This window comes from Litoreibacter arenae DSM 19593 (genome assembly GCF_000442275.2).
Taxonomy (GTDB): domain Bacteria; phylum Pseudomonadota; class Alphaproteobacteria; order Rhodobacterales; family Rhodobacteraceae; genus Litoreibacter; species Litoreibacter arenae.
The window spans coordinates 164246-1068712 of sequence record NZ_KE557314.1 but is presented as its reverse complement, the minus strand read 5'-3'; the positions used below and the strand labels follow the sequence as shown (position 1 = coordinate 1068712).

Annotated in this window: 877 protein-coding genes, 8 tRNA genes, 6 pseudogenes and 4 riboswitches (2 of these 895 only partly in view); of the genes and pseudogenes, 462 read left to right on the top strand and 429 right to left on the bottom strand. The window is 59.6% G+C overall.

Annotation, left to right across the window (positions count from 1 at the left end):
- The 5 genes from THALAR_RS17540 to fdhF all read right to left on the bottom strand — a co-directional run.
- Window positions 1-601, bottom strand: partial view of a branched-chain amino acid ABC transporter permease gene (locus THALAR_RS17540; RefSeq protein WP_021102947.1) — the 5' portion only. Its footprint begins 386 nt before the window's first position; the window shows 601 of its 987 coding nt (coding positions 1-601); it begins with the start codon at window positions 599-601; the stop codon falls past the left edge of the window.
- A gap of 20 nt (window positions 602-621) precedes the next feature.
- A complete protein-coding gene (locus THALAR_RS17535) occupies window positions 622-1167 on the bottom strand; it encodes a hypothetical protein (protein WP_040819196.1) in 546 nt (181 codons plus the stop codon).
- Window positions 1160-1918, bottom strand: coding sequence for an ABC transporter ATP-binding protein (locus THALAR_RS17530; protein WP_211264818.1), 759 nt, complete (start codon window positions 1916-1918; stop codon window positions 1160-1162). The genes THALAR_RS17535 and THALAR_RS17530 overlap by 8 nt, the downstream gene beginning before the upstream one ends.
- Window positions 1919-2069: 151 nt before the next feature.
- A complete protein-coding gene (locus THALAR_RS17525) occupies window positions 2070-4031 on the bottom strand; it encodes an AMP-binding protein (RefSeq protein WP_021102944.1) in 1962 nt (653 codons plus the stop codon).
- Window positions 4032-4193: 162 nt separating this feature from the next.
- Complete coding sequence (gene fdhF / locus THALAR_RS17520; protein WP_021102943.1) at window positions 4194-6959, bottom strand: formate dehydrogenase subunit alpha; 2766 nt, start codon at window positions 6957-6959, stop codon at window positions 4194-4196.
- Between the two features lie 169 nt (window positions 6960-7128).
- Here fdhF and THALAR_RS17515 point away from each other — a divergent pair, with 169 nt between their 5' ends.
- Window positions 7129-8175: a saccharopine dehydrogenase gene (locus THALAR_RS17515; protein ID WP_040819195.1), complete on the top strand. Its 1047-nt coding sequence runs from the start codon at window positions 7129-7131 to the stop codon at window positions 8173-8175.
- Here the strand turns inward: THALAR_RS17515 and THALAR_RS17510 are convergent.
- From THALAR_RS17510 to THALAR_RS17485, 6 genes are all read right to left on the bottom strand, one after another.
- Complete coding sequence (locus tag THALAR_RS17510) at window positions 8172-8486, bottom strand: DUF3775 domain-containing protein (RefSeq protein WP_040819519.1); 315 nt, start codon at window positions 8484-8486, stop codon at window positions 8172-8174. The two genes, THALAR_RS17515 and THALAR_RS17510, sit on opposite strands and share 4 nt — an antisense overlap.
- Before the next feature lie 78 nt (window positions 8487-8564).
- On the bottom strand, window positions 8565-9296 hold the full coding sequence (locus THALAR_RS17505) for an SDR family NAD(P)-dependent oxidoreductase (protein WP_021102940.1): 732 nt from the start codon (window positions 9294-9296) through the stop codon (window positions 8565-8567).
- Window positions 9293-9856 (bottom strand): DUF3833 domain-containing protein, encoded by a 564-nt coding sequence (locus THALAR_RS17500; RefSeq protein ID WP_021102939.1) that lies wholly within the window; start codon window positions 9854-9856, stop codon window positions 9293-9295. The genes THALAR_RS17505 and THALAR_RS17500 overlap by 4 nt, the downstream gene beginning before the upstream one ends.
- Before the next feature lies 1 nt (window position 9857).
- Complete coding sequence (locus THALAR_RS17495) at window positions 9858-11099, bottom strand: MFS transporter (protein ID WP_021102938.1); 1242 nt, start codon at window positions 11097-11099, stop codon at window positions 9858-9860.
- Window positions 11099-11857: a DUF1365 domain-containing protein gene (locus THALAR_RS17490; protein ID WP_021102937.1), complete on the bottom strand. Its 759-nt coding sequence runs from the start codon at window positions 11855-11857 to the stop codon at window positions 11099-11101. Before THALAR_RS17490 ends, THALAR_RS17495 begins: the two co-directional genes overlap by 1 nt.
- Entirely contained in the window at window positions 11854-13149 is a 1296-nt protein-coding gene (locus THALAR_RS17485; RefSeq protein WP_040819190.1) for an NAD(P)/FAD-dependent oxidoreductase, read from the bottom strand. The genes THALAR_RS17490 and THALAR_RS17485 overlap by 4 nt, the downstream gene beginning before the upstream one ends.
- A 240-nt stretch (window positions 13150-13389) precedes the next feature.
- Between THALAR_RS17485 and THALAR_RS17480 the strand changes: the two genes are divergently transcribed.
- Both THALAR_RS17480 and THALAR_RS17475 read left to right on the top strand, forming a co-directional pair.
- On the top strand, window positions 13390-13914 hold the full coding sequence (locus THALAR_RS17480) for a sigma-70 family RNA polymerase sigma factor (RefSeq protein ID WP_322786919.1): 525 nt from the start codon (window positions 13390-13392) through the stop codon (window positions 13912-13914).
- Window positions 13915-13922: 8 nt separating this feature from the next.
- On the top strand, window positions 13923-14564 hold the full coding sequence (locus tag THALAR_RS17475) for a ChrR family anti-sigma-E factor (RefSeq protein ID WP_021102934.1): 642 nt from the start codon (window positions 13923-13925) through the stop codon (window positions 14562-14564).
- Here the strand turns inward: THALAR_RS17475 and THALAR_RS17470 are convergent.
- The 9 genes from THALAR_RS17470 to THALAR_RS17430 form a co-directional block, all read right to left on the bottom strand.
- Window positions 14561-15784 carry a DNA recombination protein RmuC gene (locus THALAR_RS17470; protein ID WP_021102933.1) on the bottom strand — a complete coding sequence of 408 codons (1224 nt, stop codon included), beginning with the start codon at window positions 15782-15784 and terminating at the stop codon, window positions 14561-14563. The genes THALAR_RS17475 and THALAR_RS17470 overlap by 4 nt on opposite strands.
- Window positions 15781-17622, bottom strand: a complete 1842-nt coding sequence (mutL, locus tag THALAR_RS17465) for a DNA mismatch repair endonuclease MutL (RefSeq protein WP_021102932.1) — start codon at window positions 17620-17622, stop codon at window positions 15781-15783. Before mutL ends, THALAR_RS17470 begins: the two co-directional genes overlap by 4 nt.
- 47 nt (window positions 17623-17669) lie before the next feature.
- Window positions 17670-18977 (bottom strand): M16 family metallopeptidase, encoded by a 1308-nt coding sequence (locus THALAR_RS17460; RefSeq protein ID WP_021102931.1) that lies wholly within the window; start codon window positions 18975-18977, stop codon window positions 17670-17672.
- The gene (locus tag THALAR_RS17455; RefSeq protein WP_021102930.1) at window positions 18974-20317 is read right to left on the bottom strand and encodes a M16 family metallopeptidase; all 1344 of its coding nucleotides are present in this window, start codon (window positions 20315-20317) and stop codon (window positions 18974-18976) included. The genes THALAR_RS17460 and THALAR_RS17455 overlap by 4 nt, the downstream gene beginning before the upstream one ends.
- Window positions 20318-20405: 88 nt before the next feature.
- Window positions 20406-20924 (bottom strand): DUF3035 domain-containing protein, encoded by a 519-nt coding sequence (locus THALAR_RS17450; RefSeq protein WP_051153804.1) that lies wholly within the window; start codon window positions 20922-20924, stop codon window positions 20406-20408.
- A gap of 69 nt (window positions 20925-20993) precedes the next feature.
- Complete coding sequence (lspA, locus tag THALAR_RS17445) at window positions 20994-21473, bottom strand: signal peptidase II (RefSeq protein WP_021102928.1); 480 nt, start codon at window positions 21471-21473, stop codon at window positions 20994-20996.
- Window position 21474: 1 nt separating this feature from the next.
- Entirely contained in the window at window positions 21475-23061 is a 1587-nt protein-coding gene (purH, locus tag THALAR_RS17440; protein WP_021102927.1) for a bifunctional phosphoribosylaminoimidazolecarboxamide formyltransferase/IMP cyclohydrolase, read from the bottom strand.
- Window positions 23062-23087: 26 nt separating this feature from the next.
- Window positions 23088-24836: a heparinase II/III family protein gene (locus THALAR_RS17435; RefSeq protein WP_021102926.1), complete on the bottom strand. Its 1749-nt coding sequence runs from the start codon at window positions 24834-24836 to the stop codon at window positions 23088-23090.
- 66 nt (window positions 24837-24902) lie between these two features.
- Complete coding sequence (locus THALAR_RS17430; RefSeq protein ID WP_021102925.1) at window positions 24903-26198, bottom strand: RsmB/NOP family class I SAM-dependent RNA methyltransferase; 1296 nt, start codon at window positions 26196-26198, stop codon at window positions 24903-24905.
- A gap of 60 nt (window positions 26199-26258) precedes the next feature.
- Between THALAR_RS17430 and THALAR_RS17425 the strand changes: the two genes are divergently transcribed.
- On the top strand, window positions 26259-26432 hold the full coding sequence (locus THALAR_RS17425) for a DUF1674 domain-containing protein (RefSeq protein ID WP_021102924.1): 174 nt from the start codon (window positions 26259-26261) through the stop codon (window positions 26430-26432).
- A gap of 1 nt (window position 26433) precedes the next feature.
- Here the strand turns inward: THALAR_RS17425 and THALAR_RS17420 are convergent, their stop codons facing one another.
- Window positions 26434-26793 carry a hypothetical protein gene (locus THALAR_RS17420; protein WP_040819186.1) on the bottom strand — a complete coding sequence of 120 codons (360 nt, stop codon included), beginning with the start codon at window positions 26791-26793 and terminating at the stop codon, window positions 26434-26436.
- A 107-nt stretch (window positions 26794-26900) separates the two neighbouring features.
- On the opposite strand from THALAR_RS17420, the pseudogene THALAR_RS19050 reads away from it, so the two are divergent.
- Window positions 26901-27032: pseudogene (locus THALAR_RS19050) on the top strand (DUF1674 domain-containing protein); the annotation flags it as partial.
- Between the two features lie 39 nt (window positions 27033-27071).
- Here the strand turns inward: THALAR_RS19050 and THALAR_RS18900 are convergent.
- The gene (locus THALAR_RS18900; RefSeq protein WP_040819183.1) at window positions 27072-27812 is read right to left on the bottom strand and encodes a hypothetical protein; all 741 of its coding nucleotides are present in this window, start codon (window positions 27810-27812) and stop codon (window positions 27072-27074) included.
- Between the two features lie 100 nt (window positions 27813-27912).
- Window positions 27913-28713, bottom strand: coding sequence for a 4-hydroxy-tetrahydrodipicolinate reductase (gene dapB, locus THALAR_RS17410; protein WP_021102922.1), 801 nt, complete (start codon window positions 28711-28713; stop codon window positions 27913-27915).
- A gap of 79 nt (window positions 28714-28792) precedes the next feature.
- Between dapB and rbfA the strand changes: the two genes are divergently transcribed.
- The 5 genes from rbfA (at window position 28793) to THALAR_RS17385 (ending at window position 32314) form a co-directional block, all read left to right on the top strand.
- Window positions 28793-29209 carry a 30S ribosome-binding factor RbfA gene (gene rbfA, locus THALAR_RS17405; protein WP_040819180.1) on the top strand — a complete coding sequence of 139 codons (417 nt, stop codon included), beginning with the start codon at window positions 28793-28795 and terminating at the stop codon, window positions 29207-29209.
- Window positions 29187-29927: a phosphodiester glycosidase family protein gene (locus THALAR_RS17400; protein ID WP_051153802.1), complete on the top strand. Its 741-nt coding sequence runs from the start codon at window positions 29187-29189 to the stop codon at window positions 29925-29927. Before rbfA ends, THALAR_RS17400 begins: the two co-directional genes overlap by 23 nt.
- Before the next feature lie 61 nt (window positions 29928-29988).
- On the top strand, window positions 29989-30897 hold the full coding sequence (gene truB / locus THALAR_RS17395) for a tRNA pseudouridine(55) synthase TruB (RefSeq protein ID WP_021102919.1): 909 nt from the start codon (window positions 29989-29991) through the stop codon (window positions 30895-30897).
- Between the two features lie 39 nt (window positions 30898-30936).
- Window positions 30937-31449 carry a DUF1643 domain-containing protein gene (locus THALAR_RS17390; RefSeq protein ID WP_040819178.1) on the top strand — a complete coding sequence of 171 codons (513 nt, stop codon included), beginning with the start codon at window positions 30937-30939 and terminating at the stop codon, window positions 31447-31449.
- A gap of 1 nt (window position 31450) precedes the next feature.
- Window positions 31451-32314 carry an alpha/beta fold hydrolase gene (locus tag THALAR_RS17385; RefSeq protein WP_021102917.1) on the top strand — a complete coding sequence of 288 codons (864 nt, stop codon included), beginning with the start codon at window positions 31451-31453 and terminating at the stop codon, window positions 32312-32314.
- Between the two features lie 12 nt (window positions 32315-32326).
- On the opposite strand, the gene THALAR_RS17380 is transcribed toward THALAR_RS17385, so the two are convergent.
- Window positions 32327-33499 carry a calcium-binding protein gene (locus tag THALAR_RS17380; protein WP_051153798.1) on the bottom strand — a complete coding sequence of 391 codons (1173 nt, stop codon included), beginning with the start codon at window positions 33497-33499 and terminating at the stop codon, window positions 32327-32329.
- A gap of 357 nt (window positions 33500-33856) precedes the next feature.
- Between THALAR_RS17380 and rpsO the strand changes: the two genes are divergently transcribed.
- From rpsO to yghX, 4 genes are all read left to right on the top strand, one after another.
- Window positions 33857-34126, top strand: a complete 270-nt coding sequence (rpsO, locus tag THALAR_RS17375) for a 30S ribosomal protein S15 (RefSeq protein WP_021102915.1) — start codon at window positions 33857-33859, stop codon at window positions 34124-34126.
- Between the two features lie 210 nt (window positions 34127-34336).
- Window positions 34337-35053 carry a sterol desaturase family protein gene (locus THALAR_RS17370; protein ID WP_021102914.1) on the top strand — a complete coding sequence of 239 codons (717 nt, stop codon included), beginning with the start codon at window positions 34337-34339 and terminating at the stop codon, window positions 35051-35053.
- A 186-nt stretch (window positions 35054-35239) separates the two neighbouring features.
- Window positions 35240-37375, top strand: a complete 2136-nt coding sequence (pnp, locus tag THALAR_RS17365; protein ID WP_021102913.1) for a polyribonucleotide nucleotidyltransferase — start codon at window positions 35240-35242, stop codon at window positions 37373-37375.
- A gap of 130 nt (window positions 37376-37505) precedes the next feature.
- Window positions 37506-38393 carry a YghX family hydrolase gene (gene yghX / locus THALAR_RS17360; RefSeq protein ID WP_021102912.1) on the top strand — a complete coding sequence of 296 codons (888 nt, stop codon included), beginning with the start codon at window positions 37506-37508 and terminating at the stop codon, window positions 38391-38393.
- 63 nt (window positions 38394-38456) lie between these two features.
- Here the strand turns inward: yghX and THALAR_RS17355 are convergent, their stop codons facing one another.
- Entirely contained in the window at window positions 38457-39005 is a 549-nt protein-coding gene (locus tag THALAR_RS17355; RefSeq protein ID WP_322786917.1) for a CIA30 family protein, read from the bottom strand.
- A gap of 143 nt (window positions 39006-39148) precedes the next feature.
- Between THALAR_RS17355 and THALAR_RS17350 the strand changes: the two genes are divergently transcribed.
- A complete protein-coding gene (locus THALAR_RS17350; protein WP_021102910.1) occupies window positions 39149-39709 on the top strand; it encodes a L,D-transpeptidase in 561 nt (186 codons plus the stop codon).
- 74 nt (window positions 39710-39783) lie between these two features.
- Here the strand turns inward: THALAR_RS17350 and THALAR_RS17345 are convergent, their stop codons facing one another.
- A complete protein-coding gene (locus tag THALAR_RS17345) occupies window positions 39784-40434 on the bottom strand; it encodes a peroxiredoxin (RefSeq protein ID WP_021102909.1) in 651 nt (216 codons plus the stop codon).
- A gap of 81 nt (window positions 40435-40515) precedes the next feature.
- Between THALAR_RS17345 and THALAR_RS17340 the strand changes: the two genes are divergently transcribed.
- From THALAR_RS17340 to THALAR_RS17325, 4 genes are all read left to right on the top strand, one after another.
- Window positions 40516-41940 (top strand): aldehyde dehydrogenase family protein, encoded by a 1425-nt coding sequence (locus THALAR_RS17340; protein WP_021102908.1) that lies wholly within the window; start codon window positions 40516-40518, stop codon window positions 41938-41940.
- A gap of 110 nt (window positions 41941-42050) precedes the next feature.
- On the top strand, window positions 42051-42935 hold the full coding sequence (locus tag THALAR_RS17335) for an MBL fold metallo-hydrolase (RefSeq protein WP_021102907.1): 885 nt from the start codon (window positions 42051-42053) through the stop codon (window positions 42933-42935).
- Between the two features lie 9 nt (window positions 42936-42944).
- Complete coding sequence (locus THALAR_RS17330; RefSeq protein ID WP_021102906.1) at window positions 42945-43328, top strand: rhodanese-like domain-containing protein; 384 nt, start codon at window positions 42945-42947, stop codon at window positions 43326-43328.
- A 42-nt stretch (window positions 43329-43370) separates the two neighbouring features.
- On the top strand, window positions 43371-43952 hold the full coding sequence (locus THALAR_RS17325; protein ID WP_021102905.1) for a VOC family protein: 582 nt from the start codon (window positions 43371-43373) through the stop codon (window positions 43950-43952).
- Between the two features lie 6 nt (window positions 43953-43958).
- Here the strand turns inward: THALAR_RS17325 and THALAR_RS17320 are convergent, their stop codons facing one another.
- The 9 genes from THALAR_RS17320 to THALAR_RS17280 form a co-directional block, all read right to left on the bottom strand.
- Window positions 43959-44606, bottom strand: a complete 648-nt coding sequence (locus THALAR_RS17320; protein ID WP_021102904.1) for an RluA family pseudouridine synthase — start codon at window positions 44604-44606, stop codon at window positions 43959-43961.
- On the bottom strand, window positions 44596-45489 hold the full coding sequence (gene rarD / locus THALAR_RS17315; RefSeq protein ID WP_040819504.1) for an EamA family transporter RarD: 894 nt from the start codon (window positions 45487-45489) through the stop codon (window positions 44596-44598). The genes THALAR_RS17320 and rarD overlap by 11 nt, the downstream gene beginning before the upstream one ends.
- 37 nt (window positions 45490-45526) lie before the next feature.
- Complete coding sequence (locus THALAR_RS17310) at window positions 45527-47968, bottom strand: GcvT family protein (RefSeq protein WP_021102902.1); 2442 nt, start codon at window positions 47966-47968, stop codon at window positions 45527-45529.
- 13 nt (window positions 47969-47981) lie between these two features.
- Window positions 47982-50429: a GcvT family protein gene (locus tag THALAR_RS17305; RefSeq protein WP_021102901.1), complete on the bottom strand. Its 2448-nt coding sequence runs from the start codon at window positions 50427-50429 to the stop codon at window positions 47982-47984.
- Window positions 50422-50805, bottom strand: a complete 384-nt coding sequence (locus tag THALAR_RS17300) for a GFA family protein (RefSeq protein WP_021102900.1) — start codon at window positions 50803-50805, stop codon at window positions 50422-50424. The genes THALAR_RS17305 and THALAR_RS17300 overlap by 8 nt, the downstream gene beginning before the upstream one ends.
- Window positions 50805-51425 (bottom strand): LysE family translocator, encoded by a 621-nt coding sequence (locus THALAR_RS17295; RefSeq protein WP_021102899.1) that lies wholly within the window; start codon window positions 51423-51425, stop codon window positions 50805-50807. The genes THALAR_RS17300 and THALAR_RS17295 overlap by 1 nt, the downstream gene beginning before the upstream one ends.
- Before the next feature lies 1 nt (window position 51426).
- Complete coding sequence (locus THALAR_RS17290; RefSeq protein ID WP_021102898.1) at window positions 51427-51999, bottom strand: helix-turn-helix domain-containing protein; 573 nt, start codon at window positions 51997-51999, stop codon at window positions 51427-51429.
- Window positions 52000-52082: 83 nt separating this feature from the next.
- Window positions 52083-52535 (bottom strand): GAF domain-containing protein, encoded by a 453-nt coding sequence (locus THALAR_RS17285; RefSeq protein ID WP_021102897.1) that lies wholly within the window; start codon window positions 52533-52535, stop codon window positions 52083-52085.
- Window positions 52536-53702, bottom strand: coding sequence for a thiolase family protein (locus THALAR_RS17280; RefSeq protein ID WP_021102896.1), 1167 nt, complete (start codon window positions 53700-53702; stop codon window positions 52536-52538).
- A gap of 98 nt (window positions 53703-53800) precedes the next feature.
- On the opposite strand from THALAR_RS17280, the gene THALAR_RS17275 reads away from it, so the two are divergent.
- From THALAR_RS17275 to THALAR_RS17265, 3 genes are all read left to right on the top strand, one after another.
- Complete coding sequence (locus THALAR_RS17275) at window positions 53801-54154, top strand: STAS domain-containing protein (RefSeq protein ID WP_021102895.1); 354 nt, start codon at window positions 53801-53803, stop codon at window positions 54152-54154.
- Complete coding sequence (locus THALAR_RS17270; protein ID WP_021102894.1) at window positions 54151-54657, top strand: ATP-binding protein; 507 nt, start codon at window positions 54151-54153, stop codon at window positions 54655-54657. The genes THALAR_RS17275 and THALAR_RS17270 overlap by 4 nt, the downstream gene beginning before the upstream one ends.
- Window positions 54658-54903: 246 nt before the next feature.
- Window positions 54904-56484, top strand: coding sequence for a gamma-glutamyltransferase family protein (locus THALAR_RS17265; RefSeq protein ID WP_021102893.1), 1581 nt, complete (start codon window positions 54904-54906; stop codon window positions 56482-56484).
- Here the strand turns inward: THALAR_RS17265 and hspQ are convergent.
- A complete protein-coding gene (gene hspQ / locus THALAR_RS17260) occupies window positions 56481-56810 on the bottom strand; it encodes a heat shock protein HspQ (RefSeq protein ID WP_021102892.1) in 330 nt (109 codons plus the stop codon). The two genes, THALAR_RS17265 and hspQ, sit on opposite strands and share 4 nt — an antisense overlap.
- Window positions 56811-56895: 85 nt before the next feature.
- Between hspQ and THALAR_RS17255 the strand changes: the two genes are divergently transcribed.
- Window positions 56896-57777: an AEC family transporter gene (locus tag THALAR_RS17255; protein WP_021102891.1), complete on the top strand. Its 882-nt coding sequence runs from the start codon at window positions 56896-56898 to the stop codon at window positions 57775-57777.
- A gap of 96 nt (window positions 57778-57873) precedes the next feature.
- Window positions 57874-58458: a transglycosylase SLT domain-containing protein gene (locus THALAR_RS17250; protein ID WP_021102890.1), complete on the top strand. Its 585-nt coding sequence runs from the start codon at window positions 57874-57876 to the stop codon at window positions 58456-58458.
- Window positions 58459-58463: 5 nt separating this feature from the next.
- On the opposite strand, the gene THALAR_RS17245 is transcribed toward THALAR_RS17250, so the two are convergent.
- From THALAR_RS17245 to THALAR_RS17230, 4 genes are all read right to left on the bottom strand, one after another.
- The gene (locus THALAR_RS17245) at window positions 58464-59069 is read right to left on the bottom strand and encodes a LolA family protein (protein ID WP_040819174.1); all 606 of its coding nucleotides are present in this window, start codon (window positions 59067-59069) and stop codon (window positions 58464-58466) included.
- Window positions 59070-59150: 81 nt separating this feature from the next.
- The gene (locus THALAR_RS17240; protein ID WP_021102888.1) at window positions 59151-61955 is read right to left on the bottom strand and encodes a DNA translocase FtsK; all 2805 of its coding nucleotides are present in this window, start codon (window positions 61953-61955) and stop codon (window positions 59151-59153) included.
- A 16-nt stretch (window positions 61956-61971) separates the two neighbouring features.
- Window positions 61972-63144 carry an aminotransferase class I/II-fold pyridoxal phosphate-dependent enzyme gene (locus THALAR_RS17235; RefSeq protein ID WP_021102887.1) on the bottom strand — a complete coding sequence of 391 codons (1173 nt, stop codon included), beginning with the start codon at window positions 63142-63144 and terminating at the stop codon, window positions 61972-61974.
- A gap of 140 nt (window positions 63145-63284) precedes the next feature.
- Window positions 63285-64616, bottom strand: coding sequence for an amidase (locus tag THALAR_RS17230; RefSeq protein WP_040819498.1), 1332 nt, complete (start codon window positions 64614-64616; stop codon window positions 63285-63287).
- 49 nt (window positions 64617-64665) lie between these two features.
- Between THALAR_RS17230 and THALAR_RS17225 the strand changes: the two genes are divergently transcribed.
- Window positions 64666-65928, top strand: a complete 1263-nt coding sequence (locus THALAR_RS17225) for a UbiH/UbiF/VisC/COQ6 family ubiquinone biosynthesis hydroxylase (RefSeq protein ID WP_040819172.1) — start codon at window positions 64666-64668, stop codon at window positions 65926-65928.
- Here the strand turns inward: THALAR_RS17225 and THALAR_RS17220 are convergent.
- From THALAR_RS17220 to THALAR_RS17200, 5 genes are all read right to left on the bottom strand, one after another.
- Complete coding sequence (locus tag THALAR_RS17220) at window positions 65925-66104, bottom strand: Trm112 family protein (protein ID WP_021102884.1); 180 nt, start codon at window positions 66102-66104, stop codon at window positions 65925-65927. The genes THALAR_RS17225 and THALAR_RS17220 overlap by 4 nt on opposite strands.
- Complete coding sequence (locus THALAR_RS17215; RefSeq protein WP_040819497.1) at window positions 66101-66742, bottom strand: LON peptidase substrate-binding domain-containing protein; 642 nt, start codon at window positions 66740-66742, stop codon at window positions 66101-66103. The genes THALAR_RS17220 and THALAR_RS17215 overlap by 4 nt, the downstream gene beginning before the upstream one ends.
- A gap of 27 nt (window positions 66743-66769) precedes the next feature.
- Complete coding sequence (gene trxA / locus THALAR_RS17210; protein WP_021102882.1) at window positions 66770-67687, bottom strand: thioredoxin; 918 nt, start codon at window positions 67685-67687, stop codon at window positions 66770-66772.
- A 53-nt stretch (window positions 67688-67740) separates the two neighbouring features.
- On the bottom strand, window positions 67741-68529 hold the full coding sequence (locus THALAR_RS17205) for an exodeoxyribonuclease III (RefSeq protein WP_021102881.1): 789 nt from the start codon (window positions 68527-68529) through the stop codon (window positions 67741-67743).
- A gap of 185 nt (window positions 68530-68714) precedes the next feature.
- Entirely contained in the window at window positions 68715-69401 is a 687-nt protein-coding gene (locus THALAR_RS17200; RefSeq protein WP_021102880.1) for a response regulator transcription factor, read from the bottom strand.
- A 162-nt stretch (window positions 69402-69563) separates the two neighbouring features.
- Between THALAR_RS17200 and ribA the strand changes: the two genes are divergently transcribed.
- Together ribA and THALAR_RS17190 are read left to right on the top strand one after the other, a co-directional pair.
- Window positions 69564-70643 carry a GTP cyclohydrolase II gene (gene ribA / locus THALAR_RS17195; protein WP_021102879.1) on the top strand — a complete coding sequence of 360 codons (1080 nt, stop codon included), beginning with the start codon at window positions 69564-69566 and terminating at the stop codon, window positions 70641-70643.
- Window positions 70640-71137 (top strand): L,D-transpeptidase family protein, encoded by a 498-nt coding sequence (locus tag THALAR_RS17190; protein WP_021102878.1) that lies wholly within the window; start codon window positions 70640-70642, stop codon window positions 71135-71137. Before ribA ends, THALAR_RS17190 begins: the two co-directional genes overlap by 4 nt.
- On the opposite strand, the gene THALAR_RS17185 is transcribed toward THALAR_RS17190, so the two are convergent.
- The 3 genes from THALAR_RS17185 to THALAR_RS17175 all read right to left on the bottom strand — a co-directional run bounded on the left by THALAR_RS17185 (window position 71127) and on the right by THALAR_RS17175 (window position 74111).
- A complete protein-coding gene (locus THALAR_RS17185) occupies window positions 71127-71786 on the bottom strand; it encodes a YggS family pyridoxal phosphate-dependent enzyme (protein ID WP_021102877.1) in 660 nt (219 codons plus the stop codon). The two genes, THALAR_RS17190 and THALAR_RS17185, sit on opposite strands and share 11 nt — an antisense overlap.
- A 104-nt stretch (window positions 71787-71890) precedes the next feature.
- On the bottom strand, window positions 71891-72901 hold the full coding sequence (locus THALAR_RS17180) for a porin (protein ID WP_021102876.1): 1011 nt from the start codon (window positions 72899-72901) through the stop codon (window positions 71891-71893).
- 199 nt (window positions 72902-73100) lie between these two features.
- Window positions 73101-74111 carry a porin gene (locus THALAR_RS17175; RefSeq protein WP_021102875.1) on the bottom strand — a complete coding sequence of 337 codons (1011 nt, stop codon included), beginning with the start codon at window positions 74109-74111 and terminating at the stop codon, window positions 73101-73103.
- Between the two features lie 249 nt (window positions 74112-74360).
- Between THALAR_RS17175 and THALAR_RS17170 the strand changes: the two genes are divergently transcribed.
- The 5 genes from THALAR_RS17170 (at window position 74361) to THALAR_RS17150 (ending at window position 79587) form a co-directional block, all read left to right on the top strand.
- The gene (locus THALAR_RS17170; protein ID WP_021102874.1) at window positions 74361-74882 is read left to right on the top strand and encodes a DUF3576 domain-containing protein; all 522 of its coding nucleotides are present in this window, start codon (window positions 74361-74363) and stop codon (window positions 74880-74882) included.
- 82 nt (window positions 74883-74964) lie between these two features.
- Window positions 74965-77496, top strand: coding sequence for a leucine--tRNA ligase (gene leuS, locus THALAR_RS17165; RefSeq protein WP_021102873.1), 2532 nt, complete (start codon window positions 74965-74967; stop codon window positions 77494-77496).
- Complete coding sequence (gene lptE, locus THALAR_RS17160; protein ID WP_021102872.1) at window positions 77483-77965, top strand: LPS assembly lipoprotein LptE; 483 nt, start codon at window positions 77483-77485, stop codon at window positions 77963-77965. Before leuS ends, lptE begins: the two co-directional genes overlap by 14 nt.
- Window position 77966: 1 nt before the next feature.
- Complete coding sequence (gene holA, locus THALAR_RS17155) at window positions 77967-78989, top strand: DNA polymerase III subunit delta (protein WP_021102871.1); 1023 nt, start codon at window positions 77967-77969, stop codon at window positions 78987-78989.
- Between the two features lie 10 nt (window positions 78990-78999).
- A complete protein-coding gene (locus THALAR_RS17150; RefSeq protein ID WP_040819169.1) occupies window positions 79000-79587 on the top strand; it encodes a glutathione S-transferase family protein in 588 nt (195 codons plus the stop codon).
- A gap of 5 nt (window positions 79588-79592) precedes the next feature.
- Here the strand turns inward: THALAR_RS17150 and THALAR_RS17145 are convergent, their stop codons facing one another.
- Entirely contained in the window at window positions 79593-80780 is a 1188-nt protein-coding gene (locus THALAR_RS17145) for a TIGR03862 family flavoprotein (RefSeq protein ID WP_021102869.1), read from the bottom strand.
- Window positions 80777-82087, bottom strand: coding sequence for a mechanosensitive ion channel family protein (locus THALAR_RS17140; RefSeq protein ID WP_021102868.1), 1311 nt, complete (start codon window positions 82085-82087; stop codon window positions 80777-80779). Before THALAR_RS17140 ends, THALAR_RS17145 begins: the two co-directional genes overlap by 4 nt.
- 70 nt (window positions 82088-82157) lie before the next feature.
- Between THALAR_RS17140 and THALAR_RS17135 the strand changes: the two genes are divergently transcribed.
- Window positions 82158-82475, top strand: a complete 318-nt coding sequence (locus THALAR_RS17135; RefSeq protein WP_021102867.1) for an HNH endonuclease family protein — start codon at window positions 82158-82160, stop codon at window positions 82473-82475.
- Here THALAR_RS17135 and THALAR_RS17130 read toward each other — a convergent pair.
- Window positions 82472-83083 carry an enoyl-CoA hydratase/isomerase family protein gene (locus THALAR_RS17130; protein ID WP_021102866.1) on the bottom strand — a complete coding sequence of 204 codons (612 nt, stop codon included), beginning with the start codon at window positions 83081-83083 and terminating at the stop codon, window positions 82472-82474. The two genes, THALAR_RS17135 and THALAR_RS17130, sit on opposite strands and share 4 nt — an antisense overlap.
- Window positions 83080-83835, bottom strand: a complete 756-nt coding sequence (locus THALAR_RS17125) for an SDR family oxidoreductase (protein WP_021102865.1) — start codon at window positions 83833-83835, stop codon at window positions 83080-83082. The genes THALAR_RS17130 and THALAR_RS17125 overlap by 4 nt, the downstream gene beginning before the upstream one ends.
- A 130-nt stretch (window positions 83836-83965) precedes the next feature.
- On the opposite strand from THALAR_RS17125, the gene THALAR_RS17120 reads away from it, so the two are divergent.
- The 5 genes from THALAR_RS17120 to lpxK all read left to right on the top strand — a co-directional run bounded on the left by THALAR_RS17120 (window position 83966) and on the right by lpxK (window position 88687).
- The gene (locus THALAR_RS17120) at window positions 83966-85312 is read left to right on the top strand and encodes a TldD/PmbA family protein (RefSeq protein WP_021102864.1); all 1347 of its coding nucleotides are present in this window, start codon (window positions 83966-83968) and stop codon (window positions 85310-85312) included.
- Window positions 85305-86090, top strand: a complete 786-nt coding sequence (locus THALAR_RS17115) for a 3'(2'),5'-bisphosphate nucleotidase CysQ (protein ID WP_021102863.1) — start codon at window positions 85305-85307, stop codon at window positions 86088-86090. The genes THALAR_RS17120 and THALAR_RS17115 overlap by 8 nt, the downstream gene beginning before the upstream one ends.
- Before the next feature lie 67 nt (window positions 86091-86157).
- Window positions 86158-86403: a DUF4170 domain-containing protein gene (locus tag THALAR_RS17110; RefSeq protein WP_021102862.1), complete on the top strand. Its 246-nt coding sequence runs from the start codon at window positions 86158-86160 to the stop codon at window positions 86401-86403.
- Between the two features lie 14 nt (window positions 86404-86417).
- Window positions 86418-87710 (top strand): 3-deoxy-D-manno-octulosonic acid transferase, encoded by a 1293-nt coding sequence (locus tag THALAR_RS17105; RefSeq protein ID WP_021102861.1) that lies wholly within the window; start codon window positions 86418-86420, stop codon window positions 87708-87710.
- Window positions 87710-88687 (top strand): tetraacyldisaccharide 4'-kinase, encoded by a 978-nt coding sequence (gene lpxK, locus THALAR_RS17100; protein ID WP_021102860.1) that lies wholly within the window; start codon window positions 87710-87712, stop codon window positions 88685-88687. The genes THALAR_RS17105 and lpxK overlap by 1 nt, the downstream gene beginning before the upstream one ends.
- A gap of 3 nt (window positions 88688-88690) precedes the next feature.
- Here lpxK and THALAR_RS17095 read toward each other — a convergent pair whose 3' ends face one another.
- Window positions 88691-89344 (bottom strand): DsbA family protein, encoded by a 654-nt coding sequence (locus THALAR_RS17095; RefSeq protein WP_021102859.1) that lies wholly within the window; start codon window positions 89342-89344, stop codon window positions 88691-88693.
- A gap of 16 nt (window positions 89345-89360) precedes the next feature.
- Entirely contained in the window at window positions 89361-89828 is a 468-nt protein-coding gene (locus THALAR_RS17090) for a DUF721 domain-containing protein (RefSeq protein ID WP_021102858.1), read from the bottom strand.
- Window positions 89829-90058: 230 nt separating this feature from the next.
- On the opposite strand from THALAR_RS17090, the gene THALAR_RS17085 reads away from it, so the two are divergent.
- Together THALAR_RS17085 and THALAR_RS17080 are read left to right on the top strand one after the other, a co-directional pair.
- Complete coding sequence (locus THALAR_RS17085) at window positions 90059-91051, top strand: A/G-specific adenine glycosylase (RefSeq protein ID WP_021102857.1); 993 nt, start codon at window positions 90059-90061, stop codon at window positions 91049-91051.
- A gap of 59 nt (window positions 91052-91110) precedes the next feature.
- Entirely contained in the window at window positions 91111-92250 is a 1140-nt protein-coding gene (locus tag THALAR_RS17080; RefSeq protein WP_021102856.1) for an alkane 1-monooxygenase, read from the top strand.
- Window positions 92251-92276: 26 nt separating this feature from the next.
- Here THALAR_RS17080 and THALAR_RS17075 read toward each other — a convergent pair whose 3' ends face one another.
- The 4 genes from THALAR_RS17075 to THALAR_RS17060 form a co-directional block, all read right to left on the bottom strand.
- Window positions 92277-93326, bottom strand: a complete 1050-nt coding sequence (locus tag THALAR_RS17075) for an SAM-dependent methyltransferase (RefSeq protein WP_021102855.1) — start codon at window positions 93324-93326, stop codon at window positions 92277-92279.
- Window positions 93327-93513: 187 nt separating this feature from the next.
- Window positions 93514-94605 carry a site-specific DNA-methyltransferase gene (locus THALAR_RS17070; protein ID WP_154666825.1) on the bottom strand — a complete coding sequence of 364 codons (1092 nt, stop codon included), beginning with the start codon at window positions 94603-94605 and terminating at the stop codon, window positions 93514-93516.
- A 117-nt stretch (window positions 94606-94722) separates the two neighbouring features.
- Entirely contained in the window at window positions 94723-95337 is a 615-nt protein-coding gene (locus THALAR_RS17065; RefSeq protein WP_040819160.1) for a ribonuclease HII, read from the bottom strand.
- A 104-nt stretch (window positions 95338-95441) separates the two neighbouring features.
- Window positions 95442-95858, bottom strand: coding sequence for a hypothetical protein (locus THALAR_RS17060; protein WP_021102852.1), 417 nt, complete (start codon window positions 95856-95858; stop codon window positions 95442-95444).
- A gap of 148 nt (window positions 95859-96006) precedes the next feature.
- On the opposite strand from THALAR_RS17060, the gene THALAR_RS17055 reads away from it, so the two are divergent.
- Genes THALAR_RS17055 through THALAR_RS17045 form a run of 3 tightly spaced genes read left to right on the top strand, consistent with a single transcriptional unit; the run spans window position 96007 to window position 97797 of the window.
- Window positions 96007-96297, top strand: a complete 291-nt coding sequence (locus THALAR_RS17055; protein WP_021102851.1) for a hypothetical protein — start codon at window positions 96007-96009, stop codon at window positions 96295-96297.
- On the top strand, window positions 96269-96970 hold the full coding sequence (locus THALAR_RS17050) for a winged helix-turn-helix domain-containing protein (RefSeq protein WP_021102850.1): 702 nt from the start codon (window positions 96269-96271) through the stop codon (window positions 96968-96970). Before THALAR_RS17055 ends, THALAR_RS17050 begins: the two co-directional genes overlap by 29 nt.
- A 41-nt stretch (window positions 96971-97011) precedes the next feature.
- A complete protein-coding gene (locus THALAR_RS17045) occupies window positions 97012-97797 on the top strand; it encodes an inositol monophosphatase family protein (RefSeq protein ID WP_021102849.1) in 786 nt (261 codons plus the stop codon).
- Here the strand turns inward: THALAR_RS17045 and THALAR_RS17040 are convergent.
- From THALAR_RS17040 to THALAR_RS17025, 4 genes are all read right to left on the bottom strand, one after another.
- Window positions 97794-98858, bottom strand: a complete 1065-nt coding sequence (locus tag THALAR_RS17040; protein WP_021102848.1) for an ABC transporter ATP-binding protein — start codon at window positions 98856-98858, stop codon at window positions 97794-97796. The genes THALAR_RS17045 and THALAR_RS17040 overlap by 4 nt on opposite strands.
- A 9-nt stretch (window positions 98859-98867) precedes the next feature.
- Window positions 98868-101084 carry an ABC transporter permease gene (locus tag THALAR_RS17035; protein ID WP_021102847.1) on the bottom strand — a complete coding sequence of 739 codons (2217 nt, stop codon included), beginning with the start codon at window positions 101082-101084 and terminating at the stop codon, window positions 98868-98870.
- 3 nt (window positions 101085-101087) lie between these two features.
- Entirely contained in the window at window positions 101088-102113 is a 1026-nt protein-coding gene (locus THALAR_RS17030) for an ABC transporter substrate-binding protein (protein ID WP_021102846.1), read from the bottom strand.
- A 102-nt stretch (window positions 102114-102215) separates the two neighbouring features.
- The gene (locus tag THALAR_RS17025) at window positions 102216-103868 is read right to left on the bottom strand and encodes a Na/Pi cotransporter family protein (RefSeq protein ID WP_021102845.1); all 1653 of its coding nucleotides are present in this window, start codon (window positions 103866-103868) and stop codon (window positions 102216-102218) included.
- Window positions 103869-103986: 118 nt separating this feature from the next.
- Here THALAR_RS17025 and THALAR_RS17020 point away from each other — a divergent pair, with 118 nt between their 5' ends.
- The 6 genes from THALAR_RS17020 (at window position 103987) to THALAR_RS16995 (ending at window position 109210) form a co-directional block, all read left to right on the top strand.
- Window positions 103987-104784: a DeoR/GlpR family DNA-binding transcription regulator gene (locus THALAR_RS17020; protein WP_021102844.1), complete on the top strand. Its 798-nt coding sequence runs from the start codon at window positions 103987-103989 to the stop codon at window positions 104782-104784.
- A gap of 57 nt (window positions 104785-104841) precedes the next feature.
- Complete coding sequence (gene phnD, locus THALAR_RS17015) at window positions 104842-105819, top strand: phosphate/phosphite/phosphonate ABC transporter substrate-binding protein (RefSeq protein WP_021102843.1); 978 nt, start codon at window positions 104842-104844, stop codon at window positions 105817-105819.
- Window positions 105820-105883: 64 nt separating this feature from the next.
- Window positions 105884-106681, top strand: a complete 798-nt coding sequence (phnC, locus tag THALAR_RS17010; RefSeq protein WP_021102842.1) for a phosphonate ABC transporter ATP-binding protein — start codon at window positions 105884-105886, stop codon at window positions 106679-106681.
- Window positions 106678-107490 (top strand): phosphonate ABC transporter, permease protein PhnE, encoded by an 813-nt coding sequence (phnE, locus tag THALAR_RS17005; protein WP_021102841.1) that lies wholly within the window; start codon window positions 106678-106680, stop codon window positions 107488-107490. The genes phnC and phnE (THALAR_RS17005) overlap by 4 nt, the downstream gene beginning before the upstream one ends.
- On the top strand, window positions 107490-108305 hold the full coding sequence (gene phnE / locus THALAR_RS17000) for a phosphonate ABC transporter, permease protein PhnE (RefSeq protein WP_021102840.1): 816 nt from the start codon (window positions 107490-107492) through the stop codon (window positions 108303-108305). Before phnE (THALAR_RS17005) ends, phnE (THALAR_RS17000) begins: the two co-directional genes overlap by 1 nt.
- A gap of 5 nt (window positions 108306-108310) precedes the next feature.
- Window positions 108311-109210, top strand: coding sequence for a TIGR01459 family HAD-type hydrolase (locus THALAR_RS16995; RefSeq protein WP_021102839.1), 900 nt, complete (start codon window positions 108311-108313; stop codon window positions 109208-109210).
- A gap of 79 nt (window positions 109211-109289) precedes the next feature.
- Here THALAR_RS16995 and THALAR_RS16990 read toward each other — a convergent pair.
- Window positions 109290-109366 (bottom strand) — tRNA-Arg (locus THALAR_RS16990).
- Between the two features lie 124 nt (window positions 109367-109490).
- Between THALAR_RS16990 and THALAR_RS16985 the strand changes: the two genes are divergently transcribed.
- Entirely contained in the window at window positions 109491-110525 is a 1035-nt protein-coding gene (locus THALAR_RS16985) for a LacI family DNA-binding transcriptional regulator (protein WP_040819156.1), read from the top strand.
- Here THALAR_RS16985 and THALAR_RS16980 read toward each other — a convergent pair.
- The 12 genes from THALAR_RS16980 to THALAR_RS16925 all read right to left on the bottom strand — a co-directional run bounded on the left by THALAR_RS16980 (window position 110518) and on the right by THALAR_RS16925 (window position 123187).
- A complete protein-coding gene (locus tag THALAR_RS16980; RefSeq protein ID WP_021102837.1) occupies window positions 110518-111378 on the bottom strand; it encodes a YihY/virulence factor BrkB family protein in 861 nt (286 codons plus the stop codon). The genes THALAR_RS16985 and THALAR_RS16980 overlap by 8 nt on opposite strands.
- A 13-nt stretch (window positions 111379-111391) precedes the next feature.
- Window positions 111392-111574, bottom strand: coding sequence for a PLD nuclease N-terminal domain-containing protein (locus THALAR_RS16975; protein ID WP_021102836.1), 183 nt, complete (start codon window positions 111572-111574; stop codon window positions 111392-111394).
- A 66-nt stretch (window positions 111575-111640) separates the two neighbouring features.
- Window positions 111641-112981 (bottom strand): UDP-glucose dehydrogenase family protein, encoded by a 1341-nt coding sequence (locus THALAR_RS16970; RefSeq protein ID WP_021102835.1) that lies wholly within the window; start codon window positions 112979-112981, stop codon window positions 111641-111643.
- Between the two features lie 120 nt (window positions 112982-113101).
- Window positions 113102-113695, bottom strand: coding sequence for a sugar transferase (locus tag THALAR_RS16965; protein WP_021102834.1), 594 nt, complete (start codon window positions 113693-113695; stop codon window positions 113102-113104).
- Complete coding sequence (locus THALAR_RS16960) at window positions 113692-114522, bottom strand: NAD-dependent epimerase/dehydratase family protein (RefSeq protein ID WP_021102833.1); 831 nt, start codon at window positions 114520-114522, stop codon at window positions 113692-113694. Before THALAR_RS16960 ends, THALAR_RS16965 begins: the two co-directional genes overlap by 4 nt.
- A 53-nt stretch (window positions 114523-114575) precedes the next feature.
- Window positions 114576-116453, bottom strand: coding sequence for a polysaccharide biosynthesis protein (locus THALAR_RS16955; RefSeq protein WP_021102832.1), 1878 nt, complete (start codon window positions 116451-116453; stop codon window positions 114576-114578).
- 342 nt (window positions 116454-116795) lie between these two features.
- Window positions 116796-117692, bottom strand: coding sequence for an ABC transporter permease (locus THALAR_RS16950; protein ID WP_021102831.1), 897 nt, complete (start codon window positions 117690-117692; stop codon window positions 116796-116798).
- Window positions 117693-117695: 3 nt separating this feature from the next.
- The gene (locus THALAR_RS16945; protein ID WP_021102830.1) at window positions 117696-119210 is read right to left on the bottom strand and encodes an ABC transporter permease; all 1515 of its coding nucleotides are present in this window, start codon (window positions 119208-119210) and stop codon (window positions 117696-117698) included.
- A gap of 66 nt (window positions 119211-119276) precedes the next feature.
- Entirely contained in the window at window positions 119277-120383 is a 1107-nt protein-coding gene (locus THALAR_RS16940) for an extracellular solute-binding protein (RefSeq protein WP_021102829.1), read from the bottom strand.
- A gap of 72 nt (window positions 120384-120455) precedes the next feature.
- Entirely contained in the window at window positions 120456-121550 is a 1095-nt protein-coding gene (locus tag THALAR_RS16935; RefSeq protein WP_021102828.1) for an ABC transporter ATP-binding protein, read from the bottom strand.
- 141 nt (window positions 121551-121691) lie between these two features.
- Complete coding sequence (locus THALAR_RS16930) at window positions 121692-122894, bottom strand: M24 family metallopeptidase (protein WP_021102827.1); 1203 nt, start codon at window positions 122892-122894, stop codon at window positions 121692-121694.
- A 217-nt stretch (window positions 122895-123111) separates the two neighbouring features.
- A tRNA-Lys gene (locus tag THALAR_RS16925) sits at window positions 123112-123187 on the bottom strand.
- 106 nt (window positions 123188-123293) lie between these two features.
- Here THALAR_RS16925 and dapF point away from each other — a divergent pair.
- From dapF to THALAR_RS16885, 7 genes and pseudogenes are all read left to right on the top strand, one after another.
- Window positions 123294-124130, top strand: a complete 837-nt coding sequence (gene dapF / locus THALAR_RS16920) for a diaminopimelate epimerase (RefSeq protein ID WP_021102826.1) — start codon at window positions 123294-123296, stop codon at window positions 124128-124130.
- The gene (gene mtaB, locus THALAR_RS16915; RefSeq protein WP_021102825.1) at window positions 124127-125359 is read left to right on the top strand and encodes a tRNA (N(6)-L-threonylcarbamoyladenosine(37)-C(2))-methylthiotransferase MtaB; all 1233 of its coding nucleotides are present in this window, start codon (window positions 124127-124129) and stop codon (window positions 125357-125359) included. Before dapF ends, mtaB begins: the two co-directional genes overlap by 4 nt.
- On the top strand, window positions 125359-126015 hold the full coding sequence (locus THALAR_RS16910; protein ID WP_021102824.1) for a glutathione S-transferase: 657 nt from the start codon (window positions 125359-125361) through the stop codon (window positions 126013-126015). Before mtaB ends, THALAR_RS16910 begins: the two co-directional genes overlap by 1 nt.
- Before the next feature lie 25 nt (window positions 126016-126040).
- Window positions 126041-126673 carry an FMN-binding negative transcriptional regulator gene (locus THALAR_RS16905; RefSeq protein WP_021102823.1) on the top strand — a complete coding sequence of 211 codons (633 nt, stop codon included), beginning with the start codon at window positions 126041-126043 and terminating at the stop codon, window positions 126671-126673.
- Window positions 126670-127284 carry a glutathione S-transferase N-terminal domain-containing protein gene (locus THALAR_RS16900; protein ID WP_021102822.1) on the top strand — a complete coding sequence of 205 codons (615 nt, stop codon included), beginning with the start codon at window positions 126670-126672 and terminating at the stop codon, window positions 127282-127284. Before THALAR_RS16905 ends, THALAR_RS16900 begins: the two co-directional genes overlap by 4 nt.
- 4 nt (window positions 127285-127288) lie before the next feature.
- Window positions 127289-127705 (top strand): GNAT family N-acetyltransferase, encoded by a 417-nt coding sequence (locus THALAR_RS16895; protein WP_021102821.1) that lies wholly within the window; start codon window positions 127289-127291, stop codon window positions 127703-127705.
- Between the two features lie 342 nt (window positions 127706-128047).
- Window positions 128048-129201: pseudogene (locus THALAR_RS16885) on the top strand (IS3 family transposase).
- 279 nt (window positions 129202-129480) lie between these two features.
- Here the strand turns inward: THALAR_RS16885 and THALAR_RS16880 are convergent.
- A complete protein-coding gene (locus tag THALAR_RS16880; RefSeq protein ID WP_021102817.1) occupies window positions 129481-130404 on the bottom strand; it encodes a LysR family transcriptional regulator in 924 nt (307 codons plus the stop codon).
- Between the two features lie 96 nt (window positions 130405-130500).
- Here THALAR_RS16880 and THALAR_RS16875 point away from each other — a divergent pair, with 96 nt between their 5' ends.
- The 3 genes from THALAR_RS16875 to THALAR_RS16865 all read left to right on the top strand — a co-directional run bounded on the left by THALAR_RS16875 (window position 130501) and on the right by THALAR_RS16865 (window position 133476).
- Window positions 130501-130731, top strand: coding sequence for a heavy-metal-associated domain-containing protein (locus THALAR_RS16875; protein ID WP_021102816.1), 231 nt, complete (start codon window positions 130501-130503; stop codon window positions 130729-130731).
- 61 nt (window positions 130732-130792) lie between these two features.
- Entirely contained in the window at window positions 130793-132712 is a 1920-nt protein-coding gene (locus THALAR_RS16870) for a heavy metal translocating P-type ATPase (RefSeq protein WP_021102815.1), read from the top strand.
- Between the two features lie 119 nt (window positions 132713-132831).
- Entirely contained in the window at window positions 132832-133476 is a 645-nt protein-coding gene (locus THALAR_RS16865) for a DUF924 family protein (protein ID WP_021102814.1), read from the top strand.
- Window positions 133477-133507: 31 nt separating this feature from the next.
- Here the strand turns inward: THALAR_RS16865 and THALAR_RS16860 are convergent, their stop codons facing one another.
- The 5 genes from THALAR_RS16860 to THALAR_RS16840 are packed head-to-tail and all read right to left on the bottom strand — an operon-like array spanning window position 133508 to window position 139514.
- On the bottom strand, window positions 133508-134632 hold the full coding sequence (locus THALAR_RS16860) for an ABC transporter permease (protein WP_021102813.1): 1125 nt from the start codon (window positions 134630-134632) through the stop codon (window positions 133508-133510).
- A gap of 2 nt (window positions 134633-134634) precedes the next feature.
- On the bottom strand, window positions 134635-137415 hold the full coding sequence (rbbA, locus tag THALAR_RS16855) for a ribosome-associated ATPase/putative transporter RbbA (RefSeq protein WP_021102812.1): 2781 nt from the start codon (window positions 137413-137415) through the stop codon (window positions 134635-134637).
- The gene (locus THALAR_RS16850; RefSeq protein ID WP_021102811.1) at window positions 137412-138467 is read right to left on the bottom strand and encodes an HlyD family secretion protein; all 1056 of its coding nucleotides are present in this window, start codon (window positions 138465-138467) and stop codon (window positions 137412-137414) included. The genes rbbA and THALAR_RS16850 overlap by 4 nt, the downstream gene beginning before the upstream one ends.
- 1 nt (window position 138468) lies before the next feature.
- Window positions 138469-139113: a TetR/AcrR family transcriptional regulator gene (locus THALAR_RS16845; RefSeq protein ID WP_021102810.1), complete on the bottom strand. Its 645-nt coding sequence runs from the start codon at window positions 139111-139113 to the stop codon at window positions 138469-138471.
- Window positions 139110-139514, bottom strand: coding sequence for a hypothetical protein (locus THALAR_RS16840; RefSeq protein ID WP_021102809.1), 405 nt, complete (start codon window positions 139512-139514; stop codon window positions 139110-139112). Before THALAR_RS16840 ends, THALAR_RS16845 begins: the two co-directional genes overlap by 4 nt.
- A 374-nt stretch (window positions 139515-139888) precedes the next feature.
- Here THALAR_RS16840 and THALAR_RS16835 point away from each other — a divergent pair, with 374 nt between their 5' ends.
- From THALAR_RS16835 to THALAR_RS19045, 3 genes are all read left to right on the top strand, one after another.
- A complete protein-coding gene (locus THALAR_RS16835) occupies window positions 139889-141613 on the top strand; it encodes a PHA/PHB synthase family protein (RefSeq protein ID WP_021102808.1) in 1725 nt (574 codons plus the stop codon).
- Between the two features lie 42 nt (window positions 141614-141655).
- Window positions 141656-142069 carry a hypothetical protein gene (locus THALAR_RS16830; RefSeq protein WP_021102807.1) on the top strand — a complete coding sequence of 138 codons (414 nt, stop codon included), beginning with the start codon at window positions 141656-141658 and terminating at the stop codon, window positions 142067-142069.
- A gap of 245 nt (window positions 142070-142314) precedes the next feature.
- Complete coding sequence (locus tag THALAR_RS19045) at window positions 142315-142569, top strand: cupin domain-containing protein (protein ID WP_211264815.1); 255 nt, start codon at window positions 142315-142317, stop codon at window positions 142567-142569.
- A gap of 254 nt (window positions 142570-142823) precedes the next feature.
- Here THALAR_RS19045 and THALAR_RS16825 read toward each other — a convergent pair whose 3' ends face one another.
- Window positions 142824-143276: a TrmH family RNA methyltransferase gene (locus tag THALAR_RS16825; RefSeq protein WP_040819142.1), complete on the bottom strand. Its 453-nt coding sequence runs from the start codon at window positions 143274-143276 to the stop codon at window positions 142824-142826.
- A gap of 137 nt (window positions 143277-143413) precedes the next feature.
- On the opposite strand from THALAR_RS16825, the gene petA reads away from it, so the two are divergent.
- The 3 genes from petA to THALAR_RS16810 are packed head-to-tail and all read left to right on the top strand — an operon-like array spanning window position 143414 to window position 146155.
- A complete protein-coding gene (petA, locus tag THALAR_RS16820; protein WP_021102805.1) occupies window positions 143414-143977 on the top strand; it encodes a ubiquinol-cytochrome c reductase iron-sulfur subunit in 564 nt (187 codons plus the stop codon).
- 14 nt (window positions 143978-143991) lie between these two features.
- Entirely contained in the window at window positions 143992-145335 is a 1344-nt protein-coding gene (petB, locus tag THALAR_RS16815) for a cytochrome b (protein WP_021102804.1), read from the top strand.
- A gap of 13 nt (window positions 145336-145348) precedes the next feature.
- On the top strand, window positions 145349-146155 hold the full coding sequence (locus THALAR_RS16810; protein WP_021102803.1) for a cytochrome c1: 807 nt from the start codon (window positions 145349-145351) through the stop codon (window positions 146153-146155).
- A gap of 67 nt (window positions 146156-146222) precedes the next feature.
- On the opposite strand, the gene thiQ is transcribed toward THALAR_RS16810, so the two are convergent.
- Genes thiQ through THALAR_RS16795 form a run of 3 tightly spaced genes read right to left on the bottom strand, consistent with a single transcriptional unit; the run spans window position 146223 to window position 149411 of the window.
- Complete coding sequence (gene thiQ / locus THALAR_RS16805) at window positions 146223-146918, bottom strand: thiamine ABC transporter ATP-binding protein (protein WP_021102802.1); 696 nt, start codon at window positions 146916-146918, stop codon at window positions 146223-146225.
- Entirely contained in the window at window positions 146905-148452 is a 1548-nt protein-coding gene (locus THALAR_RS16800; protein ID WP_021102801.1) for a thiamine/thiamine pyrophosphate ABC transporter permease ThiP, read from the bottom strand. The genes thiQ and THALAR_RS16800 overlap by 14 nt, the downstream gene beginning before the upstream one ends.
- Complete coding sequence (locus tag THALAR_RS16795; protein ID WP_021102800.1) at window positions 148428-149411, bottom strand: thiamine ABC transporter substrate-binding protein; 984 nt, start codon at window positions 149409-149411, stop codon at window positions 148428-148430. The genes THALAR_RS16800 and THALAR_RS16795 overlap by 25 nt, the downstream gene beginning before the upstream one ends.
- A 36-nt stretch (window positions 149412-149447) precedes the next feature.
- A riboswitch (TPP riboswitch) is annotated at window positions 149448-149547 on the bottom strand.
- Window positions 149548-149639: 92 nt separating this feature from the next.
- Between THALAR_RS16795 and aroC the strand changes: the two genes are divergently transcribed.
- Window positions 149640-150734, top strand: coding sequence for a chorismate synthase (gene aroC, locus THALAR_RS16785; RefSeq protein WP_021102799.1), 1095 nt, complete (start codon window positions 149640-149642; stop codon window positions 150732-150734).
- On the opposite strand, the gene THALAR_RS16780 is transcribed toward aroC, so the two are convergent.
- The 4 genes from THALAR_RS16780 to ade all read right to left on the bottom strand — a co-directional run bounded on the left by THALAR_RS16780 (window position 150731) and on the right by ade (window position 155408).
- Complete coding sequence (locus THALAR_RS16780) at window positions 150731-151600, bottom strand: DMT family transporter (protein ID WP_021102798.1); 870 nt, start codon at window positions 151598-151600, stop codon at window positions 150731-150733. The two genes, aroC and THALAR_RS16780, sit on opposite strands and share 4 nt — an antisense overlap.
- A gap of 100 nt (window positions 151601-151700) precedes the next feature.
- On the bottom strand, window positions 151701-151991 hold the full coding sequence (locus tag THALAR_RS16775) for an HU family DNA-binding protein (RefSeq protein WP_021102797.1): 291 nt from the start codon (window positions 151989-151991) through the stop codon (window positions 151701-151703).
- A 133-nt stretch (window positions 151992-152124) separates the two neighbouring features.
- Entirely contained in the window at window positions 152125-153609 is a 1485-nt protein-coding gene (locus tag THALAR_RS16770) for an AMP nucleosidase (RefSeq protein ID WP_021102796.1), read from the bottom strand.
- The gene (ade, locus tag THALAR_RS16765; protein WP_040819470.1) at window positions 153606-155408 is read right to left on the bottom strand and encodes an adenine deaminase; all 1803 of its coding nucleotides are present in this window, start codon (window positions 155406-155408) and stop codon (window positions 153606-153608) included. The genes THALAR_RS16770 and ade overlap by 4 nt, the downstream gene beginning before the upstream one ends.
- A gap of 99 nt (window positions 155409-155507) precedes the next feature.
- On the opposite strand from ade, the gene THALAR_RS16760 reads away from it, so the two are divergent.
- The 4 genes from THALAR_RS16760 to THALAR_RS16745 are packed head-to-tail and all read left to right on the top strand — an operon-like array spanning window position 155508 to window position 160210.
- Entirely contained in the window at window positions 155508-156257 is a 750-nt protein-coding gene (locus THALAR_RS16760) for a class II aldolase and adducin N-terminal domain-containing protein (RefSeq protein WP_021102794.1), read from the top strand.
- Window positions 156257-157417 (top strand): acyl-CoA dehydrogenase family protein, encoded by a 1161-nt coding sequence (locus THALAR_RS16755; RefSeq protein WP_021102793.1) that lies wholly within the window; start codon window positions 156257-156259, stop codon window positions 157415-157417. Before THALAR_RS16760 ends, THALAR_RS16755 begins: the two co-directional genes overlap by 1 nt.
- Window positions 157410-159431, top strand: coding sequence for an acetate--CoA ligase family protein (locus THALAR_RS16750; protein WP_021102792.1), 2022 nt, complete (start codon window positions 157410-157412; stop codon window positions 159429-159431). Before THALAR_RS16755 ends, THALAR_RS16750 begins: the two co-directional genes overlap by 8 nt.
- A complete protein-coding gene (locus tag THALAR_RS16745; protein ID WP_021102791.1) occupies window positions 159428-160210 on the top strand; it encodes a carnitinyl-CoA dehydratase in 783 nt (260 codons plus the stop codon). The genes THALAR_RS16750 and THALAR_RS16745 overlap by 4 nt, the downstream gene beginning before the upstream one ends.
- Here THALAR_RS16745 and serB read toward each other — a convergent pair.
- Entirely contained in the window at window positions 160207-161079 is an 873-nt protein-coding gene (serB, locus tag THALAR_RS16740) for a phosphoserine phosphatase SerB (protein ID WP_021102790.1), read from the bottom strand. The genes THALAR_RS16745 and serB overlap by 4 nt on opposite strands.
- Before the next feature lie 160 nt (window positions 161080-161239).
- Here serB and THALAR_RS16735 point away from each other — a divergent pair, with 160 nt between their 5' ends.
- Both THALAR_RS16735 and serA read left to right on the top strand, forming a co-directional pair.
- On the top strand, window positions 161240-162379 hold the full coding sequence (locus THALAR_RS16735; RefSeq protein WP_021102789.1) for a phosphoserine transaminase: 1140 nt from the start codon (window positions 161240-161242) through the stop codon (window positions 162377-162379).
- Between the two features lie 72 nt (window positions 162380-162451).
- The gene (gene serA, locus THALAR_RS16730) at window positions 162452-164047 is read left to right on the top strand and encodes a phosphoglycerate dehydrogenase (RefSeq protein ID WP_021102788.1); all 1596 of its coding nucleotides are present in this window, start codon (window positions 162452-162454) and stop codon (window positions 164045-164047) included.
- Window positions 164048-164085: 38 nt separating this feature from the next.
- Here the strand turns inward: serA and THALAR_RS16725 are convergent, their stop codons facing one another.
- A complete protein-coding gene (locus THALAR_RS16725; protein ID WP_021102787.1) occupies window positions 164086-165654 on the bottom strand; it encodes a hypothetical protein in 1569 nt (522 codons plus the stop codon).
- Window positions 165655-165746: 92 nt separating this feature from the next.
- Here THALAR_RS16725 and THALAR_RS16720 point away from each other — a divergent pair, with 92 nt between their 5' ends.
- Window positions 165747-166307 (top strand): DUF2585 domain-containing protein, encoded by a 561-nt coding sequence (locus tag THALAR_RS16720; protein ID WP_040819467.1) that lies wholly within the window; start codon window positions 165747-165749, stop codon window positions 166305-166307.
- On the opposite strand, the gene THALAR_RS16715 is transcribed toward THALAR_RS16720, so the two are convergent.
- Window positions 166304-167323, bottom strand: a complete 1020-nt coding sequence (locus THALAR_RS16715) for an NAD-dependent epimerase/dehydratase family protein (protein WP_021102785.1) — start codon at window positions 167321-167323, stop codon at window positions 166304-166306. The two genes, THALAR_RS16720 and THALAR_RS16715, sit on opposite strands and share 4 nt — an antisense overlap.
- Before the next feature lie 163 nt (window positions 167324-167486).
- Between THALAR_RS16715 and THALAR_RS16710 the strand changes: the two genes are divergently transcribed.
- Both THALAR_RS16710 and THALAR_RS16705 read left to right on the top strand, forming a co-directional pair.
- Window positions 167487-168302, top strand: coding sequence for a metallophosphoesterase family protein (locus tag THALAR_RS16710; RefSeq protein ID WP_051153796.1), 816 nt, complete (start codon window positions 167487-167489; stop codon window positions 168300-168302).
- Window positions 168303-168323: 21 nt separating this feature from the next.
- Complete coding sequence (locus tag THALAR_RS16705) at window positions 168324-169499, top strand: acetyl-CoA C-acyltransferase family protein (protein ID WP_021102781.1); 1176 nt, start codon at window positions 168324-168326, stop codon at window positions 169497-169499.
- On the opposite strand, the gene pbpC is transcribed toward THALAR_RS16705, so the two are convergent.
- Both pbpC and THALAR_RS16695 read right to left on the bottom strand, forming a co-directional pair.
- Window positions 169500-171527, bottom strand: coding sequence for a penicillin-binding protein 1C (gene pbpC / locus THALAR_RS16700; RefSeq protein ID WP_021102780.1), 2028 nt, complete (start codon window positions 171525-171527; stop codon window positions 169500-169502).
- Complete coding sequence (locus THALAR_RS16695) at window positions 171524-176947, bottom strand: alpha-2-macroglobulin family protein (protein WP_021102779.1); 5424 nt, start codon at window positions 176945-176947, stop codon at window positions 171524-171526. The genes pbpC and THALAR_RS16695 overlap by 4 nt, the downstream gene beginning before the upstream one ends.
- A gap of 135 nt (window positions 176948-177082) precedes the next feature.
- Here THALAR_RS16695 and THALAR_RS16690 point away from each other — a divergent pair, with 135 nt between their 5' ends.
- Entirely contained in the window at window positions 177083-179218 is a 2136-nt protein-coding gene (locus THALAR_RS16690; protein WP_040819133.1) for an ATP-binding protein, read from the top strand.
- Here the strand turns inward: THALAR_RS16690 and THALAR_RS16685 are convergent.
- A complete protein-coding gene (locus tag THALAR_RS16685; RefSeq protein ID WP_021102777.1) occupies window positions 179209-180207 on the bottom strand; it encodes an asparaginase in 999 nt (332 codons plus the stop codon). The genes THALAR_RS16690 and THALAR_RS16685 overlap by 10 nt on opposite strands.
- 166 nt (window positions 180208-180373) lie before the next feature.
- On the opposite strand from THALAR_RS16685, the gene THALAR_RS16680 reads away from it, so the two are divergent.
- The 3 genes from THALAR_RS16680 to rlmN all read left to right on the top strand — a co-directional run bounded on the left by THALAR_RS16680 (window position 180374) and on the right by rlmN (window position 182849).
- Complete coding sequence (locus tag THALAR_RS16680) at window positions 180374-180904, top strand: invasion associated locus B family protein (protein WP_021102776.1); 531 nt, start codon at window positions 180374-180376, stop codon at window positions 180902-180904.
- 95 nt (window positions 180905-180999) lie between these two features.
- A complete protein-coding gene (locus tag THALAR_RS16675) occupies window positions 181000-181617 on the top strand; it encodes a Hint domain-containing protein (RefSeq protein ID WP_021102775.1) in 618 nt (205 codons plus the stop codon).
- Window positions 181618-181658: 41 nt separating this feature from the next.
- Window positions 181659-182849: a 23S rRNA (adenine(2503)-C(2))-methyltransferase RlmN gene (gene rlmN, locus THALAR_RS16670; RefSeq protein ID WP_021102774.1), complete on the top strand. Its 1191-nt coding sequence runs from the start codon at window positions 181659-181661 to the stop codon at window positions 182847-182849.
- Window positions 182850-182920: 71 nt separating this feature from the next.
- Here rlmN and THALAR_RS16665 read toward each other — a convergent pair whose 3' ends face one another.
- Window positions 182921-183100 (bottom strand): hypothetical protein, encoded by a 180-nt coding sequence (locus THALAR_RS16665; protein WP_021102773.1) that lies wholly within the window; start codon window positions 183098-183100, stop codon window positions 182921-182923.
- 156 nt (window positions 183101-183256) lie between these two features.
- Window positions 183257-183856: a L,D-transpeptidase gene (locus THALAR_RS16660; RefSeq protein WP_021102772.1), complete on the bottom strand. Its 600-nt coding sequence runs from the start codon at window positions 183854-183856 to the stop codon at window positions 183257-183259.
- Between the two features lie 158 nt (window positions 183857-184014).
- On the opposite strand from THALAR_RS16660, the gene dalA reads away from it, so the two are divergent.
- A complete protein-coding gene (gene dalA, locus THALAR_RS16655) occupies window positions 184015-184524 on the top strand; it encodes a divisome-associated lipoprotein DalA (RefSeq protein ID WP_021102771.1) in 510 nt (169 codons plus the stop codon).
- A 10-nt stretch (window positions 184525-184534) separates the two neighbouring features.
- Here dalA and THALAR_RS16650 read toward each other — a convergent pair whose 3' ends face one another.
- From THALAR_RS16650 to THALAR_RS16625, 6 genes are all read right to left on the bottom strand, one after another.
- On the bottom strand, window positions 184535-184939 hold the full coding sequence (locus THALAR_RS16650) for a L,D-transpeptidase family protein (protein WP_021102770.1): 405 nt from the start codon (window positions 184937-184939) through the stop codon (window positions 184535-184537).
- Between the two features lie 164 nt (window positions 184940-185103).
- Window positions 185104-185976: an SDR family oxidoreductase gene (locus THALAR_RS16645; RefSeq protein WP_021102769.1), complete on the bottom strand. Its 873-nt coding sequence runs from the start codon at window positions 185974-185976 to the stop codon at window positions 185104-185106.
- Window positions 185976-186950 carry a tRNA epoxyqueuosine(34) reductase QueG gene (gene queG / locus THALAR_RS16640; RefSeq protein ID WP_051153833.1) on the bottom strand — a complete coding sequence of 325 codons (975 nt, stop codon included), beginning with the start codon at window positions 186948-186950 and terminating at the stop codon, window positions 185976-185978. The genes THALAR_RS16645 and queG overlap by 1 nt, the downstream gene beginning before the upstream one ends.
- Before the next feature lie 50 nt (window positions 186951-187000).
- On the bottom strand, window positions 187001-187666 hold the full coding sequence (gene fzlA, locus THALAR_RS16635; RefSeq protein ID WP_021102767.1) for an FtsZ-binding protein FzlA: 666 nt from the start codon (window positions 187664-187666) through the stop codon (window positions 187001-187003).
- A gap of 57 nt (window positions 187667-187723) precedes the next feature.
- Window positions 187724-188473 carry a monofunctional biosynthetic peptidoglycan transglycosylase gene (gene mtgA / locus THALAR_RS16630; RefSeq protein ID WP_021102766.1) on the bottom strand — a complete coding sequence of 250 codons (750 nt, stop codon included), beginning with the start codon at window positions 188471-188473 and terminating at the stop codon, window positions 187724-187726.
- Window positions 188474-188528: 55 nt separating this feature from the next.
- Entirely contained in the window at window positions 188529-188798 is a 270-nt protein-coding gene (locus tag THALAR_RS16625) for an I78 family peptidase inhibitor (RefSeq protein ID WP_040819126.1), read from the bottom strand.
- A gap of 104 nt (window positions 188799-188902) precedes the next feature.
- Between THALAR_RS16625 and THALAR_RS16620 the strand changes: the two genes are divergently transcribed.
- Window positions 188903-190015: an S-(hydroxymethyl)glutathione dehydrogenase/class III alcohol dehydrogenase gene (locus THALAR_RS16620; protein WP_021102764.1), complete on the top strand. Its 1113-nt coding sequence runs from the start codon at window positions 188903-188905 to the stop codon at window positions 190013-190015.
- Entirely contained in the window at window positions 190015-190719 is a 705-nt protein-coding gene (locus tag THALAR_RS16615) for an NYN domain-containing protein (RefSeq protein WP_021102763.1), read from the top strand. The genes THALAR_RS16620 and THALAR_RS16615 overlap by 1 nt, the downstream gene beginning before the upstream one ends.
- Here THALAR_RS16615 and THALAR_RS16610 read toward each other — a convergent pair.
- Window positions 190716-191333, bottom strand: coding sequence for a TetR/AcrR family transcriptional regulator (locus THALAR_RS16610; RefSeq protein ID WP_021102762.1), 618 nt, complete (start codon window positions 191331-191333; stop codon window positions 190716-190718). The two genes, THALAR_RS16615 and THALAR_RS16610, sit on opposite strands and share 4 nt — an antisense overlap.
- 122 nt (window positions 191334-191455) lie before the next feature.
- Window positions 191456-191722, bottom strand: coding sequence for a hypothetical protein (locus THALAR_RS16605; RefSeq protein WP_021102761.1), 267 nt, complete (start codon window positions 191720-191722; stop codon window positions 191456-191458).
- A 160-nt stretch (window positions 191723-191882) separates the two neighbouring features.
- Here THALAR_RS16605 and mbfA point away from each other — a divergent pair, with 160 nt between their 5' ends.
- From mbfA to THALAR_RS16575, 6 genes are read left to right on the top strand one after another with little or no spacing between them, the layout of a single operon-like run.
- Window positions 191883-192857, top strand: coding sequence for an iron exporter MbfA (mbfA, locus tag THALAR_RS16600; RefSeq protein ID WP_021102760.1), 975 nt, complete (start codon window positions 191883-191885; stop codon window positions 192855-192857).
- Between the two features lie 42 nt (window positions 192858-192899).
- Complete coding sequence (locus tag THALAR_RS16595) at window positions 192900-193823, top strand: AEC family transporter (protein WP_021102759.1); 924 nt, start codon at window positions 192900-192902, stop codon at window positions 193821-193823.
- An 11-nt stretch (window positions 193824-193834) separates the two neighbouring features.
- On the top strand, window positions 193835-194665 hold the full coding sequence (gene fghA, locus THALAR_RS16590; protein WP_021102758.1) for an S-formylglutathione hydrolase: 831 nt from the start codon (window positions 193835-193837) through the stop codon (window positions 194663-194665).
- On the top strand, window positions 194662-195282 hold the full coding sequence (locus tag THALAR_RS16585) for an HAD-IA family hydrolase (RefSeq protein ID WP_021102757.1): 621 nt from the start codon (window positions 194662-194664) through the stop codon (window positions 195280-195282). Before fghA ends, THALAR_RS16585 begins: the two co-directional genes overlap by 4 nt.
- Window positions 195279-196187, top strand: coding sequence for an ornithine cyclodeaminase family protein (locus THALAR_RS16580; RefSeq protein WP_021102756.1), 909 nt, complete (start codon window positions 195279-195281; stop codon window positions 196185-196187). The genes THALAR_RS16585 and THALAR_RS16580 overlap by 4 nt, the downstream gene beginning before the upstream one ends.
- The gene (locus THALAR_RS16575; RefSeq protein WP_021102755.1) at window positions 196184-196957 is read left to right on the top strand and encodes a phytanoyl-CoA dioxygenase family protein; all 774 of its coding nucleotides are present in this window, start codon (window positions 196184-196186) and stop codon (window positions 196955-196957) included. Before THALAR_RS16580 ends, THALAR_RS16575 begins: the two co-directional genes overlap by 4 nt.
- Here THALAR_RS16575 and THALAR_RS16570 read toward each other — a convergent pair.
- Window positions 196945-198183, bottom strand: coding sequence for an MFS transporter (locus tag THALAR_RS16570; protein WP_040819122.1), 1239 nt, complete (start codon window positions 198181-198183; stop codon window positions 196945-196947). The two genes, THALAR_RS16575 and THALAR_RS16570, sit on opposite strands and share 13 nt — an antisense overlap.
- A gap of 84 nt (window positions 198184-198267) precedes the next feature.
- On the opposite strand from THALAR_RS16570, the gene zapE reads away from it, so the two are divergent.
- Window positions 198268-199338 carry a cell division protein ZapE gene (zapE, locus tag THALAR_RS16565; RefSeq protein WP_021102752.1) on the top strand — a complete coding sequence of 357 codons (1071 nt, stop codon included), beginning with the start codon at window positions 198268-198270 and terminating at the stop codon, window positions 199336-199338.
- A gap of 7 nt (window positions 199339-199345) precedes the next feature.
- On the opposite strand, the gene THALAR_RS16560 is transcribed toward zapE, so the two are convergent.
- From THALAR_RS16560 to THALAR_RS16550, 3 genes are read right to left on the bottom strand one after another with little or no spacing between them, the layout of a single operon-like run.
- Window positions 199346-200617, bottom strand: a complete 1272-nt coding sequence (locus THALAR_RS16560) for a bifunctional folylpolyglutamate synthase/dihydrofolate synthase (protein ID WP_021102751.1) — start codon at window positions 200615-200617, stop codon at window positions 199346-199348.
- Window positions 200614-201534, bottom strand: coding sequence for an acetyl-CoA carboxylase, carboxyltransferase subunit beta (gene accD, locus THALAR_RS16555; RefSeq protein ID WP_021102750.1), 921 nt, complete (start codon window positions 201532-201534; stop codon window positions 200614-200616). The genes THALAR_RS16560 and accD overlap by 4 nt, the downstream gene beginning before the upstream one ends.
- Window positions 201535-201589: 55 nt before the next feature.
- Window positions 201590-202492, bottom strand: coding sequence for a CPBP family intramembrane glutamic endopeptidase (locus tag THALAR_RS16550; protein ID WP_021102749.1), 903 nt, complete (start codon window positions 202490-202492; stop codon window positions 201590-201592).
- Window positions 202493-202613: 121 nt separating this feature from the next.
- Between THALAR_RS16550 and ilvD the strand changes: the two genes are divergently transcribed.
- The 7 genes from ilvD (at window position 202614) to THALAR_RS16515 (ending at window position 210398) form a co-directional block, all read left to right on the top strand.
- Window positions 202614-204347: a dihydroxy-acid dehydratase gene (gene ilvD, locus THALAR_RS16545; RefSeq protein ID WP_021102748.1), complete on the top strand. Its 1734-nt coding sequence runs from the start codon at window positions 202614-202616 to the stop codon at window positions 204345-204347.
- 4 nt (window positions 204348-204351) lie between these two features.
- Window positions 204352-205059: a hypothetical protein gene (locus THALAR_RS16540; RefSeq protein ID WP_021102747.1), complete on the top strand. Its 708-nt coding sequence runs from the start codon at window positions 204352-204354 to the stop codon at window positions 205057-205059.
- Window positions 205060-205128: 69 nt separating this feature from the next.
- The gene (locus THALAR_RS16535) at window positions 205129-205902 is read left to right on the top strand and encodes a DUF6478 family protein (RefSeq protein ID WP_021102746.1); all 774 of its coding nucleotides are present in this window, start codon (window positions 205129-205131) and stop codon (window positions 205900-205902) included.
- 12 nt (window positions 205903-205914) lie between these two features.
- A complete protein-coding gene (locus tag THALAR_RS16530; RefSeq protein ID WP_021102745.1) occupies window positions 205915-206295 on the top strand; it encodes a hypothetical protein in 381 nt (126 codons plus the stop codon).
- 153 nt (window positions 206296-206448) lie between these two features.
- Window positions 206449-208473, top strand: coding sequence for an NADPH-dependent 2,4-dienoyl-CoA reductase (locus THALAR_RS16525; RefSeq protein WP_021102744.1), 2025 nt, complete (start codon window positions 206449-206451; stop codon window positions 208471-208473).
- A complete protein-coding gene (locus THALAR_RS16520) occupies window positions 208470-209342 on the top strand; it encodes a zinc transporter ZntB (protein ID WP_021102743.1) in 873 nt (290 codons plus the stop codon). Before THALAR_RS16525 ends, THALAR_RS16520 begins: the two co-directional genes overlap by 4 nt.
- A 144-nt stretch (window positions 209343-209486) precedes the next feature.
- The gene (locus THALAR_RS16515) at window positions 209487-210398 is read left to right on the top strand and encodes a LysR family transcriptional regulator (protein WP_021102742.1); all 912 of its coding nucleotides are present in this window, start codon (window positions 209487-209489) and stop codon (window positions 210396-210398) included.
- 30 nt (window positions 210399-210428) lie between these two features.
- Here the strand turns inward: THALAR_RS16515 and THALAR_RS16510 are convergent, their stop codons facing one another.
- Genes THALAR_RS16510 through THALAR_RS16495 form a run of 4 tightly spaced genes read right to left on the bottom strand, consistent with a single transcriptional unit; the run spans window position 210429 to window position 213384 of the window.
- Entirely contained in the window at window positions 210429-211382 is a 954-nt protein-coding gene (locus THALAR_RS16510; RefSeq protein ID WP_021102741.1) for an OmpA family protein, read from the bottom strand.
- On the bottom strand, window positions 211379-211948 hold the full coding sequence (locus THALAR_RS16505) for a peroxidase-related enzyme (protein ID WP_021102740.1): 570 nt from the start codon (window positions 211946-211948) through the stop codon (window positions 211379-211381). The genes THALAR_RS16510 and THALAR_RS16505 overlap by 4 nt, the downstream gene beginning before the upstream one ends.
- Before the next feature lie 13 nt (window positions 211949-211961).
- Window positions 211962-212669, bottom strand: coding sequence for a GNAT family N-acetyltransferase (locus THALAR_RS16500; protein WP_021102739.1), 708 nt, complete (start codon window positions 212667-212669; stop codon window positions 211962-211964).
- Entirely contained in the window at window positions 212653-213384 is a 732-nt protein-coding gene (locus tag THALAR_RS16495) for a competence/damage-inducible protein A (RefSeq protein WP_021102738.1), read from the bottom strand. The genes THALAR_RS16500 and THALAR_RS16495 overlap by 17 nt, the downstream gene beginning before the upstream one ends.
- Before the next feature lie 46 nt (window positions 213385-213430).
- Here THALAR_RS16495 and sfsA point away from each other — a divergent pair, with 46 nt between their 5' ends.
- Genes sfsA through radC form a run of 3 tightly spaced genes read left to right on the top strand, consistent with a single transcriptional unit; the run spans window position 213431 to window position 215819 of the window.
- Window positions 213431-214165, top strand: a complete 735-nt coding sequence (gene sfsA, locus THALAR_RS16490) for a DNA/RNA nuclease SfsA (protein ID WP_021102737.1) — start codon at window positions 213431-213433, stop codon at window positions 214163-214165.
- Between the two features lie 48 nt (window positions 214166-214213).
- The gene (gene map / locus THALAR_RS16485; RefSeq protein ID WP_021102736.1) at window positions 214214-215035 is read left to right on the top strand and encodes a type I methionyl aminopeptidase; all 822 of its coding nucleotides are present in this window, start codon (window positions 214214-214216) and stop codon (window positions 215033-215035) included.
- A gap of 34 nt (window positions 215036-215069) precedes the next feature.
- Window positions 215070-215819: a RadC family protein gene (radC, locus tag THALAR_RS16480; RefSeq protein WP_021102735.1), complete on the top strand. Its 750-nt coding sequence runs from the start codon at window positions 215070-215072 to the stop codon at window positions 215817-215819.
- Window positions 215820-215822: 3 nt separating this feature from the next.
- On the opposite strand, the gene THALAR_RS16475 is transcribed toward radC, so the two are convergent.
- The 3 genes from THALAR_RS16475 to secA all read right to left on the bottom strand — a co-directional run bounded on the left by THALAR_RS16475 (window position 215823) and on the right by secA (window position 221026).
- Complete coding sequence (locus THALAR_RS16475) at window positions 215823-217373, bottom strand: phosphate ABC transporter substrate-binding/OmpA family protein (RefSeq protein ID WP_021102734.1); 1551 nt, start codon at window positions 217371-217373, stop codon at window positions 215823-215825.
- Between the two features lie 13 nt (window positions 217374-217386).
- Window positions 217387-218250: a hypothetical protein gene (locus THALAR_RS16470; RefSeq protein WP_040819115.1), complete on the bottom strand. Its 864-nt coding sequence runs from the start codon at window positions 218248-218250 to the stop codon at window positions 217387-217389.
- Between the two features lie 85 nt (window positions 218251-218335).
- Complete coding sequence (gene secA, locus THALAR_RS16465; protein ID WP_021102732.1) at window positions 218336-221026, bottom strand: preprotein translocase subunit SecA; 2691 nt, start codon at window positions 221024-221026, stop codon at window positions 218336-218338.
- Window positions 221027-221206: 180 nt separating this feature from the next.
- Here secA and THALAR_RS16460 point away from each other — a divergent pair, with 180 nt between their 5' ends.
- The 4 genes from THALAR_RS16460 (at window position 221207) to THALAR_RS18640 (ending at window position 223930) form a co-directional block, all read left to right on the top strand.
- On the top strand, window positions 221207-222046 hold the full coding sequence (locus THALAR_RS16460; RefSeq protein ID WP_021102731.1) for a foldase protein PrsA: 840 nt from the start codon (window positions 221207-221209) through the stop codon (window positions 222044-222046).
- Window positions 222047-222068: 22 nt separating this feature from the next.
- Window positions 222069-223304 carry a bifunctional glutamate N-acetyltransferase/amino-acid acetyltransferase ArgJ gene (gene argJ / locus THALAR_RS16455; protein ID WP_021102730.1) on the top strand — a complete coding sequence of 412 codons (1236 nt, stop codon included), beginning with the start codon at window positions 222069-222071 and terminating at the stop codon, window positions 223302-223304.
- Window positions 223301-223699 (top strand): 8-oxo-dGTP diphosphatase MutT, encoded by a 399-nt coding sequence (gene mutT / locus THALAR_RS16450; protein ID WP_040819112.1) that lies wholly within the window; start codon window positions 223301-223303, stop codon window positions 223697-223699. The genes argJ and mutT overlap by 4 nt, the downstream gene beginning before the upstream one ends.
- A gap of 93 nt (window positions 223700-223792) precedes the next feature.
- Window positions 223793-223930 (top strand): hypothetical protein, encoded by a 138-nt coding sequence (locus THALAR_RS18640; RefSeq protein WP_021102728.1) that lies wholly within the window; start codon window positions 223793-223795, stop codon window positions 223928-223930.
- Here THALAR_RS18640 and hemH read toward each other — a convergent pair.
- Together hemH and THALAR_RS16440 are read right to left on the bottom strand one after the other, a co-directional pair.
- Window positions 223927-224970: a ferrochelatase gene (gene hemH, locus THALAR_RS16445; RefSeq protein ID WP_051153831.1), complete on the bottom strand. Its 1044-nt coding sequence runs from the start codon at window positions 224968-224970 to the stop codon at window positions 223927-223929. The two genes, THALAR_RS18640 and hemH, sit on opposite strands and share 4 nt — an antisense overlap.
- A gap of 2 nt (window positions 224971-224972) precedes the next feature.
- On the bottom strand, window positions 224973-225830 hold the full coding sequence (locus THALAR_RS16440; RefSeq protein WP_021102726.1) for a methyltransferase domain-containing protein: 858 nt from the start codon (window positions 225828-225830) through the stop codon (window positions 224973-224975).
- Between the two features lie 43 nt (window positions 225831-225873).
- Here THALAR_RS16440 and THALAR_RS16435 point away from each other — a divergent pair, with 43 nt between their 5' ends.
- Genes THALAR_RS16435 through THALAR_RS16420 form a run of 4 tightly spaced genes read left to right on the top strand, consistent with a single transcriptional unit; the run spans window position 225874 to window position 228153 of the window.
- Window positions 225874-226593, top strand: coding sequence for a ComF family protein (locus tag THALAR_RS16435; RefSeq protein WP_021102725.1), 720 nt, complete (start codon window positions 225874-225876; stop codon window positions 226591-226593).
- Between the two features lie 37 nt (window positions 226594-226630).
- On the top strand, window positions 226631-226885 hold the full coding sequence (gene grxC / locus THALAR_RS16430) for a glutaredoxin 3 (RefSeq protein WP_021102724.1): 255 nt from the start codon (window positions 226631-226633) through the stop codon (window positions 226883-226885).
- A complete protein-coding gene (locus THALAR_RS16425; RefSeq protein WP_021102723.1) occupies window positions 226882-227709 on the top strand; it encodes a carbon-nitrogen hydrolase family protein in 828 nt (275 codons plus the stop codon). Before grxC ends, THALAR_RS16425 begins: the two co-directional genes overlap by 4 nt.
- A gap of 3 nt (window positions 227710-227712) precedes the next feature.
- On the top strand, window positions 227713-228153 hold the full coding sequence (locus THALAR_RS16420) for a MarR family winged helix-turn-helix transcriptional regulator (protein ID WP_040819109.1): 441 nt from the start codon (window positions 227713-227715) through the stop codon (window positions 228151-228153).
- Here the strand turns inward: THALAR_RS16420 and ubiG are convergent.
- A complete protein-coding gene (ubiG, locus tag THALAR_RS16415; protein ID WP_040819106.1) occupies window positions 228150-228890 on the bottom strand; it encodes a bifunctional 2-polyprenyl-6-hydroxyphenol methylase/3-demethylubiquinol 3-O-methyltransferase UbiG in 741 nt (246 codons plus the stop codon). The two genes, THALAR_RS16420 and ubiG, sit on opposite strands and share 4 nt — an antisense overlap.
- A gap of 72 nt (window positions 228891-228962) precedes the next feature.
- Between ubiG and pip the strand changes: the two genes are divergently transcribed.
- The 5 genes from pip to THALAR_RS16390 all read left to right on the top strand — a co-directional run bounded on the left by pip (window position 228963) and on the right by THALAR_RS16390 (window position 235510).
- A complete protein-coding gene (gene pip / locus THALAR_RS16410) occupies window positions 228963-229952 on the top strand; it encodes a prolyl aminopeptidase (protein WP_021102720.1) in 990 nt (329 codons plus the stop codon).
- 100 nt (window positions 229953-230052) lie between these two features.
- Complete coding sequence (locus THALAR_RS16405) at window positions 230053-231051, top strand: ABC transporter permease (protein WP_040819100.1); 999 nt, start codon at window positions 230053-230055, stop codon at window positions 231049-231051.
- Window positions 231048-232247 carry an ABC transporter permease gene (locus THALAR_RS16400; protein WP_021102718.1) on the top strand — a complete coding sequence of 400 codons (1200 nt, stop codon included), beginning with the start codon at window positions 231048-231050 and terminating at the stop codon, window positions 232245-232247. The genes THALAR_RS16405 and THALAR_RS16400 overlap by 4 nt, the downstream gene beginning before the upstream one ends.
- On the top strand, window positions 232244-233890 hold the full coding sequence (locus THALAR_RS16395) for an ABC transporter ATP-binding protein (protein WP_040819098.1): 1647 nt from the start codon (window positions 232244-232246) through the stop codon (window positions 233888-233890). The genes THALAR_RS16400 and THALAR_RS16395 overlap by 4 nt, the downstream gene beginning before the upstream one ends.
- A 75-nt stretch (window positions 233891-233965) precedes the next feature.
- Window positions 233966-235510: an ABC transporter substrate-binding protein gene (locus THALAR_RS16390; RefSeq protein ID WP_040819092.1), complete on the top strand. Its 1545-nt coding sequence runs from the start codon at window positions 233966-233968 to the stop codon at window positions 235508-235510.
- A gap of 58 nt (window positions 235511-235568) precedes the next feature.
- On the opposite strand, the gene THALAR_RS18500 is transcribed toward THALAR_RS16390, so the two are convergent.
- Window positions 235569-235709 (bottom strand): hypothetical protein, encoded by a 141-nt coding sequence (locus THALAR_RS18500; RefSeq protein ID WP_021102714.1) that lies wholly within the window; start codon window positions 235707-235709, stop codon window positions 235569-235571.
- A gap of 225 nt (window positions 235710-235934) precedes the next feature.
- Here THALAR_RS18500 and rimP point away from each other — a divergent pair, with 225 nt between their 5' ends.
- Genes rimP through infB form a run of 4 tightly spaced genes read left to right on the top strand, consistent with a single transcriptional unit; the run spans window position 235935 to window position 241274 of the window.
- Window positions 235935-236510 carry a ribosome maturation factor RimP gene (gene rimP, locus THALAR_RS16385; RefSeq protein WP_021102713.1) on the top strand — a complete coding sequence of 192 codons (576 nt, stop codon included), beginning with the start codon at window positions 235935-235937 and terminating at the stop codon, window positions 236508-236510.
- Window positions 236511-238127, top strand: a complete 1617-nt coding sequence (gene nusA, locus THALAR_RS16380; RefSeq protein WP_021102712.1) for a transcription termination factor NusA — start codon at window positions 236511-236513, stop codon at window positions 238125-238127.
- 25 nt (window positions 238128-238152) lie between these two features.
- Window positions 238153-238788 (top strand): RNA-binding protein, encoded by a 636-nt coding sequence (locus THALAR_RS16375; RefSeq protein WP_021102711.1) that lies wholly within the window; start codon window positions 238153-238155, stop codon window positions 238786-238788.
- Window positions 238785-241274 carry a translation initiation factor IF-2 gene (gene infB, locus THALAR_RS16370; RefSeq protein WP_021102710.1) on the top strand — a complete coding sequence of 830 codons (2490 nt, stop codon included), beginning with the start codon at window positions 238785-238787 and terminating at the stop codon, window positions 241272-241274. The genes THALAR_RS16375 and infB overlap by 4 nt, the downstream gene beginning before the upstream one ends.
- Before the next feature lie 70 nt (window positions 241275-241344).
- On the opposite strand, the gene THALAR_RS16365 is transcribed toward infB, so the two are convergent.
- Window positions 241345-242526 (bottom strand): Hint domain-containing protein, encoded by a 1182-nt coding sequence (locus tag THALAR_RS16365; RefSeq protein WP_051153794.1) that lies wholly within the window; start codon window positions 242524-242526, stop codon window positions 241345-241347.
- Window positions 242527-242721: 195 nt separating this feature from the next.
- Between THALAR_RS16365 and hslV the strand changes: the two genes are divergently transcribed.
- Together hslV and THALAR_RS16355 are read left to right on the top strand one after the other, a co-directional pair.
- Window positions 242722-243279, top strand: coding sequence for an ATP-dependent protease subunit HslV (gene hslV / locus THALAR_RS16360; protein WP_021102708.1), 558 nt, complete (start codon window positions 242722-242724; stop codon window positions 243277-243279).
- Window positions 243272-244357 (top strand): hypothetical protein, encoded by a 1086-nt coding sequence (locus tag THALAR_RS16355; protein ID WP_021102707.1) that lies wholly within the window; start codon window positions 243272-243274, stop codon window positions 244355-244357. Before hslV ends, THALAR_RS16355 begins: the two co-directional genes overlap by 8 nt.
- Here THALAR_RS16355 and THALAR_RS16350 read toward each other — a convergent pair whose 3' ends face one another.
- A complete protein-coding gene (locus tag THALAR_RS16350; RefSeq protein ID WP_040819088.1) occupies window positions 244358-244741 on the bottom strand; it encodes a DM13 domain-containing protein in 384 nt (127 codons plus the stop codon).
- A gap of 159 nt (window positions 244742-244900) precedes the next feature.
- Between THALAR_RS16350 and hslU the strand changes: the two genes are divergently transcribed.
- From hslU to THALAR_RS16335, 3 genes are all read left to right on the top strand, one after another.
- Entirely contained in the window at window positions 244901-246217 is a 1317-nt protein-coding gene (gene hslU, locus THALAR_RS16345; RefSeq protein WP_021102705.1) for an ATP-dependent protease ATPase subunit HslU, read from the top strand.
- A 313-nt stretch (window positions 246218-246530) separates the two neighbouring features.
- Complete coding sequence (locus THALAR_RS16340; protein WP_021102704.1) at window positions 246531-247316, top strand: alpha/beta hydrolase; 786 nt, start codon at window positions 246531-246533, stop codon at window positions 247314-247316.
- On the top strand, window positions 247316-248560 hold the full coding sequence (locus tag THALAR_RS16335; protein ID WP_021102703.1) for an MFS transporter: 1245 nt from the start codon (window positions 247316-247318) through the stop codon (window positions 248558-248560). The genes THALAR_RS16340 and THALAR_RS16335 overlap by 1 nt, the downstream gene beginning before the upstream one ends.
- On the opposite strand, the gene THALAR_RS16330 is transcribed toward THALAR_RS16335, so the two are convergent.
- From THALAR_RS16330 to THALAR_RS16320, 3 genes are read right to left on the bottom strand one after another with little or no spacing between them, the layout of a single operon-like run.
- A complete protein-coding gene (locus THALAR_RS16330; RefSeq protein WP_040819084.1) occupies window positions 248522-249115 on the bottom strand; it encodes a Smr/MutS family protein in 594 nt (197 codons plus the stop codon). The genes THALAR_RS16335 and THALAR_RS16330 overlap by 39 nt on opposite strands.
- 4 nt (window positions 249116-249119) lie before the next feature.
- Complete coding sequence (gene mltA / locus THALAR_RS16325; RefSeq protein ID WP_245622468.1) at window positions 249120-250109, bottom strand: murein transglycosylase A; 990 nt, start codon at window positions 250107-250109, stop codon at window positions 249120-249122.
- A 44-nt stretch (window positions 250110-250153) separates the two neighbouring features.
- Window positions 250154-250810: a Tim44/TimA family putative adaptor protein gene (locus THALAR_RS16320; RefSeq protein WP_021102700.1), complete on the bottom strand. Its 657-nt coding sequence runs from the start codon at window positions 250808-250810 to the stop codon at window positions 250154-250156.
- Window positions 250811-250928: 118 nt separating this feature from the next.
- Between THALAR_RS16320 and THALAR_RS16315 the strand changes: the two genes are divergently transcribed.
- The gene (locus THALAR_RS16315) at window positions 250929-251417 is read left to right on the top strand and encodes an FxsA family protein (RefSeq protein WP_021102699.1); all 489 of its coding nucleotides are present in this window, start codon (window positions 250929-250931) and stop codon (window positions 251415-251417) included.
- A 69-nt stretch (window positions 251418-251486) separates the two neighbouring features.
- Window positions 251487-251987 (top strand): protein-export chaperone SecB, encoded by a 501-nt coding sequence (gene secB / locus THALAR_RS16310; protein WP_021102698.1) that lies wholly within the window; start codon window positions 251487-251489, stop codon window positions 251985-251987.
- Here secB and dnaQ read toward each other — a convergent pair.
- Genes dnaQ through THALAR_RS16290 form a run of 4 tightly spaced genes read right to left on the bottom strand, consistent with a single transcriptional unit; the run spans window position 251984 to window position 254694 of the window.
- Window positions 251984-252676, bottom strand: coding sequence for a DNA polymerase III subunit epsilon (dnaQ, locus tag THALAR_RS16305; RefSeq protein ID WP_021102697.1), 693 nt, complete (start codon window positions 252674-252676; stop codon window positions 251984-251986). The genes secB and dnaQ overlap by 4 nt on opposite strands.
- Window positions 252669-253268 (bottom strand): dephospho-CoA kinase, encoded by a 600-nt coding sequence (gene coaE / locus THALAR_RS16300; RefSeq protein WP_021102696.1) that lies wholly within the window; start codon window positions 253266-253268, stop codon window positions 252669-252671. Before coaE ends, dnaQ begins: the two co-directional genes overlap by 8 nt.
- Window positions 253265-254098: a shikimate dehydrogenase gene (locus THALAR_RS16295; protein ID WP_021102695.1), complete on the bottom strand. Its 834-nt coding sequence runs from the start codon at window positions 254096-254098 to the stop codon at window positions 253265-253267. Before THALAR_RS16295 ends, coaE begins: the two co-directional genes overlap by 4 nt.
- On the bottom strand, window positions 254095-254694 hold the full coding sequence (locus tag THALAR_RS16290; RefSeq protein ID WP_040819078.1) for a Maf family protein: 600 nt from the start codon (window positions 254692-254694) through the stop codon (window positions 254095-254097). Before THALAR_RS16290 ends, THALAR_RS16295 begins: the two co-directional genes overlap by 4 nt.
- Window positions 254695-255088: 394 nt before the next feature.
- Here THALAR_RS16290 and hemJ point away from each other — a divergent pair, with 394 nt between their 5' ends.
- The 7 genes from hemJ (at window position 255089) to THALAR_RS16255 (ending at window position 262417) form a co-directional block, all read left to right on the top strand.
- On the top strand, window positions 255089-255541 hold the full coding sequence (hemJ, locus tag THALAR_RS16285) for a protoporphyrinogen oxidase HemJ (RefSeq protein ID WP_021102693.1): 453 nt from the start codon (window positions 255089-255091) through the stop codon (window positions 255539-255541).
- Between the two features lie 124 nt (window positions 255542-255665).
- On the top strand, window positions 255666-256937 hold the full coding sequence (gene rho / locus THALAR_RS16280; RefSeq protein ID WP_021102692.1) for a transcription termination factor Rho: 1272 nt from the start codon (window positions 255666-255668) through the stop codon (window positions 256935-256937).
- A 30-nt stretch (window positions 256938-256967) separates the two neighbouring features.
- Window positions 256968-258248: a tRNA uridine-5-carboxymethylaminomethyl(34) synthesis GTPase MnmE gene (gene mnmE, locus THALAR_RS16275; protein WP_021102691.1), complete on the top strand. Its 1281-nt coding sequence runs from the start codon at window positions 256968-256970 to the stop codon at window positions 258246-258248.
- A gap of 11 nt (window positions 258249-258259) precedes the next feature.
- The gene (mnmG, locus tag THALAR_RS16270; RefSeq protein WP_021102690.1) at window positions 258260-260116 is read left to right on the top strand and encodes a tRNA uridine-5-carboxymethylaminomethyl(34) synthesis enzyme MnmG; all 1857 of its coding nucleotides are present in this window, start codon (window positions 258260-258262) and stop codon (window positions 260114-260116) included.
- Between the two features lie 2 nt (window positions 260117-260118).
- A complete protein-coding gene (gene rsmG / locus THALAR_RS16265; RefSeq protein WP_040819075.1) occupies window positions 260119-260745 on the top strand; it encodes a 16S rRNA (guanine(527)-N(7))-methyltransferase RsmG in 627 nt (208 codons plus the stop codon).
- Complete coding sequence (locus THALAR_RS16260; protein ID WP_040819073.1) at window positions 260746-261546, top strand: ParA family protein; 801 nt, start codon at window positions 260746-260748, stop codon at window positions 261544-261546. It abuts the gene before it with no gap.
- A gap of 1 nt (window position 261547) precedes the next feature.
- Window positions 261548-262417 (top strand): ParB/RepB/Spo0J family partition protein, encoded by an 870-nt coding sequence (locus tag THALAR_RS16255; RefSeq protein WP_021102688.1) that lies wholly within the window; start codon window positions 261548-261550, stop codon window positions 262415-262417.
- A gap of 3 nt (window positions 262418-262420) precedes the next feature.
- Here THALAR_RS16255 and hemW read toward each other — a convergent pair whose 3' ends face one another.
- Genes hemW through rph form a run of 3 tightly spaced genes read right to left on the bottom strand, consistent with a single transcriptional unit; the run spans window position 262421 to window position 264895 of the window.
- A complete protein-coding gene (gene hemW / locus THALAR_RS16250; protein ID WP_040819071.1) occupies window positions 262421-263581 on the bottom strand; it encodes a radical SAM family heme chaperone HemW in 1161 nt (386 codons plus the stop codon).
- Entirely contained in the window at window positions 263568-264179 is a 612-nt protein-coding gene (gene rdgB, locus THALAR_RS16245) for an RdgB/HAM1 family non-canonical purine NTP pyrophosphatase (protein WP_021102686.1), read from the bottom strand. The genes hemW and rdgB overlap by 14 nt, the downstream gene beginning before the upstream one ends.
- A gap of 2 nt (window positions 264180-264181) precedes the next feature.
- A complete protein-coding gene (rph, locus tag THALAR_RS16240) occupies window positions 264182-264895 on the bottom strand; it encodes a ribonuclease PH (RefSeq protein ID WP_021102685.1) in 714 nt (237 codons plus the stop codon).
- Between the two features lie 93 nt (window positions 264896-264988).
- On the opposite strand from rph, the gene hrcA reads away from it, so the two are divergent.
- Entirely contained in the window at window positions 264989-266050 is a 1062-nt protein-coding gene (gene hrcA, locus THALAR_RS16235; protein ID WP_021102684.1) for a heat-inducible transcriptional repressor HrcA, read from the top strand.
- A gap of 17 nt (window positions 266051-266067) precedes the next feature.
- Window positions 266068-266610: a nucleotide exchange factor GrpE gene (locus THALAR_RS16230; protein WP_040819447.1), complete on the top strand. Its 543-nt coding sequence runs from the start codon at window positions 266068-266070 to the stop codon at window positions 266608-266610.
- Here THALAR_RS16230 and mutS read toward each other — a convergent pair.
- Window positions 266596-269214 carry a DNA mismatch repair protein MutS gene (gene mutS, locus THALAR_RS16225; protein WP_040819445.1) on the bottom strand — a complete coding sequence of 873 codons (2619 nt, stop codon included), beginning with the start codon at window positions 269212-269214 and terminating at the stop codon, window positions 266596-266598. The two genes, THALAR_RS16230 and mutS, sit on opposite strands and share 15 nt — an antisense overlap.
- A 163-nt stretch (window positions 269215-269377) precedes the next feature.
- On the opposite strand from mutS, the gene THALAR_RS16220 reads away from it, so the two are divergent.
- Complete coding sequence (locus THALAR_RS16220) at window positions 269378-271636, top strand: NADP-dependent malic enzyme (protein ID WP_021102681.1); 2259 nt, start codon at window positions 269378-269380, stop codon at window positions 271634-271636.
- 438 nt (window positions 271637-272074) lie between these two features.
- On the opposite strand, the gene dnaJ is transcribed toward THALAR_RS16220, so the two are convergent.
- Both dnaJ and dnaK read right to left on the bottom strand, forming a co-directional pair.
- The gene (gene dnaJ / locus THALAR_RS16215; RefSeq protein WP_021102680.1) at window positions 272075-273217 is read right to left on the bottom strand and encodes a molecular chaperone DnaJ; all 1143 of its coding nucleotides are present in this window, start codon (window positions 273215-273217) and stop codon (window positions 272075-272077) included.
- Between the two features lie 87 nt (window positions 273218-273304).
- On the bottom strand, window positions 273305-275233 hold the full coding sequence (gene dnaK / locus THALAR_RS16210) for a molecular chaperone DnaK (protein WP_021102679.1): 1929 nt from the start codon (window positions 275231-275233) through the stop codon (window positions 273305-273307).
- A gap of 205 nt (window positions 275234-275438) precedes the next feature.
- Between dnaK and THALAR_RS16205 the strand changes: the two genes are divergently transcribed.
- Window positions 275439-276065 (top strand): alpha-ketoglutarate-dependent dioxygenase AlkB family protein, encoded by a 627-nt coding sequence (locus tag THALAR_RS16205; protein ID WP_040819069.1) that lies wholly within the window; start codon window positions 275439-275441, stop codon window positions 276063-276065.
- Here the strand turns inward: THALAR_RS16205 and THALAR_RS16200 are convergent.
- Window positions 276062-276883 carry an ABC transporter permease gene (locus tag THALAR_RS16200; RefSeq protein ID WP_021102677.1) on the bottom strand — a complete coding sequence of 274 codons (822 nt, stop codon included), beginning with the start codon at window positions 276881-276883 and terminating at the stop codon, window positions 276062-276064. The two genes, THALAR_RS16205 and THALAR_RS16200, sit on opposite strands and share 4 nt — an antisense overlap.
- A 142-nt stretch (window positions 276884-277025) precedes the next feature.
- On the opposite strand from THALAR_RS16200, the gene cysQ reads away from it, so the two are divergent.
- The 8 genes from cysQ to THALAR_RS16160 all read left to right on the top strand — a co-directional run bounded on the left by cysQ (window position 277026) and on the right by THALAR_RS16160 (window position 286250).
- Window positions 277026-277808, top strand: a complete 783-nt coding sequence (cysQ, locus tag THALAR_RS16195) for a 3'(2'),5'-bisphosphate nucleotidase CysQ (RefSeq protein ID WP_040819443.1) — start codon at window positions 277026-277028, stop codon at window positions 277806-277808.
- Window positions 277808-278608, top strand: a complete 801-nt coding sequence (locus THALAR_RS16190) for a 3-deoxy-manno-octulosonate cytidylyltransferase (RefSeq protein ID WP_021102675.1) — start codon at window positions 277808-277810, stop codon at window positions 278606-278608. Before cysQ ends, THALAR_RS16190 begins: the two co-directional genes overlap by 1 nt.
- Before the next feature lie 427 nt (window positions 278609-279035).
- A complete protein-coding gene (gene galU / locus THALAR_RS16185; RefSeq protein WP_021102674.1) occupies window positions 279036-279929 on the top strand; it encodes a UTP--glucose-1-phosphate uridylyltransferase GalU in 894 nt (297 codons plus the stop codon).
- A gap of 15 nt (window positions 279930-279944) precedes the next feature.
- The gene (galE, locus tag THALAR_RS16180; protein ID WP_021102673.1) at window positions 279945-280928 is read left to right on the top strand and encodes a UDP-glucose 4-epimerase GalE; all 984 of its coding nucleotides are present in this window, start codon (window positions 279945-279947) and stop codon (window positions 280926-280928) included.
- Between the two features lie 184 nt (window positions 280929-281112).
- Complete coding sequence (locus tag THALAR_RS16175) at window positions 281113-281967, top strand: glycosyltransferase family 2 protein (protein ID WP_245622466.1); 855 nt, start codon at window positions 281113-281115, stop codon at window positions 281965-281967.
- A gap of 147 nt (window positions 281968-282114) precedes the next feature.
- Entirely contained in the window at window positions 282115-283125 is a 1011-nt protein-coding gene (locus THALAR_RS16170; RefSeq protein WP_040819438.1) for a glycosyltransferase family 2 protein, read from the top strand.
- A complete protein-coding gene (locus tag THALAR_RS16165; RefSeq protein WP_021102670.1) occupies window positions 283122-284816 on the top strand; it encodes a DUF5927 domain-containing protein in 1695 nt (564 codons plus the stop codon). Before THALAR_RS16170 ends, THALAR_RS16165 begins: the two co-directional genes overlap by 4 nt.
- Before the next feature lie 3 nt (window positions 284817-284819).
- Complete coding sequence (locus THALAR_RS16160) at window positions 284820-286250, top strand: hypothetical protein (protein ID WP_021102669.1); 1431 nt, start codon at window positions 284820-284822, stop codon at window positions 286248-286250.
- Here the strand turns inward: THALAR_RS16160 and THALAR_RS16155 are convergent.
- The 12 genes from THALAR_RS16155 to THALAR_RS16100 all read right to left on the bottom strand — a co-directional run bounded on the left by THALAR_RS16155 (window position 286247) and on the right by THALAR_RS16100 (window position 299576).
- Window positions 286247-286711: a PTS sugar transporter subunit IIA gene (locus tag THALAR_RS16155; RefSeq protein ID WP_021102668.1), complete on the bottom strand. Its 465-nt coding sequence runs from the start codon at window positions 286709-286711 to the stop codon at window positions 286247-286249. The two genes, THALAR_RS16160 and THALAR_RS16155, sit on opposite strands and share 4 nt — an antisense overlap.
- Before the next feature lie 35 nt (window positions 286712-286746).
- Complete coding sequence (gene hpf / locus THALAR_RS16150; RefSeq protein ID WP_021102667.1) at window positions 286747-287319, bottom strand: ribosome hibernation-promoting factor, HPF/YfiA family; 573 nt, start codon at window positions 287317-287319, stop codon at window positions 286747-286749.
- A 237-nt stretch (window positions 287320-287556) separates the two neighbouring features.
- Window positions 287557-288318: an LPS export ABC transporter ATP-binding protein gene (lptB, locus tag THALAR_RS16145; RefSeq protein ID WP_021102666.1), complete on the bottom strand. Its 762-nt coding sequence runs from the start codon at window positions 288316-288318 to the stop codon at window positions 287557-287559.
- Window positions 288319-288780: a lipopolysaccharide transport periplasmic protein LptA gene (gene lptA, locus THALAR_RS16140; protein ID WP_245622465.1), complete on the bottom strand. Its 462-nt coding sequence runs from the start codon at window positions 288778-288780 to the stop codon at window positions 288319-288321.
- A 57-nt stretch (window positions 288781-288837) separates the two neighbouring features.
- Entirely contained in the window at window positions 288838-289437 is a 600-nt protein-coding gene (gene lptC, locus THALAR_RS16135; protein WP_021102664.1) for an LPS export ABC transporter periplasmic protein LptC, read from the bottom strand.
- Between the two features lie 3 nt (window positions 289438-289440).
- Entirely contained in the window at window positions 289441-290418 is a 978-nt protein-coding gene (locus THALAR_RS16130; RefSeq protein WP_021102663.1) for a KpsF/GutQ family sugar-phosphate isomerase, read from the bottom strand.
- Window positions 290419-290427: 9 nt separating this feature from the next.
- Entirely contained in the window at window positions 290428-291039 is a 612-nt protein-coding gene (locus THALAR_RS16125; RefSeq protein WP_021102662.1) for a ribonuclease D, read from the bottom strand.
- A 54-nt stretch (window positions 291040-291093) separates the two neighbouring features.
- The gene (locus THALAR_RS16120; protein WP_245622464.1) at window positions 291094-292953 is read right to left on the bottom strand and encodes an acetyl-CoA hydrolase/transferase C-terminal domain-containing protein; all 1860 of its coding nucleotides are present in this window, start codon (window positions 292951-292953) and stop codon (window positions 291094-291096) included.
- Window positions 292946-295018, bottom strand: coding sequence for a 3-hydroxyacyl-CoA dehydrogenase NAD-binding domain-containing protein (locus tag THALAR_RS16115; RefSeq protein ID WP_021102660.1), 2073 nt, complete (start codon window positions 295016-295018; stop codon window positions 292946-292948). Before THALAR_RS16115 ends, THALAR_RS16120 begins: the two co-directional genes overlap by 8 nt.
- Window positions 295015-296310 carry an acetyl-CoA C-acetyltransferase gene (locus THALAR_RS16110; protein ID WP_021102659.1) on the bottom strand — a complete coding sequence of 432 codons (1296 nt, stop codon included), beginning with the start codon at window positions 296308-296310 and terminating at the stop codon, window positions 295015-295017. The genes THALAR_RS16115 and THALAR_RS16110 overlap by 4 nt, the downstream gene beginning before the upstream one ends.
- The gene (locus THALAR_RS16105) at window positions 296307-298571 is read right to left on the bottom strand and encodes an acyl-CoA dehydrogenase (RefSeq protein WP_021102658.1); all 2265 of its coding nucleotides are present in this window, start codon (window positions 298569-298571) and stop codon (window positions 296307-296309) included. Before THALAR_RS16105 ends, THALAR_RS16110 begins: the two co-directional genes overlap by 4 nt.
- Window positions 298572-298673: 102 nt before the next feature.
- Complete coding sequence (locus THALAR_RS16100) at window positions 298674-299576, bottom strand: MurR/RpiR family transcriptional regulator (RefSeq protein WP_407638177.1); 903 nt, start codon at window positions 299574-299576, stop codon at window positions 298674-298676.
- Between the two features lie 66 nt (window positions 299577-299642).
- Here THALAR_RS16100 and THALAR_RS16095 point away from each other — a divergent pair, with 66 nt between their 5' ends.
- From THALAR_RS16095 to THALAR_RS16065, 7 genes are read left to right on the top strand one after another with little or no spacing between them, the layout of a single operon-like run.
- Window positions 299643-300428 carry an N-formylglutamate amidohydrolase gene (locus THALAR_RS16095; RefSeq protein ID WP_021102656.1) on the top strand — a complete coding sequence of 262 codons (786 nt, stop codon included), beginning with the start codon at window positions 299643-299645 and terminating at the stop codon, window positions 300426-300428.
- Window positions 300421-300990, top strand: coding sequence for a TRAP transporter small permease subunit (locus THALAR_RS16090; protein ID WP_021102655.1), 570 nt, complete (start codon window positions 300421-300423; stop codon window positions 300988-300990). The genes THALAR_RS16095 and THALAR_RS16090 overlap by 8 nt, the downstream gene beginning before the upstream one ends.
- A complete protein-coding gene (locus tag THALAR_RS16085; protein WP_021102654.1) occupies window positions 300990-302315 on the top strand; it encodes a TRAP transporter large permease in 1326 nt (441 codons plus the stop codon). Before THALAR_RS16090 ends, THALAR_RS16085 begins: the two co-directional genes overlap by 1 nt.
- 54 nt (window positions 302316-302369) lie before the next feature.
- Window positions 302370-303407, top strand: coding sequence for a TRAP transporter substrate-binding protein (locus THALAR_RS16080; protein ID WP_021102653.1), 1038 nt, complete (start codon window positions 302370-302372; stop codon window positions 303405-303407).
- 59 nt (window positions 303408-303466) lie between these two features.
- On the top strand, window positions 303467-304828 hold the full coding sequence (locus THALAR_RS16075; RefSeq protein ID WP_040819432.1) for a glutamine synthetase family protein: 1362 nt from the start codon (window positions 303467-303469) through the stop codon (window positions 304826-304828).
- A 17-nt stretch (window positions 304829-304845) separates the two neighbouring features.
- Complete coding sequence (locus THALAR_RS16070; RefSeq protein WP_021102651.1) at window positions 304846-306222, top strand: aldehyde dehydrogenase family protein; 1377 nt, start codon at window positions 304846-304848, stop codon at window positions 306220-306222.
- A gap of 3 nt (window positions 306223-306225) precedes the next feature.
- A complete protein-coding gene (locus THALAR_RS16065; protein WP_021102650.1) occupies window positions 306226-307371 on the top strand; it encodes an iron-containing alcohol dehydrogenase in 1146 nt (381 codons plus the stop codon).
- Here the strand turns inward: THALAR_RS16065 and THALAR_RS16060 are convergent.
- The 6 genes from THALAR_RS16060 to THALAR_RS16035 form a co-directional block, all read right to left on the bottom strand.
- Window positions 307368-308222, bottom strand: coding sequence for an ABC transporter permease (locus THALAR_RS16060; RefSeq protein WP_021102649.1), 855 nt, complete (start codon window positions 308220-308222; stop codon window positions 307368-307370). The genes THALAR_RS16065 and THALAR_RS16060 overlap by 4 nt on opposite strands.
- 1 nt (window position 308223) lies before the next feature.
- Window positions 308224-309084: an ABC transporter permease gene (locus THALAR_RS16055; protein WP_021102648.1), complete on the bottom strand. Its 861-nt coding sequence runs from the start codon at window positions 309082-309084 to the stop codon at window positions 308224-308226.
- On the bottom strand, window positions 309077-310195 hold the full coding sequence (locus tag THALAR_RS16050; protein WP_021102647.1) for an ABC transporter ATP-binding protein: 1119 nt from the start codon (window positions 310193-310195) through the stop codon (window positions 309077-309079). The genes THALAR_RS16055 and THALAR_RS16050 overlap by 8 nt, the downstream gene beginning before the upstream one ends.
- Window positions 310196-310263: 68 nt before the next feature.
- On the bottom strand, window positions 310264-311325 hold the full coding sequence (locus THALAR_RS16045; protein WP_211264811.1) for an extracellular solute-binding protein: 1062 nt from the start codon (window positions 311323-311325) through the stop codon (window positions 310264-310266).
- Window positions 311326-311741: 416 nt separating this feature from the next.
- A complete protein-coding gene (locus THALAR_RS16040) occupies window positions 311742-316424 on the bottom strand; it encodes a hypothetical protein (RefSeq protein WP_021102645.1) in 4683 nt (1560 codons plus the stop codon).
- Window positions 316421-320548: a coiled-coil domain-containing protein gene (locus tag THALAR_RS16035; RefSeq protein ID WP_021102644.1), complete on the bottom strand. Its 4128-nt coding sequence runs from the start codon at window positions 320546-320548 to the stop codon at window positions 316421-316423. Before THALAR_RS16035 ends, THALAR_RS16040 begins: the two co-directional genes overlap by 4 nt.
- An 801-nt stretch (window positions 320549-321349) precedes the next feature.
- On the opposite strand from THALAR_RS16035, the gene THALAR_RS16030 reads away from it, so the two are divergent.
- The 5 genes from THALAR_RS16030 to THALAR_RS16020 all read left to right on the top strand — a co-directional run bounded on the left by THALAR_RS16030 (window position 321350) and on the right by THALAR_RS16020 (window position 325817).
- Complete coding sequence (locus THALAR_RS16030) at window positions 321350-322540, top strand: tyrosine-type recombinase/integrase (RefSeq protein WP_021102642.1); 1191 nt, start codon at window positions 321350-321352, stop codon at window positions 322538-322540.
- A 165-nt stretch (window positions 322541-322705) separates the two neighbouring features.
- Window positions 322706-323809 carry a hypothetical protein gene (locus tag THALAR_RS16025; RefSeq protein WP_021102641.1) on the top strand — a complete coding sequence of 368 codons (1104 nt, stop codon included), beginning with the start codon at window positions 322706-322708 and terminating at the stop codon, window positions 323807-323809.
- An 80-nt stretch (window positions 323810-323889) separates the two neighbouring features.
- Entirely contained in the window at window positions 323890-324078 is a 189-nt protein-coding gene (locus THALAR_RS18215) for a helix-turn-helix transcriptional regulator (protein WP_083483507.1), read from the top strand.
- Between the two features lie 4 nt (window positions 324079-324082).
- Window positions 324083-325060, top strand: coding sequence for a hypothetical protein (locus THALAR_RS18495; protein WP_154666822.1), 978 nt, complete (start codon window positions 324083-324085; stop codon window positions 325058-325060).
- A 133-nt stretch (window positions 325061-325193) separates the two neighbouring features.
- On the top strand, window positions 325194-325817 hold the full coding sequence (locus THALAR_RS16020) for a hypothetical protein (protein ID WP_154666821.1): 624 nt from the start codon (window positions 325194-325196) through the stop codon (window positions 325815-325817).
- A 471-nt stretch (window positions 325818-326288) separates the two neighbouring features.
- Here THALAR_RS16020 and THALAR_RS16015 read toward each other — a convergent pair whose 3' ends face one another.
- The 8 genes from THALAR_RS16015 to THALAR_RS15980 all read right to left on the bottom strand — a co-directional run bounded on the left by THALAR_RS16015 (window position 326289) and on the right by THALAR_RS15980 (window position 336397).
- Window positions 326289-327614: an APC family permease gene (locus THALAR_RS16015; protein WP_021102639.1), complete on the bottom strand. Its 1326-nt coding sequence runs from the start codon at window positions 327612-327614 to the stop codon at window positions 326289-326291.
- The gene (locus THALAR_RS16010; protein WP_154666820.1) at window positions 327611-329653 is read right to left on the bottom strand and encodes an AarF/UbiB family protein; all 2043 of its coding nucleotides are present in this window, start codon (window positions 329651-329653) and stop codon (window positions 327611-327613) included. Before THALAR_RS16010 ends, THALAR_RS16015 begins: the two co-directional genes overlap by 4 nt.
- 215 nt (window positions 329654-329868) lie before the next feature.
- Window positions 329869-332157, bottom strand: a complete 2289-nt coding sequence (locus tag THALAR_RS16005; RefSeq protein ID WP_245622463.1) for a copper-transporting P-type ATPase — start codon at window positions 332155-332157, stop codon at window positions 329869-329871.
- A gap of 338 nt (window positions 332158-332495) precedes the next feature.
- A complete protein-coding gene (locus tag THALAR_RS16000) occupies window positions 332496-333152 on the bottom strand; it encodes a TVP38/TMEM64 family protein (RefSeq protein WP_021102636.1) in 657 nt (218 codons plus the stop codon).
- Window positions 333153-333156: 4 nt separating this feature from the next.
- Window positions 333157-333561, bottom strand: coding sequence for a DUF6010 family protein (locus THALAR_RS15995; protein ID WP_051153790.1), 405 nt, complete (start codon window positions 333559-333561; stop codon window positions 333157-333159).
- Between the two features lie 74 nt (window positions 333562-333635).
- Window positions 333636-335078 carry a multicopper oxidase domain-containing protein gene (locus THALAR_RS15990; protein WP_021102634.1) on the bottom strand — a complete coding sequence of 481 codons (1443 nt, stop codon included), beginning with the start codon at window positions 335076-335078 and terminating at the stop codon, window positions 333636-333638.
- A gap of 136 nt (window positions 335079-335214) precedes the next feature.
- Window positions 335215-335775 carry an EF-hand domain-containing protein gene (locus THALAR_RS15985; RefSeq protein ID WP_021102633.1) on the bottom strand — a complete coding sequence of 187 codons (561 nt, stop codon included), beginning with the start codon at window positions 335773-335775 and terminating at the stop codon, window positions 335215-335217.
- A 316-nt stretch (window positions 335776-336091) separates the two neighbouring features.
- Window positions 336092-336397, bottom strand: a complete 306-nt coding sequence (locus THALAR_RS15980) for a DUF2933 domain-containing protein (protein ID WP_040819059.1) — start codon at window positions 336395-336397, stop codon at window positions 336092-336094.
- 241 nt (window positions 336398-336638) lie between these two features.
- Here THALAR_RS15980 and THALAR_RS18210 point away from each other — a divergent pair, with 241 nt between their 5' ends.
- Window positions 336639-337304, top strand: coding sequence for a L,D-transpeptidase (locus tag THALAR_RS18210; protein ID WP_021102632.1), 666 nt, complete (start codon window positions 336639-336641; stop codon window positions 337302-337304).
- 484 nt (window positions 337305-337788) lie between these two features.
- Here THALAR_RS18210 and THALAR_RS15975 read toward each other — a convergent pair whose 3' ends face one another.
- Complete coding sequence (locus tag THALAR_RS15975; protein ID WP_040819056.1) at window positions 337789-338316, bottom strand: hypothetical protein; 528 nt, start codon at window positions 338314-338316, stop codon at window positions 337789-337791.
- 19 nt (window positions 338317-338335) lie between these two features.
- On the opposite strand from THALAR_RS15975, the gene THALAR_RS15970 reads away from it, so the two are divergent.
- Complete coding sequence (locus THALAR_RS15970; protein ID WP_051153788.1) at window positions 338336-338968, top strand: Crp/Fnr family transcriptional regulator; 633 nt, start codon at window positions 338336-338338, stop codon at window positions 338966-338968.
- Window positions 338969-338975: 7 nt separating this feature from the next.
- Here the strand turns inward: THALAR_RS15970 and THALAR_RS15965 are convergent, their stop codons facing one another.
- Together THALAR_RS15965 and THALAR_RS15960 are read right to left on the bottom strand one after the other, a co-directional pair.
- A complete protein-coding gene (locus tag THALAR_RS15965) occupies window positions 338976-339611 on the bottom strand; it encodes a hypothetical protein (protein WP_051153786.1) in 636 nt (211 codons plus the stop codon).
- 16 nt (window positions 339612-339627) lie between these two features.
- Entirely contained in the window at window positions 339628-340077 is a 450-nt protein-coding gene (locus tag THALAR_RS15960) for a DUF411 domain-containing protein (RefSeq protein ID WP_040819053.1), read from the bottom strand.
- Between the two features lie 137 nt (window positions 340078-340214).
- Here THALAR_RS15960 and THALAR_RS15955 point away from each other — a divergent pair, with 137 nt between their 5' ends.
- The 9 genes from THALAR_RS15955 to THALAR_RS15915 all read left to right on the top strand — a co-directional run bounded on the left by THALAR_RS15955 (window position 340215) and on the right by THALAR_RS15915 (window position 347658).
- Window positions 340215-340934, top strand: coding sequence for a response regulator (locus tag THALAR_RS15955; protein ID WP_021102629.1), 720 nt, complete (start codon window positions 340215-340217; stop codon window positions 340932-340934).
- Window positions 340931-342385 carry an ATP-binding protein gene (locus THALAR_RS15950; RefSeq protein ID WP_021102628.1) on the top strand — a complete coding sequence of 485 codons (1455 nt, stop codon included), beginning with the start codon at window positions 340931-340933 and terminating at the stop codon, window positions 342383-342385. Before THALAR_RS15955 ends, THALAR_RS15950 begins: the two co-directional genes overlap by 4 nt.
- Window positions 342386-342548: 163 nt before the next feature.
- On the top strand, window positions 342549-343118 hold the full coding sequence (locus THALAR_RS15945) for a L,D-transpeptidase (protein ID WP_021102627.1): 570 nt from the start codon (window positions 342549-342551) through the stop codon (window positions 343116-343118).
- Complete coding sequence (locus THALAR_RS15940; protein ID WP_040819047.1) at window positions 343118-343573, top strand: c-type cytochrome; 456 nt, start codon at window positions 343118-343120, stop codon at window positions 343571-343573. The genes THALAR_RS15945 and THALAR_RS15940 overlap by 1 nt, the downstream gene beginning before the upstream one ends.
- A gap of 102 nt (window positions 343574-343675) precedes the next feature.
- The gene (locus THALAR_RS15935; RefSeq protein ID WP_021102626.1) at window positions 343676-344158 is read left to right on the top strand and encodes a c-type cytochrome; all 483 of its coding nucleotides are present in this window, start codon (window positions 343676-343678) and stop codon (window positions 344156-344158) included.
- Between the two features lie 4 nt (window positions 344159-344162).
- Window positions 344163-345053, top strand: coding sequence for a c-type cytochrome (locus tag THALAR_RS15930; RefSeq protein ID WP_051153783.1), 891 nt, complete (start codon window positions 344163-344165; stop codon window positions 345051-345053).
- Window positions 345054-345119: 66 nt separating this feature from the next.
- Window positions 345120-346457 (top strand): multicopper oxidase family protein, encoded by a 1338-nt coding sequence (locus THALAR_RS15925; protein ID WP_051153782.1) that lies wholly within the window; start codon window positions 345120-345122, stop codon window positions 346455-346457.
- Window positions 346454-346936 carry a c-type cytochrome gene (locus THALAR_RS15920; protein WP_040819033.1) on the top strand — a complete coding sequence of 161 codons (483 nt, stop codon included), beginning with the start codon at window positions 346454-346456 and terminating at the stop codon, window positions 346934-346936. Before THALAR_RS15925 ends, THALAR_RS15920 begins: the two co-directional genes overlap by 4 nt.
- A 2-nt stretch (window positions 346937-346938) precedes the next feature.
- Window positions 346939-347658 carry a DsbA family protein gene (locus tag THALAR_RS15915; RefSeq protein WP_021102622.1) on the top strand — a complete coding sequence of 240 codons (720 nt, stop codon included), beginning with the start codon at window positions 346939-346941 and terminating at the stop codon, window positions 347656-347658.
- A gap of 25 nt (window positions 347659-347683) precedes the next feature.
- On the opposite strand, the gene THALAR_RS15910 is transcribed toward THALAR_RS15915, so the two are convergent.
- Window positions 347684-347878, bottom strand: a complete 195-nt coding sequence (locus THALAR_RS15910; protein WP_040819409.1) for a heavy-metal-associated domain-containing protein — start codon at window positions 347876-347878, stop codon at window positions 347684-347686.
- 152 nt (window positions 347879-348030) lie between these two features.
- Here THALAR_RS15910 and THALAR_RS15905 point away from each other — a divergent pair, with 152 nt between their 5' ends.
- From THALAR_RS15905 to THALAR_RS18720, 4 genes are all read left to right on the top strand, one after another.
- Window positions 348031-350541 carry a heavy metal translocating P-type ATPase gene (locus tag THALAR_RS15905; RefSeq protein WP_040819028.1) on the top strand — a complete coding sequence of 837 codons (2511 nt, stop codon included), beginning with the start codon at window positions 348031-348033 and terminating at the stop codon, window positions 350539-350541.
- Between the two features lie 9 nt (window positions 350542-350550).
- Window positions 350551-350946, top strand: a complete 396-nt coding sequence (cueR, locus tag THALAR_RS15900) for a Cu(I)-responsive transcriptional regulator (RefSeq protein ID WP_021102619.1) — start codon at window positions 350551-350553, stop codon at window positions 350944-350946.
- Window positions 350947-351337: 391 nt separating this feature from the next.
- Complete coding sequence (locus THALAR_RS18725; RefSeq protein WP_021102617.1) at window positions 351338-351607, top strand: BNR repeat protein; 270 nt, start codon at window positions 351338-351340, stop codon at window positions 351605-351607.
- A 135-nt stretch (window positions 351608-351742) separates the two neighbouring features.
- On the top strand, window positions 351743-352423 hold the full coding sequence (locus tag THALAR_RS18720; protein ID WP_211264809.1) for a hypothetical protein: 681 nt from the start codon (window positions 351743-351745) through the stop codon (window positions 352421-352423).
- 164 nt (window positions 352424-352587) lie between these two features.
- Here THALAR_RS18720 and cueR (THALAR_RS18200) read toward each other — a convergent pair whose 3' ends face one another.
- From cueR (THALAR_RS18200) to THALAR_RS15865, 8 genes and pseudogenes are all read right to left on the bottom strand, one after another.
- On the bottom strand, window positions 352588-352974 hold the full coding sequence (cueR, locus tag THALAR_RS18200; protein ID WP_083483503.1) for a Cu(I)-responsive transcriptional regulator: 387 nt from the start codon (window positions 352972-352974) through the stop codon (window positions 352588-352590).
- Between the two features lie 220 nt (window positions 352975-353194).
- A complete protein-coding gene (locus tag THALAR_RS15890; RefSeq protein WP_040819024.1) occupies window positions 353195-353500 on the bottom strand; it encodes a hypothetical protein in 306 nt (101 codons plus the stop codon).
- A 135-nt stretch (window positions 353501-353635) separates the two neighbouring features.
- Window positions 353636-354361, bottom strand: a complete 726-nt coding sequence (locus THALAR_RS15885; RefSeq protein ID WP_040819407.1) for a copper-binding protein — start codon at window positions 354359-354361, stop codon at window positions 353636-353638.
- 46 nt (window positions 354362-354407) lie between these two features.
- Window positions 354408-355766, bottom strand: coding sequence for a multicopper oxidase family protein (locus tag THALAR_RS15880; RefSeq protein ID WP_154666819.1), 1359 nt, complete (start codon window positions 355764-355766; stop codon window positions 354408-354410).
- Between the two features lie 13 nt (window positions 355767-355779).
- On the bottom strand, window positions 355780-357243 hold the full coding sequence (locus THALAR_RS15875; protein ID WP_021102614.1) for a TolC family protein: 1464 nt from the start codon (window positions 357241-357243) through the stop codon (window positions 355780-355782).
- A gap of 298 nt (window positions 357244-357541) precedes the next feature.
- The gene (locus THALAR_RS18490; protein WP_154666818.1) at window positions 357542-357949 is read right to left on the bottom strand and encodes a hypothetical protein; all 408 of its coding nucleotides are present in this window, start codon (window positions 357947-357949) and stop codon (window positions 357542-357544) included.
- Between the two features lie 117 nt (window positions 357950-358066).
- Window positions 358067-358814 (bottom strand): annotated as a pseudogene (locus tag THALAR_RS15870) (MauE/DoxX family redox-associated membrane protein).
- An 11-nt stretch (window positions 358815-358825) separates the two neighbouring features.
- A complete protein-coding gene (locus tag THALAR_RS15865) occupies window positions 358826-359302 on the bottom strand; it encodes a DUF305 domain-containing protein (protein WP_021102610.1) in 477 nt (158 codons plus the stop codon).
- 478 nt (window positions 359303-359780) lie between these two features.
- On the opposite strand from THALAR_RS15865, the pseudogene THALAR_RS19040 reads away from it, so the two are divergent.
- Window positions 359781-359909 (top strand): annotated as a pseudogene (locus THALAR_RS19040) (helix-turn-helix domain-containing protein); the annotation flags it as partial.
- An 852-nt stretch (window positions 359910-360761) separates the two neighbouring features.
- Here the strand turns inward: THALAR_RS19040 and THALAR_RS15860 are convergent.
- Window positions 360762-360847: transfer RNA gene (locus tag THALAR_RS15860), tRNA-Leu, on the bottom strand.
- A 179-nt stretch (window positions 360848-361026) separates the two neighbouring features.
- Here THALAR_RS15860 and THALAR_RS15855 point away from each other — a divergent pair.
- Window positions 361027-362016, top strand: a complete 990-nt coding sequence (locus tag THALAR_RS15855; RefSeq protein ID WP_021102609.1) for a complex I NDUFA9 subunit family protein — start codon at window positions 361027-361029, stop codon at window positions 362014-362016.
- Here the strand turns inward: THALAR_RS15855 and THALAR_RS15850 are convergent.
- Window positions 362007-362810: an undecaprenyl-diphosphate phosphatase gene (locus THALAR_RS15850; protein ID WP_021102608.1), complete on the bottom strand. Its 804-nt coding sequence runs from the start codon at window positions 362808-362810 to the stop codon at window positions 362007-362009. The two genes, THALAR_RS15855 and THALAR_RS15850, sit on opposite strands and share 10 nt — an antisense overlap.
- A 210-nt stretch (window positions 362811-363020) precedes the next feature.
- Here THALAR_RS15850 and THALAR_RS15845 point away from each other — a divergent pair, with 210 nt between their 5' ends.
- The 3 genes from THALAR_RS15845 (at window position 363021) to gltB (ending at window position 369935) form a co-directional block, all read left to right on the top strand.
- The gene (locus THALAR_RS15845) at window positions 363021-364454 is read left to right on the top strand and encodes an NAD(P)-dependent oxidoreductase (protein ID WP_021102607.1); all 1434 of its coding nucleotides are present in this window, start codon (window positions 363021-363023) and stop codon (window positions 364452-364454) included.
- Window positions 364455-364457: 3 nt separating this feature from the next.
- The gene (locus THALAR_RS15840) at window positions 364458-365258 is read left to right on the top strand and encodes an alpha/beta fold hydrolase (RefSeq protein ID WP_021102606.1); all 801 of its coding nucleotides are present in this window, start codon (window positions 364458-364460) and stop codon (window positions 365256-365258) included.
- Between the two features lie 138 nt (window positions 365259-365396).
- The gene (gene gltB / locus THALAR_RS15835; RefSeq protein ID WP_021102605.1) at window positions 365397-369935 is read left to right on the top strand and encodes a glutamate synthase large subunit; all 4539 of its coding nucleotides are present in this window, start codon (window positions 365397-365399) and stop codon (window positions 369933-369935) included.
- A gap of 37 nt (window positions 369936-369972) precedes the next feature.
- Here the strand turns inward: gltB and THALAR_RS15830 are convergent, their stop codons facing one another.
- The 9 genes from THALAR_RS15830 to THALAR_RS15790 form a co-directional block, all read right to left on the bottom strand.
- Window positions 369973-370443, bottom strand: coding sequence for a hypothetical protein (locus THALAR_RS15830; RefSeq protein WP_169788556.1), 471 nt, complete (start codon window positions 370441-370443; stop codon window positions 369973-369975).
- A 12-nt stretch (window positions 370444-370455) separates the two neighbouring features.
- On the bottom strand, window positions 370456-370938 hold the full coding sequence (locus THALAR_RS15825; RefSeq protein ID WP_021102603.1) for an RNA pyrophosphohydrolase: 483 nt from the start codon (window positions 370936-370938) through the stop codon (window positions 370456-370458).
- 37 nt (window positions 370939-370975) lie between these two features.
- Window positions 370976-372319 carry a S41 family peptidase gene (locus THALAR_RS15820; RefSeq protein WP_021102602.1) on the bottom strand — a complete coding sequence of 448 codons (1344 nt, stop codon included), beginning with the start codon at window positions 372317-372319 and terminating at the stop codon, window positions 370976-370978.
- 7 nt (window positions 372320-372326) lie between these two features.
- Entirely contained in the window at window positions 372327-373454 is a 1128-nt protein-coding gene (locus tag THALAR_RS15815; RefSeq protein WP_021102601.1) for a murein hydrolase activator EnvC family protein, read from the bottom strand.
- Window positions 373451-374971: a 2,3-bisphosphoglycerate-independent phosphoglycerate mutase gene (gpmI, locus tag THALAR_RS15810; protein ID WP_021102600.1), complete on the bottom strand. Its 1521-nt coding sequence runs from the start codon at window positions 374969-374971 to the stop codon at window positions 373451-373453. The genes THALAR_RS15815 and gpmI overlap by 4 nt, the downstream gene beginning before the upstream one ends.
- 70 nt (window positions 374972-375041) lie before the next feature.
- On the bottom strand, window positions 375042-375920 hold the full coding sequence (locus THALAR_RS15805; RefSeq protein ID WP_021102599.1) for a glycosyltransferase family 2 protein: 879 nt from the start codon (window positions 375918-375920) through the stop codon (window positions 375042-375044).
- Window positions 375920-376492 (bottom strand): acyltransferase, encoded by a 573-nt coding sequence (locus tag THALAR_RS18970; protein ID WP_021102598.1) that lies wholly within the window; start codon window positions 376490-376492, stop codon window positions 375920-375922. Before THALAR_RS18970 ends, THALAR_RS15805 begins: the two co-directional genes overlap by 1 nt.
- A complete protein-coding gene (locus THALAR_RS15795) occupies window positions 376485-377270 on the bottom strand; it encodes a CpsD/CapB family tyrosine-protein kinase (RefSeq protein WP_021102597.1) in 786 nt (261 codons plus the stop codon). Before THALAR_RS15795 ends, THALAR_RS18970 begins: the two co-directional genes overlap by 8 nt.
- A gap of 9 nt (window positions 377271-377279) precedes the next feature.
- On the bottom strand, window positions 377280-378380 hold the full coding sequence (locus THALAR_RS15790) for a GumC domain-containing protein (RefSeq protein WP_021102596.1): 1101 nt from the start codon (window positions 378378-378380) through the stop codon (window positions 377280-377282).
- Between the two features lie 122 nt (window positions 378381-378502).
- Here THALAR_RS15790 and THALAR_RS15785 point away from each other — a divergent pair, with 122 nt between their 5' ends.
- The 3 genes from THALAR_RS15785 to THALAR_RS18190 are packed head-to-tail and all read left to right on the top strand — an operon-like array spanning window position 378503 to window position 380105.
- Window positions 378503-379198 (top strand): sugar transferase, encoded by a 696-nt coding sequence (locus tag THALAR_RS15785; protein WP_021102595.1) that lies wholly within the window; start codon window positions 378503-378505, stop codon window positions 379196-379198.
- Window positions 379195-379626, top strand: coding sequence for a glycosyltransferase family protein (locus tag THALAR_RS15780; protein WP_021102594.1), 432 nt, complete (start codon window positions 379195-379197; stop codon window positions 379624-379626). The genes THALAR_RS15785 and THALAR_RS15780 overlap by 4 nt, the downstream gene beginning before the upstream one ends.
- Complete coding sequence (locus tag THALAR_RS18190) at window positions 379623-380105, top strand: glycosyltransferase (RefSeq protein WP_083483501.1); 483 nt, start codon at window positions 379623-379625, stop codon at window positions 380103-380105. Before THALAR_RS15780 ends, THALAR_RS18190 begins: the two co-directional genes overlap by 4 nt.
- Here THALAR_RS18190 and THALAR_RS15775 read toward each other — a convergent pair.
- Both THALAR_RS15775 and THALAR_RS15770 read right to left on the bottom strand, forming a co-directional pair.
- A complete protein-coding gene (locus THALAR_RS15775) occupies window positions 380023-380994 on the bottom strand; it encodes a glycosyltransferase family 2 protein (protein ID WP_021102593.1) in 972 nt (323 codons plus the stop codon). The genes THALAR_RS18190 and THALAR_RS15775 overlap by 83 nt on opposite strands.
- Window positions 380991-382277 (bottom strand): O-antigen ligase family protein, encoded by a 1287-nt coding sequence (locus THALAR_RS15770; RefSeq protein ID WP_169788555.1) that lies wholly within the window; start codon window positions 382275-382277, stop codon window positions 380991-380993. Before THALAR_RS15770 ends, THALAR_RS15775 begins: the two co-directional genes overlap by 4 nt.
- 316 nt (window positions 382278-382593) lie before the next feature.
- Between THALAR_RS15770 and THALAR_RS15765 the strand changes: the two genes are divergently transcribed.
- Complete coding sequence (locus THALAR_RS15765; RefSeq protein WP_245622456.1) at window positions 382594-383019, top strand: acyltransferase; 426 nt, start codon at window positions 382594-382596, stop codon at window positions 383017-383019.
- A 196-nt stretch (window positions 383020-383215) separates the two neighbouring features.
- On the top strand, window positions 383216-385333 hold the full coding sequence (locus tag THALAR_RS15760; RefSeq protein ID WP_021102590.1) for a hypothetical protein: 2118 nt from the start codon (window positions 383216-383218) through the stop codon (window positions 385331-385333).
- On the opposite strand, the gene THALAR_RS15755 is transcribed toward THALAR_RS15760, so the two are convergent.
- Together THALAR_RS15755 and THALAR_RS15750 are read right to left on the bottom strand one after the other, a co-directional pair.
- Complete coding sequence (locus THALAR_RS15755; protein WP_021102589.1) at window positions 385330-386214, bottom strand: hypothetical protein; 885 nt, start codon at window positions 386212-386214, stop codon at window positions 385330-385332. The genes THALAR_RS15760 and THALAR_RS15755 overlap by 4 nt on opposite strands.
- Window positions 386211-387518, bottom strand: coding sequence for an oligosaccharide flippase family protein (locus THALAR_RS15750; RefSeq protein ID WP_021102588.1), 1308 nt, complete (start codon window positions 387516-387518; stop codon window positions 386211-386213). Before THALAR_RS15750 ends, THALAR_RS15755 begins: the two co-directional genes overlap by 4 nt.
- A 92-nt stretch (window positions 387519-387610) precedes the next feature.
- On the opposite strand from THALAR_RS15750, the gene THALAR_RS15745 reads away from it, so the two are divergent.
- Window positions 387611-388837, top strand: a complete 1227-nt coding sequence (locus THALAR_RS15745) for a Coenzyme F420 hydrogenase/dehydrogenase, beta subunit C-terminal domain (protein WP_021102587.1) — start codon at window positions 387611-387613, stop codon at window positions 388835-388837.
- Window positions 388831-390060: a polysaccharide pyruvyl transferase family protein gene (locus THALAR_RS15740; RefSeq protein ID WP_021102586.1), complete on the top strand. Its 1230-nt coding sequence runs from the start codon at window positions 388831-388833 to the stop codon at window positions 390058-390060. The genes THALAR_RS15745 and THALAR_RS15740 overlap by 7 nt, the downstream gene beginning before the upstream one ends.
- A gap of 4 nt (window positions 390061-390064) precedes the next feature.
- Here the strand turns inward: THALAR_RS15740 and THALAR_RS15735 are convergent, their stop codons facing one another.
- From THALAR_RS15735 to THALAR_RS15715, 5 genes are all read right to left on the bottom strand, one after another.
- A complete protein-coding gene (locus tag THALAR_RS15735) occupies window positions 390065-390325 on the bottom strand; it encodes a spike base protein, RCAP_Rcc01079 family (RefSeq protein ID WP_021102585.1) in 261 nt (86 codons plus the stop codon).
- Between the two features lie 86 nt (window positions 390326-390411).
- The gene (gene rlmH / locus THALAR_RS15730; RefSeq protein WP_021102584.1) at window positions 390412-390882 is read right to left on the bottom strand and encodes a 23S rRNA (pseudouridine(1915)-N(3))-methyltransferase RlmH; all 471 of its coding nucleotides are present in this window, start codon (window positions 390880-390882) and stop codon (window positions 390412-390414) included.
- A 3-nt stretch (window positions 390883-390885) separates the two neighbouring features.
- Window positions 390886-391281 carry a ribosome silencing factor gene (gene rsfS, locus THALAR_RS15725; RefSeq protein ID WP_021102583.1) on the bottom strand — a complete coding sequence of 132 codons (396 nt, stop codon included), beginning with the start codon at window positions 391279-391281 and terminating at the stop codon, window positions 390886-390888.
- 128 nt (window positions 391282-391409) lie between these two features.
- Window positions 391410-391940 carry an isopentenyl-diphosphate Delta-isomerase gene (gene idi, locus THALAR_RS15720; RefSeq protein WP_154666833.1) on the bottom strand — a complete coding sequence of 177 codons (531 nt, stop codon included), beginning with the start codon at window positions 391938-391940 and terminating at the stop codon, window positions 391410-391412.
- Between the two features lie 2 nt (window positions 391941-391942).
- The gene (locus tag THALAR_RS15715; protein WP_021102581.1) at window positions 391943-392695 is read right to left on the bottom strand and encodes an SDR family NAD(P)-dependent oxidoreductase; all 753 of its coding nucleotides are present in this window, start codon (window positions 392693-392695) and stop codon (window positions 391943-391945) included.
- A gap of 174 nt (window positions 392696-392869) precedes the next feature.
- Here THALAR_RS15715 and THALAR_RS15710 point away from each other — a divergent pair, with 174 nt between their 5' ends.
- The gene (locus tag THALAR_RS15710) at window positions 392870-393295 is read left to right on the top strand and encodes a c-type cytochrome (RefSeq protein ID WP_021102580.1); all 426 of its coding nucleotides are present in this window, start codon (window positions 392870-392872) and stop codon (window positions 393293-393295) included.
- A 65-nt stretch (window positions 393296-393360) separates the two neighbouring features.
- Here the strand turns inward: THALAR_RS15710 and THALAR_RS15705 are convergent, their stop codons facing one another.
- Window positions 393361-394776, bottom strand: coding sequence for a mechanosensitive ion channel family protein (locus THALAR_RS15705; RefSeq protein WP_021102579.1), 1416 nt, complete (start codon window positions 394774-394776; stop codon window positions 393361-393363).
- A gap of 93 nt (window positions 394777-394869) precedes the next feature.
- Between THALAR_RS15705 and THALAR_RS18715 the strand changes: the two genes are divergently transcribed.
- The 5 genes from THALAR_RS18715 to THALAR_RS18885 all read left to right on the top strand — a co-directional run bounded on the left by THALAR_RS18715 (window position 394870) and on the right by THALAR_RS18885 (window position 399226).
- Window positions 394870-394962 carry an isopropylmalate isomerase gene (locus THALAR_RS18715; protein ID WP_211264808.1) on the top strand — a complete coding sequence of 31 codons (93 nt, stop codon included), beginning with the start codon at window positions 394870-394872 and terminating at the stop codon, window positions 394960-394962.
- Window positions 394963-395013: 51 nt separating this feature from the next.
- The gene (gene leuC, locus THALAR_RS15700; protein ID WP_021102578.1) at window positions 395014-396417 is read left to right on the top strand and encodes a 3-isopropylmalate dehydratase large subunit; all 1404 of its coding nucleotides are present in this window, start codon (window positions 395014-395016) and stop codon (window positions 396415-396417) included.
- Entirely contained in the window at window positions 396417-397022 is a 606-nt protein-coding gene (gene leuD, locus THALAR_RS15695) for a 3-isopropylmalate dehydratase small subunit (RefSeq protein ID WP_021102577.1), read from the top strand. Before leuC ends, leuD begins: the two co-directional genes overlap by 1 nt.
- A gap of 300 nt (window positions 397023-397322) precedes the next feature.
- Window positions 397323-398252: a hypothetical protein gene (locus tag THALAR_RS15690; RefSeq protein ID WP_245622454.1), complete on the top strand. Its 930-nt coding sequence runs from the start codon at window positions 397323-397325 to the stop codon at window positions 398250-398252.
- Window positions 398135-399226 (top strand): endonuclease/exonuclease/phosphatase family protein, encoded by a 1092-nt coding sequence (locus THALAR_RS18885; RefSeq protein ID WP_245622477.1) that lies wholly within the window; start codon window positions 398135-398137, stop codon window positions 399224-399226. Before THALAR_RS15690 ends, THALAR_RS18885 begins: the two co-directional genes overlap by 118 nt.
- On the opposite strand, the gene THALAR_RS15680 is transcribed toward THALAR_RS18885, so the two are convergent.
- Window positions 399125-400069: a Rossmann-fold NAD(P)-binding domain-containing protein gene (locus THALAR_RS15680; RefSeq protein ID WP_021102575.1), complete on the bottom strand. Its 945-nt coding sequence runs from the start codon at window positions 400067-400069 to the stop codon at window positions 399125-399127. The genes THALAR_RS18885 and THALAR_RS15680 overlap by 102 nt on opposite strands.
- Window positions 400070-400161: 92 nt before the next feature.
- Here THALAR_RS15680 and THALAR_RS15675 point away from each other — a divergent pair, with 92 nt between their 5' ends.
- The 6 genes from THALAR_RS15675 (at window position 400162) to THALAR_RS15650 (ending at window position 405169) form a co-directional block, all read left to right on the top strand.
- Complete coding sequence (locus THALAR_RS15675; RefSeq protein ID WP_021102574.1) at window positions 400162-401082, top strand: LysR family transcriptional regulator; 921 nt, start codon at window positions 400162-400164, stop codon at window positions 401080-401082.
- A 73-nt stretch (window positions 401083-401155) separates the two neighbouring features.
- Complete coding sequence (gene leuB / locus THALAR_RS15670) at window positions 401156-402262, top strand: 3-isopropylmalate dehydrogenase (RefSeq protein ID WP_021102573.1); 1107 nt, start codon at window positions 401156-401158, stop codon at window positions 402260-402262.
- A gap of 10 nt (window positions 402263-402272) precedes the next feature.
- Window positions 402273-403220 (top strand): DMT family transporter, encoded by a 948-nt coding sequence (locus THALAR_RS15665; protein ID WP_021102572.1) that lies wholly within the window; start codon window positions 402273-402275, stop codon window positions 403218-403220.
- Window positions 403221-403269: 49 nt separating this feature from the next.
- Window positions 403270-403346, top strand: a tRNA-Pro gene (locus tag THALAR_RS15660).
- Window positions 403347-403391: 45 nt separating this feature from the next.
- Entirely contained in the window at window positions 403392-404453 is a 1062-nt protein-coding gene (locus tag THALAR_RS15655) for a glycosyltransferase family 4 protein (RefSeq protein ID WP_021102571.1), read from the top strand.
- The gene (locus THALAR_RS15650) at window positions 404450-405169 is read left to right on the top strand and encodes a glycosyltransferase family 25 protein (protein WP_021102570.1); all 720 of its coding nucleotides are present in this window, start codon (window positions 404450-404452) and stop codon (window positions 405167-405169) included. The genes THALAR_RS15655 and THALAR_RS15650 overlap by 4 nt, the downstream gene beginning before the upstream one ends.
- Here THALAR_RS15650 and THALAR_RS15645 read toward each other — a convergent pair.
- Window positions 405166-407025 carry an ABC transporter ATP-binding protein gene (locus tag THALAR_RS15645; RefSeq protein ID WP_245622452.1) on the bottom strand — a complete coding sequence of 620 codons (1860 nt, stop codon included), beginning with the start codon at window positions 407023-407025 and terminating at the stop codon, window positions 405166-405168. The genes THALAR_RS15650 and THALAR_RS15645 overlap by 4 nt on opposite strands.
- Window positions 407026-407201: 176 nt before the next feature.
- On the opposite strand from THALAR_RS15645, the gene THALAR_RS15640 reads away from it, so the two are divergent.
- Both THALAR_RS15640 and THALAR_RS15635 read left to right on the top strand, forming a co-directional pair.
- Window positions 407202-408224 (top strand): aspartate-semialdehyde dehydrogenase, encoded by a 1023-nt coding sequence (locus THALAR_RS15640; RefSeq protein WP_040819013.1) that lies wholly within the window; start codon window positions 407202-407204, stop codon window positions 408222-408224.
- Between the two features lie 66 nt (window positions 408225-408290).
- Window positions 408291-409940, top strand: a complete 1650-nt coding sequence (locus THALAR_RS15635) for a DUF4139 domain-containing protein (RefSeq protein WP_021102567.1) — start codon at window positions 408291-408293, stop codon at window positions 409938-409940.
- Between the two features lies 1 nt (window position 409941).
- Here THALAR_RS15635 and THALAR_RS15630 read toward each other — a convergent pair whose 3' ends face one another.
- Genes THALAR_RS15630 through THALAR_RS15620 form a run of 3 tightly spaced genes read right to left on the bottom strand, consistent with a single transcriptional unit; the run spans window position 409942 to window position 411907 of the window.
- Window positions 409942-410253 (bottom strand): P-II family nitrogen regulator, encoded by a 312-nt coding sequence (locus THALAR_RS15630; RefSeq protein ID WP_021102566.1) that lies wholly within the window; start codon window positions 410251-410253, stop codon window positions 409942-409944.
- A 3-nt stretch (window positions 410254-410256) separates the two neighbouring features.
- Window positions 410257-411234, bottom strand: coding sequence for a sodium-dependent bicarbonate transport family permease (locus tag THALAR_RS15625; protein ID WP_021102565.1), 978 nt, complete (start codon window positions 411232-411234; stop codon window positions 410257-410259).
- Window positions 411235-411259: 25 nt separating this feature from the next.
- The gene (locus THALAR_RS15620) at window positions 411260-411907 is read right to left on the bottom strand and encodes a carbonic anhydrase (protein WP_021102564.1); all 648 of its coding nucleotides are present in this window, start codon (window positions 411905-411907) and stop codon (window positions 411260-411262) included.
- A gap of 144 nt (window positions 411908-412051) precedes the next feature.
- Between THALAR_RS15620 and THALAR_RS15615 the strand changes: the two genes are divergently transcribed.
- The 3 genes from THALAR_RS15615 to THALAR_RS15605 all read left to right on the top strand — a co-directional run bounded on the left by THALAR_RS15615 (window position 412052) and on the right by THALAR_RS15605 (window position 414733).
- Window positions 412052-412432, top strand: a complete 381-nt coding sequence (locus THALAR_RS15615; RefSeq protein ID WP_021102563.1) for a hypothetical protein — start codon at window positions 412052-412054, stop codon at window positions 412430-412432.
- A 79-nt stretch (window positions 412433-412511) separates the two neighbouring features.
- Window positions 412512-413909 carry a leucyl aminopeptidase family protein gene (locus THALAR_RS15610; RefSeq protein WP_021102562.1) on the top strand — a complete coding sequence of 466 codons (1398 nt, stop codon included), beginning with the start codon at window positions 412512-412514 and terminating at the stop codon, window positions 413907-413909.
- Window positions 413906-414733 carry a C40 family peptidase gene (locus THALAR_RS15605; RefSeq protein WP_021102561.1) on the top strand — a complete coding sequence of 276 codons (828 nt, stop codon included), beginning with the start codon at window positions 413906-413908 and terminating at the stop codon, window positions 414731-414733. Before THALAR_RS15610 ends, THALAR_RS15605 begins: the two co-directional genes overlap by 4 nt.
- On the opposite strand, the gene THALAR_RS15600 is transcribed toward THALAR_RS15605, so the two are convergent.
- On the bottom strand, window positions 414730-415071 hold the full coding sequence (locus THALAR_RS15600; protein ID WP_040819372.1) for a DUF2794 domain-containing protein: 342 nt from the start codon (window positions 415069-415071) through the stop codon (window positions 414730-414732). The genes THALAR_RS15605 and THALAR_RS15600 overlap by 4 nt on opposite strands.
- 235 nt (window positions 415072-415306) lie before the next feature.
- Window positions 415307-416113 (bottom strand): DUF4198 domain-containing protein, encoded by an 807-nt coding sequence (locus tag THALAR_RS15595; RefSeq protein ID WP_021102559.1) that lies wholly within the window; start codon window positions 416111-416113, stop codon window positions 415307-415309.
- Between THALAR_RS15595 and THALAR_RS15590 the strand changes: the two genes are divergently transcribed.
- The 4 genes from THALAR_RS15590 to THALAR_RS15575 all read left to right on the top strand — a co-directional run bounded on the left by THALAR_RS15590 (window position 416112) and on the right by THALAR_RS15575 (window position 419498).
- Entirely contained in the window at window positions 416112-417263 is a 1152-nt protein-coding gene (locus THALAR_RS15590) for a HupE/UreJ family protein (RefSeq protein WP_021102558.1), read from the top strand. The two genes, THALAR_RS15595 and THALAR_RS15590, sit on opposite strands and share 2 nt — an antisense overlap.
- A gap of 16 nt (window positions 417264-417279) precedes the next feature.
- Window positions 417280-418263, top strand: coding sequence for a phosphatase domain-containing protein (locus THALAR_RS15585; RefSeq protein WP_021102557.1), 984 nt, complete (start codon window positions 417280-417282; stop codon window positions 418261-418263).
- A gap of 10 nt (window positions 418264-418273) precedes the next feature.
- Window positions 418274-419212, top strand: a complete 939-nt coding sequence (locus tag THALAR_RS15580) for a DMT family transporter (protein WP_021102556.1) — start codon at window positions 418274-418276, stop codon at window positions 419210-419212.
- 97 nt (window positions 419213-419309) lie between these two features.
- Window positions 419310-419498, top strand: coding sequence for a hypothetical protein (locus tag THALAR_RS15575; protein WP_021102555.1), 189 nt, complete (start codon window positions 419310-419312; stop codon window positions 419496-419498).
- Here the strand turns inward: THALAR_RS15575 and THALAR_RS15570 are convergent.
- On the bottom strand, window positions 419495-420364 hold the full coding sequence (locus THALAR_RS15570; protein ID WP_021102554.1) for a branched-chain amino acid aminotransferase: 870 nt from the start codon (window positions 420362-420364) through the stop codon (window positions 419495-419497). The two genes, THALAR_RS15575 and THALAR_RS15570, sit on opposite strands and share 4 nt — an antisense overlap.
- 151 nt (window positions 420365-420515) lie before the next feature.
- On the opposite strand from THALAR_RS15570, the gene THALAR_RS15565 reads away from it, so the two are divergent.
- From THALAR_RS15565 to dxs, 6 genes are read left to right on the top strand one after another with little or no spacing between them, the layout of a single operon-like run.
- A complete protein-coding gene (locus THALAR_RS15565) occupies window positions 420516-421028 on the top strand; it encodes a MarR family winged helix-turn-helix transcriptional regulator (protein WP_021102553.1) in 513 nt (170 codons plus the stop codon).
- Window positions 421029-421736, top strand: a complete 708-nt coding sequence (locus THALAR_RS15560) for a response regulator (RefSeq protein ID WP_021102552.1) — start codon at window positions 421029-421031, stop codon at window positions 421734-421736.
- A 9-nt stretch (window positions 421737-421745) separates the two neighbouring features.
- The gene (locus tag THALAR_RS15555; protein WP_021102551.1) at window positions 421746-422687 is read left to right on the top strand and encodes a histone deacetylase family protein; all 942 of its coding nucleotides are present in this window, start codon (window positions 421746-421748) and stop codon (window positions 422685-422687) included.
- Window positions 422680-422922, top strand: coding sequence for an exodeoxyribonuclease VII small subunit (locus THALAR_RS15550; protein WP_021102550.1), 243 nt, complete (start codon window positions 422680-422682; stop codon window positions 422920-422922). The genes THALAR_RS15555 and THALAR_RS15550 overlap by 8 nt, the downstream gene beginning before the upstream one ends.
- Window positions 422923-422926: 4 nt before the next feature.
- The gene (locus THALAR_RS15545; protein ID WP_021102549.1) at window positions 422927-423787 is read left to right on the top strand and encodes a polyprenyl synthetase family protein; all 861 of its coding nucleotides are present in this window, start codon (window positions 422927-422929) and stop codon (window positions 423785-423787) included.
- A 12-nt stretch (window positions 423788-423799) separates the two neighbouring features.
- Window positions 423800-425728, top strand: a complete 1929-nt coding sequence (gene dxs / locus THALAR_RS15540; RefSeq protein WP_021102548.1) for a 1-deoxy-D-xylulose-5-phosphate synthase — start codon at window positions 423800-423802, stop codon at window positions 425726-425728.
- On the opposite strand, the gene THALAR_RS15535 is transcribed toward dxs, so the two are convergent.
- The 8 genes from THALAR_RS15535 to hslO are packed head-to-tail and all read right to left on the bottom strand — an operon-like array spanning window position 425725 to window position 434771.
- Window positions 425725-426498, bottom strand: a complete 774-nt coding sequence (locus THALAR_RS15535) for an ion transporter (RefSeq protein ID WP_021102547.1) — start codon at window positions 426496-426498, stop codon at window positions 425725-425727. The two genes, dxs and THALAR_RS15535, sit on opposite strands and share 4 nt — an antisense overlap.
- A gap of 20 nt (window positions 426499-426518) precedes the next feature.
- Window positions 426519-427715, bottom strand: coding sequence for a class I SAM-dependent RNA methyltransferase (locus THALAR_RS15530; protein ID WP_021102546.1), 1197 nt, complete (start codon window positions 427713-427715; stop codon window positions 426519-426521).
- A gap of 6 nt (window positions 427716-427721) precedes the next feature.
- Window positions 427722-429593 carry an ABC transporter ATP-binding protein gene (locus tag THALAR_RS15525; RefSeq protein WP_245622450.1) on the bottom strand — a complete coding sequence of 624 codons (1872 nt, stop codon included), beginning with the start codon at window positions 429591-429593 and terminating at the stop codon, window positions 427722-427724.
- Complete coding sequence (locus THALAR_RS15520; protein ID WP_021102544.1) at window positions 429590-431431, bottom strand: ABC transporter ATP-binding protein; 1842 nt, start codon at window positions 431429-431431, stop codon at window positions 429590-429592. The genes THALAR_RS15525 and THALAR_RS15520 overlap by 4 nt, the downstream gene beginning before the upstream one ends.
- 38 nt (window positions 431432-431469) lie before the next feature.
- Window positions 431470-432054, bottom strand: a complete 585-nt coding sequence (locus THALAR_RS15515; RefSeq protein ID WP_021102543.1) for a LysE family translocator — start codon at window positions 432052-432054, stop codon at window positions 431470-431472.
- The gene (locus THALAR_RS15510; RefSeq protein ID WP_021102542.1) at window positions 432051-433190 is read right to left on the bottom strand and encodes a CCA tRNA nucleotidyltransferase; all 1140 of its coding nucleotides are present in this window, start codon (window positions 433188-433190) and stop codon (window positions 432051-432053) included. Before THALAR_RS15510 ends, THALAR_RS15515 begins: the two co-directional genes overlap by 4 nt.
- Window positions 433187-433786, bottom strand: a complete 600-nt coding sequence (locus THALAR_RS15505; protein WP_021102541.1) for a CoA pyrophosphatase — start codon at window positions 433784-433786, stop codon at window positions 433187-433189. The genes THALAR_RS15510 and THALAR_RS15505 overlap by 4 nt, the downstream gene beginning before the upstream one ends.
- Window positions 433773-434771 carry an Hsp33 family molecular chaperone HslO gene (gene hslO, locus THALAR_RS15500; RefSeq protein ID WP_021102540.1) on the bottom strand — a complete coding sequence of 333 codons (999 nt, stop codon included), beginning with the start codon at window positions 434769-434771 and terminating at the stop codon, window positions 433773-433775. Before hslO ends, THALAR_RS15505 begins: the two co-directional genes overlap by 14 nt.
- A gap of 100 nt (window positions 434772-434871) precedes the next feature.
- Between hslO and THALAR_RS15495 the strand changes: the two genes are divergently transcribed.
- Window positions 434872-435312 carry an NUDIX hydrolase gene (locus THALAR_RS15495; protein ID WP_021102539.1) on the top strand — a complete coding sequence of 147 codons (441 nt, stop codon included), beginning with the start codon at window positions 434872-434874 and terminating at the stop codon, window positions 435310-435312.
- A gap of 3 nt (window positions 435313-435315) precedes the next feature.
- Here the strand turns inward: THALAR_RS15495 and THALAR_RS15490 are convergent, their stop codons facing one another.
- A complete protein-coding gene (locus tag THALAR_RS15490) occupies window positions 435316-436629 on the bottom strand; it encodes a PP2C family protein-serine/threonine phosphatase (RefSeq protein WP_021102538.1) in 1314 nt (437 codons plus the stop codon).
- A 135-nt stretch (window positions 436630-436764) separates the two neighbouring features.
- On the opposite strand from THALAR_RS15490, the gene THALAR_RS15485 reads away from it, so the two are divergent.
- The gene (locus tag THALAR_RS15485; RefSeq protein WP_021102537.1) at window positions 436765-437058 is read left to right on the top strand and encodes an Hpt domain-containing protein; all 294 of its coding nucleotides are present in this window, start codon (window positions 436765-436767) and stop codon (window positions 437056-437058) included.
- Here THALAR_RS15485 and ilvA read toward each other — a convergent pair.
- Entirely contained in the window at window positions 437055-438302 is a 1248-nt protein-coding gene (ilvA, locus tag THALAR_RS15480) for a threonine ammonia-lyase IlvA (RefSeq protein WP_021102536.1), read from the bottom strand. The two genes, THALAR_RS15485 and ilvA, sit on opposite strands and share 4 nt — an antisense overlap.
- Entirely contained in the window at window positions 438299-439057 is a 759-nt protein-coding gene (locus tag THALAR_RS15475; protein WP_169788554.1) for a hypothetical protein, read from the bottom strand. The genes ilvA and THALAR_RS15475 overlap by 4 nt, the downstream gene beginning before the upstream one ends.
- Before the next feature lie 144 nt (window positions 439058-439201).
- On the opposite strand from THALAR_RS15475, the gene THALAR_RS15470 reads away from it, so the two are divergent.
- Window positions 439202-440428 carry an argininosuccinate synthase gene (locus THALAR_RS15470; protein ID WP_021102534.1) on the top strand — a complete coding sequence of 409 codons (1227 nt, stop codon included), beginning with the start codon at window positions 439202-439204 and terminating at the stop codon, window positions 440426-440428.
- Between the two features lie 60 nt (window positions 440429-440488).
- Here the strand turns inward: THALAR_RS15470 and THALAR_RS15465 are convergent, their stop codons facing one another.
- Together THALAR_RS15465 and THALAR_RS15460 are read right to left on the bottom strand one after the other, a co-directional pair.
- Complete coding sequence (locus THALAR_RS15465) at window positions 440489-440905, bottom strand: DUF7282 domain-containing protein (RefSeq protein WP_021102533.1); 417 nt, start codon at window positions 440903-440905, stop codon at window positions 440489-440491.
- 234 nt (window positions 440906-441139) lie between these two features.
- Entirely contained in the window at window positions 441140-441841 is a 702-nt protein-coding gene (locus THALAR_RS15460) for a sulfotransferase-like domain-containing protein (RefSeq protein ID WP_021102532.1), read from the bottom strand.
- A 187-nt stretch (window positions 441842-442028) separates the two neighbouring features.
- Between THALAR_RS15460 and THALAR_RS15455 the strand changes: the two genes are divergently transcribed.
- The 3 genes from THALAR_RS15455 (at window position 442029) to msrA (THALAR_RS15445) (ending at window position 444905) form a co-directional block, all read left to right on the top strand.
- Entirely contained in the window at window positions 442029-443081 is a 1053-nt protein-coding gene (locus THALAR_RS15455) for a YjgN family protein (protein ID WP_021102531.1), read from the top strand.
- Between the two features lie 3 nt (window positions 443082-443084).
- Window positions 443085-444146, top strand: coding sequence for a M48 family metallopeptidase (locus THALAR_RS15450; protein ID WP_021102530.1), 1062 nt, complete (start codon window positions 443085-443087; stop codon window positions 444144-444146).
- A 102-nt stretch (window positions 444147-444248) separates the two neighbouring features.
- Window positions 444249-444905, top strand: coding sequence for a peptide-methionine (S)-S-oxide reductase MsrA (msrA, locus tag THALAR_RS15445; protein ID WP_021102529.1), 657 nt, complete (start codon window positions 444249-444251; stop codon window positions 444903-444905).
- Between the two features lie 97 nt (window positions 444906-445002).
- Here the strand turns inward: msrA (THALAR_RS15445) and THALAR_RS15440 are convergent, their stop codons facing one another.
- Window positions 445003-445290: a YggT family protein gene (locus tag THALAR_RS15440; RefSeq protein WP_021102528.1), complete on the bottom strand. Its 288-nt coding sequence runs from the start codon at window positions 445288-445290 to the stop codon at window positions 445003-445005.
- Window positions 445291-445418: 128 nt separating this feature from the next.
- Between THALAR_RS15440 and THALAR_RS15435 the strand changes: the two genes are divergently transcribed.
- From THALAR_RS15435 to THALAR_RS15385, 11 genes are all read left to right on the top strand, one after another.
- Window positions 445419-445946 carry an acyl-CoA thioesterase gene (locus THALAR_RS15435; RefSeq protein ID WP_021102527.1) on the top strand — a complete coding sequence of 176 codons (528 nt, stop codon included), beginning with the start codon at window positions 445419-445421 and terminating at the stop codon, window positions 445944-445946.
- A 104-nt stretch (window positions 445947-446050) separates the two neighbouring features.
- Window positions 446051-447454, top strand: a complete 1404-nt coding sequence (locus tag THALAR_RS15430; RefSeq protein ID WP_021102526.1) for an MFS transporter — start codon at window positions 446051-446053, stop codon at window positions 447452-447454.
- Complete coding sequence (gene mepA / locus THALAR_RS15425) at window positions 447436-448353, top strand: penicillin-insensitive murein endopeptidase (RefSeq protein WP_021102525.1); 918 nt, start codon at window positions 447436-447438, stop codon at window positions 448351-448353. The genes THALAR_RS15430 and mepA overlap by 19 nt, the downstream gene beginning before the upstream one ends.
- Window positions 448326-449210, top strand: coding sequence for an esterase-like activity of phytase family protein (locus THALAR_RS15420; protein WP_021102524.1), 885 nt, complete (start codon window positions 448326-448328; stop codon window positions 449208-449210). The genes mepA and THALAR_RS15420 overlap by 28 nt, the downstream gene beginning before the upstream one ends.
- A 229-nt stretch (window positions 449211-449439) precedes the next feature.
- A complete protein-coding gene (locus tag THALAR_RS15415; RefSeq protein WP_021102523.1) occupies window positions 449440-450417 on the top strand; it encodes an SLAC1 anion channel family protein in 978 nt (325 codons plus the stop codon).
- Window positions 450418-450447: 30 nt separating this feature from the next.
- On the top strand, window positions 450448-450888 hold the full coding sequence (locus THALAR_RS15410) for a hypothetical protein (RefSeq protein WP_021102522.1): 441 nt from the start codon (window positions 450448-450450) through the stop codon (window positions 450886-450888).
- 98 nt (window positions 450889-450986) lie between these two features.
- Window positions 450987-452303 (top strand): NAD(P)/FAD-dependent oxidoreductase, encoded by a 1317-nt coding sequence (locus tag THALAR_RS15405; RefSeq protein ID WP_021102521.1) that lies wholly within the window; start codon window positions 450987-450989, stop codon window positions 452301-452303.
- Between the two features lie 11 nt (window positions 452304-452314).
- Window positions 452315-452671 (top strand): DUF5368 domain-containing protein, encoded by a 357-nt coding sequence (locus THALAR_RS15400; RefSeq protein ID WP_021102520.1) that lies wholly within the window; start codon window positions 452315-452317, stop codon window positions 452669-452671.
- Between the two features lie 69 nt (window positions 452672-452740).
- A complete protein-coding gene (locus THALAR_RS15395) occupies window positions 452741-453964 on the top strand; it encodes an HlyD family efflux transporter periplasmic adaptor subunit (RefSeq protein ID WP_021102519.1) in 1224 nt (407 codons plus the stop codon).
- On the top strand, window positions 453961-455133 hold the full coding sequence (locus THALAR_RS15390) for an FtsX-like permease family protein (RefSeq protein ID WP_021102518.1): 1173 nt from the start codon (window positions 453961-453963) through the stop codon (window positions 455131-455133). The genes THALAR_RS15395 and THALAR_RS15390 overlap by 4 nt, the downstream gene beginning before the upstream one ends.
- Window position 455134: 1 nt before the next feature.
- A complete protein-coding gene (locus tag THALAR_RS15385; protein WP_021102517.1) occupies window positions 455135-455833 on the top strand; it encodes an ATP-binding cassette domain-containing protein in 699 nt (232 codons plus the stop codon).
- Here THALAR_RS15385 and THALAR_RS15380 read toward each other — a convergent pair.
- On the bottom strand, window positions 455830-456633 hold the full coding sequence (locus tag THALAR_RS15380; protein WP_040819354.1) for an LOG family protein: 804 nt from the start codon (window positions 456631-456633) through the stop codon (window positions 455830-455832). The genes THALAR_RS15385 and THALAR_RS15380 overlap by 4 nt on opposite strands.
- An 88-nt stretch (window positions 456634-456721) precedes the next feature.
- On the opposite strand from THALAR_RS15380, the gene dapD reads away from it, so the two are divergent.
- Both dapD and THALAR_RS15370 read left to right on the top strand, forming a co-directional pair.
- The gene (gene dapD / locus THALAR_RS15375) at window positions 456722-457549 is read left to right on the top strand and encodes a 2,3,4,5-tetrahydropyridine-2,6-dicarboxylate N-succinyltransferase (protein ID WP_021102515.1); all 828 of its coding nucleotides are present in this window, start codon (window positions 456722-456724) and stop codon (window positions 457547-457549) included.
- Entirely contained in the window at window positions 457549-457923 is a 375-nt protein-coding gene (locus THALAR_RS15370; protein ID WP_021102514.1) for a hypothetical protein, read from the top strand. The genes dapD and THALAR_RS15370 overlap by 1 nt, the downstream gene beginning before the upstream one ends.
- On the opposite strand, the gene THALAR_RS15365 is transcribed toward THALAR_RS15370, so the two are convergent.
- A complete protein-coding gene (locus tag THALAR_RS15365) occupies window positions 457920-458567 on the bottom strand; it encodes a Hint domain-containing protein (protein ID WP_021102513.1) in 648 nt (215 codons plus the stop codon). The genes THALAR_RS15370 and THALAR_RS15365 overlap by 4 nt on opposite strands.
- A 135-nt stretch (window positions 458568-458702) precedes the next feature.
- Window positions 458703-460283 (bottom strand): Hint domain-containing protein, encoded by a 1581-nt coding sequence (locus tag THALAR_RS15360; protein WP_021102512.1) that lies wholly within the window; start codon window positions 460281-460283, stop codon window positions 458703-458705.
- A 297-nt stretch (window positions 460284-460580) separates the two neighbouring features.
- Between THALAR_RS15360 and dapE the strand changes: the two genes are divergently transcribed.
- From dapE to THALAR_RS15340, 4 genes are all read left to right on the top strand, one after another.
- On the top strand, window positions 460581-461729 hold the full coding sequence (gene dapE / locus THALAR_RS15355; RefSeq protein WP_021102510.1) for a succinyl-diaminopimelate desuccinylase: 1149 nt from the start codon (window positions 460581-460583) through the stop codon (window positions 461727-461729).
- The gene (locus THALAR_RS15350) at window positions 461722-462321 is read left to right on the top strand and encodes a TIGR04282 family arsenosugar biosynthesis glycosyltransferase (RefSeq protein ID WP_040819006.1); all 600 of its coding nucleotides are present in this window, start codon (window positions 461722-461724) and stop codon (window positions 462319-462321) included. The genes dapE and THALAR_RS15350 overlap by 8 nt, the downstream gene beginning before the upstream one ends.
- Window positions 462322-462352: 31 nt before the next feature.
- Window positions 462353-464596 carry a ribonuclease R gene (gene rnr, locus THALAR_RS15345; RefSeq protein ID WP_021102508.1) on the top strand — a complete coding sequence of 748 codons (2244 nt, stop codon included), beginning with the start codon at window positions 462353-462355 and terminating at the stop codon, window positions 464594-464596.
- A 64-nt stretch (window positions 464597-464660) separates the two neighbouring features.
- On the top strand, window positions 464661-465995 hold the full coding sequence (locus THALAR_RS15340) for a lytic murein transglycosylase (RefSeq protein ID WP_021102507.1): 1335 nt from the start codon (window positions 464661-464663) through the stop codon (window positions 465993-465995).
- A 366-nt stretch (window positions 465996-466361) separates the two neighbouring features.
- Here THALAR_RS15340 and THALAR_RS15335 read toward each other — a convergent pair whose 3' ends face one another.
- Complete coding sequence (locus THALAR_RS15335) at window positions 466362-467183, bottom strand: RES family NAD+ phosphorylase (protein ID WP_040819003.1); 822 nt, start codon at window positions 467181-467183, stop codon at window positions 466362-466364.
- A 335-nt stretch (window positions 467184-467518) separates the two neighbouring features.
- On the opposite strand from THALAR_RS15335, the gene typA reads away from it, so the two are divergent.
- A complete protein-coding gene (typA, locus tag THALAR_RS15330) occupies window positions 467519-469336 on the top strand; it encodes a translational GTPase TypA (protein WP_021102505.1) in 1818 nt (605 codons plus the stop codon).
- On the opposite strand, the gene THALAR_RS15325 is transcribed toward typA, so the two are convergent.
- From THALAR_RS15325 to THALAR_RS15310, 4 genes are read right to left on the bottom strand one after another with little or no spacing between them, the layout of a single operon-like run.
- Window positions 469333-470169, bottom strand: coding sequence for a DUF4123 domain-containing protein (locus THALAR_RS15325; RefSeq protein WP_021102504.1), 837 nt, complete (start codon window positions 470167-470169; stop codon window positions 469333-469335). The genes typA and THALAR_RS15325 overlap by 4 nt on opposite strands.
- Window positions 470166-470912, bottom strand: coding sequence for a hypothetical protein (locus tag THALAR_RS15320; protein ID WP_021102503.1), 747 nt, complete (start codon window positions 470910-470912; stop codon window positions 470166-470168). The genes THALAR_RS15325 and THALAR_RS15320 overlap by 4 nt, the downstream gene beginning before the upstream one ends.
- A complete protein-coding gene (locus tag THALAR_RS15315) occupies window positions 470909-472420 on the bottom strand; it encodes a hypothetical protein (protein ID WP_021102502.1) in 1512 nt (503 codons plus the stop codon). Before THALAR_RS15315 ends, THALAR_RS15320 begins: the two co-directional genes overlap by 4 nt.
- Complete coding sequence (locus THALAR_RS15310) at window positions 472417-473151, bottom strand: hypothetical protein (RefSeq protein ID WP_021102501.1); 735 nt, start codon at window positions 473149-473151, stop codon at window positions 472417-472419. Before THALAR_RS15310 ends, THALAR_RS15315 begins: the two co-directional genes overlap by 4 nt.
- Window positions 473152-473319: 168 nt before the next feature.
- Here THALAR_RS15310 and THALAR_RS15305 point away from each other — a divergent pair, with 168 nt between their 5' ends.
- Window positions 473320-473940: a hypothetical protein gene (locus tag THALAR_RS15305; RefSeq protein WP_021102500.1), complete on the top strand. Its 621-nt coding sequence runs from the start codon at window positions 473320-473322 to the stop codon at window positions 473938-473940.
- A 70-nt stretch (window positions 473941-474010) separates the two neighbouring features.
- On the opposite strand, the gene THALAR_RS15300 is transcribed toward THALAR_RS15305, so the two are convergent.
- From THALAR_RS15300 to recQ, 3 genes are all read right to left on the bottom strand, one after another.
- Window positions 474011-475495, bottom strand: coding sequence for an FAD-binding oxidoreductase (locus tag THALAR_RS15300; RefSeq protein ID WP_021102499.1), 1485 nt, complete (start codon window positions 475493-475495; stop codon window positions 474011-474013).
- Window positions 475496-475676: 181 nt separating this feature from the next.
- Window positions 475677-476459 carry a peroxide stress protein YaaA gene (gene yaaA, locus THALAR_RS15295; protein WP_021102498.1) on the bottom strand — a complete coding sequence of 261 codons (783 nt, stop codon included), beginning with the start codon at window positions 476457-476459 and terminating at the stop codon, window positions 475677-475679.
- A gap of 45 nt (window positions 476460-476504) precedes the next feature.
- Window positions 476505-478544, bottom strand: coding sequence for a DNA helicase RecQ (recQ, locus tag THALAR_RS15290; protein WP_040819346.1), 2040 nt, complete (start codon window positions 478542-478544; stop codon window positions 476505-476507).
- Between the two features lie 196 nt (window positions 478545-478740).
- Here recQ and THALAR_RS15285 point away from each other — a divergent pair, with 196 nt between their 5' ends.
- Window positions 478741-479766 (top strand): TRAP transporter substrate-binding protein, encoded by a 1026-nt coding sequence (locus THALAR_RS15285; RefSeq protein ID WP_021102496.1) that lies wholly within the window; start codon window positions 478741-478743, stop codon window positions 479764-479766.
- 57 nt (window positions 479767-479823) lie between these two features.
- Here the strand turns inward: THALAR_RS15285 and rsmD are convergent, their stop codons facing one another.
- The gene (gene rsmD / locus THALAR_RS15280) at window positions 479824-480384 is read right to left on the bottom strand and encodes a 16S rRNA (guanine(966)-N(2))-methyltransferase RsmD (RefSeq protein WP_021102495.1); all 561 of its coding nucleotides are present in this window, start codon (window positions 480382-480384) and stop codon (window positions 479824-479826) included.
- Entirely contained in the window at window positions 480381-481583 is a 1203-nt protein-coding gene (locus tag THALAR_RS15275) for an NAD(P)/FAD-dependent oxidoreductase (RefSeq protein WP_021102494.1), read from the bottom strand. The genes rsmD and THALAR_RS15275 overlap by 4 nt, the downstream gene beginning before the upstream one ends.
- Before the next feature lie 79 nt (window positions 481584-481662).
- On the opposite strand from THALAR_RS15275, the gene THALAR_RS15270 reads away from it, so the two are divergent.
- Complete coding sequence (locus tag THALAR_RS15270) at window positions 481663-482151, top strand: peroxiredoxin (RefSeq protein ID WP_021102493.1); 489 nt, start codon at window positions 481663-481665, stop codon at window positions 482149-482151.
- Window positions 482152-482287: 136 nt separating this feature from the next.
- On the top strand, window positions 482288-483934 hold the full coding sequence (locus THALAR_RS15265; protein WP_021102492.1) for a hypothetical protein: 1647 nt from the start codon (window positions 482288-482290) through the stop codon (window positions 483932-483934).
- Window positions 483935-483981: 47 nt separating this feature from the next.
- Here THALAR_RS15265 and THALAR_RS15260 read toward each other — a convergent pair whose 3' ends face one another.
- The 7 genes from THALAR_RS15260 to THALAR_RS15230 are packed head-to-tail and all read right to left on the bottom strand — an operon-like array spanning window position 483982 to window position 490624.
- The gene (locus THALAR_RS15260) at window positions 483982-484827 is read right to left on the bottom strand and encodes a mechanosensitive ion channel family protein (RefSeq protein ID WP_021102491.1); all 846 of its coding nucleotides are present in this window, start codon (window positions 484825-484827) and stop codon (window positions 483982-483984) included.
- On the bottom strand, window positions 484828-485127 hold the full coding sequence (locus THALAR_RS15255; protein WP_021102490.1) for a 4a-hydroxytetrahydrobiopterin dehydratase: 300 nt from the start codon (window positions 485125-485127) through the stop codon (window positions 484828-484830).
- Window positions 485124-486329 carry a GNAT family N-acetyltransferase gene (locus tag THALAR_RS15250; RefSeq protein ID WP_021102489.1) on the bottom strand — a complete coding sequence of 402 codons (1206 nt, stop codon included), beginning with the start codon at window positions 486327-486329 and terminating at the stop codon, window positions 485124-485126. Before THALAR_RS15250 ends, THALAR_RS15255 begins: the two co-directional genes overlap by 4 nt.
- Before the next feature lie 30 nt (window positions 486330-486359).
- A complete protein-coding gene (locus THALAR_RS15245; protein WP_021102488.1) occupies window positions 486360-487115 on the bottom strand; it encodes a glycerophosphodiester phosphodiesterase family protein in 756 nt (251 codons plus the stop codon).
- Window positions 487112-487576: a RidA family protein gene (locus tag THALAR_RS15240; RefSeq protein ID WP_021102487.1), complete on the bottom strand. Its 465-nt coding sequence runs from the start codon at window positions 487574-487576 to the stop codon at window positions 487112-487114. Before THALAR_RS15240 ends, THALAR_RS15245 begins: the two co-directional genes overlap by 4 nt.
- Before the next feature lie 13 nt (window positions 487577-487589).
- Window positions 487590-488891, bottom strand: a complete 1302-nt coding sequence (locus THALAR_RS15235) for an HlyD family type I secretion periplasmic adaptor subunit (RefSeq protein WP_021102486.1) — start codon at window positions 488889-488891, stop codon at window positions 487590-487592.
- On the bottom strand, window positions 488888-490624 hold the full coding sequence (locus THALAR_RS15230) for a type I secretion system permease/ATPase (RefSeq protein WP_021102485.1): 1737 nt from the start codon (window positions 490622-490624) through the stop codon (window positions 488888-488890). Before THALAR_RS15230 ends, THALAR_RS15235 begins: the two co-directional genes overlap by 4 nt.
- 193 nt (window positions 490625-490817) lie before the next feature.
- Between THALAR_RS15230 and THALAR_RS15225 the strand changes: the two genes are divergently transcribed.
- Together THALAR_RS15225 and THALAR_RS15220 are read left to right on the top strand one after the other, a co-directional pair.
- A complete protein-coding gene (locus THALAR_RS15225; RefSeq protein ID WP_040818994.1) occupies window positions 490818-491561 on the top strand; it encodes an MlaA family lipoprotein in 744 nt (247 codons plus the stop codon).
- Window positions 491548-492147, top strand: a complete 600-nt coding sequence (locus tag THALAR_RS15220; protein WP_021102483.1) for an MlaC/ttg2D family ABC transporter substrate-binding protein — start codon at window positions 491548-491550, stop codon at window positions 492145-492147. Before THALAR_RS15225 ends, THALAR_RS15220 begins: the two co-directional genes overlap by 14 nt.
- On the opposite strand, the gene THALAR_RS15215 is transcribed toward THALAR_RS15220, so the two are convergent.
- Window positions 492144-494342 carry a transglycosylase domain-containing protein gene (locus THALAR_RS15215; RefSeq protein WP_021102482.1) on the bottom strand — a complete coding sequence of 733 codons (2199 nt, stop codon included), beginning with the start codon at window positions 494340-494342 and terminating at the stop codon, window positions 492144-492146. The two genes, THALAR_RS15220 and THALAR_RS15215, sit on opposite strands and share 4 nt — an antisense overlap.
- A gap of 257 nt (window positions 494343-494599) precedes the next feature.
- On the opposite strand from THALAR_RS15215, the gene THALAR_RS15210 reads away from it, so the two are divergent.
- Window positions 494600-494938: a P-II family nitrogen regulator gene (locus THALAR_RS15210; RefSeq protein WP_021102480.1), complete on the top strand. Its 339-nt coding sequence runs from the start codon at window positions 494600-494602 to the stop codon at window positions 494936-494938.
- Window positions 494939-494951: 13 nt separating this feature from the next.
- Window positions 494952-496268, top strand: coding sequence for an ammonium transporter (locus tag THALAR_RS15205; protein WP_021102479.1), 1317 nt, complete (start codon window positions 494952-494954; stop codon window positions 496266-496268).
- Window positions 496269-496330: 62 nt separating this feature from the next.
- Here THALAR_RS15205 and trxA (THALAR_RS15200) read toward each other — a convergent pair whose 3' ends face one another.
- The 8 genes from trxA (THALAR_RS15200) to regB all read right to left on the bottom strand — a co-directional run bounded on the left by trxA (THALAR_RS15200) (window position 496331) and on the right by regB (window position 508266).
- Complete coding sequence (trxA, locus tag THALAR_RS15200; RefSeq protein ID WP_021102478.1) at window positions 496331-496651, bottom strand: thioredoxin; 321 nt, start codon at window positions 496649-496651, stop codon at window positions 496331-496333.
- 64 nt (window positions 496652-496715) lie between these two features.
- Window positions 496716-500054, bottom strand: a complete 3339-nt coding sequence (addA, locus tag THALAR_RS15195; RefSeq protein ID WP_021102477.1) for a double-strand break repair helicase AddA — start codon at window positions 500052-500054, stop codon at window positions 496716-496718.
- Window positions 500051-502981: a double-strand break repair protein AddB gene (gene addB / locus THALAR_RS15190; RefSeq protein WP_021102476.1), complete on the bottom strand. Its 2931-nt coding sequence runs from the start codon at window positions 502979-502981 to the stop codon at window positions 500051-500053. Before addB ends, addA begins: the two co-directional genes overlap by 4 nt.
- Window positions 502974-503663: a nucleotidyltransferase family protein gene (locus THALAR_RS15185; protein ID WP_021102475.1), complete on the bottom strand. Its 690-nt coding sequence runs from the start codon at window positions 503661-503663 to the stop codon at window positions 502974-502976. The genes addB and THALAR_RS15185 overlap by 8 nt, the downstream gene beginning before the upstream one ends.
- Entirely contained in the window at window positions 503656-504672 is a 1017-nt protein-coding gene (locus THALAR_RS15180) for an aminoglycoside phosphotransferase family protein (protein WP_021102474.1), read from the bottom strand. Before THALAR_RS15180 ends, THALAR_RS15185 begins: the two co-directional genes overlap by 8 nt.
- Window positions 504669-505199 (bottom strand): tRNA (adenosine(37)-N6)-threonylcarbamoyltransferase complex ATPase subunit type 1 TsaE, encoded by a 531-nt coding sequence (gene tsaE, locus THALAR_RS15175; protein ID WP_021102473.1) that lies wholly within the window; start codon window positions 505197-505199, stop codon window positions 504669-504671. Before tsaE ends, THALAR_RS15180 begins: the two co-directional genes overlap by 4 nt.
- A 43-nt stretch (window positions 505200-505242) precedes the next feature.
- A complete protein-coding gene (locus tag THALAR_RS15170) occupies window positions 505243-506811 on the bottom strand; it encodes a PAS-domain containing protein (RefSeq protein ID WP_021102472.1) in 1569 nt (522 codons plus the stop codon).
- A gap of 66 nt (window positions 506812-506877) precedes the next feature.
- Window positions 506878-508266: a sensor histidine kinase RegB gene (regB, locus tag THALAR_RS15165; RefSeq protein ID WP_021102471.1), complete on the bottom strand. Its 1389-nt coding sequence runs from the start codon at window positions 508264-508266 to the stop codon at window positions 506878-506880.
- A 97-nt stretch (window positions 508267-508363) separates the two neighbouring features.
- Here regB and THALAR_RS15160 point away from each other — a divergent pair, with 97 nt between their 5' ends.
- The 3 genes from THALAR_RS15160 to THALAR_RS15150 all read left to right on the top strand — a co-directional run bounded on the left by THALAR_RS15160 (window position 508364) and on the right by THALAR_RS15150 (window position 509949).
- Window positions 508364-508984 (top strand): SCO family protein, encoded by a 621-nt coding sequence (locus tag THALAR_RS15160; protein ID WP_021102470.1) that lies wholly within the window; start codon window positions 508364-508366, stop codon window positions 508982-508984.
- A gap of 87 nt (window positions 508985-509071) precedes the next feature.
- Complete coding sequence (locus THALAR_RS15155) at window positions 509072-509626, top strand: ActR/PrrA/RegA family redox response regulator transcription factor (RefSeq protein ID WP_021102469.1); 555 nt, start codon at window positions 509072-509074, stop codon at window positions 509624-509626.
- Window positions 509623-509949 carry a hypothetical protein gene (locus THALAR_RS15150; protein WP_021102468.1) on the top strand — a complete coding sequence of 109 codons (327 nt, stop codon included), beginning with the start codon at window positions 509623-509625 and terminating at the stop codon, window positions 509947-509949. Before THALAR_RS15155 ends, THALAR_RS15150 begins: the two co-directional genes overlap by 4 nt.
- Here the strand turns inward: THALAR_RS15150 and THALAR_RS15145 are convergent.
- Together THALAR_RS15145 and THALAR_RS18475 are read right to left on the bottom strand one after the other, a co-directional pair.
- Window positions 509939-510187, bottom strand: coding sequence for a DUF6552 family protein (locus tag THALAR_RS15145; RefSeq protein WP_021102467.1), 249 nt, complete (start codon window positions 510185-510187; stop codon window positions 509939-509941). The two genes, THALAR_RS15150 and THALAR_RS15145, sit on opposite strands and share 11 nt — an antisense overlap.
- On the bottom strand, window positions 510181-510345 hold the full coding sequence (locus tag THALAR_RS18475) for a hypothetical protein (RefSeq protein ID WP_021102466.1): 165 nt from the start codon (window positions 510343-510345) through the stop codon (window positions 510181-510183). Before THALAR_RS18475 ends, THALAR_RS15145 begins: the two co-directional genes overlap by 7 nt.
- A gap of 104 nt (window positions 510346-510449) precedes the next feature.
- Here THALAR_RS18475 and THALAR_RS15140 point away from each other — a divergent pair, with 104 nt between their 5' ends.
- Entirely contained in the window at window positions 510450-511322 is an 873-nt protein-coding gene (locus THALAR_RS15140) for a LysR family transcriptional regulator (protein ID WP_021102465.1), read from the top strand.
- Between the two features lie 153 nt (window positions 511323-511475).
- On the opposite strand, the gene THALAR_RS15135 is transcribed toward THALAR_RS15140, so the two are convergent.
- Window positions 511476-511949, bottom strand: a complete 474-nt coding sequence (locus THALAR_RS15135) for a GNAT family N-acetyltransferase (RefSeq protein WP_021102464.1) — start codon at window positions 511947-511949, stop codon at window positions 511476-511478.
- The gene (locus THALAR_RS15130; RefSeq protein ID WP_021102463.1) at window positions 511946-512536 is read right to left on the bottom strand and encodes an HD domain-containing protein; all 591 of its coding nucleotides are present in this window, start codon (window positions 512534-512536) and stop codon (window positions 511946-511948) included. The genes THALAR_RS15135 and THALAR_RS15130 overlap by 4 nt, the downstream gene beginning before the upstream one ends.
- Window positions 512537-512609: 73 nt before the next feature.
- Between THALAR_RS15130 and THALAR_RS15125 the strand changes: the two genes are divergently transcribed.
- From THALAR_RS15125 to THALAR_RS15110, 4 genes are all read left to right on the top strand, one after another.
- On the top strand, window positions 512610-512912 hold the full coding sequence (locus tag THALAR_RS15125; RefSeq protein ID WP_021102462.1) for a hypothetical protein: 303 nt from the start codon (window positions 512610-512612) through the stop codon (window positions 512910-512912).
- A gap of 68 nt (window positions 512913-512980) precedes the next feature.
- Window positions 512981-514366 (top strand): adenosylhomocysteinase, encoded by a 1386-nt coding sequence (gene ahcY / locus THALAR_RS15120; RefSeq protein ID WP_021102461.1) that lies wholly within the window; start codon window positions 512981-512983, stop codon window positions 514364-514366.
- Between the two features lie 30 nt (window positions 514367-514396).
- Window positions 514397-515092 (top strand): extensin-like domain-containing protein, encoded by a 696-nt coding sequence (locus THALAR_RS15115; RefSeq protein ID WP_021102460.1) that lies wholly within the window; start codon window positions 514397-514399, stop codon window positions 515090-515092.
- Window positions 515093-515231: 139 nt separating this feature from the next.
- Window positions 515232-515573, top strand: a complete 342-nt coding sequence (locus tag THALAR_RS15110; protein ID WP_021102459.1) for a DUF2853 family protein — start codon at window positions 515232-515234, stop codon at window positions 515571-515573.
- A 277-nt stretch (window positions 515574-515850) separates the two neighbouring features.
- On the opposite strand, the gene THALAR_RS15105 is transcribed toward THALAR_RS15110, so the two are convergent.
- The 5 genes from THALAR_RS15105 to tsaD are packed head-to-tail and all read right to left on the bottom strand — an operon-like array spanning window position 515851 to window position 519238.
- Window positions 515851-516549 carry an alpha/beta fold hydrolase gene (locus tag THALAR_RS15105; protein ID WP_154666815.1) on the bottom strand — a complete coding sequence of 233 codons (699 nt, stop codon included), beginning with the start codon at window positions 516547-516549 and terminating at the stop codon, window positions 515851-515853.
- Window positions 516516-516929, bottom strand: a complete 414-nt coding sequence (locus THALAR_RS15100; protein WP_021102456.1) for an EVE domain-containing protein — start codon at window positions 516927-516929, stop codon at window positions 516516-516518. Before THALAR_RS15100 ends, THALAR_RS15105 begins: the two co-directional genes overlap by 34 nt.
- Window positions 516929-517201, bottom strand: a complete 273-nt coding sequence (locus THALAR_RS15095; RefSeq protein WP_021102455.1) for a YciI family protein — start codon at window positions 517199-517201, stop codon at window positions 516929-516931. Before THALAR_RS15095 ends, THALAR_RS15100 begins: the two co-directional genes overlap by 1 nt.
- Window positions 517173-518144 (bottom strand): NAD(P)H-dependent glycerol-3-phosphate dehydrogenase, encoded by a 972-nt coding sequence (locus THALAR_RS15090; protein WP_021102454.1) that lies wholly within the window; start codon window positions 518142-518144, stop codon window positions 517173-517175. Before THALAR_RS15090 ends, THALAR_RS15095 begins: the two co-directional genes overlap by 29 nt.
- Window positions 518141-519238, bottom strand: coding sequence for a tRNA (adenosine(37)-N6)-threonylcarbamoyltransferase complex transferase subunit TsaD (gene tsaD / locus THALAR_RS15085; protein ID WP_021102453.1), 1098 nt, complete (start codon window positions 519236-519238; stop codon window positions 518141-518143). Before tsaD ends, THALAR_RS15090 begins: the two co-directional genes overlap by 4 nt.
- 49 nt (window positions 519239-519287) lie before the next feature.
- On the opposite strand from tsaD, the gene THALAR_RS15080 reads away from it, so the two are divergent.
- The 4 genes from THALAR_RS15080 (at window position 519288) to THALAR_RS15065 (ending at window position 522992) form a co-directional block, all read left to right on the top strand.
- Window positions 519288-519959, top strand: a complete 672-nt coding sequence (locus THALAR_RS15080; RefSeq protein ID WP_040818990.1) for a uroporphyrinogen-III synthase — start codon at window positions 519288-519290, stop codon at window positions 519957-519959.
- A gap of 98 nt (window positions 519960-520057) precedes the next feature.
- Window positions 520058-521368, top strand: coding sequence for a COG4223 family protein (locus THALAR_RS15075; protein WP_021102451.1), 1311 nt, complete (start codon window positions 520058-520060; stop codon window positions 521366-521368).
- A gap of 9 nt (window positions 521369-521377) precedes the next feature.
- Entirely contained in the window at window positions 521378-522874 is a 1497-nt protein-coding gene (locus THALAR_RS15070) for a heme biosynthesis protein HemY (protein WP_021102450.1), read from the top strand.
- Between the two features lie 42 nt (window positions 522875-522916).
- Window positions 522917-522992: transfer RNA gene (locus THALAR_RS15065), tRNA-Thr, on the top strand.
- A 167-nt stretch (window positions 522993-523159) separates the two neighbouring features.
- Here the strand turns inward: THALAR_RS15065 and THALAR_RS15060 are convergent.
- The 4 genes from THALAR_RS15060 to msrB are packed head-to-tail and all read right to left on the bottom strand — an operon-like array spanning window position 523160 to window position 525409.
- On the bottom strand, window positions 523160-523978 hold the full coding sequence (locus THALAR_RS15060) for a shikimate dehydrogenase family protein (protein ID WP_021102449.1): 819 nt from the start codon (window positions 523976-523978) through the stop codon (window positions 523160-523162).
- Window positions 523971-524453: a peptide-methionine (S)-S-oxide reductase gene (locus tag THALAR_RS15055; protein ID WP_021102448.1), complete on the bottom strand. Its 483-nt coding sequence runs from the start codon at window positions 524451-524453 to the stop codon at window positions 523971-523973. Before THALAR_RS15055 ends, THALAR_RS15060 begins: the two co-directional genes overlap by 8 nt.
- 6 nt (window positions 524454-524459) lie before the next feature.
- Window positions 524460-524966 carry a peptide-methionine (S)-S-oxide reductase MsrA gene (gene msrA, locus THALAR_RS15050; protein ID WP_021102447.1) on the bottom strand — a complete coding sequence of 169 codons (507 nt, stop codon included), beginning with the start codon at window positions 524964-524966 and terminating at the stop codon, window positions 524460-524462.
- Window positions 524963-525409 (bottom strand): peptide-methionine (R)-S-oxide reductase MsrB, encoded by a 447-nt coding sequence (msrB, locus tag THALAR_RS15045; RefSeq protein ID WP_021102446.1) that lies wholly within the window; start codon window positions 525407-525409, stop codon window positions 524963-524965. The genes msrA (THALAR_RS15050) and msrB overlap by 4 nt, the downstream gene beginning before the upstream one ends.
- A 323-nt stretch (window positions 525410-525732) precedes the next feature.
- Here msrB and THALAR_RS15040 point away from each other — a divergent pair, with 323 nt between their 5' ends.
- The 9 genes from THALAR_RS15040 (at window position 525733) to THALAR_RS15000 (ending at window position 536337) form a co-directional block, all read left to right on the top strand.
- Window positions 525733-527040: an ABC transporter substrate-binding protein gene (locus THALAR_RS15040; RefSeq protein WP_021102445.1), complete on the top strand. Its 1308-nt coding sequence runs from the start codon at window positions 525733-525735 to the stop codon at window positions 527038-527040.
- Between the two features lie 105 nt (window positions 527041-527145).
- Entirely contained in the window at window positions 527146-528006 is an 861-nt protein-coding gene (locus THALAR_RS15035; protein ID WP_021102444.1) for a carbohydrate ABC transporter permease, read from the top strand.
- Window positions 528007-528008: 2 nt separating this feature from the next.
- On the top strand, window positions 528009-528839 hold the full coding sequence (locus THALAR_RS15030; protein ID WP_021102443.1) for a carbohydrate ABC transporter permease: 831 nt from the start codon (window positions 528009-528011) through the stop codon (window positions 528837-528839).
- Window positions 528839-529732 carry a helix-turn-helix domain-containing protein gene (locus THALAR_RS15025; protein WP_021102442.1) on the top strand — a complete coding sequence of 298 codons (894 nt, stop codon included), beginning with the start codon at window positions 528839-528841 and terminating at the stop codon, window positions 529730-529732. Before THALAR_RS15030 ends, THALAR_RS15025 begins: the two co-directional genes overlap by 1 nt.
- The gene (locus THALAR_RS15020; RefSeq protein ID WP_021102441.1) at window positions 529729-531147 is read left to right on the top strand and encodes a mannitol dehydrogenase family protein; all 1419 of its coding nucleotides are present in this window, start codon (window positions 529729-529731) and stop codon (window positions 531145-531147) included. Before THALAR_RS15025 ends, THALAR_RS15020 begins: the two co-directional genes overlap by 4 nt.
- Window positions 531135-532163: an ABC transporter ATP-binding protein gene (locus THALAR_RS15015; protein WP_021102440.1), complete on the top strand. Its 1029-nt coding sequence runs from the start codon at window positions 531135-531137 to the stop codon at window positions 532161-532163. The genes THALAR_RS15020 and THALAR_RS15015 overlap by 13 nt, the downstream gene beginning before the upstream one ends.
- Window positions 532164-532231: 68 nt before the next feature.
- Entirely contained in the window at window positions 532232-534673 is a 2442-nt protein-coding gene (locus THALAR_RS15010; RefSeq protein ID WP_021102439.1) for a heavy metal translocating P-type ATPase, read from the top strand.
- Window positions 534674-535066 carry a Cu(I)-responsive transcriptional regulator gene (gene cueR, locus THALAR_RS15005; RefSeq protein ID WP_021102438.1) on the top strand — a complete coding sequence of 131 codons (393 nt, stop codon included), beginning with the start codon at window positions 534674-534676 and terminating at the stop codon, window positions 535064-535066. It begins immediately after the preceding gene.
- A 71-nt stretch (window positions 535067-535137) separates the two neighbouring features.
- Entirely contained in the window at window positions 535138-536337 is a 1200-nt protein-coding gene (locus THALAR_RS15000) for an NAD(P)/FAD-dependent oxidoreductase (protein ID WP_021102437.1), read from the top strand.
- Here the strand turns inward: THALAR_RS15000 and THALAR_RS14995 are convergent.
- Window positions 536334-537257: a BKACE family enzyme gene (locus THALAR_RS14995; protein ID WP_021102436.1), complete on the bottom strand. Its 924-nt coding sequence runs from the start codon at window positions 537255-537257 to the stop codon at window positions 536334-536336. The two genes, THALAR_RS15000 and THALAR_RS14995, sit on opposite strands and share 4 nt — an antisense overlap.
- A 58-nt stretch (window positions 537258-537315) precedes the next feature.
- Here THALAR_RS14995 and THALAR_RS14990 point away from each other — a divergent pair, with 58 nt between their 5' ends.
- Window positions 537316-538080, top strand: coding sequence for an SDR family oxidoreductase (locus THALAR_RS14990; RefSeq protein WP_021102435.1), 765 nt, complete (start codon window positions 537316-537318; stop codon window positions 538078-538080).
- On the opposite strand, the gene THALAR_RS14985 is transcribed toward THALAR_RS14990, so the two are convergent.
- From THALAR_RS14985 to rocF, 3 genes are all read right to left on the bottom strand, one after another.
- Window positions 538077-538511, bottom strand: coding sequence for a 6,7-dimethyl-8-ribityllumazine synthase (locus THALAR_RS14985; RefSeq protein WP_040819331.1), 435 nt, complete (start codon window positions 538509-538511; stop codon window positions 538077-538079). The two genes, THALAR_RS14990 and THALAR_RS14985, sit on opposite strands and share 4 nt — an antisense overlap.
- A 71-nt stretch (window positions 538512-538582) precedes the next feature.
- A riboswitch (FMN riboswitch) is annotated at window positions 538583-538729 on the bottom strand.
- Between the two features lie 44 nt (window positions 538730-538773).
- Window positions 538774-539820 carry an ornithine cyclodeaminase gene (locus tag THALAR_RS14980; RefSeq protein WP_021102433.1) on the bottom strand — a complete coding sequence of 349 codons (1047 nt, stop codon included), beginning with the start codon at window positions 539818-539820 and terminating at the stop codon, window positions 538774-538776.
- A 1-nt stretch (window position 539821) separates the two neighbouring features.
- Window positions 539822-540751, bottom strand: a complete 930-nt coding sequence (gene rocF / locus THALAR_RS14975) for an arginase (RefSeq protein WP_021102432.1) — start codon at window positions 540749-540751, stop codon at window positions 539822-539824.
- Window positions 540752-540883: 132 nt separating this feature from the next.
- On the opposite strand from rocF, the gene THALAR_RS14970 reads away from it, so the two are divergent.
- The 6 genes from THALAR_RS14970 (at window position 540884) to THALAR_RS14945 (ending at window position 547162) form a co-directional block, all read left to right on the top strand.
- A complete protein-coding gene (locus THALAR_RS14970) occupies window positions 540884-541306 on the top strand; it encodes an Lrp/AsnC family transcriptional regulator (protein WP_021102431.1) in 423 nt (140 codons plus the stop codon).
- A 76-nt stretch (window positions 541307-541382) separates the two neighbouring features.
- Window positions 541383-542198, top strand: a complete 816-nt coding sequence (locus THALAR_RS14965; RefSeq protein ID WP_021102430.1) for a flagellar motor protein MotB — start codon at window positions 541383-541385, stop codon at window positions 542196-542198.
- A gap of 86 nt (window positions 542199-542284) precedes the next feature.
- Entirely contained in the window at window positions 542285-543592 is a 1308-nt protein-coding gene (locus tag THALAR_RS14960) for a flagellar hook protein FlgE (protein WP_021102429.1), read from the top strand.
- A 21-nt stretch (window positions 543593-543613) separates the two neighbouring features.
- Window positions 543614-545050, top strand: coding sequence for a flagellar hook-associated protein FlgK (gene flgK / locus THALAR_RS14955; RefSeq protein WP_021102428.1), 1437 nt, complete (start codon window positions 543614-543616; stop codon window positions 545048-545050).
- Between the two features lies 1 nt (window position 545051).
- The gene (locus THALAR_RS14950) at window positions 545052-546062 is read left to right on the top strand and encodes a flagellar hook-associated protein FlgL (protein WP_021102427.1); all 1011 of its coding nucleotides are present in this window, start codon (window positions 545052-545054) and stop codon (window positions 546060-546062) included.
- Window positions 546063-546097: 35 nt separating this feature from the next.
- Complete coding sequence (locus tag THALAR_RS14945; protein ID WP_407638179.1) at window positions 546098-547162, top strand: flagellar basal body P-ring protein FlgI; 1065 nt, start codon at window positions 546098-546100, stop codon at window positions 547160-547162.
- 4 nt (window positions 547163-547166) lie between these two features.
- Here the strand turns inward: THALAR_RS14945 and gyrB are convergent, their stop codons facing one another.
- From gyrB to mutM, 9 genes are all read right to left on the bottom strand, one after another.
- Window positions 547167-549581, bottom strand: coding sequence for a DNA topoisomerase (ATP-hydrolyzing) subunit B (gyrB, locus tag THALAR_RS14940; RefSeq protein ID WP_021102425.1), 2415 nt, complete (start codon window positions 549579-549581; stop codon window positions 547167-547169).
- Between the two features lie 126 nt (window positions 549582-549707).
- On the bottom strand, window positions 549708-550328 hold the full coding sequence (locus THALAR_RS14935; RefSeq protein WP_021102424.1) for a LysE family translocator: 621 nt from the start codon (window positions 550326-550328) through the stop codon (window positions 549708-549710).
- A 49-nt stretch (window positions 550329-550377) separates the two neighbouring features.
- Window positions 550378-551484, bottom strand: a complete 1107-nt coding sequence (recF, locus tag THALAR_RS14930; RefSeq protein ID WP_040818980.1) for a DNA replication/repair protein RecF — start codon at window positions 551482-551484, stop codon at window positions 550378-550380.
- A gap of 9 nt (window positions 551485-551493) precedes the next feature.
- Window positions 551494-552612: a DNA polymerase III subunit beta gene (gene dnaN, locus THALAR_RS14925; protein ID WP_021102422.1), complete on the bottom strand. Its 1119-nt coding sequence runs from the start codon at window positions 552610-552612 to the stop codon at window positions 551494-551496.
- Between the two features lie 108 nt (window positions 552613-552720).
- A complete protein-coding gene (dnaA, locus tag THALAR_RS14920) occupies window positions 552721-554097 on the bottom strand; it encodes a chromosomal replication initiator protein DnaA (RefSeq protein WP_021102421.1) in 1377 nt (458 codons plus the stop codon).
- A gap of 18 nt (window positions 554098-554115) precedes the next feature.
- Window positions 554116-554565 carry a rhodanese-like domain-containing protein gene (locus THALAR_RS14915; RefSeq protein ID WP_021102420.1) on the bottom strand — a complete coding sequence of 150 codons (450 nt, stop codon included), beginning with the start codon at window positions 554563-554565 and terminating at the stop codon, window positions 554116-554118.
- A gap of 209 nt (window positions 554566-554774) precedes the next feature.
- Window positions 554775-555038, bottom strand: coding sequence for a 30S ribosomal protein S20 (rpsT, locus tag THALAR_RS14910; protein ID WP_021102419.1), 264 nt, complete (start codon window positions 555036-555038; stop codon window positions 554775-554777).
- Between the two features lie 86 nt (window positions 555039-555124).
- On the bottom strand, window positions 555125-555901 hold the full coding sequence (locus THALAR_RS14905; protein ID WP_021102418.1) for an enoyl-CoA hydratase: 777 nt from the start codon (window positions 555899-555901) through the stop codon (window positions 555125-555127).
- A gap of 58 nt (window positions 555902-555959) precedes the next feature.
- Window positions 555960-556808 (bottom strand): bifunctional DNA-formamidopyrimidine glycosylase/DNA-(apurinic or apyrimidinic site) lyase, encoded by an 849-nt coding sequence (gene mutM, locus THALAR_RS14900; protein WP_040818972.1) that lies wholly within the window; start codon window positions 556806-556808, stop codon window positions 555960-555962.
- Window positions 556809-556895: 87 nt separating this feature from the next.
- Here mutM and ubiE point away from each other — a divergent pair, with 87 nt between their 5' ends.
- Window positions 556896-557648, top strand: coding sequence for a bifunctional demethylmenaquinone methyltransferase/2-methoxy-6-polyprenyl-1,4-benzoquinol methylase UbiE (gene ubiE, locus THALAR_RS14895; RefSeq protein WP_021102416.1), 753 nt, complete (start codon window positions 556896-556898; stop codon window positions 557646-557648).
- A complete protein-coding gene (ubiB, locus tag THALAR_RS14890; RefSeq protein ID WP_040818967.1) occupies window positions 557649-559181 on the top strand; it encodes a 2-polyprenylphenol 6-hydroxylase in 1533 nt (510 codons plus the stop codon). It begins immediately after the preceding gene.
- Here the strand turns inward: ubiB and THALAR_RS14885 are convergent.
- Together THALAR_RS14885 and THALAR_RS18185 are read right to left on the bottom strand one after the other, a co-directional pair.
- Window positions 559173-559823, bottom strand: a complete 651-nt coding sequence (locus THALAR_RS14885) for a flagellar hook capping FlgD N-terminal domain-containing protein (protein ID WP_021102414.1) — start codon at window positions 559821-559823, stop codon at window positions 559173-559175. The two genes, ubiB and THALAR_RS14885, sit on opposite strands and share 9 nt — an antisense overlap.
- 10 nt (window positions 559824-559833) lie before the next feature.
- The gene (locus THALAR_RS18185; protein WP_021102412.1) at window positions 559834-561153 is read right to left on the bottom strand and encodes a flagellar hook-length control protein FliK; all 1320 of its coding nucleotides are present in this window, start codon (window positions 561151-561153) and stop codon (window positions 559834-559836) included.
- 108 nt (window positions 561154-561261) lie between these two features.
- Here THALAR_RS18185 and THALAR_RS14875 point away from each other — a divergent pair, with 108 nt between their 5' ends.
- The 6 genes from THALAR_RS14875 (at window position 561262) to THALAR_RS14850 (ending at window position 565219) form a co-directional block, all read left to right on the top strand.
- Entirely contained in the window at window positions 561262-561534 is a 273-nt protein-coding gene (locus tag THALAR_RS14875) for a rod-binding protein (protein WP_021102411.1), read from the top strand.
- A gap of 94 nt (window positions 561535-561628) precedes the next feature.
- Window positions 561629-561889 carry a hypothetical protein gene (locus THALAR_RS14870; RefSeq protein ID WP_154666814.1) on the top strand — a complete coding sequence of 87 codons (261 nt, stop codon included), beginning with the start codon at window positions 561629-561631 and terminating at the stop codon, window positions 561887-561889.
- 199 nt (window positions 561890-562088) lie between these two features.
- Window positions 562089-563573 carry a flagellin gene (locus THALAR_RS14865; protein ID WP_040818960.1) on the top strand — a complete coding sequence of 495 codons (1485 nt, stop codon included), beginning with the start codon at window positions 562089-562091 and terminating at the stop codon, window positions 563571-563573.
- Window positions 563574-563637: 64 nt separating this feature from the next.
- Window positions 563638-564015: a flagellar biosynthesis regulator FlaF gene (gene flaF, locus THALAR_RS14860; RefSeq protein ID WP_040818957.1), complete on the top strand. Its 378-nt coding sequence runs from the start codon at window positions 563638-563640 to the stop codon at window positions 564013-564015.
- Complete coding sequence (gene flbT / locus THALAR_RS14855; RefSeq protein ID WP_040818953.1) at window positions 564012-564416, top strand: flagellar biosynthesis repressor FlbT; 405 nt, start codon at window positions 564012-564014, stop codon at window positions 564414-564416. Before flaF ends, flbT begins: the two co-directional genes overlap by 4 nt.
- Complete coding sequence (locus THALAR_RS14850; RefSeq protein WP_040818950.1) at window positions 564413-565219, top strand: DUF1217 domain-containing protein; 807 nt, start codon at window positions 564413-564415, stop codon at window positions 565217-565219. The genes flbT and THALAR_RS14850 overlap by 4 nt, the downstream gene beginning before the upstream one ends.
- Here THALAR_RS14850 and THALAR_RS14845 read toward each other — a convergent pair whose 3' ends face one another.
- The gene (locus THALAR_RS14845; RefSeq protein ID WP_021102407.1) at window positions 565220-566551 is read right to left on the bottom strand and encodes a FliI/YscN family ATPase; all 1332 of its coding nucleotides are present in this window, start codon (window positions 566549-566551) and stop codon (window positions 565220-565222) included. It lies immediately after the preceding gene.
- 82 nt (window positions 566552-566633) lie between these two features.
- On the opposite strand from THALAR_RS14845, the gene THALAR_RS14840 reads away from it, so the two are divergent.
- From THALAR_RS14840 to THALAR_RS14800, 9 genes are read left to right on the top strand one after another with little or no spacing between them, the layout of a single operon-like run.
- A complete protein-coding gene (locus THALAR_RS14840) occupies window positions 566634-567026 on the top strand; it encodes a FlgB family protein (protein ID WP_021102406.1) in 393 nt (130 codons plus the stop codon).
- A gap of 6 nt (window positions 567027-567032) precedes the next feature.
- Window positions 567033-567425, top strand: a complete 393-nt coding sequence (gene flgC / locus THALAR_RS14835; protein ID WP_040818947.1) for a flagellar basal body rod protein FlgC — start codon at window positions 567033-567035, stop codon at window positions 567423-567425.
- 27 nt (window positions 567426-567452) lie between these two features.
- Entirely contained in the window at window positions 567453-567728 is a 276-nt protein-coding gene (fliE, locus tag THALAR_RS14830; RefSeq protein WP_040818944.1) for a flagellar hook-basal body complex protein FliE, read from the top strand.
- Window positions 567728-567997, top strand: coding sequence for a flagellar biosynthetic protein FliQ (locus THALAR_RS14825; RefSeq protein ID WP_021102403.1), 270 nt, complete (start codon window positions 567728-567730; stop codon window positions 567995-567997). Before fliE ends, THALAR_RS14825 begins: the two co-directional genes overlap by 1 nt.
- Window positions 567998-567999: 2 nt before the next feature.
- A complete protein-coding gene (locus THALAR_RS14820) occupies window positions 568000-568719 on the top strand; it encodes a flagellar hook-basal body complex protein (RefSeq protein WP_040818941.1) in 720 nt (239 codons plus the stop codon).
- 16 nt (window positions 568720-568735) lie between these two features.
- Complete coding sequence (flgG, locus tag THALAR_RS14815) at window positions 568736-569521, top strand: flagellar basal-body rod protein FlgG (protein WP_021102401.1); 786 nt, start codon at window positions 568736-568738, stop codon at window positions 569519-569521.
- Window positions 569518-569958 carry a flagellar basal body P-ring formation chaperone FlgA gene (gene flgA / locus THALAR_RS14810; RefSeq protein ID WP_040818939.1) on the top strand — a complete coding sequence of 147 codons (441 nt, stop codon included), beginning with the start codon at window positions 569518-569520 and terminating at the stop codon, window positions 569956-569958. Before flgG ends, flgA begins: the two co-directional genes overlap by 4 nt.
- Complete coding sequence (gene flgH / locus THALAR_RS14805; protein ID WP_051153777.1) at window positions 569955-570695, top strand: flagellar basal body L-ring protein FlgH; 741 nt, start codon at window positions 569955-569957, stop codon at window positions 570693-570695. The genes flgA and flgH overlap by 4 nt, the downstream gene beginning before the upstream one ends.
- Before the next feature lie 9 nt (window positions 570696-570704).
- Window positions 570705-571187 (top strand): flagellar basal body-associated FliL family protein, encoded by a 483-nt coding sequence (locus THALAR_RS14800; RefSeq protein ID WP_040818937.1) that lies wholly within the window; start codon window positions 570705-570707, stop codon window positions 571185-571187.
- On the opposite strand, the gene THALAR_RS14795 is transcribed toward THALAR_RS14800, so the two are convergent.
- The 4 genes from THALAR_RS14795 to flhA are packed head-to-tail and all read right to left on the bottom strand — an operon-like array spanning window position 571184 to window position 575422.
- Window positions 571184-571504 carry a hypothetical protein gene (locus tag THALAR_RS14795; protein ID WP_021102400.1) on the bottom strand — a complete coding sequence of 107 codons (321 nt, stop codon included), beginning with the start codon at window positions 571502-571504 and terminating at the stop codon, window positions 571184-571186. The genes THALAR_RS14800 and THALAR_RS14795 overlap by 4 nt on opposite strands.
- Window positions 571501-572586: an EscU/YscU/HrcU family type III secretion system export apparatus switch protein gene (locus THALAR_RS14790; protein WP_021102399.1), complete on the bottom strand. Its 1086-nt coding sequence runs from the start codon at window positions 572584-572586 to the stop codon at window positions 571501-571503. Before THALAR_RS14790 ends, THALAR_RS14795 begins: the two co-directional genes overlap by 4 nt.
- A complete protein-coding gene (locus tag THALAR_RS14785) occupies window positions 572586-573362 on the bottom strand; it encodes a flagellar biosynthetic protein FliR (protein WP_245622444.1) in 777 nt (258 codons plus the stop codon). The genes THALAR_RS14790 and THALAR_RS14785 overlap by 1 nt, the downstream gene beginning before the upstream one ends.
- A complete protein-coding gene (flhA, locus tag THALAR_RS14780) occupies window positions 573359-575422 on the bottom strand; it encodes a flagellar biosynthesis protein FlhA (RefSeq protein WP_021102398.1) in 2064 nt (687 codons plus the stop codon). Before flhA ends, THALAR_RS14785 begins: the two co-directional genes overlap by 4 nt.
- A 167-nt stretch (window positions 575423-575589) precedes the next feature.
- Between flhA and THALAR_RS18180 the strand changes: the two are divergent.
- Window positions 575590-576424, top strand: a pseudogene (locus tag THALAR_RS18180) (IS3 family transposase).
- Here the strand turns inward: THALAR_RS18180 and THALAR_RS14770 are convergent.
- Genes THALAR_RS14770 through THALAR_RS14750 form a run of 5 tightly spaced genes read right to left on the bottom strand, consistent with a single transcriptional unit; the run spans window position 576397 to window position 580574 of the window.
- Complete coding sequence (locus THALAR_RS14770; protein ID WP_021102396.1) at window positions 576397-578217, bottom strand: hypothetical protein; 1821 nt, start codon at window positions 578215-578217, stop codon at window positions 576397-576399. The pseudogene THALAR_RS18180 and the gene THALAR_RS14770 sit on opposite strands and share 28 nt — an antisense overlap.
- Complete coding sequence (motA, locus tag THALAR_RS14765) at window positions 578214-579083, bottom strand: flagellar motor stator protein MotA (RefSeq protein WP_040818932.1); 870 nt, start codon at window positions 579081-579083, stop codon at window positions 578214-578216. Before motA ends, THALAR_RS14770 begins: the two co-directional genes overlap by 4 nt.
- A 32-nt stretch (window positions 579084-579115) precedes the next feature.
- Window positions 579116-579697: a MotE family protein gene (locus THALAR_RS14760; RefSeq protein ID WP_154666813.1), complete on the bottom strand. Its 582-nt coding sequence runs from the start codon at window positions 579695-579697 to the stop codon at window positions 579116-579118.
- Window positions 579694-580077 (bottom strand): DUF6468 domain-containing protein, encoded by a 384-nt coding sequence (locus tag THALAR_RS14755; RefSeq protein ID WP_051153775.1) that lies wholly within the window; start codon window positions 580075-580077, stop codon window positions 579694-579696. The genes THALAR_RS14760 and THALAR_RS14755 overlap by 4 nt, the downstream gene beginning before the upstream one ends.
- Window positions 580078-580085: 8 nt before the next feature.
- Complete coding sequence (locus tag THALAR_RS14750) at window positions 580086-580574, bottom strand: flagellar basal body-associated FliL family protein (protein WP_040818929.1); 489 nt, start codon at window positions 580572-580574, stop codon at window positions 580086-580088.
- A gap of 91 nt (window positions 580575-580665) precedes the next feature.
- On the opposite strand from THALAR_RS14750, the gene fliF reads away from it, so the two are divergent.
- From fliF to THALAR_RS14720, 6 genes are read left to right on the top strand one after another with little or no spacing between them, the layout of a single operon-like run.
- Entirely contained in the window at window positions 580666-582315 is a 1650-nt protein-coding gene (fliF, locus tag THALAR_RS14745) for a flagellar basal-body MS-ring/collar protein FliF (RefSeq protein WP_021102393.1), read from the top strand.
- Entirely contained in the window at window positions 582312-582908 is a 597-nt protein-coding gene (locus THALAR_RS14740; RefSeq protein ID WP_021102392.1) for a hypothetical protein, read from the top strand. Before fliF ends, THALAR_RS14740 begins: the two co-directional genes overlap by 4 nt.
- Complete coding sequence (locus THALAR_RS14735) at window positions 582901-583179, top strand: FliM/FliN family flagellar motor switch protein (RefSeq protein ID WP_040818925.1); 279 nt, start codon at window positions 582901-582903, stop codon at window positions 583177-583179. Before THALAR_RS14740 ends, THALAR_RS14735 begins: the two co-directional genes overlap by 8 nt.
- Window positions 583176-583922: a flagellar type III secretion system pore protein FliP gene (fliP, locus tag THALAR_RS14730; RefSeq protein WP_040818922.1), complete on the top strand. Its 747-nt coding sequence runs from the start codon at window positions 583176-583178 to the stop codon at window positions 583920-583922. The genes THALAR_RS14735 and fliP overlap by 4 nt, the downstream gene beginning before the upstream one ends.
- Entirely contained in the window at window positions 583923-584393 is a 471-nt protein-coding gene (locus THALAR_RS14725) for a hypothetical protein (protein WP_154666812.1), read from the top strand.
- Window positions 584394-584415: 22 nt separating this feature from the next.
- Window positions 584416-585615, top strand: coding sequence for an NAD(P)/FAD-dependent oxidoreductase (locus tag THALAR_RS14720; protein WP_154666811.1), 1200 nt, complete (start codon window positions 584416-584418; stop codon window positions 585613-585615).
- Here THALAR_RS14720 and trhO read toward each other — a convergent pair.
- Window positions 585612-586511 carry an oxygen-dependent tRNA uridine(34) hydroxylase TrhO gene (gene trhO / locus THALAR_RS14715; protein ID WP_021102388.1) on the bottom strand — a complete coding sequence of 300 codons (900 nt, stop codon included), beginning with the start codon at window positions 586509-586511 and terminating at the stop codon, window positions 585612-585614. The genes THALAR_RS14720 and trhO overlap by 4 nt on opposite strands.
- A gap of 103 nt (window positions 586512-586614) precedes the next feature.
- On the opposite strand from trhO, the gene pncA reads away from it, so the two are divergent.
- Window positions 586615-587223: a bifunctional nicotinamidase/pyrazinamidase gene (gene pncA, locus THALAR_RS14710; RefSeq protein WP_021102387.1), complete on the top strand. Its 609-nt coding sequence runs from the start codon at window positions 586615-586617 to the stop codon at window positions 587221-587223.
- The gene (gene pncB, locus THALAR_RS14705) at window positions 587216-588508 is read left to right on the top strand and encodes a nicotinate phosphoribosyltransferase (RefSeq protein WP_021102386.1); all 1293 of its coding nucleotides are present in this window, start codon (window positions 587216-587218) and stop codon (window positions 588506-588508) included. The genes pncA and pncB overlap by 8 nt, the downstream gene beginning before the upstream one ends.
- Here pncB and THALAR_RS14700 read toward each other — a convergent pair.
- From THALAR_RS14700 to THALAR_RS14685, 4 genes are read right to left on the bottom strand one after another with little or no spacing between them, the layout of a single operon-like run.
- Entirely contained in the window at window positions 588481-589455 is a 975-nt protein-coding gene (locus THALAR_RS14700; protein ID WP_021102385.1) for a phosphotransferase enzyme family protein, read from the bottom strand. The genes pncB and THALAR_RS14700 overlap by 28 nt on opposite strands.
- Window positions 589445-590719 (bottom strand): aspartate aminotransferase family protein, encoded by a 1275-nt coding sequence (locus THALAR_RS14695; protein ID WP_021102384.1) that lies wholly within the window; start codon window positions 590717-590719, stop codon window positions 589445-589447. Before THALAR_RS14695 ends, THALAR_RS14700 begins: the two co-directional genes overlap by 11 nt.
- A complete protein-coding gene (gene arfB, locus THALAR_RS14690; protein ID WP_021102383.1) occupies window positions 590709-591131 on the bottom strand; it encodes an alternative ribosome rescue aminoacyl-tRNA hydrolase ArfB in 423 nt (140 codons plus the stop codon). Before arfB ends, THALAR_RS14695 begins: the two co-directional genes overlap by 11 nt.
- 42 nt (window positions 591132-591173) lie before the next feature.
- Window positions 591174-593285 (bottom strand): DEAD/DEAH box helicase, encoded by a 2112-nt coding sequence (locus tag THALAR_RS14685; protein ID WP_021102382.1) that lies wholly within the window; start codon window positions 593283-593285, stop codon window positions 591174-591176.
- A 388-nt stretch (window positions 593286-593673) separates the two neighbouring features.
- Here THALAR_RS14685 and legP point away from each other — a divergent pair, with 388 nt between their 5' ends.
- Both legP and THALAR_RS14675 read left to right on the top strand, forming a co-directional pair.
- Complete coding sequence (gene legP, locus THALAR_RS14680; RefSeq protein WP_083483492.1) at window positions 593674-594795, top strand: Dot/Icm T4SS effector Zinc-dependent metalloprotease LegP; 1122 nt, start codon at window positions 593674-593676, stop codon at window positions 594793-594795.
- A gap of 5 nt (window positions 594796-594800) precedes the next feature.
- Entirely contained in the window at window positions 594801-595241 is a 441-nt protein-coding gene (locus THALAR_RS14675) for a hypothetical protein (protein ID WP_021102379.1), read from the top strand.
- A gap of 27 nt (window positions 595242-595268) precedes the next feature.
- Here THALAR_RS14675 and THALAR_RS14670 read toward each other — a convergent pair whose 3' ends face one another.
- From THALAR_RS14670 to THALAR_RS14645, 6 genes are all read right to left on the bottom strand, one after another.
- Entirely contained in the window at window positions 595269-595520 is a 252-nt protein-coding gene (locus THALAR_RS14670; protein ID WP_021102378.1) for a DUF4377 domain-containing protein, read from the bottom strand.
- 270 nt (window positions 595521-595790) lie between these two features.
- On the bottom strand, window positions 595791-596417 hold the full coding sequence (locus THALAR_RS14665) for a queuosine precursor transporter (protein ID WP_021102377.1): 627 nt from the start codon (window positions 596415-596417) through the stop codon (window positions 595791-595793).
- 244 nt (window positions 596418-596661) lie between these two features.
- On the bottom strand, window positions 596662-597018 hold the full coding sequence (locus THALAR_RS14660) for a hypothetical protein (protein WP_021102376.1): 357 nt from the start codon (window positions 597016-597018) through the stop codon (window positions 596662-596664).
- Window positions 597015-597482, bottom strand: a complete 468-nt coding sequence (locus tag THALAR_RS14655; RefSeq protein WP_021102375.1) for a lytic transglycosylase domain-containing protein — start codon at window positions 597480-597482, stop codon at window positions 597015-597017. Before THALAR_RS14655 ends, THALAR_RS14660 begins: the two co-directional genes overlap by 4 nt.
- Before the next feature lie 657 nt (window positions 597483-598139).
- A complete protein-coding gene (locus THALAR_RS18175; protein ID WP_322786923.1) occupies window positions 598140-598727 on the bottom strand; it encodes a cation:proton antiporter in 588 nt (195 codons plus the stop codon).
- Between the two features lie 332 nt (window positions 598728-599059).
- Window positions 599060-599614: a cupin domain-containing protein gene (locus THALAR_RS14645; RefSeq protein WP_040818905.1), complete on the bottom strand. Its 555-nt coding sequence runs from the start codon at window positions 599612-599614 to the stop codon at window positions 599060-599062.
- Between the two features lie 234 nt (window positions 599615-599848).
- On the opposite strand from THALAR_RS14645, the gene gabT reads away from it, so the two are divergent.
- Entirely contained in the window at window positions 599849-601234 is a 1386-nt protein-coding gene (gabT, locus tag THALAR_RS14640; RefSeq protein WP_021102370.1) for a 4-aminobutyrate--2-oxoglutarate transaminase, read from the top strand.
- A 57-nt stretch (window positions 601235-601291) separates the two neighbouring features.
- On the opposite strand, the gene THALAR_RS14635 is transcribed toward gabT, so the two are convergent.
- On the bottom strand, window positions 601292-601588 hold the full coding sequence (locus tag THALAR_RS14635) for a magnesium transporter (protein WP_021102369.1): 297 nt from the start codon (window positions 601586-601588) through the stop codon (window positions 601292-601294).
- A 411-nt stretch (window positions 601589-601999) separates the two neighbouring features.
- Between THALAR_RS14635 and THALAR_RS14630 the strand changes: the two genes are divergently transcribed.
- The 5 genes from THALAR_RS14630 (at window position 602000) to THALAR_RS18635 (ending at window position 608465) form a co-directional block, all read left to right on the top strand.
- The gene (locus tag THALAR_RS14630; protein WP_040819306.1) at window positions 602000-602974 is read left to right on the top strand and encodes a carbon-nitrogen hydrolase family protein; all 975 of its coding nucleotides are present in this window, start codon (window positions 602000-602002) and stop codon (window positions 602972-602974) included.
- Window positions 602975-603040: 66 nt separating this feature from the next.
- A complete protein-coding gene (locus tag THALAR_RS14625; RefSeq protein ID WP_021102367.1) occupies window positions 603041-605761 on the top strand; it encodes an aminotransferase class I/II-fold pyridoxal phosphate-dependent enzyme in 2721 nt (906 codons plus the stop codon).
- A 44-nt stretch (window positions 605762-605805) separates the two neighbouring features.
- Window positions 605806-607263, top strand: a complete 1458-nt coding sequence (locus THALAR_RS14620; protein ID WP_021102366.1) for a biotin carboxylase — start codon at window positions 605806-605808, stop codon at window positions 607261-607263.
- Window positions 607264-607272: 9 nt separating this feature from the next.
- Window positions 607273-608244 (top strand): C45 family autoproteolytic acyltransferase/hydolase, encoded by a 972-nt coding sequence (locus THALAR_RS14615; RefSeq protein ID WP_021102365.1) that lies wholly within the window; start codon window positions 607273-607275, stop codon window positions 608242-608244.
- A gap of 47 nt (window positions 608245-608291) precedes the next feature.
- Entirely contained in the window at window positions 608292-608465 is a 174-nt protein-coding gene (locus tag THALAR_RS18635) for a hypothetical protein (protein WP_169788553.1), read from the top strand.
- A gap of 77 nt (window positions 608466-608542) precedes the next feature.
- Here the strand turns inward: THALAR_RS18635 and THALAR_RS18630 are convergent, their stop codons facing one another.
- Entirely contained in the window at window positions 608543-608680 is a 138-nt protein-coding gene (locus tag THALAR_RS18630) for a hypothetical protein (RefSeq protein WP_169788552.1), read from the bottom strand.
- On the opposite strand from THALAR_RS18630, the gene THALAR_RS14610 reads away from it, so the two are divergent.
- Window positions 608679-609308 carry an MSMEG_1061 family FMN-dependent PPOX-type flavoprotein gene (locus THALAR_RS14610; RefSeq protein ID WP_021102363.1) on the top strand — a complete coding sequence of 210 codons (630 nt, stop codon included), beginning with the start codon at window positions 608679-608681 and terminating at the stop codon, window positions 609306-609308. The genes THALAR_RS18630 and THALAR_RS14610 overlap by 2 nt on opposite strands.
- 38 nt (window positions 609309-609346) lie before the next feature.
- On the opposite strand, the gene THALAR_RS14605 is transcribed toward THALAR_RS14610, so the two are convergent.
- The 6 genes from THALAR_RS14605 to dapA form a co-directional block, all read right to left on the bottom strand.
- Window positions 609347-610531: an amino acid aminotransferase gene (locus THALAR_RS14605; RefSeq protein ID WP_021102362.1), complete on the bottom strand. Its 1185-nt coding sequence runs from the start codon at window positions 610529-610531 to the stop codon at window positions 609347-609349.
- On the bottom strand, window positions 610531-611379 hold the full coding sequence (gene sseA / locus THALAR_RS14600; RefSeq protein ID WP_021102361.1) for a 3-mercaptopyruvate sulfurtransferase: 849 nt from the start codon (window positions 611377-611379) through the stop codon (window positions 610531-610533). Before sseA ends, THALAR_RS14605 begins: the two co-directional genes overlap by 1 nt.
- A 173-nt stretch (window positions 611380-611552) precedes the next feature.
- On the bottom strand, window positions 611553-612965 hold the full coding sequence (locus tag THALAR_RS14595; protein WP_169788551.1) for an EF-hand domain-containing protein: 1413 nt from the start codon (window positions 612963-612965) through the stop codon (window positions 611553-611555).
- Between the two features lie 368 nt (window positions 612966-613333).
- A complete protein-coding gene (smpB, locus tag THALAR_RS14590; protein WP_021102358.1) occupies window positions 613334-613819 on the bottom strand; it encodes an SsrA-binding protein SmpB in 486 nt (161 codons plus the stop codon).
- A gap of 57 nt (window positions 613820-613876) precedes the next feature.
- Window positions 613877-614791 (bottom strand): glutaminase, encoded by a 915-nt coding sequence (locus THALAR_RS14585; RefSeq protein WP_021102357.1) that lies wholly within the window; start codon window positions 614789-614791, stop codon window positions 613877-613879.
- A 7-nt stretch (window positions 614792-614798) separates the two neighbouring features.
- Entirely contained in the window at window positions 614799-615671 is an 873-nt protein-coding gene (gene dapA, locus THALAR_RS14580) for a 4-hydroxy-tetrahydrodipicolinate synthase (protein ID WP_021102356.1), read from the bottom strand.
- Between the two features lie 145 nt (window positions 615672-615816).
- On the opposite strand from dapA, the gene THALAR_RS14575 reads away from it, so the two are divergent.
- Window positions 615817-617757: a lytic transglycosylase domain-containing protein gene (locus THALAR_RS14575; protein ID WP_021102355.1), complete on the top strand. Its 1941-nt coding sequence runs from the start codon at window positions 615817-615819 to the stop codon at window positions 617755-617757.
- On the opposite strand, the gene THALAR_RS14570 is transcribed toward THALAR_RS14575, so the two are convergent.
- Window positions 617747-618616 carry a DMT family transporter gene (locus THALAR_RS14570; RefSeq protein ID WP_021102354.1) on the bottom strand — a complete coding sequence of 290 codons (870 nt, stop codon included), beginning with the start codon at window positions 618614-618616 and terminating at the stop codon, window positions 617747-617749. The two genes, THALAR_RS14575 and THALAR_RS14570, sit on opposite strands and share 11 nt — an antisense overlap.
- On the bottom strand, window positions 618613-619260 hold the full coding sequence (gene mnmD, locus THALAR_RS14565) for a tRNA (5-methylaminomethyl-2-thiouridine)(34)-methyltransferase MnmD (RefSeq protein ID WP_021102353.1): 648 nt from the start codon (window positions 619258-619260) through the stop codon (window positions 618613-618615). Before mnmD ends, THALAR_RS14570 begins: the two co-directional genes overlap by 4 nt.
- A 51-nt stretch (window positions 619261-619311) precedes the next feature.
- On the opposite strand from mnmD, the gene THALAR_RS14560 reads away from it, so the two are divergent.
- The 3 genes from THALAR_RS14560 to THALAR_RS14550 all read left to right on the top strand — a co-directional run bounded on the left by THALAR_RS14560 (window position 619312) and on the right by THALAR_RS14550 (window position 622552).
- On the top strand, window positions 619312-620346 hold the full coding sequence (locus THALAR_RS14560; protein WP_021102352.1) for an NAD(P)/FAD-dependent oxidoreductase: 1035 nt from the start codon (window positions 619312-619314) through the stop codon (window positions 620344-620346).
- A gap of 69 nt (window positions 620347-620415) precedes the next feature.
- Window positions 620416-620823, top strand: coding sequence for a VOC family protein (locus THALAR_RS14555; protein ID WP_021102351.1), 408 nt, complete (start codon window positions 620416-620418; stop codon window positions 620821-620823).
- A 73-nt stretch (window positions 620824-620896) separates the two neighbouring features.
- The gene (locus tag THALAR_RS14550; RefSeq protein ID WP_154666831.1) at window positions 620897-622552 is read left to right on the top strand and encodes a thiamine pyrophosphate-binding protein; all 1656 of its coding nucleotides are present in this window, start codon (window positions 620897-620899) and stop codon (window positions 622550-622552) included.
- A 269-nt stretch (window positions 622553-622821) separates the two neighbouring features.
- Here the strand turns inward: THALAR_RS14550 and cobO are convergent, their stop codons facing one another.
- Window positions 622822-623442 (bottom strand): cob(I)yrinic acid a,c-diamide adenosyltransferase, encoded by a 621-nt coding sequence (cobO, locus tag THALAR_RS14545; protein WP_021102349.1) that lies wholly within the window; start codon window positions 623440-623442, stop codon window positions 622822-622824.
- Window positions 623443-623596: 154 nt separating this feature from the next.
- Between cobO and THALAR_RS18625 the strand changes: the two genes are divergently transcribed.
- Window positions 623597-623863 carry a hypothetical protein gene (locus THALAR_RS18625; RefSeq protein ID WP_051153772.1) on the top strand — a complete coding sequence of 89 codons (267 nt, stop codon included), beginning with the start codon at window positions 623597-623599 and terminating at the stop codon, window positions 623861-623863.
- Between the two features lie 74 nt (window positions 623864-623937).
- Here the strand turns inward: THALAR_RS18625 and THALAR_RS14535 are convergent, their stop codons facing one another.
- From THALAR_RS14535 to THALAR_RS14510, 6 genes are all read right to left on the bottom strand, one after another.
- Window positions 623938-624474, bottom strand: a complete 537-nt coding sequence (locus THALAR_RS14535; protein ID WP_021102347.1) for a hypothetical protein — start codon at window positions 624472-624474, stop codon at window positions 623938-623940.
- Window positions 624475-624538: 64 nt separating this feature from the next.
- Window positions 624539-628225, bottom strand: a complete 3687-nt coding sequence (gene cobN / locus THALAR_RS14530; RefSeq protein WP_040818894.1) for a cobaltochelatase subunit CobN — start codon at window positions 628223-628225, stop codon at window positions 624539-624541.
- A 61-nt stretch (window positions 628226-628286) separates the two neighbouring features.
- Window positions 628287-628733: a GNAT family N-acetyltransferase gene (locus THALAR_RS14525; RefSeq protein ID WP_021102345.1), complete on the bottom strand. Its 447-nt coding sequence runs from the start codon at window positions 628731-628733 to the stop codon at window positions 628287-628289.
- Window positions 628730-629791 (bottom strand): cobalamin biosynthesis protein CobW, encoded by a 1062-nt coding sequence (gene cobW / locus THALAR_RS14520; protein ID WP_021102344.1) that lies wholly within the window; start codon window positions 629789-629791, stop codon window positions 628730-628732. The genes THALAR_RS14525 and cobW overlap by 4 nt, the downstream gene beginning before the upstream one ends.
- A 1-nt stretch (window position 629792) precedes the next feature.
- Window positions 629793-630476, bottom strand: a complete 684-nt coding sequence (locus THALAR_RS14515; protein WP_040818890.1) for a CbtA family protein — start codon at window positions 630474-630476, stop codon at window positions 629793-629795.
- Window positions 630477-630491: 15 nt separating this feature from the next.
- Window positions 630492-630674, bottom strand: coding sequence for a CbtB domain-containing protein (locus THALAR_RS14510; RefSeq protein WP_021102342.1), 183 nt, complete (start codon window positions 630672-630674; stop codon window positions 630492-630494).
- A 36-nt stretch (window positions 630675-630710) separates the two neighbouring features.
- Window positions 630711-630926, bottom strand: a riboswitch (cobalamin riboswitch).
- Window positions 630927-631119: 193 nt separating this feature from the next.
- Between THALAR_RS14510 and smc the strand changes: the two genes are divergently transcribed.
- Complete coding sequence (gene smc, locus THALAR_RS14505; RefSeq protein ID WP_040819300.1) at window positions 631120-634575, top strand: chromosome segregation protein SMC; 3456 nt, start codon at window positions 631120-631122, stop codon at window positions 634573-634575.
- A 55-nt stretch (window positions 634576-634630) separates the two neighbouring features.
- Here smc and THALAR_RS14500 read toward each other — a convergent pair whose 3' ends face one another.
- The 6 genes from THALAR_RS14500 to THALAR_RS14475 form a co-directional block, all read right to left on the bottom strand.
- A complete protein-coding gene (locus THALAR_RS14500; RefSeq protein ID WP_021102339.1) occupies window positions 634631-635476 on the bottom strand; it encodes a PRC-barrel domain-containing protein in 846 nt (281 codons plus the stop codon).
- A gap of 185 nt (window positions 635477-635661) precedes the next feature.
- Window positions 635662-635988, bottom strand: a complete 327-nt coding sequence (locus tag THALAR_RS14495; protein ID WP_021102338.1) for an H-NS histone family protein — start codon at window positions 635986-635988, stop codon at window positions 635662-635664.
- Between the two features lie 77 nt (window positions 635989-636065).
- Entirely contained in the window at window positions 636066-637232 is a 1167-nt protein-coding gene (locus tag THALAR_RS14490) for a lytic murein transglycosylase (protein WP_040818887.1), read from the bottom strand.
- Between the two features lie 29 nt (window positions 637233-637261).
- Window positions 637262-638161 carry an adenosylcobinamide-phosphate synthase CbiB gene (gene cbiB / locus THALAR_RS14485; RefSeq protein WP_021102336.1) on the bottom strand — a complete coding sequence of 300 codons (900 nt, stop codon included), beginning with the start codon at window positions 638159-638161 and terminating at the stop codon, window positions 637262-637264.
- On the bottom strand, window positions 638158-639096 hold the full coding sequence (locus THALAR_RS14480; protein WP_021102335.1) for a threonine-phosphate decarboxylase: 939 nt from the start codon (window positions 639094-639096) through the stop codon (window positions 638158-638160). Before THALAR_RS14480 ends, cbiB begins: the two co-directional genes overlap by 4 nt.
- Window positions 639089-639463: a DUF1636 family protein gene (locus THALAR_RS14475; RefSeq protein ID WP_021102334.1), complete on the bottom strand. Its 375-nt coding sequence runs from the start codon at window positions 639461-639463 to the stop codon at window positions 639089-639091. The genes THALAR_RS14480 and THALAR_RS14475 overlap by 8 nt, the downstream gene beginning before the upstream one ends.
- Before the next feature lie 216 nt (window positions 639464-639679).
- Between THALAR_RS14475 and THALAR_RS14470 the strand changes: the two genes are divergently transcribed.
- On the top strand, window positions 639680-640042 hold the full coding sequence (locus THALAR_RS14470) for a response regulator (RefSeq protein ID WP_040818884.1): 363 nt from the start codon (window positions 639680-639682) through the stop codon (window positions 640040-640042).
- A gap of 3 nt (window positions 640043-640045) precedes the next feature.
- On the opposite strand, the gene THALAR_RS14465 is transcribed toward THALAR_RS14470, so the two are convergent.
- Window positions 640046-640996, bottom strand: a complete 951-nt coding sequence (locus tag THALAR_RS14465; protein WP_021102331.1) for a glutathione S-transferase family protein — start codon at window positions 640994-640996, stop codon at window positions 640046-640048.
- Between the two features lie 297 nt (window positions 640997-641293).
- Here THALAR_RS14465 and THALAR_RS14460 point away from each other — a divergent pair, with 297 nt between their 5' ends.
- From THALAR_RS14460 to THALAR_RS14425, 8 genes are all read left to right on the top strand, one after another.
- The gene (locus THALAR_RS14460; RefSeq protein ID WP_040819296.1) at window positions 641294-641512 is read left to right on the top strand and encodes a DUF6732 family protein; all 219 of its coding nucleotides are present in this window, start codon (window positions 641294-641296) and stop codon (window positions 641510-641512) included.
- Window positions 641509-642723 carry a sirohydrochlorin chelatase gene (locus tag THALAR_RS14455; RefSeq protein ID WP_021102329.1) on the top strand — a complete coding sequence of 405 codons (1215 nt, stop codon included), beginning with the start codon at window positions 641509-641511 and terminating at the stop codon, window positions 642721-642723. The genes THALAR_RS14460 and THALAR_RS14455 overlap by 4 nt, the downstream gene beginning before the upstream one ends.
- A gap of 62 nt (window positions 642724-642785) precedes the next feature.
- Window positions 642786-643424, top strand: a complete 639-nt coding sequence (locus THALAR_RS14450) for a precorrin-8X methylmutase (protein ID WP_021102328.1) — start codon at window positions 642786-642788, stop codon at window positions 643422-643424.
- Window positions 643421-644623, top strand: coding sequence for a precorrin-6y C5,15-methyltransferase (decarboxylating) subunit CbiE (gene cbiE, locus THALAR_RS14445; RefSeq protein ID WP_021102327.1), 1203 nt, complete (start codon window positions 643421-643423; stop codon window positions 644621-644623). The genes THALAR_RS14450 and cbiE overlap by 4 nt, the downstream gene beginning before the upstream one ends.
- The gene (cobI, locus tag THALAR_RS14440; RefSeq protein WP_021102326.1) at window positions 644620-645321 is read left to right on the top strand and encodes a precorrin-2 C(20)-methyltransferase; all 702 of its coding nucleotides are present in this window, start codon (window positions 644620-644622) and stop codon (window positions 645319-645321) included. Before cbiE ends, cobI begins: the two co-directional genes overlap by 4 nt.
- Window positions 645312-647120 carry a precorrin-3B C(17)-methyltransferase gene (gene cobJ, locus THALAR_RS14435; RefSeq protein WP_021102325.1) on the top strand — a complete coding sequence of 603 codons (1809 nt, stop codon included), beginning with the start codon at window positions 645312-645314 and terminating at the stop codon, window positions 647118-647120. The genes cobI and cobJ overlap by 10 nt, the downstream gene beginning before the upstream one ends.
- Entirely contained in the window at window positions 647120-647890 is a 771-nt protein-coding gene (gene cobM / locus THALAR_RS14430) for a precorrin-4 C(11)-methyltransferase (protein ID WP_021102324.1), read from the top strand. Before cobJ ends, cobM begins: the two co-directional genes overlap by 1 nt.
- 76 nt (window positions 647891-647966) lie before the next feature.
- On the top strand, window positions 647967-648317 hold the full coding sequence (locus THALAR_RS14425) for a hypothetical protein (RefSeq protein ID WP_021102323.1): 351 nt from the start codon (window positions 647967-647969) through the stop codon (window positions 648315-648317).
- On the opposite strand, the gene THALAR_RS14420 is transcribed toward THALAR_RS14425, so the two are convergent.
- A complete protein-coding gene (locus THALAR_RS14420; RefSeq protein WP_021102322.1) occupies window positions 648314-649168 on the bottom strand; it encodes a LysR family transcriptional regulator in 855 nt (284 codons plus the stop codon). The two genes, THALAR_RS14425 and THALAR_RS14420, sit on opposite strands and share 4 nt — an antisense overlap.
- Before the next feature lie 95 nt (window positions 649169-649263).
- Between THALAR_RS14420 and THALAR_RS14415 the strand changes: the two genes are divergently transcribed.
- From THALAR_RS14415 to THALAR_RS14395, 5 genes are all read left to right on the top strand, one after another.
- Window positions 649264-650247 carry a fatty acid desaturase gene (locus tag THALAR_RS14415; protein ID WP_021102321.1) on the top strand — a complete coding sequence of 328 codons (984 nt, stop codon included), beginning with the start codon at window positions 649264-649266 and terminating at the stop codon, window positions 650245-650247.
- Window positions 650244-651086 carry a sugar phosphate isomerase/epimerase family protein gene (locus THALAR_RS14410; RefSeq protein WP_021102320.1) on the top strand — a complete coding sequence of 281 codons (843 nt, stop codon included), beginning with the start codon at window positions 650244-650246 and terminating at the stop codon, window positions 651084-651086. Before THALAR_RS14415 ends, THALAR_RS14410 begins: the two co-directional genes overlap by 4 nt.
- Window positions 651087-651215: 129 nt before the next feature.
- The gene (gene dgcN, locus THALAR_RS14405; RefSeq protein WP_021102319.1) at window positions 651216-652217 is read left to right on the top strand and encodes an N-acetyltransferase DgcN; all 1002 of its coding nucleotides are present in this window, start codon (window positions 651216-651218) and stop codon (window positions 652215-652217) included.
- 12 nt (window positions 652218-652229) lie between these two features.
- Entirely contained in the window at window positions 652230-653195 is a 966-nt protein-coding gene (gene dgcA / locus THALAR_RS14400) for an N-acetyl-D-Glu racemase DgcA (protein WP_021102318.1), read from the top strand.
- 4 nt (window positions 653196-653199) lie between these two features.
- Window positions 653200-654057, top strand: coding sequence for a D-amino-acid transaminase (locus THALAR_RS14395; protein ID WP_021102317.1), 858 nt, complete (start codon window positions 653200-653202; stop codon window positions 654055-654057).
- On the opposite strand, the gene THALAR_RS14390 is transcribed toward THALAR_RS14395, so the two are convergent.
- From THALAR_RS14390 to THALAR_RS14380, 3 genes are read right to left on the bottom strand one after another with little or no spacing between them, the layout of a single operon-like run.
- Complete coding sequence (locus tag THALAR_RS14390) at window positions 654054-654293, bottom strand: hypothetical protein (RefSeq protein WP_154666809.1); 240 nt, start codon at window positions 654291-654293, stop codon at window positions 654054-654056. The two genes, THALAR_RS14395 and THALAR_RS14390, sit on opposite strands and share 4 nt — an antisense overlap.
- 44 nt (window positions 654294-654337) lie before the next feature.
- Window positions 654338-654598, bottom strand: a complete 261-nt coding sequence (locus tag THALAR_RS14385; RefSeq protein WP_021102315.1) for a hypothetical protein — start codon at window positions 654596-654598, stop codon at window positions 654338-654340.
- 55 nt (window positions 654599-654653) lie between these two features.
- A complete protein-coding gene (locus tag THALAR_RS14380) occupies window positions 654654-654953 on the bottom strand; it encodes a DUF1244 domain-containing protein (RefSeq protein ID WP_021102314.1) in 300 nt (99 codons plus the stop codon).
- Between the two features lie 221 nt (window positions 654954-655174).
- On the opposite strand from THALAR_RS14380, the gene pyk reads away from it, so the two are divergent.
- From pyk to THALAR_RS14350, 6 genes are all read left to right on the top strand, one after another.
- Window positions 655175-656626: a pyruvate kinase gene (pyk, locus tag THALAR_RS14375; protein ID WP_021102313.1), complete on the top strand. Its 1452-nt coding sequence runs from the start codon at window positions 655175-655177 to the stop codon at window positions 656624-656626.
- 30 nt (window positions 656627-656656) lie between these two features.
- Complete coding sequence (locus tag THALAR_RS14370; RefSeq protein WP_021102312.1) at window positions 656657-656881, top strand: hypothetical protein; 225 nt, start codon at window positions 656657-656659, stop codon at window positions 656879-656881.
- Between the two features lie 133 nt (window positions 656882-657014).
- Window positions 657015-657215, top strand: a complete 201-nt coding sequence (gene rpmI / locus THALAR_RS14365) for a 50S ribosomal protein L35 (protein WP_021102311.1) — start codon at window positions 657015-657017, stop codon at window positions 657213-657215.
- A 12-nt stretch (window positions 657216-657227) separates the two neighbouring features.
- Entirely contained in the window at window positions 657228-657590 is a 363-nt protein-coding gene (gene rplT / locus THALAR_RS14360; RefSeq protein WP_021102310.1) for a 50S ribosomal protein L20, read from the top strand.
- 161 nt (window positions 657591-657751) lie between these two features.
- Window positions 657752-658825: a phenylalanine--tRNA ligase subunit alpha gene (pheS, locus tag THALAR_RS14355; RefSeq protein ID WP_021102309.1), complete on the top strand. Its 1074-nt coding sequence runs from the start codon at window positions 657752-657754 to the stop codon at window positions 658823-658825.
- A gap of 1 nt (window position 658826) precedes the next feature.
- On the top strand, window positions 658827-659219 hold the full coding sequence (locus THALAR_RS14350; RefSeq protein WP_021102308.1) for a hypothetical protein: 393 nt from the start codon (window positions 658827-658829) through the stop codon (window positions 659217-659219).
- Here THALAR_RS14350 and THALAR_RS14345 read toward each other — a convergent pair.
- Both THALAR_RS14345 and THALAR_RS18710 read right to left on the bottom strand, forming a co-directional pair.
- Window positions 659189-659881, bottom strand: coding sequence for a sulfotransferase family 2 domain-containing protein (locus THALAR_RS14345; RefSeq protein WP_154666808.1), 693 nt, complete (start codon window positions 659879-659881; stop codon window positions 659189-659191). The two genes, THALAR_RS14350 and THALAR_RS14345, sit on opposite strands and share 31 nt — an antisense overlap.
- A gap of 59 nt (window positions 659882-659940) precedes the next feature.
- Window positions 659941-660276: a hypothetical protein gene (locus THALAR_RS18710; RefSeq protein WP_211264806.1), complete on the bottom strand. Its 336-nt coding sequence runs from the start codon at window positions 660274-660276 to the stop codon at window positions 659941-659943.
- Window positions 660277-660354: 78 nt separating this feature from the next.
- On the opposite strand from THALAR_RS18710, the gene pheT reads away from it, so the two are divergent.
- Window positions 660355-662745, top strand: a complete 2391-nt coding sequence (pheT, locus tag THALAR_RS14335; RefSeq protein WP_021102305.1) for a phenylalanine--tRNA ligase subunit beta — start codon at window positions 660355-660357, stop codon at window positions 662743-662745.
- Between the two features lie 26 nt (window positions 662746-662771).
- Window positions 662772-663221: a YtoQ family protein gene (locus THALAR_RS14330; RefSeq protein ID WP_021102304.1), complete on the top strand. Its 450-nt coding sequence runs from the start codon at window positions 662772-662774 to the stop codon at window positions 663219-663221.
- 268 nt (window positions 663222-663489) lie between these two features.
- Here THALAR_RS14330 and THALAR_RS14325 read toward each other — a convergent pair whose 3' ends face one another.
- A complete protein-coding gene (locus THALAR_RS14325) occupies window positions 663490-664188 on the bottom strand; it encodes a glutathione S-transferase family protein (protein ID WP_021102303.1) in 699 nt (232 codons plus the stop codon).
- Between the two features lie 149 nt (window positions 664189-664337).
- Between THALAR_RS14325 and mscL the strand changes: the two genes are divergently transcribed.
- Window positions 664338-664772 (top strand): large conductance mechanosensitive channel protein MscL, encoded by a 435-nt coding sequence (gene mscL / locus THALAR_RS14320; RefSeq protein WP_021102302.1) that lies wholly within the window; start codon window positions 664338-664340, stop codon window positions 664770-664772.
- A 55-nt stretch (window positions 664773-664827) separates the two neighbouring features.
- On the opposite strand, the gene THALAR_RS14315 is transcribed toward mscL, so the two are convergent.
- Together THALAR_RS14315 and THALAR_RS19065 are read right to left on the bottom strand one after the other, a co-directional pair.
- The gene (locus tag THALAR_RS14315; protein WP_456085432.1) at window positions 664828-665784 is read right to left on the bottom strand and encodes an alanine dehydrogenase; all 957 of its coding nucleotides are present in this window, start codon (window positions 665782-665784) and stop codon (window positions 664828-664830) included.
- A pseudogene (locus tag THALAR_RS19065) lies at window positions 665782-666180 on the bottom strand (alanine dehydrogenase); the annotation flags it as partial. The pseudogene THALAR_RS19065 and the gene THALAR_RS14315, both read right to left, overlap by 3 nt.
- Before the next feature lie 136 nt (window positions 666181-666316).
- Here THALAR_RS19065 and THALAR_RS14310 point away from each other — a divergent pair.
- Window positions 666317-666775, top strand: a complete 459-nt coding sequence (locus tag THALAR_RS14310; protein ID WP_154666830.1) for an Lrp/AsnC family transcriptional regulator — start codon at window positions 666317-666319, stop codon at window positions 666773-666775.
- Between the two features lie 47 nt (window positions 666776-666822).
- Here THALAR_RS14310 and THALAR_RS14305 read toward each other — a convergent pair whose 3' ends face one another.
- Both THALAR_RS14305 and THALAR_RS14300 read right to left on the bottom strand, forming a co-directional pair.
- Complete coding sequence (locus THALAR_RS14305) at window positions 666823-667152, bottom strand: AzlD domain-containing protein (protein ID WP_021102299.1); 330 nt, start codon at window positions 667150-667152, stop codon at window positions 666823-666825.
- Window positions 667149-667847, bottom strand: a complete 699-nt coding sequence (locus THALAR_RS14300; protein ID WP_021102298.1) for an AzlC family ABC transporter permease — start codon at window positions 667845-667847, stop codon at window positions 667149-667151. The genes THALAR_RS14305 and THALAR_RS14300 overlap by 4 nt, the downstream gene beginning before the upstream one ends.
- 58 nt (window positions 667848-667905) lie before the next feature.
- Here THALAR_RS14300 and fdhD point away from each other — a divergent pair, with 58 nt between their 5' ends.
- Genes fdhD through THALAR_RS14275 form a run of 5 tightly spaced genes read left to right on the top strand, consistent with a single transcriptional unit; the run spans window position 667906 to window position 672596 of the window.
- Entirely contained in the window at window positions 667906-668790 is an 885-nt protein-coding gene (gene fdhD, locus THALAR_RS14295) for a formate dehydrogenase accessory sulfurtransferase FdhD (RefSeq protein WP_021102297.1), read from the top strand.
- Entirely contained in the window at window positions 668787-669389 is a 603-nt protein-coding gene (gene mobA, locus THALAR_RS14290; protein ID WP_021102296.1) for a molybdenum cofactor guanylyltransferase MobA, read from the top strand. Before fdhD ends, mobA begins: the two co-directional genes overlap by 4 nt.
- Entirely contained in the window at window positions 669386-669877 is a 492-nt protein-coding gene (mobB, locus tag THALAR_RS14285; RefSeq protein ID WP_021102295.1) for a molybdopterin-guanine dinucleotide biosynthesis protein B, read from the top strand. Before mobA ends, mobB begins: the two co-directional genes overlap by 4 nt.
- A complete protein-coding gene (locus tag THALAR_RS14280) occupies window positions 669874-671967 on the top strand; it encodes a molybdopterin-binding protein (RefSeq protein ID WP_021102294.1) in 2094 nt (697 codons plus the stop codon). The genes mobB and THALAR_RS14280 overlap by 4 nt, the downstream gene beginning before the upstream one ends.
- On the top strand, window positions 671967-672596 hold the full coding sequence (locus THALAR_RS14275; protein WP_021102293.1) for a GNAT family N-acetyltransferase: 630 nt from the start codon (window positions 671967-671969) through the stop codon (window positions 672594-672596). The genes THALAR_RS14280 and THALAR_RS14275 overlap by 1 nt, the downstream gene beginning before the upstream one ends.
- 33 nt (window positions 672597-672629) lie before the next feature.
- Here the strand turns inward: THALAR_RS14275 and THALAR_RS14270 are convergent, their stop codons facing one another.
- The 4 genes from THALAR_RS14270 to argH form a co-directional block, all read right to left on the bottom strand.
- Window positions 672630-673628, bottom strand: coding sequence for a hypothetical protein (locus THALAR_RS14270; protein WP_245622443.1), 999 nt, complete (start codon window positions 673626-673628; stop codon window positions 672630-672632).
- 41 nt (window positions 673629-673669) lie between these two features.
- Entirely contained in the window at window positions 673670-674140 is a 471-nt protein-coding gene (gene greA, locus THALAR_RS14265; protein ID WP_021102291.1) for a transcription elongation factor GreA, read from the bottom strand.
- A gap of 110 nt (window positions 674141-674250) precedes the next feature.
- Window positions 674251-674400 carry a hypothetical protein gene (locus tag THALAR_RS14260; RefSeq protein WP_021102290.1) on the bottom strand — a complete coding sequence of 50 codons (150 nt, stop codon included), beginning with the start codon at window positions 674398-674400 and terminating at the stop codon, window positions 674251-674253.
- A complete protein-coding gene (gene argH / locus THALAR_RS14255) occupies window positions 674397-675797 on the bottom strand; it encodes an argininosuccinate lyase (RefSeq protein ID WP_021102289.1) in 1401 nt (466 codons plus the stop codon). Before argH ends, THALAR_RS14260 begins: the two co-directional genes overlap by 4 nt.
- Window positions 675798-675822: 25 nt before the next feature.
- Between argH and THALAR_RS14250 the strand changes: the two genes are divergently transcribed.
- A complete protein-coding gene (locus THALAR_RS14250) occupies window positions 675823-676380 on the top strand; it encodes a TlpA disulfide reductase family protein (RefSeq protein ID WP_040818875.1) in 558 nt (185 codons plus the stop codon).
- Window positions 676381-676440: 60 nt separating this feature from the next.
- Here THALAR_RS14250 and gltX read toward each other — a convergent pair whose 3' ends face one another.
- Entirely contained in the window at window positions 676441-677766 is a 1326-nt protein-coding gene (gene gltX / locus THALAR_RS14245; RefSeq protein ID WP_021102287.1) for a glutamate--tRNA ligase, read from the bottom strand.
- 147 nt (window positions 677767-677913) lie between these two features.
- Here gltX and THALAR_RS14240 point away from each other — a divergent pair, with 147 nt between their 5' ends.
- Together THALAR_RS14240 and THALAR_RS14235 are read left to right on the top strand one after the other, a co-directional pair.
- Window positions 677914-678828 carry an MBL fold metallo-hydrolase gene (locus tag THALAR_RS14240; protein ID WP_021102286.1) on the top strand — a complete coding sequence of 305 codons (915 nt, stop codon included), beginning with the start codon at window positions 677914-677916 and terminating at the stop codon, window positions 678826-678828.
- Window positions 678829-678950: 122 nt separating this feature from the next.
- Window positions 678951-680042, top strand: coding sequence for a PAS domain-containing protein (locus THALAR_RS14235; protein ID WP_083483487.1), 1092 nt, complete (start codon window positions 678951-678953; stop codon window positions 680040-680042).
- Window positions 680043-680050: 8 nt separating this feature from the next.
- On the opposite strand, the gene THALAR_RS14230 is transcribed toward THALAR_RS14235, so the two are convergent.
- The 5 genes from THALAR_RS14230 to THALAR_RS14210 all read right to left on the bottom strand — a co-directional run bounded on the left by THALAR_RS14230 (window position 680051) and on the right by THALAR_RS14210 (window position 685191).
- Window positions 680051-680866 carry an alpha/beta hydrolase family esterase gene (locus tag THALAR_RS14230; protein WP_021102284.1) on the bottom strand — a complete coding sequence of 272 codons (816 nt, stop codon included), beginning with the start codon at window positions 680864-680866 and terminating at the stop codon, window positions 680051-680053.
- Between the two features lie 51 nt (window positions 680867-680917).
- Window positions 680918-681358: a hypothetical protein gene (locus tag THALAR_RS14225; RefSeq protein ID WP_021102283.1), complete on the bottom strand. Its 441-nt coding sequence runs from the start codon at window positions 681356-681358 to the stop codon at window positions 680918-680920.
- Window positions 681345-682721, bottom strand: coding sequence for a M15 family metallopeptidase (locus tag THALAR_RS14220; RefSeq protein WP_021102282.1), 1377 nt, complete (start codon window positions 682719-682721; stop codon window positions 681345-681347). Before THALAR_RS14220 ends, THALAR_RS14225 begins: the two co-directional genes overlap by 14 nt.
- Complete coding sequence (locus THALAR_RS14215) at window positions 682718-683443, bottom strand: hypothetical protein (RefSeq protein ID WP_021102281.1); 726 nt, start codon at window positions 683441-683443, stop codon at window positions 682718-682720. The genes THALAR_RS14220 and THALAR_RS14215 overlap by 4 nt, the downstream gene beginning before the upstream one ends.
- Window positions 683444-683532: 89 nt before the next feature.
- Window positions 683533-685191: an NAD+ synthase gene (locus tag THALAR_RS14210; protein WP_021102280.1), complete on the bottom strand. Its 1659-nt coding sequence runs from the start codon at window positions 685189-685191 to the stop codon at window positions 683533-683535.
- Between the two features lie 221 nt (window positions 685192-685412).
- Between THALAR_RS14210 and THALAR_RS14205 the strand changes: the two genes are divergently transcribed.
- Entirely contained in the window at window positions 685413-686819 is a 1407-nt protein-coding gene (locus THALAR_RS14205) for an MORN repeat-containing protein (protein ID WP_021102279.1), read from the top strand.
- Here THALAR_RS14205 and THALAR_RS14200 read toward each other — a convergent pair.
- The 6 genes from THALAR_RS14200 to THALAR_RS14175 form a co-directional block, all read right to left on the bottom strand.
- Entirely contained in the window at window positions 686816-688177 is a 1362-nt protein-coding gene (locus THALAR_RS14200) for a sensor histidine kinase (RefSeq protein ID WP_021102278.1), read from the bottom strand. The two genes, THALAR_RS14205 and THALAR_RS14200, sit on opposite strands and share 4 nt — an antisense overlap.
- Window positions 688177-688836 carry a response regulator transcription factor gene (locus tag THALAR_RS14195; protein WP_040818871.1) on the bottom strand — a complete coding sequence of 220 codons (660 nt, stop codon included), beginning with the start codon at window positions 688834-688836 and terminating at the stop codon, window positions 688177-688179. The genes THALAR_RS14200 and THALAR_RS14195 overlap by 1 nt, the downstream gene beginning before the upstream one ends.
- Window positions 688837-688890: 54 nt before the next feature.
- Window positions 688891-689259 (bottom strand): hypothetical protein, encoded by a 369-nt coding sequence (locus THALAR_RS14190; protein WP_021102276.1) that lies wholly within the window; start codon window positions 689257-689259, stop codon window positions 688891-688893.
- Between the two features lie 162 nt (window positions 689260-689421).
- Complete coding sequence (locus THALAR_RS14185) at window positions 689422-689613, bottom strand: hypothetical protein (RefSeq protein ID WP_021102275.1); 192 nt, start codon at window positions 689611-689613, stop codon at window positions 689422-689424.
- A 228-nt stretch (window positions 689614-689841) separates the two neighbouring features.
- Window positions 689842-691371 carry a cryptochrome/photolyase family protein gene (locus tag THALAR_RS14180; protein ID WP_040818862.1) on the bottom strand — a complete coding sequence of 510 codons (1530 nt, stop codon included), beginning with the start codon at window positions 691369-691371 and terminating at the stop codon, window positions 689842-689844.
- A complete protein-coding gene (locus THALAR_RS14175) occupies window positions 691365-692030 on the bottom strand; it encodes an SDR family NAD(P)-dependent oxidoreductase (protein WP_021102273.1) in 666 nt (221 codons plus the stop codon). The genes THALAR_RS14180 and THALAR_RS14175 overlap by 7 nt, the downstream gene beginning before the upstream one ends.
- 70 nt (window positions 692031-692100) lie before the next feature.
- Here THALAR_RS14175 and THALAR_RS14170 point away from each other — a divergent pair, with 70 nt between their 5' ends.
- Window positions 692101-692853 carry an NHL repeat-containing protein gene (locus THALAR_RS14170; RefSeq protein ID WP_040818859.1) on the top strand — a complete coding sequence of 251 codons (753 nt, stop codon included), beginning with the start codon at window positions 692101-692103 and terminating at the stop codon, window positions 692851-692853.
- Window positions 692854-693025: 172 nt separating this feature from the next.
- A complete protein-coding gene (locus THALAR_RS14165; protein WP_021102271.1) occupies window positions 693026-694582 on the top strand; it encodes a 2-isopropylmalate synthase in 1557 nt (518 codons plus the stop codon).
- 130 nt (window positions 694583-694712) lie between these two features.
- On the opposite strand, the gene THALAR_RS14160 is transcribed toward THALAR_RS14165, so the two are convergent.
- Window positions 694713-695489, bottom strand: coding sequence for a 23S rRNA (adenine(2030)-N(6))-methyltransferase RlmJ (locus THALAR_RS14160; RefSeq protein WP_021102270.1), 777 nt, complete (start codon window positions 695487-695489; stop codon window positions 694713-694715).
- Between the two features lie 153 nt (window positions 695490-695642).
- Between THALAR_RS14160 and THALAR_RS14155 the strand changes: the two genes are divergently transcribed.
- The 6 genes from THALAR_RS14155 to THALAR_RS14130 are packed head-to-tail and all read left to right on the top strand — an operon-like array spanning window position 695643 to window position 702244.
- Window positions 695643-696683, top strand: coding sequence for a rod shape-determining protein (locus THALAR_RS14155; protein WP_040818857.1), 1041 nt, complete (start codon window positions 695643-695645; stop codon window positions 696681-696683).
- Between the two features lie 47 nt (window positions 696684-696730).
- Window positions 696731-697636 carry a rod shape-determining protein MreC gene (gene mreC, locus THALAR_RS14150; protein WP_021102268.1) on the top strand — a complete coding sequence of 302 codons (906 nt, stop codon included), beginning with the start codon at window positions 696731-696733 and terminating at the stop codon, window positions 697634-697636.
- Window positions 697629-698228, top strand: coding sequence for a hypothetical protein (locus THALAR_RS14145; RefSeq protein WP_021102267.1), 600 nt, complete (start codon window positions 697629-697631; stop codon window positions 698226-698228). The genes mreC and THALAR_RS14145 overlap by 8 nt, the downstream gene beginning before the upstream one ends.
- Window positions 698225-700168, top strand: a complete 1944-nt coding sequence (gene mrdA, locus THALAR_RS14140) for a penicillin-binding protein 2 (protein WP_021102266.1) — start codon at window positions 698225-698227, stop codon at window positions 700166-700168. Before THALAR_RS14145 ends, mrdA begins: the two co-directional genes overlap by 4 nt.
- Window positions 700165-701304: a rod shape-determining protein RodA gene (rodA, locus tag THALAR_RS14135; protein WP_021102265.1), complete on the top strand. Its 1140-nt coding sequence runs from the start codon at window positions 700165-700167 to the stop codon at window positions 701302-701304. Before mrdA ends, rodA begins: the two co-directional genes overlap by 4 nt.
- The gene (locus THALAR_RS14130; protein WP_245622442.1) at window positions 701285-702244 is read left to right on the top strand and encodes a 2-hydroxyacid dehydrogenase; all 960 of its coding nucleotides are present in this window, start codon (window positions 701285-701287) and stop codon (window positions 702242-702244) included. Before rodA ends, THALAR_RS14130 begins: the two co-directional genes overlap by 20 nt.
- Before the next feature lie 2 nt (window positions 702245-702246).
- On the opposite strand, the gene THALAR_RS14125 is transcribed toward THALAR_RS14130, so the two are convergent.
- Both THALAR_RS14125 and THALAR_RS14120 read right to left on the bottom strand, forming a co-directional pair.
- Window positions 702247-703026 (bottom strand): SseB family protein, encoded by a 780-nt coding sequence (locus THALAR_RS14125; protein WP_021102263.1) that lies wholly within the window; start codon window positions 703024-703026, stop codon window positions 702247-702249.
- A complete protein-coding gene (locus THALAR_RS14120) occupies window positions 703023-703619 on the bottom strand; it encodes a uracil-DNA glycosylase family protein (RefSeq protein ID WP_021102262.1) in 597 nt (198 codons plus the stop codon). The genes THALAR_RS14125 and THALAR_RS14120 overlap by 4 nt, the downstream gene beginning before the upstream one ends.
- Before the next feature lie 64 nt (window positions 703620-703683).
- Here THALAR_RS14120 and THALAR_RS14115 point away from each other — a divergent pair, with 64 nt between their 5' ends.
- The 6 genes from THALAR_RS14115 to kdsA all read left to right on the top strand — a co-directional run bounded on the left by THALAR_RS14115 (window position 703684) and on the right by kdsA (window position 709742).
- A complete protein-coding gene (locus THALAR_RS14115) occupies window positions 703684-704016 on the top strand; it encodes an ArsR/SmtB family transcription factor (RefSeq protein WP_021102261.1) in 333 nt (110 codons plus the stop codon).
- Window positions 704009-705031, top strand: a complete 1023-nt coding sequence (locus THALAR_RS14110) for a permease (protein WP_021102260.1) — start codon at window positions 704009-704011, stop codon at window positions 705029-705031. Before THALAR_RS14115 ends, THALAR_RS14110 begins: the two co-directional genes overlap by 8 nt.
- A 66-nt stretch (window positions 705032-705097) precedes the next feature.
- Window positions 705098-706396, top strand: coding sequence for a Na+/H+ antiporter NhaA (locus tag THALAR_RS14105; protein WP_021102259.1), 1299 nt, complete (start codon window positions 705098-705100; stop codon window positions 706394-706396).
- 200 nt (window positions 706397-706596) lie between these two features.
- On the top strand, window positions 706597-707256 hold the full coding sequence (locus THALAR_RS14100; protein WP_021102258.1) for an ABC transporter ATP-binding protein: 660 nt from the start codon (window positions 706597-706599) through the stop codon (window positions 707254-707256).
- The gene (locus THALAR_RS14095) at window positions 707234-708904 is read left to right on the top strand and encodes a capsular polysaccharide export system inner membrane protein KpsE (protein WP_021102257.1); all 1671 of its coding nucleotides are present in this window, start codon (window positions 707234-707236) and stop codon (window positions 708902-708904) included. Before THALAR_RS14100 ends, THALAR_RS14095 begins: the two co-directional genes overlap by 23 nt.
- 4 nt (window positions 708905-708908) lie before the next feature.
- Window positions 708909-709742 carry a 3-deoxy-8-phosphooctulonate synthase gene (gene kdsA / locus THALAR_RS14090; RefSeq protein ID WP_021102256.1) on the top strand — a complete coding sequence of 278 codons (834 nt, stop codon included), beginning with the start codon at window positions 708909-708911 and terminating at the stop codon, window positions 709740-709742.
- Here the strand turns inward: kdsA and THALAR_RS14085 are convergent.
- On the bottom strand, window positions 709739-710914 hold the full coding sequence (locus THALAR_RS14085) for a BaiN/RdsA family NAD(P)/FAD-dependent oxidoreductase (RefSeq protein WP_021102255.1): 1176 nt from the start codon (window positions 710912-710914) through the stop codon (window positions 709739-709741). The two genes, kdsA and THALAR_RS14085, sit on opposite strands and share 4 nt — an antisense overlap.
- A gap of 91 nt (window positions 710915-711005) precedes the next feature.
- Between THALAR_RS14085 and THALAR_RS14080 the strand changes: the two genes are divergently transcribed.
- A tRNA-Gln gene (locus THALAR_RS14080) sits at window positions 711006-711080 on the top strand.
- Between the two features lie 141 nt (window positions 711081-711221).
- Here the strand turns inward: THALAR_RS14080 and THALAR_RS14075 are convergent.
- Both THALAR_RS14075 and THALAR_RS14070 read right to left on the bottom strand, forming a co-directional pair.
- Entirely contained in the window at window positions 711222-711590 is a 369-nt protein-coding gene (locus THALAR_RS14075) for an HNH endonuclease (protein WP_040818853.1), read from the bottom strand.
- Entirely contained in the window at window positions 711583-712983 is a 1401-nt protein-coding gene (locus THALAR_RS14070; protein ID WP_021102254.1) for a primase-helicase family protein, read from the bottom strand. The genes THALAR_RS14075 and THALAR_RS14070 overlap by 8 nt, the downstream gene beginning before the upstream one ends.
- Window positions 712984-713210: 227 nt before the next feature.
- On the opposite strand from THALAR_RS14070, the gene THALAR_RS18620 reads away from it, so the two are divergent.
- Both THALAR_RS18620 and THALAR_RS18615 read left to right on the top strand, forming a co-directional pair.
- The gene (locus tag THALAR_RS18620; protein WP_169788549.1) at window positions 713211-713399 is read left to right on the top strand and encodes an HNH endonuclease; all 189 of its coding nucleotides are present in this window, start codon (window positions 713211-713213) and stop codon (window positions 713397-713399) included.
- A gap of 3 nt (window positions 713400-713402) precedes the next feature.
- A complete protein-coding gene (locus tag THALAR_RS18615) occupies window positions 713403-713672 on the top strand; it encodes a site-specific integrase (RefSeq protein WP_021102252.1) in 270 nt (89 codons plus the stop codon).
- Between the two features lie 458 nt (window positions 713673-714130).
- Here THALAR_RS18615 and THALAR_RS18470 read toward each other — a convergent pair whose 3' ends face one another.
- The 6 genes from THALAR_RS18470 to THALAR_RS14030 all read right to left on the bottom strand — a co-directional run bounded on the left by THALAR_RS18470 (window position 714131) and on the right by THALAR_RS14030 (window position 722541).
- Window positions 714131-715612, bottom strand: a complete 1482-nt coding sequence (locus tag THALAR_RS18470) for a VPLPA-CTERM sorting domain-containing protein (RefSeq protein WP_169788548.1) — start codon at window positions 715610-715612, stop codon at window positions 714131-714133.
- Window positions 715613-717085: 1473 nt separating this feature from the next.
- Window positions 717086-720175, bottom strand: coding sequence for an efflux RND transporter permease subunit (locus THALAR_RS14050; protein WP_021102250.1), 3090 nt, complete (start codon window positions 720173-720175; stop codon window positions 717086-717088).
- On the bottom strand, window positions 720172-720462 hold the full coding sequence (locus THALAR_RS14045; RefSeq protein WP_169788547.1) for an efflux RND transporter periplasmic adaptor subunit: 291 nt from the start codon (window positions 720460-720462) through the stop codon (window positions 720172-720174). Before THALAR_RS14045 ends, THALAR_RS14050 begins: the two co-directional genes overlap by 4 nt.
- 8 nt (window positions 720463-720470) lie before the next feature.
- Window positions 720471-721529, bottom strand: coding sequence for an efflux RND transporter periplasmic adaptor subunit (locus tag THALAR_RS14040; RefSeq protein WP_021102248.1), 1059 nt, complete (start codon window positions 721527-721529; stop codon window positions 720471-720473).
- Window positions 721526-722134 (bottom strand): TetR/AcrR family transcriptional regulator, encoded by a 609-nt coding sequence (locus THALAR_RS14035; protein WP_021102247.1) that lies wholly within the window; start codon window positions 722132-722134, stop codon window positions 721526-721528. Before THALAR_RS14035 ends, THALAR_RS14040 begins: the two co-directional genes overlap by 4 nt.
- Window positions 722131-722541, bottom strand: a complete 411-nt coding sequence (locus THALAR_RS14030) for a hypothetical protein (protein ID WP_040818844.1) — start codon at window positions 722539-722541, stop codon at window positions 722131-722133. Before THALAR_RS14030 ends, THALAR_RS14035 begins: the two co-directional genes overlap by 4 nt.
- A gap of 359 nt (window positions 722542-722900) precedes the next feature.
- Here THALAR_RS14030 and THALAR_RS14025 point away from each other — a divergent pair, with 359 nt between their 5' ends.
- Entirely contained in the window at window positions 722901-723587 is a 687-nt protein-coding gene (locus tag THALAR_RS14025; RefSeq protein WP_040818841.1) for a Crp/Fnr family transcriptional regulator, read from the top strand.
- Window positions 723588-723748: 161 nt separating this feature from the next.
- Here the strand turns inward: THALAR_RS14025 and THALAR_RS14020 are convergent, their stop codons facing one another.
- Window positions 723749-724684, bottom strand: coding sequence for a phosphopantetheine-binding protein (locus tag THALAR_RS14020; RefSeq protein ID WP_040818839.1), 936 nt, complete (start codon window positions 724682-724684; stop codon window positions 723749-723751).
- Entirely contained in the window at window positions 724681-725637 is a 957-nt protein-coding gene (locus THALAR_RS14015; RefSeq protein ID WP_021102243.1) for a radical SAM/SPASM domain-containing protein, read from the bottom strand. The genes THALAR_RS14020 and THALAR_RS14015 overlap by 4 nt, the downstream gene beginning before the upstream one ends.
- Window positions 725638-725838: 201 nt before the next feature.
- Between THALAR_RS14015 and THALAR_RS18170 the strand changes: the two genes are divergently transcribed.
- Window positions 725839-726792: an NAD-dependent epimerase/dehydratase family protein gene (locus THALAR_RS18170; RefSeq protein WP_169788545.1), complete on the top strand. Its 954-nt coding sequence runs from the start codon at window positions 725839-725841 to the stop codon at window positions 726790-726792.
- Window positions 726793-727306: 514 nt separating this feature from the next.
- Here THALAR_RS18170 and THALAR_RS14005 read toward each other — a convergent pair.
- The 9 genes from THALAR_RS14005 to THALAR_RS13965 form a co-directional block, all read right to left on the bottom strand.
- Window positions 727307-727708 (bottom strand): bacteriohemerythrin, encoded by a 402-nt coding sequence (locus tag THALAR_RS14005; protein ID WP_021102240.1) that lies wholly within the window; start codon window positions 727706-727708, stop codon window positions 727307-727309.
- Window positions 727709-727722: 14 nt separating this feature from the next.
- Entirely contained in the window at window positions 727723-728244 is a 522-nt protein-coding gene (locus tag THALAR_RS14000; protein WP_051153770.1) for a hypothetical protein, read from the bottom strand.
- The gene (locus tag THALAR_RS13995) at window positions 728241-729833 is read right to left on the bottom strand and encodes a cytochrome b N-terminal domain-containing protein (RefSeq protein ID WP_021102238.1); all 1593 of its coding nucleotides are present in this window, start codon (window positions 729831-729833) and stop codon (window positions 728241-728243) included. Before THALAR_RS13995 ends, THALAR_RS14000 begins: the two co-directional genes overlap by 4 nt.
- The gene (locus THALAR_RS18465) at window positions 729830-730660 is read right to left on the bottom strand and encodes an SCO family protein (RefSeq protein ID WP_021102237.1); all 831 of its coding nucleotides are present in this window, start codon (window positions 730658-730660) and stop codon (window positions 729830-729832) included. The genes THALAR_RS13995 and THALAR_RS18465 overlap by 4 nt, the downstream gene beginning before the upstream one ends.
- Window positions 730648-731532 carry a heme o synthase gene (cyoE, locus tag THALAR_RS13985; RefSeq protein ID WP_021102236.1) on the bottom strand — a complete coding sequence of 295 codons (885 nt, stop codon included), beginning with the start codon at window positions 731530-731532 and terminating at the stop codon, window positions 730648-730650. The genes THALAR_RS18465 and cyoE overlap by 13 nt, the downstream gene beginning before the upstream one ends.
- 19 nt (window positions 731533-731551) lie before the next feature.
- On the bottom strand, window positions 731552-733282 hold the full coding sequence (locus THALAR_RS13980; RefSeq protein ID WP_021102235.1) for a cbb3-type cytochrome c oxidase subunit I: 1731 nt from the start codon (window positions 733280-733282) through the stop codon (window positions 731552-731554).
- Window positions 733283-733294: 12 nt separating this feature from the next.
- Window positions 733295-733849, bottom strand: coding sequence for a cupredoxin domain-containing protein (locus THALAR_RS13975; protein WP_021102234.1), 555 nt, complete (start codon window positions 733847-733849; stop codon window positions 733295-733297).
- A gap of 15 nt (window positions 733850-733864) precedes the next feature.
- Complete coding sequence (locus tag THALAR_RS13970) at window positions 733865-734044, bottom strand: hypothetical protein (protein WP_021102233.1); 180 nt, start codon at window positions 734042-734044, stop codon at window positions 733865-733867.
- A 279-nt stretch (window positions 734045-734323) separates the two neighbouring features.
- Window positions 734324-734740: an RrF2 family transcriptional regulator gene (locus THALAR_RS13965; RefSeq protein WP_021102232.1), complete on the bottom strand. Its 417-nt coding sequence runs from the start codon at window positions 734738-734740 to the stop codon at window positions 734324-734326.
- A gap of 102 nt (window positions 734741-734842) precedes the next feature.
- On the opposite strand from THALAR_RS13965, the gene THALAR_RS13960 reads away from it, so the two are divergent.
- The 7 genes from THALAR_RS13960 to THALAR_RS13930 all read left to right on the top strand — a co-directional run bounded on the left by THALAR_RS13960 (window position 734843) and on the right by THALAR_RS13930 (window position 740148).
- A complete protein-coding gene (locus THALAR_RS13960) occupies window positions 734843-735349 on the top strand; it encodes a hemerythrin domain-containing protein (RefSeq protein WP_021102231.1) in 507 nt (168 codons plus the stop codon).
- Window positions 735350-735358: 9 nt separating this feature from the next.
- Window positions 735359-735937, top strand: a complete 579-nt coding sequence (locus THALAR_RS13955) for a DUF2478 domain-containing protein (RefSeq protein WP_051153769.1) — start codon at window positions 735359-735361, stop codon at window positions 735935-735937.
- A gap of 1 nt (window position 735938) precedes the next feature.
- Window positions 735939-736427: a hemerythrin domain-containing protein gene (locus THALAR_RS13950; RefSeq protein ID WP_021102229.1), complete on the top strand. Its 489-nt coding sequence runs from the start codon at window positions 735939-735941 to the stop codon at window positions 736425-736427.
- Between the two features lie 52 nt (window positions 736428-736479).
- Complete coding sequence (gene ubiT, locus THALAR_RS13945; protein ID WP_021102228.1) at window positions 736480-737007, top strand: ubiquinone anaerobic biosynthesis accessory factor UbiT; 528 nt, start codon at window positions 736480-736482, stop codon at window positions 737005-737007.
- Window positions 737004-738002 carry a ubiquinone anaerobic biosynthesis protein UbiU gene (gene ubiU / locus THALAR_RS13940; RefSeq protein ID WP_021102227.1) on the top strand — a complete coding sequence of 333 codons (999 nt, stop codon included), beginning with the start codon at window positions 737004-737006 and terminating at the stop codon, window positions 738000-738002. The genes ubiT and ubiU overlap by 4 nt, the downstream gene beginning before the upstream one ends.
- A gap of 5 nt (window positions 738003-738007) precedes the next feature.
- The gene (ubiV, locus tag THALAR_RS13935) at window positions 738008-738919 is read left to right on the top strand and encodes a ubiquinone anaerobic biosynthesis protein UbiV (RefSeq protein ID WP_040819269.1); all 912 of its coding nucleotides are present in this window, start codon (window positions 738008-738010) and stop codon (window positions 738917-738919) included.
- A gap of 938 nt (window positions 738920-739857) precedes the next feature.
- Entirely contained in the window at window positions 739858-740148 is a 291-nt protein-coding gene (locus tag THALAR_RS13930; protein WP_021102225.1) for a hypothetical protein, read from the top strand.
- Window positions 740149-740443: 295 nt separating this feature from the next.
- On the opposite strand, the gene THALAR_RS13925 is transcribed toward THALAR_RS13930, so the two are convergent.
- The 3 genes from THALAR_RS13925 to THALAR_RS13915 all read right to left on the bottom strand — a co-directional run bounded on the left by THALAR_RS13925 (window position 740444) and on the right by THALAR_RS13915 (window position 749203).
- Complete coding sequence (locus tag THALAR_RS13925; RefSeq protein ID WP_021102224.1) at window positions 740444-743830, bottom strand: D-Ala-D-Ala carboxypeptidase family metallohydrolase; 3387 nt, start codon at window positions 743828-743830, stop codon at window positions 740444-740446.
- A gap of 21 nt (window positions 743831-743851) precedes the next feature.
- Complete coding sequence (locus tag THALAR_RS13920; RefSeq protein ID WP_021102223.1) at window positions 743852-746071, bottom strand: C1 family peptidase; 2220 nt, start codon at window positions 746069-746071, stop codon at window positions 743852-743854.
- A 720-nt stretch (window positions 746072-746791) separates the two neighbouring features.
- Window positions 746792-749203, bottom strand: coding sequence for a DUF2235 domain-containing protein (locus THALAR_RS13915; RefSeq protein WP_021102222.1), 2412 nt, complete (start codon window positions 749201-749203; stop codon window positions 746792-746794).
- 343 nt (window positions 749204-749546) lie between these two features.
- Between THALAR_RS13915 and THALAR_RS13905 the strand changes: the two genes are divergently transcribed.
- The 12 genes from THALAR_RS13905 to rpiB all read left to right on the top strand — a co-directional run bounded on the left by THALAR_RS13905 (window position 749547) and on the right by rpiB (window position 763893).
- Window positions 749547-751958, top strand: coding sequence for a hypothetical protein (locus THALAR_RS13905; protein WP_021102221.1), 2412 nt, complete (start codon window positions 749547-749549; stop codon window positions 751956-751958).
- Between the two features lie 11 nt (window positions 751959-751969).
- Window positions 751970-753853 (top strand): GMC family oxidoreductase, encoded by a 1884-nt coding sequence (locus THALAR_RS13900; RefSeq protein ID WP_021102220.1) that lies wholly within the window; start codon window positions 751970-751972, stop codon window positions 753851-753853.
- Complete coding sequence (locus THALAR_RS13895) at window positions 753843-754292, top strand: hypothetical protein (protein ID WP_021102219.1); 450 nt, start codon at window positions 753843-753845, stop codon at window positions 754290-754292. The genes THALAR_RS13900 and THALAR_RS13895 overlap by 11 nt, the downstream gene beginning before the upstream one ends.
- 106 nt (window positions 754293-754398) lie before the next feature.
- Window positions 754399-755643: a hypothetical protein gene (locus THALAR_RS13890; RefSeq protein ID WP_211264805.1), complete on the top strand. Its 1245-nt coding sequence runs from the start codon at window positions 754399-754401 to the stop codon at window positions 755641-755643.
- The gene (locus tag THALAR_RS13885) at window positions 755640-757094 is read left to right on the top strand and encodes a Dyp-type peroxidase (RefSeq protein ID WP_021102217.1); all 1455 of its coding nucleotides are present in this window, start codon (window positions 755640-755642) and stop codon (window positions 757092-757094) included. The genes THALAR_RS13890 and THALAR_RS13885 overlap by 4 nt, the downstream gene beginning before the upstream one ends.
- Before the next feature lie 9 nt (window positions 757095-757103).
- Window positions 757104-758303 (top strand): catalase family protein, encoded by a 1200-nt coding sequence (locus tag THALAR_RS13880; protein ID WP_021102216.1) that lies wholly within the window; start codon window positions 757104-757106, stop codon window positions 758301-758303.
- Between the two features lie 101 nt (window positions 758304-758404).
- A complete protein-coding gene (gene ybeY / locus THALAR_RS13875; RefSeq protein ID WP_021102215.1) occupies window positions 758405-758902 on the top strand; it encodes an rRNA maturation RNase YbeY in 498 nt (165 codons plus the stop codon).
- Between the two features lie 37 nt (window positions 758903-758939).
- Window positions 758940-759839 carry a hemolysin family protein gene (locus tag THALAR_RS13870; RefSeq protein ID WP_021102214.1) on the top strand — a complete coding sequence of 300 codons (900 nt, stop codon included), beginning with the start codon at window positions 758940-758942 and terminating at the stop codon, window positions 759837-759839.
- A gap of 5 nt (window positions 759840-759844) precedes the next feature.
- On the top strand, window positions 759845-761356 hold the full coding sequence (lnt, locus tag THALAR_RS13865) for an apolipoprotein N-acyltransferase (protein ID WP_021102213.1): 1512 nt from the start codon (window positions 759845-759847) through the stop codon (window positions 761354-761356).
- Between the two features lie 14 nt (window positions 761357-761370).
- A riboswitch (SAM-SAH riboswitch) is annotated at window positions 761371-761419 on the top strand.
- A gap of 7 nt (window positions 761420-761426) precedes the next feature.
- Window positions 761427-762608, top strand: coding sequence for a methionine adenosyltransferase (gene metK, locus THALAR_RS13860; RefSeq protein WP_021102212.1), 1182 nt, complete (start codon window positions 761427-761429; stop codon window positions 762606-762608).
- A 102-nt stretch (window positions 762609-762710) separates the two neighbouring features.
- Entirely contained in the window at window positions 762711-763421 is a 711-nt protein-coding gene (gene trmB, locus THALAR_RS13855) for a tRNA (guanosine(46)-N7)-methyltransferase TrmB (RefSeq protein WP_021102211.1), read from the top strand.
- A gap of 22 nt (window positions 763422-763443) precedes the next feature.
- The gene (gene rpiB, locus THALAR_RS13850) at window positions 763444-763893 is read left to right on the top strand and encodes a ribose 5-phosphate isomerase B (protein WP_021102210.1); all 450 of its coding nucleotides are present in this window, start codon (window positions 763444-763446) and stop codon (window positions 763891-763893) included.
- A 344-nt stretch (window positions 763894-764237) separates the two neighbouring features.
- Here the strand turns inward: rpiB and THALAR_RS13845 are convergent, their stop codons facing one another.
- Window positions 764238-764729, bottom strand: coding sequence for a hypothetical protein (locus THALAR_RS13845; protein WP_154666805.1), 492 nt, complete (start codon window positions 764727-764729; stop codon window positions 764238-764240).
- 147 nt (window positions 764730-764876) lie between these two features.
- On the opposite strand from THALAR_RS13845, the gene aroA reads away from it, so the two are divergent.
- From aroA to THALAR_RS18705, 5 genes are read left to right on the top strand one after another with little or no spacing between them, the layout of a single operon-like run.
- Window positions 764877-766223 (top strand): 3-phosphoshikimate 1-carboxyvinyltransferase, encoded by a 1347-nt coding sequence (gene aroA / locus THALAR_RS13840; protein WP_021102209.1) that lies wholly within the window; start codon window positions 764877-764879, stop codon window positions 766221-766223.
- Between the two features lie 5 nt (window positions 766224-766228).
- Window positions 766229-766810, top strand: coding sequence for a hypothetical protein (locus tag THALAR_RS13835; RefSeq protein ID WP_021102208.1), 582 nt, complete (start codon window positions 766229-766231; stop codon window positions 766808-766810).
- 25 nt (window positions 766811-766835) lie between these two features.
- Complete coding sequence (locus THALAR_RS13830; protein WP_021102207.1) at window positions 766836-767237, top strand: GFA family protein; 402 nt, start codon at window positions 766836-766838, stop codon at window positions 767235-767237.
- Window positions 767234-767845, top strand: a complete 612-nt coding sequence (locus THALAR_RS13825) for a (d)CMP kinase (RefSeq protein WP_021102206.1) — start codon at window positions 767234-767236, stop codon at window positions 767843-767845. Before THALAR_RS13830 ends, THALAR_RS13825 begins: the two co-directional genes overlap by 4 nt.
- A gap of 14 nt (window positions 767846-767859) precedes the next feature.
- Complete coding sequence (locus tag THALAR_RS18705) at window positions 767860-768063, top strand: hypothetical protein (RefSeq protein ID WP_083483482.1); 204 nt, start codon at window positions 767860-767862, stop codon at window positions 768061-768063.
- A 350-nt stretch (window positions 768064-768413) separates the two neighbouring features.
- Here THALAR_RS18705 and THALAR_RS13815 read toward each other — a convergent pair whose 3' ends face one another.
- The gene (locus THALAR_RS13815) at window positions 768414-768821 is read right to left on the bottom strand and encodes a universal stress protein (RefSeq protein ID WP_040818828.1); all 408 of its coding nucleotides are present in this window, start codon (window positions 768819-768821) and stop codon (window positions 768414-768416) included.
- Between the two features lie 210 nt (window positions 768822-769031).
- On the opposite strand from THALAR_RS13815, the gene THALAR_RS13810 reads away from it, so the two are divergent.
- The 8 genes from THALAR_RS13810 to THALAR_RS13775 all read left to right on the top strand — a co-directional run bounded on the left by THALAR_RS13810 (window position 769032) and on the right by THALAR_RS13775 (window position 776457).
- Window positions 769032-769766, top strand: coding sequence for an SPOR domain-containing protein (locus tag THALAR_RS13810; protein WP_021102203.1), 735 nt, complete (start codon window positions 769032-769034; stop codon window positions 769764-769766).
- A 218-nt stretch (window positions 769767-769984) separates the two neighbouring features.
- A complete protein-coding gene (rpsA, locus tag THALAR_RS13805) occupies window positions 769985-771664 on the top strand; it encodes a 30S ribosomal protein S1 (protein ID WP_021102202.1) in 1680 nt (559 codons plus the stop codon).
- A 296-nt stretch (window positions 771665-771960) separates the two neighbouring features.
- Window positions 771961-772248 carry an integration host factor subunit beta gene (gene ihfB / locus THALAR_RS13800; RefSeq protein ID WP_021102201.1) on the top strand — a complete coding sequence of 96 codons (288 nt, stop codon included), beginning with the start codon at window positions 771961-771963 and terminating at the stop codon, window positions 772246-772248.
- 5 nt (window positions 772249-772253) lie between these two features.
- On the top strand, window positions 772254-772613 hold the full coding sequence (locus tag THALAR_RS13795; RefSeq protein WP_021102200.1) for a lipopolysaccharide assembly protein LapA domain-containing protein: 360 nt from the start codon (window positions 772254-772256) through the stop codon (window positions 772611-772613).
- 10 nt (window positions 772614-772623) lie between these two features.
- Window positions 772624-773256: a phosphoribosylanthranilate isomerase gene (locus THALAR_RS13790; protein ID WP_021102199.1), complete on the top strand. Its 633-nt coding sequence runs from the start codon at window positions 772624-772626 to the stop codon at window positions 773254-773256.
- 66 nt (window positions 773257-773322) lie between these two features.
- Entirely contained in the window at window positions 773323-774555 is a 1233-nt protein-coding gene (gene trpB, locus THALAR_RS13785; protein ID WP_021102198.1) for a tryptophan synthase subunit beta, read from the top strand.
- A gap of 301 nt (window positions 774556-774856) precedes the next feature.
- Window positions 774857-774929: transfer RNA gene (locus tag THALAR_RS13780), tRNA-Lys, on the top strand.
- Between the two features lie 397 nt (window positions 774930-775326).
- Window positions 775327-776457: an SPFH domain-containing protein gene (locus tag THALAR_RS13775; protein WP_021102196.1), complete on the top strand. Its 1131-nt coding sequence runs from the start codon at window positions 775327-775329 to the stop codon at window positions 776455-776457.
- Window positions 776458-776615: 158 nt separating this feature from the next.
- Here THALAR_RS13775 and THALAR_RS13770 read toward each other — a convergent pair whose 3' ends face one another.
- The 4 genes from THALAR_RS13770 to THALAR_RS13755 all read right to left on the bottom strand — a co-directional run bounded on the left by THALAR_RS13770 (window position 776616) and on the right by THALAR_RS13755 (window position 779864).
- On the bottom strand, window positions 776616-776993 hold the full coding sequence (locus THALAR_RS13770) for a DUF2237 family protein (protein WP_021102195.1): 378 nt from the start codon (window positions 776991-776993) through the stop codon (window positions 776616-776618).
- A 97-nt stretch (window positions 776994-777090) separates the two neighbouring features.
- Entirely contained in the window at window positions 777091-778254 is a 1164-nt protein-coding gene (locus THALAR_RS13765; protein ID WP_021102194.1) for a serine hydrolase domain-containing protein, read from the bottom strand.
- A gap of 19 nt (window positions 778255-778273) precedes the next feature.
- Window positions 778274-778948 carry an aminoacyl-tRNA hydrolase gene (pth, locus tag THALAR_RS13760; RefSeq protein WP_021102193.1) on the bottom strand — a complete coding sequence of 225 codons (675 nt, stop codon included), beginning with the start codon at window positions 778946-778948 and terminating at the stop codon, window positions 778274-778276.
- Between the two features lie 256 nt (window positions 778949-779204).
- Window positions 779205-779864 (bottom strand): 50S ribosomal protein L25/general stress protein Ctc, encoded by a 660-nt coding sequence (locus THALAR_RS13755; RefSeq protein ID WP_021102192.1) that lies wholly within the window; start codon window positions 779862-779864, stop codon window positions 779205-779207.
- Between the two features lie 149 nt (window positions 779865-780013).
- Between THALAR_RS13755 and THALAR_RS13750 the strand changes: the two genes are divergently transcribed.
- Window positions 780014-781147: an MFS transporter gene (locus THALAR_RS13750; RefSeq protein ID WP_021102191.1), complete on the top strand. Its 1134-nt coding sequence runs from the start codon at window positions 780014-780016 to the stop codon at window positions 781145-781147.
- On the opposite strand, the gene THALAR_RS13745 is transcribed toward THALAR_RS13750, so the two are convergent.
- From THALAR_RS13745 to trpA, 3 genes are all read right to left on the bottom strand, one after another.
- Window positions 781144-782307, bottom strand: a complete 1164-nt coding sequence (locus tag THALAR_RS13745; RefSeq protein ID WP_021102190.1) for an alpha-hydroxy acid oxidase — start codon at window positions 782305-782307, stop codon at window positions 781144-781146. The two genes, THALAR_RS13750 and THALAR_RS13745, sit on opposite strands and share 4 nt — an antisense overlap.
- 81 nt (window positions 782308-782388) lie before the next feature.
- On the bottom strand, window positions 782389-783768 hold the full coding sequence (locus THALAR_RS13740; RefSeq protein WP_021102189.1) for an NAD-dependent succinate-semialdehyde dehydrogenase: 1380 nt from the start codon (window positions 783766-783768) through the stop codon (window positions 782389-782391).
- 69 nt (window positions 783769-783837) lie between these two features.
- On the bottom strand, window positions 783838-784629 hold the full coding sequence (trpA, locus tag THALAR_RS13735) for a tryptophan synthase subunit alpha (RefSeq protein WP_021102188.1): 792 nt from the start codon (window positions 784627-784629) through the stop codon (window positions 783838-783840).
- Between the two features lie 186 nt (window positions 784630-784815).
- Here trpA and ychF point away from each other — a divergent pair, with 186 nt between their 5' ends.
- The 3 genes from ychF (at window position 784816) to THALAR_RS13720 (ending at window position 787117) form a co-directional block, all read left to right on the top strand.
- Window positions 784816-785913 (top strand): redox-regulated ATPase YchF, encoded by a 1098-nt coding sequence (gene ychF / locus THALAR_RS13730; RefSeq protein WP_021102187.1) that lies wholly within the window; start codon window positions 784816-784818, stop codon window positions 785911-785913.
- Window positions 785914-786300: 387 nt separating this feature from the next.
- Window positions 786301-786390, top strand: a tRNA-Ser gene (locus THALAR_RS13725).
- 238 nt (window positions 786391-786628) lie between these two features.
- On the top strand, window positions 786629-787117 hold the full coding sequence (locus THALAR_RS13720) for a type I restriction-modification system subunit M N-terminal domain-containing protein (protein ID WP_040818823.1): 489 nt from the start codon (window positions 786629-786631) through the stop codon (window positions 787115-787117).
- Window positions 787118-787634: 517 nt separating this feature from the next.
- Here the strand turns inward: THALAR_RS13720 and THALAR_RS13715 are convergent.
- The 8 genes from THALAR_RS13715 to THALAR_RS13680 all read right to left on the bottom strand — a co-directional run bounded on the left by THALAR_RS13715 (window position 787635) and on the right by THALAR_RS13680 (window position 796427).
- A complete protein-coding gene (locus THALAR_RS13715) occupies window positions 787635-789131 on the bottom strand; it encodes a DUF7056 domain-containing protein (protein ID WP_083483481.1) in 1497 nt (498 codons plus the stop codon).
- 10 nt (window positions 789132-789141) lie between these two features.
- Window positions 789142-789768, bottom strand: coding sequence for a class I SAM-dependent methyltransferase (locus THALAR_RS13710; protein WP_040818816.1), 627 nt, complete (start codon window positions 789766-789768; stop codon window positions 789142-789144).
- Between the two features lies 1 nt (window position 789769).
- Window positions 789770-790714 (bottom strand): glycosyltransferase, encoded by a 945-nt coding sequence (locus THALAR_RS13705; RefSeq protein ID WP_021102182.1) that lies wholly within the window; start codon window positions 790712-790714, stop codon window positions 789770-789772.
- Window positions 790711-791718, bottom strand: a complete 1008-nt coding sequence (locus tag THALAR_RS13700; RefSeq protein WP_021102181.1) for a lysylphosphatidylglycerol synthase transmembrane domain-containing protein — start codon at window positions 791716-791718, stop codon at window positions 790711-790713. The genes THALAR_RS13705 and THALAR_RS13700 overlap by 4 nt, the downstream gene beginning before the upstream one ends.
- 19 nt (window positions 791719-791737) lie before the next feature.
- On the bottom strand, window positions 791738-792934 hold the full coding sequence (locus THALAR_RS13695) for a glycosyltransferase family 2 protein (protein ID WP_040818807.1): 1197 nt from the start codon (window positions 792932-792934) through the stop codon (window positions 791738-791740).
- 696 nt (window positions 792935-793630) lie between these two features.
- Window positions 793631-794527, bottom strand: coding sequence for an IS481 family transposase (locus THALAR_RS13690; RefSeq protein WP_021102179.1), 897 nt, complete (start codon window positions 794525-794527; stop codon window positions 793631-793633).
- Window positions 794528-794710: 183 nt separating this feature from the next.
- Window positions 794711-795634 (bottom strand): SDR family NAD(P)-dependent oxidoreductase, encoded by a 924-nt coding sequence (locus THALAR_RS13685; protein ID WP_021102178.1) that lies wholly within the window; start codon window positions 795632-795634, stop codon window positions 794711-794713.
- A gap of 16 nt (window positions 795635-795650) precedes the next feature.
- Window positions 795651-796427, bottom strand: a complete 777-nt coding sequence (locus THALAR_RS13680; protein WP_021102177.1) for an IclR family transcriptional regulator — start codon at window positions 796425-796427, stop codon at window positions 795651-795653.
- 94 nt (window positions 796428-796521) lie between these two features.
- Here THALAR_RS13680 and THALAR_RS13675 point away from each other — a divergent pair, with 94 nt between their 5' ends.
- From THALAR_RS13675 to THALAR_RS13640, 8 genes are read left to right on the top strand one after another with little or no spacing between them, the layout of a single operon-like run.
- A complete protein-coding gene (locus tag THALAR_RS13675) occupies window positions 796522-797691 on the top strand; it encodes an acyl-CoA dehydrogenase family protein (protein WP_021102176.1) in 1170 nt (389 codons plus the stop codon).
- On the top strand, window positions 797688-798110 hold the full coding sequence (locus THALAR_RS13670; protein ID WP_021102175.1) for a PaaI family thioesterase: 423 nt from the start codon (window positions 797688-797690) through the stop codon (window positions 798108-798110). Before THALAR_RS13675 ends, THALAR_RS13670 begins: the two co-directional genes overlap by 4 nt.
- A 28-nt stretch (window positions 798111-798138) precedes the next feature.
- Complete coding sequence (locus THALAR_RS13665) at window positions 798139-798519, top strand: Zn-ribbon domain-containing OB-fold protein (RefSeq protein WP_021102174.1); 381 nt, start codon at window positions 798139-798141, stop codon at window positions 798517-798519.
- Entirely contained in the window at window positions 798516-799670 is a 1155-nt protein-coding gene (locus tag THALAR_RS13660; RefSeq protein WP_021102173.1) for a thiolase, read from the top strand. The genes THALAR_RS13665 and THALAR_RS13660 overlap by 4 nt, the downstream gene beginning before the upstream one ends.
- A complete protein-coding gene (locus THALAR_RS13655) occupies window positions 799667-801763 on the top strand; it encodes an acetate--CoA ligase family protein (protein ID WP_021102172.1) in 2097 nt (698 codons plus the stop codon). Before THALAR_RS13660 ends, THALAR_RS13655 begins: the two co-directional genes overlap by 4 nt.
- A 1-nt stretch (window position 801764) precedes the next feature.
- A complete protein-coding gene (locus THALAR_RS13650) occupies window positions 801765-802628 on the top strand; it encodes a MaoC/PaaZ C-terminal domain-containing protein (protein ID WP_021102171.1) in 864 nt (287 codons plus the stop codon).
- Complete coding sequence (locus THALAR_RS13645) at window positions 802628-803389, top strand: enoyl-CoA hydratase/isomerase family protein (RefSeq protein ID WP_021102170.1); 762 nt, start codon at window positions 802628-802630, stop codon at window positions 803387-803389. The genes THALAR_RS13650 and THALAR_RS13645 overlap by 1 nt, the downstream gene beginning before the upstream one ends.
- 14 nt (window positions 803390-803403) lie before the next feature.
- On the top strand, window positions 803404-804843 hold the full coding sequence (locus THALAR_RS13640) for a hypothetical protein (protein ID WP_021102169.1): 1440 nt from the start codon (window positions 803404-803406) through the stop codon (window positions 804841-804843).
- A 6-nt stretch (window positions 804844-804849) separates the two neighbouring features.
- Here the strand turns inward: THALAR_RS13640 and THALAR_RS13635 are convergent, their stop codons facing one another.
- Entirely contained in the window at window positions 804850-805983 is a 1134-nt protein-coding gene (locus THALAR_RS13635; RefSeq protein ID WP_021102168.1) for a CaiB/BaiF CoA transferase family protein, read from the bottom strand.
- A 125-nt stretch (window positions 805984-806108) separates the two neighbouring features.
- Window positions 806109-807035 carry a LysR family transcriptional regulator gene (locus THALAR_RS13630; RefSeq protein ID WP_021102167.1) on the bottom strand — a complete coding sequence of 309 codons (927 nt, stop codon included), beginning with the start codon at window positions 807033-807035 and terminating at the stop codon, window positions 806109-806111.
- Between the two features lie 198 nt (window positions 807036-807233).
- On the opposite strand from THALAR_RS13630, the gene THALAR_RS13625 reads away from it, so the two are divergent.
- The 9 genes from THALAR_RS13625 (at window position 807234) to THALAR_RS13585 (ending at window position 817400) form a co-directional block, all read left to right on the top strand.
- Window positions 807234-808361, top strand: coding sequence for a TAXI family TRAP transporter solute-binding subunit (locus THALAR_RS13625; protein WP_051153761.1), 1128 nt, complete (start codon window positions 807234-807236; stop codon window positions 808359-808361).
- A 79-nt stretch (window positions 808362-808440) separates the two neighbouring features.
- Window positions 808441-810387 (top strand): TRAP transporter permease, encoded by a 1947-nt coding sequence (locus tag THALAR_RS13620; RefSeq protein ID WP_021102165.1) that lies wholly within the window; start codon window positions 808441-808443, stop codon window positions 810385-810387.
- 11 nt (window positions 810388-810398) lie between these two features.
- Window positions 810399-811064 carry a CoA transferase subunit A gene (locus THALAR_RS13615; RefSeq protein WP_211264804.1) on the top strand — a complete coding sequence of 222 codons (666 nt, stop codon included), beginning with the start codon at window positions 810399-810401 and terminating at the stop codon, window positions 811062-811064.
- Window positions 811061-811696 (top strand): 3-oxoacid CoA-transferase subunit B, encoded by a 636-nt coding sequence (locus tag THALAR_RS13610; protein WP_021102163.1) that lies wholly within the window; start codon window positions 811061-811063, stop codon window positions 811694-811696. The genes THALAR_RS13615 and THALAR_RS13610 overlap by 4 nt, the downstream gene beginning before the upstream one ends.
- Window positions 811697-811862: 166 nt before the next feature.
- Complete coding sequence (locus THALAR_RS13605) at window positions 811863-813026, top strand: acyl-CoA dehydrogenase family protein (RefSeq protein WP_021102161.1); 1164 nt, start codon at window positions 811863-811865, stop codon at window positions 813024-813026.
- Window positions 813027-813035: 9 nt separating this feature from the next.
- On the top strand, window positions 813036-813857 hold the full coding sequence (locus THALAR_RS13600) for an HpcH/HpaI aldolase/citrate lyase family protein (RefSeq protein ID WP_021102160.1): 822 nt from the start codon (window positions 813036-813038) through the stop codon (window positions 813855-813857).
- Complete coding sequence (locus THALAR_RS13595) at window positions 813854-814684, top strand: FAS1-like dehydratase domain-containing protein (protein WP_021102159.1); 831 nt, start codon at window positions 813854-813856, stop codon at window positions 814682-814684. The genes THALAR_RS13600 and THALAR_RS13595 overlap by 4 nt, the downstream gene beginning before the upstream one ends.
- A gap of 16 nt (window positions 814685-814700) precedes the next feature.
- Window positions 814701-815663 (top strand): NAD(P)H-dependent flavin oxidoreductase, encoded by a 963-nt coding sequence (locus THALAR_RS13590; protein ID WP_021102158.1) that lies wholly within the window; start codon window positions 814701-814703, stop codon window positions 815661-815663.
- Between the two features lie 27 nt (window positions 815664-815690).
- Complete coding sequence (locus tag THALAR_RS13585) at window positions 815691-817400, top strand: acyl-CoA dehydrogenase family protein (protein WP_021102157.1); 1710 nt, start codon at window positions 815691-815693, stop codon at window positions 817398-817400.
- Window positions 817401-817433: 33 nt separating this feature from the next.
- Here the strand turns inward: THALAR_RS13585 and THALAR_RS13580 are convergent, their stop codons facing one another.
- On the bottom strand, window positions 817434-818018 hold the full coding sequence (locus tag THALAR_RS13580; RefSeq protein ID WP_021102156.1) for a YceI family protein: 585 nt from the start codon (window positions 818016-818018) through the stop codon (window positions 817434-817436).
- Window positions 818019-818148: 130 nt separating this feature from the next.
- Here THALAR_RS13580 and THALAR_RS13575 point away from each other — a divergent pair, with 130 nt between their 5' ends.
- The 6 genes from THALAR_RS13575 (at window position 818149) to THALAR_RS13550 (ending at window position 823932) form a co-directional block, all read left to right on the top strand.
- Window positions 818149-818859, top strand: coding sequence for an endonuclease/exonuclease/phosphatase family protein (locus tag THALAR_RS13575; RefSeq protein ID WP_021102155.1), 711 nt, complete (start codon window positions 818149-818151; stop codon window positions 818857-818859).
- 96 nt (window positions 818860-818955) lie between these two features.
- Window positions 818956-819678 carry a CDP-alcohol phosphatidyltransferase family protein gene (locus THALAR_RS13570; RefSeq protein ID WP_021102154.1) on the top strand — a complete coding sequence of 241 codons (723 nt, stop codon included), beginning with the start codon at window positions 818956-818958 and terminating at the stop codon, window positions 819676-819678.
- Complete coding sequence (locus THALAR_RS13565; protein ID WP_021102153.1) at window positions 819675-821288, top strand: sulfatase-like hydrolase/transferase; 1614 nt, start codon at window positions 819675-819677, stop codon at window positions 821286-821288. The genes THALAR_RS13570 and THALAR_RS13565 overlap by 4 nt, the downstream gene beginning before the upstream one ends.
- Complete coding sequence (locus tag THALAR_RS13560; protein WP_021102152.1) at window positions 821285-822172, top strand: lysylphosphatidylglycerol synthase transmembrane domain-containing protein; 888 nt, start codon at window positions 821285-821287, stop codon at window positions 822170-822172. The genes THALAR_RS13565 and THALAR_RS13560 overlap by 4 nt, the downstream gene beginning before the upstream one ends.
- Window positions 822173-822185: 13 nt before the next feature.
- A complete protein-coding gene (locus tag THALAR_RS13555) occupies window positions 822186-823181 on the top strand; it encodes an ABC transporter substrate-binding protein (protein ID WP_040818797.1) in 996 nt (331 codons plus the stop codon).
- On the top strand, window positions 823168-823932 hold the full coding sequence (locus THALAR_RS13550) for an ABC transporter ATP-binding protein (RefSeq protein ID WP_040818795.1): 765 nt from the start codon (window positions 823168-823170) through the stop codon (window positions 823930-823932). Before THALAR_RS13555 ends, THALAR_RS13550 begins: the two co-directional genes overlap by 14 nt.
- Here the strand turns inward: THALAR_RS13550 and THALAR_RS18880 are convergent.
- The gene (locus THALAR_RS18880) at window positions 823929-824210 is read right to left on the bottom strand and encodes a hypothetical protein (RefSeq protein WP_245622484.1); all 282 of its coding nucleotides are present in this window, start codon (window positions 824208-824210) and stop codon (window positions 823929-823931) included. The two genes, THALAR_RS13550 and THALAR_RS18880, sit on opposite strands and share 4 nt — an antisense overlap.
- Between THALAR_RS18880 and THALAR_RS13545 the strand changes: the two genes are divergently transcribed.
- Both THALAR_RS13545 and THALAR_RS13540 read left to right on the top strand, forming a co-directional pair.
- Window positions 824146-825468 (top strand): ABC transporter permease, encoded by a 1323-nt coding sequence (locus THALAR_RS13545; protein WP_322786922.1) that lies wholly within the window; start codon window positions 824146-824148, stop codon window positions 825466-825468. The genes THALAR_RS18880 and THALAR_RS13545 overlap by 65 nt on opposite strands.
- A complete protein-coding gene (locus THALAR_RS13540; RefSeq protein WP_021102148.1) occupies window positions 825465-826502 on the top strand; it encodes a glycosyltransferase family 4 protein in 1038 nt (345 codons plus the stop codon). The genes THALAR_RS13545 and THALAR_RS13540 overlap by 4 nt, the downstream gene beginning before the upstream one ends.
- Before the next feature lie 25 nt (window positions 826503-826527).
- Here THALAR_RS13540 and THALAR_RS13535 read toward each other — a convergent pair whose 3' ends face one another.
- The 5 genes from THALAR_RS13535 to THALAR_RS13515 form a co-directional block, all read right to left on the bottom strand.
- Window positions 826528-827091: a PqiC family protein gene (locus THALAR_RS13535; protein WP_021102147.1), complete on the bottom strand. Its 564-nt coding sequence runs from the start codon at window positions 827089-827091 to the stop codon at window positions 826528-826530.
- 2 nt (window positions 827092-827093) lie between these two features.
- Window positions 827094-829178, bottom strand: a complete 2085-nt coding sequence (locus tag THALAR_RS13530; protein WP_021102146.1) for a PqiB family protein — start codon at window positions 829176-829178, stop codon at window positions 827094-827096.
- Window positions 829175-829819 carry a paraquat-inducible protein A gene (locus tag THALAR_RS13525; RefSeq protein WP_211264803.1) on the bottom strand — a complete coding sequence of 215 codons (645 nt, stop codon included), beginning with the start codon at window positions 829817-829819 and terminating at the stop codon, window positions 829175-829177. Before THALAR_RS13525 ends, THALAR_RS13530 begins: the two co-directional genes overlap by 4 nt.
- Window positions 829789-830421: a paraquat-inducible protein A gene (locus THALAR_RS13520; RefSeq protein ID WP_040818784.1), complete on the bottom strand. Its 633-nt coding sequence runs from the start codon at window positions 830419-830421 to the stop codon at window positions 829789-829791. The genes THALAR_RS13525 and THALAR_RS13520 overlap by 31 nt, the downstream gene beginning before the upstream one ends.
- A gap of 112 nt (window positions 830422-830533) precedes the next feature.
- Window positions 830534-831442 (bottom strand): LysR substrate-binding domain-containing protein, encoded by a 909-nt coding sequence (locus tag THALAR_RS13515; RefSeq protein ID WP_021102143.1) that lies wholly within the window; start codon window positions 831440-831442, stop codon window positions 830534-830536.
- Between the two features lie 116 nt (window positions 831443-831558).
- Between THALAR_RS13515 and THALAR_RS13510 the strand changes: the two genes are divergently transcribed.
- The 6 genes from THALAR_RS13510 (at window position 831559) to THALAR_RS13485 (ending at window position 837841) form a co-directional block, all read left to right on the top strand.
- Window positions 831559-832617: a dipeptidase gene (locus tag THALAR_RS13510; RefSeq protein WP_021102142.1), complete on the top strand. Its 1059-nt coding sequence runs from the start codon at window positions 831559-831561 to the stop codon at window positions 832615-832617.
- A gap of 48 nt (window positions 832618-832665) precedes the next feature.
- Window positions 832666-834261 carry an ABC transporter substrate-binding protein gene (locus THALAR_RS13505; protein WP_021102141.1) on the top strand — a complete coding sequence of 532 codons (1596 nt, stop codon included), beginning with the start codon at window positions 832666-832668 and terminating at the stop codon, window positions 834259-834261.
- 84 nt (window positions 834262-834345) lie between these two features.
- Window positions 834346-835335: an ABC transporter permease gene (locus tag THALAR_RS13500; protein WP_021102140.1), complete on the top strand. Its 990-nt coding sequence runs from the start codon at window positions 834346-834348 to the stop codon at window positions 835333-835335.
- Window positions 835336-836247, top strand: coding sequence for an ABC transporter permease (locus THALAR_RS13495; protein WP_021102139.1), 912 nt, complete (start codon window positions 835336-835338; stop codon window positions 836245-836247).
- Window positions 836247-837104: an ABC transporter ATP-binding protein gene (locus tag THALAR_RS13490; RefSeq protein WP_040818779.1), complete on the top strand. Its 858-nt coding sequence runs from the start codon at window positions 836247-836249 to the stop codon at window positions 837102-837104. Before THALAR_RS13495 ends, THALAR_RS13490 begins: the two co-directional genes overlap by 1 nt.
- Window positions 837101-837841: an ABC transporter ATP-binding protein gene (locus THALAR_RS13485; protein WP_021102137.1), complete on the top strand. Its 741-nt coding sequence runs from the start codon at window positions 837101-837103 to the stop codon at window positions 837839-837841. The genes THALAR_RS13490 and THALAR_RS13485 overlap by 4 nt, the downstream gene beginning before the upstream one ends.
- Before the next feature lie 17 nt (window positions 837842-837858).
- On the opposite strand, the gene THALAR_RS13480 is transcribed toward THALAR_RS13485, so the two are convergent.
- On the bottom strand, window positions 837859-839094 hold the full coding sequence (locus THALAR_RS13480; protein WP_021102136.1) for a urate hydroxylase PuuD: 1236 nt from the start codon (window positions 839092-839094) through the stop codon (window positions 837859-837861).
- 97 nt (window positions 839095-839191) lie between these two features.
- Between THALAR_RS13480 and THALAR_RS13475 the strand changes: the two genes are divergently transcribed.
- On the top strand, window positions 839192-840124 hold the full coding sequence (locus THALAR_RS13475; RefSeq protein WP_021102135.1) for a LysR family transcriptional regulator: 933 nt from the start codon (window positions 839192-839194) through the stop codon (window positions 840122-840124).
- Here the strand turns inward: THALAR_RS13475 and uraH are convergent.
- Window positions 840109-840462, bottom strand: a complete 354-nt coding sequence (gene uraH, locus THALAR_RS13470) for a hydroxyisourate hydrolase (protein WP_021102134.1) — start codon at window positions 840460-840462, stop codon at window positions 840109-840111. The two genes, THALAR_RS13475 and uraH, sit on opposite strands and share 16 nt — an antisense overlap.
- 143 nt (window positions 840463-840605) lie before the next feature.
- On the opposite strand from uraH, the gene puuE reads away from it, so the two are divergent.
- From puuE to lpdA, 6 genes are all read left to right on the top strand, one after another.
- Window positions 840606-842018, top strand: a complete 1413-nt coding sequence (puuE, locus tag THALAR_RS13465) for an allantoinase PuuE (protein ID WP_021102133.1) — start codon at window positions 840606-840608, stop codon at window positions 842016-842018.
- Complete coding sequence (locus THALAR_RS13460) at window positions 842015-842503, top strand: ureidoglycolate lyase (protein WP_021102132.1); 489 nt, start codon at window positions 842015-842017, stop codon at window positions 842501-842503. The genes puuE and THALAR_RS13460 overlap by 4 nt, the downstream gene beginning before the upstream one ends.
- A 54-nt stretch (window positions 842504-842557) precedes the next feature.
- Window positions 842558-844000, top strand: coding sequence for a nucleobase:cation symporter-2 family protein (locus THALAR_RS13455; RefSeq protein WP_021102131.1), 1443 nt, complete (start codon window positions 842558-842560; stop codon window positions 843998-844000).
- 179 nt (window positions 844001-844179) lie between these two features.
- Window positions 844180-846837, top strand: coding sequence for a pyruvate dehydrogenase (acetyl-transferring), homodimeric type (aceE, locus tag THALAR_RS13450; protein WP_021102130.1), 2658 nt, complete (start codon window positions 844180-844182; stop codon window positions 846835-846837).
- A gap of 23 nt (window positions 846838-846860) precedes the next feature.
- Entirely contained in the window at window positions 846861-848129 is a 1269-nt protein-coding gene (gene aceF / locus THALAR_RS13445) for a dihydrolipoyllysine-residue acetyltransferase (RefSeq protein WP_021102129.1), read from the top strand.
- A gap of 12 nt (window positions 848130-848141) precedes the next feature.
- Window positions 848142-849884 carry a dihydrolipoyl dehydrogenase gene (gene lpdA, locus THALAR_RS13440; RefSeq protein ID WP_021102128.1) on the top strand — a complete coding sequence of 581 codons (1743 nt, stop codon included), beginning with the start codon at window positions 848142-848144 and terminating at the stop codon, window positions 849882-849884.
- Between the two features lie 50 nt (window positions 849885-849934).
- Here the strand turns inward: lpdA and THALAR_RS13435 are convergent, their stop codons facing one another.
- The 7 genes from THALAR_RS13435 to bhcA form a co-directional block, all read right to left on the bottom strand.
- Window positions 849935-850447, bottom strand: coding sequence for an AmiS/UreI family transporter (locus tag THALAR_RS13435; protein WP_021102127.1), 513 nt, complete (start codon window positions 850445-850447; stop codon window positions 849935-849937).
- A gap of 95 nt (window positions 850448-850542) precedes the next feature.
- Complete coding sequence (locus tag THALAR_RS13430; protein ID WP_040819252.1) at window positions 850543-852039, bottom strand: nucleobase:cation symporter-2 family protein; 1497 nt, start codon at window positions 852037-852039, stop codon at window positions 850543-850545.
- Window positions 852040-852120: 81 nt separating this feature from the next.
- The gene (locus THALAR_RS13425) at window positions 852121-854400 is read right to left on the bottom strand and encodes an NADP-dependent malic enzyme (RefSeq protein WP_021102125.1); all 2280 of its coding nucleotides are present in this window, start codon (window positions 854398-854400) and stop codon (window positions 852121-852123) included.
- Window positions 854401-854500: 100 nt separating this feature from the next.
- Window positions 854501-855469, bottom strand: coding sequence for an iminosuccinate reductase BhcD (gene bhcD / locus THALAR_RS13420; RefSeq protein WP_021102124.1), 969 nt, complete (start codon window positions 855467-855469; stop codon window positions 854501-854503).
- A gap of 101 nt (window positions 855470-855570) precedes the next feature.
- Complete coding sequence (gene bhcC / locus THALAR_RS13415; protein WP_021102123.1) at window positions 855571-856737, bottom strand: 3-hydroxy-D-aspartate aldolase BhcC; 1167 nt, start codon at window positions 856735-856737, stop codon at window positions 855571-855573.
- A 14-nt stretch (window positions 856738-856751) separates the two neighbouring features.
- The gene (gene bhcB, locus THALAR_RS13410) at window positions 856752-857702 is read right to left on the bottom strand and encodes a beta-hydroxyaspartate dehydratase BhcB (RefSeq protein ID WP_021102122.1); all 951 of its coding nucleotides are present in this window, start codon (window positions 857700-857702) and stop codon (window positions 856752-856754) included.
- Between the two features lie 25 nt (window positions 857703-857727).
- Window positions 857728-858906, bottom strand: a complete 1179-nt coding sequence (gene bhcA, locus THALAR_RS13405; protein WP_021102121.1) for an L-aspartate--glyoxylate aminotransferase BhcA — start codon at window positions 858904-858906, stop codon at window positions 857728-857730.
- A 170-nt stretch (window positions 858907-859076) separates the two neighbouring features.
- Here bhcA and bhcR point away from each other — a divergent pair, with 170 nt between their 5' ends.
- Window positions 859077-859925, top strand: a complete 849-nt coding sequence (bhcR, locus tag THALAR_RS13400) for an HTH-type transcriptional regulator BhcR (protein WP_021102120.1) — start codon at window positions 859077-859079, stop codon at window positions 859923-859925.
- Here bhcR and THALAR_RS13395 read toward each other — a convergent pair.
- Both THALAR_RS13395 and THALAR_RS13390 read right to left on the bottom strand, forming a co-directional pair.
- Window positions 859906-860778, bottom strand: a complete 873-nt coding sequence (locus tag THALAR_RS13395) for a bifunctional allantoicase/(S)-ureidoglycine aminohydrolase (protein ID WP_021102119.1) — start codon at window positions 860776-860778, stop codon at window positions 859906-859908. The two genes, bhcR and THALAR_RS13395, sit on opposite strands and share 20 nt — an antisense overlap.
- Before the next feature lie 164 nt (window positions 860779-860942).
- Complete coding sequence (locus tag THALAR_RS13390; protein WP_021102118.1) at window positions 860943-861284, bottom strand: RidA family protein; 342 nt, start codon at window positions 861282-861284, stop codon at window positions 860943-860945.
- A gap of 225 nt (window positions 861285-861509) precedes the next feature.
- On the opposite strand from THALAR_RS13390, the gene THALAR_RS13385 reads away from it, so the two are divergent.
- Complete coding sequence (locus THALAR_RS13385) at window positions 861510-862430, top strand: aminotransferase class IV (RefSeq protein WP_021102116.1); 921 nt, start codon at window positions 861510-861512, stop codon at window positions 862428-862430.
- A gap of 153 nt (window positions 862431-862583) precedes the next feature.
- Here the strand turns inward: THALAR_RS13385 and THALAR_RS13380 are convergent, their stop codons facing one another.
- The 5 genes from THALAR_RS13380 to THALAR_RS13360 form a co-directional block, all read right to left on the bottom strand.
- A complete protein-coding gene (locus THALAR_RS13380; RefSeq protein ID WP_021102115.1) occupies window positions 862584-863744 on the bottom strand; it encodes a WD40/YVTN/BNR-like repeat-containing protein in 1161 nt (386 codons plus the stop codon).
- Between the two features lie 73 nt (window positions 863745-863817).
- The gene (locus tag THALAR_RS13375; RefSeq protein ID WP_021102114.1) at window positions 863818-865335 is read right to left on the bottom strand and encodes a malonate--CoA ligase; all 1518 of its coding nucleotides are present in this window, start codon (window positions 865333-865335) and stop codon (window positions 863818-863820) included.
- A gap of 162 nt (window positions 865336-865497) precedes the next feature.
- Entirely contained in the window at window positions 865498-866553 is a 1056-nt protein-coding gene (locus THALAR_RS13370; RefSeq protein WP_021102113.1) for a YeeE/YedE family protein, read from the bottom strand.
- Between the two features lie 48 nt (window positions 866554-866601).
- On the bottom strand, window positions 866602-866937 hold the full coding sequence (locus THALAR_RS13365; RefSeq protein ID WP_021102112.1) for an ArsR/SmtB family transcription factor: 336 nt from the start codon (window positions 866935-866937) through the stop codon (window positions 866602-866604).
- Between the two features lie 106 nt (window positions 866938-867043).
- Window positions 867044-867415, bottom strand: a complete 372-nt coding sequence (locus THALAR_RS13360; protein ID WP_021102111.1) for a thioredoxin domain-containing protein — start codon at window positions 867413-867415, stop codon at window positions 867044-867046.
- Window positions 867416-867492: 77 nt separating this feature from the next.
- Here THALAR_RS13360 and THALAR_RS13355 point away from each other — a divergent pair, with 77 nt between their 5' ends.
- From THALAR_RS13355 to THALAR_RS13290, 14 genes are all read left to right on the top strand, one after another.
- Window positions 867493-868230, top strand: coding sequence for a cytochrome c biogenesis CcdA family protein (locus THALAR_RS13355; RefSeq protein ID WP_040818766.1), 738 nt, complete (start codon window positions 867493-867495; stop codon window positions 868228-868230).
- Window positions 868231-868245: 15 nt separating this feature from the next.
- On the top strand, window positions 868246-868824 hold the full coding sequence (locus THALAR_RS13350) for a thioredoxin family protein (protein ID WP_021102109.1): 579 nt from the start codon (window positions 868246-868248) through the stop codon (window positions 868822-868824).
- A 108-nt stretch (window positions 868825-868932) separates the two neighbouring features.
- Complete coding sequence (gene soxX, locus THALAR_RS13345) at window positions 868933-869406, top strand: sulfur oxidation c-type cytochrome SoxX (RefSeq protein WP_021102108.1); 474 nt, start codon at window positions 868933-868935, stop codon at window positions 869404-869406.
- Window positions 869407-869447: 41 nt separating this feature from the next.
- Complete coding sequence (soxY, locus tag THALAR_RS13340) at window positions 869448-869867, top strand: thiosulfate oxidation carrier protein SoxY (RefSeq protein WP_021102107.1); 420 nt, start codon at window positions 869448-869450, stop codon at window positions 869865-869867.
- Between the two features lie 23 nt (window positions 869868-869890).
- On the top strand, window positions 869891-870220 hold the full coding sequence (gene soxZ, locus THALAR_RS13335; RefSeq protein WP_021102106.1) for a thiosulfate oxidation carrier complex protein SoxZ: 330 nt from the start codon (window positions 869891-869893) through the stop codon (window positions 870218-870220).
- Window positions 870221-870246: 26 nt separating this feature from the next.
- Window positions 870247-871101 carry a sulfur oxidation c-type cytochrome SoxA gene (soxA, locus tag THALAR_RS13330; protein ID WP_021102105.1) on the top strand — a complete coding sequence of 285 codons (855 nt, stop codon included), beginning with the start codon at window positions 870247-870249 and terminating at the stop codon, window positions 871099-871101.
- Window positions 871102-871200: 99 nt separating this feature from the next.
- Window positions 871201-872898: a thiosulfohydrolase SoxB gene (soxB, locus tag THALAR_RS13325; protein WP_021102104.1), complete on the top strand. Its 1698-nt coding sequence runs from the start codon at window positions 871201-871203 to the stop codon at window positions 872896-872898.
- A gap of 25 nt (window positions 872899-872923) precedes the next feature.
- Window positions 872924-874186 carry a sulfite dehydrogenase gene (gene soxC / locus THALAR_RS13320; RefSeq protein WP_021102103.1) on the top strand — a complete coding sequence of 421 codons (1263 nt, stop codon included), beginning with the start codon at window positions 872924-872926 and terminating at the stop codon, window positions 874184-874186.
- Window positions 874170-875192, top strand: a complete 1023-nt coding sequence (locus tag THALAR_RS13315; protein WP_021102102.1) for a c-type cytochrome — start codon at window positions 874170-874172, stop codon at window positions 875190-875192. Before soxC ends, THALAR_RS13315 begins: the two co-directional genes overlap by 17 nt.
- Window positions 875193-875194: 2 nt before the next feature.
- Window positions 875195-875899: a c-type cytochrome gene (locus THALAR_RS13310; protein ID WP_021102101.1), complete on the top strand. Its 705-nt coding sequence runs from the start codon at window positions 875195-875197 to the stop codon at window positions 875897-875899.
- A gap of 28 nt (window positions 875900-875927) precedes the next feature.
- Window positions 875928-877196, top strand: a complete 1269-nt coding sequence (locus THALAR_RS13305; RefSeq protein WP_021102100.1) for an NAD(P)/FAD-dependent oxidoreductase — start codon at window positions 875928-875930, stop codon at window positions 877194-877196.
- An 82-nt stretch (window positions 877197-877278) separates the two neighbouring features.
- Entirely contained in the window at window positions 877279-877710 is a 432-nt protein-coding gene (locus tag THALAR_RS13300; protein ID WP_021102099.1) for a DUF302 domain-containing protein, read from the top strand.
- Window positions 877711-877712: 2 nt separating this feature from the next.
- Window positions 877713-878936, top strand: coding sequence for a 5-aminolevulinate synthase (gene hemA, locus THALAR_RS13295; RefSeq protein ID WP_021102098.1), 1224 nt, complete (start codon window positions 877713-877715; stop codon window positions 878934-878936).
- Window positions 878937-879008: 72 nt separating this feature from the next.
- Window positions 879009-880076 carry a YeeE/YedE family protein gene (locus THALAR_RS13290; protein WP_021102097.1) on the top strand — a complete coding sequence of 356 codons (1068 nt, stop codon included), beginning with the start codon at window positions 879009-879011 and terminating at the stop codon, window positions 880074-880076.
- Between the two features lie 9 nt (window positions 880077-880085).
- On the opposite strand, the gene THALAR_RS13285 is transcribed toward THALAR_RS13290, so the two are convergent.
- From THALAR_RS13285 to gmd, 12 genes are all read right to left on the bottom strand, one after another.
- Entirely contained in the window at window positions 880086-881027 is a 942-nt protein-coding gene (locus THALAR_RS13285; RefSeq protein ID WP_051153810.1) for an MBL fold metallo-hydrolase, read from the bottom strand.
- Window positions 881028-881032: 5 nt separating this feature from the next.
- Window positions 881033-881950, bottom strand: a complete 918-nt coding sequence (locus THALAR_RS13280; RefSeq protein ID WP_021102095.1) for an MBL fold metallo-hydrolase — start codon at window positions 881948-881950, stop codon at window positions 881033-881035.
- 63 nt (window positions 881951-882013) lie between these two features.
- Window positions 882014-883750, bottom strand: coding sequence for a SulP family inorganic anion transporter (locus THALAR_RS13275; RefSeq protein ID WP_021102094.1), 1737 nt, complete (start codon window positions 883748-883750; stop codon window positions 882014-882016).
- A 9-nt stretch (window positions 883751-883759) separates the two neighbouring features.
- Window positions 883760-885433: a bifunctional protein tyrosine phosphatase family protein/NAD(P)/FAD-dependent oxidoreductase gene (locus THALAR_RS13270; RefSeq protein WP_021102093.1), complete on the bottom strand. Its 1674-nt coding sequence runs from the start codon at window positions 885431-885433 to the stop codon at window positions 883760-883762.
- 111 nt (window positions 885434-885544) lie between these two features.
- Window positions 885545-886426, bottom strand: coding sequence for an MBL fold metallo-hydrolase (locus THALAR_RS13265; RefSeq protein WP_021102091.1), 882 nt, complete (start codon window positions 886424-886426; stop codon window positions 885545-885547).
- Between the two features lie 11 nt (window positions 886427-886437).
- On the bottom strand, window positions 886438-886872 hold the full coding sequence (locus THALAR_RS13260; RefSeq protein WP_021102090.1) for a DUF6691 family protein: 435 nt from the start codon (window positions 886870-886872) through the stop codon (window positions 886438-886440).
- Between the two features lie 3 nt (window positions 886873-886875).
- Window positions 886876-887313 (bottom strand): YeeE/YedE family protein, encoded by a 438-nt coding sequence (locus THALAR_RS13255; RefSeq protein WP_021102089.1) that lies wholly within the window; start codon window positions 887311-887313, stop codon window positions 886876-886878.
- The gene (locus tag THALAR_RS13250) at window positions 887310-887522 is read right to left on the bottom strand and encodes a YgaP family membrane protein (RefSeq protein WP_021102088.1); all 213 of its coding nucleotides are present in this window, start codon (window positions 887520-887522) and stop codon (window positions 887310-887312) included. The genes THALAR_RS13255 and THALAR_RS13250 overlap by 4 nt, the downstream gene beginning before the upstream one ends.
- 94 nt (window positions 887523-887616) lie before the next feature.
- Complete coding sequence (locus THALAR_RS13245; RefSeq protein ID WP_021102087.1) at window positions 887617-888294, bottom strand: Crp/Fnr family transcriptional regulator; 678 nt, start codon at window positions 888292-888294, stop codon at window positions 887617-887619.
- A 27-nt stretch (window positions 888295-888321) separates the two neighbouring features.
- A complete protein-coding gene (locus THALAR_RS13240; protein WP_021102086.1) occupies window positions 888322-889770 on the bottom strand; it encodes a mannose-1-phosphate guanylyltransferase/mannose-6-phosphate isomerase in 1449 nt (482 codons plus the stop codon).
- 24 nt (window positions 889771-889794) lie between these two features.
- The gene (fcl, locus tag THALAR_RS13235) at window positions 889795-890754 is read right to left on the bottom strand and encodes a GDP-L-fucose synthase (RefSeq protein ID WP_021102085.1); all 960 of its coding nucleotides are present in this window, start codon (window positions 890752-890754) and stop codon (window positions 889795-889797) included.
- Window positions 890755-890778: 24 nt separating this feature from the next.
- On the bottom strand, window positions 890779-891897 hold the full coding sequence (gmd, locus tag THALAR_RS13230; protein ID WP_021102084.1) for a GDP-mannose 4,6-dehydratase: 1119 nt from the start codon (window positions 891895-891897) through the stop codon (window positions 890779-890781).
- Between the two features lie 182 nt (window positions 891898-892079).
- Between gmd and THALAR_RS13225 the strand changes: the two genes are divergently transcribed.
- On the top strand, window positions 892080-892316 hold the full coding sequence (locus THALAR_RS13225) for an Lrp/AsnC ligand binding domain-containing protein (protein WP_021102083.1): 237 nt from the start codon (window positions 892080-892082) through the stop codon (window positions 892314-892316).
- Here THALAR_RS13225 and hemN read toward each other — a convergent pair whose 3' ends face one another.
- Window positions 892317-893663: an oxygen-independent coproporphyrinogen III oxidase gene (gene hemN, locus THALAR_RS13220; RefSeq protein ID WP_021102082.1), complete on the bottom strand. Its 1347-nt coding sequence runs from the start codon at window positions 893661-893663 to the stop codon at window positions 892317-892319.
- 70 nt (window positions 893664-893733) lie between these two features.
- Here hemN and fnrL point away from each other — a divergent pair, with 70 nt between their 5' ends.
- The 5 genes from fnrL (at window position 893734) to ccoP (ending at window position 898197) form a co-directional block, all read left to right on the top strand.
- A complete protein-coding gene (fnrL, locus tag THALAR_RS13215) occupies window positions 893734-894462 on the top strand; it encodes a transcriptional regulator FnrL (protein WP_040819245.1) in 729 nt (242 codons plus the stop codon).
- 217 nt (window positions 894463-894679) lie between these two features.
- Window positions 894680-896284, top strand: a complete 1605-nt coding sequence (ccoN, locus tag THALAR_RS13210) for a cytochrome-c oxidase, cbb3-type subunit I (RefSeq protein WP_021102080.1) — start codon at window positions 894680-894682, stop codon at window positions 896282-896284.
- Window positions 896285-896297: 13 nt separating this feature from the next.
- Window positions 896298-897122 (top strand): cytochrome-c oxidase, cbb3-type subunit II, encoded by an 825-nt coding sequence (gene ccoO / locus THALAR_RS13205; protein ID WP_021102079.1) that lies wholly within the window; start codon window positions 896298-896300, stop codon window positions 897120-897122.
- A gap of 9 nt (window positions 897123-897131) precedes the next feature.
- The gene (locus THALAR_RS13200; RefSeq protein ID WP_021102078.1) at window positions 897132-897341 is read left to right on the top strand and encodes a CcoQ/FixQ family Cbb3-type cytochrome c oxidase assembly chaperone; all 210 of its coding nucleotides are present in this window, start codon (window positions 897132-897134) and stop codon (window positions 897339-897341) included.
- The gene (gene ccoP, locus THALAR_RS13195) at window positions 897334-898197 is read left to right on the top strand and encodes a cytochrome-c oxidase, cbb3-type subunit III (protein WP_021102077.1); all 864 of its coding nucleotides are present in this window, start codon (window positions 897334-897336) and stop codon (window positions 898195-898197) included. Before THALAR_RS13200 ends, ccoP begins: the two co-directional genes overlap by 8 nt.
- 154 nt (window positions 898198-898351) lie before the next feature.
- Here the strand turns inward: ccoP and rsgA are convergent, their stop codons facing one another.
- Entirely contained in the window at window positions 898352-899302 is a 951-nt protein-coding gene (gene rsgA, locus THALAR_RS13190) for a ribosome small subunit-dependent GTPase A (RefSeq protein WP_322786916.1), read from the bottom strand.
- 553 nt (window positions 899303-899855) lie between these two features.
- On the opposite strand from rsgA, the gene ccoG reads away from it, so the two are divergent.
- From ccoG to ccoS, 4 genes are read left to right on the top strand one after another with little or no spacing between them, the layout of a single operon-like run.
- Window positions 899856-901277: a cytochrome c oxidase accessory protein CcoG gene (ccoG, locus tag THALAR_RS13185; protein ID WP_040818761.1), complete on the top strand. Its 1422-nt coding sequence runs from the start codon at window positions 899856-899858 to the stop codon at window positions 901275-901277.
- The gene (locus THALAR_RS13180; RefSeq protein ID WP_021102074.1) at window positions 901274-901726 is read left to right on the top strand and encodes a FixH family protein; all 453 of its coding nucleotides are present in this window, start codon (window positions 901274-901276) and stop codon (window positions 901724-901726) included. Before ccoG ends, THALAR_RS13180 begins: the two co-directional genes overlap by 4 nt.
- The gene (locus tag THALAR_RS13175; protein WP_040818759.1) at window positions 901723-903882 is read left to right on the top strand and encodes a heavy metal translocating P-type ATPase; all 2160 of its coding nucleotides are present in this window, start codon (window positions 901723-901725) and stop codon (window positions 903880-903882) included. The genes THALAR_RS13180 and THALAR_RS13175 overlap by 4 nt, the downstream gene beginning before the upstream one ends.
- Window positions 903879-904034: a cbb3-type cytochrome oxidase assembly protein CcoS gene (ccoS, locus tag THALAR_RS13170; protein ID WP_021102072.1), complete on the top strand. Its 156-nt coding sequence runs from the start codon at window positions 903879-903881 to the stop codon at window positions 904032-904034. The genes THALAR_RS13175 and ccoS overlap by 4 nt, the downstream gene beginning before the upstream one ends.
- Here the strand turns inward: ccoS and THALAR_RS13165 are convergent.
- Window positions 904021-904467, bottom strand: the end of a protein-coding gene (locus tag THALAR_RS13165) for an MATE family efflux transporter (protein ID WP_021102071.1). Its footprint extends 915 nt past the window's final position; only the last 447 of its 1362 coding nucleotides appear in the window; its start codon lies beyond the right edge, outside the window; the stop codon is at window positions 904021-904023. The two genes, ccoS and THALAR_RS13165, sit on opposite strands and share 14 nt — an antisense overlap.

Genomic DNA, 904467 nt, shown 5'->3' with positions numbered 1-904467 from the left:
CGCGCCCCTGCTTGGTGTATTGCGAGAACATGATCAGCGCCGCCACCAGCACAATCGCCACAATCGTGGCCGAGATATCGAGGTTGTCGATAAAGAACCCGTAGCCGAAGGCGTTGAACGTGGTCTCGTCGATCCACTCGTTGATGCCCTGCGGCAGCCCCACATCCAGCTTCTTGATGTCGGAGCCCCACATCAGATCGCCCACGCCCTCAAGGAAATAGGCAAGGCCAATGGTCGCCATGAACAGGATAATCGGCTCTTGGTTAACCAGATGCCGGAAGATGTAGCGCTGCACCAGCCATGCAAACAGCACCATGACACATGCGGTCAGAATGATCGCCAGCAGCGCGGGCACATGCCAGCCGAAATGGTGGATCTCCGTCCCGAAGATCGCGTTGATCAGATGGCTGAACGGCACCTGCCCGTCCATGATCCCCACCAGCGTCAGTGCCGCAAACAACGCCATGACGCCCTGCGCGTAGTTGAAGATGCCCGATGCCTTGAAGATCAGCACGAAGCCCAGCGCCACCAGCGCATAAAGCACCCCGGCCATCAGCCCGTTCAGGGTGACTTCTATCGCAAAGAGAAACTGCTCAGGCATGGGTGCCTCCATTCATGGGTTCACGATTCAAGGCCGGTCTCCGATATCAAGTAGAAAACAACATCAGGATCACGCCCTCGCAGCGAACTGTATCGCAGCTTCGGCTCGCGCCATTCTGTGCTGTGGAAGTAAGGGCCAAGCAGCGACTGACCCGCTTTGACATACCGACCTTCCGAAATCTGCGCGTCAAGCCACGCCTCGGACATATCCCAGTCGACTTCCGAGGCCGGGTCGCCGTCTGCCACAATCCCGCAGGCCAGAAATTCCGTCTCGGACGGGTCGATAACCAGCATGGCGACGCGACCGTCCGGCGAGACGAACGTCCGCGCTTCCCGCTCGCGCCCTTCCATGAAACCGTCAAGCGCCTTGGTCGTGCCCGCAGACAAGCCCTCCGTGGTCGGTGACGCGACCTTCCCCATCGGCACCAGACACCGCGTCTCGAACTCTTCCCAGGCCCCCGCCTGTGCACCGGAGCTGGCCAAAAGCACCATCCCTAGCGGTCCGACAAACTGCCCGACACAAAGCCGACGCAAAGCCGACGCTATGCCGACGCCGAATTCAGTCATGCGCCACCCCCAGATAGGCGTCGATCACCTCTTGATTGTTGCGCACCTCATCCGGCGTCCCGTCACCGATCTTCTTGCCGTAATCCATCACCACGACACGATCGCTGAGGTCCATGACCACGCCCATATCATGCTCGATCAGCGCGATGGTCGTTCCAAATTCATCATTAACATCAAGGATAAAGCGGCTCATGTCCTCTTTCTCCTCGACGTTCATCCCCGCCATCGGCTCGTCCAGCAACAACAGCTTCGGCTCCGCCGCCAAAGCCCGCGCCAGCTCTACCCGCTTTTTCAAGCCGTAAGGCAAACGGCCCACAGGGGTCTTGCGAATGGCTTGGATTTCCAGAAAATCAATAATCTTTTCAACAAGTTCCCGATTTTCCGTCTCTTCCTTCTCGGCCTTTCCCTTCCAGATCATCTGGCTCAAAAGCCCGGCTTTCATATGCGTCAACCGGCCCGTCATGACGTTATCCAGAACGCTCATCCCCTCAAACAGGGCGATATTCTGAAAGGTCCGCGCAATCCCCTGCTGCGCAACCTGATAAGGCTTCATCGGGGGGCGCTTCGATCCACGAAACCAGACCTCCCCTTCCTGCGGATTGTAAAACCCCGAAACGACGTTGAGCATCGAAGACTTCCCCGCCCCGTTCGGCCCGATGATAGCGCGGATTTCGCCTTCGTGAATGTCGAACGAGATGTCTTTGATTGCTATCACACCCCCAAAGCGAAGCGTGATATTCTTCATTTCCATCAACGTGCTACCGATCTTTCGACCATCCGCCGTCGTGTAATTCCCGCCACTTATGTCGTTCACGACCGCATCTCCATTTGGTCCCAAATACTCGCGCCGCAGGCCCTATGGGATGGCGGGCGGGGCGAAGATGAAATCGAGCGTCGTACCGTCATTCCGCCGCCACTTTCTGCACGTCGAAGACCTGCGCATCCCGCACTTCCAGCGTCGCTTTGATCGAGCCCTTGCGCCCGTCTTCATAGGTCACTTCCGTCTCGGTCGAGATCGTCGCGGACCCGTCATAAAGCGCTGCAATAATATCTGCGAATTTCTCCTCGATGATCCGGCGTCGCACCTTCAGGGTCCGCGTCAACTCCCCGTCATCGGCATCCAACTGCTTGTGAAGAACCACAAATCTATGCACCTGACAGCCCGACAGCATCGGATCTTGCGCCACGCTGGCGTTCACCTCTTCCACATGGGACTGCATGGTCGCCAGCACCTGCGGGTGCCCGGCCAGTTCCTGATAGCTGGAATAGGCGATGTTGTTGCGCTCCGCCCAGTTACCAACCGCCGTCAGGTCGATATTCAGAAACGCGGTGCAGTAGTCCTTGTTGTTTCCAAAAACCACGGCCTCCAGCACGTTGGGAAAAAACTTCAGTTTGTTTTCAACATATTTCGGCGCAAACAACGAGCCATCGGCCATCTTGCCCACATCCTTGGCGCGGTCGATAATCCGCAAATGCCCGCTGCCCTCCTCGATGAAACCGGCATCGCCAGTGGCCACCCAGCCCTCCGCATCCTTGGTTGATGCGGTGCTTTCATCGTTCTTGAAGTAGCGAACAAACACACCCGGCGAGCGATAAAACACCTCGCCATTATCCGCGATCTTCAACTCGACCCCCGGGCTCGGCACGCCCACGGTGTCAGACCGCACTTCCCCATCAGGCTGCTGCGTGATGAACACCGAGGCTTCGGTCTGCCCATAAAGCTGCTTCAGGTTGATCCCGAGCGAGCGGTAGAAGTCAAAAATCTCCGGCCCAATCGCCTCACCCGCAGTATAGCCGACCCGCACCCGCGAAAATCCCAGTGTGTTCTTCAACGGCCCGTAGACCAGCAACTCTCCGAGCTTATACTTGAGCTTATCGCCAAACCCGACCTCTTTCCCGTCCAGCAGATCCGGACCCACTTTTTTGGCGTGTGCCATAAAATGGTGGAACAGCCATTTTTTGAAACGCCCCGCATCCTCCATCCGGATCATCACGTCGGTCAACTGCGTCTCGAATACGCGGGGAGGGGCGAAATAATAGGTCGGCCCGATCTCGCGCAGATCATGATGCATCGTGGCAGGGCTTTCGGGGCAGTTCACGCAGAACCCCGTCCAGTAGGCTTGACCGATCGAGAAGATAAAATCACCCACCCAAGCCATCGGCAGATAGGCCAGAATCTCGTCGTCATGGCGAAGATGGTCAAACTCTGAGGACGCCTTGGATGTCTCGATAATATTGCGGTTCGACAGCACTACACCCTTGGGCTTGCCTGTCGTCCCCGAAGTATAGAGCATCACGCAGGTGTCGTCGTAAGTCTGCGCATCACGACGCCGGTCCAGCTCGGCGCGATCACCGTCGTCACGGCCTTTTTCCTGCAACAGCTGGTATCTGGTCAACGCGGCGTGGTCGTATTTCCGCAAGCCGCGCGGGTCGAGATAGACCATGTGCTCGATTCCGGGCAGACGGTCATGGACCTCGAACACCTTGTCGATCTGCTCCTGATCCTGCGCAATCACGAAGCGTGCGCCGCAGTGATCGAGCACATAGGCGATCTCGTCCGCGACCGAATCCTGATAGAGCGGCACCGGAACCGCGCCCACCATCTGCGCCGCGACCATGCTCCAATACATATAAGGTCGGTTGCGCCCGATGATGGCGATATGGTCGCCTTCGTTTACGCCAAGTGTCAGAAGCCCAAGCGCAAGCGCTTCGATTTCCTCAGCGGCCTCGGCCCAAGTCCAGCTTTGCCAAATGCCGAACTCTTTCTCGCGATAGGCGGGTTTGTCGCCAAACTCGGCAACATTTCGCGCCAGAAGACGAGGTAACGTATCCAGACCAGCCGAAGCAGATGATGCGTGCGCCAAATTTTTCCTCCCAGTGCCGGAACAACCGACGCGGGGCCTCCTACCCCGTTTCCCAAATACTGGTCGGCGAGCGGGTCTAGGTCAACATTTTTTTTGAACGCTCGTTCAGATAGCGCTATCAAGGGCGCCAACTTGCGCAAGTGGCCGTAAATTATCCGACCTTCATTCCGCCGCTACCGTCTTTTCGACCACCTCTACCTTCACAGCCGAGAACTTAAACTCGGGAATCTTGCCATAGGGATCAACCGCCGGGTTGGTCAGGATATTCGCAGCCGCCTCCACGTAGGCAAAGGGCAGGAATACCATGTCCGGAGCGACCGCGCGGTCGGAGCGCGCCATCACCCTGATCGAGCCGCGCCGGGTGGTCAGGCGCAGCAGGCCGCCCGGCTCCACGCCCAGCTTGCGCAGGGTGGAGGGATGCAGGGAACAGTTCGCCTCCGGCTCCATCGCGTCCAGCACTGTGGCGCGGCGCGTCATGGAGCCGGTGTGCCAATGCTCCAACTGGCGGCCCGTTATCAAGATCATCGGATATTCGTCATCGGGTGTCTCGTCCGGCGCGATAATGCTTGCGGGGGTGAACTTCGCCCGCCCGTCCGCGCGCGGGAAGCCGTCGCCAAACACGATGGCCTGACCGGGGTCTTCCGGTGACAGCGACGGGTAGGTCACGACGTTCTCTGCCATCAGACGATCCCATGTGATGTTGTCGAGCGACGGCATGTTCTGCTTCATCTCGGCAAACACTTCGGCGGGGTCGGCATAGTCCCAGCCAAGCCCGAGACGCTTGGCCAGTTCGACCTCGATCCACCAGTCTTCCTTCGCGTCGCCAGGTGGCGGCACCGCTGGCCTGCCCATCTGAACCTGCCGGTTGGTGTTGGTGACCGTGCCCGATTTCTCCGCAAAGGCGGAGGCGGGCAGGATCACATCCGCGAAATTCGCGGTCTCGGTCAGGAAAATGTCTTGCACGACCAGATGATCCAACTTGGCCAACGCGTCGCGGGCGTGTTCCACGTCGGGGTCGGACATCGCCGGGTTCTCGCCAAGGATATACATCGACTTGATGTCGCCGTCGTGAACCGCGTCCAGGATCTCGGTGACCGTCAGACCCTTCTCGGCACTGAAGTCGTCCGAACCCCAGACACTGGTAAAGGCAGAGCGGACACCGTCATCCGTGACACTTTGGTAGTCGGGCAGGAACATCGGAATCAGCCCCGCATCGGACGCGCCTTGTACGTTGTTTTGCCCCCGCAGCGGGTGAAGACCGCTGCCCGGGCGGCCTATCTGGCCTGTCATCAACGCCAGCGAAATCAGGCAGCGCGAATTGTCGGTGCCGTGGATGTGTTGGGACACACCCATGCCCCAGAAAATCATGGCTGCTTTCGCGCCTGCGAAGGTCCGCGCCACGTCGCGCAGAACCTCCGGCTCAATGCCGCAAATCTTGCTCATTTTTTCGGGCGTGAAGTCCGCCAGATGGGCCTTTTCTGCCTCCCAGTTCTCGGTATAGGCGTCGATATATTGCTTGTCGTAGAGACCTTCCTCCACGATCACATGCATGATCGCGTTCAGCATGGATACATCCGCGCCGGGGCGGAATTGCAGCATGTGGGACGCATGGCGGCGCAGGCCAACCCCGCGCGGGTCCATCACGATCAGCTTGCCGCCGCGTTTGGCGAACTGCTTGAAATAGGTGGCAGCGACGGGGTGGTTTTCGACGGGGTTCGCACCGATGACGATGGCCACATCGGCGTTCTCGATCTCGTTGAAGGTCGCAGTCACCGCGCCGGAGCCCACGTTTTCCAACAGCGCCGCAACGGAGGATGCGTGGCACAGACGGGTGCAGTGGTCGACATTGTTATGCCCGAAACCCTGCCGGATGATTTTCTGGAACAGGTAGGCTTCCTCGTTCGTGCATTTGGCGGAACCGAAGCCTGCAACCTCCCGACCGCGGCCTTTCATGCCCTTCGCAGCGAAATCCAGCGCCTCGTCCCATGTCGCCTCTCGGAAGACCTCCTGCCAGTTGTCGGGGTCGACGTTCAGACCCTTGGCAGGTGCGTCGTCGCGGCGGATCAGCGGTTTGGTCAGCCGGTGGTCGTGGTGGATGTAGTCAAAGCCGAAACGGCCTTTGACGCAGAGACGCCCCTCATTCGCAGGACCGTTGATGCCATCCACATATTTTACGCGCCCGTCTTTGACCTTCAAAGACACCTGACAGCCGACGCCACAGAACGGGCAGATGCTATCGACCTCTGAATCGTAGTCCTTGCTGTCGCCGACTTGGTTTTCGTCCGTCACAGTTGCAGGCATCAGCGCGCCGGTGGGGCATGCTTGCACGCATTCGCCGCAAGCGACACAGGTGCTGTCGCCCATCGGGTCCGCGAAATCAAAGGTCGGATAAGTGTCGTGCCCACGCCCCGACATGCCGATCACATCATTGACCTGCACTTCGCGGCAGGCGCGGACACACAATCCGCACTGTATGCAGGCGTCCAGGTTCACCGACATGGCCACATGGCTGTCGTCGAGCAGCGGGATGCGGCCTGCTTCCAGCTTCGGAAAGCGGCTTTCAGACACGCCCTGCATCGCTGCCATGTCCCAAAGGTGGGCCGATTTGTCATGCGCCACATCCTGCGCGGGCTGGTCGGCGACCAGCATTTCCATGACCATCTTGCGGGCAGCTTCGGCGCGGTCGGAATTCGTCGTGACGACCATCCCGTCGGCAGGCTCACGAATGCAGGAGGCAGCCAAGACGCGCTCGCCCTCGATCTCGACCATGCAGGCGCGGCAGTTGCCATCAGGCCGGTAGCCGGGCGCAGGTTTGTGGCACAGATGGGGGATCACCAGACCGCGACCATTGGCGACTTCCCAAATAGTCTCGCCCGCTTGAGCCTCTACCTGCTCGCCGTCGAGCGTGAATTTGATCGTGTCGGTCATTGGCGCGTCTCCCTACGTGGGCCAAGTTAAACCATCGCGCCGCAGATTTCAGAGTTTCATGCGCGACCTCAAACACTGTGTTTGCGTCAGCACGTTTCCAATCGGCGCGGGGTGGCGCGTATTGGCGGCCTCGCGTAAGTCTAAGCATAACATGGGAAAGGGAGCGATGATGACACATCTTTGGGTTCGGGCAGAGAGCCGTGACCACGAGCAGAGGGTCGGCGTGACGCCCGAGGGCGTGAAGGCACTGATGGACGCAGGCCTGAAGGTCACGGTCGAAAAAAGTATCTCCCGCGCGATCGGGATCGACGGTTACGCCGCCACCGGCTGCGATATTGCGCCGGAGGGTAGCTGGCCCGATGCCCCGCGCGACGCAATCATCTTCGGCCTGAAGGAACTGCCCGAGGACGGCACACCCCTGCCGCATCGCCACATCATGTTCGGCCACGCCTACAAGGGCCAGCCCTCTGGCCGGATACTACTGGACCGCTTCAAGGCTGGCGGTGGCACGCTCTACGATCTGGAATACCTCGTTGGCGAGGATGGTCGTCGCGTCGCCGCGTTCGGCTATTGGGCGGGGTTCGCGGGGGCTGCGGTCAGCCTTTTGTGCTGGATCGCGCAGCAACGGGGCGGCATCGCGGACCCTGTCGGGGTCTACAGATCCTCCGAAGCCATGCAGAGCGATTTGCGCAAACGCCTCGCACCGCTTGGCGGCACGCGACCCTCAGCGCTGATTATCGGCGCGTTAGGGCGCGTCGGCACGGGCGGCGCAGACTTGTGCGACGCCATGGGCGTGCCCGTCACCAAATGGGACATGGCCGAGACCGCCAGCGGCGGCCCTTTCCCCGAGGTGCTGGAGCATGACATTTTCCTGAACTGCATCCTCGCCCGCGAGGGCACGCCCGTTTTCGTGCCAGCCTCAACCAAAACGGCAGAGCGGAAGTTGTCGGTCATCGGGGATATTGCCTGCGACCCTGATAGCGATTTCTCACCCATCAAGGTCTATGACCGCGTCACCACTTGGGACGCTCCGGCGCTTAGAGTTCACGACGATCCGGTGCTGGACGTGACAGCCATCGACAACCTGCCGTCGATGCTGCCGGTGGAGTCCTCCGAGGACTTCGCAAGCCAGCTATTGCCAAGCCTGCTTACCTTGGGCGAAATCGACAAGGGCGTCTGGGGCCGCGCCAAAGCGACGTTCGACAAGCATATCTAAAGCAGGTCTTCTTCCGCGTCGGACAGGTCGTAGCCCATCATCTCCGCGCCGTTTTCCAGATGGTCGGCAAGGTGGGGGATGCCCAGCAGGTAGTCTTCCGTCGGGGTGATCTTTTCCTGCCGCGCGGTCATCAGTGCCTCGTCCCAATCGCCGGAGTCGAAACTGCCGCGCCCGATCCACATCAGCGCAACCAACTCGGCCTGCTCATCCTCGTTCAACCCGTCGATAAAGGCGCGCAATTCGTTCTCGGCGCGGTCCATCTCATGGGCGAACAGGACCACCTGCGCGACCTTGTGTAGGGAAATCTCCATCTGCATTGCTCCTGTCCTTGCGGCTCCACACTAGGGGGCAACCTAGCGGTGTCCCATGACATGGATCAATCCCGATTTTCAGGAGAATATGCGGTAATAAATCCAGTCCGGCAGGAACTGGCTGCCCCTGAACACAAGGCTAAACAGCGTGGGGAAACTACGCTTAAAGCCGCCGGACTTCATGTGGTCGAAGACGATCTGCGCGGCCTCTTCCGGCTCCATGATGAACGGCATGTTGAAGTCGTTCTTGTCGGTCAGCTGGGTCTTGATGAAGCCCGGATTGATAACCTGCACGTCCACGCCGGTTTTGCGCAGGTCGGCATACATGCACTCGGCCAAGCTCATCGTGGCGGCCTTGCTGGCAGTGTAGCCGATGGAGCCGGGCAGACCCCGAAACCCCGTAAGACTGGAGGTGATGACGATATGCCCGCGATCCCGTTTGACCATATCGGGCACCACCTGCCCCAGCACCCGCGCGGTGCCGGTGAAGTTGATGTCGCACATCGCGTTGACCTGATCCGCGTCCCATTCCTTAGCCCCTTGCGGCCAGTAGACGCCCGCCAGATGCACGTAGCCGTCTATTTCGCCGACCTCTTTGGCCGCGCGGATCACGTCGTCATTGTCGGACACGTCTAGGGTAACATAGGACGCCTTTTCCCCCAGTTCCGATACCGCCTGTTTCAGGTCGTCTTCGCTGCGCGCGGACAGCACGACCTCCGCCCCGGCTGCGACCAGTTTGTCCGCGAGCGCACGGCCCAAGCCGGCGGACGCGCCTACCAGCCAGTAGCGTTTTCCATCAAATGATCTCACGCTGCCTCTTTCTTTCTCATCGTGGCGACAAGCTCCGCCACCTTGATCCCGTATTTACGAAACTGGCTGCGGTTCATGATGGTTCCGTTTTCGACCAGATACATCCAGTCCACCGCGTCCAGCTCGTACCCGCCGGAGCTTTCGGGCAGTCTGATCCGGTAATTCAGCATCACGGCAGGGCCCTGCTGCATACCCGTTCCAAGACCAACCACGTCATCAGCTTCCGCCTTGATCGACCCGTCATTGCCGAGCGTCAGCGTCCACTGGCGCTGTTGCCGGTCGCCGCAGTCGTAGAAGAACTCCTCGCGCATCACGCCGACATTTCCTGTCCACTGCACATCCATATCGGCCACGAAGCGCGACGTGACCTTGCCGGTCGGGCCGTAGATCATCCCCTCGCACAGGATGGGGCCGCTCAGATGGGTGCGCAGGTCAAAGGCTGGCCCCTTATCGGCGAAATTAGCGGGACGTTGGCCAAGGAAGGAGAATTTGCGCGACCAGATAACAACCAAGGTCGTCGTCATCAGCATGCCCAAGACCGTAAAGCCCAGCATTTCCATATCATTCCTCCTTCAATGGGGTTGCCAGCAGCAAGCCGATGGCAACCAGTTTCAGTGCGCACGGCACCAGTGCGTAGAGAACGGTTAGTGTCGTCAGCGCGATCTGGGGGTTATCCTCTGCGCCCGTATTGAAGCCCTGCGCTTCCAAGACAGGCAGCAAGATGGCCGCAGCAAAGGCCAGCGTGAATTTGCTGACCAAGGACCACAGCCCGAAACCCTGCCCGCCGTTTGGCGAAATCACTGCCATGCGCCGCGAGAATAGTGCGGGAAGCAAGGTCAGGTCGGCACCGATCGTTGCGCCGGATGCGATGCAGATGACGGCGAATATCCAGACGTCTCCCTGCCCCAGAAACATGACGCAACCGAAGGACGCGATGGCCATGATCATCGCCAGCAGCAACGCCCGCTTCTCGCCCCACGCCGTCGCAAGTCGCGCCCAAACCGGCGCGGACGCCGCCGCTGCGAGGAAGAACAGGACCAAGAGCGGCCCCTCCCACCCCGGCGCGCCGAGGCGGATTTCGACGTAGAACAGGAACAGCGTCGACGACACCGCCAGCGGCGTTGCGTTGACCAACGCCAGTAGCAACAATCGTCTTGCGGTCGTGTCTTTCAGGATTATCCCGACGGGTGTCGGGTCATGCTCAACCCGCCCTGACCATTCCGGTGCCATCAGGAAGGCCGCGATGATGGTGACGCCTGCGAAACCCGCAGCAAAAGCTGCGAACGGCGCAGCCACCAAACCGTCCAGAAGCGTCGGTGTCACCGCGGCGACGCATACACCGAGTAGCGCCCCAGTTTCACGCCACGCCGCCACGCGCGTATGCCCGCCCGATATGCTCCCCGCCTTGGACACCCCTTGAGCGTAGAAGTTGATCGTCAGAAAGCTGAACGCGGTGAACAGCCCTGTGATGGTCAACCCGAACCACCAAAGCGGCGCTATCGGCGGCGCTACGCCGAACAGCCCCACCATCGACAGGGCCAACACCGCAGCCCCCGCCGCGACCGCCAGTTTGCGCAAAGCGCCAAGGCGTTCGCTGATCCAGCCAAGCACAGGGTCTTGCACCACGTCGAACAGCCGCAGGGCGAACAGCACCGCGGCCAAGGCCGCAAGGCTGACGCCATAGGTGTCCGCGTAGTATTTCGGAGCGTAGATATAGATCGGCAGCCCCGCCCCGGATAGCACCGCCGCAAACAACGAGTAGGCGGCGAGCCTATCGCCGCCCTTGGGCAAGGCCGCCTCCATCACCGCGAGACCTTTTCGGCGGGCGGCTCCGAGTGGGACCGAAACTTGGCACCTTTCCACCACAGTTTCAGCGCTTGCCAGTGGATCAACCCCAACACGCGGCGCGACCCGAACGGGCGGCGCAGACAAGCCCGCAGGATCGAGCGGTTCGTCAGCGGCGCACGCTTGCCTGTCAGCGTCGCCAGCAACCCGCCGTTGCCCACGGTGAGGTCGATCCAGACGCCGACTTTGTCGCCTGTGAAGTCAAAGCGGAAGGTGTAGCTGCCCTCCACCGGCTGGAACGGCGAGACGTAGAAAATCTTGCGTGCGGTCAGGGTGTCAGAGGGCTTGATGACGCGGTGGTCGTCGTGGAAGCATAGATAGCAATGCCGGTCGCCATAAGTGTTGGATACCTCGGGGATGACTGCGCGTAGACCGCCTTCTGCATCGAAGCCGAGCCAAAAACTGACAGGGTTGAACACATGCCCAAGAACGCGCGGCTGGGCGAGCAGTTCTATGCGGTTGATGACGTCCCCTAGCCCTTGCATCTCCAGAACCTCCCGCGCCCATGTCAGGCCCGCGCCTTGCCCTGGCTCCCCGCCGTGGTCGCTGTCATGCAGCGACACGAGGTTGCCCTTGTTGCGCGAGAACAGAGCGGGAAGCGCCGCTGCCTTGGACGGGTCAAGCAGCACGTAGTCCACGCCGTATCGGAACGCGTTTTCAATCGCCCCCTTGCGACCGTGATAGGTCACGCCTTCGATATGGCTGATCCCGCTCACGCCGCCGCGACCGCGTCGAGCCGCGATGTCATTGCCTGCGCCACATCGACAGCGCTGGACAGCCCGTCCTCGTGAAAGCCGTTCTTCATCCACGCGCCACAGAACCAAGTGCGGTTGGTGCCATTGTTCGCCGCAATCACGTCCTGCGCCTTCAACGCAGCCACGTCATAGACGGGGTGGTGAAACGTCTTGGTATCGTAAATCAGATCCTCGCGGATTGTGCGCGTCGAATTCAGCGTTACAAATAGCGGGTCATCCTGCGGAATAGATTGCAGCGAGTTCATCCAATAGGTCAGGTCAATCTTGTCCGAGGACTTGTCCTTGTCCTCGCAATACACCCAGCTTGCCCAGACCTTGCGGCGCTTTGGCATCATGGACGTGTCCGCGTGCAAAACCGCCTCGTTGGGTTGATAGCGTATGGCGCCCAATGCGGATTTCTCGGTGATGGACGCATCCGACAACATTGCAAGGCTCTGGTCGGAATGCGACGCGAACACCACCTCGTCGAACTGCTCGGCCAAGCCGCCCATTGGGGTCACTTCCACATGGCTTGGCGCACGGGTCACCGACTTGATTGGCGCGCCCAGCCGGATGTCGACGCCTTGGGCCTTCATCCGGGCTTCCAGCTTTGCCACATACTGCATTGAGCCACCCTTGACCGTCCGCCACTGGTGCTGACCGGAATAACCCAGCAACGCATGATTTTTCATGAATCGGATCATGGCTTGGGCGGGAAAGGCCTCCATCCGCTCAATCGGCGTGGACCATATGGCGCCGGTAAAGGGCAACAAATACTTGTCGCGGAACCACGAGCCCGTGCCAAGCTGGCCCAGCATCTCCGAGATCGAGATATCGGGGTCGTTGGCCACATCAGCAGCACGGGCGTTGAACCGCACAATATCGCGGATCATGCGCAGAAAACGGGGGTCCACTGCATTCCGTCGCTGCGCAAATATCGCGTCGATGCTGTGCAACCCGTATTCCAGCTTGCCGCCACCGATGGAGGCACCAAAACTCATATTGCTGTTGACCGTCTCGACGCCCAACTCGTTGAACAGCTTAACCAGATGCGGGTAGTTCACGTCGTTGTAGACGATAAAGCCCGTGTCCACCGGCTGGTCACCGCGCTTTCCGGCCACGATTGTGCGGGCATGACCGCCCAGACGCGGCTCCGCCTCGAACAACGTGACGTGGTGCGATTTAGACAGCATATTCGCCGCCCCCATTCCGGATACTCCCGCCCCGATCACGGCAATACGCTTCGGGGCTATAGTCATGGGTTCGAACGGCATTTCGGGTCTCCAGCACAAGTAATCGCATTCAAGAAGGATTACGCGAAACTTTGCTCACTGGATCAAACTCTGCGAAGTGATCCAAACCAAATGGGCGTACGTAGAAGGTTCATGTTGACGGCGGACACGACTATTGACGAATTTAGGCCTACACCGATAGCGGTGCGCAAATCGGCGCGCCGCACGGATGATGTCAGAGAGGCTCGAATAAAGACTGTGTCCACCAAGGAACAAGAAGACTTGCGACTGGTCGAGTGCGTTCTGCTCATTCGCGACACCCAGGACAAAGGGGCGTTTGCAGAGCTGTTCAGGCACTTCGCGCCGCGCGTGAAAGGCTTTCTGATAAAGTCAGGGGCCGACGCGTCGATGGCGGAAGAATGCGCACAGGACGTCATGGCGACGCTGTGGCATAAGGCGCATCTGTTCGACCCGACGCGGGCCAGCGTGAGTACATGGGTGTTCACTATCGCCCGCAACCGGCGGATCGACATGATCCGCAAGCAGCGCCGGCCAGAGCCGGACGAATTGACATGGGGCCCAGAGCCGGAGCCGGATGCGGCCGACGTGATGGAGCTTCAACAGGAAAGCACCCGTTTGGTTCAGGCCCTGTCTGAACTGCCGGATAAACAGAGGGATTTGATCCAGAAGGCCTATTTCGGCGATTTGTCGCATAGCGAAATCGCGGACGAGACCGGGCTGCCACTGGGCACAATCAAATCGAGGATTAGATTGGCGCTTGAAAAGTTACGCCACGCAATGAAGTGAAACGGTACATGAGCAAGATCAAACATCATCTGAACGACGCTTTGCTGATGAGCTACGCCGCAGGGAACCTGCCCGAAGCCTTTAGTTTGGTAGTCGCCACTCATATCAGCATGTGCGACGACTGCCGCGCCCGCCTTGGGGCGTTCGAGGCGGTCGGTGGCGCGATGTTGGACGACGTAGCCGTCGCCTCGGAAGTTGATCTGGATGCAACGCTGGCCTTGATCGAGCAAGGACCGAAAGCTCCCATCCGCGTTGACATGAGTAAGCTGGGTCTATTTCCCTCAGCGCTTCAAGACTATGTCGGCGGCGATCTGGACGCTGTCAAATGGCGTGCCGTTGGGATGGGCGTTCGCCAAGCCATCCTGCCCACGTCGAAAGACGCAAGCGTCCGCCTGCTGCATATTCCTGCGGGTTGTGCAGTGCCGGACCACGGCCATCGCGGGACTGAGCTGACATTGGTTCTGCAAGGTGCGTTCAAGGACGAATTCGACCGCTTCGGCCCCGGCGATCTGGAGATTGCCACCGAGGAGGACGTGCACACGCCCGTGGCCGAAGAGGGCGTCGATTGCATCTGCCTTGCGGCCACCGACGCGCCGCTCAAGTTCCGGGGCCTCGTACAGCGCATCGCGCAGCCGTTCCTTCGGATCTAGTCCTGAGGCTTGCCCAGCGGCACCACATTGGTCTCTTCCGGCGCCAGTTCCTCGAAATCGAAATTGTCCAGCCGGTCCGCGCGCTTGCCCGCGCGGGTCGCGGCAGTCAAAACCCCCGCCACATCATCGCCCGCCTGACGCAAATGCGTCTCCAGTTTACCGGCTTTCTCACCGATGATCTCCACGTCACGGTGAAGCTGGCGCAGGGCTTTGCGAATTTCGCCCGTCTGCTCCCGCATCCGCGAGTCCTTCAGGATCGAGCGCATCGTGTTCAGCGTCGCCATGCATGTCGTGGGTGAGACGATCCAAACCCGCGCCGCGAACCCTTCGCGCACGATATGGGGCAGGCGGGAGTGAAGTTCCGCATAGACCGCCTCGGACGGCAGGAACATCAGCGCGCCATCGGCAGTTTCGCCTTCGATCAGGTAGCTTTCGGAGATCTTCTTGATATGGACCCGCACAGCCTGCCCCAAAGCCGTCAGCGCCCGCGCCTGCGCATCTTTGGTATCCGCCGCGACTAGCGCCTCGTAGGCCTCCAACGGAAACTTAGCGTCGATCACTATGGGCCCCGGCGGGTTCGGTAGCTTGATCAGGCAGTCCGCCCGCTTGCCGTTCGAAAGGGTGCATTGAAACGAGTAGCTGTCAGCGGGCAGCGCTTTGGACACAATGTCGTTGAGCTGGATTTCCCCGAACGCCCCGCGCGTCTGCTTGTTGCTCAAAATATCCTGCAAGGACAGCACGTCCCCTGACAGCTTTTCGATGTTGGTTTGGGCCTTGTCGATAGTCGCTAGCCGTTCCTGCAATTGGGTCAGAGATTTGGTCGTTTTCTCGGACGAGCCATGCAGCGTGTCGTTCATCCGCTCCTGCAAATCCGAGAGGGACCGCGCGGACTTCATCGCGTTTTCGTGCAACCGTTCCGCCATTTTCTGCTGCACTTCGGCCAGACGGACTTCCATGGTCTGGATCGTCATGCTCTGACTTTTCGACAAGCTCTCCAGCCCGCCAGACAACTGCGCCTGCCCCGTGCCAAGGCTCTGCACAGTCTGGTTCAACTGCCCCATCTGCATCATCATCGGCTGCGCCATTTGCGCCGCCCGTCCGGCAGAGCGCACGGCCACGATCAACAGTACGACCACCAAAAGCAGCACCGCCACGCCTAAGAGGCCCGCAATCACCAGCGGGTCGTCCCACTGCAAAACCGTATCGCCAAACTGGATCATGTGCGTCCGAACAACCGTTCAATATCGGCCAGCTTCAGCTCCACATAAGTGGGGCGGCCGTGGTTACATTGGCCCGAATGAGGCGTCGCCTCCATCTCGCGCAGCAGGGCGTTCATCTCGTCCGCCCGCATCCAGCGGCCTGAACGGATCGAGCCGTGGCAGGCCACACGGCTCAGCACCGCTTCGATCTTGTCGGCCACCAGTTGCGTGTCGCCAAGGTCGTCCAGCTCGTCGAGAATATCGCGCACCATCGCTTCGGCGTTGACCTCGCCCAAAATCGCAGGGGTCTCGCGCACGGCGATAGCGCCAGCACCGAACGGCTCTAGCGTGAGGCCCAGCTTCGACAGCGCATCAGCATAGGTAAGCAAGGTCGCCGCATCCGCGTCGGACATTTCCACAATCTCGGGGATCAGCAAAGCCTGCGCGGCAACACCGTTCGCAGCCATTTGGTTCTTTAGTTTCTCGTAAACCAACCGCTCATGAGCGGCGTGCTGGTCGACGATCACCATGCCGTCCTTGGTCTGCGCGATGATGTAGTTCTCATGCACCTGACCCCGCGCCGCGCCTAATGGCTGGTCCGCAGGTTCGGCGGTCGCAGGCTCCACCACGTCAACGCGGCTGTAAACAGCCTGCGTTTCTGCGAAACCGGGCGCTTGGGCCTCATAGGAAGCACGCATTGCGCCAAGCGACGGGCGGTCCATTTGGTAGACGGGTCGGTCCACACGCTCCGGCTGGAACGCGCCCAGTGTCGCACCCGCCACGGTGGTCGAGGCGCGGTGCCCCGCATCCGCCAGCGCGTGTTTCAGCGCCGAGACGATCAACCCCCGCGCCAGCCCTGGATCACGAAACCGCACTTCGGCCTTAGCGGGGTGGACGTTGACGTCGACCTTGGTCGGCTCAAGTTCCAGAAACAGCGCCACAACCGGGTGGCGGTCGCGACTCAGGAAGTCCGAATAGGCACCGCGCAGTGCACCGACCAGCAATTTGTCCCGCACAGGACGTCCGTTCACGAACAGGAACTGCGAAATACTGTTGCCGCGTGAATAGGTAGGCAAGGCCGCGTAGCCTGTCAGGGTAATGCCCTCCCGCTCCGCATCAATCGCCAACGCGTTATCGGCAAACTCCGGCCCGAGGATCGAGCGCAGCCGCCTGCCAAGCGCGTCGAACATATCGCCCGACTGCGGGTCGGCACGGAACGTCACGCGCCCCGTATCGTCACGCGACAGGTCGCGGATGGTGAAGCCGACGTAAGGCTCCGCCATGGCCAGCTTTTTGACCACATCGGCTATCGCGCCCATCTCGGCGCGGTCGGTGCGCAGGAATTTCAACCGTGCAGGTGTGGCGTAAAACAGGTTGCGCAGTTCGACCACCGTGCCCTTGGACAGTGCCGCCGGAGCGACCTTCCCCATCGCGCCGCCATCCACGGTGATCTGCGCCGCGTCCTCGCCCGCCACACGGGAGGTGATCGTCATCCGCCCGACCGCCGCCATCGACGGCAGCGCCTCGCCACGGAAGCCGAAGGTATGAATGATCAGCAGGTCGGAGCCGTCAATCTTCGACGTGGCGTGCCGCGATAACGCCAGCGGCAAGTCCTGCGCCGGAATGCCATGGCCGTCATCGGTAACGCGGATCAGGGTCTTGCCCCCGTCCTTGACGCATAGCTCAATGCGGGTCGCGCCTGCATCCAGCGCGTTCTCGATCAACTCCTTAACCGCCGAAGCAGGCCGCTCGACCACTTCGCCCGCCGCGATACGGTTAACGGCGACCTCATCCAATTGCTTGATCTGAGGCCGTTTTGCGGGCTGGCTATCGCCTATATTGGGTGTCGGGGCGTTCATACCCCAATTTGTAGCATACCAAGCTGCGATTCGGCCATGCGGCTTTGTTAGTTCGAGGCATCCAATCCCGTTGGCTGGCCAACCACCACAAAATGCAGGTTCTCGGGCTTCAGCAACCGCTTTGCAACGCTTTTGATGTCATCCTGCGTGACCGCCTCGACTTGGTCGTTGCGGCTGTCGATGTAGCCGATTGGAAGGTCGTCAAACTGCATCGCGGCAAGTATGTTGGCAATCCGCGCGTTGCCGTCGAACCGCAGCGGATAAGCCCCGGTCAGGTAGGTCTTTGCCCTCTCCAACTCTTCCGCAGTCACGCCCTCATCGGCCATTTTCGCCCATTCGCCACGAATGACCGAGATCGCCTCGGCCACGCTGTCGTTTGAGGACGACACCTGCCCCATCACCAGATTCACATGCTCCCGCAGCACCAGATACGAATAGACCCCATATGTCAGCCCGCGTTTCTCGCGCACTTCGTCCATGAGCCGAGAGCCGAAGCCACCGGACCCCAGAACCTGATTCATCACATAGGCCGCAAAGAAATCCGGGTCGTCGCGCTCGATTCCCTCATGTCCGAAAATCGCCACGGATTGGGGGGTGTCATACGGCACGATGGTCTCGCCACCGTCCAGCAGGAAAGGCGCAGGACCGGGCAAGTCAGGCCCCGTTTCGGGCAGATTTCCGAGCAGTTCGTCCAGTATGACGCCCAGCTCCTCAGCGGTAATGTCACCCACTGCACCCACGAAAACCCTGTCGCGGGTCAACAAGTCTTGGTGCGACTGGATCAAATCCTCGCGGGTCAGGGCGGTCACAGACTCGGCAGTGCCTTCCAGCTTCGTCGCGTAAGGGTGGTCGCCATAGGCCAGCGCGGCAAAGGTTTTGCTGGCAATGTCGTTCGGGTCCTCCTCCTCGGAGGCAATAATCGACAACACCTGCCCCCGCACGCGGTCAACGGCGGGCTGGTCAAAGCGCGGCTCGTTGATCGCCTTGCGCAGCAGATCAACGGACGCATCGCGGTTTTCGGTCAAGAACTGCGCCGACACCGAAAAGCTGTCGGACGAGGCGTCGAACCCGTATTTCAACGCCAGCGCCTCGGCCGCGGAGGCGAACTCGGTCGAATCCAGCTCGCCCGCACCTTCATCCAAGAGACCTGACATCAGATGCGCCGCGCCACGCTTATCCTCGCGGTCCAGCGACGCCCCGCCTTTGAAGCGGATTTCAAGTGCGGTGAACGGGATCGAATGCTCCTCGACCAGCCACGCCTTGATGCCTCCCGGTGACGTCACTTCCTTGATGTCGATCGCCGCAGCAGGCAGGGCGATCAGCGCGAAACAAGTCGTCAATACAACGCGGATCATTGGGACACCTCCTGCTCAAGCGGCTTGCGGAACCAGCCGGTCACCGCTTTTTCGCGGCCCAATACCATACGAGCGGCGTTCATGATGTCGTCCTCGGTCACGGCGTCCAGAATGGCGGGCCAGTCCTGTACGTCTTGTACGGTCAACCCCGAGGTCAGCGCCGCGCCATATTCGCGGCCCAGCGAGGCCACGTCATCCTGAGCATAGATCAACGAGGCACGAATTTGCGACTTCACCCGTTCCAGATGCGCCCCGTCGATACCGTCCTGCATGAACTGGGCGACCACGGCGTCCATCTCGTCCTCCGCTTCTTGCAGGCTCAGGCCCGGCGCGGGGACCATGAACATGCCGAAGGTCGTGTCGTCATAGTTGACGCCCGAATAGAACGCGGAGGTGTAGACCGCCTTGTTGCTGTCCACCTGAAGCGCGCGGCCCAGCACGGAGGTGCGACCTGACCCGCCCAAAAGTTCCGCCAGAATGGTCAACGCGGCGGCAGTTTCCTGATCGCCCGCGTCGCGTTCCGGCGCGGTGTAGCTGCGTATGACATAGGGTTGCGCGACCTGCGGGTCTTCAAAAATTATACGACGCTCTGCCAGTTGTGGCGGCTCTGCGGGGCGCTCGCGTTCGGGCAAATCCACCGTCGGTTCCAGCGGACCGTAATAGGTCTCGGCCAAAGCCTTCACCTCGTCGGGGTCCACATCGCCCGCAACGATCAGAACGGCGGCGTTGGGCGCGTAATATTTTTCATAGAACGCCAACGCATCTTCACGGCTGAGTTGCTCCATCTCGTGTCGCCAGCCGATGACCGGAATACCGTAGGGATGGTTCAAATACTGCGCCGCGTTGCGCTGCTCGGAAAACAACGCTCCGGGGTCGCTGTCGGTCCGCTGCGCGCGCTCTTCCAGGATGACCTTGCGCTCCGTCACGATGTCTTCTTCGGTCAACTGGATGTTGCGCATCCGGTCGGCCTCCATCTTCATCATCAACTCCAGCCGGTCGGCTGCGATGCGTTGGTGGTAGGCTGTATAGTCATACGACGTGAACGCGTTGTCGGAACCGCCATTGGCCTCCACCACGGCGGAGAACTCGCCCGCCTCCATCTCCTCGGTAGCTTTGAACAGCAGATGCTCTAGGAAATGCGCGACGCCCGAGACGCCCGGCGCTTCGTCTGCGGCCCCTGCCTTGTACCACAGCATATGCACGACGACCGGTGCGCGGTGGTCTTCCAGAACGACAGCTTCCAAGCCGTTGTCCAAGGTGAACGTGGTGATCTTCTCAGCCGCGAGCGCGGGAAACACTATAAAGGCCGGGGCAAGCAGGCAAGCAATCAGACGGCGCATAAAGCATCCCTTCAAAAGCACAATTCTGTAAAGACATGACATGACTGGCGCAGAATTCAACCGCAGCCACGCGCTTGTGACCGGTCGGCTACTCGTAGCCTTCTGGCGGTGCGGAGTTGGTGCGCACACCAAGGCGACGCAGACGCTCAAGCTCGGCGTATTGGTCCAGCGACTGCTTGCGGTACGCCTTGAAGTAGACGTTCACGTTGAACAGGCGCTCCAGAAGCCGTCCATCATTCTTGCGGCGGAACTCCAGATCCTCAGTTGCCAGCGCCGTCCGGATATTCGGTGTCACACCAAAGCGCGACGCATGGTTGACCAGCGCACCATCGCTGATACCCGCGTTGGGGTTGCCGCCAAGTGCCACGACAGCATCTTGCAGCGGCGTCACGTCCGTGCGGTTGCTGCCGCCCTTGGTGGGCGCGGGCAAGGCGTTGTAATTGTCGGGCAGGGTCAGGGGCTTGTTGGGCAGCACCGCGAATTCATCCGGCCCGCCTTCCTGATTGGATTTCACGTTCAGCAACTGGGGCTGTTTGTTGCGGTCACACGCCGACAGCGCCAGTGCGGCGCCGACCATCCCGACAAGGATCATCGCTTTGCGTTGCATGAAAGACCACTCCTGCTCTTCTTTTGAGGGTGTTTTAACCCAATCCGGCGCGGGCGTCACGAGGCTTCTTTACCCCCCCTTCTGCTCACCCTTCGTGTCATCGAAAGCAACCAGCGCGAAAGCCCCTGCGAAGATGCCGATATCGGCGATATTGAACGTATACGGGTTGTCGATGCCACAACACGACATGTTGAGAAAATCCGCCACTGCGCCGTAAATCACCCGGTCCAGCGCATTCGCCAGCGCGCCGCCGATGATTGCGCCGGCCCCCATCTGCGTGATTGTGCGGCCAAGATTGCGATTGCCCCACCACAAAAGGAACCCCGACACCCCAACCGCCAGCACGATGAGCACGTAGCGCATGATTTCGGGGCTGTCGGAGAACAGGCCGAAATTGATGCCGGTATTCCACCCCATGCGGAAATTCAAAAGCGGGGGCAGCACGTCTACCGACAGCCGCTCAAGCAGGTTCATCTTGTGAACCACGGCCCATTTGGACAGCTGGTCGATCCCGAAGACGGCCAGCGCGGAGAGAAGAATGACCCGCATATCAGTGCCGGAAATGACGCATGCCGGTGAAAACCATGGCCAGCCCCAACTCGTCGGCGGCGGCGATCACTTCATCGTCTCGCATGGAGCCGCCGGGCTGGATCAGCGCGGTCGCACCGGCCTCGGCGGCGGTCTGTAGCCCATCTGCAAATGGAAAGAACGCGTCCGATGCCACGGCGGAGCCAATCGTGCGCGGCTGCGGCAAGCCCAAAAGCTCGGCCACGTCCTGCGCCTTACGTGCCGCGATGCGGGAGCTGTCGACGCGGCTCATCTGGCCCGCGCCGATGCCGACGGTCGCGCCGTCTTTAACGTAAACAATCGCGTTCGACTTTACGTGCTTAGCCACCCGCCACGCAAACAGCATGTCGGAAAGCTCCTGTTCGGTCGGTGCGCGTTTGGTCACGACCTTCAGATCGCCCGCCATGATGCGGCCGTTGTCCTTGTCCTGCACCAGCAACCCGCCCGAGACCTGCCGGACCGTCAGCGCGGCGGCGACCGGATCAGGCAGGCCGTCCGTGGTCAGCAGACGCAGGTTTTTCTTCTTGGCGAAAATCGCGCGCGCGTCGTTATCTGCGCCGGGCGCGATCACCACCTCTGTAAAGATGCCGCTGATGGCTTCGGCGGTTTCACCGTCCAAAGGCTGGTTCACCGCAATAATTCCGCCAAACGCGCTGGTCTGGTCACATTCAAACGCCTTCTGGTAGGCCTCAGCCACGGATGCGCCACGCGCCACGCCACACGGGTTGGCGTGCTTGATGATAGCCACGGCAGGGCCGTCCTTGGGGTCGAACTCCGCCACCAACTCGAACGCGGCGTCGGTGTCGTTGATGTTGTTATAGGACAACTCCTTGCCCTGATGTTGCTGCGCTGTCGCCACGCCGGGGCGGGCAGAGCCGTCGGTGTAAAACGCCGCCTGCTGATGCGGGTTTTCGCCATAACGCAAAGTTTGCGCCAAACTGCCCGCAAAGGACTTGCGGCGTGGCGTTTCACCCAAAGCGCCTGCCATCCAGCCGGACACCGCCGTGTCGTAGGCCGCCGTGCGCGAATACGCGGTCAACGCCAGACGCTGGCGGAATGCGTAGGAGGTCGCGCCGTCGTTGTCTGCCATCTCGCCCAGCACGGCCTCGTAGTCCTGCACATCCGTCACCACGTTCACAAACTTGTGGTTCTTCGCGGCAGAGCGCAGCATCGCGGGCCCGCCGATGTCGATATTCTCGATGCAGGTCGCGTAATCGGCACCCTTGGCCACCGTTTCCTCGAACGGATAGAGGTTCACCACCAACAGTTCGATCGCGCCGATACCATGCTCTTTCATTGCGCCTACATGCCCCTCATCGTCGCGCAGTGCCAAAAGACCGCCATGCACAATCGGGTGCAGCGTTTTCACGCGCCCGTCCATCATCTCGGGGAAGCCCGTGACTTCGGAAACATCTTTCACGTCCAACCCTGCATCACGGATCGCGGCAGCGGTACCACCAGTGGACAACAACTCGACCCCATGCCCTACCAAGGCGCGGGCGAAGTCGATCAGGCCGGTTTTGTCGGAGACGGAAAGCAGTGCGCGGCGCACGGGAACGAGATCGGTCATAGGGGTCCTTAAAGCTCAAGCAGCAATCAATTCAGTGCCAGCTCAAGGCCCTCGTCGACGTCGCGCAGATACGACGGAGTGTCCTGCGCTTTTGCCAAAGACCAACTGACCTGGCTCGCATACTCCATCACGCGGGAGGATAAAACGATCTGTTTGGACGCACGCGGCTTTAATCGTCCTTTTTCCAGATAAACGCTCGGTTCAATCGTCATTTTCGCCGAATGGGACGGCATGAACACCCAAACCTCACCGCTTTTCAGCGCCAATGATACCGCCGTGCCGCCCATATCAAGCGAGGCATCCACTTCAGGATGCAAATGGAAGCGGACCGAATACGGAACACCCTGTAGCGAGATTTTGTCCATATGCGCCTCGAACCGGACGCGGTCGGGGTCGGACAAGGCCGCCAGCGTGTCCTCGCCGGTAACCCGCCGCCCGTCGAGACTGATTTCCATCTTGCGCACATGGGTCAGGCCGTATTCGCCGCAATAGCTGTCATGGCTCGCGACCAGCTCTGTCGCGTCTTCGGTGGCCTTCCGGTGCTCCGTCACCTTTTTGGGGCCGGAGGTCAGGAATTCGCCTTGCGGATGCGCCGTCAGCTTGGCCGAGGACACGCCGTCGATACACAAGGTCGAATGCGACGGCGTCGCCCGCCCTGCCCTGCGCCACTCCGCACCGAACGGTGCGCCGGACCCGCAATTGACGATCAACGCACGGCGACCGGAGGTCAACTCGAACGCAAGCGTGCTGGCATGGGCTGCGCGCGATGCGTTTAGGGCGGGCGGAGCGCTAACGTCCGCAATCACTGTGGTCCTGCCGCCCGTCAGGCGCGCATAGCCCATTGCCAGCCCCTCCAGATGCGACGCCTTCACACCGGACGCTGCCAAGGCGTGGTCCAGCCGTCCCTCCAACCCGCGCCCGCCGCCGTGGAACCGCGCAAGGCCGCCATCGGCGTGACGCAACGCGCGCAGGGTCGGCGCGATGCGCTGGATTGCGTCAAGATGGGCTGGCAAGGGCGTGCGGCCCGCCTCGGACAGCGCAGCCGCCGCCCACGTGAGCAGGGTAAAAACCTCCAGCAATTCCTCGGGGTTGCGCGTCGGAATACCCCCGTCCGCGTCGATCTGATCCGCGCATTCGCGCGCCAGCGCATTGGTGGACGGCGTCGCATACCGTTCCATTCCGCCAAGACTGAGCGACGCATATAGCAGCCCGGTCAGCGCCTCGAACCGTGGCAAACCACGCGACGCCACGGACCAGCGGCGGCCCAGATAGGCCGTCTGATGCGCGAGTGACTTGTAATACAGATCGTTCGTCTCAGGTGTCTGACCATTCATCAGGAACAGCGCGTGGTTGATCCAGCGGATCAACCTGCGGCCGGTCAGATCAGGCGACCAGCCAAGCCCGCGTCCACGCCCGTAGAGAGCGATCCACTCGTGGACCCATTGCTGCGCCATCAGGCGCGAGGCGCGGTCCCCGACCGATGCCAGATCGTCGAGCCATGTGAACCCGTGCAACTCTGCCTCATACATCGCATCGGGCGGAGTGATCGCCCAGAGGGACCGCCCTTCAGCCTGCACCAGATGCCCGCCGAACTGGAAGTTGCCTGCCGCAAGCTGCTTGCCCTTGGCGTAGGAGCCGATGGTGCGCGGTTCAGGCTGCGAGACAAACCCGGTCGCCTGCGCGCGCATGGTGCTCAACCGTGCGTGCAGCTTGTCCATAAACGTAAGATTACGCTCCAACCCTGCGGGTGGCGCGGCTTTCGCCTCAATGCCCATATCACCGACTTTTCGTCTGCTTCTTTTGTCCGCAATTCTACGCAGACGAGGCAAACCTGTCACCGATTATTCGGGCTTGCGCAGCGCAATCATGAAAAAACCGTCCATTCCGCCACGGTCGGGCCAGTAGCTTGGCGACAGGCGCAGCCCACCTACGCGGCTGCGCCACTCGGGCTCCACACCTTTCAGATCGGTCTCGATTTCGGTCAACCCGTGCCGTTCCATCGCCGTTTTCGCCTGACGCTCCCCCTCGTCGAACAGCAGCGAGCATGTGCAGAACACCAGCCGCCCACCCGGCTTCAACAGGCTCACGGCGGTGTCGATCATGTCCGCTTGCAGGGCGAACAACTCGTTCAGTTGTTTGCCATCTTTCACGTAGGGCAGATCAGGGTGCCGCCGGATCGTGCCGGTGGCCGAACATGGCGCGTCCAGCAGGATTGCGTCGTAGAGCACATCGTCCGGCGCGTTCAGCGCGTCCTCCACAATCAGCTTGGCGGTCAGGCCGGTACGTTGCAGGTTCTCCTCGACCCACATCATCCGCTCTGGCGAAATGTCCAGCGCGGTCACCTCCGCGCCGCTTGCCGCCAGTTGCATCGTCTTGCCGCCCGGGGCGGCGCACATGTCCAGCACCACCTCGCCCTTCTGGGCGTTCAACATGCGGGCGGCGATGGCGGCGGCGGCGTCCTGTATCCACCAGGCGCCTTCCTCGAACCCCGGCAGGTCGGTCACCTGAACAGAACCGTTTATCCGCAACGATCCCGTCGGCAGCACCTCCGCGCCCAATTGTTCGGCCCAGTATTCGGCTTTGGTCTCGTCGCGTAGCGTGATGTCCAAGGGCGCGCCCGCCAGATGCGCGGCCTCGATGGTTTCCACCGTCGCCTCGTCAAACAAATGCACCACGCGCGGGCGCAGCCATTTGGGCATCCGCGAGGGCGGAATATCCGGCCACATCTGCGGCCCCTCGGTCGCCACCTTGCGCAGCACCGCATTCGCCAACCCCGCCATGCGGGGCGAGCGACCGGAGCGTTTCATCAGGTTCACCGCACTGTCCACGACACCGTGGGGTGCTTCTCCCTCGACGCACAATTCCACCACCGCCAAACGCAGGATGTTCAAAGCCACATCCGGTGGCATCTTCTCGACGAATTGAGAGATTACCACATCGGCCCGCCCCACCTCCCGCAAGGTCGTCGTCGCCAGACGCTGCGCCCGCGCGCGGTCGGCAGGCTCCAGCCGGTCGAGAACGCCACTGCCCAGCAGAACGGAAAGCTGTTCCTTTTCCTCCAGCACACCCCGCAGCAGTTGAACCGCTGCACGGCGGGCATGAAGGCCGGACGGGGATGAGGTGTCGTGTCGCGCCATACTTGTCTCCTTGCCAATGGGCCGTATATCAAGAGCAGGACCGGAACAAGGACGCGGGACATGACGGACAAGCAAGACCTGCCCCCAGAGGCCATTCGCGCATTGGAAGAAGCCGCCGCGCGCAAGAAGGCCGAGAAAGACCTGAATTTGCCGCCAGAGCTGGGTGGCCGCGAAGGGCCGGAGCCAGTCCGCTACGGCGACTGGGAGCGCAAGGGGATTGCGGTCGACTTCTAGATCAGCGCATCGTCAGATCGGCATAACGCCCCGTGCCCTTGTCGGAGCGGAACCGGATCACGTCCCCATGGACTTTCACGACCTGACAATTCGGCCCGAGGTCCATGTCCCCCCAGAACAGATCACGGCAAAAGAAGCCGTCACGCCACTGCCACTGGCCCTTCACCTTGCGCCCGTAGGCTCTTCCGCCAATAGCCCCGTCCGGCTGGACGCTAACCGATATCCCGAAAATGGTGAGGTTTTTCCCACTGACGGTCTGCACAAATTCCGACTTGGTCGAGATACGCTCGAACGCCGCAGCAGGCAGCGCCATGCATGCCAGAAAGGCGGCGGCGTAAGATGAGCGTCTAAGAGCGGTCATGGCGTCATTCTCCCGGTGGCTACGGGAGTGTTACGGCATGTTGGGCGGGTTGGATCAGTTGGGGGCTATAAGCGCGGCAAGCCCAGCATATCGCATTCATCCAAACCTTGGCCCAGACCCCACAGGCATTGGAAGAGGCACTGCACAAGAGAAGGCAACCGGGTGATCTGGAGTTGTCAGACAAGTTGGGTGGTCGCGACGAGCCAGAGTCCGTGCGGTATGGCGATTGGGAACATAAAGGAATTGCGGCCGCTTTTTGGGGGGATATCGCCTTGAGCTTAAAGCAACTCATTATTTCTCAGCGCCATATGCATTGTGTAAGCGACTTGACCAGCCCGTCCTCTTGTTTGCTCCAAAGCATCGGAGGTCATCGCATCTGTGGTCAACTCAGCTATTCTTTCAGGATCAACTTCATTCAAACGGCCTAAGTTCTTGAGTTGTCTGACGATGAAAGCCGACCCCATAGTCATCATATCAAGGTCGTTAAGCCCTAACTCAAAGGCTTGTACCGTACCATCGAACGCGCCCAGAGCCGCCGCCGCAAACTCAGCATCGGCAACGTCATGTTCCAGAGAACGAAGAAAACTAATGTGATAAATACCTGCTGCATCATATACCTCGTTTAGCCGATCGTCATCCAAGCCATGCTCAAGAGGAGACATTAAATCTGCTCGATCATTGTCTAGGTCGGTGGGAAAATCTGCATCATGCTCTTCATGCCGTAGCGGTACGATGAAATCAGCCTCCGCCTTCGGGTCCATCTGACCAGCGGACCAAGAGCTTACAATGAATGCAACCCCCAGCGGAAACAAGAACGCCAATAAAAGAAACCCAACGACTAAAAACAGCCACCAGTTAGCCTTGAAAAGCGACATAAGTCCGATTTTCTGCAATATTTGCATCTGAACATTCCACCAATAGCGACCAACTATTGCAACGCTGGCAGCCAGAGCTGCCATGCCATCCATGGCCGCTCCGTATGCAACGTGAGAGTCTGGCTTATTGTTGTTGTGGTTCATCTGATACCTTTGGGGATTTTGGTTTTGGGCCATGTAAACTAGTGGTGCTTCGGCTTCGGGAGTATTGAACGGCAAAAAGGTCCCAGCAGCCCTCCAAACCCTAAAGCCCCAACACATCCAGCATATCGTACTCACCCGGCCCCCTGCCCTGCCCCCACAGTGCGGCCTTAAGCGCTCCGCGGGCGAAGACCGCGCGGTCGGTGGCGAGGTGGCGCAGCACGATGCGTTCGCCGTCGGCGGCGAAGATCACGTCATGCTCTCCCACGATGTCTCCGCCACGGATGGCAGAAAACCCGATATCGCCACGTTTACGCGCACCGGTGATGCCGTCGCGGCCGCTGTCTTTGACGTCGTTCAAATCCACACCGCGCCCCTCGGCGGCGGCCTCGCCTAGCATCAGGGCGGTGCCGGACGGCGCGTCGACCTTGTGGCGGTGGTGCGCCTCCACGACTTCGATGTCGTAGTCCTCGTCCAGTGCGGCGGCGACCTTCTTGGTCAGTTGCACCAACAGGTTCACCCCAAGGCTCATGTTGCCGGCGCGCACAATCGGCGCGTGGCGGGCGGCGGCTTTGATCTTGGCAAGATCGGCGTCGCTGAGGCCGGTGGTCCCGATCACATGCACCACGCGGGCCTGTGCGGCCAGCTCCGCCATGGCAACGGTCGCAGCAGGCGTGGTGAAATCAATGATCGCTTGCGCGTCCTTCACGACCTCGGCCGCGTCGGACACCACGGGCACGCCCATTTCGGCCTGTCCCATCGCCACACCCAGGTCCTGCCCGACCCACGGGTGGCTTTCGCGTTCCGTCACACCCACCAAATGCGCGTGGTCAGAGGCCCGAACGGTCTCGATCAGCATCTGGCCCATACGGCCTGACGCGCCGGTGATCACGATACCTGTCATGGCGAAACCCTCTTTATCAGTAGCCCAAGCGGTGTAGGACCTGTTGCAAGGCGCTGGCAAGGGGCTTAAGTCCCACCCTATGGCTAAGAACTCAAAATTCGCGGGCGCGGGCCCATCTCAACGGCAACTTCGCGTGGGCGAGCTGATCCGGCGCACCCTGTCGGAAGTTCTCAGCCGCGGGGAAATCCACGACCCTGACCTCAACCGCATGTCGATCACCGTGAGCGAGGTGCGCGTCACCCCCGACCTGCGCATCGCTACGGCCTTCGTGCTGCCCTTGGGTGGCAAGGATAAGGAAGAGGCGTTACAGGCGCTGGCCCGCAACAAGGGTGAAATCCGCCACGCGATCACCAAACAGATGTCAGTGAAGCACTCGCCCGATATCCGCTTCATGCTCGACGATACGTTCGACCGGATGGACGAGACGAACCGTCTGTTTGCCAGCGAGGCGGTGCGCCGCGATCTGGCGTCTGATGACGATGCTGGCGAGGATTAGCGCCGCCGCGCTCGCCTGCCTGCTGGCTTCCCCCGCGCTGGCCGATGGTTGCCGCGATGTTTCGCATTTGGGGGATAGCTACACGGTTTGCACAGTCGACAACCCCGCCACGCTGGGCCTTTGGCTCAACGACAATGACGGCCTCGTCATCGGCGAGTTCTTCAGTCTGGAAGAGTATCTGGCCGAGCAGGGCAAAACCCTGACCTTCGCCATGAACGGCGGCATGTTCCACGAAGACCGCCGCGCGGTGGGGCTGTTCATCTCCGACTACTCAGAGCAGGCCCGTCTGGTGACCCGCGAGGGACCGGGCAATTTCGGCCTGCTGCCGAACGGGGTGTTTTGCGTTGAAGGGCAAACCGCGCAGGTGATCGAAAGCCGCGCCTACGCAGCGAACACACCGACTTGTCGTATCGCCACGCAATCCGGCCCGATGTTTGTGATCGACGGCAAGCTACACCCGAAATTTACGCCCGACAGTACCTCCAAGAAACGCCGCAACGGAGTCGGCGTCGACACGCAGGGCCGCCCGCACTTTGTCATCTCTAACGGGTTCGTGCGATTTCATGACATGGCCACCTTGTTTCGCGATGAGCTCGACAGCCCAAACGCGCTTTTTCTGGACGGGACCGTGTCGCGCCTGTTCTCGGCGGAGCTTGGCCGCTCCGACGCGGGGCCGCGCATGGGGCCGATCATCGGACAAGGGCTGCCGTCGCAATAACCATTGACGCCCGCCACGGCCCGCAATAGCACCCGACCCTTCTATAAAGCAGGAGCACATCATGGGACGCCGCAAAAAAGGTCGCGACATTTCAGGTTGGGTCGTCATCGACAAACCCGCCGGGATCACGTCCACCTCGGTGGTCAACAAGGTGCGCTGGGCGTTCGACGCCAAGAAGGCGGGCCATGCCGGCACGCTGGACCCTGATGCGACCGGCGTTCTGGCCGTGGCTTTGGGCGAGGCGACGAAAACGGTGCCTTATGTGACCGACGCGATGAAGGCTTACCGCTTCACGGTGCGTTTGGGGCAAGCCACCAACACCGACGACGCGGACGGCGAGGTGCTGTCGGAAAGCGGCACGCGCCCATCTGATGACGAAATCGCCGCCGCCCTGCCCGCGCTGACGGGCGAGATCATGCAGGTGCCGCCGAAGTTCTCCGCCGTGAAAATCGACGGGCAACGCGCCTACAAGCTGGCCCGCGACGGCGAAGACGTGGAGATCGCCGCCCGCCCGCTTTTCGTCGAAAGCCTGACGCTGATCGAACGTCCCGACCCCGACCACGTCACGCTGGAAATGGTCTGCGGCAAAGGTGGCTACGTGCGCGCCATCGCGCGGGATCTGGGAGAGGCGCTTGGCTGCTTCGGCCATGTCCGCGAGCTGCGCCGCATCTGGTCCGGCCCGTTCGACGTCGAGGACGGCGTGACGCTGGAAGAACTCGAAGCGGTCGCCAAAACCGACGCGATCATGGACTTCCTCGGCCCGCTGGAAATCGGCCTGGCGGACCTGCCGGAACTGCCCACCACGGAAAGCGGAGCGACCAAGCTGCGCAACGGCAACCCCGGCATGGTGATCGCGACAGATGTGCAATATGGCGACGAAGCGTGGGCCTCGCTGAACGGGCAGGCGGTCGCCGTGGGGCGCTACAAGGCGGGCGAGTTGCATCCGTCGCGGGTGTTCAATACGGCCTGAGACTTGATCCGCCCGGCACAGGCTGGCACAAGCTGGCCCATGATTACCCGCACACATCTCAAGGGCGATGCGGCCTCTACAGCGTTGTATTCCGACTGCGAACGCTACCGCTACGCCCTGACCCGCGTCTGGGACGAGGGCGGCCGCAAGGTGTCTTTCGTCATGTTGAACCCGTCTACCGCGACCGAAGTGCAGAACGACCCCACCGTGGAGCGCTGCGAGCGTCGCGCCCGCGCCTTGGGCTTCGGCGCGTTCCGGGTCTGCAACATCTTCGCGTGGCGCGACACCGACCCGCACAAGATGCGCAAGGCGGCGGAGCCCATCGGCCCCGCCAATGATGCCTCCATTGCCGAGGCTTGCAACTGGGCCGACACCGTCGTCGCCGCTTGGGGCACCCATGGGGAGCATCTGAGCCGCGGCCCGCAGGTCGAGGCGCTGATGCGGTCGACCGGTAACCCGCTATATCATTTGGGGCTCAGCAAGGCAGGGCACCCGAAGCACCCGCTGTATATCGCCTACACGCAACAGCCCGAATTGTGGGGCACGCCATGAGGTGAAATCGGATGACGTGAACATCTCGGTCCATGTCGGCGGCAGCGGTCCGGCGCTGGTGTTCCTCCACGGCTACCCGCAGAACCACATGTGCTGGCAGGGCATCGCGCCCGCGTTCACCCGCGACTTCACCTGCATCGTGCCGGACCTGCGCGGCTATGGCGACAGCGATGCCCCCTTCGACGACAGCGCCAACCACGCCACCTATTCCAAGCGGCAGATGGCGCTGGACCTTGTGGCGGTGCTGGATCATTTCGGCCATGACCGTGCGCATGTTCTGGGTCATGACCGCGGCGGGCGCGTGGCCTATCGCTTCGCGCTGGACCACCCCGAGCGCTTGAGTCGGCTGGGCATTATCGAGATCGTCCCCACCGGCGATTTCTGGCAGTCATGGAACGCGGAGCTGGCTTACAACGCCTACCACTGGACCTTCCTCGCGCAGCCGCATCCTTTGCCGGAGAACATGATTAACGCCAATCCGGTCGCCTATATCGACCACACGCTGAAAAGTTGGGTTAACGCCAAATCGCTGGATGTCTTCCCTGAAGCGGCCTTGGAAAGCTACCGCGCGCAGGCCCGCGATCCCGCGCATATCCATGCCATGTGCGCCGACTACCGTGCGGGCGCGACGTTCGACCGCGCGCTGGACGATGCCGACCGCGCGGCGGGCCGCAAGATCGCGGCGCCGTTGCGGTTTCTGTGGGCAGAGGGCGGCTTTCCGGGTCAAACGGGCGATCCCGCTGCGCTGTGGCGCAACTGGGCCAATGACGTCAGCGACCGCTCTTGCGTCAGCGGCCACTTCGTCATGGAAGAAAACCCCGAAGCGGTGCTCGACTGCTTCGGGGCGTTTTTCAGGTCGGACTGAGGTTTAGGTGGCTTAGGCTGGTGGCGCGACAATGACCGGAGGGGCCACCACCGGAACACCCGCGCCCGCCGAAATCGTCGGCTCGACGTTCAGCGAATTCACCAAGGCAATGTCCGCGACAGTCAAGCTGCCCGGCGTTGTCACCCTGAGCACGACATCACCGTCCATAGCGACATCCGCCGAGCCGTCCGCGTTGTTGACGATGGTCACCACCGGCGCAATCGCGCCGCTGTAGCGCAGCTCTATCTGGTCCTCGGCAGGGTCGAAATCACTCACCGCCCCGGCGGAGCCTGCGTTGATGAACGTGCCCGTAGCAAAGGTGTCGGCACCCTCACCGCCGAATGCCGTGTCGAAATTGCCGATATAGATGAAGTCGTTGCCCTCGTTCCCATAGAGGTTGTCGGCGCCGTCGATCTCGTCTCCGCCATTAAAGAAGGTGCCGAAAACGAAGTCATTGCCCTGACCGCCGCGCACAAGGTCTTCGTCAAGGCCGCCGCCAAGAATGTCATCGCCGAGGCCGCCGCCCACGATGTCTTCGCCCGCGCCGCCGTCAAGGAAATCGTTCCCCGCGCCACCTGCAAGGACGTCGTCACCGGCCCCGCCAAGCAAGCTGTCGTTGTCGGCCTGACCCTGCAACCTGTCGTCGCCTTCGTCACCGGCAAGCCGGTCGTTACCGTCGCCGCCCTCGAGCAGATCGTTGCCCAAACCGCCAGATATGAGGTCGCTCCCCGCACCGCCGCGAGCCGTATCCGCGCCACCTTCGCCGATGACTATATCGTCACCATCCGCGCCAAGAATGGTGTCGTCACCGTCGCCGCCCGCGATCCGGTCATTGCCATCGCCGCCGTTAATTTCGTCATCGCCCGCTTCGCCCGCGATGTCATCATTGCCATCCCCGCCGCGCAGATCGTCGTCGTCGTCGCCGCCAAACACCGTGTCATCGCCAATCCCGCCCGCGATGGTGTCGCCGCTCTCTAAGCCATAGATCACGTCGTCGCCCCCGTGGCCTTCCATGATGTCGATGTCTATGGTGCCGGTCAGGGTGTCGGCGTTATTGGTGCCGATCAGGCCGCCAGGGTTGGGTGGCTCGGACGTGTCGCCGTCTGTAGTTCCACCGCCGTCATCAGAATCAAAGATCGCCCCCAGCAATCCGACAAGGGCCAACAGCCCAACCACTCCCAGCATACCATTTACTCCACGATAGGATCGTTACAAAATTTCTACATTTTAACCATATGTTAACCTGTCATAGGGATGCCACCTGAATCGTCATGATTTCGCCAAACTCCTGTCGGGCGCATGCGTTTGTTTCCATTGGCAGAACAACCGCCACAGCGGCGCAAATTTGGCCGCAATACCGGCACCAAACCGGGGCGTTCGCCGCCCCGAGAAGCAGCAGTCCGCACCAAGATTCGGGCTTTCCTTTTCAGCCCATTCGCCCTATACGCGCCCATCCGCTGTCAATCTGCGGAGCACTCCACGGGCCTTGCTGGACGACATCCCGGCCTGCGCCATTCACACTAACCTGCAAAGGAGACCCCGATGTCGATCACCGCTGAAGAAAAAACACGCCTGATGAAAGAATTCGCGACCAAAGAGGGCGACACCGGTTCGCCCGAAGTCCAAGTCGCCATCCTGACCTCGCGCATCACCACCCTGACCGAGCACTTCAAAACCCACAAGAAAGACAACCACGGTCGTCGTGGCCTTTTGAAGATGGTTGCCCTGCGTCGTAAGCTTCTGGATTACACCAAGAAGAAGGACGAGGCCCGTTACCAAGACCTGATCAAGAAGTTGGGTATCCGCCGCTAACGTCGTATTGAAGATACGACGGGTGTAGTGTAGCGGTTTTCGCAGAAAACCTGCGGGCCACACACGGTAGAAATTCACAAAAGGCCGCGCTCTGAAACAGAGCGCGGCCTTTTCGCATTCCGCCCCGCGTGGAAACGTGACGTCATTCTTGATATGATGCAGTTGGTGTCCTTTGATCGCAAAAGTAGCTCGGTTTGGGAGGACTCTACTATGCGTGAAACATTCCGCGTACTCATCAACATGGGAACGCTACATCGCCTGTTCCCCTTGTGGCTGGCAGGTGTGGCGGTTCTGGTCTTCGCGTTCTCGCCTTGGTTCCTGCTGGCGATTGCCTATGGGATGGTGCTGCAATTCCTCACCGAATACGTGATGCACCGCTTCGTCTATCACCGCGAGCCGCCCACGCGGCAATCGACCTTCAACGAGCTCTACCGCGCCCACATCTCGCACCACGAATTCCCCACAGACGCGGAGTTCTTTACCGGCGATGACCACTGGTATGCAGTCCGCTTCGCGCTGATCTCTTTCGTCGGGCATACCGTTGTGCTGTGGCCCTTCACCGGTCTGGCACCTGCGGCTGCCTTCGCGGCGGTGGCCCTGTTCGTCGGCTCCATCAGCGCATTCACCTTCTACGAATACTGCCACACCCTTGCCCACCTGAAGGTCGAGAAAGGCTGGTTCGGGCGCAAGATCACCCAAAGCCATCTGGTCCACCACTTCCAGGACCACGACGCGACCTTCCATGTCAGCTTCGGGATGGGCTGGATCGACCGCCTGTTCGGCACAGGCTTCGATCAGGCTACAGCCAAGGAGCGCTACGACCGCGAGACGATCATGAGCCTTGGCATGGACCCCGAGGACCTTCGGCTGGTCACTGCCCGCAAGGCTTACGGCATCACCAAGCTGCCACGCGGCAGGCAGGCCTAGAGCGTTCGCGACGGCCGGTCGTCGTACCCCTTCCCAAACGCATAAAACCTCTATATACGCCGCACATCTGAGACTGTGCGCCCTGACCCCGGCGCTCATGCAAAGGATTGGGGTCGGCGGCAATGGGGCCGCCATTCAAACGGGAGACCCGGAAGGCCGGGAGTGCTCCCTGATAGGAAACGATACATGTTCAATGTGACTAAAAAATCCATCGAGTGGGGCGAAGAAACGCTGACACTCGAAACCGGCAAGATTGCCCGTCAGGCAGACGGCTGCGTGATTGCTACCTACGGCGAGACCTCCGTGATGGCCGCCGTGACTTTTGCGAAAGCGCAAAAGCCGGGTCAGGACTTCTTCCCCCTGACCGTCCACTACAACGAGAAATACTACGCCGCGGGTAAAATCCCCGGTGGCTTCTTCAAGCGTGAGGCCCGCCCCACCGAGAAAGAAACCCTGACATCGCGTCTGATCGACCGTCCGATCCGCCCGCTGTTCGTCCCCGGCTTCAAAAACGAAGTTCTGGTGATCTGCACCGTGCTGTCCCACGATCTGGTCAACGACCCTGACATGGTTGCGATGATCGCGGCCTCCGCCGCGCTGACGATCTCCGGCGCGCCGTTCATGGGTCCGATTGCGGCTTGCCGCGTAGGCTTTGAGGATGGCGAGTACATCCTGAACCCTGAAATGGACGACATGCACAACCTGCGTCAGAACCCTGACCAGCGTCTGGACCTCGTCGTCGCCGGCACCAAAGACGCCGTGATGATGGTGGAATCGGAAGCCTACGAGCTGACCGAGGACGAAATGCTGGGTGCCGTGGAATTTGCCCATGAGCAGATCCAGCCCGCCATCGACCTGATCATCGACTTCGCGGAAGACTGCGCGAAAGAGCCGTTCGACTTCCAGGCCCCCGACTATTCCGACCTCTACGAGGCCGTGAAGAAATCCGGTGAGGAAGCCATGCGTGCCGCCTACGCAATCACCGACAAGCAAGAGCGCACCGCCGCTGTTTCTGCTGCCAAGGAGACCGCGAAAGAAGGTCTGTCCGAAGAGCAGCTGGAAGACGAAAACCTTGGTGCCGCGCTCAAGAAGCTCGAATCCACCGTTCTGCGTGGCGATGTGGTGAAGAACAAGAAGCGTATCGACGGGCGTAACCTCGACGAGATCCGCGACATCGTGAGCGAAGTTGGCTTGCTGCCACGGACCCACGGCTCCGCGCTGTTCACCCGTGGCGAGACCCAGGGTCTGGTTGTGACCACGCTGGGCACCGGCGACGACGAGCAGATGATCGACAGCCTGCAAGGCATGTATAAGTCGAACTTCCTGCTGCACTATAACTTCCCGCCCTACTCGGTTGGTGAAGTTGGTCGCTTCGGCCCTCCCGGCCGTCGTGAAATCGGTCACGGCAAGCTGGCATGGCGCGCGCTTCAGGCAGTTCTGCCTCCGGTAACCGACTTCCCCTACACCATCCGTCTGGTCTCCGAGATCACCGAATCCAACGGCTCGTCCTCCATGGCGTCGGTCTGCGGTGGCTCCCTGTCCATGATGGACGCTGGCGTTCCACTGAAAGCACCGGTTGCCGGTGTGGCCATGGGCCTGATCCTCGAAGACGACGGCTCCTACGCGGTTCTGTCCGACATCTTGGGTGACGAAGACCACCTTGGCGACATGGACTTCAAGGTTGCGGGTACCGAGAACGGCATCACGTCCTTGCAAATGGACATCAAGGTTGCAGGCATCACGCCCGAGATCATGAAAACCGCTTTGGCGCAGGCCAAAGAGGGCCGTTTGCATATCCTGGGCGAAATGAACAAGGCGCTGTCCTCGGCTGGCTCCTTCTCCGAGCACGCTCCGCGCATCGAGACGATGCAGGTACCTACGGATAAAATCCGCGAAGTCATCGGCTCCGGCGGCAAGGTCATCCGCGAAATCGTGGAAGTGTCCGGTGCCAAGGTCGACATCAATGACGACGGCATCATCAAGATCGCATCACCAAACGCCGACGCGATCAAGAAGGCCTATGACATGATCCACTCGATCGTGGCCGAGCCGGAAGAAGGTGCCGTCTATACCGGCACCGTTGTGAAGATCGTCGACTTCGGCGCCTTCGTGAACTTCTTCGGCAAGCGCGACGGTCTGGTGCACGTTTCCCAGATCGAAAACCGCCGCCTGAACCATCCGTCCGACGTCCTCAAAGAGGGCCAGGAAGTGAAGGTCAAGCTGCTGGGCTTCGACGATCGCGGCAAGGTGCGCCTGTCGATGAAAGTCGTCGATCAGGAAACCGGCGAAGAGGTCAAGAAAGAGGAAGCGGTAGAGGAGTAAATCCCGTCCGATCCTGAAAATCACAAGCCCCGGCGGAAACGTCGGGGCTTTTTTTGTACGGCGGAAAGTGAGCCTTGGCGCATTGAAGTTCAGCGTTACTATATTCTCATCCAACCAAGGAGCTACTCCAATGCAACGCAAGAAAGCCTCCGACTTCGACCCCCGTCTACTGGAACTCTATGACGGTTACGTCCACGGCAAGATGACCAAACGGGCGTTTCTGTCCAACGCGACCAAATATGTGGCGGCAGGTGTCACCGCTGCCGCAGTTCTGGAAAGCCTTCAGCCGAATTACGCGCTGGCCCAGCAAGTCGCGCCCGATGATCCCGACATCGAAACCATGACCGTCGAATATGAAAGCCCCGACGGCCACGGCACAATCAAGGGCCTCATGGCCAAGCCCGCCGGGGCCACAGGCAAGCTGCCCGCCGTGCTGGTGATCCACGAAAACCGGGGATTAAACCCCTATATCGAGGACGTCGTGCGCCGCACCGCCAAGGCGGGATATCTCGCGTTCGGGCCGGACGGGCTGACGCCCTTGGGCGGCTACCCCGGCAACGACGATGACGGTCGTGCCATGCAGAAGGAACTCGACGGCGCCAAACTGATGGAAGACTTCTTCGCCGCCTTCGAATTTCTGGTGAACCACGAAGAGTCTACCGGCAAAGTTGGGGCGGTGGGGTTCTGCTATGGTGGCGGCGTATGCAACGCGCTGGCGGTGGCCTATCCCAATATGGCGGCGTCCGTGCCCTTCTACGGACGTCAACCCGATGCGTCGGATGTACCAGCGATCGAGGCAGCGCTTCTGATCCACTACGGCGGCCTGGACGAACGCATCAATGCGGGCTGGCCTGCCTATGAAGCTGCTTTGAAAGAGCACGGCAAAAACTACGAGGCGTATATCTACGAGGGGGCCAACCATGGCTTCCACAACGACACAACGCCCCGCTACGACGAAGCCGCCGCGCAACTCGCATGGGACAGGACGCTGGCACATTTCCAGACCTATCTAACCTAGGGTCTGGGTCGCCAGATCGCACCACGCGAATAGCCCCGGCGGAAACGTCGGGGTTTTTCATGTCTAGTCTTTGTATAAACCAACAGCGGCGACGGCGACATCTGCCTCGAACTCCCTGCCGATGGCGAGAACACCAATCCTGCGCAGGCGCTCCGTGTTCAGGGCCGTGTCGGTGCGATGCGGCTCGAAATCCGTAAAGGGCATCCGTATCTCGGTCCATTCCTCAGGCGCGACGAAATCGGCGCGGAAGGATTGCCACGGGCGGCTCAACTCATCCGTGCGCAGGCGAAGGTCGTACTCTTCGTGATTGCCCGAAACTTCTAACCAGATGCCACTCCACTCAGAGGCATCGAACGCCCCGCCATCCGGCCCAAGATCGAACGCCATCTGCACGAAGCCGCCATTGTTGTCCAACGACACCTGCCCTTGCAGACGCATCGCCTCACGGCCCTTGACCTCTGCCTTGGTCGCGCGGCCGCTTGACACCCCACCCATGACGCCATCCGCGACGTATTCCCAATCGGGATTCAGCTTCATCTGCGTCTCCTCCGCCGCGACGGAGTTGCCCGCAAGCAACAGCGCAAAAGCGGCTAACAGTTGGTTTTTGCTCATAGTCTGGAAACGTGGCGTGGCATCCCTGCAATTCAAGGCCTGCAATCACAGTCCTTTTATTGCCCCTTCACACAAATGTTGGGTAAACTGCCGAAACAACGCCGCCCCTTCGACGTTTTTGAGGGGAAAGGAAGGGATAAAGAATGATTGACCGTCGTACACTTTTGACTACCTCCATCGCCGCCGCAGCCGTCGGCACGCCCGCGCTGGCGCAGCGCAAGGCTTGGGTGATGCCGGAGGAATACAAACCCCGTATCGTGACGCTCCAAGGCGGCCTGCCAGCGGGCGAGATCCATGTCGACCCGCGTGCCTTTGCGCTCTACTGGACGCTGCCCGAGGGCAAAGCCATCCGCTACACTTGCGGCATCGGTCGTGCGGGGCTTTATGAGTCCGGCACATTTACCGTGGGTGCCAAGAAGGAATGGCCCGCCTGGACCCCAACGCAGGAAATGATTGAACGCGACCCGGCCTCCTACAAAAAGTGGGAAGACGGCCAGCCCGGTGGCCCTGCGAACCCGCTTGGGGCGCGGGCGCTCTACCTGTTCGTGCCGCGCAGGGGTGACACGTTCCTGCGCATCCACGGCACGTCCGCGCCTTGGACCATCGCGTCAGCGGTCTCCAACGGCTGCGTGCGGCTGACAAACGCCCATATCGCGCATCTGTATCAACAGGTGCCGAAAGGCGCGAAGGTCGTTCTGCACTAGGCTGAACCGGCCCTATCAAACGCAAAAGGCCGACCCCAACGGGTCGGCCTTCGCATGTTCAGCTAACAAAAGGCTCAGGCCGGCGCTTTGATCGTGCGCAGGTAAGGCAGCACCTCGTTCACGTCGCCGTATTTCGCCTTGGCGTCTTCGGTGCTGACGGAGGTCGGCACAATCACGTCCTGACCCAGTTCCCAGTTCGCAGGCGTCGCAACGCCTTTGGCGGCCATTTGCAGCCCGTCCAGCGCGCGCAGGATCTCCGCGAAGTTGCGGCCCACGGTCATCGGGTAGGTCATCGACAGCTTCAACTGCTTGTCCGGCCCCACGATAAAGACCGAGCGCACGGTGGCACTGTCAGCAGGTGTGCGGCCGTCCGGCAGGTAGGCTTCGGCGGGCAGCATGTCGAAAGCCTTGGCCATCTTAAGGTCTTCATCCGCGACGATGGCGAACTCCGCCTTGGCGTCGGCGACCTTCTCGATGTCTTTCTTCCACTGAACGTGCTCGTCCACACCGTCGACCGAGACACCAAGCACCTTGGTGTTGCGCTTGGCCCATTCATCGGCCAGTTGGGCTACCGCGCCGAATTCGGTCGTGCAGACGGGGGTGAAGTCCTTCGGATGCGAAAAGATCACGGCCCAGCTGTCGCCCACGAAGTCGTGCAGGCTGATGTCGCCCTTATCGGTGGTTACGGTCATGTCGGGAATTGTGTCGTTAATGCGCAGACCCATGGCGGTCTCCTTCCATTTGTGATTTCTGGTGCCAATATAGTGATGGCAATCGCCATACACACCCCCGAACGGAGGCACCTCATGTCCAATCTCAAGAATTTCTACATTAACGGTCAATGGGTCGCACCCGCGGTCGCGAACGACTTTGATGTCATCAATCCGTCGAACGAAGAGGTTTGCGCAACGATCTCTTTGGGCAGTCAGGCCGACACCGATGCCGCCGTCGCCGCAGCCCGCGCCGCGTTCGAGGATTGGGCCTTCACCCCCAAAGCCGAGAAGATGGCGCTCATCAAGAAGCTGCTGGAGGTCTACAACGCCCGCGCCGAGGAAATGGCCCAAGCCATGTCCATGGAGATGGGCGCGCCGCAAAAACTGGCCCGTGCACAGCAGGTCGGCGCGGGGTCGTGGCATCTGGAAGGCTTCATCAAGGCGTTCGAGAATTTCGAGTTCGACACGCCGTTCACCGACACCGAAATGACCCTGCGGGAGCCTATCGGCGTCTGCGCCCTCATCACGCCTTGGAACTGGCCCATGAACCAGATCGTGCTGAAAGTGGTCCCCGCGCTGGCCGCTGGCTGCACCGTCGTGCTGAAGCCGTCCGAGATCGCGCCGCTCTCCGGCATCCTGTTCTCGGAGTTCATGGACGAGGCGGGCTTCCCCGCAGGCGTCTACAACATGGTCAACGGCGACGGGCCGGGTGTCGGCTCGCAACTGTCGGCGCATCCGGATGTGGACATGGTATCCTTCACCGGCTCGTCCCGCGCGGGCAAGCTTATCACCAAGGCCGCCGCTGATACGCTGAAACGCGTATCGCTGGAACTTGGCGGCAAGGGCGCGAACATCATCTTCGCCGACGCGCGTGACAATGCCGCCAGCGATGGTGCCATGCGGTGCTTCCGCAACACCGGCCAAAGCTGCAACGCACCGACCCGCATGTTCGTGGAACGCTCCCGCTATGACGAGGCGGTCGCGCAGGTCAAGGAAACCGCCGAGAATACCAAGGTCGCGCCCGCGTCCGAGGACGGCAACCATATCGGACCACTGGTCTCCGAGGCGCAGTTCGACAAGGTGCAAGACCTGATCCAGAAGGGCATCGACGAAGGCGCGACCCTGCTGGCTGGCGGTGTTGGCCGCCCCGACGGGCTGAACCGCGGCTTCTTTGCGAAGCCGACAGTGTTCACCGACGTGACGCCGGATATGACGATCTACAAGGAAGAAATCTTCGGCCCCGTCCTGTGCGTCATGCCCTTCGACAGCGAAGCCGAGGTCATCGAGATGGCCAACGACACGCCCTACGGCCTGACCAACTATATCCAGACCGAGGACACCGAGAAACGCCGCCGCGTGGCGCGCCGCTTGCGGTCGGGCATGGTGGAAACCAACGGCTCCGGCTTCGCCCAAGGCTCGCCCTTCGGCGGCTACAAGCAGTCCGGCAATGGCCGCGAAGGCGGCGCGTTCGGGATCGAGGAATTCCTTGAGGTGAAAGCCGTATCCGGCTGGAACTAACCCAAAGCGGGCCGGACATCTGTTCGGCCCGCGTTACATTTGCGCCCTAGCTTTGGAACAAATTCGCGTTTCGGAATGTTTGTTAGTGACACAAGCACGGAGGGTTTTCCATGATTTCGCGAACCAGCCACTCTAATGGCGCACAATCACCCGAAGTCGTAGGCTTCTACGACAAAGACACGGGCAGCATCCAGTACCTTGTCACCGACCCCGACACGCGCAAATCCGCGTTGGTCGACGTGGTCATGACGTTCGACCCGGAAAGCGCGGCCACGTCTTCTGCAAGCGTAGACGCGATCCTTCGCTTTGCCGAAAGCGAGGGCTGTGAGATCGAATGGATTCTCGATACCCATCCCCATGCCGACCACTTGATGGCCTCAAGCTATCTCAAGGAAAAGCTCGGCAAGCCCAACGCCATCGGTGAGAAGGTCAAGGACATCGCGGAGCTGTGGCGCGACTACTACCACATGCCCGACGCGTTCGATCCGGATCAGGATTTCGACCACCTGTTTGCCGACGGCGATACCTTCAAGATCGGTAACCTGCCCGTGCGCGTGATGCTGTCACCGGGTCACACACTTGGCTCCATCACCTATGTGGTCGGCGACGACGCGGCATTCGTGCATGACACGTTCATGCAGCCCAGTGTCGGCACGTCGCGCTGTGACTTTCCCGGCGGATCGGCGGCGGAGCTCTATGACAGCCTGCATTCCATTCTGGACCTGCCGGACGAAACGCGCCTGTTCGTCGGCCACGACTACGAGGAAACCCCCGCATGGGAGGCCACCGTGGCCGAGCAACGGCGGCACAACATCCACATCGGCGGCGGCGTCGAAAAGAACGCTTATGTCCAACGGCGGGAGGCACGTGACAAGACGCTCGCCCTGCCCGACCGCATGTTGCATGTTTTGCAAATGAACCTGCGGGCAGGACGTCTGCCCGACACCGAGGCGGATGGCGCAAGCTATCTGAAAATCCCACTGAACAAATTCTGAGAGGACATCATGAAGACAGAAAACATCGAAGGCGGCACGCTTGAGACATGGACCCCGCAAGAGGTTCAGGCGGGGTTCGAGCGAAACGAGGTCGTGCTGATCGACGTGCGCACGCCGCAGGAATTCACCTTCGAGCGCATCGCAGGCGCCTTGCTGGCGCCAATGCAGGCGTTCCATCCCGAACACCTGCCAAGCGAGGCGGACAAGCGGCTGGTGCTGCATTGCGGGTCCGGCGCGCGGTCGCACAAGGTGGCGGAACAGTGTCTAAAACACGGGTTTACGCGTATCGCGCATATGGGTGGCGGCCTGGCTGGCTGGAAAGATGCCGGTCTGCGTTACACCGGCACTGACATGAGCACGGGCGGACCGAAGGAAATGGTGAAAGACGGCTAACTTCTCCCACGTTAGGCTTTGCCAACAGCTAAAGGAGGCGACATGCGCAAAATTCAGGCCCAAGGCATCCACCATATCACCTTGATGGGGGCGGACCGGCAGACCTCCATCGACTTTTGGGAGGGGGTGCTCGGCATGCCCTTCATTTTCGACCAGCCCAATCTGGACGACCCAAGCGAGGGTCACCTGTATTTCGACCCCGGCGACGGCAGGCTCATCACGGTCTTCACCAACGAGAACCGCACGCGGGCGCACCGGCGCACGCCAACAGACGCGGGGTGCGTGCATCATCTGGCAATCAACGTGTCGCTCGCCACCTTCCGGCAGATCGAGGCGCGGCTGGACGCACGCGGCATCCCCCATTCCGGCCACAAGGACCGCGGTTTCATGGACAGCATCTATTTCAAGGACCCGCTTGGCTTCCTGATCGAATGCGCCTGCTACAAGTTTGAGCCACCCGTGGGCTGCACCCATGCCGACGTCATGATCGAGGCCCACAAACTGCGGGTAAAGGCAGGCGATGACAGCATTGGCGAGGTCCATCTTGCCGACGCGATCGAGTTGCTGGTGGAGAGGACACAAAGCTCCCTTTCAGACGATCGCAGCGCTAAATCGCCTTATTAGACCCTGTTAGAACGGCACCTTCGCCTTGAACTCGGTGGCCTTTCCCCCCTGCGGGTGGCGCAGCTTCAGGCTTTCGGCGTGCAGCATCATGCGGGGGTAGTCAGCCGCATTCTCGGAATAGAACGGATCGCCCAGTATCGGATGCCCCATCGCCTGCATATGCACCCGCAGCTGATGCGACCGTCCCGTATGCGGATACAGCCGCATCCGCGTCACCCCATCCTTCACCGCCCCCCGCCGCCATTGGGTAACGGCCTGCTTGCCATGGACGAAATTGACATGCTGAAGCGGGCGGTTCGGCCAGTCGACGACCATCGGCAAGTGGATCTCGCCAGTTTTGCCCGCGACTTCACCGTGGACCAGCGCGGCATAGGTTTTCTTGGTATGCCGCCGCTCGAACTGCAAGCCCAGGTGCCGTTGCGCAGATTTTTTCAGCGCAAAAACCATCACACCGGACGTATCCCGATCCAGCCGGTGAACCAGCAACGCGGTCGGGAAAGCGGCCTGAATGCGGGTGATGAGGCAATCGGCCAGCCCCTCCCCCTTGCCGGGTACGGACAACAGGCCCGCCGGCTTGTTCACCAAGAGAATGTCCGCATCCTCGTGGATGATATCGAGCGGATCGTCGGGCGGGTTGTAGTCGCTACTTCCCACGATTTCTGACCATCGAATAGGTATAAAGGATCAACGCCGCCCAGATCATCGGGAAGGCAATGGCGCGGGCGGTGCCGAAGGGCTCCCCGAACACGAACACGGCGACCAGAAAGATCATCGTCGGCGCGATATACTGCAGGATCGCAATGGTCGTCAGCCGCAACCGCTTGGCCCCGTTCGCATAAAGCAGCAGTGGAACGGACGTGACCACACCGCACCCCAGCAGCATCCAGGTATCGGTCGAGAAATGGCTCGTGCCCGCGCTGCCTGCATAGATCCAATACGCAAGAGCCGGGATCGAGAGGATCAGCACCTCCAGCAGAAAGCCCTGATTAGGGCCTATTGGCAGTGATTTCTTGAAGAACGCATAGAAGCCCCAGGTCACGGTCAGCCCGATCGCCGCCCATGGCAAGCGGCCCGCATCGACGGTCAGCACCACGACAGCCGCAGTGGCCAGCGCGATGGCGGCCCATTGTAGCGGTGTCAGCCGTTCTTTCAGGATAAGGAACCCGAGGAAAAACGAGAAAATCGGATTGATGTAATATCCCAACGCCGCATCCAACGCCCTGTCAGCCGCGATCGACCAGATGTAGATGCCCCAGTTCAATGATATCAGCGTGGCGGTGACACAGCCCATCGCAAGCATTTTGGGCGTTGTTAGAGCCGTTTTGATATCGCCCGTGCGCCCCATAAGGATCAACACAAGTCCTGCAACGGGCACCGACCAGATGACCCGATGCACCACGATTTCGGCCGCAGGAATGTGCGACAGCGCCTTTATGTAAAGCGGCAGAAAGCCCCACAGGAAATACGCCGAGACGGCAAAACCCAGCCCGGCGGGGCTGTCTTCGGATCGGGGGCGCACATCGTTAAAGCGGGTCATATGGCCATTCACCATCACCACCCGCGAGTTGCAAGGGCTAGGCCTTCACGCGCTCCGATTTCGGGTCATAAAACGGCTTTGATGACACCTCCGCCTTAACGCGGGTTCCGGCGATGTCGATCTCGTAGCTGGATGCCAGCACATCCGCCAGCGCCTCCCCCCGACAGGGGACATACCCCATGCCCATCGCCGCGCCCAAATGGTGACCATAGGCGCCGGAGGTCAGGTAGCTGACGATTTCTCCGTCGCGTAGAATTGGCTCCGCGTGGTAGAGCAGTGGCTCCGGATCGGTCAGCTTGAACTGCAAAAGACGCATGTTTAGACCCTTTTCGGCCTTCTCAAGCACCGCCTCCCGCCCGATAAAGTCGGGCTTGTCCTTCTTGACCGCAAAACCCAGCCCCGCCTCCATCACATGATCCTCGGAGGTGATATCGTGGCCAAAATGGCGGAAGCCTTTTTCCATTCGGCAGGTATCCATCATGTGCATTCCGCACAGCTTCAAGTCCAAGTCCCGTCCCGCCTCGTAAAGGGTCTCGAACACATGGGCCGCCTGATCCGCGCTGACATAGATCTCCCACCCCAACTCGCCCACATAGGTCACGCGATGCGCACGAGCGAGGCCCATGCCGATCTCGATCTCTTGCGCGGTGCCAAAGGGGTTCACCGCGTTGGTGAAATCGGCAGGTGATACCTTTTCGAGCAGTTTTCGCGCACTGGGCCCCATCACGGCCAGCACGCCTTCACCAGCTGTCACGTCTGTGATCACAACTTTGAAATCACCTTGATTGCGGCGCAACCAAGTCTCATCGGCCAGTCTCGTCGCGGCGGGGGTGACCACCAGATAGGCGGTTTCCGACAGGCGCGTGACCGTGACATCAGCCTCAATTCCCGCCTTGGCGTTCAGAAACTGCGTGTAGACGATCTTGCCCACCGGCACGGAAAAGTCACCGCCGCCCACATAGTTCAGGAACGCCTCCGCGTCGCGCCCTTCGACCCTGATCTTGCCGAATGAGGACATATCGTACATGCCAACATTGCTGCGAACCGCGTTGTGTTCGCGGGCGACATTGTCAAAGAAGTTCTGCCGCTTCCACGAATACTCATACTTGGGCTCCTGCCCTTGATCCGCAAACCAGTTGGCACGCTCCCAACCAGCTAGCTCCCCCATCACCGCACCACGCTCCAGCAGGTGCGCATGAAACGGCGTTCGGCGGACACCCCGCGCGGTTTTCTTTTGCAGATAGGGAAAGTGATCGGCATAGAGCAGGCCAAGCGTTTCCTTGGACCGCTCGAACAGATAGCTCCGATTGCCTTGAAACGGCTGCATCCGGCTGATGTCCACGTCACCCAGATCAAACGGCTTCTGCCCCTCGTCCATCCACTGCGCCAGCGCAGACCCGGCCCCGCCAGCGGACTGGATCCCGATCGAGTTGAAACCGGCAGCAATCCAGAAATTGTCCAGCTCCGGCGCAAGGCCAAGATGGTAGGCGTCATCCGGCGTGAACGACTCCGGACCGTTGAAGAACGTATGTATCCCTGCATCCGCCAGCATCGGTAGGCGCTCCACGGCGGCCTCCAGAATTGGCTCGAAGTGATCGAAATCTTCGGGCAGCTGGTCAAACTCAAAATCCTTGGGAATATCCAGCGTCCAGGGCTTCGAAACCGGCTCGAACGCGCCCAGCAGCATTTTCCCCGCGTCTTCCTTGTAGTAGGCGCACTCGTCCGGCACCCGCAGAACCGGCATCTGCGTCAGGCCGGGGATGGCTTCCGTCACGATGTAGAAGTGTTCGCACGAATGAAGCGGCACATTGACGTCCGCCATTCTGCCGATCTGATGGCCCCACATCCCGCCGCAATTAACGACATGTTCTGCCTGAATAGAGCCTGTTTGACCATCCTTGCCCTCCCAAGTCACACCCGTAACCCGACGGCCTTCCTTGTGGATGTCTGTGACCAGATACCCCTCTTTCACCAAAGCGCCATTCTGACGCGCACCCTTGGCAAGTGCGTGCGCGATGTTGGCCGGATCGCCCTGCCCGTCCAGCGGCAGAAAAACCCCGCCAGTCACACCGTCGATATTCAGATGTTCGTAGTGCTGCTTCACCTCTTGCGGCGAAATAGGCTCTGCTTCGACGCCGAAAGACCGTGCCATCGCGGCTTGACGGTTGATCTCCTCCAGCCGCTCGTCAGTCAGGGCAACCGTGATCGACCCACAACGCTTGAAGCCGGTCGCAACGCCCGTCTCGGCCTCCAGATCGCCGTAAAGCTCCTGACTGTATTTCGCCAGCTTGGTCATATTCTTGGTCGCGCGAAGCTGCGCGATAAGGCCAGCCGCGTGCCATGTGGTACCGGACGTCAGTTGCTTGCGCTCCAAAAGCACCACATCTTTCCAGCCCAGCTTGGCGAGGTGATACGCGACGGAGCAACCAATAACGCCGCCACCGACGATAACGACGCGGACATGTGTGGGAAGGGTCATTTCAGCTATCCTCTCACGCGCGGATGCGCTTGTTTTCAGGATCCCATAGCGGCTGATCCTCCTGCACCGTGGCGGGCCGCCGCTCACCGTAGATTTCGACCTCCAACTCCGTGCCGGGCCGCGCCAGATCGGCTCTGATCATGCCTAATGCGATGGATTTGTTGATCCGGTAGCCCCAGTCGCCCGACGTGGTTTCACCCACCACCTCGTCGCCGTTCCAGATTGTCGACATGTAGGGCGCGTCGGCGTCGCCTGCGTCCACGATCAAAGTCACAAACGCCTTTTTAGAGCCTTTCTGCTTCTCCGACAGCAACGCCGCCTTGCCGGGGAAGTCCTGCGGCTTGTCGAAGCGAATAAAGCGCTCCAGCCCCCCTTCAAGCAGCGTGTAGTCCGTGGACAAATCGCCCTTCCATGCGCGGTAACCCTTTTCCATGCGCATGGAATTCAGCGCGAACATCCCGAAGGGTTTGGCACTCGCGCCAAGCACCGCGTCGTAAAGCGCGGGCATGGTGGCGTTGTCGGCGTGGATTTCCCACCCAAGCTCCCCCGCGAACGAGACCCGCGCCAAGGCGCAGTCCTGCCCCGCGACCTTGGCCGCCTGAATGGTCAACCACGGGGCGGACAAATCGGCCTCCGTGCCCAGCGCCTCGAACAACGCCCGCGATTTAGGGCCGGTCACGATCAGGGTCGAATACTCGGTGCTGTGGTCTGTCAGGCTCAGGCCGTCCGGCAGGTCATGCGCCAGCAAGTCGCGGTCGTGCCACTGGGCGCTTGCAGCCGTAATCAAGGTAAAGAAATCCTCTGCGTGCCGCAGGATCGACATCTCGGTAAGAATACGACCGCGACTGTCAGGGAAATAGGCGAGGTTCATGCGGCCGACTTTGGGCAAGGCGCCCGCGATCTTGCCGCGCAGGTATTCCGCAGCACCCTCGCCCGACAGGTTGAACTGCGAGAACCCCGGCAGGTCTAAAACGCCAACGCCGTCGCGGACCGCTTCGACCTCCTCTTTCACGCGAGCTGCCCACGGGCCGTTGCGGTCCCATGTTTGGGTGCTCTCCTCGGAGGTATCGTCGCCCGGTTTTGCAAACCAGTTCGCCCGTTCCCAGCCGTTATAGGCCCCCATCACCGCGCCCAATTCCCGTAATTTAGAGTCTACTGGCGACAATTTCTTGTCGCGCCCCGCAGGCCAAGTGTGGTGCGGGAAATGCATGGCGTATTCGTGACCATAGGTTTCCACCGCCTTGGCGTGGCAGTAATCCTGATCGGTGTAGTCAGTGTAGCGGCGCGGGTCGACTGCCCACATATCCCATTCGGTTTCGCCATGGATGATCCATTCGGCGGCAACCTTCCCCGCCCCGCCGCCTTGAGTGATGCCGAAGGTAAACACGCAAGCCTCATAAGCGTTCTTGACGCCCGGCATAGGGCCGATCAGGGGCAGCCCATCAGGCGCATAGGGGATCGGGCCATTGATAACGCGGTTAACGCCTTGCGAGCCAAGCAGCGGCACCCGCGCCATGGCGTCCTCGATATACCACTCCAGACGCTCCAGATCGTCGGGGTAAAGCTGGAAGCTGAAATCCTCAGGCATAGGGTCTTCCGGCGTGACCCAATGCGCCCTGCAATTGCGCTCGTAAGGACCAAGATTCAGGCCGTTCTTGTCCTGACGCAGGTAGTAGGAGCTGTCCACGTCGCGCAGCAGCGGCACCTTGCGCCCGTTCTCGGCGGTCCAGGCGGCGATTTCGGGGATCTCGTCTGTCAGGAAATACTGGTGGGACATGGTCACCATCGGCACGGTTCGCCCGCCATAGGGCTTGAACCACTCCCCCACACGCTGTGCGTAATATCCCGCCGCGTTCACCACCTTTTCGCAGCGGATATCGCCCGTGTCGGTGTGGACGATCCATTCGTCACCATCCTTTGAGACCCCCGTGGCAGGGCAAAAACGCTCGATCCGCGCGCCCATCTGTCGCGCGCCCTTGGCAAGCGCCTGTGTCAGCTGTGCAGGGTCGATATCGCCGTCGTCAGGGTCCCAAAGGCCGCCCGCCAGATCGTGTGTTTCGATGAACGGGTAGCGGTCCTTGATGTCGTTCAGGTCCATCATTTCCAGATCGAGGCCCTGATAGCGCCCCATGCCCCGCGCGCGCTCGAATTCCTGCATCCGTTCGCGGCTGTGACCCAGCCGAACAGACCCTGTTACGTGGTAATTCATCGGATAATCGACCTCGTCCGCCAGCCCCTTGTAGAGTGACAGTGAGTAGCGCTGCATGTTCATAATCGCCCAAGACGTGCTGAAGGACGGGCAGTTGCCCGCCGCGTGCCAAGTGGAGCCAGCGGTCAGTTCATTCTTTTCCAGCAGCACGCAATCGGTCCAGCCTGCCTTGGCAAGGTGGTATAGGGTCGATGTACCGACGACCCCGCCGCCAATGATGACCACGCGGGCGGTTGTTGGGAAATCACTCATCTTCTTGCTCCTCCTGCCGGACTTGGTCCGTGATCTGGTAGTAATCGCCCTTGTCGGCGGTGAATATGTGACGGACCAAGGTCAGCCCGGTCGGGGCATCCATCGCGCCCAGGGACACGCCCGTGTCCGGGTCGGCGTCGGACTTCCAGAACAGAAACGCGCCGCAGGTCGGGCAGAACCCGCGTCGGGCGGTGGGGCTGGACTGGTACCACTTCACCTCGCCCTCTACGCGCAACTTGTCGTCGTCGATCTGCACCGCCGCCCAGTAGTGGCCTGATTGCTTGCGACATTGCGAACAATGGCAGGCGGCAGGGTCCCGCGCCGCCCCGTCGGCCTCGAAGCGCACGCCTCCACAAAGACAACTTCCCTTGAGCATCACGCCCTCCCCGGTGTGGACGCGCTGCCGAGCAGCACGCCGTAGATGATGAAACACAGCGCCATGACGCGGCGCACCCAGACGTTCAGCACCGCCCCGATCGCCGCCCGGCCAAGGCCCGCGCCGATAGCAGTGAAGCCCGTGTAGCTGAGCGTCGTAATGACCAGCGCCGTGGGCATGATGATCCACATCTGCAACCAGACCGGAATGTCGGGCTGCACGAATTGGGTGAAGGCGGCGAAGTAGCCAGCGACCGACTTGATGTTGATCGTCGCGATCAGAAACGCCCGCCCGTAGATCGAGTGCGCACTGACATGGCGCGGCGTGACCGGTTTGGCTGCGTTGAGCCATCCGCGGACGCCAAGGAACACCAGAAACGCAGCGCCGATGAGCTTGCCCCAGAAGAACGCCTCCGGCGCCTGAGCCAGCAGCGCGGTCACTCCAGCCGCCGAAAGCAGCAGGAACAGGGTCGCTTGCGTCAGGATGCCCAGCACGCCCCACAAGGCCCGCCGGAACCCGTGCGTCATGCCGTTCTGGATGCAATTAACCGCGTTCGGGCCCGGTGTGGTCACGAAAACCACCCAGAACACCGCGAATATGATCCATCCCTCCCAAGACATCTCAATACACCGGCGGGGCGATGACCCAGATCACCACGGCGGGCGTCGGGTACGGGTTCATCCAGCGGAACGGCTCACCGCGGACACGAAAGCTGTCCCCGACATTGAGCGTAAAGGTTCGTCCAGCAACCCACAGATCGAGCCTGCCAGCGATGACATAACCCACCTCCTGCGTCGGGCGGCAGACGGGGTCGGCAATCTCGCTGAACGGCTCGAAGGTGGAATGAACCACCTCGAAATCATCCGTCAGATCGGGGGACAGTAATTCCTCGACCAGCCCGGCCTCCCGCGACCCGATGGGCCTGCGCGAGCCTGCCCTGACGACGAAACCCTGCTCCTCCGCAACCACCGCATCCTGCCGGAATAGACTCGAAACAGACACGTCCAGCGCCTTCGCCATGTGGCGCAGGTCGGTGATCGACGGCTCCGACTTGTCCCGCTCCACCTGACTGAGCCACCCGACCGAGCGGTCCATCGTCTCGGCCAGTTCCGACAACGTCAGCCCACGCGCCTTGCGCAGCGCCCGCAGGTCCGCGCCAAGGGTCTTGGTCTTGCCCGGCTGCGTGTGCTTCATCAGACTTCCGTGAAATTTTTGTCCATTTTTTCACCAAAGAGCATATCGCATGAGTCGCGCAAGAAAAATCTGCACGTATAGGGTCAAACCCTGTCGAACACCGCCTTGAGAATTGCCGCCAGACGCTCTGCGTCCTCGGTCGTAAACGCATCCGCTTGATCGCTGTCTATATCGAACACCGCAATCAGCCGTCCTGACCCGTCCCACACCGGCAATACCAACTCCGAGCGGGTGGAGGACGCGCAGGCGATGTGACCGGGGAAGGCCTCGACATCCGGCACCAACTGCACCTGCTCCAATCGCGCCGCTGCGCCGCAAACCCCGCGCGAAAACGGGATGGTCAAACAGCCATGTCCGCCTTGATAGGGTCCGATTTTCAGCAATTCCGGCCCGACGACGCGGTAGAATCCTGTCCAGTCAAAACGGTCGTCAGCATGGTGCACCTCACACGCGACCGTGGCCATCAGCGCGACCGCGTCGTCCTCACCCTCGACCAGCGCGTCGATGGTCTTGGCGAGCGTATCGTAGTCGACCATTCAGACCCGCTCTATCGCAATCGCGGTGCCTTCGCCGCCGCCGATGCAGATCGCCGCGACGCCACGCTTGAGGCCACGGGTTTCCAGCGCATTCAGCAAGGTGACCATGATCCGCGCGCCCGACGCGCCAATCGGGTGGCCCAAGGCACACGCGCCGCCGTTGACGTTCACGATATCCCGCTCCAGCCCCATTTCATGCATGAACGCCATAGGCACCACCGCGAAGGCTTCGTTCACCTCCCAAAGGTCGACATCCGCGACGTCCCACCCGATGCGCTCCAGCAGCTTCTTCGCCGCCGGAACCGGCGCGGTCGTAAACAGCCCCGGCGCCTGCGCGTGGCTGGCATGACCGACCACACGGGCGCGGGGCGTCAGGCCATGGGCTTTCACACCCGCCTCGGACGCCATGACCAGCGCCGCCGCCCCGTCGGAAATTGACGAGGAATTCGCCGCCGTGACTGTGCCACCCTCCCGAAATGCGGGTCTAAGTTGGGGGATTTTCTCTGGCCGGGCGTTGCCGGGTTGTTCGTCCTGCGACACCGTGTAAGGCTTGCGGCCCTGCACCTCGACCGCCGCAATTTCCGACGCGAAGGCGTCACTTTTCTGCGCCGCCAGCGCGTTGGACAGGGACCGCAGGGCATAATCGTCCTGCGCCTCGCGGGTGAACTGGAACGCCTCGGCGCAATCCTCGGCAAAGGTGCCCATCAGGCGGCCCTTGTCATAGGCGTCTTCCAACCCGTCGAGGAACATCGAATCCTGCACCGCCTGATGCCCGATCCGCGCCCCGCCGCGCATTTTCGGCAGCAGGTAGGGCGCGTTGGTCATGCTCTCCATGCCGCCCGCGACCATGGTTTGCACATGGCCCAGCGCCAGTTGGTCAAACGCCATCATCGCGGCCCGCATCCCCGAGCCGCACATCTTGTTAAGCGTCGTGGCCGGAACCTCTTCGCCTAAACCCGCCGCGAACCCGGCCTGCCGCGCGGGTGCCTGCCCCTGCCCGGCGGGCAGAACGCAGCCCATCAGCAACTCGTCCACGGTGGCGAGGCCCGATTGCTCCAGCGCCGCTTTGATTGCAACGCCACCAAGGCTGGGCGCATCGACACTGCCCAATTCGCCTTGAAAACCACCCATCGGGGTGCGGCTTGCGCCAGTGATAAATACGGACATTTTGAAACGCCTTTTCCAGATAGGGACACCCGACTGCATACCGAATGGTAACCTTTGCCGTCTAGCCCAAGACAGGGAAAAGATCAGGAGTACAGACCATGATGCAAGCAACTGAAACCGCGGACGGGGTCCTTGTCCTGACAGTCACGGCAGAACGGATCGACGCTGCAAGCGCGGTCCATTTCAAGGACGGGTTCAGGGATGCAACCGCCGCGCATGGCGGGCGCGTGGTCATGGACCTTGCGCCGGTCAGCTTCATGGACAGCAGCGGTCTGGGCGCAATGGTCGCCGCGCTCAAATCCCTGGGCGGGCGCAAGCTGGAAATTTGCGGGCTGGCTCCTGCGGTCGACAAGGTGTTTCGCCTCACCCGCATGGACAAGGTTTTCATCGTTCACGAGCAATTGGATCGCGCTCTGACGCAAGACGGCCCTGAAGGCGCGGATGCTGCGTGAGCAACTTGGCCCGACAGCCCCGCAACTTCGGCGCGCCGCGTCTTCATTTTGAGGACACGATAAACGCCGACCCGATCTCGGTGCGCGACACAATTCTGGAAATCATGCGACGCCTTCAAAGCGAATTTCCGTCGCAATCCCATGGGATCATCAGCACAGAAATCGTTTTGGCCGAGGTACTGAACAACATCACCGAACACGGGTATCAGGAATCCAACCTTGGCGACGTGACCGTCTCCGTGCTGTGCACCGACGACATGATCTCGGTCGAGACGCGCGATTACGGATTGCCAATGCCGGGGCTGAACCCTCCGGAAACCGGTTTGGTGGATATCCCCATGGAAGTCGACGATCTGCCGGAAGGCGGGTTCGGCTGGTTTTTCATCCGCAGTCTGTCGTCGCATATGGAGTATCGCCGCTCGGGATCGAAAAACATCTTCTGCGTCCAGATTCCAACCGCGCGCGAAGAGCCGGACAAGATGCCCGACACAAAGCCGACATAAAGCCGACGCAATGCCGACACGAAAAATACGCCGAAATGGCCGATCTTCTCCGTCGCGCCGCCGCAATTAGACGTCACTCAGAAACTGTAGCTGAACAGCTTCACTCGGCGTCGCGTCTATCAGCCCCCACCCAGATGCGCGACGCCGAGGACTCGCTGCTGCACCCTTTTCCAACGCATCAATCTGATAGACATCCGCGCCCCGCACCCTATCCTCTGGCGCATTGATACAGGGGACCAAAGCACAATGCGCGACTTTCACCAGCCCGGCCGTTCTACCGTATTTGCAACCAACGGCATGTGCGCCACGTCCCATCCGCTCGCTGCAAAGGTCGCAGTTCAAATGCTCGAAGCTGGCGGAAACGCAGTGGATGCAGCTATCGCGGGCGCTGTTTTACTTGGGTTTTGCGAACCTCAAATGACCGGCATCGGGGGCGACTGCTTTGTGCTGTTGCACAAACCCGGAGACAAAGATGTCATCGCCCTGAATGGCTCGGGCCGCGCACCCGCAGGGCTTTCGGCGGCAGATATGCGCGCGAAGGGATTAACCTCCATGCCGGTCAACACCGCAGACGCGGCAACCCTTCCCGGCGCGATCGACGCGTTCTGTAAACTCAGCAAAGACCACGGAAAACTGGGGTTGAAGGCCGTTCTGGCCCCGTCGATTTACTACGCCGAAGCAGGCGTTCCGGTCAGCCCCCGAACCGCGTTTGACTGGAAGCTGGCAGCCGAAGCACTAAAAGGGCCAGCGGCCAAGTATTACCTCATGAACGGCGCGGCACCGCAGGCCGGACAGGTCTTCCGCTCCCCCGAGCAGGCCGAGGTGTTGCGGCGCATCTCAGAGTTTGGGCGCAACGGTTTCTACGAAGGCGAAGTGGCCGAGGACATGGTCACGTCCCTCCAAGCCGCAGGCGGCACCCACACACTCGATGACTTCGCCAACACCTCCTGCGAATACACCCAACCTGTGTCGGGCAGCTACAAGGGAACGGAACTGATCGAGCATCCGCCCAACGGGCAAGGCGCGACGGCGATCTTGATGAACAATATGCTCGCACAGTTCGACCTGCCATCAATTGACCCGTTCGGCGCACAGCGGGCACATATCGAGGCCGAGGTGGCCAAGCTGGCCTATGACGCACGCAACCGATTTATCGCCGACCCGGACCACATGAGCCGGATGGAGCACATGCTGGACCCGCAGACCGCCGCGCATCTGGCAAACCTGATCGACCCCAAAAAGGCGATGGCCAATCCCGCCAAACTATCCGAGCAGGTGCACAAGGACACGGTCTACATCACGGTGGTGGACAAGGACCTGATGTCGGTTTCGCTGATATATTCCATTTTCCACAGCTTTGGCACCGGCATCGCTTCGGACAAATTCGGCATTCTGTTCCAGAACCGTGGCGCAGGTTTTACGCTGGAAGAAGATCACCCGAACGAGGCGGCCGGTGGCAAGCGGCCAATGCACACAATCATTCCCGGTATGCTGCGCCAGGACGGCGAGGTCGTTATGCCGTTCGGCGTCATGGGCGGTGCGTATCAGCCAAACGGCCACGCGCGTTTCGTGTCGAATATGGTCGATTTCGACATGCACCCCCAAGCGGCGATCGACGCCCCGCGCAGCTTCAGCGATTCAGGCGACATGAAGGTGGAGCGTGGCTACTCCGACGCCGTCCGGCAGGAATTGGCCGATATGGGCCACAAGGTATCCGTCCCCGAAGGCCCCATCGGCGGGGCGCAGGCGATCTTCATCGACCGCAAGAACGGCGTGTTACACGGGGCATCGGACCCGCGAAAAGACGGCTGCGCACTCGGGTACTAGTTGAAGTCGAATTGCAGCGGATACTTGCCGCGGCCGTCGTAGTCGCCAAACATGGCGCTGAGGTCGGGATGATGAATGGGCTCCCCAGTCATGTCGGGGGTCAGGTTCTGCTCGGACACATAGGCGACATAGTAGCTGTCATCGTTCTCGGCGAGCAGGTGGTAGAAAGGTTGATCCTTGCTCGGGCGACTCTCTACAGGAATGTTGTCATACCATTCGTCGGAGTTGGCAAACTCTGCATCCACGTCAAAAATGACCCCACGGAAGGGGTGTTTCTTGTGCCGGACAATCTGGCCGAGCGTGAATTTTGCCTGAGTTTTAAGCATAACATTGCAACCTTTACCCCTCGTAGATAGACCCTCGACGGGTGGTTTGTCCACAAACGGACAGCGATTTTCAGGGAAACAGTCTGTGAACTTGATTTTAACGGTTTTGGAGATCGTGGCTCCGGTCTTCATTCTCGCGAGCATCGGGTTCGCCTGGGTTAAGCTGGGCTTTGACTACAGAATCGAGTTCGTGACAAGGCTTGCAATGACCCTTTCTGTGCCGTGCCTGATCTTTGTGGCACTCATGCGAACAAACATTGCACCAGACGCGCTGACCACCGTGTCACTGGCCGCGATTGCGGCCTACGGCCTTGTAACTATTGGGTGCTTTCTGCTGGTAAAACTCGCAGGCATGGACGTGCGCACCTATCTTGCCCCGCTTATCTTCGGCAACACGGGTAACCTTGGCCTACCGCTTGCCCTGTTTGCGTTCGGCGACGAGGGCCTTGGCTACGCAGTTGTGATTTTTGCGATTATGGCGATCTATTCCTTCACCTTTGGCATCTGGCTGGTGTCGGGCGGCGGGTCGATCACGAAAGTCGTGAAGGAACCCTTGGTCGGCGCGACCGTATTGGGCGCAGTCTTTTTGGTCATGGACTGGGAAACGCCGCGATTCTTGACGAACGCTATCGAGTTGATTGGCCAGATGGCGATTCCGTTGATGTTGATTACTCTTGGTGTCGCGGTCGCCCGCCTCCAGCCGCGCGGCGTAACGAAAGCCGTTATCGCGTCGCTCGCGAAGGCGGCCATATGCATTGCGGCGGCGGTCGCGGCGGGTATCTGGTTCGCCCTGCCCGCCGTGCCTTTCGCAGTGCTGATTCTCCAGATTTCCACGCCCGTTGCGGTGACGTCCTACCTGCTTTCGGTCAAGTATGAGGCCGATAGTGATGCCGTCGCAGGGCTTGTCGTCGTGTCTACCCTGCTGGCGGTAGTCTATATTCCGCTGACATTGGCATTTTTGGTGTAACCTGCGGCATTGCGCAGTTTGCCTGAGCCGGAATTTGCGCTAAACTTGCCCAGAGCAAAGAGGCAAAAAGCCCGAAAAAGCAGGCAAGCAGGTACCATGAAAAAGACATACACCGCTTTAGCGTTTGTTCTTCTCGTTTCCGCATGTGGCGGCGGGGGTGGCAACGCCCCGAGTAACCTCGACAATGCATGTTCGATCGTATCGCAGCGCGCGAACTGGTTGAAAGACATGAAGGCGGTGGAGCGCAAATGGGGCGTGCCGGTCCATGTGCAAATGGCGACGATCCATCAGGAGAGCAAGTTTGTCTCTGACGCCCGCACGCCGTTCCGCTATGCGATTGGCGTGATTCCCATGGGCCGGCAAAGCTCTGCCTACGGGTTCAGCCAAGCGTTGGACGCAACTTGGAAAGAGTACCAGGTGGACCAAAAGCGCCATAGGTCCAAGCGGAATGACTTCCGCGACGCCGTGGACTTCATGGGCTGGTATATGCACGGCAGCACGGAGCGTTTGGGCATCTCGAAATATGACGCCCGAAGCCAGTATCTGGCGTATCACGAGGGCCGGACGGGCTTCGCACGCGGCTCCTACAACAGCAAATCATGGCTGCTCAGGGTATCCCAAGCGGTCGCCGACCGCTCGGAAATGTATCGCTATCAGTTGATCAGCTGTGGCAAGGCCTAAAGGGACTAGTTCAGCCCCCGCGCCTGAATTTCCTGCGGGATGTTGAACGGACGTGCGCCGATCTGCACACCTTTTTGCAGATCCCCGAGGATGACCGTGGTTTGGCCGCCGGCGTCATTGGTGATGATCCACTGACGCAACTCAACAGGATTCGCGGTAAATTTCAGCTGGATGTTGCCGTATTCCGGATGCTGCGGGTCCTGCACCTTCACAATCGTCGCCGTGCCATCGTCACGATGGGCGACAACCATATTGGAGCGGCTAAAATCCACGTTTCTGGCAAGAATCAGGTTCAAGGGCGTGCGGCTCAGCGGGAATTGCTCTGGCGGGACGTTTGATTTGGGATCAAACACTGCAACCTGACTGCCGCCTGCGATGACAAGGCTGTCATCAGGCGGGGCATAATCGAAACGCACCCGTCCGGGGCGTTTGATCAGAATCTCTCCGGTCGTCACCGAGCCATCTTCGTTGATCTGCGTAAACTCCCCTTTCGCTGTCTGGAAGCTGTTGAGATAATTGGAGATTTGCGCAAGCGAAATCTTCTCAGCCATAGCTGGCACCGCCAAAGCGAGCGACAGGATGGGGGCAAGGATCAGGTGTTTCATCATCATTCCCTCAAGATAAGCAAAAGGCCGAAGGATTAAACCCTCGGCCCTTCACGAAGCTGACATATGGCGCAATCCCGCGCTTTGCTAGTGCTGTTCCGGCACGAGAATCTCACGCTTACCAACGTGGTTGGCACCCGAGACGACGCCCTCTTCCTCCATCTGCTCGACCAAACGCGCAGCCTTGTTATAACCGATGGCCAGCTTGCGCTGGATGTAAGAGGTGGAGCATTTGCGGTCTTTCAGCACGATCTGCACGGCGGTGTCATAGAGCGCGTCTTCGCCATCCGTGTTACCGCCTAGGCCAAGCACCATGTCGATGTCGCTGGATTTCTCGTCATCCGGCCCTTCGACCACGCCAGACATATAGGACGGCGGGCCAAACGACTTGAGGTGATTGACGATCTCCTCGACTTCTTCGTCGGACACGAATGGCCCGTGAATACGGGTAATTTTGGAGCCGCCAGCCATGTAGAGCATGTCACCCATGCCCAGCAGCTGCTCCGCACCCATCTCGCCCAGAATCGTCCGCGAGTCGATTTTCGACGTGACCTGGAAGGAAATGCGGGTCGGGAAGTTGGCTTTGATCGTGCCGGTGATGACATCAACGGACGGGCGTTGCGTCGCCATGATAAGGTGGATGCCCGACGCCCGCGCCATTTGTGCCAGACGCTGGATGCAGGCCTCGATCTCCTTGCCGGCGACCATCATCAGGTCGGCCATCTCGTCGACGATAACAACGATATAGGGCATGGATTCGGGCTGGAATTCCTCGGTCTCGAAGATCGGCTCGCCGGTCTCGTCGTCAAATCCGGTCTGAACCGTGCGGGAGAACATTTCGCCCTTCGCCAGCGCGTCCTTCACGCGGGAATTGTAGCCGTCGATATTGCGAACGCCCATTTTGGACATCTTGCGATAGCGCTCCTCCATCTCGCCCACGGTCCATTTCAGGGCCACGACCGCCTTTTTAGGGTCGGTCACAACGGGGGAAAGCAGGTGCGGGATGCCGTCATAAACGCTGAGTTCCAGCATTTTAGGGTCAATCATGATCAGGCGGCATTCCTCGGGCGTCAGCTTGTAGAGCAGCGACAGGATCATGGTGTTGATCGCCACGGATTTGCCTGAACCGGTCGTCCCCGCAATCAGCAGGTGGGGCATCTTGGCAAGGTTGGCCACGATGGGATCGCCGCCGATATCCTTGCCGAGCGCCAGTGGTAGTTTCTGGTTGCCGTCGCCAAAGTCGCGGGCCGACAGGATCTCGCGCAGCACGACCATCTCGCGCTTCTCGTTCGGAAGCTCGATGCCGATCACCGTGCGTCCGGGAACGGTCGAGACCCGTGCGGACAGCGCAGACATGGAGCGCGCGATGTCGTCCGACAACCCGATGACGCGGGATGCCTTAAGTCCGGGCGCGGGCTCCAGTTCGTACATTGTGACCACTGGGCCGGGGCGGACCGAGACGATTTCACCCTTCACGCCATAGTCGTCCAAAACGGCCTCCAACATGCGCGCGTTTTCTTCCAGTGCTTCATCTGACAGGACATGACGCGTCACCGTGGTGGGGCTGGTCAGCAGGTTCAGCGGCGGCAACTCGAAATCGCTGGCGTTATCCTCAAATTGCAACGCTGGCTGCGCCTCGGCGACTGCGCGTTTGGAAGGCGTGACAGGTTTGCGCGCGGGTTGCTGCACGACCGGCTTCGTCAGCGGCGCGTTCACGCGGCTCTGGATCGGGGCTGGCATAGGCTCGATCAGTTCGTCTTCGTCAACGTCCTGGTATTGGGGCTCTTCCGGCGCGGCACGCAGAACCGGCTCGACGCGGAGCGGATCGGGGCCACGCCCACGGGTCAGTTGCGGCTCTGGCCGCAAGGCAGGCTCGTCGGTGTATTCCAGAGGCTTTTTGCGGCGGGCACGGTTCTTGATCACATCGGAAATCTTCGACTTGATGCGGTCATCGGGATCGAAGTCGTCATGGATAACAGCGGGCTCGTCGTAGTATTCCGGCTCCGGCTCACGCGGCTTCAAGCCGGGCAGTCGCGCCAGCAGGCTTGGCTTCGCGGCGGGTTGTTCGATCTCGATCTGAGGCTCTACGGCAGGTTGCGGGGAATGAACAACCGGCGTGCGGCGCAAGGGTGGACCGGCGATCGGCGCATCATCGTCGTATCTTTGCTCCGCCGCGCTAAGCCGCGCTTCCTTCCGTTGCACGCGAAGCTCATTGGCTTTGACGGCCGCGTAGACGGCGCCCTTTCCGGTAGAGCCAAGCAATTTCATGATACTGGCATATGTCAGGATCACGCCAACAAACATGAACCTTACAACGGCTTTGATCTCTTCGCGGTCGAATCCCAGCACGAACAGGGATAGGAACAGCAGGCCGAAGAACACGATGAAGGCCAAGACTTTTAGGCCAAAGGTTGCGCTGATCGGGGCGACGCCAAGGATCGCTCCCAGAACCGTGTCACCGAACAATCCACCAAGCCCGAAGGAGTGGGTCCATTCGCTGACGGGCACATGGGTAGACGCGTAGACCGAAGCCAGAGCAACAGCGAGAGGCGCGAAAATAAGACGGCTCACCGCCCGGTCTTCACCACGGTGCATGATAAAACGCAGGCCCCAGATCACAGCGACAAAGGGGATGGCCCAAGCGCCGAAACCCACGATGATGAAAAGCGGGCTGGCAAGGTACGCACCGAAGCGGCCCAGCCAGTTTTGCGCAGGCTCGTCCGTCGCGGACATCCAGCTAGGGTCTTCCGGCACGTAGGAAAGCAACAGCATGGTCAGCAGCACACCAACGGCCAGCAGCGCGAGGCCGAACAGCTCTTTGCCCCGCTTTTCAATTGCTGCCTGCATGTCGCTGTCCAGAAACGGATCGCGGGGCCTTGCCTGATACGCCATGATTACTTCCTCACCTTCAACCGTATACGCAGCTTTTGAGGCGGGTCAGCCCCGGCTGCAGTTCGTTCATTGGGGCGACCAAAGCCACCCGGATATAATTCGCACCGGGGTTTGACCCCTGATAATCGCGGCCCAGATATGCACCGGGCAGCACTTTGACCCCGGTCTCGGACCACAGCTTCTTGGTGGTTTCTTCACCGTCTTCAACCGGAAGCCACAGGAAGAAGCCGGCTTGGGGTGGCTTGTAGCCTTCCACATCGCCAAACAGCGAGTCGCTGAAATCCAGCTTTTCGCGGTAGAGGGCGCGGTTCGCCTCGACATGTTCTTCGTCAGCCCAGACCATTTCCGCCACGCGCTGCAACGGCAGCGGCAGCGGCGCACCTGCATAGGCCCGCAGCGCCTTCAGGCGCTTGACGTTTTCAGGGCCACTTGCCGCGAAGCCGGACCGCAACCCTGCGAGGTTCGAGCGTTTCGACAGCGAATTGAACAAGACCACCCGTTCTGGGTCGTGATCCTTGGCCGCGGTCAATGCGCCCATAGGGGCCGCCTCGCGGTAGATCTCGGAATAGCACTCGTCCGCAAAAATCTTGAAGTCGTGTTTTTCGGCCAATGCCAGCAGGTCCGCCCAGTATTCTGGCGTCGCGACCGCGCCTTGCGGGTTGGAAGGCGAGCAAATGTACGCAATCGCAGTACGTTTCAACACGTCTTCGGACAGGGACGCGAAGTCGGGCATAAAATCAGTATCGCGGGTTGCGGGCACATAGACAGGCTCCGCCCCGACGGCCAGCGCGGCGACGGCATATACCTGATAAAACGGGTTTGGCGTCAGGATGACGGGTTTGCCGCTCTTTTCCTCGGGGCATAGCGCCAGCGCCGCGTTGAACAGGCCTTCGCGGGTGCCGTTGAGCGGCATGATCTGCGTTCCGGCCTCAACAGAGACGCCGTATCTCCGCGCGATCCACGCCGCGATTGCGGACTGAAGCTCAGGCGTCCCGTCGTTCGGCGGATAGCCGCCAAACCCGGCCGCGTGCGCAGCAACGATCTCGCTGATCCAGTGTGGAAACGGATGAAGCGGCGAGCCAATCGTCATATCCACAGGCACCCCGCCCGGCTCCAACCCGGCGAGAAGCGACCGCAAACGCGGAAATGCATATGGTGGCAGGTTCGAAAACCGCTCAGGAAAGGTCATTTGGACCCACTTTTACTGCCTCAAGGATCGGGATCATTAACGCCCCGTTTTGTCCAAGCTAACCCAAGCAGCGTAGCGCGGTCCAGAAAAAGGACCGCGATTTCAGCTACGTGGTCACAGGCCTGTGTCTTTTTGGCCCATCAGATCAGCGCCCGCTCTGCGGCGGCACAAAGCCGCAACAGGCGTTCTTCGGAGTTTGGCGTCCCCAAGAACATGATCCCCGCAGACGGCACCCCTGTCGGCAAGGTGATCCCAGCCGAGTTCATCAGGTTGCCGATCCGGGTATTACGCAGCGCAAGCAGGTTTTCGGTGACGTAGTAGTCGCTGTCCGTCAGCAATCTGTCCGCATTCGGGGGTAATATCGGCGAGGTCGGCAGTATTACCGCGTCATATCCGGCAATTCTGGCGTTCCAGATTTTGCGGAGATCCTCCAGCTTGCGCCAACCTGCAACATAGTCGGGGGCAGAGACATTTGCACCGGAACGGAAGCGCTGCAAAATCTCGGGGAACATGAGGTCCGGGTTCGCCTCAATAACGTCTTTCCAGATGCCGTAGCCTTCCGGTGCGAACAGGATACCCGACAAAGCGAGCGCCTCAGCCGCCTCCGGCGCTTCTTTCCGCTCGACCACCGCGCCGGCCGCTTGCAGACGTTCCACCGCGCTGTCGAAGCCCGTTTTCGGTTCAGGGCGGATATCGTCGAACGCGACCGTTTCCAGCAGCATCAACCGTGCGCCGTCCAGCGACGTGGTTCTCAGATCAGCGGGCTTGCCGCCCTCCAGTGCCGCCAAAAGATGCGCAGCGTCCTCAACAGAGCGGCAGAGCGGCCCGACCGTGTCGAAACGGTCGCAAAGCGGGACCGTGCCTTTGCCGCTGACGCGCCCGTTGGTCGTTTTCAGCCCGACAAGATCGTTCCATGCGGCAGGAATACGGACGGAGCCTCCGGTATCAGACCCGATCCCCGCCGCCGCCAGTCCGAACGCTACGGACGTAGCCGCACCTGAAGACGACCCGCCTGCCACGGCGTCCAGATCGTTCACGCAAGGGGGCGTGGCGGTCACGGGGTTCAATCCGATCCCCGAAAACGCCAGCTCAGACATGTGTGTTTTGCCCAGACAGATCGTTCCTGCATGTGTCGCATTTACCAAGACCTCGGCATCGGCATCGGGGACGCGATCCTTGAGCAAAGCGCTGCCCGCCTCTGTCGCGACACCTGCGGTGTCGAACAGGTCTTTCCAGGAAATCGGAACACCGTCGAGCAAGCCGCGGCGCTGACCGATATCCGCCCGCGCCTTCGACGCCTTTGCCTCGGCGCGGGCACGATCCTCTGTCAGGCGGGCATAAATGCGGTCGGACAACTCGTGGCTGTGAGCCGCATCCAGATAGGTCTCGGTCAAGGCGACTGGATCAACCTCCCCCGCCCCGATAGCGCGACCCAAGTCGCATGCAGTCATGTGCAGCCATTTTTCCGACATCGTCTGCTCCTTGCGCTGATTTGGCGCGAGGGTAGCGGCGGCAACGCGCATGGACAATCCCGCACGACCGCTCATATTGAGGGATATGAAGTATGACAGCGATATTGCGATTGTCGGCGGCGGCCTGAACGGCTGCGCGCTTGCGATTGCCTTGGCCAGCGGTGGCCTTTCCGTCACGTTGATCGACAGCCTGCCTGTCGATGCGGTAAAAGAGGACAGCTTCGACGGGCGCGCCTACGCGCTGGCACTGGCCTCGAAACGCTTACTGGACGCTGTCGGCATCTGGGAAACGGTGTCGCCCGACGCGCAGCCGATGCTGGAAATCAAGGTCACGGACGGGCGTGCGGGTGAAGGTCCGTCACCCTTCTGGATGCATTTCGACCATGCCGAGATCGAAGAAGGTCCGATGGGCTTCATGGTCGAGGACCGCCACCTTCGCCGCGCTTTTCTGGACCGGATTGCTGATGAGTCACGCATCACACATTTGACGCCGGAAACGGTGATCGCGCAAACGGTGGACGCAGCTGGGGCGAGCGTTTCACTTGCGTCGGGCGCTACTATTCGCACGCGTCTTTTGGTGGGGTGCGACGGACGCCGCAGCGGCGTGGCAGAACGCGCGGGCATAGGGCGCAGCTTCAAGGATTACGGGCAAACGGCGCTGGTCGCAGCGATCGGCCACCAGTTGCCGCACAACGGGATTGCGCACCAGTTCTTCATGCCTGCCGGCCCCTTGGCCATCCTGCCGCTGACGGGCAATCGCAGCTCGATCGTGTGGGCAGAGACACATGAGCGGGCGGCTGAACTATCAGACCTCAGCGACGATGAGTTCATCGACGCGCTGCGCCCTGCCTTCGGGGACTTCTTGGGCGATATTCACGTCGCTGGCGCACGGTTTTCATATCCGTTGAACCTGACATTGGCGAACCGCATCACGGATCAACGACTGGCGCTCGTGGGCGATGCGGCGCACGGGGTGCACCCGATTGCAGGTCAAGGGTTGAACCTTGGTCTACGCGATGTCGGTGCCTTGGCGCAGGTGCTCGTGGATGCCCGCCGGCGTGGGGAGGATGTCGGCGCCGACGCGGTTCTGGCACGATATTCGGAATGGCGGCGGTTTGACACCGCGACGCTGGCCATGGCGACCAACAGTTTCAACGGATTGTTTTCAAACGACAATTCATTTCTTCGCGCAGGGCGGGATATCGGCATGGGCGTCGTCAACGCGATCCCGGCCCTACGTCGCAGCTTTATCCGCGAGGCGGCAGGATTGACCGGCGATCTGCCCCGCCTGTTGCAAGGCCGGGCGCTTTAGTCCAGCTGCCGTGCCTCGTCGACCAGCATGATCGGGATACCACCGCGAATGGGAAAAGCCAGTTTCGCGGCCTTGGAAACCAGTTCCTGTTTTTCCGCATCATAGGACAGGGTGGCCTGCGTGACGGGGCAGACCAGACCTTCCAGCATGTGGCGGTCGAAGCTGGGTTCGGTCATTGCAAAATCTCCTCTGACGAGCCACCACGTAGGGAGAACTCAATCAATGTCGTCAAGGTTTCCCTACGAGTCCCAAGCGACGGCGCTTCCAGAAGCGCCTGTTTTTCTTCAGGGTCGAACGGGCACAGCATGGAAAGGGAGTTGATCAGTAACTCCGTCTCCGCGTCCTTCAGGCTTTCCCAGTCGGTCTGAAGGTCATGTGCATCGAAGAAGCGTTTCAACACCGCCAAGAAAGCGTCACGATCAAACTTCTCGTCCTTCTCGGACGCGCCCATATCGCGCTCGAACCCTGCCCAGCTTACTTCCGCTTTACGGTAGGGGCTGAATCCGGTGACTTCCTGCGTGATGCGAAAGCGCGAGATTCCCGCGAGGGTGATCATATAGCGACCGTCTTCCGTTTCGGAAAACTGAGTAATCCGGCCCGCACAGCCAATGGCGTGCAACTGCTCCTCGCCTTTCGGCCCCTTGTGCGGTTGCACCATGCCAATCAGGCGGTGAGGCGTCTTCAACACATCCTCGAACATCTGCAAGTAGCGCGGCTCGAAAAGGTGCAGCGGCAGCCTTGCCCGGGGCAGCAAAAGTGCGCCGGGCAAAGGGAAAACCGGGATCGTGTCGGGAAGGTCAGCTGGGTTCATCATAAGCATGGACTTAGCCCGCCACCCCAATCAGACAAATATCATCGACGACAATTTGCGCCGACCGTTCAACACGATTGGGTCATCAGGTTTCAACGCATCGAAAACGGTAAACAACTGCGCCTTGGCGGCACCGTCGTTCCATTCGCGGTCACGGCGGAAAAGCTCCAGAAGATGGTCCACCGCGCCTTGCGCGTCGCCGGAAGCATGGAGCGCTACGGCCAGATCAAGACGCGCCTGATGGTCGTCGGGGTTTTCGTCTACCTTTGCCTGCAACTCTGCGGCGGGGCCGGTGTTCGCCGCTTGCTGAAGCAACTCCAACTGCGCCCGGGCAGCTTCAATCTCGGGCAGCCCGTTCAGCTCGGCTGGTGCGTTTTCAAGCAAGGCCGCGGCTTTATCCAACTCTTCAAGTGCCAGATGCGCGCGGATCAGACCGCCATAGGCGGCAGGGTTGTTCGGCTCTTCGCCAAGGATCGCCGCAAATGTTTGCGCCGCGTCAACAGCCGCGCCTTCGTCCAGCATCGCCTCGGCCGCCGCGATTGCCTCGCCCAGACCTTCATCCACTTCGCCGCCGGATTCAGCGATCAACTTGTCGATGAAGGTCTTGATTTCGCTGGCAGGCAGCGCGCCTTGAAAGGCGTCAATCGGCTTACCTTTGTAGAACGCATAGACCGTCGGGATGGACTGGATTTGCAGCTGGCCCGCGATTTGCTGGTTCTGGTCCACATCGACCTTGACCATTTTAACCGCGCCTTTGGCGTCCTTGACGCCCTGTTCCAGCGCTGGCCCCAGTGTCTTGCACGGGCCGCACCACGGTGCCCAGAAGTCAACTATCACAGGCACTTCATGGCTGGCTTCTATCACATCGACCATGAAGGTCGCTTCGCTCGTGTCTTTGATAAGGTCGCTACCACCGGCGGGGATGCCGCCTACGTTCAGTTCAAGCATGCTTTTATCCTCGGTGTTCAGGCTCAGTTGCCCTGTATATGTGCGCTCTTTGCTCAAAGATCAAATGTCGCAAAGACGGGCGCGTGATCTGACGGTTTTTCCCAGCCGCGCACATCGCGCAACACGCGCGATGAGTGGCCCGCCGCAGCAATATCAGCCGTTGCCCAAACGTGATCCAGACGACGACCCTTGTCAGCCGCGTCCCAGTCCTTGGCGCGGTAAGACCACCACGAATATAGTTGTCCTTCGGGTATGTCGTTTCGAGTCACGTCGGCCCAGCCGCCCGCATCCATCACTTCGTTGAAATGCTCGACCTCAATGGGTGTGTGGCTCACGACCTTCAGCAACTGCTTGTGGGACCAGACGTCATCCTCACGGGGCGCGATGTTCAGGTCACCAACGAGGATGGATTTCGACGGCTTGTCGCCATGAAACGCGTCACGCAGTTCTGTCAGGTAGTCCAGCTTTTGCCCGAACTTGTCGTTCACCTCACGGTCGGGAACATCGCCGCCAGCCGGGACATAGTGGTTGTGGATGACGACCCCGTTTTCCAGTCGCGCGGCGACGTGGCGGGCATGGCCAAGGGTGGCGTAATCCTCGGCAGCAGCTTCGACCAATGGCAGGCGCGAAATGATAGCGACGCCGTTGTACCCCTTCTGCCCCCGTGCAACCATATGCGTGTAGCCAAGCGCGTGCAGCCCTTCGAGCGGGATCTTGTCGACGGGGCTTTTACATTCTTGCAGGCACAGCACATCGGGGGCTTCCTCGCGCAGCAGCCTTAGCACCAACTCCTCGCGCAGACGGACCGAGTTGATGTTCCAGGTAGCGAGGGTAAAGGGCATGACATTTCTCCGGTTTGGCTTGGGCGCAGGTTAGTCTTGTGCGGGCTCGGCCACCACAAGGAAAGATATGAGCCTACCATGTAGACAAAAAAAGACCCGAGCATAAAGCTCGGGCCAAGTCCAACAGGGAGAATACCGCAGCATTACCCCGCCGCGATCAGGGGAACTTTGACCAAGGTCAAACCTCAGACATTCAATTTATAACCGCCAGATTCGGTCACAAGAAGGCGGGCATTTGACGGATCTGGTTCTATTTTCTGGCGCAAACGGTAAATATGCGTCTCCAAAGTGTGCGTGGTGACCCCGGCGTTGTACCCCCACACCTCGTGCAGCAGCACGTCGCGGGCGACGACACCATCGTTCGAGCGGTAGAGGAACTTCAGTATGTTCGTCTCTTTCTCGGTCAGGCGAATCTTCTTCTCGTCTTCGGTGATCAGCATCTTCATGGCTGGTTTGAACGTGTATGGCCCAAGCTGGAAAACCGCGTCCTCGGACTGTTCGTGCTGGCGCAATTGCGCGCGAATACGGGCCAGCAGAACCGGAAACTTGAACGGTTTGGACACGTAATCATTCGCCCCGGCGTCAAGGCCCAGAATAGTGTCGGCATCGCTGTCATGGCCTGTCAGCATCAGAATGGGGCATTTCACACCCTGTTTACGCATCAGGCGGCACAATTCCCGTCCATCGGTGTCGGGCAGGCCAACGTCCAGAACCACAAGATCGTAAATCGCTTCCTTGGCCTTTTGCATGGCGTCGGCACCATTGGCGGCCTCGAATACGTCGAAATCTTCGGTCATGATCAACTGCTCGGACAGAGCTTCGCGCAGGTCCTCGTCATCATCCACGAGCAGGATTTTTTTCAATTGGGCCATCAGTCATAGTCCTCTTTTGTTGCCATAAGGATGTGGGCTACCATCGAAGGAAACAACTCACGCCGCCGTTATTCACGGCCTCGTGTCGCGATTGGCGGTTTTGTTTCAACTTCCAATCATTTGGCGTAAAAGAAGGCTCACTTTGTTACAGGAACGGGCCCGATGACACTGGCACCTGACATAATCGAACTGGCTGCTCGCGCCCGCGCAGACCTGCGCATGGGCGTTCCGGTCGTCATAGGCACCTCACTTGTGCTTGCCGCCGAAACGCTAGGCGAGGCACGGCTGAAAGCGTTGCAGATCGCGGGAATGCCTTTGGTACTGGCGATCACCGACTGGCGCGCCCGCACCTTGAAAGCCCGCGCCTATGACACCGATCTTGCGCGGATTGTGGTCCCAGCGGACGCACCCGTCGACTGGATTATGGCCGTCGCGGATCCTGCCGACGACCTGAATGCCCCTATGAAAGGACCATTGCAGAGCGTGCGGGATGGCGATGCAAGTGATGCGCGCTTGGCGATCCGGCTTGCCAAAGACGCGCGATTGTTGCCTGCCGTGCTAACTGCCGAGCTCGACAACCCAACCGTCTATGCGGCACAAAACAGCCTGACCTTGCTGGACGCAGACGCATTGGCCAAGATCGTTTTGACCCCTAGCCCGTTGCATCCCTTGGTCAGCGCTCGCCTGCCCTTGGAAGTCAGCGAAGCGGGTCGTCTGCACGTGTTCCGCCCCGAAGATGGCGGTGAGGAGCACTACGCGATAGAAATCGGCCAACCGTCCCGCTCGAAGCCGGTGCTGACACGCCTCCACTCTGCCTGCTTCACCGGTGATCTGTTGGGGTCGCTGAAATGCGACTGCGGGCCGCAATTGCGCGGCGCGCTCGCGCAGATGGGGTCGGAGGGACACGGCGTATTGCTCTACCTGAACCAAGAAGGGCGCGGCATCGGTCTGGCAAACAAGATGCGGGCATACTCGCTTCAGGATCAGGGGTTCGACACGGTCGAGGCCAACCACAGGCTTGGGTTCGAGGATGACGAGCGCGACTTCAGGATTGGTGCCGGAATACTCAAGTCGATGGGTTTCAGTAAAGTGCGGCTGTTAACGAACAACCCCGCCAAGCTGGCGATGCTGGAGGCAAACGGGTTAGAGGTCGTCGAACGAGTGCCTTTGAAGGTCGGCGAAACTCACCACAACACCGATTACCTTGCAACCAAGGCGGCCAAGTCAGGGCATCTTCTGTGACACCGGAAGACATTGTCGTGACCAGATGGGGTGCGCGATACATGGGGGGCGTATTCCCGTGCAGCATTGGAAAAGGCGGCATCTCGGATGACAAGCGCGAAGGCGACGGGGCAACGCCAGCGGGTAGGCATCACATCGTCGGCATGCTCTACCGCCCTGACCGGATTGTGCAACCCGCGCCATGGGCTATCCCCATCGGCCCTACGGACCTCTGGTCCGACGCCCCCAACGACCCTTCCTACAACCAAATGGTGCGCGCACCCTATGAGTCGAGCCATGAAGCCTTGCGCCGGGCTGATCCACTTTACGATCTGGTGATGCTGACAGACTGGAATTATCCGGACGCCGTCGCCGGTCGTGGTTCCGCTATATTCATTCACCGTTGGCGCAAGCCACGTCATCCCACCGAAGGATGTGTCGCGTTTTCAGCGCCGGACTTGCTGTGGGTCGCGCAGAACGTCCGGCCAGGCACACGGCTCATCGTCAAGCCTTAGGTGGCACCCGCTCTCCGAAGATCGCGGAGCCGATCCGAACACAGGTCGCACCTTGCGCTATAGCCGCCGGGTAGTCCCCGCTCATGCCCATGCTCAATTCTGGCAGATCATTCCGCTCAGCCAGATCGCGAAGTAGGGAGAAATGCGCGGATGGGTCTTCGTCCACTGGCGGGATGCACATCAGGCCAATCACGGGAAGGTGCAGCGCGCGACACTCCGCGACGAATGCGTCGGCATCCTCGGGCATTATACCGGCCTTCTGCTCCTCTCTACCTGTGTTCACTTGAATGAAAAGCTTGGGGCATTGCCCCAGTTCATCCCGCATCGTCGCAATCCGTTTGGCAAGCTTCAGGCGGTCCAGTGTGTGAATGTAGTCGAAAAGCTCCATCGCCTGGCGCGTCTTGTTTGTCTGTAACGGGCCGAGCAGGTGGAGTTCCACGTCGTCATACTGCGCCTTGAATGACGGCCATTTGGCAGCGGCCTCCTGCACGCGGTTTTCGCCAAAGATGCGATGACCTTGGTCGAGCACCGCTTTAACCCGTTCATCCGGCTGGACCTTGGATACTGCAATCAGCTTCGTCGAACCTTGTGCGCGACCTGCCTGCTTCTCCTCGGCTTTGATGCTGTTCTGAATATCGGAAAGGGACATGGTCGAGCTCCTGCACGGTGACTAGCTCTATCCAACATACCGTTGCACAAAAGAAAAGAGCGGGCCGAAGCCCGCTCTCACTAAATCGTCTGGTTCGGTTGAGCTTAGAAGCTCAGGCCGAGACCCAAGGAAGCGGATTTTTGCTTCACGCCAGGAGCGGCTGCTGTTTCGCCTTGGCCGTAGCCGAAGTGAACAACTGCGCCACCGCCCAGATCGTAAGCTGCCGCGATGCCGAAGCCATCGTTTTTGGTGCCGTTGTTCAGCTCAACTTCACCGTAGTTGACGTGCATGGAGATCGCACCGGTGGTGTAGCCAAGGCCAATGCCCATGTTGCTGTCGGGGCCAGTTGCGCCAACGGAGCTCCAGTCAGCGTATTGGATGCCAGCGGACAGACCGTTTGCGAAGGTCGCGTCAACCGACACACCGGTTGCTTTGATATCGTCGGCTACGCCTACGTTGTCAGCTGCCTTCTGATGACCCAAACCGAAGTTTACGGTCGTACCAGATACGTTCATCGAGTATTTGAAGCCAACTGCATAGCCGATGCCGGTGTTTGCAACGTTCGAGCCGTTGTCGTCTTCCAAGGAGACCGCAACACCGAACGCGCCCGAAGTGTAATCCCAACGCAGGATTTGGCCATCGCCATTTGAGCCGTTGTTGTTACCATCAAGGTATGCACCAACGTAACCAGCATGCTCGGTCTCATCGTCAGCGATGGAGCCAGGGTTGCCAACGTTACCTGCATCCGTCAGGGCCCAGTCAAGAGCGCCATCAGTGTCGCCCATCGTAACGGTGCCAAAGCCACCGGAGATGAAGATCGTTGCGCCGCCGTCGTCAGAGTTGTTCTGAGTTGCGTTGGAAATTGCGCCACCTTCGTCCAGATCAACGGACGCGCCGAAGGTCAGGCCGTTGTCGGTTTCGCCGGACATAGTGAATGTCACGTCAATGTCGGTGAAGAATTGCGGGTCGCCGTTGTTGGCCAGGCCCTTTGCAGCACCGTATGCCGCGTTGTACTGAAAGATACCCATTTCGGCACGACCGGACAGGGCAACTTCAGCAGCAGCAAAGCCAGCGGTGGAAATCAGCGCAGTGGATGCGATAAGGATTTTTTTCATGACTATATGCCTCTTAGAGTTTGCGCGACTGAGATTCGCCGCCTTTATTTCCTAGACTTTTCTATGAAAAAATCGCGGCACTAGAAAGCGAAAGAAATTCGACACTGCGAAGTAGGCGCTTTTTTGCAACAGCAACCATGAACAAAGAAAGGCGGACCATTTGGTCCGCCTTTCAAAACCGATCGCGTGGTGGGAGAGCTTAGAAGCTCAGGCCCAAGCCGAAAGACATGGTTTTTGATTTGTCAACCGTTGCAGTGCCTGCAGCGTTGACAGTGTCGCCGGAACCGTAACCGAAGTGCACAACTGCACCACCGCCAAGATCGTAAGCAGCGGCCAAACCATAGCCGGATACGTCAGCAAAACCTGTTTCGCCGGAGAACTTGCCGTAGTTGGCGTGGATCGAGAACGCGCCGGTTGTGTAGCCAAGGCCAAGACCAACATGCTTGTCAATGTTCGAGTCGCTGAAGTCTGTGTAAGTCACGCCAGCGGACAGGCCGTTGGCGAAGCTAGCGGACACGGAAACACCGGTTGCTTTGGGGTCTACAGCGTTACCAGCGTTGTCAGCGGCTTTCTGGTGACCCAAACCGAAGTTCACAGTCGTGCCGGACAGGTCCAGAGCATATTTCAAGCCAATTGCGTAACCGACGCCGGTGTTCGCTGCATTCGAGCCGTTGTCGTCTTCCAAGGAGACTGCAACGCCGAAAGCACCCGAGGTATAGTCCCAACGCAGGATTTGGCCGTCGCCAGCAGAACCGTTGTTGTTACCGTCAAGCCACGCGCCGTTATAGCCAGCATGTGTGGTTTCGTCGTCAGCCAGGGAGCCCGGGTTGCCGACATTGCCGGCATCCGTCATCGCCCAGTCCAGAGCGCCGTCGGTATCGCCCATCGTCACGGTGCCGAAGCTGCCGGAGATGAAGATCGTTGCGCCACCATCGTCAGAGTTGTTCTGAGTTGCGTTGGAAATTGCGCCACCTTCGTCCAGATCAACGGACGCGCCGAAGGTCAGGCCGTTGTCGGTTTCGCCTGACATGGTGAATGTCACGTCGATATCCGTGAAGAACTGAGTGCCGTTGGACGTAACCACGCCAGCAGCGCTAACGGAGTCGGCTTTGAAGATACCCATTTCGGCGCGGCCGGTCAGAGCAACTTCAGCGGAAGCGGCGCCTGCAAAGGCGACCAGTGCTGTGGATGCAAAGAGAACTTTTTTCATCGTTTTCCCTCGAGAGTTTCATTATTAGGTGCACCTCAATTCAGGGAATCCGAACTGAGTCCCAGCCTGTTTCATACTTCTGCCCGCTCAATTCAAGCCGACGCGGTAGGCCGCAAGGTTTCACCCGAAAGTTGATGCAACTGCGCCACACCCCCGTTTTTCGGCCAGATATGCACGGCACTATTCTTTCTTGTTCCACCACGCCGCCTCCGATATGACAGGGAAAACAACAGGCCGAGAGCATCTATCATGGCGAAAACCCCTATTTTGAAGTGGACGGCGGCTTGCGCCCTTGTCCTGTCGCTATCTGCTTGTGGTGGCAACGGATTGTTCGGTGGCGGCAAAAACGAGCGGCGCGAGAATGACCCAAACGGTTTCTCCCGCGACTATGACAGCGCCGCGCGCTCTTATGCGGTCAAAAAAGGCAGTCGGCTCAGTGACCTGTTCGTCAACAATCAGGACCCCAACGTCACCTTGAAGGTGAACAAGTATCTGTGGAAGGCGTCGCTTGATGTCCTGAACTTCATGCCCGTCGAAGCCGCCGATCCGTTCACCGGCACCATCGCTCTTGGCTACGGTCGGCCGCAGGGCAGTGGCCGCGCATATCGCGCGACCGTCTATATTACTGATCCCGCGCTGGATGCGCGCTCGCTGCGCGTGTCGCTGCAAGGCGCTGGCGGCAGCGCCGTATCGACGCAAACCGCCCGCGCCGTGGAGGACGCCATCCTCACCCGCGCCCGCCAACTGCGGATCGCAGACGGCAAGCTCTAGGCTCTGGACCAAGTCCAGTTGCATCCCTATTACATGCGCCGGGCCTCATCGCCCGGCGCTTTTCGTATCCTAGGAAGACCAGATGTCCCGCTACAACGCCCGCACCGTAGAACCCAAATGGCAAAAGGCTTGGGACGACGCCCAGACCTTCCTCGCCACCCGCGACGAAACGCGCGAAAAGTACTACGTCCTGGAGATGTTTCCTTACCCGTCGGGCCGCATCCATATCGGACATGTGCGCAACTACACGATGGGCGACGTCATCGCGCGGTATAAGTCGTCTTGCGGCTTCTCTGTTTTGCACCCGATGGGGTGGGACGCTTTCGGAATGCCTGCGGAAAACGCCGCAATGGCCATCGGCGGTCATCCCAAGGAATGGACCTACGGCAATATCGAAGCGATGCGCGACCAGATGAAGCCGCTGGGCCTTAGCATCGACTGGACCCGCGAATTCGCCACCTGCGACCCCGAATACTACGGCCAGCAGCAGTCGCTGTTCCTCGACTTCATGGAAAAGGGCTTGGTCTACCGCAAGAACGCAACGGTGAACTGGGACCCCGTGGATATGACCGTGCTCGCCAACGAGCAGGTGATTGACGGCAAGGGCTGGCGCTCCGACGCGCCAGTGGAGCGGCGCGAGTTGACGCAATGGTTCTTCAAGATCAGCGATTGGTCTGAGGAATTGCTGTCCGCGCTGGACGGCCTCGACAACTGGCCCGACAAGGTCAAACTGATGCAGGCCAACTGGATCGGCAAGTCGCGCGGCTTGCAGTTCGCTTTCGAGCGCACTGATGGCGGTGACGCGATTGAGGTCTACACCACCCGCCCCGACACGTTGATGGGTGCCAGCTTCATCGGCATCTCGCCCGACCATCCCCTCGCCAAGGAGCTGGAGGCTTCCGACCCCAAAGCCGCCGCGTTCATCGCTGAGTGCCGCAAAGGTGGAACCACGGCGGAAGCGTTGGAGACCGGCGAGAAAATCGGCTATGACACGGGCCTGAAGGTCAAGCATCCGTTGAACCCTAACTGGGAGCTGCCGGTCTGGGTCGCCAATTTCATCCTGATGGACTACGGCACCGGCGCGATTTTCGCCTGCCCCGCCCACGACCAGCGCGATCTGGATTTCTGCCGCAAGTATGGCTTGCCGGTGATCGACACGTTCTTTGCGCTCGACGATCAAACTCCGGTCACGACCGAAGCCTTCGTGCCGCCAAAAACCGACACGGTAAAATGGGTCGACCATTTCGCGGGGCTTGACGTAGCGACGGGCGAAGAGGCTATCGACGCGACCATCGACTATGCGGAGAAAGCCGGTTGGGGCCAAGGCGTCACCAAATACCGCCTGCGTGACTGGGGCCTTTCGCGCCAACGCTATTGGGGCTGCCCGATCCCTGTCGTCCACTGCGAAGACTGCGGCGTGGTGCCGGAGAAGAAAGAGAACCTGCCCATTAAACTGCCCGACGATGTGACCTTCGACATCCCCGGCAACCCGCTCGACCGCCACCCGACATGGCGCGACACGCCCTGCCCGTCTTGCGGCAAAGCCGCCAAGCGCGAAACCGACACGATGGACACGTTCGTAGACTCGTCGTGGTATTTCGCCCGCTTCACCTCGCCCCACGCAAGCACGCCGACTGATATGGCCGATGCGGAATACTGGATGAATGTCGACCAATATATCGGCGGCATCGAGCACGCGATCCTGCACCTGCTCTATTCCCGCTTCTTCGCCCGCGCCATGCATGAGACGGGGCATCTGCCCGCGTCGGCGAAAGAGCCGTTTGATGCCCTGTTCACACAAGGCATGGTGACCCACGCGATTTATCAAACGCGGGACGAAAACGGGCGGCGGGTGTATCATTTGCCGGAAGACGTGGACGAGGTGAACGCAACGCTCCGCGCTACTGGCGAGCCGGTCGAAGTCATCCCCTCCGCCAAAATGTCCAAATCCAAGAAGAACGTCGTCGATCCCGTCGACATCATCGACCAATACGGCGCAGATACCGCGCGGTGGTTCGTGCTGTCCGACTCGCCGCCCGAGCGGGACGTGGAATGGACCGCGTCCGGCGCCGAGGCCGCATGGAAGTTCCTTGGCCGCGTCTGGCGTTTGGCTGCGGAATTGGGTGACGGCGACGATACAGACCTAGATCTGGAACGCGCGACCGCGCAAGCCATCCGCGAAGTCACGCTGGGGATCGAGACTTTCGGGTTCAATAAGTCCGTAGCCAAGCTCTACGAGTTCGCCAACACGATCTCGAAATCCAAGGCTGGTCCCGGCGCAAAACGCAAAGCGGTGAAGACCCTCGCGCAGCTCATGTCCCCCATGACGCCGCACCTGTCCGAGGAAATCTGGGCGCATCTGGGCGGCGAGGGCCTGATTGCCAACGCCCCTTGGCCCGAAGCGGACGAGGCGCTGTTGGTTCAGGACACCATCACCATGCCGATCCAGATCAACGGCAAACGGCGCGGCGAAATCGACGTGGCTGCGGAGGCCTCGAAGGAAGAGGTTGAAAAGCTGGCGCTGGCGCATGATGCTGTGGTGAAGGCTCTCGAAGGACGCGAGCCGAAGAAACTCATCGTTGTGCCGGGCCGTATCGTCAATGTCGTCATTTAACCGCCGCTTCCTGCTGCTTGCCCTACCCGCACTCACCGCGTGCGGGTTCGAGCCGGTTTATGGCACGGGCGGCAGCGCGGAAGGCCTGCGCGGCCAGATCATCGTGGATGCGCCGACGACGAAAAACAGCTTTGATCTTGTGGCCCGGCTGGAGGAACGGCTTGGCCGCCCGCAAGCCCCGATCTATGGAATGAACGTCGCGCTGACCGTCGAAGAAAAGGGCCTCGCAATTTCCGGTTCCAACGACATCACGCGCTACAACCTTCTTGGAACAGCAGTCTACGTGCTGCGCGACTTGGCGACCGATCAGCAGGTCTACAAGGGGACCGTGAACACGTTCACCGCGTATTCCGCTTCCGTCCAACCCGTTTCGACCCTTGCAGCGGAGCGGGACGCCCAGTTGCGCCTGATGACCGCTCTGGCGGACAAGATCACCAGTGATCTGCTGATAAACTCCGGCGAATTCTGACATGAAACTGGCCCCGAAAGACGCCCGCGCGTTCTTCGCCAAGCCTGATCCAACGCGCACCGGCGTGTTGATCTATGGCCCCGATGCCATGCGCATTGCGATGCGCCGTCAGGAGATCATCGCCGCACTGGTCGGGCCGCAAGGCGAGGAGGAAATGCGCCTGACCCGCATCCCCGCTTCCGAGCTTCGCAAAGATCCGGCCATGTTGATGGACGCGATCAAGGCGCAAGGCTTCTTTCCGGGCCAACGGGTCGCGTTCGTCGAAGATGCGACCGACACGGTTGCCAAGGCAATCGAAGCGGCCTTGAAAGACTGGCAGCAAGGCGACGCCACCATCATAGTTACCAGCGGGCAGTTGACGCCCCGCGCCGCGTTGCGAAAGCTGTTCGAGGGCCACAACAACGCCTACGCCGCTGCGATCTACGCCGACCCGCCCGGCCGTGACGAGATCGAAGCAGAACTGCGCAAGGCGGGTGTGACCGATATTCCCCCCGATGCAATGGGCGATCTGGTCGATCTTGGCCGTGTGCTGGAGCCGGGCGATTTCCGGCAGACGGTCGAGAAGCTGGCCCTATATAAACATGGCGACACGACGCCAGTGACCCCTGACGACATTGCCAACTGCGCCCCCGCGACGTCCGAGGCATCGCTGGACGACGCGCTGGACATAGTGGCGGAAGGCCGCTTTCAGGAGATCGGGCCGATTTTGGCGAAGCTGGAGGCGCAAGGCGTCGCCGCTGTCCGCCTTTGTATCGGCGCGACCCAGCATTTCCGCAAACTGCATCTGGCCGCGAGCGACCCGAAGGGGCCCGACGCTGGCATCGCCCGCGCCCGCCCGCCGGTGCCGTTCAAGCGCAAGGACCGGATGCTGCGGCAGGCGCGTGCGTGGGGCACCTACAAGCTGGAGACCGCGCTGCGGTTGCTGACCGACACCGATTTGCAACTCCGCTCTGCCAGCACGGCACCGCAGATGGCACTGATGGAACGCGCTCTGATCCGTCTTGCCATGATGAACCGTCGATAGGGGAACCCAAATGTACACATTGATCGGCCCCACAAAAACTCGTGCCTTTCGCGTGAGGTGGGCGTTGGAAGAGTTGGGGCAGCCCTACACCCAGATACAGGCCGCGCCCCGCTCGGATGAGGCGAGGGAATACAACCCATCGGGCAAGGTTCCGGCTTTGGTTGACGATGGCGCGACGCTGACTGACAGCACCGCGATCATCACCTATCTGGCGGATAAACACGGCAGCCTGACGCACAAGGCCGGAACGCTTGGACGGGCGCGGCAGGACGGGTTCACGCATATGGTGCTGGACGAGTTCGACGCCATCTTGTGGACGGCCGCGCGACACAGTTTCGTATTGCCCGAGGAGATGCGCGTAGCCGACATCAAGCCGTCGCTGAAGTGGGAATTCGCAAACTCGGAAGCCACACTGGTCGCGCAAATGGGCGACGGCCCCTATTTGATGGGCGAAACATTCACCATCGCTGACATCGTGTTGGGCCATTGTCTTGGCTGGGCGGTCGGGGCGAAATTCGCGCTCTCCCAGCCACGTCTGACCGACTACCTTGCACGTCTTCGTGAAAGACCGGCCTACAAGGCGGCGCGCGCCGACTAGGACAGCTATCTTGCGCTTTGCACTGACGGACGCGACGCATACGCCGCTGCTGCACGTCCCGCCCAGCGTCCGGTAGCCAAACAACCCGTGATGAGGTAGCCGCCGGTGGGCGCTTCCCAATCCAGCATTTCACCGGCAGCGAAGACGCCCGGACGGTCACGAAGCATCAAGTTCTTGTCCAACGCGCTTGCCGCCAACCCCCCGGCGGTCGAGATGGCTTCGTCCAGCGGGCGCGGGCCTTCGTGATGCACCGGCAGCGCCTTGATGAGAGCTGCCAAGTCAGCGGGATCGTCCGGCAAGGGGCGCGCGAACTCTTGCAGCAGGGCCAGCTTGACCGGCTCCAGCTTCAGATTCTTGCGCATGTGGTTGGCGAGACTATTCTTGCCGCGCCTACGGCGTAGACGTTTTTCGATCTCAATCGCAGCGAGGTCCGGTAGCAGGTCTATGGTCAGATCAGCGCCGTCACGCACAGCTGCCGAAACGGCGTAAATGCCGCCGCCTTCCAGACCTTTTGCCGACACCACGGCCTCACCGCGTATCGCTTCTCCACCAGCGCAAGTGGCGATGTTCTTCAACGGCTCGCCCAAGTGGTCCGCCATGTGCGACGACCAGTTTACTACGAGCCCCATATTCGCTGGCTTGAAAGGGTGTAGAGCGTCCGCGGTGAAGTGCTCCGACCACGCACCATCAGACCCTAACCTGCGCCAAGACGCGCCGCCCATGGCGAGGATCGTGACCGCGGGCGCAACCTCCACCACACCTTCCTGCGTATCGAAAACGCTCGCCTCACGACGCCACCCCGTCCACCGCCATCGCGTTTGGAACGTCACGCCCTTTCCCGCCAGCCGCGCCAGCCACGCCCGAAGCAGCGGCGAGGCCTTCATGGCCTTCGGAAATACCCGCCCGCTGGAGCCGGTGAAAATCGGCTGTTCCAGATCCTCGGCCCAAGCCATGACCTCGACCGGTCCGAACTCCCGCAATGCGGGCAGGAGCCAATCGGACTTGTAGGCATCAAAAAATTTGGCCTCGGGCTCGTCCTTGGTCAGGTTCAGCCCCGATTTGCCCGCCATGAGGAACTTGCGCCCGATTGACGGCTTCTGCTCCGCAACCGTCACGGACAAGCCCGCATCCGCGAGCATTTCTGCCGCCATCAGGCCCGCGGGACCGCCCCCGATGACAAGGGCGTCGCTCACTTCGGCATCTCGCCTTTGAATTCCACAACACGGTGTGGATAGGGGATCTGGATGCCGTTGTCTTTCAACGCGTTCCAGATCAGGAACAGCACGTCAGAGGTGTATTTGTGCCGCCCGTCGTCAATGCCGTTCACCCAGAACTCCACCGAGAAATCGATGCCGCTGTCACCAAAGCCACGCAGCTCGCAATCTGCGGGGTAAGGCTCTTCCAGCACGTCGGGGTGGCCCTGCACGGCGGCTTCGACAATAGCGGGAACCGTGTTGATGTCGGTGTCGTAAGATACCGAAAATTCCGCCTCGTAGCGATTGGCGGAGCCTTGATCCGAGTAATTGATGACCCGCGTAACGATAAAGTCCTCGTTCGGCACGACGATCCACCGACCGTCATAGGTCTCCAGAATAATCGCGCGGGCGGTCATTTTGACGATGGTGCCCGCCTCGCCGCCGTCAAGCTCGACAAAATCGCCGACGGTTGCCTGTCCTTCCAACAGCAGAATGACACCCGAAATGAAATTCGATGCAATCTTTTGCAGGCCAAAACCAAGACCAACACCGATGGCACCGCCTAGCACGGCAAGGCTGGTAAGGCTGATGCCCATGATGTTCATCAACAGCAGGAACGCGGCACCGAAGATGATGATCTCGACGGTTTTCACCGCTAGTTGCCGCGTCGCGGGGCGAAGTTCGCGCTGCTTGCTGATCATCGCGGCGCTCTGGTCGTTCGACCAGCGACCGAGCCAGAACAGCAGCGAACCCGCGATGAGCCCGCGCACCAATGACATCAGCGAGAACGAGATATTGCCAACGCCGACCTGGAACTCGGTCAGAGCCTCGGACACGGTATCCAGCAGACCAAGCGCGTAGATCGCGGCGATGGGGATCAGGACGAACTTGCCCAGCAGCTTGAGGAACGGGTCCGTAATCACCCGCTGGACCAGAATTCGCGCCGCCAAGAACAGGAAAACCCGCTTGCCGAAGGCTATAACCGCGCCGCTGTCGAACATCGAACGCACGACCTGCTCTCCCACGGCCGTGAACACATATGCGAGCAACGGCAGCATGAGCGGCAGGAAACGCAGCACGAAACGGCGGGCGGTGGCCAGCAGATTATCGGCGTCCTCGGCAGGCGTGAGAAGACCCCGAAGCGCCCTGTTGATGCGGCGGCTCAACAGCCATGCCAGCCCGAATGCGACCAGAAGCAGCGCGAATTGGGACCATGCGGCGGGGCTGGTCAGCCAACTCAGCGCAAGCTCCCATCCCTGCTCGCCATAACTCAGCATCTTCTGAATAAATGGATTGTCTTCCATCGCATGCGCCTCTGGTCGTGCTAAATAATTTGCTAATCTCTAGTCGCTCGCCCGCATCAAAGGAAGCCTAATGGCACATGAGTATCCGATCTGCCCATTGTGCAAACGCCCGATCCCGCCCGACGCGAAACAGAGCCTGCACCACCTGATCCCGAAGCTGAAAGGCGGCAAGGGCGGGCCCGTGGTGCTTCTGCACCAGATTTGCCACAACGAGATTCATGCGACACTGACCGAAGCCGACCTGGCTCGGAGCTACAACACACCGGACGCGCTCAGGGCGCATCCCCGTTTGGAGAAGTTCGTCAAATGGGTGGCAAAGCGACCACCGGATTTCCATTCCAAGACACCCGGCGCCCGCCCCGGCGCAAGACGACGCCAGAAAGGCTAGCGCAGCATATCCTGGATCGCGGCGGTATGTTCGGGTGCAGCGGACACGACGTCTGCCGCAAGGGCTTTCGCTTCGTCCAGCAGCGCCGCATTGTCGACGATGCGATCAACCAAACCCCAATTTAGAGCCTCTTCTGCTCCGATTTTCTGCCCCCCCATCAAGATCACCTTCGCCCGTGACGGTCCGACAATCGCCGCCAAGCGCGCGGGGTCGGAAGGCTGCGGCAGAAAGCCCAGCTTCATGACGGGATAGAAGAATTTTGCAGTCGGCACGCAAATACGCAGATCACAGGCAAGGGCCATGCCCATTGCCCCGCCTGCCAAGGTGCCATTCAGCGCCGCGATGCTAAGGCCCGGAAATTCCGCGATGGCCCGTGACAGGCGCTCCCAGATCGGATCGGTCGCCAGGCCTTCCTTGGCGGCCTCGATATCTGCACCCGCGCTGAACACCTTGCCTTCGCCGGTCAGAACAAGCGCCCGCGCCTCGCCAGCGGCAGACTCCACGGCGACTGCGAGGTCTTTCAACATGCGGCGGGTCAGGGAGTTCGCTTTCTCCGGCCGGTTGATCTTGATGACCCAGATGGCGTCGTCCTTGCCCACCTCGATCATTCCCCGACGCCTACACGCTTGCGGATACTTTCGTCGCGCAAAGACACTTCTTCGCCCAGATAGTCATTCGCTTCAGAGCCGCACATCCACAGTAACGCCTTGGCGGGCCAGTCGGCGGGAATATGGACGGAGGGGTCCAATTCGCTGACGGGATTGATGCCGCTCGCCTTGATCTTGACCTGCATGTCGGTCGCCACGGTGCCGGGCGACATGCCCATGACGCGGATACCCGCATCGCCGTGCTCTTTATGGATCGCGCGGGTCAACATGGCCGCACCGGCTTTGGACGTGCAATAGGCACTCCACCCTTCCAGAGGGTTGTGCGCGGCACCGGAACTGACGTTCAAAATCGTGCCAGACCCTTGCTTGATCATCGTCGGCAAGGCGGCTCTTACGCCATAATAGACACCTTTCAGGTTCACATCTATCAGGTGGCCCCACGCCTCGGGATCGCTGTCCTCCAGGCGCGCGATGGGCTCTATGACACCTGCGTTGTTTACCAATATGTCGAGCCGCTGAGTTTTGTCCAAAGCCTCCCGAACCGCCAATGTCCAGTCCTCGTAGCTGGCGACATCACCCGGACAAGCAATGGCGCGATCACCGATCTCGTCAGCCAATACGTTCAACTCCTCGGCGCTGCGTGCCATCATGAAGACAGTCGCTCCCGCTTCTGCCATGAGGCGGGCCGTGTCCGCGCCGATACCACGACTTGCGCCCGAGATCAGAGCCGTCTTTCCTGTGAGATCAACCATAAGTTCCTCCGCCTTTTACGCCATCTGACCTTCACCGGCGCAGAGTTGCAAGCGCTCCCTTCTCATCGCTGCCTTGCAAGCGGCCTTCCTTAGGACTACCTCCAAAGCCGAAGCCAGCCGGAGTACGCCCATGTCTCAAGACCTCGCCGCATTGACTGACCGAATGCTGCAAGCCGCCCGAAAGGCAGGCGCAGAAAGTGCGGATGCGCTCGCGGTCGACGGGACGTCCGTCTCGATTGACGTGCTCGGGGGTAAACTTGAACACGCCGAGCGATCCGAAGGCGTCGATATCGGCCTGCGGGTTCTGGTCGGGCAAAAGCAGGCGCTGGTCTCATCATCGCTGTTCGATGACGCGACACTGGCTACGATGGCGGAGCGTGCCGTAGCCATGGCCCGCGAAGCGCCGGAAGACCCTAATATCGGGCTCGCCGATCCGTCGCAGATGGCGAAAGACTGGAATTTGGACGCCTTGGAGCTGTTTGACGACACGCCCGAACCCGCCCCTGCCACGCTGGAGGAAGACGCAAAGCGCGCCGAGACCGCGGCGTTGGCCAAAGACGGGATCACTCAGGTGCAGTCCGCCGCGGCGGGCTATGGCCAGCGGCGCATCCATCTGGCGACATCAAACGGATTCTCCGGCGGATACAAGCGCAGTAGCCGCAGCTTGTCCTGCGTCGCGATCACCGGCGAAGGCACCAAGATGGAGCGCGACCACTACGGCGAAGCCCGCGTTTTCCAAGGCGACCTGCCAAGCCCCGAAGACGTGGGGCGCATCGCGGCGGAACGCACTCTGGCCCGCGCCAATGCGCGTCGGCCAAAGACCGGCAGCTACCCCGTCATTTTCGACGAACGCATTTCGTCATCGCTGATCGGCCACCTGCTTGCGGCCTCGAACGGGATGATGGTGTCGCGGGGGTCGTCCTGGTTGATTGGCAAGCTGGGTGAACAGATATTGCCGGAAGGACTGTCGATAACCGAGAACCCGCACCGGCCGCGCATTTCCGGCTCCAAGCCATTTGACGGGGAAGGTCTGCCGACTGCGCAACGCGACATCGTGCGCGACGGCGTGCTGCAAGGCTGGACACTGGACCTTGCCAACGCACGCAAGCTGGGCATGGAAAGCACCGCTTCGGCGTCGCGCGGAACTTCCGGGCCACCCAGCCCATCAGTGTCTAACATTGCCCTAACACAGGGGGATCGCTCCCTTCAGCAGCTTTTCGAGGAAATGGGAACCGGGCTTTGGATCACGTCCATGATCGGCTCCACGATCAATCCGAACACGGGGGATTATTCACGTGGGGCGTCCGGCATCTGGGTCGAGAACGGCGAGCCGCAATATGCCGTCAATGAATGCACCGTCGCTGGAAACCTGCTGGACATGCTGGCCCGCATCCAACCTGCCAATGACGCGCGCACCCATCTTTCCCGCGTGGTCCCCAGCCTATTGGTGGAGGGGCTGACGCTTGCCGGTGACTGACGACCTGCGCCTCCTGATAGACGCGGCGCATGCCAGCGGCGATATCGCACGCAAGCATTTCGGCGCGTCGCCCGAGGTCTGGGATAAGGACGGCAATGCCGGTCCAGTGACCGAGGCGGATCTAGAGATTGACACCATGCTGCGCACCGATCTGCTCGCCGCGCGTGCAACCTATGGGTGGTTGTCGGAGGAAACAGAAGACGACGCCGCGCGGCTTTCGCATGACCGCGTTTTCATTGTCGATCCCATCGACGGAACGCGGGCGTTCATCGCCGGGGAGCGGCACTTCGCGCATTCGCTTGCCATCGCCGAAGGCGGGCGCGTCACCACCGCCGTAGTCTATTTGCCTATGATGGATCTCTTGTTCGCGGCTACGGAGACCGACACGGCAACGCTGAACGGCGAGCCCATCACGACGTCCTCACCACAAGGTCTTGAAGGCGCGACGGTATTGGCGACCAAACCGAATATGCGACCCGAACACTGGATTGGCGAGGTGCCGCCGGTTAAGCGAAAGTTCCGCCCGTCGCTGGCATATCGGTTGTGTTTGGTGGCGCAAGGTCGCTACGACGCCATGCTGACCCTTCGGGATTGCTGGGAATGGGACATTGCCGCAGGTGATCTTATCGTGCGTCAAGCGGGCGGGCGGGTGACGGACCGGCATGACCATCCGCTTGTGTTCAACAACCCTCTCCCAAAAACGAAGGGATGCCACGCTGCGGGGGTTTCGCTGCATTGCGCCTTGCAGTCGCGGATTCGCCAACAGGACCCGCAATAAGCCCCTGTCACCCGCCTGTCCCATCGCGTAATGTCCCCGCACATATATGCAACACCGGAGCCCTTACATGACCCAACGACTGCACCTTGTTTTTGGCGGCGAACTTGTCGACCCGACAAAGAACGCATTCAAAGACGTCAATGACATTCACATCGTCGGCATGTTTCCGGACTACGCCAGCGCGTTCGATGCGTGGAAGTCCGAGGCGCAGCGGACTGTCGACAATGCCCATATGCGGTATTTCATCGCCCATATCCATCGCCTGCGCGACGAAGGCACCGAGGCCTCTCCGACCGAGGAACTCGGCGACTAGGGCCAGCATCCGCAATGGCGTTTTCCCCCATTCTAGCGCTCTATCTGAATGCCTCCGGCTGGACGGTTCCGCTTGCCAATCGCAAGCTGGCGTCGCGCCTTGCTGACGGCAAGGAAGACCCCGCACGCATCGAGGAGCGGCGCGGGATCGCGTCTTGCCCCAGACCCCGCGGGGAGCTGATCTGGTTTCATGCCGCGTCGGTCGGCGAGTCGCTGTCGCTGCTGGATCTCATCGAGTCCCTGATAGACGAACGGCCTGATTTGAACGTGCTTATCACGACCGGCACCCGAAGTTCTGCAGAGCTGTTAGCGAAACGCCTGCCTGATCAGACAATTCACCAATTCGTTCCGCTTGATACGGTCCCGTTCGTGCGGTCATTTCTGGATCACTGGAAGCCCGATGTTGCTATCTGGACAGAGAGCGAGCTTTGGCCTGCGCTGATTTCCGAGACATGCGAGCGGGGGATTCCTATGATCTCGCTCAACACCCGCATGTCGCGGGACTCGTTCAAGAAATGGCTTTGGTTGCGCGGAACGGCGGGAGCGTTGTTGAACAAGTTCGACCTGTTTCTGACGCAAGACCGCATCACCGCAAAACACCTTGTCAGACTTGGCGCGCCTTCAAAGCGGGTGCGGGTCAACGGATCGTTGAAAGAAAGCAGCGGGGCTTTACCACATGACGAGGCCGCGCGCGCGACCATTTCAGCGGCGCTGGAGACCCGCCCTGTCTGGCTGGCCGCCTCCACCCATCCGGGCGAGGACGAAATCGTCGCAGAGGCACAACGCATCGCCCGCCGCGCGGCACCGCGTTTGCTTTTGATCATCGCGCCAAGACATCCGGAACGCGGACCAGCCATCGCGGAGATGCTCCGCAGCGAGGGGTGGCGCGTGGCGCTTCGCTCCGAGGGGGCCGAACCGGACGCGGTGATCGACATATATCTTGCCGACACCTTGGGCGAGATGGGCCTGTGGTATCGCATCGCTCCGCTGTGTTTTGTCGGCGGTTCTCTGGTCGAAATCGGGGGCCACAATCCTTACGAACCTGCTGCACTGGGCTCTGCGATCATTCACGGACCCCACGTCGCCAACGCCAAGGATGTCTATGACCGGCTGGACGAGGTCGGAGGCGCCAAACAGGTGACAGACGCCCGCACACTTGGCGATGCCGTGATTGACCTGCTGGAACCGCACCGTTCCGCCGAGATGGCGCACGCAGCTTGGGAAATCAGCAGCCAAGGTGCGCAAGCCGCAGAGGCGGCGTCTGTAGAGATCATCGCGGCGCTCGACAGAGCGGCGGAGAAGAGCTGATGCAGCCGCCACGCTTCTGGCATCGACCACCCGGCTTCTGGTCCACCATTCTCTCTCCGCTCGGGGCACTCTATGCGTTCGGCACATCACGGCGGCTGGCGCGGGGGACGGCTCTGAAGCTAGGCATTCCGGTGATCTGCATCGGCAACATCAACGCAGGCGGCACTGGAAAGACGCCGACCGTGATTGCCGTCGCGCAGCGGCTGCAAGCTATGGGGTTTACTCCCCATATCGTATCTCGCGGCTACGGCGGCACGTTGGAGTCCGCCACTCGCGTGGACGAACGCAAGCATAGCGCCGATGAGGTCGGGGACGAACCGCTGCTGCTCGCCGCCTTCGCGCCGGTCTGGGTTTCGCCAGATCGCGCACAGGCTGCGAAGCTCGCGGAACAGAACGGTGCCGATGTTGTCATTCTCGATGACGGATTTCAGAATCCATCGCTGCATAAGGACCTGTCAATCGTCGTCGTCGATGCCGCACGGGGCTTCGGTAACGGCAAGGTTCTGCCCGCTGGCCCTTTGCGCGAGCCGGTTCAAGTTGGGCTGGCGCGAGCCGACTTGTTGCTCAGCATAGGGCCTAATAAGGCGCAATCGCACTTTCTTGAGGTCTGGGGCACACCTCCCTGCCCGCATCTGATGGGCAGGCTTGCCCCCCTCCAAACCGGCATGGACTGGCAAGGCAGCCGCGTTCTGGCCTTCGCGGGCATCGGGCATCCGCAAAAGTTCTTTGCCACGGTTCGCGAACTTGGTGCAGAAATCGTAAAAGAAGAACCGCTGGAAGACCACCAACCCCTGTCGCAAGCGCTCATGCTCCGGCTGGAGAATGAGGCCATGCTTCTGGGTGCCCAGTTGGTCACAACGGAGAAAGACGCGACACGGTTGCCAGATGCGTTTCGGGCCAAGGTCCTGACCGTGCCGGTGCGTTTGGAGATCGAGGATTGGTCAGCGCTTGATAAAGCACTGACCAGACTGTTCTGAGGCTCAGAGCTCGGCGTCGATAAGCTCTTTCAAGTCGTCGTAGCTCATATTTGGATGGGTCGTGCCGTTGATCACCAGAGATGGCGTAGAACTGATGCCATCAGCGTCGGCATTCTTCTGGTAGACAGCAGCCATCGCTGCGGCCTTTTCACCATCAGTCAGGCAGGCATCCAGCGTTTCGTCGTCCAAGCCCGCCTGTTTGCCGAACTTGCGCAGGTTTCCGGCGATCTGCGCAGGCTCCCCTTGTGCCCACTCACGCTGGTTGTCGAAAATCAGATCGACGATCCCGAAATAGCGCATACCGCCGCCGCAGCGGGCAACCATACCTGCCCAAAGACCGTAGCGGTCAAAATAGACTTCGCGGAAGACAAACTTCACCTTTCCTGTGTCGATGTAATCTTTCTTCAGTTTCGGGAAGACATTGGTGTGAAACGTCGCGCAATGCGGGCACGTGAAGGAAGCGTATTCGACCAAGGTCACGGGCGCGTCCTCCTCGCCCAAAGTCATCTCTTTGACGCTCGAAGTGTCTACTTCAGCTGAATCAGACGTTTGTGCGTTTACGGGCGTCACAGGCTCGGGCGCGTTGCCGGTCAGCACGAACGCGCCTAGGCCAATGGCAAGGACGCCGACTATGGCGATCAGGATATTACGTTTCATGTGCTTGAGTTCCTTCTCAGGTGTTCTTTGTTCGGGCCATAACATTCTGACCCAGTCGTTCCAATGCCTGTCGCAAACCGTCGCTTTCGACGTCGCTGGCAAGTTCTTTACTTGCGGCTACGACCTGCGGGGGTGGTGCGGTTGGTTCTTTTGGTTTCGCAGCAAAGGCCAACTGCCCTTCGCTAAACCCCACCGGCGCGGTTTGCGTCACACGCACGCGGCTGATTGCCGAATAGCCGTAGCAAGCGTTCACCTTCTCGCGGATCTGCGGCAACAGTTGTTGCACCAAAGGTGCGTTAGAGCCGTTGCAAAGAACCGTCAACGTCGCGCCGAACCCCTCACGCCCATAGCCGACATCTAAGGGTCGCGCCATTCGTGCGGTGTCGCCGCCCACGATCTCTTCCCAGTGGGTCAGCAAGCGCATAACCGCAAAGCCCCGCTTTTCACCAGCCTTGCGAATCTGGGCGTCGACAAAGCCCGACATCGCCGAAAACCCCTTGGAGCCACGCCGACGGTAGGTCGGGCGGGCTTGCGTCTTCGTCGCGGAGTATGGCGTCTGCTTGCGAGTCACGGATTTTACCCTAAGTTGCGCCGGTAACCTAACGCCTCACCCTCGCGGTGTCAGACAAAAGCGACCTGATAAGGGAATAAATTTTGCGTGAACCCGTTTCTTCGGATGTCCTTCTGGCGTGGTACGATCGGAATGCCCGACAAATGCCTTGGCGCGTCTCGCCACAGGATCGCAAACAGGGGATACCTCCTGATCCCTACAGGATTTGGCTGAGCGAAGTCATGCTTCAGCAAACCACGGTCGCGGCGGTAAAGGCCTATTTCGAGAAGTTCACAGCACTCTGGCCAACTGTCACCGACCTTGCCCGCGCGAAGGACGCGGATGTGATGGCCGCATGGGCGGGTCTTGGGTACTACGCACGGGCACGCAATCTGCTGAAATGCGCCCGCGTAGTCGCAGATGAGTATGGCGGCGTTTTTCCGAATGATCGCGCCAGTCTTCAAGCGCTTCCCGGGATCGGCCCCTATACGTCCGCCGCCATCGCGGCGATCGCGTTTGATTTGCCGGAAACAGTGCTCGACGGAAATGTTGAACGCGTGATGGCACGGATTCATGCGGTCGAGACCCCTCTGCCGACCGCCAAGCCGGAGCTGATGGCCCTTGCACAGGCTCTAACACCGCAGAATAGGGCCGGTGACTACGCGCAGGCGGTGATGGATTTGGGTGCGACGATCTGCACACCCAAGAATCCCGTATGCGGTCTATGCCCATGGCGCGAAGGCTGCGCCGGTTACGCATCCGGCATCATGGTGGAGCTTCCGCGCAAGCTTCCCAAGAAGACCAAACCGACGCGTCGCGGGATCGCTTATGTGCTGCGCAACTCTGCCGGTGAATGGCTGCTGGAGACGCGGCCCGATAGCGGGCTTCTTGGCGGCATGCTGGGCTGGCCGGGCAGTGACTGGTCAGAAGACCCGACACCTGCGCCGCCTGCCGACGTGGACTGGCAAGCCGCAGGAATGGAGGTACGGCATACTTTCACGCATTTTCATTTGATCCTCGACGTGATGGTATCGCGCTCCGATGTCGACCCTATACAAGGGGATTTGGTGCCCCATCACGCCTTCAGGCCCGCCGATCTGCCGACAGTCATGCGCAAGGTATATGACGTGGCGAAACACCGCTTCGAGCAGAATTGAGAAGCGTGAAGCAAGCGCGTAAACTCTACCCCAAACCCCCGGACCGGAGAACGCAGATCATGGCGACCCTGAGCAGTAGCGAAGTCTCGAAATTCAGCGCGGCTGTGCCGTTCTGGCTGTCTTTGCTCATGATACCGCTCGCTCTGATTGGTGCGACGCAAGGCGGCTGGTGGCTGGTCCTGTTACCGCTGTATGGGTGGGGCATGTTCTCGGTGCTTGATGCGATCATCGGATTGAACCTCGACAACGCGGATCTGGAAACGACCGAGGATGATCTGTTCTGGTATCGGGTCATCACCATGATGTGGTTCCCGCTGCAATTCGTCCTGATTTTTGGCATGATCGCCTACGCAACCCGTGCAGACCATCTGTCGGGTTGGGAGCAGATCGCGCTGTTTTTCGGCGTTGGTGTGATCTCCGGCACAATTGGGATCAACTACAGCCACGAATTGATGCACCAGAAAAACAAGCTGGAGCGGTGGCTGGGCGACCTGCTGCTAGCCAGCGTGCTTTATTCGCATTTCCGCTCCGAGCATTTGCTGGTCCATCATCGCTATGTCGGCACGCCGAAAGACCCTGTTACTGCCCGATATAACGAAGGCTTTCATCGTTTCTTCCCACGGGTGTTGCGGGAGAGCCTTGTTTCCTCGTGGCGGGCCGAAAAGGCGATGCTGGCGCGGAAGGGTTTGCCCGCAACCGATCTATCCAATCCGTTCTGGCGCTACTGGGCCCTTCAGGCGGGTATGCTCATCTTGGCGTTTTTGATTGGTGGCTGGGCTGGTCTGGGGCTTTTCGTGTTTCAAGCATATGTCGCAATCTGGCAGCTGGAGCTAGTGAACTACGTCGAGCATTACGGCCTGACCCGCAAGCATCTTGGGGACGGCAAGTATGAACACGTCCAGCCGCGCCATTCGTGGAACGCTGCGCACAAGGCATCCAACTGGCTGCTGATCAACTTGCAGCGCCACTCCGACCACCATTACAAGCCTGACCGGCGCTTTCCGCTGCTTCAGAACTACACCGAGGAAGACGCACCGCAATTGCCTTATGGCTATCCAGTGATGACGCTGGCCGCAATGGTGCCGCCTGTCTACCGGCGGATCATGAACCCGCGGGTGCGAAAGTGGCGGGCGATGTATTACCCCGAAATAACGGATTGGGCGCCGTATAAAGCGGCGACCAACCCAATGCCACGCTAGCGAAAGCGCTCGTTGACGCCCTTGACCTAAAGCGCGTAGCCGTTGCGCCTTGATGCCTCGACCACCGGCCGCCAGTAGCCAAGCGCCGCGTCGGTTGCGCTGTTGTGAGCGGGCGCTTCGGTTCCGATCATCTCGGCCCGCTGGCGCAGTGCCTCGACCTGATAGGGTGCGGTCCCAGCGATGTAGATCGACGGCGCTATTCTGGAGCAGCGCATGTCGTCCTGCTCACCCGAAAACCCCAGATAGGGCGCGATCAAAACACTACCCGGCCGGGCCTGCGCCATGATCCTGTCTTCCATTTCCTTCAGGCCGTCCGGGTCTTTCAGCGGTCTGTAGAAATATATCACGTCGTAGCTGGCATAATCGTCAAAGCACCGCGCGTCGGCTTCCATGATACAGTTGGATGGCGCGTCAAGTTTGGCCAAGGCAGCGGACCCGACCTGCACTTGTGTCGGGTTGTTCTCCAACCCCTTGGCGTCAGGGAAAAACGGCATCGCAGCCCAGATCTTTGTGCCACCGCCGCAACCGACGTCCAGAAAGCGCGGAGCGGTATCTCGACCTTGGGCAAGACAAATCCGGTAAGCTGCGTGCATCAGCGCCTCAAAATGCGTCGCGGGTAATGCAACGTCGGGGTGCGCGTCTGAAAGACGGTTCATCATCGCTTCGGCCGATGGCAACGCCAAGGTGTGCAGCGCCGAATACAGGTGGTTGACGTACCGGTTATGCGCGCCCTCCATATAATCCTGCGGTTGGGGCATCAGATCCTTGCGTATCGGCGACACCTGCTTGTTCACCATATCTTCGACGCGCGACCAAAGGCGCAATCTCGTGTGCGCTGCATTATACCTGACCCGCTGCTCGATCTCGGAGCGATGGGCGTCTCTGTACCTCGGGTCAGATAGCACCGACCCGCTTTCTTGCAGCGCTGAACGAAGCTGCACCCTGTAGCGCGATATTGGCCGCCATATCTTGGCGAAGCCCGGCGTGCTGCGTTCTGTCGGCGGAAGCGACAGGAAGTCGGCCAGACGCAGTGTCAGCGGGGCTAACTCGGCTTCCAATTTCTCAAATTCTGGCATCCAGTAGCCGCCCTGACCGAAATATCTTATTAATAACGTGTAGATACGTTAGAGATAACGCTACGTCATTGCCAGAGTCCCAAAGCGTGAAAAAGCGTGAAAAAAATGCCCCGCACCTTGGGTTAGGGCGGGGCAGTTATGTGCTGCGGTGAAGCCGCAGGCACAGGCGGTAACTGTTGAATTTTGTTTAGTTCATCTCGGCGCGGATTTGCTGCCGAAGCAGGTCAATCGGAACCTTCTTCCCGTCGCGCTTGAAGGTCCAGTATGTCCAGCCATTGCAGCTTGGTGCGCCTTCCAGCGCCGCGCCGACTTGGTGGATCGACCCTTTGACATCGTCACCGATCAATGTGCCGTCAGCGCGTATTTTCGCCTTGTGACGCCCATTCAGGCTCCACAGTTCTTCGCCGGGCGTCAGCATCCCTCGCTCGACCAACTGACCAAAAGGCACGCGTGGCTCGGCGCGTTTGGACTGGGTGACCTCCAGCGAGCTACGGTCAAACTTGCGCACGTTCTTCAGGCGTTTTTCAGCGACCTCACGATACGCGGCCTCGCGCTCGATCCCGATAAAATCGCGGCCCAGCTTCTTGGCAACTGCGCCAGTGGTTCCGGTCCCGAAAAACGGGTCGAGCACAACATCGCCGGGATTGGTCGTGGCAACCAAAACGCGGTGCAGCAAGCTCTCGGGCTTTTGCGTCGGGTGGGCTTTGTCACCTGCATCGTTTTTCAAACGCTCGTGCCCGGTGCAAATCGGCAGCACCCAGTCGGAGCGCATTTGCGTGCCTTCGTTCAGCGCCTTCAACGCCTCGTAGTTGAAGGTGTATTTGGAGCTTTCAGTCTTGGAAGCCCAGATCAGCGTTTCATGCGCATTTGTCAGCCGCTTGCCGCGAAAATTCGGCATCGGGTTCGACTTGCGCCAAACAACGTCATTGAGCATCCAGAACCCTTGGTTCTGCAATTCGGCCCCGACGCGGAAAATGTTGTGATAGGAGCCGATGACCCAGATCGCACCATTGGGTTTCAGCAGGCGCTTGGCGGCTTTCAGCCACGCTTGCGTGAACTCGTCGTATTTGCGGAAGGACGCGAATTGGTCCCAAGCGTCGTCAACTGCATCGACTTTGGAGTTGTCGGGGCGGTGCAGGTCACCGCGCAATTGCAGGTTATAAGGCGGGTCCGCAAAGATCAGGTCGATGGAGCCTTCCGGAAGGCTGTTCATCGCTTCGATGCAATCACCGTCTAATATCGAATTCAGCGGCAATGCTTCATGCATCACCTTTGTCATTTTTCCCATCATCTGCCTCAAGCTGGTGCACGTTGTCGTGCTTGTTCGCTGTGTTGTCCTAAGGATGAGTCAAAGCTGATTCTCTGTCAAAAGCTTTATATTTCAACGAGTTGAAAATTATAGGTGACACAAGATATTGTGGACTGGTTTGAAGCTACGTCTATGATGTGGGGTCACACCAAGTTCAATTAGGGCAGAAATGTGGCTCTTGGTCGGGTAGCCCGCGTTTTTCTCCCATCCGTAGCCGGGGTATTGTTGCGCAAGTGCATCCATGTGTCTGTCGCGCGTCACTTTTGCCAATATTGAAGCGGCGGCAATTGACTGCGAGCGTGTATCCCCCTTCACGATCGCGGTCGCGGGTGGCCCCATCTCGCGGGGGATTTTGTTTCCGTCTACCAATACGTGGTCGACCTGACCCAACCCCGCCACCGCTCGACACATCGCCAGATGAGAGGCGTGGTAGATATTGAGCGCGTCAATCTCGTCGACGCTTGCCTCCGCAATGTAGAAGCGGGCGCAGGTTATGATTTGGTCAAACAGAGCTTCCCGCTTCTTGGCACTGAGCTTTTTCGAGTCGTTCAGGCCTAGGGGAATACTCTCCGGATCAAGAATAACCGCCGCCGCGACGACAGGCCCGGCCAAAGGACCGCGACCAACCTCGTCGGTGCCTGCAATGGCAGTCAGGCCCTGAGCTAGGAGTGCCCGCTCGTAGGTGAAATCCGGTCCAGTCATGCCCGCACCAAGAGCGGGATTCGGGCCAAAGCGCAACCGCCGCCAACCGTAAAAAAGGAGCAGGCATCTAAGCCCGCCCCTTCCTGCTCGATTTTCTCTTATGATTATGCGTTCCAGCCATTCTTGCGCAGACAGTTCGGCGTATAAAAGTTTCTGACTCCGCGTCGGGTTTCAACCTGACGTTTGCAATTGCGCGGCAACGCGTGCTGGGCACGGTTCTCCATGCAGCGGGCGCCATAGACATCTCGTTTGCCTCGATGGGTCCACTGCTCGCGCAGGCAGCGGCGCGGCGCGACTTTCTTCGTTTGACGAGGACGGTTGGGTTTGCTGTAGCGTGGACGGTGCTGGTTCTGGGTTACGACCTCCCGATTCCGGTCTTTCGCGGCATTTGCCAGAATACCCAGCAACGCCAAGCCTGCGATGATTTTGACGACATCTTCATCAGCGCGGGCGCGGGCGGTGGACATGGCGCTGAAGCCCAGGGAAAGGCTCAGCAAGGCGGCGATGAATTGGCGTGTCATGGTGTTTCCTTCGAGTTGTGGCGATTGATGCAACAACCTTGGCCGCGCCCTGCCCGGTCACTCAATGACAGCGCTTGGTTATCGGATAGCACTCGCAAATGCACAGCTTGATATTGAATAACGGGACGGCGCGGATCATGGTCACCGCATGAAACACGCTATTCAAATAGTCGCCCTTGTCCTTGGCCTCACCACGCTGCCGGCGCAGGCCGCCTGCTACGCAGACTACAAGGCAAAAAAGGACAATCCGTTGAAGCTCCACTACGGGGTGATGCAGATACCCAATTCGGCCTGCTCATCTCCAAGTGCAGCGGCGAAAGCCATTGCGCCGCGTCTTGCTGCGGCCGGTTGGACCTTGCTCAACATCGTGTCGCTGTTCGGCGACGACGGCCTTCAGGGGAGACAGGCGAATGCCGGACCATACTTCCTCCGCTTCTAAAGCGCCGTCGCCCACGCAGGTGATTGTCATCGGCATGGCGGTGATCGTCGGCATTCTGGTGGTCGCCGCGCTTGTGCTGTTCCTGAACCTACCCGACGCCAATGCGTTCAACATGCGGGTGGAGCGGATTTTCATCGAGAACGATGCGCTGAAACAAGGCGGCGAAATCAGGCTGCTGGAAATTTTGGCCCAGTCCGGCACCGCATTTTCCGACACGCTGGCGTCCTACCGGTTCATCATCTTCGTGCTGCTGGTTTTCGCAACCGCGTTGCTCATCGCTGCACTGGTGTCGATCGTCTTTCTGGTCACCCTCGCCCGCCGCATGGCGGAGATCGAGAAAAGCGGGATACAGGTCAGCTCACTGGTGGTCAGCCGCGGGGAGCGGATCGTGCAAATCAACGATATGGAATTCAAACTGACCGAAGCCGCGCTGGAGACGCTGTCCGTGCTGGCCGAAGCGCGGCTGGACGACGATATTCTATCGGGACTGGAAATCGAGGCGATGATCTCGGGCAGGCCCGAGGTGGAGTGCGATGAAGCATCCGGTGCCACCCGCATCAAACGCCTGCGCGACCATTTGGGCAACCAGATGATGAGCGAATTGCTGATCAAGAACATCGCCCGGAAGGGCTATGTACTGGCGGTGGAGCCCGGCGCGATCAAGATGATCTAAGGCTCTTTACGCACCCCGAAAAGTCGCTACGCTTCGTTCCTATGGAACATGAAGCACGCCTGAAAACCCTGACAGAAATCTGCGTCGAGGCCGGCAAGCTGGCCTTGCGTTACTTCGAGAACCAGAACGAATTGGTGATCGACCACAAAGGCCATCAGGACTTTGTCAGCCAAGCCGACCGCGAGGTCGAGGCCCTGACACGCCGTCTGCTGGAAGAGGCATTTTCCGATGACAGCATCGTGGGGGAAGAGGATGCACCCAAGGAAGGCACGTCCGGCTTTACATGGGTGATCGACCCCATCGACGGGACCACGAATTTCATCAACGGCATTCCGGCGTGGACCGTCGTTGTGGCGGGCGTCAGCGACGGCAAAACACAGATCGGCGTGATACATGACCCTTGCCATAACGAAACTCACGCGGCCATTGCAGGCGGGGGCGCTACGCTGAATGGCAAGCCTTTGCAGATAAACGATACGCGCACCCTTCCAGAAGGAACCGTCGGCGTCGGCTATTCCGGCCGTGTGGAATCTAAGGGGATCGTGCAACTCGTTGCCGCTTTGGTGCAAGAGGGCGCAATGTTCCACCGCAACGCGTCCGGTGCCTTGTCGCTGGCCTATGTCGCGTCGGGGCGGTTGTTGGGCTACGCCGAAGAGCACATGAATGCGTGGGATTGTCTGGCGGGCCAGTTGATCGTGGCCGAAGCGGGCGGCGAGGTCGAGGCACAGAACGCAGATGCGATGATCGCAGATGGCGGCCGTGTAATTGTCGGAACGCCTGCGGTGTTTGCCCGCCTTCGCGAATTGTCGGTGGAGGCTTTTTCCTAGCCTTCCGGCAGCAGCACCGGTCCCTTTTCAGCGAAGCCAACCGTGACGTCGGTGCCGACAGCCAACGGTTGATCGACGTCGTCCTGCACGGCAAACATCGACCCGAAAGACGCTTCCAGCGTGTATTCCATGCGGACACCTACATACGTCGCCTTCGCGACGGTCGCGCTGAACCCCTGCGGCGCGCCGATGACAAGGCGCGAGGGCCGCACAGCCATGGACGCAGGGCCCTCAGAAAGACCGCGCGAGGCGAGGGAATAGCGGTAGTCTTCAATGGCGATTGTCGCTTGATCGCCGGAAACGGATTCAATCGTGCAGGGCAGCAAGTTCGCCTCTCCGATAAAGTCGGCCACGAAGCGGTCTACGGGCGCGTCGTATAGCTGGCGTGGCGTCCCGATCTGCGCAATTGCCGCGTTGCGCATCACGACGATCTCGTCCGACACAGCCAGCGCTTCTTCCTGATCGTGTGTCACATAGACGACCGTTAATCCAAGGTCCTGCTGGATCGCGCGAATATCCTCGCGCACCTGCCTGCGCAGCTTGGCGTCAAGGTTGGAGAGCGGTTCATCAAAAAGCAACACCTGCGGCTCCAAGACCAACGCCCGCGCCACAGCGACACGCTGTTGCTGCCCGCCTGACAGCTCGCTCGGTAGGCGGGCATCGAACCCTTTGAGGCCGACGAGGTCCAACCCGACCAAGGCGCGCTCCCGCGTCTCCGATTTGGAAAAGCCGGAGAATGACAGCCCGTAGGACACGTTCTCCAGCACAGTCATGTGCGGGAAAAGCGCGTAGGATTGGAACACCATCGACACGTCGCGGTCTGTTGCGGGCAACGTGGTCACATCCGCGTCCCCGATCAGGATACGTCCGGACGTGGCCATCTCTAGCCCCGCAATCATGCGCAGCGTCGTGGTCTTGCCGCAGCCTGACGGGCCTAGCAAGGTGACGAGTTTGCCCGCTTCAATCTCCAGATTCACTTTGTCCACGGCCAAGACATCACGACCGTAGATCTTGGTCACGTTCTGAAAACTGACGGGGGCCGCCTTGGAGTTGAGTTTCATGGTGTTCCCTCAGACATTGGTGCGCGACTGGCTCATGCGCCGCCCGATTTCGGTGCGCCCGACGATCAACTGCATGACGCCCACGACCGACAGCATCACGAAGATCAGCGTGGTCGAATAGGCGATGGCGAGGCCGTAGTCGTTGTTCTCGACCCGGCCGATAATATAGCTGGTCGCCATATCGTATTCCGCCGAGACCAGAAAGATCACCGCTGAAATCGCCGTCATGGCGCGGACGAAACTGTAGACGAGAGCCGCCAATATGGCGGGGCGAAGCAAAGGCAGGATCACCTTGCGAAAGGTCTGCCAACTGTTCGCGCCAAGGGTCAGCGACGACTCGTCAAGCGACTTGTCGAGCTGCGACATCGACGCGATGCCCGCGCGAACCCCAACGGGCATATTTCGGAAGATAAAGCTGATGATCAGGATCAAGCCTGTCCCTGTGATCTCTATCGGCGGCACATTGAAGGCCAGAATGTAGCTCACGCCGATAACGGTTCCTGGGATGGCGAAGCTCAGCATCGTGCCGAACTCGAATGCGTTTTTGCCCGCAAAGGTTTGCCGTGTCAGCAGATACGCCGTGATCAGCCCGACCACCGCCGTCAACGGAGCCGCCGCCGCTGCGATGTAGATCGTGGTCCAGAAGCTGTCCCATGCAGCGCCGGTCCAGCGGATACCGCTATCCTCGATCCGCACCGAGAAGGCGGTGACGTAGTGCTTGAAAGTGAGGGTATTGTTGACCCCCCAAAGCTCGACCACGCTGCCGTAAAGGATCATCGTGTAAACCACGATTGTGAACAGACCCCACAACCCCGCCATAACGAAAACCGGTATAGCCAAGCCGTTCGGCATCAAAGGGTGAACTCCTGCGTCGCCCTTGCCGGAAACGGTTGTGTAGCTCTTCTTACCCAGCCATGCGCGCTGCGCGTAAAACGCCGATAGCGTGAAAAACAACAGCACCATTGCCAAAACCGCGGCGCGGCCTTGGTCGTATTGTGCGCCGACGATGGCAAAGAATATCTCGGTCGACAGCACATCGTAGTTGCCGCCCAACACCAGCGGATTGCCGAAATCCGCCATGCTTTCGATGAAGCCCAGAAGAAACGCGTTGGCGAGGCCGGGGCGCATCAAGGGCAGCGAGACGGTGCGGAAGGTCTGCCACTTGTTCGCCCGCAGGGTTTGCGCGGCTTCCTCCATGGACGGTGAGACGCCCTCCACCACCCCGATGAGCACGAGAAACGCGATGGGCGTAAAGGCCAGCACCTGTGCAATCAGGATACCCGGCAGACCGTAAAGCCACCTCGTCGGCTGGACGCCGAACAACTCGGACACGAACTGTGTGACCGAGCCCGACAGCCCGAAAAGCAGGATCAGCGCCAGCCCGATTACGAAAGGCGGCGTGATAATCGGCAGCACCGTCAAAGCGCGCAAAGCCCGCTTGTAGCGGAAGCCGGAGCGGGTCACGACGAGCGCAAAAACGAGGCCGAGGATGGTCGTCAACACACCGACGAGAACCGCGAGAAACAGGGAGTTCCAAGCCACACCGCAACGCCCACCGCTGAGGCAGCCAAGACCCCAAAGGCGATCATCAAAGAACTTGGCCGCGAAGACGCTGACCGAATAGGCGCCCTCCTCGGTGACGAAGGCGGCAAGGAGCATCTTGGCAATCGGGAAGAACACGAAGGTCGTGACGATCACGATCACGCCGCCGATGGCGCTGACGACGAACACGTCGCCATTGATTGCGCCACGCGCCGCTATGCCTTGGGTGAAGATGAACAAAACGGCCGTGGCGACGACCATCGCGCCCAGCCCCATGCCGAATTGGCGGTCGCCGAGTTCGCCAAACAAGGCCTTTAGCCATTCAAAGTTGAAACCGCGAATGCCTATGCCAAATCCCTGCGCCACCAGCCAGCCGAAGCCAAGTGCGCCAGAGAGGATCAGGATTTTTGCAAACAGCGGATCGCTTTTGGGACGACCAAGCGCAAGGACGGACAAGGCAAGAGGCAGAACAAGCGGCGCAAGCCACAGCTTTTCACCCTGCCCGATCAGAAAGGCCGCGGGCGCGTAGTCATCGTCGAACGGGTAGCCGTCGAACAGCCACTCGAACGACAGGATACCGTCTTCCACCCCGTACCAAGGCAGAAGAAGGAACCCGACCCACCCGGCGATGATCCAGAAGATCAGCGCCGGGTGGGAGGTTTTGGTGTTGGTGGTATTGCGCAAGATTTATTGTGGCAAAGTCGAGACTTCTTCGTCCCACTTCTGCAAGAGACGCTTGCGCTCGTCCGACGACCCGTAAGTCTTGAAGTCGTAGTCGATCAGTTTGATCAAGGACATATCGGGGGCTGACTCAGACGTCTCTGCGCCCTTGTTAGACGGCACCTGAAACGCTTTGACCTGTAGTGCAAGGTTCTGCGCATCCGCAGACAGCGCCCAGTCGTAGAACTGCTTGGCCTCTTCCATGTTGCGAGCGCCCTTGATGATCGACATGGAGCCGATCTCGTATCCGGTGCCTTCGCATGGGGCCACGACCTTCACAGGGAAACCGGACACAGCCTGCGCCACGGCGTCATGCATGAACACGATGCCGATGGTGTTCTCGCCACGACCTGCCGCCTTGATCGGGGCCGAGCCTGACTTGGTGTACTGGTTGATATTGGCGTGAAGGCCCTTCATGAAATCAAAGCCTTCGTCCTCGCCGAACAGTTGCACCATCGTGGCCAGCGTCGTGTATGCGGTGCCCGACGAGTTCGGGTTCGCCATCTGCACATGCCCTTTGTATTCAGGCTTCAAAAGGTCTTTCCAACAAGCAGGCTCCGGCAGGTTGTTAGCCGCCAAAAGGTCGGTGTTATAGCCATAGCCCAACGCGCCCGAATAGATGCCGATCGTCTTGTCGCCTGCGCTTTCTGCTTGTGAGATCGCCCAGTCGTGCAACTCGCTGCGCATTGGTGATACGTAAGGCTCGGTCAGGTCTTCCTCGGCGGCTTGCAGGTGCGGATCACCGGTGCCGCCCCACCAGACGTCGCCTTTCGGGTTGGACGATTCCGCCTTGATCTGGGCGAAGGTTTCGCCGGACGATTTGCGGGTCATGTTTACGTCGATCCCGCTCGCATCTTCGAAGCTGCGGGCCATAAGCTGGCACCATTCTTCCTGCGCCGAGCAGTAAAAAGTCAGCTTGTCGGCCTGCGCTGCCGAGACGCTGGCAGCGAATGCGATCAGTGACGGGATCGCAAGGTGTTTGATATTTCTCATGTTTTCCTCCCTAGGATTTACTTGGTCTTCACTCGTACTCGCGCTGTCCTTTGCGGCAGCTTGTCGTCAGCATGTCCTGTATTATGCCTGCGTCAATATATTTCATGACTCGGCACCCTCCCCTTGCGCCAACCGGCTGGACAGCAATGCGCCGGTCGATTCTGCAATCGGGTAGGCGGTGTAGGTAAACGCAGTATTTACCTGCTTCAGCGCGCGTATGGTTTCCTGATGCAGGTTGCTGGTCTCGATGCTGGCGGCATTGCCGCCGCGCAATCGGTCAAGATGGTTGGACTGAAGCCTCTGCTCCGCCTCGCGCATCCGGTCTTTTTCCTCCACCAGCTGAATCGCCGCCTCCGCGTCCCCAGTCATCAGAACGTTCAGCCCCAACTGGACGTTTGAAACCACCTGATCATGGAAATCGCACAGGTCGCTCCACCCTTCCTCCGAAAAAGCCAAACCGTCGGCATGAAGCCGTTGCGCAATTTCAACAAGGTTAGACGATATCTGATCGCCAGCATCTTCAAGATGGTTGGAAATCGTAACGATATCCATCGCACGGCTGGCCTGCCTTGGGGAAAGCGCACTTTCCTGCAAATGCGCGACATACAACTTCACCTCGAAATGCATGCGGTCGACATCATCCTCGCTCATGCGGATCTGGGTGGCTACGTTTTCGTCCCAGTCGCGGAATAGACCCATGATCGGAATCAGCATCCCATGGACCTGCTCGCCCATTTCCAGCACCTCACGCGCGGCACAGGCAAGGGCGCGATCCGGTTGCGTCGCCGTTTTGTCGAGCGCGCTGATGCGGCGCGGCTTGGTTGCGACTGTCTTGGGAAAGATCAACGCAGCGGCATGCAGGGCAGGCTTTAGCAGCGGCAAACCGACGAGCAGAACAATGACGTTGAAAGCCAGATGAAGGTTGATCGCCTGTGTCGATGCACTGGCCCCCAGCAACGACAGATGCTCGGGCCATTGTATCAACGCCAAAAGCACCAAAACCGCCCCGCCGCCCCTTACCAGCAGGTTGCCGAGCATGACGCGACGCGCCGTGTAGGCCGCGGATAACGTCAGCAGCACCGGTATGGTCGCCCCACCAAGGTTTGCCCCCAACACAATTGCCGCAGCCACCGGCGCTTGCAGCAGCCCCTCGGACGCCATCGCGACGACGGTGAGCACAGTGGCAATGCTGGAATGGGTCGCCCAGGCCAGAATCGCACCAATCGCAAACGATGTCAGCAAATCACTTGCCAGATAGGTGAAGAGCAGCTCTGTCGCCTCATTATCCTGCAACGGCGCGGTCGCCGTGCGGATCATGGTCAGCGATGTAAGAACCAGCGCAATGCCGATAAGAATTCGCCCGGACTGCTTGATACGGCGCGATCGACCTTTCAGGAAGAGAGCAACGCCAACGACGAGCAACGCCGGGACGATTGCCGAGATTGGCGTCAGCAGAATCCGTGCAGCAATGGCCGAGCCGAGGTCCGCACCGAGGATGACCGCCAAGCTACTGAACATCGGCAACGTTCCCGCCGCGACAAATCCCGCGACCAGCATTGCGACCGCTGTCGAGCTTTGCATTGCAATCGCGGCGAAGAACCCGCTCGCCGCGGCTGTGACGCGGTTCCGTGAAGCATGCCTGACGCCCGTGCGCAGCGGGCCCGAGAACCCGCGTTCGATCCCTGTGCGCACCAAGCGCACAGACCAGAGCAGCAGCGCAATCGCGCCTGCAAGATTTCCGATTATCAGGACCATAGACACTATTCCCAACACCGAACTTTGCTTTATGCAACATTTTTTCTTGCCAAAAGGTGGCAATGCCCACAGTTTTGATCCGTGAATGGGGATTCTTGCTCAAAGCCTAGGGGGGTGCATGGCTGCTGGTGTTGATCTTGATGCGCGACCCAAGTTGCGCAAGCACGAGCGGCGCAAGCATATCCTGCTGGAACTCCGCCTGAGACCGCACGTGCGCATTTCCGAGCTGGCTGAGCGATTTCGCGTCTCTACTGAAACAGTTAGGCGGGATCTTGAAAAGCTCAGCGCGGACGGCCTTTTGGACCGCGCGCATGGCGGCGCATCGGCGTTGGTGTCGGGGCACTATCCAAGCTTCGACCAACGCGCCGTATCGCGGATGGCAGAGCGCGAGCAGATCGGACGGACTGCGGCAGATCTGGTACAAGCTGGCGAAACACTCATGATCGACTCCGGATCCACCACGGTCCAGATGGCGCGCTTTCTGGCCTTTAACGGGACACCCTGCACAGTTCTCACAAACAGCTTCCCCGTTGCCATGGCGCTTGGGCAAAGCGACGCTGCGAAAGTAATTCTCTGTCCGGGCGACTACCTGCCCTCGGAATCCGCAGTCGTGGGAACGGATACAATCGAGTTTCTGGAGCGACATACCGTGGACCGATGCCTGATCGGCGCATCCGGGCTTTCGGAAGATGGCCCCTCTGAAGCCGTGCGCGGGTTCGCCGCGATAAAGCGCGCGATGGTGCGTCGGAGTGGCGTGGCTCATCTGCTGGCGGATAGCCAGAAATTTGGCCGCAAAGGCTTGGCTCGAATTGGAAATTTGTCTGACATCACTTCAATCGTGTGCGACCGGCCGCCCGATGAAGGTCTTGCAAAATCACTCAGACACTCGAATGTCGAGGTGCTTGTGGCGCAATAGAGTCTGTCAACTACCGCCTGAGCAAGGCGAACGAAATGAAAACCTAGGGAGGAAATCATGAGTGAACTTAGAAAAATACTGGCCGCGACCGGCGCGGTAGCCGTCATGTCGATGGCGGCGTCCGGAGCTTGGGCGCAAGACTGCCCGCGCGGCGATCTGGACGCAAGATATTGCGACCGCGACGGCGACCTGATCGCGGATGTCCCCGAGGACGAGTCCGAACTGCTCGACCCTAACCCGCTGATTTTTGCGTATACGCCGGTTGAAGATCCTGCCGTCTACAAGACGGCCTGGGCCGATTTTCTTGATCACCTGAAAGAAAAAACCGGCAAGGACATCGTGTTCTTCCCGGTGCAGTCCAACGCCGCACAAATCGAAGCCATGCGGTCGGGACGTCTTCACATTTCCGGCTTCAACACCGGCTCCAACCCGCTGGCGGTGAACTGCGCGGGCTTCCGTCCGTTCACCATCATGGCGTCCAAGGACGGCGGCTTCGGCTACGAGATGGAAATCATCACCTACCCCGGCTCAGGTGTCGAGAAGGTCGAAGACATCAAGGGCAAGCAGCTTGCCTTTACCGCGCCCACGTCGAACTCGGGCTTCAAGGCACCATCCGCCATCCTGAAATCCGAATACGGCTTGGAAGCGGAGCGTGACTTCGAGCCCGCGTTTTCCGGCAAGCACGACAACACCATTCTTGGCGTTGCGAACAAGGACTACACCGCTGGCGCAATCGCCAACTCGGTCATGTCCCGCATGATCGACCGCGGCGTGATCCAGCCTGAACAGGTTGTGTCGATTTACAAATCGCAGACTTTCCCGACCACGGGTTTCGGCACGGTCTACAACCTGAAGCCTGAACTTCAGGAGCAGATCAAAGACGCGTTCTTCAGCTTTGAATGGGAAGGCACGTCACTGCTGGAGGAGTTCTCCAAATCCGGCGAAGAGCAATTCCTTGAGATGAACTACAAGGAGTTCTGGGACGTGATCCGCAAAATCGACGCGGCCAATGGCGTAAGCTACGCCTGCGAATAACTAAACAAGCTGGCGGCGCTCGTTCGGGTGCCGCCAGACCTAATTTCGGGGACCGGGGCAGAACATGCTGAAACTCAAAAAGCTCGTGAAAACCTATCGCACGGGCGATCAGGCCTTGAAGGCAATCGACCTTGAAATGCCGGAAGGTCAGGTTCTGGCCCTGATCGGCCCCTCCGGCGCGGGGAAGTCTACGCTGATCCGCTGCATCAACCGCCTTGTGGAACCTACATCGGGCGAGGTCTGGCTCGACGATCTGGAACTGACGCATCTGAAAGCCTCGGGCCTGCGCCGCGCCCGCCGTGAGATGGGCATGATCTTTCAGGAATATGCCTTGGTCGAGCGTCTGACCGTCATGGAAAACGTGCTGTCCGGCAGGCTTGGCTATGTCGGCTTCTGGCGCAGCCTGACCCGCCGCTACCCGCAATCGGATGTGGACGAGGCGTTCCGGCTGCTTGACCGCGTGGGCCTACTGGCCATGGCCGACAAACGGGCAGACGAGTTATCCGGCGGTCAACGTCAGCGGGTAGGCATCTGCCGCGCGTTGATCCAAAATCCCAAACTTCTGCTGGTGGACGAGCCAACCGCGTCGCTTGACCCGAAAACCAGCCGCCAGATCATGCGCCTGATTTGCGAGCTATGCGCCGAACGCGGCCTTGCCGCGATCATCAACATCCACGATGTCGCACTCGCGCAGATGTTCGTGCAACGCGTCGTCGGCCTGCGATTCGGTGCCATCGAATTCGACGGCCCCCCAGAGGCTTTGACGCCCGACGTCCTGACCACGATCTATGGCGAGGAGGACTGGGAAGCGACCATCAAGAAGGTGGACGACGACGGTAACGAAATAGAGGCCGCCGAATGAGCACCGAACTGGAAGCCGTCCTCGGCAAGCAATGGAAACGGCCGCACTTCGTCACCAACCCCGCCCTTCGGTGGGGTCTGACAATAGGCTTCATAGCCTATCTGATCGCCGCCTACATGACGATCGAGATCAACTGGTCCCGTGTCTACGAAGGTCTGGATCGAGGTGCGCAATTCGTGCTGGCCTTCATGACCCCTGACTTCGTCTCCCGCGCATCGGACATCTGGAGCGGCCTGCTGGAGAGCATCATCATGACCGTTGCGGCTTCGGTCGTGGGCATCCTGATCTCCATCCCGATCGGGCTGGGCGCGGCACGCAATATCGCCCCCCTGCCCGTCTACATGATCTGTCGCGGCATCGTCGCCATCAGCCGCGCATTGCAGGAAATCATCGTGGCGATCCTGCTGGTTGCCATATTCGGCTTCGGCCCACTGGCGGGCTTCCTGACGCTGAGTTTCGCGACCATCGGTTTCCTGTCGAAACTGCTGGCGGAGGACATCGAAAGCATGGACCGCTCGCAGGCAGAGGCGGTTCGCGCCTCTGGCGCACGGTGGATGCAATGGATCAACTACGGCGTGCAGCCACAGGTCATGCCGCGTCTGGTTGGCTTGTCGATCTACCGTCTTGATATCAACTTCCGTGAAAGCGCGATCCTCGGCCTTGTCGGCGCTGGCGGGATCGGCGCCACGCTGAACACCGCGTTCGACCGCTACGAATACGACACCGCCGCAGCAATCCTGATCCTGATCATCGTGATCGTCATGGCGCTGGAATACATCTCCGGCATTGTCCGCGCGAGGGTCCAGTAATGCCGGTAAAGCAGCAAAACGGCACGGCCATCTGGCGCCGCCGCACCACCAAGCAGTCTCTGATGCACTGGGCTATGTGGCTGATCGGCACGGCGATTTTCGTCTACTGCTGGCAGCAGATTTCCAACGCGACGACGTGGTTTTTCGTCTGGGATGCCCCGCGTATCGCGGGCGACATCTGGACCCGCGCAACACCGCCCCGCTGGGAATACATCACCCAGCTGGGCCGCCCGATCTGGGATACACTCAACATCGCGACGCTCGGCACGATCATCGCGCTGTTTCTGGCCGTGCCCGTCGCGTTTCTGGCCGCACGCAACACGACCCCGTCGCGCTTTTTTATCCGCCCCATTGCATTGCTCATCATCGTGTCGACCCGCTCGATCAACTCGCTGATCTGGGCGCTGCTCCTTATCGCGATCATCGGGCCGGGCGTATTTGCGGGCGTCATCGCCATCGCGATCCGCTCCATCGGGTTCTGCGCAAAACTCCTCTACGAGGCGATAGAAGAAATCGACGCGGTGCAGGTCGAGGCGATCACGGCCACTGGCGCGTCACGCTGGCAGGTGATGGCGTATGGGATCGTGCCCCAGATCATGCCCGCCTTCGCCGGGATTGCGGTGTTCCGTTGGGACATCAACATCCGCGAATCCACGGTTCTGGGCCTTGTCGGTGCAGGTGGCATCGGGTTGCAGCTCTCCGCGTCGCTGAACGTGCTGGCATGGCCGCAGGTCAGCCTGATCCTGCTGGTCATCCTTGCGGCGGTCGTCATCAGCGAGTGGGTATCCGCCAAGGTGCGCGGAGCAATCATTTGAGCGAAATGGATACCGCCAAAGCCTTCGCAGCCTATGAGGCTGTTCGTCATCGACTTCCCGCCGCCGTTCCGTCACGCCAACCGGCGCAACGTGTCGCCACGCTTGAAGATATTGCGGAGGACTACGACGCATTCTTGCTGGATGCGTTCGGAGTGCTGAATATCGGCGAAACCGCGATCCCCGGCGTTGTTGAGCGGGTCAGATCGCTGAAAGCCCGGGGCAAACGGGTTATAGTCGTCTCTAACGCCGCAGGTTTTCCGCATGCGACGCTAATGCAGAAGTATCATCGGCTGGGCTACGACTTCACGGCCGAGGACGTCATCACCAGCCGCGCTACCTTGCTGGCAGCAATTGGTTCCTGCGAGGGTCTACATCTAGGTCTTATGGCGACGCCAAGTGCAGGTCTTCGTGATCTCGAAGCGCTGAATGTGACCTACTTGGAGGAAGATCCCGCCCCCTACGCAGAAGTAGACGGCTTCCTGATGATCGGCAGCGCAGCATGGACGGAACAGCGGTACTCCTTGCTTGTTCAGGCTCTAACCCAGCGCACCCGGCCTGTTTGGGTGGGCAATCCCGACATTGTCGCACCCCGCGAAACCGGTTTTTCGGTGGAGCCCGGCTATTTCGCTCACCGTCTGGCAGATCAGACGGGCGTAGCCCCGCAATTCTTTGGCAAGCCTTTCGGCAACATATTCGAACTGGCCTTTCAGCGGCTAGGGTCGGGCATTCCCCGCAACCGCATTGTCATGGTTGGCGACAGCTTGCACACCGACATACTGGGCGCACAGGCTGCCGGGATCGGCTCTGCTTTGATTTCAGATTACGGTTTTTTTGCAGGATACGACGTCGACAGCGCAATCCGGGACTCAGGCATCGTTCCTACTTATGTAGCGAGTCGACCCTAATCCCATATGAGTTGTTCCCACCGTTGAACCTGAAACACAGGCAAAACTGACCGGAAGATTTCCCGCCGCTGCTAGAATGTGGCGACCCCGGCAGGATTCGAACCTGCAACCTGCCCCTTAGGAGGGGGCTGCTCTATCCAGTTGAGCCACGGGACCACGTTTTCTGTATGGCGTTTTTGACTGCCGGCAGGCAACCCCAAATTCAGCGTGCAGATGCGCCTTGGAGACAGCGTTCTTTAGCGCTATCATTGCGCATATTCACAAGCTTACGAGACCTCCCTTGGCCGAACGCTCCAGTCCCGACTATCGCCATCAGCTAACCCTTCGTGATGTGTCGGAGGCGTCCGGGGTGAGTGAAATGACCGTTAGTCGCGTTCTGCGCAATCGTGGTGAAGTCTCTGACAAAACCCGAGAGAAAGTGCTGCTTGCCGCGCGCCAGCTTGGCTATGTGCCAAACAAGATTGCGGGCGCTCTGGCGTCGAACCGCGTGAACCTTGTCGGCGTTATTATTCCATCACTGTCCAATATGGTGTTTCCTGAAGTCATGATGGGTATATCCAAAGTTCTGGATGATACCCCCCTGCAACCTGTTGTGGGTGTGACGGACTATATCCCTGAAAAAGAAGAAAAAGTTATCTTCGAAATGCTGTCTTGGCGGCCATCCGGTCTTATCGTGGCAGGGTTGGAGCACACGGACGCGGCCCGTCGCATGATGGAGAACGCAGGCGTTCCCATTGTTGAGATCATGGATGCGGACGGCCCCGCCGTGGACGCCGTGGTTGGCATTTCCCACACCCGCGCCGGGCGGGAAACGGCGAAAGAGATACTTAAGCGCGGCTACAGGAAAATCGGATTCCTCGGAACTAAAATGCCGCGTGACCACCGTGCCAGAAAGCGTTTCGAGGGTTTTGAAGCCGTATTGCGTGAGAACGGTCTCAGCCTTGAGGCAGAGGAATACTACTCCGGCGGCTCCGCTTTGGGTAAGGGTCGCGAGATGACCGCAAGCATATTGGAGAAGAACAAGGATCTCGATTTCCTTTACTACTCCAACGACATGATCGGCGCAGGTGGCCTGTTGTACTGCCTTGAGGCCGGGATCGACGTACCCGGAAAACTGGGCCTTGCGGGGTTCAACGGCGTGGATCTAATCGAGGGCCTGCCCAAGAAACTGGCGACCATGGACAGTTGCCGCGTCGAAATCGGCCAGAAGGCTGCGCAAATCATTGCGCAAGAGGCCGACGGAAGCGCGGGCGCGGCCCCCGAGAAACGCATCGAAATATCACCGATTTTTGCGCCCGGTGATACACTCAGGTAGCTTGAGGTTCTGCTTGTCTATCGTGTCGTCGTCTTGCCAGCTCACAGTTGAGTGTCGCACCGAGCAGTACGACCCACGCGCTGATGTAAAACCACATGAGCAACGCGACCACGGCACCGATTGAGCCGTAGACTTCGTTGTATTTGCCGAAGTTCGCCAGATAGAGCGAGAAGGCCCAAGACACCGCCCCCCAGATGAACAATGCCACCAGCGCACCCGGTGAAATCCAGTTTGTCTTGAGGTAATCCGTCTTGTGGTTCGGTCCGAACCGGTAGATCAGCCCGAGGCCAAGAATGACAGCCAACGTCACCAGCACCCATCGCAGGGTGGTGAAGATATCTTGCGTGAACTCTCCCAAGGGCAAAAGCGCCAGCGCGATCGGAAATATTACGATGCCCGTCAGCGCTACCAGTGACATCCCAATCAAGCATAGCGTCAGCAGCAATGCGGCGAAGGTGCGGCGTATGCCGGTTCGGTGCGGTGCGGAATACACTGCATTCAGGCCGCGGATAAGCGCGGCCACACCCGCGCGTGTCGACCAAAGGGCCGCGCCGAGCGACACAAGGGTAGTATAGCCCAGGGTCGAGTCATTTGCGTTGATGAGCGCGTTCACCTGCGTGTCGACCAAACGGAACGCATCGGCTGGCGCAAATTGCTTTAACAGGTTCAGCTGCTCGTCAATGACAAGCGGATCAGCAAACACGCCCCAAAGTGCGATCAATGCTGCAAGGGCGGGAAAAATCGCAAGCATTGCATAAAACGCCACACCTGCCGAGATGAGGCTCAGGTTGCGCTTGTCCATAGCTGTCAGGATTTCGCTGACGAATTTATAGCCGGATATGATGTGACGCATTAACGTCACGTAGTCAGCGTGCCGGTTTCGGTCCTGCGAAATACCAGATCAGGAAACCGATGATCGGAAGGATCAGCACCAATGCGATCCACAGAACCTTTTGCGCTGTTTCCACCTTGGAGTTGAAGATCGATGCAATCGCCCAGACGTCGAGTGCGAAAACGATGAGACCAATTAGAGAGTTAAAGAAACCCATTGGAAACTCCTTTGCGTTAAGCTTTGACCATCAACGTAGGCCGATGTTCATCGAATACCAAGCGCATCATGGCTTCGACGCTTCAAAACCTTGGCGCCCGATTGATACATAGGCATCGAAACCCGCGCGCTTCGCATCCTTTGCGGAGTAGATGTTGCGCAGGTCCGCCATACGCGCTGACGCCATCTTTTTGGCAAGCTTCTTCAGATCAAGTGCCCTGAACTCGTTCCATTCGGTCAAAATGACGACCGCATCCGCGTTTTGCACGGCCTTGTAGGGATCATCGCCCCACTGCACGCCGGGCAGCAACGCCTTACCCTCCCGCGCACCTTGCGGATCGACGACCCGAACCTTGGCCCCACCGCCGACCAGTGCGGGGACAATCGTCAGCGAAGGTGCATCGCGCATATCGTCGGTGTTCGGCTTGAACGTCACGCCCAGCACCGCAATGGTCTTGCCGTTGAACGAGCCTTCGCACAGGTCTCGCACCTTCTCGATCATTCTCAGCTTTACGCCATCGTTGACCCGCATCACCGTCTCGGTGATATGCATTGGCACCGCATGCTCCTGCCCGATCCGCGCCAGTGCAGAGGTGTCTTTCGGGAAGCAGGACCCGCCATAACCGGGCCCCGCATGCAGGAACTTGTTGCCGATACGGCCATCCATCCCCATGCCGCGCGACACCTGCTTGACGTCGGCGCCAGTCTTCTCGCACAGCGCGGCGATCTCGTTGATGAAGGTAATCTTCGTCGCCAAAAACGCATTGGCCGCGTATTTGATCATCTCGGCGCTTTCCAGGTCGGTGGTGATGATCGGGAAGTCGCGCAGGTAGAGCGGTCGGTAGACTTCCTCCATCACCTCGGCGGCACGGTCGCTCTGGACGCCAACGACAACGCGGTCAGGCTTCATGAAATCGTCAATCGCCGCCCCTTCACGCAGGAATTCGGGGTTAGACGCGACGTCGAAAACAAGATCCGGCGCGGCTTTGCGGATGACTTGCTTTACCTGCCGGTTTGTTCCCAACGGAACGGTCGATTTGGTCACGATCACCGTGTAGGGGTTGCCCGCCTCAGCGCAGGCTTTGGCGATGTCCTCAGCCGCTGCGTAGACGAATGATAGGTCGGCATGCCCATCGCCGCGTCGTGTGGGCGTGCCAACGGCAATGAAGACCGCGTCGGCGCCCGTGACGCCCGCAGCCAGATCGGTGGTGAAAACCAAGCGGCCCGCTTCGACGTTCTTTGCCATCAACTCGTCCAGGCCAGGCTCATAGATAGGGACTTTGCCTGCGTTCAGCATCTCGATCTTCGCGGGATCGCGATCGACACACACGACGTCATGGCCGAAATCCGAAAAACACACGCCGGATACCAATCCGACATAACCCGTGCCGATCATCGTGATTTTCATACAAAGTCCCTTTAACAAACTGGCTTCGGGATGCTGGATAACTGGGCATCTGTCAACGAAACGCTACCATTCGCGCCGCCAACTGGCCGTCGATGCAGCCTTTCTGCGTCAGGTCACCGTCTAGAAGACCGTCCTGATCATAAGCCAGGCGTCCATGCACAAGGTTCGGTTTCTTTGGTAGATCAAGTCGAGCGCCGCCTTTCTTGGGACGCATCGGCGCGTATACACATCATCCGTCGCCTCTGGCGTATCACAGGCCGCCAGCAAGGCCTCCTCGTGGCGATGGTAAACGACCGAAGCCAAACCCGTTATTCCGGGGCGGCTGCGAAGCACCTGCGCGTAGATGTCCGGAAACCGCTCTACATACTCGCGCAAAGGCGGGCGAGGTCCGACGAAGCTGATATCGCCCACCAAAACGTTCCAAAGTTGCGGGATCTCGTCCAGCCGCATCCGGCGCAGGGCCGCGCCCGTCCGCGTTATGCGATGCGCCTTGTTACCGCCTGAGACCCCTTGATCACCTTCGGACAAGGTCATCGTGCGGAACTTCACAAGCCGGAAACTTTGGGACGGCGTTTTCATCCGCTCGGACAGATAGAAAACAGGACGACCATCCAGGATTGCGATCACAAGTGCCGTTACCACAAGCACAGGCAGAAGGATTGTCCCGAGCAAGACAAGGGCCGCAAGATCGAACAGTCGTTTCGAGAAGATCAAGCCAGCGCCCCCAATTTGCGCAACTCCGCTATCATAGAGGCTGGCGATGCGGCAAGGCTTGCCTTGCCAGTGATTTTCGCCAAACCCGTGCAATCCAGCGTAATGCTCTGCGTCTTGAGCCTCTCTTCGGGCGCCGGAACCCACTCCCAAGGCAGGCCCGCAGCTTGCAGAAGGTCGGACATACGCACGGGCGGTTCTGCCGCAACGTTCAGCACAAGCGGCAGTCGCGCTGGATGCAACATCAACCGCTCAAGAACTTTGGCCAGTTGAATGGGGCCGATGTAGGAGCGTCGTGGGCCATGCCCATCGGGGAAGCGGTCCAACAAGACAGGCGTGTTGGATTTGCGCCCCAACAACGCGTCAGCACCCGCGACATTGCCGATCCGAAGGCAGCAGGCATCCAGAGTCGTACCGGCGCTTTGTGCGACTACACTCTCCATATCGACCTTGGCTTGCCCATAGTCTGAGGTCGGGGCAGGTTCGTCGGACTCGGAGAGGTTCTCACCCAAAGCATAGACCGCTGATGACGATGTGAACAAAACCCGTGGCACCCCCGCCTTCACCGCAGCGGAGAGCACCGCGTCGGCGAGCAATGCTGTTTCAGACAAGTTGCCCCGAGTTGATGGCGTCGCTCCGCTCAGGGCGATGATGCCGGACAGGCCGCCCTGTCGATCCGCAAAGCGGCATAGCGGGTCAGGGCCATCAATGATAGGGGACCACTTAAGGTCGAACCGTTCGCCACGCGACTGGGTCCGCAAGGGGATGATGGGTGGCGCACTGCGCCAGTGCTGCAAAAGCAGACTTCCGACACGGCCACTGGCCCCCATCAAAAGAAACGGTCGTTCTGTGTTTCGGGAGTTCAATGCAGGACTTGCCGACGTCAGACGACGTCATCCAATCCCGTTTCGGCAACGTGGTAGCCGTCCACGCATGTCTCTACGATCAAGCGCAGCATCTGCGCATCGTTGGCGGCGATAGCTGTCCGTACCTGCTTGAGTATGCGCGCCATTTCGATCTCGGACAGACCGCGCTCCTCGGCGCGCATGATCTTCTCATGAGGGGTCGGGAGCATGTTGTCCCCGATCAGCAACTCTTCGTAGAGCTTCTCACCGGGGCGCAGGCCGACCGTCTGGATTTCGATGTCGCCATGCGGATGCTCGTCGTCCTTAACACTCAGCCCCGTAAGTTCGACCATGCGCCGAGCCAAATCACTGATGTTCACAGGGGCCCCCATGTCCAGCACGAAAACATCACCGCCGGTCGCGTAAGCCCCTGCCAGCAACACCAAACGCGCGGCCTCGGAAATGGTCATGAAATAGCGCGTGATCTTCTCGTGGGTCAGGGTGATGGGACCCCCGGCGGCTATCTGGCTTTGAAACAGCGGGATCACCGAGCCGGACGACCCCAACACGTTGCCGAACCGAACCATGGCGAACTTCGTCCCCTTGGAGCGCGTTTGCAGATCCTGAATGGCAAGTTCTGCAAGCCGCTTGCTGGCGCCCATGATGTTGGTGGGGCGCACCGCCTTGTCGGTCGAAACCAGAATGAAGCGCTCGACGCCCGCCTGTTGCGCCGCCTCGGCTGTGGTTAGCGTGCCAAACAGGTTGTTGCGCAACCCTTCGATTTCGTTCTCTTCGACCAGCGGGACATGCTTGTAGGCCGCCGCAAAGAGAACGATATCAATTTCAGATTCCCGCATGATATGGGACATGCGTTCCCGATCACAAACAGACCCTAACCGCGTCACCAGCTCCACACCGTTCGCGTCGGCAAGCTGCTTGAGTTCGCGCGAGATCGTGTAGAGGGCATATTCGGAGTGGTCCAACAGTGTCAGACGCTGCGGTCCGCACAGGATGATCTGCCGACACAGTTCCGACCCGATGGAGCCACCCGCGCCGGTAATCAGAATTCGTCGCCCGGCATAGGCGCGGGCAACTTCCGGTGTTTCCAGATCCACCTTGTCGCGCCCCAGCAGTCGGTCTGGCGTGACGGGTCGCAGGTTCGAAGCAAGCCCCGTGCCCTCGACCAGTTCGCTGTAGGTCGGCAGGGCGTGTACCTCACATCCCAGTTCCGACAGCTCTTGGGTGATACGCCGCATCTTCGGCTCACTCACGGATGGCATCGCCAGCAAGACGCGCTTTATATCACCACGTTTCACCATCGCCTCCAGATGCGCACGGGAGCAGACGCTCATGCCCGAGACCGTCATTGTTTGAAGCGTGACATTGTCGTCGACGAACGTGATCGGGCGCATCTGCAAATCCTGGCGAAGCGCCGCCAGAAGCTGCACGCCTGCCGTGCCTGCGCCGTATATCGCTACGGGAAGCCTGCCGACCCCACCATTAGAGCGCCGCACCAGCAGGTTACGCCCCAGCGTCCGGATTCCCAGATGGAGAAGGAGGAAAATCGGGCCAGTCAGCAACGCCACCGCATGAGGGATGTCGAGGCCCAGAATGAAGGTAGTCGCAAATGTCAGGCCAACAATCGACAGGGCGGCGATCGCTCCGCGCCGCATGTCATGAAGTTCAAACGCCATCAGTTTGATACGGTTCAAACCAATGCGCAGGAAGACGGGCACAGCTACTATCGGGATCACGATAAAGAGCGGCAGCGCCGACCATAGCAGAGCGCTGGGCGATACCGTGTCGAACATCAAAGCAAGCGCAATCAATAAGCTGACGGGAACCAGAAACACGTCTATCGCAAGCAGAATGTGGTGTTTCGCCGACCGCGGTAAATGAACAAGATAATCAAGCATTCAAGTTGGCTCCCACCTCTGCGCTTCCCTGAAATCGGGGCAGGACACTCTTTTCGCGTGAGGATACAGAGCAATAGCGCCAATTTCGCCCGAGACGCAACTGACGCTACTGGATGTTTGTGGGGAAACGGCGGCTTTCTGCTGCATTATCGCTTGCCTCTATTAACTTCACGCCCGTAACTCACAAGATATAGGGACCGTGAGTTCGTCAGCACCAATCAGCCGGATGCGCTTAAGAGCCGGTGCGGCACGCACATGGCAGCAGGCAAGGTAGCAAGCCGGATATTAAGATTGTGTTAACCCACGTCGGAAGGCTTCAATTTCGTCCGTGGGCGCAAAACCCTAGCCGGGGGACATGCCCCGCAGGCGCTCGGAACGGCGACGCAGTATCTCCAGAACGAACAGCAGCGCGACCGAAACGGTGATCAGGATCGTTGCCACGGCCAGAATGGTCGGGCTGATCTGTTCACGCAGGCCGGTGAACATCTGCCACGGCAGCGTTTTCTGTCCGGCAGAGCCGACGAACAGCACCACCACCACCTCGTCAAACGAGGTGATGAACGCAAACAACCCGCCGGAGACAACACCCGGCAGGATCAACGGCATCTGGACGCGGAAGAAGGTCGTGACCGGCCCCGCTCCCATATTCGCCGCCGCGCGGGTCAGGGACTGGTCGAAGCCCACAAGGGTTGCAGTGACGGTGATGATAACAAAGGGAATCCCCAAGGCCGCATGCGCCAGAACCACGCCCCAGTAAGTGCCGGTCAACGTGAAGGGCAGCTCGACCTTGCCGAAGAACGGGATCGGAATGTACGGGTTGGAGTAGAAGAAATACATACCTGTCGCGGAAATAATCAGTGGCACGATCATCGGGGAGATCAGCACCGCCATGATCGCCCGCCGGAACGGCACGTGGCTTTGCGACAGGCCGATGGCGGCCAAGGTCCCCAAGGACACCGACAACAACGTCGCGACCGGCGCAATCTTAAGCGAGTTGCGCAGCGCAAGTTGCCAGTCGGAATCGGTGAAGAAGTCCCTGTAGTGCTTGGTCGAGTAGCCAGCGGGGTCAAACGCCAGCATTTCCGGCGTGAAGGTAAAGAAGTTCTGGGCGTTGAACGACAGCGGGATGATGACCAGAATCGGGGCGATCAGAAAGAAGAAGATCAGCCCACAGATCACCCGAAAGCTGTAATACCAGACCCGCTGGCCCGTCGATGCATATGGTGGCAATCCGGCCATGTCTCAGCCCCCCAGCTTCACGTTGTCGATACCGACGATCCGGTCGTAGACCCAATACAGGATCAGAACGACCGCCAGCAGAATAGACCCAAGCGCCGCTGCCAGACCCCAGTTCAACGAGAACGAGATGTGGTAGGCGATCCGGTTCGAGATGAAGACGCCCTTGGTCCCGCCCACCAGTTCCGGCGTGATGTAGTAGCCGATCGACAGTATGAACACGAGGATGCAGCCCGCGCCAATTCCGGGGACTGACTGCGGGAAATAGACCCGCCAGAACGCCGTCCAGTCCGTCGCGCCAAGCGACTTGGCCGCGCGCAGGTAGCTTGGCGGGATGGTTTTCATCACCGAGTAGAGCGGCAGGATCATGAACGGCAGCAGGATATGCGTCATTGCGATAATCGTGCCGGTCTGATTGTTAATCAACTGTAGCCGATCCCCGTCTGCAACAAGACCGATCCAGACCAAGGTGTCGTTGATAACGCCTTGCTGTTGCAGCAGCACCTTCCAGGCCGAGGTTCGCACAAGCAATGACGTCCAGAAGGGAAGCAATACAAGGATCATCAGCAGGTTTGAGGTTCGGTCAGGAAGGTTCGCCAACAGCCATGCAATCGGGTAGCCCAGCAACACGCACATCCCCATAATCGACAGCGACATGATCATCGTGCGGATGAACAGGACTACGTAGATGCGCTCGCTCTCAGGTCGGGCTTCGGCGCCGTCGGGGCCCTTCTGCAAGTCGACGGAATTCAGGAAATAGCCGTTGGTGTACTTGGGGGAATAAATCTTGATCGTTTGCCAGACGTTCGGGTCCAGCCAGTCCTTGTCGATCTCGACAAACTGCTCGCGTAGCGACACCGGTTCAACGCCCGACAAGTCCACAGCGACAGGCGGCTCGGCGCCTGTCATCACGTCGTTATACAAAGCAGTGTAGACGAAATCCCAAGGCTCTTCCTCGGCTGGAACGTCGTTGTCGACCTCGACGATCATTTTCGCCCATCCGTCATAGGCATCGGCTGTGCGCGGCAGCGCATCGCGCAGGGCGTCGTCGTCCATCCACTCGGCCCATTGGGCCGCGTCGGCGTAAGCTGGGCTCGCATCGCGGAAGGCGTCGGCATAGACGTCCGTGTCGAACCGCTTCACACGGCGGCCCGTCTTGCGGAACAGGGATGAAACGCCGGTAAGCTCATAGTTCAGGCGGCTGCCCAATCGGGTGTGGGATTTATATTCGGTTGCCAGCGCCATATCGGTGTAGAGCGCCTGGAACACCGCCTCGTCAGGAGTTTCGCCACTGGCGCTGTCCCAAGCGTCTAGCGCCTCGACGGTGCGCGGCAATGTATCCGACACGATGTCGTTCTCGACCGAGCGGAACAGCATGTCGGCGATGGGCATCACGAAAGACACCAGAATGAATATCAGCAAGGGGGCGATCAGAGCCAGCGCCCGCAGTTTTTGCCTGCGCAACGCGCGGTTGAGCGATGCCTTTAGCGGTCGTCCGTCTGCTGCCAATACTTCTGTCACGTGATACGCCCCGGTCTTGGAAAGTGTTTGGGGCGCAACACATGGCCGCGCCCCAAAATCGGTTGATTACTTCGACAACCAAGCCTGGAATTTTGCATCCAGATCGTCGCGGTAATCGGCCCACCATTCGTAGTTATACAGGAAGGTGTTTTTGGCGTTTTCCGGGTCGGTCGGCATGTGTGGTGCCATCTCGATCCCCAGATCGGCGTGTTGACCAACCAGAGGCGCAGAAGACGCACGGGCCGGGCCGTAAGCGATATACTTGGACTGATCCGCCAGACGTTGCGTATCCGTCGCGAACTTCACGTAGTCCAACGCACGCGCTTTGCGCTCTTCCGGCAAACCGGCGGGGATGATCCAGCCGTCAAGGTCGAACACCTGAGCGTCCCACAGCATGGCGACGGGCTGATCTTGCTCTTCGATCAGGCTGAACAGACGACCGTTATAGGTGGAGCCCATGACGACTTCGCCGTCAGCCAGAAGCTGTGGCGTGTCGGCGCCGGCGGTCCACCAGATCACGTCATCCTTGATGGTGTCGAGCTTGGCAAACGCCTGTGTCTGACCTTCTTCGGTCTCCAGCACGTCGTACACTTCATCCTTGGCAACGCCGTCACACAGCAGCGCCCATTCCATGTTGTTGATCGGACGCTTCTCCAGCGAGCGTTTGCCGGGATATGCGTCGGTGTCGAAGATCGCGCAGATGTCGGTCGGCGGGGTGTCCCCCACCAGATCCGTGCGGTAGCCCACGGTCGTGGAGTAAACGATCTGCGGAATAAAGCAGTCGGACACCAACAGATCGCCGAAGTCTTCAGACGCGGTGGAGCCGTCATCGCCAGCGGCAAGCATCTCGTCGTGGTCAATTTCCATCGCCAGACCTTCGTCGCAAAGGCGGATCGCGTCAGAAGCGACCACGTCGACGACATCCCACGTCACGTTGCCCGCTTCGTTCATCGCACGCAGCTTGGCCACCGCTTCAGCGGAGCTTTCGTCGTTGATGATGTTGACGCCTGTGTTTTCCATATAGGGGTCGTGATAGGCCTTCTGCTGCGAGTTGGAGTAAGCGCCGCCCCAGCTGACAATCGTCATCTCGTTGACCATATGCCCGTCCGCGAACGCCATGGATGCGGTCAGCGTCAGGCAAGATGTGGCCATCAGTTTCATTGTGGTTTTCATGTATTTCTCCCAGTGTTCGCCCGGAATGTGTCGAGAGGCGGGGCGGTCCGGGCGACCATCCCGCCCTGTTCATCAGGCGTCGAGCGCCCGGCAATCCTCGGCCAGCCAGCCGATCTCGATGATCTCGCCCGGTTTAAGGCGGGTTTGGTCAGGCGCATTGCGTGTCTTGATGATGAATTCGTCCGTGCCAGCAACCCGCAATCGCGTGCGGAAGATGTCGCCCATGTAAATGAACTCCAGCACTTCGGCCTTCAGCGTGTGGGCGTCGTCGTGCAAACGGTCGCGGTTGAACTCAACTCGTTCGGGGCGGATGGACACCTTGGTGCGCTCCCCGACTTTGGTGACGTTGACCGGCACCGCGTCAATGATTTCGCCGCTGTCGAGCTTCACGATACAGGTGTTGCCCTTGATCTCCTCAATGACGCCATCAAGCGTGTTATTCTCACCGATGAACTGCGCGACGAAGCTGTTTTGCGGCTTCTCGTAAAGCTCGTCCGGTGGGGCAAGCTGCTGGATACGCCCGTCATCAAACACCGCGACGCGGTCTGACATGGTCAGCGCTTCGGTCTGGTCGTGGGTGACGTAAACCGTGGTGATGCCCAGATCATGCGCAAGGTTGGTAATCTCGAACTGCAAGGTTTCGCGAAGCTGCTTGTCCAACGCACCCAACGGCTCGTCCATCAAGACCAGTTCCGGCTCGAACACCAGCGCACGCGCTAGGGCGATGCGCTGTTGCTGACCACCCGAAAGCTGTGCCGGACGGCGACCGGCGAAATCGCCCATCTGCACCATATCGAGCGCGCGTTTCACCTTTTGCTCCCGGTCGGACTTGCCGATCTTGCGGACCTCCAACGGAAACGACAGGTTTTCTGCCACAGTCATATGCGGGAACAAGGCGTAGTTCTGGAACACCATCCCAATGCCGCGCTTATGCGGGGGGATGTTGTTGATAGACACGCCATCAAGCAAAATGTCACCGTGGGTGGCAGTCTCGAAACCCGCCAGCATCATCAGGCAGGTCGTTTTGCCGGACCCCGATGGGCCAAGCATGGTCAAAAATTCGCCCTTGGGCATCGACAGGTTGAGATCTTTCACAACCAGATTTTCGCCATCGTAACTTTTTTGAACACGTTCAAACGCTACGAACGCAGGCGCTGCATCCAACATATATTCCAGTTCCTCCCAACGGACCACTCACGCTTATGATGCGCGATGTCGTCATGTTGCGCTAATCCTGTGCGTTCCTCGCGCAGAACACAACCGAATTTCTGAGGACGATCCACATGGACCGCCCTCGGTCGTGTTTTTCTAGCCGACGACGTTGAAATCGGGGCCATAAGGGTAGCCAGTGATGTTCTCGTTACCGTCCTCGGTGATGACCAGAATGTCGTGTTCGCGATATCCGCCAGCCCCCGGCTGACCTTCGGGAATCGTCAACATCGGCTCCATCGAGATCACCATGCCCGGCTCCAGCACCGTGTCGATGTCCTCGCGCAACTCCAGCCCCGCCTCGCGGCCATAATAATGCGACAGCACCCCGAACGAGTGACCGTAGCCAAACGTCCGGTATTGCAGCAGGTCACGCTCCGCAAAGAACGCGTTGATCTTCTCGGTCACCTCGGCACAGCTTGCACCGGGCTTGAGCAGACTCATCCCGTACTCATGCGCACCGACATTGGCCTCCCAGATTTTCAGGCTGGCTGCGTCGACTTCCTCCACGAACAGGGTCCGCTCCAAAGCCGTGTAGTAGCCCGAGATCATCGGGAAGGTATTGAGGCTCAGGATATCCCCCCGCTCCAGCTTGCGCGAGGTCACGGGGTTATGGGCCCCGTCGGTGTTGATACCCGACTGGAACCAAACCCAGGTGTCGCGATACTCGGCATCCGGAAAACGCTTGGCGATTTCCAGCTCCATCGCGTCACGGCCTGCCATGGCGACGTCAATTTCCCGCACACCGGCCTTGATTGCATCCTTGATCGCATAGCCGCCGACATCAGCCACATTCGCACCCGCGCGGATCAGTTCGATCTCGGCGGCGGATTTGTGCATCCGTTGAAGCATGGTGGCGGGGGCAATGTCCTTGGTGGCTTTGGGCTTGAGGAATTCATCCAGCAGCGCCTTTTGCGCCACGCTGATGTGGTCGCCTTCGTACCCAACGGTTTTGCCAGTGCCGGTGACGCTTTCAATCGCGCGCCAGTAGTTGTTCCGTTGCCAGTCGGTATAGGTGATGTTGTCGCCATATCCGCGCCGCCAAGGCTGCGCCGCGTCGATCCCCGCGCTGAAGGTCACGTTGGCGTCAGCCGTCACGACCAGCGCGTAGGCCCGTCCGAACGAACAATAGAGAAAGCCGGAATAATACGCGATGTTGTGCATGGAGGTGAACACGCAGGCATCGACCCCCTCTGCCTTCATAGTGGCGCGAAGTTTGCCCAGACGCGCTTCGTACTCTGCGTTTGGAAATGGCAGAGTCTTCTCGCCTTGGTGGAAACGGTAAAACTGTGGACGGTCCATGAAATCACTCCTTCGCTCCGCAATCACGGGCTGAAGGATCTGAACCTTCCCCCCCGTAGCAACGGACAAGCAAGATCCCGGCGTTCAGGATTTAAGATGACGGGCACGCATCACTGCCTTGACGACGCCATCGTCGGCCCAGTGGCGGGAAAATGCCTCATCAATGCCCGCTCTGGCAAGAATAATCTGCACCCGGCGCTTACACGTTTTGAAAAAGTGGTGAGCCCTGATGGGTTCGAACCATCGACCTACTGATTAAAAGTCAGTTGCTCTACCAACTGAGCTAAGGGCCCACTTTGGTGCTATCTATGAAGGTCGCCCCATGGGGTCAACCCCCAAATCCAAGTGAATCTGCACCATGTCTTCCATTGAGCCCGCGCCGGGGTTATATCGCGCCCCATGCAACTTGCAGATGCCTCCCTCGGCCTGCCCTTCATGAAAATGCACGGGCTGGGCAATGACTTCGTGGTTATTGACCAGCGGGGCAATGATACCCGTGTGTCGGCGACGCTCGCCCGCGCTCTTGGGGACCGACATCGCGGCGTGGGATTCGACCAGCTTGCCGTGCTCGATGACGTGGCAGACGCCGATATCGGCCTGACTTTTTTCAATTCCGACGGCTCCATGGCCGGCGCTTGTGGCAACGCAACGCGCTGCGTCGCGCGATTCGAGATGGCACGGCGGGGAATCACCTCCCTGAAGCTGAAAACCGAACGCGGACTGTTGCAGGCTGAAGATGCGGGTGATGGCCTGACCCGTGTTAACATGGGTGCGCCGCTGCTGGATTGGGCCGATGTGCCTCTCGCCCGCGAAATGGACACGCTGGAGCTGCCTATTGACGGCAAGCCCACTGCCACGGGCATGGGCAACCCGCATTGCACCTTCTTCGTGGAAGACGCGGACGCCGTCGACCTCGCCACATTCGGCCCCGCGCATGAGCATCACGCGCTTTTCCCTGAGCGCACCAATGTGCAAGTCGCGCATCTGGTCGGTAAAAACCACCTGCGCATGCGCGTTTGGGAGCGCGCCGTCGGCGTGACGCTGGCCTCCGGCTCCTCCTCCTGCGCAACCGCCGTGGCCGCAGCCCGTCGCGGTTTGACCGGCCGCCAGGTGCGTATCGACCTTGACGGCGGCCGCATCGACATCGACTGGCGCGAAGACGGCGTCTGGATGACCGGCCCCACGGCGCATGTGTTCTCAGGCCACCTGACGCCCGAATTTCTGGCCGCGCTATGAAGCCACCAATTTTCTCCACCCATGGGTGCCGCCTTAACGCCTACGAGACCGAGGCGATGCGCGACCTGACACAAGGTCAGGACAATTTGGTCGTGGTGAACACCTGCGCGGTGACTGCCGAGGCCGTGCGCAAAGCCCGTCAGGACATCCGCAAACTGCGCCGCGAGAACCCGAACGCCCGCCTTGTCGTCACCGGCTGCGCCGCGCAAACCGAGCCGGAAACATTCTCTAACATGGCCGAAGTCGACAATGTCATCGGCAATACCGAGAAGATGAACCGCACCACATGGGGATTCCTGCCCGACACCGAAAAGGTGCAGGTCGACGACATCATGAGCGTCGAGGAAACCGCCGGTCACCTGATCGACGGCTTCGGCACCCGCGCCCGCGCCTATGTGCAGGTGCAAAACGGCTGCGATCACCGCTGCACCTTCTGCATCATCCCCTACGGTCGCGGCAATTCGCGTTCCGTTCCAGCAGGCGTGGTTGTCGACCAAATCAAACGCCTGGTCGACAAAGGCTACAACGAGGTGGTGCTCACCGGCGTCGATCTCACCTCATGGGGTGCCGATCTTCCCGCCACGCCACAGCTCGGCGATCTGGTGCTACGCATCCTCAAGCTGATCCCTGACCTGCCCCGCCTGCGCATCTCGTCGATCGACAGCATCGAGGTTGACGAGGCTCTGATGCAGGCCATCGCGACAGAGCCACGCCTGATGCCCCACCTGCATCTCAGCCTGCAAGCAGGCGACGACATGATCCTGAAACGCATGAAGCGCCGCCATCTGCGCGACGACGCGATCCGGTTCTGCGAAGACGCCCGCAAGCTGCGCCCCGACATGACCTATGGCGCGGATATTATCGCCGGTTTCCCGACCGAGACGGACGCCATGTTCGAAAACTCGCTCAAGTTGGTAGAGGAGTGCGGCCTGACATGGCTGCACGTCTTCCCCTACTCCGCGCGTCAGGGAACGCCCGCCGCCAAAATGCCCGCCGTCAACGGCAAGGACATCAAGACCCGCGCCGCCCGTCTGCGCGCCGCTGGCGAAGCGCAAGTTCAAAGGCACCTTGCCTCCCGCGTCGGCCACACTCACAACATCCTTATGGAAACCCCGCGCATGGGCCGGACCGAGCAATTCACCGAGACGCTCTTCGACACCGACCAGCCGGTTGGTCAAATTGTCTCCGCCCGTATCCTCGGGGCAGACGGCACCCAACTCCGCGCCTGATGCTTCATCTTGGCGAAAATATTCCCGCCGGAGGCACCCCCGTTCTCTACAGTTTCCGCCGCTGCCCTTACGCAATGCGGGCGCGGCTGGCGATCCATGCGGCAAACGTGACGGTCGAGCATCGCGAAATCCTGCTACGCGACAAAGCACCGGAATTTCTCGAAGCCTCTCCCAAAGGAACGGTGCCCGTGGTCGTCACGCCCGCGAAGGTGATCGAAGAGAGCCTCGACATCATGCTTTGGGCGCTCGGCTTGAGCGATCCCGAAAACTGGCTGCAAGATCGTGACAGCAGCCTTGCCATGATCACCCGCAACGACGGCCCGTTCAAGCAAGCGCTTGACCGCTACAAATACGCCAGCCGACATGATGGTGACCCCGACACATGGCGCGCTGTCGGCGCTGAGGTGCTTGCCGAATACGACTCTATTCTTGCCCAAACACCCCATCTTCTGGGCGATCACCCCCGCCTCGCCGACTTTGCGATCTTCCCGTTCGTGCGCCAGTTCGCCAACACCGACCGTGCGTGGTTCGACGCCCAGCCATGGCCACATCTGCACCGTTGGCTAAACGCGCACCTGACCTCACCACGCTTCGCGGCAATCATGGTAAAATACCCCAAATGGCAGGCCGGTGACGCGCCAACTCTTGTGCCATAGCGCCAATCCCGCCAAGGATAGCACCATGCATCCGAACCCCGCCTTCCGCCAAGACCCGGACAGCCGCAATATCGGCTTCGCCCGTGAGCGCGGATTCGGCACATTGGCAGTCAATGGCGAAGGCGGCCCACTGACCGCTCATATACCCGTCCTCTTGTCCGAAGACGGCAAACAGGCGGAGCTACACCTTGTCCGCTCCAACCCCATCGCACAGGCCTGCAAAGAGCCACTGAAGGCAGCGATCACCGTCACCGGCCCCGACAGCTACATCTCCCCTGACTGGTATGGCGTGGCGGATCAGGTGCCGACATGGAACTACGTCGCAATCCGCATCACGGGCACGCTGCGACCTTTGCCGCAGAACGAACTGCGCCCATTGCTCGACCGCCTGTCCGCGCATTTCGAGACCCATCTGTTGCCCAAGCCGCCATGGACGTCGGCGAAAATGTCCGAAGGCGTCATGGATCGGATGATGCGGCAGATCCAACCGTTTCTATTTGACGTGGACCGAATCGAGGGCACATGGAAGCTGGGCCAGAACAAACCTGACAAGGTCCGTATCGCAGCCGCCGATCACGTTGCGGCTTATGGCATCGGTCAAGACACGCAAACCCTGTCCGCGCTGATGCGCGGCGCGAAACCGGAGACCACCACATGAAGCTCTTTTCCAGCCCGACCTCTCCCTATGTGCGCAAGGTACTCGTGCTGCTGCGCGAGACCGGTCAGCTAGACGATGTCGAGCTGCTGCCTGTAGCTGGCACGCCCCTTGATCCCGACACCATCCCCCGCGATTTGAACCCTTTGGGCAAGATCCCCGCGCTGGCCCTTGATGGTGGACAGCCACTCTATGACAGCCGCGTGATTTGCCGCTATTTCGACACCCGTGCGAATGCTGGTCTATACGGCTCCGGCGACGCGACGTGGCCGTTGCAAACCCTTGAGGCCACCGCCGACGGCATTCTCGATGCCGCCATTTTGATGGTCTACGAGGCCCGCGTGCGCCCCGCTGACAAACAGTTTGCGGATTGGACCGAAGGCCAGTGGCGCAAGATCGACACGGCGCTCAACGCGCTGGAGGCGTCGTGGATGGACACGCTCTCCGCCGACACGCTCAACATCGGCCAGATCGCCACCGGCTGCGCTTTGGCCTATCTCGACCTGCGCCACGCTGACCGCAACTGGCGCGAAGGCCGCCCTGCCCTCACCGATTGGGAGGCCGGTTTCGCCAAGCGCGACAGCATGGTTGCCACCGTCCCGCCCGCTGGCTGACGCGATGGCACGACTGACACGCACGGATGACATTGCCACTTGCCTGGAAATCAGGCGGGTGGTGTTCGTTGAGGGCCAGAACGTCCCCGAGCATGAGGAGGTAGATGGCAAGGACGCCATCTGCCGCCACTACCTTGCCCATGTGAACGACCTGCCCGCCGCAACCGCGCGCGTCATGCCGCTTGGGACAAAGGCAAAGATCCAGCGCGTCGCCGTTCTGGACATCCACCGCGGCACCGGACTGGGCGCAGAACTGATGCGCTTTATCCTGGACGATCTGCAAGACGATTTCGACGAGGCGATCCTCGGCTCCCAAACCCACGCCATCGGGTTTTACGAAAAGCTGGGCTTCAAGGCGTTCGGGCCGGAATACGACGACGCAGGCATCCCGCATCGGGATATGCTGTTGAAACTTGAATAGAATTCCGCTCTACGGGACAAAGTGCGCTTTCGCTACGACTGCGCCAATGGCTGCTTTCAGTCATTCAGTAACGGTCTCTTCGTGGGCGCTACAAACGTATATATATATATCTTGGTATCTGGATTAGGATATCCTTATGCAAGACAAGCGTGGCTCTATCAGCTGCGGAATTATCCAATTTGAACAGTTCGTCTGAGTGGCGCGAGCAGGGTGTTGCAAGCGCAGCGCGCCCTCGGCAGCTTACTTGGGTGTACTGACCTGAGCTACCCCCCCCCGAAATTCGGACACTGACGTAAGCTGCGATTTGTAGTCTGCTGATCTTCAACATGAAGGAGATCAGGAATGTCGACACGGAAGCAACATCGGCCAGAGTTTAAGGCTAAGCTCGCGTTGGAGGCGCTGAAGGGCGAAGAGACGGTCGGCGAACTGGCCAGTCGGTTCGGCGTCCATCCTTCGATGATCCATCAGTGGAAACGGGCCTTGTTGGAAGGCGCGTCCGGTGTTTTTGAGCGTCGCAGCCGGAAGGCATCGGAAGTCGATGAGGAGCAGGTCAAAGACCTGCACGCCAAGATTCGGGAGTTGGCCGTCGCCAACGATTTTTTGGCCAGAAAGCTCAAACCTTGGACCGGCAAGTGAGGCGCAAGATGATTGAGCCGACCCTAAAAGGTCTGTCAGTAAGCAAGCAATGTGCGCTGCTGTCGATCTCGCGGTCATCATTTTACTATGACACCAAGGGCGAAACCGAGATGAACCTGGACCTGATGCGCGTGATTGACAAGCAGTTCCCCGAGACGCCATTCCATGGCGTGCATCAGATGACATGGCATTTGCGGAATGAGGATCATCTCGTGAACGAGAAACGCATACGGCGCTTTATGCGACTGATGGGCCTCATGCCGATTTACCAGAAGCCCACCACCAGCAAGGCAGCGAAGGGCCACAAGACTTACCCTTCGCTGTTGCGTGGCTTGCATGTGGATCGGCCCAATCAAGTTTGGTGCGCCGACATCATCTACCTGCCGATGCGGCGTGGGTTCTTATATTTGGTCGCTATCATGGACTGGCACACGCGCAAGGTGCTGGCGTGGCGTATCTCGAACACGCTGGAAGCCAAGTTCTGTGTTGATGCCTTGAATGAAGCGATCCACAAGTTCGGCCCACCCGAGATCATGAATACGGATCAGGGCAGCCAGTTCATGTCATTTGCCTGGCCCGACCGCCTGCGTGGCTCCGGCATCCGCATCTCAATGGACGGCAAAGTCCGGTTCCTTGACAATATCTTTGTCGAACGACTGTGGCGATCACTGAAATACGAATGCGTTTATCTGCACGCATGGGAGACCGGATCAGAGGCCAAGGCTGGTGTCAGAAAGTGGGTGGACTTTTACAACAACAAACGCCCCCATTCTGGCCTTGGCGGCAAACCACCCGCTGTGATCTATTGGCAGCGAAACGAAACAACCAACCCCGATCAGCAGATGCAAAGAGTAGCTTAAATCAAGCCGGATCGTGTCCAACTATTGGGGAGTAGCTCAGCTGTGCAATGTCTCGCGCAGTGTCGGACGATTTGCATTTCTCGCAGCCGATGCTGCGGGTCGCAGTGTTTGGCAGCACTGGGCCTTTGAAAGGCAAGCTTGGCACTCCAGTTTCAGACTTCGGTATTGGCGCCGCCCGGCCTTGGCCGCATGCTGGGCGAGATCAGAATAATTCCGTCTGGCGTGGCGGAGTTCTTCCCCTCAGGACAGATGTAGCGGCCATGGTATACGCGTAAGGGTTTATGCCGAAGGGTGCAGCTTGTTCGTTTGCAAATCGGAACTCCTGCGCACCACTTGCAAGCTTTCGGTCAGTGCGGGTGTCAGAAACTCCAACACAGCACGAATACGGGCGGTGTGGCGCAGGTCTTCGTGGGTCAACAGCCACAGATCGAGACCGAAAACACCGGGCAATTCGGCAGCGCGGATCAGGTCGGGTTTCAGATCGGCGATGGCGCAGGGGAGCACTGCAAGACCCAGCCCGGCCTTAGCCAGTCGCACTGCGCAGGCCACCGAGTTTGATCGAATGGCCGGACGGATGCCCGGAACGAGCTTTTCGACCTCGCGGGTCAGGGGCGCGTGGGCGCTGTCAAAGCCGATCCAGTCATGGGTTGAGAGATCAGTGTTGGGGTGAGATGCGCAATATTCCGGCGCGCCGTAGACAGCAAAATGTAGCCGCCCGACCCGGCGCCCCACCAGTGTTTCTGGCGGTGTGTTACCGATCCGCAGAGCAAGATCGGTTTCACGGCGCGACAGGTCAAGGGCCTCGTTGCCGACCACGATTTCCACCTCGATGCCCGGATAGCTTTCGCGAAACCGCGCAAGATGATCCGGCAGCAACCAGAAGGCCAACATGTCGATCGCCGTGATCCGCACTGTACCGCTGAGGCGCAGATCCTGTCCAGTGACGGTGCGGTCAAGCGTCGTAACGTCTTCCTCAATGCGCTCGACGATGCCCAGTGTTTCCTCACCCGCAGCGGTCAGCACATAGCCGGTCGGAAGCCTCTCGAACAATCGCACCCCCATCGTTTCCTCAAGCCCGGCAATCCTGCGGAACACCGTGGAATGGTTGACGCCAAGGCTGCGCGCCGCCCCCGAAAGACTTCCCGCGCGGGCCACGGCGAGAAACACCCGCAGGTCGTCCCAATTGGCCAGCTGTGCATTCATGCAATGCTACCTTTCCTTTTTCGGTAATCCCTGTGCGCTGAGTGTGCAGCTATATCGGGCTCAGATGCAATAACATTCACATGAAAGGATCACGTCATGACCAATACGACAATCCGCACGAAACTGCGTAGCGACGAGCTTTCCTGTCCGTCCTGTGTTCCCAAGATCGAAAGCGCTTTGATGGCATTGCCCGGCGTGGAAAAGGCCGAGGTAAAGTTCGCCACCGGTCGGATCGAGGTCGACCATGACCCCGCGCTCACCGATGTGGCCGCCTTGGTTAAATCCATCGCCAAGTCCGGCTACACCGCCAAACCATCGGCGTTCTAAATCCCCAGCATATTCCCGCTTCCATTGGGTGGCGGGGCTTCTCCATGAAAGGAGGCAGCTCATGTTTTCCGGTCTCATCGATATCTTCAGACATCCCGTCAGTCGGCGCAAATGGCTGACCATCGCCAGTGGTCTGTTCATCACCGTGGCGCTTGTCGCGTGGTATGGCTTTGCTCTGGCTGGCCCTTGGGCGCCGCTGATGACCATTGCCGCGGCTCTCGCCGGTTATGATATTGCGCTGCGGGCCTGGGGTTCGCTGCGCTTACGTCAGCTGAGCATTGAATTGCTGGTGATTGTGGCCGCGATTGGTGCGCTGTTCATCAACAACCACTGGGAATCAGCCGCCGTTACCTTCCTGTTCATGCTGGGCGCATGGCTGGAAAGCCGCACCATGAGCCGCACGCGTGGCGCGCTGAAAGCGCTTATCGATGCGGCACCGGTGACAGCCACTGTGCTGCGGGATGGCGATACTATCCAGGTCGCCGCGGATGAGGTGGGTTTGGGAGAAACTGTTCTGGTCAGGGCCGGTGAGCGCCTGCCGGTCGACGGCGAGGTGATCGAAGGCAATGCTGCGGTCAACGAGGCCTCCATCACCGGCGAACCGATCCCGGCGGAGAAATCACTTGGATCAAAGGTATTCGCCGGAACACTGGCCGAAAACGGTCTGCTGCATCTGCGCGCCACCGGCGTTGGCAGCGACACCACATTGGCGCGGATCATCACCCGTGTTGAAGAGGCGCAAGAGGCCAAGGCACCGGCCCAGCGGATGATTGAAAACTTCGGGCGCTGGTATACGCCCGGCGTGTTCGTGATGGCGATCATCAGCTACATCGTCACGCGCAACGCCGAACTGGCACTGACGCTGCTTGTGGTCAGCTGCCCCGGCGCGCTGGTCATCTCGACCCCTGTATCGGTGATTGCAGGGATCGGGCGTGCGGCCCGCGCCGGTATCCTGATCAAGGGCGGCGAGCATCTGGAGAACGCCGGACGCATCACCGCTTTGGCGCTGGACAAAACCGGCACGCTGACCGAAGGCCAGCCGCGCCTTGCCGAAATCGTGGCGCTGAAAGGCCAGAGCGAGGCCGATGTCCTGCTCTGGGCCGGCATCGCCGAGACAGGATCGACCCACCCGCTGGGTCGCCCGATCATCGAGGCCGCGCGCAAGCAGGGCCCTCTGCCCACGGCTGACTCATTGGAAGAGATCGCCGGTATGGGCCTGATCGCGCGTCATGACGGCCACGACATCGCCGTCGGCAGCCACCGCCTGTTCGATCATCTCAAGATCGACTTCAACGCCGCGGCCAAAGAGGGCATTGCCCGCCTGCACGGGCTGGGTCACACGGTGGTGATCGTGGCGCGCAACGGCGAAGTTGTGGGTCTGCTGGGACTGGCAGACATGCCGCGCACCAGTGCCAAGCCCATGATCGACCGGTTGCACGCGCTTGGAGTTCACCGTGTCGTCATGCTGACCGGTGACCAACGCCCCGCAGCCGAAGCGATTGCCAAGGCCGTCGGGGTAGATGAGGTGCATGCAGGCATGATGCCCGACGACAAACTGAACCGTATTCAGGCGATGCGCGCCGAGGGCCTGCATGTGGCAATGGTCGGCGACGGTATCAACGACGCACCGGCCCTCGCAGCGGCTGATATCAGCATCGCCATGGGCGCAAGCGGCAGTGATATTGCCATTGAGACGGCGGATATCGCGCTGATGACCGACGATCTCGGCAAGATCGCCGAGGCCATGGAAATCGCGCGCGCCACCTTGGCCAACATGCGCCAGAACCTTGTGATTGCGGTTCTGACCGTGATCGGGCTGCTGTTCGGGGTCTATACCGGCACCGTTCACATGGCGGGTGGCATGTTGGTTCACCAGCTGTCGGTGCTGATCGTGATCCTTAACGCCATGCGCCTGTTGCGTGTGCCCAAGGCCACCAAAGCCAGAGCGGCTGCGCAGACTGCTGAACGCGCCGCTGCATAGGGGTGCTGGCATAAACAACGCAGAACCCGCGCCTTAACGGTGCGGGTTCTTGTGATAAGACAGAGAGCAACCGACGCGGGTAGTATGCTTGCCGGAATTTCGCAATGAGAGGTGCCAAGATGACTATCCAAGACCGTCAGGAATGGGGCGATGTTCTAGACTTCTGGTTTCCCGAAGGGCGCTCTCTGAGTGTGGATACACAGGCGCACCATGCGCATTGGCGCTGGCGCATGCAGGGCGGCGCGGATGACGAAATCACGGCGCAATTCTCAGAGTTGACCGCAATGGCGGCGCAGGGCGATCTTGAACATTGGGCGCGAGAGCCCCATGGACGGCTGGCGTTGATCGTTCTCCTTGATCAGTTCTCCCGCTCTGTCTGGCGCGATGATGCGCGCGCCTTTGCGCAGGACCCACATGCCGTATCGCTGGTAACCGAGGGCCTTTTGAACGGTCATTATGCGTCTCTGGAAACACCTTGGTTCCAGATTGTATTTGGCCTGCCATTGGGCCATTGCGAAGGCCCCGATCATTTGCAGCGTATCGACAAGTTGATCAACCTGCGCCAAGACATCGCCGCAGTTGCACCGGCCCCACTGCGGGATATCTATTTCTCTCTGGTCACCCAAGCCCGCGACGTTCGCAAAGTCATTGCCGCGTTCGGGCGGCATCCGCATCGCAATAAAATCCTGAACCGCAAATCGACCACCGCAGAAGAAGCATATATCGCCGAAGGTCAGTTCCCCCATACCAAGGCGTTTCAGTAAAGTGCGACCGCAGCCAATGCCACGCAAAGCTTCAGCCCGACATATTCATGGACCGCCGGAACAGTGCGAGGCTTGCCAGAAAAAATGCCATACCCAGCCCCGCCATGAGCGACAGTACGAGCCAGACGGCGCTGGCTCCTGCTCCGCGAAACACTACCGCTTTGGCGAAAGCCAGAAAATGGCGTGAGGGGAGCACCGTCGTGAGGCGCTGCACGATGTGGGGCTGGCTCTCAACGGCACCCATGCCGCCCGACAGCATGATGATGGGTATTATCACCATGATCACCAACAGCGCAAATTGCGCCATGCTGCGCGCCATTGTGCCCAGAAACATGCCAATCGCGGCTGCGGCGGCCAGATAGACTGCCGTTCCCGCCAAAAGCAGCGGCACGGAGCCCGACACGGGAACCTGCAACAATTCCTGGACGACAAAGGTCAGCGACAGCGTGAAGGCGGCCAGAACGACCACGACATTTGCCAACACCTTGGACAGCGCGATTTCAAACGGCGTGAGCGGCATCACCATCAGATGTTCGATCGTGCCTTGTTCGCGCTCGCGCAGCATTGCTGCACCGGTCAGCGCGATGGTCAGCAAGGAGAGCTGATTAAGCAGGGACGACATTGCCTTGAACCAGACCGGATTGCCATTCGGATTGAAGGCGCGGCGCAGTTCCAGCTGTATGGCGGGTTCGGGTGCATCGGGGCTACCTGACAAAAACGCGCGGGTCTCAGAGGTCAGGATATTGACGAGATAGTCGGTGCCAAGCTGCGCCTGACTGACCGCTGTTGCATCCACGTCAAGCTGCGCCGCTGGCGAAAGGCCCCTGAGCACATCCGCCTCGAACCCCGGTGGGAAGCTGAGCACAAACATGATCCGACCGGCATCCATTTCCGTGGCCATCTGATCGGCTGCAATCATCACCGGCGGCTGGAACCATGGCGGGCCAAGCGCGCCGGTCAACTGCCGTGTGAGGGTTGAATTATCCTCATCCAGAATGGCAATCGCGGCGTTATAGACCGTGTCGCCCGCGCCGCTTGCCTCAAGCACGACGGCGACGACAAAGGACCACAGGATCAGGATCACCATCACCGGATCACCCAGCACGCTTTTCAGCTCTTTCCCCGCAAGCCAGAAGATGTTTGTCAGCTGCCGCATGGTCAGCGCTCCTGCTTGCGAAGGGCCAGCACGGCCAGCAACGTCAGAATCGGCCCGAAGGCGGCGAGGCGCAGCAGGTGGCCCGCAAGCTCTGACAGGCCCAAGCCCTTGGTAAAGGTCCCGACACTGATCCCCATGTACCACGTGGTTGGCCAGAACGTGCCCATGATCTGCGCGGCCCCTTCCAGCGACGACACAGGTGTCATCATGCCGGAAAATTGCAGCGTCGGCATAACCGACAGGATCGCCGCCGCAAAGACAGCCGTGACTTGGGTTTTCGTCAGCATCGACACGACCAGCCCATAGCCCGTCGCCGCCACCGCATAGAGCAACGCGCCCAGCACCAGTGTCATCGGATCGCCCTTGAGCGGCACACCCAGCACCGTGACCACAAGTGCCGTCAGGATCACAAAGTTCAACAGGGTAATACCGATATAAACCAATTGCTTTCCGATCAGGAACTCGGCGCGGCTGGTGGGGGTGACGTAGAAGTTCGTGATCGTGCCGATCTCTTTCTCACGCGCTACGCTGACCGCCATCAGGATCGCGGGGAACAGCAACAATAAAAGCGGCGGGATCGACGGGCCGATCGCGGGCAGGCTTTCCATCGCGGGGTTATAGTGAAAACGCGGGATCAATTGCGCGGGCGGGGCCGCGTTCGGGGTGCGCGGCGTGGCCAGATCGGCCAGCGCCAGTGCCGATTGCGCACCCTCGGACAGAACATGCGCATGTGCGCCTTTGACATAACTTTCCACTGTGCCGGCACGATTTGTGTCGGAACCGTCGATCAGCCCGGCAATTTCGGAAGTTTCACCGCGGCGCAGGGATTTCCCGAAACCCGGCGGCAACTGCAACGCCAACGCGAGCTCGCCACTTTCCATCCGGCGCTCCAGCTCAACCGCGTCGGAAATGGGCGGCGCTTGCAGGAACCAGGCCGAGTCTTCAAAACCCGACAGATAGGCGCGGCTTTCGGGGCTGCGATCCTGATCGAATGCCGCGAAGGGGATGTTGCGCACCTCCTGGGAGATGCCGAAAGACATGATCAGCAACAAGAGCGCGCTGCCGACAAAGGAAAACACCAGCCGCACCGGATCGCGGCGCACCTGCATCGCCTCGCGCGAGGTATAGGCCAAGAGCCGTTGCAGGCTGAAACGCGGCGCGCCGGTGTCTGCCTCTGGCGCGTCGGCGCTGGTCAGCATGCCCTCTTCCATCGGCGCGTCGGCTGCCGAGGCGTCAAGCATATAGGCGATGAAGGCGTCTTCCAGCGTCTCGACCCCGCGCTTGGCAATCAACGCCTTGGGGGCGTCCGATACCAGAACCTTGCCCGCATGCATCAGTGAAATCCGGTCGCAGCGCATCCCTTCATCCATGAAGTGCGTCGAGATGAAAATCGTCACCCCGTCGCGATGCGCCAATTCCAGCAGCATGTCCCAAAACATATCGCGCGCCTGTGGATCGACGCCGGAAGTCGGTTCGTCAAGTATCAGGATATCGGGACCATGGAGGACCGCAACCGCCAGCGACAAGCGCTGGCGTACCCCCAGCGGCAGCGAAGCAGCCCCTTGATCAAGGTAGGGTTCAAGGCCAAAGCGCGGCACCAGTTCCGCCAGCCGCTGCGCGGTCAAGGTCCGGCCCAGATGATAAAGCCGCGCATGCAAAAGCAGGTTTTCACGCACCGACAGTTCGCCATAAAGCGAGAAGGATTGCGACATGAAACCGACCCGATGGCGTGTGTCCAGATTCTGCGCATCGACCGGCTGGCCGAAGATCCACGCCTCGCCTTCGGTCGCCTCGGTCAGTCCGGTCAGCATTTTCATCGTCGTGGTCTTGCCGCAGCCGTTCGAGCCCAGAAAGCCGAAAATTTCGCCACGCGCGATTTCGAAGCTGACGGAATCCACGGCGGTGAAATCACCGAACCGCTTGGTCAAACCCTCGGCGCGAATGGCGGGCGGCCCCGTTTCTATTTCGGCTTTGGGTGCTGGTTTTTCAGGCGCTGGTTCTTGCGCACTGTCACCGCCCAGTAAGGCCACATAGGCTGCCTCGACCGTGGGCTTTCCGGTTCGCTCCATCAGATCGGCGGGGCTGCCGGTCGCCAGGATGCGCCCGCCCTCCATTGCCACCAGATGGCCAAACCGCGCCGCCTCTTCCATGTAGGCGGTAGACACCAGCACGCTCATCTCGGGGCGATCGGCGCGGATTGTGTCGATCAAATCCCAGAACTGACGCCGCGAAAGGGGGTCAACCCCGGTTGTTGGTTCGTCTAGAAGCAGGAAATCAGGGTCATGGATCAGTGACGCACAAAGCCCCAATTTCTGCTTCATCCCCCCCGATAGCTTGCCAGCGGGCCGGTCCATGAACGTTGAAAGGCCGGTAGCACGGGTCAGGCGAGCGATCCGCGTCGCGCGTTCGGCCTTGCCCAGCCCGAAGAGTTTGCCGAAAAAATCCAGATTCTCCTGAATGCTCAGATCGTGATAAAGGTTGCGGCCCAACCCCTGCGGCATGAAGGCGATCCGCCGCCCCGCATCGGCCCGATGCCGCGCAGAGGTCATGGCGCCCCCAAGGGTTTCGACATGCCCGGTCTGCAACTTCTTGGCACCCGCGATCAGCGCCATCAATGTCGATTTGCCCACTCCGTCCGGCCCGATCAACCCGACCATCTGGCCAGCGGGCAAGTCCAGCGTGACATCGTCCAGCGCCAGAACCTTGCCGTAGCGGTGGCTTACCTGTTGCACGGTTGCCGCCAATGGTTTTGGGGCATCGGGCAAGACATCCAAGTGGGTCATTGCGAGGCTGCACCTTCGGCATCAGTCGGGGTGCCATCAAGCGGCACCGGCAAGCCGGTGGCCACTGGCGGGGTCAGTCCTTCGGGCCAATCCGGCACCGTGCCGTCCTGCCCGACCAGCCGTACCCACGCCACGCCCCGCACACCGGTTTTTACCTGAGTGAGCCGTGCCGAAATCAGGTCAGCCGGAATGCGCACACGAATACGGAACATCAGGCTTTCGCGCTCTTCAATGGTCTCGACCTGCTTTGGCGTGAATTGTGCTTGAGGTGCTACAAAACTGACCGTGGCAGGGATTGAGACATCGGGTCTGATATCGACCACAATGCGTGCCTCGTCACCCAGCCGAACCCGCGGAGCGGCGCTGGCAGGCAGAAAGAACTCCATGTAGATCTCGCCAAGGCTGACCAGTGTCAGCACCTTGCCGCCGCTGCCGATCACCTCGCCGGGCTGGGCAAGCCGGTAGAGGACGCGCCCCGCCGCAGGTGCGTAAAGCGCACTATCGGCGATCCGCGCCTCGATTTCGCGAAGGGCCGCATTTTCGGCGTCTACCGCGCGCTGTTGAGCGACGACACCCGCGCGCGCTGCGGCAAGACCTGCCTCGGCCAATTGCGCCTCGGTGCGCCTGATTTCCAATTCCTCATCCGACACTATGCCGCGTGTGCTTAGCGTTTCCGCCCTAGCCAATTCGCTTTGGGAGAGCGCAAGCCTTGCGTCGGCCTGTGTCACGCCAGCTTCGGCAACCGTCACGGCCGCTTGCGAACTTGCCACAGCGGCCTGGGCGCGCATTTGTTGCGCTTCAAGCTCGCTCGTATCCATGACAGCAAGCAGATCACCGGGTTGCACCAGATCGCCTTCGCGCACGGTGATTTCGGCGACACGTCCGGTCAGGCGCGTCGAAATGTCGACCAGATCCGCCTCTATCCGGCCATTGCCGCGCGCAAACCCTTCGGGCGGCAGATCATTTGGTGCCAGCAGCACCTTCCAGGCAGAAAAGCCCAAAAACGCCGCCAGCACCGCTAATACAAGACCTATGGACAGTTTTCGTGACATACTAAGAAACTCCTTCTCCGCCGCGGTTTGCCGGCTGCGCCGTTTCAATGCCGCGCCGGTAAATCGCAAAGACATGCGGCGCGTTGACACGCATTTGCTCCATGTCGCCCGCGATCAGCGACTGCATGACCAACCCCTGGATCATGCCAATAAAGAGCGTGGTTGCGGACTTGGTCTCCAACTCGTCCGGCAACTCACCGCAGGCTTTTCCTGCTTCGATCAACCGGCTCAAACGGGCGGCGTATTGTTTCATCAACTCGCGTGCGAGCAGTTTTGCGGGCGTGGCCTTTGCGCCCTGAAGCTCGCCAAACAACATTCGCGGCGCGCCGGGGTGTTCGGCAACGAATGCCACATGGGCATGAAACATCGCCTGCATGGTTTCCAGCGGCGATGTGACCCCTTCGGCGGCCTTGTCGATCCGGGCCAGCAGGCGCTCGGCCACCCATTTCATGACAGCTTGCCATATCGCATCTTTGTTTGGGAAATGCCGAAACAATGCGCCTTGGGTCAGGTTCATGTGTTTGGCAATCGCGGCTGTCGTAATATCGCTTGGGTTGGTGTGCGCCGCAAGCTCCACCACCGCTTCGACGGTGACATTGCGCCGTTCCTCAGCCGGCAGGTTTTTTTGCCTGACATTTGTGTTCATGGCCGTATTTCCGCCTGCCAGACCGCAAAAGAAAGCCAGCCCATGGCCACAACCATCGAAACCCCGCCAACAATGACAAAGATCGGTGATACGCCAAACAGTACCTCCGCCAGAATCCCCAACGGCATTAACATACCCGCCAGCGCCAGTCCGGAAATCCAGCGGGACGAGCCCTGAGGGAAACGTAGCAGTACCAGACCGACCGCGATGTTGAGCAGCGCAAACAGGTTGCCATGCACATGGGCGAGCCGCGATTCAAAGTGCGCTCCAACACCATAATCCGCGATCCATTGTTCTTTGCCGGGGGCGAAATCACGCAGGTAAATCAGGAAAAACCCATAGAGCATAAACAAGGTGAGGAACAGGAACCCCGCTGAGATATTCGACTTGCCGGTAAACATGATTGCCCTCCTCTGGATACGGCAGGTGGATTTCCGCTTCGATCTCAGCATGGCTTGAGTTTAGTTAGTAATCAATTACTATCTTTTTAGCGAAACGATTCTGTCACAATGTGCGGTTCGGGCTTCAATCTTTGTCAAAACCGTTTCGATGTATGCTTAGGGGGCCTTCAGTCATGGATAACGCAAGCAAGGATACAGTGGTTTCACTGCGCAAGGGTGGTGACAAAAGTAGGGCCGAGACAAAGGGGGTTCGCCGCGAACCAGACGAGCGCCTGTCCCTTGCAGTTGAATCCGATGGACAGGATATAAAAAGACCGGCCTTGCCAAAGGCAAACTCCAGCGCGCAAATACGCGCGCCCAAAGGGACTGGTGCAATGTCTATCGTCCATGAAACCCTTGATCATGCCGCAAGCGCGTCCATTGCACGTTTCACACATGGGTTGTCGCCAGCAGCAGTGATGGGCGCCTGGTTCGACTGGGCCACACACATTTCCGCAGCACCGGGCAAACAACTGCAACTTGCCGAAAAGGCGGTCGACAAGGCGCGTCGGTATGCGCAGTTTGCGACCAAATGCGCCACCGCAACTGACAAGACCGAGCCGTGCATCGAGCCGCTACCGCAGGACAGCCGGTTCAGTGGTGAAGCCTGGCAGTCACCACCGTTTAACCTGATCTATCAGGGCTTCCTGCTTCAGCAGCAGTGGTGGCACAATGTGGTGACCGGCGTGCCCGGCGTCTCGGCCGCACACGAACGCCAATTGCAATTCCTGATGCGGCAGCTTCTCGATACGGTCTCGCCGTCCAATTTTCTGCCCACCAACCCCGAGATACAACGACAAACCCTCGCAGATGGTGGCCAGAACCTCGTTCGTGGCGCGCAGATTCTTGCCAAAGACCTGCAGGCGATGATTGCTGACGCCCCGCCCGAGGGCACTGAGGACTACCAGCCGGGTCGGGATGTCGCGATAACCAAGGGCAAGGTCGTCTACCGCAACCGGTTGATCGAGCTCATTCAGTATGCCCCACTCACAGAGAACGTGCGCCCCGAACCGATCCTGATCGTACCGGCGTGGATCATGAAGTATTACATTCTCGATCTCTCACCCGAAAACTCGCTGGTGAAATACCTTGTGGGGCAGGGATACACCGTCTTTATGATTTCGTGGAAAAACCCCGATGCGGATGACCGCGACCTGACAATGGGGGACTATCGCGAGCTGGGTGTGATGGCCTCGCTCGACGCGATCAAGGCGATCGTTCCGGACCAAAAAATCCACGCGACCGGCTATTGTCTCGGCGGGACATTGTTGTCCATTGCGGCAGCGGCGATCGCGCGCGAGGAAGACGATCCGTTTGCGTCACTGTCTCTGCTCGCCAGTCAGGTCGATTTCACCGAACCCGGCGAATTGCAATTGTTCATCAATGAAAGCCAGCTTTCCTTCTTGGACAGCGTCATGTGGAAACAGGGTTACCTCGACACCACGCAAATGGCCGGAGCGTTCCAGATGTTGCGCTCGAACGACCTGATTTGGTCGCGCGTGACACAGAGCTATCTGAAGGGCGAAGAGCCCTTCATGAACGACCTCATGGCCTGGAACGCAGATGGCACACGCATGCCCTATGCGATGCATTCCGAATACCTGCGCAAGCTCTACCTGAACAACGATCTGGCCGAGGGGCGGTTCAAAGTCGAAGGCCGTCCCGTTTCTTTGACCGACATCCGCGCCCCGATTTTTGCGGTCGGCACGGTAAAAGACCACGTCGCGCCTTGGCCTTCAGCCTTCAAGATAAGGGCGCTGACCGACACCGACGTGACCTTTGCGTTGACCAGCGGCGGCCACAACGCAGGCATTGTCAGCCGGGTCGGCCACCCGCGCCGATCCTTCCAGGTCGGGACCATGAGTAAAATGGATCGCCATGTAGATCCGCAGTCATGGGAAGCCGCGACCGACAAGCAGGACGGATCATGGTGGGAAGCATGGGTGGCATGGCTTGACGGGCATTCAGGCGCAGTGACAAAACCGCCTGCCATGGGCGCGCCAAAGGCGGGCTATACGGCCATAACCGATGCACCGGGGACATATGTGTTCCAAAAGTAGGCACCACTACTTCCGAGCTTGGCACATCAGAGGATAAGGCTAATGAGCACCAATCGAAATACCAGCCTGTTGATTGCGGCAGGCGTGGCCATCATTTTCGGGTTGTTAACGGTTTTGTCCGGTGGTCGGGCCCTTTTTGGCAGCGAAGGTGCCCGCGCAGCTGTCGGCAATGCGGTGCCCTTCGTGCTGTGGTTCAATTTTCTGGCAGGGTTCGTCTATATTCTCGCCGGAATCGGGTTGTATTTGCGGCATCTTCCGGCGGTCTGGATATCAATTGGTATTTTTGCCACCACGTTTCTGGTGATGCTCGCCTTTGGGCTGCACATGGCGCAAGGCGGCGCATACGAGATGCGCACCGTTGGGGCAATGATCCTGCGAACAACCGTTTGGGCGGCCATATCTTTGGTGGCCTGGAAACACATCCGCAAGTATCCTGAGTCTGAAAGCGGTGCTTAACTGCTTGCTCACGACGTGGCAATTGTGACGTTGATCGATGTCGACGCATCATTGTACCAGCGTAGTATTGAGAGGGGGAAACCACGTCCAGATAATAACATCATGCACTTAACAGGAGACATTCTAACGAAGCACTTTGCAGACGACACAGAAAAGCTGACAGAGGAAAACAACTACTTCCGCCAAGTTCTCTAAACTGGTCAGAACACTCAACTGGCCCTGATGGCGATCCAGCCCGCGAGGATATCGGCGAAGAGGTTCACGAGGATCGTGATCAGTTTTTTCGTTTTGAGCAAGACAATGGCGAAGTCTGGATCGACGGTGTCGCCAACCTGGTTAAGGCCGACGACGGAGTAATCGTTCCGGCAGGCGCAAAGTACAACGTCATAAACACTGGATCAGAACCTTTGCGTCTCTACACGATCTACGGCCCCCAAGCATCTCGAAGGCACCCTTCACAAGACCAAGGGAGATGCCGAGGCATCTCACAAACATTTTGACGGACGGACAACCGAGTAGGCGCTTAATGTCGAGCGACCGCAAAGTCTCGCACAATGCCTAATAGCTTTCGACCACACCTATGCGCTAAAAACGCTCCTTTTTGGCATGTGCCTGGATCACCTCAATTGATACCGCCAAAAACGCCATTCAAAACCTAACCAGTTGCTGAAGTTTATTGGCTCCATCGTGATATCTGCCGTTCGTGCGCCATGCAGCATCGGTCGAATTGGGCTCAAACCGGACATCTACACGCTCACCCCCGCAACTGCCGATGCGCCTCCGCAATCGCGATTCCTGCCGAAATCGCCACGTTTAAACTCCGCCCGCCGCCGGGCATCGCGATCTTCACGCGGCCGTCCGCTGCGTCATGCACGTGATCCGGCACACCCGCGCTTTCGCGTCCCACCAGCAGGCAATCGCCCGTCTGAAACTCGAAATCCCACAGATTCGTCGCGCCTTTGGTCGTCAACAACACCAATCGCCCTACCTTTTCAGCAACAAATGCGTCCCAACTGTCGTGATGGTGCAATTCGGCCTGCTCGCCGTAGTCCAGCGCCCGCGTGCGGAGCAATTTCAGCGAAAACGGGAAACCGCAGGGCTCGATCACGTGCAAGGGCGCATTAAAACAGACGCCCAAGCGCACGAGAGACCCCAGATTCGGGGCCAAATCGGGCTCAAACGCGGCAATTTGGACAAAGTGCGACAAATGGCTTCTCTTACATGACGTTCTTGGGTGGACGTGGAGGCACCTTAGAATATATCTAGCGCCGATATCCTGCGCCTTCGGTGCGGATTCTTCAATTTTACCGGCCGCACAAGCGGTCCGACAAGGGAGAAGTTCTCGTGTCCCACGCAGACGACCACAGCGACGCCACCCGTCGCGACTTCCTGTACTACGCGACAGCGGGTGCAGGCGTAGTAACGACAGGGGCCGTTGTTTGGCCTTTGGTCAATCAGATGAACCCTTCTGCCGACGTGCAGGCCCTTGCCTCCATCGACGTTGACGTGTCCGGCATCGAGCCCGGCACACAGTTGACCGTCAAATGGCTGGGCAAGCCGGTGTTTATCCGCCGCCGCACGGAAGAAGAGATCGAGGCGGCCCGTTCCGTCGACCTCTCCGACCTGCCGGATACAGGCGCGGAAAACAACAACCTCGGCCCGGAAGCCAGTGCGGCGGATGAAAACCGCACACTGGACGAAAACGGCGAATGGCTCGTGATGATCGGCGTCTGCACCCACCTTGGCTGCGTGCCCTTGGGCGACGCTGGCGAATTCGGCGGTTGGTTCTGCCCCTGCCACGGGTCGCACTACGACACCGCTGGTCGTATCCGCAAAGGCCCCGCACCGCTCAACATGCTGGTGCCGGTCGCTCAATTCACGTCTGACGACGTCATCAAACTCGGTTAAGGGAGAAAACGACTATGGCTGGTATCCCACACGACCATTATGAGCCCAAAACCGGTGGCGAGAAGTGGCTTCACTCTCGCCTGCCAATCGTCGGGCTGATGTATGACACCCTGATGATCCCCACACCGAAGAACCTGAACTGGATGTGGATCTGGGGCATCGTCCTGACCTTCTGTCTGGTCCTGCAAATCGTCACCGGCATCGTGCTGGCGATGCACTACACCCCGCATGTCGATCAGGCTTTCGCCTCGGTCGAGCACATCATGCGAAACGTTAACGGCGGCTACATGCTGCGTTATCTGCACGCCAACGGCGCGTCGCTGTTCTTCGTTGCAGTCTATGCCCACATTTTCCGCGGTCTCTACTACGGCTCATACAAAGCACCACGCGAGATCACTTGGATCATCGGCATGATCATCTATCTTGCCATGATGGCCACGGCCTTCATGGGCTATGTGCTGCCATGGGGTCAGATGTCCTTCTGGGGCGCAACCGTGATCACCGGCCTGTTCGGCGCCATCCCCGGCGTTGGCGACATGCTGCAAACCTGGCTTCTGGGCGGACCCGCCGTGGACAACGCCACGCTGAACCGCTTCTTCTCGCTGCACTACCTGCTGCCCTTCGTGATCGCCGGCCTTGTCGCCGTTCACATCTGGGCGTTCCACACCACGGGCAACAACAACCCGACCGGTGTGGAGGTGCGTCGCACATCCAAGGAAGACGCGGCCAAGGACACCGTTCCATTCTGGCCCTACTTCGTGATGAAAGACCTGTTCGCGCTTGGCGTCATCATGATCGTCTTCTGGGCCATCGTGGGCTTCATGCCGAACTACCTGGGCCACCCCGACAACTACATCGAGGCGAACCCGCTGGCGACACCCGCGCACATCGTCCCCGAATGGTACTTCCTGCCCTTCTACGCCATCCTGCGGGCCTTCACCGCTGATGTGTGGGCCGTGCAGCTGGTATCCTTCGTCACGGGCGGCATCGTGGACGCCAAGTTCTTCGGTGTGGCCGCCATGTTCGGCGCCATCATCGTTATGGCGCTGGCCCCTTGGCTGGACACGTCGTCGGTGCGCTCCGGTCGCTACCGCCCCATGTTCAAGTGGTGGTTCGCGCTGCTGGTTGTCGACTTCTTCGTCCTGATGTGGGTCGGCGCACGCGATACAGAGTTCCCGCATGACTGGATCTCGCTGATCGCGTCGGCCTACTGGTTCGCCTACTTCCTGATCATCCTGCCGCTGCTTGGCGTGATCGAGAAACCGCTGCCACGTCCCGCGACGATCGAGGAAGACTTCGACTCGCACTATCCCGCCAAAGACAAGAGCGCCGGCACTGTCCCCGCTCCTGCTGAGTAAGAGGAAGATACAAATGCTCAAGACACTCTCACTCGCAACCGTCTCGGCCGTTGCCTTGGCCACCGGCGCATTTGCCGCCGGTGACGCGGGTCATACCGAAGACTTTGCCTTCTCGTATGAGGGGCCATTCGGCACTTACGATCAAAACCAGCTGCAACGCGGCCTGAAGATCTATACGGAGCTTTGCTCTGCATGCCATGGCCTCAAATTCGTGCCTTTGCGCACGCTGGCAGATGAAGGCGGCCCCGCGCTGCCCGAAGACCAGATGAAGGCCTACGCCGCGGCATTCCCGATCAACGACGAGCTGTCCAATCCTCAGCTTTTCGACCGAGACCTCGAAGAGTACCGGACGCTGCTTCCAACCGATAACTTCCCGGCTTTGGAGACGGCTGGTGCACCTGACCTGTCCTTGATGGCGAAGGCGCGTGCAGGCTTCCACGGCCCGCTGGGCACCGGCATCAACCAGTTCGTGAAGGGTATCGGCGGCGCGGAATACATCGCGTCGGTCCTCACCGGATATACAGGTGAAGAAAAGGAAGAGGCTGGCACCATTTTCTACGAAAACACTGCCTTCCCGGGCGGCTGGATCGCCATGGCACCGCCGCTCTACGGTGAAGACGTTGAATTCAATGATGGCCATTCCAACGACCTGCACAGCGAGGCAGAAGACGTCGCAGCCTTCCTGCGCTGGACCGCAGAGCCGCATCAGGACGCCCGCAAGCGCACAGGCTTTGTCGGCGTGTTCTTCCTGATCATCCTGACCGTGCTGCTCTACCTGAGCAACAAGCGGATCTGGGCCAAGATCAAGCGCAAGGACTAAGTCCTAACCCATAACCGACAAGAAAAGGCGCGCCCCGAGGGACGCGCCTTTTTTGTATTTTGCAAGCCTAATTCCCCAGATAAACCCGCAACACATCGGGCGGGGCGTCCAGAAACGGCCCCGTCGGCACGGGCGCGTGTGCCACGCCATCCGCCACCAGAATGGTGCTTCCATCCAACTGTCGCGCGTCTTTGGGATCATGGGTCACCATAAGCACCGTCAGCCCCCGCTCCTGCGCAATCTCGACCATCAGCGCCAGCATTTCGACACGAAGCGCAGGGCCCAACGCCGCAAACGGCTCGTCCAGCACCATCACCGGCTTGTCCCGCAGCAACACCCGCGCCAGGGCGACGCGGCTTCGTTGCCCACCGGACAGCGCGGCAGGCTTGCGGCCCTCGTAGCCGGCTAACCCCACCCGCGCCAAAGCCTCGGCGACGCGAGCCTGCTCTTGCGCCGTCAGCTTCAGGCTGGGCTTCACCCCTAGCCCCACATTCTGCGCCACCGTCAGATGCGGAAAAAGGTTGCTGTCTTGAAACACCATCGCCAACGGCCGGTCGGCGGGGGCCGCTTTCGTGATATCGACGCCCTCCCACAAGATGCGCCCGCTGGTGATAGGCACGAACCCCGCCAGCGCCGACAAAAGTGTCGATTTCCCCGCGCCGGATGGCCCGATCACGGACACCATCGCGCCCGCTTCAATCTCGAAATCTGCGCTCAGCGAGAAATCTCCCTGCACGATCTCCACCTTGTCAAACGTCAGCATCTACGCGGCCTCCTCGGTCGAACAGCCAGAACAGGGTCAGGCTCAGCACCAACAACACCAGCGCGGCGGCGAACGCCTCCTGCATCCGGTAAGCGGTCATCAGGTTATACAGCGCCAGAGGCAAGGTCGCGCGGCTGGGATCTGCGAACAGGGTGATGACGCCTAAGTCCCCCATCGACAACGCCGCCGCCAGCCCCGCGCCAAAGCCCAGCGGACGCCGCAGGCGGGGCAACAACACAATCCTGAGCCGCGCCCAGCCCGACAACCCCAAAGAGGTCGCCAGCCGCCCGTAATCTTCTTCCACCTGCCGCAGCGCAGGCGACAACGCCCGCAAGGTAAACGGCAAGCTCATCGCCGCGTTCACAACCATGGTGACAGGCAACGCAAGCAAAACAGGGTCTATCCAACGGTAAGTCAGGATGAACAACCCCGTGCCGATCACCAAGGGCGAGGCGGCGACCGACAGGTAGCCAACCGCCTCCACCCCCCGCCCCCATTTCAGCGCCAGAAGCGCCAAGGCGAGCGCCATGACTACCGTCAACGCGGCAGAGCCGACCGCGACCCAAACCGACCGCCACGCCGCCGCAAGGATGCTTGGCGACAACTCGGTCAGCCCCGGCAGGCCTTTGGCCACAATCATAGCCAGCGGAGCAATCAGGAATACCGCCACAACGGCAATCGCAAACCCGTCCAAAACCTTGGAGCCGTCATCGCGCGGCACGACACGGTCCAGCCCCGCGCCTTGCCCAGATGGCACCGAGATTTTCAATGACGCCAAGGCCAGAACCGCGCAGATCGCGAACTGAACCAACCCCAGTAGCGCCGCTTTCCCAAGGTCGAAGTCGAACCGGAACGCTTGGTAAATCGCCAGCTCGATCGTCGTCGCTTTCGGACCGCCCCCCAAGGCCAAAGCTACCGCGAAACTCGTGGTGCATATCAGGAAGATCACCATGACAACGCCGGGCAAAACCTCCCGCAACATCGGGCGTTCCAGATGCCTTGCGATGTCACGTGAGGTGAAGCCAAGCGACTGTGCCAAGCGGAACCGCTCCGCCGGAATGGATAGCCAGCCTTGCAGGATCAACCGCGTTGCCAGCGGTAGGTTAAAGAACACATGCGCAAGGATGACACCATGCCATCCGTATATGGAAACAGGCTCTAATCCAGCCCAAACCAGCGCAACCGATACTATCCCACTCCGCCCGTAAACCGCCAGCAAGCCCAGTACCGCAACGATTACCGGCAGGATAAACGGCGCGCCCAGAATGGTCAGCAGCGCCCCCCGCCCCCGAAACTGCCGTCTTGCCAAGGCGCGCGCCACGGGGATGGCGCAAACCGCGCTCAGCACGGCGGACAACGCCGCTTGCCACAGCGTGAACCGCACAGCCGACCAGTCGGAGCGCGACAGCGCCGACACCTCTTCCGCTCGCCACGCAACCGCGCCGAGCGTGCCTAGTGTCAGCACCAAAAGCAGGGCGACAACCGCCGCCCCGCCAAGGGTGGACAGGCTTACTGGCTGAACGCGCTCAGCCATTCGTCCAGCGCGGCATCGCGCAATTCAGCGGCTTCATCTTCTGAGTAGAACAGCGCCTTTTCAGGCAGATCCAACTTCTTGAACCCATCCGGCAGCTTGTCCGCATCCAGTTTCGCAGGGAAGGACCAGTTGGCCGTCGAAATCATTGACTGAAACGTCTCCGACAACACGAAATCCATGAACGCCTGCGCCAGTTCCGGCTGCTTAGAGCCTTTAACCTGTGCCGCCAGTTCCGTCATGAAATAATGGCCTTCGTCAAAAATCGCCGCGCGCTTGGTCTCATCCTCTTCCGCGATGATGTGGTAGGCGGGCGACGTGGTGTAGCTCAGCACCATGTCAGCTTCGCCGTCGGTGAACATGCCGTAGCTTTCCGACCAGCCTTTGGTGACCGTCAACGTCTTGCGCGCCAGCTTGTTGAACGCCTCTTGGCTGTCGTCGCCATAGACCGATTTCACCCACAGCATCAAAGCCAAGCCAGAGATCGAGCTACGCGGGTCCTGCAACACCACTTTGGTATCCTCATCCGCCAAAAACGCATCAAACGTCGTCGGCGCATCAGCCATTTTCTCGGTGTTGTAGATGAACGCCGTATGCCCCCAGTTGAACGGCAGGAACACGTCATCCGTCCATTCGATCGGTAGCGTCAAATCGCTGGTATCCTGCCCATGGGGCAGGAATAGACCCGTTTCACGCGCCTTTTTGGTCACATCGGTGTTCAACCCGATCACCACATCCGCCTTGGTCCGCTCGCCTTCCAGAAGCAGGCGTGGAAGCACATCGCCCGCCACATATTTCACGTCGCAAGCGCACGTCTCTTCAAACGCCGCTTCGATCTTCGGGCCGGGGCCCCATTCGCTGGTAAAGTAGTCAGGCGCGTAGATCGTCAGCACGGGCTTGTCCGCGGCAAATGCCGAGCCAGCCAGTGCAATCAGTCCTACGCTCAGAAGGGTCTTTTTCATCTCATTCCTCCAAAACGCCGGACGGAGTGGGGGAGTGAGAGCATCTCAAACCTTCCCTCCGCCGGTCTTAACCGGTTCAGGTTCAACGGGTCAGCTTGCGCTATCTCAGCCAGTGTTGGCCCCCCGAGGTATCGTGATATGTAAGCCCCAGCCTCCGCATCGGCAAGGCGAAAGGTCTTGAGGGCGGCGTGAGCCACCGCTAGACCACTGCCAAAAGGGAGACGCCCCATGTCGATGAACAGCTTTGGCCATCTTTTCCGCGTGACCACTTGGGGTGAAAGCCACGGGCCTGCGCTTGGAGCGACCGTCGACGGCTGCCCCCCCGGCGTTCCTTTGACGGCCGAGATGATTCAAGTCTGGCTCGACAAGCGCAAACCCGGGCAGAACAAATACACCACCCAGCGCCGCGAGGCGGACGAGGTCCGCATCCTGTCCGGTGTGTTCGAGGGCGTCACGACTGGTACGCCGATCCAGTTGATGATCGAGAACACCGACCAGCGCTCCAAGGATTACGGCGACATCGCCGAAAAATTCCGCCCCGGCCATGCCGACATCACCTATTGGACCAAATACGGCATCCGCGATTATCGCGGCGGCGGGCGGTCCTCTGCCCGCGAAACTGCTGCCCGTGTGGCGGCAGGTGGCGTTGCCCGAGAAGCGATCAAGATGCTGGCCCCCGATCTGAAAATCACCGGCTTCATGGTGCAGATGGGCGAGCACAAAACCGACAAGCGCGATATGGATCAGATCGACCAGAACCCGTTCTGGGTGCCTGATGCCGACGCCGCTGAAACATGGGCCGACTATCTGGACGGGTTGCGCAAGTCCGGCAGCTCGGTAGGTGCTATGATCGAGGTTGTCGCCCGACACGCCCCCGCAGGACTTGGCGCGCCTGTTTATGCCAAGTTAGACACTGATTTGGCTGCTGCGATGATGTCCATCAACGCAGTGAAGGGCGTGGAAATTGGTGCAGGGATGCAGGCCGCCATGCTCACCGGCGAGGCCAACGCGGACGAGATCAGCATGGGGCCGGACGGCCCTGTCTACAGCTCCAACCATTCGGGCGGCATCTTGGGAGGCATCTCAACCGGTCAGGACATCGTCGTGCGCTTCGCGGTCAAGCCCACAAGCTCGATCCTGACGACCCGCAAGACCATCACCAAATCCGGCGAGAATACCGAGATCATCACCAAAGGCCGCCATGACCCCTGCGTCGGCATCCGTGCTGTTCCGGTGGGTGAGGCGATGATGGCCTGCGTGATCCTTGACCACATGCTGCTGCATCGTGGCCAAATCGGCTCTAACCAAGGCAAAATCGGCTAGATTACCTTTTGCTTCGCCAGCTGCACTGCGAGGATACCACCGGCGATAATCAGCACGCCGATCAGGTCGGTCATGCCAATACTCTCACCAAGCAACACAGCGGCAATCCCAACGCCAAAGACGGGGTTGAGGAAGTGGAAGGTCGACGCCTTCACTGCTCCGACGCGGCCTACCAGCATGAACCAGACCCATGTCGCCAAAAGCCCGGGCACCAATGTGGTGTAGACGAACGCCGCGATCCATATGGGGCTGAGGTTGACGTCCCACGTTTCCAAAGGAACCGCGACGGCGAACAGGCAGGCCGAGCCGATCAGCATTTGCAGCCCGACGATCATCAACACATTCCCGCCAGACGCCGCACCTTTGACGGCCAAGGTCGCAAAGGTCAGCGCCATGGCCCCGATCAGGCAGAACACCACGCCCATCACGTCCACGCCGCTGCTGATGCGGGTGCCCATAATCAGAACGACGCCCGCGATCCCCGCGACCAATCCGATCATGCCCATCAGCGGAACGCGGTCCTTGAACACGAGCCAGCCCACCAATGCCACCAGGAGCGGCATCGTCGAGGCAATGATCGCTGCCAGCGACGCCTCGATCCATTGCATCGCGACGAAATTCAAACCCAAATACAGTGCATTCTGGCAAATTCCGAAGATCCACGTCGCCCGCCATTGCGCGCGTGTCAGGCTCCACGTCTGGCCCAACGCCTTGGCGATCACTATCCCCAGCAACCCCGACAGCAGAAACCGCAAACTCAGCGAATAGAGCGGCGGCGCATCTGCCACGATGATCCGCGCCGAGGTGAAGGCGCTGGACCACATCAGGGCGAAGGCCAGCCCCATCAAAATCGCTCTGAAATCCACGCCGAAATCCCTGCCTGTTTCGCGGCACTGTCACGCGAACGGTAGCAAAAGAAAAGGGCCGCCCGAAGGCGACCCTCAAATCTGAAAACGTAACGGGCGATCAGCCGTTAACGCTGTCCTTAAGAGCTTTCGCGATGGTCATTTTGACCACTTTGTCAGCGTCTTTGGAAATCTGCTCGCCAGTGGCGGGGTTGCGAACCATACGTGCCGGACGTTCGCGGCAGTAGATTTTGCCAACGCCAGGCAGGGTCACTGCGCCGCCGCCGGATACTTCGCGGGTGATGATTGCGATGATACCGTCCAGAGCAGCAGCAGCGCCCTTCTTGTCGGTACCGGCTTCTTCTGCCAATGCGGCGACCAGTTGTGTTTTGGTCATAGGTTTCGTTGCCATGAGCTCTGCTCCCTCTGTAATGCCCCACGTTTGGGGTGTTATCGCCGGAACCTAACTGAATATTGCGGGGGCGCACAACAATTAGTGTGCAAAAACCCCTTCTTTTTCACGTTTTTTCGCCATTTACCTAGGGTCAGAGGAACGCAGTCTCCGCAAAACTGCGCAATTTCCGCGAATGGAGCCGTTCCAGAGGCATGTCTCGCAGGTGCTCCATGGCGCGGATTCCGATCAAAAGATGCCGCGACACCTGCGTTTTATAGAAGTCTGACGCCATCCCTGGCAACTTCAATTCGCCATGCAGCGGCTTGTCCGAGACACAAAGCAACGTCCCGTAGGGCACACGGAAGCGGAACCCGTTGGCGGCGATCGTCGCGCTTTCCATATCCAGCGCAATCGCGCGGGACTGGCTCAGCCGTTGCACCGGACCGGACTGGTCGCGCAACTCCCAGTTGCGGTTGTCGATGGTCGCAACGGTCCCTGTGCGCATGATCCGCTTCAAATCGAACCCTTCGAACTGGGTGATCTCGGCCACGCTCTTTTCCAAGGCGATCTGAATCTCCGCCAGCGCCGGAATTGGCACCCAAACCGGCAAGTCATCATCCAGCACATGGTCCTCGCGCAGGTAAGCATGGGCCAGCACGAAATCGCCCAGACTTTGGGAATTCCGCAACCCCGCGCAATGCCCGACCATGATCCACGCATGAGGCCGCAGCACCGCGATATGGTCCGTCGCGGTTTTCGCATTGGACGGCCCCACCCCGATATTGACCAAAGTGATGCCAGACCCGTGCTTGCGCTTCAGGTGATAGGTCGGCATTTGCGGCGTTTTCTCGGTCACGGGGATCGAGCCTTCGGGGTCGGTCAGCACATGGTTTCCGGTGCTCACGAACGCCGTGTAGCCGCTGTCCGGGTCCGCCAGCATCTGCCGCGCGTAGGCCTCGAACTCCTCCACGTAGAACTGGTAGTTGGTAAACAGAACGTGGTTCTGAAAATGCTCCGCCTCCGTCGCGGTGTAATGCGACAGGCGCGCCAGCGAATAGTCGATCCGTTGCGCGGTGAACGGCGCCAGCGGAGCGGGCGATTCCAGCATTTCCGCCAGCGTGCCATTTACGATGTCATCATTCGTCGTCGCCAGATCCGGCACGTCGAACACGTCGCGCAGGGTGAATTCCATCGCCCCGTCTTGCGGGACCGTCAGGTCCGGTGCGTTGGCGACGGCGAAATGCATCGGCATCGGGGTCGAGGACGGCCCGATCTCGACCGAGACCCCGTGATTGTCGATCAGCAGCTGAATCTGCTGCTCAAGGTAGTATTGAAACAGGTCCGGCCGCGTCACGGTCGTCGCATAGGTGCCGGGTTTGGCCACATGGCCAAAGCTCAGGCGGCTGTCGACCTTGGCAAAACTCTGCGTGGTGATCCTGATTTCAGGGTAGAACGCACGGTAGCGCTCGGCGGGCGGATTGCCCACAAGGCTGTCGCGGAAGCTCTGCGTCAGGAAGGACGTGGCCGTGTCGTAGAGTTCACGAAGCCGCTCCACCGCCGCTTTAGGGTCGGTGAACAGCTCCGACGGCGGGGTTTCCGGGGTTCGAAAGGGAAGGTTGGCATCAGTGCCGATCATTGAGTTTCCTCTATCAATTCTGTCAGTTCAAATTTGGTCACGTCCACCAGCCCCAGATCGGATATCCGAAGCGATGGAATGACCACGAGCGCCAGCAGCGAGTGCTGCATATACGCGTTGTTCAATGTGCAGCCGCAGGCCTGCATGGCCGCGACCATCCCGTCCGCCTTAGCGGCGACCTCCTTGGCGGGGCGGTCGGACATGAGGCCCGCAATCGGCAGCTCGACCAATGCCAGTTCTTCTCCGTCTTTCCAAACGGTGACGCCGCCGCCGATCTCCGCCAAGCGGTTCGCCGCCAGCGCCATCTGCACGCGGTCGGTGCCGACGACGATCATGTGATGGCTGTCATGCGCCACGGTCGACGCCATCGCCATGTTGCCCTCATACCCGAAGCCTTCAACCAATGCGTTGACCACATCTCCGGTGCCGCGGTGGCGCTCCACCAAGGCGATCTGACAGACCGGGCCTTCCGGCTCTAACAGACCCTGTTTCACCGCAACCTTGCGTTTCAGCGTCTCCGTCGGCGCTTGGTTTTCCACCACGCCAATCACCTTGGCCGTGACCGCCTCCACCCCGTCAGGTGCCTTAATCTCGAAATCAGTCGCGCTTAACTCGCGTCCCAGATGCACCGTCTGCCGCGCATCCTCTGGCCAATCCAGATGCGGGCAGGTCACGGTAATCTCGCCCCCCTCCGCCACGGTCCGCCCGTGCGCAATCACCCGCTCAATCGGCAGTTCCCGCAGATCAGACGTCACAATCAAATCCGCCCGCCGCCCCGGCGCGATGGAGCCAAGCTCCCGCTCCAGCCCGAAATGCGTCGCGGTGTTGATCGTCGCCATCTGCAGCGCCACCAACGGGTCGCAGCCGCATTCAATCGCATGGCGCACCACGCGGTTCATATGCCCGTCATTCACCAAAGTGCCGGAGTGGCAATCATCCGTGCACAGAATGAAATTCCGCGAATCCAGCCCCTTCTCCGTCACCGCCGTAATCTGCGTCTCCACGTCATACCAAGCCGAGCCCAGCCGCATCATCGACCGCATCCCCTGCCGCACCCGCGCAATCGCGTCCGCTTCACAGGTACCTTCATGGTCATCCGCAGGGCCACCGGCGGCATAGGCATGAAAGTCAGGCCCCAAATCAGGCGAGGCATAATGCCCGCCCACAGTTTTCCCGGCGTTCTGCGTCGCCGCAATCTCCGCCAGCATCTGCTGGCTGCCATGCACCACGCCGGGAAAATTCATCATCTCCCCCAACCCGATAATGCCCGGCCATGTCATCGCCTCGGCCACATCGTCGGGGCCAATCTCATACCCCGTGGTCTCCAACCCCGGCGCGGACGGCGCGCAGCTTGGCATCTGCGTGTAGATCGAAATGGGCTGGATCAGAGCCTCATCATGCATCAGTTTCACACCCCGAAGCCCCAGCACATTGGCAATCTCGTGCGGGTCGGTGAACATCGTCGTCGTGCCATGCGGGATCACCGCGCTGGCAAACTCCGCAGGCGTCAGCATCCCCGATTCAATGTGCATATGCCCGTCGCACAGCCCCGGAATCAGGTAACGCCCGCCCAGCTCGATCACCTCAGTCTCCGGCCCGATGCAATGCGAAGCATCCGGCCCGACATAGGCAAACCGCCCTTCGGCAATGGCAACCTGCCACCCCTCCAGCACTTCGCGCGTATGCACGTTCACGACTTTGCCGCCACGCAGAACCGTGTCCGCAGGCGCACGACCAGCCGCAACGGCGACCAAAGTCGCAGCGCTGTCGGCCCATGATTTGAGGGGTTGGTGTTCCATGTTCCAATTGTCCAGACTTTGCCCACGGGTGCAAGTCGCAAAATCGCTAGTCATGTCGCGCCTGACATGTCTTACTCGCCCAAACCGAAGGGGATAAGCATGGACGGAACACACGCAAATATCGAACACTGGGCGGAGCGGGTCGACCTCGCCGCCGCCTTCCGCTGGACCGCGCGGCTGAACATGCACGAGGGCGTGTCCAACCACTTCTCCTTCGCCATTAACGACGACGGCACCAAGTTCCTTATGAACCCAAATCAGGTGCATTTTTCGCGGATCAAAGCCTCCGACATGCTGGTGATCGACGCCAACGATCCCGACACGCTGAAAGGCCCTAATGCGCCTGATCCGACCGCTTGGGGCCTTCATGGCGGTCTGCACCGCCACTGCCCACACGCCCGTTGCGCCATGCACATCCACTCCATCCACGCCACGGTTCTTGCCTGTCTGGAGGACAAAATCCTCCCCCCCCTCGACCAGAACGCGGCCATGTTCTACGACCGTCAGGTGGTCGATGACAGCTATGGCGGGCTGGCGTTCGAGGAGGAAGGCGAGCGTTGCGCCCAACTGTTCACCGACCCGAAAAAGAAGGTCATGATCATGGGCAATCACGGCATCATGGTTATCGGCGACACCGTAGCCGACACCTTCAACCGCATGTATTTCTTCGAGCGCGCCTGCGAGGTCTATATCCGCGCCCTGCAAACAGGTCGCCCCCTGTCGATCCTGCCCGACGACATCGCCGCAAAAACCGCCGATGAAATCGAAAACTACCCCGAACAGGACATCCGCCACTTGGCCGAACTCAAGGCCATCCTCGACACCGAACAACCGGATTACGCAACCTGATGCAATATGGCCTGAATGAAGAGCAGGAGATGATCGTCTCCACCGTCCGCAGCTTTGTGGAAAAGGAAATCTACCCGCATGAAGAACTGGTGGAACGTACCGGTGAGGTGCCCCACGAGATCGCCGAAGAGATCAAGCAAAAGACCCTAAACCTGGGATTTTACGCCTGCAACTTCCCCGAAAGCGTCGGATGCGCGGGCCTCAGCCACCTTGATTTTGCGCTGGTTGAGCGTGAGTTGGGCCGTGGCTCCATGGCGCTTAACCACTTCTTCGGTCGTCCGCAGAACATCCTGATGGCCTGCGAAGGCGACCAAAAGGAACGCTACCTCATGCCCGCTGTGCGGGGCGAGCGGATGGACGCCCTTGCCATGACAGAGCCGGGTGCCGGCTCCGACATTCGCGGCATGAAATGCGCCGCTGTGCGGGATGGCGGCGATTGGGTGGTGAACGGCACCAAGCATTTCATTTCCGGCGCGGATCACGCCGACTTCTTCATCGTCTTCATCGCCACCGGCGAAGACGACACGCCAAAAGGCCCTAAAAAGCGGATCACCGCCTTTCTGGTCGACCGCGGCACTTCTGGTTTTACCGTCCGCGATGGCTACAAATCCGTGTCGCATCGCGGCTACAAGAACATGATCCTCGACTTCGACGATTGTCGTCTGCCCGACGCGCAGGTGTTGGGCGAGGTCGATGGCGGTTTCGAGGTGATGAACACATGGCTCTACGCCACCCGCATCACCGTTGCCACCATGTCCGTCGGCCGCGCCCGCCGCGTGTTCGACTACGCGCTGAGCTACGCCGCAGAGCGGGAACAATTCGGCCAGCCCATCGGCAAGTTCCAAGGCGTCAGCTTCCAGCTTGCTGACATGATCACCGAGATTGACGCCGCCGACCTGCTCACCCTCGCCGCCGCCGACAGGCTCGACAAAGGTCTGCCGTCTAACCGCGAAATCGCGTCGGCCAAGCTCTACGCCTCCGAAATGCTGGGCCGTGTCACCGACGCCGCGATCCAGATTCACGGCGGCATGGGCCTGATGGACGACTTCCCGCTGGAGCGTTTCTGGCGCGACGCACGGGTGGAACGCATCTGGGACGGCACGTCCGAGATCCAGCGCCACATCATCAGCCGCGATTTGCTGAGGGCGCTCGGTGCCTGACCTGTCGCGCCTTCTGAACCCCAAATCCCTCGCGGTTATCGGCGGCGGGGCTTGGGGCGAAGCCGTGCTGCATCAAGCCCGCAAGTTCGGCTATCAAGGCACGCTTTACGCGGTTCATCCGGTGAAACCTGAAATCGCCAGAATCAGAGCCTATCCCAGCGTAATTGACCTCCCCGAAGTCCCTGATGCCGCCTTCATCGGCATCAACCGAGAGGCGACAATCGGCGCGGTCGAACGTATGCGGAAACTCGACGCTGGCGGCGCGGTCTGCTTCGCCTCCGGCTATGCCGAGGCCAGTGGCGAGGACATTTCCGGCACCGACGCGCAAGCCCGCCTGCTCAAGGCCGCAGGCGACATGCCAATCCTTGGCCCTAACTGCTACGGCTTCATCAACGCGCTGGACGGTGTCGCAGTCTGGCCCGACCAGCACGGCTGTAAGCGCGTCGATAGCGGCGTGGCAATCCTCACCCAGTCCTCCAACATCTCGATCAACATGACGATGCAGACCCGTGGCCTGCCCATCGGTTACATGATTACCGCCGGAAATCAGGCGCAGACCACGCAAGCCCACATCGCTTTGGCCCTGCTCGACGATCCCCGCGTCACCGCGATCGGCCTGCATATTGAAGGCTTCGGTGACTTGCGCCATTGGGAAGCGCTCGCCGCCAAGGCTCACGCAAAATCTATTCCGCTCGTCGCCCTCAAGGTCGGCAAATCCACCCACGCGCAGGCCGCCACGATCAGTCACACCGCATCGCTGGCTGGTGGTGACACCGCCGCGCAAGCGTTCCTCGACCGGCTCGGTATCCTGCGCTCCCCCGACCTGCCCAGTTTCTTGGAGACGCTCAAACTGCTGCACATCGCGGGGCCGCTCGCCTCCAACCGGATCTCCTCGATCAGCTGTTCCGGTGGCGAGGCGTCCTTGGTCGCCGACATGGCCGATCACCACGACTTGACCTTCCCTGAACTCACAATTGAGCAGAAACAGAGCCTGTTTGAAGCCCTCGGCCCCAAGGTCGCCCTCGCCAACCCGCTGGATTATCATACCTATATCTGGCGCGACGAGGACGCGATGACCGCCGCGTGGTCCGCTATGGCCGCCCCGCATATCGCGCTGACGCTGGTGGTGCTCGACTACCCGCGCAGCGACATTTGCGACGCCAGCGATTGGGCCTGCGCCACCAACGCCGCCCTGCGGATGCGCAAGGCGACCGGCAAGCCCGTCGCCGTCGTCGCCACCTTGCCCGAGCTCATGCCCGAAGCCATCGCGGCGCAGCTCATGGAAGGCGGCGTGATCCCCTTCGCCGGCTTGGCCGAGGCCCTGAACGCCGTTGAGGCCGCATCCCGCTCACGCAAATCGCCTCCGTCCGAGCCCGTGCTAAAACGCCCGCTGGCGGAGGCCACGGAAACCCTGTCCGAATTCGACGCCAAAACCGCCCTCGCCGCGTTTGGCTTGTCGGTTCCCAAAGCGATCCAGACCAACCACAGCGCCACCGGCCTCGACGCGCTGACCTTCCCCGTCGTGGTGAAGGCCGAGGGCATGGCGCATAAGTCCGATGTCGGCGGCGTGATCCTCGACTGCAATTCCCGCGCCGAGGTGCGCGACGCGATGGACAGCATGACCAACGCCACCTCCTTCCACGTCGAAGAAATGTGCGACGCAGGCGCGGAGCTGTTGGTCGGCGTCACGCAAGACCCCGCCCATGGCTACCTGTTGACCATCGGCGCAGGCGGCATCCTGACAGAGCTGCTGAACGACACCCAATCCGTGCTCATCCCCAGCACGCCGGAAGCTATAAAACAGGCTCTAACACGCCTTAAAATGTATCCCTTGCTCACCGGCTATCGCGGCGCGGCCCCTTGCGACATCGAGGCCATCACCAACGCAATCCTCGCCATTCAATCCTATGTCATCGCCCAAGACGGCGCAGTGGCGGAGGTCGAGGTGAACCCCCTCATCTGCGGCCCGAACAGCGCCGTCGCAGCAGACGCACTCATCCGGAGGACCCAATGACCAACCCGATCAAAACCCGCCGCGAAGGCACCATCCTCGAAGTCACGCTCGACCGCCCCAAGGCCAACGCCATTGACCTCGCGACCTCCCGCATCATGGGCGACGTCTTCGCCGATTTCCGCGATGATCCCGACCTGCGCGTGGCCATCATCACCGGCGCGGGTGACAAGTTTTTCTGCCCCGGCTGGGATTTGAAAGCTGCCGCTGATGGCGACGCCGTCGACGGCGACTACGGTGTCGGCGGTTTCGGCGGGTTGCAGGAGTTGCCCAACCTCAACAAGCCGGTGATCGCTGCCGTGAACGGCATTGCGTGCGGCGGGGGCCTGGAACTGGCGCTGTCCGCCGACATCATCCTCGCCGCCGATCACGCCACCTTCGCCCTGCCCGAAATCCGCTCCGGCACCGTGGCCGACGCGGCCTCCGTCAAGCTGCCGAAGCGCATCCCCTATCACATCGCCATGGAATTGCTGTTCACCGGCCGCTGGTTCGACGCCGAGGAGGCGCGCGGCTGGGGCATCGTTAACCACATCCACCCCGCTGATAAGCTGATGGAGGAAGCATGGGACATGGCCCGCCTGCTCGCCTCCGGCCCGCCGCTGGTCTACGCCGCAATCAAGGAAATCGTCCGCGAGGCCGAGGACGAGAAGTTCCAAGACACGATGGACCAGATTACCGGCAGCAAGTTCGAGACCGTAAAACGGCTCTATTCCAGCGAGGACCAGCTTGAAGGCGCAAAAGCTTTCGCCGAAAAACGTGATCCGGTCTGGAAAGGCCGCTAGGCGAAGTCGCTCGCCGCGTAGCCTTGCAGGAACAGAAGCGCGGTCAAATCGCCGTGGTTCACCCGTATCTTGGCCTGCGCTTGCACCGTCGGTTTCGCGTGCAACGCCACGCCCGCACCTGCGCGTTGCAACATGCCCAGATCATTGGCACCGTCGCCAACCGCCAACACGTCAGTCTCTGAAATCCCCAACCGCGCCGTGATTTCTTCCAACGCCTGCACCTTGGCCTCACGGCCCAAAATCGGCATCGCGACCTGCCCCGTCAGCTTGCGGCCTTCTTCCAGCAACGTGTTCGCGCGGTTCTCGTGAAAGCCCAGCGCCGCCGCGACCGAGGCCGTGAACGCGGTAAACCCGCCCGACACCAGCGCCGCATAGCCGCCATTGACCTTCATGGTCGAAACCAGCTCTTTCCCTCCGGGCATATAGGTGATCCGTGTCGCCAAAACAGTCTCTATTACACCAGAATCCAACCCCTCAAGCAGCCCAACCCGCTCTTTCAAAGCAGCCTCGAAATCCAGCTCCCCGTTCATCGCCCGCGCCGTAATATCCGCCACACGCGCGCCAACGCCTGCCTCATCCGCCAGCTCGTCGATACATTCCTGCTGGATCATCGTGCTGTCCATGTCGGCCAGCAGCATCTTCTTGCGCCGCCCTTCCATCGGCTGGATCACCAGATCCACGCCCAGCGCCTGACATTCTTCCCACACCGCGTCAAAATTCGCCGGAACGCTCGCCAAAGCAAACTCCGCCGCGACGTCCGGCATTAACCAGATCACGTCCCCGCCGCCCCACGCGTTGCGCAAGTTCGCAGGCAAGGCGGCGTCCAGTTTCGGCGCAGACGGGTCACAAAGAAGGGTCGCTACGAACATGAGGGCAAGTTTCCTATCGTGGAGAAGCGTGTCGCAAATAATCACTCAAGCGGCGCTATAGCGACGTTTTCTCTATTGTGAAAGCCCGCGCCCTTCCGTAGTGACGCCAGTGGGACACCTCTCCCCAACGAGAGGCAATATATCTGTAAGGGTAGACATTATGACTACGAAAGCTCCGGCCACCAAGCCGACGAATCCGCGCTTTTCTTCCGGCCCTTGTGCCAAACCCCCCACATTCACGCTCGATAAACTGGCCGACGCCCCGCTGGGTCGCTCGCACCGTGCCGCTGTCGGCAAAGCCAAGCTGCTTGCCGCGATCGAGACCACCCGCGACGTGCTGGGCGTGCCTGCCGACTACAAAATCGGCATCGTGCCTGCCTCCGACACCGGCGCGTATGAGATGGCCATGTGGAACCTGCTGGGCGAACGCCCCGTGGAAATGCTCGCATGGGAAAGCTTCGGTTCCGGCTGGGTCACCGACGTGATCAAACAGTTGAAGATCGACGCGCAGGTCACCACCGCTGATTATGGCGAGATCGTCGACTTTGCCCAAGTCAATTTCGACAACGATGTCTGCTTCACATGGAACGGCACCACCTCCGGCGTGCGCGTGCCATCGAAAGACTCTATTCCAGCCGAACGGGCCGGTTTGACCCTGTGTGACGCCACCTCCGCCGCTTTCGCGACGGACCTTCCGTGGGACCGGTTGGACGTCACCACCTTCAGCTGGCAGAAAGTGCTGGGCGGCGAAGGTGCGCATGGCGTGCTCATCCTGTCCCCCCGCGCGGTTGCGCGGCTGGAAAGCTACACCCCCGCATGGCCCCTGCCCAAAATCTTCCGCCTGACCAAAGGCGGCAAGCTGATCGACGGCATCTTCACGGGTGCCACGATCAACACGCCATCAATGCTGTGTGTCGAGGACTACCTCTTCGCGCTCGACTGGGCGAAATCCGTGGGCGGCCTCAAAGGCCTCATCGCCCGCGCCGATGCCAACACCGCCGCGATCACCGATTTCGTCGCCGAGCATGACTGGATCGACTTCCTCGCCACGGACCCGGCGACCCGCTCCAACACCTCCGTGTGTTTGAAGTTCACCGACGACCGCATCACTGACGGCGCGGCATTCGCCAAGGCGATTGCCAAGCGTCTGGAGTCGGAAAACGTAGCACTCGACATCGGCGCCTATCGCGACGCCCCTCCGGGCCTGCGCATCTGGTGCGGGGCCACGGTCGAAACCTCCGACATCGACGCCATGCTTCCGTGGCTCGCCTACGCCTTCGAGCAAGAGATCAACTCCTAAACCCGTTTCGTGCCATACGCTTTGCCGACGCAAAGCCGACGTAATTCATACCGCAAAAACAAGGAGCCCATCATGGCCCCCAAAGTACTCGTATCCGACAAACTGTCCGAGACCGCCGTCCAGATTTTCCGCGACCGCGGCATCGACGTGGACTTCATGCCAGAGCTTGGCAAAGACAAAGAAAAGCTGCTGTCGATCATCGACCAATATGACGGCCTCGCCATCCGGTCCGCCACCAAGGCGACCGAGAAACTGATCGCCGCCGCAACCAACCTCAAGGTCATCGGCCGCGCTGGCATCGGTGTCGACAATGTCGACATTCCTGCCGCGTCGAAGAAGGGGATCATCGTGATGAACACCCCGTTCGGCAACATGATCACCACCGCCGAACACGCCATCGCGATGATGTTCGCCGTGGCCCGTCAGATCCCCGAGGCGTCCGCGTCCACCCATGCAGGCAAGTGGGAAAAATCCAAGTTCATGGGGGTTGAACTGACCGGCAAAACCCTCGGCGTTATTGGCGCAGGCAACATCGGCGGCATCGTCTGCGAACGCGGCGTTGGCCTTAAAATGAAGGTGATCGCCTATGATCCCTTCCTGTCCGAGGAACGCGCCGAGAAGCTGAACGTGACCAAAGTGGAACTGGACGAATTGTTCGCCCGCTCCGACTTCATCACCCTTCATGTGCCTGCAACCGACAAAACCCGCGGCATGATCTCCAAGGAAAACATCGCGAAGATGAAAGACGGCGTGCGCATCATCAACTGCGCCCGTGGCGGTCTGGTGGACGAAGCCGCGCTGGCCGACGCGCTCAAATCCGGCAAGGTCGCGGGCGCTGCTTTTGATGTGTTCGAGGTCGAGCCCGCCACCGAAAGCCCGCTGTTCAACCTGCCCAACGTGGTTGTGACCCCTCACTTGGGTGCGGCCACCACAGAGGCGCAGGAAAACGTCGCCCTGCAAGTGGCCGAGCAGATGTCGGACTTCCTTCTGACGGGTGCTGTTGCCAACGCGCTCAACATGCCCTCCGTCACGGCGGAAGAGGCTAAGGTCATGGGGCCATGGGTAAAATTGTCAGAACACCTTGGTGCGTTCATCGGGCAAATGACCGACGAGGCGATCGAAGAGATCCGGATCACCTATAACGGCAACGTCTCCAAGATGAACCTTGAGGCGCTGAATTGCGCCGGTATCGCGGGCATTATGAAGGCCACGAACCCCGACGTGAACATGGTCTCGGCGCAGGTCATCGCGAAGGAACGCGGCGTGAAGATATCGACCACCACGCAGGATAAATCCGGCGTGTTCGACGGCTACATCAAGTTCCATGTGGTCACCGACACCCGCGAACGCTCCATCGCGGGGACTGTCTTCTCGGACGGCAAGCCACGCTTCATCCAGATCAAAGGCATCAACATCGACGCCGAGATCGGGGAGCATATGGTCTACACCACCAACAAGGACATGCCGGGCATCATCGGCACTTTGGGTCAGACCATGGGCGAGAACGGGGTCAACATCGCCAACTTCACCCTGGGCCGCGAATCCGCAGGCAATGGCGCAATCGCGCTGCTCTATGTGGACGAAGCGGTGCCTGCAAATGTGCTGAAAAAGCTGTCCGATACCGGCATGTTCCAGCAGGTCAAGCCGCTGCATTTCGACGTCGCCTAAACCATTCCAGCCGCCGCTGTCTTTCGGGGTAGCGGCGGTCAGTCCTTGCGGATCAGGCCGGTAATCGCACCTGCCCCCAGAGCCGCAACGATCCAGCCAATGGACTTGGCGAACCACCGCACCCACCACGCTATTTTGCCCAGAGGGGAGCGTGAGGTGGACGGTGCCCATGCCCCCTCCTGCCCGAAATTCACCAGTGGAATAACGACATCCGCCGCGTAGGCGAATGCGTTGAACGTCTCCCAATCCTGCCCGCCCTGACCGGGGGCCGACCAGAACACAGCAGGATTGTCAGGGTGCGACCGGGTCGCCGCGACCCAGTCCTGCGATACCAGTATAGGGGCAGCGTTCGGGGCCATGTCCCCTGCGTCCCACGTCCGCTGGAAGAACACGCCAAGCGAGACGATCATCACAATCGCGACCACCACCGCCCTGCCGGGCCTGTAGCCATAGCCGATAGTCCAGCGCAGAAAATCATCCGCCACCCGCGCCAAGGCACGACGCGGACCATTAACGCCGCGCTCCGCCATCAGACGTCGATCTTCCGCGCGCAAAAGGCGCTCCTTGTGCATCAGAACCGAGCGGGCATCTTTCCGGTGACCCAGCGATTGCAGCACGGTCGCAAGCTGCTCGTAGGGTTGCGAAGTGAAGGGCATGTCGTCCGGCTTGCGGGCAAGCCAGTCCAGACGCGCGGTAATCTTGGTGTCCACATGGCGGGAGAAATCGCTATAGCGGAACCCGTCGAGCCTGATCGGATAAGAAGCCCCAGGCCCCACAGGTTCATCCCTAAAACGCGCCACCTCTGCGGCAGCCAGATTGACCATGCCCTTCGTAATATGGTTGTCGGTCATATACAGGATGCCGTTGATCCGCGCCCGCGCAAGGCTCAACGCCATGCCGTAGCCATGCTCCTCGCTGGGGTCAAAGACAGTCGCCGCAACGGTGCTTGTTTGCGGCAGGTTGATCGAGGTGTTGGTGATGAAGAAATCATGCTCGACCCGCGCGGATGAGAAGAACAAAAGTCCCGTCGCGTGCAGCTCTGTTACGCTGTTGGCATAGGGGTAGTTACCCAGAAAGACCGAACCCTCCACCCGCAAGGACGGCGCGAAGATGGCGTCTTGCGTGAGGCTTTCGATGGTCGCGTCGCATATTTGCAGATCGCCGCTGATCCGCGCGCCTGCCATCGAAATCTCGCCCATGACGATGGTTCCGGCCCTGATATAGACCGACCCTGAAAACGACGTGTTGTCAGCGGATAATCCCGTCAGATAGCACGCCGACAGATGCAGCCCGCGCAGACGGGCGTTAACGAGATTGATCGGGTTGCTCAGATGGCAGTGCGACAGCGATATATCCCGCTCGCAATCGCATCCCTGCAAGTCGAGCGTGCCGCTGATCCACGCCCCGCGCAGGCGAATACCCTTGTCGTGCAGCGCGTCGAAGCCCAGCAGCAGGTGCCGGATCAATTCGCCCCTGATCGTGTGGACAGGCTCGGCGGCTTTGTGCAAGTTCCCGTCCCCGACGCTGGTGCGCTCGGGGTTTGTCGAGTCGTCGATAAGTTTCTGTTCTGCCGCAGAGAACGGAGCAAAGGTATCTAAGGAATTCATTGGCCGAACGTCGCACGACGCCGTGGCGCGGGCAAGTTCATGACACAGAAAAGGCTTTACACCCCTACCGCTTGCGTGATTCCGTGCGCTTCATGAGCAAGCGTTACCTTCCCTACTGGATCACCTTCGGCATCCTTGTCGCCACGGCCCTCATCCTGCTGTGGATGGGCCGTGTTCCCATGTGCAAATGCGGCTACATCAAGCTGCTGCATCTGGAGACGATGAGCTCCGAGAACTCTCAACATATCTCGGACTGGTACACGCCCTCGCACCTGCTGCACGGGTTCATCTTCTACTTCCTACTCTGGCTGGTTGCGCGGCGGATCGACATCGGCTGGCGCTTGACGATTGCGACGGTGATCGAAGCCGCGTGGGAAATTCTGGAGAACACCGACGCAGTCATCAACCGTTACCGCGAGGTGACGATTGCGCTGGATTACTACGGCGACAGCGTTCTGAATTCGGTCTTCGACATCATCGCCATGTGGGTCGGCTTCTGGCTGGCGCACCGCTTGCCGGTGTGGGTCAGCGTCGCCATCGTTATCATCGCTGAAGTGGTGGTCATGTCCGCGATCCGCGACGGGTTGGCGCTGAATATCATCATGCTGCTCTACCCGCTGGATGCCATCCGCGAGTGGCAGGCGGCGGGCTAGACCTGATAGTAATCGCGGTACCATTTCACGAACCGCGCAACGCCCGTGCGCACATCGGTCGATGGCTCGTACCCTGTCAGACCTTTTAGCAGATCGGCCGCCGCCCATGTCGCAGGCACATCGCCGGGCTGCATATCCATGAAGTTCTTTTTCGCCTCCCGTCCTGTTGCAGCCTCGATCGCCTCGATAAACGCCATAAGCTGCACCGGCTCGCCGTTGCCGATATTGACCGCCCGCCACGCCGCGACGGGTGACAGGCTGTCGCCATCCTCGACCTTGCCTTCGGGACGTTGCGGCGGCGTGTCGATCAGCAGGCGGATGCCTTCCACAAGATCGTCGATATAGGTGAAGTCGCGGCTCATATCGCCGTGGTTGTAGACGTCGATCGGGCTGCCTTCGAGAATGGCTTTGGTGAACTTGAACAGCGCCATATCGGGCCGCCCCCACGGGCCGTAGACGGTGAAGAAGCGAAACATGGTGACCGGCATGTCGTAGAGGTGGGAATAGGAATGAGCCATCGCCTCGTTCGCCTTCTTGGTGGCGGCGTAGAAGCTCATTTGTGTGTCGACCTTATGCGTCTCCTGATAGGGCATTTCGGTATTGGCCCCGTAGATCGACGAGGTGGACGCCATCAACAGATGGTCGCACGGATGCGCCCGCACGGCCTCCAACACATTGAACGCGCCGATCAGGTTGGCATCGACATAGGCGCGGGGGTTTTCGATGGACCACCGCACACCGGCTTGCGCTGCAAGATGCACCACGATGTCCGGCTTGTGCTGCTCCATCAGGTGCATGACCAGACCATCGGTTTCCAGCAGACCTTCGACCGGCGTGAAGTTCGGAGATTGCGAAAGCATCTGGTGGCGGCGTTGTTTCAGAGTGACGTCATAATAGTCCGTCATCCCGTCGAACCCCACGACGTTGAAGCCATCCGCCAGCAATCGCGCCGCGACGTGGTAGCCGATGAATCCTGCCGAGCCCGTCACCAGCGCCGTGCGTGTTTTACCTGCCATGTGTCCTGCTCCTGTGCGTTGCGTCTTGGTCCGTCAAATCGCGTCACAGGTCAAACCGGAAAACGGCGCGGCTTTCCGCGCTCGGGGTGTGGCTTTGCGGCTTTCGCTTGCAATCGAGACGCTTGGGGATCAACTGTAAGGAAGCTATTGAAAGTTGTCCTCTATGAACCTGCTGCGCTCTCTTTTCAAAGGCAGAAAGCCAACCGAGGGATCGTCCGGACCCGCCCCACGCCCATTCCGCCCGCAGCCGACCTCGCCGCATTTTATCGTCGGCGATCTGCACGGCACACTGGATTTGCTGGAGCACATTCTTGAGCAGATAGACCACGTGATCGGCAGTCTGGAGTTGCAAGACCCGAAGCTGGTTTTCGTCGGCGACTACATCGACCGGGGGCCGTCGAGTGCCGCCGTGTTGCAGCGGCTACATGATCTGGCGAGCGAATTCCCCAACAACGTGATCTGCATTCTGGGAAATCACGAGCAGATGATGCTCGATTTTCTGGACGCGCCGGAGGCCCGACACGCCCGCTGGTTCCGCAACGGAGCGGCAGAAACGCTGGCCAGCTTCGGGATAAATTTGCCCGAAGAGGCGGTCTGGGCGACCCATGCCAACGCGCTCGCCTCCGCGCTGCGCACGCAGATGAATGCGGATCTGGAAATCTGGCTGCGCTCGCTGCCCTTGTCGGTCACATCGGGAAACCTGATGATTACCCACGCGGGCATTGACCCGGGCAGGCCGGTCGAGGACCAGTCCCCACGCGTGCTTTTGTGGGGGCATCCGGAGTTTCTCAGCCGGACGCCGGCCAGCGGGACATGGGTTGCGCACGGGCATACACCGATGGACAATGCGGTCTGTGAGGACGGGCGGATATCGGTGGATACCGGAGGGTATGACACGGGCTGCCTGACGGCGGCGGCCGTTCTGCCGGATGGCACGGTGGAATTCCTGCAAACGACGGTGCCACGCCCCGCCGTCTGAGATTCTAATAAAGGAAAAGACATGTCAAAAATCATGATCCTCAGCGCCGCGCGCACCGCTATCGGCACCTTTGGCGGCGCATTGGCGGGCACCCCGCCAATCGACCTTGGCGCGGCCGTCTCGAAAGCCGCGATGGAACGGGCGGGCGTCGACCCCTCGCAAATCGGCCACGTTGTTTTTGGCCACGTCATCAACACCGAGCCGCGCGATATGTACCTGTCCCGCGCCGCCGCGATGCAGGCTGGCGTACCGGATACGGTGCCTGCGATGAACGTGAACCGGCTTTGCGGCTCTGGCGTTCAGGCGATTGTCTCGGTTGTTCAATCGCTGATGCTGGGCGATGCGGAGTTCGGCCTTGCAGGCGGGGCGGAAAACATGAGCCGGTCCCCCTACATCGTGCCGGACGCGCGTTGGGGCCAGAAAATGGGCGACGCCAAATCCCAGGACATGATGCTGGGCGCGTTGAATTGCCCGTTCGGCACTGGTCATATGGGCGTCACCGCCGAGAACGTCGCGGCAGAGCATAACATCACCCGCGAGGCGCAAGACGCCTTTGCCATGGAAAGCCAGACCCGTGCGGCGCGGGCAATCGAGGCGGGGTATTTCAAGGACCAGATCGTCCCCGTGGAGGTTCGCGTGAAGCGCGACATGGTAGCCTTCGACACGGACGAGCACCCCAAAGCCACCTCGCTTGAGGTGTTGTCAGGCCTGCGCACCGTGTTCCAGAAAGACGGCACTGTGACCGCTGGCAACGCGTCGGGCATCAATGATGGCGCAGGCGCGGTTGTGCTGGCGACCGAGGCTGCCGCGAAGGCGTCCGGCCTGACGCCCCGCGCGCGCATCATCGGCTACGCGCATGCAGGCGTGCGCCCCGAGGTTATGGGCATCGGGCCTGTGCCTGCCGTGCAAAAGCTGTTGGAACGCACGGGCTTGAAGGCGGAGGATTTCGACGTAATCGAGTCTAACGAAGCCTTCGCGGCGCAGGCGTTGGCAGTCTCGCAGGAGCTGGGCTTCGACCCCGCCAAAGTGAACCCCAATGGCGGCGCGATTGCTTTGGGTCATCCTGTTGGCGCGACCGGCGCGATCATCACCGTCAAGGCGCTGCACGAGTTGGAGCGCATCGGTGGCTCCAAGGCGCTGATTACCATGTGCATCGGTGGCGGTCAGGGCATTGCGCTGGCGATTGAACGGGTCTGATCACTCGGCAAAAATAGTGGTGCCTGCGGCGCGACCGCGGGCATCAATCACGCGCACCTGTAGATAGCCACGCCCCGCAGGGGTCAGCCGCGCTTGGCGGTCCCAGCTGTTCGTCATCACGGGCGCGCCGTTTTGCAGCCACGTAAACGGCGCGACCCCATCCCTGATTTGCACGGTGACCGCCCCACCCTGCCGCGCAACCCGCGCACCTTCGGGCGGGAAGGCTACCTTGGGATGGTCTTGCGCAACGCCGCCCTGCTCGGCTCGACTGTTGAAACGCCGCAGGGGTTGGGGCAAGTCCGCATTGCCCACGAGCAGCGCATCTCGCGGCGGTGCGGGCAGCGGGTCGCTTCGAGTTTTCACCAGATCGAAGGCGCGGAACATCAACGGCGCGGCAAGCTCACCCCCAAACGCGCCCGGAACCGGCGTGCCATCGGCGCGGCCCATCCAGACGCCAATGACATGCCTGCCATCATAACCAATCGCCCATGCATCGCGGTGGCCATAAGACGTCCCCGTTTTGAACGCGACATCCTTGCGTCCGGCCATGGCGGGACGGGAAACGCCCTTGAGAATGTCGCCGATATACCAACTGGCCTGCGGACTTAAGATGGGTGAGAGGGGCGTAATATCAGCGTCGGTCGCGCCAAGGGTCGTGGCCTTGTCCGGCTGCGCCATGGCTGCGTAGATCTGAATCAGCTCTTGCAAACTCAGCCCCAAACCGCCCAACGCCGTCGCCAGCCCTGCCTGATCGCCGGGCAGTTGCGGTTGCGTTCCCGCCTGACGCAGCTTCGCCATCAGATTGGCTGGTCCGAGCCTGTCCAGAATACCGACCACTGGCAGGTTCAGCGAGGCTTGCAACGCCTCCCGCACGCGAATATCGCCGCGGAAATGGCCGTCGAAGTTCTGCGGCGCATAGGTTCCGAACTGCATCGGGCGGTCTGAAACCAGCGTTTCTGGGTGAATTAGACTCTGATCGAAACCCATTCCGTAAATCAACGGCTTTAGCGTGGACCCTGGAGAGCGGCGCGCCTGGGTCATGTCATTGAACCCGCCCCGCCGGTCGTTGGCATAGCTGGCGGAACCTATCGAGGCGATGATTTCTCCGGTGCCGTGGTCGGCTACCATCATTGCCACGGACAGGTGCTGCGTGTCATCTGCGACCGCTCCCGCAGCCAGATGTTCCAGCTTGCGCTGCGCCTCGGCGTCAATCGCGGTGCGGATGATCTGCCCGCTGTCGGCCCTGCGCAAGCGGTCGGTCAAATGCGGAGCAAGCGCCGCAAAATCATGGCGCTTGGCGCGCAGTTTTTCGTGTGTGATCGCCTCGGGCTGCAACGCGCCCGCATCGACCAAGCGGGCCAACACACGATCCCGCGCCTGCATTGCGCGTTCCGGAAAGCGGTCCGGCCTGCGGCTTTCGGGCGATTGAGGCAAAGCAACCAGCATGGCGATTTGTGATGGGGTCAGACGGCGCGGCTCTTTGCGGTAATAGGCAAGGCTCGCTGCGCGCACCCCCTCAAGATTGCCCCCATAGGGTGCCCGCACGAGGTAGAGCGACAGGATCTGGTCCTTGGTCAGCCGCCGCTCCAGCGCGAAAGCAAGGCGGATTTGGCGCAGCTTGCCGGACCATGATCCGGTACCGCTTTCCTCCAGAAGCCGTGCTACCTGCATGGTTAGGGTCGATCCGCCGGAAACGACACGCCTGTTCCAAGCCGCCTGCGCGACTGCCCGTAGCATGGCTATAGGGTCAACACCTGCATGATCGCGGAAACGCTTGTCCTCGTATCGGATCAGAAGACGCAGAAACTCGGGGTCCACATCAGCGATCGACGCAGCAAGCCGCCAACGGTCATCGGACGTCTGAAATGCACGTAGCAAGGTGCCGTTTCGGTCCAGAACCTCGACGCCCGTTTCAATTGCCAGAACGGGCATCTGCGTGCGGTCGATCCAGTCGTCGAAACGGTCGCGCCCGAAGGCGGACGCCCAGAGTGCGACCGCGACAAATCCGACTGTGCGGGCAAGCCTCACCGGCCGGTGACCTGCACCCGACCCTCATCGGTGCGGGCGCGATAGAAGGGGCGATACATATCCTCAACGCTCGCGGCGGGGTGGTGGTAATCACCCGGTGCAACGGCGCGGAGGATATAGGCCAGTTGAAACTCCTTGGTGCCGAAGTGATCAACAGCCGCGATGAAGCGGTCATCACGGAACTCGGTGTTTCGCACATTCGCGTCGGTGTCGAGCCACGGCAGCTGTTTGACATCGCCACTGCGCAGCAGGTTCGGGTTGTCGATCTCGAACCCTGCGGGCAGCGGGTCGTTCACGATCAACCGCGCCTCGCCCTTGGCGAGCGGTGTCACCGTCAACACCGATACTAGACGCGTCCCGGAAGCAATGACGCTAGCGTCGACCGGATTGCCGTCGAGATCGTAATAGGCCCGCCCAATACGGTAGCCATTGCCGCCTGCCTGCACCGGTTCGTGCGATACGCCGATGGCAGTCAGGGTCACGGTGGTCTGCTCGGCGCTCGTGATCTGAACCGGCTGTTGCGCAGCCTCCTCAAGCACCTTGACCAGTGGGCCATCGACAGGCTCGCCGTTCAGGGAAAGGCCCGTGCCCCGGCGGTCTATCAGCGCGTTCGCCGCGAGCAAGCTCCACACGGATTCCTGTGTCGAGCGCCCGACGACATCGCCAATCGACGGCGCGATACGCGCGCTGATCCTGCCGATATCCAGCGCGTTAGAGCCTGATTCAACCGCCAGCGTTAGCACCGCCGCCGCATCGCGCAGATCGGTGCCGTAGTCATCACGCCATAGCTGATCGTTGCCATTCTCACGGTCCAGCAGCGTTGCGGCACGGCGGAACATGGCGTCGGCCCGCGACGGGTCACCATAAGCCGCAAGCCCCGCCCCAAGCTGTGCGACAGCCAGTGCGGTGCCGAAGTCTTGCGCCTTGGTGTCGGCGTAGTACCGCAGATCACCGATGGAGGCGGCGCCTTCGCGCGCCAGAACGAGCAGGGCGTAAGCCAGCCCCTCACCACCATTTTCGAAATCAGGGGCGCTGTTGACCTCGTTGCGCAGGTTGTTCAGCGCCTGCCGGAACGCGACCTGTGGCACATCATGGCCGAGCCCCCGCGCACGGCTCAGGAAGTCGGTGACATATGCGCTGAGCCACAGATCGCCACGATCCGGCTGCCAAAGGCCGAACGCGCCGTTCGATGCCTGATTGGTCAACACCAACGATACGGACTCACTGATCCGTTCGGCAATGCCGTCACGGTCTTCCAGCCCCATAGCGCGGGCGACTTGGTCGAGGTAAAGCAGCGGCATCGCTTTGGAGGTCACCTGTTCGGTGCAGCCGTACGGGTATTTGTCGAGCGCGTTCAGCAGCCCCGGCACGTCGAAACGGGCTAACGGCCCCGCTGCCAGCGTCACCGAGGCGGAGCCCGGGGCGAAGCCTGCGAAGGCGTTGCCGTCCAGCGTGAACGTGCCGCCAGCGGCGAGGTCGAACTGGCTGCGCCGTTGGATCAGGGGGTCGCTGCGGCGGATATCAATCCCGTGCGTTTGAGTCAGTTCACGCCCGTCAGGCGTGGTCAGCGCAACCGTGATTGTAGCGTTATCCGACCCCGCGACCTCGAACGGAACGGACAGTCTTTCGGTTTCTTGCGCGCCGATGGTCACGGTTGAAGGCACCTCGCCCGTCAGACGTGCACCACTTGCCTCGACGGAAAGCGGCATCTCGCCCGTAGGTCCGTCCGCGTGGACGATTTCAAGCAACAACTGGCTGCTGTCCCCTGGCGCTAGGAAGCGCGGCAAGGTTGCCGTAACGACGACCGGGTCGCGGACAAGGACTTCCGCATCGGCCTCGCCCACGCCGTCTTTTGACCAGACCACCGCCATCAGGCGCACCGAGCCGTTGAAGGCAGGGAGGTCAAAAACAGTCTCTACCTCACCGTTATCGCCTACTTTCAGGGGGCCGGAGACATAGGCCACCAGCTCCTCGGTCGGCGGAGGCGATTTCGCGCGAAGCTGTGCGCTTGCGTCGCCGCCAGAACGCACCGCCCCCACCGCGCCCGATGTGGCGTCGATCAAGCGGCCATAGACGTCGCGGATCGCCACGCCCAGCTTGCGCTGGCCGAAATAGTAACCCGACGCGTCCGGCGGAGTGAATCCGGTCAGGTTCAGGATGCCCTGATCCACCGCCGCGATCATCGCGTAGGTTTCGCCATCTGCGTTATCGACCTTCAGCCGCGCCGTGAGCGGTCCGCGCGGGGCGGCCTCTGTGTCGTTCACGAATGTGGCTTCCAGCTTGGCGTCTTCAGGGTCTATTGCAGCGTGAGACAGCCCCAAGGCTCGCGCGGGGTTTTGTCCGGACGCTACATCCATCGGACGCAGAACCGACGCAGCGACATATGCGCCGCTTCCCCACTCATCCGTGACAGGCAACGTGACGAGGTTTTCGCCCTCGGTCACCTCGACCGCCTTCATGTCGATCAGACGATTGGACATGACCGTAACCAAAGCCGTGCCCGCGTAGCGTGATACGATGCGCAAGCTGGCTGTGTCGCCGGATGCGTAGCGCGGCTTGTCGAGAGAAAGCTCCAGCAGGTCCGGCGTTTGTGCAGCGTCGGCGCTGGCATACCAACCCGCGTTGAAACTCATGGAGGTGGCGACATAGGGGCCGTCGGTGCGCTCTACCTTGACCTCGTACTCGCCCCATTCCACCGGAGCGCTGATTTGCAACGGTTCACCCGCCTTGATCGTGGTCTCGCCAGAGGCGACACGGCTGCGGCTGGTGACCGGATCCCAGTACCAATTGCCGTAGTTGGAATACCATTGGTACTCCGTGCGAACGCGGTTGATGGTCCAGCGCACCTGCATGTCTTGCGGGGTCAGATCGGGGGCAAGGGCGACCACGCTAAACTCTGCCTCGCTGTTTTCCGACAACACGCCATCGAACGCGGGCTTCACCCCGATCAGCGGCTTGTCGAGCAAGAGCGGACGGCTGATCCGCCGCTCTATCGGACGGTTGGAGCCTTCGCGGACGCGGACTGTGACCTCTGCCTCCAGCGGCTGCATCACTTCCGACAGTTCCGGTATATCCAGTTCGGCCGTGGCTTTGCCCGTCGCATCAGTGCGCACGCTGGAGACGAACCCGCTGCGCAGCGGACGGAAGGGGGTATCGTGGCGCCCGAATACGTATCCCTTGAACCCGTCGAGCGACGTGGCGGCGCGGAGGGTGACATCACCCTCCACAGCCAGATCAGCGCCGGGGGCACCAAAGAGGTATCGTGCTTCAATGTCCAATTCAGGAGCTTGGCCACCTACGACAATAGGGCCATTGGGCATGGTTAGGGTCGCATCAATGCGTTCTGGCAGGAAATCCTCGACCAGCAGGTTTTGCGTCGACAAGGCAGGGGCGTCAGGGTCGGCGAAGACCGCAAGTGTCCATGTGCCACGCGGCACCTCTGTGCCCAAAGGCATGTCAAAAATACGCCCGCCTGCGCCTGCGTCCTGTTCGCTGACGCGCGAATACTCGACGCCGTCCGGACGGGTCAGGATCGCCGTGAGGGGCAAGTCCTCGACCGCTTGTGCGGCTCCGTCGCGGGCCAGAGCCAAGGCGTGGATGGTCTCGCCCGCACGATAGGCCCCGCGTTCGGTCGTCACGAACAGGTCGAGCGGCTTGGCAGGCGCGCGACCCTCTACACCACGGTCGGACAAGTCAAACTCCGGATCGCGCAACGACAGGAAGGCGAAGTCGTCACCTTTCTGGACAGTCAACAAGCCGGGGGCCGCGCCACCAGTGCCTTGGATCAAGCCGGGGTCGAAACGGGCGTAACCTTCGGCGTCGGTTTGGATCGTATCCAGCACCTCGTTGGCGCGGGAGATGAGCGAGACTGTCACGTCTTCCTTAGCGGCAACGTCAGATAAGCCCCTTACGAAGACATGCAGCCCGTCGACGCCCTCAAGGCTTGTCAGGCCCAGATCACTGATGACGAACCATTGCGTCGCAGCAGAGTCTTCGTCTGATGGACCAGAAACCGCCGCTTTCAGGGCATACACACCCGGCACCATCGGCCCGATGATCTCGGACACCGGCAGGCGCGTGGTCACGTCCTGGTTCAGCTCGGTTTGGACGTCCCCTTTGCCCTTCCAGACCTCGACGCCCATGGAGTCGCGAAATTCCCGCTCGCCATAGTAGCTGAGCGGTTTGGCGAAGAAGTCGTTCTGCATCGTGCGCAGGATGTTCCGATCGGACACCTTGAACAGCGTCAGATCCAGCGTGTCGGTATTTACCGCCACTACAGGCAGGGCGGCGTCGCCGGTGCTGGGCAGGATATAGGCACGACCGGGAAAGCGGACCGACGGCGCACGGTCACGGACATATTGCGTGATCTCGATTGGCTTTTGCAGAACCTCGCCTGAAGCGGCGGGCAGGCCTTGGCGCAGAGTAAACCGGTAGCGTTCGCCATGGTTCAGGCCGCCAAGGCAAAGCTTGCGGTCCTGCGCCTCGACACTCACGCCTTCGATACGTGACTGAACGAATGGCGCGTAGTCCGTGGTTTTGGACAGGTCCTCCGAGAACGCCACGCAGATGCGCGGTTCGACCGAATTACTTTCCACATCGGTTTCGGCGACGTTGAAGCCGAACAGGCGCACTACGCGGTCCAACGCATCCTCGGTGTCGGACCGCGGTTGCAGTGACTGCGCCAGCCGCAACGGGGCGATTGCGTCGCGGCCTCTGCCGTTGCGCTCGAACGCGTTGGCCATCAGCGTCAAGGCGTTCACCGACATGGCAGGGCTCGAGGCACGCAGGTAGGCGTTTATGGCTGCGCTCAGATAGCGGCGGTTGTAGTCGCGCTGCTTGTCTTTGATCTGCTCGGCGGACGCCGCTGCATCGCGGGCATATTGCTCCCAAAGGTCGGAGCGGTCTTCCACCGTCAACCCGGCCCCGATGAACCGCATGGCGACGGAGGGTTTGCCCTCGCCACGCGCCTGACGCGCGGCCTCAACATATTGCTGCGCGGTGAAATCGTTGGCCGCGTAGCGCTTGGTCATACCCGCCGCTTGTTCATACGCTGCGCTGATGTCGCGGGTGGTCAGGAACCTGGCTTGCGCACGCTGCGCCTGCGCCCGTTGCAGTTCGGCTTGCGATGCGTCGGTGACCTTGACGGACAGCGCGCCCTCGAAGGGCTGGCTTTGTGTGATGTCGGATTTCGGGAAACAGGCGCTGGATTTCGTGTTGAACGTGAACGCCTTGCAGTTGGTGTCGGTCAGGCAGGCGCGGGCGCAGGCATCGAAATTGGTGTCGAAGATGTTGGTCAGGTCGCTGCCGTAGAAATCCACATCGTGCAGCAGGGTCATGCGACGGTCGGGTATCAAGCCGTCGGCAAGCGCCATCGGCGTTGCCACCATGAAAACCAACACTGCTGATAGAATGCGAAACATCTGGTAGCCCCTCTTGCCCGACTTTGGCCAGACGGTCGCACGGGATCACCGAGTCGGGCAAGCCGATGGCGTTAAATGTGTTTTCATTTCATTCCGCGAGTCTGCCCTCATGCCGCCGGTAACGATTCGAGATGAATGGAACAGCACCTAGCCAATAAGGACATGCTTCAGGAAAGACGTGCGCGTCTGGCCGCGGAACGGCTGTTGGAACAGAAGCAGGCGGAGTTGACGGCGGCGAACCGGAAGTTGTCGGCGCATGCGCTGAACCTGTCCGGGCAGATCGTGGACCAACGACGTGTCGTCGAGGAGCTGGAGGGCCAGAACACCCGCGCGGCACAGGATTTGCAGGCCGCGAACCACAAGGTCGTCGCCGTGGAACGTCTACTTTGGGACGCCATCGACACGATCCGCGACGGCTTTGCGCTCTTTGACGCGAATCTAAATCTGATCGCCGCGAATCCCCCTTATCTGGCCGTGTTCGAGGGGGCTGGCGATGTCGGGCCGGGGACAGCCTATAGCGATATTATCGACCTGTGCATTGATGAGGGGATTGTCGATTTGCACGGCCAAGACCCCGAAGACTGGCACGCCATGATGCTTGGGCGCTGGTCGGGCGAGCAGATCGAGCCTGTTACGCTCAGGTTCTGGAACGGCGTTTATGCGAAGATGATGGACAGACGCACCTCGGATGGCGGGGTGGTGTCCATGGTGCTTAACATCACCGAGAACATCCTGCGCGAGGACGAGTTGCGCGACGCCCGCGACAAGGCCCAAGCCGCCGACCGCGCAAAATCCGCCTTCCTTGCCAAGATGAGCCATGAGTTGCGCACCCCGATGAACGGCGTCGTTGGCATGGCGGACCTGCTGCTTGAAAACGGGTTGGACGAGGAAAGCACGCTCTACGCCCAGACCATTCGCAACTCTGGCGAGGCGCTGCTGGAGATCATCAACGACGTGCTGGATTTCTCGAAGATCGAAGCGGAAAAGATACAGCTGAAGCCCCAGCCATTCGATCTGGAGCGTCTGGTTCAGGACGTCGCCTTGATCGTTGACCCGACGGTACAGCAGAAGGGTCTGGATTTTCAGGTGGATTACGACCAGTTCCTGCCTGCGGAGTTTGTCGGCGATCCCGGTCGCATTCGCCAGATCCTGACCAATCTGGTCGGCAACGCCGTCAAATTCACCGTAGCCGGGCATGTTATGGTTCGGGTGGTGGGCATCGTTGACGAACCGAATGAGACCTGCCGCCTGCATTTCACCGTCGAAGACAGCGGGCTGGGTGTGGACGCCTCGATGGTCGACCACATTTTCGGGGAATTCAACCAGATCGAGGATGAGGCCAACCGCAAATACGAAGGCACCGGTCTAGGGCTGGCGATCAGCCGAAAGCTGGTGGAACAGATGGGAGGCGAGGTATGGCTCAGCAGCGTCAAGGGCGAAGGGTCCTGCTTTGGCTTCCAGATCACCCTGCCGCTGGTGTCGCAGGCGCAAGCAGCGCCGAACGCGGTTCCGGATGGTGTTCACAAGGCTTTGGTCATTGAGCCCAACGCAATGGATCTGGATATTCTGACCCGTCAAATGGAATTGCTTGGCGTCGCGGTGGCAGTTTTGCCCAATGCCACCGCAGTCTCTGCCGAGCTTGATCCAGATGTGGTGCTTGTCGGGCATCACCGCGAGCTGTGCGATGGTGCTTCGGCAATCGAGCAGATCAGGCGGGTACTTCCCGGCGTTCCTCTGATTGCGATGGTTACGGCTGCCGATCCGGTTACTGTGCCAGACGGCGTGACCAGCTTGCGCAAGCCCTTCCACAGACAAGAATTGTTCAATGGTCTGACCAAAGCGGTGAACGCCTCTGCTGAGGGCAAGCCACTGAGAAAGCTACGCATTCTCGGTGCTGAGGATAACAAGACCAATCAGTTGGTTTTTCGCAAGATGCTCAAGGATGTGAACGCGGATCTGACGCTTGCCGTGAATGGCGTCGAGGCAGTGGAAGCGTTCAAATCGGACAGTTTCGATCTGGTGTTCATGGACATTTCAATGCCGGAGATGGACGGCATGGAGGCAAGCCGCGCCATCCGCGAATTGGAGCAAGAGAGGGGGCTTCCCCCTACCCCGATTATTGCAATGACCGCCCACGCTATGGAAGGCGACGAGGAGCGCATCAGGGCAGCCGGGCTTAGCCACTACCTGACCAAGCCGTTGAAAAAAGAGAAAATCCATCAACTGATCGCAGAGCTATCGCCCGCTGACGCCGAGCCGTTTCAGACCTGAACAAATCCCTCGCTCAGGCGCATATGCCCGGTGTTCAGCCCTCTCCGGCTCAGAATCGGACCATGCAGGTACTTGCGCGCTGCCGGATGGTTGGCATCGAGCACCCCGTATTTCACCAACAACCCTGCGATCGCAGCCTCAGCCGCGCGGGTGCCACCATCAACGATTTTCAGTGCCATACCCAGACCCTGTTCCGGCAGAATCGCGACATATACCGCCTCTGCACCCGTCTTGATTGCAACCTTTCCGCCCATGGCGCGCATCAACTCCGTACATGCCCCTCCCTCGCCCGCGACAAGATCGGGATGGGCGCACATGGCCTCTACCAGCCGCTTTGACGCTTGCGCCCGCGCACCCGTACCGTCTGGCTTTGCCATCTTCGCCATGGCCCGCGCCAAACCAGCGACCGAGGTCGAGAAATTCGGGGCGGAGCACCCGTCGATCCCGTAGTATTCCGCCGTCTCGCCGGTCATTTCTTCGAACGCCTCGCGGCTGGCACGTTGGACGGGGTGGTCGACCTCGATATATTCGGAACCTGCACCAAGGTGCTTGTTCAACGTCAGGAACCCGCTGTGCTTGCCGGAACAGTTGTTGTGGATCTGGCAAGGCTGCTTCCCAGCCCGCACCAGCGCCTCATGCGCGTCCTTGTCGGACGGCTTCTGTGGACCGCAGCGGAAGTCATCGACCGAAAGCCCCAAACCGTCGAGCCAAAGCTGCACGCGATCCGTGTGGATCGCGGCCCCCTGATGCGACGCACAGGCCAGGGCGAGATGCTCGGATGTCAGCCCGTAGGCGTCCGCCGCACCGCTTTCGATGAGCGGCAACGCCTGCAGCATCTTGCATGACGAGCGCGGGTAGATCACCTTTTCGTCATCACCCCAGGCTTCGACCACTTTGCCGCTGGCATCGCATACCACCGCATGGCCCAGATGTTGTGACTCAAGCAGGTCCCCCCGCCAGATTTCGACCATAGGAACAGGTTGTGTCATAGACGCCTCCTTCTAAAGCGAAAATCCGCCAATGGGCCTTTCCCAACACATGCATTCTGGGCTATCGTTTTGCAATCGAGATAATAAAAGGTGTGTTGGCACAAGTTGAATCCGCAAAGGATCGCTCGGCGCACAAGAGGCAGAAACAGCTGGAGCTGTGAGATACATGAAAAAGATGCTGCAAGGCATGGTCGCAAGCGCGGCCCTCGTCCTGGCCACTGGCCCCCTTTCCGCTCAGGAACAGTCCACAAACCGCGTTGCGTCCAAGACCGACTGGAGCGTGTTTGTCGAGGACAATCCAACCCAGTGCTGGGTCGTGTCCAGCCCGAAGGAAGTGGTGAACACCAAAGACGGCCGCGTCGTGGCGGTGACCCGTGGCGACACGCTGATGTTTGTCAGCTATTGGCCCGGCGCGGGAAAGCTGGGCGAGGTCTCCTTCACTGGCGGCTATCCGTACCCCGATGGCGCGACTGTCAGCCTGAAGATCGGTGACAGCACCTTTGAGTTGTTCACCAGCGGCGAAACGGCTTGGGCACCGACACCGGCGGATGACAACAAGATCATTTCTGCAATGAAGCGTGGTGCCGATGCGGTTGTTACGGGTGTGTCCAAGCGCAACACGACAACCCAAGACACGTTTTCCCTACTCGGCTTTACCGCCGCACTGGAGGATGCCGCGAAACGTTGCGGTGGGTAATTAGCTCAAATTTTCAGCGTTAAGGGGTCGGCTGCCAAGGTCCCTTAACGTCTTTCAACTAAGACCGGACTAAACCGGCCAAGAGGCAGCATATCATGACGACTCTCACCAATATCGGCACCACGCGGCTTCCGGCTCAAAAAGAAGCGGCGACCGTTCGGCTTTCCCCTGCGGGCTTGAGCGTAGGAACACCCGTCACGACAAGCGCTGGCGAATGCTGCGTCGAAGACCTGAAGTCAGGTGACCGCGTGCTGACCAAGGATCTGGGCATGCAGACGATCAAATGCATAGCGTTCCGCGATGTAGACCTGATCGCAGCCCCGCAAAAATCGCCGATTCACATTCCTTCCGGCACCTTCGGGGCAGATCGTCCCGGCGCCGACCTGTATCTCGCCCCCACGCAACGCATAGCGCTGAAACACCCGATGTTCGACTCCATGTTCTTGGCGCGGGAAGTGCTGATCCAGGCCAGGGATCTGCTTTACCTCGCCGGTGTTCGCCAGATCGAAGGGTTGCGCGGCATCACCTATGTCTCGCTGGGGTTCTTGCAGAACCATCTGCTTTATTGCGGCAATATGGCCGTCGATTTGGGGCCTGCCCGAAATCCCGGCAACCGGCCGGTTTTGTGTGGCGAAGAAGCGCGGCTTGCATGTAGCCTTGTGCGACCCCAAGTCCCAACCATGCACCAAGCCGCCGGTTTCCCTTTGCACTGATTTAGTGTATCTGGCGGCCTTTCATCCTTCGTGAGGCCCCGATGTCCGCAACCGCTCCGATCACGCAAGACCTTGTGACCATCCCGCGCAAGCTGCCCGATGGCGACCGCGTCAATTTGATTGGCCTGACCCGCGACGGGCTTCGCGACGCCTTGATCGCGGCCGGAACGCCGGAAAAGCAAGCCAAAATGCGCACAGGGCAGGTGTGGCAGTGGCTGTATCAGAAAGGCGTGCGCGACTTCGACAGCATGACCAATCTTGCCAAGGACTACCGCGCCTTACTGGCGGAAAAGTTCGAGATCGCCCTGCCCGAGGTCGTGACGCGACAGGTCAGCGACGACGGGACGCGCAAATATCTTGTCAGGATTGCGGGCGGGCATGAGGTCGAAGTCGTCTACATTCCCGAAGAAGGACGCGGCACGCTTTGCATATCCAGTCAGGTTGGCTGCACTCTGACCTGTTCGTTCTGCCATACCGGCACCCAGAAACTGGTGCGGAACCTGACCGCGGGCGAGATTATCGGCCAGGTTATGTTGGCGCGCGACGATCTGGGGGAATGGCCGGAGCCGGGTCGGCACCCCAAAGACGAAGCGCGTTTGCTGTCCAACATCGTTCTGATGGGCATGGGCGAGCCGCTGTACAATTTCGAGAATGTCCGCGACGCGATGAAAATCGCAATGGACCCGGAGGGCATCAGCCTGTCGCGTCGGCGGATCACCCTGTCCACCTCCGGCGTTGTGCCGGAGATCGCCAAAACCGCCGAAGAAATCGGCTGCCTTCTGGCGGTGTCTTTCCACGCCACCACGGACGAGGTGCGTGACAAGCTGGTCCCCATCAACAAGCGCTGGAACATTGAGGAGTTGCTGGACGCCCTGCGCAGCTATCCGAAAGTGTCGAACAGCGAGCGGATCACGTTTGAATATGTGATGTTGAAAGACGTGAACGATAGTGACGAGGATGCGCGGCGGCTGATCCAGTTGATCAAGGGCATTCCGGCCAAGATCAACCTGATCCCGTTCAACGAATGGCCTGGCGCGCCTTATCAGCGGTCCGACTGGAAGCGGATCAAGGCTTTCGCCGACATCATTTACAAAGCGGGCTACGCGTCGCCGATCCGGACCCCGCGTGGAGAGGACATCATGGCGGCTTGCGGCCAGCTTAAATCCGCGACCGAGCGTGAGCGCAAGTCCCGCAAGCAGATCGAAGCCGATGCAGGTGTGGCGAAAGGTTAAGCCACGCTCAGAACGCAGAAAAGGCGCCCGATTGCTCGGACGCCTTTTCCACGAATTCGGTGCGCGTGCGCTTAGGAAGAAGCAGCAGCAGCGGCCAGAACCAGGAACAGCAGCGGGATGAAGATGCCGCCAGCCGAGGAAGAAGTTTCTTCCACGATTACAGGCTCTTCAATGATCGGGTCAGACAGGTTGCCCGCGAAAGCAGAAGAAGCGGCTGCAGTGAAGACTGCTGCAAGTACGATTTTTTTCATCTTTATATATCCTTCCAAGACACGCCCGCTGGACCCAGACTATCCGGTCCATCCACAGGCACCCAAGACAGTATCTCGTGCAATCGTATAACCAAGAACACCGGGCGAATACAATGCCGAGACCCATCAGGTCAGATGCAACCATTCAGAATGTCGTCAAATTAGCAACACTTGTGTGCCTATTCTGGCCTTCGCGAACACCTCTGCGATGTGCTCGTTGAACAGACCTATGCAGCCGTTCGACGACTTCCGCCCGATTTTACGCGTATCGTGGGTGCCGTGGATCCGGTAGTAGGTCCAGCCAAGATACAAGGCATGCGTACCAAGCGGGTTATCCGGCCCGGCAGGCACGAAATCGGGCCATTCCGGGTTACGTTTTTTCATCGCCGGGGTCGGGCTCCAAGTGGGGCCGTCGACCTTACGCACGACACTTGTGCGACCACGGCGCGTCAGATCTTCGGATAGCGGAACGGATGACGGATACAGGTTGTAGCCCCCGTCTTCGGTCCACATGTGAAGGGCGCGGCTGTCGATATCGACCAGAATCGCACCGTTCCTCAGGTTGCTGAAATATGGCTGCCAACGAAGAGAGCGGAAGCTGGACACATTGCGGCGCACAACTCTGGTTTCGCCGCTATACGACTCGGCGTTCACCGCACTGGTTGTCTGCGCAAAGGCTGGCATTGCAAGGCCAGCAACAGCAGCCGAGCCCGTGCTCAGCAGGAAACTGCGGCGGCTAAAATCGGTTTTGCTCATGGAACATACCCTCCTTGAGTAGGTCATCCCATATTATTATGGCGAGAATGCCTCAATCACAAATCAAACCATGATATGATCGGCTATTTTCCACCAGCGCGTTTGAACAGCATCGCGGTTCAGTTTAAGCATTGCCAAAATTCTAAGGAATAAATGGTATGGCAAGACTGCTCCTCATCCTGATCTCAGCGTTTCTTGCGCTGTCTGCATGTACGCCTGTCGCCCCGACGATCGGCCCGGACGGCAAACCGCTGCCGCGCGTTTATCGTATCAGCAATTCCGATACGGCTAAAATTCAGTTCCGCGTGCTGGATTCCGTCAACGCATTGCGTGTTGCAGCAGGGAAGAACCCGCTTGAGCTTGATAGCAAGCTGACCGCCGCCGCCGCGACTCACGCTCGTGACATGTCGGTGCAGAATCGTCCTTGGCATTTTGGCTCCGACGGCTCCTCGCCGCTCGATCGGGTGGCACGTGCGGGGTACGACGGCCAGATGATTGGCGAAAACATCTCGGAATCGTATGAAAACGAATCGGAGACTGTTGCTGCCTGGATGGAAACCCCATCGACTCGTGAGGTGATCATGTCATCGCGGGCAAACAAGATGGGTTTTTCCTGGTATCAGGAGCCGAACGGAAAAATCTGGTGGACGATGGTGACGGGCAGTTAAGGCTGCCCGCTTACGGGAAGATGTCTATGACGGTCCCATCGTTCACCATGGCATAAAGCAGTCTCATATGCTTGTTTTTGATTGCAATGCAGCCTGCGGTCCAATCGGGGCCGCGCTGGCCTTTCAGGTTCGGCTGTCCGTGAATGAAGATATCACCGCCGGGTGATTTGCCCACAGACTCTGCAAAGGCGCGATCCGCGTCGTTAGGGTATGAGATGCCCAAAGACAGGTAGAACGAACTGTTCGGGTTGCGCCGGTCGATCGTATAGCGACCTTCGGGCGTGCGCCCGTCCCCTTCAAACTGTTTGTGGCCGGTCGCGCCGAATCCCAGATCTATCGGGTACGACTTCAGCATCCGGTTCCCACTGAATACCCGCAAGACACGCTGCGTCTTGTGGATTTCCAGCTTGGTCACCTCCGGACCCTTATACGTAATGAATTTGGAAGAACATGCCGACAGAATCAGCAAAGAGGCCAACACCAATCCACGAAAGAACACTGAACGCATATTAAGCTACCACCCGAACTTTTTTGACGACTATACCCAACTCTGTGGCGGTTCGGAATCCTCTATTTACACTATCGCCCTAGTTCTTTCTCGACCTCTAACAGCGCCTGCAAACCGGTGCGGTAATCGGGGTAGAGCAACGTCACACCCAATTCTTCCTTGATAAGTTTGTTTTTCACACGTTTGGACTCGGCGTAGAAACTTCTCGCCATGGGGGACATGTCAGCCGTCTCGAAATCGACCGCCTCTGGCAGCGGCATGTCCAGTAGCTCGGCGGCGTAGCCGATTACATCCTGCGGCGGAGCCGCGTCATCATCGCATAGATTGTAGACGGCACCGGGGCGGGGCTGACGGATCGACGCTTCCAGGACCTGCGCGATGTCATCGACGTGGATGCGACTGAAGACCTGTCCCTGTTTGATAATCCGTCGCGCAGTGCCGTTGCGCACCTTGGAGAACGGCCCGCGTCCGGGCCCGTAGATACCGGCAAGGCGGAAGATATGCAGCGGCAAACCGGACTCGATTGCCAAATCTTCCCATGCGGCCTCGGCCTTTACCCGTAAACGCCCGCGTTTTGTCGAGGGCGTGAGCGGCGTCGTCTCGTCGACCCAACCGCCTTGGTGGTCGCCGTAGACGCCTGTAGTCGACAGATAACCAACCCATTTGAGGTTTCCCGCGACCTTCGCGATTTCAGGGCGACGCGCAGTCAGAACAGGGTCGCCATCTTCCGTCGGTCCGGCCGAGATCAAAAGGTGAGTCGCCCGCGTAAGTTGCGACCCCATATCCGCACCGGGCCAGACCACGGCTTCCACGCCGTCGCGCCGCAATGACTCCGCCTTGTCTTCCGAGCGGGTCGTACCAGTGATCGTCCAGCCCTTCGGTAATAGCAGGCGTGACAAAGCCTGGGCGGAATAACCATGGCCGAAGCTGAGAAGGTGGGGCATCACGTTAACCTCTCTACGGCCCATCGCGCGGCGTCTGACACTGCGGGATCAGGGTCGTTCAAATGCGTCCTCGCAGCACTCGCGAGTTCGGGTTGGCCGGAATTGCCTATCGCATAAAGCACGTTGCGGATGAAGCGGTCGCGGCCGATGCGCTTGATCGGGGAGCCGGAAAACTTGGCGCGAAAGGCGGCGTCATCCAGCGCCGCCAGCTCTGCCAGCTCCGGCGCACGAAGATCGTCGCGGGCCTCGTAGCGCAGCTCGGTCGCCTCTTGCGCAAACTTGTTCCACGGGCACACGGCCAGGCAATCGTCGCACCCGTAGATGCGGTTGCCCATCTTGCCGCGCAGCTCTTCATCAATGGGGCCTTTATGCTCGATCGTCAGGTATGAAATGCACCGCCGCGCGTCGAGTTGAAACGGCGCGGGAAACGCCTGCGTCGGGCAGATATCCAGACACGCGCGACAGGTGCCGCAATTATCGGTTTGAGCGGTATCAGGGTCTAATTCGAGGGTCGTGAAGATCGCGCCAAGGAAAAACCAGTTGCCCAGATCGCGTGACAACACATTCGTATGCTTGCCTTGCCACCCCAGACCGGCGGCCTGCGCCAGCGGCTTTTCCATGACGGGAGCGGTATCGACGAACACTTTGATCTCGACCGCCTCCGCCTGCTCGATCAGCCAACGGCCAACGCGTTTCAGACGTTTCTTCACGATGTCATGATAGTCTCTGTTCTGGGCATAAACCGAGATCGCCGCACGGTCGCGCAAGGTCAGCGTTTCCAGTGGATCATGGTCGGGCGTGTAGACCTCCGCCAACATGATGACCGACCGCGCCTCGGGCCACAAAGCGGCAGGGTTGCCGCGCCAATTCATTCGCTCCGCCATCCAGCCCATCTGGCCGTGGCGTCCTGCGTCTACATAGTCGACCAAGCGGTCAGGGGCAGCGGGAATCGCGTCAGGTCTGCACACGCCCATTTTCGAGAAACCCTCCGCAAGCGCCTTATCCCGCAGCTGGTCCTTGAGGGTCAAAAATCCAGATCCGCGTAGTGCGGCGGCTGGATGAATCCCGGCACCTGATCGGCAAGGATGGAGCGGAAAGCAGGGCGCGATTTGATCTTCGCATACCAGTCCTTGACGTTGGCGTTCCGGTTCCAGTCCACATCACGGATATAGTCGAGGCAGGAGAAATGAGCGGCAGCGGTAAAATCCGCCATGCTCAACTGATCGCCTGCCAGCCAGCGGCGTTGGTCCAGCAGCCAGCCCATATAGTCGATGTGATATTTGATCTTCTGTGCGCCAAGTTTCACGTTGCGACTTTCGGGATAGCCTTGGCCCATGATCTTCTTGTTCACCCGCTCATAGAGCAGCTTCGACGTGACCTCTTGATGAAACTTGTCGTCAAACCAGAACACGAGCCTGCGCGCTTCGGCGCGGTCTTCGGGCCTCTTGGGGAGCAGGGGCGGCTCGGGAATGACCTCTTCCAGATACTCGCAGATGGCCTGGCTTTCGCTCAGCGTCTGGCTGTCGATCTTCAGGATCGGCACCTTGCCCGCCGGGTTGCGCTGCATGAAGTCGGTGCTTTGCTCCCAATACCGCTCCTCCACCAGTTCAACTTCGACCTTCTTCTCTGCCAGAACAAGGCGCACCTTGCGGCAGAACGGAGAGAGCGTGGCGTGGTAGAGGCGGTTCATCGCAGTATCCAATGGGTGAAAGCTATCGACCTGTCATGGCAACCTTAGCTGGAATTTTCAACCATCGAAACACGCGTTGCGCCCGTCCGCGCGGATCGTAGCCGCTCCGGACGCGATGGAGCGCGCACGTTTCTGCACGAAGGCCGATGGGCGCTTGGCGGAACGGCCCTTGGGGTTGGGCAGGATCGCCGCAAGCAACGCCGCCTGCCTCATCGACAAATCCTTGGCGTCTACGCCGAAATACCACGGCGCGGCGGCACCCACGCCGAAGACGCCTTCGTCGAATTCGGCCACGTTCATGTAGACTTCGAGAATCCGACGCTTGGTCCATACGGCTTCTACGACAGGCGTAATCGCGGCCTCCAACGCCTTTCGGGTCCAGTTGCGACCGTGCCAGAGAAACACATTCTTCACCGTTTGCTGCGACAGCGTCGATGCGCCGCGCCCGCCGCCCTCTTCCAGCGCATCGCGGATTGCGGCCATGTCGAAACCCCAGTGATTGCAGAAATTCGCATCCTCTGCGGCAACTATGGCATGGGGCATATGCGGTGAAATAGTGTCGAAATCCCGCCATTCGCGACGGGTTTCGTCAAGCCGCCAGTTCTCGGAGAAAATATAGGCGGTGGTGGGTGGATTTACGAAAGCGTAGAGCACGACAACCAGTAAAACGAACAGTGCAAATGCCACAAACAGCCGCCACCCCCAGCGCACGGCCATAACCGGCACGATACCAATCCACCAGAAGATGGAGCGTTTCGGGTTTGCTTGTTTTACCCGCTTTTGCGGTTTCTTCACTGCCTTCGCCATAGGGTCGTTCTAACCCCATTGCTGAGAACGGCAAAGACTTTGCCGCGCGCCGGTTCTAGCGGCAGGTCACGCTTGAGATCAGGCCGGACCGATCGGTGTCGATGGTCAGCCGGTCGGGGCTGTAATCTAGCGTTATGACATCATCAGGGCGCAACACCCGGGCGGATTTGGGCAGGTTCACCTTGTCCAGCACAGACGCGTTTTTGCCGAGCAAGTCGTAATACTGCTCCGCACCACAGCGGGGTTGACCGTCAAAATCGGCGGGGTCGGCGAACTGGTCGTCACAGGCGGCGAGCAGCATGAGAAGGGGCAAAAGGAATCGCATTAGGGATATCTAGTGACTTGCTGGCGCAGGGGCAAATTCAAGTTGATTGATTTCGGCGGAACGATGCGCGAGGTTGGGGCCAACACATATTGAAAGGATATTTTATGCGCACCAGAGCTGCTGTCGCCATCCAAGCGGGCAAACCGCTTGAAATCATGGACGTAAATCTGGACGGCCCGCGTGAAGGCGAGGTGCTTGTGGAGATGAAAGCCACCGGCATTTGTCACACCGATGAATTCACCTTGTCAGGCGCCGATCCGGAAGGCCTGTTCCCTGCAATTTTAGGCCATGAGGGCGCAGGGGTCGTCGTGGATGTCGGCCCCGGTGTCACGTCTTTGAAGAAGGGTGACCACGTCATCCCGCTCTACACCCCCGAGTGTCGCGAATGCGAATACTGCCTGAACCCCAAGACCAACCTGTGCCAGTCCATCCGCTCCACTCAAGGACAAGGCTTGATGCCAGACGGAACGTCGCGCTTTTCCACTTTGGATGGTGATCCGATCCTGCACTACATGGGCTGCTCGACCTTCGCCAACCACTCCGTCTTGCCGGAGATCGCACTGGCCAAGGTGCGCGAAGATGCCCCGTTTGACAAGATTTGCTACATTGGTTGCGGCGTAACGACAGGCATCGGGGCGGTGATTCATACCGCCAAGGTAGAAATCGGCTCCCGCGCGATCGTCTTCGGACTCGGCGGGATCGGCCTGAACGTGCTTCAGGGCCTGCGCCTTGCAGGTGCGGACCAGATCGTCGGGGTGGATCTGAACCCCTCCAAGGTGGAGATGGCAACCCGCTTCGGGATGACAGATTTCGTTAATCCCAGCGAGGTCGAAGGCGACTTGGTGGCCCACCTTGTCAACCTGACCAAAGGCGGCGCGGACTATACATTTGACGCGACAGGCAATGTCGGCGTGATGCGCACCGCGCTTGAGTCGGCGCATAAAGGCTGGGGTGAGTCCATCATTATCGGCGTTGCGCCAGCCGGTGCGGAAATCAGCACGCGACCTTTCCAACTGGTGACCGGTCGCAGCTGGCGCGGCACCGCCTTTGGCGGGGCGCGTGGGCGCACGGATGTGCCGAAAATCGTTGACTGGTACATGGACGGCAAGATCGAGATCGACCCGATGATCACCCACACCATGGGACTGGATGAGATCAACCACGGCTTCGACCTTATGCACGAAGGCAAATCAATCCGCTCCGTCGTTGTTTACTAATGGCTGACAGGGACAGGCCGCTTTACGCGGTCCTCATCGACGCCGACAACATTCCCGCTGACCACGCCGAGGCGATCCTGAAGGAGGTCACCACCTTCGGTGAGCCCGCCCTCAGGCGCGTATATGGCGATTGGTCAAGCGGGCAGCTCAGGAAATGGGCTGAGAAAATCCGGGGCCTTGGGCTGGTTGCGCATCAAGAAACAGCCAACACCAAGGGCAAAAACGCGTCGGATATCGGGCTGGTGATCGACGCGATGGACATCCTTCACACGGGCCGTTTCGACGGCTTCGTGCTGGTGTCTTCGGACAGTGACTTTACCCGCTTGGCATCACGCATCCGGGAGGAGGGCCTGGACGTCATCGGCATTGGCGAAGGCAAGGCGCCGGAGGCACTTCGGAACGTATGCAACCGCTTTATCCTGATCGAGAACCTGATAGAAGCTCCGGCCCCTACGAAGACCGGCACACCGGGGAAGGCCAATCCAACCGAGGCCATCCCACTGATTATCCGTGCCATGAGCAAGGTAAATACGGATGACGAATGGTGCCCGCTTGGGCCGGTCGGTCAGTACATCATGGCCGACAATCCCGACTTTGACACGCGCACATACGGCGAGGCCAAGTTGAGCGATCTGGTGCGAAAACTAAAACGGTTCGAGACCCGCAAGGAGGGCAACCAGCTGATGCTGCGGCGTGTCGACTAGGCGCCGTAGCGGGCGAGGAACATGTCCACTGCGCCTTTGATCACCCGATCAACTTCTGCCTGTGTCGGCTTTTCGATGATGTTGAAGATCATTTTCACAAAGATCTCCGACTTAACCAGTTCCTGAAACTGCATCGCGGCAAGACCCACATCGTCGATCTTCAGTTCGCCACGCTCTACGGCGTGTTCGAAATATTGGCTTAGCCGGTCTTCAAGCAGTTTGGGGCCGGAGGCGTAGAACTCGCGCCCCAATTCTGGAAAGCGATCCGACTCGGCCACACAAATGCGGAAAATGCGCTGGGCAAACGTGGAGGTCAGGAACTCCATCATCTTGTAGGACATCGTCGTGAGCATCTCGCGCACCGGGATGTCGGTTGCATCAACCTGCAACGCGCGGTCGGCTTGCGCGGCGCATTCACGCTTTGCAACTTCGATGAACAAAATACGTTTATCCGGAAAATAGCTGTAAAGCGTGGCTTTGGACACGCCAGCCTCTTTGGCGATCAGGTCAACGCTGGCGCCTTCGAAACCTTGGTTCAAAAATACCTTACGCGCCCCTGCGATCACCTGATCGTATTTGCGGCCACGTTTGATTTCGGGGGTATTTCCGTCCAACTCTGTCTCTCCCTGCCCTAAGTGCGATTATAGACCATACAGTTCAGTTTCGGCAACAACAGCTGAAACTTATAGGGCGGACCCAAAGGCCCGCCCTTGCGTGCGACATAGGGTACGGGGAGCTACTCGTCGCGCGCGAGCTTGCGTTTCACCAACTCGGCGTTGGTCAGGGTACCGCAAGCATCTGGTTGAACATCTGCGTCTCGCTCCAGCGCATTACAAGTGGTGGAGGAGGGCGAAACTTGTGACGTGGCGTCCTTTGAAACAACGCCTTCCTGTGTCGGGTAGGTAAGGCTGGGCATGTAGGTGAACGATGCGCCCCCGAATGCCAGCGCAGGGCCGGCAAGGGCAAGAGAGGCGGCAAATACGACGGGTCTGACGATGTTCATTTCTCTATCCTTCAAAAGTGAACTGTTCGGTTCATATTCCACTTATCTAAACCGAGTCGTTCAGTTGTGCAAGGCAATAATGAACCGAACGGTTCACTTTTCTTAGTTGAACTTTCCCGTACAATACGTACATTAGAACAATTCTAAACTAGAGGTTCGTATGCTCCCTTCCGTCACATTCCGCCGCCGCTTCTCCGACCTTAGCGAGCAGGAAATACTCGCACTTGCGATCTCGTCCGAAGAAGACGACGCCCGGATTTACCGCGGTTATGCGGAGCGCCTGCGCGATAGCTTCCCAGCCAGCGCCAGAATTTTCGAGGCAATGGCGGTTGAAGAAGACGGACACAGGCAAATGCTGATCGACCTGCACAAGGCACGGTTCGGCGACGTCATACCACTTCTTCGACGCGAGCATGTGGCGGGCTTCTACGCTCGCTCGCCCATTTGGCTGGTCGAAAATCTGGGGCTGGAAAAGATACGCGAACAAGCCGCCCAAATGGAACGTGACGCGCAACGTTTCTACGAGTTGGCGTCAAAGCGTTCGACCGATGCAGACACGCGTAAACTGCTGGGCGATCTGGCGGCAGCGGAAGCTGGCCACGAGCAAAAGGCCGTTGCCCTGACCGAGAGCATCGGCAGCGAAGAGCGTGACGCGGAAGACAGGCAAGCCCACCGTCAGTTTGTGCTGACATGGGTGCAGCCGGGTCTGGCGGGTCTTATGGACGGCTCGGTTTCGACCCTAGCGCCCATTTTTGCTGCCGCTTTCGCCACGGGTGACACGTGGAACACGTTTCTGGTCGGCTTGGCGGCCTCCGTGGGCGCAGGGATTTCCATGGGGTTCACGGAAGCGGCGTCCGATGACGGTCAGCTGTCCGGCCGCGGCTCGCCATGGAAGCGCGGGTTCGCGTCTGGCATCATGACCACGCTGGGCGGATTGGGCCACGCTTTGCCCTATCTCATCACCGATTTCTGGACGGCGACCACCATCGCCATCATCGTGGTGTTCTTCGAGCTTTGGGCCATTGCGTGGATTCAGAACCGTTTCATGGAAACGCCGTTCTTCCGCGCCGCGTTCCAAGTGGTTCTGGGCGGTGCGCTGGTCCTTGCCGCGGGTATCCTTATCGGCATCGGCTAAGCCACTGTCGCAACCCCTAAAGCCGTGCTATCGGGGGTTGCGATGCTGGAGATATTTCTGAAAACCCTGCCCTTTTTCGCCGTCATCGGCGTGGGCTACTGGGCCGGGCGGGTGAAGTTCTTCACGCCCGAGGCGACAGGCTATCTGACGAAGTTCGTCTTCTACTTTGCCCTGTCGGCCATGCTGTTTCAGTTCTCTGCCAACCTGTCCTTGGCCGAAACTCTGGATTGGACCTACGTGCTCGCCTATCTGTTCGCGACGACCGTGGTCTACATCATCGTCACCACGGTCGCATTGCTGCGCCGCAAGTCAATCGAGGAAGCCGCGATTGAGGCCCAATGCGGTGTCATAGGCAATGTGGGCTTTCTGGGTGTGCCGATGCTGGTGCTCCTCATGGGCGAAAACGCGATCGGGCCGGTAATGTTGGTGCTTGCGGTCGATCTGATCGTTTTCGGCAGTCTCGTGGTGATCCTGATCACCGGATCACGCGACGGGCGCATGTCGCTGGGCGTGCTGAGAACCGTCGGAACAGGGCTGATCAAGAACCCGATGATCGTGTCGATCATCTTGGGCTTCGCGTGGTCCGCGTCTGAGGCCCCAATTCCTGTGCCGCTCAACGAATTTCTGTCCATTCTTGGCGGCGCGGCCACCCCCGGCGCATTGTTCGCCATCGGCGCATCCCTTGCCACAAAATCGGCAGAGCGGATGCAAGTGGCCTCGTGGCTCTCATTTTCCAAGCTGGTCCTGCATCCCGCCGCCGTCGCAATTTGCGCGTTGTGGCTGTTTCCGGTGGAGCCATACGCGGCGTCCGTCATGGTCGCCGCCGCCGCGTTGCCAGTGGCCGGCAATGTCTACATGATCGCCCAGCATTATGGGGTTGCCCCCGCGCGGGTATCCGCCAGTATCCTCATATCAACCGCAGTTAGCATTCTGACCGTTTCGCTGGTAATCGGCTGGGTCAGCTGAAAGGAGAAACCATGGAGACCATTTCCGAGAACGCATGCTTTGGCGGGGTCCAAGGCGTATATTCCCACCGCTCCGACAGTTGTGACTGCGACATGACATTCGGGCTGTTCCTGCCGGAGGAGGCACAGCACGGCCCCGTTCCCGTCTTGTGGTTTCTGTCAGGCCTGACCTGCACGCACGAGAACGCCATGGTGAAGGCCGCCGCACAAGGCTGGGCCGCAGAGCAAGGCATCGCGCTGATCTTTCCCGACACATCGCCGCGTGGTGAAGGCGTTGCCGATGATGAGGCTTTTGACTTGGGGCAGGGAGCAGGGTTCTATGTAAATGCCACTCAGAAGCCGTGGGCACCGCACTTTCAGATGTATGACTACATCACCAAGGATCTGACCGATCTGGTGTTCGAGAAATTCCCGCTCGACGCATCCCGTCAGGCGATCACCGGCCATTCCATGGGTGGGCATGGGGCGCTGACGATTGCGATGCGTGAGGCAGGACGGTTTGCCAGCGTCTCGGCGTTTTCACCGATCTGTAATCCGACCGGCTCGGATTGGGGTCGCAAGCAGTTTGAGGCGTATCTAGGCTCTGATAAGGCGAAATGGGTCGGACATGATGCCAGCTTGCTGATGGCAGATCGCGGGTTTGACGGGCCGATCCTGATCGACACGGGAACGAAGGACCAGTTCATTGACTTGCTTAAGCCTGAAACGCTGGCGCAAGCCGCCGCTGCGAAGCGTCAGCAAATAATCTTCCGCATGCAGCCGGGCTACGACCATTCCTATTTCTTCGTGTCCACCTTCATGGAAGATCATATCTCCTTCCACGCAGAGGCGCTCTACGCATGATCAACGCGGTGATCTTCGACATCGGCAATGTCTTGATCGAATGGCAGCCGGAGCGGTTCTACGACAGCGCCATTGGTGAGGAGCGCCGCAAGGCAATGTTCGCCGCCGTCGACCTGCACGGCATGAACGACAAGGTCGACATGGGCGCACCCTTCAAGGAAACGATCTACGACGCGGCTGAGGCCTACCCCGACTGGCGCGACGAAATCCGGATGTGGCATGACCACTGGATCGAAATGGCATCACCTACGATTGACCACTCGGTAAAGATCCTGCGGGCGCTGCGCGCCAAGGACATGCCGGTTTATGCGCTCAGCAACTTCGGCATCGACAGTTTTGCCTATGCAGAGACTGTTTACCCCTATTTGGGCGAATTCGACCGCCGCTACATCTCGGGGCATATGGAGGTCATCAAGCCGGACCCCAAGATATACCAAATGGTAGAAGATGACTGCGGCCACGCACCCGGCACGCTGCTGTTTGCGGACGACCGCAAAGATAATATCGACATGGCCCTGTCACGCGGCTGGAAAGCGCATTTGTTTGACGGCCCACAAGGCTGGGCGGATTGTTTGATCGCGCACGGGTTGCTGACCAAGGAAGAGGCTGCCGCATGACCTTCGACATAATCGGCTTTAAAGACGGCGAAAGCGTCCTGACATGGGACGGGTTGATGGACGCCTTTGCCCGCGGCCACACCATGCCCAAGGCCGAAATCGGCGACACGTTCCTTTACCGTAACAAGGACACGCTGCTGTCCCGTGCCGCGTGGATCGACGGGCTGGGTCAGGCCGTCAAAACCGCAACGATCTTCCCGGTGAACAAGGACAAGGGCCAGCCCGCAATCAACGGCTCGGTCTCTCTGTTCTCCGACGAGACCGGCGAGATGGAGGCGTTGATCGACTTCCATCTGGTGACCAAGTGGAAAACCGCTGGCGACAGCCTCTATGCGGCGCGAATGCTGGCGAACCCCGATCCGGAAACGATCCTGATCGTTGGAACAGGCACGGTTGCAGGCAGTATGATTGACGCCTACCGCAGCACCTTCCCAGACGCAAAATACGTGGTTTGGGGTAGGAATAGAGACTATGCGGCCCAGTTCGCCGAGGCACACGCCGCGTCTAGTGTGGCGGAATTGGAGGATGGCGTCAGGGAAGCGCAGATTATCTGCACAGCGACCATGGCAACAGATCCGGTCCTGAATGGCGAATGGTTGCAATCGGGCCAGCATCTGGACCTGATCGGCGCCTACCGCCCCGATATGCGCGAGGTTGATGACACGGCGATGCAACGCGCACGGGTGTTTGTAGACAGCTTCGATACGACGCTGGACCACATTGGCGAGCTGAAGAACCCTATCGCATCCGGCGCTATTTCGCGTGATCACGTGCTGGCTGATTTCTACACGCCCGACGCATTCACCCGCGCGCCCGACGACATTACCATCTGCAAAAATGGCGGTGGGGCGCATCTGGACCTGATGACCTGCCGCCACATTCTGGACCAATGGAGAGACCGATGATTACCGACCAGCAAATTGCCGACTTCCAACGTGATGGCGCTGTCGTTGTGCGTGGCGTGTTCACAGACTGGGTCGATGTGATGGCCGAAGGCATAGAGCGCAACATCCGCGAACCGGGCGAGTACGCCTCCGAAAACGCCGTGACCGAGGGGCGCTTTTTCGACGATTATTGCAACTGGCAACGCATCCCCGAATTCGAGCGCATTATCCGCGACAGCCCAGCCGCCGAGCTTGCGGCGCGTGCGATGGGGTCTGACACGGCGCAAATCTTCCACGACCACGTGCTTGTCAAAGAGCCCGGAACGCCGAAGCCAACGCCATGGCATCAGGATTCCCCGTATTACTTTGTTGAAGGCAAGCAAACGGTCAGCCTGTGGATTCCCCTTGATCCGGTGCGCGAGGCCAGCCTGCGCTTCATCGCCGGATCGCACAAATGGGATCGCATGGTGAGACCCGTGTCTTGGGCCGATGACAGCGATTTTTATGCCTCCGACGATGAATGGATCGACGTGCCGAACCCCACCGACGACGAGGTTCTGGAATGGCCGATGGAGCCGGGCGACGCGGTGCTGTTCGACTATCGCACGGCCCACGGCGCACGCGGAAACCAGACCAACACAAGACGGCGGGCGTTGTCGCTGCGCTTTGTCGGTGACGACGCCCGCTATGTCGAGCGGCCCGGCCGCACCTCTCCGCCGTTTCCCGGCCACGGAATGAAAGCCGGTGACAAGCTACGCGAAGACTGGTTCCCCGTCGTTTACGCAGGCTGAGGCGACCACGGCTTTTCACGAACAGGAAGGTGGACGATGGCGCTGAATGCGCCGACGCCCACACCAACCCACCACACCAGCGTGTAATCGCCGGTGATGTCATAGAGTTTGCCGCCCAGCCAAACGCCCAGAAAAGACCCTAACTGGTGGGAAAAGAACACGATCCCGTAAAGCGTGCCCATGTAGCGAAGCCCGTAAATATGCGCCACAAGGCCGGATGTCAGCGGCACCGTAGCCAGCCACAAGCTCCCCATGGCGAGACTGAAAATAATGACCGTGGCGGGTGTCATCGGCGTCAGGATGAACCAAGCCGCGACTAGCGTGCGGCCCGTGTAGATCCCTGCAAGCAAGTATTTCTTGGAATGCCGCTTGCCCAGATATCCCGCCATAACAGTCCCGCCGATATTCGCCAAACCGATCAGCGCAATGGAAAACGCCCCAAGCGCAGAGGTGGTGGTGATCCCCATGCCAGCCAGCACTCCACCAGCGGCAATCGGGCCACAGACTTCGGTGATGAAAGCGGGAAAATGAGCGGTGATAAAGGCCAGCTGATAGCCGCAGGAAAAGAAGCCCAGAAAGATCAACGTGTAGGACGGGTCTTTGAACGCGCGCTTGAGTGCGCCGCCAAGGCTTTCTTCCAACTCCAACCGCGTCGCTGCCGGTGCGCGCATGAACGGCAACGCGAACAGCGATAGCAGCATCACCGCCGCGAAGATCAGAAAAACCGTTTGCCAAGGGAAAAAGCCCAGCAACAGCTCCGCCGCAGGAGCGCCGAACACCTGCCCCGCAGAGCCTGCCGCCGTCGCGATCCCCAGCGCCATGGAGCGGTTTTCGTCAGATGTCGCGCGGCCTACCATAGCCAGGATCACGCCAAAGCCGGTGCCTGCGATGCCAAAGCCGACCAAAATCTCATAGAATTGATGCGCGCCTGGTGTGATGGCGAAAGACGACAGCACCAGACCCGCCGCATAGAGTATCGCACCGAGAGTGATCGCTTTGCGGTCGCCCAGCTTCTCGGCAATCGCGCCGAAGATCGGTTGGCCGATACCCCATGCAAGGTTTTGTATGGCGATAGCCAGACTGAACTCGGCCCTTGGCCAGCCGAACTCCTCCGCGATAGGGATCTGGAACACGCCAAAGCTGGCGCGAATGGCGAAACCCAGCATCATGATGATGCAGCCGACTATGAGAACCGGCGTGAAAAGAGGCGTGCGTGTATCTTCCATCGCGCGACCGTCCGCGAATTTCCGGTTTGCGTCAATTCAGGAATATTGCGACATCAGGTAAGAAAATGTGATGAAAAGACCGAAATGCTGCTGACAGAAATCTATCAAGCCAAAGTCAAGGCAGGGGACATCAACCCCGACCCCGCACAAGAAGAGGCGTTGCCTCTGTTCGACCGCGTGGCGGAACAACTGGCTGAGAGCAAAGGAAAAAAGAAGCTGTTTGGTTTCTTTGGTGGCGATGAGGTTCCCGTAAAAGGTCTATACCTTTGGGGCGGCGTCGGGCGTGGCAAATCCATGCTGATGGACCTGTTTTTTGAAGCGGTGCCAGAGCCGCGCAAGCGGCGCGTCCATTTCCACGCCTTCATGCAGGAGGTCCACGCCGCCATGCACGAAGTCCGCAAAACCGGCGTAGATGACGCGATCAAACCGGTTGCGGAGGACATCGCGAGTGAAGTCCGCTTGCTTTGCTTTGACGAGATGCAGATTAGCGACATCACCGACGCCATGATCGTCGGGCGGCTGTTCGAGAAGCTGTTCGCAAGCGGCGTCGTGATCGTCACGACCTCGAACCGCGTACCGGATGATCTGTATAAGAATGGGCTAAACCGGAACCTGTTTGTACCTTTTATCGAGTTGCTGAAAGACCGGCTGATCGTGCATGAGCTAACGTCAGAGACAGATTACCGCCAAGATCGGCTTGAAGGGGAGCAGGTCTATTTCGCGCCTGCCGACGCCACTGCCAAAGCGAAAATTTCCGAAATTTGGGACAGTCTGACCGGCGGCGAAGCGGAGCCATTGGTGCTGCGTGTGAAAGGGCGCGATGTGACGCTGCCCGCGTTTCGCAACGGCATTGCGCGCGCCACATTCTATGACCTTTGCGGACAACCTTTGGGAGCAGCGGACTATCTTGCCGTCGCTGAAGCCGTGAAGGTGCTGGTCTTGGAGAGCATTCCCCGACTGTCGCGTGACAATTTCAACGAAGCAAAACGCTTCGTGACGCTGATTGACGCGCTCTATGAGGGTAAGGTGCGGCTCATCTGCTCGGCCGCAGACATTCCAGAGCGGTTGTATCTGGAAGGTGAAGGCGTGTTCGAATTCGAGCGCACAGCTTCACGGCTGAGAGAAATGCAAAGCGCGGATTGGGCGTCCGAATAGGCTCTAACTAACCATTTTCCCGCAGCACACCGCCTGCAAGATAGAGCGAGCCACATATCAAGATGCGCGCGTTTGCCTCTTGCGCGGTGATAGCTTTGATCGCGTCCAGAACCGTCTTTGCCTGATGCGCCTCAAGCCCCGCGTCCTGCGCAGCCTTCGCTGCATCTTCCGCCGAAAGCGTCGCCTGCTCGCCCGGAATTGAAACTGCGTGCAGCGTTCTGGCAACCGCCGCCAAAGGCCGCATATAGCCGCGCACGTCCTTCGTATTCAGCATGCCGCAGATCAGGTGGGTCGGTTTGGGCGGCAAGCTTTTCAACAAGGTGGCAAGTGCCTCGCCAGCAGCAGGGTTGTGACCGCCATCCAGCCATAACTCGGCGTCACTGGCGGCATCGACCAACGGGCCGGTCTTCAGCCGCTGCATCCGCGCGGGCCAAACCGCGTTCGTCATTGCGGCCTCGCACGCGGCCTCACTACAACCCAAGTGGCGCAGCACGGCAAGCGCCGCACCCGCGTTCTGGATTTGGTGCGCACCTAACAGCGCGGGTAGGGGCAAATCCAGAAGGCCGCGTTCGTCTTGGAAAATCAGGCGGCCCCGCTCCTCCCAGACATGCCAGTGCTGACCATGGGCAAGCAACGGCGCGCCTAGCTTCGCGGCTTGGGCCTCGATCACTTCCATCGCCTCTTCGGTTTGCGGACCCACCACGCAAGGAACACCGCGCTTGATGATACCGGCTTTCTCGAACGCGATTTTGGCGAGAGTGTTCCCGAGATAGCTTTCATGGTCGATCGAGATGGGCGTAATCGCCGTCACTTCGGGCTTGTCGATCACGTTTGTGGCGTCAAGGCGACCACCAAGGCCAACCTCCAGAAGCGTAAAATCGGCTCTAACACGGCTGAAAGCGAGCAATGCGGCGACTGTCGTTATTTCGAAATATGTAATCGGATCGGGGCCGTTGGCGGTGTAGCACTCATCCAGCACCTCGGTCAGATAGTCTTCGGTGATCAGATCGCCTGCCAGCCGAATACGCTCGTGGAACCGCGCCAGATGGGGGGAGGTGTAGGCGTGGACCGACCTGCCCGCGCCTTCCAGACCCGCACGGATCATCGCTTGGGTGGACCCTTTGCCATTGGTTCCCGCGATATGCACCACGGGGGGCAGTTTTCGCTCGGGGTGCTCCAACACCTCAAGCAATCGCCACACGCGGTCCAACGTCAGGTCGATTACTTTTGGGTGAAGCGCCATCATCCGGTCAAGGATGGCGTCGCTGGTTTTGGTCACTTGGCGGTTTCCGCGGGTTTAGGCTCTGCTTCGGGTTCCGGCGCGGGCAGGTCGCCTTTAACCGCAGGTGGCATTCCCATTAGCATGCGAATGATCGTTACCAACTCATCTTTCAGGTTCTTACGGTGCGTCACACGGTCCAGCATACCATGGTCCAACAGGTATTCTGCGCGCTGGAATCCTTCGGGCAGCTTTTCACGGATGGTCTGCTCAATCACTCGCGCACCGGCAAAGCCGATCAAGGCGTTTGGCTCCGCAATCTGCACGTCGCCAAGCATCGCATAGGAGGCCGTGACGCCGCCCGTGGTGGGATGGGTCAGAACGACGATGTAGGGCAGGCCCGCCTCTTTCAGCATTTCAACCGCGATGGTTGTCCGCGGCATTTGCATCAGGCCAAGGATGCCTTCCTGCATGCGCGCACCACCGGCGGCGGAAAACAGCACAAGCGGACGGCCCATTTCCACCGCACGCTCGGCGGCGGCGATGATGGCGTTGCCGACATACATGCTCATCGAGCCACCCATGAAGGAAAAGTCCTGCGCGGCAGCGACAATGGGGGTGCGCATGATCTCCCCCTCGGCAACGAGCATGGCTTCTTTCTCGCCAGTTTTCTTGATGGCGGCCTTCATGCGGTCGGGATACCGCTTCTGATCCTTGAAGTGCAGCGGATCAGAAACCGGTGCGGGGACCGCCACCTCCGTGAAAACCCCGCCATCGAACAGGGCCGAGAACCGCTCCCGCGCTGTGATCGGCATGTGGTGGTCGCAGTTGGTGCACACGTTCTGGTTGTCGGAGAGCTCACGGTGGAACAGCATGGTGCCGCACTCGTCGCATTTGGTCCAAAGATTCTCCGGCACCTCGCGGCGCGAGAAAAGAGAATTGATCGTCGGCCGGACGTAGTTGGAAATCCAGTTCATGAGGCTCTGCTCCCGTTGCTTAAGTCCAAATAATCCCGAGACGCGGAAATTGCAATCAACGCAGCGCCCGCCGGATACCCGCCCAGATCAAAAGCAGCACGATCATGTCGAGCGCGACGTAGGCCATCAGGACCGATGTGTCCTCCATCGTGAAGGGCGCGTGATAGAGGGCAAGGCCGGATAGCTCACGCGGAATCCCGACGAGCAGCAGCGCGACGAAATTATTTGCGAAGTGAAGCCCCATTGCGGCGGCCAGACTGCCTGTCACACGGGTCAAATCCGCAGCGAGCACTCCGAATAGGGTGGTCGCAGAAACGATCATTAGCGCAAGGATAGGGTCGATTGTGTCGTCGTAATGGCCCAACCCGAACAGCAGCGACGGCAGAACCATCCAGATGAACGGGTGGTTGAAGCGCGCGGCAAGCTGCTGCTGGAAATAGCCGCGAAAGACCAACTCCTCGGATGTCGTCTGGATGAACAGAAGCGGGACCGCCCAAATCAGGTGCGTGGCCCAAATAGCGAAAGGCAGGTTGGGAATATAGTCCTCCGGCGCCACCAATCGCTCTGTTACGAAAAAGACAAGGTTGGCGAAGGCCAGAACCGCGACGCCCATGAAGAACATGCGGGCGAAGCCTTTGCGCGGGCCGAACAGCGATGCAGGGCCGCGCCCGTGCCAGGCGGCCATGACGAAGGCGGCAAGCCCCATGGGGATGAACGTTGCGAGGATTAGCGCCATTTGCCCCGGCGAAGATCCGTTGCCGTAGAGCAGCATGAGCGGGTCCATGCCCTCCAGTTCGGGAAAGATGCGGGCCAGCGGCGTGAGACCTGCCCATAGGACCAGACCCGCGCCAAGCATGTAGATGCCGAATCCCGTCACCGTCGCCAGAACGATACGCCAGAAGGCCGGATAGCGTCGCGCGGGCGCTATGAAGGCCTCGAAGGCCGGGGTTCTGAGCATCTGCACGCGCCTCACGGTGTTTTTCTTTAAGCTATCGTTCCACCCGCACGGGCGCAATCACGCTTGTGCCTGTGGGGCTTGGGCTTTATTCCGTTTCGCAACGCTTTTGAGGGAGGCATCCATGCTGAAGAAACCCACCGACAAAACCAATCTGCCCAGCCGCTACGTAACCGAAGGCCCGGCCCGTGCTCCGCACCGGTCGTATTTCTACGCGATGGGTCTTGATGACGAGGAAATTCACCAGCCGTTCGTCGGCGTGGCAACCTGCTGGAACGAGGCTGCCCCCTGTAACATTTCGCTGAACCGTCAGGCGCAGGCTGTGAAGCTGGGCGTCAAGCAAGCAAACGGCACACCGCGCGAGTTCACGACGATCACCGTGACCGACGGAATCGCGATGGGCCATGAGGGGATGCGGTCCTCCTTGGCCTCGCGTGAGGCAATTGCCGATACCGTGGAGCTGACGATGCGCGGCCACTGCTACGACGCGATTGTGGGGCTTGCGGGTTGCGACAAATCCCTTCCGGGCATGATGATGGCGATGATCCGTCTTAATACGCCTTCGGTGTTCATCTACGGCGGCTCTATCCTTCCGGGGCGCTTGAATGGCAAGGACGTCACCGTTCAGGACGTGTTTGAGGCGGTGGGTGAGCATCAGGCGGGCAACATGTCCGACGAGGCTCTGCGCACCTTGGAACGTGTCGCTTGCCCGTCCGCTGGTGCCTGTGGCGGTCAGTTCACGGCCAACACCATGGCCTGCGTCTCCGAGGCGATTGGCTTGGCACTCCCGAACTCCGCCGGTGCGCCTGCGCCATACGAAAGCCGCGATCACTATTCGGTCGCGTCCGGTCAGGCCGTCATGAACCTGCTGGAGAAAAACATTCGCGCGCGGGACATCGTGACGCTGGAATCGCTACAGAACGCGGCGCGGGTCGTGGCGTGCACCGGCGGCTCGACCAATGCCGGTCTACACCTGCCCGCAATGGCGCATGAGGCTGGCATCGACTTCGATCTGGACGACGTGTGCGAGATCTTCCGCGACACACCCTACTTCGTCGACCTGAAGCCTGGCGGGCAATATGTCGCCAAGGATCTTTATGAGGCGGGCGGCGTTCCTGTCATTATGAAGGAACTGCGCAAAGCGGGTCTGATCAACGAGGATTGCATGACCGCCACCGGCTATTCCATCGGCGAGGAAATCGACCGCGTGACGCTGGAGGCCGACGGCAAGGTGATCTACTCCATCGGTGAGCCGCTGTCGAAAACGGGTGGCGTCGTTGGCCTGAAAGGCAACCTCGCCCCTGAAGGCGCCATCGTGAAGGTCGCGGGCATGTCCTCGCAGCACCAAATGTTCTCTGGCCCTGCCCGCGTGTTCGAGTGCGAGGAAGACGCATTCGAGGCGGTTCAGAAGCGCGAATACGAAGAAGGCGAAGTGATTGTTATTCGCAACGAGGGCCCCGCTGGTGGTCCGGGAATGCGTGAGATGCTGGCAACCACCGCTGCGTTGTCCGGTCAGGGCATGGGCAAAAAAGTGGCGCTGATCACCGATGGCCGCTTCTCCGGCGCGACACGCGGATTCTGCGTGGGCCATGTCGGCCCGGAGGCCGCACATGGCGGGCCGATCGCGCTGGTGAAAGATGGCGACATCATAACGCTGGACGCCATTAAAGGCGAGATTAGTGTCGATCTGACCGATGACGAGCTTGCCGAGCGTAAGGCAAACTGGAAGGGCGCACGCAATACGATCTATGCGTCAGGTGCGCTGTGGAAATATGCGCAACTGGTCGGCTCGACCCGCCTTGGTGCCGTGACCCATCCCGGCGCAAAGGAAGAAAAACACATCTATATGGACATCTGACGCGGTGCGTCTTCGGTTACTTGCCGCGTTCATGGTGTTGAGCATTTCGGCCTGCGGGGACAATCCGCTGGCCGGACTGGTCGCGGGCGGGTCAAGAACGGCCCAGAGCGAGATTACTGTGACCTCTGACAGGGTCGTGTTGCGCGGACCAACGGGATTTTGCGTCGACCCCAAATCGTCCAAACACAGCCCGTCGCAAGCCTTTGTGGTGTTCGGAAACTGCGCGGCCATCGCAGGCAACGAAGAACTGCCCCAGCCTTTTGTCAACGCAATCGCCACGGCGACTGTTTTGCCATCGCGGCAGGGTGATCCCAGCATAGGCGAGTCCGAAGTCGCGCTGGCTGAGTTTTTTGGCTCGGATGCCGGTAAGGCCACGTTAAGCGCGGCCGGCAATCCCGACAGTGTCGAAATTCTTGACAGCTTCCTGCGCAAGGGTGCCTTCTTCATTCATGCCCGCGACAAGGCGACCGCACCTTTGGCCGGCACCGCAAACACCTACTGGCGTGGCTATTTCAACGTTAAGAGATCGGTTGTGGTTGTGTCCGTGCTAGGCTTGGAAAACAAACCGGTGAGCAGCGCGGACGGGCTCAAGACCCTATACGACTTCGGGAACGCGCTGGTCGAAGGTCAGGCGCCGACCGAGCGGCCTGTGTCTCCGAAAAACCCCGACGATGTCGCCAAGACGGGCCTGTTGCGCCGTTTATTTGGCTGAAACCATTGTTTGCAATATAGAAACAGTGCTAGCGCTTTAGGGCAGAGTTATTAGGGCAGTCAAATACCCATGATGGACCGGATGCGAGAATTCGTGCGGCGGCGGCTACACCGCCGAAGCCTGCGCCGTTGGGAGGCGGCGGTGCGCGATGCGGAGACCATAGACTTGTCACTGCTCCGGCATCTGCGCGCGCAGGCCCGTCAGATGCGCAGACGCGTCGATCAGGTCACGCATGTCGCAGATGGTAGATTGACGCTGCCCCGCATCGGGTCGAACGCGATCCGCAAGCCTGCGCAGTCGGATTGGGCGCATCGCCCGGAGCTATGGCGCGGTCCAATCTCTCCGGTTGGAATGGCGGCTGTCGAAAGCCGGTCCCGCATCGGCAGCACGGCCACGCTCTATCATGACTGCCAGATTTCAGAGCTGACCCTGCGACAGGTCAGAAACACCCGCGAAGGCGACCTTGCACCATTCGGCCTGCGAATGGACGTTTTCAACTTTGACGGTAGCTTCCTCAGTCTTGTTCTGGATCTTCCCGAAAGCGCTGTCGACGGGCTGCGCAAGAACCATATCCTCCGGATGGACACAGAGGTCGAAACCGAAAAGCCGCTGGAGATTTTCGCCCGTCTCAACATCAAATATGGCCCGAACGTGGAGCAGGTGGTGCGCGAACTGCCGATGGATGGCTCAGAGATGATGGTGGAGTTCGATCTGGCCCACACCAAGATCAGTGAGCGCCGACTGGAACGCATCTGGATGGATTTGATCTTCGAGGGGCCGGAAATGAACGAGATCATCCTGCGCGACGTCACATTCAGTCGTCGCCCCCGCGCAGACTTTTAGAGGGTTTATCCGATGAACAACGTCACCCTGACAAAAACACGCATACAAGCGGGAACTTACGAGGCGGTACTGACGGCAGACGCCGACGGGAACTACCACCCGGACCTGCTGGCCCTGCATCTGGAACGTGAACTTGACGGGTTAACGGTTACGGCTGACGAAAGCCTGACTAATACCTGGCACGTCCGGTTCGAGATTCCGCGGGAGGTCCTGACGGACGGGGTACAGACGTTCCTCATAACCGAGAAGAGCAGCGACGCGACGCTCGACAGCTTTACGATTCTGACGGGCGAGGTGCTGTCAGATGACATCCGCGCCGAGATGGACCTGCTACGCGCCGAGCTGGATATGCTGAAGAAGGCCTTCCGCCGTCACTGTGTGGAGACGAATTGAGGTTTTGCGCTTGGCCTTCGGCCAATCGCCCGGCGGGGGCCAGCCCCCGCACCCCCGAGGTATTTTTGAAGCAATGATGGGGCATGACGCCGCGTTTTTCGTGACGTCGGGCGCGGCTTGGGTCAACTTCGGGTAGATTTAAAGGATACATCTATGACCGACTACCCGCATCTGCTCGCCCCGCTGGACCTTGGCTCCACCACGTTGAAGAACCGCGTTCTGATGGGGTCTATGCATACCGGCCTGGAGGAAACCAAAGACTGGAATCGCGTCGCGGAGTTTTATGCCGAGCGGGCGCGGGGCGGCGTGGCCTTGATGGTTACCGGTGGCATGGCGCCAAACCGCGAGGGCGGGGTTTTTCCGGGTGCGGCCGGGTTGTTCTCGGATCAGGACATCGCCAACCACAAGATCGTAACAGATCGCGTACATGCCGAAGGTGGCAAGATCGCGATGCAGATTCTGCACGCGGGCCGCTATGCTTATGGGCCGGAATGTGTGTCCGCCTCGGCCATCAAATCCCCGATTTCGCCGTTTCCACCTAAAGAGCTGGACGAGGACGGGATCGAGAAGCAGATCGCCGACATAGCCACCGCCGCCAGCCGTGCGAAGCAAGCGGGGTATGACGGGGTCGAGGTGATGGGGTCTGAGGGGTATTTCCTGAACCAGTTTCTTGTCACCCATACCAACAAGCGCGAGGACCGCTGGGGCGGGTCATACGAGAACCGCATGCGACTGCCCATCGAGGTTGTGAAGCGCGTTCGGGAAGCCGTCGGGCCGGAGTTCATCGTGATTTATCGCTTGAGCATGATTGACCTGATCCCCAACGGCTCGACTTGGGAAGAGGTCGTTTTGCTTGCGAAGGAGATCGAGAAGGCCGGCGCTACGATCATCAATACCGGCATCGGCTGGCACGAGGCGCGAATCCCGACGATTGCGACATCGGTGCCGCGGCGGGCGTTTACATGGGTGACCAAGAAACTGATGGGGGAGGTGGCGATTCCCGTTATTACCTCCAACCGCATCAACACGCCTGAAGTGGGCGAGGCGGTTCTGGCCGATGGTTGTGCGGACATGGTATCCATGGCGCGGCCCTTCCTAGCGGATCCGCATTTTGTGGCCAAAGCCAAGGGAGGCCGTGCCGCCGAAATCGCGCCTTGCATCGCCTGCAACCAAGCCTGCCTTGACCACACATTCAGCGGCAAGATCAGTTCGTGCCTTGTGAACCCCCGCGCTTGTTACGAGACCGAGCTGGTGATTGAAAAAGCCGCGACAGATAAGTCCGTTGCCGTCATCGGCGCGGGTCCGGCTGGATTGTCCGCAGCGCTAACCGCCAGCGAGCGGGGTCACCGCGTTACGCTGTTCGATAAGGCGGACCGGCTGGGCGGGCAGCTGAACATGGCCAAGCAGGTGCCCGGCAAGGAGGAATTCTTCGGCCTGGTGGACTGGTACGAGACGATGGTGGCGAAAAGCGGGATGGAGCTGCGTTTGGGCACCGAGGCGACCGCCGATATGCTGGCGGAGTTTGACGAAGTGATTATTGCGACCGGTGTTGCGCCGCGTGATCCGCAGATCGAAGGGCAGGACGGGCCGAATGTCGTCTCCTATATCGACGTGCTGCGCGGTGGTGCAGAGGTCGGAAAACGGGTGGCGATCATCGGCGCGGGCGGCATCGGATTTGACGTCGCGGAGTATCTGACCACCGACGACAGCCCGACAGTCGATCTTGACGCCTGGATGGAAGAATGGGGCGTCACCGACCCCGAAGCCAAACGCGGCGGCTTGGCGGCAGAAGGACCACAACCGGAGCCCGCCGTCCGCGAGGTCACGCTGTTGCAGCGCAAGGCGGAAAAGCTGGGCAAACGCTTGGGCAAAACGACGGGATGGATTCACCGCACCTCTCTTCAGATGAAGGGCGTGAAGATGGTGGGCGGCGTGAATTACGAGTTTATCGACGCGCAAGGGCTGCATGTCAGCGACGGTGAGGCACGGGAAAATCCGCGCGTGATCGAGGTCGACACGATCGTTATGTGCGCGGGGCAGGTGTCCTTGCGGGCGCTGGCGGACGAATTGGAGGCGGCAGGCCGGACGCCACATGTCATTGGCGGCGCAGACGTTGCTGCCGAACTGGACGCCAAACGTGCCATCGACCAAGGCACACGGCTGGCGGCGTCCTTGTGAATTTCAAGTGGCACCATTTCGAGTTGGATGACCCCAAGCTTCCGGCCTGGCTGGATGACCACGTGCCAGACATTGCCGCCGCTGCGTTGCGCCAATCCGAGACGCGTCCGCGATGTGACCATTTGGGCGACGGGATCATCCTGAACCTGCGTGGCGCGAACCTGAACGAGGGCCAAGACGTCGAGGATATGGTATCCCTGCGGCTTTGGGTCACGAAAGACATGGTCGTTACGGTTCGGATGCGGCGAATTTTCGCGTTGGAGGATATTCGCCAGAAGATCAGCGAAGGGGACGGGCCGGAAAGCGTTGGCGAGTTTTTGGTCATGCTGGTCACTGGCCTGACGGACCGCATTGAAAGGACCGCGCTGCGGCTGGCCGCTGCGACGGATTCTATTGAGGACGCCGTGCTTGGCGCGGACGACAGCGACGGCGACCAAGCATCACTCGGGCCGCTTCGCCGCATGGCCATCAAGCTGCGCCGTTATATTGGCCCACAGAAGGACGCTATGGCAAAGCTCGCCGCGCTGGAAAGTCCCATCCTGACGGACGCGGATCGGCTGGAATTACGCGAACCCGCCAACCGAATGGCGCTTGCACTTGAGGCGTTGGATTCCGTCCGTGACCGGCTCAACAGCTTGCAGGACCACTCGGACATGCAAGTGGCGCTGCGGCAGGGGCGAAACGGCTATGTGCTGTCACTGATTGCGGGGATATTCCTGCCTTTGGGTTTTCTAACCGGGCTTTTCGGAATGAACGTCGCCGGGCTGCCGGGTACGGAATGGCCGATGGCGTTTTTGGTTCTATGCGCGGTCATGCTTGGCGTCGCGATTGCGCTTCTTGCCTTGTTCAAATGGCTTGACTGGCTTTAGCCTCTTTTCGGAAACGGCAGTTCACCTGTTTCCACAGCTGCAACGATTCCCCGCGATACCTCTGAATCGTCCAACCGAATTCGTATTCCTGCCCCATTTCGCTTCGATAACGGCTCAAACGTCATGAGTTATTGAGGCACCTGAATGGACCGACTGACCGAAATGGAAGCATTTGCCACCGTGGTGGATCAGGGGGGATTTACCGACGCGGCACGCAAGATGGGGATTTCCAAATCCGCCGTCTCGAAACACGTCTCTTCCCTTGAAACACGCCTTGGTGCGCGGTTGCTGAACCGCACGACGCGGCGTGTCAGCCCGACCGAAATCGGTCTCGCCTACTATGACAGAGCGCGCCGTGTGCTGAACGACGCTGGGGAGGCCGATGCCTTGGTGTCTTCGATGCAAAGCGCCCCGTCGGGCCTGCTTCGGATTTCCGTCGCAACCGATTTTGGCGTAAACCACATGTCACCCATCTTGGGCGACTTCCTTGTCGACTATCCCGACATCACCGTGAACATGGTGCTGAACAACCGCTTTGTGGAATTGATCTCCGAAGGCTTCGACCTTGCCATCCGCATCGGCGAAATGGAGGACAGCTCCCTTCGCGCCCGCAAGCTGACCGAGACGACGAAACGTCTGATCGCCGCGCCGGGTTACTTCAAGCAATTCGGACGCCCCGAGAAAATCGACGATCTGAATAATCACAAGCTGCTGCATTACTCCAACCAGTCAGCGGGCAATGTGTGGAAACTGACCGCGCCATCCGGCGAGAAGCGTCAGGTGCGCACGCAGGGCTGGCTAACCGTGAATGACGGGCAGTCCTTGCTGAATGCCTGCGTGTCGGGACTGGGCATCGCTTACCTGCCAAGTTTCCTTTACGCCGATGCGCTTAGGGCTGGGCTGGTCGAAGAGGTCATGCCCGATCTGCCCAAGGAAACGCAGGGCATCTATGCAGTCTATCCGCCGGGTCGTTATACCCAGCCGAAGGTTCGGACCTTCATCGACTTCCTTGTCGAAGCGTTCAAAGAAAAAGGGCCGGATACCTGGAGTAATTAAGAGACAAGTTTCCCTCGATGCTTGGCAGCATCAACTTTGGGTCGAGGTGATAATCACCTCGACCCTTCTGTTTAGGGTCCGGCCTTCGTCCGTCAGGTTGCTGGCCCGCGGGGCCAGATAGCCAACGCCCTCTGCTTCAATCTGTCGTTGCGGGATGCCGAAATCCCTGACAAGCCGCGCGGCCACGGACTGCGCGCGTTGTCGCGATAAGGCAATGTTGCCCTGAAGCGACCCTTCGGCATCGGTATGGCCGACCAATGCGATTCTGATCTCCGGATTTGATTTCAGATATTCCGACAGCTTCGACAGCGACGAGAACTCACCGCTTCCCAGCGCGGAAGAGCCGGTTTCAAACTCAAGGTCGTCCAGAACTGCATGACCGTCTCGTATGAGAGCTTCGACCACGGCGCCGGGTTTGGTGCGCGGAGCCGCAGGGATCACTTGGGCCGTATTACCACCCGACTTCGAATTCAGATTGGTGCCGTCCGCGCTTCCTACCAAAACCATTTGAACAAACGCGCTGTCCGCCCCCCGGCTCACGAACAGGCTAACGTATTCCGGCACCGCGCCACCAAGGCGTTGGGCCGCGAGGTAGCGAAAATCACCCAAATCGACATGCATCACCGGCTCCGGCAGAACCTCGGTCGTGAAGCGGAAATCGAAGCCGCCGCAAACCTCTGTCGTGCATTCGTAAAGCAGCTCGAACCCCGATGCCTCTAGTTGCTGTCGCAGGTTGTCCATAACCAGAAGCGATGTGCCGACGCCGACATCCACGCGCCACGCGCGGGTGATTTGCTGGCCTTCGGCGACCAGCGTTTGCACAAAGCCGTCCGCATAGGGGCCGACAGGCAGCTTGTAGCTGGCGAAGTTTTCGGTCTCCGAAAAGGTCTGCGTTGCCGGGCCGGGAAAGGTTAAATCCAGATCGGCATACGCCGGGGTGCCAAGCAATACGCCCGCCAGTAAGAAGCCTAGCGTACGGATCATCTATGCGCCGCGTGGTAATCCGCGTTGGGGCGCATATCCACAGCCGATGCCATGCGGTTTGTCATGTTGAAAAAGCTGGCAACGGCGGCGATATCCCAGATGTCGCGATCGTTGAAGCCGACCTTGCGCAGCCCGTCGCGGTCGGATTCCTCAATGCGGTAGCTCGCTTCGGTCATCTGAACCGCGAAGTCGAGCATCGCGCGTTGCCGTGCATCGAGCGGAGCCGCGCGGTAGTTCATCACCAGTGCTTCTCCCAATTCCGGATCACCCGACAATTGCCTCACCGCCGCGCCATGCGCCACGAGGCAGTAGAAGCATTTGTTGACCGAGGACACCGCCACGGCGATCATCTCGCGCTCCAGTTTGGACAGGTTGCTGTCGCCCAGCATCAGGTCGTTATACATGCCCGTGAACGCGTTCAGCTTATCGGGGTCAAACGCATAGGCCTGCAACACGTTGGGGATCATGCCCAGCTTCTCAGTGCAAATGTCGAAGTATTTTTGGGTGGCCTCGGGCAGCGGGTCGGCCATTGGCAAATCAAGCGCGGTCACGGTGGGTTTTGTCACGGGGCAGGGCCTTTCAGGATTTTATGCGGTAATGATACCGCCCAACCACTGACATGCCCAGAGAGCTATACAGCGATTGCGCAGCCGTGTTGGCGCCTGTGGTCACCAGCGCGAAACGCTCTGCGCCGTGATCCTTCGCCCAGCGCGCGGCGGCATACATCATGTTGCGCGCCAGCCCTTCGCGGCGATAATCGGGGAGGACTTCGACAGCGTGAACCATAGCGGTTTTGTTATGGATCGCGATGAAGGCGCAGCCCGCCGCACGGTCCTTAACACGTCCGAGGATCGAGGTTTTTGGCCCTTTCACCCGCTCCATCACGGCGATGCGCCCCTCGCCGATGCCGCCTTCGGCCCAGAGGTCTTTCATGATTTGAAGCGGAGGCCAGATCTCGAAAGCGGTGACGGGCGGCACGTCCGTGCCAAAGATCGGACCCAGAAATATGACCGAGGGATCGACGATCTCGTAGCCCATTTGGGCCAGTATAGTGTCTAATTTCGCGTCTTCTGGGCGCAATGCGAATAGGGCAGGTTGCCCCAGCTTCTCCATCTCGGAAACCGCAAGCGCGATGTCGTCTTGCGTGACCGGACCAAGCGGCGAAGCCGCAGAGACGCGCTTGCCGCCACCTTGCCCCTCGCGGATCAGCCATGGCCCGACCTGCGTTTCATTTGCTGCCGGCCAGGTGGCCGCGACGATTTCGAATAATTCAGACGTATTCAACACCAAGCGCCTTTGCCAATTCAGCCACCACCATTTTCAACCGCGCGCCGTCAGTACCGCGCACAACCAGATTGCATCCATAAACCCCGTCCTTCTGGAACGGATAGGAACCGAAGGACAAGTCAGGATATGCCAGCGCCAGATCGCCAAATGCCCCTGCGACGTCACCCTCACCGATATTGACGCGTAAGGTTTCGGAAAGCAAAGGCTGCCCGCCTGTGATCGTCGGCAAAACTGTTGCGACCATCGCCTTGAACACGCTGGGCACGCCCGCCATGACATGCACGTTTCCAATCGTGAAACCAGGCGCGACCGATACGGGGTTGTCGATCAACGTAGCCCCATCTGGAATCCTCGCCATCCGCTTGCGGGCGTCGTTGAACTCCGAGCCCTGCCGTTCGTAATGCGCGGCCAGCAAAGCGCGGGCATCCTCGCGAATGTCCACATGCGCGTCGAAAGCGGCCCCGACAGCGTCGGCAGTAATGTCGTCATGCGTCGGGCCTATTCCACCGGAGGTGAAGACATGGTCATACGCCTTGCTCAACTCTTGGACCGCCGCGACGATGCGGTCATGCTCGTCCGAGACGACGCGGGCCTCCTTCAGGTCCACACCTGCCTCGGTCAGCGCACAGGCCAGATAGTTCGTGTTGGTGTCCTTGGTGCGTCCTGACAGGATCTCGTCCCCGATAACGAGCATGGCGGCGGTGGGGTTGGGCATCGGCTGCTCCTTGATTGGCGGTTGCCTTTCGGTATAGGCCCGCGCCATGCGCTTTCAAACCCCACTTATCCCCGCCCGCCTGATCCGCCGCTACAAACGGTTTCTGGCCGATGTCGTACTGGAAGACACAGGCGAGGAGGTCACCGCCCATTGCCCAAACCCCGGCGCGATGCTGGGATTGAAGGGTGACGGGACCCGCGTTTGGCTGGAGCCGAACGACGACCCACGCAAGAAACTGAAATACGGCTGGCGGTTTGCGGAGCTGTCAGGTGGTCATTTCGCTTGTGTAGATACCGGTTTGCCAAACCGCGTGGTGAAGGAAGCGCTGCTGGCAGGGCAGATTTCGGAGCTTTCCAACTATCGCAATGTGCGGCCGGAAGTTGCGTATGGAACCGGTAGCCGTGTGGATTTCATGCTTTCGCAAGACGGCCTACCCGACGCATATGTCGAAGTCAAAAGCGTCACTCTCCGGCGCGAGGGTGATTGGGCAGAGTTTCCTGACTGCGTCACCGCGCGGGGTGCGAAACACTTGCAGGAGCTGATCGAAGTCGCCCAAGCCGGCGCACGGGCGGTAATGCTCTATCTGGTGAGCCGGACAGACTGCGGCAAGCTGCGAATGGCGACTGATTTAGACCCTAACTACGCCCAAACCTTCGACCTAGCCCGCGCGAACGGGGTTGAGATGATTTGCTATGCCAGCCATATCTCGCCGGATGGGATCACACTTGCAAACGCTCTCCCAATTGGCCCTGATCCACAAAGCGGCCCAAGGGTGGCGTAACACGGCACGGCGCATTATATGTGCCGACAACAAATATCGGAGTGAGACGTGGACGACTCGACCCATAAAGGCCGCATCACCAAGCAAGGCATTCGCATCTACGATGACGTAGATTTTGCGGGCATGGACAAAGCTGGCGAACTGGCCGCGCAGATTTTGGATAATATGGTCGACCTTGTGCAGCCTGGCACTTCGACTGAGGCTCTTGACGAGGCGATCACAAAGATGGTCGAGGACGCAGGCGCCAAGTCAGCGACGATCGGCTACAAAGGCTATCAGCACGCCAGTTGCATCAGTGTGAACCATGTCGTCTGCCACGGCATCCCCGGCCCGAAAGTGCTGAAGCAAGGCGATATCCTCAATATCGACGTCACCGTGATCGTGGACGGATGGTTCGGGGACACCAGCCGCATGTATGTTGCAGGCAAGCCGAACCGCAAGGCGGAGCGGTTGATTCAAGTGACCCACGACGCACTATTCAAAGGCATCGAAGCGGTCAAACCCGGCAATACGTTCGGTGATATCGGCCACGCCATTCAGACCTATGTCGAAAGCCAGCGCATGTCGGTGGTGCGCGACTTCTGTGGGCACGGGCTGGGACGCGTGTTTCATGCGCCGCCCAACGTGCTGCACTACGGTCGCCCCGGCACTGGCGCGGTGTTGGAAGAGGGCATGTTCTTCACCATCGAGCCGATGGTAAATATTGGTCGACCAGAGACCAAGGTGTTGGCCGACGACTGGACGGCCGTGACCCGCGACAAGTCGCTGTCGGCGCAGTTCGAGCACTCCATCGGGGTGACGGCGGACGGGTGCCAGATCTTTACCCTGTCTCCGGGCGGCAAGTTTCACCCGACCTATCAGACCGCTTAACCCACAATTAAGTCGAATCGTCTGATCTGATCGCATGACGCTGCATCAGACCCATCTGCCGGACGCCCTGCCAGGCTTTCATCCGCACCGCATTTCAACTGCCCGCGCCCGCGAAGCGGAACAACACGGGCACCGCCAACGCGTGCGGGAACGGTTTCTTTTGGCAGGTGGCGACGCGACGCCTGAGTCCGAGTTGCTGGAATTGGTCCTGTTCCGCGCAATCCCAAGGCGCGAGGTGCGGACTTTGGCGCGGCGCCTGCTAGAGACGTTCGGAGATTTCAACGGAGTGATATCCGCATCCGCCAATCGCCTTACATCGGTGCAAGGCGTCGGCACAAGCGTCATTCAGGAGTTGAAGATTGTGGAAGCCGCCGCGCAATCAATGGCCCGCACAAGGGTGATGAACCGCGACGTGCTTTCATCATGGGATGCGTTGCTGGACTATTGCCGCACCAAGATGGCCCATATGGAGCGGGAGCAGTTTCGGGTGCTGTTTCTGGATCGACGGAACCGCTTGATCGCAGATGAGGCGCTGCAAACCGGCACCGTCGACCATGTTCCGGTTTATCCGCGGGAGGTCGTGAAGCGGGCGCTGGAACTCAACGCCTCTGCCCTGATCCTCGTTCACAACCATCCGTCCGGCGATGCGTCGCCATCGGAGGATGACATCGCAATGACGCGCAAGGTTCGCCAAGGCGTCGATGCGTTGGGATTGGTCTTGCATGACCATCTGATTATAGGGGGTGGTGGCAGTTACTCGTTCCGCTCAAACGGGCTGATATAGGCTCTATTTAAGCCAAACCTCTACGCGCCGATTGATTGCGCGCCCCCATTCCGTATCGTCGCAAGCCATCGGCAACGCCTCTCCAAAAGCATCCGTATGCAACTTGATGCGCTTGAAATCTGCGTCAGGGGCCGCCTCTTTCAGCAAGCGCAGCACCGTTCGCGCACGTTTCCGGGACAGGATCAGATTTGGCGCCGCGGGGCCTTCCCCGTCGCTGAAACCGACCAGCAAGAGGTCGCGTTCGTTGAAAGATCCGGTCTCAAGCGCGCGGGCCAGCCGAATGATGTTCTCCTGCGATTGCACGTCCAACCGCGTGCCGCCGGTGAAGCGAAAGGTCGTGGATAGCCGGTCGCGGTCGCGCAAGGCGCCTACCATGTTTTGCAGATCTTCGAGCGACACCTCCGGCCCAGCCTGCGAGATCGCGTGCGCCAAGCGGTCGCCCTGATCGTCGAACCGCGTCGTGGTAATCGCCTGATCCACGAATCCCGCACGTCGGATCACAAGATCAGCGGCAGGGTCTTGGGTGAAGTTCAGAAACTCCCGCCCAATTAGCGGCAAGCGGCGCGCCGGTGTATAAAGCATCAGTGGGAGCGTCAGGGGATAGTCCTCTGTGCGCAATGCGGCCAGCGTGGCATTGGTCTCGAAACCGCAGTTGCCGGCAACGCGCAAGGGAATGGCGTTTCCGGTCTCGCTGAGCGTGGTCAGACCAATGGCAAATGTGTCGCCCGCCACGCGGTCGGCAAGATCTTTCAGCGATGTATGATACGTCGCGCCTTCCTGAACAGATAACTTGTTCGGCGTTAAGACCCGGTCTTCGAATGTCTCTAGCAAACCGGAATGCGGCGCTGGCAAGTGTCTGATGATCGGAATATCAGCGCCACCGATATCGGACCAGCGTGCAGCATCCCCCGACATGGCGGCCGCCATCTGCTCTAGCGAGATACTTCGCAACGGCTGTCCAGGCGCGGTGATTGCTACGACACCGTCAAGCGCCACGACACGGGCGCGACGGCCTTTCAACAGATCACCCGACGCAGCGGCACGCGCCATGGCAACCTCTGTTTCACGCGGTTCGCGCAGGACGAGGGCGATGTCGGCCACTTCGGCGATGAGATCAGCGTAGGCTTCTGCGGTGGTGCTTGACGTTAAGGAGAAACGGGCGCGCAGGCGTTCAGTATCGCTCAACGCGAACGTGGAGTGGCGGTCGTCGGTGACCTCCCGCGTAATGGAATAGCCGTTCCGGGCGGCGAAGGCCTGAATAAGCGCGGGGACAAGAACCTCTGCCATGCGATCTGTGCCGGACATGCGTATATCTGCGACGAACGCATTCAGGTCTGGGCAGCCCGGCCCGTCGCAAGTGACGCCTTCGCCGTCAAGCGTCAGCGGTCCGTAGATAGTCTCGACGCGGTAAAACTCACCGTCATAGGTGAGCAGGGTGCCGTCTATCTGAAGTGTGCCGTCACGAGACGTCAGCCGGACGTCATCGGCAAAAGCCGATGCTGCGGACGCGCAAAGCAAAACTGCCGCCCAGAAACTGCGCCATAGGATGTGCACGTGATTGCCCGCCTTAATTTCCAGCAAGTTTCAGGTCTTGGAGGACATTTTTCAACTCAAGACTTTGCCCTACCGCCTCACACCCTTGCCCCATGAGCTTTAGATCGTAGGTCGAAACCGGCTCATGCGGCACGACACGGCGCACACGGGCGGTTTGGCCGGTGTCGCAATTGGCCGTCGTGACGCGCGTGCGCATCGACAGACGGACGACGCCGGACGCCGCCAGATCGTCGATCCGACGCGAGAATACCTGAAGAACCGCGCCACTTTCGTCGAGGGACTGGCCAATACGGAACATTTGACCGTCAAGCTGTCTGGGGGCTTCTGCGATCAACTCGCCATGATCCTCGCCGTTCCATTGCAGCGCGACGCGTGCAAACTCGCGCGCGTCCGGCACTGGGGTCGATGCCGTCAATGTGGAGTTGTCTGATAGCGTTGCGGACAGCGATCCCGTTTCGCTGAGCGCGGGCAACAGAAACGACAGCTCGCCCGTCATGGGCATCGGCAGGGTAAAGGCCAGCCCCGCATGTTCCAGCCGAACGGTATCGTAGGGCAGGCATGGTGCGGACAGCCGGACTGAAAGCATCGCGCCGCTGGTGGCGGAAACCGACAGGGAAGGCCCGCAAGCCGTCCCGAAATTCGAGATGTTGGCCTGCCGCGCCACGACCTCGGCTATATCGTCCGGTACCTCTCGCGAAGAAACTGGTGCGGCGTTGAACCGCGTCAGCGTCAAAATGTCCGTGTCGGGAACTTCAGGCGAGGGCAGCGCGGCCTTGGGAAATAGCGGCGTGATCGCCGCCGGAAGCCCGTCCGTCAGTGCTGGGGATGCGACGCCACAAAACACGGCCACGACCGCGCTTCTCAATATACTGCTCATTTACCTGCCTTTGCCGAGTATTCTCGTTGCAATGACAGAACCGTAGCAGAAAAATCGCTGTGGCGGAATAGCGGCCTTTTACGTGCTAAGCCAACTGGCCGTGGCAGTGTTTGAACTTTTTGCCCGACCCACAAGGACAGGGCGAATTGCGCCCCGGATTGCCCCAAGTGGCTTGGTCGTTCTCATCGAACCCCGGCGCTGCGACATCTTCATGCTCCGCCTCAAGCTCCTCTACAGGCTGACCGCCGTTTTGTTGCGCCATGAACTGCTGCAAAAGTTGCTTTTGCTCTTCCTCGCTCAGCGGGCGCACCTTCGACAGCTTCTCGGTCACATCCTGCCGCAGGCTGTCGAGCATGCTTTCGAACAGCTGGAAGCTCTCGGTCTTGTATTCGTTCAGCGGATCACGCTGCGCATAGCCGCGGAAGCCAACGACGGAGCGCAGGTGCTCCAGCTTCAGCAGGTGGTCGCGCCACTTGCCGTCGATGGTTTGCAGCAAAAGCTGCTTTTCGATGTTGCGCATCTGCTCGGGACCGAAATCCGCAGCTTTCTTGGCCATGAACTTGTCCGACGCCTCGTAGAGCCGTTCGCGGATGTCGCCATCGTCGACGCCTTCCTCCTCGGCCCACGCGATGACAGGAACGTCGATGCCAAGGGTTTCCATGACGGCCACGTAAAGCCCCTGCGTATCCCACTGGTCGGCATAGCTTTTGGCGGGAATGTGCTGGTCGACCAGATCGTCGATCACCTGATGGCGCATGTCCTGTGCGATCTCGCCGACCTCGTCGGCTTCCATGATCTCCATGCGCTGGCCGAAAATAGCCTTCCGCTGGTCGTTCATAACGTCATCATATTTCAGCAGCTGCTTGCGGATGTCGAAGTTGCGGCCTTCAACCTTCGCCTGCGCCTTTTCCAGCGACTTGTTCACCCAGGGGTGGGCAATGGCTTCACCCTCTTTCATGCCCAGCGTGGACAACATCTTGTCCAGACGCTCCGACCCGAAAATACGCATCAGGTCGTCTTCCAGCGACAGGAAGAAGCTGGAGCGGCCCGGGTCACCTTGGCGGCCGGAGCGGCCACGCAGCTGGTTGTCGATGCGGCGGCTTTCGTGGCGTTCAGTGGCCAGAACGTACAAACCACCAGCGGCTTTCACCTCTTCTTCTGCTTTGACGTGCTCGGCCTCGATACGGGCGCGGATTTCTTCCGGATCGCCGTCGGGGCTGGCTTCCAGCGCGGCCATGATCTTCATGTCGATATTGCCGCCCAGCTTGATGTCAGTCCCGCGACCGGCCATGTTCGTCGCAATCGTTACTGCGCCCAAGGTCCCTGCGTTGCCGACAATCTCGGCCTCTTTTTCGTGCTGACGGGCGTTCAGGACGTTATGAGGCACACCTGCCTGCTGCAAAAGCTGCGACAGGAACTCGGATTTCTCGATAGAGGTGGTGCCGACCAGAACGGGCTGGCCCGTCTCGTGAGCCTTCTTGATTTCCTCAACGATAGCTTCGTATTTTTCCTTGGCCGTGCGGTAGATCGCGTCATGCTCGTCAATACGGGCGATGGGCTTGTTGGTGGGCATTTCCACCACGCCAAGACCGTAGATTTCAGCGAATTCCTCCGCCTCGGTCGCGGCGGTGCCGGTCATACCGGCCAGCTTGTCATAAAGACGGAAGTAGTTCTGGAACGTCACGGAGGCGAGCGTGATGTTTTCCGGCTGGATCGGGCAGCCTTCCTTGGCCTCAATGGCTTGGTGCAAACCGCCGGACAGACGGCGACCCTTCATCATGCGGCCGGTGAATTCATCGACCAGCATGACCTCGTTGTCGCGGACCATGTAGTCCTTGTCCTTGTGGAAAGCCTTATGGGCCTTCAACGCCTCTGTGACGTGGTGCACAAGGGAGGTGCTTTCAGGATCGTAAAGCGATTGTTCTTCGGGCAGCAATTCCATTTCGCGCAAGCGCTGCTCGATGAAATCGTTGCCTTCATCGGTGATGGTGACCACGCGGGTTTTCTCGTCGAGCTTGTAGTGCTCTTCGGTCAGCTCGGGGATCAGCTTGTCTATGGTCAGATACAGGTTGGAGCGGTCGTCGGACGGGCCGGAAATAATGAGCGGCGTCCGCGCCTCGTCGATAAGGATCGAGTCAACTTCATCGACAATCGCGTAGTTATGGCCACGCTGCGCCATTTCGGACAGGTTGGAGCGCATGTTGTCGCGTAGATAGTCGAAGCCCAACTCGTTGTTGGTCGCGTAGGTGATGTCTGCCGCGTAGGCGTCTTTCTTCTCACCGTCGGGCTGCTGCGGGTAGATAACACCCGTAGTCAGACCCAGCGCGCTATAGACCTTGCCCATCCATTCCGCGTCACGCTTGGCGAGGTAGTCGTTCACCGTCACGATATGCACGCCTTTGCCGGACAGCGCGTTCAGATAGGCGGGGAAGGTCGCCACGAGGGTCTTGCCCTCGCCGGTTTTCATCTCCGCGATGTTGCCTTGGTGCAGGAAGATGCCGCCCATCAACTGTGTGTCGAACGCACGCAGACCCAGCGCACGGCGGGCCGCTTCTCGGACGTTGGCGAAGGCTTCGGGGAGCAGCGCGTCCAGCTTTTCGCCAGACTGCGCCCGCATGGCGAGCTGTTCGGTGCGTTGCTTGATTTCGTCGTCGCTCAGCGCCTCGAACTCGGGCTCCAGCGCGTTGATCTTGGCGACCAGCGGGCGGACGGTCTTTACTTTGCGGTCGTTCGGCGTTCCGAACACCTTTTTCGTAATGGTTCCCAAACCGAGCATAATTCCGCGCCTTGTGTGATGGCTGACAAATTCGTGTGTAGGTTCACCTTGCCCCGAAGGCCGTCGCACCATATCTCGACTGCCAAGACAAAGCGCGCCCCAAACCTCTTGGCGATGTAAGGGGCGGCCTTGAGAGTGTCAACGCCGCGCCCCCGTGCGGCCCCTGAGAGGACAGATAATATGGGCAAATTTTCAACACTTCTTCGTGCGACCGGCTTGGCCGTAACCGTCGCGATGCCTGCGCTCGCGCAAGATGCATCGACTGTCATGGCAACCGTGAACGGCACCGACATTACGCTCGGCCACATGATCGCACTGCAAGAGCGCCTGCCTGAACAGTACCAGCAACTTGACGACAAAGTCCTGATGGACGGCATTCTGGAGCAGTTGATCCAGCAAACCGCGCTAAGCCAGGAAATGGAAAAAGACGTCTCCAAGGCTGTCGAATTGAGCCGCGAGAACGAGATGCGGGCCTTCATGGCGGGGGAGCTTCTAGCAAAGGTCGGCACCGCCGATCTGGACCCTTCCGAGGTTGAGGCGGTCTACAAGAAGCGCTACGCCGAAGGTGATCCAGAGATGGAGTATAACGCGGCCCACATCTTGGTGGAGACCGAAGACGAGGCGAAAGCGCTGATAACCGAGCTGGAAGGCGGCGCTGATTTCGCCGAGCTGGCGAAGGAGAAATCCACTGGCCCGACCGGCCCGCGGGGCGGTGATCTGGGTTGGTTCGGCGCTGGCGCGATGGTTCCCGAATTCGAGAACGCAGTGCTGGCTTTGGAAGATGGCGGCGTTTCGGAGCCTGTCCAGACCCAATTCGGCTGGCACGTGGTCAAGCGCGTGGAAAGCCGCATCAAGGAAGCGCCTGAACTGGACGCCGTACGCGACGAGATCGAACGCGAACTGCGCGCGCAAAAGATCGAAGACGAAATCAACCGCCTGACGGACGGCGCCGAAGTCGTCAAAACAGACGTCGAGGTTGATCCCGCCACTATCCGCGATGTAGGCCTGTTGTCGAAGTAACCGGCACATAAGGTTTCGCATCATGGCCAAGATCACCAAAGTCTCCCCTCTTGCACCGAAGGGAGGCTTTCCCAAGCTGCCCGTTATCGACGGTGTCCGGTTTTCGACCGTTGCCGCGGGGGTCAAATATGCTGGCCGAACAGATGTGATGTTGGCGCAAGTGGACGCGGGCAGTGCGGTGGCGGGTGTTTTCACCCGGTCCTCCACCCGCTCCGCGCCCGTGCTGGACTGTCAGGCGAAGCTGGGCCGTGTCGAGGATGACGCCAAGGGGTTCGCGTTTCTGGTGAACTCCGGCAATTCGAACGCCTTTACCGGACGGGTCGGGTTCGAAGCGGTGGAAGCGATCACCAAAGCCGCCGCCGACACGCTGAATATACCTGCATCGCATATCTACACCTGCTCTACCGGCGTGATCGGGGAGCCTTTGCCACACGGCAAGATCACCGACGCGTTGGACCAGCTTTCCGCTGGATTAGAGCCTGATCGCATCGAAGACGCGGCCCGTGCGATTATGACGACGGACACGTTTCCAAAGGGATCAAGTGCGACCTGTGAGATCGGCGGCATAGAGGTCACGGTGGCTGGCATCGCCAAAGGCTCCGGCATGATCGCACCGGACATGGCGACGATGCTGGTGTATATATTCACCGACGCCAAGATCAGTCAGGCGGGCCTGCAAGACATGGTGTCCCGCCAGAACGAAGGCACGTTCAACGCAATAACCGTGGATAGCGACACGTCGACCTCCGACAGCGTGTTGGTCGCGGCAACCGGCACGTCCGGTGCGAATGTTGAAGAGAACGAGACGTTCGAGCGGACCTTGGGCGTCGTGATGAAGGACCTCGCGCATCAAGTGGTGCGCGACGGCGAGGGCGCGACCAAGTTCGTTGAAGTCCGCGTGTCAGGCGCAGCCGACAACGCCGACGCTCGCAAGGTTGGCATGTCGATCGCCAACTCCCCCTTGGTCAAAACGGCGATTGCCGGTGAAGACGCCAACTGGGGCCGCGTGGTTATGGCTGTCGGCAAATCCGGCGCGCAGGCCGACCGCGACACACTTTCCATCTGGTTTGGCGACGTGCTGGTCGCTGAAAACGGCTGGGTCTCACCGACCTATGTAGAGGCCGATGCCGCCGCGCACATGAAGGGTGAGGACCTGTTGATCCGCGTCGATCTGGGCGTGGGAAAAGGGGAAAGCACCGTCTGGACCTGCGACTTGACCCACGGCTACATCGACATCAACGCGGATTATCGTTCGTGAAAACGGTCCTAGTGTCGGCCGTCGCGCTGATTGACGCTGACGGCCGCGTACTTCTGGCGCAACGGCCCGAGGGCAAGTCGATGGCCGGCCTTTGGGAGTTTCCCGGCGGCAAGGTCGAGCCGGGCGAGACGCCGGAGCACGCGCTTATCCGCGAGTTGAAGGAGGAGCTGGGGATCGACACATGGCAAAGTTGCCTTGCCCCCCTGACTTTCGCCAGCCACAGCTATGAGGATTTCCACCTGCTCATGCCGCTGTTCGCCTGCCGCAAGTGGCAGGGCATTCCGCAGCCGCAAGAGGGCCAAAAGCTGGCATGGGCGCGGCCCAACGCGCTGCGAAACTACCCTATGCCGCCTGCGGACATCCCGCTGATCCCGATTTTACGCGACTGGCTCTAGGCTTAGACCTTGCGTCAACTTGAATACAAATTTCTGTTGGCAAATCGGGAAAAGCTGCGCACTATTCGCTCAAGAACTTTGGGGGAAGTTGATATGCTGAAAACCGTGATGATCGGTAGCTGCGTCTCTATTCAGGGCATTTTCGTGAAAGCGCTGGAAAACGGCCTAGTGCGCGTCAAGGTCGACGACCGGATCTTTGACGGACGCCCGGTCGCCACAGACCCGAACTAGAGCCAACCCTTCAAATTGTCGTCAATGATCTGCGACAGCGCATCCACATGCGCTGGTTCGTCGTTGAGGCATGGGATGTAGGTGAACTGCTCGCCGCCCGCTTCCTCGAAGCTTTCCTTGATCTCTTCGTTGATCTCTTCCAGCGTTTCGATGCAGTCGGCTGAGAAAGCCGGTGCGATGACGGCGATCTTTTTCTTTCCGGCCTCAGCCAATCGCGCGACCTCTTCGACGGTGTAGGGCTTTAGCCATTCCTCACGACCAAACACCGACTGGAACGTCGTCGTTATATCCGTGTCGGCCCACCCCAGACGCTCTTTCAGCAGCCGGGTCGTTTTTTGGCATTGGCAGTGATAGGGATCACCCTCCATCAGATAACGAATCGGCATCCCGTGATAGGAGCAGACCAGGATATCTGGGCGCTCGATCCCCTCATAGGCCCGCTCGACCGACTGGGCGAGCGCGTCGATATAGGCGGGATGCTCGAAATAGGCAGGCACCGTGCGCGACGAGGGTTGCCATTTCTCTTCCATCAAAGCGCGGAAGAACTGGTCGTTCGCGGTAGCAGAGGTCGCGCCCGCGTAATGGGGGTAAAGCGGGAAGAACACGATCTTGTCGCAGCCCTTGGCGATCAGCTCCTTGACCTTCGACTTGGTCGACGGGTTGCCGTAGCGCATGCAGAAATCGACCTCGACCTTGTCGCCATATTTGGCCTTTACCAACTCCGCGATGGCGGCGGTCTGCTCCTTGGTGATCGTCAGCAATGGGCTTTCACCCTTATCGTGGTTCCAGATGCTCTTGTAGGCCGCGCCGGATGCGAAGGGCCGCTTGCTCAGGATGATGAGCTGCAACAGGGGCTGCCACTTCCACGATGCGATATCCACAACCCGCTTGTCCGACAGAAATTCGTTCAGGTAGCGGCGCATCGGCCAATAGGTGTAGTTGTCCGGCGTGCCGAGGTTCGCAAGCAGAATGCCCACTTTACCGAACTTTACTTTGGGATGGTCTGCGCCCGCATGTGGCAGGGGTGTCGGGTTCATCATATTCATCTCTCGTTATCCTCGTTCCCCTTAACGGGTTTTGCATCCGGCCCCAACTCTGCCGTGTTCAGGAAATCCGCAAGTCGCGTTTTCGCCGATCCCGGTTGCAGCGGCTTTTGCTGGGTCTCGGAAGGCGCCCAGCCCGTCAGGAAGATCATCTCGAACGTCGCGGACACCCGATCAGGGCCGGAAGCGTGGTGGTCAGAATAAATACGCTCCATTCGCGCGAACAGATCACGCGACGGCGTGGTTTTTTGCCGGTCCGTCAAGGCGTTACCTTCGCCCATCGCGCGTAGGTCCCGAAGCAAGTTCAGCGGCGACCCATAGGAAACCGTGCGCTTCGCGCTGTCTGCGACCGGCAAGGCAAGGCCTGCGCGTTGCAGCAGGCCACCAAGATCGCGGATTTCGCCCATGGGTGCCACACGGGGGGCAAGGCCCCCTGTGAGCGAAACTTCGGCTTCGGACAGGGCGGCGCGCAGCTCGAACAGGGTTTGCCCACCCAGCGCCGCGACCAGCAACAGCCCGTCCGGCTTCAACGCGCGGCGGCTTTGCACAAGCTGGCCGACGGGATCATTCGCCCAGTGCAAGCACATGGCGTGGATCACCAGATCATGCGCGCCGCCCTCCAGCGCAAGCGTGTCGTCATCCGGCACGACTTTCGCGTTCGGAAAGGCATCGCTCCAAAAACCCGCATGACCGGTGACAATCGCAGGCGACGTAAACGTCCTGTTAACGTCGATCAGCCTTTCCTGAACCTCGAACAGCGCCTCCTCGTGCAGGAACGTTACGGCACCCTGTCGCTCGGCTCGTGCGCGATTGCGCAACAGGGCGGCGCGATCTGTCAGAGGGCGCGGTTGGGACACTTGAAACTCCTTGGGCTCAGACGCCGCTACTTAGAGGAATGTTATGAAATTGCAATCCGCGCTCCGGATGATCTACCCGTCACAATGTCTCACCTGCGGCGCGGCGGTGGAGGACGACCTGTCACTATGTGGCGAATGCTGGCGGGAAACGCATTTCATTCACGGGCTGACATGCCGCACCTGCGGCGTGCCGTTGCCGGGCGAGGATCGCTTGGCGGACGTGCAATGCGATGACTGCATGACCATCGCGCGGCCTTGGCATCGGGGGGCCGCTGCGATGATGTATCGCGGCAAAGGTCGGCAAATGGTGCTGCGGCTGAAGCATGGCGACCGCACCGATCTGGCGCGACCGGCGGCGCATTGGATGGCCCGTGTCGCGCCGCCGGTTGCGTCAGACGCGCTCGTCGTGCCGGTCCCGTTACATTGGCTTAGGCAACTCAAGCGGCGATACAACCAGTCAGCGCTGATGGCCAAAATTGTATCGCAGCGGTTGGGGCTGACATATCTGCCCGACGCGCTGCATCGCCCGAAAGCGACGGAGGTTCTGGACGGCAAATCCCGCGATACCCGTTTTGCCGCATTGGATGGCGCAATTCTTCCGCATCCAAAACGGGCGCTCTTGTTACAGGACCGGCCTGTGTTGCTGATCGACGATGTCATGACCTCCGGCGCAACTTTGGCTGCTTGCACTGAGGCCTGTATTTCGGCGGGCGCACGGCAAGTTGACGTTCTGGTCCTAGCGCGGGTGGCGAAAGACGACTAGATAAGCGCCAACACAGCATGACCAAGGACACGACCAGATGGCACAAATCGAAATCTACACCACTTCCACTTGTCGTTACTGCCATGCAGCCAAACGGCTCCTGACCCAGAAGGGTGCTTCATTTGCCGAGACCGACGTGGGGAGGAACCCCGACAAAAAGACCGAGATGATCCAACGCGCGAATGGGCGCAGGACTGTGCCCCAGATTTTCATAAAAGGGGAGCATGTCGGCGGATATGATGACCTCAGCGCACTTGAACGGGCCGGAAAGCTCGACAACTTGCTTGCATGAGAATTGCTCTCCTCCAACTCAACGCGTGCGACGATCCCGCCGCCAACCTGCCTGTAACGTTGAAGCTGGTCGACGAGGCGGTGGCCGACGGGGCGGAATTCGTGTTGACGCCGGAGGTGACAAACTGCGTCTCCACCAGCCGCAGTCAACAGATGAATGTCCTGTCCCATCAGGACGAAGATCCGACTTTAGCCGCGCTGCGGGACGCGGCAGCCAAGCATAGCATCTGGCTGCTGATCGGCTCGCTTGGTCTGAAAACGGACGATCCAGACGGGCGTTTTGCCAACCGTAGTTTCTTGGTTGACCCACAGGGCGACATCGCGGCTTTGTACGATAAGATCCACATGTTCGACGTGCAGATTTCCGAAAGCGAAAGCTACCGCGAAAGCGCGGGCTACCGTCCCGGTGACCGTGCAGTGGTTGCAGATGCCGGATTTGCCAAGGTCGGTTTGACGATCTGCTACGACATGCGGTTTCCGAAGCTCTACCGTGATCTGGCGCAGGCCGGTGCGCAGATCATCACCGTTCCCGCCGCCTTTTCACCCGTCACAGGGCCCGCGCATTGGGAAAGCCTGTTGCGCGCCCGCGCGATTGAGACCGGCTGTTTCGTTATCGCACCCGCGCAAACTGGCGAGCATAAGGCGACCAAGGGAAAATCACGTTCCACACATGGTCATTCCCTCGTTGTCAGCCCGTGGGGCGAAGTAATTCTGGACGCAGGGACCGATCCCGGTATGGTTTGCACCGATATCGACTTGGGCGACGTTGCGAGGGCGCGACAGCGTGTGCCTTCCCTGACCCATGACCGTCCCTATACGCTTTGATTTATGGCAGATGCTCGAAATTCCCTCGCCATTTCGCTGTTTAGCGAGCTGTTCATGGCCGACCAGCTTGCCCGCAACAAGCTGAGCAAGGCACTGCCCAAGGGGATGGAGCTGTCGCATTTCACGCTGCTCAACCACCTGTATCAGTTGAGCGAGCCGCGCACCCCAGCGCAACTTGCCAAGAGTTTCGCCCTGACGCGTGGGGCGTTGAGCAACACGCTGTCAAAGCTGGAATGGGCCGGACATATTCACGTCTCCCCCGACTGGGACGACGCGCGGCGCAAGCAGGTGGTCATCAGTCCTTCGGGCCGACGCGCCAGAGATGCAGCGCTGGATTCGATTGCCCCGATGATCCTAGGCATCATCGACCGCGTCGGCAGCGATCGGGTCCGTGATATGGTCCCCGTGTTGCGCGCATTGCGGAGCCAGCTGTCGGAAGACTAGGCGGGCTTCACGCTTGCGATAACGTAGTTTACCGACAGATCACGATCCGACAGGGACCAACTCCACGCTATCGGGTTGAACACGAAGCCCTTGCGGTCGACGGGGTTCAGGCCCGCTTTCGAGATGAGATCGAAAAGCTCGTCCGGCGTGATGAACTTGGACCACTCATGCGTGCCCTTGGGTAGCCAGCGCATGATGTGCTCGGCCCCGATAATTGCCATGACGAAACTTTTCGGGTTCCGGTTCAGGGTGGAGCACACCATCAACCCGCCGGGTTTCAAAAGCTGTTGGCAGGCGGTCAGATAGGCCAGCGGGTCGGCGACATGCTCGACCACTTCCATATTCAGGACAACGTCGAACTGCTCACCCGCTTCGGCCAGCGCCTCGGCGGTGGTGTGGCGATAGTCGATCTCCAGCCCCGACTGCTTCGCGTGAACCTGCGCCACGGGGATGTTGCCCGCCGCCGCATCCGCGCCGACGACATCAGCACCCAACCGCGCCATGGGTTCCGACAACAGCCCGCCGCCGCATCCGATATCCAAGATACGCAGACCTTTGAACGGCGCTTCCGCGTCCAGATTGCGATCAAACTCCGCAGCGATCTGGTTGGTGATATAGTCCAGACGGCACGGGTTGAGCATATGCAGCGGCTTGAACTTGCCGTTCAGATCCCACCACTCGGCGGCCATGGCCTCGAACTTGGCGATTTCAGCAGGGTCGACTGTGGTGGTGTTCATGTGCAAACTCATCTGTGAATTTCGTCATTTTCGGGCATGGTGCCCGGCGCTTGGCAGACTATATAGGGCGGTATGGACAGATCGTCAGGACAAAACCGCGCGGTGGCGCATCTCTACCCGCCGATTGACCCCTTCGACCAGCGGATGCTGGACGTGGGCGACGGTCACCGGATCTATGTGGAGCAATGCGGCAACCCCAACGGAATCCCGGTCGTGATTTTGCACGGCGGGCCGGGCGGTGGCTGCTCGCCTGCGATGCGGCGCTATTTTGATCCGTCAGCCTATCGCATCGTCTTGTTCGACCAACGCGGGTGCGGGCGTTCCCGCCCTCATGCCAGCGTGGAGGCCAACACCACTTGGCACCTGATCCGCGATATAGAGTTGATCCGCGAACGCCTCAGCATCGACAAGTGGATCGTTTTCGGTGGCAGCTGGGGTGCCACGCTTTCGCTGCTATACGCGCAAAGCCATCCTGACCGCGCGGCGCAACTTGTCTTGCGCGGCGTTTTTCTGATGACGCAGGCCGAGTTGGACTGGTTCTATGGCGGCGGTGCGGGGAAGTTCTTCCCCGAGCAGTGGTCACAGTTTGCCGACCTTGTGCCGACAGACGAACAACACGACATGATCGCCGCCTACCAGCGGCGTCTGTTCTCCGGCGATATACCGCTTGAGACCAAATTTGCGCGGGCCTGGGCTGGCTGGGAAAACGCGCTTGCCGCCCTGACGGTCACGCATCAGGTCGGAAACGCGCCAGCCGATTACGCCAGGGCCTTCGCGCGGCTTGAAAACCACTATTTCATCAACAAGGGCTTTCTCGAAAGCGACGGCCAGATCCTCGCTAATCGCGATGTGATCGAGCATATCCCCACCACAATTGTGCAGGGACGGTACGACATGATCTGTCCGCCTATCTCTGCCTACCGGCTGGCCGATGGTTGGGAAAAAGCCGATCTGCGGATGATCAAAGCCTCCGGCCACGCGCTGTCGGAGCCCTCCATAACCGCCGAGCTTGTGCGCATTATGGACAGCATGCGATTCAGACACGCAGAATTGGGACTCTAAGACACCAAAATCGCGTATTTTTTCTGCTACGGGTTTACAGATCGCGCGAAGCCGCTACGCTCGATCCATTCTGGGAAACTGCTGGGATGTGCACAAGCCTGTGGCTGGACTCATACGGATTATCTTACAACGGCTGCTGTTGGGATTACTCACCCTCTTTGCGGTTTCAATCATCATATTCATAGCTGTTAACGCACTGCCCGGAGATTTTGCGGAATCCATTCTTGGACAAGGGGCAACCGCAGAGGCGGTGAACGCAATCAGGGAACAGCTCGGGCTGAATGAAAGCCCGCTCTCGCGGTATTTCAGCTGGCTATCCGGTGTGTTGCGTGGGGATTTCGGCATCCCGATGTCGCAGGCCTTGTTCCAGTCATTCACCGGCGCAAGCACAGGCGGCGAAGTGGTCACCGTGGTGGACCAGATCGTGCCGCGTTTGAAGAATACGCTTTTCCTCGCAGGTGTCAGCGCCGCGATTTCCGTGCCGCTGGCCGTGACGCTCGGCATTCTGACCGCGCTTTATCGCAATACGGCTTTCGACAAGGCGATGAACGTGTCGACCTTATCCGCAATCTCCAGCCCCGAGTTCTTTCTGGCCTATATTCTGATCCTGTTTCTCGCGGTGCTGAACCCAGTGTTCCCGTCCCTGTCCAACATCTTTCCGGGCATGGAATTCAGCGACCGGCTGAACAAAACCATGCTGCCCGCATTGACCCTGACGCTGGCCGTTACCGCACAGATGATGCGGATGACGCGCGCCGCCATCATCAATCTGCTGGCCTCGCCATACATCGAAATGGCGCGGCTGAAGGGGCTTTCACCCATGCGGGTGATCGTAACCCACGCCCTGCCGAATGCGCTGGCACCGATCATCACAGTTGTTGCATTGAACCTCGCCTATCTGGTTACCGGCGTCGTCGTGGTCGAAGTGGTCTTCGTCTATCCCGGCATCGGCCAGTTGTTCGTGGACAGCGTCAAGATCCGTGACATCCCCGTGGTGCAAGCCTGCTGCCTGATCTTCGCGGCGGTCTATATTCTGCTCAACCTGACGGCGGATATTCTGTCGATCATCTCCAACCCGCGCCTGAGGCATCCGAAATGACCGCCCTGATCTGGATCATCGGAGGTTTGCTCGTGATGCTCGCCATTGCGTGGGGCTTCCGTTCGGCCGCGCAGAAGGCGACCGACAACAAACCCTATTTCCGCGACATGCCGCTTGGCGTTGCGTTTGGGTACGTGCTGGCGACAGCCGCGATCATATTCTCGCTATGGTATTTCTTCCAACCCAAGGACGTGGACGGCGTGCCGCAAGCTGGCGTGATCTTCTTCCGCTGGGCCGTGATGGGCCTGCTGATGGCTGCCGCCGCCGCGTGGGTGTTCCGGACGATCTTCCGCAATGTCGGGACAGAGGGCAGCAAAAAGCTGTTCCGCTCCATGCCGCTGACAGCCGCGTTTGGGGTCATGATCATCATTGCCTATGCGATTGTGTCGATCTTCGCCGGCTTCATTGCGCCTTACGGGCAGGAGGAGATTCTGGCGAATGCAAATATCGTCGCGGGCGGTGATCCGGCGCTGGGGGGCAACCCGGAATTCCCGCTTGGCACCGACCAAATCGGCCGCGACATTCTCAGCCGCTTGATCTACGGCGCTCAGAACACAGTTGGCATTGCCTTCATCACCACCTGTCTGGCGTTCCTGCTCGGCGGCACGCTTGGCTTTCTTGCGGCCACTTTGGGCGGTTGGCTGGATCAGCTTCTGTCGCGCATGGTCGATGCCATGATGGCCATCCCCGCACTGATCTTTGCGCTGCTGCTGATGACCATCGCAACGGCGTGGGCAGGCAGTGAGGCGTGGCTGGTTACCATCTACATGATCCTCATCATCGCGCTTATCGACAGCACCCGCGTGTTTCGCCTGTCTCGCGCGGTCGGGCAGAACATCGTGGTGATGGATTACATCGAGGCCGCAAAGTTGCGCGGGGAGGGACTCGGCTACCTGATCTTCCGCGAAATGTTGCCCAATGCGCTGGCACCTTTGCTGGCCGAATTCGGGCTTCGCTTCTGTTTTGTGTTCCTGACCATCGCGTCGCTCAGCTTCCTTGGCGTGGGCATCCAGCCACCCAAAGCCGATTGGGGCACCATGGTGCGCGACCTGTCGCAATTCATCAACTTCGCCTCCTTCGCGCCGAACGTCGCAATCACTCCGTTATTGGCGGCGGGCGCTATCGCGTTGCTGACCGTCGCCGTAAACTTCGTCGTCGACTGGATGCTACACAAATCCTCGGGGTTGAAAGAATGAGCGACGTGCTGCTGAAAATTCGCGATCTGAAGATCGAAGGCCGCTCGGACGAGACGTGGAACCCGATTATCAACGGCGTCAGCCTCGACCTGAAAAAGGGCGAGGTTCTTGGAATGATCGGCGAATCCGGTGCGGGCAAGTCCACCGTGGGCCTTGCCGCCATGGGCTATACTCGTGACGGAGTGCGGATCAGTAACGGTACGATTGAATTTGACGGAATTGATCTGGTGCGGGCGTCGGCAGCGGTGAAGCGTGGGCTTTTGGGCAAGCGCATCGCCTATGTCGCGCAATCGGCGGCTGCCAGTTTCAACCCCGCCCACAAGCTGATGGATCAACACACCGAAGGGCCGGTTCAACACGGCGTCGCAAGCCGCAAGGAAAGCGAGGCGGACGGGATCGAGCTTTATCGCCGCCTGCGCCTGCCCAACCCCGAAGAAATCGGCTTCCGGTATCCGCATCAGGTCTCCGGCGGGCAGCTGCAACGGGCGATGACGGCGATGGCAATGGCCTGCCGCCCCGACCTGATTATCTTCGACGAGCCGACCACGGCGCTGGATGTGACGACCCAGATCGAGGTGCTGGCCTCCATTCGTGATATCGTCGAGCAGTTCAACACCTCCGCGATCTATATCACGCACGATCTGGCCGTGGTCGCGCAGATGGCGGACAAGATCAAAGTGCTGCTGAAAGGCGACGAGGTCGAAGAGGCGGACACCCGCACCATGCTGTCCGCGCCGAAGGAAGAATATACCAAATCCCTTTGGGCCGTGCGCAGCTTCGAGCGCCCCACGAAACCCGCGATCAACGTGAGCGCCACCCCGGTCGTCAGTATCCAGAACGTGACCGCCGCTTATGGCACCGTGGATGTCCTGCACGATGTCAGCTTTGACATTCACGCCGGTCGCACGGTGGCGGTTGTGGGCGAGTCCGGCTCCGGAAAGTCGACCACCGCACGCTGCATCACCGGCCTTTTGCCGCCGCGTATCGGGCATATCGAATTTGACGGCACGCCGCTGCCGCTTAGCTACAAGCAGCGCAACAAGGACCAGCTGCGTCAGGCGCAGATGATTTACCAGATGGCAGATACGGCCCTGAACCCGCGCAAGAGCATCGGGGAAACCATCGGGCGGCCTGTCGAATTCTACATGGGACTAAAAGGCCGCGAGAAGCGCAAGCGCGTTGAGGAATTGTTGGCCGAGATCGAGCTAGAGCCGACGGAATACTTCAACCGGCTTCCGTCCGAGCTGTCTGGCGGCCAAAAGCAACGTATTGGCATCGCGCGGGCTTTGGCGGCGGAGCCTAAGTTTATTATCTGCGACGAGGTGACGTCGGCGCTGGACCAACTGGTGGCCGAAGGCATACTGCGCTTGCTTGCAAAGTTACAGGATGAGCTGGGCCTCAGCTATATGTTCATCACCCACGATCTGGCTACCGTGCGGTCCATCGCGGACGAGGTGATCGTGATGAAGGAAGGCGAAGTGGTGGAACAGGGGCCAAAGAAGGAAATGTTCACGCCGCCGCACCACCCCTACACCGACCTTCTGCTGTCTTCGGTGCCGGAAATGGACCCGGACTGGCTGGACAATCTTCTGCGCGAACGTGGAGTTGATAACCTCGGCGACGCCGCTGTTGATAAGATGTAAAACGAATCGCCTCTTGGGGAGGTGGATATAACTGCGGATCAACCGCACTAACGATAACCAACTGGGAGACCACTCATGTCACAAATTTCAAGACGCAGCCTGCTCAAGACGGGCGTTGCTGCGGGCGTTCTGTCGGCGACGGGCTTGCCGCTGCGAGCCCAAGCCAAGAGGGGCGGCCGCCTGCGGATGGGCCTCAACGGGGCCAATACCTCTGATAGCTGGGACGCACGGACCCATTCCGACGCCTTCATGATCAACTGTTGTCATGGTTGCGTTTTCGACTGCCTGACCGAAGTGGGCCCCGACGGCCAGTTGCGCGGGGAGCTTGCAGAAAGCTGGGAAGCCAGCCCCGACGCCAAAGTCTGGACCTTCAAGCTGCGCCAGGGTGTGACCTTCCATAACGGCAAAGCGTTCGGCGCCGACGACGTGCTGGAATCGCTGGCGATGCACACCGCCGAAGGCGCGAAATCGGCGGCACAGCCGATCGTGTCGGCTATTAGCGAGATGAAAAAAATTAACGAGCACGAAGTCGAGTTGACTTTGGAAGCAGGCAATGCCGACTTCCCGTTCCTGCTGTCTGACTACCATATCGTGATGTTCCCGGCAGGCCAGGTCGACGAAGCCATCGCCAAAGGTATTGGCACCGGCTTGTATGAGGCCGTCTCCTTCGACCCCGGCGTGCGTTTCGTCGGCAAGCGCGTTGCCAGCCACTACAAGGACGGCTCTGCCGGTTGGTTCGACGAGATCGAATACATCGCAATCAACGACACATCTGCCCGCATGAACGCGTTGATGACGGGTCAGGTCGACGCCGTGAACCGCATCGACTTCAAAACCGAGCCGCTGATGCGCGCCAACCCTCGCATCACGATTTTCGAAGTGACGGGCAACCAGCACTACACGTTGCCGATGCTGTCCAATGTAGCACCGTTCGATAATCTCGACGTGCGTCTGGCGTTGAAACACGCGGTTGATCGTCAGGAACTGGTGGACAAGATCTTGCAAGGCCACGGCGCAGTCGCCAACGACCATCCGATTGGCCCGGCAAACCAATACTACGCCGCCGATCTTCCGCAGATCGAGTATGATCCCGACAAGGTGAAATTCCACCTCGACAAGTCCGGTATCGGGGAATTGAACGTCGATCTTCACATCGCGAACGCTGCGTTCAACGGGGCGATCGACGCGGGGCAGCTTTATCAGTCGTCAGCGAAGAAACTCGGCATCAACATCAATGTCGTGCAGGAACCCGATGACGGCTACTGGTCGAACGTCTGGCTCAAGAAGCCTTGGTGCGCCAGCTACTACTCGGGCCGCGCCACGGAGGACTGGATGTTCGCAACCGCCTATGAGGCGGGTGTGCCGTGGAACGAAAGCAACTGGGACGATCCGCGCTTCCAGGAACTGCTTTATGCGGGTCGCAAGGAACTCGACAGCGACAAACGCCGCGTGATTTATCACGAGATGCAGGAAATCCTGTCGACCCGCGGGTCCACCGTCATTCCGATGTACGCCAACTACGTGGACGCGGCGTCGTCTGCGCTGGCGCATGGGGAGAACATCGGGAACAACTTCCAGATGGACGGCTCCCGCATGGCGGAACGCTGGTGGTTCGCGTAAGCGACTCCATCTGACAAAAGAAAACGCCCCGTCCATTTGGCGGGGCGTTTTTTGTTGGTTAAACTGTTGCCGCGCGCTCCGTGCGCTCCGCATCGCGTTTCTTCCAAGTGCGGTTCATCACGACATACATGACGGCAACGCCACACAGAAACGCGCCGCCACCGACAGAGGCAACTACGCCAAGGCTACTAAAGTCCATTTTCGTTCTCCTTCCGAATTGACTGGAGAAAGGGTTAATTTCGGAATGGGGCAGATTTTGGACGGGTTTACGGCCCTTCGCAGAACCCTCTTCAAACAAAACTTGCAGACTCACCCGCCTTCCCCTATATCCCCCTCAACAGCGGCGCGCTGGTCTCCACCCCAACGCTCCACCGGGAAACATCAACGGGCCGCGCGCCCGTTTTTTTGTGCCTCTAAGGAAACTATGTCTGATCTGATCGCCAAAGCCGCCATCGACCGCCGTCTGGCCGAGATTGCCCAACCCGTTATCGAGGGTCTGGGCTACGAGCTCGTGCGGATGCGTCTGCTTGGTGGCAAAACCGATACCGTGCAAGTTATGGCCGAAAAGCCCGAGGGCGGCATTGAGGTCGACGACTGTGCGACGATTTCTACTGCCTTGTCCGCGGTCTTCGATGTCGAAGACCCGATTGCCGGCGAATACAGCCTTGAGGTTTCCAGCCCCGGCATCGACCGTCCGCTAACCCGTCTGAAAGATTTCGAGATGTGGGAAGGCTATGAGGCGAAAATTGAAACCGAAGAACTGATCGACGGCCGCCGCCGCTTCAAGGGGCAGTTGGCAGGTGTCGAAGGTGACGAGGTTCTGATCACGATTGAAGAAGGCACAATCGGCCTGAAATTCGAATGGCTCACCGACGCCAAACTGGTGCTGACCGACGAGCTGATCCGCGATGTTCTGAAAAACCGCAAAGACGCGGGCGATATTGACGAAACCCAATTCGACGAAGTGCAACAAATCGTCGATGGTGAAGGAGACTCCTAAATGGCAATTACCTCAGCCAACCAGCTGGAACTGCTGCAAACCGCCGAGGCCGTGGCCCGCGAGAAAATGATCGACCCGGAACTGGTTGTCGAAGCGATGGAAGAATCGCTCGCCCGTGCCGCCAAGTCGCGCTACGGCGCTGAGCTGGACATCCGCGTTTCCATCGACCGCAAGACGGGTAAAGCGACCTTTACCCGCGTGCGCACCGTTGTGGCTGACGACGAGATTGAGAACGACCGCGCCGAGTTGAATGTCGAGGACGCCAAGGATTATCTGGACGATCCCAAGATTGGCGACACAATCGTTGACGAAGTGCCCCCGGTTGAAATGGGCCGCATCGCCGCGCAATCCGCCAAGCAGGTTATCTTGCAAAAGGTCCGCGAAGCGGAGCGTGATCGTCAGTACGAAGAATTCAAAGACCGCGTCGGCACGATCATCAACGGTCAGGTCAAGCGCGAGGAATACGGCAACGTCATCGTCGACATTGGCCGTGGCGAAGCGATCCTGCGCCGCAACGAAAAGATCGGCCGCGAAAGCTACCGTCCGAACGACCGCATCCGCGTCTACATCAAGGATGTGCGCCGCGAAGTGCGTGGCCCGCAGATTTTCCTGTCGCGCACCGATCCTCAGTTCATGGCGGAACTGTTCAAGATGGAAGTGCCGGAAATCTATGATGGCATCATCGAGATCAAGGCCGTGGCTCGTGACCCGGGCTCGCGCGCCAAGATCGCCGTGATTTCGCACGATAGCTCCATCGACCCAGTCGGTGCCTGCGTCGGTATGCGCGGCTCCCGCGTTCAGGCCGTCGTGAACGAGCTTCAGGGCGAGAAGATCGACATCATCCCATGGAACGAAGACCAGCCGACCTTCCTTGTGAACGCGCTTCAGCCTGCCGAAGTCTCCAAGGTTGTTCTGGATGAAGAAGCCGAGCGTATCGAAGTCGTGGTTCCCGAAGAGCAGCTGTCGCTGGCGATTGGCCGTCGCGGCCAGAACGTGCGTCTTGCGTCGCAACTGACCGGCCTCGATATCGACATCATGACCGAGGAAGAGGAATCCGCGCGTCGTCAGGCTGAATTCGAAGTGCGCACCAAGCTGTTCATGGAAACGCTGGACCTCGACGAATTCTTCGCACAACTGCTGGTGTCCGAAGGTTTCACCTCGCTGGAAGAAGTCGCCTATGTCGAAGTGGACGAGCTGCTGGTCATCGACGGTGTTGACGACGACACCGCGTCGGAGCTGCAAGCCCGTGCCCGCGACTATCTGGAAGCACAGGCCAAGAAAGCCCTGGAAACAGCCCGCGAGCTGGGTGCGCAAGATAGCCTCATTGAATTTGAAGGCCTGACACCCCAAATGGTGGAAGCGCTGGCCAAGGACGATGTGAAAACGCTGGAAGACTTTGCAACCTGCGCTGACTGGGAACTGGCCGGTGGCTGGACCACGGTGAATGGCGAACGGTCCAAAGACGACGGGGTTCTGGAGCCTTTCGACGTCTCGCTTGAGGAAGCGCAGAATATGGTCATGACCGCTCGCATCCAGCTTGGTTGGGTTGATCCCGCCGATCTGGCCTCGGACGACGAGGAAGAAGGCGAAGCCGCAACCGAGGAGGCCGGGGCCTGATCTCAGGTCTCGGGGATCCAGCGCAATGAGCCGCGGCGGTCAGGAAAAGGAACGGGACGGGTTGGAGCGACGCTGCATCGCCACTGGTGAGCTGCGCGATCCGGCCCTGATGATCCGTTTCGTCGTCGGGCCGGAAGGTCAGGCGGTGCCGGACGTGCGGAACAAGTTGCCCGGCCGTGGCATTTGGGTAAGCGCGGACAAGGATGCGTTGCAAAAGGCGATCAAGACGAAGGCCTTTTCGCGCTCCGCCAAGGAACAGGTCACAGTGCCCGACGATTTGTTCGAGCAGACCGACAAGCTACTGGCCCGCCGGTTGGTCGATCTGATCTCGCTGGCGCGAAAGGCGGGGCAGGCGGTGACGGGATACGAGAAGGTCAAAAGCCTTCTGGAAACCGACCGCGCAACCTTGCTGGTGCAAGCCAGCGACGGGTCCGAAAGGGGCAAATCGAAGCTCCATTCGCCACCCGGAAAAGACGTATTTATAGGCTGTTTGACTGCCCAGGAATTGGGTTTGGCTTTCGGTCGGGAAAGTGTGATACATGGCGCCTTAACGCGTGGTGGACTCAGCAAACAAGTCAAAGCTGAGGGCATCAGGCTGAAAGGTGTCCGCGGACATAGCGGCGGAAAGAAATCCCGCCCGAAAGGAAAAGACGACGCATGAGCGATAGTGACGGTAAAAAACCCCTTGGCCTTAAAGGCGCGCGTCCCGGCAACGTGAAGCAAAGCTTCAGCCATGGGCGCACCAAGAACGTGGTGGTGGAAACCAAGCGCAAACGCGTAGTGGTGCCAAAACCCGGTGGCGCGAAACCTTCCATTACTGGATCGCCCTCTGTCGGTGATCCTGCCAAACGTCCTGCCGGCATCTCCGATGCGGAAATGGATCGCCGCATGAAGGCGCTTCAGGCGGCCAAGGAACAAGAGGCCGCCGACGCCGAACGTCGCGCCCGCGAAGAAGAAGAGCGCGCGCAAGAGCGTGAGCGCCGTCGCGCCGAGGCGGAAGCCAAAGAGCGCGAAGAAAAAGAGCGCGAGGACGCGCTGCGTGCGAAAGAAGAAGAAGACGCCCGCAAGCTGCGTGAAGCCGAAGAGGCCAAGCAACGTGCCGATGCGCCACCTGCTGCTGCGGCTGTTCCCGGTGAACCTGCGGTTGCTCCGGCCGGTCCGCGTGGCGGTGGCAAAGCCGCCCCGACGCCTGCACGCCGTGACCGCGATGACCGTGACACCAAAGGCGGCAAGGCCCGTGTTGATGACGGACGCCGCTCCGGCAAGCTGACGCTGAACCAAGCCCTGCGCGGTGGCGAGGGTCGCCACAAGTCCATGGCCGCGATGAAGCGTAAGCAGGAGCGTGCGCGTCAGAAGGCGATGGGCGGCACGGTAGAGCGTGAAAAGATCGTTCGCGATGTGCAACTGCCCGAAGCCATCGTGGTTTCCGAACTTGCTGTCCGCATGGCGGAACGCGTGGCCGATGTGGTCAAAGCGCTGATGACCAACGGCATCATGGCAACGCAAACGCAGACCATCGACGCAGACACCGCCGAGCTGATCATCGAAGAATTCGGCCACAACGTGGTGCGCGTCTCCGACTCCGACGTTGAGGACGTGATCACGCAGGTTGAGGACGACGAAAAAGACCTCAAACCACGCGCACCGGTCATTACGATCATGGGTCACGTCGACCACGGCAAGACCTCGCTGCTTGACGCGATCCGCAACGCCCGCGTGACCGCTGGCGAAGCTGGCGGCATCACGCAGCATATCGGCGCCTACCAGGTCGAGCAGGACGGCAAGGAGCTGACCTTCCTCGACACGCCGGGCCACGCCGCGTTTACCTCCATGCGTGCCCGTGGTGCGCAGGTGACCGATATCGTGGTTCTGGTTGTGGCCGCCGATGACGCCGTTATGCCGCAGACCATCGAAGCGATTAACCACGCTAAGGCGGCCGGGGTTCCGATGATCGTCGCGATCAACAAAATCGACAAGCACGAGGCAAACCCCGACAAGGTTCGCACCGATCTGCTTCAGCACGAAGTGATCGTCGAGAAAATGTCCGGTGACGTGCAGGACGTCGAAGTGTCCGCGACCACAGGTCAGGGCCTTGATGAACTGCTCGAAGCCATCGCGCTTCAGTCAGAAATTCTTGAGCTGAAAGCCAACCCTGACCGCTCCGCCTCCGGCGCTGTGATCGAGGCGCAGCTGGACGTAGGCCGCGGCCCCGTGGCGACGGTTCTGGTTCAAAATGGCACGCTGCGCCAAGGCGACATCTTCGTTGTGGGTGAGCAGTACGGTAAGGTCCGTGCGCTGATCAACGACCAAGGCGACCGCGTGAAGGAAGCCGGACCGTCAGTGCCTGTCGAGGTTCTTGGTCTCAACGGAACGCCGGAAGCGGGCGATGTTCTGAACGTCGTCGACACCGAAGCACAAGCCCGCGAAATCGCCGAGTACCGCGCGAATGCCGCCAAGGACAAACGCGCTGCCGCTGGTGCAGCAACGACGCTTGAGCAGTTGATGGCAAAAGCCAAGGATGACGAGAACGTCTCCGAAATGCCGATCCTGGTGAAAGCCGACGTGCAGGGTTCTGCCGAAGCTATCGTTCAGGCGATGGAGAAAATCGGCAACGACGAGGTGCGCGTGCGCGTTCTGCACTCCGGCGTTGGCGCCATCACGGAAAGCGATATCGGTCTGGCCGAAGCCTCCGGCGCACCGGTATTCGGCTTTAACGTGCGGGCAAATGCATCCGCCCGGAATACCGCCAACCAGAAAGGCGTGGAAATCCGCTACTATTCGATCATCTACGACCTTGTGGATGACGTGAAGCAAGCGGCCTCCGGCCTGTTGTCCGCCGAGATCAAGGAAAGCTTCATCGGCTATGCCGAGATCAAGGAAGTCTTCAAGGTTACCGGCGTCGGCAAGGTTGCTGGCTGCCTCGTTACCGAAGGGGTGGCCCGCCGCTCTGCCGGTGTGCGTCTGCTGCGCGACAACGTTGTGATCCACGAAGGCACGCTGAAAACCCTCAAGCGCTTCAAGGACGAAGTGCCGGAGGTTCAGTCCGGTCAGGAATGCGGCATGGCGTTTGAAGCCTATGATGACATCCGCCCGGGCGACGTGATCGAGATCTTCACCCGTGAGGAAGTCGAGCGTTCGCTGGACTAAGGCTCATACCCAGAAAAACAGAAGGCCCCGCACAGGAATGCCGGGGCCTTTTTTATGTGATGCCGCCAGTCTAGAACATGGCGAGCGGCATTTTATCGTTCTTGGCATACCGCCGAACCATCTGACGCGCACGCGCTCCCGAGGCGAGCATCCTTGCTGAGTGAGGCATCGTTTGCCCAGGTGTATTCAACGATCCCGGAAACAGGATTTCCAATTCCTCGCGCGCCGCATCCGATATCGCCTTTAGCGATTCAGCGCCCAAGAACAAGCTCTCGGCTGCAATCCCGTTTGCATTCAAGACATGGTGTTTTTCCAGAAGAACATGGAAGAAGTAAAAGCCTGTCTTAGGGGTTTCGACCGTAACGCCATCACAACCCAGCAAATCCTTGGCAGGAACCAGAAGCTCCTGATGCCCGAACATGCGTTGCGCAATCTTGCCTGTGACAAGCAGCCTATGGTGGCGGGACACACTAAGCGGGCGTTGTTCCGCGCCCAAACCCAAGACCTTTGAATCCACGCAAACAGGCACGAGCGACTTGTCCCTCACAACTTCGGCAAAGCTGACACGTCGCGCAAAAATCCTGCGGATCGGTTGAAAACCACTGTCGCGAGTGTTTACCAGATCACCCGCCCTTAAGCGCTCAATCTCGGTGAAGCCGTGCGGCGTCTGTAGCATCGTTCCGGACGCAAAACACACGTTAGGCGCACCGGGCGTCGGGGTAGAGTTGTTCGTGAAACCCGCACCACCGCGTTGGATGGAAAACCCGTCTTGGTCATTGCCGAAGTTTTCGCCGGACCCGACGCGCGTCGCCGTACTGGAAAAACCTGAATATCCGGACCCGCTGGTCGGATCATCCAGCGTGTCGCCATTGTAAGTGGCCTGAATGAACTCGTCGTTCGCTGGATCGTAGACAACGAGATTGTCGCCGCCATTGTTGAAAACATTACTGCTATAATTCGCGTCGAATGCCAGATTGTCACCAGCGACCGCCGGTAAGTTGCCACCGTTTTGGACGTTGCGGACGACCACAGCAACCGCGCCCGCCTCCAGTATTGTGCCCGGAGGAAACGTAAACCAGTTATCGCGGCCGGAATCCCAAAGCTCCAGCCCCGAGATATCAATCGCGCTACCGGACGTGTTTATAAGCTCAAGAAACTCGTCGCCGCCACGCGCGACGCCGTTTCCATCCGTGTCAAAATTGTTTGCGCCATTGGGGTCAACGAGGACCTCGTTAATCGCAATACCGCCCAATAAGAGATCAGGCACTGCTTTGCCCCTCGCCATTCATTACGTGAGCGATTCGAATATAGCTGAAGTTTAAGGCAAATTTGCGGGGAAACCGCGCAAATCTTAACTTGAAGGTAAGGCACTGAGAAATCGCCGCATCTCTTTGCGCCTGTCCACTTCCATGACTATATGTCGCTCAAGACACAGAAGGAGAGCAGTATGTCCGACGACAAATTCCCGGGTTGGCACGGTACGACCATCGTTGGCGTTCGTAAGGGCGGCAAGGTGGTCATTGCGGGTGACGGACAGGTCTCCGTCGGTCAAACTGTGATGAAAGGCACCGCGCGCAAGGTGCGACGCTTGTCACCGGGCGGAATGGATGTGGTTGCAGGCTTTGCGGGCTCGACCGCTGACGCATTTACCCTGCTGGAACGGCTTGAAACCAAACTGGAAGCCTCCCCCGGTCAATTGGCCCGCGCGGCGGTGGAGTTGGCGAAAGACTGGCGCACAGACAAGTATCTGAAAAACCTCGAAGCCATGCTGATCGTGACCGACGGCAAGGACCTGTTCGTCATCACCGGCGCCGGTGATGTGTTGGAGCCGGAACATGACATCACCGCCATCGGATCGGGCGGCAATTTCGCTTTGGCCGCCGGCCGGGCCATGATGGACACCGACAAGGATGCGGAAACCATCGCGCGGGACGCCATGAAGATCGCCGCCGATATTTGCGTCTACACCAACGGCAACCTGACGGTGGAAACAATAGATGCCTGAAGGAATTTCCCGCGACGACCTACGTGCCGCCGTCGCCTCGGGTGTTTTGGATGAGGCGCAAGCCACCAAGCTGATGATCCTGTCGGATCAACGTCAAGGCTACCGCGCCAACATGATCGGCGACGATGAGCCGTTCGAGCTGTTCAAGGGCTTTGCCGAGATATTCGTGACTGTTGGTCTGGTCCTGTTGATTTCCGGCTTTATTGGCTTGTCCGCATTCTTCGGAAACCTTGCTCTGATCCCGGCGATGTCTGTGGTGATTTCGGTTTTGCTTGCCTTCTATTTTACCAAGAAGCGGCGCATGTCGCTCCCGTCCATCGCACTGTGCATCGCGTTCGCAGGAAGTGTCGCGCTGACGGTGTTTGCGCTTCTCGTGGGGCCCTATCAGGGCGCATCGCCATACGATGCTCTGCTGATTGGCGCGATCGGGGCCGCAGCGATGCTTGGCTATTACCGCGTATTTCGCCTTCCGTTCGCCATGTTCGCGCTTGGGGTATTTGGCATCATCACGGTGATTGCCGTGGTCGAGGTGCTGTTCCCGACAAACACGTCCTACACCGCCAGTGTCACCGACTATTTCGACCTGCGGCGTCAACCGTATCTGGCGCTTGGCACCTTGGTGTTCGGGGTGATGGCCTTTTGCGGGGCGCTTTGGTTTGACCTGCAAGACCCGCATAGGGTCAGCCGCAAGTCCGCCTCCGCCTTCTGGCTTCACATCCTCGCTGCGCCTGCGTTGGTGAACACACTTGTGATGTCGAATTATCAGGCGGGCGGCTCCGTCGGGACCGGCCTTGCGATCTTTGTTCTAGCGCTGTTTACGCTGCTGGCTGTCATCATTGACCGGCGCAGTTTCCTGACTGCCGGTCTGGTCTATATGGGCCTGTTGCTTGGCACTGCGATCAACGAAACCGGCTCCGAGCTGGCGCCGGTTCTTACCATGCTGCTGCTTGGGCTTTTCGTCACATCGCTTGGCGCATTCTGGACGCAAGCCCGCGCGTGGCTTCTAGGTCTGCTGCCGGACTTCCCCGGCAAGCACCGCCTGCCACCCTATGAGGACGGGCTGGCGGTGCCGGAGTGATCACAGCCTGGCGACGCCCAAAGGCACGTTGAATTTCTCACACCAGATCCAGACCTCGTTGTAGTCGTCAGGGTTGATGCCCGCAGGAATCGTGTAGCTGGACGCGCCGTTGTTGGATTTGAGAGACCCCATGATGGTCTTGGGGTCAAAGCCGTTGTTACCCAGCGCGACTTTCGGATCAGGTGCGCCGTCGAAGGTAAAGTCGCCCAGCAACTGCACCGAACCGCCAGAGCCGCTTTTGACCAGCTCGGCCCGGCCAGTGGTCTTGTGATTACTCGCGCCTTGGAATTTCCCGATGCGACCGTGGCCACCAGCGAATGCAGGAAGCGCCGCGACTGTCGAGACAGTAAGGGCGCCACGAAGGATTGAACGACGAGAGATCATGGAAACCTCCATTGATTGATGTGATGACCGGAGTATTCGTCGAAAATTCCCATACGGATAGCCCCCGACACGCAAACGTCAGCTTCCGTGACTGCACCCTTCAAGTTGCGGGTGCCCGACCATAGGTCTAAAACACTTTCAAACGAAAAGGATGCCCCTGTGACCGACCTGACCCCCCGCGAAATCGTATCCGAGCTGGATCGCTTCATCATCGGGCAGAAAGACGCCAAACGTGCTGTTGCTGTGGCCTTGCGCAACCGCTGGCGGCGCAAACAACTGCCCGACGATCTGCGCGACGAAGTCTATCCCAAGAACATCCTGATGATCGGGCCCACGGGCGTCGGCAAAACCGAGATCTCGCGCCGTCTGGCAAAACTGGCCCGCGCGCCGTTCCTGAAGGTCGAGGCCACAAAGTTCACCGAGGTGGGCTATGTCGGTCGTGACGTGGAACAGATCATTCGCGATCTGGTGGACGCCGCAATCCTGATGACCCGCGAGCATATGCGCGAGGACGTAAAAGCCGCCGCGCATGAAGCGGCTGAAGAGCGCGTTATCGACGCGCTGGCAGGAACCGAGGCGCGTGAAGGTACCCGGGAAATGTTCCGCAAAAAGCTGCGTGATGGCTTGCTGGACGATAAGGAGATCGAGCTGGACGTGGCGGACTCGGGTGGCAGCAACCCCTTCCAGATGCTCGACATTCCGGGCCAGCCCGGCATGGGCGGCGCTGGCATGTTGAACCTTGGCGATCTGTTCGGCAAAGCGATGGGCGGACGGACGACCAAGCGTAAGATGAAGGTCTCTGAATCCTACGAGGTGCTGGTCGCCGACGAGGCGGACAAGCTGCTGGATCAGGAAACCGTCACACAAAACGCAATCGAAGCGGTTGAGCAGAACGGCATCGTATTTCTGGACGAGATCGACAAAGTCTGCGCCCGCTCGGACGCGCGCGGCGCCGATGTCAGCCGGGAAGGGGTGCAGCGCGACTTGCTGCCACTGATCGAAGGCACGACGGTTTCGACAAAACATGGGCCGGTCAAGACCGACCATGTGCTGTTCATCGCCTCGGGCGCCTTCCATATTGCAAAGCCGTCGGATTTACTGCCAGAATTGCAAGGGCGCCTTCCCATTCGAGTCGAGCTACGCGCCCTCACCGAGGAGGATTTCGTGCGCATCCTGACCGAAACCGACAACGCGCTAACCCTGCAATACACCGCACTTATGGGCACCGAGGACGTTACCGTATCCTTTACCGAGAACGGCATCGCCGCCTTGGCCCGGATCGCGGCTGAGGTGAACCAGTCGGTCGAAAACATCGGCGCGCGCAGGCTCTACACAGTCATGGAGCGCGTGTTCGAGGAGCTGAGCTTTACCGCGCCCGATCGCGCTGGCGACGAAGTCGAGATAAACGCCGAGTTCGTCGAGAAACACTTGGGCGAGTTGGCCAGATCCGCCGACCTCAGCCGTTACGTTCTGTGACACCATGAGGGCAAAGTTCCTCCTCGTTGTCACCATGCTGCTACTGGCGGCTTGCTCGTATCGGGGGGGACTCGCGCGGGTTCCGGCGGAACTGCCCGCGGCAACTGAGCGAACAGTTTTCTTTGCAACCACTCGTCAGACTGACAGGCTACCCTTCGGCTCGCGGCGTTCGCGGTCCACAATCTACGGGTTGGCGGACGTATCGATTCCGCCGACTCACAAGCCCGGCCAGATCGAATGGCCATACGGCGACCCTGATCCGCAAAAGCACTTCCTGCTGGCAAGCACAGAAGTTTTTAACGGCAGTAGAGGCATGCGTGAAGCTCTGAACCGGGAGCTTGCTACGAAAAAGCCTGAGAACCGCGACGTGATCATATTTGTGCACGGCTTCAACACGCGGTTTGGTGATGGCATCTACCGCATCGCGCAGATGGGCCATGACCTGAATCTTCCGGGCGTTGTCGTAACTTACGCATGGCCATCCGCAGGCAATCCGCTGAATTACGCATATGACCGCGACAGCGCCTTGTTTGCCCGCGACGGGCTGCATCGCCTGCTTGAGGACGTGTCACGCTCAAACGCGAACAACGTCATTCTGGTGGCCCACTCCCTGGGGTCCATGGTCACAATGGAGACGCTCAGGGGGTTGAGCCTGTCCGGCAATACACGCACCCTGAACCGCATAGGCGGGGTCGTATTGATGTCGCCTGATCTGGATCTTGATGTGTTCAAATCACAGGCGGACGCTATCGGCGACCTGCCTGATCCGTTCTACATCTTCTCGTCCAAGAAGGATCGCGCCTTGCGCTTGATCGAACGCCTCACCGGCCAGAACAACCGGCTTGGACGGTTGGAAGACGTAGCGCAAATCGCCGAGTACGACATCACTTATATCGACGTCACAGCCTATAGCGAGGGTGGAACAAACCATTTCGCCGCCGCCAAGTCGCCTGCCTTGCTGAAACTTCTTGGCCAGATTCCCGGCCTGGAAAGCGCCCTGTCCGGTGATGGCGGTCGTACCGGTCTTCTGCCCGGAACGCTGTTGACGGTTCAGAACGCCACAGAACTGATCCTCTCGCCGGTCACGAGCCTGCAATAGTGGGGACGTGGAAATTCATCCGCGCCAACCTCGGTTGGTTGAGCGCGGGATTCCTGCTGACCTTTTCGTCCTCCTTCGGGCAAACCTTCTTTCTGTCGATCTTCGCGGGCGAAATCCGTACGGAGTTTGATCTGACCCACGCCGCGTGGGGCGGCATCTACATGATCGGCACGCTTGCCTCTGCGGCGACGATGGTTTGGGCCGGCGTTCTAACGGACCATTTCCGCGTGCGCGTGTTGGGAACGGCGGTGCTTGTCACTTTGGCCGCCGCTTGTGTGTCGATGGCGTTTGTTTCCTCGGTTCCCATGCTGGTCGTGCTGATCTTCATGTTGCGGCTGATGGGTCAAGGTATGTCGAGCCATGTCGCCAGTACCGCAATGGCCCGCTGGTTCATCGCCGCGCGGGGGCGGGCTTTAGCCATAGCGAGTTTCGGGTTCTCGATCGGCGAGGCGCTGTTGCCGATTTTCTTCGTAGCCCTGATGGCCGTGATTGGCTGGCGTAGTTCATGGCTTGTCGCGGCAGGGGCGTTGTTGCTCATCTCTCCGCTGATTTTCTCGCTGTTGAAACAGGAACGCACACCGCAATCCTCGTCCAACGAAGATCAGGTGGCGGGAATGGGCGGCAAACATTGGACACGGGTGCAGGTGTTGCGCTCGTCCCTGTTCTGGTTGCTGGTGCCTGTCCTGATCGGGCCGCCGGCATTCGGTACGGCGTTCTTTTTCCTTCAGGTGCATCTGGCCGAGGTGAAAGGCTGGACGCATTTCGACCTCGTTCAGCTGTTTCCGGTTTATACCGCGCTGGCGATCTGTTCGATGATTGCATCCGGCTTCGCCATAGACCGTTTCGGGACGGGCCGCATGATGTCGATCTATACACTTCCCTTGGCTGTGGGCTTCGTGATCTTCTCGCAAAGCGCCAGCTTAGCTGTCGCAGCCATCGGCATCGCTTTCTTTGCCATGACCTCAGGCATGCAAGCCACGCTTCCCGCCGCATTTTGGGCCGAGTTTTTCGGCACCCGCCATCTGGGCAGCATCAAGGCGATGGCAACCGCAATCATGGTATTCGGCTCCGCAATAGGGCCGGGGCTGACGGGCCTGATTATCGACATGGGAGTGGACTATTCGCGGCAAATGGTGTGGGTCGCCGGATACATGGTGCTTGCAACAGCCGTCGCCACGATTGCACTTAGCCGGGCACGGCCCCTGCTAGCGCGCGCGCCGCAAGTAGACGTAATACGCCCCTGAGCCGCCATGTTTCTGGCTGGCCTGCGTGACCTGAAGAATATGCGGCCTGAGCGGGTGTTGTTGAAACCATTGCGGCACCTGATGGCGCAGAACCCCCAATCGCGTCGGGATGGGCCCGCCCTCGTCACGGCTTTTTCCCTTGCCGGTGATCACCAGAACCAGCCGCTTTCCCTGCGCGTGGGCATCCAGAATGAAGCGGTTCAATCGCGGATGCGCTTGTTCCAGCGTCATGCCGTGCAGGTCCAGCCGCGCCTCGGGGCTGAGTTTGCCTTGCTTCAAGCGGGTGAACGCCTTTTTGTCCATCGCCAAAGGAGCTTTAACGAAATGGTCGTCGAGCGACGGTGCAAGGCTATGCTTGGCGTGCTTCGGGGCCGCCTTGACCCCCAGTTTGAAGGACTTGATCGACCGTGGCGAGATCGGATCAGGGACCGCTTTGCGCGACGTCTTTTCTTTTGGCGCGGACTTGCCGCGCATCGGCATGGGGATGGCTGTTTCGGTTACCCTTGACCAAAGCTCTTGCTCTTCTGGGTTCAAGCTGCGTTTGCGGCGTCTCATCGCCTTATCCGCCGGGGACCAGAGTGTACGCGGTTTGAATCGGCATTAGCGTGACAAGCCGCCCGCGATCCCGAATACGACCTGCCGCGCGGCCTGCTTGGTTACCGGTCCCGAAATAAATATCGGCCCGCTGCGCGCCCTTGATGGCAGAGCCCGTGTCTTGCGCGATCATCAAGCGATTCATCGGCTTCGCACCGGCTTTCTCTATCCAGACAGGCCCACCCAAGGTGGTGAACGCGGGGTCCACCGCGATTGACCGCATCGGCGTGATCGACCGGTTCATAGCCCCAAGCGGCCCCTTATCGGCGGGCACTTCCGAGACTTCGCGGAAGAAAACGTAAGACGGGTTGTGCCGCAGCAATTCCGACCCCTCAACGGGGTTGCGCTGAACCCAGCGCCGGATGACCTGAGCCGAGACCTGATGCGGCTCGTAAATGCCGCGCCGGATCAGCTCTTGCCCGATAGAGCGGTATTCGTGGCCGTTTTTGCCGCCATAGCCGACCCGCATCGCCCCGCCTTCGGCCAGCTTGACGCGGCCGGAGCCTTGGATTTGCAAAAAGAACTTCTCGACAGGGTCGTCGATCCAGACCAGCTCCAGCCCGCGACCTTCCAGCAGGCCTTGTTCCTCGATCTCACGGCGCGAATACCAAGTGGTGCCGTTCTCCACCTCTGGTGGCTTGCTGTGCAGGGGATATTGATATGGCCCGCCGCGATTTCGGGAGCCGCGAAGCTCCGGCTCGAAATATCCGGTAAACAGCGCCTGTTCATCGCCGTTAATCAGAACCGGCCGGAAAAACAGTTCGAAAAAAGTGCGGGCGTTTGGTTGGCTGGTTGCCAAGGCACATAGCGTGGCCCATTCGGGGTCTTTGATGTCGGCGCAGGTGTCCAGAAAGACCGATAAGGCGGCTTCGTGATCGTCATCCGCCCAACCATTCAAGTCCTCGAATTTCAGGATCTCGTAGGTGGGTGCGGCATCTGCCGTGTCGAGGGTCATGACCGCCCCCAACGCGAAAACTGCCGCTGCCCACCGGACATGCCTCATTCCCCAGTAGCGACCAGTTGCCAGTTGGGATCGTCGCTGTCCATGATACGGGCGAACGTCCAGACGTCCTTGACCCGCTTGATCGCGTTGGGATCGCCTTCGACGATGTCGCCAGCAGAGTCGCGCACCACGGAAGTCAACTCACCGATAAAACGGACTTTCAGCTCGCCTTCCTTGGTGTCCCTGTCGAATTCCGCATCCAGCAAGGTCAACTCGCGCACGCCGACGAAGTTTGCCTGAACCAGCAGGCCTTCCTTCTCGCGCTGTTCGATCACCTGCTCGAACGCCTCCAGCACGTCGCCGGACAGGAACGGGGCGATGTCGTCGATCTCGCCAAGTTCGAAAGCCATCAGAATCATCTCGTAGGCACCACGCGCACCGCCGAGGAATTCGGTCACGCTGAAGTTCGGATCGACGCGCTTCATCTCTGCCAGCGCCTTGGCCGCATCGCTGTCTTCGGGAACGTGATCGGTAATGTCGCGGTCGGCGCCGCCGTCGATCACCTCGAACTTCTGACGCGCCTTTTGTGCCGGATCTGCGCCGGTCGGAATGGGCAATGGCGGCTTCTCGAAGCCGTCCCGCGTGCCCAGCACCGATTTCAGCTTCAGAATGAGAAAGACGGCGATGCCCGCCAAGACAAGAATTTCGATCATATCGTGCTCTACACGCCTCTATGTGCCGGAAGTTGGCAATTTGGAACTCAGCCTCTTATGTAGGTGCAAGGGGGGCACAAGTCCACCTAACCCGATACACAGGAAACAGGCTTTCGCCATGTGGCTATTTTTACTCTTCGTGACGATCCCGATTGTCGAGATCGCGTTGTTCATACAGGTCGGCGGCTGGCTTGGGCTCTGGCCCACTTTGGCAATTGTCATCCTGACCGCGATCCTTGGCACGGTTCTTGTGCGGGCACAGGGTATCATGGCGCTTTCGCAGATTCGCTCCAATCTGCAAGAGTTTCAGGACCCGACCGAGTCGCTGGCCCATGGCGCGATGATCCTCGCGTCCGGTTTGCTGCTGCTGACCCCGGGTTTTTTCACCGACGCGGTCGGTTTCGCGCTGTTGGTTCCGCCGGTCCGGCTTGGCTTGTTCAAGTGGATTCGCAGCAAGGTGAAAGTCCAAAGCTTCGTGAAAACCAGCTACCGTCAGGAGCCGCGGCCGCCTCAGGGGCAGGACATCATCGACGGTGAGTTTTCGGAACTGGACGACGATGCCCCGCGCCCGACGCATGAACCGCCGTCCGGTTGGACGCGGCATTGAGTTGAGGCGGGCGTGGTGACCTGCTAAGCAAACCCCAGCTTAATTTCTCGCTTTAAGGAGACGTCACCGATGGCCGAAGAAAACGGCGCGGCATCCGCCGCCCCAACACCCCCCCGCATGCAAGTTCTGGCGCAGTTCATCAAGGATATGTCCTTCGAGAACATCGCCGCCCAAAAGGGTCTTGGCGAAGGCGACCAGACGCCTGACATTCAGGTTCAGGTAAACCTCGACGCGAAGAAGCGCGGCGAAGAGAACCAGTTCGAGGTTACCACCAAACTGGAAGTGACCGCGAAGACCACCGGCGAAGGCAAGCCGATCTTTTTGATGGAGCTGGAATACACCGGCATCTTCCATATCGAGAACGTGCCGGATGAGCAGCTTCACCCGTTCCTGATGATCGAATGCCCGCGCATGCTGTTCCCGTTTCTGCGCCGCATCGTGTCGGACGTGACCCGCGACGGTGGCTTCCCGCCGCTGAACTTGGAAACCATTGATTTCCTTGCGCTTTATCGCAACGAGCTGGCCCGTCGCGCTCAGGCAGAGGCCGCAGCAAAAACCGCAGACGCTTAAGCCTGCGCTTTCCACAAAGCAGCGTCGCCCAACTTGTCTACAAAGGCTTGATGGGCGGCGCGTTCTTCCTCGGTGATGCGCGGGGGTAGCGGCTCCGGCCGCGGCATCGGACGCCATGCTTCAACGGCCTGACCCGAAGCGCCTGACCCGCTGGAAGCGGACAGGACCAAGTCCGGCTGACGCCCGCCGATCAGCTCCAGATACACCTCTGCAAGTATTTCGCTGTCGAGCAGCGCCCCATGCTTTTCACGGGCCGAGTTGTCGATGCCGAACCGGCGGCACAACGCATCCAGAGACGCGGGCGAGCCGGGGAATTTCTTGCGGGCAATCGCCAGCGTATCCAAAGCCTGATCGTCGGGCAGCAAACGGAAGCCACCCCACCCAAGTTCCGCGTTGAGAAACTTCATGTCAAAAGCGGCATTGTGGATCACCAGCTTGGCGTCACCGACAAAATCCAGAAACGCCTGACCGACCTTCTTGAACACAGGTTTATCGCGCAGGAACTCGTCGCCTAACCCATGCACCTCGAACGCGCCCTGCGGCATGGAGCGTTCGGGGTTTATATATTGGTGATACACCTTGCCCGTCGGCATGTGGTTATACAGCTCCACCGCGCCGATTTCGACGATCCGGTCGCCCTCGCCGGGTTCAAATCCGGTGGTCTCAGTATCCAGAACGATTTCACGCATGTCGGGCCCTCAAATCTTCAACCAAGGATGTCACGTCCGCCTTGGTGCCTTCAAGGGTCAAGGTTTCGATAACATAGTCGGCACGCTTGCGCTTCTCGGCGTCTGGCAATTGTTTGGCCAGGATCGCCTCGAACATCTCCGGTGTCATGGTGCCGCGTTCCAGAACGCGGGCGCGCTGCACATCCGAGGGAGCAGAGACGACCAGAACCGCGTCCATCTGGTCCTGCGCGTTCGTCTCATAGAGCAGCGGGATGTCCAGAACGACCAGATCGTCGTCAGCATGCTCCGCAAGAAATGCCTCCCGGCTGGCGCGAACAAGCGGATGCACGAGCGTCTCGATCTTCTTTAGAATACTCGGATCAGCAGCAATCGCCTTTTTCATCGCGCTTCGGTCCGCCACATCATCTTTGACGAAATCCTTATGAATGTCCGCGAGTCCTGAAATCGCCAAGCCGCCCTTGCCGTAGAGATCCGCTACCGCCTGATCTGCATCCCATACCGGAACGCCCAGATCGCGGAACATCTGCGCGGTCGTCGATTTTCCCATGCCGATAGATCCGGTCAGGCCTAGAATAAACGGGCCGCCGCTCATCTCAGGACAGCGTTACGCAGTTCTGCGTCAACTTCCGGGGCGCGGCCAAACCAGCGCTCGAATCCGGGCACGGCCTGATGAAGCAACATTCCCAACCCGTCCACGGTCTGGCAGCCGCGCGCTTCGGCCTGCGCCAATAGCGGTGTGGTCAGCGGGTTGTAGACGATATCCGTTACCAGAGTGTCGGACGTCAGACGACCAAGGTTGAGCTTCAGCTCCTCCTTGCCGGTCATACCCAATGCGGTGGTATTCACCAAAGTTGCCGTTTCATCCAGATGGCTTGCGGCCTGCGTCCAATCTACCACTTTGATCTTGCCGCCAAAATGGGCCTTTAGGGCATCCGCACGCGCTCTGGTGCGGTTCGTCAGTATAATCTCCGGCACCCGTTCATGGAGCAATGCCGCCACGACAGCGCGGGACGCCCCACCTGCACCCAGCACAAGGGCCGGACCAGCCTGTGGGTTCCAACCCGGCGCTTCTTGTTTGAGGTTCGCGATAAACCCCAAGCCGTCGGTATTGTCGGCGTGCAGTTTTCCGTCGCTTTGAAACGTCAACGTATTCGCAGCACCGATCAAAGCCGCGCGGTCGGAGATGACATCCGCAATATCCAGCACGCTTTCCTTGTGCGGGATCGTGATGTTCACACCGCGAAACCCCATCCTTGGCAGGTTGTTCAAGACATGTGGCAGGTCCACGCTGGACACGTCCATCGGAATGTAATGGCCTCGGATGCCGTAGCGTCTGAGCCAGTGCGCATGCACAACCGGAGACTTGCTTTGCGTGATCGGTTGTCCAATCACCCCAGCCAGCGGGATCTTGTCGTTGGTCATCCGTCTATTGCTCCTGACATTGTAAGATAGCCTAGCACCTCAAGTAGCGGCAGGCCCAGCACGGTAAAGTAGTCGCCATCCACGCGGGCAAAAAGCCGCGCGCCTTCGGCCTCCAGTTGATAGCCGCCAACGCAATGCTGAATGTCGTCCCAATTGCGTTCGACATAGCTGTAGACGTAATCCGGGCTAAGACTGCGCATCGTCAACCGCACTTGACCAACAGTGCGCCAGACCGGCTTGGCGTCTTCGTAGATGACCGCCGCGGATAGAAGTTTGTGCTGTTTGCCTGACATCCGCTTGATCTGCGCGGCGGCGTCTTCCGGCGAGGTCGGTTTCGACAGGATCTCGCGCTCGAATTCCAGCACCTGATCGCATCCGATTACCAGCGCTTGCGGTTTTTTTCCGGCAACGCGGCGGGCTTTGAATTCGGCCAACGTATCTGCGATGTCGCGCGGGTTGGCATTTTCACCCAAAAGAGAGGCTTTAATGCTATCTTCATCAATGCGGGCGACTGTCGAGGTAAAGTTAACGCCCGCCTGACGCAGCATCGTTTGCCGAATAGCCGAACCTGAGGCAAGGATTATGGGGCGTGTCATGTGGATAACTCTGAGGGTAAGCTGAAGGATATATATTGCGCATCGGACCGGTTATCCACCGCGTTTGGCGTAGGAGCCGATCTTACCCACATTGCAAAGATTCCGTTCGCGTGGTTCTCCCGTGTGGAGTGCGGGATTCACCGGTGTTGGTAATGCGACTGAAGGCAATTCCGCTCAGTGTTTGTCCACAGATTCTCCACCAACTGAAAACATCTTAGATATTTGATTTCAATAGGTAATATGACATTCTAAAATTCTTGGGCAAAACTGTCCCCGCTGATTTCTTCGTCAGTGGACAAGTATTTGATCCACACTATCCACTGTACCTACTAACAACATCATCTTTTCTTTCTTCTTTATTTATTTAAGAAGGAAGGCCGAGAGCGAGGCGCGCATGACAGATTTTCTGGCAGAAATTTACCCATGGACAAAAAGCCTGCATGTGATCTCGGTTATCGCATGGATGGCAGGATTGTTCTATTTGCCAAGGTTGTTCGTCCACCACACAGAAAAGGTGACGACTGGTTCCGAAACAGATGCGCTTTTTCAGATGATGGAACGCAAGCTGTTCAAGCTGATTATGCAACCCGCAATGATCAGCACATGGATTTTCGGGCTGTTATTGGTATTCACCCCCGGGATAGTCGTTTGGTCTGAGGGCTGGCCCTGGATCAAGGCCGGTGCGGTGTTGGGAATGACAGCGTTCCACGAATGGCTCGGTGCTCGGCAGAAAGGGTTTGTGGCGGGAGAGAATACTCTTACGGGCCGCACCTACCGGATCATGAACGAAGTCCCGACGGTGCTGATGATCGCGATCGTCGTGATGGTGATCGCGCGGCCGATCTGAAGCGGATTGACTCACGCAGACTTCATTGCTACCCAGCAGCCTTAGCAGCCGTCCGGTTGTGATGACTCCCTGACTGTTAAATTATCGACTTGGCCTTACCGCCACCTGAATTGGGTGATCCCTTATGTCTGAAGACACGCTGAATCTCGCTGACCTCAAAAAGAATAGCCCTGCCGATCTGGTGGCTATGGCCGAGGAGCTGGAGATCGAAAACGCTTCCACGATGCGGAAAGGGGACATCATGTTCTCGATCCTCAAGGAGCGGGCGGAAGACGGCTGGGAAATCTCCGGTGACGGTGTGCTGGAAGTTTTGCAAGACGGGTTTGGATTCTTGCGGTCGCCAGAGGCGAACTATCTTCCCGGCCCGGATGATATTTACGTCTCGCCGGACATGATCCGCAAACACTCGCTGCGTACGGGCGATACCGTGGAGGGCGTCATGAGCGCGCCGGGTGAAAACGAGAGCTACTTCGCGATCACCTCGGTGACGATGATCAATTTCGAGGACCCGGAAAAGGCGCGCCATAAGGTTTCTTTCGATAACCTGACGCCGCTTTATCCGGACGAGCGGCTGACGATGGAGTTGAAAGACCCGACGATTAAGGACCGCTCGGCGCGGATCATTGATCTTGTCGCGCCAATCGGGAAAGGCCAGCGGTCCCTGATCGTGGCACCGCCGCGCACTGGTAAGACCGTGTTGCTTCAAAACATCGCCAAGTCGATCGAAGAGAACCATCCGGAATGCTATCTGATCGTTCTGCTAATTGACGAGCGTCCTGAAGAGGTGACGGACATGCAGCGCTCGGTGAAGGGCGAAGTTGTCAGCTCCACTTTTGACGAGCCCGCGACCCGCCACGTTGGTGTGGCGGAAATGGTGATCGAGAAAGCCAAGCGTCTGGTCGAGCATAAGCGTGATGTTGTGATCCTGCTGGACTCCATCACCCGTTTGGGGCGTGCGTTTAACACCGTGGTGCCATCATCCGGTAAGGTTCTGACCGGTGGTGTCGACGCGAACGCCCTACAACGCCCCAAGCGCTTCTTCGGGGCCGCACGTAACATCGAGGAAGGCGGCTCTCTGACGATCATCGCAACGGCGCTGATAGACACTGGCTCCCGCATGGACGAGGTCATCTTTGAGGAATTCAAAGGGACCGGTAACTCCGAGATTGTGCTGGACCGCAAAGTGGCCGACAAACGCGTCTTCCCCGCGATGGATATTCTCAAGTCCGGTACGCGGAAAGAGGAGCTGTTGGTCGATAAGAACGATCTGCAAAAGACCTTCGTGCTGCGTCGCATTCTAAACCCGATGGGGACCACGGATGCGATCGAGTTCTTGATTGGCAAGCTGAAGCAAACCAAATCAAATGCCGACTTCTTCGATTCAATGAACACCTGATTTCTGTTTAAAAACAGTAAGGTAGACGTTATGGACACGATATTCGCGCTGGCAACGGCGCGGGGAAAAGCGGGTGTTTCCATCATTCGGCTGTCCGGGCCGAAATCCTTTGATGCTGCCAAAACTCTGACAGGTCGCACGATACCGCCGCGCGAGCCGGTGTTGGCGAGTATCCGGGATCATGACGGGTCTCTGATAGATAAGGCGCTGGTTTTGGGTTTTGCTGGCGGTGCCAGCTTTACGGGCGAGGATGTGGTCGAACTTCATCTCCACGGAAGCCCTTCCATCGTCGCTGCCGTTTTAAGGGTTCTTGGCGATGCAGAGGACTTGCGGCTCGCCGAGCCCGGGGAGTTCACGCGTCGCGCGATGGAGAACGGCAAGCTCGATCTTGCGCAGGTCGAAGGGCTGGCTGATCTTATAGATGCGGAAACCGAGGCCCAACGACGTCAAGCGATCCGGGTTTTCAGTGGTGCCCTTGGTGCCAAGACGGAGGGTTGGCGGAGGGACTTGGTGCGCGCGGCCGCTCTTCTTGAGGCCACGATAGATTTCGCCGACGAGGATTTGCCGGTTGATGTATCGCCGGAAGTTCGCTCTCTGACATCAGGCGTTCGTGCCGAGCTTGATCAGATGGCGGCGGGAGTAGGCGTTGCCGAGCGGATTCGGGATGGCTTCGAGGTTGCGATTGTTGGCCCCCCAAACATCGGCAAGTCCACGTTGTTGAACACACTGGCGGGGCGTGAGGCTGCGATTACCTCATCAGTTGCTGGCACCACCCGCGATATTATTGAAGTCAGAATGGATTTGCGAGGTCTGCCCGTCAGCTTTCTCGACACAGCCGGGCTTCGGGATACTGCCGACGAGGTCGAGACGATTGGCATCGCTCGCGCTGTGGAGCGAGCCGCGTCTGCGGATATGAGAGTTTTTCTATTGGAAGACGCAGAAACTCGGTTGCCTGTTCAAATTCAGGCAGACGATGTAGTGCTTCAGGGAAAAGCGGACCAGACCGGCGAGGGCGTGTCGGGGCTGACCGGCCAAGGTGTGCCGGAACTGCTGGATCGGGTTCACACCGTTCTCAGCCAGCGGGTTGCGGGTGCGGGGCTCGCGATCCGAGAGCGTCACAGGGTTGCGCTTGTTCGGGCGTCTGCTGCGCTGGCAATATGCGAAGATGAAATGAGCCACGGCATGGATCGCGCTGAAATCGCCGCAGAGGAGCTGCGAAGTGCTGTCAGGGCGTTGGAAACTATGATAGGACGCGTTGATGTCGAATCCGTGCTGGATGAGATCTTCGCAAGTTTCTGTTTAGGTAAATAGGAGTGTTTCACGTGAAACATCCCAGCTTTGACGTAGTAGTGATTGGTGGCGGCCATGCTGGCACAGAGGCGGCGCATGCGTCCGCCCGTACCGGCGCGCGAACTGCATTGATTACTCAGAGAGCCGAAACGATTGGCGTGATGTCATGCAATCCGGCGATTGGCGGCCTTGGAAAGGGCCATCTCGTCAGGGAGATCGACGCGCTGGATGGCATTATGGGCCGCGCAGCCGATGCGGCGGGCATCCAGTTCCGCCTGCTCAACCGAAGGAAGGGTCCTGCTGTGCAAGGACCGAGGGCACAGGCGGACCGGTCTCTTTACCGCAACGCGATCCAGAACTTCATCAACACACAGCCCAATCTTACGGTGATTGAAGGCGAAGTCGCGGACCTTATTCTACAGGATGATCACGTACGCGGCGTTGAGCTTGCGGACGGATCCACCGTGACCTCCCTTGCCGTGGTTTTGACTGCGGGAACGTTTCTTCGCGGCGTCATCCATATCGGGGATAAATCGCAACCTGGCGGGCGGGTCGGTGACGCACCGGTGATCCGGCTTGCCGAAAGGATCGACAGCTTCGGCCTGGACATGGGACGGCTAAAGACTGGAACTCCGCCGAGATTGGCCAGAGATAGCATCAACTGGGATATCTTGGAAATGCAGCCCGGAGACGAGCAGCCGGAGCTGTTCTCATTTCTGCCTGCGCAACAATTGGCGTCGCAAGTCTCCTGTGGCATCACGCACACCAACGAACAGACCCATGATATCATTAAAGGAAATCTGGAATTGTCCGCGATGTATGGCGGACATATCGACGGCGTAGGCCCGCGATACTGCCCGTCTATCGAGGATAAGGTGGTGCGTTTTGCTGACAAGACGTCACATCAGGTGTTTCTTGAACCAGAAGGGCTCAATTGTAACTCGGTTTATCCGAATGGCATATCGACCTCGCTTCCTGTTGCGGTTCAGGAGCGATACGTCAGGTCAATCACGGGCCTTGAAAACGCAGAGATTTTGCAGCCCGGCTATGCGATTGAGTACGACTACATTGATCCGAGAGCGTTGAAGCGCACGTTGGAGCTGCGCGAGGTTCCGGGCCTTTACCTTGCGGGCCAGATCAATGGAACAACCGGCTACGAAGAGGCTGCTGCTCAAGGACTGATCGCTGGCTTGAACGCAGCCAGGCGTGCGCAAGGGACAGATGATGTCGTGGTCAGTCGATCCGAAGCCTATATCGGCGTCATGATTGACGATCTCATTACGCGAGGTGTGCAGGAGCCATATCGAATGTTCACTTCGCGAGCAGAGTTCAGAATGTCGCTGCGGGCCGATAATGCTGATCAACGGCTGACCCCGATCGGTATAGCGGCCGGCTGCGTTGGCGAGGTGAGAAAAGAAATCTACGCCAGGAAAGAGGCGGATCTGAACGCTTTAAGGGCCGAGATGGTCAATGTGCGTGTTTCGCCGCAAGAGGCAGAGCGGATTGGTTTAAAGGTGAATAAGGACGGCAGGCGTCGATCAGCGTTTGATTTGCTGTCTTTTCCGGACGTTACGCTGGACGCTATCCGACCGCTCGTTCCTGGCTTGGAAAATTACAGCGAGGAGATTACCACACAGATCTCGCGTGATGCCTTGTATGCTGGCTATATCGAGCGCCAGAACAAGGACGCTGAAGCTTTGCGAAGGGATGAAGCTGTGCGAATCCCTGAAGATTTCAGCTTTGAAACACTGACTGGCTTGTCCAACGAGATGAAAAGCAAGCTAACGCGCCTTCGCCCTGAAACCCTTGCTCAGGCCGCAAAGGTCGATGGTGTAACACCTGCGGCTCTTACGCTGATACTTGGACGCGTGAAGGCGCAGGCACGTTAAATATGACAGACCAAGAGCAGTTCGCTGACCGCTTCTCTGTTTCACGTGAAACAATTGACCGCCTTTCTCACTATGAAACACTGCTGGTTAAGTGGACCTCCAAAATCAATCTCATCGCCAAGTCGACAGTTCCTGAGATTTGGAGCAGACATTTCGTGGATTCAGCGCAAGTATTCGAGGCGGTGCCAGCCGATGCGCAGAAATTGTGTGATCTAGGGTCCGGCGGGGGGTTTCCTGGATTGGTAATCGCGGCGCTTGCCAAAGAAAAAGCGCCAAATCTAAACGTGACTTTGGTTGAATCGGACCTCCGCAAAGCCTCCTTCCTCATGGCAGCGGCGAGGGAAATGGATCTGGACGTAAACATACTAGCGGAAAGGGTTGAGCAGTTAAGCCCTCAGGCGGCGGATGTCGTCACGGCCCGCGCTCTCGCGCCACTTGTCGCCCTCATGAGCATGGCCGATTTACACCTAAAGAAGGGTGGGACCGCGCTGTTTTTAAAGGGAGAGCGATATCAACAGGAGCTAGACACCGCAGCGGAGATGTGGGATTTCAATTATGAAAAGCGCCTGAGCATGACCAGCGACGAGTCAGCGCTGATAATAATAACCAAATTAAGACGAGCAGCTTAAATGGCCAAAGCACCACCGCGGATAATTTCTGTCGCCAACCAAAAGGGTGGTGTGGGCAAAACGACGACCACCATCAACCTAGGTGCATCAATGGCAGCAAAGGGACTAAATGTAGCGGTTATTGATCTTGACCCACAGGGCAACGCCTCAACCGGTTTGGGGATCGAGCATGGAGATCGCAAAGACACGACTTACGATCTATTGCTGAACGAGCTGCCCTTGAAAGATGTTTTGCGCGAAACTGGAGTTCCGGGATTGCGTATTTCACCCGCGACAACGGATTTGAGCTCTGCCGATCTTGAGCTGGTGTCTTCCGCGCGGCGAATTTTTCTGCTGAGTGACGCACTTGGGGCGCTGGCAACAGAAGATCTTGATCTTGACTACATTTTGATTGATTGCCCTCCGTCCCTCAATCTTTTGACTTTGAATGCGATGGTTGCGTCGGATTCCGTGCTCGTTCCGCTTCAGGCAGAATTCTTTGCACTGGAAGGCCTGTCACAACTCATGCTGTCGGTGCGGGAAATCCGCGAAACTGCAAATTCCCGCTTGCGACTGGAAGGTGTTGTGTTGACCATGTATGATAGACGCAACAACTTGTGTCATCAGGTTGAGCTGGACGTCAGGGAGAATCTGAAGGATTTGGTCTTCAAAACAATGATTCCAAGAAACGTCCGCCTGAGCGAGGCTCCATCATATGGAATGCCCGTGATCAATTATGACCCAAGCTCGCTGGGTGCGGTGGCCTACAAGTCGTTGGCGACGGAGATCGTCGCCAGACATTCTCAACAGGAAAGAGCTTAGAATGGCAGAGAAACGTGGACTGGGACGCGGGCTTTCGGCATTGATGGCCGATATTGAAACGCCGGACTCGCCGAAATCAAGCGGCAGTGAGCGGATGATACCGATCGAGCGGATTGAACCCAATCCCGATCAGCCGCGGCGGGACTTTGTTAAAGAGGACCTTCACGAGCTTGCCGAATCCATTCGGGTAAAGGGCATTATTCAACCACTGATTGTCCGCCCGCATCCCAGTATCTCAGGCAAGTTTGAGATTGTTGCCGGCGAGCGCCGCTGGCGGGCTGCCCAGATCGCCCAAATACACGAAGTACCCGTGGTGGTTCGGCAGCTTGACGATACGGAAGTTCTCGAGATCGCCATCATCGAGAACATCCAGCGTGCCGATCTTAACCCTCTTGAGGAAGCGATGGGTTATCGTCAGCTTCAAGACAAGTTCGGCCATACTCAGGAGCAGTTGTCGACCGCCTTGGGGAAAAGCCGCAGTCACATCGCAAACCTGATGCGGCTTCTTAACCTGCCTGAAGACGTCATCAGGCTGCTCAGAAATGGTGACCTGACCAGCGGCCATGCTCGTGCTCTCATCACCACCGACAACCCCAGTGAGTTGGCGCGGCGTGTCGTCAAAGGCGGCCTGTCCGTGCGCGAGACGGAGCGGTTGGCGAAATCTTCCGGCGAGCCGCGCAAACCGAAGCAGCGCAAGCCCGCTGTCGAGAAAGATCCCGACACGAAGGCGCTGGAAGGTGATCTGGCTGCAACGCTGAAAATGGGTGTAAGCGTTGACCATATTGAGGGGACGGAGGGTGGTCGATTGACCATTACCTACAAGTCGTTCGACCAGCTGGACGAGCTTTGTCGTCTGTTGGCTGGCAACTAAGCGCTAGGACACGAGTTCGGTCAGGATCGAGTTGAGTAGAATTTTGGACTGTGGCGGGACAATTAACCTCGATCCCTCGCGCCGGATGTGACCAAGGTCACCTAAGCTATTGATTTTAATATCAGAAATCGCGCCTTCATCCAAGCTGTTGAGCCTTTCCAAGTCGCATCCTTCGGCAAGCCTTAACGACATAAGTAGATACTCCAACGCCTGTTCTTCGCGCGACAACACCTCTACCTTACTTTCTCCGGTGCCAAGCTCCCGTACCGTGCTTAGCCACTTATTCGGCATCAGGTAGGTTTCCGTCGCCAGTCGCTGATCATTCACATCGAAGCGGCCATGCGCTCCGGGGCCCACGCCGATATAATCTCCGCCGCGCCAATAGATTAGATTGTGACGCGATTCCTGCCCCTGTTGGGCGTGGTTTGAAACCTCATAAGCGTGAAAGCCGGCCGCCGCAGTCATATCTTGCGTGATCTCGAACAGATCAGCCGACAGGTCGTCACTGGGCAACCCACGCAATCCGCCGCGTGCGAAGCGATCGCCAAAGGCCGTGCCGTCCTCAATCGTTAGCTGGTAGAGCGACAGGTGATCCGCAGCCATCGTCAATGCCCGCGCAAGCTCGGCGTCCCAGTCCTTAGCGGTCTGGTTTTGGCGGGCGTAAATCAGATCGAAGCTGACGCGATCGAATATGCTTCTTGCTGTGTCGAACGCGCGCTCCGCTTCATCGACGGAGTGCCGGCGCCCGAGCAATCGTAGATCTGCATCATTAAGCGCCTGAATGCCCATGGATATGCGGTTCACCCCGGCATCGCGGAAGCCGTTGAACCGAGTCGCCTCGACGGATGTCGGGTTTGCCTCCAGCGAAATCTCGATGTCGTTGCTACACCTCCAGTTCTTGCGAATCTGCTCGATTACGGCCGAAACGGTGTCAGGTAGCATCAGGCTGGGCGTGCCGCCGCCGAAAAAGACCGTGCTGACGATCCGGTCCGGCGTCATCTCGGCCAGCCGGTCAAGCTCGGACTGGTAGGCGTCTGCCCAAGCGGTCTGGTCCACGTTGGACGACACGTGACTATTGAAGTCGCAGTAGGGGCATTTTGCCAGACAGAAGGGCCAGTGAACGTAGACGCCGAAGCCGGCGCGTTGCCAGTTACTCGGGCTCAAAGGCTTCCACCAGCTTGGCAAACGCGTTGGCGCGGTGGCTGATCTTGTTCTTCTCCCAACGATCCATCTCGCCAAACGTCATGTCATAGCCGTTCGGTTGGAAGATCGGGTCATACCCGTGCCCTTGCTCACCCCGCATCGGCCAAACGACCTGGCCCTCCATGGTTCCGGCGAAAACCTCGTCATGGCCGTCGGGCCAAGCCAACACGAGCGTGGCGCAAAATCTGGCGTTCCAGGGCGGAGTAGCCTCAGCGTCAAGAATTGCGTTGTATGTGCGTGTCATCGCTAGGTCGAAGTCCCTCCCGCTCGGAGTTTCCGCCCAGTCGGCGGTATAGACGCCGGGTGCGCCGTCCAAACAGTCAACTTCGATCCCGCTATCGTCTGACAGTGCTGGAAGTCCGGTCGCTTTCGCGGCGGCATGAGCTTTGATGCGGGCATTGCCTACGAAGGTGGTTTCAGTTTCTTCGGGTTCCGGCAGATCATAGTCCGATGCAGACACAACTTTGATGCCAAAAGGCTCTAACAAGGCGGAAATCTCTTCCAGCTTGCCCTTGTTGTGGGTGGCCACAAGAAGCGTATCGTCCGTAAACTTCCGCATGATTAGCCTTCGACAGCGGCTTTTTGGGCTTGAGTCAGCTCGTTGATGCCCTTTTCCGCCAGATCCATCAGCTTGTCCAACTCGCTGCGGCTGAATGTGGCACCTTCGGCAGAGCCTTGAACTTCGATCAGGCCCAGCTTTCCGGTCATGACGAAGTTTGCATCTGTTCCGGCGTCGCTATCCTCTGGGTAATCGAGGTCAAGAACGGGCTGGCCCGCATAAATTCCGCAACTGACGGCGGCGACATGATCGGTCAACGGGTCTGTGGTGATGTCTCCAGCCTTCATCAGCGCGTTCACCGCAAGCCGCAACGCGACCCAACCGCCGGTGATCGAAGCGCAGCGGGTTCCGCCGTCCGCCTGAATGACGTCGCAATCGACCACGATTTGCCGCTCGCCCAAGGCCACACGATCAACGCCAGCACGCAGGGCGCGTCCGATCAGGCGCTGGATTTCCTGCGTTCTGCCCGATTGCCCACGCTTGGCCTCCCGGTTCATCCGCGTATGCGTCGCGCGGGGCAGCATCCCGTATTCGGCAGTCACCCAGCCCAAACCGGAATTGCGCAAGAACGATGGCACGCGCTCGTCGATCGACGCGGTGCAGAGCACGTGCGTCTCGCCGCATTTTATCAGGCAAGACCCCTCCGCGTAGCGGGTCACATTCGTCTCGATGATGATGGAACGCATTTCGTCGAGCTGGCGGCCGGAAGGGCGCATGGCAATTCTCCTGTTGCAACGGCCCCAGATACCCTTGTGATAGGCTTGGTTGCAAGCCACATTGGGACGAGTGACACCGGAGTAAGGCCCAGAATGAACCGCGAAGACATCATGTCACAAATGAACGACCGCAGCCGCGAGGTATTCCAGCGGATCGTTGAATCCTATTTGGCGACCGGCGAGCCCGTCGGCTCGCGCACCCTGACGCGCACCCTTAGCGAGAGCGTCAGCGCTGCTACCATTCGCAACGTGATGCAGGACCTGGAGTTTCTGGGCCTGCTCAACAGCCCCCATGCCTCGGCGGGACGCCTGCCAACGCAAGCGGGGCTTCGCATGTTCGTCGATGGTCTGCTGGAAATGGATGAGGTCACCAATCAGGACCGCGAGAAACTTGACGCGACTTTGGGCAGCAACGACCGCGACGTGGGTGTGATGCTGGACCGCATCGGGTCCGCGCTTTCGGGTCTAACGCAGGGGGCAAGCCTTGTTTTAGCGCCCAAGCATGAGGCCCCGATCAAGCATATCGAGTTTGTCAGCCTCGCCGCTGACCGCGCCTTGGTGGTGCTCGTCTTTGCAGATGGCCATGTCGAAAACCGGGTGTTCACGCCGCCTCTTGGTCAAACGCCGTCCTCAATGCGCGAGGCCGCGAACTTTCTGAACGCGATTGCGGTAGGCCTAACTATTTCGGAGTTACGCGGCCGGATCGCCCGCGAAATCAAATCGCGCAGGCAGGAGCTGGACGTTCTGGCGCAGGATCTGGTGAAAACCGGCCTTGCGGTTTGGGAAAACGAAGGCGAGCAAACCGAGCGGTTGATCGTTCGTGGGCGCGCGAATCTCATTGAAGGCTCGGACGATGTAGAGGCGCTTGACCGCGTGCGAGCCTTGTTCGACGACCTCGAGCGCAAGCGCGATATTGCCGAATTCCTTGAATTAACCGACGCAGGCGAGGGTGTGCGCATTTTTATCGGCTCGGAGAACAAACTCTTTTCACTTTCGGGTTCCTCTTTGGTCGTCTCTCCCTATATGAACTCTGATCGAAAGATCATCGGCGCTGTGGGGGTCATTGGCCCCACCAGATTGAATTACGGGCGGATTGTGCCCATCGTGAACTACACGGCGCAGATGGTTGGCAAACTGATTTCGGACGGCGGTTAGAGGTACAAATGTCTGGCATGAACAAAGAAGACGACTTTCAAACGGATCACTTGGAGGCTATGGCCGACGAGTCCGTGGACATAACGGACGAGGCCGACGAGATTCAGGCGCTTGTAGAAGAGCGTGACATGCTGAAGGACCGTCTTCTGCGGGCGTTGGCTGACATCGAGAATACACGTAAACGCGGGGAGCGTGATCGCCGTGAGGCTGAAAGCTATGGCGGCTCCAAACTGGCGAAAGATATGTTGCCGGTCTACGACAACCTGCGCCGCGCGTTGGACTCCGCCGACGAAGCGCAGCGCGACGCTTCCAAGGCGTTTTTCGAGGGCGTCGAGCTGACCTTGCGCGAACTGATCCACGTATTTGGCAAGCACAAGATAGAGCCTATCATGCCGGAAGTGGGCGACAAGTTTGACCCGCAACTTCACGAAGCCATGTTCGAGGCTCCTCTGCCCGACACCAAAGCGGGCGATATCATTCAGGTGATGTCGGAAGGCTTCTTGCTTCACGATCGCCTGTTGCGCCCTGCGCAGGTCGGCGTTTCGTCAACTCCGGCTTAGATCTTTCAGATCGTAGAGAAGCTGCAAGGCCTCGCGCGGCGTTAACTCGTCGGGCGAGACGTCCTTCAATCTGGCCTCAACCGCCGACGCCTTGATCTGAGGTTGCGGTGCGGGCGCAGCCGAGAACAGCGGCAGATCGTCAATCAGCGCTTTCTGGCGCGTACCACCTTCGCGTTCGCCTTTTTCCAATTGCTCCAAAACGACCCGCGCGCGGGCGATGACCGAAGCCGGAAGGCCCGCAAGTTTCGCGACCTGAACACCATAAGACCGGTCAGCCGCTCCGCGTTTGACCTCGTGCAGGAAAATGACGTCGCCTTCCCATTCTTTGACGGTCACAGTCGCGTTCTCGACGCCGGGCAACTTGCCTGCTAGCGCGGTCAATTCGTGGTAATGCGTTGCAAACAGCGCCCGGCAGGTGTTCGACGCGTGCAGGTGTTCCAGCGTCGCCCATGCGATCGAAAGGCCGTCATAGGTCGCGGTTCCACGGCCAATTTCATCTAGGATCACCAGCGCACGCTCGTCGGCTTGGTTCAAGATCGCGGCCGTTTCGACCATTTCGACCATGAATGTCGACCGGCCGCGCGCCAGATCGTCCGACGCGCCGACACGGCTGAACAGCTGCGATACAAGCCCGATATGGGCTGCATCGGCGGGTACATAAGAGCCTATTTGGGCCAAAAGGGCGATAATTGCGTTCTGCCGGAGGAATGTGGATTTACCCGCCATGTTGGGTCCGGTCAGCAGCCAGATGCTGGATGCGCCGTCGTCAGCGGACAAATCGCAACTGTTGGCAACAAAAGGAGACGCGCCCTGATCCTTCAACGCCTTCTCGACAACCGGGTGACGCCCGCCGCTAATGTTGAACGCGCGTGTCTCATCGATTTGCGGACGCACCCAATTCTCGGACGCGGAAAGATCGGCGAGCGAGGTGAACACATCAAGCTGGGCAAGCGCCGCGGCAGCGGCGAAAAGGCTCGCGCTCACCTCAAGCACCGCCTCGCAGACGCTGTTAAATATACGCAGCTCAATCTCAAGCGCCCTACCACCAGCGTTCAAGATCTTGGTCTCCAGCTCCGATAGCTCCAGCGTTGTGAAGCGAATAGCGTTGGCAGTGGTTTGTCGGTGAATGAAGCGTTCCGACAATGGAGGCTTCAGCATCTTCTCAGCGTGCGACGCGGTGGTTTCGATGAAATATCCCAGCACGTTGTTGTGCTTGATTTTCAGAGAGGACACGCCGGTGTCGTTGGCATACTCCGCTTGATATTCCGCGATGATCTTGCGGCCTTCGTCACGGAGTTTGCGCATTTCATCAAGTTCTGCGTCGAACCCGTTGGCGACGAAGCCGCCATCGCGGGCGAGCAGTGGGGGTTCCGCAACCAGAGTATTATGGAGCGTCGATAACGTGTCCTCATGACCCACCAGATCTGCGACACAGGTTTGGATTTGCTCCGGCAAAGCCTCTGAAATCAGCAAATCCCGCAGGTTTAGACACTGTTCAAGACCGGTTCGTAGTGCCACGAGATCACGCGGCCCGCCGCGGCCCATGGCAATTCGTGACAGCGCACGGTCCATGTCCGGCACCCGACGCAGGGCGGTTCTCAAATCCGTTCTCAGCCGGGATGCATTGCGAAAGCACTCGACCGCGTCCAATCGCCCGGTCAACTCGGCCAGATCGGTTGAGGGGCTGGAAAGCCTGCGATCCAGAAGCCGCGCGCCGCCTGCGGTCAGGGTTCTGTCGATTGTATCCAAGACCGACCCCTTACGGGTGCCGTTCAGCGTTTGGGTCAGCTCCAGATTGCGCCGCGTCGCCGCGTCGATCTGCATGGTCCTGTTTGCCGCTTCGCGGACTGGCGGGCGCAGTAAGGGCAGCTTGCCCTTTTGCGTTATGTCGAGGTAATCGACCAGCGCGCCTAAAGCCGAAACCTCGGCACGGGCAAAGGTTCCGAACGCGTCCAGAGAACTGACAGAATAGAGACTAACAAGGCGCTTTTCTGCGGAAGTGCTGTCGAAACCTCCTTTGCTCAGCGGCGTTAGCGCCGATCCGGTTTCCTCCACAATCTCGCGCAGGTCGTCGAATTCCGTGTCTGACACCAACACCTCGCTTGGTGCCAGCCGCGCAAGTTCAGGTGACAGGCGCATCCGCGAACAGGAGGCGACGCGCATTTCTCCGGTTGAGATATCGACCCAAGCCATCGCGCCATCGCCGCGAATTTCGCAATAGGCGGCAAGAAAGTTGTGGCGGCGCGGCTCTAGCAGGCTGTCCTCGGTCAGGGTGCCGGGAGTGACAAGGCGCACCACATCTCGTTTGACGACGGATTTCGAGCCGCGCTTTTTCGCCTCGGCAGGGCTTTCCAACTGCTCGCCCACGGCCACGCGGAACCCTTTGCGGATCAGGGTCAGCAGGTAGTTTTCGGCTGCATGAACAGGAACACCGCACATCGGAATATCGTTGCCCAGATGCTTGCCGCGTTTGGTCAGGGCGATGTCCAAGGCTTCGGAAGCGGCAACGGCGTCGTCGAAGAACAACTCGTAGAAGTCGCCCATGCGATAGAACAGCAGCGCGTCGGAATACTGGGCTTTGATCTCCAGATATTGCGCCATCATTGGCGTCACAGATGCATTGGCGACGTTCAAGAATTCACCCCCCGTGGTGTCGCCTTGATTCTAAAGGTCGAAGCGGGGCGGCGAAACCCCGAATTCCGAGGGATGTTGTCGCGCGAGGGTAAGGCGGGTAACAATTGGGTCCGGCTCAACCAAAGGAACCCCTATGTCCAAGAAAAATCGCGTCACCGACGAAGAAGCGCTCTCGTATCATCTGGAGCCTACACCGGGGAAATTGAAGGTTACGGCCTCAACCCCCATGGCGACGCAGCGTGACTTGAGCCTGGCATATTCCCCCGGCGTCGCAGTGCCGGTGCAAGCGATCGCGGACAATCCGGCGGCGGCGTATGACTATACGACCAAGGGCAACATGGTCGCGGTGATCTCCAACGGCACGGCCATTCTGGGCATGGGCAATTTGGGGGCGCTGGCATCCAAGCCGGTGATGGAAGGCAAGGCGGTGCTGTTCAAGCGGTTCGCAGATGTCAACTCGATTGACCTTGAGCTGGACACCGAAGACCCGGAGGAATTCATAAACGCGGTGCGCCTCATGGGCCCCAGCTTCGGGGGCATCAATCTGGAAGATATCAAGGCACCTGAATGCTTCATGATCGAGCAGCGGCTGCGTGAGGAGATGGACATTCCGGTGTTCCATGATGACCAGCACGGCACCGCGGTGATTTGCGCGGCGGGGCTTTTGAACGCGCTTCATCTGACCGGCAAGAAAATCGAGGACTGCAAAATCGTCCTCAACGGCGCGGGCGCGGCGGGGATTGCCTGCATCGAGCTTATCAAGGCGATGGGCGCGAAGCACGACAACTGCATCGTTTGCGACACCAAGGGCGTCATCTTTCAGGGCCGAACCGAGGGGATGAACCAATGGAAGTCTGCCCACGCGGCGAAGACCTCCGATCGCAGCCTTGAGGAAGCCATGACCGGAGCCGACGTGTTTCTTGGCGTGTCGGCAAAAGGGGCGGTGACGCAAGACATGGTGAAGTCCATGGCGGACAATCCGGTGATTTTCGCGATGGCCAACCCAGACCCCGAAATCACGCCGGAAGATGCCCACGAAGTCCGGCCGGATGCTATCGTGGCGACGGGGCGCTCGGACTACCCCAATCAGGTCAACAACGTGCTGTGCTTTCCGTATCTGTTCCGCGGGGCGCTCGACATTCAGGCGCGCACGATCAATGACGCGATGAAGATCGCCTGCGCCGAGGCGCTTGCGAAGCTGGCGCGGGAGGACGTGCCGGACGAGGTGGCCGTCGCCTATGGCAGCAAGCTGACATTCGGGCGGGACTATATTATTCCGACGCCATTCGATCCGCGACTGATCCACACAATTCCCCCAGCGGTCGCGCAAGCTGGTATGGACAGCGCCGTGGCGCGCAAACCAATCGTCGACTTTGACGCCTACACCGTGACCTTGCGGTCGCGCATGGACCCGACTGCGTCGATGCTCGAAGGCTTGCACAACCGTGCGAGGACAAAGAACGCTCGTATGATTTTTGCGGAGGGCGACGACGTGCGCGTGCTTCGTGCTGCGGTGTCCTATCAACGCTCGGGCCTTGGGCAGGCGCTGGTTGTCGGGCGGGAGGAGGACGTTAAGGAAAAGCTAACGGCGGCCGGGTTAGAGGACGCATACCGCGAGTTGACCATCGTGAACGCCCGCAACACCGAGCATTTGGATACCTACCGCGCCTTCCTCTACAAGCGACTTCAACGCAAGGGGTATGACGCGCAAGACGTTCACCGGCTTGCGGCGCGCGACAGGCATGTGTTTTCGGCGCTGATGCTGGCGCATGGTCACGGCGACGGGCTGATTACGGGGGCAACCCGAAAATCCGCGCATGTGCTGGAGCTTTTGAACCATGCACTTGATGTGTCCCCCCAGGACGGAGCCGTGGGCGTGACCGCGCTGTTACGAAACGGACGTATTGTCTTGATAGCGGATACGCTGGTGCACGAATGGCCAAGCGAGCAGACCCTGGCCGATATCGCGGAACGCGGCGCGGCGACCGCGCGGTCGCTGGGCTTGGAGCCGCGCGTCGCCTTCGTCAGTTTTTCGACCTTCGGATATCCCGTCAGCGAGCGCGCCGAGAAGATGCATATCGCCACAAAGGTGTTGGACGAGCGCGGGGTGGATTTTGAGTATGACGGCGAAATGACCGTGGATGTCGCAATGAATACCAACGTGATGGCGCATTACCCGTTCTGTCGTTTGTCAGGCCCAGCCAACGTTCTGGTCGTCCCCGCGCGACATTCGGCGTCGATCTCGGTCAAGCTGATGCAGGAAATGGGCGGCGCGACCGTGATAGGCCCGATCCTGAGCGGTGTGGATCATCCGGTTCAGATTTGTTCGACGACATCGACGGCCAACGACATTCTGAACATGGCGGTGATGGCGGCATGTAACGTGGGATAGCTTTATGGGCAGCCTCTACATGTTGTAGATAATTCGATCATGGCAACGATATGCTTGACTCGAAGTAATTTTGGATTCCACACTGTGCAGGACAAAGAAAAGACGCTGCCAAGATTCGACCCGAGACAGCGTCTGCTTCTTCACCTGTAACGGAACCGTCAACAGGGGCTATGAAGTGTTTGGATGAGAATCCAAATTTAGACAGCTGTCAAGGGCGGTTCCTTTTTAGATCCAGCAAAGCTGGAGAAAGGATGACCGATGGCCAAGAAGAGTCCATGGCACTCCGTCAAAGCGCCTGTCTACCACGACGACACTAACTGCAACACCGGCAACAACATTGAGCGTGAAAATTTGCGTTCCGGTACTGGCGGCAAAGCAAAGTGTTCTGAATGTAAGCGCCTTGGCTAAAACTAGAGGTGGGCAAGTTGCCCACCTCATTTAGCTTTTCATATCTTCCCAGAAGGATTTGACCTTGGTGAAGAAGCTGGAAAGGTGAGGGTTGTTTTCCTCGCTTAGTTTCTCGAACTCCCGAAGCAGCTCTTTCTGCTTGCTGGTCAGATTGACCGGGGTTTCGACTGCCAGCTCGATGAACATGTCACCCGTTCCAGCGCCGCGCAGTGCGGGCATACCCTTGGAGCGCAGGCGCATTTGTCGGCCGGACTGGCTACCGGCAGGCACTTTAACGCGCGACCGGCCACCGTCTATGGTCGGCACCTCGACATCGCCGCCGATTGCGGCGGTCGTCATGGACACCGGTACGCGGCAGAATAGGTCGAGGCCTTCGCGCTGGAATAGATCGTGGTCCTTGACGTCGATGAAGATGTACAGGTCACCGGCTGGCCCGCCGCGCAAACCTGCCTCGCCTTCGCCGGCAAGGCGGATGCGGGTGCCGGTCTCGACGCCAGCGGGAATATTGACGCTCAACGAGCGCTCTTTCTCCTGACGGCCTGAGCCGCCGCAAGTGCGGCAGGGGTTCTTGATGATCTGGCCGATACCCGAACAGGTCGGGCAGGTGCGCTCAACAGTGAAGAAACCTTGCTGCGCGCGGACCTTGCCCATGCCGGAACAGGTTGGGCAGGTTTGCGGCTCTGCGCCACCCTCTGCGCCGGAGCCGTCACAGCCGGTGCACGACACGGAAGTCGGCACGGTGATGGATTTCTGCATCCCGGCAAATGCGTCTTCGAGCGAGATGCGCAAGTTGTAGCGAAGATCAGAGCCGCGCGTCGCCCGTTGGCGTCCGCCACGCTGACCGCCGCCGCCCATGAAATCGCCGAACAGGTCTTCGAACACATCGGAAAATGCAGAGGAGAAATCGCCGTTGCCACCATGGCGCTGGCCACCGCCACCCATGCCGTTCTCGAACGCGGCGTGGCCGTAGCGGTCATAGGCCGCCTTCTTGTCGGCATCCTTCAGAACTTCGTAGGCCTCGTTGGCCTCTTTGAACTGCGCTTCCGCATTCGGGTTGTCGGAATTGCGGTCGGGGTGCAGTTCTTTTGCCTTGGTGCGATAGGCTTTTTTCAACTCGTCCGCCGAAGCCCCGCGCGCGACGCCCAGAACCTCGTAATAGTCACGTTTTGCCATGGATCAACCTTCCAAAAACTCGATCCCTGAAACATTCAGACCGGCCCAAATAATCGGGCCGGTCTCTGATTTCAGGACGTGGCGCCATCAGGCGCGCTTGTCGTCGTCCAGATCTTCGAAGTCGGCGTCCACGATATCCTCGTCAACGCTACGCGGACCGTCGTCCGCCTCTTCGTCCTCGGAAGGCGCGGAGGCGGCAGCTTCGTCTTGCTGCGACTTGTAGATCGCTTCGCCCAGCTTCATCGCAGCATCGGTCAGGTTCTGGATACCGCCTTTGATCTTGCCGGCATCTTTCGAGTCCATCGTCTCTTCCAATGCCTTGATCGCTAGTTCAATGGCCTCGACCGTGGAGCCGTCGACCTTGTCACCATGCTCTTCCAGCGACTTCTTGGTACCGTGGATCAGGCTTTCAGCCTGGTTCGTGGCTTCGACCAACTCGCGGCGTTCGGCGTCCGCATCGGCGTTGGCCTCTGCGTCCTTGACCATTTGTTCGATGTCCTCGTCGGACAGACCGCCGGAAGCCTGGATCGTGATCTTCTGCTCTTTGCCGGTGCCTTTGTCCTTGGCGCCAACTTCAACGATGCCGTTGGCGTCGATGTCGAAGGTCACCTCGATCTGGGGCAGTCCGCGCGGAGCGGGCGGAATGTTCTCAAGGTTGAACTGACCAAGGATCTTGTTGTCGGCGGCCATTTCGCGCTCGCCCTGGAACACCCGCAGGGTCACTGCGTTCTGGTTATCCTCGGCGGTCGAGAAGATTTGCGACTTCTTGGTCGGGATCGTGGTGTTTCGGTCGATCAGGCGGGTGAACACACCGCCGAGGGTTTCGATCCCCAGCGACAGCGGGGTCACGTCCAGAAGAACCACGTCCTTCACGTCACCTTGCAAGACGCCAGCCTGAACGGCGGCACCCATGGCGACCACTTCGTCAGGGTTCACGCCCTTGTTCGGCTCACGACCGAAGAACTTGGACACCTCTTCGATGACCTTTGGCATACGGGTCATACCGCCAACCAACACGACCTCGTCGATGTCGGAAGTCGACAGGCCTGCGTCTTTCAGCGCGGCTTGGCACGGCTTGATCGACGATTTGATCAGGTCGCCAACAAGGCTTTCCAGCTTGGCACGAGTCAGTTTCATGACCATGTGCAGCGGCTGGCCGCCCTTGGGGTCCATCGAGATAAACGGCTGGTTGATCTCGGTCTGCTGCGAGGACGACAGTTCGATCTTCGCTTTCTCGGCAGCTTCCTTCAGACGTTGCAGCGCCATCTTGTCTTTGGTCAGGTCGACGCCGTTCTCTTTTTTGAACTCGTCGGCCAGATAGTTGACGATGCGCATGTCAAAGTCTTCACCACCAAGGAACGTGTCACCGTTGGTGGATTTCACTTCGAAAAGACCGTCGTCGATTTCCAGCAAGGTTACGTCAAACGTACCGCCGCCAAGGTCATAAACAGCAATGGTCTTGGTCTCTTTCTTGTCGAGACCATACGCCAGCGCAGCGGCCGTCGGCTCGTTGATGATGCGCAGCACTTCGAGGCCCGCGATCTTGCCGGCGTCCTTGGTGGCCTGACGTTGGGCGTCGTTGAAATATGCAGGCACGGTGATGACGGCTTGCGTCACTTCTTCACCAAGATAGCTTTCGGCGGTTTCTTTCATCTTTTGCAGGATGAACGCAGAGATTTGCGACGGGCTGTATTTTTCACCCTTCGCGAGAACCCAAGCGTCACCGTTGCCGCCGTCGATCACGTCGAAGGGCAGGTTCTTCTTGTCTTTCGCAAGATCCTTGTCGTCAAAACGGCGACCGATCAGGCGTTTCACGCCGAAGATCGTGTTGTCAGGGTTGGTCACGGCCTGCCGTTTGGCGGCCTGACCGACCAGACGCTCGTCGTCTGTGAAGGCAACAATGGAGGGGGTTGTGCGCGCACCCTCGGCGTTTTCGATAACGCGAGGTTGAGAGCCATCCATGATGGCAACGCAGGAGTTTGTCGTACCAAGGTCGATACCGATGACTTTAGCCATTAGCGTAGGTCCTTTCTTCGCGGCGATGTTGAGGAGACAAGCCCACTTTGGCGCTTGCGCTCCGATCCCAAATTTGAACCGGGGGCGTAGCCCCATCGGAATTCGAAAGGTATATAAGGCTGGCCCTATGGTGCTGCAAGGCGCAGTGCGGACTGAATCTCTCAAAAACGTGAGAAACGTGGGATAAAGGACCGGAGATGCGAAGATGAATGATAATCCGCCGCGCCGGACACCAGATTTAGTGGTCCGTGGGTTCCAAATTTTCGAAGGCTTTTTAGACGATGCACATCAGTCCGCATTGCTCGGCGACGTGAGGAGCGTTGCGGCCGCTGCACCTCTGTTTGCGCCGACAACCAGTCGCGGTAAGGAAATGTCGGTGAGAATGACCTCGGCGGGGCGGCTTGGCTGGGTCTCGGACGCCAAGGGCTACAGATACGAGGCCACGCATCCGCGAGGAATGCCATGGCCTGCGATACCTGACCCGGTGCTGGATATTTGGCGGGCGGTTGGCCCCGCGGACAGGTTGCCGGATTGCTGCCTGATCAATTTCTACGACAAGGATGCGCGCATGGGCCTGCATCAGGACCGCGACGAGGCAGATTTTTCGTGGCCCGTGGTTTCGGTCTCATTGGGCGACGACGCACTGTTCCGGATTGGAAACCTGACACGCGGCGGAAAAACTGAAAGCGTCTGGCTGCGCTCTGGCGACGTTGTCGTGATGGGCGGTGACGCGCGGTTGACGTATCACGGCGTCGACAGGATCAAGGCAGGCACCAGTATGCTGCTGCCAAATGGTGGCCGGATCAATCTGACGTTGCGTGTGGTGACCTAGCGCGCCGCGCTCCAGCTGATGGAGGCATGCTTGCGTGCTTTGAACTCGCCCATCAGTCCGATCATTATCAGTGTGACCGACACGATCAGCGGGTAGCTTATAGAGCTGAAATGCGGGTTGTAGTTGATGAACGTGAAACCGCGGGCCTGATCAATGCAGTGAAACAGCGGGTTCCAGTCGAAAAAAGCCAGCATGGCCGATGGCATGCTGTTGGCAACAAACATCTTGCCGGACGCAACCATATTGGCGCGGCTGTAGACCGTCGACGCGATGGACGCAAAGCCGGGAAACCACGGCTTGATGGCAAGGAAGACCATGCCAACCGCAACGCCAGAAAACCATGACAGCAAGAACATGCCGATGGTGCCAATCGGTTGGTCAATAACGACCGGATGCCAGGCGACGTGCACCATGAACAGAATCAGCGCGGCGGACAGCGTCTGGATGTAGAGCGCGGACAAGGCAGACGATGCGATTGCAATCGCGGTGTTCATCGGCGCGTGTTTCATCATGGCGGAGGTGGGACCCTCCGACCCCATGATCGCACCAACGGCCTTTGTGTGCGTTAGAAACAGGAAGATGCCGGACAGCAGGTAAAGGATGAAGTCGCCGCGAATGGCGCTTCCGCGCAGGCCAAGGATCGAGAACATCAGGTAAAATGCGGCAACCATGATAACCGTGGTCATCATGTTCATCGCCAGCCCGACAATCGCATTTCGATGCGATTTGCGGATGTGACGGACCGTGCCGACATAGATCAAATCAGCCAGCCCGATGGCTGACCGAAAATGCGTATTGCGCTCGGCGGTTCTGAACATTCTTGACTAACCTGCTTTGGCTACGGTCGGCGCCCCGTCTTTCAACGCCAGAAAACTTGCCGATCCGTTATCGACAGAGCATAAGAACAGCGACAAGTTAAATCAACTATTCGGCAGGAACTCGGTTTTGGATTACATCAAAATGACGGCGGTTTTCCGCAAGCTGGCCTTGGACGCAGGCGATAAGATCATGGAAATCTACGACGCTGACGATTTCGATGTGCGTGCCAAATCCGACGAAAGCCCGGTGACGGCAGCGGATGAAGCTGCGGACGCGCTGATTTCAGCCGGGCTGCGCGAAGCCTTTCCGGACGTGTTGCTGGTCACCGAAGAGCAGGCCGACACCCATAGTGAAAGCGCCGCGAACTTCCTGATCGTCGACCCGCTGGATGGAACTAAAGAATTCATCAAGAGGCGTGGCGACTTCACCGTGAACATTGCTTATGTCGAAAATGGCACGCCGGTTCGCGGCGTGGTCTACGCGCCCGCCAAGGGGCGCATGTTCTACACTGACGCGGATGGAAATACTGTTGAGGAGGAGGGGCCGTTCGATCACGACAAACAGGGTCTAACAAAGCCCCTGAAGGTCAAAACGCCTGACAACGATGCATTGATCGTGGTCGCCTCGAAGTCGCATCGGGATCAGGCGACGGACGACTATATCTCGAAATACAAGACAGCGGATATGACCGGTGCCGGCTCTTCTTTGAAGTTCTGCCTTGTGGCTGCGGGGGAGGCGGATCTCTACCCCCGTCTTGGCCGCACGATGGAGTGGGACACCGCCGCAGGTCATGCCGTGCTGAACGGGGCCGGTGGCGCGGTGGTCAGGTTCGATGACCACACACACCTGACCTATGGCAAGCCCATCTACGAGAACCCGTTTTTCATCGCCTACGCCCCGGGCGTTGAGCTGAAGTCCGCCTGATGTCGGTCACAATCGTCATACCCGCCCGCTACGCTTCGACCCGCTATCCCGGGAAACCCTTGGTTGCGCTAAGAGGGGCGACCGGCAAAGCCAAAAGCCTGATCGAGCGGTCGTGGAATGCTGCGAAATCTGTGACAGGCGTGGATAGGGTTGTCGTGGCGACAGATGACGACCGCATCAAAGCCGCGTCGGAAGCGTTTGGCGCAGAGGTCGTCATGACCTCCTCCGATTGCTTCAACGGAACCGAGCGTTGCGCCGATGCGCTGCCCGCGCTGGGGGAAGAGCCGGAGATCGTGGTGAACCTGCAAGGCGATGCGCCGTTGACGCCTGCGTGGTTTGTCGAAGATCTGATCGCAGGGCTTCGCAACGCACCCGATGCGGCCTGTGCCACTCCGGTGTTGCGGTGTGACGGGAGGGCTTTGAACGGCTTTCTGGAGGACCGCAAAAACGGTCGGGTAGGTGGTACGACGGCCGTGTTTGCACAGGACATGTCCGCGCTGTATTTTTCGAAAGAGGTCATTCCCTTCACCTCGAATACATACTCTAACAACGCCGAAACCCCCGTATTCCACCATGTCGGGGTCTATGCGTATCGCCCCGATGCGCTTCGCGCCTATGCGTCGTGGCCAGTTGGCCCGCTGGAGAAGCTCGAAGGGCTTGAGCAGCTGCGCTTTCTGGAAAACAGCCGCAAAGTTCTGTGCGTCGAAGTCGAAGCGCGCGGTCGCCAGTTCTGGGAGTTGAACAACCCCGAAGACGTCCCGCGTCTTGAGGCGATGTTGCTGGAGATGGGTCATCCATGACGCCAACACGATGCTATCCGAGCTTTTACCGGTTGACTGATTAAAAGCTGCGGTTTGTAAAAGCCGAATATCTCAAAAGCCCGTAACATCGGCGTCGCGCTCGCCGTCGGCGAAGTCATCGCCCTCAGTCCGACAGTGTTCTTCCAAGGAACATGGTTTCATACGGATGGCTTTTGGGTCCAAACGGGGGAATTTTTGGAAAGTCTACCCGTTTGGACCCGCTGTAGTCATGTTATCGACAGTCTGCACACGTGCAGCGGGAACGTGCGCTGCTGGAAAGGACGCGATAGATAGGCTAGAAGTTTGAGGTGTTCCGGATTCGAACTCCAGGCGATCTAATCGCCACAGTTTTGACAGACTAGTTTATCAATATGTAGTAAATCGTCCCGTTGTTGAGTAGATGGCGAAAAAACATGAGGCAAGTCAGATGAAGCGCAAGGTCACGAAGGCGGTATTCCCCGTTGCCGGTTTGGGCACCAGGTTTCTTCCTGCAACCAAGTCCATCCCCAAAGAGATCATGACGCTGGTTGACCGGCCGCTCATTCAATACGCCATCGACGAGGCGCGCGCGGCAGGGATCAAGGAGTTCATCTTTGTAACCTCACGCGGCAAAGGTGCGCTTGAAGACTATTTCGACCACGCGCCAGAGCTTGAGAACGCCTTGCGCAAGAAGGGAAAGAAAGAGCTTCTTTCCACGCTGAAAAACACCAACATGGACAGCGGTGCCATCGCTTACATCCGCCAACACAAGGCGCTGGGGCTGGGCCACGCTGTCTGGTGCGCGCGCCGCTTGATCGGGAACGAGCCGTTTGCCGTTATCCTGCCGGATGACGTCATTGCGGCAGAGAAGCCTTGCCTGCAACAGATGGTCGAAGCCTACCAAGAGACCGGCGGCTGCATGGTTGCCGCGATGGAAGTTCCGCCGGAAAAGGCATCTGCCTACGGTGTGCTGGATATCAAGGAAGACATGGGCTCCATGGTTTCGGTGCAAGGCATGGTCGAGAAACCAAGCCTGGACAGCGCGCCTTCTAACCTCGCGGTTATCGGTCGGTATATTCTGACGCCGAAGGTTCTCAACAACCTGAACCAGATCAAGCAGGGCGCTGGTGGCGAAATCCAGCTGACCGATGCGATCGCGCAGGAAATCGACGCTGGCCGTGACGTGTATGGCTACCGCTTCCGCGGCCAGCGTTTCGATTGCGGCTCTAAAGCTGGGTATTTGCAGGCGACCGTTGCATTCGGTCTGGCCCGCGAAGAACTACGCGACGAGCTTGCAAGCTATCTGGAAGAGATGCACGCTGTCCGGAACGCGGCACAGTAAGCTAGGGACCGTTTTATGGCGCACGTGCTTGTGACTGGCGGGGCGGGCTATATCGGCTCGCACGCCTGCAAGGTCTTGGCCAAGGCCGGCTTCACCCCTGTTACCTTCGACAATCTCTGCACCGGCTGGCAGGACGCCGTAAAATTCGGACCTTTCGAGCAGGGTGACCTGCTGGACCGCCCGCGACTTGACGAGGTGTTCGCCAAGTATCAGCCTGTCGCCGTCGTTCACTTCGCCGCGCTCAGTCAGGTTGGCGAGTCCATGAGCGATCCGGGCCTGTACTGGCGCAACAATGTGGGTGGCTCGCTTAACCTGATCGAAGCGGCGGTCGAAGCAGATTGCCTGAATTTCGTATTCTCGTCGACCTGCGCCACCTACGGCGAGCAGGATGGCGTGACTTTGACAGAAGAAAGCCCTCAACGGCCCATCAACGCCTATGGGGCATCGAAACGCGCGGTCGAGGACATCCTGCAAAACTTCGAGCAGAGCCACGGCCTGCGCCATGTGATCTTTCGCTATTTCAACGTCGCAGGCGCCGACCCTGACGGGGAGGTGGGGGAATTCCACCAGCCAGAGACGCACCTGATCCCGCTCATGCTGGATGCGATTGACGGCAAGCGGGATGCATTGACGGTGTTCGGCACGGATTACGACACGCCGGATGGAACCTGCATTCGCGACTACGTGCATGTGATGGATCTGGTTTCGGCGCATGTGAAAGGTGTTCAATGGCTGCTGGACGGTCATGAGCCCCGCGTCTTCAACCTTGGAACAGGCAGCGGCTTTTCGGTGCGCGAAGTCATAGACCACAGTCGCGCCGTGACCAACAAAGAGGTGCCGATCACCGAAGGCCCGCGCCGCGCTGGCGATTGCACCAAGCTGGTGTCAGGAAGTGACCGCGCAATGTCGGAGCTGGGCTGGGAGCCTAACCGGTCAACACTGGAGGCGATGATTACCGATGCATGGCGTTGGCACCAGTCGGGACATTACGAGCGCTGAAGCGGCACTACCCAAGCAAGATCTGTTGAGGTCTGTTTGGTGGGCCTACCGGATGAGGTGGAAGAGGCGACGGCTGCTTTGGCGCGCGTATCGAAGCCGACATCAGCTTAACCGCATTACCGACAACACAGGATCTATTTCTCCGGATGATGTCCTGCTGCTCTGCGTGATGCGGAATGAAAGTGTGAGACTGCCGCATTTTCTTGGTCATTATCGCAGGCTCGGCGTAGCGCATTTCGTCTTCGTAGATAATGGCAGTAGCGATGGAAGTGCTGACCTCGTGTCGGCGCAGCCGGATTGCTCGCTGTGGAGTACCAATGCAAGTTACAAGGAGTCCCGCTTCGGCATTGACTGGATTAACCATCTGCTCGCGCGCTTTGGCGTCGGGCATTGGTGTCTGACGGTTGATGTTGACGAAATTTTTACCTACGCGCGAAGTGATAGCGTCGATCTAAATCGATTGACCAAATGGCTTGAAAAATCGAAATACCGGATGTTTGGTGCGCTGATGCTGGATCTGTACCCGGACTCTGCCGTTGGGGATGTGCCCTATCAGGTAGGAGCAGACCCGCTCGACGCTCTCAGATGGTTCGACGCAGGGCCTTACCGTGCCCGACGTCAGGAATTGATGCGCAATCTTTGGGTGCAGGGCGGTGCCCGGGAGCGTGTCTTCTTCAAAAAGACCCCACGCCTATCGCCGACTCTCAATAAAATTCCGCTGGTAAAATGGCAGCGCAGTTTTGCGTATGTGAACTCTACCCATTCCATGCTGCCGCGCGACTTGAACGCGGCCTATATCGACATGGAAGGTCGGCTAATGCCCTCCGGGGTCTTGCTGCACACCAAGTTCTTGAACACGGTCGTTACCAAATCTGCTGAAGAGAAGCACCGCAAAGAGCACTTTTCAAACAGTGCTGACTTCGACCAATACTATGATGCGCTGACAGAAAACCCGGTGTTGTGGCACCCGGAGTCCGTAGAATACGAGGGGCCCAAGCAGCTGGAAGACCTCGGCCTCATTTTGGCTGGAGATTGGTAGCCACAGGATTGTAACAAATTCCTTGAATAGTCGCTTTTAGAGACAATACTCCATATTTAGGGCACATTGGCTCATCATAGAGGTTACAACCAATGCTGGCATAAATGCCCGTTACCTCGACCAAAAGCTAAGCAACGAGTGGTGAAATTGAGGGTGTTTGAGAAACACAGTTTACGCCGGGAGCGTTTGCGCTACCGACTCCGTGCGCTTCGCAAGCGACGGGAACTGAAACCCGTTGCCTCACGCATGGACCAGATCACCTCGGGTGATGTCTTGCTGTTTTGCACTCTGAGAAACGAAAGGGCGCGTCTTCCATATTTCATCAAATACTATCGTGAAATGGGGATCAGTCACTTCTTCTTTGTCGATAACGGTTCGGACGACGGGACTTCGGAATACCTGCAAGCTCAGGCCGACGTATCAGTATTCTATACAGAGCACAGTTATAAGCGGTCGCGGTATGGGGTTGATTGGCTGCAATGGTTGCAGCGCCGGTTTGGGCATGGGCATTGGTGCCTGACCGTCGATGCTGACGAGTTTCTGGTTTACCCATATTGCGATACCCGGTCGATCAAGGCGTTAACGGATTGGCTGGATGCGTCATCTGTTCGGTCCTTTGGCAGCATTATGTTGGACATGTATCCGAAAGGCCCGATCAGCAGCGCCGTCTATTGCGAGGGCGAAGATCCTTTGAAAATTGCGGGCTGGTTCGACAGTGGCAATTACATGATCGAGCGCAACAACTACTACTGGAATCTTTGGATACAAGGCGGCCCACGTGCCCGGCACTTCTTTGCCGAAGACCCCAAAAGGGCTCCGGCACTAAATAAAATCCCGCTGGTGAAATGGGATCGACGTTATGCCTATGTCAGTTCGACCCATATGCTGCTGCCGCGTGGTTTGAACTTGGTGTACGATCAGCTGGGCGGGGAAAAGACCTCGGGTTGCCTTTTGCACGCCAAATTTCTATCGACGATTGAGCAAAAGTCCTCTGAAGAGTTGAAGCGTAACGAGCACTTTGCCAACAGCCACGAATACAAGGCTTATCACAGCGGTCTCTCCGAGGATCCTGACCTTTGGTGCAAGTGGTCGGAGAAATACATCAACTGGCGGCAACTCGAGATTCTGGGCCTGATGTCCAAAGGGAACTGGGCATGAGTGTCGGGTTTGTCATGCTGGTCCATGAAGCGCTGGACCGCGCCGCCCAAGTGGCACGGCATTGGGCCGAGCACGGAAAGCCTGTGGTGATCCATGTCGACAAGCGTGTCGACGGGCCGACCTTCGAGTATTTCAAAGGAAAGTTAAACGATCTGGGCAATGTCAGGTTCTCCGAGCGCCATGCTTGTGAGTGGGGTAACTGGTCAATTGTCGCCGCCACGCAGTCCGCTTGCGAGCTCATGCTCGACAGCTTCCCGGAGGTGGGTCATGTTTACCTTGCCAGCGGCTCCTGCATGCCATTGCGTCCGATTCAGGAGCTGCAAACCTATCTCGATAAACGCCCCCGGACCGACTTCATCGAATCCGTGACCACTGACGAGGTGGACTGGACTGTCGGCGGGCTGGATCAGGAACGCTTCACCCTGCGCTTTCCGTTCTCGTGGAAAAAGCAGCGTCGCTTGTTCGACCGTTATGTCGATCTCCAAAGGCGGCTAAAACTGACACGGCGGATTCCCGACGGATTGACACCGCATCTGGGCTCGCAGTGGTGGTGCCTGACGCGGCGAACGCTGTCGGCCATCCTGCAAGACCCGCGCCGCGAGGAGTTTGACCGATACTTCAAGCGCGTATGGATCCCCGACGAGAGCTATTTTCAGACCCTATCACGGCTGTATTCGACCAAAATCGAAAGCCGGTCCCTGACGTTGTCGAAGTTCGACTTTCAGGGCAAACCGCATGTCTTCTATGACGACCACCTACAGTTGCTCCGGCGATCAGATTGCTTTGTAGCCCGAAAAATCTGGCCCAAGGCAGAACGTCTCTACCGTGACTTCTTAGCGCCGGAAGCGCGCGCTTTGACCATGGCCGAGCCCAATCCATTGAAGATTGACCGCCTGTTCGGTCGCGCAACGGAGCGGCGTACACGCGGTCGCGCGGGTCTCTATATGCAGGGCAGGTTTCCGAATGAAGGTTGGGAAAATGGCAAGACCAGTGGCCGCTATTCGGTCTTCGAGGGCTTTACCGATCTATTCGCGGACTTCGAGGCCTGGATCGCGCGTCGCACCGGTAACCGTGTCCATGGCAATCTGTTCGCCAAGGATAGGGTCTATTTCGCGGGTGGAGACTCGGTTTATAACGGCGCTATCTCTGACAGCGCAGTCCTGCGGGACTACAATCCCGGCGCTTTCTTGACTAACTTGATATGGAACACGCGTGGCGAACATCAGTGTTTTCAGTTTGGCCCTGCCGACGACCAGAAAATCACAGAGTTCATGGCGACTGACCGGAACGCGCATATTTCGGTGATTTCCGGCGCATGGGCAATTCCGCTGTTCCATTCCAACCAGAACTTCGCAGACCTGCGTAAAGTGGCCGCACAGCTTCAGCGCATAGAGGCTGCGCATTTGGATCTGCTTCGCATGGGCAAGACCAAGGCGCGGGTGCGGATATGGAGCTTGGCGGAGTTTATTGAGAACCCGATGGAAAACCTGCAAACCATTCTTGATGAGATCGGCGGTATCGGGCAGCGTCGGTTGACAGAGGTGCCGATGATGGCCGACCTCAGCGGGTTCGGGCAGTTTTTGCAGAACCTGAAGAACCAAGGCATGAGCCCGCATTTGATGGGTGATTTCCCGGTGATCGAAGACACGTCCGAGAAACCCAAGGGCAGCCGCCCACGTCTGGTGAAATAGACCATGAACAGCCGCTTCGAGTATTTTGTCGTCTTTGCGGAAATGCGCACCGGGTCCAATTTTCTTGAGGCCAGCCTGAACGAATTTGCCGACATTCACTGCTATGGCGAGGCCTACAATCCCCACTTCGTCGGACATCACAACAAGGACGCGCTTTTTGGCGTCGATCTGGCGCAGCGCGAATTATCCCCCCTGTCGTTGATTGAGCGTATGAAAGAGAACACCGACGGCTTGCCGGGCTTTCGCTTCTTTAACGATCATGATCCACGCGTGATGGCGCATGTGCTCGAAGACCCTAAATGCGCAAAAATCATCCTGACACGTAACCCGTTGGACAGCTACGTCTCGCTAAAAATCGCCGCCCAGACGGGACAGTGGAAGCTGTCGGACATGAAGCAGCGACGCTCTGCCACGATCAGCTTTGACCGCGAGGAGTTCTTGGCCCATCTGGCGGCAAAACAGGCTTTCCAGCTGGAACTCCTAAAAGGCATGCAGATCTCTGGCCAAACTGGTTTCTACGTTGCCTATGAAGATATCGGTGATGTCGACGTGCTCAACGGCATGGCGCGGTTTATCGGGTCGGCCGAACAGATCAACGCCACGCCGAACTCTGTCAAAAAGCAAAACCCCAGCGAGTTGGAAGACAAGGTCACGAATTACGACCAGATGGTCAAAGACCTTGCCAGCATTGATCATTTCGCTCTGTCGAACACGCCAAACTTCGAGCCTCGCCGTGGCCCGGGTGTGCCGGGCTTTTATCTGGCCGCACACGCGCCGCTTCTGTTTATTCCCGTTGCTGCTGCCCCGAAGGTGTCGGTGCTGGAATGGCTCGCCTCGCTGGATCAAGTGGGGGTCGCAGACCTGTCGACCAACCTCTCGCAAAAGTCCCTGCGTCAATGGAAACGTGGCAATCCGGGGCATCGCAGCTTTACAGTGATCCGCCACCCGCTGGATCGTGCGCATCGGGTTTTCTGCGAATACATCGTTCCCAAACGCGACGACAACTTCGCCGATCCCCGCAAAGTGATGCGCAACAAATACGGTGTCGCGGTGCCAAACCAAGGCGATCTGGCTGACTACACCAAAATTGAACACCGTGCGGCCTTTGCCAATTTCCTGAAATTCGTGAAAGGCAACTTGGCCGGGCAGACCAGCATCAGGATTGACGCCGTCTGGGCCACGCAGTCAGCCCTCCTGCAAGGCGCAGCGGCGGTCGTTTTGCCGGATACGATCCTGCGCGAAGATGAGATATCGGGGGGGCTGGAAACGCTTGCGTCGTCGTTGGGGTTACAGGCCGGGGAGGTTGAGCTCGAGCCAGAAACCGGGCCATTTAGCCTTGCCGAGATCTACGACGATGAACTGGAAAAGCTGGCAATGGCCGCTTACCGCAAGGATTACATCAACTTCGGATTTGGGCGCTGGGGTGAGAGTTAGGCCGCCTTCGACTCTTCGGCCTCGGTCAATATAGCGTGCAAGGACGCTGGTTTGGTATTGGCGCGGAGCTTGGTGCAAACGTCATCATTGCGCATCGTTCTTGATGCCAAGGCAAGGGCCTTCAGGTGATTGACGCCTGCGGACTCCGGCGCGAATAGCGCGAAGAACAGATCAACAGGCTGACGGTCGGCGGAATCGAAGTCCAGCGGCTTTTCCACCCGCAGGAAGACGGCGACCACGCGATCAAGGTCTTTGACCCGTGCATGAGGCAGAGCAACCCCATGGCCCACACCAGTTGGGCCAAGGGATTCGCGTTCAAGCAGCGCTTCCAGCGCCAAATCGACGGGGATGCCGTGAGCGGTATGCGCTATCTCGGCAATCTCGTGAAAGAGCCGTTTCTTGCTGCTTACAGACGAAACTGTTTTCACAGCGGACTGTGTCAGGATTTCCGAGATATGCATGGCCTGCTCTCTGAACGTGGCCTGTTACGGCCCATTTAGCTGCTTGCGGGGTCAATCCAGCCTATATTGCCATCCTCGCGCTGATACACGACGTTGACGTTCTTATTACCTTCGTTGCGGAAGACCAGCACAGGCGCTCCGGCAATTTCCATTTGCATCACGGCTTCCCCGACCGATAGCGCAGGAATGTTTGTCTCCATCTCCGCAACGATGATGGGTTGCAGATTATCGGGCTCCAACTCTTCCGAGTCCCCGCTTGCGGCAAGGATATAAGAGGATGCACCCGAGAGTTCAACTGGTTGTGAACGCTCCTTGTGGTGGTCCTTCAAACGGCGCTTGTAGCGGCGCAACTGTTTGTCCATCTTCTCGCCGCATTGATCGAAGGCCGCGTAGATTTCCGTCGCATGCCCGCGTGCCTGCGTCGTCAGGCCGGTGCTAAGGTGAACGATCGCTTCACATACAAACTCGTGGGCGTTTTTCGAGAAGACTACCGTGGCGTTGGTCGGCCGACCTGCATACTTTGCAAGGATCTCGCCAAGCTCCGTTCTGACGTGAGTCTGAAGCGCTTCACCAATGTCAATTTGCTTGCCCGTAATCTGGTACCGCATGGCGTCTCCTTAAGTATTGAGGTGGGAACTACCGGCCCGGTAACTTATTGTTAAGGCCGGATTTTGATTGAGTGCTTTGTAGCGCCCGAGGGTGCGGGACGTGCCGATCTGGAGGTCTGTTCGTGGCAAGACCAACGCCTGGGGCTGCCGAATACTCATCACCCCTATTTGGCGACGAGCAGGGGGTCGCTGTCAACTAGAGAGATTGAGAACCCAGCGTTTTCATGCCGGATACAGTCAGTTGATGCGGAAATTCTGGCCCAGATAAACGCGGCGCACGTTTTCGTCCTTGACCACTTCGTCGGTGGTGCCGCTCATCAGGACATGGCCGTCATGAAGGATGTAGGCGCGGTCCACAATTTCAAGCGTTTCACGCACGTTATGGTCGGTGATCAGAACGCCGATTCCGCGCTTTTTCAAATCGGCAACCAAACCGCGAATCTCTCCGACAGCGATGGGGTCGACGCCTGCAAAAGGCTCATCCAGTAGCAGGTATTTCGGGTCGGCGGCCAGACAGCGAGCGATTTCCGCCCGTCTGCGCTCCCCGCCCGACAGCGACAGGGCAGGCGCGCGGCGCAGGTGGCCGATGGAGAATTCGTTAAGCAACTCTTCCAGCCGCTCGCGGCGCTTGGTGCGATCCCGCTCGGCGATCTCCAGAATCGCCAGAATGTTGTCCTCGACGCTCAGACCGCGGAAGATCGACATCTCCTGTGGCAAATATCCGATGCCCAACTTGGCGCGTCTATACATCGGCAACAGCGTCACGTCGCGCCCGTCTATGGTGACGGTCCCGGCCTCCGGCGTCACCAGTCCGGCGATGGAGTAGAAGCACGTGGTCTTGCCGGACCCGTTCGGGCCAAGCAGTGCCACGACCTCGCCACGGGCCAGATCCAGTGAAACGTCGCGGATCACGGGGCGGCGCTTGTAGTTCTTGCGCAGCCCGATGACCTTGAGCCCGGACGAGCCGTCTTGCACACTAAGATCGGGCGAAGCGGCCATTCAGTTGCCGCCAGTCTGGAAAATCGTCCGCACGCGCCCTTCCATGCGGCCACTGCCGGATGTCAGATCGACGGTCAGTTTTTCGCCGGAAAGCGCATTTGCGCCCTGCGTCAGGATTACATCGCCGGTCATGACGATATCTGCCCCGCTGACGGAGTATACGGCCTTCTGGGCCTCCGCAGCTTCGCCGCCATTCACGAGGGTCACTCCGCCGGTTGCGATCAGTTTATCAATCCGGCCCGTGACCTGTCCGTTTTCCGTTGCATACTGGACTTGAACGCGGCCTGCGCTCAGGCGCATTTCGCCCTGGCCCGCGACGACATTGCCGGTGAACACCGCGCTCCCTGTCGCTTGATCCACGTTCAGCTCGTCCGCCGTGATCTCAACCGGAAGCGAGGCATCGTGTTTCAGCCCGCCAAATGCGACCGACGCACCTTGCGCAAAAGCCGTTCCGGATATCATGAGCAGGGCAAAAGCTGCTGCGGCAGCAATTCGTGAAATGACCGTCATGATTACCCTCTACTCTTTCGGATCGTATACCAGCTTAACGCCGTTCTTGAAAACAAGAACCTGTGTATCGCCGTCACTCGTCAGCACCATCGAGCCTGCCTCCAGCCTGCCCGCCGGTGCACGCCCGGAAACCGCGCCGGGTGCGGAAAGCCCCGTCGCCGCTAGGTCGGTCACCAACTCTTCCGTCTCGATCCGGTAACCGGTCGACGTGGACAGACGCACGCCGCCTTTCATTTCCAACTTGTTGGCAACACCGTCATAAAATGCGGTGTCGGCCACTACCCCGTAGGATGGCCCGTCAAGGGAGTGGATTCGAGCCACCACCGTGTTGATTGTCAGGCGGCGCAGGTCGGTCAGGTCCGGAACAGCGCTCTTGGCCTCCACGGTGATGGCAGAGCCATCGTCGGTCGTGCCTGAAAAGCGGGGGGCCGTCAGCTGCTGCTCACGCGCGATTTTCTCTACGTCTATCTCGGCAAACGGGATCGCTTCCGAGGGGTCAAGGTTTCGCGAAAACAGGAACATGGTCGACAACAGCCCAAGCGCGACCAAGGGAAAGATGATCTTCGCCCATTGGACGAAGCGCGAATATCTGTTGTCCTTGCTTGGCATAGCTCACGCGACGCCGGCGCGAAGGCAGTCATGGATATGCAAGATGCCAAGCGGGGTGCCGCCGTTGCCCGCCTCGGTCACGAACAGACAGGTGATCTTGCGGTCATTCATGATCGCCACCGCCTGCTCGGCAAGTGCGTCCGGTGCAATCGTCTTCGGGTTTGCCGTCATCACTTCGGCAGCACTCATATCGAGCAGCCCGTTCATGTGACGCCGCAAGTCACCATCCGTGATGATGCCCGCAAGATGGCCTTCGTCGTTAGTAACCCCGACCACGCCGAAGCCTTTCTGACTGATCGTGATGAGCCCCTCTGACATCGGCGTGTCCATGGCAATGACGGGAAGCTCCGCGCCGGAATGCATCAGGTCGGACACCTTCGACAGGCGCGCGCCCAGCTTGCCGCCGGGGTGGAATTCGCGGAAGTTTTCCGGCGTGAACTTTCGGTGCTCCATCAGGGCAATGGCCAGTGCGTCGCCCAAGGCCAGCGTCATCGTGGTCGAGGTTGTGGGCACCACGCCGGTGTCACAGGCTTCCTCTGCTTTCGGCAAGAGCAGGGCGACGTCGCTTTGCTTGAGCAAGGTGCTGCCCGCGCGGCCGGCGACGCCGATCATCGGAATGCTGAAACGGCGGGTGTAGGCGATCACGTCCGCAAGTTCCGGTGTCTCGCCGGAGTTGGACAGGATCAGCGCCACATCCCCTTGCGCCATCATGCCAAGATCGCCATGGCTGGCCTCGGCGGGGTGGACGAAATACGCAGGCGTGCCAGTGGATGCCAAGGTCGCTGCGATCTTGCGGGCGACATGGCCGGATTTGCCCATGCCGCAGACGATGACCCGCCCTGTTGCGCCCAGCAAAACGTTGACCGCCTGAGCGAAATTTTCGTTCAGGCTGTCGGCCAGCAGCTCAAGCGCCGCGGCTTCGCGGGTGATGACGCGGCGGCCGATTTTCAGAAACGTGTCGGATGAGGTTTGGTTGTCCATCTGCTCTATCTAGTGCGCGAAGATGTCGATTTCAGGCCACCCGGCCAAATCCAGCCGCGCACGGGTCGGCAGGAAGTCGAAACAGCTTTGCGCCAACTCCATCCGGCCTTCGCGTTCCAGCATCCGGTTCAGCTCCGATCTTAGCTCGTGCAGGTGCAAAACATCGGAGGCGGCGTAGTCGTGCTGCGCCTTTGTCAACTCCGGCGCGCCCCAGTCGCTGGATTGCTGCTGCTTGGACACGTCAATGTTCAACAATTCCTGCAACAGGTTCTTCAACCCGTGCCGATCCGTATAGGTCCGCACCAGCTTGGAGGCGATCTTGGTGCAATAGACCGGCGCGGTCAGCGCCCCGAACGCGTTATACATCGCGGCGATATCGAAACGTCCGAAGTGGAACAGCTTTAGCACGTTCGGGTCTTCGAGCAGGCGGCAAAGGTTCGGTGCCTCGGTCTGGCCGATCCCGACCTGCACAAGATGCGCGTTGCCGTCCCCGCCGGATAGCTGCACGACGCAAAGCCGGTCGCGATGCGGGTTCAGGCCCATGGTTTCGCAGTCGATGGCAACCACGTCGCCAAGGTCAAGGTCGTCAGGCAAGTCGCCCTGATGCAGAAAATTCGCCACGCGAGAGGCTCCTTTCAGGTTTCCTTTGCGCAATAGGCGCTTTGTGATTGATATTCAACAACTGGGCGCAGCGCGGTCCTTCGCAACCTGCCGCAATGCGCCACGCAAAGCACGTGCTTGGGGCGCTTCTGTCAGGCTGGGTTTTTCATCAAAGCCCATGCGGCTCATAGCTTCTGCTTCCTGTGGGTGCTTATCCAAGACTAGAGAGGTCCAGATCAGCGCCATCAGCTCGCGTTTGCTGCCCGAAGCATCACCAAGCAGCGACAGGGCGGGTAGCAGCACTTGCTCGATGGCGTCGAAATCGGTGCCCAGCGGAAAGTCCGGCAGCAGCGTGTCGCGATAGGGCGCGAGCCAGGTTGCAAGTGCGTCTGGCGTATTGTTACGGCGGTCCTGCGGCACTTCGGCGTCCGGTGAGACCTTGCCCGCGTCTTTCGCGGTTTGCAAAAGCCCTTCTTGAAACCGGCTGTCCGCGATGGCGATCAGGCGTTTGATGACCTCTTCGTCTGTCTGCCCGCGCAGGTCTGCGGTGCCGTATTCCGTCACCACGATATCGCGCATGTGTCGCGGCACCGTGGTGACGGCCAACTGCCAGACGATGTTCGACGTGACCTTGCCGCCGCTGGTTCGGGTTGCGGGCAGCGTCAGGATGACCCGCCCGTCTTTCAAAGTCAGCGCCTGTTCGACGAAGTTCACCTGACCGCCGACCCCGCTGACAACCTGTCCGGGCTTCGCGGAATCCGACATGGCGTCGCCCAGCAAGCTAACCTGCATCGCGCCGTTGACGAAGCGCGCATGAATGCGGGCGGCTCGTTTGGCATCTTCGTCGCCGTAAAGCTGGTTGGTATAGCTCACCGGCTTCATCGCGATTTTCGCGCGTTTGGCAGGGTCCATATCGCGCAGCTTCTGATACATATCCCGCGCCTCGACGAAGAAGCCGGCGTGGATCGCCGCGCCGTCTACCTCGCGGCGGATGACACCCCCTTCGAACAGCGCAAGCAACCCGCCGACAAGCATTTCGGTGACGCCGTATAGGCCGGTCTCGAAGGGCGCGACTCCGTCGCCCTTCATCGGGAACGGGGCGGATTCCCATACCGGCCCCAGTGCGGAGCGGTCACGGAGCAGCAGCGCATTCGCCACCGCGTCGCCGATCGCACCTATGCCGATCTGCAAGGTGCCGCCATCTTTGACCAAGCGCGAGACATGCAGCCCGATAGCGTGCTGGGCGTCAGATACGGGTCTGCGCACCGCCGAGAACAGGTCGAACTGTTCAGGCGGCGTCAGCATCATCTGGAACTCGTCCGCGCCCACCACGGCGTCCGCACCCTCCATGAACGGTAACGCATTGTTAACCTCACCGACCGCGATGAAGTCCATCCGGCGCGCGCGGCGTGCGGTGAACAGGTCAGCGGAAATGTCGGTATTGCACGAAAGGCTGAACCGCTCACCGTCCTGCGCTACCAGTTGCGACAGCACATTGGGTTTTTGCGCAATCAGCACGTCGCGGGCATGTGTGTAATTGGCCGAGATGTAGTGCCGCTGGGCGTATTTGTTGCCAAGCCAGGTGCCCGCCTGAAAGAAGAACTCCGACACCTTGATATTGTCTGGCAGCCCATGGCCGTGGATCATGTTAGCGTAAAGCAATGACGGGTAGGCCCCGAACAACCGGTCCATCGCTGGTTCCAGAAACCGCTTCTCGATGTCAGACTCGGATTGTGGGCGTTGCAAGGTGAGCGCGGTGAAGATCGACAGTTTAAGTGCGGGATCGGCGACAGCCGCCCGCGTCAGCGCGTTGACCAGTGTGACGGGTTTGCCCAAACCCAAGGGCAGAGCCAATCGCACCTCGCCGCCGGTCTGGCGAAAGATGGCCTGCGCCATCGCGTCCGCGTCATCGAACTGCTCGGGCGTACTAGCCAAGAGTTTGCCAGCCCTCATCAGGGGTGAAACGTGGCCCGTGGGCTTTCTCAAGCTCTTTCAGTTTTTCCACGATTTCCTGAACGCCGCGGGCACGCGCATAGTGCATCGGACCACCACGAAACGGTGCCCAGCCCGTCGCGAATATCATTGCTCCGTCCACCTGATCCTCACTTTCAGCCACGCCAAGGCGCAGCACCTCCACACAGGCGTCCAGCATCGGCAGGATAAGCCGGTCGGTCAAGTCGTCGGGCGCCTCCCGATCGCTATCCGGATGCGGTGTTCCGTCGGACCATACGTAGAAGCCATCGCCGGTTTTCTTGCCCAGATCGCCAGCTTCGACCTTGTCGCGCAGCGTTTGGGAGATGTCAGCCATGGGCTTTTCCAGATTGTCGCGCAGGGATTCCGCGACATGCAGCCCGATGTCCAAGCCAACCTGATCGGCCAGCGTGACTGGCCCCATCGGCATCCCGAAGCGCAGGGCGGCGGTGTCGATCACCTCTTTCGGGACGCCTTCATCCATCAAAACCATCGCCTCCATCAGATACGGGGTCAGCGCACGATTGACGACGAAGCCTGGATAGTCCCCGACCTTTGCGGGCAGCTTCCCGATCTGGCCGCAAAACGCGGCGAGGCGTTTCGCGGTCTTGTCGCTGGTTGCGTCGCCCTGCACCACCTCGACCAGATCGACCTTCGAGACGGGGTTGAAGAAGTGAAGCCCGGCAAAGCGCGACTTGGAGGGCGCGTGGGAGGCCAGTTTATCCACCGACAGGCTGGAAGTATTTGACGCAAGGATCGCGCCGGACTTCATCTTGCCTTTCAGGTCGGCATAGATCTTTTCCTTCAGTTCCATCCGCTCGGGGGCTGCCTCAATAATCAGGTCGGCGCGGCTGATCCCGTACCCCTTCGGATCAGGCATGAGTCGGTCCAAGGCGTCGCGGGTCTCGATGCCGCTCAGATGCTTGTCCTTACAAATCTCCACGGCCTGCTTCACCGCGCGGCCCAGCGGATCGGTGTCCACGTCGCCCAAGGTCACGCGTTTTCCTTTGATCGCCGACATCGCCGCGATTTCGGCACCCATGGCGCCCGCTCCAATAACGTGCACATGAGATATGTCATCCTCCCCCCGTCCGGCATCCTTCAACTTCTGACGCAGGAAAAAGACGCGTCGCAGGTTTTTGGAGGTGTCGGTCTTCAGCAGCTTGGCGAAACTCTCGATTTCGCCGCGCTGCATTTCCTTGCGGTCGTCGCCGTATTCCTCCCACAGGTCGATCAGAGCGTAGGGCGCAGGGTAGTGTTCCTTCGGAGCTTTCTTTTTGGTCTGGCTGCGCATCTGACGAGCTGCAAAACTACGGGCCTGCTCGAATCCCAGCGCACGGGCTTTCAGGCCCTGTTCATGCTGGTCGATTTTGCCGTCCGCTGCGGCGTCTACCGCGGCGGCGACGTGGCGTTCCTCGACGACCTTGTCCGCAATACCCAGCGACTTCGCGCGTTTGGTATGCGCGGTCTTGCCGGTCAACATCATGGTCATGGCCTCAGTCGGATCAATCAGCGCAGGCAGGCGGAAAGTGCCGCCAAGGCCCGGATGCAGGCCCAACTGAACCTCTGGAAACCCGAACGAGGCACCTGGCGTCGCGATGCGGTAGTCGCAGGCCAGTGCCAGTTCAAATCCCGCACCAAGTGCCGCGCCATGGACGATGCAGATGGTCGGACAGGGTAGCGCCTCGATCCGGTCCAGCACCTCATGGCCCTGCTTCAGCAGGTCAACCGCGCCTTCGTCCGACATGGCATCAAAGCTCGTGATGTCCGCCCCGGCAGCAAAGCCCGCTTCCTTGGCCGAACGGATGACAACCGCCTTTGGCATGTCCTCTTCGGCGGCCTTCACATGGGTCTCCAACTCGCGGATGACGTCTTCCGAGATCGTGTTGACACTGCTGTCCTTCTTGTCGAGCACCAGCCACAAGATGCCGTCTGCATCGCGGCCGGTGCGCCAATTGTCGCCGTGATCGGCGGCGGCGCCCAATTCCAGCTTTGTTTCGCCAAGGAATTCCAAAACATGTCCGGTCATTGTACCGCCTCCAACAACATCGCTCCGCCCAGTCCACCGCCGATGCACTCCGTCGCGATGCCACGTTTCGCGCCGCGTTTTTTCATGGCGTTGGCAAGGTGCAGCAAGATGCGGTTGCCGCTGGTGCCGACAGGGTGGCCCAGCGATATGGCCCCGCCATCCACGTTGAGCCGGTCTCGGTCGATGCGCCCGAAAGCATCATCAAAGCCAAGAACCTCGCGGCAGAACTCGGCGTCGTTCCACGCGGCAAGGCAGGACAGCACCTGCGCAGCGAAGGCCTCGTTCAACTCCCATAGGTCGATATCGCCGACATCAAACCCATGGCGTTGAATGATCGGTGTCGCGGACATCACCGGCCCTAGCCCCATGATCGACGGGTCCAGCCCCGCCCACTCGCTGTCCTTGATCTCGGCCAGTGGCTCCAGCCCGTGGGCCTCCACCGCCTGCTCAGAGGCGAGGATGCACCAGCTTGCGCCATCTGTGATCTGGCTGGAGTTGCCCGCGGTCACCTTGCCATAGGGCGGCTCGAACACGGGTTTGGGCTTGGCGAGCCCCTCCATGTCACTGTCGGGCCGCACCCCGTCGTCGTGGTCGTAAACAGTTCCGTCGCGGTCGAAGGCGGGCATGACCTCGTCAGCCAGTGTTCCGTCCTCTTGCGCCGCAGCTAAGCGGTGGTGGCTTTGCATGGCGTAGGTGTCCGCTGCTTTACGGTCGATGTTGAAATGATGTGCCAGAACTTCGGCCGTCTGGCCCATGGACAGGGTCGTGATGGGGTCAGTGAGGCCGCGTTCCAGTCCGACAACGGGCTTGAAGAACTCCGGCTTTATACCCGCCATGGCTTTCGCTTGATCCAACGGACCTTTGGCCGCGTTCATGCGTCCGAACCATTCAACGGCGGAGGAGCGCAGCGTCAGCGGCGCATGGCTTAAAGCCTCCGCGCCGCCCGCAAGGATCATCTGGTGACTGCCATCGCGGATGTAGCGGTAGGCGGTGTCGATGCTTTGCATGCCCGAGCCGCAGTTGATCTGGACTGTGAAGGCCACCGTGCGCTCCGGCAGGCCGAGGCGCAGGGCAGCGACGCGGGCAGGGTTCATTTCGTCGGCGATCACATTGACGCAGCCAAGGATAACCAGATCAATGGCCTCGCTGGAGAACGGTTGACGTGCCAGCAACGGCCTTCCCGCTTGAACCGCCAGATCAACCGGAGTGAACGGGCCGGGCCCGGTCCTGGCCTTTAGAAACGGGGTGCGGGCCCCGTCGACAAGAAATACGCGCTGACCTTTGTTATTCATTCTGCGGCCTCCTTCGGCGTGGCGGGATAAGCGCCCGCCTCTTTGACGCTGTGGTCCTTGAAGTAACGGGACAACTCCTCCGGCGTGAACTCGTCCACGGCGACCACGCGGGAAACCAGCTTGTTCATCTCTTCGATTTCCGCCATTTCCGCGTCACTCAACAGTCCGGCTTCCAACGCTTCCTGTGGTGTTCGCTTGGCGTCGCGCAGGCGCTTCATCACGGGGGCCATTTCGGTGACCTTGACATAACACTCGTTCAGCACCTTGACGCCGTCACGGTTGCAGCCTTCGTGTATACGACCCGTAATCCGGTCGCGGGTGGCGGAAGGCTCGTAGATCAGGTCGCTGCATTCGGCGACCAACCTGTCGTCGGGGCCACGCGCCGTGGCACCGGGCCAGGTCAGGAAACGGAGCACCCAAGCAGCCCAGCGTGCGGGCAGGTTCACAATGACCTCGTCCAAGGCGGTCTGGATGCGCTGGAACGCATCTGCGGCAGCGTATTGCAGCACCGGCAGGTCGGCTTCTTGCCGTCCCTCGTCCTCCCAGCGTTTGAGCGCGGCGGAGAGGATATACATCTCCGACAGGATGTCGCCCATGCGGCCCGAAATCATCTCTTTCCGCTTGAGCGCACCACCCAAGGTCAGGAAAGCGAAGTCGGCGGTGAGCGCGTAGGCAGCGGACCAGCGCGATAGCTGTCGATAGATCGGCGTGGCCTTCCCTGCGTCGGGTGCCGGAGCGAACCGCCCGCCGGTCAGGGCGCGGCCCCATGCGCGGAACAGCGTTTTCGTCGTATGTCCGACATGCGCCCAGAAGCTTTTGTCAAACTTTTCCAGTGAGGTTTGCGGGTCATCTTCCTGAAGCGCCAGCATGTTGTCGAGCATATGCGGGTGCGCACGGATGGACCCTTGGCCAAAGATAATCAGGCTACGGGTGACGATATTGGCGCCCTCCACCGTGATGCCGATGGGGACGGCGCGATATAGCGGGAGCAGGTAATTCGACGGCCCGTCGATAACCGCCTTGCCCGAATGCACGTCCATCGCGTCGTTCAAAGCCTCACGCATGCGGTAAGTCGCGTGAGCTTTCATGATCGCCGAGATCACGGATAGAGCCCGCCCTTCGTCAAGGCCCGCGCAGGTCAGGTGCCGCGCGGCGTCCATGGCGTAGGCATCGGCGGCCAATCGGCCCAGACGCGCCTGGACACCGCCAAATTTGCCGATGGGCAGATTGAATTGCTGGCGAATGCGCGCGTAAGCCCCCGTTGTATGCGCGGACAGGGCGATGGCGGCGCAGCCCATCGAGGGCAGAGAAATTCCGCGACCAGCAGCCAGCGCGGACATCAGCATCATCCAGCCTTTACCCGCGTAATCCGGGCCGCCAATAATGTTGTCGATGGGGATGAACACGTCCTTGCCGGTGGTCGGTCCGTTCATGAACATGGTCGAGGACGGCAGGTGACGACGCCCGATATCAACGCCTTCCAGATCGGTGGGGACAAGCGCACAGGTGATCCCGATATCTTCGGTGTCTCCCAGCAAGCCGTCTGGGTCACGCAGCTTGAATGCCAGACCAAGCACCGTGCAGACCGGTGACAACGTGATGTAGCGCTTGGCCCAGTTCAGGCGGATGCCAAGCACCTCCTCGCCGTCCCATTGCCCTTTGCAGATCACGCCTTCATCTACCATGGCAGAGGCGTCTGATCCGGCCTCGGCGCTGGTCAGCCCGAAGGCAGGAAGTTCGCGACCATCTGTCAGACGCGGAAGCCAGTAGTCCTTTTGCTCGTCCGTGCCGAACTGGTGCAGCAATTCGCCCGGCCCCAAGGAGTTCGGCACCATGACCGTCACGGCGGCAGCGACGGAGCGAGTGGAGATGAAGCGCACGATTTCCGAATGGGCAAAGGCCGAGAATTCCAGCCCGCCATGCGACTTGGGGATGATCATGCCGAAGAACTTGTTGTCGCGCAGGAACTGCCAGACCTCCGGCGGCAGGTCGCCGTCCTCGTGGTTGATCTTCCAGTCGTCGATCATGCCGCACAGCTCCTGGCACGGTCCGTCGAAGAACGCCTGTTCCTCGTCGCTGAGCTTCGGGGCTTTCACGTCATGCAGTTTGGACCAATCAGGATTGCCGGAAAACAACTCCGCCTCCCACCAGACTTCGCCGGCGGTCAGCGCCTCGCTTTCGGTTTGGGACAGCGCGGGCAACACGCCCTTCGCCCATTTGTGAATTGGCTTGGTGAGTATTCTTGCGCGAAAACTGGTCATGATGGCTTCCTCCGTAAGACCAACGCCGCTTGGTGCTTTTTGGTTCCGGAAATTGACCGCACGGCGACCAGCTTCAAAGCCGGTATGAGCGAGCTATGCCGCCTACGTGAATTTCCGAAACAGTTTGGTCTGATCGAACATATCCTCCAACGCCTCCATCCGGTCGCGGGTGTCGGCCCAAAGAAGATCCTGCACGGCCGAGATCATCGTCTCGATCAACAATAGCGGCATAACGGCAGAATCCCATGCGGATGGTACCACGATTCGACTGCTGAAGCAGATGTCGGACAGACTATGCACCGGAGAGCGCCACTGGTCGGTGAGCAGGATGATCTTGGACCCGCGCGCATGCACCATTTCTGCAAGTTTCAGGGTGTTGTTCTCGTAGCGACGCACATCGCAGATCACCACGACGTCGCCTTCTTTGATGTCCAGCAGATGGTGGGGCCAGGTGTTGGATGTGGACTGGACGTGAATGACGCCGGGGCGGATCACCTGCATATGCAGATAGAGATATTCGGCAATCGTATGGGAGATACGCCCGCCCACAATATAGACCGCTCGACCCGTGTCGGCCATCAGGGCGCAGGCCTCGTCAAAGGCATCCGGTTCGATCTGCGCCAGCGAATGGCGGATGTTGTCGATGACGGCATCGGTAAACCGGTTGAGGACATGCCCGGATGGCGCGCCTTCGGTCCATGTGTCGTGCTTGGCGATGGGGTTTTTCGCCTTGGCGCGCAGTTCCTCGCGCAGCTCTGCCTGAAATTCCGGATATCCGCTGAACCCCAGTTTCTGCACCATACGCAGCACGGTCGGCCCCGAAACCTGCGCATCTTTTGCCAAGGCCGACAACGGCCCAAGGCCGCTGGCAGGGTAGTTCTCCAGAATTGCATGGGCCAGTTGCCGCTCTGCCCTTGTGAGGGTGTCGAGTCCGCTCTGGATGCGGTCCGCTATGGTCAGATCTGAATGGGCCAAGGAGGAATCGCCTCGTTTGATAGGTATCATTACATGACTACACGAGATGTATCATACATTACAAATATGAGTTGACAGAATCTCCAGACGCCCCGAATGTTGATGAAACTGGGGGTGAGAGTGCAGCAGATATTGCCATCTGGACAAGGTGTGGTGGTGAATACCGTGCGGGGCGCGTCGGACGTCGTGCTGGTGTGCGAACATGCCTCTGCCTACATCCCGCCTGCGCTGAACAACCTGGGGCTGCGCGAGCAGGACCGCCTGAGTCACGCCGCCTGGGATATTGGCGCATTGGCCGTGGCGGAGCGAATGGCGCGGATCATGGACGCGACGCTTGTGTCCGGAGCCGTGTCGCGGCTGGTCTATGATTGCAACCGCCCGCCCGATGCACCCGACGCGATGCCGGAGCGGAGCGAGAGGATCGCCGTGCCGGGCAATGTCGGTTTGAGCGCCAGCGCACGGGCGGAGCGCGTGGCGACCTATTACCAACCTTTCCGGCAGGCGCTGGGCGACGCCATTTCCGCCTGTGCCAAACCCGCGATCGTGACAATCCACAGCTTCACGCCGCTTTACCACGGTAAACCGCGGGAGGTTGAAATCGGGTTGCTGCACGACAGCGACAGCAGGCTGGCCGACGCCATGCTTGCGCTCGCCCCCGGACATACCGTGATGAACACCCAGCGCAACGCGCCATACGGCCCTGAGGACGGTGTGACCCACACGCTGAAGGAACACGCGCTGCCGGGCGGGCATTTGAACGTGATGATAGAGGTCCGCAACGATCTTATCGCGACTAAGGGGCAGCAAGACCTGATGGCGGAAATGCTTTCCGACTGGACTTCGGCTGCGCTTGAGAAGGCGCGTGGGGATCACGATGCGTAACGTCGCGCACCGGTTCATCGGCGCTGTCGACGCCCTCAACTACCGCTTGGGGCGAGTCGTGATGTACGGCATCTTCGTCTTGATGGGCATCCTGATCTGGTCCTCGGTCAGCAAAACGTTTTTCCTGCCGTCGCTGTGGACGCTGGAGTTGGCCCAGTTCGCCATGGTCTCCTACTACATTCTGGGCGGCCCGTATTCGTTGCAGCTGGGCTCCAACGTGCGGATGGACCTTTTATATGGCGCATGGTCGCCGCGCAAGAAGGCTTGGGCTGACGTCATCACTGTGTTGTTCCTGATCTTCTACCTGTGCGTGATGATCTACGGCGCGGTCGGGTCGACCGCCTATTCGTTGGGTTACTGGGGAAGCGAGCCGTTTTCATTCTTTGGCGGGCTGATTACCGGCAGCTCTGAGATCGGGCGAATGGAAACCTCACCCTCGGTGTGGAGCCCGTGGATGTGGCCCATCAAGGCAATCATGGTGCTGGGCCTGTTCCTGATGTTGTTGCAATGCGTGTCCGAGCTTCTCAAGGACGTTTTGCGACTGAAGGGTGAAGCGATCTGATGCCCTATGAAATGATCGCCACGCTGATGTTCGCGACGATGATGCTGATGCTACTGACGGGGCAGCGGGTGTTCGGGGCTATCGGCTTTGTCGCGGTGGTGGCGGCGCTGCTGCTCTGGGGCGACAAGGGCGGATACGATATCGGCTTTTCGGCGGCGATGAAGTTGATGAAGTGGTATCCGCTACTGACGCTGCCGATGTTCATCTTCATGGGCTACGTGTTGTCGGAATCTCGTATCGCCGATGACCTCTACAAGATGTTCCATGTCTGGATGGGCGGCCTGCGGGGCGGCCTGGCGATTGGCACGATCGGGTTGATGGTGCTGATCTCCGCCATGAACGGGCTTAGCGTCGCGGGGATGGCAATCGGCTCGACCATTGCGCTGCCGGAGCTTTTGAAGCGCGGCTATGACAAGCGCATGGTGACGGGCGTCATACAGGCAGGGTCCAGTCTTGGCATCCTCGTGCCGCCCTCTGTCGTACTGGTCCTCTACGCGATGATCGCGCGTCAACCGGTGGGGCAGTTATGGCTCGCGGGCGTCGTTCCGGGGCTGATGATGGCGTCGATGTTCATCGCCTACATCGTCATCCGCTGTTGGAAAAACCCGGTGCTGGGGCCGGTGCTCGACGCATCCGAGCGCGACATTCCAAGGGCCGAGAAACTGCGCCTGCTGCGGGCGGGCATCCTGCCCATAGTGATATTCGCGGTGATGATGGTGCCTTTCGTGAACGGCTGGACGTCGCTGGTAGAAAGCTCGGCCATCGGTGCGCTGGCGGCGTTCCTCGCGGCGATCTTCAAGGGGCGGATGACCCGGGAGGTGTTCGAAAACTCGGTGCGTAATACATTGGGCATCACCTGCATGTTCATGTGGATCATTCTGGCCGCGCTGGCCTTCGGCGCGGTGTTTGACGGGCTGGGCGCGGTCAAGGCGATCGAGGGGCTGTTTACCGAGCGGCTGAACCTGTCGCCATGGACGATCCTGATCCTGATGCAACTGTCGTTCATCCTGATGGGGACGTTTCTGGACGACACCGCGATGCTGGTGATCGTCGCGCCGCTTTACGTGCCGCTGGTGGGCGAGCTGGGGTTCGACCTGATCTGGTACGGCATCCTTTATACTATCACCACGCAGATCGCCTATATGACGCCGCCCTTCGGCTATAACCTGTTCCTAATGCGGGCGATGGCCCCGCCCGAGATCACGTTGCGCGACATCTATGCGTCGATCACGCCCTTCGTGCTGGTGATGGTCGCGGCACTGGCGTTGGTCATGATCTTCCCGGCAATCGCCACATGGCTGCCCGGCTATATTTACGGAAATTAACAATCAGTGCCGGAGTAACCGGCCACATAATCGACCAACCAAAGGAGAGAAGTCATGACCACCAGACGTAAGTTCATCAAAGGGGCCGCCGTGCTGCCCGCTGCTGGCCTTGCCGCGCCGGCGCTGGCCCAATCCAAGATCACATGGCGTTTGCAGACCTATGCGGGTGCCGCACTGGCCGAGCATGTCATCAAGCCCGCTATCGACAGCTTCAATAAGATCGCGGGCGACGAGATGCAGATCGAGTTGTACTTCGCCGACCAGCTGGTGCCCACGGGCGAGCTGTTTCAGGCGATGCAGCGCGGCACTATCGACGCGGTGCAATCCGATGACGACAGCATGGCGTCGCCCACTGATGTGACGGTGTTCGGCGGCTACTTCCCCTTCGCCTCGCGCTACAGTCTCGACGTGCCTGTGTTGTTCAACCAATACGGTCTGAACGAAATCTGGGACGAGGAATACTCGGCCCTTGGCGTCAAGCATATCAGCGCTGGCGCGTGGGACCCCTGTCACTTCGCCACCAAGGAGCCGATCCGCAGCCTGAAGGATCTGGAAGGCAAGCGGGTCTTTACCTTCCCGACCGCCGGGCGCTTCATGTCACAATTCGGCGTAATCCCGGTCAACCTGCCGTGGGAAGACATCGAAGTCGCGGTGCAAACCGGCGAGCTGGATGGCATCGCATGGTCCGGCATCACCGAGGACTACACGGTCGGCTGGGCCGATGTGACCAACTACTTCCTGACGAACAACATCTCCGGCGCATGGGCAGGATCGTTCTTCGCCAATATGGAGCGTTGGAACGAATTGCCGCCGAACTTGCAGGAATTGTTGCGAGTTTGCATGGATCAGTCACACTACTATCGCCAATGGTGGTACTGGGGTGGCGAAGCCGACCTGCGGGTCAACGGCACCAAGATGGAGCTGACCACAATCCCCGACGAGGAGTGGCAGACCGTCGAAGACGCCGCGTTGAAATTCTGGGACGAAATCGCTGCCGAAAGCCCGACAAAGGCAAAGGTTGTCGAGATCCTCAAGAAGTACAACGCTGACATGGTCAAAGCCGGTCGGCCTTACCGCTACGGCCAGTCATAAACCTGACGGGTGGCCGCTTCGGCGGCCTCCCTCTCTTCTGAACATTGGACACCAAGAACATGCCCTGTACGCTCAGCTTCGAAGACCTCAAGACACAAACCAAGGACGGCACGATAGATACGGTGCTGGTCTGCATGGTGGACATGCAGGGCCGCCTGATGGGCAAGAGGTTCCACGCCGCAAATTTCGTCGAGACGTCCTATAAGGAAACCCATTGCTGCAACTACCTGTTGGCAACCGATCTGGCGATGGCGACCCCTCCGGGATATGCCTCGACCTCGTGGCAGGCAGGATATGGCGACTACGTGATGAAGCCCGATTTGGACACGATCCGTCCTGTTCCGTGGCTGGACGGCACCGCGATGGTTTTGTGTGATGTGCTGGACCATCACGACGAGCCGGTGCCGCATTCCCCCCGCGCCGTTCTGAAAAAGCAGATCGCGCGGTTGGACGAGTTGGGTTTCGAGGCGATGATGGCGACGGAGTTGGAGTTCTTCCTGTTCGCCGACAGTCTTGAAGCGCTGCGTGATGGCGGGTTCCGCGACCTCAAACCGATCAGCGGCTACAACGAGGATTATCACATCTTCCAGACCACCAAGGAAGAAAGCGTCATGCGCCCGTTGCGCAACCACCTGCACGCGGCGGGTGTGCCCGTCGAAGGCACCAAAGGCGAGGCGGAAGCCGGTCAGCAAGAGCTGAACATTCGCTATTCCCCCGCGCTGGATTGCGCCGACTATCACTCCATCGCGAAACACGCGATCAAGGAAATCGCGTGGCAGCAGGGGGTCTCGGTGACGTTCCTGCCCAAGTGGCACCATGACCGCGTCGGCTCGTCTAGCCATGTGCATCAATCGCTTTGGAAGGACGGTGAGGCGGCGTTTGCTGATGCGTCCGACGAGCTTGGCATGTCCGACTTGATGAAACACTACATGGCCGGGCTGATCGCTAATGCGCCGGACTACACCTATTTTCTGGCCCCCTACGTGAACAGCTACAAGCGCTTCGCCAAGGGCACCTTTGCGCCGACCAAGACCGTCTGGTCGGTGGACAACCGCACCGCAGGCTTCCGTTTGTGCGGGGCGGGAACCAAGGGCGTGCGTGTGGAGTGCCGTATCGGCGGGTCCGACCTGAACCCCTATCTTGCGCAAGCGGCCATGCTGGCGGCGGGCATCAAAGGGATCGAGGATAAAATGGTGCTTGCGCCGCCCACCACAGGCGACGTCTATGAGGACGCGAAAGCGGATGACATTCCACAAACCCTGCGCGATGCGACGGACAAACTGCGCGGCTCTGCCTTTTTGCGGGAGGTCATGGGCGACGATGTGGTGGACCATTACACCCGTTGCGCGGAATGGGAGCAGGAAGAATTCGACCGCGTCGTGACCGACTGGGAAATTGCACGCGGGTTCGAGCAGGCCTGAGGATAAGGTGAAAGCAAATGAGCAAAACGATAAAATGCATCTCTCCGATTGACGGGTCCGTCTATGCCGAACGGGACTGCCTGAGCAAAGACGCCGCACGTGACGCCGTCGCCCGCGCCCGCAAAGCGCAAAAGGACTGGGCCGCGCGTCCGCTGGAAGAACGCACGCGGCTGGTGATGGGAGCGATCGACCAGATTGACGCCAGCCGGGACCGTATGGTGACGGAGCTTGCGCATCAGATGGGACGCCCTGTGCGGTATGGCGGGGAGTTCGGCGGTTTGCAGGAACGCGCGGCCTATATGGCAAAGATCGCCAAGGACGCGCTGGCCCCCACCGTGATCGAGGACAGTGACAGTTTCACCCGCAAGATCACCCGCGAGCCGCATGGCGTGGTCTTTGTCGTTGCCCCTTGGAACTACCCCTATATGACCGCCAACAACACGATTGCGCCCGCGTTGATTGCGGGGAATGTGGTGATCCTGAAACATGCCTCCCAGACCATTCTGGTGGGGGAGCATCTGGCTGATGCTTACCATGCCGCCGGAGTGCCGAAGGACGTGTTCCAGAACATCGTGCTGGACCATGACACAACCTCGGCGCTGATCGCGGATGACGCGTTCGACTTTATCAACTTCACCGGCTCCATAGGTGGCGGTCAGGCGATGGAACACGCTGCGGCGGGAACGTTTACCGGCGTCGCGACCGAACTTGGCGGCAAAGATCCCGGCTATGTCCGCCACGATGCCAATCTGGACGCCGCCGTGGACACGCTGATGGATGGCGCGATGTTCAACGCGGGACAATGCTGCTGCGGGATCGAGCGCATTTATGTGCATGAGACGCTCTATGACGCGTTCGTGGAAAAGGCGGTGGCTTGGGTGAACCAGCTCAACCTCGGTAACCCGCTGGACGAGGCAACGACGCTTGGCCCGATGGCCAATGTCCGTTTCGCCCAAGAGGTCCGCGCCCAGATTGACGAGGCGCTTGCAGACGGGGCGACCGCCCATATCGAGAAGATGCCTGCCGACGATGGCGGGGCATACCTGACGCCACAGGTGCTGACCGATGTGACCCACGACATGCGCGTGATGCGTGATGAAAGCTTCGGCCCGGTGGTTGGCATTATGCCTGTGAAGGACGACGCGGAAGCCGTGGCGCTGATGAATGACAGCCGGTTCGGTCTGACCGCCGCGATTTTCACTGCCGACGCGGGGGCGGCCGAAGCCATAGCCGGGCAATTGGAAACCGGCACTGTGTTCATGAACCGCGCCGACTATCTCGACCCCGCCTTGTGCTGGACCGGATGCAAGCAAACAGGGCGCGGCGAGGGGCTGTCCGAGTTGGGCTACCACGCGCTGACCCGCCCCAAATCCTATCATTTCAAGAAAGCCTGAGACATGACTGTGAAAGCAAACTGGTCTTACCCGACCGCGATCCGTTTCGGCGCAGGTCGCATATCCGAGATCGTTGACGCCTGTGCGGCAGCGGGCATCGAGAGCCCTCTATTGGTCACCGACAAGGGGTTGGCCGGATTACCGATCACCCAAGGCACGCTTGACCTGATGGACGCCGCCGGTCTGGGCCGCGCGATTTTCTCGGATGTGGACCCGAACCCGACCGAGCAGAATGTCGACGCAGGGGTGCGTGCCTATCGCGACGGCGGTCATGACGGTGTGATCGCTTTTGGCGGCGGCTCCGGCCTTGATTTGGGGAAGGTCGTCGCCTTCATGGCGGGACAGACCCGACCGCTGTGGGATTTCGAGGATATCGGCGACTGGTGGACACGCGCCGATGCCGATGCGATTGCGCCCATCGTTGCCGTGCCGACAACTGCCGGAACTGGGTCGGAAGTGGGGCGCGCCAGCGTCATCACCAATTCTGACACGCATGAGAAGAAGATCATCTTCCATCCGAAAATCCTGCCCACGGTCGTGATCTGCGATCCGGAATTGACGGTTGGCATGCCACCCGCGATTACCGCAGGCACGGGCATGGATGCCTTTGCGCATTGCCTGGAGGCGTTCTGCTCGCCGCATTACCACCCGATGTCTCAGGGCATCGCGCTGGAGGGGATGCGGCTGGTCAAGGACAACCTGCCCCGTGCCTATGCCGACGGCGCTGATCTGGAGGCGCGGGGGAACATGATGTCCGCCGCCGCTATGGGGGCCACGGCGTTTCAGAAGGGGCTAGGCGCCATTCACGCGCTGAGCCACCCGATAGGCGCGGTGCATCACACGCATCACGGGACGACCAATGCCGTGGTTATGCTGCCGGTGCTGGATTTCAACCGCCCTGCGGTCACCGAGCGGCTGGAAATGGCCGCCGCTTATCTTGGTATTTCCGGCGGCTTCGATGGCTTCCGCGACTATGTGCAGTTGCTGATAGGGAGCCTGTCGATCCCCGACAACCTGACTGACCTGGGGGTGAAAGACCCGGACATTGACGCGCTAGTCGAATCTGCCCTGCGCGATCCAAGCGTGGGCGGCAATCCGGTGGAAATGACAGCGGAGAACACCAAGGCGTTGCTGCTGGCGTGTTTCTAGTCCTTCCGCTTTTGCAGCAGGAGCGACGCCAGCCCAAGCAGCGCCGAGACCACGATCAGCAGCAGTGAGACCGCGTTCAGAACCGGCGTCGAGCCCAGCTTGAGCCGGTCGAACATGGTGATGGTCAGCGGCGCGTCGGAGCCGACGAGCATCAGCGTGGTGTTGAAGTTCTCGAAGCTCATCAACACTGCGACGACCCCTGCCGCCGCCATTGCCGGAAACAGAAACGGCAGGGTCACGGCCCGCACGGCCCCCCATCTGGTCGCGCCCAGATTCAGTGCGGCTTCCTCCAGACTGGGATCGAACTTTTGCAGGCGTGCCGAGATGACCAATGTGGCAAAGGTGGTGATGAACGAAAACTGACCGAGAATCACGAGGATCAGACCGGGGCGCAGGCCGTCGAACCACAGGCCGGTGGCGTCTTCCAGAAAGTTGGCGACCGAGGATGAGAACACAAGGATCGAGATGCCGAGGATGATGCCCGGAATGATCAGCGGCAGCAGCATCAGGATATAGAGGAAACCTTTGCCCCGGAACTCGTGACGCACGAACAGGAACGCGTTGCAGGTCCCGACGAACACCGCCAACAGCGACACCCAGAACGCCACTACGCCGGACGTTACGATAGAGCGCAAAATCGGGCGTTCGTGGAACACGCCGATATAAGGTGCCTCGGTGCCGAAAAACCACGCCCATGTGAACCCCTCCCAAGGCAGGGAGGGGAACACGCTGTTGTTAAATGCGAAGACGCAGACCGTCGCCAGCGGTAGGGCCAAATAGATGAAAAACAGCGTCACATAGGCCTTGTAGGCCCATCGGAAACCGGCGCTTTGGGGGATGCCTGTAATCATGTCATTGCGCCATCGTCTTGCCCAGCGACTGGCGGGACAGTTTCAGGCCGACGAACACGATCAGCGATGACAAACCGAGCAACAGGAAACCGAAAGCGGACCCCAGTTCCCAGTTGAAGCGCGTGATGAACTGGCTGTAGATCAGGCCGGTGAACCACAGGCTGTCCTTGCCGCCCAGCAGGATCGGGGTCAGGTAATTGCCGAGGCTGAGCATGAACACGACGATGCAGCCGGACACGATGCCGGGCATGGCGTGGGGGATCACGATCTCCCGCAGGATGGCGAAGCCGCTGGCCCCAAGGTCGTAGCCCGCCTCGATCAGGCTGTCGTCAAGGCTGTCGAGCGTCGTCACCAACGGCACCACCATGAACAGCATCGAGGTGTAGACCAGCCCCGTCATGATCGCGGCATCGTTGTAGAGCATTTCCACAGGGCCGGATGCCAGCCCGACATATTGCAGCAGGTTGGAAAACACGCCGGTTTCGCGCAGCAGGATCATCCAGCCGAAGGTGCGCACCAGTTCGCTGACCCAGAACGGGATCAGACACATCAAAAACAACGTGGTCTTGCTGCGCCCGCGCGTCAGTTTCGCGATGTAGTAGGCAATCGGAAAGCCGATGAGCAGCGTGAGCAGGGTGGCCGCAATCGACATATAGGCGGTGCGGGCAAAGGTGTTCCAATAAAGCGGTTCGTTGAAGAACACGGCGTAGTTGGCGAAGCCGGTCTCGTATTCGCGCACGCCCACCTTTTCGCGCAGGCTGACCAGAAACATGCCGACATGGGGCAGGATAATCAGCGTCAGAAGCCAGATCAGCAGCGGGGCCAGCAAGAGCCAGAAGGTCAGTTTGGAGCGGTCAGACATCCGTCTGCTCCCCGTCTGCCAGATAAACCCGCGTCTGCTGCTGCTCCCATCCGAAATGGATCACATCGTCCCGCGCAAGGTCACGGAATTCGCCGGTTTGCGGCAGAGCGACATTTAGCTCCGCGCCCGTGGTCTGGTCGCGCAGGATCAACTGGCTGTTGGCCCCGTTGAACAGGATGTTTGCGACCTTGCCTTGGCCGGTATTTCCCATTGCCGCCACGTCTGCCTGATTGCGGGACAGGCGCACGGCCTCTGGGCGCACGAATATGTCGACGCTGTCACCGACCGACAGACTGCGTCGCGCATCTAAGCCGTGCAAAGTTTGCCCGTCGCTCGTCACCATCTCGACACTGCCGCCCGCGCTGCCTTTTACTTTCGCGGTGAAGCGATTTGCCTCGCCGACGAACCCTGCGACAAAGGCGGTGTCCGGTTCGTAATATAGCTCTTTCGCCGTGCCCACCTGCTCGAACACACCTTGGTTCATCACCGCGATCTGGTCGCTCATCACCAACGCCTCTGACTGGTCGTGGGTGATGTAGACGAAGGTGGTGTTGAATTCCGATTGCAGCTGCTTCAGTTCAATTTTCATGTGCTCGCGCAGTTTCAGGTCCAGCGCGCCCAGTGGCTCGTCGAGCAGCAGCACGTCCGGCTCAAGCACCATGCAGCGGGCGATCGCCACGCGCTGTTTCTGCCCGCCTGACAGGGAGCTGACGGGGCGTTCCGCCACGCCGCCAAGGCCCACACGTTCCAGCACGCGCTCCACCTGCTTCGTGATATCCGTTTTGTTCACCCCACGCTGGCGCAGGCCAAAGCCGACATTGGCGCCGATATTCATCATGGGAAACAGCGCCAGATGTTGAAAAACCATCGACACAGGCCGCTTGTTGGGCGGCACATCCAGCACCGATTTGCCCTTGATCAGCAAGTCGCCACTGCTGGGCTCCTGAAAACCTGCGATCATGCGCAGAAGCGTGGTCTTACCGCAGCCCGATGGCCCGAGGATGGAAAAGAACGTGCCTTGCGGCACGCTGAAGCTGACGTCGTTCACAGCTTTGAAATCGTCAAAGCTTTTGGAGATGTCGCGACATTCCAGATCGGGGGTTTCAGACATAGGGACGGGCCTTCACAAAAAACGGGAAGCGCGAAAACCGCGCTTCCCTGTCGTCATTTACAGCGGCTTTAGTTGGCGGCGTTGATCCGGTCCAACGCAGCGCCTTCCAGCGCCTCAAGTCCGGCGGGCACCGAGGGATACCACTTGATGTTGTCGATTGCTTCTTGCGGGAAGCTGGCCTGATACTTGGCCTTCAACGCATCATCCACATTTGCATCCCCACCTTGCGAGGCGGTGAAGTTGCCAGCAGCGCTCGTGATCATGGCCGCGACCTCCGGCTGCATCACGAAGTTGATCCACGCATAGGCCACATCATCAGACCTGCCGCGTGCGGGCAGCGCAAAGGTGTCGATCCAGCCCAAAGCGCCGGATTCAGGCGCGACGAAAGTGATGTCGGCGTTGTCGTCGTTCAACTGCCAGCCGCCGGTATCCCATGCCATCGACGCCACGACCTCGCCGGAGCGGAGCAGGTTTTTCAACTCGTCACCGCCGTCCCAGTAGGTTTTCACGTTGGACTTGCACTCGACCAGCTTGGCTTCGACCTGATCGAGGATGTCTTTATAGGCCGCCTCGTCGCCATAGGCTGCGAACGGGTCCAGACCCATAGAGTAGGCAAACCCGATCAGGGTCGGGCGCTTGAGGCGGTAGGACACCTTGCCCGCGACGGAGTCGTTGCACAGGTCGGTGTAGTCCTTCACATCGCCTGCCTGCGCGGTGTTCACGACCAGACCGGATGTGCCCCAGACATGCGGCACGGCGTAGACCTCGCCGTCAACGGTTGTGTTCCCCTTGGTGGCCTCCAGCATGGAGGGGATGAACAGGCTTGTGTCGATCTTGGACATGTCCAGCGGCTTGTAGATGCCGAATTCGGCCTGTGGTCCGGCGATCCGGTCCTGGCTAGGCTGGGCAAGGTCGAACCCGCCGCCATTGGTCGCGCGCAGTTTGGCGATCATTTCCTCGTTGTTGGATTTCGTCACTTCGACAGTGTGGCCGGTTTCGGCCTCGAACTTGGCGATGACGTCTTCCGGCGCGTAGCCGCCCCATGTCAGCAGCCGCAGCGTGTCCGCTTGTGCCGCAACCGACGACAAGGTCATCGCAGCGACGGTCGATAGGATCAGTTTGGTATTCATCATAGTCTCCAATCATAGTGGACACGTCTCAGCGCTGACACCCCAGCGGCCAGCGCACGGTCCTCCCAATGTGATTAGTACACCCCTAAGGTCACAAAACAACGACAGAATAAGTGTCGGACCTCGCGCGGTTTGGCGACTAAGTCTGGGTCATGACGCCAAGTCGACGTAAGTTGGAAGCTACGTAAGTGAATTCAATCGGTGCACAGGAGAGAAACACCGGTTGAGGACCCGCGATTTCCGCCAGTCTGAATAATTTCCCACATTCCCGGCACTTGGAGCAGAGGCAGTCCAGATGACTGAAGAAAGCTTGCGGCTCCGTCGTGCTGCAAACTGCTGAGCATTTGTTCGATGGCGAGACCCGGCTGACATGTGCGGCAAGGCAAGGCCGCCAGCATGCTTCAGATCGCAGGGCTTCAGGATTTGGGAATGTTGAAGACGCTTGCATAGACCAATCGTTCTTCCACAAAGCGCTTCTGGAATATCTGTCTGTCCCGCTTGTGGTTGCCGGACCGGTCGGTGTAGTAGCGTTCGAATTCCCGCAGCATCAGCCGTGTAGGCCGCCCGCCGGGCTGGTCGAGGTCCGCGGTCACGTTCCAGATGGCAGGGTCACTGATCTGCGTGACCGAGGTGATTGCTCCGGTTTGCCGTTCGATCACCGCCTCCAGCCGCTGTCGCCCGCCTCCGCGGGTACTGACCGTGCGCGTCACGGGCGCGGGCCGCGCGCCGCGGCGGAACACGCCCACCGTGCCAGGGCCTGGCGTGACCACAATGCCCCCCGACGCCCCGCCGACGATTGCGCTGTCGAGCAGCTTGGTATCCTCCCACGCGAGGTCACTGTCGATCGCGGGATCGCGTGATTGCAGGACCAGTTCGAACCGGTTGCGTCCCGTGTCTTTGGGATCATCGCGAAAGGACACGTTGAGATAGGGCGAATCGACTTTGTAATTCAGCGGGCCACCCACCGGCACGTTGCCATGCACCCTGACCGAGACCTTGCCATCTTTCACCGACATGACCGCGCGGCGGCGGGGCAGGACCTGCGCGAACTCGGCGGTGGCGACCTTGGAGATTTTGATGCCGTTCATCGCATTGGGCTGATAGCGCACAAGGGCGAGCCGGACGAACGGCATGTAGGTCCCACCCGGATTCAACTCTATGTCGCAATACCACAGGGCCCGGGTGTCGTCCCAGTGGACGCGATGGCCGACGATGGCGACCGGCGCCTCGGTCGGGAACTCTTGTAACCGGATATCTTCGCTGATGACATGGGCGGGGAAATCGCTGGCTTTGGTGCGGTGCTTGGGCAGGACCGTGTCCCACATCGGGTCCAACCCCCATTGCGTAACCGAGGTCTGCATCTTGTCGGGGATCGCCGTGAACGGGCCGTTCTCCGAGAGCAGGACGACGCCCAGCAACTCCCCGTCGCCGGATGAAAACCACGGACGGTCCAGCCACACGCGCAACCCGTTGCCAAGACGGGTGACGTCCACGCCGCCCACCTTTTTGGTGCGCGTCCAGCGGAAGGTCGGCACTACGTAGAGCACGCGCGGATCATCCGGTGCGACGCTGGCGGGGATCAGCGAATGGTCGGTCGTCCCAGCCGGGTCGCGCAGCACGGGCGCGCCCATGTCGTCATCCGCGCCGGTGGTCATGGCGGGCCCTTCGGTCACCGGTCCGATGCGGGTCACCAGATCGGGGTCGGCATAGATCGGCGGCGGCAGATATTCGCGAAAGCGGGTGGTGGCTTGCAGGCGGTATTGGACCAGCCGGAACTTGCTGTCGCCAAATTCGTGCCGGTTGGGGGGCGGGCGAGGTCGCGCGGGGTCGACGATTTGCGCGGCCATGGCGGCAAAAAGATTGACGTCGTGGGGATGGTTTTCGGGCAGATGGATTTCACCAAGCTGGCCCTTGCGATGTTCGCGCGTGGGCTTCGGCCGGTTGATGTCGTCGACCCATTCATGCCACTCGGCGATGATTTCAAACTTTCCGGTGGAAGGCCCGTGCAACCTGATCTGCCTGCACCGGACGTCGGCAAACTGGTCGCCCGCCGCCCGCCCGATGGAGGTCTCTATCATCTCCGGCAGGCATACGGGATGCTGGGTCGCATGCACCAGCGTCAGCGTGCGGAACGGCGTCAGCATCCAATGACAGCCCAGCATTGCCATTTCCGCGACAAAGACCCGACCCGCCTGAGGCGCCCAGTTCAAGAGCCCGAAATCGCCGATCATCGACTTGTCGATGAAGCTGGCATAGCGCAACCGGGCGATGCGGCCCTTGGCAAGGAACAGCGTCAGCACACGGTCGTCGGGGTTCCAGTGCGGCGCGCCGTCATTGGTGAACTTTTCGGCGCATGGAAGCTCGGTCAAGTCCGCCTCGCGTTCGGCCAGAACGATGCGGAAGCCCTGCATGTCGGGCCATTCGCCCTGATGGGGCAGCATTATGACCAGCTCGGAATTGGGCGCCTCGACCACTTCGCAGCCCGTCCCGATGGTGCCGGGGCCGGTGACGCCGGGGATGGTTTCACCGGGCAGCGCGCGGATGGCGATGCCTGCGGCCGCCCCGTCGGGCAGGTAGGGCGTCACCAGCTTCGCCTCGCGGTGAATGACATACTGCCCGCCCACCAGCCGGTCGCCCACGGGGTTTTCGGGCGTGGGGAGTGCGGGCGGCGCGTTCTGGGTTTGGGCGACATTTTTGACGGAGGTGGGCGTGACGATCTCTACGGTGGCACCGGGGATTTCGTCGAACAGGGTACCATCCTCGCGGGCGGCAATCTCGTAGCCCGTCTTGATGTTGTCCCACTGCGCGAAATACGGATCGAACAGCCCGTGGGTTTCGCATTGCTGCTGCGCGGATTTGGGCGGCACGAGGTGGCGTTCATTCAACGCGGTGTATTCGAAATCCGACAGCGCGGGCTCGATGATCGCGGCGGTGAACTGCGGCGTTTTCACGTAGGTTTCCGGCGTCTGATCGTAGTCGGAGCGGATCACCATACGCTCCAGCGACTCGCCTTCGCTGAGCTTGTTCCGGCCCATGATTGCGGGAGGATCGACCGGCTCGAACCGCCAGTAGCCGACCACGTCCGTCGCCTGCTCCAACGGGTCCAGTGTCGGGTCGTCAAGCGCCAGACTGTTGCCCGCCACATCCACATAGCGCGCGCGAAGGCGGTAATGCTGCCCGAATCGCAGCTTGGGCAGGCTGCCTTTTGGCACCTTGTAGGTCACCGCCAGCCCGTTGCCCTTTTCGCCCACGTCGCTGATGTCGGCGGGCATTTCGCCCTGCAATTCGGTGCCGTCCACCTTCGCGGCGCGGATGGTCTTGCCGGGGCGGGGGGCAGACAGGCTCCAGCCCGTCCAGCGGAAGAGGGATTCGTGCAGATAGTAGTCGTCGGGGTTCACCCCGGCACTGGTGCCGCTTGACGCGGACGGGCCTGCGACGTGACCTTCGTCAACCCCGAAGTCGAGCGTGTCGCCGCTGTCGATCAGCTTATAGGTGCCGTGGCGGGCGCACAGGGTGCGCCAATCCTCCGGCTTCACCTCGACCGCCGTATCCCACGGCGGGGCGACCGCCGCCACGTCGACGCGGTAGCCGCGAAACAGATCCTCGGCGAAGAATACGACATTCTTGCCGTTGCCGCCCGCGATGGCCTGATTTTTCAACTGCGCCGCAGCAGCGTCATCGGCGACCTGCTGCGCGCGCCCGTGGCGCGAGATACCCAAACCGCCGGAGCGCAGGGCGGCCACGGGCTGGCGGTCGCCGGTGGTGTAGGTCACCTGCCCGTCAGGGCGCGCAAGATCGAGGCTTTTGGCGACAAGGTTCTGCGCGGTCAGCGTAAAGCCCACCGTCTTGAGCGCGCCTCCGTCGGGGTCCACCTGATAGATGTCGAACAGGCCTTCCTCCTTGTCCTGCTGGCCCCAACTGTCATCGCTGTTTTCCAGCCGGAGCAGCCCGCGGGTCAGATCATCGCCGCGGGGACGGGCGACGAACCGCTCGCGGTCTAGCTGCCATGCCGTTGCGGGGTAGGCGTCGTCGCTGTCGTCACGCCCGTTTTGCCATTTGACCACCAGCGCCATGTTGCCGTTGATCTGGCCCGCGCCGGGGTCGGGTGTCTGGCCTTCGACCACAAAATCAATCACCAGCCCGAGGGCGCGTTGCAGGGGCGGGTAGCTGCCATAGGAGGCGAGGATGCGGTGGAAATCATATTCCGGGATCGGCGGCGGGGGCGGCACGTTCTGGTAGGTGGGAAAGCGCATGGCCTTCTGCGCCATGGTAGCCGGTTCGCGGCGGTAGAAGCTGTCGGCCTGATACAAGGTATATTCGGCCTGACTTGAGAACTGGTCCATCAGCGCTGCATCAGGGGCGGCGAGCAGCGTGCCGCCGGGGCCGGAGGGGCGGGGGTTATACCAGTCCGGCGACATGACGCGGCGACGGAACGTGCCGCCTTTGGGGGGAAGCTGGCCGTCCTTGGCGTCGATGGCGGGTATATCGGTCCGGTAGACACTTCTGGGGCCGAAGACCTGCGCAGTCAGGCGTTCCCCGACGGATCGCTCGTCGTCGTAAAAGCGCGAAAAGCCGGGCAGGGGGACTTCTATTTCGCGGTCGCCGAAGGTGTATTTGATGGTCTTGGTGCCAAGGTCGTCGAGCATATCCTTGAGGTCGGGGTGTGCGTCCTCCCAAGGTAACAGCGTCGGGTGGTTGGACGCCGCCTGCACCGCCAGCCGTCCGTAATGTTTGCGCAGCGTGCCGAGCATGTGTTTGACGGCGAAGGAATGCAGGTTGACGGCGCTCATGTCCTTGAACTCGAACCCCGCCACGGGCGTCGTGTCGGTCAGCAGCTTCCGCCACAGCCCGCTGTCGGGCTTGCCCAGCGGCCGCAGTTTCAGCGTCTGGCCGCCGATGCGCAGGGCGAATTCCGCCTGTTCAAGCAATGCGGGCCAGTCGAGAAAATCGGGGAAGGCAGCGAGGGACTGTTCGGCGGCGGTTTCCGGCGTGAGGCGCGGCGAGACGACGGCGGAGACACGCAGGCGGCCCTCGCCGTCTTCGCCTTTCGGCACGCGCCCGTGCGGCACAACTGTCCAGAGGAGGGTTTGTTTTGTCATGCGAAGGCCTCGCAATGTTCGCGCCATGCATAATCGACATCGGGGCCGTCGATCTGGTCCAGCTCATCGGCGAGCGGGAGCGCGGGATTGAGGCCCAGCATCTGCCGCAGGTTGGGATCGCCGTTGGAGCCTGCGAATTTGCGCTCGCAGGAAATCGTGACGCTGCCGGAGAAGATGAATACCGAAATCTCTATCGTCAGTTCGGCCTTGCCGACGCATTTGCCGGTTTCAAACTCGTATCGCAGTTCCAGATACAGCTCCAGCGAGGCGGTGATGATGCCGAGCACATCGACATGGCCTGCCAGCCGGAAGTAGCCGGTCAACGACACCGCGTCCTGCTCCATCCGGAAATAGATGCCCGCCATCACCGACACGCCGCCCGAAGCGACGCCGAGGTCAATGGAAATGCTGGCTCCGAACTCGAAGGACGCCTCAAGTATCTGCACGCCATTGGGGTCGATGGTGACGCCGAAGAAGCCGCCGCCGCCGAACATGTAGACCGTCAGCACGAATGGCTGCTCGCGGGTGCAGAAGTTGAAGCGCACGGAGAGCGGCTGGCCGATGAACGGCACGGTGAAGCCCGCGCCAAGGCTGAGATTGGCCAGACCGAGCACGCCGATATTGACGCTGGGCAGGGCGACGGAAAAGCCCGCGTCGATCCCTTGCGGTGTGATGTCCAGAAACGGCGGATCGCTGAAGCCGTCCAGCGGGATCAGGTCGCGCAGCACCTCGACAAAGCTGAGGGGGCCGACGAATTTGATATCGTTGAAGACAACGTCCACATCCATTTTGGCGGCGCTGTCGATGCTGAATTCGATCTTCTCGAACAGCAATTCCAGAAACGCGGCCTCGCCGATCAGCACGAGGTCGAAATGTTTCAGCCCGCAAACGACGCTGATTTTGGGTGTGGTGTCGCCATGCTTTTTGACTTTCGCCTCCACCGCCAGCGAAAAGCCACGTTTGTCGTTGACGCGGAAAATCGGATGCGGGCCACTTGGGAAAGAGCTGATTTCGGGGGTCCAGTCAAAGCGGATGGTCAACTCGTCGCCGGTCAACTGCTCGATCAGGTTCAGCAGATCGTCGGCGATGCCGATGGCCTGAGTGACGGCCGACATGGCGTCGGTGATCGCCTTGCGCGGGGCGCCCTCCATCAAATTGAACCCGGCGAGCGTGGTGCCGAGATCGTCGATTTTGTCGCCAACCTCTACGACGAGGTCGCGCAACTGGTCGGGGTCCGAGAGCAGCGCCTCGAACGCCTCTGGTGCGCCAACGATGGCGTCGAGCGCATCAAACAGTGCGCGGGCCTGCGTCACGACGACGGGCAGTTGCGCCAGATCGTCGAGGAATATGTCCAGTTGCTGGGCGGTTGTTAGGATCGTCTGCCGCAAACCGGCGGGTAGCGATACGCCTGCGATCTGCGCATTGGCCGCATTGCGCAGGTCATCCACAGCGGCGCGGGCATCGTTCAGGCTGGAGGGAAGGTTGGCCAGACCGGGATCGGTGGGCGCGGCGTCGATTGCCTTGTTCAGAAGTGTGGCAAGATCGGCCACGACATTGGCAAGCTCGGCCTTGAGGTCATCGAGCTTGTCCTCGATCTCGGTCGCCTGCGCGGCCGTCAGCCCAAGCGCCTGCTGGATGTAATCATCGAGCGTGGCGGTGAAAGCGGTCAGCGCGGCGTTGGCGATGTTCGCCGGTTGCGCGGCACCTTCCGTGACGAAGCCCAGCAGGCGCACCAGCCCGTTGATGAAGCTTTCCAGCTGGGTGCTGGCTTCGGTAGCGAATTTCGGGGCCTTTTCGGGCTTGTCCGCCAGCCCCGTAACGGCGTCGATGATGGCGTTAAGCGGGATGCACCCGAAGATGAGCGGCAGGGGGATGTCGCCTGGCAGGTCCGGAAACCCACCGCCGGGGTCTATGACGCCGTTGATGAATTGATCCGGCTCCGCCGTCACGGGCCCTGACAGGCGGGATAGGGCCTTGGGCACGATATTGGGCTGCACGAACCCGCCGGACCGGTCGCCCTGCGCCGAGAAATCGAGCTTCGCCATGCCGGATGCGGGCACCACGTTGGCGAACACCTCCCCGGCCTGATCGAAGCCGTTTTTCAGGTAGAACGGGTGCCATTCCAGACGGTTGGGAGCGGTGGACCCGCTGAGATGCGTCATCGCCCCGATGCGGGCGTCGAGCCCGGTGACCATGGGGTAAAAGGGCGGATGTCTGAGATCGTCGCTGGCGGCGTCTAGGTCTGGGTTGACCAGTTCCGCGAAGCCGCCGAAATCCATCGTCTCGACCTGCACCGAGGTGTCGCCCGCCTTCATGCTGGCCGCGAGGGCCACGCGTTGCAGCTTCATATCGGCGGTTCTGAGGTTGCCGGAGGCCGCGAAGGCATCGGCCGCCTTGACCGCGTTCGCCCGCGCGTTCGCAAAGTTTGGCCGCCGGTCGAGACTGCCGCTTGCGGGCAGGAAGGGAGCGGCGAAGGTGTTGTCCATGAAGATCATCGGCAACTCGAACGCGACCTTGCGGTCATCCATGTCGGTGGCGACGCATTGGAACTTGAAGTGCTTTTCGTTGACCATGGGCCAGAAGAATTTCTGCCCCTTGTCGGCCTCTATTTCGGAATCGTTCGGGTCATCGAGATTGGGCGTGGCTTCGGTCAGGATGGTGACGGTCGAGAAGGGGAATTGCAGGTTCAAATCCACCTTGCCGTCGAAGCTGCGCAGGGTGTCGGTGCCATAAACGCGCGTCTTTTCGCGGATGACGATGAACATGCGCTGGCGCATATAGGCGGGGTTTCCGGGCAGTTGGTCGATCTGCGGAATGCCGTTGGGAAAACCCGGCTTGGGGTCCGATAGCGCACCGTTGTGGAACTTGCGTTCGGTGACCTTCACCAGCGACACCTGATGGCCGAACGGGAACAGGAAGCCCTTGTAGACGACCCGCACGAAATGGTCGCGACCCATGCTGGCGCGGTGCGCCCATTCCTCGACCGAGAAACCGCCCGGGGGCATCCACGCGCCGCGGCTGTCTAGCCAGCCGCCAAGCGCCGACATCATCATCAGGTTGGTGTTGACGGGATCGGGCGTGTGGCCGCTGATGGAGAAGTTGGATGACAGGTGGGAGATCTGCGTGCGGTCGAAATCGTCCATCGCCATGCGGAAGGGCTTTTGACTGGGATCGACATTCTCGAAATCGGGGCTGCGGTCCTTGGCGGCGGCAATGGCCTCCGGCGTGGAGCCTTCACCGGTCTTGGCCCAAATCGCGCGCACCGTCCGGCTGGGGTCTGGATAGGGCGGCTCGATCGCGTCGCCTTGTGAGTTGGGCGACACCAGACGCGAATGCCACAACTCGGTATGGGTGGTCGCGGCGGAGGTCATGGCGGTGGTTGAGTGACGCCAGCGGGTGCTTTTGTGCGGCGACAGGATCAACCGCCACGGGATTTCAATGGCGGTGGTGTTGGCAGCGGGCGGCTTGGGGCTGGGTTTCGTGCGCAGCAGACCGGGCAGTTTGAACCGCGGCTTCACGCGGCCGGTCTCCAGCAGGCCTACACCGCCCGAGCGCTGCCGCATGTAGAGTGTCGCGGCGCCGGTGGAAGATTTTGAAATGCGCAGGCTGTTGGCGGCAAAGCTTGCCAAGGACGCCCGCTTCGTCGTCGTAACGCGCGACAGGGCGGTGTCGGAGAGCAGGTCCTTGACGCTGAATATCTTGCCGACAATGAACCGGGGTCGGGCGTTGTCGGCGACTTTCAGGTCGAGATCCTGAACCGCCGCCAGCACCCCTTCGAGTGTATAGGGAATCTCCAGGTCGTTCGGGACGTCGAACACCAGACGGGACTCATCCGCGATCCGGGCGCGGATCGTCCGGCCCCCGAAAGGCGGCAGGGTGTCGCCGCTTGTCTGGCCTGCGTCGGGGTCGGGCTTTTGCAATTCTATCGTGTCGTCAACATCAGGTCCGGTGACGCCGGTGGGGTTGGTCTGGAAGAAGGCCTCTTCGGTGATGGCTTGCGGCGGGAAATGCAAGATCAGTTGCGACGCGCCTGTCCCGCGCTTTTTCAGGATTGGCGGATCGCCTGCGACGACGTCAAGATTGCGCAGCTCTATCCGGACCGCCAGCAGGTCTTCCGGTCGCACAACCGGAGTCCCCGGTCGAGCCGGTTCAAAAATGTTGCCTATAAAATCGGTCGGGCGCGGCCTGAATACACCTGTGAGAGTCCCCGTGCCGATAACACTACCCAGATTGGTGGCAGTGTTAGTCGTTAGGGTAGCTCCGACAGACGGCCTTTGCCCGGTGGGGCGAACAGCCATGAAAATAGTCCAAGATCCAGAAAGTCTGACTCAACCATAGCACGATTTTGCATGATTCTGGTGCAGAACCGCGGGGATCGGCCAATTATAGCTCAAGGTATAGCCGTGGTTCCACGAAACCGCGTGTCTTTTGCGAGGAGTTGCCGACGTTGCGGGCAGATCAGTTCAAGGCCCAGGTGGCATTGAAAGCGCTGCGTGATGACAAGACTGTGCGGGAGATCGCGGATGGCCCTACATGACTTCGATGCGGTCTTGACGACATTGAAGAGGTCAAAGGCGCGGTTCGTTCGCTGTTATCGACAGTCTTGATCGAAAGGCACCGCTCGACGGGGCCACAAGCAATAGGCTGAAATACTACGGGCGGCGGCTGACGGAGATCTGCACCCGCATAATGCGGGCCTCTGGTTCGGTCGGCGGCAAATCAAAGATGCTCAGAAAATCAAAGTTTCTCGGGTTTTCTGCTTGATTTTGGTGCCCAGGAGAGGCATTGCTTTGGCTATTCATCCTGTTTCATTCTGACCTAGTTTGCACTCAAACTCTATCTTTACAATTACTTAGTTGTTCCAAGGCATTTCAATATGCTTCCTCCTGTTCTATATTTGTGGGTGGATACAAAGGTGGACAGAGATGGCGGCCATTCACAAGCTTACAGTTTTAGGGATCAAGAAGAGCGCACCAGGCAAGTACTCAGACGGTGGGGGTCTCTGGCTACACAAGCGCAGTGACGGTGGAGCGCAATGGTTTCTGCGCGTTACAGTTCATGGAAGGCGGAGAGAAATGGGCTTAGGACCTTTGTCACAGGTTAGCCTCAAAGATGCTCGTGCGAAAGCAGCCGCGAATAGAGCAATCGTACAACGCGGCTTAGACCCGATAAAGGAGCGTGAGCGCGAAAAGCGAGATGCAACCAGAGATATTCACCTGTTGCGCGACATTGTGGAAGACGCATTTGAAAGCCGTAAAGCTGACTTAAGGGGCGACGGCAAGGCGGGGCGATGGATGTCTCCTCTCCAGCTTCATGTTCTTCCCAAACTCGGCAAGATCCCCGTTGCTGACATTGATCAGCGTGACATTCGAGATACCCTAGCTCCAATCTGGCACACAAAAGCAGATACCGCCCGTAAAGCTATGAACCGACTCGGCATTTGTTTAAAGCATGCTGCAGCGCTGGGCTTAATCGTCGATCTTCAAGCCGTAGAGAAAGCGAAGGCCTTATTGGGTAAGACGAGGCACAGGCCCAAAAATGTTCCCGCATTGTCGTGGCAAGAGGTTCCCACCTTCTATCAAGAGCTAAGCGACGGCACGATTACGCAATTAGCCCTACGACTTTTGATTCTTACTGCGGTTCGGTCTGGACCTTTACGGTTCTTGACCATTGATCAAATCGAGAAGGATGTTTGGACCATCCCAGGCGAGGCCATGAAAGGGAGGAGGTATGCGACAGCTGATTTCCGTGTTCCTTTATCTGAGGAAGCTCTGGCAGTCATTGAGGAAGCCACTAAATTCGAACGTGATAAGTATTTGTTTCCCAGCGTTCGAAGAGGTGTCATTTCTGACGCTACCATGAGCCGCTTTATGGAGAGAAACGGCATGACTGCGCGCCCACACGGTTTTCGATCAAGTTTTAGAACATGGTGTGCTGAGGCAACCGATGTATCTCGCGACGTGGCTGAAACCTGTTTGGGCCACGTGGTAGGTAGTAGTGTTGAACGAGCCTATCGCCGCACCGACCTTCTCGAAAAGAGGCGCATCCTTATGAAAGCTTGGTCGGCGCATTGCGTGGGAAAGTCGACCCCCGAGCAATTAAATGCAGCTACTTAGTGAATTTGGAAACGCCAAAGGTTGCAGCGCTGGGCAACCGTATCCCAGATGAGTCAGTTTGATCACACTGCGTTCTGAAATAGTAAGGCAACGACCTTGCCTTGAGCGATGTTAAATTGATCTAACCAAGACCTCAGTATAACTAAACTGTGTGTGAGAATAGCGATGTATGAATGGCGTGGATGGGCAAAATATGGATTTTGGGAGCATATTTCTGCCGAGGATTTCCTCGGATGTGGAGATCAATCAGAAATCTCTGAACTGAAAAGAATTTTGGAGTTGGTAGTCCCAACGGTACATGTACCTTTGGGAGGTGACGGCCCTCTGGGGTCCAACCGACGGGCAACACTTCGGGATGAACCAAAATTACTGCAGCATATCCGCCGCGGTTTGTATGACAGATCACTTCGAGAAATCTCCAAGGAGTTTAGTGCCACTAAAGGTCCTGATAGCGGCGAGCCGATGGACGGCTACTTGGCCCGCCAGTCAGAAGCCCGCGGCGGAGATGAGAGTTTTAAGTTATTCCAGCTAAAGTGGGCAGCAATAAATCTGGAAACCCTGAATGCCGGTCTACCCGACGAGCTTAACTACGAGTGGTTAATTGCCGCTGAGGAGAGAGCGATCAAAGCTATCGAAAGAGAAGGTGTTATCTTTCAACGGCATGCTAGAAAGCCACATAAGCTGAACTTCGAGAAGACTTTTGTGAGGATGGGTGAGAAGCCAAAAACAAGGGCCAAAGACTTGTGCTCCGATCAACATCGCGATGGCGTTTGGGTGGGAGCAGACGAACGGGAAGCGAACGCATACTCTTTGGCTGAAATCGCAGATGAAAACCCAAAATGGGTCGGTACAATTGTTTTCCACGCTGCAAATATCTTGTTGGCTGTCAGGACGTTGAAGATGCAGCTCAGTCTCTTGCCGCCTGTTTGCAGCAACGAGGAGATGTGGAGCCCTGAAAACGTTTCTGCGCATATGATGGAGGCTACCGAGCTTTCCTGCTCTATCGGGTACCATTTGCACGCGCTTGAGGATCACTACTTACTGAAACTGGCGCAGGGCAAAAAGAAGCAAGAAAAGCCACTTATTGAGAACAACAGTAAACGTCGAAAAGACAACGAACGACGAGATCAAGAAATACTGAACTTGATGGATAAACATGTAGCGGCCGGTCTCAGTGTGACAAACGCTGCACGAAAAGTGGAGATAGAGCATAGGTTTGAGTTGAGCCTCTCGCGAATTCGAGCGATTTATTATGAGGCAAATAGTTGAAAAAAAGCTGTTTGAGCGTTCGGCCCAAACAAATTGAACTGTCACGGTGGTCACCACGAAACAAATCGGAGTACCGTGACATGCGATATTTTACTATGGAACAACTACGCCAGATGCTTGGTGGTCGAGGTCGCACGACAATTTATCGGGACATTCAGGCTGGCCGCTTACCAACACCAACCAAGATCGGCGGGATCAACTACTTCCCGGATCATCTGGTCTTTGCTGCATTGAAGAAACTAGCCCCCAAACCGAACGAGGGGAGCTAGGTTCATGTCTCAATCAGCTACTTTAGTCTCAAGTGAAAACTACAAACTATCCGATTTGAAGCTCCAAATCATCCACAACATGGCGCTAGACGAAAATTTATCGCCCTCGGCGACCAAGGTCGCGCTAGTCATAATTACTGCACTGCTTGATGGCAAATCTGGGTGGTGCTTTCGAACTGACGTGGAGCTTGCGAGTTGTGCCGGAATTTCAGTAGATACCCTGCGCCGCAACGTGAAGAAAAGCCCCTCATTTCGGCAGTACTTTGAGATCAGAAGTGGAAGGTACAAAGGACTCGCGACTGAGTATCAGTTGATACGTCAAGCTATGCTGGATGGAGCAAGACGTCGGGATGGAAAGCTAAGCAATACGACTCGCGCTAATGGTGAGTCTGCGATCAATAGTCAGAAAACCCAGACTGAAGCAGAGGTAAGAGAATCTACCGGCTCGGCGTGTGATGGTGGGAAGAATTCCAACATAGACCGGGAAAATTTACCGCATACTGGTAGGCAGAATCACCCACCCATCACAGTTCCTAAATCCAGTTCAATAGCAGATTGCAAAAGCAAGTTGCGTTGCGAAACAATCGAACCGATGTTCAGTATTCTTGAGCGCTTTACCAATGCCTACCCTCGCGAAGGCAATGTCAAAAAAGTCAAAGCCACTTTGGCTTCCTCGATTGCGGCAGGAGTATCTCCAGATGCAATCATCGATGCAGCAGCGGCATATGCCTTTGAGCAAAAAGGGGTTGAAACCCGGTTCATAAAGCTCCCTGAGAACTGGTTGTCTGAGAAAGATTTTTCGGAAGTCCCTACACCTCAGCACAATGGCGTTACAGAAGCTGTTGTACTGCAAAATTGGGCGAAATGGATCAATGAGGGATCTGGTCTTGGTCGCACTTGCTCGTCTGATGTTGTGCATAAGTTGTTAGAATTGGGATTGGTTACCCGGAAGAAATGTTTGGCCGCAGGTCTGTCACTATGAGTGATGAAGCTCGCTCATGAACCAATCTTGAGTGGCATATATTGAAGAGTCCATTAGAGCTTTGAATCCAGTCTCCGGAACGTGGACAAATAGCAAGCTAGACGCAAAAAATTGGCGATTGGAGAGATATGAAATGAACAAGGAAACAGACCGTAAGCCTGACGATCTAGAAGGTGGAAATACTCCGGCTTGCCGGTCAGCATCGATGAGCAAAGTGTCGACTACCGCAAGAAACTCCGGCGCGTCTGTTGGACCCAGCCGCACTAGTGAACAGAGATGCACACCTGATTTTGGCAACCTGACGACATCCCAGATCGCAGACCACTTACCAGATGAGATGGAATTGCAGTCGATGTATGGCGTGAAGAGCTCGACCGCAGCTCGCGGACTTCTAATCAGCGCTCTTCAAGGCCTTGGCGAAGCAGGTGCTCATTATCGGTCCTTTGTTCTATCAATGGGAGCTGAGTTGGAGCCTAACGATGCGATTGAAGCAATGCTTGTCACACAAATGGCCATCACACACGCAGCCATGATGACTAGTGCGGGAAGCTCATTGAATGCCAAGAGCGACCAAGCACGAGAGTCATATGACAGGATCACGAACCGACTTGGTCGTACCTTCGTCACCCAACTTGAGGCGTTGAAGAGATATCGCAAAGGCCCGTCACAAACAATTCGCGTAGAGCACGTGACTGTTAACGCAGGCGGACAGGCGATAGTGGGTGACGTTAAACCCGCAGGGGCAAATGGTGGATAATGACGGTAACCCCATGCAAAGGGCACACAGCGCACTTCGATGCGCAGCAACGGCGAAATCGACCAAGCTGCGCTGTCGAGCTCCTGCTGTTAAGGGTTGGAGTGTATGCCGCATGCATGGCGCACGAGGCGGTGCTTCATCGGGGGCGCATCACCCCAACTTCAAGCATGGTCTACGAGGGAAAGAATTTGCGGAGCTGCGAAGCCTTTCCGTCGGTCTAAGGAAATTACAGGGCATGTGAAAAACGCTCCGACTTCGAAGCCCAACTTGGGTTCTGCCTCGTCAATTGAATGTGGTCGAATCCAAGCTCAATGTCATCTAAAAGCCAGATACTATGAGCGCCGCAGGCCTTGTCGCGACAGATGTTCGGCCCTGCGATTCCACAACCTCTAGCTCAGGTTCACACAAGCGCGCATATGGAATAATTCTACTCAGGACATCAATAATCCCTACTATATAAGATGCGTGCCGCTAATCCCCGCCATCGTCCTGTGGGACGGTCCAATGCGACAGATATGTCCGCTCATAAGCGAAGACAGCTGTGATTGCGATGACTGCATAAAGCACGATCATGGGATCAGATCTCAGTTTCATCGTTGCGAACGCTACAAGAACAATCGCGTCAAATCCCAGGGCGCACAGCAATATCGCTCCGCTTGCGCCGATTTCTTTGCGCAGGTGCCGAAACACTCCCCAATGCACTAACATATCCATAATCAGATAGAAAAATGCGCCAAGGGAAGCGATACGGCTCAGGTCGAAAAAGACGGCCAGCGTTGATGCAAGGACCACAGTGTAAACCAACGTATGGCTGCGAATTGGGCCTGACATACCAAAATGACTGTGAGGGATCATTTTCATTTTGGTCAGCATCGCCAGCATACGTGAAACGGCAAAGACACTGGCCAAAACACCTGATGCCGTTGCGACGACCGCAAGTACGACAGTGAAATAAAAACCTGCCCGACCGAAGGCCGGTTCAGCCGCTTCGGCGAGCGAATAGTCTTTTGATTCAACAATCTCATCAATCGTCAGGTTGGAACCAACCGCTAGAGCTACCAGCAGGTAAATCATAATGCAGATCGCAATAGAGATCATGATGGTTCGACCAACATTTCGGTGTGGATCGGTGATCTCGCCGCCGCTGTTTGTAATTGTAGTAAAGCCCTTGAACGCGAGGATCGATAGAGCCACAGACGCCACAAAGCCCGTTGTACTAAATCCGCTGACATTGTCGCTGGCCTCTGGAAGACTGAATCCACCGGACCAGAGAGCCACGATGCCGAATAATGCGATCCCGCCGATCTTTATCACCGCCATGATGATCGACAGCAGGCCAATGGACCTGTTGCCTGATATGTTCACAAGAAATGCAAACAGGATCACTCCGACCGCCAAGATCGGGACTAATGGGCCCCCTGAAATATCGAACGGACGCAAGACATACGTCGCAAATGTTCGTGCAACGAGACTTTCAGAGATGACCATCGAGAGCGCCATTAAAAGTGAGGCAGCGGCTGCAATCGCGCCGGGCCCATATGCCTTTTGCAGGATCATCGCGATCCCGCCTGAGGACGGCCATGCATCGGACATCTTGATGTAGCTGTAGGCACTAAAAGATGTGATGATCGCACCCAATACAAAGGACAGGGCAAAGTAGGGACCCGCTAATTGAGCGATCTGCCCGGTCAGCGCGAAAATTCCCGCCCCAATCATTACCCCGGTGCCCATGCCCACAGCGCCGAAGAGGCTGATCGAGTCTTTATTGGAATCCTCATCGCCATGAGAGTGTGTCATTTTTCGGCCTTTGTATTGTTTTGCTGATGTGGTCGGGCCGGATCCATATTCCAGCGAAAATCACAGTGGTCATCGCCCATTGCGATGGTGCTCGTCCGCTCCAGTTTACCGCCCCATTTTTGCGCCAGCGGGTAGTCCAATGCGCACCAAGTCTTCACGCACAGATCGCTGGCGTCATGTTGTTTGAAGAACGATGCAACTGGGCACTTTGTGCAGTCAAAACCTACGGTATTCGGGTCGGTGTCGATGTCTCGCCATCCATACGCCGGGTCACCAAACGGGAATTTTCGGAAGACGTTAGTCGCGATACGCATCTGTTTGGTTGGATCAGCGGACAGTGTCTTGGCCAGCATAAGTGGCAGTTCTGACACGGGCTTGTAGATCGACCAGCAAATTTGATACACGAAACCGTGCGCCTCTTCGGGGCTCTGACCCTGTGCGACCAAACTTTCGTAAATCGCCAGAGTGAGCGCGGCGAGATGGGTTGTGATCATCGCACCCGTCGTTTCTGCTACGCGTAGATTGCGCTCCAATTCATCATAACGACGCCATGTCGCTTTCAGAATATCTGGCACATTTAATGCGGGTTTGGTGGCCTGTAGAATTGGCAGCGCATGATGCTCCACCAAATCGCGTAGCATAGTTCGCCCCCCGTCAACATTTGTCAGCCCGATTTGTGATGCAAGGTCATTTGCCAGCGCCTTGGTCGTGGACCAATCCCAGTCCTCATCCATAGCGGTTTGCGGCGGCAGTTCGCCAAGTAGCAGAAGCTCGGGCAAAATCTGTGACGTGCGTTTGGCCAATCTGTTGGGGGAAGCCACGCGCGCTGCAAATTCCCGAGCGATGTATGGCCGCGAAAGCTGTTCAAATCGCGCATCGGGTGCCAGTTCGAACAACAAGGCTTCCGCTGTCGTCAGCGCCTTTGCGTGCAACATCAGACTTGCGGGAAAAACAAACCCAGTTTGATACCCGGCCTGCATCATCTCCAAGTATATCTTTGCAAGGCTCGTTTCGCGTAGGGGAGAGGTATAAAATTCCTCTGCCAGCTTCGCGAACTGGTCGAAGAAAGCGGCCTCGTCTGCGTCAGGTAATGCATCTGTTTGAGCGCGAAAATGATGGAAGGCACGGCGCGTCTGTCCTTGAACAACGGCCATCCAATAGAGAATGAAGCGGTCTTGCTGAGGTGGCTCCAATTGGCCGTACATACCAAAATCCAGCAGCGTCAGTCGCCCGTCAGAATGAAACACGATGTTGCCAGGGTGCAGGTCTGCATGGAACAAGCCATCGGACACGAACATCTTGAGCAGCATATTGACCAGACCGCTCACCAACTTGTCTTTCTTTTCATCGGTCAATATCGCAGCCGCATCGCCGAGGTGCAGCCCTTCAACCCAATCCATCGTCAAAACGCGCCGTGTGGTCAGTTTTTGGTAGGTGTTGGGGATTGTTACGGTATCGTGACCGACAAAATTCAGACGAAACCTTTCTATCGTTTGGGCTTCGGCAGCGAAATCCAACTCGTTCAGGGTGTATCGTCGGAACTCAGCAAAAAAATCTGACAGGTTTGATCGACGCAGCTTGCGGGGCACAATTTTGGCTAAAATCGTAATGCCGAAGCTTAGCGCCGCCATATCCCGTGAGATCAATGCATCCATATCAGGTCGTTGAACCTTGACCGCGACTACGGTGCCGTCTTTCAAAGTGGCCTGATGCACTTGTGCCAACGACGCTGAAGCGACTGGGTCGCACTCGAATGTCTCAAAGTGATCAGCCAGTTTGCCACCAAGTTCGGTTTTGATGGTTGCCTTGATGACGTCCAGTGGAACCACTGGAGCCCGTTCTTGCAGTCGTTCCAGCGCAGCGACGTATTCTTCAGGCAGAATATCGGGCCGAGTGCTGAGAATCTGGCCCAATTTGACGAATGTAGGGCCGAGCTCGATTAGGGCTTCAACAAACCGAGTCGGGTCGGCTCGGCTGCGAGACTGCGATCCGTATTGCCGCAATGCTCGCAATTCACGGCGCAAGGTCCACAAAATCACGCTTAATCGCCGAACCTTCGAAAACCGCGTCAAGTGCCCAACCCAAAGTGTGGGGTGAAGCAATGACAAACCCCAAGAATAATCAGATTTTTCAGTGCGCGGCTTCTTGTCCAGATCATGACCCCAGGTCCCATGCCCACAGCACTATTGAGACTGATCGAGCCATTGTTCATGTCTGCGCCGTTGTGGTCATATAGCATTGGATACCCTTCGCTTTAGATTTTTGCGCTGCGCAACCGCAGTGCGTTCAGCACAACGGAAATCGAAGACGCGCTCATGGCGAATGCGGCGAACATGGGGCTGATCAATATCCCGAAGAAAGGGAACAAAATGCCCGCAGCAACCGGAACACCTGCCGTGTTGTAGATCAGCGCAAAGAACAGGTTTTGGCGGATGTTGCGCATCGTCGCACTTGCCAAGCGGCGCGCGCGCACGATCCCGTCAAGGTTCCCCTTCAAAAGGGTGAACCCTGCGCTTTCAATCGCGACATCTGCCCCCGTCCCCATCGCAATACCGACGTCGGCTTGCGCCAATGCAGGTGCGTCGTTCACGCCGTCACCGGCCATAGCAACCTTTGCGCCAGCTTCCTGCAATTCACGCACGATACGGGCCTTGTCTTCGGGCAGAACGTCGGCGCGAATTTCGTCGATCCCCAGACGGGCACCAATCGCTTTGGCGGTGCGTTCATTGTCACCTGTGGCCATGATGATCCGAAACCCAAGTTCATGGAGTGCTTTAAGGGCTGCCGGGGTCGTTTCCTTGACCGGATCCGCAACACTGACTAGGCCCGCAATAGCTCCGTCAAGCACGACAAACATTACCGTTTCGCCTTCGTCACGGCGCAAGTTTGCTTTGCCGACCAAGCCGCCACCCTCAAGACCCATGTCCGTGATCAACGCGCGATTACCAAGGGCCACATGTTTACCATCAACAACACCTTTGACGCCTTTGCCAGTTATCGCCTCGAAGTCCGTTGCGGTGACCATGTCCACGCCACGATCTTCCGCGCCGCGTACAATCGCTTCTGCCAAAGGATGCTCGGACCCGCGCTCGAGCGAGGCTGCCAGACGCAGCACTTCGGCCTCATCGTGGCCTGTTTCCGGCATGACCGCGACCAATACTGGCTTGCCTTCGGTTAGGGTACCGGTCTTGTCGACGATCAATGTGTCGACCTTTTCGAACCGCTCCAGCGCTTCGGCGTTTTTGATCAAGACGCCAGCTTGCGCGCCGCGCCCAGTAGCGGTCATGATCGACATCGGCGTCGCTAGACCCAACGCGCAAGGACATGCAATAATCAAGACCGCGACCGCAGAAATAAGCGCATAGGACAACGCGGGGGCCGGACCCCACAGCGCCCATGCCCCGAAGGCAAGAATGGCGATCAAGATCACGATTGGGACAAAGAACCCAGCGACTTGGTCTGCATATTTTTGGATAGGCGCGCGACTGCGTTGCGCGCTCGATACCATCTCGACAATTTGGGACAGCATCGTATCGGAGCCTACGCGCGTGGCGGTGATAACGAGACTACCTGTGCCGTTGATGGTTGCGCCTGTTACGGCGTCGCCGGACACTTTTTCGACGGGCACCGGTTCGCCTGTAATCATGCTTTCGTCGATTGATGACCGCCCGTCGGTAACGGTGCCATCCACCGGCACCTTGTCACCCGGACGGACGCGCAGCCGGTCACCGACTTGGACATCCTCCAGCGGAATTTCTTCCTCGGTGTCGTCATCTCGGATCACGCGTGCCGTCTTGGCCGCCATGTCGAGAAGCGCACGGATGGCTTTGCCGGTGCCTTCACGTGCGCGCAATTCCATCAGCTGGCCTAACAAGACCAATGTGACAATAACCGCAGCGGCCTCAAAGTAGACGCCGACGTTGCCCTCCGCATCCCTAAAACCGCTCGGGAAAACGGATGGAATAAGGACAGCGACAATACTGAATATCCAAGCTGCCATGACCCCCATCGCGATCAGAGAAAACATATTCAGATTCAACGTTCGGAATGAATTCCATCCGCGCACCAAGAAGGGCCAGCCACTATAAAGGACGACGGGCGTTCCAAGGATCAATTCAATCCACAGCGTGGCGCGCTCACCGAATATCTCACGAACCGGCAACCCCAGATATGGGCCCATTGTCAGGATCAACAACGGAATTGTGAGGATAGTCCCTATCCAGAACCGGCGGGTAAAATCAATCAATTCTGGGTTTGGGCCAGCATCCATTGAAGCCGACTCCAGCTCAAGCCCCATACCGCAAATTGGACAAGACCCGGCATGAGGCTGGCGCACTTCTGGGTGCATCGGGCAGGTGTAAACTGGCCCGGAAAATCCGGCGGGGACGATGTCTAAATCACCATCCGGCGCTTTCTGAGGTGAATGATGGCCGTGGTGCCCATGGTCTGCATGGGCAGTTTCACCTTCTTGCGCTTTTGGCACCAAATGCATCCCGCACTTTGGGCAGTCTCCCGGTCCGGCTTGCTGTACCTCGGGGTGCATGGGGCAAACATAAAGTGATGTTACTGCGGTTGAATGGAATTGCTGGGCCATGATTATTCCTTTAAGCGGGTGCTACCCAGAACCTAGTCCTTCCAGTAGATGGAAGGTCAAAGGATATTGAAGGTTTTTTCAGAGATTAGGGACATTTTCGCAGAAAATTGCAAAATCTCTCATTATAACAATCCCTTAGTGGTGATCACTATATCGTGGTTTTCCACTGCGTAAGACCCATGTCATCGGAAGCTCATAACTTAAGGAAACAGGCTTTCCGTCCAGAAAGGTCAAGGGATAGTGAAATTTCATCTATGAAGAGCGCTGACACATATATGGCTGCAAACCTAAGACTTCGCCGTTTCTGATCCCCGCCAAATCGCTGCCAAAATTAGCGGAATAGCCGTCATTAATCCGAGGCCTAAGACAATCCATTCGGCTTTTCCGAAATCGCCGGTCATCGCTTCAGCACCAAAATGTGCAAGCACAAAGCTGGCGGGCAAAATCCCCGCCAAGGTTGCAACGAGAAACCGCCAAAGATGCAGTCGGCTCAATCCAGCAGCATAACTCATTGCATCAAAGGAGATGAATGGCAGAAGACGCGATCCGAAAACGGTCAACATGAGCAAGTTCTGTGAACCCAGGAGGCCGTAATTGGTCTTGTCGCCCAGCCAACGCTCCAAATAGCCACGCCCCATGTGTCGTGCGATAGTGAAGGCTGTAACGGCCCCCAGCACAGACCCGATCGCGACATAAATGGTGCCGTAGAGGTGCCCGTATGCGGCTCCGCTTACCAAAGCAACGGGAGCACTTGGAATTGGGCTGGCAACGATGGAAGCAAGCATGAATGCGATGATCAAAATTGGACCCCAAGGCCCTGCTTCTTCCACGAGTGCGGCAACCATCTCTCTATCAACCTGCGGCAGTCGCCCCGTTGCCCATGCGGCAGTGAGCGCTATCGCAAGCACTGCAACTGTCCAGATACCAAGGTTTCGGAAACGCATATTGTTAGACCGCATACAAAATGATGAAAAACAGCGCTGCTGCCAGATCAAAGACGATGCAAAGCGGGATATACCAACGCGGAACGGTGGCACCAAATCTGGGGTTGTGGTGCAGCAGATCCCACACGGCGTGAAGGGTTAATCCAATGGGAATCGCGCTCCAATGCAAGAAAAGACCGGTGAGGGCGGCCATTCCAAACATGCTGGCGACCACAAGTTCCATCGCAAATGCGGGAAAGCTATCTGACCGCGCGCCAAACCCGATATATGCACCGCCGATCAGACTGAGACTGACTGCTGCTAAAGCTATGGACACATCTTGCGGCACAAGAAGATGAACCGGTACAGTTGCCAAGAAGAGAAGGCCACCGATTAGGGCTGGATTCCGTAAATCTAACTCCGTTGTCATTGACGAGCTCCAGGCATGTTATGGAAGGCGAACTTTGCAGGCTCCATTTGGGGGAAGGTCAAGGCTTATTGGCATCACGCAACACTAAATTGTCCCATCATGCCTCCGTCCTCATGTTCCAGAATATGACAGTGGTACATGAAAGGAGCCGTTGCGGAGGCCGGTTTTTCAAATTGCATCAACAATTCCGCAGTCCCATCAATCAACACTGTGTCTTTCCACCCGTCGTTTTGTGCGCGCGGTGTTTGGCCATTCTCCGAAACGACCTGAAACCGCACCCCGTGGATGTGGAAGGGGTGCATCATCATATCTGCGCTAACAACCCAACGCTCGACACTGTTTTGCGCGACCGTAAAGTTTAAGCGTTTTTGATCGAAGGTCTCGCCGTTGATCGAGAATTGCTGACCCGAGCGCGACATCATCATGCCCATTCCCATCGACATATCGAGTGATATGCGTCTGACAGTCGCGTCTGCTCCGATCAAGTCCGGTATATCGCTGTTCAAGTGCAGAGGCATCTTTGTAATTCGGACGGGCAGGGACGCGTCAATTCTGAAAGGTAACACCGCAAAGCCAGCACCGCCGCCAGACCCGCCCATCATTCCCCCCATGGGAGAGTTATTGACATTGTCGGACATCAAAACAGTGTCGTTCCCGTTTGTGAAGTCGATGAGAGCTTCGTATCTTTCACCGGGAGCGAGCGTTAACTTTGTAAGCGGTAGAGGCTGATCGATAAACCCGCCGTCCGTTGCAACCAAGTGCATTGGGCGACCATCTGACAACCAGAGATTGTAGATACGTGAATTTGAGCCGTTTACCAAACGGCACCGGACCAAACCACGAGGGACCTCTGCCGCAGTATCAATTTGCCCATTGACCAGAATGGTGTCGCCCAGAAACCCATTCATTGTCTCGTGCATTCCAGGGGTGTATTTAATTCGACCGCGCCAGTCGAACTGCCTATCCTGAAGGACAAGTGTGAGATCGTCGACCCCGTAGTTTGAAGGAAGTCCGCGCTCATCATCCCGCCCATCTGTGACCTGCAGCACACCCGCCAGACCGTACATAACCTGCCGCGCCGTCGCGCCATGTACGTGGCTGTGATACCACGCTGTCGCTGGAGGCTGATCAAGCGGCAGAAGGGGACGCCACGTTTGCCCGGGCAAGATGGGTTGATGTGGTCCACCGTCAGACTCGCCCGGTACCATTAACCCGTGCCAATGCGCAGACATGGGTTCGTCCAGAGTGTTCTCGACTTCCGCTTGTGTTGTGAATCCGGTGCGAAGCCGCAGGGTAGGGCCAAGATAGCCTTGATTGAAGCCAAGCGTATCGGTGCCCGCACGCTCGGCAAATTGAGTTTCACCCGCCTGCGCACGCAAACGAAATTTCTGCGAGCTGGTCGCATCGAGAAGCGGAGGAAATTCGAGCTTCTTGATGGATTGTGCGAAAAGCCCATTGGGCAGCATAACGCCCAATCCTAGACCAGCTGCGGTTTGCATCATTTGACGGCGATTCACGAGTAACTCCTCAGACTAATGATATCGGCAAAGCCGAGATCGCATTTTCTATACTCACAGGCGACAGTCCGGCAGCGATTCAACATTATTATCATCGACGATCTTCGCTCTGATAGAGCAAAGTCGACGGGGACCACTAGTTGTCCCCGTTGCGTTGCCCGCCCATTCCCATGGCATTAGCATTACCCTTCATCGCGCCCATTCTTGTGCCAGCCGCCTCGATTTCGCCCTGCGTGATCTGTCCGTCACCATCAGAATCGAGGTGTTGAAAACGGTCAACCATGCGTTCGCGCAGCGCGGCCATGTGCAGGTTTTCAAACTCCGCTAGCGTCAATGCGCCGTCTTTGTCAGCGTCGAATTCGTCGATTTTGGTGCGCATCGCGACACCCATGCTCTGGCCCCCGTCACCGGGCATCATCATGGTCATCATATCACGATCCATCATGCCCATTCTGGTTTGCTCCATACCTTCGCCCGTCATTCCCGCCATATGCATCTGCATCATCGAGCGCATAATTGCCTGATGGTCGCCACCCATCATGCCCATCTGCGGGTCACCGCCCTGCATCTTCATCCCAGGCACCGACGGCGTCGCTTCTACCTTTTTGTCATGTCCGTGGCCGCTGTCGGCCAGTGTGGCGTTTGCCAGCCCAACCGAAATCAACAACCCGAGTGCAAGCGCTTTCTTATTTGTCATCCTTCTTCTCCTTTTTTGAAGTCTTTCCAGATATTGGGAGCCGTGACGAACTGGTAAAGGTTTTGGAGGGCAGTAATTTGTAATGAAATGTCACAGCGCTTCGATATGATTTGAGACGACGCGATCCTCAGCTGTCTTCACCCAGAGTAGGTAAATCCAGTGAAGCTCGAGCGCTCAATGCGCTTCTACTAGATGCGGCTGAAGGATACAAAAGACGGAATGCCTGGATAAAGTACTGGCTGATCCAATCGAATGAAGACGTCAGCGGTAACCGACGTCGGATGATGTGCCGTGCCTGATCTGCGGAGAGCGTTGATTATGTGCTATGGTCCCGCGTGATAGCCGGTATCCTGCTCAATTCTATCTCGGTTTTGGCTTCTCTGTCGGTTTCGTTTTTCGTGCCATGGCAAGACTTTCCCATCATCTTAAACATGAGCAAGTGGACCCCGATGCAAAGCGCTATGGGTGCAAAGATACCCAAATTAGTCCAAAGCTGGGCAATGCTGCCACCGGCAAGAAAAAATGCTGCAACTGGCAACAACATGACTGCGCAGCAGGCCATCATCCCGTAGTGCATAAACTTGGACGGAGCGTCTGTCTTTTCAGCGTCGATATTGGACATGGATACCTCGTAACTGTTATTTTGCTAGCACTGTCGAAGCTTCCAGTAAGGGAAGGTCAAGGATACATTCGGGTAAATATTGCTTCTGGCGTTCTTTCAGCCTTCGGACATTATACATTCTGAACGTGCATCAGTGCACTTGCGGACGGCACACGGGCATGTGAGTGGCTTTGCACCGTGGTGTAATGTTTAACTCGAAAGCTTGGTCGCTTAATGAGACGTAGTCGAGGAATTTGGACCCATGTTGAACAGACGCCATTTTGTAGTTTCGGCCGCAGCTTTGTTTTCGCCCCCTATTCTGAGCACGGCGTGGGCAGCTCCGACATCAAACAGATCGAAATGGTCGGCATGGGATGCGCAGGTGACACCCGCCGACTATGATCCTGCAACATCAAATCCATGGGGTTTTCACCGGCGGTTCCTGCCTCAACGTGTGGAGGCGAATGCAGGTCTGACACCCGGTGATATTCATGTCGATGCAGTCGCAAGGTACCTCTATCATATTGGTGATGATGGCACGGCGATGCGCTATGGCGTCGCAATTGCACGGGGAAACCTCTACGAACCGGGGATCTATACAATTAGGCGCAAGGCCAAGTGGCCGATCTGGACTCCGACTGCGGCTATGATCAAGCGCGACCCGGACCTCTATCAACAACACGCCGAGGGAATGGATGCTGGGCCAAAAAACCCACTCGGATCGCGCGCTTTATATTTGTATGTTGGAAATAGAGACACCTATTTGCGTATCCACGGCACTCCGAGCCCAAAGTCCATCGGTGGCCGTGCCAGCTCGGGATGCGTTCGTATGGTAATGGCCCATATCAACGATCTTTACGGGCAAGTTTCCACCGGATCGACAGCTTATCTGTATCCGCCCGAAGATCGAATATCAGCCCAAAGCTGACCATCCGCGCATCTAACACGCAGCTGCTTGCGTCGATACTTGATTAGCCTAGCTGAGCTTCGTCAGGTAGGCGGGTGCAAATTGGCCGTCCATTCCGCGCCCGTAGCGGCAGGAATGTAGTCTCCACTTTTCCAATGTGACGATATACGTAGCATCCGTCCAATGGATCAATTCGGACGGCTTTCAGGTCCTGAAATGGAGCGGCGATCGCGAGCACACCTTCTGGCAATTCAGTAATGAACTGATCGGATGGATTTCCACCACCGTTTTGAATGTTACCGCATGACGCGAGTGTTAGCGTTGCACACCCAAAAAGCCAGACCGAGATTTTCATCGTTAATGCCTCCCACAATCTCTTGAACTTGATCGACTTTTGTTTGGAACGCTAGACCTTTCCGCGCGCACTCTTTGGCAAGCCACTGAAAGCGCGTGGTTCGTTGTCTTCGTAGCGATGAGTTATCTCGTCAACTTTATGCACGTTAAATCAGTGAACCACGTTTCCTTTGGCCATCATCAAATGATGTTCTTGGTGATGGGCGCCAATGGTCATGAGGCCAATGAAGCCCAAGGCCTGAATCTGGGCTGGATTCCCTTCCACTCGCATAAGCACACCGCCCTCGACTTCGGTGACCAATACGTCCCACCCGGTTTCTCCTTCGAGAAATGGTGCATGAGTAGGAACCATTGCCATGATGCCCCGAAGGGTGCGCTCGTTTCCTGTAACTGAGAAAATGGCACCTTGCGGCGTTCGCTCGGTCGATACATCTGCGCCGATGGTAACGAGTTCCATGTCGATTAGATGCTGACGCAGTGTTTCAATATCGACCCGCGACCAGTCAGTTGTCGGATCGTCTTTCAAAATGCCCACAATCTCGGCGATCGCAGCAAACGCTGACTGGCCGGATTCTTTCGCGCCGGAAGATGTGTGACCCATGTCACTGGAATGATCGTGTTGCGCCATCGCGGCCGTCGCAGTTACGAGCGCCAAAGCGAGCCCTAAGAGTAGTTTCACAAGTGGTTCCTTTCAGAAAATGAAGCTCACAGTATCAAATCTCTACATATCAGTTTATGATTTTGATCATATGATACCTGCACCGTTTAACCTCTTACCGCCAACCTCTGCGGCACTACTTGCAGTGCGGCGAGGCAGTGTATTGTTTCGGTCTGGAGACACAACTGTGGGCTTGTTCGCATCAATTGATGTTGACGTGCATTTGGTTCGAATGGGGCAGGATGGGCAATCGACTATAGTCCATCGCGCCGCACCAGGGACGTGTTTCGCCGAAGCCTCGCTGTTTTCGGGAACCTATCATTGCGATGCGATTGCGCAGGGTGATGGGTCGGTTTACCGGATCGACAAGGGTGCGGTATTGCTTGGACTTCAATGTGCGGAATTCGCCGAGACCTATTGTCAGGCTCTCGCCCTGCAAGTGCAACAGATGCGTCAGATCAGGGAAGTCCTTGCTATTCGATCGGCTGAAGAGCGTGTCTTTGCAGGCCTAGCTGCGGGATTGCTTGTTGGTAAAGTGATCGATTTTGCCGCAACGATTTCCCTGACCCATGAGGCCACTTACCGGGCACTTCGTAAGTTAGTAAAACAGGGGAGGGTAGAAAACACGCGGCGTGGCTTCTACCAGTTAAATACGAAGCGATTGCCTCAATAGCTGACTGTTAAGGCTCTCCCAAGGAATGGTTTAATCCAACAGACATCGTGGTTACCAACACCACGACTGCAGCACAAAGACCAATGGCGGTAACGGACTTAAACCAAGTATTTGGATTTACTGCGGCTGAGCCTGAACTTTGATGAAGCACTGTAAGGTAAACAATGAAAGCTCCGGGTAGAGTGCTGTAGAGATAGACGCCCGAGATGTTTTCAAACAGAAAGGCACGCTCGAGTGTGGGGCCGACGACTTGCAAGGCAACTCTAGGGTCTCCACCGAAGGACGCGAAAAGATCCGCTGACAGGACGTAGATCAACACATGCAACAAAACAAAAAGTAGTGCGCGGGCAAGCACGTCTAGGAATAGATAGTGCGGTCTCTTGCTGCCCCGTTGTCGTTGGAACAGTGCCAACGCGAAGAATCCCGCGTAATTTACCGCAAAAATCACTGTCACACCGTTGGTCAGAACTTGCCGCGCGAACCGAAAAAATGCCGCCTCGTTCGTGATGAGCATCGCGCCCAAGCCGGGTGACAGCACGACATAGAAGAGCAGGACCGGAAATAAGCTAACTGCACTGAATACCAGCACGTTCCAGCAAAAGCGCAGGAACGGCAGGTCTGTGTCAAAGTACCTGTTCAGCATGACCGACCAGAGCAAGTCAGTTGTGTCTCGCGAAAACCAGCGTTGAGCCGTCCTTGAGGACAAGAACTACATCGTAAGCCTCGCGCTCATCGCCAATGTCCATTCCGGGTGACCCCATTGGCATCCCGGGAACTGCAATGCCGTGCGCCTCTGGCGCTTCGGCCAGCAGGCGGCGGATGTCTTCGGCGGGCACGTGGCCTTCAATGAAGTAATTGCCAATTGTCGCTGTGTGGCAGCCTGAAAGATCGGGCGTGATACCAAGCTGAGCTTTCAAAGCATAGAGCGTGTCTTGGTCAACATCTTGGACGACGGCCTTCAATCCGGCTTGACGCATCTGTTCGACCCATGCGGTGCAGCACCCACAGGTAGGAGACTTCATGACCCTCAGGGTCGGTGATCCTGCGGCGAAGGCAGGTCTGGTGGCTAGGTAGCTCGCCGCAGCTATGAGCAAATGTCGTCGTTGCATTTGTTATTGATCCTTTCGATAGGCAATATCTAGGCTTGGCATACAGAATAGTCGAGCGAGGTTCCCATTAATCCTTGTTACATTTGGCTACAAACACGGCATGGGTCTTTTGGGCTTTCATTGGTTATAAAGCCAACATGACTGACATTCCGCATATCCTTGTTGTCGACGATCACTCAGAGATCCGCAAATCTGTTTCAAGTTATCTTGAACGAAACGGTATGCGCACCTCGAGCGCGGAGAACGCGATAGAAATGGACACACAACTCGCCCGAGCCAAGTTCGATCTGATCGTTCTGGATGTGATGATGCCGGGTGAAGACGGCTTGAGTGCGTGTAAGCGGCTAAGAAAGGAGGGTAATATTCCAATTCTCATGCTGACGGCACTGGGTGAAGACAATGATCGAATTGCCGGGCTTGACGGGGGAGCTGATGACTACTTGGCGAAGCCGTTTAACCCAAGAGAGCTACTTGCGCGGATCAATGCGATACTGCGCCGGACGCAGAGCATTCCTGAAATCGGCGCTCTTGCAGGCAAGACCATCCAGTTTGCCCACCTCAAACTGGATTATGACGGTCGCACCTTAGTTGCGTCTGATGGGACACGCACGCTTTTGACGTCAGGTGAGTTGAAGCTGCTTGGTCTTTTGCTTGAACGACCTCGTATGGTTCTGAGCCGCGACGAATTATTGGAATTGAGCGCCGGACGTACAGCAGGGCCGCTCGATCGCACCATAGACAATCAGATTAGCCGGTTGCGCCGCAAGATCGAAGAAGATGTCCTTCGGCCCCGTGTGATAGCGACAGTACGGAACGGAGGTTACAGCCTGACCTGCGACGTAGAGATTTTATCGTGAGGGCTTTAGCGTTCAAGCTACGCACCCAGATCGCGCTTCTCGTGCTGGGTGTCCTATTCGTGGCACAGGCTCTCAGCCTGTGGTTTTTCGTCGATGAGCGCAGTTTAGCCGTTCAAGCAGCTATCGGCGCAGAGGCAGCAGGGCGTGCGGCGAATGTCGCCCGGTTGATTGAAGGGGCACCCTCGGACCTTCATTTCCAGATCATCAGTGCCGCGACATCGCCGCTTGTTCGGTTTGATCTATCTACTCAACCAAAGGTCACTCATGAGCACGAAGATCAGGGCGTTGCGGTTGAAGCACGCCTTCGCGCCTTACTTGGGGACAGTTACAGTCGAGATATTCGAGTAGAGGTTCATGAAACCGAGCAAGGCCTGCTTCCATTGCCGAACCTTTCGCCTGAAATGGCCGAAATGCATGCCGAGATGATGCAGGACAGGTTGGCCGCGATCGAAATGGAGCTCTCTATCGCTTTGGCTGGAGGGCAATGGTTGAACGTCGGCACCCGGTTTGAACGTCCGCCGCTTCAATGGTCGCTAGCTTCGAACGTGTCGTTCGTAATCACGGCGTCATTGCTGTTGGTGGTCAGCTTCTGGTTTTTATTAACCCGATTGACTGGCCCACTGAACACTCTGGCAGAGGCGTCGGAGCGTCTCGGCCGAGGCGCAGGGGAAGGGCCATTACCCATTGTGGGCCCCAAGGAAGTGCAAGATCTGACAAGAGCGTTTAACACGATGCAAGATCGCCTGACACGGTTCGTGTCAGACCGCACGCAGATGTTGGCAGCACTCGCACATGATCTGCGATCCCCTCTTACGGCGCTCAGGGTTCGAGCGGAAATGGTTGAGGATGAAGACACCCGTGTGTCGTTGGTTGCCTCAAGCGAAGAGATGCAACAGATGGTTGAAGCCACGCTAGATTTCGCAAAAGGTGTCGGACAACATGAAGAAGTTAATCCGACCGATGTGAGAAATCTGATAGCAGGTCTTGAGGCGCCGGGACTGTCCTTGCTTAGCAACGAGGCTTTGGTTGTACCCGTTAAACCAAGTGCGATGCGGCGGGCGCTTCGGAACTTAACGGAGAATGCCATACGTTACGGAAATGAAGCTAGCGTATCCTGGGAGGTGGTGGGCCCTGACGCGGTGATCTGGGTGGATGATAGAGGCCCCGGCATACCAGATAGTGAACTTGAGGCGGTTTTTGGGCCCTATGTGCGTTTAGAAACCTCGCGCTCACGCAACACTGGCGGACACGGGCTTGGACTTTCGATCGCGCGAAGCATCATTCTGGAACACGGTGGGGCGATTTCGCTGTCAAATTTACCGGAGGGTGGATTGCGCGCTCAAGTACGATTGCCATTGGAACTGGAAATGCAAGCTTCCTCCAATACGGAACATCCCGCGCAAGAGAACCACACCAAGGGTTTGGATGTTCGTAACCATTTGAAAGCATAACAGGTTTTTGAGTGCGGGTATATTCGAACGATTATCTACCCGTCACTTCGGCAACCGCTTGGCGATACATTTCGTTACAAAAATCCACCTCTCAAACTGTTCAGAAATGCCTTCCAAACAGATAGCTTGCCGCAACTGCAAGTAACTCAACAAGGCAAGTTTGATGTCGATAAAAATTGGAACTGTGACCCGCCGCAGCTTTATTTTGGCGTCTGGTGCGGCAGCATTGTTTGCGCCCTCTATACTCCGCGCTCAGGCGCTGACAGCGGTCCGTCGGAACCTATCGTCTTTCCTGACCCATGAATGGCAGGACCATTTTGATAAAATCGGGAAGGGCATTTTGCTTTCGGATACCAAGTCGAAGGTTCTGCAGCATTGGACCGCCGACGGTGAAATGCGCATTTATCCAACATCGGTTCCAATCTCTGATGACCTGACCAAACGTGGCTATACTGAAGTGGTCGAGAAACGGGTCGCCCCAGGTTGGGCACCAACACCTGCGATGCGGGAACGCAATCCAGAATGGCCAGCCTATATTCCGGGAGGTGATCCGTTAAATCCGCTTGGTTCGCATGCTCTCTATCTGTCATGGCAATACTACCGTATCCATGGGACGCAGGACACACGCAAGATCGGGCGAAAATCATCGAATGGTTGCATTGGCCTGTTCAATGAGCAAATCGCCGAAGTGTTTGCCCGTACGCCAGTTGGAACTCAGGTGAAGCTTCTGTGATGGCGAAGTCAGGGCTTTTTATAGCGGCGTTTCTTGTTGTCGCCGGAGCTGCGATCGTGTGGCAGCAAGTGCAACCGGCTCCATCGGAGGGGCACTCGATGACGCCCCCAGACCTGTCTCAGGTCGCGGAAGGTGGCCCGATCGTGCAGGTTACGATTCCCGCAGAGTTTTCCTCCAACGCTCAGATAGGAAAACGCGTGTTTGACGCCAAATGTGCGGACTGCCATGGCGTGAATGCGGCAGGTCAGAATGGTGTCGCACCACCCTTGGTGCACAAAACATACGAACCAAATCATCACGGGGACGGATCGTTTCTATTGGCGGCTAAAAATGGAGTAAGGGCGCATCATTGGCGGTTTGGGAATATGCCACCAATTGAGGGATTAACCGACGCGGACGTAAAGATGGTCGTGGCTTACGTGCGCGAATTACAGCGGGCCAATGGAATTAACTAGTCAAAAAGGGTATCGGAAATGCGAGCAAGAGTATGGATAACATCGGCACTGATTGCATTAACAGGCGTTGCAGCGTTCGCGCATAGCGGGGCAACTGGTATCGTGAAAGAGCGCATGGACGGTATGTCTGCTATGGGCAAAGCCGTAAAAATATTAACACCAATGATGCGTGGGCAAACGCTATATGACGCGGCGAAAGTGCGCGCCTCGGCCGACGTAATGATTGCGCATGCTGGGGAAACGATGACGCGCCTATTCCCCGAAGGAACAGGCGCAAAACTTTCATCAGCCTTGCCAACGGTCTGGGAAGACTGGGACGGCTTCACTGAATTGGCGAAGAAACTGAAAAGCTATGCTGAAGGCATGAAGCTAGGGGCCGACAATGGTCTGGCTGAAAATGCGGTGCAACAGGGTTCATCAATGATGGGCGGGACGGCAAGCGCTTCAATGGGGGGCGGCATGATGGGTGCTGAGCAAGCTATGACGCCAGAAATGCTTGCGTCCATGCCAGTGGATATGGCGTTTACCGCTGTCGTGCAGACCTGCTCTGCATGCCATCAGAAATTCCGCGCGGAGGAAAAGTGAACTAATGCGGACTTGGGTGTGGGTACTCTTCGCCGGAATATGCAGCGGGTTAGGTGTGACCGCTGCAACCGTTGCTTGGCCAATTGGCAATAGCGTAGAGAAGATTTCGCAGGCTGGGGACGTTGATCGCGGTGCCTATCTGGCCCGTGCCAGCGGGTGCATTGCTTGCCACACCAACACAGAAGACGGCGGTGCGCCTTTGGCTGGAGGTGCGCCTTTAAAAACAGACTTTGGCAAGTTCTACCCGCCGAACCTGACCACCGATCTCGAGTTCGGGATGGGCAGTTGGACCATAGAGCAATTTGCCAAAGCGGTCCGGCAAGGAATTTCGCCAGACGGTGACCCTTATTACCCCACATTCACATATCCGTTTTATGCCAATTTTACCGATCAGGACATCGCGGATCTTTGGGCCGCGTTTCAGACGGTGCCAGCTGTCAATCAGTCGACACTGCCACACGATACGGCTTTTCCGTTCAATCAGCGGTGGGGGCTGAAACTCTGGCGTGCTGCCTTCCTTGCTCCAACAAATGTAGAGCCCGTTCCGGACAAAAGTGATGCTTGGAACAGAGGGAAGCTTCTCGTCCGGGGGGCGGCCCATTGCGCGGCGTGCCATACTCCACGCAACCTTGCAGGTGCACGAATTTCGTCCAAACGGTTTACAGGCAATGCGTTGCTCCCTGTTGGCGGAAAGGCCCCGTCTATTTTGCCTGATGATCTTGAGGCCGAGGGTTGGAACGTGGACGATTTAGCGTATGCCCTGCGGTCCGGCGTAACTCCTTCTGGTGATGTATTTGGCGGGTCCATGGCGGAAGTGGTTCAACTCGGAACACGCTTTCTAACTGACGATGATCTGAAAGCCATGGCGATCTATATCATGGACAGCGATATCTAGAAGGGAGCGATTTCTGTGCTCAAACTTGATCGACGTCGATTTCTATCGACAGCCAGCGCATTTGCTATGCTGCCAGCTAGAATGTCTTTGGCGGCCTCCGCTTCAGTCGAGTTGAATGCGCAGGTTGCCGACATTCAACTGTTGCCAGAGGGATATGGGCCAACGTCGATCTGGGGATTTGAAGGAACGGCACCGGGGCCAGAAATCCGGCTTGCGCAAGGGGACCGCCTGCAACGTCTGCTGGTGAATTCCCTGCCAGAGCCCACATCAATTCATTGGCACGGAGTGCGGATCGACAATGCGATGGACGGTGTGTCCGGCCTGACCCAAAAGGCCGTTCCGTCTGGCGAGATTTTTGAGTATGATTTCGTCGTACCCGACGCGGGAACCTATTGGTATCACGCGCATAACAAGTCGTTTGAACAGGTAGCCCGTGGGTTATCCGGTGCTTTGATCATTGAAGAACCCGATGAGATCGACGTGGACCGCGAAGAGGTGTTGATCCTCGACGACTGGCTGCTTGATCCCGATACCGCCCAAATCGTGGGTGATTTCGCGGCACCTCATGCAATGAGCCATGGTGGCCGAATTGGGAACTACATCACAACTAACAGCGTCTACAATCTGGCACTGGATGCACGGCAGAACGAGCGGCTTAGACTGCGTCTGATCAACGCTTCCAACGCCCGTATCTTCCCTTTGCGGCTGGATGGTTTGGACGGCTGGACCGTTGCTCTGGATGGCATGCCGCTTGTGAAGCCTCTACCGATAACGGACACAATTGTTCTGGGGCCTGCTCAACGGGTCGACCTGATTGTGGATGTGGTGGCCAGCGAGGGGGAGACTGCGCATGTCGTCCACCTGGGCCAAGGCGATGCATTCAGTCAGGTGGCCTTTGAGGTGCGCGCGGGTGGTGCCGTCAAGCGTCGTGGTGTGCCATCGCCACTGCCCCCTAACGCGCTATCCATGGTTGACTTGGGAAAGGCGAGAGCAATGTCTTTGACGATGGAGGGCGGTGCGATGGGTGGCCTTCGATCTGCAACCTTGGGTGGTGACTCAAAATCCATGGGTGAGATCGTGGATGCGGGCCGTTTCTGGGCTTTCAACGGTGCGGCTGATGGGATGGATGGCCCTGCCTTCGCCGAACTTTCACAAGGTGAGCATGTCCGCATCGCCATTGCCAATGACACAGCGTTTCCACACGCCATGCACCTGCATGGTATGCATTTTTACGAGATCGGTAACGATGGAAACCTTGGAGCGTTGCGTGATACCACACTGATTGAGCGAGGTGATACCCGCGAGATTGCCTTTGTGGCAGACAATCCGGGAAAGTGGTTGTTGCATTGTCATATGCTGTCTCATGCAGCTTCCGGTATGAGCACGTGGATTGATGTGGCATGAAGCGCTTCTTAGTATATGGCGGGCTGGCGATAATGGTTTTTGCCGTTGGGGCTGCGCTCATCTGGGATAGTTCGATTGCCAACCCTCCGACTGTGGCAGACTTCCCGATCAACATTGCTGAAGGTGAATCGCTGTATCTGGAAAGCTGTGCGTCGTGTCATGGCGCTAATCTAGAAGGTCAGGAAGATTGGCAGAGTCCAGGGGATGATGGTCAATTGAAAGCACCACCCCATGATGAGACGGGCCACACCTGGCACCATCCTGACAGCTTACTTTTTACGTACACCAAACTCGGTGGAAAAAAGACGCTGGCGGCGCAGGGTATGGAGTTTAATAGCGGCATGCCAGGTTTCGGTGATCAGCTCAGTGACACTGAGATTTGGAATATTATCGCTTACATCAAGTCCACATGGCCTGACCGTGTTCGCGCTAATCAAGCAGAGCGCACAGCCGCTGAAAGCATTTCGCAAGGGGAATAGACATGAAAACACATTTCGCAAGCATCGCTTTGCTACTTTTGCCACTGTCTGCCCTTGCTGACGGGCTGGACAAGGGTCGGATCAAGGAATTGGTTCTTGAAGCCATCCGAGAAAATCCTGAGATCATTCTAGAAGCTGTGGGCATCATCGAAGCTCGCGAAAGCGCGGCAAGGGAAGCTGCGTCGGCTGAAGTTCTTTCCACCCAGAGGGAGGCACTTGAGCAAGATCCCAATGCGCCCGTGCTCGGAAACCCTGAAGGTGACGTCACGGTTGTGGAGTTCTTTGACTATAACTGCCCGTACTGCAGACGCGTGAAGCCGCATATGGAAGCTCTATTGGCTGCAGATGACAACGTACTTGTCGTGTACCGCGAATGGCCAATTCTCGGCGAGGGGTCAGTATTCGCTGCAAGGGCGGCATTGGCGTCGCGTGCGCAGGACAAATATGAAGAATTTCATTGGGCAGTGATGGCTTTGAATGGTCGGGCTGAGGAAGACTCTGTGATCCGCGCCGCCGAACAGGTGGGTCTGGACATCGCGCAGTTGCGTCGAGATATGGACGCGCCAGAGGTTGCCGCGCATATCGAGACATCGATGCGCCTCGCGCGTGCGCTTGGATTCAGCGGGACGCCGTCATTTGTCATTGGCGAAGCACTGGCTCCGGGCCTGATCGAAGCGGATCAGATGATTGAGCTTGTCAAACAGGCCCGCGCCGCTAACTAGAACTGTCTGGTTTAGCACAAAGGCCTTAAGCCGCCGTGGCCTCATAGCCAGCATCTAAAATGGCTTGTTGCACATCGGCCTGCGCAAGCCTGCTTGTGACCAGAACGTTGCGCGTTTCAAGTTCTGTCGTAACTTCTGCTGTTGGGTCTTTGGCCTTTATTCCTTTTTGAATTGCCGCCGTACAGTGGCCGCAACTCATCTTTGGGACATGAAATTTCATCGGATGCTCCATTGGAAGTTCTTATCGATAAATGGCGCTTCCAGCAGGTGGAAGGTCAAGTTCGAAAGTGATCTTTGGTCAAAAACTATTCTCTTGAGCTTCCAGCAACTGGAACCATTACATACATGGACAGAAACTAAAGGAACTACCGGATGTCTGATTCGAATATGATCAACCTGTCTGTTGAGGGAATGACCTGTGCGTCCTGTGTGGGTCGTGTGGATCGCACCTTGGCCAGCATACCGGGCCTGCAGGACGTCTCCGTGAATTTGGCAACAGAAACGGCGTCGTTTGAAGTGAATGGATCTGAGCCATTAGAGGCTGCCGCGGCCGCGTTGGTCGAGCTGGGATACCCGGCGCAAACAGCGCGCGTCACGCTCAATATTGCTTCGATGACTTGCGCTTCTTGTGTAGGCCGAGTGGGCAAAACACTTTCAGCGGTTTCGGGAGTTTTGGACGTATCAGTCAATCTGGCATCCGAAACCGCCACTGTGGAATACCTAAAGGGCGCAACGACACCGGCGGCTTTGATCGCAGCCAGCAATGCGGCTGGATATCCCGCCGACATTGCCGAAGCCGACGCACAACTCAGCCGGGCTGAGCGCAAGGCAGATGAAGCACGCGCACAGGGACGGCGGATGATTTTCGCGGCAATCCTGACAGCACCGGTCTTCGTCATGGAAATGGGCGCACACACAATTCCCGCCTTTCACATGATTATAGAGCGCACGATTGGTACTCAGATGTCGTGGCTGATCCAGTTTGTGCTGACCACGATTGTATTGTTTGGCCCTGGGCGTCAATTTTTCACGAAAGGTCTGCCTGCCTTGGTCAAAGGTGCGCCGGATATGAACAGCCTTGTTGCCCTTGGGACCGGGGCGGCCTGGACATATTCGGTTGTCGCAACTTTTCTTCCGGGGCTTCTGCCTGCTGGCGTTCGCGCAGTTTATTTCGAAGCGGCAGCGGTGATCGTTGTGCTAATTTTGCTGGGCCGCTGGCTGGAGGCACGCGCCAAAGGACGCACAGGCGCTGCAATTCAAGCACTTCTAGGATTGCAGCCCAAAACTGCTCGCGTGATGCGAAACGGCGAGATTGAGGAAGTTCAGATCGATGCGCTGCGCTTAGGCGACTTAATCCTTGTCCGGCCCGGAGAGCGGATACCCGTTGATGGTGAAGTAAGCGATGGCACCAGCAATGTAGACGAGAGCATGATTACAGGGGAGCCATTGGCGGTCGCCAAGGTGATAGGTGATTCAGTCACGGGCGGTACCGTGAACGGAACAGGCAGCCTGACTTTCAGCGCAACGCGGGTGGGGGCCGATACGACTCTGGCGCAGATCATTCGTATGGTCGAGGACGCTCAAGGCGCCAAACTGCCTATTCAAGGTCTGGTGGACCGCGTTACCATGTGGTTCGTACCCGCGGTGTTGGTCCTCGCCGCACTCACAGTAGCTGTCTGGCTAACGGTCGGCCCTGATCCCGCGTTGACTTTTGCGTTGGTTGCTGGTGTTTCGGTCCTGATTATCGCTTGTCCTTGCGCCATGGGTTTGGCCACACCGACATCTATCATGGTCGGGACCGGCAGGGCGGCCGAGATGGGCGTGTTGTTTCGTAAAGGTGACGCGCTTCAGGGGCTGAGCGATGTTGACGTGATCGCGCTCGACAAGACGGGGACGGTGACGGAAGGAAAGCCGACGCTAACCGATTTCGTTCTGGCGGACGGGGTCGTTCGGGCTGAAGCTCTGCGCCTTGTCGCATCTGTAGAAGCTCAGTCGGAACATCCTATTGCCGAAGCCATCGTGCTTAATGCAAAGGCCGAAGGTATCAAACTGGCTGTGGCGGACACCTTCACTTCTATTACCGGATACGGCGTAGAGGCCACAATCGAAGGTCACCAAGTTCTGGTTGGCGCTGACCGCCTGATGACGCGCGAAGGGATCGACATTAACCCGCTCGCTGGCGAAGAACACAGGTTGGCCGAACGCGGCAGGACAGCGCTTTATGCCGCTATCGACGGAAAGCTTGCAGCTGTGATCGCCGTGGCAGACCCGGTCAAACCGTCCAGTGCTGCGGCGATCACGGCGTTGCGGAAAATGGGAATAAAAGTGGTGATGATTACTGGTGACAAGGAAGAGACCGCACAAGCCATAGCCCGCGAGACGGGGATCGGCCATGTCGTTGCAGGCGTATTGCCAGAGGGTAAGGTTGCGGCGCTCGACAGCCTGCGTGCGGAGGGTCAGCAGATTGCCTTTGTCGGCGATGGCATCAACGACGCGCCCGCACTTGCGCACGCGGATGTGGGCATTGCAATCGGTACCGGTACAGATGTGGCCATTGAAAGCGCCGATATAGTGCTGATGTCAGGCGACTTGCGCGGCGTGGTCAATGCCATCGAAGTTTCCCGCGCGACGATGCGCAATATCCGCCAAAATCTTATCTGGGCTTTTGGCTACAATGCGGCACTTATTCCGGTGGCGGCGGGTGTCCTTTATCCAGCATTTGGCGTGCTCCTGTCCCCGGTCTTTGCTGCCGGTGCCATGGCGCTTTCTTCGGTTTCGGTGTTGACCAATGCCTTACGTTTGCGCTGGGTAAAACCGCTGATGTCTGAAGTGGAATTACCCGACGCTACCCGCACAAAAATGACGTCTCAACCCGCACAATAGGAGCCGAAAATGAACATAGGAGAAGTCGCAGAACGCGCAGGCCTGCCGCCCAAAACGATCCGGTATTACGAAGATATTGGTCTAATCCGCCCCTTGAGAAGTGATAACGGCTACCGCGCGTTTCAAAAAAACGACCTGCACAAACTCGCGTTTCTGGGCCGTGCTCGTGCGCTAGGATTCTCCATTGAAGACTGCCGCACGTTGTTGGCGCTTTACGATGACGGCACCCGTGAAAGCGCTCAGGTCAAGCAGATCGCCGAAGAACATCTGCATCAGATCGACGAGAAAATCGCGCAGTTGAAGTCCATGCGTAATACGCTAGCTCATTTGGTGGAGGCTTGCCACGGCGACCACAGACCTGATTGTCCCATTCTTGAGGATCTGTCGAACGCCAATGTAGATTAAGAACCGGAATTCTTAGTTAGGACGTTTCAATGATCAGAAAGCCCTCCTTCGCGACCAATGCGCTGGCGATGGCAGGTTTGGTTTTCCCACCTACTACCCATGCGAATCCGCAAATATTTGCATTCAACCAAAGCTGGAAAGAGTAGAGATTCCAGCGGCTTTTCTCAAATGAACATTACTTATATGGAAGACAGCTAAACGCCGTCTCTGCTAGCATGATCGCTGTGCTATGCTGAGATCAGCTCTTGCTAGTATCGTTGCCGCATTCGTTTTGATTGCGACGTCTAGTTTTGTCGCAGCAGAACCCCTTCAGTTTGTCATCATAGATCCGCCGGTAGGGCTAGAACCACAAGAACCCACGTTGTTTGCTCTGAACGATGGACGCGTCGCTATGAGTTGGACAGAACCGGATGGAGACGGGTTTGTTGTCAAAATGACTGTCGGCGACTATTCAGGGTGGACCGAGGCTCGCACTATTGTCAGATCGAATGACCTGTTCATTAACTTGGCCGATTTCCCGTCAATCGCTGCTTTTCCAGACGGAACCTTGGCAGCTCATTGGCTGCAAGAAGATGGTGACGGGCCGTTTGCCTATGATGTCAACATTGCGCTCTCGGCGGATGAAGGCAGAACATGGAGCGCGCCCATAGTGCCCCATTAAGAAGGCACGCAAAGTCAGCATGGGTTTGCAACCTTAATACCCATCACTGAAAACTCGCTGATCAGTGTTTGGCTCGATGCGCGTGTCTATAAGAGAGATCTGATTTTCGATCAGGCGTCCAAGCTGCCAGATGCCATGCAACTGCGGGCCACACAACTCACATCTGACGGCATTCTATCGGAAGATATTCTACTGGATTCTCAGGCATGCACTTGCTGCCAAACATCGGTAACGGCTCTTTCTGACGGTGATGTATTGGTTGCCGATCGCGACCGGACCGACGCGGAAATTCGTGACATATCCGTGGTTCGGCTAGAAGATGGACAATGGTCGAGTCCCAGCATCGTGCATAAAGATAACTGGAAGATTTTTGGCTGCCCGGTGAGTGGTCCGGCCATCGATGCACTTGGCGAGACCGTTGTCGTGGCAAGGTGCACTGCGGCGAATGATACTCCTGTTGCTAAAGTCGCATTCTCAAGGAATGGCGGTCAACATTTTGACGCGCCAATGCGAATAGACCTCGGAGAGGCAGCGGGGCGCGTCGACGCTCTAATGCTAAACGAACAGACTGCACTCATCACTTGGGTGGAGTGGCAAGAGGCCAGTGAAGTCATCTTCGCCTGCCAAGCGAAAATAGGAGAACCGTGTAGCCAGCGGCAAGCCGTTACAACCAATACGGGAGCTGGTTCCGTCAACTTTCCGCGAATGGTGACAACAACAGACGGGGTTTATGTGGCTTGGACACAGCCTGCGGTTGATGGGCTGGAACATCAAAATCGCGAAGCCACAGTCCGGATTATTTTTGCGGGGTTTTAAGCGGCACTTTTCTGCCGTTGAGACAGATACTAAACTGTTTGACATTTTGTAGGTGAGCGTCGCCGCCTCAGACCATCGAGGTATTTCAGATTGGAGTAGTACGTGATTGGGTAGTTTGCCGTTACTTTCATCCGACGAGGTCGTTTGCCAAACATTGTTCTCATTTAGGGCGAAGCAAGATCCTTTAGGATCGGACAATCCGGTCTATGGTCACCGGGACAGGTGTCGATCAGGTCCGAAAGACTTCGCCTCATGGAGACGAGATCATGCACCTTTCGATCGATAGCATCAAGATGACTGAGGGCAATACGTTTGACGTCAGCACTCGCGCGGTTATTGTTTTCCCATAGGACCAACAGATTACGACAGTCATCAATAGTAAACCCAAGAGCTCTGGATCGCGCTAAAAATGCGAGCTTTTGTATCTCGCTTTCACAGAATGAGCGGTATCCGTTCGTATCGCGTCGCGGGCAAACAAGCCCAATCTCATCGTAGTAACGTATTGTCTTTGTCGGCAAACCAGAGCGCGCAGAAACTTCGCTAATATTCATCGTTTCTTTCCCTTGTTTTATTGCAATGTGGGCTGCTCTGCATTCTGGTGCGTTACTGGGCGCGCAGGGAACTTAGTGCAGTCGTAGCGCTAAGAACGATGACGCTCGAGATGAACGCAATGTGAGCGGTCATGATCGCCACATTCATGTCAACGGATATGCCAGCGGGCGGGTTCTGACATTCGCCCCGCTGACATACCGCTAAAGTATCAAAGCTCGATTATTCTGCAGCGATCTCTGCGGCAGAGTTCAAGTACCGAGAAAACCGCTCACGCGTCACTGTCTCGTTGTGAGGGTTGAAGACATTGCGGTCAGGTACAATCATTTCAGCTGAAGAGTTGTTGGATTGAGCAAGCAATTCCAATGCCGCTTGTGTATTGCCTTCGCTGGTTCCCTTAAGAACTCGCTCAGCTGCGGAGTCGGAATCGGAAGCAAATCGTTCCTGAACACTGCTAAAGTCGGAACTCGCATTTGCGGCACCAAGAGTAACGATCAACGTAGTTGTTGTGATTGCGAGAAGTTTCATGTTTATTCCTGCTTCATTGTGATGAAGGCTAAGCCTTCGTTGCGATATGTGCGCCGCCCGGCCCCTTTCTTCAGAGGTTTGGAAGCCTGGCGGTGCACGCTTTTTCGCCGCGGGATTTTGAGAGCGGCGAAATTCCTATTTCATTTGCGTAACGGTTAGTTTGCCTTTGACGCGGTCGGCGACAAACTCGATGTCCTGACCTTCCGACATATTTGCGATCATCGTCTCGTCGGCCCGGAACACCATCGTCATTGCAGGCATATCAAGGGTCACCAAAGGTCCGTGAATGATTGTTACTTTGCCAGCTTTGGCGTCGATTTTCTTGATCGTGCCGGTCGAGTATTCAACATCGGCCTTCGCCATCTGCTCGCTGACGGCAATCTCACGGTACATTCCGGACTCGTAATGGCCGGCGATCAGGCAGGCCGCCTCAAAAGTACCCGCGTTGGCGAAAGTCCAAACGACCTCGCCCGAAGCTCCTGCATCCAGACGAATACTGTTCGGATCGTCGTGCTCCATGTCCATCTTGGCCATTTCGATCTTGTGCTCGGCATTGCGCTCGATTGTGTCGAGAACAAACTCATGCTCCAGCTCACCCTTGTTGGTGATGTTGAAGCGGATGGTTTCGCCTGCCGCTATGTTCAGGTCTTCACTCTCGATCAGCATTTGGCCTTCGTCGTTTTCGAGCAGTGTGACATCAATCGTCCGATCCACTTTTGTGGCCTCGCCCGGCATACCGATCATCATTGTTGCCTGCTCGGCGGTCTCATTTTCACCATGTCCATCGCTATGTGTGCCCGAAGCGTATGCTGGTAGCGACAGTGCCATAGCGAAGGTCGTCGTCAGAAGAAGCTTTTTCATTTGATTGCCCTGTAGATTGGTTTGGTTGGATATGACGAAGGGCATGTCAGCCCTTCGAGGTTGGTTTTGGTGTGAGAATGGTTTTGGCGCTGTTGTTAGACGCGAATTCGGGCAATTCGCCCGTCCATTCATAGGCCTGCTCGCCCGGAGGGTTATCATACCAGCCGGGATCGGAATAATCGTCCGCGTCGATGCCGTCCCGCACCTTTACGACGGAGAACATGCCGCCCATCTCAATGGGTCCGTGCGGTCCCCAACCCGTCATCATCGGGATGGTGTTGTCCGGCAGCGGCATTTCCATTTTGGCCATGTCCCCCATACCTGCGGTGCCCATGGGCATGTATTCAGGCTGAAACTTGCGGATTTTTTGGGTCAGCTGATCTTTGTTCACGCCGATGAATGTCGGCACATCATGGCCCATGGCATTCATAGTATGGTGTGACTTGTGGCAATGGATCGCCCAGTCGCCAAGATTGTCGGCGACAAATTCATAGGCCCGCATCGCACCCACGGGAATGTCGATACTGACTTCGGGCCATTGTGCAGACTCCGGCACCCAACCACCGTCTGTACAAGTGACCTTGAAGTCGTAACCGTGCATATGGATCGGGTGGTTCGTCATCGTCAGGTTTCCGACGCGGACGCGGACCTTATCCCCCTTGTTAACGACCAGTGGGTCGATGTCAGGGAAGATACGGCTGTTCCAGGTCCAGAGATTGAAGTCTGCCATCGTCATGATGCGGGGCACATAGGTGCCGGGATCAATGTCGAATGCGTTTAGCATGATCAAGAAGTCGCGATCGACCGGCATGAAGGTCGGGTCCTTTGGGTGAACGACAAACATGCCCATCATCCCCATCGCCATCTGGGTCATCTCATCGGCGTGCGGGTGATACATAAACGTGCCGGACTTGATTAAGTCGAACTCGTAGATGAAGGTCTTGCCGGGTTTGATGCCGGGGTGGCTCAGGCCAACGACGCCGTCCATACCCGACGGCAGGATCAGACCGTGCCAGTGGACCGAAGTTTCCTCCGGCAGCCTGTTTGTAACGTAGATGCGGATGCGGTCACCTTCGACCGCTTCGATGGTGGGGCCTGTGGATTGGCCGTTGTAGCCCCACAGATGCGCGATCATGCCATCGGCCATTTCACGCTCCACCGGTTCGGCAACAAGATGAAATTCCTTCACCCCGTTGTTCATCCGGTGCGGCAGGGTCCAGCCGTTCAGCGTCACGACAGGATTGTAATCCGGCCCAGATGATGGGCGCGGCGTGACTGCCGTTGCCGCACTGTCCATCTGAGCGGCCTCTGGCAGACCCATGTTCGTGGTCTTGCCCCACCCTTGGGAAGAGACGAGCGCAGCACCAGCAGCACCGGCCCCGAGTAATTGACGTCTATTTAACATATCATCAGTCCTTTCAGTGTCCTGCGCCGCCACCGGCGGCAAGTGTTGCGCTCTCTCCATCGCCGCCACCGCCTGCACCACCGCCGTAGATGGCAGCAGTCAGATCGGCTTGAGCCATGTAGAATTCGCGTTTTGCGTTCGCCGCTTCCAGCGATGCGCCGAGCTTTTCGCGCACGTCGGTGAGCAACTCGAAGGTGTTGGTGATCATGCCGTTGTAGGACAGCAGGCCTTCTTCCTCGACCGTCTGGCGCAACGGCACCAGAACGTCGCGGTAGTGCCGAGCGATTTTGTAGGACGCGTGGTAGGAGGTTTCAGCCCCACGTGCCTCGGACCGGACGTTCACTGCCTTTTCAGCCAGAACGTTAGCCGCCTGAAGGTACGACAACTCTGCCTTGCGCATCCGGGCCTTGCCGGTGTCATAGATCGGGATTGCAAATTCCAGTTCAACCTGCGGCGTTACGTCCTTTTCAATGTCGCCGTCTTCACCGACTTCCCGTTCAAGTTCCGCACCACCGACAATCTCAAGATCACTGACAATGCGAGTCTGGTCAGTCAAACCAAAGGCTTTTGCCTGTGCTTCCAAACCTAATTTCGCAACGCGCAGGTCGACGCGGTTGCTCAGTGCTTTGGCTTCAATATCAGCCACTCTTCCGACGGACCGTGGTAAGGCGGGCAACGCGTCTGGCACATAGTAGTCAACTTCGGTTCCCCAAAGCCCCATTAGTCGGGTCAGGTCTTCCTTTGCCTTAGTCGCGTTCAAACGGGCCTGCGCCAACTGGCCTGCCAATTCAGCATTGAACGCCTGCTCACGGGCTTGACCGGCCTTATTGAGCGCACCGGTTTCGCCAAGCTTCCGTGCGAGCTCAGACCCAGCATCTGATGTGGCCTTTGCCCGTTTGAGATAGCTAACGACTTCGAACGCCGAGACTGCGTTGATCCATGCCTGACGCGTCTGATTGGCAAGTGCCAGGGTATCATCAACCGCACCTAATTGAGCTTGTCGAAAACTCGCATCAGCAATGGCCATCCGTTGTTTGCGAGTCGTTGCATCCAAGATGTTCGCACGGATTAATCCTTCAATGGCTCGGTAGGCACCAAGTTCGGGCGCTCCAATACCTAAGATTCCAATAGACACGATAGGGTTTTCTGGCGTCGCTTGCTGCCACGCCTCCGCAGCAGACAAGCCGACATTTGCATAGGACGCCTGTAAACCCTTATTGTTAAAAAGGGCGACCTGAACTGCCGTTTCCGCAGAAATCGTCTTGCGGTGTACCATGCCATGGACTTCGCGCTTTAATGCGACAGTTTCGGCTTGGGTCTGCGCGAATGCGGTCCGCTTGCCGATAGCAGCAGAGGTCTGGCCCGACACGTTTGCAAAGCCTGCTTTTGGTTCGGTATAGGCTCTAGGGATTGCCGTTGCGCAAGCACCAAGGATCAGTGGAAAGCCAATTATCAGCGGTAGTTTGGAAACGCGCATTAGTTGACCTCCGACTGTTCTTGGTTGACGGCCCGCCAATCGCGTGGGCCCACGGGGCCGCGATACGTAAAACCTGCTAAGGGATCCTGATAGTTGACGGGAGAGGAGACTGCAGTGCTTGTGACCGCCTGTTGCGTCGCAACGATTGGTAAGGGCGTCGGCTCGTTAGCGCACGCGCTAAGCACGAGGGCAGCAGCCCCCGAAAGAAGACGAATTTTCATTGATGTAACCTGACTGATAGACTTCGGGCTTGCGCACGGCTGTACGCAAAGCGAAGGCCCCCGCTACGGGCCTTAGGTTAGATTAGGCTTTGGGGAGGGCGCAAAATCCCAGTCATCTCGACCGACTTGGCTTGTTCATGAAGTCCCAGGTGTCGAGTTTTTGCGACTTGCTCAATGTCAAGCGTCTCTACTTCATCAAGAACAACCAATAAGCAGATGCCATTGCAGCATTGGCCAGATGACGGCTCATCGTCGCCCGTCATGGAAACACTGCTACAATTGAGGTGCACTGTGGAAGTTACCGCATCAACACCCTCTGAATGATCAGTAACCGTGCTAAAGGTGCTCTGCGATACGACTTGAATTTCGCCGTGCGCACCAGAACCGGCGTGCGAAACCGCCGGTGGGAAAAAAACCAGCGCCAAAGCAAAAGCAAAACATGCTACTGCCCTGAGTGCTTTGATTGCGGTAGTTTTCTTTTCCATTTCGCACATCTGGACGAAACCGAATTGTTCGTCAATGCATCCAGCGGTGGAAGGTTTTCAACGTTTTCGTGAAGACGACATTGTACTGCTAATGTTGCCTAAAAAGCTGGTAAATGATCAAGTTATTTTGGCAAGCATCCAAAGCCCCATGCCCAACATCATCACGTTTTCGGTCAACGAAATGAACCCCAATGGCATATTGCTGTCACCACCCACACAGGCGCATTTCAATTCCCGCTTGTCGACATAGACAGCCTTGATCACCGATACGCCACCAATGACTATTACGACGGGTGCAGAAAGCCAGGTCAATGCACCCGCAGTCATCAGGATGCCCGCGAAAGCCTCGCCGATCGAATAAACCTTGCCATAAGGTACTCAGCGACGCGCCAGAAGGTAATAGTTCAAAAACATCGTTGAAAATCTCTCGACATCCTGAAGTTTCTGCGCGGCCAGAAGACACATCAAGATTGGGATGAACCATTCGAAGGCCCGAACCGTGAATATCGCCTCAAAGCTGTGCCGCGACAGACCAAGCGCCATCAGAAACGCAACGGAATAAACGCTGTGATCGGCATAGGACGTACTTGATTGCGCGTTCTCGGGCTTGTCCAAACCAAAGTATATCTTCAGGTCATCATAGCTCTCGACACGCTCGCTAGCGGCGAAAGTCTGCGGCGTGGCTTCTTACGTCATGCTTGTTAATGAAGACGTCTGTCTGCTCGCGCGTGGTTAAATGATTGTCTTTGACCTGATATTTCTGCCGCTCCAAAAGATCCTTCGATTTCAGACCATAGGGGCAGACGTGATCCGGCATGACCATGCGGTAGAGATCGGCGGGTTTCGTGGCGCTTTCCAAGGACATGATGTACTCCTTCACTTACCGTCTAGTTCAGGCGTCGCGGCTGGACCGCCTTCAAGATCGGCGATCAGAGCTTTCATCTCGGCAATCTCAAGGCGTTGCGCCTCAATGATGCCGTCCGCAAGTTTGCGCACGCGAGGGTCCGAAATATTGGCGCGTTCACTGGTAAGGATAGCAATCGAGTGGTGGGGGATCATCGCCCGCATCCATGATATGCCGTCAACGGTTGCTTGACTGCGCACCAGAAACAATGACACTGCGAAGACCAACACGCTGCCTGTAAAGATGGCGATGTTGGCCGTGCGGTTTGTATACATCCCCAACATAAAGGCCAGCATGATCACAGCCATGGCCGCACCCATGTAAACTGCCATATAGCTGCGCGTTTCGCTGAAAAACAAATGTCCGAGCGCATAGGTGTTAAGATACATCAAACCAAACATTACGATTGTCGATGTTAAGATCATCGCGAAAAAGCGCCAGTAAGACATGAAAAGAATCTCCCGATTAGAACGTTTCTAAGGCTAAACAAGCTTCCAGCGCTGGAGGGTTCCGCTAATGTCTGAAATTTTTTACAAGATTCTGAATTTGGCAATCATGCCAACTTTACTCGGCATGCTCTTTGACCATTTTAGACCCTACGGCTTTGGCGATTAGAAGGTCAGCAAGCACGCTTGAAAGCACCTACAGAGAGAAAAAGGCCATCGCTCCATGACAATGGGCTGACTACGCGCTTTCAAAGTGAATGTTTGATACTGATCCTGAAAATCAAAATGTACTAACCTCAGCACATTAAAAAAAATCTTTTCTAGGTCGTACAGGGATACCGAACAAGCAGCTATTTGAGCATAGTGCATTACGCCGTATGGCATGACGACACCTATGCATTTTATATGCACCTGAGCGCAAGTTACCTTAAGTTGAAAATCTTTCTGGAAAACAATAAGTTATCTGACGAGAGAAATCGATATTGGCACGGTTTATACTCGATTGAGTATCACAGAGCGACGCAGAACAGAACGCTGGAGACACGCAAAGATCCCTGACAATGAGATGGCGCGTGTTCTGAACCGCTGCCGCTCGACGATATTCGGTGAGTTTCCTTGTGGATTACCCAGTCGCCTTTGAGACATGCACGGTCCTTTTAGACTGCCCCCGCTCAGCGAGGCGAAGAAAGTCTAAACGTTCGCCACACGATCAGTGCTCCAATATAAAACTCCATGAGACACAGTATTACCTAGCAGCGGTCTGTAGGCTTGCGTAACATTCCGGCTCCTGCCCTTCCTAAAGCGACGACCAGACGCCCATGCCGCAAACACACGATAAATGCTTCCACACAATGAAAACCGCGTTGCTGGCATTGGACCCTAGCTTAACATTCTGGCGTAGCCAATAAGCATGTCAAAAACCTACACTAGGCAGATATGTTGCGCACCAGATTTATGCAACAAGCCATGAGCCTTGTTTTTATAAGCTCTTTCGGCCGTTGCAAATATCATAAACTTCCCTCCAAGTCGGATATGAGCACTTTCGGATATCTAGGCTGTATCATTTGTACCCATTGATAAAAAGTCGCTGCATCCACCGACATCCCTCGCTCCGTCAGACGGTCACTCACTTCGCGGTAGGAAGGTGGAAATCGACAGTACTGGCTGGACAGCCAACAGAATCACATCCTTTGGGAAACAGCTATTCTTGGACGGATTGGGCGGGTACCAGTTTATGCCTCCAACTCAACTGAGCGGGTATCTTCAAGCCGAACGAAGATTAATGCAAATGGCCCCTCAAAAGGGAAGCGTCGCAGTAACGTGCGGATCTCAAATCAAAGTGTGAACTATACCGCTGATATCTGGTTTCACTAACGGTCGCATTTGGGGTGGACGCAGAGGTGGACAAGCTTCAGATCCCTGGACCTAAATAATTGAAAAATATTAAAAATTAGATAAATAGTGGTGCCCAGGAGAGGACTCGAACCTCCACGTCCATACAGACACCAGCACCTGAAGCTGGCGCGTCTACCATTCCGCCACCTGGGCACAGGTGTTGGTGGGCGGTGATTAAGTCCGCACATGGCAGGTGTCAACGGGATTCGGCGTCTCGATTGCAAGATTGTGACGGTTTAGCCAGTTGCGCCGTGGTGGCGCGGCGAAAAGCGCCTTGTCTGGCGAATACGGGCTGGGTAAACCCGATACAGCAAGCCTTGAAGGGAACCACCATGTCGAAGCTCGTCACCATTTACGGCGGATCAGGTTTTGTCGGACGCTACATCACGCGCCGCCTGGCCAAGGAAGGTTGGCGCATTCGCGTTGCCGTGCGCCGCCCGAACGAGGCGCTCTTCGTAAAGCCCTACGGCGTGGTGGGGCAGGTCGAGCCGGTTCTGTGCAACATCCGCGATGACGACTCCGTGCGTGCCGTGATGAGGGGTGCGGATGCGGTTGTGAACTGCGTGGGTATTCTGGCGCCGTCTGGCAAAAACAAGTTCGACGCCGTGCAGCATGAAGGGGCGGAGCGGGTTGCACGTATCGCGGCCGAGGAAGGCGTGGGGCGCTTGGTCCATATCTCCGCCATTGGTGCGGACAGGGACAGCGACAGCGACTATGCACGGACCAAGGCATTGGGCGAGGAAGGCGTGCTGGAGCATTGGCCCCAAGCCGTCATTCTGAGGCCCTCCATCATGTTTGGCCAGGAGGACGAGTTCTTCAACCGCTTCGCCTCGATGTCACGGTTCGGGCCGATCCTTCCGGTCGTCGGCGCGGATACGAAATTCCAACCCGTTTATGTGGACGACGTGGCCCAGGCCGCGACGAAAGCTGTGCTTGGCGAGGCAAAGCCCGGCATTTACGAGCTTGGCGGCCCCGAGGTTGCGACCTTCCGCGACCTCATGCAAACCATGCTGGACATGGTGCGCCGCCGCCGGTTGATCGTGAACATCCCCTTTTTCATCGCAGGCATCATGGGGTCGGCATTCGATCTGGTGAACAAGATCAGCTTTGGCTTGATCAATGGCCCGTTGACCCGCGATCAGGTGCGCAATCTGAAACGTGACAACGTGGTTGCAGAGGATGCCATGACTTTCGCGGATCTGGGCATCCGGCGGACTGCGCTGGAAGCGATCATCCCCGACTACCTGTGGCGCTTCCGCCCGTCTGGTCAGTATGACGCGATCAAGGAGTCGGCGCGAAACCTGCGTGTGGATCACGAATAGGCAAACGCCAACAGCGCGACGCCCAGAAAGATGCGGTAAATCACGTAGGGCGTGAAGCTGACCGACTTCAGCAGGCGCATCATCAGCGATAGCGCCAGCAACGCCGCGCCGAACGACAGCACGGCTGCGATCAGGCTGTCCTTGGCCAGTTGCATATTGGCGCTGAAAATCACTTCGGACCCCAATACTGCGCCAGAGGCGATGATCGTCGGAATAGACATCAGCATGGACAGCTTTGCCGCATCTTCGCGGGCATAGCCCAACTGGCGTGCTCCCGAGATCGTCGCGCCGGATCGTGAGGTGCCGGGTATCAGGGCCACGGCCTGCCACAGCCCCATGATGATTGCGTCCTTGCGAGACCAGTCGGGGGCGGTTTTCGTCGTGCCGCCTTTCTGGTCGGTCCAGTAAAGCACCAGCCCGAAGATGAGCATCGTCCAGCCAATCAAGGCCACTGAACGCAGCAAATGGTCGAGGCCCGTCAGCTTGAGGAACAGCCCGAAAATCAGGACCGGAACGGTTGCGATGCCAAGATAAAGCGCGAGCCTTGCGCCTTGGGTGTCTACCTTGCCCTGCACCAGCCGGCCGATGCCGCGGATGGCGATTTTAACGTCTGCCCAGAAGAACATGATCACGGCGAACAGGGTGCCCACATGAACCGCGACGTCGATGGCCTGCCCCTGATCGTCCATGCCTGTCAGGCTTGGCAGCAAGATCAGGTGGCCGGACGAGGAGACCGGAAGGAACTCCGTCAGCCCCTGAATCAGGGCAACAAGCACAAGGTGGAAAAGGGTCATCTGCTGCGCCTCGAATCAGTTTTGCTCAACCTAAAGATCGAGAATCAAATGAGAAGAACCTAATTAGGTAACTTATAGTGACCTAATATACGAAGGCAGGGGTGAATTATCGCCTACCGAGGGCAGAAAAATGAATAATAGGTCAGCATAGGTGACTTTTATTTGTTTGGAACTCGTTTTACAGAAGCATCTCAGATCGGGAGAATTGAAATGGCCAAGCAGCGCATGTTGCAGTTTGTTAATGTAGAGCGGGATATGCCGGAGAAGCGTCCGCCCGATCTACGTGCACATGATTTCAACGAGATTTACGCTGAGTACGCAACCGAGAAGGCGGCCGAGCAAGCGGGTCGGTGCAGCCAGTGTGGCGTGCCGTATTGCCAGTCGCATTGCCCATTGCACAACAACATCCCCGACTGGTTGCGCATGACGGCCGAAGGGCGTTTGCAGGAAGCCTATGAGCTGGCGCAGGCCACCAACACCTTCCCCGAGATATGTGGCCGCATCTGCCCGCAGGACCGGCTGTGCGAAGGCAACTGCGTGATCGAGCAGTCGGGGCACGGGACGGTTACCATCGGCTCGGTCGAGAAATACATCACCGATACCGCTTGGGAAAACGGCTGGGTCAAGCCCGCCGCCCCGTCGCAGGAACGCCCTGAAAGCGTTGGCATCATCGGCGCCGGGCCGGGTGGATTGGCCGCCGCCGACATGCTGCGCCGCCAAGGTGTGCAGGTTACGGTTTACGACCGCTACGACCGCGCGGGCGGCTTGCTGACTTACGGCATCCCCGGCTTCAAGCTGGAGAAAGACGTCGTCATGCGGCGCATCGACCAGCTTGAGCAGGGCGGCGTGACCTTCAAGATGAACTGCAACGTGGGTGACGACATCACCTTTGCAGAGCTGCAAAAGACCCATGATGCGATCCTGATTGCCACGGGCGTCTACAAGTCCCGCGAACTGCCCGCGCCCGGTGTTGGGGCGCAGGGGATCGTGCGGGCGATTGATTTCCTGACCGCGTCCAACCGCAAGAGCTTTGGCGACAAGGTGCCGGAATTCGACAGCGGCGAGTTGAACGCCGAAGGCAAGCGCGTCGTCGTCATTGGTGGCGGTGATACAGCGATGGACTGCTTGCGCACGTCGATCCGGCAGGGCGCGACCTCGGTGAAATGCCTGTATCGCCGGGACGAGGCGAACATGCCCGGCTCCATGCGCGAGGTCGCGAACGCCAAGGAGGAGGGCGTGGAGTTTGTCTGGCTCTCTGCCCCTAAAGGCTTTGCCGGGGACACTGTCGAGGGCGTCATGGTGTCCAAAATGCGCCTTGGCGCGCCGGATGCGTCGGGCCGCCAGAGCCCCGAGATCATCGAAGGCGCAGATTATGTCGAGGACGCGGACCTTGTTATCATGGCGCTGGGCTTCGAGCCGGAAGCACTGCCCGCCCTGTGGGATGTGCCGGAGCTGGAGGTCACGCGTTGGGGCACCGTGAAGGCCGACTTCCGCACGCATGAGACATCCCTGCCGGGGGTTTACGCCTGTGGCGACATTCAACGTGGCGCAAGCCTTGTTGTTTGGGCTATTCGTGACGGGCGCGAAGCTGCCGAGGCGATCCTGGATCAAATCAACGCGGCGGCGCAGGTAGCTGCCGAGTGATCTATGTCGGATCAGAAGAAACTGCTGGAGTTCGACCTCCTGCACGACGCGCACCCGCTGCGGATCGAAGCCGTCGCGGGGGAGAGCTCGCGTTTGATCGTCAGTTTCACCAGCGTCGGGACGGAACGGGACAAGTGGCCGCCGAAGGAATTTGTGGGCCTCGCGTCACAGGACGGGCGCAACCATGTGATTTGCGTGACCGACATCTCCCGATGCTGGATGAACGCCAAGGGCATGGCGGATCTGATCCTGAGCAAAATCAGCGACTACGTGCTGGATCACACGATCACCGAGGTGATGGCTATCGGTACCAGCATGGGCGCGTACAATGCGTTGATACTGGGGCGAAAAATGCCGCTGTCGCGGATCATCTGCTTCACGCCGCAATACTCGGTGCATCCCGAAGTGCTGCCGGACGAAAAGCGCTGGTGGTGGTTTCGCAAGCAGATCACGGTCTGGCCGCACAAGCAGATGGACAAGCTGCCGAAGCCGCCGGTACCGATCTACATCTTTCACGGCGACACCCCGGACGAGCGGATGCACTGGCAGCGGTTTCCGCAGGCGGAGCATGTGAAGCACTACATCTTTACCGGCGCGGACCACAACTTTGTGCGCAACCTGAAGGGCGCGAATACACTGAATTACATTGTCACGGCGGCGATCAACAACAAGGTCGGGCGGCTGAACAAGGTGGTGCAGCGTGCGGGCGGGATGCGGCGCGAGGCCTACGCCGATTACGTTGCCGCGCAGACACTTTTGGAGCGGCGCGAGAGCCGTGGGCGTCCGTCCGCGCTGGACGACTGACAGGGCTGAAAACGGCTGTCTGCGAGGCGTCGGCAAAGTGTCGGACTTTTGTCGGGCAAGCTGCCAGACCCCGAAATTACAACAGGTCAGTTTTGCTGACCCGATCAATGAACAATTCCCTAATGAGGAGCCTCCACCATGACCACGTATGATGACGCCTGGGTTGCCCGTGAGGAAGAGAAGCGCCGCTGGATGGCGGAGAACTCGCTGTATCGCGACGACGACGAACACGCCTCCTGCGGGGTGGGTCTGGTTGTGTCGATCGACGGCAAGAAATCCCGCAAGGTGGTCGAGAACGGGATCAACGCACTGAAGGCGATCTGGCACCGTGGCGCGGTGGATGCGGACGGCAAGACCGGCGACGGGGCGGGCATCCATGTTCAGATTCCGGTCGAGTTCTTCTATGACCAGATCGAACGCACGGGCCACAAGCCGAACAAGGACCAGATGATTGCTGTCGGTCAAGTCTTCCTGCCGCGCACCGACCACGGGGCGCAGGAAACCTGCCGGACGATCATCGAGACCGAAGTGCTGCGCATGGGCTACAACATCTATGGCTGGCGGCACGTTCCGGTGGATATCACCTGTCTGGGCGAGAAGGCCAACGCGACGCGGCCCGAGATTGAGCAGATCCTGATTTCCAACTCCAAGGGCGTCGAGGAAGAGGAGTTCGAGCGCGAGCTTTATGTGATCCGCCGCCGCATCGAGAAGGCCGCGTTGGCCGCGCAAGTGCCGACGCTGTATCTGGCGTCGCTGTCGTGCCGGTCGATCATCTACAAGGGCATGATGCTGGCGGAGCAGGTTGCGGAGTTTTATCCGGACCTGATGGACGAGCGTTTCGAGTCTGCGTTTGCCATTTATCATCAGCGCTATTCGACCAACACCTTCCCGCAGTGGTGGCTGGCGCAGCCGTTCCGCATGCTGGCGCATAACGGCGAGATCAACACGCTGAAGGGCAACCTGAACTGGATGAAGAGCCACGAAATCCGCATGGCGTCTGGCGCGTTCGAGGATCGCGCGGAAGACATCAAGCCTATTGTGCCCGGTGGATCGTCGGACTCTGCTGCCTTGGACGCGGTGTTCGAGGTGCTGGTGCGTGCGGGTCGTTCCGCCCCGATGGCGAAAACCATGCTGGTGCCGGAATCGTGGTCCAAGCAGGCGGTCGAGATGCCGAAGGCGTGGCAGGACATGTATTCCTACTGCAACTCGGTGATGGAGCCGTGGGATGGCCCCGCCGCGTTGGCGATGACCGACGGGCGCTGGGTCTGCGCGGGTCTGGACCGCAACGGGCTGCGTCCGATGCGCTATGCGGTGACCGGCGACGGGCTGCTGATTGCGGGCTCCGAGACTGGCATGGTGCCGTTTGACGAAGCCACCGTACGCGAAAAAGGCGCGCTTGGGCCGGGGCAGATGATCGGTGTCCACATGGGCAAGGGCGAGTTGTATCACGACGAGGAGCTGAAGGACAAAATGTCCGCCGCGCTGCCGTTTGGCGAGTGGGTCGGCAAGATCACCGATCTGGATGCCATCACCCTGGACGTGCAGGAAAAGGCATTGTTTACCGGCGCGGAGCTGCGCAAGCGGCAGATCGCGGCGGGGTATTCGATTGAGGAGCTGGAGCAGATTCTGGCGCCGATGGCCGATGATGGGAAGGAAGCGCTGGCGTCGATGGGGGACGACACGCCGTCTGCTGTTTTGTCCAAGAAATACCGCCCGCTGAGCCACTTCTTCCGGCAGAACTTCTCTCAGGTGACCAACCCGCCAATAGACAGCTTGCGCGAATATCGCGTGATGAGCCTGAAGACGCGGTTCGGGAACCTCAAGAACGTACTAGACGAGGATTCGTCGCAGACCGAAATTCTGGTGCTGGACAGCCCATTCATCGGCAACGCGCAGTTCGAGAAACTGTGCGAGCAGTTCAATGCCGAGATGGTGACGATCGACTGCACGTTCGATGCGGATGGCGACCAGAGCGCCCTTCGGGACGCGCTGGACCGTATCCGCAACGAGGCGGAGGACGCGGTGCGCTCCGGCGCGGGGCATATCGTGCTGACGGATCAGGACCAAGACGAGGACCGCACCGGCGTGCCGATGATCCTTGCAACATCCGCCGTGCATAGCTGGCTGACGCGCAAGGGGCTGCGGACGTTCTGCTCGCTCAACGTGCGGGCGGCGGAATGCATCGACCCGCATTACTTCGCGGTGCTGATCGGTTGCGGTGCGACCACTGTGAACGCCTATCTGGCAGAAGACTCGCTGGCAGACCGGATCGAGCGCGGCTTGCTGGAAGGCAACCTGACCGAGGCCGTCGCCCGCTATCGCGAGGCGATTGACCAAGGGCTGTTGAAGATCATGGCGAAGATGGGGATTTCCGTTGTGTCGTCCTATCGCGGTGGCCTCAACTTCGAGGCGGTGGGCCTGTCCCGCGCTATGGTGGCGGAATTCTTCCCCGGTATGCATTCGCGCATTTCGGGCATCGGGATCGCCGGCATCCAGAAAAAGGCCATTGAGGTTCACGCCGCTGGCTGGCGTGCCGAGACCGCGGTGCTGCCGATTGGCGGGTTCTACAAGGCGCGTCGCTCAGGCGAGAAGCACGCGTGGGAAGCACAGACGATGCATATGCTGCAAGCGGCCTGCACGCGGGCGTCCTATGACATGTGGAAGCAGTATAGCCAGACGATGAAGGCAAACCCGCCGATCCATCTGCGGGACCTGCTGGACATCAAACCGCTGGGCGAGCCGATTTCTGTGGACGAGGTGGAGTCGATTACGTCGATCCGCAAACGCTTTGTGACGCCGGGTATGTCGCTGGGGGCGTTGTCTCCGGAAGCGCATAAAACGCTGAATGTGGCGATGAACCGGATCGGTGCCAAGTCGGATTCGGGCGAGGGCGGTGAAGACCCCGCGCATTTCGTGCCGGAGCCGAATGGCGACAATCCGTCTGCCAAGATCAAGCAGGTGGCGTCGGGGCGTTTTGGCGTGACCGCCGAATACCTGAACCACTGCGAAGAGCTGGAGATCAAGGTCGCGCAAGGGGCCAAGCCCGGCGAGGGCGGTCAGCTGCCCGGCATGAAAGTGACCGAGCTGATCGCGCGGCTGCGGCTGTCGACGAAGGGCGTGACGCTGATCTCGCCACCGCCGCACCACGATATCTATTCCATAGAGGATCTGGCGCAGCTGATCTATGACCTCAAGCAGATCAACCCGCGCTGCAAGGTTACGGTGAAGCTGGTTGCGGCGTCGGGCGTCGGCACGATTGCGGCCGGTGTCGCCAAGGCGAAGGCGGATGTGATCCTGATTTCGGGCCATAACGGCGGGACCGGTGCGTCGCCTGCGACGTCGATCAAATACGCCGGTCTGCCGTGGGAAATGGGCCTGACAGAAGCGCATCAGGTTCTGGCGATGAACAACCTGCGTGGCCGCGTGACTTTGCGGACCGATGGTGGTTTGCGCACGGGCCGCGACATTGTCATGGCAGCGATGATGGGGGCTGAGGAATACGGCATCGGCACCGCTGCGCTGATCGCGATGGGCTGCATCATGGTGCGTCAATGCCAGTCGAACACCTGCCCTGTCGGCGTCTGCACGCAAGACGAGGCGCTGCGCGAGAAGTTCACGGGAACGGCGGACAAGGTGGTGAACCTGATCACGTTCTACGCGACCGAGGTGCGGGAAATCCTCGCGTCTATCGGCGCGCGTAGTCTGGATGACGTGATCGGGCGGGCGGACCTGCTGACGCAGGTGTCGCGTGGCGCGGCGCATCTGGACGATCTGGACCTGAACCCGCTGCTGATTACCGTCGATGGGGCGGAGCGGATCGTTTATGACCGCTCGAAAGAGCGCAATCCGGTGCCGGACACGCTGGACGCGCAGATCGTCAACGACGCGCAGCCGTTCTTCAAGGATGGCGAGAAAATGCAGCTGTCCTATGCGGTGCAAAACACATTGCGGACCATCGGCACGCGGGCGTCGAGCCATATCGTGCAGCGGTTCGGGATGCGCAACGAGTTGCAGCCGGACCACCTGACGGTGAAGCTGACAGGCTCTGCCGGGCAGTCGCTGGGGGCGTTCGCCGCACCGGGTCTGAAGCTGGAAGTGTTTGGTGACGCCAACGACTACGTCGGCAAGGGCCTGTCGGGCGGACGCATTGTTGTGCGGCCAACGCAGGAAAGTCCGCTGAAGGCGGACGAGAACACGATCATCGGCAACACGGTGCTTTACGGGGCGACCAACGGCCACCTGTTTGCCGCCGGTCGCGCGGGGGAGCGGTTCGCGGTGCGTAACTCCGGCGCGAAGGTGGTGATCGAGGGCTGCGGCACGAACGGGTGTGAATACATGACCGGCGGGGTTGCGGTGATCCTGGGCTCCATCGGCGCGAATTTCGGGGCCGGTATGACGGGCGGGATGGCGTACCTGTATGATCCGGACGGCGAGTCCGAGGCGCTGATCAACATGGAAACGCTGGTGACCTGTCCTGTGACGGTCGATCACTGGGAGACGCAGTTGAAAGGCCTGATCGAGGAACACGCCCGTGAGAGCGGAAGCGTGAAAGCGAACCGCATCTTGCAGGATTGGGAGATTGAGAAGGGCAACTTCGTGCAAATCTGCCCGAAAGAGATGCTGGCCCACATCCCCGCGCCTTTGAGCCTTGAGGAGCAGGCGATCCCTGCCGAGTAGAATTGAGAAGGGCGGGAGTCGATCCCGCCCTTTTTTGCTATTTCGGTTCGCAGTCGCCGCCAGCGGCGCATTGCTCGACCGCTTTGATGTATTTCTCGTCAGGATTGGCGAAGGCGAAGGCGTAGCAGGGGCCTACGTTGAAGATCAGCTCGTCCTCGGTCTGCTGCACATAGGCGAGGTAGTCGGTTTTCGGCGACACGCGTGCGCACCACGGACCGGCGCATTGCAGGGTCAAGGTGACCGCGACCTCGACGTCGTCGGTGAAGCCTTCGCCGGTCAAAAGCTTGCCTTTGAAGGCGGTGGGGATAGAGACCTCCAGCGGCGGGGCGTTTACGTCCGGCACCTTGGAGACGTCGAAATCGAACTCGCCGCGCAGGACGACGAAGCTTTCCTCGGCCTCGGCGACGGCGTTGAACGCGGCGACGGGGTGGGTCGGGAGGCAGGACAGGGCGCTTGCGGGACCTGCGGCAAAGGCAAGTGCCGTGACCGCTGCGGTAAGGTGTTTCATCATGCGCCGTTCTTACAGCAGGGGCCGGAAAGCTTCGATCACTTTCGCGTAAACGTTCCGCTTGAACGGCACGATATTGCCGAGCAACGTGTCAGGGTCCACCCACCGCCATTCGGAAAACTCGGGCGTGTTGGTCTTGATGTCGATGGCGCTGTCGGCCCCGTTGAAGCGCAGCAGAAACCACTTTTGCTGCTGGCCGCGGAACCGGCCCTTCCAGACCTTGGGCACCAGATCGTGGGGCAGGTCGTAGGGCACCCAGCCTTCGGTCTGGCTTTCGACGGTGACCATGCTGGCCGGGACGCCGGTTTCTTCTTCCAGTTCGCGCAGGGCGGCGGCGCGGGGGTCTTCGCCTTCGTCGATGCCGCCCTGGGGCATCTGCCAGGCGGGCGCGTCATTGTCGATGCGTTGCGCGGCGAAGATCAGCCCGTCGCGGTTCACGAGCATGACGCCAACACAGGGGCGGTAGGGCAGCTTGGAGATGTCTTCAGGGGTCATTGGCAAATGGCGGGCGGGGAGGCCCCCGCCCTGTCCCTTATTCGTCTGCGGGTGCCAAGGCGCTGAGGCCTTTCAACACGTCCAGCGCGTAGGCAAGTTGGTAGTCTTCCTCGCGCAGTTTGGCGACTTCCTCGGCTTTCTCGCGCTCTGCTTCGAGTTGCTTCAGCTCGTCCTCGGATATCTTGTCGTTGTTGATGAGCGAGCCGCGCAGGTCGGCCTCGGAGCGGTTGCGGCGTTGTGTTTCCTCGTCCGTCGCCTCCTCCTCGGGCTTCCGGGGCGGCTGTACCACGATGATATCGGGGGACACGCCAAGCGCCTGAATGGAGCGGCCGGACGGGGTGTAATACCGCGAGGTGGTCAGGCGCATGGCGCCATCGCCGCGCACCGGAACGACGGTTTGCACCGAGCCTTTGCCGAAGCTCTTTTCACCCACGACCACCGCGCGGCGGTGATCTTGCAGCGCGCCCGCGACGATTTCCGACGCAGAGGCGGAGCCGCCGTTGATCAGCACCACGATCGGCTTGCCGTTGGCCAGATCGCCTTCGGTTGCGTTGTAGCGTTCGCTGTCACGCGGGTTGCGACCACGAGTGGAAACGATCTCGCCCTTGTCGAGGAACGCGTCGGATACCGCGATGGCCTGCGTCAGCAGCCCGCCGGGGTTGTTGCGCAGGTCCAGCACGATGCCGTTGACCTTGTCTTCGCCACCTGCCGCTTCGATCTGTTCGGCCAGCCCTTCCTTGAGATTGGGGAATGTCTGGCGGTTGAAGGTCGTGATCCGCAGCACGACCGAGTCGCCTTCAATGCGGGAGCGTACGGCGGTCAGCTTGATCGTGTCGCGGACGATGGAGACCTCGAACGGCTCGTCGATGCCTTCGCGGACGACGGTCAGGATGATCTCGGACCCGACCGGCCCGCGCATCATATCAACCGCTTCTTCCAGCGTCAGGCCCAGCAGGCTTTTGCCGTCGACCGTGGTGATGAAGTCGCCGGATTCCATGCCAGCCTCGTCGGCGGGGGTGCCGTCCATGGGCGAGACGACTTTGACGTAGCCGTCTTCCTGCGTCACCTCGATGCCCAGCCCGCCGAACTCGCCGGAGGTCTGCTCGCGCATGTCGTCGAAGTCCTTGGGCGGCAGGTAGGAGGAGTGGGGGTCGAGTGAGGTCAACATGCCGTTGATCGCGGCCTCGATCAGTTCGGCCTCGTCCACCTCCTCGACATATTGTGCGCGGATGCGTTCAAAAATGTCGCCGAACAGATCGAGCTGTTCGTAGACAGATGCCTTCTTGTCGGCCTCTTGCGCGATCAGCGGGCCTACAAACTGGGTCGTGACCAGCACGCTTGCTGTGGTTCCCAGCATGGCTGCCATCAGAAATTTTTTCATGCGGACGTCATTCCTTGTTCGTGGCGAACCAAGTGGCCGGATCGACCGGCTCGTCGCCTTGTCTAAGTTCTATATAAAGCGACTCTTGCTGATTGCCGCCACCACCTTTGGCCGCTGTCATCAAAAAAGCGTCAGGATCGGGGGGCAAACCGCCCATAAGGCCCACAGGAGCGCCCTGATCCAGCACTTCGCCCACCTCACCATAGGTTTCGCCGAGGCCTGCCAGAATCAGCAGATAGCCCTTGCTGGGCTCCAGAATGACGACATTGCCGTAATCGAGCAACGGGCCCGAGTAGCGCAGGGTCGCGGGCCATGGTGCGGTGACCAGCGACTGTGCGCGGGTGGCCAGCACCAGACCCGGGCGGGTCACGCCGGATGCGTCGGTCTCGTTAAAGCCGTGCAGGACGGTGGCAGGGACGGGCAAGGGCAGCTTGCCCTTGGCGGCCTCGAAATCGGCGGGGTTGTTCAGGTCGGACGGGTTCAGGTCGCTGAGGCCGGACGCGAAGCCTTGCAGCGTGTCGCTGCTTTCGACCAAAGCGCGCATCTTGTCGGCATCGGCGGTGAAGCTGCGCGGCAGGTCCACACGGTCGGCGATGGCGCGGGACAGGTTGGCGCGGGCAAGCTGCACCTCGGCCAGCGACTTGGTCAGTTGCGTCGCGGCGCTTTGCTGGAGGCTGCGGATGTCGCGGACCTCTTCGAGTTGATTGCGCAGTGTTAGAGCCTCTTTTTGCAGGGCTGGCGTCACCTCGGACAGGATCATGCCGGACCGCGCAGTGCCGATTGCGCCCGTGGGATGCATCATCAGCAGTGGCGCGGGCGATGTGCCGATGGTTTGCAGCACGCCCAGCAGGCGGGACAGGCGGTCGCGCTTGGCCTCGAAGACCAGCGCGATGCTGCGCTCCTGAATGGCTGCGCGGCGCAGGCCTTCGCGCAGGGCGGACAGGCCTTCCTCGTAGGCGCGGACGGTTTCGGTCAACGCCCCCACGCGGTCGGAGGCGCTTTCGGCCTCGGACAGGCTGTTGGCGGCCACGTCGAGCATCTGGCTCGCCCGCTTGGCGGTCGTGATCGGATCGCTTTGCGCGACGGCGGCGCCGGTCAGGGCAAGCAGAATAAGGGCGGTTAACAGCGGCTTCATGAGCGGATCAATGACACTCCGGTCATCTCTTCCGGCTGGGGTAGGCCCATCAGGTCCAGCAGGGTCGGGGCAAGATCAGCCAAGCGACCATTGTTGAGTTTCGCGCCCGCTGGTCCGCCAAAGAGTACCACCGGCACGAGGTTGGTCGTGTGCGCAGTGTGCGGGCCGCCGGTCTCGGGGTCGATCATGGTTTCGCAATTGCCGTGGTCCGCGGTGACGATCATCGCCCCGCCGACGTCTTTCAGGGCGGAAACCGCCTGTGTCAGACCCTTATCGACCGCCTCGCAGGCGGCAATGGCGGCTTGCAGATCACCTGTATGGCCGACCATGTCGGGGTTGGCGAAGTTGACGACGATCAGGTCATATTGCTCCCTGATCGCGCCGACCAGATCGGCGGTGACCTCGTCCGCCGACATTTCCGGCTGCATGTCGTAGGTCGCCACTTTGGGGCTTTTGGGCATGTGGCGATCCTCGCCGTCCTCCGGGACCTCCTTGCCGCCGTTCAGGAAGAAGGTGACGTGCGGATACTTCTCGGTCTCGGCCACGCGGAACTGGCGCAGACCGTGCCTGGCGACCCAAGCGCCGAGCGTGTTGGTGATCTTCTGCTTCGGGAAAACCGTCGTCATGAAGGCGTTGTGGGCCGTGGAATAATCGACCATGCCAAGGCATTCCGCCACCTTGGGGCGGGAGGACACGTCGAACGCGTCGAAGGCGGGATCGGCGATTGCCGACAGGATTTCGCGCGCCCGGTCGGCGCGGAAGTTGAGGCAGAAGATACCGTCGCCGTCTTTGACGCCATTGTAACCGGCGATGACCGTGGGCAGGATGAATTCGTCGGTTTTGTCCTGGGCGTAGGAGGCTTCGATCGCGGCCTTGGCGGTGTTTGCGGATTCCCCTTTGCCGAGCATGATGGCGTTATAGGCCAGTTCGACCCGGTCCCAGCGTGTATCGCGATCCATCGCATAGTAGCGGCCGGATACTGTGGCGATGCGGACATCGGCGGGCAGGTCGCGCTGCAACTGTTCGAGATAGCCAAGCGCGGATCTAGGCGCGACGTCGCGCCCGTCGGTGATTGCGTGCAAAACAGTGTCTATTCCTGCGGAACTCAGCGCTTTCGCGGCGGCGATGATGTGGCTCACATGGCCATGAACGCCCCCATCGGAGGCCACACCCATCAGATGCGCCGTGCCGCCGGTTTCGCGCAGCTTGGCGATGAAGCCTTGCAGGGCGGCTTCGTTTTCAAAGGTGCCTTGCTCTATCGCCAGATCAATCTGGCCCAGATCCATCGCCACGACACGGCCCGCGCCGATATTGGTATGCCCGACCTCGGAGTTGCCCATCTGCCCTTTTGGCAGCCCCACATCCGGCCCGTGCGTGATGAGCGTGGCGTGGGGGCACGTCGCCATGAGGTGGTCGAAGGTCGGCGTGTCGGCCAGCACGGGTGCGTTGGCTTCGGTGCGATCGGACAATCCCCAACCGTCAAGGATGCACAGGACGACGGGTTTGGGTGTGGTCATGGATTTGCTCGCTTTGGGACTGCCCTCTTCTATGCGGCGCGGGCTGCGGCTTCAACCATAGGCTGCGGGGCTAGCCCGTGTTGGCAGGTTTTCGACGCAGCATCAGCCGGAGCATTTCTGCCATACGCCAAAGTCGCAACCGCGCGAGCGTTCGGAGGGCGGCCAGACGCTCGGCGGGTGATGAGAGTTCTGGAGAGCGGAAGACGCGCGGTGCGTGGGCGAGGATGGACAGCGGCATCAGGGCTGCGAGGCCGACCCAGCGGAGCAGGCCGCGCTGCCTTGAATGATGAAGGCCGTATGTTTCGGCGGTAATCCTGCGCCATTTGGCCTGAAGCTGCGCCCAAGTCGCGCGGCAGGGGTGGTGGACGACCATTTCGGGGCGGTAGTGCAGGCTGAACCCTGCGGCGCGGGCGCGAAGGCACCAGTCGTAATCTTCGGACAGCCCGCCGCGGAAGGGGCCCACTTGGCGGAAAACCGTGGCGTTCGTCACCAGATTGGCGGTGACGGAGAAGCCCTTGGCCTCGATATAGTGTCTTTGGTTGAAGGCAAAGACGCGCTCGAACGCCTGCACGGCGTTGGGGGATTGATTTGGCGGGGTGCTTAGCCGGACCGCGCCGCCGGTCAGGTCTTGCGCCTGCCCTGCCGCGATCGCTTGGGACAGGAAATCGGGTGAGACGACGCAGTCACTGTCGGTAAAGATCAGGATGTGGCCGCGCGCCTTTTGCACGCCAGTGTTCCGCGCCAGGGCCGCGCCTTGTTGGAGCTGGTGGAAAAAGCGGACATCAGGAAATGAGCGGGTGAAGGCAGGGGTCAGTGTGGCCGGGCCATTGTCGACGACGATGATTTCAACCTGTCCGCGCTCCGGACACGCGGCGAGCGATTGCAGGCAGGAGGTCAACGCGTCCGCGTCGTTGTGATGCGGGATGATGACCGAGGCGGCAGGTTGCATCAACGCTGACCTACTTTGCGGGCCGGAATGCCTGCGAAGATCTCGCCTGCTTCGATTGAACCTGTCACCACCGCCCCCGCCGCGATTACCGCGCCGTCACCGATGCGCGCGCCGGGCAGAATGGTCGCGCCTGCGCCGATCCAGACGTCGTTGCCGATGCGGATGCTTGCCTCGTCCATTGCCTGCGCAGACACCGGTGCGCCGTCTCGAAAGCGGTAGTTGGCGGCGGTGAGCATGACGTTGGGGCCAAGAAGCAGGTCGTCGCCGGCCTCGATCCGGCCCAGCTTCGGGCCGGCCCAAATGCAGCAACCGGCCCCGATATGAGCGCGTGCGCCCAGCGTGATGCGTTCGGGGTTGGCGAATTGGCAGGTCGGGCTGACCGCCGCATTCGGGCCGAACGACACCGCGCGGCGCGGGATGACGTGGGTTTGGTTGTAGTGGTTTAACAGTCGCAGGCCGTGCAGGTAGGCGCGGGGGTCAAGGATTGATAACAAGAAGCGCGAGATACGAACGCGCGGTGTTAGGGTCTTTTTATGCGCCAACGTTCCGGCGGTGAGGCTTGTGTCAGACATCGGACCCCGCAAAGCGGCAGCCGTTAAGGACCACGCCCAGACAAGTGGTGTTTTCGGCCACCATGTGCTCGGCGTCGTCAATCTCGCGCGTTGTGGATTTGTCCGCCCGCGCCACCAGCAAGGCGCAATCGACCAAGGGAAGTGCTGCGATGGCATCGTCAGCGGGACCGAGGGCGGCCAGATCAAACAGCATGATGTCTGGCGCGAAGTCGCGCTCGATGCGGTCCAGCAGGTTGGCGGTGCGCCCGTGGGCAAGACGTTCCGCTGCGTCGTCAAGCGCGGTGGCGTTCAGGCTGAGGCCGAGATTTTCATCGACCCGCAAGCAGGTGCTGTCGAAGTTGCGCCGCTGGCCGGTGAGCACCGAGAAGCGGGGGCCAGCTTCCGACAAGCCAAAAATGTGGATCAGTTTCGGATTTCGCAGGTTGAAGTCCAGGACCATGACCCGAAGGTCGCTTTGCCGCGCCAGACTGAGGGCCAGATTCGCTGTGATCGTGGAACTTCCGCACCCTTGGGTCGGCGCGGTGATGGCGACGCGACGGTGACCAGCGGCGCGCATATGGCTCAGCAGGCGGGTGCGAAGCCGGTCGTAGGGGGCTGCGGACGGGCCCGGTTGGGTCGTCTGGATGTGATGGCGTTTCAGCACAACGGGGTCCAGTTGCGCCTCGGTGAGGCGGGCCCAACTATCGGCGGGGTCCAGCGGACGTGGCTCTGCCTGAAGCGCGGTTTGCTCTTCCTGCGCGGTGCGCAGAAGAGTGTCTGTATTGGTGATTTGTTCCATCTAGCGCTCCTAACCGAGGCTTGGCCCGAGATCGGGAAGGGTGGCGAAAGGGGTCAATCCTAGCGCGTTACGCATGTCGCGGGGACGCCTGACGCGCGGGTCGATTCTGACGCGCAGCCAGATGCCAGCGACGGCCGCCAGAACGGCGGCAAGCAGCGTGCCAAGAAGCATAGCCAGACGCGCCTTTCGCGGGTCTGCGCTGTCGAGGGCTGCGTTCTCGACGACGCGCAGGTTGATCCTGTTGGCATCCTGCGCAAGCTGTGCCGCAACCAACGCGTCTTGCGCTTCGCGCAAGGCGGAGGTGGCTGTGGTGACCTCACCTTCAAGTCGGGAAGCGGTGGCTTGGTAGGACCGCAGGTCGGTCAGGGCGGCAAGTGTGCGGTCAAGCTGGCTTTGCAATTGTGCGTGCCAATCGTCGCCCGCTGCCTCGGGCTGTCGGGACAGGCGGTCGCGCAACTGGCGGAGTTTGGGGTGCGTGTCCGAATAGATGCTTTGCGCGACTGCGAGATCAATCCGCAACTTGGTGATGGCCGCGTCTTCGACCGGCCCACGCTCTATTCGGGCGCGAAGTTGGTCCGCCTGACGTTCAAGGCCCTGCTCAGAGCCTGTTAAAGGCTGGCTTTCATGAGCTGCGAGGGCCTTGTTTGCCTGTGTTAGAGACGTCTCGTGTCGCGAAATCTGGTTGGTCAAAGCGGACAGAGTGCCGTCGCGCCGCGTTTTTTCACCCTGCTCGATCACGGCGGTTTCGGCGGCCCGAACGGCGGTCAGGGCGGCCACTGCACTGGATTGCGTGGAGGAGATCGAAAGATATGTCGGCTTGTCGCGGCTCGATTCGATCTTGAATTCGACCGGCGTGTCAGGGGATTGTCCGACGACGCCCAGCTCGTGCAGAATTAGTTGCAGATGCTGCACCTCTTCGGCGCTTCGCTGGGCTTTCGGTGCCCCGCCCAAGCCAAGAGACCGCTCCAGAATGATGCGTGAAGATACCGTGTGCTCAGGCGGAATCGCGTTGATCGCAGTCCATCCGACAGCCGTGATCGTGACCACTATGATGACGAAGAGCGGCAGGTTTCGTGCCGCCTGCCATCGCCAGTATCCCCAATCCAGCATTCTCGTTTCCTACTCTAATAGTCTCTAAAATCCCTGCACATTCAGACCTTTGAAAACTTAAGACATAATTAATTCATCTCAGTTCTTCTGCGACCAGACAGTTTCAGAAGACGGATGAGCCCATGACAACCCGATCCAGTAACGTATTTGCCGCGCCGCATTCTGTGGACGTGATGCCGGATGTCAAAGCACCCGGCATGTCGCGCGATTGGCAGATTTATGACCCGATCTGGAAACGCAGGCTGGACCTCGCGCTGGTGCTGATGACCGCGCCTGTGTCGCTGCCGTTGATTGCGTTGGGCGCGGTTCTCGCGAAGCTGGACGGCGGGCCTGCCTTTTATTCCCAGCCTCGGGTCGGGCGGCATGGTCAGGTGTTCCGCATGTTCAAACTGAGAAGTATGCGCGTCAATGCGGAGCGGCATCTGAGCGAGCTTCTGATGGACGATCCGAACGCCGCGATGGAATGGCAGCGGAGCCAGAAGCTGCGCCGCGACCCAAGGATAACCTTTGCGGGGAAGGTGCTGCGGAAGCTGTCCTTGGACGAGCTTCCCCAGCTTTGGAATGTGGTGCGCGGTGACATGTCGCTCGTTGGGCCGCGTCCGATGTTGCAGGAGCAGGCGATTCTGTATCCGGGGGCCGCGTATTTTCGACTGCGGCCTGGCCTTACCGGCCCCTGGCAGGTGTTCGGGCGCAACGAAGAAAGCTTTACTGCGCGGGCGAAATACGACGCCATGTATGAGCGCGAGAAAGGGCTGCGTTATGACCTGTCGCTGATCGGCCGGACAGTCGGTGTGGTGCTGTGGGGGACGGGTCAATGACGCGGGTTCTGGCGGCGTCCTCTGGCGGCGGGCATTGGCAACAGTTGCGTCTGCTCTACGGCGCACTTGAAGGGTCGGAGGTGGTGTTCGCCTGCGCGGCCGATGTCGGCGAAACCGGTGTATTGCCGTTGCCGGATTGTAATCTACGCACGCCGCTGCGGCTCTTGGTCGGGCTGCGCGCGGCATGGCGAATGGTGCGGCAGGTCCGCCCCGACCTAGTTGTCTCGACAGGTGCCGCACCGGGTGCCTTCGTGCTGATCGTCGCCAAGTTGCACGGCTGCCGGACCGTCTGGATCGATTCGATCGCCAATGCGGAGCGTATGTCGCTGTCAGGTAGGCTGACACGCCGGTTTGCCGATTTGTGGATGACCCAGTGGCCAGCGGTGTCGGAGCGTACGGGCGCAATCTACGCGGGGTCGGTGCTATGATTTTCGTGACCGTTGGAACGCAATTGCCGTTTCCCAGATTGATTGACCATATGATCGGCTACAGTCAGCGCAGCGGGGAGCGCGTGGTGTTGCAAACCGGCGATACGGCCGACTGGCACGGGATGGAAAGCTACCGGTCGCTGTCCGCGCCCCAGTTCGAGGCCTTTGTGAATGAGGCTCGGGTGATCGTGTCTCACGCGGGAATAGGGTCTATCTTGGCGGCAAAAAGCGCGTCGCGCCCGCTTATCCTGCTCCCGCGTCGGGCCAAGTTGGGGGAGCATCGCAACGACCACCAGCTAGCCACGGCTGCCGCATTCAAGGATCGTGCCGGGTTGCGGGTTGCTTGGGAGGTCGATGAGCTTGACAACCTGTTGGCGCACGGCATCGAGGAGCCAACTACGGAGCGCAATCCGCGTTATGACGGTCTGGCAGCGCGGCTTCGGGACTTCGTGTCGGGGCCGGGGATATTGCAGCACTGACCGCTTGGTTTGGCTTGAGCATATGCAACGCCCTGAGCGTCGCGGGAACCGGCGCGTGCTGACGGCGGCAGAGGTGTTGCAACACCTTCCCCCAGCCGAACGCATAGGCGACCGGAAGCCGCCAAGGGTGGTGCGCGGCCATATACATCATCCTCGCGCGATGTTTGAAATAGGCCGAAACCGGCGACGGTCCACGGTCGAGCGTGGGCGAGCCGATGGAGGCACCGGCGCTGTGATAGACATGGGCGTTTTCACAGATGGCCAGCGGAAGGTGGCCGCGTCGCTGCGCCCAGTCGACCTCCTCGTAATAGAGGAAATATTGCTCGGGCATGAGGCCCGCATGTTCCAGAAAGGCGCGCGACGCGACCATGCTGGCGCCGGAGATGAAGTCGAGGTCTTCGCCTTTTGGGAGCGCGGTTTCGTCTGCGTCCTTGCCGATGTTGAGGTTATGCGTCGCGCCGGTCCAGCGGTTGATCCGCCCGCCGTCGATCTGGATTTGCGAACTGGGCTTGGCATAGGCGATGCGACAGCCCAGCAGGGAAAACGGCAGCGGTGCATTTGCCAAGGCGGCAGGTGTGCCGGGGGGCGCGGTGCAGTCGGGGTTCAAGATCCAGAACCGGTCCAGAGTGTCGTCCAGCATAAGCGCCCGCAGACCCAGATTGACGCCCGCCGCGAAGCCGCCATTTGTGGGTGCCTGAATCAGGCGCAGATCTAGTTCATGCCGCGCGGCCCAGTTTTGCACGACCCGTGCAGAGCTGTCGGTGGAGGCATTGTCCACCACAACGACCCTAAGCGCGACATTGTTTGCGGCTGCGAGGCTGTCGAGACAGTCCATGATATGCTCGGTCGAGTTGTAGGTGACGATGACACACCCCATGCGCGCGCTCATGCGGGCACCGCCGGAAAGCGTGTGAAGCGGGGGGCTTCACGTTTTGGTCTCGCGGGTTCTGGCACGGGGGCCAGCAGCCATAGACCCGCGCCGAACAGGAAGAACACGTAGGAAAAGATCGACGTCCAGATATGGACCGTGCATAGCGTGAAAGTGAGGCCCGCGAAGCAGATGACCCACGCCCTGCGCATGGCTTGCAGTTCCGGCGGAAGGGGCGCGAAAGCGACCCTGAACAGGCCCGAAAGGTAGGCCAAGGCGAATAGCGCGAACCCCGGCAGCCCGTAGCGCACGGCCAGCACCAGCCAGAAATTGTCCATGCTGCCGGAGAGCATGAAATCGGGCCGCACCCAGTCGTTCAGGCCGATGCCGAAGATCGGGTTTTGCCAGACGTTAACCATGCCCCATTCGAAGATGATCCCGCGCCAATAGGCATTGTGCGCCGAGAAGGTGGCGTAGCTGAAGAAGACCCGCACCGGCGTGCGGTTGGAGATCAGGTCGACGGCAATATAGGCGGCGATTGCGAGGGCCGCGAGGGCCAGCCAGCGATAGCGCCAGCGCGGCAGGTTCAGCGCCCAGAGGATCAGGAACAGTTGCAGCAGGACCGACAGGAATGCCCCGCTTGAGAGCGCAAGGAAGCTGGCGAAGACACCGGCGGACAGTCCCGCTGCGCGAAGGGGTAGGGACCAGCGCCCCGCCGTTCCGACGAAGACGAGCGCGGTCAGGGTAGAGCCGAACAGGCCGTAGTGGATCGGGTGGGCGAACAGCGCCTGCACCCGCTCCAGACCCAAACGTGGGGGGATAGACACAGAGGCGACGGAGTTTACGCCCGGCATTGCGTTGATCGCTGCGATCAGAGGAGGCTGTCCGGTCAGGCTCTCGAAGATGGCCAGAGGCAGGGACAGGGTCACGATGATCAGGGTGGCTTTGATGACCTCGTGGAAGTCCTCTGCCGTCCGCACGAACAAGCGCGCGATCAGGAAGCCGCCAAGCAATTCCAGCATCAACGCGCCGCCGTTTTCCAGCATGTGATTGGGCGAGGTTTGCGAGAACGCCACTGCACCCCAACACACGAACAGCATGAACAAAAGGTCGATGGACATGCCTTTGGCGGGGCGATTGCGGCAATACAGAACCAGCAGCGGGATGAAGACCAGCGCAAGGAAGGTGCGCAGACCGGTCATCTGGATCGACCCGATGTGATAGCGCACGGGAAGGGCCACTGCGGCGAGGTAGAGCAGCACCATGGGCGACAGCTTGTGAATTGGAGCGCTTGGGCGGGACATGACCGGACTTGTTGCAAAGGACCGGCTCAGCATCGGGTCGAATGGATAACGAGTGGTTAATGAAATGCAGGCAAAGCGGTTAACCAAAGATTCATAAAACTTGAGATAAATGAAGGCAGGCCCTTCGAGGCCCTGCCCCAAAACGGGGCATAGCGTGGACGGAGAGAAACATCGCATGGACCAACTCATTTGCGACAAGTCTCCCGCCCGGTCCTGCCAAAATGCAGGCGCTCCTCTTGAAACCTCTGTTCAGACCCCGCCCGCGAAAGCTAAACGGCGGGGTCTGAACAGGCTTTCGTGGCTTCGCCGACTGTTGGTGAGCGCGAAACGCGTGATGCTGACGCGCGGGTTCGGCATGGATATTCATCCAAGCGCGGAGATGTCATTGTCCGCAAGGCTGGACCGCACCTTTCCCATCGGCGTGCATATCGGCGCGGCAAGCTACGTCGCGTTCGAGGCTTGCGTTCTGACCCATGACCGCACGCGGGGTCTGTATCTGCACACACGCATCGGGCGGAATTGCTTTGTCGGTGCGCGGTCCATCGTGCTGCCCGGCGTGCGGGTGGGCGATGGGGCGATCATCGCGGCGGGAGCCGTGGTCACCAAGGACGTGCCTGCGCGGTGTATTGTTGCCGGCAATCCTGCGCGGATCATCCAACAGAACATAGACACCGGCCCGTTCGGCAGGCTTGAGACCGCCGACGCGACCGAGGCTGAATTGGCCCAAGCTGGCCTGACCTGACCCACCGTTCGCAGCCCTGCGCACGCTGCAACACCCCACCGTTCTGTGCTAGGGGCGGCGTGAGGACAGGTGGTTCAGCCTGCTCGACCATACATGCAAGAGACGCTTCGCACCCCTAGGGGGCGCTTTTTCTGTGCCGTCCGGCCCGGTCTCTGGCCCTTCCCCTTTTTCGGTCGATGCGCCGGAAAGGTGACAGATGACGATACTTCTTGGACTGACCATGGGGCGGACCGCCGTGCGGGAGGCGGAGCCGTTCGTGGCCGCGACAGAAATCACGCTGGATGCGTTTTCGCGTGACCGCACGCTGTTCGACAGTGGCGCGGCGTTCGGGCGGGACGTGGCTGAAATACCCCTGAGCGGCACCGGCACCGAAGGTGAAACCGTGCAGCTGCGGTTCCTGTGCGAGGACGGGACGGTGACGAACTGGGAGGACGCCGCGGTGATCCTTGCGGGTGGCGTTTGGCAGGCCACCGCAAGTCACTCGCGACGGGCCGACTGGATCAGGCCGCAGGTGCGCATCAAGTCCGAACCGGCCACCCGCGCGCTGGGTGCTAACCGTTTCGGGGTTGGTCACGTTATCGCCTTGTGGGGCCAGTCGGAGATGGTGCGCATCCGTTCGCTCGCGCATGACCAGCTTCCGGCAGAGCCGCTGCTGGCCGACGACATGGTGCAGGCGATCTGGATGGATGGTGCGCCGGTGCTCAAGCACCTGACCGACACCGATCCGCATACCGCAGCCCTTGCAGCCATGGCGAATGTGTTTCTGGCGGAACGTCCCAATGACAAGGTCGCAATCGTGTTCCATGCTGTTTCCGGCACCGGCTTCCGGCAGTTGGTCGATGACAGCAACCCGGCGCGCGACTGGCAGGACGACGCCGACCTTCACGCGTTCGCCACTGCCGACGGTCAGCATGTCGGGCTGCCGGCGGTGTCGTGGTTTGCTTCCCCCGGTGCGCTGGCGGACAATTATGACGACGCGCTGTTTCCACTGTTCACCGGCAAGACGCTGGACGGAACGCCGGTTACTTTCCCCGCGCAGATCACCTATGGGGCCAGCGGCAGCTTCATGGCGGACCACTGGTTCGGGGAGCTTTACGACCCCGCCCATACCCGATGGGTGCCGTTCGGGCCCCACCGTTTCGACATTTCCGAGGATATGCAAAGCGCGAAAGTCACCGCTTTGGGCGCGATGAAAGAGAACCTTGCCAACAAGCAGGCCGCGCGGGTGGCTTGGCGCGATATGGTGGCAAATCCGAACGCCGGAAACTGGTTCCTGCCCCTTGGGTTGGAGCCTTTGGCCTACCGTAACGGCACCACCGACGGCGCGGGCGGCTGGACCGACCAAAGCCACCCCGCAGGCAATCACGACGACGGCGCGACGATGTATGCGCGGCTGACGGCGCATGCGATCTTGCAGTCCAGCGGTCTGACAGGCTGGAGCGTGCCGGAGTTCGACATGTGCGCGTGGGAGCCTTCGGGAGCCTATGTCGAGGTCTGGTCGACCGCTGGCCCGGTCACAACGATCCGGGCGGCACGTCAGGAGGTGGCTCTGGGCGCGGGCTTTGCCCACTGGACGGACGTGTTCGGCTGGCAGATCAACGGGGTGCCTGCGTCGCGGGCCGAGTTGGTCGCGGGGCGCGTGCGCATTTATCCCGAAGCGGGGGCGTTCACGTCGACTGACATCATCAGCTTGCGGCCCTTGCCCTCTGCGACTGTTCTGGCCAACACGTTGACCGCCGCAGCGCCCAGTTTCGTTACTGGTCCGACCGGCCCGCATTTTGTGGACACTGACGCCCTCGGCTCGGGTGTTGCTGCGGTTCAGCTGGCGTTCGATCTGGCAATGGCTGTGCCGTCCTCCGGCTCTCGCACATTGGCAACGACCACCGGCAACTACGTCAAGCTGGAGGTGCTTCCCAGCGGCAGCCTGCGGGTGCGGGTGCGGGATGCGGATGGCGACGTGAAGGTCAACAACGTGCAGACCGCGTCCGGAGTGATGATCGACGCTGCCCGCGTCCGTGTGGTTCTGGCGATCGACATGGCGGCGGGCTTCACGCGGATATGGGTGGACGGCCAACAGGTGATGGACGAGGCGTTCACTTCCGGCTCAGGGCTGTTGCCGGACAACCGCACCTTGCTGCTATTGGCGACCGCCAACGGATCGTATCAGACGGAAGGCACCATGCACCGTCTGGACGTCTGGAAGGCCGCAACCGTCGATGGCAGTGATCCGGCATCTGGTGCTTACAAGTCGTTGGTCGGGCCAGCGTCGGTGGTAAATGCCGATCCGTGGAAGCAGGGCAGCGACGCGAGCTAAGGGTAGCGCGAGAGGTCCAGCCGCCCGCCGGTGATCTGGTCCAGCCGCTTGTTGCTGTCTGTGAAGGCCCCGCCAAGACGGGCCTTCACGTAAGCATCCACGGGACGGGCGGTCAGCAAGGGCTTTGCCAGCCGCCTGCCCGCGCCAAAGCTCAGCGCGCGATACATCCACCCCGGCTCCCGCGACAAGGCAAGCGCGGGGACCGGATTGAGCGTGCTGCGGCGGGTCTGGTTTATCCGCCGCAACAGCGGCGCGACCGCCTGCGGCAGCGAGGCAGAGACGCGAGTTTTTCCTGAGGGCGGTAGTGTCGGAATATCGTGCCCCAGTGCCGCGCCCAATTCAGCAAGTGCTTGTGTGGGGTCTGCCGATATCTGCTCGTGCGTCATGACATGAACCGTGTCGAACAGGCTCTGATACAGCGCGATCAATCTGTCATACTGGAAATGCGCCAATTCGAAACCGGGATAGCCGAACCCGCCTGACCCTGCAAAGAACGCCGGATGGCTTAACGTGCCGCCGCGCTGCAAATACTGCATGTAGACGGAAGGCAGCATGGCTTCCTGCGAGCGCACAGTGACGATGATGCGCGCGTCCGGCGCGATCTGGTGCAACCGTCGCGCGAGCGTAGCGCTCTGGCGGCCGCCGAAGAACGGATGGCCCGTGAGGTTCTCGGACGACACGACAGGATTGCCATCGCCCTGCCATCTCAGCGCTTCGCGGGCCGGGGCGGGGTCGAAGTCCAGATCATGCGGGGCCACGATCAGCCGGTCGACCTCCTCGTGGGTCAGCAGCGGGGTGAAGCCCATTTCCGGCACGAACACGCGATGTTGCAGCCACGTGGTCGCCGTCTTGTGATAGCCGATATGGATCGCAACCGTCATGCAATGCGCCCTGCGGATTGCGGGAAGAGTGCCATGCCATATGCGGCCCAGGCGATGAGGCAGACGATCACGCCAAGACCCGGTTGACCCGAAAGCACCGTTCCGAACGCCAGTCCAGACAGCGCGATGTCGCGCGTTGGAAACGCACCGGTTCGTGCCAGAGCGCCGCCTAAAAGCAGCCCTGCTACCTCTGCGCCTAATGCGAGCGCCAGCAGCGTCTCCACGCCGCCGCCCTGCGCCAAGGCGAACCAGATCACCGGCAGCGCCAGAACTCTGGGCAGGTTCGCCAGCGCGGGCAAATGCGTGCGCCCCTGAGACAGCGCCGTGACTGCCAGCGACGATTTCGGCAGCCGCATCGCGGCAATGCAACTCAGCATTGGCACCAGTTCTGCCAAGCCACTAAAGCGTGCTCCGAGGACAGGCAGGCCCAACGGCACCAACGCTGCCAGCGTGGCCGCCAGTGATGCGCCCAGCAGAAACCCGAGGCCCATGACGGGTATGGAGCACGTCCGCATACGGGGCAGGTGATAGGCTTGAAAGCTCCGCGCCAGTATCAGCGCGGGGGTCATGGTCAGGGTCAGTCCCATCGCCAACACCCCCATCTGCGCCAATCCCAGACTGGCCCCTGCGATCAGCTTTTCGGCGTGGAGGACGGCGAACATCAGCACACCGTTGGCGGTCAGGGGCAAACCGTAACGTAAGGCGACTGCGATCAGCCCAGCATCAATTCTCAGCCGATACCGTCTGCGCGCTACCAGATGCGAGGTCGCTACCGTTGCGCAAGCCTGCACGAGCAACAGAAACAGCATGATCTGGGGTCCCGTAAGCCAAGCGGCGAATGGCCAAAATACAGCGACGGAGACGATCGCAGGCACCGCCAGCACCAGAGTTTGCGGCAAATGGCGTCCCTGACGCTGCGCCCTGAACGCGTCCAGATGGGTGAAGCCGAGGATGAATGGCACGATGGCGGCAGAGCGCAGTATTGGCGCGGCGTCCGGTGCGTCCAAAGCAGTCGCCAAGGGTCCCGCGCAAAGCAACACCAGTGCGGCCCCCACAACGCCCCGCGTCACTTGCACCGCGTGTAAGGCGGCTTGCGTTTTTGCGCTTGCCCCGTTCGGGCGGCTGACGATCAGTTGCGGCAGGCCAAGTGTCGTCGCCATCTCGGCGGCAGCGGTCAGGATGATTAGCGCGGCGGCGAGCCCGTATCCTTCAGGCCCCAGCAGACGCGCGATCAACAGGTTGCGCGCCAAACCGGCAAGCGCGGCAAGGCCATGGCCTGACAACAAGGTGGCTATGCGGGTCAATTCAAGAGGCTCCGGTCTGCTTTACCGCCCATTAACCACTGTGGTGTTTAACGGCAGGTAAATGCGTTGCGGAAAGTATGAAAGCAGGCCGAATGCCAGACCCGATCCCGAATGTTCTGAAAGGCGACCTGTGTGCAGGATGCGGCGGTTGCGCGGCTGTAGCACCCGACGGTGCGCAGATGGTCATGTCGCCGCAGGGATATCTGCGCCCGCGTCTCAGCCGCACCCTGAACAGCCACGAGCGCGACACACTGGGTCGCATCTGCCCCGGTGTCGGGCAGGTTTGCGCGCCTGACGGGCGCAAAAACGACCCGATCTGGGGCCCGTATCTCACCGCACAGACCGGGTATACCGCTGACAAAAAGCTGCGCCACGGCGCGGCGTCCGGTGGGGCGCTGTCCGGGTTTCTGACGGCCCTGATCGAGACCGGCGAAGTCGATGCGGTGATCCACGTAACGGCAGACCCCGCGAACCCCTTGGCAAACGTCACCATGATATCGACGACCCCGTCGCAAATCGCGCAGGCCGCTGGGTCGCGCTATGCGCCGTCGAGCCCGCTGGATGTGTTCGGCGGTTTGCGTGGCGACAGGCGGCGTTTTGCGTTCGTCGGCAAACCGTGCGACGTCTCCGCCCTTCATGCGTGGCGCAAGCTGGACCCCGAGATCGCGCACATGGTGCCGGTGTTGATATCCTTCTTCTGCGCAGGAGTGCCGTCGTTGCATGGAGGCCGACAGATCATCGACCGCTTGGAAGTCAAAGCGTCGGACCTGACCCGTTTTCAACACCGTGCAGGCGGTTGGCCGGGTTGTGCGACTGCGACGCTCAAGGACCACTCGCAGCGCAGCATGAGCTATGCGGAAAGCTGGGGCGATATATTGTCGAAAACTGTGCAGCACCGTTGCAAAATCTGCGCTGATGGCAGCGGGGTTTTCGCTGACGTGGTGTTCGCCGATGCATGGCAGGCGGATGCAAAAGGCTATCCCAGCTTTGACGACAGGCCGGGGCAAAGCCTTGTCTTGTGCCGCACGGCAAAGGGCCAAGCTATGGTAGACACTGCCCAAAGCTCAGGCCACTTAAGTCTGGCTCCCTATAGTCTTGATACCCTCGCCGCCGTCCAGCCTGGCCAGACCCGACGCAGACGTGTGCTGCTCGCGCGTCTTGCCGCGCTTAAGCTCGCTGGCCGCCCGATCCCGCGCTATCGCGGTATGGGGCTTTTTAGTGTCGCCCGCCGCGCCTCGCCACTCGAAATGCTGCGCAACTTTGCGGGAATGCTGCGCCGCTGCCTGCGTCGGAAACCCCAAGGAGAACGCACATGCTGAAGGTCGGATTGCTGTTTCATTCGTCCAATTCCGACAACCTAGGTGTCGGTGCTTTGACGGTCGGGCAGGTGGAGATTCTGCGCAGCATTTCCCGCGCTACGGGGATCGAAATCGCCATCACCCTGTTCGATTGGGCCGGCACCCGTGCCTCTTATGTCGAGGGGCCGGACATCACCATTTGCCACCTCAGCGGTGAGGTGATGAAAGAACCGCGCAGGGTCATTTCGATGTTTCAGGATTGTGACGTCATGCTGGATATCGGGGCAGGTGACAGCTTCGCCGATATCTACGGCCCAAAGCGCCTGCGTAGGATGATCTATCTGAAATACCTGGCCCACCTGGCGGGCTGCTCCGTGGTGCTTGCACCGCAAACTTTCGGGCCGTTCACGTCTTGGCTGACCCGTCCCTTCGCGCGTGACCTGATCCGGCGGGCGGTTCTGGTCGCCAGCCGCGATGATCATTCCACCGCGGCGCTACGGGCGTTGGGCGTGACCCGCCCCGTGGTCACTGCAAGCGATGTGGCTTTGCGGCTTCCGCCCGAGGGCAATGCGCCGAATCGAACGCGGCCTAGTGTGGGCCTGAACGTCTCCGGTCTGCTGATGAGCGGCGGCTACACGGGGCGCAACCAGTTCCAACTGGCGGCAGATTACCCCGCCACCATGCGTGAGCTTATCGCCCAGCTTCTGGCCCTGCCGGAGCGTCCCGACGTAGTGCTGGTGCCCCACGTCATCAGCCCGAAAACTCCTGCCGAAGACGATCTGGCCGCCGCCCTCATGCTGCAACGCGAGTTTCCAGATGTAACCGTCGCGCCAGCGTTCCAGTCGCCGGGTCAGGCCAAGGCCTATATCGCGGGTCTGGACTTCTTCGCGGGTGCGCGGATGCATGCGTGCATCGCGGCGTTTTCGTCGGATGTTCCGGTGGTTCCGCTGGCCTATAGCGGCAAGTTTGAAGGCCTGTTCGGCTCGCTCGGCTACGAGGCGACGCTGGACTGTCGCAGCCTCAGCCAAGAGACGTTGGTGCAAGCAGTCCTCAGTGGCTTTCGCAACCGCGAGGCTTTGACGCGGCAAACCCGAATCGCGCGTGGCGTAGGGGAGGAGCGTCTGCGCGACTACACTGATGCGCTGTCCCGTGTGATCAGCGACGTCGCCTTGCGCAAGCGCAGCGGTGACCAGGCGCGGGTTGCACCCGGCCACCGTTGGCGCCCGATGGACGAGCGGCTCTAGCCGCTCACCACAACGAGATAATCGCGGCAGCAGTGGTGCCCGTCGCGTTCACCTTGGATGCGCGGATCGGCAACATGCTGCCCGCAGGCACGCTTTCAAAGGTCACCGTGTCGCCGTCGACCATCTCGACCGATAACGCGCCCGCCTGCCCCACATAGATCGCGCGGCTCACAAATGGCAGGTCGCCCGTGTCGTCAGGCACCACGGTGCTGGCGGATCGCGCCGGGGAAATCGGGGTGGTTGGAAATGCGGAGAAGCTGTCCATGGATACGTATCCTGTCTTGAGGGAAATCGACAGGTGTTGTCTCAATGCGCGGTTAATAAGCGGTAACGCCGCCGTGCGCAGCCCCTTCAGACGCGGTGATAGGGAGAACCCGACAGGATTGACGCCGCGCGGTACAATTGCTCGGTCAGCATCACGCGGGCCAGCATGTGCGGCCAGACCATCTTGCCAAAAGACAGCGAGGCATCCGCCTGCGTGCGCAGATCCTTGGTCAGCCCGTCCGCACCGCCGATCACGAAAGCCAGATCGCCAACTCCCTGGTCGCGCCAGCGGCCAAGCATGTCGGCAAAATCCGGGGAGGTCATTACCTTGCCCCGTTCATCCAATGCGCAAATCGTTGACCCTTTGGGAATGGCGCGTTCCACCAAAACCGCCTCCGCGGTGGACCCGCCGCCCTTCTTGTCCTCCAACTCGACGATTTGCGCAGGCCCCAACCCCAAGTTGCGGCCCGTGCGGTCAAATCGCTGGATGTAGTCCTTGATGAGGTCAAGTTCCGGCCCCGCCCGCAGGCGGCCAATCGCGCAGATCGTGACCCTCACAAGTTAGCCGGCTTCAGTGTCGCCCGAGGGCAGCCACATTTTCTCAAGCTGGTAGAACTCGCGAACTTCCGGGCGGAAGATGTGGACGATTACATCGCCGGTGTCGATCAAAACCCAGTCGCCTTGCGATTTGCCTTCGATTTTGGCGAACCGGCCGAATTCCAGCTTGATCATCTCGGTCAGCTTTTCCGCCAGCGCGGTGACCTGACGGGTCGACCGGCCGGAGCAGATCACCATGTAATCGGCAATCTCCGAATGCCCGCGCAGATCAATTTGCACCAGCTCTTCGGCTTTTTCCGATTCAAGGAATTCAACGATCCGTGCCAGCAGTTCTTCACTGGTGCCCGGGTCTTTTTCGGGGGCCTCTTTGGCCTTCGAAGTGGCGGCAGTTGCGGCCACGTGTGATTGTTGAGACAGAGCTCAAACCTCCTGTGTAAAACGCCCGATTGAGGGCGCGTCATGTCTGTAAGATAACAACGTCGCTTTAAAATCTCAATCCGTGGCCCTACAGGGCGGCAGAAATATGTTCAACCCTGCACCAGACGGCCAAAGATGCGGTCGGCGTGTTCTGCAAGGTAGATGCGCAGCCAGGCGGTGAACCGCTCGGGCTTATCCTCTACCTCGGCCATTAGGTCGAACACGCTGATCCAGCGCACCTCCATGACCTCGTCGGGGTTCAGTTTCAGGGGCAGCGATTGCTCTGCCTCCGCCATGAAGACGTCCACGACCTCGTGTTCGGTCAGGCCGCCGCCCACATCTGCGCGGTATTCCAGCTGGTCGCGGAACACCGGCTCCAGCGCTTCGATCCCCAATTCCTCGCGCAGGCGACGCACGGCGCAATCGAGCGGGGCTTCGCCCCACAACGGATGCGTGCAGCAGGTGTTCGCCCACAGTCCCGGCGTATGGTATTTCGTCAGCGCACGGCGTTGGATCAGCACCTTGTCGCGGTTCATCACGAAGACCGAGACGGCCTTGTGACGCAGCCCCTGTCGGTGCACCTGCATCTTTTCCACGGGCGTCAGTGTGCCGTCCACCCATGCGGGGATCATGCCGTCCATCGTCATGCCCGCAACGCCGGAAGGCCTACGCCCGCGCATTCAAATCCGCCATCCACGGCAATGGTCTGCCCCGTCACAAAGCTGGCTTTGTCAGAGCACAGGAATGCGATGACATTGGCGATTTCCACCTCGGTTCCGTAGCGGTTCAGCGGGATAGCGTCATGATACGCATCAATAATTTCCTGTGTATGCACCGCCATCGCCAGCTTGGTGCGCACTGGGCCGGGAGCTATGCAGTTGGCCCGCACGCCGAACTCGCCAAGCTCAACCGCTTGTTGCTGCGTCAACTGGATCACCCCCGCCTTCGAGGTGCCGTAGGCCACCCGCAGGGTTGACGCCCGTAGCCCCGAGATACTGGCGATGTTCACGATACTGCCCTTTGTCTTCTTCAATGCGGGCGCGGCGGCTTGACTGCACAGAAATACGCCGTCCAGATTGACCTCCATCACTGCCCGCCAGCGTTTGAAATCCGTGTCGGAGATCGGCCCGAAATCGGCGACGCCTGCGTTGTTGATCAGGTGGTCGATTCGCTTGAACGCCCTTTCCGTCTCCGCCACCATGGTCGCCACATCGTCCGGCTTGGACACATCCAGATCCAGCGGCAGCACGTCGCCCAAGCCCTTCGCGGCTTCCATCAACGTCTCGCTGTCCCAGTCCACCATGACGACGGTGGCTCCTTCTTCCAGCAACAGCTTGGTGGTGGCCAGCCCGATGCCACGGGCGGCCCCTGTGACGATAGCAACGCGGTCAGACATTCGGTGTTCCTCTTGAGGTAAAGCGTTGTTTTCCTCCTAGCCCAACCGCTTCGCTTTGGCGAGATGGCGGCAAATTGCCCCGCTCACAAGAAATTTTGTGTTTTTGGGGAAGCATTCCGCCAAACAAGAGCATATTGTATGTTCAGTAATAGCCACGAAAGGGAGCAACAGCTCATGAAGTTTGTAGCAATCGCATCTATCGCCACCGCGCTTTTGGCCGCACCGGCATTCGCCGAAGGTGACGCAGAAGCAGGCGAAAAAGAATTCAAGAAATGCAAGTCGTGCCACATGGTCGTGGATGGCGATAATGAGATCGTCAAAGGCGGCAAGACCGGCCCCAACCTGTTTGGCCTGCCCGGTCGCGTCGTGGGGTCCGAGGACTTCCGCTATGGTAAAGATCTGGTGTCCGTCGGGGAAGCCGGTCTGGTGTGGGACGAGGCCGAGTTCATCGCCTACAGCGCCGATCCCAAAGAGTGGTTGAAGGAAAAGACTGGCGATTCGAAAGCCAAATCCAAAATGTCCTTCAAGTTGAAGGACGCGGAAGACGCTGCGAACATCTGGGCGTTTCTGGTATCCGTCAGCCCCGAAGCCGGCAGCTGATCCAGCCCGATATCTGAACACAAGCGGCGGCCCTCCGGGGTCGCCGTTTCTCGTTTCAAGACCTGTCAGTCCGACGCTTTCGGCATCTCACCGCCCAACATCTTCACTTCGCGCTGCGGGAACGGGATGGAAATGTCGTGTTCCTTGAACGCGTCCCAAAGCGCCAGATAGACGTTGCCGCGGATGTTGGTCAGCCCTTGGGTGGGGTCGCGGATCCAGAACCGCAGGATGTAGTCCACCGAGCTGTCCCCGAAGCCCACGATATGGCAAACCGGTGCCTTGAAGGACAAAACGCGGTCGACGTCCTTTGCCGCCGCAATCGCCAGCTTGCGCACCTCGTGCGGATCGTCGCCGTAGGCGGTGCCAAAGTAAATATCGAGCCGCACAAAGGCGTCCGAGTGCGACCAGTTCACCACTTGGTTCGTAATCAAGTCCTCGTTCGGGATCAGGTATTCCTTGCCATCCCGCGTGACGACCGAGGCGTAACGCGCGCCCAGCGTGTTGATCCAGCCGAACGTCTCGCCCAGCGAGATCACGTCTCCGGGCTTGATCGACTTGTCCAGCAAGATGATGACGCCAGACACAAGGTTCGACACGACTTTTTGCAAACCGAAACCAAGGCCCACACCAATCGCGCCCGACAGGACGGCCAGTCCCGTCAGGTCAATGCCGATGGCCTTCACGCCGATGTAGAACGCGATGCCGTAAAAGGCGATTTGCAGCACCTTGACGAACAGCACCTTCATCGATGGCGAAATGTCCTCGTTCGTCTGTATCCGGTTGGAGGTCGTGACGGTGAAGAACCGCGCCACGGCGATCAGCACGCCCAGAATGACGATGGCCTGAACCACCAGAAGTAGCGAGATGCGGAATTCCCCCGCCTCAAGGGCGGCGCGATCCATTAGTCGTGCGGCATCCGTTGTCAGGCCGAGGATATGCAGCGTCACATAAACCCACGCGCCGTAACGCACGGTGCGTCGCAGAAATCTTGACCGGATCAGTCGCGTCGCAAACACCACGAACAGCCATGCAGTCGCAAGCGTGGCGATGATGCCCAGCAGATAGGACCGGCTCGGCCATGTGAACTCGCGCATGATCACCACCGCAAGCCACAGCAGGATGACGAAGAAGATTGACCTCAGCCGTTGGTGAATGACCGCCAGAATACGCATCCGCCATTTGGGCCAGCCCTCGCGCGTCCCCATCCAGTTGCGGATGGGGGGACCAAGCACGGTCCGCAAGACATGCGCCAGCGCCCAGAGCGCGATGACGATTCCTATCTGGTAGGCGTTCCAAGGGCGCAGCATGGACGCCAGGAAAGTTTCAGCTTGTACAAGCAGCGTCTCGCCCAGATCGACCAGCTCGGTCACGGGCTGGGTGGCAAGATCGGGAACAAGACCCGGCTCGTCATTTGGCACAGGGGCGGTCGTGCCATCTACCGGAGGGGTCGGTGCCCCGCCAATGCCGGTGTCGTCTGCCATTTCGCTCCCTTGGTCTTTCTTTTCAATCTTGCACGCAGAGCGCAAAGCCGCAAGCGCCGCACCTTGCGGGACTCACCGCGCGGGTGTATCTGCATGTCTATGACACTTGTGTTTGACATCGACGACCGCGCCCGTCTGCGCGAACGCTTTTATGGCGCGACCTTTTCGGTAACCGCGTACCTATAAGCGCCCGTTCCCTGTCAGCCCCTTACTTCACCAATACGGGAGTGGACCATCATGTCCCCCAAGACGCTCTACGATAAAATCTGGGATGCACATCTCGCCCACGAGGCCGAGGACGGCACCTGCCTTCTCTATATCGACCGCCACCTCGTCCACGAGGTGACCTCGCCGCAAGCCTTTGAGGGCCTGCGCATGGCGGGCCGCACGGTTCACGCGCCGGACAAGACCATTGCGGTGCCGGACCATAACGTGCCGACCACGCTGGACCGTGCCAAGGGCGGCATGAACGAGGAATCCCGCATTCAGGTCGAGGCGCTCGACAAGAACGCCAAGGATTTCGGCATCCACTATTACCCGGTCTCCGATGTCCGTCAGGGCATCGTGCACATCGTCGGCCCCGAACAGGGCTGGACCCTGCCGGGCATGACCGTCGTTTGCGGCGACAGCCACACCGCCACGCACGGCGCGTTCGGCTCGCTTGCCCACGGCATCGGTACGTCCGAGGTGGAGCACGTTCTGGCAACGCAAACGCTGATCCAGAAAAAGTCCAAGAACATGAAGGTCGAGATCACCGGCAAGCTGAAGCCCGGAGTGACCGCCAAGGACATCACCATGTCCGTCATTGGCGAGACTGGCACCGCTGGCGGCACCGGCTACGTCATCGAATATTGCGGCGAAGCCATCCGCGACCTGTCCATGGAAGGCCGCATGACCGTCTGTAATATGGCAATCGAGGGCGGTGCCCGCGCCGGCCTGATCGCACCGGACGAAAAGACCTTTGAATATTGCAAGGGCCGCCCCCACGCGCCGAAAGGCGCGCAGTGGGAAGCTGCCTTGGCTTACTGGAAAACGCTCTTCACCGACGAGGGCGCGCATTTTGATAAGGTCGTCACCCTGAAAGGCGAAGACATCGCGCCGTCCGTCACATGGGGAACGTCCCCCGAAGACGTATTGCCGATCACAGCCAAGGTGCCGTCGCCGTCCGACTTCAAGGGCGGCAAGGTCGAAGCTGTCCAGCGCTCGCTCGACTATATGGGGCTGACCCCGGGTACCCCATTGTCCGAAATCGAAATCGACACCGTCTTTATCGGCTCCTGCACCAACGGCCGCATCGAGGATTTGCGCGCCGCCGCCGCAATCCTGAAAGGCAAGAAGATCAAGGAAGGGATGCGGGCGATGGTCGTCCCCGGCTCCGGCCTGGTGCGTGCGCAAGCTGAGGAGGAAGGTTTGGCTGACATTTTCAAGGAAGCAGGATTTGAGTGGCGTCTGGCAGGGTGCTCCATGTGCCTTGCCATGAACCCCGACCAGTTGGCAGAGGGCGAGCGTTGCGCGTCCACCTCCAACCGCAACTTCGAGGGTCGTCAGGGCTACAAGGGTCGCACCCATCTTGTGTCCCCTGGCATGGCCGCCGCCGCCGCCATCAGCGGTAAACTGACTGACGTCCGGGAGATCATGTAATGGACAAGTTCGAAACCCTTACCGGCATTGCGGCGCCCATGCCGCTGGTCAATATCGACACCGATATGATCATCCCCAAGCAGTTCCTGAAAACCATCAAGCGTTCGGGCCTTGGGGCGAACCTGTTCGATGAGATGCGTTTTGACCGCCAAGGCAACGAGATTCCGGACTTCGTGCTGAACAAGCCGCAATATCGCGACGCAGAGATTTTGGTCGCCGGTGACAACTTCGGTTGCGGCTCCTCGCGCGAACATGCGCCTTGGGCGATCAAGGATTTCGGTATCCGCTGCGTTATTGCGCCGAGCTATGCCGACATCTTCTATAACAACTGCTTCAAGAACGGCATCCTGCCGATCGTTCTGCCGCAAGAGCAGGTCGATGTGCTGATGAAAGACGCCGAGAAGGGCGCCAACGCCCGTATGACCATTGATCTGGACGCCCAGACGGTGACCACTTCCGATGGTGAAGTGTTCAGCTTCGAGGTGGACAGCTTCAAGAAGCATTGCCTGATGAACGGTTTGGACGATATCGGCCTGACGCTGGAGAAGGTCGATAGCGTCAAAGCGTTCGAAGCCAAGGCCAGTGCCGAGCGCCCTTGGGTCTAACCGGACCGTAATTTTGAGGATGGCCAGCCCCGAACGGGCTGGCCGTTTGCGTTTAAGCCGGGCTTTTTCGGTCGCTGGACGGCTCGAGCGTTAACCAATCTGGTTCGCTCAAAAGGACAGCCCCGCCACGTCACCGCCATGTTTGAACCCATATGTTGGGCTCCTTGGAAAACCCTACGCTAGATAGTCCTCAGCCCGATTTCTGGTGACACAAGAATACCACGGAATCTTCCAATAAAATCCCTCAGTCTTATCAGATGGTTGAAGGAGATTATGAATCTGGGCAAAACTGAGGCGAAAATGAGGCACCTTTCGGCAGAAGCCAAAGGATCATCCTTCTGGGACAGGGTTCGGCAAAGCATCGGGCCCGCTCGGATTGAGGGGTTTATCGACGTGGTATCACGCCTGACAGGCGCGGTCGCCCGGGCAATGTTTGTCGTGCTTTTGATCTGCACGCCATCCCTTTTGCTTCCGGGTGTGACGCAAGACACGACACAAATGGTCGTTCTGATCGGGCTTTTTGCCGGGTTGGTGACGCTCATCGAATATGGCTCCACCTATCCCTGCCTGATCGAATTCCGCAACGCGCCCCCCTTCAACCGCGTGCGCTTCCTGTCGCTTTTTGTGACGGTTTTCCTGCTCTCCATTATTTTCCGTGGCCTCTATGAGCCGACGACGCTGACGCGTTTCGTTCAGGCGGTGGGCCATCTTGTAGGCTACGTCATCGACTTCCCTTACAGCCCCGTTCGCCTGATCATGCTGCTGGTTCCTGACCAGACCAACGTGGAGCACATGAAGCTGATGCGCGCCGCCGTGGGGCTAAGCTATCTTGTGTCCCTACTGACGCTGGCGATCTTCCTGATCGTACTTCGTGTGCTGGGCTGGCCGAACCGCACGCAGGCGTTTAACTTCTGGACCAATCTGCCGACATTCGACCCGACAATGGGTGGCGACGTCGTCACCCGCCTGAATCGGGACGCTCGCTTTAACATTGCGTTAGGATTTTTCCTGCCATTCTTGGCACCAGCCGTGGCGCGCTCTGCCTCGGGGTTGTTCAATGCCTCGATGATGGACTCGCCTCAAACCCTGGTTTGGATGATCGCTATATGGGCATTCCTTCCCGCCAGCCTGTTCATGCGCGGCATTGCCATGAACCGCATCGCCGATATGATCGACGAAAAGCGGATGCGTGGCGCGCGGGCTGTGGCCGCTGGCTTGTTGCCAGCCTGATCTACCTGCTTGTCGCGGCGCTGCCTGCGACGGCTGAAACCTACCGTGTCATGACGTTCAACACCGGCCTGTCCCGCGACGGGCCGGGATTGCTGGTGCGTGATCTGATGGGCGAGGAGCCCGACGCTGATTTGAAGCGCTTGGCGGCGTTGAGTCCTGATATCGCAGTGCTGCAAAACGTGGATTATGACCACGACCATATAGTGTTGGGTCTAATTCAGGCTCGTCTGGCTGCGCTTGGCCACGAGATGCCTCATGCCTTCACATCGCGCCCGAATACCGGCATCGACAGTGGGTTTGATCTGGACCGAAACGGAAAGCTGGGGGAGCCTCGCGATATGCTCGGCTATGGCCGCTTCGCAGGTCAGGGCGGGATTGTAGTGTTGTCGCGATTCGAGATCGTGGAAAACGACGTCTATGATCTGAGCGGTGTCCAGTGGCGTGACGAAGACGCGGCCGCTTTGCCTGCTGGCAACTACTTTCCCGACGCCCTGCTCGCTAGAATGCCGCTGCATTCAGTCGCGGCTTGGGATGTGGCGATACGGACCCCGAAGGGCCTGTTGAGGCTCCTGACCGCTGACGCATCGCCACCTGCTTTCGACGGTCCCGAAGACCGGAATGGCTTACGAAACGCGGCCGAGTTGAGGTTTTGGAGCCGCTATATCAACACACACCATCTCGCAGATCAGCGCTTTGTCTTGCTAGGGACGCTCAACAACGACCCGTCGGGCGGAGACGGGCACAAACGGGCGATTAATCAGCTGCTGGGCCATACGGCGCTTCAGGACCCAAAGCCGATGAGCGACGGCAACTCGGTCACCGCAGATTGGCCCGACAGGAATCTAGCCCTTCGCGTGGACTATATCCTGCCCTCACATCGCCTTGGCGTGCGGGCAGCAGGTGTGGAACGGGCGCCGCAAGCCGCCGATGGCACGCGGCATTATCCGGTTTGGGTTGATATCGTCTGGGAGTGACGCCGAGATGGCCTCGAGTAAGGGTGTCGGCTCGAAATCTGGCAGCAGCTCTGAGAAGCGCTCGGACACGACGCTATGCGGCGTGTTCCAGAGGTAGCTCATTTGCAAAAGAGGCTTCGCCAAAGGCCAGAACGGTTTGGCGAGGTGCATCGGCCACCATGACATCTGACGTAAGCTCATTGGGCGTTCTGTGGCCTTTTCCAGTTCATGGTGCAATTCCCGCGCGGTCAGGGTATAGCCGGGGAAGTTCACCTCGAAGAACTTTGGCAAGTCCTGTGCCTGCTTGCACAGCATCACTGCGGCGTCTGCCACGTCATGCAGAAACGCCCATGCGTGCGGGATATCGAGATCGCCGGGATAAGTCACGATGCCCTTGTCCAGCTTCGCGGTAATGATTTTGTCATACCAGTTCCCGCTGGCGGTGGTGTCGATGTAGTCGCCCGCCCGCAAGATGATCGTCCGCACCCCTGCTTCACGGTAAGCACGCTCCATATCCACACGGATCTGTCCAAGCGGGCCGGTCGGCTGGTGCGGGGTGGTCTCCCGCAGTTCCGACGGCATGCCCGCGCCATAATTATAGAGATTTCCGGGTATCAAAACGGTCGCACCAGTGTCCTTCGCCGTGTCGATCACCTTACGGGTCAGCTCCGGCACCTGCCGCGCCCAATCCGGATATGCAGGGTTCCACGCGTTTACGATCACATCCGCCCCCCACGCGGCGTCCGGCAGCGTGTCGGTGGCGCGGTCAAAGCGGGTGACCTCCCAGTTCGCCCAAGAAAAGGCCAAGGCGGCGTTGCGGCCAAAACGGCCATTTGATCCGAGGATAAGAACAGATTTGGTCACGAGGCAGCCTCCTGAACTGAGTTTCCTTAAGGTCACGCATTCATAAATGAAATGGAATTGTCTAAATTCGGATGTCTGCTATTCATTATTGAATGGAGCGTATCAACAGACTCGACTGGACCCTGATACAGGCCTTTCTGGCGGTCTCGGCTGAGGGATCTCTGTCCGGTGCCGCCCGCGCGCTTGGTGTCAGCCAGCCAACCTTGGGTCGCCAAGTAAAGGCGATGGAGGAGCAACTTGGCATCGCGCTGTTCTTCCGCCAACCCAAAGGCCTGAGCCTGACAGCCGAGGGGGAAGCCTTACTGCCGCACGCCACCGCGATGGCAAACGCGGCCTCCGGCTTGGCGACCGTTGCGGCGGGGCATGACAATTCCCTCAGTGGCACCGTCCGCATCACTGCCAGCGAGTTCACGGCGATGTATTCATTGCCCCCTGTGCTGGCTCAGTTGCGAATGCAGCACCCCGACATCCACATTGAACTGAACCCGACCGACCTCAGCGAGAACCTTTTGTTTCGGGAGGCAGACATCGCCGTGCGCATGTATCGGCCAACGCAGCTGGAGGTTATCACAAAGAAGATCGGTGTCATGAAACTGGGCTTCTTCGCGGCGCGGAGTTATCTGGAACGACGCGGCAGACCGTCCAGCATCAATGAGTTAATGAGCCATGACCTTTTGGGCTATGACCGTTCGGAGCGGTTCATTCGCGGCGCGGCCAAGCTGGGCTGGCAGTTGTCGCGCGATGACTTTGCCTTTCGCTGCGACGCGCAGAACATCCATTGCGAGATGATCCGGGCGGGCGCCGGCATCGGGATAATGGCCTGCACTCTGACTGACAGGTTCCCCGAAGTCGAATCCGTCCTGCCGGATTTTCCCGTCCCCGGTCTGGAGATATGGCTTACAACTCACGAGGCGCTGCGGCATACCCCCCGTGTGGCAGCCGTGTGGAAGGGGTTGGAGGAGGGGCTGGCGCCGTCCTTGTCGCAGGACAGCTCAATCCCGATCATGCACTGACCGTTGCAACCTTGACCCCATAAGCCGCGCGCGATACCCCGCTCTGGACCCCTTTTTTGACGGAGCGTAACCCATGTCCAACCCATCCATCCTGATTCTGCCGGGCGACGGCATCGGCCCCGAAGTCATGGCGCAGGTGACGCGCATCATCGACTGGTTTGGCGAAAAGCGGGATCTGAAATTCGACGTCGAGACGGATTTGGTCGGCGGCGCGGCCTATGACAAGCACGGTGTTCCCTTGGCGGACGAAACCATGGCCCGCGCGTTGGAAGTGGATGCCGTTCTGCTGGGTGCGGTCGGTGGCCCGAAATACGACGATCTGGATTTCTCGGTGAAGCCGGAACGCGGTTTGCTGCGCCTGCGCAAGGAGATGGACCTGTTCTCCAACCTGCGTCCCGCGCAGTGCTTCGACGCTCTGGCCGACTTCTCGTCACTGAAAAAAGAGGTGGTGTCCGGCCTCGACATCATGATCGTGCGCGAGCTGACCTCGGGCGTTTATTTCGGGGAGCCGCGCGGCATCCACAAGGAAGGCAACGAGCGCGTGGGCATCAACACCCAACGCTATACCGAGTCCGAGATCGCCCGCGTCGCGCGGTCGGCGTTCGAGCTTGCCCGCAAGCGCAACAACAAGGTCTGCTCCATGGAGAAGGCCAACGTCATGGAATCCGGTATCCTGTGGCGCGATGTGGTGACCGAAATCCACGAGGCGGAATATCCGGATGTGGAGCTGTCGCATATGTATGCCGACAACGGCGCGATGCAGCTGGTCCGTGCGCCCAAGCAGTTCGACGTGATCGTCACCGACAACCTGTTCGGCGACGTGCTGTCCGATTGCGCCGCGATGCTCACCGGCTCGCTTGGTATGCTGCCCTCCGCCTCGCTGGGTGCGCCTGCTGAGAACGGCCGCCCCAAGGCGCTATACGAGCCGGTCCATGGCTCTGCGCCTGACATTACCGGACAAGGCAAGGCAAACCCCATTGCCTGCATCCTGAGCTTCGCAATGGCGCTGCGCTATTCCTTTGACCAAGGCGACGAAGCAACCCGTCTTGAAAAGGCGGTTGAGAAGGTGCTGGCGGACGGCGTCCGTACTGCTGACCTGATGGGCCCGGAAGGCGGAACGCCGGTTTCCACCACTGAAATGGGCGACGTCATTCTGGCCGCTTTGGACGACAGCCTGTAGGAGATCGCAGATGACCCCGAACGCAAAAGGCGCGCTACTGGCACTTGCCGCGTTCGGGATTTTCTCGACCCATGACATTGTGATCAAGGTTCTGGGCGGAACGTATTCGCCAATCCAGATCGTGTTTTTCTCGGTTATTCTCAGCTTCCCGCTGGCGACGCTCTGGTTGCTGCGTGACCAGACCGAAGGAACGTTGATCCCGCGCCACCCGTACTGGATGATCGCGCGAACCGTCGCCGCCGTTATCACGGGCGTCTCGGCATTCTATGCGTTTTCCGTGCTGCCTCTGGCGCAGGTCTACGCAATCATTTTCGCCTCGCCATTGCTGATAACCATCCTCGCCATCCCGATACTGGGGGAAGAAGTTAGACTACGCCGCTGGATCGCTGTGCTGGTAGGTTTGTGTGGCGTGCTTGTCGTGCTTCGCCCGGGTCAAACGGATCTGGGCCTTGGCCATCTCGCGGCGCTGGCCTGTGCAGTTGGCGGGGCCTTCGCCTCGGTGATTGTGCGCAAGATCGGGCGGGAGGAGCGCACGGTCGTCATCATGCTCTACCCGATGATGGCAAATTTTCTGGTTATGGGCGCACTCCTGCCGACCGTTTACGTGCCAATGCCCATCGAAGATCTGGGCCTGATCGCCATCGTCGCAGTTTTTGCATGGACTGCCGGACGCTTCCTGATCGGCGCTTACAACTCAGGCGAGGCCGTGATCGTCGCGCCTATGCAATACAGCCAGATACTGTGGGCGACCCTATACGGGGCTTTGTTCTTCAACGAGTTTCCGGACTGGGGCACGCTTGCCGGCTCGGGGATCATCATCGCCAGCGGTATGTATATCGTGTTCCGCGAAAGCCGCCTCAGCACCTCTGGAACGCCCGTTTTGCGCACACGGTCGCGCCCCGATGTGGGCACGTCGCCACGCGTCAGCTTTTCGCTTTGGCCGCGAAACCTGAAGTAATAGCGGTCTTGCAAAGGTATCCGGTTGGGCGTAATTGACCTGCCACGGTCGGGCTGTGGCGCAGCCTGGTAGCGCACCTGCTTCGGGAGCAGGGGGTCGGAGGTTCGAATCCTCTCAGCCCGACCAGCCATAAAGTTTGCGCGTCTGGCGTTCCTCACGTAGTCAAAACACATGACCCAGACGCCGCCGCTTTTCGTCACCAACTTCAACAAGAACTTTACCGGTGTTTCGGCAACGGCTGCTGGCGTGGTAAAGGCGCAAGCCAAAGAGATGGACTTGCGGCTGGTGGGCTATCCCTTGCCGGATTGTCCCGACCCGATTGACCTGAAGACCGCTCGCGCCATGTCGCGCACCGCACCGCAGGGCTACCCGTTTGCGATCTGGCACGTGCGCCGCAATCCGGAGATGCGGGCGGCGATCTGGGCGCGTGACGTTCTTCGCTTGCCGATCCGCATTGTGTTCACCTCTGCCGCGCAGCGCCGGCACTCGGCCTTTCCGCGCTGGCTGATCTCGCGCATGGATGCGGTGATCGCCACCACGGATGCCGCCGCCGACTACGTGCCGCATGTCCGCGCCGTTGTTCCTCATGGTGTGGATACCGACAGGTTTCACCCCGCCGATGATCGCGCCGCCGCATGGGCGGCAACAGGATTTCCGGGCAAACGCGGTATTGCGACCGTTGGGCGGATCAGACCCGAGAAGGGCACCGATCAATTTGTGGACGCCATGATCCGTGTGCTGCCCAACCACCCGGCTACCACGGCGCTTGTAATCGGTCGCGCTGGCGGTTCCCATGAGGCGTTTCTGTCTGAACTCAAAACACGGGTCGCTGGGGCGGGATTGGCGGAAAGAATCCTGTTTTGCGGTGAAATAGAGCCTGAAAAGCTGCCTGCCCTCCTGCGTGGCCTCAGCTTATTGGTGCCGTTGCCGCGCTACGAGGGGTATGGCATGACCCCGCTGGAAGCGATGGCGTCCGGCGTCCCGTTTGTTGCCACCGATACGGGCTACTTCCGCGCTTTTTCTATGCAGGGTGAGGCAGGGCAGGTCGTGCCGCTTGGTGATGTGGAAGGTGCCGCAGCCCGGATACAGAGCCTTCTCACCGGGGATGGACAGCTTGACGCCATGTCGCGCCGCGCCGTAGAAGTCGCACGAAACAGCTACGGCATTCAGACCGAGGTTGACGGGATCATCTCGGTTTACCAGCAGCTGTGGAGCGAGGCGGCACACCGATGACACAGACCTTCATCATCCATCTTGAACGTGCGTCTGAGCGCCGTCCGGATGTCGAAGCGATGATGGACCTATCCCCCTATCCGGCCCGCATCTGGCCCGCCTGTGACGGCGCTGCGATGGACCCCGCCGCCCGGGACGCTTTGATTGCCGATCAACCGCTTTTCCAGCCGGCCTATCCCTTCCCCCTGTCCATGGGTGAAATCGGCTGTTTTGAAAGCCATCGTAGCGTGTGGCGGCATATGGTCGAGCATAGCTTGCCCTCGGCGCTGATATTTGAAGATGACGTCTTGATTGACGGACCCGTATTTGCAGATGCTTTGAAGCTGGCAGAGGCTTGCGTCGGAAAAGCCGCCTACATCCAGTTTCAGGTGCGTGAGGTCAAAGCGCCGTTTCAGGTGGTCGAGCAATCCGGCACGGTGGCGGTGATCCGTCCTCAAACCGTCCCGCTGCGCGCCTCCGCGCAATTGGTAAGTCTTGAGGCCGCCACGGCGCTGCTAAAGACCAGCACAGCCATGGATCGCCCTGTGGACGTGTATTTGCAGATGTTCTGGGAAACCGGAATTCGACCTCATTGTGTCGTGCCGTCTGGAGTTACAGATGTGCCCAGCCCGACGACGATCCAGAGCAAGCGTAGTTTCGTCCAGAAGCTAAGGGCAGAGGTCCAGCGGTTTATCTATCGTCGGAAGATAGGGACGCTTTCGGCCCAACGCGGCTAGTCCGCGCCGCCATCAAACACACGATTCAGGAAGGCACGCACAGGATTCACATCGCGGCGCGGCAGGCGGCCTTTTTGTCTCGGGATCGGCACGTCCCCGGTAAAAGGTTTGGTGCCAGTCTGGAATTGCAGATCATGCAGGCGGGCATAGATGCCGCCTTTGCCGATCAGGTCATCATGAGTGCCGCTTTCGGCCAATTCGCCGTGATCCAGAACCAAAATCTGATCCGCATCCCGCACGGTGGAAAGCCGGTGGGCGATCACCAGAGTCGTGCGGCCCTTGGACAGCCGCTCCAACGCTTTCTGAACGACTTTTTCGGATTCCGCGTCCAAGGCGCTGGTGGCCTCATCCAGCAGCAAAATCGGCGTGTCACGCAAAAGCGCCCGCGCGATGGCGACGCGCTGGCGTTGGCCGCCTGACAGGTTGCTGCCGCGCGGGCCGACGGCGGTGTCCAACCCGTCCGGCAGGTCTTTCAGGAAGTCGCTGACATGGGCGTCGTCCAGCACCTGTTTCAGATGGGCGTCTTCCACATCGTCACGGCCCAGCAGAATGTTTTCGCGCAGGGTTTCGTCGAATAGCAGGGCGTCTTGGGACACGACCGAAAACAGGCTGCGCAACTGCGGCAGCGGCATGTCTTTGACGTCCACGCCGCCAATGGTGATCTTGCCCGATGCGGGATCGACCAGACGTGTCAGCACGTTGAACACTGTACTTTTCCCCGCGCCGGAGGAACCGACAAGCGCCGTGGTCGTCCCCGAATTCGCGCTGAAACTCAGGCCATTCAGCACAGCTTTGTCGCCGTAGGACAGCGCCACGTCTTCGAATGTGATCGAAGAGCCGTCCAGCGTGACGTCTTGCCTCACGCGGTCGATCACCGCGGGCTTGGCATCAAACAAACCAAAGATGCGGCTAAGGCTGGCGATCATCATTTCCCAGTAACCCAGAACCCCGCCCAAGCGGCGCATGGGCTGGAAGGCCAGCGACATCGCGGTGAAGAAGCTCATGAACTCGCCGATGGTCTTCTCGCCCGCGATGATCTGCGGGCCGCCGTAAAGCAGCACGCAAAAGAAGCCGAAGCCCACGGCAAAGTCCACCAAGGCGGGCACCGTTGCCTGCCCCACTGTGGTTTTGATCGTGGACCTGACCCAAGTGTCCGAAAGGTCGGAGAAGTTGTCGGCTTGATAGACTTCCATCCGGTTCAGCTTGATAGGGGTAATGCCGTGGAACACCTCGTCCAGCCGTGTCGTGCGTTTGCCAGCAATGTCGCGCAGGTAGTTGGATTTGCGGCGCACATAGCGCTGCACCAGCAAGCTGGGAACCACCAGCATCGGGGCGCCGATGATGGCGACCAAGGTCCATTTCCAGTCGATCGACAAGGCAACGGCCAGCAGCGAGACCAGCGCAATCAGGTCGCGGCCGGCGCTGACAAGGATCATGTTCCACAGGCTCTGAATTGCGGTAACGTCGCCCTGAACCCGCTCGATCATCGAGCCGGGGGAGGTGCGGGAATGAAACGCGTTGTCCAGCGTCAGCGTGTGGCGCAGCAGGTCTAACTGCACCTCGGTCGAGGCGCGGAAAGATACGCCGGTCAGGATGCTCTTGTGAATAATGCCGGTGATCCCGCGGATCACGAACAGCGCGAAGATGCCAAGACCCACCCACCAAATCGCGCTTTCGCGGCCCTCGACGAAGACGAGGTCGAACATCGGCTGCAACATGTAGCTGAGCGCGCCCAAGGTGCCGCCTTCGATCACCATGAACAGGAAGGCCACGACGAGAAGAAACCAATGCTTGCGCAGATAGCCGCGCCACAGGCGGGCAAACAACTTCCCCCCCGTCTCGGTCGACTGGGCCAAATTAGGGTCTGCGGGAGTGTTCAAGAAATGGCTCGCACGTGACTACGTTAACGCACTGTGTAACGCAGTTTTGCGCGGTGCGGCAAGGCTGGGGCAACATGACCCTTTCCCCTTGGGCCTCAACAGAGTATCAGGCCCCGTCCGAAACCAAGACTCATAGAAGGATCAAAAGGATCATGGGTTACAAAATCGTCGTCGTAGGCGCCACAGGCAATGTGGGCCGCGAGATGCTGAACATTCTGGATGAACGCCAGTTTCCAGTGGATGCAATCGAGGTTCTCGCCTCCCGCCGTTCTATCGGCACCGAAGTTTCCTTCGGCGACAAAACCCTGAAGACCAAGGATCTGGACACCTTCGATTTCACCGGCTGGGACATGGCTTTGTTCGCGGTCGGCTCCGAGGCTACGAAGAAATACGCGCCGCTGGCCGCCAAGGCTGGCTGCGTGGTGATCGACAACTCGTCGCTCTACCGCTACGACCCCGACGTGCCGCTGGTGGTTCCCGAAGTGAACCCCGAAGCCGTGTTGGACTATTCCAAGAAGAACATCATCGCCAACCCCAACTGCTCCACCGCGCAGATGGTTGTGGCGTTGAAGCCCCTGCATGACCGCGCCCGCATCAAGCGCGTCGTGGTGTCCACCTACCAGTCGGTGTCCGGCGCGGGCAAGGACGGTATCGACGAGCTGTGGGACCAGACCAAGTCGATCTACAATCCGGTAGACAACAAAGAATTCAACAAGTTCACCAAGCAGATTGCGTTTAACGTGATCCCGCATATCGACGTGTTCATGGAAGACGGTTCCACCAAGGAAGAATGGAAAATGGTCGTCGAGACCAAGAAGATCATCGACAAGGACATCAAGGTCACCGCGACCTGCGTGCGGGTGCCGGTATTCGTCGGCCATTCCGAGGCGATCAACATCGAGTTCGAGGACCACCTGGACGAGGACGAGGCCCGCGACATCCTGCGCGAGGCCCCGGGTGTCATGGTCATCGACAAGCGCGAGGACGGCGGCTACGTCACTCCAATCGAATGTGTCGGCGATTTCGCGACCTTCATTTCGCGTATTCGTCAGGACAGCACGATTGATAACGGCCTGAATTTGTGGTGCGTCAGCGACAACCTGCGCAAGGGCGCTGCCCTGAATGCAGTGCAAATCGCTGAAACGCTGGGCCAGCGGGTGCTGAAAAAAGGCTAGGCTTGCAAAGCCTTCCACGACACGAAACATTGGGCCTCAGATCAGTTGATTTGAGGCCCTTTTGCTATGCTCCGCCCCCTTGCCATTTCCGCCGCCCTTTTGTCCTCAGCCGCTTACGCTGAGGACTTTCAGGTGGTGGCTCCCGTCTCCTCCGTCACCGTCTATCCGCAAGGCGCCACTGTGACCCGCGTGATTGCGGCGGAGTTGCCGCAAGGCCAACACCGCATCCTGATTCCCTATACGGGCAACCAGAACGACGGCCCCCCGCGTGTGACTGCACCCGATGGCGTGGTGATCGGGGCGATGGAGGTGTTGAACGGCTACCTGAGCGATCCCGAAGCCGCCTACTCCCCCGCCCAGACCGCTGCGTTGGAGCGGGTCGAAGCCGCCAAAGACAGATTGCAGGAGCTGGAAGATGTCGTGGTGCGCGGGCAGGCAGCCGTAGAGGCGCAGAACAGCAAGAACGCCTATCTGCGGACGCTCACGGGGGCGTCGCTTACCGGTGTTGATGTCGAGGCGATGCGTGCGGCCAGCGACATGATTGCCGATGAATTGGAAAAGTCATGGCAGGCACAATACGCCGCCTCCGTCGCCCTGCGCGATGACGAGAGGGCGCGCGACGGGGCGAAAAAGGTGCTTGCACAGGCCGAGCAGGACTTGCGCCGCCTGTCGCCACCCAGCGGCAATGTGACGATGTTGGCTCTATCGGTCGAAACCACCGCTGCTGGCCCAGTCGAATTGACCCTAAACACCCTGAACTACAGCGCTGGCTGGCGGGCGGACTACGATCTCGACCTGACCCGAGGTGACGACGCAAGCGTTGCAATGGAACGCAAGGTGGTCATGCAGCAATCCACGGGGGAGTTGTGGTCGGACGTCGATCTGATCCTGTCCACCGCCAACCCGTTTGCGCAGGTCGATCCGACGGAGCCATACCCGTCGCAGGCCTATATTCAGGCGAAGGGCAAGGCAGGCCTTGGCTCCGTTAGGAGGTCTGCACCGCAAGCGGAGTACAGCCTCGATCTGGCCCGTGCCGATGAGGGCGCACCAGAACCGGTCCTCGTTGCCCCTCGCGCCCAAGCCGTTATAGATGGCCTGTCTGTCACCTATGAATATCCCGAGCCAGTCAGTCTCGCCACTGGCGGTGGCGAGTTGATCCTTGCTTTGGACGATTTCACCTTCGACGCCCGCGAGTTCAACCGCGCAGCACCTCGCTTCGACAAAACCGCGTTCCTGATGGCAGAATTCACCAACTCCACGCAGGAACCCTTCCTGCCCGGTCAGATGTCGGTATCCCGCGATGGCGTTTTCGTCGGGCGCAGCGCCCTGCCGCTGGTCCCCGCAGGCGACAAGGCGGAAGTGTCGTTCGGCACCCTCGAAGGCCTGCGCCTCGACTACAAGCTGTTGGACAACGACACGGGCGACCGTGGTTTCCTGACTTCCAGCAGCACCCGCGTGCAGCAGATGGAGTTCTCGGTGGAGAACCTTCTGGCCACGTCAGAGCAGGTCCAGACCATCTTCGCGCTGCCCTATGCAGAGCAGGAGGACCTCAGCATCTCCGTCACCGCCCGCCCGTCGCCGGACGAGCGTGACTTCGAGCAAAAACGCGGCGTGTCCGTCTGGAACCTAGAAGTCGGCCCCGGCGAGAAAACAACCGTGCGCGTCAATGTGGATATGGATTGGCCGGAGGGGCAGGAGTTGTTCTGGCAGCCGTAGCCTAGAACCGCTCCGCCCGCAGCACCTGACAGTCGGTCACAGTAACGATGCCGATATACCGCTCGACCACGGCAAACGCCGCTTCGAGCAGCTTGTCCAGCTTGTCGGGGTGAACGATACAGATCACCTGCACCATGCCGCCTGCGCGGCTGACCTGCCCCTCGCGGCTCCATGGTCCTGATCGGCCTGAGCCGCCAAGGACAGGAAGGATGGAGTAGCCCGTCACGTCCGCCGTTTGCAACGCGTCGGTAAGGCGGCCTTCCATCACGGCCTCGATTGTGATCACTACGCGTTTGGCGTCATGGGTTTTCATGGGTCATCCTCCGGTTACTTGGCTGGCAATCGCGATATAGGCGGGGATGCCAAGGGTCAGGTTGAAGGGAAAGGTGATCCCCAAGGATAGTGTCAGGTAGATCGAGGGGTTGGCCTCCGGCAGCGCCACGCGCATCGCCGCGGGCACCGCGATGTAGCTGGCCGAGGCGCATAGCGTCATGAACAGCGCTGTGCCGCCTATGGACAGACCCAGCACCAAACCGGCGGCCAGCCCGAAACAGCTGCCTATGACCGGCATCAGCATGCCGAACACGAACACACCCGGCGTCAGATACTTGCCGCTGTCCCGCAGCCCGCGACCCGCGACAAGGCCCATATCCAGCAGGAATAGACACAGAACACCCTGAAACGGCGACACGATGAAGCTGGCAATCTTGTCCAGACCGTCCTGCCCTGTAATCGCCCCGATGGCGAAGCTGCCGATCAGCAACACGATGGAGCCGTTCAGCAAGATTTCCCGCCACAGCTCTCCGTCCATCTGGCTGCCGCCTGCCTTGCGTGACACCAGCCACAGTGCGGACAGGATCGCGGGCGCCTCCATGACGGCGGCGACGGCGACCATATAACCCTCGGGGTCCAGTCCGCGCCCTGTCAGTGCGCTGGAACATGCCACGAAGGTAACGATGGAAATTGAGCCGTAATGCCCCGCAACAGCAGCGGCGTCGGTGGTGCTGAGTTGTGTCATCACGCGCAACAGCGCGAAGGCCACAAACGGGATCGCGGCGGACAGGACGCCGCCGGCCAGCAGTGAAAGGATCAGGCCGGAATCCACACCATGCGCGGCGACGGATGCGCCGCCCTTGAAGCCGATGGCAAACAGCAAATAGATGGAAAGCGCCTTCGCGGCGGCCTCCGGGATAGTGAGGTCGGATCGCGCGAATGCGGCGAGAACGCCCAGAACGAAGAACAGGATCAGGGGGGACAGCAGGTTCTCGGCTGCCAGTGATAGCACGTCGCCCATTTGGGGTCCTCCGGCGAGTTAGGGTCTAAACCGGGACGAACCCCGTCCCTGCGACGTAGTGTTCAAGCGCACCTTCGCCAGTGTCGGTCCAAAGACCGTGCAGGCTCAGCATGCCTTGCTCCATCTCATTTGCGATGAACGGAAAGTCGGCAAGGTTTTCCAGCGAGATCAGGATCGCCTCTTTCTCAAGTGCGCTGCGACGCTCCGCCTCGTCTTCAATATCTTTCACGCGCTCGTAACCGGGGCGCAGAATATCCATCCAGCGCCCGATGAAGCTGGTTTTTTCTTCCAACTCGGGAGCATTGCCCGAACACATGTCATGACAGCCGTTGACGCCGCCGCAATTGGAATGGCCCAGCACGATAATATGCGAAACTCTCAGAGCTCTTACGGCATACTCGATGGCCGCCGAGGTGCCGTGATACTCGCCGTCAGGGTTGTAGGGCGGCACAAGGTTGGCGATGTTGCGATGGATGAAAAACTCGCCTTGTTCTGCCCCGAAAATGGAGGTGACATGCACGCGGCTGTCGCAGCACGAAATCACCATCGCACGCGGGTACTGCCCGTCGGCGGCGAGGTGGCGATACCAAGGCTCATTCTCGGCGTAGGTCGTCGCCTTCCAACCTTGAAAGCGTTTGATCAGGTACTGCGGCAGCGGTTTCGCGCGGTGCATGGGGCCCTCCGGTATGTTTTGGGGATAACTAGGTCGAATTGACGTGAAATTCGAGCGAAATCTACGCAAGCGCGAAAGAGTTTGTTCAGCTTCCCCGTCGATGGTCACCCGGTGCTGTGAGGGGCACAGGATTAGGGGTGCTATATGCAAGAGATCGTAAAACTTGAAATGCGCGAAGTGGTGCGGGTTGACCCGGACCGGTTGGTCGAACTGTGCGTCTCCTTCGGGGAGGGTCAGGCCGAGGCACTGATCACGACGGCGATGGACGAGTTGGCGCGGGGGATGGTGGATGTCGAAGACGCTTATCTGGCGCAGAACATGGACCTCCTCAGCAGCCGCGCAGCCGCGCTTGTCAGAACGTCGCAACATATCGGCATGACCAGCTTCGCCCGCGTGGCTGACGACGTCATGACCTGCGCCCTGCTTCGGGAGGGCATTCCGCTCGCCGCAACGCTAAACAGGCTCAGGCGCATCGCGGACCGCTCGCTTACCGCAGTGTGGGATATGCAGAACTTACCGGGCTAGAGCCCTGATTTGAGCGCACCCGGTCTTGCAGATCGCGCCGCAGGCAGTAGGCTGGCGACGCAAAATCAAGGCGGGCAGAATGTTGAACCACACACGGCTGAAATTTGCCGACCCCAAGGCCGACGCGGTCGAGCTTTTCGCGCTTTCAGCGGACCAGCTGGACGCTTGGTCGAAAGACCAGCCACAAACAGTGCGGACATGGGTTGACCGTCACGGTTTCAAGGCGGCGTCTGGCGCAGTCTGCACCATTCCGGGTGAAGGTGGCGAGGTCGCCATGGCGCTCGCCGGTCTCGGTGATAACAAGACCCGCGCCCGTGAACGGTTCGTGATGGCGACTGTGGCTTCCAAGCTGCCTAAGGGAAATTACAAGCTCGCAAGCTCGCACGACATCGAGGACGCCGAAGAACACGCCCTGGCGTGGCTTCTGTCGCAATACGCATTCGAGATATATCGCGCCCAGCCGCCACATGAGGCGAGGTTGGTGTGCCCTGAAGGCGTGGATAAGGACAAGCTGGAAGCCATCGCCGCCGGAGAGGCGCTGACTCGCGACCTGATCAACACGCCCGCGTCGGACATGGGGCCGGATAAACTGGAAGATGCGGCGACCGAGTTGGCAAAGGCACATGGCGCGCAGGTTAAAATGATCACGGGCGACGCTTTGCTGGATCAGAACTTTCCGATGATCCACACCGTCGGCCGCGCTTCTGCCACACCACCGCGTCTGATTGATATGACGTGGGGCTCTGAAGGCCCGACGCTGACCTTGGTTGGCAAAGGCGTGTGCTTTGATACCGGCGGGCTGAATATCAAGCCTGCGGGGTCCATGGGGCTTATGAAGAAAGACATGGGCGGTGCTGCGACGGTGCTGGGACTGGCGCATATGATCATGGCGACTGGTCTCAAGCTGCGTTTGCGGGTCCTGATCCCGGCGGTGGAGAACTCGATCGACGGCTCTGCCTACCGACCGCAGGACATTCTGACCTCGCGCAAGGGGCTCACGGTCGAAATCAATAACACCGACGCGGAAGGCCGCTTGGTTTTGGCCGACGCGCTGGCGCTTGCCGACGAAACCCCGCCCGATCTGATGATCTGCATGGCCACGCTGACCGGCGCGGCGCGCGTGGCGGTCGGGCCTGATATCGCGCCCTTCTTCACGGATGACACGCCGTTGGCCGATGCCCTGCGCAATGGCGCGCGGCAAGCTCGCGATCCTGTTTGGGAGCTGCCATTTCACGACCCCTATGAGACTATGATCGAGCCGGGCATTGCCGATCTGGACAACGCCCCCAAAGGCGGCTTTGCGGGAACGATCACCGCCGCGTTGTTTCTGAGGCGTTTCGTCACCGACACCTCCAGATTTGCGCATTTCGACATCTATGGCTGGCAACCTTCCCCCGCACACGCACGCCCTAAGGGCGGCGTGGGTATGGGCGCCCGTGCCATTCTGGCGGCCTTGCCCAAGGTGCTCGACCTGTGAGCCATGACACACGTATCACTCCGGCCAATGGCCGCGTCGCCGCTAGCTACCTGCGCGGCGAGGTGGATGCCCCCCGCTACACCGACGGCGAAATTGCGCAATGCGGCTCGGCCTTCGCAGATATCATGGGCCGTCCGGAGGGGCGTCGCACCGCGCAGCTGATCTATGGCGATCTGTTCAACGTACTGGAGCGGCGCAACGGCTTTGCCTTCGGGCAGGCGGTGCATGACGGGTATTGCGGCTATGTGCAGGAAGACCTGCTCGACCGCCCGCATGACGCCAGCCATTGGGTGTCGATGCCGTGCACCCACATCTATCCCGGCCCCAACATGAAGCTGATGAACCAAGGCGCGCTCTACCTCGGGTCCGAGGTTCAGGTGATGGAGGAGGAAGGCACATGGTCACGCCTGTCCAATGGCGGCTACGTGCCGACGGCGCACCTGTTGCCGCTCGGGCAGCGGATGAATGATCCGGTAGCGGTCGCTGATCTGTATCTGGGAACGCCATATCTTTGGGGCGGCAGCACGCGGCACGGTATTGATTGCTCCGGACTGGTTCAGATCGCCTGGCGTAGCTGTGGCATGGACTGCCCCCGTGACAGCGACATGCAGGAAGCCGATATCGGAACCCTAGTGGATGTCGCTGACGCGCAACGTGGCGATCTGGTGTTCTGGAAGGGTCATGTCGCATTGGTGTCGGGCGAGGATGCCATCCTGCACGCAAATGCCCACCACATGGCGGTCGCCTACGAGGGGTTGTCGGATGCAATCAAACGCATCGAGTCTGCGGGTGGCGGGCCGGTCACGTCTGTCAAACGGCCCTAATCGACTGCGCGGATCAGTTTCTTTTCCAACACCCGCAACACCTGCTTCAGGTCCGCGCCCCGCTTCAAGATCCGTCCGTCCATGCCGATGACCGCGTAGGTCTGCTGCTTGGTGGCAAGCTTGGGGCGCTTTTCGATCCGGTAAATGGGATGTTCCGCCGCGCGCCTGAAGATCGAAAACACGGCCACGTCCTTGAGCATCGAGATGCCGTAATCCCGCCATTCACCTGCGGCGACCATGCGGCCATACAACGTGAGGATGTCTCCCAATTCCCGACGCTGAAAGGCGACCTTTTCGGCCGGACCGGGGCGGAACGGGATCGGTGCGTTTTGGTTCATGATGATATGGTGGGGCGGCTTCGCCCTCAAATCAAGCTCTGCCTTCAAAATGCCGCGCGATAACCCAAGCAATATCATTCTTCGTCCGCGATACCGCCTCAGTTGCAGGTGAAACATCGACCTGTAGCGAGTGTAAGCTCAAGCCCGGTGCGGTGTGATCAGCCCCCACCCAGATCGCCGCATCGGGTGCTACATAGACAAGAGCCTCGGTCTGATGGTCAGATCGGGGCTTTTTCTATTCAGGCATCTTGAAGGTCAAGGATGCCCACAGCGACAGCCAAACCGGAAACTTGGCGGGGTCGCCTTCGTTCAGGGGCAATAGCTCCACCGCGTCGACCAGATATTCATGGCCTGCCTTGACCGGAAATGTGGCGATGCCTTTTGCGTCGGTGCGATAGAGGGTTATGGCAACTTCGCCGTCGGGGGTCTTCTCGAACAGCTCGACCTGCGCGTCGGCGCGGGGGGCGCCGTCCAGCAAGACCTTCACCGGAAATTCCGTTAGCGCGTCCGTATAGGGGTTGGCCAGCGCCACGATTTCAGTTCTCAGCCCCACTTCGCTGTCTGCCCCTTGACCGTCGCCCACTGCGACAAGGCTCTTTGCGTAGCGACGGTAGCGCTCCATAAACCGGTCGGTCGGCAGCCCGCGCTCGACATGATCCTCGACGGCCCACTCGAAATCCTTGTGTTTCGCGAACTTCGCGAACTTTTCGAGACTGGTATAGGTCAGCAGGTTGTCTCCGGTCTCGTGCACGATAGTTAGTAGTCCACTGTCAGGTGCGGCCATGTTCAGGGCCGGGCTGTCCCCCAGCCGCCCTGTAACAGGGGTCACTTGGCTGTGCGCCACCAAATCGAACCGTCCGAAGCGCTTGGGATTAAAAGAATATGAGGCACCGCCAAACTCCTCCCCCACCCGAAGTTGCGCTTGAACCTTGCCACCGTTCTGGGTCACGTAGGCCTCGGGCGAAATCCAGAACTCGTGCGTGTGGCCAGCGGCGGCCCACGACACCAAGGCGGCGGAAACAAGAATGCGGAAGGGCGACATGAAAAATCCTTTGAGAAACCTGCTAACCATGCTGGGGCAAGTGGCGGTATTGTCAATGCTGGCGATGTTCACAATGGCGTCGGCCACATCCGCCCACGAGATTAGGCCAGCCATCGCCGACGTCGCCCTTTCGGACGACCGGATCGAAATGACCATCCGCCTGACCGCCGAGCCGCTGGTCGCAGGCATCGACCTCGAAGGCCTGCAAGACACCAACGAGTCACCGGAAGCCGAGCAATATGACGCGCTGCGGGCGCTGCCACCTGCGGAGCTGGCAACGCGGCTTCGGGAAACATGGCCCGATATCGCCGACAGTCTTACAGTTTTCGCGGGTGACACTCCCGTGTCGCTCGACCTGATGGACGTCAGCGTGGCCGAACAGCCCAATCTGGAGTTGCCCCGCGATACGACCGTCACCCTGTCCGGCGCCCTTCCCGCTGACGGCAGCGACATACGGGCTGGATGGCAGGCGGCGAATGGACCGATCATCATTCGTCAGGCCGAAGGTGGTGAAGACGCCTATGCGGGGTATCTGGAAGGCGGCGCACTCAGCGAGCCACTGCCGCGTGCAGGCGCGGCCAGTGAAAGCGCCATGTCCGTTTTCGTGCGCTATATCGGGGTGGGCTTCGACCACATCATCCCCAAGGGTCTGGACCACATCCTGTTTGTCCTTGGACTGTTCTTTCTGTCGCTTCACCTGCGCCCGTTGATTGTGCAGGTCACAGTCTTCACGGTCGCGCATACGGTGACACTGGCGCTGGCCAGCCTCGGCTATGTGTCGGTGAACCCCGCTATCGTGGAGCCGCTTATCGCGCTGTCCATCGTTTACGTTGCGGTCGAAAACATCTTCACCAGCCGCATAACATGGTGGCGGCCCATCGTCATTTTCGCATTCGGGCTGCTACATGGTTTAGGCTTTGCCTCCGTGCTGGACGAATTCGGCCTTGCGCCCGGCCGTTTCGTCGCGGGCTTGATCGGGTTCAACGTGGGTGTCGAGGTGGGCCAGCTCACCGTTATTGCGCTGGCCTATCTGGCGGTCGGCTACTGGTTTGGCAAGAAGCCATGGTATCGCGCCCGTATCGCAATCCCTGCGTCCGTCTTCATCGCGATTGTTGGCGCTTACTGGGCGATAGAGCGGGTTTTCCTGTAGGGTCGCGTTCGACGTCATGAAAAGGCTTATTCACCGCGTCGCGCTGAAAGCAGAGCATCTCTTCGACAGGGTCTTCGGGCGAACGGGCAAGGGACGCGTGATCGACCCCTATATCGGCTATGCGACGCCGGATGGCTTGGTGGTGCGCGGTCGTGTCTTGTCGAAGATCGCGCGAAACAAGCCCGCCAAGGGGCAGCGGCTGCTAACGAACATGCGGCAGATGCTGTCCCTTTTCCTGACTGACGAGGTCAAGGCGGTGGAGGTTCGTTCAGGCGACGTCACAACCAAAAGCGACGAGGAGGGGTATTTCACCCTCCACCTGCCACGCCCCGCAACTGCGGGCTGGCATGACATCGAAGTAATCATCGAAGGTTTCGAGGATATCGCCATTTGCCCCGCACTGGTGCCGCGCGGGGACGCTCGATTTCTGGTGATCTCCGACATCGACGACACGATGATCCAGACCGGAGCCTACGTGCTGTGGAAAAACCTGTGGACTTCGCTCACCGGCAACGCTCTGACGCGGCACGTGTTTCCGGATGCCGTCGCGCTGATGGAGCGGCTGTCGCAGGACGGGCGCAATCCGGTTTTCTACGTCAGCTCCAGCCCGTGGAATTTCCACTACTTCCTGCAACACATTTTCCACCACGGCGGACTGGTGCGTGGACCGATGTTTTTGCGTGATCTTGGCCTAAGCGAAAACCAGTTCATCACCGGCACCCATGGCGACCACAAGGGCGGCAGCATCGACACCATTCTTGCCGCGAACCCCGACCTGCCGGTGATCTTGATGGGCGACACCGGACAGCACGACGCGCAGGTCTATCTTGATGCTATCACCCGTCACCGTGACCGTATCCACGCAGTTGTGCTTCGAGAACCCGGCCCCGGCCCGGATCCCGAGGTGAAAGCTGTCATGGACCGGATTGCAACCACCGGCGTCCCATTGCTGCACGCGCCGGACTTCAAAGGCATGGCACCCGAGACCGGCCTGACCTAGGGTGCGCGGTATGGATAAGCCGGTTCAGAATATTCCCAAGGCGATTTTCTCCAAGCTCGGCGCCGTCGTGTTTTTCATGGCCATGGCAACCTTGGTGAAGATCGCGTCGGAACGTGTGCCTCCGGGCCAAACGGTGTTCTTCCGCTCGATCTGCGCGTTGCCGATTATTCTGGGCTGGATCGCCATGCGGGGCGAGTTGATGACCGGCCTGAAAACGAGCAACCCGCTGGGCCATTTCTGGCGCGGCTTGATCGGCGTCACGGCCATGTCGATGGGCTTCGCTGCGCTTGGGCTGCTGCCACTGTCCGAGGTGAAGGCCATCCAATACGCCCAGCCGGTGCTGGTGGTCATCTTCGCCGCGATGTTTCTTGGCGAGCGCGTGCGCGCATTCCGCCTGACTGCAGTGGCCTTGGGGATGATCGGCGTTCTGATCATCATGTCCCCGCGCCTGACCGCATTCTCCGACGCTGGCGCTGATCCTTTTCTCGCGCTTGGCGCTATCCTGGCGTTCGGCTCGGCAGTTCTTGCGGGCCTGGCGCATGTTTTCGTGCGCAAGCTCACCATGTCGGAGCCGACGTCTGCCATCGTGTTCTGGTTCTCCATCACCGCAACGGTGCTGTCGCTAATTACGCTGCCCTTCGGATGGGTCTGGCCGACCGGCCCCGAGGCGGCGGCTCTGATCGGCGCGGGCATTTGTGGTGGTATCGGCCAGATCCTCATGACTTCCAGCTACCGGTATGCCGACGCATCGGTCGTCGCACCGTTCGAGTATTTCTCGATCCTGCTGGCCATCGGCATCGGCTATTTCGTTTTCGCGGAGGTGCCGACGCTGGTGATGCTGGGCGGCATCGCCCTGATTATCGCTGCTGGCATCCTGATCATCTGGCGCGAACACAAGCTGGGCCATGAACGCAAACAGGCCCGCAAGGCCATGACGCCGCAAGGGTGACGGCGGCGTAGGCCATTTCCGACCGGTCAAGTTGTACTTACTCCAAATCGGGCAAACCATGTGATATGGTGCTTCGACCAGCAAAGGAGTTTTTGCCATGAAACATGTCCTAGACAAGTCATCAACAACCTCCAGCGACACCGCAAAGCGGCAGGCTTTTGCGTTTGAGATCAAGAGCATGCCCAGTTCCGCGACCCTCGCGCTGCAACGCCGCAAAAAGGCCGCACCGAAAGATTCGGGACGGCCTCAGCAGTATTCCAGAATTGAGCGTGGTATTCAGGCCTAGGCCCGCACCAGTTTCTCGTAGCTTTCTGCGATGTCGCGGGTGATCGCGCCCACTTCGAAATTGTAGTCGCCGATGGACCCCACGGGCGTCACCTCGGCGGCCGTGCCTGTCAGCCAGCACTGCTCGAAACTTTCCAACTCCTCCGGCATGATGTGACGCTCATGCACGGTGATCTGGCGGTCTTTCAACATGCCCACGACCGTCTGGCGCGTAATGCCGTTCAGGAAGCAGTCGGGTTTCGGCGTATGCACCTCGCCGTCCTTCACGAAGAACATGTTGGCACCCGTCGCCTCTGCCACGTAGCCGCGGTAGTCGAACATCATCGCGTCGGAGCAGCCCTTGGCCTCCGCCGCGTGCTTGGACATGGTGCAGATCATGTAAAGGCCTGATGCCTTGGCGAAGCAGGGGATCGTTTCGGGCGACGGGCGCTTCCACTTGGAAATGTCCAGCTTCGCGCCTTTCATCTTGGCGTCGCCGTAATAGGCACCCCATTCCCAAGCGGCGACGGCCATGCGGACAGGGTTTCTGGCGGATGCTACGCCCATATCCTCACCCGCGCCGCGCCAGCAGACCACGCGCACATAGGCGTCGGTCAGGTTGTTGGCTTTCAGCACCGCGTATTTTGCGGCTTCGATCTCGTCCACCGTGTAGGGGATCGGCATGTCCAGTTGGTCGCCGGAATAGCGCAGCCGTTCGGAGTGCTTGCGGCTCTCGAAGATTTTGCCATTGTAGCAACGCTCGCCCTCGAACACCGCAGAGGCGTAGTGCAGCCCGTGGGTCAGGATGTGGACGTTGGCCGAACGCCAGTCCACCAGCTTGCCATCCATCCAGATGACGCCGTCACGATCATCATATCCACCAGCCATTACCCTCATCCTTTTCCGTTTGTTGCGCGTGAAAGGCCCGTTTCGGACATTTTATTTCACTAAACTGGAGATTCGCTATCATTCGATACTTGGAAAGTCAACAAGGCTGACATAAAGTGACCCGAACGGAAGAAACCAAGGGAGCTTCCCCATGTCAGACAGAGGAACGGGTCAGACACCGGTTAGCGGCGAAACCCTGTTGTTTTTGACCGACGACCAGTTGCGGCGCGGGATCGAGGCGATGTTCTTCGCCTATCGCGGCTTCACCGCCGACCCGGATCGCATCTTGCAGGAATATTCCTATGGTCGCGCCCACCACCGTGCGGTGCACTTCATCAAACGCAGCCCCGGCACGACGGTCAACAACCTGCTGAATATTCTGGGCGTCACCAAGCAGTCTCTCAACCGCGTGCTGCGTGCGTTGATCGAGGACGGTCTGGTCGAAAGCCGCGTTGGCAAGCAAGACCGCCGCGAGCGGCATTTGTATCTGACCGAGGCGGGGCAGGAGCTTGAGAAAGAGCTGTCGGAGGCACAGCGCGGCCGGATGCGCGCCGCCTACCGCGATGCGGGGCCGGAAGCCGTGGCGGGCTTTCGTCAGGTGTTGGAGCAGATCATGGACCCCGAAATGCGCAGGCATTTTCAGACCTTCAAGGAGGGCTCGTAAGTGTCGCAATCCCAAAATGACGCCCACCTGCTGATTGTCGATGATGACGAACGCATCCGCAAACTGATCCAGCAATTCCTTAGCCGGAACGGATTTTTCACCACCTCCGCCCGCGACGCCGACCACGCAAGGCGCTTGCTGGAAGGTTTGGACTTCGACCTGATCGTGCTGGACGTCATGATGCCGGGCGACGACGGCATCACCTTCACCAAGGAACTGCGCCAGACCCGCGACACGCCGATCCTGCTGCTGACCGCCAAGGGCGAAAGCAGCGACCGGATTTCGGGTCTGGAGGCGGGGGCGGACGATTACCTGCCCAAACCGTTTGAGCCGAAGGAATTGCTCCTTCGCATCAATGCCATCCTGCGCCGCGTGCCCCACACCGAGGACGTGGTGGAGGCCCCGAAATCCCTGTCGCTGGGCGACATCCGCTACGACCTTGACCGCGGCGAGATGTGGCGCGGGGAAGACCTGATCCGCCTGACCGCCACAGAAGTACAGTTGATGAAGATATTTTCGACCCGACCGGGGGAGCCGGTTTCCCGCGCCAAACTGGTGGAGGATCTCGGCCGCGACCGTGGGCAGGCGCAGGAGCGTGCGGTGGATGTCCAGATCACCCGCCTGCGCCGCAAGATCGAAGCCGACCCGAAACAGCCCCGCTATTTGCAGACCGTGCGCGGTTCCGGCTACATGCTCGCGCCAGACTAAGGAAACGCGATGACCACTGCCCTGCTGACCCACCCCGACTGCCTCAAACATATCACGCCGCATGGCCACCCCGAACGGGTGGATCGCCTGATGGCGATCTATGCCGCGATTGACGGCATGGACCAAACCGGCCTGACCCGTGTGCAGGCGCCGCTTGGAGATGACGCGGCTATCCTGCGGTGTCATCCACAGTCCCATATCGACGCGATCAAGGCCGCTGCGCCGGCCGATGGCTCGATCGCGCTGGACGCTGATACGCACATGTCCGCAGGGTCGCTGACCGCCGCTTATCGTGGTGTCGGGGCGATGACCACGGCGGTCGACATGGTGCTGGGTGGCGAGGCCCAAAACGCCTTCGCCGCGATGCGCCCGCCCGGCCACCACGCCGAAAAGCAAACGCCGATGGGGTTCTGTCTCTTCGGCAATATCGCCATCGCCGCCAAACACGCGCTCGACGTCCACGGGCTGGACCGCGTGGCGATCGTCGATTTCGACGTCCACCACGGCAACGGCACGCAAGACCTGCTGTGGGACGAGCCTCGCACGCTGTTTGTGTCCAGCCACCAGATGCCTCTTTATCCCGGCTCTGGTGCCGCAGACGAAACTGGCGCGCATAACAATATCCTCAACGTCCCGCTTGCACCCGAAACTGGCGGGGCGCAGTTGCGCAAGGTCTACGAGGCGACGATCCTGCCCGCCCTCAACGATTTCAAACCGCAGCTTGTCCTGATCTCGGCAGGCTTCGACGCCCACCGCAATGACCCGCTCGCCAATCTCAACTGGGACACGGAGGATTTCGCCTGGGCGACCGAGCAGCTTTGCGACGTGGCCGACACCCATTGCGAGGGCCGCATCGTCTCGACTCTGGAGGGCGGATATGATCTTGATGCCCTCGCCGCGTCCACCCGCGCGCATCTGGAAGTTTTGATCAAGCGAGGCACCCATGGCTGACACAAAAGTAGACGAAATGAGCTTCGAGCAGGCCATGGCCGAATTGGAGCAGGTCGTGGGCCAACTGGAGCGCGGCGACGTGCCGTTGGACGACAGCATCAAGCTCTATGAGCGCGGCGCAGAGTTGAAAAAGCGCTGCGAGACCAAGCTGAAAGAGGCCGAGGAGAAGGTCGCGCAGATTACCCTAGGCAGCGACGGCCAAGCCACAGGAACCACGCCTGTCGAAGGCCTGTAACCACGTGTTCCAGGACGCCCTGACCGACGCGCAAACGCGCGTGCAAACGGCGCTCGACGCCGCGATGGAGCCGCTGGACGGCATAATCGCGGACGCCATGCGCTACACCTGCTCGGGCGGCAAGCGGCTGCGGGCATTTCTGGTGATGGAGGGCGCGCGGCTGCATGATGTGGCCCCCGACGTGGCCGACCAGACGGCGGCGGCAATCGAAATGATCCACGCCTACAGCCTTGTGCACGACGACCTACCCTGCATGGACAATGACGACCTGCGCCGTGGCGTGCCCACGGTGCATATCCAGTGGGACGAGGCCACCGCCGTCCTGACAGGCGACGCGCTGCAAACATTGGCGTTCGAGGTGCTGTCCAATCTCGACGCCTATGCGGAGGTTCGGCTGGCGCTGATCTCGTCGATGGCGAAGGCTGCGGGGGCGCAGGGAATGGTGCTTGGGCAGGCGCTCGACATCGCCGCCGAAACTGCCGAGACTCCCTTGACTCTCAAGCAAATCACCCGCCTGCAAGCGGGTAAAACCGGCGCGCTGATCGAGTGGTCGGGTCAGGCGGGCGCAATTCTCGCCGAGGCCGATCCAGCTCCGCTGCGCCAATATGCCCAAGCCCTTGGACTTGCCTTCCAGATCGCGGACGACATCCTTGATATCGAAGGCGACGCGGAAAAAGCGGGAAAACGCCTGCAGAAAGATACCGAAGCCGGGAAGGCGACATTCGTGTCGCTGCTTGGTATGGAAGGCGCGAAAGCCCGCGCAGACGAGTTGATCGTGCAGGCTTGCGACGCGCTTTCCCCTTACGGTGACGCGGCGGGGAACCTAAAAGCAGCGGCGCGGTTCGTTATTGACCGGGATACCTGAAGGACGAAGTAGATGAGTGATAAACCGCAGACACCCCTTCTGGACCGGGTCAAAACTCCCGCCGACATGAAGGGCATGTCCGACGCCGAGCTGACCCAGCTGGCGCACGAACTGCGTCTGGAAACCGTCTACGCCGTCTCGGAAACCGGCGGCCATCTAGGTGCGGGGCTTGGCGTGGTCGAGCTGACCGTCGCCATCCATGCCGTGTTCGCGGCCCCGAAGGATCGCCTGATCTGGGACGTCTCGCACCAATGCTACCCGCACAAAATCATCACCGGACGCCGCGACCAGATGCGCACGATCCGCCAGAAGGACGGGCTGTCCGGCTTCACCAAACGGTCCGAGTCGCCCTACGATCCGTTCGGCGCGGCGCATTCGTCCACCTCCATTTCCGCCGCGCTTGGCATGGCCGTCGCCCGCGATCTTGGCGGCGCACCGGAGCATGGCATCGGCGACTGCATCGCGGTGATCGGTGACGGCTCGATCTCTGCGGGCATGGCCTACGAGGCGATGAACAACGCGGGCCACCTCGGCAAGCGGATGATCGTCATCCTTAACGACAACGAAATGTCCATCGCGCCGCCCACCGGTGCCATGTCATCCTACCTGTCGCGTCTCTATGCAGGCGCACCGTTTCAGGAGTTCAAGGCCGCCGCCAAAGGCGCGGTCTCCCTGCTGCCACCGCCCTTCCAGGAAGGTGCCCGCCGCGCCAAGGAGCTGCTGAAAGCCGCGACCGTCGGCGGCACGTTGTTCGAGGAACTTGGGTTTTCCTATGTCGGCCCCATTGACGGCCACGATATGGAGCAACTGCTCGCCGTTCTACGCACCGTCAAATCCCGCGCTGACGGTCCGGTGCTGATCCACGCGATCACCAAGAAAGGCAAAGGCTACGCCCCCGCCGAAAACGCGGCCGATGGCGGTCACGCCACCGCGAAATTCGACTTCGTGACCGGCAAACAAAAGAAATCCCCCTCCAACGCGCCCAGCTACACCTCGGTGTTCGGCAAGGCGCTGGTGGATCACGCGGCCGAGGACAGCAAGATCGTCGCCGTCACCGCCGCCATGCCGGATGGCACTGGCCTGAAATTGATGGCGGAACGCTACCCCTCCCGCACCTTCGACGTGGGCATTGCAGAACAACATGCCGTCACCTTTGCGGCAGGCCTTGCGGCGGGTGGCATGAAGCCGTTTTGCGCGATCTATTCGACCTTCCTGCAACGCGGCTACGACCAAGTCGTCCACGATGTCGCCTTGCAGCGCTTGCCCGTCCGCTTCCCCATCGACCGCGCCGGTCTGGTCGGGGCTGATGGCGCGACCCACGCGGGCAGCTTCGATATCGCCTTCATGGCGAACCTCCCCGGCATGGTCGTGATGGCCGCCGCCGACGAGGCGGAGCTGGTCCACATGACCGCCACCGCCGTCGCCCACGATGACGGCCCCATCGCCTTCCGGTATCCCCGTGGCGAGGGCGTCGGCGTCGAGATGCCGGAAAAGGGCCAAATCCTTGAAATCGGCAAATCCCGCCTGATCCAGAACGGCAACCGCGTCGCCCTCCTGTCCTTCGGCACCCGCCTGTCAGAGGTGATGAAAGCCGCCGAAAACCTCGCCGCCAAGGGGATCACCCCCACCGTGGTCGACGCCCGTTTCGCCAAGCCGCTGGACGAGGACGCAATCCTGAACCTCGCCCGCAACCATGAGGCGCTGATCACCATCGAGGAAGGCGCCATTGGCGGCTTCGGCTCTCACGTTGCGCAGCTGCTGGCAGAGAACGGCGTGTTCGACAAAGGCCTGAAATACCGCTCCATGGTGCTGCCCGATATCTTCATCGACCAAGCCAGCCCGTCCGACATGTACGCCGCTGCCGCCATGAACGCGCCGCAGATCGAAACCAAGGTTCTGGAAACCTTGGGCATCGCGGATATCGCCACCCGCCGCGCTTAGTTGCGGGCTTTGATCAGCCGTTCGATTTCGTTCAACCGCGCCATGACATCGTCGCGATAGCTGTCTGTCGCGGCGTGCTCTTCCTCCGAATGGGCGTTCTGCATCGAGTTCACGATCAGGCCCACCAGCAGGTTCACCACGGCAAATGTCGTCACCAGAATGAACGGCAGGAAGAACAGCCACGCGTAGGGGTAGACCTCCATCACCGGGCGCACGATGCCCATGGACCAGCTCTCCAGTGTCATGATCTGGAACAGGGTGTAGCCCGACAGGCCAAGCGAGCCGAACCAGTCGGGGAAGGCCGCGCCGAACAGTTTGGTCGAGACCACCGCGCCGATATAGAACAGCAGCGCCATCAGCAAAAATACCGACGCCATGCCGGGCAGGGCGGTGACCAACCCCTCCACCACGCGGCGCATGGAGGGCGCGACCGACAGCACCCGCAACAGCCGCAACACGCGCAAGGCCCGCAGGACCGAGAACGCACCCGAACCGGGAACCAGCGCGATCCCGACGATCACGAAGTCGAACAGGTTCCAGCCTTTGCGGAAGAATTGCCCCCTTTGTGCGAACAGCTTGGCGGCAATCTCCACCACGAAAATCGCAAGGCAAAGCGTGTCCAATGCAAAGATCAGGGGGCCTGCGACGGCCATCACAGGCTCCACCGTTTCCAGCCCCAGAATGATTGCGTTGAACAGGATGACCGCCAGAATGAAGTTGCGGGTCAATGGACGGTCAAGGATGGCTTGCGTGCGGGCGCGCAGGGACATGAAAGCTCCGGTTTAGGGTTTCAGCCCATATGGGGTTTGGTGAACTGCGCCGCAAGTTCCACATGCGAGGACCAGCGGAATTGGTCCACCGGCTGCACCCAATCAAGGCGGTATCCCCCCGCGATCAGGATTTCCGCGTCCCGCGCGAAGCTGATCGGGTTGCACGACACCGCCGCGATCCGCTTCACGCCGCTCTGCGCCAACTCGACCGATTGCGCCTCCGCCCCCGCGCGCGGCGGGTCGATGATAACCGCGTCCGTCTTGCGCAATTCCTGCGGCAACAACGGGCGGCGGAACAGGTCGCGCACCTCGGCCTTGACCTTCTTCAGCCCCACAGCTTTCCGCCAACCGGTGTCTAACGCATCAATCAACGCGGCCTCGCCCTCCAGCGCCCACACTTCCGCCTTCTCGGCGGCGGGCAGGCTAAACGTGCCGCAGCCCGCGAACAGGTCCACGACCTGTTTGGCATCCCCCAAGGCATCCTGAACGCAGGCCAGCAACGCCGCTTGCCCATGCGCGGTCGCTTGCAAAAACGCACCGGGCGGCGGGGCAACCCTGGCCTTGCCAAAGCTTTGAACCGGCGGTTCGCGGGTCGCCACGGCCTCCCCGTCCCAGCTTAGCCTTGCCAGCTTGTGTCTCTCGGCCAACGCCGCCATTTCAAGAATGCCCTGTGGTTCCAGCGGCTTGGCGTCACGAATGTCGATATCAAGACCGGCCTCCGACAAGGTCACGACAAGCCCGACAGTGCTTTTCCGCGAAGCCGCAGCAACGGTCAGTTCCTCCAACACCGGAAAAGCCGCAATCAGCGCAGGGTGCAGCAGTTTGCAATCCGGCACGTCGATCAGCGCGTCAGAGCCGCGCCCGAAAAATCCGACCATCGCGCCCTTTTTGGTCCGCCGCCCGTGCAGGGTCGCACGGCGACGCGATTGCGCGGGCGAGGTCAGAATGGGCCGTATCTCGGTCTCGACCCCCCGCGCGGACAGGCCCAGCCGGATCACATCCGTCTTCCACGCGGCCACGAAATCGTCGCTGGCATGCTGCATCGCGCAGCCGCCGCAGCTTTTATAATGCCGACAAGGGGCCGCCACCCGCGCGACCGAGGGCGTCACGATGCGCCCGTCTTCAACCACCTCGTCCGGCAGGACGCGCGGGATCGGCGCACCTGTCTCCGGCACGCCCTCGCCCTTGTGGTTCAGTCGTAAAATGGTCTGTGTCATGGGGGCTTACTCGGCTGCTTCTGCAATGCCTATAAACCCGCCGGACTGCCGCCGCCAGTAGCCCGCGTAACGCCCGTCCTGTGCCAGCAGTTCCGCATGGGTGCCATCCTCGACGATGCGGCCTTCTTCCAGCACCACGATCCGGTCCATCCGCGCAATCGTGCTCAGGCGGTGGGCGATGGCGATCACAGTCTTGCCTTCCATCGCGCGTTCCAGCGCATGCTGGATGGAGGCTTCCACCTCGCTGTCCAGCGCGCTCGTCGCCTCGTCCAGCACCAGAACCGGCGCGTTTTTCAGCAACGCCCGCGCCAGCGCGATCCGTTGCCGTTGTCCGCCAGACAGTTTCACACCCCGCTCGCCCAGATGGGCCTCGTAGCCTTTGCGCCCCTTGTGGTCCTCAAGCTCCAGAATGAAGTCGTGCGCTTCGGCCCGCTTGGCGGCGGCGATCATCTGCTCCTCGGTCGCGTCGGGGCGGCCATACATCAGGTTGTCGCGGGCGGACCGGTTGAACATTGCCGTTTCCTGCGTGACCATCCCGATGCTCTGGCGCAGGCTTTCCTGCGTCACCTCGGATACGTTCTGCCCGTCGATCCGCACGGCACCGGTTTCGGTGTCATAGAGCCTGAGCAGCAGGCTCACCAAGGTCGATTTGCCCGCGCCGGATGCGCCCACCAGCCCCAGTTTCTGCCCGGACGGGATCAGCAAGGACACGTTGTCGATCCCCCCCGCCTCGCGGCCATAGCGGAAGGTGACGTGGTCGAATTCAACCTCCGCCGATGACACCTGCAACGGGGTCGCCCCCGCTGCGTCCAGCAAGGCGTGCGGCGGGGTCAACGTGCGCATCCCGTCCTCGACCTCGCCGACATTGGCATACATCGCCATCAGCGAGAAGCTGACCCAGCCGGTCATTTGCGCGATGCGGATGGAGATCGCCCCAGCCGCCGCGATGTCGCCTGGCGTGGCAATCCCCGACTGCCACAACATCACCGTGCCGCCGATCAGCAGCACAGGCAAAACCCCCGCCGCCGCCATCAGCGCAAAGCGGAAACCTGTGGACAGGCGGCCGAATTCCAACGCGCGGTCGCGCAGCACGGACATGGCATCCAGGGCCGATTGGTCCTCGAATTCCGAATGGCCGAACAGCTTCACCGTCTTGATGTTGGTGATCGTGTCCACGACCTGCCCCGTCACCATCGTCCGCGCCCCCGCCCGCGCGGCGGAACGTTTGCGGATGCGTGGCATGAACCAGCGGATCATCAGGATGTAGCCCGCCAGCCAGACCGCCAGCGCCAGTGCGACCCAACCGCTGATCGTGCCCAGCAGCAGGACGGAGCCCATGATCGACGCCAGCGCGAACGCCACCACGTTGATCGCCTCCGCCGTCACTTCCGTCAGCGCGCGGGCCGTCTGCATCTGCTTTTGCGCGATGCGTCCCGCGAAATCGTTGTCGAAATAGTCAACCGAATGGCCCAGCGTCCAGCGGTGCAGGCGGCTTTGGATCAGCGGGTAGACATTCGGTGGCACCACGATGCCGTTGAACGCCGCACTTACCCCGAAAGACAGCGGGCGTAGGATCAGAAAGAAGCCCACGAACAATGCGATCAGCGACCAGTTTTGCGCAAAGAAGCCCTCCGGCCCCGTGACAGAGACCGCGTCGATGACCCAGCCCAGCAACATGGCCGTGACCGCCTCCATCGTGCCGGCCAGCGCCGAGAACAGCGAGGCCAGCACCAACACCGGCCACGACCCCGCAAGGCACCATTTGCAAAACGCCCAAAGCGTGCGGGGCGGTGCCGACTCGGCCTCGCGGAACGGGTCGATGCTGTCGCCCAAACGGGTCAACACCGGCTCCAACATTTTGTCCATAAGTCCCGTCATTCCGCCGCATCCGTGTTCAGGAACCCGCCCGATTGACGCGCCCAGAACCCTGCATATAGCCCGCCCTTCGCCAAAAGCGCGGCGTGGGTGCCTTCCTCGGCAATCTTGCCGCCGTCCAGAACTACGATGCGATCCATATGCGCAATTGTGCTGAGGCGGTGGGCGATGGCAATGACGGTTTTCCCTTCCATGACCCCGTAAAGCGTGTCCTGAATAGCCGCCTCCACTTCACTGTCCAAAGCGCTCGTCGCTTCGTCCAGCACCAGTATCGGCGCGTCCTTCAGGATCACCCGCGCCAGCCCGATCCGTTGCCGCTGCCCGCCCGATAGCTTCACGCCCCGCTCGCCCACATGGGCGTCATAGCCTTTGCGCCCTTCAGGGTCGCTCAGGTCCAGAATGAACTCGTGCGCCTCGGCACGCTTCGCGGCCTCGATCATCTCGGCCTCCGATGCATCGGGGCGACCGTACAGGATGTTGTCGCGGACCGAGCGGTGCAGCAGAGAGCTGTCCTGACTGACCATCCCCGTCACATGCCGCAGACTGTTTTGCGTCACTTGGGTGATGTCCTGCCCGTCAATCTCGATCCGACCGCCTTCGGGGTCATAGAACCGCAGCAGCAGTTTCACCAAGGTTGATTTCCCCGCACCGGACCGCCCGATCAGCCCGACTTTTTCCCCCGCACCTATTCGCAGGGACAGGCTTTCAAGCCCGCCCTTGTCGCGCCCGTAATGGTGCGTTAGCGCCTTGAATTCCACCACACCGTCGGTCAGTTCCAGCGGCTTGGCGTCGGCTGCGTCCACCAGCGTAATCGGCTGCGCAATCGTCTCCATCCCTTCCGCCACCACACCAAGCGAGCGGAAAAACGACGACAGCGCCCACATGATCCAGCCGGTCATTGCGTTCAGCCGCAAGGTCAGCGCCGTCGCCGCCGCAACCGCGCCCACCGACGCGCTGCCTTGCGACCACAGCCAGATCGCCCAGCCAACGACACCGACGATCAACAGCCCGTTCAGCGTCACCAGCATCACGTCCATGATCGTGAATATCCGCATCTCGCGGGCAAAGGTCTGGCGGGTTTTCTCGATGGCGTCCTTGGCGAATGCCACCTCGCCCTCGTGATGCGCGAACAGCTTGACCGAGTGGATGTTGCTATAGCTGTCCACCACCCGCCCCGTCGTCATCGACCGCGCGTCCGACGACGCCTTCGATGCAGGCCCGACCCGCTTCATCGTCCACGACACCAGCGCGGCGTAGAGCAATAGCCAGAACACCAGCGGGATTGCCAGTCTGGGGTCCGCTTCACTCAGCAAAATGAACGCGCCGATGATGTAGGCGACCGAGAATGTGATCGCGTCGAACACCTGGAAAATCGCCTCACCGGCGGCGGGAGGTGCCTGCATGATGCGGTTGGCGATGCGTCCGGCGAAGTCGTTTTCGAACCAGCCGACCGACTGCCGCAACACATGCTTGTGCGCGCGCCAGCGAAACAGGGTGCCATAGTTCGGCAGGATCGCGTTGTTCAGGATGCCCACATCCGCCGCCTGTATCAGAGGGCGGATCAGCAGGATGAACACGGCGGCAAGGATCAGCTCCAACCCGTATTGCTCCAACACCTGCGCCGGTTCGCCCGCCGACATCAGGTCCACGACGCGGCCCATGTAGTAGATCAGTCCGACCTCGACCACCGCCACCATAAGCGACAGAAGTGCGGCCCAGATGAACACCTTCTTGAACGGCTGAGAGTATGACTTCAGGAATGGCCACAGCTTGCGCGGCGGGGCGTCCACCTCGTCATAGGGCCCATAGGGGTCCACCAGATTTTCCAGAAATCGGAACATTCATACCTCTGCGTCAGCCCCTTTATATAGGCCGCGTGTCAGAGGAAAACCATGACAGCCGAGGCCGCCAATGCAAGCGCCATGACGCTCATGAACCCGCGCCACCACAGGGGCCGCGTCATCAGCACCGCCAGCAGCGACCCCGCAAAGGTCCAGAACAGGCACACGAACAGGTTGATGCCGGAAAACGCGGTGCCAAGCCGCAGCGCTTCCTGCGCGGGCGGCAACCCGATGGCGTAGCCCGATGATGCCGCCATCGCGATCGCCCAGATTTTCGGATTCACCCACTGGAATAAGACCGCCTCAACGAAGGTAAACGGCCTGTCCCGCCCTTGCGCCCGTGGCCCTCTGGTGGAGCGGAACAGCTTCCACGCCATCCACAAGATCCACGCCGCCGCGAGGCATTTCAACGTGAAGGTCAGCGCCGGTTGCGCCAGCAACAGCGCGCCGATCCCGTAGCCCGTCAGAGCCGAGGTGATGCCCACCCCGAACGCCACGCCCAGCACATGAGGTAAGGTGCGCCGGAACCCGAACCGCGCGCCGGATGTGGTCAGCAAAATGACATTCGGGCCGGGTGAGAACAGCCCTGCAATGACGAAGGCATAGAGCGGGTCGAAGCTCACCCAAGCAGCTCCGCCCTGGTCAGCGCAAACCCCGAGGCGATCCAGCGCGTCTCCAGCTCTTGCAGCTTCGCCCCAAGGGCAGGGCCGGAAAACTCCGGCATCAGGTCGGCGGCTTTCACAGGAAAGACGGCCCCTGCTCCCGTCGCAACTTCGTCCTGCATCCCGTCCGGCAAGGGCTGTTCAAACAGCGCAGCACGTAGCAGAGCCACGTCCCGCGCGGCGTCGGCACCGTGTCGGTAAGCAATTTCCGCCAGTCCCGTATCCGCCCCGATCAAGTCCCGCAGCAAGGCAATCTCCGCCGCCTCCGCCTTCGACAATCGCCAGCGGTCTTTCAGGTCCTCGCCGCCCAGACAGGCCACGCGCCGCGTAAATCCGGCGCCGTCTTCCAGATGCACCAGAACCGGCAGCGCCTTGGTATCCGCCCCCGGCATCACCCGCGCCAATATCCCCGCCTGCGCCATCGCGGCGACAGCGGGCGCAGGGTCGGGTGCGCTTAACAGTTTCTTCATCTCCGCGCCGACCCGCTCCGCCGACAATTGCGCCAACCCGTCCGCGCCAGCAGCACAGGCTGCCAGGCCGTCCGCGTCCAGCCCTCCGGCAGGGTCGCCATACCACGCATGAAACCGGAAGAACCTCAGGATACGCAGGTAGTCCTCCGCGATCCGCGCATCCGCGTCCCCGATGAACCGCACCCGCCGCGCGTTGAGGTCAGGCAAGCCGCCCACAGGGTCGGTCACCGCACCGCGCCGGTCCGCATAGAGCGCGTTCATGGTGAAGTCCCGCCGCGCCGCGTCTTCAGCCATCGACGCCGAAAACGCGACTTGAGCACGTCGCCCGTCGGTTTCCATATCGCGCCGGAATGTGGTCACTTCATGCGGTATCCCGCCCGACACCACTGTCACGGTCCCATGGTCGATGCCTGTCGGCACCACCTTCAAGCCCACCGCCTCCGCCGCTGTGCTCACCTGACCCGGTGTTGCGCTTGTGGTCATGTCGATATCCGCGACCGGCGCCCCCAACAGCGCGTTGCGCACGCATCCGCCGACAAAGAACCCGTCGATGCCCGCCGCTACCAGCGCGTCGAACACCGCTTGGGTTGCGGGATTGGTCAGCCAGTCGCCCGTTACGACAGTCACGGGCGCACCTGATCGGCCAGAGACCGCAACATCCGTGCCGTGGCGCCCCAGATGTAATACGGCCCATACGGCACCACGAAATATTGCCGCCACTGTCCGCGCCAGCGCCGCCGCTCGATCACGTAGTTGTCGAGGTCCAGTACATGATGCAGCGGCACCGAGAATATTTCCGCCACCTCGCCTAGCTCTGCCACAGGATTAAACGGACCTTCGATCACGCCCACATGCGGGGTCACCTGAAAGCTGGTCACGGTCTCATGCGGCGGCAGCGTCCCGATCAGGCGCACCTGTCTGCGGTCCAGTGCGATCTCTTCCTCCGCCTCCCGCAGCGCGGTCGTGGGCAGGGTCTCGTCCCCCTCGCGTTTGCCGCCGGGAAAGGAAATCTGGCCAGGGTGGTGTTTCAGTGCCGACGAGCGTTTGGTCAGCACAACCCGCGCCCCATCGGGTGAGGGCATCAGCGCCACCAGCACCGCCGCGTCGCGCAAAACGCGCCCCTCGGGCAGCACCACATCGGGGTTCAGGTCATAGTCGGACGTGGCCGCGCCGGGGCGTCCCAGCGCGGCCTCTACAGTTTCGATCAGGTCATTGCCCGTCATCGGGGGTCTCGGCCTCGAAGCCCAGCGTCGTCGGGTCCATCACATAATGGGCACCGCAGAACTGGCAATCCGCCGTGAGGGTACCGTCGTCCTTGGTCATGTGCCCAAGGTCGCGGGCCGAATAAATCGACAGGCTTTGACGCACCTTTTCCTCGGAGCATGTGCAGCCGAACTTGACCGGTTGAGCGCCGTAGACAACCGGCCCTTCCTCGTGGAACAGGCGGTAAAGCAAATCAGTCGGCGCGATGCTCGGCCCGATCAATTCCAGCTCGTCCACCGTATCCAACAGGATGCTCGCGCGGTTCCAGTTTTCCTGCTCGTCGCCGTCCAGAATATCCTGCGCGGCCAGCAAGCCCTCCTCGCCGGTCGCATCGTCCTGCGCCATCAGCGGCGAGGCTTTTGGCATATGCTGCAACATCACCCCGCCCGCACGCCAGCTTTCGGCCTCGCCCCGTTCGGTCGAGCGGCCATAGGTCAGCGCAAATTTCGTCGGCAGCTGTTCGGACTGCGCGAAATAGGTCTCGGCGCAGGCCGCCAGGCTGCCGCCAGACAATGGCGTGATGCCCTGATAGGGTTTCATGTCGTTGCCTTGGTCGATCAGGATCGCAAAGAACCCTTTGCCGATCTGGCTGAACGGGTTGGCATCAAGGTCGATCGTTTCCGCGTCATAGCTCGCATAGGCACGAATCCGGGCGGGCTCCCCGTCCTCGCTCGGCCCGTAGTAATCCGTTGCAATCAGCCGCAACGGTCCGTCGCCGCGAATTTGCAGCGACAGCTTCCAGCGCAGCTTGATCGTCTGGCCGATCAATGCGGTCAGTAGGGCAGCTTCCGCCACCATCGCCTCGACCAGAGGCGGGTAGTCATGTTGTTCCAGCACTTGATCCAACACGCCATCCAGCCGCGCCACGCGGCCACGGATGTCGATTTTGTCCAACTGGAAGGGCAGGACGGTGTCGTCCCACGCAATTTTTTGTCCAAGGGTCATGGGGTTTCCTTACGCCTGAGGGCTTGGCATACCGTGTCTAGATAGGCGCGACAATCCATTCCCCAAGGGGCAGGCGCCACACGCAGGGCAGAGTTGCACCATGATCAGACGCTTTGGCGAGACCTTTCAAGCCGGAAAACCCTATCGCCGCAGGCCGGGGGCCTACGCGATTCTGTGGAATGGCGAGGACCTGTTGACTACGATTCAAGACGGCCCGCGCCCCGAGGTCCAGCTGCCCGGCGGCGGTGTCGATCCGGGTGAACACCCGATCCCGGCGCTGCACCGCGAGGTGCTGGAGGAAACCGGCTGGACCATGGCCGCCCCGCGCAAGCTGGGTGCGTTCCGCCGTTTCGTCTATATGCCCGACTATGGTTACTGGGCGGAAAAACTGTGTAGCGTCTACATCGCCCGCCCCGTATTGCAGCGCGGCCCGCCGACCGAGCAGGGCCACACCGCCCTGTGGATGTCACCGGCGGACGCTGCGCGGATGTTGGGCAATGACGGCGACCGCCATTTTGTGCGAAAGGTGTTCGGGCTCTAGGCGTCATGGTGGCCCGGTATAGTCGAAAACCAACGCAGACACGTCGTCGTCGAACTCGGTCGATCCGGTATAGGCACTTAGCGCCGTCAGCAGGTGGTCCAGGGCGTCCGGTCCATCCTTGTCTCGGGCGCCATCAAGAATGATGTTCAGGCCGTCTTCCTCCAGCATTTGTCCGTCCGCCGCTTCTGCCTCCGTGATGCCATCGGAGTAGAGGACCAGCCGGTCGCCGGGTCTCAGCTGTGTTTCATACGACTCGTAGGGCGCGTTGGAAATCAGTCCGACGGGCATGCCCCCGTCACCCAGAAGTACCGGAGGATACCCGCGCCGTTGCAAGACAGCATGCGGATGGCCCGCCTGCACGCTGCGCATGCGGCCGGTCGTCAGGTCGACGATGCTCAGCGCAATGGTGAAGTAATGCTCCGTCTCCAGCTCCCGCAGCAGCAGGTCGTTCAGGTCGCTGACAGTTTGGGCGGGATCGCGGGCCTTGAAGCTTCCGTCGTCCATACGGTCCAGCGCCATATTCTGGTTCGGTGTCAACCCGCTCAGATACCCTGCCAGCCGCGCGGTCATCAGCGCCGAGGTGACGCCATGCCCCGACACATCCAGCGAGAACAGCCCGATCTGGTGGTCGTTGATCCGAAACTGCCCCACAAGGTCGCCGCCCACATGCCCGCTGGGGGTCAGGTTCAGAGCGATGCGGCCTTCGGCAAATTCAATATCCGTCTCGCGCACCAGCGATTGCTGAAGGTGTCGCGCCTCCGACAGGTCGTGGTTGAGGGCGTCATACAGCGTTTCGATCCTGCTTAGCGCGGCGTTGACGATATGGTTTTTGTCCACCAGCGCGGCCTGCATCTGCAACACCCGCTCGCCCGCGCGCAGCCGTGCGCGCAACTCGCCGGAATTGACCGGCTTGGTCAAAAAATCATCTGCGCCGGAGTTCAGGCCTTCGGCGATCTCGTCGCTGCTGCCCTTGCTGGTCAGCAGGATGAAATAGCCATAATCGTCGCGTCCCATACTACGGTAGGCCCGACAGAATTCCGGCCCCGACATGCCCGGCATCACCCAATCGCTGAGCACCAGCGAGATGTCATGCTCCTTGCACAAGGCCAACCCGTCCGCCCCCGACGCGGCCTCCAGCACATCATAGCCCCATTTGCGCAGGCTGGACGATAGCAACCGTCGCTGCATCCGGCTGTCATCGACCACCAACACCCGTTGCGGCAGCGACGGGTCGGTGTCGCTGGTGTCTTCCCAATCAAGGGCTTCGAACTGATGTGTTTGGGCGACCGCGCGGGCCGCTGAATTCGGGCGTATCATGCCTGCACATGACCGCTCGGGACTTAAGAGATGGTGAATGGTCAAATTGGATTGAATACAATTTGAACAGTTACGGCTCGTTAAGATTTGGGGCGCAGCGTGTCATCGTGAAGAGTCGTATTGGGAATATTGTTGATGTTGAACTGGTCAAGAGTAGCGGAATTGAAGGATGATCTGGGGGCAGAGGATTTTCAGGAAGTCACCGCCTTGTTTCTGGAGGAGGTAGAGGAAAAGCTGGCCGCATTAGGCGATGCGCCGCCCGCCGATGATTTGCATTTCCTCAAGGGCAGTGCGGCGAATCTGGGGTTTGAAGGCTTCCGCGCCATGTGCGAACGGATGGAGCAGATGCCTGCCGCACCACCGGTGGCCGAGCTTCACGCGCTTTATCAACAGTCTAAAACCGCATTTCTGGAGGGCTTGCAGACCTAGATCAAGAACTCTGCCAGCACCTCATCATTGGTGATGTCGCGATGCTCGAACCCGCCCTCGGTCATGGCTTGGAACAGGCGGGCGAAGGCGTCGGGGTCTTTCGTCTCGATCCCGATCAGCACAGAGCCGAAGTTGCGGGCGGATTTCTTCAGATACTCGAACCGCGCGATATCGTCATCAGGGCCAAGCAGCGCAAGAAAATCCTTCAACGCACCGGGGCGCTGCGGCATCCGCAGGATCAGGTACTTCTTCAGTCCGGCGTAGCGTTGGGCGCGTTCCTTGACCTCGGGCAGGCGCTCGAAATCGAAATTCCCGCCGGAGGTTACGCAAACGACGGTCTTGTCTTTGATCTCGTCGGCTAACTCGTCCAGTGCGTCGATCACCAGTGCGCCAGCCGGTTCCAGAACGATGCCCTCGACGTTGAGCAGGCGGATCATGGTGCCGCAAATGCGGTTTTCGGGGGCAAGCAAAACGTGGCCCGGGTCAACGTGCTTCAGCACCTCGAACGTATGCTTACCGATCTGCGCAACGGCGGCACCGTCGACGAAGGTGTCTACATGGGCCAGCTTGGTCGGCTTGCCGTTGGCCAACGCGACGGTCAGGGACGCGCCGCCCAAAGGTTCGATGTAGCGAAAGGAAATATCCGCGCCGGTTTCGTTGAAATAGCGGGTGACGCCCGCAGACAATCCGCCGCCCCCAACGGGCAGCAGCACCATGTCGGGCGGAGTGTCCATCTCCGCCTCGATCTCGACCGCGACGGAGGCTTGGCCGATGATCACATCAGGATCGTCAAAGGGCGACAGGAAATACGCGCCTATCGCTGCGCAGTGGTCCTGTGCTGCCTGCAAGGTCTGGTCGAAATAGTCGCCGGTCAGACGGATCTTGACGAACTCCCCGCCAAAGGCGCGGGTCTTGTCGATCTTTTGCTGCGGCGTGGTGATGGGCATGAACACCTCGCCCGTCACCCCGAAATGGCGGCAGGCGAAGGCGAAGCCTTGGGCGTGGTTGCCCGCGCTGGCGCAGACAAAGTTGCGCTGCTCGGGGTCGCTGGCCAGCCGGTTCGACATGGCCGTGACGGCACCGCGGATCTTGTAGGACCGCACCGGCGACAGGTCTTCGCGCTTGAGGTAAATCCGCGCGTCATACATCTCCGACAGGTAGTCGTTCAGTTGCAGCGGCGTCGGCTCGAACAGCGGGCGCATCGCGGCGCAGGCCGCGCGGGCGGCATCGGTGAAGGCGGTCATTTCGTCACCGGCGGGATGCGCCGGAAGATTGCGACCAGCCAGCCGGTACCGATCAGCAGGATGAGCCACGAAGAAATAACGCTGTAGACGTTGCCGGGGATAAGCAGACCCGCAAGCAGGACAGAGGGCGCGGTGAGCACGACCAGCAAGATGACGGCCAGTATCGCCAGCAGCCAAAGCGCGGCACCGCGAGAGCCGGACCATGCTTGCCTCAGTGACATGATTTGCCCCGCCGCCGAGGCAGGGATCGCCGCGCCAAGCCGTAGGAACAGCCAGATCAGAACGTATAGGCCCACCAGCGGATAGACGAAGAAGCCGACCAGAAGCGGCATGTAGGGCAACGCGAAGGAGCCAAGGAAAGACAGCACGAACGCCGCCGCGCCCACCGAGGCCAGCACGAGGATCAGCGTCAGCAGGTGGCCGCCGACCGGCATCCCCTTGAAAGATGGCAGCAAGCCGCGCGGGATGTCCGCGCCAAGGCAAAAACGGCTCCATAGTAGCGTGACCCATGCCCCGGCCAGCAGATTGATCGCAATCGAAACCGTGGTGAAGGTGGCGGACAGCGCCGGCATCTCCCCCTCTGCATCCGGGAGCACGGACATAGCCCCGATGGGCAGTCCAACCATGGCGTAGCCAAGTGCGTAGACTGCAAGGCTCGCCAGCAGCCAGATCAATCCGGTCAACCGCAACGCGGTTCCGAAGTTGCCGAACAGCTGTGTGAGCCCGTAGCTGAAGATGTCGAGTGCTTGCCGCATTGTATCCGTTGCCCGTGCTTTTTCTTTGCGGCGACCCTGCTTGCAAACGCCGTTAGCGTCAATCACAGCCATGCACGCCCTTGCACCCCTGTGACATTGACGCTATCGCCCATGGCGTCCTTTAGCTTAGTCGGAGACACCCAAATGTCCGCCCCCAAGAAAGTTGTGCTCGCCTATTCCGGTGGCCTCGATACCTCGATCATCCTGAAATGGCTGCAAACCGAATATGGCTGCGAAGTGGTGACCTTCACCGCCGATCTGGGGCAGGGCGAGGAGTTGGAGCCTGCGCGCAAGAAGGCGGAGCTTCTGGGGATCGCGCCCGAGAACATCTATATCGAAGATGTCCGCGAGGAGTTCGTGCGCGATTTCGTCTTCCCGATGTTCCGCGCCAATGCGGTCTATGAGGGACTTTATCTGCTGGGCACCTCCATCGCCCGGCCATTGATTTCCAAGCGTCTGGTCGAGATCGCCGCTGAGACCGGCGCTGACGCCGTGGCACATGGCGCGACGGGCAAGGGCAACGACCAGGTGCGGTTTGAGCTTAGCGCCTACGCGCTGAACCCCGACATCAAGGTGATCGCCCCTTGGCGGGAATGGGATTTGTCGTCCCGCACCAAGCTGTTGGAATTTGCCGAGCAGAACCAGATCCCGATCGCCAAGGACAAACGCGGCGAGGCGCCGTTCTCGGTTGACGCGAACCTGCTGCACACTTCGTCCGAGGGCAAGGTTCTGGAAGACCCCGCCGACGAGGCGCCGGATTACGTCTACCAGCGCACGGTCCATCCAGAGGATGCCCCCGACACGCCGGAATTCGTGGAAATCGGGTTCGAGAAGGGCGATGCGGTGTCGATCAACGGCGAGGCGATGTCGCCCGCCACGATCCTGACCAAGCTGAACGAGTTGGGCGGCAAGCATGGTTGCGGCCGCCTTGATCTGGTCGAGGGCCGCTTTGTCGGCATGAAATCACGCGGTATCTACGAGACCCCCGGCGGCACCTTGCTGCTGGAAGCCCATCGCGGGATCGAGTCGATTACGCTGGACCGCGGCGCGGCGCATCTGAAAGATGAGCTGATGCCGAAATATGCAGAGCTGATCTATAACGGCTTCTGGTTCTCGCCAGAGCGCGAGATGCTGCAAGCGCTGATCGACAAGAGCCAAGAGCATGTCACCGGCACCGTGCGCCTGAAGCTCTACAAAGGCTTGGCGCGGACCGTGGCGCGGTGGTCGGATCACTCTCTCTATTCCGAGGCGCATGTGACGTTCGAGGAAGACGCGGGCGCGTATGACCAGAAGGACGCGGCGGGGTTCATCCAGTTGAACGCGCTGCGGTTGAAGCTGCTGGCAGCCCGCGATAAGCGCCTGAAGAAGTAACTAAAACGGCGCCCCGATAAGGGCGCCGTCCTAACTCGTGCACTCGCTAACGCACTAACTCTACTTGGCGGTGATGACCTGCATCACCAGCTTGCCGTCGGGCTTGATCGGCCCGTCTTCCTTGGCGCCAAGTGTGTATTCGAAGACGCCGGTTTTCATGCCGCCTTGCTCCGCGTGGACCATCAGCATCAGCATATCGCCCGAGGCTACTGGTTCTTGCAAAATGGCGGCGACGTCGGCGTTGTCACCCATACGCAGGGGGGCGAAACCCACCACTGGGCCAGGCTTCATGTCGGCACCAGTGCGGTGGACGACCAGCCAGCCATTTTCGCCAGCGGTGACGGCGTCAGCAGAGACGACCCCGTTGGAGACGTCCTGATCCATTGCCGTGACGCTTGGCGTTGGTGCATGGCCGTCGGCCAGAGCGGACCCAGCGATTGTCAGGGCAGCGGCGGTTGTAGCGATGAAGAATTTCATGTGTCGTAACTCCTTTAGCTCACGTCCCCCGGTATGGGGGGTGTGCTTGGAGTCACGTGAACGGCGGCGCAGAAGTTTCACCAAGGGCTAAAAAAGATGAAAGATGACGGTAACCCATGGGTTACCTTGGTCTTTTTGGCGTTAATCTTCTTTGGCTGATCTTGCTCGATTTTCCGATTTCGCGTTTACAGGTGTTGAAATTCCGTAAACCCAATCAAATCAAAAACCCACCATTTATGATGCGATTAGCAATTTGCGGGCTTTCAGCGCCTCGTAATGCGGCAGGGCCATTTCGCACAATTCCGCCGCCTCCCCGTCCAGTTTTGGCAGCACCCCTTCCGGCCCCGCGAAGCCGGTGGAGCGGTGAACCGCGCCGTACCAATGCGATGCCCAGACCCCGTCAAAGGGTTTGGGTCCGGCGGGCCAATGCAGCATCGCGTCGGAAAACGGTAGACCGATGGCGTCGCACAGCACCCGCAACGCGGCCTCGGGGTCTTCGCGGATGTCGTGGCTGTCGATCACCAAGCCGCCGATCTTGTCATATAGTGCGGTTTGCTGCGGGTAGCCGATATCCTCCAGAGTCGGGTTCTCGCGCTTGGCGGCGTAGCTGGCGATCACGCGCGCGGGATGGCGGATCAGGTGGACGTTGACGCAGCCCTCGGCCCAGTCCAGCGGGAAGTAGTCGAGCATATGGTGCGGCATATGCTTCATGTAGCGATGCTGCGCGGGCGGCGCGGCGCAGGCGGCCGCGACCTTTGCGGGGTCGGTTTCCTGCGATGCGATGACCTCTGCGCCCATCGGGTGCTCGATGCCCGTGGCGTGCAGGTAGGCGGCGTAAAACGGCTCGTCCACGGCCTCGCAATCGGGGCGGTTGCCGAAACTGTACATCATCGCCGTCGACAGATTGCGCGGGCCGGACCACATGGCGATCTTCATTGAACTGCCCGCCGCGCCAGGCGGATTTCCTCAAGATATGTCATAGGTGCCCTCCTTCCGCCGATTTAAAGCCGGATTTCACGGCTAGGACCAGCGGAATTCGCTAGCGTCATAAGGGATTCCCAAATATCGCTGGCCCCGTTATTACGTTTGACAAAAAGCAGTCATTGGACAGAGGAAATTTACAATGAGTGAGAGCTTACCAGTGGGCGCGAAGCCCTTCGAGTTTACAGGCAACGCCAAGGAATGGTTCGGCATCTGGATCGTCAACCTGCTGCTGAGCATCGTGACCTTGGGCATTTACTCGGCTTGGGCGAAGGTCCGTCACCGCAAATATTTCTACGGCAACACCTATGTCGAGGGGCGCAACTTTGACTACCATGCAACCGGCAAGCAAATCCTGATCGGGCGTCTGATTATTATTGGCGTTTATGTTTTGCTCAACGTACTGCTGCTAGCGGTACCGCCTTTGGGTTGGCTGATGTTGGTCGTGTTAATTTTTGCTTACCCTTGGCTGATTGTGCGCGGCATGCTTTTCAACGCTCGCATGTCCAGCTTCTCAAACGTCAGGTTCGGCTTTATTGGCACAACGGGTCGGGCGTTCTTGGTGTTTCTCGTGTACCCGATCCTAATGACGCTAACACTATTTACAACCTTTCCAATATGGGATCGCGCGCTCAAGAGGTTCTCCGTCGACAATCACAAACTAGGGCAGGCAACCTTCAAGTTAGACGTAAACTTGAGTGCTTTTTATATGGCCTTTTTGTGGGCAATTGGCTTTGTAGTTTTGGTCAATGTCATCGGAACATTACTGCTGTATTTCGTCTTTCACGATGCCGTATCGCCTACACCTGATGGTGTTCAAAATCTACCAGTCCTAATTCTAATTCAAGTTTTGTTCTTCGCGGCCTTCCTGCCGGCGGCGTTTATCTATCAGGCGCTGACCCGCAACGCGGTTTACAACAACACCACCCTGCAAGGCGGCCACCGTTTCGCATCGAACGTCACCGCGCCGAAGCTGTTGTGGATTGCCGTGTCAAACATGGTCGTCGTGATTTGCACGCTGTTCCTGATGCTGCCTTGGGCTCAGGTGCGTATCGCGCGCTATCTGGCGGACCACACCGGCCTCATTCCGGGCGGTTCGCTTGATGACTTCGTAAGCCAACAGCAGGAAGCTGGCGGCGCGTTCGGGGATGCCTATGCGGACCTCGAAGGCATCGACGTCGGCTTGCCGATCTAGACGATGGGGGACGCGCCCAAGCTTCCGGGCCTTCGTGGCCACGCCTACGCGGCGCGTTCCTCCCACCGCCAGCCTGCGCGCTTGTTGACGCGTGAGGGCGGCGAAGACCTGTGGGTCGATCTGCAAAATGACGAGCGGGCGGTGCTGGCCAGCGCCCATCTGTCAAAGTTGCGGATCGACGCGCCGCTGGGCTCCGCCCCGCGCAAGATCACCTTTCCCGACGGCGCGGTGTTCGAGACCCGCGACCACGAGGCCATTGAGGCGCTGACCGGCAAGACTCGTGGCTCGATGCTGCATCATTACGAAGGCTTCAACGCGCGCCTGTTTGGCGTCGTCGCCGTTTGCCTTGCCGCCGTTTGGGTGATGTGGCGCTACGGGCTGGACATTATGGCAGCGGTGGCGATTGCCTTCACGCCGCCTGCGGTGATCGAGCAGATCGACGCGGGCTCGATGCAGAGCATCGACTTCACCATGGCGGAGCCGTCGAAGCTGACGGACGAACAGAAGGACGAGGTCGAGAAGGTTTACCGCCGTCTGGTGCGCTCCCTGCCTGACGACGTGCAGGAGAAGCACAGCTTCGATCTGCTGTTCCGTGACCTGCCCGGCATGGGGCCAAACGCGTTCGCGCTTCCTGGCGGCACGATGGTCATGACCGATGCCTTTGTGAAGCAGTTCCCCGACCCCAACGTGCTGGCGGGTGTGCTGGGCCACGAGATCGGGCATGTGGTGGAAGAACACGGGCTGAAGCGGCTCTACCGCTCGCTCAGCACATATCTGCTGATCGCGTTCCTTGCGGGCGATGTGGGCCCGATACTGGAAGACGTGGTGCTGGAGGGCAACGTGCTGTTGTCGCTGTCGTTCAGCCGCGCACAGGAGACCTCCGCAGACGAGTTCGGTCTGGCGCTTTCGGACGAGGCCGGGTTTGACCCTGCGGGCCTGAAGCTGTTTTTCGAGAAGATGGGCAAGGAGTATGGCGATCAGGAGCCTGCCCAGTGGATGTCGACCCACCCGTCCAGCGCGGAGCGGGTGCGGGCGATCGACGCGTTCATCAACGAATTGCGCTGAGGCTGCCGGAACAAATCACGGCAAGTTTGGTTGAGTGTGAGAATGTGGGGCGTCAGATTGCCCCTCAAGACCACTCGGATGACCTGATTTGGAGATGACACAATGCCATTCCTTTCCCGCACACGCTGGTATCTGACGGGCTTCGGCCTTGCCGTTCTGGCCGGGGTTGCGACCCAGCCCAACTTGGCGAAGGCAGCGGAGATCACCGTGGCAGGCGGCTGCTTCTGGTGCGTCGAGGCGGACTTCGAGAAGGTCAGAGGCGTCAACGACGCGGTGTCCGGCTTTACCGGCGGCACGGTGCCCAGCCCGACCTACAAGCAGGTGACAAGCGGTGGCACGGGTCATCTGGAGGCGGTGCAGATCGACTATGACCCCGAGACCGTATCAGCACGCCAGCTATATGATTTGTTCTTCCGCTCGATTGATCCGACAGATTCCGGCGGGCAGTTCTGCGACCGTGGCGAGAGCTACACCACCGCGATATTCGTGACCAACCGCCCCGACCGCGAGGCTGCCGAGGCGGCGAAAGCTGCGGCGGAAAAAGAGTTGGGTCAGAAAATCGTGACGCCCATTCGGGACGCGGACTCGTTTTTTCCTGCCGATGATTACCATCAGAATTACTACAAGCAGGACAAGACAATCCTGACACGGTTTGGTCCGCAATCGAAAGCCAAAGCCTACAAGAAGTATCGCGACGCCTGCGGGCGGGACGAGCGGGTGAAAGAGCTTTGGGGCGATGCGGCACCGTTTGTGAATTGACGCGGACCAACCCTCCGGGGGGAATATTTTTTGAAGCAATGAAGATGTAGCGCGCGCCCCTGTTCTCAGGTGGCGCGCGTTAACCTTAATGCAGGGTCTACAGGAACAGGCCTGCGTTGTTGCGCAGGATGATCTCGATTGCGTAGATGCCCAGAAGCGCCACGATAGGGCTTAGGTCGAGGCCGCCCATTTGCGGCAGGATGCGGCGGATCGGGCCGTAGATCGGCTCCAGCAGGCGGTTCAGCCCGTCCCATATCTGCGCGACCAGCGGCTGGCGCATGTTGAGCACACCGAAGCTGATGAGCCAGCTCATGATGAAGTGGATCAGGATAATCGTGCGTGCGACCCCGAGAAGGAGCATCAGGATTTGGAACAGGCTGGTCATGCGGGGTCTCCGGCTAAAGGTTGCGCGTTAGGTAAGCGTCGCGCCGCCCGCGTGCAAGGCGTGACGCGATGTTGCAGTTGACGTCGCCGTCAGTTGGTTCATGTCTCGCCCCCTAGCAAGGAGCCGCCATGTATCCGTTCGTCCGCCTGATCTACCAGTTCTTCGTGCACCGCAACGACGCTCCGCTGGGGCCGCTGGACACGCATGTGTCGCATCATATTTGCTGGCCGTGGGATCTGGATCTGTGGCGGGAGCTGAATAACGGGCGCACGCTGACCTTGTATGACATGGGGCGTCTGCCGCTGGCGGGGCGTGTCGGGTTGATCAAGGCGTTGAAAGAACACCGCTGGGGGCTGACCATGGCGGGTGCTTCGGTGCGCTACCGCCGCCGCGTGCGGATGTTCGACCGGATCGAGATGCGGTCGCGGGCCGTGTGCTGGGACGACAAGTTTCTGTATCTGGAGCAGTCCATGCGCGTGCGCGGCGAGGCGACGTCGCATATCCTGTACCGCTCCGCGATCACGGGCAAAACGGGCATCGTGCCCCCTGCGCAGGTTATGGAGACGCTGGGACTGGAGGTGGCCACGCCCGAGACGCCGGACTGGGTGAAGGCATGGACCGAGGCGGAAGCGCTGCGGCCGTGGCCGCCGTTTTAAGCCGGAATGTGACGTTCACGTCACTACCCTTGGGTAAGTTATTCCTTGCTTAAAAGGGCCGGATAGCCCTAGGTCTTTAAATCCGTGCTGGGAAGTGTGTTACGATGACGGCGTCTGCCAAAAAGCGTATTTGGGGATGGTTTATGTTCGACTGGGCGTCCCAGCCGTACAACACGCTGTTGCTGACCTTCATTTTCGGGCCCTATTTTGCAGAGATCGTGACCGCCCGCTATGTGGCGCAAGGCATGGATGTGGAACTGGCCAAGGCCGGTGCGCAGAGCATGTGGGGCTGGGGGCTGACCATCTCCGGCCTGTTGATCGCGGTGTCGGCCCCCGTGCTTGGCGCGGTTGCGGATAGCACGGGGCGCAAGTTGCCGTATATCTATGTCTTTTCAATGCTCTATGTCGTTGGTGCCGCCGGTACGTGGTATGCGGACCCTGCGGGGTTCAGCCTGCCATTGGTGCTGGGCCTGTTCATCGTGGGACTGGTCGGGATGGAGTTTGCCACGATCTTCACCAACGCCATGTTGCCCGATCTGGGCACGCGCGAGGAAATCGGGCGCATTTCCGGCTCTGGCTGGGCGATGGGCTATCTGGGCGGGCTGTTGGCGCTGGTGTTCGCGCTTCTGTTTTTGGCTGAAAACGGTCAGGGCCGGACGTTGATCGGGATCGAGCCGATAGGCCGTCTGGACCCGGCCGCGCGGGAGGGGACGCGATTTGTCGGCGTTTTTTCCGCCATATGGTTTGTGGCCTTCATGGTGCCGTTCTTCCTGTGGGTGCGCGATCCGAAAGACCGCCCCTTGCGCACCAAAGGCGTGGTCACCGCTGGCCTGCGCAGTTTGGGGCGCACGATCATGAGGTTGCCCAAAAGCCCCAGCCTTGCAAACTATCTGGCCTCGTCGATGCTGTATCGCGATGCGCTGAACGGGATGTACACCTTTGGTGGGGTCTACGCCGTGGGCGTGCTGGGCTGGAGCGTCGTCGATGTGGGTGTGTTCGGAATTCTAGCGGTAATCGGAGGCGCGATTGCGGCGTTTCTGGGCGGGCGGGCGGATAGCCGGTTCGGCCCCAAACCCGTCATTCTGGTGTCCATTCTGGCGCTGATTGCAGCGGCCTTTTCCATTGTGATGATCACGCCCGACGCGGTCTTCGGGATACCCGTCACCGATGCAGGGATCATTGCGGGCCGCACGGTGTCGGACATCGCGTTCTACCTTGCGGGCATCCTTGTGGGCGCGGCGGGTGGGACGATCCAGTCGGCGTCGCGCACGATGATGGTGCGTCAGGCCAACCCGCACCGCATGACGGAGGCCTTTGGTCTTTATGCATTGGCGGGTAAGGCCACGTCGTTCCTTGCGCCCGCCTTGATCGCGTTGACCACCATGCTCACGGGATCCCAAAGAATTGGCGTCACACCACTGATCGGGCTCTTTCTTTTGGGGCTCGTCCTGTTACTCTGGGTGAAACCGGACGGAGAGGACGCAGCAGTATGGGATTCCGAAATCTGATCGCAGGCATCGCCGTTGCATTCGTTGCCGGATGCGCGGGGTCTGCGGATAACAGCGTGGCGGTCACGCCGGAGGTCCGACGGGACCTTGGGCCACAGGGGCAAATCATTGCAAAGCAGCTGTTCGGGGCCAAGACGCGAGGGTCGCAGCAAGCCGCCGCGCCTTTCGGGTCATATTCGAACGGCTGCGCTGCCGGGCTGGTCCAACTGCCCGAAACCGGCCCCACATGGCAGGCGATGCGTCTGTCGCGCAACCGCAACTGGGCGCATCCTGACACCGTTGATTTCGTGCAAGACCTGAGCCGCGTGGCCCGCGCCCAAGGGTGGGCGGGGCTTTACGTGGGCGACATGAGCCAGCCGCGTGGTGGGCCGATGTTGACGGGGCACCGCTCTCACCAGATCGGGCTGGACGCGGATATCTGGATGAACCCCGCCTCGACCATGGGGATGAGCCGGTCGGCGCGGGAAAATATCTCGGCGATTTCCATGCGTCGGGCGAACGGCGCTTTTGTTAACAACAAGTGGACAACGCAGCATCATGAGGTGCTGAAGGCCGCCGCGTCGGACAAGCGCGTGGCGCGTATCTTCGTGTTTCCGGGCGCCAAGGTGCAGATGTGCAAGGACGAAAAGGGCGACAGGTCGTGGCTGCGTAAAGTCCGGCCCTGGTGGGGGCATCACTATCATTTCCATGTGCGGCTGGCCTGCCCGAAGGGCGCGCGCGGTTGCGTCAATCAAGACCCACCCCCAGCGGGCGACGGCTGTGCGGATGCGCAGAAATGGGTGAACAACATCCTGAACCCCCCGCCACCGCCGAAAGATCCGCCCAAGGTGAAACCACGCAGGGAATTGCGGCTTGCTGATCTACCAAACGCATGCGTTGGCGTTCTGAACTCCAACTAGCGCTGGCAGTCCTCGGGCTGTCCGCCGGGCTTGCCTGTGCGCAGTCTTTGGAATTCGTCAGCCGCTACGAGTGGCAGAGCCGCGTGGAAGGGTTCGGCGGGTTTTCCTCGCTGGAGATCAGCCGCAACGGCGAGAGCTTTACCACGACCTCGGACAAGGGGTTGATCGCGGAAGGGCGCATCGTGCGCGACGGCGGGCGCATCCGGCTGCTGGACAACCTGCGGTTTGACAGGCTGCGCGACCCGCAGGGCGAGCCGTGGCGCAGCTATCAGACCGACGCCGAAGGGCTGGCGATTTCACCCTCCGGCACGATCTACGTTTCTTTCGAGGGGATGCACCGGATATTCGCCTATGACAGCATCTCGTCACCCGCGCGACCCTTGCCCGATCTGCCCTGGCGCGACTCGCTGCAAAGCAATTCGTCGCTGGAAGCGCTGGCCATCGACGAGGCGGGGGTGTTGTACACAATGCCGGAGCGATCCGGCAATCTGGACCGCCCGTTCCCCGTCTACCGCTATCGCAATGGACGCTGGGACGACGCGTTGTCGATCCCGCGCCGCGGAGGTTTCCTGCCGGTGGGCGCGGATTTCGGGCCGGATGGCAGGCTCTATATTCTGGAGCGCGAGTTGGTGGGGCTAAGCGGCTTTGCCAGCCGCGTGCGCAGCTTCAAGCTGAGCCGCAACACCCTGACGGACGAGCGGGAGCTGCTGCGCACCACGGCAGGGACGCATGACAATCTGGAAGGGTTGGCGGTCTGGGCCACGCCGGAAGGCGTGATCCGCGTGACGATGATTTCCGACGACAATTTCAGGTTTTTCCAGCGCACGGAGTTGGTGGAATACCGGCTGGTTCAGTGAAGCTTTGAGGGCTGCGGCACTGACCCTTCTCATGTGCCATCGATTGAGCCGGGTCGTTAACGCCTGATAATGACGGACCTCGCGCGGTTGGTGATGATGTCACCGACCGGCGTTCGAATCCTCGGTAATCTTGGGAAAATGCAGGGCAGATCGGTTGGCGCTTATTGGGAGCCATCCGCTGGTCGCCGTGCTTCGGGCACACGTATTTGGCGTCAAGGGGGTAGGGCAAATGTCAGTTATCGAACCGGATCAGGCTACGACATCACGACTTGCGCATTTCCCCATTACGCTGTTCGCCATCGGTATGGGCATGATGGGCCTGACGCTTGCCTTGCGTGCCGCCGAGAGCAGTTTTGGGTTCGGGCATGGTGTGTCGATGACCGTCCTGACGGTGTCCGTTATAATGCTTGTCGCGGTCTCTTCGGGGTATCTGTCAAAGGCGCTCCACTATCCCGAAAAGGTGGCGGAGGACTGGCACCATCCCGTTAAGATCGCGTTCTTCCCTGCAATTTCGATTTCTCTGTTGCTGCTCGCCACCGCGCTGATCGAGGTGAGCCCGGCAATAGCCGAGCCGCTCTGGCTGTTCGCGACCGCATTGCAGGGCGTTCTGGCCTTGTCGGTGATCTCGGCTTGGATCGGGCACCGGCCATTTCAGACCCAGATGATGACGCCCGCCTGGTTCATCCCTGCGGTGGGTAACGTGATCGTGCCGTTGGCGGGCAGCAAGCTTGGCTACGTAGATCTGTCCTGGCTGTTCTTTTCCGGCGGGCTGATCTTTTGGGTCGTCCTGCTGACGCTGGTCATGAACCGGTTGATGTTTCACGACCCGATGCCTGGCAAAATGGTCCCGACCCTGATGATCCTCGTGGCGCCGCCCGCCGTCGCTTTCAGCGCGTGGCTGGGCCTGAGCGATGAGGTCGGCGCGTTCGGGCATTTCCTGTTGAGCGCCGCTTACGTCTTTGCGCTGGTTGTTCTCACGCAGGCCGCCAAGCTGAGCAAGCTGCCCTTCGCGCTGTCTTGGTGGGCGCTGTCCTTTCCAATCGCGGCGCTTGCAATCGCCAGTTTCGGATACGCGCACAAGGCGGGGTCCGTTCCGCACCAATGGGTCGGGTCCGGCTTGCTGGCGCTTCTGATCCTGGTTGTCGGGCTGCTGATCGCCCGCACGGCTACGGCGATGCGGGCAGGCACGATTTGCGTCCCCGAATAGATCTTCCCAACGCATAAAAGGAGTTCCAAAATGCGTCTTTCCAAAATTCTAGCAGCGTCCGCGCTGGCGCTTGGTCTTGCAACGACGGCGCAGGCCGACGCGCCCAACAAGCTGATTACCATTCTGACGGCCGCAGAGCCGCAAACCCAGCTTATGGCCATGGTGCTGACCATGAACGCCATGGCAGCGGGCTCTCCGGCTGAGATGATGCTGTGTGGTCCAGCTGGCGACATCGCCCTGAAGGACGCCCCTGCGTCTGCCACCACGGGCCAACCGCCCAAGGACGCCAGCCCGCAGGGGTTGATGAAGACGATGATGGAAAAGAACGCCCTGAAGGTTCAGGTCTGCGCGATCTATCTGCCCGGTAAGGGCGCGGATGCGTCTGTGCTGGTGGATGGTGTAACTGCCGCCGCACCTGATGCGATGGGCGCTGCGATCGTGGCCGATGACACGACTGTCATGAGCTTCTGATCTGGGCCGAAGGATAAGAACCTGCCGCCCCCGCATGCGCGGGTGCGGCTTACCCCGAAAAGGCCGGAATGGCAGAGCCTTCTGGAAGGAACCGGACAATGACAAGTGACAATAGTATTCATACCTCGCGCCGTACCTTTCTGGGGCTTGCTCTTGGCGGATTGGCGACCGCCGCATCGGTGCGGCCCGCGCCTGCGCAACGTGTTCAGACGAAAGCGCGTATCGTTATCATCGGGGCGGGGGCTGCTGGAACGTCCGTGGCCAACCGCCTTGTGGAGCGGCTGGATGGGGCGAGCATTACCATTCTCGACCCGAGCGCCGAGCACTTGTATCAGCCGGGCCTGTCGCTTGTGGCGGTGGGATTGAGACCGGCTTCCTACACCCAATCGAACACGGCGGACTGGCTGCCGAAAGATGTCACTCTGATACCCGAGGCGGCGGCGGCCATTGACGCTGAGGCCAAGACGGTCGGAACAAGCGACGGCCAGACGCTGAGCTATGATTTCCTCGTGGTCGCCCCCGGTCTGGTTCTGGATCACGACGCGATTGAGGGCTTCTCGCTTGATATGGTCGGATCGAACGGGATCGGCGCGCTTTATGCCGGTCCGCAATATGCCGCCAAGACGTGGGAGGCCGCGTCGAAATTCACCGAAGACGGAGGTGTCGGCGTCTTCACCCGCCCTGTGACCGAGATGAAATGCGCCGGTGCGCCACTCAAGCATACGTTCCTGATCGAGGATATCGCCACCCGCACCGCTGGGGCGGGCAAGCACGAGATGCACTATGCCGCCCATGACGGCGCGTTGTTCGGCGTCCCGATCGTGTCGGAGAAAGTGCGGATGCTGTTCGGGGATCGGGGCATCACGCCGCATTACCGTCATGTGCTGAAAGCCGTGGACGGCGGACGCAAAATTGCGACCTTCGAGACGCCGGACGGCGATACGGAGATGGAGTATGACTACCTCCACGTCATTCCGCCGCAACGCGCGCCCGAAGTGATCCGTCAGTCCGGCCTTAGCTGGGCGGACAAGTGGACGGATCAGGGCTGGGTCGAGGTGGACATGAAAACCCTGCGCCACCTGCGCTACCCCGACATCTTCGCGCTTGGCGATGTGGCGGGCGTCCCCAAGGGCAAGACGGCGGCTTCGGTGAAATGGCAGGTGCCTGTGGTCGAGGACCATCTGGTTGCCGCCATAGAAGGGCGCGAGGGCCGCGCGGCATATGACGGCTACACGTCCTGCCCGCTGATCACCCGCGTCGGTCGCGCGATGCTGGTGGAGTTCGACTACCACAACAATCTGGTGCCTTCGTTCCCCGGCATGATCGCGCCGCTGGAAGAGCTGTGGATCAGTTGGTTGATGAAGGAGGTGGCCCTGAAAGCCACCTATAACGCAATGCTGCGCGGCAAAGCCTGAGGAGAGTTTTCATGGAACAACTGACACCAGAGACCCTGATCGCCGTATTCGAGGAAATCTTCGGCGGCCCGCTGTTCTGGGGCATGGTCGCCGTGGCCGTCGCCGTCACGCTGGCCTACCTTTACGTGCTGATCCGAGACCGCTCGATGTCGATGCACAAATTCCTGTGGGCGCAGTTGTCGATGCCCGTCGGTGCGGTGGCGGCTGTCGTGTTCGTGCTGGCCATCACCCATTCGAACATGCGCGACATCGGTGGCCCGATTGACGTGATCGTGCTGCTGGGTGTTGCGGCCATGGGTGCCGTGGGGTTGGCAATTCTGGTCTATACCGTGCAATCTCTGTTCCGAGGATCGCAACAGACAGACTGACCGGACAATTCGCGCATTGGCCAAGACGCGCGAATGTGGCTACGGATGTTGAAAGCGATCGGATAACGAATGAACGACAAACCCGAAGACGAGCTTCCGCTCGAAATCATTGAGCACGGTGGCGGTCAGGACAGTCAGACTCCGACGCGGCGGCGGTTTCGCAAAGGCTTTCTTTGGGTGCTGCTTATTCCGGTGTTTCTGTTCACCGGAGCCGTGATCGGGATGTATTTCCAGCCGCCCGGTCTGCAGAAATTCTATTCGCTGACAGGTTTGCAGCCGGGGGGCGGGTCTGCGTCCCCAATCGCGCTTCCTCCCGAGATCGAAGTGCCTCGGGAGATGGTCGAGACGATGCGCGTCACCGATGTCATAGGTTTGGCACGGCTGTTGCCGCGCGGGGATGTGTCGATTGTGGCGGCCCCCTACGGCGCCGGAGACGCGCGTGTGGCTGGAATTTTGGTGGCGGAAGGCGACAGGGTTGAGAAGGGCACGCCGGTGGCGCGGCTCGACAATCACGGCGTTCTGGAAAGCGCCGTTCTACAGGCCGAGGCTGCCGTTGCGATACGTGAGGCGACCCTGACGCAAACACGTGCATCAGTGCAGAACAGCCGGGACGAGGCACAAGCCGCGCTGGATCAGGCCCGAAGCGCTGCGACGGAGTCCAAAGCAGAGCTGGAGCGCACGCGATCGCTGTTTGACCGTGGCGTCGTCACCCGTGCGACGCTGGATGCCATGATCGCAAGCGAGCAGCAGGCCGCCCTAGCGGTGACGAAGGCCGAAGCGACGCTGGCACGCTACGCTTCGGTCGCTGTGGATGCGCAGCCGGACGTCATCGTTGCCGCGCGCAATCTGGACGCTGCGACGGCTGATCTGGACCGCGCGCGCCGTGACCTTGCCCGCGCCGATGTGTTGGCTCCGATCACCGGCACGGTGCTGGACATTCATGCAACGCCCGGTCAGAGGCCGCCGACCGAAGGCATCATGGAGATGGGCAACACCGACCAGATGATGGCCGAGGTCGAGATTTATCAGGACCGCATCGCGAAGGTGCAGTCCGGTCAGCCTGTAGAGCTTGCCTCGACCGCCTTGGGGCAAACCCTTCAGGGGCGGGTCCAGTCCATCGGTTTGACTGTGGGGCGGCAAGGGCTTGTGTCGGACGATACCGCCGCGAACACTGACGCGCGGGTGATCCGGGTGATGGTCGAACTTGATGTGGCGTCTTCCGGCATAGCGGCGCGGTTTACCAATCTTGAGGTCATTGCCCGCATCGACACTGACGAGCCCGCGCGCCAATGACCGGCCTTCTGCACGCGCTTCTCGGGCGGTTGCCAATCGGCTGGCTGCAACTGACGCATAGCCGCGCACGCTTTGCCGCCGCGCTTGCGGGGGTGGCGTTCGCGAATGTGCTTGTCTTCGTGCAGCTCGGGATCATGAATTCCATGGCTACCGCGACCCTCAAACCTTACGAGTTCTTCTCGGCGGATATCATGATCTCGGCCTCAGATGCGAATTCTATGACCGACGGCGGCAATGTCGCCCGCCAATGGATGTTGCAGGCGCTGGCGGACCCTGACGTGGAGGCCGGTACGGGTCTGTTCGTCGGCAACGTGTCGTGGCAGCGCGGCGCCCAGTCGCTGGGCCTGACCACCTACGGGATTGACCCGACCGAAAGCCGTTTCCTGTCACCTGACATAGCGGCCAAGAGTTCCATTTTGCAACTTCAGGGGGCCGGTCTTCTGGATCGCTTCAGCCGCGGGCTGCCACGCGACGAGGCGGCGTCGATCCGTCCGCAAACGCCGCTGTCGTTCGAAGTTTCCGGCAAAACGCTGACGCTGTACGATACTTTCGCGGGGGGCGGGGGGTTTGGCGGTGACGGATACATGATCCTGTCCGACCAGACCTATCTGACGATGTTTCCCAAACGCAGTTCCTCGGCCCCCGATCACGTGCTGCTGCAAACGCGCCCGCATGTGGATGCTGCCAAGGTGGCGGAGCGCCTGCGCGAGCTGGTGTCCGACAAGACCCTGCGCATCCGCAGCTACGCAGACGCCGCGCAAGAGGATCTGTCCTACCAGCAGACCAAACGCCCCACCGGCATCATCTTCGGCTTCGGGGTCATCATCGGCATTCTGGTGGGGATCGTCATTGTCTATCAGGTGCTGTCCACCGACGTGTCCGACCACATGCGCGAATATGCGACCTTCAAGGCGATGGGCTATGGTCACAGTTTCTTCTTGGGCATCGTGTTGGAGGAGGCTCTGATCCTGGGCATTCTGGGGTTCATCCCGGGGCTTGCGGTCGGGACGGGAATACTGACGGGGATGGCTGCTGCCACGACCTTGCCGCTGGAAATGACGGTTGGCATGGCCATTGCGGTGTTTGTCGGCACGGTCGTGGCCTGTGCGCTGTCAGGCGCGATTGCGACACGGCGGCTTGCTGCTGCCGATCCTGCGGATTTGTTCTGAGATGGATAGCAAACATCCTATAGCCGCCCGAAATCTGAACCATTGGTTCGGCACAGGTGAGGCGCGAAAGCAGGCGTTGTTCGACATCAATCTGGAGGTCGAGCTTGGAAGCCTGACCGTGCTGGTCGGCCCGTCAGGGTCCGGCAAGACGACGTTGCTGACGCTTCTGGGCTGCCTGAGGGAGGTTCAGGACGGCTCGGTCGATCTTCTGGGCCATGAGTTGCACGGCGCAAGCGGAGCGTTGTTGACCGCGCTCAGACGGCGGTTGGGCTTCGTCTTTCAGGCGCATAATCTCCATAACAGCCTGACGGCTCGGCAAAACGTGGTCATGGGCCTTCAGGTGCACGGCAACCTGCCCGCCGAACAGGCGGACGCGGCGGCCAGCCATCTGCTCGGTCTGGTCGGTCTGGGGGATCGTCTGGACTACCTGCCCGCCAACCTTTCAGGCGGGCAGAAGCAGCGTGTCGCCGTAGCGCGGGCGCTGGTTGGCAATCCCGATATTATTTTCGCGGACGAACCCACGGCGGCGCTGGACCGCGTAACCAGCGCCAATGTGGTGGCGCTGATCAAGCGGCTTGGGCGCGAACGGGGAACGACAACCGTGATGGTGACCCATGACAACCGCATTCTCGATCAGGCGGACAGGATCGTGACGCTGGAAGAAGGGCGCATCGTGAAGTCTATCGACGCCAACGCCTAAGCGTAGTCGTCGATGATGGCGATGGCTTCTTCGGCGGTCTCGACGAAGTGGAACAGCTCAAGGTCATCCGCGCCGATGGTTCCGGCTTCTTCGAGCGCTTCCCAGTTGATGATCTTGCGCCAGAACGCCTCGCCGAACAAAACGAAGGGGACGCGGTTCATGCGCCCGGTCTGGATCAGGGTCAACGCCTCGAACGTCTCGTCCAGCGTGCCGAAGCCGCCGGGGAACACGGTGATCGCGCAGGCGCGCATCAGGAAGTGCATCTTGCGGATGGCGAAATAGTGGAAGTTAAAACACAGCTCGGGCGTCACGTATTCGTTCGGGGCCTGCTCGTGCGGTAGCACGATGTTGAGGCCTATGGACCGCCCGCCAGCCTCTAGCGCACCGCGGCTCCCGGCCTCCATGACGCCGGGACCGCCGCCGGTGCAGATCACGTTATGATTGCCATCGGAGCGCTTGGTCATGAGATACGCGAACTTGCGGGCCTCGTCGTAGTATTTTGACAACTCGGCCAACGTCTCGGTGCGGGCGGTGTCCTTTTTGGCAGGCTCGGGGATGCGCGCGCCGCCGAAAAGGACGACTGTGGAGACGATGCCGGCCTCGTCCATCATCAGTTGCGGCTTCAGCAATTCCAGTTGCAAGCGCACGGGGCGCAACTCTTCGCGGCACATGAAGTCATTGTCGGTAAACGCCAGCTGGTAGGCAGGGGATCGCGTCTGCGGTGTGTCGGGGATCTGTTTGACCTCCTCCATGTCCTGCCGGGAGTGACGCATGGGGTGCCTGCGGTGGTCGTCTTTCATATTGTCTGCCTCTTCATTGCGCGGGTGCGTCATTTCGGTCTATAGGCGTTCAAGTTTTGAAACCAGAGACGATTGAGGGAACCCGACCATGTCCAATGCTCAGCTAGAGACCGCTATCGAGGCCGCCTGGGAGGCCCGCGACACGATCACCCCCGCCACCAGCGGCGAGACGCGCGACGCTATCGAAGACACGCTGGCCGCATTGGACAGCGGAAAGTTGCGGGTTGCCGAGAAGCAGGATGACGGGTCGTGGCATGTGAACCAGTGGGCCAAGAAGGCGGTGCTGTTGGGCTTCCGCATCAAGGATATGGAACATCAGGACGGCGGGCCGCAGGGTGCTGGCTGGTGGGACAAGGTGGATAGCAAGTTCAAAGGCTGGGGCGATAACCAGTGGAACGCCGCGGGCTTCCGTGCCGTGCCGAACTGCGTGGTGCGCAAGTCGGCTTATATCGCGCCCGGCGTGGTGTTGATGCCGTCCTTCGTGAACCTTGGCGCTTATGTCGACGAAGGCACCATGGTCGACACATGGGCCACGGTCGGGTCCTGCGCGCAGATCGGCAAGAACGTGCATCTGTCCGGCGGCGTCGGCATTGGCGGCGTGTTGGAGCCGATGCAGGCTGGTCCGACGATCATCGAGGACAACTGCTTTATCGGCGCGCGGTCCGAAGTGGTCGAAGGCTGCATCGTGCGCGAAGGTTCGGTGCTGGGGATGGGCGTATTTATCGGCCAATCCACCAAGATCGTGGACCGCGAAACCGGCGAAGTGATGTATGGTGAAGTGCCGCCCTATTCGGTGGTCGTGGCGGGCTCTATGCCGTCGAAGAACAACGTGTCGCTTTATTGCGCGGTGATCGTGAAGCGGGTGGACGAGCGCACGCGGTCCAAGACCGGTATCAACGAGTTGCTGCGTGACTGATGGCAGAGCTGTGGACGGAGGCGCATGAGCGGCTGATGGTTAAGGACAAGCCCAAGAAGCAGCACAAAGTGTTCACCCTTCTGGTCGAGGTCGGCCGGAAGGAGGAGGACGGGCTGCCGGATCACGCCTCGGGTGCTGCGCTGATGTGCTACGCCAGCGGCGTGGACGAGGCGGAAGCGGTGCGCGAAACCGTGGCGCTGATGAAGCAGGCGGGGCTGGCCCCGCTGGACGTCACGGGCTACGGCTCGCTGGATGACCGGCTGGCCGAAGGGCATGACATTGAAGAGGAAGAGCGCGCCCTGATGCAACGCGCGCTTGAGGAGAACTCTGTCGTGGTGGCGCAAACCACCGCGTTTTACGAAGGTGACGCCTAGTTGTGGTAGCCGCTGCGATGCTCGGTGGCGAAGCAGCGGGCTTCTTCGTCGCTGAGGACGCGGCCTTGGGTTGCCCCGTCCTTATACAGCGCGGAAACGGCGCAACGCCCGATCGCCAAAGGCGCGGGCGTGTCGAGTTGTAGCTGATACATGCGGTCGGATTTGCGGGTCTCGTAATGGCCGACCCTGCGGCCATCGCTCAGCGCCCAGACTGGCATGATGACCGTTTCCTCCCCGAACAGGTATTCCGCGATGTCGGAGGTGACGACGATCCGTTGGTCAGGTGCCGCGACGATGTCGTGGTCCAGCCCGAAATAGGGCGCGCGCAGCATGAAAGCGTTGCGCGGCGCGTCGGTGGTCAGCACGTGGCGAACGGTTGCGGTGCGGCCTTCGGCGTCAAGAACGTGATCGCCTGCTGACAATTCGTCGATACGGCGGGGGCCGTTCGGCGTAGCAACACGGGTGTCCGCCATCATGCCGGTATTTGCCGGAGCTTCTGGCAGATCGTCGATGTTTGCAAAAGACGGAAGGATATCGTCATCGTTGGCGACGCGGCCATTGGCCCGCAGCGCCATCGTTTGGAACTTTTCGACGTGCCCCAGCAGGGCTTCCCGTCCGTCAATTGTCAAAGCTACGTGTTTCATTACTTGTTACCCCACAACGAGTCAGCGTGACCCTTGCTTGGGTAACAAATGACCTTGGTTCGGGCCAAAAGCATGGAACACCCGTGGTCATTCCGTGGAACAACCAAGGCATTGTTGCCGTATTTGAAGTTAATCCTATGCCGCATAGCCCTGTGACAGCAAAAGCTGTGCCTCGTATCCCTTGAGCGCGGTTCGCGCTGCTGCTCCGTATCCGTGTCCGGTCATAGGGTTAATCTCGGGGAAAATCGTGCAGATTTCGTTTACGACGTCATGTTCGAAGGATTGAAGGCTTTGGGGGCCGGGCAGGAAGCTCTCGGTTGCCAGACCTTCGGAATAGATGACCTGATGGGTGTCGAACAGGATATGCACGTAAGTTACCTGCGCCTGCGAGGTGTCGCGGCGCACGGTCAGGTCGTTGACCAGATCCTTGGCGGCCACCAGCACTTCTTTGTGGCCAAACAGAACCTCCGCCATCTCATCGGTGATCAGCACGCGGTGTTGTGGCGAAACGGACAGGGTGTCGTGGTCGCCGAACGCGCCCGCCTCTATGCGGATGGGGGCAAGCGCACCGGTCGCATCCACGGCGCGCGAGCCGATCCAGCGCACCGGTTGCGGGCCGTCATCCTTGGTCAGCACCAGATCGCCGGGGGCCAGCTTCTCGACCGCGCGGGGGCCGGACGGGGTTTGCACCAGGGTGCCCGCGACGAAGCAGGGGATGGTATTGACGCTGACAAAGGCCGTGTCCGACACGCCGGAGCTGTTCTCGGCGGTGTAGGTGAAGCTGACCTCTTCGAGGTCGGCGTCGTTGGCATATGCAAAGGTGCCATCCGCGTTCAGCGTGACGGTTGCACCCGTCGCCAGCGTCACGGTGCTGCCGCTGGTCACGGCCTGCCCGTTGATATGGGTGATCGTCAGCGTGCCGCCCGTGTGCTCGACATCGTTGCCCAGCACGTCCAGCGTGGGGGTGCCGTTTTGCACCACGTCAAAGGCGTCGTCATATGCCAGCACATCGCTTTGGATGGAGCCGCCCGCGATCAGCAGGTTGCTGTCGTAGCTGCTGTCCGACACGTCCGCGATGCCGATGCGGATGGAGTTCACCACGCCGGGGTTGACGTTGAGCGTCAATGTCAGCGTGACGGTGAAGCCGTCCATCTCGGTGTTGTAGTCGTCGTTGGTGTTGTCGTTGTACAGGTTCTGGTTGTTGGTCGCGTGGATGTTGCCGATGTCCGACACCCCGTCGCCCACGGCAAGCGACACTGGCGCACCGTTGACCCATACGCCTACGAGGTCGTTGTAGATGGAGTTGACGTATTCGGGATATTCCTCGGACGAATAGATAAACTGCAAAGACAGCGTGTCGCCGTCGGGGATGAAGTCGACATTCAGAATTGCCGCGTCATAGGTGTTGGTGCCGGCCAGCGCGTTGAACTGGCTGTCGTTGTTGACGCCGGGGGTGTTGGTCGAGGTGCTGTTGGACTGGTTGGAGGTGCCGCGCGAGTTGGTAAAGTCGCTGGCGCGGCCGGTAGACAGGATGACGCCGGTGTCCCCGGGTGTCGCACCTGGCGCAAGGCTATCGCCGTTGTAGTAGATGCCCGACGCCTGCGACCACCCCTGATAGGATGCGCCGACCACGGTAGACCCGTTGCCGAAAATCTCGTTTGCCATCCGCACTGCGGACGCGCCTTCCCAAATCGGAAGTTTCGCTGCTGCGACCATTACTGCCTCCGTCCCCGGAGATCAGGCGAGCGTCTTTTCAGAAGGATATCTGAACCCTTCGCATCAATATGAAACTCGGTAAATTCACGCTCGAGCGGCCCTTTTGCGGACCGCATACCCTGCCTCGGGATCAATATTATTAATGGATTGTTAACTTGGCGGCTCACAGGTGGGGAAGAAAATTCTGGCGCTTGCCGCGAATTGTCCCGAATTTTGCCTTGTTTTGATATCGGCTGTTGCGATTGCGCCGCACCTTGCGGGCGGGCTAGAAGGGGTCGGACAAGTGCGGAGAGTGACATGACCCAACCCATTGATCCTGTTGACCTAACGGCAGCGCTCGTGCGCTGCGCCTCGGTGACGCCTGCCGAAGGGGGGGCTTTGGTGTTGCTTGAGAGCCTGCTGACGGAGGCCGGATTTACCTGTACGCGCGTGGATCGTGGCGGGGTGTCCAACCTCTATGCGCGGTGGGGCGACAAGGGCCACGGGCGTAGCTTCGGCTTCAATGGGCACACCGATGTGGTGCCGGTGGGCGACGCGGCTGCGTGGAGCGTGGACCCGTTCGGGGCGGAGATCAAAGACGGCTATCTCTACGGGCGCGGCTCGACGGACATGAAGTCCGGCGTGGCCGCGTTCGCCGCTGCCGCCGTGGATTTCGTGCGCGACACCCCGCCTGACGGCGCAGTGATTTTGGCGATCACCGGCGATGAGGAAGGCGACGCGGTGGACGGCACGGTGGCGCTGCTGGACTGGATGGACGCCAACGGGGAGGCGATGAGCGTCTGTCTGGTTGGCGAGCCGACCTGCCCCGACAAGATGGGCGAGATGATGAAAATCGGCCGTCGCGGCTCCATGACCGCCTATTTCACGGTGAAGGGCGTACAAGGTCATTCCGCCTACCCGCACCGTGCGCTGAACCCCGTGCCGGTGATGGCGCGGCTGGCGGACCGTCTGGCGTCTCATGTGCTGGACGAGGGGACGGATCATTTCGACGCGTCCACCTTGGCGGTGACAACGATCGACACGGGCAACACGGCTAACAACGTCATTCCGGCAGAGTGCCGCGCGACGGTGAATATCCGGTTCAATGATGACCATAGCTCGGACAGTTTGATCGCATGGCTGCGGGCGGAGGCGGATAAGATCGCCGCCGAGAGCGGCGCTGTGGTCGAGATGAAAACCCAAGTCTCGGGCGAAAGCTTCCTGACCCCGCCCGGCGAGTTGTCCGCGATGGTGGCGAAAAGCGTGGAGGCGGAAACGGGCGTGGTGCCGGAGATGTCCACGTCCGGCGGGACGTCGGACGCGCGGTTCGTCAAGGATCACTGCCCCGTGGTGGAGTTCGGCTTGGTCGGCAAGACGATGCATCAGGTGGATGAGCGGGTGAGCGTGGAACAGGTGCGCCAGCTCAAAGGTATCTACACCCGCATTTTGCAGGACTACTTTGCGTAGAACCCTCGTCGTCATGGTCAAGGAGCCGCATCCGGGCCGCGTGAAGACGCGGCTGGGACGGGATCTGGGTATGGTAGGGGCCGCATGGTGGTTTCGCCATCAGACGGGCGCGCTGTTGCGCCGGTTGCGCGATCCGCGATGGGACTTGGTGCTGGCGGTGTCGCCTGATGTGGAAGGGCTGTCGTCTCGGGTCTGGCCTGCGGATTTGCCGCGATTGGCGCAGGGGCGTGGGGATTTGGGTGACCGGATGGGCGCCGCCATGGACGCCATGCCAGCGGGGCCGGTCTGCGTGATCGGCGCGGATATCCCGGGCGTGACGCGGGCGCATGTGGCCCGCGCGTTCGCGGCATTGGGCGGGGCGGAGGCCGTGTTCGGCCCCGCGCCGGATGGCGGCTACTGGCTCGTCGGCCTCAAACGGATGCGGCGTCATGCGGGGCTGTTCGACGGGGTGCGCTGGTCGACGGAACATGCGCTGGCCGACAGCGTTGCCTCGTTGCGCGGGGCGCGGGTGGCTTATGTTGATACCCTGAGGGACGTCGATACTGTGGCGGACCTTGGCGTTGTGAATATTTATGCCAAGATGAAGCAATGACGTCCCGCATGGGGCATGTTAGGCGGGGTCCATGAAAAATCTTCCCACCAAAGCCGATATTCTGTCCTTTATCGAGGACAACCCGACCAAGACCAACAAGCGCGACATCGCACGCGCCTTTGGCATCAAGGGCGCCGCGCGGATTGATCTGAAGCGGATGCTCAAGGAATTGCAGGACGAAGGGCATCTGGATAAGCGGCGCAAGACCTACCGCGAGGACGGGGCGTTGCCGCCTGTGTCCGTGTGCCGCGTTACCGGTGTGGATGCGGATGGCGACCTGTTTCTGGAGCCCGTGGAGCCAGGCGACACGCCACCGCGTGTGTTGTTCATCGCCAAGGATGGCGACCCTGCGCTGGCCGAAGGCGACCGTGTGCTGTGCCGCCTTACCAAAGTGTCAGGCGAGGATCACGCCTATGAGGCGAGGTTGATCCGGCGCATTGGCACGGGCCCGGCGAAGATTCTGGGCATCTACCGCAAAGGCGCGGAAGGCGGGCGGGTAACGCCGATCGACAAGGGCGACGACAAGGAATGGCGGGTACCGCCGGGGGCCGTGTCCGGCGCGCTGGACGGTGAATTGGTCGAGGCGGAGCAGACGGGGCCGAAGTCGCGGATGGGTCTGCCTCAGGCGCGGATCGTGGCGCGGTTGGGCGACCCTGCGGGGCCGCGTGCGGTGTCGCTGATCGCCATTCACCAGCACGGGATACCGGATGAATTCCCTGACGACGTGATTGCGGAGGCCGAGAACGCCAAGCCCGTCAAGCTGGGCAAACGCGAGGATTTGCGCGAGTTGCCGTTGATTACCATCGACCCATCGGACGCGCGGGACCATGACGACGCCTGTTATGCCCATGCCGATGACGACCCGAAGAACAAGGGCGGGCATGTGGTCTGGGTGGCGATTGCTGATGTGGCGCATTACGTCAGGCCCGGCTCCAAGCTGGACCGGGAGGCGCGCAAGCGGGGCAACTCCACCTATTTCCCCGATCGCGTTGTGCCGATGCTGCCGGAGGCGCTGTCGGGTGATCTGTGCTCGCTGCATGAAGGGGTGGAGCGGGCCTGCGTCGCGGTGCGGATGGTGCTGGATGCGAATGGCAACAAGCTGTCGCACAGGTTTACGCGCGGGCTGATGAAATCGCCTGCCGCGCTGAACTACGAAGAGGTGCAGGCGGGGCAGGACGGCGATCCGAACGACAAGGTCGCGCCGTTGATGGAGAGCGTGATCGCGCCGCTCTTTGCCGCCTATGACGTGCTGAGACTGGCGCGGCACAGGCGACAACCGTTGGAACTGGACCTGCCGGAACGCAAGATTGCGATGGACGAGGCTGGGAAGGTGATCTCGGTCGCCTTTCGGGAGCGGCTGGACGCGCACAAGCTGATCGAGGAATTCATGGTGCTGGCCAATGTCTGCGCCGCCGAGGAGTTGAAGGCCCGCAACACACCGCTGCTCTACCGTGTGCATGAAGAACCCAGCCCCGAAAAGCTGGATGCGTTGCGCGAAATCGTTCAGGCCAGCGGGCTGACGCTGGCCAAGGGGCAGGTGCTGCAAACGCGGCATCTGAACCAGCTTCTGGCACAGGCCGAGGGCACGGATCAGGCGGAGTTGATCAACATTTCCGCCTTGCGATCCATGACGCAAGCCTATTACGGGCCGCAGAATTTCGGGCATTTTGGCCTTGCCTTGAAGGACTATGCGCACTTCACCTCACCCATCCGGCGCTATGCGGATTTGATTGTCCACCGTGCGCTGATCTCGGCGCATAACTGGGGTGATGACGGGTTGGTCGATGACGACCTGAAGCAAACGGGCGAGCATATTTCGATGACCGAGCGGCGCTCCATGGTGGCGGAACGCGATACGACCGACCGCTATCTTGCGGCCTTCCTGGCGGATCGTGTGGGCACCGAGATGGAGGGCCGCGTCAGCGGGATCGCCAAGTTCGGGCTGTTCGTGCGGCTGGATGGATCGGGGGCGGACGGGCTCATTCCGATTGGCACGCTGGGACGGGAATATTTCGCTTATGACCGCGATGCGCAAACCTTGCGGGGTGAGAAATCGGGCGTCGTCATCGGGCTAGGTGCGCGGGTTCTGGTGCGACTGGCGGAGGCCACGCCGATCACCGGCGGATTGGTGCTGGAACTGCTGGAACTGGACGGAAAGCCCTTGCCACAAACGGGCGGACAGGGGCGACGCGGGCCGACGCAGGGGCGCAAAGCCGGGAAATATAAAGCGAAAAGCGCCAAGCTGAAGAAGAAGCTGAAGCGCAAGCGCGGCTAGCTTTTCACGGGCAGCGATTCTGGGTAGACTGTTTCCAAATCGAGAACACGAGCAGGTGTCCAATATGAGAATTGCAAGCGCGGTAGCGGCGGTATTGTGCATGGCGCAAGGCGCTGTGGCGGAAGGGCCTACGCCCCGTCCATCCGTGGGATCGCAGGTGGTGCAGGCGGCGCTGGTGATACCGCCGACCAGGTCGCGTTTGGCGGTAGAGCGGTCCTTGCGGCCTGTCATCCGCGAGGCCGCACCGGCGGAGCCCGCACCGGTAGAGCTGGCGGCGTCCAACGCCAGATTTCAGTTGTGGATAAAGGCGTTACGGCCGCGTGCCTTGGCTCAGGGCATCTCGGTTGCGACCTTCGATCAGGCCTTCCAAGGTGTGCGCTATGATGCTGATGTCATCAAGCGGGACCGCAACCAGTCGGAGTTTACCAAGACCCTATGGGACTACCTCGACAGTGCCGCCAGCGACGTGAGGATTGCCAACGGCAAGGCGGCGGTGGCGAAGCACCGGAGCACGCTGGAGCGGATCGAGGCGCGGTATGGGGTCGACAAGGAGGTCGTCGCCGCGATTTGGGGTCTGGAGAGCGCCTATGGCACGTTCCGCGGGTCGAAGGATCTGGTCGGCTCGCTGGCCACTTTGGCCTTTGATACAAGGCGCGGGGCGTTTTTCGAGCAGCAGCTTTTGGCGGGATTGAAGATCCTGCAATCGGGCGATGTAGCGCCGCGCAGCATGACGGGATCGTGGGCCGGAGCGATGGGGCATACGCAGTTTATTCCGACCTCTTATCTGGATTATGCCGTTGATTTTACCGGTGACGGCAAGCGGGATATCTGGGGGGATGACCCTACGGATGCGCTGGCATCGACGGCGAATTATCTGGCGAAATTCGGCTGGACCAAAGGCCAGCCTTGGGGCGTGGAAGTGACTTTGCCGCAAGGGTTCGACTACGCGTTGGCGAACCGTAAGGTGCTGAAATCGCCTGCAGAATGGGGCGCTATGGGGATCAAGAACATGGGCGGTCAGGACGTGCCGAACCATGGGGAGGCGTCGATCTTGTTGCCTGCGGGGGCCAAGGGGGCGGCGTTTATGATCTTCAGGAATTTCGAGGTGATCGAGCGCTACAATACCGCCGACGCCTATGTGATCGGGGTCGGGCATCTGGCGGACCGGATCAAGGGCGGGCCTGCGATACAGTCGGGGTGGCCGCGCGGGGACCGTGCCTTGAAGTTCGACGAGCGCAAGGAAATGCAGCGGCTGCTGACGGCAAAAGGCTTTGATACCAAGAAGATAGACGGCAAGATCGGGCCGCTGACCATTGAGGCGGTGCGGGGGTTCCAGCGGTCCATCGGGATGGTGCCGGACGGGTATGCGAGTTTGGATATCTTGCAGCGGTTGCGGTAAGCGGAGGTTAACGCCGCGGACGCCGAAAAGCCGCCCGCAACGCCTTGTCCGCGAATCGGAAGGTTAACGCCAGTAAATGCTGGGATTTCGGAGGTCTGCGAACCGTCTGCATCCTGTCGGCTTTGCGTCGGGCAACTTGTGCGGCTCGGGCGGGGTTAACGGGGCGGTCGGTAAGGATGGTTAAGTAAGTGTGAGCGGCTTCGGGGTGCGGGATGCCCGAGCGGGGGTGTGCATAGTTCGGGCTGGGCCGAACTATGTGTGGGGTGTTTGGGGCGGGGTAATGTTCGGCTGGAGCTGGATAATGCTTGGGCTTTTGATAGCTCATAGCGGCGCTTCATGCCCAACACAGTACATCAATTGATCGACTCAACTAATCTCAGGAAATAAACCCTTTTGCGCACTTGAGCCGATACGGTGATATCGCGCTTCACCGGTGTTCTTGTCGAAATCAACGACCATCTTCACTTTTAACTGGCTAGGCAGGTGATGTCTTAGGTCACAGATCATTACCCCTACAAGCTCAAGGTTTTGACGTGATCGTCCAGGAAGGAAAGCCACGTTATACTTCTGAGGAGACTGAACAGAACGGTAACACCAAGCGTCTTGGTATGGCAGATTGAAGAAGGTATCTGCTATTGCACGGGTGATCGAATACCTGTCTTCATGTCCAGGCGGAACGTCGCGCGCAAATTCCTCTTCAAGGAAAGAGTAAAACATCTGCGTCATATCATCTTTGGGTAGGGCTGATTTTTGGTAATCCCCAAGCACAGCAACATTGATCTTCCTAACAGACCGATAGACCATAACCGCAACATGATTATTGCCTCTTGCTCTTGCTTCATCAATCGCCAAATCGGGGTCGCCGGGACAGCAATACAGAATACCCTGTCCCACTAAATTAAGTCTGCCTTGAGTTCTTATAAACTCAGCGGGTGGTTCCCAAGCGTCAGCCTCGCAACTAATAGTCCTTAGCGGAATGTTAGTATCCGAATTATCAATCGCTCTCGCACGAAAGAACTGCGTTCCTTTTTCATAATGCCTATTCTGCGCAAGGAAGGAGAAGTCGCTGCCGAAAATAGAAGATAATCTCATAATAATATCAGCGTCTTGAATTCCTTTTTCGGCGTCACGGCGAAATTGCTCTATTCGTCTTTTGATTTCTTCAACGTGTATGTTGGAGGTAAACATTGGGTGCTCCGCAGGGTTTCGCCGCGAGGCTATCCATTTGGTAGAATTGGCCGCAAGAAATTTCTTAATGTTTGCCTTAATGATCGCGCCGTTCCGCAGACTGCGAGTTCCCCATGTTTCATAATGCAGAGACAACGCATGACCAGTTCGGCGGGCCGTGTTGCGACATTACACGAACTGCAGCTTTAGGTCGTCAGCGCCTGCTCACCGCTCCACTTAAAACACCAATCGCGCACCTTCACTCTGCCCCACCAGCCGGCCATCCGCCTTTTTACTAGCCTTTGTGCCCTTAGTGCGTTAGGTCGCGCGCAAACACTCCTTACAAGGCTACCCTGATGGACCTTCGCAATATTGCGATTATCGCTCACGTTGACCACGGCAAGACGACGCTGGTGGATGAAATGCTCAAGCAATCCGGCTCGTTCCGTGAAAACCAAGCTGTGGCCGAACGGGCCATGGACAGCAATGATCTGGAGCGCGAGCGGGGGATTACGATTCTTGCCAAGGCGACCTCGGTCGAGTGGAAGGGCATTCGCATGAACATCGTGGACACCCCCGGCCACGCCGATTTCGGCGGCGAGGTGGAGCGCATCCTGTCGATGGTGGACGGCGTTGTGCTGCTGGTGGACGCGGCCGAAGGGCCGATGCCGCAGACCAAGTTCGTGACCTCCAAGGCGCTGGCGCTGGGGTTGCGCCCGATCGTGGTGCTCAACAAGGTGGACAAGGGCGACGCGGAACCGGACCGTGCGCTGGACGAAGTGTTCGACCTGTTTGCCAACCTTGGCGCGGATGACGACCAGCTGGATTTCCCTGCGATGTATGCCTCTGGCCGGTCGGGCTGGGCGGATATGGAGCTGGACGGGCCACGCAAGGATCTGTCGGCGCTGCTGGACCTGATCGTGGAGCATGTGCCTGCACCCCGCCAGGTTGAAGCGCGGGGCGAGCCGTTTCGCATGCTGGCAACCACGCTGGGCGCGGACCCGTTCATTGGCCGCCTGCTGACGGGGCGTGTTGAAGCGGGCACGTTGAAAGTGGGCGAGACGGTCAAGGCGCTGTCGCGTGACGGCACCAAGATCGAGCAGTTCCGCGCGACGAAGATTCTGGCGGCGCGGGGCCTGACGCAGGAGCCGATCGAGGTTGCGGAAGCGGGCGACATCGTCTCGCTGGCGGGCATGACCAAGGCGACGGTGGCGGACACGATTTGCGCGCTGGAGGTCGAGGACGCGATCCCGGCGCAGCCGATCGACCCGCCGACGATTACCGTGACCTTCGGGATCAACGACTCGCCCCTGGCGGGCAAGGACGGCAAAAAAGTGCAGTCCCGCGTAATCCGCGACCGCCTGATGAAAGAGGCGGAGTCGAACGTGGCGATCAAGGTCACCGACACACCGGGCGGCGACGCGTTCGAGGTTGCGGGCCGTGGCGAATTGCAGATGGGCGTGTTGATCGAGAACATGCGCCGTGAAGGGTTCGAGCTGTCGGTTTCGCGCCCGCAGGTGCTGTTTCAGGAGATTGACGGCGTGCGGCACGAGCCGATCGAGGAAGTCACCATCGACGTGGATGACGAGTATTCCGGCGTGGTGATCGAGAAGCTGACCGGCGTGCGCAAGGGCGAGATGACGGAGATGAAACCGGCGGGCGCGGGCAAGACCCGCATCATCGCGCATGTGCCGTCGCGGGGGCTGATCGGCTACCACGGCGAGTTCCTGACCGACACCCGCGGCACCGGCGTGCTGAACCGCGTGTTCCACGAATGGGCGCCGCATAAGGGCGAGATTCCGGGGCGTCGTGCGGGGGTGCTGATCTCGATGGAGAACGGCGTGTCCGTGGCCTATGCGATCTTCAACCTTGAGGACCGTGGCAAGTTCTTCATCGGCGCGCAGGAGCCTGTGTATCAGGGCATGATCATCGGCGAGCATTCGCGCGAGAATGATCTGGAAGTGAACCCGCTGAAGGGCAAGAAGCTGACCAACGTGCGGGCCTCCGGCACCGACGAAGCGGTGCGGTTGACCACGCCTGTGCGGATGTCGCTGGAAGAGGCGATTGCCTATATCGACAATGACGAACTGGTGGAGGTCACCCCCAACGCCATCCGTCTGCGCAAGCGCCACCTTGACCCGCACGAGCGCAAACGCGCGTCGCGGGCGGCTTAGGCGCGTTCCAAGACAAATGCTCCGGCAGGTTTGCCGGGGCACGTGAACCGCGTGACGCCCTTGCCGAAATCGGCAAGGTCCTCGGGGGCCATGTTGGCGATCAGCGTTCGCAAGGTGACCGGCGCGTAGAAGCGGAAGAATACCCGCTTGCCGGTGTCGTCTTGCAGATAGGTGAAGCGCCGGAAGTGGCGGCGCAAGGCGCGCAGGCTGGCGGGGCTTTGCACGATGATACCTGCCTCATCCGCCCAGAGGCCGCGCTGGATGCCGTCTTTTTTGAACGCCGAGAACAGCGCCCGCGTGAGCGGAGCTTTGGGCGCGAGTTGCACGATATAGGGCGCGGTGTCGGCGAATTGCGTGGCGGCGTCGCCGCCATAGAGGCAGGCGAAGGGCAGGCCGGAGGCTTCCAGCCGCTCAAGCAGGCCCATGATGAGCGCCCCGTCGAGTAGCGCGTAGGTGCCGTCGTCATTGAACAGCATGGGGGCCAGTTCCGGCGGGGTGAAATCCTCGGTCGAGCCGTCGAGCGGGGTCATGTCGACCCCCCGCGACGTGAAGCCGCCGGTGCAATCGCAGGCGTCAACTTTTGCCAGATAGGCCGGACCGAGTGCGGCGTCGCCGTCCAGCGTCGCCGCCATGTCGCGGGCGGCGGAGAGGCGGGATCGGGCGAGCGGTGTGGCGGTGGCATCGGTGACCGTCTGGCCTTTGCTTTGGCATAGGTGTTCCACCGCGCTGCGGGCCGCGTGTTCGCTTGGGCCTGTGGCGACGGCCATGCGGTGATAGGCGACCCCGCCTTGGTCGCAATCCAGATCGAACACGAAGACCGGCTGACGTGTCATTCCTGCGCCAGTTGGCCTTGGGCGTTGATGGTGAAGGGCCGACCGCCCTCAAGCGCCTTGTCGAGGGAGAGCAGCAAAGTGCCGTCGCTGAGGCGGTAGATGTCGGTCGTCACGGTGTCGGCGGAGTGGCGGATCAGGGCGAATTCGCCGTTCTCGCCGAAGACCGGCTGGTCGATCTCGTGCAGTGCCTCGAATTGCGGGTCGGCGCCGGTTTCAAAGTCCACCACGCGGTAGCCGTTGAAGGTGTCGGAGAACACCGCCTCCACCCCGTAGCGGCCGCCTCGGGCGACCATCAGCCAGTTGGTGTCGTCGGCGGAGGGCGCGATATAGGTGCCGTCATGGATCGCCAGAACCACCTCGCCGCCGTTGCCGTAGACGTCCTGCGCGACCAGCCGTTGCCCGTCGCAGGACAGGTAGGCGGAGTCGGGGAAGACCGTGACGTCGCCCATATCCAGCTTTTTGGCAGGGGTGATGGTGCCGCTTTCGGCGTCCAGCGCGTACATCTGCACCATGGTGCCGTCGGCATTGGTGAAGGCCAGCGCGTCTGTCAGGCAGGCGGTTGGCTGCTGGCCGTGGAGGAAGAGCAGATCGGGCAGCGGCGTCTCCGACCCGCCTTGGAACGTGACCGTCGCGCCGTCCGCGCCTTGTGTCACGGTGCAGGCCCCGTCGCAGGCGGGCCAGCGCGGGGTGTCTGCCATGGCGGGGCCAGCCAGCGCGGCGCAAAGGATCAGGGATTTTTTCATCGACGTGTTCCTGTGTTCAGGCGATCTGCGATCTCGGCGGTGGTCAGGGCGGTGTCGGGTTCTATGACGCTGCTCCAAGCCTGACCTTTGAGCCGGAAGTTACCTGCGCGCGCGCCTTCGGTGCCACCATTGTAGTAGACATGCCGACCGCGGTCACCCGCCGGCCCGTTGCGTTCGTTTTCGACGGCTGAGTATTTGGGGCTGGTGCCCCGGTCGATCTGGGCGTTCATGCGCCGCTCGGCCCCGCCGCCGGGGTCCACGCGCCCGTCGCCGCCTCTCCCCTGAAAGGCGCGGATGGCGGCGATCGTCGGGTCGTTCGGGTCGGCCTCGTTTATGACCCCGTTGGTCGGGCCGGTGTAGTGGCCGGTGCGGGTCAGTACCTCTTGCACCGCGCGCACGTCGGGGGCGCTGTTCATCACCGCCGCCGTCGAGGTGCCCCGCGCGCCAACGGGGTTCTGGATGTCCAGATCGCCATAGATCGAGTCGGTGCTGGCCAGCGTGCCGTTCGGGTCGTTCAGGATCAGCCACTCGGATTCGTCGTCATGTTTCACCACCGCGCCGATGACGATCATCACATGCCCGTCGGTCGCATAGGTGGAGGTCACGGTCGGCACGCCCTCGCCCAGCAGCTCCGTCAGGCTGTCGGCATAGGCGCTGGGAATGGTCTCGACCGAGCCACCCGCAGGGCCGTTGCCAACGGAGTAGGTGTTCGGGTGCGACGCGTCCACCAGCGTCGTCATGGCGCCGCGCAGGTTGTCCCAGTTCTGCCAGTGACGGGGGAAGACGCCAAGCTGGTAGCCTGTGGTGTTGCGATTGTAGGCCTCCATCATGATGTCGTAGCGCGTGATATCGGCGCGGGTTTCCGGCGTGGTGGCGGTCGCGGCGGTGACCTTCTGGATGCCCCAGTAGCGGCCCTGCATTTCGCCGGATGTGGGCATGCACAGGATGGCCCCGCGCTGGGCCACGTTGCCGATCGTCTCGGCGGAGTCGTTCTGGTTGCGGTAGGGGACTTCCAGCGAGATCGTCGCCAGCTTGATCGTCACATGCAGCGTGCCTGCCACGACCGTGACTTGAGTGGCGTCGGCGGTGTAGGTGTCCTCGAAATCCTTGTCGCCGGGAAAGCCGCCGTCGCCGGAGCCGAACACGTCCTGCACCTTGGCGATGAAGTTGCGGGCCTGTCCGGCGGTGGCGGAGGTCAGGGGCAGGGAGAGGCCGGTGACCTCCAGCGTGGCTTCCTCGGTCTTTACCCGTGCGTCGGCGTTCTCATAGATCGCCTTCAGGGTTACCGCGCCGTCGCAGGTCGACACGGAGCCCATGGCGATGCCGTTGCTGTTGGTCACGCCGACGCGCACGCCGTCGCCTTCGACATAGACGCCCTCCACGGGGATGTCGCCCGTGCGGGTCAGGACGGTGACGACGCAGGGGGCGGGACAGGTCAGGGCCGCGGACTCGACCTCGCCTTCGCCTGCGGCCTGCGCGGCTGTTTGTGCGGCTACGGGATCGGTCATGCGGACAGCCCTTCCAGATCGGCCATCAGGCTTTCGGGCGTCGGTCGTGGCGCGTCGCTGTTCGGGTGCATCTTCGCGGCAAGGGGCTGGTAGCGGGGGTCCTGCGGGAAGCGGCTGCCGAGGTGCAGGGCGGCGGTGGTTAGAAACACGGTTTCGTTCTGCGGCAAGGCCAGGGAGGTGGCGAAGGCCTGCGACTCGCGCAGGAAGTCGAGCAGATCGGGCGGGTTGGCGGCCATGGCCCGGTTGGGCCAGATGGCACGGAGGCTGTCCAGAATGGCAGGCTCATCCGGCCATGCGCCAAGGCGCAGGACTTCCTCATGCAGGATCGCTGCGGGCCAAGGTTCGGTGTCCAGCGCGGTGAGTTCCTGCCAGCGGCCTGCCCATGCGAACAGCATGTCAAAGCTGGATATGCGCAAGGCGGTGCCGTCTGCGGACAGCCAGCCTGCGCGCCTTATGGCGTGGCGGTGCAGCGGGTTCCGCTCGAACCCCGCGCCGAGATAGACTGTGATGGCAAGGTATTGAAGGTGGTCGCGGATGCGCTTGATGCCACGGCGCTTGGCCGTCCCGTAGGCGGAGCGGATAAGTGCCAGTTCTATGTCCGCGCCGTGACGGGCGTGATGTTCGGGGAAGGTTTCTTTCAGGTAGCCAAGGGCGCGATCTTCGTAATCCGCGACTCGCTCTTGACGCAGGGCGTCCTTGCCGCTTTCAGATAGTACTTTGGAAACAAGCATTTATGGCGTCCCGTAATTGGGCTGAAAATGAACGAACGTCTTTAATCAGTAAAAGTTTAAGGTCTGGTCGGCGCCGCAGGAAGCTTTTTTGCCACGATCATGCCGCTGCCGCTTTTCACGCGTCGAGAAGACGGGCATTGTCCGGCGGACACTTGAGGAGGCCGAGCCATGTCGTTGCGTAAATTTGCCCTTGTTTTGATGCTGCCGCTGGCAGCCTGCCTTGACGTGGAGTCGGAGGTCACGATTGGCGAGGACGAGGTGATCACCGCCGACACGACCATGGTTCTGGGGCGGCAGCTGTTTGACATGATGCAGATGATGGGCGATCAGGGCACCGGCATTTGTCCGCCAGAGGCCGAGAAGGTCGAGGGGCCGGACAGCGTGTCCTGCCGGACCACGGACACCACCACGATTGACGAGGCGATTGCGGAGGCTGACCGTGCCAGATCGGAGGACCCGTTCTTTGCCGAGATGAAGTTCGAGCGGCTGGATGACGAGCGGCTGAAGATCAGCCTGCCGCTGGATTTCGAGAATATCGAGGGCAAGCCGACGGAACTGACGGCGGAAAATCCGATGTTCGGGATGATAACCGGCGGGCTGGAAGGCGCCGAGATCGTGGTGCGGTTCCGGGCGTTGGAGGTGGAAAGCTCCAACGGGTTGATCTCGGAGGACGGGACCACGGTGGAACTGGTGGTGCCGACGATCGAAGTGATCCAGCCGTCGGGCACCTTGCCGAAGAGTTTTGAGGCGGTCCTGAGATACCGCGATTGCGGGCTGTTTGGCTGCTGACGGAGTTTGAGTATTTTTGACCAAATGGAGACAGGGGGGTGCCCTGCTTCATTTGCGTTGTCGTGCGGGGTCAGGCCCTTGCCATGTAGGTGTCCCACATCGCGTGGCGGAACAGGTTGGAGGGGTCCATCGCGCGTTTCTTGGCCACGAAGGGGCGCAGGCCGGGATAGGCGCGGGCCATCTGGTCGCGGCGGGCATGGGGCCGGTAGGGTAGATAGTAGCTGCCGCCGAGATCCAGCGTGCGGTCGATAAGCTCCTGTGTCATGCGCTTCATGTCTTCCTCGGCGCGGTGGGACTTTTCCTGAGAGAACAGCAATGCGCAGGCGATGCGGTCGGCGGGGGCGTAGCTGAGCCAGCTTTCGCCGTCCTGGGCGACATAGCGGAGCGTGATGTCGAGAAGCTCCTGATAGCTTGAGGGGATCACGTCGCGGCAGGCATTGAGCCAGCCTGCGAACTTGTCGGGGGCGATGAAATATTCGTGCAGGATGTCGGTGCGGGTGTCGTCGCGGTCGTCGAGCGTGCCCGCCGGCTCGTTCAGCAGCGTGTTACGGGTGATCTCGCCGCTGCCGATCCACGGGCCGAGGCCGGCTTCGAACCACCAGCGGCGGTGCTTGGCGCTGTCGGAGCCGAGCTGCGCGCGGAACAGGGCGCGCGAGGTTTTGGACATGGAGCCGGTGTCCGGTGCGGCGGGTAGGTCGCTTTGGTCTTGCGTGGGGCGATAGGTGACCATCAGCGCCTCGTCGAAGAAGCGGTCCTTGCTGACCTTCAGGCGACCGTAGGCCATCTGCACGCCGCTGCCGCCTTTGACGGCCTGCGCGAAGCGGGGGCCGAACTGCTCGGCGTCCATCTTCTCGAAGGTGGGTTCCAGACGGGTGTTGGCGACCATCTTTACCGTCATGTCGGTGATGACGCCCAGCAGGCCGTAGCCGCCCATCGCGGCGTAGAATATGTCGGCGTTTTCCTCGCGGGAGCAGGTCACGTGGGAGCCGTCGGCCAGCATCATGCGCAGGCTGGTGACGGTCGACCCCATCCCCGAATAGGGCGCGGGCCAGCCATGGGCGTTGACCGAATAGCTCGCCGCCACACCGAAATCGTTGTGGGATTGCATGACCGCCGGAGAGAAGCCTTCGGCGTCGAGCCGGGCGATGATGGTGGACCAGCGGGTTCCGGCCCCGCAGCGATAGGTGAGCGCGGATGTGTCCAGCTCGACCCAGTCGTGATCCATGGTGATCGTGGTGCCTGCCCGCGCCATGCTCTGGCCGCCCATGGAGTGCCGCGCGGCCGACGCGATGAGCGGGCGGCCTGCGCGTTTGGCGTCGGCCAGTTCGGCGCGGAGGGCGTCGATTTGTGCGGCGTTGATGCGGTCGGTGAGGGTCAGGTGCTTGGCGACGCGGGTGGGTGACAGTTCTGACGCGTCATTGAGGATCAGGGGGTCCGTTGTGAGACCGCCCAGAAGCCTGCCCGCCGGATCGGGCGTGGTGTAGTAGAGCCGCGTTGCGTAGGCCCCGGCCAAGGCTCCGGTGCCGAGCAGGAAAGCGCGTCTTGTGTTGCTCATCTGGTGTCCTCTGCCCTGCGCCCGTCGTTGATGGCTATGCGGGCTTTGGCGATTTGGGACAGGTTAGGCCGGATTTGACGATTTGGCAAAACCGTGTTGGCCCCTGCTGGCGGATCGGCGCTTGGCGGAGCGGCCCTCCGGGGGAGGTATTTAGGGAAGAAAGAAGCCCAAGGGTGGTGGGTCAGGAGGCCTTGGCGAGTGCCTCTGCGCGCAGGAAGACGGGACGATCGGGCGTGGAGCGGTCGGGCTGGTAGGTATAGCCGCCGGTGTCGAAGTCGCGGATATGTTCCGGCTTGGTCAGGCGGTTCTGGATGATGAAGCGGGCCATCGCGCCGCGGGCCTGTTTGGCGTAGAAGCTGACGATTTTGGGGCCGCCGGGTTTGTCTTCATAGAACTGGGGCGTGACGATGTTGAGGTCGAGCGCATCCGCATCGACTGCGCCGAAATATTCCTGACTGGCGCAGTTGATCAGCGTGTCGGTTTGCACCTCTTGCGCCTGCTGGTTCAGAGCCTTGCTGATGGTGTCGCCCCAGTAGTCGTAGAGGGACTTGCCGCGCTGCGTTTTCAGGCGGCTGCCCATTTCCAGGCGGTAGGGCTGGATCGCGTCGAGGGGCTTGAGCAGGCCATAGAGGCCGGACAGGATGCGCAGGTGGTTTTGGGCGAAAGTGATCTCGTCTTGGTCGAGGCTTTTGGCCTCAAGGCCCGTATAGGTGTCGCCTGCGAAGATGAACATCGCGGGTTTGGCGTTCTCGGGCGTGCTGGCATCGGCGAAGTCGCGGAAGCGGTCGCGGTTCAGCTTGGCGAGGTTTTCGGAGATGTGCATCAGCTTGCGCAGATCGTCCACGGACAGGTCGCGGGCCACTTCTGCCAGCTCGTTCGCCTGTGTCTGGAACTCCGGCAGGGTCGGGGTCACGTTGACCTCGGACATATCCAGTTTCTTGGCGGGGGAAATGACGGTCAGCATGGGCGGTCTCCTTTGAGGCCTAATGTAGGGGGCTGGGCCGCAGCCTCAAGAGGCGCGGAGGACATTGAGGAATGCCTCGCCGAAACGCTCGGCGCGGCGGTCGCCCAAAAGGCGGGCCATGGAGTTGGGATCGCTTGGTTTGACCTCTGCCACCTTGGCGATGAGGGAGGCGGAGCAGCTGAGGGGTTTGTCGTAGCCCTCGGGGCCGCGTGACAGGTTGGCTTGTGCCTCCAGTAACTGATCGTAGAGCGCGCCGCTGTCGCGGCCTGCAAGCTTACGGCGGGTCGGGTGCAGCTCCGGCGTGGGTGCGCCGTTGATGACTTCGAGGAAGGCCGCGCCGAAGCTTTCGAGTTTCTTGGCTCCGACGCCGGAGATGCGGGCGAAGGCGTCCAGATCGGCGGGGCGGGTTTCGGCCATCTCTATCAGGGTCTTGTCGTTGAAGATGACGTAGGCCGGGACCCGCGCGGCCTCGGCGAAGGCGCGGCGTTTGGCCTTCAGGGCGGAGAGCAGCGGCGCGTCCTCGTCCGAGACAAGGGTTTTGACGGCGGGGCGGTTTGCGCCTTTCTTGATGGTGTCGCGGCGCAGCGTGATTGTCGCCTCGTCGCGCAGGATCGGGCGGGCGGCTTCGGTCATGCGGAAAGCGCCGTGGCGGGAGGGGTCGGGACGGATCAGGTCGCGGCCCATCATTTGCCGGAACACCGCCTGCCAGCCGCGTTTGTCGTATTCGCCGCCAATGCCGAAGGTGGGCAACTGGTCATGGCCGCGGGCCTGCACCTTGTCGGTGGAATTGCCCAAGAGGATGTCGATCAGGTGGCCTGCGCCGAAATATTCACCGGTGCGCAGGATGGCGGACAGGGCCTTGCGCACCGCGACGGTGCCGTCGAACGTGTCGGGGGCCTTGTCGCACAGGTCGCAGTTGCCGCAGGTGATGTCGGTGTCGCCGAAATATTCCAGCAGGGGTTTGCGGCGGCATTCCAGCGCCTCGGCCAGCCCCAGAAGCGCGTTCAGGCGCGCGTGGTCGGCGGCTTTGCGGTCGTCGGGGGCAAGGCCTTCGTCGATCTGCTGGCGGCGGAAGCGGATGTCGTCGGGGCCGTAAAGCGTCAGCGTATCGGCGGGCGTGCCGTCGCGGCCTGCGCGGCCGATTTCCTGATAATAACCTTCGATGGATTTGGGCAGGTCGGCATGGGCGACCCAGCGGATATCGGGTTTGTCGACGCCCATGCCGAAGGCGATGGTGGCGACGACGACAAGGCCGTCTTCTTGGGAGAACCGACGCTCCACCTCGCGGCGGTCGTCCTTGTCCATGCCGCCGTGATAATGGCAGGCGGAATGGCCTGCCTCGCGCAGGGCCTGGGCCAGCGTTTCGGTTTTGGCGCGGGTGCCGCAATAGACGATGCCCGCCTGATCGCGATGCGCGGCGGCGAAGTCGAGGATCTGGCGGCGGGGGCCGTCCTTGACCTCGAACGCGAGGTTCAGGTTGGGGCGGTCGAAGCCTTGCATGAAGGTTTCGGGCTGCACCCCGTCGAACAGACGGGTGACGATTTCCTCGCGGGTTTCGGCGTCGGCGGTGGCGGTGAAAGCCGCCAGTGGCACGTTCAAGGCACGGCGCAACTCGCCGATGCGCAAGTAGTCCGGGCGGAAGTCGTGGCCCCATTGGCTGACGCAATGCGCCTCGTCCACGGCGATCATGGTGCAACCCGCGCGGGTCAGCATGTCGCGGGTGCCGGTGGAGGCGAGGCGTTCGGGGGCGATATAGAGCAGTTTCAGGGTGCCCGCGTGCAGCGCGTCGAAGACCATGTCGGTCTCTTCCTCGGTGTTGCCGGAGGTGAGTGCGCCTGCCTGCACGCCTGCCGCCCGCATGGCGCGGACCTGATCGCGCATCAGGGCAATCAGCGGGGAGATCACAACGGTAAGCCCGTCGCGGGCCAGCGCGGGCAGCTGGAAGCATAGCGACTTGCCGCCGCCTGTCGGCATGATGGCCAGCGTGTTTTTCCCTGCGCAAACGGCATCCACAATGTCGCGTTGACCGGGACGGAAGGCGTCGAATCCGAATATATCGGCCAGCAGCGTTTGCGGGTCTTGCATGGGGGTTTCGCCTGTTTTTGTCATTTGCTCGATTTTGACCGAAACTCCCATATTTTACTTGTGCAAACAATACCCGTGACCACTACATCTAGAAGAAGTTTTTGCGAATGACTTGCAACTACGGGATATTTACTTACATATATGCTGCGATGCAGCTAAAGCTTCGCCAACCGATCTTGCAAAAGGAGGTCTTAAGATGACCTTTCTGAAAACCACGACTTTCGCCCTTTTCACCATGGCAAGCGCCTCTGCGGCCTTCGCCCAAGAGGTCACATTGCGGTTCCAGCATTTCGTTTCCCCGAAATCGGCCAACCCGACCTATTTCATGCAGCCATGGGCCGAGAAGATCGAGAAGGACTCGGGCGGGCGCATCAAGGTGGAGTTGTATCCGTTCATGCAGTTGGGCGGCAAAGCCCCGACGCAATACGACCTGATCCGCGACGGCGCGGTGGATGGCGGCTGGGTGATCCCCGGCTACCAGCCCGGACGTTTCCCCGAGGCGGAGGCGATGGAACTGCCCTTCATGACCACCAAATCCGGTGAACAAGCGTCGGTCGCGGCTTGGAAGTTTACGCAGAAATACCTGATGGACGACTTCAAAGACGTGCACCTGATCGCGGCCCACATGCACGGGCCGGGTATCGTGCACAAGAAAGGCCCGTCGATCAAAACGGTCGAGGATTTCAAGGGCCTGAAACTGCGCGGCCCGTCGCGCCCAGCGACGCTGTTGCTGGACAAGATGGGAGCCACGCCTATCGGAATGCCGGTTCCGGCCTTCCCTGAGGCACTGTCGAAAGGTGTCGTCGATGGCGGCGTGATCACCTGGGAGATGTCGCCATCGCTGAAGCTGGACGAATTGACCGACAGCCACACGGATGTGGCGGGCGATAAGGCGCTGTATAACCTCTATTTCATCTGGGCGATGAACAAGGACAAGTATGACAGCCTGCCCGATGATCTGAAAGCCGTGATCGACGCCAATTCCGGCGAGTTCGCATCCGCCTGGGCCGGTCGTGCCCATGACGAGGGCGACGTGGGCGGCAAGCAGGTCATGACGGATGACGGCAACGAGATCGCGGTTCTGTCCGAAGAAGAGACCGCCCGCATCAAGGCGCTGGGCGAGGAAGTCACCGCTGAATGGATCGCCGAGGCGACGGAGAAGGGTCTCGACGGGGCCGCGTTGGTCGAAGACGCCAAGGCGTTTGTCGCCGAAAGCCTGTAATTACCCGCGTAACGAGTATGCATACCCGGCCGCTCCGATATTCGGGGCGGCCTTTTTCTATGCGGGTTCGAGGAAGGTGATGTGGGTTGAGCCGTATTTTTTGGCTTCCAGCACCGCGAAGCCTTCGGGTGCTGTCTGCGGGCTTTCCTCCTCCCACACGATCAGGGCGTCATCCGCGATCCAGCCTTGCGCCTTTGTGCAGATGAGCGCGGCAGGACCGAGCGCCTTGCCATAGGGCGGGTCCAGAAACACCAAATCGAAGGGCTTGTAGGGGTTGGCGGGCAGGCGGGTGGCGTCCCATGTGAGCGCGTTCGTGACCTCGCCCGCGCGGAGCTTGGCGATGTTCTTGCTGAGGATTTTATAGCCCGCGCGGCCCTTTTCGATGAAACACACTTGCGCGGCCCCGCGTGACAGTGCCTCCAGCCCCAATGCGCCGGTGCCTGCGAACAGGTCCAGCACCCGTGCATCGGTGAGGGGGTCGCCGAAGCGGCCCCCTGCCAGCACGTTGAACAGGCTTTCGCGGATGCGGTCGGTGGTGGGGCGCAGGTGGCCCGCCTCGTCGCCTTTGCCGACGGGCGTCAGGGCGACGGATCGGTGGGTGCCGCCGATGATCCTCACTTCAGCAGGGCCTTCATGTCCGTGTCAGGGTCGCTGACCAAATCCGCCGAGGGGCTTTTGCCCGCCTCGATCAGGCGCTTGCCGATCATGTAGCTGCGCGGGTCGTTCATCGCGTCGACGGCGAGCAGTTTGTCGCCTTTGTAGTACCAATAGGACACCGCGTCGCCGATATGGCGCACGACGATCTTGTCGTAGCCGGTGTTCAGGCCCGCGATCTGCAATTTGACGTCGTACTGGTCGGACCAGAACCACGGCATCGGCACGTAATCCTTGCCCGCGCCCATGATGTTTTCGGCCACCAACTCGGCCTGGTCGATGGCGTTCTGCACCGATTCAAGCCGGATGCGCCCGCCCTGCCACGGGAAGGAGGCGCAGTCGCCCGCAGCCCAGATGTTCGGGTCGGAGGTGCGGCCATGCGCGTCGGTCTCGATGCCGTTGTTGATGGTCAGCCCGGCATCTGCGGCCAGTGCATTGGCGGGGGTGATGCCCGCGCCGACGATGACGATATCGACGTCGATATGGCTGCCATCGGTCAGCCGCGCGCCACTGACATGGGACTCGCCCAGCAGGCGGTCCAGCCCGACACCTTCGCGGATATCGACGCCATGCGCGGTGTGCAGCTTGCGGAAGTAGCCGGAGGTCTCGGGCGCTGCGACCCGTTGCAGGATGCGGTCGGCCATTTCGATCACGGTAACTTGGAGCCCCATCTTGGAGGCCACTGCGGCCGCCTCCAGCCCGATATAGCCGCCGCCGACGATCAGGGCGCGTTTGCCCGGTGCCATTTCCGCGCCCATGTCGTCCACATCGTCAAGGCTGCGCACCACATGGACGCCGCCAAGCGCGCCGCCGATGCTGGCGGGCAGGTGGCGCGGGTTGGAACCGGTGGTCAGCACAAGCTGGTCGTAGGACAGTTTTTCGCCCCTGACGGTCACAGTCCGGGCGGCTGGGTCGATGGCGGTCACCGGCGCACCGAGGCGCAGGGTGATGTTCTGGTCGGCGTAGAACTGCTCGGGTCGCAGGAACAGGCGTTCGCGGTCCATCTCGCCCAGCAGGTAGGCCTTGGACAGCGGCGGGCGCTGGTAGGGTGGCACATCTTCCGCGCCGATCAGGGTGATGTCGCCGTCAAACCCGAGGTTGCGGAGCTTGGCTGTCAGGGATGATCCGGCCTGCCCGGCCCCGATCACGATAATATGGCTCATTGGGCTGCCTTTTTCTGGTCTCGCACTTGCGAAGACCCTATATCCATGAGCAACGGTAACTCAATCAGGGAAAATCATCATGGCCATTTCAACCGGCGACACGCTGCCCGACGTCAACCTCATCCGCCTTGGCGCGGACGGGCCGGAGGCGGTGTCGCTGTCCAGCCTGACCAAAGGCCGCAAGGTGGTGATCTTTGCCGTGCCGGGAGCGTATACGCCGACCTGTCATTCCGCCCACGTCCCCAGCTTCATCCGCACCAAGGGCGATTTCGACGCCAAGGGCGTGGACGAGATCATCTGCGTGTCCGTCAACGACCCGTTCGTGATGAAGGCATGGGGCGAGGCGACTGGGGCCACCGAGGCGGGCCTGACCATGCTGTCGGATGCGGGGTCCGAGTTCACAAAGGCCATCGGCATGGATTTCGACGCGCCGCCTGCGGGCCTGATCGCCCGCTCCAAACGCTACGCGATGTATGCGGAGGACGGCGTGGTGAAAGTGCTGCAAGCCGAGGAAAGCCCCGGCCAGTGCGAAGTGTCCGGCGGCGAGGCGCTGCTCGCCAGCCTGTAAGATGTGGAGGCCCCGCCGGATTGGCGGGGCTTTGCCAATCCGGCAGGGCCTTTGCCGCATGTGAGAAAAACGTGATGTCCTTGGGGCAGTATCGGGAACTTGCTAGCCTTTCCAAGGGAATGGCGGTGAGTTCACAGTGGCTAAACGACTTGGTATCTCTTTATTCGGCCCCTGCGTCGTTCGCGTAGATGGTGCCGATGGCGTCGAAATCACCGGCACAAAGCAAAGGGCGCTGATCGCGTTATTGGCGACTGCGCCTCTGGGGCGGCGGACGCGGTTCTATCTTCAACGCAGCTTGTGGGGACCGTCTTGCTATGATGGCGGACGGCAAAACCTGCGCCGCACGCTCTCGGACATGCGCCTTCTTCTCGGCGAGGACTTCGACCGATTTTTCAAATGCACTAATAGCGATATTGAACTGGACTTGTCGCTGGTCAGCTTTCTGGGCGCTCCGGACGATGGTGCGTTCATGGAGGATTCCGGAGTTTTCGCTGAAGGCTTCCAAAACTGGGTGACGACGGTGCGGGCAGACGAAAGCCAGATTGCGGCTCTGTATCGAACGACGCCACGCTCTCAGCATGGACGCCCATTACCGCGCGTTTGCGCATTGCCGTTCCGGCGGGTACTGGGTGGCGACAACCTGTGGGTGTTGGGGGACTGGCTGGCAGAGGAAATATGCCGCTCTCTGTCCCGATCACACTTGCTTTCGGTTACGTCTCATCTGTCCAGCCGCGCTTTGGCGACACGCATGAACAGCACTATGGATGTTCGTTCGCAACTGGACGTCGACTACTTCGTAACCGGCTCCATGCGCGACATCGGGGGGCGGATCGTTGCGGATATGGATTTCGTGGATGCGCGCGATGGCAGTATTTTGTGGACCCGTCAGATTGCTGGTCCGTCGGCGGGTTTTCGGGGTGATCTTTCCAATGGCCTTGATGATGTGGTGCGCGCAATTGGACGCTCCATCGCTGACGAGGCGATCTCCTATGTGAGCGACCGAGTGTTACCCGCGCTTGAAGATCACCATTTGATTATCGGCGGCGTGTCCTTGATGCACAGCCCGATGTTCCGCGACTTCGCCAAGTCGCGTGCCCTGTTGGAAGAGGCCGTATCCCGCGCGCCCATGGTCGCTGAAACACATGCGTGGCTGGCGAGATGGCATGTTTTGAACGTCTTTAACGGCTGGACGACGGATCGTGGGAAAGACACACAGATGGCGCTGGATGCGTCTTCGAGGGCGCTCGATATAAATCCTGACAGTTCATTTTCTCTGGTGATCGACGGTCTTGCGAATAACTACCTGCCGCCGCAGATGGATGTGGCCAGCCAGCGCTATGACAATGCGATCAGCATCAACCCAAGCGAAAGCCTGTCTTGGCTTTTGCGTGGGGCGCTTCTGGCGTTTCAGGGCGATGGCGCGAAAGCCATTGTGGCGGCGGAGAAAGCGCGCAGACTGTCCCCGCTCGATCCGTTCGCGTATTATTACGACAGTCTGCTGAGCACAGCCTACGCTGCGGCGGGAAAATATGACCGGGCCCTGAATCTTGCAGACGCGTCCTTGGCGCGCAACGACCGGCATCTATCGACGCTTAGGGTGAAGATCATTGCGCTGCATTATCTGGATCGAGGGGAACAAGCCCGCAGCACTGCCGCAGAGCTGTTGCGAAGGTCGCCGACGTTCAGCCTTGATGCTTACAAAAAGGCGCATCCGGCGGCAAAATCAGGTCTTGGAGACAAGATCATATCGGCGCTGACCGCTGCAGGAATTCCCGAGACATGATCCCGCAGTCGCAATGCGAGATTGTGCCAAAGCTCCGTCGCGTGAAGCTACGACGCCTGACTGACAATCGTGCGTGTTGGAAACGGGATGTCGATATCCGCCTCGTCCAGCGCCTCTTTGACCTTGCGGGTCATGTCGGTGGTGAAGGCCAGATAATCGGTCCGGTCGCACCAGACCCGTACCAGAAAGTCGACGGAGCTGCCGCCGAGGTTGTTGACCTGAATGAACGGCTCTGGGTCGGTGTGGGCGCGCTCGTCGGCCATGATGGTGTCGCGGATGACCTGCTCGGCCTTGGCCAGATTGACGCCGTAGCCGACGCCGAAGGTCCATTCCGCGCGGCGGGTCGGGTAGACGGAGTAGTTGGTGATCGTGTTACCCCAGACCTCGGAGTTGGGGACGATCACTTGGGTGTTCGACGTGGAGGCCAGCTCGACATAGTTGAGGTTGATCTCCTTCACGGTGCCCATCTTGTCGTTGATCTCGACGAAGTCGCCCACCTTGATCGGGCGGAAGAACACCAGCATGACCCCTGCGGCCACGTTAGACAGCGTGCCTTGCAGCGCAAGGCCGATCGCCAGACCAGCCGCACCGATGGCGGCGACGATGGAGGTCGTCTGGATGCCGAAGGTGTTCAGGACAAACAGCACCGCGAAGGCCAGGATCACATAGCGGGCGAGGTTGGACAGGAAGTCGAAAAGCGTCTGGTCCAGTTTGGCGTGTCTCTCGCTCATCAGGCGGATGCGGCGGCTGACCCATCCCGACACCATGAAGGCGATCAGCAGGATGAAGATGGCGCTCAGGATGTTGCCGAGGACGGATACCATCATGTCGAGGGTCAGATAGTCGGCGATGCTCTTGCCGTTCCAGATTTCGGTATTCAGTAGGTCTTGCACTTAGTCCTCGTGTAGTCGGTCCATTATCCGCGCCAGCTTTATATCCAATAGGGAGAGCGCGTCTACATCATGGGTGGTCAAAGTGACCTCCACCTTGTTGTAGACGTTTGACCACTCTGGATGGTGGTTCAGCTTTTCCGCATGGATCGCGGCACGGGTCATAAACCCGAAAGCCTCTATAAAGTTCCGGAACTTGTAGGTTTTCGTGATGGCGTCGCGGTCGGAGGGCTGCGACCAGCCGTTTGCGAGCACGTCTTGCAGGTCGGTCTTGCGCTCGTCTGCGGTTAAAGCGTCGGTCATGGGTCTACCTCCTTGGCGGTTTTCTTGAAGGGGCCGTATTCGGTCATGATCTCGATATCCTCGTCAATGGCAGTCTTTTCGGCATGCAGGAATTGTTGCACAGCGTCGCGGAAGCCTTCGTCGGCGATCCAGTGCAGCGAGTGGGTTGCGACAGGCAGATACCCCCGCGCCAGTTTGTGCGCGCCTTGCGCACCCGCCTCGACGCGGGTCAGGCCGTGGGTGATCGCCCAGTCGATGGCTTGATAATAGCACAGCTCGAAATGCAGGCAGGGGTGGTCCTCCGTGCAGCCCCAATAGCGGCCGTAGAGTGTGTCGCGCCCGATGAGGTTGAGCGCGCCTGCGATGTAATGCCCGTCCCGTTCTGCGAGCAGCAGCAGCATGTCGTCGCGCAGGGTTTCCTGCGCCTCGTCGAAGAATGCGCGGGTCAGGTAGGGGGTGCCCCATTTGCGCGCGCCGGTGTCTTGGTAGAAGCGCCAGAAGGCGTCCCAATGCTCCGGCTGGATCTGGTCGCCGGTCAGGGCGTGGATGGTGCCGCCGAAAGCCTGCGCCTGCGCCCGTTCGCGGCGGATGTTCTTGCGTTTGCGGGCCGACAGCGAGGCAAGGAAGTCGTCGAAGGTCTTGTAGCCCTGCGACTCCCAATGAAATTGCTGGCTGATGCGGGGCATCAGGCCCATTTGCGCGCCCGCGTTGGCCTCGGCGTCGGTGCAAAAGGTGATGTGCAGGGATGACAGGTGGTTTTGCGCCGCCAGTTGCACGGCGCCTTGCACCAATGCGGATTGGCCGACAACCTCGAAGCCGGGTTTGACCAGCAGCCTGCGCCCCGTGGCGGGGGTATGTGGCACGGCCATTTGCAGCTTGGGGTAATACTGCCCACCCGCCCGCTCATAGGCGTGCGCCCAGTTGTGGTCGAAGATGTATTCGCCCTGCGAGTGGGTCTTGGCGTAAAGCGGCGCGGTGCCGATCAGGGTGCCGGTCTGGCGGGCCAGCAGATATTGCGGTTGCCAGCCGGTGCCAGCGCCGACCGAGCCGGAGCGTTCCAGCGCCAGCAAAAACCTGTGCGTGGTGAAGGGGTCGATGGGGCGCCCATTGGCGGCCTCGGGGCAGGCGCAGGCGTCCCAGTCGGCGGGGTCGATGCCGCCGAGGCTGGGGATCACACTGATCTCTATCTGCGTCTCCGCCCTATCATCGGTCCCGTCATGCATGGGTCAAAGATGGGGTGTGGGGGGCTAGGGTCAAGCGGGGATGAACCCTTCGAAAGTGATGTTGTCGGCCACTTCCAGCGCCTTGTTCGCCTGTGCTTGCGATTTGATCGTCCAGCACAGGATCGTGGCCCCTTGCGATTTCAGCTCTGCCACGCGGGGGCGGTTCAGGTCTTCGGCCTCGTGCGAGATGAAGCTGGAGCCGCTCCGCTCATAGTCGGGTATGTCGCGCAGACGGTCGCGGACATTGGCAGGCAATGTTGACCAATCGTCCGCGCTATAGGCGCTGGTCACCAAACCACGGGGGCGCTTCGGGGATAGATCGCCCATCATCGCCGTTGAATGGGGGTTGAACGACATTACCGCCGCGTCACCCTTGTAGCTGCGCAGCGCCTCCGCCACAGCCAGCTCCAGCGGGCCCACATTCGGGCCCATCGCGCCGTCCTGATCCTTCAGCTCGATCAGCAGCGGCACACGACCTGCGACCATGTCCAGCACGGCGGGCAGGTCGAAGATCGTGTCGTCGCTATCGCTAAGCGTCATGCCACGCACGGTTTCCGCGGTGCGGGTCTGGATCGGGCCGCCTTGGCTGGTCAGGCGCTTCATGTCGTAGTCGTGAAACACCATGGCCTGCGCGTCGAAGGACATCTGCACGTCCAGCTCGATCCCGTAGCCCGCGTCGATGGCTGCCTTGAAGGCGGACATGGAGTTTTCGATCACGCCCTTGGCGCGATTGTGAAGCCCCCGATGCGCCAGCGGACGGTCGAGGAACGCGGCTGGCAGCGTCATGATTTGATCTGGAAGATGCCTTCGATTTCAACGGCGACGTTGAACGGCAGCGCGCCCGCGCTGACGGCGGATCGCGCGTGCTTGCCGGCGTCGCCCAAGGCCTCCACAAGGAAATCCGATGCGCCGTTGATAACCTTCGGCTGGTCGGTGAAGTCGGGGGTGGAATTGACGAATCCTGTCAGCTTTACCACGCGCACAAGGCGGTCGAGATCGCCACCGCAGGCCGCTTTAACCTGAGTAAGAAGCGAAATGGCACATCTGCGGGCGGCGGCGACGCCGTCCTCGACACTCAGATCGGCACCGATTTTGCCGGTGATGAGGCCGTCAGGGCCTTGGCTGACCTGGCCGGAGATATAGACGATGTCGCCCACAATGACACTTGGCACGTAGTTGGCGGCAGGTGCAGGGGCGTCGGGCAGGGTAACGCCCAGTTCAGAGAGGCGGGCTTCGTAGTTGGACATGGAAAATCTCCGTTCAGGTCTCGCGGAATGCGCGGTTGAAGTAATCGGTAAACGGTTTCAGCAGATATGTCATCGGCGATCTGTCGGCGGTGCGGATGAACCCGTCCACGGGCATGCCCGGCACAAGGTCCACATCGCCAAGCCGGGACATTTCGCCTTCCTTCAGGGTCATCTCCACGCGGTAGAAGCTGCGGCCCGTGGTCTCGTTGCGGAAAGCGTCCCCCGAGATGGAGGAGATGGTTCCGAACACCTCTGGCGTGGTGCGGGCGTCGAAGGTCGAGAAGCGCAATGTGACGTCCTGGCCCAGGAATATTTCGTCGACATGGATCGGCTCCACCTCGCCGGTGATGACCATGGGGCGGTCCTGCGGGACGATGAACATCAGCGCTTCCGCGGGTTGGACGACCGCGCGTTCGGCAAAGACGGTCAGCCCGAAGATCAGGCCGGAGACAGGTGCGGTGATGTCGAGCCGCTCCAGCCTTTCGCGCAGCGACAGGCGTTTCTCGCGCAACTCGAACTCACGGTATTGCAGGTCGCGCAACTGGGTGATTGCCTCTTCGGTGCGCTGGGTGGCAAGGCGCAATATCTCTAGGTCGATCTCGGTGATGCGGCCCTCGCTTTCGGCGACCGACGCGGTCAATTCGCCAACAGTGCCGCGCAGACGGGCATCCTCGCGGCGCAGCGCCAGCACGCGGCTGGATTGCGCCAGGCCCTTGTCCAGCAAGCCCTGTTGCGCGGTCAACTCTTCCTGCAACAGGCTCAGCTGTGCCTCCAGCGCGTCTTGCTGGGCGCGAACACCGTCGACTTGGTTGGCGATCTGGGCTTTGCGCTTTTCCAGCTGTTCGATGGCCTGCGCCGCCGAAGTGGCGCGGGCTTGGAACAGGCGCTGTTGCCCGTCGATGAGTTCGTGAAGCTGCGGGCGGGTTTGTGCCGCGTCGAGCAACAGCGGGTCGAAGGTAATCTGGTCCGCACGATCACGTTCCGCTTTGAGCCTGCCGCTTCGGGCGATCAGCTCGAACAGTTGGCCTTCCACGATCAACAACTCGGAGCGCAGTCGGGTATCGTCCAGCCGCACCAGAAGGTCGCCTTTCTTGACGCGGTCGCCCTCGCGCACGGCGACTTGCGCGACCACCCCGCCATCGGGATGCTGGAGCACCTGCCGGTTCTGATCCACCTCGATACGCCCCGGCGCGATGATCGCGCCTGCGATGTTGGCCTTGACCGACCAGAAGCCGAAACCGCCGACCAAAACCAGCAATGCGATGATACCTAGAACCACGGGTCTGCGGGCAGACCACTTACGCTCGGTGCTCATGTGACGCCTCCCGGGCCGGGTTTCTGGGCTATGGTTGTGTGATTTGCGACCGTGCCTTTGAGCACTTCGTCACGTGGCCCGAATGCGCGGCGCAGGCCTTGGTCAAGCACCATCAACAACTCGCATTCCGCGATGGCCGAGGGGCGGTGCGCCATGATTATGACCGACCCGCCGCGCGCCTTCATGGCGCGGATGGCGGTGTTGAGCGCGTTGGAGCCGTCGTTGTCGAGGTTGGAATTCGGCTCGTCCAGAACCAGCAGAACCGGCTCCCCGAACAGCGCGCGGGCGAGGCCGATGCGTTGCAATTCGCCGCCCGACAGGCGCCCTCGCGTCGACGAGATCTGCGTGTCGTAGCCTTGCGGCTGGCGCAGGATCAACTCATGCGCGTCGGCCATTTGCGCGGCTTTGATGATCGCCTGAGGGTCGGCATCCTTTTGCAGGCGGGCGATGTTCTCGCCGATGGTGCCGTCAAACAGGGTGACCTTCTGCGGCAGGTATCCGATATGGCTGCCCAAGGTGTCCGGATCGTATTGATCCAGCGCCGCGCCACCCAGCCGGATCTTGCCCCCCGCGACCGGCCAGATGCCGGTTAGCGCCTTGGCCAAAGTGGACTTTCCGGCCCCCGACGGCCCGATGACGCCCATAGCCTGCCCGGCTGGAAGGTCGAAAGAGATCATCCGCAACGTCGCCTGCTTTTCGCCCGGCGGAATAACGGTGATCTGCTCGCCGCGCAAATGCGCCTCCGGCCTTGGTAGGGGCGTGTGCGCTGGCAGCTGGGAAACCTCGGTCAACAGCGCCTGAAGGCTTTGCCAGCCCATCACGGCGCGTTGCACAAGCGCCCATTGGCCGATTGCCAGCTCGATCGGGGCCAGCGCGCGGCCCAGCAGGATGGAGCCTGCAATCATCGCACCGGCGGTCATCTGGTTTTGCAGGACAAGATACGCGCCCAGTCCAAGCATGGCGGATTGCAAAAACAGCCGCAGCGTCTTGGTCGAGGCGGTGATCGCCCCTGCCCGGTCGGCCTTCTGCATGGACTTGGCAAGCGATTCCGAGCGGAGCTTCTGCCAGCGGTCGAAGCTGGCCTCCCGCATGCCGAGGCCCGCGATGATTTCGGTCTCATCCATGATTTCGTCGGACATGCGGTTGGCTTGTAGGCTGGACAGACCGGCTTCCATCTGGGGCTGGCGGGTCATGCGTTGGTTTACCAAGGTTAAAACCACCAGCAACGCGCCGCCTGCGACGGCCAAGAAGCCCAGCCACGGGTGAAAGATGAAAATCGCGGCCACGAAAAGCGGCGTCCACGGCATGTCGAACAGCGCCAGCAGGGCGGGCGACGACAGCAGTGTCTGCACGGATTCAAGGTCGCGCAGGCCGGTGTTGTTGTCGCCTGATCCGGGCGCGAGGTTCGTTTTGCGCAGCATTGCCGAGAATACCCGACGGTCCAGTTTGTCCTGAAAGCGGGCACCGATGCGCGACAGCACGCGCCCGCGGGCGTAGTCGAGAATGCCCATCATGCCGTAGAGAAAGGCCACCAGAACAGACAGGGCGACCAGCGTTTCCTCGGACCGCGATCCGAGTACGCGGTCGTAGATCTGCAACATATAGAGCGGGCCGGTCAGCATCAGCAGGTTGACGAAAATACTGAAGACGAAGGCCGCGAAAAATAGCGGGCGGCTTTCGCGGCGGGCGGCAAGCAGTTCGGCTTTGCCGAGGTGGTTCTTTTCTCTTCTCATGCGGAAGTCTTAACCTCATTTTGCATGGACCGCGCCAGCCTCTTGTGAAATCGCCAGTCGATTGTGCCCTTCAATCCTCAATCATCAAAAGATTGAGAATGGGTGTCCTCGACGTCTGGGATTCTATAACATCGTCTCATATAGCTCCACACTCTAGTCTGGGCTGCCGCTGATCGGGGGAATGATGAATAAAATGCTATATGCTTTATCCAAACGCGCGGGCGTGTTGCTCGCTGCGGCGGCTCTTGCAGGCTGCACGGCTGCGCCGATTGGCGTTGGCGTCAACGACCCCGTGGAGGCGCAAAACCGCAAGACGCATGCGGCCAACCGCGCCTTGGACAAGGTGTTCGTGCGCCCGGCATCGAAGGGTTACGGCAAGGGCGTGCCATCCCCCGTTCGCACGGGCGTGGCCAATTTTGCGTCCAACCTGAACCTGCCGGGGCAGGTGCTTAACAACCTTTTGCAGTTTCGTATCGAAAATGCAGGCCACAACACGTTCCGCTTCCTGGTGAACACGACGTTCGGTTTTGGCGGCTTGCTGGATGTCGCCACCGATGCGGGGCTTGAGAACCGCCGCACCGATTTCGGCGAAACGCTGCATGTCTGGGGCGCGCCGGAGGGGGCTTATGTCGAACTGCCGCTTATAGGGCCGTCGACCGAGCGTCACGCGGCTGGCCGTGTCGTCGACATCCTGATGAATCCGCTGAATTTTGCCACCGAAGGCTCGCTGCGCAGCGCATCGTCGGGTGCCAGCGTGGCCGCACGGTTTGGTGATCGCTACCGCTATTCCGATCTGGTAGACTCGGTTCTATATGAAAGCGAGGACAGCTACGCGCAGGCGCGGCTGCTGTATCTGCAAAACCGGCGCTTCAAGCTCTCGGGCGGGGCGCAGCCGGACTATATTGATCCATACGAGGACGTTTATGGTAGTGAATAATCTCTTTTCCCGTCGCACCTTCGTGGCAAGCATTGCCGCGCTGACTTTGCCGCTTCCCGCGTTTGCAATATCGGGCCCGGCCGCTGAGAGGCTGGTCCAAAGCGCGGTTGCCGACATCAACAGGATCATCGCGTCGGGCAAGTCCGAGAGCGCCATGATCCGCGATTTCGAGCGCGTCTTCGAGCGTTATGCCGACGTGAACATCATCGCGTTGACCACGCTTGGGCCAGCCCGCCGTAGTGCCAGCAATGCAGAGGTTGCGGCTTTTGTGCAGGCCTTCAAAGGCTATTTCACACGTAAATATGGCAAACGTTTCAACGAGTTCGTTGGCGGTCAGATTATCGTCGAAGGCTCCCGTGCGGCAAAAAGCAACGTCGAAGTTCAGTCCACCGCCAAGCTGCGCGGCTCCGCGCCGTTCAAGGTGACGTGGCTGGTGTCGGACAAATCCGGCAGCCCGAAAATCTTCAACATCATCATCGAGGGCGTGAACACGCTGACTTCCGAGCGGGCCGAAATCGGCGCGATGCTGGATCGTCGCCGTGGCGACATTAACGCATTGACCGCTGACCTCAGGAAGATGGGCTAGTTCCCGCCAAACAGTTGACCGAGCAGATTGCCCACGTCGCGGATGATCTGCTCGGTGACGTTCTCCAGATTTTGACCGCCGTTACCACGCGGGCTTCGTGCCACGCGGGGCTGCTGCTGGACAGGCTCGGGACGCGACACGCGCGGTGGGGTGGCGGGGCGGATCATCGGCAGCGGTTCCGCCGCAAGGCCGTCGGTGACCCGCACCATCGTCTCTTTCCAGATATCTGCCGGCAATCCTCCGCCGGTCACACCGTTCAGCGGGGTGTTGTCGTCATATCCCATCCAGACGCCGACCACATATTGCGCGGTGAAACCGATGAACCAGGCATCCTTTGAAGCACTTGTGGTGCCGGTCTTGCCCGCAACTTCGCGGTCGCCCAACTTGGCGCGTTGGCCTGTGCCGTCATTGACGACGCGGTACATCATATATGTCAGCTGACGCGCCGCATCCTCGGTTATGACCCGCTCGCCAAAGCCGCCATCCTGACCCATCAAGGCCTGGTTGTCGCCTTTCAGGCGTAATTCGCGGATGCCATAGGGTGACACCGCGCGGCCCCCGTTCAGGATGCCCGCGTAAGCGCCGGTCATTTCCAACAGCGTGCTTTCAGACGCCCCAAGCGCCAAAGCGGGACCGTTCGCCAGTTTATTGTCGATGCCGAAACGGGTGGCCACGTCGCGCACGTTGTCGCGGCCCACGGCCTCGGACACCTTCACTGCGACTGTGTTGATCGACTGCGCCAGAGCGTCCGTCAGCGTCATCTCGCCCTTGAAATTGCGGGTGTAGTTCTTCGGTGTGTAAGGGCCGGAGCCGGGGACATTGATGGTAAACGGTTCATCGACCACGACGCTGTCATACTGGAAGCCCAGATCCATCGCGGCGGCATAGACGAACGGCTTGAATGCCGAGCCGGTTTGCCGCTTGGCCTGCACCGCACGGTTGAAAGCACCCGACACTTTCGCCTGACGCCCGCCGACCATCGCCCGCACAGCGCCGTCTGCCGACATGACCACAATCGCGGCCTGCGCTTCGGAGCCTTCGCGCACCTTCTCGTCGAAGATGTAGTCCAGCGCGTCCTCCGCCGATTTTTGCAGTTTGGTGTCGAAAGTCGATTGGATCACCACATCTTCTGTGGTGTCGCTGGACAGGAAGCCCGGTGCCGTGTCCATGACCCAATCCACGAAATACCCGCCCGCCCGCGCTTGCGCAGTCTTGGATAGGGTGGCCGGGGCAGCGTTTGCCGCCGCTTCGTCGGAGGACGATATATAGCCCTGCTCCCGCATCAGTTTCAGCACGGTCGCCGCGCGGTCCTGTGCGCGTTGCAGGTTGTTGGTGGGGGAATAGACGGACGGGGCTTTCAAAAGCCCTGCCAGCATCGCGGCCTCCGGCACGCTGACTTGTGCCGCGTGCTTGCCGAAATAGACCTGCGACGCGGCCTCGAAGCCACGCGCGCCGCCGCCCAGATAAGCGCGGTTCAGGTAGACCGACAGGATATCATCCTTGGAATACTTCGCCTCCATCGCCATCGAATAGAGTGCTTCCTTGCCCTTGCGGGCCAGCGTCGTACGGCGGCAGTCGGCCTCGTAATCGGCTTCGTTCTTCCATTTTTTCGGGTCGTATTGCACGCCAAGGCACAAGAGCTTTGCCGTCTGCTGCGTCAGGGTAGAGCCACCATGCCCCTGCCACGGCTTTCGCCCTTCGCGCATGTTGATGCGCATGGCCGACGCGATCCCGCGGGGCGACAGGCCGAAATGCCAGTAGAAGCGTTTGTCCTCCGTCGCGATCACCGCGTTCTTCAGGGCAGGTGCCACCGATTCCGCGCGGATAGCGCCGCCGAAATTGTCGCCACGCCACGCAAACACCACGTTCTCGCGGTCCAGCACCGTGACAGAGCCACGGGTGCGACCGTCCAACAATTCCTCGACCGGTGGAAGCTGTGCGTAGGTATAGGCCACCGCGCCCACCAGCAGGACCGCAGCGACGGCGGCGATCCGCCATGTCAGCCGCCAGATAAGCCGGAAGGTCCACACGAACGGGAACAGAATCCAACCGATCAGCCCACGTTTCTTGGACGCAGCCTTGCGTTTGGTCACGCGCCGCTTCGGTTTGGCTTTTGGCTTCGGCTTCGCCGCAGCGGCCTTGCTATAGCGTTTTTCGGCCACCAATGGGGGCTTTTTACGTCCGGAATTGCTCATGTACCTGCGCTTCAAGGCTGCTTTTTGTCGGTTCAATATAGGGCGACACGACGCGGATGTGGAGGGGAAGTCTGCGCCATGTGCGTCTCATTTGTGCCTAATACGCAGGCATCGGCTGAAAATTGTGCAAAAATTCATGCCGCACGGCAGCATTCTGCGCCCTTTGGCTGCGTGCGCCGTTGCCGCGCGTCGTCTTTCCCCGCTGTCCTGTCGCTAGACGTGCCCCGCCTATCGGGGTGAAACCGAAGGGAAAGACAGTGAAACTGATCATTGCAGCAATCAAACCGTTCAAGCTGGAGGAGGTCCGCGAAGCGCTGACCGCCATCGGCGTGCGCGGGATGATGGTGACCGAGATAAAGGGCTTCGGCTCCCAGTCCGGTCACACCGAAATCTACCGTGGTGCGGAATACGCCGTGAACTTTGTGCCCAAGGTCAAGCTGGAGATCGCGGTGACCGCCGCCATGGCCGACCAGGTGGTCGAGACCATCACCACCACCGCGCGGACCGACAAAATCGGGGATGGCAAAATCCTCGTGCTGGACGTGACGCAGGCCGTGCGCGTGCGCACCGGCGAAACCAACGAAGATGCGTTGTAAGGGAACCCAACACATGAAACTCGCTCACATTCTACCCGCTGCCACGCTGATCGCGCTGCCAACCACGGGCTTTGCCCAAGACGTCAAAACCTTGCCGGTCGGCACGGAAATCGGCTTTATCTTCAACACCTTCATGTTCCTTGTCGCGGGATTCCTCGTGTTCTGGATGGCGGCAGGCTTCGCCATGCTGGAGGCAGGTCTGGTCCGCTCCAAGAACGTGGCGATGCAGTTGACCAAGAACATCGCGCTGTTCTCGCTGGCGGCGATTGCCTACTACCTTATCGGCTACAACCTCATGTATCCGGGCGACGGCTGGAGCATCAACGGTATCCTCGGCGCATTTTCCACCGCCTCGCTGGAACCCGTGGGCCTAGACGGGGCAGCGCCGGATCTGACCTACGCCTCCGTCGGCTCCGACTTCTTCTTCCAGCTGATGTTTTGCGCCACGACCGCGTCCATCGTGTCCGGCACATTGGCCGAGCGCATCAAGCTGTGGCCCTTCCTGTTCTTCGTCATCGTGCTGACCGCGTTCATCTACCCTATTCAGGCGTCGTGGAAATGGGGCGGTGGCTTCTTGCAGGAAGCGGGCTTTCAGGACTTCGCAGGCTCGACAGTGGTTCACTCCGTCGGTGGCTGGGCGGCTCTGGCTGGCGCTTTGATCCTCGGACCACGTATCGGCAAATACAAAGACGGCCGCACGGTGCCGTTCATGGGCTCCAACCTGCCGCTGGCCACGCTGGGCACATTTATCCTGTGGCTCGGCTGGTTCGGCTTCAACGGCGGCTCGCAGCTCTATATGAACACCGCGGGAAATGTGGGCGACATCAGCCGCATCTTCGCCAACACCAACACCGCTGCCGCCGGTGGTGCGGTCGCGGCACTGATCCTGACGCAGCTGCTTTATAAGAAGGTCGACCTGACCATGGTGCTTAACGGTGCGCTGGCCGGTCTGGTGTCCATCACCGCAGAGCCGCTGGCGCCCACGCTGGGTGCGGCTACGCTGATCGGTGCAGTGGGCGGTGTGATTGTGGTCTTCGCGGTGCCGTTCCTCGACAAGCTGAAGATCGACGATGTGGTCGGTGCGATCCCGGTTCACCTGTTCGCAGGCATCTGGGGCACCCTCGCCGTGGTCCTGACCAATGATGCGGCAAACATCGGCACGCAGCTTTACGCGATCCTTGTGGTCGGGGCGTTCGTATTCGTCCTGTCCGGCGTGATCTGGGTGGTGCTGAGGGCTGTCTTCGGCATCCGCGTCACCGAGGAGGAAGAGGTCATGGGGCTCGACATGGCAGAGCTGGGGATGGAGGCCTACCCCGAGTTCACCAACTGACCCAAAGAAAAAGGGCGCGGCCAAATGGCTGCGCCCTTCGCTATTCCGAACTGGAAACCGGCTTAGACGGTTTCTTTGATCCAGCCTTCAAATGCCGATTTCGGGGCAGCGCCCACGCGGTTCGAGACCACTTCGCCGTCCTTGAACATGAACAGCGCAGGGATGGAGCGAACGCCAACGGCGGCGGCGGCGTTCGGGTTTTCGTCGATGTTCACTTTGACGATTTTCACCTTGCCTTCATACTCGGCGGACAGCTCTTCCAGAGCGGGGCCGATCTGCTTGCAAGGACCGCACCATTCGGCCCAGAAATCGACCATAACGGGAATGTCGGAATTGCGCACTTCGGCGTCGAAAGTTGCATCGGTAGCTGCGACGGTGGCCATATCTAGCCCTCCAAACTGTGTGTAAATTACGTTGGTTGGAACGTAGGTAGCCCTGCGGGGCGCGTCAAGATGTATGGGTTGCGACCAGTGCATGCCTCACGATGTCGTGCGGAAGTGTCATAAGTCGGGCGTTCTGGGTCCAAAGGATTGCCACCTCTACAGATTTTTGCGGGTAGAGCTGTTCCAGCATCTCCAGATACGCGCCCATCTGCGCCAAGATTCCTGATGGTGTTTTTTCGGGTGCATCCGGCACCACGACATTCGACTTGAAGTCCACGGCGAGGATTCGGTCGTCGTCGATGATCAGCCGGTCAATCGTCCCCAACATTGCGCGACCATCCAGCGAGGGCAGTTTGGCGGTCAAAGTAACCTCCGCCAACGTGCCTGTTGCGAAGATATGCGCGACCGAAGGCTCCGCCAAAACGGTCTGCGCCAGGGGCAACAAGTCCTCGTCGTTCGGGCCGTAGCGCCCCAGCCGGTTTGCCAGATCCATCGCGTCGGGCGCGTGCGGCAGATGTTCCAGCAAGCGGTGCAATGCGGTGCCGCGCGCCTTGGCGTCCTCTTCCGATAAGGCCACGCCGCTGGGGTCGGGTAATGCCTTCGGGCCATCCAGCTTCGAGGGCGAAAGCGGCTCTAACACGGGCTCAGGCATCGCCGCTTTCACCTCCGCCCAAGCGGGCAGCGCGGTGCGTTGCGGCGCGGCTTCCGAATCGCGTCGGGGCAAATCTTCAGGCCATTGCAAATGCTCCAGCCGCCCGTCGACCGCACCCGCCTTGGCCATCCCGGCCTCCGCCACCGCATACCAGCCGCCGTCCTCCAGCTTGGCGGGCTTGCCCGCGCCGCAGATAATCAGCCAGCTTTCCGCCCGCGTCATCGCCACGTACAGCAGCCGCATCCGCTCCTCGCGCTGACGTGTCTTGATCTGCTCAGCCAACTCCACCTGCGCAGGCGGCATGTCGTCGGACTTGGCCTTCCACAAGGCCACCCCGTCGCGGTTCAGCACGTCATCACGGACCGAGTTTCGCATCTGCCCCGTATCCGGCAAAATCACGATCGGCGCTTCCAGACCCTTGGCCCCGTGCACCGTCATCACCCGAATAGCATCGCCCGCGCTGTCCATCTGGCGTTTGATCGTCACCTCGTCGCGGGCCAGCCATTCCAGAAAACCCGTCAGTGACGGGATGTCCGCCCGCTCGTAGGCCATCGCCTGATCCAGCAGCGCGGCGATGCCTTCGTCGGCCTCCACCCCAAGCCGCGCCAGCAACTTTTCGCGGCCATTGTGGCGGGTCAGCACCCGCTCCAGTAGGTCGTACGGGCGCAGGTAGTCCGCACTGTTTCGCAGGTCACGCAGCATCTCGCTCACATGCGCAAAGCGGTCTTTCTGCTCCTCCAAAGCGCGCGTCAGATAATTTGGGCGTCCATGAGCAAGGTCGAACAACTCCCCTTCCGACAGCCCGCATAAGGGGGAGCGCAGCACGGCGGCCAGCGACAAGTCATCCTCAGGCGTCGCCAGATAGCGCATTAGCGCGGTCAGGTCTTTCACCCCAAGCTCCGCCCCGATCCGAAGCCGGTCCGCGCCCGCCATAGGTAGGCCTGCGTCCTTACAAGCGCGGATAATCTCGTGGAACAGGGTCGATCTGCGCTGCACGAGGATCAGGAAATCCCCCGCCTCGATCCGGCGGGTTTCCTGCACATCGCGCCCGTCCACGCGCTTCACCTCGGTGATCTGGCCGTGCAGCAAGCGATCCTTGATCGTCGCCGCAATTTGACGCGCCAGAATGACGGAGTGGTGGTCGTCGCCCACCGTATCGACCGGATCAAACCAGTCCTTCTTTTCAGCCTTTTCGGTCTCGTCGACCCAGTCCCACAGGTCGACCCGTCCGGGCAGGTCTTGCTTGAAGGCCACATGTTCCACCCGGTCGCCCATGCCACGCATCAGATCGCCGGTGAAACTGGCGTCAACCAGACCCAAAACCGCCTTGGAAGACCGGAAAGAGTGCAACAAGTCCTGCCGCTGCAACGGCTGCCCGATGGCGGTCAGGGCTTCGTCGAAATGGGCGCGCATGGCTTCGAACGCGTCGGGGTCCGCGCCTTGGAACGAGTAGATCGACTGCTTCTGATCGCCCACGACAAAGATCGTTCGCTCTGTGTCTGCCCGCGCGCCTTGGCCTGCCGTGAATTCCTGCGCCAGCAGACGCACGACGTCCCATTGGCGCGGCGCGGTATCCTGCGCCTCGTCCACCAGAATGTGGTCAATGCCGCCATCCAGCCGGAACAGCACCCAAGCCGCGACGCTGGGGTCGGTTAAAAGTCCCCGCGCCTTCAGGATCAGGTCGTCAAAATCCAGCCATGCCCGCGCCTGTTTGCGCGCCTCCAGCAGCGGCAGGTAAGCCCGCGCGAAGCTGTGCAGCGCTACGGTGCGGTGGTGCGCGGCCAATGCCTGCCGCATGGGCCGCGCTTCGCTAACGCGCATCCGAAGCGCGTCGAAAGGGTCTAACAACGCCCCAAATGCCTCTTTCGCCGCTTTGGTCGGCGGGTGAGACTTCGGCAGCCCCGCCGACTTGCCTGACGCGCTCAGGAACAATCCCTCCAATTGCGCGAGCAACGCCAGATTGGGGGCCGAGCAGTCGAGCAATGCCAAATCGCGCCCCAGCTTGGCGTCCGTCTTGCCGGTGCAGGCCTGCAACACAGCGGCGATGTCGCGCAACATTGCCGCCTCGTCCCCGTGAAACACCGCGTCAAGGATCGTGGCCTCCGTCACGCCTTCGCCCAAGCCTCCGGCCTGCCGCAATTCCGCCTCGGACACGGGCGCGTCAAACAGCTCCTCCCGCCCCAGAACTTCCTGCAAGAACCCGTCCAGCTCCGCGCCGGTGAAGTGCCGTGCCAGCGCCGCCATCGCGTCCGGTTCGCGCAGTGCGATTTCTTCCATGACCTCTTCGCGCAGCGCTTTTGCTGCGCGGTCGTCCATCTCGGTGAATGCGGGCGACACGCCGGCCTCCAGCGGGAACCGCCGCAGCAGAGACGCGCAGAACGAGTGGATCGTCTGGATCTTCAACCCGCCCGGCGTCTCGATCGCCTTGGCGAACAGGCGCCGCGCTTCCGACAGCACGTCCGGCGCAATCTCCGACGCGCCCAAGGCCGTCAAGCTGTCGCGCAATTCGGCGTTAGGCATCATCGCCCAGTCGCCCAAGCGCTGGAACAGGCGGTTCTGCATCTCGGACGCCGCGGCTTTTGTATAGGTCAGGCACAAAATCCGCTGCGGCGGCACGCCGTCGAGCAGCAGCCGCGCCACGCGGTCGGTCAGCACCCGCGTCTTGCCCGAGCCCGCATTGGCGGCAAGCCATGTGGACGCCTTCGGGTCGGCTGCGGCGACCTGCGCCTGTGTTGCCGCGTCACGCTTCATTGACCCACCTCCTGCGCAACCGCGTCGTCGGTTTCGTCCCATTCGCCAAAGCGGGCGAGGTGGTCGTAGTTCTGCTCCCACCGCGTCTCGAACACCGCGCGGCGGGCGGAATAGCCCTTGTCCGGCTCCATATAGGCGCTGATCAGCGTGACCAGTTCCGCCCACACCTTGTCCAGATCGCCATGCTCAAACCGCTCGCCTTCTTGCTTGGGGTCAGAGCCCAGCCCGATATAGTCCGCTCCCAGCACTTTGCGCCGTGTTAGACCCTTAAATCCGTCCCGATCCGCAATCGCGGCCAGCAGTGGAAGCTGCTTGTTGAAGTGTTCGCGCTGTGGCTTCGTGGGCAGGCTGCCGGTCTTGTAGTCATACAAAAACAGCGCCCCGTCGCTGGCCTCGTCAATGCGGTCGGCGCGGCCTTCCAGCGTGAAATCCATCCGGTCCAGCGTCACGCCGCCCTTGTCCTCCTGCCGCAACGGGCGGGCATACTGGCGGCGGGTGCGCTCGGTGTCGACGAACCACGGCGCGACGCGGGCGAGCTTGGCCTGCCACATCGCGCGGGTCGCGGGCCACGGGACCATTTCGTCGAATACCTCGTCCGCCATAACGACCAGCTTTTGCACCGCGTCATCCGGCAGATGGGTCGCCGTTTCCTTGATAAAGCGGTCCAGCACCTCATGCAGCGCCAGCCCGCGAAGCGGCGCGTCGGCGGAGGCGTGGAGCGGATCGAGCGGTTTCAGCTGCAACACGTAGCGGGCGTAGACGGCGTAGGGGTCGCGGATCAGGGTCTCGATCTGCGTCACGGGCAGCTTCTTCGGGCGAGCGGTCAGCGGCGGGATCGGGGAGGGACGCTGCGCAGGCGGCACTTCCATACGTGGATGGTCCAGCGCTGCGGCCAACTCCAGCCACTTCGCCCCACGGTCCAGCATCGCATCCCTTGCGCCGCGGCCCTGATCCAGCCCGCCCAGCAAGTTGGTCAGCCGGTTGATCCAGCGCGACGGCACGGTTTCCGCCTCCGCATCGCGCTTGGCGCGGGTCAGCCACACCTCCGGCGCGGCGATCGCCTGCTGGAAGTCATGCGCCGACAGCCCGATACGACGGTCGGGCAAGAGCAAACCAGCATCGCGGCGCATCTGGCGGTTGAGCCACGGGTCAGGACTGGGCAATTCCGGCCAGATGCCGTCATTCAGCCCCGCCAGAATGACCATGTCCGCGCCTTGCACCCGCGCCTCCAAGGTGCCCCAAATCATGATGCCGGGATGGGGCGCTTTCGGGTCGCGGACCTCGTGCTGGTTCAGCACGAAATGGATCAGGTCGCCATAGGCCGCGCAGTCCAGCTCGCCCCCGGCCTCAGCCGCGTCGCGCAACGCGGTGACGGCTTTGGTGGCTTCCTCGCCCGTGGGTTTTTCCCAAAGCGTGCCTGCGCCGGCTTGATCCGGCCCCGCGCAGAGCCGTTCGGTCAGGGTGATATGCTGCTCCAGAAGTTCCGGCAAAGGGGCCGTATCGCAAGTCGCCAGAGCGTCCAGAATATCCCATAGCCACGTGATCCAGGCCTGCACGCCGTCATCCGACTTGCGCTTCGCCTCCCTATCCAAAACGTTTCGACGGGTCGGAAACGGGGGGCCGCCGCGCAGCAGCTTCAGTTCCATATCGCGGGTGTGTTTCAGGTGGTCGCCACGGTCGTTCCGCGCCACCAGCGGGTGCTTCAACAAAGCCAGCAACTTGTCCGAAGGCAGCGTGCGCCCCATCAGCTCCGCCGTTTGCCGCAATATCCGGCCGCTTGGTGTCTGGGGCAAGGGGATGCCCGCGCTGTCGTCCGGCTCGATCCCCCAGCGTTGCAGCGCGGCGGTGACCTGCCGCGTCAGCATCCGGTCTGGCGAGATCAGTGCGGCGCTCTGCCCGTCCTCCGCCGCCTTGCGCAGCCGCAGGGCAATTGCCAGAGCTTCAAGGCGCGGGGTCGGGGCTTCGATCAGGGTCACGTCACTTGCAGCGACGCCCAACTTTCGCAGCTTTGGCCCCTCGACAAGCCACTCGTCCGTGACCGGCGCAGGCCGCAGCGCCAGCGACACCAGCGCGTTGCGATCAGGCTGCGCGGGGGGCGTGTCATCCCAAAGCGGCACGTCCTTCGCAGGCAGGTCCAGCGCGCGCAACAAGGCGTGGAAGCGGTATTGCGGATGGTCCTCGCTCGTCATGGCGTCGTCGAGCTGATCCCACGCGGTTTCCGGCATATCAGTGTCGAATCCTGGCAAAACCAACGCACCCTGAGGCAGCTTCGCCACCGCCTCCATCAGCAGCCGCGTGGTGCCGCGCGAGCCGGTGGAGCCCGCGATGATCACCGGATGCTCCGGCGGCGTGTCCTGCCACTGCGCAATCATCCGGCTGACGACAACCCGCTGGCGGGCTTCCGCATTCAAAGGTGCGTCCGCGGCGAAAAACTGGGTCACGAGACTCAGGAATTTCCGGCTTCGCTCCCAATGTGCCGAATGCCGGTCCACATCCAGATCGGCCAGTGTGTCGGGGTGAACGCCCTCGCCCTGCAACTCTTCCATCAGCGCGGCAAGGCTGTCGGCCAGATCGAACACATGAGCGCGGGAGGCCACATCGGGCTCCGCTTCGATCAACCCGCGCACCAGTTGGGCCAGTTCCAGCCGCCGCGCCAGCGGGTTCACCGCGTCGGGCAGGTCGCCGATGTCGTCACGTCCCAGATCGGTGATAAGCCGCAGCTTCGGCAGGAAACTCGCGCCACTCTGCGCAAACAACTCGCGGATGCGGCGCTGCATTCGGGCGGTGTTCACCAGCAATTCCACCTGCGCCATGTCATGGGGCGCGGCCCCCGCCATGCGGTCGCGCAGGCCTTTGACCAAAGCGGCGGGGAAGTCGACACCCGGCGGCAGCGCAAAGACGCGAGGGTGGTCTGTGGGATCAAACATTTGTGTGCCGCTCCAGCATGTTCTCGGCCAATCCGATGCCCTCCGGTGTGCCGACATCGGCCCAGTAGCCGGGGTATTCGACGCCGAACAGCACGCCTTCGGCCAGCATCTGGTCCCAGAGAATATTCAGCGAGAAACTCTCGGAATCGACCCTGGCCAGCCCGTCCGTGTGCAGCACCTGCGCACCCGTGTAGACCATGCCGCCCGCATCACGCGTCAGCCGTCCGCCCGCACCGGCGGCAAAGTTGCCCGCCCGCGTGTAGCCGACCGTGCGTTCCAAGGGTACGAGCAGCAGCAACGCGCCCATCCGCTCTGGTCGCCACACCGCTCGCAGGCACTCCAACGGGTTCGGGCCTGCCCACACGGCGTCCGAGTTCAAGGTAAACACCGGCCCCTGACCCAATCGCGGCAATGCCGCTTTCAACCCGCCGCCCGTGTCGAGGATGTCCGGTTGCTCGACCACCACCTCCGCGCGGTCGCCCACATGGTCCGCAACCATCTCCGCCTTGTAATGCGCGTTTACCACCGCACGGAGGCCTGCCGCGTGGGTCTGCTCCAACGCGTGATCCAGCAAAGCGCGGCCCGCGACTTCGATCAGCGGCTTGGGGCGGTCCTTGGTTAACGCTCCCATTCGTGTGCCAAAGCCCGCGGCGAATACCATGGCGGAGGTCGGCTCATCCATGCCGTGCCGCCTTGATGCGGGCGACGATCTTGGCGTCGGGCGGCGGAATATGCGCGGCGATGAACGCCTGCAATTCTGCCAGCGCGGGGTGGCTGAGGTCGTCCACAAGGTTGCGCCAGACACGCGGCATCAGATCGGGGTAGCCCGATTTGCCGTCGCGCACGCAAAGCCGCGCGAACACGCCCATGATCCGCAAGTTGCGCTGCGCCGAGCACGCCGCATAGGCGGCGGCAAAATCGTCCGCATCCACGCCGGTCTGGCCAACGTAGTAGGCCAGCATGTCGCGCTGCACATCCGCCGCCACATCGCGCCGCGCGTCTTTCAGCAGCGAGGCCAGATCATAGGCGGGATGTCCCAGCATCGCGTCCTGGAAGTCCAGCAGGCCGACACGGGCAGCCCCGTCACGTTTGGGTAGCCACAACAGGTTTTCGGCGTGGTAGTCGCGTTGCACCAGCACCGGCTGGCCCGTCATCAGACGCGCCAGCATGTCTCGCACCAGCGTGTCATAGTTCTTGCGCAAGGCGTCCGGCTTCGCGGCGCCCGTCGCGTTCGGCAAATACCAGTCGGTCAGCAGCATGGCGGTGGTTGCCATGGCCTCCAGATCATACGGAGCAAGCGCAGGTGGCGGGGCGTTCTGCGCCACGATCAGCGCGTCGATGGCGGCTTGGTAAAGTTGCGCTTCCAGCGCAGGCTGGCGTTCCAGAACGCGGGCGAACAGGTCGTCGCCAAGGTCTTCGATCAGCAGGAAGCCATGCGCCACGTCTTCGGCATAGATCATCGGCGCGCTGAGGCCCAGGTCGGTCAGATGCCGCGCGATGGCAGTGAAGGGGCGGACGTCCTCGCCCTTTTCCGGCGGCGCGTCCATCAGCACGGCGGGCGGCAAGCCGTCCTTATGCACGCGGTCATACTTGCGGTTCGAGGCATCGCCCGCGAGGGGCGTCTGCTCCGCGCCGTGCCAGTCGGTCGACGCAAGAAAACCCTGCGCCAATTCGTGCCGCTCGTTGGTCATCTGGAAAGGCTCTCCGTCGCGCGGCGCAAGCGCGCGACCAGTGTTTCAGGACCGCTGATGCGCGCGGAACGTCGGTCCGGGTTCTGGGGATCAGGCGTCAGGTTCAGCGTCACCGCACCCTTCGGGTGCAGGCCGCCGAGCCGGTCCGGCCATTCAATCAGGCACAGCGCAGTCTCGAATGCCTGATCCAGACCCAGCTCGATCAACTCGTCAGGGTTTGTCAGGCGGTAGAGATCGGCGTGCCAGACCTCCAGCGGACCCAGATCATAGGTCTGCACCAAGGTGAATGTCGGCGACGGCACGTCTTCCACGCCGCCGTGTCGGGCCATCAAATTCTGGATCACCGACCGGGCGAAAAAGCTTTTGCCTGCGCCAACCGGGCCTTCCAGCAGGATGCAGAGACCGGGCATCGCCAGATCGGCGAAGGCCCGTGCCATTGTGCTGGTATCATCGGTGTCGCGCAGCTGCACGGTCAGCTCGGACTGTTCGGCGGACGCTTCGTTGGGGGCTGGGGCGGGTGACGTCATATGGCGCAGTCTTACGCCAACTGGGTCTGCCTTCAAGCGCTGATCAGGAGGAAACTGCCGTTAGCAGAGCCGGTTGTGGCGGCGGTGCTGCGTTGGGATGGGATGCAGTGAATCCTACCAAGGTCGCCCCGCCGCCCAGAGGTTGGAAGCGGCAAGTCAACACACGACCGTTGCTGAGCGTTGCCGTGTCGCTCCATTCCGAGCGGTCGCCGCGCTGGATGACAAAATCCCGCGCGTCGCCCCAGATCGGGCTGGGGCTGCTTTGCGACTGCCAAAGTCGCGTCGCGTCAGTGATGGTCAAATGGCTGATCGGGTCTTCCGGATCGGTGCCCCAGAGCTCGTCATAGGCCGCGTTGGTCATGGTGATAACACCGTCATCGCCGAACACCGCCAGCGCCTCCGGCAGGTGGTCCATAAGTGTCTGGTTCATCGACAATTCGCGACGGAACTTGCGAGTCAACGTGATCTCTGCCGTGATGTCTTCGAGCAGGAACGCCACCGCGCCTTCAGGGTGGGGCCGGCCCGTCACGCGGTAAATCTGGCCGGTGGGCAGGTTCCATGTTTCGCAATAGGTGCCGTCGGCCGCGGATTTTTCCAGCGCCGTGATCTTCTTGCGCCAGTCGGCGAAGTCCCGACGTTCCGGCAGCATGCGGTTTTCGCGCATCTGGTTGATGAAGTCATACAAGGTCGGGCGGGCGCTGAGCCATTCCGGCGGCAGATTGGTCAACTCCATCAGCGCGGGGTTGAACATGACCAATGCGCGGGAGCGGTCGAAGATCGCCAGCCCGATGGGCAGGGACGCGAAGGTCTGGGTCAGGGTCTGCATGAAGCTGCGCAAAGATTCCTCAGCCGCCACCGTTGCGCCTACGTCCAGAGCAAAGTTCAGCGTGCCGCTGCCGCTGCCAAAGCGCGTCACTTCATATGTCGTCTGCCCGCCGGATTTCATCGCAAGCACCGAACGCTTCGACCTTGCCGCGTCGCCACTGGTGCTGACAGGTCCGCCGTGAAACAGCCGCGCGGGAGGCCAGGTGCTGGCGTTTTGTGCAATGTCCGCCTTCGACAGCGCGGCCAGATAGGCCTTGTTCGCCCAATCCACCGTGCCATCCGCCGTCTCGCGCCATGACAGGTAAGGCGCGGCCTCGACCGTTGCCCGCATGACGGCAAGCTCGGCGGCGGCGGCGGAGACCTGATCGCTGTCCAGCAAAACCTTTTTCGACAAGGGCGCGTCAATACCCGCAAGACGCAGGTGCAGCACCGCACCTTCATATGTCGCCTCCAGCATCGCGGGGCCGTTCTGGGTCGCCTCGCTCAGCGTGAAGCTGTCGCTGTGGTTCAACGTGTCCGACAGGCGCTTTTGCAGGTCAGGGAAAATTTGCGACAGACGGTCGGTCAGTTGGTGATACACGTCCTCGTCAAGGTCTTCGAGGCTCAATGCCCGCCGGGCACGGGCGCAGGCGCCGACCAGTTCGCGGTTCTCGAAACGGAATTCCAGTTGCGGCTGCGCACTAAGACCGTTTGGTCGCCGCCGCCTTGTCCAGATATGAAGCGCTGCTGCACCAATCACGATGCCAAGGGCCGCCGACGCGGCCAGTTGAAGCAGTAGGTCTGTCATTAGTGTCACCTTCGATGCTGACATCGGTTCACCGGTGAAACTGACTCGCTATTCGTTAAGGGTAGATTAAATCTCGATGGGTTTGTTCTCGCCAAGCGGCCGCGATGCACCATCGCGCCGCTCTACCAGCGTGTCGGCGGGCCAGATTACTTCGGCAATCGCACCGTAGCGCGGCGTTGACGCCCCCCGCAGCCGGTCCGTGCCATTGGCGAAATTCACCTGCGCACCGGAGCGTTCAAGCAGCGTCTTGGCGATGAACAGGCCCAGCCCCATGCCCTCGTATTCCGGGCGCGAGGCGTCCTTCTCACGCCTGCCGCCACGCTTGATGAACGGGTCACCGATGCGTCCCAACAGGTCGGTCGGGTAGCCGGGGCCGTCATCCAGCACCCGCACGGTAACGGTGTCGCCGGACCACTTGGCCTCGACCCAAACTTGCGATGCGGCGAAATCCACCGCGTTTTGCACGAGGTTGCGGATGCCGTGGATAACCTCTGGGCGGCGGTAGATATGCGGCGTCTTTTCCGTCGTGCCGCCGTCAGTTCCAAACCTGAAAGTCACCGCCTTGCCGCGATTGGCGTGTGGCTCCGCCGCGTCGCGCAGAACCGAGCTGAGAGGCGCGGTGCGCAAATGCAGGTCGTCCTTTCCGGCGCGGCCCATGGAATGCAGGATATCGCGGCACCGGTCCGCCTGATCGCGGATCAGCGCGGCGTCCTCGCGCAGTTGCGGGTCCTCCAGCTCGTCCAGAAGCTCCGCGCTGACCAGCTTGATTGTGGCAAGCGGGGTGCCAAGCTCATGCGCGGCGGCGGCGATCACACCGCCCAGGTCGGTCAGTTTCTGTTCCCGCGACAAGGCCATCTGCGTGGCCAGCAACGCGCGGCTCATGGAGGTCGTCTCGGCGGTGACCCGCGATGCGTAGATGCCCAGAAACGCGATGCCGATCACCATGGCGACCCAGAACCCGACAACGAACAGCTGAGGCATACGCAAGACGAACCCCAGATCAGTGCGCAATGGCACGTAGAAGAAGCCCAGCAGGGTCACGAACAACACCGCAAGCCCGCCCAGAAACAGGGTCGATTTTACCCGCATGGTCATGGCTGAAACGGTCACCGGCGCCAACACCAGCAGCGCGAACGGGTTGTTCAGCCCGCCGGTTAGATACAGCAGAAAGGCCAGCTGCGTCAGGTCGAACAGCAGGGTGATGAACACCTCGCGCTCGGGCAGTCGGTGGTTTTCGGGGTATACGAAGATCGCCACCAGATTGGTAATGACCGACGCGCCGATAGCGAGAAAACACAGGCCCAGATCAATCTGCAAATCCAGATAGAAGCGCGCCACCAACAGCGCCGCGATCTGCCCCGTGACCGCAAACCATCGCAGAATTATCAGCGTGCGCAGCCGGACAACACCGCCTTGGGCGTCATTTGGCAGCAAGCCAAGCGTGGCGTTTACCATCGCGTAGATGTGAGCGGCAGCGTCATAATGGCCGATTGATACAGGCGGCGCGATGTAGGATCAACTGAGGCGTTGGAATTGAAGGCGGAGCAGCGGAATGAACAAGATATATGCAACAACGGCGATCGGTCTGGTCGTGGCAATGTTGGCTGGAACCGCTGCGTTCGTGGTGATGAACCGTGGCGGCGAGGACCAGTTCGCGTCTTGCCGTTCCTCTGCCGTGGCAGGTGGTGACATTGGCGGCGCGTTCGAGCTGGTCAGCGAAACCGGCGAGACGGTGACCAACGCCGACGTCATCACCAAGCCCACGCTGGTTTATTTCGGCTACACGTTCTGCCCCGATGTCTGCCCGCTGGACGCCGCCCGCAACGCGGAAGCGCTGGATCTGCTGGAGGAACGCGGTGTGGATGCGTCGGCGCTGTTCATCTCCATTGACCCGGAGCGGGACACGCCGGAGGTGATGGCCGAGTATACCGACGTCATGCACCCCAGGATGATCGGCCTGACCGGGACGCCCGAGCAAGTCAAAGCCGCGTCGCAGGCCTACAAGACCTACTACCAGAAGCAGCCGGGTGATCCGGAATACTATCTCGTGGACCACTCGACCTTCACCTACTTGGTATTGCCAGAGGTCGGTTTTGCCGAGTTCTTCCGCCGTGAAACCACGCCCGAAGAAATCGCTGAAACCGTGGCATGTTACGCCACGGCGTCGAGCTAAAGCGCGGCGTTCTGACGCGGTAGTGTTTGACGCGCCCCCTCCTGCGACCTACACCTTGTTAAAGGCCGCAACGCAGAGGGAATTTCCATGAGCGACAACGCGCTAAAAGATATTGGCGAGGATAACACGCTGCTCATCGTCGACGATGACGAGCCGTTTCTGCGCCGCCTTGCGCGTGCCATGGAAAAACGCGGCTTCGCGCCGGAAACAGCCGAAACCGTCGCCGCCGGTCGCGCCATCGCCACCGCCCGCCCGCCTGCCTATGCGGTGATCGACCTGCGCCTTGGCGACGGCAACGGTCTCGACGTGGTCGAGGTGCTGCGCGAGAAGCGTCCCGACGCCAAGATCGTGGTGCTGACGGGCTACGGCGCAATCGCCACCGCCGTGGCGGCGGTGAAGATCGGGGCGACGGACTACCTGTCCAAGCCCGCCGACGCCAATGACGTGACCAACGCGCTACTGGCCAATGGCGATGAGTTGCCGCCCCCGCCGGAAAACCCCATGTCAGCCGACCGTGTGCGTTGGGAGCATATCCAGCGGGTCTATGAGCTGTGCGACCGCAACGTCTCAGAGACCGCGCGCCGGCTGAGCATGCACCGCCGCACGTTGCAACGCATCCTTGCGAAGCGGTCGCCGAAATGAAACGTGCGCTGGCGTGTGTCGGCCTGTTGGCGGCCTGCGCCCCTGCGGGGCCGAACGTGCCGCGCTCTGACCGTATTCCCTACACGCTTGACGCGGGTGGTGTGCAACTGTCCGACCGTGCGCAGCGCATTGATTTCGGGCGCACGGACCACTCGACCATCCCTGCCATGACCAAGCTGGTCGGACGCGGACCCACCGCCACGCGTGATTGCGCAGGCGGCGGGCAGCAGGTCGAATGGCCCGACGGCACCGCGTTGGTCTTTGCCGCAGGGGAGTTCCGCGGCTGGACCAACGCGGCAGGCAGCGCTGGGCTTAGCTGCTGAGCAGCCCAGCCCCCATCGCCGCCAATGCGACGGCGTGGATCAGCATGATCGCGCGGTCTTTCCACAGGACACCCACCGCGAACCATCCGATCAGGCCGACCAGAAACAGGTAAATGTTCAGCGGCGCCATCCCGAATGCGGTCGTGGCGTAGCCCGCGATCTGGACCAGTGAGGCCGCCCATTTCAGGGAGAATATGGCGGCCTCACGGTCCAGCGCTCTGAGGGTGGACGTTACCATAGGTCGCGTCCGTATTGCTCGGAGCGTCGCGACACGCCGTCCCGCCGCGCCGCACGGGGGGAGCGGATATAGCGGTCGGCGTGATCCTTCAGATGGTCGGGGAAGTCCGCGCGGCGGCGCATGGCAGTGATCAGGCTGTCGGCGATGATACTAAACATGGGTTATAGTCCTTCTATGAAGTGATAACCCATCATGCGCTGCTTGCCTTTGCCATGCACGTCAGTATGATTTCACATATGTTAGCTCAACTTTCATATACCTGATGGACTGGCGCGATATCCCGTCCTTGTCAGCGCTCAAGGCGTTCGAGGCCACCGCGCGGCTTGGCAGTTTCTCGGCTGCGGCGCGGGAGTTGAACGTGACCCACGCTGCCATCGCCCAGCATGTGCGCGGGCTGGAGGCGGAGTTCGGCGCGGAGCTGGCCTTCCGCGAAGGCACCGGCATGGCGCTGACCGAAGCGGGACGGGCGCTGTCCCTGTCCTTGGGTGAAGGCTTCGGCACCATCGCCAGCGGCGTGCGCGACATCGGGGCGCTGCGCCAGAACCAACCGCTGAAGGTTGCCCTGACCGCGACCTTTGCAGAAAACTGGCTGATGCCGCGCATCGGCGCGTTCTGGGCAGAGCATCCCGACATAGAAGTCGCCTTGCAGCCATCCAACGCAGTCGTCGACATGCGCCGCGACGGCTTCGATCTGGCGATCCGCTACGGCCATGGCGACTGGGCGGGGCTGGAGGCGGAATTGCTGGTCCACGCCAACTACGTCGTCGTGGCCTGCCCCGAACTGGCGGCTAAGACGAACGACACCACAATGCTGGGCCTGTGTTCCCTGCCATGGGTGTTCGAGGCCGGACGGATGGAGCAGCGCGTCTGGGCGGAGGAGGTCGGGCTTGATCTGTCCTGCACCACCAGCATCGACCTGCCTACCAATTCGCTGGTTCTGTCCGCGACGCGCGGCGGTGCGGGGTTGTCGATCCAGACACGCGCGATGGTGGAGGGCGACTTGCAACGCGGCACGCTTGTCTGCCTGCAAGAAGCACCTGTTTCCACGCTGGGCTACTACCTTGCGACCCGCCCCGTGCCTCGATCTCAGGCCCTCAAAACCTTCATCAGATGGCTGAAATCGGCGGCGGCCTGAATCTGGCCGCGACGCTAATCAAATCAAAAACACCCCCTTTTTGATTTGATTGAATTAACCACCTCGAAACAGGTGTAAACGCACTCTCAGCCATCGCCTTGCGGGCCTGCAAAAGCTGGTTAACGCTCGCTACAGTGCAGCGTAACCCATGGGTTACCTCAGGTGCATCCGCTTGTGGACACGGTCCACGGGTGTTCCGTCACTCAAAGGCACGGCGCGGGTCACGGAATGGTCCTCGAACCCCATCTTGGAATAGTAGGCCAAGCCGCCCGTATTGTCGGCGCGGATGGTGGCGTCGAGCAGCGTATACCCCACTTCACGACAGCGTTTCAGGGTCTGTTCGAACAGCGCTGAGCCGATGCCACGCTGCATGGTTCCGGGCCGAGCGAAAGTTGCAATAGTCCCCATACCGTCCTTGTCGGGGCTCATCCATTGAAAGCCAACAATCGCGCCGTCAGCTTCGGCCACATGCAGAAAAGTCCGGTCGTCTTCGGGTGCGATGAAACGGTCGAAATGCGAAGACTCAATCGGTTTCTGGTAAGCGGTCGTGCCGCCAATCGCGATGACCTCGTTCAGGATCGCTGTCATGGCGTCGCGGTCCTCAGGGGCGACTTTGCGGATAATCATAACGCCTCCGACAATGCGTTGAAGCGGGCCAGAAACTCCGCCTTCACCTCCATAGGCGGGCGAGGGACCAGCTTGTCGGGTAGGGGTATGCTGCCGCGTGGCGCGCCGAAGAACCTGTTGCTCTCCTCAATGGAAAACCCCGCAATCTGCGTCGCCTCCAGCCATGCCGACAGCTTGTCGGCTTTCTTGATCTGCTTTTTCACCGCCACCGGAATCGCCGCGGGCAGGCCAAAACGCAGATGGATGGCGGCGGTCAGCCGGTCATCGAGTTCCGCATATCCCGGCCCAACGGCGTTCTTCACGGGCGAAATCATGTCCCCGATCACATATTCCGGCGCATCATGCAGCAAGGCGGCAAGTTGCCATTTAACTGGCGCGTTAGGGTTGGCGGCGGAGTAGAGCCGTTCGACCAGCACGGAATGCTCCGCCACGGAATAGGCGAACTCGCCCATGGTCTGCCCGTTCCAGCGTGCGACAAAAGCCAGCCCGTGGGCGATGTCCTCGATCTCTATATCCATCGGGGTCGGGTCCAGCAGGTCCAGCCTGCGACCGGATAACATGCGTTGCCATGCGCGGGGTTGTTTCATGTCTATCCCACCTTTTCGTGATCGTCTGGAACTTCGGCGCGGTTGCCCCGTTCTATCCCCGAAGGAGAAACCGATGAAACCGCTTTTTATTGCCGCCGCACTTGCCTTTAGCACCTTGCCTGCCGTCGCGCAGGATGACGTGGTCTGCATGGCCACGGAGGAAATGGAGGCGTCGCTGGTCGACTGGTATGACGAAACCCCTGCTGTGATGGCCGAGGACGGCACCATCGTGTGGGCGTCCGGCATCGGTGGGACGTGGACAATGGTCAGCTACAACGAAGACGGCACAAGCTGCGCATTGGCCCAAGGTGACAACTGGTCGCCGAAGATGGACGCCGACGCCTTGCTGGCAAGCCTGCCGTTCGGCCAAGGGTAGCCGGTTCCCATTGAGATCAGCGCATTTAGCTGTTACGCGGTTCGCAAATTCCCATGAGGACCGCATCAATGGCAAACGACTACATCGTCAAGGACATCAATCTGGCCGCATTCGGCCGCAAAGAGCTTGATATCGCAGAAACCGAAATGCCGGGGCTGATGGCCCTGCGCGACGAGTATGGCGAGAGCAAACCGCTTGCCGGGTCGCGCATCGTCGGCTCACTGCACATGACCATCCAGACGGCTGTTTTGATCGAGACATTGGTGGCCCTTGGTGCCGATGTGCGCTGGGCGTCGTGCAACATCTTCTCGACCCAAGACCACGCCGCTGCGGCGATTGCCGAGGCTGGCGTTCCGGTCTTTGCGATCAAGGGGCAGTCGCTGGAGGAGCATTGGGATTACCTCGACAAGTCGTTCATGTTCCCGGAGGGCCCGAACCTGATCCTCGACGATGGCGGCGACGCGACGCTGTATATCCTGCTGGGTGCCCGCATCGAAGGCGGCGAGGCCTTTGGCGTCGCAACCTCCGAGGAAGAGGAAGCCATTCAGGCCCAGATCAAGAAACGCATGGAAGCCAGCCCCGGCTGGTTCACCAAGATGCGTGACCAGATCAAGGGCGTATCCGAGGAAACCACCACCGGCGTGCACCGCCTCTATGATCTGGTGAAGAAGGGGCAACTGCCCTTCCCCGCGATCAACGTGAATGACTCGGTGACCAAGTCGAAGTTCGACAACAAATACGGCTGCAAGGAATCGCTGGTCGACGGCATCCGCCGCGCCACGGATACGATGATGGCGGGCAAGGTTGCTGTGGTGATGGGCTATGGCGACGTGGGCAAAGGCTCGGCTGCTAGCTTGCGCGGTGCCGGTGCGCGGGTGAAGGTGACCGAGGTCGATCCGATCTGCGCGCTGCAAGCGGCCATGGACGGGTTCGAGGTTGTGCTGCTGGAGGACGTCGTGTCCTCCGCCGATATTTTCATCACCACCACCGGCAACAAGGACGTAATCCGCATCGAGCATATGCGCGAGATGAAGGACATGGCGATCGTCGGCAACATTGGCCATTTCGACAACGAAATCCAGGTGGCCGCGCTGAAGAACCACAAGTGGACCAACATCAAGGAACAGGTCGACATGATCGAGATGCCCAACGGCAACCGCTTGATCCTGTTGTCCGAGGGCCGCTTGCTGAACCTTGGCAACGCCACCGGTCACCCGTCCTTCGTGATGTCCGCCTCCTTCACCAATCAGGTGCTGGCGCAGATGGAGCTTTGGACCAACAACGATGCCTACAAGAACGACGTCTACATCCTGCCGAAGCATCTGGACGAGAAGGTCGCGCGTCTGCATCTGGACCGGATCGGCGTGAAGCTGTCGAAACTGGACGCAGAGCAAGCCGCCTATATCGGGGTGTCGCCTGACGGTCCGTTCAAGCCGGAACATTACCGCTATTAAGGGGTCGGCGTCATAGCCACCTTTCGCATATTGCTGAGTATTCTGAGCGCCATCGCGGCTTTTTCTGCGGTGGCGTTTGGTATTTACTGGGCGTTTACCGATCCACGCAGTCCCGTTCCGCGCGAGTGGAACCCGTTGGAGGAACTTGCGGTCTCCGACCCCGTGACGCCGGTGACCGCATTCAAGCTGCGGCGCGTGGTGGCTGATCCCGCCACCTGCCTGCGGGTGCTGGGCGGCGCCGCACAATATACGCCCATGGAACCCTTGGAGGCCGCGGATCGGTGCGGCATTGCCAACCGCGTCGACCTGTCCGGCGTCGGGGCTTCACGGTTGCAAACGGTGGAGACTGCCTGCGAAACCGCGCTGAGGCTGGCGATGTGGGAGCGTCACGGCATCCAACCCGCCGCGCTGGAGCATCTGGGGCAGGGGGTCCGGTCCCTGCGTCATATCGGCAGCTACAACTGCCGCCCTATTCGGGGCTCTCGTTCGCGGATGAGCACGCACGCCACCGCGTCCTCCATCGACATCGGCGGGGTGACATTGGTGGACGGCACGCGGGTGGAATTGCTCAGCGATTGGGACGGCACGCCCGCACAACAAGCCTTCCTGCGGGCATTGCGCGACAGCGGGTGCCAGTGGTTTTCCACGGTGCTTGGGCCGGACTACAATGCGCTCCACGCGGACCATTTTCATTTGCAAAACAAGGGTTGGGGCACCTGCCGCTAGGCTCGATGCCGCTTGCGGGGAAAAACCGGGGATTTTTTCCTTTGGATTGGCTGATTTAGTGCCTATTGTCCGCTTTAAGACCTGTTTTGGGGTCTGCAACAGGGCCGGATGCGCCTGAACATTGGTGGGAGAAATTACTATGGGAAAACGTGACGAGCTGATTGCTGTCTACGCCGACGATCTGAAAAACAAATGCGGCATGACGCCTGACATGGACCTGCTGACCAAGGTCACCATCGGCTGTGGTCCGGCGATCTACAATGCCGACGCCTCGACCGTGGCAGGCAGTCAGCCGGAAGAGCTGGAAACCGTCAAGAACAACTTCCTGATCAAGAAACTGGGCCTGTCCGACAGCCCGCAGTTGATGGAAGCCATCAACTCGGTGATCGAGACTTATGGCAAATCCGAGCGCAACAAATACCGCGCCGTGGTCTATTACATGCTGACCAAGCATTTCGGCAAAGAGTCCGTCTACGGCTAAACCCTGCCCTTTACACAGTTTCTAACGCCCGCCGGTTTCCGCGCGGGCGTTTTCCGTTCCGGGTCTGGAAAATTTGACAGAAATGGGGATCGAATTGCGCGGATAGTTTGTTTGCAATGCGCGGTCCCTGCGGCTACCCATAAGACACCGAGCCAGTAAGGCCGGATCCAGTTTCAAAGACACGTGGTGCGAGTAACCAAACACGTGGGGTAGAAGAGGGTTCCGGGGGGTCGGAACCCTCTTTTCATTTGTAGAACCAAGCCAGTAAAGTTGAGCGCTAGAGGCGTCTGGTGAAATCCATAACGGCCTCGGCGCAGAGGGTAGGGCGCATTTGCAGCAGAAAATGGGGGCCTTCGATCTGCACTACTTTTGCGCCTTTGTCAGCGAACTGACGTGCATGTCGCTTTGGCACCAACCGATCATGATTAGCCCTCAGATAGAGCATCGGGTGCTTTGGCGTGGCCGTATGACGCGATTGCAAGGTCTGTGTCAGTCTGTAGGCCAAGGTGTGCGGCGGCACACTTGCGATAGCAGTTTTCAAGGCGCCCGAAAGAGTGCTGCGCGTGAGCGTATTGATGGTGAATAGCTGCATGAGCCTTAGAAAGAGCGACGTTCGTAACGGCATATAAGCGAGCGCCTTTGCAAAAACGGGCGGGATGGCCCGAACCCGTGCGGTGAAGCTGGCGACGAAGGCGATACCGCGCAGATTTGTCCCTGCCCGCGCTGCGAGGATCACAGCAAGCGGACCTGCGAAAGACTCGGCGACCAAAACATAACGCTCGTCGGTCGGGAGTAGCGGTGAGATATAGTCGGCGAGGTCGGCGTAGCTGGTTAGAGCGGTGGGATAGGTCATGACGTCGAGTTGTGTGATCGGCTTTAGGGCTTTCTTGAACTCATCGTGCAGCAGGCCGGTCCCATCGAGGCCGGGCAGCAGAACAAGCTTCAAAGTCCGCCCATCTTGCAGACGATTTTCCACTCCTCGGCGGTGACCGGTTGCACTGACAGGCGGGCCTGCTTGACCAGTGCCATGTCGTCGAGCCGCCCGTCTGCCTTGACTTGATCCAGCGTCACGGGTGTTTTCAAAGGCTTCACAGCCTTGATGTCCACGCACTCCCAGCGGTCGTCGTCGGTGGTGCTGTCGGGGTGGGCCTCGGCGCAGACTTCGACTATACCGACGATCTCGCGGTCCTTTTGCGAGTGGTAGAAGAATCCGCGGTCGCCTACCGACATCTCCCGCATGAAGTTGCGGGCCTGATAGTTGCGCACACCGTCCCATTCCTCGCCCGCGTCGCCTTTGGCGACTTGGTCGTCCCATGACCACGTGGACGGCTCGGATTTGAACAACCAGTAGCGCATCAGCCGATCACCTTGTTCCACTGCTCCAGCCGCACCTCGGAGAACAGTCCTGCCTGGGCGTAGGGGTCGGCGGCAGCCCAAGCGTGGGCCGCATCCATATCCGGCACGTCCAACACAATGAGCGAGCCGGACATATCGCCGGATTCATCGAGAAACGGGCCTGCCTGCACGACTGCATCGGTGCTTTTCAAATAGGCCACATGCGCATCTCGATTGGCAAGGCGGGTTTCCAGATTGTTCGGTTTATCGGTGCAAATCAGGGCGATAAGCATAAGGCCATTCCTTTGTCAGCGGTCGGGACAGCAGCATCGAGACCGCTTGTTCCAGTGTCAGTTTCTCTTCTACCATTCCGGCGACCATGTTGGCGATGGGCATATCCACGCCTTTGGCCCCGGCCAGCTTTACGATGGCGCGGGCGGTGTGGCGGCCCTCGGTGGTGGCGGACGGGGCGGGGCCTTTGCCGCCAAGGGACAGGCCGAAGGTAAAGTTACGCGATTGCTCGGAGGTGCAGGTCAGCGCCAGATCGCCGAAGCCCGCGAGCCCTGCGAGGGTTTCGGGTTTGGCCCCCATGGCGACGGCCATACGCAGCATTTCGGCCATGCCGCGTGTCATCAGCGCAGCGCGCGCGCTTTCGCCAAGGCCCGCCCCGATACAGATGCCGCAAGCGATGGCGATGACGTTTTTCAAGGCCCCGCCAAGTTCAGCCCCGATGGGATCGTGGGACAGGTAGAGGCGCAGGGTGTCGGTGGACAGGGCCTCCTGCAACTCCTCGCCCATGTCGCTGTTGGTGGCGATGACCAGCGCGGTGGGTAGGCCGCGGGCGATGTCTGCGGCGAAGCTGGGGCCGGTGAGGATGGCAGAAGGCGCGTCCAGTAAGTCGTCGATGATCGCGGTAGGGCCGCGCCCGGTGGCAAGGTCCACGCCCTTGCTGCACGCGATGGCGGCTTTGGGCTTGGGTTTCGTGTCCTCCAGATAGCCCGATAGCGCCTGCATTGGGACGGCGAGCAGCAGCAGGTCGTCTTGGGTCACGTTCAGCACGGTGGTGAGCGTGATGCTCTCAGGGATCGGCACGCCCTTCAGGCGCGGGTTGTCGCGGCTGGTTTGGAACGCGTCGACATTACGGCCCACAAGCGTGACCTCGCGGCCTGCCATATCCAAGGCGACGGCCAGTGCGGAGCCGAACGCGCCCGCGCCTGCGACGGTGATTTTGGTCATGCTTTCGCTCCTTTTTTGCCGGAGCCCAGCATCGCAGGGGCGGCGGCATCCAGCGGCCAGCGGGGCCGCGCGGTGAGGGTCATATCGTCGATCAGGCCAAGGCGGTATTGCTCAATCCCCGCCCATGCGATCATCGCGGCGTTGTCGGTGCACAGCTTTAGCGGCGGGGCGGTGAAGCGGACGCCGTGCTGCTCCGCGAGCTCCGACAGGCTGTCGCGGATGGCTTGGTTCGCGGCGACGCCACCGGCGACGGCGATGGCGGGGGCTTTCGGCTCCAACGTAAGATACTGCGTCAGGGCACGGCGTGTCTTTTCGGTCAGCACATCCGTCACGGCGGCTTGGAAACTGGCGGACAGATTCGCCTGATCTTGCGGGTGAAGCCCGCCTTGCTCCGCGACCAGTGCATCGCGGGTTCGCAGGGCGGCGGTTTTGAGGCCGGAAAAGGACATATCATACCCCTCGCGGTCCAGCAGGGGGCGGGGCAGCTTGTGGGATTGGGAGTCGCCATTTTTAGCAGCCTGTTCGATCGAAGGCCCGCCCGGCTGCGGCAGGCCGATCAGCTTGGCGACCTTATCGAACGCCTCGCCGGGCGCGTCGTCGATGGTGCCGCCGAGGCGTTGGAATTCCGTGACGGAATGCGCAATGAGGAATTGGCAATGTCCGCCGGAGACCAGCAGTATCAGGTAGGGGAACTCCAACTGATCCGTCAGGCGCGGGGTCAGGGCGTGGCCTGCGAGGTGGTTCACGCCCACCAGCGGCTTGCCCGATCCAGCGGCCAGCCCTTTGGCGCACATCACGCCGGACATGACCCCGCCGATCAGGCCGGGGCCTGCGGTGACGGCGATGGCGTCCATATCCGCAAGGGTCAGGCCGGCCGTGGCAAGGGCGGCCTCCACCATGACGTCCAGCTTTTCGGCATGGGCGCGGGCGGCGATTTCAGGGACGACGCCGCCGAAATCGGCGTGCAGGTCGGTCTGTCCGAACACCTCGTTCGACAGGATTTCGGGCGGATGGCCGGGCGCGTGGCGCACAACGGCGGCGGCGGTGTCGTCGCAGCTACTTTCGATGCCAAGGAGGGTGAGGGTTTGCGCCAAGGTGTCGGGCCTGTTGTGCGGGGCTTTGGCAACGGGTAACACCTTTGACATGACACAGACAATCCCAGCGACCGTGCTTCTGACCCGCCCCAAGGCGGCGGGGACGCGTTTTGCAGCAGATTTGGCCGCGCCGGTGATCCTGTCGCCGTTGATGAAACGGGTGTTTCTGGACTTCGAGCCGTTGGACGAAGCGCCCGACGCGATGGTGTTCACCTCGGAGAATGGCGTGCGGGGGTTCGTGCGCGGCAGCGAATGGCGCGGGCGGGCGTTTTGCGTGGGGGACCGCACCGCGCAAGAGGCACGGGATGCGGGGTTTGACGCGGAAAGCGCGGGTGGCGACCTGCGCGACCTGCACGCTTTGCTGGCAAAACGCGCCCAAGGGATGCGCCTGATCCATGCGCGGGGGCGGCATGTGGCGGGCGATGTGGAGATGGGCGCAGTGCCCCTGACCGTCTATGAGCAACGCGCCGTGCCCATGTCCGCCGAGGCTCGGGCGGCCTTGGCGAAGGATCAAACGGTGATCGTGCCACTGTTTTCCCCGCGCAGCGTGGCGCTGTTTGCGGAACAATTGACCGGCAAGGAAGTTGCGTCCTTGGTGCTGATCGTCATCAGCGAGGCTGCGGCGGATGTGGCACGGGGACGTGGATTGAGCGTGGACCGCGTGGCAGACGCCCCTGACGCAGCGGCAATGTTACGCGCTATCGAGGATGTGCGCCGCTAGGTGTTCTGCTTGAGAGCGGACAAGTTGTTGGTCTAAGGTCGGGTGTCGGTGATGGATAGAGTCGCCGCGCACGGTCGAACTGAAAAGGAACACGCGCCTTGGCCCGAAAGAAAAACACTCCGTCCAAGGCTGACGCGCCCGAAGACAGCAAGAAATCATCGAAGGCCGGTGCAATCTCCGGTGTCGTTAAGGGCGCGGAGTTCGACGAGCCGGACGCCGCGATGGCTGACACCAAGGCGGAAGGCGTCCGCGTGGGTGAAGACGATGCAACGGACGACGATACGCCTGTGCAATTGCCCGCCGTGGAAACCCACCGCGAAGTGGTGATGATGGAGGGCGAAGTCGTCGAAGAGGGTGCCTCCGACGATGGCGAGGACGCGAAGCCGCTTCATGAACCAGAGGACAAACCGGCCGAGGAGCCTGACGCCGAGCGGGCCTCGGAAGAGCCCGCACCTGTGCCACCTGCTCCGGTCACGGTCGTGGAAAGGCGCGGCGGCTTCTGGTCGGCGCTGCTGGGTGGCATATTGGCAGCCGTGATCGGCTTTGGCGGTGCGATTTATTTCAAGGCGGCGGAATGGCCCATGTTCGGCGCTGGGGGTGCCAGCGATCTGGAGGGGATGATTGCGCAGCAATCCGAGACCATTGCGACTTTGCAGGCCGCACTCGACACCGCGCAGGCCAGCGATGCCGAAGCACGCAACGCGTTGAGCGCCAGCATTGACGAGTTGAGCGCCCGTGTCGATGAATTGCCGACGACCGCCAGCATGGAGCCGCTGCCCGCAGATGTGCAGGCCAAGCTGGACGCGCAACGCGCGGAGCTGGAAGAGCTGGAAGGCACGCTGGAACAGATGCGCGCGTTGACGCAGGACCAGATCGCCAGCGCTCAGGCGATGCAGGAAAGTGCTGCGCAGGCGGAGGCCCGCGCCAAGGCGCGCGGGGCGCTGAACCAGTTGCGCACAGCGCTGAACACGGGCGCTTCTTATGCGTCCGTTGTGCCGGAAATCGCTGCGGCGACGGATGTGCCGGAGGTTCTGGCCGCCAATGCGGAAACCGGCGTGCCGACGGCCGCCGCTTTGGAGTCGCAATTCGCGGATGGTGCGCGGGCGGCATTGTCGGCCTCGCTGAAAGCGACCGCTGGCGACAGCACCCGCGACCGGCTGACCTTCTTCCTGAAGGACCAGCTTGGCGCCCGGTCTCTCACGCCGCGCGAAGGCGATGACCCTGACGCGGTTCTGTCACGGGCAGAGGCTGCCTTGAAGGCAGGTGATATCGACGGCGCCCTTGCGCTGGTCGAAACCTTGCCGGACGCAGGCAAGGCGGAGCTTCAGGATTGGGCCGCAGCCGCTGCGACGCGCCGCGACGCGCTTGCCGCTTTCGACAGCCTCTCAGACGCGCTGAACGCGAATTAGGATAATTATATGCTTTGGTCTCTTGTGAAAATTCTGGTGTTTGTGGGCGTCATCGTGGCGGTCACCCTGGGTCTGGGCATGTTGCTGGAAACCAGCGGCGGGGTAAGGGTTTCGGTGGCGAATACCGAATTCACCCTCAGCCCGTTGATGACGATCCTCGGGCTGGTGGCGCTGCTGGCGGCGTTCTGGGTGACGCTGAAACTGCTGGGATTGTTGTCGGCGACGTTCCATTTCCTCAACGGCGACGAGACCGCGATCAGCCGCTATTTCACCCGCAACCGTGAGCGCAAAGGGTTCGAGGCATTGGCCGACGGTCTGATGGCGCTGGCGTCTGGCGAAGGACGAACAGCGATGGCAAAGGCGGCGAGGGCCGAGAAGTATCTGGCCCGCCCGGAACTGACCAACCTTCTGGCGGCGCAAGCTGCCGAGAGCGCGGGCGACACCCGTAAGGCGCAGGAGGTTTACAAACGCCTGCTGACGGACGACCGCACCCGCTTTGTGGGCGTGCGTGGCATCATGAAGCAAAAGCTGGCCGAAGGGGATACCGACACGGCGCTGAAACTGGCGGAAAAGGCGTTCGCGCTGAAACCCAAGCATGAGGAAACGCAGGACGTTTTGCTGCGGTTACAGGCGGAAAACCACGACTGGTCCGGCGCGCGCAAGACGCTGAACGCGAAGCTGAAACATGGCAACCTGCCGCGCGACGTGCATCGTCGCCGCGACGCGGTGCTGGCGCTGTCCGAGGCGAAAGACGTCATGGCCGATGGCGCGACGATCGAGGCACGGGAGACCGCGATCGAGGCCAACCGTCTGTCGCCCGACCTGATCCCTGCCGCCACGCTGGCCGCGAAAAGCTACATCGAGCAGGGCAAGCCGAAATACGCGACACGGGTGATCAAGAAAGCATGGGCTGCGCAGCCGCATCCGGATCTTGCCGCCGCGTTTGCCGAGATTGCCCCGAACGAGACGCCACAGGAGCGGATCAAGCGGTTCAACGTGTTGACCCGTGCCCAGCAAGATCACCCCGAAACCAAGATGCTGCTGGCGGAGCTGAACATCGCCGCCGAGCAGTTCCCTGAGGCCCGCCGCGCGATTGGCGATCTGCCGGAGACAACTCCGACCGCACGGGTGCTGACAATCATGGCGGCGATTGAACGCGGCGAAGGCTCCGACGACGCTGTGGTGCGTGGCTGGCTGACCCGCGCTCTGTCCGCGCCACGCGGCCCGCAATGGGTCTGCGGCAACTGCCAGACGGTGCATCCGGTCTGGTCGCCGACCTGCACCAATTGCGGCAGCCTGGATACGCTAAGCTGGACGGAGGCGCCGGAAACCTCGGTCTCGATGCCTGCGGGCACGGCTATGCTGCCGTTGATCGTGGGTGCGATTGCCGACAAGACCGCGACGCCCGATACCGAGGACGCGGAGATCGTGCCGGATCACGAGGTCGTGGTGGTGGAATTGAACGACGACGCGACCGAGACAGAAGAGGGCGCGAAGGCAAATTAGCCCTTCCCCCATGCCGCGCAGGGTGCTATTGCCCGCGCCGTGGCCGCTGTAGCTCAGATGGTAGAGCACGTCATTCGTAATGATGGGGTCGTAGGTTCGAGTCCTATCAGCGGCACCACTTTTTTCGCACAGCGGATCGGGGTTACTCCCACATTCCGAAGTCCAGCATGGTCTGCACCACCTCGACATAGGCGGTCGGGCAGTGCAGTGCGAGATTGGCATCATAGTCCATGATGCACAGTCATGTTGACACTTTCCAGATTCAGCATGTTCAAGCGATCGGGCTTAAGCCATCTCGCGGCGCAGGTGCTCTGCGTCCAGCGGAATGTCGGTGAAGATGCGCCATGCGTCGATGCCTTGGCCGAAGAACAGCTCGTAGCCCGACAGGGTGCGCAGGCCTGCCGCTTCGGCGTCGCTGAGAAATCTTGTGTCGCGCGGCGTGTAGACGGCGTCAAAGGCCCAGCGGCTCGTGGTCATGGCATCTGCGGGAAGTGGGCTGCCGCCGATGCCACCCATGCCCAAGGGTGTGCAATTGACCAGCCCGTCTGCGCCGTGTGCGGCGGCGGTTGCGTCCGGGTGGACCTCTACTTGAACAGCCTTGCCCAAGCGTTCAAGGTCGCGGGCCAGAGCATCGGCCTTGTCCGTGTCCAGATCGACCAGACGGATGGTCCGAGCCCCTAGCATGAGCAATCCGAAGGCCACCGCACGGCCTGCGCCGCCGGTGCCGATCAGGCAGACGGTGCCGACAGGCATGTCGCCAAAGGTGGTGCGATACGCATTGATGAAGCCGGAATAGTCGGTGTTGTAGCCTTTGGCGCCGTCGGGCGTGAATAGCACGGTATTCACCGCGCCGATGCTGCTTACCTGCGGGTCTTCGATGCTGACATGCTGCACCGCGCGTTCCTTATAGGGATAGGTGATGTTGAGACCGGTGAAGCCCGAGTCTCGAGCGTGGGTGAAAACCTCCTCGAAGGTCATGCCCATGTCTGCGGGAACCAAGCGTTCGTAGGTGACGGGGTGGCCGGTGATACGTCCGGCGGTTTCGTGCAGGCGCGGGGCCTGTGATGCGGCGATATTGTCGCCGATGAGGCCCAGTTTAAACATGCGCCGCGAAGTCCTGCCGGATCAGGGAGAGCTTGGGGTCGATGTAGCGCGTGCAGAACGGCGCATCCGCGTGGGTGGCGTAGTAGTCCTGATATGTGTCGGGCGAGGGCTCGAACCCGCGCAGCATCAGCGGCTTGGTGACAAGTGGCCGGTCGAATTGCGATTGCAGGTCTGCGAGGATAGCAGCGACTTTGGCGTGCTGAGCCGCGTCGGTCGTGTAGACCGCGCTGCGGTATTTGCCGCGCATGGAGTGGGCGGAGGTGCTGGCATGGGTGCGAAGATGCACTTCTATCAGCGTTGAAAGCGGAATGATCGCGGGATCGAACCGCACGACCACGCCTTCCGACAAGCTGTCGTCAGGCGGGTCGGCACGGATGAAGCCCTGGTCGACATGCGCGACCCCGCGCAGGGATTGAAACACGGCCTCGGTGCACCAATGGCAGCCACCGCCGAAGCCTATCGTCTCTGGCTCCATCGGCGGCTATTCAGCCGCTGCGCGTTTGGGCAGCACCCAGTCTGGGCGCACGAAATGGCAGGTGTAGCCGTTGGGGATGCGTTCCAGATAGTCCTGATGCTCCGGCTCGGCCTCCCAGAAATCGCCTACGGGTTCCACCTCGGTCACCACCTTGCCCGGCCACAGGCCGGAGGCATCTACGTCGGCGATGGTGTCCAATGCCACCTCTTTCTGCGTCTCGTCGACGTAGTAGATGGCAGACCGATACGACATGCCACGGTCATTACCCTGCCGGTTCGGCGTCGTCGGATCATGGATCTGGAAGAAGAATTCCAGCAGCTTGCGATAGCTCATCACGTCAGGGTCGAAGATGATCTCGATCCCTTCCGCATGGGTGCCGTGGTTGCGGTAGGTGGCGTTTTCCACATCGCCGCCGGTGTAGCCCACGCGGGTGGACACAACGCCGGGCATTTTGCGGATCAGGTCCTGCATGCCCCAGAAGCAGCCACCGGCCAGAACAGCGCGTTCAGTCATTCGATTTCCTCCACTTGATCCAGATATTCGCCGTAGCCTTCCTGCTCCATCTCGTCGCGGTGAATGAAGCGCAGGCTGGCGGAGTTGATGCAATAGCGCAGGCCCCCGCGATCGGCGGGGCCGTCAGGGAAGACGTGGCCTAGATGGCTGTCCCCATGCATGGACCGCACCTCTGTGCGGACCATCCCGAAGGATGCGTCGCGGTGTTCGGTCACGTGATCTGTGACGATGGGCTTGGTGAAGCTGGGCCAGCCGCAGCCGGATTCGAACTTGTCGGACGACGCGAACAGCGGCTCGCCAGACACGATGTCGACGTAGATGCCGGGCTCCTTGTTGTCGGTCAGCTCCCCGGTGAAGGCGCGTTCGGTGCCGTTTTCCTGCGTCACGCGGAACTGTTCGGGGGTGAGCTTGGCAAGGGCTTCATCGGTCTTGGCGTATTTCATGGGCAGGTCCTTATCTATGCGGGTCCGTTGAGTGCAAAGATAAGCAGTCAGGCTGGGTTTTTCCACTTTGTCCCGTCACTAACCCGTGTGCGGTTCTGTCGGGAAAGTATCAGGCAGAGTCCGCCAAGGCGCACAGGGTTTCCTGTCTGTCGGACGCAGTATTCTGTGAGAGATATACTATTATGCAGGTATGCGACCCTTCGTAGGGGTAAATATGCAGAAAAAGTATCACTCCTTGAAAAAATGGTATTGGCTGAGAATCGGTAAGAGCCTCAGGGTTACGTCACGGAATATGAAAGCACCGTGATTTCAGGGAGGAAAACATGAAATCTCTTCGCAATACCGCGCTTGGTCTGGCCGTCGGCGTCGCTGGCGCATCGACCGCATTTGCCGGTGAGTTGACCATCGCAACCGTGAACAACGGCCACATGATCGAAATGCAAAAGCTGACACCTGAATTCGAGGCGGCCCATCCGGGCACGACGCTCAACTGGGTGACGCTGGACGAGGGCACCTTGAGGTCCCGCGTGACCACGGACATCACCACCAAGGGTGGCCAGTTCGACGTCATGACCATCGGCATGTATGAGGCTCCGATTTGGGGATCGCGCGGTTGGTTGCAGCCGCTGGAATTCGACGCGGAGTATGACGTCGAGGATATCCTGCCCGCCATGCGCGGCGGTCTGTCCCACGAAGGGAAGCTCTACGCGGCACCATTCTACGGCGAGTCGTCGATGATCATGTACCGCAAGGATCTGGTCGAAGAAGCCGGCATGACCATTGAGGATAACCCGACCTGGGACCACATCCGCGAAGTTGCCAAAGCGATCACCAACAAGGACGAAGGCGTCTACGGCATCTGCCTGCGCGGCAAGCCGGGCTGGGGTGACAACATGGCGTTTCTGACGACCATGGCGAATTCGTTCGGCGCGCAATGGTTCAACGAAGACTGGACCCCCGCACTGGACTCCGACGCTTGGCAGGAAGCTGTGACGTTCTACGTCGAAATGCTTGAAGAATCGGGCCCTCCCGGTTCGGAAGGCAACTCGTTCAACGAAATCCTTGCCCTGATGAACGAAGGCAAGTGCGGCATGTGGATCGACGCAACTATCGCGGCATCCTTCGTGACCGATCCCGACCAATCCAAAGTGGCTGACAAGATGGCCTTCGCTCAGGCTCCGCAGAAAGCGACCACCAAAGGTGCGAACTGGCTGTGGGCATGGTCCTTGGCAATTCCTGCCGGCACCGACCAGGCAGAGGAAGCCATGGACTTCATCGAGTGGGCAACGTCCAAGTCCTATATCGAGCTTGTGGCCGAGAAGAATGGCTGGGGCAACGTCCCGACCGGCACCCGCCAGTCGACCTATGACAACCCCAACTTCCAGGAAGCCGCGACCTTTGACGAGGCCGAGCTGAAGGCGATCCTGTCTGCGAACCCGGAAGACAGCACCCTGAACCCGTCGCCTTATGTTGGTGTTCAATTCGCTGCGATCCCCGAGTTCCAAGCCATCGGCACCGCAGTTGGTCAGCAGATGACCGACGCGCTGGCTGGCAACATCACGGTCGAAGAGGCGCTGGAAAACAGTCAGGCCATCGCGGACCGCGAGATGAAGAAAGCCGGCTACTACTAAGCCTTGGCAACGGTGTGGCGGGGTGAACCCCGCCCTACCCGACAATTGTAGGGCGGGATTAGTCCCGCCTTACCCACCCACCCTGCAAACCAAGGGATGATCTCCATGAACCCGACACTCGTCAGATGGCTACAGGCCCCCAGCGTTGTTCTGCTGCTGATTTGGATGATCGTGCCGCTGAGCATGACGCTCTATTTCTCGACCATCCGCTACAACCTGCTCTACCCGGAGCGCACGGGGTTCATCGGTCTTGATAACTACCGGTTTTTCGCAACCGATCCGGCTTTTGGTCCTGCGCTGATAAACACGCTCGTTCTGGTTGGCTCGGTTCTTGCCATTACCATCGTCCTTGGCCTTGCGGTTTCCATCCTTATCGACCGCCCTTTCCGTGGTCGCGGGATTGCCCGGGTGATGCTGATCTCGCCGTTCTTCATCATGCCGACCGTGTCCGCGCTGGTCTGGAAGAACATGCTGATGGACCCCAATAACGGCCTGTTCGCCGCGTTCTCGAATGCGCTCGGATTGGAACCTGTGGAGTGGCTTGCCCAGTATCCGCTGTTCTCGATCATCCTCATGGTCAGCTGGCAGTGGACGCCCTTTGCGATCCTGATCTTCATGACGTCGCTGCAGTCCCAAGACCAAGAGCAGAAAGAGGCCGCCACCCTTGACGGCGCCGGTTTCTGGTCGCAGTTCTGGAACCTGACGCTGCCGCATCTTGCCCGCCCGATTTCCATCGTGCTGCTGATCCAGATGATCTTTCACCTGTCGATCTTCGCCGAGATTTTCGTGACCACTTCTGGCGGTCCCGGCGTGTCGTCCACCAACCTGACCTACCTGATCTATATCCAGTCGCAGCAGGCCTTCGACGTGGGCGTTGCCTCCGCCGGTGGTGTCTTTGCAATCATCCTCGCCAACATCGTCGCGCTGTTCCTCATCCGCGCTGTTGGCAAAACATTGACGGTGTAATCATGACAGATAGACAACGCCAGATCTGGATCGACCGCGCCGCCGTAACGGCCGCATGGATCGCCGCCCTCGTCTTCTTCTTTCCGATCTTCTGGATGGTGCTGACCAGCTTCAAGACCGAAGGACAGGCCATTCAGGTGCCGCCGCTGCTGATCTTCGAGCCGACGCTGGAGAACTATCTGGAGATTCAGGACCGCACCAACTACTTTAAGTTCGCCATGAACTCGGTCATCACGGCCTTTGGCGGCACCTTGGTTGCGCTGCTGATTGCCATTCCTTCGGCTTATTCCATGGCGTTCAATACCACGCACCGCACCAAGGACGTGCTGATGTGGATGCTGTCCACCAAGATGCTTCCTGCGGTGGGCGTGCTGATGCCTATCTATTTTCTCGCGCAGAAGTTCGACCTGTTCGACACGCGAACGCTGTTGGTGGTCATCTACGCGATGATGAACCTGCCTATCGTGATGCTCATCCTGTTCAACTATTTCCGCGAAATCCCCAAGGAAATTCTGGAAGCCTCGCGGATGGACGGGACATCCACCTTCAACGAGATTCGCCAGATCGTGCTGCCGCTGGCATGGGGCGGAATCGCCTCCACCGCGTTGCTGTCCATCATCTTGTGCTGGAACGAGGCGTTCTGGTCCATCGTTCTGACCACAACGGATGCCAGCACGCTGACCGCCTTCGTGGCGTCGTTCCAAGCGCCTGAGGGGTTGTTCTGGGCCAAGGTGTCCGCCGTGTCGACGCTGGCCTGCGCACCGATTGTGGTGTTCGGCTGGATGGCGCAAAAGCAACTGGTGCAAGGCCTGACCTTCGGAGCGGTGAAGTGATGTCACTGATCCATCCGGAAATCGAGGTCGTCGACCGCGCGACAGAAAGCATCCGCTATCTGGAGCACGGCTGGCCGACCGAGCTTTGCCGCTGGCACAGCCACCGCGAATATGAGTTGCATCTTATCACGGCAACACGCGGCAAGGCTTTCATTGGCGACTATATCGGCGACTTCGGGCCCGGAACGCTGTTTCTGACCGGCCCGAACCTGCCGCATAACTGGATCACCGACGAGGTCTACAAAGAGCCGGTCGAGATACGCGACATGCTGGTGCAATTCAGCCAAAGCAGCCTTGACCGTCTTGCCACCGCCTTCCCCGAATTTCAGGACCTGCGCGCGATGCTGACGCTGGCCCAGTCCGGCATTGAGTTCGTCGGCTTCAACCCGACCTTCGCGCAGGGCCATCTGGAGGCGATCCGCGACACCAAAGGGCCGGAGCGCATCGTCGCCTTGCTGCGGTTCCTGATCCGTATCAACGAGCACGCCGAGAAGAAGGCGCTGTCGGTGATGAAGATCGTCCAGCCCGAGGGCAGCAGCAAGCAGTCGCGCATCGCGGAAGTGATCAATCATATCGTGGCGAATTACGCCGAAGATATCTCGGTCGATCTGGCCGCCGACAAGGCGGGAATGAGCGCGACGTCCTTCTCGCGCAACTTTCAGGCGGCGACAGGTCATCGCTTCGTCGAGTTCGTCAACCGCGTGCGTATCGGGCAGGCCTGCGGGAAGCTCTATGCGACCGACGATCCGATCTCGGCCATCTGCTACGATGTGGGGTTTCAGAACCTTGCCAATTTCAACCGTCAGTTTCTGAAGATGAAGGACATGACACCTTCGGCCTACCGCGATTTTGCGCGGCGGGAACTGGTCACCAAGGGGGCTCGGGCGTTATGAACAAGCGAAATCCGCAGGCTCTCTATGCGACCGGCTATGACCGGGCGGCTTGCGATATTGGTGTCGTACATCTGGGTTTTGGCGCGTTTCACCGCGCCCATCAGGCGATGTATATCGACGACACGATGGAGGCGACCGGCGACCTGCGTTGGGGCATCGCAGCGGTTAACCTGCGTGCCGCGGAGGCGAATAGCTTTGCCGCGCATCGCAAGGACGGGTATATCATCAAGTCGATCTCGCCGGACGGGCAGGTCACTTTCCGTCAGGTGCGATCGCACGTGGCTTTCGCGGACTGGAGCAAAGACGCATCCGGCGCGGAGGCATTGCTGTCTCTGGCCAGCGTCCACATGGTCACCATCACGGTGACCGAAAGCGGCTACTACACCGATGATGCGGGTGCTTTGAATCCTGACGATCCGGTCATCAAGGCCGAGGTCGCGGGCGGTGCGCCTGTGTCCGTCTACGCCTATCTTGCCGCCGCGTTGCGCGGGCGGATGAAACACAGCGGGGCGCCTCTGACAGTGCTGTGCTGCGACAACATCCGCGAGAATGGCACCAAGCTGGGCGCGAATTTCGCGGCCTATATGGGGCTACTAGGTGACGCTGATCTGGCCAACTGGGTGGCGCGGAATGTGACGTTCCCCTGTTCCATGGTCGACCGGATCACGCCGCGCAGCAGCCCTGACCTTGCGTCGGAAATGCAGGCGATCTTTGGCGAGCGCGGGACGTTCCCGGTGATTGCGGAGAGCTTCGTGCAGTGGGTTCTGGAAGACAAGTTTGCCGGCCCCATGCCCGACCTTGCCGCCGCTGGCGTCACGGTGACGACGGACGTGCATCCCTATGAGGAGGCTAAGATTCGCATTCTGAACGGCGGGCACACCGCGCTGACCTATCTGGCCGCGCTGCACGGGCTAAAGACCTTCGACGCCGCCATGCGCGATGCCGATCTGGTGGCGCATTTCTGGGCCTACGAGCGCGACGAGGTGCTGCCGGCCCTGACGCTGGACCTGCCGTTTGACCGCGCGGAATACCTGCAAAGCATCGCGGACCGCTTCGGCAATGCAGCTATCGCCGACTCGGTGGAACGCATCTGCGCCGATGGCATGGCGAAGTTTCCGATCTTCATCCGACCCACGCTGGAAGGCTGCCTTGCCCAAGGCATCACGCCCGATGCGGGCTTTCGCTCCGTCGCCAGTTGGTACGTTTTTGCCCAGCACATCGCGGCGGGTAAATTGCCACTGACCTATCTCGAACCCAGCTGGGACACGCTTCAGCCGATGCTGCGCGATGCCGCCGGACTGGAGGCGTTTTGCACATCTAAACTCTTGTGGGCGGACCTTCCGGACCGCTTTCCCGACTTCGCGGGCGCTCTGCGCGGCGCTATCAAAGAAATGGAGCTAACATGGCCGGTCTGACCATTCGCAATCTGGTGAAACGTTATGGCGAGGTGCAGGTCATGCACGGCGTCGATCTTGATATCGAAGACGGCGAGTTCGTCGTCTTCGTGGGCCCGTCGGGTTGCGGCAAGTCCACCTTGCTGCGGATGATTGCCGGGCTTGAGGACATATCGGGCGGGACCGTCGCCATCGGGGATCGGGAGGTCAACGAGGTCGCCCCTTCCAAGCGCGGGGTCGCCATGGTGTTCCAAACCTATGCGCTCTATCCGCATATGACGGTCTACAAGAACATGGCGTTCGGCTTGCAGCAGGCCAAGACGCCGCAGGACGAGATTGACCGCCGCGTGCGCTCTGCCGCCGAGGTGTTGCAGATCACCGACTATCTTGAACGCAGCCCGCGCAACCTGTCGGGCGGCCAGCGTCAGCGGGTCGCCATCGGCCGCGCCATTGTGCGCGACCCCGAAGTGTTCCTGTTTGACGAACCGCTGTCCAACCTTGATGCGTCCCTGCGCGTCCAAACGCGGCTGGAAATTGCCCGTCTGCACGAGCGGCTAAAATCGACGATGATCTATGTGACGCACGATCAGGTCGAGGCCATGACACTGGCCGACAAGATCGTCGTTCTGCGCGACGGCCGGATTGAGCAGGTCGGCTCGCCCATCGAGCTATACGAACGCCCCGCGAACAAATTTGTGGCGCAGTTTATCGGCAGCCCGAAGATGAACTTCTTCATCGCCGCCGATGTGCCGCCCGCGTCGCGCCCTGACGGGTTCGCGGATTCCGACACGCTGGGTATCCGTCCTGAACATCTGGTGCGTTGCGACGAAGCGTCCGCGCGTGTGGCTGGCAAGCTGGAACTGGTCGAACAGTTGGGCGAATACGCCTTGGCGCATTTGATCACGCCAGAGGGGTCCGAATTTATCGCCAAGATGGAAACGCCCCCCACCGAGGCGCATGGTGAGATGCTCTATTTCACCGCCGTGCCGGAGCGTATGCACGTGTTTTCCGCTGACGGGCTGTCAAAAACGGCATGAGGCCTTGACCTTCCAGTAGATGGAACCCCCATATGAGGAGTCGCTGACACATTCCAGAGGCTCGTCATATGTCCACCTCCACCCATTATTCCTTCGAGATCGAAGGCCTGTCCTGCGCCTCTTGCGTCGGGCGGGCGGAGCGTGCGTTGCAGGCCGTGCAGGGCGTCGTGTCGGCTGGAGTCAATCTGGCGACCTCCCGTGCGGAGGTTGATGCAGACGGCACGGATGCTGCCGCACTTGTGGATGCGCTGGACACGGCTGGTTATCCGGCGGTGACCGAACAGGCGCGGTTTTCCGTGGACGGGCTGTCCTGCGCGTCCTGCGTCGGGCGGGCGGAACGTGGCGCTCAAGGCTTGGCGGGCGTGGTGGATGCTTCAGTCAATCTGGCGAACGGAACGGCGACTGTCACATGGCTGAAAGGCAGCGTCACGCGCGAAGAAGTGGCCCGCGCGATTACGGATGCAGGCTACGCGGCAGCGCCACTTGATGCCACGGCCCCGCCGGTGACGCAGGACGAAAAGCGCGACGCGGAGGCAGACAGCCTAAAGCGCGACACACTGATCGCCGCCGCGCTGACTTTGCCGGTTTTCATCGTCGAAATGGGCGGCCATTTGATCCCCGGCATGGCCGATCTGGTCGAACGCACGATGGGCCAGCAGGTCAACTGGACGCTGCAGTGGGTGTTGACCACGATCGTCTTGCTCTGGCCCGGCTGGCGCTTCTTGCGCGACGGCTTCCCCGCCCTGCTGCGCGGCGCGCCCGAGATGAACGCGCTGGTGGCGCTTGGCACCTCGGCGGCCTGGCTGTTCTCCTCTGTCGCACTATTTGCGCCGTCACTTCTGCCCGAAGGCAGCCGCGCGGTGTATTTCGAGGCGGCGGCGGTGATCGTGACGCTTATCCTGTTCGGCCGCTGGCTGGAGGCGCGGGCAAAGTCGCAGACCGGCTCCGCAATCAAGTCGCTGCTGGGCTTGCAACCTTCCGTCGCACAGGTGCGGCGGGGCGAGGACTGGGTGGAAGTTCCCATCGCCGAGATCAAGACAGGCGACGTCGTTCTGGTGCGCCCCGGCGAGCGGGTGGCTGTCGACGGAGAGATCGTCGAGGGCAATTCTTATGTCGATGAAAGCATGGTCACGGGCGAGCCGGTTCCGGTGGAACACGCGCAGGGCGACGCGGTGATCGGCGGCACGGTCAATGGCACAGGCGCGTTGCAGGTGAAGGCTACCGCCGTGGGTGGCGACACGGTGCTTGCGGGGATCGTGCGCATGGTCGAGCAGGCCCAAGGCGCGAAGCTGCCCATTCAGGCGGTGGTCGATAAGGTCGTGCGCTGGTTCGTGCCCGCCGTTTTGCTGGTCGCTGCGGTGACGGTGCTGGTGTGGCTGATCCTTGGCCCGTCGCTGGCACATGCCTTGGTCGCGGGCGTGTCGGTTCTGATCGTGGCATGCCCTTGCGCGATGGGTCTGGCGACGCCGACCTCGGTTATGGTCGGCACAGGCCGCGCGGCGGAGTTGGGGGTTCTGTTCCGCAAGGGCTCGGCCCTGCAAACGCTGTCGCAGGCCAAAACGATAGCGTTCGACAAAACCGGCACGCTGACGATGGGCAGGCCTGAGTTGACGGACATCGCGGTGGCAGACGGCCATGACGAGGCGACGGTTCTGGCCACAGTCGCGGCGGTAGAGGCGCTATCGGAACATCCCATTTCCCAAGCCATCACCCGCGCCGCCGATGTGCGGGGGCTGGACGTGCCGACCGTCTCGGATTTCGCCTCGGTCACGGGGATGGGCCTGCGCGGGCAAGTAAATGGCGCGGAAGTGCTGATCGGTGCGGGCCGCTACATGGCGCAGAAAAGCATCGACCTGAAAGAGTTTGAGCCACTCGCAGACCAATGGGCAGGCGAGGCGAAAACCCCTGTGTTTGCCGCGATTGACGGGGCCATAGCGGGGCTGATTGCCGTGGCCGACCCTGTGAAGCCCGAAGCCGAAACGCTTGTGAAGAACCTCCATGACAAGGGCATCAAGGTGGCCATGATTACCGGCGACACCGTGCAGACCGCCGAAGCTGTCGCGCAGCGCCTTGGCATCGACACCGTCGTCGCAGGCGTCATGCCTGATGGCAAATCGGATGCGATTGCGCGGATGAAGGAAGACGGGATGCTCGCCTTCGTCGGCGACGGCATCAACGACGCCCCCGCGCTCGCTGCCGCTGACGTGGGCATCGCGGTTGGCACCGGCACAGATGTGGCGATCGAGACGGCGGATGTGGTGCTGATGTCGGGCGAGTTGTCGGGCGTCTCGAAGGCGGTGAACGTCAGCGGACACACAATGGCCAATATCCGGCAAAACCTGTTCTGGGCCTTTGCCTACAACACCGCGCTTATCCCGGTGGCGGCGGGTGTGCTCTACCCGCTCTGGGGCATCCTTCTGTCGCCAATGCTGGCGGCGGGGGCCATGGCGCTGTCGAGCGTATTCGTGGTAAGCAACGCCCTTCGCCTGCGCGGGATGAAGGGGGACTAGATGAACATCGGACACGTCGCAGACCGGTCGGGACTGCCCGCCAAAACGATCCGTTACTATGAGGACATCAAGCTGATCCGCCCCGCCCGCGATGCCAACGGCTACCGTGCGTTCAGCGAGGCTGACCTGCACAAGCTGACATTTCTGAGCCGCGCACGGGCGCTCGGGTTTAGCATTGAAGACTGCCGCGCCCTGCTGGCGCTTTGGGAAGACCAGTCGCGGGCCAGCGCTGACGTCAAGCAGATTGCAGGGGAGCATCTGGACGAGATTGACCGCAAGATTGCCGACCTGAAAGCCATGCGCGACACACTCGCGGGGCTGGTGCGCGATTGCGCAGGCGACGGGCGGCCCGACTGCCCGATCCTCACAGGGTTAAGCAAGCCGAGGGGATAGCTCGCAAGCTATTGCCAAACCACGTTCCGATATGTCTGATGCCCGAATTACAGGGGGAGGAGGACAGGATCATGCAGGCACCTTTGAAAGCAAGCTACGACGTGGTGATTGTCGGCGGGGCGATTTACGGCTCCTCGGTCGCGTGGTGGCTGTCACGAAACCCGGATTTTGACGGCTCGACCCTTGTGGTGGAACGTGACCCGACCTACGAGTTTGCCTCGACCTCGCACACGAACAGCTGCATCCGGCAGCAGTTCTCGGCAGAGGTGAATATCAAGATTTCCCAGTTCGGGGCGGAGTTTATCCACGGCTTCAAGGAGTTCATGCAAGACGACGCCGCGCCCAAGATCGTGTTGCAAAGCTATGGCTATATGTATCTGGCCGACAATGAGGCCTTCGCGCAGACCTTGCGGGAAAGCCAGCAGATACAGCAGCGCCTTGGCGCGGGCACCAAGTATATGACGGCAGACGAGATCAAGGCGGCGTATCCGTTTTACAACCTCGACGACATCATCGGCGGCAATCACAACCTGATCAACGAAGGCTATTTCGACGGCGGCACCATCTTCGACTGGTGGAGGCGCAAGGCCCGCACTCAGGGGGCCGAGTACGTTCATAACGAGGTGCGCGGCATCACCCGTAACAGTGCCGGCGACAGGGTCGAAAGCGTCACGCTGGCGTCGGGAGAGACCATCTCTTGCGGCACCTTGGTGAACTGTTCCGGCCCTCGTGCGGCGCTTACGGCGCAGATGGCGGGGCTGGATATTCCGGTCGAGCCGCGCAAGCGCTACACCTTCATTTTTGACGCCAAGACGCCGCTGGACCGCGACCTGCCGCTGACCATCGATCCGAGCGGTGTGCATATGCGCAGCGACGGGAAATACTACATGGCGGGCTGCCCGCCGGACGACGATCCTGCCGTAGCCTATGACGATTTTGTCGAGGATCATTCGATCTGGGAGAACAAGGTCTGGCCCGCCGTAGCGACCCGCGTGCCTGCCTTCGAGTCGGTAAAGCTGGTGAACTCGTGGGTCGGGCATTACGCCTACAACGCCTTCGACCAGAACGCGATTGTCGGCCCGTCGCCCGAGTTGGAGAACTTTGTGTTCGTCAACGGCTTCTCCGGCCACGGCCTCCAGCAAAGCCCTGCCATCGGGCGCGGCGTGGCGGAGTGGGTCGTCTATGGTGAATACCGCTCGCTGGACCTGTCGCCCTTTGGAGTCGAGCGGATTATAGCGCGGGAGAGCTTTGTCGAGCGGGCGGTGATCTAGAACGCGGTTTGGTCGCCGCCTTTCAGCGCCAGCCTTGCCCGCGCCTCGTCCGGTGTGGCGAGGCGTCGGCCCACGCCTTCGATTATTTCCTTCGCGCGGGCGACCTGCGCCGCGCTGGACGGCGCCATCACGCCTTTCTCCAGCCACAGCGAATCCTCCAGACCGACCCTGACATTGCCGCCTTGCGCTGCGGAAATTGCCGCCAGCGACATCTGGTGCCGTCCGGCGCCCAGCACCGACCAGACGTAGTCATCGCCAAACAGCCTATCCGCCGTGCGCTTCATATGCGCCACATCGTCGGGATGCGCGCCGATGCCGCCCAGCAAGCCGAACACGGTTTGGATCAGCAACGGGCCTTCGACTTTGCCTGCATCGCGGAAATAGGCGAGGTTATAGAGGTGGGCGGTGTCGTAGCATTCGAACTCGAACCGCGTGCCGCTGTCGCGCAGGGTGTCGAGGACGAAACTGATGTCTTGGAAGGTGTTGCGGAAAATGATGTCACGGTTGCCCAGATAGTCCTTTTCCCACTGATGCTTCAGGTCAGGGAAGCGCCCCAGCATCCCGAACAGCCCGAAATTCATCGACCCCATGTTGAGCGAGGCAAGCTCCGGCTGCCAATGCTGCGCGGGGCGCACCCGCTCGGCAACGGTCATCGTGGGCGCGCCGCCGGTGGTGATATTGATGACCACGTCCGACCGCGTCTTGATCGCGCCAAGGATCGGCTCGAACGCTTCGGCGCTCTGGTCGGGCGCGCCGTTTTCGGGATTGCGAGCGTGCAGGTGGACGATGGCGGCTCCGGCCTCTGCCGCACCCACGGCGGCGTCCACGATCTGCTCCGGCGTGACGGGCAGGGCGTCCGACATGGTCGGCGTGTGGATAGCTCCGGTGATGGCGGCGGTGACGATGACGGGATCGGGCATTGCGGGTCTCCTTTTCGCTGATACTGTCTGAGGATCGGGATTCAGGGAAGGGGTCACTATGGATTTGGGTTTGAGAGGTCACCGCGTGATCGTCACCGCGGGGGCCAGTGGGATTGGCCGTGCCATTTCGGAAGGCTTCCGCGACGAAGGTGCAGTGGTGACGGTGTGCGACATTGATGCGGAGGCTTTGGCCACGGTTAAGGGCATGACCACTGCGCAAGTCGACGTCTCCGACCGCGACGCGGTGAGCCGGTTCATGGCGAATGCGATCAGCGACATGGGCGGGCTGGACTGCCTTGTGAACAACGCAGGGATTGCGGGGCCGACGGGCGCGGTGGAGGACATCCCACCGGATGGCTGGGACGACACGCTGACCGTCTGCCTGACCTCACAATTCAACACGACGCGCTGCGCGGTGGAGGCATTGAAAGCCAGCGCCAATGGCTCGATCATCAACCTGTCTTCGCTGGCGGGGCGTGTCGGCTTTGCGCTGCGAAGTCCCTACGCTGCCGCCAAATGGGGTGTGATCGGCTTCACAAAATCACTGGCGCTGGAGCTTGGCCCCCACGGCATCCGCGCCAACGCGATCCTGCCGGGATTGGTCGCAGGCGACCGCCAGCGCCGCGTGCTGGAGGCCAAGGCCCAACGGCTTGGCCAGACCTATGAGGCCACCGAGGCAGAGGCGTTTTCGCATGTGTCGATCAAGGATTATGTCACCCCGCAGCAAATCGCGGACCAGTGCCTGTTCCTTGCTTCAACGCGGGGGCGGACAATTTCCGGGCAGGCGATCTCGGTCTGCGGGGACACGCAAAAGCTGGCCTAAGCCGCCAGCGCCGCACGCGTTTTGCCGATCATAAGCGCGGCTTGCGCCGCCTCGCGGCCTTTGGTGACGAAGTGGTCGCGGTAGATGGCCATGTGGTGCTCGGTCTCCTGAAAATGGTGCGGGGTCAGGGACACTGACAGGACCGGCACGCCGGTATCCATGCCGGCCCGCATCAACCCGTCAACGACCGATTGGGCCACGAAGTCGTGGCGGTAGATGCCGCCATCCACGACTAGCGCGGCGCAGGCCACGGCACCGTAGCGTCCGGACGCCGCCAGATCGCGGGCCAAGAGCGGCATTTCAAACGCGCCGGGGACGTTGAACACGTCCACCTGCGCTTGTGGGATCAATTCGCAGAAACCGTCCAAGGCGCGGGAGACAATCTCCGAGTGCCAGTTGGCTTTGACGAACGCGTATCGGGTGGGTGTCATGGTGATCTCTCCTTTTGCAACAGACACGTCACCCAAGGCGATCACGGGCGCTCTGCCCCAAGGGACAAACCGCTCGTTCTCTTTCATCCGGACTATGACCGTCGGCTCAGGAGTTGCACCTGATCTGCTGACCCTTCACTAACGCGAAGGCGCTCGCGGGCTTACGGAGTGATCCGCTTACCGCCGGTGGGGAATTCCGCCCCGCCCTGAGAACAGGGGCAAGATGGCGAAGGATCCCGGGCGGAGCAAGCCCAAATGCGCCCTAACCGGCCGCCCGTGCGACCATGCCGAACAAGTCGCGCGGGTCGTCGGGGTCGGCGAGCATGTCCAGCTCGACATACGTATCGTGGTCCTTCAATTGGTCGCGGATATAGCGCAGGGCCGAGAAATCCTCGGTCGCAAAGCCAACACTGTCGAACAGCGTGATCTGGCGGGCGTCGCGCCGCCCTTGCGCCTGACCCGTCATCACGCGCCACATTTCGGTAACCGCGTGGTCGGGGGCAAGCTGCTGTATCTCGCCCTCCACCCGTGTCTGCGGCGGATATTCCACGAAGATGTCGGAGCGCAGCAGGATATCGCGGTGCAACTCCGTCTTGCCGGGGCAGTCGCCGCCGATGGCGTTGATGTGGACCCCGCTGCCGACCATGTTGTCGGTCAGGATCGTTGCGTATTGCTTGTCAGCGGTGCAGGTTGTGATGATCTGCGCGCCGGTCACCGCCTCTTCGGGCGAGGTGCATTTGACGATTGTCAGCCCCGTCGAGGCAAGGTTCCGCGCCGCCTTTTCGGTTGCGTCGCGGTCGATGTCATAGAGCCGCACCGTGTCGATCCCCAACACCGTCTGGAACGCCAGCGCCTGAAACTCGCATTGTGCGCCATTGCCGATCATCGCCATGGTCTTGGAGCCTTCAGGGGCCAGATATTTCGCCACCAAGGCTGAGGTCGCCGCGGTGCGCAGCGCCGTCAGTATCGTCATTTCCGACAGCAGCACCGGATAGCCGTTATCCACCCGCGCCAGCACGCCGAACGCCGTTACCGTCTGGAACCCCCGCGCCATATTGGCGGGGTGGCCGTTGACGTATTTGAAGCCATAGCTTTCCCCGTCGGAGGTTGGCATCAACTCTATCACGCCTTCGTCCGAGTGCGCGGCGACGCGGGGGGTCTTGTCGAACTTCTCCCAGCGTTTGAAGTCGGCCTCGATATACTCCGCGATCTCGGCGATCATCTTGGCGGGGCCGATCGCGTTGACCAGCTTCATCATGTTGTCGACCGACACGAACGGGACGAGGGCAAGTTTGGATGGCGTCGTCATATCAGAATCTCCGGGTTGGGCGGTCGAGAACCTTGCGGCCCATCAGGCTTGCGCACAGGTCGACCATCAGACTGGCGGTGCGGCCGCGCTCGTCCAGAAACGGGTTCAGCTCTACCATATCGAGCGAGGTCACGAGGCCGCTGTCACACAGCATTTCCATCACCAGATGCGCCTCGCGGAACGTGGCACCGCCGGGCACCGTGGTGCCGACGGCGGGGGCGATGGATGGCTCCAGAAAGTCCACGTCGAGCGAGACGTGTAGCGCACCGTTCGCTTCGCGCACCCGCTCAAGGAACGCGCGTAGTGGGGCGGCGATGCCATGCTCGTCAATCGCACGCATGTCGCTCACATCCACCTCACGTTCCGCCAGCGCGGCGTTTTCTGCCGGATCGACCGAGCGGATGCCGAGCATACACAGGTTTGCCGGATCGACGGGCGCTGCCAGCGGCGGATAAACCTCGAAGCCCGGCAGCCCGCTGAAATAGGCAACCGGCGTACCGTGAAGGTTGCCGCTGGAGGTGGTCTCCAGCGTGTGGAAGTCGGGGTGCGCGTCCAGCCACAGGACAAATAACGGGCGGTCTTTCGTTGCCCAATGTCGCGCGATGCCTGGCACGGTGCCGATGGACAGGCTGTGATCGCCGCCCAGAAAGATCGGCATGTCGGAACTTTGCGCCGCCTCGAACGCTGCGCTTTCCAGTGCCTTCGCCCACGCCACTGTCTGCGCCAGATCATGGATCGCCCCGTTAGAGTGGCTCACATCCGGCAAGTCGGTCGCGCTGACATTGCCTGTATCGCTGACGCTGTGGCCAAGCTCACCCAGGGTTTCTGCCAGCCGGGCCGTGCGAAACGCATCCGGACCCATGATACAGCCGGGCTGACTTGCGCCGGACTGGACGGGCGCGCCGACGAGTGTGCATGTCTTCGAGGTCATTGATCTCTCCTGTGATGTTGGTTTCAGGATAGGTGGTACGATTGACATTTGCGACAATCACTATGGCAAAATTGATGATATTAATTTACAATATACATAGTGCGTTAATCATATTGGTAGGTTGATAGCGAGATGGACGATACTGACCAGCAGCTGATTGCACTTCTCAAGCAGGATGGCCGCGCCTCGATCACCACTTTGGCGGGGCAGCTTGGCGTGTCCCGGATGACCGTTCAGACCCGGCTGGACCGGATGCGGCGGGATGGAACAATCCGGCGCTTCACGATCGAGTTGGGGCAGGTTGGCCTGGATGATCTGATCCATGCCGTGATGATGGTTGAGGTTAAAGGCGCGCAAACGGCGTCGGTCGTCAGACAGCTTCGGCGGATGCCAGAGATTGTGGATCTGCATACGACAAATGGTGTTTGGGATCTGGTCGCGCGGATCGAAACCGTAAGCCTTCCCGATTTCGACCGCGTCTTGCGGCAGGTCCGCGAAGTCTCCGGTGTGACTGGCAGTGAAACCTCCCTGCTACTTGACCGCGCGCGGGGATAGTCCCGAAAATTGTATCTGTTAACCGGGGTTTCAGTCGCCCCTGCTTATCTTGTCCCACGATTCTGCGAGGACCGAGATGAGCGACAACGCCCGACCCATCATCATAAAGCGCAAGAAGGTGATCGTCAGTGGCGGGCATCACGGCGGCGCGTGGAAGGTTGCTTACGCTGACTTCGTGACCGCGATGATGGCGTTTTTCATGCTCATGTGGCTGTTGAATGCCACTACCGAAAAGCAGCGCAAGGGCCTGGCGGACTATTTCGCTCCGACAATCGCGGTGGCGCGGGTGTCGGGTGGCGGGAACGGTGCCTTCGGCGGTGATTCTCTGCTGATACAAAGCCGTTTGCCGCAATCGGGGCAAGGTGGCCTGCCGGATACTCCGACCTCCGCCAACAGCCCGCAAGGCGCACTGGGCGAGGAGGAGCGAGCCGAGCTCACAAAACTTGCAACAGGCATCATGGGAAAAGGCGGCGAAAGCCTGATCAAGGAAATGGCACTGGAACACATTATCACTGATGTTACCGACGAAGGTCTGGTGGTCGAGATTTTCGATCTGGACGGCGCCCCCCTATTCGAGCCCGAGACCGGTCGTCCGACGCAGATCCTGCGCGAGATATCTAAAATGCTGGTCGAGGTTTTTCAGATTGCGGCCAACCGTGTTTCCATCTCTAGCCACTCCCGGGCATACCCATCGGTTCTGGCAGAAAATCCCGCTTGGGATGAAACGACGACGCGCGCGCATTTGATGCGCGACCTGATGGATATCCACGGTTTCGATCCGGCGCGCTTCGAGCGGTTGACGGGCTATGGTCAGAGCACGCCCTTGCTCGACGATCCCATGGCGCCGCGCAACAACCGGCTGGAAGTCACCCTTTTGCGGGCCCGGCAGTAAACTAGGTTCAATTGTACCTGTTAGCGCGATGTTAAGGCACCGTGCGCATAGTCGCCTTCAAGTTCTATGCTTCAGAAAGGCGCATTATGACGATTTCATCTTCCCTGAATGCCGGCGTGGCCGGTCTTGCCGCCAACGCAAGTCGCCTGTCGACGATCTCGGACAACATCGCCAATTCCGGCACAAACGGCTACAAGCGCGCGGAAACCGAGTTCCACTCCATGGTAGTCTCGAACGGGCGCGGCAGCTATTCTGCCGGTGGTGTCCGTGTGACTTCGCAGCGGCTGATAGATCAGGCGGGCTCGCTCCTGACGACCACGAACTCGACCGATCTTGCGGTTCGTGGACGGGGCTTTCTTCCCATCACAACGGAATCCGCCGTCAATGCGCAGTCGGGTGACCTTCCGTTCCGGCTGGCAACGACAGGTTCGTTTCGTACCGATTCTCAGGGTTACCTGACCACTGACAGCGGCATGGTTTTGATGGGCTGGCCCGCCGATGCGGACGGCACCGTGCCCACTTTCCCGCGCGATACGGCCGACGGGCTGCGCCCAGTCCAAATCAACGTAAACCAATATGCAGGTGAGCCGACAACGCGCATGGGTCTTGGCGTCAACCTGCCTGCGACCGAAAGCGAGGCCGGTGCCAGCGGCGAAAGTCTGGAATTGTCGGTGGAGTATTTCGACAATCTCGGGACGTCTCAGAACTTGATGGTCACCTATACACCCGTCGTTCCGGCGTCCGGCGCGTCTAACGAATGGACGATGGAGCTGCGCGATTCCGCCAGCGGCGGCGCGTTGGTCGGACAATATACCATGGTCTTCGACGACACTCGCGGTCAGGGCGGTACATTGGCGTCTGTGACCCGCACGTCAGTGGAAGGCGGGGACTATGATCCGGCGACAGGCAGCTTTGAAGTAACTCTCGACGGCGGCCCGCTCGACATCACCATCGGTGAACTTGGCTCCGGCGTAGGCGTAACCCAGTTGTCCGACAGTTTTGCCCCGACGCAGATCACCAAGGACGGCTCTCCTGTCGGCAACATGACCTCCGTCAATGTCGACGCTAACGGGTATGTGCAAGCAACCTTCGACATCGGGATCACCCGGACAATCTACCAGATACCTCTGGTCGATTTGGCCAACCCGAACGGGTTGACGGCAATGGACAACCAGACCTACGCGCCTTCCAGCGAAAGCGGCTCTTTCTTCCTGTGGGATGCGGGAGATGGTCCGACAGGAGAGGTTCTCGGCTACGCGCTGGAGGAGTCCACCACCGATGTCGCGGGCGAGTTGACCGCGCTGATCCAGACCCAGCGGGCCTACTCCTCCAACGCAAAGGTCATCCAGACAGTGGACGAGATGTTGCAGGAAACCACCAATATCAAACGCTAATCCAGACCAAGGACCCCCATCATGAGCATGTCCGCGTCCCTTTCCAACGCAATCTCCGGTATAAACGCGGTGTCCCGCGCCGCAGAACTTGTATCTGCCAACGTCGCCAATGCCATGACCGAAGGCTATGGCCGCAGGGATCTGTCCCTAGGGTCGGCGACCGTCGGCGGCGTGCAGATCAACGGCGTGGAGCGCGTGGTAAGTCAGGCTGCAATCGCTGACCGGCGTTTGTCGCAGGCCGAACAGGGGTTTCAGGACGCACGCGCCAGCTTTTTCACACGGGTCGAGCAGGCGGTGGGCACACCGGACAGCGCGTCGTCGTTAACAGCCTTTATGGACCGGTTCGACCAAAGTCTGATCACGGCCAGTGCCGATCCATCCAATGCGTCGCGCCTGACTGCGGTTCTGGACGCGGCTGTCGGTTTGGCGGGCAAGATAAACCAGATATCGGATGGCCTGCAGTCGGACCGCGAAACGGCAGATCGCGCTATCGGCTCGCAGGTCAACCAGTTGAATTCTGCCTTGCAGGATGTGGCGCGACTGAACAAGGAAATCCACCAGCAGGTCAATTCTGGCGGCGACCCGTCGGGGCTTATGGATCAGCGGCAGGTGCTGATCGACAGTGTCAGTGCAGTCGTCCCGGTTCAGACGGTTACCAGAAGCTACGGGCAGGTTGCGCTTGTCACTCCGAACGGTACGACGCTGGTCGACTATCAGGCGGCCCAGTTCAGGTTCAGCCCAACAGGCACCATTACGCCGGACATGAGCCTTGCAAGTGGCGCACTCAGCGGGCTGGAAATCGACGGGGCGTCCAGTGTCAGCGGCACGCCGTTCGACGCAATCGCGGGCGGTTCACTGGCTGCGTCCTTCACGCTGCGCGACGACGACATACCACAGCTTCAGGCCAATCTCGACGCATTGTCGCGCGATCTTATGGAACGCTCGGCAGCCGCAGATAGCTCGCCGGCCCCTGGTCAGGTCGGGCTTTTCACCGACCGCGGCGTATCGCTTGACCCGGCTCTGGAGGCGGGGCTGGCGTCGCGCCTTGCCATTAACGACGCGGTCAGGCCGTCGTCTGGCGGCGCGGTTTGGCGACTGCGCGACGGTATAAATGCCGCAACGCCTGGCCCTGCCTCCGACGGCACACTTCTCGGTGCCTATGAGCGGGCCTTTTCGGACGCAGGGCTGCCGGTAAGCGGGGCCTTCTCAAACGGGGGGTCCAGTTCCGCCTTGATGGCAGACTTCACATCTCAGATTGGGCAGGAGCGGCAGCTTGCGAGCCAACGCCAAAGCTATGCCGCCGCGAAAGTCCAGGCGTTCCAAGATGTTGAGCGCGCAGGCGGCGTCAATACTGATCAGGAGATGCAAAAGCTGCTGCTCATCGAAAGAAACTTCGCCGCCAATGCCAAGGTCATTCAGGCCGTCGACGAAATGCTGCAATCACTGCTGAGGATATAATATGAACTATGGCAGCCTAAGCGATCTGGGCCAAAACATGATGCTACGCCGGCAAGGAGCGGGGTTGAAGACCTCGCTGTCCACGCTAACCACCGAATTGACGACCGGCCGACGCGAAAATGTCAGCGATTATGTGCGTGGGGATTTCGGCCCGCTCGCCGCACTGGAGCGCTCGGTGAAGCGCCTCGACGGGTTTGCACTAGGCCGCGATGCGCTGAGCCTACGCGTGACCGGGGTGCAGACCAGCCTTGGTGCGATGCAAGACACAGTTGCCACCTTCGGCACGGACCTGATCGGCGCAGCCTCGTTGGAGCAACCCGGCGTACTTGACGCAAAGCTTGCCAATGCACCGGAAAGGTTCAATCAGGTCGTCTCCTACCTCAATGCCCAGGTGTCGGGGCAGTATCTGTTTTCCGGCGTAGCATCGGACCGCAAACCGCTGCCCGACGGGGCAGAGTTGCTGACGCACATACGCAATATCGCGATGACAGCGACGGACGCTTCGGATTTTGTCACTCAAGTGAACAGTTGGTTCGACGACAGCGGCGGTGGGTTCGATACGCTCGCGTATAACGGTGCGGCGCAAGCACAGTCAGGCGTAGCAATTTCCGAGGCTCATACAATCGGGCTGCCGGTCAAGGCCGACGACGGCGCAATACGGTCCATGCTCAGGGATTTGGCCATCGCCGCGGTCGTGTCTGAAGGCACGCTCCCTATGTCCGACATGGAAAAGCGCGCGGTCCTGTCCAGTGTGGGTGAGGGCTTGATCGCGTCGGAGCAAGCCCTGATCAGCATGCGGCGCGATACCGGCGTGACCGAACAGTTGCTGTCAGAAGCAGATGTCGCGGGCCGCGTGGAGCGCGGATTGCTCGACGGGGCGATTTCCAAGATTACCTCCGCCGACCCATATGAGACCGCCAGCGCGCTGGAGGCCGTCCAGCACCAGATCGAAACGCTCTATGTGCTGACTGCCCGTACGTCGCAATTGCGCCTTTCGGACTACCTGCGATGATCCGCGCGGCACTCCTTGTCCTGACGCTGGCGATCATGCCAGGCGTCGTCGCAGCCTCCAGCGTCCGACTCAAGGATCTGGTAGAATTCGACGGTGTGCGTGGCAACGATTTGGTCGGTTACGGGCTGGTCGTGGGGCTGAACGGCACAGGCGATGGCCTCAGGAATTCGCCGTTCACCGAGGAAATGATGGTGAACATTCTGGAGCGACTGGGCGTAAATGTCGGCGGCGAGCAATTTCGCCCCAAGAATATCGCGGCTGTTCTGGTCACGTCGTCGCTTCCGGCGTTCAGTCGCGCGGGCAGCAAAGTCGACGTGACGGTCTCCGCCATCGGCGACGCGAAAAGCCTGCTGGGCGGAACCCTGATCATGACGCCCCTGAACGCTGCCGATGGCGATGTATATGTGGTGGCACAAGGCACTGTAATCGCCGGGGGAATAGCTGCTGAGGGCGACGCAGCCCGTGTCGTTCATGGTGTGCCGACCGCAGGCATCGTGCCGTCCGGCGGTCGGGTTGAACGCGAGGTCGAATTCGAGTTTGCAGATATGACAAGCATCCGTCTGGCGCTCCGCACGCCCGATTTCTCTACCGCAGAAAAGATCGAACGTGCGATCAACGCGGCTTTGAACCGCCGCGTGGCGTTGATGCTGGACGGCGGCACGGTGGAACTGGATATTGACGCCACCGGCCTGCGCTCTCCGGCTCATGTGCTCAGCCGGATCGAGAACATCATCGTGGAGCCGGAAAGACGCGCAAGAGTGGTCGTCGACCAGCGCTCCGGCACCATCGTCATGGATGAAAACGTCCGCATCTCCCGCGTTGCAGTTGCGCAGGGAAACCTGACACTCACCATCGAGGAGGGGCCGATGGTGGTTCAGCCCAACCCGTTCAGTGAAGGGGAAACTGTCGTTGTTCCCCGTACGACCGCTGCGATCAACGAAGAGCCCGGAACCGGCCTCGCGGAACTGGCACCGGGTACGACGTTGAAAGATGTGGTGTCAGGCCTCAACGCGCTGGGGGTCTCGCCGATGGACATGATTGATATCCTGAAAAGCATCAAGGCCGCAGGGGCCTTGCATGCAGAATTCATCGTTCAGTAGGGGTTCAGACGTCGAGATTTTCGACACTCAGCGCGTTGGTCTGGATAAAGTCGCGCCGCGGCTCCACCACGTCGCCCATCAGCTTGGTGAAGATGTCGTCGGCCTCGGCCACGTCATCGACCTTCACCTGCAACAGCGTGCGCGCATCAGGGTCCAGCGTGGTTTCCCAAAGCTGGTCAGGGTTCATTTCGCCCAGTCCCTTGTAGCGTTGCAGTGACAGGCCCTTTTCACCTTCTTGCAGAATGGATTGCAGCAGGTCGATCGGCCCAAATACCGGCTGCTCGCGGTCTTTGCGGATCAGCTTCGCGGGCTTGCCATAGGTTTCCTGAAGATTGCCCGTCAACTGCCCCAAACGCAGCGCCTCGCCGGAGCGTAGCACGCCACCATCCAGCACCCGCACCTCGTCCACGCCGCGCAGCACGCGCCACAGGCGAATGCCCTTGTCCTGCGTCGGGCGGCCTTGCCAGCCCTTCTCGTATTCCAGCGCAATCAGGTCCAGCCGCGCCGCCACGGTATTGGCGACGCCTTGCAAATCACGGTCCACCTGTCCGGCCTCGAAGGCACCGGCAATGGCGGATTGCTCCAGAATATGCTGCGGATAATGGGTCGGGAACGCTTGCAGGATGCGGCGCACCGTGCGGGCTTCCTCAATGACGCGCCGCAAGTCCTGCCCGACGATTTCCTCACCCGAGGCCAGCTTCAGCACCGCACCTTCGACGCCCTGCTCGATCAGATAATCCTCCATAGAGGCCTGATCTTTCAGATAAACTTCAGACCTGCCGCGCGAGACCTTATACAAAGGCGGTTGCGCGATATACAGGTGCCCTTGCTCAATCAACTCAGGCATCTGCCGGTAGAAGAACGTCAAAAGCAGCGTCCGGATATGCGCGCCGTCCACGTCCGCGTCCGTCATGATGACGATCTTGTGGTAGCGCAGCTTGGAGATGTCGAACTCGTCGCGCCCGATGCCCGTGCCAAGCGCCATGACCATATTGCCGATTTCCTGACTGCCCAGCATTCGGTCGAACCGCGCCCGCTCCACGTTCAGGATCTTGCCTTTCAGCGGCAGGATCGCCTGAGTCTGGCGGTCCCGTCCCGTCTGGGCGGACCCACCGGCGGAGTCCCCCTCCACCAAGAAAATCTCCGTCTTGGACGGGTCCTTGTTGGAGCAATCCTTCAGCTTCGAGGACAGGAAATTCATGTCCATCGGGTTCTTGCGGCGGGTCAATTCCCGCGCCTTGCGGGCCGCTTCACGGGCCTGCGCGGCTTCTACGATCTTGGATACGATGATCCGCGCCTCGTTCGGATTTTCCTCGAACCATTCGGCCAGCTTTTCGTTCATCAGCCCTTCGACGGCGGGACGCACTTCGGACGACACCAGCTTGTCCTTGGTCTGTGACGAGAATTTCGGGTCCGGCACTTTCACCGACAAAACGCAGGTCAGCCCCTCGCGGGCGTCGTCACCGGTAAAGGAAATCTTCTCTTTCTTGGCGATCCCGCTCGACTGTGCATAGGCGTTGATCGTCCGCGTCAGCGCACCACGAAAGCCCGCCATATGCGTGCCGCCATCGCGTTGCGGGATGTTGTTGGTAAACGGCAGCACCATCTCGTTGTAGCTGTCGTTCCACCACATCGCGACTTCCACGCCGATATCGTCTTTTTCGCCAACGACATAGATCGGCTCCGACATGATAGAGCTTTTGGAGCGGTCCAGATACTTCACGAATTCCTTAACGCCGCCCTCATAGAACAGCTCAGTTCGCAGGGCTTCGGCGGGGCGCTCGTCTTCCAGAATGATCCGCACGCCGGAATTCAGGAACGCCAGTTCGCGCAGGCGCTTTTCCAGCGTCTCGAACACATAGTCGCGGTTCGAAAACGTCTCGGTCGACGCCATGAAGCGCACTTCGGTCCCCGTGCGATCGGTCGGTCCGACGACTTCCAGATGCTTGACCGTGAAGCCGCCCTCAAAGCGTGCGATATGTTCCTTGCCCTCGCGCCAGATGCGCAGCTCCAGCCAGTCGGACAGCGCGTTCACCACAGACACGCCGACGCCGTGCAGGCCGCCCGACACCTTGTAGGAGTTGCTGTCGAACTTACCGCCCGCGTGCAGTTGGGTCATGATGACCTCGGCCGCCGAGACGCCCTCTTCCTCGTGGATGCCCACCGGAATCCCGCGCCCGTTGTCGCTGACCGAGACCGAGCCGTCGGCGTGGATTTTCACGTTCACCGCGTCGGCGTGACCGGCCAAAGCTTCGTCGATACCGTTGTCCACGACCTCATAGACCATGTGGTGCAGGCCGGAGCCGTCATCGGTATCCCCGATATACATACCGGGCCGCTTTCGCACAGCCTCCAAGCCCTTGAGAACTTTGATGGAATCGGCACCGTAGTCAGCTTTTTGTTCTTGTTCGTCGGCCATAAATTCTGTCCCGTTGATTTGAGGCAAAATATATGGCTTTTACAGGGGAATGTCACGCAAATGGCGCAATATATTGTGCCTCGCGCCGCGACGTCGGCGGGGCGTGTTTCGACATGTGCTGGCGGGCTAGGTCAAGCCGATCACGATACCCACGCCGACCAGCAACCAACCCGCGATTGTGTTCATTCTGCCGACTGCGCCGGGGGCTTTCAGAAGGCCCCTGACGCGGTCGACCGACAGGGCAAGGATCAGGTTGCCGGTCAGCGGCACGATGAAGCTGAGAAAGCAGATCGCCGCGATATCGGCCCACGTGATGCGTGTCAGGTCGAAGAAGCCCGGCAAAACCCCCATGTAGAACAGCACCGCTTTCGGGTTCGCGAGGATGACGACTAGCCCGGCTATGAACCCCGCCCACATGCCCGGGCGGGTCAGGCGGCTATCCTTGGACAACTCCGCATCAGCGTTGCGGATCAGAAGGCCGCCCATGACGATGAACATGAGCACCGCAACCCATTTGAGCACATCCATGAACCAGCTGACCTGATCGACGATCCAAGACACGCCCAGAACCGCCACCAGTGGCCAGATGACATCGCCCACGACGACGCCTAGCGCCAGCGGCCATGCCGCGTGAAAGCCCCCCGACATGGATCGCGCCAACAGCGCCACCCAAACCGGTCCGGGGGTCAGAAACAGGATCAGCAACCCGCCTGCGTAGAAGAGAAGCTCGAATGGCGTGATGGTCATTTGTACAAACTGCGAAAAACGATGTGCGTGGCGTACGTGTTGTACATTTTCACAGCCGTGTCACCCGTGATGTGCCGTCGATTTCGGAGACTTCGAAATGCTGCGCACGGTCGCCCAACTCCGCGAACAACTCCGCACCCGTTCCGGTCATCCAGGCTTGCGCTTTGAGAGCGCATATTTCGTCATAAAGCGCGGCGCGCCGGTCAGCGTCCAAATGCGCGGCGACTTCATCAAGCAAGATGATAGGGGCCGCGCCAAAATCTTCGGACAGGGCACGGGCATTTGCGAGGATCAGAGACAGCAACAAGGCCTTCTGTTCGCCGGTAGAACATTGTTTTGCCTCAATATTCTTGGTCTTGTAAATGGCCTTCATATCAGCGCGGTGCGGCCCGGTTAGGGTGCGTCCGGCCCGTAAATCTGTCTGGCGCGATGCTTGAAGTGCGGCAAGCAAGGCATCCGCGCTGTCAATAAAATCAGCGTCTTGCGGGTTCTCAATCGACAGTTCCGCCGTTGGAAAAGAGGTCCGCGCATCATCCATCGCGCTTTGCAGACGGGCCAGCGCAGTCGCCCTGTTCGCAATGATCCGCGCCCCCGCCTCGGCCATCTGCGCCTCCAGCGCGCCATACCACATCGCGTCGCGCACCATGTCTTTTAACAGTCGGTTCCGCTCTCGCATTGCCTTCTCGTAAGCGACTGAAACTTCGGCATGCTTCGGCTCGAAACTCAGGGTGATCCGGTCAAGGAACCGTCGCCGCCCGTCGGCCCCCTCGAGCCATAGGCGGTCCATCGCGGGCACCAACCAGACCACGCGCGCAACGCGGCCAAGTGCGACCTGAGGCGCGGTTTTGCCGTCAATGCTGACTGTGCGGTTGCCGCCAGCCTCGGCCTGCGTTTCGACTTCATGGATTTGGGTCAAGCTGTGCAGCACGCCAGAAACCTTCCAACCCACTGCCTCCGGCGTTCGGGCGATCTCGTCGGCTTTCGCGCGACGCAACCCGCGACCGGGTGAAAGCATTGAAATCGCCTCTAAAATGTTGGTTTTCCCGGCACCGTTTGCACCGAATATTGCGATCGGTCGGGCGTCAAGTTCCAGCTCCACCCGCCGGTGTGACCTGAAATGAGATAGGGTTAACGCAGAGAGGTGCAGCCCCGCCATCGTCGCGCGTTAAACGCGCATTGGCATCACGACATAGACCGCTGACTGGTCATTGCCTTCGCGCATCAACGTCGGATCGCCTGCTGAGTTGAACATGAAGACGGCGTTTTCGCGGTCAACTTGTCCTGCGATTTCAAGCAGATACTTCGCATTGAAGCCGATTTCCAAACGCTCGTCACTATAAGCCACGGCCAGTTCTTCCTCCGCCGCGCCGCTATCAGGGGCGTTGACCGAAAGGATCAGCTTGTCCGCATCCAGTGACAGTTTGACCGCACGGGAGCGCTCCGACGACACGGTCGCCACGCGGTCAACCGCTTTGGCAAACTCAGTCGCATCAACTTCGAGCTTGCGCGTGTTGCCCTGCGGAATAACTCGCGTGTAGTCGGGGAACGTGCCGTCGATGACCTTGGATGTCAGGGTGATATCCGGTGTCGCAAAGCGCACCTTGGTTTCCGATACTGAGACGGCGATTTGCATGTCATCATCTTCAAGCAGCTTGCGCATCTCCGCGACGGTTTTGCGCGGGACAATTACGCCGGGCATGTCAGCGGCACCTTCCGGTAAATCGGCGTCGATACGGGCAAGTCGGTGACCGTCCGTCGCCACGCAGCGCAGCACCTTGCCGCCGTCCGCATCGGCCACATGCATGTAGACGCCGTTCAGGTAATAGCGGGTTTCTTCGGTGGAAATTGCAAACTTGGACTTGTCGAATAACCGGCGCAGCACCGGCGCAGGGGCGGAAAAGTTCGATTGATATTCGGACGAAGCCATGACGGGGAAGTCTTCTTTAGGCAGCGTCGCCAAGGAAAAATTGGAGCGCCCGGCTTCAACCGTTAGCCGACCAGAAGCGCCATCGTCAGTCAGGGACACCAAAGCCCCGTCAGGGAGTTTTCGGACAATTTCATGCAAAGTTGTTGCAGAAACTGTGGTCGCGCCAGCGCGTTCGACCTGTGCAGGGGCCTTGTCGACCACCTCAATGTCGAGATCCGTTGCGCGGAAGGTGACATCGTTGCCTTCTGCCTCGATCAAGACGTTTGCGAGGATCGGGATGGTGTTGCGGCGCTCGACCACGGATTGGGCCTGGCTGACCGCCTTGAGCAAGGCGCTACGCTCCACACTGATTTTCATATCCGTCCCTCTTTGGAAGATAGCTGGGGCGGAGAAGGTATCCTCTCCGCCCGCTTATGCAAACATTTTGTTGAAAAGTCCGCTTTTCTTGGGGGGTCGTCAAGCCAATTAGGCTTCCAGCATGCGACGCAACATTTCTGCATCTTCTGCTACCTGACTGTCTTGGGCTTTCAGTTCGTCGATCTTGCGCACAGCATGTATCACCGTGGTGTGGTCACGGTTTCCGAAACGCTTGCCGATCTCGGGATAGGAGCGTTGAGTTAGCTGTTTGGCCAGCCACATGGCCATCTGACGTGGACGCGCGATATTGCGGGAACGTTTGGGCGACAGCAGATCGGACATGCGCACGTTGTAATAATCGCAGGTCTTACGCATGATTTCGTCCATGGTGACCTTGCGATCAGACTGGCGGAGAATATCGGCAAGGCTTTCTTGCGCCATCTCCAACGTGATTTCACGACCTACCAGCGACGCCAAGGCGAACAGACGGGTCAGGGCGCCTTCAAGAACGCGAACGTTGTTGGAGATGCGGTGGGCGAGGAACTCAAGAACGCCATCAGAGATCTTAAGCTCCTGATATTGCGAGCGGTAGAGCTCGACTTTTTGTTGCAATATGCCCAAACGCAACTCGTAATCAGTCGGGTGCAGGTCAACCACCAGGCCCCATTGCAGGCGCGAGCGAATACGTTCCTCCAAGCCGTCGATCTCACCCGGTGCACGGTCGGCAGAAATGATAATCTGCTTTTGCTGGTCGATCAGCGCGTTGAAGGTGTGGAAGAATTCGTCCTGTGTGCTGTCTTTTCCGGCGATGAACTGGACATCATCAACCATCAGAACATCGACGGAGCGGAAAAGGCTTTTGAAATCCATCATTTGCTTGTCGCGCAAGGCTTGGATGAAACGATACATGAATTGTTCGGCGGATAGATACACGACCCGCAGTTCTGGTGAGCGGCTTTGAAGCTCCCATGCGATAGCGTGCATCAAATGGGTCTTGCCAAGACCGACACCGCCATAAAGAAATAACGGGTTGAAGCTGACAGGCCCACCTTCCGCGACCCTGCGGGCCGCTGCGTGGGCCAGTTCGTTCGGTTTACCGACGACGAAGCTGTCGAATGTGAAGCGCTTGTCCAAAGGCGCACCCAGAATAGTTTCATCTGGCGCGTTGGTGATTTGGGCAGATTTCTTGAGAAATTTCTCTGGAGTTGGGGAAGGTTTCGTGGCCGCGGCCATTCTTGGTCGGTTGGACTGAACGGAAAACTTCAATCGGTCAACGGGTTCACCGAGCTTGTCGAACTGACGCAGAATCTCGTCACCGAAGTTGCGGGAAACCCAGTCGCCCTGAAAGCTGGTTTGTACACCAAATTCCGCAACACCGCCCTCGCAGGAAACAAAGGTCAGCGGCTCTATCCACGTTTGATAGTTGTTCTTTCCGATGGTTGTTTGCAGCGTCTCACGTGCTTGGCCCCAAGTGTCGTTCGTCATTTTTACCCGTCCCGCAGATCATGATTGCCGCCATGGCAATCCATGGGCCTTCCAACCGGAAAGACCCCCCCGATGTTTCTCTGCGTCCAAATCGCCTTCGAACCCCTCGGCTACGTTGAATAGGTCCGGCCCCTGCGTATCTCCAGCCAGAGACGCCTGAACCGCTTTGGCTGCGCTCATGGAGCGCACGCCCGACCTGCAAATGAACAAGATTTTGGACGGAATGCTGCCGTCCAGAATATTGTTCAATTCTTCAACAAACCGCGGATTAACGGACATATCTGGATACCTTGCCCATTCGATCGTGATGATCGAACGATCAAGGCTCGACAGGTCAGGCTTTCCCACAAAAGACCATTCGGCCTTTGTCCTGACGTCTATGAGCACAGCGTTTGGGTCGTTTTCCAAAAGGCTCCATGCTTGAGTTGGCAGCAACTCTTGCACAGCCGGACCGGTGTCCGTGCTCATTCCATGTCCCCCCGAGACGAAGTGAATCGCTCGACATGGATACCGACTGTGAGGGGGCCATCGCAACTTATCTTCGCGCTTGACTCACAAGTTAGTCAAAACCCGATTCTGTGTGGCGATTGAGCTACGCCAGCTAAGTCCTTTGAATACAAAAAAACGCGCCCGTTAGGCGCGTTTCTAAAACCAAGTGTCGAAGTCTCGGCTCAGGATTAGCCCAGAGCTTTGACCCGCGAAGACAGTCGTGACATTTTGCGTGCCGCCGTGTTTTTGTGCATCACGCCCTTTGATACACCGCGCATCAACTCAGGCTGAGCGGACTTGAGTGCATCTTTCGCAGCGGAGGAATCACCGGAGGTGATAGCTTCTTCCACGTTGCGCAGGAACGTGCGAATGCGCGAGCGGCGCGCTTTGTTCACTTCGGTGCGACGCTCTGTCTGACGCGCGCGCTTTTTAGCTTGAGGCGAATTAGCCATACTTAAGGACCCCGATGGTTCGGTGTGTAAATCTGAGACTGCGCTTCTAGGACCGACTCACAGGCAAGTCAACGCCCTAAATGGTGTTATTTATCGCGGAACTGAGGTTCGCGTTTTTCCATGAAGGCGGCCATGCCTTCGGCTTGGTCTTCCGTTGCGAAGAGGGAGTGGAACACGCGGCGCTCGAACAGCAAGCCCTCGTTTAACGAAGACTCGTAGCTGCGGTTTACGGATTCCTTCACAGCCATGGTAGCAAGCGCGGATTTCTCGGCGATTTTTGCGGCAGTTGCCATCGCTTCGCTCATCAGCTTTTTGGCTGGGACGACGCGGCTCACCAGACCCGATCGCTCTGCTTCCTCCGCATCCATGAAGCGGCCGGTGAGGTTCATGTCCATGGCCTTTGACTTGCCAACGAAGCGGGTCAGCCGCTGCGTGCCGCCAAGGCCCGCCATGACGCCAAGGTTGATTTCCGGCTGGCCAAACTTGGCGGTATCAGAGGCGATTATGATGTCGCACATCATGGCCAACTCGCATCCGCCGCCCAAAGCGTAGCCCGAGACCGCCGCGATTATCGGCTTGCGCACGCGCAAGAATTTATTTGGAAACTCGGAGAACAGATCGCCACCGAAAGCGTCAACGAAGGTCTTATCAGCCATTTCGGTAATGTCTGCACCTGCGGCAAATGCCTTTTCGGAGCCGGTTAGTACAATGCAACGTACTTTGCTGTTCTTATCTGCTTCCACCAAAGCCTGAGAGAGTTCGGTCAATAGGGTAGCATTCAAGGCATTCAGCGCGTCGGGCCGATTCAGTTTGATAAGTGCTATATGATCTTCATTTTCAACGATAATTGTCTTGAATGCCATGATGGGGCCTCGTTTGTAACAGGCCACCAGACGTACCATGTTCGGAGGAAGGTTCAATTCATCTTTGACATTTCGGGCAGTAAAAGCTGGAGCGGCCCGATTGAACGATTCTGAATATCTTGCTTCCGCATTCGTTCTGGCAGGCCTCGCCCTCCCGATCGTAGACTGCAAATTGGTGCTGAAAGTAGCCTAGCTCGCCGTTGGTCTGGCGATGATCTCGAAGCGAAGACCCACCTGACTCTATTGCCTCGTTCAGGACGTCTCTGATCGCGGGCACAAGTGATTCTATTCGGGATGCGTTAAGATTCGAGGCTTTCCGCTTGGGTGAAATTCCAGTACGAAACAGCACTTCACAGACGTAGATGTTTCCCAGCCCCGCAATCACCCGCTGATCCAGGAGGGCGCTTTTGATCGGTGAGCTTTTTTTCTTGAGCGCGTCGATGAGATAGCTTTCGTCGAACTGGTTTCCTAAAGGCTCCGGTCCAAGCTTGTCGATCAGCCAATGCTGCTCAACCGCGCTTGTCTGCACCAGATCCATGGCCCCGAACCTGCGAGCATCGTTGAAGGCGATCCGGGTGCCGTCCTCCATGTGAAACACGACATGGTCGTGTTTCTGCGCAACTGGGGGGGAATGATGAAATTGTCCCGGTGTGGTGTGATCTATTTGCATGCGTCCAGACATGCCGAGATGGATAATAAGCGTCTCGCCGCTGTCGAGATCCGCTAGGATGTATTTCGAGCGGCGGCGCAGCAGCATCACGGTTCTGCCCGTGATCCGATCCGCCATTCGGTCAGGAAAGGGCCATCGCAAATCGGGCCGATTGACCTTGACCCGCGCAACTACTCGCCCCTCCATCACTGGTTGGAGGCCGCGTCGTACGGTTTCGACCTCTGGAAGCTCCGGCACACAATTCCCCTTGGTCCTTCGGGTCGCATTGTAACCCAGGAAGCTAAGCCTATAACAAGGGTGAGAATTTAAGGACCGCAAGAGCAGATGACTGAAGATTCGCAGAAAACCACGCATTTCGGATTTACCGACGTTCCTGAAGACCAGAAAGCCGGCTTGGTGCACGGGGTATTTACCAACGTGGCCTCCAAGTACGACATCATGAATGATGTCATGTCTGGCGGCGTCCACCGCATCTGGAAAGACGCAATGATGGACTGGTTGGCACCACGGTCTGGTCAACGGCTACTGGATGTGGCGGGGGGCACCGGCGATGTGTCTTTTCGTTTTCTCAAACGCGCCGGACAGGCCGAAGCAGTCGTTTTGGACATGACGGAATCGATGCTGATCGAGGGTCGCAAGCGGGCCGAGGCTTCTGCGATGACCGATAGTTTGGACTGGGTGGTCGGTGACGCCATGGCTTTGCCGTTTGAGGATAACAGCTTCGACGTCTACGCAATCAGCTTCGGCATCAGGAACGTCACGCGCATATCGGACGCGCTGTCCGAGGCTTATCGGGTCCTTCGACCGGGAGGGCGCTTGATGGTCCTGGAGTTCTCGCAGCTTCCGAATCCGATGATGCAGAGCGCCTACGACCTGTATTCTTTCAATGTGATCCCAAGAATGGGTCAGGTGATCGCTGGGGACAGCGAAAGCTACCAATATCTCGTCGAGTCGATTCGCAAGTTTCCTGATCAGGAGAACTTCGCAGCCATGATCCGAACTGCCGGGTTCGAGAACGTGAAGTACCGCAATATGACCTTTGGCATCGCAGCACTGCATTCAGGCTGGAAAATCTAGGTGCGTGGGCCACACAATATCTGGCGCCTTGTTCGGACCGGGGCGACGTTGGAGCGTACAGGCGCGATGAGCCTCGTGCTGGATGCATTCGATGCGCCCCCATCATTGCGTTTGGTGGCACGCGTGCTTGGCTGGCCGTTCAAGTGGCTGGGCCTGAAAGGTGATCCGAACATGCCGCCCGCGACGCGTGCCCTGACCGCGCTTGGGCCTGCGTACATCAAATTTGGGCAGGTGCTGTCCACGCGTCCCGATGTCGTCGGTGATGACCTTGCGCTGCAACTCAGGGTGCTACAGGACAAGTTGCCGCCGTTTTCTACCCGACAAGCACGATCAACGGTTGAGACCGAACTTGGTGTTCCCGTCGACACGGTTTTTTCGGAATTCTCAGAGCCGGTGGCCGCCGCTTCGATTGCGCAGGTTCACAAAGCCAGGCTCCGCACCACGGGCGAGGAGGTCGCGGTAAAGGTGCTGCGCCCTAATATCGAGAAGGCATTTCGTAAGGATATTGATGCCTTTTACCTTGCCGCTTCAATCATTCAGTTTGTTTCACCTTCTTCCCGACGACTGCGCCCGACAGAGGTCATAAAGCATTTCGACGGCGTGGTGCAGGGTGAGTTGGATTTGCGCCTAGAGGCTGCTGCGGCCGGCGAATACGCTGCAAAAACCGCAGATGACGCTGGGTTTGTCGTCCCACAAACGCATTTCTTCCACTCCGCGAAGCGGATGATGACAATGGAATGGGCGGAAGGGATTGCGTTTGGCGAGGTCGAGGCGATCGGGGCAGCCGGTCATGATCGAAAGGCCTTGGGCGAGAGGGTATTGCAGTTGTTTTTGCGACAGGCACTGAATGACGGGTACTTTCACGCCGATATGCACCAAGGCAACCTCAAGGTAAGTGCTGCCGGTGACATTATCGCCTATGACTTCGGTATTATGGGCCGGATCGACGAGTACACGCGCCGGGTCTATGCCGAAATCCTGATTGGTTTCATTCGCAAAGACTACCGGCGTGTGGCCGAAGTGCATTTCGAGGCCGGTTATGTCCCCGCGGATCGCGACGTGGACGAATTCGCGCAAGCCTTACGCGCGGTCGGCGAGCCAATTTTCGGAATGAATGCGAGCCAAATGTCCATGGGGCGGGTACTCGCGTATCTTTTCGAGGTGACGGAGAGGTTCGGCATGGAGACAAGGACCGAGCTTATCCTGCTACAGCGAACTATGGTTGTGGTCGAGGGCGTGGCCCGAACAATGTACCCCCAGATCAATATCTGGCAGGTCGCCCAACCCGTGGTAGAAGACTATATCAAACAAAATGTCGGACCTCGCGCGCTGTTGCGTGATCTGGTCGCCACGGCTCGCGTATTGGGCCGGTTTGGACCAAAGCTGCCCCATATGGTCGAGACGGCGTTGTCGCAGCAAGGCCGCGTAAGCTCGCCTGTGCAACCCACACGCAGGCGAGATCACTTGTTCAGTTTCGTAGCGGGTGCTGTTGCGGCTGCGGGTGTGGCAGGTTTAGTGGCTCTCCTATCGTAGCCCTGTCACGAGGGCGGCTTGGTAGATTGCGCCCCCGTCGACTACCACTACCGGCTCTCGATCCACCGTTCGAATCTCTGTGACTTTTGCGAAAATGTCGGGGACATGTGAATCTATCAGTTCCCCGTTTGCATAGGCGGCGACCTCGAAGCTGTAAGATCCGTGCGCGAATGGTTGGCCGCTACTTGTGACACCTGCCCAATCAAATGGGGCGTCGGATACCGGCACGGGAAGCCGCTGAACCTCATTGCCGTCGGCATTTTTCACAATGAGTTCGGCGCTTTGTGCGAAATTCGGTGGGTTGGCAACGATCTCGACAGGGGCACCGTCAAAGTACGCAGGTGCTGCCATTCTTGCTTCCATACCCACCCAACTCGCCATGTCACCCATGCTTGAGACCAAAAGTTTGGCGTTGAGTGCGCCAAGAAGGTCGTTGGTTTTTACCTGCTGTTCAACACCGGAAAACGTAGCGAGCTGTGTGGCGAAGTCTTGCGAATCAAGTGGGTTCAGCGGGTCTTGGTTCTCCATCTGTGTAGTCAACATGACCAAGAATGTTTCGAAATCCGAACTGATTACATTGCTTTGCGAGGACTTGCCCGAAGAGGCAGGATTTGTGGTCGTCGGCGATGACACTGGTTCCATATTGTTTTCCTTACAATTTGAGGTCTAAGCGCGCGAGCCCGGCTTGGAGGTGCTTCACGGAGTGCTGTTGTTCCCTCGTGTCAGACTGCGGCTCTGATTCGTTGAGGTCGGTAGTTTGCAAAGGGGCAGCTTGATCGCTCTTCCGTTCCTGCTGGAATGTGAAGCTCGCCTGCTCGTAGCCGAGGCTCTCAAAGTCTGATTGCAACATCCCAGAATGACGGCGCAGTAGCTCCAGCGTTTCCTGGACGTCAGTATAAATCGCGATATTCATTCCATTCTCTCTTGGTGAAAGAACGATGCGAAGACGACCCAGTTCTTCGGGGTCCAAGCGAATCTCAATGCTTCCAAATTTTTCACCGTTCACTGCAGTGCGAATTTGCGCAGCAACATGGTCGGGCAGTTGCGTGACAGGAACGGTTCGGGGGGCGCCATTCGCGAGTGGTAGCGTTTTGGGCTGAATTTCTGGAACGGAGGGGAGCGGAATTTGGGTTTCGCTGCCGGGTATGCTGGCATCTGCCAACGGAAATGACACCGCTGAGCCGGGCGCAGGTCGCGCAGTGACGGAAGAGCGCACTTCAGGTGGTGGAAACAGATTCTGGTTTTCGTGCTGATTGTTTGTGGAAGTCCTGCGCAGGTCTGAATCCTGTTGTGAATTGCGTCGAATGGATGATTCGAGGATCTCCATGATTGTTGGGCCGGGTCCATCCGACAGGTGCCCCCCACTGGTGGTGCCCAAGCTCACTTCCCGGGGTATCGAACTATGGGCTGTCGCCCCAAAAGGTTCTCGCGCGATTTGGGAAGCTGGCTCGAGTTTTCCTGCGATCTGCTCGATGGGCGAGCTAGTTAACCCATTCGCACCATCTACTGGAAGCGCCGCGACGTAGTCGGGTGCACTATTCTCTGGTTTTACTGGGGATTTCGCTGTGTCGCCGGATTGGACCCCCGAAGTCTTATGAACAAGCGAAGAGGTCATAGAACTTTGCAGCGACGACATCGATTCGTGGAGCAATTCGGAAACAATACTGGCACCAACCTGTCCACTGGGCTGATATGGCTGTGCGTCAGTGTTAACTGCCGCCCCGCTGTTGGCAGCCGCTTCCTGCATAATTAAGCCTCTCTTCTGAGAGACAATCTCTGATTGCTCTCCAATTTGAACCTGCCCATTGGTCATTGACCCCATTGGAGTTAAATCTGGGTTGCTCGCAGTAACCGCATGCCCAAATTCAATGCCGGACAGCAGAGGATCTTGAACGCGGTCCTCGGAGACGTCGCAATGAGGGTAATTTGCAGCTTTGACGTTTGCTGTAGAAAGCGAAGTTCCCGATAACACGATAAGGCTCTTTCTGTTCTGTTCGTCTTTATCTTTTGCACAACCGGGTTACTCAATCTTTACTAATGGGATTTTATCTAAGCGATATTAGATTCATACGAGGTCAATATGGAAATTTCATCCCAAGCAATGCCTGTTGGCCCTGAGGTCAACAGGTCAAATGATGCGCGCATCAAGGAAACTTCAAAGAATCTGGAAATCGCATTTGTGACAAAAATGCTTGATCTTGCAGGGCTGGATGGGGCCGGAGGAAGTTTCGGTGGGGGTGCCGGTGAAGAGCAATTCCAATCGTTCCTGAGAAACGAACAAGCTCGCTTGATTGTAGAGAGTGGCGGGCTTGGATTGTCCGAGCATTTTATGAAAAGCCTCGCGAAGAACTAGTACCGTGGGGTTTAGCAGTAATTTGGCAGGAGGCCGTTTGATTTCCCTACTCATTCAAGAGCATGACGCTCTTCGGAAAGGAGCGCTTGACAGCTTGTCTGATATTGCCAAACAAAAAGAGCGAGTACTGGTATCCTTGCACGAGGGAGCCAAGCGTCCGAGTATTCGTCAAGTCCAAGAGATCCAGAGGCTTTGTGACGAGATTGCACTTCTGCACAAGGCGGCGATCGACGGAATAAAATCCGCTCAGAAGCGAATTTCGTCGCTGAATAATGCGGACCAAGTATTCCATACGTATACTGCCGGCGGCCAAAGATGCCACATGATTGCTAGTGACAAGGAAACTCGTTTCTGAAGAGTTTTATAAAATCAGAGCATGTTTCTCATTTGTCTTTAGGAAATTCTTAGGGTGGATGCTTTCAAAGGGACAAGCATCCTGAAAAACCGGGATGGCGCGCGTCAGAAAAATATGACGGGCAGGTATCAAAAGATCTCTCGTGTTACTTTAGGTAACGAAATCCTGGCGTCAAAATCGCCACACAAGAGGAAAAATCATGTCTAGTATCCTAACTAATAACGGCGCGATGGTCGCCCTGCAAACGCTTAAGTCCATCAACTCTGATCTTCTCAAAACACAGTCGGAAATTTCAACCGGCAAGTCGGTTGCGTCCGCAAAAGACAATTCCGCTTTGTGGGCGATATCCAAAGTTATGGAATCTGACGTCAAAGGTTTCAAGGCGATCTCGGAAAGCCTCTCTTTGGGGGAGTCGACCATCGCCGTTGCGCGTCAGGGTGCAGAAACCGTGACCGACCTGCTTACGCAAATCAAAGGGAAAGTTGTATCAGCTCAGGAAGAGAACGTCGATCGGGAGAAGATTCAAACTGATATTGATGCACTAACCTCACAAATCGAGTCAGTCGTCGGAGCCGCTCAGTTCAACGGCTTGAACATGCTGAAGGGTACGGACGCAGTCGACATCCTTTCATCTCTGGACCGTCTTGGGGATGGTTCGGTGAGTGCTTCCAGCATCTCGATCGCACGCGCTGATTTGTCGGATAGCGCAGGTACTTATGGCGGAGGTGGCGTATCCCTCGCAGCAAATGCAATAGCATCCGCGGGGACAATTTCCAACGCAGGAAATACCGAAGCAATTACCTTCACGGACAGCACTGATATGTCTGCTGCTGACTTCCAGATTACTGTTGCAGGCTCGACGCTTAACTTTGCCGCCGGCACATTCGCTCCGACTGATACTGAGGAGCTGGCGATTGACCAAATTGCCGGGGCAATCAATGCACTTGGACTTGAAGGCATTAGTGCGGCTCGCAACGGTAGTGATCTTGAACTGACGTCCACCCGAGCGTTTCAAGCTGTTGATCTTTCGTTCTCCGGGTCATCCGTTTCCGATGGTACAGCAACCATCGCCGAACGTGCTGAGAATGTGACCTTCTCGGCGGTTGCCCAAGTAAATGCTGGAGACGGATATCGGGTCACCGTTGGTTCTGATGTGGCCACTTATGTCGCCGGAGAAGGTGAGACATTTGAAGATGTCGCGAATGGCTTGAAGGCTGCGATCGATGCGGCCGGTATGGAAGGTGTTTCGACGCGCGTGACGACGAATGACAATGGCGAGCGGGTTCTGAAGATTGACAATAACTCCGGTACACCCATTACGTCCTTTACGGCTGTTGGAGAAGATGGCGGGGTCGCGTCTGGCGGGCTGTTCGGACTGGGGAATGTCGATGTTACTACGAACCACGGAGCTGAAGCCGCATTGGGCAACATTGAGGTTCTGATCCAGAACTCGATTGACGCTGCGGCGGAATTTGGTTCTGCGCAAGGTCGAATTGAGACGCAGTCAGAATTTGTGGGCAAGTTGACCGATTCTTTGAAATCGGGCATTGGCACGCTTGTGGATGCGGACATGGAGGAAGCCTCGGCTCGGCTACAGGCGCTCCAGGTTCAGCAACAGCTAGGCGTCCAAGCGTTGTCCATTGCGAACCAAGCGCCCCAGAGCATCCTCTCGCTCTTCCGGTAATCAGTTCAAATTGTGGGGCGCAATGGTAGCGCCCCACAAGTCTTGCACACAATAGGATGATGAGATGACAGCTACTTCACAGGCAATGTCCGGATACGGAAAAGAGAGCGCGGCATTGCAAACAAGTCGGGGAATTGAGTTCCAGGTTTTTGCAAGAATAACCCGGGAGCTAAAGAGCGCGTATACTGCTAAAGACTCGAAATATGCTGAACTAGTCAACGCCCTTCATGCCAACAGAATGATGTGGAATGCTCTGGCGGTGGATGTTTCAAACACAAAAAACGAACTATCCAACGATTTGAAAGGCCAAATTTTCTATCTCTCAGAATTTGTGAATTTTCACACTAAGAAGATACTAAAGGGAGATGCATCGATTGCGGCCTTGGTGGATGTCAATCTGGCCGTGATGAAGGGGCTTGGCGCTCAGGAGAGTCATACATGACTGGTTTGGTTTTGAAGTTAGGTCCAAAAGAGCGCGTTTTGATTAATGGTGTTGTGGTGGAGAATGGTGATCGCCGTGGGCGTGTTAGCATAATCACGCCAAACGCAAAAATCTTGAGACTAAAGGATGCGATTCATCCTGATCAGGTTACGACGCCTGTTCGCCGAGTTTGTTACATTTTGCAGCTTATACTGTCAGGCGACGCATGTGCTGAAGAGGCGAAGCATCAAGTACTTAGGGGTATCGAACAGCTCAGCCAGGCGTTTTGGGATGTTGATAGTCGTCGAGTGTTAGATGCAGCCACAGACAGTGTGATTTCAGGCCGCTATTATCTAGGGTTGAAGTCACTTAGGCTGCTGCTTGCAAGAGAGGCGAGGCTGTTGAACGCGAGTGCGGAATGAGTTTTTTGGCCATAATACCCCAAGGGGGCCTTCAAGGCTGGGCGTATTTGAAGCGAACATTAGAGGTGCAGAAAAACACATTTGTGCAGTCCGGGACGGTCAAGCGTGATCTGGAATTTTTCAGGGCAGAGATTTCTAGCGTACGTTCGGCGGAAGATCTTGTCAGCAATCGTAGTTTGCTTTCAGTCGCGCTTACTGCCTTCGGGTTGGAGGCAGATCTACAGAACAAATTTTTGATCAAGAAGGTATTGGAGGAAGGAACCTTAGCCCCTTCTTCACTTGCTAATAGATTTTCGGACAAGAGGTATTTTGAGCTTTCCAAAGCGTTTGGTTTTGGTGATTATAGTGTGCCAAGAACAGCTCTCAGCGGTTTTCCAGATGAAGTGATTGAGAAATATACTGCAAGAAAATTCGAGATATTGGTAGGCGAGAAAGACAGCGACTTGCGGCAGGCACTGTCATTTGATCGTGAGATTGAAAGAATACTCAAGAAGAAATCGTCAGAAACAGCAAAATGGCTTGATATACTTGGAAATCCTCCGCTTAAAACCTTTTTCGATAGTGCATTCTCGTTGCCACTCGCCTTTGGAAAATTGCCACTTGATCGGCAAATTGATATCTATAAAGATAAAATGAGTTCAATTTTTGGTCGCTCAGATATAATTGTACTTGAAAAATCTGAAGCTCGTGATCAATTGCGAACAAACTTTCTGTTAGCGAAACAGCTTTCTGAAACCGTTAGTCTAAACGGAGCAACGACAGCACTCACATTGCTCCAAAACGGACTATCATTGAAGCTCTGATCAGAATTTCTGAAGCGAATTGAAGTTAATACAATTCGATAGCTGCGTGAAAATATCGGTAGATGATTTTGGCTTGCTGCCCGAAAGGAAAGCTTCAATTTTTGGGCGGGAGGAGATGGCTCGATCTATGTTTTCATCGGTGCCAACCTCATAAAGGCCTGCTTTGATCATAATGCTCGCGTCTTCATACTCACTCATCAAATTTCGGGCCTGCGTTAGTATCTCGAGCTCCTCTGGTGAGGCCGCGGAGGGCAGGCTTCGTGAGACGGACTTTAAAACGTCTATCGCGGGAAAGCGACCACGCTCTGCAATTTCGCGTGACAATACGAGATGCCCATCCAATATGCCACGCATAACATCGGCGATCGGGCCTTCCATATCAGAACCTTGGACGAGAACGGAAAACACAGCTGTAATATCGCCGGCTCCCGATTTTCCAGGACCCGCGCGCTCGCACAATGCCATCAACTCCTGTGACGTGGAGGGTGGAAAACCTTGAGGGCCTGCAAGTTCACCAGATGACAGGGCAATCTCGCGATGTGCCTCAGCAAAACGTGTCACTGAGTCTGCAAGGAGTAGAACATGTGCGCCCTTGTCCCTGAAAAATTCGGAGATCGCAGTTGCAACCCACGCGCATCGCCTGCGTATCATCGAAGACTGATCAGATGTTGCGGCGACCACAACTGAACGTTTCATGCCTTCCGAGCCAAGAACATCCTCGACAAAGTCTCGCACCTCACGGCCCCTTTCGCCAATAAGAGCGATGACGACTACGTCAGTGTCTACTCCTTTGGCGAGGTCCGCAAGCAGCGTCGATTTCCCGACACCAGACCCCGCAAATATTCCCATCCGTTGCCCACGTACGATTGGGACGAATGTATCCAGCGCAGCGACACCGGTGGACATTCGTCCTCCAAGCCGTTTTCGGGTGGCGGCCGCGGGCGGATTAGATTTGAGCGGCATCTCAACCATGCCGTGGATCAGTGGATTTCCATCCAATGGTCTAAGAAAGGGGTCGAGGACGCGACCTAGCCAGCTTTGATCCGGCATGATTCGCTGCGAACCCACATGTATAACCGCGTCTTTCAGCGAAACACCTTGGCAACCATGCTCTGGCAAAATTTCGATAGCCTGTCCCTGAAGTGAGAGTACTTCGCCAAACATTTCAGGAGAATCTTCGCGACGAATTGACACCAAGTCGCCAAGCTTAGCTGCTCCTGACAAACCGCTAATCTGCAGGGTGTTTGAACGAATTGCGGTAATAGCACCGCGTCTTTCGACGAGTGGGATATTCCTTATGGATGAGATAAGAGGTGCAAAGCTTGTCGACATTTTTGGGCTCTTTCATTTCGATTACTTTTTCTAAAGGAATCACTCTTAAAAGAATGTGTACAACTTCAAGGGAGAAGCCCAGATGTTCGGAAGTATCGCATTGCTACAGAAATCGAGCCTGTTGGCGCGTCATGCCGCTCTTCAGCAAAACGTGGTTTCGAAAAATGTAGCGAACGTCGATACGCCTGGCTATCGGGCACAGAAGGTTAGCGCTTTCACCGAGCTTGATGAAAATACCACTTCTGCAAGCGCAATGAAGGTTTCAAGGTCAGAACATATTTCAAAAAACTCGCTTTATGATGAAAATTTGATAGAGCGTGATGCTGATCATCTCGCCAAGCCCAATGGCAATACTGTTTCATTAGAGGCACAAATGCTCAGCGCAATTGAAGCCGAGCGCCAGCATTCGAAAGCCATGGCAATATACCAAAACTCTATGGACATTCTGAAAATTTCAATCGGTAGGGGAAGGTAGGGAACTGTGAGCGACATTTCTAACAGCCTTGTAATATCTGCGAGTGGCATGCGGGCTCACTCGGCGCGCCTACGCCTTACGTCCGAAAACCTGGCCAACGTTGATACGCCTGGGTACCGACGAAAAGTCGCTTCATTTGAAGAAGCTGCAGGCTTTAGTTCGGTGCCGGGCGAAGTCACGATCGGGCGAACCAAACTTGATCAAGCCGAACTTCCAGAAATTCATGATCCATCACATCCACTAGCCAACGCTGATGGATATTATCAGGGCTCTAACGTTGAATTGATGATTGAGATTGCAGACGCGCGGGAGGCGCAGCGAAGCTACGAAGCGAATCTGAAGATGTTCGAGCAAACTCGGAAGATGTCGACGTCGCTGATGGATCTTTTACGGCGTTAATCGCTAAGAACAGAAGGGCTATCCAGAATGGATATTACAACTACAGCCGCGCTTCGAGCGTATGGAGCAGCGAAGCCTGCTACCGAACCAGCAGCAGGTGAGCAACTTGGCCAAGCGGCAAAGAATTTTGCCGATGTTTTACAACGTGGCGAAGACGTCGCTATGGCTTCAATGAGTGGGGGCGCAGATGCCCATAGCCTTGTGGAGGCACTTACCCAGTCTGAACTCGCTGTGCAAACCGCCGTGAGCGTAAGGGACAAGGTCGTCGAAGCCTACCAAGAGATTTTAAGGATGCCCGTGTGATGCTGAGCGAAGCGGCATTCTTCGATGTGCTGCGACAGGGCTTGTGGGTGTCGGTGATTATCTCTGCCCCCATCCTCGCGGTAGCGCTTGGTGTCGGACTCCTTGTAGGTCTGTTCCAAGCGCTGACTTCAATTCAGGAGATGACATTGACCTTCGTCCCCAAGGTTGGCGCCATGTTGGCCGTGTTCTGGGTAACCATGAGCTTCATGACACGCCATCTGACTATCTATTGGTCCGACACACTCATTCCTCTAATCGCTGGCGGCTAACAATGGGGAATAGCTTATACTCGACGATTACCCGTCAATCGGGATTGATGAAAGAAATGCGCCTTGTTGCAAACAACATTGCGAATATGGCGACGACCGGATTTCGTTCGGAGAAGGCAATTTTCTCGGAGCATGTAGTTCAGCTAGGGCTCGATGGCGAAAGCTTGTCCATGGCAAGAGCTGGAGCTCATGTAACGGATTTTGCACAAGGTGCTTTAACCAAAACTGGTGGCACTTTTGACTTGGGAATTGAAGGCAACGGCTTCTTCCAGATCGAAACGCCTGCGGGTGTTCGGCTGACACGTGCGGGCGCTTTCAGTATTTTGCCGACAGGTGAGCTCGTTTCACCGGAAGGGTACCCATTATTGGATGCTGGTGGTGCCTCGCTTACCGTGCCGGTTGATGTGACCGATATTTCGATTTCTGGGGACGGAACAGTGTCTGCGGACGGCAACCCGATCGGTCAGATCGCTTTGGTCGTGCCATCGGATGAAAATGACCTAGAGCGGGAAGACGGCGTAATGTTCAAGACAGCGTCAGATGTACTTCCTGCTGAAGGAGCGAGCATGAGCCAGGGCTTCTTGGAGGCCTCGAATGTCGAAGCTGTTACGCAAGTGGCACGCATGATCGAAGTACAACGATCTTATGAAATGGGGCAGTCATTTCTTGAAAAAGAGGATGAACGTCTTCGATCTATACTGACACTTGTCGGTGGACGGTAGAACAAAGGAATTTGTTATGAATGCTCTAAAAATTGCGGCTACAGGCATGGCCGCGCAGCAAATGCGCGTTGATGTTATTTCCAACAATCTCGCGAATATGTCGACAACGGGCTACAATGCGCGCCGCGCTGAGTTTGCGGACCTACATTATCAACAGCCGAGCCGAGCTGGCAGCATCAGTGCGGCCGATGGAACTCTGGTTCCAGCCGGTGTTCAATTGGGGCTCGGTGTACGGCCGACTGCGGTTTCGGTTAATGTTGAGCAAGGTGCGCTGTCGCAAACTGGCGGCGATCTGGACCTTGCGATTGAGGGACGCGGCTATCTTGAAGTTGTGCTGCCGTCCGGCGCAGCGGCCTACACGCGTGATGGCGGGCTAAAGCGAACCGGGGACGGATTGCTGGTAACTTCGGATGGATTTCCGGTAGTTCCCAACATTACGATTCCTGAAGATGCGCGTTCCATTTCAATTAACCCCGAGGGCGAAGTTTTCGCATACTTCATTGATCGGATTGAACCGGAACAATTGGGGCAACTTACAATCTCCGGCTTTGCCAATGAGAAAGGACTGGAAGCTATTGGCAGCAACCTCTTTTCTGAAACTGGCGCTTCGGGCGGAGCTATCGTCGGTACTGCAGGGACGAACGGACTGGGAAGCTTTCGGCACGGATACCTAGAGGATTCTTCGGTGGATGCGGTGAGAGAAGTAACGGAGCTGATTGAGGCGCAACGGGGCTACGAGCTGAATGCAAAAGTCATTACCGCTGCGGATCAGATGCTAAGCGCGACGACTCAAATCCGATGATAAAGATCATTATACCAACTGTATTGGCTCTTACATGTGCATGCCAGTTATCCGCTCAAACGGTCGTGCCTCTGCACACTATAAGAGCAGGTGACACCATCGCGGCGGCAGATGTTCGTGTTGTCGATAGCGAGGTGGAGGCACCCATTTCCCGACTAGCACAGGTCATCGGACTTGAGGCGAAGCGCGCCTTATATCGTGACCGTCCGATTCAGGAAAATGACATCGGGCCTCCGGCTCTGGTCGAGCGGAATGCAATTGTTGCGCTGATATATCAGACGCGAACTTTAAGCATTTCTACTGAGGGTCGCGCCTTAGCCCGTGGTGCTCTGGGGGAAAGAATCAAAGTAATCAACCTCGGCTCGCGGAATGCGGTGGTTGGGCGGGTCACGAACACTGGCGAAGTAGTTGTAAGCGAAGGTTGGAGTGCCCGATGATCGATTTTAGCCGTGTATGCCTTTTCACCCTGATGGCCTTGGGCGTAACATCGGGATGCAGCCGTTTGGAAAAAGTTGGGCAAGCCCCTGAAATCAGTCCAATTTCGAATTCCGACGAACATTTTGCGATGATGAGGGTGCCGCTGCCCCAAAATACAGCTCCAGAATCGGCTGCGGATGACGCATCCTTATGGGAGTCGGGCCGCAATTCACTGTTAGGGAACCAGCGAGCGGAGCAGATCGGCGATATTGTCACCGTTGTAGTCGAGATTGACGAGCGAGCGGAGATATCAAACAGCACCTCACGGGCACGGGCTGGGACTGAAACTTTGGGTATTCCGTCATTTCTTGGCCTTCCTCAGAGAATTAACGATTCGCTTCCAGAGGGGGCGAGCTTGGATAGTGCCGTATCGACTAACTCAGCGAGTGCGTCCTCGGGGGATGGTTCTGTCCGTCGAAAGGAGAAATTCTCCGTAAGGGTTGCGGCCACTGTCGTTGATGTCCTGCAGAACGGAGTCCTGACAATACAAGGCTCGCAAGAGGTGCGAGTTAACTTCGAGTTACGCGAATTACTTGTCAGTGGATACGTGCGGCCAGCGGATATCAACCGAAAAAATGAAGTCTCGTATGATCGTATAGCGGCCGCCCGTATTTCGTATGGTGGCCGTGGGCAGATTACCGACGTTCAACAACCTCGCTATGGCCAGCAGGTTGCAGACATTCTGTTGCCATTTTAGGAGCTCGATATGCGGTTGGTGATTCCCTTGGTTTTACTGATAGTCGGTATAGCTGCTGGTGGGGCGGCGGGATTTCTTCTTCGACCTCCTGTCGACGAAAACGAAGCCAGTGATGCAACAACGAAAGATCTTCCTAAACCACAGGAGGATGAGTCCGAAGCTGACGCGGATCTGAGCTACGTTAAGATCAACAATCAATTCGTTGTGCCGGTGATCGAAGATGATCGGGTGTCTGCTTTGGTAGTTTTATCGATTAGCCTGGAAACCAACGCCGCCGAAACAAGCGCCATATACGATCGGGAACCCAAGCTACGAGATGCATTTCTTCAAGTCCTCTTCGACCACGCATACATGGGTGGATTTGACGGAGTTTACACCGCATCGCCGGCGATGGAATCATTGAAGCGCGCATTGCTGGCAAGTGCCAGAAACATCGCGGGTGCACATATCTCAAGTGTGCTGATAACGGATATAGTGCGGCAAGACGTCTAGCGCTCGACGTCCCCGATTATCCGCTTCATTGCTTCAAACCGACCTAACGCCTTCCCGAACTTCTGTTTGGCAATTCGCATATCAGCCTTCAGCTTGCGTTCACGATCGAGAATCTCGTCAATTTTTTCACGCCGCCAGCGTAGATGTGTTTCTCGGACGAGGCACAGGTCAACATGCTCCACATCGCTTGGTGGTACTTGGGTGAGGGAGACTCTTTGTGCTTCGAGATCGCGCAGTTGTAGAGCAAGTTTTTTGAAGACCTCTTCATCACGCAGGTAAATTGCTTCGAGAAGCGGCAGGAGTGCACGCTTCTTCATTTACTTCTTTCAGCAAGCGACGACATAGATCTCGTAAACCTGATCGCGGCCGCGACCGCCTGGTAGTCATCCGATTGAATTTCCTCACCCACCTTGATTTTGGAAAAGAGTGCGCGAGCGGTTGGTGGATCACTATATATCGGTATCGCGTGTTTAGTAGCTACCTCTCGTATTCTGGCTGCAATTTCGTCAACGCCTTTGGCAATGCAAATTGGTGCTGAGCCGCTGTGAATACTCCATTTCAAAGCGACCGCGTAATGGGTTGGGTTAACTATCACCACAGTCGCTTGTGGAATGTCAGAAAGCATCTGATTCATTGCGATTTCGTAGCCACGCTGTCTTCTGGCTTGCTTATTGTGCGGGTCGCCTTCTGATTCCTTATTCTCATCCTCTACTTCCTTACGACTCATACGGTTTTTACGAAGGTGCTCAGAAAGCTGCCATAGGTAGTCACCACCACCGACAATTAGTGAAACTACGAAAACCAACAACAGAAACGAGATGATTCCATTGCCCAGAATTAAGGTCATTTGTACGGGTTCTAGATCGAGCGTGAGTAAAATGTCAGGTAGACTCTTCTTTAAGAACCAATACATGATGACGCAAACTATCAAAAGTTTAATTGCTGACTTGGAGAATTCGAACAAGCCGGCTGCGCCAAACTTGTTTTTTGCGGACGTGATTGGAGAAATCCGACTGACCTTAGGCGAGAGTTTGGAAGGCGAAAACACAATCGCTTTCTGTGCAACTAGACTTAAGAGTACTGCTGCCGCTGGCGCTAGCATTAACGGTAAAAGGAAAAAGGATGATACCGAAAAGATGATGCTACTTATACTGCTCGCATCGAAGGATGAGCCATTTATCAGTAACTGTTCTGGGTTCGCGACGTAGTCGGTAAGTTTGTCAGCTGCCTCCAATAATGATGTCGGCCCCAGAACAGTAAGTGCCAGTATCAGGCCCAGGAATGCGGCTGAGGCCGATATATCCGTTGACTTAGGGACGTCTCCATTTTTGCGTACGTCGGCAAGCTTCTTGGGTGTGGGGTCGAGTGTCTTTTCGCCGTCTTCGGGTGCCTCTGCCATTAGAGCCCTATCCCTTCAGGACTCGTAAGCCTTACAAACGCACGGCCCCACACAGAAAGTAGAATCGGACTTGCGATCAACAGTAGTGTCAGCCCACCCAAGCTTATTGCCGGCGCACCAACCAATGCGACCATTAACTGCGGCATAGCTTTGTTGATTGCACCGAGACCCAAATTGTAAACTAGCGATGCAAAGACAAAAGGTCCCGCGAGCGAGAATGCCAATCCGAACGCGTATCCTACATTTTCAACGACCCAACCTGTTAGGACGGAACTCTCCAAGTTGGCCCCAAGCGGGAACCGTTCGTACGAATAGAGCAACAGCTCGACCACCCGTATGTGCAGGCCAAGCATTATCGCCAAACACAAGCCTGATATAACAAGCAGGGTGCTGAATGCGGGTTGAGGGTCGACGCCTAAGCCGCTTCCAAAGAACTGCGACAGTGACGTTGATTGCGCCGCAATAGTCCCGGCTATTTGCAGCGCAAATACCAACAGACGAAAGGCCAATCCGATCAATAGGCCGACTATAACCTCTGAAGCGATCAGGGCAAACCAATGCTTATTGGCCGGGAGGGTATCAATTTGTGGCCAAATCATTGGTGCAAGAAGTGCCGTTAGCGACAATGTTGCGAAGAGCTTTATTCGTGGGGGGACGACCTGCTCACCAAAGACAGGCAAAAAAGCCATCGCGGCACCGACACGGAAAACTATCAGCGAGACAAATTTTATTTCCGACATGTCTAAGCTGAGGAGTTCCGAAAAATCGATAGTCACGCCTGTACCATGCCGACAATCGCAGGTCGGCTATCATGTGCGATCTCTTCGTAGGAAAACACTCGTGCGCTAACTCCACGGCTTGCCAACAGTCGGTGTAGAAAGCGCCGCCGATCCACAGAGGTTACTAACCCGGCAAAGACGCCATTCTGGCTCAATTGCGACAGCTTTTGCGATGCATTGTCCGCCAAACGGGCATACTCTTCAGGAGGCAAGGCCACGCTGGTCGTTGTCTTGTCTGGCGAGCTATATTGGCTGAAGAGTTTCTCCCAATCATCAGCGAGTTTGACCAGGGGCAATGTGCCATCAGATCGTTTCAGATCGGAAAATAATTGCGCTCCGAGCCTTTGCCTTGTGTGCTCGCACAACTCTTCCGCTGAGGCGTGGGTGGTGCGGACCTCAGCGATACTCTCCAGAATGAGAGGAAGATTCCTAATTGAAATCTGCTCTTCAAGAAGTAGTCTAAGAACTTGTAAAAGCGTTTCAGTTGATACCTTTTCCGGAATCAGCTCGTTAAGTACCTTTTGATTAGCTGCACTTCTATTTTGATCGGACAAATTTGTGAACTCATCTAGAATACGTCGCATTCCCCTCAGGCTTAGCAGTCGGGCAAGATTTGCCTTTACCACCTCAAGAAGATGAGTTGCTAGTATTTCTGGAGGGGTAACAACTGTGCACCCCGCGAGTGCAGCATCCTCCTTATATTTTCGACCCAGCCATTTTGCGGGTGCTCCGTAGACGGGTTCTTTTACAATCTCACCTTCGATTGCATTGGGCGCGTCTGCTGGCAGCAAAGCCAAGATCGAGTCTGGTTGTAGCCGGTCCTCGGCCTTCGTTACGCCTTGAATGCGAATTCGATACTTGCCGGCCCCCAACGAGGCGTCGTCAGTCAGCCTGATTTCCGGCAATATCAGACCAAAGTTACTCGCAACGTGATTTCGCATGTTGACTATTCGGGTTTCAAGTCCAGTAACCGGGTCAAGGGCCATCATGACGAGGTCAGGTGAAAATTCAACGTGGATCTCATCAAGATCTAGAATGTCACCCATAGATTTTTCGGGGATCCTCTCTATTGAAAGGGGGATGTCAATTTCGGTTTCGCTATTAAGGTTTTTCTTGAAGTAAAGTGCGGACGCCAGAAGCCCGATTGCGCCAAAAAGAAAAGGTGCGAAAGGAAGGCCTGGTACAAGTGCGAAAAATACCATTAGTACACCAACCGTAGCTACCGCTGCGGGATGCCGACCAATTTGCTGTACCAGTGCGATATCTGTTGTCCCACTTGTCCCGCCGCGAGCGAGCAACAAGGCAGTGGCAATTGAAATGATCACTGCGGGTATCTGAGTGACTAGGCCATCTCCAACAGTAAGTATCGCGTAGGTTTCAAACGCTAAGCCGAGAGGCATGTCGTGTGCCACCGTACCTATGATCAAACCCATCACAAGGTTTAGCAAGGTGATGAGCAATCCAGCTACAGCATCACCTTTGACAAATTTGGATGCGCCATCCAGAGACCCAAAGAAAGTGGTTTCAGCTTGTTCTAGTTCACGGCGGGATTTTGCTTCCGCATGGTCAATTGCGCCCGCTGACATATCGCTATCAATGGCTAGCTGCTTACCTGGCATGCCGTCCAGGGCGAAGCGCGCCCCCACCTCGGCCATACGGGTTGCACCCTTTGTTATTACGATAAAGTTCACAATCATGAGAACGCAAAACACAACTAAACCGAGATATACGCTGCCCCCCATCACGAAGCTCGCAAACCCCTCGATCACGTCTCCGGCGGCGCCGGTTCCGGTGTGGCCCTCACCGATAATCAGCTTTGTGGAGGACACATTAAGCGAAAGGCGCAGCATAAGAGCGGCGAGCAAAAAAGTAGGAAATGCAGAAAAGTCCAGTGGGCGTTCAAGAAATAGAGTTGTTGTGAACATCAAAATCGCAAGGCCAAAGGACACTGCAAGGCCAAGGTCCAGCACCCATGATGGCATTGGTAGAATCATCATGACAATAATTGCCATCAACGCCACAGCCAAAATCACAGTTGGTTGGAAGAACATTTTCATCAGGGAGTCGCCTGCCAGCAGAGTCTGCGTTAACAACTCATCTTAAGGAAATCCGAGCTAACGAGGGGTTAATCAGAGTAACTTTATTCAACAATGGATTGATCTGACTGATTAGGCCCCGGTATTGTAAACGCCTTCTTCCCCGATTTTGAGGGAAAGAGGCCGTCATGTGGAAGCCGGATTCCAGTGAGGATTTCAAGCGATATGCGGTGCATCACATTGCATCTCGCGGGTATGCCGTTCGAGAGATGTCTGAGCGTTTGGGCGTCAGCAGCTATTCTTTGTACAGATGGATGAAGCTGTATGTGAAGGCCACGTCACAGGCGTCATCTGTGACCACGTGGCTGAGAACGCCAGGCTTAAACGTGGGTTGACGCGGATGATGGAGGAGCGTGACATCCTAAAATGCAGCCGCGTACTTCGCCAAGGATTCAAAATGAAATACGCGTTTGTGGCTGAGGCGGATGTCGCATGGATGTCAGATATCACCTACATCAAAACCTACGAAGGGTTCTTGTATCTGGCCGTCGTCATCGATCTTTACTCACGCCGTGTGATCGACTGGGCCACGCAATCACGGCGCCCAACCGACCTTGTTTTGCGGACGCTGCTCATGACCGTGTGGTGGCGTAAACCAAAGCGGTCCATCTTGTTTCACACTGATCAAGGTTCGCAGTATATCAGCCGGGATCGGGCGGCATTTCTGCGGGCTCAGGGCGTTGAACATTCGATGAGCAGGTGCGGAAATTGGCATGACAGTGCTGTCGTCAAGAGCTTCTTCAACCCATTCAAGCGCGAACGTGTCCACCGCCGGACTTAGAAACGCGGGAGCAGGCAAGACAGGACATCTTTGACGACATCGAGATGGTCTATAACCCCAAACACAAACATGCCAGAAACGGGATGCTGTCGCCCGTCGATTTTGAGAACAGGCAGCGCAATGTGAACCAAGAAGGTGTCGAAGAAACTAGGGGTTATTCACTACTTTCAAGTGCTACTTGAGCACCTTGCCTTGCCTGCCTGCTGGCCATCAAAAGCTCTTGTGCGCTCTTAATCGTCAATTCAGCTACCTCAGGACGAGCAATATTCACAGCATTCGGTATTTCTGACACAATTTCGACTTCGTCAGGCTGATAGTACAGTGGGGGCAAGGCCTGAAATGATCTTGAGAGCGCGGGCAATTCCATTTCTGACAGTCGGTCTGATATCGCGCGAATTTCTTTTTTGTCAAGATGCCTTGATGCGCGTTGCGAGCCGACCTGCAATGCAAACTTAGCGATCTTTGAGTTATTCTCTTCCTTCACTAAACGGCTCGCCGCGAACGATAGTATTTCGGAAGTGTGTGTTTCCAGCGAACTATCAAGCGCCACCCTTACGGCATCGGAGTAGTTTCCTCGATTTACGGAGTCTTTCGCTAGGAGCATGGCAATTTCCAGCGCAATACTGTCGCCTTTCTGCTGCACAACAAATGAGCTGGCAACCTGTCGCATCGTTGCGTCCAGAGGTGTGTTTCGGTCAATCTGTTGCTTTAAAAACGCGGAGATTGCTTCAGGCGTACTAGCGTTTGTCCGGCTTATGATTTTTTTGAGCTCATCTAGTTCTAGCGATTCAAAGTCGCTAATGCTCGGTTGGGAATTGGAAATACTTGATACCTTCTGCGCAATTGAATTTCGTATAACGCTTGCGCCAGCCGTATGGCCTTCTGATTGTAGTCTTGAAATAAGTTTTGGGCCCAAAACTGACTTTAGGTGCTGTGGAAGGCGATCAAAACTCTCAGTGATCTTCTTTGTTTGTGTTTCGGTTATCATTTCACGAGAAGTACTAAGTACCGCTGCCCATACGGATTGGGTTCCGATACACTCATTTTGCGGAAGGTCATAGGTCGCTTTCCCAGTTCCGGGGTTGTCCAACAGGCGACCTAGGATGCGTAGGAACTCCACTTGATGCCCTGTGCGGCCAAAAATCTCAAATACCGCGTTTGCCTCGGCGCCCATTGCAAAATACAAGTATAATTTAGCCAGTTGAATGACACCGTCTTCGTCAAGAGTATCAAATTCGCCGACTAGGCTTTGGCGGAGTGCTCCAATTTGCTGTGAGTATGGTTCTTCGGTTCCCCAGTTTTCGATATCGCCAAAGTTATCTGGTGGGCATATGGAATAAGGCGGTAATTCGTCTTGGCGAGTTTTCGCTGCGCGTTGAGTGGCGGAGGTGGTTCGAATGCGAAGTGTATCTGCAATTTGGGAGTGATCGCTAGTTGTTTTTTTCTTAGGCGCGCGTGGCTCAGCTGGAAGCAGGACGCCCTGTGTTTCAGCGTGAGCAATGCTCTCTGAAAGCTTTCTTGTAAACACGGAGAGAATTTCGTCATTCTTACTTTGAAGGATCAATTCTTCCCTCTCGGGCCACCTCTTCAGAGTTGTGTTCTGTGAGAAAGTGAGGGAATCAACTTCGGGCTTGTCTCGCACGTCCACCATTATTCCATCGCGCTTAACGGGTTTGACGACTACGTCGCAATTGCAGTCCAGGGAAAGAGTGATTCCGCTTAAGTCGCTCGAGACACTGGTAACTCGATTTCTAGGAATCATTGAAAAGACTCTTGATGTGTCAAACCCCGAATTCCATCCCTCAATAGCGATTGAGACAAGTTGCTCTTGGCGTCGCATGGACCATGATTGAGACTTTCCAGTATATAGAACCAGCCTTGAAAAATCGTCATGCTCACCTGACTTTATGACTGCAGGCTCTGAATGGGCGGCACCCGTTGAAAGTGCTGCAATAAACAGTACAAAAAATTTCAAGCGGCGTCCTTTCGACTGCCCTTTAGAGCAAGCTCTAATTCTGAATATGTTGGACGCATTGAACTTGGAGTATTCTGACGCCCAACCTCGATGCACATGTTCACTGGATGTTGGTGTAGGTTTGCAACAAGAACTTCACGAATGAGAGATTGAAAATGCGCTTCATCTTCGATCACACTTTTGATCTTGGCAGCGAATGGACCAACGAATCCGTACGCCAGAAAGACACCAAGAAAGGTCCCAACTAACGCACCACCAATTAGTTTGCCCAAAATTTCGGGAGGCTGGTCAATTGAACCCATGGTTTTGATGACTCCCAAAACCGCTGCAACAATTCCCAGCGCTGGAAGGCCGTCCGCGACAGTTTGCATCGCGTGACTTGAATGCATTGCATGATGATCATTTCCCTCGATGCGCTTGTCGAGAACCTCTTCAACCTGATGTGGATCATCGTAGTTCATCCCGCCTGCGCGCAAGGTGTCACAGATTAAATTAACAGTTTCGGTATCAGTTGCGATTCTTGGATATTCGGAGAATATTGATGACTCGGAGGGCGTCTCGATATGCGGCTCTAGCTCAACAGGGCTTCGTCTGGATACGCGCAAAAGTTCCGATAGAAGGCAGAGTAGATCTTGGTAATCTTGCTTTTTCCACTTAGGACCTTTGAAGACCTTTCCAACGTCTTTGATGGTGTGTTTCACGCCAGAGAAATCATTACTAATCAAAAATGCTCCGATAGCGGCACCGCCAATCATGGTAAGCTCAAAGGGAAGAGATTTAAGAATAATGCCCATCTTGCCACCGGCGGCAAGATAGCCACCGAATACCATTACGAACACCACTACAACGCCAACTATTCCAACCATCTTCTTTGTCGATACTCCGTTTTTCCAAACTACTAACGCTTCGGTGCGTTAGCGTTTCGCCCCGCTAAAATTACGCTCACAGCGTAGGCTTTTTCGGAACTTAGGCCCGCCATAATTCCCGCGGCAGATGTAGGACTCATTTTGGCGAGGAAGCCAGCGGCAAATTCCGCGCTCATTTTCTCGAACAGGGGCGCAGAATCCTTGGCCTTCATCGATTCGTAGACCTCGGTAAGACGCATTAAGTCTTTTTCGGATGCCCCGCTTACGTTGTGAATCGTCTCGGCTAGTTTGGCTTCAGCAGCTTCCAGCCGTTCCAAATTCAAAAGAATGTCGGCTTCAGATTTTTCCAAAGCGGCTCGTCTCTCTGCCTGTTCTGCTTCTTGAAGAGACAGCTCTTTAGCACGTGTCTTCAGCATCTCCAAAAGCTTTTCGGTCTCGGCGTCAGTCGCACACCCAGAAATTTCTCCGATCTTGTCTTTGGAAGATTCTGGCGGGCTTGATGCCACAGCAATCCCTACAGATCCCAGCTTTAGGCTGCCCGACACAAGTAGCATCATTACAACCACCAAAAGAATATATTTTGGCGACTTGGCTTTGTGTTTTGTATTCATCAAGATACTTTCCGCGCGGCATTTCTAATGAAAACATTGACTTCGCTGCGTGAGTTTTCCACCTCTTCTTCGAATCGCTCGTCAGCGACTCTTTCGAGATCAGTGACGTCCTGAAGGGCCGCGATCATGAACTCCAAACGGTCAGCTACGCTCGTCGCTGTATCCGTCTTCTCTTGAAGTTCGCTAGCAGCATCTCCTGCAGTTTCACGAGCTAGTGAGAGTATTCTCGTCATCTCATCGACCTGTCTGGAAAGTACCGCAATCGCGGACCCGAGTTCTTGGTCCAAACCTCGCAGCTTCGACAGTTTGCGTGAGAGAACGAAACAGTAGATCGCAGCTGCAATTGCGCCAAAGCCCAGTAAAATGTCTGCTAGAAAATCCATCTTGTTCCTTACGAGAATACGAATTCAGTAATCAAAAGATCTCGGACATGGCCTGTGCCCGTAACGATTTGTATGCGGCGCAGCATTTGTGCGCGCAGTCTTATCAACGACGCTGGATTTTCTAACTCGGCGAGATCTACCGCACGTAAGTATCCGTTCAGAACGTCTAGAATGCGCGGCATGAGCATCGCGACGTCCTCTGTTCTTTCCGGTGCTACTTCCACTTCTGCCCGAAATCGTAGCTGCCGCGATCCTGCTGGTCCGACGGTTACTACAATGGGCGGAATAGGTACAAAGCTGATGGCTGGAAGTTGCTCTGTATGTTCTCCGGGGGCCGCAACATCGTGTTCGCTTTCCGCTGAAAACAACATGCCGGAGTTGACGGTGAAAAATGCACCGCCTGCGCCAATCAGCGCGAGCACAAGTCCGACAATCAATCCCAGTTTACCCTTTTTGGCAGGTTCGACTGTTGTCTGTATATCTGTTTTATCAGGCATTTGATTCTCTCGAGGTTTTTTCAGCTATAGCGACTAATCGACTAACCGATTGTTAAGGCGAAGCACTTTAAGTGTTGGCTAGCGGGTCAGAATGACTCGCCAGTTGAAAGGTCGAGCAGTGCAACAATTCCAGGAACTTTGGGGCGCATTGGATGCAAGAAAGCGCGTTGTAGTCGTCGGCTCGACACTACTAGTGATGATCGGTGTTCTGTTTTTGACGCGGATGGCTGCGACTCCAAATATGAGCCTGCTCTACAGTGGTTTGGCACCCAACGCCGCTGGTGAAATCATCGCGCAGCTGGAAGCCAAGGATGTACCGTTTGAAGTGAAAGGCGGTGCAATATTTGTGCCTGAAGCTAGTCGCGACCAATTACGCCTGACACTTGCTGGCGAGGGATTGCCCGCGAATAGCGGCGATGGATACGAACTGCTAGATAAGCTTAGCGGATTTGGTACAACCTCCCAGATGTTCGATGCCGCGTACCTTCGTGCAAAGGAGGGAGAGCTTGCGCGGACGATCGTTGCGAATCCCCAAATTAGTGCTGCGAGAGTACACATCGCCGAATCTTCGCAAAGTCCGTTTCGACGTACGTTGCGGCCTACAGCATCAGTTTCCTTGCGTGGCGATGGTGGCAGCATTTCAAATGCCAGTGCAGACGCGATCCGTTTTTTGGTTGCGTCGGCAGTATCCGGACTTCGGCCCGAGGATGTCTCTATCATTAATGCTGATCTGGGTGCAGTGATGGCACAATCGGGCGAGGATACGCCTTCCAGAACTGCGCTCGAGCACGGCGAGAGACTGAAGCAGAATGTTGAACGCTTGGTTCTAGCTCGTACCGGCAGCGGAGGAGCGGTGGTTGAGGTCAACGTCGAAACTCTGACCGATGCGGAACGGATCACCGAACGCAAAGTTGATCCTGATAGTCGTGTCGCGATCAGCACAAATACCCAAGAGACCTCTAGTTCCTCCCGCAATCAAGGAGGAGGAAACGTGACGGTCGCCAGCAATCTACCGGAAGGGGAGGGGCAGGGGACAAGTGAGCGGTCGGATCAGAATTCTGACACGCGGGAAATCGTAAACTACGAGGTGTCCGAGACCACCCGTGAGGTGCATCGCGTCGCAGGATCGATCAAACGGGTTACTGCGGCCGTGCTGGTGGATGGAACGCGAAGGGTTGATGAAACAGGGGCAGAGATATGGGAGCCGCGCGACGAGAAGGAGCTTGCGGCACTTGAGGAGCTCGTTAAGTCCGCGATTGGTTACGATGAGGCGCGCGGGGACTCCGTTACCCTTCGCTCGATGGATTTGGCGCCGGCTGCCACCCTGGTTGAGACACCGGAGAATGGGTGGGTCTCGTCCCGCCCTCTCGATGTGGTCGGTCTCACGAAGATTGGTGTGGCCGCAGTGGTTGTACTTGCACTTGGCATTTTTGTGCTTCGCCCAATTCTTGTTGCGGCAAAAACCGGTAATGCTGAGCTTAATGAGTTGCCTCCAACTGATTTGTTGGCGGCCCCGAAGCCGGTCCCAGCATTAGAAGATAGGTCAGCTGCTGAGCGTGCACAGCGCAATGATCTTGCAATATCGGAGCAGGCTTCACGACCATCAGGCGGTGCCCTAACTGCGCCCGAGCAGATTAGTGATCCCGTTGAAAGGTTGAAATCTCTTATCGACGAACGGCAAGAGGAAACCGTCGAGGTGCTGAAAAGCTGGATTGAAGCGCCAGAGGCGAGTGCTCAATGACAAAAGCAACGGTTTTTGAAGATTTCTCGAGTGATGCCGAGAGCCCACATGTTACCACCAAGGTCGTGCAAGCCGATCCGCAACAATTACGCGGGTCTTTTGATGAGGGCTACAAGTGTGGCTGGCAAGATGCGTCTGATGCCGCCGACGACCAGGATCGCGATGTGAGAGAAGCTTTGTCGTCCGCGTTGCAGGCCCTCAACTTTACCTATTTCGAGGCGCGTCAACACATTATGCAGTCTGTGCGACCGATTCTAGAAGCTATGACAGATGCCGTTCTACCCGAACTGCTGGCCAGAAGCCTGGGCGGCAGGGTTGTGGAAATATTGAACGATCTGGCCGATGCAACCATGCCGCCAATCACCGTGGCATGTGCGCCCGAATGCGAAGCCATGCTGCGAGAGCTCGTGACGGAAACCGTAAAGTTTCCAATTGAGGTGAAGGTCGAGCCAACTTTGTCACCCGCGCAAGCTGTTTTGCAGCTTAAAGGCGGAGAGGTCCGTATTGATCTCGATGCCACAATCGAAGCGGTCCGCGAATGCATCGATACATTTTTTGAAACATCTAAGGCGAGGGGCCCCGTGCATGCCTGATCAAAAAAATCCAAAAGACGAGTTGTTACAGGGCGTGAGTGTTGATCTCCGTGTATGTGTCGGCTCGGCGTCTCCCACGATAAAAGAGCTGATGGAATTGACGCCGAATTCAATCTTGCCGCTCAGCACCAGAATTGATGACCCCGTTGAACTCTACATAGGTGATAAGTTGATCGCCAAGGGGTTCCTGGAGTCTTCGGCTGATAGTGAATACGGTGCCTTGGCGGTTCGACTCACTGCAATAGGCGATCCTACTGCTGACCTTTCATGACTACGCTACCACGGTATTACATTGGTTTTGCAGCACTCTTATTGGCGCTGATGACTATGCCGCTTCCGGCGTTCTCTCAGGATCTGTCAATTTCTTTGGGCGATGATACGTCTTTGAGTGCACGTGCCATGCAGTTGATTGCGCTGATGACGGTGCTGAGTTTGGCCCCCGGGATCGCAATCATGATTACCTGCTTCCCGTTTGTGGTCACCGTCCTATCCATTTTGCGGCAGGCAATCGGTCTGCAATCAGCGCCGCCAAACATGCTGATCGTCAGCCTGGCCTTATTTCTCACGTATTTCGTGATGGACCCAGTGTTCACCGCAAGTTGGGAAGTCGGTCTCAAGCCGCTCAGCGACGGGGTGCTTACAATCGAAGAGGCTATTCCCAAAGCGCTGGAGCCATTTAGGGGCTTCATGGCAGCCAGACTTGATCTGGACACCTTTCAAATTCTTGCGGAACTCAGACCCGATCAGGCAGGTGATGGCGCACCAAACGAGGCTTCGCTTTCGCTCTTGATCCCGTCTTTCATGCTTAGCGAAATCGAGCGTGCATTTCAAATCGGGTTTCTAGTGTTCCTACCCTTCCTGATAATCGACCTAGTGGTGGCCGCAGTACTTATGTCCATGGGTATGATGATGGTGCCCCCGGCTATTGTTTCGTTGCCGTTCAAGCTCGCGTTTTTCGTCGTCGCCGATGGCTGGAGTCTTATTTCCAGCGCCCTCGTTAGGAGTTACATGTAAATGCAAGACCCCGTTCTTTCCTCATCAGTCGCAACGAGTGATGCACCTTCACCGACATCGGATCAGGTCAACAAAGCGCGAATGCTAGTCTCGATGCTGGGGGCGGATTTTGCGAAGAGTTCCAAGCACCCGTTCTTCAAAGACCTGGCGCGAAAAGCCGTGTGCCCAGTGGAGCGCACCCCAGCCTCACAAGATATGAGCAAGGCTCTGGCAAATCTCGTCAGCCAACTCGCCAAACCACAAACGCATCGCAGCACTGCGCGAAAAATCTCGGTGCCTGCTCCGGCAAATGCAGGCACTCCGACCCAATCAAGAGCCGAGCAGTCAGATGAAATCATGGCGCAACACCCTGCTTTGATCGCAAAACATCTGGTTAAGCTCACGACTCCGCAGCAGCTTGATGCGCTACGAAAACTGCGCGGTCAAACCGCGCGTCAGGTCGCGGCGTACTTGGCAGAACTGAAAAAGTAACGTCAGTCCCTGTCTGTTTGCCATGGTGCATCCTGCTCAAGCCGTGCGAAAAGCAGTTATGCCAGAGCGTGTCGAGACAGAAATTCTTATCGTAGGGGGTGGCCCGGCCGGACTTGCGGTTTCGTCACGTCTGCCGGATTTCGTCTCGTCAGTTTTGGTTCACCAAGATCGCAAGATCGGGCGGCCTGTTAGGACATCCGGTGGATGCTGGCGAAGCGACATGGACAGGCTAGGCATTCCGGCGGAGCTTGCTCATACTGTCACACACGCAGACATTTATTCCGACAACGAGCATCATAGTCTTGATCTGTCATCTAACCCCGTCGCCGTGCTGGATGTCACAGGGGTATATCGTTGGCTGGCATGTGGCACACGAAGCGACCTACGTTGTGGCACCAAATTTCTCTCTACAGTTAGAAATGACCGTGGCTTCGTGTCGCGCGTTCGAGCTGGCCAGCAAGAATATGAAATCGCGTCACGCAAGATTGTCGACGCGTCGGGGTGGCACTGTGCCGTCTTGCGAAGTCTGAAACTCTGCGAGCCAGTTGACAGGACCGGCATCGGGATCGAGTATGAGTTCCCAGCCTCGGATCATGACCCTGAGAGAGCGGTGCTCTTCTTTGGCTCGGCCACCCCAACCGGCTATGGGTGGGCCTTTCCCACCACAAGCGCTGCGCTGCGTCTTGGCGTCGGAGTTATCAAACCTGAGTCGGAGCAATCCCCGAAGGACCTGATGGTTCGCTTGCTGGAAAGTGGTGCGCTGGAACGGATGGGGCTCCCTGAGCCGAGCAATTATCACCTGAATTCGGGTATCTTGCCGTCAATTCCTTTCGAAAGCTCTCTCTTGTTTGACGGCGTGATCCGCGTCGGTGACAGCGCCAACATGGCGACGCCGACATTGGGCGAGGGTATTCGCATTTGTATCGAGCAGGGCCGGGCCTTGGGGGAGGCGCTGGGAAAGAACACACCCGCAGCCCTCTTATCGTGGGAGCGATCAGTACGTCGGCGGCTGGCGCTTCAATACAGGATTGGGTTCGCGGCAAACCAACGGGCCGCATCTTACGCACCCAGCGACTGGGACAGATCCGTGGCACGCATGAAGACGCTTCCACCTGAAGAGCTTATTCGCTTTTTCAGGAATGAGTTTAGTGGCGGTATGATCGCACGACGTGGGGCTCAAGCACTTAGGCGTCGGTTGCGCGCCGCGGTCAGCCGGTCCTAGCCGATGTGTTTTTCGCCTCGTTTCTCGGCTAGACGGATTTGCTTCTGACGTTCGCGAAAGCGCGCGCGATCGGCTTCGGTGGTTTCGTGCAGGCAATGGTGGCAACTGACACCCGCCTCGTACTCATCGCGGTGCAAGTCGTCGGGCTGCAGGGGCCGCCGACACGCGTAGCAGAGATGCAAGTTGCCTTCTTTAAGCGCATGCCCGACCGATACGCGACCGTCGAAAACGAAACACTCCCCGTTCCAGGTGCTGTCAGCCTCTGGAACCTCTTCCAGATATTTCAGGATGCCGCCTTTCAGGTGATAGACTTCCTCCACGCCCTGACCCAAAAGGTAGTTCGTTGATTTTTCGCACCTGATGCCACCGGTGCAAAACATCGCAACTCGCTTGTTGTGAAAGCGGTCTTTATTGGCTTCCCACCACGCCGGAAATTCACCGAAGCTCTTGGTTTTGGGGTCGACAGCACCTTCAAAAGTGCCAATTGCGACTTCGTAATCGTTGCGGGTGTCAATCACCGCAACGTCGTCCGACTGTATCAGCGCGTTCCAGTCGGAGGGCTTGACGTAGTGACCGGTACCCGCCAACGGATCGACGTCCGGTTGACCCATCGTCACGATTTCGCGCTTTAGGCGGACCTTCATGCGGTTGAACGGCATGTCGGACGCTGTGGATTCCTTATGCTCAAGATCCGAGCAACCGGGGACAGCCCGCAAATGCGCAAGCAATGCGTCAATCCCCGCGCGCGTTCCGGCGACGGTCCCGTTTATCCCCTCTTTCGCAACCAGCAAGGTCCCGCGTAGGCCTTCTCGCTCGCATAGCGAGATTATGGCGGGGCGCAGTCCGTTCGGATCATCGAAACGGGTGAAGTGATAGAGTGCGGCAACGGTAAACATGGCCACGCTTTACGACTGTCGCCAAACAGGATCAAGTGCGGGCAGTTGACGCAACGTGGGCTTGCCCCTAGCAAGTTCAGGCACATCATCGGAAGGACGAGACATGCGAGCGGCCGACGAAGCCTTGATTGTAATTGACGTCCAGAATGACTTCTGCCCGGGCGGCGCGCTAGCCGTTACTGGCGGGGATGAAATCATCAACCCTATCAATGATTTGATGGAAGAGTTCCGTGTGGTCATTCTGACGCAGGACTGGCATCCGGCGGGCCATTCCTCATTTGCGTCCTCACATGACGGGGCGGCGCCATTCTCCATCACCCAGATGCCTTATGGGCCACAAGTTCTATGGCCTGACCATTGTGTCCAAGGCAGCCAAGGTGCTGCGTTTCACGCTGCGCTGAAAACCGACCCTGCTCAGGTCGTCATTCGCAAAGGCTTCAACCCGTTGGTGGACAGTTATTCCGGCTTTTTCGAGAACGACCATGCGACACCAACCGGGCTTGAAGGCTACCTGCGCACCCGCGGCGTGTCGAAATTGACCATTGTTGGCCTTGCCCTCGACTATTGCGTTAACTTCACGGCTGTAGATGGCGCAAAGCTTGGCTTCGAGGTGACGGTAGAAACGGCCCTGTGCCGTGCAATTGATCTTGATGGGTCGCGGAACGCCGCTTTGACCGGGATGGAAAAGGCGGGGGTCAGGCTCAATGGTTGATATTGCGACGCGGGTTTACAACCACAAATGGAAGATCGACCCGATCGTGCGGTCACTGATCGACACGGACTTCTATAAATTGCTGATGTGCCAGTCGGTGTTCCGCAACAAGCCGGACACCAACGTGACCTTCTCGCTGATCAATCGCACCAAAGACATCCGGCTGGCCGAATTGGTGGACGAAGGCGAGTTGCGCGAACAACTCGATCACATCCGCTCGCTGTCTCTATCGCGCGGCGAGAGTACCTTTCTGCGCGGCAACACCTTTTACGGCAAGCGTCAGATGTTTCGCCCGGACTTTATGGAGTGGTTCGAGAACTTTAAAATGCCTGCCTATCACCTCGAAAAGCGTGACGGCCAGTATGAGCTGACATTCGAGGGCAAGTGGCCAGAGGTCATGCTTTGGGAAATACCGGCTTTGGCGGTCTTGATGGAGTTGAGATCGCGAGCCGTATTGAAGAGCATGGGCCGGTTCGAGCTTCAGGTGCTCTACGCGCGGGCGATGACGCGGCTTTGGGAAAAGGTCGAGAAGTTGCAGGGCGTTGAAGACTTGCGCCTCGCAGATTTCGGCACGCGGCGGCGTCATAGCTTCATGTGGCAGGACTGGTGCGTTCAGGCCATGCAGGAAGGATTGGGCGACAAATTCGTCGGCACCTCCAACTGTTTGATTGCCATGCGTCGTGAGGTAGAGGCGATCGGCACGAATGCGCACGAATTGCCGATGGTTTATTCCGCCTTGGCTGAAAGCGACGAGGCTCTACGACAGGCGCCCTACGATGTTCTGGCTGACTGGCATGATGAACACGAAGGCAACCTGCGCATCATCCTGCCGGATACTTACGGCACGGAAGGTTTCCTTGCGGGGGCACCGGATTGGCTGGCGGGCTGGACGGGCATCCGCATCGACAGCGGTGATCCGGCGGAAGGTGCCGAGCGGGCCATTCGCTGGTGGAAATCGCGTGGTGAAGACCCGAAGAACAAGCTTATCATTTTCTCGGACGGGTTGGATGTCGACAAGATCGTGGAGCTTCAGAAGCAATTCCGAGGGCGCGTACGTGTTTCATTCGGGTGGGGCACCTTGCTGACCAATGACTTCCGCGGGCTTGTGCCGGACAATGGCCTCGCGCCATTTTCTCTGGTGTGCAAGGCCGTTTCGGCGAACGATCGTCCGACGGTCAAACTGTCTGATAACCCGCGCAAAGCCATGGGGCCAGCTTCGGAGCTTGAACGCTACAAGCGCGTGTTTGGCGTGGGCGATCAGGAAGAGATGGCGGTGGTCGTCTGAAGGTAGGTGGTCGCGCAGCGCAATGCGCGTTCCGCGTAGGCACGGTGGCTGGGGTGGTCGGGTGCGGCTCTTGCGATAGTCCAGCCACATGACGCCATACCGCGCAGCATGATGAACAGTGGCATGCCTTCTGCCAGATCGGGCTGTGGTCCCAGAACGGCCTCGTACCCGCTCAGCATGGCGTCACTGAGTTGGTCAAGATAGGGCAGTTCGGCATGCTGGATCAGCGCCGTCCCCAAGTCATAGCCGTGATATCCAAAGCCGCCGTCATCGAAATCAATCAGCCACAGACCGTCTTTATCTTGCATGATATTCTCTTGCAGAAGATCTGCGTGGATAAGCGACAGGGGCAAGTTTCGCCGCTCTAGATCCTCGCGCGCCGCGTCCCTGACTTGAAGCAGCAGTCGGGCCTCATCAGGGTCAAGCGCGGGGTTCTCCCAGAAGCGCCCCCAATGGGGGTCCTCGCCCAGCAAGCCGTCAAGATCCCACATCGGGCGTTCAAGCCCCGCGCAATCAATTCGCGCCGTTGCTTGGTGAAGTTGAGCGATCAGCGCCCCGACCTGACGATACTGGGCGCAGTGTGCTTCGACGGAGCCATCGAACAGCACCCCGTTTTCGCCGATCGGGGTGGCGTTGATCCAGCCCACGCAAGTAGCAATCTGGCCATCCGGCAATTTCGCAATCCACCCGCCATCTTGCGTCTTTATTGGTTCGGGGCAGGCAAAACCCTCTGCCCGCAACTTGTCCGTCCAGACAAGCTCTGCCTCTATCGCTGCGGGCGTCTGATACCCCATCCGATGCAGACGTAGTGCTGCATGTTGACCGGACTTCAGCATGACCTCGAACACTGCGTTCTCTCGGTTGCGGATCATGCGCGCGGGCGCGTCCAAGCCGCCCCAACTCTCGGCGGCAAGTTTCGCTTTTTTCGCCGCCACCTCATTCAACATGCGGAACTTCCCGAAGTGCCTGCTCCAGCAAGTCAATCGCAAGGTCGGCATGTTCCGTGCCGAACGGCATGGGCGGGCGCATCTTCAGGGTGTTCATATCCCGTCCGATCCGGTTCATCAGCACGCCGTTCCGGCGCATGAATTCGACCAACTGTGCCGCGAAGTCCGTTGCCGGTTTTCCGTCAGGTCGAACGAATTCGACGCCGAAGAACAATCCCGACCCGCGCGCCTCTGCTTTCCACGGATGTTCAAGGCGTCTCAGCCGGTCCAGCGCGTATGCGCCGACCGCGCGCGCGTTTTCCTGTAGTCCGTCAGATTCAATAACGTCCAACGTCGCCATTGCGGCGGCGCAACTGACCGGATTGCCACCAAAGGTGTTGAAATAGCCAAACGCGGTGCGGAAGGCCGACATGATATCGGGCCGCGCGATGACCGCTGCCGCAGGATGGCCGTTCGCCATCGGCTTGCCGATTGTAACAACGTCCGGCGCGATGCCGAGCCAGTCATGGCCCCAGAACGTGTCGCCGATCCTACCGAAGCCGGGCTGCACCTCGTCACAGAGCATCAGCCCGCCCGCGCGGCGGACCACTTCGGCCGTGGGGTCGAGAAAGCCGGGTTTAATGGCAGGAATGCCTTCGTTGGCGAAAACCGGGCAGAACATGAAGCCCGAAAAGCCACAGCCCTCCGCCTCCAGCTCGGCGATGGCGTTTGCGACGTTGTCGGCAAAAGCTTGAGCCTGCCCGTCGAGGGAGCCACCGACAGGACGAACCGTATCGGGCGCGGGAACCAGTCTGACGTTGCGTGGATAACCCCCGATGGGCGGGCGGCGCGTCGATAGTTGTGAGGTTGCCAGCGTATTGCCGTGATAGGTGTTGTCCGTGGCGATGATCCCGGTTTTCCCCGTGACCGCCTGCGCCATGCGCAGGGCGATGTCATTGGCCTCGGACCCTGTGCAGACCATGATCAACTGGCTTAGGTCGTGAGAAAGCGTCGCGGTCAGACGCTCGGTGTAGTCGAGGATGCCCTCGTGCAAATACCGCGTATGCGTGTTCAGGGTGGACGCCTGCCGCGTGATTGCCTCCACCACATGCGGATGACAGTGACCGACATGTGGCACGTTGTTGTAGCAATCCAGATATTTGCGCCCGTCGGCATCCCAAAGCCACACACCTTCGCCACGTACCAGATGCACCGGCTCGTCGTAGAAAATGGGCACGTTGGGGCCGAGCAAACGCTCGCGCCGCGCCAGTAGGTCAGTCGTCATCGTCTACCTTTCCTCGCAGGGATTTAATTTGGCCACGCTGTTTCTTGGCCGCAATCCGGCGGCGTTGAGAGCCCAATGTGGGGCGAGTCTTGATCCGTCGTTTCGGAGTTTCAAGCGCCTTCAATATCAAATCGCGCAGACGCTCCTCGGCAATGGCGCGGTTGCGCGCCTGAGAGCGGGTGTCCTGCACGAACACAATCAATGCCCCCTCGGTCGTCCAGCGACGTCCGGCAAGCCGTTTCAGTCTGGTTTTTACATGGGCGGGCAGGTTCGGGGACCGCGCCGCTTCGAACCGCAACTCGACCGCTGTGGCGACCTTGTTGACGTTTTGACCGCCCGGTCCTTGAGCGCGGGTAAAGCTCTCGGTCAGTTCCCAGTCTTCTATGGTGATGGAGTCATTCACACGGATCATGCGGCTTTGATACCGTATGATCCGCGTGTTGAATATGCCGGATTAAGGCTTCCCTTTGCCGCGCTTTGGGGTGGCACCTGCGCCCTTGCTCACACGTGGCTTCACCTTGCCGCCCGGAGGTGTGAAACGCTTGGAGGTGTCGTTGGCACTGGCGGCCGGGCGTTTGCCGGTGGGTTTGCCGCCATCGGATTTGTTGAACGGCTTCTTACCACCGGGCTTTTTGTCAAATTTAGGTTTGTCACCTTCGGCCTTGCGGAACGGCTTTTTTCCATCGCTTTTCTTGTCGAAAGCGGGTTTGTCGCCGCGTGGCTTCTTATCGTATGGTTTCTTTTCGCCCTTTTTGTCGTAGGGTTTTTTCTCATACGGCTTCTTCTCACCCGTCACGCGCGGCTTGTGTTCAGTCACGGCACCTTCCGGGCGCGCATCGCTGATGCTTTTGCCGGACTTCGGCTGCTCGGTTGTCGCAGGCCGCGGAGGCGTATCGTAGTCCCCGCGATGGGGTTTCTTCTCATAGGGCTTCTTGTCGAACGACTTCTTCTCGTAGGGTTTCTTCCCCCCTTGAGGCCGTGGCATCGCATTGAAATCCGGCGCTTTATCAAGACGGGTGACGATTGCCCCTTCTTCCAGCTTCATGCCATCGCCAAGAGCTTTCAGAAAGCCATCGACGCTGGTTTTCAGGATTTCGACAAAGCTGGCGTTCTGCTGGATACGGATAGCGCCAATGTCGTCCTTGGTCAGGTCACCCGCGCGGCACATGGCGGGCAGCAGCCAGCGCGGCTCGGCGTTGTCCTTGCGACCGACAGAGATCGAGAACCAGACACTTTCGCCAAATGCTGGGCGTTCTTTCGGCGCGTCGGAGCCTGACGGCGCCAGATCTTCCGGCGCGGACTGGCGCTCCCGGAAGAGGCGCGTGTAGGCTGTGGCGATCTGCTCGGGCGAGAAGCGCTCGACTAGTTTCGTGACCAGCTCGGCCTCACTTTTCGTCGCGGTTTCGGACCACACGGGGTTGGCGAACAAGCGTTCTTCGTCACGCGCGTTTACATCATCTGCGGACGGCGCTTCGCCCCATTCGGCCTTGACCTTGGCGCCCTGCAACAGGCGTTCGGCCTTGCGCCGCATCTTGGCTGGTACGATCAACGCACTCACGCCTTTGCGGCCAGCGCGTCCGGTTCTGCCAGAACGGTGTAGCAGGGTCTCATGGTTGTTCGGCAACTCTGCGTGGATCACCAACTCCAAATTGGGCAAGTCGATGCCACGGGCCGCAACGTCCGTTGCCACGCAAACTCGCGCACGACCGTCGCGCATGGATTGCAGCGCGTGTGTGCGCTCGTTCTGGCTCAGCTCGCCGGACAAGGCCACGACCGAAAAGCCGCGGTTCGAAAAGCGCGTGGTCAGCCGGTTCACCATGGCGCGGGTGTTGCAGAACACGATCGCGGTGGGCGCCTCGTAGTAGCGCAGCACGTTGATCAGGCTGTTCTCTGCATCGCGCGGGGCTACGGTCAAGGCGCGGTATTCAATGTCGGCGTGCTGGGTATTTTCAGCCTTGGTGGAGACGCGAACAGCGTCCTTCTGGTAACTCTTCGCCAGCTTGGCAATCGAAGCCGGAACCGTGGCCGAAAACATCAAGGTGCGGCGGGTGTCAGGGGCCTCGGACAGGATGAACTCAAGATCTTCGCGGAAGCCCAGGTCCAGCATCTCATCGGCCTCGTCCAGCACGACGGCACGGGTTTCGCTCAGGTCGATGGAGCTGCGTTGGATGTGGTCGCGCAAACGGCCCGGCGTCGCTACGACGATATGTGCGCCCCGATCAAGCGCACGGCGCTCGTCACGCATGTCCATGCCACCCACGCAGGACGCAACAACGGCCCCAGCTTTCGCATAGAGCCAGGACAGCTCGCGTTTGACCTGCAAGGCCAGTTCGCGGGTCGGTGCGATAATCAAGGCCAACGGCGCTGCGGCGCGGTCGAATTTTTGCTCACCGCCCAGCAAAGTGGGCGCGATAGCGAGGCCGAACGCCACGGTTTTGCCGGACCCTGTCTGGGCCGAGACCAACAGGTCAGCATCGCCAAGCTCGGAAGCGGTTACGGCAGTTTGAACAGGTGTCAGGTCGGTATAGCCGCGCTCTGTAAGCGCGTCTTGAATGGTATCAATCACGGGTCACGTCTTTCTGGTCAGGGCAAAAAGGGAAACAGCGGCCACCCCTGTCGGCCACCAAAAAGCGGCCCGTGCCCCGAGCGCGCACCGCAAGCTGCGCCGTCTACGCCTGATCGCGGCGGAAGTATAGAGCCTGCTTGGAAAAACGACGTTTTGACGCAATAGAGACCGATCCTGCAAGCCGTGAAAAAGCCGTGATATGTGGGTGATTTGTGCGTCTGAGCAGTGCCAATTTTGCGAAAAATCTCAACAAATCTCTATTTTTTCAATAATGGAGCCGACTTAGCTCATTTTTGGAAATGAGGGTCTTTCATGGTAAAATTACCCAGCGTCAAAGGTGACGCATTTTACCGATACCCAATTCTAATCAACATTCAGGAGACGTCACATGTGCGATAAATGTGGACCAATGCTCGACTCCGACGAAACCGGAGAAGGCTATATTTTTGGCCAGAATTTCGACTACAAACCAGTGAAATACGCCATCGTCGAGGACGAAGACCCGGACACGGGTCAAACCCAGAAGCTGGCGATTTTCGAAGGCTGCATCGTGCTTGGCACGGCGGAAGAGGTGGCGGCGAACGCTGCCGAAGTGCGGCAGGCGGCGGATGCTGACCCGGAAGACCCCGATGTGTCCCATGGGGTCGGAATTACCGGTCGCAGGTATCGCTGGCCGCAAGGGATCGTGCCGTATGTAATTCATCCGAGCCTTCCCAACCAGAGCCGCGTCCAGCAAGCGATTGCGCACTGGCAATCCAAAACCAAAATCCGCTTCGTGCGCCGCACCAGCGCCAACGCGTCGCGCTATCCCGACTACGTGAATTTCCGCGTCGCAAGCGGCTGCTGGAGCTATGTGGGTCGGCGTGGCGGAAAGCAGGATATCGGCCTTGCGGGCGGTTGCGGACTTGGCGCGACCATCCACGAGATCGGCCATGCCGTGGGCCTGTGGCACGAGCAAAGCCGCGAAGACCGCAACAGCCATGTGCGTATCAACTATGCCAATATCCAGCCCGGGCGTGAGCATAATTTTAACCAACATATCACCGACGGCGATGATTATGGACGCTACGACTACGGCTCCATCATGCACTATGGGGCGACCGCGTTCTCGCGCAACGGGCAGCCGACCATCGTGCCGTTGCAGGCGGGTGCCACGATCGGCCAGCGCAGCGGTTTGTCGGCAGGTGACGTGGCGGCGGTGCGGGCGATGTATCCCAATCTGGAACCGTCGCGTTCCTGGCTCGGCACGCAGTTCACCGGACGGCTTGCAGGCAATCAGGAACGGACCTGGTTCACACATAGCTGGCCTGCGCATTGGCATGTAGACTGGAGCGTGGTGCCGACGTCACCGATGAACGGCGACATCGAGTTCAAGACCCATGTGCAGTTGCAAACTGACAGCACGCGCAACTTCGGCTCTTTGTTGAAATACTTCATCACGGTCAAGAACCGCACTGGAACGCCAGTTGATATCGAAGCGCGGTATCACGTGCTTGGATGGGTGAGGTAAGGGTCATGGCTGCGAAAAAGACCACAGCTAAACCCCGCAAGAAGGCTGCTGCAAAGCCTGCCGAGGCCGAGTTTGCCGACGCCGTGGACAGCGGCGGTCCGGGCAGCGTGCCTGAGCCGGAAACCGAAGAGGAGGATCACGCACCAGGTGATGCCGATACCTCGTCAGAACCGGACGAAGGCAGCTCCGGCGTGGATACCGGCGGGCCACCCGACATGCCTGATCTGGATTTGCCAGAGCCAGCGACCGAAGAGGAGCAGAGCGTTGCGGTAGCTGGCGAAGCGGTCGAAGGCGGGGCTGCGCCGGACTTCACGCCGGAGGACTATGCCGAACTGGACGAGGAGGAGGCTCCGGTGCCGGATGCGCCGTCCGATGCCGAGGACGGCGGGTCCGCTCCAGCCATCGAGCCGGAAGGCTTTGTGGAGGACGAGGCGGAACTTGCCTGAAAAAAGCGCTGATCCCTGTTGCGGGGGTCAGCGCGGCTGTTTGGAAATCACCCTGACAAGGTCATAGCGAAGGCTGGATGCGCCGGGGGGCGGGTTCGGGTCGGAGGTTATCTCGACCTCCACCTCGGCCTCTACGCCGGGTTCATGGGTGAAGCCGTGGATGGTGTCGGACAGGTATTCCCAGTCGCCGCCATCACGTTTGACCTGCATCATCGGCTCGACCGAGATGTTGGGGTCTACGACCAGATCGGGTGCAATGGTGAGCTTCGTTTTTTCCATAACTGACAGTAGCACATCTGCGGTTTTGTGACTAGCGACGCTTAAAAGAAAGGGCGCCCACAGCAGGGGCGCCCTTTCCGAGATCTGATGGAGGTGGGTCAGATGGTGTGACCCGATACCTCGGTGTGGGTTAGGGGGCTGCCCCTAGACACGCACCTCCGTACCTTGCCTGACACCTCGCTCCAATATCACTCTAGACATGGACACCTCCTTTCTCTGGTTGCTGTTACCTTGGAGGGTGCCACATCTTGTGTTCAAAGCAAGAGTTTTTTACGCAGACCGATGCGAAAGTTTCGTGACGATCATGCGGAAGGGGATCAGCGCGAGCAGGGCTACGGCCAGTTTCACCGACCAGTCGGCGATGGCAAGCGAGACCCAGAGCGGCAGGGCTTGGCCTTGTCCGAGTAGCGGCACGCTCTCCCAAGCCCATGAAATTGCTGCGTCATTTCCCGCGCCAAAGAGCGTGATGGACGCCGAGAATGCGATGGTGAAAAACAGCGCGGTGTCCACGATGGAGCCGATGAGGGTCGAGGCCAGCGGGGCTTTCCACCAAGCGCCCTGACGCAGACGGTCGAAGATGGACACATCTAATAGTTGTGCAGTCAAAAACGCGATGGCGGAGGCCACGGCGATGCGAAGGGGCACGGCGGGGCCGTATTCCAGCATGATTTGCGAGCCGATGAGGGAGCAGGCGATACCCACGAAAAAGCCAGCAAAAACAACATGCCGTGCGGCTTTTGGGCCGTAGACGCGGTTCATCACATCGGTCACCAGAAAGGCGATCGGGTAGGTGAATGCGCCCCATGTCAGCCAGTTGCCGAACAGGAATTGCACAAGGATGTTGGAGGCGACCACGACGGTGGCCATGGCAAGGATGCCGGGGAGGAGACGTGTCATAATGGGTTCCGTTTTGACAAGGTAGCGGAGACTTGTTGGATGGGGCGGCACTTACGGGACCGGTCGGGCGTTGGCAAGGGTTAACTTGGCGAACGGTCGACGGAAGGCCTGCAACGGCGCGGGTCTTCGGGAGGGCTGTTAACCTTGAGAGGACTGGGATCTCGGCCTGTCTGCGAAGCGTCGGCAAAGTGTCGGCTTTGCGTCGGGCAAGGCGGGCGGCGCAGGGGGCGGAACCGCCGAAAGGTTAACGCGCGGGCGGAGCCAGAGTGAAGGTTCGCGTGCGGGGAATATCCTCGGTGTCGAACTCCATCAGGCGGAGGGTCAGGCGGTCGCCTTGAACCGGCATGGCGCTGCCCGAGGGAAGGGTGACGGCAAGAACCTCGTCCATGAATGCGCGGCAATCGCCGTCATTGCGCGCGCCATCGGGGGGAGGTTTGCTGCCGGTCACGCGGAACTCGAAAGCTGGGCCTTCGGCGTCTGCGTCGTTGGGGAGCTCAAGAACGGGCGTGTTGGTCACGACACCCTCGATAATGCAGTCCGACATATAGGTGGCATGGGCGGGGAGCGGCAGCAGCAGGAGTGCGAATGCCGCCGCCTTCATCCCGACCGCAGCCCCGTTTCGACCAGCATGCCGCGGCGCTTGGCCTCGTAGTAGTAGCCGCGGGAATACCATTTGACCGCGTTGTCATAGCTGCCGTCGGAGAGCAACCACGCGCCGCGCAGGTATTTGACGGCGTATTTCAGGTTCGTCTCCGGGTCGAGCAATTCGGACGGCGGGCCACGGTGGCCCATGGTGCGGGCGGTGGCGGGCAGGATCTGCATCAGGCCATAGTAAGGCCCGTTGCGGGCCTCGGGGCGGTGGGTGCTCTCGCGGATGATCTGGCGATGCACCAGCGCGCGCGGCACTTCGTAGTGATCGGCGTATTTGTTGATGAGCAGGCGCAGCTCCGGCGTCTCGTTGGGGTGCAGCGGAATTGCCTGGCGTTGCCCTGCGCCCTCGTTCGGGGCGGAACTTGAGCAGGCGGGCAGGGCCAGCACCATGAGGATAAGAAATGTACGTATCATAGCAGATGGGATAGCCGCGCTGGGGTGGGTCTGCCAAGCGCGGTGTTTCGGGATAGGCGGCTTGTTGCTAGGGGTGGGGATAGTGGTGAATGTTGCTTCTAGAGTGGGACGCGATTTTGGAAGGTGAGGCAATGCGCCCGTGCAGTGTATATGTCAGCTTGGAGCCCAAAGTGACGAATGCTGTATCCAGCACAAACGACAGCTGCCGGGCGGCGTTGCGAGAGCCGTGCGAACTAAAGCGGAAATTTGGGTGAAGGACGCGGCAGCTTATTTTGCGCCGCCTTGCTGAGCGCGCTCGAAGATGCGCAAGGTCAAAAGCCTAGCGGGCGGCCCGACAATTTCAAAGAAGACTGTGTTTGTAATCGTCAGCGTCACTATGGTTGCCCCCATGCGGGAAACGTTTCTTCGGCGACCAGTGTCATGCCAACGGCTACGCCTGCCTGCGGATGAAGTGCTGGACCGTATATATGCCTATGCTCAACAGACACGCGGCCTAACCGTGCCCCTATCTCACAACTGGCTATGCGCGCGGCTACCGGAAGACCTGCATAGGCCAGACTGATCCATCCAAGCGCCCAAAGCGCGTGCACTTTGAGTTACGCCCCCGCAAGCAAGAAAAAGAGCAGCATGAAAGGCCATTCGATATGTTCGACTTGGTTAAAAGCACGGCCGTGATGTCGGGCAAAGTTCGCAATATACGCGCCTGCCGTCATACCCGCCACGAGGTATGAGACGTCGAGCCATATCGCGAGCCCCGCGGTCAACAGGACGACGCCAATAGCCTCTGTCTGGAGCGGCTCTCCGGGGGGGCAATCGACCAGTCAGGATGGCGGACGGGATGCCGACACACAAACCAAGCAGAATTGCGCCTCCGATATCGCGCCCCGCCCCCAGAATAGGTGCCGCCCAACCACCGGACTGATCCACAAGCGCAAGGCAGATGCTGAACATCAATAAGCCCCAGACATCGTCAATCGCGACAATGCCTTTGAGTGTTGCGGTGAAGCCGTTGCGCATGCCGGACTGTCGGATGACCTCGGAGATGGCAGCAGGGTCCGTTGCCGTCGCAATCGCCCCCAGTAACAGCGCGAGGCGGGGATCGAGGCCAAATGCAGAGAGGCCAGCCCAGATAGCTAAAGTTGTCCCGATCACGACGCTCAGCGAGATCGAGAAGATCGCCCGTCCATTGCTGGCCAAATTTTCGCGCGTCAACTCGCCACCAAGCAGAAAAGCGACCATCGTCAGCGCGACGACAGAAATCTACACTCGTTGAGAGAATTGAACCAGCCGATCAACAAACGATCAAGCATGAGTTTTTCAACAAAATCAGCCCAAAGTTTCAGGTTTTCTGCGTCGCAGCCAATGACCACCAATAGGAATGACGCCCCCTCAGACGTGACCACTTCACCACCAGCAGAGTTGGCTTGCGGCTCGGAAGTGCCGGCGCAGCTCAATGGTTGAAATAGTACTTCTACTTATTCGTTAAGTAAGAATGTTGCCGACTCCAACCGAAACAATTCGTGTGACAATATCATAGTAGGCGGCCAAAAGCCGGCTGAATTGTTGGGGCTTCGACGCTAAAAGGTCGGCGGCGTGCAGGCACTGATAATCCGGCACGTGGAGTCGCTTATGTTGCGGAAGCGATGGGGTAATTGGCTGTCAAAGAGGTACCCTTCGCCAACTCGGAGCACCTTAACTTGATCCGCCACGGTGATCTCAATTTCGCCTTGGATCACGATCCCCGCTTCTTCACCAATATGGGACAACGGCTCGGGCCCGGTGTCGGCATTTGGTGGATAAGATTCGTCGAGAAGCTGCAACGCATGTTGGCTGGCTTGTCCGAGTTGGCGCAATGATACGGTAGCGCCGTCAGATTGTGGGGCAATTTCGATGAACTCATCCGCAGCATAGAAATAGGTAGCTTGTTGTTCCTGTTCAATGTTTGCAAAAAACTCTGCAATACTCATAGGAATTGCGTCTAGAAGGCTCTTGAGCGAAGCGACCGAAGGACTGGTCTTATTTTGCTCGATCAGCGAAATCGTTCCGTTCGTCAAGCCTGCACGATAGGCAAGTTCACGCTGTGACAGACCACGTGCCTTTCGGAGTGCTTGAAGTCTTTTTCCAATATCCACGCGTGGCGCCTCTGACGTTTTTTGTTCGTAAGAACAACTCCTAATCCAGGATCCAGCTCATCGAAATACTTTTCGAACGGCGGATTGCTACCAATTAGGGTGTTCAGATCTAGAGCTTTGAACTGTGCGATTGCATATTGACACATATAATAAACGTATTACTGAGAATTTTAAACACTTGATCATGCAGCCCGCCAAGAGAAATCGCCTTCAGCCTTACAAGGATGACCAGAAATGACGAATACAGTAAAAAAGAAGTCTCGCAATACCACCGCGAAGGTCAAGCCAAGCATTTCGGTTGTTTCCGAACCCGTTCAAGCCATCAAGACCAATGCGGATTTGGTGGCTAGGCGCGAAGCCGCTGTTGCACGGGGGGTTGCTTCTGCCGCGCCTATCTTCGCGAGCCATGCAGAAAATGCCGAACTCTGGGACGTCGAAGGCAATCGCTTTGTCGACTTTGCAGGGGGTATTGCAGTTCTCAACACTGGTCACCGTCACCCGAAGGTTATTGCTGCGGCCAAGGCACAAGAGGACCACTATACCCACACCAGCTTCCAGGTTGTACCTTACGAGCCCTATGTCGCGCTGGCAGAAAAGCTGAACGCGCTGGCACCCGGGGATCACGCCAAAAAGTCACTGCTTGTCACGACAGGTGCGGAGGCTGTGGAAAACGCGGTCAAGATCGCTAGGGCCGCCACAGGACGTCCGGGTGTGATCGCTTTCACCGGTGGCTATCATGGTCGCACCTTGCTGACGCTGGGCATGACTGGCAAAATCTCGCCTTATAAAAAGGACGTAGGGCCATTCCCGTCCGACATCTTCCGCGCGCCCTTCCCAAGCGTGCGTGATGGCATCACTGTGCAGGACGCACTGACAGGATTGCAAAACCTGTTCCTTACCGATGCACAGCCAGAGCGCGTTGCTGCGATCATTATCGAACCCGTGCTGGGCGAAGGCGGCTATATTCCGGTGCCATTCGAAATGCTCAAAGCCCTGCGAGAAATCTGCGACACCCATGGCATCATGCTGATCGCCGATGAAATTCAAGCGGGCTTCGGCCGGACTGGAACCTGGTTTGCGATTGAACATTCCGGCGTTGTGCCTGACCTGATCACCGTGGCAAAATCCATGGCGGGCGGCTATCCGATTGCCGGTGTGATCGGTCGCGCCGAAGTAATGGATGCGGTCATCCCGGGCGGTTTGGGCGGTACATATGGCGGCAACCCTGTTGCCTGTGCTGCGGCCCTTGCCGCGATTGAGGCTATTGAGGAAGAGGGTCTTCTGGCTCGCTCGACAGCGCTCGGTGCGTATTTCCGCGAGCGGTTTGCCGATATCGGCGCACGTATTTCGCCCCTTCGCATGTGGGACATCCGTGGGCTTGGCGCGATGCTGGCCGTTGAGTTCGTGACCGACTTTGAAACGGCCAAGCCTGACGCGGCGCTAACGAAATCGGTGATAGCCCATGCGTTGCAACGCGGCTTAATCTTGCTTGGTTGCGGTATGCACGGCAATGCGTTGCGGATCATGGTGCCGCTGACAGCATCCGACGAGATTATCGACGAAGGGTTGGCGATCTTTGAGGCATCCCTCGCAGCAGCGATTGCAGAGCAGCACGCGTAAAGCGAGGCCTCTAACTGACGAATAAGGGCGGACCAATGCGGTCCGCCCTTATTCGTTTCAATTTAGAAGTAGCGGCATCATCAGGGTCGCAAGACTGAGAGCTAGAAAAAAACCGGCCATATCCGTGATTGTCGTCAGTAAACGGTCAGATGCCAAGGCCAGCCCTACCACGAGACCCAGATAAGCGTTTCTTTTCCAAATCCAAAACACAATGCCGACCAAAATGCCCAGCACAACCCCATTGATCGCACCGACAGAAACCTCCTTGAGCCAGACACGAATCGCGTCTTCTTGCGCAAAGGCTACCTCGACCGCATCTGATATATCGGTCTCTCGCGTTTCGCTGCAATCCATCAGAAGTGTCTTCAGTTTGTAGTCTTGTGTCGTAGCTTGCGAGGCCGGATTGCGTCGTCGCCAAACACGCTAACTGGACTCAGCATATCTAACTTCGATGAGTCTAAGGGCCCAAGCGTCGCGCATTATCACGGGTTAGCTTGCTCATCTTGACCAGAATACGAGCGCTTTGATAAAAATATTAAACGTTTTTCCCTGCATTCTATGAATCTTGTTGCAAGAGAAGGCCGAGTTCGGCAGACTTTTGAGTTCTTATTGGCTGTGCTTTTCGTGGCGGATGCTTGGTCAAACCAATTGGGGCGTACGCCGATCACCTATTTCCGTTCCGGATGTAAGGGCCTAGAAGATGCGTGAAACGATGAGATGGACGACCCCGATGGGACGCCTCTGTTTTCACGGAGTATTCAAGACATGACCCCTTTCGCAATTGCAGGCGTGCAGATGTACGTCAACGCCCTTCAGCCCAATGTTGAAGGCATGATGCAGCGCCTCGACGTTCTGATGATGCGCTTCCCGTGGACTCAAATGGTGTTGTTCAGTGAGCTCGCGCCGTTTGGACCTTTGGAAAAATTCAAGCTCCCGCCCGAAAACGACGTTATTGATCGGTTCTGCGAGGCCGCACGCCGCCACAAGATATGGCTGATCCCCGGCTCAATGTTCTTGACGAATCCAGAGGACGGTAAGGTTTACAATACGTCTCTGGTTATCAATCCAGATGGCGACGTCATTCGCCGCTACGCCAAGATGTTCCCATTCCTTCCCTACGAGGCGGGTGTCGCTGCGGGCACGGATTTTTGCGTCTTTGATGTGCCAGATGTGGGTCGCTTTGGCTTGTCGATCTGCTACGACATGTGGTTCCCCGAGACGACCCGTCAGCTTACCTCACAAGGCGTGGAGGTGCTGTTGCACCCGGTCTTGACCGGCACAACTGACCGCGACGCGGAGCTTGCCATCGCGCGGGCGACCGCAGCTCAGTTCCAGTGTTATGTCATTGACGTCAACGGATTGGGCGCCGGCGGTGTCGGCAAGTCACTCGTCGTTGATCCAACATCTCTGGTCTTGCATCAGTCGGCGGGTCAAGAAGACATGTTCCCGATCGAGGTCGATCTGTCGATGGTGCGCCGCCAACGCGAGACGGGCATGAAAGGTCTGGGTCAGGTCCTCAAAAGCTTCCGCGATCGGCCCACAGATTTCTCTGTCTATGACCGCACCAGCGGCACGGACGCATTCTTGAACACGCTTGGGCCCCTTCAGGTGCCTCAGCAGGGGTCCCGCGCAGGGCTGCATGTAGATGTACCAGCCAGCGCTGAGGCCGAAGTATTTGACCGCGAACCGAAACTGGGGTTCGGGGTTTCGCCCGCGATGGGCAAGACACCAGGTAACTAAAACAGAGGGTCTGCGGCATAAAGTTGCGGGGTCATCGTGTTTTAGCCCTAATTGGGAGAAGAACCGATGGATTCCGTCAGCGACTATTATTCCGCGACCCAACTTCGCGCCGACAGGTGGAGCGCTTTGCGTGAGGCCGTGACGTCTCTGTGCCGTGAGCAAAATGCCAAGAAAGCCGCGTCCATTAAGGTTCGCGTCGCCGACCTGTTCAGTTCGCTTGCGCTGATTGAACCGTATTGGGCATTTCCCGGAATGTCTGCATTTGACCACATGCGCCGCCAGTTTGAACATGGCAATTTTGACGATCTGTCATTCACCGTAAACCGGGTCAAGCGCGCTCTGACCTCGGGGGCGTATCGTCGCCGCAGCATCCCGCTTGACCGTGACAGCACCGATGACGAAGAACACAACGACGAGGCACTGCTGTCGCCCGAAGCCCGCGCGATGGCCCGCCCCTACTTCGAGGTTCTGATCGTCGACAACGTCAACGACCAACAAGAACGCTGGCTAAAAAGCAATGTAGCGCGCATGCGCCGCCCCGAGGACCCGTTTCACTACGAAGCCGTCGTCGTCCCCAGTCTTGAGGATGCCTTGATCGCAGTGCTTTTCAACCACAACATTCAGGCGATTGTTGTACGCCCCGGACTGGCGCTGAAATCCAAGAACGAGAACGAAATCCTTGGAAAGTATATCACCAATGCCAGCGAGACCGGCGAAATCGAGGCCATGCTGCCCGAGGACTACGGCCCGGAATTGTGCCGCCTCATCGCCCGCGTCCGCCCAGAATTGGATGCCTATCTGGTGACCGAGCGTTCTGTCGAAGACATCGCCGGACTTGATCTGGGAATTTGCAGGCGGGTTTTCTACAACCAAGAAGACTTTATGGAGTTGCATCTCAACATTTTGCGCGGCGTTGCTGCTCGCAACAAGACTCCTTTCTTTACAGCCTTGGTTGAGTATTCCAAACAGCCAACCGGCGTCTTCCATGCGATGCCAATCAGCCGCGGTAAGTCCATCACCCGATCCCACTGGATTCAGGATATGGGTGCGTTCTACGGCCCCAACATCTTCCTCGCCGAAACCTCAGCCACGTCCGGTGGTCTCGATAGTCTGCTGGAACCGCAAGGCCCTATCAAGGAAGCTCAAGAACTGGCCAGTCGAGCCTTCGGGTCCAAGCAAACTTTCTTCGCCACCAATGGCACATCGACCTGCAACAAGATTGTGGTGCAGGCCGTGGTCCGCCCCGGCGACATCGTTCTGGTGGATCGCGACTGCCACAAGTCGCATCACTACGGCATGGTGCTGGCGGGCGCCGAAGTCGTCTATCTCGACAGCTACCCCCTGAATGAATATTCCATGTACGGTGCCGTGCCTCTTAAGGAAATCAAGCACCAGTTGCTGGCTTTAAAGGCGGCGGGTAAATTGCATCGGGTTCGCATGCTCTTACTCACCAACTGCACGTTCGACGGCCTAGTTTATAATGTTGAGCGGGTGATGGAGGAATGTCTGGCGATCAAGCCCGACCTCGTGTTCTTGTGGGATGAGGCGTGGTTTGCCTTCGCACGGTTTAGCCCCACCTACCGCCAGCGTACCGGGATGCGAACTGCCAACAACCTGCGGGTTCGGCTGCGGACTGACGCACACAAGCGAGCCTACGAGGAGCAACAGCTGGAGCTTGGGGACGCCACCGACGAAACTTTACTCGATACTCGGCTGATCGCCCCTCCCGATGCGAGGATCAGGGTTTATGCCACACAGTCGACCCACAAAACTCTGACCTCTTTGCGACAAGGCTCAATGATCCATATCAACGATCAGGACTTCAAAGGCGAAGTGGAGCAGTCATTTCACGAGGCGTATATGACCCATACGTCGACCTCGCCCAACTACCAGATCATCGCATCATTGGACGTGGGTCGCCGACAGGTGGAGTTGGAAGGCTTCGAGTTTGTGCAACGCCAGATCGAGGCCGCCATGTCGATGCGCAAGGCGATCAGCAGTCATCCACAGTTGCAAAAATATTTCAAGGTTCTGACCGCAGGTGACATGATCCCCGAACAACACCGCCAAAGTGGAGTGACCAGCTATTTTGATAACGAGCAGGGCTGGACGGATATGTGGGATTGCTGGGAGCAGGACGATTTTGTGCTGGACGCAACCCGCGTCACCTTGGCCGTGGGGGGCACGGGGTGGGATGGCGATACATTTAAAACAAAGATATTGATGGATAAATACGGCATCCAGATCAATAAAACCTCGCGCAACACGGTCTTGTTTATGACCAACATCGGCACGACACGCTCCTCGGTGGCATATCTGATCGAGGTCTTGGTCGAGATCGCAAACGAGCTGGACGATTTGCTCGATGATGCGTCCAAGATGGAGCGAATATCGTTTGATCGCCGGGTTAAAAACCTGACGGAAACCTATCCACCGCTGCCTGACTTCAGCAGATTCCACGACGCGTTCCGGCCTGATCACGTCACGCCGGAGGGGGACATTCGCACCGCCTATTATCTCAGCTACGAGGAAACCAACTGCGATTATCTGGAGCTTGACGGCTCCCTACAGGAGGCCCTGAACGCGGGCCAGGAGGTCGTGTCGGCGGGGTTCATCATACCCTATCCGCCGGGCTTCCCGATCTTGGTGCCGGGTCAGGTTGTCAGCCAAGAAATTCTAGCGTTCATGCTGGCCCTCGACGTCAGCGAAATCCACGGTTACCGCCCCGATCTGGGGCTGCGGGTATTCACGCCGGAGGCATTGGCCGCCTTGCCGCAGGCCAAATAATTTCAAGCCACCGCCGAATAAACACGAACAAGAAAGGGACGACTATGCCAACAGTGCTCAAAAACATCTCAGAGATCCGCCGGTTCTTCCACCGTAACGAGGATCCCATCTACTTTATTTCTGCCACGAATTTCAACCTTCTGGGTCTCGACGAATGGGTTAAAAACTTCAAGTATATCTGCTACATTGACTGTTATGGCGGCAAGCACCCCAATGTGTTCTGCCCGTCCGAGCAGCCCCATGCAGAATTCCAGTCCATCGAGGACATCAACAACTATCTGCTGCAACACAAAGAGGTCATCGACTTTATAAAGCGGCGCGGCGGCAAGCCCAAATTCGTGTTTCTGATGTTCGACGAAGAGACCGAACGGCTGTCCAAAGAGCTGGGCGCGGACGTTTGGTTTCCAAAAGCCAAGCTGCGCACGAGCATGGACAACAAGATTGAGACCGTGCGCATTGGCAACAAGGCGGGCGTGCCGTCTGTGCCGAACGTGCTGGCGGAGGTGAAGGACTACGACGACTTACGCGCCACCTGCGAGAAGGCGGGCATCGGGCATGATCTGGTGCTGCAATCAGCGTTTGGCGATAGTGGTCACACGACGTTCTTCATTAAATCCGAGGCGGACTTCCGCCGTCACGAGCATGAGATCGTAGGCGAGGGTGAAATCAAGATCATGAAGCGCATCGACTGCCGCGGTTCCGCCATCGAGGCGTGTGCCACCAAAGAAGGCACGATCGTTGGCCCGCTGATGACCGAACTTGTCGGTTTCAAAGAACTGACGCCCTATCGCGGCGGCTGGTGCGGCAACGAAATCCTGTCCACCGCCTTCCCGCCGAAGGTGCGCGAAAAGGCCCGCGACCTGACTTTCAAGTTTGGTGAACAGCTGCGCAAAGAAGGCTACCGTGGCTACTTTGAGTTGGATTTCCTGATTGACAAGAAGACAGGCGATTTGTGGCTGGGGGAGTTGAACCCGCGTATCACTGGTGCGTCGTCCATGACGAACCACGCAGCCTTCGCCCATGCGGACGCGCCGTTATTCCTGTTCCATTTGCTTGAGTTCTCGAAGAAGAAATTTGATCTGGACGTGGACGAGTTAAACGATCGTTGGGCCGACCCCAACATGATTGATAGCTGGTCTCAGATGGTGATCAAACACACCGATGACGGCGTAGACATCTGCACAGAGGCGCCGGAGACTGGCATCTATAAGATGCTCGAAGACGGTAGTGTCGTGTACGACCGCTTCGACTATCACCGCCGCGCCGTCGAGTCCGAGAACGAAGCGTTCTTCCTGAGAATTTTGCAACCGGGCGACTACCGATACGAGGGGGCAGACATTGGCATTCTGGTGACGCGGGGGCGTTCCATGACCAAGAGTTTCCAGCTGAACGAACGAGCCAAAAAATGGATCCACGGAATCAAGAAAACCGTGGACGGCAAGCCGCTGCCCGTGGCAAATGCCGGCCCTGCGCTGGCTGATCCGGCGTTCAAGATTCTTTAAGGAGACGGCATGCATTGGCGCGCCCTCAGCGAAGAAGCGCCCGGTCCTAAATGGGCCGGGCTTTTCGCCGAATATTGGCCTGACTACAAACGCTGGTGGCTCAAAGAGGGGGATACTGCGCGCGCCAGTTATCTGGAAAGCAGGCGAGCCCTCAAAGAGCACATGCCCGAGATCGTGCCGCTGTATGACGAGCTTTGCGATTTGGCAGGTGGTGGTGATCAGGCCGCGCGGTTTCTAAGCTTCTATTGCCCGCCCCCGTATCTTGCGGGTTGTAGCCAAGCGATTTGGCCGGGCAAAGAACCGGTCATGGTGCGCAACTACGACTACAATCCTAACGCGTTTGACAGCTTGATCCTGCATACAGGTTGGCAGGGTCGACGGGTACTAGGCACCTCGGACGGGCTGTGGGGATTGGTCGACGGCATGAACGATGCGGGCCTTGCGATTTCCTTGACTTTTGGTGGGCGGCGCGTTGTTGGCGATGGCTTCGGGGTGCCACTAATTTTGCGATACGTGTTACAAACCTGTGCGACAGCGGAAGAGGCCGGCGCTGTGCTGGCTCGCGTTCCAACCCACATGAGCTACAACGTTACTGTCTTGGACGCCAAGCGCCACTACTTAACCGCGATGATGGCACCCGACCGGCCTGCCGTCATCACCCATGCCGCTGTGGCCACAAACCACCAAGAGAATGTAGAATGGGTCAGCCACGCCCGGTTCACCGCCACGGTCGAGCGTGAGCGGTTCTTGCTGCAACGCTTGACGCTCCACCGCGACCCGGAGGAGAAGTTCATCGGCGCTTTTCTGAAGCCTCCGCTCTATTCCACAGCATTCGATGCTGGCTTTGGCACGTTATACACTGCCGTATACCGGCCTCGCCTTCAACAGATGGAAGTCCGTTGGCCCGGCACTACGTGGAGCTTCGCGATGGATGATTTCAATGAAGGACGGCGGCAAGTCCAAATACCTGGTGCGGCTTGAAGGAGAAAGTTCGATTTCGATGGAATAATTTGTCCACAAAAGCGTAAATGGCCCCACTGAAGATCGATATCTTCGTTGATCACTACAACCATCCTCACCAGCACCAGAGGTTAAAAGACTTCAAGCCGGGCAGCGTCGACTTTGTATGTGACCCAGAGCATCAAAGTGGTGGATCAGAAAAGGCTGTCCATGAGCCGTCGATTTCTGTCACAGTCTTTTGAGTCCGGAAGCAGTCGTTGAATTCCCCAAGGCAAACGGCAGCAAAGTCCGCATAGCGGGCAAAGCTATCCGGCCTGCCCTAAACCCCTGCCGCCACAATCGCATCTGCCAGAAACGGCACAGACTGCGCGTTCAGGCCTGCGATTTTCACGGGGTCTGCTATGGTGCCGTGGACATGCATCGCGGATGGTGACATGAGCAGGAGAAGTTTTGACATGCTGACGGTTGACGAAGAAATTGAAAGCGTGGCGCGTCTTCGGGAGTTGCTGCCGACCGAGGGGTTCACCAACACCTTTCTGAAAGTGACGGATCAACTGAATGACGTGGCCCGAAAGTTCATTGCGTCTGCACCGTTCATAGTCGTGGCCACCAAAGCCTCCGACGGTTTGATTGATGTGTCGCCCAAGGGAGACCCGGCTGGGTTTGTCGAGGTCTATGATGACAAGACCCTGATCATTCCCGACAGGTTGGGCAATCATCGTGTCGATGGTTTTCAGAACATTCTTGAAGACCCCAACGTGGCGATTCTGTTCATCGTGCCCGGTCATGGCGACACGTTACGCATTGCCGGGAAAGCGCGGATCGTGAAGGACCGCGCGATTAGCAAACGCCTTGCGGTCAACGGAAAAGAGCCCCTGCTGGCAATGGTGGTAGAGGTGCAGGAAGCGTTCATGCACTGCTCTAAGTCGTTCATCCGGTCGCGTATGTGGCACCCTGACTTCTGGCCCGAACGCAAGACCGCCCCCACTTTGGCCGATTGGGTTCTTGCGACGGTCGAGCGGGATCAGACCTTGGATGAAGTGCAGGACGATCATTCCAACGACGAAGAGACCCGGCTTTACTGACGGGACCTTTCAGTCAGTCGTTGAAACGACGTCGGGTTTTAGACCCCCGCCGCCACAATCGCATCTGCCAGAACCGGCACCGACTGCGCATTGAGGCCTGCGATGTTCAGGCGGCTGTCGGAGACCATGTAGATGCCGTGGCTCTGGCGCATTTGCTCGACCTGCGCCTCGGTGGCACCAAGGCGGGAGAACATGCCGCGGTGTTGGGCGATGAAGTCGAAACGGTCGGAATTGGTGCGTTTTCGCAAGGCGTCCGCAAGGGTCTGGCGCAGGGTGAGCATGCCGGTGCGGATGCCCTCCAGCTCGGCCAGCCAGTCGGCGCGTAGGGCGTCATCGGTCAGCACCATCGTCACCAGCCGCGCCCCGTGATCGGGCGGGAAGGAGTAGTTTTGGCGGTTCAGGAAGGCCACGGTGCCTTGGTTCAGCGGGGTCTTGGCAGGGTCTTGGGAGACCGCCATCAGCAGGCCCGCGCGTTCGCGGTAGACGCCGAAGTTCTTGGAGCAACTGGCGGCGATCAGCATCTCGGGCTGGGTTTTCGCCAAGTGGCGCGGGCCGAACGCGTCGGCGTCGAGGCCGTCGCCGAAGCCCTGATAGGCGATGTCGACGAAGGGGATCAGCTGCTTGGCCTTGAGGAAATACGCGACCTCCTGCCACTGGCTGGCGGTCAGGTTCGCGCCTGTCGGGTTGTGGCAGCAGCCATGCAGCAGCACCACGTCGCCGGGCTTCGCGGCATCCAGATCGGTGAGCATGCCGCCGAAATCCACCCCGCGTGTGTCCGCGTCGAAGTAGCGGTATTCGGCCATGGGCATGCCGAGATATTTGATGATGGACGGGTGGTTGGGCCATGTGGGCGCGGACAGCCAGATGCGGGCGTCGGGAGCGGCCATGCGGATCAGCTCCAGCCCCTGCCGGATTGCGCCCGTGCCGCCGGGGGCGGCGGCGGCGGCGACCTGATCGCGGCTGACGCAGTCGTTCAGGACCAGCGCGCGCATTGCGTCGTGGAAGCCCGGGTCGCCCGCGAGGCCGGTGTAGCTTTTGGTGTCCTCGGTCTGCCACAGCTTTTGCTCGGCGGCTTTGACCGCACGCATGACGGGGGTGCGGCCCTCGGCGTTCTTGTAGACGCCGACGCCAAGGTCGACCTTGTCCTCGCGCGGGTCTTCGCGGAAGGCGGCCATGAGGGACAGGATCTTGTCGGCGGGCTGGGGCTTGAGGGCGTCGAACATCAGCCGGTCTCCACTGCGAGTTGGTCGAACTGGCCCCATTCGGCCCATGAGCCGTCATAGAGGGAGTGCTTGTGAACCCCAATCCGCTCAAGCGCGAGGCTGAGGATCGCGGCGGTGACGCCGGAGCCGCAGGTGGTGATGACGGGTTTGGTCAGGTCGACGCCGTTATCGTGGAACAGCTCGCGCAGCTCGGCGGGGGATTTCATCGTGCCGTCGGCGGTGAGGACCGAGGTGTAGGGGATGTTTTTCGAGCCGGGGATGTGGCCCATGCGCAGGCCCTCGCGGGGCTCCGGCTCCTCGCCCTTGAAGCGGGGGGCACCGCGGGCGTCGAGGATGGTGTGATCGCCCAGCTTGGAGGCGGCGGCGACCTGCGTGACGTCGCGCACCAGATGCGCCTGCCGGTGGATGGTGATGTGGCGTTCCTTGTGGACGGGGGGCAAGTCCTCGGTCGGGCGGCCCTCGGCCAGCCATTTCGGGTAGCCGCCGTCCAGCACGGCGACGTCCGTCTTGCCCATGAGGCGGTAGAGCCACCAGACGCGGGCGGCGGAGAACAGGCCCGCGCCGTCATAGACCACGATCTGGTGCCCGTCGCCGACGCCAAGCGCGCGGGAGCGGGACATGAATTTTTCCACCGGCGGGGCCATGTGGGGCAGCGACGAGCGCGTGTCGGAAATCTCGTCAATATCGAAGAACCGCGCGCCGGGGATGTGGCCGCGTTCGTATTCCTCGCGGCCGTCACGCTCCATATCGGGCAGATACCACGACGCATCCAATATGCGCAGGTCGGGATCGTTCAGGTGATCCTCCAGCCATTTGGTGGAAACGAGTGTTTTGGGATCGTCAGTCATTGGCAAGCCTCCGCGCGGAACTGCCTTTTGGTAGACCTGTGGCCCGTCTGAGGCAAGTGGGCGGTGCTATGACGATACAAAGGGCGGGTGTTGTGTGGGGAGGTTGAGGGCATCGCGTCTGGAATCCCGGAGCGGTGGTGGGTGTCCGATTGCGGCAAGACCCTCTGCTTCACTCAACATCGTACTCCCAGACACTTCCCAGTCTCTTCGATTAAGACTGCCGAATGGCCGGGGCTACCTGCGGGCATCGGCACACCACGCCGCAGCATGAATTTCACTGAATGCCCACCGTTTAGACCAGCTGGAAAACGTTTGATTGGCTTGTCAATCGAGTAGGTCCCATCTCTCAGCAAGCTCAGCGCGCCACTCTCCAGCAACTGGATCAGTCCTGCCTGCTGCGGTAACACGTCATATGCCTCGGCCTTTCCATTGGTTATGACGTCTTCCGGCATTACACTTTCAACGCCGCCGGGGTAATAGCGATGCAGCAAAGAGTAGGCCCCGGACAGAGAATCCCCTTTCTCAATTTCCTCCACACCGTCTGGTGTCAGTTGAAAGCGCCGGTTGCCGTTTTGTATGATAAGGCCACCTTTGGAACTTTTCGGCCGTTCGGGTTGCCTACTGCGACCTGACGGAAGTGCCATTCGGCCCAATCCATATTGACCGATCATATGGATTTCTTTACCGAGTTTCGCAGTTAACAATGCCTTGGCTTTGAACCCGTCTGACGACTCGATCTTATGTGCTGATGGGAGACGACAGTTGGACGATGATGTCAGATCGACCACCTCTTTCGGTAATCCAACAACCCCCAAACCATGGCGATTATGCCCAACGAAACGCTCGACGCGTTCGGTCGCGCCCGTGACGCGTACAATCATTGCGTCAAAGACACTTAAGACGATATAAACAGGGTCATCACCGTCTTCAATTTCAAGCGTGGCGAAGCTGGTTTCACGATCGAGACCTGCAACTGCTACCGTCGATATTGCCCTCCCTTCATAGCCACCGACATAAACTGCGACGGCGTCCGATGACGGCTTTGGGAGGTCGCAATCTTTCGTACTACGGTTTTGCCGCGCCGGGTTGATGGTCGCGTGGGTCTCTCGGGCGACACGGTTGATCGTCTTCAAAACTTCATCGACGATGACCACATCATTTTTATCTGCATCAAAGATCATGAAAGCAGTGCCTCGAAGATCGCGACGACCCCGCTGCAATTGCAATTCAGACGCACCACGTTCGGCGTCTACGGCGATTTCGTTCGCGGACAGCTCACCATTCTCGTCGGCATCCGCCTTGAGTATCAACGTTTCGAGCCTTGACCTATGATTTCCCGAGAATACGGCGCGAAGCCGGTCGATCTCATCTCGCGACACCACTCCGTCCCCGTCCAAATCGTTCCTCAACATCGTGGCCAGGATATTTGCTCGGAACTCTGCTTTGCGATGCTGGTCAATCGTCTCGGCCATGTCGCGTGTCAATTCACCCGTGGGCGCCATTGAGTAGAGGTGATTTATTGCAGTTTCTTGCGCCCGATCGATGCCTTGCCTCAAAAGCCGATTAAGTTTGTCTTCATCGCTCAAAGGCACTTGTGGCAATGCAGGGGATGCTGCGGCCAAAAGTGTAAGCAGAAGGGCGGCGCCACGTAGCATTATTAATTCCTTATAATGAACAACTCTCACTCATAAGCAGGAATCTGACAGGAATAGGGCCGAATACCCGACAGCTGCGAAAAAGACCAAAAACGCTCGCTGGCAATCACCGGATTGGCCTTAGATGTTATGTCGCTGTCACCGACCACAGTTGCCGAAATGCGAGGTGGGGTGATCTGTCTCGGAAGATGTCCTCGCCGCATACAAACCTAATATTTGGATTTTCAGTACGTGTGGATGCAGTCATTTGGGTGTAGACCAATAGTAATCAAACCAACCTTCAGTCTTTACCCAACCCCCTACCGGTTCTCCTTCATCAACCGCGCTTTGCTGCGTTGCCAGTCGCGCTTGGCTGATGTCTCGCGTTTGTCGTGGAGCTTCTTGCCCTTGGCGATGCCGATTTTGATCTTCGCGCGGCCCTTGTGGTTGAAATAGAGGACCATGGGGACCAGCGTCATGCCCTCGCGCTGGGTGGCGGACCAGAGTTTGGCCAGCTCCTTTTGCTTCACCAGCAGCTTGCGGCGGCGGCGTTCGTCGTGTTGGAAGGTTTTGGCCTGCGCGTAGGGGGGGATGTAGCTGTTGACCAGCCACAGCTCGCCGTCTTCCACGGCGGCGTAGCTTTCGGCGATCTGGGCCTGACCGTTGCGCAGGGATTTGACCTCGGACCCCTCTAGCATGATGCCGCATTCGAGATCGTCCTCGATGGCATAGTCAAAGCGGGCGCGGCGGTTTTCGGCCACGACCTTGTAATTGCGCTCTTCGGCTGATTTGGGTTTCTTGGCCATAGTCTTCCCTAGGTAGGGAGGGCGCGTCTTGGGGTCAATCCCATGTCGGCGCTTGGGTCAGGTGGTCTCGAACACCGACCAGCCCATGGCGTGGGACAACTGCTCCAGCGCGATGGTGCCGAGCATGGAGTTGCCGAAGCTGTTGAGCCCCGGCGCCCAGACCGCGATGGAGGCGATGCCGGGAACGATGGCCAGAATGCCGCCGCTGACGCCGCTTTTGCCGGGGAAGCCGACGCGGTAGGCGAATTCGCCGGAGCCGTTGTAGTGGCCGCAGGTCATCATCAGGGCGTTGATGCTGCGCACATGGCGCTTGGCGATCATGTCGTCATCACTGCTGAGGCCCGCCAGAAAGCGGCCCGCGCGGGCAAGCTGCTGGCAGTTCACCTCGATGGCGCATTGGTGGAAATAGGTGCCGAGGGTCAGGTCGCAGTCATGTTCCAGATTGTCGGCGGATTTCAGGAAATGCGCGAGCGACCAGTTGCGGTGGCCGGTGATGTTCTCGGAGCGCGCCATTTCGTGGTTGATGTAGATTTCCTCGTCCCCGATGGCGGCCTTCACGAATTGCACGATCTCGGCCAGCGTCTCTTTCGGGCTGCGACCGGCGAGCAGCGCGTCGGTGACGACGATGGCGCCTGCGTTGACGAAGGGGTTGGGCGGCCTGCCGCCGGCCAGTTCCAGATCGACCACGGAGTTGAACGCGTTGCTGGTCGGCTCCCGCCCGACGCGACCCCAGAGGCCGTTGCCGAAGCGGCCGAGCGCCATGGCCAAGGTGAACGCCTTGGACACGCTTTGCAGGGAGAAATCCGTGGTGGAATCGCCGCAACTGATCTGCTGCCCGTCGGCAAGGCACACGGACATGGCAAACTGGTCCGGATCGACTTGCGCCAATTCGGGGATGTAGTTCGCGACGAGGCCCTTGTCGGGGGCCTCGCGCATGTCTTGTTCGATGCGCGTAAGCGTCTGTTCGAGCATGTTGATCCTAGTTGATCAGCCCCGCGTGGATCATGGCGTCCTTGATCATCAGGCGGGTGCCTTCTTCCAGCGTGGTCAGCGGGGAGCGGACCTCGTCCGAGCATTTGCCCAGCAGCGACAGGCCGTATTTGGCCCCTGCGACGCCGGGCTCTGCGAAGATCGCCTTGTGCAGCGGCATCAGGCGGTCGAGCTGGGTCAGTGCGGTGGCGTAGTCGCCGTTCAGCGTGCTGGCCTGAAACTCGGCGCAGAGCTTGGGGGCCACGTTGGCGGTGACCGAGATGCAGCCGACGCCGCCATGGGCGTTGTAGCCAAGGGCGGTCGCGTCCTCGCCGGACAGCTGGATGAAATCGGTGCCGCAGGTCATGCGCTGTTGCGGGACGCGGGACAGATCGCCGGTCGCGTCCTTGACGCCGATGATGTTGGGGTTCTTGGCCAGCTTGCCCATGGTTTCCGGCGTCATATCGACGACCGAGCGAGGCGGGATGTTGTAGATGATGATCGGCAGACCCACCGCCGCGGCGGCTTCGAAATGGGCGATCATGCCGCGTTGGGTCGGCTTGTTGTAATAAGGCGTGACCACCAGCGCGGCATCTGCGCCGGCCTTCTTGGCGTGTTCGACCAGCCGCACGGTCTCGACCGTGTTGTTGGAGCCTGCGCCTGCGATAACCGGAATGCGGCCTGCGGCGGCCTGCACCACGGCATCGACCACGGCGTCATGCTCGCTGTGGGACAGCGTCGGGCTTTCGCCGGTGGTGCCGACAGGCACCAGCCCGTTGGAGCCCTGCTCGATATGCCACTCCACCAGATGTTTGAGCGCGTCAAAATCCACCGAGCCGTTTTTGAACGGCGTGACCAGTGCGGGCATGGAGCCTTTGAACATGACACGTTCTCCTTTGGTAAAGTTGTCTCACCGCTCCGATACCGTTGGCGGAGGGGCGCTGCAAGGGGGGTGATGCCATCTATGTGAGTTGCAAGGCGCTATGATGTGCCTACCTAATGGGGGCGAGTCGTGGAGAAGGTGGGCTGTGGTAGCGAGGTTTTGTGGTGCTGTTCTGGCGGTCTGGATAGGCTGTGCGGGCGGCGTGGCGGCACAGGATACGCCGCCGTTGGCGCAAGCCGTGAACGCCGCCGGTGCGCGGGACTGGGACCGCGTGCGCGAGGTCCGTGCAGAGTTGTCGGATGCGGTGGCCCGCGACGTCATCGACTGGATGCGCCTGCGGGGGCGTCAGGGCAGCTTCCAAGAATGCACCGATTTTCTGGAACGCAATGGTGACTGGCCGGGCTTGCCGCTGCTGCGGCTGCGGTGCGAATACTCCATCCCGAAGGTTGGCGCGTCGGCTGACACGGTGCTGGACTTCTTTTCCACGACGATTCCCCAGACTGGCACCGGCTCCTTGCGCCTGATCGAAGCCTTGAAGGCCAAGGGCCGACAGGACGAGGCCAAGCAGGAGGCGCGGCGGGCGTGGCAGGTTTTCAACCTTGCGCAAGCCGAGCATGACGCGTTTGTCGACCGGCACGGGGATGTTCTTAAAGATTTGCACACGGTGCGGCTGGACATGCTTTTGTGGCGCGGCGAAGAGACTGCTGCGCGGCGGATGTTCAATCTGGTGCCTGAAGCCTGGGCGAAACTTGCGGTCGCACGGCTTGGGTTGCGGGAAAACGAAAACGGCGTCGACGGGATGATCGAAGCGGTGCCTGAGGCTTTGGCCGAGGATGCCGGGCTGGCGTTCGAGCGGTTCATCTGGCGTGCCCGCAAGGGGCGGACGGACGACGCGGTGGATGTTTTGCTGGAACGGTCCCTGTCCGTACGCGACCTTGGGCAGCCGATTGAGTGGGCCAACCGCCGCCGCTCCCTTGCGCGGGAGTTGATGCGGGACGGCAAGCATGTCGAAGCCTATGCCGTCGCATCCCAGCATTTCCTGACCGCAGGCTCGGATTACGCCGATCTGGAGTGGCTGTCGGGTTTTCTTGCGCTACGCAAATTGCGCTCGCCCGAGCAGGCGCTGGTGCATTTTAACAGGTTTCAGGAAGCCGTGGAGACACCCATCTCGCTGGGCCGTGCGGGCTACTGGCTTGGGCGGGCGCATGAGGCGAAGGGCGAAAATGAGGCCGCGAAAGCCGCCTACGAGTTCGGCGCGAAATATCAGTCCTCCTTCTATGGTCAGCTTGCCGCAGAGCGGGCGGGCGTTCCCCGTGACCCGTTGATGACCGGCACTGAGGAGTTCCCCGACTGGCGCGGGGCGGAGTTCACCAAATCCTCGGTCTACGACGCGGCGGTGACGCTGCATCTGGCCGGATTGCTGAGCCTGTCGGAGCGGTTTCTGGTGCATCTGGCCGAAAGCCAGTCGCGCGAGGGCATCGGGCAGATGATCGACATGGCGCTGGAATGGGACGAGCCGCATATCGCCCTGATGCTTGCCAAGGAGGCGGCGCGGCAGGGGCACGAGATTTACCACGGCTACTTCCCGCTGGCGGTGCCGAACGGGATCAAGATGGAGGTGCCGGAGGAGTTCGCCCTGTCCATCGCGCGACGCGAAAGCGAGTTCGACCCGGTGGTGGTCAGCGGGGCGGGCGCACGCGGCTTGATGCAGTTGATGCCCGGCACCGCCGAGCAGGTCGCGGGCGAGATCGGCGAGGACTACCAACGCTCCCGCCTGACTGCGGACCCGGATTACAACGCGCGTCTTGGCACGGCCTATCTGCGCAAACTGTCGGAGCGGTTCGGGGCCAATCCTGTGCTGATGTCGATTGGCTACAACGCCGGACCCAGCCGTGCGGAGCGTTGGCCCAGCCTGTTTGGTGACCCGCGTGGGGCCGATGTTGATGTGGTGGACTGGATCGAAAGTATCCCGTTCCGCGAGACGCGAAACTACGTGATGCGGGTGACCGAAAGTTTCGCGCCTTACCGCGCGCGGCTGAACGGGCGGGTGGATGACATCCGGTTGAGCGACCAGCTCAAGCAGTAGCGCGACGGGCGCGCCAGATGGTGAAGATCCCGGCGGCGATGACCAGACCAGCGCCGATGATGACGTTGGTGCGCAGGTCCTCGTTGAAGACGAGCAACCCGATGACGGACACGAAAACCAGTTGCAGATAGGCGAAGGGCTGCACGGCGGACGCCTCTGCCACCTCGTAGGTTTTGATCAGCAGGTAGTGGCCCGTCGCCCCCGAGACGCAGAGCGCCAGCATCCAGAGCCAGTCGCGCGGGGCCATCGGCTCCCAAAACCAGATGCCGATTACGGACATGGCGACCGCGCCCGCCGTGCCGGTCCAGAAAAAGCTGGCGGCGGCGGTGTCCTGCCGCGCGGCGTAGCGGGTGAGCAGGGTGTAGAGCGCGAACATCAGCGCGGCCGTCACCGCGACAAGGGCATAGGGGCTGAACACGCCGCCGCCCGGTTGCAGGATGACCAGCACCCCGACGAAGCCGATCCCGATCGCGGTCCAGCGGTACGCGCCGACCTGCTCGCCCAGAATGGGGCCGGACAGGGCGGCGACGATCAGCGGGTAGGAGATGAAGATCGCCATGCTCTCGATCAGGCCCAGCAGGGTGAAGGCGGCCACCATGACGCAGACCTCAAGTGCCAGCAGAACCCCGCGAAAGGTTTGCAGGACAGGCTGCCGTGTGCGGGCAGCGTTGGCGATGGAACCGGCGCGTTTGGCGGACACGGTCAGCACGAAGGCGGCGAAGAACCAGTAGCGGATCATCACCACCATCAGCACGTTATATTCCGCCGCCAGATAGCGCGATATGCCGTCCTGCGAGGCAAAGATCAGCATGGTCAGCGACATCAGCATGATGCCGCGTTTTGTATCGTTGCCGGTCACCTGAGGCATCCGATGGTCATGTGGCGCTTGCGGCCGAAGCCTTTGACGCGCTCCACCTCGAAACCCGCGTCAGTGAGGCTGCGGCGGACATGGCCTGCGGCGGTGTAGGTTGCGAATGTGCCCTCCGGGGCCGTGTGCGTGCCGACCTCATGCATCAATTCGGACGACCAAAGTTCGGGGTTCTTGGCGGGCGAGAAGCCGTCGAGAAACCAAGCGTCAGCCTTGCCGCGCCACGTTGGCAGCGTCTCCCGCGCATCGCCCATGATGATGTCGGCATGCAGGCGGTCGGTGCGGATCAAGGTTGCGGGCCAATGGTCGAGCAGCGGGGAGGGGTCGAGTTCGGGAAAGGCGCGCAGGGCCGCCTCCATATCGGCGCGGGCCATGGGGTAGGCCTCGAAACTGGTGAAATGCAGCGTCCCGTGGTCGAAGGCCTGCAATGCGGTCAGCATGGAAAGGCCAGTGCCGAAGCCCAGCTCCGCGATGTGGAAGCCGTCGCGGTAACGGGCGGGCAGGTCGTTGCCTTGCAGGAAGACATGGCGGGTTTCATCTAGGCCGCCTGCAAGGGAGAAATAGGGGTCGTCGAATTTAGTGGAGACCGGGATCGCACCGTCGCGCCATTCGAGTTGTGCTGTCTGGTCGCTCATGCCGCTTTGCCCTAGGTTCCCGCGAGGCGACACTGTGCAAAGGGGGCAACCTTGTCCAGAGCAGAAGTAACGGTGCTGGGCGCAGGCGCGTTCGGTCTATCGGTGGCATGGGCCTGTGTGCAACGTGGGGCACGGGTGCGGGTGATCGACCCCAACGGGGTGGCTTCGGGTGCATCGGGCGGCATTGTCGGAGCCTTGGCCCCGCACACGCCGGAGCAATGGAACGACAAGAAGCAGTTTCAACTGGAAAGCCTGCTGATGGCAGAGACATTCTGGCAGGAGGTCGAAGACGCGTCGGGGTTGAGTTCGGGCTACGGGCAGTTTGGCCGTATTCAGCCGGTGCTGGACGAGGCGGGGCTTGTTTTGGCCGAACGCCGTGCGGCGTCGGCACGTGAGTTGTGGGGCGCAGCGGCGGAATGGCGTGTGGAACAGGCTTCGGGCGACTGGTGTCTGGCCACGTCAACCGGACAGGTTATCGTGGATACGCTGTCCGCGAGGTTGCATCCGCGTCAGGCGTGCCTGGCTTTGGCGGGGGCGATACAGGCGGCAGGCAGTGACATTGTGCGGGATGGGCCGCAAGAGGGCGCGGTGGTCCACGCCACCGGCTATGAGGGGCTAGAGGCGATGACTGCGCAGCATACGCGGCAGGTCGGCAACGGGGTGAAGGGGCAGGCGGCGCTGCTGGAATATGACGCCCGCGACCTCCCGCAACTCTATTTCGACGGGCTGCATGTGGTGCCCCACGCGGACGGGACAGTAGCCATAGGCTCCACGTCGGAGCGCTATTTCGAGGCGCCCGCGTCAACCGATGCGCAATTGGATGACATCCTCTCGCGGGCGGTGGCTGGCGTTCCGCTGCTTGGCGGGGCGCAGATCATCGCGCGCTGGGCCGGCGTGCGCCCCCGCGCGCGGTCCCGCGCGCCGATGCTGGGCGCGCACCCGTTCGAGAACGGGGCGTTCGTGGCAAATGGCGGTTTCAAGATCGGCTTCGGCGTCGCGCCAAAGGTGGCACAGGTCATGGCTGATCTGGTGCTTGATGGCGTCGACCGGATACCACCGGAGTTTCAGGCAGCGCGTTGTTTGTAGCTGTAGGCTTGCGGTTGCACGAGATGGCAATCATCATGCGGCAGCATTCTTTGACAATGGAAGTTTCAAGTGACGCCGACCCTGACCAGCCTTGACCATCTGGTGCTGACGGTTGCCGATCTGACGGCGACGGTATCGTTCTACACGGATGTGTTGGGAATGGTGGCTCAGGAATTCGAGGTCGCGGACGGCTCAACCCGCACTTCCTTGTTGTTCGGGGCGCAGAAGATCAACCTGCATCAGGCGGGCTCCGAGTTCAAACCGCATGGCAAGGCCCCCACACCTGGCAGCGGGGATCTGTGCTTTCTGACGGAGGCTTCGCTTGAAGACTGGGAAGCGCAGCTAGACGCCAAGGGCGTGCTGGTCGAGGAAGGTCCCGTGCAACGCAGCGGTGCGGTCGGGCCGATCATGTCGCTCTATATTCGCGACCCGGATGGCAATCTGATCGAGATATCGGTGCCTGTCGCCCAAGTTTGAGCGGAATTGCCGTTGCAAACCGCGCCGCCGTGTCCAAAGACTACCCCCGACAAGGATGGAGGTTCCGATGGCGATGAGGCATGGCGGCGCAATTCTGGCCGAGCAGCTGAAAATTCAGGGTGTGACGCGGGTTTTTTCGGTGCCGGGGGAGAGCTTTCTGGCGGCGCTGGACGGTCTTTACGAGAGTGGCATTCAGAACGTCGTCTGCCGTCAGGAAGGCGGCGCGTCGATGATGGCCGAGGCCCATGGCAAGCTGGCCGGACGTCCGGGCGTGGCGTTCGTCACGCGCGGACCGGGGGCGACCAACGCGTCGTCCGGCTTGCATGTGGCGATGCAGGACAGCACGCCGATGGTGCTTTTCGTCGGCCAGATTGCCCGTGGTCATCGTGACAGGGAAGCCTTCCAAGAGGTCGACTACCGGCAGTTTTTCGGCGGGCTGGTCAAGTGGGTGGCCGAGGTCGACCAGACCGAGCGTCTGCCCGAATACATCGCGCGGGCGTTCCAGATGGCGATGTCGGGACGCCCCGGCCCCGTGGTGCTGGCGCTGCCCGAGGACATGCTGTCGGCGGTGGTTGATGTGGCGGACCGACCGGTTGTGCAGGTGGCGCGTGCCATGCCCGACGCAGGCGATATTTCCCGCATTTTGGAAATGCTGGGCCGCGCGGAGCGTCCTTTGGTGGTGGCAGGTGGGCCGGGATGGTCTACGCAAGCGGCGCTGGACCTGAAGCAGTTTGCGCAGCGCATGGACCTTCCGGTGGCAGTGCCGTTCCGGCGGCAGGATTACCTCGATAACGACTGCCCGCACTATGCCGGTGATCTGGGCGTCGGTATGAATCCGGCTCTGGCAAAACGCCTGCAACAGGCCGACCTGCTGCTGGTCATCGGGGCGCGTGTCGGCGACATCCTGACGAACGGGTATGAGCTGCTTGACCCGGCTGACTTGGGCAAGGTGCTGATCCACGCGCATCCCAGCCCGGATGAGCCGGGCCACGTCTATGCGCCTGATCTGGCGATCGCCAGCGACAGCGCGGCGCTGATCGCTGCGCTGGCCGACGCAGGCGGGCAGGCAGGCGGCTGGGCGGACTGGACGGCGCAGGCTCGTGCCGACTACGAGGCGTGGCAAAAGCCGAAGGAAACGCCGGGTCCGGTGAAAATGGAGCAGGTGGTCTCGTGGCTGGCGGAGCATCTTCCGCCTGACGCGATCCTGACGAACGGGGCCGGAAATTACGCGGCCTTCGTGCATCGCTATTACCGTTACCGAGGCTATAAAACGCAGGTCGCGCCGACGTCCGGCTCTATGGGCTACGGCTTTCCAGCATCCATCGCCGCGAAGCTGGAGCATCCGGACCGAACCGTGATCTGCTTTGCAGGCGATGGCTGTTTCCAGATGACCTGCAACGAGATGTCGACGGCGATCCAGCACGGGGCTGCGGTTATCGTAATCGTGGTGAATAACGGCAAATACGGCACCATCCGTATGCATCAGGAAAAGACTTATCCAGGGCGGGTCTCGGGCACGATGATCGCCAATCCCGACTTCGCGGCGCTGGCGCGAGCATATGGTGGCGCGGGATATACAGTTACACGAACAGAGGATTTCCCTGCCGCGTTCGCGGAGGCGCGGCGAGCGGACGTTCTATCCGTTATCGAGTTGCAACTGGATGACGACGTATTGTCGACGGGTATGACCCTCTCCGAAACGCGCGCATTGGGTGAGAGATCAAAATGATAGTCCTTCAGGGGGCGCACGCAGTCCCCCTGAAGCAGTCGAAGACACTCTGAACGAGGCTTCACCTTGGACGGCCATCGGGTTTCCACCCTGTACCGCCGCTCCAGCAAAGATGATTCTGGTTTCATCTTGGTTAAAATATTCCCGCCGGAGGCTCCTCCGCGTCAGCCGGCGCGAATGTTGACAGTCCGGATGCCTCCGGCGGGAATATTTTGCCAAGATGAAGCATGCAGACCACCTGGACCGCGCACGTTAACCTTAATGCGGGGTTAGTATTCGACGCCAATCTGGGCTTTGATGCCGGAGCGGAACGGGTGTTTTACCAGTTCCATCTCGGTGACCAGATCGGCCAGCTCGATTAGTTCATCCTTCGCGTTGCGACCGGTCAGGACAACATGGGTCATTTCGGGTTTCTCCTCGGCGAGGAACGCCACGACTTCGTTGATGTCGATGTAGTCGTAACGCAGGGCGATATTGATCTCGTCGAGCAGCACCATATGGTTTGACGGATCGCGGATCAGCTCTTTCGCCTTGGCCCACGCTGCCTGCGCCATTTCGATGTCGCGGGACTTGTCCTGTGTTTCCCAGGTGAAGCCTTCGCCCATGGTGTGGAATTCGCAGGTGTCGGAGAATTTGTCGAGTATCAGGTCGCGCTCGCCGGTGCTCATGCCGCCCTTGATGAACTGCACCACCGCGCATTTCATGTCATGCGCGATGCAGCGGAATATCATCCCGAAGGCGGCGGAGCTTTTGCCTTTACCTTTGCCGGTATGGACGATAATCAGCCCGCGCTTATCGGTTTTCGTCGCCATGATCTTGTCGCGGGCGGCCTTTTTCTTGGCCATTTTGGTAGCGTGGCGGGACAGGTCGTCTGGGGATTCTTGGGTCATGGAGCGCTCCGGAACTGGGTTGCCTCCAACCTGTTGGACGAGGCCGCCCGATGCAAGCTCAAAGGAGTAACGATTTTTTAAATGGGCACGAGGTAGCCTGCCTCCGTCAAGGGAAGTCTGGAGGACTGATATGCGGATTCTAACCTGTTTGTGTATGTTGACGCTTGCAGCTTGCGCGGCTCCCAGCGTCGGGGTGATGGGTGGGCGATCAGGATCGACCGTTGTCGGAGCCTACGCGTTTGACGTTAATTTCAAGGGCAGTCAGGCGGAGGCTTATCGCTCCAACATCGTGCTCAGACCCAAGGCAAGTGAGGTTTTCGCAGCGGGGGTAACGGCTATCGAGCAGATATCCGGGTGCCGTGTCGCGCCAAACTCCGTCCGGGGTGACGTAGCCATGGTGCAGGCAGAAATTCTCTGCTGATCTGCGGCTTAGGTGTGGGTAGTATTCTGAACGGGCGGCGGCATTAGCCGCCCGCTTTTCCTTTCGGGGTGCTTCTATTTCAGTTGTAGCGTGATCGGAGGATATGCGAACTCGTCCTTGTTCGGATCGGTCACGGCGGCATTTACCGCGCCCACGATGATTGCGCCGAGGATGCCACCACCGGCTGCACCTGCGCCGCGCTGTTGTGCCGTCAGGTTGAACGCGTTGACGGTTGCAGATGCGGCGCGTTGGTCAGGGTGAACACAACGGACGAACAAGGCTGGCGAATTGGGGCCATAGTCCGGGACGACGATATTTGCAGGCGTTTGGAAGCGGGCTTTGTAGATGCCTGAGTCCAGCGAGCAGGGTGTGCCGACAAGCTCCCCGAAGCCGCCATCCCCCTGTTTCCCATTGGTCCGGACCGCCACGGTGTTTTGTCCGCGAAAGCGAGGCACCGGATTGCCACGCGACCGCGCGCGTCCGTAAACGTCGATACCGACCGACGCGCTTGGGTCATTAGGCGTGATCGGGATCGGCGGGGTTTCGATGTCAGCGACCGTGCAGGCGGACAAGACCGCTCCGACGAGAAGAAGGGATAGAGATTTTTTCATATTGGCTGGATCCGTGGGCATTACATTTCTGGTCCCGCGATCTATCCAGATTTTTCCATAAAAATCAGTTAAGAAGTCTCTCGATAAGGGCTTTCGCCGAATTTGATTTGGGGCTCCATAGCCCCCTCTCGATAGCCTCGTTCAACCGGTCGGCCATCTCGCGCAGGGCAGCGGGGTTGTGGTCCTCGATGAATGCGCGCGTGGCGTCGTCTTCCAGATAGGCCTGATGCACCAAGTCAAAGTGATGGGATTTGGCAGCGCCCGTGGTTGCCGCAAAAGCGAACAAATAGTCGAGCGTCGCGGCCATCTCGAACGCACCTTTGTAGCCGTGACGCTTCACGCCCTCGATCCATTTCGGGTTCACCACGCGGGAGCGGACCACACGGCCTATTTCGTCCTCCAAGGTTCGGATGACGGGACGTTCCGGGCGGGAGTGGTCATTGTGGTACACGGGGCGGGCGCGACCTTGCAAGGTTTCGATCGCCGCCGCCGCGCCGCCTTCGAACTGATAATAGTCGTCGCTGTCGAGCAAATCATGCTCGCGGTTGTCCTGATTTTGCACCACAGCCTCGGCCTGACCCAAGCGGGCCTCGAAACCGGCGCGGTCGCGCTGGCCCTCGGCGTCCTTGCCATACGCGTAGCTGCCCCATTGCAGATAGGCCTCGGCAAGATCCGACTTATCGGCCCAGAGCCGTTCGTCGATCATGGCTTGCAAGCCCGCCCCGTAGGCACCGGGTTTGGAGCCGAAAACGCGGTGGGTTGTGCCTTCGTCGCGGAAACGGGCGGCGGCGGGGTTGTCGGCCTCGGGCTCGTCCAGTTCCATCACCGCGCGGGCGGCACTGTCGACCAAGGCGATCAGTTGCGGGAAGGCGTCGCGGAAGAAGCCCGACACGCGCAGGGTGACGTCGACGCGCGGGCGGCCAAGAACACCCATGGGCAGAATTTCGAAGCCGGTGACGCGGCGGTTGGCGGCGTCCCATTTCGGCTTGCAGCCCATTAGCGCCAGCGCCTGCGCGATGTCGTCCCCGCCGGTACGCATGTTGGCGGTGCCCCATGCGTTCAGCAGCAAGGCGCGGGGCCAGTCGCCGTGGGTTTGCAGGTGTTTCTCGATCAGCAGGTTGGCGGATTTCCACCCCAAGGCCCAAGCGGTTGGCGTTGGGACGGCACGGTTGTCGACGGAGAAAAAGTTGCGCCCCGTTGGCAACACATCCATCCGCCCGCGGGTCGGGGCGCCGGATGGCGCCGGGGCGACGAAGTGCCCCTTGAGGGCGCTGAGAAGACCCGCCCCCTCCATAGGTCCACAGGCGGCGACGGTTGGTTGCACATGTGTTCGGATATGCTCCATCACCGTGGCACTGGCGCGGCCGGGGGGCGTTTCACCGTCCATCAGGCGGATCGCCAGCTCCTCCAAGCGTTCCACCGTGTCGCCGGTGCTGCGCCATTTGTCGCCCGTCAGGATGTCGGGGCGGGGGCCTGGCCAAGGCTCTGCCAGATCAGCCGACAGCGGGTCGAAGTCCAGTGCCAGATCGTCAGCCAGTGCACGGATTAGCGAGGCGTCCGCGCCTGTGCCATCGCCGCGCGCCACGCGGGTCAGGGCGATGGTCAGGTCGCGGGCCTGCGCACCTTCGGGCGAGACCCCGAAAATGTGCAACCCGTCGCGGATCTGGGCCTCTTTCAATTCGCACAGATAGGCGTCCAGTTTGGCGAGATCCGTTTCCTCATCGCCGGACAAACCTACGTCTTCGGCCAAGCCTGTGGCCGAGGTCATGGACAGGATTTCGCGGCGCAGATGCTCGATACGACGCGGATCGACGCCTGCGGCCTCGTAGTATTCGTCGACCAGCGCTTCCAGATCTTTCAGCGGCCCGTAGGTCTCCGCCCGCGTCATGGGCGGGGTCAGGTGGTCGATGATCACTGCCTGCGCACGGCGCTTGGCTTGGGTGCCTTCACCGGGGTCGTTGACGATGAAGGGGTAGATATGGGGCGTCGGGCCGAGGACCGCCTCGGGCCAGCATTCCTCGGACAGGGCGAGCGCCTTGCCGGGCAGCCATTCGAGGTTGCCGTGCTTGCCAATGTGGACGATGGCGTGCGCGCGAAATTCGTGGCGCAGCCAGAAGTAGAAGGCGAGGTAGTTGTGTGGCGGCACGAGGTCGGGCGAGTGGTAGGTGTCCGTCGGGTCGATGTTGTAGCCACGGGCCGGTTGCAACCCGACGACCACATTTCCGTAATGCAAGACCGACAGGGCGAAGCGTCCGCAATCGACCTCACCCGCTTTGAAGAACGGGTCTGTTTCGGGGGCGCCCCAGCGGTCCTCGATTTGTTGGCGCAGGGCGTAGGGGAGCTGGGCGTAGTCGCGGTGGTAGTCGGCAAGCGACAGATCAACGCCGCCGGTACGCACATGGCGGTCGGTCAGCCAGTTGGTGGGGCCGGCCATCATTGCCTTCATCAGGGCGTCGCTGTCGGGGGGCGGGTTGGCGACGTGGTAGCCTTCATCCGCCAGCAGCTTCAGCACATGAGAGGTCGCGGCGGGCGTGTCTAGGCCGACGCCATTGGCGAGCCGTCCATCCTTGTTGGGGTAGTTGGCGAGGATCAGCGCGACCTTGCGCTCCGACGTTTTGGCGCGGCGCAGCTTGGCCCAGTTGGCGGCAAGGTCCGCCACGAACTGGATGCGGTCGCCGCGTGCGCGGTAGGTGGCGATGGGACATTCCGTGGCCTCGTCGAAATAGGCCTCGTCCTTGAAGCTGACCGCGCGGGACAGGACGCGACCATCGACCTCGGGCAGGGCGACGTTCATTGCGATGTCGCGACCGGACAGGCCGGTAAGACCCTCGGCCCAAGCGACCTCCGTCGAGCTGGAGAAGATGACCTGAAAGACCGGGGCCTTGTTGGTGAAGGGCGCTGCCAGCGGGTTGAACGCCTCCGCGTCGCCCTGATGGGGGGAGCCGGTGGCGAAGGAGGTCGCGTTTAGGATTACGTCGGGCGGGGCCTGCGTCAGCAGGTGTTCCAGCGTGGCGAGGCTAACAGGGTCTTTCAGGGAGGCCACGAAGATCGGCAGCGGGTTCAGGCCATTGCGCAGCAGCGATTTCACCAGCCGGTTCACGGGGTTCAGGCCTGCGCCTTGGACGAGGGCACGGTAGAAGATCAAAGGGACGACGGGGGCGTCATCGGTCCATGCTTGTTGCGCGGCGGCGAGGTCGGAGATGCCCGAACCCGGCCAATAGACGCCTGCGCGGAGCAGGGGGGAGGCGGGGGACGGGCGCTCGGTGCCTGCGATCATGGCGCTTGCGTAGGCGAGGAAGTTCTCCGAATTGGCGGGGCCGCCCTCCACCAGATAAGCCCAGAGGGCATCGTAGTCCTCGTCAGACACGGTGGACAGGCCGCGCAATTCCGCGTCGGGCTTGTCGTCGCCGGGGAGCAGCGCCAAAGGGATGCCTGCGTCATGCAGGTGGGCCGCATATTGCTCCGCGCCGTATTTCCAGTAGCCGACACCGCCCAGCACGCGGGCGATCACCAGCTTCGATTTGGTTGCGCAGGCTTCGATATGGAGGTCCACGGACATGGGATGGATCAGGTGCATCATAGACGCGAGGCGCAGGGAAGGCGGGTTCGCCATTTCGCCGCGCGCGGCAGAAAGGGCGGCCAGTTCGGTATCGGCGGCGGAGATGAACACGATTTCGGCGGGCGTTTGGCCCAAATCAACCGGCTCTTGGCCGTTGTCTATCGATCCTGGGGTTGCTGCGAGTAGGTGCATGTCAGCGCCTTTTGGCTGGCGGAGGATGCCTCCGGCGGGAATATTTACGCCAAGATGAAACCTAGAGCGGTTTCTGCATGAAGACGCTGGTCTCATTGGCTGTGTAGTTGCCGAACGGGCCGCAGGGCGTGAAACCGTGCTTGGCATAGAGTCTGTGGGCGGCGTCAAGGATGTTGCCGGTTTCGAGTTTTAGCGTGGAGAGGCCAAGGTCACGGGCTTTTTGCTCGATGTGGGTCAGGATCGCGGACGCCGCGCCTTTGCCACGGGCGGCCTCAGTGGTGAACATGGATTTCAGTTCGCCATATGTGCCGATTTGCTTGACCGCGCCGCAGCCGAGCAGCGTGTCATCATCGCGGGCCACGAAGAAATGCACCTCCGGCACGCAGAGCGCGTCGATGGACAGGTAGTGGTTTTCCTCGGGCGGAAACAGCGATTCCATCAGCGCGTGGCTGGCCTGCAAGAGCGCGGTGACCTTCGGGTCACGGGGATCACCGCGCTCTACTATCATGCTTGCAGCGCCGCCGTGATCGCGGCTTGGTCAAGGCCGGACTGACCAATGACGACGAGGCGGGTTTCGCGTGGGGCGCTGCCGAAGGGGCGGTCAAAATACGTATCGACCCGTGGCCCCACGGCTTGCAGGGTCAGGCGCATCGGTTTGCCTTCGACTGCCGCAAAGCCCTTGAGGCGCAAGATGTCGTGGCCGCGGATCACGGTTGCGATCTGCTCGGAGAAACCCTTGGGGTCTGTAATTTCGCTGCGGGTGACGACGAAGCTCTCGAACTCGTCATGGCCATGCTCGTGTTCATGATCATGATGGTCGCCATCGTCGTCGTGATGGTGGTGGTGATGCACCTCATGGCGGGCCTCCAGATCGCCTTCGGCGGCGATGCCTTGCCCCAGCAACACATCCACCGGGATTTTGCCCATGGAGGCCCGCACGACCTGAACGCCATCGCGGCTGTCGGCTTTCAGGCTCGCGACCAGCGCGTCCGCCTCATCTTCGCCGAGCAGGTCGGACTTGTTGACCACGATCATGTCGGCGCAGGCAATTTGATCCTCGAACAGCTCTGACAGCGGTGTCTCGTGGTCAAGGTTCTCGTCCAGTTTGCGCTGGGCATCCACGGCGGCGACGTTGTGGGCGAAGCGGCCTTCGGAGACGGCTTTGCCGTCGACGACGGTGACCACGCCGTCGACTGTGACTTTGGTGGAAATCTCAGGCCAGTTGAAGGCGCGGACCAAAGGTTGCGGCAGGGCGAGGCCGGAGGTCTCGATCACGATGTGATCGGGGCGGTTCTCGCGGGCCAGCAGCTTTTCCATGGTCGGGATGAAATCGTCGGCCACGGTGCAGCAGATGCAGCCGTTGGACAGCTCCATGATGTCATCTTCGGTGCAGGTCTCGTCGCCGCAGCCTTTCAGGATATCGCCGTCGACGCCCAGATCGCCGAATTCGTTGATGATAAGCGCGATGCGCTTGCCTTTGGCGTTTTCCAGCATGTGGCGGATCAGGGTGGTTTTGCCGGCCCCGAGGAAGCCGGTGACGACGGTGGCGGGTATCTTTGCTTGCATATCAGGCGTCCTTGAATTTGACCCACAGGGTCGCGGTGAACAGGCCCAGAAGAACCCAAGTGGCGGCTGACGTGCCGAGGGAGGCGGTGGCGAAATGGGCGGCAAGTTCGGGGGCCGCAACGCCGAAGTAGGTATCCAGATGCGGCGCGCCAATCAGGTGAGGCAGCGCGATCAGAACGGCCCCGCCGACACCGGCCAATGTCGGGCCGAAGGCGATCAGGCCAAGACCCACGGCCGTGACCAACACAGTGCAGATCCACCAGATCTGGCGAAGCTCCACGTCGGCGGCGACGGTGCCGGGAAGTTCGGGCGGCAGGCCGATTGCAGGGGCGAGTTGCACGGCGATAAAGCCCGCCATGCCCCAGATCAGCCCTTTGCGGGCGGTGACCATGTGGCCGCCGCGCTCCGACAGGGCGAAGCCCACCGCGAGGAACAGGGCGAAGCCCGTGAAGGCCACCATGTTGAAGCCGACCGTCATCAGGTCACGCATTGGCTCGGTAAACAGGGCAGGGTGGCCTGCCTCGCTTTGGGTAGAGCCGTCCGTGGAGAAATGCACCCGGGCGCCTGTTTCATATAGCTCACCCTCTAGCAGCAAGGGTGTCACCAACCAGAATTGCAGCGCGGCGGCGATTACGCCGACGGCTACGCCAGCGAACACAGCGCTGGCTACCAAATTTTTAAACATGTGTCTGGTTGTGGCTTAGTGGCAGGGGAATGCCATGGCGTGACGTTGGTCATGCGCCGTGTCATGCATCACGGAAGCCTGTGCGAAGCCTGCGGCGAACAGCAGGACCAGACCCAGAGCGGCAGCACCAAGGATGCTGACAAGGCTCATGTCGGTTGCGTGTGTGGCGTTCAGCGTGGCTGTTTTGGTCTTGTTCATCGTCTCAATCTCCTTGCCCCGTCACACCCGACGGGAGGGGTTTCATTGCGCATGGCTGGTCTCCTGGCTTGCGGGTCGATGCGTTTTGCCGCCTTCCCGGATCGCTCCAGTGGCATTTGGCAAGACGCTCTCCGCATACAGTCGCGGGGGCGGCTCCGGATTTGCGCCCCTATTTGGGTCACGCCTACCGAATTCCCATTTTTCCCCGAAGCGCTTTGCGCATCACGGGGAACCATGCGAGGCCACAATGCGCCATGCGCGCGCGGGGGGTCAAGGCGGATTCCGACAGGCGGCGCGCGAATAACGTCAGGTCCAGATCGGCGGGATATCGCAACATCTTGGGGATAACCCTGTAGAATTGGCCATATGCAGTGGTTTTGCGTTGACTCATCGGTGCTGGATTCAAACAATGGCCCACCAGACCCCGATTCCCGCGAGGCCCGCATTGCGCTTTTCTAAACTCAGACTTAACGGTTTTAAAAGTTTCGTGGACCCCACGGAGCTGATTATTGCCGACGGGCTGACGGGCGTTGTCGGGCCAAACGGCTGCGGCAAGTCCAACCTGTTGGAAGCACTGCGCTGGGTGATGGGCGAGAACCGCGCCAAGTCCATGCGCGGCTCTGGCATGGAAGATGTGATCTTTGCCGGAGCGTCGTCGCGCCCGGCCCGCAACTTCGCGGAAGTGTCCTTGCAGATTGACAACTCGGAACGTCTCGCCCCTGCGGGGTTCAACGACCTCGACACGCTGGAGATTATCCGCCGGATTACCCGCGACGCGGGCTCTGCCTACAAGACCAACGGCAAGGATGTGCGGGCGCGCGATGTGCAGATGCTGTTCGCCGATGCGTCGACCGGTGCCCATTCGCCCGCGCTGGTGCGTCAGGGGCAAATCTCGGAGTTGATCAACGCGCGGCCCAAGGCGCGTCGTCGTATTCTCGAGGAAGCTGCGGGCATCTCCGGCCTTTATCAACGCCGCCATGAGGCTGAGTTGAAGCTGAACGGCGCGGAGACGAACCTTGCCCGCGTCGATGACGTGATTGAGCAGCTGGCCGCGCAACTGGCGCAGCTTGCCCGTCAGGCACGTCAGGCGGCGCGGTATCGTGAGATCGGGGAAGAGTTGCGCAGGTCGGAAGGCACGCTGCTTTATCGTCGGTGGAAAGAGGCGGAAGAAGCCAACCTCGTCGCGAGCCAAACCCTGACGGACCGCACCAAATCCGCCGCGCAGGCCGAAGCACAGGTGCGCGAAGTGGCCAAGCTGCGGCAAGCGATGGAAGACGCGTTGCCGCCCTTGCGCGAGGAAGAAGCGATTGCGTCCGCCGTGCTGCAACGCTTGCAGGTTCAGCGGGACACGCTGACGGATCAGGAACGTCAGGCGCAACAGACCATTGAGACGCTGACCGCGCGGATCGACCAACTGGCCCGCGATATCGAGCGTGAGACCGCGTTGAACCATGACGCCGGCGAGACGATCGAGCGGCTGGAATGGGAAGCCCGCGAGATCGCCAAAGCCTCCGAAGGCCATGTCGCCAAGCTGGACGCCGCCGCGACCGAGGCGCGTGAGGCGGCGACGGTTCTGCAAGATCGCGAGACGCAACTGGCGGAGCACACGGAAGACGTGGCCCGCCTTGCCGCGCGTCACCAATCCGCGCACCGTTTGCGCGAGGATGCCACCAAGACGCTGCAACGCTACGAGGATGAGGCGACGAAAGCCCGCGCCTCGGTGGACCATGCGCAGGCTGCCGCGACCAATGCCGACACCGCGCTGATTGCGGCGCAAACGGCACTGTCGCAAGCGTCGGTTCAGGCAGAGAAATCAGACGCCGATCTGACCGCAGCGGAGGCTGCGCGGTCCGAGGCGCAGAACCGCGAAAGCGACGCCCGCTCGCAACGCTCGGAGGCCGAAGGCGAGGCGAATGCCTTGCGCGCGGAGGCCACCGCGCTGTCGCGCTTGGTGGATCGCGACACGTCGGAGCAGGGGCAGTTGCTGGACGTGGTGCAGGTAAAGTCCGGCTACGAAAAAGCGCTTGGCGCAGCCTTGGCCGATGACCTGCGTGCGCCCCAGATCGACGATGACGATGTGACCGGCTGGGCGCTATTGCCGAGCTACCCGAAGCCGCAACCGCTGCCTAAAGGCGTCGCCGCGTTGACATCTTATGTGACGATCCCCGACGTGTTGGCCCGTCGCATGTCGCAGGTTGGTCTGGTCGACGCAGATGACGGCAACCGCCTGCAATCGTCGCTGCAACCGGGGCAGCGACTGGTTTCGGTCGAGGGCGACGTTTGGCGTTGGGACGGCTTCCGCACGGGGGCCGATGACGCGCCATCGGCGGCAGCGATGCGTCTGCAACAGCTCAACCGGTTGGAAGAGTTGAAGCAGGCGTTGGAAGGCGCGACGGCTCGTGCTGACGGGGCGCGTCAGGCGCATGAGATGCTCACCAAGGAGCTGGCCGAAGCCGCGCAGGCTGATCGTGACGCCCGCGAGGCCCGCAAGGATGCCGACCGTGCGATGGCGGATGCGTCCCGCGCCGTGTCTCGTGCCGAGGGCGAAAAGTCGATTGCCGCAGGCCGCGTCGAAAGTCTTGAGTTGGCCGTGACGCGCTACGAGGAAGAGGCGATGGCCGCCCGCGAACGGCTGCGCGAAGCCGAAAAGGGCGTGGCCGATCTGGGCGATCTGGAGGCTGCCCGTGCCGAGGTCGAAGACGTCAAAATGACCGTGGAGGCGGCGCGAATGACGATGATGGCGAAGCGCTCGTCCCATGACGAGCTGCGCCGTGAAGGGGAGGCCCGGACGAAACGCAGCCAAGAGATCACGACAGAGATCAGCGGCTGGAAACACCGTCTGGAAACCGCTGGCAAACGTATCGGCGAGTTGGAAGAACGTAAGACGACCTCCGAGGTGGAGTTGAAAGAAGCGTCCGCCGCGCCCGCAGAACTGGCGGCGAAGCGCGACGAGTTGAGCGCTGCCATTGAGGAGGCCGAAACTCGCCGCAGGGCGTCGGCGGATAATCTGGCAGAGGCGGAAACAGCACTGCGCAATGGCGTCCAAACCGAACGCGAAGCCGAGCGGGAAGCGTCAGAGGCCCGCGAAGCCCGCGCCCGCGCCGAAGCCCGCGCCGAGGCCGCGAAAGAAACAGTGACCTACGCCGTGGAACGCATCCGCGAAGAAATGGAAACCACGCCCGACGCGCTGCTGGAAACGCTCGACACCAATCCCGATGACATGCCGCCCGCCGAGCGGATCGAGGCGGACGTGAACCGCCTGAAACGCCAGCGCGACGCGCTGGGCGCGGTGAACTTGCGGGCCGAGGAGGACGCCAAGGAGGTGTCCGAGGAGCACGACAATCTGCTTGGGGAAAAGACCGATCTGGAAGCCGCAATTTCTGCCCTGCGCACCGGGATTGCGTCGCTCAACAAAGAGGGCCGCGAGCGCCTGCTGACCGCGTTCGAGGAAGTGAACTCCAGTTTCGGCACTCTGTTCAAGCACCTCTTCGGCGGCGGCGAGGCCAAGCTGGTCATGGTCGAAAGCGACGACCCGCTGGAGGCCGGTCTGGAGATCATGTGCCAGCCTCCCGGCAAGAAGCTGTCGACCCTGTCGCTGCTGTCAGGCGGGGAGCAGACGCTGACCGCACTAGCGCTGATCTTCGCGGTGTTCCTTGCCAATCCCGCACCGATCTGTGTGCTTGACGAGGTGGACGCGCCTTTGGACGACGCGAACGTGACGCGCTTCTGCGATTTGCTGGATGAAATGACTCGCCGCACCGACACCCGCTTTCTCATCATCACACACCACGCAGTCACGATGGCGCGGATGGACCGCTTGTTCGGGGTGACGATGGCGGAGTTGGGCGTATCGCAACTGGTATCGGTTGATCTGAAAAAAGCCGAGCAACTGGTCGCCTGAACGGAAAAGGCGCGCGGAACCCCGCGCGCCTGCACTCTTTAAATCACAACTACAGTTAGCCTTGTTCCCACTCGGGCATTGCTTCGAGGCTTTCCTGAGTGTGGTCGACATAGATGCGAAGGTCGTCGCCATCAGTCTGGCGCAGGATGTCCAACTCGTCGATGCTCAGTGCGACCGGCTTTTCGCCAAGACCCAGGAAGCCACCAACGTCGATCACAGCTTCGGTGATCTCGCCGGCATCGTTCAGGATAAGCTCCGACACTTCGCCGATATGCTCGTCATTGGTGTCATACACTGCCGCACCGGTAACCATTTCTGTGGTCAGTTGAGTGCGATCATAGGTCTCATATCCATCGCGCATCATACCGGTCGGCGGAACCGTCGCGGTGGTATCCGCTTCGGCAGTTTCTTCCACTGCTTCGGCGTTATCCATGTCTGCACTTGCATCAGTCCAGCCGCCGACCGTTTCCGGGTCGAATGCTGGGGCACCTTCAAGGCTGGCACGGTTCGACGTGAAGACAACGAAGTAGTCGCCCGCGTCATCACCATCGGCCACGAGTTTCAGCTCGTCCATGTTCACAGCAACGGTTTTTTCGCCCATGCCAAGGAAGCCGCCAATGTCGAGAAGAACGGCGCGCATTTTGCCATCGCGGGACATGATGACATCATTGATTTCGCCGATATCTTCCCAACCTTCGTCGGCGTCGTTTGCGACGGTATCGACGTCATTTTCCGAGGTGTAGACGCGTTTGCCGATAAGGTCGGACACGCGCAACTCAGCAGCGGCCACAGTGTTTTCCTGTGTGCTGTCGAAGAAGGTCATGTCGCCTTTGTGTGCGTCTGCAAACACCGGCATTGCAAGGCCGGTTACGAGAGCGGTTGTAATAAAGAACTTTTTCATGGGTGTGGTCTCCTTGTTCAGTTTCAACGCTTAATGCGTGACTGATAAAAGAACCCCACACCGGGTCTCGGAGTTCCGAAAAAAGCACATACTTATTTTCGGAACTTTGGTGCGGCTCAAGCGTTATCTGCGCTTGGATTTGGGGCGCTAAACTCTAGGTTTTGCGCCCCGAGAATTGATTACAGCTAGACTTTGAAATCGTCCAAGGATTTGCCCGACGCCAAGGCTTCTTTCAGCCAAAGCGGTCGCGCACCACGGCCCGCCCAGGTTTTGCTGGGATCGTCGGGGTGTTTATAAGCTACCTTCGACGTCTTTTTCGACACGGCTTTGGCGGGTGCTTTCGCATTGGTCAGTTCGTCAAGAGAAAACCCGAGCTCCTTTGCCTTGGCTTTCACCACTGCCAGCGCTTTTGTCTTTTGTTTCTTGTCGTGCCGCGCGATGGCTTTCTCGACGCGGGCTTGCAGCGACTTGAGTTCCGCAAGCGAAAGAGGTTTTAAATCAATTTTTGCCATTTTTGCTGTTTAGCTCCCCAGCTTTTTTGAGTAAGGGCGTAATTATAGCAATTTCATATCAAAATAAAGCACTACGTTTAGTCCAGGCTGCGCAGAAGCTCGGTGGTGGGCCACGCATCTGCCGCCATGCCCAGCCGTTGCTGTTCCGCCTGAACCGCCGCGCGCGTCCCTGATCCCAAAATTCCGTCTATTTTTCCAACGTCATAGCCTTTGGCCGCCAGCTTCTTTTGCAGGCTCTTCATTTCTGCGTCTGATAGGCTGGGCGTCGGGTTGCCGACGTCATAAACCGGGCTGCCTGAAAGCCGCGTCGCGAAATAGGCTGCGGTCGTGACGTAAACGAAGCTTTGGTTCCATTCGAAATAAACGTCGAAATTCGGGTAGGCGATGAACGCAGGACCATTTTTGCCCATCGGCAAAAGCACCGATCCCGTGTCGCCTTGAAAACTGCCGGAACGGGGAGTGACCCCCATAGCCGACCATTCTTGCGTTGTCAGTTTGGTTTCCAGCCCTGTCTTTGTCCAATCCATCTCACTTGGAACCTGCACCTCCTGCAACCATGGTTGGCCCGCTTGCCATCCCAAAGATCGCAGCATTTTTGCGCCCGAGAGCAGCGCGTCGGGCACTGAGGTTTTCAGGCTGACTTTTCCGTCACCATCTCCATCTACACCGTTTTCGATAATATCAGCGGGCAGCATCTGAACCATCCCGACCTCGCCAGCCCAAGCGCCCTTCGTCGTTTTCGGATCAAAGCTGCCGCGTTCAAAAAGCTCCAAAGCTGCAAAAATCTGAGGGCGGAAAAGTTCAGGACGTCTGCAATCGTGGCTCAGTGTGATTAGCGCATTGAGCGTATTAAATTCGCCTTGAACGGCGCCATAATCGGTCTCTAACGCCCAGAATGCCAGAAGAACGCCCGGCGGCACGCCGTATTCGCGCTCTGCCCGTTCGAAGATCGACGCGTATTTTTTCGCATTCGCGCGCCCTTTCTCCAATCGGGAGCCGGAAATGACGAGGCGCGAAAAATCGACAAAATCGCGTTTGAAAACGCCTTGGGCGCGGTCGGCCCTTAGCACTTTCGGATCTTGTCGCGCGGAAGAGAAAAACCGGTCCACACTATCTTGGGTGTGACCTTTGGCAATGGCCTCCTGCTTCAATTCATTTATGAAGGCACCCCAGTCTCCGCCGCATGTCGCATGAACAGTTAGCGGCGTGAACGCGAGGGCGAGCGTTAAAAAATAATGGTGCATAGAAGTCTCCGGAACTGGTTCAGAGCACCCTATGCAATCACCGCCAGCAGAACAACGAACACAAGCGTGAGGCCCCACGTCCTCCACAACGCCGAGACCGCCGCGTCAATGTCATCAGGCCCGATGTCATGCCGTCCTTCGGCATTTACGAAAAGCTCGTCCCCGACAATGCCGTCGTAGCTTCGCGGGCCGGACAGCGCGACGCCAAGCACGCAGGCCATCGCCGCTTCCGGCCATCCGGCATTGGGGGAGCGGTGAAGCCCCGCGTCGCGCCAGATGATTTTCCATGCGTCCATCCGAAGATGTGACAGCGCGATCAACACGGCGGTTAACCGTGCGGCGGGCCAGTTCACGAGGTCGTCCAGCCGTGCGGCAGCCCAGCCGAATTTCTCGTAGCGCGGCGTGCGGTAGCCGATCATGCTGTCGGCGGTGTTGATGGCTTTATAGGCCAGCAATCCAGGCAGCCCTAGCAACACAAACCAGAATACCGGCGCAATGACGCCATCCGACAGGTTCTCGGCGGCGCTCTCGATCGCCCCGCGCGCCACGCCGGAGCGGTCCAATGTGGCCACGTCCCGCCCGACGATCCGGGCGACCATCATGCGCCCGTCGCCAACGCTCAGGCGCAAGGCGCGGGCAACATCGGCTACGTGATCGACAAGCGAGCGTTGCGCGATCAGAATGGCGGCGAGGATGATCTCCACCAACGGACCGAAGGCGGAGAGGATCGCGCCAAGGATCAAAGCGCCAACCATCAGAAGTGCTACCAAGGCCACACCTTTTGCGCGGCGGTCCTTGCCGGAATTGAGGCGCTTCTCCAGCGCTTCGATCAGTCGGCCCATCAGTATGGCGGGATGCGTCAGCCGGTCCCACAGCCATTTCGGCTCGCCCAGCACCGCATCCAGCAGCATTGCCAAGGCGACGGTCAAAGCGCGGCCTCCAGCATGTCCCAGCGGTCGGGGGCGGGAAGGCCCAGACGCAGCCATCGGTCGGAATACGGAAATACGCGCGACCAGACCTGACCCTGCGCCAACTTGTCCTGCCAATGGGCAGCGTCGCCAACGTCATAGAGCCGGAAAAGGCTGGTCCCGCCCACCACGCTGGCGCCGGATTTGGTCATCAGCGCGTCTAGCCGACTGGTGTCATCCTCTAGGCGCTCGCGCGTGCGCTTGGCCCAGTCGGCATCCTCCAATGCCCTCGCGCCGATTTCCAGAGCGGGACCGGAGACGGCCCAAGGGCCGAGCATGTCACCCAGCCGCCTGATTGTTGCGGGGTGGGCAATCGCAAAGCCCAGCCTTAGCCCCGCCAGCCCCCAGAACTTGCCAAAGCTTTTCAGGACCACGCGGTCACGGCGTCTGCTTTGACCAACGTGGCTCGTGTTCGGGGCTATGTCGCAGAAACTCTCGTCGATAATGGTGTTTCCGACAAAGTCGTTCGCGTCCCAAAGCCGCCCGTCCGGATTGTTCGGATGAACCACAACGGTCGTATCCGCGACGCCACGTTCCTGCACCGCCCATCCGGTGGCACGAAAGGCGGCGGCATGTTCGTTATAGGTGGGTGCGGGAATGGTCGCCGTGTTGCCCCCGAAGACGCCGGGCATTCGCGCGATCAAGGCTGACGCGCCGGGGGCCGCGATGATCCCTGCCTCATCCGGCACGTCCCAGAATTTTCGGGCTGCCTGAATTAGCCGATCCTGCGCGGCGCGGTCGGGGAGGGCGGTCCAGGCGTCGGGGGCAACTTCGCCGATCGGGTAAGGCACGGGATTGATCCCCGTCGACAGGTCAAGCCAAGCCGCCCGCGTGCCACCGTAGCGGGCAACGGCGGCGTCCAGTCCGCCGCCATGATCGCGCGGGGTCTCAGTCATCGCTTGGCAGGGGCGGGTGGCGGGTCACGAAGTGGCCTTTGATGGCTTGCGGCCACTGCTTGTAAGGCACTTGGCCGGTGTCGCTTTGCGCATGGAGCGCAGCGTAGCCTACGACCGCCTCGGCGGCTTCCTCGGAGGGCTCGAACTCGCCCACGGTGTAATTCAGCTTGCCCGCCCCTTGGATGGCGACGTTGCAGCCGCGCGTGCATCCCATCAGGCACGAGTGGCGGCGCGTGCGCACCCCGTCGACCCCGTCCGCGGCGGCCTCTATGAGTGCCGCGAATGTTTCGCCATCGGTTTCACCCGAAGCGCGTGCTTCCCAGTCGTCACGTTTGCAGGTGTCGCAGATGGTAATCAGGGTGGTCATCGGTGCCTCGTTCAGCGGTGCGGTTCAGCCGCCCATGAAGCGGAATTCCGCGCAATACGCAAGAAGCTCAACATTGAATGCAATGCGGTGCAACTTCTTAATCATTCGTTAGGGAATTGCGGTGAAGTATGGGGGTGTCTCTTGGATAAGCGACCAATAATATAAGAAACTGCGGGAAGCGTACCGGCCAATCCTTGCCAACGGTCGGAGTAATATATGGAAGTGCTCATTGTCGAAAACGGGGGCGGCCTAGGGCAGCTCTGGGCTGATCATGTTGGACGGCTCGGGTGTCAGGTCCAACTCGTTCATACCCAAACCGACGCCGAAGCGCTCTTGCGGGAGCAGTCCTTCGACGTCTTGGTCATTAATCTCAACCTCCGCCCGCATGCGGGCGATGCGTCAGCTATTGCCGATTACGCAAGTTTCCGCAGGCCGGAGGCCAAGGTGGTGTTTGTGACCAGCAGTAGCTTTTTCTCAGATGGTTCCATCTTCCGCTACATGCCGAACGCCTGTGCGATGGTGCCATCCAGCACCTTGCCGGCCGATTTGGCCGCCGTGGTCGAGTATCATGCGCGTTAAGGTCTAGCCCCGGCCGTGCGGTTCCTGCCAGTCCAGATCGGGATTGATAGGGATGATGCGGTTGGGGTTTATCGTGTCGTGGCTGTAGTGATAGTGGCGCACGATGTGGTGGAAGTTCACCGTCTCGCCAACACCCGGCCATTGGTACAACTCGCGAGTATAGGCCCACAAATTGGGGTAGTCGATCAGCCGCTTGCGGTTGCATTTGAAATGCAGGTGGTAGACCAGATCGAACCGCGCCAGCGTGGTGAACAGTCGCCAGTCAGCTTCCGTTATGTCGTCACCCATCAGGTAGCGGTTGGTGCTCAGGCGCTCCTCCAGCCAGTCGAGACTGTCGAACAGCGGCTCCACAGCGGCGTCATAGGCGTCTTGGCTGGTGGCGAATCCGGCCTTGTAGACCCCGTTGTTCACCGTGTCATAAACGCGCTCGTTGACCTGCTCGATTGCATCACGCTGCGGCTCCGGCCAGAAATCCAGCGTATTGCCCGTCAATCCGTCAAAGGCGGAGTTGAACATCCGGATAATCTCGGAAGACTCGTTGCTCACAATGGTCTCGCGCTCTTTGTCCCACAAAATCGGCACCGTCACGCGACCTGACACCTTCGGGTCGGCCTTCAGGTAAATGTCGCGGGCGAAGGGCAAGCCGTATAGCTTATCGCCTGTCGCGCCATGCGCGTCGGTCTCGAATGTCCACCCGTCGCCCAGCATATCCGGATGCACGACGGAGACCCCGATGAGATCCTCCAGCCCTTTCAGTTTGCGAAAGATCAGCGTGCGATGCGCCCATGGACAAGCGTAGGAGACGTAGAGATGATACCGCCCCGCCGCGGGTTCAAATTCGCCGCCCTCTTCAATCCAGCTGCGGAACTTCGCTGTAGAGCGTTTGAACGCCCCGCCTGTTGATTTTGTATCGTACCAAGTGTCGTGCCAGACACCGTCTACCAGCTGTCCCATCTCAATATCCTTTTCATTGCTTCTCTATGGCTAACAACGCTACGCCCGCGCGTCACCCCGCGTAGATGCACAGAAATTGCGCACTGCGCCGCATTTGGGCTGCGTCCCGCCGGTCTGCCCCATTGCGGCATCGCCTCTCGCCCCATATACCTGCGACTCGAAAGACGAGGGCTCATGGCCCAGAGAGGTTGGCGGCCTTCGGATTGACCCAAGTAGGGGATCCACCGGCTGCATCGTCACGATGCGGGTGTGCGCCCCGATCTCTCCCCTATGGAAGTTTGGATGAAAGGCGCGATCATGTTCCGGATACTAATCACCTTTACACTATTCTTTGGGGCCCCCGCTTCGGCGCATGTGGGCCATGTGGGCGAGTTCGCGGGCCACGACCACTGGGTCGCTGGCGCGGCCTTGGGCGCTGCGCTGGCAGTGTCGATCTGGGGCGCGCTGAAGGGCAAGAAGAATGCCGAAGAGGCTGAGGCACAGGAAGACTCTGAGGCCGAAGAGGAAACGGCATGAGCAAAATCGGTGTCATGATCTGCGGCCACGGCTCGCGGTCTCAGGCGGCAGTGGACCAGTTCTCCGTGCTCGCCGACAAGCTGCCCGCCTACCTGCCGCCGGATTGGGCGGTGGAATACGGTTATCTGGAATTCGCCAACCCCGTGATCCGCGACGGCCTGGACAAGCTGCGCGAACAGGGCTGCGATAAGATCCTCGCCGTGCCGGGCATGCTGTTCGCCGCGATGCACTCCAAGAATGACATCCCCACGGTTTTGAACACCTACGCCGCCAAGCACGGGATTGAGGTCAGCTATGGCCGCGAGTTGGGCGTAGATCCGAAGATGATCGCCGCCGCCGGTGCCCGCATTCAGGACGCCATCGACGCGGCGAACGCCGTATCCCATGTGGCGAACGAGGACACCTGCCTCGTCGTCATCGGTCGCGGCGCGTCCGACCCGGACGCCAACGGCAATGTCGCCAAGATCGCGCGTATGCTGCATGAAGGCCTTGGCCTCGGCTGGCTGGAAATCGGCTATTCCGGTGTGACCTTCCCGCTGGTTGAACCCTGCCTGACCCACGCCGCCAAGCTGGGTTACAAACGCATCGTGGTGTTCCCTTACTTCCTGTTCACCGGCATCCTGATCGACCGCATCTACGGCTTCACCGATCAGGTCGCGGCGCAGCATCCCGACATCGAGTTCGTCAAGGCAGGCTACCTCAACGATCACGACAAGGTTTTGGAAACTTTCGCCGAACGCGTGACCGAGCAGATGGGCGCGAACCCGCCCCCCAATTGCGGCATCTGCGCCTACCGCACTCAGGTTCTTGCAGGCGAGGACGGCGCATCCGTGACGATCCCCGCCGAGGCCCGTCAAGGCCATCCGGCCTTCTCCGACACGCCACCGCCGACCTGCGTGCTGTGCAAATATCGCGTTCAGGTTTTGGGCTTCGAAGGCGAGGTTGGCGCTGTGCAGGAATCGCACCACCACCATGTCGAGGGGCAGGGTGCCAACGCGCCCGGCTCCAACGTCGCAGATTGCGCGCTTTGCGACACGTTCTGCACCGGTATGTGCCGGCTTCAGATGCAGGATCACCACCACCATCATCACCACGATCACGGGCATCACCACCACCACGATCATGATCACGACCACCACCACCACCACGCGCCCTATCCACACGCCAAACATCCGCACGGGCCGGAAAGCGCCCGCAAGGCCAAGGCCTGACTGCTTCATCTTGGTCTAAATATTCCCGCCGGAGGCTCCGCCCTTACAACCCGAGAACGCCCGTGAGACCCTACGAAAAAGACCCCTCGGCGATCTACGCCCAAAGCTTCGCCACGGTCCGCGCCGAGGCCAATCTGGACCGGTTCCCGAACGGCCTCGACCGTCTCGCCACGCGGGTGATCCACGCCTGTGGCATGGTCGAGGTGGCGGACCGTCTGGCTTTCTCGGAAGACGCCTATACCGCGGGCAACCAAGCGCTTGCCGCAGGCAAGCCGATCCTGTGCGATTGCGAAATGGTCGGCGCAGGCATCATTCGCCGCTACCTGCCCGCGAATAACGACGTGATCGTGACCCTCAACGACCCCTCCACCCCCGACCGCGCTGCCGCGATGCGCAACACAAGGTCGGCCGCGGCGGTAGAGTTGTGGGAGCCGCATATTGCAGGTGCCGTGGTCGCCATCGGGAACGCGCCGACCGCCTTGTTCCACCTTCTGGACCTCATTGACCAGGGCTTCCCCAAGCCCGCCGTGATCCTCGGATTCCCCGTGGGCTTCGTCGGGGCGGCTGAGTCCAAGGCAGAACTTGCCGCCAACCCGCGCGGCTGCGATTTCGTCGCTCTCAGGGGCCGCAAAGGCGGCTCCGCGCTCGCCTCCGCCGCCGTTAATGCCCTTGCCGCTGGCCTGCCGGAGGATCAAACATGACCGATAAATGGCTTCACATCGTCGGCATTGGCGAGGACGGCATGGACGGTCTCACCCCCGTCACCCGCGCGGTGGTCGAGGCGGCGGAGGTCATCATCGGCGGCGACCGTCATCATCAGTTGTCCGACAACGTCACCGCCACCCGAGTGGCGTGGCCATCGCCCTTCGACGCGCTGATAGAGACGCTGCAAAGCTACAAAGGCAAGCGCGTCGTGGTCCTCGCCACCGGCGATCCTCTCTGGTTCTCCGTTGGCGCGCGTATCGGGCGGTCCATCGACCCGTCGCAGATCGTCTATCACCCGCAGCTCTCCGCATTCCAACTCACCGCCGCCCGCATGGGCTGGAGCCTTGCCGATGTCGAGACTCTCACCGTGCATGGGCGCCCCGTGCAGCAGATGGTGGCCTTCATCCAGCCCGACCAGCGGTTGATTATTCTGACCACCGGCGCGGACACGCCTGCGCAGATTGCGAAATTCCTGACCGAACGCGGTTTCGGCCAGTCGCAGATGACCGTGCTTGCCTCTATGGGCGGCGACAAAGAACAACGCTTCGATGGCACCGCCGCCGATTGGTCCCATGAGGTGCCCGCCTTCAACACCCTCGCCGTCCACTGCATCGCCGCCCCTGATGCGGCACTTCTGCCGCGTGTTCCCGGCCTCGATGACAGCTTGTTCCAATCCGACGGCACCATGACAAAGCAAGAAGTTCGCGCCGCCACCGTCGCCAAACTGATGCCCATGCGCGGGGCGCTCTTGTGGGACATCGGCACAGGCTCCGGCTCCGTCGCCATCGAATGGATGCGCGCGGCGCGCTATGCCCGCGCGCTGGGGATCGAACCGCGCGCTGACCGCCGTGCCATGGCCGCCGAAAACGCGCTGGCCTTGGGCGCACCCAAGTTGGAGTTGATCGACGGCGAGGTGCCCGCAGCCTTGCACGGCTTGGACGCCCCCGACGCGATCTTCATCGGCGGTGGCCTCAGCCACGAGACATTCGCCATCGCGTGGGACAACCTGCGTCCCTTGGGCCGTTTGGTCGCCAACGCCGTGACGCTGGAAAGCGAGACAATACTCATCGACCTGCACAAGAAGCACGGCGGCGATCTGGTGAAAATCAGCGTGCAACGCGCCAAACCCGTGGGCCGCCTGACCGGCTGGCGCCCGTCGATGACCGTCACACAGTGGAGCTTGGTGAAGCGATGAGCGGCACGCTTTATGGTGTCGGCCTCGGCCCCGGTGATCCCGAGTTGATCACCCTCAAAGCCGCGCGCCTGATCGAAAATGCGACCACCATCGCCTACCCAACGCTGGCGGGTGGCGACAGTTTCGCCCGCGCCATCGCGGCTGGCCTCATTGCCAATGGCACCCGCGAAATCCGTATGGATGTCCCGATGAGCACCGAACGCCAGCCCGCCCAGGATGCCTACGACACCGGCGCCGCAGAGATTGCCGCAGTGCTGGACGCTGGCGAAGACGTGGTTTGCCTCTGTGAGGGCGACCCGTTCTTCTACGGCTCCTTCATGTACCTCTTCGCGCGTCTCTCCAGTCGTTTTGACACGCAAATCATCCCCGGCGTCACCTCTGTCACCGCCTGCGCCGCCCGTGCGGCGATGCCCTTGGCCGCCCGAAACGAACGCCTGACGATCCTGCCGGGCCCCTTGCCCGAAGCCGAATTGCGCCTACGCATCGACGGGGCCGAAAGCGTCGTCATCATGAAAGTCGGCCGCCACTTGCCCAAAATCCGTGCCGTGATCGACGATCTTGGGCTGACAGATCAGGCCATGTATGTCGAACGCGCCACGCTACCGGAAGAGGTGGTCTTGCCGCTCTCTCAAGCGCCCGAAAAGGCGCCATATTTCTCAATAATCCTGCTGACCAAAGGGGCCGATCCATGGCTGTAAAACCCGTCATCCTGTGCCTCAACCGCGCGGGCGAGGCCACCGCGCACCGCATCGCAAAGCTGCTGGACGCCCCCGTGCATGGCCGCGATACCCGCGTCGACCAGGCGGATGTGTTCTTCGCCAACGCGCTGGATCACACGCGGATGCTGTTCCAAGCGGGCACGCCCGTCATCGGCGTCTGCGCCTCCGGCATTCTGATCCGCGCCGTGGCCCCTGTTTTGGCCGATAAAACCACAGAGCCACCCGTGCTGTCCGTCTCAGATGACGGCGCGGTGGTGGTCCCCCTCTTGGGTGGCCACCGTGGCGCGAACCGTCTGGCCGGGCAAATCGCCGAAGCACTAGGCGCAACCGCCGCCGTCACCACCGCAGGCGACGTGGCGCTTGGCGTGGCACTCGACGAGCCGCCCGCAGGTTACCGCCTCGCCAACCCTGAAAACGCCAAAGAGGTCATGGCTAACCTGCTCTCCGGCGCAGGTGCAACCGTTGAAGGCACCGCTCCGTGGCTGGCGGACCTGCCCAAAGGCGACGCTGTCACCATCGCCTGCACCACCGCACCCGCCACGGCGGATCTGGTGTTCCACCCCCAACAAGCTACCCTTGGCGTCGGCTGCGCGCGCAACTGTGCGCCGGAAGAGCTGCACGACCTCGTTATGAAAACCCTAACCGAGGCCAACATCGCGCCCGCTGCGCTCAAGGCGATCTACACGCTGGACCTGAAAGCCGACGAGCCCGCCGTCCACGCCCTGTCCCGTGCCCTCGACATCCCCGTGCGTGTCTTTGACGCCGCCGCACTGGAGGCCGAAACCCCGCGCCTGCAAAACCCGTCCGATGTGGTCTTCGCCGAGGTCGGCACGCATGGCGTGTCTGAGGCCGCAGCGCTGGCTGGGGCGGGCGACAAAGCCACCCTGATTGCGCCCAAGCACAAAACCAAGAACGCAACCTGCGCCATTGCATTGGCCCCCCAACCCATCACCGAACTGCGCGGTCGCGCGCGCGGTAAGCTGTCGATCATCGGCATAGGTCCGGGCCAGCATTCATGGCGCACGCCGGAAGCGTCGCAATTGGTAAACGAGGCCGAAGAACTCGTCGGCTACGGCCTCTATATCGACCTGCTCGGCCCGCTGGCTTACGGAAAACAGCGCTCCGATTTCCCGCTTGGCGGCGAGGAAGACCGATGCCGCTACGCGCTGGAACGCGCGGGCGAGGGGCGTAACGTGGCGCTGATCTGCTCCGGCGACGCGGGCATCTACGCCATGGGCGCGCTGGTGTTCGAACTGCTTGACCGTAGCCCAGAAGACCTCGGCGTCACCGACGCCGCCCGCCGTGTTGAAGTCGTCTCCACCCCCGGCGTCTCGGCCCTGCAAGGCGCCGCTGCCCGCGCGGGCGCGCCCTTGGGTCACGACTTCTGCGCCATCTCGCTGTCGGATTTGCTGACCCCGCGCGAAGATATCGTCAAACGCCTGCACGCCGCCGCCGAAGGCGACTTCGTCATCGCCTTTTACAACCCCGTCTCCATGCGCCGCCGCACGCTTTTGGCCGAGGCGCGCGACATCCTGCTGCAACACCGCCCCGCCGACACACCCGTGATGCTGGCGTCCTCGCTGGGCCGTCCCGAAGAACACGTCCGCTACCGCCGCTTGGACGAATTGGAGGTCGATGAGGTCGACATGTTGACCGTCGTACTGGTCGGCTCCAGCCACTCCAAACTGGCGCAATTGGGTGAAGGCCCGCGCATGTATACCCCGCGCGGCTATGCGCGAAAAATTGACGGCGACCTCGCCAAAACAGGGACATCTTAATGACCGTTTACTTTATCGGCGCAGGGCCGGGTGACCCCGAACTGCTGACCATCAAGGCGCAGAAAACCATCGCCCGCTGCCCCGTCTGCCTCTATGCAGGTTCTCTGGTTCCCGAACAGGTCGTCGCGGGCGCACCCGACGGCGCGCGCGTCATGGACACCGCCCCGATGACCCTCGACGACACCCATGCCGAGATCGTGACGGCCCACGCCAAAGGCCAAGACGTGGCCCGCGTCCATTCCGGTGACCCGTCGCTTTATGGCGCCATCGCCGAGCAAATCCGCCGCCTGAAAGCCGAAGGCATCCCCTACGAAATCATCCCCGGCGTCCCTGCCTACGCTGCCGCCGCCGCCGCGCTGGGGCAGGAACTCACCGTGCCGGAAATCGCGCAATCCATCGTGCTGACCCGCATGTCGATGAAATCGACCTCCATGCCCGCAGGCGAAACCCTGGAAAACTTCGCCCGCACGGGGGCCACCTTGGCGATCCATCTGGGCATCCGCGCGCTGCGCGAGATAGAGCGCCAGTTGATCCCGTATTATGGCGAGGACTGCCCCGTGATTGTCGCATATCGTGCCTCGTGGCCCGACGAGCTTTATCTGCGCGGCACGCTCAAAGACATCCGCGAAAAGGTCCGCGCCGAGAAGATCACCCGCACCGCGTTGATCCTCGTCGGCCCCGCTTTGGCCGAGGTGAAGGACTTCCGCGACAGCGCATTGTACGATCCGGAGACGCCGCATGTCTTGCGCCCGAAGGTGAAGGTTTCATAGAACTGTCTTAAAAACTTGATGTTAACGGGTTCCGTGCTCACTATTCCCTTAGGGAATGTAAAAAGGAATCGGTGTAATGATTGAATTTTTGCCCAAAGAGGTTGCCGACGGGCTTGCGAAGGCGCGGCTGAAAGCAGCTACGAAAAAAACCCGCCTCAGGGTGCAATCCGGCGATGAGCTGATCCCGTTGCTGCGCCTCACATCAACCCATTTCGCCATCGCAAAAGACGTGGCCCCACGTCTGCGCGGCCTTGTCGATATCTATGATGGTGCGCGGCACTTGTATCAGGCGCTGGTGGTGGCGACGTCGTTCGACGGGGACGCTGTGGTGTTCGAATTCAAGCGCAACACGGCAACCGCGGATGGCCCTGCGCTGGACTTCGCACCAGAGGACAACACCCCTGTGGCGCTGCTGCCGAGCCACTAAAGCTCCGCCAGCAACCACGCCTCGAACGCCCGTGCGCTTTCGCTGGGCAGTGCTGTGCCATGAACCAGCCAGTACGCGCGGGGGGACGGCAGCTCGAACGGATGCACCTGCATCAACTCCCCCCGCTCCATGGCCGCGCGGCTGGTCAGGCGGTCGCCCAATGACACGCCTTGTCCGGCTTTTGCGGCGGCTTCCATGATCTGCAAATCCTGAAACACCACGCCCGGCTCCGCCGTATCTGCTCCGCCCGCCGCACTCAGCCAGCGCTGCCAGTCCTGCCGGTTATCCAGATGCAGCAGCGGAAACCGCGTCACTGCCCCCGCATCCGGCAGCATTTGCCCGCCTGCCATCGACGGGGCCGCAACCGGAAAGAAACCCACATCCATCAGCTTGGTCGAGCCTGCGGGAACCTCCTCCGGCATCAAGAAACTTACGTAAAGGTTGTTCCGTCGCCCACCCAGATCGCCATAGCCACGCGGCGTGTTGATCCGCAGCGCAACACCCGGATGCTTGGCCAGAAACCCGCCGATGCGCGGGGCCAGCCAGCTTGCGGCGAAACCCGAAGCGACGTTCAGGGTTAACGACCCCGACAAAATTTGTGTCTCAGACGCGCGGGCGAGGATATCTAGCGCAGGCCCGACCTCCGCCACGTAATGCCGCGCGCGCTCCGTCAGTCGCACCCCGCGCCCTTCGCGCCGGATCAGCGGAAAGCCCAACTGCTCCTCCAATGCCTTCAGTTTATGGCTGATCGCGGATTGCGTCACCGACAGCGCCTCCGCCGTACCGGTGATGGAGCCGGTGCGGGCCAGCGCCACCAAGGCGCGCAGGGCAGAGGTCGATGGGATCGGCATATGAATTCACTTCATGTGATAGCTGAATAATAATCGTATGACATGAGAAAAAATACAGGTCAAACTGGCGTCTTACTTTTAGATGGGGACAATTCATGGAAGCCAGCTTCTCTCGCCGCAAACTCGTCACGCCGCAGGAACTCCGCGCGCTCAACGAACGGTCCGACCTGAAGGGTGCCATGCAGATGGCCAGCCATCTCGGTGCGATAGCGCTCGTGGTCATCCTCCACGCGCAAGCCATGGGCACTGCTTGGGTTTGGCTCACCGGCGCGGCGCTCGGTATTTTGCTGAACTTCCTCTATGCAGCGCAGCACGAGCTTAGCCACGCCACCGTGTTCAAAACCCGCAAGGCGAACGAGGTCTTCGGGCGCATCATCGGTTTCATCCAGCTGTTCCCGCGTGACTTCGATCAGGTGATGCACTTCGCCCACCACACCTATACGCAGGATTGGGAGCGCGACGGCGAGTTGGTCCGCGAGCCCTATACGCTGACCACCTACCTGCTCTGGCTCAGCGGCATCACCTATTGGCGCAACCGCATTTTCGGCAATATCCGCCGCGCCCGCGGGATCATTCTGGAGCCGTTCATCCGCGCCGAGGAAGAGGCCAAGATCATCCGCGAGGCGCGTATTCACGTTGTCCTCTACGCCTTGATCGCTGTCTTCTCCATCGCTGCGGGCTCTTGGGTCGCCGTTACATTCTGGCTGCTGCCAATGGTGCTGACCAAGCCCATCCACCAGTTGCAAAACACCATCGAGCATCTGGGCCTCAGCCACGAGGACGACATTCTGGAGAACACCCGTTCGACCCGCACCAACGCATTTATCCGCTGGCTGTGCTGGCAAATGCCCTATCACACCGCGCACCACGTTTTCCCCGCCGTGCCGTTCTGGAAGCTGCGGGACTTGAACGAAAAGATCGAAGCGCAAGCGGGCGAGGTGCACCGCATGGGCTGGATCGAATTCCAGATCGAGGTGATCCGCAAGCTCATGGCAAAAGACGAAAGCCAATACCCGATGGACGAGGTCTGGGTCGTCCCCACCTCCGGCGGCCGCGCCGCGCGGATACCCGCTGAATGAGGCGGTTACAGGTCTACACCTCCCTCTGGGCGATGCAGCCGCATGACCAGACGGGGGTGAAACTGCCCTACGATCAGGTCTGCGACATGGTCGCAGGCGCGGGCTTCGACGGCATGGCCATTGATCTTGGCGCGTCGGATGTGGAGGTTGCCCACGCCGTCCGCCCGCATATGGAGCGCAACAACCTGACGCCCCTGATCGTCGCCTTCCCCAAGACGGTGGAAAGCCTTGAAGACACGCTGAAAATGGCCAAGGATTTCGGCGCGCCGTTTGTCGACGTCATCGGGCAGGTCATGCCGATTGCACTTGATGACATGGTGCCGGTGATCGAGACGTGGATGGAGATGTCCGACAAAATCGGCATGCCGATCCAGTTCGAAACCCACCGCAACTGCATCACCAATGACCTCTACACCATGCTGCAACTTCTGGACCGCATCCCCGATATGCGGGTCTGCGCCGACCTTAGCCACTATGTCGTGGACCGTGAGTTCTGGTATCCGCTGTCGGATCATGACCTTGGCCTGATCAGCCGCGTCTTGGATCGCTCCGACAGCTTTCAGGGCCGCGTCGCGTCCCGCCAGCAAATCCAGTTGCCGTTGGACTTCCCGCAGCACCAGAAATGGGTCGAGCTGTTCAAAACCTGGTGGCGCGAAGGCATGACATCGTGGCGCGACCGCAACGCAAAAGGCGACTGCATTTTCCTGTGCGAACTTGGCCCACCCGAATACGCGATGACGGGGCCGGACGGCAAAGAGCTGTCCAACCGCTGGGAGGAATCGTTGAAAATCAAAGGCTGGGTTGAAGATATCTGGTCCGAATTGGGTGGCAACGAATAATCTTCGATAAATCAGCGCCTGAGCGGGAGTTTTTCCCACCTCATAGCTGCAAGTCAGGATATCGCGGACAAAATCCGCAAAACAGCCTCCTATGCTGCCTGCAAATCAGCACGCATACGGAGACCTTCCATGATCCAGACCCCCTACCTCCTGTTCCTCGGCGACGCACCTGACGCCCTGTCCGCAAAAGTCGCCCAAGGTATCAAGGACTGGCGTCCCGAAAACGCCGTGGGCCAGTTCCGCATGAAGGGCTGCGGCACCACCGTGGGGCTGACCGACATGACCTTGCAAGAGGGGCTGGACGCAGGCGCCAAAACGCTGGTGATCGGCGTGGCAAACCGGGGTGGCGTGATCTCGGCGGCCTGGACCAAGGTTCTCGTTGAGGCGTTGGAAATGGGCTACGACATCGCCTCCGGCCTGCACAATCTGCTGCGTGACGAGAACGAAATCCAGCGCGCGGCGAAGGTCCATGGCGGAACCCTGCATGACGTGCGCATCCCGTCTGTCGCCTATCCGATTGCCAACGGCGTCAAACGTACAGGTAAACGCTGCCTTGCGGTCGGCACCGATTGCTCGGTCGGCAAGATGTATACCGGTCTGTGCATGGATGCCGAGATGCTCAAGCGCGGGATGAAGTCCACTTTCCGCCCCACGGGCCAGACCGGCATTCTGATCACCGGCGGAGGCGTGCCGCTGGACGCGGTGATCGCGGACTTCATGGCGGGGGCAGTGGAGTATTTGACCCCCGACAATGACGACGACCACTGGGATCACATCGAGGGCCAAGGCTCGCTCTACCACGTGTCCTATTCCGGCGTTACCATGGCGCTGATCCATGGCGGTCAACCGGATGCGCTGGTGCTGTGCCACGAACCGACCCGCAAGCACATGCGCGGCTTGCCGGACTACCAGCAACCGTCGCTCGAAGAGTTGCGCGACACGGCGCTTCTGATGGCGCGGGTGGCAAATCCGGCCTGTCAGGTCACGGGAATTTCCATCAACACGCAGCACATGGCCGAGGACGAAGCCCGCGCCTACATCAAAGAGGTCGAGGACCGCATGGGCCTGCCCACCACCGACCCGTTCCGCTTCGGTGCGGAGCGTCTCGTGGATGCGCTCGAAGCACTTTAGGGGGATCGCGCCATGAGCATCACAGTCACCAAGGACGTGTTCCAACTGGCGGAGGTGTTCACCATCTCGCGCGGCTCCCGCACCGAGGCACAAGTCTTGACCGTCCGTGTGGAGCGCGACGGCGTGGTCGGGCAGGGCGAATGCGTCCCCTATGCCCGCTACGGCGAAACGCTGGATTCCGTGATAGCGGAAATCCTGTCATTGCCTTCCGGCATCACCCGCGCTGCCTTGCAAAGTGCATTGCCCGCAGGCGCGGCCCGTAATGCGGTCGACTGCGCTTTGTGGGATTGGGAAGCCAAGAAAAAAGGCGTCCGCGTTTGGGACATTCTGGGCCTGCCCGCACCCAAGCCGGAAATCACCGCATACACCTTGTCACTGGCCGAGCCGGACGCGATGGAGGCAAGCGCACGCAAGCACAGCCATCGTCCGCTGCTCAAAATCAAGCTCGGCACCCCCGACGACATGCCCCGCCTAGAAGCTGTGCGTCGTGGTGCGCCTGACACGCCGATCATCATCGACGCCAACGAGGGCTGGACGGCGGAGGTCTATTCCGACCTCGCCCCGCATCTGGTCCGCCTTGGGGTGAAGCTGGTCGAACAACCCTTGCCCGCAGGCAAAGACGACATGCTCGCCGAAATCGACCGCCCGCTGCCGGTCTGCGCCGACGAGGCCTGCCACGACCGCGCCTCGCTGCCGTCGCTCAAGGGCAAATACGATGTCATCAACATCAAGCTCGACAAAACCGGCGGCCTGACGGAAGCGCTCGCGTTGAAGGACGCGGGGTTGGCGCAAGGTTACGGCGTGATGGTCGGCTGCATGGTCGGCTCGTCGCTGGCGATGGCTCCGGCAACCATTCTGGCGCAAGGCGTGGCCTTCACCGACCTTGACGGCCCGCTGCTTCTGGCCGAAGACCGTGATACACCTTTGATTTTTGACGAGGCTGGCGTCCACGCGCCCAAGCCCGAGCTATGGGGATAACAAAATGAGCCGCATCGTTTACGTGAACGGAGACTACCTGCCGGAAGAAGAGGCCAAGGTCTCGGTCTTTGATCGCGGCTTCCTGTTTGCCGATGCAGTCTATGAGGTCACGTCGATCCTCGACGGCAAGATCATCGCCTTTGACGGCCACGCCAAACGCCTGAAACGCTCGCTGGACGAGCTGCAAATGCAGAACCCGATCTCGACCGAGGATCTGCTGGAGGTGCATCACCAACTGGTCAAGCGCAACGAGCTGACCGAGGGCATGATCTACCTGCAAATCTCGCGCGGCAATCCCGGCGACCGTGATTTTGCGTTCCCGTCCGAGGATGTGACGCCGACCATTGTGCTGTTCACGCAAACCGCCAACTTGCTGAACAACCCGAAGGTTGCGACCGGCATGAAGGTGATCTCCGTCGACGATCAACGCTGGGCGCGCCGCGACATCAAGACGACGCAGCTTCTGTTCCCGTCCATGGCCAAGATGATGGCCAAGGCGGCTGGCGTGGATGATGCGTGGATGGTCGAGGACGGCCACGTGACCGAGGGCAGCTCCAACAACGCCTATATCGTGAAAGACGGCAAGATCATCACCCGCAATCTGGGCCATGAAATCCTGCACGGCATCACCCGCGCGGCGGTGCTCGCCTATGCAGAAGCGGCGCAGATGCAGATTGAGGAGCGCCCGTTTACCATCGACGAGGCCAAGAAGGCGGACGAGGCGTTCATCACCTCGGCCTCAACGTTTGTCATGCCGGTTGTGGAAATTGACGGGGTCGCTTTGGGCGATGGCAAGCCCGGCAAGTCGTCGCTGCGGTTGCGCGAAATCTATCTGGAAGAAAGCCTGAAGCAGGCGGTCTAGTCGGATTTCTTGAGCGAGTGTTTCTTCTCGCTGCCGTCCCACCGCAGTATGGTCAGCAACTCCTGCCGGAACATTGCCGCGCGCCCCGAAAACCGCGACGGCGCGTTGGTCAGCTTCATATGCAGCGCGGCGGCCTGCGATGTCGTCAACGCCTTGTAATCCACCGGTCCGACGTTCCAGAACACAAGCCGGCTTTCGATGGAGCGCAGCAATTGCTCGTTCGGTGCGGCGCTCACCGGTGTTGCCAGCGCCAGCAAAGCAGCAACTAGCCCCGCCCGGATCATCGCCGTCCGAACAGCGTGTTGATCATGCTGTTTCCCAGAACGGCGCCGATATTGCCACGGATTTGCGAGGGGGATTTGTTGCTATGCAGCAGGTGGTTGATATGGACGACCTGCGCCCGCGTCAGGCTGTCTACGTCCACATCACCGAAGCCCCAGATGGGCAACTCCTGCTTCAGGTGCTCGCGCATGGGGGTCTGGTTGGCGGCGGCTGGCAGGGCAAGGGCGGCCAGAATGGCAATCAGGGCAAGGCGTTTCATGTCGGTCTCCTTCGGTTCAGTCTAGCACATAGGCGTGCCTTGGCCCAATTCACAATCAGGTGGCGTGCTTGTGTGATACTTCAAACGCCGCTTTCTGCGCGTCATTGGCTTCGGTCTGATACTTGTCGCGCCATTCGCCATATGGCATGCCGTAGAATTCCTCGCGCGCTTCGTCCTTGCTCATCTCGATGCCGCGCTCGGCGGCGGCTTCCTGATACCAGCGGCTCAGGCAGTTCCGGCAAAAGCCCGCAAGGTTCATCATGTCGATGTTCTGCACGTCCGTGCGCTTTTGCAGGTGGGCCTGCAAGGTGCGGAAGGCGGCGGCTTCCAGTTCCAGCTTGGTTTGGGCGTCCATGGTCATGACTCCTTCCTTGTGTTTCTTTGAGCGTGCTTTGCCCATAGATGAGGCCGCACGTCGCACAAGGCAAGTCGGATGCTAGGCGTTTTCCGGTGTGCTGGTTGGATTTGCGGTTACAATTCGGTGCGAAATACCCTTCAATAGGGCAAAGCGCCAGTTGCGGAACGGCGCGTATTAGGTCATATGATACCGCTAACATTGCCGACTGAGGGACAGTCATGAACAGAAGAATGCGCAAAGTGAAGATCGTGGCCACGCTTGGTCCGGCTTCCAATGATTACGACATGATCCGGGCCTTGTTCGAGGCGGGCGCGGATGTGTTTCGTCTGAATATGTCCCATGGTGACCACAGCGAAATCCGCGTGCGGCACCAGATTATCCGACAGATCGAGAAAGATCTGGGGCGCCCGATCTGCATTCTGGCCGACCTTCAAGGGCCGAAACTGCGCGTCGGCGTCTTCGCCAACGAGGAAGAAGAGCTAGAGGTCGGCGCACCCTTCCGGCTCGACCTTGACGACGCCAAGGGCGACGCGACCCGCGTGCAACTGCCCCATAAGGAGATTTTTGCGGCGCTGGAGCCGGGCTCCAGCCTGCTGGTCAATGATGGCAAGATCCGCCTGAAAGTAAAAGATTGCGGCGCGGATTACGCTAATTGCGAAGTTGTCGTGGGCGGCACGATCTCCAACCGCAAGGGCGTGAACGTACCGGACGTCGTATTGCCGCTTGCGGCACTGTCGGACAAGGACCGCAAGGATCTGGAGTTTGTCTGCCAACTGGGCGTGGACTGGCTGGCCCTGTCATTTGTGCAGCGTGCCGAGGACGTGCAGGAAGCCCGCGAACTGGCCGACGGCCGCGCCGCGATCCTGTCCAAGATCGAAAAGCCCGCTGCCGTGAAGGCGTTTGACGAAATTCTCGCCGTGTCCGACGGCATCATGGTCGCCCGTGGCGATCTTGGGGTGGAACTGCCGGTGCAGAATGTGCCGCCGATCCAGAAGCGCCTGATCCGTCATTGCCGTAAGGTCGCCAAGCCGGTGATCGTGGCCACGCAGATGCTCGAATCCATGATCGACAGCCCGATGCCCACGCGCGCCGAGGTCTCGGATGTAGCGACGGCAATTTATGAAGGCACCGACGCGATCATGTTGTCTGCCGAATCCGCTGCGGGCAGCTTCCCGATCGAGGCTGTCACCACAATGAACAACGTGGCGATCGAGGTGGAAAGCGACCCGAACTATCTCGACATCATCGCGGGGCAACGCGGTGGCCAGAAAACAACCGTGGCCGATGGCATCGTTGTCGCGGCCCGCGAGATTGCGGAGACCACCAACATCAAGGCGATCTGCTGCTTCACGCAATCGGGTACCACCGCGCTATTGGTGTCGCGGGAACGTCCGCATGTCCCGATCATCGCACTGACGCCGCTAGTCGGAACCGCGCGGCGGCTGGCGTTAAGCTGGGGGACGCATTGCGTCGTAACACCCGGCGAGGTGGAGCGGTTCAAGATGGCCGTGGTCGGCGCGGCGCGCGCTGCCCGTGACGATGGGTTTGCAACTGAAGACGACCAGATCGTCGTCACCGCCGGGGTGCCGTTCAACCAACCGGGCACGACCAATATCCTTCGCGTAGCTCCTTGCGCTGAAAGGTTGATTTATAGCGCCGACCCTGACTAAATCGCCGCATTCCTGCACTGGGAGGCGCATTTGGACAACGACCTGATTCTCGTGCTCGGCATCATCATTGGCGTGCTGACCATTCCGGCGATCCTGTCTGCGTTTCTCGACGGGAGCGCGCCGCGCGTGGCTACGGTTGCTGCGGTGATATCGGGCGGGATGATCATCTACGCGCTCTATAGCACGCCCGGCGGCTACGCCTTCGCCGACCTGCCCGAGGTTTTCACCAAGGTCGTCGCGCGGTTTGTGCGCTAATCCAGCCTCATAGCGCATTACTGGGCTTGCAATAGGCCTGCATTGGTCCTAGGACACGCGCTCAATCCCGCACGTCCGGCGAATGGCATGCCGAGTCGCGCGTAACACCACTCGTATCTTTGAGGAGATGGAAATGCCGAAGATGAAGACAAAATCAGGCGCCAAAAAGCGCTTTTCGATGACGGCCTCCGGCCGCGTCAAAGCAGGTCAGGCAGGCAAACGCCACGGCATGATCAAGCGCTCCAATAAGTTTATCCGCAACGCGCGCGGCACGACAATTCTCTGCGCAGCAGATGAGAAAATCGTGAAAAAATACATGCCATACGCGCGCTAAGGAGAATTTGATATGTCCAGAGTTACATCCGGCGTCGTAACGCACGCCCGCCACAAGAAAATCATCAAAGCCGCCAAAGGCTATCAAGGCCGTCGCAAGAACACCTTCCGCGTTGCCACGCAGGCGGTGGACAAGGCCAACCAATACGCGACCCGCGACCGCAAGAACCGCAAGCGCAACTTCCGCGCACTGTGGATCCAGCGGATCAATGCAGGCTGCCGCTCGCTTGACGAGACACTGACCTACTCCCGCTTCATCAACGGCCTGTCGCTGGCAGGTATCGAAGTGGACCGCAAGGTGCTGGCCGATCTGGCCGTCAACGAGCCGGAGGCATTCGCCGCTGTGGTCGAAAAAGCAAAAGCCGCGCTGGCCTAAAAAGACTGCCATCTGAGGGACAGATGCGCACGCCGCCTCGGGAAACCGGGGCGGCGTTTTTTGTTGGGTCGTAATCATGTGGGCTTGCATTCCGCCGCCCTCCACTTGCAATCGCGGCACGTGGCGGATAGCAGAACGGTAACACGAAAGCGGGGGCCGTCATGGACGATCTGAAAGCCAAATATCTCAGCCAAATCGCCGACGCATCGGATGAAGCGGCGCTGGAAGACTTGCGGGTCGCAGCCTTGGGCAAGAAGGGCGAGATCAGCCTGAAAATGCGCGAGTTGGGCAAGATGTCCCCCGAAGAGCGGCAGGTCGCCGGTCCCGCGCTGAACGCGCTGAAGGACGAGGTCAACTCCGCCCTTGCCGCCAAGAAAGCCGCCTTGGCCGATGCTGCGCTGGACGCGCGTTTGCGCACAGAATGGCTGGACGTGACGTTGCCGGGCCGCAACCGTCCCGCAGGCACGATCCACCCGATTTCTCAGGTGACGGAAGAGGTCTCCGCGATCTTCGCTGATCTGGGTTTCGCCGTGGCCGAAGGTCCGCAGGTCGAGGACGACTGGCACAATTTCGACGCGCTGAATATTCCCAGCCACCACCCCGCGCGGGGCGAGATGGACACGTTCTACATGCATCGCGACGAAGGCGACAATCGCCCGCCGCATGTGCTGCGCACGCACACATCGCCGGTGCAAATCCGTGCCATGCAGGCGCAGGGCGCGCCGATCCGCATCATTTGTCCGGGCCGTGTCTATCGTGCCGACTATGACCAGACCCATACGCCGATGTTCCATCAGGTCGAAGGCTTGGCGATCGACACCGACATTTCCATGGCGAACCTGAAATGGGTGTTGGAAGAATTCGTCAAAGCGTTCTTCGAAGTCGACGACGTGGAGTTGCGCTTCCGCGCCTCTCACTTCCCGTTTACCGAGCCATCTGCCGAAGTCGATATCCGCTGCTCGTGGGAGAACGGCGTGTTGAAAGTGGGCGAGGGCGACGACTGGCTGGAAATCCTCGGCTCCGGCATGGTGCATCCGAAGGTGCTGGAGGCCGGTGGCATTGACCCGACCAAGTATCAGGGCTTCGCGTTCGGCATGGGCATCGACCGCATCGCAATGCTGAAATACGGAATCCCCGACCTGCGCGCTTTCTTCGACAGCGACCTTCGCTGGCTGCGCCATTACGGCTTTGCGTCGCTGGACCAGCCGAACCTGGCGGGCGGTCTTAGCCGGTGAGATGATGCATGTCTGGGCGGCACTGCTGGACCTGCATTACGTCACGGCCTTCATCCTAGCAGCGCTCTATTACAGCCTGCGTGTTACGCGCGATTACCGCTTGCGCAAGCGATTGTATGAGGCGACCGCTGGGCTGGAGGTCGACGCGCTCTATGCGCAGTTCCGGCATGCCATGTGGATCGCGGGACTTTTCGCGGCCAAGCCGTTTCGCCCTGTCGTCCCGCACCGCAGGGCGGAAGTCGCTTTGGTGCTGGCAACCGTTCTGCGGGAGCGTATTCATCAGACTGCGGGAATGCCTCCACCGCGCAGCTATCTGCGCTCGCGCAGGCAACTTATTTGCGAGGCAAAGCGGTATGCGAAATCTCACCCCGAAAGCTGGCCGAAACCCAACTGACAGGCAATGTCGCAGGCTACGTCATAAAGCTCGAGCTCTTCCGCCCAATGAGTGCGCAATGCGGCCTCGGCCTGTGCGCTCAGTTTTGGCACTGGGACAGGAGCGGCGTGGGTTTTCGGCTTAGGCGGCATCTCGAAATCCGGCAGCCCAAGCCGCGTCATGATCGCGGGCAGGTGAGTGTCTAGGTCGGACAGGTCCACGCAAACGGCGATATTGTCCCGCTCCGTCATCAGGGTATCGACGCCGCCCAGATAATGCCGCAAGTCGCCTTTCAGGTGCTGGATCGCATCGAACGCGAACAGCGCGGCGGATTTTTCGCGGGGGCTGTCCGATGCAGGCGCCAGCGCCAGTTCCTCCGCCGTCTCGAACCACAAAAACGCGGTGGCTTCCTCGGCGCTCCATTGTGATTGGTAGGTCGGGCGGCCCTGCCGTTGCCGCGAATAGAACGCCGACGAGAACCGCGCCACCGGATCGCGCACCACGAAGGCCAGTTGCCGGTCAGCCCCGAACCGCTTGGCCGTGCCTTTTAGCGTGGCACCATGCCCAAGCAGATGCAGAGGGTGTGTCCAACGGGACTCGTTGTGTCTGAGGATAGAACGCAGATAGCTGCCGCCGGTCTTGCCGATATGCAGCATACATATTTGGGGATCAGCTGGGTTCATCCGCGACGCCTTTGCAAACGCTACGCCAGAACCCTATCGCCTTTCAGGTTTCGGGAAACTTAATTCAGAAACCCGCCGGGGCCGCAGACGACGCTAAGAAAGCCCGGACAGCCCAGATTGGTAAGATCAATGGTGTTTTTGTCAACGGTGTAAGGAGAGTTATTGAACGAAATAATCGCTACCCCAAACGCGATGGAGAGCGCGATCAGCGACGGCTTGAACACCGAAGACATGACGTCGAACAAAAAATGCATAATCTTTACCTCAAACACCGAGAATCGTTTTGTATGCCCCACTTGTGTCAAAACTGGCCCGAAAGTGTGGCGAGAATATGGCCTTCTCTTGCAATCCCCAACGCCTGTGGAGCCTTCTTCACTGCGCGGCGGCACTTTCACTTGCCTTATTGATGGGGTAGCAGGGGGCCAACCGGAGCTTATGGCTGCGACCTGCATATTTTGACGAAGGCGACTGCGATGAAATTCACCCTCTCCTGGCTCAAGGACCACCTCGATACCGAGGCCAGCCTTGACGATATTCTCTATGCTTTGACGGATCTTGGCCTTGAGGTTGAAGGCGTCGAAAACCCGTCCGAGCGTCTGTCCGCCTTTACCATCGGCTATGTGAACTCCGCCGAGAAGCATCCCGACGCCGACAAGCTGCGGGTGTGTCAGGTGCAGACCGACGAGGGCGAGTTGCAGATCATCTGCGGCGCGCCCAACGCGCGGGCGGGCATCAAGGTCGTGATTGCCAAGCCGGGCGTTTACGTGCCGGGGATCGACACCACCATCGGCGTCGGCAAAATCCGCGGCGTGGAAAGCTACGGCATGATGTGTTCCGAACGCGAGATGGAACTGTCGGAAGAGCATGACGGGATCATTGAACTGCCTTCGGGCGAGGTCGGGCAGAAGTTCACCGACTGGCTGGCGGAACACGACCCGTCCAAGGTCGACACGGTGATCGAGATTGCGATCACCCCGAACCGCCCCGATGCTTTGGGCGTGCGCGGCATCGCCCGCGATCTGGCAGCGCGGGGGCTTGGCACGTTGAAGGCCCGCGATGCGGACCCGGTCGAGGGCACCTTCCTGTGCCCGATCAACGTCACCATCGACGACACCGATGCCTGCCCCGTCTTCTATGGCCGCGTTATCAAGGGCGTGAAGAACGGCCCTAGCCCCGCTTGGTTGCAGGACATGCTGAAGGCCATCGGATTGCGCCCGATTTCTGCGCTGGTCGATATCACCAACTTCTTCACCTATGACCGCAACCGTCCGCTGCACGTCTTCGACGCGAACAAGGTGAAGGGCGATCTGCGGGTGCATTTGTCCGAAGGCGGCGAAAAGTTCGCGGCGCTGGATGACAAGGACTACACGCTTGAGGCGGGAATGACCGTGATTTCCGATGCGGATGGCATCGAAAGCCTCGGCGGCATTATGGGCGGACGCGAGTCCAGCTGCGACGAGACCACCACTGACGTGTTTCTTGAGGCCGCGTTTTTCGACCCGATCCGCACGGCGCATACGGGGCGCAAGTTGAAGATCAACTCCGACGCGCGGTACCGGTTCGAGCGCGGGATCGACCCCGAATGGACACCCGCTGGCATCGAACACGCGACCCGCATGATCCTTGATCTGTGCGGTGGGGAGGCATCCGAGGTCGTCGTGGCGGGCAAAATGCCCGACCATTCCCGCGCCTACAAGCTGGACACCGACCGCGTACAGTCGCTCGTGGGTATGGACATTCCGGCGGAGACACAGCGTGCCTCGTTGGAGGCGCTTGGCTTTGTGATGGATGGCGACATGGCGCAGGTGCCGTCATGGCGGCCCGACGTGATGGGGGAGGCTGATCTGGTCGAAGAGGTCGCCCGCATCGCGTCCCTGACCAAGCTGGAGGGCCGCCCGCTGGCCCGGGTCGATGCTGGCGTGCCGAAGCCGATCCTGACGCCCATGCAAAAGCGCGAACAGATCGCACGCCGCACCATTGCGGCGCTGGGGTATAACGAGTGCGTGCATTACTCCTTCATTGACGCTAAATCGGCCGAAATTTTCAGTGGTGGCACCGACGCGACGAAGCTGGAAAATCCGATCAGCTCGGAAATGTCGCATATGCGTCCCGCGCTGTTGCCCGGCCTGCTGCAAGCAGCGGCCCGCAATCAGGCGCGCGGATATAACGACATGGCGCTGTTCGAGGTCGGCCCCGCTTTCCACGGTGGCGAACCGGCGGAGCAGCACCTTTTGGCGTCCGGTCTGCTGATCGGCTACACCGGACCCAAGGACGTGCATGGCACCCGCCGTGCGGTGGATGTCTACGACGTGAAGGCCGATGCGGAGGCTGTCCTGTCCGCCATGGGCGCGCCCGCCAAGGTGCAAATCCTGCGCGGGGCCGATGACACGTGGCACCCGGGACGTCATGGTAAAATCTGCCTTGGCCCGAAAAAGTTGCTGGGCGTGTTCGGGGAGGTTCACCCGAAAATTCTGGCAGCCTTTGATATCAAAGGCCCGGCCATGGCGTTTACCTTGTGGCCCGCTGAAATCCCGTTCCCGAAGTCGAAAACCGCCACCCGCCCCGCGCTGAGCTTGCAGGATTTGCAGGCGGTGGAGCGGGACTACGCCTTCGTCGTAGATGCGCAGGTGGAGGCGCTGACGCTGGTCAACGCTGCCGCGGGGGCGGACAAGGCGCTGATCGAGGAAGTTCGCGTGTTCGACGAATTCATCGGCGGCAGTTTGGGCGAGGGGAAAAAGTCGCTCGCCATTACTGTGCGTATGCAGCCCACCGACAAAACCTTGAAGGACGAGGATATCGAGGCGGTCAGCGCCAAGATCGTCGAGAAGGTCTCCAAAGCGACAGGCGGTGTTTTGCGCGGATAGCAGACAACTAGAGAAGGACGAACGACATGACGCTGAAGGTTTACTTATCAGGTGAAATCCACACGGATTGGCGCGAGCAGATCATCGAAGGCTCCAAGGGCCTCGACGTCAGCTTTGACGCGCCGGTGACGGATCATGCTGCCTCGGACGATTGCGGGGTGGCTATTCTGGGGGCCGAGGACCAGAAATACTGGCACGACCACAAGGGCGCGATGATGAATGCGATCCGCACCCGCAAGGGCATCTCGGATGCCGATGTGGTGGTGGTGCGCTTTGGCGAGAAATACAAGCAGTGGAACGCCGCGTTTGATGCAGGCTTTGCCGCAGCACTTGGGAAGTCGCTGATCGTGGTGCATGGCGACGAGCACCAGCACCCGTTGAAGGAGGTCGATGCCGCCGCGTTGGCGGTGACGGATGATCCGGCGAAGGTTGCCGACATCCTGCGCTATGTGCTGACCGGCAAGCTGCCTGCGTGATGCACAAGCGCCAGCGCCGCGCGGCCCTGTTTCGGGCGGCGCGGTTGGCTGGTCTCGTTACTGTATCTTGCAAAGTGGCGGCGCCGCCGTTTGTGGTCGCGCTGGACAGGGTTCTTAATCCTGCACCTTTGAGGGGTTGATGGCCCCCGTTTACCGGTAATCAAAGGTAGCTCCCCTGGGTGCGGGAGCCCGATGACCTAATGCTGTCTAGACGAGGCGGGTTCTAGCCCGCCCCGGTTTACGCCGCCTTAACCCTGCGTGCGTTGCACTAGTCGCGGGCGGGCGTCACCAGCCCCACCTGCACGGCAGGGCGTTCCAGAAAGCGGTCCAGATAGGCCACAAGGTTCTTGTGATCGGCCCAGCCGACGACCTCCCGCGCCCCGTAGAAGTCCAGCGACCGCAGCCAAGGGGCGATGGCGATGTCGGCGATGGAGTAGTCGCCCGCGATCCATTCGCGCCCGTCCAGTTCCTTCTCCAGGACGGCCAGCAGACGCTTGGCCTCGTCGATGTAGCGTTGTTGCGGGCGTTTGTCGTCCCATTCGGAGCCTGCGAATTTGTAGAAGAACCCAAGCTGCCCCAGCATCGGCCCCAAGCCGCCCATCTGGAACATCAGCCACTGTGTGACACGCGCCTTTTCGGCTGCATTGCGTCCCGCCAGCTTGCCGGTCTTCTCCGCCAGATAAAGCAGGATCGCACCGCTTTCGAAAAGCCCCAAGGGCTGGCCGTCCGGCCCGTCGGGGTCAATGATGGCGGGGATCTTGTTGTTGGGGTTGAGCGACAGGAAGGCGTCGCTTTTCACATCTTCGTCGGACAGGGTGACCTTGTGCGCCTCATAGGGCAGGCCAAGCTCCTCCAGCGCGATGGAGATTTTCACGCCGTTGGGCGTCGGAAACGAATAGAGCTGCAACACGCCCGCATTCTGCGGCGGCCAGCGTTTGGTGATCGGGAAATCGGAGAGGTCGGTCATGGTTCATCCTTTGGGTGCTTTCCCCGTCAACCTAATGGAAACAATGCGCTAAAAAAGGGATGGTTTGGTGCGAAAAAATGCTATGCAATCAATCATAGGCGCACCAAACGTAAAAAATGCGTCGGAAAAAAACGGGGACAGATTGAACCATGCTTAACGAATTCAAGGACTTTATCGCCAAGGGCAATGTCATGGACATGGCCGTCGGTATCATCATCGGTGCGGCCTTTACCGCCATCGTCAGCTCGCTCGTGGCCGACCTGATCAACCCGGTTATCGGACTGATTATCGGCGGCATCGACTTCTCCAACATGTATATCGTGCTATCCGGCGACGTGCCCGAGGGTGCATCTTTGGAAGCCGCACGTGAATCAGGCGCTGCGGTGTTCGCCATCGGCTCGTTCATCATGGCGATCATCAACTTCCTGATCATCGCCTTCGTGGTGTTCATGCTGGTGCGCTACGTGAACAAGGTGAAAGCCATGGCCGAGAAGCCCGAGGAAGTGGCACCGGAAGTCGACTCCGGCCCGTCGGAACTGGACGTATTGCTGGAGATCCGCGACAGCCTCGCCAAGGCGAAATAGGCTTTGCCACGACAAGATCGAAAAGGCCCGCCGGATGTGGCGGGCCTTTTTGCGTTCAGACTTCGAGCGCCTGCTGAGGTGTGATCGCCTCGATGCCAAGCGCCTCGCCCACGGCGGCATAGGTCAGCTGGCCCGCATGGACGTTCAGCCCGTTCAGCAGGTTGACATCGTCCTTGCAGGCCTGCTTCCACCCCTTGTCCGCCAGCGCCAGCATATGCGGCATCGTCGCGTTGCCGAGCGCGATGGTGGACGTCCGCGCGACCGCGCCGGGCATGTTGGCAACGCAGTAATGCACGATGCCGTCGACCTCGTAGATCGGGTCTTGGTGGGTGGTGGCCTTCGATGTCTCGAAGCAGCCGCCCTGGTCGATGGCCACATCGACAAGCACCGAGCCGGGTTTCAGCAGTGAAAGCTGCTCGCGCGTGACCAGTTTGGGCGCGGCGGCACCGGGAACCAGAACGGCCCCCACCACCATATCCATGCGCGGCAGCAGTTCCTCCATTGCACCCTTGTCCGAGTATTGCGTGGTCAGGCGGCCCATGAACACATCATCCAGATAGGACAGGCGCGGGACCGAGCGGTCCAGCACGGTGACGTTCGCCCCCATCCCGACCGCAACGCGCGCCGCCGCCGTCCCGACGACCCCGCCGCCGATGATTGCCACATTGGCCGGCCGGACGCCCGGGACGCCGCCCATCAGCACGCCGCTGCCGCCATTGGCTTTCTGCAAGGCCCACGCACCGGCTTGCGGCGCAAGCCTGCCCGCGACCTCCGACATTGGGGCCAGCAGCGGCAAGCCGCCTTTCGCGTCGGTCACGGTCTCGTAGGCGATGCAGGTCGCGCCGGAGGCCAGCAGNGCCGCCGCCGTCCCGACGACCCCGCCGCCGATGATTGCCACATTGGCCGGCCGGACGCCCGGGACGCCGCCCATCAGCACGCCGCTGCCGCCATTGGCTTTCTGCAAGGCCCACGCACCGGCTTGCGGCGCAAGCCTGCCCGCGACCTCCGACATTGGGGCCAGCAGCGGCAAGCCGCCTTTCGCGTCGGTCACGGTCTCGTAGGCGATGCAGGTCGCGCCGGAGGCCAGCAGGTCCTTGGTTTGCTCTGGATCGGGGGCAAGGTGCAGGTATGTGAACAGCACCTGACCCTCGCGCAGCATTTTGCGCTCCGTGCGCTGCGGTTCCTTCACCTTCACGATCATATCGGCCTTGGCGAAGACGTCCTCCGCCGTCGTCGCGATCTGCGCGCCGGCGTCGGTATAGGCGTCGTCGTCGAAGCCCGCGCCGATGCCAGCGCCCGTTTCCACGAGCACATCATGGCCATGCGCCACCGCCTCACGCGCGGCGTTGGGCGTCACGCCGACGCGGAATTCCTGTGGTTTGATTTCTTTTGGGCATCCAATTAGCACGGTAGTCTCCTCCTCTTTGGTGACATAGTTTAGCCAGTTCCCCCGTGCAGGTGTCTGCGAATTGTCCCTTGCACCAAGAGGGTGATGCACGTTTTATGCGATTTTTGCCCCTTGGAAGGGAGAAATCTTCGCAATGCTGCCATATGACGACACGGACGCCCGCATCCTGCGCGTTCTTCAGAAATCGGGCCGCATGTCGAATGCGGAATTGTCGGAGAAGGTGCATCTGTCGGCCTCGGCCTGTCACCGCCGGGTGCAGCGGCTGGAGAAAGAGGGCATCATCCGCGACTATGTCGCCATGCTCGACGCCCGCAAGGTCGGACGCCCCACAACGGTGTTTGTCGAAATCACCCTTCGCGGCCAGACCGACGAGGTGCTGGACGCGTTCGAGCGCGAGGTGGCGAAAATACCGGAGGTGCTGGAGTGCCACCTGATGGCAGGCACGGCGGATTACCTGTTGAAGGTCGTCGCCGAGGACACCGAAGGCTTCGCCGCCATCCACCGCCGCTCGCTTGCGCGACTGCCCGGAGTGGCGCAGATGCAGTCCAGCTTTGCTCTGCGCACCGTGTTCAAGACGACGGCTCTGCCGGTGTGAAAAATCCTCCAAGAGGATTTTTGTCCAGACTTTCCTCGAAAGTCTGACTAGCCCAGCAAATACTGCACCGCGAACAATGTGGCGGCCCCGCCCAGCATCGCACCGACCACGCCTTTGGTGCGATACCCGATCGCCACGGTGACCATAGCCGCCAGCAGGCGGGCGGGGTCAGGGATGCCTCCGGTTGCCGCCGGAAAGACCACCAGCGGCGCCACCAGTCCGGGCAGGATCGCGACGGAGGTGTAGCGCAGGTGGCGCAACACCCATGGCGGCATCGGGCGAGAACCGATCAGGCCAATGAACGAGAAGCGAATGAGGAAAGTGCCGAGGCCAAGCGCCGCGATGATCCACCAGACTGTTGTGTCGGAATAGGTCATGCCATCCGCCTTTCGACTTCCGCGCCGACCATCATGGCGATGAGGGCTGCAACCAGCAGGCCCAAGTTAAGCGGGATGAAGCCCAGCACCAGCGCCAACACCACGGACGTTACCGCCGCCGCGATATGGGCTACCGTGCGCAGGGCAGGGGCGACCATGGCGAGGAAGGCGATGGGCAGGGCGAAGTCCAGCCCGTATTCCGGCGGAATTTGCCCGCCCAAGGCCGCGCCCACCCAAGTGAACCCGATCCACAGCGGGATAAGTGGCAGGGAGCATCCAACGAAAAACGCGGTGCGCTGGGCGGTGGTCTGGTCAGGGTTCTCTTCGAAGTCGAGGATCGCAAGGTTGTAGGTCTGGTCCACCAGAACGTAGCTGAGAACGGCCCGTTTCCACAAAGGCTGGTCACCCAGATAGGGCGTGATCGCCGCCGAATACATCGCCATGCGCAGGTTCACCGCCAAGGCCGACGCGATGATCACCAGCACCGGCGCGTTGTCGATCATGAACTGCAAGGCCGTGAACTGCGACGCACCCGCGATGACCAGCACGGTGAAGCCCATGACCTGCGCCAGCGGCAGCCCGGCCTCGGTCGCGGCGACGCCGAACAGCATGGCGAAGGGGACAACCACGATGATGAACGGCAGGCCGGCCAAAACACCGCGCCACAGGGCGGATTTGGAGGTGGAAGGGGACATGCTCTGCCTCTAGGGTTGCGATTGCAACGGTCCTAATGTGCCTAAGGAGCAGGTTCAAATGGCAAATGGTGATACACCGGATCAAGGCTGGCTTCTGGCCCCCGATCCCGACCGCGCGGGGCTGACGCGCGCCGTTACAGGAACGGACCACGAGGGTCGCGAGACCGAGATCCGCGTGGTTGAGGAACGGCCCCTGACCATCTACCTCAACGCTCGCGAGATCGTCACCGCGATGACAATCGGGGACTACCCCGAATATCTGGCGCTTGGGTTCCTGCGCAATCAGGGAATGATCGGGCCGCAAGATGAGGTCACCGGCATCGACTACGACGACGAGATTGCCACCGTGGTGGTACGCACTGCCGTTGTAACCGACCATGAGGAGAAGCTCGCGAAGAAAACCCGTACCTCGGGCTGCGCTGTGGGCACGGTGTTTGGCGACATGATGGAGGGGCTGGAGGGGCTGACTCTGCCTGACGCCCGCGTGCAGACCTCGGACCTCTATGCGCTGGCGAAGGCGATCAACACTGCCCCGTCGCTGTATCTGACCGCAGGGGCGATCCATGGCACGGTGTTATGCCAAGGCGACCGTCCGCTGGTCTATATGGAGGACGTGGGTCGCCATAACGCCGTCGACAAGGTCGCTGGCTGGATGGCGCTGGAGGGGGCATCCGCCGCCGACAAGGTGCTGTACACCACGGGGCGGCTGACCTCGGAGATGGTGATCAAGACCGCGCTGATGGGGATTCCGGTGCTGGTGTCGCGCTCCGGCTTCACCGCTTGGGGCGTGGAGATAGCGCAGCAGGTCGGGCTGACCCTGATCGGTCGTATGCGCGGGCAGCGGTTCGTTTGCCTGTCGGGGGCGGAGCGGCTGGTCTGGGACGCGGACCTGTCCAAAGTGGCGGAAGAGCCGAAGAAATCGCGACGGAAGGGGGCGGCATGAAGCAACCGGCAGGGGTCATTCTGGCGGGCGGCCAGTCGCGGCGCATGGGCGGCGGCGACAAGGGGTTGCTGGTCTTGGGCGGCGAGACGTTGCTGGCGCGGGTTATCGCGCGGCTGGAGCCTCAGGTGGCGGAAGTGGCGTTGAACGCCAATGGCGACGTGGCGCGGTTCGAGGGGTTCGGCCTGCCCGTCGTGGCCGACAGCGTGGCGGAATACCCCGGCCCGCTTGCCGGGGTTCTGGCGGGCATGGACTGGGCCGCGACGCGGGGGCATAGCCATATCGTGACCGCCGCGGCTGACACGCCGTTTTTCCCCTGCGATCTGGTGCCGCGCCTGATGCTGGCCGCCGAGAACGCGCCGATTGCCCTTGCCGCGACACCGGACCCCGAGCGCGGTATGGCGCGGCATCCCACCTTCGGTTTGTGGCCCGTGGATCTGCGCGACGACCTGCGGGCGGCTCTGGCGGACGGTGTACGCAAGGTGGTGGCATGGACGGACAAACACGGCACCGCCATGGCGGAGTTTCCCGCCACGCCGTTCGATCCGTTTTTCAACGTCAACACGCCGGAAGACATGGCACGGGCGGAGGCATTGCTATGAAGGTGTTTGGTGTCACTGGCTGGAAGAACTCCGGCAAGACCGGATTGATGGAGCGGCTGGTCTCAGAGATCACGGGGCGCGGGCTCACCGTATCGACGCTCAAGCACGCGCACCATTCGTTCGACGTGGATCACGAGGGCAAGGACAGCCATCGGCACCGCATGGCCGGCGCGTCGCAGGTGATCCTGTCGTCGCGTAATCGCTGGGCGTTGATGACGGAGTTGCGCGGGGCGGAGGAGGCCTCGCTGGAGGAGTTGTTGGGCAAGCTGGATCCTGTCGATCTGGTGTTGATAGAAGGCTACAAGCGTGAGGGACATGACAAGATCGAAGCCCACCGTGCGGCGACGGGCCAGCCACTGATCGCGCCGGGGGATGAGACGATCGTGGCAGTGGCATCGGATTCCGCGCCGGAGGTCTCGGTGCCGGTTCTGCATCTCGATGACACGAGCGCCATCGCCGATTTCATACTGGCCCGCGTCGGGCTGTGAGCCTGTTCGACACGCATATCGCGGTGGACTGGTCTGGCGGGAACGACCGTGGGACCAAGCCGAAAGCGGACGCGATCTGGGTCTGTGTCGCTGGGGAGGAGCCGGTTTATCTGCGCAACCGGCAGGTGGCGGAGGACTGGCTTGCCGCGCGGTTGGCTGCCGAAGTAGGCAATCGCGTTTGCGTCGGGTTCGACTTTCCGTTCGGCTATCCTTCGGGCTTTGCCAAGCACCTGACGGGCGTCGAGGACGCCTTGGGGGGGCTATGGGAGTGGTTAGAAGCGCGGGTGCAGGACGCGCCCAACGCGAACAACCGGTTCGATCTGGCGGGGGCCATCAATGCGGGGCTGGACGGCGTCGGGCCGTTCTGGGGGAATGGCCGCCCCAACCATGATGTGGACCACCTGCCACGCAAGGGGCTTGCGCGAACCAACGCGCAGTTTGCGGAGAAGCGTGCGGTGGAGCATCTCGCCAAGGGCAGCTTCTCGTGCTGGCAGTTGTCGGGCGCGGGGTCCGTGGGCTCGCAGGTCATCATGGGACTGCCGGTGCTGGCCCGCCTGCGCCGGAAGTTCGGCGCCAAGGTCTGGCCGTTTGAGGCGTTGGACAGCGGCGTGGCATTCGTGGAAATCTGGCCCTCGTTGCTGGCGAAGAGCTTTCCGGGCGATGCGATCAAGGATGCTGGGCAAGTTCGGGCGGTGGCAAATGCAATGGCTGTGATGGATGCCAACGGCACGCTGGGGCAGGCCTTGGCGGCGGGCGAAGGGTCTGGCGCGGAAGGCTGGATCTTGGGCGTCGGGGCGGAACAGATATTGGAGGACGCGATGCGACCGCAGGAATTACCAAGACCACCAAAGATGCGTGACGACTGCTTCGCGCTGCCCGCAGGGGTGGACTGGACGCCGGTGGACGAGGCTCTGGCGCGGCTGGAAGCGGCGGTGAGCCGCGTCGTCGGCGTGGAGCAGGTGGCGCACATGCAGGCGGTTGGCCGCGTGGTGGCGGAGCCAGTGGTGGCGCGGCGGTCGAACCCGCCCGCGCCGAACTCGGCGGTGGACGGCTACGGTTTCGCGCATGACGCGACGGGCGAGGGCGATCAGGTGTTGCCGCTGCTCGCGGGCCGCGCGGCGGCGGGGGCGGCGTATGAGGACGCAGTGCCGCGTGGTGCGGCGTTGCGGATACTTACAGGGGCGGTCCTGCCTGAAGGCGTGGATACGGTCGTGCTGGAGGAGGATTGCAGCGTCACCGACACGCATGTGGCGTTTCGCGGGCCGGTAAGGCCTCGCGCCAACACCCGCAAGGCGGGGGAGGATGTGGTCGCTGGCGGGCAGGTGTTTGACTCGGGCCATGTGCTGCGCGCACAGGACGCGGCACTGTTGGCGGCGCTTGGTGTCGATAGCGTGCCAGTGTTCGAGCGGTTGCGTGTAGGCGTTCTTTCGACCGGCGACGAGTTGGTGGAGCCTGCGCAAGATGCTCCGCCCGACCGGACTTACGACGCCAACCGCCCGATGCTGTTGCAGATGGCGACCGCTTGGGGGTTCGAGGCGGTGGATTTGGGCCATGTTGGTGACGACCGCGCGGCGCTGAAGGCGCTGCTGGATGAGGGGGCTGCGCGGTGTGACGTGATCCTGACCTCCGGCGGGGCGTCGGCGGGGGACGAGGACCACGTCTCGGCCCTGTTGCGCGAACAGGGGAACTTGCAGGCGTGGCGGATTGCGTTGAAGCCGGGGCGGCCCTTGGCGCTGGCCTTGTGGCAGGGTGTGCCGGTGTTCGGGCTGCCGGGTAATCCAGTGGCGGCGTTCGTTTGCGCGCTGGTCTTCGCGCGGCCTGCCTGCCTTAAGCTGGCGGGGGCGGCGTTCGCCGAGCCTCAAGCGTTTATGGTTCCGGCGGCGTTCGAGAAACGCAAGAAGCCCGGCAGGCGCGAGTATCTGCGTGCCCGCATGGGGCCGGACGGTGTGGAGGTGTTCGCCTCCGAAGGGTCGGGGCGCATCTCTGGCCTGAGTTGGTCGGACGGGTTGGTGGAGCTGCCCGACGGTGCGGCGGAGATCGGGCGCGGTGATCCGGTCCGCTACCTGCCCTATGGCAGCTTTGGGCTGTAATGCAGGTCGTGCATGGCTTTGACGAGACGCAGCGCGAGCGTGTCGCGCGGCTGTTCTGGGGCGCATTTTCCGGCAAGCTGGGGTCTGTTCTGGGGCCGGAGGAGCGGGCGTTGCGGTTTATCACCAGCGTGCTGCAACCGCAGTTTGCGATCTGCGCCGCCGAGGGCGATCGGCTGCTTGGCGTTGCGGGCTTCAAGACTGCCGAGGGCGGTCTGGTGGGCGGGGAACTTTCCGACCTGACGCCGCTTTATGGCCGGTTTGGCGGGCTGTGGCGTGGGCTGCTTCTGGATCAGCTGGAACGCGACCTGGCCGACGGGCAATTGCTGATGGACGGCATTTTCGTGGATGAGGCCGCGCGCGGTAAAGGGGTGGGGACTGCTCTGCTTGATGCAATCGTCAAACATGCGAGTGATGGAGGGTTTCACGAAGTTCGGCTCGATGTGATCGACAGCAATCCGCGCGCGCGGGCGCTGTATGAACGGCAGGGGTTCGAGCCGCGTGGCCAGGTCGATGCGTGGCCGTTGCACCGGATTTTCGGGTTTCGCAAAGCCACGACGATGGTCTACCGGATAGAGCAACAGGTGCTTGGCCGAGCGACCCTCCGGGGGGAATATTTACCGCCAAGATGAAGCAGAAGGGCGCGCGTTAACCTTAATGGTGGGTTAATCGAACGTGCCGGTGACACGGCCCAGCAGCATGAAGCAGCGTGCGGTGCGGGTGTCGGCCAGCTTGGTGATGTCCTGATCGCTGGCCCCTTCGGCGAAGCGGGCGAAGGTTTTGTCGAACTGGCGCAGGAAGTGGTGGACGGCGTCGCGGAATACCGCGTCGGAGCGCATCCGGCCCGAGGCCAGCGCCAGAGAGGAGCGGTCATGTACGCCGCCGATCCCTGCGACCGCTGCGCCGCGCTCGCCCTTGGCGAATTGACGCCACAGCTCGGGGCGGGAGCGGTCGGGGGTCAGGTCATCCATATAGATGCCGTCCTGGCTGAGCAGGGTCAGCACGTCTTGCGACGCCCGCACCAGTTTGGAGCTTTCGTGATCGGCCAAGGCACGGCGCAACTGGCGGAACCCCTCCATGTCGTTTTCATCTTCGGGGAAGTCCAACGCGCCGATAAAATCGTCGACTGATAGCGGCGGCGACATCGCCTCGGACGGGGTGCCGAGAGCCAGCGCGGGCTGGCTGTCGGCGCTGACGCCCGGTTTGACCAAGGCGGGTTGCGCAGGGGATTGCGCGACGACTGCCTGACGGGACGTGGCAAACGTGGCGACGGCGTTTTGTGTCTGGCGGGTAGCGGAGGCGATTTCGTCCAGCTTGCGCTCCACCGCCGGTTTGATGCCCATGCCGGAGGTTTGCGCCTGCGCGACGTAGGCTTGCCGCATAGCGTCGATGGCCGATTGCAGGCGCGTGGCTTCTTCGCGCATGACGCGGGCGGTTTTGACCACGGTGGCCCCGATCCAGATCAGCGCGATGGGCAGGAAAATAGCCAGCATGGCGACGACGAAGGTGCCGCGGGAGGTTTCCTCCTCGGGGGCGAGAGCGAAGAAATAGATCAACACCGCGATCAGCCAGAGGGCAGACAGGGCGATGGCGATGATATCCGCCGCCGCCAACCCGCGGTCGGGGCGGGAGTAGATACCCAGCTCCATGGGTTTGTCCGTCATGATCTCAGGCTGTTGGTCTGCCATGTCCCGTGCCTTTGCCCTCAGGCGTATTTGATTTCCAGAATCTCGTAATCCTTGGCACCGCCGGGGGTTTTGACCTCGACGCTGTCGCCTTCTTCCTTGCCGATCAGGGCGCGGGCCAGCGGTGACGCGATGTTGAGCAGGCCGTTATGGATGTCGGCCTCCTGCTCGCCCACGATCTGATAGGTTTTCTCTTCCTCGGTGTCCTCGTCCACCAGCTTGACGGTCGCGCCGAACTTGATCGGGCCGGACAGCTTGGAGGGGTCGATGACCTGCGCCAAGCCGATCATGCCTTCGATTTCCTTGATGCGGCCCTCGATGAAGGACTGCTTTTCCTTGGCGGAGTGGTATTCGGCGTTTTCCGACAGGTCGCCATGCTCGCGGGCCTCGGCAATGGCCTTGATGATGGCGGGGCGTTCCACCACCTTGAGGTTTTTCAGCTCGTCGTCGAGCGCTTTGAACCCCTTGGGGGTCATCGGTATCTTTTCCATAGTCTCACTTACCCGTTGCGCGGCGCGTTCCCCGCACCCTTTATTCACTTCACCCGCGCCGCTGTCCATTTGCAAGCGGTTGTGGCGGCGGGGGATCGCCTATTTCGCGGCTACCATTGCTTGCTTACGCCGACCTCGGCACGGCCAGTGATGGCAATTCCCGTCTGTGGCTTGGCTTCCGGCTCCGGCGTGCTTGGGTCGCCGTCGATGCCGCAGGCGGCCAGTATGGCCAGCGTTGCCAGTGCGATTGCGTATCTCATGCCAGCTTCTCCTTCCAGAGCGCGACTTGCGCGCGCACGTTGTCGGGGGCCGTGCCGCCATAGCTGGTGCGGCTGGCGACCGAGTTATGGACCCCCAGCACGTCGAACACGTCACGGGTGATCTTGGCGTGCACGCCGGTCATGTCTGCAAGGCTGAGGTCGGGCAGGTCGCAGCCCTTGTCCTCGGCCAGCTTCACCAGCGCACCTGTCACATGATGGGCCTCGCGGAACGGCATATCAAGGGTGCGCACCAGCCAGTCGGCCAGATCGGTCGCGGTGGAGAAGCCCGACGCGGCGGCTTTTTCCAACTGTGGTGTGTTGGCAGTCATGTCCGCGACCATGCCGGTCATCGCGGCCAGCGCCAGCATCAGGCTGTCCGCGGCGTCAAAGGTCTGTTCCTTGTCTTCCTGCATGTCCTTGGAATAGGCCAGCGGCAGGCCCTTCATCACGATCATCAGCGCGGTATTGGCCCCGTAGATGCGGCCGATCTTGGCGCGGATCAGCTCGGCCGCGTCGGGGTTCTTCTTTTGCGGCATGATCGAGGAGCCCGTGGAGAAGCGGTCGCTCAGGGTGACGAAGCGGAATTGTGCGGAGGACCAGATCACCAGCTCCTCGGACAGGCGCGACAGGTGCATGGCGCAGATGGAGGCCGCATTCAGGAAATCCAGCACGAAATCGCGGTCGGACACCGCGTCGAGCGAGTTTGCCGACGGGCGGTCGAAGCCAAGCGCCTCGGCCGTCATATGGCGGTCTATGTCGAAAGAGGTGCCCGCCAGCGCCGCCGCGCCCAAAGGCGATTCGTTCATGCGGGTGCGGGCGTCGGTGAAGCGGGAGACATCGCGTCCCAACATCTCGACATAGGCCAGCATGTGGTGGCCCCATGTTACAGGTTGCGCGGTTTGCAGGTGGGTGAAACCGGGCATCACCCAATCGGCACCGGCCTCTGCCTGCGCCAGGAGCGCGTTTTGCAGCGCCCGGATTCCGTCGATGGCTGCGTCTACCTGATCACGCACCCACAGGCGGAAATCCAGCGCCACCTGGTCATTGCGGGACCGTCCGGTGTGCAAACGACCCGCAGGTTCGCCTATGACTTCGCGCAGGCGGGCCTCCACATTCATGTGAATGTCTTCCAGGGCGGCGGAAAACTCGAAATTTCCCCCCTCGATCTCTGACAAGACCGTGAGGAGGCCTTCCCTGATCGCGTCCGCATCGTTACCCGTAATGATGCCTTTGGCGCCGAGCATGGCGGCATGGGCGCGGGAGCCCTCGATGTCTTGGCGGGCGAACCGCTGGTCATATCCGATGGAGGCGTTGATAGCCTCCATGATGGCGTCTGGACCGGCGGCGAAGCGCCCGCCCCACATGGCGTTGGATGCGTCTTTTTTCTGGTCGGTCATGGGACTGGCTCTTTGGAGTAATGAAATGCGGTTTATGAAGCTCTTGGTGCTATACGCGGCGCTGGCGGCGGGTGCAAACCCTGCGACCGCCGACACGGGCGCGTTGATGGCGCTGGCGCAGGGCGATCTGGCCAAACTGACGATCCATGCAGAGCCGCGTGCGATGCCTGATACCACCGTGACGGATGCGTCCGGTGGCCCGGTTACCCTTGCGGATTATCGTGGCAAGCATGTGCTGTTGAACTTCTGGGCCTTGTGGTGCGCACCCTGCGTCAAGGAAATGCCGGCGCTCGACCGGTTGGACGGGGCATTGGGTGGCAGTGATTTCGAGGTCGTGACCATCACCACAGGGCGCAACGCGCGGCCAGCGGTGGACAAGTTCTTCGTCAAGAAAGAGATCAAGAACCTGCCAAAGCTGTTCGACCCGAAAATGGCGCTGATGCAGGCGGTCGGTGGCAGCAGCCTGCCGCTGACGATCCTGATCGACCCCGAAGGCCGCGAGGTCGCGCGTATGAGGGGGGAGGCGGAGTGGGATAGCCCCGCCGCCCTTGACCTGATCCGCGGCTGGACGGGCGGCAGTTGAAGCCACGCCCTTCCGCTTCATTGCTTCAAAAATATTCCCGCCGGAGGCTCCGACCGTTGGTCAGCCCTTGGCCTTGATCTTTTGCAAAAGCGGCATCAGCGAGCCCATATCCGGTCCGTGATCCATCCCCGTCAGCGCCTTGCGCAGCGGCATGAACAGCCCGCGCCCCTTGCGGCCGGTGGCCTCTTTGACGGCAGCGGTCCAGTCCGACCAACTGCTTTCCGTGTAGGGGCCGTCAGGCAGTAGTGCCAAGGCCTCGGCCACGAAATCCTTGTCCTCGTCGTCGATCACCGGATCGGCGCCGTTCATGCACAGATCCCACCAGCCTGCGATGTCCTTGCGGGTGGTGATGTTTTCGCGGGCGACGGTCCAGAATGCCTCCTGCTGCTCCGCCGGAATCTGCAATGCGTCCAGATCGGCTTTGACCTCGCCCACGCTTTGGGCGTGCAGATAGCGGGCGGTCAGCGGGTAGAGGTCCTGCACGTCGAACTTGGTCGGCGCGGAGCCGAAGTTGTTCAGATCGAACCCTTCGATCAGCTCGTCCATTGAGGTGCGCAACTCGATCGGGTCGGAGGAGCCGAGACGCGCCATAAGCGACAGCAGCGCCATCGGCTCGACCCCCGACGCGCGCAGGTCGCGCAGGGACAGGGTGCCGAGGCGTTTGGACAGGGCCTCGCCCTGCGGGCCGGTCAACAGGGAATGGTGCGCGAAGCTGGGGACAGTGCCGCCGAGTGCTTCGATGATCTGGATTTGCGTCGCGGTGTTGGTCACGTGGTCAGAGCCGCGCACAACATGGGTGACGCCCATTTCGGTGTCGTCGACCACAGAGGCCAGCGTATAGAGCACCTGCCCGTCGCCCCGGATCAGCACGGGGTCGGACACCGACGCCGCGTCGATGGAGATGTCGCCAAGAATGCCGTCTTTCCATTCAATGCGTTCCTGATCCAGCTTGAAGCGCCAGACGCCATCGCCACGTTCGGCGCGCAGCGCGGCTTTCTCGTCCTCGGACAGGTTCAGCGCCGCGCGGTCATAGACAGGCGGGTTGCCCATGTTCAGCTGCTTCTTGCGCTTCAGATCCAGCTCGGTCGGGGTCTCGAACGCCTCGTAGAAACGGCCTTTCTCGCGAAGGTCGTCAGCGGCGGCCATATAGCGGTCGAGGCGTGACGATTGCGTCTCCACGCGGTCCCATTCGATGCCAAGCCATTCCAGATCGACCTTGATCGCATCCGCATATTCCTGCGTCGAACGCACCGGGTCGGTGTCGTCAAGGCGCAGGATGAACTGCCCGCCCGCCTTGCGTGCGATCAGGTAGTTGAACAGCGCGGTGCGCAGGTTGCCGACATGGATATAGCCGGTAGGCGACGGGGCGAAGCGGGTGACGGTCATTGAACTGGTCCTTTTCGGGTTGCCGTTCGTGAACCACAACGGCCCGCATTTGTCCATATCTGCACGCGCTCACTCCCTATTGATTGGCGTCGGGCTTCGAAGCACTATCTGATTGACCCAATGCCACCCAACAGAGGAGTTCCCGCCATGAAACTGACCCGACGCGCCGCATTGTCCCTTGGTGCCAGCCTGCCGCTTGCCGCCGCATTGCCCCATGCCGCCGCCGCCAAGGCCGAGATGAAAGGCATGGATATCGCCAAGTCCCGCCGCGTGAAGCTGGGCGATTTCGAAGTGACGACCCTGCTTGCGGGCACCGCCACCCGCGACGAGCCGCAGAGCATTTTCGGGATGAATGTCAGCCCCGAAGAGTTTGCCGAGGTGTCTCAGGAGGCGTTCCTGCCTGTCGACAAGGTGCAGTTCTTCTTTACCCCCACGCTCGTCAATACCGGCGCGGAGCTGATCCTGTTCGACACCGGCCTGAACGCCGAAGGCATCACCGCAGCGGTCGAGGCCGCCGGATATACGGCGGATCAAGTGGATAAGGTCGTGATTACCCATATGCATGGCGACCACATTGGTGGCTTGATGGGCGAGGCGGGCGAGACGTTCAAGAACGCCGCCTATGTTACAGGTGCTGCCGAGCATAACCACTGGTCCAACGCAGATAACGAGGGGTTCAAGACCAAGGTTGCGCCCCTATCCGAGAAGATGACGATGATCGAGGACGGTGCCTCGGTCGCATCGGGGATCACCTCGGTTCTGGCGGCCGGTCACACGCCGGGTCACATGGGCTACATGATCGAAAGTAACGGGGCGCAGTTGATGCTGATCGCCGATCTGGCAAACCACCCTGTCTGGTCACTGGCCAAACCCGATTGGGAGGTTCGTTTCGACATGGACAAGGCACAAGCCGCCGAGGCCCGCCGCACGGTTCTGGGGATGCTGGCGGCTGATCGTGTGCCGATGGTGGGCTATCACATGCCGTTCCCGGCGATGGGGTATGTGGCGTCGAAAGGTGACGGGTTCGAATATGTGCCGATGAGCTATCAGATGATGCTGTAAGGTGCGGGCGACCTGATCCAATTGACTCAAATGCCGTTGATTTACCTTGCTAATTTCTAGCGAAGTTATCGGTCTGTAAACCCTCTCGCTCGTAGCTTTGCGTGGCAGCGAGTGAGGGAACTATGTCAAGCAAACTACGATGGATCGGGTCGCCACAGATCAAGCATGTAATGGAAATGATCGGCCTGCCGTCCTTCCTGCTGGACGTCAGCTCGGGTTCCGACGGGCAGGGAAGCTATCGCTTCAGCCATATCAGCGGGCAGCATGAGCGCGAGACGGGGATCGACGGGGCCGCCCTGATCGGCAAGGCACCGCATGACGTGCTGCCGGAAAGGATGGCCGATACGGTCGTCGCCAATTACGAACGTTGCCGTGTCAGCGGGCAAATCGAATCTTACGAGGAAATTCTGGAACTGCCCACAGGGCCGCGTTGGTGGCGCACGACGCTGTCTCCGATTTTTGGTTCCGGTGCGAATGGCCCGGTGACGCAGATTCTCGGTGTCGCCGTCGATGTCACAGAGGCCAACAAGCTGGAAATCGAGCTTACCCAGAAGCTGAGTGCGCAAACTGCCGCCGCCGAAAAGGTCAGGGCATTTGCCACGAACTCCATTCTGGACTCGAAATCGCCACTGCGCTCCGTGCTTGCGCATCTTGATATGCTCAGGGATGGCTTTCTTGATCTGGGCGATGGCAAGCTGGGTAATATCGACAGCATTCACAACATCGTAGTAACGGCCATTTCAGAATTGGACGAGGTGCTGCAAAGCACCAGCCACCTGCGTGAAAGCCCGCCGGAGTTCGTGCAAATTGATCTGGCGCATATGTGCCGGGACATTGCCGCGCTGGTCGATCCGGAAAGTCGCATCAGCATGAGCTTGCCAAACCAGCCGATAGAGGGTGACTGGGCCGTCACGCAGGTTGTGCTGCGGTGTCTGCTGGAACAGGCGACCAGCCGGGCGGTGAGTTCGATCAGTGTCGCCGTAGAAGAGTCCGACGCCAATATTCTCGGCGTCACGATCACGGATGACAGTGCATTCGAGCAAGGCGCGGCGGAGTGGGGCGGCGACATGGCGATGGCAGCGTCACTTGTGAAGGAGCGCGGCGGCACGCTGACAACGACCTCCTGCCTGAACGACGGGGCACCTGTGCGTGTCACCCTGCCCGGCCGCATGTGTCATGCGGACTGCTCCGAGATGCAGGCCGAAGCGGGGTAGTACTTTGCTTACAGATGTCCGGCTTCCTTCAGGCGTGACCAAGCGTGACGCAAATAGTCGCTTCGGAAGCTGTGACCGCCTTGGAACAGGCAAAAATCCAGAACCGCACCTTGATCGTTGGTGCTGTTCTGGCAAATGAGCTGCGCAGTGTTGTGCGGTTTGCTCTCGCCGAAGTCGCCAAAATCGCGGTACATTGCCAGCGCCTCGGACACCTTGCCCTGACGGGTGTTCAGAATGGGGCGGCCGTCCAGCGGCACTGTGGGATCGCTGTCCCCGTGAATATGGATGATGCTGGCCGCCGGGCTGACGCAAGTCTTGGGTGGTCCCTTCCAGAATGTGCCGGAAATCGGGGCGAAACCTGCGAACAGGTCGGGGCGGGCGCAGGCGAGGTTCCAGACCATCATCCCCCCTGCCGAAAATCCGGCCGCCATCATGCGGCCTGTGTCGATTTGCGCACGGCTGGCGGCGTCGGCGATCACGGCGTCAACATAGGCAAACTCCTCGGCCCCGTCGCTGTCCATGTGACGCGGCGCGTTCGGCAATACCCAATCATCGCCTTTGGATTTGAGTGCAATAAATGCCAGCCCCATATCGGAAACCGTCCGGCGAAGATTGCGGTTTCCCATCAACCCTGCCGCGCTGCCCTTGTAGCCATGCGCGAAGACGATGGCGCCCACCGGTGTGGTGCCGTCATGGCTTGCAGGCATGGCGATGCGATATGTGCGATCCCCTAAAATGCAATCGGAGTCCGGACCGCAAGCTTGCGCCGGGGCGGCCAGAACGCTCAGAACAGCGGCGAAAACAAGCGGTAGGTAATAATTCATCCTGATGTGGTGCCAAATCGCAGTAGCCCGGACAAATCACAAGGACGTGCGCTACTCGGCCTGCCCGCTTATTTGCGGCAGCAGTTCAAGAATGGGCTCGGTGACCATCGGACCCATCTTGCTCTCGCCGCAAAGCGGGATGAGCGTGCCGTCCTCCGTCGCCAATGCCTCGAAGCTGCCGGTTGTGGAAACACCCTTGGCGGCGATGTCGTAGGTCTCGAAGTAGCCGCGGATCAGGTGTTGCCCACCCAGATCAATGACCACGTAGCTGAGCATACGGTTCGGACGCACGGCCTCCACCACCGTCAACCTGTCACCCGCGCGAATAGTCTCCGCGTAGTCGGGCGAGCGGCCCTCTTGCTCCACCGCTTCGACGCCCGCCAGGGTTCCTTTCAGGACCTCAAAGGTCTCCGGTGACAGGCATTCGGCCTGCGCTGAAAATGGCAAGCAGGCCAGCACCAAGGCGGCGAGAAAGGACTTAGAAGGATACATATTCGTTCCCATCATAGGTGAGCCGGCGTGCTTCGGCTACCACGCCGTTCGTGACCTGATCCCGCAAGGCGCGCCATGACGGGGTCGAGAGCTGAAAGTGCGGGTAGTCCCGGCTATCAGTCCAGCGGCCGCCCCATTCGAGGCCGAACTGATCCCCCACCGTGCCGGCCATCTGCGACGGGATGCCTTGGTTGACCCAGTCGTCCGCATTGAAGTCCTGCATATCTATCGCGACGCCATAGTTGTGATTGCTGCGCCACCGTTTGGCATTGGTGCGCCAACCCGTTGGATGGGCGGTAAAGCCCAGATTGACGCAATAGGCCTCGGTGGCGCGGCCATGGCAATAAAGCTCGTCCTGCTCGGCTGGGCCGCGCAGGCCCGACAGCACCACGTATTCACGGTCGACTTCTTCGCATTTATTGACGAAGCAAAAGAAGGTGTGGCGGGCTTTGGGGTGCAAGGTGCGCAACCGCCCTTCGGAGCGGTTGTTCTGGAACGGATTGGCCTTGAAATCGGTCCAGACCATCTCGACGCGGAACGGCATGTTGCGGGGCATGCACATGACATTGACGTCCTGACTCCACTCTTCTTCGACGGTGGTTGTCCCCGGCACCTGATAGTAACGATCTGTCGTGTTGGCCTCGGTCAGCGTGTCAGGCACCACGCCGTCGGTGGGAATGATCTTGTACCGGTGTTCCAGCGCGGCATCTTCTGCCGCTGTGATGGCGCGGGGATGCACCCTGAGTTTGCCGTGGCGAATGGTCGGCTGGAACGCGACGCGATAGGTGCCCGGCTCCAGTCCTTCCTCTCCACCAAGCAGGATGCGGGCATTGCCGTTCGCGGCGGCGGTGGCGGGCATTTGTGCCTGACTGGTGGGCTCGCCTGCTTCCATGTCCGGGTCGGTACCGTCAGCGGTGTCCTCGGTCGCCGGTTCCTCGCCTTCCTGCTCCTCGCCGAGGCCTTCGGGACGCGGTCTGGGTCTCGGGGCGACGAACACCTCGACATCGCCGGCGATGCGTTCGTAATCCACCTGATCTTGCGAAATCTGTGTCAGGCCGCCGCCTTCCTCGACCTTCGACAGGGTGATGCGTCCCGAGATCGGGATGTGATCGAACTCCGCGTAATGCGTGTAGAGTTCGACCCAGCCGCGGCAAGGTTGGGTATCCTGGTCCGGGTCTGCATCGGTGCCTTGCTGTTCGGCGGCTTGCTCCGCCGCACTGGTGGGGCTGCCAGACTGCTGAACGGTATGGGTCAGTTCGTGCCCGCCTTGGGGTTGCGTGTCATTAAAAATTTCGTCCTCTGTGAACAGGCGGTCCTGCTGGGTCATGGCGCGTGCGCCGGTGCCGGTCGGGGGAAGGGTCATGAGGAGGTCTCCATTGACGTAAGCGCTGCCAACCCGGCAGTCGCGTCGAAGCGGCCCTCGCGGGCGGCCGCACATAGGTCAGGGTGGAAGTTGGCCCGCCCCGCGCGGTGGCCGGCTCCGACCTGCACGGCAAGCAGGCGGACCGCCACATCAAGGCCGATCCCGTCGCTTTGTAGCGCCTTCAGGCCGGTATCTGCGAAGCGGCGAAGCACATCGGGCGGTATATTCTGCAGCAGGTTCGGCCAGCAGGCACGGAAAAGCCGTTGCGCATCGGGGTAGGCGATTTGTGCCGGCAAGGGTGTGCTCAGCGCGGTGGCAAACCTGTCGGGCGCGTCAAGATCGCGACGGCGTCTGCGGTGCCACATGTCCACGACATCAAAGAGCCGGGGAAAGCCTGGTGAGCGCAGCGGCCGGTCTTGGGCGTTGATCCAAAACGCGGCGCGCAACAGCGGCCTGAGCAGCGGGTCGCCTGCGAAGCCTTCACCCAGCAGGGCTGTCGGGATTAGGTAGCGCAACAATTCGCGTTCTGTGCGAAACCCCCATGTGCGGGCGTCGTGGAACGCGCTCTCGACCACGGCCCGCAGGGTCGGAGGTTGCAGCGGCGCACATAGCGGTGCGAAATGCGTCGCGAGATACTTTTCCGCCTTCGCAAAATACGGTGCGCGCCGTTCCGCAAGATAGGCCTCTTGGCCATCGGCTGACATTATCTGGTTCAGGCGCATTCAGTGCGCTCCTGCGGCATAAAAAGTCTTCAAATATGCCGGAAGCCTATCACTGGCGCAGATATTGTCAAAATCTGACTGACTGCGACTTAGCTTGGATCGCGCCAGCGGTTGACGATGGGGTAGCGGCGGTCGAGCCAGAAGGCGCTGTCGGTCAGGCGGGCGCCGGGAGCGGACTGGAAGCGCTTGTATTCGCTGATGTAGATCAGGTGCTCGATCTTCTTGACAACGGCGCGGTCATGGCCTGCGGCGACGATTTCGGCCACGGACTGATCGCGGTCGACCAGACGCTCCAGAATGTCGTCGAGGATGTCGTAGGGCGGCAGGCTGTCCTCGTCTTTCTGGTCCTCGCGCAGCTCGGCTGACGGGGGTTTGTCGATGATCCGTTGCGGGACAACCATGCCGTCCGGCCCCATCATCCAGGGGCGGTGGTTGGTGTTGCGCCAGCGGCAGGTTTCGAACACCCGCATTTTGTAGAGGTCCTTGATCGGGTTATAGCCGCCCGCCATGTCGCCGTAGATGGTGGCGTAGCCGACCGCGACCTCGGATTTGTTGCCGGTGGTCAGCAGCATTTCCCCGAACTTGTTGGAGATCGCCATGAGCAGCACGCCGCGCAGACGGGACTGGATGTTTTCCTCGGTCAGGTCTTCCTTGGTGCCTTCGAACAGCGGCGCAAGCGCCTCGGTCACCGCCGCGCGCGGTCCTTTGATGGGGACGGTGTCTATGCGGGTGCCGAGCAGCCGCGCGGCCTCCGACGCATCTTCCAGCGAGTGTTCGGAGGTGTATTCGGAGGGCAGCATCACGCAGCGTACATTTTCGGGACCAAGCGCATCGGCGGCGATGGCGGCGACGAGTGCGGAGTCGATGCCGCCGGACATGCCGAGCAGTACCTGTTTGAAGCCGGTCTTGCGCATGTAGTCGCGCAAGGCTTCGACCATGACGCGGTAGTCCTGTTCGTAGTCGTCGGGTAGGGCGGTTTTCACGCCCTCGACGGCAGCCCAGCCGTCATCTTCGCGGATGAAATCGACATGGGCAATGACCTCGTCGAAGGCCGGCAGTTGCAGCGCCAGTTTGCCGCCACGGTTCAGCACAAAAGAGCCGCCGTCGAAGACCTGGTCGTCCTGCCCGCCGACCATGTTGAGATAGACCAGCGGCAGGTCGTTCTCGACCACGCGGGCGACCATGTGGCTGAGGCGGACATCGTGCTTGCCGCGAAAATACGGTGAGCCGTTCGGCACCAGAAAGATGTCAGCGCCGGACTCGGCCAAGGTTTCGCAGACGTCCTCGTGCCATGCATCCTCGCAGATCGGCGTGCCGATGCGCATCGCGCCGATGGAATGAGGGCCGCCAAGCGGGCCTTTCTCGTAAAGGCGCCGTTCATCGAAGACGCCCGAGTTTGGCAACTCGTGCTTCAGCGTGCGGGATTTGACCACGCCGCCTTCGAGGATCGAGTATGCGTTGAAGATCGCCCCGTCGATGGAGACGGGATGGCCGATACCCATGGTTGGACCGTCGGCACAGTCTTTTGCCAATTGCTCCACCGCGGCGACCGCGCCTTCGGTGAAGGCTGGCTTGATGACCAGATCATGCACCTGATAGCCGGTTATGAACATTTCGGGCAGCGCGACCATCTGCGCGCCCGCTGCCTTGGCCTGCCGCCACGCATCGCGGGCCTTGGCGGCGTTTCCGGCGAAATCGCCCGCCGTGGGATTCAGTTGGGCCAGAGTCAGGCGAAACGTGTCACTCATTGGGGATATCCTTCGGTCAACAGGCCACATTTAGCAGACCTTTGCGCGAGGGAAAGAGGGCGCGCCAAAAGGGGCGCCTGCGGCGCACATGATGATATATTGGGGCTCTGCCCCAAACCCCGAGGTATTTTGGGAAAAAAGAAGTCGAGGGGGCGGCTCGCTTGTCAGGGGCTGGGCGCTGAACTAGGCTCTGGCGAAATTTACCCGATGGAGTTTTCCCCATGCGCCTGAGCGTCGTTTCCTTGTTTTGCCTTGGCCTCGCCACGCTGCCGGTTGCCGCGCAGGAGACCGGTACCAAGCAGTATGAAGACGGGGGCGTCTATACCGGCGCGTTCAAGGAAGGAAAACGTCACGGGCAAGGTATTTTTACGTTGCCCAACGGCTATGAGTATTCCGGCAATTGGGTGAACGGCCAGATAAGCGGGCAAGGCACGGCCCGCTTTCCTGACGGGTCGCTCTATGAGGGCCAGTTCAAGGACGGCAAACCGGACGGGTTTGGCAAGATTATTTTTGCCGATGGCGGCACCTATGAGGGCGACTGGGTCGACAGCAAGATCACCGGTCGCGGGATCGCGGTCTACGCCAACGGCGTGCGCTATGAGGGTGAATTTTTGAATGCACAGCATCATGGCACCGGCGTGATGGTGAATCCGAACGGTTATCGCTACGAAGGACAGTGGATTGCCGGGGTCAAGGGTGGCAGTGGCAAAATCACCTATCCTGATGGTGCCACGTATGATGGCGAGATGGCCGGAGGAATGCGGCAAGGCGAAGGCCGTTTGGAGATGCCGGACGGTCTGACCTATGAGGGCGGCTGGGTGGCAGGCCAGATGGAAGGCGAAGGCGTGCGGCGGAGCGCGAACGGGGACACCTATACCGGAACGCTGAAAGCGGGCGCGCGGGATGGGCAGGGGCGGATGGAATACGCCAGTGGTGATTTCTACGAAGGCGGCTTCAAGGCGGATCAGCGCCACGGGCAGGGCCGCTCGAAAAGGGCGGACGGGTTCGAGTATGAAGGCCAGTGGGTCGATGGGCGTGTTGAGGGTGAGGGCAAGGTAACCTATCCGGACGGGTCGGTTTATGTCGGGCAGCTTCGCGCGGATCTGGCCGACGGCCGTGGCAAGATCACATACACGGACGGGTCAAGCTATGAAGGCGATTGGGTCGGGGGCGTGATCGAGGGGTCCGGCAAGGCCACCTATCCCAGTGGCGTCGTCTACGAGGGCGAATTTCGCAATGCCCGCAATGAGGGTCAGGGCAAAATGACCTTTCCTGACGGCAAGGTGTATGAGGGCGGCTGGCTCGCTGGCCAGAAGCACGGACAGGGCAAGACAACCTTTGCCAACGGCATGGTTTATGAGGGCGGCTTCGAGAACGGCAAGCGGTCGGGGAAAGGTACGCTGACCAGTGAGGACGGCTTTAGCTATGTTGGCGACTGGAAGGACGGGCAGATGCATGGCGAGGGCATTGCGACCTACGAGACAGGCGACGTCTACGAGGGCGGTTTTGCCGCCGGAAAGCGGGAAGGCCGGGGCGTTTTGACCTACGCCAACGGTGAGGTTGCCAGCGGTATATGGAAAGACGGACTGCTTGTGCAGCCAGACCAAACACCGGAGGCCGACAACTAGGCGGCTTTCGGAAGCGTCACGGCGCGGGTCTTTCCCGGGATGAAGATGCGCACGGCAAGACCGCCAAGATCTACTGATTTTTCCAGCGCCAGATCCGCGCCATAGGCCTGCAACAGGTCGATGGCGATGGCAAGGCCAAGGCCGGTTCCGGGTTTGGAGCTGTCGAGACGGCCGCCTGACGCCAGGGCCTCGCGCTCGCGGCCTTCGGGGATGCCGGGGCCGTCATCCTCGATCAGGATTTCCACGCCGCCTTCGCATTGCCGCGCCTTAAGGGAAATTCGTGCGTCACACCACTTGAGCGCGTTGTCGAGCAGGTTGCCGATGACCTCTTCGATGTCCTGCTGGTCCATCCGGATGCTGAGTTCGGGCGCGCAATTGGTGGTCATGGATTTGCCATCGCGCGCGGCCATCGAACTGAACAGCCGTGTGAAGCGATCGACGGAATTCGACAGGTCAGTGCGGATATTTGCGGCGGCTCCGCTGTTGGCAGCGCGCATGCGGGCCAGTGAACGGCCAAGCTGCGCATCGACGCGGTCGAGCGCTTCAAGGGATGCCGTCATGTCGTGGTTTTGCGCGTCGAGCAGCGCCAACTCGTTGCGCAGGATCGCCGTTGGGGTCTTCAGCGCGTGGGCCAGATCGGCAGCCTGCCTGCGTGCCCGGGCGATGATGTCGCGGTTGCGCGTCAGCAATTCGTTGATGTCGTCCACCAGCGGGGCAACTTCTTCGGGGTAGTCGGTGGTGGTCAGGTTCTCGTCCTGCTCCCATCGCTTGGCGACATCACGGCGCAATTTGTCGAGAGGGTGCAGGATCGTCGTCGTTTGCAAAAATGCACCCGCAAGGCCAAGGAGTCCCACCAGCACGAAGACCAGCAGCAGGGACCGGCGCGTTTGCTGCCGCTCCGCCGTCAGGGAGGCGAGGCTCTCGGCGACGCTGACACCCCAGACGCTGCCATCTTCGAGCGTGATCCGCTGATAGATGGTGCGGATTGGTGCGCCGTCAGGGCCAGCGATGGAGCGTAAGGACAGACTTGTCGGGCTATGCGACGGCACTTTCAGCGTCGCGTCAAACAAGGAACTGGACGTGTAAATGCGCCCGTCCGGGCCGGTGACCTGCCAGTAGCGACCAGAATATGGCGTCGTGTATGCGGGATCGTAGACGCGGTCGGCCAGCTGCGTGGGGTCGTCCGAGGTGCCGGCGAGGGCGACGACAAGTTGCGAGTGACGATCAGCCAAGGCGCGGTCGAACCGGTCCAGCACATTGTTCTCGATCGAACTGAGAAGCACGAAAGCACCCACCAGAATGGATGCCATGGCGGATAGTGCACCGCCGATCATGGCCCTGCGGCGCAGGGACAACATCAGGCTGCGTCCACCATGTAGCCGCGCCCGCGAATGGTCTGGATGAAATCGGGCCCGAGTTTTTTGCGCAGGCGGGTGATGAAGACGGCGATGGTGTTGCTGTCGCGGTCGCAGTCATATTCGTAGATGTGTTCGCTGAGTTCGGTGCGCGAAATCAGGCGACCCGCGTTGTGGATCAAGTAGGATAGCACGGCCACCTCTTGCGAGGTCAGATCGACGGGAACACCGCCCAGCGTCACCTTGGCATTGCGTGTGTCGAAGGCCACGCCGTCTTTTTCGAACAGCGGATTTGTGCGACCGGACTTGCGGCGCAGCATGGCGCGCACGCGGGCGGCGAGTTCCGGCATGTGGAACGGTTTGGTCATGTAATCGTCCGCGCCTGCGTCGAGGCCGTCGACGCGGTCGGTCCAGCCATCACGGGCGGTCAGGATCAGGACCGGCGTGTCCAGCCCCTCGCTGCGCCATTCCTTCAGGATGGATATGCCGTCGCGCGTCGGCAGGCCAAGGTCGAGGATGATCATGTCGTAGGGCTCGGTCGAGCCAAGGAAGCCCGCTTCCTCGCCGTCATGGGCGACGTCTACGACGCGGCCTTCGGCGGTGAGCAGGGTTTTGACCTGAGACGCGAGGGTCGCGTCATCTTCTGCAAGCAAAATTCTCATGCTTGTGGGATTATCAGCCGATTTAGGCGTGTTTGTGGCCGAAGCGTGGAAAATCTATTCCGTGCCGGATGACCCTGTGTTGGTGCGCGGGGACGCTGCTGCTGCGACTTGACGGGCTATGGGCGACTTGGAGGGCACCCGGAGGCCTGTCTGAGCGTCCAGAATGACGCTCACCAGCTTGCCATCGTCCTGTTTCAGAACGAAGCGGTAGTAGACGCCGCCGGCGTCGAAGGCACGTGCCTCGACGACCTGGGCGTGGAGGGATTTGGAAACTGAACTCAACATAGCCTTGATACTGACGGTGCCGCCGGAACTGGCAATCTGGCGAAGCTCGGACTGCCCCATTTCACGCGCAGAGGACGCGATGGATGGTGTGGTAAAACCGATGGCGAGTGCGCCGAGTAACAGGATACTTTTGAACATGACACGACTCATAGCAGAGCGAATATGAACGGAGGATGAATAGCCCGGTCCTTCGCCAAAATTCTTGCACCCTTACGAAAAAAGACCGCCCAGAGGAGGCGGCCTTTTTCATTCGGAGGGATACGTTCAATCTGGAGGGATACGTTTTCCTTCGAGTGTCTCTCAGGCAGCCATCAGGCGCAGAGAATCCTGAGATGCAAGTGCCGCAAGCACCTTTTCGACGGGCGGAAAGCGGCAGGCTTTCGGTTTGCAGAGGGGTACAGTTTTCGGGGTAACACTATTGCGGCTGGCCAGCATCGCCTGGAGGGCTACGATGCGTCGGGCGCGGGCTTTCTCGGCAAGTGATCCGGTCATGGCGTTATCCTTGGTCTCAACTACGTTAGGCCGTCTTGGCTGGCCTTCCATGCTGTTGGTTATGCCTTATTGTTGTTGAACCAATTGAGAACCTGGCGTTCATCTTCGGTTAATGTTAAAAATTATTTAAATTCAGCATCTTATAGTGAATTTTCCGTGTTTCCTTGCGATGCTTCGGTGTCAAATCGCCAGAATTTGCACCCTTCGTTAACAAAGAATTGCCTCATTTCAGACAGATTCGCCCGCGTCCAGCCGCGATAGCAGCGTCTTGGCATCCTCCAACACCGTTTCGCGCCGCGCCTCGTCCATGCGGTCCCACGTCCGGTACATGTTGCCCATACGCGGGTTGTCCGAGAACCGGTCGCGGTGGCGCATCAGAAAATCCCAGTAGAGCAGGTTGAACGGGCAGGCATCCGGCCCCGTTTTGTCCTTCACCTTATAATCGCAGTGTTTGCAGTAGTCGGACATGCGGTCGATATAAGACCCCGACGACACATAAGGTTTGGAGCCGACGATACCGCCATCGGCAAACTGACTCATCCCGATGACGTTCGGGGCCTCCACCCATTCATAGGCGTCGGCATACACCGCCAGATACCATTCATGGACCTCGTGCGGGTCGATGCCTGCCAGCAGCGCGAAGTTGCCTGTAACCATCAGGCGCTGGATGTGGTGGGCATAGGCCTCGTCGCGGGTCTGGGCGACGGTTTTGGAGACGCAGTTCATACGCGTGTCGGCGTCCCAGAAGAAGGATGGCAAGGCGCGCTCATGGCCCAGCACATTGCGCGAGGTGTAGTCGGGGCCTTCGAGGAAATAGATCCCGCGCATGTATTCGCGCCAGCCGATGATCTGGCGAATGAAGCCCTCGGCGGCGTTGATGGGCGCGTGGCCGTCCTTGTAGGCCTGCTCGACTTGTTCACACACTTCCAACGGGTCCAGAAGGCCTGCGTTAATATAGAAGCTGATGATCGAGTGATACAGGAACCGGTTGTCATTCAACATCGCGTCCTGAAAGTCGCCGAATTTGGGTAGGGCGTGTTTGACCCAATGTGTCAGCTGTCGCCGTGCCTGTCCGGTGTCGGTTGCGAACCAGAACGGGCGGAGGGTGCCGAAATTGTCGCCAAAGCGCTGTTCGACCAGATCAAGGACTTCTTCGACCGTCTCGTCGGGCGTGAACTGCATCGGGCCGTTGAAGTCGACATCGTCGGGGGCGGGCTTGCGGTTGTCGTGGTCGAAATTCCACTTGCCCTCGACCGGTTTATCACCGTCCATCAGCAGGCCCGTCTTGCGGCGCATGTCGCGGTAGAACCACTCCATCCGCAACTCTTTGCGGCCCTCCGCCCAGTCCTCGAATTCCTTGTGGGATGCGATGAAACGGGTGTCGGCGATCATGTGCAGTTTCAGCGGCATGTCTTGCAGCGCCTCGATCAGACGCCATTCCCCCGGCTCGGTGGCGATGACTCCGCTGGCGTCATGCTGCTCGGCGCGACGCAGCAATTCGCCGGTGATGGAGCCGGAATTTTCGGGATCGTCGAGTTTCGTGTAGTCGACCTGCCAGCCATCGTCGCGCAGGGCGTCCGCAAATTTGCGCATCGCGGCGAAGATAAAAGCGATCTTCTTGGGGTGGTGCGGGACGTAGGATGCCTCGTCCGCGACCTCGGCCATGACAATGATGTCGGTGTCTTTGTCGGCTTTTTGCAGCGCGGACAGGTTGGGCGACAGCTGGTCGCCCAAGACCAGAACAAGGCGTGTCACCACGGCACCTGCGTGCCGGAATAGTCGAAGAACTTGCCGCTGTCGGCGGGCGTCAGGCCGTCGAGCACGTTCAGCAGGTTTTCTGCGGCCTGCGATGCGGGGACCGTCTTGTGGCGGCTTGCGTATTTGGCGGTGAAATCGGTTTCCACCGTGCCCGGATGCAGGCAGACGCAGGTGGCTTGTTTGTGGGTGCGGGCCAGCTCGATGGACGCGCCATGGATCAGCTGGTTCAACGCGGCCTTGGCGGCGCGGTAGCTGTGCCAGCCGCCGATCCGGTTGTCGCCGACGGAGCCGACCCGTGCCGACAGGGCGGCAAACGTGGCCGGGTGGTCTCTGGGCAGGAAGGGCAGAGCGTGTTTCAACACAAGCGCCGGACCCATGGCGTTGGTGCGGAATTGTAAGGTCAGGCCGTCCGAGGTCAGCGCGTCGATGGATTTCTCCGGCTCATGGCCGTCGATCACCAGTGCTCCGGTGGCGCAGATAATCTTGTCAAACTCGCCTGACAGGGTGCTAAAGGCCCGCTCAATGGAGGTCTCGTCGGTAACGTCCAAACCGTCTGCGCTGCGCGACAAGCCGGTCACGTCGTGGCCGCGCTTTTGTGCTGCTTGCGTCAGGGCCGAGCCGATGCCGCCCGACGCGCCGATGATAAGTGTGCGTGTCATGAGGCAAACGTAAGCGGGGCCGCTGAAAGGTCAAACCTTGCCCGATACGCGCGGCGCGGTAAGATGCGCCATGCGTTCGCTTCTTGCCCTTTTGCTGACCACAACCCAAGCCATCGCCGGGCTGACTTTCCAGTCGAGCTTCGCCATTGAAGGCCCAACGGGGCTGGCCTTTGACGGGCGACGCTGCGGGCTGTGGGTCGCGCATGAAGAAACGTATCTGAGCTTCGTTGACCTCGCAGGGGATTTGCAAGCCACATACCCAGTGCCGATGCGGGTCGATGACGTGGCGATCAATGGCGAGCAGTTGCTGGCGACCGACGGCGCGGGGAGCTTTATCGCGCTTGGGCGCGATGGCTCCGTTCTGTCTGCGCCGTTCCAGCTTAACCCGTTGGTGCGTGACAGCGACGGGCTACATATCGACCAGAAGGCCGGGCTGGTCTGGGTTGCCGACGACAACCCCTCGGCGCTGGTGGCTTTGCGGAGCGATGGCACCATGTTGCGGCGGATCGAGGGGATGGCGCTTAACCCGCAGATGCGCGAGCCGCAGGGGATCGTGACGGATCTGGTCTCTGGCAGTATTCTGGCGGCTGATGACAGTCAGGGGCTGAACGCGATTTTCGAGTTCACGGCGCAGGGTGCGCTTATTGCGCTTTACGACATAAGCGCAATTGCGACAGACCCGGAAGGCCTTGCGCTGGCGGATGACAGCCGCACGCTATACGTGGCGTTCGACACCGGCGACATGATCGCACAGTTCGACTATGCGGCGTCGGACGGCACCGGCGCGCCGCCACCAGACGAAGGCACGCCCGCCTGCAATTAGCCTCTTTTAATTTCTGTCCGCGCGATTATAGTCCGGTTTCATGAGCATATACGCACATAGCCTACTTCTTAGCCTGCGCTGAGCGTGCCTTTCCGGTGCGTGCCGCTCAGTTGTGCCAGCGCCGGACCTTCCCAAAAAAAGCCGAATAGCTAAGAAGATCAGGATCAATCCAATGACGAAACAAGACCGCGTTTTTATTTTTGACACTACCTTGCGCGACGGGGAGCAATCCCCGGGTGCCACCATGAGCCATGCCGAAAAGCTGGAGATCGCCAATTTGCTGGACGAGATGGGCGTCGACATCATCGAGGCGGGGTTCCCGATAGCCTCTGACGGTGACTTCGCGGCGGTGAAGGGCATTGCGGAGCAGGCGAAAACTGCGGTGATCTGCGGGCTGGCGCGAGCGAACTTGCAGGATATCGACCGCTGCTGGGAGGCGATTCAAAATGCCAAGCTGCCGCGTATTCACACCTTTATCGGCACCTCGCCGCTGCACCGCGCCATTCCCAATCTGACGATGGACGAGATGGCGGACCGGATCCACGAGACGGTCACGCACGCGCGTAACCTGTGCGACAACGTGCAGTGGTCGCCGATGGATGCGACCCGCACCGAGGACGACTATTTGTGCCGGGTGGTGGAAATCGCAATCAAGGCGGGTGCCACGACGATCAACATTCCCGACACGGTGGGCTACACCGCGCCACGCGAAAGTGCGGCGTTGATTTCCATGCTGCTGGACCGCGTGCCGGGCGCGGACGAGATTATCTTTGCCACCCATTGCCACAACGATCTGGGCATGGCGACGGCCAATTCGCTGGCCGCAGTCGAGGCCGGCGCGCGTCAGATTGAGTGCACCATCAACGGGCTGGGTGAACGGGCGGGCAATACTGCCTTGGAAGAGGTCGTAATGGCGCTCAAAGTGCGCAACGACATCATGCCGTATCAGACCGGCGTGGACAGCACCAAGCTGATGAACATCTCGCGCCGCGTCGCTGCGGTGTCGGGCTTTGCGGTGCAGTTCAACAAGGCGATTGTCGGCAAGAACGCCTTTGCGCATGAGTCGGGTATTCACCAAGATGGTATGCTGAAGAACGCCGAGACGTTCGAGATCATGCGGCCGGAGGATGTGGGGCTGAGTGCGACCAACATTGTCATGGGCAAGCACTCGGGGCGGGCGGCGCTGCGCTCGAAGCTGTCGGATCTCGGTTATGATCTGGGCGACAACCAGTTGAAGGATGTCTTCGTGCGGTTCAAGGAATTGGCCGACCAGAAGAAAGAGGTCTACGATGAAGATCTGATCGCCCTGATGCAGACCGGAGATGCAGAGGCGGACCATATCCGCCTGACCGCGTTGAAGGTGGCCTGCGGCATGGGGCTGGAGAAATCCGCCGAGATGACGCTGGAGATTGATGGCGAGGCGAAGTCGGTGACGGCCACCGGAGATGGGCCGGTTGATGCGGCGTTCAACGCGGTAAAGGCCCTGTTCCCCCATGAAGCACGGTTGCAGCTGTATCAGGTGGCGGCGGTCACCGAGGGCACCGACGCGCAGGCGACCGTGTCGGTCCGGCTGGAGGAAGACGGCAAGATTGCCACGGGGCAATCTGCGGATGTGGATACGGTGGTGGCTTCGGTAAAGGCTTACGTGAACGCGCTGAACCGTCTGATCGTGCGCCGTGAGAAGTCGGGCGGAGACAAGCCCGAAGTGTCCTACAAGGACGCGGGCTGACCTGATTGAGCGCCTGCGGCGCGCTTCATTTTTGGAGCGTGTGGCGGGCGTGAGCCTTTTGGCCGTGGCGTTAGGGCTGTTGGTGGTGTGGCGCTGCCTTCGGCGAGAATATTTTTGCCAAGATGAATACCTAGGGTTGGAAAATTTGCGTGAGGGTTCTTGCCTCGTCGTCCGAGCCGTAAGGGGCGTTGACGATGAACATGCCGGAGCCGGTCATGCGGTGGTTTTCGCGCACGGGAGGGAACGTGACCTCGTGGTGCAGCACGTCCGGGAGGGTTTGCGCTTTTAGCGCGCGGAGCATCGGGATATGCGCCTCTGACGTCAGTATGGGATACCAAAGTGCGATCACGCCGACATTCCATTTGCGGTGCAGTTTGGCGATCTGGCCTGGGATAAGGTCGTAGTCCGATTTTATCTCGTAGCTGGGGTCGATGAGCATCAGGCCGCGGCGCGGCTCTGGCGGGCAGGCCGCTTGCGCCATCTCGAAGCCGTCCTGTCGGTAGCATTTGGCGTTATGGGGGCGCATTGCGTCGCGCAAGGCCGCGAACTCCTGCGGGTGCAACTCGGCGAGATGCAGCTTGTCGGTTGGGCGCAGGGAAAAGGCGGCGAGCATCGGCGAGCCTGCATAGGCTGTGTCACCATGCTGGTCTCGTAGGGCGTCGAGTGCTTTGACGTAAGGGTGATCGGGAGCGAATTTTTCTGTCAGGGCGGTGACCCCTGCCTCGGCCTCGCCGGTTTTAAGCGCTTCGGGAGACGATAGGTCGTAGAATGCGCGGCCTGCATGTGTTTCCAGATAGCTGAGCGGTTTGTCCTTGCGCGTCATATAGGACAGCGCGGCACAGAGAAGCGCGTGCTTGTGCACGTCAGCAGGATTTCCCGCGTGGAAGATGTGTTGGTAGGACAGCATGCCGCGGTTCTAACCTGCCAAAGAGAGGCGGAATAGTGCTGATATCTCCTTGGTGGTGCCTTCCATGCGACGCGTCACCCGCCTATAAGGCACGAACTTCCCCTGCTGGCGCTGAGTCGGCGGGGTCTCTTGATCGCGTGGGGCACAATTTACATGGCTGGTATCTTTTCGGGTCTGTTTTCATCTGACATGGCCATCGACCTCGGCACGGCAAACACGCTGGTATACGTCAAAGGCAAAGGGATCGTTCTGAACGAGCCTTCCGTGGTGGCCTACCACACCAAAAACGGCCGTAAGGAAGTTCTGGCCGTAGGCGAGGACGCCAAGCTAATGCTGGGACGTACGCCCGGCTCGATCGAGGCGATCCGGCCGATGCGGGAAGGCGTGATTGCGGATTTCGACACGGCTGAAGAGATGATCAAGCACTTCATCCGCAAGGTGCACCGGCGCTCTACCTTTACCAAGCCTAAAATTATCGTTTGCGTGCCGCATGGTGCGACACCTGTGGAAAAACGCGCCATTCGCCAGTCGGTTCTGGGCGCGGGTGCGCGCAAGGCGGGTCTGATTGCGGAGCCGATTGCCGCGGCGATTGGCGCGGGGATGCCGATCACTGATCCAACCGGCTCCATGGTTGTGGATATCGGCGGCGGGACGACCGAAGTGGCCGTGCTGTCGCTGGGCGACATCGTTTATGCGCGCTCGGTGCGCGTTGGTGGTGACCGCATGGACGAAGCGCTGATTTCCTACCTGCGCCGCCACCAGAACATTCTGGTGGGCGAGTCCACGGCGGAGCGGATCAAGACCTCTATCGGGACGGCGCGGATGCCCGATGACGGGCGTGGTGCGTCGATGGTGATCCGTGGGCGCGACCTGCTCAACGGTGTGCCGAAAGAGACTGAGATCAACCAAGCCCAAGTGGCCGAGGCCCTGGCCGAGCCGGTGCAGCAAATCTGCGAAGCCGTGATGACCGCCTTGGAAGCGACCCCGCCGGATCTGGCAGCGGATATCGTGGACCGCGGCGTGATGCTGACGGGGGGCGGTGCGCTGCTGGGAGAGTTGGATCTGGCATTGCGTGAACAGACCGGATTGGCCGTCTCAGTGGCCGACGAGAGCCTGAATTGTGTGGCGCTTGGCACCGGCAAGGCCCTTGAATATGAAAAACAACTGCGCCACGTGATAGACTACGATAGTTAACCCTATCAGGTCGCGTTGCGGCCGCACCCGCAGTTTGGACCAAACCCATGGCGATTGATCGACGCGGACAAGAGGAATATGGCCGCCCCGTCAGACGTGTGCTGATCGGGGTTTTGGTCGTGCTCTTGCTGGTGATCTTCGGTGCGTGGCGCATCGATAACCCACGGATGGAGCGGTTCCGCTCAGCCATTGTCGACAAGGTGGTGCCCTCGTTCGATTGGGCTTTGGCGCCCGTGACCCGTGTGAGCCGGATGTTCGACGACTTCCAGAGCTACACCCGCATATATGAACAGAATCAGGAGTTGCGGCGCGAGTTGCAGCAGATGAAGTCGTGGCGCGAGGCCGCGATCCAGCTGGAGCAGGAGAACGCGCGGCTGCTGGACCTGAACAAGGTGCGCCTGAACGCGCAGCTTACCTTTGTGACAGGGGTTGTGCTGACGGATAACGGCTCGCCGTTCCGGCGCTCCGTGCTGCTGAATGTCGGCGCGCGCGACGGCATTCAGGACGGTTGGGCGACGATGGACGGTTTGGGTTTGGTCGGGCGGATTGCCGGTGTGGGGGACAGCACCAGCCGCGTGATCCTGTTGACCGACACAAACAGCCGTGTGCCGGTGACGATCCAGCCCTCCGGCCAGAAGGCGCTGCTGGTGGGTGACAACACCTTGGCACCACCGGTGGATATCGTCGAGAATGTCGAAGACGTGCGCCCGGGTGACCGCGTGGTGACCTCGGGTGACGGGAAGGTGTTTCCGGCGGATATTCTGGTGGGCCAGATCGCACTTGGCTCCGACCGCAGGTTGCGGGTCAAGCTGGCGGCGGACTACGGGCGGCTGGAGTTTTTGCGGGTGCTGCGCACGCCCCATTCGGCCAGAATTGACACCGTGGGCGGCCTGATTGCCGCCGACGAGGTGCCGGACCTATCGCCGGAGACTGCCGAGGCGACCGATGGTTGATCCGATTACATGGCGCAGGCTTCAATTTCGCCTTCTTTTCGTGGCGGTCAGCGGGCTGATCATCTTTTCTCAGCTTTTGCCGGTCAACACCGCCCCCGCGAGTATCGCGCTGATTGATCCCGTCAGCGGGCAGTTGGTGCAGGAAGGAAGCAGGTATTTTAGCCTGCCCGGGCCTGATCTGTTGTTTTGTCTGACTGCCGCATTTTTGATGCGGCGGCCGCGTTGGGCGCCGGTGCTGCTGATCGTGGCCGTGCATCTGCTGGCGGATATTCTGTATCTGCGCCCCTTGGGTTTGTGGCCCGCCGTGTCGCTGGTGGCCTACGAGTTTCTGCGCCGCCAGACCAACGCTGGCAGCGAGGTGTCCGTGGCGCTGGAAATCGCGCTTGTGGTAGGGGCCTTCACCGGGGCAGTTATCGTCAATGCGCTGGTTCACATCGTCTTCGCCGTCCCGCATCCCGGGCTTGGCGTGACCCTGCTTCACATTTTGACGACCGCGATCGCCTACCCCTTTGTTATTCTGGTGGTCCACTTTATCCTCAGGATCAGGCGGGCAGGGGTCCGTGAGTTGGACAGCGACGGGGTGATCGGATGAGACGCTCGGCCAAGGATACCGAAGAAAGCGCGGCACTTATCAACCGTCGCGGCTTGGTGATGGGCGGCGGGATGGCCGCGTTTGCGGGCCTTCTGGGGCTGCGGATGCGGCATCTTCAGGTGGATCAGGCCGACCAGTTCCGGCTGCTCGCCGAAGAAAACCGCATTAGCATTCGCCTGTTGCCCCCCGCCCGCGGGCAGATTTTCGACCGCAATGGACTGCTGATTGCCGGCAATGAGCAGAATTACCGCGTCACCATGCTGCGTGACGAGGTTGATGATCCGGAGGAGGTGCTGCACGCGCTTGCCCGCCTGATCCCCATGACCTCCGAGGATATGGAACACGCGCGTGAAGAGTTGCGCAAACGTTCGCGGCTGGTGCCGGTGACCATCGCGGACCGGCTGTCCTGGGAAGACCTGAGCCAGGTCGCGGTCAATGCGCCAGCCCTGCCCGGCATTACGCCGGAGGTTGGTCTGAGCCGTCTTTATCCACGCGGGGCGGACTTTGCGCATATTGTTGGATATGTCGGGCCGGTCAGCGACTATGACCTGAGCCGGATCGAGGACAAGGACCCGTTGCTCCAGATCCCCAAGTTCCAGATTGGCAAGACCGGCTCCGAGAACAAGCTGGAACACGAGTTGCGTGGCAAGGCTGGCACCAAGAGGGTCGAGGTGAACGCCATTGGCCGCGTCATGCGCGAATTGGGGCGCGACGAAAGCAAGAAGGGCGGCAACGTCCAGCTTACCGTGGATACGCGGTTGCAGAACTTCGTGCAGGCGCGTCTGGCGGGCGAAAGTGCGGCAGCGGTGGTGATCGACGTGAATACGGGCGATCTGATGGCAATCGGCTCGGCACCGGCGTTCGACCCTAACCTGTTTGTACGCGGCATCTCGGTCAAGGACTACGGCGCGCTGACCGAGAACAAGTATCGCCCCCTTGCAAACAAGGCGGTGCAGGGCACGTATCCACCCGGCTCTACCTTCAAGATGGTAACCGCCTTGGCGGCGCTGGAGGCGGGTGAGATCACGGCAGATGAGACGATCTGGTGCGGCGGGTATGCGGAGGTCGCCAGCCGCAGGTTCCACTGTTGGAAGCGTGGCGGGCACGGCTACATGAACCTGCGTAACTCGCTCAAGCAATCCTGCGACGTCTATTATTATGACTTGGCCCAGCGGGTCGGGATCGAGAAGATTTCCGCCATGGCGCGTCGCCTTGGTTTGGGCGAGCGGTATGACGTGCCGATGTCGGCCGTCGCAAGCGGGCTGATCCCGACGAAGGCGTGGAAGCGGGAAAACCGCGGCAACGACTGGGTGATCGGTGACAGCCTGAACGCGGCTATCGGGCAGGGTCTGGTGCTGACCTCGCCTTTGCAACTGGCGGTCATGACCGCGCGGCTTGCCACGAACCGCGCGGTGACGCCACGGCTGTTGAAATCCATCAATGGTGTCGAAACCCCGTCCGGCGCGGGGGAGCCTTTGGGCCTCAGCAGCTCCATGATCTCCCATATTCAGGACGGCATGTTCGCGGTGGCAAACGAGAACCGCGGCACGGCCTACGCCACCCGAATTGACGATAAGGCCCTTCGCATGGCGGGCAAGACCGGCACCAGCCAGGTTCGCAACATCACCAAGGCCGAACGTGCGCGCGGGGTCTTCCGCAACGAGGACCTGCCGTGGGAGCGCCGCGATCATGCCCTTTATGTGGGTTTCGCCCCTGTAGACGCGCCAAAATACGCGATATCGGTCGTTGTCGAGCATGGCGGCGGCGGCTCTACCGCTGCGGCGCCGATTGCGCGGGACATCATGCTCGCCGCGCAAACGGGCGGGGTGCCTCCGCTGTCGGCCTATCCATCTTCACAGCGGGGACGCATCAGTTCAGGATTGAAGAAGCTGCAACTTTGGGACCCTGACGCGCCGGGCGCGCCGGAGTCGCAAGCGTGAGCTATCTGGAATACAACGTAAAGTCCGTACCCAGCGGGCTGTCCAAGGTATTGCACCTGAGCTGGCCGGTCATCGTCTTGCTGACCGCGATTGCGAGCGTCGGGTTCCTGATGCTCTACTCGGTGGCAGGCGGGTCCATGACCCCGTGGGCAGAGCCGCAGATGAAACGGTTTGCGTTGGGATTGTTCCTGATGCTCGGCGTTGCGATGATCCCGGTCTGGTTTCTGCGCAACATAGCGGGGCTGGCCTATGCCCTGTCCGTGTTGCTGCTGGTGGGGGTGGAGTTTTTCGGCTCTACCGGCATGGGCGCACAGCGTTGGATAGACCTTGGTTTCATGCGGTTGCAACCCTCCGAGCTGACCAAGGTTACGCTGATCATGTTCCTTGCGGCCTATTACGATTGGCTCGATATCAAGAAAATATCCCGCCCTCTTTGGGTGCTTATCCCGCTTCTGATTATCGCGCTGCCGGTATTCCTGACCCTGCGCCAGCCCGATCTGGGAACCGCGCTATTGCTGGTGTTCGGCGGCGGCGGGTTGATGTTTTTGGCTGGCGTCCACTGGGCCTATTTCGCCGCCGTGATCGCAGGGGCGGCGGGGCTTGTCGGTGCCGTGTTCGAGAGCCGCGGGACCGCATGGCAGTTGCTCAAGGACTACCAGTACCGGCGGATCGACACGTTCATCGACCCGTCATCCGACCCTTTGGGGGCGGGCTATCACATCACGCAGTCCAAGATCGCGCTCGGCTCTGGCGGATGGACCGGGCGAGGGTATATGCAAGGCACCCAGAGCCGGCTGAACTTCTTGCCGGAGAAGCACACCGACTTCATTTTTACGACATTGGCCGAGGAATTCGGGTTTATCGGCGGCATCTCCCTACTCAGCCTCTACGTGCTGGTGCTGGTGTTCTGCGTGGCCTCCGCGCTCAGCAACAAGGACCGCTTCGCGTCGCTGCTGACCATGGGGATCGGGTTGACGTTCTTCCTGTTCTTTGCGGTCAATATGTCGATGGTGATGGGCCTTGCGCCGGTGGTGGGTGTGCCGCTGCCAATGGTGAGCTACGGTGGCTCCGCGATGATCGTGCTGCTGCTGGCTTTCGGGCTGATGCAAAGTGCGCATGTCCACAGACCGAGGTAGCTGCGAAATGGTAAACGTATTGTTTTCCGCCAAACCGGCAAGCTGGGACGAGTATGAGGCGCCGCTGCACGCTGCCTTCGAGAAGGCGTGCATCGACGCGCAACTGGGCACCGACCTCCCGCCCGAAGACGTCGACTACATCGTCTACGCGCCAAGTGGACCTGTCAGCGACTTCACCCCGTTCACAAAACTGAAAGCGGTGCTGAGCCTGTGGGCCGGGGTCGAGACGATGGTGGACAACCCGACCCTGCACGTGCCGCTTTGCCGTATGGTGGATCACGGACTGACCGAGAGCATGGTGGAATGGGTGACCGGCCATGTCCTGCGGTATCATCTGGGCATGGACCGGTTCATCACGGCGCAAGATGGCGTCTGGCGGGCGGGGTCGGCGGCACCTCTGGCGCGGGACCGCAAGGTTTGCGTGCTGGGTCTGGGCGCTTTGGGCTCTGCATGTGCGCAGTCACTGGTGCATCTGAAATTTGACGTGCATGGCTGGTCCCGCAGCCCGAAAGCGGTTGAAGGCGTGACCTGCCATCATGGCGATGCGGGGTTGAGGGATGCGTTGGCTGACGCCGATATGGTTGCACTGCTTCTGCCCGACACACCCGCGACCGAGAGCGTCCTGAACGCCGAGAGCATTTCATTCATGCGGCGCGGGGGCTTTGTGGTGAACCCGGGCCGTGGCCCCTTGATCGACGACGACGCGCTGCTTGCGGCGCTCGACAGCGGGCAGTTGGCCCATGCGACACTTGATGTCTTCCGTGTCGAGCCGCTGCCCAAAGACCACCCTTTCTGGGCACATCCCAAAGTAACCGTAACGCCCCACATTGCGGCGGAGACGAAGGCGGGCACGGCCTCAGAGGTGATCGCGGAAAACATACGGCGCGGTGAGGCGGGTAAGCCGTTCCTGCATCTGGTTGATCGTCAGGCGGGGTATTGAGCCTAGACCAGTTTTGGCGGTTTCGACGGGTCACTGCCAGGGGCAGGGCGTGCAGTAGGCTGGATCGGCTGGGGCAAGTCAAAGCGCAACGCATGTGCGTCGAGTGCGCCGATGACAGGGTGGCCTGAGTCGAAGAAGGCCACGTCCAGCGCCCCGGCTTCGATGCCTGAAAACACCAACGCCTCGTTCACCGCGCGGGCCAGCGCGGCTTCGGCAGCAGGTTCTGCCCCGACAAAGGCCAGAATATGCGCGCGCTGGCCGCTGGCGTAGGTCACGCCGGCAAGGTACGCGCATTGTGCAAGACCCGCTGCGGTGGCGAGCTTGGTGTCGATGGCGGTGATCAGGCTGTCCGGCAGGCCCTTCGGGGCGGTGATTTCGGTGGGTGTGTCTGCTGCATCAATCGGCGCATGGGACAGCGTTTCGTGCAGCCAATCCACCGCCGTGGCCGGAATCAGGATCGACGACGGTGCGACGCCGAGATTCAACCCCAGCCCAAGGTTCTGCCCCGCCAGCATCTGCGCCAATACGCGGCCTGACAGGCCGACATAAGGCGCGGTCCCTTCGGCGAAGTCGGACAAGCGTTCCTCGCGATCGAAGGCGAGCACGTAGGAGGCATCCTCCAGCTCAAATACCTGCGGCGAAACCTGATCCCCGTCCGGCTCGCTTTCCAGCAGCAAAAAGAGTTCAGCGTCACCCATGCGTTCGTAAAATCGCAAGCGTGCGGCATCATCGTCGGGGGCGGCCTCCATCGCTGCATGGGCTTGATCGAGAGGGGTGTTCATGGGGCAAGTGCCTCTTTCACGCGGGATTTGAGAACGGGGAGAAGTTCCGTCTCGAACCACGGATTTCGTTTGATCCATGCGGTATTGCGCCAAGACGGATGCGGCAAGGGGATAATCGCAGGCGCGTGATCGCGCCAACGGGCGACGGTGTCGGTGACGGATGTGGCGTCACCGCCCAGATGGTATTTCTGCGCATAGCCGCCGATGAGCAGGGTCAGCCGGATATCCGGCAGTTGCTCAAGTATATCCGCACGCCAGGTTTTCGCGCAGACTGGCGGCGGGGGCAGGTCCGACCCTTGCGCATTGTAGCCCGGAAAGCAGAACGCCATCGGCACGATGGCGACGCGGGAGCGATCATAGAAGGTGTCGCCGTCCACGCCCATCCAGTCGCGCAGACGATTTCCCGACGGGTCGATGAAAGGCCTGCCGCCGTCATGCGCACGCGCGCCGGGTGCCTGGCTGGCGATGAGCAATCGCGCGCCTTTGTCGAACCAGACGATTGGGCGGGGGCCGTGCCGCGTTCGGGTTGCAGCGAAACGATCCTTACAGATCGTGCAGGCCGAGAGGTCGCGTTTTAGCTTGGAGATTGGCATTCCCGATACATAGGTCCGGAAGAAAACGATTGCGAATATTTAACATTTCTATAATTATCGAAATATGAAAACTTTTGATGATTCCACTCTGACCCTCGTTCAAGCCGCCAGCGCCTATGCCGCACTCGGCTCGGAACAACGCTTGTCCCTGCTGCGCACTCTGACGCGGGCGGGCGACAAGGGAATGAACATTGGCGCATTGGGGGAGGCTACGGGCCTGAGCGGCGCGAACCTGACGCATCATCTCAAAATCCTGGCGCATGCGGGGCTGATCAAACAGACCCGTCAAGGTCGCTCGACCATCTGCGCGATGGCGGATTACGCGACCTTCAAACGCCTTAACGATTTCTTACTGGCGGAATGCTGCGCCGATCTTGAGGGCCATGAGCATGGCTGACCTGACCCAGACCTCGACACCCGCCCCGTGGAGCAAGCTGCCCAAGGTCTGGCTCGCCAGCGCGGTGATACTGGCGCTGGTTCTGTTGTTCGACCGGACGGAGGCGCTACCGATCCTGATCGGCACGCTGCAATCGCTGGGGCACACCGCAATCTTCATCATCTTCGCCGTGCTGGCCATTGGCTACCTGAAAGCCACGGGCGCGGAGGCGGTGGTGGCCGAGGCCTTCAAGGGGCGCGAAACCCGCATGATCTTTCTTGCCGCCGCACTGGGCGGGCTTGCGCCGTTCTGCTCCTGCGAGGTGATCCCCTTTATCGCGGCGCTGCTGGTGGCGGGCGTGCCGCTTTCAGCGGTCATGGCCTTCTGGCTGGCGTCGCCGCTGATGGACCCGGCGATGTTTCTGATTACCTCCGGAACGTTGGGTTTTGATTTCGCGCTGGCGAAAACCCTGTCGGCCATCGGTCTGGGCCTCTTCGGCGGGTTCGCAACCATGATGCTGGCCAGAAGCGCGCTGTTTGCCGATCCGTTGCGCGGAGTGACGCAAGGGGGCTGCGGGTGCGGCTCACCGTTCAAGGGAACGCCAAACTGGCGCTTCTGGCAGGAGCCCAAGCGCGTCGCCGTGTTCAAGACGGCCGCCTTCGACAATCTGGCCTTCCTCGCCAAGTGGCTGTTCCTCGCCTACCTGCTGGAACATATCATGCTGCGCTACGTGCCAGCGGATCTGGTGTCCTCGGTGCTGGGCGGGGCGGGGATAGGCCCGATCATCCTTGGTGCCTTGGTGGGGGCACCTGCCTACCTGAACGGCTACGCAGCGGTTCCGCTGGTGGACGCGCTTTTGGCTCAGGGTATGAGCAACGGTGCGGCCATGTCGTTCATGCTGGCAGGGGGGGTCAGCTGCATTCCTGCGGCCGTCGCCGTTTGGGCGCTGGTCAAACCGAGGGTGTTCTTCGCCTATCTCGCCTTCGCCTTCGTCGGCAGTGTCATTGCGGGGACGATCTGGAACCTCATCGCCTGACGCGATTGCTCCGCCGCCCTGATTGCTTTAACCCCGCGTGAAAGAGGCCAAGAGCAAGGGGGCGGCATGTATCGCGTCTGGGATTTCGTCACCAATTACTCGCTGCTGCTGATCGTCGGCGCTGTGACCGCGATGTTCTGGGCGAATACCGACCCCATCGGCTACCATCATTTCGTCCAGCATCCCCTGTGGTTCAATGACCTGATCGGTCTGGATTATTCCTACTGGACCCAGTCCTACGGCGAGGGCTTCGAGAGGTACGAGGTCGGTGACATCACCAAGGTTCTCAGCCCGCACTACCTTGTAAATGGCGTTCTCATGGCGCTGTTCTTCGCGGTGGCTGCGAAGGAGGTCTGGGAGGCCGTGATCCTCAAGAACGGTGCGTTGCGCGGCAAAAAGGCGGCGACGCCACTTTTCGCGACGGCAGGCGGCATCTTGGGGCCGATCGTGGTTTATCTTGGGCTGGCCTCTGTCATGGGATCGGACACCTACAGCGCTCTGGCCAATGGCTGGGCCATTCCGACTGCGACGGATATTGCGTTCAGCTATCTGGTGGGCCGGGTGATCTTCGGTGCGGGCCATCCTGCAGTGCGGTTCCTGCTGCTTCTGGCGATTGCAGACGATGCGGCGGCCTTGGTCATCGTTGCGATATTCTACCCGTCGGGCGCGGTCGAGCCGGAATGGCTGCTGCTGTCGGTCGCGGCCGCTGTCGCGGTCTTCGTGCTGGCCAACTGGCTGCCCCGCAAGCTGGATCGGGGCAATCAGATGCGCCCCGCATCTACCTTTATGCGCACCAAGTTGCACTTCTTTCCCTACCTGATCGCGGGCTGTATCAGCTGGTATGGCTTCGCGGAGAGCGGCCTGAACCCCGCCCTTGGCCTGCTGCCGATCGTGCCGACCATCCCCCATGCCGACCGGGCGTTCGGCATCTTCTCCGAAGCGGAGCAGTATCTGACCGACCTTCTTAACCAGATGCAAAATGCGTTGAAGCATCCGGTCGAGATTATCCTGTTCCTGTTCGGGCTGCTGAATGCGGGGATGGAATTCAGCTCCATTGGTGCCGCGACATGGCTTGTGCTTGCTGCGTTGCTGATCGGCAAGCCGGTCGGCATTTTCCTGTTCGGCTGGATCGCCGCCAGGCCGTTGGGGTTCGGCATTCCGAAGGGCATGCGGATCGTCGATCTGGTGGTGATCGGCTGCGTCGCCTCAATTGGCTTCACGGTGTCTTTGTTCGTGGCGTCGGTTGCGTTTGATCCTGGCCCCGTGCAGGATGCCGCGAAGATGGGCGCGTTGTTCTCCTTTGTCGCTCTGGTAGTCTCGGTTACGGTCGCCAAGCTCTGCCGCGTTCAGAAGCAGCACAGTTAGGTGCGTTGAAAACGCGAGTTCGCCTTGCCCGATTGCGCGACAAATCGTGCGCTATGAGCCGATTCATGCCATCTTCACGGTTATAACGTTGAATTGGGTTGCCCTGTTCCCACATAATGGCGTCTTAACGGGTGCCGTGAATGCACCCATTGATCTGCAACGGGCATGCGGACGAGTAAAGGTTTGGGGTTTCCCCGGAGATGATAGAGTTTCAAGAGGTCAGCAAGTCCTTCTGGACCGGCACGCAGCGCAAGGTGATCCTTGATCGCGCCTCTTTTCGCGTGGAATTGGGCCACTCCATCGGCATTCTGGCCCCCAACGGCACTGGGAAGACCACGATCATCAACATGATGGCAGGGCTGGAGAAGCCCGACGAGGGCGAGATCATCCGCACGTCCCGCATCTCTTTCCCCTTGGGCTTCATGGGCGGGGTGGTGCCAAAGCACACGGCCCGCGAAAATGCGCGCTACATCGCCAAGCTGTATTCGCTGGACCCGGACTATATCGAGGCCTTCTGCCGCTACCTGTGCGGGCTGGAAGAATACTTTGACATGCCGGTGGGCACCTATTCGCAGGGCATGAAGGCGCGGTTCACCTTCGCGCTTATGCTGGCGTTGGAATTCGACATCTACCTTATCGACGAGGGGATGCCTGCGACAACGGATGTAGAGTTCAACCGCAAGGCGGGCTCCATCCTGAGAGACCGATTGAAACAGGCCACGGTCATCGTGGTATCGCACCAAGCGGAAACGCTGGAGAAATTTTGTCGCTCTGCGGCGGTCCTGAGCAAGGGCAAGCTGGTCATGTTCGACACACTGGAAGAAGCGAAACGAATGTATGACTACGAAACCCAAAGCTAAAAAGTACCGCATCCGGCGCACCGACAGCATTGCTTCTCCGGTCAGTTCCGGTGATGCAAAAGCTTCGTCGACGCAAAAGGTCGATGCCACGAAGGCGGCGGTGTCTGATGTTTTGCAGAAAAAACAGATGATGTTCGCCACCGGCACCGATGACGGTTTCGGCACTCAGGATTTTCGCCCGCAAGATAAGGCGAAAGAGGGCGCAGCGAAGCCGCAAAGCCCGGCGGAAGCCATCGACGCGATCCGGCGTGAAGGGCTGACGGGTCGTCAATTGCGCATGGCGCGGCGTGTGGCGCAGAAGCAGGGGCTCGCGCCGGTATCCGACTATGACGCGGTGCGACTCTTGCGGGAAAAGGGCATCGACCCGTTCAAGCGCTCCAACATGCTGGAACTGGTGGTTCCCGACAAGAACAAGCCGGAAGACGATGCAGAGGCCAAGCCGCAACTGCCGTCCACCGTGACGGCAAAGCCGTCCCTGCCATCGACCGAGGTGATTACCGAGGATCGCCGCGCGACGGAGATCATGGCGATCCAGCGCGACATCGCAAAGCGCCGCCGTCGCCGTGCCACGCTTCTGGCGATCCGCATGATGGTGTTTGTGCTGCTGCCCACATTCGTGGCCGGCTACTATTACTACGTAGTCGCCACACCGATGTATGCGACGAAGTCGGAGTTCATCATCCAGACCGCCGAGCCATCGTCCGCAGGCCAGCTGGGGGGGTTGTTTTCGGGCACGGGGCTGGCGACGTCTCAAGACAGCATCACCGTGCAGGGCTATCTGCAATCGCGCGACGCCATGGTGCGGTTGAACGAGGACGAGGGATTCAAGACCCATTTCTCCCAGCCCAGCATAGACGCGCTTCAGCGCATCGAGCAGGACAGCACCAACGAGGCAGCCTATTCGCTTTACAAAAAGCATGTGCGGATCGGGTATGACCCTGCCGAAGGCGTCATCAAGATGGAGGTCAGCGCCGCTGACCCCGAGACATCCGCTGCCTTCTCCAAAAAGCTCATCAGCTACGCAGAAGAGCGCGTGGACCAGCTGACCTCCCGCCTGCGCGGCGACCAGATGCAGGGTGCCCTTGAAAGCCGTGCCGAGGCCGAGGTGAAAATGCGCGAGGCGCAGGACCGCATCGTGGAGCTTCAGGAAAAACTGGGGGTTCTCAGCCCCGAAAGCGAAGTGCAGGCCATCTTTGGCCAGATCACGCAGTTGGAAAGCGAACTGCTGACCGAGCGGATTTCGCTACAACAGTTTCTGGCAAACCCCCGCCCCAACGAGGCGAAGGTCAGCGCATCCGAGAACAAGATTTCAGAGCTTCAAAAGCTGATTGACGAATACCGCGCACAGCTGACGGAGAGCAACGCAAACACCGGCTCGCTTGCCCGTATCTCGGGCGAATTGATGGTGGCGCAAGGTGATCTGGCGATGCGGCAGGAATTCCTGGCTGCGGCCGAGGGCCAGTTCGAGGCGGCGCGGTTGGAGGCGAACCGGCAGGTTCGCTACCTCTCCGTGGGTGTTACCCCCGTTGCACCGGACGAGCCGACTTACCCCCGCGCCTTTGAGAACACTCTTCTGGCGTTCTTGATCTTCTCTGGCATATACCTGATGGTCTCGCTGACTGCTTCCATCCTCCGCGAACAGGTGTAACCCCATGAAGACAATCCGTATTGGCGCGCTTGAGTGCAGCAATGATCTGCCACTCACCGTGATCGCCGGCCCGTGCCAGCTAGAGGGGCTCGACCACGCCCTGATGATCGCCGAGGCCATGGCGAAGGCCTGTGCCGATGCAGGGGCGGGCTATGTGTTCAAAGCCAGCTACGACAAGGCCAACCGGACATCGCTGTCGGGCAAGCGCGGGCTTGGCATCGACAAGGGTCTGTGGGTCATGGACGAGGTGCGCGCCCAGATCGGCTGCGCGACGCTGACAGACGTTCACGCGCCGGAGCAATGCGTGGCGGTTGCGCAGGCCGTTGACGTGATGCAAATTCCCGCCTTCCTGAGCCGCCAGACCGACCTGCTGATTGCGGCCGGGGAAACAGGCGCGGTCGTCAACATCAAGAAGGGCCAGTTTCTGGCCCCTTGGGACATGCCCAATGTCGTCTCCAAGGTCGAAAGCACCGGCAACACCAATATCCTGCTGACCGAACGCGGCGCGTCCTTCGGATACAACACACTGGTCGCAGACATGCGGTCGCTGCCCACGATGGCCAAGACCGGCTACCCCGTCATCATGGACGCCACCCATTCGGTGCAGCAACCTGGCGGGCAGGGCGGCTCAAGCGGCGGGCAGCGGGAGTTCGCACCGGTGATGGCCCGCGCGGCAGTGTCGCTTGGGATCGCGGGTGTGTTTATCGAAACCCACGAAGACCCCGACAACGCGCCCTCCGACGGGCCGAATATGATCCCGCTGGATCAGATGCCGGCGTTGGTAAAAAGCCTGATGCAGTTCGACGCCTTGGCAAAAGCCGACCCTTGCCGGGTCTAGACAACCTGTCCCGCGGCCCAGCCTGACGACCAGGCCCACTGGAAATTGTAGCCGCCCAGCCAGCCGGTGACGTCGACGACCTCGCCGATGAAGTAGAGGCCGGGGACGTCTTTGGCCTCCATGGTTCGCGCGTCCAGAGCGTCGGTATCGACCCCGCCTAGGGTCACTTCGGCGGTGCGGTACCCTTCGGAGCCGACCGGCTTGATTTGCCAAGCATGAACCCGGCTGGCGAGACGCTCCAGCGCGGCGTTGTTCTGGTCGGCAAGGTTTCCCGTCAGGCCGGTTTCCGCAACAACAACTGCCGCCAGTTTTTCGGGTACGATCCGCGCCAGCGCGTTCTTGATGGACATGCGTCCGGCTTCTGCCCGCATCGCTTTCAGATCCGCCGAGACGTCGGCACCTGCCGCCAGATCGACTTCCAGCAAGTCGCCCTCTTTCCAGTAGGACGAAATCTGCAACACGGACGGTCCGGACAGGCCGCGATGGGTAAACAGCAGCCCCTCCGCAAAGCGGGCACCATTGCAGGCCACACTCGCCTGAACCGAGGTGCCGGAGAGCGGTCGCGTCTGCTCCAGATCCTGCTCTGCGAAGGTCAGCGGCACGAGGGCCGGTCGGGTCTCGATCAGGGGCAGGTCGAACTGCTCTGCGATCCGGTAGCCAAAGCCCGTCGCCCCCATCTTCGGGATCGACTTGCCACCGCTGGCGATCACGAGACTGTCGCAATGAATTACGCCGCCAGAGCTTTCCAGCCGGAACCGCGCGTTCTGGCGGGTGATTGCGGTGACGGTGGTGTCCAGCTTCAATCGGGCGCCGCTGTCTTGCATATGCCCCAGCAGCATCGCGATCACGTCCTTGGCAGAGCGGTCGCAGAACAACTGGCCCAGTGTTTTCTCGTGCCAAGGGATGCCCGCCGCGTCGATCATGGCGATGAAATCCCACTGCGTAAACCGTTTGAGGGCCGATAGGGCAAAGCGCGGGTTCTGCGAAAGGAAGCGGTCGGGCTGGATGTCGAGATTGGTGAAATTGCATCGCCCACCCCCCGAAATGCGAATCTTTTCGCCGGGGGCCTTCGCATGGTCCAATACCACAACAGATCGCCCGCGTCGCGCTGCCTCGATCGCGCACATCATGCCCGCGGCGCCTGCACCAATAATTACGACCTCTGCTTCCATGCGGATGACCTAAAGGGCGCCCCGCATTGCCACAAGTCGCGATTTTGGGGTTGCAGCATCAAGAAAGGGATATTAAATCACAGAACGGTATTGGGATGTGGCCTAGCGGTAGGGCAACTGTTTTTGGTACAGTAGATCGTAGGTTCGAATCCTACCATCCCAGCCAACTCTCCTCTTCTTGATAGAACAACAGGCCTGCGGGCCACGGGTGCGCTGAAAGTGCCCCAAGGAATGCCCCAGATCGAAAGGGGTGCCGAGGGTGCCCTCAGAAGGCCCCTGAGAGCCTCCAGAAGGCCTCGACCACGGGTTAGAGGTAATCGTAGTCCACCCCATTCGCCCAGTAGTCCCAGTCGTCACGCTTGTTATCGGCCTTGGACCCGACCACGAGGTGCGCGGGGTTCACGCAGAGCCGGTTATGGCACCGATGCCGGACCACCTCACTCGACCCGATAACGGCCTTCATCAAGACGCAATAAACGAAGCGATATGCGGGTAGTTGATGACCCCTGAAACGGGTCTTGCGGGGCGAGGTGGTATCCGTCACCAGACAGCCATTCTCGTCCTCGCTCGTGTCCTTGATGAGAGAGTCGGCCCTCGCAAGGGCCTCCTCATAGTGTTCTGCCATTACTCTTTCGAGGTATATCTGGCTTTCGTCCTGATAGGTAAAATCAGTCAATGTATTCGATCCCCTTAAGCTCGTCAGGCATGGCCTTATTGAGGTGGTCGTCGATCTTCACGGGCTCCATGCCGGGCCCTTGCAGGTATCCTTGATTGACCGAGAACTCAGGGGCAACCCAGAGTGCCTTGGAGAAGGTTGCTCCTCCCCACTTCACCTTGAACTTCGTCCATCCGAGTTCCGCCATCAGGTGGCGGGTCTGGCCGATCGAACTCTTCAACGACTGCGAGATGAACGCCGCGAGATTGCTCTCCGGCATCGCCTTCAGTCCATGGCGGTTCAGTTCCTCCTCGAGCAAGGTGAGAACTGTCCGCTCCGAGGCCGCATTAATCCGGAGCATGATTGGTGTGGCTTGGATCGAGACGTTCAGTGACTTGGCAGAGAACGAGTCGGGCAGTGAGCGGGCCATCAGGGCAGCATGCAGCTTAGCGATGTCCGCCGGGTCGCCCATGTAGTCGTAGAGGCCGGCGATCAGGGCCGTGAACTCAGAGGCCTTCTCACCGGAGGCGTGCCCGGCGTGATCGACCTCGATGACATAGAACCGCCGATCACCCTCTTCGATCCATGTGGGGAGGTGATTGGTGGTGAAGATGAAGCAACAGCTCTGCTTTACGCGCTCGGCCTCTCGCCCCTTCATCTCCGATAGGGTCGTCGTCTCGGTCAGATAGCTCTTAAGCATGGTGGCCTGCCTAGACCCCGGACGAAGCTGGAGTTCCTCGGAGATCACGAGCTTGCTTCGAAGCGCGGTCATGTTGAATCGGCTGGTGAGCATATCGACGTTATTCTGAGTGACCGAGTTATCCTCGCCGAACAGCAAGGCCAGCAGCTGGCAGAGGGTGCTCTTCCCGGTTCCTTTGCTGCGAGAGTAGAGCAGCGGGGCCCAAGTCGGCTTATCGCTTTCGTTCTGGAGGCACCACGCCAGCCAGTTAAGGAACATCTCGCGCTCGGCAGCTCGCGGGAAAATAGCGGCGAAGAACTCATCGGCAATGCCATACTCAGCCTCGTTGACCCGCAGCGAGCGATACGCGGGCTGATGCCAGCTATTGATCGTGACAGCTCCATCGCCGAAGACGAGTCGATCAGCGTTTCCGGGGATGCAGTTGACCTCCCCTGCCCAGACAGCAATGGATTGGTCCTCACGGGTGCTCAAGTCATCAATGGCCCGACGAAAGACGCCTTTGATCAGGTTATTTGGTGGTTCGATCTCAGGGTGATGGTTTCTAATTCGCAGAATCATCATCTGCTCAACGTCGCGGCGTGAGAGCGGCGTAGTCGGCCTGTTGATATCATAGAACTTATTGTCTTTGCGAATGAACCAGCGTGCGACGCTCCGACAGATAGTTTGAATATTATTCTCCAAGATTGGGTCGGTGGTTGTGTTATAGGTGGTCATTAGGCTCCACTATTATCGCGCGGATCTATTGCCCTCGATGCCCCCTGCAGACAGGTTAATATTGGGGGCAAAAGTGAGTGGAAATGATCGGCGTCACGTTAGCAGTTATCTGCTTTATAGTGCCCTGGAAGCCGATACTCTATATTATTTTTATTATCAACGACTTAGATGAATTTTACTGTTTGACCGAAATACCCCCCCGAAAGACCCGTTTCCGGGGTCATCAATTGCCCGCATATCGCTTCGTTTATTGCGTCTTCCTGAGGGCCGTTATCGGGGGTGACGAGGTGATCCGGCATCGGTGCCATAACCGGCTCTGCGTGAACCCCGCGCACCTCGTGGTCGGGTCCAAGGCCGATAACAAGCGTGACGACTGGGACTACTGGGCGAATGGGGTGGACTACGATTACCTCTAACCCGTGGTCGAGGCCTTCTGGAGGCTCTTCGGGGCCTTCACCCGCCTTCGGGAGAAGCTGGGGCTTCAGAGGCCGGGGTTTGTCTTCCACAGCACCCGGAAGTGGTTCATCACCCAGTGCGAGCGGACCGGGGTTCCGGAGCACTTCACCGCAAGCCTCGTTGGCCACCAGTCGGCGCGGTCGGAGAACCAGCTGACCTACTCGATCTACTCGGCAGGTATCTCGGACGAACAGAAGCGTGGTATCATCAATCAGATACGCCTGCCGTGCTGATCCCCGATATCGATGCCTTCGAGGAGCGGGCTGCGATCTGCCAGTTCGAGGGTGGGCTGTCCCGGTAGCGGGCAGAAGACCTAGCGGCGAGAGCTCAGGGGTTCCGGGGGGCGGACCGCTACTGGCAGTGGTTGGCCGACTACGTGGTGAAGCGGCAGGTGCCGCAATAACAACGCCCTCGGCGGTTCCTCAGGGAACTGCCGGGGGGGCACTTTGCTTTTTTACAAAGAGGCGCTCGAGATCCGAGGCAGGCCTAAGTCGTGAGCGCAATACTGTTTGAATAGCGCGAAAACATTACTGGCAGCGACTGACTACCAGATTCCAAGTACAGACTCGTCATAGAGAACAGCATAGGAGACCACCAAGCCAACGGTGCCCAAAAAAAATATCGAATGACGAATTTGCAAGTCCGAAGATAGCCTTGCCCGTACTCAGGCTGTATGGGCGAGCGCAGGCAATCAGATTGATTGTTTGCGACGATAGCGCCGCAAGATACCCAGTCCAGAAAGACCAGCAATCAGTATAGGCAGCGAAGCTGGGACCGGAACCGGTGACGGGTTCACTGGTTCAGAAAACGCAGTGGCACTGAACCGTCCGTCGGCTAGATCGAACCCTAGCGAAAACTCATCAGAAAAGCCAAATATATTGAACCCAATCAAGGAGTTCTCAAAAAGCGCTGTCAAACTACTTGTTTCACCAGTCACATTCAAGAAATCAAAGGCATCGCCTTCTGACGGCATAAATCCGTCTAAGAAAGAAATATTGATGTCGAATGGGTTGTTCGCGAACAGATCGCCCGAGATGTTAAGAATATCGTACTGGCCAAGTAGAGAACCTGATATCTCAATATCCAACGCACCACCAAGAATCGTGAAGTCGCCAAAAATGTCAAGAACTCCTGGAGACATCCCCGGAGCAACGGTACCTCCGTCCAGAACGACATCCGCATTAATAGTGCCGCCATCACCACCAAGTGTGCCGTTTTCCCCAACTATGACGCGAGTGGCCGTCAGTTGACCACCATTACTTACCTCAACCATTCCAGAGGATGAGGGGACCGAAATACCTGGATAGAAATCTTCAATAATGCCTCTGAAATAGGTGTCAGTGTCGCCAATACGGACGTCATCGGCGACAGTTACAGTGGCGTTATCCGTGACAGTAAGGCTTCCCGCCCCTTCGATGAATTGGTAGGAATCAGTTGCCGGGACATAGAGCGGGGTGGTCAGTCCAACGATCAGATCGCCTTCATCGCCAAGGTTGGCGGGATCGGTATCATCAGATGGCAAAGCCGTGACAACAAACTGAGACCCGGTGCCTGTCACTAACATGTTAGCGCGGCTGCCATACCCAACTAAAGCTCCCTGATTATCTGAACCCGCAGTAATTCTGCCGCCGTTGGAAACAGTCACTTGAGTTGCCGCATTCCCGGGGTTTGATGTTTGGTCGCGAGTATTAGGACCAAAACCAGCTACGAGACGATTAGTGTCCACTGAGGAGTTCGCGCCGTCAACAATAAGCTCAGAACCCTCTCCGAGTTGAACGCTACCGGTATTTCTCAGCCCACCGCCAAAGTCGCGAGTGATCGCTGCAGTCAATGAGGCGCCATCTAGGACCTGTATTTGTCCAGTCGCACCATTTACAGGCGCTCCGACGGAAACGAAGTCAGCCACAATCTCACTATTCTCTCCAGTTACAACAATCTCAGCTTCAAAATTCTCGAGTCCATTTACGTCGTTATGCCCAGCCGCTGTAATGATGGTTGAGCTAGTCGGGTTCGCAGGATCCTGTTCAAGTATTATTGCACCGCCATTTGAGACGAATATCTGGCCGGTTCCATTTGTCGGGGTCCGGTTTAAGTTCGGTTGAGAGCCGACTATCAAAGTATTGCTTGACCTTACGGTTGCGCAACGGGCCGAACCGTCTCCGACAACGTTCAAAACGCCGGTGGCGTCGATTGTTGCTCCAATATTGATAGTGCCTGAAGTCGTAACTTCAGTATCAGCGCCAGTAGCATCAACAGTCAGTTCGCCGTTCCTTGGGAAAACTTGGCCACCTATGATTTGCAGCCGACCAACAAAAATGTTCTAAGAACCAGCATTGGTGTTCGTCTCAATATCATACGGGAAAATTCCTTCAACACCCCCGGCAGCAGTTACAGCTGCTGTTACAGATGTTCCCGACGACAGGATCGCAGCAACTGCAACCGTCCCAAAAACGAACCTACTCATAACTAACCCCGACTACTGACTCTACTAACTACCAAAGAATGATCAAAAGTAATCGACCAGTCCAACAACTCGCTTCGAAAACAAAGATGTTCGAATGCAAAGCTGATGTCAAGGAAGTTGGCCAAGTAAGGGGGGACGTGAACTTTAATCGAGCTAGCATTGCCCCCGGAGAAGCGCCGCCCACAGTAGCTCCCGGTCGTCCGCCGCCGTGCACAGAGGAGCTGGACTCCACGACGTACACGGTCGTTCACCGCCGACCGCGACTTACACGGAGGTCCCGGGGCCTTGGGTGTCCTCAGTCGTTCACCGCTGCTCGCAGCGGCTTCCGGAGGGTACGCAGTCGTCCTCAGGGGCCTCAGCGGGTGTTCGGCGTCCACAGTCGTCCCTCGGGTAGCGGTGTGAACGAGCAGTCCGAGACGTCACCAACTGCACCCGTCGCACCCCCTCGTCGCTGCGCTCCTCACGAAAGCCCCCTCCGTCGCCCCGAAATGCCCCAAGGAAGGCCCCAATCCCCTTTTTTCGTGGGGAAAAGCTATCGGGAACAAGGCGACGCAAGGTATCCTACCATCCCAGCCAACCTCCTCTGCGCGATAGACGGATACCGGGCGCTTTCCCTGAGCCCCGCGTTATGCCCCAGTTAACGCCCATCTCGAACAGGTGACGAGGGTGCTCCCGGAGCGCCAGAGACACCGCCTTGTTCGCCCGGAAGTTTGAACCCGGCAATCATTGTCGTCCGAACATCGCGCAGCATTTGTTAAAATGGGACTCTCCGCGGACCTCGTAAGCGGCGCAGCATCTCGAATTCGGGATCTGCGCCGCCCATGCTAGGCGGCCTTGGCCGGACCTTCATTTTGCAGCCGATTGTTGCAGCGCAGCATTCACCAGACCTGACTTTCGCTGCGAGCGCAAAATCGAAGCGCCGATGAGCTCACACAAAGCAGACTTATATAGGTGCAGGTTTTGCTCATGGAGAAAATGTTCGCGCCTGCCGGACCAACCATTCGGCACTGCAGCACCTATCACAGACCGGCGATTCCGAGGGTTCACAACTAAGAAATATCAGAACGCGCTTTCTCTGTGCGTAGCTTCAAAGAAGCCGAGCGCAGACAAAGCTGTCCTCCGGTGCGATTCCAGCACGCGCATCGCATTCCCAAAGACGTGTTCATGCAGACCGTCCGGGTGTTAGGCTTTGGCCAAAGTGCTTAAACGTAGGTTATTGAGAATCGCATACACTGCGGGCAGAACGAACAAGACCACTAGGCTGGCGTTCAAGAGTCCGAAGACGAGGCTGGCGACCAACGGGATCAGGATCTGTGCTTGCAAGCTGGTTTCGGTCAGGATCGGTAACAGCCCCGCAGTTGTTGTTGCCGTCGTCAGGAAGATTGCTCTGAAACGTACCCGTGCGGCCCGGGCTGCGGCCTGCGACACGTTCCCCGCGCCACCGTGTTCATGTTTAATGAAATCGACCAGAAGGATAGAGTTGTTCACGACGACCCCTGCGAGAGCGACGAAACCCAACATGCTGGGCATCGAGAAATCCAGACCCATCGCCATATGGCCGAATATCGCCCCCGGTAGAGATAGCGGAATCACCAGCATCACCACGATGGGCTCGATGTAGGACCGGAACAAAAAACTGAGCAGAAGAAACACGCCCAACAACCCTATCACGAAGCCCTTAAGCATGGATTGTTGGGTTTTTCCGGCCTCGGCGTTCTGACCTTCGACATCAAGCTCCACCGTCGGGTGACGCTCCAGCAGATTGGGCACAAGCCGTGCCATCGTATCGCCGACAATCGCATTGGCGTTGGCGGTGCGCGTATCTATTGCGCCCTGAACTGTCACAGTGCGCACGCCGTTTTCATGATTGATCCGGCTATATCCTTGTCCGATTTCGACATCGGCCACGATGTTCAGCGGCACATAGCTTCCATCGGTGCGTGTGATAATGGAATCCTCGAACACATCGCGGCTGCTGCGATCCGCAAGACCGAACTGCGCGGTGAGTTCGACGAGGTTGCCGTTGATCTGCATTTCGCTGATCGTGGTCCCGATGTAGGCCGCGCGCAACTGGTCGGCGACCATCGCCGCACTGATCCCCATTGGCCCGGCGGCATCTGTTAACGTCACGCGCAGCTCGCGTTTGCCCGGGCGCAGATCATCAAGGATCGAGGTCACGCCCTGATACTGCCATAGCCAATCCTGCAACTCGACCGACGCCGCCTTGAGTGCGACAAGGTCATCGCCCTTCAGACGTAAATCAATCGCGATTCCTGCGGGGCCGATTGTGCTTTCGGCGAATTTCAGGCTGATGACGTCGGGCACGGGGCCAACGGTGTTGCGCCACAGTTCCATGATTTCATCGGGCGTGCTGACACGTTCGGCCGAAGGCAGAAGGTCCACGCTTATGGTGGCCACATGGGGGCCTGTTTCGAATGCATCCCTGTTGACCCCATGAAAAACTGTAACGTGACGGATGAGCGCGTGGCCTTTCGGTTGGAGGGGGGAGAGGGTCGCGTTGACCGTCTCCAGTCCAGCTTCGAGGTCATCAATGATCTGGTCTGTGCGTGCAAGCGGGGTTCCCTGAGGCAGCAAGACCCGCGCGACAATCGTATCGCCATTCAGCTCCGGGAAGGCCGTGAATTTCAGATATCCGCCCGCCAGCATGCTGGCCGAAATCAGCAGTACCGCAATGTTGAGGCCCGCCACGCCGTAGCGCCAGCGGATCGCCAGATCGGCAAGCGGCCCGACAACCCGTTCGCGGGCCCAGTTCACAGCGCTTTCGACACGCGCGCGAATGCCGGATTCATGATCTGCCACTTCAAGGCTGTGGATCAGGTGGTGCGGTAGGATCAGGAAGGCCTCGACCAGCGACACCATCAGCACGAACAGCATCACCACGGGCACAACCCGCAAAACAGCCCCGAGATCGCCAGACAGAAAGGCGAGCGAGCCAAAGATCATCGCCGTTGTCCCGAACGAGGCCAGCACGTTCGGGAAGACCTGCGCGGCACCTTCAACGGCGGCGTCCAGCGCGCTGCGCCCTTGTTGCCGCAGACGGGCGATGTTTTCAGCGATCACGATGGCATCGTCCATCAGCAGGCCGATGACGATCAGCAGGCCCAACGTAGTCATCAGGTTCAACGAATAACCGATCAGACCCATGAGGGCGACACCGCCCATGAACGACACGGGCAGGCCCATCGCCACCCAGAACGAGAACCTGAACCCGAAGAACAGCCACAAAACGACGAATAGCAGCGCCAAGCCCTGCAATCCGTTCACGACCACAAGCGTCAGCCGGTCGCGCACGACAGATACACCGTCGGCGGTGATTTCCAGCGTCACACCCGGCGGGGCCTGCGCACGTTCGGCGTCAAGAAATGCCTTCAGCGCATCCAAAGTGCGAAGGCTGTCTTCTGCGCGGGTTTTAGTGATGTCGAGGATCGCAGCGGGCTGGCCGTCAAAGAGGATTATGTCGTCTTCCAGGGCGAAGCCTTCGGAAATATCGGCGAGATCGCCCAGTCGCACTTGCCCGCCTAGTTCGGATGAGCGCACAACCAATGCTGCAAGGCTCGCTGTATCCTGGCGTTCCTCGGCCATACGCACCAGCATGGTTTCAGTGGAGGCTTCGATGTTGCCCGCAGGCAGATCAAGGCTTGCGGCCTCGATGATGCGCGCAATATCGGCAACGGAAACACCAAATTGCTGTAAGGCGCCCGGGCGCAAATCAATTTGGAATTCACGGGTGGAAAATCCGCGGATATCAACCTTGAGTATGCCACCCCAGCGCAGCATCCGTGTGCGGATCTGTTCGGCATAATCGCTCAAGTCGGTGCGCGTTTGCGGCCCAGTGACCGCAATGGAGGCCACAAAATCCGTGCGTCCCAGTGGCCTGACCGTGGCCGGTTCCGCACGGTCGGGAAAATCGGAAATCGCGTCAATTTCGGTTTTCACATCGTTGACGAAGGTCTGGAATTCATCGCCTTCGCGCATTTTCACCGTGGCCAACCCAATATTTTCGCGCGCTTCGCAGGCGTGGCGGTCGATGCTTGTCACAGCGGCGAGCGCATTTTCGATCCGTTCACAAACTGCGGTTTCAACTTCCTCAGGACGGGCACCCGGATAGGAAACGCTTATTTCGACCTCGCTGAGTTCTGCGCGTGGAAAGGTCTCCCGCAGGAGCGTTGGGCTAACGAACAGACCCGCCGCAAGAAACAAGATCATTAAGAGGTTGGCGATAGTCGGATGCGCCGCAAAGTAACGGATCATTGTGCATCATTCCCGGGCAGAAGCCGTGCCATCAAGCCATCATCAGGGTGCAAATCCAAAAGCTGGCCTTCGATAACGGGGCTTGGTGGTGCGAGAACAATACGGGTGCCTTCGGCAATCCCCTCGTTGAAAAGCGCAATTTCGCCCTGCGTCAGTTGGGGGCTCGCCGCAACAATCCGCAATCGGTTGTCAGCATCGGCGGTGAAGACCTGTCTGTCACGCAGGGCGCTGCGTGGCAACACAATACCCTCTATCGGGGGCGCACTTAACCTGACCTCGACGAACATACCCTTGGTCAGGGGGGGCGGTTACCACCGCCCACCTGATCGTAGGCTCCTTCAACTATAGCGACCACGCCGACCGTCCCGGTCCGCTGGTCGATCTCATCGCTGAGCCGGTCGACAGTGGCAGGCCATGACACGACCTCATCGCCCAGACGCAACCGCACCTGTGCTGTCAAACCCAGACTTCGCAAGATTGTGCTGAGCTCGGCGGGATCGGTTGAAAGGGCGGGCATTCGGCTCTCATCAGACCGGATCAGCCCATTGAAGCTGTCCATCGAAACCTGCACCTTCACTTCGGCCCGATCCACCCCGTCAAGCGTTGCACCCACTTGTCCCGCGCGCAGATACTGGCCGACTTCGACAGAATGGGTCGCAACTCGTGCGGCAAACGGCAAGGTCAGTTCGCTGCGCTCAAGGTTTAGGCGCGCCGTGGAAAGGCTGGTTTTATAGACAGCGATCTGTTCGGCTTGTGCGGCACGTTGGGTCGGGAGCAGGGCAAGAGTTCCTTCGATCCCCTGAACCTTTTGGCGTTGCGCCAAATGCGCTGCTCGCGCTGCATCGCGGGTGCCCTGCGCCATTGTTCCGGCAGAGAACAGCGCCTCGGCACGTTCAAGATCCGATGATTTCACCGCTAGCACGTCCTGTTCGATCGCAAGCGCAAGGCGTTGGTTTTGCTCGGACACATCCAGTTCGGCAAGGCGGGCTTGTGCTGCGCGAATGTTGGCTTGCGCTTGTGCAATGGCAAGATTGAAATCGGCCGGTGACAGGCGAAGCAGCACAGAACCTGCCGGCAAGATCTGACCATCACGCAACGCCGGATTGACATACTCGATGCGCCCGCCAACTTCTGCGACCGCTTCAAACGCCCGTTCTGGCGTAACAACGCCAAAGCCCGTTATCGAGGGCGTAACCAAAAGGCGCTCAGCGGTCATCACGCGTACCGCGCTGGCCCGTTCCGCAAGCTCGATACGTTCAGGCGGCGGGCTGTTCACAAGGACATAACCAAGGACCGCAGCACCGATTGCGGCAATCGGCAGGGTGATCAGGGCCAGTTTGAAACCGGTTTTCATGTTGTATTTCCTTCGCTCGCAAGAAGCATCAATTGCAGGTCGAGCAACCGTTCACCATCCTGCACCAGATGTGCCGGATCGCGTGTCACAATCAACCTTAGGGCCAGACTTTGAATGACCCCAATCAACAACATCACAGCATCCTCGGCGTGCAGGTCTTCCCGCAGGTCTCCAGCGCTGATTGCGCTTTCAAGATGTTGCTTCAGACAGGCACGCAGTGCGTTCATGGCCCCTTGGATGCCGCGGCGTGTTGTTGCCAGATTGCCCGACGGATCACGGGTGACCATGATTTCGGGCAGCGCTGGCGTTTCCATGATGAAATTCAGGTGCCCTAGGATCAGACAACGCACCACACCCATCGGGTTGGTACTTGCCGCGTTGGACCGATCAATATTCTCGTGGATGCGTGCGATAAGTGCTGTGCCGATGGCCTGCCATATGAATTCCTTTTTGGGGAAGTGTTTATAAATTGCTGGTTGTGTCAGGCCAAGCTGGTGCGCGACCATACCGGTTGTGACGTGATCCGGCCCGATCTTGAAGGCCAAATCAAGGGTTGCTGTCAGAATTTCTATCCGGCGGTTCTCTGCGGGTTTGCGTTGACTCATGGCTGGCCTTTGCAGCGCAAGACAGCCCAAGCAATACCTGCCCAAACAGAAAACCTGAGGATCAATACACCTACGGTGCGCATCTCGAATGGCCTTCCGCGGAGAATGACGAATGCGAAACCGAACGCAACCACGGCAGTCGCAATGGCGATGAGTGCCGCCAGATAAGCAGCCCATACCTTGCCCGTCCAAAGACCAATCGCCGCAATAATATACAGGCCGCCTGCGAGGAAGTTGAACCAGACAACGAAACCGACGTAGTTGCCAGCCAGTTCGCCTGCTTTTTCGGGGCCAAACAGCACAGCTCCGCTGGAAAACAAGGTCAGCGCACCAAAAATAAATCCGATGACCGCAAGTATTTTGAGGAGGTGGCAAGGATTGCCCGAGGTGGTTGATGACTTGGGCACGGGAGACTCATCATATTGGTTATATGCTTATAACCGTATGCCGTCTGACAAGACCTAAATCAAGTGCTGACCTCGAGCTTGCGATCAGCGGCAAAGATGAGTTCGCGCTGTTATATGACCTGTTACTGCGCCAAACAAAAACTGCCTGAACCGCAAAAGAACAATGAATGGCCGCAGCACCATTTAGGGCAGTTCTCCCACTCTGTTACAAGCGGTGCCACATTGACAAATGTCAAAGATCACCCGCAAAATTTGTGCTCTGTTCGGTAGGTGCCGATAGCACGGTTTGGAAAACCTTGTCCGTGCGTGTTCGTATTCATGCCTTGGCACACGAAAGACTTCAGTCGTTGGAGTGAGTAATGTCAAACAAGAGCCAGCAGGACCATCCTTGCGGAAGTTGCTCTTATTATTCCAAAAGCATCTGGCAGCCCGTTTTGGCAGGGACAATGCCCGTGCTGAAACACGGCTTCATCCGCAAGGAATTGCAGCCAGGACAAATCGTGTTTGAGCAAGGTGCCGAAAACCGGGGACTGTTTTGCATTTCACGCGGTCTGATCGCACTCCGTACGCTGCAAGCGGATGGGACGTCCAGCCTGCTTGGGTTGGTCTATCCGGGAGAGATTGCTGGGGTCCGATCATTTCTCAGAGGTGACCACCACATGACCGAAGCACGTGCTGCAGTTCCGTCGCGGGTTTGCATGGTTTTGCAACGCCATGCCAAACAGGTCATTCAAAATAACTCGGCGGTTCTGATGCGGGTGGCAGAGCGATGTTTGACCGAAATCGACAGAAACCAGATCAGGATGATCGCGGCCTCGACCAAATCTAACAAAGAAAGACTGGCCGAGTTGTTGTCCTATCTAATGGAGTACCATGGCGAAACATGCGGCACCCAAACACGCATGTGGCTGCCTTTGCCGCGTGCTGACCTGGCCAGTCTTATTGGTGTGCAACCCGAGACACTGTCGCGACTGCTGAAACGACTCGAAAAGGATGGGACGTTCGCTGTCTCAGGGCGCTTCGTGACAGCCCAGTCAGTCAACTAGTTTCTGGCGGCGTTTGATTGCGATGCTGCGTCTGGCCTTTCAGTTCCGCCTGGGCAATTCGTGTTGGTTTGATGGCAGCTCCTAAGAGCAATTAGATGGGTCCGATCCCCCTGTCACAGGGGCTCAGGAATGCGCTCGAAGATGCCCCCGTCGCTTGGCCTTCAGAGAAATGCGAGAGGTTGTTGTTGCCCACCGGATAGGTGTGCAGCAAGCTGGCCGGGGCAAGGAAACCTGAATATGTCGACAATTGTCACCGGAACCTCCAGCCTATCCTGCAACGAAACCTGCATCTTGAGGGCAAGTAGCGAGTTGCCACCCGCATTGAAAAAGTTTTCGTCCTTGCCGATAATTGGAACGCCAAGGAATTCCGCATAGATGGCTCTCACCTCGTCTAGGAAATCCGGCGCACGGTTCTCTGGTTCACTCGATTGGAGGTGGCCAGTTGCGTGGGGCGGAACATGCTTCGGCACGGCCATGACTTCGGCTGGTACGCCAAGGGCTGTACTGTCGGCTGGCACGTCAAACAAGACTGACGAACATGCGCCAATGGTCGCCCCGCTCCCAATTTTCAAATCCGGAAGCACTGAGGCGTTGGACCCGACATAGACAAGGTCCCCCACTAGAACCCGAGCGTTTACAGCTGCGCCTGGTGCCAACACGGAGCCGACACCAAGCGACGCACCATGTCCGAGGACGGCCTGTGTGAAAACAATCGCATGATCACCAACGGTGGAATGGGCCGAAATCGTGCAGCCCGCGTAGATGGTGACCGCCCTGCCCAGAGTGGCACCGTATATATCCACCGAAGGGTGAACCAAGCTCGCTAGAGGTATGCCAAAACTCTCAATCTTTTTCTGTGCGCCCTCACGCCTTTTGCAAGAGCGCGCGACGAGATTGACAGCCTGGTCACCATCCTGATGGTCAGCAAGAGCGGCGAATGGCCCCGCCACCGGAACGCCTAAAATCTCTTGGCCACGTTTGGTATGATCATCGTCTAAAAGAACGATACGGTCCCAGTGTTTGTCTTCGTTGTTGACAGCAAGCGCGAGTCTGACCGCCTCGGAGTTGCCCGCTGCGCAAAGATAGAGGGTCGTCATCGTGATAGTCGGCGCCGGTCAGAGTGATCCACTTGACCCGGCCGCAGTTTTACCGATGCGCCGGTTTTCCAGTCTGTACAGACATGACAGCGATCAGGAAGTTCATCAAACCGACGGTCAAGATGCAATTGGCGGTAGCCGCGCAGATTCGCCCACAGATCGACCAGGGAATCGTCCCAAGCATTCCCAGCGCTTTCTTCGCCCTCGGTATCGCCGGGACAGCGCGGCACGCGACCGTCCCAGAACAGGTGCATCATGGTGATCGCCCAAGGGCATGCGATGCGTTTCTCGTCGGCGACTTCAATTGCGGTTTCGAATTTTCCGCCCCAACTGAGCTGCCTACGCAGTTTAACGGTAGCGCCAAGCCCAAGCCAATGGTCGCGATATTCCTCAAACTCATCAGCGTTGTCGTCCATCTCAATGAATTGAACCATGATTTCAGGCCCTTGGAGTCTACGTCGACGTTCTTCGAGAAGAAATGCGACATTGGCATAGACGGTGCTGCGGTTGCCCAAAAATCTGTATTTCTCATACGTCTGCTTTTTGAATCCGTCGATTCCGATGACGATCGTAGAAAGGCTTGTATCCAGCAGCTCTTTCGCCACCTCGTTGGTCAACTTCATTCCATTGGTGTTTAGATTGAGTGATTGTAGCCCCGCTTTTTCACCGTATTTCAACATTTTGATCAGCCTGTCAGGCATCAGCAAGGGTTCGCCACAGAACGAAAACCAAACATTCGTTGCTGGCGCGACCTCGGCGATTTCATCTGCGCATTTCTGCCAGAGTGCCATTGGCAGATTACCTTTCGGGCGCTGCATCTGATCGTGATGGCACATCAAACAATTGAGATCACAATCGGCGCAAAGCTCAACTGCAAAGATCTTGGGGAATTTCGGGTTCTTAAGCCCGGCCTCAATGCGACTAAGTTCCGCGATGTGTTCAGGGTGTTCCATGCATGGCTACTCCAGAAGCTAAACTAGCGAAATCGGCTCTATCTATCCTTGTAGATGAAATGACTGTTCAGTGGTTTGACGATCGTCAATTTTCTGGTGCACGTCCGCGTCTATATTTCGCGCATGGCTCACACCTAGTGGCAGCTGTGTTCTCGTGCTTGTGCTTAGTGACTGGCCGCGTCGATTATGGGAAGGAAACTATTGGAACCTCAAAAGATATTGGTAACAGGGTCGAGCGGACTGATAGGGACGGCAGTTTGCGCCGTTCTTCTGTCACGAGGCAAACACGTACGAAGGTTTGATGTCGCTGACCAACGTGGCGGCTTTGGAAGTATTTTAAGTCCCACTGACCTGAAATCAGCAATGAAAGACTGCATAGGCGTGATTCATCTGGCTGCAGTTTCACGGGTAATCTGGGGCGAGCACGACCCGCACAGATGCCACGAAACAAATGTCGGCGGGACACGCAACATCATTGATTGTATATTTGCAAGCAATCCAAAACCGTGGTTGATCTTCGGCAGCAGCAGGGAAGTTTATGGTCAATGTGCCTCTCAGCCGGTGATCGAAGATACGCCGCTTCGACCGATGAATCACTATGCGCGATCAAAAGTAGAAGCCGAACAAGCCATTGAGCGCGGGCGGGATGCCGGACTTCGTGCGTCAGTACTTCGATTCTCGACAGTGTATGGAGCCATCACGGATCACGCTGACCGTGTCATACCACAATTCTGCAGAGCGGCGCTTGCTGATCGGCGTATCCGGGTTGAAGGCGCAACGAATACTTTAGACATCACACATGTCGCTGACGTCGCAGACTGCATTGCCAATGTGGCCAATGCCCTATCGCAGGGCAGTTCGTTTGAGCCCATGCACCTGACCACAGGACGCGCTACTTCTTTGCAGTCTTTGGCACAAACGGTGGTTCGTTTGGTCCGAAGCAAAAGCGAGATAATCGTCAAAGAGCCGCGCAATTTCGACGTGCATAGCTTTGTTGGTGATCCACAGCTTGCAAAGATGCGAATAGGCTGGCAGCCAAAAACGCCTCTTGAAACCGGAATAGAAAAGTTGATCTCTCAGTTTCTTGAAAGCGGTTCGGGTGACTGGCGAAAAGACAAAGGACTTCCCTGTTGGATCGAGCCGTTGATAAATTGAATCACTGGACCTGTCCCATTTCATTTCCGCCACGCCCAGTCGGTTAATCGCGTAGCTCTTCACGTGCATATCAACCCTTAACTTAACGTTGCAAAGCCTGTTTCGCTCCAATCCCCCAATGGCTGCACGGCGTTCTATGCGATGCCTTACCTAAACCGGACCATCATGCCGTGAGCAGTGAACGATGGGGCCAGGTCTTTACAGCAGCGCCCCATTCCTGCTGGAGTTAAACTCAGCGGTTTTTTTCCACAACATCGCCGCAAATAATCGCATTTGCGGTTGCAGTTGCGGTCATTCGCTTGAGTGGCCCAAAGAACTCGATCAGAAAGACCTCGCTGCGGTGTGAGGCTAACGGATCACCGTAACAGACCATCCAAATCCCATGGCTGAGGTCCAAACGGACGACAACCGCACCGATGACATTTACGGTGACGCGGGGGCTCTCTCCAGGCAATGTGTGAGATGTCGACTCTGTTGTTCCGAAAAGCGTCATGACTGGACTGAAAATGGGCGATCAGTGGTGGTGTGGACCCAAGCGGTGATGCAGCCGCGCGTCGTGGGTGCGGAAATGGTCGGTAAACCACGCCTCGAGGATTTCGGTCAGTTTCTCGGCGGCATCCGGCGTGTCCTGTGCGCAGTCCATGATATCGCGCAGCGAGTCCAGCAGTCGCTCGTGATCGTCCTTGTGAGGCATGAATTCGTCGTAGCCCGCGCGCCGCATCTGCCGTTCCTCATGTGCGAAATGCGCCGAAATTGCGCGCATCAGGTCACCGAGACATCGATCAATGTCAGCATCCGGGCGTCCTTCGAGAATAGCGACGGCGGCCGTGTTTACCAGATCCACCAGCTCGCGGTGCTCGTGGTCGACGGCCGGATCGCCGACACTGTACTGCGGTTTCCACTCGATCATAGGCATTGGGGGTCTCCCGTTCAGTGCAGATAGAAGCCGTCGGATGCGGCGTCAAAATCGATGGCTATGCTTTGCGCGGCTTGCAGATTGATGTCGAACCCCGCCTCGTAGGCAAAGCCCGCGACCGACGGATCGTCGGCAAGGCGCAAAGTGACATGGTAGGGTCCGGTAGGCAGTTCGATCCGCTGGTAAATCCGTGACGGGCCGCTGCCTGCAAGCCCGCTGGGCGCGGCCTCGGTGGCGAAGACCTGCTGACCGTCGATATCCATCTCGATCCGGATCGGCGCGCGGCGGCGTTCGCAGACTTCGCGGTCGCGCATGTTGGCGGGCAGATCGGCAAGCTCTTGTGCGGTTCGTGCGCGGCAGTTGCGGACGCCGGAATGAGTCAGGCTGAGTCGCACAAGCCCGGTTCCCTCCGGCAGGCTTTGCCACATGGGTCGTGCCGAAAGAAACGCGACGCCAAGCACCAGCACTAGTGACAGAACGCCACCGAGCACCAATTGAGGCAAGCACTTTCGCAAGGGGATTGGCGTTGCCGTCATTGCGCGGTCGCCTTCATTGCCGCAGCGGCTTCGTCCGCTTCGGCTGCCTCGTCGGGTTGCAACGGGCGAAGGTTTTCATAGGCGGGCATCGCGGCCAGCCGTGCGGAGAACGCGGCAAGCTGCGTGACAAGCTGTGGGGTTTCCGATGGCCCGGCCCAAATGGTAAGCACTCGCTCGCGTGGGACCCGTTTGCGCAGATAGGGGTCGCGCAGACGGGCAAAACGGTCGAGCGTCCATTTGACGCCGAAACGGTTGTGGCAGTCGCGTTCGGCGCAACCGGCCACGGCAACACCGTCGGCCAAGCCACGGCTAATGATGTAATCGACAAGCGACGGCGGTGCCATGGCAACGCATGGCAGAACGATCCGGCCCGGTGCCGGACCCGTCGCCGCGCCATGCGCACAGGCAAGCGTCAACACCGTTCCCCTTCCCGAGACACTGTCTGCCGCAGCAATCACCTCGGCGCGGAGTGCGGCCAGCGAGCGGTCCGGCAAGTCAATCCCCGTTACCAGCCCGCCTGAGCGGCGGAACGGCGTGGAGGATGGGCAGGCCCCCATGCAGATACCGCAGGACACGCAGCGGGCGGGATTAACCTCGACTTCGTGGGTGAAAGGCAGCCCGTCGGAACGTGGCACCAGCGTGATGGCGGCATAGGGGCAATCCTCGACGCAGCGCGCACAGCCGTTGCAATGATCGAGAAACACCTGTGCCGGAGCGCCGCTGCGCGCAGGCGGCAGCCAGGGCAGACCGACCATCAAAACGGTAAAGCCAAGCACTCCGGTCCAGATCACACCGGCTGGCAGGCTTTCTATCACCGGGTAAAGCGACAGCAGAAACCAATCCATATCCACCTGTGCCGGAACGGTGTCGAGATCGGCAGCCGCGCCAAGCGGCGCTGGCATCAACAGCGCGCCGACCACAAGCGCGCCCAGCGTGATGATGGCAAGACCGCGTGGCGGTTGCGTACGGGCCTCGGTGATGCGCTGGATATGTACCCACATCAGCAGCAGCAGTAGCAGCGGGATCGCGATATGCAAAAAGACCAATAGAGTGAAGAAGCGCGACGACAGAAGATTGGGGGCAAGGAAATTGCGCGCGATCGGTTCGGCGAATATCCCGAGACTGTCGAGCAACTCGCTCGAAGTAGTGGCGACATATTGCGCTAGCTGATCCCAGACCAGCCAATAGCCGGTGATCCCTGACAGATAGACGAACCAAATTACCGGCACTCCGGTGACCCACGAAAACCAGCGTTTTCCGCGATAGCGGTCCATCGCCCATTCGCGGATCAAGTGGGTGAACATCACCAGCACCATCATGTCGGAGGCGTAACGGTGCAAGCTGCGCGCCACCCCCGCGTGCCACCAGTGATCGCGGCTCAGCCAAGCGACCGAGGCATAGGCATCGGTTACGCCGGTATCGAAGAAGATGAACAGGTAGACCCCGGTGACGGTCACGATCCAGAACAGAAACCAGCCCAGAGGACCAAGCTGTGCAAGCGGGTTCCAGTCCGGGCCGAAGGTCCGGTCGAGCAGCCGTTCCGATCGATCAAAGCCGCGTCTTAGCAGTGCGCGCGGGCCGTGTGTCATGATGTTCTACGATTTCGCTGAGCCGGACCCGCCGCGCGCTGCGCCCGGTGGCGTTCGAGCCACAGGCGAAAGATCACCAAGCCGGTCAGAACCAGCGATACGCCTCCGAAGAAAATGCCGAAGAAAATTCCGTAGTCGAAACGATAGGCCCCTGTCAGTGGATTGTAGACCGTGCAGAGAAAGTTAATCCTGTCCCAGAGCGCGCCGGGATCGACGGACCGCGTGCGCGTGCCAAGAACCAGCTCCTTAAGCGGCTGGACAAGGACCGGCAGAGGGAAAGCCTCACCATAGATCTGGCGGTAGACCCGGCCATCCGCGTCTAGGATAGTGGTCTGGGTGACATGGTCGAAGCCGCGCGCCGAGGTTTTGAAGCTGAAACCCAATTCGCGCAGGAAGGCCTCGGTCGTGGTGGCGTCAGCGCTAGCAACGTGCCAGTCGTCGAGGCGGAGCAGGCGATGCGTGCCGGCAAAACCTGTCAGTTGCGCTGGCGTGTCTCCACTGGCGTCAAAGCCGAAAGTCAGCACCGAGAATCCATCATCGCCCACAGCGCGGCGGGCTGCGAGGATCTGGTAGCGCAAATGGTCGGTGGTAATCGGGCAGACGGTCGCGCAACTGGTGAATACCAGCGACACGACAAGCGGGCGGCCGCGCAACTCGGCCAGCCTCAGTGGTTGGCCGCGGTGATCCGTCAGCACGTGATCTTCCGTCGCCCCACCTATTGCGGCCTGGCTGTATTCATAAGCAACCTCGGCATCAAGCGGTGGCGTCTCCGCAGCTGCCGGAAACACGAAGGCCAGACCCAGCAACAGACTTGTCAGCCGCCCCATGCGGCCACTCCCCGGTCAAGTATGACGCCGAGCGATAGCAGCGCGAAGTGCAGTAACGACGCCTTGAACGTTGCCATGGCATTGCCGCGCACTGGATCGCGCAGAAGGCGCCAGGACGGTCGCAGGAAGATCACGGCACCGATGACAGCGAAGATGCCGTAAATGGGGCCGAAACCGTAAAGAAGCGGTGCCAACGATAAAACCGAAAGGACCAGGACATGGCCGAAGATCGCGGTGGTCCAGACCACGGGCGGATGTGTGACGGGCAACATCGGAATGCCCGCCCGACGGTAATCTTCGCCTCGCACCGCGGCGAGGGCCCAGAAATGCGGTGGCGTCCACAGGAAAAGGACCACGGCCAGCAGGACCGGCGCTGGCCCCAGAACCGGTCCGAAGTCGGGTGCTGCTGCGACCGCCCCGGCCAGTAGCGCGAAACTTCCCGCCGCCCCGCCGATCACCACGTTCCAGACGGTCCGTTTTTTCAGCAGCAGCGTGTAGATAAGGCCATATGTGACTGCACCGGCAAAAACCAGCACGGCCGCCGGTGTGCCGCCCGTGGCCCAGGCCAGCACAATTGAAACTGCCAGAAGTGCAGAGAAGGTGACGGGCCAAATCGGCCCGGCCTTGAGCGTTCCGCTGGCGAAGGGCCGGGTGCGGGTGCGGGCCATCAACCGGTCAGACTCGCGTTCGTAATACTGGTTGAATGCCCCCGCTGCGCCCGAAGCGCCCAGCACGGCGAGGGTGAATGCCGCCGCCGCACCCCACCTCATGCTACCGCCGGAGGCGAGAATTCCGACCAGCGCTGCAAGGGCCACGAAGGAGCCGATGCGGAGCTTCAGGATCGATATCGTCATGTTTAGTGCGGCTTGCATGGTGCGGCTCCCTTCAGGATCAGTAGAACTGCCAAAGCTCGGACAGGTATTTCCAGTTGACGAAGTAGTAGAGCACGAAACAGCCGAAGAAGAGGCCGACAAGGATCATGGTTCCCGGCAGCTTCAACGTGCCATGGCTGCCGTATTCCGACACCGATTCCCGGCTGCGGTCGTGAAGCGGGAAGTGCAGTTTCGCACCGACGACGTCCAGCTTTGGACCGGCTAGGATCGAGGCCACAATGATCAGGATGAACATTACGCCGCCTATCGCCGCAAGGATCGCAAAGATGCCGTTCAGTCCCATCATCAGATAGGCTGCAGCTGGATATTCGAAAGCATGCGCCGCATCTGTCAGCGACATGTCCCAGTGCCGACGTGCAACACCAAGCGTGCCTGCGCCCATCATGAAGAGTGAAATGCCGCCAGCTCCGATGCCGAACACAAAGGGTTGCCAAGTGGCAAGACGCGGCCAGACAATGTCGCGCTGGAAGATCAGCGGCACCACCAGATAGGTCATCGCCATGAAGGCAAGTGTTGTTCCCGCAACCACGGTTCCGTGGAAATGGCCCGGCACGTAAATGGTGTTGTGCATCAACACGTTGAGTTGCTCGGTGCCCAGGACCACACCCGAGATGCCGCCGATGAAGCCGAACATTACGAGGCTGAGAAACATCCCGGCGAAAGCCGGGTTACGCCAGGGTGCCTTGGTCAGCCACTCAAATGCACCGCGGGTGAACCCGTTGCGTCGCTGGGCCGCCTCGATCGCTCCTGGCACCGTCAGCCCGTGGATCATCGAGCCCATCACGGCGAGATACATCATGTAGGACGTGTTCACGATCTTCCAGGTAGAGGACATGCCGGGCTCGGCCAGGATGTGGTGCGCCGAGGCGAGCTGCAGGAACAGGATATACATGAAGAAGGCCATCCGGCTGACCTTTTCGGAAAGCGGCTTGGCACCGACGACCATGGCGCCGATCGCGTACCAGATCGCGACATGGGCCGAGACGTTGATCTGCTGGCTGGAGTGTCCCATTCCCCACCAGACGACCTTGTACATCAGCGTGTCGATGTTCGAGATCAGCCCCAGCGACCAGAGCCATGTGGGGATCAGAATGATCGCGCCCGAGGCCAGCGTGAACACCGCAATGATCCCTGCGGTGATCGCGCCGAACGTCACCAGCGGGACTGACCCGTTATAAGTGTTTTCAGCCTTGGCGATGACCAGCGTGGCGAAGAAAATGAAGACAGCGATCAGCGCGCCCACCGCAAACAGGATCAGCGACAGGTAAAACCATTGCGACGCCTGCATCGGCGGGTACGAGGTGAACATCACCGTGGAGTCGCCGCGCAGAACCGCATAGTTTGCCATCACCGCGCCGACGACCATCAGAATGAAGCCGAGCCACGCGATCTTGGGTGCTGCAAGACGACAGCCCAGAACCACAGCCGAGGCGAAGTAGAGCACCGCCATTTCGAAGAAGATGATCCAGAACAGGAGCACGTTCGCGCCGTGCCCAGTCAGCACAAGATAGAACCAGTCAGCAGGTAATAGTTGCACGGCAGGCCAGCGCGTGAGCGCGACCAGAAGCCCCATGAGGCCCCCGAGCGCCAAGAACAGGACGGCCGCCACTGCATTCACCTTGATGAGCAATTCGGCGTTCGCCTCGATCCTCAGGCCCGAGAACTTGCAGATGCGATAGGATGCGCTGTCGACCGGGGTCGGAACCGCGCCTGTGTCGATGGTCGTCATGGTCTTCCTCCTTCAATCCACCACGCGGATGCGCCCGGTCATCGTGTGATGGCCGATGCCGCAGAATTCATTGCAGATGACGCCAAACACGCCGCTGTCGGTCGGTGTCAGCGTGATGACGTGCTCGTAGCCTGGATGTACCGAGATGTTGATGTTCGTCGGCTGTAGCGAGAAACCGTGCTGCCAGTCCGCCGAAGACAGATGGAACCTGTAGCTTTCACCGCGCTTGAGTTCGACTATCGGCCAGAATTCCCACAGGCGCGCCAGAATATAGGCATCGCCGCCAGCGGGCGGGCGCACGATTGGCACGCCGTCTTCTTCCAGCAGGTTGCCATCGGCATCCCTGGCCTGAAATTCCTCTGCCCAGGCCTCGACCTTTTCCGCATAGATATCGGGCATGATTTTGTAGGTTTCAGATGACAGGTTCTGATTGCCGATGAAGTGCCATGCGATCATGAAAAAGAACATGAACAACCCCCAGAGGAAGGCGATGACGACCCAGCCCAGTTCGATGCTGTGGATTGGTTCCTTCCACCAGAGACGGTTCGACGGAGGTGTGAGTGCCATTTTTCATGCCTCCCCTCAGTACGCGACCGGGACCGAAGCGATCTCCATCACACCCCAGACGAGGTAGAGAACGGTCGGTATCGTGATCCCAAGGAAAAGGAGCAGGAATGGGTTGTCGAGCACCTGCTGCATGAACGGCACGCGCTCTGGTGGGCCTGCCGAATTGGTTTCCGGATTGTTGTCGGAATTGTTCATCTTACATTCTCCCCCTCTTTAGGATCGCTTATTGCAATCCGGTACACGGGACAGACACACAGGCAACCTGCGCTCGCCTTTTCGGCTGATTTTAGGATCTTGGCTCAGATGGGACACGCCGGAATTAACATCTGGCCGAGTGCCGGTTGCGGTGATACCCGCAAATTCTCAGCTTAAATCGGTATCAGCGATTCCGATTTGATCTAGATCAAATTTCAAATGGCGCGTCAAAGAGTCCCATCGCCGGTCCAAAATTGCCTGATGCCAAGGATCGCCTATTTATCGGACCGGTTTCGGATCAAGCGCGATGTCTGCCAGAGTGCACCGGTCAAGGTCGGCAAAAAACGCAGCTTCGGCAGAGCGCAGCCGTGCCTTGAACTTGCAGCGTCCATCTATCACGCAATTGCCGCCATCGACCCCCAGGCATTCGACAAGCGGCTGACCCTCTTCGAGCAGGCGTACGACAGTCCCGAGCCGGATTTCCATCGGTTTCTGCGCAAGTACCGCGCCACCGCCGCCGCCCCGCCGCGTCTCGATCAGGCCAGCACCGGAGAGCCTCTGCATGATCTTGGCCAGATGATTGCGCGACAGGCGGAATTCGTCGGCCAGTTCCGCGCTTGAGAAGATGTGTTCCGGCGCGCTTGCCATACGCATCAGCATTCGCAGTCCGTAGTCGGTGAAAGAGGTGAGGCGCATCGTCGCTGGTCTCCGTTCATGTATCGGCATTTACCGTACCAATTAGTAGAGATAAGCTTAATGGCAAGCACCGAATGCGAGTCCCCGATGAGGAAAACCGACATGACCGCGCAGATCTCTTCGACAAACCCGGAGTTGCCCAACGCCGCGCCGATCCACGATGCCGCGGCGCTGACCCAGTATATCGAAACGCGCTATCATCAGCGTCATCGCGCGCAGCTTCCGCCATTGGCTGAGATGGCCGAGAGGGTCGAGACGGCGCATGCCGGCGATGCGTCTCTGCCCCAAGGTCTGTCCACCCTTCTGCGCCGCATGATCGGCGAGATCGAGGTTCATATGAAGAAAGAGGAGTTGATCCTCTTTCCCGCAATCCGTTCAGGTGGCCGACCGGGTATCGAGAAGCTGATCGCGGTCATGCGGGCGGACCACAATAATCACGACAGTGATATCGCCGACATTCGCCGTCTGACCGGGAACCTGAGACTGCCGGAGGGGGCCTGTGGCACTTGGACCGCGCTATACACCGGCCTTGCCGAGTTCATCGTTGATCTGTCCGAGCATATGCGCCTTGAGAACGACGTGCTTTTCCCGCAATTCGAACAACAATGAGGTAAGGCAATGGTATTGGCGGGTGTCATGGCGGACGGGCGCGGGATGACGGATCGGCTGCTTGCTGGCGTTGTGGCGCGATTGATCGAAGATGGTGTGCGGGTCGCGGGGGCGTTGCGCGAGACCGGACCAAGTGGTGAAAGCGGCCAATGTGACACCGCGCTGCGGCTTTTGCCGGAGGGACCGGTGGTGCCTATCACTCAGAATCTTGGTGCCGGGTCGGCCGCCTGCCGGATGGATGCCGGTGCGCTTGAAACGGCGGTGGCGCTGGCAACTGCGGATCTGGCGGCGAACGGAGCCGATCTGGTGGTGCTGAACAAATTCGGGATTAGTGAGGCCGAGGGCCGCGGTTTTCGCGCGCTGATCGGCGAAGCGGTGGCAAACGGAGTACCGGTACTTGTCGGTCTATCCGAAACCCACCGCGCCGCTTTTGGGCGGTTCGCCGACAGCATGGCCATCGACTTGCCGCCAAGTGAGGAGGGGGTGATTGCCTGGTGTCGCGCGGTGATCACTCCCGCGCCGGATGCCGCATCTGTTGTGGCGGACCGCATGGGAAAATCTGGGGGCCTTTCTGGCCAAAGGAGTTGAGATGACCGCAACACTCGAAGAACCTGACGTAACATGGCCGACACGCGCATTGGTGGAGCATATCCAGACGCAACACCATGAAACGCAGCACCGGGCATTGCCTCAGCTGATCACGCTCGCACAGCGGATCGAGGCCGAACATGCGGTCGATCCGGATGCGCCTCACGGCCTGACGCAGTCGCTTTGCAAATTATCCGCCGCTTTTGAGAACCACCTTCACAACGAAGAGCCGATGCTCAGCACCGTGCAGGCCATTGGAAGCTCGGCAGAGTCGAAGGTTAGGCTTGAGCGACTGCGCAAGGATCATCTTGGCCTTGAGGCTGAACTGGACCGGATCGCCGCTACGACACACGGCTTTCGCCTGCCGCGCCATGCGGACGCCTCATGTTCCCGGCTTTTTGCCGAAGTGGGTCAGTTGGTAGAAGACCTCGATGCGCAGATTTTCTTGGAAAACAAGGTGTTGTTCCCAAGGTTCGAGACATTCCCTTGATGAACGATCCGATTTCCGGGCAAGGTACAAATACGCAAGGGGAGACCTTGAAATGAGCATGATGAACCATACAGCGCCCGCAATGCGCCCGTTGTCCGGAGCGGTGCAGCGGCTGGCCTGCCTTGCGGTGCAGCCGATATTGTCGCGGGTTGTGAAGCGGATCGCGGCGCGGCACTCGTCGCTTTTCGCACGACTGGGCCCGCATCAAACCACCGATTATCTGATCGACCCGGTGGAGTTGCCCTTCGCGCTTCACCTGCGTCCCGACCCGCAGGCGCTGCTGTTTCGTGCCGTGCCGCGCGAAAGCCTACCGCTCTCCGGTGCGGCGATCCGGGGGCCGTTCCTTTTGCTGCTGGAACTGATCGACTCGGAAGAGGATGGTGATGCCGCATTCTTTTCACGCGATCTCGAAATCTCGGGCGATACCGAAGCGGTGGTACGGCTCCGGAATGCGCTGGACGATGTGGACGGTTCCATCGCCGAGGAAACCGCCGATCTGTTTGGCCCTGTCGGCCGGGCGATCCTAGCCCGGCTTAGACGCTCTTACTCCGATGCAACGAAAGGAAACATGTACACATGAGCCTTGCCGAACTGATCTGCCCCGCCGGGACACCGGCCGCGCTGCGAACCGCAGTGGATGCGGGTGCTGATGCCGTTTATTGCGGCTTTCAGGATGCCACCAACGCCCGGAATTTCCCCGGCCTTAACTTCACGCCCGACGAACTGGCCGAAGCGGTGGTCTATGCCCATGCAAAGGATGCCAAGGTTCTGCTGGCGCTCAACACCTATCCGCCGGCGGGCAAGGTCGATCTGTGGCGGCAGGCGGCGGATACCGGCACGCGGCTGGGGGTCGATGCGTTCATCGTCGCCGACATGGGTGTGGCCGACTACATCGCGCGCACCCATCCGCAGGTTAGGCTGCACCTGTCGGTTCAGGCGGCGGCGTCCAGCCCCGAGGCGATCCGGTATTATTGCGAGAGTTTCGGGGTAAAGCGCGTGGTGCTGCCCCGCATCCTCACGATCCCCGAAATCCGCCAGATCCGCAGGGAGATCCCCTGCGAGATCGAGACCTTCATCTTCGGCAATCACGGGCTGATGGTGGAAGGTCGGTGCAGCTTGACGAACTACCTGACCGGGCAATCCACTAACATGGACGGTATCTGCTCACCGGCGTCCGAGGTTGACTATGCGCGCCATGACGATGGCTCGATGTCCTCGCGGCTCGCCGGTTTCACTATCGACTGTTTTGGTGCTGACGAAATGGCTGGCTACCCGACCATCTGCAAAGGGCGCTACACCGCGCCGCACCGGCCCGAAGCCTATTACGCCTTCGAGGAACCGGTGAGCCTCAACCTCTCGCGGCTCCTGCCCCAGATGATCGACGCGGGCATTCACGCCTTCAAGATCGAGGGGCGTCAGCGGTCCAAGAGCTACGTGCGCAACGTGGTCTCGGCCTTCCGGGCGGCGGTGGATGACATCCGGGCCGGTCGCACGGCAAATATCGCAGACCTAGTCGCGCTGACCGAGGGTCAGAAGCAGACCCAGGGCGCATTCGAGACGAAGAAATGGCGGTGAACGACATGACGAAACTGACACTAGGACCCATTGCTTATCACTGGTCCGCCGATACCCGCCGTGATTTTTACGCCCGCATTGCCGACGAGGCGCCGGTGGACGAGGTCTATCTGGGCGAAGTGATCTGTTCCAAACGCGCGCCGTTCCATGAGGCCGACTTGCCCGAGACGATCGACCGGCTTGAGCGTGCCGGCAAGACGGTGATCCTGTCGACGCTGGCTGAAGTGATGCTCAAACGCGAACGCAAGGCGACCGAGGATCTGGCGGCGATGGAAACGCCGGAGATCGAGATCAACAACGCCGCTGGTCTCTTTGCGCGCGGCAAGCGCCCGCATCGCATCGGGCCGTTCATGAACGCTTATAACGAGGCGACGATCCGGTGGATGGCTGGTCAGGGCGCGACTCATATCTGCCTTCCGGGGGAATTGCCCGCAGATGCCATCGCCGTGGCCGCGAAGGCCGCACGGGAGTTGGGTCTCGGGGTGGAGGTGCAGGTCTTCGGGCGCGCGTCGCTCGCTGTTTCTGCCCGGTGCTATCACGCGCGTGCGCATGATCGGACGAAAGACAACTGCCAGTTCGTCTGCGAGGCCGACGCGGATGGTATGCCGCTGCGCACCACCGACAACAGTCCAATCCTGCGGGTTAACGGAATCCAGACCCAGTCCGAGAGCTATGTCGCTCTGCTGCCAGAAACCGGCGAGTTGATAGCCAACAACATCTCCCACCTTCGGTTGATGCCGCAAGCGGTAGACATGGTGGCTGTGGCGACCGTTTTCCGCGATGTTCTGGACAGGGCACGCGCCGTCGATGACGCAGACGCGATGTTGCGCAGTGTTTGCCGGACGACGCCCTTCAGCAATGGGTTCTATCACGGCAAGGCCGGCTATCGTCGGATTGCCATGGCGTCGCCAGCCTGATCTGGTTGGGCAATGCTGCGAATGGCGCGCGCAGCACGGCGATCCACCGGAACTTGCCACAACTGGCACCTCTTGGGTGGACAGAAACCGCAAGCATTGCTTACTGCATGCACACGCGGCGGCCCGGATGGCCAGCGAACATGCGTCGAGAATGGGATGATGCGGTGTCTCGGCCGGAGCTCACGCGGGGAACGTCGGCGCCAAAACTTCGACCGCGTCTGCGTTCTTTCGCATGCGTTCAACCAGAACTGGGGGCTATCGATCTAAAAGCCTTTCCTCTCAACGGCCGCCTGATTAAACTCGACAACACCGGGCACGATGCCAGCCGCACTCAAGAAGCGCTTAAAATCAAACTCTGACCTTTTGCAGTGGACGAGTAGTCGGCCATTTTGCGCGCTAATGATGAGCGCACTTTGATCTTTGCATTTCTGAGGTTGGCAGACCGGACAAGGTGCGGTCCCATAGTGACCTCGCCAGACCCCTCAGAGAGTTAAAGTAATTTTAATTGCCTCAGACACCTACTGGGACGCTTTAGTTGTGTAGATGAAAGGGGATAGCGCGGGTCATTGTGTTGCATGCAGATAAGTGCGGTCTATGCGCCTGACTGGGGCTCGATCACAATAGGCAAGCGGCGAGGGAATTCACCTCGGCTAATCTTGTTATAGAGGGGCTCCGGCTGAGGCCGACAATCTCTTCTACGGCGTGTCGATGCAAATGCTTCTCTATCACTGGCTTGAGAATTTACGACACAGCTGTTCGCAAAAATACCCCACTTGAGCGGTTCTGGTTATATTTCGCGCCTGAGTAGTCATCAAATTCCGAGGTCAGAAGCAGCAAAGCCGTCTTTGTATTAGTGGATCCATGGCCTGCGTAGGAAACGAAGCTAAGCGATGCGCCGTGTTTGTGGTAGACTGGCATAGCAACGAGTGGAGGAGATTATGAGCTACGTGACAATTACGACATGGGAAATCGAAGACGGTATTGATTACGACATCTTCCTTCGCGCTATCGAGGAAAAGCGTCTGCCCGCCCTGAAAGGTTTTGGGGCAAGCCGGGTGACGGTAATTCGCACCAGCAACCGAACCAGTGCTGCCATCACTGAATGGCCCGACAAGGCCACGAGGGACGCGGCTGAATTGAAAATCGACGAGGTGCGGAGATCCGTTCACAAAGAGGACCGAACTCGGATGACCGGGGAGATGAAGGGCCAAATCGTAGCGGACGTTTGATACTAGGCTTGAAGTCAAAAGCCCCAGTTGCCGGACGGCAGCGGCCACACCAGAAGACTTGTTCATCGGTAGGCGAAGAAAACCATTTTTATTGGGGTAGCTGGTAACACCCCTGGCCCCACTCGTCTCTGTACTATTCAAGCAAACCCTCACATTCGAACACGGGTCTAGTGGCGATGCCCTGCCATGGATTCTGATAACCGTCAGGCCTCATAGCCGGAACATGCCGATCGCAGCGCATCCCATCACCTCTGCCTTCGCGATTGTCGGGTATTATCCCGTTCAATACCCACCACTAGATCTCAATATCAGCGATCAGCGTTCGCCTTGTGTCCGCGAGTTTTGATTTCACGATGTCGCGGACATCGTCGTAGATCGTAGGGCTTAGCGTCATCTGCTGCGCCGACAGCCAGTAGTCCAGCTCGTTCTTGCCCCAGGACACGAAGAGTATGTTTTGTTTTTTGTCGAGATAGCTGAAGTTGAAGGCACCAATGGCCATGCTTATCACATCCCCGGTTGCCTCGGCACTGCCGATTTGGAAGTTGCCCCCCTTTGTGCTGGAGGTTTCCAGATCGAACAGTTTGATTTTGCCATCATCGTCCGTCAGCCCGCGTAGCGCCTCGATTGCGCTCTCTATGATCTTGAACTGATTGCCCGTGGCGATCTGAGCCAAAGTGGTCAGGATGACCTGGTCAAAGCTGCCCTGTGCCTGCATTTTGTGAGACGCCTCAAACGGGGTGTTTTCCCGCACCCAGCCAAGTGCCGATAACACCTTGGTGTAGACGGCGAACCACGTCTCGCGAGACTTGATCGGATCGGCCTTGGCGTCGGCGGCGCGTTGGGCGAACAGGGTCGACAGCAGCACGTCCTCTTTTTGGCCCGGCGTCAGGTTTTCCACGAAGGAAATGACGCTGGAGGCGCTGACGGCGGCCTTGAGGTTCTGCTGATGGGTGGCGACCTGGGACTCTGGATCAAACGGGTCGCCTGAACGCGTCGCCGGGGCCGCGAAGGACGACGACGTTTTCGCACTGCGCGTCATACCTCCACGTGGGGCGGCAAGCTGGGTCGAGTTGATGAGCGCCAGCCGCTCGGTCAGGTCACGCGGTTCCCGCTCCAGAAGCGGGGAACTGGCGGGACTGTTTGAATTGGCAAAGGCCTTGGGCCAAGTCGCGTTATGACCTCGTGTATCTACATGGGTGAAGCCGTTGTAGCGCCCGATGCCGCCTTTGAAGAAGCCTTCCTTGTCCCGCAACCAACGCAGAGCCTGCGCCACATCAGGTGCAGACATGCCCGACACTTTGAAATCCAGCGCGGTGAACTTCATATGCTGGCTACTTGCCGCCCCGCCGATGCACGCATTGTAGGCGGGCGCGCGATAGGCGTTGGTTATGGCAATCGGTTTGCCTAAGCGGTCCCTGAGGTGATCGAGTACCTGAGCTGTCTTGGCGATATTCGTCCATAGCCCGCGTAGAGGGTAAGTGTTCTTGCCCGCGCAGGCACTCCCTGCATCGTTGTGACTGCCGCCAAGGATCAGGAACTCGTCGGTTGCGAAATTCTTGAGGCCCAGTGATTTGATGAACCCGTCGAAATCTGCGTAGTCCGACCAACCCAAAGCTGCGGATGAACGCAGGCCGGCACCGCGCGATTTGGCTTCGAAAATGTTGGAGACTTCGGCATCTGCCAGTGGGTCGTTTTCATCGCCCTCTGTATCATCGACCTGAGATGCGCCTGGCGACGAGACAGGCGGCGCTGATGTAGCCGTATTGGCGGTGTTGTGCTGATGAGGCTGAAGCGTAAAGGGACGTTCATTCACGAAATTCGGCTCGCGCAGCAGTTTTTCGAATAGCTGAGGCGTTTGAGACGGGCTGCCGATCCGCGCCTCGATTTCCGAGCGGAATGCGTGGTAGCCGCCAGAGAACCGACCACCATCCCATGTACCGAGAAGTGCGCCCGTGAACGCGCCATTCTGGTCGCCATCCATGGCAAATTGTTCGTCCTTGCACGCCCCGAGGTTAAGGACGGAGGCCCTGATTGGCGACGACAATGGCGACATCATCACGCTCTCTTTGAGAGCACTATAGGACTTTGACGCTGTGCGATAAGCGGCCTCGTTGGCGCGCCACACCCGCTCCTCGACGTAACGCGGCATTGCGCGGCTGGCAGGGCTGGTTTCGATTACGCGGCCCCATAATTGCATAGGCAAAGACGCACTGCCCATCCGCGCCATAGAGCCGGAATGACAGGTGTCCGGAACCATCAGAACGCGCACGCCGGGCTTGAATTCGGACCAGAGCATATAGAGTTCGTCGTCGGCTATTTGGAAATCGTAGAGACACAGGGTCTCGTCCATTTTGATGTCGCCATCGTGGTCTTCGTCTTGATTGAAGTCCGGCAAACGCCCGCCATGCGCCGAGACTGTAAATAAGAACATATCGCCCGCTTTCAGATCGCTGGCGGCTTTTTTGATGTGATCGACAACGGCCCCGCGGGTGGCGTCTTGCGTCAGCAGCTGTTCAGGCGAAAAACCTTCACTGCTGGCAAGTTCTAGCATGGCATGAGCGTCTGCCTCGCAGGCCTTGAGATGACCGTCCCAGCCATCATAATGTGCGGGGTCGACGGTGTTCAGACCCACGTGAAGCGAAATCCCTTTAGGGGCACCGCCAGCAATAACAGCCGGAGCTTGCATGGCGCGTGACAGCTCGGACGCAGTCCCGAACGGGCCGCTGATTATCTGACTTGGACCGCTACGTGCATTGGCGATTTTGGTTATCTCGCGCGCAAATTTTCGAGCGACATCTGCGTAACCACCATTGTCCGGGTGCAAGCCATCATGCCAGCGATGATCGCCCACGGTATTGCGACAGTCGATATAGGTAACATTCGGCATGGCTTTGGCCGCACGGCGCAACCTGCGGTTGAATTCGTCCATCATGCAGCGGGCGACGGCTTTTTGAAGTGACTTGTCCCGAATACCACGAGCCTCCATCGGCTTGCCCAGCCAGCGGTCTTTGTTCGGAACGGGATAATCGTAGCCGTGGCACAAAATGCTGACATGTGGGAACAGTTGGTGCACCTGCGTGAACATCCGGCCGTAGTGCTTGAGCGCATCGTCAAGCAGGGCATGAAACGATGGCAGAAGATAATCTTGAGGCATCAAATCCGGGTCAAATTCCTCCAGATGGGAGGCCAATGCCCCACCGGCCACCAAGTCGTTTCCCCCACCCGACAGCAGCAAAATTTCTGCACCGGTTTCGCGAATGGCAGCAACGTATTCCTGCTTGTCGGCCATGCTCTTAAGCAGATCACCTGCAGCACCAAGCGAGTAGACTGCGTAGGGCTTCATCAGGTAATCAATCGTGTCAGTCAGCAGGACGGGGTATTGAAACCAACTGTCACCCTCCGAGACGATACGTGGGCCATCATAGCCCGCAGCAATCTTCTGTTGGTAGCGTCCTTTGCGGTGCCATCGTGCCAACCAATTGGCGGAGTTCATCGCCATTGCAGATCGTTCGCCCGCATCTGCGCCGCGAGGTATCTGCACCGTGGCCGGATTGAGTTTCAGGCGTGGCGCGAAAGGTCCGGAGTTCTCTTCGTCCACTATGAAATATTCCGCCAGCGCATCGTCGTCAGCACTTAGGTCGGACATTTTTGCCATAAGTTGTTCGACTGTAATCTTTCCCATGATCAACTCCTTGGAATCTGTTTATTTCTTTGCAGTGCGGTAGCGTTGGATTGCCTCGAAAATGTCGTTGGTGATGGTCTGGTCCGTGTTCAATTCTACTTGTGAAATGCGGTCGTGATCGCGGGTCGGCGATGAGATGTCATTCAGCTGAAATAATGCGCCGCGAGCGCTGAAATCTGCATCCTCCGCAATCTTGGCCATGCCAAGAAAAGGCCGTGCGTCACTGAATATCGGCACGTCGTTGTCCTTCGAATTTGATGACGCGACATACCGGTCCTCAAATGCGCGCGAGACAAGGTGGATAATGGATTTGCCGTAGCTTCCGAAATGTATGCGGTCTTCCAGATCCTGCTCGGGGATGTAAATTCGGGCGCGCGGATCGCTTTCGGCTTTAAGCACCGAGCGCACGCGCGCCTTGGCCGACGATTTTTTACGGCGCTTGGTGCCTTTAACAGGACCGTTCATTGCATCTATGAAAGGGATCAGTAGCTTCTCGGCGCGCGGCATTCCGATGGCGGGGTGCACAAGATGGAGTGTGTCGAATATCGCGTGTTTGCGCCAGTTTGCATGCTCGCTATGGGCGCGGTCATTTGCTTCGGAATCTTCGTCGAGCGCGCTGAGTATTTCGTGCACCATCAGTGCACCCGCTCCCTCGGCGACAATATGAACTTCGCAGCCGGTTTCATGCCTCAGCTTGATGAGATCAAGGATGCAAAGCTTTGCAAAACCCTGCTTGATACGTTCCAATTTGTCTAGCTCGGCGGGTTCATATGGCAACTCGCCGCTGCCTCGCACAGCGCGGCGTGCCCCCATTTCGATATCCCGCCAAAACGCCCGTCCGACACCGCGCACGCGGCTTTCTATCAGATCATCAAGATGGGCTGCATCGGAGCCGGCTTGCGCCTCGCAACTGTCGAAGAGGCCTTGAAGAACCTCTATCGACTTCTCGACGAAGTTGTTGCACCAGAATATCGAGTAGGGATAAAGGTCGAGACCTTTGATGATATTTTTGCGCTGAACGGCCGCATCAAAGGCACTCTTGGTCCCCTCCAGGCTGCCGGGTATCCAGACCAAAACGCCTTTGTAGCTTTTTGCTTTCTCCTCAGCGCTAGCCTTAGGGTCGAACTGCTTCTCAAGGTAGCGACGCGTATGGCTCCAGCCATCTGAAAATGAAGGGTAAGATCCGGTTGACACCTGAAACCCGTCATCAAGATGCATGTAATGGCCCACCAGCTCAGAGCAGGGCGTGGAGCCGGATTGGATTTTTCCATGGATCCCCTTTATGCCCTTCTCGCCGATGGAAGCCCCGAATGCGGACGGCGCATAAACGGCCAGACGCAGGACCCAGCTATCAACAACATTCTGGGCCCAATCAGCATATGACCAAAGCGCAATGCCGGCCTGCTTTTTGTAGCCTCCCCATTCGGGACCCCACGAATTCAGAACATGAAAGCCGTTTTCGTCATAGCCGGTGAGCACAAATGCATGAGTGCCGCTAATGCCTTGCTTGGGCGGCCACGTGATAAAGCCACCTTGATCGGGGTTTGGATCGGCCCATCCATCATGAATATTGGCAGTCGTCAGCACCGCCTCGGCGTCGTTCAGGGCGGTGTGAAAATGGTTGAGAACGGATGCTAGCCGGAAGTATGCCCCTAGCCCCACGTTGCGAGCGGATTTCGCCTGATCGACGGTCGGAAACAATCGCGCCCCGTCGAGGCTAAGTTCATTGAAACAGCTGCTTTGCCAGCGATCCTGATCAATGGTGCCTTCGGCAAACGGCCAGTCCATACATACGCCATGATGGTAGAAACCCTTGATTGCAGACCGCAGGGTGCGCACGCCTTCAATGGATTGGGTGGTCTCATCTTCCAGATCGGGATAGCGGTCATGGAAAAACGCCATGCGGTATAGCATGTCGGCGCTGACGATGTCGGGCAGAAAAGGTTTGTTGTCATCAGGCAATGCGGCGGACGCATTTTCAGGACGGCGAAGCCATTGTAAATTGCGCTGGATGTCTATCAGATTGGCCAGTGCGAACCCGACACATCGCCCACTACTGCCCTGATTTCGGACGCCATATCTAAGTGTGTGTAAATTGGTTTTTGCATCAAGTGGGATCAATTTCGGATCAAGTGAGGCAGCATCACGCAGAACCGATAGATTAGGGATATAGTGCTGATCGCGCAGATCGATCCAATCTGCGCGGACGGAGGTTTCTTTGATTGATTTTTCAAAATTCATTTTCAAAACCCCTACGCCAATTGCAGATAGCTCATATCGTCGGTATTATGATGCGGGAGATTCACCCAAAAGTTTGTGTGGCATAAAATTGAGGCTGCATTTAATTGTCTGAAAAGTGCTGATAGTGAATTGGCCGAGCCGTCAGCGCGATAGTTGATAAGGAATGATGCTCTAAAGGCCCTAGGGAAATCTTGTAGCCAAAATACCCGTCGCGGGGCGAGGGCGTTGAGAAAACATCTGCAATAGTCACAATGAAAATTGACCAAGGTCTGCCAGAATTAAAATGTGAAAGCAGATTTTTTCTATTTGTATAGAAAGCATGCCCAAAGTGCATTAGCCCAGAACGCTTCCGCTACTCAGAATGTCGCTTCGCAGGCGTTTACTTGGTGTATACCAAATAACAACTTCATTAACTCATGCCGTTACAGTCAAGCCATCGGAGCACTGGCCATAACAAGTTGAAACACGCTTGCCGAGACAAGTATTCAAGGTAAACAGTTGCGGAAGTGATTAGATATATTTCATACAAACTCCCCACTCATGATCGCCAAACATAAGTCAGAATCGGCAATATTCAAAGTGAATTTGCGGAGCTATGACTTTCAGTGATCCTAAGCAGCCGATAAAATAGTCTGCCGTTTGCTGCCAATAGAAGCTGAGATTGGCGTGAGAAATACAGATCGCCGCATTCCTAAACTACTGCTTTTTCAGTCAATATCACTACTTGGACAACCAATCGGAAATCTTCGGCGCTTCGGCACTAACGATCACGCGCGCGCAGCCTGTGTTGTTGCTGTAAAGCTTGGTCCAAGGCCAGAAGATCGCGTCATTCACATACAAGAACAATGGCCCGCTGGCCTCAGCTTGAAAGCGAGCCGTCAGAGTTTTGCCTGTGGATGTCCGCCCCGGCGCTAAGCCACACGGTCTTTTTTCCTCCGAAATTTGTTCTTTGAATTTATTGACAAATTCGGGTGCGCTACCGGAATAGTCATCCAAGGGAGCGATGGATGCGCCCGTCTCTCCAATCTGTGCAACCGGCCTGAACCAGCTTGTGTCTTCGCGTCGAAAAATTTTTCCAATTACAAAGGCAAGTTTGTTGGTTTCAAAACCACGAATAGGCACGTGATTGCCGCCATCACCGAATGACGCTGTCTCTTCTAGGCTGATCCAATAGGTGCGCCCCTGAACCATGGATAGGCCTGTGGACCAGCACACCGAACTTGTGGAAAACTCGGTGTCGAGCACAATTGTGCTTCCGGGTTGAACGTCGCGTAATTCGCCAGGTGCCTCGCATAGCATTCCAGTGGCAGTAGCAAACGAAAGCCCTGCTACGTGAAACACCTTCATTACGCCAGAGAGTATAACGACGGCCAGCAATGCCGGAACCACCCAGCCCGACAGGACCCTATAGCCGGACATCACCCAGCCAGTAGCCACGGCATCTGCCTCAGTTCGAGCGAAACTCTCGCCGTCTGATGGTTTTTCTTCGGGGTGCGGCATGGAGCCATTTATCCAAGAACGCCGCGCAGTGTCCCTGATCCGGTCGCGCAACGATGTGTTTGCAAAGTAAAGGAAAATCGCGGTAACGATTGTTGGAACTGAAACCCATGGGTGGGTCCAGATCGCCTGAAGCCACGGATGAAATAATTTCGGGGCAGTCGATGACAGACTATCCGGCATCACAAGGCTGGCAGGCGGTTTATCTGGTTGAGCGATGGCCCAAATAATGCCCTGCGTCCATGGGAGGAGTAATAGAAACACGACCAGCGCCAAAAAGGCGATGTTTGCGATCCGCCTCCGCAGCACCAAGCGTTTGACGTCGCGGGCAACGTCTTGATCGCGACGCAGCGTTGATTGCAGTTGCCCGTCAGACGTCCGAAATTTATCAGATAACATTATCGGAGCATAGCCTGAATTGCCGGCTTTGATTTTCTGCACAACCGATGCGTCAACCGTAGGATCGCCTCCGAATGCTTCACCGCTTTCAACCTTTCGCGGCCAGTAGCGGTAGGCCGATTTCAGCCCGCTTCGCGAGTCGTGGATAATCGCATTTGCGGTTCGACGATTTTCAAGAGCCGCAACCTCGCTGTCGATCAAGGAAATTCCCTTGGCCTCAGCCTCGCGGATCATCCAAAGCAGCGGGTCGAGCGATGCCTCATCGTCCGCGTAGCCACCGCCGACATCGGAATGGACACCGGCAAACCAGACCTCTTTGATCTCTGGGTCATTAGATGTCTCGTCTCTGTTGCCTGTCTGGTCAAACCGAAGTGGCTGGAACGACAAGCGTTCCTCGTCCAGCGATAGCGCATGGCGCACATTCTTCACCGCTGGACTGCACACACGATTGCGGAAGCTGATCGGCCAGATGAAGATGTCCCAAAGTGTGCGGACCTCTTCGAGGGGAACACCATAAGCCTCGACCGTGTCGAATAGGCCCAAAAACTCAATGTCCACCTGCCCAGGGGCCCGTTCGGGCTGGTTTGTCCGAAGCTCATCCAACACCGTGTCGTGGCGCATCTGATTGAACAGGCGGCGTTTGGAGGTAACGAGCGCGTCCCGGATTGCGCGCCCGAGGGAGACCAAAGGACTCATGCGAAACCTTAGTTTGCCGGGCTTTGGTTCCGGTTCCCAAAACGGTGCTGTTTTTGTGCGATATGCGCGCCATGCTCCTTTCGAGTTCCGCATCATCTCGGCGGGTGTCACAGCTTGGCCGTCAATCCTTGACGGCATTAACCCCTGAGAGTTGATAAGCCCCGCCAGTGTTCGCAACGTGAATGCACCACGACTGAATCCGAACATCCAGATTTCAACCCCGGGTTCCCAATTCCAGCACAAAAACCGATAGAGTGCCTTGACGTTGGCAGGCACACCGAACCCCGTCGCACCATCAAGTATCCGAATAATCCCGATGGACGACGTACCCACGCCGGGGATGTATCGGGCAAGCTGAGTGGTTGCTGCCGGTTCATCCTTTTCGCGCTTGTCGATGGCTTCGTATAGGCGCCAAATATTCGACGCTCGTCCCCCAAAGGCATTCCCGGTCCCATCGGCAAAAACAATCAAGCGTTTGGAGAGGTGCTTGTCGGAAGTTGTTTGGCTTGCTTTACGATTGTCTTCTTTACTATTTACCATTGAAATTCAAAGCTTTCGGTGTTTGGAAAACGAAATATTCTCCCGCATCCACACCTCTTTTTGGCAAAAAAATCCGAGGTGAGAATGCAGGCTACGTGAAGACCTTAAAAATGGAGGTTAACACATTTTGCGTCTGTTGGATATGCTGGCTGTCCTCGACTTTGTCTGGCTCACAGCGCGACGAACGCTTCCAAATCTCAAGGCTTTGATCACTTCGGATTTGACTAAACAGGGTGCTGAATTCCCGCGCAGGTTGAAAAAAATCCGATTTTGCGCAACAATCGGCGGTGGAAGTAAATTCCATTTTTGATTCTTTACACCAGTCATTTTGGAGACCGATCCGATGATTTACCGTGTAATTACTTTGATTTTATTGATTTTTGTGCTGCCGATTTCAGGCTTGGCACAGATATTTTCCGGCCCGCTCGATGAGGCGCAACTTGTCGGGCGTGACGACGATAGTTTCCCTCCTGCGGATGAAGATTACTTCGCCGAGATGGACAATGGGCTTGCGCTCACACCGGACGAAATCAAGGGCCGGAATATGTGGATGGTCTGGACCGGAGGCAATGATCTGCTCTGGGATCGGCTGACGCGCGATACCTTTGGTCAGTTCGATCTGCTCAAGACGCTGTCCTCGCATCCCAATCTGCCCGCGCAAAGATCAAACCGCTTTGAGTATCTAGGTCTGATCAATGAACCCTGTTTTGAGGAGGCAACGTCAGGTGACGCCGACCGATACGGATTGTGGCTCGACAAACGGGTTTCGGATTGTGCGGATGATCCCTTCGCAAACGCGGAAAAATACCCCGGAGTCGAGATCGGCGCGCGGGGGCGCAATGTGCCCGTAGGATCGTATTACGGCGAACCAACCGGAGTTCTTGGCCTCAGGCTGTTTACCAACCCCGATTTTGATGAAAGAGCGGAACGTCAGTGGGACCCAGAGCGGTTTTACACTGACCCGGACTATTACAACGATGAGGACCTCATCCGCCCTTACCGGGTAGGGATGTCGTGTGCGTTCTGTCACGTCGGCCCAAGCCCGATTGCCCCACCGGATGATCCCGAAAACCCAAAGATGGAAAACCTGAATGCGACAGTCGGGGCGCAATATTTCTGGTTTGAACGCGTGTTCGCGTGGAACCCCGACCCACGCCAATACATGGTTCAACTGATCCATACAGCGCGACCAGGGACGCTTGATACCTCGCTGGTTTCCCCAGATTACATTAACAATCCGCGAACGATGAATGCGATATATCTGCTGGAGGAACGTCTGCGTAATGCGCTGAAATTTGGCGAAGAACGACTGTCAGACGGCGAGCGGGACAACAAGCAGTTTCAGGATTTTCTACCCGGCAGTCCGCTGGATTCACATTTCGTCGAACCTGATCTCAGTTTAAGCCCGCGCGTGCTGAAGGACGGTGCGGACTCGGTCGGAGCATTGGGTGCGCTGAACCGTGTCTATCTGAATATCGGCCTGTTCAGTGAGGAATGGACGCGGCATTTCAACCCGATTTTGGGCGGCAAAGACATTACGCCCATCAAGATCGCAACAGCGCAAAAGAATTCCGCATATTGGCGCGCAACGGAAAACCAGTCGCCGCTAACTGCACTTTATTTCCTGAAAGCCGGGCGGCCCGACAGATTGAAAGACGCACCGGGCGGGGAGGTGCTTTTCACCGAGTCCGACGCGTCGGTCGACAATGGAAAGACAATTTTCGCCGAAAATTGCGCACGATGCCACTCGTCGAAGCTTCCGGAAATAGCCTATGAAGCCATGCCCGGCGGCTGTGCGGGCCCCGGCTATCTACAGTGTTTCGAGGATTACTTTGAGCTGACAAAGACCGACGCTTTCAAAGCCGAGATGCGCGATATCGTCCATGCAGATGACTTCCTTGAGGCCAACTATCTGTCCAACGAACTGCGTATCCCCGTGACGGTACTGCAGACCAACGCGTGCAGCCCATTGGCCACCAACGCAATCGAAGGCAACATCTGGGACAACTTCTCCTCTTCGACCTATAAGGCGCTGCCCTCGGTCGGCCCGATCAAGGTGCATCACCCCAAAACCGGCGAGGAATACGACTACGAGATGCCCGCAGGTGGCCGCGGTTATACCCGCGTCCCTTCACTTGTCAGCCTTTGGTCAACCGCGCCGTATCTTCTGAACAACACTGTTGGCTATTATGATCCTGACCCGTCTGTTGAGGGCCGGATGGCGGCGTTTGAGGATGGTATCGAGCAGATGCTCTGGCCCGAGAAGCGCGATAAGGACTCCGTTCTGGGCGATGCTGTCCCCGGCCTCATTGATCGCACGACAGAGCAGAGCTACCTGATCGTGCCCAAGGGGTTCCAGCCGGATTTTCTGGTCCGCCTGTTCAGCCCCCTACGGGACGAACTGCCGTGGTTGTTCAATGAGAACGGTGACATCGAGCTCGGGCCGATCCCGGCGGGCACACCAGTCGGTCTTCTGGCAAACCTGAATATACGTCTCGACAACGCCGATATTCTGGAGCGGTTGGGGCATGATGTCGATCTGGCAAAGCTGCTCATTCGTATCAAACGCGACCTTAAGGATTTGCCCGAGGACGTCAGCGATGAGCAGGCGCGCGTTATCTTCGCCGATTTGGTCGAGCCGCTGCTGGAGCTCAGCAAATGTCCCGACTATGTCGTCAACCGGGGGCATTATTTCGGCACCAAGCTCAGCGATGCAGAAAAGCAGGATTTGATAGCCTTCCTGAAGCATTTTTGAGGGATGCAACGGTGGACACCGAGCCCTTTGACTATGTGGTTGTCGGGTCAGGTGCAGGTGGTGGAACATTGGCTGCGCGACTGGCGGAAGAGGGGATGCGCGTGCTCTTGCTGGAGGCAGGCGGCGATCCAAGATCCACAGAGGGCGGCGTTCGTCATATGGACGGCTCCAACCGGATGCCGGACGACTACGACGTTCCGGCGTTTCATCCGTTTGCATCCGAGAACGAGGCACTGCGTTGGGACTTTTACGTCAACCATTACGCCGATGCGGATCAGCAGGCCCGTGACCCGAAGGCGCTACCCGAAGGGGTGCTTTATCCGCGTGCGGGAACGCTTGGCGGCTGCACTGCGCATAACGCGATGATCTTGGTCTACCCCCATAACGAAGATTGGCACACCATTCAGGAAATCACCGGTGATGATGGATGGTCACCCGATGCAATGCACCGCCTGTTCCGGAAAATCGAAAAGTGCAGCTACCGTCCAATTCAACGGGCGCTGAGTGCGATCGGAATTGACCGGACGCGCCACGGGTTCGCAGGATGGTTGTCGACACAGAAGGCGATCCCGCGCGATGCCTTGCGTGATGACGACATCATGGACGTTTTGCGAAAATCGCTGCGAGAGATGTTGGGGTCAGGGGGCAATACGCTCAGGCGCTTGCGTTGGTTCATCAACAGCGCCGCGGACCCCAACGATATTGACCGGATAGACGATGACGCCGATGGAATGGTCTACACACCCTTGACCACGAAGGACGGCGTTCGGGTCGGCACGCGCGAGCGGGTGCTTGACGTTGCCACCACATTTCCGGAGCGTTTGGTGGTCGAATTGGATGCCCTCGCAACGAAGGTCATCCTTGACGCAGACAACCGGGCAACCGGCGTCGAATACCTGAAGGGTGCGCGGCTCTATCAGGCACACGCCGAACCAAACGAAGAGGCGGGCGAGACGCGTCGCGCATTTGCAAAACGCGAGGTGATACTTGCCGGTGGGGCCTTCAACACACCTCAGCTTTTGATGCTCTCGGGCATCGGGGACCCCGAGGAGCTTGAGCCCTTGGGAATTGAGCCGCGGGTCACCCTAAAAGGGGTCGGGCGCAACCTGCAAGACCGCTACGAAGTCGCTGTCGTTAACCGGATGGCGTTCGACTGTTGGGACAGCATGAAAGAGTGCCGATACGAGACAGGCGATCCGCTTTGGAAGAAGTGGCGGGACAAGAGCAAAGGTCTCTACGCCACAAACGGGGCTGCGCTTGCGGTGATCCGGCGGTCCTCGCCCCAGCAAGCGGTGCCTGATCTGTTTTGCATGGCGCTGTTGGGGAAGTTCAGCGGGTATTATCCGGGATATGCGGCGGATCTGTCGAAAAGCCGCAACCACCTGAGCTGGGCTATCCTCAAGGCGCATACGCTGAACCGTGCCGGGCGCGTGAGGCTGGCCTCTAACAATCCGCGGGACAGGCCGATCGTCGATTTCAATTACTTCGAAGACGGCGAAGATGTTGATCTGCAAGCCGTGGTCGAAGGCGTCAAGTTTGTCAGGCACCTAAGTGAGCCCCTGAAGCGTGACGGGCGGATTGAGGTCGAGGAGGTTCCGGGCCCCGAAATCCAGTCCGACGCACAGATTGCCCAGTTCATTCGGGACGAATGTTGGGGGCACCATGCCTCGTGCAGTTGCCCTATCGGCGCGCGCGAGGATGGCGGCGTTCTGGACGGGCGTTTGCGCGTTCACGGGGTCGATGGCTTGCGGATAGCCGATGCATCGGTTTTCCCGAGAATCCCCGGCTTTTTCATTGCGTCTTCCGTTTACATGATCGGCGAAAAAGCTGCCGAGCTCATCTTGGAAGACGCCCAATCTGGGAACCTTAAGGAAAGGGTCAGCTATGGCACTTGATATCGAGGCACTGATGGACATGAATCAGGATGAACTGGACGCGTTGTTTTCCAGCGTTTCCGCTGGCGATATTCCCGACGGCGAGGCGGAGGGCACCGCGATAGTCGCGCCGGGAACGAAGTTCTCGCCGCTTATCTCGCGGTTCATCAACAGTTTTGCATGGCAGGGAAAAGTGTTCGACGCCTCAAAGGGTGTGTTGAAGAACCGTATCCTGCCCTTCGGGCTCAATGCCATTCTGGCCAAGGTCTACAAGGACAAAAGCTGGCTCGATGGAAAAGAATGTATTGTGCTCGATTATTCCGAAACATCCATCGCCGCGCAGTGGATCAGGGACGAAATTCGCGCAATCGGGCCGGGGCTTTATCTTGGCAAAGTCTATTGGGATGACACGCGGCTGATTGATTTCGCCCTCGATTTCAACGCCGAGACCGACAACTGACACACATCTATCTGAGTGGGACGCAATGACGCCACAGTCCACCTTTCTCATATTGGCACCGGTCCGCGAGGGTCGGGTCGAAGAATTGCGGACAGTTTTGAATGGCATGACCACAAAGCCCGGATTGGCTGATCCTGAGAACCCTCTCGTGCCTTTTCGCGCGTTTGATCGGCTGCACGTAGCACGGTTCCTTATCATAGAGGCCGACACATGGCGCGATATCGAAGCGTACGGGATCACCGCACACCCCTATCCTGTCCAGCTTGCGTTTGTGGGGGATGTAGATGGCGACCGGGACAGCTTTCTTGATGAGTTGGTGGAACAGGCCGACGAAGGCTTGCGCAAGATATTTGCGTATTGCGACGGTTTCGACACCGGTACAAACCTGCGTCGCTGGATGGTGCGACACAACGTGCAAGAGGCCGCAAATTACGTCAACACACGCGGCCGTACTGTTCAGCAAATACGCGAAGAGGCTGCCTTGTGTCAGGCGCTTGGCGCCGAGTTGGCAAGGGTGGTTGAGGCTCATGGCGCTGCGGACGCGACTCAGCTTCACGAAAGATTGGCGCATTTTGTCGACCTCGAACAAAGGGCAGGGCGATTGCCGCTGACACCGCCAGAGCGGATGCCGTTAGGACGAAAAATTGCGAACGGAATTGAGATGATAGGTGTTCCGCTGGGGCTTGTGCTGATCTCGCCCCTGCTGCTTCTCTTGCTGCCGTTTCTTCTTTGGCGACTGCGCAGTCTGGAACGCTCGGACCCGGAAATTCTTCCACGCCCTGACGATGCGAAGATCGTGGCATTAGGCGCGCAAGAGGATCACGACGTCACCAACCCCTTCTCCGCCATTGGTGATCTGAAGCCCGGCCCGTTCCGCCGCGCCACTGCGACGACGTTTCTGTATCTGTTGAACTATGCTGCGAAATACATCTACGGGCGTGGCTATCTCACACGCGTGCAGACGATCCATTTCGCGCGTTGGGTTTTTCTCGACAACAAGCGCCGCGTTCTGTTTTGCAGCAATTATGACGGTGCGCTTGAGGCTTACATGGATGACTTCGTTAACAAGGTCGCATGGGGGCTGAACATCGTGTTCTCTAATGGCGTCGGCTACCCGTCCACGCGATATCTCCTCAAGGACGGCGCTTCGCAGGAAAGCAAGTTCAAACGCTACTTGCGCAATCGCCAGCAACTCAACAACGTTTGGTACAAGGCGTATCCCGGTCTCACCGCTCGTGATTTGGCACGACATAGCGAAATCCGGGCAGGGCTGGAAACACGTCCCAATAGCAGCCGCGCCCTTCGTCTATGGTTGAGCAAGATCCGCACGACAGCGGAGGGCACCCCATGACGAAGGTCGATTTCGACGACATGCAGGGCTTGGTTCGCTTCGGGCACGGGCGACTTGTGGAGGCTGAATTTCTACTTCTCAAAGTTGCAGATCGAAATGCAGCACGCGCTTGGCTCTTTGATGCGCCAATAGCATCCGCGGCGACCCAAAGCACGTTGCCGGACTCCGCCTTGCAAATTGCATTTAGCGCCGAAGGGCTGAGGGCATTCGATTTGTCCGACGACATTGTCGCGCAGTTTTCTCAACCGTTTCTGTCTGGGATGGGGGCCGAGAATAGCCGCTCGCGCAGGCTTGGCGATACCGGAACGAATGACCCTGAAGGCTGGCGTTGGAAAGAGGCCGACGCGCACATTCTCCTCATGCTTTATGGGGAGCGGGACGGTTTGGAGGCGTTCAGAGCCTCCATCAAGGATGCGCGCTTTCACAAGGCCTTCGAGACCGTGCAGAGCTTGCAGACACAGCCGAATTCAGGTGTCGAGCCCTTTGGCTTTGCCGACGGGATCAGCGAGCCGAAAATTGACTGGGAACAGTCCCGCCCCCCGTCCAAACATGGGCGCGAGACCTATTCCAATCTGATCGCGCCGGGTGAAGTCATTTTGGGGCACCCCAACGAATACGATGAAATCTCGCCGTCACCATCTGTCGAAACAGACGGTGGGTTTGAGAATGCGGATCGTCATGATCTAGGTGCAAACGGAACCTACTTGGTTTTGCGGCAGTTGCAGCAGGATGTCCCCGGCTTCTGGCAGTTTCTCGATCTGGCCACCGAAGGCGACGCTGAAAGGCGGGAAAACTTAGCTGCCAAAATGGTTGGTCGGCACCGCGATGGCACCCCGTTGATGAACAACAGGTGCGATATTTCGGGGGGGCGGCCTGCCAACAACTTCACATATGACGATGATATCAACGGGGTCGTTTGCCCGCTCGGCGCACATATTCGCCGTGCAAACCCGCGCACCGGAGACATTCCACCCGGCAACAACGGCATATTGCGATGGCTTCTGAGTACACTTGGCTTTCGGCGCAGGCCCGACAAGCTGCCCGGTCGCCACGATCTTGTGGCCTCGACACGGTTCCACCGGCTGGTGCGTCGGGGCCGCGCCTATGGACCTCAGCTTTCGCCGGAAGAGGCGATAAGCAAAGGATCAGACGAGGAGCGCGGGTTGTTCTTCATATGCCTGTGCGCCGACATCGTGCGCCAGTTCGAGTTCGTCCAGAATGCATGGATGGCGTCAGGCCGGTTCGACGGCTTGACCGGAGAGGCGGACCCGCTTTTGGGCAACCGAGCGCCGATAGGCGGCGCGGCAACCGGCGGGTTTACAATCCAAACGGCGAGAGGGGTTCCTGAACACCACGCCAACTTACCGCAATTCGTCACCGTCAAAGGGGGCGGTTACTTCTTCATGCCGGGCCTTAAAGCGCTTCGCTACATTGCCACGACGGCAAGTTAGGAGAAATTCATGCGCGCTATCCTTCTTGCTATTCGCCGCCTGCTGCACAAAGCCGTGCAAACCGGATTAAATATCGAGCGGCGCTTTGAGCCGTTTTTTCGCCGTGGCCTTGACCGTGTTGTACGTGAACCACTGGCCAAGCTGATCCAATACCTCAAGAACCGCAAACGGGTGGACCATGGCCTTGGGCTGGCTGAGGAAAAGCTGTTCGACTGGGAAGAAGAGAGCCTGCAAGCGATCATTGACGAGATGCGCGAGCAAATGAAGCTGCACTTCCAGCCCGGCGCTTACGAGCGTGGTGGCAATACGAAGACCCACGGCTTGGTCCATGCTACTTTTACGGTTCACCCCGATTTGCCAGAGCATATGCGAAAAGGCGTTTTCGCCACCGAGCGCAGCTATCCCGCCTATGTCCGCTTTGCAGGCCCCGGACCGGACGTGCCTGAAGACATCCGCGACGTGGGCTTCGGGTCCATGTCCGTGAAACTCATGGATGTTCCGGGCGAAAAGCTGATGGACGAGGAGAAATTCACGCAAGACTGGCCCGCCGTCGTGACGCCGACTTTTGTGACGCCCGATATCCGCGAGAATGCGAAGCTGCAATACTGGAGCACAATTGACGAGCCTGCTTGGTATTTTCTCAACCCAAAAGACCCGCATTTGCTCGACTTTCTGATGCAAGGGCTGTGGAATCAGACGCAATACAATCCGCTTGGTCATAGGTATTATAGCTGCGTGCCGTACCTGCTTGGGGAAGGGCAGGCGATGCTTTATTCGTACAAGCCCCTGACAGACGTTCCAATGGCCATTCCCGGCGTTCCTTTCGGACGTGTTCCGCCGAACTATCTGCGCGACAACATGGTCAAAACCTTACGCGACAAGCCTGTTGAGTTCGACATGGTTGTGCAAATTCAGACCGACCCGCATCTGATGCCGATCGAAGACGCTTCCGTGCGTTGGCCGGAAGATAAATCTCCATGGATTCCAGTGGCCCGGATTCACATCCCAATTCAGGAATTCGACACTCCCGGTCAAATGGCCTTCGCGCGTAACCTGAGGATCAACCCTTGGCATTCACTGCCCGACCATCGACCCTTGGGAAACCAGAGCCGTGCCCGGTTGCGACTCTATCGCGAACTTGCAGCGTTTCGTCAGAAAATGAATTTGGCGGATCACATTGAACCGACCGGGGATGAGCGCTTTGATTAGAGTGATGTCAGTTTCTACTGTGCGCTAACTAACCGCCTCAAACACCGTAGCCCCCGTCCCTTCAAGGTTGACGCCGCGTATGCCTGTTGTATGGGACAGCCATGGCACAGATTGAAATCCTCACAGAAGACGCGCGGTGGACCGATGCGGGGCTTGCCGCTTTGGCCGAGACGGCCTGCAACGCGGCACTGGCAGAGCTGTCGCTGGACGGCGACTACGAGATCAGCCTGCTGGCCTGCGACGATGCCCGCGTGGCGGAACTCAACACCGAGTTTCGCGGCAAGCCGACGCCGACCAACGTGTTGTCATGGCCCTCGGAGGATCGCGCCGCGCAGATCCCCGGAATGATTCCGCAACTGCCCGATGGGGCGCCGCATGAGCTGGAATTGGGCGACATTGCGCTGGCCTATGACACCTGCGCCCGCGAGGCCGAAGCGGCGAACAAGCCGCTCAAAGACCATGTGACGCACCTTTTGGTGCACGGAACGCTTCACTTGTTGGGGTTTGATCACATAAATGATCCAGATGCCGCCTTGATGGAAGGTTTAGAGACCAGAATTCTTGCAAAATTAGGCATTGAGGACCCATATAGGGTTTAAGGCCCGTGTTTGGGGCCGAATTATTGGAAAAGGACCGATGGGCGCAGAAAACGACGGCTCGTCTACCGCAGCGCAAAGCGCGCAGGACATAGACGCCAACCAGACCGACGTCGCGATTGGCGACGAGACGGAACCTGGACTTTTTTCCCGCGTGATCGCGGCGTTCAGAACGCCCGATTCCGACGAAGGGACAACCGACAGCAACGGCTCCGGCAGAATCCAGACCATCGGGTTGGGCAATCTGCGGATGAAGCGTGTGGATGACGTCGTCATTCCCCGCGCCGAAATCGTGTCGGTGCCGAAATCCATCACCCTTCCCGAACTGGTGGAGGTTTTCCGCGAAAGCGGCATGAGCCGCCTGCCGGTGTTCGAGGACACGCTGGACACGCCCATTGGTATGATCCACCTGAAGGACCTGGCGTTGCGTCACGGCTTCAACGGCAAAAGCCCGGATTTCGATCTGGAAACCATGGTGCGCCCGGTGCTGTTCGTGCCGCCCTCCATGCCAATCGGCGTTCTGCTGGCGAAGATGCAGACCGAGCGTAAGCACATGGCCTTGGTGATCGACGAATATGGCGGCGTGGACGGGTTGCTGACCATCGAGGATTTGATCGAGCAGGTTCTGGGCGAAATCGAGGACGAACACGACGTCGACGAGGCCGACCTGTGGAAGATGGAAAAGCCCGGTATCTATCTGGCGCAAGCCCGAGCGCCCTTGGAAGAGTTCGAGGCCGAGATCGGCCAACGCCTGTCCGATGACGAGATGGACGAGGAAATCGACACGCTCGGCGGCTTGGTCTTCATGCTATCGGGCCGCGTGCCTGCGCGCGGCGAGGTGGTGGAACACCCCTCCGGCGCGGAGTTCGAGATCGTTGACGCCGACCCCCGCCGCATCAAGCGCCTGCGGGTGTTGGTGCCCACCGACGCATCCGACTGAGCACAATGATACGCCGCGCCTTCGGGCCTGCCGCACGGCCAGGCTGGCCGCAGTTCGCGCTGGCTTTCGGGCTTGGCGCGCTCGGTGCGCTGGGGCAGGCCCCATGGTCGCTTTGGCCGCTGGCGTTGTTGGGGCTTGGCGGGCTGATCTGGCTCTACCGGAATGCGGCCACCGCGCCCAAGGCTGCATGGACCGGTTGGGCGGGCGGCGCGGGGTATTTCGCAATCGCCCTGTTCTGGCTGGTGGAGCCGTTCCTTGTCGACATCGCCCGCCACGGCTGGATGGCCCCGTTTGCACTGTTCTTCATGGCGGGCGGGCTTGCGCTGCTCTGGGCGGTGGCGTTCGGCGTGGCGCACCGAATTGGCGGCCTGATCGCGCTGGTGGCGATGTGGACGGGCATGGAAATGCTGCGCTCGGTTCTGTTCACCGGATTCCCTTGGGCAACAGTCGGGCATATCTGGTCCGATCATCCGATCTTGCAGCTTGCCGCACTGGGCGGCACACCCCTGTTAACCTTGTTGACGCTGACAATCGCTGCAGGCCCGAGCATACGCAAACCACTTGTGGGGTTGGGCGTATCGCTTGCGATACTTGGTGCCGGATGGGTCTACGGGGCGCAAATCCTGTCCACCCATGCGGCGCAGCAAACCGACAAAACGGTGCGTCTGGTTCAACCGAATGCTGCGCAGCATTTGAAGTGGGACCCTGAGCATGTGGGCCGGTTTCTACAACGCGCGGTGGACCTTACCGCCGCGCCCGCCGACGCGCCGCCGGACTTGATCGTGTGGCCCGAAACCTCTGTGCCTTATCCTCTAAACGACGCACCGACGGTGCTGGAGGCGATCTCGAAATCCGCTGGCGGGCAGCCGGTGATCGTCGGCGGCAACGACCGCATGGAAGACGGCTGGCGCAACACGCTGGTGCTGCTTGGCCCCGAGGGTCAGCGGATGCAGACCTATCACAAGCACCACCTTGTCCCGTTCGGCGAATACATCCCGTTTGGCGAGGCGCTTGGCAAACTTGGCATCCGTGGCATGGCGTCCCGCGATGGCGGCGGGTTCTCCAAAGGGCCGGGGCCGAAACTGATCGACCTGCCCGGTATCGGCCCCGCCCTGCCTCTGATCTGTTACGAGCTGATCTTTCCCCGCGATCTGCGCGGCCTGCCGCGCTCCAACCTGCTGCTGCAAATCACCAATGACGCATGGTTCGGCAATATCTCAGGCCCCTATCAACATCTGGCGCAAGCCCGCTTGCGGGCGGTGGAGCAGGGCCTGCCCGTGGTGCGCGCCGCCAATACCGGCATCTCGGCGGTGATCGACCCGTGGGGCCGGATCACGGCGCAGACCAAGCTGAACGAAGCGGCGGTTCTTGATGCGGACCTGCCCGCACCGGCGTCGGCGACGCTCTACAGCACGCTCTACGACTGGCCGATGCGGGGGCTGTTGGTGGTGTTGCTGATCTGGCGCATCGCCGTCCGCCGCCGTGTTTCGATTGACCCGGTCGCGCGGCAAGGGTAGGGCAGATCAATCATTTACCGCCACAACGGCTTCCTGACGTGGCGGAACAACATAATCGGAGCACTTCCCAATGGCACGACAGAACTACCTCTTCACCTCGGAATCCGTCTCGGAGGGGCACCCGGACAAGGTTTGCGACCGCATCTCGGACGCCGTTCTCGATGCGTTTTTGGCGGAAGAGCCCGAAGCCCGCGTCGCCGCAGAAACCCTCGCCACCACCAACCGCGTCGTTATTGGCGGCGAAGTCGGTCTGTCGGATCAGGACAAGCTGCAAGATTATATGGGTCGCATCGAGGATATCGCCCGCGACTGCATCCGTGACATCGGCTACGAGCAGGAGAAGTTTCACTGGCAGACCGTCGAGGTCACCAACCTGCTGCACGAGCAATCCGCGCATATCGCCCAAGGCGTGAACGCGTCGAACGAAAAGGAAGAGGGCGCAGGCGACCAAGGCATCATGTTCGGCTATGCCTGCAACGAGACGCCGGAGCTTATGCCCGCCCCGATCCACTACGCCCACGCCATTCTGCGCCGTCTGGCCGAGGTCCGCAAAGACGGCACCGAGCCGACGCTGGGTCCCGACGCCAAGTCGCAGCTGACCGTGCGCTACGAGGACGGCAAACCGGTCGGTATCTCCACCATCGTGCTGTCGACGCAGCATCTGGACGAGGCCATGACCTCCGCCGATGTGCGCGCGGTTGTGGAACCCTACATCATCGAAACCCTGCCCGACGGCTGGTTGACGGCGGACACCGAATGGTGGGTCAACCCCACCGGCAAGTTCGTCATTGGCGGCCCTGACGGCGACGCAGGCCTGACCGGTCGCAAGATCATCGTCGACACTTACGGCGGCGCGGCCCCGCATGGCGGCGGCGCGTTCTCTGGCAAGGACCCGACCAAAGTGGACCGCTCGGCGGCCTATGCCGCCCGCTATCTGGCGAAGAATGTGGTGGCTTCGGGGCTGGCACAACGCTGCACGATCCAGCTGAGCTACGCCATCGGTGTAGCCAAACCGCTGTCGATCTACTGCGACACCCACGGCACCGGCGAGGCCCCGGACGCCGCGATCGAAACGGCGGTGGGTGGCCTGATGGACCTGACCCCGCGCGGTATCCGCGAGCATTTGGGCATGAACCGCCCGATCTATGCCCGTACCGCCGCCTACGGCCATTTCGGCCGTGCGCCGGACGAAGATGGCGGTTTTTCGTGGGAACGCACCGATCTGGTCGAGGCGCTGAAAAAAGCGGTCTGATCCTGACGCAAAACGACTGAACAAGGGCGTGCCATTGGCGCGCCCTTTGTCGTTTGCGCTTGCCCGTTGCGCCCGCGCCGTTCCACGGCTACACCGCCGCGCATGAGCAAAGCAGACAAAGACCCCGCGACGCCTTGGCGCAACTTTTATGGCCGCATCAAGGGCCAGTCCCTGAATGCGCGTCAGGAGCAGGACCTTGAGGAACTGCTGCCGAAACTCAGCCTGAAAAACGTAACCCGCGAGGATAATCCGGACCGCACGCCGCTCGACATCGACGCGATCCGCGACGGCAGGCCGGTCTGGCTGGAGGTTGGCTTCGGCTCGGGGGAACACATCGTTCATCAGGCGCAGGCCAATCCGGATGTGCTGATCATCGGTTGCGAAATCTACGTCAACGGCGTGGCCTCCCTTCTTGGCAAAATCCGGCGCGAGGGGGTGGAGAACATCCTGATCCATGCAGGTGATGCACGCGATCTTCTCGACGTGCTGCCCTCGGATAGTCTGGACAAGATGTTCCTGCTCTATCCCGACCCGTGGCCCAAGGCCCGCCACCACCGCCGCCGCTTCGTGACGCCGGAGCATCTGGACCCGCTGGCCGAAAAGCTGAAATCCGGCCATGAGTTCCGCGTCGCCACCGATATCGAGGACTACGTGCGCCAGACCCTGGAAGAGGTGCCGCGCGCGGGGTTCACTCTGACCGAGGCGCCCGACGACTTGAGCAAGCCATGGGCTGACTGGTTCTCGACCCGATACGAGCAAAAAGCCCTGCGCGAGGGCCGCTCGCCGCATTACATGACATTCATCCGCGATTAACCGTTCACAGGGGTATTCCATCATGACCGCCAAAACACGCATCGTCCTGTCCAGCGATCACGCTGACATTAAACTGCGCCAGACCATCGCGGCCCATGTCGCGGAGCTTGGGTATGAGGTCGAAGACATCGGCCCGATGACATCGGAAAGCACCCCTTACCCCAAACACGGCGAGGAAGCCGCGCGGCGTGTGGCGTCCGGTGAGTGCGATTTGGGCATCATCGTGTGCGGCACGGGGCAGGGCATCATGATGGCGGCCAACAAGGTCAAGGGCATCCGCTGCGGCGTGTGCTCCGACACGTTCTCCGCCCGCATGATCCGCCAGCACAACAACGCCAACATGCTGTCCATGGGCGCACGGGTGATCGGCGAGGGGCTGGCGCTGGATATCGTGGACGCCTTCCTGGGGGCCGAGTTCGAAGGCGGTCGTCATGCCACGCGGGTGGATATGATTACGGCGATTGAGGGGTAGCGTTCGGAGCGCAAGCCGGGCGGTCGGCGGACCGGGGGTGGGCGATCTTTTGTTGCGGTTTGGCAGTTTATCCCTGCCAAGTTCATCTTCCCCCACAAGCCGGTGCGCCCGTAGCAAAATCGCCGACCCGTGGGACGGCCCGCCGATCGCCCGGCGCCTTCGGCTTGATTCCGGACGGGAAAGGAGGGGGGAGGGCTGCTGGGCGGGAGTGATTGGCTTGGGTAGCTAACGGCAGCTTTGAGTCCAATTCAGAACTTCAGTAACGCCGCGAATGTCGGCTTGCGCGGGCCTGCGAGGAACCTACTAGAACTGCTTGTGTTAGGATCAGGGTGTTTTTGCGGTGACTACTCAAACGGCCACTCTTGCACCGCGGCTAACCAGAGTGGCTCCTCAGGGTCTTTCCATTCCTGCTGATACCAAGCTAAAACACTTATAAGTTGGTCGGGCCAAGCGGTCACTGCAAGTGCTTCCAAATGCGATCGTTGCTCTCGTCTTATACCATCCAACACAATCTTATCGACTACACCTGATGAGTAGGGGTGCCGGTAACCCCATCCTCCATATTTCTCGGATCCATCGGGGTCATCGGTCCAATTGTCCAAGAAATACGTGCGCCATCGTTCCAAATTAAAGCCAAAGTCTTTAAGTGTCATTCGGATGAGACCTGCGCGGCCGCGACAAATTGCTTTGACCGCCAAGGTTTCATTCTCGATAAAGTCATAATCCTCGTAGTCAGCTAGATAATCTTCTACTCGGGGATTGTTGTTTCCCCAACCTGCCAACTCAGCCATATAAAAATGTACGGGCAAAGCTCGGCCTAAAGCAGGATGTGTCATTTTTAGGTAACCTTGAATTTATAATTTCTAAAAGAACGGTACGCGTCCAACGCTAACGAACCACACCCTACCACAAACCACCATGGACCCTCCCGCACCGCTGGGCTATCACGTCAGGGCTTTTGACTGACCAGCGAGAACTGCCCTATGTCCGGCCACGGTGATCCCATTCCAATGACCTCCCGCGCCGGTGGCGCTTTGACCGGCAAGGCGCATGTGCCGGGGGACAAATCCATCTCCCACCGCTCGCTGATCTTGGGCGCGATGGCCGTGGGGGAGACCAAGGTCTCCGGCCTGCTGGAAGGTCAGGACGTGCTGGACACAGGCCGCGCGATGCAGGCTTTCGGGGCGGACGTGGTCAACCATGGTGGCGGCAACTGGTCGGTGCACGGCGTCGGCGTCGGTGGCTTTGCGGAGCCGGACCATGTGATCGACTGCGGCAACTCCGGCACGGGTGTTCGGCTGATCATGGGCGCGATGGCGACCTCGCCCATTACCGCGACCTTCACCGGCGATGCCTCCCTGAACGGGAGGCCAATGGGCCGCGTGACGGACCCGCTGGCGCTGTTCGGAACGCAAAGCTACGGGCGCAAGGGTGGACGGCTGCCGATGACCTTGGTGGGTGCTGCGAACGCTGCCCCCGTGCGCTACACCGTGCCCATGCCCTCTGCGCAGGTGAAATCTGCGGTGCTGCTGGCAGGGCTGAACGCAGCTGGCGAGACCGTGGTGATCGAGAAGGAAGCGACCCGCGACCACTCGGAACGGATGCTGGCGGGCTTTGGCGCGGATCTGAGCGTGGAGGACACCAGCGAGGGCCGCGTGATCACCCTACAAGGCCAGCCGGAACTGAAGCCGCAAACCATCACCGTGCCGCGCGATCCAAGCTCGGCGGCATTTCCGGTTTGTGCGGGGCTGGTGGCTGAAGGCTCGGACGTGTTGGTGCCGGGCATTGGCCTCAACCCGACCCGCGCGGGGCTGTTCACCACCTTGCAGGACATGGGCGCGGACCTGACATTCGAGAACATGCGCGAGGAAGGCGGGGAGCCTGTGGCGGACCTGCGGGCCAAGTTCTCGGACAACATGCAAGGCATCGAAGTGCCGCCGGAGCGGGCCGCGTCGATGATCGACGAATACCCCGTGCTGTCGGTCGTTGCGGCCTTCGCCACGGGCAAGACAATCATGCGTGGCGTCAAGGAGTTGCGCGTCAAGGAAAGCGACCGCATCGACGCCATGGCGCGCGGGCTGGAAGCCTGCGGGGTGACAGTCGAGGAGGACGAGGATACCTTCATCGTACACGGCATGGGCGCAGGCGGCGTGCCGGGGGGCGGCACCTGCGCGACCCATCTGGACCACCGCATCGCCATGTCTTTCATGGTGCTGGGGCTGGGCACGCAAAAGCCCGTGCATATTGACGACGGGGGGCCGATTGCCACGTCCTTCCCGATTTTCGAGGATTTGATGCGCGGTTTGGGCGCAAATATTACAAGGGATTAGGATTTATGCAGAAGTATTTTGCGAGTGTCGTCACCGGCGGCGAGGGGGAACTGGACGCCAATTCGCGCATCTTTGTGGGTCATTCGGACAGCCTGACGCAGTTTCTGGCGACGCTGATGCTGGCCTTCGATCAGGAGGATACCAAGCTGTTGTTGCTGCGCCGTGCCGCGTTGCTGGACGATTTCGAGGAGGGCGATTTCGACGCCCCGATCAACCTTGGCCCGGTCAAGGCAATGGACATCCAGCCCGGCCGTCTTATCGCAGGTGATCCTTACCCGGGCGAATTGCCTGCGGCCCTGCCCGAAAGCGGTTGCAAAATGGCGTTGGTCGAGCTTGCGGTGCAAGGTGGTGGCAGTCAGGTGGCGCTGATCGGTGTGAAGGCGGACAACGCGATTCAAGGCCTGCGCATCATGCTCAGTGACGCGGATCAGGGCGGGGCGACCATCGCCTCCGTTGAGGGGTTGATGGACGCCGATCTGCACGCCGACGATGCCTACGAGTTCGAGGCCAAGCCAAGCGCGCTGGCCGCACGGGTCGCCAAGGGCGAGCATGTCGCGATGAGCGAGCCGATTGCGTCAGAGGCGTGAGAGGCTGATAAAGGGAGGTCTGCGAATGGCCAGTGGAAGCTGCCTGTGCGGCCAGATCACCTACAGCGTAACCGGCCCTTTGCGCCCCGTGATCGCCTGCCATTGCAGACAGTGCCGCAAGACCAGCGGACACCACGTTGCGGCGACCTCGGCGGCGCGGGAGGATGTTCAAATCGCGGGCGAAGTTACATGGTATCCCTCCTCGCCCAACGCGCGGCGCGGGTTTTGCGGCACCTGCGGCAGCCAGATGTTCTGGGACGGGCCGGGGGCGAACCTGTCGATCTTTGCGGGCAGTCTGGACGGCGATACCGGGCTATCGCTTGCGGGGCACATCTTTTGCGCCGACAAGGGGGATTACTACGATATCTCCGACGGTCTGCCTTGTGCAGATGCCGACGACCCTAACTATACGACGCAGGTGCCATGAAATTCACAGTCGCCATCGACGGTCCCGCAGCGGCGGGGAAGGGAACGCTCTCGAAGCGCGTGGCGGAAGAGTTCGGGTTCGCCCATCTCGACACCGGCTTGCTCTATCGTGCCACAGGTGCGCGGGTGATTGACGGCGCTGATCCTGTGGCGGCGGCGAAGGCTTTGCAGCCCACGGATTTGGACCGCGATGACCTGCGCACCACCGCCGTGGCGCAAGCGGCGTCCAAGGTGGCGGCGATTCCCGAGGTGCGCGATGCCTTGGTTGAATTCCAGCGCGACTTCGCCCGCCGCGATGGTGGTGCGGTGCTGGACGGACGCGACATTGGCACGGTGATTTGCCCTGATGCGGATGTGAAGCTGTTCGTCACCGCCTCGGACGAGGTGCGGGCGGAGCGGCGCTATCTGGAGTTGTCGGAAAATGGCCACGACGTCACCCGAGAGGGCGTGCTGCGCGATTTGCAAGAACGCGACGCGCGGGATCGCGGCCGTGAGGCGGCGCCATTGGCGGCGGCGGCGGATGCGGTGGTGATCGACACGTCGGATATGAGCATAGACGACGCTGTTGCGGCGGCGGTTCAGTTTATCAGGGCGCGCTTTCCGGTCTAGCTTTGTTGCGTCCGATGCAGGTAGCGGTTACGCTCAAGCCCATGAAGCATATCCCGAAAGATACCACGGATGACGCCTTGATTCAGGAGTTTCTGAATAAGGGCGGCAAAGTCAGCGTGGGCAAAACCAAACCCCTGCCAGCGGAGTTGGGCCTGAGCAACAATGTCTGGAACAACAAGCTGACCAAAGAAGAGAAATCCGCGCGCGACAAGAAGTGATCCGGTGCGGGACGTCCCTTGTTTGAAGATGCAGTTGCGGCCGCTGCCCAAGAGGTTCGGGCGCGGCTGGAAGATTTCTCGAACTGATAGAAGACAGGCGGCCGCCCATTTCGGGCTGAGGTCATCGTCGTTACAGGCTTTACCCTGCATCCCTTCGGGGTGTTTAAGCCCCTTATAGTGCCGGCGGTCGCGGGAGACCCCAAAACGGGGCCGTGGACCACAGATCGAATGCAAGGCGTACGGGTCGCGCCTTGCTTTTGGTTAACCGAGGACAGGGTATAGGGCGCAGGCGTTAAGGTTTGGTAGGCCGAGCGTTCGGTGGGCCACGGGATGCCCGAGCGTACCTGTCCCTAGCGGATCACGTGCACCGAACACTTGGCATGACGCACGACTCTTGCCGCTGTGGAGCCCAGAAACAAGTCGCCAAATCCCGGTCTGTGGGACGCTATCACAATGCAATCGACATCATGTTCTTCGGCATATTCGACCAATGTCCGTCCAGCATGACCGGATATCAGCACCGGTGACGCACCCGGCAGAGACTTAGCACGCTGGGCCAGCGACTTCGCGGCGTCGTCATGTGACTTCTCTAGCAGTTTGCTGGGAATTTCCGCGGTAAAGTAGGCTGGAACCGCCTCCAGCACGTGTATTACGGTGAACTTGGCTCCATCGTCCGCCAAGGTGCGCGCGATTTCAAAGGAGGCTTGCGTATCGTGGTCTTCATCGAAAACTACGGGAACAAGAATATGCTTATACATGGTGCCATCTCCAAATTGTTGCCGTTGATCTGGTTATCAAGCGTAACCTAGGCGTCACCTCGCGTCCTTGCCGTAGGTTAATTTGCCACAAAATCGGGCTGTCATGAATGTGTGAAAGGTCGCGATTCACGCGGTGGGGGATGTATTTCACACCAAATGCCGCGCGTGTGGCGCTATACTGGGGCCCATCATTTACAGATGGAGGGACTTATGAAAGCACGTATCGAAGCCATAAAACTCGCCCTTCAAACCTTGGTATATCTTGCATTGCTGGCACTCATTGCGTCGCTGTTCTTCAAGCCGGAATTCACAGCCAAACGGACCGGCGACTTTTTCAAGGCCTTTCAGGATCACGACATCAACATCAAGATCGCCGCGATGGGCTTCAACATTTCACCGCGCGAGGTGAAGGAGTTGACCGAACAAAGCTCTGTGCTGGATCAGGCCAAGCTATCGGGTGCGTGTCTGGCAAGGGGGCGGTGCAGCGACGAAGAACAGACGCAACTGGCCTCCATTCTACAAATCGAGCAGGTCAGCCTCTATTTGGAAAAAGCCGCCGAGCCGGATGTTGATCCGTCCTCGTCATCGCCTCCAACCGCGTCGAATGAGCAGGGAGTACTCGAGTCTGCGATCATGGTACCGGAGCCGGCACCGGTCGGCGTAGGAGACTGGGTCGTAGTCCTTGGCGCAGACCGCAGCCTGGACGCGGCGCGAGACGAGCAACGCCAGATCGCGGCGCGCCTTGACCGGATCGAGATTGATCTGATCTTACGCGACAACTGGTATCGCACGGTGGCATTTTTCGAAACCGCAGCACAGGCAGAAGCCGCCTTGCCCACACTCGAACAGGCCGCCCGCAGAAAGGGCATCTACGCCCGCGCAACCACTATCTGGTGTGAGGGGGCGGTCGTGACGGGGCAGGACGGGATCATCGCCTGCGGGTGACCCCCGCCTGAGGCTTATGCGGCCTTGCATACTTGCTCTTCCCCTCAACCCACGCTATATGCGCGCTTGTCTAAGGGGCGAGAACAGTCTCAGGACGGGCAGGGTCGGTTTTCCGGCCCTTCTTGTTTTGAGAAAACCCCGAAGACCAACCGAAACCCAAAGACCGGCGGAGACAACCGCACGGCCCGTATAAACTCAGATTAGGACACACACGCCACATGGCTCAAAACGCATCTATGGAGGAATTCGAAGCCCTCTTGAACGAAAGCTTCGAAATGGACACCCCGGACGAAGGTTCGGTTGTCAAAGGTAAGGTACTGGCGATCGAAGCCGGTCAAGCCATCATCGATATCGGCTACAAAATGGAAGGCCGTATCGACCTTAAAGAATTCGCAGAACCGGGCGAATCCGCAAAAATCGAAGTGGGCGACGAAGTTGAGGTGTTCCTCGACCGCGTAGAGAACGCCCGCGGCGAAGCCTCCATCAGCCGCGACAAAGCGCGCCGCGAAGAGGCATGGGACCGTCTGGAAAAAGCATACGCAGACGAAGAGCGCGTCGAAGGCGCAATCTTTGGCCGCGTCAAAGGTGGCTTCACCGTGGATCTGGGCGGCGCGGTTGCGTTCCTTCCCGGCTCCCAGGTCGACGTGCGCCCTGTGCGCGACGCGGGCCCTCTGATGGGTCTGAAGCAGCCGTTCCAAATCCTGAAAATGGACCGTCGCCGTGGCAACATCGTTGTGTCGCGCCGCGCCATTCTGGAAGAATCACGTGCTGAACAGCGTGCAGAAGTCATCGGCAACCTCACCGAAGGTCAGGCTGTGGACGGCGTGGTCAAGAACATCACCGAGTACGGCGCATTCGTCGACCTTGGCGGCGTAGACGGCCTGCTGCACGTCACCGACATGGCATGGCGCCGCGTCAACGACCCGCGCGAGATCCTGACCATCGGCGAAACCGTCAAGGTTCAGGTCATCAAGATCAACAAAGAGACCCACCGTATCTCCCTTGGCATGAAGCAGCTGCAGGACGATCCATGGGAAGCGGTTGCCAACAAGTATTCGCTGGAATCCGTACACACCGGCCGCGTGACCAACATCACCGATTACGGCGCATTTGTTGAGCTGGAGCCCGGTGTCGAAGGTCTTGTTCACGTCTCGGAAATGTCGTGGACCAAGAAGAACGTGCATCCCGGCAAGATCGTGTCCACCTCGCAAGAGGTCGAAGTCATGGTTCTGGAAATCGACAGCGCCAAGCGTCGTGTTTCCCTGGGTCTCAAGCAGACCATGCGCAACCCGTGGGAAGTGTTCGCAGAGAACAACCCTGTCGGCACGGAAATCGAAGGCGAAGTCAAGAACATCACTGAATTCGGTCTGTTCGTTGGTCTCGAGAACGATATCGACGGCATGGTTCACCTGTCCGATATCACTTGGGACGGCCGTGGCGAAGATGCACTGGGCGACTTCCGCAAAGGCGACATGGTCAAAGCCGTTGTCACCGAAGTGGACGTGGAGAAAGAGCGTATCTCGCTCTCGATCAAAGCTCTGGACGGCTCGTTCGACACTGCTGTGGACGGCGTCAAGCGCGGCTCCATCATCACTGTCGAGGTTACCTCGATCGAGGATGGCGGCATCGAAGTGGAATATGAGGGCGCCAAGTCCTTCATCCGCCGCTCCGACCTGTCGCGTGACCGTGCCGAGCAGCGCCCCGAGCGTTTCGGTGTCGGCGACAAGATAGACGTGCGTGTGACCAATGTGGACGCCAAGACCCGCCGCTTGGGTCTGTCCATCAAGGCCCGCGAGATCGCCGAAGAGAAAGAAGCGGTAGAGCAGTATGGCTCCTCCGACTCCGGCGCGTCCTTGGGCGATATCCTCGGCGCGGCTCTGAAGTCCGACGACGAGTAATCGTTCCCGACAAGAATTTGAGGACGGCCCTGCCAGAAATGGCGGGGCCGTTTTCGTTTGTCCTGCCCGCCCGAATCGACTGCTATCGGGGTGCGTATGTCAGGCTCTGGACGCATGATCGGGTGACGCGAAGGTGTGAAATGTGGCATCTCGCGCTATTTTTCACGCCATTTTTCGCTGCAACAAGGTCGTGCCCCCCCTGTAAACGCTTCCCTCAGTTGGATTATTCGTCCTATAGTTCGCCCGACCGTGTTCGCAACACACGGCACGTAGCAAAGTCCTGGGGAGGATAGTTGATGATACGCTCCGAGCTGATCCAAAAGATCGCCGACGAAAACCCGCACCTGTATCAACGGGACGTAGAGCGCATCGTGAACACCATCTTCGAGGAGATCGTGGAGGCTGTCGCCTCCGGCAACCGGGTGGAGCTGCGGGGCTTCGGGGCATTCTCTGTCAAGAAACGCGATGCCCGCACCGGGCGGAACCCACGCACGGGGGAAAGCGTTCACGTACAAGAGAAGCATGTGCCTTTCTTCAAAACCGGCAAGCTGTTACGAGACAGGCTCAACGGAAACGAAAGCTGAGCTAAATGCGCTACATTCGCTATGTGTTTATGGCCGTCGTCGGCCTGTCCCTGATTCTGGTGGCCCTGGCCAACCGCGGCTTGGTGACGATCAAGGTGCTGCCTGCCGAAATGGCCGCGTATCTTGGGCAACCCCTGTCCTACGATTTGCCGCTGTTCGTGGTGATTTTCGGCGGCATCATCATTGGCCTGCTGATCGGCTTCGTCTGGGAATGGCTGCGCGAGCACAAGCACCGCGCCGACGCCCGCCGCCAACGCCGTGAGAAGGAAAGGTTGGCGCGGGAGGTCAAGGGCCTCAAGCGCCGGAACAATGAGGGCAAGGACGAGGTTCTGGCCCTGCTCGACGACAGCGCCGCCACGCGCTAGGGATACTTCCATGATCACCCGCGTCAAAATTTGCGGCCTCAGCCGCCCCGCCGACGTGGCCGCATGCGCGGCGGCGGGGGCAACCTATGTCGGCTTCGTGTTCTTCGAGAAATCGCCGCGCCATGTGACGCTGGATACAGCCCATGCCCTGGCGCTGGATGTGCCTGCGGGGGTGGCCAAGGTGGCGTTGACGGTGAATGCCGATGACGCAGCACTGGACGCGCTGGTGGAGCGGGTGCCGCTCGATCTGTTGCAGTTGCACGGATCGGAAAGCCCCGAGCGCGTGGCGGACATCCGCGCCCGTTTCGGGTTGCCGGTGATGAAAGCTGTGGGAATTGCGGGCGAGGGCGATCTAGCGGCGCTAGAGGACTACATGTATGTGGCCGACCAGATTCTGGTCGATGCCAAGCCCCCGAAGAACGCCGATTTGCCCGGCGGCAACGGTCTGGCGTTTGACTGGCGTTTGATTGCCGGGCGTCGCTGGCCGGTGCCGTGGATGCTGGCTGGCGGGCTGACACCCGACAACGTGGCCGAGGCGGTGCGCCTGACCGGAGCCAACCAGGTCGATGTGTCTTCCGGTGTCGAGAGCGCGCCGGGAGTGAAGGATGCCGATCTGATCAAGCGGTTTTGCGAGGCGGTCTAAACCTCGTCTTTACGCCGGATGCATCGCGGGCTACATCTGCTGCGTTGCAATGGGAGTTTTTCCAACATGGCTGATGATCTGCTGAACAGCTTTATGACCGGACCCGACGAAAAGGGTCGTTTCGGCGATTTTGGCGGACGGTTTGTGTCCGAAACGCTGATGCCGCTGATCCTTGAGTTGGAAGAGCAGTACGAGCACGCCAAGACGGACCAGTCATTCTGGGACGAGATGGACTTCCTGTGGAAACACTATGTCGGCCGACCCAGCCCGATGTATCATGCCGAACGCCTGTCCGAGCATCTGGGCGGCGCGAAGATTTACATGAAGCGCGACGAGCTGAACCACACCGGCGCGCATAAGATCAACAACGTGCTGGGGCAGATCATTCTGGCCCGCCGCATGGGAAAGACCCGCATCATCGCGGAGACCGGTGCGGGGCAGCATGGGGTGGCGACCGCCACCGTTTGCGCCAAGTTCGGGCTGAAATGCGTGGTCTATATGGGCGCGCATGACGTTGAACGTCAGGCCCCCAACGTGTTCCGTATGCGCCTGCTGGGCGCGGAGGTGATCCCTGTCACCTCCGGCCGTGGCACGCTGAAAGACGCGATGAACGACGCGCTGCGCGACTGGGTGACCAATGTGCGCGACACCTTCTACTGCATCGGCACCGTGGCTGGGCCGCATCCGTACCCTGCGATGGTGCGCGATTTTCAGGCGATTATCGGCAAGGAAGCCAAGGAGCAGTTGCAGGAGGCCGAAGGCCGTTTGCCCGACACGATTATCGCCGCGATTGGCGGTGGCTCCAATGCGATGGGGCTGTTCTTCCCGTTTCTGGACGACAAGGACGTCAACATCATCGGGGTCGAGGCCGGTGGCAAAGGCGTGAACTCCAAGATGGAGCATTGCGCGTCGCTGACCGGCGGTCGCCCCGGCGTGCTGCATGGCAACCGGACCTATCTGCTGCAGGACGATGATGGGCAGATCCTCGAAGGGTTCTCGATCTCTGCAGGGCTGGACTATCCCGGCATCGGGCCGGAGCATTCCTGGCTGCACGAGATCGGCCGCGCGAAATATGTGGCGATCACCGATAAGGAAGCGCTGGAGGCGTTCCAGCTGTGCTGCTCGCTGGAGGGGATCATCCCCGCTTTGGAGCCGTCGCACGCGCTGGCGCATGTGATGAAGATCGCGCCGGATTTGCCGAAAGATCACATCATCTGCATGAATATGTGCGGTCGCGGGGACAAGGATATCTTTACCGTGGCCCGCGCCCTGGGGTTTGAGATGGGCGAGTTCGCCTAACACCTTGAAAGATCATGCAAGCCCAAAGGGCTTTGGAGATTCCCGAAGGCGTCCGTTCAGGCGGGCGCCTTTTTCATTTGTTGCGCGATAGGGTTATTTTGTTGCGGACAGGCCACAGCGCAATCTGCCGCGAAATTTGCCCGGTAGATCGAATCCGGACATCGCGGCTATCCCTCACCTCCCGAACTTGTCGGATCGGACCTTAGCGGGTGCAGGTGATCACTGCCCCGGTGCAACGCGGCGCTGCTGCGGATGTATGCCAAGGCCGACACCAAAGTGAGGGGTGCGTTTTAGGTACGCATGCGATGTAGCTCATCTGGTAGAGCAGTGGACATTTAATCCTCGTGTAGCAGGTTCGACTCCTGCCATCCCACCGGTAAAGGCGGAGACGCCTGGGGTTCGACTCCCCTATCGCCTGTAAAGCGATTGAACCATCTATTCGAAGGTCCGGGGCCTGCCTGCGAGAGGCGTGTCACGGACGGGGCTTCGGCCCTGGAAGAGACATGCCAACCGCCCCACTCGGGGCCGGTCCTTGGGGCCGCGGCGGCAGGTGCATGCGATCAGGTGAGCGGGGTTTCGACCGTGCGCACCCCGTCGCAAGGCATTTTCCGTCGCCCCCCTCGGGTCCGCCACGGGTGGGACAGGGCAGGGTTCCGGATCTTCACCACTATACTGCAACCGGGCCGTTTCGGCCCCCCAACCACAACTGAAACCCAAAAGGAGATCGCACATTGCGACGACGATAAGGCATTGGCCAAAAGGAGAAAGACGATGACTATACTGGATATATTGATGCGCCGCCGGCGCGTTACGCTGACCGAGGCCGAACGGGCCATTGTGATCCGCAAAGGGCGGATCATGGATATCTTGGGTGTGGGCGAGCATGTGTTGCGCCGCGACGACGTGGTCGAGCGCCACGACCTGAGCGATCCTTACATCGTCTCGACCCTGACCGATGCCCTGACGCGGGAGCGGCCTGATCTGGTGGCAACCCACCTGACCGAGCTGCGAACGGGCATGGACGAGATCGCGGTCGTGTCGCGGGACGGGCGGCTGTTCGAGGTGATGACGCCCGATCTGCGGCGCGTGCTGTGGACGGATGCGGGGCCTTGGGAGGTCGAGCGTGTCGACCTGACCGGCGGTCTGGCCGTTGCCCCAAAACTGGGGGACCGGCTGACGCGGGCCCGTATGACCCACGCCATGACTGTGGTCGAGGTGGCCGAAGCGGATGTCGGGTTGATGTTCGTGGACGGGGCGTTGGCCGAGACGCTCGGGGCCGGTGTGCACCGGTTCTGGACGGCAGGTCGCAAGATCACCGTGAAGATGGTCGACCTGCGCTGGCGGGCGCATGACGTGACGGGTCACGAGATCCTGACACGCGACCGGGTGACGCTGCGGGTGAACCTTGCGGCTGATTTCCGGGTCACCGACCCCGTGCGGGCGGTGACGGCGGTGAAGGATTTCGAGGATGCGTTGCACCGCGCACTTGGTCTGGCGTTCCGCAAGACGCTGGGGGCGTTGACCCTTGACGCTTTGCTGGCCGACAAGATGGCCGTTGATGCCGAAGCCGCAAACGCGGTGCGGGCGGAGATGGCCTTGATCGGGGTCGAGGTTGGGGCCATCGCGTTGAAAGACGTGATCCTGCCCGGCGAGATGCGGGACATCCTGACGGGTGTGGTCGCAGCCGAGAAAGAGGCCGAGGCCAACGTGATCCGGCGTCGCGAGGAAACGAACGCAACGCGTTCGCTTCTGAACACGGCGAAGGTGATGGCCGAGAACCCCGTGATGCTGCGGCTCAAAGAGCTTGAGGCGTTGGAAACCATCGCGGGGAAAGTCGAGCGGCTGACCGTGCATAGCGGAACCGACGGGCTGATGAACGACATCGTCCGCCTGCGGGACTGAAGAGATGAGGCCGTCCGGGTTAGCGCTCGGGCGGCTTCGCTATGGGTGAGGTTTTGCGCCTGCCTTCGGCAGTCGCCAGAGCGGGGGCGCTGCCCCCGCACCCCCGATTTTATGTGGGGCTCTGCCCCACACCCCGAGGTATTTCCGGAAAAAAGAAGTCAGTTGGCGTCGAGCGCGTTTTTGACGAGGATTTCCATCGGCACGATATCGAGTGCACGTTGATGAGTGGAGGCGAGACGGACCTTCGGAGCCGTGCCTTCGTCATGGGCTTGCAAGAAACGTGCGGCGCATAGGCACCATTGGTCGCCGGGGTTGAGGCCCGCGAAGCCGTATTCCGGGCGCGGGGTAGAGAGATCGTTGCCCAGATATTTTGACAGGGCGAGGAACTCCGCAGTCATGATGGCGCAGACCGTGTGGCTGCCTTGATCCATCGGCCCCGTGTCGCAGCAGCCGTTTCGGAAAAAGCCGGTGACAGGGTCTTCCGAGCAGCTTTTCAGCGTGTCGCCCAGTACGTTGAGGGATGGGTCTTTGTCCATGGTGCGCTCCGGTTGATCCAGCGGCCGTGAAGATCGGCGCGGCCTATGGGTCAAGTCTAGCGCACCGGGCGAAAGCCGCAAGGTGAGGCGGCCAGGCTTACAAGGCCGAAGCGATAGCACGGAACATGGCGATGTTTTCATCGGCGACGCCCGCGTCGCGGAAGTTACGGTCGGCGGCGTTGGTGGCAATGACGACGCCAAGCGGGCGGTTGATGTAGATATACTGACCGTAGACGCCGCGGGCCATGAACTCGCCCTTGGTTGCCCCCTTGGGTATCCACCATTGGAAGCCGTAGCCTATGGCACCGGGCGCAGTGGGGGCGGTGGGCGTGGTGGAGGCATCAACCCATGCGGCGGGCACGATCTGCTGGCCGTTCAGGCGGCCCCGTTGCAGGAACATCTGGCCCATGCGGGCATAATCACGGGTGGTCATGTTCAGCCCGCCCAGCACGAAGGCCACGCCGACGCCGTCGGTCAGGTAATAGGGCGCGGTTTCAAGCCCCATGGGGCCGATGATCTTTTCGCTCATCAGGTCGACGATGGAGCGGCCGGTCGCGCCACGAATGACCATGGAGAGCACATGCGTGTCGATGGAGACATATTGCCAGGTCTGCCCCGGCTCGGCGAAGGTTTCTGTCAACTCGGTCGTGAACCCGTCCATCGTGCCGCCCAAGGCCAGTACGCGGCCCATGCGGTTGATGTCGGAGGATTTGTCCAGATAGTCCTCGTCGAAGGTGACGCCCGAGGCCATGTTCAGCACGTTGCGGATCGACGCGCCGTCATAGGCGGTGCCGATGAGGCTGGGCGCGTATTTGGTCAGCGGGTCGTCGATGGAGGCGATGGAGCCGTCCTCCAGCAGCACGCCCATCAGGGCAGACAGGTAGCTTTTGGCGACCGACCACGAGATGCGGCGGTCGCCGGCCTTGGTGCCTTTGTAGTAGGTTTCATGCACGATCTGGCCGTCCTTCAGGACGACCAGTGCGGTTACGTCCCGTGTCTCGATCCAGTCTTGTGTTTGGGCGGGCAAGGTGGCGTCCGGACCTTTGGGCAAGGGGCTTGGAGCGGCGTTGGGCAGGGTGAGTTCCGTCCAGAGGAACGCCTTGTTCATGTTGGAGAAGTTGTCGACGATCTTTTCAGGCGCGAAGAGCGAGTTGACTGCCATGAGGCGGGTCAGCTCCTCGCGTTTCCACAGGCCCGCGAGAACCGCAACGACGACCAGCAGCGCCACAAGGCGTAAGGCCCATTTCAAGAACAATCGCATGGGGTGGTCTCCGGTCGGGTCAGTTGAAACGATCTATCAGCTTTTGCAGCGGGTTGCGCCTGTCTTCCGGTTCTGGCTCCGGTTCCGCTTTGGAGGCGGCTTTCGGCTTGGAGGTCGATGAGCGGGCAGGGGCCACGCGCAGGGCGACCGCGTTGAGGAATTTCGCGCCGTCACCTTCGGCCAGATGAGGAGCCCCATCGGACACACCGCGGAGCACGTCGTCGAGCCAGTCCTGATCCGCTTTGGCGAAGTCGCTGAGCACATAGGAGGGCACTTTGTCCTTGTGGCCGGGATGGCCCACGCCAAGGCGCACGCGGTCGTAATGCGGCCCGATATGCTGGTGTATCGAGCGCAAGCCGTTATGGCCTGCATGGCCGCCGCCGGCCTTCACGCGGGTCTTGGCGGGGGCGAGGTCGATTTCGTCATGGAAGACGGTCACGTCGGTGCTGTCGAGTTTGTAGAAGCGCATCGCCTCGCCCACGGATTGGCCGGAGAGGTTCATGAAGGTGGTGGGCTTCAGAAGGACGATCTTCTCATGGCCGAGGCGGCCTTCGCTGATCTGGCCCTGAAATTTGAACTTCCACGGCGCGAAGCCGTGGTCCTCCGCTATGCGGTCCACGGCCATGAAGCCGATATTGTGCCGGTTGCGGCTGTATTTTGCGCCCGGATTGCCGAGACCTACGAAGAGTTTCATGCATCCCTGATAGCCTGAACTCATGCGGCGTGCCAATGGGAAGCGGTGATCGGAATGGGCCATGCCTGCCGCATGGCGCTTGATTGTTTTGGACAGTGCAGGGCGAGATGTTGCATTTTGAGCGCTGACGATGACGTTTTGCGCTGGCGGGCCCTCCGGGGGAGGTATTTGGAGAAAAAAGAAATCCGGGTTGCGCAAAGAAAAACGCGAGGCTGTTGAGGCCCCGCGTTTTGTGTTTGCTGCGATGTGAGCGGGATCAGCTCTCGGCTTCGTCGCCCACGATGGCGGGTGCTTCGAGCACTTCCGTCTCTTCGGTCTCGTCCTCGTCATCACCTGCGGATTTCAGGCTGGACGGAGCGGACAGCGTCGCGATCACGAAGTCACGGTCGATTGTCGGGACTGCACCTTCGGGCAGCTTGACCGAAGAGATCGTGATGCTATCGCCGACTTCTGCCTCGGAGACGTCGATTGTGATGCTCTCGGGGATATCGCCCGCAGTGACCATCAGCTCGACTTCCGGACGCACGAGCGTCAGTGTGCCACCTTTTTTCAGGCCGGGGGAGACGTCTTCGCCAACCACATCAACGTGAATGAACAGGTTGATTTTGGAGGTGCGGCGCAGACGCATGAAGTCGATATGTGTCGGCAGGTCCTTGACCAGATCGCGCTGCACGTTCCGGCAGATGACGCGGAAATCTTCCTGCCCCTCGATTTTCATGTTCTGCAATGTGGACATGAAGCGGCCTGCCTTCAAGCGCTTGAGCAACACGTTGAACGGGATCTGGATGGGCTGCGGGTCTTCGCCGCCGCCATAAACGATACCTGGCACCATGTCGTTACGACGTGCTGCGCGAGCGGCCCCCTTGCCCGTCCCCGCGCGTGCCTCGACTTCAAGATCAGGGATCTTACCAGCCATGACTATATTCCTTTTCAAAGTTAGTGCGGCTGCCTCCAAGGGTGTCGGGCCGCGTGAAGAGTGCCGTATAGGAGGGAATCGTGAGATAGGGAAGGGCTTTTTGCGGTTTTGCATTGTGTGGGCGCGGGCTGGACGGTAGCGCTGGCACCATGTCCGTGTTGAGTGCCCTTCGCCTGTCGCATATTCCCGCATTGGCTTTCGCCATCCTCGGCCTTTACTGGGGCTGTTTTGCCGCGCTTGTGCCGCTGCTGAAAGAGCGCGTCGGGGCGGGGGACGGGCTGTTCGGCCTGCTTCTGCTGGGCACCGCCTGCGGGCTGGCGACGACGATGTGGTTTGCCCCACTGGTCGACCGGCTGCTGGGGCGTTGGTCGATGGGATTGAGCGCCGTTGCGCTGTCGCTGGCCTTCCTGCTGCCCGGGGCCGTCACGTCGCCTATCGGCTTCTTTCTGGCAATGTTTGCCTGCGGGCTGGCATCGGGGTTGACCGACGTGATCATGAACGCCCGCGTGTCCGATCTGGAGGCGCGGTCCGGGCGGTCCCTGATGAACGCCAATCACGGGACGTTTTCGCTGGCCTATGCGGTTGGCGCTTTCGCCACCGGGTTGGCGCGGGAGGCCGGGGTGTCGCCGGTGGCCTTGTTCGCCGTTCTGGCCGTGCTTGTGCTGGCGCTCGTGCACCGCCTTCGGATGACGCCTGCGGCGAGCGAGGCGAGCGACGCCCCCGCGTCCTTACCGTGGGGGATAGTCTTGTTGTGTGGCGCGGTCGTGCTGATCGCCTTCATGTCGGAGGCGGCGGTGGAGGCATGGTCGGCGCTGCATGTGGAACGCACCTTGGGCGGCAGCGCGGCGGAAGGCGCGTTGGGGCCCACGATGCTGGGGCTGACCATGGCCGTTGGCCGTTATGGCGGGCAGGCGGTCAGCGAGCGGTTGAGTACGACCCGCGTTATCATATGGGCGGCAGTTCTGGCTGTTGGGGGTACAATGCTGGTCGTGGTCGCGCCTGTCCCGCTGGTCGCCTATCTGGGATTTGGCATCATGGGGCTGGGCATCTCGGTGATCGGCCCGATGGGGCTGGCGCTAGTGGGCAGGCTGGTGCCGCCTTCGCTGCGCACGGTGGCGATATCGCGCACGGCTGTTCTGGGCTTTCTGGGCTTCTTTGCCGCCCCTGCCATCATGGGGTTCGTGTCCGAAGGCTTCGGGTTGCGCGCCGCCTTCGGGGCGGTCGCGCTGTTGCTTTTGCTTCTGCTGCCGCTGGTCTTCGCGCTGCGAAAACGTGGCGCTTAGGCCCAATCGCCGTAGAAGTCGCGCGGCACCAGCAGGTTGTGCTTGCCGAGGTCCTGCACCTTGGTTTCGCCGCACAAGGCCATCGTGACGTCGAGTTCCTTGTGGATGACGCGCAGGGCCTCCTCGACGCCGTGTTGTCCCATTGCGCCCAGCCCGTAAATGAAGGCGCGGCCGATATAGGTGCCTGTCGCGCCCATGGCCAAGGCCTTTAGCACGTCTTGGCCGGAGCGGATGCCGCTGTCCAGATGCACCTCAATCTTGTCGCCCACCGCGTCCATGATCGACGGCAAGGCCTTGATCGACGACATCGCCCCGTCCAACTGCCGCCCGCCGTGGTTTGAGACCACGATCGCGTCGGCGCCCACGTTCAGGGCCATTTCGGCATCATCCGCGTCCAAAATACCTTTCAGGATCAGCGGGCCACCCCAGAGTTCTTTGATCTCTTTAACATAGTCCCAGTCGAGCTTTGGATCGAAACTTTCCGCCGCCCAGACGGACAGGGAACTCATGTCGGTGATCCCGTCGATATGGCCGACGATATTGCCGAAGCTGCGGCGCTTGGTTTTCATCATCTGCAAGCCCCACCGCCATTTGGTGGCAAGATCGAGGATCGTATGCGGGGATAGCTTGATCGGCACCGTCAGGCCATTCTTGATGTCCTTGTGACGTTGGCCCAGAATTTGCAGGTCCAGCGTCAGCACAAGGGCGGAGCATTTTGCGTCTTTCGCGCGCTGGATGGCGCGTTTGGTGAATTCGCGGTCCTTCATGACATAGAGCTGGAACCAGAACGGCTTGGTGGTGTTCTCGGCCACGTCTTCGAGCGAACAGACGGACATGGTGGACAGGGTGAACGGCACGCCGAATTTCTCGGCGGCCTTGGCGGCGAGGATTTCGCCGTCGGCGTGCTGCATGCCGGTGGAGCCGACCGGGGCAAGTGCTACGGGCATCGCCACGTCCTGCCCGATCATCTGGCTGGCGGTGCTGCGACCGGTCATGTCGACAGCAACCCGCTGGCGCAGTTTGATCAGATCGAAGTCCGAGGAGTTCTCGCGGAAGGTCTGCTCGGTCCAGCTGCCGCTTTCGCAGTAATCGTAGAACATCTTGGGCGTGCGCCGCTTGTAGATGCGCTTCAGGTCTTCGATTTCAGTGATTTTAGCCATTTCGCAGCCTTTACCGTCCAAATTGGTTAGGTGTTATTACCAATCTGGACGGTTTTGAGTCAATGCGACAATGGCTGCGCCTCACCCCGCGACGGTGATCCCTTTGACGTTGACGAATTCCTTCATGCCGAAGCCGCCATGCTCGCGGCCATAGCCGGAGCGTTTCACCCCGCCGAAGGGCATCTTCGGATTGGCGAGACCGAAATCGTTGATGAACACCATGCCGGTGTCGAAATGCGCAGCGGCAAGGTCTTTCGCCTTCTCCACATCCTGCGAGAAGATCGCGCCACCGAGGCCGAACCGGCTGTCATTGGCGATACGCATGGCGTCTTCCTGATCCTTGGCACGGATCAGCGCGGCGACGGGGCCGAACAGCTCGTCGTCATAGGCGGGTTGGCCGCTGGTGACGTTTTCCAGAACCGTGGCGGGATAGTAATAGCCTTCGCCCTCCGGCATCTCGCCACCGCACAAAACCTTTGCGCCATTCGCGATGCTCTTGGTCACCTGCTCGTGCAGGTCTTCGCGCAGGTCCTTGCGGGCCATGGGTCCCAGATCGGCGTCCTCCGACGTGGGGTCGCCGAGCGTGAGGTCTTTCATCGCCTTGACGAAGGCGTCACGGAACTTGTCGTAGACGGCGTTCACCACCACGAACCGTTTGGCGGCGATGCAGGTCTCGCCATTATTGTAGATGCGGCCCTTGACGCAGGCCGGGACTGCCTGTTCCAGATCGGCGTCCTCCAGCACAATGTAGGCGTCGTTGGAGCCAAGCTCCAAAACCGTCTTCTTCAGCGCCTTGGCGGCGCGTCCGCCGACATGCTCGCCAGCAGCGGGGCTGCCGGTCAGGGTCACGCCGCGCACGAGGTCATGTTCGATCACCTTGTCGGACTGGTCGTGGCTGATCGTCAGCACGGTGAACAGGTGCTCCGGCAAGCCAGCCTCGCGGTAGATCTCGCCCAGAAGCTGGCCAGTGCCCGTCACCGATTCCGCGTGTTTGAGCAGCACGCCATTGCCCGCCATCAGGTTGGCGATGGAGTAACGGATCACCTGATATGCGGGGTAGTTCCACGGCTGGATGCCATAGATCACGCCGATGGGGGAATAGACGATGTGGCCCGTGCCGGTGTCGCCCAGATCGCGTTCCTCGGAGGCCAGCTCATCTGGGCCGTTCTGCGCGGTCCAGTCGCAGATCGCGGCGCAAAGCTCGACCTCCTGATAGCTTTGAGATAGCAGCTTGCCCATCTCCTCGGTCATCAGATTGGCGAGCTTGTCCGCGTTGTTCCGCAGCGCCTCACCGATCTTCTTGATGGTCGCGGCGCGGTCCTTGGCGGGGACATGACGCCAGTCCTCGAACGCAGCATGACATGCCTCGATGGCGTCATTATATTGTGCGTCCGTCATCAGCGGGTAGCTTTGGATTTCTTTGCCGTTGGTCGGGTTGATCGTCTTCAGCGCGTCGGCCATGTGTTCGTTCTCCTGCAAAGGGTGATTTGCAAGACAAAGAGCAGTGGTGCCGGAGAGTTCCTTGAGGCGTTACGCCCTATGCGCGCCGTCGGCCAGTGACTTGACGAAAGCCAGCACGTCCTCGGTGCTGTCGCCATTGGCAATCTTCTGCACGATGGCGGAGCCTACGACCGTGCCGTCCGCCACGCCTGCGACGGCTTGCGCGGTCTCAGGGGTCTTGACACCAAAGCCTACGATGACCGGCAGGTCCGTGCTTTCCTTGATGCGAGCAACCTCGGGGGCGACGTCGGTGGCGCTGGCCTCGGCGGCGCCGGTGATGCCGGTGATCGAGACGTAGTAGACGAAGCCGGAGGTGTTTTGCAGCACCTTGGGCAGGCGTTTCGCGTCAGTCGTAGGGGTGGCAAGCCGGATGAAGTTGAGGCCTGCCTTCTGGGCGGGGATGCACAGCTCCTCGTCCTCTTCAGGGGGCAGGTCCACGATGATGAGACCGTCGATGCCGACCTCTTGTGCATCCTTCAGAAAGCGCTCGACGCCGCGGGAATAGATGGGGTTGTAGTAGCCCATCATCACGATGGGCGTGGTGTCGTCGGTGGCACGGAAGTCGCGGACGAATTGCAGGAATTTCTCCAGCGTCATGCCTGCTTCAAGAGCACGTTGACCCGCGAGCTGGATGGTCTCGCCATCTGCCATGGGATCGGTGAAGGGCAGGCCAAGCTCGATGATGTCGACGCCGGCGGCGGGCAGGCCCTTGACGATCTCCAGCGCGCGGGCCTCGTCAGGGTCGCCCGCCATCACATAGGTCACGAATGCCTTTTTGCCTTCGTCCTTCAGCCGCGCGAATGTGTCGTCGATGCGAGTCATGTGCCGTCCCCTGACTTATAGCTTCCAGCGGTTTGCACCATGACGCGGGGGGAAATCAACGGGGAGGTGGGATTTATTCGGTTACGGCGCAGCCCTCGATACGTGGTCGGGCCAAAAAGCCATATATGCTTGACCCGCCCCGCGCCCGGCCCCTACATGCGCGCGAACCGGAACTAGGAGAGTGTCATGGGTTTCAAGATGGGTATTGTCGGGCTGCCGAACGTAGGCAAGTCCACGTTGTTCAACGCGCTGACCCGCACCGCGGCGGCGCAGGCGGCGAACTTTCCGTTTTGCACCATCGAGCCCAATGTGGGTGAGGTCGCCGTGCCCGATGCCCGGCTGGATACGCTGGCGGAAATCGCGGGCTCCAAGCAGATCATCCCGACCCGCATGACCTTCGTGGATATCGCCGGGCTGGTGAAGGGCGCGTCGAAGGGCGAGGGTTTGGGCAACCAGTTCCTCGCCAACATCCGCGAGACCGACGCGATTGCCCATGTGCTGCGCTGCTTTGAAGACGGCGACGTGACCCATGTGGAAGGCCGCGTGGACCCGGTTGCGGACGCAGAAGTGATCGAGACCGAATTGATGCTCGCTGACATGGAGTCGATCGAGAAACGTCTGGTCAACATCGTGCGCAAGGTGCGCGGCGGTGACAAGGAGGCGGTGCAGCAGGAACGCCTGTTGCGGACCGCCATGGCGGCACTGGAAGACGGCAAGCCTGCGCGAACTGTTGAGGTCGACGAGGACGACAAAAAGGCATGGAAAATGCTGCAATTACTGACGTCTAAGCCGATCCTGTATGTGTGCAACGTGGACGAGGCGTCGTCTGCAACGGGCAACGAATTCTCCAAGAAGGTCGCCCAGATGGCGGCGGAGCAGGGGGCGGCGTCCGTGGTGATTTCGGCCCAGATCGAGGAAGAGATTTCGCAGCTGGAGGCCGACGAGGCAGAGATGTTCCTGTCCGAGATGGGCCTGGAAGAGGCCGGTCTCGACCGCCTGATCCGCGCCGGATACGAGCTTTTGCATCTGGAAACCTACTTCACCGTAGGCCCCAAAGAAGCCCGTGCCTGGACCATCAAACAGGGCACCCGCGCGCCGCAGGCGGCGGGGGTTATTCACGGCGATTTCGAGAAGGGCTTCATCCGCGCCGAGACGATTGCCTATGATGATTTCGTGACGTTGGGCGGGGAGCAGCCTGCGAAGGAAGCGGGCAAGATGCGGGCCGAGGGTAAGGCCTACACGGTTAAAGACGGCGACGTTTTGCATTTCCTGTTTAACAATTAACGCCCGGTAAACAGGGCTGTCGAATCAGACGCGGATGCGCTGGTTAACAAGGGGTTTGAGGCCAAAATCCGGCGTCTGCGAAGCGTCGGCACCCTGTCGGCAAAGCGTATGGCATGGATCAGCGGCTTTATGGGGTTAATGCGGCGCGCGGCCTATCCGAGGGACGTTCGCGCTACTGCGATCTTCTCAAGCAAGTCATTGCATCGCTCTGCCTGGCGGTCGGAGCCATCGACAAACACCGCCCGCGCGGGGCGTAGGTGCGCGGCGTCGCTGTCGGGGGTATTGGCGGTCCGTATGCGGAGCTTAACGCGCGGGATTGACCCCGATTTTCCTGCTGAGTGCCATTTTCGGTTGCTGCCTCTCAAAGCTATCGCTAAACGGGTCGGCGGAGACGTGGCCGAGTGGTCGAAGGCGCTCCCCTGCTAAGGGAGTAGGCCCGGAAGGGTCTCGAGGGTTCGAATCCCTTCGTCTCCGCCACCCACCTTTGCTCGTTGAAAATCAATGACTTACGGGTGCCCATTGACCAACATTGACCGCCATTATTGACCAAGTTTTTTGTTGAGCGTTTGATGAGAAACGAGTTTTAGTGTTCGAGACGATGCTGCCGAAGCAATGGTCCGGTCTCATCCGCTAGAGATGCATGTGCCTGTACAATGAAAGACCGTCAATTTACGGTCTCTCTCAATAACAAACAGATCAATTTCGGGTAGCAAGCTTGTCTCAATCAACAAACAATCTGGCGTCATACATTTGGTCGCTTGCCGACCTCCTGCGCGGTGACTTCAAGCAAAGCCAGTACGGGCGCATAATTTTGCCGTTCACCCTCCTCCGCCGCCTCGAATGCGTTTTCAGTGAGCGGAAAGCAAAAGTCTTGGCTGAACTTGAGCGAATTGAGGCAATGGCACTGCCCGAGGAAGCGAAGGAAAAGCTTCTTCTGCGGGCTTCTGGTCTATCCTTCTACAACACCTCAAAAATGGACCTGTCCACTTTGGGGGCCAGTGGCATCAAGGACAATCTTGAGAGCTACATTCAATGCTTCTCAAAGGATGCCCGCGAAATCTTCGAACATTTCAAATTCGGCGAATTCATTGGCCAACTCGCTGACGCCAACCTTCTCTACAAAGCGGTGCAACAGGTCAAAGGCGCAGACCTTCGTCCGGAAACTGTGTCGAACCACGACATGGGTTGGGTGATGTTGCGCTGAGCCATTATCGCCTTTCCAAAATCAAAGAGCAGAACCTTAAACTCGCAACTGATGCCGCTGATCTTGGCTGCATAGGCGTCGCGAACAGCAACCAGCGCTTCAGCCGATTGGTTACCCTCAAGCATGAGGTAATCCAAAGTCTTCTCGGAGAATTGGCCCTCAGCCAAGTCAGCTTCAAGGGAGTTGATTGCTGTGGGCGAGACGCGGGGGAGAACGTCTTTAGTGAACTGGTCTGCTACGCTTGCTGGTGCCTCGTTCTGGGCACCATGAGGGTCCGCGTATGGGTTGTTACCCTGTGCTGGCCTTCGGGGGCGCTGTAAGGTGCGCTGTGGGGCTGTGCGGGGGCTTGATGGTTCGGGTCTGGGATAAGTCCATCACGGACCGCCTGCGCTAACGGACGCGCACGGTGCATGCAGCTTTTCCAGGCGCTCGTGAAGTCCGCGATCTGTTCACATCCGAAGAGTGTTGGAAAAAATTTTGCGGGGCAGGAGATGCTTCGGCATGTTCTGAAAATGCGTTAGTCGTCATAGATGCCGCTAAAAAGCGGGGTGCGCTCGGACTTTGTTGGTGTGAGCTCTAGGTTGGTTTCGAAGGGTAGCATGATGTGGGGCGTTAGAAAGCCGTATCTGGTCTCTAGAACAGAGTTAAAGACGTCGCCCAAATTGTCTGTGCGATAAGTCGAAATCACAAGGTGAGGTTCAGCGCCTAGGAGCGCGCTGTAGAGAGCTGAATTCTGCCCTTCTTCGTTGGTTTTGCGAACGCCTTGGGCATCGAGCCATAGGCGGGGCTCCATGCGACGGCTGGGGATCATGCCGATGCCGTCGAAATAGGTATCGTCTTTGGCAAGCCGCGCCTCTGCGAACTGGACAAGCGCCAGTTGAGCGCGGTTGTCGTGATTCAGATACTGCACGTTTCGCACAGTGCTCTGCACGGCAATAGCTATAAATACCCCCACCATAATCGCGGTCCATCTTTTCGAGTGCCGCAGAAAAAAGGTTGCTGCCGCAGCGCCGTAGACCGCCAGGAATGGTAATGCCATGGCGAATACGTATGGCCATGTCTGATTGTGAAAGAAAACGAACGCGGTGAGCACGACCGCGTAGACAAGGAATATCCGCGCGGCATTGTCCAGTTTGCGCAATCGCGTGACGGACAGAACGAATCCAACGACAACCAATCCATATTGCAACGGGTTGCGCAAAAGCGTTTGCCAGACATATGCGTCGAGCCCTTCGTAGTAACTGCCGCCGTTGCGTGCGAGTTCGACCGGCCCCAAGAAAAGAACCTCCAGAACCTGCAGCATCGCCTGGCCGCCAAGCAGGGCGCCGTAGATTACTATGGCGACAGCCCAGCCCAGAATAAGCAGCCCTCCGCGCTTGATCGCGCACGTGAAAGAACGCATGCAGATCGCATCAATCACCAATGCGAACCCCAGGGCAAAGTTGAAATAGACCGATTTCTGCGTCGTCACGAACGCAAACCCGCAAAGCAGGCCGGCAATCAGAAGGGTTTTGGCGCGGTCAGCCTCATACCGGATGATGACCAACACGGCGAAAGCGGCAAACATCGTAGCAAGTGGTTCGGATCGCAGGCGAAACCCACGCTCGATAAAGTTGCTGAAGCTCAGCAAGAGAGCCACGGCGAGAAGCGCGGTGACACGCTCGTAACCCAAGGCGCAGGCGCATTTGTAGATGCACCAGGTCAACGCCAATGCAAGACATGCCGTGGTCAGCCGACCCGTTATCAGCATAGAGCTGGCATCCCAGCCAATCAGGTGAGAAAGTTCATAAAAAACTGCGTAGCCGACCGCTTTTTTTGGCCAAATCGCCTCGAACGTGCCGTCGAACAGATACACCGGCTGGGTAAAGTGCCAGAATTCATCCATCACGAAGCGGGTATTGACCGCCAGCACAAGCAGGATGACAATTTTCACCAGTACAAAAGCCCTGATCGCAAGTGATAGCCGTTGTTCTTGGCTAAGATCGGCGGGCTGGAAGTGAGCGAGTGCCGTCATCTCGAATACCCTATTTTACGACTTTGAAGGCGTGATTATGCGACCAGGGTTTGATCGACTTTTCTGCTACGATTGCGTCGGACCCGAAAACTGATGTGATCAGTTCCAGCTGCTCATCCATTGCCATGTAGGCCACATTTTTGTCGGCACCAATGTGAACATCGGCAATGTAACAGGCTGCATGGATCGGTGTTTTTCGTTTCAGCCAATCCTTGAATACGAGAACACCGCCCGGCATCAACAGCTTTTTTGCGGCTGCCAAGATGTCCGCGCGGATTGCGCCCGGCACGTGGTGCATGACATCGTTGATCACAACCAAGTCGAACTGCCCAGGGCACTCTTCAGCAAGATCTTGAGCGTCAATCTGGCAAAACTCGGCGCGGTCTCCGTCATACATGCGTCCCAAATGCGGGATAATGTCGATGCCCAGATAGGACGCATCGGGGAAATCCCGGCACAGACGTTCTGCCAGCGCACCCTCACCACACCCGATTTCACAGATCGCCGTCGGATCTGACCACTCCTGGATACAGTCCGCCAAATTCTCCAAATTGACGAAGATACTGCGGTACAGCTCCGAGACTTGCCTCTCATAGGGACCAAAAGCGCGTCGTACACTTGCTCCAATCGAACCCATGTCATGTTCCTCTTTTCAGCCCCAGCTTCAGCCGGGGTACTAATCTGTTCACTATCTGAGTGCTCATGAAAAAATCGCGCCATTCGAACGGGCCGAGCAAAAAAAACGCACGAAGGGCTGAAGCAACACCACGCAAACTTCGATGATGCAGGCCCGCCAAACAGACGTTGAGTGCGTTGGCCGCTTCCGCGCGCTTGCGGGCGCGTTTTGTCAATTGATCCGGCAAATGAGCCAGATGACGGTGGAGCGGTATCTCTAATTGGCGCTTGAAGGATTGCAGGTCGCGCGATCCGGTTATAGTCTGGGATTGTGCGTGTATCCGAAACGCCGAGGCGCGGGTGGGGTTCCAAGCCAAACCATTCTGCGCGAGGTTCAGCCAGAGATCCCAATCAGCCGTGTACCAAAGTTCCTCATCAAGGCCACCCTGACGCAGGGCGGCGTCGCGCCGGAACATGACCGCTGGCAACGCCAAGGTGTTTTGCACGATCAGGTGCGAAAGCGCCTCTTCAGAAGATAGGACACACTGCACATCTCCAAATGGCGGACACATCTGTCCGACGATGTTGCCCTGCGCATCAATAAGATCAGCACCATGCACCCAGATGTCGACGTCTTGATGCTGGGTGCTGATGTCTTGCAAAAGTGCCGCACGCCCGGTCAACCAGATATCGTCTTGGTGCAACATAGTGATGAGCGGTGCGCGTGCCTCACGCAGACCGATGTTTGTATTCTCGGTCCATGAGCTGCCGTCGGGATTGTCGATGATCCGGATCGGAAGACGGTTTTGCGCTTTCTCAAGCACAAGGCGACTGCCATCAATTGAGCCTTGATCGACGGCGATAATCTCAAGCCCGTCGCATTGTCCCTCAAGGGATGACAGCGCCATATCCAGCGTCGCGCGCCCATTAAAGACAGGCATGATCACAGAAAGCCATGCCCGTGTCATGGCACCCCCCGCTTAGCGGGTTGGAGACCTGCGAGTAAAAGCGGTGCAATCAGGAAAAACCCCAGGGTCGAGATCACCCGGAGTGCCAAAGCGGCCTCGACCGCCTGATCGAACGGCAAGCCTTCGCGTGTGAGCACGCCCGCCCAAGTCACTTCCACCACGCCAAGCCCACCGGGGAAAAAGGGCAGCGACATCAGAAACAATACCAAAGGATAGGCGATCAGAAGGGGAAGGATGTCCACGCCTGAAATAGCGTTGAGCAGTAAGACATTGAGTGCAGCAAGGACGGTATAGCCAAGAAGGCTTAGCGCGGTGACAGATGTCAGAATGCGGTCCGGCAGTTGCGCGGCTTTTTCGAAGCCCAGGCGCAGACGGGTGGCAGTTCGCGCCAAAAGTGAGGTCCCCTGATCCGCGATACTTGCCAGAAGCTTCGACACCACCTGAATGGCAAATCTTACGAAGATAACCATGGCGCCCAAAACGAGAATTGGGACAACCGCATCAAACACCCAACCAACCGTTGGCACCAGAAACAAAAAACTCAGAACTGCTGCGCTGATCAGTACGAGAAGTTGAAATGTCTGCTCCAAAGCCGACGTTCCCAAAGACCGCATGACAGGGATATCGAAACGCAACGCAAACCAGGCGCGAATGACCGGAGTGCAAAGCTGGATTGGAAGGATTTGCCCAGCAATTGCGGCCAATGTTGTCGCTGCGGTTGCATGCTGTAGTGTCAGAGTTTGACCCCGAGGGGACACGGCTTTCAGCAACACTCGCCAGCGCAGAGCAGCCAATACGACGATTGTGGCTTGGGTGAAGGCAATGGCACCATAGGTCCAAAGGGGTATGCGGGCGCACAAGGCTACGAAGTCAGCGACAGACGCGCCGCTGCCCAATAAAAGAGCGATCAACCCCAGCACCGCACCGGCAGTGATCAACAACACCATCCAGACGCGGTTCTGTTTTGTCTCAACTCCTTCGATGAAGTTTGCACCTCTCATCATGTTGTCATGCCCGATTAGATTAATCACCTATCGCAAACAGATGCCGTGAGCGATTTCCAGAAACCACCGACATAAGGAAACCGGAAAAGAACACTTGTGCGCCTATCACACACATCGTTCCGGCCGCGATCATCCCCCGCATCGCGCTGAGGCCTGCATAATCCGATGCGATCCAGCCGAATGTGATTGTGCTGATCCAAGCTAAGCCACCTGCAATCAGCAGCATGCCCGCCAAGAGCCAGTACTCAAGCCGCGACGCATTGAGAAAGGCCAAGGCGCGTCTGCTGGGTCGCCGGATAAGTTCTTTGTAATTGTAAAGCTGAGCAAACATCCCCATGGCTACAGTCTGCACAGAAATGATCATTGCGGCACTGGCCATAACAGCCCAGTGGCTGCCAAAGAAAACCCCGCCGATCTGCACGAGTTCGTCACCGCCGACAACAAGCAGGGCTGTCATCATGGCCAATCCCAACAGGCCAAGCGTGACGCCCGGTACCATGAAAAGCCAGCTTGGGCTCAGCAAAAACATGTAGATAAGGTGTCGCATCCCATCGCGCCAAGGGTTCAGATGCGGTGGACGGCCGCGCTCATCCGGGGAAAGGGTGACCGGCACTTCCGCGATCTTGAAATCCAGCAAGACCGATTTCAGAAGCATTTCGGAGGCAAATTCCATTCCCGTCGACGACAGGTTGAGTCGCTCCAATGCAGGCGCGGTCAGGGCGCGCAAACCGCAATGGGCGTCGCCAATATCGGTCTTGAAGAGAACCCGCAGAATACCAGACAAAGCTGGATTGCCTATGTAGCGGTTCTTCCACGGCATCGCGCCGGGCTTAATGCCGCCACGAAACCGGTTGCCCATGCACAAATCCGCACCGTTCAACAGCTCGCCAATCATCGGAACAGCTTCAACGAAGTCATAGGAGCAATCACTATCGCCCATCACCAAATATTGCGATCTCGCTGTGCCAAACCCGGAAATCAAGGCCGCACCGTAGCCGCGTTCTGCCACATGCACCACCCGCGCGCCTGTACGCAGTGCGATGTCTTGGCTGCCATCGTCGCTGCCGTTGTCAGCAACAATCACTTCTCCGGAAAGACCGTATTTTTCACGAATTCCCGCCAGAGCTTCTCTCGCTCTGAGAATGCATCTTTCTAGCGTCGTCGCCTCGTTTAGACACGGCAGGACAAAAGCGACCGAGATGGTTTGATTCAGCATGGGCCCCTCACTTGTCGAAAGCTAAATATCGCAACAGTTCGTTTCTGATATTGCGAATTCCTGTGTCGAGATTAAGGCATGAATCGCACCAATTAGTGGTTTACGAACTGAGGTTTCGTCCTTGTTTTGAGAGCCCTTTGATCAAAAAATTGTTACTCGGGCTAAAGGTCAACCCGACTGGCAAGAGTCAATGTCCATTGATTTCATCAAATACCCTAGAGGGGACGTTCGCGTCGTCTACTTTAACGGCAGCAGAGTCCCGCATAGCTGCCATCGGCTCCACCGAAATGCTGCGCGATCGATCAATGTCCGCTTCGGGGAAGCTGCATCGCGGCGACGCGACACACGGTCAATGGCCGGGAAGGACCGTTTGCGGCGGGGTAGGTGGCGATCCTGGAATTCACTCCAGATCATAAGCAGTCGTTAGGCAATTGCGCGGCGAACGACAAGTTTGAGCCCTGAGCGGAAGTGTCAAAATCCCGCTGCGCGCGCTCGCAGCACGGATTTTGCCGCGTAAGCATCATCTTGAGCACGGCAACGCGGCGCAAAGATCGGCCATTTGCGCCGGGTGCAGCGAGATTTCGTCAGGCAATGAGCTAGACGCGGGACTAACCGACCCTTAAAGAGGATGTTCTAAGGTCCGCTTTCGTCTTCGCCAAACTGTAACCTGGGCGGACCTGCGGGACACTTGCGTTGCTACTGTAGCTTGTCTCTGAGAGCTTCGTAAGGGGTTTGGCCGTTGTGCGCGCCGTGCGGTCTGGCGAAGTTGTAGAACCGCTCCCATTCGTTGAGTTTAGCCTTCAGATCGACGTCACCTTTGTAGCTGAGAAGTTGGTAGAACTCCTGCTGATCTGAACGGTGGGATCGTTCGACTTTGCCATTGAGTTGAGGCGTACCCCGCTTAATGTAGGCGTGCCTGATGCCGAGATCTTCGACATGCCAGTGGAATTTGGCTTGGAACTCGTGGCCATTATCCGTGCGAACTTCGCGAATGCGGAATGGGAACTTTTCGATGATATGATCAATGAAGTCGATCGCATTTGCCTGCGTGTGTTTCTCGTAAATCTTGAGGGCGCGAACTCTGGTTGCATCATCGATCGCTGTGTATTGGAAACGGCGAACCCTTTCGCCCTTTTTTCCTTTGAAGGTCAGAAACTTAACATCCACTTGGATATGATGACCTGGTGCCTGCTTCTGATAGCGTTTGGTGTGCAGTTTGCGCATTCGTGTGCCTCTGGGCAGTCGATTGAGACCGTTGCGCTTGAGAATGCGGTACACCCCGGCATCTGAGATTTTGATGCCGTGATAGCGCGCCAAATACCAGACGATCCGGATTGGCCCCAAGTGATACTTGCGACGCAGATACAGCACTTTCTCGATGATCTCGGGCGGCGTTTGGTTGGCCGGGTTTTTGGGAATTGATCTGGCGTTCTCTAGGCCGGCTTCGCCATGTTTCTGATAGGCATCGCGCCATCTATAAAAACTGGACCTTCCGACCCCAAAATACCGGCAGGCCTTGCGAGTATTGCCGATCGTCTCGGCGTGCTGAAGCACTCTAAGTTTGCGTTGAATGTCGCGTTCTTCGTTTGTCATGAATACTTCCTCCATCCCAAATCAGGGTATTTACAGGAAGTGTCCCGAGAGTCCGTACATATCTACAATTCAAGTTGTGAATTTTATTATTTATATTTATTAATAACTTATAGTTAAGTGCGGGCGGACTTCGTCTCCGCCACTGGCGCGCCGGAAACGGGTTTTGCGTCGCAGGTGAGGCAGTCAGACCGGGTCCCAGCAGAACACATCACCAGAGACTTCGAGCGGAACGAAGCTGCGTTTGAGCGCGGGGATTGCCTGGTTGCGCACGCTTGCGATATCCCAGCCGTCGCCGCCGTGATGCACAGAGCGCACGGGGCGGGATTGGGACATCAGGAAGATCTCGTTATTGCGCACGGCGAATATCTGGCCGCTGATATCCGCGCCCTCGTCCGAGGCGAGATGCAACGCAAGCGGGGCAATTTTTTCCGGCACCATTTCCTTCATGCGGTTCACGCGCTCTTCCTGCTCGGGGCTGTCGACCTTGATGGAGGAGGTCATGCGGCTCCATGCAAAGGGCGCGATGCAGTTTGAGCGGACGTTCCAGCGTGCAAGATCAAGGGCGATGGATTTGGACAAGGCCGCGACGCCGAGCTTCGCCGCGGAGTAGTTGGCCTGCGCCAGATTGCCGATCAGGCCGGAGGTCGAGGTCATGTGGATCAGGCTGCCGGAGTTCTGGTCGCGGAAGACGTCGGCGGCGGCGCGGCTGGTGTTGAAGGAGCCGTAGAGGTGGACCTTCACCACGGCGTCGAAGTTCTCGTAGGTCATCTTGTGGAAGAAGCAGTCGCGCAGGATGCCTGCGTTGTTGATAACCGCATCCAGCCGCCCGTATGTGTCGGTGGCCTGGCGGACCATCGCGGCGGCGCCGTCGGGTTCGGCCACGTTGTCACCGTTGGCGACGGCCTTACCGCCCAGCTTTTCGATCTCCGATACCACATCCTCGGCGGCGGTGCTTGCGTCGCTTAGGCCATCGAGCGATGCGCCCAGATCATTGACGACGACACTGGCGCCGGCCTTTGCGGCCTCAAGGGCGAGTGCGCGGCCGATGCCGCCGCCGGCTCCGGTGACCAGCATGACTTTTCCGTTCAGGGGGTTTTGGTCCGACATGGGTTACTCCGTTTGTTCAGGTGTTGTTGGGGCGGCCGAAGACGCCGCGCTCTATCTGGTTGGCGGCATCGGCGAGGGAGACGGCGACCGCCTTGAGGCTTTCTGCGTCGTGTTGTCCGGTTATGGTGATGCTGCTCATCCCGAAACGCGGTGTGCCATCCGCGTCGCGGGCGAGGGAGGCGACGATTTCAAGGCCGCGGAAAAGCTGTCCGTGGTCGAATGCCGTGCGCGTCTCACGCGCGGTCTGGACGTCCTGCCAGTAAGCGTCAAAGCCCGGTTCGGACTGCCAGCGCACCGCTTCATAACCCGCGCGGGTTTGTGCCTTGTCCAGCCCCATGGCGGCGGCGTAGCAGCGGCCTATCGCGCCGCTGAACACCGGCAGGCGGCTGTTGCGGGAGATCACGGCCTGCACGACGCGCTCCGGCGTGAAGCGGTCGATCAGGACGACCCGATCCGTTTCGGTGATCTGCCAAAGCGCGATCATCACCTGATGGCGTTGTGCGATATCGTTGAGTAGCGGTCGGATCAGCTCGGCAGGATTTGCGCCAAGCAAGGGCGTGACGAATTCCAGCAGGCCCATTCCGGGCGCGTAAGTTTTGTCTGTGGCGTCGAAGGAGATCAGCCGCTCATGCGCCAGCGTGCGCAGGATGTTGAAGGCGGACGAGACATTCAGCCCGGTTTCGCGTGCGATTGTCGTCGCGCCCATTGGCCGACCGCTCGACACAAGCAAGCGTAGGATCAGCGCCGCGTTTTCGACCGCTGGGACAAGTTTTTGACGTGTCTCGTCGTTCATGCTATTTCCTATTGCGAATGCCATTCAATATATAGAATACTGTTTGAGACGCAAGCGGCGCTTGGATGCGGTTCCCGAAACTGGAGTAGAAAATATGACGTCAGGTGTAGACACAGAGGTTTTTGAACAACTCGTAAGTGCCGTGGAGCGGTTTGCCCGCGAGCGGCTCATCCCCGCAGAGCGGCAGGTGGAGGAGGACGACGAAATTCCCTCCGATATTGTCGCCGAGGTCAAGGAGATGGGGTTATACGGCTTGTCCACGCCGCAGGAGTTTGGCGGGATCGGCGTGAGCGCCAGCCAGGAGGCGGTGTTGATCGAAAAGCTGTGCTACGCGTCGCTAAGCTTCCGGTCGATGATCGGGACCAATGTGGGCATCGGCTCGCAAGGCCTGGTCATGGACGGCACCCAAGAGCAAAAAGAACAGTGGCTGCCGGGGATTGCCAGTGGTGACATTGTGACCTCCTTTGCGTTGACCGAGCCTGACAACGGCTCCGACGCGGGCGGCATCCGGACCAGCGCGCGCAAGGACGGCTCGGACTACGTGATCAACGGGACCAAGCGCTACATCACCAACGCGGTCAAGGCGGGCGTCTTTACCGTGTTCGCCCGCACCGACCCTGACAAGCCCGGCGCGGACGGGGTGAGCGCCTTCATCGTGCCAGCGGACACGCCGGGGATCACCGTGGCCAAGCCCGACCGGAAGATGGGGCAGCGCGGGGCCAAGACCTCTGACGTGATTTTTGACAACGTGCGTGTGCCGGAAAGCGCGATCCTTGGCGGGCCGGATCGGCTGAACCAAGGCTTCCGCACTGCCATGCGGGTGCTTGATCGGGGGCGGATTCATATCGGCGCCATGTCTGTCGGGCAGGGGCAGCGAATGCTCGACATGGCGACCGACTACGCGCTGGAGCGCAAGCAGTTTGGCAAACCCATCGGGGAGCACCAGCTGGTGCAGGGGCTACTGGCGGATTGTCAGGCAGAGCTTCACGCGGGCCGGGCCCTGACGCGCAGCACGGCGGAGAAGTTCGACCGTGAAGGGAAAGCCGTTCTGGAAGCGTCCTGCACCAAGTACTTCTGCACCGAGATGGTTGGCAGGATCGCCGACCGTGCGCTGCAAATCCATGGCGGCGCGGGGTATATGTCCGAGTATGACATCGAACGCATGTATCGCGATGTGCGGGTGCTGCGCATCTATGAGGGCACAAGCCAGATCCAGCAGATGATTATCGGCAAGCGCACCTTGGCCCAGCGGGCGAACCAATGAGCGACGGAGACACGCCACGGCGTCTTGACCAGATGCCGGAGCAGTCGAACTTCTCGGCGTTGGCAGGGATCGAGATCGTGTCCGCGACGCCCGATTGCGTTGTCTGCACCATGGAAGTCACAGATGCCCTGAGCAACCGCAACGGCGCTTTGCATGGTGGCGCGATGATGACGCTGGCCGACAACGCGGCGGGGACGTCTGCGTTCATCAACATTCCGGCGGACAAATCCAACACGACGATCGAGAGCAAGACCAACTTCCTGCGCGGCGTGAGTGTCGGCGACACGGTCACCGCGCGGTGCGAGCCGTTGCACTTGGGCCGGACGTTGATCGTGTTTCAAATCACCATGACCCGCAGCGACGGTAAAACCGCTGCGGTCACCACCCAGACCCATATGATCCTTGATTGGTCCAAGTGACCGCTCAGAGCTGAAGGAAAGGACACCCATGACACAGAATGATGCATCCCAAGCGGGGCCGCAGGCGACTTACGAGGCGTTTCTGGAGCAAGGCCGCTTCATGATCCAGCGGGCGAAAAGCACGGGGGAGTACGTTTTTTTCCCGCGCATCTCGACGCCGACAGGGGCGACCGATCTGGAATGGGTCGCGCCTGCGGGTACGGGAACGGTCTACGCGATCACCGTGAACCGCAGCCGGTCAGGGTCCACCAATGTGGCTCTGATCGAGTTGGACGAGGGCGTGCGGATGATGTCGACGCTGCCCGAGGTCGAGACGGCCCCCATCGGTGCGCGCGTTGCGGCGCGGATCGAGGAGGCCGAGACCGGCAACCGGGTCGTGTTCGATCTGGTTGAAGGAGGCGCGGCATGAGCGGGCAAGGTATACGCGGCAAATCCGCGATTGTGGGCATGGCGACCGCTGGCGTGGGCGAGGCCCCCGGCTTTTCCGCGATGGAGCTTTTGGGGCAGGCCGCCGTTGCGGCGGTCGCGGATGCAGGTTTGCAGATGCAGGACATCGACGGCGTGTTTGCCGCTACCAGCTCCCACGCGTTTCCGACGATGAGCGTAGTGGAGTATCTGGGACTGAAGCCTCGGTTCTTTGATGGCACCAATGTTGGCGGCTCCAGTTTCGAGCTGCATTTGCTTCAGGCGACGCTTGCGCTGGAGGCGGGTCTTTGCGACGCCGCGCTGGTTTGCTACGGGTCGAACCAGCGCACGGCGGGCGGGCGACTGGTGTCGATGAGCGAGCCGCAATGGCACGAGACGCCCTACAACCCGCGCCACCCGATCACGGCTTATGGCTTGGCGGCAAGCCGGCACATGCACGAATATGGCACGACGCGGGAACAACTGGCCGACGTGGCGCTTGCGGCGCGGGGGTGGGCGAACCTCAACCCCGAAGCCTTCGCCCGTGGGCCACTGACGAAAGACGAGTTGCTGTCGTCGCGGATGATCTCGGACCCGTTGACCAAGGCGGATTGCTGTCTGGTGACGGACGGGGCTGCGGCCTGTGTTCTGACCCGCGCCGACCGCGCGAAGGACCTGACCGCAAAGCCGGTGTATTTCCTCGGGGGCGGGGCGGCGAACTATCACCGCTCCATCGTGGCGATGCCTGATCTTGCGACGACCGCTGCTGCCGAGAGTGGCCCCCGTGCGCTGGAGATGGCGGGTGTCGGGATCAAGGATATTGACGTGGCGATGCTCTACGACGCGTTTACGATCAACACGATCCTGTTCCTCGAAGACCTCGGTTTTTGTGCCAAGGGCGAGGGCGGCGCGTTTGTCGAAGACGGGCGCATCGCGCCGGGCGGCGAGCTGGCGGTCAACACCAATGGCGGCGGTCTGTCCTGCGTGCATCCGGGGATGTATGGCCTGTTCCTGATCGCCGAAGCCGTCACGCAAATTCGCGGTGACGCCGGCGAGCGGCAGGTCGACGATTGCAACCTTGCCCTGTGTCACGGCAATGGCGGCACCCTGTCCAGCCAATGCACGGCAATCCTGGGCTCTGAGGCTGCGTTGTGACGGACCTGAGCCATATTGACGGCTTGGTGGCCCCGCGCTCGGTTGCGATGATCGGGGCATCGGAGGACGTCACGCGGATTGGCGGGCGTCCGATTGCGGCAATGCTGAAGGCCGGATATGCGGGCCGCATCTATCCGGTGAACCCCAAGCGGGACACCGTGCAGGGGTTGAAATGCTATGCCAGCGTGGACGACCTGCCCGAAGCGCCCGACGCGGCGCTGATTGCGGTGGCTGCGCGTATGGTGCCCGACACGATCGAGGCGCTGGGCCGCAAAGGCTGCAAGGCCGCGACGCTGTTTTCTGCGGGCTTCGCGGAAGTGGGCGAGGAGGGCCTAGCCGCGCAGACGGAGCTTGTGGCGCTGGCGCATGAGCATGGTATCCGCCTTTTGGGACCAAATACGCTGGGCGTCTACAATGTCGATATCGGCTATTACGGCACGTTTTCCTCGTCACTGGACACGGGCTATCCCAAGCCCGGCAATATCGGCATCGCCAGCCAGTCCGGCGCGTTCGGGGCGCATCTGGGGGCCTTGGCACGGGACCGCGCGCTGGGTGTCTCGATGCTGATTACCACGGGCAACGAGGCAGATATCACCGTCGCCGATGCGATCCACTGGATGGCAGAGCGCGACGGGATCGACGTGATTTGCACCTATATGGAGGCGGTGAACGACCCCGCCGCGTTGCTGGCCGCGCTTGATGCGGCGCGGGCGGCGGGCAAGCCGGTTATTGCGCTGAAAGCGGGTCGCTCGGCGGTGGGGGCGCAGGCAGCGGCCTCGCACACGGCGTCCTTGACCGGCGACGCGGTCGTCGCGGATGCGGTGTTTCGAGACCACGGCGTCATCCTCGTGCGCGACCCCGAGGCGATGATGGATATCGCCTATGCGGCCTCCAAGAAGATTTATCCGGCAGCCCATTCGCTGGGTGTCATCACCGTCAGCGGCGGCGCAGGCATCGTCATCAGCGACGAGGCGGAACGCATCGGCCTGCCGATGCCCGCGATGCCGCAGGCGGCGCAGGCGCGACTTAAGGCGCTGCTTCCCTATGCGTCGCCGGTCAACCCGCTGGATTGCACCGCGCAGGCGCTCAACGACCCGTCGCTGTTGGAGTCGTTCACAAGAGCCGCGCTGGAAGACGGCGGCTATGGCGCGGTGTTGTGTTTTCTAACTTATGTTGCGGGCAGCCCCGCGGTCTCGGACGCGATCCTTGCGGCGATGAAGCCGCTGCGGGCGGAATACCCCGACCGGATTATCGCGTTTTGCGCGCTCGGTGCGCCGGAGGTGCTGGAGCGGTATGACGACGAGGGCATCCTGGTCTTCAACGATCCCTGCCGTGCTGCGCGTGCGATCCATGCGATTTGCGAGACGCGCGCCGGGGAACGGGCGACAAAGTTGACAGCGGCCAACTCCGTCACATTGCCAGAGCATGCACCGGATGAGGCGGAGGCCAAATCAATCCTGTCGGAAGCGGGTGTCGCCTGTGCGCCGGAAAGCAGAGCGGAAAATGCGGACGAGGCCGTCACGGCGGCGGAGGTTCTGGGCTATCCGGTCGTGATGAAAATCCTGTCGCCGGATATTATCCACAAGTCCGATATCGGCGCGGTAAAGTTGAACCTTCGCTCGGAGGACGATGTGCGCACGGCCTATGACGCCATCATGCAGGCGGCTGACACCCACGCGCCCGACGCGGCAATCAGCGGGGTTCTGGTGGCTAAACAGCTTTCGGGTGGCGTGGAATGCCTGATGGGCATCAACCGCGACCCGACATTCGGGCCGGTGGCCGTGTTCGGCCTTGGCGGCATCTTCGTGGAGATACTTGACGACGTGGCCCTGCGGATCTGCCCGTTTGATGCGGCAACCGCGCGGGACATGATCCTGTCCATACGCGGGGCACCGATCCTGAACGGCGCACGGGGGCAGGAACCGGCAGACATAGATGCGCTGGCGCAAATGTTGTCGCAGCTGTCCGTTTTTGCGGCAGGTGCCGGAGAGCGGCTGTTGTCGATTGACCTCAACCCCGTGCTGGCGATGCCTCAGGGGCAAGGGGCCTATGCGCTGGACGCGGTGATCGAACTGAACGAAGGGGCGCAATGACATGGCGATTGACCGCGACCATCTGATGAACTTCGACATTCCCGAAATGCGCCAAAGCTATGGGCCGCGTGACGCGGCTCAATACGCGCTGTCCATCGGCATGGGGCAGGACCCGATGGATATGTCGCAATTGGCTTATGTCGGCGGTCTACAGGACGATATCCGCGTGATGCCCGCGATTGCGAACGTGCTGGGCCATCCCGGCTTCTGGCTGTCCGATCCGGCCACGGGGGTCGACGCCTTGCGGGTGGTGCATGGCGAGCAGGGCATGACGGTTCATGCCCCGATCCCTGTCGAGGCGACGATCCGAGCCAAGACCCGCGTGACGGGGCTGATCGACAAGGGGGAAGGGCGCGGGGCGCTGCTGTACTCTGAGAAGGAAATCCACGACGAGGCGACGGGCACCTTGCTTGCGACCTGCCGCGGCACGACTTTTCTGCGCGGCGACGGCGGGTATGGCGGGGCATCGGACACGCCCAAACCGGTCCACCAACTGCCCGACACCGCGCCGGACCATGTGTTCGAGACGCAGACGCGACCGGAGCAGGCGTTGCTCTATCGTTGGAACGCGGACCCCAACCCGCTGCATCTTGATCCGCGCGTCGCGGAAGGCGCGGGGTTCGAGCGGCCCATTCTGCACGGGCTTTGCACCTTCGGATGCGCTGCGCACGCGCTGCTTGCGACGCTGTGCGACTATGATGCCGGGCGGTTCGGAGCCATGGACGCGCGTTTCACCGCGCATGTGTTTCCGGGCGAGACATTGCGCACTGAGGTCTGGAAGGACGGCTCTTTCCGAACCATCGTGACCGAGCGTGACAAGGTGGCAATTGGCAACGGGTTGTTCCAGTTCAGAAAGGACGCATGATGGCGATTGATCTTGAAACGCGCGAGGGTGGCGTGCTGGTCGTCAGCCTGAACGAGCCGGATCGGCGCAACCCGTTGGGGCATCCGGTGCGGCAGGAACTGGTGCGTGTACTATCGGACGCTGAAGGGGAGGACGACGTCAGGGCGGTGGTTTTGACCGGCAAGGGCGGCCACTTTTCCGTAGGCGGCGACATCCGTGACCAAGGCACACGCAGCGTTGCCCAGCAGCGGGAGCGTTTTGCCACGGTGAAGGACATGGTCAGCCGCATGGTCCGGTTTTCCAAGCCGTTGGTGGTCGCGGTCGAAGGCTGGGCGGCGGGCGGTGGTTTTGCCTTGGTGATGGCCTGCCCGACAATTGTGGCTTCGCGAGAAGCCAAGTTCGTTGCCAGCTTTACCAAGATTGGCCTGATCCCCGACATGGGCCTGCTTGCCACCTTGCCCGCGCGGGTAGGCCCTGCGCGGGCGCGTCGGATCATCATGAGCAACCGCAAGATTGCAGCAGACGAAGCGCTGGCAATGGGGATGGTGGACGAGCTTGTGGATGAGGGGCAGGCCGTGGATGCGGCGTGCGCTATTGCGCTGGAGGAAGCAGCCGGCGCGCCTTTGCCACGGCAGTTCATCGCGGACTGGTTTGCGAGGGACGTGGATGCCGCGCTTGAGTATGAGCGCATGATCCAGCCGATCCTGCTCAACAGCGAGGATGCCGCCGAGGGCAGGGCCGCGTTCTTTGAAAAGCGCCCCGCCAAGTTTCAAGGGCGTTGAGGCGTGTAAGCTAGATGCTGGACGAAACAACCCTTACGCCGCCAAGGGGTGGGGCCGTTCAGCTGCGAAGTGGCTTGCTGACTTTCGTCTTGGTCGCCGCGGTGGCGTTGATATTCGTGGATGCAACCTGGCTGGCCTTGAGCGCGGCTACCGCACTCGGGTTGTTTCTGGCGCTGGGATGGCGTCGTTTCAACTTCAGCACCTGGGTTCCGATTTTACTTTCAGCTGTCGCGTTGGTCATCGCCATCGGACGCGACGTGCCTGCGGCGGTGTTAATGGACGCGGTGGGGCGCGCGTTATTTCTGGCGGCGTTGATCAGCTTGCTTGGCACACTGCGCTCTGCCGCAATGATGGCACCGGAAGTGAAGGAGGCGGGAGCGTATCTGACCGGCCAGCCGCCATCGCGCCGCTATCTGGCCCTTTCGTTTGGCGGGCATCTATTCGGGGTTTTGATCAATTTCGGCGGCTTGGTCATCTTGCTCGATCTGGCCAAACGCTCGCTTTCGGATGCATCCACCATGCGCCTGCCCCCCGACCTGCAAGAGGCGAAGCTGCGGCGCATGACGCTGGCGGTTATCAGGGGGTTTGGCCTCATCTCGCTCTGGTCGCCGTTCGGATTTGCCACCAATGTGGTGCTGATCACCTTGCCCGGCCTGTCCTATGTCGACTTTGGGCCGCTCGGGTTTGCCATCAGTTTCCTGTTTATCGGCTTGGGTTGGACGCTTGACCGTATTCAGCACCGTAAGCTGAGGTTACTTGCGCCGAAACCGGTGGCACCTGCGGGGGGCAGTTGGAGAGGGGCGGCGCTGCTTGTCGGGCATGTCATGGTATTGGGGTCGGCGATTTTTGTTCTTCACGAGGTAACTCCGCTGTCGTTTCAGGAGGCGCTGGTGCTGTTGGTGCCAAGCTACGCCGTTCTTTGGTCGGCCCTGTCATCTCGCAAAAGCACAGGCGGCCCGTGGACGGCCATTCGCGCGACACTGGCAGATAGCTGGCAGCGGATGCCTGCATCGGCGGGTGAGGTCGGTGTGTTTGCGTCAGCGGGATTTTTGTCGGTGATATTGGTGGCGATCATTCCGGTGGACGGGTTGCGGGCGGTGATTGCGGCTTTATCGCTCGGCCCGCTCGCGTTGGTGCTGGGACTTATGTCGTCCCTCGTGGTCTTGGCGTTTGCCGGGATCAACCCCATCGTCAGCGCATCGGTTCTGGGCGCAATAGCGTTGCAGCTCGCCTTGCCGGGGGTCAGCGAATTGGGAATAGCGCTGGCAATTATTGCAGGCTGGACATGCGTGATCGGCCTTTCCCCGGTCATCACGACGATTATTCTATCCGCTTCAATAATCGACCGCCCGCCCGGCTTGGTTGGACCCGTCTGGAACGGCCCTTATTGTCTTGCGGTGTTTGTGTTTTGGACCGGTTTGCTGACCATACTGATGGTGACCGGCACGATCTGAGGCTGGCTAGCCCCTGCCGAACTCCTTACGAATTGCGGCAGTGTCTCGTCCCAGTGACGGCATGCTGGACTTGTCCATCCGGCGGACACCGTCGAACAACGCAGGCGGCGCGGGGAGGGATATGTCGTGACCGTCCGGCGTGGACACGGTGGAGGTGACGAGGTGGGGATGGTCGATCAGCCCCTGCATATCCTTCACGCCCGCGAAGGCGATATTTCCGGCTGTCAGGATTTGCTCCATTTCCGCATTTGTGCGGTCGGACACGGCATCGGCGATGATTTTGTCCACGCGTGCGCGGATGGACATGCGGGCATTGTTCGTAGCGTATTCCGGATCGGTGATCATGTCTGGGCGGTCCAGCACTTGCGTTGCGAACACCGCCCATTCGCGGTCGTTCTGGATCGAGATCAGCAGATCCTGCCCGTCGGATGTCGAAAACACGCCGTAGGGGCAGATCGACGGATGCGCCAGCCCGATCCTTTGTGGCGGGTTGCCGGATGCCGCGTGCAGGAGCGGGACGGCCAGCCAGTCGGCCATTACCTCGAACATGGAGATGCGAATGTCGCTGCCGATACCCGTGCGCTCGCGTCCGATGAGCGCTTCCAGAATGGCAGATTGGGCTGCCGCGCCGGTGGCTATATCGACGATGGAGATACCGACCCGTGACGGTTCTGTCGGGCCGCCCGTGATGCTGCACAGACCGGATTCCGCTTGGATAAGAAGGTCATACGCCTTGCGCGAGGCATATGGTCCGCTTTCGCCATAGCCGCTGATGGAGCAGGTGATCAAAGCTTTGTTCCGCTCGCGCAGGGTTTGAGGGCCGAGACCTTTGCGCTCCAGTGCGCCGGGCTTGAGGTTCTGCACCAATACGTCCGCCTGATCGACCATCGCCAGCAAAAGGTCCTTGTCGCTCTCATCACTCAGGTCGAGTGTGACGGATTCCTTGCCGCGATTAAGCCAGACGAAATAGCTGCTCTCGCCACCGGCGGCCTTGTCGTAGCCACGGGCGAAATCGCCTTCGGGGCGCTCTACCTTGATGACGCGTGCGCCGGCATCCGCGAGACGGGACGTGCAATAAGGAGCTGCGACGGCCTGCTCTATCGAAACGACAAGAACGCCTTGCAGGGGTCCGGTTTGCATGATTGCTCCTCCGCTGTCAGACCTGTCGTGGTCCGGCCTACCAACTCTAGAACATGATTTTCCATGCTTGTAAGGCTGTTTTTAGATGTCAGCTATATCTGCAGGGCATACCTGACAGCTGGCCTCTATAACGTCGTGCCCGGCCATTCGCCGGAGGTCGCCAGATGATGCACCTCGGCGGTCAGAAACTCAGAGAAGCCGGTGGCCAGACGGGATGCGGGTGTGTTGAGCGGGGTCATCAACACCAACGTCCGGTCAATCGCCTTCTGAACGATGGGGCGGGCGATCAGTTTGCCTGCGCGAACCTGATTAATGACGCTGACCAAGGGCAGGATGGTGCTGCCAAGGTCACGTTCGACGAAAGACAACATGGTTGGCAGAATGTCGATCTCGAGCACGACGTTCAGATCAATCTGATCTGCTTGTGCGATGCTCTCGATTCTGCCGCGTAGCCCGTGTTCAGGGTTTGGCAGGATCAAAGGCTGGCGCAGCGCGTCTACAGCGGTAATCGGAGTGCCGTCCTGCACATCGGAAGCTTCTGCGGATTGGATCAGGAAAAGCTGCTCCAGAATAATGGGTTTCGACTTTATCAACTTGGATTTCTGGCCCTCGTAGGCCACCCCGAGATCGACTTTGCCGCGCATCAGCCAGTCCTGGACGTGACCGCTGAACCCGGACACGATCCTGAGGTTCACGTCTGGATATTTCTCCATCGTACGTATGATCAGATGAGTGGCGAGCACCTCGGCCACGGTGGGAGGTAGTCCAAGCGTAAGCGTGCCCGACAGCGACTTCGGGTTGCCTGTCACTTCGGCCTGCAGGTTCTCGAAATCTTCCAGAATGAGCTTTGCGCGACTGACAAGCCGCATGCCTTCTTCGGTCGGCATGACGCCGCGCCCGTGACGGCGCAGAAGCAGGACGCCAAGCTCGCTCTCCAACGCCTTGACCTGTCGGCTCAGGGCGGGTTGCGCGACGTGCAATTGTTCCGACGCGGCGGTGATGCTGCTCAGTTCCACGATCTTGATGAAGTTGCGGAGAAGACGAAATTCCATCAATACCCATTTTCTATCTCTGATATGTCAATAATGCATTTGAAATATGGCTACAACTCTTTAGCCTTTTTTCTTGAAGACAAGCCCGCCTGTCAGATCAGCGCGGAACTGCCGCAAAAAATACTGCTGCACCGGATCGGACTGGAAACACCGTGGGGATGGCTGCGGGGCTTGGATCTTTGTACAAGGGAGAGAAAAATGAAGTATTTCAACATGCGCACCACATTGGGCGCACTCGCGGCCTGTGTCGCACTGCCAGCATTCGCTCAGGATTTGCCGCAGACGATGGTTTGGACCTCGTACGATGTCGGCTCCGCAGGTTATGCGGAGGCCTCGGCCATCGCCGACGCCTTCGGCAAGGAGTTCGGCACGCGCGTTCGTATCCAGCCGTCGGGCAGTGGTATCGGACGTTTGCAGCCGCTGTTGCAGGGCCGTGCGGATTACGCGTTTCTGGCGACAGAGGCGTTTTTCTTGGGTGAAGGCGCGTATGATTTTGCGAAACCCGATTGGGGCCCGCACCAATTGCGCGCCGTGGCCGGTCGTCCGGCTGGCATCACTTTGATTGCAGCGGGTGATGCGGGCATCGCCACCGTGGCGGATGCGAAGGGCAAGCGGATCGCGTTCGTGGCCGGCAACCCGTCGGTCAACGTCAAGTGCGAGGCAATTCTGGCGTTCGGGGGGCTGACGCTCGACGATGTCGAAGTCGTCATGTTCCCGACCTACAGCGCCGCGATGTCGTCAATGACCCGAAACGAGGCCGACGCGACCTGCACCACGCCTACGACCAGCCAGCTTTACGAATTGGCCGAAAGCCCGCGCGGCATCCAGTATGCGCCACTTGAGGCCGACAACAAGGAAGGCTGGGACAAGCTGCTGAAGGTGCTGCCGATCATGAGCCCGTCGGACGAGGATGTCGCCGCCGGACTGGCTGAGGGCGAGATCGCCAAGATGGCGGCCTACCGCTATCCGGTGATTACCACCACGGACGAGAAAAGCGCAGATGACGTCTACGCGTTCATCAAGGCGCTGGACGAGACCTACGATCTTTACAAGGACGGAACCGCGGCGATGAGCCGTTGGTCGCTGGACAAATCCGGCCGCCCCGCGATCGACATCCCGTTCCATGAGGGCGCCGTGCGCTACCTGCGTGAAATCGGTGTGTGGACCGACGAGGATGAGGCGTGGAACCAGAACCGCATGGCGCGGATGGATGCGTTGACCGCCGCTTGGGAGGAGTTCCACAGCGCCAATTCCGGAATGTCCGAGGAAGAGTATTCGGAGGCTTGGATGAAGCGCCGGGGCGAAGTCATCGCCTCGTTGAAGTGATCGGCTGACAGCACATTGGCATTCCCCCGACGCGGCCCGCGTCGGGGGATTTGTCGCACACGCATCGCAGGACGGACACATGGTCAACGACGCCCCCCTCGGCGACGAGAAGCGCGCAGAGTTCAAACCACCGACGCCGGAGGGCCCCTCCGGCCCGATAAGCTGGCTGGTCATGGCGCTGGGCGCTTTGGGAATACTGCTGGCCCTTAACCAGCAATTCTTGCTGAACCTCATGGGCTTTCAGCCGCTCGGGAACGCTTACCTCTATTATTTGATCGGGATATTTCTGGCGATCGCGTTTTTGTCGGTGCCGATATCCGCGCGACTGGCGGGGCGGATGAGTTGGCTCAACCTGACGCTTGCGGGGCTGGCGCTGATTAGCGCGGGGTGGTTGGGCAATCACGGCCTCGACATCATCCAGCGCGGGTGGGAGTACGACGCGCCGCTGACCGCAGATATAATGGCGTCGATCCTCATCGTTCTGGTGCTGGAAGGCGTACGCCGCGCCGGTGGGCCGGTCCTGCTGGTCACGGCGTTTCTGTTCGGAACGTTCCCGCTTTATGCAGGCCATATGCCCGGCTTCCTTTGGGGAACGCAGTTTTCGCTGGTCGAGACGGTCAGGGCGCATGTCCTTGGCGTCGAGAGCATCATCGGCATCCCGATGCAGGTGGTTGCCGAACTGGTTATCGGGTTTGTCATTTTCGGCTCTGTCCTTGTTATGACCAAGGGCAGCGACTTTTTCATGGAACTGGCGGCGGCCCTTCTGGGGCATCGCAGGGGCGGTCCTGCCAAGGTTGCGGTTCTCGGCTCCGGTATTCTGGGCTCGCTGTCGGGCAGCGTGATTTCCAACATCCTGACGTCCGCCCCGTTCTCGGTGCCGACAATGCGCCGCGTCGGCTATCCGGCCAGCTATGCCGCGGCGATCGAGGCTTGTGCGTCCACCGGAGCCACGCTGATGCCGCCGGTCATGGGGACAGTGGCGTTCGTCATGGCCTCCTTCATCGGGGTGCAATATTCCACCATCGTGGTTGCCGCGATCATTCCGGCCATGATGTTCTACGTCGCGCTGCTGTTGCAGGTCGATATGTTCGCCGCGCGGAAGGGCTTGGAAGGGTTGCCGAAATCGGAAATCCCGAAGATCTGGCCCGTGCTGAAATCCGGCTGGCCCTATCTGCTGAGTCTCGCTGTCCTGATCTACGTTTTGATGGGCCTGCGACTTGAGTCGCGCTCTCCTTACTACGCGTCCTTGGTGATGCTGGTCGCAACCTCGTTTCGCAAGGAAACGCGCATGACGCTGGATCGCGCGCGGCTGCTGCTGCTCGACATCGCGTCCAACGTGGCGAAGCTGGTTGCCGTTCTGGCGGGCATCGGGTTGGTCGTCGGCGGGCTGTCCTATACCGGTGTTGCGGGCGCGTTTTCGCGTGAGCTGCTGCTTTACGCGGATGGCAACGTCCCGTTGATGCTGATTGCGGGCGCGGTCACCAGCTTCGTGCTGGGAATGGGGATGACGGTGACGGCCTGCTACATCTTCCTGTCGATCCTGCTGGCGCCTGCGCTGGTGCAGGCGGGGCTGAACCCGTTGGCGAGCCACCTGTTCATCCTCTACTGGGGTATGTTGTCCTACATCACCCCACCCGTTGCGCTGGCGGCGATCACGGCGGCGAACGTGGCAGGGTCGAAACCCATGGAGACCGGTTTTCGCGCCATGCGGCTGGGCCTTCCGTTGTTCATCCTGCCGTTCATCTTCGTCTATGACCCTGCGCTGATCATGGAGGGCAGCGCCATCAACATCATCGAGCGGGTGCTGCTGACGCTGGTGGCGATCTGGGCGATCACCTCGGCCTTCGAGAGCTGGATTTACGGGGTCGGGCGGATCAATTTGCTTAGCCGTGCGGCGTTTCTGGGCGGTGGCGTGCTGATCATCGTGCCGGAGCTGACGACCAGCCTGATTGGCGCCGCCGTTCTGATCGCAGTGATCGGCATCAATCTGCTGCTCAAGCGCAGCAAAAGCACCGCCAGTTTGTAAGGAGCACTATGATGGACAAACGGGTAAACACACTGGCCGAAGCGGTCGCACCGATACAGGACGGCGCAAGCATCATGATTGGCGGGTTCGGGTCGTCAGGTATCCCCTTTGGCCTGATCGACGCGCTGCTCGAACATGGTGCGGGTGAGTTGACGGTTATCTCGAACAACGCGGGCGCAGGTGAAACCGGCATCGCCAAACTGTTGAAGGGTGGGCGCGTGGCGAAGGTTATCTGCTCCTACCCGCGCTCGCCCGGCTCGATCTGGTTCGAGAAGCGCTATGAGGCCGACGAGATCGAGCTGGAGGTCGTGCCACAAGGCACACTGGCCGAACGCATCCGTGCGGCAGGGGCTGGGATAGGGGGCTTCCTGACGCCGACGGGCTACGGCACGCTGCTGGCCGAGGGCAAGGAGACCCGCGTGATCGACGGCCGCGGCTACGTTATGGAAGCCCCGTTGCACGCCGACTTCGCGCTTCTGCGGGCGGAGCGAGGCGACCCGTGGGGCAACCTCAGCTATCATGGCACGGCGCGGAACTTTAACCCGGTGATGGCAACAGGTGCGCGGCATTCCATCGCCGAGGTGCGCCATGTTTCATCCGATCCGCTTGCGCCCGAAAGCGTCGTGACGCCGGGCATTTTCGTGCAAAGTGTCGTCGAATACGGAGTACGCCCATGAACCGTCTTAGCGATAGTGCCCTTGCCGCGCGCGTGGCTTTTGACATCCCCGACGGAGCCTATGTGAATCTGGGTATCGGCAAGCCGACCCACGTATCCGCCTATGTGCCGGAAGGTCGGGAGGTGATTTACCATTCCGAGAACGGCATTCTGGGAGTTGGTCCCACACCGCCGGAAGGCGAGGAAGACGTCGAGATGATCGACGCCAGCAAACGCTACATCACGACCGCCCCCGGCGCGTCGTTTTTCGAGCACTCCGACAGTTTTGCGATGATGCGCGGCGGGCATCTGGATATCGCTGTATTGGGGGCCTACCAAGTGGCGGAGAATGGGGATCTGGCGAACTGGGCGACATTGGATCAGAAGTTTCCGCCAGCGGTCGGAGGCGCGATGGACCTTGTGGTGGGCGTGCCGAAAATCTTCGTGATGATGCAACACACCAACCGCGACGGCAGCCCAAAGCTGCTGCGCAAATGCACCTATCCGCTGACCGGATTGGGCGTGGTCAGTCGTGTCTACACCGATCTGGCGGTGCTGGACGTGACCAGTGAAGGCTTCCGGCTGGTTGAGCTGACGAAGGGCAACAGCCTGACCGATGTGCAGGCCGTCACCGAAGCGACGATCCACGCGTAACCGTCTCAGGAGCCACTCATGGCCAAGCCTAAAGATAAACTGACCTCCGGCATCGGGTGGAGCACAGCCGATAAGATCACCGTTCGCGCAGGAAATGCGGCTGCGACCAGATGAAGAAATTTTGAACAACAGCGCCGATCAAGGCGAATTGATACGGAGAGCCCCAATGCAAACCAGTGCCCCAGATATCCACGACGACCTTCGCGATGCCTTGCGGGCCTTGTGCGCGGATTTTCCGTCCGAATACCACCGCAAGCATGGCGCGGCTGAAACCTATCCCGAAGAGTTCATAACCGCACTTACAAAGGCCGGCTGGATGGCCGCCATGATCCCCGAGGAATTCGGCGGCTCCGGCCTTGGCTTGACCGAGGCATCCATCGTGATGGAGGAGATCAACCGCGCAGGCGGAAACGCCGGTCATTGCCACGGACAGATGTACAATATGGGAACGCTGCTGCGCCACGGCTCGGACGCGCAAAAGGCCCAGTACCTTCCCAAGATCGCCAGCGGTGAATTGCGCCTGCAATCCATGGCCGTCACGGAGCCCTCGACTGGGACCGACACGACCAAGCTGAAGACGACAGCGGTGCGCAAAGGCGACAAATACGTCATCAACGGGCAGAAGGTCTGGATCAGCCGGATTCAGCATTCGGACCTGATGATCCTTTTGGCACGGACCACGCCTCTGGCGGATGTGAAACGCAAGTCCGAGGGGCTGTCGATTTTTCTGGTCGAGCTTGATCAGGTCATCGGCAAGGGCATGGAAGTCAAGCCGATCGCCAACATGGTCGGGCACGAGACGAACGAGCTGTTCTTCGACAACATGGAAATTCCCGCCGACACCCTGATCGGTGAGGAGGGCAAGGGCTTCCGCTACATCCTTGACGGGCTGAACGCCGAACGCACGCTGATTGCGGCAGAGTGCATTGGCGACGGTTATTGGTTCATCGAAAAGGCGACCGCCTATGCGGGCGAGCGCGAGGTATTTTCGCGGCCCATCGGGCAAAATCAGGGCGTCCAGTTTCCGATTGCCCGCGCCTATACCAATATCGAAGCTGCGAACCTGATGCGGTTCGAGGCATGCCGCCGGTTCGATGCGATGGAGCCTTCGGGCGCTCAGGCGAACATGGCCAAGCTGCTGGCCGCTGATGCGTCATGGGAGGCGGCGAATGTCTGCTTGCAGACCTTCGGCGGGTTCGGGTTTGCGCAGGAATATGACGTAGAGCGCAAGTTCCGCGAGACGCGGCTGTATCAGGTTGCGCCGATCTCGACCAACCTGATCCTGTCCTATGTGGCGGAGCATATCCTTGGTATGCCTCGCAGCTTCTAGGGGCGCACCATGAGCGACCATGCAAAGATCAACGTCCCGAGCTTTCCGCTCTTCGTGCCGGCCGACCGGCCAGACCGCTTTGCCAAGGCGTGCGCGGCGGGGACGGACAGCGTCATCATCGACATGGAGGACGCCGTGCCTGCGCACAGCAAGGTTGCCGTTCGACGCATACCGCATGGTGCTCTACCGGCTGACCGAACGGTGCGTCTGTACCTGCGGGTCAACGGGACGGACACGCCTTGGTATGCCGACGACGTTGCGTTTGCGCGAACTGCCGGTTTTGACGGCATCGTGTTGCCTAAGACGGAAAGCGCGGCCCAGATTGATGCGTTGCGCTCCGCGCTCGGTCCGGCTCACACGATCATGGCGTTGGTGGAAACGGTGGCCGGGCTGGCGGCGATCAACGAGATCGCGCGGGCCGCAGACCGTGTCGCGTTCGGCTCCATCGACTTCGCGCATGACATGGGATGCGCCCATACGCAGACTGCGCTACTGCCGATCCGTAGCACCATCGTTATGGCCGCCAGACTGGCTGGCAAACCTGCCCCGATCGACGGCGTGACAACGGCGACGATTGATCCGGCCATGACCACCGGGGACGCAGAACATGGGCGTGATTTGGGGTTCGGCGGCAAGTTGTTGATCCATCCCAACCAGATCGCCCCCGCCCGCGCCGCCTTCAGGCCGTCCGGCGATGAAGTGACTTGGGCGCAACGGGTCATCGACGCATCGTCGGATGGCAAGACGACCGTGTTGGACGGCGCGATGGTGGATGCGCCGATTGTGGCACGGGCATCGCGGATTCTGGAACTCGAAAGGGCGATGAGATGACAGCAGCGCCTGCATTGGATATGGGGCATCTTGGTCAATGGCTGGGGCGCACTGAAAGCGTCACCGATAGCGTGAGGTCCGGCCTCTGTGACAGGTTTCATGCAACGTTCGGTGCGTGGTTGTTTGAGGCTGAAAATGCGACGCCGATGGGCTTGCACTGGTGCCTATCGCCCCCGGCCGTGCCGCATGATGAGCTTGGCCCCGATGGCCACCCCGCCCGAGGTGGCTTCCTGCCGCCTGTTCCGTTGGAAAGCCGGATGTGGGCGGGTGGTCAGGTGCGGTTCCACCATCCCATTCAGGTGGACGACATCGTCACGCGCAATTCGACGATCGCTTCGATCACGCCAAAGCAGGGCCGCAGCGGTCCCTTGCTTTTTGTCGCGGTCGACCACGAGTTGAGCGTCGATGGACGCGTCGTTATCGAAGAGCGTCAGGATATCGTCTACCGCCCCGCGACCAAACGTATGGCGTCACCGAGCCAGAAGCCTGCCGAAGATATCCCGCCAGATGCGTATGTCGGCGACGCGGTTACGCTATTTCGCTATTCCGCGATGACGTTCAACGGCCACCGGATTCACTACGACTACCCTTATGTGACGGAGGTGGAAGGTTACGCCGACCTTGTCGTGCACGGCCCGCTGCAAGCCACGCTGCTGATGAATGCGGCGGCGATGCGCGTGGGGACGGCAGCGATCAAGTTCGACTATCGCGGGTTGGCGCCCCTGACTGCCGGTCAGCCGGTCATGATCCGTTCGGAAGGTGACCGTGTCTGGCTAGAGAAACTCGATGGCACCGTGACTTTCGACGCCAGCTATTCCCTGCTCTGAAAGAGGCACCCCGACGATGGACCGCACAAAGATCGACAACCTGAAGGCCAACCTGACGCTTCCACTGATCGGCGCGCCGATGTTTCTGGCGTCGGGGGTCGATCTGGTGGTGGAGCAGTGTCGCGCGGGGATTATCGGGACATTCCCGTCGCTCAACGCCCGCACCGCTGACGGGTTTGACGACTGGCTCACGCAAATTGAAACACGGCTGGCACAGTGCTCGACAGATACGGGCCAGCCGCCCGCAGCGTTCGGCGTGAACCTGATCGTGAACGACTACAACGCGCGGCTGGACGAGGATCTTGCCACCATCGTGCGCCATAAGGTGCCGCTGGTTATCACGTCTCTGTCGGCCCCTGACAAGGTGGTCGAGGCGGTGCACGGCTATGGTGGGCTGGTGTTTCACGACGTCATCAAAGCCCGCCATGCCCGCCGTGCGGTGAAATCGGGCATCGACGGGCTGGTCCTTGTTTGCGCGGGCGCAGGCGGCCATGCGGGAACTACCAGCCCGTTTGCCTTGGTCGAGGAAGTCCGCGCCTTTTATGACGGCCCGTTGGTCCTGTCCGGCGCAATCGCCAACGGCCGCAGTATTCTGGCGGCAGAGGTTCTGGGCTGCGATTTTGCCTATGCAGGAACGGTGTTCATCCCCACAACCGAGGCGATCGCGCCGGACGGTCACAAGCAAGGCGTCGTTGACGCCGCTGCGGATGGGATTGTTTACACGCCTTATTTTTCCGGCACCCACGCCAACTACCTGACGTCGAGCGTTGAGGCGGTCGGCGTCGACCCCGAAGAGGCCCGCCAAGCCGCGCCGCGCAAGATGGTGGCGAAGGACGATCCCGAGCGCCCGAAAGCGTGGAAAGACGTCTGGAGCGCGGGGCAGGCGGTGCTGCAATCCAAGTCCATTGAACCGGCAGCAGACGTCATTGCAAGGTTGCGCGACGAATACCGCGCCGCGCGATCCCGCATTTGCGGCTGATGACACTCGTCAAGCAGGAGAACCTCCATGACATCAACCACCTATCGCAACGTCCCTGACAGTCGTGGGACCAATGTGTATCGGGCCGACCCGGCATTTGCTGCGCTTTTGTCGATCTACATGCCAGAGGAGCTTCGCGATATGCTGGCCCCGCAACTCGACCGGATGGGCGCGTTGGTCGGCGACCGTCTGGAGCGCCTCGCGCTGACGGCGGACCGCAATCCGCCGGTGCTGTCGCTGCGCAATCGCGCTGGCGCGCCGGAGGAGCGTATCGAAAAGCATCCTGCCTATGAGGAGATGGAGCAGATCGCCTTTGGCGATTTCGGGCTGGCGGCGATGTCGCATCGCGCGGGCGTGTTCGGCTCAGATGCACCGCTGGCGCCGCTGGCGAAATATGCGCTGGTCTATCTGTTCGTGCAGGCGGAGTTCGGCCTCTGCTGCCCGCTGAGCATGACGGATTCACTGACCCGCACGCTCCGCAAATATGGCTCCGACGCATTGATCACGCGCTATGTAGATGGCCTCACCAGTCAAGACATGAACGATCTGGCACAAGGTGCGATGTTCATGACCGAACAGGCCGCAGGCTCTGACGTCGGGGCCATCGACACGGTTGCCCATGAGGTCGACGGTGAATGGCGGCTGTCGGGGGAGAAGTGGTTTTGCTCCAACCCGGACGCAGAACTGGCAATGGTGCTTGCCCGACCGGAGGACGGTGGGGAAGGCACGAAGGGCCTTTCTTTGTTCCTGCTGCCGCGCACGCTGCCGGATGGCAGCCCGAACGCCTACAGGATCGTGCGGTTGAAGGACAAGATGGGCACGCGGTCGATGGCGTCGGGCGAGATCGTGCTTGAGGGCGCGACGGCTTATCTTGTCGGTGATCAGGGGCAGGGGTTCAAGCAGATGACGGACATGATCAATATGTCCCGCCTTGCCAATGGCGTGCGCAGCGCGGGGCTGATGCGCCGCTCGGTCTCGGAGGCGTTGTTCATCGCGCGTCACCGTCAGGCCTTTGGCAAGCGGTTGATCGACATGCCGCTAATGCGGCGCCAGCTGGCGAAAATGCTGACCCATGCAGAGCAGGGGCGTAGCATGGTGTTCCACACCGCCCGCGTGCTGGAGGCCGCCGATAGTGGCGACGCGCACATGGCTAAAGTCCTGCGTATCCTGACGCCGCTGATCAAGTTCCGCACCTGCCGCGATGCCCGCAAAGTCGCGGGCGATGCGATGGAAGTGCGCGGCGGCTGCGGCTACATCGAGGAATGGTCCGACGCGCGTATCCTGCGCGATGCGCATCTCGGCTCGATCTGGGAGGGGACCAGCAATATCGTGGCACTTGACGTGGCCCGTGCCGCGCGGCGCGAAGGTGCGTTAGACGCATTGGCCGGTTTCCTGCGCGATCTGCTGGGGCAGGTCGGCCAGCCTCACACGGGTGAACTCGGCGCGCTTCTGGATCGCGCCGTTGCAGGGATGGACAATGCCGCGGGACTGTCGGGTGACCGGCAAGAGGAAGAAACACGCCGCGCGGCAACTGCACTGTACAACGTGACCTCGGCGGTCTTTCTGGCGTGGGAAGGGGCGCAGCTTGCTGAGGCGGCCCACCCGCTCGCAGACGACCGAATGCGCCTCGCATCCTTGGTTGTCGATCACCGCTTGAGACCAGCCGACCCGCTTGCCGCGTCTGATGCGGAGCCTGCGTGGTTGAGCGGCCTGCTGGATCGCGCAGGGGTTGATTGATCGGACACTGTCAGATCATCGTGCTTTGGGTCGCTATTCCATTCTCATGGCTTCGGTCTCGATACGGATATGCACCGTGTCACCCACCAGTCCATTTTCGACACCATATGTCATGCCGAAGTCACTGCGCTGGATCGAGGTCTCCAATGACAGACCAAGAACAAAGCGTTTGTGGCCGAAAGGATATTCGGCGGCCTTGTTGAGGGTGACATCCAAAGTCACCGGCTGCGACTGACCCAAGATTGTCAAATCACCTGTGACGGTGCCAGTCGTTTCGCCGGTCGGTGTTCCTTCCGTGGCCACAAACGTAATCTCAGGATGGTTGGAGACGTCGAGAAAGTCCTTACCTTTAACATGCCCGTCGCGGGCGTCGTTGAATGTGTTGAGACTTGTGGCGTCTATCCTCACGTCTACGGCGCTTAAGTCCTGAGTATCTGTGTCGTATACAAATTCTCCGCTGACGGTGCCGAATATGCCTAGTGTTCCAGCATAACCAATATGGTCCACTGTAAAGAAGACCGTGGTGTGTTCAGGGTCCAACTCAAAGCGGGCGGGGTCGGCAGAAACGCTGCTGCCGAAAGTCAACGCGGCAAGGAGTGTGCTGATCAAGATACGCATAGGGTTCTCCGAATTGTTCTGGGTCAATGGTCCGCTTGGTGGTTACAAGTTGGATGAACGCAATCGCCGGGTGACCGGTGAGATAGCCCTATCGTGACAGAAAGCGACCATTTTGCCAAAGCTCAACTGCATGACCTGGAACGTGCATCGCGCCAAGGGGCGCGATGGCAAAGTTCAGCCCGAGCGGGTCGAGCAAGCTATCGCGGGTGTTTTGGCACCGTATCAGCCCGACATCCTTGCCTTGCAGGAAGCTGACGAGGAGCGACGCCCGCACGCACGAATCCTAGACGTCGCGCGGATCGCGTCTGACACGGGGCTGACTTATGTCCACAACCGGAAGGAGTTGCGGTGGGGCCCCGAAAGCGATGGGTTTTTGGGCACGATACTGTTCCTGAGTGACCGTTTCCGACAGGCCGAGGCAGATGTGATTGATTTGCCTGGTCACTGCCATCGTGGTGCGATCGTGATCGAGGCGATGGCGGGCGACCGTCATGTCCGGATCATGTCCACGCATTTGTCATTGTCCCAGCCGTTGCGGGTTATTCAGATGCGGATCATTGGCCAGTATCTCAGACGCCGTCCGAAGATGCAGACGATCCTGCTGGGTGACCTCAATGAATGGCGGCCTTGGCGAGGGCTTGCGTTTTCAAGAAAGATCGTCGGGACCCAGTTTGCGGGACCAGCAAAGGCGACATTTCCTACGGGCTTGCCAATTCTGCCGTTGGACCGGATTCTGACCAATGCACCGGGTCGCGTGGAGCGTGTCGAGGTCGTCGATAACCCGGATACGAACGCGGCATCGGACCATCGTCCCTTGCACGGTGTAGTCACTGTCGCGTGATGAGGCGGGAAAGCGCTGACCTGCTCTGATAGTTGGAGTAGCTATTTTCCGTAGTTGAGCTAGGTCTTCACCACGGGAAACGAGGATACACAAACCGTGATCAACAGCGATCCACAGCAGACGTTGAAAACGCAGCGGTTAGCTGGCCCTGCGGTGCCGTTGGCAATGTTGGCCGTCGGTCTGCTGGTATTGGTGGGCATCGCGTCTGCTGCCTTGTTTGACAACGTCGCAACCCCGTTGGCCGTTTTCCTCGTGATTTCAGTTTTCGCCTTGCGGGGGGTATTGCTAAACTATCCGCATGACACTCTGGGTTTCTGCAATGTGGTTACTCTGATCCGTGCGGCGATGATTTCTGTCCTGTGCGCCGCAATCATCGAGCCCGCCTCCGAGAGTTGGTGGGTGTTCCTGATTGCGCTCGCTGCCTTTGCGTTAGACGGGCTGGACGGCTGGCTCGCGCGCCGATCAGGTCTTTCATCCGCATTCGGGGCGCGGTTCGACATGGAGATTGACGCGCTTCTTGGGGCCGTCTTGGCATTGATACTGTTGGCAGGTGGCCGCGTCGGGCCTGAAATACTCATCTTGGGGTTTGCGCGATACGCGTTTGTGGCTGCAAGCATCCTCTTGCCCAAGTTGCGACGGACGCTTCCCGAAAACTTCCGGCGCAAAGCAATCTGCGTGATCCAGATCGCGGCGCTGATCGTGTTGCTCTGTCCTCTTACCCCGCCGTGGTTGATGTATCCGGTTCTTCTTGGCGCGTCGCTGCTTCTGCTTTGGTCATTCGCAGCCGATACGTGGTTTCTGCTGAGGCGTGCTGAATGAAGAAATCTATCTCTCTCTCCGTTGCGGCGGGTTTTCTGTTTCTGGCGCTGGTGTTGCCAAACCATCCCGGCACGATGAATATCTCTGCCCTGAGCAAGTTTCCGTTAGAGCTTCCAGCCTTGCTGTTCGCGATGATCGCGATTGGTCCTCGGCGCTGGGTCATTTGGACGCTTGCCGCGCTTGTTGCTGCGGTGACCTTTCTGAAGCTGGCGGATTTCGGAATGTTCACGGCATATAATCGAGCGTTCAACCCGATACTGGACGCGTTCTTGATTGAAGCGGGTATCGGGCTTCTCAGCGAGAGCATTGGACATATACTGGCCTATCTCGCGGTAGCGTTGGGCTTGGGCTTTCTTTTTCTGGTGTTTCTTGGGTCAGCTTTCAGCTTGGGTGCTTGGACGTCGCTCAAAGTGCCCGCACTTGCGCGGGGGGCGGCGGTATTTGCGGCGCTTGGGTTTGGCGGCTGGGCCGCTGCCGATGCCGGACACCATCTGGATTACTGGAAGTTCGAACGTAGCCCACCGGGCACCGCGTGGACGTCACGCCTGGCGGTAAAGCGTATGGTCGAGATGCAAGGAACTGCGGTCGATCTCGTGCGTTTCAGTCAAGAGGCCAAATCGGACCACTTCGCCAGTGACGCCGGTTTGCTTGACCGGCTGGAAGGGCGTGACGTGATCCTGATCTACATAGAAAGCTACGGCCGTGCGAGTTTCGACAATCCGCTATACGCGCCGTCGCATCTTGCAACTTTGAGTGCAGGGCAACGCGAGATTGAACGGGCAGGTTTCTCCATGCGTAGCGGATGGCTGACATCACCGACTGCCGGAGGTCAAAGCTGGCTGGCGCATGGCACGCTGGCCAGCGGCCTTTGGACAAGCGATCATGGCCGATACAACGCCATGCTGGCGAGCGGCCACAAGTGGCTGTTTCACTTCGCGCAGGAGGCAGGCTACCGGACCGCCGCAATAATGCCCGCTATTACTATGGCTTGGCCCGAAAGCAGCAAGATGGGGTTCGAGTTGGTCTTCGCGGCTGCTGACATTCCCTATAAGGGCGACCGGTTCAACTGGGTCACTATGCCTGATCAGTTCACCTTGGCGACGTATCCGACGTTGCTGCCGGACGACCGGCGACCTGACTTTGTACAGATTGCCCTCATTTCGTCTCACGCCCCGTGGGTGCCGGTTCCGGAAATGGTCGAATGGGACAAGGTCGGGGACGGCACGATCTTCAATGAGATGGCGGCACGGGGTCCGACCCCGCGCGAGCTGTGGAAGAACCGCGATGACGTGCGCGAGGCCTACCGCAAGGCTATAGACTATTCGCTGCAAGCGACCTTCTCGCATGTGGCCCGGTTGGGTGAGGAAGCACCTCTGGTCGTCGTCGTCGGCGATCATCAGGCTGCGGGTTTCGTCGCTGGCAGTGACAATCGCGATGTGCCGGTTCACATGATTGGCCCAGCCGACGTGATCGCACGGGTAGACAGCTGGGGTTGGACAGACGGCCTGATCCCGCAAGCGGAGGTTCCTGCACGGCGCATGGACACGTTCCGAGACAATTTCCTCAGCGCCTTCAGCGAGCCGACAAAGCTGGTCGGAGCGGTCCAATGATCCGGTGGCTGTTGAAGCTCGCCGTGTCGCTTACGGTGTTGGCCGCTCTGATCTGGTGGGCAGACGCGAAAAGCGTCGCCGAAAAGCTGCGCGGTGCGGACCTCAGTTGGCTGGGCGTTGCCCTGATCAGCTTGACCGCGATCACGGTGCTGATGGCGCGACGCTGGCAAATCGTGGCCCAAGCGTTGCGGATCGAATTGCCATTTTCGCGGGCAATGTCGGAGTATTATCTGGCGCAGTTGACCAATCTTGTCTTACCCGGTGGGGTCGTGGGCGATGTCGGTCGTGCATACCGAGCCCGACAACAGGGGGATTTGGTGCGGGCGGCTCAGTCCGTGGCGGCAGAGCGATTGATCGGTCAGATATCCATGCTGCTTGTGATGGCTGTCGGCTTCACCTTCGCCTTGCTGGCACCTGGTGGTATCGCGTGGCCGGAAATGGCATGGCTTGGGGTCCTTGCGTTCGTTGTCGTAGCGGCTGGCGCGATGGTGTTGGTCAGGCGGCAATCGTCCACCGCGCGGTACGTGCGATTGATCTTGAACCTCCTCAAAAAGCCGCGCTTGGTCGGCTATACGCTCATGATTGCGGGGCTCCTGATTTTCAGTTTCTACGCCTGTGCGAGAGCCACTGGCACGGTCATACCGGTAAATGATGCGTTCACCCTCGTTCCGCTCATCTTGTCTTCAATGCTTATCCCCTTATCCATTGGCGGCTGGGGCTGGCGCGAAGGCGCTGCGGCGGGCCTTTTCCCGTTAATCGGCGCTAGCGCAAGCGCCGGTATCGCGACGGGCATCGCGTATGGTGCCATGATGATGCTCGCCGCTTTGCCCGCCGTTGCGCTCTTGCTGAGGCCAAATCACTCAAGCACCGTTCCTCAAAACTAATCATGGACGTTTTATGACATATCTCATGCATCCAACCCGACGCTCTTTTTTAAGCACAGGTGCCGCGGCCTTGGGCGCTGCGTCCTTTGGATTACCTGCGGGTGCCGACGACCGGAAACAGGTGAATTTTCAGCTGTCTTGGCTCCATTCCGTTCAATTCGGCGGAAGCTACATTGCCCAGAAATCAGGGTATTGGTCGGATCAAGGGCTTGCGGTTTCGCTGACACAGGGCGGGCCGAACGCACCGGTTGAGCCTCCTGTGGTTTCTGGCACGGCTTTGGTGGGCATCTCGGCCGCGGATTACACAGCCGCCGCAGTTGCTCAGGGTGCGCCGTTCAAGATCATTGCGGTGGCAATGCAAAAGAACCCGTTTGCGATTGCCTCGTTGTCGGCAAATCCGGTGAACGCGCCTGCTGATCTGGTTGGCAAGAAGATCGGCATGTCCGTCTCGAACACGCCGGTTTTGCAGGCCCTATGTGCGCTAAACGATGTGGATATTAACCAGATTGAGATCGTCCCGACGCAATACGACCCCGCACCGTTGGTAAGCGGACAGGTGGATTGCTTGCTGTGTTGGGAAACAGATCTACCCGTAGCGATGACCATACAAGGCGTCGACAACACAACGATGCTGATGGCCGATCACGGGTACTCCGTGCATTCGCAAACCTACATTGCGACGGAGGACAGCATTGCGAACCGGCGGGCGGAGCTCGTGGGTTTGCTGAAAGGCGAAATCGCTGGCTGGAATGACTATTTGGCAGACACAAAGGCTGCGGCTGTGCTGACTGTTGATATGTTCCCCGATGCAGGCCTCGATTTGCCGACGCAAGTATTGCAGGCAGAGCGGCAGGTGCCGCTCATGTTCTCGGACCTTACGGCGGCGAACGGGTTTGGATGGTTCACCGACGAGACGGTCGCCGCCAATGTCGAAACGCTCGCCCTGTTGGGCAGGGAGGTCGGCCCGGACTTGTGGGATCGCTCGCTTCTTGAAGATGCGCACGCCTAGCATTGTGCTTGGCAAAGAAATCCGGTGCGCGGGGCTGACCAAGCAATTTGACGGCGCAGCAGTTCTCGGACCGCTGGATATTACGTTCATCGCGGGGCAGACGACTGCGTTGGTAGGGCCGTCAGGATGCGGCAAGTCGACGTTTCTTCGTTTGATTGCGGGTCTCGATTTGCCTTCGGCAGGGAGCGTGTGTATCGGCTCTCAAAGCCCGAAAGAGGTAGCAAAGCGTGGCGCGTTGTCGATGGCGTTCCAAGACCCAGCGCTGCTGCCTTGGCGCACTGTCCGTGAGAATATCGCCTTGGGCGCGAAACTGGCCCGCAAATCCGATAACGGGGTGGATGATCTGATTGCGCTGGTTGGCCTGTCAGGGTTTGAGACACACCGCCCGGCGGAGCTATCGGGCGGGATGCGCCAACGTGCAGCTATCGCCCGAAGTCTGGTGTCCGAGCCGGAATTGCTTTTGCTGGACGAACCTTTCGGGTCGGTCGATGCATTGACACGGGCTCGCCTGAATGCCGAGTTGCCACCGCTTTGGCGAAAAAGGGCGGCCACGACGATTATGGTCACACACTCCGTGGACGAAGCGGTGCTGCTTTCCGAGCGGATCATCGTCCTTTCGGAACGTCCTGCGACGGTCGTGGCGGATTTGTCGGTGACCTTCGACGAGCCACGCACTGCAAAGCTAATCGACGGCCATGAGTTTCAATCTAGAAAGGCGCAGGTTTTGCGTGCGCTCGGAGTTGCCGTTTAAATGCAGATATGGGCCGGGTTCATGACTGCCCTTGTCGCGATTTCGCTTTGGGGAGGGGCGGCCCACGTTTTCTCAGAAAGCGTATTGGTCGCCAGCCCGTCCGGCGTCTGGGCTTTTGTTTCATCAAACTCCGGCCTCTTGGTGCGTGCAACCTTAACCACTGCGCAGAACGCTGCATTAGGCTTTGTCTGGGGAAACATTGCGGCGGTTATCATGGCTGGTCTGGTCACGATGCAACCTAGAGCGGAGCGCGTTGTTTCAGCCAGTGCATTGGTCATCTTCTGCCTGCCGCTCGTGGCTACCGGTCCTATCCTGCGGGTCATCTCCGGACCTGGTTCTGCGCCGCAAATAGCATTGGCCGGACTGGCGGTCTATTACACGACATATCTCGCTTTGCTTGTTGGACTGCGGGCCATGCCGCGAAGCTGGTCTGATCTTATGTCTGTGTATGGACGCGGCAGTTTCATGACGCTGATTACTGTCCGGGCACGTGCAAGTTTGCCCTATCTCTTCGCGGGCCTTCAAATTGCCGCCCCTGCTGCCTTCCTAGGTGCGATGATCGGGGAATTTACGGGGGCGGAACGCGGTCTTGGTGTTCTGACACTCAGAGCGATGCGCGGTCTGGATGTCGATGCAACATGGTCGCTGGCTCTCATTTCAGCAACCGTTGCCGTGCTTGCCTATGCGCTGGTCGGTCGGATTGGTGAGCGGCTTGTGGGGTACGCACCGGTCATTATCCTGTCGCCGCCCAAGCCGCCGACGCGTCGTAACATCTGGCCCGGGATCGCCGAGATGGTAGCGGCCGCATTGTTTTTGCTTCTGCTGTGGCAGGTCGCTATGGATGTGTTTCAGCTGAACCGCTTCTTCGCCAAGCGACCCGGCGATGTAGTTAGATATCTGGCCGCAGATGCCGACGCCCGCCTGACGCTGTGGGTGGCCCTGAAAGAAACCATGGCTGCAACCATACCCGGCTTCCTGTCCGGGCTGCTGTTGGGTGCGGGGCTTGCTGTTGCCGTAATACTTTTCCCCAAGGCAACCCGTGTGGTGCTGCCTGTCGCGGTGGCCTTGCGCTCGATACCCATCATTACGACTGCGCCATTGATTGTACTGGCCTTGGGTCGTGGCGCTACGGGAACGATAACCGTGGTCGCGGTCATGATCTTCTTCCCGACTTTCGTGGCTTGCCTTCAAGGCCTGCGACAAGCGCCGCAGCAGATCATCGACGTGTTCCACACCTATGGCGCGGGTCCGGTCAGGGTGCTGGGTGCCGCACAGATACCCGCAATGATGCCGGCCCTATTTGCGTCGGCCAAGATGGCGGTTCCGGCAGCAATTCTGGCGGTAACGACCACCGAGTGGCTCGCGACCGGAAAGGGCATTGGAGTGTTGATGGCGCTGACGTCGACAACATCAAACTACAACATGCTTTGGTCATGCATCGTCGCGATCACGCTGGTTGCGGTGGTGATGTATGCTGCCGTCCTCTGGGCGGAGCGGATGGTTCTGGCGATCTATGCAAGTGAGCAATTGACATGACACGGGCGGTTTTCGCGATACCGGGTGACAAGGATCGCCGCACGGGCGGCTTTTTGTATGAGGCCACGGTTTTGCGTGTTCTTAACGAGATTGGCGTGAAGACGGCGCATCTGCAACTGCCCGATAGCTTTCCCGACCCGACGGTCGCTGACATGGCCGAGACGCTCGCGGCCTTGAACGCGGTTCCGGCGCATCAACCGATTATTCTGGACGGCTTGGTCTTCGGCGCGATCGACCCCGCAGGGCTTGCTCAAGTTAAAGCGCCGATCCTAGCCATGATCCATCATCCGCTTGGATTGGAAACAGGGCTGGCACCGGAGCGAGCCGCCTTCTTGTGTGAGAACGAGGCGCAGGCGCTGGGTTTTGCCGCCCACATCGTCGTTCCCAGCCCACACACAGCGGAGGTTCTTGCGCGCGATTTTGGCGCCGATCCTGCGTCGATTACTGTGGCCCCGCCGGGATTTGACAGGCCGGTGTTGAATGCCTCAAGAGCTGACCCGCCCCTAATACTGTCAGTTGGTCTTCTCGCACGGCGCAAGGGACATGATGTTCTGCTTGATGCATTGTCACTCATTACAGACCTTCACTGGAACGCCGTGATCGTTGGCAAAGCTCATGACCAACACACGGCGAATGCACTGCGCACTCAATGCCGCGAGCTTGGATTGTCTCAAAGGGTTACATTCGCGGGAGAGCTGGACGGTCCTGAGCTTGCCGAGCACTTTAATGCCGCGTCGATCTTTGCCTTGGCTACGCGCTACGAGGGCTACGGCATGGTGCTGAGCGAAGCGATGTTTTACGGCTTGCCAGTGGTGTCGTGCGATGTAGGTGCCGTCCCTGAGACCGTCGGCGAGGCTGGTATACTGGTGCCTCCGGACGATCCGGCAGCATTCGCGAACGCGCTACGACGCCTGATCGAAGAGCCGGAGATTGCAGCGCAGTTTCAACAGCTTTCATTGGAACGGGCCAAGAGCTTGCCAAGCTGGCGTGATACGGCCCGCGTGTTCGAGAGAGTTATCCGACAGGTCAGCTAGCGGGTTTGTGAGAAGTCAGTGGTGTTTAACGCAGCCCGTTTTCTGCGATGTAGACTGCCAGATCCAAGATGACTCTGCCCCGTGCCGCTGCGATGGCTTTGGGGCCGCTTGCCGGATCGAAGGGCACGGCTATATCGAAAAGGCCCGAGCGTTCTCGCCCACCATCGTCGACACTCACGAAAAACTGCCCGGACGCGCGGAACTGGCCGTTTGCACCAGCGATCAGGCTTTCAAAACGCACGTCCAATCGCGCGTCGGGAAATGCCTCGAACGGCCATGGCTCCGATGCTACCTGCGCGCCGGTCAAGCGGGCGAGGTTTCGCGTCAGTTCCAGCGCGATTGCGCGTTCCGGGTTGTCTGCCCATAAGACTGCGGCATCGGTGACCAGCTTGCCGTCTTGATCCTCAACAGCGATCTCGTTCGCACTGGCGTATGTAGGCAAGGAAACATCCCGAACCTCAACGGCGCGAAAGGCGATGCGTTGGGTCTGCTCAACCTGAGGCGGAGTGACTGTGTAAAGGTCGGGCGTTGCCCCGCAAGCCGAGAGTATGAAGGCTGCCCCGAGAAGGGTTGGTTTTGTAAAACCCATAGTCATCGTCCTCGAATTAGTGAGCTTGGGTTGCGTTCGAGCATACGCGCAAGAGACGTCATTGCCTCGGCCGCTTTCGATATGTCGCGCAGCGCACTTTGCGCGTCTCTGCTCAAGGCTTCACCCCTGTTGTAGCCTGCAATGGTTTCGTTGGCTTGGTTTAGCACGACGCGAACACGTTCAACCAAAGCGGGCAGATCCTGCGTCGAAACCGCCACCGCGTCTGCGGCCTTGCGCGTTGAATCGAGTGTGGCGTTGATGTTTGTCACCGCGCCGCCTTCGCGCAGTTCTTGCAGCGTTGCGTTGATCTCGTTGAGGGCGGAGCCGAGGTCGGCGGGCAGTTGCTTCGCGGCTTCGGTTCCGAGGATAGCATCTGCGGAGGCGGTCAGCGTGGTTAGCTGCTTCGTTAAATCTTCCAGTGGCAGATTTTCGGCTTTCTCGGCGACCGCTTCAAGCTGCGCAATCAGGGCAGGCACGCCTTCGACAGACGCGTTGACGCCATTGGCCGCCGTCGCCGCTGCGTTCACCGCTGCAACCAGTTGCGTCGCAAACGCCTCTTCTTCGAGTTGTGCCAGCAATGTTTCGAACCGGCCAAGCGAGGCGTTCAGCTTTACGGGTATGTCCTGCACATCTTCGGACGCTACGATTTCACGGAAATCGCCTAGCAGGGCTTTTACGACCTGAGGCGTTTCACGTAAATCCTGATCCGATATCAAAGCGTCGGCGCTGTTGAGGAACTGGATTGCGCTGTTGAGCAGGTCCTCAATTGGCAGGTTGTTGATACGCGAAACGACACCAGCCACGGTCGCGGTAACGTCAGAAATTTCGTTATTGGTGCTGGGGATGATCGGGATGATACCCTCGCCCGTCTGGACAACGTATTGTGGGGCGTCCTCAACCTCGACCAATTCGATTTTCAGCCCGCCTGACAGCAGGCTGGCGGATGCCAGACGGGCGCGCAATCCGTCTTCGATCTGGCGCGACAGGAACTCCAGGGCCGCTTCGGGAGAGACGTCGTCCTGCAAGCCCAAGCGCGCGGGCTGGATGTTGATCAATGCACTCAAGCGGACGCGCTGGTCCCCGAACGCATCCGCGTCTATGACGCCGGAGAGACCTTCAACCCGACCGATTTGCAAACCGTTTAGCTCGACCGGTGCGTCAACGCTCAGGCCGGAAATGTTCTCGTCAAACACGACCCGCATCTGCAAAGGCTCTGCTTCCGATGCATTGAACACGCTGTCACGGGCCGATGCCTCGTCCTGAAAGACCTCGAAACTGTAGCCGTCAGAGACGGCACTGCCACCGGAGACGAACGTCTCAAATGTGACCCCGCCACCGACCAGCGTCGCGATGGATGAAAAGTTGATTTCCGCTCCGCTCGGACCCACGGAAAACGTGAAGCCAGAGGTGTCCCAAAACCGCGTCGTTGGCGAGATCAGGCGGCTATGCGGATGATAGATGATGGCCTCCGCGACGGCGAAACTGCCTTGCTGGGAGATTTGCGCCTTCCCCAGACGCCCTACCTCGATCCCGCGATAGGTGATCGGGCTGTCATCCGTCAGGCTGCCGCCCGCCGTTGTGCGAAGCGTGATCTCCAACCCTTCTTTGCCGTAGCGATAAAGAGGTGTGTCCTTGAGCCCCTTGAAGCTGGACTGCGACGGGCCGATATCGCCGTCCCACGTGCCTTCTATATACACACCCGACAAAACCGTCTCCAGACCACTGACGCCTCGCGCACTCAGCTCGGGCTGGACGACCCAGAAACTCGCACCGACATCGACATAGGGTGCCACGTCTTTGTCCAACCGGACATGTGCCACGACGCCTGAGAGGCCGGAGGCGAACTTGACGTCCTCCACCACACCGACCGCCACGTCGCGGAAACGGAGTTCGGTTTCGCGCGTTTTTATGCCCGCGCCGTTTTCGAACTCGATCGTAATCAGCGGTCCGCGGGAGTTGTAGGACTGCCAGGCCACGCCAAGGGCGATAATCAAGGCCAGCAGCGGGATGATCCAGACGAACGATGCGTTTGAAAGAAATAACTTGCGCGCGGGCTCGATGGTTACCGGCGTTGGTGTATCGTTCATCGGTCGATATTCCTCTCGGCCCGCTGCGCATCCCATATCATCCGGCTGTCAAAGGCTTGCGCCGAGAGCATGGTAAAGATCACGGAAAGCGCGAAAAACAGGCTTGCGCGGCCGGGGTTTACTGCCGCCAGGGTATTTAATTGTACGAGAGACGACATGATCGCAACCACAAAGATGTCGATCATCGACCAGCGCCCAATGTATTCGACAACCTCATACATCAGTTGCCGATGGTGGTTTGACACCATTGATGGTCGTTTCACCGAGATGGCGAGAAATGCGATCGCGATGAACTTGCCGAGCGGGATAACGACGCTCGCTATAAGGATAATCAACGCAATACCGAAGGCTCCGTGGTGCATTAATTCGACAGCGCCGCCGACGATGGTGTCTTCCTGCACGCTCAGCAAGGTGCGCGTTTGCAGCATCGGATACATATTCGCCGGGACGTAGCACATGAGGCCGACCAGCCACAGCGCCCAGACACGTTGCAGGCTTTTTTCGTCGCGGGCCACAATGGTGCTGCCGCATCGGGCGCATGACGGTGTTCCCGCAGGCCAGACCTGCAGACATCTTGTGCAAGCGACGACGCCCAAATCACGCGCGCTTTTTATGCTTGGGTTTTGTCCAGCGACTTCCATACCGACCACCTACACAGGAAATTGTCCTGCACTACAACCAAAACAACCAGCGTCGAAAACATCCAGAAAGCTGGCCCGAATGCAACATCGGCAAGGTCGCTGATCTTGATCAGGGCCACTGCACAGCCGAGTGCGAATATTTCCGCCATCGACCAAGGGCGCAGCGCTTCCGACAGCCGGAAGGCTTGGGTAGAGCCTCGCGCGGGCGGTCGGTCGAGCACGATGGGAACGAGCACGTATATCGTCAGCAGCACACGCGCCAGCGGCACGAAGATAATCAATGCAGCGGTTGCCAGTGTGAGGGCCACCAACGGCCCGTCACTGAATGCGAGGGCCGCATCCAGAATTGACACGGAGTTCGACGTCCCCGCCGCAGAGATCGAGAGGAACGGAAAAATCGTGGCGGCTATGATCAGAATCGTAATTGCGACGGAAACGGCAATGATCTGCAATCCCGCCTTGCGCCTTGGTGTGATCAGCACCGTCCCGCAACGCGCGCATTTCGCCCGTTGGCCGGCAGCGGGGCGCTCAAGCGTGAAGACCGCATCGCAATGCGTGCAGACGATCAAATCGTCGCGGGGAATCGGCGGCATCGGATCCATCAGGCTACATAGCTGATTTTTGTGCCGCCGACATGCAATTTGCGTTTGATCGCGATGCCGATCTGAACTGTGCATTATATTTGGGTGCCATCATCTTCGCTGTGAGTAGAGGTCAGGCTTTCTCCGAAAAACTGTCCTTGGCGGTGTGCAGCCTTAGATGCCGCATGAAGGATCGGGCAACGCGTGAGATGGGGCTGTGATCGGGCGTAATGAAATAGCTGCGATAGGTGATCTGGGACGCGAAGGAGCGAAAGACAACGCCGTCGGAGCGATATTGAACAATCGGGAAGGGATTCACGATCGCGAGACCCAAGCCGGTTTTGGCTAAATCCACCGCAGCTACAGATGTAGAAACCTCAGCGATGATCCGTGGATCACTTCGCGCCCCATGAAGTATCTTCTCCAACTGAGCACGGCGGGCATGGCGATGTGTCAGTGCGATCAGAGGCTGATCGTGGAGGTCTTCCGGGCGGATGACCTGCCTCTGCGCCAAGGGATGGTCACTTGCCATGGCGCAGACCGCGGAGGACGTGCGATAGGGCGCCAGTCGTACCCCGTCTCGCGAAAGCTCGACGCCGGTGAGGCCCAGATCGTGCTGGCCACCCAGAATACCGCGAATGACGTCTTCCGAAGATGCAACTTCCAGGCTTATGTAGAAGTTCGGGTTGGTCTTGAGAAATGTTGCCATGTGGTCGACAAGAAAGCGGTGCGCATAGGTTGGAGGGGCCGCGATGCGCAGCGTTTCCTGTGTGCTCTCCGGGGGGCCATCAATGCGGTCGAGCGCCTCAAACAAGGGGTCCAGTCGCTTGTTCATCCTCATGGCTTCGTTTGTCGGCTGAAGGCGACCGCCTTCGCGTTCGAACAATATCCGACCCGTGCGCGCCTCCAGACTGGCGATGGAACGGCTCACCGCGGATTGCGACAAGCCCAGTCGGATAGCCGCCTTTGACGTTGTGCCGCTTTCCATCAATGCGCGAAGCGCCTGATACTCGGGCAAACTGTGCCACGTTTTGGTGCCCATGAAACCTCCTGCGTTATCCTCATATACTTATGATTAATTATCATGGTCTTTTCCCTAGTCGATGAGAAATTCTGATCTAAGGTGACGGGTGACGCCTTGGGGGGATTTGCTGCGTTATGGAAGACACGACGCCACTTGTGTTCGACGGTCACAACGATGTGCTTTTGAAGCTATATCGCGCCGGTGGCGGTTCCGCTTCCGAGAGCTTTGTAACTGGCAGGGACGGGGCGATTGACCTGCCCTCAGCAATGGCTGGCGGGTTTGGTGGCGGCTTCTTCGCCGTCTATGTTCCGTCACCTGTCGACCTCGATTTCAAGATGGAGGAAATGGCCAAGGCGACGTATGATCTGCCTCTGCCCGAGGCCATCGACTGGGAGGACGCTTTCCCCGTGGTGATGTCCCAGGCCGCGATCCTGTTCGACCTTGAGCAAAAGGGCGCCTTGACGGTCTGCACGACCGCTGCCCAAATTCGGGCGACGCTGGGCAGTGGAAAACTGGCGGCGATATTTCATATCGAAGGTGCGGAGGCCATCGACGCCGAGCTGAATACTTTAGAGGTTCTGTATCGAGCCGGATTGCGCTCCATCGGACCGGTCTGGAGCCGCCCGACGATCTTCGGGCACGGTGTGCCGTTCCGGTATCCCAGCGACGGTGATATCGGCACCGGTTTGACAGATCACGGCTTGCGGCTGGTGAAACGGTGCAATGAACTGGGAATAATGGTGGACTTGTCGCACCTAAATGAAGCAGGCTTTTGGGACGTGGCGCGACACTCTACCAAACCGCTGGTCGCGACCCATTCCAACGCCCATGCGATTTGTCCGCACAGCCGGAACCTGACGGACAAGCAGCTGGCCGCAATTCGCGAAAGCGATGGCATGGTGGGGCTGAATTTTGCAGTGGCTTTCTTGCGCGATGACGGTCGCATGCTAGCGGACGTCCCGCTGGAGCAGATGCTGCGGCATCTCGATCACCTGATCGAGCATGTCGGTGAGGACCGCGTTGGACTCGGCTCTGATTATGACGGGGCAGTGGTGCCGGAGGATTTGACCTCCTGCGCCGGACTGCCCAAACTACGACAGGCGATGGCACGCCACGGCTACGACGACGCGTTGATCGCCAAACTTTGCCACGAAAATTGGCTGCGTGTGCTGGAAAAAACCTGGGGAGAATAACCCCGATGCACGCAGCAAAGACGACAACTGAATAGGGAGGAACCTAATATGAATGCCTTTAACAGACTACTCACAAGCGCCGCGATAGGCTTGGCGGTCGGTGTGACGTCCTTCTCGGCCTTTGCCGAGACGCCCGCAAACATGCTGGTCATTGCCAACCGCATTGACGACGTGACCACCGTGGACCCGGCCGAGAGCTTCGAGTTCGCGGGCTCTGACATCAGCCGCAACGTCTACGGTCGCCTGGTCAACCTGGACCCACTGAACCTTGAGGCGGGCTATCAGCCCGACTTGGCGGAAAGCTGGGAAGTTTCCGAGGACGGCAAGACGATCACCTTTACCATGCGCGAAGGTGTCAAGTTTCACTCCGGAAATCCGGTCACAGCCGAGGACGCCGCGTTCTCTTTGCAACGTGCGGTGATCCTGAACAAGACGCCTGCGTTCATCCTGACGCAATTCGGCTTCACCCCGGAAAACGCCACCGAGACCATCCGGGCCGACGGCAACAAGCTGATGATTACCACGGACAAGAAATACGCGACGTCCTTCGTGCTGAACTGCCTGACAGCAACCATCGGCGGGATCGTGGATAAGGCGACCGTCATGGCCAATGAAGTCGATGGCGACATGGGTAACACTTGGCTGAAGACAAACTCCGCAGGTTCCGGTCCCTACATCTTGGACAGCTGGAAACCCAATGAGAGCGTCACTCTGACCTCTTTCCCTGACTACTACGGCGGCGCACCGGCGATGGAGCGTGTGATCGTCCGGCATGTCATCGAATCCGCATCACAACGTTTGTTGCTGGAACGTGGTGATATTGACGTTGCGCGTAACCTGAACCCTGAAGACATCGCAGGCGTCATGGAAGCCGATGGCGTGAAGGTCGAAGATGAACTGAAAGGCCGCCTGATGTATCTGGCGTTGAACCAGAAACATCCGGTGCTGTCGAAGCCGGAAGTGCGACAAGCGTTCAAATACCTGATCGACTACGAAGGTATGCGCGACAGCTTCCTGAAAGGGCAATACACGATCCACCAGAACTTCCTGCCGAAGACCTATCTTGGCGCATCGGACGAAAACCCGTTCTCCTACGATATCGAGAAAGCGAAGGAGTTGCTGGCAGCGGCAGGGGTCGAAAATCTCGAAGTCGAAATCGGCGTACGTGAAGCGCAGGAGCGCATCGAAATCGGGCAGTCGTTCCAGAACGCCGCTGCGCAAGCTGGTATCAAGGTGAACATCACGGTCGGGACGGCGAAGCAAATCCTCGCCCGTTATCGTGCGCGCGAGCTGGACGTTTATCTGGGCGCATGGGGACCGGACTATCCTGATCCCCAAACCAACGCAGGCACGTTTGCCTACAACCCCGACAACTCCGACGAAGCGAACGCAACCGGTCTTCTGGCTTGGCGTACGGGTTGGGACGCGGGCGGTTTGACAGAGAAGGTTGAGGCCGCTGTGACAGAGAACGACCGCGAGAAACGGGTGCAAATGTATCTGGATATCCAGAAGGAGTTCCGCGAGATATCTCCCTTCGTCATGATGTTCCAGCAGATCGAGCAATCCGCTTTGCGTGACAATGTCGAGAATTGGTCGACAGGTCAGGCCGTGACGGCTGCGGCCTACTGGCAGGTCACCAAGTAAGTGTCGCTTACCGACGATAATAACCAGAGGCGCCCGCGAAGGGCGCCTCTGTCAGAGAAAGCCTGGCCGCTGGCGAAGACGTCGATGCTGACGCTCGGCTCGATCTCGGTGACGCTGCTGGGCCTGCTGTTCATCACCTTCATTATCGGTCGCGTCATGCCGATTGACCCGGTGCTTGCCATCGTGGGCGAGCGGGCGTCGCAGTCGACCTATGACGCGGTGTACCAGCAGCTAGGCCTCGACAAGCCGTTATTGGTTCAATTCCTTTATTATCTGTGGGACGTGCTGCACCTGGATTTCGGCACCTCCCTCCTGAATGCGCGGCCTGTGTCAGAAGACATTGCGCGCGTCTTTCCCGCCACGCTGGAGCTTGCTACTTTGGGTATCATCTTCGGCGTCGTGCTGGGTGTGCCTTTGGGCGTACTGGCCGCCGTGCGCAAAGGCTCGTGGATCGACCAAGTCGCCCGCGTGCTGGCGCTGGTCGGATACTCCATGCCGATCTTCTGGCTGGGCCTCATGGGGCTATTGGTATTTTACGGCATCCTCGGTTGGGTCGGTGGCCCGGGCCGTGTCGGCATTTTCTATGTTGACGTCGTCCCCAGCGTCACAGGGCTGATCCTTGTCGACGCCCTGCTGGACGGCAATTGGGCCGTTTTCAAAGACGCCTTCAGCCACATCATTCTGCCTGCCTCGCTGCTTGGCTACTTCTCGCTGGCCTATATCAGCCGCATGACACGGTCGTTCATGCTCGAGCAGCTCAGCGCCGAGTACATCACCACCGCGCGGGTCAAAGGCATGTCGGAGTGGGACGTGATCTGGAAGCACGCGTTCAAGAACATCCGCGTTCAACTGATTACGGTTATCGCGCTCAGCTACGCGAACCTGCTGGAAGGTTCCGTCCTGACCGAAATCATCTTCAGCTGGCCCGGCATTGGCAGCTATATCACCACCGCGTTGCTCAGCGCGGACATGAACGCTGTTCTTGGTGGCACGGTCGTCGTCGGATTGATTTTCATCCTACTCAATATCTTCTCGGACCTGCTCTATAAGGTCTTCGACCCGAGGGCTAAATAGATGGCAGACACCCAGACATGGCGCCAATGGCTGCTGACCGAAACGCCAACCTCACGCCGTCACGCGAAGATTTCGGCGATCTATCAGGGGTGGTTGTCGTTCCGCTCCAACACCATGGCGATGATCGGGCTGGGCATTCTTGTGCTGCTGGTATTTGTCGCTTTCGCCGCGCCGCTTCTCGCCCCGCATGACCCGTTTGTGCAGGATCTGGGGAACCGGCTGGCGCCGCTGGGAACTGACGGGCACATCTTCGGCACCGACAGTCTGGGCCGCGATATCCTGTCCAGGCTGATCTACGGCGCACGCATTACCCTATACATCGTCGCCCTGGTTGCGCTGATCGCGCCCGTCGCGGGGCTGCTGGTCGGCACTGTTTCGGGCTATGTCGGCGGTTGGGTGGATACGATCCTAATGCGTATCACGGACATCTTTCTGGCCTTTCCACGTCTGGTTCTGGCGCTGGCTTTTGTCGCGGCGCTTGGGGCTGGGATCGAGAATGCCGTGTTGGCAATCTCTTTGACCGCATGGCCGCCCTATGCCCGCATCGCGCGGGCCGAGACGCTGACGATCCGCTCCTCCGACTACATCAGCGCGATCAAGCTGCAAGGGGCGGGGCCTCTCCGGATCATCACCAAGCATATCTGGCCGCTGTGCATCTCCTCACTGATCGTGCGGGTGACATTGGATATGGCAGGGATCATTCTTGCGGCAGCGGGGCTTGGTTTCCTTGGCCTTGGCGCGCAACCGCCCAGCCCCGAATGGGGTGCGATGATCTCGGAAGGGCGACGGTTTATTCTGGATTACTGGTGGGTCGCGACCATGCCGGGCCTTGCAATTTTCACCGTGTCGCTGGCGTTCAACCTTCTGGGTGACGGGCTGCGCGACGTTCTCGACCCAAAGGCAGGTGAATGATGAGCACGCTTTTGGACGTCCAAAATCTTTGGGTGAAGTTTCCCACCCGTAACGGCGTATTTGATGCGGTGCGGGGTGTGTCCTTCACCCTTGGCCGCGAGCGGCTGGGGATCGTTGGGGAAAGCGGCTCCGGCAAGTCGATGACGGGCCGCGCCATACTTCGGCTTATTCGGCCCCCCGGTATCGTCGAGGCGGACCAAATCAGCCTTGAAGGTGTGGATCTGATGAACCTGTCCGAGAAAGATATGCGGGCCGTGCGCGGGCAGCGGATCAGCATGGTGATGCAGGACCCGAAATTCTCGCTGAACCCTGTGATGACCATCGGCGATCAGATCATTGAAGCCTATCGGTTGCACAGCTCCGCCTCCAAAAGCGAAGCCTACAACAAATCGCTGGAGATGCTGGAGGCCGTATCCATTCGTGACGCCGAGCGCGTCATGCGCGCCTACCCGCACGAGATGTCCGGTGGCATGGGACAGCGGATTATGATTGCGATGATGCTGATCCCCAACCCGGAAATCCTGATCGCGGACGAGCCGACCAGCGCGCTGGACGTCTCCGTGCAACGCCAAGTGCTCGACATCATGGACAAGCTGGTGAAAGAGCGCGGCATGGGCCTGATCTTCATCAGTCATGACCTTAATCTGGTCGCCGATTTTTGCGACCGAGTCCTGATCATGTATGCCGGTCGCGTTGTAGAGGTTTGCGATGCAAACAAGCTGCATGAGGCCAAGCACCCCTATACGCGCGGGCTGTTGAACTCGTTGCCGCGTCTGGACGCGCCACGCGACCGGTTGGAGGTGCTGGAGCGTGATCCCGAATGGTCCGAAGCGCCAAGTGTGAGTGGGCGGATATGAGTATTCTGGACGTCTCGGACCTGAACGTCTGGTTCGGCAAACATCGCGACCGCGTCGATGCTGTCAAAGGCGCCACGTTCTCGGTGGCAAAGGGCGAGAGCTTCGGGCTTGTCGGCGAAAGCGGCTCGGGTAAATCCACCATTTTGCGGGCCATCACAGGGCTTGCGCCTGACTGGTCCGGCTCGATCGTTGTCGAGGGTCAGCAGCTGACCAAGAAGCGCCCGAAGGCATTTTTCAAAACGGTGCAGATGGTATTCCAAGATCCCTACGCGTCATTGCATCCGCGTCATTCGGTCGATCAGGTACTGGGCGAGACGTTGCATCTGCATGGTTTCAAAGAGATCGACAGCCGGGTTGTGAAGCTGCTGGACGACGTGGGCTTGGGGCAGAAGTTCCGCTTCCGCTACCCGCATCAGCTATCCGGCGGCCAACGCCAACGCGTCGCGATTGCGCGCGCGCTGGCGCCGGAGCCTGACCTGCTGTTGTTGGATGAACCGACCTCGGCGCTGGACGTTTCGGTGCAGGCCGAAATCCTCAACCTGCTCGCAGACCTGAGGCGGGACCGTGGGTTGACCTATGTGATGGTGTCGCATGACCTGTCGGTGGTCGGGCATATGTGCGACCGCTTGGCTGTGATGAAAGACGGCGAGATCGTGGAGATCCTCGACGTCGCGGCGCTCCGTGCGATGAAAGCGACGCACCCGTATTCCAAGCATTTGCTGGAGGCATCCGTTTAAGGACGCCCGCCGCAGCCTTATTTCGACCTTCCGTCCCGATACCACGCTACGATAGTGGCGCGGTTTTCGTCTTCCATCGTGTCGATCGCATTGGGTGGCGGCATCGCGTGCGTCACGCCAGCTTGCAAAAAGATCGCCTCTGCATGGCGGGCGACGTCACCTTCCGTTTCCAGAAAGACGCCTTTGGGTGCCCAGTGCATGCCTTCCCAAGCGGGCTCGCGGGCGTGGCACATAGAGCAGTTGCCGAGGACGACGTTATAGGCGTCCTCGAACCCTTCTGCGGATGCGAATTTTTGCTCGTAAGGTGTCAGCGCACGGGCTTCCGCTTCATCGTAGCTGTCGTAGCCGGGGTTTGTAGACAGCCATGCGATCACGATCATCAGAATTACGGTGACACCCCAGGTCCAGTTCGGCCCTTTGCCGGTGGAGTGCATCGTGTTGAAGTAGTGGCGGATGGTCACGCCGGTCAGGAAGATGAGGCTGGCGATGATCCAAGCGTATTCCGTGGCGAAAGCCAGCGGGTAGTGGTTCGACAGCATCAGGAAGACAACCGGCAACGTAAGGTAGTTGTTGTGGGTCGAGCGCACCTTGGCGATCTTGCCGTATTTGGGATCGGGCTTGCGGCCTTCCTTCAGGTCTTGGACTACGATGCGCTGGTTCGGCATGATCTGGAAGAACACGTTGGCCGTCATGATCGTTGCGGTGAATGCGCCCAAGTGCAGCAGTGCGGCGCGTCCGGTGAAAATCTGGTTATAGCCCCATGACATGATGACCAAGATCACAAACAACAGAAGCATGAGCAGGGTCGGGTTCTCGCTCAGCTTGGATTTGCACATCTGGTCATAAAGCAGCCAACCGATGGTCAGGGAGCCGCCGGAGATCAGGATGCCCTGCCACAGCGCCAGATCAGCTTTGTTCGGGTCGAGCAGAAACAACTCGCCACCCACCCAGTAGATGATCATCAAGAGCGCCGCACCAGATAGCCATGTCGAATAGCTCTGCCATTTGTGCCAGGTCAGGTGCTCGGGCATCCGCGCCGGGGCTACCAGGTATTTGACGGTATGATAGAACCCGCCGCCATGCACTTCCCATTCCTCGCCATATGCGCCTTCCGGAAGGGCATCGTTGGGTTTCAGCATCAGATCGAGCGCGACGAAGTAGAACGATGCGCCGATCCATGCCATTGCAGTGATGACGTGCAGCCAGCGGACGGAAAAAGCTACCCAGTCCCACATGATGGCTAAATCATACATGATATGTCTCCCTAGATTCGTTGAAGCCAGACTATGCGGCTTTTGACTTTTCTGGTATTAGTGACAAAATCCAAGCTGTATCAAAAAAAGCAATATAATGTCCTACCTCGACAATATCCGTACTTTCGTTCGTGTCTACGAGCTTGGCAGCATGTCCGCCGCCGGGCGTGATCTGCGGATTTCCCCTGCGGTGACTTCCTCGCGTATCTCCCAACTCGAAGGGCATCTGGGGGTGCGACTGTTTCAGCGCACCACGCGAAACCTTCACGCGACCGAGCAGGGTAAGGCGTTCTACGACGGCGCGTGTCAGGTTCTGGAATCGGTCGAGGCCGCCGAGGCGCAGGTTGTCGACATAACTGAGCGTCCTCGTGGCTCTCTCTATGTCGCGGCGCCGTTGGGGGTAGGGCGGCGCTTGATCTCGCCGCAGGTTCCCGCGTTCTTGTCGGAGTATCCGGACGTGAGCGTTCGCCTCCGACTGACAGACCGCAAGGTCGACCTGACCACCGAAGGGCTGGATCTGGCGTTCTTTCTGGGCCAGCCCGAGGACAGCACACTGCGGATCAGGAAAATCGCGGACGTGCAACGGGTGCTCTGCGCCTCGCCCGCGTATATCAGTGCGCGCGGTCATCCCCGTTCCGGTCAACAAATCATCAAGGAAAAGCACGAATGTCTAAACCTGCGCTTTCCGGGTGCGAAGGAGTTCCAGTGGCCGTTGATAACCAAGGATGGCCTCAAGCGATTTGCGACGAGCGGGCGTTATGAGTGTGACGACGGCGATGTTCTGGTGGACTGGGCGTTGGCGGGCCATGGGATTACCCTCAAGCCGGTTTTTGAGGTTGCTGACTTCCTAAAGTCAGGTGAGTTGGTGGTGGTCGGGGAGCAAACCCCTCCCGAGTCCATTCAGATGGCCTGTCTGTTCACCCATCGTCGGCACCAAGACCCCAAAACCCGCTTGTTCATGGATTTCGTGATTGATCGCATCAGTGACGTGATCAAGGAAACCAAACTTCCCAATCAGCTGCCGCGATAGGTTGAGTAGCCGAATGGCGACAGCAGCAACGGCACATGGTAATGCGACGCTTCCGACATACCGAAGCGCAGCGGGATCACGTCCAGAAAACGTGGATCTTCAGCCGGTGTGCCAATTCGGTCAAGGTATTCCCCTGCGTGAAACACCAACTCGTATGTGCCTGTCTCGAAATCGTCAGCGGGCAGAATCTGCTCGTCCGTGCGGCCGTCATCATTCGTCGCGAGGGTCTTGAGATGCGTGCGCTCGGAGCCGTTGATACGGAACAACTCGATCTTGAGTCCTTCCGCTGGACAGCCGCGTGCAGTGTCGAGAACGTGGGTGGTAAGATAGCCGGACATGGGCAAGCTCCTTTTGTTTCGTGCAGTGTCTCAATTCAACCTTGTGGACGCAAACCCCGACCGGGCAAAGGCTGCTTCGTGTTTTTTTTGAAAAACAAATTTATTGTTTTGGAATACAAGAACCCCACAACGGAGGGACTCAAGTGACTCGATATCCACGCGACATGACAGGTTACGGCGCGACGCCGCCAGCAGCGAATTGGCCCAACGGAGCCAAGATCGCGGTGCAAATTGTGCTGAATTATGAAGAGGGCGGCGAGAACAACATTTTGCATGGCGACGCCGCATCCGAGGCGTTCTTGTCCGAAATCACGGGTGCGCAGCCATGGGCAGGCCAGCGCCACTGGAATATGGAATCGATCTACGAATACGGATCTCGCGCAGGTTTCTGGCGCGTCCACCGTATGCTGGGCGACCTTCCCGTGACCGTTTATGGCGTCGCTAGCGCCTTGGCGCGCGCGCCTGAACAAGTCGCAGCGATGAAGAAGTCCGGCTGGGAAATCGCCAGCCATGGTCTGAAATGGGTCGAGCATAAAGACATGCCCGAAGAAGAGGAACGCGCACAAATCGCGGAAGCCATCCGGGTGCACACCGAGGCCACTGGCGAAGCGCCGCGCGGCTGGTATACGGGGCGCTGCTCCAACAGCACCGTGCGGCTTGCGGCGGAAACGGGTCAGTTTGCCTATGTCGCCGACAGCTATGCCGATGATCTGCCTTATTGGATGAATTTCGACGGCAAAGACCAGTTGATCGTCCCCTACACGATGGACTGCAACGACATGCGCTTCGCCATTCAGGCGGGCTTCACCAATGGCGAGCAGTTCGAGTCATACCTCAAGGACAGCTTTGACTACCTGTATGAAGAAGGTGAGGCCGGTCAGCCCAAGATGCTGTCTATCGGCCTGCATTGCCGTCTGATCGGTCGCCCGGGCCGCGCAGCCGCGTTTCGTCGGGCTATTGAATATTTCAAATCCCATGAGGGCGTCTGGTTCGCAACGCGACTGGAGATTGCCGAGCACTGGGCCAAGGAGCATCCCCCGGTGCAGCAAAAACGTCCGTCCGAAATGGACCGCGATACGTTCGTTTCCGAGTTTGGCGGCATCTTCGAGCATAGCCCGTGGATTGCAGAAGGTGCATATGAAAAAGAGCTGGGCCCGACCCATGATACGGCGCAAGGTGTCCATCAGGCGTTGGCAAGCGTGTTCCGCTCCGCCTCCGAAGAACAGCGCCTTGGCGTCTTGACGGCGCACCCCGATCTGGCGGGCAAGCTGGCCGAGGCCAAGCGGCTGACAGCAGAATCTACTGCCGAGCAGGCCTCTGTCGGGCTGGATTCCCTGACCGACGAAGAGCGCGCCAAGTTGACGGAACTCAACGAGACCTACACCGGTAAATTCGGCTTCCCTTTCATCATCGCGGTGCGCGACAATACGAAAGCCTCCATCATGGATGCCTTTCAGCGTCGCATCTACAGCGATCGCGACACCGAATTTGCCGAGGCCTGCCGTCAGGTCGAACGCATTGCAGAGTTGCGCCTGCAAGAGAAGTTTTCGGCATGACAAAAACGATCAAGACGCAGGAACTGACCGCCGAGGCGTTCGCCGCCTATGGTGATGTCATGGACGCCACCGGCACGCCGGACAAAATGATCAATCAGGGCAAGTGTGGCCGGTTCCACGACAAGGCCCGCCTTGATTTCTCGGACGGTCGCGCGGGTGTCAGCATCTTCAAGGGCGAAAAGGAAACGCTGCCTTTGGCGTTGGAGCTGGTCGAGCGTCACCCCGAAGGCAGTCAGGCCTTCATACCAATGTCGGCAGACCCGTTTCTTGTCGTGGTCGCCGCCGATGACAACGGAGTGCCTAAAGACCCCAAGGCGTTTATCACCACACCGGGGCAGGCCATCAACTTCCATCGCGGCACATGGCACGGCGTATTGGCGCCGTTGTCGGAGCCGGGGCTTTTTGCGGTCGTCGACCGCATCGGAGACGGCCCCAATCTTGAAGAACACTGGTTCGAGACGGCTTACCTGATCGAAAAAAAATAAGAAAACCGTCGGCGCAAAGTCGGCATAACGCATCATCTAGGGGAGGAAACCACAATGACAGATGCATCCATCGGGACACCGGAGCAACTCCGCGATCCCAACTACACACCGGCGCTTCACCGCGCCATTCCGCTGGGCATCCAGCACGTGCTGGCCATGTTCGTCTCGAACGTGACACCGGCTATCATCATCGCCGGGGCCGCAGGCTTCGGCTTCGGATCGGACGCGGGGGCGCAGGGCTTCCCTGACATGACTTATCTGATCCAGATGTCGATGCTGTTTGCTGGCGTGGCAACACTTTTCCAGACCATCGGTTTCGGTCCTGTGGGCGCTCGCCTGCCTATCGTGCAAGGCACTTCGTTTGCGTTCATCCCGATCATGATTCCGCTGGTTGCCGGGAAGGGCGTCGAGGCGCTACCCGCATTGTTCGGTGGTGTGGTGATCGGTGGCCTGTTCCACACATTCATCGCCACCTTTATCGGCAAGATCCGTTTCGCGCTGCCACCGTTGGTTACCGGCCTTGTGGTCACCATGATCGGTCTGGCTCTGGTGAAAGTGGGCATCCAGTATGCAGCGGGTGGCGTTCCAGCCATCAACCAGCCGGAATACGGCTCTTTGCTGAATTGGTCCGCAGCTCTGGTCGTGGTCTTCGTCACGCTGGCATTGAAGTTCTACGCCAAAGGCATGCTGGCAGTATCGGCCGTCGTCATCGGTATCTTCGTCGGCTACTTCTATGCCATGGCCGTGGGCATGGTGACGCTTGAGGGCATTGCAACCAGCTGGGGTCGCGCTGCACCCGTCGCTTTCCCGGTTCCATTCAAATACGGCTTCGAGATGAGCTTCGCGGCCATCGTCGGTTTCTGTCTGATGGCGTTCGTTTCGGCAGTTGAAACTGTGGGCGATGTGTCCGGTATCACCAAAGGTGGCGCAGGGCGTGAAGCGACCGAGGAAGAGATCTCCGGCGCAACCTATGCAGACGGTCTCGGTTCTGCGGTTGCCGGCATCTTCGGTGGCTTCCCGAACACGTCGTTCAGCCAGAATGTCGGCCTGATCGCCATGACGGGCGTCATGAGCCGTCACGTTGTCACCATCGGTGCGATCTTCCTGATCATCTGTGGCCTGATCCCCAAGGTTGGCGCTGTTATCCGCACCATCCCGATCGAGGTTCTGGGCGGCGGCGTAATCGTAATGTTCGGCATGGTTGTGGCAGCAGGTATTTCGATGCTGTCGGATGTGAAATGGAACCGCCGTAACATGGTGATCTTCGCGATCTCCCTGTCCGTCGGCCTCGGTTTGCAGCTTGATCCCAAAGCGGTTCAGTATTTGCCCGACACGCTGCGTATCCTGATGACTTCGGGCCTTCTGCCCGCGGCGTTGATCGCGATTGTGTTGAACCTGATCCTGCCAGAAGAGCTGTCCGACGAAGCAACGGAAGAGGTTTCTGGCGGCATGGCAGGACACGCGAAAGGCGAACTCGTCAAAGACGGCCACGTCTAAAAAACAGCGCCTCGCTGCGGGCAATCGCGGCGGGGCGCACTGCGGCACTTGCGTATCAAGTGCTTATACGCTTCTCTTGGGAGTCTCGAAAACACCCTGTTCAGGCGCAATGCGGTTCGTGTCTGACCTGAAAATACCCGATTTTCACCGCCATCTGATCGGAAAGGTCGTATACTCCAATGACGATACAAAACAGTGACATTGATCCGGTTGAGAGCCAGGAATGGCAAGAAGCCATTCAGGACGTGATCGAAAAAGACGGTGCCAACAGGGCGCACTATCTTCTGGACAAAGCGGTTCAACAGGCGCGAGCCGCAGGGGCAACCTTGCCGTTTTCCGCGACGACTCCGTATCAAAATACGATCCCCGTTGACGATCAGGCCGACTTTCCGGGCGATCTGGAAATGGAATGGCGCATCCGCACCATCAACCGCTGGAATGCCATGGCAACTGTCGTCCGCCGCAACAAGGAAAGCAGCGAGTATGGCGGGCATATCGCCTCCTTCGCGTCCTCGGCGGTGATGTATGACATCGGGCTGAACCACTTCTGGCGTTCGAAATCCGCGATCCATGGCGGCGATCTGGTCTTCTTTCAGGGCCATGTGATCCCCGGTATCTACGCGCGGTCCTTCATGGAAGGGCGCATCAGCGAAGAGCAGTTGGAGAATTTCCGCTCCGAAGTGAATGGCGGCGGGCTGTCGTCTTATCCGCATCCGTGGCTGATGCCGGATTACTGGCAGTTTCCTACCGTCTCGATGGGTCTCGGTCCGCTAATGGCGATTTATCAGGCACGGTTCATGAAATACATGCACAACCGTGGGTTGATCGACATGGCCGACCGCAAGGTCTGGTGCTTCCTTGGTGACGGCGAAATGGACGAGCCCGAAAGCCGTGGCGCGATTGACCTCGCTGCCCGCGAAGGGCTCGACAATCTGATCTTTGTGGTCAACTGCAACCTGCAGCGTCTTGACGGGCCGGTGCGCGGAAACGGCAAGATCGTGCAGGAACTGGAAGGTGACTTCCGCGGGGCCGGTTGGAACGTCATCAAGCTGCTCTGGGGCAAAGGCTGGGACGAACTGTTGGAAAATGACAGCTCCGGCCGTCTTCGCCAGTTGATGGATGAGACCATCGACGGGGACTACCAGACCTTCAAATCGAAGGATGGTGCCTACATCCGCGAGCATTTCTTCGGCAAGTATCCGGAAACCGCCGCTTTGGTGGCCGACTGGACGGACGAGCAAATCTGGGCGCTGCGGCGTGGGGGGCACGATCCCCAGAAGGTTTACACCGCCTTCAAGAAAGCCAGCGACAATAAAGGCACCCCCACCTGCCTGCTGATCAAAACGGTCAAGGGTTATGGCATGGGCACCAGCGGCGAGGGACAGAACACCTCTCACCAACAAAAGAAACTGGCCGAGGATCAGTTGCGTGCGTTCCGCGACCGCTTCCAGATCCCGATTTCGGACGAAGACCTGCCGAAGGCGCCGTTCGTCAAGCTGAACAATGCGCAGAAATCCTATCTGGCGGACCGTCGCAAAGAGCTTGGCGGCGAATTCCCCAAGCGCGACTGGCGCGATGTGCCGGCGCTGGAAATACCGCCTCTGTCGACCTTTGAAGGCCAGTTGAAAGGGACCGGGGATCGCGAGATATCCACCACCATGGCCTTTGTGCGTATCCTGACGACGCTCCTGCGCGACAAGAAGATTGGCAAGAACATCGTGCCGATCGTGCCGGATGAAAGCCGTACCTTCGGGATGGAGGGGTTGTTCCGCTCGGCGGGTATCTACAACCCGCTGGGGCAGAACTACACGCCTCAGGACGCCGACCAGATGATGTTCTACAAGGAAACGACCAGCGGTCAGGTTCTGCAGGAAGGCATCAACGAGGCGGGTGCCATGGCCGACTGGATCGCGGCGGCAACATCGTATTCCAACCATGGCGTGCCGATGATCCCGTTCTTCATCTACTACTCGATGTTCGGGTTCCAGCGGATCGGCGATCTGGCTTGGGCCGCGGGCGACAGCCGTGCGCGTGGCTTCATGCTCGGCGGCACCGCGGGGCGCACCACGCTCAACGGTGAGGGTTTGCAGCACCAGGACGGCCACAGCCATGTTCTGGCGTCGACCATCCCGAACTGCATCAGCTACGACCCGGCCTTCAGCTACGAGGTTGCGGTGCTGATCCATCACGGAATGGACCGTATGTATGCCAAGCAGGAGGACGTCTATTTCTATCTGACCCTGATGAACGAGAACTACACCCATCCCGACATGCCGATGGGCGCGGAAGAGGGGATCATCAAGGGCCTCTACCGGCTGCAGGAGACCAAGAAGCCGGGCAAGAAGCACGTGAACCTGATGGGCTCTGGCACGATCCTGGTGCAGGCTATCGAAGCGGCGAAAATGCTGAAGGAAGACTTTGGCGTCACCTCCGATATCTGGTCGGCCACCAGCTTCAACGAGCTGGCCCGCGACGGGCAGGACGCCTTGCGGCACAACCGGCTTGACCCGCTTGGCGACAAGCAGGTGCCTTACGTGACGCAGCAGCTTGAGAAAGCAAAGGGTCCGGTGATCGCGGTGACCGACTACATGAAGAACTATGCCGAGCAGATTCGCGCCTTTGTGCCGAATAGCTTCACGGTTCTTGGCACGGATGGCTTCGGTCGGTCCGACAGCAGGGTCAACCTGCGGCGGTTCTTCGAGGTGGATGCAAACCACATCGCGGCAGCAGCCATGACCGAATTGTTCGAGGCGGGCGCTGTCACCAAGGCAGACATGAAAGCCGCCATCAGCAAATACGACATTGATGGCACAAAGCCGAACCCACGGCTCGTCTGAAGACGCCGAAAAGGAGATAGAACATGACAATTGAAGTCAAAGTACCTGACATCGGCGATTTCGACGAAGTGCCCGTCGTTGGCATTCTCGTATCCGTCGGTGACACCGTTGCTGCCGAAGACCCGCTGGTCGAGCTGGAAAGCGACAAGGCCACGATGGAAGTGCCAAGCCCTGCGGCTGGCGTTGTGAAGGAAATCAAGATTTCCGAAGGGGATAAGGTGTCTGAGAGTTCGCTGATCCTGATCCTCGAAGCGGAAGGCGCAGGCGATGCGCCTGCATCCGCTCCGGCAGAAGCACCTGCCGCAGCACCAGCGCCGGCTGCTGCTGCACCGGCGCCTGCGGCGGCGGCACCTGCTCCGGCGGCTGTCACCGATGCAGGGTTCAACAAAGCGCATGCATCGCCATCGGTGCGCGCCTTTGCCCGCCAGCTTGATATCGACCTGAGTAAGGTCAACGGCACGGGCCGCAAGGGCCGCATCCTGCGCGAGGATGTGACCAAGTTCCTGAAATCATCCACGGCGTCTGCACCTGCGTCCGGTGCGGGCGGCGGCGGCATGGGTATCCCTCCGATGCCTACAGTGGACTTCTCCAAGTTCGGTCCGGTTGAAGACGTCGAGATGCCCCGCATCAAGAAATTGTCCGGCCCGGCGCTGCACCGCGCTTGGCTCAACATCCCGCATGTCACCGTGGATGAAGAGGCGGATATCACCGAGCTGGACAAGTACCGCAAGGAACTGGACACCAAGGCCAAGGAAGAAGGCTACCGCGTCACGTTGCTGAGCTTCGTAATCAAGGCCTGCGTTTCGGCCCTGAAAGAGCATTGGGAGGTCAATTCCTCGATCCATCCCGACGGTGACAAGCTGATCAAGAAGAACTTCTACAACATCGGGTTTGCGGCTGATACGCCTCAAGGCCTGATGGTGCCGGTGATCAAGGATGCCGACCGCAAGGGGATCGTGGAGATTTCCAAGGAACTTGGCTCGCTGTCTCTGGCTGCCCGCGAGGGCAAGCTGAAAGGCCCCGACATGCAGGGCGCGACCTTCACGATCTCGTCCTTGGGCGGCATCGGCGGCACTGGCTTCACGCCCATCGTCAACGCGCCGGAGGTTGCGATCCTTGGCCTGACCCGTGCCAAGATGGCACCTGTCTGGAACGGCGAAGAGTTCGTGCCGCGCCTGATGCAGCCCTTGTCGCTGTCCTTCGACCACCGCGCCATCGACGGCGCTTTGGGCGCGCGCTTCAACGCGTCGCTGAAACACCTGCTCGGCGATGTACGCCGGCTGATGTTGTAGGGGGGCGTTCAGATGGAAGTCAAAGTTCCCGATATCGGTGATTTCACCGACGTGCCCGTCATCAGCATTCTGGTTTCCGTCGGTGATACGGTCGCCGAGGAAGACCCGCTGATCGAGTTGGAAAGCGATAAGGCCACGCTGGAAGTCCCCAGCCCCGCCGCGGGCGTGGTGAAGGAGATCAAGCTGTCCGAGGGCGATAAGGTCTCGATGGGCGCTGTCATTCTGGTGCTGGAAGGCGCGGAAGCGGCGGATGCGCCTGCCGAAGCGGCTCCGGCACCTGCGGCGGCTCCTGCTGCCCCGACCGCAACCGCGCCCACAGGCACGGCCACCGGTCCGGGCGATATCCACGCCGAAGTCGTCGTTCTGGGCTCCGGCCCCGGCGGCTATACAGCGGCGTTCCGCGCGGCGGACTTAGGCAAGAATGTCGTGCTGATCGAGAAGAACCCGACCCTTGGCGGTGTCTGCCTGAACGTCGGCTGTATCCCGTCCAAGGCGTTGCTGCATGTGGCAAAGGTTCTGACCGAGGCGGACGAGATGTCGGCCCATGGCATCACCTTCGCCAAGCCGAAGATTGATCTGGACGCCCTGCGCGGCTGGAAGGACTCGGTCGTGGGGCAGTTGACTGGCGGTCTCGACGGTCTGGCCAAGGCCCGCAAGGTGACCACCGTGCGCGGCATGGGGCGCTTTACCGGTCCCAACATGATCGAGGTCACCGGCGACGACGGCACCAAGACGGTCAGCTTTGATCAATGCATCATCGCCGCAGGCTCCGAGCCTGTGGAGCTGCCGTTCATCCCGCATGACGACCCTCGCGTGCTGGACAGCACCGGCGCGCTGGAACTTGCGGATGTGCCGAAGCGCATGCTGATCCTTGGCGGCGGTATCATCGGTCTGGAAATGGCCTGCGTCTATGACGCGCTCGGGTCGAAAATCACTGTCGTCGAGTTCATGGACCAGCTGATGCCCGGCGCCGACAAGGACATGGTCAAGCCGCTGCAAACGCGGATCGCCAAGCGGTATGAAAAGATCATGCTGAAAACCAAGGTCACCGCGATGGAGGCCCAGAAGAAGGGCCTGAAAGTAACCTTTGAGGACGACAAGGGCGAGGTCACGACCGACACGTTCGACAAGGTCCTCGTTTCGGTCGGGCGTCGCCCCAACGGCAAGCTGATCAACGCCGAGGCCGCAGGTGTGGCCGTCGACGAGCGCGGCTTCATCGCCGTCGACAACCAGCAACGCACCGGCGTGCCGCATATATTCGCCATCGGCGATGTGGTGGGCCAACCGATGCTGGCGCACAAGGCGGTGCATGAAGGCAAGGTCGCGGCGGAAGTCTGTGCCGGTCATAATCGCGCGTTCGATGCTTTGGTGATCCCGTCAGTGGCCTATACCGACCCCGAGGTCGCGTGGGTCGGCATTACGGAAACCGAGGCCAAGGCCAAGGGTCTGAAAATCGGCAAGGGCGTGTTCCCATGGGCGGCGTCCGGTCGGGCGCTCTCCAATGCGCGCTCCGAGGGGATGACCAAGGTGCTGTTTGATCCTACCGACGACCGTGCTGTCGGGGCGGCTATCGTGGGGACGAATGCAGGTGATCTGATCGCGGAGGTGGCGCTGGCCATCGAGATGGGTTGCGATGCGACCGATCTGGGCCACACCATCCACCCGCACCCGACCTTGTCGGAAACGGTCAACTTCGCGGCAGAAATGTTCGAAGGGACGATCACCGACCTGATGCCGCCGAAGAAGCGGCACTAGGTCTCAAGCAAATTAAACAGAGAAAAGCGCGCTCCAAAGAGCGCGCTTTTTTAGTTTGCAATGTCGAACAGCAGCACCATGGCGGGAAGCCATGCCGTGAAAATCCCGCAGAACAGTGTGAAGTATGCGGCCAGCTTCTGGATCGGCTTCGCCAGACTGAGAAGCAGAAAGTAGACGAACCACAACGCCGCCCACGCCGCCCAAGAAAAGGCCATCCAAACCGACATGACGCTGTCGGCTTCTATGAAACCCAAGGCCGCGACGGGCAGGACGGTGATGGAGACGAACAGGCTGAACCAGCCAAGGCCACGTCCGTCACAGTTTCGCAGCCTGTTATACGCGACCCATAGGTAGGTGGTTGCGAATAACAAAGTCAGGGCGGCAGCTCTGACGCCGATGATCGTGTCGGCAAAAAGCGCTGTGTGAACAGCCACGAGAAACAAGATCAGCGTGACTACCAGATTGATGATGACGATTTCACGGTCCTCGATCCGGCCTGTAAGCCAGAGGCCGTTGAGGATGAGAACTGCTCCGACGTAGAGTAGGGATAAGCCGAGTAGCATTATAAGTCCTGTCGGTAGGGCGCTTTGGCACCCGTTGAACGAATGAGAGGGGCCGTCTGGCCCCTCTCCCAATCTTCCTGTGCCGAAGGTCGCGGTTAGTGACCGCCATCCGATTGAAGCGCCGCTTCGCGCAATTCATCTTCGGAAATGTCCTTCGCACCGTTGAACACAATGTTCAGGCCGACCGACGCAATCGCCGCCAGCAGGATACCGGAGTCGATCAGTGGCTCGATCGAGTGAGGCAGCCACATGCTGAAGTCCGGGGCGATCAAGGGGATCATGCCCATGCCGAGCGAAATCGCCACGATCAGGCCATTGAAGCGGTTGTTCTTGAAGTCCACCGCGCCAAGGATACGCACGCCGGTTGCAGCAACCATGCCGAACATCACCAGACCGGCGCCGCCTAAAACGGCAACAGGCAGCGATTCAACCAGTGCGCCCATTTTTGGCACAAGACCCAGCACAATCATGATCGCGCCGCCCGCGACGCAGACATAGCGGGAGCGGATGCCCGTTACACCGACCAGACCCACGTTCTGGCTGAACGAGGTGTAGGGGAAGGTGTTGAACAGGCCGCCGATCACGGTGCCCAAACCGTCGGTACGCAGACCTGCGGACAGGGAGGGGCGCTCGATCTTCTTTTCGCACATCTCACCCAAGGCAAGGAACATGCCGGTGGATTCGATCATCACGACGATCATGACAAGTGTCATGGTCAGGATCATGATCGGATCAAAGATCGGCACACCCCAACGCAGCGGTGTAATCAGCTCGAACCAGCCAGCGTGACCGACCTTGTCGAAATGCATGATACCCATGGCGCTCGCAGCCAACGCTCCCACGACGATGCCAATCAGCACCGAGATATTGGCAAGGAAGCCGGTGGTGAATTTCATCACCAAAATGATTGTGGTTAGCACAATAGCGGAGATCAGCATGTTCTGCGGGGTTGCATACCTGATGTTGTCCAACGTCGCTGCAACCTTCAGCCCGGCGGGCATCTCAGGAACAACGCCTGCGCCCAGTTCTTTCACCTGATCGAGCCATGCGGCGTGGGCAGGGTCAACGATGGTTGGCGATGTCGGACCGCCGGGCAGACCGAAGATCCAATTGATGCCCACACGCATCAGCGTGACACCGATCACCAAGATGATCGTGCCTGTCACAACGGGTGGGAAGAACCGCAACATACGGCTGATCAGCGGTGCGATGAGCATTGCGATGAGACCAGCGCCGATAATGGCTCCGAAAATCATCCGTGCGCCCTCAAGGCCCGGATTGGAGGCCGCGATCGAAACCATCGGGCCAACAGAGGCGAAGGTCACGCCCATCATGACGGGCAGCTTGATGCCGAACCACTTGGACGCACCCATCGACTGGATAATTGTAACGACACCGCAAACAAACAGGTCGGCGGAAATCAGAAACGCGACCTGCTCGGGGTTGAGTTTCAAAACCCGGCCAACAATTAGCGGGACCGCGATGGCCCCGGCATACATGACAAGAACGTGTTGTAGTCCGAGGGTGAAAAGCCGCCCGGGTGGCAACTTCTCGTTGACGGCATCAACCGCCGGACTGGCCGTGGCAGTCATAGACATGGGTATCCCCTCCTTAAGTCCAGATGTCGCTCTGGGGCGTGATTACGGAGGGCCGGGTCCACCGACCGGTTGTTTTCAGCCGTAGCTGGAGACGTCAGAACCTGCGAGCGCTGCAATATTTAGCAGCCCGCGCACGGTGACGCCGGGTGTGACGATATGGGCCCTGTTGCCCATCCCCATCAGAATAGGGCCAACTTCCAGTCCGCCTGCCTCACATTTCAGCAGGTTGCGGGCGACGCCTGCGGCGTCGGTGTTGGCGTAGATCAGCACGTTTGCTTTCCCGTCCAGACGGTTGCCGGGGAACAGGCGTTCGCGCAGTTCAGAGTCCAAAGCTGCGTCCGTATGCATTTCGCCCTCGTAGGCAAAATTCAGGTTCTTCGCGTCCAGAATATCCAGACCGGCCCGCATGACACGGCCAGATGCACAGTCGCGGTTGCCAAACTGCGAGCCGGAACACAGTGCGATCTTCGGCTCGTTGCCGAAGCGGCGGACGTGGCGGGCGGCGGCGATGACCGTGGCAGCCAGCGTTTCGGGGGTTTGCTCGGTGTTGATATGAGTGTCGGCCACAAACAGCGGCCCGCTGTCGAGGATCATCAGCGAGAGAGCGGCAACCGGGGTCAGTTCCTTGTTGGCAAGCATCTGTTCGATATAGTTGAGATGCCACTGATACTGCCCGAAGGTGCCGCAGATCATGCTATCGGCGTCACCACGCGCAACCATGACCGCCGCGATCGCGGTGGTGTTCGTGCGCAGCACCGCTTTGGCCAGATCGGGGGTGACGCCGCGGCGCTCCATCTGCTCGTGATAGCTCTGCCAGTAGTCGCGGTAGCGGGTGTCGCTTTCGGGGTTCACGATCTCGAAGTCGCGGCCCGGCTTGATTTTCAGACCGGCGCGTTCGATGCGGGACTCGATGATGTCAGGGCGGCCGATCAGGATCGGCGTATCGACGGTATCTTCGATCATGGCCTGTGCTGCACGGATCACGCGGTCGTCTTCGCCTTCTGCGAACACAATTTTGCGTTGGGACTGGCGGGCCGCCTCGAAGACCTGACGCATAATCAGGGACGAGCGGAAAACCTGAGCTTCCAGCGTGCTGCGATAGGCGTCCAGATCAATCTCTTTGCGCGCGACACCGGAGGCAATCGCGGCCTTGGCGACGGCGATGGCGATGGTTGGCAGCAGACGAGGATCAAACGGTTTCGGGATCAGATATTCCGGCCCGAAGGTCAGCTTTTCGCCCTGATAGGCCTGACCCACTTCGGCCGAGGTCGTGGCGCGTGCGAGTGAGGCGATGGACTCCACGCAAGCAAGCTTCATATCGTCGTTGATATCGCTGGCAGCCACATCAAGCGCACCACGGAAGATGAACGGGAAACACAAGACGTTGTTGACCTGATTGGGGAAGTCGGAACGGCCCGTGGCAATCATTGCGCCTGGCGATGCTTCGCGGGCGAGGTCCGGCATGATTTCCGGTGTGGGATTGGCCAAGGCGAAGATGATTGGGTTCGGGGCCATTTTTTTGACCAGTTCGGGCTTCAGAAGGCCGGGGCCGGACAAACCAAGGAACAGGTCGGCACCGGTCAGCGCTTCTTCAAGCGTGGTTTTGGCGCCGGCGGAGGCAAACTCCATCTGCTCAGGGCACAGGTCAGTCCGGCCCTCGTGCAGCACGCCATCCTTGTCAAATAGGGTGATCGACTTGGCAGGCACGCCCATCTTGCGCAGCATGGTGTGGCAGGCGATGCCGGCGGCACCGGCACCAAGGCCGACGACGCGGATATCTTCGGGCTTTTTCTCGGCCAGACGCAACGCGTTGGTCGCGGCGGCGGCGACCACGATGGCGGTGCCGTGCTGGTCGTCGTGGAAGACGGGGATGTTCATCCGCTCGCGGCAGATGCGTTCCACGATGAAGCAGTCGGGGGCTTTGATGTCTTCAAGGTTAACCGCGCCGAAGGTCGGCTCCAGCTTGCAGACCAGATCGGCAAGCGCTTCGGGGTCCGCCTCGTTCACTTCGATGTCAAAGCAGTCCAGACCGGCGAACTTCTTGAAAAGAACCGCCTTGCCTTCCATGACCGGCTTGGAGGCCTGCGCGCCAATATTGCCAAGGCCCAGCACGGCGGTACCGTTGGAGATGACGGCAACCAGATTGCCCTTGGCGGTATAGCGCACGGCATCAAGCGGGTTTGCCGCGATTTCGGTGCAAGCTTCCGCAACGCCGGGCGAATACGCGCGGGCCAGATCGCGACCCGTGGCCATGGGCTTGGTCGGGCGGATTTCCAGCTTACCGGGGCGCGGGAACTGGTGGTAGTCCAGCGCCGCCTGACGCTCAGATGTCGAGTTTGTCTTATCGAGTGCCATGAGACCTCTCCCAATATTCCTGATCGTGCCGACATCCGGCGTCCTTTTTTGTGGCCAAGCTCAGATCACGCTTAGCCCCTTGAGGCAAAACCGCCGTTCATCAGAAATCGACCTCGATTGCGACGCCTTTTTTGACGGCAAGGTCTACCACGCTTGCCGCAACAGCCAGATCTTGCAGGCCGACGCCTGTGCCGTCGAACAAGGTGATTTCATCATCCGACGTGCGGCCCGGATTTGTTCCGTTGATAACGGCACCCAGTTCCACGATGTTGTCAGGGCGGATCACGTGGTTGAAGATCGCGTGCTGCGCCTCGCCGATTGTGATGGACTGGGCGACCTCGTCAGTGAACACGGTGGCACGGCCCAGCAGGGCGGTTTCGACCTCTTGCTTGCCTTTGGTGTCGGTGCCCATGCAGGCGATATGTGTGCCAGCCGAGACATGATCGGACATCAGAGATGGCTCGAAAGCCGAAGTGATCGAGATAATTACATCGGCGTCGTGGCCCAACTGGTCTAGCTCGACCGCCTCGAACGGCAGGCCTGCTTCGGTGGCGACTTTCTCAATGTTTGGCAGCATCTCGGGGTGGAAGTTCCAGCCGATGACTTTCTCGAAGGGCCGCTGCTCAAGGGCGGCGCGCAGTTGGAACGTGGCTTGGTGGCCTGCACCGATCATGCCGATGACCTTGGAGTCCTTGCGAGCCAGATGTTTGATCGACACCGACGACGCGGCGGCGGTGCGCAGGGCGGTCAGCAGGTTGCCGCCCACCATTGCTTTGACCATGCCGGTGTCAGGGTCGAAGAGGAAAACCGTAGATTGGTGGTTGATGTGACCGTGTTTCTCAAGGTTGTGCGGCCAGTAGCCGCCAGCCTTCAGGCCAAGCGCCATGCCCGCCTTGTCGAAGCCACCCTTGAAGCCATAAAGCGCGTCTTCATGGCCGATCGCCTCGCGAATGACGGGGAAGTTATAGGCATCCTTCGATGCCATCGCGGCAAACACGCCTTCCACGGCGTCGAAAGCTGCTTCGCGGGTCATCAAGTCGGCAATTTCGCGTTCTGGGACGATCAACATGGGCTTTTTCCTTTTGAGTTCGTGCGCCCACATGCGGCTCCCCAAAAAGGGGCCGCATGTGGGAGTCTTACGCTTCGGCAGAGCTGCCGAAGCAATTATTATCAGTATGCTTTGCCGCGGGCCGAGACGGGCCAGACGGTTTCGACTTTGCCGTTGCGCACGCCGACATACCAGTCGTGCACGTTTGCGGTCGGATCGCAGTGACCCGGAACCAGTTTCAGCTTGTCGTTGACCTTCAGCACACCTTTGGGGTCGGCCACGACGCCGTGTTCGTCCGAGCATTTGATGTATTCCACGTCGTCACGGCCATAGATGAAGGGCAGACCGCTATCGACGGACTGCGCCTTGAGGCCCGCGTCTACGATTGCCTTGTCGGCCTTGGCATGACTCATGACCGAGGTCAGAATGAAGAACGCGTTTTTCCACTCACCGTCGTCGATGCGGTTGCCGTCCTTGTCAAGAATGCGACCATAGTCGGCATCCATGAACGCGTAGGAGCCGCACTGAAGCTCGTTGTAGACGCCGGAATTGCTCTCGAAGTAGTAAGAGCCGGTGCCGCCGCCGGAGACGAGATCGCATTCGATGCCTTCGGCTTTGAGACCTTCGATGCCGTCCTTCACTTGGGCGATGGCTGCGTCGAGCTTGGCTTGTCGGTCCTCAAAGCTGTCCATATGTTGCATCGCGCCCTGATAGGCTTGAATGCCGCGGAATGTCAGGTTTTCTGCGTCGCGCACGGCCTTGCCGATTTCCACAACGGCGTCGGTGGTGGTGACGCCGCAACGACCTGCGCCGCAGTCGATCTCGATGAACACACCCAGATTTGTGCCGTGCTTCTTGGCGGCCGCCGACAGATCCGCCACGTTGGCCACATCATCTACGCAGACAATCACTTCGCCGCCGCTGATCTTGGGCATCTGCGCCAAACGGTCGATCTTGGCAGGGTCGCGCACTTGGTTGGAGACCAGGATTTCCTTGATACCGGCGCGGGCAAAGACTTCCGCCTCGGACACTTTCTGGCAGCAAACGCCGACGGCGCCGCCAAGCTCCATCTGCAGCTTCAGCACATCAACGGATTTGTGCATCTTGCCGTGGGCGCGGTGGCGCATACCGTGTGCCTTGGCGTAATCACCCATCTTCTTGATGTTGTACTCCAGCGCGTCAAGATCAAGGATCAGGCATGGTGTCTGGATGTCCGCCTCGTCCATACCGGGCAGGGCAGGAACGTCGAAGCCGACTTCGAGGTCTTTGAGAGATACGTTCGTGTTCATAGCGTGATTTCCCTTCACTTGATCCAAGGCAGGCGGTCGAGATCGACATTGCCGCCAGTGACGATGACGCCGACCCGCTTACCCGCGAACCGGTCCTTGTTTTTGAGGATGGTAGCGAGCGGCACAGCGCAGCTGGCTTCCATAACGATGCGCAGATGTTTCCACGTCAGCTTCATCGCGTCGATAATTTCTTCTTCGCTCGCGGTCAGAATGTCGGTCACGTGGTTTGATACGAAATGCCACGTTAAGTCCTTCAGCGGGACCAAAAGACCATCTGCGATGGTCTTGGGCGCGTCATCTGCGATGATGTAGCCGGCTTTGAAGCTGCGATAGGCATCGTCGGCCTGCTCGGGCTCGGCGGCGATGATCTGCACCTCGGGGGCCTGATTGGACAATGTCAGACAGGTGCCCGAAATCATTCCGCCGCCGCCGATTGGTGCGACGACAATTTCCAGCCCGTCGGTTTGCTCCATGAATTCGCGCGCGCAGGTGCCTTGGCCCGCAATGACCCGCGGGTCATTGTAGGGGTGGACGAAGTCACCGCCGGTTGCCGCCTGCACTTTGGCGAACGTCTCTTCGCGGGAGGAAGTGGACGGATCGCATTCGGTTATCACACCACCATATCTGCGGACCGTGTCCTTCTTGGCTTGCGGCGCGGTTCTTGGCATGACCACGTTGCAGGGAATGCCACGGCGGCTGGCCGCGTAGCTGAGGCAGGAAGCGTGGTTGCCGGAAGAGTGCGTCGCCACACCCTTCTTGGCCTGCTCGTCGTCTAGCCCGAATACGGCGTTGCTGGCACCGCGCACCTTGAAGGCGCCCGGGGTCTGGAAGTTCTCGCATTTGAAGAACAGCTGCGCGCCGGTCAACTCGTTCAGATACGCCGAGGTCAGAACCGGAGTTCGGTTGATATGTGGCTTGATCCGCTCGTGGGCGTCCAGCATGTCCTGATAAGTTGGAATATACATCTGTCTATCCTTCCCGGTGCGGTTCTTATTTCCCGTCAACGGCGTTGTTGCTGTAATATTCCTGAGCTGCGGCAACGCCGGAGCCGAGTTTTACATCCAGACCCAGATCGACCATGCACATCTCGGCAGTGGCCAGACCGCTGAGCATCATGACGTCCGTCAGGCTGCCCAGATGACCGATGCGGAAGACCTTGCCAGCGACTTCACCCAGACCCACACCGAAGGCAACGTCGTATTTGTTCGCTGCATGCGTGACGATTTCGGTCGCGTTAAACCCTTCCGGCGTGCGAATGGCGCTGACCGTGTCGGAGTAGACTTCAGGGGAGACGGCGCACAGTTCCAGGCCCCATGCGGAGACCGCCTTGCGGACGCCCTCTGCGATGCGGTGATGGCGGGCAAATACGGTTTCGAGGCCTTCGTCCAGCAGCATGTCCAGCGAGAGCTTGAGGCCGTTCATCAGGCCAACCGGCGGCGTGTAAGGGAATGCGTTGGCATCGTAGCCTTTTTGCATGTCCTTGATGTCGAAGAAGGTGCGTGGCAGGCCAGCGTTCTGGGATGCAGCGACAGCCTTCTCGGAGAAGCCGACAATGGCAAGGCCTGCGGGCAGCATGAAGCCCTTCTGGCTGCCGGTCACGGCAACGTCCACGCCCCACTCGTCAAAGCGGAAGTCCATCGACGCGATGGAGCTCACGCCGTCAACAAACAGCATGGCGGGGTGACCAGCGGCGTCGAGCGCCTTGCGGACTGCGCTGATGTCGGATTTCACGCCGGTTGCGGTTTCGTTATGCGTGGCCAGCACGACTTTGATTTCGTGGTTTTTGTCGGCTTTCAGAATTTCTTCGTACTTATCGGCAGGCAGGCCTTCTCCCCAAGGGGTCTCGACCACTTGCACATCTAGACCGTGGCGCTGGCACATGTCGATCCAGCGATGCGAGAACATGCCGTTGCGAGCCGCAAGAACCTTGTCGCCGCTGTTCAAAGTGTTGGTCAGTGCGGTTTCCCAACCGCCGGTGCCCGTTGACGGGAAGATGAAGATCTTGGCGCTATCGGACTTCAGAACCTTGCGGACACCGTCGAGGCAAGGATGCAGGATCTTGCCGAAGGTGGGTGAGCGGTGGTCGATGGTCGGCATGTAGCATGCCTGACGCACGGCTTCTGGCATGTTGGTCGGCCCGGGGATGAATACTGGGTTCTGGAAGCTCATGATCGTCTCCTTAATGATCGTTGAGGCCACTCTAGTATGCCCGCATGTGGTGGTGATACTTTTTTGAAAACAGTTTTCAAAATGGATGCGAGCTGAAAAATCAATTGTTGTCAGATGCTTATATTTTTCATATGGTGAATTCGTCTTTCACATAAAATGAAATGCATCTTATGGTTTTCCAAGAAGATAAAAATAAGACCGCTCGGAAATCTCGTGGCCGACCGCGGGACTGGCATGACAAAACCGCCCAGAACACGATCAAATCTTTGGACCGTGCCATGGAGGTTTTTGAGTTTCTGAGCGAAGCGCAGGGCAAGGCGTTGTCTACTCTTGCGAGTGACCTAAACCAGTCCCCTGCAACGGTTTACCGGATTTTGGTGACGCTGGAGGGGCGGGGGTTGGTCGAGTTCGACCAGATTGATCAGGTCTGGCATGTCGGCCCCCGTGCGTTCGTAATCGGGTCGCGCTTCCTGCGCCGTACCAGTCTTGTGGATCGGGCGCGACCCGTGATGCGGATGTTAATGGAGGAAACCGGAGAGACCGCGAATCTGGGGATCGAGCAGAATGGGCGGGTTCTTTTTGTCAGTCAGGTGGAGACCCATGCGAGCATCCGCGCGTTCTTTCCGCCCGGAACTTTGTCACGAATGCATGCCTCAGGCATCGGTAAGGCGCTGCTCTCGGAGATGGACGAAGCGCGGATCAAGAGGTTTCTGACGGACGCCCCGCTGGAACGCTTTACCGAGTTTACCCTGACCGACAGGGATGCGGTGATGGCGGATTTGCAGGCCACGCGGGAGCGCGGCTATGCGATTGACGGCGAGGAGCGCAACCTTGGCATGCGGTGCATTGCTGCGCCGATCTTCGATATTCATGGGGAGGGGATCGCGGGTATCTCCGTTTCCGGCCCGACCTCTAGGGTGGGGCTGGACCAGATCCCTGACCTGAGCAAAGCGGTCATGACCGCCGCAAAAGAGCTTTCTGCGGCGATCGGTGGTGAGGTTACTCGGCAGCGGCCTTGAGGCTTGCCGTGCCGGAATGGGACAAAGCACCGGCGGGACGCAGCGCCATGTGACGGTTTACGTCTTTGTAGAGCAGATAGCGGAACGGTCCGGGGCCACCTGCATAGCAAGCTTGCGGGCAAAACGCGCGGAGCCACATGTAGTCACCGGCTTCGACCTCGACCCAGTCCCGATTCAGACGGTAGGCGGCTTTGCCCTCTAGGACATAAAGCCCGTGTTCCATCACATGGGTTTCCAGAAACGGGATTACGCCGCCGGGCTGGAACGTCACAACGGTGACATGCATGTCGTGACGCAGGTCGTTGGGGTCGACGAAACGTGTCGTGGCCCATGCGCCGTTGGTATCGGGCATGACGCTGGGCGCGATGTCTTTTTCATTGGCGATCACGACATCGGGGTAATCTAGGCCCTCGACGGCTTCATAAGCTTTGCGCACCCAATGGAAACGCAGCGTCTCGGTACCAGTATTCCGCAAGGTCCAATTGCTTTGCGGCGGCAGGTAGGCGTAGCCGCCCGGCTCAAGCTGGTGCGTCTCACCTTGGACGCTGAGTGTGGCGGTGCCTTCCACCACGAACAATACGCCTTGCGCGTTCGGGTCGGTTTCCGGGCGGTCGGAGCCGCCGCCCGGTGCCACTTCCATGATATATTGGGAGAAGGTTTCCGCAAAACCGCTTAGCGGGCGGGAAAGGACCCAAAGACGGGTGTCATCCCAGAACGGCAGGAAGCTGGTAACGATGTCGCGCATCGTGCCTTTCGGGATCACCGCGTATGCGTCGGTGAACACCGCTCGGTCGGTCAGCAGTTGATCTTGGCCGGGGTGGCCTCCGGTCGGGGCATAATACTTTGCAGACATGATCTTCCTCAATGATGTGAGTTCAGCACTACTATGGGCACGTGACCTCAACACTGCCATTACGAAAGTCGAGACAGGACTTTATGGTTTTTTTTGATAGTTCCAAAAACGATGTCGGAAAAAATATAAAAACCTAAGTTCTCGATGCGGCGCACCTGCTCGTATCAGTCGTAGGCCGCGTCCACGATGATTTCGACTTTCAGCTCGGCGCGTGCCAGCTTTGCCTCGCCACATGCGCGGGCGGGTGCGTGTCCTTCGGGAACCCATGCATTCCAGACTTCATTGAGCCCTGCGAAGTCGCTCATATCCGCCAGCCAGATTGTCGCCCGCAGCATCTGTTGGCGCGAGGATCCGGCCTTCGTCAGAAGGGCGTCCAGGCGGCGCAGGCATTCCTCGGTCTGCTCCTGGATGGTCGCACCCTCGCCAACTTGGCCGGTGATATAGGCAACCCCGTTGTGTTTGACGATCTTCGAAGAGCGTGCTCCGGTCTCAATGCGTTCGATCATGTGAATTCTCCTTGGTATTATTTACGGCCAACTGTCGAGTCGTTTGACCGGATTATGGCCTTCCTTATAGAAACAGGATCAGCGAGTATCTACCTTTCCCGCCATCCCGCAACAGTGGGGCAATGGATGTTTCTGATGTACTGTCCTAGAACTTGCAAAACGGACTGGCGCGCGATCAAGCAGCCGACCGCTTTCGTCATATGAGTAACTTGCCAAGGATAGATCATGACCAAAGAAGCCCTTACCACCCATGATGCGTCCGAAGATGCCCGTAATCGTGACATCAAGATCTACGTGAATGGCGAGATCGTCCATCGGGATGAGGCAAAGGTATCCGTCTATGACAGTGGGTTCATGCTCGGGGACGGCATGTGGGAGGGCATGCGCCTCTATAATGGCAAGTGGGCGTTTTTCGACGAGCACATGGATCGGTTTTTCGCGTCTTGCAAAGCAGTCTCGCTGGACGTCGGGATGGACCGCGCAGGCATTCTTGACGCGCTGACGCGTACGGCTGAAGCGAATGGCATGGTCAGTGATGTGCATTGCCGTTTGATGCTGACGCGTGGCGTTAAGGTAAAACCGTTCCAACATCCGTCGCTCAGCCGCACCGGGCCGACATTGGTTATCATTATGGAGCATTCCAAACCTGCGGCAGAGTTGCAAAATCGTGGCATCCGGCTGGCTACTGTTCCGCAGGTTCGCGGATTGCCGATGAGCCAGGATGCCAAGTTCAACAGCCACTCCAAGCTGAACTGCGTTATTGCCTGTCTGCAAGCCGAACAGGCGGGGGCGGACGAAGGGTTGATGCTTGACCCGCATGGCTTCGTGAACACCACCAATGCTTGCAACTTCTTCATCGTACGCAAGGGGGAGGTTTGGACCTCGACCGGCGATTATTGCATGAATGGAGTGACGCGACAGAAGGTGATTGATCTGTGCCGCGCCAATGACATTGCCGTATTCGAGAAGAACTATTCTCTCTACGAGGCATACGGAGCCGATGAGGCATTTCTGACCGGCACGTTTGGCGCGCAGACACCTGTTGCGGAGATCGACGGGAAACCAATTGGCGATGGCAGCCGCGAGGTCACAAAACGCATTCGCGCCCTCTACAAAGAATTGGTGGAAGAAAATACGAACACTTAGGTGAAGTAGCCCTGAATACTCAGAGTCTACAGTCAAGTATTCCGGAGCGTCTGCGGATTTTGCCTGCCGTCGCGCAGAGGCATGACGACGTCTTGTGGAGTCGGAACATGGCGCAGTGATATCCTCAGGAGGGGAGTGCTGCTGAGGGATATTTCAGACCCGCTCGACTATCTCGACTGCCAGAATAGTTGGCAAATGCCTCGCGACTTCCTGCCAGTTTTCCCCCTCATCGAGACTGGCAAAGACAGAGCCGCTGTTCGTGCCAAAATAAAGCCCCGCCGGATCGCGTGTGTCACCGGTCATCGCTTGGCGCAGGACGGTGAAGAAACAGCCTTTTTGCGGAAGGCCGTTGCGCAAATCCTGCCATGTCTGCCCTCCGTCACGCGATCGCCAAACCGCCGCCGCCGCGTCGGGCGGGAAGCGACCGCTGCTGTCGCCGTTCAAGGGCAGGGTCCAAATGGTGTTGGGGTCGCGAGGATGGACGCGGATCGGGAAGCCGAAAGTAGAAGGTAGCCCCGCCGTGATGTCATCCCAACTGCGGCCCCCGTTACCGGAGCGCCAGACGCCATGATGGTTTTGCTGGTATAACAAGTCGCCATCTCCCGGTGCGCGCATCATATTATGGATGCAGTGTCCGGTTTCCCCGTCACGCGGCGCGGCAGGGTGATCGTGGTGACCACAGGTCTCGTCGTTCGACAGACGGTTGCGCCGCTCCCAGGTCTTGCCCCCATCCTCGGTCGCGAAAACACCAGCAGCCGAGATACCAACCCACAGCTTTTGCGGGTTCACCGGGTCAGACACGATGGTGTGCAACACCAATCCGGCGGCGCCGGGGTTCCAACCTTCCGCCGACTCGTGATCAGTCAGGCTTTGAACAGGTTTCCATGTTTCGCCCTGATCCTCGCTGACCAGCAAGCTGGCGGGTTTTGTGCCTGCATAAAGCTTCCCGTGGGCATAAGCTAACGACCAGATTTGTGAGAACTTATCGCCAAACGGCAGGGGCTCCTCCGTCCAGCCGATCATCTTGGCGAAATCGGCGTCATTCGCAGCCCAGTCATCCATCGTTCCCTTGGTCAGTCTTTTAACCTCCCAAGTCTTCCCACCGTCACCAGAACGCCAGACGCCTGCACCGGTCCAGTCGCCGCCGCCACCAGCCCAAAGCGTGCCAGTTTCGGCATCGCCGATTACATGATTGATTGGCCACCCGTCGCAAAAGGGGCCGTCTATGTCCCAGCCAGATCGTTCTCGCTCTCCCGAGGCAAGGAAGGCCCCCTTGGTAGTGCCTATCAGTATGGTCGTATCGCCTGCTTCCATAACACCAACTCCATGTGAGTTGCTGCGAGGATATCACAAAAATGTCGCCTCACATACCGGGCTCACCGCGCAGTCAGCTATTTGTAAACATCGACTTGTATTGATCCCGCAGAAGGTTTTTTTGCACCTTGCCCATGGCGTTGCGCGGCAACTGCTCCAGCACGACCAGTTTGCGTGGGTGCTTGAAGCGGGCGAGAGAGTTTTCGACTGCTTCCATGACGGCGTCGAGGTCGGGGGACTGGTCGCTTTGCGCGACGATAAGCCCCAGCACTGTTTCGCCAAAATCCGGGTGCGGAACCCCTATGACGGCGCTTTCCAAAACTCCGGGCTGGTCGTCCAACAGCAGCTCGATTTCCTTGGGGTAGATGTTGTAGCCACCCGAGATGATCAGATCCTTGTTACGCCCGACGATATGCAGGTAACCATCCTCGTCGAATTTTCCGAGATCGCCTGTGATGAAGAACCCGTCATCACGCAATTCTGCGGCGGTCTTCTCAGGCATCTGCCAATACCCTTTGAACACATTCGGTCCGCGCACCTCAATCTGGCCGATAACCCCGTCGTGAACCGCGTCTCCGCTGTCGGGGTCAGTCACTTTCAGGTCCACATCGGGGAGCGGAAAGCCGACAGTGCCGGCACGGCGCTCGCCGTCATATGGGTTTGATGTGTTCATGTTGGTCTCGGTCATGCCATAGCGCTCAAGAATGCGGTGGCCAGTCCGTGACTCGAACTGCTTGTGTGTATCTTCAAGGAGCGGCGCGGAGCCTGAGATGAAAACACGCATATGGTGGGCTAGGTCTCTGGTGAATTTGGGCGCTTCCAAGAGCCGAGTGTAGAAGGTGGGGATACCCATCATGCTCGTCGCATCCGGTAGTTTTTTGATCACCTGTTCGACATCGAATTTTGGCAGGAATATCATGCTGCCGCCTGTCGCCAAAACCACGTTGGTCGCGACGAAAAGGCCATGGGTATGAAAAATTGGTAGAGCATGCAGCAAGACGTCAGCGGAGGTGAAACGCCACTCGCTTACGAGAGTTAGTGCATTCGACAGCAAGTTGTTTTGCGTCAGCATGGCGCCTTTCGAACGCCCCGTCGTGCCGGATGTATAGAGTAATGCGGCCAGATCATCGGAATTGCGGCTCACGGTCGAAAAGTCGGAAGGCTTGGCGCGGGCACGTCCCATGAGTGAGCCACCACCGTCGGTGGCCAAGGGCAAGATTTGCGCCCCAAACCTTTCAGCGACTATCGTCAGGTTTGGCAAGGTATGCTCTTCACACACCACAAACGCAGCACCGCTGTCTTCTATAAAATAGCCGACCTCGTCGACGGTGTAGGCGGTATTAAGAGGTAGATATACCAATCCTGCCTGAACGCATGCTGCATAGAGGGCCAATGCTTCGACGGATTTGTCCACTTGTGCCGCGACGCGGTCGCCGGGTTTGAGGCCGATCTCGGTTAGCGCGTTCGCAATCTGCGCCGCTGTCGACAGGAACTCCGCATAGGTAACGGTATCGCCATCCGCCAGATGAAGGAAAGGAGCCGTCTTGTCAGAGTGAATTCCGAAGACTTTATCGTACAAGGGATTAGGCATACTTGGCTGCTCGGAATTAGGGGCAAAGCGTCTACAATTCTAACGCATCTCAGTCGTCGATCTGCGTGATAAAGATGCTAGAGAGAGAAGTATCGCAATACAATCATGCAGAAGGGCCATCGCGAACAGCTTCGATAGGTCCATGATCTCCAGCCTCAAAATCTAGTTAGGTGGTGCAAAGCCGGTGATCAACTGCTTGAGCCCCAAGGCCGCGCCAGCGAAGATCGAGGCCAGTACTAACGGTGCGCTGAAGGACAACACTGAAAAGGCTGAAATGCCTTGGCCGATAGTGCATCCCATCGCCAGCACCGCCCCGAAGCCCATACAGATCGCACCAAGAAATTGACGCTTCAGTTCACGAGGGTCCTCGCAGGCTTCCCATCTGAAATGCCCTTTTATCAAACTGCCGGAGAATGCTCCGACCAACACGCCAAAGACAGAGCCGACGCCGAAAGAGAGGCCTCCGCCGCTAGCCGTCATCAAGAAAATAAGTGTTTCGCCCAACGGTGCGGTAAAAGTGTGGCTGAGAACGGGTGATGCTCCGAACCTGTCTGTGGCAACCCATTGTGTTCCGGCCCAGCCACTAACAATTGCGATCCCGATCGCGCACGCCCAAGCGACGGATTTCGGCTCATTCAGAAAGCTCCGCGAACCGAGGGCTGCCAGGGCGATCGCGCCGGTAATGATCAATCCGATCTGTTCAGCACGAATTCCAGAAAGCGACCCAAGCAGGTCTGCGTAGCCGAGATGAGGCGTGGGAAGGGTAGTGTTTGCCACCAGCATCACGCGTGCAGCCGCAAACGGGCCGGAGAGCATGGCATATGCCGAAATGCCCATCACCAAAACGATCACGAAAGATCGCAGGTCTCCGCCGCCAGACCTTGCCAGAGCACCAAACCCGCAGTTCCCCGCAAGCGACATACCGTATCCGAACAAGAGACCGCCGGTGATGCTGGCAAGTGGTGACCACGGGGCGGTGCTGTAGATCGTCTGCGACAGGTCGAGGGCTCCGAACGCCGCCAACGTAAAGCTCAAGGTGCCAGCGACGCCAATTGCCAAAAACCACATCCGTAGACGGGTCGAGCTGCCCTGATACAGAAAGTCCTCAATCGCACCCAAGGTGCAGAAGCGTCCTATGCGAGCGGCCAGTCCCAAAGCGATGCCACCGAAAAATCCGAACATGGCGACGAGCATCGCGTCAGAAATACCGTCTAACAACTGGCCTCCTCCACAAGCCTCAGCCTCGCTCCGGTAGCGGGCCCAAGCCTACTTTTTTTGACAGAAAAGCTCGTAAACCACGTCAAGTATCTGAATGGCACGCCGATCTGTCAAACTGTAATAGATCGCTTTGCCCTCGCGTCTGGGCGACACCAACCCCTCTATTCGGAGACGTGAAAGCTGTTGGGAAACTGCCGCTTGGCGTGCGGACAGCAATTCTTCCAACTCGGTGACGGATTTCTCTCCGGTCGCGAGATGACAGAGGATCATCAGCCGGCCTTCATGGCTGATTGCCTTCAGAAAGTTCGAGGCGTTGCACGCGTTCTCCATCATCTTTTCGATGTCGTCATCTGACATATTCTTGGTAATGACGGGCAAGTTCATGATGCTACCGCTTTCAGCCTATGCGTGTATTCTAATAAGACGCTGCTTGTGCGAGGGCAATCTTGCCACGCCGAATTATCGACATCTGCGGCATCTTGAACAGCCATCACGGGTCCAGCCCCGTCGCGTCAGGATGCTCATCCAGCATCTTTCCCAGAAGAAACCAGAAAAACTGGTCGCCTGCATAACCTTCCATACGTGCAAGCTCCTGACCTTCGTCGACCAATACAAATGTAGGCGTGAAGACTGGCTTGGATTTGAAAGTGATGTCATCAGGCAGGTCTCTAAGGTCCACGCGTCGCAGTGGCGCGCGCTGACCTTCTTCGGTCTTGGGGTAGGTCGCGGAGATTTCCTCGTTCCATTGTGCGCACCAATGACAGCCGTCTTGCTCGACCATAACCAACTCAGCCGCTTGAACCATGAAGGCCGTGACGCCGGATAGTAGAATGCCAAGAAGGCCGTTGCGAGCGCTAATCATCGCGGTTCCAGTTGACCGATCATGAAAACATATCATAACTTGAATATGTAAGCCATGCAACGGTCGAGGCCACAGTAATGTTTGATGTCACCATCCTCGGAGCGTTAGCCGGAGGATTGATAGTGTTCTTCTCGCCGTGCGTGCTTCCGATCGTGCCGTTCTACCTCAGCTATATGGCAGGCGCTTCGATGTCGGAAATTAGTGCGGAAGGTGAGTTGGAACCCGGCGTTCGCCGCCGCGCGTTTCTGGCGTCGATAATGTTCTCGCTTGGGATCATTACCGTATTTGTTCTTCTCGGCGCGGCAGCATATGGGCTGAGCCAGACATTCCGCAGCATGCAAACGGAGTTTCGTTTGTTCGCGGCCGCGGTCGTCTTGATAATGGGGCTACACTTTCTGGGCGTCCTACGCATCGGGTTTCTGAATCGCGTGTTTCAGATGGATGCCGGGGACACGAAGAACATGTCGGTTCTGGGTGCCTATGTTGTAGGGTTTGCGTTTGCTGCGGGCTGGACACCATGCGTCGGTGGCGTGTTAACTGCTGTCGTCTTCACGGCGAGCACCGAGTCGACTGCTTTGGAAGGCTTGTTCTTGCTGCTGGTTTTCGGAGTTGCGATGACGGCACCGTTCGTGGTCGCGTCGCTATTTATCGGGCCGTTTCTTAAGTTCGTGTCACGGTTCCGGAAGCATCTACCGAAAGTCGAGAAGGCTATGGGGCTGCTTATGATCCTGTTTGCCGTGCTCATCGCGACTGACAGCATCAACTACATCGCACAGTGGATGCTTGAGACATTCCCGGCGTTTCAGAACATTTAGAGAGGAGATACGTCGATGAAACGAATTTGGATGGCCATGATAGCTGCATTGATTGCAGTTCCAGCGTTTGCTGCAGAACTGGGTGATGACGGCCTGCACAAGGCTGATTGGATGCGTGATACCTTCAAGGATCTGCGCGAGGATCTTGGTGAGGCTAACGCCGAGGGAAAGCGGCTTGCGCTCATGATCGAGCAGCGTGGGTGCATCTACTGTGACAAGATGCATCGTGAGGTCTACTCCCGGGAGGAGCTGGCCGACTACATCCGCGAGAACTTCTTTATTGTTCAGCTTAACCTCCATGGGGATACTGAGGTTACAGATTTCGACGGCGAGGTGTTGAGCGAAAAGGCGGCTGCGCGAAAGTGGGGACTTCTGTTTACGCCCTCGATTCTGTTCCTTCCCGAAGAAGTTGGCGACGATCAGACCGCCCAGTCAGCTGCCGTCGCGGTCATGCCGGGTGCTTTTGGTGTTGGCACGACCACTGACATGTTCACTTGGGTAAATGAGAAGCGCTATGCCCTTGATTCAGATGAGGATTTTCAGCGCTATCACGCAAGGCGTATCCAAGAAAGGCAAGATGGATCGACGGACTGAGCCAAGTGAAGTGCATAGGTTGTGGTTGCAATCGACAATTTGCACTTGCCGCATCGAGAAGCCGTGCCCTATGGTATACAAAAAATTGAATGTGTTACGGGAGGACGCATGAGAATTTCAATCCTAACCATGGCCGTGGTGGCCGTATCCGCAGCAGCGCTGTCTGCTGCAGAGATTGACCCGAAAGAGGTCAACTATGAAGACGGTGTGGTCAAAGCATCGCTTACCGGCGTAGCCGGAGATCCGGCAAATGGCGCCGAAGTCGTAGGCAACAAGAGTCTGGGCAACTGTGTGGCATGCCATCAGGTCTCCGATCTCGCAGACATTCCGTTCCAAGGCGAGATTGGTCCGCCTCTGGACGGAGCTGCCGACCGCTGGTCAGAGGCAGAACTTCGCGGCATTGTAGCTAACGCCAAGATCATGTTCGAAGACACGATGATGCCTGCGTTCTACAAGGTGGATGGCTTCATCCGCCCCGGAAATGCCTACACTGGTGAAGCAGCTGACGAAACATTCGGCCCGCTGTTGTCCGCCCAGCAAATCGAAGACGTAGTTGCCTATCTTTCTACGCTTAAGGAATGAACACCCTCTCTAATCGGGGAATAAGCTTAGGAGCTTGAACAATGAAACTGACACGACGCAATGCCCTCGTTATGGGCGCAAGCGCTTTCGCGGCGCTAGGGCTTCCGCTACGCGCGTTTGCATCCTTGTCCGATGATGCGATCGCCGCATTCACCGGTGGTGCTGAAATGGGCGACTCCGGAATTACGCTGACCGCGCCGGAAATCGCTGAAAATGGCAATACCGTACCGATCGAGGTGTCGGCACCAGGCGCTGCCGAGATTATGGTCTTGGCGACCGGAAATCCGACCCCGGCTGTGGCGACATTCAAGTTCGGCCCTCTTGCCGCTTCGCATGCCGCCTCTACCCGCATTCGATTGGCGGGCACGCAGGATGTAGTCGCTATCGCCAAAATGGCTGACGGCTCCTTCGTGAAGGCGTCCAGCACTGTTAAAGTCACAATCGGCGGCTGCGGCGGCTAAGGTATCTCAAGGAGTATTTGAAAATGGCAAAAGGTGTAAAACCCCGCGTCAAGGTGCCTAAGAAGGCAGCTGCTGGCGAGGCGATCACGATCAAGACGCTGATCAGTCACAAGATGGAGTCAGGTCAGCGCAAGGACGATGACGGCAACGTAATTCCGCGCTCGATCATCAATCGGTTCACATGCGACTTTAACGGTGAGAACGTCATCGACGTTACGTTGGAGCCGGCGATTTCAACCAATCCATATCTGGAGTTTGAAGCAACCGTGCCAGAAGCGGGTGAGTTCAAGTTTACATGGTACGATGATGACGGCTCGGTCTACGAAGAGAGCAAGCAAATTGCCATTGGCTGATCGTCACAGCATCAGGGAGGGATGATATGACAAACTTTAAGCAAGCTATCGGCGTGTTCGTCGTCGCGAGCACCGTTGCAATGGGTGCTGTAGCTGATCCGGTGGATGACACGCTGGTTCTCAACGAAGAAACGACCATAGTTACCCGCACGGCTGCTCCGGCGCATGTCGCGGATGCTCTGGACGAGGTGATGTCCGGCTGGCTATTCCGCGGAACTGAAACGCGTGCAATGCAGGCGGACGACTTCGACAACCCGGGCATGATCTTCGTCGAGCAAGCCGAAGATACCTGGAATACGGCCGAAGGCACCGAGGGCAAGTCTTGTGCGGACTGTCATGGTGCGTCTGACGAAATGGCAGGTGTTCGCCCGACTTTCCCGAAATGGAATGATGCGGCGGAAGAAGTGTTCACGCTCGAGATGCAGATCAACGACTGCCGTGAGAACCGTATGGGTGCCGAGAAATGGAAGTACACCGGTGGCGATATGGTCAACATGACCGCGCTTCTTGCGTCTGTGTCTCGCGGCATGCCTGTGGATGTCGCTATCGACGGACCTGCTCAGTCAACATGGGAAGATGGCAAAGAGTTGTACTACACACGCACCGGTCAGTTGGAGCTGTCCTGCGCCAATTGCCATGAGGACAGCTACGGCTTGATGATCCGCGCTGACCATTTGAGCCAAGGCCAGATCAATGGTTTCCCGGTGTATCGCTTGAAAAATACCAAGCTGAACGCAGTCCACGATCGCTTCAAAGGCTGCATTCGTGATACTCGCGCCGAAACCTACAGCCCCGGCAGCCCGGAGTTCGTGGCTTTGGAGTTGTATGTCGCGTCCCGCGGTAACGGTCTGTCGGTCGAGGGCCCTGCCGTTCGTAACTAAGTGAGCTTGAAAGCCCCGCGCCGAAGGACCGGCACGGGGCTTTCCTATTCATAAAACATTCAAAAACCCGCATGTATTCCAGCACAGGGAAGATCCCAAATGATCTCACGGCGTGACTTTCTTCAGACCAGCATGGCCGCCAGTGCCATTCTTGGGGCATCCAGTTATGGCAATTGGGGCCGCTTGGCCGCGCAGCAGTCATTGACGCAGGACCAGCTTTTGCAGTTCGATACATTCGGCAACGTGTCCCTGATCCATGTAACGGACATCCATGCGCAGATGAAGCCGATCTATTTCCGGGAGCCGTCGATTAACATTGGCGTCGGGGATAATCGCGGGGAGGTGCCACACGTCACCGGCGCTGATTTCCGCAAGCTCTATGGCATCGACGATGGCAGCCCGTCCCACTACGCTCTCAGCTCAGGCGACTTCACCGCTTTGGCGCAAGGATATGGCCGCGTCGGTGGTCTGGACCGGGTGGCGACTGTAATCAATCAGATCCGCGCCGATCGCCCCGATGCGTTGCTGCTGGACGGCGGCGACACTTGGCACGGTTCCTACACCTGCTATCACACGGAAGGTCAGGACATGGTCAACGTGATGAACGCGTTGAAGCCGGACGCGATGACCTTCCACTGGGAATTCACGCTTGGTTCCGACCGCGTGAACGAGATTGTCGAAAACCTTCCATTTGCAGCCCTTGGCCAGAACATTTTTGATGCCGAGTGGGACGAGCCTGCGGAGCTGTTCCCGCCATATAAGTTCTTCGAACGCGGCGGTGTGAAAGTTGCGGTTATCGGGCAGGCGTTCCCCTATATGCCGATTGCCAACCCCGGCTGGATGTTCCCCGAATATGCCTTCGGTATTCGTGACGAGAACATGCAGGCCATGGTCGACGAAGTCCGGGCCCAAGGTGCGGAGCTTGTCGTGTGCTTGAGCCATAACGGCTTCGACGTGGACAAGAAAATGGCGGGTATCGTTTCCGGTATCGACGTCATCCTCTCTGGCCACACGCATGACGCTTTGCCGGAGCCTGTGCTGGTTGGCGAGACAATCGTCGTGGCGTCCGGCTCCAATGGCAAATTCGTGTCCCGCGTCGATCTGGACGTGCGCGATGGCCGTATGATGGGCTTCCGCCACAAGCTGATTCCGATCTTTTCGGACGTCATTGCGCCTGACGCGGATGTGGCTGCGGTGATAGACGAGCAGCGTGCGCCCTACGAAGACAAGTTGTCCGAAGTCATCGGCCAAACCGGCTCGCTCTTGTATCGCCGTGGCAATTTTAACGGGACTTGGGACGATCTGATCTGCGATGCTCTGATCTCGGAACGTGAGGCAGACATAGCGCTCAGTCCCGGCGTGAGGTGGGGGCCGTCGCTGCTTCCGGGCCAAGACATCACCCGCGAGGACATCTGGAACGTCACCTCGATGACCTACGGCGCGGCGTATCGCTCCGAGATGACCGGCGAGTTCTTGCATGTGATTATGGAAGACGTCGCGGACAACCTGTTCAATCCGGACCCCTACTACCAGCAGGGGGGCGACATGGTTCGGACAGGTGGCCTTGGCTACCGCATTGACGTCACCAAGCCGCAAGGCGAGCGCATTACAGAAATGACCTTGCTCAAGACCGGCGAGAAGATTGATCCGGCAACGACCTATCAGGTCGCAGGGTGGGCGTCGGTTAACGAAGGCACCGAAGGGCCGCAGATTTGGGACGTGGTCGAGAACCACGTTCGCAAGCAAGGCACAGTAACAGTTGATCCGAACAACAGCGTGACAGTTGTGGGCGCTTAAGCGTCACCGGCAGAAAGGCAAACAGATGACAGAAGAAACGACAGGTAAATCCCGCCGTGCGTTCCTGAAAGGCGCGGCTTTGACAGGGGTCGGTCTGGCTGCAGGCAAAGCCGGTGCAGCGACACCCGATCCGTTGATCACCGAGGTTCAACCGTGGGCATCGGGCCTGGGGGATGGTGTGGACGAGACGCCATACGGCCTGCCAATTGAGTTCGAAGACGATGTGATCCGTCGCAACGTGGAATGGCTGACGGCTGACACGATCAGTTCCATCAACTTCACGCCGATCCATGCGTTGGACGGCACGATCACCCCGCAAGGCTGCGCGTTCGAGCGCCACCATTCCGGCGCAATCGAGTTGAAGAAGGAAGACTACCGCCTGATGATCAACGGCATGGTGGACCGCCCGTTGGTCTTCACCTACGCCGACCTGGAACGCTTCCCGCGCGAGAACCACGTCTATTTCTGTGAATGTGCGGCGAACACGGGGATGGAATGGGCCGGGGCCCAGTTGAACGGCGCGCAGTTCACCCATGGTATGATCCACAACATGGAATATACCGGGGTGCCGTTGCGCACGCTTCTGGAAGAGGCAGGATACGACACCGCAGGTAAGTGGGTTTTCGTCGAAGGGGCCGATGCGTCCTCCAACGGACGCTCCATCCCGATGGAGAAGGCGCTTGATGATGTGCTTGTCGCCTTCAAAGCTAACGGTGAAGCATTGCGGAAAGAGCATGGCTATCCGGTGCGTCTGGTCGTTCCCGGCTGGGAAGGCAACATGTGGATCAAGTGGATCCGCCGCATTGAGGTCATGGACGGCCCTGTGGAAAGCCGGGAGGAGACTTCGAAATATACCGACACGCTGGCGGACGGTATTTCTCGTAAATGGACTTGGGAGATGGATGCCAAGTCTGTAGTGACGTCCCCCAGCCCACAATCGCCGATCACCCACGGCAATGGCCCCTTGGTGATTTCAGGCCTTGCCTGGTCCGGCCGCGGTGCGATCACCCGGGTCGATGTATCAAAGGATGGCGGCAAGACTTGGGAGACAGCACGACTTGCCAAGCCCGGCGAGAAGATGGCGCTGACGCGGTTCTATTTGGATACCGAGTGGAACGGCGAGGAGATGATGCTTCAGTCTCGGGCCATGGACGACACCGGTTATGTGCAGCCCACCAAGGCGCAATTGCGTGAGGTGAGGGGGCTCAACTCGATTTACCACAATAACTGCATCCAGACATGGCTGGTGCGCGCGAACGGGGAGGCGGAAAATGTCGAAGTTTCTTAAGGTAGCAGCGGCGTTCGCCGTTCTTTCTACGCCCGCGTTTGCAGATACATTTGGTCTGGGTCGCCCAGCTTTGCCCGAAGAGATCGCGGCATGGGACAAGGACGTAAGCCCCGATGGAACCGGGCTGCCGGAAGGTTCTGGCGATGTATTCACCGGTGAAGAGGTATTCGCGGATCAATGCGCCGTGTGCCACGGTGATTTTGCCGAAGGTGTCGGGAACTGGCCAAAGCTCGCAGGTGGAATGGATACGCTTGCCGACAAAGACCCGCTGAAGACGGTGGGCAGCTACTGGCCGTATCTGTCGACGACATGGGATTATGTGAACCGCTCCATGCCGTTTGGAAACGCCCAGTCGCTGGAGCCGGACGATGTTTACGCGATCGTGGCTTATATCTTGTATTCCAACGATCTGGTCGACGATGACTTCGTTCTCTCGAACGAGACGTTCAGTGACGTTGTCCTGCCCAACCACGATGGGTTCATTCTGGATGATCGCATGGAAACCGAGCATTCCAAGTGGGTCGGTGAGCCTTGCATGGAAAACTGCAAAGAGAATGTCGAAGTGACAATGCGGGCGATGGTTTTGGACGTAACCCCAGAAGAAGTTGACGAAGCGGATAATTCCGCGGCTTTAGAAGAAGCGAAGGTCGCTGATGCTCCCGCAGAAGACATAGCCGAGATTGATCCGGAGCTGGTCGCTTCTGGGGAAAAGGTCTTCAAGAAGTGCAAGGCGTGTCACCAGGTTGGGGACGACGCGAAAAACAAGACCGGCCCGATTTTGAACGGGATCGTTGGTCATCCTGCTGGCGCTATTGAGGGCTTCAAGTACTCCAAGCCGCTCTTGGCTCTAGCCGACGAGGGTTTGATTTGGACCGAAGAGGCTTTGGCTGCATTTCTGGCAAAGCCTAAAAGCTTCATCAAGGGCACAAAGATGAGCTTCGCGGGCCTCAGAAAAGAAAGTGATATCGAGGCAGTGACCGCCTATCTGGCCAGCTTCGGGAACTAGGCGTGCGCGTCGCGTCTCTTTTCAAAATAGCGCTTGCCGTCTTGTTCGCGGCAAGCGCTTCGCACGCGGCAGAGGCCGGAGATCCGGAAAAGGGCAAGATCGTTTATTCCAAATGCAAGGGCTGCCATCAGATTGGCGAAGGAGCCGTTGACAGAATTGGTCCGCACCTGAACGCGGTGTTCGGACGTCGGGCAGCAGCGCATGACGGGTTTGCCTACTCCAAATCAATGCAGCGGGCTGGCGTTGATGGCTTGATCTGGACCGCCAAAACGCTTGACGCCTACATCGAAAATCCGCGTGCGCTTGTCTCCAAGACTCGAATGAGCTTCCGCGGCATGGACGATCCGGAGGACCGGGCGAACCTGCTGGCTTACCTCCGCGCGTTTTCGGATGACCCGTCTAACCTGCCTGAAGCGGAGCCGACCGCCCGTGGAACCGATCACGATCTGGACCCTGAAATTCTGGCGCTGCAGGGTGATCCGGACTACGGTGAGTATCTGTCGAGCGAGTGTGTGACTTGTCACCAAGCTGATGGCAGTGCGGAGGGTATTCCTTCCATTACTCAGTGGCCGGAAGAAGACTTTGTGGTCGCCATGCACGCCTATAAGCGCAAATTGCGACCGCATCCCGTCATGCAGATGATGGCCGGTCGCCTGAACGACGAAGAGATCGCCGCGCTCGCGGCATTTTTCAAAGACCTCCAATAATGGGGCAATTTTCTTGGGAGGAAAATAAATGACACTGAACAGACGGATTTTCATGGGAACAGGCGCGGCAGCAATGGCGTCGTTAAGCGCACCCTCAGTGCTTGCAGAAGGGCACGACAAGCCAAGCGTCGTCGTCGTCGGAGGCGGGGCCGGAGGTGCGACGGTTGCGCGCTATTTGGCGAAGGACAGCAAAGGCGAGATAGACGTGACTCTGATCGAGCCGTCGCGCACCTATTTCACCTGCTTCTTTTCAAACCTGTATCTTGGCGGGTTCAAAGAGATGGACGATCTCGGCCATACCTACGGCACTTTGGCGGCCAAATATGGCATCAACGTTATCCACGACTGGGCCGTCGAGGTGGATCGCGGGGGTAAAACCGTGACACTCGCGGGTGGTGCTAAGTTGCCCTACGACAAGCTGGTCCTCAGCCCCGGTATCGACTTCGTCGATGGCGCTGTGGAGGGCTGGAGCGTCGAGTCTCAGAACGCTATGCCGCATGCTTACAAAGGTGGCTCGCAAACCGAGCTTTTGAAGGCGCAGATCGCGGCGATGCCGGAGGGCGGGACGTTTGCTATGGTGGCGCCGCCAAACCCTTACCGTTGCCCTCCCGGGCCATATGAGCGGGTTTCCATGGTGGCGCACACTCTGAAAGAGACCAACCCGAGCGCCAAGATCATCATTGCTGACCCGAAGGACAAGTTCTCCAAGCAATCCCTGTTCCAAGAAGGTTGGGGCAAGCACTATGCAGGCATGGTAGACTGGATCGGCTCTGACTTCGGCGGCGGAAATGTCTCGGTTGATCCCGTAGCAATGACGGTGACAATTGATGGTGAGGAAACAAAGGTCGACGCTTGCAACGTGATCCCTGCCATGAAGGCCGGTCGTATTGCAGAGTTGGCGGGTGTGACCGAAGGAAACTGGGCTCCGGTGAATGCAGCCGACATGAGCACCAAGGCGGATGCGGATGTCTATGTGTTGGGTGACGCCGCAAATCAGGGTGACATGCCCAAATCTGGGTTCTCGGCCAACTCGCAGGCAAAAGTTTGCGCCAATGCGGTGCGTGGGGCGCTGACCGGGTCCAAGGTGTTCCCTGCCAAGTTCTCCAACACTTGCTGGTCCTTGATCGACACGGATGACGGCGTGAAGGTCGGCGCGACCTACGAGGCGACCGAGGAGAAGATCGCAAAAGTGGACGGGTTCATCTCTGCCACTGGTGAAGACAGTGCCACCCGCAAGGCGACCTACGAAGAGTCTGAAGGCTGGTATGCGGGCATCACTGCGGACATGTTCGGCTAAAAAAACGGCTCGGGCATGATATAAGTCAATGTCCGAGCTCTTTAGACGTGTTTCGATCAAGCACGCGACAGGAGGACTTGCGATGAAGAAACTTGTTCTGGCGGGCGCTTTTGCCCTCGCTACATTCCCCGCCTTTGCTCAAGAGCATTCAGTCACATACGCCTTTGAAGGCAGCTTTGATGATGCTGCTTTTGCTGTCGAGAGCGCGATTTTGGGCCGGGGGCTGGTGATCGACTGGGTCAGCCATACGGGCGCGATGCTGGAGCGTACCGCAGACGCCGTCGGTAGTGACGTGAAGCTGTTTGAAGAAGCCGACATTTTTCAGTTCTGCTCGGCACAGTTGTCACGCAAAGTGATGGAAGCCGACCCCATGAACATCGCTTTCTGTCCCTACGGGATCTTTGTGGCCGAACGCGAGGGCGACGTCATGATCGGGTATCGCACATTCCCCGAAGGCCCCATGCAGGAAGTGCAGGCATTTCTTGACGAGATTGTACAAGAGGCGATGCAGTAGCCATGAACTATGAAAACTTCTTTGCGAGCAGTCTCGAGCAACTGCGTGATGACGGCAACTACCGCGTTTTTGCGGAGCTGGAGCGTCAATGTGGCGATTTCCCTCACGCACGCGCGCATGACGGGAGCAGCACGGCACCGGTGACGATCTGGTGTTCGAACGACTATCTTGGAATGGGCCAGCATCCTTCCGTGCTGAATGCGATGCACGAAGCTCTGGACCGTTGCGGTGCAGGGGCTGGTGGAACTCGCAACATTTCGGGCACGACACATGACCATGTGCTGTTGGAAGCCGAGTTGGCTGATTTGCACGGCAAGGAAGACGCGCTTCTGTTCACGTCTGGTTACGTGTCGAACTGGGCTGCGCTAGGAACATTGGCAGGCAAGATTCCGGACTGCGTGGTCTTGTCCGACGCGCTGAACCATGCCTCCATGATCGAGGGCATCCGCCATTCCAAGGCGGAGCGGATGATCTGGAAACACAATGACCTGCAAGACCTTGAAGCCAAACTGGCAAGTTTGCCGCTGATCCAGCCAAAACTGATTGCGTTTGAAAGCGTGTATTCCATGGATGGCGATATCGCGCCGATCAAGGAGATTTGCGATCTTGCCGACAAGTACAACGCTATGACCTACTTGGACGAAGTTCATGCCGTAGGTCTATACGGTCCGCGCGGTGGCGGTATTGCCGAACGCGAGGGCCTGATGGACCGGATCACGGTGATCGAGGGCACGTTGGGTAAGGCGTTCGGCGTCGTCGGCGGTTATATTGCCGCGTCTGCCGACCTGTGCGACTTCGTGCGGAGCTTTGCCAGCGGGTTCATATTTACAACGGCGTTGCCGCCTGCGGTTGCCGCCGGTGCCGCCGCGTCTATCCGTCACCTGAAAACGTCCACCATAGAGCGCGAAGCACATCAAGCGCGGGTGGCCGAGGTGCGCGCACGACTGACTGGCATTGGTATCCCGCACACCGAGAATCCAAGCCACATCATCCCGGTCATGGTAGGCGACCCGGTCAAGTGCAAGTTCATCTCGGACCTGCTGCTACGCGACTATGGCATCTACATCCAGCCGATCAATTACCCGACGGTGCCGAAAGGAACGGAGCGTCTGAGGATCACACCGTCACCTGTGCACAGCCAAGAGGATGTCGATCGTTTGGTCGGGGCGCTTGAAGCTCTTTGGTCGCAGTGCGAATTGGCCCGAATGCCGATGGCAGCGCAGTAGTATTTGACGAGCGTCAAAGACCGGATATTCGCGTTCATATAGTTTGCCTTTGCGAGAGGAAAGGTGAGGCTCATGCTTGATGCACTGATAGAGCGTTTCGGCGACGGTGGCGTGCTCATGATGGTCGGTGCACTGGTTGGCGTGATCTTCGGCGCGTCCGCGCAGCATTCGCGGTTTTGCCTCCGTGCCGCAACGGTCGAGTTGACGGAAGGCGCCTTCGGGCCGCGTATTACCGTCTGGTTCATCGCATTCAGCTCAGCGGTGCTTTTTGTGCAGGCTTCGATCTCGCTTGGGTTTCTTGACGTATCTCAAGCGCGGCAAATTGCGGCGACCGGAAGCATGTCTGGCGCAATCATCGGCGGGCTGATGTTTGGCGCAGGAATGATACTCGCGCGCGGATGTGCAAGCCGGTTGCTGATTTTGGCGGCGACAGGGAACCTTCGCGCAATGGTTTCAGGCCTCGTGTTGACGCTGGTAGCACAGGCATCGCTGCGCGGCGTCTTGACCCCCGCGCGAGAGACGCTTGCCGGGCTTTGGCTCGTCCCCGGCGGTGACGCGCGAAGCCTGTTGGACCAGCTTGGCATGTCGTCCGTCGTGGCCACAGTCATTGCGGCAGCCGCTTTGTTGCTTGCCTTCGTGATGGCAAGACGAACCCTTGTTCAAACAAGCCATTCTCTGGCAGCCGCGATTGTGGGCTTTGCGGTCGGCTTGGGCTGGCTGCTGACCTACGCGATTGCCCAAACCTCTTTCGAGGTTGTGCCAATCTCGTCGATCACATTTACGGGGCCATCCACAGATACGCTGATGGGGCTGGTCAACAGCACCGAACTGCCGTTGAGTTTTGGTATCGGGCTTGTTCCGGGTGTTTTTGTCGGGGCAATGGCAATGGCGATAATCACCCGCGAAGCGCGTATCGAGCGGTTTGGCCCCGACACCCCGATGGAGCGCTATCTTGTTGGCGCTTTCCTGATGGGCTTCGGCAGCATGTTGGCAGGTGGCTGTGCTGTTGGGGCAGGCATGTCAGGGGGGTCAATCTTCGCGATAACTGCATGGGTTGCGCTGTTCTTTATGTGGGTTGGAGCAATGGCGACCCACTTTCTGGTGGGTCGCAGCTCGCGCGGCCGCGTGGCGGTGGCATAAAGACTCTAGCTATTCAAACTCCATCTGTTCGAACACACGCCCTGCGTTTTTCGTAGCGAGCTCCTCGAATGTGTCGAGATGGGCGTAGGGTGACTGGTCGACGTAATATGCTTCTGCCAAGCCGCCTCCCTCTTCGATCAGCTCCCCGACCTTTCCCCTGAGATACTCAAGATAATCCTTCGTATAACGCCTGACCTGCGCCATGTTCGTGGGATGGCCATGGCCAGGGATCACATAGGTCGCGTTGAGCGGTTCGAATTCGGCATCCCAGGTCTCCAACCAATCGGCGGTGTAGGTGTCCGCAAAAATCGGCAGCATGCGTTCGTGAAACGCCATGTCGCCGGAGATCACCATGCTCTGATCCGGCAACCAGATCACGATATCGCCGGGGCTGTGCGCCGGGCCAAGATACCGTGCCTCAATATGAAAATCGCCCATGTCGACGATATACTCGTCCTCGAACGTGACTGTCGGTCCCTGAACCTCGGTGCCTTCGGCTTTGTCACGATTGTAGCGTTTCATACCTTCGAGAATGGATGCGCCGTTTTCTTCAACTTCGTCCGCTGCGTCCTGATGGGCAACGACCGGAATTCCTTGCTCCGTCCAGTAGTTGTTGCCAAGAACTGCGTGGCCCTGACCGTTCTCGTTGAACACCAGCTTCACCGGCTGGTCGGTCACTGCACGAATTTCATCGTGCAATGCTTTCGCAAGAGAGTAGGCGGCCCCGCCATTTATGACGACCACACCGTCGCCGGTGACTATGAAGCTCAGGTTGTTATTGTGACCGGAGTTTTCATAGGTGGGCGGGGCGGTCGCGCCTATGGCGGAAAACACACCAGGGATAACCTCATAGGGTTTATTGTAGAGCACGGAGGCAGGGTATTTATCTGCAGTATCTTCGCTGGCTTGTGCGGTGCCTGCGAATAGCAGTGCAGCTAGAACGAAACGCATAGTCATTAGATGTCCTCCGATACAAAACGATATGCGCTGTCTTTGCGCTCCACGCGACCGACGCCGCCGTCAGGTAGATGAAAGCCCAAAAGTGCGATGTTCTCATTCGACAATTTATCCAGCAGTCTGGTGCGGACCTCTGCCGCCATTTCGGGATTCTGATCCGATCCGCTAGCCCAATCGGGTCTCGCAAATGCGATGTGATGGTTTCCGATCGCGTCGCCGCCCACCAGCAATGCGTCACTGCCAGAGCGGATTTCGAATGACATATGCCCAGGCGTATGTCCGAAAGATGCGTGCGCCATGATGCCGGGCAGGATTTCGTCGGCATCCCCAAAGAAACTGATCCGATCCTCAATCGCTTCCAGTCTGCGCGCAGCGCCAACAGCAAAGGATGCGCGATCCTCCCCTATGGTGTTTACGGTATCGGTATCGGTCCAATAGTCCCACTCGGTCTGGCCGATCATGTGTTCAGCCTCAGTGAAAACCGGATCGTCAAAGTCGTCCAGCACACCCCAAAGATGATCGGGATGGCCGTGGGTCAAGACCAGATGTGTGACGTCTTCCGGTGCGACGCCGACAGCATCCAGACTGTCGAGCAACGCGCCTGCGGATGGCATGAAACCGTCGCCCGATCCCGCATCAAACAATACGACCCGATCTTCATGGCGAAGTAGCGTCACGTTGCATGGCGGCTCGACTTGATCCTTCGGGACGCCCAAAGGCGTGAGGATGCTGTTGAGTTCCTGTTCTGGAAGCCCGTCGAAATAGAATGCTCCGGGCAATACCAAATTGCCGTCACTGACGCTCAGGATTTCGTAGTCGCCTATTGTCACCGACGTTGCTGCAAATGACCTTCGCGGAAGTCCGGAAACGGCTACGCTCCCAAGCCCTGCAAGAAGCAGTCTGCGATCAATGTTCATTGAGTCCTCCTCCACTCATTCGTTATGATGAATATGAAGGTGGGTGGGGGGTGTTAGCAAGACCTATCGGGCTTGCGTATCGTTACAACTTTCCCGCGCGACTTGCGCCGCCTCAAACTGGGTCAGGAAAACGCGCCCGGTCAGTTCGTCGAGGAAGTGGGATCTTTGAAGCCGATCCATAACCGGTCCTTTAACCTCGGAAAGGTGTAGCTTCACGTTCATCTCATCAAGGCGATTGTTGATGGCTTCCAGCGATTCCAGCGCGCTGAGGTCAATTTCGTTGATGGCTGAGCATTGCAAAATGACGTGACGAATGTCGGGATCAGCTGCGACGCGGTTCTGGATACTGTCTTCCAGAAAGCGCGCATTGGCAAAATACAAGCTCTCGTCCACACGCAGGGTGACAACCCTTGGGTCGGTTTCCACCTCATGGCGCAAGATATTCCTGAAATGCTCGGTCCCGGGAACGAGGCCGACCTCGGCGATGTGCGGGCGTGACGATTTATAGAGGTGCAGCAGAATCGACAGTGTGACCCCAGCCGACACACCGGCTTCGACGCTGACAAACAACGTAAGCAATATTGTCGCTAACACTGCGGCAAAGTCTGCTTTCGAATACTGCCAGCTGCGCTTCAATATGCTGAAATCGACAAGGCTAAGCACTGCGACAATGATTGTCGCCGCGAGGGTCGCCTTCGGGAGAAAGTAGATCAACGGTGTCAATGCGACGGCGGCTATTGCAAGACCGATGGCGGTGTAGGCCCCGGCGGCGGGTGTCTCCGCGCCAGCGTCAAAGTTGACGACCGACCGCGAAAAGCCACCGGTGACCGGGAAACCGCCTGTTACGGACGCAGCGACGTTGGCGGCGCCGAGTCCGATCAGCTCTTGGTCCGGGTCTATACGTTCGCGTTTCTTTGCGGCCAGGGTTTGGGCGACGGAAATCGATTCAACGAAGCCGATGATCGAGATCAGAAAGGCCGGCAACAACAGTTGCCCGACAAGATCCAACGAGAAATCGGGAAGTGTCAGCGGCGGAAGACTCTGAGGAACCGCGCCCACGATCTTCACGCCTTGATCTGCGAGGCCAAGCGCCCAGACAGCGAGGGTGGTCAGAACGACCACAAGCACGGGCCCGGCTTTGGAAATCACATTCGCCCCGCCTTCACTAACGCCCAAACGTAGTAATGCAGGCTTGAGCCCCTTTCGAACCCAGAACAGGAATGCGGTGGCCAGAGCGCCGATAATCGCGGTGACCAAGTTGGTCTCAGGCAAGTGCGCGATGAGTGAACTGGCCAAGTCCAGCAGATTGTGCCCCTCTGCATCAATACCGAGAATATGTTTCAGCTGGCTGGCCGCGATAATCAAACCTGATGCCAGAATGAAACCTGCGATCACCGGATGCGAAAGGAAATTGGCAATGAAACCCAACCGAAGCAATCCCATTGCTAACAACATGACCCCGGATAGTCCGGCCAACAGCAACGCTGCGGCGGCATAGCCCATCGTTCCTTGTTCCGCGATGTTTCCCAAGGCTGCTGCGGTCATCAGGGACACCACCGCCACAGGCCCTACGGCCAAGGCACGGCTGGTTCCAAAGATGGTGTACAGGATGATGGGTGCTATAGACGCATAGAGCCCGGCTTCGGGCGGCAATCCTGCCAGTAATGCGTAGGCCAAAGACTGCGGTATCAGCATGATCGTGACGATGACGGCGGCCACCAGATCGCCATTGAACTTTTGGCGGTCGTAAGTGCGCCCCCATGAAAGAATGGGCAGATATCGCTTCAAGTGCTGGGTCATCGGGGTTTCCTAGCTCACCGAGATTTTCTCGGGCTTTGCCATCCACTCACGACCCCGCAGCATCGCTTTCCAGTAGATCGGGGGCAACATTCTCTCTTTGAGGAACCAGGCCGTACGGGATGGTCTGGTGCCGTCTACCAGAAACTTAGGAAAGCTTGGGAGCATGGCACCGCCATATCCGAACTCTGCCAGAATGATCTTTCCCCGCTCCACGGTCAGCGGGCAGGAACCATAGCCGTTGTACTGGGCGACCGGCGCTTTGCCGTCGATATCAGCGATCAGGTTCGCAGCAACGATAGGCGCCTGTATGCGTGCGGCGGCAGCGGTTTTAGCATTCGGCGCGTTCATGACATCACCAATCGACCAGATGTTTTCAAACGTCTCGTGTCGCAGTGTTGCTTGATCCACGTCTACCCAGCCAGCATCGTCCGCCAATGGTGAAACCCGAATGAAATCCGGTGCCACTTGCGGTGGGCAGACATGCATCATGTCGAAATCCATCTCGACGCGCTCAACCGGCGCGTCAGGTTTGGAGACATCGAACCACGCTTTTTTAGCAGCGCCGTCAACGGCCACCAAATTGTGGAAAAAATTCACATTGGCGTTGTATCGTTCTACATATTTTTCGAGCGCAGGCACATAGTCCTTCACCCCGAAAAGCACGCCGCCCGCATTGTTGAATTGAATGTCGATGTCTTTCAAGACACCCCGGCGTCGCCATGCGTCACCTGACAAATACATCGCCTTCTGAGGCGCGCCCGCGCATTTGATGGGCATCGGCGGCTGGGTGAAGATGGCGCGCCCTTCCTTCATTTCCCGAACCAACTCCCATGTGTAGGGCGCGAGATCATAGCGGTAGTTTGACGTCACGCCGTTCTTTCCCAGTGTCGCGACCAGGCCGTCGACGGCGTGCCAGTCCAGCTTGAGACCGGGGCAGACGATCAGACGCTTGTATTTTATCACCCGGCAGCCATCGAGAATTACCGCATCGTCGGACGGCTCGAATGCGGCAACGGCAGCCTTGATCCAATGGACGCCACGCGGGATCAGGGACCCCATCGTCTTTGCGGTGTCGGGCGCGTCGAAAATACCTCCTCCGACCATCGTCCAGCCGGGCTGGTAGTAGTGAACGTCGGCGGGGTCGATAATCGCGATATCCAAGTCGGACTTTCGTGAAAGCAGGCTGGACGCAGCAGCAATACCGGCAGCGCCAGCCCCGACGATTACTACGTCATAACTCGCATCAGCGCGATCCGTCGGGGTTGCGCCTCCATTCGCGATGCGGCGGACGACCCCGCCCATATCGTAGCCAGCCGATTTCGTGGCCGCCAGAATATCCGCGACAGTCATGGTGTCCGCCTTCGCGAGCGACCAGAGCGTCGCTGATCGTGTACCAGAGCGGCAGTAGGCCAATGTCGGCCCGGGCAGCGCGTTCAGCGCCTCCGCAAAGGTTCTTGTGTCGTCATCATGGACCTTGCCAGAGGTTATGGGGACATACCTCGTCTCAAGGCCCACACGCTTCGCTGCTTCGGCGATCTCGTCAAAAAGAGGTTGGTCTGATCCCTCGCCGTCGGGCCGGTTGCAAATGATGGAGCGAAACCCCTGATCCTTCAGGGTTTGGACGTCCTCAGGATTGATCTGCGGGCTGACCGATACGCTTGCCGTCAAAGTTCTTATATCCATGGTGCCCGTGTCCTCCTGCTGGCTGGCAACTGTGAACGGCAATAACTGTGCCGCACCTGCGGGCGGCAACCCGCAGGGTGTCTTCATGCGCGCGTGGTGATATTCTGACGACTAAAGGCCGTTTACCGGTACCTTGAGCATTTGCTTGCCGTCTTTGTCGGTCGGGATTTCGCCGGCCCGCATATTCACCTGCAACGACGGTATGATCAGCTTGGGCATATCCAGTTGGGCGTCGCGTTCGGTGCGGAACTTAATGAACTGCTCGCGGGTTTTTCCGCCGCCAACGTGAATGTTGTGCGCCTTCTGCTCTGCGACTGTGGTTTCCCATTCGATTGCCCGACCATTCGGGCCGTAGTCGTGGCACATGAACAAGCGCATCTCATCGGGCAGCGACAGGACCTTCTGTATACTGTCATACAGCGCCCCAGCATCACCGCCAGGGAAGTCCGCGCGGGCAGAGCCGCCATCGGGCATGAAGAGCGTGTCGCCCGCGAAAGCGGCGTCACCCATTACGTGAACCATGCAAGCGGGGGTGTGGCCCGGCGTATACATCGCGAAGCCCTGCATGTTGCCGACCATGTAAGTGTCGCCATCTTTGAAAAGCGCGTCGAATTGCGAGCCGTCGCGCTGGAACTCCGTGCCCTCGTTGAAAATCTTGCCGAAGGTTTCCTGCACGACCATGATCTTCTCGCCGACGCCGATTTTACCGCCAAGCTTGTCTTGGATATACGGCGCGGCGCTCAGGTGGTCTGCGTGTACATGGGTCTCGATGATCCAGTCCAACGTCAGGCCTTGGGTTTCGATTTCTTCGATCAGCGCATCGGCGTGATCGTAGGTGATGCGTCCGGCGGCGTAGTCGATATCCATAACGCTATCGATGATGGCGCAATGAGTGCTTGACGGGTCGCGCACGATATAGCTGATGGTGTTCGTGGCTTCGTCAAAATGAGCCGATACTATGGGTTTGACGTCCATGTTCACAGGATAGGTCATAGCTTCACTCCTCAAGCTGATGCAGATTTTGCAGCGGCAACACGCTGCATGGCTTTGGCTGCGAAAACGCCTGCCAGCAATGCAGCGACAAATAGAAACACCTCTGTGCGGCCCGTTCCAAGAGCCGGCAATGCGCCGCCGGGACAGAACCCGGCAATACCCCACCCGATCCCGAAGACCGCAGACCCGGCGATCAAAGGCACGTCTAGATCGCTACGCGTGGGTAGTTTGAAGCTCTCTTCCAACAAGGGCTTGGGATTGCGAAGCACAAAGCGATAACCGAGAAAAGTGGTCAACAGCGCGCCGCCCATAACGAAAGCAAGACTTGGATCCCACGAGCCCGTGAAGTCAAAGAAGTTCAGGACCTTGGCGGGATTGGCCATGCCCGAGATTGAGATGCCGACACCGAATATAAGGCCAATGAGATAGCTTGTCAGGATGCGCATTTGTCAGCCCCCCAGCATGTGGCGAACCACGTAGACCGTAATCGCGGTTGCAACCATGAAAGTCGCTGTTGCGGCAATTGATCGGGGTGACAGCCGTGCCATGCCACATACACCGTGACCTGACGTGCAACCTGATCCGTAGGTCACGCCGACACCCACGATGAAACCGCCGATGATAAGCATGGTGGTCGATACTGGCACGTCGATCGCGGGCATTTCTCCGGTAACGAGCATAACGGCCAGTGGACCGGAAATCATGCCAAGCATTATTGCCGCACGCCAAGCCCAGTCAGGAAACCCCTCGGGCGAAAACAGACCTGTCAATATTCCAGTGGCACCCATGATGCGGCCCAAAGTCGCCATCAGCAAGATGGAGGCGGCACCAATCAGGACGCCGCCCCCCAACGATTGCCAAGGCGTGAAAATTGTCTCGTAAGTCATGCCTTGCAAGACTTGATGCCAAGGATTGAATAGATCGGGCAGACACGCGTTGTGGCGACCACAAGCATCACGAGACCCACGATGACAGAAATCGCGCTCGCGAGGGTGGATTCAAACAACGCAAGACCGCTCACGAACGGGATTGCGATAAGCACGATTCCCAACAGCGCGCGGACTGCTCGGTCAATATTTCCAACATTCGTTGTCATAGCAGAGACTCCAGATTTGCTTTCAGAGCAAGATAGCGGGCATCTGTCAGGCACACAGTGACAAAGTCACACAATGGACAGCCAAAACGCGCTTTCAGTCCCGATCAGCCAGATTTTCCAGCTTGGACCGCTCCACAATCCGAACAGCACCTCGGGATTGTTCGATCCAGCCACGACGCTGGAATTCTTGCAACTGCCGCGAAATCACCTCGCGCGCGGTGCCAAGTTCTACAGACAGCTTTTGATGCGTCGTGGCGATAGTGTCATCGCTGCCCGATAATTCGATCAGTTTGTGCGCCAACCGAACGTCCATTCGTTGGAATGCAACCTCGTCAATAACCAAGAAAAGGTCCGTAATCCGTTTGGAGAACGCGGCAAAGACGAAGTTCCGGAACGAAGGGGATTGCGCAACCAGATCATCAAAAACGATACGCGGTACGGCGGCAGCTTGCACTTCCGACTCTGCTACACCTTCTGCGGAGTAATCGTCGTACGCGAGAAGGCAGGCCGTTGTAAGGACGCAGCTTTCGCCGGCGTTTATGCGATACAAAACGATCTCATGGCCGGTTTCCGATACCTGCTGAACCCGCACCGTTCCTTCAAGCAGAAAGAGCATGTTTTCCGGCGACTTACCCGGACCGAAAATAACTGACGCCGTCGGCATCGTGATAATACTGCTCCGCTGGACCAACAGCTGTTTCGTCCTGGGCTCCAAACGAGACAGCCCCGGAAAGCGGTCGACCCAAAGGGTTTCCATGGCCTTGTCGTTCATAAGATATTCCCAAGGCTCACGTGGTCATCAACCCTTGGCGCCTTGGCCGCGCGAATAGATGTCTTCGTAGCGGATAATGTCGTCTTCCCCAAGATAGCTGCCGGTTTGGACTTCGATCAAAACCATCGGCACCTTGCCAGGGTTCTCCATCCGGTGAACGGCGCCCAGCGGGATGTAGACCGATTGGTTTTCTTGGACCAGTTTCACTTCATCGTCGATTGTGACTTTGGCTGTGCCTTCTACCACAATCCAATGCTCCGCACGGTGCACATGGCTTTGCAAGGACAAGGCCGCACCGGGATTCACCACAATGCGTTTCACCTGAAACCGGGTGCCTGTGCCAAGACTCTCGAACCAGCCCCAAGGGCGATAGTCGCGGGGCAGGGTTTCGGCTTGTACTGCCTCTTTGGCTTTAAGCGCTGCTACGGCTCTCTTCACATCCTGCGCGCGGTCCTTGTGCGCGACAAGCACCGCATCGGGCATGGCAACGGCGATGATGTCCTTCAGTCCGATGCCGACGAGTTCCTGCTTACTGTCCTCCGCACGCAACAGCGTGTTGTGGCACTCGATGGCAGTCGAAGGCCCATTGCAAACGACGCCGTCCGCGTCAGGTCCGCTTTCGCGCCACACAGCATCCCAGCCGCCGAGATCTGACCAGACGCCGCCATAGGGGATCACGCTGAGATTGTCTGCCTTTTCCATGACCGCATAGTCGATCGAGTCACTGCTTAGTTTCGACCAAGGAGTTTCGGCTAAACGTATGAAACCGATATCATCTTGAGCATCGGCGACAGCAGCACGGACGTCTTCGAGCATGTCCGACGCATGGCGTTCGAATGCCTTGATCAAAGTGGTTGTGGTGAACAGGAATATTCCCGCGTTCCAGAGGTGTTTCTGGCCGTCCAGCATAATCTGCGCTGTTTCGGCATCCGGCTTTTCCACAAACGCTTTCAGAGGCTGAGCCTCAGGCGCGAAATCGTCGGAGAGCAAGGTGTTGAGTTCAAGCCAGCCGTAGCCGGTTTCGGCGCGGTCGGGGCGAATGCCGAACGTTACCAGCTTGCCGTCAGTTGCGGCTGCTACAGCGGCACGGACGACGTCGCGGAAGCGTTCGTCGTCGGGGATAACGTGGTCGGATGGTGCCACCAGCATCAGTGCCCCCGGCTCGCGTTCCTCCAGAGCAAGCGCACCGGCCAGAATCGCCGGAGCAGTGTTGCGCCCATCGGGCTCGATCAGGATAGCTGCGGGGGTCAGGCCAACATCCGCCAGTTGCTCTTTCACGATGAACCGGAAATCCGAGCCCGTGACGATCATGGGCTCCGCAAAGCCGTCGCCTGCCAATCGCCTTGCGGATGCCTGAAACAGGCTTTCATCGCCGGTCAGTTTCGCGAACTGCTTGGGGTAGCTTTTGCGCGACAGCGGCCACAGACGCGTACCAGAACCGCCACAAAGAAGGAGAGGGTGTATTGTGTCACTCATATCTGCCGCTCCTGTGCTACGGGCTCAACCGCGAATGGTGCTTTGGTTCTCAAGAAACCACTCATAGGTTTCTTTAATTCCTTGAGCCAGAGAGATACGAGCCTTCCAGCCCATATTTTCCAACCGTGATACATCCATCAATTTGCGCAACGTGCCGTCCGGCTTGCTCGGGTCCGTCGTGATACGGCCTGTGAACCCCGTGATGTCGGCCACCATCCGGGCCAGTTCTAGTATGGATATGTCGGTGCCGGTGCCAACATTTATGTGGCTCAACATGGGTTCGGTATTTTTAGTGTAGTCGGCGCGAGGTAAATTCAGCACGAAAAGCGAAGCGTCGGCCATGTCATCGACATGGAGAAACTCCCGGCGCGGCGTCCCGCTGCCCCAGATCGTCACCTCGTCTACACCGGATTGCGCCGCTTCGTGAAAGCGACGCATCAGGGCAGGAAGAACGTGGCTGTTTTCAGGGTGAAAATTATCAAAAGGCCCGTAGAGATTCGTCGGCATCACGGAACGGTAGTCAGTACCATATTGCCGGTTATAGCTTTCACAAAGCTTGATCCCCGCGATCTTGGCTATCGCATAAGGCTCATTGGTGGGCTCGAGTGGACCTGTCAAAAGTGCATTCTCCGACATTGGCTGCGGAGCTTCGCGTGGATATATGCAGCTTGATCCGAGTTGTAGTAACCTTGTCGTTCCAGCCGCGTAGGCTTGATGGATCACATTGCTTTCTATCATCAGGTTTTCATAGATGAACTGTGCGGGAAACACGTTGTTGGCGTGGATTCCTCCGACTTTGGCCGCGGCAAGTATAACGACATCAGGCCGCTCGGTCTGCATGAAGTGCCTTACGGCAGTCTGATCGGTCAGGTCCAGTTCGGAGCTGGTTTTCGTAATAAGGCAAGCGTCGTCTTGATGCTGTAGTTTGCGTAGAATGGCTCCGCCTACCATTCCGCGATGGCCTGCCACATATATTTTTGTCATCAGCTTTAGCCCTTTGGGTGATAGTCAGTGCTCAAAGGCCAGACCCATTCCAAGCCCATGGTTGTTCAATAACACGAACCGTTTGGCCGCGTGCAGATCTGCGGCAACCATCTCACGACACATCTCTTGGGTCGTCACTTCCGGCTCCCAGCCCAGCTTCGCCTTCGCCTTGGAAGGGTCCCCCAAAAGTGTTTCGACTTCCGCAGGACGGAAATAAGCAGGATCAATACGCATCACCACGTCACCAACATTCAGGCCGGGCGCGTCGTCGCCTGTGATCGCATCGACCACTGCCGTTTCGCCCACGCCCTCGCCTTCGAAGCGCAGCGTCAGGCCAAGCTGCTCCGCCGACCAAATGATGAACTGGCGCACGGAGTATTGTTTGCCGGTGGCAATCACGAAGTCGTCCGGCTTGTCTTGCTGCAACATCATCCACTGCATGCGAACGTAGTCTTTGGCGTGCCCCCAATCGCGCAGCGCGTCGATGTTGCCCATGTAGAGGCAATCTTCCAGCCCTTGCGCGATATTCGCCAGGCCGCGGGTGATTTTCCTGGTCACGAAGGTCTCGCCCCGTCGCGGGCTTTCATGGTTAAACAGGATACCGTTGCACGCGTACATCCCGTAGGCTTCGCGATAGTTCACCGTAATCCAGTAGGCATACATCTTCGCCACGGCATATGGGCTGCGGGGATGGAAAGGTGTTGTTTCGGACTGGGGAGTCTCCTGCACCAAGCCGTAAAGCTCGGACGTCGAGGCTTGGTAGAAACGGGTTTTTTTCTCCAGTCCGAGAAAGCGGATCGCTTCCAGCAGTCGTAATGCGCCCATGGCGTCCACATCGGCTGTGTATTCCGGCGACTCAAAGCTCACCGCGACGTGGGACTGCGCGCCAAGGTTGTAGACCTCGTCCGGCTTCACCTCGGAGATGATCCGCGTCAGGTTGGAACTGTCGGTCAGGTCGCCGTAGTGCAGCATGAACTGGGCGTTATCCAGATGCGGGTCTTGATAGATGTGATCGACCCGCTGGGTGTTGAACGACGATGCGCGGCGCTTGATCCCGTGTACCTCGTAGCCCTTGTCCAGCAAGAACTCCGCCAGGTAGGAGCCATCTTGACCCGTCACTCCGGTAATAAGGGCTTTCTTCACGATACTCTTCCCGATGCTAGTTGTGATCATGGTCTTGCCATAGGGGCGCGGTGAAATCCAGCGGTGTCGGTCTTGCCGCTAAGCTGCGCGGAAGCAGCGGTGCATGTTCCAAGGGCTGGTGGCACTTTCCTCTGAGCAAGCGGCGTGGCAGGGTGGCAAAGGATGCCGCCAAGGAGACTCGTATGAATTGTGTGTTCGTTCAGATCAGATGCAAACCGGGCCAAGGTTATAAAGTTGCCGAGGAGATCGTCCTGAGAGAATTTCACTCGGAACTCTACTCGACGTCGGGCGCGTTCGACTTGCTGTTGAAAGTATATGTGCCGGAGAGCGATGACATAGGAAAATTCATCAACGACAACCTGCTAAGCATCGAAGGGATAGAGCGTACGCTTACTACCCTTACCTTCAAGGCCTTTTAGTCAGATCGCCAGTGAGTGACGGTTGGCCGGTGTTTGGTAGGTGTCCAAGTCCAGTGCCATGAGCCGGGACAGCGCTGGTTCCAGCAGGCTGAGCGTGTTTGCTCCAAGGGTCGTCACATCGGGGTAGCGCCGGTGCAGGTCTGCGGCAATTGCCGTCACGGTCTCGCGGTCAGTGTCGGTGCGATTTGCCGCATCGCAGAACTCAATTGCAAAACGGCACATGATATCCTCAATGAGTTGCGCGCGAAGCCGGTCGTCCGGTGTCATGATATGACCCCGTTTCGTCGCCAGCTTGCCCGCCCCGATCGCGGTTGCATAGTCGCCAGTGCCAGTGGCGTTCTGTGCATAGCCACCCGGAAAACGGGAAATCGAGGACGCTCCAATTCCAATGAGAACTTCGGCTTGATCGTCCGTGTAGCCTTGGAAATTTCGGCGTAGCGTGCCGTTGAGTGATGCGCTGAGAAGCCCATCCCCTGGGCGCGCGAAATGGTCAATCCCCACGGCGTCGTAGCCGGCAGCGCCGAACAGCTGCGAGGCCATATGAGACAGGGCATAGCGCGTAGGCCCATCTGGCAGGTGATCTTCGGGGATGAGGACCTGCCGTTTTGCCGCCCAAGGCACATGGGCATATCCATATAATGCCAGACGATCCGGCGACAGCGCCAGCGCCTTTGCCACAGTGTCACTTAGACTGTGGGCTGTCTGAAATGGCAGCCCGTACAGTATGTCCAGATTGAGGTTTTTGGCGCCAGCGTCCCGAAACGCCTCAGCGGCCCGTTTGGTATCCTCGTAGCTTTGAATACGACCAATCGCTGATTGCACATGAGGGTCGAAATCCTGAACCCCAATGCTGACGCGGGTCAGACCAGCGTCGCTTAGCGCTGCAATTTTTTCGACATCAACCATCGTAGGGTCAATTTCGACGGAGAATTCCGAGCTCTTTGAGAGAGGAAAATAACGGTCAATTTCCTTAGCAAGCTCCGATATCATCGCTGCTGGAAGAATCGTAGGCGTGCCGCCGCCCCAGTGTAGGCGGCCTAATTGAACACCTGCGGGCAGGCTGCTGGCGACCATTGCCAACTCTGCCTTGAGCATGTCCAGATAACCTCTCAAAGGCGCATCTGTTTGGGTTCCTTGGGTCCGACACGCGCAGAACCAGCACAAGCGGCGGCAAAAAGGTATGTGAATGTAGAGAGATACCCGCGAGCCTTCCGGCACCTGTTCCAGCCAGCCCGCCATCTGGTTCGGGCCCATTTCGCCGAAGTGCGGGGCTGTCGGATAGCTGGTGTAGCGAGGTGCGCGCGATGTGAACAGGCCGTAGCGGCGAAGGGTTTCATGCTGTGTCATACTGACTTAGATGAGCGAATTCCCCTTACTCAACCTTGATCCTGATCAAGTTCTCAATCATGTAGGGCATATGTCCAAAATAGACCTCAACACCAAGTCTTGCGCTAGTTGCCCGATCCGTCCGCGAGCCATCTGCTCGCGGTGTACGGATGACGAGCTGAATGAGTTGGACAAGATCAAATACTACAAGACCTATCCTGCGGGTTCGTCGGTAGTGTTGATGGGCGATCCGATGATGTTTGTGGCCTCCGTGGTAACTGGAGTCGCTTCCTTGTCGCGATCGATGGTCGACGGGCGGATGCAGATGGTGGGATTGCTCTTGCCGTCGGACTTTATCGGTCGGCCGGGTCGGGATATTGCTTCTTTCGACGTCACGGCCGTGTCCGAACTTACACTTTGCCACTTCCACAAGAAGGCGTTTGAGAAAGTCACCCAAGCGACGCCTCATGTTCAGGAGCGGTTGGTTGAAATCGCGCTCGACGAGTTGGATGCAGCGCGCGAATGGATGCTGCTTCTGGGCCGCAAGACCGCGCGTGAGAAAATCGCAAGTTTTCTGCTGATCTGCGCCCGACGCCTTGGACGTAAAGAAGGCAAGAGCCTTTTGCTGGAGCTTCCGCTGACACGGGACGCAATGTCGGATTATCTCGGCCTGACGATCGAGACTGTCAGTCGCCAAATGGCGGCGCTGAAGCGAGATGGCGTCGTTGTGCTAGAAGGTACTCGGAAGGTGACCATACCCGATCTCAACCGGCTTCTTGACGAAGCAGGTGACGACAGCGACGGCGCAGCACTGTCCTGATCCGGCCTGGGACACGCTGTCCTGTTGACTGCCTCTTGCGAATGGGTGAAATGCAGCACTTGTTGATGTGACTTCGTAAATGCTCACGAGTTTGTCCTGTCTTGGGACCTTTTGACATATATCAAGGTCCGCCCTGAGATATTTCGGCATTCCCAGCCCTGCCAACGCAGGCGGATTCCGTCTGCGGGTGGCCAGGAATGAACGGAACGGGTGAAAAATGCTCAATTATATCAAATTGATACTGCTGGGGGGCGTCATTCTGTTTGCCGCGCTCGCGGCCAACTGGGCGCACGACTTGGCTTACCAAGTCCATGCGCTTTTGATTCTTCTGGTGGGGATCGTCATGTTCGTACTGGTGCTTCGCGGCACTGACGAACCGGTGATGGTCACAGCCGATGATGCCTCAGGGTATATCGACGGCCCTATACGCTACGGTATTATCGCGACTGCGTTTTGGGGGATCGTTGGCTTTCTCGTCGGCACTTTCATCGCCTTCCAGTTGGCTTTTCCGGCATTGAACTTCGACTGGGCGCAACCGTTCGCAAACTTTGGCAGGCTTCGGCCCCTGCACACCTCCGCCGTGATCTTTGCCTTCGGCGGCAACGCGCTGATTGCCACTTCATTCTACGTTGTCCAGCGCACATCGGCGCAGCGGCTCTGGGGCGGCAATCTCGCTTGGTTCGTTTTCTGGGGCTATAACCTGTTCATCGTGCTGGCTGCGACGGGTTATCTGCTGGGCTCGACCCAATCCAAGGAATACGCCGAACCTGAATGGTACGTCGACATCTGGCTAACGGTCGTATGGGTCGCTTACCTTGCGGTCTTCATGGGCACGATCCTGACCCGCAAAGAGCGCCACATCTATGTGGCCAACTGGTTCTTCCTGTCGTTCATCGTGACTGTTGCGATGCTCCACATCGTTAACAACCTGTCCATTCCGGTTTCCATCTGGGGCTCCAAGTCGGTTCAGGTTTTCGCAGGTGTGCAAGATGCCATGACGCAGTGGTGGTATGGCCACAACGCAGTGGGCTTCTTCCTGACTGCGGGCTTCCTTGGCATGATGTACTACTTCGTGCCCAAGCAGGCAGGGCGCCCGGTTTACTCCTACAAACTCTCGATCATCCACTTCTGGGCGCTGATCTTCCTTTATATCTGGGCCGGTCCGCACCACTTGCACTACACCGCGCTGCCGGACTGGGCAGGCACGCTGGGTATGGTTTTCTCCATCGTTCTGTGGATGCCGTCCTGGGGCGGTATGATCAACGGCCTGATGACGCTGCAAGGCGCATGGGACAAACTCCGCACCGACCCGATCATTCGTCTGATGGTGGCCTCGCTTGCCTTCTACGGCATGTCCACTTTCGAAGGCCCGATGATGTCGATCCGCGCGGTGAACTCGTTGTCGCACTACACTGACTGGACCATTGGTCACGTCCACTCCGGCGCGCTGGGCTGGAACGGCATGATCACCTTCGCGGCGATCTACTTCCTGACACCTAAGCTATGGGGGCGTGAGAAGATGTACTCGATCTCGGCCATCAACACCCACTTCTGGTTGGCGACCATCGGCATCGTTCTCTATGCGTCCTCGATGTGGGTCAGCGGTATCATGGAAGGCCTGATGTGGCGTGAAGTCGATGCTCAGGGCTTCCTGGTGAACAGCTTCGCCGACACGGTGTCCGCAAAGTATCCGATGTACGTGGTCCGTGGCCTTGGTGGGGTGTTCTACCTCGCGGGCGGATTGATCATGGTGTGGAATATGTGGATGACGATCCGCGGAGGTGCTTCGGTGAAGGCCCCCGTTGGCGTCCCTGCAGAATAAGGAGGCTGACAACATGGCCAAAAACCCAAAAATAACCGATCCGGAAAAGGATCCCAAAGTCAGCACCATCAAGGACTTCCCCGAGGAAATCCCCAACGAGCTGCCACATCAGTCGGCGTTTCTGAACCGCCACCAGATGCTGGAACGGAATGGCACACTCTTGCTGGTTGCGTCGCTCCTTGTCGTCAGCATTGGCGGTATCGTCGAGATCGCACCACTGTTCTATCTGGAAAACACCATCGAGGATGTTGAGGGCATGCGTCCTTACTCCCCGCTGGAGCTGGCCGGACGGGACATCTACGTGCGAGAGGGGTGCTATACCTGTCACTCGCAGATGATCCGCCCCATGCGTGACGAAGTGGAGCGTTATGGTCACTATTCGCTGGCTGCTGAAAGTCAGTATGACCACCCGTTCCAATGGGGGTCCAAGCGGACCGGGCCGGATCTGGCCCGCGTCGGTGGACGGTATTCGGACGAGTGGCATGTGGATCACTTGAACGATCCGCAGTCGGTGGTGCCGGAATCTGTGATGCCTAAATACGCTTTCCTCAACGACGTTATGCTGGATGGGGAACTCATACAGGCGAATATGAAGACCCACCGGTTCGTCGGTGTGCCTTACACGGATGAGATGATCGAAACCGCGCAAGCAGATTTCATCGCACAAGCCGATCCTGAAGCGGACTGGGATGAGTTGCTGGAACGCTACCCGGGGGCGCAGACGCGCAACTTCGACGGTGCACCGGGCGTTTCCGAAATGGACGCATTGGTGGCCTATCTGCAGATGCTCGGCACGTTGGTGGATTTCTCTACCTTCACACCCGACGCATCGCGCTAAGGGGGAATGATGGATACCTATTCCTTCCTGCGCCAACTGGCAGATAGCTGGGTGCTGCTCCTCATGTTTCTGTTCTTTATCGGTGTGATCATCTGGGCATTCCGCCCCGGATCACGCCGGATGCATGACGACATCAGCCAAACACCGTTCCGCAATGAGGACCGTCCCGCAGAAGACGGCTCCGATGCTGCAAATAAGAAAGGCCAAAAAAATGGATGAGCCAAGATACGACGAGGTGACGAAAACCTATACCACCGGCCATTCCTATGACGGTATCGAAGAGTTGAACACGCCGCTGCCGCGCTGGTGGCTGTGGACGCTGTACCTGACGATCGTGTGGGCAGTGATTTATACGATCGCTTACCCTGCATGGCCGCTTGTTTCGTCCGCGACTTCCGGCTTTCTGGGATACTCAACCCGGGGTGAGGTGGCCGCGGAGATCGCACGCGTGGAAGAGGCCAACTTCGAGTTGAACACGCAGCTTGCAGCTGTGGACCTGACCACCTTGCAGGAAAACGCACCACTGCAGCAATACGCGGTTTCCGCGGGTGCTTCGGTGTTTGCCAACAACTGTTCGCAATGCCACGGCTCCGGGGCGGCAGGCAGTGTCGGCTATCCGAACCTGCTTGACGATGACTGGCTGTGGGGTGGTGACATCGAAGCTATTGCCACAACGGTCCGTCACGGCATTCGCAATGAGCAGGATGAGGACGCCCGTTACTCTGAAATGCCGGCATACGGAGAGTTGCTTGAAGACGGTGAAATCCCGGCTCTTGTCGCATATGTCAAATCTCTGTCCGGACTTGACCACGATGCGGCCTTGGTCGAGCAGGGCGCAGAGTTGTTCATGGACAACTGCACGGCTTGCCACGGCGAAAACGGTATGGGCGATCGTGATCAGGGTGCTCCGAACCTGACGGATTCGGTGTGGCTTTATGGTAGCTCCGATGAGGCGCTGACTGAAACGATCACATATTCCCGTTTCGGAGTAATGCCACCTTGGTCGCCACGACTGTCCGATGCTCAAGTCAATGCAGTTGCGGCCTATGTTCACCAGCTGGGTGGTGGCGAATAACGCGCGTCGTTTCAATTCGCACGCCTCATCGGGAGGAGTCCGAACACAGCGTGTGCTCCCCGCCCCCAGTCCCTCTGTTTGCGCATTCGGCTTGTGGGGTGGGACAAACAACTACTGAGCCCGCTCGGCGAAAGCCGGGCGGGCTCGCTTGTGTCTAGCGCTTCTTCTTCTTGATCGCGCTGCGGACCATCTTCCCGAAGGCTTTGTCTTTCCCTCGGCGCTCCGCCAGTGTCGCGGAGTTATGCTCTTCTTCCGCAACCAGCTTTTGCCACCGCGCAAGCCGCGTGGCGTCGATGTCATTATTGGCTACCGCCGCAAGAACGGCACAGCCCGGTTCCACCGTATGGCTGCAATCGTTGAACTTGCATCGCGTCCCAAGCTCATCAAGATCCGGAAACATCTCTGCCACGCCGGAGGCCGCGTCGGTTAGCTGCAACTCCCTCATGCCGGGCGTGTCGAGCACCGCGCATCCGGAAGGCAGAAAATAAAGCTGCCGTCGCGTAGTGGTGTGCCGACCTCTTGCGTCGTCTTCGCGTACTTCCTGAGTGGCGATGGCAGTATCCTCGGCCAACGCGTTTGTCAGTGTTGACTTGCCCACACCGGATGACCCCAGAAAGGCAACGGTTTGTCCGTGCTTGCACCACTCAGCCAGTTTCGTGCGTGGCTCGTCGCTTTTTGCGTTCAGGGCCACAACGGGAACCGCTGACGATACCGCTTCTGCCTTTGCGATGTATTCTTCCGGCGCATCGCACTTATCGGTTTTGGTTAGAACTATCACAGGCGAAACTTCGGCCTCGAAGCACAGCGCGATAAACCGCTCAAGTCGGGCCACGTTAAAGTCGTCGTTGCAGGACGTCACGATGAAGGCGGTGTCCAGATTGGCCGCGATCAGTTGCAGCCCTACGGTGCGCCCGGGCGCCCGCCGCTTTATCAAGCTCTTGCGCTCAAGCACTTCGCTGGCCGAAGGCAACTCACGGTTCAAAAGAAGCCAATCTCCTACAGTCGCGTCGGGGCCGTGCGGAATGCGAATGTCGATATCTGCCCCACGCGCCTGCAAGCCGTTGCGATGCACCTCCGTTACCCTCACAGGTGGCGTGTCTTGCATCTGCTCGACGCTGATCTGTTGGGAGAAAAACTGTTGCCAGCCAAGTGCCGCCAAGCCTGAGCGATCAGGGGGGCTCGTATCGGCAGCAGGTTTATTTGGAAGGAACTGGGAATAATCCCGCGTCATCGACGTTCACTTTCATGTGTTGTGGCACGGCACCAGATTTGGGCATTTAGAAATTAGAAAGCCGGTTTTAGACTACGGTTGCAGATCATTTTGGACCCCAATTACGGGAAATGGCTGTTACCACAAAGTACCCGATCCCATTTGACGCCACCAGCATTAGCATAGGCGGTGGACGTGCTCCAGAAATCGTTCATCTGTAGCAACAAGGTGTGACAGTCTGCCATATACTTCCACAGGTGATAGGAACCTAGCTTACGCACACACGTAATGACGTGCCAAAACGCTTTTGCCCTGCAAAGATCAGCTCAGGCAAGAGGCCTGTAGAGGGCCAATCACGCCAATGGTGCTTGATCTGGGTCAAGGACCTTCAACGGGCAGCGATGCAACTACAAGCCGCAAACAGAGAATAATTTCGGACGATTCTGACATGAACGATGCCAATAACCCGCCTTCCCTTTATGCTGCGCAGGAGCCTATTTTCCCGCGCCGCGTGTCAGGGTTCTTCCGCACGTTCAAATGGTGGATCATGGCGGTTACCTTGGGCATCTACTACCTCACCCCATGGATCCGTTGGGATCGCGGCCCCAATTTGCCGGATCAGGCAGTTTTGGTCGATCTTGCAGGGCGGCGGTTCTATTTTTTCTGGATCGAGATATGGCCGCACGAATTCTACTTTGTGGCCGGTCTTCTCATCATGGCGGGGCTCGGGTTGTTCCTGTTTACCTCTGCTTTGGGGCGGGTCTGGTGCGGCTACGCTTGCCCGCAAACGGTGTGGACCGATCTGTTCATCCTTGTGGAGCGCTGGATAGAGGGCGACCGAAATGCCCGTGTGCGCTTGTGGAAGGCCAAGTGGGACTTCAAGAAATGGAGGCTTAGGATCACCAAGTGGACGGTTTGGCTGCTGATTGCGATCGCCACCGGCGGGGCTTGGGTGTTCTATTTCACCGATGCGCCAAGGCTTGCAGTAGACCTTTTCACACTCAACGCGCACCCCGTGGCCTACGCGACCATTGGCGTGCTGACCGCCACGACGTTCATCTTTGGCGGTTTCATGCGAGAGCAGGTCTGCATCTACATGTGCCCATGGCCTCGCATTCAGGGTGCGATGATGGACGAGGATACCATTACCGTCGGCTACCGGGAGTGGCGCGGAGAGCCGCGTGGCAAGAAGCACGAGGGCACGACCGGCGACTGTATCGACTGCATGGCCTGCGTGAACGTGTGTCCGATGGGCATCGACATTCGCGACGGGCAGCAGATGGAGTGCATCACCTGCGCCCTGTGCATCGACGCCTGCGACGATGTCATGGAGAAAATCGGCAAACCACGCGGCTTGATCGACTACCTCGCCCTCTCGGACGAGCCTTTGGAGCGGTCGGGCGGCAAGGCAAAGCCGATCTGGAAGCACATCCTGCGCCCGCGCACGCTGGTCTATACGTTCCTGTGGTCACTGATCGGTTTCGGTCTGATCTTTGCGCTGTTCATCCGGTCCGAGATCGACATGACGGTATCACCGGTACGAAACCCGACCTTTGTCACGATGTCGGATGGCTCCATTCGGAACGCATACGACATTCGGTTGCTGAACAAGCATGCCGATGACCGGGAATTCCATATGTCGCTGACCTCGGAAGAGTTGCTGCGGATCAATCTGGAAGGCACTGATGATGTCACCGTCGTCGTTCCTGCCAATGAGACCAAATTGCAGCGTGTCTACGTAACCGCCCGTCGTGGCGATCCGGCGGCGACCGCGGGACGCACCGAACTTCGTTTCTGGGTCGAAGATTTGATTTCAGGCGAACGGGCCTATACCAACTCCATATTCAACGGAACGGGAGCTGACCAATGAGCCGGGAAATAAAAGGCATCCATGTTTTCGCAATGTTCGCGGTGGGATTCAGCATCATCATCGGGGTGAACCTGACACTGGCCACTCAAGCAATCCGGACCTTCCCGGGGCTTGAGGTGAAGAACTCCTATGTTGCCAGTCAAAGCTTCGACGCGCGCCGCGCTGCGCAACTGGCATTGGGGTGGGACGTCTCGGCCGGATATGAGAACGGGAAACTTCGCCTCGACATTCACGACTCGGTTGGTCCGGTGATCCCGACCTCAATCGACGCAACGCTGGGGCGTGCGACCAATATCAGCCAGGACCAGAGCCCGGTGTTCGTGTTCGATGGGGCAGCGCATGTCGTCTCCGTCGATCTGGAGCCGGGAAACTGGAACCTTCGTCTGAAGGCCGTGGCCGAAGACGGGACGATGTTCGAGCAACGAATTCCTTTTGTGGCTAAACGATGAGCGTGATGAGCTGTCCAGGCTGCGCGGGCGCTCCGCTCGCTGCCGAGCACGCGCGCAGCTCGCCTGCCGCATCGGCTGCGGACAGCATCTCCATATCTTTGCCGGGCATTCATTGTGCAGCATGTGTCGTCGGGGTCGAGCGTGGCTTGGCCAAATTGCCGGATGTTCTCGACGCCCGCGTTAACCTCAGCCTCAAACGGGTCACCGTACAAACGCGCGGCGATGCTGATGAAGATGCGCTGATAAACGCCTTGCTGGGGTTGGGTTTTGAAGCCTTACCGCTGGATACCGACACTTTACGTGCAGCCGAAGGCGACCCCGTGGGGCGCGGCCTGCTGCTGCGTTTGGCGGTCGCGGGCTTCGCGATGATGAACGTGATGATCTTGTCGGTCGCAGTATGGGCCGGCGCCGCTGACGCGACGCGCGACTTGTTCCACTGGATATCCGCGATCATCGCTTTGCCCGCCGTGGCTTTTTCTGCGCGTCCATTCTTTGTATCGGCGCTCTCTGTCGTCCGAGTCGGTCGGGTGAATATGGAAGTGCCGATATCGCTTGCGATCCTTCTTGCATCCGGCCTTTCGCTTTACGAGACCATGGCTGGAGGCGAAGAGGCGTATTTCGATGCGGCGCTCTCGCTCACCTTCTTCCTGCTTATCGGGCGCTACCTCGACCACCGCACCCGTGCGGCGGCGCGGTCCGCGGCGCAGGAACTGGCAGCTCTGGAGGTTCCCTCCGCGACCTGTATTCGCGATGGCAATCCCGTTCGTGTCAAATCGGCAGAGATCGTCGTCGGTGACCTGGTGCAGGTTCCGGCAGGCGGGCGCGTCCCTGTCGACGGTGTCATCGAGACCGGACGTTCGCAGTTGGATCGCTCCCTTCTGACAGGCGAGAGCCTGCCCGTCGCGGCAGATGTCGGCAACAAGGTGGTGTCCGGCGAAGTGAACCTGTCCGCCCCGCTCGTCGTCCGCGCAACTGCCGTCGGGCAGGACACCACATTGCGGCGCATGGCCGAAATGGTCGCCGTCGCCGAAAGCGGGCGGTCGCACTACACGCCCCTCGCAGATCGAGCGGCGCAACTCTATGCGCCCCTGGTCCACGGCGTTGCGGCATTGGCATTCATCGGCTGGTTCATTGCGACAGGCGATCTCCGCTACGCGCTCAACATCGCGATTGCCACCCTGATCATCACCTGTCCCTGCGCTCTTGGTCTGGCCGTTCCTGCCGTGACCACCGCAGCGTCTGGTAGCCTGTTCCGGAAAGGGCTGCTGATCAAGTCTGCCACTGCCTTGGAACGCTTGGCCGAAGTCGACGCCGCAGTCTTCGACAAGACCGGCACACTCACCGATGGCACACCGATCGTGACCGATCTGCAGGATCTTTCAGAGCAAGACCGCGCAGCAGCGTTGGCGCTAAGTCGCATATCGGACCATCCGGTTTCGCGCTTGCTGGCATCAGCACTTGAAGGGATGGGTGTCGTCGCCAGTGATCTGACCGACATCAGCGAACGGGCAAGCGATGGCGTCTACGGGCGCGATGGCGCGGACCTCGTAAGGCTTGGCAAGTCGCGTAGCGCAGAAGGCGGTACGGTGTTTCAGCGGGGCGATCTGCCCGAGCACCTCTTGCGGATCGACGAAACCCTGCGGCCCGGAGCACAGGAGGTGGTCGACGGTTTGCAGGCGCAGGGGCTCTATGTCGAACTTCTGTCTGGCGACACAGAGTTTGCGGCAAGCCAGTTGGGTGAAAGACTTGGGTTGGAACGCGCGTCAGGAAGTATGCTGCCAGCCGACAAGATCGACCGCCTCGCCGCGCTTCAGGAGGACGGCAAGAAGGTTCTGATGGTCGGCGACGGTCTGAACGACATGGGGGCGATGGCGCAGGCGTTTGTGTCGATCTCTCCGGCATCGGGAGTGGATGCGACCCGTGCCACATCGGACATCGTCTTGTTGGGCCGCTCGCTCGCTCCGATACAGGACGCTTTTACGGTCGCACGTCGGGCGCATGCCCGCATCCGCGAGAACTTCGGGATCGCGGTTTGCTACAACGCGGTCGCGGTGCCGTTGGCCGTTTCTGGGTATGCAAGCCCGCTCATGGCGGCGCTTGCAATGTCCACCTCCTCTATCCTCGTGATCCTCAATGCGTTAAGGGTGCGGGTATGAACGTGCTCGTCATCCTCATACCCGTATCCCTGATCCTCGGCGGTCTGGGCATTGTCGCCTTCTTGTGGACGGTCCGGCACAATCAGTACGAGGACATCGAAGGGGACGCCGCGCGCATTCTGTTTGACGACGACGAGCCTAAGAAGGACTAAGGCCGCCGATCTTCTGGTCCGCGATGCGCTTGGTTACGACGATCGCGATCAGCCAGCCGCTTACGACGGCGGTCGCAATTCCGATCCACACGCCCCAGACCCCTATGCCGAACACGCCAACGTAGACCCATATGAAGAACGCAACGCCGAAGCCTTGCCGGTAAATGCTGATCCACAGGGTCCAGATCGGACGCTTGAGCGCCTGCAAGAACGAGTTGATCGCAAACAGCATCATGTAGACTGGGAAGATAAACCCGTCGATACGCAGATAGCTCACCCCGATGCGGACCACTTCCGGATCGTCATTGAATAATGCCACGACGGTTGGTGAGGCAAACCAGAGGATCGGGAACGCCGCGAAGGTCATTACGAAGCCAAGCTTCCAGCATGTGAACAGCGCGTCTCGCACACGGTCGAATTGCCCCGCGCCGTA

Excerpts from the sequence above, each read along its gene's own strand:
- THALAR_RS17535 (WP_040819196.1), bottom strand. The coding sequence starts at position 1,167 with ATGACTGAATTCGGCGTCGGCATAGCGTCGGCTTTGCGTCGGCTTTGT.
- THALAR_RS17530 (WP_211264818.1), bottom strand. The coding sequence starts at position 1,918 with ATGGAAATGAAGAATATCACGCTTCGCTTTGGGGGTGTGATAGCAATC.
- fdhF (WP_021102943.1), bottom strand. The coding sequence starts at position 6,959 with ATGACCGACACGATCAAATTCACGCTCGACGGCGAGCAGGTAGAGGCT.
- THALAR_RS17515 (WP_040819195.1), top strand. The coding sequence starts at position 7,129 with ATGACACATCTTTGGGTTCGGGCAGAGAGCCGTGACCACGAGCAGAGG.
- THALAR_RS17510 (WP_040819519.1), bottom strand. The coding sequence starts at position 8,486 with ATGGAGATTTCCCTACACAAGGTCGCGCAGGTGGTCCTGTTCGCCCAT.
- THALAR_RS17500 (WP_021102939.1), bottom strand. The coding sequence starts at position 9,856 with ATGGAAATGCTGGGCTTTACGGTCTTGGGCATGCTGATGACGACGACC.
- THALAR_RS17495 (WP_021102938.1), bottom strand. The coding sequence starts at position 11,099 with ATGGAGGCGGCCTTGCCCAAGGGCGGCGATAGGCTCGCCGCCTACTCG.
- THALAR_RS17485 (WP_040819190.1), bottom strand. The coding sequence starts at position 13,149 with ATGCCGTTCGAACCCATGACTATAGCCCCGAAGCGTATTGCCGTGATC.
- THALAR_RS17475 (WP_021102934.1), top strand. The coding sequence starts at position 13,923 with ATGAGCAAGATCAAACATCATCTGAACGACGCTTTGCTGATGAGCTAC.
- THALAR_RS17470 (WP_021102933.1), bottom strand. The coding sequence starts at position 15,784 with ATGATCCAGTTTGGCGATACGGTTTTGCAGTGGGACGACCCGCTGGTG.
- mutL (WP_021102932.1), bottom strand. The coding sequence starts at position 17,622 with ATGAACGCCCCGACACCCAATATAGGCGATAGCCAGCCCGCAAAACGG.
- THALAR_RS17460 (WP_021102931.1), bottom strand. The coding sequence starts at position 18,977 with ATGATCCGCGTTGTATTGACGACTTGTTTCGCGCTGATCGCCCTGCCT.
- THALAR_RS17455 (WP_021102930.1), bottom strand. The coding sequence starts at position 20,317 with ATGCGCCGTCTGATTGCTTGCCTGCTTGCCCCGGCCTTTATAGTGTTT.
- THALAR_RS17450 (WP_051153804.1), bottom strand. The coding sequence starts at position 20,924 with ATGCAACGCAAAGCGATGATCCTTGTCGGGATGGTCGGCGCCGCACTG.
- lspA (WP_021102928.1), bottom strand. The coding sequence starts at position 21,473 with ATGCGGGTCATTCTTCTCTCCGCGCTGGCCGTCTTCGGGATCGACCAG.
- purH (WP_021102927.1), bottom strand. The coding sequence starts at position 23,061 with ATGACCGATCTCGTTCCCGTGCGCCGCGCACTGCTTTCCGTCTCCGAC.
- THALAR_RS17435 (WP_021102926.1), bottom strand. The coding sequence starts at position 24,836 with ATGGGCATTGAGGCGAAAGCCGCGCCACCCGCAGGGTTGGAGCGTAAT.
- THALAR_RS17430 (WP_021102925.1), bottom strand. The coding sequence starts at position 26,198 with ATGGCGCGACACGACACCTCATCCCCGTCCGGCCTTCATGCCCGCCGT.
- THALAR_RS17425 (WP_021102924.1), top strand. The coding sequence starts at position 26,259 with ATGACGGACAAGCAAGACCTGCCCCCAGAGGCCATTCGCGCATTGGAA.
- THALAR_RS17420 (WP_040819186.1), bottom strand. The coding sequence starts at position 26,793 with ATGACCGCTCTTAGACGCTCATCTTACGCCGCCGCCTTTCTGGCATGC.
- THALAR_RS18900 (WP_040819183.1), bottom strand. The coding sequence starts at position 27,812 with ATGAACCACAACAACAATAAGCCAGACTCTCACGTTGCATACGGAGCG.
- dapB (WP_021102922.1), bottom strand. The coding sequence starts at position 28,713 with ATGACAGGTATCGTGATCACCGGCGCGTCAGGCCGTATGGGCCAGATG.
- rbfA (WP_040819180.1), top strand. The coding sequence starts at position 28,793 with ATGGCTAAGAACTCAAAATTCGCGGGCGCGGGCCCATCTCAACGGCAA.
- THALAR_RS17400 (WP_051153802.1), top strand. The coding sequence starts at position 29,187 with ATGACGATGCTGGCGAGGATTAGCGCCGCCGCGCTCGCCTGCCTGCTG.
- truB (WP_021102919.1), top strand. The coding sequence starts at position 29,989 with ATGGGACGCCGCAAAAAAGGTCGCGACATTTCAGGTTGGGTCGTCATC.
- THALAR_RS17390 (WP_040819178.1), top strand. The coding sequence starts at position 30,937 with ATGATTACCCGCACACATCTCAAGGGCGATGCGGCCTCTACAGCGTTG.
- THALAR_RS17380 (WP_051153798.1), bottom strand. The coding sequence starts at position 33,499 with ATGCTGGGAGTGGTTGGGCTGTTGGCCCTTGTCGGATTGCTGGGGGCG.
- rpsO (WP_021102915.1), top strand. The coding sequence starts at position 33,857 with ATGTCGATCACCGCTGAAGAAAAAACACGCCTGATGAAAGAATTCGCG.
- THALAR_RS17370 (WP_021102914.1), top strand. The coding sequence starts at position 34,337 with ATGCGTGAAACATTCCGCGTACTCATCAACATGGGAACGCTACATCGC.
- pnp (WP_021102913.1), top strand. The coding sequence starts at position 35,240 with ATGTTCAATGTGACTAAAAAATCCATCGAGTGGGGCGAAGAAACGCTG.
- yghX (WP_021102912.1), top strand. The coding sequence starts at position 37,506 with ATGCAACGCAAGAAAGCCTCCGACTTCGACCCCCGTCTACTGGAACTC.
- THALAR_RS17355 (WP_322786917.1), bottom strand. The coding sequence starts at position 39,005 with ATGAGCAAAAACCAACTGTTAGCCGCTTTTGCGCTGTTGCTTGCGGGC.
- THALAR_RS17350 (WP_021102910.1), top strand. The coding sequence starts at position 39,149 with ATGATTGACCGTCGTACACTTTTGACTACCTCCATCGCCGCCGCAGCC.
- THALAR_RS17345 (WP_021102909.1), bottom strand. The coding sequence starts at position 40,434 with ATGGGTCTGCGCATTAACGACACAATTCCCGACATGACCGTAACCACC.
- THALAR_RS17340 (WP_021102908.1), top strand. The coding sequence starts at position 40,516 with ATGTCCAATCTCAAGAATTTCTACATTAACGGTCAATGGGTCGCACCC.
- THALAR_RS17335 (WP_021102907.1), top strand. The coding sequence starts at position 42,051 with ATGATTTCGCGAACCAGCCACTCTAATGGCGCACAATCACCCGAAGTC.
- THALAR_RS17330 (WP_021102906.1), top strand. The coding sequence starts at position 42,945 with ATGAAGACAGAAAACATCGAAGGCGGCACGCTTGAGACATGGACCCCG.
- THALAR_RS17325 (WP_021102905.1), top strand. The coding sequence starts at position 43,371 with ATGCGCAAAATTCAGGCCCAAGGCATCCACCATATCACCTTGATGGGG.
- rarD (WP_040819504.1), bottom strand. The coding sequence starts at position 45,489 with ATGACCCGCTTTAACGATGTGCGCCCCCGATCCGAAGACAGCCCCGCC.
- THALAR_RS17310 (WP_021102902.1), bottom strand. The coding sequence starts at position 47,968 with ATGACCCTTCCCACACATGTCCGCGTCGTTATCGTCGGTGGCGGCGTT.
- THALAR_RS17305 (WP_021102901.1), bottom strand. The coding sequence starts at position 50,429 with ATGAGTGATTTCCCAACAACCGCCCGCGTGGTCATCATTGGCGGCGGG.
- THALAR_RS17300 (WP_021102900.1), bottom strand. The coding sequence starts at position 50,805 with ATGCTCAAGGGAAGTTGTCTTTGTGGAGGCGTGCGCTTCGAGGCCGAC.
- THALAR_RS17295 (WP_021102899.1), bottom strand. The coding sequence starts at position 51,425 with ATGTCTTGGGAGGGATGGATCATATTCGCGGTGTTCTGGGTGGTTTTC.
- THALAR_RS17290 (WP_021102898.1), bottom strand. The coding sequence starts at position 51,999 with ATGAAGCACACGCAGCCGGGCAAGACCAAGACCCTTGGCGCGGACCTG.
- THALAR_RS17285 (WP_021102897.1), bottom strand. The coding sequence starts at position 52,535 with ATGGTCGACTACGATACGCTCGCCAAGACCATCGACGCGCTGGTCGAG.
- THALAR_RS17280 (WP_021102896.1), bottom strand. The coding sequence starts at position 53,702 with ATGTCCGTATTTATCACTGGCGCAAGCCGCACCCCGATGGGTGGTTTT.
- THALAR_RS17275 (WP_021102895.1), top strand. The coding sequence starts at position 53,801 with ATGATGCAAGCAACTGAAACCGCGGACGGGGTCCTTGTCCTGACAGTC.
- THALAR_RS17265 (WP_021102893.1), top strand. The coding sequence starts at position 54,904 with ATGCGCGACTTTCACCAGCCCGGCCGTTCTACCGTATTTGCAACCAAC.
- hspQ (WP_021102892.1), bottom strand. The coding sequence starts at position 56,810 with ATGCTTAAAACTCAGGCAAAATTCACGCTCGGCCAGATTGTCCGGCAC.
- THALAR_RS17250 (WP_021102890.1), top strand. The coding sequence starts at position 57,874 with ATGAAAAAGACATACACCGCTTTAGCGTTTGTTCTTCTCGTTTCCGCA.
- THALAR_RS17245 (WP_040819174.1), bottom strand. The coding sequence starts at position 59,069 with ATGATGATGAAACACCTGATCCTTGCCCCCATCCTGTCGCTCGCTTTG.
- THALAR_RS17240 (WP_021102888.1), bottom strand. The coding sequence starts at position 61,955 with ATGGCGTATCAGGCAAGGCCCCGCGATCCGTTTCTGGACAGCGACATG.
- THALAR_RS17235 (WP_021102887.1), bottom strand. The coding sequence starts at position 63,144 with ATGACCTTTCCTGAGCGGTTTTCGAACCTGCCACCATATGCATTTCCG.
- THALAR_RS17230 (WP_040819498.1), bottom strand. The coding sequence starts at position 64,616 with ATGTCGGAAAAATGGCTGCACATGACTGCATGCGACTTGGGTCGCGCT.
- THALAR_RS17225 (WP_040819172.1), top strand. The coding sequence starts at position 64,666 with ATGGACAATCCCGCACGACCGCTCATATTGAGGGATATGAAGTATGAC.
- THALAR_RS17220 (WP_021102884.1), bottom strand. The coding sequence starts at position 66,104 with ATGACCGAACCCAGCTTCGACCGCCACATGCTGGAAGGTCTGGTCTGC.
- THALAR_RS17215 (WP_040819497.1), bottom strand. The coding sequence starts at position 66,742 with ATGATGAACCCAGCTGACCTTCCCGACACGATCCCGGTTTTCCCTTTG.
- trxA (WP_021102882.1), bottom strand. The coding sequence starts at position 67,687 with ATGCTTGAACTGAACGTAGGCGGCATCCCCGCCGGTGGTAGCGACCTT.
- THALAR_RS17205 (WP_021102881.1), bottom strand. The coding sequence starts at position 68,529 with ATGCCCTTTACCCTCGCTACCTGGAACATCAACTCGGTCCGTCTGCGC.
- THALAR_RS17200 (WP_021102880.1), bottom strand. The coding sequence starts at position 69,401 with ATGGCCCAATTGAAAAAAATCCTGCTCGTGGATGATGACGAGGACCTG.
- ribA (WP_021102879.1), top strand. The coding sequence starts at position 69,564 with ATGACACTGGCACCTGACATAATCGAACTGGCTGCTCGCGCCCGCGCA.
- THALAR_RS17185 (WP_021102877.1), bottom strand. The coding sequence starts at position 71,786 with ATGTCCCTTTCCGATATTCAGAACAGCATCAAAGCCGAGGAGAAGCAG.
- THALAR_RS17180 (WP_021102876.1), bottom strand. The coding sequence starts at position 72,901 with ATGAAAAAAATCCTTATCGCATCCACTGCGCTGATTTCCACCGCTGGC.
- THALAR_RS17175 (WP_021102875.1), bottom strand. The coding sequence starts at position 74,111 with ATGAAAAAAGTTCTCTTTGCATCCACAGCACTGGTCGCCTTTGCAGGC.
- THALAR_RS17170 (WP_021102874.1), top strand. The coding sequence starts at position 74,361 with ATGGCGAAAACCCCTATTTTGAAGTGGACGGCGGCTTGCGCCCTTGTC.
- leuS (WP_021102873.1), top strand. The coding sequence starts at position 74,965 with ATGTCCCGCTACAACGCCCGCACCGTAGAACCCAAATGGCAAAAGGCT.
- lptE (WP_021102872.1), top strand. The coding sequence starts at position 77,483 with ATGTCGTCATTTAACCGCCGCTTCCTGCTGCTTGCCCTACCCGCACTC.
- holA (WP_021102871.1), top strand. The coding sequence starts at position 77,967 with ATGAAACTGGCCCCGAAAGACGCCCGCGCGTTCTTCGCCAAGCCTGAT.
- THALAR_RS17150 (WP_040819169.1), top strand. The coding sequence starts at position 79,000 with ATGTACACATTGATCGGCCCCACAAAAACTCGTGCCTTTCGCGTGAGG.
- THALAR_RS17140 (WP_021102868.1), bottom strand. The coding sequence starts at position 82,087 with ATGGAAGACAATCCATTTATTCAGAAGATGCTGAGTTATGGCGAGCAG.
- THALAR_RS17135 (WP_021102867.1), top strand. The coding sequence starts at position 82,158 with ATGGCACATGAGTATCCGATCTGCCCATTGTGCAAACGCCCGATCCCG.
- THALAR_RS17130 (WP_021102866.1), bottom strand. The coding sequence starts at position 83,083 with ATGATCGAGGTGGGCAAGGACGACGCCATCTGGGTCATCAAGATCAAC.
- THALAR_RS17125 (WP_021102865.1), bottom strand. The coding sequence starts at position 83,835 with ATGGTTGATCTCACAGGAAAGACGGCTCTGATCTCGGGCGCAAGTCGT.
- THALAR_RS17120 (WP_021102864.1), top strand. The coding sequence starts at position 83,966 with ATGTCTCAAGACCTCGCCGCATTGACTGACCGAATGCTGCAAGCCGCC.
- THALAR_RS17110 (WP_021102862.1), top strand. The coding sequence starts at position 86,158 with ATGACCCAACGACTGCACCTTGTTTTTGGCGGCGAACTTGTCGACCCG.
- THALAR_RS17105 (WP_021102861.1), top strand. The coding sequence starts at position 86,418 with ATGGCGTTTTCCCCCATTCTAGCGCTCTATCTGAATGCCTCCGGCTGG.
- lpxK (WP_021102860.1), top strand. The coding sequence starts at position 87,710 with ATGCAGCCGCCACGCTTCTGGCATCGACCACCCGGCTTCTGGTCCACC.
- THALAR_RS17095 (WP_021102859.1), bottom strand. The coding sequence starts at position 89,344 with ATGAAACGTAATATCCTGATCGCCATAGTCGGCGTCCTTGCCATTGGC.
- THALAR_RS17090 (WP_021102858.1), bottom strand. The coding sequence starts at position 89,828 with ATGTCGGGCTTTGTCGACGCCCAGATTCGCAAGGCTGGTGAAAAGCGG.
- THALAR_RS17085 (WP_021102857.1), top strand. The coding sequence starts at position 90,059 with ATGCCTTGGCGCGTCTCGCCACAGGATCGCAAACAGGGGATACCTCCT.
- THALAR_RS17080 (WP_021102856.1), top strand. The coding sequence starts at position 91,111 with ATGGCGACCCTGAGCAGTAGCGAAGTCTCGAAATTCAGCGCGGCTGTG.
- THALAR_RS17075 (WP_021102855.1), bottom strand. The coding sequence starts at position 93,326 with ATGCCAGAATTTGAGAAATTGGAAGCCGAGTTAGCCCCGCTGACACTG.
- THALAR_RS17070 (WP_154666825.1), bottom strand. The coding sequence starts at position 94,605 with ATGACAAAGGTGATGCATGAAGCATTGCCGCTGAATTCGATATTAGAC.
- THALAR_RS17065 (WP_040819160.1), bottom strand. The coding sequence starts at position 95,337 with ATGACTGGACCGGATTTCACCTACGAGCGGGCACTCCTAGCTCAGGGC.
- THALAR_RS17060 (WP_021102852.1), bottom strand. The coding sequence starts at position 95,858 with ATGACACGCCAATTCATCGCCGCCTTGCTGAGCCTTTCCCTGGGCTTC.
- THALAR_RS17055 (WP_021102851.1), top strand. The coding sequence starts at position 96,007 with ATGAAACACGCTATTCAAATAGTCGCCCTTGTCCTTGGCCTCACCACG.
- THALAR_RS17050 (WP_021102850.1), top strand. The coding sequence starts at position 96,269 with ATGCCGGACCATACTTCCTCCGCTTCTAAAGCGCCGTCGCCCACGCAG.
- THALAR_RS17045 (WP_021102849.1), top strand. The coding sequence starts at position 97,012 with ATGGAACATGAAGCACGCCTGAAAACCCTGACAGAAATCTGCGTCGAG.
- THALAR_RS17040 (WP_021102848.1), bottom strand. The coding sequence starts at position 98,858 with ATGAAACTCAACTCCAAGGCGGCCCCCGTCAGTTTTCAGAACGTGACC.
- THALAR_RS17030 (WP_021102846.1), bottom strand. The coding sequence starts at position 102,113 with ATGAGAAATATCAAACACCTTGCGATCCCGTCACTGATCGCATTCGCT.
- THALAR_RS17025 (WP_021102845.1), bottom strand. The coding sequence starts at position 103,868 with ATGGTCCTGATAATCGGAAATCTTGCAGGCGCGATTGCGCTGCTGCTC.
- THALAR_RS17020 (WP_021102844.1), top strand. The coding sequence starts at position 103,987 with ATGGCTGCTGGTGTTGATCTTGATGCGCGACCCAAGTTGCGCAAGCAC.
- phnD (WP_021102843.1), top strand. The coding sequence starts at position 104,842 with ATGAGTGAACTTAGAAAAATACTGGCCGCGACCGGCGCGGTAGCCGTC.
- phnC (WP_021102842.1), top strand. The coding sequence starts at position 105,884 with ATGCTGAAACTCAAAAAGCTCGTGAAAACCTATCGCACGGGCGATCAG.
- phnE (WP_021102841.1), top strand. The coding sequence starts at position 106,678 with ATGAGCACCGAACTGGAAGCCGTCCTCGGCAAGCAATGGAAACGGCCG.
- phnE (WP_021102840.1), top strand. The coding sequence starts at position 107,490 with ATGCCGGTAAAGCAGCAAAACGGCACGGCCATCTGGCGCCGCCGCACC.
- THALAR_RS16995 (WP_021102839.1), top strand. The coding sequence starts at position 108,311 with ATGGATACCGCCAAAGCCTTCGCAGCCTATGAGGCTGTTCGTCATCGA.
- THALAR_RS16980 (WP_021102837.1), bottom strand. The coding sequence starts at position 111,378 with ATGCGTCACATCATATCCGGCTATAAATTCGTCAGCGAAATCCTGACA.
- THALAR_RS16975 (WP_021102836.1), bottom strand. The coding sequence starts at position 111,574 with ATGGGTTTCTTTAACTCTCTAATTGGTCTCATCGTTTTCGCACTCGAC.
- THALAR_RS16970 (WP_021102835.1), bottom strand. The coding sequence starts at position 112,981 with ATGAAAATCACGATGATCGGCACGGGTTATGTCGGATTGGTATCCGGC.
- THALAR_RS16960 (WP_021102833.1), bottom strand. The coding sequence starts at position 114,522 with ATGGGGGCCAGTGGCCGTGTCGGAAGTCTGCTTTTGCAGCACTGGCGC.
- THALAR_RS16955 (WP_021102832.1), bottom strand. The coding sequence starts at position 116,453 with ATGCTTGATTATCTTGTTCATTTACCGCGGTCGGCGAAACACCACATT.
- THALAR_RS16950 (WP_021102831.1), bottom strand. The coding sequence starts at position 117,692 with ATGGCCGGATTGCCACCATATGCATCGACGGGCCAGCGGGTCTGGTAT.
- THALAR_RS16940 (WP_021102829.1), bottom strand. The coding sequence starts at position 120,383 with ATGAAAACCACAATGAAACTGATGGCCACATCTTGCCTGACGCTGACC.
- THALAR_RS16935 (WP_021102828.1), bottom strand. The coding sequence starts at position 121,550 with ATGTTGGATGCAGCGCCTGCGTTCGTAGCGTTTGAACGTGTTCAAAAA.
- THALAR_RS16930 (WP_021102827.1), bottom strand. The coding sequence starts at position 122,894 with ATGGACCGTCCACAGTTTTACCGTTTCCACCAAGGCGAGAAGACTCTG.
- dapF (WP_021102826.1), top strand. The coding sequence starts at position 123,294 with ATGCAACTTGCAGATGCCTCCCTCGGCCTGCCCTTCATGAAAATGCAC.
- mtaB (WP_021102825.1), top strand. The coding sequence starts at position 124,127 with ATGAAGCCACCAATTTTCTCCACCCATGGGTGCCGCCTTAACGCCTAC.
- THALAR_RS16910 (WP_021102824.1), top strand. The coding sequence starts at position 125,359 with ATGCTTCATCTTGGCGAAAATATTCCCGCCGGAGGCACCCCCGTTCTC.
- THALAR_RS16905 (WP_021102823.1), top strand. The coding sequence starts at position 126,041 with ATGCATCCGAACCCCGCCTTCCGCCAAGACCCGGACAGCCGCAATATC.
- THALAR_RS16900 (WP_021102822.1), top strand. The coding sequence starts at position 126,670 with ATGAAGCTCTTTTCCAGCCCGACCTCTCCCTATGTGCGCAAGGTACTC.
- THALAR_RS16895 (WP_021102821.1), top strand. The coding sequence starts at position 127,289 with ATGGCACGACTGACACGCACGGATGACATTGCCACTTGCCTGGAAATC.
- THALAR_RS16880 (WP_021102817.1), bottom strand. The coding sequence starts at position 130,404 with ATGAATGCACAGCTGGCCAATTGGGACGACCTGCGGGTGTTTCTCGCC.
- THALAR_RS16875 (WP_021102816.1), top strand. The coding sequence starts at position 130,501 with ATGACCAATACGACAATCCGCACGAAACTGCGTAGCGACGAGCTTTCC.
- THALAR_RS16870 (WP_021102815.1), top strand. The coding sequence starts at position 130,793 with ATGTTTTCCGGTCTCATCGATATCTTCAGACATCCCGTCAGTCGGCGC.
- THALAR_RS16865 (WP_021102814.1), top strand. The coding sequence starts at position 132,832 with ATGACTATCCAAGACCGTCAGGAATGGGGCGATGTTCTAGACTTCTGG.
- THALAR_RS16860 (WP_021102813.1), bottom strand. The coding sequence starts at position 134,632 with ATGCGGCAGCTGACAAACATCTTCTGGCTTGCGGGGAAAGAGCTGAAA.
- rbbA (WP_021102812.1), bottom strand. The coding sequence starts at position 137,415 with ATGACCCACTTGGATGTCTTGCCCGATGCCCCAAAACCATTGGCGGCA.
- THALAR_RS16850 (WP_021102811.1), bottom strand. The coding sequence starts at position 138,467 with ATGTCACGAAAACTGTCCATAGGTCTTGTATTAGCGGTGCTGGCGGCG.
- THALAR_RS16845 (WP_021102810.1), bottom strand. The coding sequence starts at position 139,113 with ATGAACACAAATGTCAGGCAAAAAAACCTGCCGGCTGAGGAACGGCGC.
- THALAR_RS16840 (WP_021102809.1), bottom strand. The coding sequence starts at position 139,514 with ATGTTTACCGGCAAGTCGAATATCTCAGCGGGGTTCCTGTTCCTCACC.
- THALAR_RS16835 (WP_021102808.1), top strand. The coding sequence starts at position 139,889 with ATGTCTATCGTCCATGAAACCCTTGATCATGCCGCAAGCGCGTCCATT.
- THALAR_RS16830 (WP_021102807.1), top strand. The coding sequence starts at position 141,656 with ATGAGCACCAATCGAAATACCAGCCTGTTGATTGCGGCAGGCGTGGCC.
- petB (WP_021102804.1), top strand. The coding sequence starts at position 143,992 with ATGGCTGGTATCCCACACGACCATTATGAGCCCAAAACCGGTGGCGAG.
- THALAR_RS16810 (WP_021102803.1), top strand. The coding sequence starts at position 145,349 with ATGCTCAAGACACTCTCACTCGCAACCGTCTCGGCCGTTGCCTTGGCC.
- thiQ (WP_021102802.1), bottom strand. The coding sequence starts at position 146,918 with ATGCTGACGTTTGACAAGGTGGAGATCGTGCAGGGAGATTTCTCGCTG.
- THALAR_RS16800 (WP_021102801.1), bottom strand. The coding sequence starts at position 148,452 with ATGGCTGAGCGCGTTCAGCCAGTAAGCCTGTCCACCCTTGGCGGGGCG.
- THALAR_RS16795 (WP_021102800.1), bottom strand. The coding sequence starts at position 149,411 with ATGAAAAAGACCCTTCTGAGCGTAGGACTGATTGCACTGGCTGGCTCG.
- aroC (WP_021102799.1), top strand. The coding sequence starts at position 149,640 with ATGTCGATGAACAGCTTTGGCCATCTTTTCCGCGTGACCACTTGGGGT.
- THALAR_RS16775 (WP_021102797.1), bottom strand. The coding sequence starts at position 151,991 with ATGGCAACGAAACCTATGACCAAAACACAACTGGTCGCCGCATTGGCA.
- THALAR_RS16770 (WP_021102796.1), bottom strand. The coding sequence starts at position 153,609 with ATGATCGGCACTGATGCCAACCTTCCCTTTCGAACCCCGGAAACCCCG.
- ade (WP_040819470.1), bottom strand. The coding sequence starts at position 155,408 with ATGGAACACCAACCCCTCAAATCATGGGCCGACAGCGCTGCGACTTTG.
- THALAR_RS16760 (WP_021102794.1), top strand. The coding sequence starts at position 155,508 with ATGGACGGAACACACGCAAATATCGAACACTGGGCGGAGCGGGTCGAC.
- THALAR_RS16755 (WP_021102793.1), top strand. The coding sequence starts at position 156,257 with ATGCAATATGGCCTGAATGAAGAGCAGGAGATGATCGTCTCCACCGTC.
- THALAR_RS16745 (WP_021102791.1), top strand. The coding sequence starts at position 159,428 with ATGACCAACCCGATCAAAACCCGCCGCGAAGGCACCATCCTCGAAGTC.
- serB (WP_021102790.1), bottom strand. The coding sequence starts at position 161,079 with ATGTTCGTAGCGACCCTTCTTTGTGACCCGTCTGCGCCGAAACTGGAC.
- THALAR_RS16735 (WP_021102789.1), top strand. The coding sequence starts at position 161,240 with ATGACTACGAAAGCTCCGGCCACCAAGCCGACGAATCCGCGCTTTTCT.
- serA (WP_021102788.1), top strand. The coding sequence starts at position 162,452 with ATGGCCCCCAAAGTACTCGTATCCGACAAACTGTCCGAGACCGCCGTC.
- THALAR_RS16725 (WP_021102787.1), bottom strand. The coding sequence starts at position 165,654 with ATGAATTCCTTAGATACCTTTGCTCCGTTCTCTGCGGCAGAACAGAAA.
- THALAR_RS16720 (WP_040819467.1), top strand. The coding sequence starts at position 165,747 with ATGAGCAAGCGTTACCTTCCCTACTGGATCACCTTCGGCATCCTTGTC.
- THALAR_RS16715 (WP_021102785.1), bottom strand. The coding sequence starts at position 167,323 with ATGGCAGGTAAAACACGCACGGCGCTGGTGACGGGCTCGGCAGGATTC.
- THALAR_RS16710 (WP_051153796.1), top strand. The coding sequence starts at position 167,487 with ATGAACCTGCTGCGCTCTCTTTTCAAAGGCAGAAAGCCAACCGAGGGA.
- THALAR_RS16705 (WP_021102781.1), top strand. The coding sequence starts at position 168,324 with ATGTCAAAAATCATGATCCTCAGCGCCGCGCGCACCGCTATCGGCACC.
- THALAR_RS16695 (WP_021102779.1), bottom strand. The coding sequence starts at position 176,947 with ATGTTTCGCATTCTATCAGCAGTGTTGGTTTTCATGGTGGCAACGCCG.
- THALAR_RS16690 (WP_040819133.1), top strand. The coding sequence starts at position 177,083 with ATGGAACAGCACCTAGCCAATAAGGACATGCTTCAGGAAAGACGTGCG.
- THALAR_RS16685 (WP_021102777.1), bottom strand. The coding sequence starts at position 180,207 with ATGACACAACCTGTTCCTATGGTCGAAATCTGGCGGGGGGACCTGCTT.
- THALAR_RS16680 (WP_021102776.1), top strand. The coding sequence starts at position 180,374 with ATGAAAAAGATGCTGCAAGGCATGGTCGCAAGCGCGGCCCTCGTCCTG.
- THALAR_RS16675 (WP_021102775.1), top strand. The coding sequence starts at position 181,000 with ATGACGACTCTCACCAATATCGGCACCACGCGGCTTCCGGCTCAAAAA.
- rlmN (WP_021102774.1), top strand. The coding sequence starts at position 181,659 with ATGTCCGCAACCGCTCCGATCACGCAAGACCTTGTGACCATCCCGCGC.
- THALAR_RS16665 (WP_021102773.1), bottom strand. The coding sequence starts at position 183,100 with ATGAAAAAAATCGTACTTGCAGCAGTCTTCACTGCAGCCGCTTCTTCT.
- THALAR_RS16660 (WP_021102772.1), bottom strand. The coding sequence starts at position 183,856 with ATGAGCAAAACCGATTTTAGCCGCCGCAGTTTCCTGCTGAGCACGGGC.
- dalA (WP_021102771.1), top strand. The coding sequence starts at position 184,015 with ATGGCAAGACTGCTCCTCATCCTGATCTCAGCGTTTCTTGCGCTGTCT.
- THALAR_RS16645 (WP_021102769.1), bottom strand. The coding sequence starts at position 185,976 with ATGCCCCACCTTCTCAGCTTCGGCCATGGTTATTCCGCCCAGGCTTTG.
- queG (WP_051153833.1), bottom strand. The coding sequence starts at position 186,950 with ATGGGCGTGTGCAGACCTGACGCGATTCCCGCTGCCCCTGACCGCTTG.
- fzlA (WP_021102767.1), bottom strand. The coding sequence starts at position 187,666 with ATGAACCGCCTCTACCACGCCACGCTCTCTCCGTTCTGCCGCAAGGTG.
- mtgA (WP_021102766.1), bottom strand. The coding sequence starts at position 188,473 with ATGGCGAAGGCAGTGAAGAAACCGCAAAAGCGGGTAAAACAAGCAAAC.
- THALAR_RS16625 (WP_040819126.1), bottom strand. The coding sequence starts at position 188,798 with ATGCGATTCCTTTTGCCCCTTCTCATGCTGCTCGCCGCCTGTGACGAC.
- THALAR_RS16620 (WP_021102764.1), top strand. The coding sequence starts at position 188,903 with ATGCGCACCAGAGCTGCTGTCGCCATCCAAGCGGGCAAACCGCTTGAA.
- THALAR_RS16615 (WP_021102763.1), top strand. The coding sequence starts at position 190,015 with ATGGCTGACAGGGACAGGCCGCTTTACGCGGTCCTCATCGACGCCGAC.
- THALAR_RS16605 (WP_021102761.1), bottom strand. The coding sequence starts at position 191,722 with ATGAACATCGTCAGACCCGTCGTATTTGCCGCCTCTCTTGCCCTTGCC.
- mbfA (WP_021102760.1), top strand. The coding sequence starts at position 191,883 with ATGCTCCCTTCCGTCACATTCCGCCGCCGCTTCTCCGACCTTAGCGAG.
- THALAR_RS16595 (WP_021102759.1), top strand. The coding sequence starts at position 192,900 with ATGCTGGAGATATTTCTGAAAACCCTGCCCTTTTTCGCCGTCATCGGC.
- fghA (WP_021102758.1), top strand. The coding sequence starts at position 193,835 with ATGGAGACCATTTCCGAGAACGCATGCTTTGGCGGGGTCCAAGGCGTA.
- THALAR_RS16585 (WP_021102757.1), top strand. The coding sequence starts at position 194,662 with ATGATCAACGCGGTGATCTTCGACATCGGCAATGTCTTGATCGAATGG.
- THALAR_RS16580 (WP_021102756.1), top strand. The coding sequence starts at position 195,279 with ATGACCTTCGACATAATCGGCTTTAAAGACGGCGAAAGCGTCCTGACA.
- THALAR_RS16575 (WP_021102755.1), top strand. The coding sequence starts at position 196,184 with ATGATTACCGACCAGCAAATTGCCGACTTCCAACGTGATGGCGCTGTC.
- THALAR_RS16570 (WP_040819122.1), bottom strand. The coding sequence starts at position 198,183 with ATGGAAGATACACGCACGCCTCTTTTCACGCCGGTTCTCATAGTCGGC.
- zapE (WP_021102752.1), top strand. The coding sequence starts at position 198,268 with ATGCTGCTGACAGAAATCTATCAAGCCAAAGTCAAGGCAGGGGACATC.
- accD (WP_021102750.1), bottom strand. The coding sequence starts at position 201,534 with ATGAACTGGATTTCCAACTACGTCCGGCCGACGATCAATTCTCTTTTC.
- THALAR_RS16550 (WP_021102749.1), bottom strand. The coding sequence starts at position 202,492 with ATGCTCAGAACCCCGGCCTTCGAGGCCTTCATAGCGCCCGCGCGACGC.
- ilvD (WP_021102748.1), top strand. The coding sequence starts at position 202,614 with ATGCTGAAGAAACCCACCGACAAAACCAATCTGCCCAGCCGCTACGTA.
- THALAR_RS16535 (WP_021102746.1), top strand. The coding sequence starts at position 205,129 with ATGATGGACCGGATGCGAGAATTCGTGCGGCGGCGGCTACACCGCCGA.
- THALAR_RS16530 (WP_021102745.1), top strand. The coding sequence starts at position 205,915 with ATGAACAACGTCACCCTGACAAAAACACGCATACAAGCGGGAACTTAC.
- THALAR_RS16525 (WP_021102744.1), top strand. The coding sequence starts at position 206,449 with ATGACCGACTACCCGCATCTGCTCGCCCCGCTGGACCTTGGCTCCACC.
- THALAR_RS16515 (WP_021102742.1), top strand. The coding sequence starts at position 209,487 with ATGGACCGACTGACCGAAATGGAAGCATTTGCCACCGTGGTGGATCAG.
- THALAR_RS16510 (WP_021102741.1), bottom strand. The coding sequence starts at position 211,382 with ATGATCCGTACGCTAGGCTTCTTACTGGCGGGCGTATTGCTTGGCACC.
- THALAR_RS16495 (WP_021102738.1), bottom strand. The coding sequence starts at position 213,384 with ATGCCCAACCCCACCGCCGCCATGCTCGTTATCGGGGACGAGATCCTG.
- sfsA (WP_021102737.1), top strand. The coding sequence starts at position 213,431 with ATGCGCTTTCAAACCCCACTTATCCCCGCCCGCCTGATCCGCCGCTAC.
- radC (WP_021102735.1), top strand. The coding sequence starts at position 215,070 with ATGACGCTGCATCAGACCCATCTGCCGGACGCCCTGCCAGGCTTTCAT.
- THALAR_RS16470 (WP_040819115.1), bottom strand. The coding sequence starts at position 218,250 with ATGAGCAGTATATTGAGAAGCGCGGTCGTGGCCGTGTTTTGTGGCGTC.
- secA (WP_021102732.1), bottom strand. The coding sequence starts at position 221,026 with ATGCTCGGTTTGGGAACCATTACGAAAAAGGTGTTCGGAACGCCGAAC.
- THALAR_RS16460 (WP_021102731.1), top strand. The coding sequence starts at position 221,207 with ATGGGCAAATTTTCAACACTTCTTCGTGCGACCGGCTTGGCCGTAACC.
- argJ (WP_021102730.1), top strand. The coding sequence starts at position 222,069 with ATGGCCAAGATCACCAAAGTCTCCCCTCTTGCACCGAAGGGAGGCTTT.
- THALAR_RS18640 (WP_021102728.1), top strand. The coding sequence starts at position 223,793 with ATGCTGAAAACCGTGATGATCGGTAGCTGCGTCTCTATTCAGGGCATT.
- hemH (WP_051153831.1), bottom strand. The coding sequence starts at position 224,970 with ATGATGAACCCGACACCCCTGCCACATGCGGGCGCAGACCATCCCAAA.
- THALAR_RS16435 (WP_021102725.1), top strand. The coding sequence starts at position 225,874 with ATGAAATTGCAATCCGCGCTCCGGATGATCTACCCGTCACAATGTCTC.
- grxC (WP_021102724.1), top strand. The coding sequence starts at position 226,631 with ATGGCACAAATCGAAATCTACACCACTTCCACTTGTCGTTACTGCCAT.
- THALAR_RS16425 (WP_021102723.1), top strand. The coding sequence starts at position 226,882 with ATGAGAATTGCTCTCCTCCAACTCAACGCGTGCGACGATCCCGCCGCC.
- THALAR_RS16420 (WP_040819109.1), top strand. The coding sequence starts at position 227,713 with ATGGCAGATGCTCGAAATTCCCTCGCCATTTCGCTGTTTAGCGAGCTG.
- ubiG (WP_040819106.1), bottom strand. The coding sequence starts at position 228,890 with ATGAACACCACCACAGTCGACCCTGCTGAAATCGCCAAGTTCGAGGCC.
- pip (WP_021102720.1), top strand. The coding sequence starts at position 228,963 with ATGGACAGATCGTCAGGACAAAACCGCGCGGTGGCGCATCTCTACCCG.
- THALAR_RS16400 (WP_021102718.1), top strand. The coding sequence starts at position 231,048 with ATGACCGCCCTGATCTGGATCATCGGAGGTTTGCTCGTGATGCTCGCC.
- THALAR_RS16395 (WP_040819098.1), top strand. The coding sequence starts at position 232,244 with ATGAGCGACGTGCTGCTGAAAATTCGCGATCTGAAGATCGAAGGCCGC.
- THALAR_RS16390 (WP_040819092.1), top strand. The coding sequence starts at position 233,966 with ATGTCACAAATTTCAAGACGCAGCCTGCTCAAGACGGGCGTTGCTGCG.
- THALAR_RS18500 (WP_021102714.1), bottom strand. The coding sequence starts at position 235,709 with ATGGACTTTAGTAGCCTTGGCGTAGTTGCCTCTGTCGGTGGCGGCGCG.
- rimP (WP_021102713.1), top strand. The coding sequence starts at position 235,935 with ATGTCTGATCTGATCGCCAAAGCCGCCATCGACCGCCGTCTGGCCGAG.
- nusA (WP_021102712.1), top strand. The coding sequence starts at position 236,511 with ATGGCAATTACCTCAGCCAACCAGCTGGAACTGCTGCAAACCGCCGAG.
- THALAR_RS16375 (WP_021102711.1), top strand. The coding sequence starts at position 238,153 with ATGAGCCGCGGCGGTCAGGAAAAGGAACGGGACGGGTTGGAGCGACGC.
- infB (WP_021102710.1), top strand. The coding sequence starts at position 238,785 with ATGAGCGATAGTGACGGTAAAAAACCCCTTGGCCTTAAAGGCGCGCGT.
- hslV (WP_021102708.1), top strand. The coding sequence starts at position 242,722 with ATGTCCGACGACAAATTCCCGGGTTGGCACGGTACGACCATCGTTGGC.
- THALAR_RS16355 (WP_021102707.1), top strand. The coding sequence starts at position 243,272 with ATGCCTGAAGGAATTTCCCGCGACGACCTACGTGCCGCCGTCGCCTCG.
- THALAR_RS16350 (WP_040819088.1), bottom strand. The coding sequence starts at position 244,741 with ATGATCTCTCGTCGTTCAATCCTTCGTGGCGCCCTTACTGTCTCGACA.
- THALAR_RS16340 (WP_021102704.1), top strand. The coding sequence starts at position 246,531 with ATGCGTGAAGCTCTGAACCGGGAGCTTGCTACGAAAAAGCCTGAGAAC.
- THALAR_RS16330 (WP_040819084.1), bottom strand. The coding sequence starts at position 249,115 with ATGAGACGCCGCAAACGCAGCTTGAACCCAGAAGAGCAAGAGCTTTGG.
- mltA (WP_245622468.1), bottom strand. The coding sequence starts at position 250,109 with ATGACCCTCGACACGGCAGATGCCGCACCCACCTACGAGATCCTGAAA.
- THALAR_RS16320 (WP_021102700.1), bottom strand. The coding sequence starts at position 250,810 with ATGATCGAAATTCTTGTCTTGGCGGGCATCGCCGTCTTTCTCATTCTG.
- THALAR_RS16315 (WP_021102699.1), top strand. The coding sequence starts at position 250,929 with ATGTGGCTATTTTTACTCTTCGTGACGATCCCGATTGTCGAGATCGCG.
- secB (WP_021102698.1), top strand. The coding sequence starts at position 251,487 with ATGGCCGAAGAAAACGGCGCGGCATCCGCCGCCCCAACACCCCCCCGC.
- dnaQ (WP_021102697.1), bottom strand. The coding sequence starts at position 252,676 with ATGCGTGAAATCGTTCTGGATACTGAGACCACCGGATTTGAACCCGGC.
- coaE (WP_021102696.1), bottom strand. The coding sequence starts at position 253,268 with ATGAGCGGCGGCCCGTTTATTCTAGGCCTGACCGGATCTATCGGCATG.
- THALAR_RS16295 (WP_021102695.1), bottom strand. The coding sequence starts at position 254,098 with ATGACCAACGACAAGATCCCGCTGGCTGGGGTGATTGGACAACCGATC.
- THALAR_RS16290 (WP_040819078.1), bottom strand. The coding sequence starts at position 254,694 with ATGACACGCCCCATAATCCTTGCCTCAGGTTCGGCTATTCGGCAAACG.
- hemJ (WP_021102693.1), top strand. The coding sequence starts at position 255,089 with ATGACAGATTTTCTGGCAGAAATTTACCCATGGACAAAAAGCCTGCAT.
- rho (WP_021102692.1), top strand. The coding sequence starts at position 255,666 with ATGTCTGAAGACACGCTGAATCTCGCTGACCTCAAAAAGAATAGCCCT.
- mnmE (WP_021102691.1), top strand. The coding sequence starts at position 256,968 with ATGGACACGATATTCGCGCTGGCAACGGCGCGGGGAAAAGCGGGTGTT.
- rsmG (WP_040819075.1), top strand. The coding sequence starts at position 260,119 with ATGACAGACCAAGAGCAGTTCGCTGACCGCTTCTCTGTTTCACGTGAA.
- THALAR_RS16260 (WP_040819073.1), top strand. The coding sequence starts at position 260,746 with ATGGCCAAAGCACCACCGCGGATAATTTCTGTCGCCAACCAAAAGGGT.
- THALAR_RS16255 (WP_021102688.1), top strand. The coding sequence starts at position 261,548 with ATGGCAGAGAAACGTGGACTGGGACGCGGGCTTTCGGCATTGATGGCC.
- rdgB (WP_021102686.1), bottom strand. The coding sequence starts at position 264,179 with ATGCGGAAGTTTACGGACGATACGCTTCTTGTGGCCACCCACAACAAG.
- rph (WP_021102685.1), bottom strand. The coding sequence starts at position 264,895 with ATGCGCCCTTCCGGCCGCCAGCTCGACGAAATGCGTTCCATCATCATC.
- hrcA (WP_021102684.1), top strand. The coding sequence starts at position 264,989 with ATGAACCGCGAAGACATCATGTCACAAATGAACGACCGCAGCCGCGAG.
- THALAR_RS16230 (WP_040819447.1), top strand. The coding sequence starts at position 266,068 with ATGAACAAAGAAGACGACTTTCAAACGGATCACTTGGAGGCTATGGCC.
- mutS (WP_040819445.1), bottom strand. The coding sequence starts at position 269,214 with ATGATGGCGCAATATCTGGAGATCAAAGCCCAGTATTCCGACGCGCTG.
- THALAR_RS16220 (WP_021102681.1), top strand. The coding sequence starts at position 269,378 with ATGTCCAAGAAAAATCGCGTCACCGACGAAGAAGCGCTCTCGTATCAT.
- dnaJ (WP_021102680.1), bottom strand. The coding sequence starts at position 273,217 with ATGGCAAAACGTGACTATTACGAGGTTCTGGGCGTCGCGCGCGGGGCT.
- dnaK (WP_021102679.1), bottom strand. The coding sequence starts at position 275,233 with ATGGCTAAAGTCATCGGTATCGACCTTGGTACGACAAACTCCTGCGTT.
- THALAR_RS16205 (WP_040819069.1), top strand. The coding sequence starts at position 275,439 with ATGAATGATAATCCGCCGCGCCGGACACCAGATTTAGTGGTCCGTGGG.
- THALAR_RS16200 (WP_021102677.1), bottom strand. The coding sequence starts at position 276,883 with ATGTTCAGAACCGCCGAGCGCAATACGCATTTTCGGTCAGCCATCGGG.
- cysQ (WP_040819443.1), top strand. The coding sequence starts at position 277,026 with ATGACGGCGGTTTTCCGCAAGCTGGCCTTGGACGCAGGCGATAAGATC.
- THALAR_RS16190 (WP_021102675.1), top strand. The coding sequence starts at position 277,808 with ATGTCGGTCACAATCGTCATACCCGCCCGCTACGCTTCGACCCGCTAT.
- galU (WP_021102674.1), top strand. The coding sequence starts at position 279,036 with ATGAAGCGCAAGGTCACGAAGGCGGTATTCCCCGTTGCCGGTTTGGGC.
- galE (WP_021102673.1), top strand. The coding sequence starts at position 279,945 with ATGGCGCACGTGCTTGTGACTGGCGGGGCGGGCTATATCGGCTCGCAC.
- THALAR_RS16165 (WP_021102670.1), top strand. The coding sequence starts at position 283,122 with ATGAGTGTCGGGTTTGTCATGCTGGTCCATGAAGCGCTGGACCGCGCC.
- THALAR_RS16160 (WP_021102669.1), top strand. The coding sequence starts at position 284,820 with ATGAACAGCCGCTTCGAGTATTTTGTCGTCTTTGCGGAAATGCGCACC.
- THALAR_RS16155 (WP_021102668.1), bottom strand. The coding sequence starts at position 286,711 with ATGCATATCTCGGAAATCCTGACACAGTCCGCTGTGAAAACAGTTTCG.
- hpf (WP_021102667.1), bottom strand. The coding sequence starts at position 287,319 with ATGCGGTACCAGATTACGGGCAAGCAAATTGACATTGGTGAAGCGCTT.
- lptB (WP_021102666.1), bottom strand. The coding sequence starts at position 288,318 with ATGGCCGCTTCGCCCGATCTTAGTGTGCAAGACGGCTCGTCCGGGCTC.
- lptA (WP_245622465.1), bottom strand. The coding sequence starts at position 288,780 with ATGATATCCGGAACGGCTTTTGCGCAAGGTGCGTCGGTCGCATTTGGC.
- lptC (WP_021102664.1), bottom strand. The coding sequence starts at position 289,437 with ATGCCAAGCAAGGACAACAGATATTCGCGCTTCGTCCAATGGGCGAAG.
- THALAR_RS16130 (WP_021102663.1), bottom strand. The coding sequence starts at position 290,418 with ATGGACAACCAAACCTCATCCGACACGTTTCTGAAAATCGGCCGCCGC.
- THALAR_RS16115 (WP_021102660.1), bottom strand. The coding sequence starts at position 295,018 with ATGACCGGACATGTTTTGGAATTCCTTGGCGAAACAAAGCTGGAATTG.
- THALAR_RS16110 (WP_021102659.1), bottom strand. The coding sequence starts at position 296,310 with ATGAATAACAAAGGTCAGCGCGTATTTCTTGTCGACGGGGCCCGCACC.
- THALAR_RS16105 (WP_021102658.1), bottom strand. The coding sequence starts at position 298,571 with ATGACCAGTTTTCGCGCAAGAATACTCACCAAGCCAATTCACAAATGG.
- THALAR_RS16100 (WP_407638177.1), bottom strand. The coding sequence starts at position 299,576 with ATGATACCTATCAAACGAGGCGATTCCTCCTTGGCCCATTCAGATCTG.
- THALAR_RS16095 (WP_021102656.1), top strand. The coding sequence starts at position 299,643 with ATGTTGATGAAACTGGGGGTGAGAGTGCAGCAGATATTGCCATCTGGA.
- THALAR_RS16090 (WP_021102655.1), top strand. The coding sequence starts at position 300,421 with ATGCGTAACGTCGCGCACCGGTTCATCGGCGCTGTCGACGCCCTCAAC.
- THALAR_RS16085 (WP_021102654.1), top strand. The coding sequence starts at position 300,990 with ATGCCCTATGAAATGATCGCCACGCTGATGTTCGCGACGATGATGCTG.
- THALAR_RS16080 (WP_021102653.1), top strand. The coding sequence starts at position 302,370 with ATGACCACCAGACGTAAGTTCATCAAAGGGGCCGCCGTGCTGCCCGCT.
- THALAR_RS16075 (WP_040819432.1), top strand. The coding sequence starts at position 303,467 with ATGCCCTGTACGCTCAGCTTCGAAGACCTCAAGACACAAACCAAGGAC.
- THALAR_RS16070 (WP_021102651.1), top strand. The coding sequence starts at position 304,846 with ATGAGCAAAACGATAAAATGCATCTCTCCGATTGACGGGTCCGTCTAT.
- THALAR_RS16065 (WP_021102650.1), top strand. The coding sequence starts at position 306,226 with ATGACTGTGAAAGCAAACTGGTCTTACCCGACCGCGATCCGTTTCGGC.
- THALAR_RS16060 (WP_021102649.1), bottom strand. The coding sequence starts at position 308,222 with ATGATTACAGGCATCCCCCAAAGCGCCGGTTTCCGATGGGCCTACAAG.
- THALAR_RS16055 (WP_021102648.1), bottom strand. The coding sequence starts at position 309,084 with ATGTCTGACCGCTCCAAACTGACCTTCTGGCTCTTGCTGGCCCCGCTG.
- THALAR_RS16050 (WP_021102647.1), bottom strand. The coding sequence starts at position 310,195 with ATGTCTGAAACCCCCGATCTGGAATGTCGCGACATCTCCAAAAGCTTT.
- THALAR_RS16045 (WP_211264811.1), bottom strand. The coding sequence starts at position 311,325 with ATGAATACCAAACTGATCCTATCGACCGTCGCTGCGATGACCTTGTCG.
- THALAR_RS16040 (WP_021102645.1), bottom strand. The coding sequence starts at position 316,424 with ATGACAAAACAAACCCTCCTCTGGACAGTTGTGCCGCACGGGCGCGTG.
- THALAR_RS16030 (WP_021102642.1), top strand. The coding sequence starts at position 321,350 with ATGGCGGCCATTCACAAGCTTACAGTTTTAGGGATCAAGAAGAGCGCA.
- THALAR_RS16025 (WP_021102641.1), top strand. The coding sequence starts at position 322,706 with ATGTATGAATGGCGTGGATGGGCAAAATATGGATTTTGGGAGCATATT.
- THALAR_RS18215 (WP_083483507.1), top strand. The coding sequence starts at position 323,890 with ATGCGATATTTTACTATGGAACAACTACGCCAGATGCTTGGTGGTCGA.
- THALAR_RS18495 (WP_154666822.1), top strand. The coding sequence starts at position 324,083 with ATGTCTCAATCAGCTACTTTAGTCTCAAGTGAAAACTACAAACTATCC.
- THALAR_RS16020 (WP_154666821.1), top strand. The coding sequence starts at position 325,194 with ATGAACAAGGAAACAGACCGTAAGCCTGACGATCTAGAAGGTGGAAAT.
- THALAR_RS16015 (WP_021102639.1), bottom strand. The coding sequence starts at position 327,614 with ATGACACACTCTCATGGCGATGAGGATTCCAATAAAGACTCGATCAGC.
- THALAR_RS16005 (WP_245622463.1), bottom strand. The coding sequence starts at position 332,157 with ATGCACCCCGAGGTACAGCAAGCCGGACCGGGAGACTGCCCAAAGTGC.
- THALAR_RS16000 (WP_021102636.1), bottom strand. The coding sequence starts at position 333,152 with ATGCGTTTCCGAAACCTTGGTATCTGGACAGTTGCAGTGCTTGCGATA.
- THALAR_RS15995 (WP_051153790.1), bottom strand. The coding sequence starts at position 333,561 with ATGACAACGGAGTTAGATTTACGGAATCCAGCCCTAATCGGTGGCCTT.
- THALAR_RS15985 (WP_021102633.1), bottom strand. The coding sequence starts at position 335,775 with ATGACAAATAAGAAAGCGCTTGCACTCGGGTTGTTGATTTCGGTTGGG.
- THALAR_RS15980 (WP_040819059.1), bottom strand. The coding sequence starts at position 336,397 with ATGTCCAATATCGACGCTGAAAAGACAGACGCTCCGTCCAAGTTTATG.
- THALAR_RS18210 (WP_021102632.1), top strand. The coding sequence starts at position 336,639 with ATGTTGAACAGACGCCATTTTGTAGTTTCGGCCGCAGCTTTGTTTTCG.
- THALAR_RS15970 (WP_051153788.1), top strand. The coding sequence starts at position 338,336 with ATGAAGCTCACAGTATCAAATCTCTACATATCAGTTTATGATTTTGAT.
- THALAR_RS15965 (WP_051153786.1), bottom strand. The coding sequence starts at position 339,611 with ATGCTGAACAGGTACTTTGACACAGACCTGCCGTTCCTGCGCTTTTGC.
- THALAR_RS15960 (WP_040819053.1), bottom strand. The coding sequence starts at position 340,077 with ATGCAACGACGACATTTGCTCATAGCTGCGGCGAGCTACCTAGCCACC.
- THALAR_RS15955 (WP_021102629.1), top strand. The coding sequence starts at position 340,215 with ATGACTGACATTCCGCATATCCTTGTTGTCGACGATCACTCAGAGATC.
- THALAR_RS15945 (WP_021102627.1), top strand. The coding sequence starts at position 342,549 with ATGTCGATAAAAATTGGAACTGTGACCCGCCGCAGCTTTATTTTGGCG.
- THALAR_RS15940 (WP_040819047.1), top strand. The coding sequence starts at position 343,118 with ATGGCGAAGTCAGGGCTTTTTATAGCGGCGTTTCTTGTTGTCGCCGGA.
- THALAR_RS15930 (WP_051153783.1), top strand. The coding sequence starts at position 344,163 with ATGCGGACTTGGGTGTGGGTACTCTTCGCCGGAATATGCAGCGGGTTA.
- THALAR_RS15925 (WP_051153782.1), top strand. The coding sequence starts at position 345,120 with ATGCTGCCAGCTAGAATGTCTTTGGCGGCCTCCGCTTCAGTCGAGTTG.
- THALAR_RS15920 (WP_040819033.1), top strand. The coding sequence starts at position 346,454 with ATGAAGCGCTTCTTAGTATATGGCGGGCTGGCGATAATGGTTTTTGCC.
- THALAR_RS15915 (WP_021102622.1), top strand. The coding sequence starts at position 346,939 with ATGAAAACACATTTCGCAAGCATCGCTTTGCTACTTTTGCCACTGTCT.
- THALAR_RS15910 (WP_040819409.1), bottom strand. The coding sequence starts at position 347,878 with ATGAAATTTCATGTCCCAAAGATGAGTTGCGGCCACTGTACGGCGGCA.
- THALAR_RS15905 (WP_040819028.1), top strand. The coding sequence starts at position 348,031 with ATGTCTGATTCGAATATGATCAACCTGTCTGTTGAGGGAATGACCTGT.
- cueR (WP_021102619.1), top strand. The coding sequence starts at position 350,551 with ATGAACATAGGAGAAGTCGCAGAACGCGCAGGCCTGCCGCCCAAAACG.
- THALAR_RS18725 (WP_021102617.1), top strand. The coding sequence starts at position 351,338 with ATGAGTTGGACAGAACCGGATGGAGACGGGTTTGTTGTCAAAATGACT.
- THALAR_RS18720 (WP_211264809.1), top strand. The coding sequence starts at position 351,743 with ATGCAACTGCGGGCCACACAACTCACATCTGACGGCATTCTATCGGAA.
- cueR (WP_083483503.1), bottom strand. The coding sequence starts at position 352,974 with ATGAATATTAGCGAAGTTTCTGCGCGCTCTGGTTTGCCGACAAAGACA.
- THALAR_RS15890 (WP_040819024.1), bottom strand. The coding sequence starts at position 353,500 with ATGAAACTTCTCGCAATCACAACAACTACGTTGATCGTTACTCTTGGT.
- THALAR_RS15885 (WP_040819407.1), bottom strand. The coding sequence starts at position 354,361 with ATGAAAAAGCTTCTTCTGACGACGACCTTCGCTATGGCACTGTCGCTA.
- THALAR_RS15880 (WP_154666819.1), bottom strand. The coding sequence starts at position 355,766 with ATGTTAAATAGACGTCAATTACTCGGGGCCGGTGCTGCTGGTGCTGCG.
- THALAR_RS15875 (WP_021102614.1), bottom strand. The coding sequence starts at position 357,243 with ATGCGCGTTTCCAAACTACCGCTGATAATTGGCTTTCCACTGATCCTT.
- THALAR_RS18490 (WP_154666818.1), bottom strand. The coding sequence starts at position 357,949 with ATGGAAAAGAAAACTACCGCAATCAAAGCACTCAGGGCAGTAGCATGT.
- THALAR_RS15865 (WP_021102610.1), bottom strand. The coding sequence starts at position 359,302 with ATGTCTTACTGGCGCTTTTTCGCGATGATCTTAACATCGACAATCGTA.
- THALAR_RS15855 (WP_021102609.1), top strand. The coding sequence starts at position 361,027 with ATGTCGAAGCTCGTCACCATTTACGGCGGATCAGGTTTTGTCGGACGC.
- THALAR_RS15850 (WP_021102608.1), bottom strand. The coding sequence starts at position 362,810 with ATGACCCTTTTCCACCTTGTGCTTGTTGCCCTGATTCAGGGGCTGACG.
- THALAR_RS15845 (WP_021102607.1), top strand. The coding sequence starts at position 363,021 with ATGGCCAAGCAGCGCATGTTGCAGTTTGTTAATGTAGAGCGGGATATG.
- THALAR_RS15840 (WP_021102606.1), top strand. The coding sequence starts at position 364,458 with ATGTCGGATCAGAAGAAACTGCTGGAGTTCGACCTCCTGCACGACGCG.
- gltB (WP_021102605.1), top strand. The coding sequence starts at position 365,397 with ATGACCACGTATGATGACGCCTGGGTTGCCCGTGAGGAAGAGAAGCGC.
- THALAR_RS15830 (WP_169788556.1), bottom strand. The coding sequence starts at position 370,443 with ATGAAACACCTTACCGCAGCGGTCACGGCACTTGCCTTTGCCGCAGGT.
- THALAR_RS15825 (WP_021102603.1), bottom strand. The coding sequence starts at position 370,938 with ATGACCCCTGAAGACATCTCCAAGCTGCCCTACCGCCCCTGTGTTGGC.
- THALAR_RS15820 (WP_021102602.1), bottom strand. The coding sequence starts at position 372,319 with ATGAAAAAATTTCTGATGGCAGCCATGCTGGGAACCACAGCAAGCGTG.
- THALAR_RS15815 (WP_021102601.1), bottom strand. The coding sequence starts at position 373,454 with ATGAAGCCGCTGTTAACCGCCCTTATTCTGCTTGCCCTGACCGGCGCC.
- gpmI (WP_021102600.1), bottom strand. The coding sequence starts at position 374,971 with ATGACCACACCCAAACCCGTCGTCCTGTGCATCCTTGACGGTTGGGGA.
- THALAR_RS15805 (WP_021102599.1), bottom strand. The coding sequence starts at position 375,920 with ATGCAACCTGCCGCCTCGGTCATCATCCCGCATCACAACGACGCGGAC.
- THALAR_RS18970 (WP_021102598.1), bottom strand. The coding sequence starts at position 376,492 with ATGTCTGACACAAGCCTCACCGCCGGAACGTTGGCGCATAAAAAGACC.
- THALAR_RS15795 (WP_021102597.1), bottom strand. The coding sequence starts at position 377,270 with ATGGAACAAATCACCAATACAGACACTCTTCTGCGCACCGCGCAGGAA.
- THALAR_RS15790 (WP_021102596.1), bottom strand. The coding sequence starts at position 378,380 with ATGCTGGATTGGGGATACTGGCGATGGCAGGCGGCACGAAACCTGCCG.
- THALAR_RS15785 (WP_021102595.1), top strand. The coding sequence starts at position 378,503 with ATGACAACCCGATCCAGTAACGTATTTGCCGCGCCGCATTCTGTGGAC.
- THALAR_RS15780 (WP_021102594.1), top strand. The coding sequence starts at position 379,195 with ATGACGCGGGTTCTGGCGGCGTCCTCTGGCGGCGGGCATTGGCAACAG.
- THALAR_RS18190 (WP_083483501.1), top strand. The coding sequence starts at position 379,623 with ATGATTTTCGTGACCGTTGGAACGCAATTGCCGTTTCCCAGATTGATT.
- THALAR_RS15775 (WP_021102593.1), bottom strand. The coding sequence starts at position 380,994 with ATGAGCGCGCGCATGGGGTGTGTCATCGTCACCTACAACTCGACCGAG.
- THALAR_RS15770 (WP_169788555.1), bottom strand. The coding sequence starts at position 382,277 with ATGTCCCGCCCAAGCGCTCCAATTCACAAGCTGTCGCCCATGGTGCTG.
- THALAR_RS15760 (WP_021102590.1), top strand. The coding sequence starts at position 383,216 with ATGACGATACTTCTTGGACTGACCATGGGGCGGACCGCCGTGCGGGAG.
- THALAR_RS15755 (WP_021102589.1), bottom strand. The coding sequence starts at position 386,214 with ATGACGGTTGCGATCCATATCGGCTATCACAAGACGGCGACCACGTGG.
- THALAR_RS15745 (WP_021102587.1), top strand. The coding sequence starts at position 387,611 with ATGCCAGACCCGATCCCGAATGTTCTGAAAGGCGACCTGTGTGCAGGA.
- THALAR_RS15740 (WP_021102586.1), top strand. The coding sequence starts at position 388,831 with ATGCTGAAGGTCGGATTGCTGTTTCATTCGTCCAATTCCGACAACCTA.
- THALAR_RS15735 (WP_021102585.1), bottom strand. The coding sequence starts at position 390,325 with ATGGACAGCTTCTCCGCATTTCCAACCACCCCGATTTCCCCGGCGCGA.
- idi (WP_154666833.1), bottom strand. The coding sequence starts at position 391,940 with ATGGACGGCATGATCCCCGCATGGGTGGACGGCACACTGACGCCCGTG.
- THALAR_RS15715 (WP_021102581.1), bottom strand. The coding sequence starts at position 392,695 with ATGTCTGACCGCGTTGCTATCGTCACAGGGGCCGCCCGTGGCATCGGG.
- THALAR_RS15710 (WP_021102580.1), top strand. The coding sequence starts at position 392,870 with ATGAAGTTTGTAGCAATCGCATCTATCGCCACCGCGCTTTTGGCCGCA.
- THALAR_RS15705 (WP_021102579.1), bottom strand. The coding sequence starts at position 394,776 with ATGGCAGACGACACCGGCATTGGCGGGGCACCGACCCCTCCGGTAGAT.
- THALAR_RS18715 (WP_211264808.1), top strand. The coding sequence starts at position 394,870 with ATGTCTATGACACTTGTGTTTGACATCGACGACCGCGCCCGTCTGCGC.
- leuC (WP_021102578.1), top strand. The coding sequence starts at position 395,014 with ATGTCCCCCAAGACGCTCTACGATAAAATCTGGGATGCACATCTCGCC.
- leuD (WP_021102577.1), top strand. The coding sequence starts at position 396,417 with ATGGACAAGTTCGAAACCCTTACCGGCATTGCGGCGCCCATGCCGCTG.
- THALAR_RS15690 (WP_245622454.1), top strand. The coding sequence starts at position 397,323 with ATGAGGCACCTTTCGGCAGAAGCCAAAGGATCATCCTTCTGGGACAGG.
- THALAR_RS15675 (WP_021102574.1), top strand. The coding sequence starts at position 400,162 with ATGGAGCGTATCAACAGACTCGACTGGACCCTGATACAGGCCTTTCTG.
- leuB (WP_021102573.1), top strand. The coding sequence starts at position 401,156 with ATGTCCAACCCATCCATCCTGATTCTGCCGGGCGACGGCATCGGCCCC.
- THALAR_RS15665 (WP_021102572.1), top strand. The coding sequence starts at position 402,273 with ATGACCCCGAACGCAAAAGGCGCGCTACTGGCACTTGCCGCGTTCGGG.
- THALAR_RS15655 (WP_021102571.1), top strand. The coding sequence starts at position 403,392 with ATGACCCAGACGCCGCCGCTTTTCGTCACCAACTTCAACAAGAACTTT.
- THALAR_RS15650 (WP_021102570.1), top strand. The coding sequence starts at position 404,450 with ATGACACAGACCTTCATCATCCATCTTGAACGTGCGTCTGAGCGCCGT.
- THALAR_RS15640 (WP_040819013.1), top strand. The coding sequence starts at position 407,202 with ATGGGTTACAAAATCGTCGTCGTAGGCGCCACAGGCAATGTGGGCCGC.
- THALAR_RS15635 (WP_021102567.1), top strand. The coding sequence starts at position 408,291 with ATGCTCCGCCCCCTTGCCATTTCCGCCGCCCTTTTGTCCTCAGCCGCT.
- THALAR_RS15630 (WP_021102566.1), bottom strand. The coding sequence starts at position 410,253 with ATGAAAACCCATGACGCCAAACGCGTAGTGATCACAATCGAGGCCGTG.
- THALAR_RS15625 (WP_021102565.1), bottom strand. The coding sequence starts at position 411,234 with ATGGGCGACGTGCTATCACTGGCAGCCGAGAACCTGCTGTCCCCCCTG.
- THALAR_RS15620 (WP_021102564.1), bottom strand. The coding sequence starts at position 411,907 with ATGCACCGCGCGAAACCGCTGCCGCAGTACCTGATCAAACGCTTTCAA.
- THALAR_RS15615 (WP_021102563.1), top strand. The coding sequence starts at position 412,052 with ATGCAAGAGATCGTAAAACTTGAAATGCGCGAAGTGGTGCGGGTTGAC.
- THALAR_RS15610 (WP_021102562.1), top strand. The coding sequence starts at position 412,512 with ATGTTGAACCACACACGGCTGAAATTTGCCGACCCCAAGGCCGACGCG.
- THALAR_RS15600 (WP_040819372.1), bottom strand. The coding sequence starts at position 415,071 with ATGAACCAAAACGCACCGATCCCGTTCCGCCCCGGTCCGGCCGAAAAG.
- THALAR_RS15590 (WP_021102558.1), top strand. The coding sequence starts at position 416,112 with ATGAAAAATCCTTTGAGAAACCTGCTAACCATGCTGGGGCAAGTGGCG.
- THALAR_RS15595 (WP_021102559.1), bottom strand. The coding sequence starts at position 416,113 with ATGTCGCCCTTCCGCATTCTTGTTTCCGCCGCCTTGGTGTCGTGGGCC.
- THALAR_RS15585 (WP_021102557.1), top strand. The coding sequence starts at position 417,280 with ATGAAAAGGCTTATTCACCGCGTCGCGCTGAAAGCAGAGCATCTCTTC.
- THALAR_RS15580 (WP_021102556.1), top strand. The coding sequence starts at position 418,274 with ATGGATAAGCCGGTTCAGAATATTCCCAAGGCGATTTTCTCCAAGCTC.
- THALAR_RS15575 (WP_021102555.1), top strand. The coding sequence starts at position 419,310 with ATGAAACATGTCCTAGACAAGTCATCAACAACCTCCAGCGACACCGCA.
- THALAR_RS15570 (WP_021102554.1), bottom strand. The coding sequence starts at position 420,364 with ATGGCTGGTGGATATGATGATCGTGACGGCGTCATCTGGATGGATGGC.
- THALAR_RS15565 (WP_021102553.1), top strand. The coding sequence starts at position 420,516 with ATGTCAGACAGAGGAACGGGTCAGACACCGGTTAGCGGCGAAACCCTG.
- THALAR_RS15555 (WP_021102551.1), top strand. The coding sequence starts at position 421,746 with ATGACCACTGCCCTGCTGACCCACCCCGACTGCCTCAAACATATCACG.
- THALAR_RS15550 (WP_021102550.1), top strand. The coding sequence starts at position 422,680 with ATGGCTGACACAAAAGTAGACGAAATGAGCTTCGAGCAGGCCATGGCC.
- dxs (WP_021102548.1), top strand. The coding sequence starts at position 423,800 with ATGAGTGATAAACCGCAGACACCCCTTCTGGACCGGGTCAAAACTCCC.
- THALAR_RS15535 (WP_021102547.1), bottom strand. The coding sequence starts at position 426,498 with ATGTCCCTGCGCGCCCGCACGCAAGCCATCCTTGACCGTCCATTGACC.
- THALAR_RS15530 (WP_021102546.1), bottom strand. The coding sequence starts at position 427,715 with ATGACACAGACCATTTTACGACTGAACCACAAGGGCGAGGGCGTGCCG.
- THALAR_RS15525 (WP_245622450.1), bottom strand. The coding sequence starts at position 429,593 with ATGACGGGACTTATGGACAAAATGTTGGAGCCGGTGTTGACCCGTTTG.
- THALAR_RS15520 (WP_021102544.1), bottom strand. The coding sequence starts at position 431,431 with ATGTTCCGATTTCTGGAAAATCTGGTGGACCCCTATGGGCCCTATGAC.
- THALAR_RS15505 (WP_021102541.1), bottom strand. The coding sequence starts at position 433,786 with ATGACGGGCAATGACCTGATCGAAACTGTAGAGGCCGCGCTGGGACGC.
- hslO (WP_021102540.1), bottom strand. The coding sequence starts at position 434,771 with ATGACCCTTGGACAAAAAATTGCGTGGGACGACACCGTCCTGCCCTTC.
- THALAR_RS15495 (WP_021102539.1), top strand. The coding sequence starts at position 434,872 with ATGATCAGACGCTTTGGCGAGACCTTTCAAGCCGGAAAACCCTATCGC.
- THALAR_RS15490 (WP_021102538.1), bottom strand. The coding sequence starts at position 436,629 with ATGATACGCCCGAATTCAGCGGCCCGCGCGGTCGCCCAAACACATCAG.
- THALAR_RS15485 (WP_021102537.1), top strand. The coding sequence starts at position 436,765 with ATGTTGAACTGGTCAAGAGTAGCGGAATTGAAGGATGATCTGGGGGCA.
- ilvA (WP_021102536.1), bottom strand. The coding sequence starts at position 438,302 with ATGACCGCCTTCACCGATGCCGCCCGCGCGGCCTGCGCCGCGATGCGC.
- THALAR_RS15475 (WP_169788554.1), bottom strand. The coding sequence starts at position 439,057 with ATGCGGCAAGCACTCGACATCTTCAGCTACGGGCTCACACAGCTGTTC.
- THALAR_RS15470 (WP_021102534.1), top strand. The coding sequence starts at position 439,202 with ATGTCCGCCCCCAAGAAAGTTGTGCTCGCCTATTCCGGTGGCCTCGAT.
- THALAR_RS15465 (WP_021102533.1), bottom strand. The coding sequence starts at position 440,905 with ATGAAATTCTTCATCGCTACAACCGCCGCTGCCCTGACAATCGCTGGG.
- THALAR_RS15460 (WP_021102532.1), bottom strand. The coding sequence starts at position 441,841 with ATGAAGATCGCCATGTGGTCCGGCCCGCGCAATCTGTCGACGGCGATG.
- THALAR_RS15455 (WP_021102531.1), top strand. The coding sequence starts at position 442,029 with ATGAGTGAGAGCTTACCAGTGGGCGCGAAGCCCTTCGAGTTTACAGGC.
- THALAR_RS15450 (WP_021102530.1), top strand. The coding sequence starts at position 443,085 with ATGGGGGACGCGCCCAAGCTTCCGGGCCTTCGTGGCCACGCCTACGCG.
- msrA (WP_021102529.1), top strand. The coding sequence starts at position 444,249 with ATGCCATTCCTTTCCCGCACACGCTGGTATCTGACGGGCTTCGGCCTT.
- THALAR_RS15440 (WP_021102528.1), bottom strand. The coding sequence starts at position 445,290 with ATGACCAGCCTGTTCCAAATCCTGATGCTCCTTCTCGGGGTCGCACGC.
- THALAR_RS15435 (WP_021102527.1), top strand. The coding sequence starts at position 445,419 with ATGTATCCGTTCGTCCGCCTGATCTACCAGTTCTTCGTGCACCGCAAC.
- THALAR_RS15430 (WP_021102526.1), top strand. The coding sequence starts at position 446,051 with ATGACGGCGTCTGCCAAAAAGCGTATTTGGGGATGGTTTATGTTCGAC.
- mepA (WP_021102525.1), top strand. The coding sequence starts at position 447,436 with ATGGGATTCCGAAATCTGATCGCAGGCATCGCCGTTGCATTCGTTGCC.
- THALAR_RS15420 (WP_021102524.1), top strand. The coding sequence starts at position 448,326 with ATGCGTTGGCGTTCTGAACTCCAACTAGCGCTGGCAGTCCTCGGGCTG.
- THALAR_RS15415 (WP_021102523.1), top strand. The coding sequence starts at position 449,440 with ATGTCAGTTATCGAACCGGATCAGGCTACGACATCACGACTTGCGCAT.
- THALAR_RS15410 (WP_021102522.1), top strand. The coding sequence starts at position 450,448 with ATGCGTCTTTCCAAAATTCTAGCAGCGTCCGCGCTGGCGCTTGGTCTT.
- THALAR_RS15405 (WP_021102521.1), top strand. The coding sequence starts at position 450,987 with ATGACAAGTGACAATAGTATTCATACCTCGCGCCGTACCTTTCTGGGG.
- THALAR_RS15400 (WP_021102520.1), top strand. The coding sequence starts at position 452,315 with ATGGAACAACTGACACCAGAGACCCTGATCGCCGTATTCGAGGAAATC.
- THALAR_RS15395 (WP_021102519.1), top strand. The coding sequence starts at position 452,741 with ATGAACGACAAACCCGAAGACGAGCTTCCGCTCGAAATCATTGAGCAC.
- THALAR_RS15390 (WP_021102518.1), top strand. The coding sequence starts at position 453,961 with ATGACCGGCCTTCTGCACGCGCTTCTCGGGCGGTTGCCAATCGGCTGG.
- THALAR_RS15385 (WP_021102517.1), top strand. The coding sequence starts at position 455,135 with ATGGATAGCAAACATCCTATAGCCGCCCGAAATCTGAACCATTGGTTC.
- THALAR_RS15380 (WP_040819354.1), bottom strand. The coding sequence starts at position 456,633 with ATGAAAGACGACCACCGCAGGCACCCCATGCGTCACTCCCGGCAGGAC.
- dapD (WP_021102515.1), top strand. The coding sequence starts at position 456,722 with ATGTCCAATGCTCAGCTAGAGACCGCTATCGAGGCCGCCTGGGAGGCC.
- THALAR_RS15370 (WP_021102514.1), top strand. The coding sequence starts at position 457,549 with ATGGCAGAGCTGTGGACGGAGGCGCATGAGCGGCTGATGGTTAAGGAC.
- THALAR_RS15365 (WP_021102513.1), bottom strand. The coding sequence starts at position 458,567 with ATGAAACACGTAGCTTTGACAATTGACGGACGGGAAGCCCTGCTGGGG.
- THALAR_RS15360 (WP_021102512.1), bottom strand. The coding sequence starts at position 460,283 with ATGGTCGCAGCAGCGAAACTTCCGATTTGGGAAGGCGCGTCCGCAGTG.
- dapE (WP_021102510.1), top strand. The coding sequence starts at position 460,581 with ATGACCCAACCCATTGATCCTGTTGACCTAACGGCAGCGCTCGTGCGC.
- rnr (WP_021102508.1), top strand. The coding sequence starts at position 462,353 with ATGAAAAATCTTCCCACCAAAGCCGATATTCTGTCCTTTATCGAGGAC.
- THALAR_RS15340 (WP_021102507.1), top strand. The coding sequence starts at position 464,661 with ATGAGAATTGCAAGCGCGGTAGCGGCGGTATTGTGCATGGCGCAAGGC.
- THALAR_RS15335 (WP_040819003.1), bottom strand. The coding sequence starts at position 467,183 with ATGTTTACCTCCAACATACACGTTGAAGAAATCAAAAGACGAATAGAG.
- typA (WP_021102505.1), top strand. The coding sequence starts at position 467,519 with ATGGACCTTCGCAATATTGCGATTATCGCTCACGTTGACCACGGCAAG.
- THALAR_RS15325 (WP_021102504.1), bottom strand. The coding sequence starts at position 470,169 with ATGACACGTCAGCCGGTCTTCGTGTTCGATCTGGATTGCGACCAAGGC.
- THALAR_RS15320 (WP_021102503.1), bottom strand. The coding sequence starts at position 470,912 with ATGAAAAAATCCCTGATCCTTTGCGCCGCGCTGGCTGGCCCCGCCATG.
- THALAR_RS15315 (WP_021102502.1), bottom strand. The coding sequence starts at position 472,420 with ATGACCGATCCCGTAGCCGCACAAACAGCCGCGCAGGCCGCAGGCGAA.
- THALAR_RS15310 (WP_021102501.1), bottom strand. The coding sequence starts at position 473,151 with ATGCTTGTTTCCAAAGTACTATCTGAAAGCGGCAAGGACGCCCTGCGT.
- THALAR_RS15305 (WP_021102500.1), top strand. The coding sequence starts at position 473,320 with ATGTCGTTGCGTAAATTTGCCCTTGTTTTGATGCTGCCGCTGGCAGCC.
- THALAR_RS15300 (WP_021102499.1), bottom strand. The coding sequence starts at position 475,495 with ATGAGCAACACAAGACGCGCTTTCCTGCTCGGCACCGGAGCCTTGGCC.
- yaaA (WP_021102498.1), bottom strand. The coding sequence starts at position 476,459 with ATGCTGACCGTCATTTCCCCCGCCAAGAAACTGGATATGTCCGAGGTC.
- recQ (WP_040819346.1), bottom strand. The coding sequence starts at position 478,544 with ATGCAAGACCCGCAAACGCTGCTGGCCGATATATTCGGATTCGACGCC.
- THALAR_RS15285 (WP_021102496.1), top strand. The coding sequence starts at position 478,741 with ATGACCTTTCTGAAAACCACGACTTTCGCCCTTTTCACCATGGCAAGC.
- THALAR_RS15275 (WP_021102494.1), bottom strand. The coding sequence starts at position 481,583 with ATGAGCCATATTATCGTGATCGGGGCCGGGCAGGCCGGATCATCCCTG.
- THALAR_RS15270 (WP_021102493.1), top strand. The coding sequence starts at position 481,663 with ATGGCCATTTCAACCGGCGACACGCTGCCCGACGTCAACCTCATCCGC.
- THALAR_RS15255 (WP_021102490.1), bottom strand. The coding sequence starts at position 485,127 with ATGACCGACGCTTTAACCGCAGACGAGCGCAAGACCGACCTGCAAGAC.
- THALAR_RS15250 (WP_021102489.1), bottom strand. The coding sequence starts at position 486,329 with ATGCATGACGGGACCGATGATAGGGCGGAGACGCAGATAGAGATCAGT.
- THALAR_RS15245 (WP_021102488.1), bottom strand. The coding sequence starts at position 487,115 with ATGACGCTGCCAGCCGCGTTCCTCGACCGTCCGCTGGCGCATCGGGGG.
- THALAR_RS15240 (WP_021102487.1), bottom strand. The coding sequence starts at position 487,576 with ATGTCCAACTACGAAGCCCGCCTCTCTGAACTGGGCGTTACCCTGCCC.
- THALAR_RS15235 (WP_021102486.1), bottom strand. The coding sequence starts at position 488,891 with ATGAGCACCGAGCGTAAGTGGTCTGCCCGCAGACCCGTGGTTCTAGGT.
- THALAR_RS15230 (WP_021102485.1), bottom strand. The coding sequence starts at position 490,624 with ATGAGAAGAGAAAAGAACCACCTCGGCAAAGCCGAACTGCTTGCCGCC.
- THALAR_RS15225 (WP_040818994.1), top strand. The coding sequence starts at position 490,818 with ATGCTATATGCTTTATCCAAACGCGCGGGCGTGTTGCTCGCTGCGGCG.
- THALAR_RS15220 (WP_021102483.1), top strand. The coding sequence starts at position 491,548 with ATGGTAGTGAATAATCTCTTTTCCCGTCGCACCTTCGTGGCAAGCATT.
- THALAR_RS15215 (WP_021102482.1), bottom strand. The coding sequence starts at position 494,342 with ATGAGCAATTCCGGACGTAAAAAGCCCCCATTGGTGGCCGAAAAACGC.
- THALAR_RS15205 (WP_021102479.1), top strand. The coding sequence starts at position 494,952 with ATGAAACTCGCTCACATTCTACCCGCTGCCACGCTGATCGCGCTGCCA.
- trxA (WP_021102478.1), bottom strand. The coding sequence starts at position 496,651 with ATGGCCACCGTCGCAGCTACCGATGCAACTTTCGACGCCGAAGTGCGC.
- addA (WP_021102477.1), bottom strand. The coding sequence starts at position 500,054 with ATGAAGCGTGACGCGGCAACACAGGCGCAGGTCGCCGCAGCCGACCCG.
- addB (WP_021102476.1), bottom strand. The coding sequence starts at position 502,981 with ATGTTTGATCCCACAGACCACCCTCGCGTCTTTGCGCTGCCGCCGGGT.
- THALAR_RS15185 (WP_021102475.1), bottom strand. The coding sequence starts at position 503,663 with ATGGATGAGCCGACCTCCGCCATGGTATTCGCCGCGGGCTTTGGCACA.
- THALAR_RS15180 (WP_021102474.1), bottom strand. The coding sequence starts at position 504,672 with ATGACCAACGAGCGGCACGAATTGGCGCAGGGTTTTCTTGCGTCGACC.
- tsaE (WP_021102473.1), bottom strand. The coding sequence starts at position 505,199 with ATGACGTCACCCGCCCCAGCCCCCAACGAAGCGTCCGCCGAACAGTCC.
- THALAR_RS15170 (WP_021102472.1), bottom strand. The coding sequence starts at position 506,811 with ATGACAGACCTACTGCTTCAACTGGCCGCGTCGGCGGCCCTTGGCATC.
- regB (WP_021102471.1), bottom strand. The coding sequence starts at position 508,266 with ATGGTAAACGCCACGCTTGGCTTGCTGCCAAATGACGCCCAAGGCGGT.
- THALAR_RS15160 (WP_021102470.1), top strand. The coding sequence starts at position 508,364 with ATGAACAAGATATATGCAACAACGGCGATCGGTCTGGTCGTGGCAATG.
- THALAR_RS15155 (WP_021102469.1), top strand. The coding sequence starts at position 509,072 with ATGAGCGACAACGCGCTAAAAGATATTGGCGAGGATAACACGCTGCTC.
- THALAR_RS15150 (WP_021102468.1), top strand. The coding sequence starts at position 509,623 with ATGAAACGTGCGCTGGCGTGTGTCGGCCTGTTGGCGGCCTGCGCCCCT.
- THALAR_RS15145 (WP_021102467.1), bottom strand. The coding sequence starts at position 510,187 with ATGGTAACGTCCACCCTCAGAGCGCTGGACCGTGAGGCCGCCATATTC.
- THALAR_RS18475 (WP_021102466.1), bottom strand. The coding sequence starts at position 510,345 with ATGTTTAGTATCATCGCCGACAGCCTGATCACTGCCATGCGCCGCCGC.
- THALAR_RS15140 (WP_021102465.1), top strand. The coding sequence starts at position 510,450 with ATGGACTGGCGCGATATCCCGTCCTTGTCAGCGCTCAAGGCGTTCGAG.
- THALAR_RS15135 (WP_021102464.1), bottom strand. The coding sequence starts at position 511,949 with ATGATTATCCGCAAAGTCGCCCCTGAGGACCGCGACGCCATGACAGCG.
- THALAR_RS15130 (WP_021102463.1), bottom strand. The coding sequence starts at position 512,536 with ATGAAACAACCCCGCGCATGGCAACGCATGTTATCCGGTCGCAGGCTG.
- THALAR_RS15125 (WP_021102462.1), top strand. The coding sequence starts at position 512,610 with ATGAAACCGCTTTTTATTGCCGCCGCACTTGCCTTTAGCACCTTGCCT.
- ahcY (WP_021102461.1), top strand. The coding sequence starts at position 512,981 with ATGGCAAACGACTACATCGTCAAGGACATCAATCTGGCCGCATTCGGC.
- THALAR_RS15110 (WP_021102459.1), top strand. The coding sequence starts at position 515,232 with ATGGGAAAACGTGACGAGCTGATTGCTGTCTACGCCGACGATCTGAAA.
- THALAR_RS15100 (WP_021102456.1), bottom strand. The coding sequence starts at position 516,929 with ATGCGCTACTGGTTGTTCAAATCCGAGCCGTCCACGTGGTCATGGGAC.
- THALAR_RS15095 (WP_021102455.1), bottom strand. The coding sequence starts at position 517,201 with ATGCTTATCGCCCTGATTTGCACCGATAAACCGAACAATCTGGAAACC.
- THALAR_RS15090 (WP_021102454.1), bottom strand. The coding sequence starts at position 518,144 with ATGACCAAAATCACCGTCGCAGGCGCGGGCGCGTTCGGCTCCGCACTG.
- THALAR_RS15080 (WP_040818990.1), top strand. The coding sequence starts at position 519,288 with ATGACACAGACAATCCCAGCGACCGTGCTTCTGACCCGCCCCAAGGCG.
- THALAR_RS15070 (WP_021102450.1), top strand. The coding sequence starts at position 521,378 with ATGCTTTGGTCTCTTGTGAAAATTCTGGTGTTTGTGGGCGTCATCGTG.
- THALAR_RS15060 (WP_021102449.1), bottom strand. The coding sequence starts at position 523,978 with ATGTTTAAACTGGGCCTCATCGGCGACAATATCGCCGCATCACAGGCC.
- THALAR_RS15055 (WP_021102448.1), bottom strand. The coding sequence starts at position 524,453 with ATGGAGCCAGAGACGATAGGCTTCGGCGGTGGCTGCCATTGGTGCACC.
- msrA (WP_021102447.1), bottom strand. The coding sequence starts at position 524,966 with ATGACTGAACGCGCTGTTCTGGCCGGTGGCTGCTTCTGGGGCATGCAG.
- msrB (WP_021102446.1), bottom strand. The coding sequence starts at position 525,409 with ATGAAATACGCCAAGACCGATGAAGCCCTTGCCAAGCTCACCCCCGAA.
- THALAR_RS15040 (WP_021102445.1), top strand. The coding sequence starts at position 525,733 with ATGAAATCTCTTCGCAATACCGCGCTTGGTCTGGCCGTCGGCGTCGCT.
- THALAR_RS15035 (WP_021102444.1), top strand. The coding sequence starts at position 527,146 with ATGAACCCGACACTCGTCAGATGGCTACAGGCCCCCAGCGTTGTTCTG.
- THALAR_RS15030 (WP_021102443.1), top strand. The coding sequence starts at position 528,009 with ATGACAGATAGACAACGCCAGATCTGGATCGACCGCGCCGCCGTAACG.
- THALAR_RS15025 (WP_021102442.1), top strand. The coding sequence starts at position 528,839 with ATGTCACTGATCCATCCGGAAATCGAGGTCGTCGACCGCGCGACAGAA.
- THALAR_RS15020 (WP_021102441.1), top strand. The coding sequence starts at position 529,729 with ATGAACAAGCGAAATCCGCAGGCTCTCTATGCGACCGGCTATGACCGG.
- THALAR_RS15015 (WP_021102440.1), top strand. The coding sequence starts at position 531,135 with ATGGCCGGTCTGACCATTCGCAATCTGGTGAAACGTTATGGCGAGGTG.
- THALAR_RS15010 (WP_021102439.1), top strand. The coding sequence starts at position 532,232 with ATGTCCACCTCCACCCATTATTCCTTCGAGATCGAAGGCCTGTCCTGC.
- cueR (WP_021102438.1), top strand. The coding sequence starts at position 534,674 with ATGAACATCGGACACGTCGCAGACCGGTCGGGACTGCCCGCCAAAACG.
- THALAR_RS15000 (WP_021102437.1), top strand. The coding sequence starts at position 535,138 with ATGCAGGCACCTTTGAAAGCAAGCTACGACGTGGTGATTGTCGGCGGG.
- THALAR_RS14995 (WP_021102436.1), bottom strand. The coding sequence starts at position 537,257 with ATGCCCGATCCCGTCATCGTCACCGCCGCCATCACCGGAGCTATCCAC.
- THALAR_RS14990 (WP_021102435.1), top strand. The coding sequence starts at position 537,316 with ATGGATTTGGGTTTGAGAGGTCACCGCGTGATCGTCACCGCGGGGGCC.
- THALAR_RS14985 (WP_040819331.1), bottom strand. The coding sequence starts at position 538,511 with ATGACACCCACCCGATACGCGTTCGTCAAAGCCAACTGGCACTCGGAG.
- THALAR_RS14980 (WP_021102433.1), bottom strand. The coding sequence starts at position 539,820 with ATGACGACGCCATCCAAACTTGCCCTCGTCCCGTTCGTGTCGGTCGAC.
- rocF (WP_021102432.1), bottom strand. The coding sequence starts at position 540,751 with ATGACCTCGAAGACATGCACACTCGTCGGCGCGCCCGTCCAGTCCGGC.
- THALAR_RS14970 (WP_021102431.1), top strand. The coding sequence starts at position 540,884 with ATGGACGATACTGACCAGCAGCTGATTGCACTTCTCAAGCAGGATGGC.
- THALAR_RS14965 (WP_021102430.1), top strand. The coding sequence starts at position 541,383 with ATGAGCGACAACGCCCGACCCATCATCATAAAGCGCAAGAAGGTGATC.
- THALAR_RS14960 (WP_021102429.1), top strand. The coding sequence starts at position 542,285 with ATGACGATTTCATCTTCCCTGAATGCCGGCGTGGCCGGTCTTGCCGCC.
- flgK (WP_021102428.1), top strand. The coding sequence starts at position 543,614 with ATGAGCATGTCCGCGTCCCTTTCCAACGCAATCTCCGGTATAAACGCG.
- THALAR_RS14950 (WP_021102427.1), top strand. The coding sequence starts at position 545,052 with ATGAACTATGGCAGCCTAAGCGATCTGGGCCAAAACATGATGCTACGC.
- THALAR_RS14945 (WP_407638179.1), top strand. The coding sequence starts at position 546,098 with ATGCCAGGCGTCGTCGCAGCCTCCAGCGTCCGACTCAAGGATCTGGTA.
- gyrB (WP_021102425.1), bottom strand. The coding sequence starts at position 549,581 with ATGGCCGACGAACAAGAACAAAAAGCTGACTACGGTGCCGATTCCATC.
- THALAR_RS14935 (WP_021102424.1), bottom strand. The coding sequence starts at position 550,328 with ATGACCATCACGCCATTCGAGCTTCTCTTCTACGCAGGCGGGTTGCTG.
- recF (WP_040818980.1), bottom strand. The coding sequence starts at position 551,484 with ATGGCGGGGCTGCACCTCTCTGCGTTAACCCTATCTCATTTCAGGTCA.
- dnaN (WP_021102422.1), bottom strand. The coding sequence starts at position 552,612 with ATGAAAATCAGTGTGGAGCGTAGCGCCTTGCTCAAGGCGGTCAGCCAG.
- dnaA (WP_021102421.1), bottom strand. The coding sequence starts at position 554,097 with ATGACGAACGACACTTGGGGCCAAGCACGTGAGACGCTGCAAACAACC.
- THALAR_RS14915 (WP_021102420.1), bottom strand. The coding sequence starts at position 554,565 with ATGAGCACGGACACCGGTCCGGCTGTGCAAGAGTTGCTGCCAACTCAA.
- rpsT (WP_021102419.1), bottom strand. The coding sequence starts at position 555,038 with ATGGCTAATTCGCCTCAAGCTAAAAAGCGCGCGCGTCAGACAGAGCGT.
- THALAR_RS14905 (WP_021102418.1), bottom strand. The coding sequence starts at position 555,901 with ATGGCATTCAAGACAATTATCGTTGAAAATGAAGATCATATAGCACTT.
- ubiE (WP_021102416.1), top strand. The coding sequence starts at position 556,896 with ATGACTGAAGATTCGCAGAAAACCACGCATTTCGGATTTACCGACGTT.
- THALAR_RS14885 (WP_021102414.1), bottom strand. The coding sequence starts at position 559,823 with ATGGAACCAGTGTCATCGCCGACGACCACAAATCCTGCCTCTTCGGGC.
- THALAR_RS14875 (WP_021102411.1), top strand. The coding sequence starts at position 561,262 with ATGGAAATTTCATCCCAAGCAATGCCTGTTGGCCCTGAGGTCAACAGG.
- THALAR_RS14865 (WP_040818960.1), top strand. The coding sequence starts at position 562,089 with ATGTCTAGTATCCTAACTAATAACGGCGCGATGGTCGCCCTGCAAACG.
- flaF (WP_040818957.1), top strand. The coding sequence starts at position 563,638 with ATGACAGCTACTTCACAGGCAATGTCCGGATACGGAAAAGAGAGCGCG.
- flbT (WP_040818953.1), top strand. The coding sequence starts at position 564,012 with ATGACTGGTTTGGTTTTGAAGTTAGGTCCAAAAGAGCGCGTTTTGATT.
- THALAR_RS14850 (WP_040818950.1), top strand. The coding sequence starts at position 564,413 with ATGAGTTTTTTGGCCATAATACCCCAAGGGGGCCTTCAAGGCTGGGCG.
- THALAR_RS14845 (WP_021102407.1), bottom strand. The coding sequence starts at position 566,551 with ATGTCGACAAGCTTTGCACCTCTTATCTCATCCATAAGGAATATCCCA.
- THALAR_RS14840 (WP_021102406.1), top strand. The coding sequence starts at position 566,634 with ATGTTCGGAAGTATCGCATTGCTACAGAAATCGAGCCTGTTGGCGCGT.
- fliE (WP_040818944.1), top strand. The coding sequence starts at position 567,453 with ATGGATATTACAACTACAGCCGCGCTTCGAGCGTATGGAGCAGCGAAG.
- THALAR_RS14825 (WP_021102403.1), top strand. The coding sequence starts at position 567,728 with ATGCTGAGCGAAGCGGCATTCTTCGATGTGCTGCGACAGGGCTTGTGG.
- THALAR_RS14820 (WP_040818941.1), top strand. The coding sequence starts at position 568,000 with ATGGGGAATAGCTTATACTCGACGATTACCCGTCAATCGGGATTGATG.
- flgG (WP_021102401.1), top strand. The coding sequence starts at position 568,736 with ATGAATGCTCTAAAAATTGCGGCTACAGGCATGGCCGCGCAGCAAATG.
- flgA (WP_040818939.1), top strand. The coding sequence starts at position 569,518 with ATGATAAAGATCATTATACCAACTGTATTGGCTCTTACATGTGCATGC.
- flgH (WP_051153777.1), top strand. The coding sequence starts at position 569,955 with ATGATCGATTTTAGCCGTGTATGCCTTTTCACCCTGATGGCCTTGGGC.
- THALAR_RS14800 (WP_040818937.1), top strand. The coding sequence starts at position 570,705 with ATGCGGTTGGTGATTCCCTTGGTTTTACTGATAGTCGGTATAGCTGCT.
- THALAR_RS14795 (WP_021102400.1), bottom strand. The coding sequence starts at position 571,504 with ATGAAGAAGCGTGCACTCCTGCCGCTTCTCGAAGCAATTTACCTGCGT.
- THALAR_RS14790 (WP_021102399.1), bottom strand. The coding sequence starts at position 572,586 with ATGGCAGAGGCACCCGAAGACGGCGAAAAGACACTCGACCCCACACCC.
- flhA (WP_021102398.1), bottom strand. The coding sequence starts at position 575,422 with ATGAAAATGTTCTTCCAACCAACTGTGATTTTGGCTGTGGCGTTGATG.
- motA (WP_040818932.1), bottom strand. The coding sequence starts at position 579,083 with ATGGTTGGAATAGTTGGCGTTGTAGTGGTGTTCGTAATGGTATTCGGT.
- THALAR_RS14755 (WP_051153775.1), bottom strand. The coding sequence starts at position 580,077 with ATGGATTTTCTAGCAGACATTTTACTGGGCTTTGGCGCAATTGCAGCT.
- THALAR_RS14750 (WP_040818929.1), bottom strand. The coding sequence starts at position 580,574 with ATGCCTGATAAAACAGATATACAGACAACAGTCGAACCTGCCAAAAAG.
- fliF (WP_021102393.1), top strand. The coding sequence starts at position 580,666 with ATGACTCGCCAGTTGAAAGGTCGAGCAGTGCAACAATTCCAGGAACTT.
- THALAR_RS14740 (WP_021102392.1), top strand. The coding sequence starts at position 582,312 with ATGACAAAAGCAACGGTTTTTGAAGATTTCTCGAGTGATGCCGAGAGC.
- THALAR_RS14735 (WP_040818925.1), top strand. The coding sequence starts at position 582,901 with ATGCCTGATCAAAAAAATCCAAAAGACGAGTTGTTACAGGGCGTGAGT.
- fliP (WP_040818922.1), top strand. The coding sequence starts at position 583,176 with ATGACTACGCTACCACGGTATTACATTGGTTTTGCAGCACTCTTATTG.
- THALAR_RS14725 (WP_154666812.1), top strand. The coding sequence starts at position 583,923 with ATGCAAGACCCCGTTCTTTCCTCATCAGTCGCAACGAGTGATGCACCT.
- THALAR_RS14720 (WP_154666811.1), top strand. The coding sequence starts at position 584,416 with ATGGTGCATCCTGCTCAAGCCGTGCGAAAAGCAGTTATGCCAGAGCGT.
- trhO (WP_021102388.1), bottom strand. The coding sequence starts at position 586,511 with ATGTTTACCGTTGCCGCACTCTATCACTTCACCCGTTTCGATGATCCG.
- pncA (WP_021102387.1), top strand. The coding sequence starts at position 586,615 with ATGCGAGCGGCCGACGAAGCCTTGATTGTAATTGACGTCCAGAATGAC.
- pncB (WP_021102386.1), top strand. The coding sequence starts at position 587,216 with ATGGTTGATATTGCGACGCGGGTTTACAACCACAAATGGAAGATCGAC.
- THALAR_RS14700 (WP_021102385.1), bottom strand. The coding sequence starts at position 589,455 with ATGTTGAATGAGGTGGCGGCGAAAAAAGCGAAACTTGCCGCCGAGAGT.
- THALAR_RS14695 (WP_021102384.1), bottom strand. The coding sequence starts at position 590,719 with ATGACGACTGACCTACTGGCGCGGCGCGAGCGTTTGCTCGGCCCCAAC.
- arfB (WP_021102383.1), bottom strand. The coding sequence starts at position 591,131 with ATGATCCGTGTGAATGACTCCATCACCATAGAAGACTGGGAACTGACC.
- legP (WP_083483492.1), top strand. The coding sequence starts at position 593,674 with ATGTGCGATAAATGTGGACCAATGCTCGACTCCGACGAAACCGGAGAA.
- THALAR_RS14675 (WP_021102379.1), top strand. The coding sequence starts at position 594,801 with ATGGCTGCGAAAAAGACCACAGCTAAACCCCGCAAGAAGGCTGCTGCA.
- THALAR_RS14670 (WP_021102378.1), bottom strand. The coding sequence starts at position 595,520 with ATGGAAAAAACGAAGCTCACCATTGCACCCGATCTGGTCGTAGACCCC.
- THALAR_RS14665 (WP_021102377.1), bottom strand. The coding sequence starts at position 596,417 with ATGACACGTCTCCTCCCCGGCATCCTTGCCATGGCCACCGTCGTGGTC.
- THALAR_RS14660 (WP_021102376.1), bottom strand. The coding sequence starts at position 597,018 with ATGAAGGCGGCGGCATTCGCACTCCTGCTGCTGCCGCTCCCCGCCCAT.
- THALAR_RS14655 (WP_021102375.1), bottom strand. The coding sequence starts at position 597,482 with ATGATACGTACATTTCTTATCCTCATGGTGCTGGCCCTGCCCGCCTGC.
- gabT (WP_021102370.1), top strand. The coding sequence starts at position 599,849 with ATGACGAATACAGTAAAAAAGAAGTCTCGCAATACCACCGCGAAGGTC.
- THALAR_RS14635 (WP_021102369.1), bottom strand. The coding sequence starts at position 601,588 with ATGGATTGCAGCGAAACGCGAGAGACCGATATATCAGATGCGGTCGAG.
- THALAR_RS14630 (WP_040819306.1), top strand. The coding sequence starts at position 602,000 with ATGACCCCTTTCGCAATTGCAGGCGTGCAGATGTACGTCAACGCCCTT.
- THALAR_RS14625 (WP_021102367.1), top strand. The coding sequence starts at position 603,041 with ATGGATTCCGTCAGCGACTATTATTCCGCGACCCAACTTCGCGCCGAC.
- THALAR_RS14620 (WP_021102366.1), top strand. The coding sequence starts at position 605,806 with ATGCCAACAGTGCTCAAAAACATCTCAGAGATCCGCCGGTTCTTCCAC.
- THALAR_RS14615 (WP_021102365.1), top strand. The coding sequence starts at position 607,273 with ATGCATTGGCGCGCCCTCAGCGAAGAAGCGCCCGGTCCTAAATGGGCC.
- THALAR_RS18635 (WP_169788553.1), top strand. The coding sequence starts at position 608,292 with ATGGCCCCACTGAAGATCGATATCTTCGTTGATCACTACAACCATCCT.
- THALAR_RS14610 (WP_021102363.1), top strand. The coding sequence starts at position 608,679 with ATGCTGACGGTTGACGAAGAAATTGAAAGCGTGGCGCGTCTTCGGGAG.
- THALAR_RS18630 (WP_169788552.1), bottom strand. The coding sequence starts at position 608,680 with ATGTCAAAACTTCTCCTGCTCATGTCACCATCCGCGATGCATGTCCAC.
- THALAR_RS14605 (WP_021102362.1), bottom strand. The coding sequence starts at position 610,531 with ATGTTCGACGCCCTCAAGCCCCAGCCCGCCGACAAGATCCTGTCCCTC.
- sseA (WP_021102361.1), bottom strand. The coding sequence starts at position 611,379 with ATGACTGACGATCCCAAAACACTCGTTTCCACCAAATGGCTGGAGGAT.
- smpB (WP_021102358.1), bottom strand. The coding sequence starts at position 613,819 with ATGGCCAAGAAACCCAAATCAGCCGAAGAGCGCAATTACAAGGTCGTG.
- THALAR_RS14585 (WP_021102357.1), bottom strand. The coding sequence starts at position 614,791 with ATGCTCGAACAGACGCTTACGCGCATCGAACAAGACATGCGCGAGGCC.
- dapA (WP_021102356.1), bottom strand. The coding sequence starts at position 615,671 with ATGTTCAAAGGCTCCATGCCCGCACTGGTCACGCCGTTCAAAAACGGC.
- mnmD (WP_021102353.1), bottom strand. The coding sequence starts at position 619,260 with ATGAGCGACCAGACAGCACAACTCGAATGGCGCGACGGTGCGATCCCG.
- THALAR_RS14550 (WP_154666831.1), top strand. The coding sequence starts at position 620,897 with ATGAGGCATGGCGGCGCAATTCTGGCCGAGCAGCTGAAAATTCAGGGT.
- cobO (WP_021102349.1), bottom strand. The coding sequence starts at position 623,442 with ATGACCCAAGAATCCCCAGACGACCTGTCCCGCCACGCTACCAAAATG.
- THALAR_RS18625 (WP_051153772.1), top strand. The coding sequence starts at position 623,597 with ATGTTGACGCTTGCAGCTTGCGCGGCTCCCAGCGTCGGGGTGATGGGT.
- THALAR_RS14535 (WP_021102347.1), bottom strand. The coding sequence starts at position 624,474 with ATGAAAAAATCTCTATCCCTTCTTCTCGTCGGAGCGGTCTTGTCCGCC.
- cobN (WP_040818894.1), bottom strand. The coding sequence starts at position 628,225 with ATGCACCTACTCGCAGCAACCCCAGGATCGATAGACAACGGCCAAGAG.
- THALAR_RS14525 (WP_021102345.1), bottom strand. The coding sequence starts at position 628,733 with ATGATAGTAGAGCGCGGTGATCCCCGTGACCCGAAGGTCACCGCGCTC.
- cobW (WP_021102344.1), bottom strand. The coding sequence starts at position 629,791 with ATGCAAGCAAAGATACCCGCCACCGTCGTCACCGGCTTCCTCGGGGCC.
- THALAR_RS14515 (WP_040818890.1), bottom strand. The coding sequence starts at position 630,476 with ATGTTTAAAAATTTGGTAGCCAGCGCTGTGTTCGCTGGCGTAGCCGTC.
- THALAR_RS14510 (WP_021102342.1), bottom strand. The coding sequence starts at position 630,674 with ATGAACAAGACCAAAACAGCCACGCTGAACGCCACACACGCAACCGAC.
- THALAR_RS14500 (WP_021102339.1), bottom strand. The coding sequence starts at position 635,476 with ATGAAAAAGTTCTTTATTACAACCGCTCTCGTAACCGGCCTTGCAATG.
- THALAR_RS14495 (WP_021102338.1), bottom strand. The coding sequence starts at position 635,988 with ATGGCAAAAATTGATTTAAAACCTCTTTCGCTTGCGGAACTCAAGTCG.
- THALAR_RS14490 (WP_040818887.1), bottom strand. The coding sequence starts at position 637,232 with ATGCACCATTATTTTTTAACGCTCGCCCTCGCGTTCACGCCGCTAACT.
- THALAR_RS14480 (WP_021102335.1), bottom strand. The coding sequence starts at position 639,096 with ATGACTGAGACCCCGCGCGATCATGGCGGCGGACTGGACGCCGCCGTT.
- THALAR_RS14475 (WP_021102334.1), bottom strand. The coding sequence starts at position 639,463 with ATGACCACCCTGATTACCATCTGCGACACCTGCAAACGTGACGACTGG.
- THALAR_RS14470 (WP_040818884.1), top strand. The coding sequence starts at position 639,680 with ATGGAAGTGCTCATTGTCGAAAACGGGGGCGGCCTAGGGCAGCTCTGG.
- THALAR_RS14465 (WP_021102331.1), bottom strand. The coding sequence starts at position 640,996 with ATGGGACAGCTGGTAGACGGTGTCTGGCACGACACTTGGTACGATACA.
- THALAR_RS14460 (WP_040819296.1), top strand. The coding sequence starts at position 641,294 with ATGTTCCGGATACTAATCACCTTTACACTATTCTTTGGGGCCCCCGCT.
- THALAR_RS14455 (WP_021102329.1), top strand. The coding sequence starts at position 641,509 with ATGAGCAAAATCGGTGTCATGATCTGCGGCCACGGCTCGCGGTCTCAG.
- cbiE (WP_021102327.1), top strand. The coding sequence starts at position 643,421 with ATGACCGATAAATGGCTTCACATCGTCGGCATTGGCGAGGACGGCATG.
- cobI (WP_021102326.1), top strand. The coding sequence starts at position 644,620 with ATGAGCGGCACGCTTTATGGTGTCGGCCTCGGCCCCGGTGATCCCGAG.
- cobJ (WP_021102325.1), top strand. The coding sequence starts at position 645,312 with ATGGCTGTAAAACCCGTCATCCTGTGCCTCAACCGCGCGGGCGAGGCC.
- cobM (WP_021102324.1), top strand. The coding sequence starts at position 647,120 with ATGACCGTTTACTTTATCGGCGCAGGGCCGGGTGACCCCGAACTGCTG.
- THALAR_RS14425 (WP_021102323.1), top strand. The coding sequence starts at position 647,967 with ATGATTGAATTTTTGCCCAAAGAGGTTGCCGACGGGCTTGCGAAGGCG.
- THALAR_RS14420 (WP_021102322.1), bottom strand. The coding sequence starts at position 649,168 with ATGCCGATCCCATCGACCTCTGCCCTGCGCGCCTTGGTGGCGCTGGCC.
- THALAR_RS14415 (WP_021102321.1), top strand. The coding sequence starts at position 649,264 with ATGGAAGCCAGCTTCTCTCGCCGCAAACTCGTCACGCCGCAGGAACTC.
- THALAR_RS14410 (WP_021102320.1), top strand. The coding sequence starts at position 650,244 with ATGAGGCGGTTACAGGTCTACACCTCCCTCTGGGCGATGCAGCCGCAT.
- dgcN (WP_021102319.1), top strand. The coding sequence starts at position 651,216 with ATGATCCAGACCCCCTACCTCCTGTTCCTCGGCGACGCACCTGACGCC.
- dgcA (WP_021102318.1), top strand. The coding sequence starts at position 652,230 with ATGAGCATCACAGTCACCAAGGACGTGTTCCAACTGGCGGAGGTGTTC.
- THALAR_RS14395 (WP_021102317.1), top strand. The coding sequence starts at position 653,200 with ATGAGCCGCATCGTTTACGTGAACGGAGACTACCTGCCGGAAGAAGAG.
- THALAR_RS14385 (WP_021102315.1), bottom strand. The coding sequence starts at position 654,598 with ATGAAACGCCTTGCCCTGATTGCCATTCTGGCCGCCCTTGCCCTGCCA.
- THALAR_RS14380 (WP_021102314.1), bottom strand. The coding sequence starts at position 654,953 with ATGGACGCCCAAACCAAGCTGGAACTGGAAGCCGCCGCCTTCCGCACC.
- pyk (WP_021102313.1), top strand. The coding sequence starts at position 655,175 with ATGAACAGAAGAATGCGCAAAGTGAAGATCGTGGCCACGCTTGGTCCG.
- rpmI (WP_021102311.1), top strand. The coding sequence starts at position 657,015 with ATGCCGAAGATGAAGACAAAATCAGGCGCCAAAAAGCGCTTTTCGATG.
- rplT (WP_021102310.1), top strand. The coding sequence starts at position 657,228 with ATGTCCAGAGTTACATCCGGCGTCGTAACGCACGCCCGCCACAAGAAA.
- pheS (WP_021102309.1), top strand. The coding sequence starts at position 657,752 with ATGGACGATCTGAAAGCCAAATATCTCAGCCAAATCGCCGACGCATCG.
- THALAR_RS14350 (WP_021102308.1), top strand. The coding sequence starts at position 658,827 with ATGATGCATGTCTGGGCGGCACTGCTGGACCTGCATTACGTCACGGCC.
- THALAR_RS14345 (WP_154666808.1), bottom strand. The coding sequence starts at position 659,881 with ATGAACCCAGCTGATCCCCAAATATGTATGCTGCATATCGGCAAGACC.
- pheT (WP_021102305.1), top strand. The coding sequence starts at position 660,355 with ATGAAATTCACCCTCTCCTGGCTCAAGGACCACCTCGATACCGAGGCC.
- THALAR_RS14330 (WP_021102304.1), top strand. The coding sequence starts at position 662,772 with ATGACGCTGAAGGTTTACTTATCAGGTGAAATCCACACGGATTGGCGC.
- THALAR_RS14325 (WP_021102303.1), bottom strand. The coding sequence starts at position 664,188 with ATGACCGACCTCTCCGATTTCCCGATCACCAAACGCTGGCCGCCGCAG.
- mscL (WP_021102302.1), top strand. The coding sequence starts at position 664,338 with ATGCTTAACGAATTCAAGGACTTTATCGCCAAGGGCAATGTCATGGAC.
- THALAR_RS14305 (WP_021102299.1), bottom strand. The coding sequence starts at position 667,152 with ATGACCTATTCCGACACAACAGTCTGGTGGATCATCGCGGCGCTTGGC.
- THALAR_RS14300 (WP_021102298.1), bottom strand. The coding sequence starts at position 667,847 with ATGTCCCCTTCCACCTCCAAATCCGCCCTGTGGCGCGGTGTTTTGGCC.
- fdhD (WP_021102297.1), top strand. The coding sequence starts at position 667,906 with ATGGCAAATGGTGATACACCGGATCAAGGCTGGCTTCTGGCCCCCGAT.
- mobA (WP_021102296.1), top strand. The coding sequence starts at position 668,787 with ATGAAGCAACCGGCAGGGGTCATTCTGGCGGGCGGCCAGTCGCGGCGC.
- mobB (WP_021102295.1), top strand. The coding sequence starts at position 669,386 with ATGAAGGTGTTTGGTGTCACTGGCTGGAAGAACTCCGGCAAGACCGGA.
- THALAR_RS14275 (WP_021102293.1), top strand. The coding sequence starts at position 671,967 with ATGCAGGTCGTGCATGGCTTTGACGAGACGCAGCGCGAGCGTGTCGCG.
- THALAR_RS14270 (WP_245622443.1), bottom strand. The coding sequence starts at position 673,628 with ATGACGGACAAACCCATGGAGCTGGGTATCTACTCCCGCCCCGACCGC.
- greA (WP_021102291.1), bottom strand. The coding sequence starts at position 674,140 with ATGGAAAAGATACCGATGACCCCCAAGGGGTTCAAAGCGCTCGACGAC.
- THALAR_RS14260 (WP_021102290.1), bottom strand. The coding sequence starts at position 674,400 with ATGAGATACGCAATCGCACTGGCAACGCTGGCCATACTGGCCGCCTGC.
- argH (WP_021102289.1), bottom strand. The coding sequence starts at position 675,797 with ATGACCGACCAGAAAAAAGACGCATCCAACGCCATGTGGGGCGGGCGC.
- THALAR_RS14250 (WP_040818875.1), top strand. The coding sequence starts at position 675,823 with ATGCGGTTTATGAAGCTCTTGGTGCTATACGCGGCGCTGGCGGCGGGT.
- gltX (WP_021102287.1), bottom strand. The coding sequence starts at position 677,766 with ATGACCGTCACCCGCTTCGCCCCGTCGCCTACCGGCTATATCCATGTC.
- THALAR_RS14240 (WP_021102286.1), top strand. The coding sequence starts at position 677,914 with ATGAAACTGACCCGACGCGCCGCATTGTCCCTTGGTGCCAGCCTGCCG.
- THALAR_RS14235 (WP_083483487.1), top strand. The coding sequence starts at position 678,951 with ATGTCAAGCAAACTACGATGGATCGGGTCGCCACAGATCAAGCATGTA.
- THALAR_RS14230 (WP_021102284.1), bottom strand. The coding sequence starts at position 680,866 with ATGAATTATTACCTACCGCTTGTTTTCGCCGCTGTTCTGAGCGTTCTG.
- THALAR_RS14225 (WP_021102283.1), bottom strand. The coding sequence starts at position 681,358 with ATGTATCCTTCTAAGTCCTTTCTCGCCGCCTTGGTGCTGGCCTGCTTG.
- THALAR_RS14220 (WP_021102282.1), bottom strand. The coding sequence starts at position 682,721 with ATGACCCTTCCCCCGACCGGCACCGGCGCACGCGCCATGACCCAGCAG.
- THALAR_RS14215 (WP_021102281.1), bottom strand. The coding sequence starts at position 683,443 with ATGCGCCTGAACCAGATAATGTCAGCCGATGGCCAAGAGGCCTATCTT.
- THALAR_RS14210 (WP_021102280.1), bottom strand. The coding sequence starts at position 685,191 with ATGAGTGACACGTTTCGCCTGACTCTGGCCCAACTGAATCCCACGGCG.
- THALAR_RS14205 (WP_021102279.1), top strand. The coding sequence starts at position 685,413 with ATGCGCCTGAGCGTCGTTTCCTTGTTTTGCCTTGGCCTCGCCACGCTG.
- THALAR_RS14200 (WP_021102278.1), bottom strand. The coding sequence starts at position 688,177 with ATGTTGTCCCTGCGCCGCAGGGCCATGATCGGCGGTGCACTATCCGCC.
- THALAR_RS14195 (WP_040818871.1), bottom strand. The coding sequence starts at position 688,836 with ATGAGAATTTTGCTTGCAGAAGATGACGCGACCCTCGCGTCTCAGGTC.
- THALAR_RS14190 (WP_021102276.1), bottom strand. The coding sequence starts at position 689,259 with ATGTTCAAAAGTATCCTGTTACTCGGCGCACTCGCCATCGGTTTTACC.
- THALAR_RS14185 (WP_021102275.1), bottom strand. The coding sequence starts at position 689,613 with ATGACCGGATCACTTGCCGAGAAAGCCCGCGCCCGACGCATCGTAGCC.
- THALAR_RS14175 (WP_021102273.1), bottom strand. The coding sequence starts at position 692,030 with ATGACACGCACACTTATCATCGGCGCGTCGGGCGGCATCGGCTCGGCC.
- THALAR_RS14170 (WP_040818859.1), top strand. The coding sequence starts at position 692,101 with ATGCGTTCGCTTCTTGCCCTTTTGCTGACCACAACCCAAGCCATCGCC.
- THALAR_RS14165 (WP_021102271.1), top strand. The coding sequence starts at position 693,026 with ATGACGAAACAAGACCGCGTTTTTATTTTTGACACTACCTTGCGCGAC.
- THALAR_RS14160 (WP_021102270.1), bottom strand. The coding sequence starts at position 695,489 with ATGCTGTCCTACCAACACATCTTCCACGCGGGAAATCCTGCTGACGTG.
- THALAR_RS14155 (WP_040818857.1), top strand. The coding sequence starts at position 695,643 with ATGGCTGGTATCTTTTCGGGTCTGTTTTCATCTGACATGGCCATCGAC.
- mreC (WP_021102268.1), top strand. The coding sequence starts at position 696,731 with ATGGCGATTGATCGACGCGGACAAGAGGAATATGGCCGCCCCGTCAGA.
- THALAR_RS14145 (WP_021102267.1), top strand. The coding sequence starts at position 697,629 with ATGGTTGATCCGATTACATGGCGCAGGCTTCAATTTCGCCTTCTTTTC.
- mrdA (WP_021102266.1), top strand. The coding sequence starts at position 698,225 with ATGAGACGCTCGGCCAAGGATACCGAAGAAAGCGCGGCACTTATCAAC.
- THALAR_RS14130 (WP_245622442.1), top strand. The coding sequence starts at position 701,285 with ATGTCCACAGACCGAGGTAGCTGCGAAATGGTAAACGTATTGTTTTCC.
- THALAR_RS14125 (WP_021102263.1), bottom strand. The coding sequence starts at position 703,026 with ATGAACACCCCTCTCGATCAAGCCCATGCAGCGATGGAGGCCGCCCCC.
- THALAR_RS14120 (WP_021102262.1), bottom strand. The coding sequence starts at position 703,619 with ATGCCAATCTCCAAGCTAAAACGCGACCTCTCGGCCTGCACGATCTGT.
- THALAR_RS14115 (WP_021102261.1), top strand. The coding sequence starts at position 703,684 with ATGAAAACTTTTGATGATTCCACTCTGACCCTCGTTCAAGCCGCCAGC.
- THALAR_RS14110 (WP_021102260.1), top strand. The coding sequence starts at position 704,009 with ATGGCTGACCTGACCCAGACCTCGACACCCGCCCCGTGGAGCAAGCTG.
- THALAR_RS14105 (WP_021102259.1), top strand. The coding sequence starts at position 705,098 with ATGTATCGCGTCTGGGATTTCGTCACCAATTACTCGCTGCTGCTGATC.
- THALAR_RS14100 (WP_021102258.1), top strand. The coding sequence starts at position 706,597 with ATGATAGAGTTTCAAGAGGTCAGCAAGTCCTTCTGGACCGGCACGCAG.
- THALAR_RS14095 (WP_021102257.1), top strand. The coding sequence starts at position 707,234 with ATGACTACGAAACCCAAAGCTAAAAAGTACCGCATCCGGCGCACCGAC.
- kdsA (WP_021102256.1), top strand. The coding sequence starts at position 708,909 with ATGAAGACAATCCGTATTGGCGCGCTTGAGTGCAGCAATGATCTGCCA.
- THALAR_RS14085 (WP_021102255.1), bottom strand. The coding sequence starts at position 710,914 with ATGGAAGCAGAGGTCGTAATTATTGGTGCAGGCGCCGCGGGCATGATG.
- THALAR_RS14070 (WP_021102254.1), bottom strand. The coding sequence starts at position 712,983 with ATGACCACCTATAACACAACCACCGACCCAATCTTGGAGAATAATATT.
- THALAR_RS14050 (WP_021102250.1), bottom strand. The coding sequence starts at position 720,175 with ATGATCCGTTACTTTGCGGCGCATCCGACTATCGCCAACCTCTTAATG.
- THALAR_RS14045 (WP_169788547.1), bottom strand. The coding sequence starts at position 720,462 with ATGTTCGTCGAGGTCAGGTTAAGTGCGCCCCCGATAGAGGGTATTGTG.
- THALAR_RS14040 (WP_021102248.1), bottom strand. The coding sequence starts at position 721,529 with ATGAAAACCGGTTTCAAACTGGCCCTGATCACCCTGCCGATTGCCGCA.
- THALAR_RS14035 (WP_021102247.1), bottom strand. The coding sequence starts at position 722,134 with ATGAGTCAACGCAAACCCGCAGAGAACCGCCGGATAGAAATTCTGACA.
- THALAR_RS14025 (WP_040818841.1), top strand. The coding sequence starts at position 722,901 with ATGTCAAACAAGAGCCAGCAGGACCATCCTTGCGGAAGTTGCTCTTAT.
- THALAR_RS14020 (WP_040818839.1), bottom strand. The coding sequence starts at position 724,684 with ATGACGACCCTCTATCTTTGCGCAGCGGGCAACTCCGAGGCGGTCAGA.
- THALAR_RS14015 (WP_021102243.1), bottom strand. The coding sequence starts at position 725,637 with ATGGAACACCCTGAACACATCGCGGAACTTAGTCGCATTGAGGCCGGG.
- THALAR_RS14005 (WP_021102240.1), bottom strand. The coding sequence starts at position 727,708 with ATGCCTATGATCGAGTGGAAACCGCAGTACAGTGTCGGCGATCCGGCC.
- THALAR_RS14000 (WP_051153770.1), bottom strand. The coding sequence starts at position 728,244 with ATGACGGCAACGCCAATCCCCTTGCGAAAGTGCTTGCCTCAATTGGTG.
- THALAR_RS13995 (WP_021102238.1), bottom strand. The coding sequence starts at position 729,833 with ATGACACACGGCCCGCGCGCACTGCTAAGACGCGGCTTTGATCGATCG.
- THALAR_RS18465 (WP_021102237.1), bottom strand. The coding sequence starts at position 730,660 with ATGGGGCGGCTGACAAGTCTGTTGCTGGGTCTGGCCTTCGTGTTTCCG.
- cyoE (WP_021102236.1), bottom strand. The coding sequence starts at position 731,532 with ATGCAAGCCGCACTAAACATGACGATATCGATCCTGAAGCTCCGCATC.
- THALAR_RS13980 (WP_021102235.1), bottom strand. The coding sequence starts at position 733,282 with ATGACGACCATCGACACAGGCGCGGTTCCGACCCCGGTCGACAGCGCA.
- THALAR_RS13975 (WP_021102234.1), bottom strand. The coding sequence starts at position 733,849 with ATGGCACTCACACCTCCGTCGAACCGTCTCTGGTGGAAGGAACCAATC.
- THALAR_RS13970 (WP_021102233.1), bottom strand. The coding sequence starts at position 734,044 with ATGAACAATTCCGACAACAATCCGGAAACCAATTCGGCAGGCCCACCA.
- THALAR_RS13965 (WP_021102232.1), bottom strand. The coding sequence starts at position 734,740 with ATGCGCCTCACCTCTTTCACCGACTACGGACTGCGAATGCTGATGCGT.
- THALAR_RS13960 (WP_021102231.1), top strand. The coding sequence starts at position 734,843 with ATGACCGCGCAGATCTCTTCGACAAACCCGGAGTTGCCCAACGCCGCG.
- THALAR_RS13955 (WP_051153769.1), top strand. The coding sequence starts at position 735,359 with ATGGTATTGGCGGGTGTCATGGCGGACGGGCGCGGGATGACGGATCGG.
- THALAR_RS13950 (WP_021102229.1), top strand. The coding sequence starts at position 735,939 with ATGACCGCAACACTCGAAGAACCTGACGTAACATGGCCGACACGCGCA.
- ubiT (WP_021102228.1), top strand. The coding sequence starts at position 736,480 with ATGAGCATGATGAACCATACAGCGCCCGCAATGCGCCCGTTGTCCGGA.
- ubiU (WP_021102227.1), top strand. The coding sequence starts at position 737,004 with ATGAGCCTTGCCGAACTGATCTGCCCCGCCGGGACACCGGCCGCGCTG.
- ubiV (WP_040819269.1), top strand. The coding sequence starts at position 738,008 with ATGACGAAACTGACACTAGGACCCATTGCTTATCACTGGTCCGCCGAT.
- THALAR_RS13930 (WP_021102225.1), top strand. The coding sequence starts at position 739,858 with ATGAGCTACGTGACAATTACGACATGGGAAATCGAAGACGGTATTGAT.
- THALAR_RS13925 (WP_021102224.1), bottom strand. The coding sequence starts at position 743,830 with ATGGGAAAGATTACAGTCGAACAACTTATGGCAAAAATGTCCGACCTA.
- THALAR_RS13920 (WP_021102223.1), bottom strand. The coding sequence starts at position 746,071 with ATGAATTTTGAAAAATCAATCAAAGAAACCTCCGTCCGCGCAGATTGG.
- THALAR_RS13915 (WP_021102222.1), bottom strand. The coding sequence starts at position 749,203 with ATGGTAAATAGTAAAGAAGACAATCGTAAAGCAAGCCAAACAACTTCC.
- THALAR_RS13905 (WP_021102221.1), top strand. The coding sequence starts at position 749,547 with ATGATTTACCGTGTAATTACTTTGATTTTATTGATTTTTGTGCTGCCG.
- THALAR_RS13895 (WP_021102219.1), top strand. The coding sequence starts at position 753,843 with ATGGCACTTGATATCGAGGCACTGATGGACATGAATCAGGATGAACTG.
- THALAR_RS13890 (WP_211264805.1), top strand. The coding sequence starts at position 754,399 with ATGACCACAAAGCCCGGATTGGCTGATCCTGAGAACCCTCTCGTGCCT.
- THALAR_RS13885 (WP_021102217.1), top strand. The coding sequence starts at position 755,640 with ATGACGAAGGTCGATTTCGACGACATGCAGGGCTTGGTTCGCTTCGGG.
- THALAR_RS13880 (WP_021102216.1), top strand. The coding sequence starts at position 757,104 with ATGCGCGCTATCCTTCTTGCTATTCGCCGCCTGCTGCACAAAGCCGTG.
- ybeY (WP_021102215.1), top strand. The coding sequence starts at position 758,405 with ATGGCACAGATTGAAATCCTCACAGAAGACGCGCGGTGGACCGATGCG.
- THALAR_RS13870 (WP_021102214.1), top strand. The coding sequence starts at position 758,940 with ATGGGCGCAGAAAACGACGGCTCGTCTACCGCAGCGCAAAGCGCGCAG.
- lnt (WP_021102213.1), top strand. The coding sequence starts at position 759,845 with ATGATACGCCGCGCCTTCGGGCCTGCCGCACGGCCAGGCTGGCCGCAG.
- metK (WP_021102212.1), top strand. The coding sequence starts at position 761,427 with ATGGCACGACAGAACTACCTCTTCACCTCGGAATCCGTCTCGGAGGGG.
- trmB (WP_021102211.1), top strand. The coding sequence starts at position 762,711 with ATGAGCAAAGCAGACAAAGACCCCGCGACGCCTTGGCGCAACTTTTAT.
- rpiB (WP_021102210.1), top strand. The coding sequence starts at position 763,444 with ATGACCGCCAAAACACGCATCGTCCTGTCCAGCGATCACGCTGACATT.
- THALAR_RS13845 (WP_154666805.1), bottom strand. The coding sequence starts at position 764,729 with ATGACACATCCTGCTTTAGGCCGAGCTTTGCCCGTACATTTTTATATG.
- aroA (WP_021102209.1), top strand. The coding sequence starts at position 764,877 with ATGTCCGGCCACGGTGATCCCATTCCAATGACCTCCCGCGCCGGTGGC.
- THALAR_RS13835 (WP_021102208.1), top strand. The coding sequence starts at position 766,229 with ATGCAGAAGTATTTTGCGAGTGTCGTCACCGGCGGCGAGGGGGAACTG.
- THALAR_RS13830 (WP_021102207.1), top strand. The coding sequence starts at position 766,836 with ATGGCCAGTGGAAGCTGCCTGTGCGGCCAGATCACCTACAGCGTAACC.
- THALAR_RS13825 (WP_021102206.1), top strand. The coding sequence starts at position 767,234 with ATGAAATTCACAGTCGCCATCGACGGTCCCGCAGCGGCGGGGAAGGGA.
- THALAR_RS18705 (WP_083483482.1), top strand. The coding sequence starts at position 767,860 with ATGCAGGTAGCGGTTACGCTCAAGCCCATGAAGCATATCCCGAAAGAT.
- THALAR_RS13815 (WP_040818828.1), bottom strand. The coding sequence starts at position 768,821 with ATGTATAAGCATATTCTTGTTCCCGTAGTTTTCGATGAAGACCACGAT.
- THALAR_RS13810 (WP_021102203.1), top strand. The coding sequence starts at position 769,032 with ATGAAAGCACGTATCGAAGCCATAAAACTCGCCCTTCAAACCTTGGTA.
- rpsA (WP_021102202.1), top strand. The coding sequence starts at position 769,985 with ATGGCTCAAAACGCATCTATGGAGGAATTCGAAGCCCTCTTGAACGAA.
- ihfB (WP_021102201.1), top strand. The coding sequence starts at position 771,961 with ATGATACGCTCCGAGCTGATCCAAAAGATCGCCGACGAAAACCCGCAC.
- THALAR_RS13795 (WP_021102200.1), top strand. The coding sequence starts at position 772,254 with ATGCGCTACATTCGCTATGTGTTTATGGCCGTCGTCGGCCTGTCCCTG.
- THALAR_RS13790 (WP_021102199.1), top strand. The coding sequence starts at position 772,624 with ATGATCACCCGCGTCAAAATTTGCGGCCTCAGCCGCCCCGCCGACGTG.
- trpB (WP_021102198.1), top strand. The coding sequence starts at position 773,323 with ATGGCTGATGATCTGCTGAACAGCTTTATGACCGGACCCGACGAAAAG.
- THALAR_RS13775 (WP_021102196.1), top strand. The coding sequence starts at position 775,327 with ATGACTATACTGGATATATTGATGCGCCGCCGGCGCGTTACGCTGACC.
- THALAR_RS13770 (WP_021102195.1), bottom strand. The coding sequence starts at position 776,993 with ATGGACAAAGACCCATCCCTCAACGTACTGGGCGACACGCTGAAAAGC.
- THALAR_RS13765 (WP_021102194.1), bottom strand. The coding sequence starts at position 778,254 with ATGCGATTGTTCTTGAAATGGGCCTTACGCCTTGTGGCGCTGCTGGTC.
- pth (WP_021102193.1), bottom strand. The coding sequence starts at position 778,948 with ATGAAACTCTTCGTAGGTCTCGGCAATCCGGGCGCAAAATACAGCCGC.
- THALAR_RS13755 (WP_021102192.1), bottom strand. The coding sequence starts at position 779,864 with ATGGCTGGTAAGATCCCTGATCTTGAAGTCGAGGCACGCGCGGGGACG.
- THALAR_RS13750 (WP_021102191.1), top strand. The coding sequence starts at position 780,014 with ATGTCCGTGTTGAGTGCCCTTCGCCTGTCGCATATTCCCGCATTGGCT.
- THALAR_RS13745 (WP_021102190.1), bottom strand. The coding sequence starts at position 782,307 with ATGGCTAAAATCACTGAAATCGAAGACCTGAAGCGCATCTACAAGCGG.
- THALAR_RS13740 (WP_021102189.1), bottom strand. The coding sequence starts at position 783,768 with ATGGCCGACGCGCTGAAGACGATCAACCCGACCAACGGCAAAGAAATC.
- trpA (WP_021102188.1), bottom strand. The coding sequence starts at position 784,629 with ATGACTCGCATCGACGACACATTCGCGCGGCTGAAGGACGAAGGCAAA.
- ychF (WP_021102187.1), top strand. The coding sequence starts at position 784,816 with ATGGGTTTCAAGATGGGTATTGTCGGGCTGCCGAACGTAGGCAAGTCC.
- THALAR_RS13715 (WP_083483481.1), bottom strand. The coding sequence starts at position 789,131 with ATGACGGCACTCGCTCACTTCCAGCCCGCCGATCTTAGCCAAGAACAA.
- THALAR_RS13710 (WP_040818816.1), bottom strand. The coding sequence starts at position 789,768 with ATGGGTTCGATTGGAGCAAGTGTACGACGCGCTTTTGGTCCCTATGAG.
- THALAR_RS13705 (WP_021102182.1), bottom strand. The coding sequence starts at position 790,714 with ATGACACGGGCATGGCTTTCTGTGATCATGCCTGTCTTTAATGGGCGC.
- THALAR_RS13700 (WP_021102181.1), bottom strand. The coding sequence starts at position 791,718 with ATGATGAGAGGTGCAAACTTCATCGAAGGAGTTGAGACAAAACAGAAC.
- THALAR_RS13695 (WP_040818807.1), bottom strand. The coding sequence starts at position 792,934 with ATGCTGAATCAAACCATCTCGGTCGCTTTTGTCCTGCCGTGTCTAAAC.
- THALAR_RS13690 (WP_021102179.1), bottom strand. The coding sequence starts at position 794,527 with ATGACAAACGAAGAACGCGACATTCAACGCAAACTTAGAGTGCTTCAG.
- THALAR_RS13685 (WP_021102178.1), bottom strand. The coding sequence starts at position 795,634 with ATGTCGGACCAAAACCCCCTGAACGGAAAAGTCATGCTGGTCACCGGA.
- THALAR_RS13680 (WP_021102177.1), bottom strand. The coding sequence starts at position 796,427 with ATGAACGACGAGACACGTCAAAAACTTGTCCCAGCGGTCGAAAACGCG.
- THALAR_RS13675 (WP_021102176.1), top strand. The coding sequence starts at position 796,522 with ATGACGTCAGGTGTAGACACAGAGGTTTTTGAACAACTCGTAAGTGCC.
- THALAR_RS13670 (WP_021102175.1), top strand. The coding sequence starts at position 797,688 with ATGAGCGACGGAGACACGCCACGGCGTCTTGACCAGATGCCGGAGCAG.
- THALAR_RS13665 (WP_021102174.1), top strand. The coding sequence starts at position 798,139 with ATGACACAGAATGATGCATCCCAAGCGGGGCCGCAGGCGACTTACGAG.
- THALAR_RS13660 (WP_021102173.1), top strand. The coding sequence starts at position 798,516 with ATGAGCGGGCAAGGTATACGCGGCAAATCCGCGATTGTGGGCATGGCG.
- THALAR_RS13650 (WP_021102171.1), top strand. The coding sequence starts at position 801,765 with ATGGCGATTGACCGCGACCATCTGATGAACTTCGACATTCCCGAAATG.
- THALAR_RS13645 (WP_021102170.1), top strand. The coding sequence starts at position 802,628 with ATGGCGATTGATCTTGAAACGCGCGAGGGTGGCGTGCTGGTCGTCAGC.
- THALAR_RS13640 (WP_021102169.1), top strand. The coding sequence starts at position 803,404 with ATGCTGGACGAAACAACCCTTACGCCGCCAAGGGGTGGGGCCGTTCAG.
- THALAR_RS13635 (WP_021102168.1), bottom strand. The coding sequence starts at position 805,983 with ATGCAAACCGGACCCCTGCAAGGCGTTCTTGTCGTTTCGATAGAGCAG.
- THALAR_RS13630 (WP_021102167.1), bottom strand. The coding sequence starts at position 807,035 with ATGGAATTTCGTCTTCTCCGCAACTTCATCAAGATCGTGGAACTGAGC.
- THALAR_RS13625 (WP_051153761.1), top strand. The coding sequence starts at position 807,234 with ATGAAGTATTTCAACATGCGCACCACATTGGGCGCACTCGCGGCCTGT.
- THALAR_RS13620 (WP_021102165.1), top strand. The coding sequence starts at position 808,441 with ATGGTCAACGACGCCCCCCTCGGCGACGAGAAGCGCGCAGAGTTCAAA.
- THALAR_RS13615 (WP_211264804.1), top strand. The coding sequence starts at position 810,399 with ATGGACAAACGGGTAAACACACTGGCCGAAGCGGTCGCACCGATACAG.
- THALAR_RS13610 (WP_021102163.1), top strand. The coding sequence starts at position 811,061 with ATGAACCGTCTTAGCGATAGTGCCCTTGCCGCGCGCGTGGCTTTTGAC.
- THALAR_RS13605 (WP_021102161.1), top strand. The coding sequence starts at position 811,863 with ATGCAAACCAGTGCCCCAGATATCCACGACGACCTTCGCGATGCCTTG.
- THALAR_RS13600 (WP_021102160.1), top strand. The coding sequence starts at position 813,036 with ATGAGCGACCATGCAAAGATCAACGTCCCGAGCTTTCCGCTCTTCGTG.
- THALAR_RS13595 (WP_021102159.1), top strand. The coding sequence starts at position 813,854 with ATGACAGCAGCGCCTGCATTGGATATGGGGCATCTTGGTCAATGGCTG.
- THALAR_RS13590 (WP_021102158.1), top strand. The coding sequence starts at position 814,701 with ATGGACCGCACAAAGATCGACAACCTGAAGGCCAACCTGACGCTTCCA.
- THALAR_RS13585 (WP_021102157.1), top strand. The coding sequence starts at position 815,691 with ATGACATCAACCACCTATCGCAACGTCCCTGACAGTCGTGGGACCAAT.
- THALAR_RS13580 (WP_021102156.1), bottom strand. The coding sequence starts at position 818,018 with ATGCGTATCTTGATCAGCACACTCCTTGCCGCGTTGACTTTCGGCAGC.
- THALAR_RS13575 (WP_021102155.1), top strand. The coding sequence starts at position 818,149 with ATGACCTGGAACGTGCATCGCGCCAAGGGGCGCGATGGCAAAGTTCAG.
- THALAR_RS13565 (WP_021102153.1), top strand. The coding sequence starts at position 819,675 with ATGAAGAAATCTATCTCTCTCTCCGTTGCGGCGGGTTTTCTGTTTCTG.
- THALAR_RS13560 (WP_021102152.1), top strand. The coding sequence starts at position 821,285 with ATGATCCGGTGGCTGTTGAAGCTCGCCGTGTCGCTTACGGTGTTGGCC.
- THALAR_RS13555 (WP_040818797.1), top strand. The coding sequence starts at position 822,186 with ATGACATATCTCATGCATCCAACCCGACGCTCTTTTTTAAGCACAGGT.
- THALAR_RS13550 (WP_040818795.1), top strand. The coding sequence starts at position 823,168 with ATGCGCACGCCTAGCATTGTGCTTGGCAAAGAAATCCGGTGCGCGGGG.
- THALAR_RS13545 (WP_322786922.1), top strand. The coding sequence starts at position 824,146 with ATGGCTGGTCTGGTCACGATGCAACCTAGAGCGGAGCGCGTTGTTTCA.
- THALAR_RS18880 (WP_245622484.1), bottom strand. The coding sequence starts at position 824,210 with ATGACCAATGCACTGGCTGAAACAACGCGCTCCGCTCTAGGTTGCATC.
- THALAR_RS13540 (WP_021102148.1), top strand. The coding sequence starts at position 825,465 with ATGACACGGGCGGTTTTCGCGATACCGGGTGACAAGGATCGCCGCACG.
- THALAR_RS13535 (WP_021102147.1), bottom strand. The coding sequence starts at position 827,091 with ATGGGTTTTACAAAACCAACCCTTCTCGGGGCAGCCTTCATACTCTCG.
- THALAR_RS13530 (WP_021102146.1), bottom strand. The coding sequence starts at position 829,178 with ATGAACGATACACCAACGCCGGTAACCATCGAGCCCGCGCGCAAGTTA.
- THALAR_RS13525 (WP_211264803.1), bottom strand. The coding sequence starts at position 829,819 with ATGGAAGTCGCTGGACAAAACCCAAGCATAAAAAGCGCGCGTGATTTG.
- THALAR_RS13520 (WP_040818784.1), bottom strand. The coding sequence starts at position 830,421 with ATGGATCCGATGCCGCCGATTCCCCGCGACGATTTGATCGTCTGCACG.
- THALAR_RS13515 (WP_021102143.1), bottom strand. The coding sequence starts at position 831,442 with ATGGGCACCAAAACGTGGCACAGTTTGCCCGAGTATCAGGCGCTTCGC.
- THALAR_RS13510 (WP_021102142.1), top strand. The coding sequence starts at position 831,559 with ATGGAAGACACGACGCCACTTGTGTTCGACGGTCACAACGATGTGCTT.
- THALAR_RS13505 (WP_021102141.1), top strand. The coding sequence starts at position 832,666 with ATGAATGCCTTTAACAGACTACTCACAAGCGCCGCGATAGGCTTGGCG.
- THALAR_RS13500 (WP_021102140.1), top strand. The coding sequence starts at position 834,346 with ATGCTGACGCTCGGCTCGATCTCGGTGACGCTGCTGGGCCTGCTGTTC.
- THALAR_RS13495 (WP_021102139.1), top strand. The coding sequence starts at position 835,336 with ATGGCAGACACCCAGACATGGCGCCAATGGCTGCTGACCGAAACGCCA.
- THALAR_RS13490 (WP_040818779.1), top strand. The coding sequence starts at position 836,247 with ATGAGCACGCTTTTGGACGTCCAAAATCTTTGGGTGAAGTTTCCCACC.
- THALAR_RS13485 (WP_021102137.1), top strand. The coding sequence starts at position 837,101 with ATGAGTATTCTGGACGTCTCGGACCTGAACGTCTGGTTCGGCAAACAT.
- THALAR_RS13480 (WP_021102136.1), bottom strand. The coding sequence starts at position 839,094 with ATGTATGATTTAGCCATCATGTGGGACTGGGTAGCTTTTTCCGTCCGC.
- THALAR_RS13475 (WP_021102135.1), top strand. The coding sequence starts at position 839,192 with ATGTCCTACCTCGACAATATCCGTACTTTCGTTCGTGTCTACGAGCTT.
- uraH (WP_021102134.1), bottom strand. The coding sequence starts at position 840,462 with ATGTCCGGCTATCTTACCACCCACGTTCTCGACACTGCACGCGGCTGT.
- THALAR_RS13460 (WP_021102132.1), top strand. The coding sequence starts at position 842,015 with ATGACAAAAACGATCAAGACGCAGGAACTGACCGCCGAGGCGTTCGCC.
- THALAR_RS13455 (WP_021102131.1), top strand. The coding sequence starts at position 842,558 with ATGACAGATGCATCCATCGGGACACCGGAGCAACTCCGCGATCCCAAC.
- aceE (WP_021102130.1), top strand. The coding sequence starts at position 844,180 with ATGACGATACAAAACAGTGACATTGATCCGGTTGAGAGCCAGGAATGG.
- aceF (WP_021102129.1), top strand. The coding sequence starts at position 846,861 with ATGACAATTGAAGTCAAAGTACCTGACATCGGCGATTTCGACGAAGTG.
- lpdA (WP_021102128.1), top strand. The coding sequence starts at position 848,142 with ATGGAAGTCAAAGTTCCCGATATCGGTGATTTCACCGACGTGCCCGTC.
- THALAR_RS13435 (WP_021102127.1), bottom strand. The coding sequence starts at position 850,447 with ATGCTACTCGGCTTATCCCTACTCTACGTCGGAGCAGTTCTCATCCTC.
- THALAR_RS13430 (WP_040819252.1), bottom strand. The coding sequence starts at position 852,039 with ATGACTGCCACGGCCAGTCCGGCGGTTGATGCCGTCAACGAGAAGTTG.
- THALAR_RS13425 (WP_021102125.1), bottom strand. The coding sequence starts at position 854,400 with ATGGCACTCGATAAGACAAACTCGACATCTGAGCGTCAGGCGGCGCTG.
- bhcD (WP_021102124.1), bottom strand. The coding sequence starts at position 855,469 with ATGTTGATCGTCCCAGAACGCGAAATTGCCGACTTGATGACCCGCGAA.
- bhcC (WP_021102123.1), bottom strand. The coding sequence starts at position 856,737 with ATGAACACGAACGTATCTCTCAAAGACCTCGAAGTCGGCTTCGACGTT.
- bhcB (WP_021102122.1), bottom strand. The coding sequence starts at position 857,702 with ATGTATATTCCAACTTATCAGGACATGCTGGACGCCCACGAGCGGATC.
- bhcA (WP_021102121.1), bottom strand. The coding sequence starts at position 858,906 with ATGAGCTTCCAGAACCCAGTATTCATCCCCGGGCCGACCAACATGCCA.
- bhcR (WP_021102120.1), top strand. The coding sequence starts at position 859,077 with ATGGTTTTCCAAGAAGATAAAAATAAGACCGCTCGGAAATCTCGTGGC.
- THALAR_RS13395 (WP_021102119.1), bottom strand. The coding sequence starts at position 860,778 with ATGTCTGCAAAGTATTATGCCCCGACCGGAGGCCACCCCGGCCAAGAT.
- THALAR_RS13390 (WP_021102118.1), bottom strand. The coding sequence starts at position 861,284 with ATGATCGAACGCATTGAGACCGGAGCACGCTCTTCGAAGATCGTCAAA.
- THALAR_RS13385 (WP_021102116.1), top strand. The coding sequence starts at position 861,510 with ATGACCAAAGAAGCCCTTACCACCCATGATGCGTCCGAAGATGCCCGT.
- THALAR_RS13380 (WP_021102115.1), bottom strand. The coding sequence starts at position 863,744 with ATGGAAGCAGGCGATACGACCATACTGATAGGCACTACCAAGGGGGCC.
- THALAR_RS13375 (WP_021102114.1), bottom strand. The coding sequence starts at position 865,335 with ATGCCTAATCCCTTGTACGATAAAGTCTTCGGAATTCACTCTGACAAG.
- THALAR_RS13365 (WP_021102112.1), bottom strand. The coding sequence starts at position 866,937 with ATGAACTTGCCCGTCATTACCAAGAATATGTCAGATGACGACATCGAA.
- THALAR_RS13360 (WP_021102111.1), bottom strand. The coding sequence starts at position 867,415 with ATGATTAGCGCTCGCAACGGCCTTCTTGGCATTCTACTATCCGGCGTC.
- THALAR_RS13355 (WP_040818766.1), top strand. The coding sequence starts at position 867,493 with ATGTTTGATGTCACCATCCTCGGAGCGTTAGCCGGAGGATTGATAGTG.
- THALAR_RS13350 (WP_021102109.1), top strand. The coding sequence starts at position 868,246 with ATGAAACGAATTTGGATGGCCATGATAGCTGCATTGATTGCAGTTCCA.
- soxX (WP_021102108.1), top strand. The coding sequence starts at position 868,933 with ATGAGAATTTCAATCCTAACCATGGCCGTGGTGGCCGTATCCGCAGCA.
- soxY (WP_021102107.1), top strand. The coding sequence starts at position 869,448 with ATGAAACTGACACGACGCAATGCCCTCGTTATGGGCGCAAGCGCTTTC.
- soxZ (WP_021102106.1), top strand. The coding sequence starts at position 869,891 with ATGGCAAAAGGTGTAAAACCCCGCGTCAAGGTGCCTAAGAAGGCAGCT.
- soxA (WP_021102105.1), top strand. The coding sequence starts at position 870,247 with ATGACAAACTTTAAGCAAGCTATCGGCGTGTTCGTCGTCGCGAGCACC.
- soxB (WP_021102104.1), top strand. The coding sequence starts at position 871,201 with ATGATCTCACGGCGTGACTTTCTTCAGACCAGCATGGCCGCCAGTGCC.
- soxC (WP_021102103.1), top strand. The coding sequence starts at position 872,924 with ATGACAGAAGAAACGACAGGTAAATCCCGCCGTGCGTTCCTGAAAGGC.
- THALAR_RS13315 (WP_021102102.1), top strand. The coding sequence starts at position 874,170 with ATGTCGAAGTTTCTTAAGGTAGCAGCGGCGTTCGCCGTTCTTTCTACG.
- THALAR_RS13305 (WP_021102100.1), top strand. The coding sequence starts at position 875,928 with ATGACACTGAACAGACGGATTTTCATGGGAACAGGCGCGGCAGCAATG.
- THALAR_RS13300 (WP_021102099.1), top strand. The coding sequence starts at position 877,279 with ATGAAGAAACTTGTTCTGGCGGGCGCTTTTGCCCTCGCTACATTCCCC.
- hemA (WP_021102098.1), top strand. The coding sequence starts at position 877,713 with ATGAACTATGAAAACTTCTTTGCGAGCAGTCTCGAGCAACTGCGTGAT.
- THALAR_RS13290 (WP_021102097.1), top strand. The coding sequence starts at position 879,009 with ATGCTTGATGCACTGATAGAGCGTTTCGGCGACGGTGGCGTGCTCATG.
- THALAR_RS13285 (WP_051153810.1), bottom strand. The coding sequence starts at position 881,027 with ATGCGTTTCGTTCTAGCTGCACTGCTATTCGCAGGCACCGCACAAGCC.
- THALAR_RS13280 (WP_021102095.1), bottom strand. The coding sequence starts at position 881,950 with ATGAACATTGATCGCAGACTGCTTCTTGCAGGGCTTGGGAGCGTAGCC.
- THALAR_RS13275 (WP_021102094.1), bottom strand. The coding sequence starts at position 883,750 with ATGACCCAGCACTTGAAGCGATATCTGCCCATTCTTTCATGGGGGCGC.
- THALAR_RS13270 (WP_021102093.1), bottom strand. The coding sequence starts at position 885,433 with ATGGATATAAGAACTTTGACGGCAAGCGTATCGGTCAGCCCGCAGATC.
- THALAR_RS13265 (WP_021102091.1), bottom strand. The coding sequence starts at position 886,426 with ATGACCTATCCTGTGAACATGGACGTCAAACCCATAGTATCGGCTCAT.
- THALAR_RS13260 (WP_021102090.1), bottom strand. The coding sequence starts at position 886,872 with ATGCGCATCCTGACAAGCTATCTCATTGGCCTTATATTCGGTGTCGGC.
- THALAR_RS13255 (WP_021102089.1), bottom strand. The coding sequence starts at position 887,313 with ATGACTTACGAGACAATTTTCACGCCTTGGCAATCGTTGGGGGGCGGC.
- THALAR_RS13250 (WP_021102088.1), bottom strand. The coding sequence starts at position 887,522 with ATGACAACGAATGTTGGAAATATTGACCGAGCAGTCCGCGCGCTGTTG.
- THALAR_RS13245 (WP_021102087.1), bottom strand. The coding sequence starts at position 888,294 with ATGAACGACAAGGCCATGGAAACCCTTTGGGTCGACCGCTTTCCGGGG.
- THALAR_RS13240 (WP_021102086.1), bottom strand. The coding sequence starts at position 889,770 with ATGAGTGACACAATACACCCTCTCCTTCTTTGTGGCGGTTCTGGTACG.
- fcl (WP_021102085.1), bottom strand. The coding sequence starts at position 890,754 with ATGACAAAAATATATGTGGCAGGCCATCGCGGAATGGTAGGCGGAGCC.
- THALAR_RS13225 (WP_021102083.1), top strand. The coding sequence starts at position 892,080 with ATGAATTGTGTGTTCGTTCAGATCAGATGCAAACCGGGCCAAGGTTAT.
- hemN (WP_021102082.1), bottom strand. The coding sequence starts at position 893,663 with ATGACACAGCATGAAACCCTTCGCCGCTACGGCCTGTTCACATCGCGC.
- fnrL (WP_040819245.1), top strand. The coding sequence starts at position 893,734 with ATGTCCAAAATAGACCTCAACACCAAGTCTTGCGCTAGTTGCCCGATC.
- ccoN (WP_021102080.1), top strand. The coding sequence starts at position 894,680 with ATGCTCAATTATATCAAATTGATACTGCTGGGGGGCGTCATTCTGTTT.
- ccoO (WP_021102079.1), top strand. The coding sequence starts at position 896,298 with ATGGCCAAAAACCCAAAAATAACCGATCCGGAAAAGGATCCCAAAGTC.
- THALAR_RS13200 (WP_021102078.1), top strand. The coding sequence starts at position 897,132 with ATGGATACCTATTCCTTCCTGCGCCAACTGGCAGATAGCTGGGTGCTG.
- ccoP (WP_021102077.1), top strand. The coding sequence starts at position 897,334 with ATGGATGAGCCAAGATACGACGAGGTGACGAAAACCTATACCACCGGC.
- rsgA (WP_322786916.1), bottom strand. The coding sequence starts at position 899,302 with ATGCAAGACACGCCACCTGTGAGGGTAACGGAGGTGCATCGCAACGGC.
- ccoG (WP_040818761.1), top strand. The coding sequence starts at position 899,856 with ATGAACGATGCCAATAACCCGCCTTCCCTTTATGCTGCGCAGGAGCCT.
- THALAR_RS13180 (WP_021102074.1), top strand. The coding sequence starts at position 901,274 with ATGAGCCGGGAAATAAAAGGCATCCATGTTTTCGCAATGTTCGCGGTG.
- THALAR_RS13175 (WP_040818759.1), top strand. The coding sequence starts at position 901,723 with ATGAGCGTGATGAGCTGTCCAGGCTGCGCGGGCGCTCCGCTCGCTGCC.
- ccoS (WP_021102072.1), top strand. The coding sequence starts at position 903,879 with ATGAACGTGCTCGTCATCCTCATACCCGTATCCCTGATCCTCGGCGGT.